Below are 913,289 nucleotides of genomic sequence, written 5' to 3' on the forward strand. Positions count from 1 at the left end.
GTCTGGAAGAACGCCAGACGGCCCGGTAACCGTTGAGGGTGTCGCCGCGGGGAAGCGGCAAGCGGGGTAATGCCTTAAACTTCGACATAGCCGAATCAACTCCACTTAAGTTGGTTGGGTCAGCGGGCCTCGTGGTGTTCCAGCACCCTTGGCCCGCGCTTCTCACCGCATCGAGCGATGGTTGCCTGCGCAGCGCATTCGAAACACAGCGCGGGCAACGAAGACGAAGCTAGCAAATCAATGCGAAGTTGTCTGTAGTCCTTGATCGTGATGCGAGCTGCATTCGAGAAACTCGCGAGGATTTTTCAGAATGCTTCCATGTCTCTCCCAGCTGAGAAACTCTAGTTTGATCGCGCCATTCAAGGCGCATCGAATCGAGAGAGATCACGGCATGAGATATATGAGGCTTGGCGCGTCGATGATGGGCGCGTGGTTGACCGCGACATCGGCCTTTGCGAGCGATAGGCCGAGCCTGCGTCTCATTCACGATGCAAGTAACCCGGCGGCGCCAAATTCCGTATCGCTGACGTTGGTGAACGACACCGACCTGAAAGCGCGGCATCACGCCGCGCCGGCACACCCATCCTGCAACGCCACCACCTCCAGCAGCCGCGCTTCCACGTCGTCACGCGTGGCGGAGCGGAACAACCGCGGCGCCGCACGGCGCAGGGCCGCGCAATCGAGCGAGGCCAGGCGATCGCGTACCAGCAACAACTGGCTCGGATGCATGCTGAATTCCTCCAGGCCCATGGCGAGGAGGAGGGCGCTGAATTGCGGGTCGCCGGCGATTTCGCCGCACAGGCTCACCGGCTTTCTCGCGCGGCGCGCGGCGGCGATGACGTGCGCGATGAGGCGCAGGAACGCGGGTTGCAGCGGGTCGTAGATACCGTCGAGCGCGTCGTTGTTACGGTCGGCGGCCAGCACGTACTGGGCGAGATCGTTCGTGCCGATGGCGAGGAAGTCGGCCTTTTCGAGGATGGGGCCGATGCCGATGGCGGCGGCGGGGACCTCGATCATGGCGCCGATGTCGATACGCTCGGGCAGCTCCTGGCCTTGCGCCGCGAGCGTCTCGCGCGCCTGCTTCACCAGCCTGCGCACCTGGATCAACTCGCCGACGTGGGTGATCATCGGCACGAGCACACGCACGGGACCGTAGCAGGCGGCACGCAGGATCGCGCGCAACTGCACGCTGAAGATGTCCGGGTAGCGCAGCGACAGGCGGATGCCGCGCACGCCCAGCGCCGGGTTGTCTTCGCCGCGGAGTGCCAAGCCGGCCGCGTCGGCCTTGTCGGCGCCGAGGTCGAGCGTGCGGATGGTGACCGGCAGGCCACCCATGCCGAGCACGAGGTCGCGGTAGGCCACGAACTGCTCTTCTTCCGAAGGCAGGCCGCGTTGGCGCAGGAACAGGAATTCGGAACGGTACAGGCCCACGCCGTCCGCGCCGCGCGCGCGCGCCAGCGTGACGTCGCCGGGGAGTTCGGCATTGGCGTACAGGCGGATGTGCGCGCCGTCGCGCGTGAGCGTGCGCGCGGAGGCGAGGGCGGCGAGGCGCCGGCCTTCGGCGGCGGCCTGGCGCTGCCACTGGCGGTAGCGGGCGAGGTCCTGCGCCGTGGGATGCACGATCACTTCGCCGTGCTCGGCGTCGATCAGCACGAGGTCGTCGTCGTTGATGGTGGCGAGGGCGTCTTTCGTGCCCACCAGCATCGGCAGGTTGAAGCTGCGCGCGAGGATGGCGCTGTGCGAATAGACGCTGCCCGCACTGGCGATCACGCCGAGCATGCCTTGCCCCGCCATGCTCGCCATCTCGGCGGGCGCGACGGTGTCGCTGACCACGATCTCGCCCACGCGCGAGGCGAGCTTGCGTTCCTCGCGGCTGGACTGCTGCTGCAGGGCCGACATGACGCGTCCGATCACCTGGTCGATGTCTTCGCCGCGGCTCTTGAGGTAAGGGTCGTTCATCGCGTCGAAGACGGCGGCGAGGCGATCGCGCTGCATCTTCAGGGCCGCGCTGGCGGTGTAGTGGCCGACCGACACGAACTCGTCGAGGCCGCGAAGCAGTTCTTCGTCGTCGAGCAGCAGGCTGTGCGCGTCGATGAAGTCGCCCACCTCACGGGCGAGCGCGCCGTGCAGCTTGCCCCGCAATTCGTGCAGCTCGGTGCGGGCGGTGTCGATGGCCTTGTGCAGGCGATCGATCTCGGGACCGATCTCGGCGTCTTCGAGCATGCGCGTGTCCACCGCGTAGATGCTCGGCTGGACCAGGCGCGCGCGCCCCAGGGCCATGCCCCGGGCGGCCGGCGTGCCGGTCAGCAGGTATCTCATGAGGGCCTCGCGTGGCGGTGATGGCGCATCGGTCAGGAGCCTTCGTCGAACTTGTCGTTGAACAGCTTGATCACGGCGGCGAGCGCCGCTTCCTCGTCGGCGCCTTCGGCGCGGACGGTGAGCGGCGTACCGAGCCCCGCGGCCAGCATCATCACGCCCATGATGCTCTGGGCATTCACCTCGCGACCCTTGCTGATCAGGTGCACCGTGGATTTGAAACCGGCCACCAGCTGCACCAGCTTGGCCGAAGCGCGGGCATGCAGCCCGAGCCGGTTGGTTACCGTGATGTCCTGCTCAAGCATGGTCGATGAAGATCCCTCCGCGCCCGCCGGTGGCCGCGATTTCGGCTAGTTCGGGCAGCGATTTTTCCGAGTAGTTGAGGACGCGCAGCAGCATGGGCAGGTTCAGCCCCGACACGCAGCGCAGGTGCACCCCGAGCTCGGCCAGCGACAGGCCGATGTTGCAGGGAGTGGCGCCGTAGAGATCGGCCAGCACCAGCACGCCGTCGCCCGTGTCGAGGTCGCGCGCGTGCTTGGCGGTGAGGCCGCGCATGACGTCAGGGTCGGCGTTGGGCGGCACTTCGACGGCATCGACCGTGAGCGGCAGCTTGGGCATCACGTGGCGCGCGGCCGAGACCAGCGCCTTGCCCACGGCTTCGTGGGTCATGAGGAGGACGCCGACGCTCATCGCCCGGTGCTCCGTGTCGGCTGGGGATGGGTCATGGGAGTCACTCCAGTTCGCGATGGAAAGTCAGTACGTTGCCGCGTTCGGAGCGGAAATGCCGGGCCAGCCGTTCGACGAGGTAGACCGAACGATGGCGCCCGCCGGTACAGCCGATCGACACGGTGACGTAGCTGCGGTCTTCGCCCTCGAAGCGCGGCAACCAGGTGTCGAGCCAGCGGGCGACGTCCTCATAGTATTCGTTCACCAGCGGATTGGCGTCGAGGAATTCGCGCACCGGGAGATCCTTGCCCGAGAACGGCCGCAGGCGGGGATCCCAGTGCGGGTTGGGCAGGCAGCGGGCGTCGAAGACGAAGTCGGCGTCCGGCGGGAGCCCCCGGCGGTAGGCGAAGGACTCGAAGAGCAGGGTGGTGCCGTCGCTGGCGGCGGCGTAGCCCGTGGCGAACAGGCGGCGCAGCTGGTGCACGTTGAGGTCGCTGGAGTCGATCACCTTCTCGGCGATGGACACCAGCGGGCGCAGCAGGCGGCGCTCCTCGGCGATGGAGTCGGCCAGCGACAGGCGCTCGGCGGCCAGCGGATGGCGCCGGCGGGTTTCCGAGTAGCGCTTGATCAGCACGTCGTCGCGGCTGTCGAGGAAGATCAGGTGCACGTGCACGCCGGCGGCGGACAGCTCCGACAGCACGTGCGGCATGCGCTCGAGGTCGGTGCGGCGGTTGCGAATGTCCACGCCGACCGCGATGCGCCGGCGCGGGCGATGCTCGCCCTGGCTCACCGCGGCCACGAGCTGCTGGATGAGCTCGGCGGGCATGTTGTCGACGCAGTAGAACTCGAGGTCTTCCAGCGCGCGCAGCGCCACCGTCTTGCCGCCGCCGGACATGCCGGTCAGCACCACGAGGTGGATGGCGTCGGGATCGACGATGGACGGTGCCGCTGTGGTTTCTTCGATCATGGCGTCACCAGGGGGAGAAGCGGCGCATCTGGTGCGCCTGCCGGTCGATGAAGGTCTGCGCCGGGTCGATGCCCTTGCTCTTGAGCACGTGGCTGCGCACCGCGGCCTCCACCAGCACCGCGAGGTTGCGGCCGGGGGCGACGGGGATGGTGATCTTGGGGACGTCGACGCCGAGTACGTCGCGGCGGCTCACGTCGCCGGTGAGGCGGGTCATGGCATCGGTTTCCTCGCCGTCGCGCAGCGGCTTGAGGTGGATCACCAGGCGAAGGTACTTGGACGGTTTCACCGCGGTGTGGCCGAACATCTCGCGGATGTTGAGCACGCCCAGGCCGCGCACTTCCAGCAGATCCTGCAGCAGCTCGGGGCAGGCGCCGTCGATGACGTCGGGCGCGATCAACGTGAACTCGGTGGCGTCGTCTGCCACGAGGCGGTGGCCGCGGCTGATCAGTTCCAGCGCCAGTTCGCTCTTGCCCGAGCCCGGCTCGCCGGTGATGAGCACGCCGATCGAGAACACCTCAAGGAACACGCCGTGCAGGGTGACCCGCGGCGCGAGCGTGCGCGCCAGGTGGTACTGCAGGTAGGTGAGCAGTTCATGCCCGCGCTTGGTGCTCTGCCATAGCGGGGTGTCGGTTTCCTCGGCCACCTCGCGCAGGTCGGCGGGAATCGACTGCTCCTTGGTGACGATGAGCGCCACCGGCTGGTAGGCGGCGATCTTGTGGATGGCCTCCCAGCGCTGGCGCGAGTCGAGGCCGTCGAGGAAGTTGAGTTCCTCGGTGCCGATGATCTGCACCTTGTTGGGGTAGATCACGTTGAGGTAGCCCACCAGCGACGGGCGGCGGCTCTGTTTGGCGTTGGTTTCGAGCACGCGCGCCTCGCCGCGCATGCCCGCGACCCAGCGCAGCGCCATGCGCTCGTGCACGCCGTCGAAGAGTTGTCTGGCGGTCAGCCGGTCCACGCGATGGTCCCAATGAGGAAAACGAAGCCGGCGCAGGGCACCGGCTGAGTGGGTATTGTGCCATCAAGCATGGAATCGGTCCGCCCGGGAGGGCCGGGGCGGACCGGAAAGCCGGGTCAGGTCGCGGCGCGGGCCTCGCGGACCTCGGCGTTATGGTGGTCCTTGAGCTTTTCCTTGTGCTTCTTCAACTGGTCGGCGAGCTTGGAGACCATTTCGTCGATGGCCGCGTACATGCGGTCGCCGAGGGCGCCGTCCTCGAGCCGGGCGTGGCCCTCGGCGTGGAGGCGGGTGCCGGAACAGTGCAGGGTGCCGCCGGCCTTGTGCTCGGCCTTGTCGACGCTGAGCACGACGTCGAGGGCGGTGATGTTGTCGAAAAGGCGTTCGAAGCGGCCGATTTGCTGTTCCACGCGCTCGCGCAGGGCGGGGGTGATCTGGATGTGCTGGCCGCTGACCTGGATTTGCATGACGCCTCCTTCTTGCTGAGGGTGCCGCCGTGGGGCGGCGAGAGCGGATGCGGCGGGGATGCCGCGTCCTTCAAAGCATTCCGATGAGACCTATGACCTCCGTGGGGGTTCCCGGGAGCCCGTTCAACCGGCGCGTACGCGCTCGCTCGAACTGGGGATGCGCAGTGCCTCTCGATACTTGGCCACCGTACGGCGGGCGACCTGAATACCGCGTCGATGAAGCTCCTCCGCGAGGGCCTGGTCGGACAGCGGCCGGCGCGCGTCCTCGGCGCCGATGAGCTTGCGCAGCATGGCCTGGATGGCCGTGGCCGACGCGCTGCCGCCGTCTTCCGTGGCGACGCCGCTGGAGAAGAAATGCTTGAGCTCGAACGTGCCGCGCGGCGTGTGCATGTACTTGCGCGTGGTCACGCGGGAGATCGTGGATTCGTGCATGCCCACCTCCTCGGCCACTTCGCGCAAGACCAGCGGGTGCATGGCTTCGGGGCCGTAATCGAGGAACGCGCTCTGCCGGCGGACGATGGCCTCGGCGACCTTGGTGAGCGTTTCCGCGCGCGATTGCAGGCTCTTCAGCAGCCAGCGGGCTTCCTGGAGCTGGCCTTTCATCCAGGTGGCATCGTCGCCGCGCGCACGGGCGATGAGGCTGCAATAGTGCTGGTTGAGGCCCAGGCGGGGCTGCGCGTCGGGATTGAGGCTCACCTTCCAGCGGCCGTTCTCGCGCCGGGCGTAGACGTCGGGCGCGACGTACTCCACGGGCGTGGCGTCGAGCGCGGCGCCCGGGCGAGGGTCGAGGGTGCGGATGAGCGCCGCGGCGGCGGCGACCTCGTCTTCGGCGGCCTTCAGCTTGCGCGCGATGCGGGCGATGTCGTTGCGCGCGAGCAATTCGAGTTCGTCGTTGACCACGCGCAAGGCCAGCGCCCGGTGCGGCGTATCGGGAGAGAACTGCGAAAGCTGGCAGGCGAGGCAATCGCGCAGGTCGAGACTGGCGATGCCGGTGGGATCGAAGCGCTGGACGCGCTGGCGTACGGACTCGATGGCTTCACCGCTCGCGCCCAGTTCGGCGGGCAGGGCCGAGGCCACGGCTTCGACGCCGTCGCGCAGGTAACCGTCTTCGTCGAGCGCATGGATGATCGCCATGGCGATGGCATGATCGCGCGGCGAGAACTGCGAGAGATTGAGCTGCCACTCCAGGTGCTGCTGGAGGCTTTCCGGCGCGGCGTTCTGGGGTTCGAGGCCATCGTCGTCGCCGCCGGCGCCGCGCGACGACGCTCCGCCGTAGTCGCCCGCCTCGCCCTGGAAGCGATCGTCGTCCCAGTCGGGGGTGAGATCTTCGGCCGGGGCGGTGGCGTTGTCTTCTTCTTTCGAGGCCTTGGCCGGCGTTTCGTTGCGCAGCGGGAATTCCGGCGCGTCGAAGGCTTCGGTCTCGGATTCCGCCTCGGACTCGGCATCTTCGGCGAACTCGAGCAGCGGATTGCCTTCCGCGATCTGGCGGAGTTCCGCTTCGAGCTCGAGCTGCGACAACTGGAGCAGGCGGATGGCCTGCTGGAGTTGCGGCGTCAGCGTCAGCTGCTGGTTGAGGCGAAACTGAAGTCCGGGTTTCATGCCGTTGTTGCTCGGGATACCGAATCCATCCTACCCCCTACCGGGCCGACCCTACCACCGTCCCACCCGGCTCAGGCCGGGCGACGGGGCAATTCCGTGACGTCAGATGCGGAATTCACGGCCCAGATACACCTCGCGCACCTTTTCGTCGGCGAGGATGTGCTGCGGCGTGCCCCGGGACAGCACCACGCCGTCGTTGAGGATGTAGGCCCGATCGCAGATGCCCAGCGTCTCGCGCACGTTGTGGTCGGTGATCAGCACGCCGATGCCGCGCTCCTTCAGGTGGCGGACGATGCGCTGGATCTCGCCGACGGAGATCGGATCGACGCCGGCGAAGGGCTCGTCCAGCAGCATGTAGCGCGGGCGTGCCGCCAGGGCGCGGGCGATTTCCACGCGGCGGCGCTCGCCGCCGGACAGGCTGATGCCTTTCTGCTCGGCGATGTGGGTGATCTTCAGCTCGTCGAGCAGGCTTTCCAGTTCGTCCTCGCGTTGCTTTTGCGTCATGCCTTCGCGCAGCTCGAGCACGGCGAGGATGTTGTCGGCGACGCTGAGGCGGCGGAACACCGAGGCCTCCTGCGGCAGGTAGCCGATGCCGAGCTTGGCGCGGGCATGCATGGGCAGGCCGGTGATGTCCTGCTGGTCGAGCTTGATCGAGCCGCCGTCGGCCTGGATCAGGCCCACCACCATGTAGAAGCAGGTGGTCTTGCCGGCGCCGTTCGGGCCGAGCAGGCCCACCACCTCACCTTCGCGGATGGAAAAGGCGAAATCGCGAACCACCTGGCGCGCGCGGAAGCGCTTCTGCAGGCCTTGGGCTGAAAGCATCGTGTCAGGGCTTCTTCGGTTGGGCGGCAGGCGCGGCCGGCGCGGCGGCGGGTTGCTGTTGTTTCGGCTGGAAGATCATGTGCACGGGGGCGGAGCCGTTGCTCTCGCCGGTCATCGTGCTGTTGGCCGTGTTGTAGGTGAGCTTGTCGCCGTTGCTCTGGTTGAGCTTCTTGCGGTCGGCCGGATCGACTTCCTTTTCGACGTGGGCATGCCCGGTGAGTACGGCGAAATCCTGGTCGGCCTTGTAGTCGATGGTGTCGGCGTTTCCGCGCATCCACAGGTTCTGTTCGTCCTGCTGCTGGATGTGGGCGTTTCCTTCGACGATGACGCGGGTGAGCTGGTTGTCGCCGTCGAGGTAACCGGTGGCCTTGTTGCCGGTGACTTTCATCGTGCCCTGGGTGAGCACCACGTTGCCGGTCCAGATGACCTTGCCGGGCTCCTTGCCGTTCGGCTGCTGCTGCGTGCCGTCGAAGGAGGTGGAGTCGACGTGGATCTGCTCGTTGCGATCGGACTGCTTGGCGATCGCGGGCACGCTCGCCAGGAGCCCCACGCCGAGCGCCACGAGGAGAGCCTTAGCGCTTGCGCGGCTGGTAGACGGTGTGGACTGCATCGAGGAGCTCCAGGTGCTTGGAATCGAGGTTGGCGCGCATGCCGACGCCATCCATTGTAGAGGTTCCCTGAACGATACGCGCCGCCTCGGCGGTTTCCAGGCGGTTTTCCTTCGGCCACGCGGTGACCTCGGAGGTATCGATGCTGGCGGGCGGGTTGGTCAGGAAGGCGACGCGGTCCATGTGCACCTTGCCCTGCAGCTTCAGCAGGCTGCCGTCCTTGTTCACCCAGCCGTATTGGGAGTGGCCCTTCCACGGCGGGCTGGTGGGGTCCTTGACGGAGGGCAGCACGAAATCGGGGGAGTTGATGTAAAGCGAATCGTCGCCTTCGCGCCGTTCCAGGTGTGGCGCGATCAGCACGAAGGCGAGCTTGCCGTCCTCGTTGAAGGAGTCGAGGTGGAAGTTGGTGAGCACGTAGCCGGAGCGCGGCGGGCCGACGAAATCCTGGACTTTCTTCTCGGGAGCGACCCAGTAATAGAGCAGCACGCTGACACCCAGGGCGGCGGCGAGGGCGCCGGCAACGCTCGTGGCGCTGCGGTCGCGGAACAGGTTGAACACGCTCACAGCCAGCGGTCCCGCTCGGCCTCGGCCTTGCCCTGGGCGGCGAGGATCGCGTCGGCCACCTCGCGCGCGGCACCGAAGCCGCCGGACAGGCGGGTGCGCCAGTGCGCGCGTTCGGCGACCCAGGGATGGGCATTGGCCACGGCCACGGCCAGGCCGCAGATGCCCATGGCGGGCAGGTCGGGCAGGTCGTCGCCGACGAAGGCGGCCTGCTCGGGCGTGAGGCGCAGGGCGTCGACGAGTTCGGTCAGGCAGGCGCGTTTGTCCTTCTGGCCCTGGTAGACGTGCTGGATGCCGAGTTCTTCGGCTCGCAGCGACACCGGGTGGCTGATGCGCGCGGTGATGATCGCGACCTTGACGCCGTTTTCCTGGAGGCGTTTCAGGCCGAGGCCGTCGTGCACGTGGAAGACCTTGGTCTCGCGACCGTCCTCGGCGTACCACAGGCGACCGTCGGTGAGGGTGCCGTCCACGTCGAACACCACCACGCGCACGCGGGCGGCGCGCTCGAGGACGTCGGCGGAGAGGTCGGAATAGTGCGTATAGGCCATGGGGACGGATCTGGGGGCGGAGGGCCGGGCGGGGAAGGCCGGTCAGACCACGCGGGCGCGCAGCAGGTCGTGGATGTTCAGGGCGCCCACCACGCGGTCGTCGCCGTCGGTGACCAGCAGGGCACTGATGCCGTGCTTCTCCATGAGCTGGGCGGCCTCGCCGGCCAGCTTGTCCGAGCCGATGGTCTTCGGGCCGCGGGTCATCAGGCTGGCCACGGTGGCGCCACGGAGGTCGATGCCGTCGTCGTCGAGCGCGCGGCGCAGGTCGCCGTCGGTGAACACGCCCAGGAGCCGGCCGTCGCCGTCGACCACGGCGGTCATGCCCAGGCGCTTGCGGGTCATTTCCACCAGCGCCTCGCTGAGCGAGGCCGTCAGCGGCACGCGGGGCACGTCGTCGCCGGCGTGCATCACGTCGGCAATGCGCAGCAGCAGGCGGCGGCCCAGGCTTCCGGCCGGATGCGAGCGGGCGAAGTCGTCGGGCGTGAAGCCGCGCGCGTCGAGCAGGGCCACGGCCAGGGCGTCGCCCATGACCAGCGCGGCCGTGGTGCTGGCCGTGGGCGCCAGCCCGTGGGGGCAGGCTTCGCAGGCCACGTTGGCGTCGAGGTTCACCTCGGCCTGCTTGGCCAGCGACGACTTCGGGTTGCCGGTGATCGAGATCAGCGCGATGCCCTGCCGTTTCACGGCGGGCAGGATGAACAGCAGTTCGTCGGTTTCGCCCGAGTAGGAGATGGCCAACAGGATGTCGTCGGGCTGGATCATGCCCAGGTCGCCATGGCTGGCCTCGCCCGGATGCACGAAGAACGACGGCGTGCCGGTGGAGGCGAGGGTCGCGGCGATCTTGCGGGCGATATGACCGGATTTGCCCATGCCGGACACCACCACGCGGCCCTTGCAGGCGAGGATCATCTGGCAGGCCTGGACGAAGTTCGCGTCGACGCGCTGTTCGAGCGCGCGGATGGCGGCGGCTTCGGTCGCGATGACTGTGCGGGCGCTATGGACGACGGTGTCGGCGTTCACGAGGATAGGGTCGGCGGCGTGCGGAGCGGTGCGGGCGTTCATGCGGCCTCGTGAGTCCGGGGTCGGGGCAGTGAACCCGGGATGTCCATTTCTGCGACACCGGATTTCCATTACCATTACATATTCTCATTTTATCGTCGCTGCCATCGACCGGCGATTCAGGCTCCGTTTCGGAACCTCCCGGCCGCGGCGACCCCCCCCCTTATCGGAGAATCCATGGACGCTGCCCGCATCCAGGCATTGATCGAAGCCGGCCTGCCCGGCGCCCGGGTGAACGTGCAAGGCGACGACGGCGTCCATTTCGAAGCCGAAGTCGTTTCCGAGCAGTTCGCCGGCAAGCTGCCGCTCGCCCGCCACCGCCTCGTCTACGCGACCCTCGGCGACCTCATGGGCGGCGCCATCCACGCCCTGGGCCTGAAGACCCTCACCCCGGAAGAAGCCGCCGGCCGCTGACGCGCCGCCGCTTTCCCCTCGTTTTCCTTTCGAAGGCATCACCCTCCATGGCCAAGATCCTCATCAGCGGCGGCCAGCCGCTCCACGGCGAGGTGGGCATTTCCGGCGCCAAGAACGCCGTGCTGCCGATCCTCGCGTCCTGCCTGCTCGCCGACGAACCGGTCAGCATCGGCAACGTGCCGCACCTGCACGACGTCACCACCTTCATCGAGTTGCTCGGCCGCATGGGCGTGAGCGTGGTGCTCGACGACCGCATGAAGATGCATATCGACCCGCGCCCGGAGAATTCCTGCGTGGCGCCGTACGAACTGGTGCGCACCATGCGCGCGTCGATCCTGGTGCTCGGGCCGCTGGTGGCGCGCTACGGCAAGGCCGAGGTGTCGCTGCCGGGCGGTTGCGCCATCGGCTCGCGTCCCGTCGACCAGCACATCCGCGGCCTGCAGGCGCTGGGTGCCGAGATCACCGTGGAGAACGGCTTCATCAAGGCGCGCTCCGGCCGGCTGAAGGGTGCGCGCATCGTGATGGACATGGTCACCGTCACGGGCACCGAAAACATCCTCATGGCCGCCACGCTGGCCGAAGGCACCACGATCATCGAGAACGCGGCGCAGGAGCCCGAGGTGGTCGACCTCGCGCATTGCCTCATGGCGATGGGCGCGAAGATCGACGGCGTGGGCACCTCGACGCTCATCGTCGAGGGTGTCGAGCGCCTGCACGGCGCACACTACGAAGTGCTGCCCGACCGCATCGAAACCGGCACCTTCCTCGTCGGTGCGGCGATGACCGGCGGCAAGGTGCGTGCGCGCGGCGCGCGCGCCGACACGCTCGACGCGGTGCTGCAGAAGCTCGAGGAGGCCGGTGCGCACATCAGCACCGGCAAGGACTGGATCGAACTCGACATGCAGGGGCGCCGGCCGAAGGCCGTGAACCTGGTCACCGCGCCGTACCCCGCGTTCCCCACCGACATGCAGGCGCAGTTCACCGCGCTCAACTGCGTGGCCGAGGGCGTGGGCGTCATCACCGAGACGGTGTTCGAAAACCGCTTCATGCACGCGTTGGAACTGCAGCGCCTGGGCGCGGACATCCGCCTGGAAGGCAATACGGCGATCATTACCGGCGTGCCGAAGATGAGCGGGGCGCCGATCATGGCGACCGACCTGCGCGCGTCGGCGTGCCTGGTGCTGGCGGGCCTGGTGGCCGAGGGCGATACCACGGTCGATCGCGTGTATCACATCGATCGCGGCTACGAGAACATCGAGGAGAAGCTCGGTGTGCTCGGTGCGCGGATCCGTCGTCTGCCCGGGTAACGCGTCGCGATAACCCGGTAACGAAAAAACCCGCCGATGACCGGCGGGTTTTTTCGTTATGCGACCTGAGCTCCCTAGGGCGACAGCGGCACCTGCGGTGGTTGCTGCTGTGGCGATGGAGTCTGGGTCTGGGTCTGGACGGCGGCGCGGGCCTGGGCCTGTTCCTCGGCCTGAGGCCATTGTTGCGAACTCTGTTCCAGCGGCACGTTGGCCATGGACGTGGGGACGCTGGTCTGCTTGTCGAACAGGTGGTCCGTCCGACCGGGCGGCTGTTCGACCGCCCACAGGCGACTGCCGTCGTCGCTCAGGGCGACGGTGTCGATGCGTTGAAGCCCGTCGGCACGGGCTTGCACCGCCAGGCCGCCGGCCAGGTTCGCGCTGTGTTCGTCCGGGGTGCGGCCGAGCCGGGCGTCGATGTCGTGGACATGCGACAGCGCTTCCTTGTAGAGCCCGTTGCCCGGATGGTCGGGCGAATCCAGGCGGGGCGAGGGCTGGGACGGACGCGCCGGGGCGTGCGTCTGCGCCGCCGCGTGCACCGCCGAACGGGTCGCCTCGTCCGCCACGCCCGACTCGGGCATGCCGTGTTCCCGTTGGAAGGCCCTCAGCGCATCCGCGGTCGCCGGGCCGTAGGCCCCGTCGGCGACGAGCGGTTTACCGTTGCCCTTGTAGCCCATGTCGGCCAGTTCCTTCTGTGTCATGCCGATCTCGTTCTTCAGCGCTTCCTGCGTCTTCGGGCCAGCTTTGCCGTCCTGCGTCAGCCCATGGGTGCGCTGGAAGTCTTCCACCGCCGCCTTGGTGGTGGCGTCGTAGTGTCCCGCCTGCGCGCCGGCGGCCATGCCGAGGCCCGCGAGGTCGTGCTGCAGTTGGGTGACGTCGCGACCGGAACTGCCTTCGTGGAGGACCTGGGGCGTCGCCGTCCGCGCATGCGCCGGTGACGCGTGGTCCACCGAGCGGCCGGCGAGTTCGTTGAGCGCGCGCAGCTCCTTCGCGTCGAGGATCTTCGGATCGCGTCCGTGCTCTTTCAGGTAGTCCTTCAGACCCGTCTCGAGGAACGTGCGGTCTTCGTCCGAGAGCGAGGCCTTGACGGTGTCGACGCCGACCGCGTCCACGAGGTTGGAGACGCGGCGAAGCACGTCCTTCGCGCCGGCGTCGGTCTGGCCGTACTGGGTCTCGAGCTTGTAGCGGATCATGTCCTCCAGCCCGAAGTCGCCTTCCACCTTGATGGTGGAAGCCGGCTTGCGGCCCGGCATGGACATGGCCGGGTCGTCCTTGGTCTTGCCCATGAACTCCTTGAGGCCGTCGTTGACCTTGCCGCCGTACTGGTTGGCGGTGTCGAGGACGATCATCTTCGCGAGCGGGCTGCCGTCGACGAACGCCTTGTTCTGGGCGTTGGGGATGCCGGCCACCACGTCGTTCACGTGCCTGACCTTGGCTTCCAGCTGCGGGACGTAATCGGCGTTGACCGCCGCCACGCCCTGCGCGGAACCGAGCGCGGCATCGAGCTTGGGTTTCAGCCGCTCGTACGCCTCGCGATCCTGGGGCGTGAATTGATTGAACGGCTTATAGAGGTGGTCCCGCACCTGCTGGATGTCCGTGGCGCTGAGCAGCGGACGGCCGTCGGCACCGCGCGCGGCACCCGCGATGTCCTCGAGCAGCTCGCGGCCGCGGGCATTGGTGCCGACGTCGTACTGGAACGGCCCGAAGCTCGGGCCGCTGGACGCCAGCCCCGCATTGCTGATCCGGTAGGCGCCGTTACCGCCGGACAGTTCGTTGCTCATCATCGCCCGGTGGGCGTAGTACTCCATGGAACCGGGCGTGAGGTTGTCGCCGCCCGAAAAGCGTTGATCGCTCATGTGTAACTCCTGTGGTCACGAATGGCCCCCAGGGGACCACGCCATGGATTCGACCGCCATGGCTTACGGTGTCAGCCCTTGCCGCGCTTGGCGAGCGACATGAGCCAGTCTTCCAGTTGCTGGGCCCGCTGCGCGGTGGTTTCCATCCGGCAGATCGATTCGGTGGCGGGTGCCGCGTCGGACCCGAAGCGCGGTGCGCGCGCGGCGCAGTCTTTCTGCATGAAGGCCAGCCAGGCGCGCTGCGCAGCCTGGGCGCCGGTCGCCGCCTGCTTGTCCGTCGCCAGTTGCGCCATCAGGGCTTTATAGGCCTTGTTGAGCCGGCCGTCCTGGTAGGTGAATTCGTCGTCCGCGCAATCGCCCTGGTCGGCGATGCGGCCTTTGGTGCCATCCACGCAGGCCTTGAAGGCCGGGCGGACGCCGTAATACGCGTCGGACACGTAGGAGAGCCGTTCCACCCCCGGCATGATCGCAACGCCGTTGACGGTGTCGGGCCCGGCGGCGTGTGCAACGCCCGCCGTGGCGCAGGCGAGGAGGAGGGTGGCTGCGGCGTGTTTGAGGGACATGTCTTCTTCCTTAAGGGCACTGATCCGGGAAGGTACCCCACTCACGGTGACGGGCAACCCCTTTCGGGAAGCGGCGTGCCGAAAATGCGGAGCCCGCCACGCGGGCGGGCTCCATCGGGTCATTTGCCCTCGAACTTCACCAGCTCGAGGGTGAGATCGCCGCCGTCGCTCTGCGCGAGCTTGACCGGAACGGGGTACTTCGTGGGCACGTACCAGGCACTGAAGCCCTTCGCCTCGTCCGCGCGCTCCACGCGCACGGCGTCGAAGGACCCGGCCGGGACGGTGACCTTCTCCTTGCCGGCCACCTTGAACTGTTGATTCTCCACCTGCTGCTTGACCGCCACCGGCAGGTTCACCTGCTGCGCGCCGCCGCGGAGCGCGACGCCCAGGGCGAGGGGCAGGGTGTTGCGCTCGACCATGCCGGGCACGGCCGCGTAGCTGTACGACTTCTTGTTGTCCTGCACCTGCACGGTGTTGCCCTGCACGGTGAGCGCGCGGCTCTTCGGCTTCAACGCCGACGCGAGTTCATAACGGTAAGAGATCGCCTGCGGCACCTTGCCCGACCAGGTGAAGGTCGAGGTTTCCGACACGCTGGCGCCGAGCGCCGCGGCGAGGCCCGAGGTGCCTTGCGTATGGTTGACGTATTCGAACTGGCCGTGGGCCGCCGGCTTCAGCGTCAGCGTGGCGTCGCCCAGGGGGCTTCCACCCTGCAACACGTGATAGGTGGCGGTGAAGGACTGCGGCACGTCCGCGGCGAACGCGGCGACGGGCAGGGCGAGGGCCAAGGCGAGGCCGGCGCGGAGGAGGGTTGGCTTGGTCATGTCGCCGAGTTTAAACCCGGCGGCTGAACGATCCCGAAGGCTCCGGGCGGTACGGCGGCTCGGCGAAGTACGGAGCGATGAAGTCAGAGGTCCGCCACGGACAGCGGAGCCGACAGCAAGGCGCCGTCGAGTATCGCCGCGCCATCCCAGCGCAGCCGCCCGGACGCGATCGCCCCCACTACCGCCGGCAGCAGCCTGTGCTCCTCGACCAGCAACCGTTCGGCCAGCGAGGCCTCGGTGTCGTCCGGTCGCACGGCGATCCGTGCCTGTGCCACCACCGGCCCACCGTCGAGCTCGGCCGTGACGAAATGCACGCTGGCCCCATGCTCGGCATCCCCCGCCTCCAGGCAATGGCGATGCGTATGCAGGCCGCGGTACTTCGGCAGCAACGACGGGTGGATGTTGATCGCGCGGCCTTCCCAGTCGGCGATCACGGTGGCATCGATGATGCGCATGTAGCCGGCCAGCACGAGCAGGTCGGGGCGTGCCTCGGCCACGCGGCCGAACAGGGCGCGATCGAACGACACGCGGTCGGCGTAGTCGCGCGGGCTCAGGCTGACCGTGGGAATGCCGGCCTCGGCGGCGAGGGCGAGCGCGCCGGCGGTTGCCTTGTCGCTGCCGACCAGCACGAATTCGACCGGCAGGCGCGCCGCGATGAGCGCGCCGAGGTTGCTGCCGCGCCCGGAAGCGAGCACGGCGACACGAAGCGGACGATCCACGACGGGCGACTCAGGCGATGTGGACGCGCTCGTCGCCGCTGGCGGCGACGACCTTGCCGATCACGCGCGAGGCGAGACCGTGGCCGTTCAGCACGGCCTGCGTCGCGTCGACCTGGTCGGCCGCGATCAGCACGGTGAAGCCGATGCCGCAGTTGAAGGTGCGCCACATTTCCTCGCGGGCGACGTTGCCTTCGCGCTGCAGCCACTGGAACACGGGCGGCAGTTCCCACGACGAGGCGTCGATCGACAGGCCGAGGCCGTCGGGCACCACGCGGATGATGTTTTCCTTCAGACCGCCGCCGGTGATGTGCGCCATGCCGTGCACCTTCACCTTCGACAGCAGGTCGAGGATGGGCTTGACGTAGATGGTGGTCGGCGCCATCAGGGCGTCGACGAGTTTCACGCCGCCCACGTCGCCGTCGAGCGGCGAACCGGCCCGCTCGAGGATGCGGCGCACCAGCGAGTAGCCGTTGGAATGCGGACCGGAGGAATCGATGCCGAGGATGACGTCGCCTTCGACGATGGCCGAGCCGTCGTTCATCGCGGACTTTTCGACCGCGCCCACGGTGAAGCCGGCGAGGTCGTATTCGCCCGGCGGGTACATGTCGGGCATCTCGGCCGTTTCGCCGCCGATGAGGGCGCAGCCGGCCAGTTCACAGCCACGGGCGATGCCCGAGACCACCGAGGCGGCGGTCTCGACGTCGAGCTTGCCGGTGGCGAAGTAGTCGAGGAAGAACAGCGGTTCGGCGCCCTGCACGAGCACGTCGTTGACGCACATGCCGACCAGGTCGATGCCGATGGTGTCGTGGCGGCCCAGCTGCTGGGCGAGTTTGAGCTTGGTGCCCACGCCGTCGGTGCCGGAGACCAGCACGGGCTCCCTGTACCGGCCGGAAAGGTCGAACAGGCCGCCGAAGCCGCCCAGCCCACCCATGACCTCGGGGCGGAAGGTCCGCTTGACCATCGGCTTGATGCGCTCGACGAGCGCGTTGCCGGCATCGATGTCGACGCCCGCGTCGCGGTAGGTGAGGGAGCCCTGGTCGGTGGACATGGACGGTTCCGGCACGTTGGAAACCGCGCATGATAGCAGGCTCACAACCTCTCGATGGACGCCATGGCACGGTTTGGGCAGACTCTGTCGCCTTCATAGAGCGATGTGCCCGCCATGCGCCCAGTCCGTTTCCTCGCCTTCCTGATGCTCGCCGCGCTCGCCTTCGCGGGGTCCGCCCTGGCGCAGACCGCGATGTACACGGTCACGGTGCCGGTGACCGACACCAGCGCGGCGGTGCGCGACCAGGCCTTCGCCACCGCCCTCACGCAGGTGCTGGCACGGGCCAGCAACGGCGCGGACCCCCGCGGCAAGCCCGGTTACGCCGACGCCATGAAACAGCCCGGCGGCCTGGTGCAGCAGTACCAGTATGCGCGCACGGGCGGCGCCAACGGCGCGCCGCTGAGCCTGGACGTCACCTTCGACCCCGGCGCCATCCGGCGCGTGCTGGCGGTGGGCGATGCCGCGGTGGCGGCGCCCCGTCCGCCGGTGCTGGTGGTGGCGCGCGACGCGTCGGGCAAGCTGCTCGGTGCCCAGGATCTCGCCCCGCTGGCCCAGGCAGCGGACGGGCGCGGCTATGCCGTGGTCACTCCGCGTGCGGGCGACGGCGTCGATGCCGATGCCGTGGCCAAGGGCAGCCCCGCCGTGCTGGCCTCGATCGCCCGCCAGTACAACACCGGCACCGTGCTGGTCGGCAAACTCGGCGCCGACGGTGGCATCGACTGGACGCTCGTCTCGGCCGGTCAGCAGAGCGACTGGAAGGACAGCGGCGAAGCCCGCGCGGCCTTGCTCGCCAACGGCGCCAACGCGATGGCCGACAAGCTCGACCGCCAGTTCGCGGCGGCCCAGAGCGGCAGCACCAGCGGCAAGGTCTGGGTCACGGGCCTGCGCTCGGCGGCCGACTATGCCGGCCTGCTCACCACGTTCCAGAACGATCCGGCCATCAAGTCGGTGGCGCCGCTGGAAGCGAGCCCCGACGGCGTGCTGTTCAGCGTCGCCGCCGGCGCGCCGCTGGCCCGTCTCGTGGCGGCCTACGCCACCGGCGGCCATGTCCTGGTGGCCGACGCGCATCCGGGCGCGGACCTCGCCGTGCGCTGGGTGCCCTGATACGGCGGATTGGCTGGATCGGGGGTACTTCCGCGACAATCGCAGCATCTTCCGTCACCGGATCGTGGCGGACCGCTCCCTGGCTGACTAACGGAACCGCATGACTCACGACAATTCGCGCCGCTGGCAGATGCTGGGTCTCACCGCCGTCATCGTCTTCGTGATCTGGCTGCTCGCGCCGGTACTCATGCCGTTCGCGCTCGCGGGGATGCTGGCCTATCTCGGCGATCCGCTGGCCGATCGCCTGCAACGCCTGGGCATGGGTCGCACCTGGGCGGTCAGCATCGTGTTCACCGTGATCGCGGTGATCTTCATCGGCGTGCTGCTCCTGCTCGTGCCGTTGATCAGCCACCAGGTGGAAAACCTCTCCGAGAACCTGCCGCACTACGTGGACTGGGTGCGTGGCACCGCGCTGCCGTGGGTGCAGCAACGGCTTCACCTGGACCCGGGCACGTTCGACACCGACCGCGTGCTGGCCACCATCCGCGAGCACATCGGTTCCATCGGCACCATCGCCGCGCGCACGGTGGCCAAGGTCACGCAGTCGGGCATGGGCATCATCACGTGGATGACCAATGCCGTGCTGATTCCGGTGGTGGCGTTCTACCTCCTGCGCGACTGGGACACGATGATCGCGCACATCCAGCGCCTGCTGCCGCGTTCCATCGAGCCCACGGTGGTGCGTCTGTCGCGCGAATCGGACCAGGTGCTCGGCGCCTTCGTGCGTGGTCAGCTGCTGGTGATGCTGGCGCTGGGCGTGTTCTACGGCCTGGGCCTGACCCTCATCGGCATCTCCATCGGACCGTTGATCGGCATGATCGCCGGCCTGCTGAGCTTCGTGCCCTATCTCGGCTTCATCATCGGTTTCGTGGCCGCGCTGATCGCCGCGCTTGTGCAGTACGGCGACTGGATGCACGTGATCCTCGTGGTGGTGGTGTTCACCATCGGCCAGCTGCTCGAAGGCTACGTGCTGGTGCCGCGCCTGGTCGGCGGCAAGATCGGCCTTCATCCGGTGGCGGTGATCTTCGCCGTGCTCGCCGGCGGCCATCTGTTCGGTTTCCTCGGCGTATTGCTCGCCCTGCCGGCGGCCTCGGTCGTGGTGGTGCTGTTGCGCTACGTGTTCGCCCGCTATCGCGAGAGCGACCTCTACATGGAGCCCGCGCCGCGAGCGGAGACGGAGCGGCTCGACGTGGACGTGCAGGTCGACGTCGCGGTGAAGCCCTCGGGCCCGGGTGACGCCGCACCATGACGAGCCCGCAGCTTCCGCTCGCGTTGCGCTGGCCACGACGGCAGCGCTTCGAACACTTTCACGCCGGCGAAAACGCCGCGGCGGTGGAGGCGTTGCGGGCGGCGGCGGGGAGCGCCTCGGCACCCTGGGTGTTCGTGGCGGGCCCGCTGGGCAGCGGACGTACCCACCTGCTTATCGCCGCCTGCCAGGCGGCCATCGATGATGGGCGCACCGCGCAATACCTGCCGTTGGCCGGCCTTCGCGGCTCGCGCGCCGATGCCATTCGCGGCATGGCGGGCAGCGACGTGCTGGCGATCGACGACCTGGATTCGGTGGCGGGCGAGGCCGATGCCGAGCATGCGCTGTTCGACACCTTCAACCGTTACCGCGCGGAGGGCTGCACGCTGCTGTTCGCCGCGACCGCCGCGCCGGCCACCCTGGGCATCGCCTTGCCCGACCTGCGGTCGCGCCTGGGGTCGCTGACCCAGGCGGTGCTGAAGCCGCTGGGTGACGAACAGCGCCGGCAGGTGCTGCGCGAGCAGGCGGCGGGGCGGGGCATCGAGCTGGACGACACGGTGCTCGACTGGCTCTTCGCGCACCATGCGCGCGACCTGGGCGCCTTGCTCGACTTGCTCGACACGCTCGACCGCGCGTCGTTGGCGGCGCAGCGGCGGGTGACGGTGCCGTTCCTGAGGTCGCTGCTGAAAGAGTGATGGGTCAGCCGGGTGGGAGCGGACAGGGTCCGCACCCACGTCGACTCCCAACCTATCAGGCCGAAACGCCCAACAGGCGCGGCGTGGCGTTGGCCCCGATCACTTCCGTCATCGCGGCCGCCACCTTGTGGTTGGCGGCGATGAGGTTGCCGCTCTCGGGCAGGCCTTCGCGGCCGGAGAAATCGTTGTAGACGCCGCCCGCCTCACGCACCAGGAGGGCGCCGGCGGCGATGTCCCACAGGCCCAGGCCCGGTTCGAAATAGCCGTCGAGGCGGCCCGCGGCCACGTAGGCGAGATCGAGCGCGGCCGAACCCATGCGGCGGATATCCTCGGCTTCCTGGAGCAGGGCCTGGGTCATCGCCAATTGCGATTCGAGGTGGTTGCGCACGCGGTAGGGGTAACCCGTGGCGAGCAGGGCACCGGTGAGGTTGTCGCGCTTGCCGACGCGGATGCGGCGGTCGTTGAGGTAGGCGCCGTCGCCCTTGCTGGCGGTGAACAGCTCGTCGCGCAGCGGATCGAACACCACGCCGTACACCGGCTCGCCCTTTTCGACCAGGGCGATGGAGACGCAGAAGTGGGGGATGCCGCGCAGGTAGTTATGCGTGCCGTCGAGCGGATCGATGACCCACATGAGCGGACCCTTGCCGGTCTGGCCCGACTCCTCGCCGAGGATGGCATGGGTGGGGTAGGCCCGGCGCAGCTCCTTGATGATTTCCGCTTCGGCGAGGCGATCGACCTCGGAGGCGAAGTCCATCCGCTGCTTCTCGACGACCGAGAGGCCCTCGATGCGGTTCATGTAGCGCAGGATGATGTTTCCTGCGGAGCGCGCGGCGCGCGCCGCGACGTTGACGGCGGGTCTTGGCATGGGGATCGGCTTGGCAAAAGAACGTGGGAAGCGGTCGAAAGCCGCGTCGGCCGGGGAGTTTACCACCGGGCGGCAAGGAGGCCAAAGCCCGTGCCGGTGTAGACTTTCCGGTCGTCACGTCCAACCGGCATGCGCATGGCCCTTTCCGAGCTTCACGACCGTCTTCGTTTCGTCCTCGTCCGCACCTCCCATTCGGGCAACATCGGCTCGGCCGCGCGGGCGATCCGCACCATGGGCTTCGACCGCCTCACGCTCGTGGCGCCGCATCGCTTCCCGGATCCCGAGGCCACGGCGCTGGCCGCCGGGGCCGACGACGTGCTGGGCCAGGCGGCGATCCACGACGACCTCGTATCGGGCCTGGCCGGCACCACCTTCGCCCTGGGCCTCTCCGCGCGCCGTCGCGGCGTGAACCTGCCCGAGCTCGATCCGCGCGAGGGTGCCGCGCAGGCCATCGCCGCCGCGCGACGTGGCGAACAGGTGGCGCTGGTATTCGGCAACGAGCGCACGGGCCTGGAGAACGACGAGCTGTCGCGTTGCCATGCGATGGTGCGCATCCCCAGCGTCGACGACTTCAGCTCGCTCAATCTCTCGCAGGCCGTGCAGGTGGTGGCTTACGAGCTGCGCATCGCCCTGCTCGGCGCCGAGGCGAAACCCGCGGTCGTCGAGGCCGATCCGGACGAAGTTCCCGCCGATGCGGAACAGCTCGAACGGTTCTTCACCCATCTGGGCGAGACGCTCGACGACATCGAGTTCCACAAGGGGCGTTCGCCGACGACGATCATGCTGAAGTTGCGCAAGCTGTTCCTGCGGGCGCGGCCGGAGGTTCGGGAGTTGCGCATCCTGCATGGGATTTTCGCGGACGCGCAGCGGATGGCCGGGTTGGCGAAGAAGCGCGATTAGGCGCTGTCGCCTGCTCGGGTGCACGGCGCTGGGTTCCTGCGCGCGCAGGAACGACGAGAGGTCTTTTTGCGCGCAACGGTGAATCTTGCGGCTCGTCGTTCCTATGCACCCTGGAACCCAGCGCGATGAATCCGGTTTTCGCGACTACATGAGGTCGCGGAAAAACCGCAGCAGCGCATGACTGAACGTGGCCGAGGCGGCCACTATCGCCAACGTCGTCGCCCATACGGCAATGAGCAGGCCGCCGTCACGCTCCACCAGCGCGAAGGCGAACACGATGAGCATCGCGCCGAACACGTAGTTGGTGAAGGGAATCGGCAGCGCGAGCAGGAGACCGATGAGGATCATGATCCCGCCGGAAACGAAGGTGAAAGGGCTGCGCGTAAGGCGTTGCAGGCGAGGCTTGCAGACCCTCTCCAGGCGTCGCGTCATCGGTTCGATGCGATCGAGGAAACGGAGCAGGCCATCGCGCGACAGGGTGCGCCGTTTCAGGAAGCCGGGCACCCACGGGTGTTCCAGGCCCACCAGCATCTCCAGCCCCAGCGCCACCACCAGCACGCCCATGACGCCGCCGATGCCCAGCGGCACGGGGATGAAGTTGGGGATCGCCAGCAGTAGCAGCAGGAAGCCGAAGGCACGGCGCTTGAGGGGTTCGAGCAGTTCGTCGACCGTGATCCGCTCGCCGGGCGCGGCGAGGGCGGCGGCGCGAAGGAGGGCGGCGGTCTTGTCTTCGCGCGGTTCATGGGAGGTCATGGGGTGACTCTCGCCAAGATGCGTTGAATGACCATTGAACGCCGGCGATGGGCCATGCCTCAGTGGTCGGCTTCAGGCTTCACGGACACCGCGCTCACCAGCACCTTGTCGATGCGCGCCCCGTCCATGTCCACCACCTCGAACCGGTAACCCTGCCACTCGAAGGATTCGCTGGCCTGGGGGATGTAGCCGAACTGCGTGGTGACCATGCCCGCCACGGTGCGGAAATCGTGCTCTTCCTCGTTCGGCAGGCGATCGAGCTGGAGCAGTTCCCGCAGGTCGTCGGCGGGCAGGGCGCCGTCGATCAGCCAGCTGCCGTCGTCGCGGCGGACGATGGGACCGCCGTGGCTGGCGTCGTCGGCGGCCGGCGCCGTGGCGCCGACCACGGCCGAAAGCAGGTCGTTGAGGGTGACCAGGCCTTCGATGTCGCCATACTCGTCCACGGCCAGGGCGAGCTGGGTATCGGCGTCGCGGAAGGCTTCCAGCAGGTCGAGCGCGCGTGCCGTCGCGGGCACGAAGAGGGGGCGGCCCACGTGGGCGAAGAGGTCGATCTCGCCGCCGCCTTCGAACGACCGGATCAACGACTTGACCTCGACCGTGCCGACCACCTCGCTTTCGTCGCGACGGTAGACGGGGTAACGGGAAAACGGCGTGGCGCGGAACACCTCGAGGTTTTCCTCGCGCGGCGCGGCCACGTCGAGCCAGGCGATCTTCTTGCGCGGCGTCATCACCGAGCCGACGGTGCGGTCACCCAGGCGCAGCACGCGGTTGACCATGTTGCGTTCGTCGCTGTCGAGGATGCCCTGCTCGGCGCTCTCGGCCACCAGCAGGCGGATTTCTTCTTCGGTGGCCGCCGAGTTGCCCCTCCGGTGCAGGCGCATCACCCGCAGGATGGCGGTGGAAACGTGGTTGAGCAGCCAGACCAGGGGCAGGGTGATCCGGGAGACCACCAGCATCGGCACGGCGATCTGGCAGGCGATGCGTTCGGGGGCCGTCAGCGCGGCCCGCTTGGGTACCAGTTCGCCCACCACGATCTGCACCAGCGACATCAGCAGGAACCCGGCCAGCCAGCCCAGCACGCGCATGTAGGGCTCCAGCCAGGCCGGCCCGTCGCCGTGGAACAGCGCGGCGAAGTGCTCGCCCAGCTGGTCGCCGGCCACGGCGCCGGTGACCAGGATGATCAGCGTCATGCCCACCTGGACGGTCGAGAGGAACCGCTCGGGGGATTCGGCAAGTTGCAGCGCCATCCGGGCCCGGCGGCTGTCGCGGGCCATGTGTTTCAGGCGGCTCTTGCGCGAGGCCACCACGGACATTTCGGACAAGGCGAAGAAGCCGTTGCCGAGGGAAAGGACGAGGACCAGCAGGAGTTCGGTGAGCATGTGCCGGGTCTTATACCAGACCCATGCGAAGCCGGTGGTATGGCATATCCGGGTGGTCCGGTAACATAACGGTCATATTTTCCCCGGTACCCCCAGGCAACCCCATGTTTTCACTTCAGACGATCTTCGGTAAGGGCGACAAGTTCTACGGTCTGCTCGAGGCCAGCGCCGAGGCCGCGCGCGAGAGCGCGCGCGCCATGCACGAACTGGTCACCCAGACCGACCGCCGACCGGTCATGGCGGCTTTCGCGGCCGCGCGGGCCCGGGAGAAGGCGCTGCATGGGCAGATCGGCGAGGAACTGGTCAACACCTTCGTCACCGCGCTCGACCGCGAGGACATCGAGGCGCTGAACTCGGCCCTCTACAAGATCCCCAAGACCATCGAGAAGTTCGCCGAGCGCTACGTGATCGTGGCCGAACGCCTGCCGGGTATCGATTTCGGCCAGCGCGCGGCCCTGCTCGAACGCGCCGCCGACGTCGTGGTGTCGATGATCGGCCAGTTGCGCCACGGCCTGAAGATCGATCCGGTGAAAAAGCTGCGCGACCAGCTCCAGGCGCTGGAATCGGAAGCCGACCGCCTGCTGCTCGATCCCTACCGTTCCCTGTACGCCGAGGGCTCCGATCCCATCCGGGCGGTGCTCGCGAAGGATCTCTTCGAGCTGGTGGAGAAGGCAGTCGACAAGTGCCGCGACGTCGGCAACGTCGTCTATTCCATCGTGCTCAAGAACTCCTGACGGCGGGCGCCCCATGAGCATGGTTCTCGCGGTCGTCCTGATCGCCCTCGCTTTCACCTACATCAACGGCTTCCACGACACGGCCAATTCCATTGCCACCGTGGTCGCCACCAAGGTGCTCACGCCCGGCCAGGCGGTGCTGCTGGCGGCGGTCACCAACCTCGCCGGCGCGCTCTGGGGCACGGCCGTGGCCGCCACCATCGCCTCGGGCCTGATCGACACGGGCGTGGTCGAGGTGGGGTCGCACCTGCTGATCAGCGCGCTGCTCGGCGCCACCATCTGGAACCTCATCACCTGGTGGCTGGGCCTGCCGTCCAGCTCCAGCCACGCCCTGGTGGGCGGCCTGTGCGGTGCCGCGCTGGCGGCGTCCGACGGCAACCTGCACGCCATCATCTGGTGGCAGGGTGGGGCCCATTGGTGGCTGGGCAAGGGCGTGCTGCCCAAGGTGATCGTGCCGATGATCGTCTCGCCGTTCCTCGGCTTCGTGATCGGCTTCCTGATCATGGGCGGCCTGTACGCGCTGCTTGGCTTCTTTTCCAGTCGCCGGGGCTTCCTGCATCGGCTGGGCCGCACGCCGTTCGTCAACAGTTTCTTCGGCAAGGCGCAGATCGTGTCCGCCAGCGCGATGGGCCTGTCGCATGGCATGAACGACGCGCAGAAGAGCATGGGCATCATCGCCCTGGCCCTGGCCGGCGCCACGGCGGCGGGGCAGTTCGACCAGCTCCCGGCGTTCCTGCATTTCCTGCGCATCCCGCACGATCCCTCGGCGGCCGGCGGTTTTCCGATCCCGGTCTGGGTGAAGGTGGTCTGCGCGTTGACCATGGCCGCGGGCACGGCCGGCGGCGGCTGGCGGATCATCAAGACGCTCGGCCACAAGATGGTCAAGCTGCATCCGATCAACGGCTTCGCCGCCGAAGGCAGTTCGGCGGCCGTGATCCTCACCGCCTCGGTGCTCGGCGTGCCGGTGTCCACCACGCACAACGTGTCCGCGTCGATCATGGGCGTGGGGGCGGCCAAGCGATTCAACGCGATTCGCTGGTCGGTGGTGGAGCGGATGGTGTGGGCGTGGATTCTCACGCTGCCGATCACGGCGGGGATCGGCTATGGGTTGGTGAAGCTGGGGAGCCTGCTGTTCTGATCACCACCATTCGCCGATGAATCGGCTCCTACTGCTATGTAGGAGCCGATTCATCGGCGATCACTACAGCGCGTCCGCTTCCCCGTTGACCACCTGCTCCAACTGATCCCCGGTTGCCCCCAGCGCCTCGATCAACCGCGCCAGCTCCGGCTCGTCGAGGTAGTCGTAAGGCCGGTTCTCGCATAAATGCAGGTAGGGCGATCCGTCGAGGTCGGCCTCGGCGAGGTACCCCGTGCGCTGTTCCCAGTTGAAGCGAAGGCAACGCCGGGCATCGACCCCCGCCAGCGGCCCGATGGGCGTGGACAGTCGCAGGTAGCGCTGGCCGTCGTCGTCCTCCAGTTCCGCCAGGTAAATTCCCTGGTGGCGTCCATCGGGGAGCTCCAGGTCGAAACTGATCAGGTATGGCTCGTTCTGCCGCAGCCGGTGAATGCCGCCGAGATGGGAGCGAATGGCCTCGAAATGGCGCATGGTGGGGGCGGGTCCGTCGGTCGGGCTTCCGATGGTACGCTCAGCCCGTCCATACGGCATGCACATTCCGACCATGAACGATGAACTCGACGAAGACGAGGCCCGAGAAGAGCGGGCTCGGCGGATTCTCGACGCGGTGGCCGCCATTCCACGCGGGCGGGTGGCCAGTTACGGCGCTATTGCCGCCCGGGCGGGATACCCGGGGCGCGCGCGGCTGATCGGCCGGGTGCTGGGCGATGCGCCCAACCGGCCCGACCTGCCGTGGTATCGCGTGTTGCGCGCGGACGGCCGTATCGGCATTCCCGCCGGCACGCGCGGCTTTCGTGAGCAATGCCGCCTTCTCAAGGCCGAAGGCGTGACGGTGAAGGATGGTCGCGTGCCGATGAGTGCCTTCGGCCTGGATCATGACCTCGACCGCGCCATCTGGAGCTGGGACTAGCGATATTCGACGACGACGGCGCGCCATGCGCCGGGTCGGGTACGCGTCATCGCATAGTCGAGGAGGTGGCTGCGCCATGTCCGTCGTGCCACGTGCGCGTCGAGCGTGCTCACCGTGGCGCCCATGCGCTCGGTGGTCTGCACGATGTGGCCGGCGAAGCGCGCGGTACCGGTGGTCGCCGTCTGGGCCGAGACCGGTGCCGCGAGGCAGAGGACTAACGAGATCGACAGTACTGGCTTCATGAGGGGTTTCCGTGAAGAAAACGTATGAAAATCCGACCGTTGGGACGCGCTAACGGACTCGGCTCCATTAACTGCCCACCGCGAAGCCTTGGCAAGGGAGCTGGCCGAATATCGCTGTAGGCATCCGGCTTTCCGCGCTCCGTCGTCGTCGAGGCGGCATCACGGTTTGTTAGCATGGGTGGATGCAGTCCTCCGCCCTCGATCTCCTTCATTCCGTATTCGGTTATCCCGCGTTCCGCGGCCAGCAGCAGGCGATCGTCGAAGAGGTGGCCGCGGGGCGCGACGCCCTCGTGCTGATGCCGACCGGCGGCGGCAAGTCGCTGTGCTACCAGATTCCCGCGCTCATGCGTTACGGCACCGGCATCGTCGTGTCGCCCCTCATCGCGTTGATGCAGGATCAGGTCGATGCGCTGCTCGAAGCGGGCGTCAAGGCGCGCTATCTCAATTCGAGCCTCGACGCCGTCACCCAGCGCGAGGTCGAGGACCTGCTCATGGCGGGCGAACTCGACATGCTCTACGTGGCGCCCGAGCGTCTCCTGACGGGGCGCTTCCTCGCCTTGCTCGATCGCATTCCCATCGCGCTTTTCGCGATCGACGAGGCGCACTGCGTGTCGCAATGGGGGCACGATTTCCGCCCCGAGTATCGCGAGCTGACGCTGCTGCACGAGCGCTTTCCCGAGGTGCCGCGCATCGCGCTGACCGCCACGGCCGACGAACGTACGCGGGAAGAGATCGTCGAGCGCCTGGGGCTGCACGAGGCACGTCGCTTCGTATCGAGTTTCGATCGCCCCAACATCCGCTATCGCGTGGCGCCACGCGACAATCCGCGTCGGCAGCTGCTCGACTTCCTCGACGCGCATCGGGGCGAGGCCGGCATCGTGTATTGCCTGAGCCGGCGCAAGGTCGACGAAACCGCGGCCTGGCTCGCCGAGTCCGGCGTGGAGGCGTTGCCTTACCACGCCGGCCTGGACGCCGACACGCGCATGCGCCACCAGCAACGGTTCCTCCGCGAGGATGCCGTCGTGATGGTGGCGACGGTGGCCTTCGGCATGGGTATCGACAAGCCCGACGTACGCTTCGTGGCGCACCTCGACCTGCCCCGCAGCATGGAAGGCTATTACCAGGAAACCGGTCGCGCGGGACGCGACGGCCTGCCCGCCGAAGCCTGGATGGTCTACGGCCTCGGTGACGTGGTGACGATGAGCCAGATGATTTCGCAGTCCGAATCGGGCGACGACCGCAAGCGCATCGAGCGGCTCAAGCTCGACGCCCTGCTCGGTTATGCGGAGGCCACGCGCTGCCGCCGTCAGTTGCTGCTCGAGGCGTTCGGCGAGGTGTATGCCGAACCATGCGGCAACTGCGACAACTGCCTCGTGCCGCCGAAGACCTGGGATGCCACGGTCGCCGCGCAGAAGGCGATGTCGTGCATCTATCGCAGCGGCCAGCGTTTCGGTGCGGGCCACCTCATCGATATCCTGCGCGGCGAGACGAGCGAGCGCGTGCGCGAGCTGGGCCACGACCGGCTCAGCGTCTTTGGCGTGGGCACCGACATGGATGCCACGCAGTGGCGCTCGGTCTTCCGCCAGTTACTGGCGGCCGGCCTGGTCGAGGCCGATCCCGAGGGATATGGCACGTTGCGCCTGTCCGCGCTGAGCGGGCCGGTGCTCAAGGGCGAGCGTAGGGTGTCCCTGCGCGAGGACGCCCGTCCCGTACGCGGGCGCCGTTCGTCGCGGCCTTCGCCGGCGGTGGCGGGTGCGTCGCTGGGCATCGAGGCCGTGGAGCAACCGTTGTGGAACGAGCTGCGCCGCGTTCGCGCCGAACTGGCCAAGCAGCATGGCGTGCCCGCTTACGTCATCTTCCACGATGCCACCTTGCTGGCGATGCTGCGTGCGCTGCCGCAGGATGAGGATGAGCTGGGATCGATCAGTGGCGTCGGTGAGAACAAGCTCAAGCGGTACGGCAAGGATTTTCTGGCGGTGCTGACGGCGGCCGAGTGAGATGGCTCCGATCGTTCGCCGATACGATCGGCTCCCACCCCTTCGGTAGGTGATTTCCTGCCACGGGGTGGGGCGGACCGTGTCTGCGGAAACTGCGGAGCCGCTGGCCCAAATGACTGGATTGAGATAATTCGCAAAAGCTTGCGTCACGGCAGTTCGACCCCCAAACATCGTAGAGCGATCCAGGGAGCCCTCATGCACGACGCCACGCCACTCATCGCCACCATCGTCGGTGGACTCGTCCTTGCCTTCGTCTTCGGTGCCATCGCGCATCGCCTTCGTCTTCCCGTACTGGCCGGTTATCTGCTCGCCGGCGTCGTCGCGGGACCTTTCACGCCGGGTTACGTGGCCGATGCGCACATCGCGCAGGAACTGGCCGACCTGGGCGTGATCCTCCTGATGTTCGGCGTGGGCCTGCATTTTTCGCTGAAAGACCTGCTCGCGGTGAAATCCATCTCGATCCCCGGTGCCGCCGGGCAGATGGGCGTGGCCACCGGCATGGGCATGCTGCTGGGCTGGGCGCTCGGCTGGCCGCCCGCGCAGGGGTTCGTATTCGGCCTCGCGCTGTCGGTGGCAAGCACGGTGGTGTTGCTGCGCGCGATGGAGGAACGCCGGCTTCTCGACAGCGACCGCGGGCGTATCGCCGTGGGCTGGTTGATCGTCGAAGACCTCGCGATGGTGCTGGCGCTGGTGCTGCTTCCGGCCATCGGTGGTTTCCTCGGCGCCGAGCAGGGCACGGCGGCACCCTCCGCCGGCGAGTTGCTGGGCACCGTGGCCTGGACCATCGGCAAGGTGGTGCTGTTCGTCGCCGTGATGCTGGTGATCGGCAAGCGCGTCATTCCGTGGACCTTGCAGGCCGTGTCGGCCAGCGGATCGCGTGAGCTGTTCCGCCTGGCCGTGCTCGCCATTGCGCTGGGCGTGGCGTTCGGCGCGGCGCACCTGTTCGACGTCTCGTTCGAACTGGGCGCCTTCTTCGCCGGCATGATGATGGGCGAGTCCAAGCTGTCCCAGCGCGCGGCCGAGGAAACCCTGCCGTTGCGCGACGCGTTCGCCGTGCTGTTCTTCGTCTCCATCGGCATGCTCTTCAACCCCGGTGTGGTCGTGCAGCACCCGTGGATCGTGCTGGCGGCGTGCCTGATCATCATCGTGGGCAAATCGGCCGCCGCCTATGCCATCGTGCGCGCGTTCGGCCGGCCGCCGAAGACCGCGCTCACCATCGCGACGAGCCTGGCGCAGATCGGCGAGTTCTCCTTCATCCTCGCGGGCCTGGGCGTTTCGCTCGGTCTGTTGAGCGAGCAGGCGCGCGACGTGCTGCTCGCCGCGGCCATCGTCTCCATCCTCGTCAACCCGCTGCTCTTCGTCGCGCTCGACCGCTGGGTGGCCAGGCACGACGCCGATGCACCGGAGGAGCATCCCGACGTGCGGGGGCATACGGTACTGGTCGGCTTCGGCCGGGTGGGGCGCCGCGTGTTCGCCGAACTGAGTGCGGCGGGCACGCCGATCCTGGTGATCGAGACCGACGAAGATGCCGTGCGCGAGCTTCGCGACAGCGGCAAGGCGGAGGTGGTCATCGGCAATGCCGCCGCGGCGCTGGTGTTGGCCGAGGCCCATCTGGCCTCCGCACGCGCGCTGATCGTGGCGGTGCCCGATCCCTTCGAGGGCGGCCAGGTCGTGCGTGCGGCGCGTGCGCTGCGCGCCGACCTGCCGATCGTGGCGCGCGCGCATTCGCAGGAATGCATGGGGCACCTGTCGGGACTGGGCGCGAGTGAGGTCGTGTACGGCGAGGAAGAGCTGGCGCGGCGGATGGTGGAGATGGCGTTTCCGGTGCCGGTGGCGGCTTCGCATCATTGAGAGCCGCATGAATTCCCGGCGAAAACCCTTCTCGCGGCGCCGGGTTCCTGCGTGCGCAGGAACGACGTGAGGTTGTTTTACGCGTCGCGGTCAATCGTTCGGCCCGTCGTTCCTGCGCACGCAGGAACCCGGCGCCGGGCACGCGGTCGAGCGATACCGCGACCTACGGACACATCCACCTAACGTCGCCATCGTTAGATTTTCGCCGGTTGGCCCTGACCCAAGAGGACACGATGGCCCCCCGGATCGAAGACTACGCGATGATCGGCAACTGCCGCAGCGCCGCCCTGGTATCGCGCGACGGATCGATCGACTGGCTTTGCCTGCCCCGGTTCGATGCCGCGGCCTGCTTCGCGGCACTGCTGGGCGACGAAGACCATGGTTGCTGGCAGCTCGCCCCCTCCGACGGCGAGGCCCGGTCCCGTCGCGAGTACATCGACGGCAGCCTCGTGCTGCTCACCGAATGGCAGACCGCCACCGGAAGCGCGAGGGTCACCGACTTCATGCCCTTCGCGGGCGACCAGGTCGGCGTCACGCGGATCGTCGAGGGTATCGAGGGGCGGGTGGATTTCGAAACCCTGCTGCGCATCCGCTTCGACTACGGCAACGCCGTGCCCTGGGTGAGCCGCATCGACGACGACACCCTCACCGCCGTCGCCGGCCCCGACCTCGTCGTCGTGCGCAGCACCGTGCCCCTGGAAGGGGAGAACATGCATAGCGTGGCGCGCTTCGCGGTATCGGCCGGGGAAGCGGCGACGTTCACGATGACCTGGGGGCCCTCGCACCTCGCTCCGCCCGACGCCATCGACCCCCGCGCCGCGCTGGAGCAGTCCCTCGCCTTCTGGGAGGACTGGTCGGGCCGCTGCCTCGGCATGGGCGAATGGACCGACATCGTCCGCCGTTCGCTGGTGGTGCTGAAAGGACTGAGTTACCTGCCCACCGGCGGCATCGTCGCCGCGCCCACCACCTCGTTGCCCGAATGGATCGGCGGCGAGCGCAACTGGGATTACCGCTACTGCTGGGCGCGCGACGCGACTTTCGTACTGTCCGCGCTGGTCAACGCGGGCTACCACGACGAAGCCAGCGCGTGGCGCGACTGGGTGCGTCGCGCCGTGGCCGGCTCCCCGGGGCAATTGCAGGTGCTCTACGGGCTCGCGGGCGAGCGGCGACTGGAGGAATACGAACTGACCTGGCTGCCCGGCTACGAAGGCTCCCGTCCCGTCCGCGTGGGCAATGCCGCCTCGTCGCAGTTCCAGCTCGACATCTTCGGCGAACTGGTGGGCGCCTTCGCGCACGCGGTGCGCCATGGCGTGGCCCTGCAACCGGAAGCCGACGGCGTACAGGAGGTATTCCTCGATCACCTCGCCAGCATCTGGCGCGAACCCGATGAAGGCATCTGGGAGATTCGCGGCGAGCCCCGCCACTTCGTGCATTCCAAGGTGATGGCCTGGCTGGCCTTCCAGCGAGCCTCCGAACAGCCGCGGGAGGAAGGCTCTCCGTTGTCGAGGCGCTGGCGCGGGATCGCCGACGAGATCCGCGCGGATATCCTCGCCAAGGGCGTCGATCCGGAGCGGGGTTGCCTCGTGCAGTCGTACGGTTCGACGGAGGTCGACGCGAGCCTGCTGCTGGTCACCCTCACCGATTTCCTGCCACCGGACGATCCGCGTGTCGCGGCCACCGTTCGCGCGGTCGAGAAAGACCTGCTCGTCGACGGCTTCGTGCTTCGCTACGACACGCGCAGCGGCGTGGACGGACTGCCGCCGGGCGAGGGGCAGTTCCTGCCGTGCAGCTTCTGGCTCGTGGAGAATTACGTGCTGCTGGGCCGCATGGACGAGGCGCGCGAGCTCTTCGTCCGGCTCGTCGGGCTGACGAACGACCTCGGATTGCTCGCGGAGGAGTACGATCCGGTTTCGAAGCGCCTGCTGGGCAATTTCCCCCAGGCCTTTTCGCACGTCGCGCTGGTCAACGCCGCCTATAGCCTGGCGCGTCGAAGCAGTGCCACGGCGGATATGCATGTCAGTCCAGAATCCACCTTGAACCAGCCTTCTCCAGGAGTTCGTGCATGAGCCAAGCCACCGCCAAGCGCATCAGTTCGCGCGCCCATCCGGCCGATCCGTGTACCGTCGTGATCTTCGGCGCGGCCGGCGACCTGACCAGCCGCCTCGTGGTACCGGCCCTCTACAACATGCGTCGCACGGGGCTGTTGTCCGACAACTTCGCCGTCGTCGGCTTCAACCACGGCAAGATGACCGACAACGCCTGGCGCAACAGCCTGCGCACGGCGCTGGAGCGCTACGTGGGCACCAGCGGCCGCAAGCTCGACGAAGAGGCCTGGGACTGGCTCAGTGGGCAGATGACCTATCACGCCGGCGATTTCGACGATAAGCAGGCCTTCCAGAGCCTGTCGGTGAAGCTGGGCGAGATCGAACGCAAGCGCGGCACCCAGGGGAACGTGCTCTTCTACCTCGCCACGCCGGAACGCTTCTTCGGCGACGTGATCGAGAAGCTGCAGGAGGCCGGACTGGTGGACGACGGCGGCGCCGACGGCCGTTTCTGGCGCCGCGTCATCATCGAAAAGCCGTTCGGCCACGATCTCGCCTCGGCGCGCGCGCTCAACGAACGCATCCTCAAGGTGCTGCGCGAGGACCAGGTCTACCGCATCGACCACTTCCTCGGGAAGGAGACGGTGCAGAACATCATGGCCTTCCGTTTCGCCAACGGCCTGTTCGAGCCCATCTGGAACCGCGACCGCATCGACCACGTGCAGATCACCGTGGCCGAGACGGTGGGCGTGGAGCGTCGCGGCACGTTCTACGAGCAGACCGGCGCCCTGCGCGACATGGTGCCCAACCATCTCTTCCAGTTGCTGGCGATGGTGGCGATGGAGCCTCCCTCCTCGTTCGATGCCGAAGCCGTGCGCACGCGCAAGGCCGAGGTGATCGAGGCGATCCGACCCGTGCAGCCGGAGGATGCCGTGCGCGGCCAGTACGGCCCCGGTGCGGTCAACGGCGAGCTGGCCACCACGTACCGCGAGGAGCCCGACGTGGCGCCCGATTCGGTGACCGAGACCTTCGTGGCGATGAAGCTTTCCATCGACACCTGGCGCTGGTCGGGCGTGCCGTTCTACCTGCGCACGGGCAAGCACATGGGCCGCCGCACCACGGAGATCGCCATCCGTTTCAAATCGGCGCCGTTCGCCCCGTTCCGCGGCACGGGAATGGATGCGTTCGGACCGGACTGGCTGGTGTTGCAGATCCAGCCCGACGAGGGCATCTCGTTGCAGTTCGACGTGAAGCGTCCCGGCCCGCGCGTGGAACTCGCGCCCGTGCGCATGGATTTCAAGTACGCCGACTGGTTCCGCGCCGAGCCGAACGTGGGCTACGAAACGCTGCTGTACGACTGCATGACCGGCGACGCCACGCTGTTCCAGCGCGCGGACATGGTCGAGGCGTGCTGGCGCGCCGTGCAGCCGATCCTCGACGAATGGGCGCAGCGCTTGCCGGCCGACTTTCCCAACTACGCCTCGGGCAGCGCCGGTCCGGCCTCGTCCGATACCTTGCTCGCCATGGGCGGGCGTTCGTGGCGTCCACTGAATTCGTCGAGCGAGCCGTTGGCCCGTAAGCCGGCGCGCACCAAGGCCGAGGCCACGCCGTCGACTGCCGCGGATGCCCCGCGCGCCACGGCGACGAAGGGCGCGCCGAAGAAGGGTGCGGTTCGCCGCGCGGCGAGCAGGAAGGTGGCGGCGAAGACGGCTTCCGCCCGCAAGGTCGCGACCAAGACGACGGCCACGCGGAAAACGGCTGCGAAGAAGACGGCGGCAAAGAAGACGGCGACGAAGAAGACGGCCGCCCGTCGGAAGCCGGCGACCCGTCCGCGCGGCAGGTAAATCGTCGGCCGGGTGGTGAACGAGGGGCCTCGCTTCGGCGAGGCCCCTTTTTTTTTTTTATCGCTCAGTGGTCGTGTTTGTCTTCGTGCGCGGGCGGGCGATGCTCGTCATGGTGAGGTGCCGGCCGGGACGCCGGGTGCTGTTCCGGTCGAGCTTCCACGTGGGGCTGCGCGCGGGGTTCCGTACGCGGTTCCATGTGCGGCTGCGAACGCGGTTCCATGTGCTGCTCCATGTGTGGCTGCGTCTGCGGTTCCATGTGCGATTCCACGCGTGGCTCCGCCCGCGGTTCCATCCGCGGTTCCGCGCGGTGCGTCAGGCCAGGGTCCGTCGGCGGCGGGGTATGCTGGGCCAGGTGCGTGTCCCTGGGCGGCATGCGGACATCGTCGCGGGTTTCCTGTCGCGGCGGCGCGGCGGGCGTCGGCAAGGGTCGGTCATGGTGCTGCGCCGTCGCGGGGTCGAATGCGTGCGGCCTGCCGGGTTCCATCGGTCGACCAGTGTCCAGGGCGCGTGCTTCCTGCGGCCGGGGCGGCTCGTTCGCGGCGTGGGCTGCTGCCGCCGCTCGCTCGGCGCCGGGCGGCGGCAGCGCTGGGCGTCCGTTAGGCGCGGTGGCATGCATCATGGCCGGGCTGAAGTTCGGACGCTGCATGTGCGCGAAATCCACGGCCCGTGGTGCGGCGGCAGGGGGCGCGAAGCGGCCCGGTCCCGGGGCGGGAGCACCTCGGTCGAATGTGTTGTGCACCGAAACATTGCCGAAGTCGTGCCGGTTGTCGATGTGCACGGAACGGTCGATGTGGGTGTACCGGTTGATCACGGTGGTGCGGTTCACCACGTAAGGATGGTTGTCGTAGACCACGGCCGGCCGCCCGTAGCCGCCGCCGCGCGGACCGCCCCAGGAGGTCTGCCAGGCATTCCAGCCCCAGGGGTGGTCGTGGTGCCCGTGCGCGAACAGTTCGCCCACCAGCACGCCCGCCCCGAACGAGAGCAGCCCGGTCGCGACGAGGTCGCCCCGGGTCGGTCCCGGTTCGTACCAGCGCTCGGTGGTGTAGACGCGCGAATAGACCGGCTCGCCGTAGACGACGTCGGGATCGTAGCTGGGCACGTAGACGACATCCGGCTGGGTCGGTTCGATCTCGATGGTCTGGGCCGGCGGATCGACCACGCGGCGTTCGTCGACGACGGTCGTGGGTTCGGTGGTCTCCGTCACGCGTACCGTCTGCTGGGGCGTATCGCGCAGCGAACCGTGGGCGCGGGCACGCTGGCGCATCACCTGGATCGCGTTGAGCACGTCCGTCGGTTCGGCCGCGTAGGCCGCGCCCAGCGCGGCGGTCCAGTCGTCATGGCTGTCCAGCTGGTCGACCACCGCGGGAAATGCCACCAGCGCCTTGACGCTCGGATCCCAGGGTTCGTCGGCGGCGGCGGCATCGATCAGCGCCGAGCCGCTGAGGTTGCGGTGGTCTTCGAGAAATCCGCGCGCCGCGTGCACGTCGTCGGGATGGGTGGAAGCGGCGAGTGTCAGCGCGACGAGCTTGTCGGGAAACAAGGCGATGGGCGAGACCAACGCGTAGAGTTGATCCGCGGTCGGCGGTTGGTAGGCCGCCGCGGGCTGTTCCGCCGTGGCGGCGGATGCCGGTGGCGGCGCAGCCGCTTCGTCCGTCGGCGCCTGGCGCTGGCAACCCGCCAGCAGGCCGAGCGTCGCGACCGATAGCGCGGTCATCAGGAAAATATCCTTCGGAAGGTACTTCATGGGGCCTCTCGTCCAGGGTCGCCTGCGTGGCGCCAATGTCGTTTTCGGCGCGTGACTGGGCGCTGTCTCGAGCCGCAAGGCCTTGCGCTGTAATCCATCGGTTTAACCGCGGTTGGGGAGGGCGCCCCCGACGCGTGTTTGACACCTCGCAAGCGGCCGCATCTTGCTGCGATGCAGCAATAAACCGCTCACCGACCGATCCATCGTGTCGTGCTGCGCCAGTGGGACCCAAAGCCCCTGTCATCAAGGGCTTAAGCGGAGTTCCGGACAAAATCGAACGCTACTGGATCGATCCAAATGTTCCAGTCAATTTCTGCACTGCACTATTTTGGTATTCCTGCGTTATCCATATAAATCATGAACTTGCGGAAGTTTGTCTATCCTTGGATCGAGTTAAAAATCAGTTGACAACGTTGTCAACTCATCCAAGAATCCGCCAGTAACACGGTATGCCGTGATCGCGCGCGATTCCCCGTCAAGGGCGCGCGAAAGTGAAGAAGGGCACTAAAAGACCCCAACGAAGCGAACGTCCGACGCTGGCCCATGGCCAGCGCGGTCCCGTTCGCTCGAAAAAAACCAGACGCGGGGTTGGGCCCGGCCACCAAGCGAGCCCTGCCTCCTTTCCTTTCAGGAGATCGATGTGAACCACCGTTTCAGCGCGCTTTCCATGGCCATCCTGGCCGGTCTGTTCGCCACCGGCAGCGTGATGGCGCAGACCGCCACCAACGCCCCGGCCGCGAGCGACGCGAAGAAGACCACCGCCGACCAGACCGCACCGCAGGACGCGGCCGAGCTTACCGGCATCACCGTGACCGGCATCCGCGCGAGCCTGCAGAAGTCGCTCGACCTCAAGCGCAACTCCGACTCGATCGTCGATGCCATCTCGGCCGAGGACGTGGGCAAGTTCCCGGACACCAACGTGGCCGAGTCGCTGTCGCACCTCCCCGGCATCAGCGTGGACCGCAACTTCGGCGAAGGCGACAAGGTCAGCATCCTCGGCACCGATCCGGCGCTGAACCGCCTGCTGCTGAACGGCCAGACCCTCGCTTCGACCAACTGGACGTCCGACCCGAACAACCCGGACAGCCGCTCGTTCGACTACAGCCTGCTCACCTCGGAAATCATCGGCAACGCCCAGGTCTACAAGACCCCGCAGGCGAAGATCGACGAAGGCTCGATCGGCGGTACCGTGATCGTCAACACCCGTCGCCCGCTCGACCTCAAGGCGAACACGCTCACCGGTAACGTGAGCTACAACTACAACGATCGCGCCGACACCGGCAAGCCGAACGCCTCGGTCTTCTACAGCTGGAAGAACCAGGACAACACCTTCGGCGTGCTCGGCTCGCTGATGCACTCGCAGCGCATCATCGACCGCCAGGGCACCGAGATCTTCGGCTACCAGCGTGCGAACGATCCGACCGACACCAACCCCGACCACCAGTTCGCCCCGGGCGTGGTGCCGGCCGGCACGCAGCCGACCTATCCGACCGCGATCAACACCGCGTGGTTCCAGCAGAAGCGTAAGCGCGACGGCGTGTCGACCGGCCTGCAGTGGAAGCCGAACGATGCCTTCGAGCTGAACTTCACCGGCCTGTACGTCACCGAGAAGTTCGACAACTTCAACCAGAGCCGCTACGGCGACTGGTCGGGTTCGGCGCCGTATGCCACCTCGGTGGGCGTCAACGACGGTGTGATCACCAGCGCCAACTACGGCCCGAACGCGCCGACCTACCTCGACGGCTACGAGCGCGAGTCGAAGGTCAACACCGGCGCCGCGCAGCTGCGCGCCGACTGGTACGGCGACGGCTGGACCGCGTCGAGCCAGATCGGCTACACCGGTTCCACCGGCGGCTCGGAAGGCATCTGGAACACCCAGTTCAAGTCGCTCGGCGGCTACAACTGGAACCTCGACGGCCAGCATCCGCAGATCAACTACAACTTCCCGGACAACCCGGCCGCCGCCGCCATCAACGGCGTGGGCTTCAGCCGCGCGCCCACCTACGACCGCGAGCGTTACTTCCAGGCCGACTTCGCGCACGACGTGGCGTGGGGCCCGCTGAACCAGATCGAAGTGGGCGTGAAGGCGACCAACCACTACAACGGTCAGGATGCCTACGCCTCGCGCTTCCCGTCGCTCGCTTCCATGGGCATCGGCGGCCTGACGCTGAACGACTGGGCCGGCGGCCAGACCCCGGACGGCTTCCTCGGCGGCCTGAACGGCACCCCGGGCATGCAGGACTGGACCACCATCAACAAGGGCGCGCTGAAGGACGGCGTGAACGCGCTGGTCGACCAGTACGGCTCGCCGATCGACCCGAAGGCCACTTACGCCATCCAGGAGCAGAACCGCGCGTTCTACATCCAGGGTGACTTCGCCGGTGACGACTACCGCGGCAACGTCGGCGTGCGCTACTTCCGCACCCGCGACACGGTGGACGGCTACAACGCGGTCGGTACCGACACGTATGCCCCGGTGAACAAGCGCAGCGCGTACCACAACTGGCTGCCGTCGCTGAACATCGCCTACGACGTGCTCTCGGACGTGACCCTGCGTTTCGCCTACGCCCAGACCATCGCCCGTCCGCGCTACCAGCAGATGACCCCGTACGTCGCCCTCGACGACCGCAGCCTCACCGGTTCGCGCGGCAACACCGACCTGGGTCCGTACAAGTCGACCAACTACGACTTCTCGGCGGAGTGGTATTTCTCCGAGAACAGCATCCTGTCGGCCGAACTGTTCTTCCGTCGCATCTCGGGTTACATCCTCAACACCCAGGTGCTCGAGACCCACTACAACCTGACCAACCAGCGTGACGACGTGTACCAGATGCAGGTGCCGATCAACGCCGGCGTGGCCAAGGTGAAGGGCGCCTCGCTCACCTACCAGCAGAACTTCGGTCGCGGCTTCGGCATGCTGGCGAACTACACGTACTCCGACGCGGACACCAGCAACGACTTCCCGCTGCCGTACAACTCGAAGAACTCGTTCAACCTCTCGCCGTTCTTCGAGCAGGGCCCGTGGAGCGCGCGCGTGACCTACAGCTGGCGCTCGTCGTACTTCACCTCGATCGCGGCGCTGCAGACGCAGCAGATCACGGGTATCTTCCGTGAACTCGACGCGTCCGTCGGCTACCAGATCAACGACCACATGCGTATCTCCCTGGATGGCACCAACCTGCTCGACGAGACCTACCAGGTCTACGACGACCGCCCGAGCCAGCCGCTGTACTCGTACAAGAACGGCCGTACGTACACGGTGACCCTGGGCCTGAAGCTGTGATGCGCCGCGCATCGTTGGCCCTGACGCTCTGGCTGGCCGCCGGAGCGGCCAGTGCCAACCCGCCGACGGAGAGGGATCTCTCCGCCGGCTGGCGCTTCCGTCTCGCCCAAGGGACGCAAGCGGGTGCGCACACCGACCTGAAGGACTGGCTCCCGGCCCACGTGCCGGGAGCCGTCCAGACCGATCTTCTCGCGCTGAAACGGATCGAGGATCCGTTCTGGCGCGACAACGAGGCCAGCCTGCAATGGATCGGCCTCTCCGACTGGGATTATCGACTCGACTTCGACGTGGACGCGGCCACCCTGGCACGCGATCACGTCGATCTCGTTTTCGAGGGTCTCGATACCTTCGCCGAGGTGTCGCTCAACGGGAAGAAGCTGCTGAGCGCGGACAACATGTTCCGCCGCTGGCGCCTGCCGGTGAAAGACACCCTGCACAAGGGTTCGAACACCCTCCAGGTGCACCTGCAGTCGCCCATCGGCAAGCTGCTGCCGTGGCTGATGAAGCAGCCGTATTCGCTGCCGGGCGAGTTCGATTCCGCCTTCGGCGACGAGCCCAAGGGCAAGCAGACCTCCAACTACGTGCGCAAGGCCAATTACCAGTACGGCTGGGATTGGGGCCCCCGCTACGTCACCCTGGGTATCTGGCAGCCCGTGCGCCTGGAAAGCTGGGACACGATGCGCCTGGCCGATTTCCACGTGGCGCAGAAGCACGTGGACGCCGACACCGCGCAGCTGGAAGGCCAGTTCGACCTTCGGGCGGACAAGGGCGGCCCGGTGATGCTCGCCGTCGACTGGACGGCGCCGGACGGCACGCACGGTCACGAGGAGCGCAGCGTCGCCCTCGCCAAGGGCGAGAACCACGTGGCCCTGCCCGTGACCATCGCCCATCCGCAACGCTGGTGGCCGCTGGGCTACGGCGAGCCCAATCTTTACAAGTTCCATGCCGAGGTCTCGGCCGACGGCCAGGCCGTCGCCCGCGTCGACCGCGACACCGGCCTGCGCAGCGTCGAGCTGCGTCGCGAGAAGGATCAGTGGGGTCGCAGCTTCGCCTTCGTGATCAACGGCGTGCCCGTGTTCGCCAAGGGCGCCGACCTCATCCCGTACGACAGCTTCCCCTCGCGCGTCACGCCCGAGCGCCAGGAAACGCTGCTGCGCTCCGCGCACGACGCCAACATGAACATGTTGCGCATGTGGGGCGGCGGTACGTACCTCGAAGACGCGTTCTACGACGCGGCCGATCGCCTGGGCATCATGATCTGGCAGGACTTCATGTACGGCGGCGCGATCACGCCGTACGACGATGCCTTCCGCGAGAGCGCGCGCATCGAGGCCGAAGAGCAGGTCACCCGCCTGCGCAACCATCCGTCCATCGTGATCTGGGCCGGCAACAACGAAGTGCAGACCGGCTGGGACGACTGGCCGGATCGTCAGGACTTCCGCAAGTTCGTCAACGCCGACGAGGTCAAGCGGATCGACGACGGCATGCGCGAGCTGTTCGGCAAGACGCTGCGCAAGGTGGTGTCCGACCTTTCGCCGTCGACGCCGTACTGGGCCAGTTCGCCCAGCACCGACTTCGATGGCCCGGCCAACGTCGAGACCGACGGCGACTACCACTACTGGAAGGTGTGGTCGGGCTCCGAGCCCATCTCGCACTACCTCGACATGACGCCGCGCTTCCAGTCCGAGTACGGCCTGCAGTCGTTCCCGGTGATGGCCACGATCAAGGCCTTCGCCAAGCCGGAAGACATGCAGCCGGAATCGAAGGTGATGCGCGCGCACCAGAAGTTCGCCAACGGCGACGGCAACCAGCGCCTGCTGCTGTACATCCGCCAGGAATACGGCGAGCCGAAGGACTTCCCCTCGTTCGTGTACCTGAGCCAGGTGATGCAGGCCGAGGGTATCGAGCTGGCGGCCGAGCACCTGCGCAGCAAGCGTCCGCAGAACATGGGCACGCTGTACTGGCAGCTCAACGACGTGTGGCCGGGCGCGTCCTGGGCCAGCGTGGATTACTTCAATCGTTGGAAAGCCCTGCAGTACCACGCCAAGCGTTTCTACGCGCCGGTGGACGTGGTGCCGCAGCGTCGCGACGGCGTCACGAACGTGTTCGCCGTCTCCGATCGCACGGCCGATTTCGATGCCACGCTGCGCATGCGCGTCTACGACATGAGCGGCAAGATGCTGCGCGAGAGCAGCCAGCCCGTGCATGCCGCCGCGCTGGCGAGCACGAACGTGCTGAAGCTCGGCGATGCCGCGCTGCTGAAGGGCGCCGATCCGAAGCGCACCGTGGTTTCGCTCGACCTGATCGAGCAGGGCGCCACCGTCGCCCATCACCTGCTGTATTTCGGTGCGGCACGCGATCTCATGCTGCCGAAGCCGGAACTGACGTGGAGCGTGAGCGACAGCGGCCACGGTCTCGTGGTGACCGTCAGCGCGAAGCGCCTCGCGCGCGCCGTATGGGTCGACACGCAAGACCTCGACGTGCGATTGTCCGACAACGCGTTCGATCTGCTGCCCGGCGAGAGCCGGCAGCTCGACGTGCAGGGCACCACCGATCTCGAAACCCTGCGTCGTACCGTGTCGGCGATGTCGCTGGTCGATGCACTGAAGGAGGGCAAACAGTGAATCCAAGCCGTCGCAACCTGCTCAAGTGGCTCTCGCTCGCGCCCGGCCTCGCCGTGGCCGGCGGTGTCGGCGTCGCTTCCGCCGCCGGCTCGCGTTTCGCGAGCAAGCGACCGCCGGTGGCGCAGCGCAAGTTCACCAGTCCCGCGGTGGAGGCGCTGATCGCCTCCACCAAGAAGAAGATCGCCGATCCCGAGCTCGCCTGGCTGTTCGAGAACTGCTTCCCGAACACGCTCGATACCACGGTGGAGCTGGGGCGCCTCGACGGCTATGAAGACACCTTCGTGGTCACCGGCGACATCGATGCCATGTGGCTGCGCGATTCGTCGGCCCAGGTGTGGCCCTACCTGCCGCTGACGCCGAAGGACGAGGCCCTGCGCAAGCTGTTCCGCGGACTCATCCGCCGCCAGGCGCGCTGCATCCTGATCGACCCCTACGCCAACGCGTTCCTTCCCGATCCGAAGGGCAAGAGCAAGCTGGAGTGGGCCCAGACCGACGCCACCGAGATGCGCCCAGGCGTGGCCGAGCGCAAGTGGGAAATCGATTCGCTGGGGTATCCCGTGCGCCTGGCCCATGGCTACTGGCAGACCACGGGCGACCGCGAGCCCTTCGACGACACGTGGCGCGAAGCGACCAAGCTCATCGTGCGCACCTTCCGCGAACAGCAGCGCAAGGACGGCCCGGGCCCCTACCATTTCGAGCGCCCGTCGCTGCGCCCGACCGACACCCAGTTCCTCAGCGGCTACGGCAATCCGACCCGTCCGGTGGGCATGATCCACGCGATGTTCCGTCCGTCGGACGACTCGACGATCTATCCGTTCAACATCCCGGGCAACCTGTTCGCGGTGGTGACGCTGCGTCGCCTCGCGCAGATGCACGGCACGCTCTACGGCGACGCCTCGTTCGCGGCCGAATGCAACGCGCTGGCCGACGAAGTGCAGGCCGCCATCGAACAGTACGGCGTGGTCAAGGGCGAGGACGGCGATTTCTGGGCCTACGAAGTCGACGGCTACGGCGACCAGCTCGTCATGGACGACGCCAACGTGCCTAGCCTGCTGGCGTTGCCGTACCTGGAGTGCACGCCGCGCGACGCACGCTACGAGCGCACGCGCGCCACGGTGTGGAGCGCGCGCAATCCGTATTTCTTCAAGGGCAGCGCCGGCGAAGGCATCGGCGGCCCGCACGAGGGCCTGCGCATGATCTGGCCGATGTCGATCATGATGAAGGCCTTTACCACCGACGACGTGGCGGAGATCCGCCAGTGCCTGCACTGGCTGAAGACCACGCATGCCGGTACCGGCTTCATGCACGAGGCCTTCGATCAGGACGATCCCACCAAGTTCACGCGAAGCTGGTTCGCCTGGGCCAATACGTTGTTCGGCGAGCTGGTGGTCCACCTCGCCGACAAGCATCCCGATTCCCTGCGCCGCGTCTGACGCGACGCCCTAGCCGGAGCGATTCATGGTTACCCGTCGACGTTTTCTCCAGGGCATGGCCGCGGCGACCGCCGTCGGTCAGTTCGGTTCCCTCACCGCGCTGGCCAGCGGCGTTCACCAGGCCACGAACGCGCCTTCCGCGAGCGGCGGCACCGCCGTGGAGGGCGTGCTGGGTTACGTCGACGTCTTCGTCGGCACGGGCGGCCACGGTCACACCTTCCCCGGTGCGACGCGGCCGTTCGGCATGGTTCAGCTGAGCCCCGATACCTACAACGCGCAGTGGGACGGTTCGTCCGGTTACCACCAGGGCGACGGTTCGATCATGGGCTTCTCGCACACGCATCTGTCCGGCACCGGCGCCGCCGACATGCTCGACGTGCTGGTGATGCCCGCGATGGGCCCGGTGCTGCTGCAGCCCGGCGACCGCGACTACGACGGCGTGAACTACGTGTCGCGCTTCGACGCGAAGAAGGTGAGCGGCGAGAAGGCGGAGAAGGGCTACAAGACCGGCATCAAGGGCTACCGTTCGCATTACACCGGCGAGCAGGCGCATCCGGGCTACTACCGCGTCAAGCTGACCAAGCACGACATCCTCGCCGAGCTGACCGCGACGCTGCGCGCGGGCATGCACCGCTACACCTTCGGCAAGGACGGCGATGCCCACCTGCTGGTCGACCTCGCCCACGGCTACCAGGACAACCCGCAGGAACCGACGCGCGTCAGCGACGTGGAAATGCGCCTGGTCGGCGACGACACGCTGGTCGGTGGCCGTCGCGTATGGCAGTGGGCGAGCGGTCGCGTCATCTATTTCGCGATGAAGCTCTCGCGCCCGGCCAAGTCGGTCACGTTGTACTCGAACGACAAGGCGTTGCCGGCCGGCAGCACCGAAGCCAAGGGCGACAAGCTCAAGGCCGCGCTGCATTTCGACCATGCGTCCAAGGAGCCGCTGCTGGTCAAGGTGGGCATCTCCGGCGTGGACATCGAGGGCGCCATGCGCAACGTCGACGGCGAAATCCCGAACTGGGACTTCGACGGCGTGCGCGCCTCGGCCGAGGCGGAATGGACCACCGAACTGTCGAAGATCCGCATGGACTCGTCGTCGGACAAGATCAAGCGCACGTTCTACAGCTCGCTCTACCACACGATGCTCGCGCCGACGGTGTTCAGCGACATCGACGGCCGCTACCGCGGCATGGACAAGGCGGTGCACACGCTGCCGGAAAACCGGCACAACTACAGCACGTATTCGCTGTGGGACACCTACCGCGCCGCGCATCCGCTGTACACGCTCTACCAGAGCGATCGCGTGCCCGACCTCGTCGACGGCCTCGTGCGCCTGGCGGTGGAGAGCCCCAGCGGCGCGCCGGTGTGGCCGCTGCAGGGCATCGAAACCGTCTGCATGATCGGCTACCACTCCGCCGTGGTCGTGGCCGAAGCGCAGGCCAAGGGCTTCAAGGGCATCGACTATGCCAAGGGCTGGCCGGTGTTCCGCCGTCGCGCCATGCAGGACGACTACTTCGGCCTGACCTACTACCGCAAGCTCGGGTTCATCCCCAGCGACAAGGAAGGCGAGGCGGTCAGCAAGACGCTCGAATACGCGTACGACGACTGGGCCGTGGCCTCCATGGCCGAGGCGCTCGGCCATGCCGACGAGGCGGCGGCGCTGCGCAAGCGTTCGCAGAACTACGCCCACGTGTTCGACAAGGATACGCAGTTCGTCCGCCCGATCGACGTCGACGGCAAATGGATCGAACCGTTCGATCCGATCGCCATCGGTCATTCGAAGAAGTGGCGCGACTTCACCGAATCCAACGCGTGGCAGGCCACCTTCCTCAACCAGCACGACGTGTACAACTACATGAAGCTGTTCGGTGGCGAGCAGGCGTTCGAGAAGAAGCTCGACGGCCTGTTCAACGCCGATCCCACGCTGCCCGACAACGCGCCGCCGGACATCGCCGGCATGGTGGGCCAGTATGCGTTCGGCAATGAGCCGGGCCATCACATGCCCTACCTCTATGCCTACACGGGTGCGCACCACAAGACGCAGGCGCGCGTGCGCATGCTGCTCGACACGATGTACCTGCCCGAGCCCGACGGTCTGCCCGGCAATGAAGACTGCGGCCAGATGAGCGCGTGGTACATCATGAGCGCCATGGGTCTTTATTCGGTGGATCCGGTCAGCACGAACTACGTGTTCGGCAGCCCGGTGATCGATCGCGCGCAGATCGCGGTCGGCGGCGGTCGCACGCTCACCATCGAAACGAAGGAAAATGGCGAGGGCCGTCCGTACATCCAGTCGGTGACATGGAACGGCCAGCCGTGGACGAAGAGCTGGATCTCCCACGCCGAACTCGTCACCGGTGGCACGCTGACCTTCACGATGGGCGACAAGCCCAACGAGAACTTCGGCAAGGCGCTCGCCGATCGTCCGCCGTCGTACGGCGCGCCGGCCGACAAGCAGGTTTGAACGTTTCGTTTCGAAGCCCGCCGTAGGCACCGGCTCAGGCCGGTGCCTGCGGCGGGCGGATAGGTTTTCGCGAGAGACGTTCAGCGCTCTAACACGCCGGCTTGCGCCGGTGCGACGTGGTGGCGTACCTCGCGTTTCACGTTCTTGCCGTATACGCATCGCACCGGCGAACGCCGGTGTTTTCGTCTGTGACGCAGCAGACGAAACCTGTCATGGATGGATTTCATCATGTCGATTCCATCCAACGAGAGGGAGTCGCATCATGCGTTTCGTCGTGCCCTTGCTAGCCGTTCTCGTCGCCGCGCCGGCTTTCGCCGACACCACCGTCACCTACCAGTCGCAGGGCTACACGCTCAACGTCACCGACAAGCAGTCCGGCGTGGCCCAGTCCACCGTGGACGCGATGGTGAATACCTTCTTCACCATCTATCCGCAGGAAAGCCGCGACTTCAATCCGAACGCATCGAAGACGGTCAACATCGTGCTCGATCCGGCGTACGACGGCGTGGCGGCCACGGCGAACGCCACCGAAACCTACGGCGCGAGCTACATGATCTCGCATCCGACGGACACCGATACGGTGACCCACGAGTCGATGCACATCGTGCAGGACTACGGTTCGCAGAACATCCCCGGCTGGATGGTCGAGGGCATCGCCGATTACGCGCGCTATCGCTACGGCGTGAACAACGCGGCGGCCGGCTGGTCGCTCGGCAATTACCAGTCTGGCCAGAACTACACCGACAGCTATCGCGTGACCGCGCGTTTCCTCGTATGGGTGGAAGAGCATTACCCGGGCGCGGTGCAGCGCTTCGATGCGGCATTGCGCGGGCGCTCCTACAGTGCGAACACGTGGAACCAGGTCACTGGGGCGAGCGTGGATACGCAGTGGACGCGGTATACGCAGTCGCCAGGCATCTGACGGAGCGGCCTTGGCTTGGTAGGAGCCGATTTATCGGCGATACCTAACGGTGTCGCGATTTGCCATCGCCGCTGAAGCGGCTCCTACCGAGCGGACGCAGCCGTCCTCTGAGCCTTCACGACTGCTAGACCCCTCCACCCACATGCTGCCCGCGCCTGAACGACCTGGAGGGGGCCATGTCATACACCGGACGCATGTACCTGAGGATGTACCTGCCTTGCGCAGCGCTGCTGGCCTCGGGCGCCGTCGCCGCGGCAGCCGCGCAGATCGCCCAGGGCTATCCCGGCGAACTCGGCATCGCCTCGCTCTACTCCCATCTGCCGCGCTGGCTGTTCGCCCTGGGCGCGAGCTCGGCGGCGCTGGTGGCCATGGTGCAGACCATGCGCCTGCGGCTACGCGACCGGGATTGCTACGTGTGCGGATGCCTTCTCGGCATGGAGCGCAGCGCGCGTGGGGGACTGGGCCGGACCCGGCGCTGCCTCGGATGCGGCAAGGTGCACGGCACGAACCATCGGTTGGCGCCGCACCTTCGACCGCTGGCGGTGGCCGTGGACGGTTCCGCCGAACACGCCGTCAGGAGCGTACGTTCGTCACCGTGATGCGATGACCGATGCGCTCGAGCAGGGCGCGCAGGGCCTCGGCGTCGTCACGCGAGGCCGATTCCTCGAGCGAAAGCCAGAGCGTGTCGCCGGAAAGGCCATGGACCTTCTCGTTGAACTCGATCTCGATGGCGACCTTGCCGCCCGGTTGTACGACGGATACCGCGAAATTGCGTGACTGCACGTGCCCGTTTCCCCTGGGGATGTTCGGTGGTTGGGTGCATGCATATTAGCGGGGCCCGGCCGGGAAAGGTGTCGGCCACCGGCGGATGCGTGAACCAGGGCACGTCCGGATGGGCCCCGGCCTACCCGTCGGCCCGGCCGAGCGGGGCCGCCACGTCTTCCAGCGGACGCCGCTCGGCGGCGATGCCCAGCCAGCCGGCGGCCATCGCGCCGACCACCATCAGCCCGGCACCGAGGGCGTAGCCCCAGCCGATGGACGCGCGCTGGCCGGTGCCGATCAGTTCGCCGAACAGCCAGGGGCCCACGACGCCGCCCAGCGCCGTGCCGAAGGCGTAGAACAGGGCGATCGCCAGGGCGCGCAACTCCAGGGGAAAGCTCTCGCTCACCGTGAGGTACGCCGCGCTGGCCGCGGCCGAGGCGAAGAAGAACACCACGCTCCAGGCCACCGTCTGCAGGCGGGCGTCGAGCCGGCCGTGCACGAACAGCCAGGCGGTGGCGAAGAGCAGCAGGCCGGAAAGCGCGTAGGTGGCCACGATCATGGGACGCCGCCCGAGCGTGTCGAACAGGCGGCCGAGCAGCAGCGGCCCGAGGAAATTGCCCGCGGCGAACGGCAGGAGGTACAGGCCGACGTCGGCATCGGCCACGCCGTAGAAGCGCCCCAGCACAAGCGCATAGGTGAAGAAGATGGCGTTGTAGAAGAACGCCTGGGTAGCCATCAGCACCAGGCCCAGCACGGTGCGGCGGGGATAGTCGCGGAACAGCGTGCGCCCGACGTCGGCGAAGGTGAGGGCGTGCGGCGCCAGGCGTAGCCGGGGCAGCGGCGTGTCGGGCGGTGCGGCGCCGAGGCGCCGCTCGATCTGCGTCGCCACCGCCTCGGCTTCCTCGATGCGCCCATGCAGCATGAGCCAGCGCGGGCTTTCCGGTACCCAGTGGCGCAGCACGAGGATGACCAGGCCGAGCAGGGCGCCCAGGCCGAAGGTGAGCCGCCAGCCGATCTCCGGTGAAACGATGCCGGTGTCGAGCAGACCCACGGCGCCCACGGCGCCCAGCGCGGCGCCGAGCCAGAAGCTGCCGTTGATGACCAGGTCGGTATGGCCACGATAGCGCGCGGGTATCAGCTCCTGGATGGCGGAATTGATCGCGGCGTACTCCCCGCCGATGCCTGCTCCGGTGAGCATGCGGAAGACGACGAACAGTCCAAAGTTCGGCGAAAACGCGGTGGCGGCCGTCGCCGCGAGATAAAGGCCCAGGGTGAGGGTGAAGAGCTTCTTGCGGCCCAGTCGGTCGGTAAGCCAACCGAAGAACAGTGCGCCCCCCACGGCACCCACCAGGTACAGGCTGCCCGCCAGGCCGACCTGCGCGTCGGTGAGGTGCAGCACCCGGCTGGACTTGAGCGCGCCGGCGATGGCGCCGGTGATGGTCACCTCCAGGCCGTCGAGCAGCCAGGTGATGCCCAGCGCCACGGCCACCAGCGTGTGGAAACGGCCCCAGCGCAGGCGGTCCAGCCGCGCGGGGACGTCGGTGTCCATGGTCGCGTCGCGAGGGCGTGGCGTGGCATCCATGCCGCCACCCTAGGCAGCGGAACGTCGTCGTGCCGTCAGCGTGGCACGCGGTAGCCGCCCGGCACGCCCCGTGGCGAGAGGGTGATCTGCCAGAGCTGGTCGCGGCGGCTGCGGAAGACGCCGGCGGAGCAGGCCAGGTAGAAATGCCACATGCGCCGGAACCGTTCGTCGTACCGCTCGCGGAGCGTCGGCCACGCGGCGTCGACGTTGGCGAGCCAGGCCATGAGGGTGCGATCGTAGTCGGCGCCGAAGTTGTGCCAGTCCTCCACCACGAAGAGGTCTTCCAGTGCCGCGGCTACCTGGCTCATCGCCGGAATCATCGAATTGGGGAAGATGTATTTCTCGATCCACGGGTCGGGGCGGCCGGGATGGCCGTTGCTGCCGATGCAATGGAGCAGGGCGAGGCCGTCGGGCCCCAGGCAGCGTCGCGCCACCTCGAACCAGGCGCGGTAATTCTTGGGTCCCACGTGTTCGAACATGCCCACGGAAAGGATCGCGTCGAATCGTTCGTCGAGCTCGCGGTAGTCCTGCAGGCGAATCTCCACGGGCAGGCCCTTGCACAGCTCGCGCGCGTATTCGGCCTGCTCCTTCGAGATGGTGACGCCCACGCCGCTCACGCCATAGCGCTCGGCGGCGAATTTCAGCGCTTCGCCCCAGCCGCAGCCGATGTCGAGCACGTGCTGGCCCGGTTGCAGGCGCAGCTTGCGGCAGATGAGGTCGAGCTTGGCTTCCTGCGCGGCGTCGAGGTCGTTCGCCTGCGCCCAGTAGCCGCAGGAATAGACCAGGCGCTTGCCGAGCATGGCCTCGAAGAGGTCGTTACCCAGGTCGTAATGCTGCCGGCCCACCTCCCACGCGTGTTCGCCGCGCTGCATGTTGAGGAACTTGGCGCGCAGGTGCATGAGCAGGGTGTCGAGCGTGCGCAGCGATTCGTCGATGTGCGAGGACAGCACGCGGGCAAAGAAACCGGGCAGGTCGGCGGCATCCCACCAGCCGTCCATGTAGGCCTCGCCCAGTCCCAGCGAGCCGTGCGCGAACACGCGCGTGTACGTTCGTTCGTCGTGCACCACGATGTCGGTGGGGCGTTTCCCGCCGATGGTGACGCCGGCCTGTTCGAGCAGGACCTGCGCGCGAGCCTTCAGTGACGCGGCGTTGCCCATGCGGGTGACTCCCCCTGTCGTCAGTGGAACTGCTTCAGTATCCCTCGGGTGATGACGAGGCCGCCGATGGTCATCAGCAGCGAGCCCAGCAGGTTCACGCTCACGTGCACCACGAACCACCCGTACTGCTGTCGAAGCAGCAGGCCGGACGCCTCGGCCGAAAACGTCGAGAAAGTGGTCAGGCCGCCGAGGAAACCGGTGGCGACGAGCAGGCGGACCTCCACCGGCAGCGACTGGAAATGGTCGAAGACGGCCAGGGCGATGCCCATGAGCAGGGCGCCGGTCAGATTCGCGGCCAGCGTGCCGAAGGGCACGGAAGGAAAGATCGGGTTGAGCGCGAGGGCCAGCCACCAGCGTAGCCAGCACCCGCACATACCGCCGATGCCGACGGCGAGGAAGCCTGTATAGCCCACGATCATCCTTCGAACGGAACCGATGCGGGGATTATGTGCCTTCCGGTGCCGTGGGGCCAAGGATGGCGGGCCGGTATAATGGCCCACTCCCCCGGGCCGGAACCTCCGCCGCATGACCACCGCGATCCGTCACACGCGGCGCTACCTGCCGCTCCTGCTCGCGGCCCTGACCATGATCGGGCCGTTCTCGATCGACGCCATCTTCCCCGGGTTTCCCGACATCGGCCGCACGTTCGGGGTGGGCGAGGTGGCGCTCCAGCAGTTGTTGAGCGTCTACCTGCTGTCGTACGCGGTGATGAGCCTGTTCCACGGCGCCATTTCCGACGCTTACGGCCGCAAGCCGGTGATCGTGGTGGCGATGGCGGTGTACACGGTCGCCACCGTCGGCGCCGCGTTGGCGACCGGTTTCGGCACGCTGATGGCCTGTCGCGTGTTGCAGGGCGTCAGCGGCGGTGCGGGTATCGTGGTGGGTCGCGCGGTGGTGCGCGACACCATGCAGGGCGAAGAAGCCCAGCGCATGATGTCCAAGGTGATGATGATCTTCGGCATCGCGCCGGCCATCGCGCCGATCGTGGGCGCATGGTTGCTGGGCATCGACGGGTGGCGGGGCATCTTCTGGGCGCTGTCGGGCTTCACGGTGCTGCTCACGCTGGCGACGTGGCGTTTCCTCGAGGAATCGCATCCGCCGGGCAAACGCACGATCTTTCGCCCGCGACCGCTCCTGCGCAGCTACGTCGGCATCCTTCGCGACCTGCCGTTCTGGCCGTTGGCGATCGCCGCCTCGATCAACTTCTCCGGCCTGTTCCTTTATGTGGCCTCGGCACCGCATCTCATCCGCGACCTGCTTCACCTGGGTGCCGACGGATTTCCCTGGCTCTTCGTGCCGGTGGTGTCGGGCATGGTGTTCGGCGCCTTCGTCTCCGGTCGCGTGGCGGGGCGGGTGAGCGCGATCCGCACGGTCGGCTGGGGCTACGTAGCGATGCTGTCGTCCTGCGCCATCAGCATCGTGCTGGCCGTGCTGCTGCCCGAACCGCGCGTGCCCTGGTCCACCTTGCCGCTGGCGCTCTACGGCTGCGGCGTGCAGTTGGCCTTTCCCACCATCACCATCCTGCTGCTCGATCGTTTTCCCGACCAGCGCGGGGCGGTGTCGTCGGTGCAGACCTTCGGTAGCCTGATCGTCACGGCGTTCGTCGCGGGCGTGCTGTCGCCGATGCTGTCGGTGAACATGCTGTGGCTGGCGCTGGGATCGCTGGCGATCTGCCTGACGGGTCTGTCGGGGTGGGTGTGGTACGTGGCGATGGATCGCCGGCGCGTGGCGCGTGCGTCGGCGGCCGCGGCCGTCGAGGTGGCGAAGGACGTCGAGATGGACGAGCCGATGTAGCTTTGGCGTGCCCTCGGACGTCCGGCGCTGGGTTCCTGCGTGCGCAGGAACGACGAGCTACAAGATTTACCGTTACACATGAAGCAAACTCACATCGTTCCTGCGCACGCAGGAACCCAGCGCCGTGAGTCGGACGGGGCGTCAAGACCCCATGCGGCTCGTCAACAACAACGCCCCCCGGTCCCCCGATACCGCGCCTCCTGCCTCTCCCGGAAGAACTCCGAATACGTCGGCACGCGCCGTTCCGGATGATGCTCGCGCAGGTGCTTCACGTACACGTCGTAATCCGGCACGCCGCAGCAGAGGCGGGCGGTCTGCACCGCCCATTTCCAGATGCGATGGCTCATGGCGAACACCTCACGGCGCCACGCTGGAGAGCGCGACATAGGGCTCTTCCTGAGCGGTGGGACGATTCGCGCGCCAGGCCCGGGCGATGACGCGCAGGGAGAAGAACAGCATGGTCAGCACCAGCAGCATGAAGATGCCGGTGAGGATCATGTCCACGCGGTTGTTGTTGATGATGCGCTGCATTTCCTCGGCGGTTTTCGCCGGGGCCAGCAACTTGCCGGCGGCCAGCGCCTCGGAGTACTTGTTCACCACCGCGGTGAAGCTGACCTTGGCGTCGAACAGCTTCTGCCAGCCCGCGGTGAGCGTGCAGATCACCAGCCACGCCGCCGGTACGGCGGGCACGAGCACGTAGCGTTCGCGCTTGAGCTTCACGGTCACCACGGTCGCGAGCATCAACGCGATGGCGGCGAGCATCTGGTTGGCGATGCCGAACAGCGGCCACAGCGTGTTGATGCCGCCCAGCGGATCGACCGCGCCCTGGTAGAGGAAATAGCCCCACAGGCTCACGCAGATCACCGTGGCCACCACGTTGCCGACCCACGATTCGGTCTTTTTCAGCGGTGCCCAGGCCATGCCGGCCAGTTCCTGGATCATGAACCGGCCGACGCGCGTGCCGGCGTCGACGGTGGTCAGGATGAACAGGGCTTCGAACAGGATGGCGTAGTGGTACCACAGCGCCATCATGCCTTCGCCGGGCAGGATGCCGTGCAGCAACTGGGCCATGCCCACCGCGAGCGTGGGCGCACCGCCCGCGCGACCGAGGATGGTGCTTTCGCCGATGTTGCGCGCGGTCTCGGTCAGTTCGCCCGGCGTGACCATGAAACCCCAGTCGCTGATCGTGCGCGCGGCCTGTTCGGCCGTCGTGCCGACGATGGCGCCGGGGGAGTTCATGGCGAAGTACACGCCCGGGTGCAGCGAGGCGGCGGCGATCAGCGCCATGATGGCGACGAAGGCCTCCATCAGCATGCCGCCGTAGCCGACCATGGTGGCCTCGCGCTCGTTGGCGAGCAGCTTCGGCGTGGTGCCCGAGGCGATGATCGAATGCCATCCGGAGACGGCGCCGCAGGCGATGGTGATGAACAGGAACGGGAACAGGTTGCCGGCGAACACCGGTCCGCTGCCGTCGACGAACTGCGTGAGCGCCGGCATCCGCAGCACGGGCGCGGCGAGGAAGATCGCCAGGGCGAGCAGCGCGATGGTGCCGATCTTCAGGAAGGTGGAGAGGTAGTCGCGCGGTGCGAGCAGCAACCACACCGGCAGCACCGAGGCGAAGAAGCCGTAGCCGATCAGCAGCCAGGCCAGCGTTTTCGCGTCGAAATCGAAGAAGGCGGCCAGCGCGGGCGTGTCGTTCACCGTCTTGCCGTACCAGATCGAGAACAGCAGCAGCACGAGGCCGATGATGGAGACCTCGAGGATGCGTCCGGGGCGCAGGTAGCGCAGGTACACGCCCATCAGCAGCGCGATGGGAATCGTCGCCGCCACGGTGAACGTACCCCAGGGGCTATGCGTGAGCGCCTTGACCACCACCAGCGCGAGCACGGCCAGCACGATCATCATCAGCACCAGCACGCCCACCATGGCGATCACCCCGGGCACTTCGCCCAGCTCCTCGCGGAGCATGTGGCCGAGCGAACGGCCGTCCCGGCGTAACGAGAGGCCCAGGATCATGAAATCCTGCACCGCGCCGGCGAATACCACGCCCACCAGGATCCACAGGGTGCCGGGCAGGTAGCCCATCTGGGCGGCCAGCACGGGGCCGACCAGGGGGCCGGCGCCGGCGATGGCGGCGAAGTGGTGGCCGAAGACCACCCAGCGATCGGTCGGCACGTAGTCCAGGCCGTCGTTGTGCAATACCGAAGGCGTGGCTCGGCTCGGGTCCAGCACCAGCACGCGACGGGCGATGAAGCGGCCGTAGAAGCGGTAGCCGATGAGGAAAACGGCGATCGACGCGGTGACCAGCCAGATGGCGTTGATCGGCTCGCCACGGCGCAGGGCGATGACGCCCAGGCACCAGGCGCCCACGATGGCGATGGCCACCCACAGGATCTTGCCTGCGGGGCTGGGTTTGGGAATGGCGCTTTGCATGTGTCGGAACTCCCCTCACGGATGCGACAAGGGTCGTCCTCCGCGGGGGCGGGGGTCAATGCGCGGCGAGGGCCCGGGGTATTAGCCATTGGTCGAATAGGAGGCTTGAGCCCGGGGCGTTCCGCCGCCATGCTGGCGGTTCGTTCCCCTTCCCCCCGGGTGCCCGATGATTCGCGAAATCCTCAAGATGGGCGACGAGCGCCTCCTGCGCATCGCGCCTCCCGTTCCCGACGGGATGATCGGTTCGAGCGAGCTCGATGCGCTCATCGCCGACATGTTCGACACCATGCACCACGTGGGCGGCGTCGGCCTGGCCGCGCCGCAGATCGGGGTCGACCTGCAGCTGGTGATCTTCGGCTTCGAGCATGCCGACCGTTACCCCGACGCGCCCCCGGTGCCGCGTACGATCCTCCTCAATCCGGTCATCACCCCGTTGTCGCAGGACATGGAGGAAGGGTGGGAGGGGTGTCTCTCCGTGCCGGGGCTACGCGGCGCGGTGAACCGTTACACGCTGATCCGGTACCAGGGCGTCGACCCGCAAGGCCAGCCGATCGATCGCACGGCGGAAGGCTTCCACGCGCGCGTGGTGCAGCATGAATGCGACCACCTGATCGGGCGGCTGTATCCGTCGCGTATCACCGACTTCACGAAGTTCGGTTACACCGAGGTGCTGTTTCCGGGGATGGAGCTGGCGGACGATTGAGCGCCGCGCTTCGCCTGGTTCGCCGATACGATCGGCTCCCACCCTTCCAGTAGCAGGGGTATTGGCTTACGGAAGGCAAGGCAGCCGATCTCATCGGCGAAAGGTTCGCTTCGGTCCTGCTTAGACCATTCCATGGGAAGGGTATCGACCTACCGAAGGGGTGGGGGCCGATCGCATCGGCGAAGGCTTCGCCTCGGTCCTGCCGAGCCTCTTCCATGGAAAGCGTCTCGACCTACCGAAGGGTGGGAGCCGATCGTATCGGCGAAGGCTTCGCCTCGGTCCTGCCGAGACCCTTCCATGGAAAGCGTCTCGGCCTACCGAAGGGGTGGGAGCCGATCGTATCGGCGAAGGCTTCGCGACAGCCCTGCCTACTCGGCCTCGGCCAGGGCCTCGACGATCACCAGCAGCGCCTTGCGGCGTTCCTTCGGCAACCGGCTCACGAGCCCCACGAGACGGAGCTGCTCGCGCGAATCGGCGCGATACAGGGCGGGGCTCTCGCGAACCCCGGTGGCTCCACTGGGAGAGCCGCGGCCGGTGGCCAACCATTCGAAATTGACGCCGAACCGCGTGGCCATGTCGATCTGGCGCTCCAGTTCGGGAAGGCCCAGGTCACTGAGCCACTTTCGCGCGGTCTCGCGGCTGACGTCGAAAAGATCGGCCAGCTGGGTAATGCGGCCGCGGCCTTTCTTGACGCCCGCCATGTCCAGCGCGACATGCAGACGTTGGGAAAAACCTCGGTTGATAGGTGGCATGACAACTCCGGTGGAACGCGTGGCGCCTCAAGAGGCCCGGTATTGTTGGATACCCCGGAGCGGCAGCGTAAGCCTTTTGCAGTTGCCAAATCGTGCAATTTGCGACTGCTATCGATTTAACCGCTGTTCTCGGAACGAATTGACCAATTTTCTCATGTCATCGGCAGCGCGATGTGCTAGCTCCGCGTAGTCCGATGCGTTGCTAGCGTAAATGATGGCGCGCGAGGAAGAAATCATCAGACCGTGACCATCGGTCGTACATCCATGGGCCATGACGGCCTCCACGTCGCCCCCCTGGGCACCGATGCCGGGCACCAGCAGCGGCATGTCGCCCACCACCTCACGCACGCGGCCGAGCTCTTCGGGCCAGGTGGCACCCGTGACCAGTGCGCAGTTGCCGTTTTCGTTCCATTCGCGCGCGATGGTTTCGGCCACGCGCAGGTAGAGCGGGCGTCCGCCGCAGTCGAGCGCCTGGAAATCGGCACCGCCCGGATTGGAGGTGCGGCAGAGCAGGATCACGCCCTTGTCGGCGCGATGGAGGAACGGCTCAATGGAGTCGCGCCCCAGGTAGGGGTTCAGCGTGACCGCATCGGCGCCGTAGCGGTCGAAGGCCTCGGCGGCGTAATGCTTGGCCGTGGAGCCGATGTCACCGCGCTTGGCGTCGAGGATGACCGGGATGCCCGGATGGCGGTCGTGGATGTGGGCGATCAGCCGTTCGAGCGCGCCCTCGGCGCGTTGCGCGGCGAAGTGGGCGATCTGCGGCTTGAAGGCGCAGACGAGCCCGGCGGTGGCGTCGACAATGTCGCGACAGAAGGTGTAGATGCCTTCCTCGCCGTGGAGGCCGGCGGGCAGGCGGCCGGGTTCGGGATCGAGGCCCACGCAGAGGAGGGAGTCGTTGCGACGCCAGGCGTCCTTCAGGGCGGTCATGAAGTTCATGTGTGGCCTCGCTGGGTGTTCATGGTGAAGCGGCGCCCCTTCGAGGTGCGCCGCTTCCTTGCTTCGTCGGTTCTTCGCCGCTGAAGCGGCTCCTACGGTCAGACGAGCTTCTTGTATTTGACCCGCTTCGGGCCGGCGTCGTCGCCGAGGCGGCGTTTCTTGTCGGCTTCGTACTCGTTGTAGTTGCCGGGGAAGAATTCCACGTGCGAATCGCCTTCGAACGCGATGATGTGCGTGGCGATGCGATCGAGGAACCAGCGATCATGCGAGATCACGATCGCGCAGCCCGGGAACTCGAGCAGGGCGTCTTCGAGCGCGCGCAGCGTCTCGACGTCGAGGTCGTTGGACGGTTCGTCGAGCAGCAGCACGTTGCCGCCCTGCAGCAGGGTCTTGGCCATGTGCAGGCGGCCGCGCTCACCGCCGGACAACTGGCCGACGATCTTCTGCTGGTCGGTGCCCTTGAAGTTGAAGCGGCCGATGTAGGCGCGCGACTGGATCTCGAAGGTGCCGATGGTGAGGATGTCCGAACCGCCGGAGACTTCCTGCCATACGTTGTTCTTCGCATCGAGCGCGTCGCGCGACTGGTCGACGTAGGCGAGCTTCACCGTGTGGCCGAGCTTCACCTCGCCGGTATCCGGCTGCTCCTTGCCGATGATCATCTTCATCAGCGTGGACTTACCCGCACCGTTCGGACCGATCACGCCGACGATGGCGCCAGCCGGGATCTTGAACGAGAGGTCTTCGATGAGCACGCGGTCGCCGAACGACTTGGTGACGTTCTTGAATTCGATCACCTCGTTGCCCAGGCGCTCGCCCGGCGGGATGAAGATTTCGTTCGTCTCGTTGCGGCGCTGGTATTCGACCGAGTTGAGCTCTTCGAAGCGGTTCAGGCGTGCCTTGCCCTTCGACTGGCGGCCCTTGGCGGCCGAACGCACCCACTCGAGTTCCTTCTTGATGGCCTTCTGGCGCGACTTCTCCTGGTTGGCTTCCTGCGCGAGGCGCTGGTCTTTCTGCTCCAGCCACTCGGTGTAGTTGCCCTTCCAGGGAATGCCGCGGCCGCGGTCGAGTTCGAGGATCCACTCGGCGGCGTTGTCGAGGAAGTAGCGGTCATGGGTGACCGCCACCACGGTGCCGGGATAGTCGTGCAGGAACGTTTCGAGCCAGTCGACCGATTCGGCGTCGAGATGGTTGGTGGGCTCGTCGAGCAGGAGCATGTCGGGCTTGGACAGCAGCAGGCGGCACAGCGCCACGCGACGCTTCTCGCCGCCGGACAGCGGACCGATCTTGGCGTCCCAGGGCGGCAGGCGCAGCGCGTCGGCGGCCACTTCGAGCTGGCGCTCGAGGGCATGGGCGTCGTTGGCGGCCAGGATGCCCTCCAGGGCCTCCTGTTCCTTGGCGAGCTTGTCGAAGTCGGCGCCTTCCTCGGCATAGGCGGCGTAGACCTCCTCGAGGCGCTTCTGCGCGTCGAGTACCACGGAGACGCCTTCTTCCACGGCCTCGCGAACGGTCTTATCGGGATCGAGGTCGGGCTCCTGGGCCAGGTAGCCGATCTTGGTGCCCGGGTTGGCGCGGGCCTCGCCCTGGAAATCGGTATCCACGCCGGCCATGATCTTGAGCACGGTCGACTTGCCCGCGCCGTTGATGCCGAGCAGGCCGATCTTGGCGCCGGGGAAGAAGGACAGCGAGATGTCCTTGATGATCTCGCGCTTCGGGGGAACGATCTTGCTCACCCGGTTCATGGTGTAGATGTATTGCATGGACGCTCCGAGGGGAAGGCCGAAGCCCTCCCGAAAGGCACGCTTCCGGGAGGGCAAAACCCCATTATAGCGCCTCGGGAAGGAGGGCCGGTGGGCGCCGTTCACGCGCTGGAGCGGAACGAAGGCGATGGCGGAAAGACGCCCCGGCGTATCAGCGGCTGAAGCGACGCACGCCTTCTTCCCACACCCTTTCCCATTCGATGTTGGCCTTGCTGAACCAGCCGCAGGCCGGGTAGTCCGGATGGGGCCACATCGTGGTCGCGCAGGTCCGGGGTTGGCCCGATACGTCCGGAGCGACCGTTTCGGCCAGGTGGTGCCCGGCGTCGAGGAGGTACCCCACCTCGTGGGCCGGTACGCGGGCGTCCTCGTAGATGGATGCGATGGCAAAGTCGCCCCTGCCTTCGGCGACGCCCAGGAAATCGGGCAGCTGGGCGTAGCGGGTGTTCACCAGGAGCAGGTTCAGGCGGTTTTCGCTGAAGTAATCCGGCGACTCGTCCCCCGGCGCGTTCGTATAGACGCGCTGGCGCCAGTCCCATAGCGAACTCTCCGTGGGCTCGAGACGGGTGGTGAGGTGCGGTATGTCGCGCCGCATGCGGACGTGCACGTTCAGGCCCACGAAATGCTCCTGGCTGAGCTGTCTCGTGAAGTCGGCGAGATAGTCGCCGAACAGGCTCTCGTCGTCGCCTTCGATCCCGTCCTGCACGTAGACGAACAGGTAGAGATCGGTATAGGTGCCGCCGCGCAGCGCGTCGTTGCGCGTGATCCGGGGCAGGGGCGAAGGCGCCGCGCCCCGGTCGATCGGGCCGCCCTGGCGTGAGCGTGAGCGCGTGGGCAGGGTCGATTCGGCGATCTCGTCCGACGCACCGTCGATACGGCTCGAGCGGATGCTTTCGCCGTTGTCGACGATGACGCGCAGGCCGCCTCTTTCGCGGACGGCGAGGCCCGCGGTGCCGCGCCACGTCACGGCGAACAGTTGCCCCGGGCGGCCGTCGGAATAGGTCACGTCGGCCCGAATCCGGTCGCGCACCACGAGTTCGCCGTCCCGCGAGGCGAGGGTGACGGGCAGGGTCCCGGTCACGGCCTCGTCGAATCGCGGGACCAGCGAATGGGCAAAGGTCGAGGGGGAGATCAGGCCCGTGGCGAGGGCGCACGCCATGAGCATGCCGCGCCGACGGGCGCGGAAGGTGTCCTTACGATGCATGGTTCTTCCTTGGGGAGGTTGCGGACGGCGCGCCGCAAGGGCTGCGCCGCCGGGAATGATAGGCCGTCGCGCGGGGCCGTGGCAGGGGCCGTCACGCTCCGTTGGCTCATCCCTACACATCGGCGCGGCAAAACCCTACACGTCCCGGCGGCAAGCCCTTGATGAAACAGGGGCGCTGGTTGCAACTCCCCACCTGGGCTACACTTTTCGCCTTTCCCCACCCGCTTCGAACGAGGTCGAGATGTTCCCGAAGGATGCAACGATCGCCGGCTATGACGACGAGCTCGCCAAGGCCATCGCCGATGAATCCCGCCGCCAGGAGGATCACGTCGAACTGATCGCCTCGGAGAACTACGCCAGCCCCCGCGTGATGGAGGCCCAGGGCTCCACGCTCACCAACAAGTACGCCGAGGGTTACCCGGGCAAGCGCTACTACGGCGGCTGCGAGTACGTGGACGTGGCCGAAAAGCTCGCCATCGAGCGCCTGAAGAAGCTCTTCGGCGCCGACTACGCGAACGTGCAGCCGCATTCGGGCTCGCAGGCCAACCAGGCGGTGTATTTCGCGCTGCTGAACCCGGGCGACACCATCCTGGGCATGAGCCTGGCCCACGGCGGCCATCTCACCCACGGCGCCAAGGTCAACCTCTCGGGCAAGATCTTCAACGCCGTGCAGTACGGCATCGACCCGGACACCGGCCTGGTGAACTACGACGAGGTCGAGCGTCTGGCCGTCGAACACAAGCCCAAGATGATCGTGGCCGGCTTCTCGGCCTATTCGCAGGTGCTCGACTGGGCGCGCTTCCGCGCCATCGCCGACAAGGTGGGCGCCTACCTGTTCGTCGACATGGCCCACGTCGCGGGCCTGATCGCCGCCGGGGTCTACCCGAGCCCGATCGAGCATGCCCACGTCGTCACCTCCACCACGCACAAGACCCTGCGCGGCCCGCGCGGCGGCATCATCGTGGCCAAGGGCCTGGGCGAGGAGCTCGAGAAGAAGCTGCAATCGGTGGTGTTCCCGGGCATCCAGGGCGGTCCGCTGATGCACGTGATCGCGGCCAAGGCCGTGGCCTTCAAGGAAGCGCTGGAACCGGCCTTCACCGACTACCAGAAGCAGGTAGTGAAGAACGCCAAGGCGATGGCGAAGACGCTGATCGAACGCGGCTACAAGGTCGTGTCCGGCGGTACCGAGAACCACCTCATGCTGGTCGACCTGATCGGCCGCGACGTCACCGGCAAGGACGCGGAAGCCGCGCTGGGCAAGGCGCATATCACGGTCAACAAGAACGCCGTGCCGAACGATCCGCGCTCACCCTTCGTCACCTCGGGCCTGCGCGTGGGCACGCCGGCCATCACTACGCGCGGCTACAAGGAAGCCGACACGGTGGAGCTGGCGAACTGGATCTGCGACGTGCTCGACGCGCCGAACGACGAAGCGGTGATCGCCGCGGTGCGCGAGAAGGTGACGGCGCAGTGCAAGACCTTCCCGGTCTACGGCTGATCGATGCACTGTCCCTTCTGCCAGCATGAAGACACCCGCGTCATCGACTCGCGGCTCACCGAAGACGGTGGCACGGTACGGCGGCGGCGCGAGTGTCCGCAATGCGGCGAGCGTTTCAACACGTTCGAGACGGCGGAACTCAAGCTCCCGGCGATCGTCAAGTCCGGCGATCGCCGCGAGCCGTTCGATGAACACAAGCTGCGCGTGAGCTTCGAGCGCGCGTTGCAGAAGCGCCCGGTCGCCAGCGATGCCGTCGATGCCGCCATGCGCGCGGTGACGAACGACCTGCGCCGCAGCGGCGAGCGCGAGGTGCCGTCGCGGCAGGTGGGTGAACTGGTGATGCGCGAGCTCAAGGCGCTCGACCAGGTAGCCTACGTGCGCTTCGCCTCCGTATACCGCCGCTTCGAAGACGTGCACGCCTTCCGCGAGGAAATCGAAAAGCTCGAGCGCGACCTGCCCTCGCTCGAGGGCTTGCAGCTTCCGCTGCTGGAGGCGGCCAGGCGCGGTCGAAAAGGCTGATACGGCCCTGACGGCCCATGCGAGAATGGCCGTCATGTCCAAGCCTTTCTTCCCCGCCATCGACCACGTCCACATGGCCCAGGCCCTGCGCCTGGCCGAACGTGGCCTGTACACCACCCAGCCCAATCCGCGCGTCGGTTGCGTCATCGCGCGCGGCGAGACGGTGCTGGGCACCGGCTGGCATCCGAAGGCCGGTGAGCCCCATGCCGAGGTGTTCGCGCTGCGCGAGGCGGGCGAGGCGGCGCGTGGCGCCACCGCCTACGTCACGCTCGAGCCGTGCGCGCATCACGGGCGCACGCCGCCCTGCGCCGACGCGTTGATCGCCGCCGGCGTCGGCCGCGTGGTGATCGCGCATGAAGATCCGTTCGCCAAGGTGGACGGCAAGGGCATCGAGAAACTGCGGGCCGCGGGCATCGGCGTGCAGCTGGGCCTGATGCGTGAGGCGGCGCACGAGATCAACGTCGGCTTCTTCAGTCGCGTTCAACGCGGGCGCCCCTGGGTGCGGGTGAAACTCGCCATGAGCCTCGACGGTCGTACGGCGCTGGCCGACGGTTCGTCGAAGTGGATCACCGGCGATGCCGCGCGTGCCGACGTGCAGCGCTGGCGCGCGCGCGCCTCCGCGATCCTTTCGGCCAGCGGCACGGTACTCGCCGACGACCCGCGCCTCACCGTGCGCCTGGCCGACGGCGAGGCTTTCGTGCCGCCGTTGCGCGTGATCCTCGACACGAACCTGCGCACGCCCAGGGGCGCCCACGTGCTCGACGGCGAAGCGCCGATCGTGCTGTTGCATGCGCCGGGTGCTTCCGTGCCCGACCACCTTCGTGACGTTCGTCGCGTCGATATCCGTCGCGACGAAGGTGGGCTCGACCTGCGCGCCGTGCTGCATGGGCTTGCGCAGCAGGATGTCAACGAAGTGCACGTCGAGGCCGGTCCGGTGTTGTGCGGCGCGTTGCTCGCGCAGGGGCTTGCCGACGAATTGCTGGTGTACGTCGCGCCGGTGCTGCTCGGGCACACGGCGCGGCCGATGCTCGCGTTGCCGCCGCTGGACGACATGGCGTCGCGATGGACGTTGCGCACGGTGGATCGGCGGCAGGTGGGCGAAGACACGCGCCTGCTGATGCGACCGGATGCGGTGACGCCCGCATGACGGCGAGGAGATCGGTTTTGGCGATGAAACAGGTACGTTGGGGCATCATCGGCTGCGGCGCGGTGACGGAAATGAAGAGCGGTCCCGCCTTCTCGAAAGTGCCCGATTCGTCCCTCGTCGCCGTCATGCGTCGCGACGGCGACAAGGCGCGCGACTACGCGCAACGCCACGGCGTGCCGCGCTGGTACGACGATGCCGATGCGCTCATCCACGACGATGAAGTCGACGCGGTCTACGTCGCCACGCCGCCGTCGAGCCATCGCGAGCATGCGCTGAAGGCCATCGTCGCGGGCAAGCCGGTCTACGTCGAGAAGCCCATGGCGATGGACCATCGCGAATGCATGGACATCGTCGACGCGGGCAGGGCGGCGCACGTTCCCGTTTTCGTCGCGTATTACCGTCGCGCGCTGCCGAGGTTCACCACGATCGCCCGGCTGCTGCACGACGGCGCCATCGGGACGCCGCGCCTGGTGAACGTGTTGCTCCACCATCCCTTCGAAGCGCGCTACGCCGATCCGGCCAGGCTGCCTTGGACCGTGCGTCCGGAGATATCCGGTGGCGGCATCTTCGTGGACATCGGCTGCCATACGCTCGATATCCTCGATTTCCTGCTCGGCCCCATCGTCGACGTGCGCGGCATGGTGTCGAACCAGCTGGGCGCCTATCCGGCCGAGGACACGGTGGCGATGGCCTTCGCCTTCGGCAACGGCGTGCTCGGCACGGGCCTGTGGAATTTCGGCGCCGATCGCCGGGAAGACCGGGTCGAGATCGTGGGTGATCGCGGCCGGCTGGTGTTCGCCACGTTCGGTGACGGGCCGATCCGCGTGGAGACCGATGGACGCTCGGAAGAGCGGCGCGTTGCCAATCCCGAACACATCCAGCAACCGCTGATCGCCACCGTGGTGGATGCGCTGCTGGAACGAGGCGAATGCCCATCCACGGGCGACACCGCCGCGCGAACGAGCTGGGTGATGGACCAGGTCCTGCGTTAGGAGCACCCCTTGTCCCCGGAGGTGATATCCTTCGCGTCATACAAGCGTCTTCAGGGCGGGGCGAAACTCCCCACCGGCGGTAGGTTTCCGCAAGGGAACGAGCCCGCGAGCGCTCCCGGCATCCGCCAGGAGGTCAGCAGATCCGGTCAGACTCCGGAGCCGACGGTCACAGTCCGGATGAAAGAAGACGGCGTCGCGCGATCCCTTCACGGGGCGTTCGCCGCCATGCGCCTTGGGGCGTTTTTCGCTCACCACCGCGGGAAACGTTCATGAAAACCCATCGCTCCGCGGCCCCCGTGAAGGGAGGCCACTGACATGTTCACCGGCATCATCCAGGCCGTGGGCCGCATCGCCCGGCTCGAACCGCGCGGTGGCGACGTCCGCCTCGTCGTCGATACCGCCTCCCTCGACATGACCGACGTCGCCCTGGGCGACAGCATCGCCGTATCCGGCGTGTGCCTCACCGTGATCGAATTCGATGCCTCGAGTTTCGCGGCCGACGTCTCCAACGAAACCCTCTCGCTGACCTCGCTGGGCGACCGCCGCCCGGGCGACGCCGTGAACCTCGAAAAGGCCCTGCGCCTGGCCGACCGCCTCGGTGGCCACCTGGTCTCCGGCCATGTCGACGGCCTGGGCAAGGTGGTGTCCATCGCGCCCGACGGCCGTTCGTTGCGCTGGACCTTCGAAGTGCCGCGCGAGATCGCCCGCTACATCGCCCACAAGGGCTCGGTGTGCATCGACGGCACCAGCCTCACCGTGAACGAGGTCAACGGCAACCGTTTCGGCGTGAACCTTATCCCCCACACGGTGGAACACACGACGTTCTCGGCACGCCGGCCCCGCGATGCGGTGAACATCGAGGTCGACGTCGTGGCGCGTTACGTCGAACGCCTGCTTTCCGCGGGCGAGGCGCCGCGCCTCGACGAGGCTTTCCTGAAGCAGCACGGCTTCGCCTGACCCGGATAACCAGCGCATGGCATTCAACACCATCCCCGAGATCCTCGAGGACATCCGCAACGGCCGCATGGTCGTGATCCTCGACGACGAGGATCGCGAAAACGAGGGCGACATCGTGATGGCCGCCGAAAAGGTGCGCCCCGAAGACGTGAACTTCATGGTGAAGGAAGCGCGCGGCCTGCTCTGCCTCACCCTCACCGAACAGCGCACGCGCCAGCTCGGCCTGAAGCCGATGGTGAGCGACAACAACTCGCCGTTCCATACCAACTTCACGGTATCGATCGAGGCGGCCGAGGGCGTCACCACTGGCATCTCGGCGCACGATCGCGCGCGTACCATCCAGGTAGCCGCCGCGCGCGACGCGAAGCCCGCCGACATCACCATGCCCGGCCACATCTTCCCGCTCACGGCGCAGCCGGGCGGCGTGCTCACTCGCGCGGGCCACACCGAGGCGGGCTGTGATCTCGCCGCGATGGCGGGCCTGGAGCCGGCCTCGGTGCTGATCGAGATCCTCCACGACGACGGCTCGATGGCGCGTCGCCCCGAGCTGGAGGTCTTCGCGGCGAAGCACGGACTGAAGATCGGCACCATCGCCGACCTCATCCGCTATCGCCTGGAAACCGAGAAGACCATCGAGCGCGTGCACGAGGAAGACGTCGACACCGAGTTCGGTGCGTTCCGCCTCGTGGCCTACCGCGACGGCATCCGCCGTGGCCTGCACTTCGCGCTGACGCGCGGCAGCGTGGACGACGGCGAGCCGGTGCTCACCCGCGTGCACGTGCGCAATACGTTGTCCGACGTGTTGCACCTGCGCCGCGCCGACCTGGGCCAGACGGTCACCGAAGCCCTGCGGCGCATCGATGCGGCCGATCGCGGCGTGCTGCTGGTGCTGTCGGGCGAGGACACACCCGATGCGTTGCTCGCCCGGTTGAAGGGCGAGCGTGCGCCTCTGGTCGCGCCGAAGGACGACCAGGAGTGGCGTCAGCTCGGCCTGGGCGCGCAGATCCTCGCCGACCTGGGCGTAAAGCGCTTGCGCGTGATCGGCACGCCGCGCAAGTTCGTCGGCATCGCGGGGTTCGGGTTGGAAGTGGTGGAGTAGGTCGCTCTCCTGAACGCCCCGCCCTGAGCTCCTGCGTGCGCAGGAGCCCAGGGCGGGGTGTCCGAAGTTGCCAACCCGTCCCACACTCCGTATCAAGTAACGATGACCTACGACATCCGCCTGATCGCCCCTTCCGGTTACCCGCACAACGTCGCCGCCATGCGGCGCGGCGTCGAGCGTCTGGAAAAGGAAGGTCATCGCCTCTCTGGCCTCGACGTGCTCGACCGCCGCCACCTCCGCTTCGCCGGTACCGATGCCGAGCGTGCCGCCGACCTCAACGCGCTGGTCGACGGTCCGCTCCCTGACGTGGTACTCGCCATCCGTGGCGGCTACGGCGCGCATCCGCTGCTTCCGCTGCTCGACTACGACGGCCTGCGCCGCCTCGCCGGCGCACCGGTGGCCCTGGTCGGCCACAGCGACTTCACGGCGCTGCAATGCGCCTTGCTGGCACGCAGCGGCGTGGCGACGCTGGGCGGTCCGATGCTCGGCCCGGACTTCGGTGCGTCCGAACTCGATCCGCTCACGGCCAGCCACTTCTGGAGCGTGCTCGCCTCCGATCGCGCCGAGGCGTCGTGGGACGCGCCGGAGACCTCGGATCTCGCGGTGGAAGGCACGATCTGGGGCGGCAACCTCGCCATGCTCACCAGCCTGGCCGGATCGCCGTATTTCCCCGGGATCGACGGCGGCATCCTGTTCATCGAAGACATCGCCGAGCCGCCCTACCGGGTGGAGCGGATGCTCTACCACCTCGTCCACGCGGGCGTGCTGAAGCGGCAGAAAGCCCTCGTGGTGGGCGACTTCACCAGCTACCGGGTCGCCGAGTACGACAACGGCTATGACCTGCCGGTCACCTTCGAGCGAATCGTCGCCGCGACGGGCATTCCGCTGGTTCGCGGCCTGCCGTTCGGCCATGCGGCGGCCAAGCTCACCCTGCCTTTCGGCGTGTCCGGGCGCCTCGACGTGACCGCCGGCCGGGCCCGTCTGGCCTTCGCCGGGCACCCGCGACCCAAAACCCCGTAAAATACCCGGCCGCCCGGCGGCCACCCCCGCCATCAGGACACCCCACATGAAGATCATCGAAGGCGATTTCGCCACTCCCAAGGGCCGTTTCGCCATCGTCGCCGGCCGTTTCAACGCGTTCGTCGTCGAACCGCTGGTGGACGGCGCGCGCGACGCGCTCGTGCGCCATGGCGTGAAAGACGACGCGATCGACCTGATCCGCGTGCCCGGCGCCTGGGAAATCGCCCAGGCCGCCTACAAGGTCGCCGCGTCGGGCCAGTATGCCGCCGTGATCGGCCTGGGCGCCGTCATCCGCGGCTCCACCCCGCACTTCGACTACGTGGCCGGCGAAGCCGCCAAGGGACTGGGCCAGGCCGCCTACGCGTCCGGCGTGCCGGTGTGCTTCGGCGTGCTCACCACCGACAGCATCGAGCAGGCCATCGAGCGTGCCGGCACCAAGGCGGGCAACAAGGGTGCCGACGCGGCGATGGTCGCGATCGAAATGACCAACCTCTACGCGAAGCTCGGCCAATGACCAACGCCCCCTCGCACGGCATCGATCTCCAGGCCCGTTCGCGCGCCCGCCGTCGCGCGCTCCAGGCGCTCTATGCCTGGCAGGTGGGCGGTTCGAAGATGGGCAGCGTCATCGCGCAGTTCCGTCACGAGCAGGACATGGAAGTGGCCGACCTCGAATACTTCGAAGACATCCTGCGCGGCGTGGAGCAGCACGTGGCCGAGCTCGACGAAGGCATCAAGCCCTTCGTCGACCGCGAGGTGGGCCAGATCGATCCCATCGAGCGTGCCGCGCTGCGCATGGGTGCCTACGAGCTGAAATATCGGCCCGACGTGCCCTACCGCGTGGTGATCAACGAAGCGGTGGAAGCCACCAAGCGCTTCGGCGCCGACCACGGCCACAGCTATGTGAACGGCGTGCTCGACAAACTCGCGACGCACTGGCGTACGGCCGAAAAGCGATCCTGATGCTCCACCCCTGAGGGAGCACGCATGGAATTCGACCTGATCGAACGCATCCGCCGGCACACGGACGTCAACCGCGACGACGTGGCGACCGGCATCGGCGACGACGCGGCCGTGGTCGCCGTCCCGGCCGGTCGCGAACTCGCGATCGCCGTGGACACCCTCGTGGAAGGCGTGCACTTCCCCGTGGGGACGGCACCCGCGGACATCGGCTGGAAAGCCCTCGCCGTGAATCTTTCCGACTTGGCCGCGATGGGCGCGACCCCCGCGTGGGCCTTGCTCGCGCTCACGCTGCCCACCTCCGACGAAGCCTTCGTCGACGGACTGGCCCAGGGCTTCGCCGAACTCGCCACGCCGTATCGCCTCGCCCTGATCGGCGGCGACACCACGCGGGGTCCGCTCACCGTCACCGTCGCCGTGCACGGGTTCACCGCGCCCGGCGAAGCCCTGCTGCGCTCCGGCGCGCGCGTGGGCGACGTCGTGATGGTCACTGGCACGCTGGGCGATGCCGCGGCGGGCCTGCGCTGCCTCGCCGAAGCGGACGCGTCGCCCTATGCCGCGCTCGTCGAACGGCTCAACCGGCCCACGCCGCGCGTGAGCGCGGGCCAGGCGCTGCGTGGCATCGCCACGGCCTGCATCGACGTCTCCGACGGCCTGGTCGCCGACCTTGGCCATCTCTGCGCGCGAAGTGGCGTGGGCGCCGAGATCGACGTGGCGATGCTGCCGCGTTCGTCGGCCATGCTCGCGCACTTCCACGATGCCGATGCCATCGACTTCGCCCTGGGCGGCGGCGACGACTACGAGTTGTGCTTCACCGTGCCCGCCGATCGCGCGAACGAGGTGGCCGCCGATCTCGCCCGCGTCGGTGGCGGTGCCACGCGGATCGGCCGCGTGGTGGAGGGCGCGGGCGTGCGCGTGATCGATGCGTCGGGGCAGGCGGTCGCCCCGGTGCGCGCGGGCTGGAACCACTTCGCCGCATGAGCACCAAATACGTCCTCGACGCGGCGGACCGCCGCCGGCTGCTCGCGTCGCCGGCGGGATGGATCGCCTGCGGTTTCGGCTCGGGCCTGGTGCCGAAGGCCCAGGGCACGGCCGGCTCGCTCGCCGCGCTGGTGCCGTGGCTCCTGCTGCGCGGCCTGCCGCCGTCGGTATGGCTGTCGATCATCGTGCTGTCGTTCGCGCTGGGCGTGTGGGCGTGCGATGTCGCCGGTCGACGGATCGGCGTGGACGACCATCGCAGCCTCGTCTGGGATGAATTCGTGGGTCAGTGGGTCGCCTTGCTGCCCGCGTTGTGGGCTCCGTGGTGGGCCGTCATCCCCGGTTTCGCGCTGTTCCGTCTCTTCGACGTGGCCAAGCCGCCACCGATCGGCTGGCTCGACCGCCGAGTGAAGGGCGGCCTGGGCGTGATGCTCGACGACCTCATCGCCGGTATCTTCGCCGCGGTGGTGCTTCGCATCGTGCTGTCGTTCGCCTGAGGAAACCTATGGAATACCGTCGCCTGGGCTCGACCGGCCTGCCACTGTCCGCGCTGTCGTACGGCGCCTGGGTCACCTTCGGCCGGCAGGTGGGGCGTTCGGATGCGCGCGAGCTGATCGCGCTGGCCTACGACCATGGCGTGAATTTCTTCGATAACGCCGAAACGTATAACGCCGGCGACGCCGAGCGGCTGATGGGCGACGTGATCGCCGACCTGCGCCTGCCGCGCGATGCGTATTGCGTGTCGAGCAAGGTGTATTTCGGTGCGACCGCCCATCCCAGGCCCACCCAGAAAGGCCTGTCGCGCAAGCACGTGTTCGATGCCTGCCACCAGGCCTTGCAGCGTTTGCGGGTGGATTACCTGGACCTCTACTTCTGCCACCGTCCCGATCCGGATGCGCCGGTGCTCGAGACGGTGTGGGCGATGGATACGCTCGTGCGCCAGGGCAAGGTGCTCTACTGGGGTACCAGCGAATGGCCGGCGACGCTCATCGACGAGGCGCATCGCGTGGCGCGTGAGCATGGGCTCGTGCCCCCCTCGATGGAACAGCCGCAGTACAACCTGCTGCACCGCGATCGCGTGGAGCGTGAATATGCGCCGCTGTACGCCGACCACGGTATGGGCACCACGATTTGGTCGCCGCTGGCGTCCGGGCGATTGACCGGCAAATACAACGATGGCGTGCCGGCGGATTCGCGCCTGGGGCATCCGGATTACGCGTGGTTGCGCGACCAGTTGCTCGGCGACGAAGCGGCGTCGAAGAAAATCCGCGCGCTGGCGGCGGTCGCCGACGACCTGGGTATTCCCATGGCTCGAATGGCGCTCGCCTGGTGTCTGAAGAATCCGAATGTTTCCACGGTGATTCTCGGGGCGAGCAAGAGGCATCAATTGGAAGAGAACCTGTCGGCGCTGGACGCCGTGCCCTTGCTCGACGATGCCGTCATGGCACGCATCGAAGCCGCGCTCTGACCGGTTCGCCGGTGCGATCGGCTCCCACCCCTTCGGTAGCAGGATCTCGGTAGACCTGACCTGTTCGGCTGCCAGTCTTCGATGACCCGGCTACCGAAGGGGTGGGAGCCGATCGCATCGGCGAACCCGAGCGAAGCGAAGCATCAAACGTCGCCGTACAACGCCTGCAACGCGGCGATCGCCGCCAATCCCGCCGTTTCGGTGCGCAAGATGCGCGGCCCCAGCCGCAGCCCGATAAACCCGGCTCCCGTCAACGCCGCCCGGTCGCGCTCCCCGAAGCCGCCCTCGGGCCCGATCGCCAGAATCGCGGCATCGCGCAGCCCCAGTTCCCCCGGCCGCTTCGTCCCTTCGGGCAACAACGCCAGCCGCATCGGTCCGCCTTCCCCGAGCGACGATAGCCATGCCGCCAAGGGCACCGCGGGCTCGATAACCGGCACCCGCGCCCGCCCCGACTGCTCGCACGCGCTCGACGCCACCGCCCGCCAGTGCGCCAGGCGTTTTTCGGCACGCGCCGCATCCAGTTTCACTTCCGAACGCTCGGTCACCAGCGGCACGATGCGCGCGATGCCCAGCTCGGTGGCCTTCTGCACGATCAGGTCCATCTTCTCGCCGCGTGCCACGCCCTGGGCCAGCGTGAGCGACAGCGGCGATTCGTTGTCGAGGACGCGGCCGTCGCCGATCGTCGCGCGCACTTCGCGCTTGCCGACGGCGCTCAGCACCGCGTCGTATTCCATGCCGTCGTCGCCGGCGAACAGCACCACGGGCGCCCCCACGTCCAGGCGCAAGACGCGCGCCACGTGTTCGCCGGCCTGGGCGGGAAGGGTGATGTCGGTGCCGCTCGCCAGCGGCATGTCGGCGTGGATTCGGATGGTTCGCATGGCGCGCATTGTAGCCAGCCGCGCGCCGGGCTATCGTCGCCGGGTTCACGAAGGAGCCCGATATGCCGATCGTCTGGTACTTCGATTTCGTCTCGCCGTTCTGCTGGCTGCAATGGCCGGCCATCCGCCGCCTGGCGCAGGAGCGCGAGGTAACGCTGCGGCCCATGCTGTTCGGGGCGCTGCTCAAGCAGATGGATCAGCGCGGACCCGCCGAGATCCCGCGCAAACGCGAATTCACCTATCGCCATGCGCTATGGCGGGCGCGGCGGAGGGGCATGCCGTTGAAGTTTCCGCCCTCCCACCCGTTCAATCCCCTGCCCGCGCTGCGTCTGTGCGTGGCGGCGGGTACGAGCGTGGAAACGGTGGGAAGCCTATTCGAGTGGCTATGGGTTCATGGCCGCGCGGGCGACAGCCTCGAGGCGCTGGCGCCGCTGGCCACCTCGTTGGGCATCGACGACATGCAGGCCGCGCTGTCGTCGCCGGAGGTGAAGGCGACGCTCCAGGCCAACTTCGAGGAGGCCATGCGCCACGGGGTGTACGGCGTGCCCACGCTGGCCATCGGCGGCGAGCTGTTTTGGGGCGACGATGCGCACGATTTCGCGATGGATTACCTGCGCGACCCGGGACTGTTCGCCGACGGCGAGATGGCTCGCCTCGGCGAACTCCCCGTCGGCCTGTCGCGCGTCTAGGCCACCGCCTTTTCGATGCCCGCGATAGCCGTGTCGACCATGAAATCGATCTCGTCGGGCGTGATCACGTAAGGCGGCATGAAGTAGACGACGTTACCCAGCGGCCGCAACAGCGCGCCGTGTTCCAGGCCATGCCGGTAGACGCGAAGCCCGCGCCGGTCGCCGGACGGGAAGGGCGCGCGCGAGCCCTTGTCGGCCACCAGTTCGACGGCGGCGATCATCCCGGTCTGGCGCACGTGACCCACGTGCGGGTGGTCGGCCAGGGGAGCGATGCGGCGCGCAAGGTGGGCCGCCAGGTCGCGGTTGCGTTCCAGCACCGGATCGTCGCGGAAGAACTTCAGCGTGGCGGTGGCGGCGCGGCAGGCGAGCGGGTTGCCGGTATAGCTGTGCGAATGCAGGAAGGCCTTGCCGGCCGCGTATTCCGCGTAGAAGGCCTGGTAGACGTCGTGCGTGGTGACCACCGCGGACAACGGCAGGAAGCCACCGGTAAGGCCTTTCGACAGGCACATGAAGTCGGGCGAGATGCCGGCCTGCTCGCAGGCGAACAGGGTGCCGGTGCGGCCGAACCCCACGGCGATCTCGTCGGCGATCAGGTGCACGTGGAACTCGTCGCACAGCGCGCGCAAACCGGTGAGGTACGAGGCGTCGTACATGCGCATGCCGCCCGCGCATTGCACCAGCGGTTCGACGATGACGGCGCAGGTTTCGTGCGCGTGGCGCTCCAGCAACGTACGCATCTCGCCCAGGCGGCGCGTGGCGATCTCCCGCGGCGTTTCGCCCGGCTCGCCCTCGAAGGTATCGGGCGAGGGCGCGAGTTCCGGCGTGAGCAGTAGCGGCGCGTACGTGGTGCGGTAGAGCGCCACGTCGCTCACCGAGAGCGCGCCCAGCGTTTCGCCGTGATAGCTGCCGGTCAGCGCGATGAAGCGCGTTTTCTCGCCGTGGCCGCGATTGAGCCAGTAATGGAAGCTCATCTTCAGCGCCACCTCGACGGCGGCCGAACCGTTGTCGGCGAGGAACACGCGATCCAGGCCCGCCGGCGTGATCCGTACCAGTTCCTCGGCCAGCTCCACCGCCGGCTCGTGGGTGAATCCCGCGAAGATCACGTGTTCCAGGCGGTCGAGCTGGTCTTTCAGCGCGGCGCCGATGCGCGGTTCGGCGTGGCCGAAGAGGTTGGTCCACCAGGAACTCACGGCGTCGAGGTAGCGTTTGCCGTCGGTGCCGACCAGCCACGCCCCTTCGCCCCGCAGGACGGGTACCATCGGTAGGGTTTCGTGGTCGTGCATCTGGGTGCAAGGGTGCCAGAGCACGGAAAGATCGCGCGCTGCCAGCGCGTCGGGCCGCGGGGCGGCGAAAAGGGTGTCGTTCATCCGCCCCATGATCCGCCTTGCATGGCCTGCTCTCAAGTGAGGTGCCTGTTGAAGTGGTTCCGACGGATCGCCATCGCGATCGTGCTGCTGGCGCTGTGCGCCGGCGTGTTCTACTGGTTCCTGCCCGCGCGGCTGGCCGCATCGTTCATCGAGCAGCGCGCGCGCGGGCTCACGCTGGACGGCGTCTCGGGCACCGCGTGGGACGGCCACGCGGCGCGCGTGCTCTCGGCCGGCGGCCACGACCTGGGGGCGCTCGACTGGACCCTGGGTCGCGACGCCATCCTCGGTCGCATCCACCTGGGCCTCCACCTGGAGGGGGCGTCAGGACGAGTGGACGCCCATATCGACCGCACGGAACCGGATCGCACCCTCCTGAGCGGCATCGATTTCCGCCTCGACGCCGCCGCCCTGGCCGGCCCGGCCCTGCCGCGCGAACTGGTGCCCCGGGGCACGGTGGAAGGCCGCGTGCCGCGCGCCGTGTTGCAGGGTAACTGGCCCATGGAACTCGATGCCGAGGTGCGCTGGCTGCAGGCGGCGGTCAGGACGCCGGAGGGCTACGTCGCCCTCGGTGGCATCGCGTTGAAGGCCGAGAGCCGCGCGGGCGTGCTCCGGGCACGCGTGGCCGACGACGGCGAAGGGTCGCTCGGCGTCGATGCCACCCTGGCCGGTTCGCCGCTGGGCTGGCGCCTCGCGGGCAAGCTCGCGCCACGCATCCAGGACACCGCATTGACCCATCTCATCGCCCGCTTCGGCCCCGTGGGCCGCGACGGTACCGTCATCCTCGACCGCAAGGCCGGCCTCGCGCCCGCGACCACGCCATGACCGACATCCTCGACAAGGCCCTCGCGGCCGCCCGTGACGCCGCCGGAGCGGCGGCCGAGATCATCCTCCACTATTGGCGCACAGGCGTCGGGGTGGACCTCAAGGGCGACGACACGCCCGTGACGGCCGCCGATCGCGAAGCGGAGATGGCCATCCGCGGCATCCTCGCCGCGGCGCTGCCCGAAGCGGGCATCTACGGCGAGGAATACGGCGCCGACGACACCTCGCGCGAATGGCTCTGGCTGGTCGATCCGCTCGACGGCACCAAGAGCTTCGTGCGCCGCACGCCGTTCTTCTCCACGCAGATCGCGCTCATGCACCGCGGCGAGCTGGTGCTGGGGGTGTCCTCGGCACCCGTCTACGGCGAGCGCATGTGGGCCGTGCGCGGGCGCGGCGCCTTTCTCGACGGCGAGCCGGTGCGCGTGGCCGCCACGCAGCGGATGGCCGAGGCCTCGATCTCCACCGGCAACGTGAAGACGCTCACCGGCGACGCGCGCTGGGATGCGCTCGGCGCGATGATCCGCGACAGCAACCGGATCCGGGGTTATGGCGATTTCTGCCACTACCACCTCCTCGCGCGCGGCGGCCTCGACCTGGTGATCGAGTCGGACGTGAACATCCTCGACGTGGCCGCGCTGGCCGTGATCGTGCGCGAAGCCGGCGGCGTCTTCACCGACCTCGACGGCGCCGGCCCCACGCTGGAGACGAAAAGCGTGCTGGCAGGCACGCCGGCCGTCCATGCCGCGGCGCTCGCACGCCTGCGGGACGCTACAATCGACCGATGAACAAGCGCCCCACGATCCTCGCCACGCGCGATGCGCCCGACAGCTACCTCCGCCGCGCGGAGGAGGTCGACCTCGAATTCTCCAACGGCGAGCGCCGCACCTACCAGCGGCTGAAGGGGGGCGGTCATGGCGCGGTGCTCATCGTCGCCATGCACGACGCCGACACGGTACTGCTGGTGCGCGAATACGGTGTCGGCGTCGACCGTTACGAACTGGGCGTGCCCAAGGGGCGGCTGGATCGCGACGAGACGGTGGAGCAGGGCGCCGATCGCGAACTGAAGGAAGAGGTCGGTTTCGGCGCGCGCAAGCTCACCATCCTCGGTACCTTGTCGCTGTCGCCGTCGTACATGACCCACATGGCCCACGTGGTGCTCGCCGAAGACCTCTACCCCGAGCGCCTGCAGGGTGACGAACCCGAAGAACTCGAGGTGGTGCCCTGGCGCATGAACGACCTGCACACGCTGATCGCTCGCGACGACGTGACCGAGGGCCGTTCCATCGCCGCGTTGTTCATGGCCCGCGAATACCTCGCCGGGCGGTACCGTCCGGCATGAGCGCCGTCGATCCCGCCCACTACCTCGACGACCTACGTGCCATCGCGCGCCGCGCGGCCGATGCCATCCTCGACGTCTACGCGCAGGATTTCGAGGTGGTCTGCAAGGCCGACGATTCCCCCGTCACCGCCGCCGACCTCGCCGCGCAGCGCGTCATCACCGAAGGGCTGGCCGCCATCGCGCCCAACGTGCCGGTGATTTCCGAGGAGGCCACGGCGGCGTCGTGGGCGGAGCGACGCACGTGGCGTCGCCACTGGCTGGTCGATCCGCTCGACGGCACGCGCGAGTTCATCAAGCGCAATGGCGAGTTCACCGTGAACATCGCCCTCATCGAGAACCACCGTCCCGTGCTCGGCGTGGTGCTCGCGCCGGTGGGCGGCGACGCGTACTACGCCGCGAGCGGCCTCGGCGCGTGGCGGCAGGCCACGCCGGACGCCGAACCGGTGCGCATCCGTTCGCGCGTCGCGGGCGAGACGTTGCGCGTCACCGGCAGCCACTGGAGCGGCGGCATGGCGGCCACGCTGCTCGACCGCCTCGGTCCGCACGATCGCCTGCCGCTGGGATCGTCGCTCAAGTTCTGCGTGATCGCGCGCGGCGACGCCGACCTCTACCTGCGTCTGGGCGCCACCTCGGAATGGGACACGGCGGCGGCGCAATGCGTGCTGGAAGAAGCCGGCGGCGCGGTGCTCGACCTGGCCGGGCGGCCCTTCCGTTACAACACCCGCGATTCGCTCATCAATCCCGAGTTCATCGCCTGCGGCGACACCGAGGTCGACTGGGCGGCACGTCTCGTCGATCCGGACGACAACGCATGACACGCCTCGTCGACGACCTGCTCGCGATCATGGCCCGCCTGCGCGATCCGGAAAGCGGCTGTCCGTGGGACGTGAAACAGAATTTTTCCACCATCGCGCCGTACACCATCGAGGAAGCCTACGAGGTGGCCGACGCGATCGACCGCGGCGACATGCACGACCTGCGCGACGAGCTGGGCGACTTGCTGCTGCAGGTGGTGTTCCATGCGCGCATGGCGGAAGAAGCCGGGCACTTCGCGTTCGGCGACGTGGTGGACGCCATTTGCGAGAAGATGCTGCGCCGTCATCCGCACGTGTTCGGCGACGTCACGCACGAGAGCGACGCGGCGCGTTCGCGCGACTGGGATCGCCTGAAGGCGGAGGAGCGTGCGGCGAAGGGCGGCGACGACACGAGCGCTTTGGCCGGCATCTCGCGCGGACTGCCCGAATGGCAGCGCGCGGTGAAATTACAGAAGCGCGCGGCGAATACGGGTTTCGATTGGCCCGATCATCGTCCGGTGCTCGACAAGCTCGCCGAGGAGCTGGAAGAAGTTCGCCACGAGTTCGATAACGGTGCCGACGAAGAGCGTCTCGCGGACGAGATCGGCGACGTGCTGTTCGTGGCGGCGAATCTCGCGCGGCACGCGAAGGTGGACGTGTCGCGTGCGTTGCGCGGGGCGAACGCGAAGTTCGAGCGGCGTTTCCGGGCGATGGAGGCGCTGGCGGCCGCCCAGGGGCGTACGCTGTCGTCGTATTCGCTGGAAGAGCAGGAAGGGCTATGGGCTCGCGTGAAGCGCGAGGCATCGTGATTCGCCGATACGATCGGCTCCCACCCTTCGGTAGGACGGCTCTCGAAAAGGTGGTGTCGATGGGCCACCCCGTCGGCCGGAGGAATGGGGGACCGCTGAGGGCGTACGTGATTCGCCGATGCGATCGGCTCCCACCCCATCGGTAGGACGGCTCTCGAAAAGGTGGTGTCGATGGCCCACCCCTTCGGCAGGAGGGATATGTTGAATGGGTGCTACCGAAGGGGTGGGAGCGGATCGTATCCGCGAACGGGGCTAGCCGATTACTTCGAATCCGCCGACTTGGCCGCCGCACGCTGCTGCATGCGCGACTTGAACGCTTCCATCGCCTCGTGGCGCTTCTGGTCCTGCGCGAGGCTCTCGTCGAGGCTCTTGCGCATCGTCGCGATCGCGGCGTCGGTATCCTTCGGCTGCAACTGCGCGCGGGCGAGGTGACGGTAGGCGTATTCGCGCACCATCGGGTTCTGCGACTTGGCGAGCACCTCGTTGTAAAGCGCCGGCAGCTCCTTCTGGCGGCCGGACATGACGTAGAGGCGCTCCAGGCCACGGAGGTCGCCGATCACGCCCGAACGGGCCATGCCGCCGCGATCGTGGCGGCCCCAGCCATGATGGCCGCGTTCGCCGCCCTGGCCCCATGCGTGGTCCTGGCCGGGCTGGGCGTGGGGAGCGACCTTGGCGGCGGGCGCCGGCGGAGCGGCATCCTGCGCGTACGCGAAGGCGGCCGAACCGGCGAGGAGGAGGGAAGCGACGGTGGCGATGAGGGTCTTGCGCTGCATGGATGGTCTCCGAGGGAGGAAAGGACTTGCACGGGGAAAAACGTGCCGTGCGGGCGCCGGTTGACCGCTGCGTTGCCGTACGCTCAGTTTCGTGTGAAATCGCCGTTTGCAACCTTTTGCGGTGCGGCGGCATCCATCACCGGAACACCCATTCACCGGAGGAAGTACCCATGCGCCACCTCATCCTTGCCGCCGTGCTGCTGATGCCTGCCGTGGCCCTGGCCTACGACGAACCGCAGTGCCGATTCGGCGCAGACCGCCATCTCGATCTCGACATGGGCGGCGTGCACCGCGTGCGCTTCGTGGTGAACTCCCATGACCTCCAGGTCGACGGCAGCGGAAGCGGCAAGCCCACCGTCGACGGCCGCGCGTGCGCCTCCAGCCAGGACATCGTCGACAGCCTGGTGGTCGAACAGACCAGGGAAGGCGACACGCTCGTGGTGGAACTGAAGGACAAACGCCATGGCTGGTCGGGTTTCGGCAACAGCTACGCCTACCTCAAGGTCAAGGCGAGCATCCCGGGCAACCTGCCCGTGGTCGTGGAGGGTGGTTCGGGTGACGTCGAAGTACGCCACGTGGCCTCCCTGCAGGCGTCGGCGGGCTCGGGCGACGTCGAAGCGAACGACGTGCGTGGCGAGGTGCAGGCCAACGTGGGCTCGGGCGACCTCAAGCTCAGCCATACGGGGCCGGTGGACGTGAGTTCCGTCGGCTCGGGCGACCTGACCGTGCGCGATGCGCGCGGCGTGCGGATTGGCACGGTCGGTTCGGGTGACGCCAAGCTGACCGACATCCAGGGCGACGTGAGCGTGGGAACCGTGGGCTCGGGCGATCTCGTCGTGGACGGCGTCAAGGGCAACCTCACCGTGCGTTCCCATGGCAGCGGCGACATCGAGCACCACGACGTGAGCGGCAAGGTCGACGTGCCACGCGACGACGATTGATCATGACGGTTCGACCACCTCGTCAACCGATATGATCCGTCCGTCCCGGACGGAACGACTCGAATGACCTGGTTGCCCGAATCGCTGCGCGCCCTGCGCCGCGACGTGTTTTTCCTCGTGTTGCTCGGCGTGGCGGTCGCCTTTGCGATCGCCACGCCGTCGCGCGTCCCCTCGTGGCCGTCGCTGGTGGATTGGCCGACCATCGCCGCCCTATGCGGATTGCTGTTGCTTACCAAGGCGGTGGAGACGAGCGGCGCGCTCGACGTGGCCGGCCACTGGCTCATCGACCGGACCTCGACGCGCCGCGTGGCCGCGCTCGGCTTGGTGGCCGCCACGGCGCTGTCGTCGATGCTGCTCACCAACGACGTCTCGCTGTTCGTGATGGTGCCGCTCACCTTGAGCATGTGCCGCATCGCCCGCATGCCCGCGACGCGGCTGGTCGTGTTCGAAGCCCTCGCGGTTAATGCCGGATCGATGCTCACGCCGATCGGCAACCCGCAGAACCTGTTCCTCTGGCAGCAGTGGGGCGTGGGTTTCGGCGGTTTCGTGTGGGCGATGCTGCCGCTGGCCGGACTGGCGCTGACGGCACTGCTCGTGGTCACCGCGTTCGCGTTTCCCGGGCAGGCGCTCGAAGTGCACGAACGGGCATCGCATCAGGTGGATCGCGCGCTGCTCGTCGTGGCGGCGGTGCTCTACGTGCCTTTCCTCGTGCTGGCGGACCTGGGACACGCCGCCTGGGCCCTCGCGGGCGTGCTCGCCACGTTCGTCGTGTTTCGCCGACGCATCGTGGGGGCGATCGACTGGGGGTTGCTGCTCACCTTCGTGCTGATGTTCATCGACCTGCGCTCGCTGGCCGCGCTCGACGTCGTGCGTTCGTTCCTGGGGTCGCTCGGGCTGGCGCAGGCGCCGCACCTCTACGCGACGGGTGCGTTGGCCTCGCAGGTGGTGAGCAACGTGCCGGCGGCGATCCTGCTGGCGGAGTATTCGCACGATTGGCGCACGCTGGCGTGGGCGGTGAACGTGGGCGGGTTCGGTTTCGTGCTGGGCTCGCTGGCCAACCTGATCGCGTTGCGGCTGCTCGGCGAGAAGAAGGCCTGGGCCAGCTTCCATGCGTGGTCGGTGCCGTTCTTCGTGGCGATCGGGCTGCTGGGGTGGGCGTTGCTCTAGGCGACGCTGTTCGCCGATACGATCGGCTCCCACCCCTTCGGTAGCGAGGTTTTGCCACGCTTGCTACCGAAGGGGTGGGAGCCGATCGTATCGGCGAATGGCCTCAGGCCTTGCGCGTGCCCGCGACGCCGGTATTGCTGTTGCCCTTGTCGTGCTTCTTGATGAAGCCGCGCACGTGGGGATACACCACTGATGCAGGCTATCGCTCGGTAGGAGCCGATTCATCGGCGATCCCTAACGGTGTCGCCAACTGGCATCGCCGCTGAAGCGGCTCCTACCAAGCGCGGAGAGGCAATGTGAGTGTTCAGGCCTTGCGCGTGCCTGCGGCGCCGGTGTTGCTGTTGCCCTTGTCGTGCTTCTTGATGAAGTCGCGCACGTCGGGATACACCACCTCGCGCCAGCGGCGGCCGCTGAAGATGCCGTAATGACCGGCCCCGGCCACGGTGATGTGCTGCTTGCGCTTCTTCGCGATGCCCTTGCACAGGCCGTGCGCCGCTTCGGTTTGCCCGGGCCCGGAAATGTCGTCGAGCTCGCCTTCGATGGTGAGCAGCGCGGTGTCCTTGATGGCGGCGGGCTTCACCCGTTCGCCGTTGACGTCCCACGTGCCCTTCGGCAGGCGGTGTTCCTGGAACACCGTCTCGATGGTATCGAGGTAGTACTCGGCCGGCATGTCGAGCACGGCGTTGTACTCGTCGTAGAACTTGCGGTGCGCCTCGGCGTCGTCGAGATCGCCCTTGCGCAGGTTTTCGTAGAAGTCCCAATGCGACATCACATGGCGGCTGGGATTCATCGCCATGAAACCGGCATGCTGCAGGAAGCCCGGATACACGTCACGGCCGGCGCCCGGATACTGGTAGGGCACCTTGTGGATGAGCTGGCTGCGGAACCACGACAGCGGCCGCGTGGTGGCGAGGTTGTCGACGCTGGTGGGGCTCTTGCGCGTGTCGATGGGGCCGCCCATGAGGGTGAGCGTGGCCGGCGTGGGCTCCCCACGCGCCGCCATCAGCGAGACGGCTGCGAGCACCGGCACGGTAGGCTGGCATACCGACACCACGTGCGCGCGATGCACGCCGACGTGGCGGATGAATTCCTCGATGTACGACACGTAGTCGGCCAGCGAGAAGGAGCCTTCGCTCGCCGGGATCATGCGCGCGTCGACCCAGTCGGTGATGTACACCTTGTGGTCGCGCAGCAGGGTGCGCACCGTATCGCGCAGCAACGTGGAATGGTGACCGGACAGCGGCGCCACCACGAGCACGGCCGGGTCGTGTTTCATCCGGTCGACCGTGGCCTGGTCGTCGGAGAACCGCTTGAAGCGCTTGAGCGTGCAGAACGGCTTGCTCATCGCCACCTGTTCGACGATGGCCACGTCGTGGTCATGCGCGTGCACGCTGTGGATGCCGAACTCCGGTTTCTCGTAAGCCTTGCCCAGCCGGTACATCAGCTCGTAACCGGCCGCGGCGCGGTCGGCCCCCGGCATGCGGGCGAAGGGGCTGGCGGCGTCGCCGAACATCTTCGCGCTCGCCTCGGCCCAGTAGGTGAGCGGGCTGAGCATCGAGCGTTGCCATTCGTGCATGAGGTAGAGCATGCAGGTTCCGGGGGCGGGGGAGGTGGCGCATCATAACCAGTTGCGCCGCGTCATGTGTAAAGCCGCTGTTTTTGCTCGATTTAAATGGACGCCTTGCGGCATACCAGCAGGACCTCGTCAACCCCGGGGGCGGGATCGAAGCCGGGCGTGAAGGTCAGCGGCTTCTGGAAACGCACGCCCAGCGGCATGAACACGCGGTTGTACCACCACATGGCGCGGGCGCGCTGGTGGGTGAGATACCACTGGCCCAGGTCGAGCAGTTTCGACGACTTCGGCTGCATGCCGTAAACGGCGCTGCGCTCGATGGTGAAGCCGTGGCGAGCCAGCAGGGCGCGGATGGCCTCGGGCTCGTAGCGGCGGTAGTGGCCCACGAAGTCGTCGAATGCCGTCCATGCCTCGGGGTGCAGGGGAATCGAGAGGAGCAGGCTGGCCCCGGGCTCGGCCACCCGGGCCAGTTCGGCCAGGGCGCCTTCGTCGTCGACCACGTGTTCGAGGATGTCGAAGGCGCAGACGAAGTCGAAGCTGGCGTCCTGGAACGGCAAGGCGCCGATCATGGCGTTAGCCACGCGGGCGCCGTGCCGTGCCAGTTCGGTGAGGGCGGGGCGGCTGAGGTCGGCGAACTGGGTGCCGGCCAGCGGCAGGCGGGGGCGCAGGCCGGGCGCGATTTCCAGGCGCCGCGAGGTGCGCGCCACGATCTCGGAGACGAGCGGCCAGGTGTTGAACCGCTCGGGAGCGAAGAGCCTGGCCTCGGACCATAGCGCGTCGTAGAAGCGCTTGTTGCTGCCGATCAGATCGGCGTCGGTGCGACCCGAAGACGATCCCGGGGTGAACGATGCGAACGTCATGCGATACCCCGGGGGTTCATGGAATCAGCGAAGGCGGGCCAGCTCGCGCAGCAGCGGAAGCCGCCGTACGCGCACCGCCGTGGCGCGGAACACGGCATTGGCCAGCGCCGGTGCCGCCGAAGGCACGCCGATGACGCTGGCGCCCGCCGGCGAGGCGGTGGACGGCACGATCACCGTTTCCACCGCGTTGGGCATGGGCTGCGTCGGCGACAGGGCGTAGTCGCGCAGGCCCGTCTGCTGCACTTTGCCGTCCTTCACCGTGATGGCGAGGTTGAGGGCGGTGGACAGCGCATCCATGGTGGCGCCCTGCAACTGCGCCTCCAGGCCCAGCGGGTTGATCACCCGGCCCACGTCGGCGGCGCAGACCACGCGCACGATGTCGATGCCGTCCTGCCTGGGGGCCACCTCGATCGCGTGGGCCACGTAGGCGCCGAAGACGTAGGCGCAGGCGATGCCCAGGCCGTTCTCGCTGCGCAGCCAACGGCTCCAGTCGAGCTTGTCGGCGGCCAGCTTCAGCACGTTGGCCATCCGCGCGGTGTCGATGGGGCCGCCGCGGGCGCCATAGGGCAACTGGCGCGGTTCGCCGAGCAGGCTCAGGCGGAAATCGAGCGGATTGAGCTTCAGCGCATGGGCGATCTCGTCGACGAAACTCTCGCTGGCGAAGGTGGGCGTGACATGCGGTGAGCCCCGCCAGTCGCCTCGGGCCAGCTGCGAGGAGAGCGGATACCAGTCGCTGCGGTAGTTCGGCACGAGGCCGGCGGGCAGGGCGTCGGGCACCACCTCGGACTGCCACAGGCGGTTGTCCGGCGTGTTGCGCCCCACCAGCGCCGACGGGCTCGCCATGCGCTGGTGCCAACCGACGATGTTTTTCTTGCGGTCGATGGACGCGTTGAGGCTGTGTACCGCCAGCGGCCGGTAATAGTCGTGGGCGAGGTCGTCGGCACGCGTCCACAGCAGCTTGAGCGAGCGGTTGCGGATCTCGTCGGGCTTCTTCGCCAGCGCCACCGCCAGGGCCTCGGCGACGTAGTCCGCCTGCAGGCGGCGACCGAAGCCGCCGCCACCGCGCGGCACGCGGATGTCGATCTGCTCCGGCTTGAAGCCGGTCATCCGCTGTACCACGGCGTAGACGTCGCGCGGCGACTGGGTGGCGGCGATCACGGTGATGCTGGTGTCGGGATCGAGGCGCACGATGCAGCTGGGCGTTTCGGCCGTGGCATGGGCCACCCACGGCTGGAAATACGTGGCCTCGAGCGAGCGAGCGGCCTTCTTGCGCGCGGCCGCGACGTCGCCGTCGTTGCGCACGATGGACGGCGTGGCCTCGTCGTTGCCGAAGAGGTCGAGCGCCTGCTGTTCGAGCGTGCTTGCGGGGGGCTCGGTGTTGGGCCCTGGCTTCCAGGTGGCCTTCAGCGCCGCGCGGCCGGACAACGCGGCCCACGTGTCGTCGGCGAGCACCGCCAGCGCGGGCGACTGCACCGCCGTTCCGGCGGCCTGGCCCGACTCGGGCGTGATGTCGATGACGGCGCGCACGCCCTTGACCTCGGACGCCGCCTTGCGATCGGCCTGGTCGAGCGTGCCGCCCGGATACGGGCAACGCGCCAGCACCACCACGAGCGGTTCGCCGATGGTGTCGTCGAAGGCATAGGCCAGCGTGCCCGTGACGACGGCGCGCGCATCGACGTCGCCGGCCGGCTGGCCCACGAGGCGGTAGCGTTCCGGCTGTTTCAGCGGCGGCGCCGAGGACGGCGCATCGATGCCGGCGGCGGTGGTGGCGAGATCGGCGTAGGACACCTTGCGGCCGTCCGCGGCGATGGCCATGCCCGCTTCCCCGCGGATCTGGTCCGCCGGTACGCCGAGGCGGCGGGCGGCGGCCTGCAGCAGCAACCAGCGGGCGAGCGCCCCGGCCTGGCGCAGGTCGGCCCAGGCGGCGGGAATGCTGGTGGCGTCGCCGCTGCGCTGGCGGCCATAAGTGAATTTCGGTTCGCCGTTGCCGGCCTCGAGGCCGAGCCCCAGCGGCTCGACGACCACCTGGTTCCAGTCGGCGTCCATTTCCTCGGCGATGATGCGCGCCAGCGAGGTGGCGGTGCCTTCGCCGTTGTCGGGATCGCGCACGCCGATGAACACGCGGCCGTCGGCGGCGACGCGCAGGTAGGGGCCCAGCTGTTTCCAGCTGTCGCCCAGCAAGGCCAGCGGCACGGGACGGTCGGCCGCCTCGGCGGTGCCGATGCCGATCACCAGGGCACCGGCGGCGCCGGCGGCGTATTTCAGGAAACGGCGGCGCGACAGTCGAACCTCGCCGCTCATGCCTTGGCATCCTTCATCGCGACGGCCGCGCGCTTGATCGCCTTGCGGATGCGGCCATAGCTGCCGCAGCGGCAGAGGTTGCCGATCTTGTCGATATCGGCGTCGGACGGATTCTTCTGGCGCGAGAGCAGGTCGACGGCGGCCATGATCTGGCCGGGCTGGCAAAAGCCGCACATGACGGCGTCTTCGTCGATCCAGGCCTGCTGCACGGGATGCAGCGCGCCGTCCTTGCCGGCAAGGCCCTCGACCGTGGTCACGCGCTTACCCGCCATCTTCTCCATTTTCGTCTGGCACGAGGCCACGGCCTTGCCGTCGACGATCACCGTGCAGAAGCCGCATTCGCCCTGGTCGCAGCCGTATTTGGCGCCGGTCAGGCGGAGCGTGTCGCGCAGGTACCACAGCAACGGCATGGCGGGGTCGCCGGTGTGCCGGTAGCGCTTCTCGTTGACGATGAGGTCGATGCCTTCACGTACGGGCTTGGGCGCCGGCTGCTTGGCATCCTGGGCGGCGGGAACGGGTACGGGCGACGTCGGGCCTTGCTGTGCCATCTGCTTTCCTCAAGCTGAACCCGGGCATTGTGGCATCGGTGCCCGTGTTCAGCGAGCGACTTTACTGAACAGGCGCCGCCACACGGCGTACACGGGCAGCCCGGCGACGACGACCGCGCCGACCACGGCCGCGCTCAGCGGCTTGGACCATGCGTAGGCCACCACCACGGCCACGACGGTGGCGAGGAAGACCAGTGGCAGCAAGGGATATGCCGGGGTGACGAAGCTCGGCCGCTCGGCGGCGCGCCGCCGGTACCAGAACAGGGTGGCGATGGTGACGGCGTACGCGCTCCAGTCGCCGAACGTGGCGAAATCCAGCAATTGGCCGTAATTGGCCGCCAGCACCAGCACGACGGCCCAGGCCGACAGCGATACCAGCGCCACGTTGGGCGTGCGGTGCCGCGGATGCAGGCGAGCCACGCTGGCGAAGAACAGGCCGTCCTCGCCCATCACCTGAAGCACGCGCGCGCCGGCCACGAGGGTGATGTTGCAGAAGCCGAGCGTCGAGATGGCGATGCCGATCGCGATGATCTTCGCGCCGGTCGCGCCGAAGACGCGGCTCATGACGTCGGCGGCCGGCGCCTGGCTCGCGGCGAGGCCGTCGTGGCCGAGCACGGCGAGGTAGGCGTAGTTGGTGAGCACGTAGGCCGCGATCACGACCAGCATACCCAGCACGAGCGCGCGGGGGAGCGTGCGCTGCGGATCGCGCACTTCGCCGGCGAGGTTGTTGAGGTAGCTGAAGCCCGAGAACGCGAACAGCACCGGCAGGAGCGCCCCAGCGAGGTTGCCGGTCGGCGGGGTGGGCGAGGCGGCCAGGGCCTGGGTGGTGCCCGCGCCGGCGAAGGCCAGGCCGGTGACCACCAGTACGGCGATGGCGGCGAGCTTGAGGATGGCGAACACGTTCTGCACCTGCGCGCCGAGGCGGATGCCGAACAGGTTGATGCCGGTGACGAACACCAGGGCACCGACGGCGAGCGGCTTGACCAGCCCGGGCGACAGCCCGAACACCGAGGTGGCGTAGCTGCCGAAGATCGTCGCCACGGCGGCGCTGCTGCCGCTGTAGATCACCAGCAGCATGGTCCAGCCGAAGAGAAAGCCGGCGAGCCGTCCGAACGCCTCGCGCAGGTACACGTAGCTGCCGCCCGCTTCGGGGCGTCGCGCGCCCAGTTCGGCGTAGCACAGGCAACCCACCAGGGTGAGCAGGCCGGCGCCCACCCAGAGCCCGAGCAGCACCAGGCCCGATTCGGTGCGCTGCGCGGCGATGCCGGGGTTGAGGAAGATGCCGCCGCCGATGATCCCGCCCACGACGATGAGCGCGGCGTCCATGAGGGTGAGGCGGCGGGCGTAGCCGGGGTTGTCCATCGGAGCGTCTTTTGGGATCGAAGGTGGCGAGGATGGCGTGAGCCCAGGCATTTGTAAAAGGGAAGATGCGGGGGGAAAAACGGGGTCTGTTGCCTCGGCACAGGCCGATGCCCACGGCAAGGGGCATGGGCATGCGATACCGCTCGCATGGCTACCAGGGCCGCAGACACCGGCCCGCGTCGGTGCGACGGGCTTCGGGAGGGCGCCGGTTTGCGTTTTTATCGTTGCAGCGCAACACTTTCGGGAATTTTTCCCCACCACCCAGAAAGAGTCCCGTGAGCGAGAACGCAAACGCGTCGTTGCCCGTCAACGCGCCCTGGATCGTCATGAAGTTCGGCGGCACCTCCGTGGCCACCGCCGCACGCTGGCGCAACATCCTCGAGCTGGCCGCCAGCCGCCGCGCCGAAGGCGCCCGCGTGCTGATCGTGGTCTCGGCCCTGTCCGGTATCACCGACGGCCTGAAACAGCTTTGCACCCACGCCGACTCCAAACGCCGCTCGGACGCGGCCTCCGCACTGGCCGATCGCCACCATGCCCTGCTCGCCGAGATGTCGCTGGCGATGCCGGAAACGCTCGGCGCGCGCCTGGCCGACCTGGCCCGGCTGGCCGCCGACGGTGCCGCCGAGTTGGGCGAACTGGCCTGGCAGGCCGCGGTGCAGGCGCATGGCGAGCTCATGTCGAGCGCGCTCGGCGCGGCGTTCCTCAGCGCCGGCGGCTTGCCCACCACCTGGGTGGACGCGCGCGAGTGCCTGCATTCGGTGGCGCTGCCCAACCAGAACGAGCGCACGCGCCTGCTCTCGGCGATGGTCGAGCCGCACCACGACGCCGCCCTGTCGGCGGCGCTCGCGGAGCGGGGCGAGGTCTTCATCACCCAGGGTTTCATCGCCCGCGACGACGCCGGACGCACGGTGCTGCTTGGCCGCGGCGGTTCGGATACCTCCGCCGCGTACTTCGGCGCGCTGCTCGGCGCCGCGCGCGTGGAGATCTGGACCGACGTGGCCGGCATGTTCAGCGCCAATCCGCGGCAAGTGGCCGGGGCGCGCCTGCTCCAACGCCTGGATTACGAAGAAGCCCAGGAAATCGCCTCCACGGGCGCCAAGGTGCTGCATCCGCGTTGCCTTTCGCCGTTGCGCGAGCCGCGCGTGCCCCTGCTGGTGAAGGACACCAACCGTCCCGAACTCGAGGGCACGGTGATCGGGCCCGAGGTGCGCGAGCATGCGCCGAGCATCAAGGCGATCAGCGCGCGCAAGGGCATCACCCTGGTGTCGATGGAGTCGGTGGGCATGTGGCAGCAGGTCGGTTTTCTCGCCGACGTGTTCGACGCCTTCAAGCGCCACGGTCTGTCGGTCGACCTCATCGGCTCGGCCGAGACCAACGTCACCGTGTCGCTCGATCCCACCGAGAACCTGCTCGACTCCGATGCCATCGCCGCGCTCGCCGCCGACCTGGCGCGCGTGTGCCGGGTGAAGGTGATCGCGCCCTGCGCGGCCATCACGCTGGTGGGTCGCGGCATGCGTTCGATGCTGCACAAGCTCTCCGGCGTGCTGGCCGAATTCGGTCAGTTGCGCGTGCACCTGATCTCGCAGTCGTCCAACAACCTCAACATCACCTTCGTGGTGGACGAAGACGTGGTGGACGACATGCTGCCCCGCCTGCACGAGTTGCTCATCGGTGCCGGTGCGCTGCGCACCGACGACAGCATGGTGTTCGGCCCGAGCTGGCAGTCGCTTTACGGCACGGGCGAACAGGCCGTGCCTGCCGCCACCTGGTGGCAGGCCGAGCGTCCCCGCCTGCTCGAACTCGCGCGCGAGCGCACGCCGCGCTACGTCTACCACCTGCCCACCGTGCGCGCGCAGGCGCGTCGGGTGAAGTCGCTCAAGGCGATCGACCGCGCGCATTACGCGGTGAAGGCCAATACCCATCCCGGCATCCTGAAGGTGCTGGCCGAGGAAGGCTTCGCGTTCGAGTGCGTGTCGCCCGGCGAACTGGCCGCGGTATCGGCCGTGGTGCCGGAAAGCACCCCGCTGCTGTTCACGCCGAACTTCGCCTCGCGTCGCGATTTCGCCGCGGCGCTGGAAACGCGTGCCACCATCACCATCGACGCGCTGCATCCCATCGAACACTGGGGCGAGATGTTCGCCGGCCGCGACGTCGTGTTGCGCGTGGACCTCGGCCGCGGCCTCGGCCACCACGACAAGGTGAAGACCGGCGGCGTCGGCAGCAAGTTCGGCGTGCCCATCGAACACATCGACCGTTTCCTGCGCCGGGCCGACGAGGCCGGCGCGCGCGTGATCGGCCTGCATGCGCACCTGGGTTCGGGCATCCTCGACGCCGCGCACTGGGGCGAGGTGTATTCGCAGCTCGCCGCGCTCGCCGAGCGCATCGGCACCATCACGGTGCTGAACATCGGCGGCGGACTCGGCGTGCCCTCGCATCCCGGTGAGACGCCGCTCGACATGGTGGCCCTCGATCGCGTGCTCACCTCCGTGCGGCAGGCCTATCCTCAGTTCCAGGTGTGGATGGAGCCGGGCCGCTTCCTCGTGGCCGATGCCGGCGTGCTGCTGGCGAAGGTCACCCAGGAGAAGGAGAAGGGCGCCAACGTGCGTTACCTCGGGCTGGATACGGGCATGAACAGCCTGATCCGCCCCGCGCTGTACGATGCGTGGCACGAAATCGCCAATCTTTCGCGCTTCGGCGAACCCGCCACGACGATGTACCAGGTGGTGGGCCCGATCTGCGAATCCGGCGATATCCTCGGTTCGGACCGCCGTCTGCCCGAATCGCGCGAGGACGATGTCATCCTGGTCGCGCAGGGTGGTGCCTATGGCGCCGTCATGGCGTCCCGCTACAACCTGCGTGACGAGGCCGACGAGGTGCTGCTCCCGTGACATCCGCGTTCACCGATCCCCGCGGCAGCCAGCGCTTCCGTTTCGTTCGCCACACCTACGCGGAGGGCGTGGCCGAGCTGGCCTACGCCTTCGACGACGGCGCCGAACTCGTCGAGCGGGTGACCTTTCCCGGTGCCCCGGCGGTGCCTGCCGGGCGCGAGGCCGCGTTCGCCGCGGCCCTGCGCCTGCTGCACCTCGTCGCCGGCGTGAGTTACTACAAGGCGGGCATTCCCGACACGATCGTCGTCGAGGGCGAAGCCCTCGACGAGGACAGCGCATCGCTCGCCGATGCGCTGTACCTGCACGGCCTGGCCGAGTTCGCCTATCGCAACAAGCTCGACCTGCGCGGCCGCATCCGTTTCCCGTTCGAGGGGAAAGGCCACGCCCCGGCGCCTGCGGTGGGCCTGCCGAAACGTTCGTTACTGCCGATCGGTGGCGGCAAGGATTCGGTGGTGGCGGTGGAAGCGGTCAAGTCCATCGGTGCCGACGCCACGGCCGCATGGGTGGGCAATTCGCCGCTCATCGCCGGTTGCGCGGCGCGCACGGGCCTGCCCACGCTCAACATCTCGCGCGAACTCGCGCCGGGCCTGTTCGAACTCAACCGCCTGGGCGCGTGGAACGGCCACATCCCGGTCACTGCGATCAATTCGGCGATCCTCACGCTGGCCGCCATCCTCTACGGCTACGACTCGATCGTGTTCGCCAACGAGCGTTCCGCGTCGGTCGCCACGCTGGAATACGACGGCCAGGAAGTGAACCACCAGTGGAGCAAGGGCTTCGGTTTCGAGAAGACCTTCCACGACTACCTGCATTCGCACGTCGCCGCCGACCTCGACTACTGCTCGCTGCTGCGGCCATGGTCGGAGCTGGCGGTGACCAGCGCCTTCGCGCGGCTGGGCGGCAACTACTTCGACGTGTTCTCCAGCTGCAACCGCAACTTCAAGATCCTCGGCCCCAAGCCGGCCGATCGCTGGTGCGGGCAGTGCCCGAAGTGCCATTTCGTGTTCCTGGCGCTGGCGCCGTTCATGGCCAAGCCGCGCCTGCTGTCGATCTTCGGCCGCAACCTGCTCGACGACGAGTCGCTCGCCGGCGCGTTCGACGCGTTGCTCGAGTACAAGGACCACAAGCCTTTCGAATGCGTGGGTGAGGGCGCGGAGGCGCGCGCGGCCATGGCGGCACTGGCCGAACGGCCCGAGTGGCGCGAAGACGCCCTGGTGGCGCGCTTCCGCCGCGAGATCCTGCCGCAACTGGATCGTTCCGACCTCGCGCTCGAGCCCTGGCTGAAGCCGGGGGCCTCGCACTTGGTGCCCGAACGCCTGCGCGGAGCGCTGGATGCGCTGGGCTGACCTCGCGGGGCGGCGTATCGCCGTCTGGGGATTCGGTCGTGAGGGCCGTGCTGCGCTGAACGCGCTGGCCCGGCATCTTCCCGGCCAGCCGGTCGACCTGCATTGCGCCCCCGACGAAGCGGACGTGGCGCGCGCGGCGTTTCCTTCGGCACGCGTGCATGTCGATGCGCCCGATGAAGCGACGCTTTCCGGCTATGACGTCGTGATCAAGTCGCCCGGTATTTCGGCCTACAAGCCGGAGCTGCTCGGCGCGCAATCGCGCGGCACGCGTTTCACCTCGGGCACGGCGCTTTGGTTCGCGTCGCATGCCGACGCGCGCACCGTCGCCGTCACCGGCACCAAGGGCAAGAGCACCACGTCCGCGCTGCTGGCGCACCTGGCGCGTTCGCTCGGCGTGCGCACCGCCCTGGCGGGCAATATCGGCCTGCCGATGCTCGAACTCGATGGTGAAGCGGCCGACCTGTGGGTGATCGAGCTGTCGAGCTTCCAGACTTCGGAGGCGTCGGGCGTCGATCTCGGCGTCGTCACCAGTCTCTACGAAGAACACCTCGACTGGCATGGATCGCGCGAGCGTTACGTCGACGACAAGCTCAAGCTGCTGGCTGCGTCCGCGCGCGTGCTCGTCAACGCGGCGCAGCCGGTATTGCGGGAGCGGGCCGCCGGTCATCCCGGCCTGAACACCTTCGGCGATTCCGCGGGATGGCATGTGGCCGACAGCTGGATCCGTCGCGGCGACGACAACGTGGTGCGCGCTTCGACGGTGTCCGCGCCGGGCCTGCACAACGCGATCAACGCCTGCGCGGCGCTGGCCGCGCTGGAACTCATGGGGTTCGACGCCCGCCGCGCCGCGCCCGCCGTGGCTACCTTCGTGCCGTTGCCGCACCGCCTGCAACCGCTGGGCGAACGCGACGGCCTGTACTGGATCAACGACTCGATCAGCACCACGCCGCTGGCGAGCCTCGCCGCGCTGGAAAGCGTGGGTGACCGACGGGTGGCGTTGATCGTCGGTGGACATGATCGGGGGCTGGACTGGACGCCGTTCGTCGACGCGATGCGCGCGCATGCCCCGGTGGCGATCGTGTGCCAGGGGAAGAGCGGGCCGCGCATCGCCGATGCGCTGGACGCCGCCGGTGTCGCAAACGTCCATCGCGCGCTGGATCTGGCGGCTGCGGTCGGTGCGGCACGCCATGCGTTCGGAGGTGACGGCGTGGTGCTTCTCTCACCGGGGGCGCCGAGTTTCGACCAGTTCAAGGATTATGCGGAGCGCGGCAAGCGTTTTGCCGAACTGGCGGGGTTCGAGGCGAAAGCCGCTTCGATCCAGGGGCTCGGTATCGCCTGATCTGGCGTTGTCGCGACCGGGTTCGCCGATACGATCGGCTCCCACCCCTTCGGTGGCAACCTCACGGTGATTCGGCGCCTGACAGGCCAGCAGTGAACCGGCTACCGAAGGGGTGGGAGCCGATCGTATCGGCGAACGGTCGGGCGAGTGCGTCAATCGTTGGCCGCGGCCAACAAGGTGCCGACCACAGCCGCGAGCGCCGCATAAAGCTCCGGCGGCACGTCGTCGCGCAAACGCACCGCGGCGAGCAAGGTGGCGATCTGCGGATCCAGGTGTGGCGCCAGGCCGAGCGCGCGTGCCCGTTCGAGCATGGACGCCACGCCGGCGGCATCGATCCGCTGCGCGGCGCCGTTGCCGGTCGGCGAGGCCAGGCGCAACGTGACGCTGCGACGTGGCGAAGGAAGCGAGGCGGTCATGCGCGCGCCTCGAGCAATACGGCGCTGTAGGCGCCGGAGGAAACCGGCATGCCGTGGGTGCACGAGAACTGGTCGAGCTGCAGCCCGCTCTTTTCGAGCTGGCGGCGCAACGACACGAACGAGGCTTCCAGGCGCGTGACCGTCTCCATATGCTGCGCCCACAGGCGCACCGACACGCGCGGCACGCGCAGGTGGATTTCGCCTTGCACGGCACCGAGCGTCGGCGGATCGATGGCGAAACCCACCGTCCAGCCGCCTTCGGATTCTCCGGCCGCGGGCTTGCCTTCCTCGATGCGCAACTGGAGTACGTCATAGCCACCGCGAACGCCCGCCAGCGGAATTTCCACCATCCACAGGCCGGGTTGCGGCTGCGACTCGAGCTGGCCGATCTCCACGCGGGCGACCGCCGCGCGCACGTCCGTGCGCAACTGGTTCACCAGCGATTCGACGTCCTCGTCGGCCAGCGGCAGCTCGCCGGCACGCGGCTGCGCCACGAGCGCGCGCTGCGCCAGGGGCGGTGGCGTGTCGGTGGCCGGCCGGTCGGGGACCCCGCCGGGGCGGGAGGGCGGTACGTCGGCGAGCGCGCGGCGCAGGAAGAGCAGGGCGGCCTTGAAATCGTCGGCGGCGGGCGTGGGTTCGTCCGCCTGGGCGAGGTTCGCCTCGAGGAAGCTGCCGCTCTTGGCGATGGCTTCCTTCATGCCCATGGGCGACGCGATGTCGTCGGGCTTGTTGATCGTGGCTTCCAGCGTGGCCAGTGCCGCGCGCAACGGCGCGGGCAGGGCACGGGCCATCGGCCGGCGAGCCAGGGCGGCCAGCGTGCCGAGCAGGGAGGCGTAGCCGTTCTGCTGGGGCAGCCGCTCACGCAGGCCCTGCATGGCTACCCGCTCGTCGACGGGGCCGGCCAGTACCTCGAGCTGGGGCTGCGCGCCCTGGGTGAGCACGCGTACCTGGAACTGCTGCGGCAGCTGGGAGCCCGTCGCGTCGGCCTCGACGGCGAGGCCGCCGATGTCCAGCAGCAGCTTGCCGACCTCGGTCTGCCCCATCACCCGTGCCGACAGCAGCGTGCCCACGCGCCACGCGTCGACGGCCGCCGTGGTGCCCGCGGCCGCGCCGGCCCATAGCTGGGCAGCGAAACTGGTCGGCAGGATGTTCAAAGGGGCAGGTCCTCCGCGGGCCTGGGCGAAACCCACATGGTTCCGCGCCTGTGGCATAGAGGATCGGCTGGGATCGCAGGAACTTTAGGCGGGCGAGTCGGCCCTTCGGGCCTGCGGGTCGCGGCCATGGGCCGCTGTTCACGGTTCACAGGCTGCGGCCGACTCGCAGGCCCGAAGGGCCGGCGCACTCCGCTAGAATAGCGCCCATGACCCAGCTTCTCTTCGACCTCCTCGCCACCGATGGCGCGGCCCGGCGCGGCCGTCTCCGCTTCGGCCGCGGCACCGTGGAAACCCCCGCGTTCATGCCCGTGGGCACCTACGGCTCCGTCAAGGCCATGACCCCGCGCGACGTGCTCGACATCGGCGCGGAAATCATCCTCGGCAATACCTTCCACCTTTTCCTGCGGCCGGGGCTGGAGATCGTGGGCGAGTTCGGCGGCCTGCACAAGTTCATCGGCTGGAACAAACCCATTCTCACCGACTCGGGCGGCTTCCAGGTGTTCTCGCTGGCGCACAAGCGCAAGATCACCGAGGAAGGCGTCACCTTCGCCTCGCCCGTGGACGGCTCGAAGGTGTTCCTCTCGCCCGAGGAATCGATGCGGATCCAGAAGGTGCTCGATTCGGACATCGCGATGATCTTCGACGAGTGCACGCCATACCCGGCCACCGAAAGGGTCGCCTCCGATTCCATGGAGCTAAGCTTGCGCTGGGCCGAACGCTCGCGACGGGCCTTCGACGACCTGAAGAACCCCAATGCGCTCTTCGGCATCGTCCAGGGCAGCACGTTCGAGGCGCTTCGCCACCGTTCGGCCGAGCGCCTGGTGGAGATCGGTTTCGACGGCTACGCGGTGGGCGGCCTCGCCGTCGGCGAGCCGGAGGCCGAGCGCAACCACACCCTCGACGTCACCCTGCCCATGCTGCCGGCCGACCGGCCCCGCTATCTCATGGGCGTGGGCCGTCCCGAGGACATCGTCGAGGCCGTGCGCCGCGGCATCGATATGTTCGATTGCGTCATGCCCACGCGCAACGCCCGCAACGGTTTCCTGTTTACCGACAAGGGCACGTTACGCATACGTAACGCGAAGTTCGCCACCGATACGCGCGTGATCGAAGAAGGTTGCGATTGCTACGCCTGCGCCAACGGGTTCTCCCGCGCCTACCTGCGCCACCTCGACCGCTGCAACGAGATCCTGGGCAGCCAGCTCGCCACGATGCACAACCTGCGCCACTACCAGCGCCTGATGGCCGGTCTGCGTGGGGCCATCGAAACGGGCACGCTGGACGATTTCGTCGCGGGCTTCTACGAAGCGCGCGCCAGGGGCACCGTCGAGGGCTGACGGGCCTTGCGGGCGTTCGCGTTCGCCCCCAAAGCCCGGATGGGACGCGGTTCATAACCGCCGGGGTGCGTGGCATAATCCACGATCTTTTTCCGTGAACGGCCTTTTTTTCTTGGTCGTTCCATGACTTGCGAGAAATCTGATGAGCCTCACGACGATTGCCACCCTTGCGCTGCAAGCCGCCCCCGCCGCCGGTGGCGCCCAGGGCGGTGCCCTCGGCCTGTCGCCCCTGATCATGATGGCGGTGCTGTTCGGCATCTTCTATTTCATGATGATCCGCCCGCAGATGAAGCGTCAGAAGGAGCACCGCGCACTGCTCTCGGCGCTGGCCAAGGGCGACGAGGTGGTGATGAGCGGTGGCCTCGCCGGCCGCATCGAAGACGTGGGCGAGTCGTTCGTGCGCGTCGAGATCGCCCCGGGCACCGTTGTGCAGGTGCAGAAAAGCGCGATCACCCAGGTGCTGCCCAAGGGCAGCCTGAAGAAGTCCTAAGCGCCTCCTACAACCGCGTCTGCCGCGGCCGTTGCACGGCCGCTCTCACGGAATGCCATACACATGAGTGATTTTCCACGCTGGAAATACGCGCTTGTCGTGATCGTGCTGCTGTTCGGCATCGTCTACGCCCTGCCGAACGTCTTCCCGCCGCAGCCCGCGGTGCAGATATCGGGCAACCGCGGCACCACGATCGACGCCGCGCTGAAGGGCAAGGTCGAAGGCCTGCTCGCCACGGCCAAGGTGCCCGCCTCGTCGATCCAGATCGACGACAAGGCGGGGCGCTTGCTGGCCCGCTTCGGCAACGCGGACGCACAGTCCAAGGCGTCCGACGCGCTGCGCGTCGGCCTGGGCGACAACTACACGGTGGCGCTGAACCAGGCCTCCACCGTGCCGGCCTGGCTGCAGTCGCTCGGCGCCAACTCGATGCCGCTCGGCCTCGACCTGCAGGGTGGCGTGCACTTCCTGATGGAAGTCGACCAGAACGCCGTCATCGACACGCAGGAAAACCGCTACACCGACGACATCCGTTCGATGTTGCGCGAGAAGAAGGTCAACTACGATTCGGTCAACCGCAACGCGCGCGGCCAGGGCGTCAACGTGGTGCTGCGCACCGATGCCGACCGCCAGCAGGCGGCATCGCTCATCGGCGCGGATTACCCCGAGCTGCAGGTCGCCGACGGCCCGTCCAGCGGCAACCGGTTCGTGCTCAACGCCACGATCAAGCCGGCGAAGCTGCGCGAAGTCGCGCAGGGCATGATCACGCAGAACCTCACCACCCTGCGCCAGCGCGTGAACGCGCTGGGCGTATCCGAGCCGCTCATCCAGCAGCAGGGCACCAGCCAGATCGTGGTCGAACTGGCGGGCGTGCAGGATACCGCCGAGGCGAAGAAGATCATCGGTGCCGTGGCGTCGCTGCAGTACCGCGCAGGCCTCTACACGCCGCAGCAGGCGCTGGACGCCGCGCGCACGAAGAACGTGCCGCCGGACGCCAAGCTCTACTTCGGTCGTGACGGTCGGCCTTACCTGCTCAGCAAGTCGGTGATCGCCACCGGCGACGAGCTGGTCGACGCCCAGTCCGGCCGCGATCCGCAGAACGGCACGCCGATGGTGAGCGTCACGCTCAACAGCTCCGGCGCGCGCAAGATGCAGGAGTTCACCAACAACAACGTCGGCAAGCCGATGGCGGTGCTCTACACCACGCGCACCACCGAAACCAAGATGGTCGACGGCAAGGAAGTGAAGACGCCGAAGATCGTCGAGGAAGTGATCAACTACGCCAACATCAGCAGCCCGTTCGGCAAGAAATTCCAGACCAACGGCCTGCCGTCCGATGCCGAGGCCTCCGAGCTCGCCCTGCTGCTGCGCGGCGGTTCGTTCGCGGTGCCCATCGACATCGTCGGCGAAAGCGTCATCGGTCCCAGCCTCGGTGCCGACAACATCGACAAGGGCTTCAAGGCGGTGATGCTCGGCCTGGGCCTCGTGCTCGTGGCCGCGGCCATCTACTACAAGCTCTTCGGCCTGGTGGCCGACATCGCGCTGTTCTTCAACCTCGTGCTGCTCGTGGCCGTGATGTCGATGATCCACGTCACGCTCACCATGCCGGGCATCGCGGGTATCGTGCTAACGCTGGGCATGGCCATCGACGCCAACGTGCTCATCTGCGAACGCATCCGCGAAGAACTGCGCAACGGCTCGTCGCCCCTGGCGTCGATCCGTACCGGTTACGACAAGGCCTGGGCGACCATTCTCGATGCCAACGTCACCCACCTGCTCGCGGCGCTCGGCCTCATGACCATGGGCTCGGGCCCGATCAAGGGCTTCGGCGTCACGCTTTTCATCGGTATCCTCACGTCGATGTTCACGTCGGTGACGGTCACCCATGCCATCACGGCGCTGATCCACGGCGGCCGCAAGCTCAAGACCCTGTCGGTCTGACGGGAGGGACGCCATGGAAATCTTCAACCACAACGCCAACTTCAACTTCCTCGGCCTGCGCCGCTTCAGCATCGGCCTCGCCGCGCTGCTGATCGTCGCCTCGGTGGCACTGATCGGGGCCAAGGGTTTCAATTACGGACAGGACTTCCTGGGCGGCGTGTCCGTCTCGGTGGCCTTCCAGAATCCGGTCGACACCAACGACGTGCGCGACGCCCTGGAAAAGAGCGGCGTCGAGAACCCGCTGGTGCAGGCCGTGGGCGGCAGCCGCGAGGTGGCCGTTCGCCTGCTGCCGAAGGACGACGCGAAGAACGGTGGCGCGGCCACCGGCGACGAGGCCGCCTCGCGCGTGGCCAAGGACGTCGTCAAGGCCATCCAGGCCGTTCGTCCCGATGCTTCCATGAAGAGCTACTCCTTCGTCGGCCCGCAGGTGGGCGAGGAGCTGCGCAGCGACGGTATCGTCGCGGTGATCTTCGTCATCGTCGGCATCATGGGCTACCTGTGGATCCGTTTCGAGAAGCGCTTCGCCATCGCGGCGTTGCTCACCGAAATCCACGACGTGCTGGTCACCCTGGGTATCTTCGCGCTCACCCAGCGCGAATTCGACCTCACGGTGCTGGCCTCGGTGCTGGCGGTGGTCGGCTACTCGATCAACGACAAGGTGGTGGTGTTCGACCGCGTCCGCGAGCTGTTCCGGTCCAGCCGCAACGCTACGCCTGAGGAAGTACTCAACCGCTCGATCAACAGCACGCTGTCGCGAACCATCATCACCTCGCTGTTCACGGGCATCACCATGGCCGCGCTCTACTTCATCGGCGGCCCGGTTGTACACAACTTCGCCATCACGATGCTCATCGGTATCCTGGTCGGCACGCTGTCGTCGATCTTCGTCGCCAGCCCGATCCTCCTGTGGCTGGGCGTGTCCAAGCAGGATCTGATGCCCCGGACCAAGGAAGATCCCGAGCTGTCCCGGCGTCCGTAAGTCGCGAAACCCGCCGAGAGGCGGGTTTTTCGTACGGTGTGCGCAGAGCCGATCGGGTGCTGTCGTGGCTTCGTGCCTTGCGCCCGAGCAAGCGACGAGGCCACCGATGCAGGCCTCCGTCCAACCCGTAAGATTCATCCGCTTAAAAAAAAAGAAACCCGCCGAAGCGGGTTTCTTTTCGGTGTCACACCCCGTCCCTGAGGATCAGTAGTCGTCGCCGTCCTCGGTGGCGCCCTCTGCGTCGTTGGCCAAGGTGACCACGACGTAGGCGGAGCCCACGAAAGACGCACACAGCCAGGCGTAAGCTATCTGGATGGCGGTGCGCGGGATGGCGGCGGCCACACGTGGCGCGAGGGCGAGACCGACGATGCCCGCGACGGCGAGCACGGTGGCCACGGCCCACGCCAGGCGCCTGGATGGCGACTCGGTGGTGACGACGTTCATGATGTGTTCTTTGCCCCTGTTTTCTGCCCTATGTCGCGACACCGTGAATATGGCGTGATGTCGCTTGGTGTAGGAAATACCCTACAAGAACCTGCTGGGCAAGTGCCCAAATGCTGAACGAATTCCTTGACGTGGTGAGGGCTTCCGTGCAGAGCATTCCCCAAGTTCAAGACCTGGCTCGTTTTTTTCTTTCGAAGGGCGCTTTTGATGGCTGAAAGATCTTTCCCCGGTTTCACACTTCGCAGCGGCGCGACGCGTGAAGGCTCCCGCTACACGGCCTTGGTGGCTTCGCATCCGGACGACGGCAGCTTCCCGAGCTACTTCGCCGTCTACGAGAACCGGAGCTTCCGCAGCGAGGAAGATGCCGCGGCGGCGGCCGAGAAGGCCCTGGCGCTGGTGGTGGGCGTCGAAGAAGACGGTACCCCCGCGTTTGCGGAAGGGGAGACGGGCTTCGACGACGATCGCGCCGCCGACGAATGACGGCAAACAGGGCCACGAACGTCCGGGCTGCCGACATCGGCGGAAGGGGGGGGATTCCCTGTCGCACGTGGAAGCGCCCGAGGTGAATGCCGCTAGGGATACCTACCGGCCCAGGCTTGGGCTAGGCCGCGCGTCGCGTGAAAATGTCGCTTGACAGCTACCCATGTCGCGGCGCGTCATACGCCTTCGGGGGCGATGACGACAGTAGGCGACCGATGAGCGAAGGGGAAGGACGGTACCGGCAATTCGTCGAAGCCTCGACCGATTGCATGAAGGAGCTCGATCGCGACGGCGTGATCCGTTTCGTCGCTGGCATGGGTTGCCTTGCGCTGGCGCCCGAGGGCGGCGATCGCCTGATCGGCATGCCCTGGCTAGCCCTGTGGCCCGACGAGGCGAGGGACATGGTGGCCCGCGTGCTCGAACGGGCCGCCGCCGGTGAACGGGTGGATTTCGTCAGCCCACGACGCACGAGCCTGGGTGCCATGCGCTGGTGGGAGGTGACGGTCGCGCCCGTGGTCGCCGCGGACGCCCTGGATCATTTCATCGTCATCAGTCGCGACGTGACCGAGCGGGTGGAACTGCAGGTCGCGCTCGAGTCGATCAACGAACTGCTGCAGGCGCGCCTGAACGAGTCGGTGGCGCGCTCCGCGAACGCGTCCACGCGCTACGGCACCCTGCTCGAAAGGCTCGAAGACGAACACGGCGCACGCCGCGAGGCGGAACGCCGCGTCGACGGACTGGCCGGCCAACTGGACATGGCCAACCGGGCCCTCGCGCTGGCCGAAGCCGCCACGCACCAGGCGCAGAAACAGCATGCCATCGGCCAACTGGTCAGCGGTATCGCACACGACTTCAACAACATGCTGCAGACGGTGATCGTCAGCCTGTCGGGACTCCAGGAGGCGGCCGACGAACTCACCCCGCACCAGCGCCGCATGCTCAACTACGCCGTCGAAGGGACGCGCCATGCGACCGCGCTCACCCGTCGGCTGCTGGCGTTCGCCCGGAGCCAGCCCGAGCGGGCCGAGCCCATGGACCTGGGCGAGGTGGTGGCGAACTTCGTGGACTTTGCCCGGCACGCCATGAGCGGGCGCGTGGGCATCGAGGTGTTCCGCCAGCCGGGCGACCTGCCGGTCTGGGTCGATCGACACCACCTGGAACAAGCGCTGATGAACGTCTGCCTCAACGCGCGCGACGCGATGGAGGGTCACGGCGAGATCGTGATCGAGGTGGGCGAGCGTCCCATGGGCGGGGTACGGGAAAGCGTGCGCACCGGCCAGGTGTTCGTGAGCGTCGCCGATAACGGCGGCGGCATGCCGGAGGAAGTGCGCGATCGCCTGTTCGAGCCGTACTTCACCACGAAGGAAGGCGGCTCCGGCCTGGGCCTCGCGCAGGTGTACGGCATGGTGGCGCAGGCGGGCGGCGGGGTGGAAATCGAGAGCGAATCCGGCGTCGGTACGAAGGTGCGGCTGGTATTCCCGCGGTATGCCGGGCCGCTCGATTAGTTTTGCCAAATAACGCGATGGATTTCCTCAACTTGGCGGGCAACCGGCCGATAAGGAAGTCGACTGGAAGGAAGTTACGTCATGTTGGTCATTATCGGTTCGATCGTCGTCCTGGTCTCGGTGCTGGGCGGTTACGTGCTTTCGCACGGCACCATCGGCGCGTTGTGGCAGCCTTATGAACTGCTCATCATTTTCGGCGCGGCGCTGGGTGCGTTCATCAGCGCCAATTCCATGGAGATCGTGAAGCGCTCCCTGACCGATGCGCTGGCCCTGCTCAAGGGACCCAAGTACCGCAAGCAGGATTACGTCGACCTGCTTTCCCTGCTGTACGACATCTTCACGAAGATGCGCAAGGAAGGTCAGCTCGGCATGGAAGCGCACATCGAGGATCCGGCGAACAGCACGTTGTTCTCGGCCTATCCGCGCCTCGTGGCGGAGCATCACCTCATCGATTTCATCACCGACTGCCTGCGGCTCATCGTGGGCGGCAGCATGGATCCGCACGAGCTCGAGCAACTGCTCGAGGTGGAACTGGAAACCCATCACCACGAGGCGGTGGCGCCGGCCCTCGCCGTGCAGAAGATGGCCGACGCGCTCCCGGGCTTCGGTATCGTGGCGGCGGTGCTCGGCATCGTGATCACCATGAAGTCCATCGACGGCGACGCGGCCACCATCGGCGAGCACATCGCCGGCGCGTTGGTGGGCACGTTCCTCGGCATCCTGCTGTCGTACGGTTTCATCGGTCCGCTCTCGGCGGCGATGGAGGCGCGCGTCAACACCGACGGCAAGGCCTTCGAATGCGTGAAAGTGGCGCTCATGGCCAACCTGCGCGGCTACAACCCGATGGTGTCGGTGGAATTCGCCCGCAAGAGCCTGCAGTCGGCGGCTCGCCCGAGCTTCCAGGACCTCGAGGCGCACCTGAAGGCCGCGCGGTAACCGGCCATGAGCGAACTCAAGCAGGTCATCATCGTCCGGCGGCGAAAGAAAGGCGGCCATGGTCACCATGGCGGCGCCTGGAAGGTCGCGTATGCCGACTTCGTCACCGCGATGATGGCGTTCTTCCTCGTGATGTGGCTCGTCGGCGCGGGCACCAAGCAACAGCGCGCGGCCATCTCGGAATACTTCAAGAACCCGAGCATGTCCCAGGGCCAGTCCACGATGGCGCCGTCGGGCAAGATGGGCCCGGGCGGCGCGAGCTCCAGCATGATCAAGCTCGGCGGCGCGATGGACCTGCCGAAGGGCCCGGGCGACCAGCAGGCCTTCGCGCGGCCGGGCCAGCCCACCGACGCCGACGTCGAGAAACTCTCGAAGGAGAAGGAGCGCCGACGCCTCGAGCAGCTGATGAAAGATCTTCAGAGCGCGATCGCCAGCAGTCCGTCGATGGCGCCGTACAAAGACCAGCTGCTGCTCGACATCACCTCCGAAGGCCTGCGCATCCAGATCGTCGACAAGCAGAACCGCCCCATGTTCGACACCGGCAGCGGTGCGCTCAAGTCGTATACCGTGCAGATCCTCCACGAGCTGGCCGGCTTCATCAACCAGGTGCCCAACCCCATCAGCATCTCGGGCCACACCGACAACGCGCCTTACGTGCGGGCCGACAGCGCCTACGGCAACTGGGAACTCTCCGCCGATCGCGCCAACGCCGCGCGACGCACGCTGGTCGATGGCGGCATGGCCCCCGACAAGGTGGCGCGTGTGATCGGCCTCGCCGCGTCGGTGCCGTTCGACAGGAAGAACCCCGCCGCGGCGAGCAATCGCCGCATCAGCATCGTGGTGATGACGCACGAGGCCGCCCGGGCCGCGTTGTCGCCCGAGGTGGCCGGCGAGTCGGACGTGACCCCGCCCGTGCCGACGATGCGCTCGGCCGATCGCACCCACGTGGAGGGCGTTGGCGCGCCCTCGCCCCCGGCGCCGTCGAATCCCGCGATGACCGCGATGATGCCGTCTCCGGCGGCCCGTTGAATCGGCATGCCATCCGCGCCACTTGAAACGGTCATCCAGCCCGGTCAGTATCGGAAGGGCATGGGGGAGGAAACTCGTAGTGGAAAATCATGGCAAGTTCAGGGTGGTGGCTCGCGCGGTGAAGCAGTTCGACGACGCCGGCCAGCAGGTCTATCGCCCGAGTTATCGCATCCTCGATCACATCGGTGAGGAGATCGACGCAGGCGAGGGCAGCATCGGGTTCGGCGACGTTACCAGTGCGTACAACGAAGCGTTCGCGATGGGGCGCGAAAGGCTGCGTGAGTTGACTACCGACGCGCTTCAGTAACCTGGAATCGCCGATACGATCGGCTCCCACCCCTTCGGTAGCCAAGCATGCGAACGCATGGCGACGTAGGGCGCGCCGTTGAGGAGCACGCGAAGGTATCGCTACCGAAGGAGTGGGAGCCGATCGTATCGGCGATCAGGCGCTCCATTCATGGCGCAATTGTTCCAGTTGAGACGGCGTGCCTATGTTTCGCCAGAACCCATCGAACCGCTCGCCGCTCAATCGCCCTTGCGCGATGGCCCGCCGATACAAAGGCGCCAGCTTGAACGCGCCGGGCGCTTCTCCCGAGACGAGTTCGCGCCGGTAGACCCCCACGTTGCCGAACGTCAGACGCTCGCCGTCTTCATGCAGGTGCCCGTTGCGCAGCGCGAAATCGCCTTGCGGATGAAAATCCGGATTCGGCACCATCACCAGGTGCGCAAGGCCTTCGGGTTCACGCGGCAAGGCGGCGTAATCGATATCGCTCACGATATCCGCGCTCACCACGATGAACGGCTCGGGCCCCAGCAAGGGCAGCGCCTTCAGCATGCCGCCGCCGGTTTCCAGGGGTTGCGGCCCTTCGTACGAGTAGCGAAGCCGAACGCCCCAGCGTGATCCGTCGCCGAGCGTATCGGGAAACTGCTCGGCGAGATGCGAGATATTGATGGCGATGTAGCGCACGTCCGCCGCGGCGAGCTTCTCGATGTGATGCACGATGAGCGGTTTGCCGTTCACCTCCAGCAGCGGCTTGGGCGTGGCGTCGGTGAGCGGACGCATGCGCTCGCCGCGTCCCGCCGCGAGGATCAGGGCATGCCTCATGCGGCGGTCGCCACGCGGATGTCGCGGTCGCCGATCTGCGCTTCGATGAAGTCGGCCAGCGGCGCGATGTCGGCGTGGCGGCGCGCGGTATCGACGACGTAGCGCAGCACGCGCGGCAGGTCGTCGAGGTAACCCGGCTTGCCGTCGCGGTAGCAAAGACGGCAGAACAGGCCGAGGATCTTGATGTGCCGTTGCAGGCCGGTGAGGTCGAACCAGCGGCGGAAGCGGTCGGTGTCCACGGTCTCGTCGAGCAGTCGCGCATCGAGCAGGCGCAGGCGATAGGCCTCGACCCAGCCTTCCACGCGTTCGTTGTCCCACACGACGTAAGCATCGCGCAGCAGCGAGGCGAGGTCGTAGGTGATCGGCCCCGACATCGCGCCCTGGAAATCGATGATGCCCGGCGAACGTTCGGCGGTGACCAGCAGGTTGCGGCTGTGGTAATCGCGGTGCATGAAGGCGCGCGGCTGTTCGGCGATGGCCTTCATGATGTGCGTGAACGCGATTTCCAGCGCGTCCCAGCCGCCGCAGGTCACGCCGACGCCGAGGTGCCGGCGCAGGAACCACTCCGGCATGATGTCCATTTCCATGGTCTGCCACGCGCGGTCGAAGGCGGGCAGGCCGCCCGTGTCCACGTGCTTCTGCATGCGCAGGAGGGCATCGAGCGCGTCGCCGTAGAGGGCATCGACGGTCGCGTCGTCCAGTTCGGGCAGGTAGGTGCGGGTGCCGAGGTCCTCGATCAGCAGGAAGCCCTGCGCCAGGTCGGCCACCATCACCTTGGGCACGTGAAGACCCGCTTCGGCGAGGCGTCGACCGATCGCCACCCACGGCTCGGGGTTTTCCTTCGCCGGCGGCGAATCCATGACGATCACCGGCTGCCCCTCGACGTAGCCGCGCCAATAGCTGCGGAAGCTGGCGTCGGCGGACGCCGGTTCGAGGGTGAGCGAGGGGAGGGCGGTGGCCTGGCGGGCCCACGCCAGGCGCGCGGCGGAGCGGTCGTCGAATGCGGTCATGGGCGGGAGCTTAGCAAGCCCCTAGTACTTTTGGGCATGGCCGCGACGATCGCGCGCGGCTACTGTCGAACGATCGGGAAATCACGGCTTGAGGGGGCTTTTACCGATGATCGAGGGCGTGGAAAAGGCATCGATGACCCGGCGCGATCTCCTGCGGATGATCGGCATGGCCGGTGGCGGCGCGATGATGTACCAGGCGATGAGCGGGCTGGGGTTCGCCGCCGAGTCGCCGTACCGCAAGCCGCCTCAACTGAGCGGCGGGCGCGGCACCGTGCTGGTGCTCGGCGCGGGCCTCGCGGGACTCGTCGCGGCCTACGAACTGGGCAAGGCCGGGTATCGCGTGCAGGTGCTCGAATACAACGAGCGTGCCGGCGGCCGTAACTGGACGCTGCGCGGCGGGGACGTCTACACCGAACTGGGCGGCCACACGCAGACCTGTCGCTTCGACGCCGGCCAGTACTTCAATCCCGGCCCCTGGCGCATTCCCTATCACCATCGCGGCGTGATCGATTACTGCCGGCGTTTCGGGGTGATGCTCGAACCGTTCGTGCAGGTGAACCACAACGCCTACATCCTCGGCAAGGATGCGTTCGGCGGCAAGCCGCAACGCTTGCGCGAAGTGCAGGCCGATTTCCACGGCGGCATCGCGGAACTGCTGGCGAAGGCGTCCGGCAAGGGGCGGCTCGACGACCTGGTGTCGACGGAAGACCGCGAGGTGCTGCTCGAAGCCCTGCGCGAACTGGGGGGCCTCGACGCGCAGTTCCGCTACGTCGCCGGTCCCGCGGGCAGCGACCGCCGCGGCTACGCGAAGGAGCCCGGCGGCGGCGCCGACGGCAAGCCGGCGTTCTCCCAGCCGGTGGGGTTGCACGACATGCTCAACGCCAAGCTGTGGAAGGCGCTGAGCATGAGCGCGTCGTACGACTACCAGACCACGATGATGCAGCCGATCGGCGGCATGGATGCCATCGGCAAGGCCTTCGTGAAGCAGATCGCGCCCGGGACGATCCGTTACCGGGCGAAGGTGACCGGCATCGCGCAGGACGAGCACGGCGTCACCGTGAGCTACGAGGACACGGCCTCGCCGGGCCAGGTGCTGAAGGCCACGGCCGACTGGTGCGTGTGCACCATCCCGCTGTCGATCCTCAGCCAGATCCCCGTGCAGGTCTCGCCGGAAAAGCAGGCGGCGATCGCGGCCGTGCCGTACATGGCGTCGTCGAAGATCGGCCTGCAGTTCAAGCGCCGCTTCTGGGAGGAAGACGACGCGATCTACGGCGGCATCACCTCCACCGACCTGCCGATCGGCATGATGTCGTACCCCAGCCACGGCATCGGCACGAAAAAAGGCGTGCTGCTCGGCTCCTATACGTTCTTCACCGATGCCTACGAGCTCACGGCGCTCGACCCGGCCACGCGCGTGCGCAAAGCCGTGGAATACGGCACCCAGGTGCACCCGCAGTATCCGAAGGAGTTCGAGAACGGCATGGCGGTGGCCTGGCATCGAAGCCCTTTCACGCTGGGTTGCTTCGGCTGGTGGACGGACGAGAAACGCGAGAAGCACTACGCCGACCTGTGCTCGATGGACGGGCGCATCGTGCTGGCGGGCGAGCATGCGTCGTACCTTCCCGCCTGGCAGGAGGGCGCGATCCTCTCGTCGCTGGCGGCCATCGAGGCCCTGCACGGCCGGGCGACGAACGGAGGTCGCGCATGAAGGCGCCATGGCTGTTCCTGGCCTTGCTTGCCGCCTCGGCGGCACAGGCCCAACAGGCGAAGAAGCCCGATCCGGATTTCCTCGGCGGACGCGATGTCCAGCAGATCACGGGCGAACAGATCTTCACGCACATCTGCCAGGGTTGCCACATGCCCGATGCCAAGGGGGCGGTCGGCGCGGGCCGTTATCCCGCGCTGGCATCCAACCCGAAGCTGGCCTCGTCGGCCTATCCCGTGGTGATGGTGATGAACGGCCGTGGCGGCATGCCGCCGTTTTCGATGCTTCTGGACGACAAGCAGATCGCCGCCGTGGTGAACTACGTGCGCACGCATTTCGGCAACGCCTATACCGATACGCTCACCGCCGACGCCGTGAAGGCGTTCCGTCCGCCGCCGCCTCCCATCGACACGAAGGAACACTGACCATGCGCCATGCCCTCCTGTTTTCCTGCCTGCTGGCGTCGTCCGTCGGTGCCGCCCATGCCGCCGACGTGGTGAGGCACGCGATCCCCGGCAGCAAGTTCCCCATCGCGTCCGCGGTGGAGGTCCCCGCCGGCAAGACGCTGGTGTTCCTGAGCGGCGTGGTGCCCCCGGTGGCCGATGCCAGCGCGCCCAAGGACAGCGCCAAGGCCTACGGCGACACGAAGGCGCAGACCGTCGGCGTGCTCGGCAGCATCGAGAAGCAGCTCAAGGGCATGGGCCTGTCGATGGGCGACGTGGTGAAGATGCAGGTCTTCCTCGTCGGCGACCCGGCCGCCGGCGGCAAGATGGACTTCGCCGGCTTCATGGCGGGCTATACGCAGTTCTTCGGCACGCCGGCCCAGCCCAACCTGCCCTCGCGTTCGGCGATGCAGGTGGCGGCCCTGGCCAACCCCGGTTTCCTCGTGGAAATCGAGGTGACGGCGGTCCGGCCCTGATGAGCCACCCCCGCCGGGAGGTACTCCCGGCGGCCCGTGGCGTGTACGCTTCGTTTCTTTTGGAAGCCTGGGCGCCACATGGTTCTCACTCCTGATCCGCGGATCGGCATCGTCGGTCTCGGTTACGTCGGCCTGCCGCTGGCCGTCGAGTTCGGCAAGCACTTCGATACCCTCGGCTTCGACATCGATCCGGCGCGTATCGCCGAGCTGCGGGCCGGGCGCGACCACACCATGGAAGTGGACGCCACGGCGCTGGCCGCCGCCGCGCGCCTTCGCTACAGCGGCGACCTGGCCGACCTGGCCGGCTGCAACGTCTACGTCGTCACCGTGCCCACGCCCATCGACGAAGCGCAGCGGCCCGATCTCGGTCCGCTGGAGAAGGCCTGCCGCATGCTCGGCGGCATGCTCCGGCGTGGCGACCTGGTCATCTTCGAATCCACCGTGTATCCGGGCACCACCGAAGAGGTGTGCGTGCCGATCCTCGAGGAAGGGTCGGGCCTGGCCTTCAACGTGGATTTCCACTGCGGCTACAGCCCCGAGCGCATCAATCCCGGCGACCACGCGCGTCGCGTGGTGGACATCCGCAAGCTCACCTCAGGCTCCACGCCGGAAGCGGCCGAGCGCGTGGACGCGCTCTACCGCACGATCATCCGCGCGGGGACGCACAAGACCTCCTCGGTACGCATTGCCGAAGCGGCCAAGGTCATCGAGAACGTGCAGCGCGACGTCAACATCGCGCTGGTGAACGAATTGGCCCTGATCTTCAACCGCCTGGGCATCGATACCGGGGAAGTGCTGGAGGCCGCCGGCACCAAGTGGAACTTCCTGCCGTTCCGCCCCGGGCTCGTCGGCGGCCACTGCATCGGCGTCGATCCGTACTATCTCACGCACAAGGCCGAGGTGACCGGCTACCACCCCGAGCTGATCCTCGCCGCGCGGCGCATCAACAGCCGCATGGGCACGTACGTGGCCGACCGGGTCATCCGCCTGATGAGCGAGCGGCGCCTGCACATCGTGGATGCGCGCGTGTTGATCCTCGGTTTCGCGTTCAAGGAAAACTGCCCCGACCTGCGCAATACGCGCGTGATCGACATCGTGCGCGAGTTGCGCCAGTCGATGGCCCACGTCGACGTGTACGATCCGTGGGTGGATGCGCACGACTGCGAACGCGAGTACGGCGTGCGGCCGGTGGAGGCGATCGACGAAGGCGCCTACGATGCGGTGATCGTCGCCGTGGCGCACGACGAATTCCGTGCGTTCGGGGCGGAACGGATTCGCGGCTTCGGCAAGCCCGGCGCGGTGGTGTACGACGTGAAGTCGGTGCTGCCGCAGCACGAGGTGGACGGGCGGCTCTGAAGCGGCCCCGCGCTCAGGGAAAAACCAGCACCGGAACGGCCGCATCGCGTATGACGTCGCGCGCCGCGTGGCGAAGCAGGCGTGCCTGGTGCGAATGCCCGGGGAGCACGATGAGGTCGCAATGACACTTTTCGGCCCGGTCGAGGATGGCCATGGCGCTGCGGGTGTCCACGGCATGGTGGGTAACGACCGGCACGTCGTGCGCCAAGGCCAGCGACGTGACCTCGTCCAGCCCGGCCTGGGCGCGCTCCCATAGCCGCTGGTGGCAGGCATCGCCTTCGATCAGGTCGGCGGCCATGGCCACCGCGGGCATGGGCGCGGTCACGTAGAGCGCATGAAGCCGGCCGCCCGTCCTGGCCAGGAGTTCGATGCACGTCCTCGTGCAGAGGCGACCTTCTTCCGATCCGTCGGCGACGAGCAGGACGTTGTCGAACATGGTTGCACCCCGACCGGGACATCCGGCGCATCGGCATCGATGAACGAAGCATTGCCGCGACGCGCGATCCGGCATTTGACATGGATCAATACCGGGTCGGCATCGTTCGCCGACGATGGCCCCAACGTTCCCGGTCTCCACGCGAGGTTAGCCATGTCATCCACGCCGGCCATGCACACATCCGCGACCGCTTCGCGTGAGCTTTCCATCTTCCGGGACATCGCGGTCGTCACGACGGACATGCCCGGGGATGTGTCCGCGCTCGCCGCCGCAGCGGCGCTGGCGCGTCGATACGGCGCGGAGCTGGAGATCGTCCAGGTGCTGGCCATGCCGTTGCCGGCCGTGGATGCCTGGGCACTCATGCCCGATCCGGCGTGCACGTCGCGGTATGCCGACCTGCGTGCGCAGGCCGCAAGGCGCTCGGCCGAGTTCCAGCGCCGGTTGCCGCCCTTGGGCGTGGAAGGCCGCGTCCGCACGTTCGAGGCGTTCTACGAGTCGGTGGCCGGCATGGCGGCGACGGCGGCGCGACGCGCCGACCTCAGCGTGATCGGCCGGCCGCTCGCCTCCTCGGATGCCGCGGCGATCCACGATCGTTTCGCCGCGCTGCTCCTGGAGTCGGGACGGCCGGTGCTCCTCGTGCCCGGCGATCGCGAGCCCCCGAAGTTGCCGCCCCGGCATGCCCTCGTGGCATGGTCGGATACGCGCGAGGCGGCCCGTGCCGTCCACGATGCCCTCCCGCTGCTGGAAGCGGCCGAGTCGGTGGAGATCCTGATGGTCGACCCGACGGCGAACTTCCTGGAGGATGCGGCGAACTTCGGCACGACGCTTTGCACCCACCTCGAGCGCCATGGCGTCACGGCGCACGTCGTTACCGAAAAAACGCGGGGCCGGTACGTCAGCGGCGTCATCCTCGACCGGGCCAGCCGCGCGAAAGCGCAGCTCATCGTCGCCGGTGGCTACGGGCATACGCGCCTGCGCGAATGGGTCATCGGCGGTACCACGCGCGACCTGTTCTTCGATTCGCCGGTGCCCATCCTCTTTTCGCATTGAGCTGGCGAGCCCTCGCGCGTCGACATCCACCGGCCGGAGCGCCGCTCCATGATCGTCTACACCTGTCACGGCGCGGCCCTCGGCGTCACCGGCTCGTGCCACCTGGTCGAATGCGGCGAAAGCTGGGTGCTCGTCGATTGCGGGCTGTTCCAGGGCTCCCGCGACGCGGTGAAAGCCAACCTTCGCGATGTCGGCTTCGATCCACGGTCGATCGACGCCGTGCTGCTGACGCATGCGCACCTGGATCACTGCGGCCGCTTGCCCAAGCTGGTTCGCGACGGGTTCACCGGGCCGAGCACGCCGATGCGCCCGAACTGCTCGCCTGGCTCGGTGACGAACCGCGCCAGCGGGTGTTTCTCGTCCATGGCGAGCCCACCCGTGGCATGGCGGCGATGCGCCAGACGCTGCAGCGCCGCGGCGTCGCGGCAGTGTGTCCTGGGTACGAAGAGGCCTGCCGGCTCGCCTGAGGCGATCAGTGATGGAGCAGGACGGCGATCGCGCCGTGCGTGAGCACGTGGCGGGTGGCCCCGCCCAGCAGGCGTTCGCGGAGGCGGGAGTGGCCGTAGGCGCCCATGACCAGCAGGTCGGCCTTGAAGCGCCGGCTCCTGTCGAGCAGCACGGCACCGGCGGCCGAGGCCGTGGTGTCCACGCGCTTGCGCGTCACCTCGATGCCGTGCCGGGCGAGAAACGCCGTCGGGTCGAAGACGGGAAGGGAGTTCCGGCGTTTGCGCGTCGCGCCATCGAGCAGCAGCACGTCCTTGGCCGCGGCGAGCAAGGGAAGGCCTGCGCGAATCGCGCGCGTGGCGGCGTCGCTCCCGTCCCAGCCGATCACCACGCGGTCGAAGACGGCGTTGGGCGCGCAGACCGTCGGCAGCACGAGACAGGGAATGCCCATCCCGAGCAGCAGTTCGTCGAAACCGTCCAGGGACGTGCCGCCGTCGGCGGGCTTCTGCACGACGACGAGGTCATGCCACGTGGCGAGCGATCGCAGGCCGTGCGCCACGTCGATCTCGAGGGCGGCCCAGCTGCTGTGGTGGGCCCCGGTCATGCGGGCCATTCGCACGAAACTGTCGCCATCCCCGCCCGGTGCCATGTCACGCGAGTGATCGATCACCGCCGCGGGGCCCGGTGGCGGCACCGTCGGTTCCTGGAGGTTTCGGGTGCCGCGCAGGAAGGCGGGCGGGAGTGCGCAGCCGGTGACGGCGCCCTGGGCGCGCGCCGCGAGGCGCTGGCCGACGTACGAGGCAGCGTCACGCTGCGAACCGACGATGACGATGACGTCGCCGATCGCCGGAAGGCAGGTCTGCATCGTCGGCGAGGAGACATCGACAGGCGTGGTCAAAAGGGACATGTCGTACTCCGGATGGCCGATCAATTGGGATTGGGCGTTCGACAGACCAGCACCGGCAGTTGCGTGGTCAGGAGGATCTTCTGCGTTTCGCTTCCCAGCAACAGGCGTTGCAGCCCGCGCCGGCCGTGCGAACCGACGACGATCAGATCGCAGTGGCGCGCCTTGGCGGCCTCTTCGATCGTGCAGTGGACGGGCGCGCCGATCTCGTAGAGCGTATGGCAACGCACGCCGGCCGCGGCAGCGGTCTGTTCCACGTCCTGCAGGTAACGTCCCGCCAGTTCGCGGGCGTTGTCGAGGTAGATCGTTTCGCTCGACGGAATCATCATCTCGCCGTAGGTGGTCGGCCGGAACGGCTCGATGACGTGGATGCCCGTGAGCGTCGCGCCGCAGATCTTCGCCAGTTCCACGGCGGTGCGGGTCGCGATGGTGGCCACGGACGAACCGTCCGTGGCGATGAGGATGTGCTTGAACATGAGGAATCCTCCAGTGCCGATCCATCATGGCCTGCGCGCCGTGCGTGCCCATTGACCTGGGTCAAGCGCGGATCAACGCACCACGACGATGGGTATCCGCGAGTTGGCCAGTACCTTCAACACCACCGAACCGAGGAACATGCTGCCCACGGCGCCCCTGCCGTGCGAGCCCATCGCGATCAGGTCGAAGCGTCCCTTGCGCGCGACCTGCACGATGTCCTCGGCCGGATCGCCCACGTGCATCGACTCTTCGTGGAGGCGGCCTTCGCGGGCCAGGATCCTGCGCGCCGGGCGCAGGGCCCAGGCGCCGTTATGGGCATGGAACTGCGCCATGGCGACGGGATCGAGAAAGCCGCTCACGTGCGCGTTGAGCGGCACGTCGACGTGCAGCAGGTGCAACGACGGCCCGTTGTCCGAGTCCGGCCATTGGCGGATGACGAAACGAAGGGCTCGCAGGCTATGCGCACTCCCGTCGACGGGAATCAGGATCTTCATGGATCGGTCTCCTTTGCATCGGGAACGAGCGGGACGTGGCATGCGAAGGGGCGTCGATCCGGTGGGGATGCCGTGATGCCCATCGACGCGACAGGATCGATACGAGTGCCAGCCATGCAACGCCGGCGAGCGTGCAACCCGCCACGACGATCGGCGTCGCCGGCACGGGCGCTTCGAAGCCGAGCAGCGATCGCACCGGCACCACGAACGTCGCCGCGGCGCCGATGGCCAGCGTCGCCGCGACGACGGCCGCCAGCCACGGCGCCATCCGGCGATACCGGCCGCGGCTGCCGGCGAGGACGAGCAGCAGGGTCGTCGCCAGGAGCGAGAGGAACGTGGACAGCCCGGCGGTGGCGAAGGGCAGCCCGTGGGCGAGCGACCAGGCGTGGCCGCCGACGAGGATGGCGCCCAGGCCCGCGCCCTGGACGAGCCCGACGGCGAGGTTGGCGGCGGCAAAGGGCGACTCGCTCGTGCGCCTCGGCGGACGGCGCATCACGCGGTCGTCCTCGGGCATGGCTTCGAACACCAGCGAACACGACGGGTCGATGATCATCTCCAGCAGGGCGATCTGCACGGGCAGCAACAACGGCGGCCATCCCATGACCAGCGGTGCCACGGCGAGGCAGACCACGGGAACGTGCGCGGCCGCGATGAATCGCATCGAGCGCCGGATGTTGTCGTAGACGCGACGCCCCAGCCGTATGGCGGCCACCAGGGAAGCGAAGCGGTCGTTCAGCAGCACCAGGTCGGCCGCTTCGCGCGCCACGTCGGTACCGCGGACGCCCATGGCGACGCCGACGTCCGCGCTGCGCAGCGCGGGTGCGTCGTTCACGCCGTCGCCGGTCATGCCGATCACGTCGCCGTGCCGCCGGAAGGCGCGCACCAATCGCAGTTTCTGCATGGGATGCACGCGCGCGTAGACGTCCGTTTCGGCGACCCGGCGCGCGAGTTCGTCGTCGTCCACGGCATCGATATCCGCGCCCGTCAGCACGTGAGTGCACGACAGGCCCGCTTGCCGGGCGATCGACACCGCCGTGGCCGGATGATCGCCGGTGAGCATCACCACGCGAATACCCGCGGCGAGGCACTCGGCGACGGCGGCGTGCACGTCGGCGCGCAACGGATCGGCAAGGGCGACCAGGCCAAGCAGTTCATGGCGTCGCTCGGCGGGGGAGCGCAACACGGTACCGGCGGGTAACGTCGCGCGGGCCACCGCGAGCACGCGAAGACCCCTGGCAGCCAGGGTCGCCGCCTGCGCGCTCCATCGCGCAAGGGCCTCAGGCGGGATATCGCACAGGGCGAACACCGCTTCGGGCGCCCCCTTGGTGGCCATGTGGCAACGCCCCTCGTCGCCCGCTGCGTACACGCGCGACACGTACGACCGGCCGTCGCCGATGGGGAAGGCCGCCACCGGCGCGGCGGCGCATTCGGGAGGCAGGCCGTCGGCTCGTCGCCGCGTGTGGGCAACGATCGCGATGTCGGTGGGATCGATGGATCGTGGGTCGCATGCCGTCGCGGCGGTGCAGGCCAGGCGATCGAGCGCGTCGTCGGCGGGCGAGGTCGCGTCCTGCACGCGGCCGGGTGCGTCGCAAAGCATCGCCACGGCCATTCGGTTCTGTGTCAGCGTTCCCGTCTTGTCGACGGCCAATAGGGAGATGGCGCCCATCGTTTCGACGGCGGCGAGCCGGCGGGCCAGCACGCCACGGCGGGCGATACGACGTGCGCCGAGGGCGTAGAACACCGCGAGCACGACGGGAATCTCTTCCGGAAGGATGGCCATGGCCAGGGCGATGCTGGCCAGGGCGGACTCGATGAGGCTTCGTCCCGACCACCAGTTCGCCGCGCCCACGCCCAGGGCGAGAAGCACGGCGGCGATCGCGAAGAAGCGGACCAGGCGCCTCGCGGCGCGTTGCATAGGGGAGGGCGATGCCTGCTGCCCGGCCAGCGCCCTGCCGATATCGCCGAACGCGGTGCGTCCGCCGGTGGCCGTCACCCGCGCACGTGCGACGCCGCCGACGACCAGCGTTCCGGCGCGAACGGGGTCGGTCGGCGGCCGAACCCCCGGCCCGTGTTCGACCGGCACCGATTCGCCCGTAAGCAGCGACTCGTCGATCATGAGGGTGCCTTCGAGCAGCAGGCCATCGGCTGGAACGCGGTCGCCTTCCCTCAGCACCAGCACGTCGCCCACGACGACCTCCGTGGCCGCCACGCGACGCTCGCTGCCGGAGCGGATCACATGGGCGACGGGCGTCGCCAGCTCCCGCAATGCGGCGAGCGCTTCCCTTGCCCGCCATTCCTGGACGATCGTGATGGCGACCACGATCGCGACCGACACGCCGAGGAACACCGCTTCGGCCCGGTCGCCCAACCAGGCGTAGATCGCGGCCGCGGCGATGAGCATGAGGAACATCGGTTCGGCCAGCACGCCCCAGAGCACGTGCAGCCAGCGACCGGTTTCCCCGCCGGGCAACACGTTGGCGCCGTCGCGGAGCAGACGACGCGCGGCTTCGTCGTCGTCGAGTCCGCGCATCGCATCCGTCGAAGGTGGCGTACTGCTCATGGCGTGGCCTCGCGCGGGACGATATCGAGGCCATCGTCGCGTGTCCTTGGTAAGGGGGCTTGATCTGGGTCAATCGTGCGCAGGCGCACACGTCAGGGACAGACCAGCACGTCGGTGGACGTTTCCCTCTCGCGCACGTGCGCGATCGGTCCGTCGTCGTCGACCGAGGGCACGATCACCAGATCGCTCGCGTACCGCGTGGTGAGCTCGGCGATCATGCCGTCCCGTTCGTATCCGAAAGCGAACCGGCAAGCGCAGTCGACGTCGAGGCGTACCGCCACGCGGCGCGCCCTGGCGAACAGAACGTCGCCTCGCGTGACGCCCTCGCGCGACGAGGGGGGCGACTGCGCACGCGCATCGCGCAGCCTGCGCACGACGTAGACCAGGGTGACGGGCGAGCCGAGGCAACGGGCCAGCCGCAGCGCCATGAGAACGGCGCGGAAGGCTTTGGGCCGGTCATCGACGACGACGAGAAGGTGTCGGAACAAGGGAGCCGGCTCCGGCAGTGGGTCCAGGCCACATGAGTAGGCGAAACGAACGGCACGGCATTGACGGCCGTCAACTGGTGTGTGTGTTTCTGCGTCTCGCCCGCATCGTTACACACCGTTACACGCCGTCACGTGGCTGTCGACGTCCGTGGCGGCCGGGCGCCTATGCTTTCCTCGCACGGTCATGGCGAGGGAGAGTGGCATGAACAGCACGTTGCATTCGTTTGCGAACGCATCGTTCGCGCCGCAAGGCGCGCCGGTGTTGCCGGCCATCGACATCGAGGCGTTGCGCGAGGCCTTGCCCATCGTGCGACGCAAGCATGTGGCGGGACATCACCTGTATCGCTCGGGGCAGCCGTTCCGCGCCATCCATCTCGTGCACGCGGGCTCGTACAAGGTGAGCGACCTCGCCGAGGACGGTCGGGAAAAGGTGTCCGCCTTCAAGATGCGCGGTGAACTGCTCGGCGTGGAATCGATCGGCCTGGGCGCGTACGCGTGCGACGCGGTGGCGTTGGAAGACAGCGAGACCTGGGAATTGCCCTACCCGGCCGTGCTGAAGGCGGGGGCGACCCTTCCCGGCCTCCAGGAGCAGATCCAAGCCGCCCTGGCCGCGGAGATTCGCCGCGATCGTTCGTGGATGCTGCTGTTGGGCACGCTGGCCGCCGAACCTCGCGTGGCCGCGTTCCTCATCGACGTGGCCGCCCGGCATGCCCGGCTGGGCTACAGCGCCCGGCATTTCATCCTCAAGATGAGCCGCCTGGACATGGCCAGCTTCCTGGCGCTCAAGCACGAGACCGTCAGCCGCGTGCTCGGCCACCTCGCCGACAGGCACTACATCGACGTGCGCCGCCGCGAGGTGCGCCTGCTCGACGTCGACGGGCTTCGCTCCATGGCGTGCGCGGAAGCCGCGTGATCAGGCGTCGCCGTCGAGCAGGGCGCGCAGCGCCGCGGCCAGCTGTTCGCGGCGATAGGGCTTGCGCAGCAGCTGGCGACCGTCCAGGCGGCTGAGGTCGTTTTCGGACGAGCCGTATTCGTAGCCGGAAGCCATCATGATCTTCAGCGAGGGACGCAAGGCGCGCAGCCGGTCCGCGAGGTCGAACCCCGACTCGCCGTCGCCCAGCACCACGTCGGTGAACACGGCATCGATGTCCGCGTTCCGTTCGAAGGCCGTCTGCGCGCTGGCGGCGCTCTCCGCCTCGATCACCCGGTAGCCGAGCCCGCGCAGGAATGCGACGGCGACCCGCCGCACCTCGGCCTCGTCTTCCACGACCAGCACGGTCTCGTTCCCCCTGAGCGCGCCCGTGGGCGCCACCGGCGGGGTGTCGCGGCCACGCGCGACCGGCAGGTAGATATCGACGTGAGTCCCCTTATCGAGCTGGCTCTCGATGACCAGGCGGCCGCGCGACTGCTTCACGAAGCCGTAGACCATGCTCAGGCCCAGGCCGCTGCCCTTGCCGGGGCCTTTGGTGGTGAAGAACGGTTCCAGCGCGCGGGCGAGCACGTCCGGATGCATGCCCTCGCCGGTGTCGATCACGGAGTACACCACGTAGGTGCCCTGGGGCAGGTCGTCGTCGTCCTGCGGCTGCTCGTGGACGCGCGCGGCGATGGATAGCTTGCCGCCGCGCGGCATCGCGTCGCGCGCATTGAGGGCGAGATTGACGATGGCCGCTTCCAGTTCGCCGGGATCGGCGAAGACGGGCGGCAGACCGTCGGGACATTCGGCCACGACCCGGATGCGTTCCCCCAGCGTGCGGCCGAGCATGTCGTTGAGGTCGGCCAGCAGGAGTTCGCTGCGTACCCGTTGCGGGTTCAGTCGCTGGCGGCGGGAAAAGGCCAGCAGCTTGCGCGTGAGCGCCGATCCCCGTTCCACCGCCCGTGATGCGCTGGACATGGACTCGCGCACGACGGGGTCTTCCGGCAGGTCGATCTCCAGCAACTGGAGGTTGCCGGAGACGATGGTCAGCAGATTGTTGAAATCGTGCGCGATGCCGCCGGTCAGCTGTCCCAGTGCATCCAGTCGCTGGGCATGCGCCAGTTGCTCTTCGCTGCGCCCCCGCTGGATCGCGGCCGCCAGCATGTTGGCGATCGAGCTGACGTAGTGCTGGCGATCGCGATCGACGGCATCGCCGCGCGGCACCATGACCACGATGTAACCCGACGGTCCTTCCCGGTCGGGCAGCGGCGCGAGGATCGCGTCCGCCGGTTGTGAATCCCCTGGCGGACCCGGCAGCGGAATGGGGATGTTCGCGCGCACGATGGCGCCTTCCTCGGCGGTGAACCGCAGCTGGGGCAGCAACTCCCGGAGCCATTCGCCATCGGCCAGCGCGTCGCGCAACGGGACGTGGACGCCATGCGCCGCGGCGATGCGGAAAGATCGTCCGTGGAGATCGGGCAGCAGCACCGCCACGGCGGGCACCGCCAGCGTGGACGCGATGATGGCCGGGATCTCCGCCATCGCCGCCTCGTGATTGGCGGCAATCAGGATGCGCCGGCTGATGTCGGCGAGGCTGGCGTCGTAGTGGGCCCGTGCCAGCGCCTGCCGCGCGCGTTGCGTCTCGGAGATGTCGCGTATCGATGCGGCGAACAGCGATCCGTCGCCGGAGACGGGGCTCAACCCGATCTCCACCGGAAAGGGTGTGCCGTCCGCGCGCACGCCGGTCAACTCGTAGCCGGCGCCCATCGGGCGCACGCGCGGATTGGCCATGTACGACGTGCGATGTGCCACGTGGACCTCGCGTACGGACGCCGGCAGGAGATCCTCGATGGGGCGGCCGCGCAGGGAATCGCCGGGATAGCCGAAGAGGCGATCGGCCTGCGGGTTGGCCAGCACGATCGTGCCCCGGCGATCGACGACGATCATCGCGTCCGGGGCGGTCCGGAACAGCGCCTGGAACAGCTCGGCCTCCATGGGGGTGGCCTGGTTCACGACACGCTTACCGACGGGGTGAAGATGTAACCCGCGCCGCGCACCGACTTGATCAGGCGCGGCCGAAGCGGATCGGGTTCGATTTTCTTCCGCAGGCGTCCCACCTGCACGTCGATCGCGCGGTCGAACGGTCCCGCGTTGCGGCCGTACAGGTGCGACATCAACTGGTCGCGCGACAGCACGTTGTGGGGATGCTCGACCAGCACGCGCAGCAGCGCGTATTCGCCGGAGGTCAGCTCGATCGGCCGGTCCTCGGGTGACCGCAGGGTGCGTGCGCGCGTGTCCAGCGTATAGCCCTCGAAGCGGATTTCGTGGGTGTCGTCGCGGGGCGGCGGCGCGGTTTGCGATTGCCGCCAGCGCCGCATCACGGTGCGCACCCGGGCCAGCAGTTCGCGCAGGTCGAAGGGCTTGCTGACGTAATCGTCGGCGCCCAGTTCCAGGCCGACGACGCGGTCGACCGATTCTCCCCGGCCGGAGACGATGACGACCGGTCCACGCCAGGTTTCGTTGAGATACCGGGTAATGGACAAACCATCTTCGCCCGGCAGCCCCAGGTCGAGCAGGATGAGGTCGACGCGCGATTCGCCCAGGCGCCGGCGCATCTCTTCGCCGTCGGCGGCCGTGACCGTATGAAAGCCGTGGGCCGTGAAATAGCGCGACAAGAGGAGCGTGACGTCGTCGTCGTCGTCGACGATCAGCAGGCAGTCCCCCGGCCGATCATTCGAAACCATGCCGTACCCCCCGACCTGTGGTTTGCGTATGTCAGCGGCCATGGTCGATTTTTCTCACTCGTGACGAGACTGCCTCACGGCGACCACAGCGCTTTCAAAATTAACAGACTCTGGCGCCGCATCCCATCCACCAAAAGGATGGCGGTCAAAGCAGGCCGACGGCACCCGCCGCCACGGCGGCCATGACGGCCGTCGCCGTCCAGCCCAGCCACAGCAGCGGACCGCGGACGGCGAATGGGCCCATGGTACGCAGGTGCATCGCGATCACCATGACGCCCACCATGAGCGGGACCGCGATGACGCCGTTGATGACGGCCGACGCGAAGAGTAGGCGGAACGGATCGATCGGCAGGAACGCGATGGCGGTACCGGCGAGCGTGGCCGCGGCGAGCATCGCGTAGAACGCGACGTCCTGTTTCACCGTTCGCCCCAGGCTGGCGTGCTTTCCCGTCACTTCGGCCGCGGCATAGGCCGCGGAGGCGGCCAGCACGGGAAGGGCGAGCCATCCCGTGCCCAGGATGCCGATGGCGAAAAGCAGCGAAGCGAAATGGCCGGCGAGCGGCTCGAGCGCCCTCGCCGCGTCCGCGGCATCGCGTACCTGCACGATGCCCGCGCCGTGCAACACCACGGCCGAGGTGAGCATGACGAAGAAGGCCACCACGTTGGAGAAGACCATGCCCACCACGGTATCGAACCCGATGCGCCGGAATGCATCCTTCGCCTGTTCCGGGGCTTCCGTAAGCGGGCGCTGGGCGTCGTCGGCGCCTTCCTCCTCGACTTCCTGGGACGCCTGCCAGAAGAACAGGTAGGGGCTGATGGTGGTGCCGAACACGGCCGTCACCGCGACCGCCGCGTCCCTGTCGACATGCACGCGCCATGCCTGGGCGGCGACGGTGCGCCAGGGCACGTCGATGACCCAGGCCGTCGCCACGTAGGCGAACAGGCTCATCGTCATCGCCTTCAGCAACGGCGCGTAGCGCGGAAACGGCACGAACGTTTCCAGGGCGAGCGACACCCCTGCGCATGCCAGCGCGAAGACCGCGGCGGGACCTCCGGTGAGCAAGGCGAGTACCTGCCCCATCGCGCCGACGTCCGCGGCGAGATTGATGATGTTGTTGATCGCGAGCAGGGCCACCAGCGTCGCCACGAGCGGGCGGGGAAACACGCGGCACATGTTGTCCGCCAGGCCGCGTCCGGTCACCCGTCCCACGTGGGCGCTCACCGTCTGTATGCCGATCATCAGCGGCGTGGTGACCACGGTGGTCCAGAGCATGCCGTAGCCGAACTGCGCGCCGACCTGCGAATACGTGGCGATGCCGCTGGGATCGTCGTCCGCCGCGCCGCTCACCAGCCCCGCACCCAGTCGGCGGCGCAATCCATGATGCGAAGGCGACGCGATCGCGTGACGTGCCGTGGGCGTCGGGTCGGGCATCGCGGTGGTCATCGGGTCACGGTCATGGCGAAGTCGGACATGGGGGGCAGCATCGGCAACGCGCCGCGCTCGCGGCTTGACCGGGATCAATCGGCATCCGGGTGGCGGTGAATCAGTCGCGGGGCGGCGTGGGGGATGAGGGGCGGTCGTCCTGTTCCAGTTCGGCGGCGCGTCGTCGCGCGGCCGCCATGCCTTGTTCCACGGCGCGACCCGCGCGGGAAAATGCCTCCGGCAACGTGTGCGTTTCGCTGTAACCGTCTTTCGTCACGGTCCATGTCACGCGAAACGCGTGGTCTTCGAAGACCACGCGGCACGTGCAGGCGGGAGAGTGCGAAGAGCTCATGCGAAAGACCTGTCGGCAGCGGCAGAGCTTAGCGACTCCTTTGCGAGATAGTGATTCGCATTTGAGCGAAGACGTCCGCGCCCACCGGGCGCTTGCGAAGACGGGGAACCACCAGCACCGGGACCCTCGACCCGGCCACGATCCGGCGGATCACGTGGCCGGGTCGTAGCCGGTCGATCGTATCGTCGGCACCGAGCACGAGGACGCTGGCGTCCGTGTCGTGCGCGGCGTCCAGCACGGCCCTCACCGGATCGGGGTCGAAGGCCAGCCACGTCTCGAACGGCACGCCCGCGTAGAGGGCGACGATGCGCGCCCGGTTCAGGCAATCCTCCGCGCGGGCGAGCCGTTCGGGGGTGGCGGGCACGTCGGCCGCCGGAAAGAGGGATCGAAGCAGGCCCCATCGCTTCCAGGCGATCATGGAATGGACGATGGTCGCTGGCGCGTCCATCGCGCGCGCCAGGGCGACGCCGGTCGCGATGACCGGTGCCGACGACGGCCAGCCGTCGGTAGCGACCAGCACGCGACGAAACGTGTCCTCGATCCGCCCCGAGAGGTCGAAGTCCGTCCAGGACCTCGTCCGAGGCGTGATCCGGAAGGAAATGTCCGGTGCGGGCGGTCGTTTCATGCCGAGAGGATGAGCGACAGGTCGTCGTGCGACAGCATCTGTCGCGTGGTGCCGCCCAGGGCGAGTTCGCGCAGGCGCGACCGTCCCCAGGCACCCATGACCACCGCATCGGCGTGTGTCTGCCTGGCATGCGTGCGCATGGCCTGCGAAGGCTGGTCGTCGTCGTCCATGTCCACCCACGTGTAGACGATGGCATGCCGCTCCAGCCAGGCGCGCAGCCACGGATCGGCTTCCTTGCGCGAACGGCTTCCCGGGTCGCCCGCCAGGATCGTGACGTGGCGGGCGGATCGCAGGAAGGCAAGCGCGTTGCGGATGGCGCGCAGGGAAACCGACGATCCGTTCCAGGCCACGAGGATGCGTTCCATCGGCGTGATCGCGGCACCGTCCGGTACCAGCACGATGGGCGTGACCCGGGCCATCAGCGCACGGGCCAGCATGGCCGTGCCCAGCGGCATGCCCACGCTCATCGATTCCAGCCGCCCCACCACGAGATCGGCGAGGCTCGCCCGACGGACCAGCGCGCGGCGATGCGAGCCACGGCGCACTTCCCATTCGCCGCCGACCTTCCTGTTGCGGCAGGTATCCATCCACCATTCGCGCTTGCGCCGGGCAGCGTTTTCCTCGTCCTCCAGCACGAGCAGCGGCTCGGGCAGCACGACGAGGCTCGCATCGAGGTCGACGATCTGCAGCCCCGTCAGATGGGCATCGAATCGCTTGGCCAGTTCGAAGGCCACGCGAACGTGAGTGGTATCCCGTTCGGACGCCCGGATGTCCACGAGGATGTCCATGCGACGCGTTCCCCATCGAGGTCGATGGGGAAGTCTAGGGTCGCGGCGGGAGGCCTCCGGTTGATGCAGATCAAACCGGGCAGGGCTAGGAGAGGTTGTAGCCCTTCTCCTCGTGCAGCGACAGGTCCAGCCCCACCATCTCCTGTTCTTCGTCGACGCGCAGGCCGATGGTCAGCGCGAGCGCCTTGAGCACCAGCCAGCTCACCACCGCGCTGTAGACGACGGTGAAGGCCACGCCCTTGAACTGGATCCACAGCTGCAGCCACGCGGCATCGACCGTGCCGAATCCGCCCAGCGACGGGGTGGCGAACGGCCCGGTGAGCAGAGCGCCGATGATGCCCGCGACGGCGTGCACGCCGAACACGTCCAGCGAGTCGTCGTACCCGAGGCGCCGCTTCAGCCGGGTGGCGCAGAAGAAGCACACCACGCCGGAGACCAGGCCGATCACCAGCGCGCCGCCGGGTCCGCAGGTTCCCGCCGCGGGGGTGACGGCGACCAGGCCGGCCACGGCACCCGAGGCGATGCCGAGCACGCTCGGCCGCCGATGCGTCATCCATTCCACGGCCGTCCAGCCGATCGCGGCGGCGGCGGTGGCGATCTGCGTCACCAGCATCGCCATCGCCGCGCTGCCGTTCGCCGCCACGGCCGAACCGGCGTTGAAACCGAACCAGCCCAGCCAGAGCATGCTCGCGCCGATCAACGTGTAACCGAGGTTGTGCGGCGGCATCGGCGTGTGCGGATAGCCGCGACGCTTGCCGATGACGAGGCAGCCGACGAGGCCGGCGATGCCCGCGTTGATGTGCACCACGGTGCCGCCGGCGAAATCGATCACGCCCAGGTCGCCGAGCAGCGAACCCGGGCCGGCCCACACCATGTGCGCCACGGGCAGGTAGGCGAAGGTGAACCACAGCGCCGTGAACAGCAGCAGCGCGGAAAACTTCATGCGTTCGGCGATGGCACCGACGATGAGTGCCGGCGTGATGATCGCGAAGGTCATCTGGAACATCACGAACACGGCTTCGGGCACGGTGTTGTACAGGCTGCCGGGCGTCAGTCCGGCGAGCATGGCATGGCCGAAACCGCCGACGAACGAATGCAGGTTGGTGGTGCCCGCCGTCATGCCCGTGGTGTCGAAGGCGACGGAATAGCCGTAGACCACCCACAGCACGGTCACCAGCGCCGTGATGGCGAAGCACTGCATCAACACCGACAGCAGGTTCTTCGCGCGCACCATGCCGCCGTAGAAGAGGGCGAGGCCGGGAATGGTCATCAGCAGCACGAGCATGCTGGCGGTGAGCATCCAGGCGGTGTCGCCCGAATCGAGCTTCATGGTCTGGGCGAGGGCGAGGATGGGTTCAGAGCGCATCGGCATCGACCTCCTGCGTGCGGATACGGATGGCCTGTTCCAGTTCGGTGACGAAGATCTTGCCGTCGCCGATCTTGCCGGTGCGCGCCGCGCCCGTGATGGCCTCGATGGCGCGCTCGACGGTGTCGTCGGTCACGGCGATCTCGATCTTCAGCTTGGGCAGGAAATCGACCACGTACTCCGCCCCGCGATAGAGCTCGGTGTGGCCGTGCTGCCGGCCGAAGCCCTTGACCTCGGTCACCGTCATGCCATGCACGCCCACTTCGGCGAGGGCTTCGCGCACGTCGTCCAGCGTGAACGGCTTGATGATCGCCTGGATCCACTTCATGCAGTTGTTCCCCGTCGGCTGGTTTGCCGCAGGGCAGCATGAAACGTGCCATGGCCTGGACCCATGGCGTGGCGGGCGGCGCACCGGGCGGTCCGCGCGACATGCACCAAAGTGGAGCGACTTGAAGGCTCGCCTTGGTGCATGCCTCCAGGGTCGCTCAGCGCGGCGTGCCGACCCACCGCCCCAGGTCGGCGAGGTCGAGTTGCCGACCCTTCGGTGCGATGGTGTCGGTATGCGCGGCCTTCGCGACGATGCCCTGGCCGTCGACCAGCAGGATGGTGGGGTAGACCGTGATGCCCGCCTGGTCGGCCAGCGCTTGTTGATCGCTCACCACGGGCCAGTTGAGACCGCGTTCCTTCACGAATGTCCGGGCCGTGGCGGCGTCGTCGAAGGTGAACGCGACCACTTGCACGTCCGGATGCGCCCGGTGGAACGCCGACAGCACGGGCGTCTCGGCGATGCACGGACCGCATTGCGCGAAGAAGAAGCTCGCCACGAAAGGCTTGCCATGAAGCGAGGCCGTGGAAAGGGGTGTGCCGTCCAGCGTCGTGGCGTGGAACGAGGGGAAAGGATGGCCTTCGGCCGCGAGCGCCTTCGGCTTGGCGTGTTCGGCCAGGTTCTGGGCGATCCGGGCGTCGCTTTCGAGCTTCAGGATGGCTTGGTGGCCCGCCGGGTCCTTGATGACGTCGAAGGGTCGCGCGGCCATCGCGGCCCGGAAGCGCGCATAGGAAAGCGGCTTGCCGTCCTGATCCTGGAAGGTGAGCCGGTAATCGTGCGGAATGGCGAGCTGGTCCCGCATGGCGGGAGGAATCGTTTCCTCCGCGCCGGACGGCGAGGCGATGGCAACGGCACTGGCGGCGGAAAGGGCGAAGGCGGCGAGGCGCTTGGACACGAGGCGTTCCTGGGCTACGTAAGTAACCTGTACGCTACATATGTAGCGTGATGCGTGCAAGCACGACGCTCAGTCGTCGGCCGCCGGTTCCGACACCACGCGCCACGTCCCGTTCGAGCGCCGTTCGAAACTCACGCGATACGTCCCGGGAGTGAAGGAGCGCCCGGTGGACGCGGGCGGCCCGCCCATCGTGGTCACCCTGTAAAGGTCGGGAGTGCCATTCGCCAGCGATTGGAAGCGCAGGGTCATGCCACGAAGCCCCGCTAGCGTTTCCAGTTCCGTGTCCAAGCTCCATGCCGATGCCGCAGCCACCCAGCCGAGGGCCAGGGCCACCAGGGCGGCAAGACGGCGCCGCCATGGCAGCGGACGGAATGGCGACGGGTCGAGGATGGCGGCCATCCGCCGGTGCAGCGCCTCGCGATGCCCGGCCACGGTGGATACGCCGGCGTGCGCCCGCGCGGATCGACGCAATGCATCCACGAGCGCGCGGCCGTATCCGGTTCGCGTGGCGTCGTCGGTGCCGTGCAATGCCACCGCGTCGCAGATTTCTTCCCTTGCCGCCAGCACGATCCGATGCAGGCGATGCAATGGCCAGCACCATGGCAACAGCGCGATGGCCCACGATTCCGCCCACAGGCGCCAGTTGTCGTACCGGTGCGCGTGAGCGCGTTCGTGGCGCACCAGGGCGTCGATGACCGCGGTCGGATAACCACGCGCCGCTTCGGGCAGGATCACCATCGGCCGGCGCAAGCCGAGGAGCAGGGGGCCGTGCACGTCGGCGAGCAGCACCGGCACCGCGTTCCCCGCCGTCGTCCGTACCCGCCTGGTCAGGCGCGCGGTGGCCCTGAGCCTGATCGCCAGCCGCAGGCTACCCGCCGAGGCGAGCAGGAGCACGACCATCGACAAGGCGTCCGCGACGGCCGCCAGCCAGGACTGCGCCGGCAACGCATCGGGCAGAAGCGCGGCGATGGCCGCATGCGGCGCGTCCCACGTCGTAGAGGGTACGAACGGGTGAGCCGCCGCGGCCGCCACGGGCAGCATCGCGGTAAGCCAGAACGCCGTCGCCCCACAGCGGTGGCGTGCGGCGGCGGATAGCCCGTCCTGGACGCAAGCCAGCGTCGCCACCATGCCCGTACCGGCCACGAGCGAGCACACGCAGGCCACGACCAGCGCGAGAGCCGTCATCGCTTGCGCTTGCGTCCGTTGAGCATGCGATCGAGCTCGGCCAGTTCGTCGTCGTTGAGCAGGGCGCTGCCCGTCAACGCCGACACCGGCACGCCGCCAGGCACCTCGAACACCTCGCGAAACAGATGCGCCAGCGAATCGCCCAGCACCTCGACCTTGGACCGCGCCGGCGCGAACACGGCCAATCCGTGCGACTCGGTGCGCACGATCAGTTCCTTGCCGCGCATGCGTTCGAGTACCGTGCGCGTGGTGGACACGGCCCAGCCGGTGCGGGTGGACAGGGCATCGTGCAGCTCCCGTGCGCTTTGCGGGCTCTTCTCCCACAAGGCCTTGAGGACTTCCATTTCGCTATCGGAAAGGACCATGGTGATTCCGCGGGCTGACTGGTCGCTACGATACTACACTTGTAGCGTCCGCCTCCCCATGCCTGGTTCGGGAGAATCAGGGAAACAGATCGCGTTCGGCCTCGAACATGCCCAAGACCGCGTCGGCGACCGCCCGGATGGACGCGTCTTTCCGGTCCCGGCTACGGGTGAGCAGATAGACGTCCCGGCTCGGCGGCAGCGATCCGAGATCGCACGAGCGAAGCAGCGGGTCGCCTCGGCCGATGTAGTGTGGGATCAGCGCAAGGCCGGCGCCCGATCGCGCGGCGATCGACTGGAGGAACTGGTCCTTGGCGCGGAATACCACGCGCGCGCGGGGGAAATGCCTGGACAACCATGTCGCTTGCGACAGATAGGCATCCGCCTCGTTGAAGCCGATGAAGACCGGCTCGCCACCCGCTTCGACGGAACGGCATGCCTCCTCCGTTCCGTAGAACCCGTAGCCGACGGTGGTCAGCGGGCGCGCGATGACGTCACCATCCCTGGGCTGGTCGAACCGAAGCGCGATATCGGCTTCATGACGTTCGAGGCTCACCGAACGAAGCGCCGGGGCGAGGTCGATGTCCAGTTTCGGAAAGCGGGCCGCTAGCAGCGGCAGGCGCGCGGCCAGGAAACCGCCCGACAGTCCGGGTGACGAGCTGATCCGCACCAGTCCGCGCGGCGTGGCATCCGCCATGCCGCGTCCCAGGATCTGCGCGGCGTGTTCCATGTCGCTCGCGGCCTCGAGCGCCTGCGTGCCGGCCGGCGTCAAAACATAGCCTTCCACACGCCGCTCGAGGAGCTTTTCCCCGAGGCTCTGCTCCAGCGACTGCAGCCTGCGCGCGACGGTGGCGTGGGTGACCGACAGCATCCGGGCCGCGGCCGAGAGACTGCCCTGCCGCGCTACCGCGATAAACACGCGGACGTCCTGCCAGTCGATGTCTGTACGTTTTTGATCAGCCATGGATCGCAGATAGCGAATTTTCCGGCTCCCGACAGTGCCCTACCTTTTGCCCATCACGCAACCACACAGGAAGGCAATCATGTCGAAGATCAAGAAAGTCGCCATCGTCACGGGCGCATCGCAGGGTATTGGAGAGGGCCTCGTGAACGGGTTCCGTGCCCGCGGCTATGGCGTCGTCGCCACCTCGCGTTCGATCCGGCCCTCGAACGAACCGGACGTCGTGACCGTCGCCGGCGACATCGGGGACCCGGAAACGGGTAAGCGCCTGGTCGCGGCGGCCCTGGACCGCTTCGGGCGCATCGACACCCTGGTGAACAACGCCGGCATCTTCATCGGCAAGTCGTTCACCGACTACACGGAAGAGGACTACCGGCTCAAGCTGAAGACCAACCTCGATGGCTTCTATTTCGCCACCCGGGAGGTCATCCCCGTGATGCTGGCGCAGGGCGGCGGCCATGTCGTGCAGATCACGGCGTCGACGGCGGAGTTCGCCAGCTCGCTCTCGCCGGCGTTCATCGCCATGTTGACGAAGGGCGGGATGAACGCCGCCACCAAGAGCCTGGCGATCGAATACGCGGCGCGCGGCATCCGCGTGAATGCCGTCGCCCCCGGCATCATCCGTACGCCCATGCACCACCCGGACATCGTCGACCAACTGGCCGCGTTCCATCCGATGAATAAGCTGGGCGAGGTTGAGGACATCGTTCGCGCCGTGCTCTATCTCGAGGACGCCGCGTTCTCGACCGGCGAGATTCTCCACGTCGACGGCGGCCTCATCGCCGGTCGCTGACCCTGCCAGGAGAACGTCATGCCTATCGTCAACATTCTCGTGACCCGCGAGGGCACGCAACCGGGTGCGGAGCGCACCACGCGAGAACAGAAGGCCGCCGTCTACAAGGGCATCGCCGACCTGCTTTTCGAGGTCATGGGCAAGCCTCACGAAGACACCACCGTCGTTTTCCACGAACACGAGATCGACGACCTCGGGCAGGGTGGCCTTCCGCTGGAAGATTACCGCCGACGGCGCGAGCGGGAGCGTGGCCAGGCGTCGCGGTCCGAACCGTTGAGCCAAGGTTCGCTTCGAACTCGACGTGCGTGATGCGGAGCGTCGGTGGACGCGGTCGATGTCAGGCGTCAGCCACGTAGGGCAACTTCACGTGCACCCGCAAGCCGCCGCCGGGTGCGGTATCCAGCACGATGTCGCCACCGTGGCCACGCACGGCGGAACGGACGGCGGCCAGGCCGAGGCCGACGCCGCCCGTCTGCCGGTTGCGGGAACCTTCGATGCGATAGAACGGGCGGAACACGGCCTCGCGCAGGGCCTCGGGGATGCCCGGGCCCTCGTCGTCGACCAGGATGTCGATCCAGCCGTCGCCGGGCCGTAGCCGCACGTGGGCACGGGCGCCGTACTTGACGGCGTTGTCCACCAGGTTGGCGACCGCGCGGCGAAGCGTGAGCGGACGCCCGACGTAGGTGACGCTGCCGGGCGTATCGAACGCCACGTCATGCCCGGCGTCGCGGAAGTCGTCCAGTACCGTTTCGATCAGCTCCGAAAGCATGAACCGGGTGGTCGGTTCCTGTTCGCTGTCGTCGCGGAAGAACTCGAGCGAGGCGTCGACCATGGCCTGCATCTCGTCGACGTCGCGGAACAGCTTGCGCTGCTGTTCCTCGTCTTCGATGAATTCGCCGCGCAGGCGCATGCGGGTGAGCGGCGCGCGCAGGTCGTGCGAGATCGCCGCCAGCATCGTCGTGCGGTCGGCCACGTAGCGTTGCACGCGGGCCTGCATCTCGTTGAACGCCTGGGCGGCGAGGCGGATCTCCAGCGGCCCGGTGGTCTGCATCGGCGGCGCGTTCACGTCGGCGCCGAAGCGCTGGGCCTGGCGGGCGAAGCGTTCGAGCGGGCGGGCGAGACGGCGGCTGGCCAGCGCGGCGACCAATAGGGCGCAGACCACGGCGAAGCCCACGGTGAGCAGGGTGCGTGCCGTGGGGCTGAGTCCCCAACTCCGCTGAGGCGCGACGAAACGCACCCAGGAGCGATCGGACAGGGAGATCGCGAGGCCATAGGCGGTTTCCGGCCGGCCGTGCAGGTCGGGATCGCCGGGCTCATAGGCGACGACGCGCGCGGACGGACGGCCCAGCAGCGAACGGATCTTCGCGCGGCCCTGGTGGAATTCGGAGGCGTCGATGGCGATGGGCAACGACGCATCGTTCGGAAACCAGGTGACCGCGTAGCGGTCGTTGCTCACCGACGCCGCGAGCCCGGCGCGCGCATCGCGCGGCGCGCCGTCGAGGATCCGCGCGACCGCGGCCACCTCGTCGACCAGGCCGATATCCTGCAGGCCCGGTTTCGCCCACACGCCCGCGAAGGCGGAAAAAGCGGCGTTCATCGCCGCGGCGATGATGACGGCGACGACGATGTTGATCGCGAACCAGCGACCGATGGTGTCGGAGGTCCAGCGTCCCGTGCGCATCACGCGCGCTCGACGGTGGCGTTGAACATGTAGCCCATATTGCGCACCGTGCGGATGATTTCCGGATCGCCCGGATCTTCTTCGATCTTCCGGCGCAGGCGGCTCACCTGCACGTCGATGCTGCGATCGAACGCCTCGTGGCGCGGCCCGCGGGCCATGTCGATGAGCTGCTCGCGGGTGAGCACGCGGCGCGGATGCTGGGCGAAGGCCACGAGCAGTTCGAATTCCGCGCCGGACAGCGGGGTGAGCGTGTGGTCGGAGGAACGCAACTCGCGTCGCACGATGTCCAGGCGCCAGCCGCTGAAGTGCAGCATGGGCGATGGCCCCGCGCCCGACGCCATCGCGGACGACTCGCTGCGGCGAAGCACCGCGCGCACCCTGGCGAGCAGTTCCCGCGCATCGAACGGCTTGGTGACGTAGTCGTCGGCGCCCAGTTCGAGGCCGACGATGCGGTCGGTGGATTCGACGACGCCCGTGACCATGATGATCGCGGTGCCGCCGGCGGCATGCAGCCGCTTGCACAGGCTGAAGCCATCTTCGTCGGGCAGCATGACGTCGAGGATGACGAGGTCGTAGCGGCCCCGCGCCAGGCGCGCGTCCATCTCCGCCCCGGAGGCGGCCGTGTCGGCGTCGAAACCGCTGCGCTGGAAGAATCGCTGGAGGAGCGAGCGGATCTCGTCGTCGTCGTCCACGATGAGGAGGCGTTGCATGGTGTCCTGCACGGGCTGCGTGGCGCCCTTTATAGCCCGTCGCACGGCGACGATGTCATTTGTTTCCGGCCTGAAACATTGTGACCGGCCGGAAGCGAACTGGAAAAACCCCGGACGCAAGCGCCCGTGAACCTCCGCGGTACTCCCTCCGCCATGAGCGTCCCATGCCCGCCACCGTCCGCACCCCGTCGTTCCATGCGTCCTCCGCCGCATGCCTCTGCGCCGTCGCGCTGCTCGCCCTGTCGGGCTGCTCGCAGGGCGTGAAGAAAGATCCCGGCCCGGGCACCGCGACGGCGCCCCACGACGAGCCCATCAACCGCAAGGTGTTCGCCTTCAACAAGGCCCTGGACAAGGTCATCCTACGCCCGGTCGCGCGCGGCTACTCGCACCTGCCCAGGCCGGTGCGCAACGGCGTGCGCAACTTCGCGCAGAACCTGCGCGAGCCGGTGGTGTTCGCCAACGACCTGCTCCAGGCCAACGGGCTGCGTTCGCTCACGACCGCCGGGCGCTTCATCGTCAACAGCACGGTCGGCGTCGCCGGCCTGTTCGACGTCGCGGGCAAGTGGGGCATGCCGCACCACGATGCCGACCTGGGCCAGACCTTCGGCGTGTGGGGCATGGGCCCGGGGCATACCGTCGAACTGCCCGTGTTCGGATCGTCGAACGTGCGCGACTCGGTGGGCCGCATCCTGACCCTGTCGTTCTACCGGCTGGGCGACAGCTCCGACACGGTCTCGACGCTGCAGACGGCCGGCACCGTGGGCGCCGTGGTCGACGGGCGCGCCCGGGCCCTGCCGTATACCGACCGCCTCGCGCAGTCGCAGGACTACTACGCGGCCCTGCGCGACGACGCGGCGGCGCGACGCCGGGCGCTCGTCGAGGATGGCCGGCGTGGCGAGGTGCGAGGCGAGGCCTCGTCGGCCGAGGGGAGGGCGGCGACCGGCCTTCCCGTGAATCCCTGAGGAGGGCCGCACCATGTCCGTCCGCCTGTTGTGCGATACCGCGCGTGTCCTCGCCGAAGCCCGCCACGTCGAACCCGACCGGGCGCGGCGGCGCGCCTGGTTCACCGACGATCCCATCGCGGAACTCGGCTACCGCACGGCCGAGGACGTGGTGGAGGCGGGCGAAACCCGCCGGCTCATCGCCATGATCCAGGCCATTCGCGCCCACGAGCGCGGCAGGTGACCTGACACCCCAGGCTTGCCGCGTTGCAAAATCGGGTTCGAAACAGTACCATTTTGGTCCTGTATCCCCGAGTTCCCCCTTTCCCCGATGCTCCGAGTCAGCCGACTGACCGACTACGCGACCGTGGTGATGACCTGCATCGCCGCGCACCCCGCCGAGGTCCTCAGCACCGCCCAGATCGCCGACGAGGCGAAGCTGGAGCTGCCGACCGTGTCCAAGTTGCTGAAAATGCTGGGGCACGCGGGGCTGGTGGAATCCTTTCGCGGGGTCAACGGCGGCTACCGCCTCGCCCGTCCGGCGGAGGCGATCAGCCTCGCCGACATCGTCGAGGCGATGGAGGGGCCGATCGGCCTCACCGAGTGCAGCCTGGCCCAGGGCCAGTGCGAACGGCTTTCCGCCTGCGGGGTCAGCGGCAGCTGGCGCACCGTCTCGGGCGCCATCGACGGCGTGCTGCGCGCCATGACCCTGGCACAGATGCTGGCCGGCCGCCCGATGGCGCCGGTCCGGAGCGCGACCGACACCGCGCAGGCAACCGCATGAACGAGAGCGAGAACATGACACGCGACGTGGCAGACCCGGTGCGCGACAACGCCGAAGTGGTGGAGGCGCTCAATCGCCGCTACGAAGCCGGCTTCGTCACCGACATCGAATCCACCAGCCTTCCGCCCGGCCTCAACGAGGACATCGTCCGCCAGTTGTCGGCCATCAAGGGCGAGCCGGAGTGGATGACCGAATGGCGACTGGCGGCCTACCGTCATTGGCTGACCCTGCCCGAGCCGGACTGGGCCAAGCTCGACATCGCGCCCATCGACTACCAGTCGGTGAGCTACTACTCCGCGCCGAAGGCCGGTCCCAAGTCGCTCGATGAGGTCGACCCGAAGCTGCTCGAAACCTACGAGAAGCTCGGCGTGCCGCTGCACGAGCGCGCGAAGCTCGCCGGCGTGGCGGTGGATGCCGTGTTCGACTCCGTGTCGGTCGGCACCACCTTCCGCAAGGAGCTGGCCGAGGCGGGCGTCATCTTCTGCTCGATGTCCGAGGCCATCCGCGAATACCCCGACCTGGTGCGCCAGTACCTGGGCAGCGTGGTGCCGCCGGGCGACAACTACTTCGCGGCGCTGAATTCGGCCGTGTTCTCCGACGGCAGCTTCGTGTTCATTCCCAAGGGCGTGCGTTGCCCGATGGAGCTGTCCACCTACTTCCGCATCAACGCGATCAACACGGGGCAGTTCGAGCGCACGTTGCTCGTGGCCGAGGACGACGCCTACGTGTCGTACCTGGAAGGCTGCACGGCGCCGATGCGCGACGAGAACCAACTGCACGCGGCCGTGGTGGAACTGGTGGCGCTCGAACGCGCGCAGATCAAGTATTCCACCGTGCAGAACTGGTATCCCGGCGACGAGAACGGCGTCGGCGGCATCTACAACTTCGTGACCAAGCGCGGCGACTGCCGCGGCGCCGATTCGAAGATCAGCTGGACGCAGGTGGAAACCGGCTCGGCCATCACCTGGAAGTACCCCAGCTGCGTGCTGCGCGGCGACCGCTCGGTGGGCGAGTTCTACTCCGTGGCGCTCACGCACCACCGCCAGCAGGCCGACACCGGCACGAAGATGATCCACATCGGCAAGGGCACCAAGTCGAAGATCGTCGCCAAGGGCATCAGCGCCGGGCGCAGCTCCAACAGCTATCGCGGCCTGGTGAAGATCGAGAAGGGCGCCGACGGCGCGCGCAACTACACGCAGTGCGATTCGCTGCTCATCGGCAAGCAGTGCGGCGCGCATACCTTCCCGTACATGGAAGTGAAGAATCCCGGCGCCATCGTCGAGCACGAGGCCACCACCTCGAAGATTTCCGACGACCAGCTGTTCTACTGCCTCTCGCGCGGCATCGGCGAGGAAGACGCCGTCTCGATGATCGTCGACGGCTTCTGCAAGCAGGTGTTCCGCGAACTGCCGATGGAGTTCGCCGTGGAGGCCAAGAAGCTGCTCGAGGTCTCCCTCGAAGGCGCGGTCGGCTGATGGGCATCGTCGGCTCCGCCCCGGGGCTCACCGACCTTCGCGCCTTGCTGGCCGCGCTCGATCCGGTGATCGACCCGGTGCCCAAGCGCTTCCTGCACGCCTCGCACGAGAAGGCGCGCGAGCGGGTGGCCGAGGCGCTGATGCTGTTCCGCGAAGCCGAGGGCACCACGCTCATCGTCGACGCGTCCGAAGACGAGGCCGACCGCATGCTCTGGGCCTGCATCACGCTGCGCGTGCAGTCCAGCCTCACCGCGGTCGGCCTGATGGCCGCCGTCTCCGCCGCGCTCGCCAAGCGCGGCATTCCCTGCAACCCCGTTTCCGCGTTCCTGCACGACCACGTCTTCGTGCCCTGGGACCGCCGCGACGACGCGCTCGACGCGCTCTCGCACCTCACGCCCTGATGGACAGCACCGCCATGCACATGCTCAAGATCGACAACCTCCACGCCCGCGTCGAAGGCAAGGAGATCCTCAAAGGCCTTTCGCTCGCCGTGAAGCCGGGCGAGGTGCACGCCATCATGGGGCCGAACGGCGCGGGCAAGTCCACGCTCGGCAACGTGCTCTCCGGGCGCGACGGCTACGAGGTCACCGAAGGCAGCGTCACCTTCGACGGCCGCGACCTGCTGGCGCTGGAGCCGGAAGAGCGCGCCGCCGTCGGCGTGTTCCTGGCCTTCCAGTACCCGGTGGAAATCCCGGGCGTGAACAACACCTACTTCCTGCGCGCCGCGCTCAACGCGCAGCGCAGGTTCCGCGGCGAAGACGAACTCGACTCCATGCGCTTCCTGAAGCTCGTGCGCGAGAAGCTCAAGGTGATGCAGATCTCCGACGAGCTGCTGCATCGCGCGGTCAACGAGGGGTTCTCGGGCGGCGAGAAGAAGCGCAACGAGATCTTCCAGATGGCGGTGCTCGAGCCGAAGCTGGCGATCCTCGACGAGACCGATTCCGGCCTCGACATCGATGCGCTCAAGCAGGTGGCCGAGGGCGTGAACGCGCTGCGCTCGCCGGATCGCTCGTTCCTCGTGGTCACGCATTACCAGCGCCTGCTCGACTACATCGAGCCCGACTTCGTGCACGTGCTGGCCGGTGGCCGCATCGTGGAGAGCGGCGACAAGAACCTCGCGCTCAAGCTCGAGGCCGAGGGTTATGCCTGGCTCGCCGACACCCATCCCGAACTGCGCAAGGCCGACCTCACCGGAGTGCCGGCATGACCACCGCGCCGTCCCCGTTCGTGCGGGCGGCGCTGGATGCCGCCGCCACCGTGCCGGCCAGCGGCATCGCCTGGCTCGACGCCGCGCGTCGCGACCACCTCGACGCCTTCGCCGCCACGGGATTGCCCGAAGGCCGCAACGAGGCATGGAAGTACACGCCGTTGCGTGCCCTGTCGCAGCGCGCGTTCGCGCTGGCCGATGCCGATGCCGCCAAGGCGGCGACGGTCGACGCCGAGACCTTCGTGCTTCCCGGCGTGGACGGTGCGCGCGTCGTCTTCGTCGACGGCGTGTTCCGTGCCGATCTTTCGTCGATGGCGGCCGGGCAGGGCGTGGAACTGCTGCCGCTCGCCGCGGCGCTCGCCGACCAGCCCGAACCGTTGCGTTTCGTGCTCGCCAACCGTGACCTGCGTGGCGCGGCCGACGCGTTCGCGCATCTCAATGCCGCGCTTTCCCGCGACGGCCTCGTGCTGCGCCTGGCCGACGGCGTGACGCTGGACACGCCGCTTCACGTGGTGCACGTGTCCAGCGGCAGCCAGCCCGACAGCGCGTGGCACGTGCGCGTGCTGGTGGAAGTGGGCAAGGGCGCGCATGCCGATCTCGTGGAGCATTACGTTTCCCCGGGCGAGGCGCCGCAGCTCGGCACCGTGGTCGCCGACTACGCCGTGCGCGAGGGGGCTTCGCTGGGCATCGTCGTGTTGCAGGATGCGCCTGCGACCACGACCCTCGTGCGTCGCGGCCACGTGCGCCTGGACGCGAACGCCACGGCCACGCTGCACGCGCTCGAGCTGGGTGGCGCGCTGGTCCGTCACGAATTCACCGCCGAATTGCTCGGCGACGGTGCGCGCTTCGATTCGCGTGGCGTCTTCGCGCTGGCCGGTCGCCAGCACGTGGATACCCAGCTCGAAGTGCATCACAAGGCGCGCGGCACGTCGTCCGAGGCTCTTTGGCGCGGCATCGCCGACGGCCGTTCGCGCGGCGTGTTCCGCGGCGCCATCGTGGTGGCCGAAGGCGCCGACGGCACGGATGCCTCGCTCAGCAACAAGAACCTGCTGCTGTCGCCGCTGGCCGAGATCGACACCAAGCCGGAGCTGGAAATCTACGCCGACGAGGTGAAGGCCGCCCATGGCGCCACCATCGGCCAGCTCGACGAGCGCTCGCTGTTCTACATGCGCTCGCGCGGCATTCCCCTCGTGCAGGCGCGCAGCCTGCTGACGCTGGCGTTCTGCCGCGCCGCGCTCGAATCGCTGCCCAACGACGCCCTGCGCGACCACCTGGGTGAGTTGCTGGTCGCACACCTGCCGACCACCGCCACCGAATGAGTCCGGAGCCCGCCATGAACGCCCAGCCCGACCCGGCCACCCTGCCGCTGGACGTCGAGCGCATCCGCGCCGACTTCCCGCTGCTGTCGCGCACCGTGCACGGCAAGCCGCTCATCTATTTCGACAATGCCAATACGGGGCAGAAGCCCGTGTCGGTGATCGAGGCGGTGGATCGTCACTATCGCCAGCACAACGCCAATGTCGCGCGCGCGGTGCATCTGCTCGGCGAAGAGGCCACCGGCGCCTACGAGGGCGCGCGCGACGCGATCGCGCGATTCATCAACGCGCCGTCGCGCGACGAGGTGATCCTCACGTCGGGCACCACGCAATCGATCAACCTCGTGGCTTACAGTTACGCCTTGCCGCGCCTGAAACCTGGCGATGCGATCGTCACCACGGTGATGGAGCACCACGCCAATATCGTTCCGTGGCAGCTCGTGGCCGAACGCACCGGCGCCACCGTGAAGGCGGCGCCGATCGACGCCAACGGCGAGCTGATCCTCGAGGAGTACGTCAAGCTGCTCACGCCGGACGTGAAGCTGGCCTGCGTGACGCACGTGTCCAATGTGCTCGGCACGGTGAACCCCGTGCGCGAGATCGCCCGCGAGTGCCGCAAGCGCGGCATCCCGCTGCTCGTGGACGGTTCGCAGGCCGCGCCGCACCGTCCCATCGACGTGCAGGCGCTGGGATGCGATTTCTACGCGATCACCGGCCACAAGATGCTGGCGCCGACGGGCACCGGCGCGCTGTGGGCGAAGCGCGAACACCTGATGGCGATGCCGCCGTTCTTCGGCGGTGGGGAAATGATCCGCGAGGTGCGTTTCGAGGGCACGGTGTTCGCCGATCCGCCGCATCGTTTCGAGGCGGGCACGCCGAACATCGCCGGGTTCGCCGGGGTGTCGGCGGCGATCGACTACCTGGGCGGCATCGGTTTCGACCGCCTCAAGGCCTACGAGCAGGATCTGCTGGCCTATGCCACCGCGGCACTGGAAAGCGTGCCGGGCGTGCGCATCTTCGGTCGGGCCAAGGAGAAGGAGCCTGTCATCTCGTTCCTGATCGAGGGCGCCCATGCCAACGACATGGCGACCCTGCTCGATCTTCAGGGCGTGGCCGTGCGTTCGGGGCACCACTGCGCGCATCCGTTGATGCAGTTCTTCGGCGTGCCGGCCACGTTGCGCGCCTCGCTGGCGTTCTACAACACCCGGGCCGAGGTGGACGGGTTCATCGAGGCGATCGGGCGGGTACGCAAGCTGTTGCTCTAAGCGTCATCGCTTCGCAGGGTTCGCCGATACGATCGGCTCCCACCCCTCCGGTAGGTGGATCAGAACGAACTTGCCACCGATCGGTCCCACCCCTTCGATAGGCAGGTTTAGGCACCCTCGCTACCGAAGGGGTGGGAGCCGATCGTATCGGCGAATGGCCTACAATCCGGCCATGGACTCCACGCACACCTTCCGCCCGGCGACCGCCGCCGATGCCCCCCTCATCGCCGCCCTGGTCGAGTCGGCCTATCGCGGCGACGCCAGCCGCGTCGGCTGGACCACCGAGGCCGATTTCCTCCATGGCCGGCGTACCGACGTCACCGAAATCGAAACCCTCCTGGCCGGCGGTAACGGCCGATTCGTGCTGTTCGAGCGCGACGGCACGCTGCTCGCCTCCTGCTACATCGAGCGCCGCGAGCGCACCTGCTACTTCGGCATGTTCTCGGTGCATCCGCCCGCCCAGGGCGCGGGCATCGGCCGTCTCGTGATCGAGGAGGTCGAGCGCATCGCCCGCGAGGAGTGGCGCTGCGACCAGGTGGAGATGACCGTGATCGACATCCGCGCCGAACTCATCGCGTGGTACGAACGGCGCGGTTACCGCCGCACCGGCCGCCTTGGCCCGTTCCCTTACGGCGACGAGCGCTTCGGCATTCCGCAGCGCGACGACCTGCGCTTCGAATACCTGGTGAAGGATCTCCCATGAACGGCTGGATACGCGTCGGCACGCGCAGCGAACTCCTCCCGGGCGAATACCGCGTGGCCTGGGACGGCGACACGGCCATCGCCGTGTACAACATCGACGGCGACCTCTATGCCATCGAAGACGTCTGCACCCACGACGGCGGCGAACTGGCCGGTGGGCCGGTCACCGGGCACGAGGTGGAATGCGTACGCCACGGCGCGCGCTTCGACCTGCGCACGGGCGAGGTCACCTGTCCTCCCGCCTACGAGCCGGTGACGGTCTTTCCGGTGAAGGAAGAGGACGGCGCGATCTGGACGCGCGACGACCGCTGATCCGTTAGCCCTCACCAAAAGAGGGTGGCGTGCGTGGGCACGCCGACCGTAAGCTTCCCCGTCAGCGCGACCTGTTCCACGGGGAATCCATGCCACCGATCGATCGTCGGCGCGTCGTACCCGCGTTTGCGCTCCTGTTCGTTCTCTACCAGGGCGCCGAAGGTATCGGCGGCCGCCTGCTGGGCCAATTCTGGATCCAGGCCGCCTTCATGGTGGCGATGCTCGCCGTCGCCTGGCCGGTGGGGCGCTGGCTGGGTTTTCGGGGCTACGACGCCTATGCGCTGGAGTGGCGCAAGGCCGCGCCCGCCTGGCTCGCCGGTGGGCTCGTGCTGGCCCTGCTCACCAAGTACGTGGCGGTTTGCGTCGGCCTGGCCCTGAACGTCTACGCGGCGCGCGCCCATGCGGTCATGCCCGGTCCGGTGTCGTTCCTGACCTCGATTCCGTGGGCCTTGCTGGTCACCTTCGTGCCGTCCGTGGCGGAAGACCTCCTCACGCGCGGCTTCCTCTGGCGCGCGGTACGGGTGCGCTGGGCAGCGGCATGGACGTTCGTACTGGCATCGACCGTGCTCTACGTGTTCAACCATGTCTACCGGTTGGGGCAGGGGCCGGCGGAGTGGGCGATGCTGTTCTGCTTCGGCGCCGCCTACGCGACGGCGGTGGCGCGCACCGGTTCGCTATGGGCGGCCGTCGGACTGCACTGGGGCTGGAACCTCGCCAACGTGCTGATGGCCGACATCCTGCCTTACGACACGGTGTCGCGCATGGGGTCGGCGCTGCTGTCGGGTGGCGCGCACCTGATGATGCTCGGGTTGATGTTCGCGGTGCCGGTGACGTACGGATTCGATGAGGCGGAAGCCGATTCGGCGTGATCGCGAAAACCGGTCTCCAGGCGCCAGGTTCCTGCTTTCGCGGGAACGACGTGAGGTTTTTGGCGGTAGCGTCGATCGTGTCGCTCGTCGTTCCTGCGGCAGCAGGAATCCAGCGCCTCGTGCCCGGGCGAGCCATGCCGCCCATTCGCGCCTAGAAGTGATACACGAACGCCAACGTCTCGGTCACCTGCCGCGTCGATCCGAAGCCGCGCACGAGCGGGCTGTCGGCTGCGCCCCCGATCAGTTTTCCGTACGTCACGGCCAGCGCGAAGCCCGTGTGCTGCGAGGTGGGGATGAAGGCGTCGTATTCGATGTCGGCCGATTGCCGTCCGGCGCCGGGGTGCCACGTGCGCGTGCCGAGCGTGGCCGCCTCGTCGGCATCGAGGCCGAAGAACCGCCGCATTGCCGGACCGTTCATGCCCTCGACCTGCAACTCGATCGAATGCTGGATGTACCAGATATCCGGTAGCTGGTAATCGGCATAGAGCGCGACGTAGGCACCTGCGCCGCTGGTGTCGTGCGCCACGTGGGTGCCTACGCTGAAGCGCTTGTCGAAGGCGTATTCGAGATAACCGCCGCCGACGAAACGCGGCGACAGCGCGGCGATCTTGCCGCCGAGCGGGCCGAGGTCGCCGTGCGTGCGGCCCCATAGCCAATTGCCGTAGATGCCACCGTGCCAGTGCTCGCCGCCCAGGAGGTCCACCGTCAGGCCGTCGGCGGTGGACAGCTCGCCCACGCCTGGCAGGTCGATGTCCACGTAGGGAATGGCCTGGTTGCGCTGGTCCTTCGAGCCCGGCCACGCCGGCATGCGCTGCACGCCGGCGCCGAAGGCGTAGGTGGGAGCGTCGTCTTCCGCGTGGACGGTGGCGCAGGCGAGGAACGACAGGGCGAATGCGAGGAGCAGGGCGCGCATGCGAGGTACCGGGGGTACGGCCAGGCCGCGCAGGATGCCATAAAAAAGCTGAGCTGACGCTTTCATCACGCGGAAAGGGATCGGAAAGAATGCCCGCGTAGCCTCCGCGTCACTCTAGGCCAATCCTCCGACGAACGTGCCGAGCACTCCTTCCTGGAACATCCTGTGCGACTTCGACGGCACCATCGCCGTGGAAGACGTCATCGACTCGCTGCTCGACCGTTTCGGCCGCCCCGGCTGGGACGTCCTCGAGCGCGACTGGCGGGCCGGCATCATCGGCTCGGCGGTATGCATGCAGGGCCAGGTGGCCCTGCTGGACATGAGTCCTTCCGAACTCGAGGCCCACCTCGGCCGCCTGCACATCGACCACGGCTTCGCCGCGTTCGTGAAGGCCACCAGGGAGCTGGGCATCCCGATGGAAATCGTCAGCGACGGGCTGGATCACGCCATCCACGCGATCCTCGCCAACCACGGCATCGATGGCCTGCCCACCGTGGCCAACCATCTCCTGCATGCCGGCGATCATCGCTGGAGCCTTACCTCGCCCTACAGTGCGCGCGGATGCCGCAGCGGCACGTGCAAGTGCGCTCGCGTGGACAAGGCCAAGGCCCGTGGCGGCAAGACGCTGCTGATCGGCGATGGCGCATCCGACTTCTGCGCCGCCGACCACGTCGATTTCGTGTTCGCCAAGAACCGCCTCATCGAACACTGCCGCGCCGCCGGCATCCCCTATGCGCCCATCGCCAGTTTCGACGAGGCGCTCGAACTGCTTCCCGCCCTGCTCGACGGCCGGCTGCCGCCGCACGCCGTCATGCCCCACACCGCGCCGAGCGCCCAGGATCTGCCCGCATGAATCTGATCTCCCGCAACCCCGACCTCGTGATCGACGACGCCAGCCTGCTCGCCGACGAAGCCAAGTACTGCTCCTTCGGCGACACGGTGCACTACGTCGACCCGCCGAAGATCTTCCGCCACGCCGAAGGCAGCTACATCTACGACAGCGAGAACATCCCGTTCCTCGACCTGCAGATGTGGTATTCCGCCGTGAACTTCGGCTACGGCAACCCGCGCCTCAACGACCGCCTCAAGGCGCAGATCGACCTGCTGCCGCAGGTGGCCAGCCAGTACCTGCACCAGGGCAAGATCGAACTGGCGAAGACCATCGCCGTCGACGCGAAGAAGAAGTTCGGCCTGGACGGGCGCTGCCACTTCAACGTGGGCGGCGCGCAGGCGGTGGAAGACTCGCTCAAGCTCGTGCGCAACGCGCGCGGCGGCAAGAGCCTGATGTTCGCCTTCGAGGGCGGTTATCACGGCCGCACGCTCGGCGCGTCGTCGATCACCTCCAGCTACCGCTACCGCCGCCGTTTCGGCCACTTCGGCGAGCGTGCGCAGTTCATTCCGTTCCCGTATCCGTTCCGCCGCCCCAAGGGCATGTCCCCGGAGGAATATTCCGACGCCTGCGTGCGCCAGTTCGAGCGCCTGTTCGAAACCGAATACAACGGCGTGTGGGACCCGAAGGTGGGCGAGGCCGAATACGCCGCGTTCTACGTCGAGCCGATCCAGGGCACGGGCGGCTACGTCATTCCGCCGAAGAACTTCTTCATCGACCTGAAGAAGGTGCTCGACAAGTACGGCATCCTGATGGTCGTCGACGAGATCCAGATGGGTTTTTGGCGCACCGGCAAGCTGTGGTCGATCGAGCATTTCGGCGTCACGCCCGACGTGCTCGTGTTCGGCAAGGCGCTCACCAACGGCCTGAACCCGTTGTCGGGTATCTGGGCGCGCGAGGAGCTGATCAACCCCACCGTGTTCCCGCCGGGCTCCACCCATTCCACGTTCAACTCCAATCCGCTGGGCACCGCCCTGGGCCTGGAAGTGATCCAGATGGGCTACGAACTCGACTACGAAACCAAGGTGGCCGAGAAGGGCAAGCACTTCCTCGAAGGCCTGCGCGACCTGCAGAAGCGCCACAAGGAGATCGGCGACGTCGATGGCCTCGGCCTTGCCCTGCGTGCCGAAATCTGCACGGACGACGGTTTCACGCCGAACAAGGCGCTGCTCGACCGCATGGTCGACATCGGCCTGGCCGGCGGTCTCACCCACGAAGGCAAGAAGATCGGTCTCGTGCTCGACGTGGGCGGCTGGTACAAGAACGTGATCACGTTCGCGCCGTCGCTCGACATCAGCCACGAGGAAATCGACCTCGCCATCGCGCTGCTCGACCAGGCACTCACGCTGGCCAAGCGCGGCTGACCCGCGGACTCGCCGTCCGATGGGCTTCGTGAACCAGCTCGAGCCGGAGGCGTTGCTCGAGCACTTCGCTCGCCATCCGCCGTCGGGGTTTTCCCCCCACCCCGCGGCGGACGGCGCGCCACTTTTCGTCACACGATTCGATCTGCTCACCACGGCCGACGACGACCTGCGCAAGCGGTTGTCGTCGCTTCCGTTCCAGGGCGTGCTCAAGCGCCTGCTCACGCTGCGCACCTGCTTTGCCGGTACCACCGTCTCGGAATACGCGCTGTTCGCCCGATCGAGCGACCCGGCGACGGTCGCCCGCGACTGGGCGCGGCGTTTCGGTCGCGAACACCCGCTGCTGGTGGTCAAGGACCTCGCCGTCGACTCGCCCCTGACCTCGATCGCCGACCGTGCGTGGACGTCGCGTTTCGTCGACGCCGCGCGCGAGGCGGGCTACCTCATCGTCGAGGGCCAGGCGCTGGCCTACGTGCCGATCGACTTCGCCTCGGTCGACGAATACCTCGCGAGGCTGTCGTCGTCCCGGCGGAAAAACCTCCGTCGCAAGTTGCGTTCACGCCAGCGCCTGCAGGTCGAACGGCTGCCGACGGGCGAGGCCTTCGCGTCGGACGAGAGCATCGACGCATACTACGCGCTGTTCGAGAACGTCTACGCCCAGAGCGAGATCCATTTCGACAAGCTCGGCCGCGATTTTTTCGCGGCCACGTTGCGCGCACCCGGCGGCATCGTCTTCGCGTACCGCGCCGAGGGCGAACTGATCGGCTGGAACCTCTGCTACGAGCACGAAGGTAAACTGCTCGACAAATACGTGGGTTTCGCCTATCCGGCGGCGCGCGACCTCGACCTGTACTTCGTCAGCTGGTTCCTCAACCTGGAATACGCGCTCGAGCGCGGCCTGGCGTTCTACGTGGCCGGCTGGACCGATCCCGACGTGAAGGCCCAGCTCGGCGCGCGCTTCCACCTCACGCGGCATGCCGTGTTCGTGCGCAACCGCGTGCTTCGCGCGCTGCTGCGGCGTTTCGCGCACCGTTTCGAATCCGACGGCCATTGGGAGGCGCACGATGCGGCAACCGGTCGTTCTTGACGTCGACGGGTCGGTGGGCGCGATCGCCCGCCGCATCGTGTTGCCGCTGCGTGATTGGGAGGAGGGCGTCCGCTTCGGTTGCTCGGTGGGGCGCTTGCGCCGCTTCGCCATGACGCTGGAAGACAGCTTGCCGCGCGAACACGGAACCGTTTTTCTCGGCAGCGGCGATTTCCACCACCTCACCTGGCCGCTGGTCGAACGCGTGCCGGGCAGGGAGCGTTTCCAGGTGGTGGTGCTCGACAACCATCCCGACAACATGCGCTTTCCGTTCGGCGTGCACTGTGGCTCGTGGGTGCGCCGCGTGGCGATGCTTCCGCGGGTGTCGCACGTGCACGTCATCGGTATCACCTCGACCGACATCGGCCGGGGGCATGCCTGGGAGAACTACCTCGGGCCGTTGCGCGAGGGCAAGCTCACCTATTGGTCGAACGGCGTGGACGTGGGCTGGGCGAATCGCCTGGGCCTGGGCGGTGCGTTTCGCGCGTTCGCCTCGTCCGAGGCCATGGTCGACGCCTTCGTCGACATGCAGGTGGCGTCCACCGAGCCGGTGTACCTCTCCATCGACAAGGATGCCTACGCCGCCGACGTGGCCATGACCAACTGGGACCAAGGCACGCTGAGCGAAGAGGGTGGCGCGGCCATCCTGGGTGCCGTCTGTCGTCGCGTGCTGGCCAGCGACGTCACCGGCGAGATTTCAAGGTACCGCTACAAGAGCTGGTGGAAACGCCGGCTCAGCGCGATGGACGGGCAGGAAGACATCGACCCGGTTCGCATCGCGGAGTGGCAGGCGCAGCAGCATGCGTTGAACGTGCGGCTGCTCGCCTTGATCCACCGCTGAGGCGGCGTGCATCGCCGATGCGATCGGCACCCACCTGGATTCACTACCGAAGGGGTGGGAGCCGATCGTATCGGCGAAGGGCCTCACCAGCGCCCGATGAGGTGCTGCACGCCGAGGCTGGTCAGCGCCACCGCGGCCCACACGCCCAGCCCCAGCAGGATCGGCCGGTGCCCCGTCTGCGCCATCTTCCGCAGGTTCGCCGACAGGCCGATGGCGGTCAGCGCCACGACGATCAGGCACTCGGCGACGAAGTGGATCGCCGGCAACGCCGGCGCGGGCACGAGTCCCGCCGTGCGTATCGCCGAGGCGACCAGGAACCACAGGATGAACCACGGGAAGATCTTCGCGACGCTGAAATTCGCCGCGCCGCCGCGCTTCTCTCGCAAGGCGACGATGAAAGCGATCATCAGGCAGATCGGGATGATCAGCGTGGCACGGGTGAGCTTGACGATGGTGGCGTAGTCGCCGGCCGCGTGGCTGTATGCGTACCCGGCGGCCACGACGGACGAGGTGTCGTTGATGGCCGTGCCCGCCCACAGGCCGAAGCCGAGGTCGGACAGGCCCAGCCAGTGGCCCAGCGCGGGAAACGTGAGCACGGCCACGAGGTTGAACAGGAAGATGGTGGAAATGGCGAAGGCGGTATCGTGGTCGTCGGCCTTCACGATGGGCACGACCGCGGCGATGGCCGAACCGCCGCAGATCGCCGTGCCGATGCCGACCAGCAGCTTCAGCATGTTGCGCACGCGCAGGAGCTTGCCGAGGATCAAGGCCGAGAGGCCGGCGGCCACCACCGTCGCCAGCGTGACCGAAAGCGATTCGGCACCGGTCTTGGCCACCTGGGTGATGCTCAAGCCAAACCCCAGCGCGATGATCGACCACTGCAGCACCTGCTTGGAGGCGAACTGGATGCCGGGCAGGAAGCGCGCGGGCGGCGGCAGGAACTGGCGTACGAGAATGCCCAGGACGATGCCGAATACGGCGCCGCCGACCAGGGGCATCAAGCGGCCGAGACCGAACGCCATCGCCGCCACGGCAACGGCCAGGGCCATGCCGGGAAGGCGGGAGTGGCTGGGTGGGATAGCGGTGGACACGGGGCGATCCTCATTGGGAATGACCTATTGTCCCGACCTGCACCATATAAGCATATTGAAAATGACTTATTTGAGATATAAGTCTTTCTTATGCATGCCGTGAGCCCCCGCCAACTCGATGTCTTCGTGACCATCGCCATCGCCGGCAGCGTGCGTGCCGCCGCCGAGCGGCTGTACCTGAGCCAGCCGGCGGCGTCGATGGCGCTGGCCGAACTCGAACGCCAGATCGGCGCCCCGCTCTTCGACCGGGAGCGCGGCCGCCTGCGCCTGAACGACCGGGGCCGCGACCTGTTGCCTCTGGCAAGGGAGCTGATCGAGCGTCACGCGGAATTCGGCCGTCGGGCGCAGGGCGGCGCGGCGGAGCTCGCCGGCGAGATCGGCGTGGGTGCGAGCAACACGGTCGGCAATTACCTCGTCGGCGACCTCCTGGGCCCGTTCGCGGAAGCATCGCCCGGGGTATCGTTACGCCTGGGCGTGGCGAACACCGCGCGCATCGCCCAGGGCGTGCTCGACCACGATTTCGACGTGGGCTGCGTGGAGGGACCGGTAACGCATCCGGCGCTGGAGTCGCGTCCGTGGCGCGACGATCGCCTCGTCGTCTGCGCGCGTCCGGGGCACCCGCTGGCAAGCCACAGGCGGCTCAGGCGCGAGGACTTCGCCGGCGAGCGGTGGGTGCTGCGAGAACGCGGTTCGGCCACGCGCGCGCTGACCGAACGCGCGCTCGCCGAATTGCCCGAAGGTCGCACGGTGCTCGAGCTGGATCAGTCCGAGGCGATCAAACAGGCGGTGATCGCCGGACTGGGCATCGCCTGCCTGCCCGCGGTGGCGGTGGCCGATGCGGTACAGACGGGGCGCCTGGCGATCCTGCCCACGCCGTTCCTCGACCTGAAGCGCACGCTGTCGTTGCTCGTGCATCGGCAGCGTTACCGGGGTGCGGTGCTCGAAGCGTTTCTCGCGACGATCGTGGCGGCGAAGAAGCCGTAGCGAGGGTTTCGTTTCCTCGGGCGCAACGCGCTGGGTTCCTGCGTGCGCAGGAACGACATGAGGTTGTTTGCCGATGACGATGCATCTCGTATCTCGTCGTTTCCGCGCACGCGGGAACCCAGCGCCGCGCGCATGGATGAGCGTCGGGGACACGTCGGATTTCCATGCCACCAAAGAAAAACGCCGCGGAATCCGCGGCGTTTTTCTTCAGGCAACGAAGCGGCCGATTACCAGATCTTCACCTGCTTGTCGCCCGATCGCACCATCTTCGCGCCCGGCTTGCACTGGAACGCCGTGGCGAAGGCTTCCATGTTCGACGGCGCACCGATCGCGCGCAGCGAGGCCGGAGCGTGCGGGTCGACGTTGAGGTAGAGCATCGCCTGCTTCTCGCGGATGCTGCCGCGCCACACGCGTGCCCAGTTGAGGAAGAAACGCTGGTCCTGCGTGTAGCCGTCGATCTTGCTCTGGGCTTCCTGCGGGTTCTTCTTCAGGGCTTCCTGGAGGGCGTCGTAGGCCACGGCGGTGCCGCCCAGGTCGGCGATGTTCTCGCCCAGCGTGAGCTTGCCGTTGACGTGCAGGTCCGGGTGGTCCTTGAGCGGTGCGTACTCGTTGAACTGCGCCACGAGCTTGCCGGTGCGCTCGTCGAACTTGGCGCGGTCTTCCTTCGTCCACCAGTTCTTGTTGTTGCCCTCGCCGTCGAACTGGCTGCCCTCGTCGTCGAAGCCGTGGCTGGCTTCGTGGCCGATCACCGCGCCGATGCCGCCGTAGTTGATGGCGTCGTCGCCGTTGGCGTCGAAGAACGGCGGCTGCAGGATGGCGGCCGGGAAGTTGATGGTGTTGTCGGTCGGGTTGTAATAGGCGTTGACCGTCTGCGGGGTCATGCCCCAATCCTTGCGGTCGGTCGGCTTGCCGATCTTGGCGATGTCGTAGTGGTAGTTGAACTTCGAGGCGGCTTCGACGTTACCGAAGTAGTTGTCGCCCGAGACCTCCAGGCCCGACCAGTCGCGCCACTTGTCCGGATAGCCGATCTTGGGCAGGAAGGTATCCCACTTGGCGATGGCCTTCTGCTTGGTCTCGTCGCTCATCCAGTCGAGCTTCTCGATGCGCGCCTTCAGGGCGTTGCGCACGTTGGTCACCAGCTCGTTGGCGCGCTCCTTCGCTTCGGGCTTGAACACCTTGGCGACGTAGAGCTGGCCCAGGGCCTCGCCCATCGAGCCGTTGACCGAACCCAGCACGCGCTTCCAGCGCGGCTTCTGCTGCGGCTGGCCGGCGAGGGTCTTGCCGTAGAAGTCGAACTTGTTGTCCTGGAAGTTCTTCGACAGGTAAGGCGACGCGCTGTCGATGGCGTGGAAGCGCAGGTAGGCCTGCCACGTGGACACCGGCGTGGACGCCAGCATCTTGTCGAACTCCTTGAAGAACTTCGGCTGCGACAGCGAGAAGCCCTTGTCGACCGTCACGCCCTGGGCGGCGAAGAACTTCTCCCAGCTGAAGTGCGGCGTGGCTTTGTCGGCCTCGGCCACGGTGACGAAGTGGTACTGGTTTTCCGGCGTGCGCAGTTCCACCGGCGCGAGCGAGGCGGCGGCGAGCTGGGTTTCGAACTTCATCACCAGGTCGGCCTGCTTGGCCGCGTCGGCCTCGGGCACGCCGCCCAGTTCGAGGGTCTTGGTGATGTAGGCCACATAGGCCTTGCGATTGTCGGCCTGCTTCGGATCGGTGTAGTAATCCTTGGTCGGCAGGCCCAGGCCGTCCTGGTTCGCGTAGCCGATCTGCATCTTCGCGTCCTGGAAGTCGGCGCCGGAGCCGAACGAGAACACGTAGCCGTTGCCTTCGTTGAAGCTCGTATCGAGGAAATCGGCGATGTCGGCCGACGACTTGAGGGCGTCGATCTTGGCCAGCTCCGGCTTCAACGGGTCGAGGCCGGCCTTCTCGATGGCGTCCTCGTTCATGCCCGAACGGTAGAGCAGGCCGATCTTCTGCTCGATGGAACCGGCCTTGGCGGCATCCGCACCCTTGTCGGCGGCATCGACGATGTCGTGCTGCGTGTTGAGGCTGTTCTCAGCGAGCTGGTCGAAGGCGCCCCAGCGGGTACGGTCGTCGGGGATCGGGTTGGCGGCCACCCACTTGGCGTTCACGAAGCCGTTGAAGTCGTCGCACGCATCGATGCCGGTGTCGAGCTCGGCCACGTTGAACGTGGGGCCGGCGGGCTTGGCGGCCGCGGCGGTGCTGGCCGCGGCGGGCGCGCTGCCGGCGGCGGGCGGGTTGGCGGCGGGTGCGGCGGTGCCGGCGTCATCGTGCTTGCTGCACGCGGTGCCCACGAGCGCGATGCTCAGGGCCAGTGCGAGCGGCTTCAGGTACGGCTTGGTCATGGATGTCCCTCAGGTGTGGTCATGCTTGGCGGCTGGCACCTCCCCGGCACCGGCGAACCCCGAGGATAACCCCCTCCAAAGGGGGATGGGGTGGCATGTGACGGAAGTCATGCATGGCGGCGTTCCGTGACGAGCGTCAAAGGACGCGCATGCGACGCGCCGAATCCGGCGCCAAGGCGCCCGTTGTCCTCCAAGTGTCATCCTCGGGAATTAGCCTCGGGGAAGCCGCATGACAGGGGATGCGGGCCAAGCCAATCGGTAGTACCCGTCCGAACCGAGGAGCCATCGTCATGCGCAAGTTACTGGCCGCAGGCATCGCCTGCGTGCTCACCCTGTCCGCCGCCTCCATCGCGGCGCAACAACTCGCCCCCACCGACCAGCAGGGCGCGCTGGGCCTCTTCCCGGGCCACGGCGGCACCCGCACGGCCACGCCGATCAAGCATCTGGTGGTGATCTTCCAGGAAAACGTTTCCTTCGATCATTACTTCGGCACCTATCCGTTCGCGCAGAACGGACGCGGCGAGCCGGCGTTCTACGCCCGCCCGTTCACGCCGAACGTCAACGGGCTGGACCGCCACCTGCTGACGAAGAACCCCACCACGAAGAACGCCGGCAACGGCGACGCCGCGATCAACCCGTTCCGCCTGAGCCGCGCGCAGGCCGCCACGGCCGACCAGGACCACGGCTATACCGCCGAGCAACGCGCCTTCGACGGCGGCAGGATGGACCTGTTCCCGAAATACACGGGCCGCGGCGAGACGCTGCCGGGCGGCGATGCCTCGCAGAACGGCCAGGGCCAGGTGATGGGCTACTACGACGGCAACACCGTCACCGCGCTGTGGAACTACGCGCAGTATTTCGCGATGAGCGACAACAGCTACAACACCACGTTCGGCCCGTCGTCACCGGGCGCCGTCAACCTGATCTCCGGCCAGACCAACGGCGTGATCGACACGCTCAACGGTACCGGTGCCGAGACCGACGACGGCAACGGCGGCCTGACGATGATCGGCGATCCGGACCCCATCGGCGACGTGTGCTCGTCGCCCACCGCCAACCAGGCGACCCTGGGTGGCCGCAACATCGGCAACCTGCTCAACGACCGTGGCATCACCTGGGGCTGGTTCCAGGGCGGCTTCGACCTCACCCGCACCAATCCCGACGGCAGCACCGGTTGCGCGCGCCGCACGCTCTCGCAGGTGACCCACAGCACCTCGAACGACTACAGCCCGCACCACCAACCGTTCCAGTACTACCCCTCCACGGCCAACCCGACCCACGCGCGTCCGACCTCGGTGGCGATGATCGGCAAGACCGACCAGGCCAACCATCAGTACGACATCGACGATTTCTACGACGCGCTGGACAACGGCACCATGCCGGCGGTGAGCTTCCTCAAGGCCCCGGCCTACCAGGACGGCCACGCCGGTTATTCCGATCCGATCGACGAGCAGGCGTTCGTGGTGCACGTGATCAACGCGTTGCAGCAGAGCGGCGAATGGCGCGACACCGCCGTGGTGATCGCCTACGACGACTCCGACGGCTGGTACGACCACCAGGAATCCCCGCACGTGTACGGCTCGACCGGCAGCACCGATGCGCTCAGCGGCGACGGCGTCTGCAAGGGGCGCGACACCCTGCCGGGCCTCGACGGCAAGACGCCGGCGCAGGGGCGTTGCGGCTTCGGTCCGCGCCTGCCGCTGCTGGTGGTGTCGCCGTGGGCGCGCGAGAACTTCGTCGACCATGGCGTTACCGACCAGAGCTCGATCACCCGCTTCATCGAGGACAACTGGCTCGACGGCAAGCGCATCGGCGGCGGCTCGACCGACGCCCACGCGGGCAGCCTCAACGGCATGTTCGATTTCTTCCTGCCGCGCCTGTTCGACCGTCGCCTCATCCTCGACGAGTCCACGGGCCAGCCGAAGAAGAACGCGGGTTGGCCGTGGCCGTTCGGAACCGGGCATGGTTGATCGCCGCCGCTTCCTGAAGGGGGCGGGGTTCATGGCCGCGGCGGGATGCCTCCCGCCGCGGCTTCTCGCGCACGACATGCATGCGATGAAACCCGCCGCGGCGGGGCAGGTGGGCAACGACCTGTGCATGCACGCCATGGGCGACACGACGAAGATGCCGGGGCTGGTCGACCCCGCGAAGCTCACGCCCTTCGTCGACGCCTTGCCGCTGCCGCCGGTTCGACGCCCCGCCGCCGGCGACACGCTGCGCGTGCGCATGGCCCGCAGCTCGCAGAAACTGCATCGTGACCTGCCGCCCACCGAACTGTGGACCTACGACGGCCATTATCCCGGCCCCACCATCGAGGCGCGCACGGGCACGCCGTTCGACGTGGTGTGGGAGAACGCGTTGCCCACGACGCATTTCCTTCCGGTGGATCACGCCATCTGCGGCGCCGAGGAAGACAAGCCCCAGGTGCGCGCCATCGTGCACCTGCATGGCGCCAAGGTTCCGCATGCCGACGACGGCTATCCGGAAGACTGGTACGTACCGGGAACATCGCGCCGGCATCGGTATCCGAACGCGCAGGACGCGGCCACGCTCTGGTATCACGACCACGCGATGGGCATCAATCGGCTCAACATGTACGCCGGCCTGATGGGACTCTACCTGTTGCGCGACGGGCACGAGCTGTCCCTCGGCCTGCCGTCGGGCGAGTTCGAGCTGCCGCTGGTGTTCGCCGATCGCCTGCTGCATGCGGACGGACGGCTCTACTACCCGGATTCCGGCGACGCCAGGGCGCCATGGGTGCCGGAGGTCTTCGGTAACCTCACCTTGGTCAACGGTGCGATCCTGCCGCGTGCCGACGTGCAGCCGCGGCGTTATCGCCTGCGCGTGCTCAACGCGGCCAACGGCCGCTTCTACCACCTGCGTTTCCGCGACGGGCGCCCGTTCCAGGTGATCGGCGCCGACCAGGGCCTGCTCGCCGCGCCCGCGACGATGCGCTCGATCTTTCTCGCCCCGGGTGAGCGCGCGGACATCGTGGTGGACTTCGCCGCGTCGAAAGGCACGGCCGTCGAGCTGATGAACGACGCTTTGCCGCTGATGCGTTTCGCCGTGGGCCCGGGGCCGGTGCGTGACGACAGTCGCGTGCCCGAGGTCTTGCGCGAGCTGCCGCGGTTCACCGAGCGCAGCGCGTCGAAGGCGCGCGAGCTGACGCTGGACGAATACAGCGATTGCGTGGCCACGCCGATGCTGATGCTGCTCAACGGAAAGCGTTGGCACGACCCGGTGACCGAGACGGTAAAGCTCGGCAGCACCGAGATGTGGAACCTGGTGAACCTCACCGAGGATACGCATCCGATCCACCTGCACCTGGTTCGCTTCCAGATCCTCGATCGGCGTCCGTACGACGTGGACGAGTACATGGAGAAGAAGACCCTCCGCTACGTCGGTCCCGCGCAGGTGCCGCCGCCGCACGAACGCGGCTGGAAGGACGTGGTGCAGGCCTATCCGGGCATGGTGACGCGCATCGTGGCCACGTTCGACGGGTATGCGGGGCGTTATGCGTGGCATTGCCATCTTGCCGAACACGAGGCGAACGAGATGATGCGGCCCTTCGAGGTGGTGGCGTGAGGCGTGTGGCCAGGTCGGGCGCCTCGCCCTGGGTTCCCGCGCGCGCAGGAACGACGGACTACACGCTTTACCGCCCCCTCCTGATCACCTCACGTCGTTCCTGCGCACGCAGGAACCCAGCGCCCTGAGTCCGGTGATGGCCGAAGTGCCTATCGCAGCTTCTCCAGCGCCGCCGCATCCAGCCTCACCACCGGATAATCCCCCACCTTCTGGGCCGTATACCAGGGGCTGCGTTCGAAGAAGAACGCCAACCGGGCACGCGGACTCGCGGCGAACGCCGCGTCGCTCTTCAACCTGGCATCGAACTCGCCCTGCAACGCCGGATTCTCCGCGATCATCTTGCGCGCGAGCGCCTCGACCACACGCGGCTCACCGTATTCCTTCGGCTCGAAGATCGCATCGAGGTAACCCCAGCGGAGCATCGAATCCGGCGCGCGCGCATCGAGCAGGTTGAGCGCGAGCACCGCGTCGGCGTTGTCGGCGCGCACGATCACCGTTCCCGCCGGCAGCTCGACGTCTTCCGTCGACGACGCGATGTCGACGTCCTTGAGCATGTGGTGGCCTTCGAAGGGTTTCTCGGCCCATTGCGGGTGCGTCAGCACGTCGTGGGTCACCGTCACGCGCGCGGCCGCCTTGGTGCGCGTATAGGGAATGCCGTGCGCGTCGAGGCGATCGATGAGCGTCGTCCACTGCGCCGGGATCGCCCAGGCCGAGGGGATCGGCGCGGCCACGTCGGGCAGGAGTCCGATCCAGCTCTGGATCGCATAGTCCTTTTTCACCTTCGGGTCGTAACGCACCCAGGTATCGCCGGAGATGTCGCTCTTCGTCTGCGTGAACGCGTAGCCCTTCAGCGTCACCGGCTTCGGCACGGGGTCTTCCTTGAACGTGACCGGCAGCGCGGTGCCCGATCGCGACGCGGCCCAGGCGTCGGCGTCCGTCGAGGCGCGGAGCAGGGCGGCCGGGTCCGCGTTCACGTGGGCCATCACGCTGCGCACCACGTCGTAGGTGCCGCGCACGCGCACCTCGTAAGGCTTGAGCATGTGCGTTTCGATCAGCAGTCCCGCCCGATTGCGTACCGCCGCATAGCCGGTGGAGAAGCGCGGGCCGGAGCCGAAGTTGGCGATGCCCTTGGTGATGTCCCGCCCGTCCTTGAATTCGAGGTACTCCGAGGCGAGATGGCCGAGCTTTTCGTAACGCGGCATGACGTCGCCTTCGTACGCCGCTTTTTGCCACGCCTCGATCGAGGGCGGCAGCTTGTGCGAATCCTCGGCATACCAGGTGAGGTCGTACTGGTAATCGGCACCGTCGGTGGTGTGGATGTCGATCAGCAGGTCGGGCTTCCACGTGTTCCAGAGCGTCAGCCATGCGCGGGTTTCGGGTGCGTCGGCCTTGACGTAGTCGCGATTGAGGTTGAGGTACTGCGACTGGCCGCGGAAACCCATCTCCGCCGGGCCGTTCTGGTTGATGCGGAAATACGGACCGGTATTCTCGTGGCCGTCCACGCTATACACGGGGATGTAGACCAGCACGGCGTGGTCGAGCAGGTGCGGCAGGCGGCCGGTCACGGCGAAGTCGCGCAACAGCATGAGGCCCGCATCCTTGCCTTCGATCTCGCCCGGGTGGATGCCGGCCTGGAGCAGCACGACGGGCTTGCCGGCGGCATGGGCGCGTTCGGGCGTGAGATCGCCGTCCTTCGCCGCGATCACCACGGTCATGGGCCGGCCTTCCGGCGTGGTGCCGAAGGTCTCCACGCGCAGCACGCCGGGCGCGGCATCGGCGAGGCGATGCAGGTAGGCCAGCGTATCGGCATAGGACGGCGTGGTGCGGAAGTGGGACGCCTCGGCGGGAGTGATCCAGCTGTCTTTCGCGTGGAGCGCCAGGGGGGCGGCGCAGGCGAGGGCGAGAAGGAGACGGGCGGGAAGCATCGCGGTCATGGTGCGGTCCGGCGGGATATTCCCGTCATTGTGTGATTTTTTCGTCCCGGCGGCGAATCATGGAGGAAAGGAGAGGGTATGACCGACGATCGGCGACAACGCTGCGGGATCCTGTTACGCGAACACCGCGCGATCCTGTTCAAGGTGGCGGCGGTGTACGCGCACGACGCGGAAGACCGGCACGACCTCGCGCAGGAAATCGCCTTGCAGGTGTGGCGATCGTTCGCGTCGTACGACGCCTCGCGGCCGTTTTCCACGTGGATGTACCGCGTGGCGCTCAACGTGGGCCTGTCGCATGCGCGGCGCCGCAGCGAGCGTACGCAGCCGCTGGACGATGCCCTGGCCGATACCCTCGGCGGTGGCACGCCCATCGACGAGCCCGACGAGCGGGTGGCCTGGCTCATGCGAGCCATCGGTGCCCTGCCGCCTTTGGACCGCGCGCTGGTGATGCTGCACCTCGATGAATTGTCCTACGCCGAGATCGCTTCGGTGCTAGGCATTGCCGAATCCAACGTCGGCACCCGTTTGAACCGCATCAAGCAACGATGGAGGCATACATGGAACTCGACGAACTGAAAATCGGTTGGAAGGCCCTGGAACGGCGCGTGGCGGCGCTGGAAGTGCAGGTTCCGGCGAGGGGCGTCGGTCCCGTGCATGCGGAACTGCGACCGCTGGTGGTGGGGCAATCGGTGCAGATGGTCTTCGGCATCGCGCTGGCGATGGCCGCGGGGGCGTTCTGGTTCGACCATCGCGACGCGCCCGGCCCGCTGGTGGCGGGCCTGCTCCTGCACCTTTACGGCATCGCGATGATCGTGGCGGCGGCGCGCAACCTCGTGCTGGTGGCCCGCGCCCGGGCCTCGGCGCCCCTGCTCGAACTGCAGGCCCGGGTGGCGGCGCTGCGGGCCTGGCGCATCCGTGAGGGGCGCTGGTTCGGCGTGGTGGGGTGTTTCATGTGGGTGCCGATGATCGTCTGGGCGTTCGGCCTGGCGGGCGTCGACATCGTGGCGGTGCGGCCGGGCTACGTGGGGTGGAACCTGCTGACCGCGGTGGCATGCCTCGCCGCCTACCTCGTGGTGAGGCGGCTGGGAAAGGTGCCGGAAGGCGCGTCGGTGAGGCGGGCCAGGGAGCGCCTGGCCGAGGTGGAGCGATTTGCGCGCGGGGAGTGAGCCGTCGCCCCAGCGTGCGTGTACAGGAGCGACGCAGGTTCCGCCGTTTCTAAGCGCCCGCTAAGCTGGCCCTAAGGATAATCGTTCCACCTCCCGGACAGGCCACGCCCTTGCACATCATCCTCGTCGAAGACGATGCCCAGCTCGGCGACGCCATTCGCCGGGCGCTGGAGCGGTTGGCCTACACCATCAGCTGGTTTCGCGACGGCAACCAGGCGCTGGCCGCCCTGCGCGACCACGACGCCGACCTGGTGCTGCTCGACCTCGGCCTGCCGGGTAAGGACGGCTTCGACGTGCTGACCGAGGCACGGCGGCTGCGGGTCGACACGCCGGTGATCGTCATGTCGGCGCGCGACCAGCTCGACGCCCGCATCCGCGCGCTCGACGCCGGTGCCGACGATTACCTCGTCAAGCCCTTCCACCTCGACGAACTCGCCGCCCGCATCCGTTCGCTGGCGCGCCGCGCGCGCGGTGCGGCGGTGAACCGCCTGGAAGCCGGCGCGCTTTCGCTCGACCTGGGCACCTTCGAGGTGACCTGGCACGGCGAAAACGTGGAACTGACCCGCCGCGAGTTCGCGTTGTTGCAGGCGTTGATGGAGCGCACGGGACGCATCGTCCGTCGCGAGTCGCTGGAAACCTCGCTTTACGGACCGGATACCGTGATGAGCACCAGCGCGCTGGAGGTGCTGGTGCATTCGCTGCGACGCAAACTCAGTGCGGGCGCGATCCAGACGGTACGCGGATTCGGCTACATGGTGCCGCGGGAACCGACGTGAAGCCGGCGAGCCTGCGCAAGCGGTTAACGTGGCTGATCGTGCTGGTGCTGGCCGCCGTGCTGTTGCCGCTGGGCGTGCTGAGCGCGCAGCGCACGCAGGAAGAAGTGGACGAACTTTCCGACGGCCGTCTCGCCCAGGCCGCGCGCACGCTGGAGGTGCTGGTGGGACGCATCGGCGTGGAGCAGTTGCGCACGCAACGCGGCGCGCGGCTGCTGGTGCCGAGCTTCTCCAACCATCCCCAGGAAGTGACCGTGCAGGGTCGCACTTTCGAGTCGGAGGTGGGTTTCCAGGTGTTCGACAGCGACGGCACCGTGCTGCTCGCCACCGAAAACCTGTCCGACGTGCCGCACACGCATGCGCCGGACGGGGCGTTCGAAGACATCAGCAGCGGAAAGCACGAATGGCGCGTGTTCACCTTGATCATGGAAGACCAGGGCATCGTCATTCGCGCGGGAGAGCGCTACGACAGCCGGCACGAGATCACGCGCGCCTTGTGGATCGAACACGGCCTTCCCACCCTGATCGGACTGCCCTTGCTCGCCCTGCTCGTGGGCTGGGCGATTCGCCGCGGCCTGGCCCCGCTCAAGATGCTCGAGCGCGCGCTGTCACGACGCGAGCCGGGCAGTCACGAGCCGATCCATCTCGCCGATGCCCCCAGCGAACTGGAACCGGTGCTGGCCGCGCTGAACGAGCAGATCGACCGCCTCGAACGCGCGCTCGACCGCGAGCGACGTTTCAGCGCCGACGTGGCGCATGAACTGCGCACGCCGTTGGCGTCGACGATGATCAACCTGGAAGACGCGATGGCGTCCGCGCGTCCTGACGACACGCAGACCGCGCTCGAGGCCGCGCGCGAATGCCTGGTGTCGCTGGCGCGTCGCACGGAGCAGTTGCTGGCCCTGGCGCGCCTCGAGGCGGGCGTCGCGTCGGGGCCGCGCGCCCGGGTGGACCTGGGCGAACTGGTGCAGGAAACCATCGACGAGCTGTCGCCGGTGATCGAGGGCGGCGGCGTGGAACTGGGCATCCGCGATCTTCACGAGCACGTATACGTCGAAGGTTATGCCGTGGCCCTCGGCGCGCTGCTGCGCAACCTGCTGGAAAACGCCTTCCGCCACGTACCGCGCGGCGGCCACGTGGAGTTGTCCGTCACCGAGGTCGACGGTGTCGCCGTGATGGAAGTGGTGGACGACGGTCCCGGCATTCCCGTCGAGCGCCGGACAGCGATGTTCTCGCGTTTCGAGCGAGGCGTGGACACGCAAGGCGGCTATGGGCTGGGCCTGTCCATCGTACAGCGCGCCGCCGAACTGCACGGCGCGACGGTGGAACTGCTCGATCGCGAGGGGGGCACGGGGCTGCGCGCCGTGGTCCGCATCCCCCTCGCGTCGTAACGCTTACAGCGGCTTCGCGATCAGGCCGATCAGGTCCTTGCCTTCACCGCGCACGAGGTGCGGATACTTCAGGCCACCGTGGTAATCCACGGCGATGTGGCGATAGTCGTCCACGTCCTTCACCAGGAAGTCGATGGGCGCCGTGCCGTTCTTCGCATCGGTGATCGCGTCTTTCAGGCCCTTGGTGCTGAAGTCCTTGCCGTTGACGGCAACGATGGTCACGCCGGGCACGAGGCCGGCCTTGGCGGCCACGCCGTCCCACTGCGCATCCTGGATCTCACCCTTGTCGGTGACCACGACGCCGAGCGAATAGGCCAGGCTCACCGCCTTGCGGGTCTTCTCGCCGGTCTTCATGAACGGCGTGGGCTTGTCGTCGTAGACGAGCTTCCAGCCGCCACCCTCGATGCCTTTCTCGGGCAGGCCGTCGCCGGTGGCGTCCAGCCGCTGGCGCAGGAAGCTCTTCCAGTCGTACGGCTGGATGCCGTTGAGCGTGTTCACCACGTCGTCGAACGTGTAGGTCTTCGGCGTGTAGCTGCCGCTGTCCATGCCGTAGAAGGCGCGCGCGAATTCGTCCAGCGTGTGCTTGCCGCCGGAAAGGGTGCGGATCTTCGTGTCGACGTCGAGCCAGAGCATCTGGCCTTCGGGGTAGTAGTCGGAGCTGCGACGGTAGTTGACCCAGCCGCGGGTACCCCGCGAGGCGAGCGGGATGCCGTCGGCCGTGTCCTGCAGCGAACGCCATGAGCGGCCCGTGCGCGCGGTCATGTCGGCGGCGATGCTCGCCAGCGAGTCGCGCCACTGGTCGGTCGTCCAGATGCCCGAGCGCGCGGTGAGTACGCCGGCCCAGTAGTCGGTGAGGCCTTCGTATACCCACAGCAGGTCGTCCTGCATCGGCTCGGTAAAGGTCGGCGTCCACAGGTCGGCGGGGCGGCGGAACTTGCCGTTCCAGGAGTGCACGTATTCGTGCGGCAGCAGCGTGCCGGCGGCCACGTTCACGTCGGCATCGGTGAGAAAGTTGGCGAAGAGGCGATCGTCGCTGGACTGGTGATGCTCCAGGCCGAAATGCCCTGTGTGATCGGAGAGCACCAGCAGGAAATCGTAGTGGCCGTAGTGGTGCGCGTTGAACAGCTTGTTGGCCTGGACCACGAGGGAACGCTGCTTTGCGATCTGCGCGTCGGTGGCCTTGATGCTGTCGGCGTTCTCGCCCGCGATGTCCAGGTGCACGGGCACCGATTGGCCCGGTGCGAGGTCGATGCGGTTGAAGTACTTCCCGGTGAGCACGGGCGAATCGACAAGGTTCTCGAAGCTCACCGGCTTGAAGCGCACGGTGTCGCCGTCCTGGCCCGCGGTTTCCAGGGCGCTGGCGAATTTCCATCCGCCGGGGAGTTTCACGCTCGGGTCGACGGTGATCCTGCTGACGTAGTGGCCGGCGGGATAGAAGGCCACTTCGTTGAACGAAAGGGGGATGTAGTTCGGCGTGGCCGGGGCGAGGTATTCGAAGGAGAGGTCGAGCTTGCTGACGCCTTCGGGCACGTCGACGTGGAAGGCATACATCTCCTTGAGGTCGCGACGCCAGGGAATCCGTTTGCCGTTGCCGGTGACGATGAAGCCCGCCACGTTGGACAACGGACCGTCAGGGCCGTGATAGCCCGGGAGCCATTTCGGGTAGTAGAGCACCACGTGCCCCGCATGGACAGGAATGCTCTCGCGCACGTGGAAGATGTGGCGCTGCTGGTCGGAGAGATCCACCTGCAGGGAGAGGTTGCCCTCGTAGGGCTGGTCGACGGCGACCGGCAGCTCCTGCGCCCAGGCGCCGGAGGAGGTGACGACGGCGATGGCCGAGGCGAGGGTGGCACGGCGGAGCAAGGGACGCATGGCTCGTATTCCGGCGGGTGGGATGACCACCGATGGTAGGAGCCCCACCGGGGCGAACCTGTGCCAGAGGTCATGGCCGTTTGAAACGGGGGGCTACGCCGCCGTATGGCGGCTGGATAGCATGGGCCGATGAAAGCAAAAGCCCTCCGCCGCATCCTCAACCTGTGGCCGCCGTTCCTGTTCGCCGGCATCCACGTGGAAACGCTCGACGATTACCGCCACGCCCGGGTAAAGCTCAAGCTCGCCTGGTACAACCGCAATTACGTGCGGGTGCATTTCGGTGGCAGCCTGTTCTCCATGACCGATCCGTTCTGGATGATCATGGTGCTGAAGTGCCTGGGCGACGATTACGTCGTCTGGGACCAGGCGGGGGAGATCCGCTTCGTGTCACCGGGGCGGGAAGACGTCTTCGCCGAATTCCATGTCGACGACGCCGTGCTCGACGAGATCCGCGCGGCGACGGCGGGCGGCGAGAAATGCCTGCGGTGGTTCGAGACGGAAGTGCGTACGGCCTCGGGCGAGGTGGTGGCCGTGGTGCGCAAGCAGCTTTACGTGAGGCGAAAGCGGCGCTGACCGTGGCTCCTGCGAAAGCAGGAGCCCAGCGCCGCTCCGTCGCTACGCAGAAGCGGTGGGCCGGGCCTCGCGAAAACCGGATTCGTCGCACTGGGCTCCTGCGTGCGCAGGAGCGACGGTGAGGGTCAGAACAGCAACGACGCCATCTTGCGGCGATACGTGCCCACCAGTTCCGCGTCGTCGAGCGTCGCGAAGGCGGCGAGCAGGCGTTTCTTCGCTTGGCCGTCGTTCCAGTCGCGCTGCCGCTTGAGCACGTCGAGGAACTGGTCGAGGCCGGCGGCCTCGTCGCCTTCGATGAGCAGGCGCACGCCGAGGAGGTCGCGCGCTTCCCAGTCGGCGTCGTTCGCCTGCACGCGCTGGCGCAGTTCTTCGATACCCGGCGCGCCGGCCAGTGCACGGGCCAGTTCGAGCTGGCTGCGCAGGCGCACGGCGCGGGCGTCGGTCGCGAGGTTGGCGGGCAGGGCGTCCAGTTCGGCCTGCGCCGGCTCGACGCGGCCGGCGCGCATCAGCGCCAGGGCGAGGTCGAGCTTGAGCTCGGCGCGATCCGGCTCGGCGGCGATGGCCTGCTGGATGCGGTTGATGGCGTCCTCGGGGGATTCCACGGCGGCGGGGGCCTCCGCGGCGGGCTCGCCGGCTTCGCGCGGCTGGATCCCGTTGCGCGCGAGGAATTCCCGCACCTGGCCCTCCGGCAACGCGCCGGTGAAGCCGTCGGCGATGCCGCCGCCGGACACCAGCATCACCGTCGGAATGCTGCGCACCTGGAATGCCGCGGCGATCTGCTGCTCGGCGTCGACGTCGACCTTGGCCAGGCGGAACGCGCCGTTGTATTCGACGGCCAGCTTCTCGAGGATCGGGCCAAGGGATTTACAGGGCCCGCACCATTCCGCCCACAGGTCGACCAGGATGGGGGTCTGCATGGAGGCCTGGACGACATCGTTCTCGAAGCCGGCCGTGGTCGCGTCGAAAATGTGTTCGCTGGTGCTCTGGGCGCTGCTCACGGAATGCTCCTGGAGGGTGGGACCGATCGTCCGAAGATCGGGGGAACCCGGCAGCATATCAAGGTCCGGAGACCGCCCGTCATGCGCCGTTTACCCTGATTTGCGATCATGTGCCACCGGGCCGGTGTGGCCCAGCGCACCGGAACGCATGGACAAGGCTCCCTCCCTGATCGTCTGCGAACACTGCGATACCGTGTACCAGCGGCAACCCCTCGCCCGTGGCGAGGTCGCCCGGTGCGCCGTTTGCGATGCCGTGCTGGAGCGCCACCAGTGGCTCGGCGTGGACGCGCAGTTCGCCCTGGTGCTCACCGGCCTCATCGTCTTCGTGATCGCCAACGTCTCGCCCATCGTCAGCCTGAGCCTTTCCGGCATGACGGCCGACACGACCCTCTGGGGCGCCGTCATCGCCATGTGGAACGATGGCGCCCAGATCGTGGCCGTGCTCACGGCGCTCACCCTGTTCTTCTTCCCCCTGGCGCAGATCCTGATGCACGGCTGGGTGCTGTGGTTCGCCCGCTCCGGGCTGCGGGCGCCGGGATTCCGCCAGGCCATGTCCGCGCTGGTACGGGTCAAGCCCTGGAGCATGATCGAGGTGTTCATGCTCGGCGTGCTGGTATCGGTGGTGAAGGCACATACGTATTTCGACGTGGTGCCCGGGGCCGGCATCTGGGCATTCGGCGTGCTCACCGTGCTGGTCACGGTGTTCGCCAGCCACGATCCGCGCAACCTCTGGGACGTGACCCGGGAGATCCGCACGTGAGCGAGCTGCCAAGGGCGCGTGAACTGGGCATGATGGGTTGCCACGTGTGCCGCCTGGTCACGACCTATACCGACGATCCCAAGGCGCGCTGCCCGCGCTGCCACAGCCCCTTGCACGTGCGCAAGCATGCGAGCCTGGCGCGGTCGTGGGCACTGCTGATCACCGCGGCCATTTTCTACATCCCGGCCAACGCGTTTCCGATCATGCGAACGCAGAGCCTGTTCGACAAGGACGACAACACGATCCTGAGCGGCATCGTGGAGCTGTGGCGGGCCGGGTCGCCCGACCTGGCCATCATCGTCTTCACGGCGAGCATCGTGGTCCCCGTGCTCAAATTCCTCATCCTGGGCTACCTGCTGGTGTCGGTGCAGCGGGCGAGCGAGTGGGGCGCGCGACGGCGCGCGAAGCTCTACCGGTTCGTGGAACTGGTGGGCTATTGGTCGATGCTCGACGTCTTCGTCGTCGCGATCCTCTCCGCGCTGGTCCATTTCAAGGTGCTGTCCCGCGTCGAGCCGCTGCCCGGCGTGGTGTATTTCGGCATGGTCGTCGTATTCACGATGCTGGCGGCCATGAGTTTCGACCCCAGGCTGATCTGGGACAAAAGGAAATCTCGATGAGCGACACCAAACAGGGGAACCCGCAGGACGACGGCGAGCTGCCGCGGCCCGAAGTGCGCCGCTCGAAGCTCGGCCTGTCACTGATCTGGCTGGTGCCGATCGTGGCGGCGCTGGTGGGCGTCTCGCTGCTGGTCAGCCACATCCGTTCGGCGGGGCCGCACATCGGCGTCACCTTCCTCACCGCCGAAGGCATCGAGGTGGGCAAGACGCAGGTGAAATACAAGAACGTGGTGATCGGCAAGGTCACCAACATGCGCCTGTCCAAGGATCGCAGCCACGTCTCGGTGGCGATCGACCTCAACAAGGACGCCAGCGCCTTCGCCACCAAGGGCACGCGCTACTGGGTCGTCCGGCCGCGCGTCGGGGCCGGCGGCGTGTCGGGCATCGATACGTTGCTGTCGGGGGCCTTCATCGGTGCCGATGCCGGCGATTCGGACGAGGAGCAGACCGATTTCACGGGCCTGGAAACGCCGCCCGCGGTCACCCACGGCGCACCCGGCCGGCGCTTCATGCTGCATGCCGACGACCTGGGCTCGCTCGACATCGGTTCGCCCGTCTACTACCGCCGCATCCAGGTGGGCCGGATCGTGTCGTACGAGCTGGACAAGGACGGCAAGGGTGTCTCCCTGCAGCTCTTCGTCGACGGCCCCAACGACCGCTTCGTGTCGAAGGACACGCGCTTCTGGAACGCCAGCGGCGTGGATGTGTCGCTGGGCGCCGACGGCCTGAAGATGAACACCCAGTCGCTGGCGACGGTGATCGCCGGCGGCGTCGCCTTCCAGGATCCCCGCGGGCCGCACGACGAGAGCCCTGCGCCGGAAATGACCTCCTTCACCCTGTTCAACGACCAGACCACGGCGCTCGCGCCGCCCGACGGCAAGCCGCACTACATCCGCATGCGCTTCGAGCATTCGTTGCGCGGCCTCAACGTCGACGCGCCGGTGGAACTGCTCGGGATGAAGGTGGGGCACGTGGTGTCGGTCACCCTCGACTACGATCCGCAGACCAAGAAGTTCCCGGTGATCGTCGGCGCCGTGATCTACCCGCAGCGCCTGGGCAAGGCGCACGAGAAGCTCTTGAAGGCGGCGGGTGGCGACGAGGACAGCGCGTTCCCGAAGATCACCCAGGGCCTCGTGTCCCACGGCCTGCGTGCGCAGGCGCGCAGCGGCAACCTGCTCACGGGGCAGCTCTACATCGCGCTCGACTTCGATCCGAAGGCGCCGAAGGTGGCCTTCGATCCCAATGCCAAGCCGCTGGAGATACCGACCGTGGCGGGCGATTTCGACCACCTGCAGGAGCAGATATCCAGCATCGTCGACAAGGTGGAGAAGATTCCCTTCGACTCCATCGGCAAGAACCTCGACGGCAGCCTGAAGGAGCTCAACGGCACGCTGAAGCAGGTCAACACCGATCTGCTGCCCGAAGCCAAGAAGACCCTCCAGGGCGTGAACGCCACCGTGGGCACGGCCAACGACGCCCTGTCGGAGAACTCGCCGTTGCGGCAGAACATCACCAACACCCTCGAGGAACTGCAACGCACGGTGCGTTCGGTGCGGGCGTTCACCGACTATCTCGGCCGCCATCCCGAGGCGCTGCTGCGTGGCCGCGGCGCCGACGCGCCCGCCCCGGTTCCCTCGACCTCCAAGCAGGGCAAGGAAGTACAGCCATGAACCCCATCCTCCGCCTCACCGGGTCCGCCGCCCTGCTGGCCCTCGCCGGCTGCTCGTCGGCGCCGACCCATTTCCATACGCTGGTTCCGCCGGCAACCTCCCCGGCGACCGCCTCGGCCGCCTTCGTGATCGACGTGCAGCCGGTCAACGTACCGCCGCAGGTCGACCAGCCGGCCATGGTGCTGCGTCACGGCGCCAGCGGGGTGTCGGTGATGGATGGCGAGCGCTGGGCCTCCTCGCTCGGCGACGAGATCCGCGGCGCGCTGGCGGCCGATCTGTCGGCGCGCCTGGGCACCCACGACGTGCACGGCCTGCCGCTGGGCAAGGACACCGCCGTGGTGCGCGTGCAGGTGGACATGCGCCGCTTCGACTCCGAGCTGGGCGGCAACGCCACCTTGGAGGCCGCCTGGTCGGTGCGTGGGGCGAAGGCCTCGGCCGACTGCGCCTCGCACGTGACCCAACCTGCCGGGGGGACTTACGACAGCCTGGTGGCGGCGCACCAGCAGGCCTTGGGCCAACTGGCCGATGGGATCGCCGGGGTGGTGCGTTCGGTCGCGGCCGGGCAGTCCCCGGCCTGCAGGTAACCCTATTCGCCGATCGTATCGGCGAATCAAGCGGCCGGAAACGCCCGGTCGAGCCACCCCGGCACCGGAAGCCCCTTGCCGCGAAGAAATGCAGGATTGAACAGCTTCGCCTGATACCGTATCCCGCCGTCGCACAGCACGGTGACGACGGTATGCCCGGGGCCCAGTTCCCTGGCCAGCCGGATCGCCCCGGCGAGGTTCACCCCGCTCGAACCGCCCACGCAGTAGCCCTCATGATGTAGCAGGTCGTGCAGCAGCGGCACCGACTCGTCGTCGGGGATCGACCAGGCCAGGTCCACGGGCGCCCCGTCGAAATTGGCCGTGATCCGGCTGCTGCCGATGCCCTCGCTGATCGAGGTGCCCTCGGCCACGAGTTCGCCCGTGTTGACGAAGGCGGCCAGCGCCGATCCGGCCGGGTCGGCCAGGGCGATGCGGATGCCGGGTCGGCGGCCCTTCAGGGCCCGACCGACGCCGGCCAGCGTGCCGCCGGTGCCCGCCGCGCAGACGAAGCCGTCCACCCGGCCGCCGGTCTGCTCCCAGATCTCCGGGCCCGTATGGGCCTCGTGCCAATCGCGGTTGGCGGTGTTGTCGAACTGGTTGGCGAACCACGCGCCGCGTTCCTCGGCCAGTGCCCGGGCCACGTGCACGTAATGCTTCGGGTCCTTGAACGGCGCCGCGGGCACCAGGCGGACCTCGGCGCCCGTCACCCGCAGGGCGTCGATCTTCTCCCGGCTTTGGGTGTCCGGCATCACGATGACGGTGCGATAGCCGCGGCTGGCCCCCAGGAGCGCCAGACCGATGCCGGTGTTGCCCGCCGTGCCCTCGACGATGGTGCCGCCGGGCCGGATCAGGCCGCGGCGCTCCGCATCGTCGAGCAGGCCCAGCGCCGTGCGGTCCTTCACCGAGCCACCGGGGTTCAGGAACTCGGCCTTGGCGAGGATCTCGCAGCCCGTGGCCTCGGAGGCGTGGCGCAGGCGCAGGAGGGGCGTGTTGCCGATGCCGGCGGCGAAGGTGGGGTGGGTGGTCATGGGGGGATGGTAAACCCTCGCCGTCATTCCCGCGCACGGGGGAATCCAGCGCCCCGGTCGCCGGTATCGCGTGGGAGCGTCATCGCGAAAACTCCGCTCGACGCACTGGATTCCCGCGTACGCGGGAAGGACGGATGGGCGTCTGGACGTCTAAACGTCTGTTGACACGCTCCATATCCAGGCGTATCGTCGGTTCCACTCATCGAGACCGGCTGAGGGACAGGCCCTTTGAAGCCGGGGCAACCTGCGGATTTCCGCGACGGTGCCAACTCCTGCGGGGCGTGTCAGCACGCCAGCCGATAGATGGGATGTCCGTTACGGGCACGCATTCGCGTACTCGCATCGCCGGCAATCCGTGTGACGGTTCCCCGCAGGGCTCGACCCTTCATCGCAGGAACCGCCCGATATGCCACCCGAGCCCGTCACCGTGATTTCCTTCCCCGAAGCGACCGCCGTCGCGGCACCGCGTTGCGCATCCGACCTCACCGAGCAGCGCGGCACGCGCCGCGTCTCCTTCACGCCGAAGTACGGCAGCGACGCCGTCGACGTCGACGTGCGTTACCTCTGGTGCGGCGCGCCGAATGCACCGACCGTGATCGTGCAGGGCGGTATCTCCGCCGACCGCGACGTGTGTGCCGGACGCGAACGCAACGCGGGCTGGTGGCATGAACTGGTGTGCGAGGGCGCGGCGATCGACCTTGCACAGTATCGCGTGCTCTGCATCGACTGGCTGCTGCCGACCGATCTCGGCGACGTGCCGTCGGTGTCGAGCGAAGACCAGGCCGCCGCGATCGCCGCGCTGGTGGACGAGCTGGGCATCGGTCGTGCGCATGCCTTCGTGGGTTCGTCGTACGGCGCGATGACCGGCCTCGCGTTCGCCGCCCACCATGGCGACAAGCTGAAGTCGCTGGTGCTGCTGGCCGGTGCGCATCGTCCGCATCCGCTGTCCACCGCGCAGCGTTCCGTGCAGCGCGGCATCGTGCGACTGGGCCTCGAATCGGGGCGCACCGACGAGGCGCTCGCGCTGGCGCGGCAGCTCGCCATGACCACCTATCGCGGCAGCGAAGAATTCTCCCGCCGTTTCGCCGCGGGCCCCGAACTGCGCGAAGGCCGCTTCCACTTCCCCGTGGAGGATTACCTGGAACACGCCGGCCGCCGCTTCGTCGAACGCTTCGATGCGCAGCGCTTCCTCGCGCTCTCCGAATCGATCGACCTGCACGACGTGTCGCCCGAAAGCGTCGGCGTACCGGCGACGCTGGTGGGTTTTCCCTCCGATCGCCTCGTGCCGTTGGCCGACCTGTGCGAACTGCAACGCCGTCTCGGCAACACCGCCACCCTCGAAGTCGTGGAGTCACCGTACGGACACGACGCCTTCCTGAAAGAAACCGCGCAGATCGCTCCCGTGCTGCGTCGCGCCCTCAACGACTGTCGATAAGAACCCGCCATGACCGACTCACGCCTTTGCACCCGCGCCGTTCGCGCCGGCATCGAATCCGACACGCAGCACGGCGCCGTGGTACCGCCGCTGCACCTGTCGACGAACTACGCCTTCGAAGGCTTCGGCCGCAAGCGCGCCTACGACTATTCGCGCAGCGGCAATCCCACCCGCGACCTGCTCGCCGAAGCACTCACCGAACTGGAGGAAGGCGCCGGCGCGGTCGTCACCAATACGGGCATGTCGGCCGTGGCACTCGCGCTGGAGTTGGTGCCCTCCGGCGGCCTGGTGCTCGCGGCGCACGATTGCTACGGCGGCACGTGGCGACTGCTCGACGCCTGGGCGCGCAAGGGACGTTTCCAGGTACGTTTCGTCGACTTCACCGATCCCGCCGCTCTCGCCGACGGCCTGGCCGCGAAGCCGGCCCTAGTGTGGATCGAAACCCCGTCGAATCCGCTGCTGCGCATCACCGACGTGCGCCACGTGGCGCAGGCCGCGCACGCCGTCGGCGCGCTCGCGGTGGTGGACAACACCTTCCTCTCGCCAGCCCTGCAGCAGCCGCTGACACTCGGTGCCGACGTCGTCGTGCACTCGACCACCAAGTACATCAACGGCCATAGCGACGTGGTGGGTGGCGCCGTCATCGCGGCCGATCCTGCCGTGGCCGAGCAGCTGAAGTGGTGGGGTAACTGCAACGGCCAGACGGGTTCGCCGTTCGACAGCTTCCTCACGTTGCGCGGCGTGCGCACGCTCGCGGTGCGCCTGCGCGCGCACGAGGAAAACGCGCGCCGCATCGCCGATCGGCTCGCGAACCACGACGCGGTGGAGCGTATCTACTACCCGGGCCTGGCGTCGCACGCGGGCCACCAACTCGCGCAGCGCCAGCAGAAGGGCTTCGGCGCGATGTTGAGTTTCGAGATCGCCGGGGGTGAAGATGCCATCGAAGCCTTCGTCGACGGATTGCGCTATTTTTCGCTCGCCGAATCGCTGGGCGGTGTGGAGAGCCTCGTCGCTCATCCGGCGACGATGACGCATGCCGCGATGGCGCCCGAGGCGCGCCGCGTCGCCGGTATCGCCGACAACCTGCTGCGCCTGTCGGTCGGCATCGAGGACGGCGACGACCTGATCGAAGATCTCGACGCCGCGCTGGCCCGCGCCGCCGCCGTGGCCGCGCTCACGTCCAAACGCAAGGTCGGCGCATGAACGCGCTGGCCGTCGATACCGTGCCGCCACCGCATACCGCCGCCGTGCTCCTGGGCACCGGCGTGGTCGGTCGTGCCTTGCTCACGCTGCTGTCCAGCGGCGCCGCGCGTGACATCCGCCTGGTCGGCGCCGCCAACTCCAAGCGCCAGCATGCCGAGGCCGAAGGCCTCGCGCCGGGCGAGGTGGCGAACCGTCTTGCGGCCAACCGTGACGGGCGCGACAACGCGCCGCTTCTGGCCGCACTCGACGGCAGCGGCGCATCGCGCAAGGTGGTGATCGACGCCACCGCATGCGCGAAGGAGGCCGGGCGCCATGCGGAGTGGCTCGCCGCCGGCTATCACGTGGTCACCGCGAACAAGGCGCTGGCGGGCGGCCATCTCTCCGGGTGGCGCGCGTTGCAGGCGGCCTCGTCGAACGGCGCCGTCTACGGCGATGCCGCCACGGTGGGCGCGGGCCTTCCCGTGCTTTCCACGCTGCGCCGGTTGCGCCGCTGCGGCGACAGCCTGCTGACCCTCGAAGGCGTGTTCTCCGGTTCGCTGTCGTGGCTGTTCAACCAGTACGACGGCTCGAAGCCGTTCTCCGAACTGCTGCTCGACGCACGTCGCCTTGGCTATACGGAGCCCGATCCGCGCTCGGATCTCTCCGGCGAAGACGTGGCGCGCAAGCTGCTCATCATCGCGCGCAACGCGGGATTCGCCCTGGGAAGCGACGAGGTGGAGATCGAAAGCCTCGTGCCGGAGGCCTTGCGCGACGTCGATACGTCGAGTTTTCTCGAGCGCGTGAAGGAACTGGATGCGCCGCTGCGTGCGCGTCATGACGCGGCGCGCGCGAAGGGCAAGGTGCTGCGTTATCTCGCGCGCCTGAACCAGCGCGGTCGCGCGCGGGTGGGACTGGTGGAAGTGGATGCCTCGCATCCGGCGTCGCGGCTGTCGGGCACCGACAACCAGTTCGCGCTGACCACCACGCGGTACCACTCGACGCCGCTGGTGATTCAAGGGCCAGGCGCTGGACCGGAGATCACGGCACAGGCGTTGCTTGGAGATGTCCTCGCCCTCTGACCCGTTGCGCCGGCCTGCGCCGATGCGACGGAGTACCAAAGAAAAAGGCACCCCGGAGGGTGCCTTTTTTTATCAGCGGTGACCGGTCGCCCGCTCGGCCTCGTCCACACTCGGGGGCAGATCCAGTTCATCCTCATGATGGAAGCGCGCCGCCTCCACCATCGGCGTGCGCCAACCGGTGCGGATGCCCCACACGTAGAAGATCGCGCCGAGCACCGCCACGAGGGCGAGGTCGTAGCCGTACGGGACGTAGTCGTGGCCGCCGAAGGTCTTGCTGCCGGCCCACGACACCAGGGCGATCACGGGCAGGTAGACGATGAGCCACCACGCACCGCGCAGGTGGCGACCGAAGTCGTCCCAGCCGCTCTTGGCCGTGTAATAGAAGTAGATCGGCAGCGCCACGACCATCAGCAGGATGATCTCGCCGGTGAGCGGCCACTTGGCCCAGTAGAGCAGCTCGGTGGCAAAGATGAAGGCCAGCGCGGCGAGCACCGGCAGGCCGGGGATGCGCAGCGGACGCTTCAGTTCGGGGGCGGTGCGGCGCAGCGTCATCACGCTGACCGGGCCGGTGAGGTAGGAGATGATCGTCGACACCGAGATCACCGCCGCCAGCGTGCCCCAACCGCGGAAGAAGAACAGGAAGATGAAGCTCACCACGAGGTTGAGCCACATCGCCGGGCGCGGGATGCCGAAACGCGGATGGATGTGGCCGAAGATCTTCGGCAACTGGCCGTTGCGCTCCATCGCGTAGATCATGCGCGCGGTGGTGGCCGTGTACGTGGCGCCGGTGCCGCTGGGGCTGACGAAGGCGTCGGCGTAGAGCAGGATCGCCATCCAGTTGATCATCAGCGCGGTGGCGAGCTGGGCGAAGGGCGAGGCGTAATCGAGGCCGGCCCAGCCGTTGCCGAGCTGGTCGGGCGGCACGGCGCCGATGAAGGCCACCTGCAGCAGCACGTAGACCACGGTGGCGAGCAGGATCGAACCGATCACCGCGAGCGGCACGCTGCGGCCCGGGTTGCGCGCCTCGCCGGCGAGGTTCACCGGGCTCTGGAAGCCGTTGAAGCTGAAGACGATGCCCGAGATGGCCACGGCGGTGAGGATCGACGAGATGTCGATGGCGTGGGTGCCGCCGTGCGCGCCGATGTGGAAGTTGCCCGGGTTGTAGCTGGTGGCGATGAGCGCGATGGCGGTGGCGGCGGGCACCACGAGCTTGAACACGGTGATGGCCGTGTTGCTCTTGGCGAAGAGCTTCACGCTCCAGAAATTGAGGAAGAAGTAGACGAATACCAGTACCACGGCGATCGCCAGGCCCGGCGGGGTGAGTTCGCCGTGGCCGTTGGTGACCACGTAGAGGTCGTGCGTCCACTTGGCCCATTCCCAGGGCCAGGAGGCCATGTACTGCACCGAGGCCTCGGCTTCCACGGGAATCACCGAGACGATGGCGATCCAGTTGGCCCAGCCGGCGATGAAGCCGACCAGCGAACCGTGGGAGTAGTGGCCGTAGCGCACCATGCCGCCGGATTCGGGAAACATCGCGCCCAGTTCGGCGTAGGTGAGGGCGATGAACAGGATGATGACGGCGCCGATGATCCAGGCGTAGATCGCGCCGGGGCCGGCGAGCTGGGCGGCGTGCCAGGCGCCGAACAGCCAGCCTGAGCCGATGATCGAGCCCAGGCCGGTCAGCATCAGGGCGAAGGCGCCGACGTCGCGGCGGATATGGTGATGGGACATGGACACTCCGTTCGGAAGGACCCGGGGACATCCGGACCTGTGCGGCACAAGGGCCGGATGATGACAGCCCGGGGCGCCGCTGTCAGCCTGCGGCACCCCTGCGCAAACCGGCCGCCGGTCGATATACACTGAACGGCGCGGTAAGGATCAAGGGGTTCGGATGCGTTCGAAGTGGGTCGTCGGCGGCGTGTTGTTCATTGCGATTTCGGTATGCGGCACTGCCGCAGCCGAAGAGCAATGGAGCGACAAGGGCCGTTCGATCGATTCGGAGTCGTACGACCGCACCGCAAAGGGTTTCTACTTCACGCTGCACCCGGGCGAAGACCCCGTGGAATCCGTGCGGCGCTGCGCCATTACGATGCGCGAACTGGGGCATCTTTCGTCGGTGTCGTGCTTCGCCTATACGAGCAAACAGCGCTTCGACGCCCGCCAGGGCAAGCTCCGCGTGTGCTACTCCGCCGTGGCGAACTGGTGGGGGCAGGATGAGCCGGTGCGGGTGGAGACGGTGGATCGGTTGCCCCGGATCTGCCCGGCTCGGTGAGCAACCGTGGGCGGCTTTTCGCCGATACGATCGGCTCCCACCCCTTCGGTAGTCAGGCGTTCTCGGCCCTGTACGCTTCGCCCCCATCCCTCCGTATAGCCAGGATGCCCCAGGTCGGCTACCGAAGGGGTGGGAGCCGATCGTATCGGCGAACGGCGCCTCAGCACTCGATGACGTTCACGGCCAACCCGCCCCGCGAGGTTTCCTTGTACTTGTCCTTCATGTCGCGGCCCGTGTCGCGCATGGTGGCGATCACCTTGTCGAGCGAGACGTGGTGCTTGCCGTCGCTCTTGAGCGCCATGCGGCTGGCATTGATGGCCTTCACGGCGCCCATGGCGTTGCGCTCGATGCAGGGGATCTGCACCAGGCCGCCGATCGGGTCGCAGGTGAGGCCGAGGTTGTGTTCCATGCCGATCTCGGCGGCGTTTTCCACCTGGGTGACGGTGCCCCCCAACGCGGCGGCCAGGCCGCCGGCCGCCATCGAGCAGGCCACGCCAACCTCGCCCTGGCAGCCGACCTCGGCGCCGGAGATGGAGGCGTTTTCCTTGTAGAGGATGCCGATGGCGGCGGCCGTGAGCATGAACTCGATCACGCCGCTTTCCGACGCGCTCGGGCAGAAATGCCGGTAATAGTGCAGTACGGCCGGCACGATGCCGGCGGCGCCGTTGGTGGGGGCCGTGACCACGCGGCCGCCCGCGGCGTTTTCCTCGTTGACGGCGAGGGCGTAGAGGTTGACCCAGTCGAGGATGGTGAGCGGATCGCGCAGCGAGGCTTCGGGTTGGGCGCGAAGTTCGGCGGCCATGGCCGGCGCGCGGCGATTGACCTTGAGCCCGCCCGGCAACGTGCCCGGTGAGCGCAGGCCGCGCGCGACGCAATCCTGCATGGCCTTCCAGATGGTCAGCAGGCCCGCGCGGGTTTCCTCTTCGGGACGCCAGATGCTTTCGTTGCGCATCATCAGCTGGGCGATGGTCAGGCCATGCTCCTTGCACAGCGACAGCAGTTCGTCGCCGGTGGAGAACGGATACGGCTGCTCGCTGGTATCGGCCACGATGCGGTCTTCCGCCGCTTCGTCGGGGTTGACGACGAAGCCGCCGCCCACCGAGTAGTAGTCGCGCGTGGCCAGTTCGTTGCCGTCGGCGTCGTAGGCCGAGAAACGCATGCCATTCGTGTGGAACGGCAGTTTCTGGCGCTTGTTGAAGATCAGGTCGGATTTTTCGTCGAACGCGATCTCGTGGCGGCCGAGGATGCGGATGCGCCTGGTCGAGCGGATGCGTTCGAGCGTGGCGGGGATGGCGTCGGGATCGACGCGATCGGGCCATTCGCCCTCGAAACCGAGCAGCACGGCCTTGTCGGTGCCGTGGCCGCGGCCGGTCATGGCGAGCGAGCCGAACAGTTCGCAGCGCACGCGCGTCACGCGTTCGAGCACGCCTTTCTCCTCGAGCCAGTGGTCGGCGAAGCGCGCGCCGGCGCGCATCGGGCCCACGGTGTGCGACGAGGATGGGCCGATGCCGATCTTGAAGAGGTCGAAAACGCTGACTGCCATGGCTGCCTGGGGAGCTACGGGGTGGGGAACAGCCGGTTATTCTACGCCCTGCCGCCCATCGACCCCATAGGCCACCGGATGACCCCGTTCACGCTCTTCCAGCGCGATGACTGCCACCTCTGCGATCAGGCGCTGGACGTGCTGGCGGCGGCGCGGTTGCCGGATTTTTCCTCGGTATTCATCGATGACGACGAGGTGCTGGAGGCGCGATACGGGGCTCGCGTGCCGGTACTGCGGCGTGGCGACGGGGTAGAGCTGGATTGGCCGTTTGACGTGGACGGCGTGCGCGACCTGATGGCGGCGTGAGGCGGCGATATCGCGACAACCCACCTTCCGGCGCTGGGCTCCTGCGTGCGCAGGAGCGACGGTGCCCGTAGCTCGTCGCTCCTGCGCACGCAGGAGCCCAGCGCCGGGAACCCGGTTTTCGTTCCGATCCTCCCTCGGCTCTTATTTCTTCAGGCGCCGCAGGATCTCTTCCCGGGCCTCCCGCAAGATCGAATCCCGATCCAGGCTCGCCACGATATCGGCCACCGCCCGCTTCGCCCCTTGCTCGCCCCACGACTTGCCCGCCACCAGGTAATGCTCCGCCGCGCGGCCGATGAGCACCGTGGCGTACCAGCCCAGCGCACCCTGGGCCGCCGCGGTGACCACCACGGACAACCCGCCGCTCAAGCCTTTCAGCGCCGACGACACCAGTTGCATGCCCCACACCGCGCCCATCAGCGCGGCGAGCTGCGTGCTGATGACGGCGACGAGGCGGCCCGATTCGCTGCGGGTGAGCGGCAGGCCGTAGACGCGGCTCAGTTGCACGACCATCGCGGCGTCGAGACCGCCGGCCAGCAGCAAGTCGGCCACCGGCACGGGATTGAGCGCCACGGCCACGGCCTTGGCGATGCAGTATTGGCGAATGGTGCGCGACGCCACCTCGCGTCGCGTGGACGCGATGCGCGCGCTGATCTGGTCGGTCAGCCGTCCGGCGAACAGGCCCGCGTTGATCGCGGAAAGCGCCTTGCCTTCACGTTCCGCGATGGCGACGAGGCGTGACTTGAGCGCCGCCACGTCCGCCGGGCGAGGCTCGCTGATCCGCCGCTCTCCACCACGGGCATCCACTTCGACGACGTCGCGCGGCGCGGGACGCGCGGCCACGGCGATCACGTCCTCGGGGCGTACGAGGCCATCGGCGTGCTCACGCAATCGTTCGAGCAATCCCTCGCGTTCGTCGTCGGCATAGCGGTCCGCCTTGTTGAGCACGAGCAGCAGGGGGCGTCGCGTGGCGGCCAGCGTGCGCATCGCGTCGCGTTCTTCGCGGGTGAGGTCGCCGTCGGCGACGAAGACGATGAGGTCGCTCACCTCGGCCACTTCGAAGGCGAGCCTTTCGCGGTCTTCGCCGCCCAGTTCATTGATGCCCGGCGTGTCGATGAGCACGAGGCCCGCGTTGGTGGCTTCGTCGAGACGAGCCACGTCGGCACCCGTGGTGGTGCCGTGGAGCACGCCCACCTCGAACGCCTCGCGGCCCAGCAGCGCATTGCCCAGCGCCGACTTGCCCGCGGAAACGCGGCCGAAGACGGCCACGTGGAGTTCTTCGTTTTCCAGCCGGTCGAGCATGTGCTCGACGCGACGAAAATCCTCGGCCATCGCCGCGCGTACGTCGGCGGGGATGGACGGGTCGTCGAGCAGGCCGCGCAGGCTGGCGGCGACCGCGCCGCCACGCGTGCCGTCCACCGGGGCGGACGGCGCGGCGCGGCGAAAACGGCCGGTGAGGCCTTGCAGGCGTTCGCGCCAGCCCGCCATGCGCGGCTTACTTCGGCAGCAGGTTGAGCGTGCCGTTGACCAGCACCTCGTCGGCGATGGTCGAGGTGTCCTTGTATTCGCCGCTGCCCACGCCGAAGTCCAGGCGCTTCAGCGTGCCGGTGACCGAGAGGCGGGCGCCGCCGGCGGCGGGGTTGAACACCACTTTCAACGCCACCGGCTTGGTGATGCCGTGCAGCGTGAGGTTGCCGTTGGCCACCACGTCGCCCTTGGCGTCCTTGGTGAAGCCGGTGGTCACGTAGTGCGCCTTGGGAAACTTGGCCGCGTCGAAGAAATCCGAACCGGGCAGGGCGCCGTCGCGATCGCCGTCGCCGGTCTTCGCCGTGGCGACGTCGACGGTCACGTCGAATTTGGAAGCGGCCAGGTTGGCCGGGTCGTAGCTGATGGCGGCATCGAACTTGCCGAAGCTGCCGTCGAACTGCTGGCCCTGGAACTTGCCGCTGAAGCCCAGCGTGCTGCCGGGCCCGACCTTGTAGTCCGCCGCGGAGGCGGCCATCGGCAGGGCCAGCGCGAAAGCGAGGGCGGAAAGGCGGCGGATCGTCATGGCGTGTCTCCGGGGGAAGGGGGGATGTTTCGCTTGGCGCGGCCGAAGGGCAGCATACGCCGGAGCGTGTCGTCGCGGTCGATGAGATGGTGCTTGAGCGCGCCGCCGACGTGGGCGACGAGCACCAGCAGGAGGAACCAGAACAGGTATTCGTGTACCTCGAGCAGGAGATCGTCGATGTCGGGATTCTTGTCGATCAACGCGGGCAGGTTGAACAGCTTGAAGTACTGCAGCGGAAAGCCGTGCGCCGAGTTGAAGATCCAGCCCGACAACGGCAACGACACGATCAGCACGTAGAGCAGGCCATGCACGACGTGCGCGGCGATCCGCTGCCACCGTGGCGCGGGATCCTCCGCCGGACGGCGATCCGCGAGGCGCCACAGAAGCCGCAGGAAAAAGAGCGCGAGCACGGTCAATCCGATCGACTTGTGCAGCGCGAACATGTTGATCTTCTGCATCGACGGTTTCAGGTCGGACATCCAGAACGCGAAGATACCGTTGCCGACGATGAGGAGCGCCATCACCCAGTGGAAGGTCTTGGCGACGGTGCTCCATCGGCCGGGTTCACTGCGTAGGGGCATCGGTGCGCTCCTTGGTGGTGGGGGACGGCTTTTCGCCGCCGCGGATGGCTTCGGCCTCGAGCCATACGGTGACCTCGGTGCCAATGGAATTGCGGTTCGAGGTCATGCCGAAGACGGTGCGGTCGAGGGTGAAGCTCGAGGAAAAGCCGGCCACCGTGTGCAGGCCGTAGATGGTGCGGCCCACGCGGTTGACGCGAAAGGGAATGTCCAGCGGCACGGTGACGCCGCGCAGGGTGAACTTGCCGTGGACCGTGCCCTCGGTATCGCTGCGCTTTTCCACCGATTCGCTGACGTAGCGCGCGGTGGCGGCGTGCGCCGTGTCGAGCAGGCTGGCGCCCTTCACGGCCTTGTTCCAGTCGGCGTCGCCCATGTCGAGCGAATCGAGGTTCACGGTGACCTGCAACGAGGATTTCGACCAGTCGTCCGGGTCGAAGCGCAGCGAGCCTTCGCTGATCTTCAGGCGGCCGAACGAGCGTGAAAAACCGTTGTGCTCCACGTTGAACACGATCTGCGTGTGCACCGGGTCGAGCCGGTAGTCGACGGGTTCGGCCGTGGCGGCCAGGGGAGCCAGTGCCAGCAAGGCGGGAAGGACGAGCCGTGCATGCGACATGCGTGGAACCCTGCTTCGAAAAAGGGCCGCGGCGCAGCCGATAAGGGTAAGTGTGGCCGAGCCGAAAAAGGTTGTCAGCCTGCCGGATCGCGAACTCATCGTTCACCCTGCCGATCACGCAGGACCTCGCGGGTGAGGTCGGTGAGCCGGCCCAGCCGGGAGGCGGAGCCTTCCTCGAGCAGGTCGCGCAGGCGCCGCCCGGCTTCGGCACCATCGAGCCGGTGGCGCTCGGCCAGCGTGGTGGCGAGGGCACGGCCCAGGCTGTCGAAGATGAGCGCGTAGGCGAAGGCGTGGAGGACGCCCCCGCCGAGCGTCCCCAGGCCGGGAAAGGCCTTCAACGCGTTGCCCGCCACCGCGAGTACCACCGAGGTGCCGGTGCGCACCGTCATGCGCGCCTCGCGCAGCAGGGCCTCGATCTCGATATCGCTCACCTTCACGCCGTAGAGTGCGGCCAGGTCGCGGGCGAGGCTGGCGGCGAGGGCGCCCTGCACGATCAGGTCGGTGCCCGGGGCCACGGCCGCCATGGCCCCGACGATGGCGCGCCGTGCATGGCGCGTCACGATGCGTTCGGCTTCTTCCGCGCGGAAGGCCGCCTCGCTTTCGCTCGTGCGTTCGTGGAGGCGGGCAAGTACCGCCTGCTCGCGTTGCGTTTCCAGGGCATCGACGCCCGGGGCCACGAGACGTTCCAGCGCCGCGCGCAGGTCGCCGACATCGGGCTTTCGCGCCCTGCTTACCTCTTCCACCGTGCCGTCGGGAAGACGGCGGGTGAAGCGTTCGTGGCCGCCCGCGCTCGTCGCCACCACGGCATCGGGCATGTCGTCGGCGTGCTGGCGCACACGGGCAAGGATGGCGTCGCGTTCGCCGTCGGTCCACTGATCGGCCTTGTTCACGACCAGCACCAGCGGTTTCCCGAAATAGCCCAGCCAGTGCAGTTCCGTCGCCTGGGTGCGGGTGAGGTCGCCGGCGCAGACATAGACCACCGCATGCGCGCGCACGGCTTCGTCGCGGGCGATGCGTTCATGCGCCTCGCCGCCGGCCTCGGCGGATCCCGGTACGTCGGCGACCGTCCAGGTGTCGCCCGTGGGCGAGGGGCCGTCATGGAGCGTGACGGCCTTCGTCGTGCCGCCGCGGGCGTCGCTGGCGACGTGGGCCTCGGGGACCAGCGCCGCGATGAGTGCCGATTTGCCGACGGAGATTTCGCCGAACAACGCAATGTGGATGCGCCGGCTTTCACGGCGGCGGTCGAGTTCGTCGAGCTCGGTGAGAAGATTCTCAGCATCGGCGTGCCGCTCGCGCAGCGCGCCGATGCGTGCTTCGATCGATCCCCGGTCCGGGGCGACCGCGCGCGGGCGGTCGCGACGCGGGCGCAGCCAATACGCGATGGCCGCCAGTCCACCGCCAAGGATGATCGCCAGGATCGCGCCGATCAGCCAGCGGATGCCCAGGGGCAGGGTCATGAAGCGCTGCGCCGTCGACATCGCGCGTTCGAGGATCGACAACAGTAGCCACGTGAGCGCGGCGATGCCGATGGCGGCGGTCAAGAGACGGAATCGGCGTGACATGGGAGGCATCTTACGTCGAAGCGCGTCGGCATGCGCCTACATGGATATCAGGCGGTTACCCGGCTTTTTCCGCGCGACGACCATGGCAAGATGAGCGGGATCGATTGGAAGCAGGCGTCATGCATCACTTGTTCGTGGCGAGATGGACCCTCGCGTTCGCCGCCGCCCTTTCCGCGACGGCGGCCCGGTCGGAGGCGCCCCTCCCGCCGGTTCCCACGCCGCAGTTCCGCAGCTACGGCCAGCTGGAGGGCCTGCCCAGCAGCAACGTGCAGGCGGTGGCGCAGGATTCCCGCGGGTTCCTCTGGATCGCCACGCCGGTCGGGCTGACGCGTTTCGACGGCGTCGAATTCAGCCCGCCGGGCGTGGGCGAGGACGGGCGGCATCCGCTGGCCCTGAGCGGCATCACCACGATGACCATCGACCGCGAAGATCGCATCTGGATCGGCGGCGGCGACATCGGCGTGGCGCGCTACGACGTCGCCGCCGGCACGTTGGTGCAGTGGCGCGACGGCTTGTCCGACGACGACGTGAAGGCGATCGCGCATACGCGCGACGGCGCGGTGTGGGTCGGCACCTCCGAAGGGCTGGACCGTCTGCTTCCCGACGGCAAGGTCGAGCACGTGGCCGGCACGGAACGCGGGCTCATTCCCCAGGCCGTGCATGCGCTGCACGCGACGGACGACGATCGCCTGTGGGTGGGCGGCGACCAGGGTGTGGGCGTCATCGACGCGCAGGGGCGCTTCGAACGCGTGCCCTTCGCTGGCGACGTGCCCCGCGTACGGCATATCGCCGGGCGGCCGAACGAGCTGGTCGTCTCCACCGATCGGGGCGTCTACCTCCCGGGTACCGACGGGCGTCTGCATCGCGATGCGCGCCTTCCCGCGGTGCTCACGTACGCGACGCTCAGCGACAGCCATGGCAACCTTTGGATCGCCACCATCGACGGGCTCGAACTGCTCGACCGCCACGGCCGCCTGCACCGCATCCGTGGCGCGTGGATCGCATCCCGGGGCATCCCGGGGCGCAACGTGCGCAGCATGATCGAAGACGACGAGCACGGATTGTGGTTCGGCCTTGCCGATGGCGGACTCGCCTACCTGGGCCCGGGATCGGACGACTTCAGCCGTTTCACCCACGTCGCCACCGATGCCGACAGCCTCCCCGCGCGCGCGATCACCGCCGTGGCGGCCAAGGGCGACACGGCCTTGTGGGTGGGCGGTTACCGAGGCTGGATTCGCGCGTTCGACCCCGCCACGGGCAAGGCCTCCGACGGATTCGACATCGGGCCCGCCCGCGTGCAGTCGCTGTTCGAATCCGACGCCGGCCTGCTCATCGGCACGGTGGACGGCCTCTCGATCGCGTCGCGTCGCTCGGTGCGGCCGCTGGCACGCGATCGCATCCACCGCCCGGTGACGGCGATGGTGGGCGACGGAAAGGGCATGGTCTACGTGGCCGCCCTGGGGCAGGGCCTGTTCCGGCTCGATCCGCGTCGCCGCGCCGTCGAAGGCATTCCCTTCGAATCCGCCACGCGAGGCACGGCGGATACCCGCCAGATGGACATCGTCGACGGCGAACTGTGGCAGGCGAGCCTCGTCGGACTTTCGCGGCTCGACGCCTCGACGGGCACCATGCGTCCGGTCGATGGCGTGGCCGCCGGGAGAATCAACGCGTTCGAGCCCGGCGACGAGGGTTTCTGGGTGGTGAGGCCCGACGCGCTCGAACACTACCTATGGGACGGCCGCCATGCCGAACGGGATCTCAGCTTCGGCGGTACCGACGGCTTCCCGACCAGCGACATCCTCAACATCCGTCGCGATATCGCCGGCCGCCTCTGGTTGTACGGCCAGACCGGCGTGTGGCGTTTCGACCCGGGCATGACATCGTTCCGCCGCTTCGGGCTGGCCGACGGCCTGGCGAACGGCGAGTTCACCAATGCCATCACCGTGCAGCTTCCCGACGGCACCATGTACGGCGCGACGGTGGGAGGCATCGTGGGCTTTCGTCCCGATCGCCAGCGCGACCACGCCCATCGTCCCTCCGTCGTGGTGCTGGGCGCCAGCGTGCTGCGCGGAGGGCGGCGCGAGTCCATCCCAGTCGACGAGGGCGAGTTGCGCATCGGTTGGAACGATCGCGAACTCGAGATCCGGGCGCGCGCGCTCTCGTATGTCGACCCGGAAGAGAGCCGGCTGCGCGTCACCGTCGATCATGACGGCGAACAATCCCACGGGGTGACCGGAAAGGCGGGCGAGTATCGCTTCGCCGCGCTTGGCGCCGGCGTTTATCGCGTGCTGGTATCGGGGTTTCCGCGCGAATTCGGCGCCACGGCGTCGGCGCCCCCGCTCATCCTTCGGGTGGACGCCCCGCCGTGGATGCGTTGGTGGGCGTGGTTGCTCTACGCCGCGGCGGCGGCCGTCATCGCATGGGCGGTCGTGCGCGGTACGCGCCGGCGGGTGCGGCAGGCGATGCGCCTGAAGCTGGCGGAGCAGCGGCGCCAGCTCGCCGAACGGGCCAACTCGGCAAAAACCGAATTCATGGCGACGCTGGGGCACGAGATCCGCACGCCGATGACCGGCGTGCTCGGCATGGCCGAACTGATGGCGCAGACTCCGCTCGACGAGGTGCAACGCGGCTATGTGGAAGCCGTTCGCCGCTCGGGCGCGACCCTGCTTCGCCTCATCAACGATGCGCTGGACATCAGCCGCATCGAGTCCCGCCAGCTCGTGCTGGAAAGCGAAAGCGTGCCGGTGAGGGCACTGGCCGACGAAGTGGTGGCGCTCGCGTCGGGCAACGCCCGTGCCAAACAGCTCGCGCTATCCGCTGCCGTGGATGCCGACGTGCCCGAGGCCGTGCTCGGCGACACCGTGCGCTTGCGGCAGATCCTGCAGAACCTGGTGAACAACGCGGTGAAGTTCACCGAGCGCGGCGGCGTGTCGTTGCACGTCGCCTGGACCGACGCCAGCCTCGTCGCCACGGTGAAGGACACCGGGCCCGGCATGTCGAAAGAGCTCCTCTCGCGGCTTTTCTCGCGCTTCTCGCAGGGCGGTTCGCCCCAGCGTTCGGAAGGCTCGGGGTTGGGGCTAGCGATCTGTCACGAGCTTTGCGCGCTGATGGGCGGCAGCGTCACGGTGGACAGCGAGCCCGGCCGCGGCAGCACGTTCACCGTACGCCTGCCGTTGCCGCCCTGCGCGGTCGACGCGGCGGCGCCGGCACCGGCCGATGCCGAAGGCACGCGCGCACGACGCCTCCTCGTGGTGGAAGACGACCCGATGATCGCCGAGGTCATGGATGGCCTGCTCCGCCAGCGCGGGCACGACGTGAGCCTCGTGGGCGATGGCCTCAGCGCGATGACGGAGCTGTCCCGGGGGGCGTTCGATGCGTTGCTCCTCGATCTCGACCTTCCGGTGGTGAGCGGATTCCAGGTGGCGAGGATGGTCCGCCGCATGGACCACCTCGAGCGCATGCCCATCGTGGCCGTCACGGCGCGTTCGGCGGGCGACGAGACCTCGGCCATACGCGAGGCGGGGATGGACGCGCTGGTGCGCAAGCCGATGACGGGGGCGGACCTGGACGCGGTGCTGGAGGCGGTGTCGCGTTGAAGCGTCGCACCGTCGAGTCGCTAAAACCGGCTGCATCGCAGTAGGCACCGGCCTGCGCCCGTGCGACGCTTCGTGTTTACCTCGAGGTATCCGTCGTCGCGCCGGCGCAGGCCGGTGCCCACGGCGACGCGCTCGGTTATCGCGTCAGCCGAACCGTCGGAAATACGCCAGCGCGCCCACGACGAGCAACGTCGTCGGCAGGAGGTTGGCCAGCAGCGGCGGCAAGCCGTACACCGTGCCGAAGTTCACCATCGCCCCCTGCAGGAAATACCAGCCGATGGCGAGGATCACGCCGATGAAAAGCCGCTTGCCGAAGCCGCCCGAGCGCAGCGAACCGAACGCGAACGGCATGGCGCACAGCACCAGCACCAGCGTGTTGACGGCGAACAGCGCGCGGCCCCAGAAGGCGACGGCATAGGCGCCGGGATTCTGGCCGTTCGCCTCCAGGTAGCGCATGTTGCGCCGGAGGTCGCTCATCGACAGGTATTCGGGGTGGATCACCGACTGCTCGAGCACGTGCGGGTTCAGGCGTGACACCCAGGTCTGCGTGGGTTGCTCGGTGGAATGCGTTCCCTGGTCGTCGAGCGTGGTGGTGCGTACCTTGGACATGATCCACTGGTTGCCGTCGTGGATGGCGCTGTCGCCGTGCGAGAATTCCTTTACCTGTCCGTCGGGCGTGAACGTGAACACGCGCACGTCGACCAGTTTCACCGTGGTGCGGTCGCCGTCCTGCACGGCGATGGCCGACTTGGCATTGATGATCTTGCCCGCGTCGCGGGCCCACAGCCCGCTGCTGGTGGCGCCGAGGTTGCTCGAACGCATGCGCACCTGGATGGCCTGCGCGTGCTGGTCGCCGTAGGGCGCCGCGGTTTCGCCCATCACCACCACGGCGACGGTGAGGACGGCGATCACGCCGGCCGCGGAAACGGCGATGCGCAACTTGGACATGCCCGCCGCGCGCAGCGCCGTCAGTTCGCCGGTGGCGGCCAGCCCGCCGAGACCCAGCAGGCCACCGATCAGCGCCGCGTTGCTGAACATCTGGTAGAGGCGGCGCGGCACCGTCAGCATGATGTAGGCGATGGCGTCGTACAGCGTGAAGCCGTTCTTGCCGATGTTGCCGAGCTGGCGCACGAACTGGGTGAGGGCGTCGAAGCCGGTGAGCACCAGCCATACCAGCAGCAACGTGCCCAGCACGCTCATGCCGATCAGCCGGTCGGCGCGCTTGATCGTCAGGGCGCTCAAGCGACGGCTCCCTTGGCGACCACGCGGCGTGGCGCATTCTGGCGCCGGAAGAACCAGGCGGCCACCAGGAAGACGATGACGTGCAGCACCCAGATGGGGATGGACGTATGCAGGTGTTCCTTGATGATCTGCGCGCGCGCGATGAGCTGCCAGATCACGTAGAGGAAGTAGGCCAGCACCGCGACGAGCAGGCGGCCGTAGCGGGCGTCGCGCGGGGCCTGCCGGGACATCGGCAGCACCATCATCATCAGCACCAGCGTGCTGACCGGCGCGGCGAAGCGCGAGACGAGCTCGCCCAGCGATTCGGCGTCGTGCGCCTTGAAGAGGTCGGCGGTGGTGGCCTCGTGGGCCGGATCGCTGTCGCTGTCGTCGTCGGTGATGCTGGAGAGCGAGGCGTCGTTGCGGTCGTATTTCATGCGGCGCCAGTTGTCGCCCCCCAGGGGAATCTCGAACTGCCAGCCGTCGTAGAGGGCGAGGAAGCGGTTCTGGCCGTCGCTTTCCTGGTACATGCGGCCGCTCTTCGCATTGACCACGCGCACCTGCACCTTGCCCGCGCCGTCGGTATGGTCGGAGGCGAGGAAGGTCTTGCCCAGCACCGTGCCGTCGCGGCTGAGGCTTTCGACGAAGATGATGCCGCCCTTGCCGGGCAGTTCCGTGAAGCGCCCGGCATCGAGGCCGGCGGCGATCACCGACTTGTTGGCGGCCGCGATGACCTGGTCGGCCGTGCGGGCGGAGAGGGGGCCGAGCCACAGGGCCACCGTGCCCACGACGACCGTGGCGACCACGGCCAGTATCGCCACGGGGCGAAGCATGCCGCCGGGACCCATGCCGGAGGAGGCCAGCACGTGCATCTCGCTCTCGCGGTACATGCGGCCCAGGGCGATGAGGGTGCCCAGGAAGGCGGACATGGGCAGCAGCGTGGAGAGGAGGTCGACCATCTGCAGGCCGAGCACCTCGAACATCACGCTGGGCTGGATGCTGCCGTTGGCGACCTTCTGCAGCACGGTCGCGAAGGCGCCGCCGGCGAAGATCACCAGCAGCACCACGGCCGTGGCCACGATGCCGTAAGCGAGTTCGCGCAGGAAATAGCGGTCTAGGATGCTGAGCATTTGGTAGAATTGGCGGTTCGTGCCGCGTCAGTCCTGGCCGGCAATCCTTAAGTCTAGCCTGTCCGGGCCCCGGCGGGCTTTCGCAGGGCAGTTAGCTATGACGGTTCAGTTCAGCCTCGGTTCCAACGCTCCCGAATCCACCAGCACCCCCGTGGCCGTGGTCGGCGTCTACGAGAACGGTATCCTGACCAGCGCCGCGGCGCGCATCGATACGGCCGCCGACGGCGCCATCAAGCGCCTGGTCGAGGCGGGCGACGTCACCGGCAAGCTCGGCAACGTGGTCACGCTCCTGCACCCGCCCGGCGTGGCCGCGGCCCGCGTGCTGATCGTGGGCCTGGGGGCGCAGAAGGGCTTCGACGCGGGCCGCTACCAGCGCGTGACGCTCGAAGCCGCCCGCGCCATCGGCCGCCTGCCGGTGACCGAGGCCACCAGCTGGCTCGCCGAAATCGACGTGCCCGGCCGCGACGCCGCCTGGCGCGTCCGCGTCGGCGCCCTGGCCATCGACCACGCCGCCTATCGCTACACCGCCACGGTGAAGCCGCGTGACAAGGCCCAGCCCGAGCTGGCCTCGGTCACCCTCGTGGCCCCGGCCGACGGCGAAACCGGCCTGGTCGAGGCCCGCGCCATCGCCGAGGGCGTGCGCTATGCCCGCGAGCTGGCCAACCTGCCGCCGAACATCTGCAACCCCGGCTACATCGCCGACCAGGCCCGCGCCTTCGCCGACGCCAACGAGGGCGTCACCTGCGAGGTGCTCGAGCGCGCCGACATGGAGCGCGAAGGCTTCGGTTCCCTGCTGGCCGTGGCCCGCGGCTCGGCCAATCCGCCGCGCCTGGTCGTCCTGCAGTGGAACGGCGGCAAGGACGGCGAGCGCCCCTACGCCTTCGTCGGCAAGGGCATCACCTTCGACACCGGCGGCATCAGCCTCAAGCCGGGCCCGGGCATGGAGGAGATGAAGTTCGACATGGGCGGCGCCGCCGGCGTGCTCGGCTCCTTCGTCGCCGCCGTGCGCCTGAAGCTGCCGGTCAACCTGGTCTGCGTCGTGCCGGCCGTGGAAAACATGCCCGACGGCGACGCCTATCGCCCCGGCGACGTGCTCACCAGCCTCGCGGGCATCACCATCGAGGTGCTCAACACCGACGCGGAAGGCCGCCTGATCCTTTGCGACGCGCTCACCTATACCGGCAAGCGTTTCGACCCGCACACCATCATCGACGCCGCCACGCTCACCGGCGCCTGTGTCGTCGCGCTGGGCAAGCACGCCAGCGGCTTGATGACCAAGGACGAAACCCTCTCCGCCGAACTGCTCGCCGCGGGCGAGAGCACGCTCGACCGCGCATGGCGCCTGCCGCTGTGGGACGACTACCAGAGCCAGCTCGACTCGGTGTTCGCCGACGTGGCCAACATCGGCGGCAAGTACGCCGGCGCGATCACGGCGGGCTGCTTCCTCGCCCGTTTCACCGAAGGCCGTCGCTGGGCCCACCTCGACATCGCCGGCACGGCGTGGGACGAGGGCCGCAAGGGCCTGGCCACCGGCCGTCCGGTGCCGCTGCTCACGCAGTGGCTGCTCGACCGCGTGGCGGCCGGTTGATCGTCCGCCCATGCCGCGCGCCGACTTCTACCTGATCGACAAACCGCGGTTCCGCGACGATCCGCTGTTGCTGGTCTGCGAACTCGCCAAACGCGCGTTCGCGGCCCAGCAGCCCACGCTGATCCTCACGCGCGACTTCGAACAGGCCGAGGCCATCGACGAGCGGCTCTGGGATTTCGACGAAGACGCCTACGTCCCGCACCAACTGGCGGGCGACGATGACGACGGCAACATCGCCGTCCTCATCGTGCCGCCGGGCGTCGATACGCCCGACCGCCCCATGGTCATCAACCTGCGCGACGTCTGCGCACCGGGCCGCTACGACCGCGTGCTCGAGGTGGTGGCCGCCGACCCGGCCGAACGCGAGGGTTCGCGTGCGCGGTGGACGGAGTACAAGAAGGGTGGGTTCGAGGTGAACAAGCACGATATGTGATTGCGCCGGAGCCATCGGTTCATTCGCTTGCAGCGAATGCGTGCATCTACGTGCCGTAGGCGCGAAAAGCAGTGTGGGCTGAGGCACGAGCACCCGGCGCCCACCCTCGTCGCTCCGCCTCCGCCGGTCCTCGAATAAGGACAAGCCGCAGCGAGGCTTGGTGTCTGATGGCTGTGCCCCTTCGGACCCGCATGCCCGACCGGGGTTTTCGGACTCGGCATCCATGCCTCGGCCGAAAAGGCTGGTCGTCCTGACCAGCCCCGCTTCGCGGCCTTGTCCGGCCGAACACGCTCGACGACGAAAGTCGCGACGAGGGTGGTCGCCGGGCGCTCTCTATTCCGTGCGGCTGCTACTAGAGAGTCATTTGCATGGAAAACTCAGAACGTTCTCATATCTTATGAGTTTTGTTTTTTCCTACATTGATTTGGCCACATTGCGGCGTATCCATGCAGGGAGATTAGGATGACGTTTTTTCGCCGGGTCACGAGCCTGATCGTATTGAGTTGCGTTGTACCGGTGGTCGATGCGTCGGAGGGGATGGAGCTGACGATTTCCCATGATGGACGAAGCATTTCGGAACCCAATACGGTTGTCGTGACATTGTCGAACAAGTCGGGGCGAGAGGTGTTTGCCTATCGCGACCATAGTGCATTCTCGAAGCCGCAAGGTCGCCTGACGGGTGCCTGGTTCAAGATCACCGACAGCTTCAACCGCCCAGTGGTCTATAAAGGGCGGTCGGTATTTTTCGGGGCGCCCTCCGCATCGGCTTTCATCCGGCTTGAGCCCGGTGAGACCGTCAGCGTGTCAGTCGATCTTTCGAGGGAGTACGAGCTCCCGATTGCCGGGAAGGTTGCCGTGGCAACGAGCGTCGCGGTGTACGATCGCGTTCCGGAAATCATGCCAAATGGTGAATCCGAAGATTTACCTTATGAGTCGGTCAAGAGCAACGTCGAATCCTTTTACGTGGCGAAACCGGCTTAATCCAGCGCCTGAGGCACGCTCATCGGCCACTCGATGCACCCCGGAGCAGATAAGTGATACGCAGAAGGCGGTCGCTTCGGCACAAACGATTTCGAAGGGAGCGCTGGATTTTCTGGGTAGTCTTTATTACACCGATTCGATTGAACCGGCGAACCCACAGATTCCAAGGGTTCATATGAAGCCCCGTCGTCGCTACCAGAACTGGTTCGGTACGTGGGATGACGATGCACCTCAGGCGCCCGATCCTGCTTCTTCAGCCACTGACAATGATCGGGTGGACCGGACGGTCCTGGCGACGTATGTGCGTTTGCAAGGATCTATCAGTACCGTATGCGACGCATGCGTCGGATACCATCCCTCGTCGCGCGCATGGGCGGAAGGAAAGCTGATCCATCTTTGCCCGGTCAATTTTACCGACCCCATTACTGGAGGAATAACTTCGCAGGCTGGTACGATCGCTCACGAAGTTTCACACCAGAATGACGGTATCGCGTCGGGAACCGTCGATCTCGATGGGGTCAGAAGCCGCGCGAAGGCGCATGCGTTGCCTCGGCCATTCGCGGTGACGAGCGCGGCAAATTACGAATACTTCATTACAGATACCCCGTTGGGACGACTCGACGAATGAGAGGGAGGATGAAGGGTGAAAGGGCTTGATCTGCTACTCGGCATCCTGGTGACGATCATCTGGGGAAGCAATTTCTCCGTCATCGAAGTGGGCTTGCGCGATCTCGATCCCTTCCTTCTGACCGGCCTGCGTTTCGCCCTGACTGCCTTGCCGCTCGTGTTCTTCCTGCGTAAGCCCCGCGACGTACCCTTTGCGGCGTTGGCCGCATATGGGGTGATCTTTGGCGTGGGACTCTGGTGGGTGGTGAACCTGGCGATGGCCAAGGGCATGTCGCCCGGCATGTCGTCGCTGGTGTTGCAGTTCAGCGCGTTCTTCACCGTGGTGGCGAGCGCGGTGTTCCTGCAAGAGCGCATGACGGGTGCCCAGGTGGCGGGCATGCTGCTCGCCGCGTCGGGGCTCGGTTTCGTCATCGCGTACACGCGAGGCACGGCGACGACGGTCGGCATCGCCTTGGTGCTGGTCGCTGCGTGCGCGTGGACGGTGTGCAACCTGATCGTTAAGCGTTACCGGCCTGCCGACATGATGGCTTTCGTGGTGTGGTCGAGCCTGTTTTCGGCGCCGGTGTTGCTGTGCCTCACGTTTCTCGACAAAGGGGTGGAGCCGTTCGTGCACCTGTTCAACGACGTGAGCTGGGCTGCCATCGGCTCGGTGGTGTTCCAGGCGTACGTCACCACGGTGTTCGGATACATGGTGTGGAATAACCTGATGAAGACGTATCCGGCCGCGATGGTGGCGCCTTTGTCCCTGATCGTTCCGGTGTCGGGGATCGTTACGTCGTACGTCGCATTCGACGAACGCTTTTCGGCCGGGGTTTGGGTCGGCGTTGCCGTGATGTTGTTCGGGATCGGCGTGTTCGTGTGTGCGCCTTACCTAAGGCGGCGCGTGGTGGTTGCTTGAGGTAACTTGCGACGAGAGCCGATTTGGCGCCGTCGCTCCTTCGGACGCAAGGCGCTGGGTTCCTGCGTACGCAGGAACGACGGGCTGCAAGGTTCACCGCCACGGCAATATCTTCCACGTCATTACCGCGTACGCCGGAACGCCGGGCTGCAAGATTTACCGCTACGGCAGTAGCCCTCACGTCATTCCTGCGTACGCAGGAATCCAGCGCGCCGGTCCATGGCGGGCGACGGCGCTACATCGGCTCGGGCGCAAGGTGGCTCAGTCACGATGGCGTCCCGGCGGCGCGCGCTTCGCCGCCAAAACGCGTCAACCGCCCAACTTGCGAGCCTGCTCCCGCATCGCATCCGCCTGGCGCGTCCAGTCGGCGATGCGCTGGCGCTCCTGCTCGACGACCTCGGCCGGTGCGTTGGCGACGAAGTTGGCGTTGCCGAGCTTGGCCTCGCACTTGCGGATCTCGCCTTCCACGCGGGCGATTTCCTTCGCCAGGCGGGTCTTCTCCGCGCCCAGGTCGATGAGGCCTTCGAGCGGGATCAGCACGCGCATGCCGCCGACCACCGCGACGGCGGCGGCAGGCTCGTCGCCTTCGATCCATGTCGGCGATTCGACACGGCCCAGGAACGCCACCTGCGCGGCGAACTTGGTGGCGCGCGCGCGATCGGACGCCTCACCGTCGGCGAAGAACAGCGGGATGACCTTGCCGGGGGCGATGTTCATTTCCGAGCGGATGCGGCGCACGCTGGTGAGTACGTCCTTCACCCATTCGATCTCGGCCGTGGCCGCCACATCGGCCGTGATGTCGTCGGCTTCGGGGTAGGGGCGCAGCATGATCGTGTCGCCCTCGATGCCTAGCACCGGGCGGACGTTCTGCCAGATTTCCTCGGTAACGAAGGGAATCAGCGGATGCAGCGCACGCAGCAGCGTTTCCAGCACGTGCACCAGCGTGTAGCGCGTGGACGCGATGGCGCCCGCGTCGTCGCCGTTGAGCGCGGGCTTGGACAGCTCGAGGAACCAGTCGCAGAACTCGTTCCAGGTGAACTCGTAAAGCGCCTGGGCGACGAGGTCGAAGCGATAGAGCGCGAGCTGCTCCTTCACCGTGGCCAGCGTGTCGCGCAGGCGGGTGAGGATCCAGCGCTCGGCTTCGGTCGACGGTGCCACCGGCGTGACCGGGCCGTCGCCGAGGTTCATCAGCACGAAGCGCGAGGCGTTCCACAGCTTGTTGACGAAGGCCTTGTAGCCGCCGCAACGTTCCAGGTCGAACTTGATGTCGCGGCCGTGCGTGGCGAGCGAGGCGAAGGTGAAGCGCAGCGCGTCCGCGCCGAAGGCGGGGATGCCTTCCGCGAATTCCTTGCGCGTGGCCTTGTCGATCTTCTCGGCCATCTTCGGCTGCATCAGGCCGCGCGTGCGCTTGGTGAGCAGGTCGTCGAGCGTGATGCCGTCGATGAGGTCGAGCGGGTCGAGCACGTTGCCCTTGGACTTGGACATCTTCTGGCCGTCCTTGTCGCGGATAAGGCCCGTGACGTAGACGTCCTTGAAGGGGACTTCGCCGGTGAAGTGGTCGGTCATCATGATCATCCGGGCCACCCAGAAGAAGATGATGTCGAAGCCGGTGACCAGCACGTTGGTGGGCAGGTAGCGGTCGAAGCCACGCTCGGCCTGCGCCTTCGGATCGGGCCAGCCCAGCGTGGAATGGCTCCACAGCGCGGACGAGAACCAGGTCTCGAGCACGTCGTCGTCGCGGCGCAACTCGCCGGCGTAGCCACGCGAGGCGGCGATGGCCTTGGCTTCCGCCTCGTCGTGCGCCACCACGATGCCGCCGTCGGCGGTGTACCACGCGGGGATGCGATGGCCCCAGGTGAGCTGGCGGCTGATGCACCAGTCCTGGATGTTGCCCAGCCAGTGGCGGTAGGTGTTGATCCAGTTCTCGGGCACGAACTTCACCTGGCCCTGCTCGACCAGCTCGAGGCCGCGCGCGGCCAGCGTGTCCATCTTTACGAACCACTGCCAGGTAAGGTAGGGCTCGATCACCTGGCCGGTGCGGTCGCCGCGCGGCACCTGGAGCTTGTGCTTCTTCGTCTCGACCAGCAGTTCCTGCGCTTCGAGGTCGGCCAGCACGGCCTTGCGCGCCACGTAACGATCCATGCCGCGATACTTCGCCGGCGCGGCGTCGTTGATGGCGGCGTCGTCGGTGAGGATGTTGATCAGCGGCAGGTCATGGCGCTGGCCGATGGCGTAATCGTTGAAATCGTGCGCCGGGGTGATCTTCACGCAGCCGGTGCCGAATTCTTTCTCGACGTAGTCGTCGGCGATGATGGGAATCTCGCGGTCGGACAGCGGCAGCTTGAGCATGCGGCCGACCAGGTGCGCGTAGCGCTCGTCGTCCGGGTGCACGGCCACGGCCACGTCGCCGAGCATGGTCTCGGGACGCGTGGTGGCGACGATCAGCTCACCCGAGCCGTCGGCCAGCGGGTAGCGGATGGACCACAGCGAGCCGTCTTCCTCTTCGCTGACCACCTCGAGGTCGGAGATGGCGGTCTTCAGCACCGGATCCCAGTTGACCAGCTTCTGGCCGCGGTAGATCAGGCCCTCTTCGTGCAGGCGCACGAAGGTTTCGACGACGGCCTGGGAGGGGCCCTCGTCCATGGTGAACACTTCGCGGCTCCAGTCGCCGGAGACGCCCATGCGGCGCATCTGCCGGCCGATGGTGCCGCCGGATTCCTTCTTCCACTCCCACACGCGCTCGATGAAGGCGTCGCGGCCGAAGTCGGAACGCTGCTTGCCCTCGGCATTCAGCTGCCGGGTGACGACCATTTCGGTGGCGATGCCGGCGTGATCCGTGCCCAGCTGCCACAAGGTGTCGAAGCCGCGCATGCGGTGGTAGCGCACCAGGGTATCCATGATGGTGTGCTGGAACGCGTGGCCCATGTGCAGCGTGCCCGTCACGTTGGGCGGCGGCAGCATGATCGTGTAGGGCGTGCCCTTGCCCGACGGCTTGAAATAGCCGTTGGCTTCCCAGTGGGCATACCACTTCGACTCGATCTGGCTGGGCTCGAAACTCTTGTCCATGCGGGGATTCTCGGCGCGGGACCCGTCAAGGTCGCGGATGGGCAGGCGAAAAGGGGGTCATTGTAGGCGATACTGGGCGGATGACTGAACACGAAGTGGCCGCGATCCTCGGCGCGGACGGTCCGTTCGCCAGCGAAGTACCGGGTTTCGCGCCACGCGAGGCCCAGCAGCGCATGGCCGTCGCGGTGGCCGAGGCGATCGACGAGCGCGACCTGCTCATCGCCGAAGCCGGCACGGGCACCGGCAAGACCTTCGCCTACCTCGTTCCCGCCTTGATGTCGGGGCGCAAGGTCATCGTTTCCACCGGCACCAAGGCCTTGCAGGACCAGCTGTTCTTCCGCGACCTGCCGCGGGTGCGCTCGGTGCTGGGCAGCCGCGCGAAGGTGAGCCTGCTCAAGGGCCGGGCCAACTACCTCTGCCTGCATCGCCTCGACCAGGCCGTGCGCGAGGGCAACCCCGATCGCCGCGTGGCCGGACAGCTTTCCGCCATCCGCCTGTGGGCCACGCGCACGCGGCGTGGCGACCGCTCGGAAATGGCCGAGATCCCCGAGGATTCACCGCTGTGGCCGCGGGTCACGTCCACGCCGGAGAACTGCCTCGGCGTGGAATGCGCGTTCTTCGACGACTGCCACGTGGTGAAGGCGCGGCGCGAGGCGATGGAATCGGACGTGGTCGTGGTCAACCACCACCTGCTCATGGCCGACCTGGCTTTGAAGCAGGAAGGGTTCGGCGAGATCCTGCCCGGGGCGGACGCCTTCATCCTCGACGAGGCCCACCAGATTCCCGAGCTGGCCGGCCAGTTCTTTTCGCAGAGCGTGAGCGCCCGCCAGCTCACCGACCTGGGCCAGGACGCGCTGGCCGAAGCGCAGGGCGTCACCGGTGCGCTCAGCCAGTTGCTCGAACCCGTCGAAACGTTGAACGACCTGGTCAGGCGCCTGCGCCTGGCGATGGCCTCGCTGCCCGAGCGCGGTCCGTTCGGCGCGCTGGATCGCGACGGAGGTGCCCACGAGGGCCTTACCGAGTTGCGCGACGTGATGGCCGCGCTTGCCCACCTGCTGTCGGGCCTGGGCGAACGCTCGCGCGGCCTCGCCAACGTGTACGAGCGGGCGCAGATGCTGAGCCTGCGGCTGGATCGCATCGCCGAGGAGCACTCGGCCAGCGACGTGCGCTGGTACGAGGTGTCGCCACGCGGGTTTTCGCTGCACGCGACGCCGCTGGACCTCGCCTCGCCGCTGCGGGCGATGCGCCTGGCCACGCAAGCGGCCTGGATCCACACCTCGGCCACGTTATCGATCGCGGGGGATTTCAGCCACTTCGCGCGCCAGCTCGGCATCGAAGACCCGCGCACCCTGCATGTGGAAAGCCCGTTCGATTACCCGCGCCAGGCATTGGCCTACTTGCCGAAGGATCTCCCCGATCCCTCCGCCCGCGACTACACCGACAAGGTGATCGCCGCCGTGCGGCCGGTGCTCGACGCGTCGGACGGTCGTGCGTTCCTGTTGTTCACGTCCCATCGCGCGCTGCGTCGCGCCGCGGAACTGATGGAGGGTCGCGTACCCTGGCCATTGTTCGTGCAGGGCACGGCACCGCGCCATCGTCTGCTGGAAGACTTCCGCGCCAGCGGCAACGGCGTGCTGCTGGGCGCGGCGAGCTTCTGGGAAGGCGTGGACGTGGCGGGCGACGCGCTCGGCGTGGTGGTGATCGACAAACTGCCGTTCGCCATGCCCGACGACCCCGTATTGCAGGCACGGTTGGAAGCCCTGGAAGAGGCCGGCATCAATCCCTTCATGGGCTGGCAAGTGCCCACCGCCGTGATCGCGTTGAAGCAGGGCGCGGGACGGCTCATTCGCGACGTGCACGATCGTGGCGTGCTGGTGCTGTGCGATCCGCGCCTGTCGAGCAAGGGTTACGGTCGGCTGTTTCTCGCGAGCCTGCCGCCCATGCCCCGCACGCGTGAATTGACCGACGCGGTGGCGTTTCTTTCCCGGCCGGCCGACGGCGCCTGAGGCGTCAGGCCTCGTTCGCGTAGTACACGAGCACCGTGGCGCCGTCCGGCCCCGCGTGGCCTCGTCGCACCACCTCCGGGTGGTCGGCGAGCGCGTCGCCGGGACACACCGGCGGCCGCCGGCCCACGGCGACAGGCAGGCGCAGGTCGCCCTTCACCACGTAACCGCCCACGGGCGGTGAGCCGTTTCGCCAGGGCAGGCCCGCGCCCGGGCCGATGGAAATGCGCAGCAGGCGCATGCGGCTGCCGTCGCCGAGCAACGCGGCATGGGAGGGCGCCGCGGTGTTCACCGTCGCGGGCCGGGCATGCGGCGAGGGTTGCGCCATCGCGATGACGGCCCCGATGAGGAGGGTGGCGGGCAGGGCAAGACGGACGGGCGGCATGGCGGTTCCTTGCGATGACTTCGGTGCGATCCTGCGTGGCGAACGGCGCGTGTGTCTTGAGAACACTCTCATTCATAACGGCGAATTTTCGTAAGCCGCCGCGTTCCGCCCCACGGCGCCCCGGGATTGCCACGGGCCTGGCCGGGACGGGTCCGACGTGGCGCACACCATCGGCGCACGACCCTACGAAGGATATCGCCCGATGCCGCGCTGGATGCAATCGATGACCGCCAAGGTGCTTGGCATAGGCCTGCTTGCCTTGCTCATGATGATTCCGTTGTCGCAATCCGATGGCCTGGTGCGCGAGCGGCAGTCCATGCGCGATACGGCCGCCGTGCGCGTGGCGGACGGATGGGGCGGGCCGCAGACGCTCGGCGGACTCGTGCTCGGCGTGCCCACGCGCGACGAGGTGCGCGATCGCGACGGCAAGCTCGTCGGCATGCGCGACTCCACCGCCATCGTGCTCGCCGACGAGCTGGTGACGGTGGCCGACCTAGCCGTCGGCGAACGCCGTTTCGGCATGTATTCGGTGCCGGTCTATACCGGCGAAGTGACGATCCATGGACGCATCCTGCCCGCCGACGTGCGCCGGTTCGCCGACGCGTCCACGGCGCGGTGGGACCCCGCCAGGGCCGAGTTGCGCCTCCTCGTCGCCGATACGCGCGGCCTGCAGGGCATCACCGCGCTGACGGTGGACGGGCGCACGGCGACGCTGGCGTCGTCCACGGCACGCATGGGGCCGTACACGGTGCTCGCCACGCCCTTGCCGATCGATCCGTCGCGCGATGTGCCGGTGGACGTGGCGATCACTTTGCGCATCGCCGGTACGGAGTCGTTCTCGGTGCTGCCGCTGGCGCGCTCGAACGACGTGCGCATTCGTTCCCCCTGGCCGGATCCGAGTTTCACCGGCGCGCTCCTGCCCGCCAGGCGCAGCGTGACCGCGAAGGGTTTCGACGCGGCCTGGCAGGTGCTCGACCTCAACCGGGCGTATGGACAGCAATGGGATGCGGCGGACGGCGACGTCGCCCGACGGCTCGAACCGTCCGCTTTCGGCGTGAAACTCTACCAGCCCGGCGGCGTGTACCAGCAGAACGATCGGGCCGGGAAGTACGGGCTGCTGTTCATCGCGCTCACCTTCGTGGCGTTCTTCCTGTTCGAGGTGCTGAAGGGGTTGCGGCTGCATCCGGTGCAATACCTGCTGATCGGTGCGGCGATGACCAGTTTCTACGTGTTGTTGCTGGCCCTGTCCGAGCAGATCGGTTTCGGCCCCGCCTATGCGTTGGCGTCCGCCACGGTGGTGCTGATCGTGGGCGGCTATGCGATGGCCGTGCTGCGCGCCCGGGGCGCGGGATGTGTGCTGGGCGGCGTTCTGGCCCTGGTTTACGCGATACTCTACGGTCTGATCGGCGCGGAGCAGTACGCGCTGCTCATCGGTTCGGTGGTGCTGGTCGCGGTCGTCGCGTTGCTCATGTACCTCACCCGCCGCATCGATTGGTACGCCCAGGGCGTGCCTTCCCTCACGAAGCCGGACACGCCATGAACTTCCTCGCCATCGAAACCTCCACGGAAGCCTGCTCGGTCGCCCTCGTCCACGGCGACGAAGTGATCGAGCGCAGCGAGATCGCCCCACGCCGGCACGCCGAGCTGGTGTTGCCGATGGCGGACGAACTGCTCGCCGAGGCGGGCCTGAAGCGCGAAGCGCTCGACGGCATCGCCGTGGGACGCGGTCCCGGCGCGTTCACCGGGGTACGCCTCGGTGTGTCGTTGGCCCAGGGCATGGCGATGGCGCTCGACGTGCCGGTGGTCACCGTGTCGTCGCTGGAAGCCCTGGCGCTGGAAGCACCGGAGGACGACGGGTTCATCCTCTCGGTGATCGACGCGCGCATGGGTGAGATCTACGTGGCCACGTGGAAGCGCGAGGACGACGGCAGCGTGTCGCTCATCGATCGCGAGCGGGTGGATACGGCGGCGGCACTGCGGCTTCCCGAGGCGTCGGCGTGGCATGTGGTCGGCACCGGGTGGGGTACTTACGAGGCGGTGCTGCGCGAGCGCATCCGCGGCACGATCCGTTCGGCCGACGGTTTGCGTTATCCGCAGGCCAGGCACGTGGCGGAGATCGCGGTGAAGCGTTTTCGCGAGGGCGCGGCGGTGGCGCCGGAGCTGGCGTTGCCGGTGTATCTGCGCGACAAGGTCGCGCTCACCCTCGTGGAACAAGGCAAGGCCTGATTCGCCGATGCGATCGGCGCCCATCCCTCCGGTAGCGGGCCGTGGCGAGGTCGCTGGCGAAAGGCGGGAGTCGATGGTGTCGACAAGGCTGGTGAGAAAAGTCCACCCCTCCGGCCGTAACCTCACGACCGAAGGGGTGGGAGCCGATCGTATCGGCGAAAAGGTCTAGCGGGAGACGACCACCGCCTCGATCACCGCGCACACATGTTCGAACGACGCATCGTCGAGCCACGGGCTGTTGCTGATCGTCAACGTGCGCGCCGCGAAATCATGCGCGTTGGGCACGTCGTTCGCGCCCTTCATCCCCTCGAGGTAGTCGTAATCCGGCAGCGCGTGGATGAACATCCGCGTCACGCCATGCCGCGACCCCCAGAGCCGTTCGAGTACGGCGTTGCGCGAAAATTCGTCGGGCAGTCGAAGCATCAGGTAGGGCCACGTGCCGCCCTCGTCGCTGAACACGTGCACGCCGGGAATGCCCGCCAGGCGCGGCAGCCGGGCGCGAGCCTGCGCCGTGGTGGCGTCGATGAAAGGTGCCAGGCGCGGAAACGCGCGCGCTCCCACCGCGCGCCGCCAGCGGCCGACGCGATGCAGTGGAAAGTCGGGATGGAAGTGTTCGCCCGCGGCACCGAGAAGATCGCCGTCGCGCAAGGCCTTTCGCATGCCGTTGCCATAGGCCCAGCCCATGCCCGCGGGACGATACAGTGCCGCGTATCCGGCCAGCTCCAGGCAGCGGCGCAGCTCCCAGCCGCCGTGCCAGCGCGCGATGCGACGCGACGTGTGGCGGAACCGCGTCCGCCAGGCCTCGTCCTGCGCCACGAGCAGGCCGCCTTCGAAGATCGACAGGCCCTTGCCCGCCGCGAGGCTGAAGAATCCGACGTCGCCGTGCGTGCCGGCGGGGCGCCCGTCCCGCCGGGCTCCCAGTGCCTGGGCGGCATCTTCGACGGTGAGCGCGCCCACCGAATGCGCGATGGCGTTGGCGCTCGCCACGTCGGCCACGCGTCCGCCCAGATGCGTGGGCACGACCGCGAGCGTGCGTTCACCGCATGCCTCGACGAGGCGGGCGGGATTCATGTCGAAATGACCGGGAAGCAGGTCGACCAGCCGCGGCACCAGGCCGGCGCGGCGCACCGCGAGCGGTACGAGCGGACAGGTGAAAGCCGGGATGGCCACCTCGTTGCGCGAAGGGTCGTGTTCGGCCAGCGCGGTAAGGGCGACGGTGAGTGCCGCGGTGCCGGAGCATTCCAGTTGCACCTCGTCCACGCCGAGGAAAAAGGCGGCCTGCGCGGTCAGCGGTGCGGCGACGTCGCCGGCGAGATCGCTCGCCGCCAGCGGCAGGCCCGCGGTGGGCGGTGCCTCGTGCTCAGGCCGTAACCGCATCGGCGGCCGCCTCGTCACCGCTTTCGGCGAAGGCCAGGCAGACGATGCCCGCCACGATCGCCACCGCACCCAGGATCTGCGTGGGCGTGACCGGTTCGGCGAACACCCACCACGAAAGCAGCATCACGCTCACCACCTCCAGGTGCGAGGCGGCGAAGGCGGGACCGATGGGCGCGTGCTTGAGCAGGCTCATCCAGGTGACGAAGGCGCCGATGTAACCGGCCACCGCGCCGTAGATCCATGGATGCGAGAACACGCGCGCGAGCCACGCCGTGCTCATCTCCACGGGCAGGGCATGGCTGCCCGCCATCTTGAAGCACACCAGGTTCAGCGTGTCGAAGGCCAGCAACAGGGCGAAGCCCACCAGGTAGAACCGCTTCATGCGCCGGCTCCCACCACCGCCACGCCGATCGCGACCAGCACGATGCCGGTCACCCGTAATGGACTGAGGCGTTCGCCGAACAGGAAGCGGCCGGCGACCATGATGGCGATGATGTTGATCGAACCCAGCAGCACGCCTTCGGAAAGCGGTACCAGCGAGAGAAAGGCGATCCACACGAGGAACTCGGCCACGTAACTGCCGATGCCGACCCAGATCCACGGTCGCGCGAACATGTATTTCCAGCGGGCGAGGCCGTCGCCCGCGCGCTCGTCGCCGGCCGCGGCCTTGAAGGCGAGCTGGCCGCCGGTATCGAGCACGACGTTGGCGATCCAGAGCGCCAGCGTGAGACCGTTCATGCGTTCAGGCCGCCATGCGGGTGGGACGGGCGTCGCGCGCGATGCGGCCGAAGAAATCGGCGGTGCGTTCGATGAGCATGCGGCGTTCGCGGTCGATGGTGATCATATGGTAGCTGTCGCCGAGCAGCAGCATCTCGATGGGGCCGCTCACGCGGCTCGCCACGAGGTCGGCGTTGGACGCGACGCTGGCGATGTCGTCTTCCAGGGCGTGCGCCACGAAGCATGGGGCGGCGACGTGGCGCAAGCGACGGCGCACGTCGCGGGCCAGGGCCATCATCTCGGCCACCGCGAACCAGGGATTGCCGGGCAGGCCGGCGCTCTTACTGTCGCCCGAGTGCATCGCCGAACTCACCTGCGCGCGCAGGCGTTCGTCGCGGATGCCGTACGGCGGGAGTTCGAGGAAGCTGCGGCTGCGCCCGATGCCCAGCCGTTTGCAGATGGGCAGGATGAAGCCCATGCGCCGCGCGACCCAGGGCATCGACCAACCGTCGTAGCGAAACGTGGCGCCGAAGACGCCCACGCCCGATACCCACTCGGGACGGACGGCGGCGAGGCGCAGCGCGAGTACGGCGCCCATCGACAGCCCGGCCACGAAGAGGCGGTCGACCTGGCCGCGCAGGGCTTCCGCCGCGCGCTCGACGCTGGCGTACCAGTCTTCCCACGAGGTGGCGATGAGATCCTCCTCGGTGCCGCAATGGCCGGCGAGCTGGACGCCGACGACGGTGAAGCCGGCCCGGTTGAGGCCTTTGCCGACCAGGCGCATCTCGGTCGGCGTGCCGGTGAGCCCATGGATGAGCAGGACGCCGTCGCGTCCGCCTTCGAAATGGAATTCCGACGTGTCGCTCACTGGGCCGTCTCTACCTTGGTATGCGTATGCCGGTCATGGTGCCATCGACCGGTTTCAGTTGGCTTTCCAGCGTCGCACCGGCCTGCACCGATGCGAGGGTTCACGGCGACTCGCCGCCCTGGCCCGAAGGCTGCGCGGGGAAGCGGATCTCCACGCGTAGCCCCCCGGCTTCGCCGCGGGTGAATTCCACGCGGGCGGCATGGCGCTCGGCGATGCTTTCGACGATGGCCAGGCCCAGGCCCGTGCCGTCCTCGTCGCCGCCGGGCACGCGAAAGAAACGTTCGCCGAGCTGCGCGAGGAACGCGTCGGGCACGCCGGGGCCGTCGTCTTCCACGGCCAGCACGATGTCGGCGACGGCGTCTTCCACGGAGACGGTGACGCTGTGACCGCGTCCGGCGTAGTGGAAGGCATTGTCGATGAGGTTGTCGATGGCTTCCTGCACCTGCAGGGCGTCGCCGCGCACGAGGGCCGGGCGTTGGATGCCTTCGTAGCCGAGGTCGACGCCGAGCGCGATGGCCTGGTGCACGCGCATCGCCACCGCTTCGGGTACCACCTGGGAAAGATCGATGACGGCCATGCCGTCATGGTCGGGCAGGTCGGGCGATTGCGTGCGGGTGAGCGCGAGCAGTTGCGCCGAGGTACGTGCCGCGCGGGCGGCGAGCCGCCGCACGTGGTCCAGGGCTTCCGCCCGCTGCGCGTCGTCCGTCACGCTGCCGTAGCGTTCGACGTGCAGCTGGATGCCGGCCAGTGGCGTGCGCAGCTGGTGCGCGGCGTCGGCGATGAAACGCTCCTGCAGGCCGAGCATGTTGCGCATGCGCGCGAAGAGGTCGTCGATGGTGCGGGTGAGCGGGAGGATTTCCACCGGCACGTCTTCTTCGCCGATGGGGCCGAGGTCGTGCCCGCGCCGGCCCAGCCGGGCGGTGAGGGGCTCGAGTACGCGCAGGCCGTGGCTCACGCCGAACCACACGAGCAGCAACACCGCGGCGATCAGCAGCGCCTGCATGGGCAGGGTGAGGAAAAGGATTTCGCGCGCGCGGGTATGGCGATCGCGGAGGTTTTCCGCCACGGTGATGGTGAGGGTGTCGCCCGCGTCATGGCGGTTGGCCATGCGCATCACCGCCGCGCGCAGGGGGCGGCGTCCGAGGACGGTGTCATAGAGCTTCGGGGATTCGTCGATGCCGACGGTTTCGCCGGGGCCTTCGAGTTTCGCGTTGCCGATGATCCGCCCATGGCGGTCGCTCACCACCGTGTAATAGTTGCGGCCATCGGGATCGTATTCGAGCAGGAAGCGCGCCTGTTCCGTCAGTTCGCCCGCCAGGGCGTCGTTGTCGATCATCTCCGAAAGCGTCAGTGCCTGGTCGGAGAGATCGTTGTCGTGGATGTGGTTGGAATAGGCCAGTGCCACGAAGTAGCCGATCACGGCATCGAGCACGAGCACGCCCAGCACGGGCACGAGCAGGAAAGTAAGCAGGCGGCGGCGGAGGCTCGGGCGGGTTGGGCGCTTCCCCGCGAGACGGCGCTCAGGCATCCGGGCTTTCTTCGAGCAGGTAGCCCAGGCCCCGGATCGTGCGCACGTTGGTGCCCGATCCCTGGAGCTTCTTGCGCAGGCGGTGCAGGGCGATGTCCAGGCCGTTGTCGGTGAGGTCTTCGTCCCAGTTGCACAGCGCCTCGACCAGTTGCGCGCGGCTGGTGACCTTGTCGGCACGGGTGGCCAGGGCTTCGATCAGGCCGAATTCGCGGGCCGTGAGGTCGAGCGGCGCGTCGCCCACCCAGGCGCGGTGACCGGGGATGTCCAGTCGCAATCGCGCGATGCGGAATTCCGGCGTGCCGTTGCTCGTGCGGCGGCGGGCGAGGGCGCGCACGCGCGCTTCGAACTCGACCAGGGCGAACGGCTTCACGAGGTAGTCGTCGGCACCGAGGTCGAGCACGCGCACGCGCTCCTTCAGGCCTTCGCGCGCGGTAATGACCAGCACGGGCACGCCCGAACCGCGCTTGCGTGCACGGGCGAGCACGTCGCTGCCGTCGAGCGAGGGAAGCCCCAGGTCTAGTACGAGCAGGTCGTAATCGTGGCCGCGCAAGGCGGTGTCGGCACTGAGGCCATCGTTCACGTGGTCTACCGCGTGGCCGCTCTGTTCGAGGGAGGCCCGTACGGCGGCGGCGATGGAGGCGTCGTCTTCGGCGAGGAGAATGCGCATGGGCGGAAGCATACGCCTGAGGAGTGGTGGGGCGCATGCTGTCGTGGAAGGCTTTCGGGCCGCTTTCCACGGGCGTATCGGGACCGGCGCGATTCACCGCGAATTTATGCTCGGCGAGTGTTTCGCCTCCAATTGCGAACGATTCGCATTGCTGTTAGCCTGTGCCGGCTTTCATCCGCCACGTTCCAGGGGTTTACGACAGCATGCGCGATTCCGTCGACCGGCAACGCCGCGCGTTCTGGCTCAAACACCTGCACCGCTGGCATTGGATCAGTTCGGCCGTGTCGCTGGTGGTGCTGCTGCTGTTTTCCGTGACCGGCTTTACCCTCAACCATGCCGCGAGCATCGAAGCGTCGCCGCGCGTGGAGCGTCGCAACGCCGTGCTGCCCGACGACCTGTTGAAGCGGCTGGCCCACGTCGAAGGCACGTCGGCCCCCCTTCCGCCGTCCGTCGCCGATGCCGTCGCCGCCCGCACGGGCGCCGAGGTGGCCGGGCGCGCGGCCGACTGGAGCGACGACGAGGTCGACGTGTCCTTGCCCAGGCCGGGCGGCGATGCCTGGGTGAGCATCGATCGCGAGACGGGCGAGGTCCATTACGAATCCACCGACCGCGGCTGGCTCGCCTACCTCAACGACCTGCACAAAGGACGCCATACCGGGCCGGCCTGGCGCTGGTTCATCGACGTGTTCGCGCTGGCCTGCGTGGTGTTCGCGCTCACCGGCCTGCTGCTGCTGAAGATGCACGCCGGGCAGCGTCGCATGACCTGGCCGATGGTGGCGCTGGGTTTCGTGCTGCCGCTGGTCGTCGTCCTCCTTTTCATCCACTGACGGAGCCCTCCATGCGCCGCTTTCCGTTCTTCGCGCTCGCGCTGATATCCGCGCCGGCCTTCTCCGCCGACATGAGCTTGACCGTGGAGATTCCCACGCTGAAGGTGGCCGAATACCACCGTCCCTACGTCGCCGTGTGGATCGAGCGCGAGGATCACAGCGTGGCCGCGAACCTCGCCGTCTGGTACGACGTGAAAAAGGCCGACGGCGAGGGCACGAAGTGGCTCAAGGACATGCGCCAGTGGTGGCGGCGCAGCGGCCGCGAGCAGACGATGCCGATCGATGGCGTGTCGGGTGCCACGCGTCCGGCCGGCCAGCACCGCCTGCGTTTCACCGATGGCAAACCGCCGCTGGGCACGCTGGCGCCGGGCCATTACGAACTGGTGGTGGAGGCCGCGCGCGAAGTCGGCGGCCGTGAAACCCAGCGCATCGCGTTCGACTGGCCGGCGAAGGCGCCCGTGCATCTCGGCGCCAAGGGCGAGCAGGAACTCGGCCAGATCGACCTCGACCTCAATCCCTGAACGGAGACTTCCATGAAGCATGCACTGGTTCGCGTCGCGCTGTGCGCGACCCTCGTCCTGCCGATGGCGGCGCAGGCTCACAAGATGTGGATGGTGCCGTCGGCCACGGTCGTGTCCGGCGACGATGCCTGGGTGACCGTCGATGCGGCGGTCTCGAACGATCTCTACTATCCGGATCATTTCCCGGCGCAGCTCGACCAGCTCGTGATCACCGCACCGGACGGCAGCGCGGTGAAAGCGGAGAATCCGTCGACCGGCAAATACCGCAGCACCTTCGACCTGCCCGTGCCGCAAAAGGGCACGTACCGCATCGCGTTGGTCAACCAGGGGCTGTTCGCCAGCTATGAACTGGATGGCAAGAAGCAGCGCTGGCGCGGCAAGGCCGATGGGCTGAAGACCGGCATCCCCGCCGGTGCGAGCGACGTACAGGTGAGCGAAATGGCCTCGCGCGTGGAAACCTTCGTCACCCAGGGCAAGCCCGGCGGCGATGCCTTGAAGCCCACCGGCAAGGGGCTCGAGCTGGTGCCGGTCACCCAGCCGAACGATCTGGTGACGGGCGAGAAGGCCACCTTCCGACTGCTGCTCGACGGCAAGCCCGCGCCCAACCTCAAGGTGGTCGCGATCGCCGGAGCCACGCGCTACCGCGATTCGCAGGACGACATGGACACCATCACCGACGGCGATGGCACGTTCGCTTTCACCTTCCCGAAGGCGGGCATGTACTGGGTGAATGCGTCCACGGAAGACGGCAAGACCTCGGTGAAGGAAGCGAAGCGGCGGCGAGTGGCGTATACGGCGACCCTCGAGGTGCTGCCGGAGTGAGTCGTGTGCCTGCCAGGCTTCGCCGGTTCGCCGATACGATCGGCTCCCACTCCTTCGGTAGCGACCTTTCTACCGTAGGGGTGGGAGCCGATCGTATCGGCGATGCCTGCAAGGCGATCGTTGCATGGCTGGCGGCGACGGTCATGGGTTCGCTGCTGCCGACGCTCGCGCAAGCCCAGGACATCCGTCGCTTCGAAGGCGAAACCATGGGCACCACCTGGTCGGTGAATGCCGTGCTTCCCGACGGTACCGACGACAAGGCGGTAAGGCGAGGCATCCAGGCCGAACTGGATCGTGTCGTGGCGCAGATGAGTACCTACGAAGCGGATTCCGACCTGAGCCGTTTCAACCGCGCACCGGCGGGTACGTGGCAGGCGTTGCCCGCGGAGTTCTACGCGGTGCTGCGACATGCCTTGTCGCTCGCACGTGATTCGGGCGGTGCCTATGACCCGACGGTCGGACCGCTGGTGAACCTTTGGGGCTTCGGCCCCGACAAGCGTCCGCGCGAGGCCCCCGGTGCGGCCGACATCGCCGCGGCCAAGGCCCGGGTCGGCTGGTCGCGCATTCGGCTGGATGACGCGACGCATCGCGCGTTCCAGCCAGGGGGCGTCTACGTCGACCTGTCCTCGGTGGCCAAGGGCTTCGGCGTGGATCAGGTGGCGCGCTTCCTCGATCGCGACGGCGTGCGCGATTACCTCGTCGAAGTGGGCGGCGAATTGCGCGCCCATGGCCGCAAGCCCGACGGCACGCGCTGGAACGTCGGCATCGAGCGGCCTGGCGCCGCGGCGGGGGCCGTGGACGATCCCGACGAGGTCGAGCGCATCGTGAAGCTGGAAGACAAGGCCATCGCCACGTCGGGCGACTACCGGCATTCGTTCGAGAGCGACGGGCGTTCCTACTCGCACCACATCGACCCGCGTACGGGATATCCGGTGGCGCATCGCGTGGCCTCAGTCAGCATCGTCGCCGACGACTGCATGCATGCCGATGCGCTGGGTACCACGATGACCGTACTCGGGCCCGAGCAGGGGATGGCTTACGCGGCGAAACACGGCCTGGCCGTGCTTTTCGTGCTCTACGGCAAGGACGGCGGTTTCGAGGAACGCATGTCGCCGGCTTTCGCGGCGGTACTCCGGCGGTGAGGGCCGCCGTCGGGCAAGCCGTGCTCGGTGCGATGCTCGTCGCGGCGGTGCTCGCCTTCGCGACGATGCAGGATTTCCACGGGCTTCACGTGGCCGGCGTCACGCGCGTCACCGTCGCGGCCGGCAGCCTGTCGGCGTGGCTCGCCTTCGTCGCGTTCGTGGTGCGTCCGCGTCGATCCGCGGCGGCCTCCGCGACGGACATCCTCGTCGTGCACGCGTCGCAGACCGGCTTCGCGACCGAGCTGGCCGAGCGTACCGCGGCGATGCTTCGCGACGGCGGGAAAGCGGCGGTCGCCCGTTCGATCGGCGAACTCGATGCCGTGCCGGCGGACGCGGCGCGCCTGCTTTTCGTGGTGAGCACGACGGGCGAGGGCGACGCGCCGGATGTCGCCAGCGTCTTCCGGCGCGACGCGATGGGCGTGCGCCCGCGTCTGTATGGGCTTCACTACGGCGTGCTCGCCCTGGGCGACCGGGACTACGCGAACTTCTGCGCCTTCGGTCACGAACTGGATCGCTGGCTGCGCGACGGCGGCGCCACGCCGTGGTTCGACCTGGTCGAAGTGGACGATGGCGACGACGGTGCCCTGCGCCACTGGCAGCGCCAGGTGGCGCTGGCGTGCGGTACCGTAGCGACCGCGGACTGGTCGAGGCCGGCGTATGGAGCGTGGCGCCTGCGGGAGCGGCGGCTGTTGAATCCCGGGAGCCTTGGCGGCCCGTGTTTCCACGTGGCGCTGGTGCCTGACGATCCGGCGTCGCTGCGGTGGAAGGCGGGCGATATCGTGGAGATAGGCCCCCGGCGCGCGCGCGACGACGCCGAACTCCTGCCTCACCGCGAATACTCCATCGCTTCGTTGCCGGCCGATGGTGAGCTCCATCTCGTCGTCAGGCAGGTAGGCGTGGGCTCGCGCTGGCTCACCGAGGGTGCGTCGCCGGGCGACCGCATCGATCTTCGGGTGCGTCCCAATGCCTCGTTCCACGTGCCAGGCGACGCCCGGCCGGTGCTTTTCATCGGCAACGGCACCGGCATCGCGGGATTGCGTGCCCTGCTCAAGGCGCGTATCGCGGCGGGATATCGGCGCAACTGGGTGCTGTTCGGCGAACGGCAAGCGAACGTGGATCGCCTGCACGTCGACGATCTCGAACGCTGGCAGGCGGAGGGCGACGTCGAGCGTCTCGACCTCGTGTGGTCGCGGGAATCGCGCGGATCGCGATACGTGCAGGATCGCTTGCGGGCCTCGGCCGTGGAAGTGAAGCGCTTCGTGGACGACGGTGCGAGCGTGTACGTATGCGGCAGCCTCGCGGGCATGGCGCCGGGAGTGGACGCGGCGTTGCGGGCGATCGTGGGGGATCGCGCGTTGGAGGAGATGGCTGCCTTCGGCCGTTACCGTCGCGACGTCTACTGAGCTTTCGCTTCGCCGGAGTTCGCCGATGCGATCGGCTTCCACCCCTTCGGTAGTGAGCTGGCTACCGGAGGGGTGCGAGCGGACGGTGCGCCGCAAGAACTCAGATCACGCGCAACGTCACCTTGCCGTCGACGACGCCATCGAAGCGCAACGCCGTCAGATCCGTCACCCACTCGACGCCCTCGGGCACTTCCTCCGGGTGATCCCCGGCGATCGCGATCACCCGCGCTCCCGCCGCAAGCCCTGCCTCGATTCCCGCGCGCGCATCCTCGAACACCAGGCAATCCTTCGGATCGGCCCGCATGCGCTCGGCGCCGAGCAGGTACGCCTCGGGATGGGGCTTGCCGTTCGTGACGATCTCGCCCGTCACCATCCGTGGCGGCACCGAGATGCCCGCCGCACCGAGGCGCGCCTTCGCCAGCCTGGTGTCCGCGGAGGTGACGATGGTCCAGGCGTCGGGCGGCAGCGATGCCAGCAGCTCGGGCGCACCGGGGATCGGCACGATGCCGTCCACGTCCTTGACCTCTTCGGCGTAGAGTTTTTCGTATTCGGCCTGCACGTCGAGGCCCGGCGGCGTGAACTCCTTCACGGAGTCGAGCATGCGCACGCCATGCAGGCGGGGCAATACGTCGTGCCAGTCGATGCCGTGCGCGTCGCACCAGCGTTTCCAGATCTTCTCGACCACCACGCGGGAGTCGATGAGGGTGCCGTCCATGTCGAACAGCAGCGCGGTCGCTTGGATGACCGTGCCCGATTCAAGTCGCATGTTGCCTCCGGGGAAGGGGACGCTTCGCGGCGCACCGCGAAAACGTCCACCTTACCGGACTGCCCAGCCTTTCGTCAGCGGGCGGCCTTCGCCACGCCTTCGCGGACGGCCTTGGCCAACAGCGCGTCGACCGCCGCGCTCGCCTCGTCGCCGGCCTGTCTCTGGCGTTGGGCCAGCGCGGCGTTGGCCTTGCCCTGTTCGGCGCGAACCCGGCCGATCGCCGCCATCTTCTTGCCGAGTTCGGCCTGCTCGCGGCCGATCGCGGCATGGCCGGCGGCGTAGTCCGCGGCGCTTGCGCCACCCGCGTTCATTTCGCGACTGGCTAGTTCGGCCTGGCGCGCGGAAAGCCTGGCCATCTGTTCGTTGAGGGCGGCCTGTTCCATGTCGAGCTTCTCTTGCCGTTCGGCCTGCGCGCGTCCGGCTTCCGCCGGTTGCTGCGCCTTCGCGTAGATCTCGCGGATGCGCTGCAGGTAGGCGCGGTCGGACAGCACCCAGGCCTTGTCGCCGTCGCGGTACCAGACGAACGGATCGTTGCCGGGGCGCGCGGCTTCGGCGCGGCGATAGTCGTCCGGGTCGCCGCGCATGACGGTGAGATCGTCGCTGTAGAGGATGAAGGCGTGCGCTGGCCTGTCACCCTGGATGGTGACGATGTGCGTGCCCTTGCCCGGCGTCGACAGGGTGAGCGGTGCCGGTGGCACGGGTGGCGTCGGGGGCGTCATCGGCGTCATCGGCGTCGCCGGGGTGGGAGGGGTCGGTGGCGTGAGCGGCGTGAGCGGCGTGGCGGGTGCCGGGGGAGCAGGCGGCGCGGGCGGTATCGCTGGCGCATAGATGCCCGAAGCCTTGTCCTGGCCATGGTCGCTCGCGGCGACGACGCGCCAGGGCAGGGCGGCGGCCACCACGGCCATGGCGACGAGCGCGAGCGTGAGGACGCGGGGCGGCGTCTCGTTGATTCGACCGAGCATGGTGAGTCTCCTCTTCAGGGTGAGGAAGGTGGGGGACGCGCCGGGCAGCGCGTGGTGCGGATGCGGCGAGACGCCGAGCCGTAGCAATAGGCGGCCGTACGATTGCGCCGCCTGGCGGCCGCGCGACACCACCAGCGCGTCGCAGGCGGCTTCGCGGCATAGGGCGTACTCGCGGACGGCGAGGTGCGCCAGCGGATGGAAGAAGAACAGGATGCGCGCGAGCGCGGGTAGCCAGCCCAGGAGCAGGTCGCCGCGACGCACGTGGGCCAGTTCGTGCATCAGGGCCATGTCGAGTTCGCGCTCGTCCAGCGCGTCGTCGGCGGGCAGGAGAATGGTCGGTCGCCACAGGCCGACGACCTGTGGCGAGACGACCTCGTGCGATACCGCCAGGCGTGGCGAGCGGCGCAGCCCCAGTTCATGGGCGCGACGCGCGCAAAGCGTCTCCACGCGTACGTCGTCGTGCGGCATGGCCCGGCGCAGGAGGCCGGGGAGGTGCCGCGCGCGCCATCCGGCGATCGCCAGCTGCACGAGCACCGCGACGACCCACAGCGAGAGAAGCACGACGGTCCAGGAGACGGTCATCGTGGATGCGCTCGTCGGCACGCCGGAAGGCATGTCCCCGCCCGCCGCATCGACGACGATCATGGCGCCGGCCGTGGCGACGTGGCGCGCCGGAAGCAGAGGCAACTCGAGCAGGGTGGGACAGGCGACGCCCAGCAGGAGCTGCGCACCGACCAGCCACCACAAGAACGCACGCATGCCGGCCGACAGCGAGGGCAGCGCTCGGCAGACGACGAACACGAGCCCCCCGAGCACGACCGCCTGAGCGGACGCGTGGAGGAGGCGTGATGCCAGCAGATCGGCGAAGGCCTCCATGTCAACGCCCCTTGCGCCGCGATTGGAGGGTGCCGACGAGCGCTTCCAGTTCCGCCAGCTCCGTATCGCTGACCTGGCCGCGTTCGGCCATCCAGGCGACGAAGGGCGACACGGAGCCTTGCAGGGTCTTTTCAACGAAACGCGCGACGGCGCCGGTCATGACCTGCTCGGTGCCGTTGGTGGCGCTGTAGCGATAGGCACCCTCGAGTTTGCGGCGGGAGAGGTACCCCTTCGCGCGAAGCCGTTCCATCATCGTCAGCACGGTGGAACGCGCCAGGCCGCGCGGCTCGCCGTAACCGGCGACGACGTCGGCCACCGAACTCTTCGGCGTCTCTTCGATGTACTGCAACAAGGCGAGTTCCTGGTCGCCGATGGTCTTGCCGCTCATGACGCACTCCTGACTACATGTGTAATCAGCATGCGCCTGATTACACATGTAGTCAAGCGACTCAAAAAAAAGCCCCCGCCGAAGCGGGGGCTTTTCACGTGCAACTATCCGCGATCGCGAACGATCAGGCGGCGGCGTCCTTGAGCTTCTTGAGCGGACGGACCTTGACCTTCACCGAAGCGGGCTTGGCGGCGAACCAGCGCTCTTCACCGGTGAACGGATCCTTGCCCTTCCGCTTCGGCTTGGCGGCGACGGCGACCGAGGTGATCTTCAGCAGACCCGGCAGCGTGAAGGTGCCGGCGCCCTTCTTGTGGACCGACGCGGAGATCGCGCCTTCGAGCGAGGCCAGCACGGCCTTCACGCTCTTGCTGTCGACGCCGCTCTGCTCGACGATGTGCGAGACGAGCGAGGACTTCGAAAGCGGATCCTTGATCGGCTTGAGGGCGGCCGGGGCCTTGGCGGTCTTAGCAGCCTTGGCGGGCGCCTTGGCAGCTTTCTTCGCCGCCGTTTTGGTGGTCTTGGCCATGGTTATCCTTGTCACGTGATTCGAATGTTGCGGCCTTATGGCCGGTGCCCAGCGGGCGACTCACTCTAGCGTTGCTTTGGTCCGCTGAAAATAGGGTTTCCGAAGATTTTTTCCGTTTTGGGTCCTTTTTTTTCGGTGTTTGTGTGACGCGTTGCGGAAAAAGTCAGTCTTGCACGCCCGGGCGAGGGGTATGATGACCTCCATACGCGGACTCTGGCACGATGCCATATCGTTTCGCGGGTCATCCCCAAGGCCACATGCTCCCACTCACCGACAGTCACGGCCGTACCAAACGGAAGCTGCGGATATCGCTTACCGACCGCTGCAATTTCCGTTGCACGTACTGCATGCCCGAGCATCCGGACTGGCTGCCCCGGGCGAGCCTGCTCACGCGCGACGAAGTACTTCGCCTCGCCGGCCTCTTCGTGGCACACGGCATCGAGCAGATCCGCCTGACCGGCGGCGAGCCCTTGTTGCGCCGCGATCTGGTCGAATGCGTGCGCGACCTCGACGGGCTACGCGATCGGGGCCTTCGCCGCATGTCGATGACCACCAACGCATCGCGTATCGCCCCTCGCGCCGTCGAACTGGTCGAGGCGGGCATCGACGACTTCAACGTGAGCCTGGATGCCGTCGACGCCGACCTGTTCCGGCGCATGACCCTGCGCGAGATCGCCCCCGTGCTCGACGGCATCGAGGCCCTGGTGGCGGCGGGGGCACGGGTCAAGCTCAACGCGGTCGTGGTGCGCGGCGACAACGACGGCGAGATCGTGCGCCTGCTCGAATGGGCGATGGAGCGCCACCTTCCGCTGCGCTTCATCGAATACATGCCGCTGGACGCGCCGGGACACTGGCGGCGCGACGCGGTGGTTTCCGAGGCCGACATGATCGCCGCCATCGAGCAGCGGGGGCACGTGGTCGAACGCCAGCTCCGCGGTGCCGATCCGGCCACGCCCTGGCGCATCGACGGGCACTACGAATTAGGCATCATCTCCACCGTTTCCAACCCTTTTTGCAGCACCTGCGACCGCCTGCGGCTGACCGCCACGGGCGAACTTTTCACTTGCCTGTTCTCGCCCGTGGGTATGCCGCTGGGTAAGCGAATGCGCGACGGCGCCGACGACGAGGCGCTCTCGGCGCTCGTCCGCAAGGCCGTGTGGCTCAAGGACGCGGGGTATGCCGCGCGCCCGGGGCCCGTCGCGCGTTCGACCACCATGCATACGATGGGCGGCTGAAGATCCTTTATGACAACGATCGTCTTCGAACTCTACGCCAGCCTCGAACGACTGGCCGGCACCCGCGAGTACCGGCTCGAGGCCGGCGACGCCGCCACGGTCGGCGATGCGCTGGATCGCCTGAACGCGGCGCGCCCCGAGCTTGCCGAATTGGTGGCTCGCTGCGCCTGCGCCTCGGGCGACGCTATCGTGCGCCGTACCGATCCCTTGCCCGGCGACGGACGCATCGCGCTGTTGCCGCCGGTGGCGGGGGGCTGACCATGGAGCGACACGTGCTGTCCGATCACCCCATCGCCATCGACGCCTTGCTCGAACTGGACGCCCACCCGGAATGCGGCGGCCTGGCGCTCTTCGTCGGTACCGTGCGCGACCACCACGAGGGACGCGCGGTGACCCGTCTTCGCTACACCGCGCACGAAGCCCTGGCAGGCAAGATCATCCAGGAGGTGGAACAGGCCACCCGGGACCGGTTCGGCGTGCCCTACGTGCGCATCGTGCACCGGCTCGGCGACCTCGCCATCGGCGACGTGGCCATCGCCTGCGTGGTGAGGGCGCCGCACCGCGCCGAAGCGTTCGACGCCTGCCGTTATGCGGTGGATGCCGTGAAACATGGCGCGCCCATCTGGAAGGAAGAATTCTACGCCGACGGCAGCAGTGCCTTCGTCGAGGGCTGCTGCATCCGCGACGACCTCGATGCCGATGCCGCGGCGCCCGTCCACCATCGTCACACGCATGCGAGCCACGGATGAAAGATGTCGGCCTGAAACCGGACTCGCTGCGCGTGGCCCGGGCCACCGCGACCCTCCACGCGCCGGCGCATTGCATCGAACGGCTGCATAGCGGCGACACGGAAAAAGGCGATGCGTTGAAGACCGCGCGCGTCGCCGGCATCCTCGCGGCCAAGCGTACGGACGAACTGATCCCGCTGTGCCATCCGCTGCCCATCCATCGCGCGGAAGTCACCTATGAACTCGCCGAGGCGTCCGTCAGGGTGATCGCCGAGGTGCAGACCATCGGCCCCACCGGGGTGGAGATGGAAGCGTTGACCGCGGCCAGCCTCGCCGCGCTCACGCTCTACGACATGCTCAAGCCGTATTGCGAGCCCGACGACATGCACATCGAGGCCTGCCGCCTCGAGCGCAAGACGGGCGGCAAATCGCATTACCGTCGTCAGCTTTCGCAGCCGCGCGACGCGGCGGTCGTGGTGCTGTCGGATACCGTCGCTTCGGGCGCCGCGCGCGATACCGCGGGCGTCTTCGTGCGCGATGCGCTCGAACAGGCCGGGTTCGGCCCGGTCGGCTACACGGTGATCGCCGACGACGCGGGCACCCTCGGCGACACGATCCGCCGCCTCGCCGAGGCGGGCGTGGCCTTGATCGTCACGGTGGGCGGGACGGGGTTGGGGCCGCGCGACATCACCGTGGACACGGTGGCGCCGATGCTCGACGTCGACATCCCTGGCATCATGGAAGCCGCGCGCGCCTTCGGCCAGCGGCGGATGCCCTTCGCCATGCTTTCCCGGGGCGTCGCGGGATATGTGCGGGATTCGTTGCTGCTCACGTTCCCTGGCAGTCGTGGTGGCGCATCCGAATCGCTCGCCGCCACCTTGCCGGGCATCGTCCACCTGATCGAGACCGCCCGTCGCGGCGGACGACACGCCGGCGGCTACGGCGAGGAAACCTGACCATGGCGTTGATTCCGCTCGACCAGGCCCTCGAACACTATGCGAGCGTCCGTCCACTGCCGGTGCATCGCGTGCCGCTGGACATCGCGCTGGGGGCCGTGCTGGCGGAGTCGCCGAGATCGCGCCTTTCGTTGCCACGCTTCACCCAGAGTGCGATGGACGGCTACGCGGTGCGCGCGGCCGACGGCGCCGGTCCCCGGACGCTCATCGGCACCTCGGCGGCGGGGTCTCCCACCGACGTCCATGTCGGCGAGGGACAGGCCGTGCGCATCCTCACCGGCGGCGTGCTTCCCGATGGCGCCGACGCCGTGGCGCGCCAGGAAATCGTCGAGCGCGACGGCCGTGGCATCGTCTTGCGCGAAGCGGTGCGCGTGGGTGAAGCGATACGTCGCGAGGGCGAAGAACTCCAGCAGGGCGACGTGCTCGCCGAGGCGGGCCAGCGCGTGACCGCCGGCCTCGTCGCGGTGCTGGCGATGGCGGGCGTCGATGAAATCGACGTGCGCCGTCGTCCCCGCGTGTCCGTGCTGATCACGGGCGACGAAGTGCTGCGCGTGGGACACCCCCTGGGTCCTGGCCAGATCTACGACGCGAACGGTCCGTTGCTCCGCGCGTGGTTCGTCGAACACGGCTACGGTGAGCCGGTGATCGGCTACGTGCGCGACGACGAACGAGAGCTGGAAGAAGCCATGAGCGCAGCCCTCGACAGCGCTGACCTGGTCATCACCAGCGGTGGCGTGTCCGTGGGCGATCGCGATTACGTGCCGCTCGTCGCCGATCGTCTCGGCGTGCGGCGGAAATTCTGGAAAGTGGCGCAGAAGCCGGGAAAACCGCTCTGGTACGGCGTTCGGGACGACGGCAAGGCCTTGCTGGGCATGCCCGGCAATCCGGGCGCGGTCCTGGTCTGCCTGGCGATCCACGCCCGGGCGGTGCTTGGCCGTCTGGAAGGCGAAACGTCGAGCCAGCCGGCATGGTGCCATGGTGTGTTGACGACCCACGTGGAAGCCGACGCCGAGCGCGATCGACTCCTGCGGATGCGGCTGGACCTGGGCGACGGTACCGCGCGCCTGACGTTGTTGCCGAAGCAGGAATCGCACATGCTCAGCAACCTCGCGTCGGCCCACGTGCTGGCGTGGTTGCCTTCGCGCAGCGAGCCATTCGCGGCGGGCGAACGGGTGGCGTGGATTGCTCTTTAAGGGGCGAAACGCATCGCGGACAGGGTCCGCTCCCACCCGTCGGTAGACACGATGCTACCGACGGGTGGGGCGGCCCCTGTCCGCGATGTCCCGCGAAGCGGGGGCTTTACCAGGCCTTCACGTCCGACACGACGACCGTGTAATCCTGCATGTCCGACGAGTAGCGGAACAGGCGGCCGAGGTCGAAGTCGACGCTCTTGCCCGGCTCGATGTTCGAGGTGCCGGCGGGCCAGCCCTGCTTGCTGGCGATGACCTTGCCCGAAGCGTCCTTCGCGTCGATGCGGATCTGCGCGGCAGCGGGCTCGCTGCACTTGTTGACGAGGTTGCCCTTCATGCTGAAACGCGGCTGGCCGGCGCCCTGCTGGATCTTCACGGCGAAGCCGTCGACGGCGAAATCCTTGGCGGAGCAGGCGGCATGGGCCGAGAGCGGAGCCGCGATCAGCAGCGCGGCGGCGATGGCGATCTTTTTCATGGGATGGTCCCTATGGTGATGAATAAATCAGACGCCGTGAAAAAGGGCGTTGCCGATTTATCGGCGGGAGCATCCAGGACTTTAGGCTTTATGACAGGGCCGTTCCGAAGAGGTCGGGCATCGGCGGCGGTTCGGGCTCGAACCAGCGTTTGACCGGGGCGAAGCTCCGGCGATGGGCATGGCAAGGCCCCAGGCGATCCAGCGCCTCCATATGCTCGGGCACGGCGTAGCCCTTGTGCCGGGCAAAGCCGTAGCCCGGATGCATGGCATCGAGCGCGTGCATATGGCGGTCGCGGCTCACCTTGGCGAGGATCGATGCCGCGCTGATGGCCGGTTCGGTGGCGTCACCGCCGATCACCGCCCGGGCCTCGCAGGGCAGGGTACGCGGCAGGCGGTTGCCGTCGATCAGGGCCATCTGCGGTGCCAGCGACAGGCCCATGAGCGAGCGGGTCATGCCGACCATGGTGGCCTGGAAGATATTGATCCGGTCGATTTCCTCGCGCTCGACGAAGATCACCGTCCAGGCCAGGGCGCGCTCGACGATGCGGCCGTAGAGCTTTTCGCGGGTGGCCTCGTCGAGCTGCTTGGAATCGTTGAGCCCGCGGATGGGCCGCTCGGGGTCGAGGATCACGGCCGATACCACCACCGGACCGGCCAGCGGGCCACGGCCGGCCTCGTCCACCCCGGCGACGATGAGATCGCGGGCGAGCTGGCGGGTGACGTTGAGCTTGCGGGGCATGGTCGAAAGGCTAGTGGGGTTCGGTCGTGCCGACAAGGTTCGGGACGTGAGGTTGATCCAAGAGTTCGGCGATGGCCTCGGCGGCGCGATCCGCGGCTTGTCCTTCCAGCCCACCACGCAGCTCCCGATGCAGGAACTCGAACGCCGCCACCACGGCGCCCCGGCGCTCGCTGTCGCCGAGCAGGTCGAGGGTGGCGCCGGCGAGGTTGTCGGCGGTGCAGTCGTCCTGCATGAATTCGGGCACCAGCAGGTGCTGGCCCAGCCCGCAGGCGCGGGCGAGGATGTTGGGCAGGCTGTAGACGTCGGTCTTCAGCATGCGCAACGCCTTGGCGATGCGATAGCTCGTGGGCGATACACGGTAGCCCACCACCATCGGCCGCTTGGCGAGCATGGCTTCGAGCGTGGCGGTGCCGGAAGCGAGCAACACCGCGTCGGCGGCCAGCATCGCCTCGTGGGCGCGACCGTCGGTGAGCAGGGGTGAGATGCCCGGAAAGTCGGCCAGCAGTTCGGCAAGGCGCGCATGCACGCGTTCGTTGGCCGAGGGCATCACGATGCGCAGAGACGGCATCGAGCTGGCGACGCGGCGTGCCGCGTCGACGAAGATGGCGCCGACGCGTTCGATCTCGCTGGGGCGGCTGCCGGGCAGCACGGCGAGCACGGGGGCATCGTGGGGCAGGCCCAGGGCGTCGCGCGCGGCGGCGCGATCGGACACCATGGGAAAACGGTCGGCGAGCGGATGGCCCACGAAGCGCGCGTCGACGCCGTGCTTCGCGTAGATCGGCGGCTCCATGGGAAACAGGCAGAGCACGCGATCGGCCGAGCGGCCGATCTTCTCCGCACGCTTCTCGCGCCAGGCCCACACCGACGGGCTCACGTAGTGCACCGTGGCGAGGCCGGCCTGCTTGAGTCGGCGCTCCACGCCGAGGTTGAAGTCGGGTGCGTCGATGCCGACCACGACATCGGGCCGTTCGGCGAGGAGCCGCGCGACCAGGGTCTTGCGCAGACGAAGCAGGCGGGGCAGGTGCTTTACCACCTCGGCGAAGCCCATGACCGACAGTTCGCGAATGTCGTGCCACGACTCGAAGCCGCGGGCCAGCATGCGGGCCCCGCCGATGCCGGCGAACCGGGCGCCGGGATAGATGCGGCGGAGGGCCTCGATGAGATCGGCGCCCAACTGGTCGCCGGAATCTTCGCCGGCGATGAGCGCGATGAAGGGTTCGTGCGTGGTGTGTGTCATGCCGATCCCGCGTCAGCGGGCGATCGCGCGCTCGCTGCGATCGAGGAACTCGAGCATCTGGCGCACGTCGTCGCTGGTTTCGGCCTGTGCCTGAAGCTGTTCACGGGCCTCGGCCAGCGGCAGGCCCGCCATGTAGAGCGTGCGGTAGGCGCGCTTGATGGCGGCGATGCGGTGGGTGTCGAAACCGCGACGTTTCAGGCCCTCGCTGTTGATGCCGCGTGGGCGGCCGCGGGTTTCGTTGGCCATCATCACGAAGGGAGGCACGTCGGAACCGACCAGGCAACCCATGCCGAGGAAGGCGTGCGCGCCGACCTTGCAGAACTGGTGCACGCCCGAATAACCGGACAGGATGGTCCAGTCGCCGATTTCCGCATGGCCCGCCAGGGCGGAATAGTTCGAGAACACGACGTTGTTGCCCACCTGGCAATCGTGCGCGATGTGCACGTAGGCCAGCAGCCAGTTGTCGTTGCCGATGCGCGTGATGCCGCCGCCGTCGCCGGTGCCGCGGTTGATCGTGACGAACTCGCGGATGAGGTTGCGATCGCCGATGGCCACCTCGGTGCGCTCGCCCTGCCATTTCTTGTCCTGCGGCGGACCGCCGATGGAGGCGAACTGGAGGATGCGGTTGTCGCGCCCGATGGTGGTGGGCCCCTCGATGACCACGTGGGGACCGATGGTGGTGCCCTCGCCGACGACCACGTCGGCACCGATGATGGTGTAGGCACCGATGCCGACGTTGTCCGCGATTCGCGCGGATGGGTCGATCTGCGCGGTCGGATGGATCATTTGTCGTTCCTCGCGGCGCACATCAGTTCGCAGCAGGCCACCACCTTGCCGTCGACCAGCGCCCTGGCCTCGAACAGGCCCATGCCGCGAATCAGGCGCTTGAGGGACACTTCCATGCGCAGCTGGTCGCCCGGCGCCACCACCGAGGAGAAGCGGGCGTTATCCACCTTCACCAGGTAGAACAGGGGGCTTCCGCCCTGGCCGTCCATCTGGCTGGTGATCTGGGTGAGCAGGCCGGCGGTCTGCGCCATGGCCTCGACGATGAGCACGCCCGGCATCACCGGGTGTCCGGGGAAATGGCCCTGGAAGAACGGTTCGTTGATCGTGACGTTCTTGATGGCGGTGATGGTCTTGCCCGGATCGATCTCGATCACGCGGTCGACCAGCAGGAACGGATAGCGGTGCGGCAGCAGTTGCTGGATCTGTTCCACGTCCACCGGGAGCTTCACGGCGGCTTTCGAATCGCTCATTGCCCTTTGTCCTTTTCCAGCGCCGCCAGGCGGCGCGCGTACTCGTCGAGGTGTTTCATGCGTGCCGCGTTGCGCCGCCACTGGCGGTTTTCCTGCAGCGGGGAACCGGAAGAATATTCGCCCGGCTCCCGGATCGATGCCGTGACCAGGCTCTTGGCCGTGATGGTAACCCGGTCGGCCAGTTCGAGGTGGCCGAGAATGCCCGCGTTGCCGCCGATGAGGCAGTAACGGCCGATTTTCGCGCTGCCGGCCACGGCCGAGCACCCGGCCATGGCGGTGTGGGCGCCGATGTGCACGTTGTGGGCGATCTGGATCTGGTTGTCGAGGCGAACGTCTTCCTCGAGCACCGTATCGTCGAGCGCACCGCGGTCGATGGTGGTATTGGCGCCGATTTCGCAGTCGTCGCCGATCCGCACGCCGCCGAGCTGGGGCAGCTTCACCCAATGGTCGCGGTCGAAGGCGAGGCCGAAGCCGTCCGAGCCGATCACCGCGCCGGGATGGACCAGCACGCGCTTGCCCAGGGTGACGCGGATCACCAGGGTAACCCGGGCGACCAGGCGGGAGTCGGCGCCCACCACGCAGCCGGGGCCGATGGTGCATCCCGGTCCGAGGATGGCGCCCTCTTCGATCACCGCGCCGTCCTCGACGACGCAGCAGGGGCCCACGCTGGCCGTGGGATGCACGCGGGCGGACACGGACACCACCGCGCTCGGGTGGATGCCACGCGGCGCGGGGGCGTGCTTCTCGAACAGGGCGGCGATTTTCGCGTAGGCGACGTAGGGGTCTTTCGCCACCAGGGCCGCGCCCTGGCGCAGCGGCAGGGCATCGGCGTGGAGTACGACGATGCCGGCCTGGGTGTCGGCCAGTTGCGAGGTGTATTTCGGGTTGGAGAGGAAGGTGAACTGCGTCGGCGTGGCCGTGGCCAGGGTGCCGATGCCGTCGACCGTGGTGGCCGGATCGCCATGCGCCTCGAGCCCGAACCGCTCGGCCAGTTCGCCAAGCGTGAATTGCGGATTCCCGCTCACAGGAAAGCTCCCAAAAAGAAGGGGTGGCAGAGGATCGCCCCCTGCCACCCCACGATTCTACTTACTGTTCACCCTTTACGGTTCACGCCTTAGAACGTGTTGCCGAAGGTGAACTGGATGCGCTCGACGAAGCGGTTATCCTCGGTCTTCTTACGGAACGGCACGGCGAAGTTGATGATCAGCGGGCCGATCGGCGCCTGCCACTGCAGCGAGAGACCGGTGGAAGCGCGCAGTTCGCTGGCGTCGAAGGACGAGTAGTCCTTGTAGACGTTGCCGACGTCGACGAACCAGCTCACGCGGGCCGTATTCACGTCCTTCAGGAAGGGCAGGGGCAGGAACATCTGCGCGGTGCCCAGCACCTTGAAGGCGCCGCCGATCGGCTGGCCGTAGGAGTAATAGCCGCCGCTGCATCGACCGTGGCTGTCCGGATTGGGGCTGGCGCTGCCGCCGTCGCAGAGGCGGGGACCCAGGGTGTTGTCCTGGAAGCCGCGCACGTCGCGCACGCCGCCGGCGTAGTAGTTCTCCCAGAAGGGGAACTGCACCTTGTCACCCTTGCTGTAGATCTTGGCGCCCACCGTGCCGTCGGGATTGATCGCGTAGCCGTCGTTGTCGTACGTCTGGCCGTAGGTCTTGCCGTAGCCGACCTGGCCGTCGAGATAGAGCACGAAGCCCTTGCCGATGGGCCAGTAGTGGTTGGCTTCGCCGAACAGCTTGTAGAACTGCACCGTCGAACCCGGCAGCGCGCCCTCGATGGACGCCGTCAGCTGGCCGCCACGGGTGGGTGCCCAGTAGCTGTTGCGGGTGTCGTGGGTGTAGCCCAGGCTCGTGGTCCACGAGTGGATGGTCTTGTTGCCGATGGCCTGCTGGTACGCCGAAAGCTGGGTCGGCGTCAGGTACGACGTGTTGATGAGGTTGGAGCTGACGCCCAGGCTCGTCGACAGCGAATCGTAGTCGGTGATCGGGAACGACAGCGTGGTCTGGAACGACTTGGTGCTGTAGGTGTAGTTCGCCAGGTCGGTGTCGCCGTAGTCGAGCTTGCTGTAACCAAGGTTATAGCCCAGCTGGATGCCCGAGTCGGTGAGGTAGGGGTTCACGTAGCTGGCGTTGATGCGCTTGTAGTACGTGCTGGTTTCGGCGCCGATCGAGAAGCGGTCGCCCGTGCCCAGGAAGTTGTTCTGCGACACCGAGGCCGACAGGATGATGCCGGAGTACTGCGAGTAGCCCACGCCGAACATCAGCGAGCCGGCGGACTGTTCTTCCACCTTCACCGTGAGGTCGACCTGGTCGACGGTGCCCGGTACGAGCTGCTTGTCGACGTCGACGGTCTTGAAGTAGCCGAGGCGCTGCAGTCGGGTCTTCGAACGGTCGATGGCGCCCTGCGCGTACCACGCGCCCTCGAGCTGGCGCATTTCGCGGCGGAGCACCTCGTCTTCGGTACGGGTGTTGCCCTGGAACACCACGCGGCGCACGTACACGCGCTTGCCCGGCTCGATGAAGAGGGTGAGGTCGGCGGTGCGCTTGTCCTTGTCGAGCTTGGGCACCGGGGTGACCTTCGCGAAGGCGTAGCCGATGTTCGCAAGGATGCCCTTGATGGCGTCCGTGCTGGCTTCGATGGCCGCGTGGTTGAAGGTGTCGCCCTTGTGCACGTAGACCAGCTTGCGCAGCGTTTCTTCAGGCAGGATCAGCTCGCCGAGCAGCTTCACGTCGGAGACGGTATAGACCTCGCCTTCCTTGACGCTGGCGTCGACGTACATGCTGCGCTTGTCTGGGCTGATCGCCACCTGGGTGGAATCGAGGCCGAAATCGGCGTAGCCGCGGTTGAGGTAGTAGTTGCTGAGCTTCTCGAGGTCGCCCGAGAGCTTTTCGCGCGAGTACTGGTCGTCCTTGGAGTACCACGACAGCCAGCCGGTGGTATTGGACTCGAAGCCGTCGCGGATGGCCTTGTCGGGGAAGGCCTTGTTGCCGACGATGTTGATTTCCTTGATCTTGGCCGCCTTGCCTTCGCGAATTTCGATGTCGATGGCGACGCGGTTGCGATCGAGGCGGGTCACGTGCGGTTCGACCGACACGTTGTACTTGCCGCGGTTGTAGTACTGGCGGATGAGTTCCTGCTGCACGCGGTCGAGCGACAGGCGGTCGAAGGTTTCGCCTTCGGCCAGGCCGATTTCCTTCAGGCCCTTGCGCAGGTCGTCTTCCTTGATGTCCTTGTTGCCGCGCAGGGTGAGTTTGGCGATGGCCGGGCGCTCCACCACCTTGATCACCAGGATGTCGCCCTGGCGGTCGAGTTCGACGTCGCTGAAGAACTTGGTCTGGTAGAGGGCACGAATCGCGGCCTGGGCCTTGTCGTCACTCAGCGTGTCGCCCTTTTCGACGGGCAGGTAGCTCAGTACCGTGCCCTGCGCGATACGCGTCAGGCCATCGATACGGATGTCGGAAACGACGAACGGCTCGAAAGCAAGCGCATTGGCGGACAGGGAGGCAAGCAGGATCAGGGCGGCGATACGCTTCATCGTCGATTCCGTTGGGTTAATTCCAGCCGCAGGCGGACGAGGCCGGCGACCGAAGAGGAGCACGCGCCGGACTCATGCCCGGCGTCGTTCGGCCATGGGCGCGGATGCGTCCAGGGCCTGGGTGATACGGGTGTGGTTCGGGTCCGCGCAACGCGTGGGCCTTCGTCACGAGACGAGCATTCGCTGGATGTCGTTGAAAAACGCCAACCCCATCAGGGTAAACAGCAAGGCGAGCCCCACATACTGGCCTGCGATCATCGTGCGTTCGCTTACCGGACTGCCTTTGACCAACTCGATAAGGTAATACAGCAGGTGTCCACCGTCCAAGACGGGGATGGGCAGCAGGTTCAGGATGGCCAGGCTGAGCGAGACCAGCGCGAGGAAATTGAGGAACCACCCGAGACCGCGGTTGGCCGAGTCGTTGGCGACCTGGGCGATGCCGATCACGCCGGAAAGGTTCTTGGTGGAGGCCTCGCCGGAAAGCATCTTTCCGATCAGCCCCAGCGTATTGCGGGTGCCGGTCCAGGTCGCCGACAGCGATTCGGTGAAGGCGCGTGCCGGCCCGTAGCGCAGCGTGGCGGCCTCGGGGGGCACGGCGGAGATGCCGATCATCCAGCGAACCGGCTGGCCTTCCTCGGACTTCATGCGTGCCGTGAGTTGCACCGTGGAGGGCTGGCCGTCGCGCACGATGGCCAGCGAGAGCTTCGGCGACTTCTTCGCTTCGTCGGGCACCAGCTTGGTGAAGGCCTCGAAGTTGTCGACGGGGATGCCGTTGACCGCCACGATGCGGTCGCCGGGGCGCAGGCCGGCCAGCGAGGCGGGGTCGCCCGGCAGCACGGTGCCGACCACGGCCGGAAGGGGCGCCATGGCCAGACCGAGCTGGTTGAAGCGCTGGCCGATGTCGCCGGTGTTGTCGAGTTTTTGCAGCGGCAGCACCACGTCGCGCTGCGCGCCGTCGGTGCCCTTCACGCGCACCGGCAGCGGCGAGGTGCCGAGCAGCGCGTTGGCGAGCACGTCCATGGCGTCGCTCCAGGTGCCCACCGGCTGGCCGTCCATCGCCACGATGCGGTCGCCCGGGCGGATGCCCGCCTGGGCGGCGACGGAGGCGGGCGCGGCGGTGACCAGCGGCACGACGTCGGGCTTGCCCACGATGTACATCGCCCAGAAGGCGGCGACGGTGAAGATCAGGTTGAACGCGGGACCCGCGGCCACGATGGCGATGCGCTTCCACACCGGCTTGGCGGTGAACTCGCCGCTCATCTGGGAGGGATCGACGTCCGCCTCGCGGGCGTCGAGCATCTTCACGTAGCCGCCCAGCGGAATCGCGGCGATCTGGTACTCGGTGCCGTCCTTCGCGACGCGCCGCCACAGGGGACGTCCGAAACCGACCGAGAAGCGCAGCACGCGCACGCCGCAGCGACGCGCCACCCAGTAGTGGCCGAATTCGTGAAAGGTCACCAGGACGCCCAGCGTCACCAGCAGCCAGAATACGGAACCAAGGAAAGGGCTCATCGGAGAAGACGGGTCTCGAAAAAAAACGTTTGGGTGGAGCGAGTTTAGCAGTAAGCGCGGCGGAGCACGTCGCGTGCCGACCGACGTGCCTCCGCATCGCGTTCCGCGAGGGTCTGGACATCGACCACGGCTTGGGCCGGCAGTTCCTGAAGAACGCGCTCGACGACCTCGGCGATGCCAAGGAAGGGCAGGGTGCCGCCGAGGAAGGCGTCCACGGCCACCTCGTTGGCCGCGTTCAGGATGGCGGTGGCGTCGCCCCCGGCGCGCAGGGCCTCGAAGGCCAGGGCCAGGCAGCGGAAGGTGCGGGTGTCGGGCGCTTCGAAGTCGAGCCGGGCGTGGGCGGCCAGGTCGAGCGGCGCCACGCCGGCCTCGATGCGCTCCGGCCACGCCAGTGCGCAGGCGATGGCGGTGCGCATGTCCGGGTTGCCGAGCTGGGCCAGCATGGAGCCGTCCACGTAGTCGACCAGCGAATGCACGAGGCTCTGCGGGTGGACGACCACCTCGATGGCGTCCGGCGGCGCCTGGAAGAGGTGATGGGCCTCGATGACTTCCAGCCCCTTGTTCATCAGGGTGGCCGAATCGACCGAGATCTTCCGGCCCATCGACCATTTCGGATGGGCGCAGGCCTGGTCGGGCGTGACGCCGCCCAGTTCGGCGCGCGTGCGGCCGCGGAAGGGGCCGCCCGACGCGGTGAGCACCAACCGCCGGACCCCCGCGCGACCGACGCCGGGGCGCCCCTGGGGCAGGCACTGGAAAATCGCGTTGTGCTCGGAGTCGACGGGAATCAGGTCGCCGCCGCCCTCTCGCAAGGCGGCCAGCAGCAGTTCGCCGGCCATCACGATGGATTCTTTGTTGGCCAGCAGCAGCCGTTTTCCCGCGCGGGCGGCGGCAAGCGTGGAATCCAGGCCCGCGGCGCCCACGATGGCGGCCACTACCGTATCGCATAGTGGGCCGGCTGCGGCGGCGGTCACCGCGTCGGCACCGGAGGCCACCTCGCAGCGCACGCCGGCGGCCGCGAGTCGGCGGGCCAGGTCGGCCTCCATCGAGGGATCGGCGACGATGGCGAGATCGGGCCTGAAGCGTTCACAGAGCCGCGCAAGGGCTTCGGTGCCGCGGTGGGCCACGAGTACGCTGGCGCGGAAGCGATCGGGATGACGGGCGATGACGTCGAGCGCGCTGGTGCCGATGGAGCCGGTGGCACCGAGCACCGCGACCTGGCGAAGCGTCATCGTCAGAGCCCGAGCAGGAGCTTGCCGGCCGCGAAGATCGGCAGCGCGGCGAACACGCTGTCGAGACGGTCGAGCAGGCCTCCATGGCCGGGAAAGAGCGCGCCGGAGTCTTTCACGTCGGCGTGGCGCTTGAGCAGGCTTTCGTAGAGATCGCCTACCACGGCGATGGCGACCGTCAATACGCCGAGCACGAGCATGCCCAGCAGTTGCGCGCCGTCGCGCACGCCCAGCAGGTAACCGCCGAGCAGGGCGACCGCGCCACCGGCCAGCACCGCGCCGTAGACGCCCGCCCAGGTCTTCCCCGGGCTGATGCGCGGCGCGAGCTTGCGGCGGCCGAAACGGCGGCCGCTGAAATAGGCGCCGGTATCGGCGGCCCAGACGATGACCAGGGCCAGCAGCGTCCACCAGTGACCGTGGTCGCTCTCGTGCAGGGCGATGGCGGCGGCCAGCGCGGGCAGCACCACCAGCACGCCCGCACCGAGCTTGAGCAGGCGGTTTTCGCTGTTGGGCGCGGCGGCGAAGGTGAAGTGGCGCAGCCAGAAGCAACAACCGATCCACCAGGCCACGCCGGCGAAGGTGAGTACCGTGAGCACGCCCGGGGTGCGTACGACGACCAGGGCGGCCAGCAGGGCGGCGCCCAGCGCGGTGACGATGCCGCGTCCGACGGGCGTGCGGCAGCCGGCGAGCAGGCTCCATTCCCACGCCGCGACGACGAAGACCAGGGCCACCAGGGCGGCGAAGAAGCCGGTGGGGGGCAGCAGGATGAGTGCCAGCACCAGGGGCAGGAGGATCGCGGCGGTGGTGATGCGTTGTTTCAGCATGATGTGAGGGTCAGCCCGTGGTGGCGACCTGTTCGCCGGTGCGGCCGTAGCGGCGCTCGCGGCGGGCATAGTCGTCGATGGCCTCGGCGAGGCAGGCCTGGTCGACGTCGGGCCACAGGGTGTCGGTGAAGTACAGCTCGGCGTAGGCGATCTGCCAGAGAAGGAAGTTGCTCACCCGATGCTCGCCACCGGTGCGGATGAAGAGATCGAGCGGCGGCTGGTCGGCGAGGCAGGTGTAGCCGTGAAGGCGGGTTTCGTCGATCTCGGAGGCGGCGAACTCGCCGCGCGCCACGGCTTCGGCGGCACGGCGCGCGGCGTTGGCGATGTCCCAGCGGCCGCCGTAATTCACGGCCACGTTCATGTTGAGGGCGGTGTTACCCGCCGTGCGCTCCATGGCGCCCTGCATGCGCTTGCGCAGTTCGGACGCGAACGCGTCGAGGTCGCCGACGAAGCGGATGCGCACGCCGTTGCCGTGCAGTTCGTCCACTTCGCGATCGATGGCCTTGAGGAACAGTTCCATCAAGGCCGACACCTCGGTGGGCGGGCGCTTCCAGTTTTCGCTGGAAAAGGCGAAAAGCGTGAGCGATTCGATGCCGTGGCGCAGGCAGAATTCCACCGCCTCGCGCACGGCCTTTTGACCGGCGTGGTGCCCGAACGTGCGCGGCCGCAGGCGCTGTTTCGCCCAGCGGCCATTGCCGTCCATCACGATGGCGAGATGGCGAGGTACCCGCGCGTCGGGCTTCGGGGCCATGCAGGCGAACCGATGGCGCGTCAGAGCGCCATCAGCTCCTTTTCCTTTTCCGACACCACGTCGTCGACGTTCTTGACGTATTTGTCGGTGAGCTTCTGGATGTCGTCGTCGGCGCGCTTCTTGTCGTCTTCCGTGATGGCCTTGTCCTTCAGCAGCTTGTCGACGTGCTGGATGGCGTCGCGGCGCACGTTGCGGATGGCGATCTTGGCCTGTTCGCCTTCCTTCGCCACGCTCTTGGCGAGCTCCTTGCGGCGCTCTTCGGTCGGCGGCGGGAAGTTGAGGCGGATATCCATGCCCATGGTGGTGGGCGTGATGCCGAGGTCGGACGCCATGATGGCCTTCTCGATCGGGCCGATCATGGCCTTGTCGAACGGCTTGACCGACAGCGAGCGGGCGTCGGGCGTGGTCACGTTGGCGACCTGCGCCAGCGGCGTATCGGTGCCGTAGTAGGGCACCTTGATGTTCTCGAGGATCTGCGGATTGGCGCGACCGGTGCGGATCGACTTGAGGTCGTGCTTGAGCGAATCGATGCTCTTGCCCATGCGGGTCTCAGCATCTTTCTTGATGTCGTTGATCATGGGCTTGTTTCCGGTGGAACGGTCAGCAGGCGAGTATAGCAGGGAGGGCGGCGCGGCCGTGCCGCGCCGCCGCACCGTGGCGCCCGGGCGGGTCAGCCGGCGTCGACGAGGGTGCCGACGGGCTCGCCCTTCATGATCTTCATGAGGTTGCCGGGCTCGGTCATGTCGTAGATGCGCAGCGGCAGCTTGTTTTCACGGCAGAGGGCGATGGCGGCGGTGTCCATCACCTCGAGGCGGCGCTCGATGACCTGGTTGTAGGTGAGGTGTTCGTAGCGAGTGGCGTCGGCGTGACGCTTCGGGTCGGCGCTGTACACGCCGTCGACCTTGGTGGCCTTCAGCAGCAGGTCGGCGCCCACTTCCACGGCACGCAGGGCGGCGGCGGAGTCGGTGGTGAAGAACGGGTTGCCGATACCGGCGGCGAAGAGGGTGACGCGGCCCTTTTCGAGGTGGCGGATGGCGCGACGGCGGATGAAGTCCTCGCAGACTTCGTTGATCTTGATGGCGCTCATCGTGCGGGCTTCGCCGCCGAGCTTTTCGATGGCGTCCTGCATGGCCAGTGCGTTCATCACCGTGGCGAGCATGCCCATGTGGTCGCCGGTGACGCGATCCATGCCCGAGGCGGCCAGGCCGGCGCCGCGGAAGATGTTGCCGCCGCCGATGACGACGCCGACCTGCACGCCGGCATCGCGCACTTCGAGGATTTCCTTCGCGAGGCGGCCGATCACCTTGGGATCGATGCCGTAGTCTTCGCTGCCCATGAGGGCTTCACCGGAGAGCTTGAGCAGGATGCGGCGATGATTCAGCGGGGTGCTCATGGGGGGTCTCCAGATTGTGTGGGGCAAAACGCGCGTAGTGTACCGCGCGTTCTTTGTTACAGGAACGTGAAAAACTGTCGCAATTCACCAAATCGGGAACGGCCTATGTCCGCGTTCATTCCCGGAGGCGGTTCGTCTGCTGGAAAGGCGGGCATGAAAAAGGCCGCGATCGCTCGCGGCCTTCTTCATGAACCGGTGGGAGAGGCTTACGCCAGGCCCGCCTGCTTCATCACTTCGGCGGCGAAGTCGTCCACCACCTTCTCGATGCCTTCGCCGACGGCGAGACGCTTCACGTCGACGATCTCCGCGCCGCCCTTCTTGAGGGCTTCGGCGACGGTGACGTCACCGTCGAGCACGTACGGCTGGCCGACGAGGGTCGCCTCGGCGAGGATCTTGTTGACCTTGCCGGTGACGATCTTGTCGAGGATGTCGGCCGGCTTGGCCTTTTCCTTGTCGGACATCTTCGAGAGTTCGATTTCCTTTTCCTTCTCGAGGAAGTCGGCCGGCACGTCTTCGACCTTGATGAACTTGGGGTTCATCGCGGCCACGTGCATGGCGATGCCCTTGGCCAGTTCTTCCGAGCCACCCTTGAGGGACACCAGCACGCCGATGCGGCCGTTGTGCGAGTAAGCGCCGATCGGGCCATCGTTCTTGACCTCGGCCATGCGGCGCACGTCGAACTTCTCGCCGATGGTGAGGGTGAGGGCCTTGGCGCTGTCTTCGACAGTGGAGTCGCCGAGCTTGGCGGCCTTCAGCGCGTCGATGTCGGCGACGTCGGATTCGAGGGCGACGTTGGCGACATCCTTGGTGAACTGGATGAAGCCCTCGTTGCGCGAGGAGAAGTCGGTTTCGCTGTTCACTTCGACCATCACGGCCTTGCCGGCCTTGCTGGCCACGGCGATGAGGCCTTCGGCGGCAACGCGGTCAGCCTTCTTGTCGGCCTTGGCCGCGCCGCTCTTGCGCAGCGCTTCCATTGCCGCTTCGATATCGCCGTTGTTTTCGACGAGTGCCTTCTTGCACTCCATCATGCCGACGCCGGAACGCTCGCGCAGATCCTTGACGAGGCTTGCGGTGATCTCAGCCATGGTGATTCCTCAATGATTTCGTTGGGCGCCGCGGCGGGGTTGCCGCGGCGCCGGGTCATGCCTTTCGAAAGAGGCGCGGGCGCTTACGCGCGGCCGCGGCCGCCCTCGCGACCACCGTCACGGCCGCCTTCGCGGCGCGGGGCGCCCTTCTTGGCGGGCGGACGACGGTCGCCACGCGGAGCGGCCTCGTCCTTCGCGACCGGGTTGCCTTCCTCGTCGAGCTCGACGAACTCGTTGGCATCGCCGCGGGCGGCGTGCTGCGGAGCGGCGGCCTTGCCTTCGAGGATCGAATCGGCGGCGGCGCGGGCGTAGAGCTGGATGGCGCGGATGGCGTCGTCGTTGCCCGGGATGGCGTAGTCGACGAGGGCCGGGTCGTAGTTGGTATCGACGACGGCGACGACCGGGATGCCCAGCTTGCGGGCTTCCTGCACGGCGATGTCTTCATGGCCGATGTCGACGATGAACAGGGCGTCCGGCAGGCGGTTCATGTCCTTGATGCCGCCCAGCGAGTTCTGCAGCTTCTCGCGCTCGCGACGACGGGCCAGCACTTCGTGCTTGACCAGGCGGTCGAACGAACCGTCGGTTTCGGCGGCTTCGAGTTCCTTCAGGCGGGCGACCGACTGCTTCACGGTACGGAAGTTGGTCAGCATGCCGCCGAGCCAGCGGGCGGTGACGAACGGCTGGCCGGCGCGGCCGGCTTCCTCGGCCAGGGCTTCGCGGGCGGAGCGCTTGGTGCCGACGAAGAGGATGGTGCCGCCCTTCTGGGCCAGGCCCGAGAGGAAGTTCATCGCGTCGGTGAAGAGCGGGAGCGTCTTCTCGAGGTTGATGATGTGGATCTTGCCGCGGGCGCCGAAGATGTACGGAGCCATCTTGGGGTTCCAGTAACGGGTCTGGTGGCCGAAATGGACGCCGGCTTCCAGCATCTCGCGCATGGTGACTTGTGCCATGGAATACTCCTGGGCGAACCGCACGGGGCGGTTCTATGGGGGTTGGGACCTCCACGCATCCCCGGCTTCGACCCGTTCCGACCGCGGAGCCTTTCGCTCGTCGACGGCGTAACGGGCACCCCGAAGGCGGTGCCGATGCGTGTGTGGCGTTAAAAGCGATCGCTCCGGACGGGGACCATGATGGCGCCGTGCGGTTACAATCGCGCTTCGAATCGCCGCCGTGGCCACGTAGGAGTGGCTTCGCCGGGCAGCAAAACTCGCTAATTGTAGCCTTCCGGGGTCCGTCGCCGCAAGTCGCACTGGAATTCGGCCGCGGGTGCCGCCATCTCGCTTGGCGGGCCCAATCCCCTGAGGGCAAAGGAAAAAAGAGAGACCACCATGGCAGTCGTACCGAAGACCCCCGAAGAGATCCAGGCCATGCGCGAGGCCGGCCGCCTGGCCGCCGAGGTGCTGGCGATGCTGGTGCCGCACGTGAAGCCGGGCGTCACCACCGAGGAGCTCGACCGGCTTGCCCACGACCACATCGTGAACGTGCAGAAGGCGATTCCGGCCAACGTGGGCTACCGCGGCTTTCCCAAGACGGTCTGCACCTCGGTCAACCACGTGATCTGCCACGGTATCCCGAGCCCGGGCAAGGTCCTGAAGGACGGCGACATCGTCAACATCGACGTCACCGTCATCAAGGACGGCTGGCACGGCGACACCAGCCGCATGTATTTCGTGGGCACGCCCAGCGTGCTGGCCAAGCGGCTGGTGGATACCACCTTCGAGGCCATGATGAAGGGCATCGAGGCGGTGAAGCCGGGCGCCACCCTGGGCGACGTGGGCGCGGCGATCCAGAAGCACGCCGAGGCGGCGGGTTTCTCGGTGGTGCGCGAATACTGCGGCCACGGCATCGGCAAGGTCTACCACGACGAGCCGCAGGTGCTGCATTACGGGCGCCCGGGCACCGGCCTGGAGCTCAAGCCGGGCATGACCTTCACCATCGAGCCGATGGTCAACGCCGGCAAGCCGCAGACCAAGTCGCTGCCCGACGGCTGGACGGTGGTTACCAAGGATCACTCGCTCTCGGCCCAGTGGGAGCACACCATCGCGGTCACCGAAGACGGCTTCGAGATCCTCACGCCCTGGCCCGACGCGGCCTGACGTTCCACCGGCGAGGGTCGCGCGACCCTCGCCCGCGCCATCTCCCGCCGCTCCCGAGGGCCATCCAGTGACGCTCCCGAAGCTTCCGCGCCTGCCTGCCGTGGTGCCGCGCTCGGGCGTGTCGCCTGAGGCGAGGCGCTCGTTGCGCCAGTTGCTCGACGATGCCGACCGCGCGCTTGCCACCAGCTTCCGCGATGGCGAGGACGCCACGGCGCTCGCCGCGCGCCGGGCCGACGTGGTCGACCGCGTGGTGGTGCACGCCTGGATCGCCTGCCTGGGCGACACCACCGCCGCGGCCCTGTTCGCCGTGGGCGGGTTCGGCCGGGGCATGCTCTTTCCCTGTTCCGACGTCGACCTGCTGGCCCTGGTCGGCGAGAACTCCCCCACGCTCTCCCGTGCGCTGGAAAACTTCTTCGCCTGCCTGTGGGACATCGGCCTGAAGCCCGGCCACGCGGTGCGCACCGTGGCGCAGTGCCGCGAACTCGCGGCGCGCGACGCGAGCGTGTTCACCAGCCTGCTCGACGCCCGCCGCCTTGCCGGCCAGCCGGACCTGGCGCAAGGGCTGCGGGGGATCCTCGACGACCCCGCGCTGTGGCCGCCGCGCGACTACCTGCGCGCCCGGCTCGCCGAGCGGGACGCGCGCCATGCGCGCTACGACGACACGGCACAGAACCTCGAACCCAACCTCAAGGACGGGCCGGGTGGCCTGCGCACGCTCGATGCCATCCGCTGGCTCGGCCGCCGGCTGGCCAACGCACCCGACTTCGACGCCATGGTGGCCGAAGGGTTGCTGGAACCCGGCGAAGCAGCTCGCCTCGAACGCGCCGAAAGCACGCTGCGCCGTTACCGCTTCGCGCTGCACCTGGAGGCGGGACGCGCGGAAGAGCGGTTGCTGTTCGACTATCAGCGGGCCTTGGCGGAGCGCCTGGGCTTCGAGGACGAGCACGCCAAGAATCTCGGCGTGGAGCAGTTCATGCAGGGCTACTATCGCGCGGCCACGCAGATCGAGCGCTCCGGCACGCAACTCGTCGAGCGCTTCGAGGAGATGCTCCATCCCGAGGACGATCCGCAGCCGGTCGGCGTCGACTATGTCCGCCACGGTTCACGCATCGCGCCACGCAACCCGAAGCTCTTCGCGCGGCGCCCGGCGGCGCTCGTGGAAATCTTCATCGCCCGCCTCGACGAACCCGGTATCACCGGCTTCACCGCCGAAACCATGCGGCGCATCCAGCACGCGGTGTCGCTGCACGGTGAATCGCTCGCCGGCGACCCGCACGTGCTGGCGGCGTTCCTCGCGCTTTTGCGCCGCGGCGCGCCCGCCGTGGATGCGTTGTGGCGGATGAATCGCCACGGCCTGCTGGCGGCGATCCTGCCTGCCTTCGGCAAGGTGGTGGGGCGCATGCAGTACGACCTGTTCCATGTCTACACCGTGGACGAACACACGTTGCGCGTGCTGCGCAACGTGGCGCGTTTCGCCGATCCGGAAGCGCGACGGGAATTCCCCATCGCCTGCGAGATCTGGCCGCACGTCGAAAAACCCGAACTGATGCTGCTGGCGGCGTTGTTCCACGACATCGCCAAGGGCCGCGGGGGCGACCATTCCGTGCTGGGCGAGGAGGATGCGCGCGATTTCTGCACGCGGGTGGGTCTGCCCGAGGACGACGTCGAACTGGTCGCCTGGCTCGTCCGCCAGCATCTGCTGATGAGCACCACGGCGCAGCGCCAGGACATCACCGACCCCGACGTGGTGCATCGCTTCGCCCGCGCCATCGGCGACTGGGAGCACCTGGACCACCTCTACCTGCTCACCATCGCGGACATCATCGGCACCAGTCCCAAGCTGTGGAATGCCTGGAAGGACCGCCTGCTCGCCGACCTCTACACCGCCACGCGCTTCGCGCTGCGCAGCGACCTCGCGCCGCCCGCGCACGCCGGCGCGCGAGTGCGCGAGTGCCGCGAGCGCGCGCTGTCGATGCTGCTGGGTGAACACGTCGGCATCGACGACGTGGCGCGGGTCTGGGCCGAGTTCCCCGATTCCAGTTTCCTGCGCCATCGCCCCGAGCAGATCGCCTGGCAGACGGCGGCGATCCTGCGTGCCGGCGGCGTCACGCCGCTGGTCGAGGTGCATCCTTTCTCGGTGCGCGGCAGTACCGAGCTTTTCATCTACACGCCCGACCGAGACGGCCTGTTCGCCACCGTCACCGCGATGCTCGACCGCCTGCGGTTCTCCGTCGTGGAAGCGCGCGTGCTCGTGTCCACCACCGGCATGGCGCTGGATACCTTCCTGCTGCTCGAATCCGATTCCCAGGCGCCGGCCACGCTGCAGCGCGCGGATGAACTGCGCGTGCGCATGCGTCGCGCGCTGGAGCAACCGGCGGGACAGGGATTGGTCAAGCGCAGCATGTCGCGCCACCTGCGCCATTTCCAGATGACGCCGCGCATCGAGTTCGCCGATGCGGGGGAGCGCACGCAGTTGGCGCTGGTGTGCACCGATCGCCCCGGCTTGCTCGCCGCGGTGGCGCAGGCGCTGGCCGAAGCCGAGGTGCGCGTGCATGATGCGCGCATCGCCACGTTCGGCGAACGCGTCGAAGATTTCTTCCAACTCACCGATCGCAGCGATGCGCCGTTGTCCCCCGCCCGCCGGGAGATACTGCGCGCGTGCCTGCTGCGACACATCGGTCCCGAACCCTCCAGGAATGCCGTACATGCAGATGCAAACGCTTGAGTCCGTCATCGAAGACGCCTTCGAACGCCGCGCCGACCTCACCCAGAACGAGATCGAGGGTGGCTTGCGCGAGGCCGTCGACCAGGTGCTCAACCTGCTCGAATCCGGCGAGCGCCGCGTGGCCGAGCCCGACGGCAAGGGCGGCTGGACGGTGAATGCCTGGCTGAAGAAGGCCGTGCTGCTGTATTTCCGCATGAACGGCAACCGCGTGATGGACGGCGGCCCTTCCAGTGCTTTCGACAAGGTGCCGCTGCGCTTCACCGACGGCGACGAGATCGAATACGCCAGCCTGGGCGCGCGCGTGGTGCCGGGCGCGCTGGTGCGCCGCGGCGCGCACATCGCGAAGGACGCCGTGCTGATGCCGAGCTACACCAACATCGGTGCCTACGTGGGCGCGGGCACGATGGTCGATACCTGGGCCACCGTGGGCTCCTGCGCGCAGATCGGCGCCAACGTGCACCTTTCCGGCGGCGTGGGCATCGGCGGCGTGCTCGAACCGTTGCAGGCCAACCCGACCATCATCGAAGACAACTGCTTCATCGGTGCGCGCTCGGAAGTGGTGGAAGGCGTGGTGGTGGAAAAAGGCTCGGTGATCGGCATGGGCGTGTTCCTGGGCCAGTCCACGCGCATCTACAACCGCGCCACGGGCGAGATCAGCTACGGCCGCGTGCCGGCGGGCAGCGTGGTGGTGGCCGGCAGCCTGCCGGCGAAGGACGGCACGCACAGCCTGTATGCCGCGATCATCGTCAAGCAGGTGGACGAGAAGACCCGTTCCAAGACCGGCATCAACGAACTCCTGCGCAGCGGCGACTGACCATGGCGATCACCGTCTACGGCCTGCCCACCTGCGATACCTGCAAGAAAGCCCGCAACTGGCTCGACCGCTTCGGTGTCGAATACGCCTTCGTCGATTACCGTGCCCACCCGGTGCCCGCCGCCACGCTGAAGGCGTGGGCGGAGACGCTCGGCGGCTGGGAAAAGCTCATCAACAAGGCCTCCACCACGTGGCGCACGCTGCTGCCCCAGCGCAAGGATCCGCGCACGGATCCGGAGTGGACCTTGCTGCTCAAGGAGTACCCGGCGCTGATCAAGCGGCCGGTGGTGGTCGAGGGCGACGACGTGTCGGTGGGTTTTTCCGATAACGCGTTCAAGAAGCGGTTCGGGAAATGAATCTTTCGCGCACACCCCGCCCCGGGTTCCCGCGTGTGCAGGAACGACGGGCCGTCGCCGCTGCGCACGCAGGGGCCCAGCGCCGTGAATACGGTTTTCGCCTTGCCGTGGTTCGTCCATAGCCATGTCACCCGTCCTCCAACTCACCCACGATCTCATCCGCCGCCGCTCCGTCACCCCGGAAGACGCCGGCTGCCTTCCCCTCATCGCCACGCGCCTGGAAAAACTCGGCTTCCATATCGAGCACCTGCGCTTCGGCGATGTCGACAACCTCTGGGCCACGCATGGTACGCAAGGGCCGGTGCTGGCCTTCCTCGGCCACACCGACGTCGTGCCGAGCGGTCCGGAAGATCGCTGGGCATCGCCACCCTTCGAACCCACGGAGCGTGACGGGCTGCTCTACGGTCGCGGCGCCGCCGACATGAAGGGTTCGGTCGCGGCCATGGTGGTGGCGCTGGAACGCTTCGTTTCGGCACATCCCGACCATCCGGGAACCGTGGGCCTGCTGCTGACCAGCGACGAGGAAGGCGTGGCGTTGCATGGCGTGCGCGAGGTGGTCGAACACTTCGCCCGTACCGGCCAGCGCATCGATTACTGCGTGGTGGGCGAGCCCTCGGCCAAGGCCAGACTCGGCGACCTCATTCGCGTGGGGCGTCGCGGTTCGCTGTCGGGCACGCTCACCGTGCGCGGCATACAGGGGCACGTGGCGTATCCCGAGAAGGCGAAGAATCCCATCCACGGCTTCGCGCCCGCGCTGGCCGCGTTGACCGCCGAACCGTGGGACGAAGGCAATGCCGACTTCCCGCCGACGTCGTTCCAGGTGTCCAACATCAACGCGGGTACGGGGGCGAACAACGTGATTCCCGGCGAGCTGGTGGCGCTGGTCAATTTTCGCTTTTCCACGGCGAGCACGGCCGACGGGTTGCGCGAGCGCGCCGAAGCCATCCTCCATGCGCACGATGTGGATTTTTCCGTCGATTGGCATCTTTCCGGCCACCCGTTTCTCGCGACGCCGGGTGGACGCCTTCGCGAGGTCGTGGCCGCGGTGTGCCGCGATCTCTGCGGCATCGATCCGGAACAGAGCACCGGCGGCGGCACCAGTGACGGGCGATTCATCGCACCGATGGGCGCCGAGGTCATCGAGCTGGGACCGGTGAACGCGACGATTCACAAGGTGGACGAATGCGTATCGGTCGCCGACCTGGAAGCGTTGCCTTCGCTATACGAAGCGATCTGTCGGCGCATGCTGGCCTGACGCGGAGCGCATTGCCGACGGCAGGCTAAGTGGCGCCCGCATGGTGGAGCCGGGGCGGAGGTGTGAATCTTTCGCACCTTTTCCCTACCTGAAAGGCCCTTCATGCGCAGATACCTCGCCTCACTGGCAGTGCTCGGCATCACGCAGGCCGGCGTGGCCGCGGCCACGTCGATCGACGAAACGAGCATTCCCTCCGTCACGATCCTCCACGCCGACGACGGCGACGAGCCGGCCGCGTTTTCCCGGCTGCTGGACGGACTGCTTGTCGACGGGAAGCGCACCGTGGTGGCGGGCGATGCGCGATTGCTCCAGCGCTTGCGGCCGTCGTACGCCTACGTCTGGCCGTCCACGGACACCATCGTGCTCGATCCGGCATCGGGGCTGGGCATTTTTGGATTCAACGCGAGAGACGACGCATCGCGCGCGAACGTGATCTCGCTATGGCCCTGGGAACCCGACACGCTCTCCGCGGACGCGTCCGCCCGGACGCGTCGCGAGGCGCCGCCCGCCGTGACGCGCCAGGTCAAGTTCGACGTGCTGGCCACGTCGCCGTCCGGCGTCTGCCAGGGGTTCGCCCGCGAAATGGCCCGCGGCATGTTCGGTGACGCGACGCCCACGACCGAACAGCGGGCGGCCTTTCGTACCGAGGTTCGTCGCTGGTGCCAGCACGGTCATCTTTCCGTTCACCTGGCCGAGCGGGCGGAGTTCGATATCGAATCGTTCGCGTCGTCGGAGCATGCCCGCCTCACCCTTGCGTCGGAATGGGCCTTGATCCGTTCGGAAGACATCGCGAGCGGCACCCGTTACTTCTTCTGGAACAAGACACTGGGCGACGGCGCGGGCACCGGTTTCACGCTCGGCCGTGACAACGAAGGGCGTGCCGACGGTGCGGGAGGCATCGACGGGATCATGGATGTGGCGATCCATTCCGGGTGGGGTAGCGTGATGCCCGGCGACGATACGTATACCTGGCCGGTGAACTCCACCTTTCCGCTCCTGGGCAACGTCCAGGCCTTCCGATGCGACGGACCGGATTCGAGCCTGCCGTCGGACTGCCCCGTGGGACCGGTGGTTCTGAAGCTCTATCCGACCGACTCCGTCGACGGTTCGGTCAATCGCGCCAGCGGCGAGTCCTTTTCGTTCGGAGGGGAGGCGGCGGTCGGCGCGGCCCTGTCGCAGAACGCCGGCAGCATGTCCGTGAGTTTCGCCCTTGCCGTCGTCAAGACCACGGCGACGGTGTCCCACGCCGACATGACGCTGACGAGCGTCCGCAGCAACGCCGACAGGGTGTACTCGCGCAGCACATGGTGGCGCCCGGACGTTCCGGCGATGATCGAGTGGATTCGCGCGCGCGATCACTCCGGAAGCCTCGCCAAGGCGACGCCGCTGGCCGCAACGGTCAATCCCCGGTACGAAATCCTGTGGGAGCTGCCGGCCGAAGGCAACGCGGGCCGGGTGCTGCCTTATCACGTGTTCTACGAGATGGGCATCAACACCTGCACCCGGGGATGCGTTTGCCGGTTGCAGGGCAAGCCGCGCGTCGGCTGGGTAGACCATGTCCTCGTCCGCATTCCCGCCGACTGACGCTCAGGGCGTGCCGGGAACGAGGACCAGGCGATGGGCGGCCGGGCCGGGCAACAGCGGCGTCGGTCGCCCGTGCACCCAGTCGTCGTGGCCCGCGCCATGAAACGGCGACAACGGATGCCCGCTCTGGCCGCCGGGCATGTCGAGGTAACTGCGGTCTTCGTGTCCCGGTGAAATGGCGAAGCGTTCCGATGCGCCGAACGAGGGGCCCTGGATGCGCGGCATGTCGGTATCGCCGGGCAGCGGTTCAGCCGGCATGTCGAGGGCGCGCGACAGGAACGAGGGCAGCGCGGCGGACAGCGGGTGCCCGATCTTCGCCGTGTTGGCTTCGCCCCAGGTGCGTGCCGCGAGGCCGCCGGGAAGCCGGCCCAGGTCATCGGCGGTTTTCCGCGCCGCGGCGAGGAGCAAGTCGTTCCAGTCCTTCCAGCGCACGTCCAGAAGGTTCATCGGCTTCCGTTCCACCATCGCCCAGATCGCCGCTTCGGCCACCGCGCCCCGCGACCACTCGACATCGGGAAACCGGGCCCTGGCGCGGGCGATGAAGGGCGCCAGCACGGCTTCGCGCACGTTCTGCCGGAACGTGCGCACGAGACGGTAGTCGACGCTGTCGACATCGGCGCGGCCCTGCCAGCGGGCGGTGAGTGTTTTCAGTTCCGCCAGCGAGCCGTCGTCGTGCGCGAGCACGTTTTGCAACAGCTGCTGCCAGCGGGTGAGGAACACCGCGCGATCGTCGGTCTGGATGGCGAGCATGTCGGCCGGCGTGAATCGCGTGCGGGCACGAAGGTCGTCGCGGATCTGCCGGGCGCGCGCGCCGAGGTCTTGCCCGCCGTTGCCGAGGAGGGCGAAGGCGTCGCCGCCGACCGTGCGGTTGTTGGCGGTCCACAGTCGCTGGTCTTTCGGGTTGAATACGCGGGGATAGCGCTCGGGCGGCGCGTATCCCTGCCAGGTGCCATCCGGCCCGGTGCGCAGCGGAATCGCATTGCCCATCACCGTCCAGCCGATGTTGCCCTCGCGATCACCGGCCAGCAGGTTCTGCGGCGGCATCCCCGCGCCGGACGCGACGTCGAGCGCCTGGGCCGCGCTCGTGACCCGTTCGAGTTTCATGATGCCGAGGTTGAAGGCGCGCGGATCGTGGGCGATCCACGCCAACGCGACCGGCGCGCCGTCGGCGCCGGTGCCGGCGAGCGGGCCCCAGCGGGTGTTTTCGACGCGAAGGTGCCGGGGCGTGCCGCGAGCTACGTCGATGACCTCGTCGTGCACGTCGAACGAGGCCCAGCCTTCGGGCGTGCGATAGCGCGACGGATCGGACGGATCGCGCTCCACGCGCACGAAATCCATCCAGTCGCTCCAGGTGTTCGTGAAACCCCAGGCGACCTGGCCGTTCGATCCCGCCACCAGCGCGGGCGTGCCCGGTAGCGTCACGCCGTTGAGGTCGCGGATGCCACCGGGTGCGGTGGCGTCGGGATAGCGCAAGCGGGCGCGGTACCAGATGTCGGGCACGCGCAGGCCCAGGTGCATGTCGTTGGCGACCAGGGCGGCGCCATCGGCCGTGAGGCCGCCGCCCACGGCGAAACTGTTGCTCCCGGGCAGTTCGGGCAACGGGGCGGGCGAGGGCGATGCCGCGCCGTCGGCGCGGCGAAGGTCGATGACCTCGGGGCCCGGCAGCACGACGTCGGCCGAGAGGCTGCCGTCCAGCGGCGCTTCCCAGCGGGGATCGGGGGCGAGCAGGGCATCCACGAGCGGCGAGGGCAGCGTCGCGCGTAACCGGCCGATCAGGCGTTCACGTTGGTTGGTGCCATCTTCGTTCAGGTCGAGATACATGGCGCCGAGCACGAGCAGGGTATCTTCGCCCTTCCAGGGCCGCGGCGACTGGCGCAGCGTGAGGTACTCCCATGGGCGAACGCGCAAGGCGCCCAGGCCGGCGTTCACGCCGTCGCGGTAGGCATCGACCACGTCGCGCTGGTCGCTCGGAAGCGCCTCGTAGGCACGCCGCGCCACGTCGCGGAGGCGGTGCCGCCGGTGCCCTTCATCCACCTTCAGCGCGGCGGCGCCGACCAGCGCGGACAGCTCGCCCGCCGCCACGCGGCGCAGCAGGTCCATCTGGAAGAAGCGATCTTGCCCATGCGCGTAACCGAGGCCCCAGGCCACGTCGTGGCGATTCCTGCCGTCGACGGTGAGTGTGCCCAGTGCGTCGCGTTCGAGCGTGACGGGCGCCACGGGCCCTGCCACCGTTATCGAGCCATCGAGGCGGGCGAGGCTGCCCGAGAGCAGGTACCACCCGGCGCCGGCCGCCAGGCCGATCAGCAGGACGAGGGCGATCAGCAGGCGGACGAGGATGCGGCGCATGGTCAGGGTTTTTTCGGGAACACGGCGACGATACCGGCGTAGGGTTTCGTCATGAAGGCGGGCGCCCCGGCGTAGCCCGCGTTGGGCGTGAAAGCTTGCGAGATGGTGCCGTCGAGGAACAGCGCGTCGCGGCAGCCGATGCGGTCGCGGAACAGGCGGGCGAAGGCGTGGAAATTGACCGGCGCGCGGCTTACCGCGAAGACCACTTCGTGCGACGACTTCGCGCACACGCCGCTGCGCCACTTCATGCTGTCCGAGCCGTCGTCGAACTGCGTGTTGATCTCGCCGCCGATCACCAGCATCGGTCCCGACTGCGTGGCCCAGCGCGGCTTGCGGCCGCTGGCGCGGAAATCCTCGCTGGTGCGGACTTCGGCGCTGCCGTCGTCGTAGACGGCGAATACGCCGTTGGGCAGCAGCGAGAAGTTGCCCGAGCGCGGATTGCCGTGCGCGAGATTGAGCGGCACGAGCGTCTTGCCGTTTTCGACGTAGAGGCCTAGCGGCTTGAAGTCGCGGTCATAGATGCCCGCGTTGGTGGCGAACACGAGGGTGCGGCCCTTGCCCGCCGTCCACGTTTTCAGCGCTTCGATGCCGCCGAAGGGCTGGCCGGTGTCGGGGTTGCGCCAATACAGTTCGATGTCGTCGCGTCGAGTATCCACGGTGACGGTGAAATACGACTGGCTGTCGAACACCACGTCGCGGCCGTCCACGGCGTCGGCGCTGGGCGAGCAGCCGATGGCGAGGCCGGCGAGGGCGGGGGCGGCGAACAGGCGCGCGGCGAAGCGGAGCATGCGAAGGGTGAGCGGGCGGGGCATCCTCCGATGTTCGCCGGGTGTCGGCGGGCACGCAAGGGGCACGCGGCCACCACGGGCGCGCGAGGGCGTAAACTCCGGGGTTTTTCCCCGGGTCCGCCATCGTCATGCCTTATACGCCCATCGTCGCCACGCTCGGCTACGTGCTGTCCCCGGACGGCGGCCGTGTGCTCATGATCCACCGCAACGCCCGCCAGGACGACCAGCACCTGGGCAAATACAACGGCCTGGGCGGCAAGATGGAACCCGGCGAGGACATCGCCGCGTGCATGCGCCGGGAGATTCGCGAAGAAGCGGGCATCGAATGTGTGGAGATGCGCTTGCGCGGCACGCTGAACTGGCCGGGCTTCGGCAAGCGCGGCGAAGACTGGCTGGGCTTCATCTTCGTGATCACGCGTTACGAGGGGACGCCGCTGGAGTCCAATCCCGAAGGCGCACTGGAGTGGGTATCGGTGGATGCGCTGGATGCCTTGCCGATGTGGGAAGGCGATCGGCATTTCCTGCCGTTGGTGTTCGACGGCGATCCGCGGCCGTTCCATGGGGTGATGCCGTACAAGGACGGGCGGATGGTGTCGTGGGACTACTCGCGGTTGTAGAGCCGCCGGCGGCGCCTTCGCGAAAAACACATGCAAGGCGCTGGGTTCCTGTTTTCGCAAGAACGACGTGAGGGTGACCAAGCGCTCACGAATACCTCTCGTCGTTTCTGCGAACGCAGGAACCCACGGCGAAAGCGCCCGGTAGTTGCCGGGCGCAAGGGTATCAACCGGTGGTCTCGATCCGCTCCACGCGCCGCAACCCGCGCGGCAGCACGCCGCCCCGCGTCGCGCGGCTGCCGCCGTACTCCACGAGGTCGGCCCACTTCAGCGTGAGCTTGCGCTGGCCCGCATAGAGCGTGACCTCGCCCTTGCCCTCGGTCACCACGGCCACGCCGACCACACGCTCCTCGCCCGAGGTGAGCTTGGCCTTCGGGATCTCGATGAGCTTATTGCCCTTGCCCTTGTCGAGTTCGGGCAGTTCGGCCACCGAGAACATCAGCAGATGGCCTTCGCCGGTAACCACCACGATGCGATCGCGCGACGGATCGGCCGAGATCGTCGGCGCCAGCACGCGGGCGCCCTCGCTGAGCGAGAGGATCTGCTTGCCGGCCTTCTGTCGCCCGGTGAGCGCTTCGAAACGGGTGACGAAGCCATAGCCGAAATCGGTGGCGAGCACGATGCGGGTGTCGTTGTCGGCGGCCACCACGGCGTCGAAGCTCGCGCCCGCCGGCGGGCTGAAACGGCCCGTCAGGGGTTCGCCGTTGCCGCGTGCCGAGGGCAGCGTGTGCGCGGCGGTGGCGTAGGCGCGGCCGGTGGAATCGATGAACGCCACCTGTTGCGTCGTGCGGGCGCGAGCGATCGCCAGCAGGCTGTCGCCCTCGCGATAGGACAGTGCCTCGCCGTCGATCTCGTGGCCCTTGCCGGCGCGCACCCAGCCCTTCTGCGACAGCACCACCGTGACCGGTTCGGAGGCGACCAGGGCGCTCTCGTCGAGGGCCTGCGCCACGCTGCGCTCGATCAGCGGCGAGCGGCGGGCGTCGCCGTATTTCTCGGCGTCGGCGCGCAGTTCGTCCTTGATGAGGCCCTTGAGCTTGGCCGGCGACTTCAGCAGCACGTTGATGCGCGCGCGCTCTTCCTCGAGCTTGTCGCGTTCTTCGGTGATCTTCATTTCCTCGAGGCGGGCAAGCTGGCGCAGCTTGGTTTCGAGGATGTAGTCGGCCTGCTCCTCATCGAGGCGGAAGCGGGCGATCAGCACCGGCTTGGGCTCGTCCTCGGTGCGGACGATGCGGATCACCTCGTCGAGGTTGAGGTACGCGATGCGCAACGCCTCGAGCAAATGCAGGCGACGTTCCACGCGGCCCAGGCGATGGTTCAGGCGGCGGGTGACGGTGTCGGTGCGGAAGCGCAGCCACTCGCCGAGTACCGTCTTGAGATCCTTCACCTGGGGACGGCCGTCGAGGCCGATCATGTTCAGGTTGACGCGGAAGCTCTTTTCCAGGTCGGTGGTGGCGAAGAGGTGCTGCATCATCTCGTCGGCGTCGACGCGGTTGGAGCGCGGCACGATGACGAGGCGGATGGGATTCTCGTGATCGGATTCGTCGCGGAGATCCTCGATCATCGGCAGTTTCTTCAGGCGCATCTGCGCCGCGATCTGCTCGAGGATCTTCGACGGCGACACCTGGTGCGGCAGCGCGGTGATGACGATGTTGCTTTCTTCGCGCACGTAGACGGCGCGCGCGCGCACCGAGCCGTTGCCGGTCTGGTACATCGCCACCAGCTCTCGGCGTGGCGTGATGATTTCGGCCGTGGTGGGGTAATCCGGGCCCTGCACGTGTTCGCACAGGTCGGCCACCGTGGCATCCGGATCGTCGAGCAGGCGGATGCAGGCGCTGGCGATCTCGCGCAGGTTGTGCGGCGGGATATCGGTGGCCATGCCCACGGCGATGCCCATGGAGCCGTTGAGCAGCACGTGCGGCACGCGGGCGGGCAGCCACGAGGGCTCTTCCATGGTGCCGTCGAAGTTCGGCACCCAGTCGACGGTGCCGTGGCCCAGCTCGGAAAGCAGGATCTCGGCGATGGGGGTGAGACGCGACTCGGTGTAACGCATGGCCGCGAAGCTCTTCGGGTCGTCCGGCGAGCCGAAGTTGCCGTGGCCGTCCACCAGCGGGTAGCGGTAGGAGAACGGCTGGGCCATGAGCACCATGGCCTCGTAACAGGCCGAGTCGCCATGGGGGTGGAATTTGCCGATGACGTCGCCGATGGTGCGGGCGGACTTCTTGGGCTTGGCCGTGGCGGCCAGGCTCAGCTCGCTCATGGCGTAGACGATACGGCGCTGCACGGGCTTCAGGCCGTCGCCCACGAAGGGCAGGGCACGGTCGAGCACCACGTACATGGAGTAATCGAGGTAGGCCCGCTCGGCGTACTCCTTGAGCGGGATCTGTTCGTAATTGGCTTGCAGATTCATGGGCTTGGCTGTCCTTCTGGCGCGCCACGGCGCGTCGTAACCGGACGATGGTGCCAGAAAGGCGTCTCAGGGGTGTAGACCGGCGATGGGTTCGAGTGGATCGCTCCGCGGGAATTCGCCGATACGATCGGCTCCCACCCCATCGGCAGGAAGCTCCCTACCGGAGGGGTGGGAGCCGATCGTATCGGCGAACCGGGCGCCCTCAGCGCATGGACTTGCCCGCGTCCACATCCTCGATGAACTTCACCAGCCCGGTGAAATACGTCTGCTGATCGTCGTACATCGCCAGGTGCGAGCCGTTGGGGCACGACAGGAACCGTCCCTGCGGCAACCGTTTCGCCATCGATGCCATGTACTCGGGGTCCATCGTGTCGTGGGCGGGGCCGATCACCAGGGTAGGGACCTTGATCTTCGCCAGGTCGTCGAAGCGATCCCAGTGCTCGAGCTTACCGCTCAGGCCCAGCTCGCTGGGGCCCTGCATGGACACGTAGATCTGTGGATTGATATGCGAGAACGAGCGGATCACCGGCTCCGGCCACTGCGCGTACGGCATGCGCAGGATGTGCTTCTCGTAGTGCATGGGGATGAGGATCTTCATGTACCGCGGATCGTCGGTCTTGCCCTCGGCTTCCAGGCGCTTGACCTCGGCGAGGCTGGCGGGGTCCATGGCGGGCATCAGCACGTTCTTGGCGTAGGCGATGTAGGCCGGCGCGCTGGCCATCATGTCGGAGATGATCAGGCCCTTGAGGTGCTGCTGGTACTTGAGCGCGTAGTCGATGGCGAGGATGCCGCCCCACGAGTGGCCCAGCAGGTAGAAGTTGTTTTTGTCCAGGTGCAGCGCCTGGCGCACCTGCTCCACTTCCTCGACGAAACGGGGCAGGTCCCACAACGATTCGTCGGTGGGATGGTCGCTGTTACCGGAGCCGAGCTGGTCGTAGTAGTAGTACTCGATGCCCTGGCCGGGAAAGAAGCTGTCGAATACTTCCATGTACTCATGGGTGGCGCCCGGGCCACCGTGCAGCAGGAGCACCTTGACCGTGGGGTTGTTGCCCGTGCGCTTCGTCCAGACGCGGAATGTTCCCTTCGGCGTGTCGATGGTGATCATCTTCACGCCGCCGTCCAGCGGTTTGGCGTCGCGGGAGTTGTCGAAGTAGGACGGCGGGGGCGACGCGGCATGAGAGATGCCGGCCGTCACGAAAAGCAGTGACAGGATGGCGATGAGGCGGCGCATGGTCGTCGGATGGCCGATGAATGAGGAGATCGCACTATCCTGCGAGGGAACGGCCCTGTCCAGGCCGTTCCCCCTGGCAAACAGGCTTTGCGATCAGAGCTGGAAATCCGCCGCCACCGGGAAATGGTCGGACGGGTAGTGGCCGTTCTTCGAGGTGGTGATGGTGCGCTGGGAGGTCGCTTCCACGCCCCGGTAGAGGATCCAGTCGATCCGCTTGGTCGCCTTGCCGGTGAAAGCATGGAAGGTGTCGTCCGGGCCCTCGTGCGACGCGGCGCTGGTGCGCGCGTCCTTCAGCGTCTGGGTGAGCACGGCGTGCGATTCGCTTTCCGGACCGGTGTTGAAATCGCCGGTGAGGATCGCCGGCACGCCGGCCGGCAGCTTGGCGATCCAGTTCGCGATCTCGCGGGCGCCCTTCGTGCGGGCGTCTTCGTCCTGGTCGCGGTAGGGCAGGTGGGTATCCAGCAGATAAAAACGCTTGTGATCGGCGATGCGTTCGAACAGCGCCCAGTTCACCATGCGCGGCATGGGATGGCCCCAGGTGATGCTGCCGACCTTGTCCGGCGTGTCGGAAAGCCAGAAATCCCCTTGCTCGACCACCTTCAGGCGGTCCTTCTTGTAGAAGATGCCCATGTGTTCGTCGTCGTGACCGCCATACCGGTCGCGGCCGAACCAGGTGTACGCGGGCAACCGGGCCACCGTATCGTCGCCCTGTACCTTGCCCAGCTCCTGGGTGCCGATCACGTCGGGGTCGACCTGGCGGATGGTATCGGCGAAGAGATCGCGGCGCATCTCCCAGCGGTCGGGGCCGTCCTTGCCGGTAACGGTGCGGACGTTGAACGACATCACCTTGAGGTCGGCGGCGGAGGCGGGCAGGGCGAGAACGGCGAAGGCGGCGACGGCGAGGATTCGGATCATCGAGGGGCTTCCGGCAGGGACGATCCCTACACTATATAGGCGTCGGTCTTTCGCGACGTGACAGAATAGGCGGGTTGCAAGGCCTTTTCCGGAGTTTCCATGACCGACCGCGACGATGACGCCTCCAGCGGCAACGGCCGCCGTATCGCCCTGGCCATCGTGCTGATCGCTTTCGTCGCCTCGGTGACCACGGCGATGCTGGCGTTCACCGCCTCCAAGCGGGCGAACGAACGCGATGCCGCGGGAATGGTGGCGGATGCCGCCGACCTGCACGGCATGCTCTCCAACTGGACGATGCAACGCGATGCCGTGCTGGCCCTGCCCGCCGCCGATCGCGGAGCGGCCCTGGCCACGCTCGACGGGCGCACGAGCCTGCTGGCAGCGTGGAAGCCACGGACGCCTTGCGGCGCGCAGGCGCGCGATTGGCTCGACGAGAAACTGCGTGGCCTGGGAGCGCAGATACGCAACGGCGAAACAAGGCCCGTCGACCTGTCCGCCGAGCTGGACCGTTCGCTGAAGGATTGCCGGGATATGCGCGGCCGCGACGTCAACATCTGAACACGACCTTCGCCGTGCGCTGCGTTTGTCCACAGGCGATGTGGATAGCGCCTGCATAAGCATGTGGACAAGTCCGATTCGGCGTTGCGCGACAGCGGCTTGCGTTGCGCTGGTCATCCGATGACCAGCCTTCCGGGAACTATCCACATCCGGTGTGGACAGTTCCTGCATAAGCATGTTGATAACTTCCCTTCGTCCTTGCCGGGCAAGCACTTACCTTGCGCTGGTCAACGAATCGCCAGCGCCGCGAACGTCAGCTGACGCCCGTCGGGCCATCGAGCACGTTGCGGACCTTGCGTAGCAGGTCCATCCGCGCATAGGGCTTGTTGATCACGTCGAAGGCCACTCCGCCGGCGTCGGTGCGCTCGATGGACGTGGACGCGTAGCCCGTGGTGAGCAGCACCTTGAGGTTGGGATGGATCGACCGGGCGCGACGGGCCAGCGCCACGCCGTTGAGCCGGCCCGGCATCACGACGTCGGTGAACAGCAAGGCGAAGTCGCGATCGCGCTCGAGCAGGTGCAAGGCCTCCTGCGCATCGGTCAGGGAGACCACGCCGTAGCCATGGCTCTCGAGGATGGCATGCGCCAGTTCGGCCAGGTCGGCGCGGTCGTCGACCACGAGGATGCGCTCGTGTCCCGTACGGTCGGTGGAACGGTCGATGCGCGGCACGCGGTTGCCTTCGCGGTGATCGATGCCATCGTCCGTGGCGGGGAAATACAACGTGATGGTGGAGCCTTCGCCAACCGTCGAGTCGATGGCGACCGCACCGCCGGACTGGCGGGCGAAGCCGTACACCATCGAGAGCCCCAGTCCCGTGCCCTTGCCTTCTTCCTTGGTGGTGAAGAAGGGGTCCATGACGTGCGCGAGCACGTCCGACGTCATGCCCGTGCCGGTGTCGATCACGTCGATGGCCACGAAGTCGCCGCTGCGCGTGGCGAGATCGCCATGGTGGGCGACTTCCAAAGGCGTCGCGTTACGGGTTCGTATCACGAGGGATTTCTTTTCGAGCCCTTGCATGGCGTCGCGCGCATTGATGGCGACGTTGAGCAGGGCCACCTCGGTCTGGGTGGGGTCCAGCCGCGCGTTTCTCACATCGGGGGACAGCTCCAGTTCCAGGTGCACGTCGTCGCCGAGCGCGCGGGAAATCATGTCCTGCAGGTTGGACACGACATGATTGGGATTGATGACCCGGCCCTGGAGCGTCTGCTTGCGCGCGAAGGCCAGGAGCTGCGACGTGAGCGTGGAGGCGCGGCGAATGGCGTTCCGGGTACTGCCGACGAAGTTGAGCAGGCGCGACATGTCGGGCTTGGGGCCTGACAAGCCGGCTTCGATCGCCTCGACGTAGCCCACCATGACCTGCAGCAGGTTGTTGAAGTCGTGGGCGATGCCACCGGTGAGCTGGCCGAGCGCTTCCATCTTCTGCGCCTGCCTCAACGCATCCTCGGCGTCGCGTCGACGGCTGACGTCGAGCTGCGAGGCGAAGAAATAGATCACCTCGCCGTGCTTGTCGTACACGGGAGAGATGAACAACGCGTTCCAGAAGGTGGAACCGTCTTTCTTGTAGTTAAGGATCTCGGTGGAGATCTCGCGTTTGGCGGCCACCGCGTCGCGAACGGCCGAGATGGTCACGCGGTCGGTGGCCGGGCCCTGGAGAAGGCGGCAGTTGTTGCCGATCAGCTCCTCCATGGAATACCCGGTCATACGGACGAACGCGGGGTTGGCGAAGATGATCGGGTTATCCGGCCGATGCGGATCGGTCACGATCATCGGCATGCGGGTCGTGGCCACCGCGGCGAAGAAGATGTCTTCGTGGGGATGATCCATGCCCTCGTAGAGCACGTGCATCCCGTTGCCTTCGGAAGGCAGGTTGTCATCGGCCATCGCTTCGCCTTTATCGGAAAGATGGGCGGATTTTCTCATACGAGCGCCTTCCCTTCGTCGGGGCTCGTCTTCACATTCGTCAACGGCTCATGCTCGGATTCAGCCGCCGTCTAACCCAATATTCAACGAGCGTGAAGGAATCGTCGACGTTATTCCAAGCGCCACCGTTGTCGCAGCGCCCCCGCTCGCTTCTGGATCTCAAGCAGGCGCTCCGGCGAAAGCCGTTCCAGTGATCGCCACTGCAAGGCCGCACGCGGGTGGTGGGCGAAGCGCGCCTTGTGCCGCCGGAGGAAATCCCAGTAAAGCGTGGTGAACGGGCAGGCATCGTCGCCCGTCGCTTCACCGGGCCGATAACGGCAGCCTTCGCAGTAATCGCTCATGCGCTGGATGTAACGCCCCGACGCGGCGTACGGCTTGGACACCATTCGCCCTCCGTCGGAGAACTGGCTCATGCCCAGGGTATTGGGTGCTTCCACCCATTCCACGGCATCCACGTAGATTGCCAGGTACCAGGCGTGCACTTGCGCGGGTTCGACGCCGAGCAGCATGGCGAAATTGCCGGTGACCATCAGGCGCTGGATGTGATGTGCGTAACCGTGAGCGAGTGTCTGGCCGATCACCTGGGCCATGCATCGCATGTCGGTGTCCGCGTTCCAGTAGAAATCGGGCAACGCGCCGTGGGCCTTCAAGGCATTGCCCGCGAGCAGGCGATCGGGGTTCAGCCAGTAGACGCCGCGAACGAACTCGCGCCAACCCAGCACCTGGCGTATGAAACCTTCCGCCGACGCGAGGGGCACCTTTCCTTCGTCGAAACGCTTCGATGCGGCGGCGATGACTTCCCTGGGCGAAAGCAGCTTGAGGTTCAGCGACGTCGACAGGCGGGCGTGATAGAGCCACGGCTGGTCCGTCCACATGGCGTCCTGCCATTGGCCGAAGGCGGGAAGGCGATGGTCGAGGAAGTCACGCAGGGCCTGCCTGGCCTGGTCGCGCGTCACCGGCCAGTCGAATGCGTCGAGACTGCCGGGATGATCGGTGAAAGCCGCTTCCACGTCGGCGATGGCGGCTTTCGTCAGCTCGTCAGGCGCGAAGCGTTTGGGCGCGGGCACCCAACCGGGGCCTTCACGACCGAAATGACCGCGGTTGTCCGCGTCGTAGTTCCATTGGCCGCCGACCGGTTGATCGCCGTCCATGAGCACGTCATGGCGGACGCGCATCCAGCGATAGAAGTGCTCCATCCTGAGTTGCGTCTTGCCCCTGGCCCAGTCCGCGAAGTCGTCGGCCGATACGAGGAAGTGCCGATCGGGGCGTTCCACGTACTCCACCCCGCAGGCTGTCGCGACATCGCGTATCGCCACGCGAAGCCGGTGTTCGCCAGGGCGCACCACCACCAGGCGCGCAGGACGGTGATGCCGCAAGGCCTTTTCGAGCCATTCGGGCAGCGAGTCGGGTCCGGGCTGGTGCAGGTGCGTGTACTCCAGCGGGAAGCCGTCGTCCCGCAGCTGTCGGGCGAAGTGCCGCATGGCCGCAAGGAACAGCGCGATCCGTGCCTTGTGCGACCAGACGTGTTCGCCTTCGCCGCGCCGTTCGGCCATCCACACGAGGTCGGTTTGCGGGTCGAAATCGTCGAACACGTGCGATTGGCGGTCGAGCTGATCGCCCAGGACGACGACGAGATGGCGCATGGCGGGTTTCCGCGGCAGGGGATGCCATTGTCCACTCGGCTCCCGTCAAAACGGGGCGAACGGAGGGCTTTGCGAAAAAGGCGCTGCCGTTATCCACAAGGCATGTGGACAGCGCCTGCATAACCGTGTGGACAAGTCCGGTTTCGCACGACTCGACAAGCACTTGCGTTGTATTGGTCAATCCGCCGCCACCTCGGTGCCGACCCCGGGACAGCTATCCACAGCCGATGTGGATACTCCCTGCATAAGCATGTGGATAAACCGGACTTGCCCAGGCGCGACAAGGTCTTGCGTTACGTTGGTCAACCCGTGACCAGGGCGCCCGAGTGTCCGCGGTGCCTCGCTGGCAACCCGGTTCCGGGCGTGCCGACGGTTTCTATCCACAGCGCGTGTGGAAAGCGCCTGCATAACCGTGTGGATAAATACCGATCCCGCTTACGGGACAAACGGTTAGCTTGAGCTGGTCAACGAATGCCCAGGTCTCGTGCCCTGTCCGTGGTTCTATCCACAGCGAATGTGGATAGCGCCTGCATAAGCATGTGGATAAGCCCGATCGCCCCAGTCGCGACAAGGCCTTGCGTTGCACTGGCTAGCGAGTGATCACGACGGCGACGGCTCGTGGCGCGCCACGGCGACGGCGATCACGCCTCCGCAGATCAGCATGCACAGGGCCAGGATGGTCGTCGGTTCGAGGGACGAGGTCACCTCGGCGTTCGCCAGGAAGCGTCCCAGGATGGCGGAGGACGCATTGAAGGTGGCATGTATCGCGATCGCCACCAGCACGCTTCGTCCGGAAAGATCGAAACACAGGTTGATGATGAAGCCGAAGCCGATCACCAGCACCGCATACGTCCACATCGGCGCGCCGTTCCAGGTCGGTACGAGGAAAAGCGGCAAATGCCAGCCGAACCATAGCGTTCCCAGCAGGAGCCAGGCGCGGAGCCGGCCGAGCCGGGCTTCCATCAGCGGCAGCGCGAATCCCCGCCAGCCCGGTTCTTCACCGATGGGTCCCGCCATCAGCGCGGCGCGCGCGATCGCGAGGGGATATCCCGCGAACGCGAGCCAGTTCGCGCCGCCGAGGCGACCCTGGGTCATCCACAGGCTTGGCCCGATGATGAAGGCCAGCACGATCAGTAGCAGTCCCAACCCATAGGCCGCGAGCGACACAAGGGGGCAGAAGCCTCTCACGGGCCACGCGCGACCGGTGACGCCACGCACGATGACCGCCGAAACCAGCGGGGCATAGCTTCCCGGAAGCGTGTACCAGAGCGATCCGCGGATCGGTAGCCATCCCAGGCCCGCCCGGGAGAGGTACAGCGGCGCCCACGCGATCCATGCCAGCAGGTAGGCCAGCAGAAAAAAAGCGACGAGTGGATGCCGGACCATGCGGTCCCGGATGCTCCTGAACATGCCTTCGTCCCCGTAACGTCGTCGCGCGATTTAAGCAGCACGGCGACGTCGCGTCATGATGCGACGCATCGATGTCCGGGAGGCGATTCCTTGCGAACGCCGGCGAATCAGGGTGCCGGACACCGGTCGTCACCAAGGCATCACGGGGGCCTGCGCTACAACGACCGACTATGACCTCATCATCAAGGGAGCGCGCCACGACGCACGACCAGCCGCTGGCTGGGCGGCGGTACCTGGTGCTCGAGGACGATTACCTTATCGCGACGGCGCTGGCGGACATGCTCATGTCCCAAGGCGCGTCGGTGGCCGGTCCGGTGGCGAGCGTCATCGACGCAGGACATCTGCTGGAAAAGGCCGACCGCCTGGATGGGGCCATCGTCGACATCAACGTGGCGGGCACAGTGGCCTACGGCATTGTCGAACTACTGGAAGAACGGGGCGTGCCCTGCATTTTCGTGACGGGATACAAAGCCTCGGGCATCCCCGAGCGTTTCTCCCATATACCTTGCATCGAGAAGCCCACCGGTTGCTCGGCCATCATCGATGCCTTGCGACGCCTTCCTGGCGGGCATGTCGTCCCGGGCGCATAGGCACGCCGACATCGTGACCGTGGGCAAGCGCCAGAACCGCTGCGTTCGCATGATCATGTTCGTGTCGAAGGCGCCTCGCGGCGGCCAGGCGCCTTCGACAGGGTGTCAGGCCGTGGCCCGGTGCTCGACCAGAGCCAGTTCCCGATACTGAGCGGGGCGCGCCTGCCGCAGCCACATGCTGTAGGCGAGACCGCCGAACAGCGTCGCGACGTACGACAGGGGCAGCAAGGCCACGAAAGGCGTATCGACCGTGGAGAGCAGGGTGAAATTCACGCACACCGTGGTCAGCGCGACCGAGAGGCCGATCGCGGCGCACACGGAAGCCACGATGACGACGGGCCCCGCTTCCCTGGCGCGACGGAATACGTAGAACACGATGGCAATGGCGGCGGTGGCCTGCAGGCCGATGATGCCGAGCGTGCCCAGGCCGATGAGCACCGGAATGATGGCGGCGTACGGATCGGTGGAGGACGAGGCGATCGCGATCAGGCAGAGCGCCGTGGCGGCCGACATGCAGAGCGTCGCCGTCACCGGCACGTTGCGCGTTTCGTCGAACCGGGCCAGCTTGCGCGGCAGGAGGCCTTCCCGTGCCAGTGCGAAGATGTAACGCGATGCGGCCGCGTGGATGGCGATATACGTCGCCAGCATCGAGGTGCAAAGCAGAAGTCCGGCGATGTCCGACGCGGTCTCGCCATCGTACTGCTTGATCAGGTCGAGCATGAGCGTGCCGCCATGCGCGACGGCTTGCGCCTTCACGTCGCCGGGGCTGAGCGCGCCAACGGTGATCCACGCCGTGACCAGGTAGAACGATCCGATCAGGACGACCGACACGTAGCTGGCCAACGGGATGCTGCGCACCGGATCGGCGGCTTCCTTGGAATAGAGCGCGCCCGATTCGAAGCCGACGAAACAGGTGAATGCGGTCATCAGCGACACGCCGATGCCCGGGGCCAACCACTGGCCCGGCGTGAAGGACGAAAGCGGAAATGCCGCCCAGCCTCGTGCCGCGACCACGCTGACATCGAACACCACCAGTACGGCGGTCTCGACGATGATGATGGCGGCCAGCAGCTTGGTCGACGCATCCATCGACCGGTAGTTGAGGATGCCCACGACGATGGCGGATAGAACGGCGAAGACCGTCCACGTCACCTTGTGCCCGAGTGCGATGGACACCTGCTCGTCGAAGTAGCCGCACGCCGCGGCGAGACCGAAGGTGAATGCGCCATACGACACGATGGCGGAATACGCCGTTCCCACGCCGAGTGGTTTGCCCAGGCCCTCGGCCACGTACGTGTAGAACGCGCCGGTGCTGACCACGCGACGGCCGATGAACGCATAGCCGACGGTGAATGCCACGAGGATGAGGCCCGCGATCAGGAAGGCTACCGGTACGTGGGCGCCCGTGCCGCGCGAGATGGCGATGGGGAGGTTGCCGATCATCGAGGCCAGCGGGGCGGCGGCGGCCAGCACCATGAAGACGATGAATCGGGTGGAAAGCTTATGGGTGCGCGTCGACGGCGCGTCGGGACGGCTCACGGTTGATCCTGAAGGCGATGATAGGCAGGGAAGGGCGGGTGGGGAATCCGCCCCGGGAAAGGAGTGGCTCCTGGGCGATCATTCTATAATGATCGTTATAAATCGAACGATACGCTTGCCCGTTCCACGCACGCCCGCTCCCGTGCCACTTGGCGACGGGAATGGTATGTGCCCACGGTGTGGCTGATAAGCGATGGAAAAAGAAGGTATGGAGGCTGGCAAGCGCTCCATGAGACGTGCCCCGGATCGGCACTCCGCAAGCTGGACTACCGCGCGAGAGGCCGCCTAGTACCCCGCCTTCACCGCATTCGCCAGGCGATAGGCGGCCTGGCGCACGGAGACGGGACCCGCACGCAGGCGGCAGCAGGCCACGATGCCCTTCGCGCGGCTAGCGAGCCCCAAGGCACGCTCTTGCTGCGCACGCTGGCGTATCAGGTGTGCGCGGAATTCCACCTCCATCATGTCGTCCTCGTCCAGCGCGGCGAACAAGGCGCGGAGGTCGAGAACGATGAGGTCGTGGGAGGTCCATGACTGGATGGAAATCGGACTCATGGGGCCAGCGTGCCGGGGATATCTTCAAGGGAATGGCGACGAATGGCATGCGCGAGGTGATGAAGCGTGGCGCGTGGCCAGCTTCGTGAAGAAGCTGTCGCTTCTATCTTCACGCGGCATGTGCCCTGGTTTGATGCGTAGCGGCTTAGTAAAGCAGACCACCGTGTGTTGCCGGGGAAGGCCGATGGCGTCGAACCATCACGTGGAAGGGAAGGGGGAAACCCCCAGCGCCGTGGGACGAAGTGTGCTGGCGCGGCTGGGCGTGCTCGTGGTTTTACTGCTGATTTTCGCCGGGTTGATCGTTTTCCTGGTGCAGGCGCTGGAACCTGGCAGGTAAGCCACTCGGACATGGCGCAGCAGCGGAAGGCGCGGTGCCATGAAGCGGCGACGTCATGCGGGAGGTTCGGCGCTTTCCGGTGCCGTCTTCGGCGTTCCGGCATCCGCATGCAGGGTCACCTGGGGCATCGACCAGTCATGGAGCCATGCCCAAAGCCCCACGCTCGCTATCAGCGGCACGACCAGATCCGTATCGTTCGCCCCGTCCAGCAGCCATAGCGAGACGAGGATCATGCCACCCACCATGGCGGCGGCGATGGCCAGGTCTCGCGCGCAGGCTCGCCATGCATGCATCCGTTCCAGATGGGCCAGGGCCTCCACGGCGACCACGCGATGCGTTCGCATGACGAAAGCGGGATCGTCGTGGGTCTCGTCGGTTTGCAATACGTCGTGAAGCGAGGGTTGGCTGTCGGGGATCATCGGGACGACTCCAGGGGGACGGAGAGGCGGCGCCTCACCACCTCACGTGCGCGAGCTATCACGCTCTTGAGCGTGCCAAGGGGGAGGCCCATCAGTTGGGCCGCTTCGGTGTGCGACCACCCTTCGGCATCGCACAGCAGCAGGCACGCGCGTTCACGGACCGGCAGTTCGGCCAGGGCCGCCGCCACATCCAGCCGTGCGCCGAGATTGGGTTCGTCGGCACCGACGGGTTCCGCCGCACGGGTGTGCTTTCGTTGCACGTGCTGCTCGTGGCGCTCATGGTCAAGAAACACCCGCCACCCGATGCGCACGAGCCAGGCGGGATAGCTGCTCGAGGTGTCGCTGCCATCGAATTGCCGGCAGCGCTGCCACGCGCGCACGAACGTCTCCTGGGCCAGGTCGTCGGCCGTGCTCGGTTGGCCGCAGAGCTTGCGCAGGAAACCGCGCAGCCGCGACTGGTGCCGCGCGACCAGCACGTCGAATGCCGCGCGGTCGCCGGCGATGACCCGGCGATTGAGTGCGTCGTCCGTGATGCATTCTTCAAGGGGCACGCGCGGAACGCCGGGCCATGAGCACCAGGACGAGCCCCGTGAGCAACGGGAAGAGCGCCGCGCCGGCAGCCGCCCGCATCGCGGCTTCGCCGGCCTGCAGCACCACGCAGCCGCCACAGGCCAGGCCGATGGCGATGAGTACCCAGCCGTTGCGCCGATCGACGGCGGCACGCTCGGCCGCCGGCGCGCGACCGAGCGCGCGGTCCAGCTGCTCGGTCGTCAATGGCACGCCGGCATCCAGGGCACGGCGCAGCGTGCGGTGCAACAGCGCGACCATGGCCAGCCGCACCAACTGGTGGATCACGATCAGCAGGGCCAGCGCGATGATCACGCTGCCGAGGAAATGGGCGTCGAACATAAGAGCCTCCGGTCTGGTGCTGCCATAACGCCTGCCGCGGGTGGTTTGGATGAGGTCCGTCGCTCATCCATATCGCAGGTGAGCCGCGTTGATGCTGCACCGGCCCCGCGCCTCCCTGGAGCATCCCATGAAACCTTCCCGTGCCCTCCTGCTCGTCGGCGTGCTGGCCTGCCATGCTCACGCCCACGCGGCGGAGCCAACCTCGCCGACACCCTCGTTACCGGTGCCGGCTGCGCCCGCGACGAAGCCGGGCGACGACTTCGACCGCTTCGTCAACGGCACCTGGGCCGACAGTCATCCGATGCCCGGCGATCGCGGCTGGATCGGCACCTGGCCGGAGCTGCAAGCGCGCGCGGAGGCGCAGTCGCGCGAGCTGGTCGAGCGAGCCGTGCAGGACGGCTCGCCGATGGGCAGGCTCTACGCCAGCGCATTGAACCAGGAGGCGCGCGACCGGCGCGGCATGGCACCGTTGCGCGCGACCTTGGCCGAGATCGACGCCGTGCACGATGCGGAGAGCCTGGTGGTGATGCTGGCGCGCCTGGCGCGCATCGATGTCGGCGCGGTGGTCATCCCCATGATCGGCGAAGACGACCGTGCGCCGGGGCAGCGTCTTCTTGCCGTGCGTCAAGCGAAGGTTGGCCTGCCGAACCCGGCGGATTACACGGTGGCCGACGGCCCCGGCGTTGCACGCAGAGACGCCTATCGCCGCTTCCTGGCCGCCCTGCTCGAGGCCTCCGGCGCACCCCGGGAGCGGATAAAACCGCGGGTGGACGCGGTGCTGCAACTCGAGGGACGCCTGGCGGCCGCCCAGACCTCGCTCGCGGACCAGCGCGATGCGATGGCGGGCTATCGGCCCGCCGATGTGCACGCCCTCGGGCAACGGTTGCCCCAGTTCGCATGGGGACGGTGGCTCGCGGCGCTCGGGGCAACCGGGGTCCAGCGGGTGAACGTGCCCTTCCAGCAGGCCCTGGCCGCGCAGTGGGCGATCGTCCGGCGCGCACCGCTGGACGTGGTGCGCGACTTTCTGATCCTGAAGACCCTGGGCGCTTACAGCCGGTACATGTCGGGCCCTTTGGCGGCCGCCCGTTTCGCGTACTACGGCACGGCGCTTCGGGGTGTCACGGTCGAGCCACCCGCGTGGCGGCAAGGCATGGATCGGGTAACCAACCTCATGCCCGAGGCGCTCGGTCGCGCCTACGCCGCCCGGTATTTCTCGCCGGCGGCGAAAACCCAGGCCGTCGCCCTGGCCGAGGCGGTGCGCCGCGCCCTGGCCGGACGCGTGGCCCGGGCGACATGGTTGTCGGTCGCCGCTCGCGAGGGTGTCCAAGCCAAGTTAATGCGCACGCGCCTGAGCATCGGATACCCCGAAGTGTGGCCCGACGTTCCCGACGTGGACATCCGCGAAGACGACTTGGCCGGCAACGTCCTCCGCCTCAACGCCTGGCGTTTCGATCGGGCCATCGGCGATCTGGCTCTCCCCATCGACCGGGCATCGTGGACGTCTCCGGTCCAGGTGCCGAATGCCTATGCCAGCGCGTCGGCCAACCATATCGTCTTTCCCGCCGCGCTCCTGCAGCCGCCGATGTTCGATCCGGCGGCCACCGCGGCGGAGAACTACGGCCGCATCGGCGCCACCATCGGTCACGAGCTGAGCCACCTGTTCGACGACCAGGGGCGTCACTACGATGCCGATGGCCGATTGCGCGAGACGTGGACGAGCGACGACGTGCAACGATTCGACGCGCGCGCGGGAGCCTTGCAAAAGCAGCTCGAGGGCTATGCGCCGCTGCCTGGCGAGCGCGTCGATGGATCGCTGGTGCTGGGCGAATCGGTTGCCGACCTGGCGGGACTCGAGGCCGCCTACGACGCGTTCGTGCAGGCCGAGCCGGGCTCGGGGCACGCGCGCCGGGCCTCCGATCGCCGTTTCTTCGTGGCCTGGGCCGAGTTGTGGCGCAGCCGGTACCAACCCGCTTATCTGCGCACGCTGCTGCACACCGATGCGCATCCGCCGGGAAGCGTCCGGCTGTCGACCGTGCGCAACCTCGATGCGTGGTACGAGGCCTTCGCGGTGCCGTCGAATGCGGCGCTCTACCTGGCCCCCGAAGCCCGGGTGCGCATGTGGTGAGCCGGCGCCCCATCCGATGCGCGGCAGGTCCGCTTACTTCGTCGTATAGCCGCCGTTGATGAGGATGGTCTGGCCGGTGATCCACCAGCCGTCGCTGACCAGGTGACGGATGAAGGGCACCACGTCCTCGATGTCGGTGAGCCCTGTCTTGGTGAAGGAGGAGAGCGCCGCCGCCGTCTTGTGATAAGCCACCGCATCGTCCCCTTCGGCCGGGTAGAAGAACGGGGTATCCATCGGGCCGGGACCCACGGCCGTGACCGAAATGCCGCGCTCGCCGAATTCCTTCGCCGCGGCGCGTGTGAAGTGCTCCACCGGCGCCTTGGTACCGGCATAGGCGGCGTAGAACGGCGTGAACGCGCCCAGCAGCGACGTCACCAGGGTGCAGATCTTGCCGTGGTCGTTGACGTGCTTGCCGGCCTCCTTGAGGAAGAAGAACGCCGTCTTGGCGTTGACCGCGGCCATCTCGTCGTATTCGGCCTCGCTGATGTCGATCATCGGCTTCTTCAGCACCTTGCCCACGGTGTTGACGGCGATGTCGGGGCGGCCGACGGCGGCCACGGTGTCGGCGAAAAGTTTTTCCACGGCGGCCGCGGTGGTCAGGTCGCCCTGCAGTGCGATGGCCTTCGCGCCGACCTGCTCGATGGCGCTCACCGTGCGCTGGGCATCGGCCTGGCTGGCCGCGCTGTTGTAGTGGACGACGACGGCCTTGGCCCCGTGGGTCGCGAGGTCGCGCGCAATCAGGCCGCCGAGGTTCTTGGCGCCGCCCGCGATCAGGACGGTCTTGCCGTGGATGCTGTGTCGGTCCATGCGTAACTCCTCGAGCCAGTGAAGGGTTTCCTGAGCTTAGAAAACTCCTTTTTCTGAATAAATCATCGAGATCGAGATAGACTGTACATAAATCACGACGAATGGCTCCATGCGTGGATCGCATCGACCAATTACGGATCTTCCTGCGTGTCGCGCAAAGCGGCGGTTTCTTCATGGCGGCCGATCAACTGGGGCTGCCCCGGCCGACGGTCTCGCTGGCGGTCCAGCAGTTGGAGGCCCGCCTGGGTACGCGGCTGTTCAATCGCACGACCCGCCGGGTGAGCCTGACCCGTGACGGCGAGGCGTTGCTGGAACGCGCCATCGCGCTCGTGGCCGACAGCGAGGAACTGGAGCAGCAATTCCGACCCTCCGGCGAGACGCTGCGCGGGCGCCTGCGGGTGGAACTGCCCAGCCGTATCGCCCGCCGCATCGTGGCGCCGCGCTTGCCCGGGTTTTTCGCCCTGCACCCGGGCATCGAGCTCGAACTGGGTTCCAGCGATCGCGTGGTCGACCTCGTGCACGAGGGCATCGACTGCGCGCTGCGCGTGGGGGAGCTGGAATCCAGCAGCCTGGTGGCGCGGCCGCTGGGAGTGTTCCGGCTGATCCACGCCGCCAGCCCGGATTACCTCGCACGTCACGGCACTCCAAGGACGCCGGCCGATCTCTGTCACCATCTCGCCGTCGGCTACGCATCGCCGGGTAACGGACGCGCCACGCCGTGGGAATGGCTGGCGGACGGCAGGCTTCAGTCACGCCCCATGACGTCCCAGGTCTCGGCGAACAATGCCGAGAACTATATCGCCTGCTGTCTGGCGGGCCTGGGCATGATCCAGATTCCGGAGTTCGACGTACGCGAGCACCTGGAACGCGGCGAGCTGGCGGCGGTGTTGCAGGACTGGCCGCCTCCCTCGATGCCAGTGCAGATGGTCTATCCGCATCGACGCCACCTGTCGCGTCGCGTGCAGGCTTTCAGTGATTGGCTGGCCGGGGTGATGGCCGGTTACGTGGAAGCGGCGCGTCCCTGACTGAGCGGACGCAGCCGGTCAGGTCAGGCCGAGCTTCTTGCCGACGGCGAAGGTCACGAACAACAAGATCAGTAGCGTCGGCACGAAAACGGCCACCACCTTACCGACCGTGCGCAGTACCGCGCGCCGCTCGGCATGCCGACCCTTCTTTCCCTGGTCGTAATGCCATTTGACGGCCAGGAACATGCCGGTGCCGAACACGAGCACCTTGAAGGTGATGAAGACGACGGGGACCCAGTCCACTTGTGTATTTCCAGGCTATGGCTGATCGCTATCGTCGTAGGAGGACCCACGACGCTGCTCCATAAGCTCCATGTTTCTCAAGCAAGCATGATGCCGAGGTTCGCGAACATGCTAGCCGGAAATCGTTTCCCTGCGTTGAGACAAATTGTCCCACCGATAACCACCGGTCATCGCCCACGGGACGACGGGGCCGGACGGCATCTCCGCCCCGACATGCCGTCATTTCCCTTTCTGGCCGTCTTGCGAAATGACCTGACCCGGTTTCGCAACGTGGAAGGGCGTCCGCGGAGCTACGCTGCCTGTCGTCCGCGACACGCGCCCCTAGCCACGCCGCCCCACGTTGCGATGAGCGACCGGAGGAATTCGGCACAGCGAAGTGACCCCCTATGACCCCGCACGACGAATCGCCCCGGATCATCGACTTGATTACATCCATGGGAAGCAAGAGCGGCTTGGCACCCAAGCGCACGAAACGCACCGCCTACGATGTGGGAACCGACGGCGCGACGTCGTCGCACGAGCGACGGTTGCAGTCGTGCGACCTGCGTCCCACGCTTGCGCGCATCAGTGCCTTGGACGTGCTGGAGAAGGCGGTGCCGGGGTGCCTCGATGCGAGCCAGGTATATCGCATACTCAGCCCTCAGTACGAGAGCATTACGTCGTCCACGATCTACCGCGCCTTGAAGGATCTATGGATGGCTGGCCTGCTGATTCGCACCGACGGGGCGCATGGCCGAGCGTTCTACGCCATCAAGCCGCATGCGCAAGGTGCCCGATGCGACACGCTGCGGTGCCACTGCGGTACGCGGCTGGTTTTCATCGAAGATCAGACATTACGAAAGCACCTGCGGTCGCTCGCCGTCAAGGAGGGTTTCGACATCGACATCGAGTCAGCCTTTACCGTTACCGTGACGTGTGCGGCCTGTCGGAAACTGCGCAAGCGAAGCCGCGGTTAGATGATCCATTCCATCGGTCACAAAAGCCTAAGCGGAACGTATGCAGTGAACGCCCCGGTCATGACGAAACGCGCGGGCCGGCTTGAATCGGTGGTGCTCGAACTATTCACGCGCAGCGCGAACGTGCTGGGCGTCGAGGGCTTCACCTCGATAGCACGCGTCGCCATGGTCATCGATCGGGTCAGTCCGGGCCGGGAAGCACGATACCCGGTACCGAGGCGGGTTCCCGGTCGGCCCCTCGTTCAGCGAGGTATCGCGCGGGCGGCTTGCCCACGGCCTTGCGAAACATGGTGACGAAGCCGCTGGCATTTTCGTAGCCCAGTTCGAAGGCCACCGTCTGCACGCTTTCGCCCCTCGTCAGGAGCTGAAGCGCGAGAATCACGTGCAATTGCCGCCGCCATTGGCCAAAGCCCATCCCGATTTCGCTTTGCAGCACACGACTCATGCTTCGTTCGCTCATGCCTATGCGGGTAGCCCAGTCGGTCTTCGAACTCTTTTCCGACGGGGCGCCCAGGAGCAATTCCGCGAGGCGTCTCAGCCGTGCGTCGCGCGGCATGGGAAGGTGCAGGTCTTCCACGGGAGCTTGCGCCAACTCATCGAGCAGGGCGGCGATCAGCCGGTCCTCCCGGCCACCGGGTACATATAACGCGGGAAAACGGGCCGCCTTCAGGATCAACTCGCGCAGCAGTGGCGATACCGAGATCGTGCAACAGGTTTTGGGTAGATCCGACGCGGCATCGGGTTCCACGAAGAGGCAATGGCATTCCGTTTCCCCCGACCCTCGTGCCGAATGGGGCAAGTCGCCCGGTATCCATATGGCGCACTGGGGCGGCACGATCCAGACGCCATCCTCGATCTCGCAATTGAGGATGCCGCGAACGGAGTAGATCAATTGTGCCTTGTGGTGACGATGCCGGGCGTTTTCCCAGTCTTTTCCGACGGACGTGGCGCTCAAGGCGACGACGCGACGGGGGACGTCGTCGACGTCCATCGGTGCGATCATGTCGATGGTGGCATGGTCCGGCATGGCTGGCAGTATGCCTCGGGATCAGGCGGACGAGGCCTCGCCCGTCGACAGCAGTTCCCTGGCCATGTCGACGGCTTGTTCCCGCGAAGCGGCGAGCAGCATGGGATAGCCCCAGAATTTGGCGAACATGACCGAAAACGCCTTGTAGCCCATGCGTTTCGCCTGGTTCGGTTCGACGAGGATCATGGCCAGGACCAGCTTCCTCAGTTCGAGCTTGTGTTTCTTCATCCAGAGCGAGACGCGCTTCTTTTCTTCCGGCGTGTGCTCATGCTCCTCGGTGGGCGTGGAATCGCTGAGGATGACGAATCGCTCGCCGCGCTTCAGGTTGGCCTCGAACTCGTCGAAGTCCTTCTGGGGATCCTGTCCGGGTTGTTGGGCGAGGCTCATCCAGACCAGGGGGAAGTCGGAACTATTCATCGACATGGCGTACTCCTTTGTGCTTGATATGGCGCCACGTGGACACGATGGCGAACGTGCCGGGCAGGGCAATGAAGAACAGGGCCGAGAAGGCGATATGTCCGCCGTCGCGCAGCCCGTCGACGATGCCTCCCAGCGTATTCAGGCAGACGAGCGATCCGCCGAGGATCAGCGCGATCCATCGCGTCGTGCGCGTTCCGAGGATGGCCAGGAGCGCCGTGAGTATCCATGCGCCGTAGAAGACGCAGAACATCCACAGCGCGCCGGCCTCGAACGTGATCGCCTTCATCGTGCCGTGCGATTTCACGTAGTCGTTCAAGAAGGAGAACGACTGAAGCGTCACGAACAGCACGGCACCGGCGGCCGTCGTCAGCCAGAGCAGGGCGAACGTGTTGTCTTTACGCATGGCCGATCCTTCGACGGGCATGGCGGCATGGTATGGCTGATGTGACATGGTTTTTTCTCCACGATCGATTGACGCGCAGCAGGAGCGCCTTTCCCGGGCGCGCCTCAATACCTGAAGTTGAACGTCACCATCACGTTGCGTGGTGCGCCGTAGCCCACGGTGTCGAAGTCACCTTTCTGCAGGGCGTATTTCCTGTCGAGCAGGTTGTTGACGTTGACGGACACGTCGGTGCCTTTCGCGATGACGTAACGTCCCATCAGCGATACCAGGGCATACGACGCCTGCTCTCCGCCGAGCGTGCTGGTGCCGCTGTTCGCCGCCTCGTAGAACCGGCTTTGCCATTTGACTCCCCCGCCAAGGGTCAGCCGGTTCCAGCTCCCCGGCAGCTGGTACGTGGTGAAGAGCTGGGCGGTGGTGCGCGGTAGCTGCGAGTTCAGGCGCACGCCGTCGCCATCCTTGGCCGTGAAGTGGGCGAGGCCCGCATAGATGTTCCAGCCACGCGCCAGCTCGCCTTGCAGGTCCATCTCGATGCCGCGCGATTTCGTTCCGTCCACGCTCTCGTAGGCTTGGGCGCCGCTCGGCGTATAGGTGCCGGCGACGATCTGCGCGGCGTTGTCCAGGCGGGTATCGAACAGGGCGACCGAGGCATGGAGGCGCCCATCGAGGTAGTCGCCTTTCAACCCGATTTCCGTGGTCTTTCCTTTGGCCGGCGTCAGCACATTGCCCTTGATGTCCCGGTAGTCGGTTTGCGGGTTGAAGATGCCGGTGTAGCTGGCGTAGGCGGAGTAAGTGCTGTCGATGTCGTAGATCAGGCCGGCGTAGGGATCGAACTCACCGGATGTCTTGTAGTGGAACGGCACGCCGTTGACGCTCTCGTCGATCTCGTAATTGCTGAAGCGGCCGCCGACGACGAGTTTCAGCGGATCGGCGAGCGAAAGCCGGGCTGCGCCGTAGACGCCGCTTTGCTTGATGCGGGTCTGGGTGGGTATCGACGCCATCGCCTCGAAGTCGGGCCGGGGATAGGGCGAGCCCAGGTCGTAGATGTTGACCGGCACGAAGCCTGGATAGAAAGGAGGGATGTCATGCTCGCTGGCGTCGCGGCGCGAACTCATCGCTCCGACGACGATGTCATGGGAGCGACCGAACAGTTCGATGGGGCCGTTCGCCATCACGTCGACGCTGTTCTGGTGGCTGCGACCCTCCGACGCCAAGGCCACCGGATAGGCCCCGAAGGGATAAGTGCCCAGGCCCGTGGCGCGATCGGGGCGGCCGACCACGCCGAGCAGGTGGGTATCGAAGTCGCTACGATACTGGTTGGCGATGGCCCGTAGGTTCCAGCCGTTGGCGAAGCGGTGGTCCAGCTCGGCGAACGCGGTCTTGAGACCGCTGTCCCAGCGGCTCCATTTCTGGGAGTAGGCCTTGGAGCGTGGATAGTCCGCTTGCGTGCCGTCACTGAACCAGAGCGGCAACCCCCCCCAGGTAGGGCCTTTCGGGGTGCTGTCCTGGTCGTCGTAGCCCAGGCTCACCGTCGTGTCGGGTGTGAGGTCTGCCTCGACGATGCCGTAGAAGGCCTTTCGTTGCGGCTTGTACCCGTCGAGGTAGGAGTCTCCGTCCTGATACGTTCCCACCACGCGCGCGCGGACGCGGCCGTCCGCGGTCAAGGGCGCCGAGACGTCCGCGGTTCCCCGGCGGGTATCCCAACTGCCCGCACCGAGCGAGGCGGACGCGGAAAAATCACGGGTCGGCCGTTTGCGCACGAGGTTGATGGCGGCCGAGGGGTTGCCGGTGCCGGTCAGCAAGCCGGAGGCGCCGCGCACCACCTCGACGCGATCGTAGAACGCGGTATCGAGAGAGCTGATGCCGCTGCCGTTGACGAGGTCGCCGACGATGGTGGGGATACCGTCATACTGAACGTTGTTGATGAGGAAGCCGCGGGAATAGAAACTCGTCCGTTCGCTGTCGGATTGGTACGAGGTGATGCCCGCGGTGTTGTCCAGCACGCTTTGCACGGAGTTCAATTGCTGGTCGTCCATGCGCTGACGGGTGATCACCGTGACCGATTGCGGCGTCTCCTTCAGCGACAGCGGCAGGCGCAGGGCCGCCGCCGTCTTGCTCGTCGTGTAGGAACCGGTGCCCTCGGTCGCCGCAGGATCCACGCTGCCCGTGACGGTAACGGCCGGCAAGGTCACCTTTTCCCTGGACGCCTGCTCTATGGCGCTGTCCTGCGCCGACGTTGGCTCGGCGGCGAATGCGCCCTGCGTGCCGGCGACGAGGGCGATCGTGATGGCGGAGACCAGTCTGGTGCGCGATACGCCCGTGGGTGATCCCTTATCCGTGTCGCACGACCGCGAATGGGAGGCATGTGTGGCGTGCATATGCCTGAAAAGCCTTCCGGCATTCGTTGACCAGGACATTCAAATAATACTCATTATCGTTTGGACGCCGTATTTAACAACGGCGCCGTCCTGGCTCAATGGCGAATCTGGGCCAATCTGTTATTCGATCGGGCCAAGGGGCCGCTGGCGCTCCCACTGGAACACGCCGGGCGAAGTCACTCCGCTACGGCCACGGGCTAGCGAGGCGGTGGCCGATCGGTCGGCACCGTCCCCTCCCGAAGCATCAAAGGTATGACCACCTGCGGGTCAACACGCCGGTGGTGCGATCAGCGGTCGCGCAAGGATCGTTTGGCGCCGAAGACCAGAAGCCAGAGCGCCAACGCCGCCTCGCCGAGTATCGTCGGGTCCATCAAGTGCGGCGACAGCATCCGGGCGAAGGCCGGTACCGCGAGATCGGCGATGCTGTTGAACACGTAGCAGGCACCGGCCAGCGTCATCAGTACGCCGATGACTTTGGGAAGGAAGCCGCTGCGCCACGCCAGCCAACCCAGCATCAGGCAGTAGATGCCGAAGAACACGAGGCTTACGTCATAGCCGTCGCCATGCACCTTGAGTGCGAGCAAGGTCCCGGCGTCGCGTTGTGAGGATCCCAGGGCAACGAGAAAGGGCGACGTCGTCAGCAGCCGTAGAGGGACGAGCAGCAGCAAGGTGTCGGCGGCCAGCACGGCAATACCGATCAGACTGAAAGCGGCAGCCATCCGCGACACGCCGGCATGCACGGTGCGGAACATCCCGAGAAATAGCGTCGTCACCGCAACATAGCAAGCCAGCATCGCGAGATCGGCGACGAGACCGGCGCGGAACAGCCCTTCGTTGGCAAGGATGGCACGTGCCGTGGCGGCGGCATCGTTACCGGCGATCAACGATCCCCGCGACCCCACCTCGGCGAACAATCCGAACACGATCGTTCCGAGGTAGAGCGCGCCCGTCAGGCGTGCGACGGACGGTGACGGCGCGGCCTCAGTCACGGCGAACCTCACGGGGCCAACGGACGGCGATGACCGTGATCGCCAGCGTCAACGCCATTTCGATGGCCGCGAGTACTTTGTAGAACGGTTCGGAGCCGGGAACGCTGGCCGCCATGATGGCCGTGTAGAGAAGCCCAAGGACGATGCAGGCCCACCGGCATAGGCGCGCCGGTAGCAGGAGCGACAACGCGACCATCAGACTGGGCACCGCCATCATGAGCGAGGTGCCCGTGAGCACGGCGGCTGTCGCGCGGCCCAGCGGTCCCATGTTGCCCTGGTTCATGTCCGCCAGCGTGCCGGTGACGTAGAGGTCGAAATAGTCGCCGTAGACATAGCAGAACATCGTGGATGTCCAGAGTGCCGCCAGCTTTACCTTGGTCGGCGCTCGATACTCTTCCAGCCCCATCCGCTCCCCCAAGCCAATGTTTGTCTCGACGATACACCATGTCGCCGATGACAGGAGCGCCTTTGCCAGGGTTTTCCGAACCAGCCATTCGGCGCGGTAAGAAGCCGCTTCAGCCCGGCGAGCCGGTCTTGCGCAGCAGGACTGCCAGTAGTACCTGTACCGCCCGGGACGCCGCCGCCCCCAGGTACATCAGGCCGAACTCGCGGTAGATCACAGGCGAGAGCGATACGACATGCAGGCCACGTCGGTCAACTGGTGCGTGAGGGTATGGGCGTGTCACTACTGCCTGAGCCGACCTTGCGTCTGCTTACGGCGGCCCTGCCGGTAAGCATATCTGTGGGAGCCGACTTCGTGGGCTATAGCCCATTGCCACAGGCTGTCAGGGGAGGGAACGTGGTGGCTGCCATCGGAGAGCAATCGCCCTACACGACGAATACCTTGCCGTCGCACGGCGCAAAGACATGCATGTGTTCGTGAACGAAGCATTGTGCGCCGATGGACAAGTGATCCGTGACATCATGGCGTCCTCCATTCATATAGCGCCACCTCCCGCATCGCTGGTGAGGGCGGGTCAGACTGCGGATGCGGGTACGAAACGCTACATGTACCGCACCTATCTTGCGATGACGGCGCCGAAGCGTGTGGCAGCAGGCGCCGACCCAGGGGGCTGCGGCGGGGTATGACTTGCGCAGCGAAGCCCGCGAGCTATGCATTCAGATCCAGGGCGGGAACATGGTCGGGATGTCCGTCAAGTCTGGCGTTGCGGCCTTCCCCAGGACAACAGTGGAGGCTGCGATCAACGTAGGCCGTGGTGCGCCGTGAGAGGCGATCCATGGGGTGAGAGCCGTCGCGCACATTGCCCTCATATCGCCATCAGAAAGCCCGGTCGCCCGCCTAAGGTTGTCGTTACCCTGCAGTGCTGCTGATGGAGTTTGACGTGACTGGATCAACGGGAGTACGACAAGCGCTTCCTCGCGATGCAGCCGGCATCGTCCTTTGTTTGGACGCGCTCGGATACGTCTCGCCGTGTTCGGATGTTGTCTGCAGACTGCAGGCTTTGATCGACTCCGATCTGGACGAGGTCTTTGTTTGTGAGAAGGACGAGGGCATTGTCGGCATGGCCAGCTTGCATACGATCCCGCTGTTGCATCGCCCTGGCTATCTGGTTCGAATCACATCGTTGGCGGTGCGACCTGGGTTTCAACGCCAAGGCCATGGACGCCGCCTTCTTGGTGCTATCGAGAACTGGTCGATGGCTCATGGCGCTTCGCGGGTCGAGGTCACTAGTGGCGACCACCGGCCGCTGGCTCACAGATTTTATGAAATGGCCGGCTACGCTGCCGAAGAGCGAAGATTCATGAAGCATCTGAACGCAATGACATGAATTTGCTGGCGGATCCTGGTGCAACGGGACGCCGTGCCGTCGCCCACCTGGCAAGGCCTCCGATCCGGGGCTCTCGCGACGGGTTGCCACGCTTCCAATTGACCGGGATCTGGATATCGTCAGCCATGAGCAAACGGCGTACGATGGTTCAGGTCGTTCACTGGATGAAGCGCTATGAATGCTGAAAGGCCAGACCCGATTCGCGCATCCATCAACCCTCGAATTCGCTTTGCTGGCGCATTTGTTGGGGTTTTGGGAGGCTGTGCCGTGGTGTTACTGGTGCCCTACGTCCTCCGAGTACTGGGTGCGCCTATCTTGCCGGCTTGGGGAATCGGAAAACTTGCGGCCCCGGCTTGTTTGCTCGGTGCTATCCCAGGCTATTTATACGCAAGATGGATATTCCAGTGGGGCGGCGCGTTCGGGCTTATCGGCTAGAAAACCCGCTCTAGGAAATATGCAGATGATTTAAAGGCACCTTCTCGGCATTCTCCCGCCGCTGTTCGGCGAAGGTGCTTCGGGATTTGCTGATGGCTGGGATGGTCGTGTGCGGCAATTGCATGCAACGGTACGTCGCGCATTTCGTGGTTGCATGATTTCGTCGGTGGAGGCGTCATGAGGTCGCTTTCGCGCCAATGGCTGGGCACGGCGATGATCATCATGATCGTGGGCTCATCGCTGATCGGATGTGCGGGCTTTCAACCGGTGCCGGATGAAAGCGGTCATGTCCAAGTCCAGTGTCAGGATATGGAGTCGATGTGCTACACCGCGGCGGAACACGCATGCGGTGGTCACTTCATGGTGCTGGAGCGTCAGCGCACGCCGATCGGCCCCAGCTTCGAGAAGCCCGAATTCGGCGTGGACCGTGCATCGTTCACCATGGACGTTCAATGCGAACGATAGGCTGTGCTGCCCCTTGAGGCCCTGCCTCGTAGCCGTATGGCGGCTGGCCCGTTCCGGAAAGATCGCTTCGGCAGAGCCCTGTATTCAGCTAGGGCCTGAGCAGCCGAAGAAGCCGGAATCATGCACGCACGCTAGCGCGTGCGATCATGGTGTGCACTCGTATGACTATACAGCGGCCAAATAAAGAAAAAGCCCGCCGAGAGGCGAGCTAGATCTCTGAATAAATGGTGGCTCGGGACGGAATCGAACCGCCGACACGGGGATTTTCAATCCCCTGCTCTACCAACTGAGCTACCGAGCCACGAGTGCCTGCAATATTCGTTGCGGCGTGTGGAGCCGCGTATTAAATCGGTTGGCGCGGCCGCCGTCAAGCCTTTTCATCGGGCGGGACGTAACCGGCGGCCTGGGCGACGTCGCCGCCGCCGAAGAAGTACTTTTCCATCTCGCCGGCGAGGAACGTGCGCGTCTTCGGGTCGAGGGGGGAGAGGCGCATCTCGTTGATGAGCATGGTCTGGTGGGCGAGCCATTGCGCCCAGGCTTCCTTGGAGACGTTGTCGTATACGCGCTTGCCCAGCTCGCCGGGCCAGGGCGCGAAGTCGAGGCCTTCGGCGTCGCGGCCGAGTTTGACGCAGTGGACGCTGTGGCTCATGGGGCGATCTCCGGAAGATGGTCGAGCAGGGTGCGTACCGGGGCGGGCAGGCCCAGCGAGGCGATGGCCTCGCGGTCGCACCAGCGCCGGTCGGCGCGGTCGGCCACGGCGGCGAGCGGGGCCGCATGGTCGAACAGGATGGGGCTCACGTCCAGCCGGTAATGGCTGAAGACATGGGTGAAGGCGGGCAGCGGATCGGGTCGGCGTACCTTCGCGAGCTTCGCGGCGAGGGCGGGCGCGGCGTCGGCGTCGGGTGCTTCGGGCAGGCTCCACAGGCCTGACCACACGCCCTGCGCGCCACGCTTCTCCAGCAGTACGCGGCCTTGCTTGTCGCGCACCAGCAACATCGCGACGGAGCGCGTGGGGACCTTCTTGCCGGGCTTTACCGTGGGCAGCACGGCGGTGAGGCCGTCGCGATGCGCCACGCACGTCGAGGCATGCGGGCAGAGCAGGCAGGCGGGCTTGCTGCGCACGCAGACGGTGGCGCCGAGGTCCATGATGGCCTGCGTGTAATCCGCGGTTCGCTCGGCGGGGGTGTGTTCGTCGGCGTGCTTCCACAGGCGCTTTTCGATGGCGCTTTCGCCGGGAAACCCTTCGATGCCGTGGTAGCGCGTGAGCACGCGCTTGACGTTGCCGTCGAGGATGGGAAAGCGCAGGCCATGCGCCTGGGCGAGGATGGCGCCCGCCGTGGAGCGTCCGATGCCGGGCAACGCCATCAGCGCATCGAGATCGCGGGGAAGCTCGCCCCCGTGGCGTTCGACGCAGAGCCGCGCGGCCTGGTGCAGGAAGCGCGCCCGGCGGTAGTAGCCCAGGCCGGACCACAAGGCGAGCACGGTATCCTCGTCGGCGTCGGCAAGGTCGCGCAACGTCGGAAGGCGCTCGACGAACCGCTGGAAGTAATCCAGCACCGTCACCACCTGGGTCTGTTGCAACATGATTTCCGACAGCCACACGCGATACGCGCTGCGCGGATGCTGCCAGGGGAGATCCTTGCGCCCATGGTGATCGTACCAACGGAGCAGTTCGCGGGCGAAGACGTTCAAGGGGCGCTACCGACCGTGGTCGAGGACGCGGGCGCGTCGGGCGTGGCCTCGATGCGCAAGCCCTTCACGTGCAGGCTGCCCGCGTCCACGTTCGCCGCGTCGAAGGTGCCCACCAGCGGCGGCATCGTCAAGGTGCCGCCCGCGTGGATGCCGTTCCACCATTCGCCGAGGGCCAGCGGTGGAATGTGCAGGTCGGCGTGTTCCGTTTCGCCGTCGAGCTTGAGCGCGACGTAGAGCGGATCGTTCTGGTTGGCCGGCGTGACGGCCAGCACGACGTCGAAGGGTTTGCCTTCCTCGCGCGAAACGCGGCCGGATAGCGACGCACCCACGTCGGCACCGCCGCGCCATGTGGCGTCACCCTTCAGGTCGGCCTCGAAATGCTTTTCGCTGGCGAGCTTGAGCTTCGCGTCGGCGAGCGTCAGCACGCCGCGCGACAGCGTGGGCACGGTGTCCAGGTCGAGCGCGTACGGCGTCTCGTCGGCGAGGTTCGCGGAAACGGTCAGCGTGAAACGACGGCCACTGGCGAGGCGATCCGTCTCGGCCTCGACGTTGGAAAGCAGCAGCGTCGTGCCGCGCAGCAGCGTGCCGCGCGAGATGCGAAACCCGGCATCGATGGTCGGCAGCGTGGCGCCGGCGGTCGACGGCCGGCTCGGCAGCGTGTCGAGGTAGGCCGACACGGCGTCGACGTCGATGCGCGCGCCTTCCACTTCGAGGCGGGAGATCGTCGCCTCGCCGCCGAGCAGCGTGTGCCAGGGCAACACGAGCTTGCCGCGCGACGCGGCGATGAGTGGCGTGCCGGACACGTTGCTGCGCAAGCTGAGGCCCTCGAGTTCAAGGGCGGGGCTGGGCCATAACGTGGGATGGGCGGGACTGGACAGCGTGAGTTCGAGTCCGGCGGCACGGGCGCGCGCCTGGAGCAGGGCGGTGAAACGCTCGGGCTGGAGCACGACGTAGGTGGCGATCAGCGCCACCGCCAGCAACAGCGCGAACACCCCGCCCAGCGCATAGAGACCGACGCGAAGGCGGCGGTTCATCGCCACGATGTCGCCATCCCGCGCACCCTCAACCGCCGATGCGCGTGGGCAGCAGGCCGTCGACGAAGGCCTCGGCGTCGAACACGCGCAGGTCCGTGGCCGTTTCGCCCAGGCCCACGTAGCGGATCGGCAGGCCGAACTCCCGGGCCAGCGCGAACATCACGCCGCCCTTGGCGGTGCCGTCGAGCTTGGTCACCACCAGGCCGGTCACGCCGGCCGTGTCGCGGAACTGGCGCAACTGGCTGATGGCGTTCTGGCCGGTGGTGCCGTCGATCACCATCAGCACCTCGTGCGGCGCGGCGGCGTCGAGCTTCTTCATCACGCGGACGATCTTGCCCAGCTCGTCCATCAGGCCGCCCTGCGTGTGCAGGCGGCCGGCGGTGTCGGCCACGAGCACCTGCGTGCCGCGCGAGCGCGCGGCCTGCAGCGCGTCGAAGATCACGCTGGCCGCGTCGGCATCCTGGCCCTGCGAGACCACGGGCACCCTGTTGCGCTCGCCCCAGGTCTTCAACTGTTCGACGGCGGCGGCGCGGAAGGTGTCGCCGGCGGCGAGCATCACCCCGCGGCCCTCGTCGGCGTAGCGGCGCGCCAGCTTGCCGATGGTGGTGGTCTTGCCCACGCCGTTGATGCCCACCGTGAGGATCACGAACGGCGCGTGCGTGGAGACGTCGAGCGGCTTCTCCACCGGCTTGAGCATGGCCACGAGTTCGGCGCGCAACGCCTTGAGCATGGCCTCGGCATCGGCGAACTCGCGCTTGTGCATGCGCTTGCGCAGCGCCTCCACCAGGTTGGTGCTGGCTTCCACGCCGACGTCGGCGGTGATCAGCGCGGTTTCCAGTTCGTCGAGCAGGTCGTCGTCGAGCTTGGGATGACGCACGAAAAGCGAGGTGAGGCTCTTGGCGAAGCCGCTGCCGGACAGGCGTTCGCGCCAGCTGCGGCGCGCCGGCTGCGCGGCGTCCGCGGCGGCCTCGACGACGGCGGATTCCTCCTGTTCGGCCTCGACTTCCGGGAGCTGGGGCTCCGGCGCCGCGGTTTCGGCAAGCGCCTCGGCCGTGCCGGGCGCCGAATCCAGCGAGGCCGGGTCGGCCGCGGGCGCGCGCGATTCCTCGGCGGGCGCGGCCTCGGGCGTCGAGGCGGTGTCGGCGGGCTTCTTTTTCCAGAACTTGAGCATTGCGCGGCGGATTCAAAGACAATGTGCGAATGCTAGCACCCCCGCCCCCACTGGCCGCTGATCGATGAACGGCTCAGGCCGTATCCGCATCATCGGCGGAACCCTGCGCAACTCCCGGCTCGACGTGCCCGATCTTCCGGGCCTGCGGCCCACGACCGATCGCGTGCGCGAAACCCTGTTCAACTGGCTGCAGCCGGTGATCGAGGGTTCCCGCTGCCTCGATCTCTACGCCGGCACGGGCGCCCTGGGCATCGAGGCGCTGTCGCGCGGGGCGGCCATGCTCACCTTCGTGGAGCGCGAGCCGAAGCTCGTCGCGGCGTTGGAGGCCAACCTCGCGCGGCTGAAGGTGCAGGCCAGCGTGGTCGCCGACGATGCCTCCCGCTGGCTCAAGGGCGGCGGCAAGCCGTTCGAGGTGGTTTTCATGGATCCCCCCTTCGCCGACGGCGAGTGGGAAAAGGCCGCGACCCTGCTGGAAGAGGGGGGCTGGCTGTCCGATTCGGCCTGGATCTACGTGGAGTCGCCCAGGGGAACGGACCTGGCGCTGCCCGACACCTGGCGTCCGCATCGTCAGGGGCAGGCGGGGGACGTGGCTTACGCGCTCTATCGCCGCACCCTTTCCGATCCGTTAAGCTAGCCCGCGTTTTCCCCAGCCCTATCCTCCATGACACCTCCGCCGGTCAATCAACGCCTTGCCGTCTATCCGGGCACGTTCGATCCGATCACGAACGGCCACGCCGACCTCGTGTCGCGCGCCGCGCCGCTGTTCGATCGCATCGTGGTGGCCGTGGCCGAGAGCCGCAGCAAGGGCCCGGGCTTCAGCCTGGGCGAGCGCATCGCGCTGGCCCGCCTCGCGCTGGCCGACCTGCCGAACGTGGAGGTGCGCGGCTTCGACTGCCTGCTGGCCGACTTCGTGACGGAGATCGGCGCGGGAGTGATCCTGCGCGGCCTGCGCGCGGTGTCCGACTTCGAATACGAATTCCAGCTCGCCAGCATGAACCGTCACCTGATTCCCAGGGCCGAGACGCTGTTCCTGACGCCGGCCGAGCAGTACAGCTTCATCTCCTCCTCGCTCGTGCGTGAAATCGGTCGCCTGGGTGGCGATATATCCGGCTTCGTGCATCCGGCGGTGCAGCAGGCCATGCGCCAGCGCTGGCGCAATTCTTGAAACCAAAGGTGATCATCATGCGTAAGTTCGTCCTCGCCGCGTCCGTGGCCCTGACCGCCTCCCTGGCCCTGTCGGCCTGCAACAAGTCGGAAGACACCGACCAGGCCGCCACCCAGCAGGAAGCCCCCGTCGCCAAGCCGTCCGATCCGAAGGACACCAAGGCGTGGAGCCAGTTCTTCGGCCAGATCGTCCGCAAGAACATGCAGGGCATGACCGCCGACCGCCCGTTCCCGTATTTCGTGCCGGCCGGTGACGACCAGGAAGGCCAGGACGGTCGCCAGCGCCAGCTCGAAAACGTCCAGGGCACCGTGGCCCGCGGCGTCACGCCGGGCAACATGCTCGTGTTCGGTGGTCCCGAATCGGCCAAGACCGCCGACCTCATCGTCGAGGCCTTCAAGAGCGCCCAGCCGGGTTCGTTCAAGAACGTGATCATCCTCTTCATCGGCGACCAGGCCGACCAGCAGCGTGTCACCGACGCCCTGACGCCGACCGGCGCGACGGTTCGTTTCGTGGCGATGTAAGGTCCCGAACGGCAAAGCGTGAACCGTTAGGAAGGGCGCCCCAGGGCGCCCTTCGTCGTAAAGGGCTTGCTCACGGTTCACAGGCCGCCCAGCGGTCGACGCACAGGCGCGAAGCGCCGACTCACGCACTGGGGTAAAATCGCCCCATGTCCCTGATGATCCTCGACACCTGCGTCAACTGCGACGTCTGCGAGCCCGTGTGCCCCAACAAGGCCATCTCGCTGGGCGAGGTGTATTACGTGATCGATCCCAACCTCTGCACCGAATGCGTGGGCCACTTCGACAACCCGCAGTGCGTGGAGGTGTGCCCGGTGGAATGCATTCCGAACGATCCCGACCACGTCGAAACCCACGAGCAGCTCATGCTCAAGTACGAGCACCTGATGGCGAAATCCGCCTCCTGAGGCGCGATGCGTTAATCTCACCGGCAGCCTTTTGTCCGGAGAGACATCCATGATCCGCTCCTCGTCGTGGCGCCTGCTCGCCGCGAGCGTCTTTCTTGTCGTCGGCGCGGGCGCCGCTTCCGCGCAGGACAAGGCCGCTCCGGCGCCTTCGCGCGGTCCCGGCCACGCCGCCATCGCCAGCGCCAATTTCCTCGCCACCAACGCCGGGTTCGAAGTGCTGGCCAAGGGCGGCAACGCGTTCGATGCCGCCGTCGCGGTGTCGTCCACCCTGGCCGTCGTCGAGCAGCAGAGCTCGGGCCTGGGCGGCGGGTTCATGGCTTTGCTGCATCGCGCGTCCGATGGCCGCGACGTTTTCGTCGATGCGCGCGAGACCGCGCCCAAGGCCGTGGACATGAAGGTTTACGTCGGCAAGGACGGCAAGCCCAACCGCGACGTGTCCACGCGTGGCCCGCTGTCGGCGGGCATCCCCGGCGAACCCGCCGGCCTGGTCTGGATGGCGAAGCATTACGGCAAGCTGCCGCTGTCCGCCTCGCTGGCGCCGGCCATCCGTATCGCGAAGGACGGCTTCCAGCCCGACGAGCGTTTCCTCGGCACCATCGCCAACCACAAGGACGACCTCGCGCGCTATCCGGCGTCCGCCGCCGTGCTCCTGCCCGGTGGCCAGGTGCCGCAGAAGGGCTGGACGCTGAAGCAGCCGGACCTGGCCAGGACGCTCGAGCGCATCGCCGCGCAGGGCAACGACGGTTTCTACAAGGGCGAAACGGCGAAGCTGCTGCTCTCGTCCACGCGCAAGGCCGGCGGCAACTGGACCGCCGCCGATCTGGACAGCTATCGCGTGAAGGAACGCGAGCCGTTGCGCGTCGACTACAAGGGCTTCCGCATCGTCACCGCGCCGCCGCCGTCGTCGGGCGGCGTGGCCATCGCCGAGGTGCTCAACATCCTCGCCGGCTACGACATGAGCAAGCTCGACCTCGCTCACTCCACGCACCTCACCATCGAAGCCATGCGTCGCGCGTTCCGCGACCACAACGAGTACCTGGGCGACCCGGACTTCGTGAAGATGCCGCTCGACATGCTGCTGTCGAAGTACTACGCCGATGGCCTGCGCGCCACCATCTCGCCGGACAAGGCCACGCCGTCCGACCTGCTGCCGGCGGCCATGGCGCCGGATCCCGGCATGCACACCACGCATTTCTCGGTGATCGACGCCGACGGCAACATGGTGGCGTCCACGCTCACGGTGAACCTCGAGTTCGGTTCCACCTTCGTCGCCGAGGGCACGGGCGTGTTCCTCAACGACGAGATGGACGACTTCGCGCTCGTGCCCGGCCAGCCGAACGCCTTCGGCTTGCGCGGCACCTTCGCGAACGCCCCCGAGCCGGGCAAGCGCATGCTCTCGTCGATGTCGCCCAGTTTCGTACTGGGTGCCGACCGCACGGCGGTGATCGGCTCGCCGGGCGGTTCGACCATCATCACCCAGGTGCTCGAAGGCATACTGGCCTTCATCGACGGCAAGGACGCTTCGGCCATCACGGCGCAGAAGCGTTACCACCACCAGTACCTGCCCGATCGCGTCGACGTGGAGCCGGGCGCGTTCGACGACGCCACGGCCAAGGCGCTCACCGCCATGGGCCACGTGCTGAAGGATCGCTCGCCGTGGGGCTTCATGAACGTGGTCACCTGGGATCACCGCACCAACAAACTCGATGCCGCCAGCGATCCCCGCCGTCCGTCGGGCCTGGGCAAGGTGCAGTGATGAAGCTCTTCTCGCTCACCGGCAATTCGCAGCGTCTCGACGGCGGCGCGATGTTCGGCAACGCGCCGCGCGCGATGTGGTCGCGCTGGATCGAGCCCGACGAACAGAACCGCATCCCGCTGGCCTGCCGTTGCCTGCTGGTCACCGGCCTGGGCGGGCGCAACGTGCTCTTCGAAACCGGCATCGGCGCGTTCTTCGACCCGGCGATGCGCGAACGCTTCGGCGTGCTCGAAGACCGCCACGTGCTGCTCGATTCGCTGGCGGACGTGGGCCTCACCCACGAGGACATCGATGCGGTGGTGCTTTCCCACCTGCATTTCGATCACGCGGGCGGCCTGCTCGCGGCCTGGGAAGAGGGCACGCCGGCGCGCCTGCTGTTCCCGAACGCGCGGTACCTCGTCGGGGCGGAACATTGGGAGCGCGCGCGGCATCCGCATCCGCGCGACCGCGCCTCGTTCATTCCCGAGCTGGCCGCGCTGCTGGAAGCCAGCGGCCGCCTCGAACTCGTGGAGGCGGGCAAGCCCAGTTCGCTGGGCGACGCCGTGCGTTTCGGGTTTTCCGATGGGCACACGCCGGGGCTCATGCTCGCCGAGGTGGGCGGCGTGGTGTTCTGTGCCGACCTGATCCCCGGGCGGCCCTGGGTGCACCTGCCGGTGACGATGGGTTACGACCGCTGGCCCGAAAAGCTCATCGACGAAAAGAAGACCTTCCTCGACGATAAGCTGGCGCGCGGCGTGCGATTGTTCTTCACCCACGACCACGGCTGCGCCATGGCGTCGGTGAGCCGCGACGACAAGGGCCGTTATTCGGCCGTCGATCCACATGAGACTTTGGCCGGGCTGGACGCGTGAACCAGCCTGACAAGGGACGGGGCGGGATGAAACCAGGCAAAGTCATGGGTGGAACATCGTGGGTATGGCGCATCGTCGGCGTCCTGCTGCTGGCGGCCGCGTTGGCCCTGCTGTTCTGGAACGAGCAACGGGTGATGGCCTATGCCGCCGCCGTGACGAAACAGGGTGCGCCGGTGATCGACCTGGGCGACGAGGGCCATCCGTCGGCGGGTCAATACGGTGCGATGACGCGCGTGAACGGCCTGCCGCGCATCGTCGACGCGCCGCACGACGACGAGTTCGGCATACGCGCGCAATCGCCCTTGCTGGTGCGTCACGTGGAAATGTTCCAGTGGCGCGAGATCACCGTGGGCGGCGAAACGCATTACGAGCTGGACTGGGTGGACCACCCGGTGGAGTCCTCGCGCTTCGCCAAGCCGTCGGGCCATGCCAACCCGTCCTCGTTTCCGATCCAGGGACGGCAATTCGAGGCGGGCGAGGTGAGGCTCGGCCATTTCAGGCTGTCGCAGCCCGTGGTCCGTGCGTTCCCCGGGCGTGTCGTCGTGGCGCCCGACGAGAAGAAACTGCCGCCGAACCTGGCCGCCACCTTCCAGCGCGCCGGCGACTACCTCGTCACCAGCGGTAAGCCCGACGCTCCGCGCCTGGGCGACCTGCGCGTGAGTTGGGAAGCGGTGCCGCTCGGGGCGATGACGGTACTCGCGCGGATCGACGGCGACACGCTTGTGCCGGGGGAACCCCGCCGTAATGGGCCGGGTTTCGAGGTGCAGATCGGCGAGCGCACGCTGGGCGACGTCTTGCCGGCGCTGCCCGAGCCCCCTGGTGCGGTGATGACGCTACGCGTGCTCGCCGCTCTCGTGGCATCCTTCGGCCTGCTGCTCATGGCGGCGGGAACGCGGTTCCGGGGCGATGCACTGTTCGCGCTGGGCCTGGGCGCCGTGGTGGTCACCGCCACCGGAGGCGTGCTGTGGCTGCGTACCGACGCGATGGCAAGCAGCGTGTGGCTGCTGGTAGCGGTATTGGGGGCGGGGCTGTCGATCTGGCGATCGCAGCAACGGCCGGCTCGGGACGACTGATTCAGGATCGACATCCATGCGTATCACGGGACTTTACGCGGCCTTGCTGGCCCTGCTCGTCATCGCGCTCTCCATACGGGTGAGCCGGTTGCGCCGCCTCCATGGCCATGGCCTGGGCGATGGCGGAAACCGGAGCCTGGCCTGCGCCATCCGCGCGCACGGCAATGCGGTGGAATACGTGCCGCTGGCACTGGTACTCATGCTGGTCCTGGAGCTCAACCAGACCTGGCCGATGCTGCTGCACGTGTTCGGCATCGTGTTGCTGGTGGCGCGCATCGCGCATGCGATGGGCCTGTCGGGATCGCCGGGAAATTCGGCGGGGCGTTTCGTGGGAGCTGCCGGGACGCTGCTGGTGATCATCGCGATGGCGTTGTTGCTGATCTGGCAGTACGTGGTGATCCACGTCGTGACGTCGTCGCTGGCTTGATTCGCCGATACGATCGGCTCCCACCCCTTCGGTAGCCAGGGTCAGGTAGCCTGCCTACCGAAGGGGTGGGAGCCGATCGTATCGGCGAACGCCGCGGAGCGAGCGGTTTCAGTCCTCGGCCGACGCCGATCCGTCGGCGAACGCATACACATGATCGGCCCAGCTCGCCGCATCGTGGTAGATGGCGGCCATCTTGAGCATCTGCTGTTCATGCGACGCGGAATCACCGTCGATCTCGCCCTGTTCCCAATGGCGGATCTGGTCGAGGATCGGCGCGAACGGGCCCACGCCCTCGAGCAGCGCCTCGCGAATTTCCAGCGCGAGCGGCAGGTGCTCGAGCACGTATGCCATCGACACGTTCATCAACGTATCGAGCAACGAGAACAGGCCGGCGGTGAAGGCCATTTCCTGCAACTCGGGCTTCACGCTTCGGGCGAGCTGCTCGCACATGTGCGCGCGGATGAGTGCCAGGCGCAGCAGTTCGGGCGGACGCTCGTCCATGCCCGACACGGCCATGGTGAAAATCCAGTTGCGCATGCGGTTGACGCCGAAGAACACCGCCGCCTGTTCCACCGACTTCAGCTGGCGGGGCAGGGCGAAATAGGCGGAGTTCACGCAGCCCAGCAGCTTGTAGCTGAGGATGGCGTCGTCGCGGATGATCTTGCCCAGTTCGACGGGGCCGTTGTCCGGATCCTGCAGGGCGCCCATCAGGCGCAGCACGCCGAGCTTGCTGGGTGTGAGTCGCGGCATGTCCACGCGCTCGGGGCGCAGCAGGTACTTGCCCTGGAAGCCGTCGACGTCCTGGTCGGCGTAGTCGACGAAGGTTTCGTGCGTATCCACGCCGGTGACGATCACCTTGACGCCGAAGGCGTGCACGTAATCCATGTGCGCGCGCGCCGCCACCGGATGGCGATGGTCCACGGCCACCTTGGCGAACTGCACGATGCGCAACAGCGCGTCGACGCCGGCACGATGCAGCGGATCGGCGGGGAGGGTGAAATCCTCCAGCATGAACAGGCAGCCCTGGCCCTTCAGTTCGCGCAGGCGCAGCAGCAGCTGTTCGTCGTTACCGACCTCGGCGCTGATGCTGGCGCTCAGGCGCGCGTTGTGGCGAAGGATGTCGGCGTGCTGCATGAGCAGGTCGCGCGACATGTGCAGGAAGGCGCGGTTGTCGCGCACCAGTCGCTTGAGGCTGCCGTCGGCGATGGCGCTGAGCGTGGCCTGCGTATGCGTAAGCGACGCGGCTTCGATGTCGGAGCCGGCCGGGCGCGGGAAAAGGAGTTCGTAGGCGAACAACGCCTGTTTGCGATCGAGGATCGGCACGCGAACGATGGGCAGGATGCCATCGTCGTTCACCGCTGTCGGCTGGGGATTCGCTGCCATGGCTTTCGTCGTGCGCCGTCCGGTGAAAACGCTGAATTATTGCCGATCGCGGCGACTCAAACCTGGGCGAGAGTCGCGGAACGGAGCTTTATCCGGGCGGCGCCGTCGGGGCCGTAGGTGGAACCGTTGGGCGCGTCGCCGGAGATCACGGCGAGGGCCTGGCGGATCTGGCCCATGCGCTGGCCCACGATGCGACCGTTGGTTTCGTTGAGGCGGCGGCACTCGAGCAGGCGCTCGACGGTGTGCGACCAGCGTGCGTCGTTGAGCGAATCGATGCCCGAAGCGTCGCTGAGCTGCCGGCGCTCGGTGTCGAGCCGGTCGATGCGGTCCAGCGAGGCGCTCTTCGCCCTGCCCACCGCTTCGAGCGCGGCGGCATCGGCCTTGTCCAGCACCATGCGCTCCTCGATCAGGTGGGCATGCAGGGCGTCGACCTCACGGGCGAGGTCGCCCATGACGCCGGCGAGGGCCGCGTCGAAATCGGAGTCGCGCTGCTGCGTCATGCCTTACCGCCGAGTTGGCCTTCCATCGCAAGAAACTTGCTGGCGATGGCCTGCGAATCCGGTTTGTAGGTGCCCTCGGCGATCCGGTTGCGGATGGCCTCGACGCGCTTGCCGTCGACGCCTTCGCCACGGCTGGCGGCGTCCAGAGCCTTGGCCGAGTCGGTGATGCGCACGCTGTCGTCGGTGGTGCGTACGCTCGTGCCGCCCTGGGCCTGGCCGGCCGACCCCGCGGCGGCGTTCGGCGTGCGCGGCGGCACCGTCGGCTGCTGGGTCTGGATACCGGGTTTGATGGTATTGGTCATGGGTTGATCCTCGGAGCGATGTCCTTCGGAGGGCTTATCGGCTTACCGGGGACGAACTTTAGCGGGCGGGACATGGTGAAGTGTGACCGGATTCGTGTTTCGTTCATGGCAACACGGCGACCGCCCCGGGTCCGCTGACGATGGCGTCGAGCACGCGGCCCGAGGAGGCGTTGCGAACCTTCACGCGGGCACCGGCGTCGCCGGCGCCCAGCGCCACGCCGTCGGCACGGATGGTGACGCCCTCGACGGTGGCCTGCATGCTCACCGCGTCGCCCACGCGCACGGCCTGGCGGCCGGCGAGCATGCCGGGGGTGAGCACCGTACCGGCGTTGAGCGGACGGGCAAGGGACCGGCCGTCGACCTGGTCGAGGGCCGCGATGTAGCCGTAGGCGAGCGAGGCGACGTCGCGCTCCTCGGCATGGACATCGGCGGCGCCGATGCCGTCGCCACGGGTGAGCGGGCGACTGGTCACCAGCACCTGGGTGAAGAGCTTGACGCGCACCGGCACGCGCACCGTCCAGCCGCCGGGCACGGGGCAATGCACGGCCACGCTCACCCGGGCGCCGAGCGGGCGGTTGCCCGGCAGCGAAGCACTAGGCTTCGCCGGGCAATCGACCAGTCGCAGCCGGCTGTCGAGCGAGTCGGCCTGGGCCTCCATGCGTGCTCCGGGAAGCGAGCGGTGTTCCTTGAGCCAGGCCACCGCGATGTCGCGCACGTCGTCGAGCGAGGTGGCCGCCGCCATGAGCGGGCAGGCCAACGACGACAGGGCGACGATCGCGGCGGCGAGGCGCTTCACGCGGCGCGTTCCGACAGGGCGGCGGACAGCCCCTGCACGATGGCATCCAGCTCGCGGGTCAGGCCGGGCAGCATCTGCGTGGCTTCAGCCTGTCGGCCTTCGCCGAGGGTCATCGCGTATTGCGAGGCCTGCACGGTGAAACGCTCGCCCGCGGCGCGCACGGCGTCGGACGAGGCGTCCGCGCGACGCAGGCGGAACTGGTCGATGCAGCGCATGAGCGGCGTGGTGTCGAGCCAACGGCGATCGAGGCCGGACGGGTCGCGTGAGGAAAGCTCCAGCGCGTAACGCAGGCCCTGGCAGGCCTCGCGGATCATCTGGCTCAGCGTGGCGGCGTCGAGTTCGCCTTCGGTTTCGAGGCGGGCGAGGCCCAGGCGATGCGCGAGCACGGCGGCGCGGGCGGCGGCATCGGCCTGGCGGCGGGCTTCGTTGGCCGTCCGGCCGAGGCTGGCCTGCGCGGCCTGCACGCCGGCGATGCGACCGTGCAGGGTACCCATGCCTTCGCGGGCGCTGTCGATGCTTTCGCGCGCGGCGCGCACGACGCCGTCGACGCGGCCGAGCGATGCCTGCATGCCGGCGATGCCCGACTGGGTCTGGTCGAGGCGGCGCAGGCTGTTCTGCACGGCTTCGTCGAGGTGGCCGGAGAATTCGCCCACGGCCTGGGTCACCTGGTCGATCTCGGCGGTGGCCTGGGTGGTCTTCTCGGCCAGTTGCTTGACCTCGTCGGCCACCACGGCGAAACCGCGGCCGGCTTCACCGGCGCGCGCGGCTTCGATGGCGGCGTTCAGCGCCACGAGGTTGGTCTGGTGGGCGATGTCCTGGACCGTGGCCGTGAGCTTGCGGATGGCGGTGAAGTAGTCGGCGAACTGCGCATGGTTGCGGCTCATGCCCGACAGGGCGCTGCGCAGCAGGCGCAGCTGGCCGTCGAGGTCGCCCGCGTTGGCCTGGCCTTCGCCGCCGGCCTCGGCCATGCCGGACACGCCGGCCTGGGCCTGGTCGAGGGCCGTCGAAATCCTGGCGCCCGACTCCGTCAATCGTCCGGCGGCATCGCGCGCGCCTTCCACGGCGACGGTCAGTTCCTGGAGCGTGGCACCGAGCGCCTGGGCATTGGTCAGCACCATGCCCTGCTGCTCGATGGCCTGGATGGTGGTGGCCGGCGCCGTGCGCGGTTCGGCGGGTTTGAGCAGGGCACCCAGGGCGCTGGCGGCCGCCGGATACTGCGCGGCCAGCGCGCGCACGCGCGCGGCGTCGCCCGTGACGGCGGCATGGGCGAGAAGACGGACGTGCTGGCTCCAGAGGAGGGTCATGAAAGGGTTCGCTTCTGAGGGGTCGCCCACTACATCGGTCGCGGGGCGTCGTTCTTGAGCGAAGCAATACCCGTGCCAGCGGTCGCTCCGTAGGGTTCGCCGATGCGATCGGCTCCCACCCCTTCGGTAGCCAGCATGTCTTACCCCTGCTACCGGAGGGGTGGGAGCCGATCGCATCGGCGAACGGGTGCTTAAAGAACGAGACGGGGCGGCCGATACGAAAGCACACCTTACTGATGCAGTCCCCATGGCCCGCCCCCTCCTCGACACCGTGGAAACCTTCACCCGCCTCGCCGGCCACAACCGCGTGGCGATGCTGCTGTTCCGGCTGGGCGACCGCCAGGCGTTCGGCATCAACGTGTTCAAGGTGCGCGAGGTGCTGCGCCGGCCGAAGCTCGAGCGCATGCCGAGCATGCACGACCTGGTGGCGGGCAGCTTCGACTACCGCGGCAACACCATCCCCGTGATCGATCTCGCGGCCGCCATGGGCTATCCGCCGATGGCGAACGTGGATACCGCGCACCTCATCGTCACCGAATTCAACCGCTCGGTGCAGGGCTTCCTCGTCTCCGACGTGGACCGCATCGTGCACGTGGACGGCGCCCAGATGGCCGCGCCGCCGCCCGCGCTGGGCTACGGGTCGCGCGTGAACGCCGTGACCCGCATGGACGGCGACCTCATCGCCATCGTCGACGTGGAGCAGGTGCTCGCCAGCGTGGACCCGCGCGCGGTAGAGATCTCCGAGCGCGTGCAGCAGGCGGCGCATCTGCAGATCGCGACCAACCGCCGCCTCCTGCTGGTGGACGATTCGCTGGTGGCCCGCACCCAGCTGGTCGACCTGTTCCGCAAGCTCGACCTCGACTGCACGGTGGCGAAGGACGGCAGCGAAGCCCTCCAGTGCCTGCGCAACCTCGCCGCGGGGCCGGAAAGCGAGCGCGTGGCGCTGGTGGTGTCGGACATCGAGATGCCGTCGATGGACGGCTACGCGCTCACCCGCGCCATTCGCGAAGATCCCCAGCTTCGCCACCTCAAGGTGCTGCTGCACAGTTCGCTGAGCGGCGTATTCAACGAGGCGATGGTGGCCCGCGTGGGCGCCGACCGGTTCATCGCCAAGTTCCAGCCCGACGTGCTTGCCACGGCCGTGCTCGAACTGTTGCCCGGCTGACGGGCGACGGCGGACCGTCGCCGGAGCGGTTCCGGCGGGCGCCGGAATTCCGCCACCTTCCCTCCGATCCACTCCGCAAACGGCGCCACGGCGCCGTTTCGCGTTTCCACGCCTGGCGTGGCACGCCTCTTGCTGATGCCTTCGGGCCACGTCAACGAGAGGGCCCGTGCCCATGATCGACCATTCCGATCCACTGTTCGGCGCACATGCGCAGGCCCTGGGCCTGTGGCAACGCCGTGCCGAGGTCATTTCGTCGAACCTCGCCAATGCCGACACGCCGGGTTTCCTCGCCCGCGACCTCGACTTCCGCAAGGTGATGTCCGCCGCCACGGGCGCGATGGACGGCGATCGCCTGCCGATGGCCGCCACCGAGGCGGGCCATATTGGCGGCAATCCCGCCGTGGCCATGGCCGACGGCGACAAGCTCGCCTACCGCGTCGAAACCCAGCCGTCGATGGACGGCAACACGGTGGACACCCAGGTCGAGCAGGCCCAGTTCGCCGGCAACGCCATCCACTACCAGGCCTCGCTGAGCTTCATCACGGGGCAGATCCACGCCATGCGTCTGGCCATCACGGGTACCGCATCATGAGCCTCCTGAAGATCTTCGACGTCGCCGGTTCCGGCATGGCCGCGCAGTCCGCGCGCCTGAACACCACCGCCAGCAACATGGCCAATGCCGACAGCGTGGCCAGCAGCGAGGCCACGGCCTACCGCGCCCGGCAACCGATGTTCGCGGCCGTGCAGCAGCAGGTGAACGGCCAGATGGAAAACGCGGGCGTGCGCACCCTCGGCGTCAGCGAGAGCCAGGCGCCCGTGCAGTCGCGTTACGAGCCGGCCAATCCGATGGCCGACGCCAACGGCTACGTCTATTCGAGCAACGTCAACCCGGTCGACGAGCTGGTCAACATGATCTCCGCGTCGCGCTCCTACCAGAACAACGTCGAAGTCATGAACAGCGCCAAGCAGCTCATGCAGAAGACGCTGGACCTCGGCAAATAAGGATTCCCTCCATGGCCGTCGATTCCGTCGGTTCCAACGCGTTCGGCTCGAATTCGTCCACCTCGAGCCAGCTGCAGCAGCAGACGCTGTCGCAGTCCGATTTCCTCAAGCTGCTGGTCACCCAGGTGACCAACCAGGATCCCACCAAGCCCATGGACCCGACCCAGTCGGTGGCGCAGCTGGCGCAGTTCTCGCAGGTGGCGGCCACGCAGCAGTTGCAACAGTCGTTCGACTCGCTGGCGTCCAACCTCACGGGCGACCAGTTCGTTCGCGCCTCGGCGATGGTCGGCCGCGACGTGCTGGTGCCTTCCACGGCGGGCAAGTTGCAGGACGGCGCCCTCAACGGCGCGGTGAACGTGCCCAACTCGGGCACCTACGTGAACGTGCAGATCAAGGACACCGCCGGCAACGTGGTGCGCACGATCCCGCTCGGCCAGCCCGACGCCGGCCTCACCGACTTCAGCTGGGACGGCAAGGGCGACGACGGAAAGCAGCTGCCGGACGGCACCTATCAGATCTCCGCTACTTCCGGCGGCAACGCGGCGGATACGTTCTACCGCGGCAAGGTGGAAGGCGTCGGCGCTTCGGGCGCCGACGGAACCTACGTGCAGGTGTCCGGTTACGGCGGCGCCCTGCTCAGCCAGATCGCGCAAATCCAGTAAGCACAGCGAGGAATTCCACCATGCCTTTCGATATCGCCCTCAGTGGCATCAACGCGGCTTCCGCCGACCTGGAAGTCACCGCGAACAACATCGCCAACGTCAACACCGTCGGCTTCAAGGGCTCGCGCGCCGAGTTCTCCCAGGTGTATTCCGTGGCCGGCGAAAACCTCGCCGCCACCGCCTCGGGCAGCGGCGTGCGCGTGACCAACATCGCCCAGCAGTTCGGCGACGGCAACCTCACGCAGACCGGCAACTCCTACGACTTCGCCTTGAGCGGCGCGGGCTTCTTCACGCTGCACGATGCCTCGGGCTATTCGTACTCGCGCGCGGGCAACTTCCATCCCGACGACGACGGCTTCATCGTCAACGCCACCGGGCAGCGCGTGCAGGTATACCCGCCGACCGCCTCGGGCGGCTTCGACATCTCGGCCCTGTCCGACCTGCACATCACCACCGGTTCGGCCCCGGCCAAGGCCAGCGCCAACATCGGCATCACCGCCAACTTGCCGTCGACCGCCACCGCGCCGACGGTGACGCCGTTCGACCCGACCAACGACAAGTCGTACAACAACCTGTCCACCTTCCAGGCCTACGATTCGCTCGGTGCCACGCACACGGTGAACGTGTATTACGTGAAGAACGCCACGGCCAACGGCTGGGACGTGCACATGACGATGGACGGCACCCAGGTGGGCGCCGCCGCCGGCCAGCAGCTGACCTTCAGTGCCGGCGGCGCGATCACCGCGCCCACCACGGGCAAGCTCGACTTCGGCGCCGCCTCGCCCAACCCGGGGGCGCAGCCGATCGATCTCTCGCTCGACATGAGCAAGGTCACCCAGTTCGGCGACACCTTTTCCACCACGGCCGTCAACAACGACGGTTACGCGGCGGGCAAGTTCTCCAAGATCGATGTCGCGAAGGACGGCACGGTGTCGGCCATCTATTCCAACGGTGCCACCATTCCGTTGGGCCAGCTGGCCGTCGCCACCTTCGCCAACAACCAGGGCCTGCGCCAGCTCAACGACACCAACTGGGTGCCGTCGGCCGAGTCGGGCCAGCCGATCCGCGGCGTGGCGAACTCCGGCGACGTGGGCCAGGTGCAGTCGGGCCAGCTCGAGTCGTCGAACACCGCCGACCTCACCTCGCAGCTGGTGAACATGATCAAGGCGCAGCGCAACTACCAGGCCAACGCGCAGGTCATCTCCACCGACGACCAGCTCACCCAGACGATCATCAACATCCGCAACTGACGGCGGGGAATAGACCATGGATCGTTCCGTCTACGTCGCGATGACCGGTGCCACGCAGGTGATGCGGGCACAGGCCGAGGTCGCGCACAACCTCGCCAACGCCAACACCACGGGCTTCAAGGCCGAGCTGTCGGCCTTCCAGAGCGTGCCGGTGAAGGGCGACGGCCTGGCCACGCGCATCAACGGCGTGGCCCAGGGCACCGGCTGGGATACCTCCGGCGGCAAGCAGATGGCGACGGGCAACGACCTGGACATCTCCGTGCAGGGCGACGGCTGGATCGCGGTGCAGACGCCGGACGGCAACGAAGGCTACACGCGCGCCGGCAACCTGCGCATCGACGCCGACGGTTTGTTGACGGACGCGCGCGGCAATCCCGTCGTGGGCGGCGGCGGTCCGATCACCATTCCGCAGGCATCCAGCGTGCGGATCGGCGCCGACGGCACCATTTCGTCGGTGCCGCTGGGCGAATCGCCCGCCACCGTCGCCACCACCGACCGGATCAAGCTGGTCAACCCGGGCAACGACCAGCTGACCTACGGCAGCGACGGCCTCATGCACATGATCGACGGCAGCCAGGCGCCCGCCGACGCGAACGTGCAGGTGGTATCCGGCACCGTCGAAGCGAGCAACGTCAACCCATCCGAGGTGCTCGTGAAGATGATCTCGCTCTCCCGCGAGTTCGAGATGCAGGTGCGCTCGATCAAGGCCGCCGACGAAAACGCCCAGTCGGCATCGAAATTGCTACAGGTGGGGTAACCACCGTCGCGCGACGCAAAACCGTCGCCGGCACGCCACGCGCCCGCAAGGGCAGGAGTCAACGATGTTCACGTCCCTCTGGATCGCCAAGACCGGCCTCGATGCGCAGCAGACGCGCATGGACGTCGTGTCGAACAACCTGGCCAACACGAATACCACGGGCTTCAAGCGCGCCCGCGCGGAATTCGAAGACCTCGCCTACCAGAACCGCGGCCAGGCCGGCGCGCAGACGACCGAACAGACCCTGTCGCCCACCGGCCTCATGATCGGCACCGGCGTGCGCGTGGTCGGTACGCAGAAGATGTTCGAGCAGGGCGGCGCGCAGCAGACCGACAATCCCTACGACGTACGCATCAACGGTCGCGGTTTCCTGCAGGTGACCCTGCCCGACGGCACCGTGGGCTATTCGCGCGACGGTTCGTTGAAGCGCGACCAGGACGGCCAGATCGTCACCAACGACGGCTATCCGCTGGAGCCGGCCATCACCGTGCCACCCAATGCCACCTCGCTCACCATCGGCAAGGACGGCACGGTCAGCGTCGTGACGCCGGGCAACCCGAACGGGCAGCAGATCGGCCAGATCCAGCTCGCCGACTTCACCAACCCGGCCGGCCTGGAGCCGCGCGGCGACAACCTCTATCTCGAGACCGCCGCCAGCGGCGCGCCGCAGACCGGCACCGCCGGCCTCAACGGCCTGGGTACGCTCGAGCAGAACTCTCTGGAAACCTCCAACGTGAACGTGGTGGAGGAGATGGTGAACATGATCGAGACGCAGCGCGCCTACGAAATGAATTCGAAGGCGATCTCGGCTTCCGACCAGATGCTCCAGTTCATCACCCAGCAGACCTGATGACCGCCATGAACCGTTCCTTCGCACGCATTCTCGTCGCGGCGCTGCCGTTCGCGCTGCTCACCGCCTGCGGCATGGTGCCGCCGACGCCGCGCCCGATGTATACCGCCACCATGCCGGTGGAGCCGGTCACGCCAGCTCAACCCACCGGCTCGGTGTTCGCCGACCAGCAATCGATGGAACTGTTCGCCGATCCGCGCGCGCATCGCGTGGGCGACATCCTCACCATCACCCTGGTGGAAGCCACGCAGGCCAGCAAGAAGGCCGCGACCAGCACCAGCAAGAAGAACGGCAGCAACATCGCCTCGCCGACCGTGCTCGGCCAGGGCCTGCGCCTCGGCGGCAAGAGCGCGGACAGCGCGCTGTCGAGCAACAACGCGTTCGACGGCGACGGCTCGTCGAGCCAGAGCAACCAGCTTTCCGGTGAGATCACCGTCACCGTGTCCCGGCGCCTGTCCAACGGCGCGCTGATGGTGCAGGGCGAGAAGTGGCTCACCATCAACCAGGGCGAAGAACTCGTACGCATCTCGGGCATCGTGCGGCCGCAGGACATCGGCGCGGACAACATCGTGGCCTCCAGCCGCGTGGCCGACGCGCGCATCGAATACGTGGGCAAGGGCACGCTGGCCGATTCGAACACGCGTGGCTGGCTGTCGCGTTTCTTCGACTCGAAGTGGATGCCGTACTGATGAACGCCCTGGCCCGCATCCTCGCCGTCGCCGCGCTCACCCTGGGCGTGACGTCGCTGGCCCATGCCGATCGCATCCGCGACCTCACCCTGGTCGGTGGCGTGCGCAGCAACCAGCTGGTCGGATATGGCCTCGTCGTGGGCCTGGACGGCAGCGGCGACCAGACCAGCCAGACCCCGTTCACCACGCAGAGCCTGGAGAACATGCTCCAGCAGTTCGGCGTGAACGTGCCGGCCAACGTGCGTCCGCAGTTGAAGAACGCGGCGGCGGTAACGATCACCGCCGAGCTGCCGCCCTTCGCCAAGCCGGGCCAGCGCATCGACGTGACCGTGGCCTCCATCGGCAACGCCAAGAGCATCCGCGGCGGCGAACTGTTGATGTCGCCGCTCAAGGGCGCCGACGGCCAGGTCTATGCCATCGCGCAGGGCAGCGTGGTGGTCGGCGGCGTGAGCGCGCAGGGCAAGAGCGGCTCCAGCGTGCAGGTGAACATTTCCGCCAGTGGGCGCATTCCCAATGGCGCCTCCATCGAGCGAAGCGTTGCCACGTCGTTCGACAAGGGCGGCGACATCATGCTCAACCTCAACACGGCCGACTTCACCACGGCCGCGCGCGTGGCCGAAGCGGTGAACCGCAACTTCGGCGCGGGCACGGCCCGTGCGATGGACTCGGCCTCCATCGCCGTGCGCGCGCCGCTGGATCCGTCGCAGCGCGTGGCCTGGCTGTCCACCATCCAGGGCCTGGAGGTCACGCCGGGCGACGCCCCCGCGCGGGTCATCGTCAATTCGCGTACCGGCACGGTGGTGATCGGTTCGGAAGTGAAGGTCGGCGCGGCGGCGGTCGCCCACGGCGCCATCCAGGTGACCATCAGCGAGCAGCCGCAGGTGAGCCAGCCCAACGCGTTCAGCAAGGGCCAGACGGCCATCGTGCCGAGCAGCCAGGTGGCGGTGAGCGAGGACGGCGGCCACATGTTCAAGTTCGGCCCCGGCACGAGCCTCGACGCCATCGTGCGCGCCGTCAACCAGGTGGGCGCCTCGCCCAGCGACCTTATTTCGATCCTTCAGGCGCTGAAGGAGTCCGGTGCCCTGCGCGCCGAGCTGGTGGTGATCTGACATGGCCGCCGCCGTCGACAACAACGCCCTGGGCACCTACACCGACCTGTCGGCGCTGGGTGGCCTGCGCACGGCGGCGCAGAAGGACTCGCAGTCCGCGCTGCCGGCGGTGGCGAAACAGTTCGAGTCGATCTTCACGCAGATGATGCTGAAGTCGATGCGCGACGCCAGCGCCGCCATGGGCGACGACATCATGGGCTCGCAGGCGGGCGACACCTACCGCCAGATGTTCGACCAGCAGCTTTCCGTCACGCTGTCGCAGGGCAAGGGCATCGGCATCGCCGACATGCTCATCCGCCAGTTGGGTGGCGCCTCCGCCGGGAAGACCGGCGCCAATGACGGCCTGTTCGCGGGCGTCACCGGCGATGCGTCCACCGTGCAGGGCATCTCGTCGCCCTCGGACAAGGACAGCGGCCTCATGGATTCGCTCGAGGCCATGCTCGGCAAGGCCGGCAAGATGGTGGGCGACGGCGCCAACGCGGTAGCCACCGCGGTGAGCAAGTTCGACATCGACGGTCCGGAGGATTTCGTGCGCACCTTCGCGCCGCACGCCATCGAAGCCGCCCGCAAGCTCGGCGTGTCGGTGCGCGCGCTGCTCGCGCAGGCCGCGCTGGAAACCGGCTGGGGCAAGCACATGCCCCAGCAGGGCGCCACGGCCAGCAACAACATGTTCGGCATTAAGGCCGGCAGCAGTTGGGACGGCAAGCGCGTCAGCGTGCCGACCCTGGAATACGAGAACGGCGTGGCCGTGCGCAAGCGCGACAACTTCCGCGCGTACGACTCGCCGGCGCAGTCGTTCAGCGACTACGCCGACATGGTGTCGTCGAGCCCGCGCTACGCGAACGCGGTGGGCCGTGGCGACGACATCTCCGGCTTCGCGCATGCGCTCACGAGCGGCGGTTACGCCACCGACCCGAGCTACGCGAAGAAGCTGGTGGACATCGCCAACGGGCCGGTGATGAAGCAGGCGCTCGCCGCGCTGAGCCACATCACCGACGCGCTGTGAAAACGTACGCAACGGGCCAACGACACGGTAAGAATTGAGGGAAACGACGATGGCCGATCTGCTTTCCACCGGGGTATCCGGCCTGCTTGCATCGCAAGTCGGCCTGTCCACCGTCGGTCACAACATCAGCAACGTGAACACCGCCGGCTACACGCGGCAGACCACCACGTTTAACGCACGCGCGCCGCAGTATTACGGTGGCATGTACATCGGCCAGGGCGCCGATGCGATCAGCGTGCAGCGCTCGTACAGCCAGTTCCTCACGCAGACGATGTGGTCGGCCACGTCGAGCCAGAGCCGCGCCCTGCAGTACGCCGCGTACACCTCGGCCACCAATAACGCGGTGAGCGGGTCGGCCAACCTGCAGAGCGCGCTCGACGGCTTCTTCGGCTCGGTGAACGACATGGCGAACGCGCCGACGGACACCGCCAGCCGCCAGGCGATGATCGGCAAGGCCAATACGCTGGTGTCGACCTTCCGTTCGCTGTCGTCGCAGTTCCAGCAGATCGACCAGCAGACCAACCAACAGATCGGCAGCGCCGTCGACAGCATCAATTCGCTGGCGCAAAGCATCGCCTCGCTCAACGGCGAGATCCAGAAGGCGTATGCCGGGGGCGCCGCGCCCAACGACCTGCTCGATGCGCGCGACCAGGCCATCAGCCAGCTCTCGGCCATCGTCGGCGTGAACGCCACCGAAAACAGCGATCACATGGTGACGATCTCGATCGGCAACGGCCAGCCGTTGGTGAGCGCCACGAACGCGGTGAAGCTGTCGACGGCGCCGAACCAGTACGATTCGTCGCGCCTTGAAGTGGTCGGACCCAGCGGTTCGGTGATCAGTAACCAGCTCGGCTCCGGCTCGCTCGGCGCGGCCTTCGATTTCCGCACGAACGTGCTCGATCCGGCCCGCAACCAGCTCGGGCGCGCGGCCATCGCCATGGAAGACGCGTTCAACAAGCAGCACGCGCAGGGCATCGACCTCAATGGCGATCCGGGCGGCGATTTCTTCTCGATTTCCGACCCGGCCGTGTTCAACAGCACCACGAACAAGGGCACGGCCAGCATGACGGCCAAGGTGACCGACGTGGGCAAGCTGGGGGCGTCCGATTACATCGTGCGCTACGACGGCACGAAGTGGGGCGTCACCACCACCGACGGCACCGTCGTGCCGTCGACGGGTACCGGCAACCCCGGTCCGCCGGCCGATCCGATCGTGATCGACGGCCTGGCGATCACCGTGCCCGGCGGCACGCCGCAGGCCGGCGACAGTTTCCAGATCCAGCCGACGCGCAACGCGGCCTCGACGATCTCGGTGGCGATCTCCGACACCAACAAGATCGCCGCGTCCGGCCCGCTCGTCGCCACCAAATCGGCCAGCAACACGGGCAAGGGCGTGCTCGGCGGCCTCACCGTCACCGATATCAACGACGCGAACCTGAAAACGCCGGTGGTGATCCAGTTCACCTCGCCGACCACCTACACGATCAACGGCGGGGCGCCGCAGACCTATACCGACCCGGGCACCATCACGGGCAACGGCTGGACGCTAAAGCTTTCCGGTGCCCCGGCCGCTAACGACACGTTCAACGTGAATCCGGCGGCGTCGGCCAGCGGCGACAACGGCAACGCGCTCGCCCTGGCGAACGTGGCCACCAAGGGCGTGCTCGACAACGGCGTGACCACCGTGGGCAAGTCGTACAGCCAGCTGATCGCGCAGGTCGGCACGGCCGGTGCGCAGGCGAGCACGGCGCTCGACGCCCAGCAGAGCATCCTCGACCAGGCCACGGCCGCGCAGCAGAGCCTGTCGGGCGTGAACATGGACGAGGAAGCCTCGAACCTGCTGCGCTTCCAGCAGGCGTACGCCGCGTCGGCGCAGGTCATCACGACGGCGAACACGATCTTCGAATCCCTCCTGAGCGCGGTGCGAGGCTGATCATGCGAATTTCCACTTCCTGGGGGCAGCAGCAGGCCGTCAACTCGATGCTCAATCGCCAGTACGAGCTGTCGCAGACCCAGCTCGCGCTCGGCAACGGCAAGGCGATCCAGACGCCGGCGGACAATCCCGCCGCCGCCGCGCGCGCCGTCGACGTCAGTTCGGCCAGCGCGCAGAACGACCAGTACACCCGCAACATCCAGTCGGCTTCCAATCGTCTCGCGACCGAAGAGCAGTCGCTCTCGTCGGCGGGCGACATCCTCGATCGCATCCGTACGCTCACGCTCGAAGGCATGAACGGCACGCAGACCGACGAGTCGCGCAAGTCGATCGCGGCGGAACTCCGCCAGAACCTGAGCGCGCTGGCGAGCCTCGCCAACACGCGCGACGGGCAGGGCGAATACATCTTCGCCGGCAGCCGCACGTCGACGCAGCCGTTCACCGTCAGCGACTTGAGCGTCACGTACGGCGGCGACCAGAACCAGCGCATGGTCGCGGCCGCGCCGGGCATGCAGGTGGCCACGGGCGACGACGGCGATAGCGTGTTCATGGCGATCAAGGGCGGCAACGGCACGTTCACGACATCGGCCGGCACGACGAACACGGGCACGGCGGTGGTGCAGACCACGTCGGTCACCGACGCGAGCCAGTGGGACGGCAGAACCTATGGGGTCACGTTCACCTCGCCGACGACGTACGAGATCCACGACCTGACGGATCCCACGGCGCCGGTGGTGTCCACCGGCACCTATACGGGCGACTCGGGCGCGATCCAGTTCAAGGGCGCGCAGCTCAATCTCACCGGCACGCCGGCGACGGGCGATACCTTCACGGTGGCGCCATCGTCCAACCAGGACGTGTTCTCCAGCGTGGGCAACATCATCACCGCGCTGGAGGCTGGCGGTGGCGGCGGTGCCGCGATGAACAACCAGCTCAACGCGCAGCTGATGAACCTCGACCAGGTGCAGGGCAACTTCCTCAATACGCGCACGCAGATCGGCGCGCGCATGAACGTGCTCGACCAGCAGACCGACATCGGTTCGGACGCGAGCCTGCAATACAAGAGCACGCTGTCGGACCTGACCGAGCTGGATTACGCCAGCGCCACGAGCAAGTTCGCGCAACAGCAGTCGGCCTTGGATGTCGCGCAGCAGGCTTACGTGAAGATGCAGAATCTTTCGTTGTTCAACTATCTCAAGTAAGAGCCGATGTGACGTGCAGACATGCACGGGTTCACGGCGCTAGGTTCCTGCGTGCGCAGGAACGACGTGAGGCGATTAGGAAGGGGGCAGTAAAGCTTGTAGTCCGTCGTTCCTGCGAACGCAGGAACCCAGCGCCGGACGTCCGAGGTTGCGATCAAGGTCTCCTACGCGCTTTTTGCCGCAATACCACCCAATGACCCGAAAAATCCCCTAAACCCGCAGGAGATCATGCCGATACACCCCAAGACAGCGGCTGGGCAGGGCATTCCTCCCACACCCGCGTCAAAAAAACCTCTCAAGTTTCTCCCCGGCGTGCCGTAAACCTCTCTGAGGCGGAAGGCTTCCCTAACGGAACCCCGCCGGACTACGCCGCACCTATCCGGCCATTCGGTTCCGCTTAAAAAGGATCAATCCGATGTCTCTGACCATCAACACCAACATCTCGTCGCTGACCGCCCAGAACAACCTGAGCAAGTCGCAGAACAAGCTGTCTTCCGCCATCGAGCGCCTGTCGTCGGGCAACCGCATCAACAGCGCGAAGGACGACGCCGCCGGCCTCGCCATCTCCACCCGCTTCACCACCCAGATCAACGGTCTGGACCAGGCCGTCCGCAACGCCAACGACGGTATCTCGCTGGCCCAGACGACCGAGTCGGCCCTGGACGAGGTCACCAACAACCTGCAGCGCATCCGCGAACTCGCCGTGCAGTCGACCAACGCGTCGAACTCGGCCAGCGACCGCGCGGCGCTCGACGCCGAAGTGCAGCAGCGCCTGTCGGAAGTGACCCGTATCGCCACGCAGACCAACTTCAACGGCATGAAGGTGCTCGACGGCTCGTCGAAGAACCTCAGCTTCCAGGTCGGCGCCAACGTGGGTGAAGTGATCTCCGTCGGCCTGAACCAGGGCGTGAAGGCCAACCAGATCGGCCAGCTCGCCAGCGGCTCGATCGGTGGTTTCACCCCGGCCGCCGCCGCCACTGCCGGCACGACGACCGGTTCGGCCCTGCCGGCCAGCTTCGACTTCTCCGGCGGCAATGACTTCGACCTGACGGTCAACGGCAAGGCGGTCACGCTCAACACGAATACGACCAACGCCGCCGGCTTCGTTACCGCGTTGAACACGGCGCTGACGGCCGCTGGTGCGGGCGCCACCGCGTCGCAGGACGCTAACGGCAACCTCGTCCTGACCTCCTCGGGCACGGGCAAGGCTGCCACGGCTCCCACGGTGACGGGTGCCGGCGCCGCCGACCTGGGCACGCTGACCTCGGTCAACGGCCTCGACAAGGGCGACATCGCCCCGGTCACCCTCGGCGACGTCACGCTGCAGGTCGGCGACAACGCTGCGTTCAGCCTGAAGGGTACCTACAAGAGCGCCCAGGACCTCGCCGACGCGATCAACGCCAAGTCGGGTGACGGTATCAACGCCTACGTCGGCCAGAACGGCCAGGTGCAGTACGCCTCGGCGTCCGACGTGACCGTGGGCGGCACCACCGCCGACCTGACGGCCGCCGGCCTCACCGCCGGCAAGGTGGCGGTCTCCACGACCCAGACCCTCGCCGACTCCAGCGTGAAGACGGTCGATGGTGCCAACCAGACCATCGCCAGCGTCGACGCGGCCCTGCAGTCGATCTCCGACGTCCGCTCGGACCTCGGCGCGATCCAGAACCGCTTCGAGTCGACCATCTCCAACCTGCAGAACATCTCGCAGAACCTGACCTCGTCGCGCTCGGCCATCACCGACGCCGACTTCGCCCAGGAAACCGCGAACATGTCCTCGGCTCAGATCCTGCAGCAGGCCGGCGTGTCGGTGCTCGCCACCGCCAACCAGTCGCAGCAGATCGTCACCAAGCTCCTCGGTTAATCGACGAGCGCTACCGCCCCGGGGGCAACCCCGGGGTTGGCAGGGTAATTGCTTAGTTGTCTGCGGCGGCTTTCGGCAACGAAGCCGCCGTCGGCAAATTGGCGCCCCGGGCAGTGAGGCGTCTTCCCAAGGAGCACCTCATGGCCACCAGTCCCGTCAACCTCGGTTCGAGCTCGATCGACGTTCCGACCATCGTCAAGAACCTCGTCGCCAACAAGCGCGCGGCTCCCGACAAGGCGATCTCGGACAAGCTCAGCCAGAACAGCACGCAGATCTCCGCGGTCGGCAATTTCACCTCGTCGGTCACCGCGTTGCAGAGCGCGATCAAGTCGCTGACCGACGGCACGGCGTTCAAGACCCAGAAGGTGTCCGTCGGCGACGACGACGTGCTCGGCGCCACCACCGACACCGATGCCCAGCCGGGCAGCTACGACATCAAGATCACGCAGCTGGCCTCGGCGCAGAAGACCACCTCGTCCGCCTTCACCGACAGCAAGGCCACGGTCGGCACCGGCACCCTCACGATTTCCGTCGGCGACAAGACCCTGTCGCTGGACATCGACAGCACCAACAACACGCTCGAAACCGTTCGCGACATGATCAACAAGTCGTCGAGCAACCCCGGCGTGAGCGCGGCCATCGTCACCGGCAAGGACGGCGCGCATCTCGTGCTCTCCTCGAGCAGCACCGGCGCATCGAACGCCTTCACGGTGACCAGCAGCGGCGGCGACGGCAAGCTCGCCGCGCTCGATTTCGACCCGGCCACCGACGTGCCCACCGTCGCCGGCCAGGATGCCGAATTCACCATCGACGGCCTCGCCGCGAGCAGCCCGACCAACGTCGCCACCAAAGCGATCGACGGCGTCACCCTCACGCTCACCAAGATCGGCGAGAGCAAGCTCGACATCACCAACGATACGTCGGCCGTCACCACGGCCATGCAGAGCCTGGTGTCGTCGTACAACAGCTTCATCGGCACCTATCAACAGCTGACGAAGTACGATCCGACGAACCAGCAGGTCGGCGCCCTGATCGGCGACGCCACCGTGTCGTCCATCAAGAGCCAGATCTCGACCTTGCTAGGCAAGCAGTTCACGGGCAATGCGCCCGGTCCGACGTCGTTGAGCAACCTCGGCGTATCGTTCCAGACCGACGGCACGCTCGCGCTGGACACGACCAAGCTCACCAAGGCGCTGACGGACAATCCGAAGGAAACGCAGGACCTGCTCAGCGGCACGGACGGCATCGCGCCCACGCTGGACAAGCTCATCACGAGCTGGACGTCGACCACCGGCATCCTCACCCAGCGCAAGAACAACCTGAACCAGACCACCAAGGACCTGAACGACCAGCAGGACGCGCTCGACAAGCAGATGGACGACTACACCGACCGGCTCACCAAGCAGTACACCGCGTTGGACGCGATGATGACCAAGCTCGCCGGCACCACCAGCTTCCTGTCGCAGCAGTTCGACCTGCTGGCCAACAGCAAGTCCTGATCCCGAGGATACCCATCCCATGTCTTACGGTTACTCCCGCGGCGTCGGCGCCTACCAGCAGGTCCATGCCCAGGGCGGCGTGGAAACGGCCGACCCGCATGGCCTCGTCACCCTCCTGCTCGACGGCGCCCTCGAGCGCACCCGCTTCGCGCGGGGCTGCATGCTCGGCGGCAACGTCGCGGGCAAGGGCGAGGCCATCTCCAAGGCCATCGAAATCGTGGGAGGCCTGCAAAGCGGGCTGAACCCCGCCATCGATACTCCCCTGGTGGGGCAACTCGACAGCCTCTACGACTACGTGAGCCGTCGCCTCCTGCATGCCAACCTGCGCAACGACGTCGACGCCCTCGACGAAGTCACCCGCCTGCTCGGCCAGATCCGCGAGAGCTGGGTCGCCATTCCGGTCGAGGCGCGCCAGGTGCCGGGAGCCGGTGCATGAACGACCTCGTCTGGTGCGACGTGGGCCGGGTGCTGGAACTGACCGAATCCATGCACGAGGCGGCCAGCGAATCGCGCTGGGATGACCTGATCGCCCTCGAGGCCGAGCGTGATCCCGTGCTGCACTCGGGCACGATGCGCCAGTCCCCCGAGACGCTCGAGACGCTGAAGTCGATCATGCTGCTCGACAAGCTGATCACCGACCTGGCGTCCGCCGCACGCGACGAAACCGCCCGGGAGTTGGGGCAGGCCCGCCGCGTGCGCCGCGCCGTGGCCGCGTATAGTTCGTTCTGAGCGAGCCGATGGCGGGGAAGGGCACCATGAGCGACGAAGGCTGGACGGCTTTTTCCGATCGCGTGGCATGGGAGGCTCGTTTCCATGCCGTGTGCGAGGCGCGCGAACGGCCCGACGCGGGCGAGTTGGCCCTCGTCAACGACCGCAATGCCAGCGTGCTGGTGGCCGTGTCGGCCCTGATGGAGCGGCGCAGCGAGACGACGGCCGAAGACGACGGCCCCCTCAGTCAGGAAATCACCCGGCTCGACGCCAAGCTCAACGTGCTGATGGAGATCGTCAACCGATTGCTCCTGCCGCAGGCCAGCCTGCCGCCACGCATCGCCTTGCGTTTCAACGCCATGGGCGCCGTGTTGCCCTGGGACGGCCTGCCGCCGGCCGGCCAGCACGTGATGCTCCGCCTGCACTTCGACGCCTGCCGGGCCCTGCCGCTCGAATTGCCGGGCGTGCGCCTGCCGGGCCCGTCCGACGGCCGCGGGTTCATCGGCTTCGACGGGCTCAGCGAGCCAGTGCGCGACGGCATCGAGCGCCTGGTATTCCGCCAGCATCGCCGGCAAGTGGCCGAGGCCCGGGCGCAGGCGCGGCCAGCGGACACGTCCGAGGGCTGAGGCAAGATGGTTCGCCGATACGATCGGCTCCCACCCCTTCAGTAGGAGCGTGGCCCCCGAAGGGGTGGGAGCCGATCGTATCGGCGAATCGAGGGTGCCTCGGTCGGCCTGTACCAATGCCTCCGGCACTTAGTGACCTTTTACGTCACGCGACGGGAAAACGTCGCATGGCACCCAGCGTCACATTCGTGACGCGTGTCGTCAGGATTGACGCCGACGCGCGCCTTCACGCTTTCAACACCTGCCGAAAAGGTTTCCGTCACGTTCGCCAAGTGTGAGGCACGACGTGAATTTACGTCGTCACGCGGCGGAATTCCGACGTTGGCATGCTCTTTGATTGATACCTCCCCGTGAAGTCGATGTGGACTTCGATCCCATTCCCGGTGAGGTTCCCTATGAAGTCGTCCAACTTTCTCGTCGTCGAATCCGATCGCGCCCGTGCCGATGGCATCATGTCGGTGCTGGCCTTCCTCGGATACCGTCCCGTGCTGGCCAGCGGCCTGCAGGCGGCGGACGCGGCGGAGAGTTGGCGGGGGATCTTCGTCGGCACCGCGGAAGACGAGGTGGAGCTCGACAGCTACGTCGCCTTGCTCGGACGCAGCGGGCGCGACCTGCCCATGCTGGTCGCCGCCGATTCGCCGCTGGCCGCGACGCTGCTCTCCGACGATTCGCGCAGCCAGAGCGTCGAGCTGGTGGACGTGCCGCTGCGTTACGAGCGCCTGTCCGAGGCCCTGCGGGCCCTTCAGTCGCGCATCCAGCCGCCGGCCGCGAGCCTGCGCATGGTGGGCCAGTCCGGTCCGATGCAGCGGGTCAACGCCCTGATCCGCCAGGTGGCTCCGTTCGATTCCAGCGTGCTGGTGCTCGGCGAATCCGGCAGCGGCAAGGAAATGGTCGCCCGCACCATCCACGAATGCTCGCCGCGCCGCGACAAGCCCTTCGTGGCGATCAACTGCGGCGCGATCCCGGCGGAGCTGCTCGAAAGCGAACTGTTCGGCCACGAGAAAGGCGCCTTCACCGGTGCCATCAGCACCCGCAAGGGACGATTCGAGCTGGCCGAGGGCGGCACGCTGTTCCTTGACGAGATCGGCGACATGAGCCTGCCGATGCAGGTGAAGCTGCTGCGCGTGCTGCAGGAGCGCGTCTTCGAGCGCGTGGGCGGCAACCGTCCGCAGCGCTGCGACGTGCGCATCATCGCGGCCACCCATCGCAATCTCGAGGAAGCCATCGAGCGTGGCGGCTTCCGCGAAGACCTCTATTACCGCCTGTCGGTGTTTCCGCTGGAGATGCCGCCGCTGCGCCAGCGCCTGGAAGACCTGCCGGCGCTCATCGGTGAATTCAACCAGCGCCTGGTCCAGCGCGGCCTGTCGTCGGTGCGCTTCTCGCCCGGCGCGATGAACGCCCTTTGCCGCCACGGCTGGCCGGGCAACGTGCGTGAACTGTCGAACCTCGTCGAGCGCATGGCCATCCTCATGCCGCACGGTGACGTGCGTGCCGCCGACCTGCCGGAAAAATACCGCGGTGCCGCGCCGCTGGAAGAGGTGTCCGGTGCCGCCCTCATCGCGATGATGGAAGCCGAGCCGGAAGTGACCGAAAGCTTCACGGCCCTCGGCGCCAACGACGGCGATCCCTCGGTGCTGCCGCAGGGCGGCCTCGACCTGAAGGATCACCTCGCCGGCATCGAGATCGGGTTGATCCGCCAGGCGCTGGACTCGGCCAACGGCGTGGTGGCCCATGCGGCCAAGCTGCTGCGCGTGCAGCGTACGACGCTGGTGGAGAAGCTGCGCAAGTACGGTCTGTCCGAGGCGGCGCAGGCGGGTTGATGCTCCGCGGGATTCGCGGACACGGTCCGCTCCCACCCCTCCGGTAGCCACGCTTCCGCCGATGGGGTGGGAGCCGATCGTATCGGCGAACGGATTCGCGAAGACCTTCCCGGTTGGCACACCTCGTGCATCGAGTGCCATAAGTCCGATACCGCGTTGGAAAACCGTCATGAGCACGATCGACGTCAACAACCTCCTGTCCCAGATGCGCCGCATCAGCGCGCAGACCGAGATGCCCGCGATCCGCGGCGTCGGCGGCCTGGGCAACGAAACGACGCCGGTCGGCAAGGGCAGCTTCGGCGACGTGCTGAAGCAATCCATCGACGGCGTGGCGAAAGCGCAGGACAAGGCGGAAAAACTCTCCAGCGCGTTCGAGCGCGGCGACCCCCAGGTCGACCTCGCGCAGGTGATGATCCAGGGCCAGCGAGCCGATCTCGGCTTTCGCGCCATGACCGAAGTACGCAACAAGTTCGTCGATGCGTACAAAGACATCATGAACATGTCGATCTGATCGACCCCACGAATCGATTGAGCCCGAACCATGGCCGATAACGGCGTAGCTACCACGGAAAGCGGCACGGCAACGCGCATGGACTCGCTGAAGTCCCTCGCGCAGACGCCCGCGGCACGACAGTTGTTCATGCTGGCCGGCATCGCCGCCGCGGTCGCCATCGGCATCGCCGCCGTGATGTGGTCGCGTGCGCCGAACTACGGCCTGCTCTACGGCGGCCTCGAGCAAAAGGACGCCGCCGCCGTCACCCAGGCCCTGCAGAGCGCCAACACGCCCTATACGCTCAGCGCCGACGGCAGCTCGATTTTCGTGCCCGCCGCCGACGTGGCCGGCGTGCGCCTGAAACTGGCGGGACAGGGCCTGCCGCAGGGTAACGCCGCCAACACCATCCCGGCTTCCGATTCGCCGTTCGGCATGAGCGACATGGCCGAGCGAGCGCGCTACCAGTCGATGCTGGAGAACGATCTTTCCTCCACGATCGCCGGCCTGCAGTCGGTGCGCGCGGCACGCGTGCACCTGGCGATGCCCAAGCCGTCGGCGTTCATCCGCGACAACAAGCCGGCCAGCGCGTCGGTGGTGGTCACGCTGTATCCGGGCCGCCAGCTCGACCAGGGCCAGGTGGCCGCCATCGTGCACCTGATCGCCGCCAGCGTGCCGGGCCTGGATACGCGCCAGGTATCCGTCATCGACCAGACGGGCAACCTGCTGACCGTGAGCGATCCGGACAGCGCGATGGCCATCGGCGACAGCCGCATGCGTCTTTCCAACCGCATCGAGGCCACGTATACGCAGCGCGTGGAAGACCTCCTCACGCCGCTGGTGGGCGCGGGCAAGGTGCGCGCGCAGGTATTCGCCGATCTCGACTTCTCGCAGACCGAGAAGGCCAGCGAAACCTTCAACCACGACAACCCCGCGCTGCGCAGCGAGCAGACCAGCAGCGAAACGCGCACCGACGCGGCCAACCAGGGCGGTGTGCCCGGCGCGCTGAGCAACCAGCCGCCGAACACCGGCGGCAACGCCACCGCCGCGAATCCGGGCAATGCCAACGCGGCCAAGCCGGGTGCGCAGGCCGCCACGCAGCAGACCGCGCAGACGCCGACGCAGAATTCGCAGAGCGCCACGCGCAATTACGAACTGGATCGCACCGTCAGCCACGTGACCGATCCGGCCGGCAAGGTCGCGCGACTCACCGTGGCCGTGGTAGTCGACAACAAGCAGGTGATCGGCAAGGACGGCAAGCCGAGCAGCGTGCCCTTCACCCCGGAAGAACTCACCCGCCTCACCGACCTCACCAAGAACGCCGTGGGCTTCAGCGCCTCGCGCGGCGACAGCGTCAGCGTCATCAACGAGCCGTTCCGCGGCGCGGTGGCCGACGTCGAGCCCACGGGCACGCCGTTCTGGGAGCGTCCCGGCATGCTCGACCTCATCAAGCAGGGCCTGGGCGTGATGGTGGCCCTGGTGGTCGGCTTCTTCGTGTTGCGTCCGATGCTCAAGGGCCTGTTGAAACCGGCGCCGATCGCGATGAACAACGTCGCGCTGGCCGGTCCGATGCCCACGGTGTCGGTGATGGTGGACGACGACGACATGACGCCCGACCGCGTCACCGCCACCGCGCAGCCGCAGATCGGCTCGCCGCAGTTGCTCGCGTACGAACAGAAGGTGGGCCTCGCCAAGCGCATGGCCGCCGAAAACCCGAAACAGATCGCGCAAGTCGTGAAGAGCTGGGTGGGCGCCGATGGCGACTGACATGAAAGAAGCCCTCACCGGCGCGCAGAAAGCCGCCGTGCTGCTGCTCACCCTGGGCGAAGACGACGCGGCCTCGATCCTCAAGCACCTCGGCGCGCGTGAAGTGCAGGCCGTCGGTACGGCGATGGCGGCGTTGAAAAGCGTCTCGCGCGAGCAGGTGGAACTGGTGCTCACGCAGTTGCAGGAAGACGCCGGCCAGCACACCGCCATCGGCGTCGGCACGGAGGAGTACATCCGCCGCATCCTGGTCAACGCGCTGGGCGAGAACAAGGCCGGCGGCCTTATCGACCGCATCCTCCTGGGCCGCAGCAGCAAGGGCCTGGAATCGCTCAAGTGGATGGAGAGTCGCGCCATCGCCGAGATGGTGGGCCAGGAGCATCCGCAGATCATCGCGCTGGTGCTGGCACACCTCGAGCCCGACCAGGCCGCCGAAGTGATCGGCTATCTGCCGGCGCGCACGCGCAGCGACGTGGTGATGCGCGTGGCGACGCTCGACGGCGTGCAGCCGCATGCGCTCAACGAGCTGGACGAAATCATGGAGCGCCAGTTCTCCGGCAATTCCAACAAGCTGAAGTCGGCCACCGTCGGCGGCCTCAAGGCCGCGGCGAACATCCTCAACGCCATGGAAACCGCGAAGGAAGCCGAGCTGATGAGCACGATCCGCGGCATCGACTCGGCCCTGGGCGAGCGCATCGAAGAGCTCATGTTCGTGTTCGACGACCTGGCCGAGATCGACGACCGCAGCATGCAGACGCTGCTGCGCGAAGTGCCGTCGGCGCGCCTCATCACCGCGCTCAAGGGCGCCGATGCGGCCATTCGCGAGAAGATCTTCGCCAACATGTCCAAGCGTGCCGCCGACATGCTGCGCGACGACCTCGAGGTGAAGGGGCCGGTCCGCCTGTCCGAAGTGGACGCGGCGCAGAAGGAAGTGCTTGCCACCGCGCGCCGTCTTGCTGACGCCGGCCAGATCAATCTCGCCGGCGGCGGCGACGAGTTCGTCTGATGAGCCTCACGTCCATCCTTTCCCGCGAACGCGTCGAACGCTTCGAGCGCTGGGAGCTGCCCGTGGTGGGCGCCCCGGAGCCGCAGCCCGCCGACGACGAGCAGGAAGACCAGGGCCCCCAGCGTCCGACCGTGGCCGAGATCGAGGCGATCGAACGCCAGGCCCGTGAAGAGGGTTTCAACGCAGGACTGGCCGAAGGCCGGGCCATGGCCAAGCGCGAACTCACCGCGCAGGTCGCGCGCATCGACGCGCTCATCGAGGCCATGCAGCGCCCCTTCGCCGACCTGGACCACGAGGTCGCGGCCGATCTCGCCGCGCTGGCGACGGTGATCGCCGAGCGGGTGCTGGGTTACGAGATCGCCACGCGCCCGGAGAAGATCGTCGAGGTGGTGCGCCAGGCCGTGGATGCCTTGCCCGCCGCCACGCGCCACCTGAAGATCCACCTGCATCCCGCCGATGCCGCCATCGTGCGCGAGCATCGCTCGTCGCTCGATCACGAAGGCACGGTGATCGACGACGCGGCGCTCGAGCGTGGCGACGTGCGCCTGGAAAGCGAGCACTCCCGCCTCGACGCGCGCGTGCGCACGCGCCTGGCCGCCGTGGTCGACAGCGTGCTCGTATCGCCGGTCGAAGACGGCGAACCCGTCGCGGACGACGCGCCGTGAATGCCGAATCGCACCTCGCCGCTCGCAACGCGCACTGGCGCGAGGCGCTGTCGGCGCAAGCGGCCAACGCCGCCCGCGTGCGCCCGCTGCAGGCCGAGGGCAAGCTGCGCCGCGTGGTCGGACTCACGCTGGAGGCCGTCGGTTGCGAGGCGCCCGTGGGCGCGCGCTGCATGGTCGCCGCCGCGGACGGCAAGCAACTGGAAACCGAGGTGGTCGGTTTTTCCGACGGCCGCCTGCTGCTCATGCCCACCGGCGAAATGCATGGCGTATTGCCGAACGCGCGGGTGACCCCCGTGGCCGCGGTATCGGGCGTCCCCGTGGGCGACTCGCTGCTGGGCCGTGTGATCGGTCCGGACGGCATGCCGCTGGACGGGCAGGGACCCTTGCTGGCGCGCGATCGCGCGCCGTTGCGTCGCGATCCGATCAACCCGATGATGCGCCAGCCGATCGACACGCCGCTGGACACGGGCGTGCGCGCCATCAATTCGCTGCTCACCGTGGGCCGTGGCCAGCGCATCGGCCTGTTCGCCGGTTCGGGCGTCGGCAAATCCACGCTCATGGGCATGATGACGCGCTTCACCAACGCCGACGTGGTGGTGGTGGGCCTGATCGGCGAGCGCGGCCGCGAAGTGAAGGAATTCGTCGACCACACGCTGGGCGAGGAGGGGCGCCGTCGCGCCGTGGTGATCGCCGCCCCCGCCGACGCGCCGCCGCTGTCGCGCCTGCGTGGCGCGCAGGTGGCCACCGCCGTGGCCGAGCATTTCCGTGACGAGGGCAAGCGCGTGCTGCTGCTCATGGATTCGCTCACGCGTTATGCGCAGGCGCAGCGCGAGATCGCCCTGGCGATCGGCGAGCCGCCCGCGACCAAGGGCTATCCGCCGTCGGTGTTCGCGATGCTGCCGGCCCTGGTCGAGCGCGCGGGCAACGATGCCGAGGGGCGCGGTTCGATCACCGCGTTCTACACCGTGCTGACCGAGGGCGACGATTATCGCCACGACCCCATCGCCGATTCGGCGCGCGCCATTCTCGACGGCCACATCGTGCTCTCGCGCGACATGGCCGAGGCGGGCCATTACCCCGCCATCGACATCGAGGCATCGATCAGCCGCGTGATGCCGGCGGTGGTGAGCAAGGAGCACATGCGTTCGGCGCAGCGTTTCCGCCAGGTGTATTCGGCTTACCGCCAGCAGCGCGACCTCATCGCCGTGGGCGCCTACCAGCGTGGCAGCGATCCGCGCACGGACGAGGCCATCGCCCTGTATCCGAAGCTGTCGGCCTTCCTCCAGCAGGAAACCGACGAGCCCGTGACCATCGACGAGGCGATCGCCGGCCTCGCCGCCACGACGAGGACCGACTGATGCCCTCGCGCGCCGATCGCCTGCAACCGGTGGTGGACCTCGCCGCCGAGAAGGCCGAGGATGCCACCCGCGCGCTTGCCACGCACCAGCGCGCCCTCGCCGACGCGGAGCACCAGCTCGCCGAGCTTCGCCGTTACCGCAACGAGTACGCCGAGATGCCCGCGGGCATCGGCGTCGCCGCGCTGCTCAACCGCCAGCAGTTCCTGCAGAAGATCGACATGGCCATCGTGCAGCAGTTGGGCGAGGTGCAGCGTCGCGAGCAGGCGCTCGACCGCGCGCGCGTGGCCTGGAGCGATGCGCGCGGCCGCGCGAAGGCGCTGGATTCGGTCACCACCAAATATCGCGAACAGGAACGCAAGTCGCAGGACCGCCGTGAGCAGGAACAGGCCGACGAGCGTTCGCAGTACCGCCGCACTCCCAGGAATGCGGACTGACGCATCATGCGACGGTCCCACGTACCGCCAGGAATTTCCCCGATGAACAACGCCTCGCTCGTCCTCAACGTCGCCGCACCGTCGCCTTCGACGGGTCATGCGCCTGCCGCTTCGTCGAATGACGGTACGCCGGCCGGTCGCGGTTTCGATGCCGCCATGGCGGCAGCGCACGTCGACGCGGGCAAGCCGAACGCGGCGCCGCCGCCGCCGCCGAAGCCCAAGGCGGCCCCGTCGCAGGACACGACCCAGGCCAAGGGTCCCGACCACGACGCCTCGACGCCCACGCAGGCCAAGGCCCCGGCGACCGCCGACGACGACGCCGCAAAGGACGACGACGGCGCCGGCAAGGACGACAAGGCCGATGGCGGCGACACCTCCATCGCCACCGCCATGCTGGCGTTGATCGGCGTGCCGCCCAAGGCGCCGCCGGCCGTGCCGGCGGCCCCCGCCGATGCCGTCGGCGACGCCGCGGACACCACGGCGGCGGCCCTGGGCCTGGGCGGCTTGCCTCCGCTCGGCGCCGATGCCGCGTCGGCGGCGACGGGCATCAAGGATGGGCTGGTGGATTCGCTCGGAACGGGCACGAACGCAGCCGTCGCGACGACGCCGGATGCCAATGCGGCGGCTTCCGTCTTTGCCTCGTTGCTTGCCACCCAGGCCGCCGACGCCACGCCCGACAAGAGCGATGCGCGCTCGTCGACCGATCCGTTGCAGGCATCGCCCATGCCCTTGCTGCATAACCCCGCGCCGAACGTGGTCGCCGTGCCGCAACTGCAGGCCACGCATCCGGCCGCCTCGCCGCAGTTCGCCCAGGAGCTGGGCGAGCAGATCGCCTGGATGGGTGCCGGCCAGCTCAAGGAAGCACAGATCAAGCTGCATCCCGAAGAGCTGGGCACGATGGACGTGCGCGTGAACATCGACGGCGGAAAGGTCAACGTCGCCATCATGGCGCAGCATCCGGCGGCGGTGCATGCCGTGCAGCAGACGCTGTCGCAGCTCGACAGCATGCTCGCGCATCACGGTCTCGAACTGGGCCAGGCGAACGTCGGCCAGCGCCAGGCGGGGCAGGGTGGCGACGGCGGCGGCTCCGCGCGGGGGCAATCCCAGGGCGGTGACGATTCGATCGCCGGCGCGCCGGTGGCGGCCACGTCGCGCGTGTCGCGCGGGCTGCTCGACGAAGTCGCCTGACCGGCCGCCTCGCCGCGACGAGGCGGCGGCGCGCGTCAAAAAATTATCGCTGCATGCATGGCATGCCGCTTGCTTTAATACCGGCATCCGTAACGAAGAGGTTTTCCCCGCATGGCCGCTGCACCCAAGAACGCCGACGACGCCGCTCCCTCGCCCAAGAAGAAGGGCAAGGCCAAGCTCCTGATCATCGGCGCCGTCGTCGTGCTGGCGGCCGGTGGCGCGGGCGCGTTCGTCATGTTGAAGGGCGGCCATGGCAAGGGCGCCGAAAGCGCGGCCGAGGCCGAGAAAGCCAAGCCGGCGTTGTACCTGCAGATGGATCCGGCCTTCGTCGTGAATTTCCAGGACGACACCGCGCTGCGTTTCCTCCAGATCGGCGTCAACGTCATGTCGCACGACCCGGAAGCCATCGCCGCCGTTCGCGAGGCCGATCCGGAAATCCGCAACGCGCTGCTCATGCTGTTTTCGGCGCAGGACGTGAAGACGTTGTCCGACGTGAAGGGCAAGCAGAAGCTGCAGGCATCGGCCCTGGCCGAGGTACAGCGCATCCTGAAGGGCAAGATCGGCCGCCCGGGCGTGGATGCGGTCTTCTTCACCAGCTTCATCATGCAGTGAGCCAGGGGCGATGAGCGACATCCTCACCCAGGAAGAAATCGACGCCCTGCTGGCGGGCGTGGAAGGCGGTTCGGTCGAAACCGAAATCGACGAGCCGGTACCGCCCGGGTCGATACTCGACTACGACTTCACCCAGCAGGACCGTATCGTCCGCGGCCGCCTGCCCACGCTCGAAATGGTCAACGACCGTTTCGCGCGCTACTTCCGCGCCAACCTGTTCAACGTGCTGCGCAAGTCGTGCGAAGTGTCGGTGCTGGGCGTGAGGATGACCAAGTTCAACGAGTACGTGCACTCGCTGGCCGTGCCGAGCAACCTGAACCTCATTCGCATCAAGCCCCTGCGCGGTACCGCGCTGATGGTGTTCGAGCCGCGCCTGGTCTTCACCGTCATCGACAACTTCTTCGGCGGGGACGGCCGTTACCACGCGCGCATCGAGGGCCGCGACTTCACGCCCACCGAAAACCGGGTGATACAGATCGTGCTCCAGGAAGCCTTCGGCGCCATGGCCGAGGCCTGGGCGCCGGTGCTGAAGATGCAGTTCGATTTCCTCAACTCGGAAATCAACCCGCAGTTCGCCAACATCGTGAGTCCCACGGAAACCGTGGTGGTGTCGCGCTTCCACATCGAGCTCGACGGCGGCGGCGGCGAAGTGCACCTCACGCTGCCGTATTCCATGGTGGAGCCGATCCGTGAACTGCTCGACGCGGGCGTGCAGAGCGATCGCGCCGAGCGTGACGAGCGCTGGATCCAGAACCTGCACGAGGAAATCCTCGACGCCGAGGTGGAAGTCACCTCCATGCTCGCCGAGGCGCGCCTGACCATCGGCGACTTCCTGCACCTGCGCAAGGGCGACGTGATTCCCATCAACATGCCCGACCTCACCACGGTCTTCGCCGAGGACGTACCGATCTTCCGCGGCCGCATGGCGAATTCGAACGGCAACAAGGCGATCCGCTTCGAGTCGCTGATGCGCCGTAACGCGCAGCGCCCCGCGCCCTTGCCGGTCGAGCCCGTGGCCGACCCCGCGTAACCAGGTCTACCTACCGAGGGGTGGGAGCGGACCGTGTCCGCGAACCCTCATCGCATCCTACTCACGAAGGAGGCCATGCGGTGATCATGCGAGCTGTCAACCGCCCGCAAGATCACCGCATGGCCTCTTTCGCCCTAGCCACCGCGAGGGTTCGCGGACACGGTCCGCTCCCACCCCTCGGTAGGCCTCATTCTGGCAGAACCCATCCAAGCATCATCATGTCGATCGCCGCATTGGCATATATGAAACTAACCGCTTTGGCGATTCGACTTTTCGCCAGCACGGAGAAGACCGGGGCGATACCCACCAGAAACATCCATACGTGATGTGGCACGGCAAGACCGCTGGGCAGCGGTAAGTCAGGCAACCACTCTTGCGCCGCGAGGATGGTCACGGCGAGGGAGAACAGCGCGGCGAAGACGGCCAGGGCGGTCATCACCCGTTCAACGATTAGTTTCCAGGCGGCGCGCTTCGTTCGCAAGGCTTCCTGGGGAGCATCGCAAGCTTTCGATAGCTCTGTTTCGTCGTCTTTTCGCTCCTGAGCGGGTGGAATCGTTCCGCATAGCGGACAGGCGAAGTTTTCCCGGACGCGTTCAGGAGCATTCCGGTATTTCCAAGCCGCCGCCAGGGAAAGCAACCACGCTATGGCGCAAATGATGACTACGCCTGTCGAAGAATTGCTGTCCTTTGCAGCTTCCTCCCTGGCCACCGTGAACCATATCCATGTGAGCGTCGCGGCTAGGGCCGCGAATGGTTTATCCGGTTTCACTACATGCTTCCTTGCTCTCGATCGGGCCGATATTCGACCAGCGATAGAGGTGCATGGATGTAGTCAGAAACCGATTCTTCCCGTAGGCGATGTAAAGCAACGCACCGCGAGCCTCACACCGATCCAGTGAACCTCCTACCGAAGGGTGGGAGCGGACCCTGTCCGCGATGGGAGCTTGCGGCAAGCGCCCATCGTTACGAAGACGGGTATCAAAATTGCGAGACGTATACGATCCGACATCGTCAGCGATTCGATCTCGCCAAATCGTCCATGGCAAACACCACCCGTGATGAAGAAGCATCACGGTATCGGCACGCCTACAGACAACCCGCCATCGATTTGATAGGGTTCCCCTCGTTGCCTGCGCTGCTACTCACACGGTGCCGCAGGCAACCATCGCTCGAAGCGGTGAAGAGCGCAGGGCAGAGGTGGTGGAACACCGTCTGCCCTGCTGACCAAACCAACTGTAGAAGAGTTGATTCGGCTATGCGAAATAGTACGCGATTCAAGCGCCCGCCGCTTCCCCGCGGCGACACCCTCGACGGTTACCGGACTCTCTGGCCTCCTTCCAGACGCGGTTGACGAACCGCGGCGTCCGCCGTGTTCACTGCGACTTTTCTCAGCCGTACGACCCGGCGCGTCAGCGCTCGGCCTGAATCCGGCTGACGCCGCACCCCACTTCCCAACCCAAACACCCGGCGCCCGGACACGGGCAGGCCGTCGAGTCTCATCGTCTTCGAGCGATGGCTCCACCCGCGGCACGTCCGTGACACGGCGTGCCGCACCTCGACAGCATCCCCTCGCGTCGCCCCTGCGCAGGCAGGGGCCCAGCGTCTTTCGCTCGTCGATGGCGTGAGGCGCAAGATGCTGGATTCCTGCCTTCGCAGGAACGACGGGTAGGAGGGCGTGCGGATGACTGGGTAAGACATACCCTTTTTCTCAAGGAGAATGTGATGGACGAACTCAAAGAACCCTGGGTACTCGGCAACGGAAGCTTTGGTCTCATGGCCGAGGCTACTACCGACGAACTGCTCAACGATGCCACCGAATGGCTGCAGTACGCCAAGGCCCTAACTGAACTGTTGGGCGAAATAGTAGGTGACTCCGACATTCTTGATCGCCGACGCTTGATGCTTACCCTTGGCGCGGTCGACGTTCTGACCGACATAGGCATGCGATGCGCCATGCAAGCCCATGCGCGGGTGCAATGGGACAAGGTTGATGGCGGACGGTGATTCTGTTGCGCTTTTTGATCTCAATATATGAGTGGTTTTTGCCAATTATGTGTAGGCAACTTCCTTCATAACATAGGAACATTGCCCGCCCTCCGATGGCGGGCCTGCGTTCTACTTCGAGTACTGCCGTTGCTCAAATGACCGGCGTACTTATTGCCTCCCAATTTCCTTCTCAAGGACGATTTATGAAGCACTTGTTTCTGCTTCTTCTCCTATTGGTTCCGCTCTGCGCGTATGCGGCTGCCGGAGACGATGAGGCCTTTTGGATCATCACAAACGGGGCCGTTGGTGGTCAGTACCCTACCGAAGATGCAGCTTGTCAGGCGGTTTACAGTGGGTATTGGATTAAATGGTCGGCGGCGACGAAGATTCCGATAAGCGATTATCAGCCCCCGCAGGACTACGTAGATAAGCGAGCTCCTAATGCCAAGAGCGTCCTGTGCCCCGTAACTGTGTTTTACGGGGCTGAGCAGGGTGGGCCGTTGAACGGTGGCACCCTCGCCCGCCAAGAGTTGCACTGTAAGCAAGATGGAACTTTCAATCCCGACATCGGCAAGTGCCAGGCACCTGACGAGGATCAAGACCAGAACGAGATGGGCGATCCATCGAATCCCGCCCCAGGCGTGGTAATGACGTGTCGTGGTGATCCGGTCAACACGCCAAGCGGTAACGTCTACGAAGAGACGACGGATTATGTCGGTGGCGATGGCGAACTCGCCTTCCGCCGCTATTACAACAGTACAGACGGTAAGTGGCGTCACAGCTACTCGGCCCGTCTTCTTTCCGATCCGATCACCACGGTCGTTACCTTCGACGACGGAAAAGGCACCGCCTATCCGATGGTCAATGGTCAGCCTTCCATTCCGGAAGGCCACAAGGAACGATTGTCGACCCAGTACAGCCAATGGACTTACACATCGGAAGACAACACGATTCTGACCTTCGACTATCAGGGGCGGCTCAGTGGCGAGCAGACCCCTGACGGTCTCAAGCGAACCCTGACCTACACGCCCTCCGGCGCATCGGGTGACACGCTCGTGACCGTGACGGGCGCCAGGGGCCGGGTACTCACCTTCATCGAAGACGCGAACCATAACGTCAAGTCGATGACCGCGGGTGCCTATTCCGTCACCTACGGCTACAACACCGACGGCATGCTCACGTCGGTAGCCTATAGTGGCCCCAACCTGTCGAAGACCCGCACGTATGCCTACGAGGACGCGCGGAACCCGCACTGGCTGACCTCGGAATTCAACGAGTCCGGCGTCAAGTTCGGTTCGTGGACGTATGACGATCAGGGCAGGGCGCTCGCTGCCACGCAGCCCGACTCGGCAGGCCTCACCTCGTTCAGCTACACCGGCCCGAACACGGTGGAGGTCACCGGTCCGCTCGGTAACAAGGTGACCTACCAGTACGAAATCAGTCATGGCGCCAAGCGCCCGGTCTCCATCGATGGCGAACCGGCCGTCGGCTGCCCGGCGGGCAACTCCACGTTCCATTACAACGCATCCGGTTATCCGGACACCGCCACCAGGGTCAACGGCAGCACCACTATTATCGGCTACGACAGTGGTTTCAACGAGACATCGCGGACGGAAGCCTCCGGTACTTCAGCCCAGCGCACGACGCAGACGACGTGGGACGCCACGCTGCACCTGCCCACCGGCCGCTCCCTGCTGGATGCGTCGGGCGCGTTGGTCCGTAAGCAGTCGTGGCTCTACAACACGCGAGGCCAGACGGTGGCCTCTTGCCTGGCCGATCCTTCGTCGGCGAGCTATGCCTGCGCCGCCAGCGGCACGACACCGGCGGGCGTGCGCCGCGTGGTGGATACCTACTGTGAGGCCGTCGACTCCACCACCTGTCCCCTTGTCGGCCTGCTGAAGTCCGAAGATGGCGCACGCACCGACGTACAGGACGTCACCACGTACGCCTATTACATGACGCCCGACGATTCCGGTTGCGCAAGCTCGGGCGCGTGCCATAAGAAGGGCGACCTTTACCAGACCACGGATGCGTTGGGCCACAAGGTCACGATGCTGCGTTATGACGCGGATGGCCGCATCACTCGCTTCAGCGACACCAACGGCGTCATCCATGACGCCACGTACGATGCACTCGGTCGTGTGCTTTCCCAGACGGTGAGGGCCTCGGCCGATGGAACGCCTTCCGCCGGTGATGCGACCCGCCTGTTCGGATACAACGACGTCGGCGATCTCGTCAGCACGACGGATGCCGACGGCGTGATGATGACCTTCCAGTACGATGACGCTCGTCGTCTCGTCGGTGTCACGGATGGAGCAGGCAACCGCATCCGGTACACCCTCGACGCCGGTGGCAATCGCACCAAGGAAGAATTCCTCGATGCTTCCGGCGCTGTCCGCAAGTCGGTATCGCGTTCCTTCAATAGCCTGGGTCAACTGCTGTCGGTGCGCGATGCCCTGAACCGTACGGTCCTGTCGTTCGACACCACCGACGGCTACGACGCCGAAGGCAACCCTCAGCACGCCTCGGATGCCAAGGGCGTACAAAAGAAGAACGGCTACGACGCCCTGAGTCGTCTGGTCAGTACCATCGATGACTACAACGGTACGAACACGGGGACGGCCAATGCCCAGACCGTATCGGTGCTGGACGCCAGCGACAAGGTTGCCGGCATCAGCGATCCGTCTGGCCTGAATACCGTCTACGACCATAACGGCCTGGGTGACCTGACGGGTATTCACAGTCCAGATACCGGCACCACCACGTTCACGGTCGATGCGGCGGGCAATCGGCTCACGAAGACCGACGCTAAAGGCACTGTGACGACCTATGCCTACGACGCACTGAACCGGGTGATCACCGCGAGCTATGCGGATGCCACCCTCAACGTGGCCTATCACTACGACGAAGCCAACTCGATCACGGGCTGCGCAGCATCGGCACCGGTCGGTCACCTCACGCGGGTCGTCGAGACGGCGGTGACCACCACCTACTGCTACGACGCGCGAGGCAACGTCATCGAGAAGCGCCAGACGCAAGGTGGCGTCACGGATACGTTGACCTATACCTACACCCTCGGCGATCGGGTTGCCACGGAAACCCGGCCGGGCGGAGCGGTGGTGTCCTATGCGCACGATGCGCTGGGGCAGGTGAGCGGCGTCAGCATCACCCCGGTCGGCGGCGCGAGTCAGGCGGTCGCCAGCAGCATCACCTGGCTCCCCTTCGGCCCGATCCAGTCCTATACCCTCGGCAACGGGCAGACCGTCATCCGGACGTATGACGCCAATTACCGGGTCACTGACATCGTTTCTCCGGCGCTCGAGCTGCATTTCTCGCTCGACGAAATGGGCAACATCACCGGGGTGAGCGAGTCTAATGGCGGTACGGCGAGTTATTTGTATGATCCGCTTTATCGGCTCACGGCTGTCAATGATGCTGCGGGGAAGGCGGTCGAGGCCTACTCGTACAACGTGACCGGAGATCGGTTGAGTAAGACAGCGCCGGGTTCTTATACCGGGGCATATGCGTATAAGTCGGGGACGCATTGGCTAACGTCGATGGGTACGGCCTCGCGTACCTATGATGCCAGTGGCAATACGACGGGAAGTTCGACAGCTGGAACGGTTTGGGGCTACAGCTACAATGGTCGCAACCGGATGAATGCGGTCACGCGGAATGGCACGACCGTGGGTACCTACGTCTACAACGCCATGAATGAGCGGGTATCGAAGAGCTATGGGTCGATGACGAATCGCTTTGTCTACGATCAAGCGAGTCAGCTGGTTTTCGAGGCTTCAGATGCGGGACGACGCGACTACATTGCCGTCGCAGGTATCCCGCTCGCCGTGGCCGATGGCAGCTCGCTTGGCTTCATCACCGCAGACGGTCTGGGCTCGCCCCGTGCCGTCACGTCGTCAACTGGCGATGTGGTCTGGAGTTGGCCTTATGCGACCAACCCGTTCGGAGAGAGTCGCCCGGTTTCTAGCTCGGGTTACGTGCTGAATCTCCGGCTGCCGGGCCAGTACGCTGACGGGGAGGCTGGACTGAAATACAACATCAATCGTAGCTTTGATGCGGCGACAGGTCGGTATCTTCAGAGCGATCCTATTGGACTCAAGGGCGGTGTAAGCACCTATTCCTACGCAAGTGCACGCCCGCTAAGTTTGTCTGATCCTTCAGGCCTCGTAGTTAAGGTCTGCCGCGATCCGGCCTTCAACGGTGCATTCGGGAGTGCGATCAAGCATAACTGGATCACAACCAATACTCAGTCAATAGGTATGGGTACACCCGCGGCGGGATCAAATACAGGGAATCAATACGACCCGCTGGGTGCGCGAGTTCAGACGGTTGACCATAGTGGAAGACCGGATAATGGTGACCGTGAATGCGCGGAAGCTATTGGTGCGGACGAAGATAAGGTAAACAAGTTGATAGCGCCAGGGCGTGACCTTGGCTTTTGGGTGCCGGGATTCCACGATTGCGAGACGTTTGTTCGAGACGTTCTCCGAGACTCCGGTGGTGAATACCCGTTCGAGCCAGAGCCGGCTCCGATTCCGAGCCCTTACCTTCAGGACCCATATAAATGAAGCGATCGCGAGTACTATTTGTAGCTGCTCTGTCTGTGATTGGTATTGCGGTGATCTGGGTTTTCGTCATACCTCGTGCCGTGCTTTCGATCGCGTGTGACCGCGCAGCTGATCGTAAAGCGATCGATGAAGCTGCTGACTTCTATTGCCCTGCCGGGAATGATGTTTCGTATCAGGCATGGGGCGAATGTGGACTGATGAAGGTGTGTATAGATCCGAGGACAAAAGAAAAAAATGGAGCTTTTTTTGCTTCTCAAGGGGGGCGCCTGCGCGTGAAAAGTCTTTATTCATCAGGAGTTGATTCCGGCGGGTTAACCACATTTGATAATTCTGGTAAAGCGAAAGAGATTAATGGTGGTTACAGAATTTCAAAACACTCTCAGCCCCTTCAGAATTAACAAAAGGCGGCGCCTTGGTCTTGTGCAACGGGTCCATATATCGAGGTCGGGTGGTCGGTCCTGAAGGCTGATGTGTGAGCAAGCTGAATTGGCGCCATCGCTTGATCGCGACGCAATGCGCAGGGACTACGTGAGGGGTGGGTGGTGCCGCTATGCATGGCAACGACGCGGTGCGTTTGCTTTCCCTTTGCCTCGGTCCAAGGCGTAGGTGCGAGGGCGAAGCCGAGCCTTCAGGGAGCGCCCAGTGTTTGCCGAGCGCCTCGCCATGGCACCGGTCGGCGCCGGTGCGACAGGCTCGCTGGTGCGGTGCCATCGCCATCTGCTTACGTGTTCTTCGTCGAGCCATGATGGCGAGCACACCCGAGTCGCTGGTGGCGAGTATCCGTTTGAGCCTTAGCCCGTGCCGGTCTTTAGTTTCTATCTTCGGGTTGTTTACCGCTCGCCAGATCAGCGCAAGGCCTCTTTCGCGATAGTTGTCCTGAGGGTTCGCGGACAGGGTCCGCTCCCACCCCTCCGGTTGCGGTTGTCCTGCCCGCACGCAAGGCGCTGGGTCCCTGCTTTCGCAGGGACGACGTGAGGGGTAGGGCATGTCGTCACGATCTGGGACGGTGGCGTTTTGCTTTTCTTCCGGGCGTGGAGGGGAGTCGTCGGGTGCCGTCCTCGGAGCGCTTCCGCAGGGAGCGAAGGCGGACGAGGACTTAGCGACGAGGACGGCGCGCGGCGGCTCCCGTGCCTCGGTCCCTGGCGTTTGCGAGGGCGAAGCCGAGCCTTCACGGCCGGCCCGGTGTCTGCCGACCGCACCGCCGTAGGCACCGGCCTGCGCCGGTGCGACGGGTTCGATGCGCGTCGGGCCGTCAACTGACCGACACCGCGACTAACTGCCGTCGAGCGTCAGCTTTCCGGCGAGATCGTGAAGGCGGGTTTTCACGGTCCGCGTCAACCCTATGAATCGATGGGGAAATCCAGTTCCGAACACCATGGCATGCCGTTTGCTTCAAGGGCAACGACCCCTCGGCAAACCTCCGGAACGGACATGAACGACCCGACCAGCCCCGACTTCCTCGAAGGCCAGAATGACACCGTCATGGCCCAGGCCGCCGGCCTTGGCGAGGTGAACCTCGACGTCATCCTCGACGTGCCCGTGACCATGGCGATGGAAGTGGGCCGCACCAAGATCAGCATCCGCAACCTGCTCCAGCTCAACCAGGGCTCCGTCGTGGAGCTGGATCGCGCCGCCGGCGAACCGCTGGACGTGTTCGTCAACGGTACCCTCGTCGCCCATGGTGAGGTGGTGGTGATCAACGAGAAGTTCGGCATCCGCCTCACCGACGTGATCAGCCCCGCCGAACGCGTGCGCAAGCTGCGGTGATCCCCATCATGCGTCGTACCCTCGCTGCCGCCGGCGGCATGCTTCCCTGCGCCCTGCTGGCGGCCCCGGTCGCCGGTGCCGCGCCGGTCGACACGGGCGCGGAGCTGGTCCGCGTGCTGGTCAGCCTGCTCGGCGTGGTGGCGCTCATCTTTTTCGTCGGCTGGATGAGCCGCCGCGCCCAGGCGCGCGTGCGCCCCGGTGGCCGCAAGATCCGAGTCGTCGAATCGATGCCGGTGGGCATCAAGGACCGGGTGATGCTCATCGAAGTCGGCGGCACGCAATTGCTGGTGGGTGCGTCGCCCACGGGTGGCTTGCGTACGCTGCACGTGCTCGATACGCCGGTGGCCGAGGACGCGACCCCGCCTCAGGCGCCCACGCTCAAGGGTTTCCGCGACGTGCTCTCGCAGTGGAAGCGCCCATGACGCGCTGGCTCGTTTTCCTCTTGCTGCTGCTCGTGCCGGTGGTGTCCTTCGCCGCCGAGCCGCAGGGCATCCCGCTGGTGAACGTGCAGCCGGGCGCGAACGGCGGCCAGCAGTGGTCCCTGTCGATCCAGGTCCTGGCGCTGATGACGGCGCTGACCGTGTTGCCGGCCATCCTGCTGATGATGACCTCGTTCACCCGCATCGTGATCGTGCTGGGTTTCCTGCGCCAGGCGCTGGGCACCAACAGCACGCCGCCGAACCAGGTGATCCTCGGCCTGTCGCTGTTCCTCACGCTGTTCGTGATGTCGCCGGTGCTGAACAAGGCCTACGACGCGGGCGTGAAGCCGTACATGGACGGCGCGATGAGCGTGCAGGACGCGCTTCCCGCGGCCGCCGCGCCGTTCAAGCACTTCATGCTCGAACAGACCCGCGAACCGGACCTGCAGCTGTTCACCCGCCTGGCCGGTGACGAGCCCTACGCCGACAAGGATGCCGTGCCGTACCGCGTGGCGCTGCCCGCCTTCGTCACCAGCGAGCTGAAGACCGCGTTCCAGATGGGCTTCCTGCTGTTCATTCCGTTTCTCATCATCGACCTGGTGGTGGCCTCGGTGCTGATGTCGATGGGCATGATGATGGTCTCCCCGGTGATCATCTCGCTGCCGTTCAAGATCATGCTTTTCGTGCTGGTGGACGGCTGGACCCTGCTGCTGGGCACGCTGGCGGGGAGTTTCTTCCAGTGACGCCGGAATCGGTCATCGCCTTCGGCCAGCAGGCCCTGCACATCGCGATGCTGGTCGGCGCGCCGCTGCTGCTCACCGCGCTGGCGGTGGGCCTCCTCGTCGGCATGATCCAGGCCGCCACGCAGATCAACGAGCAGACGCTGAGCTTCATCCCGAAGCTGATCGCCATGGCGCTGGTGATGATCATCACCGGCCCGTGGATGCTGCGCACGCTGGTGACCTTCACCCGCGGTCTCATCGAGTCGTTGCCCCAGGCGGTGCGTTGATGCCGTTGGACATCGGCCAGCTCGAAGGATGGGTAGGCGGTGCCTCCTGGGCGCTGGCGCGCGTGTCCGGCCTGATGCTGGTGGCACCGGTGCTGGGCAACACGACGATTCCGATGCGCATCCGCGTCGGGCTCACCGTGGTCCTCACCCTCGTGCTCGCGCCGCTGGCACCGCTGGGCATCCAGCCGCTGTCGGCCCAGGGCGTGGAAGTGCTGGCCCAGCAGGTGCTGATCGGCGCCGCGCTCGGCTTCGTGCTCAAGCTGATCTTCGAGGCCGTGTCGTACGCCGGGCAGTTCGTGTCGCAGGCGATGAGCCTGGGTTTCGCCGAGGTGGTCAACCCGAGCCTGGGTGGCAGCGTGCCGGTGCTCAGCCAGTTCTACATGATGCTGGTGACCCTGCTGTTCCTCGTCATGAACGGCCACCTGCAATTGATCGACCTGCTCGCCGACAGCTTCCGCACGCTGCCGGTCGGGACCGACGGCATCGGTGCCGGCGGCCTGTGGGGCGTGCTCACCTTCGCCACCCATCTTTTCTCCGGCGCCGTGCGCGTGGCGCTTCCCGCGCTCACCGCGCTGCTGGTGGTCAACTTCGGTTTCGGCGCGATCAGCCGCTCGGCGCCGTCGATGAACCTGTTCGCGGTGGGTTTCCCGATCACCATCTGCCTGGGCATGGTGGCCGTCTGGCTCGCGCTGCGCGGCCTCCCCGGGGCCTTCGATGCGCTGCAGACCGCCGCGTGGGAGACCATGCGCCAGCTCGTCGGAGGTAGCCGGCCGTGAGCGAGGGCGCCGACAAGGAAGACCGCACCGAATCGCCCAGCGAAAAACGCCTCCGCGAGGCGCGCGAAAAGGGCGACATCCCGCGATCGAAAGACCTTTCCACCGCGGTGGTGGTGCTGGCCGGGGTGGCGACGCTGATCGCCACGCGCGAGCAGATGGCCCTGCACGCCGCCAGGATCATGCACATCGGCCTGCGCTATGGCCGTGACGACCTGCTTGCCGAGGACGGCCTGCGCCATGCGCTCGGCACCGCGGCGCTGGAAGCGCTGAAGCTGCTCGGCCCCGTGTTCGCGGTGACCATGGTCGCCACCGTGGCCGCGCCCGCGTTGATGGGCGGCCTCAATTTTTCCGTGCAGGCGCTGGCGCCCAAGTTCGACCGCCTCGATCCGATCAAGGGCTTCGGCCGGCTGTTCTCGATGAACGGCCTGGTGGAACTGGGCAAGTCGATCCTGAAACTGATCCTCATCGGCGGCGCCCTGGTCTGGTTCCTGCGCAAGAGCGTGCTGGACATGTTCGTCACCGGCAGCGGCCCGGTGGAATCGGGCATCTCGCGCGCCTTCGGGATGTTCGGCAATGCCTCGTTGATCTTCGGCTGCGCCCTGGGCGTGATCGCCCTGGTCGACGCGCCCTGGCAGAAGTTCAGCTTCACCAAGAAGATGAAGATGACCAAGCAGGAGGTGAAGGACGAGCACAAGGAAAGCGAGGGTAGCCCCGAGCTGAAGTCAAAGATCCGACAGATGCAGCACCAGATGGCCCGGCGCCGGATGATGCAGGACGTGCCCACGGCCGATGTCATCGTGGCCAATCCGACGCACTTCGCCGTGGCCCTCAAATACGACGAAAACCGCATGGGAGCGCCGCGCGTGGTGGCCAAGGGCGTCGACGTGATCGCCGCCCAGATCCGCGAACTGGGTGCCGAATCGAAGGTTCCGGTGGTCGAGGCCCCGCCGTTGGCACGAGCCTTGTATCACACCACGGAAATCGGACGCGAAATCCCCGCGGCGCTGTACGTCGCCGTGGCCCAGATCCTGGCCTACGTGTTCCGTTTGAAGCAGGCGATCGCCATGGGCGACCTCCCGCCCGACATGCCCGAGCAGGACATCGATCCGGAATTGCTCGGGCCGTACCGCATGGATAACTGACGACGATGGCAGCGACGAGCAACCCCAATTTCTTCGGCACGCTTCGCCAGATAGGCCGTCGCGGCGTCGCGGCGCCGCTGGCGATGCTGATCATGCTCGGCATGATGATGCTGCCGCTGCCGCCGTTCATGCTCGACCTGCTGTTCACCTTCAACATCGCGCTGTCGCTGGTGATCCTGCTGGCCACGATGTACGTGATGCGGCCGCTGGAACTGGCCTCGTTTCCCACCGTGGTGCTGTTCGCCACGTTGCTGCGCCTGGCGCTGAACATCGCCTCCACCCGCGTGGTGCTGCTGCACGGCCACGACGGTCCCGGCGCGGCCGGCAAGGTGATCGAGGCCTTCGGCGAGTTCGTCATCGGCGGCAATTTCGCCGTCGGTTTCGTGGTGTTCGCCATCCTCACCATCATCAACTTCGTGGTGGTCACCAAGGGCGCCACGCGCGTGTCCGAGGTGACCGCCCGCTTCACCCTCGATGCGATGCCCGGCAAGCAGATGGCGATCGACGCCGATCTCAATGCCGGTCTTTTGACGCAGGAGCAGGCCCGCGAGCGCCGCCAGGAAGTGCGCGAGGAAGCGGATTTCTACGGCTCGATGGACGGCGCGTCCAAGTTCGTTCGCGGCGACGCCACGGCGGGCATCCTGATCCTCGCCATCAACATCATCGGTGGCTTCTTCATCGGCGTGCTCCAGCACGGCCTCTCGGCCGGCGAAGCCGCCCGCACCTATACGCTGCTCACCATCGGTGACGGCCTCGTCGCCCAGGTGCCGGGCCTGATGCTCTCCATCGCCACGGCGGTGATCGTCACCCGCGTGTCCAAGTCGCAGGAGATGGGCAAGCAGGTGATGGGCCAGCTGTTCCAGCCCAAGGCCCTGGGCGTGGCCGCCGCCGTGCTCGGCACGATGGGCCTCATCCCGGGCATGCCGAACCTTCCGTTCCTGATCCTGGCCGCCCTGGCCGGCTTCGGTGCGTGGAAGCTGCACCTGCGCCGGCAGGAGGTCGCTTCCGGCGGCGTGGCCGCCCCGGGCGCGCCGGGTACCGAACTGGCACTGGAAAGCGCGCCGCCTGCCGAGCGCCTGGAACTGTCGTGGGAAGACGTGGCCCAGGTGGACACCATCGGCCTGGAAGTGGGCTATCGCCTCATTCCGCTGGTGGACAAGGCGCAGGGCGGCGAACTCATGGCGCGGATCAAGTCGGTGCGCCGCAAGCTGTCGCAGGAGCTGGGTTTCCTCGTGCCCTCGGTGCACATCCGCGACAACCTGGACCTGGCCCCGCACGGTTACCGCATCTCGTTGATGGGCGTGCCCATGGGCGAGGCCGAGATCCACACCGAACGCATGCTGGCGATCGACCCGGGCCGCGTGCACGGCACGATCAACGGCATCGCCACGCGCGACCCCGCCTTCGGCCTCGATGCCGTGTGGATCGAACCGGGCCTGCGCGAGCACGCGCAAACGCTGGGCTACACGGTGGTCGACCCGGCCACGGTGATCGCCACGCACCTGTCGCACATCCTGCAGAACCACGCCCACGAGCTCATCGGCCACCAGGACGTGCAGCAGCTGCTCGACCGCCTCGCGCAGCAGACGCCGAAGCTGGTGGAAGACCTCGTGCCCAAGCGCCTGTCGCTGGGCGTCATCGTCAAGGTCCTGCAGAACCTGCTCGCCGAGCGCGTGCCCATCCGCAACTTCCGCGGCATCGTCGAATCGCTGGCCGAGCACGCGGGACAGAGCCAGGACCCGGGCGTGCTCGCCGCCGCCGTGCGCGTCACGCTGGGTCGCCAGATCGTGCAGGAGATCGCCGGCCTCGGCACCGAGGTGCCCGTCATTACTTTGGCGCCGGACCTGGAGCAGATCCTCCTGCAGTCGCTGCAGGGCGGCGGCCCCGCCGGCGCGGCGGTGGAGCCGGGCCTGGCCGATCGCCTTCAGCAGAGCGTGGCCGACGCCACGCGACGCCAGGAAGCGGCGGGCGAACCCGCCGTGTTGCTGGTGTCCCCGGCGCTTCGTCCGTGGCTTGCGCGCTTCACCCGGCATGTGGCCCAAAACCTGCATGTACTGGCTTACAACGAGGTGCCCGACAACCGTCGCGTCAAGCTGGTGACGGCGCTGGGCCGGTAAGCACTGAGACACCGTTCGCCGAATCGGCGGACGAACCGAACGAACATGGCGGTGCCGGCGATGCCGGACTGCCGCGAGAGACAGGATCGAAGGCATGAAAATCAAGCGATTCGTTGCTCCCGACATGCGCCAGGCCATGCGCCAGGTGCGCGACGAACAGGGTCCGGATGCCGTGATCCTGTCGACGCGCCGTCTGGACGACGGCATCGAGATCATCGCCGCGCTCGATTACGACGAGGCGCTGGTGCGTGAGGCCGGCTTCGCCTATGAGCCGCCCGAGCCCAAGGCGCCGGCGACCGAGCCGGTGCGCGCCGTGCGCGACGATCGCGCCGCCGAGCGTGCCGCCCGCATCGACCAGGCCCGCGCCGCCACGGCGGCCGCGGTCGAGCGTGCGGCGAAGGCCGAGCAGGCCCGCCCGAACGCCCCGCAGCGTCACTCCAGCGCCGCGCTCGCCGAGAGCGTCGCCGACGTGGTGCGCGCCGCGACCGTCAAGCCGGGCAACGACGCCGCCGTGAACGGCATGCGCGCCGAGATCAACGACCTGCGCGAGATGTTGCAGGTGCAGCTCTCCGCGCTGTCGTGGAACCACCTGGAGCGCGAGCAGCCGCTGCGCGCCCGCGTGCTGCGCGAACTCACCCGCCTGGGCATCGACGCCGACGTGGCCCGCGCGCTGTGCGCCGAACTGCCCGAAGGCATGACCTCCGACCAGGCGCGCTACCTGCCGCTGGGCCTCATCTCGCGCAACATCCGCATCACCGGCCGCAACTTCGACACGGTGGGCGGCGGCGTCACCGCCCTGGTGGGCACCACCGGCGTGGGCAAGACCACCTCCATCGCCAAGCTCGCCGCGCGCGCGGTGTTGCGCCACGGCGCGTCCAACGTGGCGCTGATCAGCACCGACCAGTACCGCGTCGGCGCCGGCGCACAGCTGGAACGCTACGGCCGCCTGCTCGGCGTGCGCGTGTTCAACGCACACGACGCCACCAGCCTGCGCAACGTGCTGCTGCAGCTGCGCGGCCGCCACACCGTGCTGGTGGATACGGCCGGCCTTGCCGGCAGCGATCCGAAACTGCAGGAACAGTTCGATACGCTGCATGCGATGTCCGACCTGCGCGTGTGCCTGGTGCTCGCCGCCAATATGCAGTCGCAGGCCATCGACGGCGCGATCCGCGCCTACGCGCCGCTGGCGCCGCAGAGCGCGATCCTTACCAAGCTCGACGAGGCGCCGCTGATCGGCGGCGCGATCTCGGCGGTCATCCGCCACGGCCTGCCGCTGGACTACACCACCGACGGCCAGCGCGTGCCCGAGGACATCGCCTCGGCCGATGCGCGCAAGCTGGTGCTCATGGCGGCGCAGCGGGTGAAGCAGCGCAACGACGAACCCGACGACGCCATCCTCGCCGAACGCTTCGGCATGACGGCCGTCTCGGCCTGACCCGGACCATGCATCCCATGTCCACGGCAACCGCAACCTCTCATTTCCCGGCAGTGAACTCTTCCATGACCACACACGTCGACAACACCCAGGCCGCCGGCATCGCATGGCTGTCCGACCGTCGTCCCACCCGCAGCATCGCGATCGCGGGCGGCAAGGGTGGCGTGGGCAAGACCACGGTGGCGGTCAACCTCGGCATGGCGCTGGCCATGGGCGGGCGCGACGTGCTGCTGCTCGACGCCGACCTGGGCATGGCCAACATCGACGTGTTGCTGGGGCTCCAGCCGGTGCGCCACCTCGGCCACATGCTGGAAGGCGCCTGCCGCATCGAGGAACTGGTGCTGGAGGCCTCCCACGGCCTGAAGGTGATCCCGGCCACCTCGGGCACGCGGCGCATGGCCCAGCTGCCGAACATCGAGCATGCCGCGGTCATCCGCGCGTTCGACGAATACCCGCTGGCACCCGAATACCTCATCGTCGACACCGCCGCCGGCATCTCCGACAGCGTGTCGATGTTCGCCGCCGCCTCCGACGAGGTGGTGATCGTGGTCTGCGACGAGCCGGCCTCGCTCACCGACGCCTATGCCCTCATCAAGGTGCTCTCGCGGGAATTCGGGGTGAACCGCTTCCGCATCGTCGCCAACATGGTGCGCCACGCCCAGGAGGGCCGGGCGCTCTACGAGAAGCTCTCGCGCGTGACCAGCCGGTTCCTCGACGTGTCGCTGGATTTCATGGGCATGGTGCCGCACGACGAATACCTGCGCCAGGCCATCCGCCGCCAGTCGGCGGTGGTCGACGCCTGGCCGAGCAGCCGATCGGCGGTCGGATTCAAGAATCTGGCCAGGTCGGTCGATACATGGGGTGAACCCGAGCCCCGGGCACAGGGACGGATCGGCTTTTTCGCCGACCGCACCCACTTGGGAGGAGGGCTGCCGTTGTGAGCGTCGCGAGCGAATACCTTGAAATCACTAAGGTTCCGGCGGATCAACTGGTCAGGACCCACGCGCCGTTGGTGCGCCGGATCGCCTATCACCTGATGGGCCGGCTGCCGCCGAGCGTGGACGCGAACGACCTCATGCAGGCCGGGATGATCGGACTGCTCGAGGCCGCGAGGAATTATTCGCCGACTCGCGCGGCCAGTTTCGAGACCTATGCGGGCATCCGCATACGGGGCGCGATGCTGGACGAACTGCGCAAGACGGACTGGACCCCGCGCTCGGTCCATCGGAAGTTGCGCGAGGTGGCGGAGGTAACGAGGCAGATCGAAAACGAGACGGGTGGCGACGCCGACGACGTGGAAGTGATGAAGCGGCTGGGCATCGACGCCATGGAGTACAACCAGATCCTGGCCGACGCGGCGAGCGCCCGGTTGCTGAGCCTGACGGCGCCCGAGGGCGACGAGGGCGCGGCGATCGACGTGGCCGACCCGGATGCCACGGGGCCGGACGGGCTGTTCGAGCAGGAGGGCATGCGCGATGCGCTGGCCCAGTCCATCGACGGGCTGCCGGAGCGCGAAAAGCTGGTGATGTCGCTGTACTACGATGACGAGCTCAACCTGAAGGAAATCGGTGCGGTGCTGGGAGTGAGCGAATCGCGGGTGTGCCAGATCCACGGCCAGGCCCTCATTCGACTCCGCGCGCGCATGTCGGGTTGGAAAGAAAGAACCTGACGGCACCCGGTGCCGTCACCGGTCGAAGAAAACGCGCAGTAGAGGCGGAGAGACGTTTTGGACAAGAACATGAAAATCCTCGTGGTGGACGATTTCTCCACCATGCGGCGCATCGTCAGGAACCTGCTGGTGGAGCTGGGCTTCACCAACACCCTGATCCAGGAAGCCGAAGACGGCAACGCGGCGCTCGCGCTGCTTCGCTCCCAGCCGTTCGACCTCGTGGTCACCGACTGGAACATGCCCAACATGACGGGCATCGACCTGCTCCGCGCCATCCGCGCCGACGCCGCCCTGAAGGCGATGCCGGTGCTGATGGTCACCGCCGAGAACAACCGCGACCAGATCATCGCCGCCGCACAGAGCGGCGTGAACGGCTACGTGGTCAAGCCGTTCACGGCGGTGACGCTGAAGGAAAAACTCGACAAGATTTTCGAACGTCTCGCCGCGGCGGCGGGCTAAGGAGCAGGCATGAACACGACGATTTCCGCCGGCCAGGACGTGGCCCCCGAACTGCGCGAGTTGCTCGACGCCGACGATTCCACCGCTTTCGAACAGGCGCTGGACCGCCTGATCCGCAGCCGCGAGCAGCATCTGTTCCTCGCGCTGGGCCATCTCGCCCGCGACCTGCACGAATCCGCCCGCCGCCTCGCGGCCGACATTTCGCACGACGGCAACCCGGGCAACATGGGCGACGCGCGCAAGCATCTGCGCGACGTGCTCGAGATGAGTTCGCAAGCCGCGCACCGCACGCTCGACTTCAGCGAAAAGCTGCGTCCGCAGGCGCAGGCCCTGGCGAAGGAAGCCGACGACGTGCTCGTGCTCGACGTGGCCGACCCCTCGTTCGCCCCGAACGCGCGCGCTCTCGCCGTACGCGTGGGCGATTTCGCGCAGAACTGCGACATCGGCCTGGGCGAGATGGTGGAAGCGCAGTCCTGGCAGGATCTCTCCGGCCAGCGCGTGGCCCGCGTCGAAGCCTTCATGGCCAAGGTCGAATCCTCGCTCGTCGAGCTGGTGCGCCTCACCGGTTCGCTGGCCGGCGGCGCCGCCCCCGCGGCGGACAAGGTCAGCCAGGACGAAGTGGACCGCCTGCTCAGCGAATTCGGTTTCTGAGCGCGCCGATGAGCGTGGAGCTGGACAACGAGCTGCTCAACGTCTTCCTGATCGAGGCACGCGAACTGCTCGAGAGCCTGGGCGAACAGCTCGTGGACCTCGAGGCTTCGCCGGGCGACGTCGAGCTGCTGAATGCGGTCTTCCGTGCCTTCCACACGGTGAAGGGTGGGGCGGGCTTCCTCGGCCTGCACCCGATGGTGGAGCTGTGCCATCGCGCCGAAGACCTGCTCAACGAAGCGCGCGGCGGCGCCATCGTGCTCAACGCGGGCTTCATGGACGCGTTGCTGGAATCGCTGGACCTGCTCAATGACATGATGCGCGCCGCCGACGGCGGCGTGTCGATCGAGCCCGCGCCGCGTTCGCTGCTCGACCGCCTGCTGATTCCCGGCCGTGCCGCCACGGCGCCGCCCGCCGCGCTCGCCGTACCGGTGACGGCATCGGTGCCCGCCGCGGCGCCGTCGCGGCCGCACGACCCCATCGAGGACGAATTCGAGGCCATGCTCGACGCCGCGCGCGCCGAGCGCGTGCCTGCGCCGACGGGCACCATCAGCGACGACGAGTTCGAAGCGCTGCTGGATTCGCTCTACGGCACGGGAGCGCCCGGTGCCGAGTCGGTGGAGCCCGTGCCCGCGCCATCGGTCGCGGCGCCCGCCGCCGATCCCAACGCCATCAGCGACGACGAATTCGAGGCGTTGCTCGATTCCCTGCACGGCACGGCCGCGCCGGGTTCGAGCGCGCTGGACGTTCCGCCGCCGCCCGCGCCGACACCGGCACCCGCGCCTGCACCCGCACCTGCATCCGTGGCGGCCGACACGCAGGTACCCGCCAAGGCGGCCGAGAAGCGCCAGGCCTCCACCGCCGACACGACGGTGCGCGTGGATACCCATCGCCTGGACAACCTCGTCGATGCGGCGGGTGAACTCGTGCTGGTGCGCAATCGCCTGAGCAACCTCGCGCCGCGCGGTACCGCCGACCCGATGGAACGCGCCATCGGCGAACTCGAACGCGTGGCCGAAGACCTGCAGAACGCCGTGCTGCGCATGCGCATGCAACCGGTGGGCAAACTGTTCTCGCGCTTCCCGCGCATCGTGCGCGATCTCGCCCGCCAGCTCGGCAAGGAGATCGAGCTGGTCACCGAAGGCGAAGAGACCGACATCGACCGTACCGTGGTCGAAGCGCTGGCCGATCCGTTGGTGCACCTGCTGCGCAACGCCGTGGACCACGGCATCGAGATGCCGGATGCGCGCCAGCGCGAGGGCAAGCCGCGCCAGGGCACCGTGCGCCTGGCCGCCGGCCAGTACGGCGACCGCATCGTCATCACCGTCACCGACGACGGCAAGGGCATGGATCCGGAAGTGCTTCGTCGCAAGGCCGTGGAAAAAGGCCTGATGGATGCGGAACAGGCCGCGCGCCTGGACGAGCGCGAGTGCTACGAGATCGTGTTCCGTCCCGGGTTTTCCACGGCCAGCCAGGTGTCCGACATCTCCGGACGCGGCGTCGGCATGGACGTGGTCAAGACCAAGATCGTCGAACTCGGCGGCACGCTGTCGATCGACTCGCGGGTGGGCCACGGCAGCACGGTGCGTCTCTCCGTGCCGCTCACGCTGGCGATCCTGCGCGTGCTCATGGTGCGCGTGGGCAACCGCCTGCTGTCGCTGCCGATGTCCAACGTGGCCGAGGTGTTCGAGCTGTCCGAAGGGCAGATCCAGCGCCTCGACGGACGCGTGGTCGCCAATCATCGCCAGCGCGCGCTGCCGCTGGCCGATCTCGGCCGCTGGGCCGGCGTGCAGGGGCAGGGTGGCCACGTGGTGGTGGTGCAGATCGGCCACCAGACGCTGGGTTGCCTCGTCGACGAAGTGCTCGGCCGCGAGGACGTGATGGCCAAGCCGCTCGGCCCGTTCCTGAAGGACGTGCCCGGCGTCGCCGGCGCGACCATCACCGGCGACGGCCGCATCTCGCTCGTGCTCGACCTGGCGGGGCTCGCCGACGACGGCGGCCAGGTGCTGCCCACGTTGAGGATGGCCGTCTGACATGGATATCGTGAGTCTCGTCGGCACGATCCTGGCCTTCGTGGTCATCATCGTGGGAACCATCCTCAAGGGCTCGAGCCTCGACGCCCTGTGGAATCCCGCCGCCTTCGTGATCGTGTTCCTGGGCACCTTCGCCGCGTTGCTCGTGCAGACCCCCGGCCCGGTGCTCAAGCGCGCCCTCGGCATGCTGCCGTGGGTGTACAACCCGCCGGACATCGAGTCGGAAAACCTGGTCAGCCGCATCGTCGGCTGGAGCGAGATCTCGCGCCGCACGGGCCTGCTCGGCCTGGAGCCCGCCATCGAGCGCGAGACCGATCCGTTCATCCGCAAGGGCCTGCAACTGCTGGTCGACGGTACCGAGCCCGACGCCATGCGCTCGGTGCTCGAGGTGGAGGTGTACGCGCGCGAGCACACCGACATCGAAGCGGCGAAGGTCTTCGAGAACGCCGGTACGTATTCGCCCACCATGGGCATCATCGGCGCCGTGATGGGCCTGATGTCGGTGATGCAGAACCTCGCCGATCCGAGCAAGCTCGGCCACGGCATCGCCGCCGCCTTCGTCGCCACCATCTACGGCATCGGCCTGGCCAACCTGCTGGCGCTGCCAATGGCGTCGCGCCTGAAGGGCCTGGCGCGCAAGCGTTCGCAGATGCGCGAGATCCTCGTCGAGGGTCTGGTGTCCATCGCCCAGGGCGACAACCCGCGGCATATCGAGAGCAAGCTGCAAGGGTTCCTCTCGTGAAACGCCGGCACCACGAAGAACACGTCAACCACGAGCGCTGGGCGATTCCCTACGGCGACCTCATCACGTTGCTGCTCGCCCTTTTCGTGGTGATGTACGCCGTGTCGGCGGTGAACGAAACCAAGTTCCGCGTGATGGCGCAATCCATCAACGAGGCGTTCAACGGTACCGGCAAGGTCATCGAGCCCATCAACGAGGCGACGCCCGCCACGCAGGTGCCGCTGCCGAACCAGTCGCGTTCGCCCACCGCCTCGCCCATCGCGAAGATCGACGTGCCCATCCCGCCGCGCAACCTGCCGCTGCCGGGCCACGAAGGCGCGGCCGCCGAGCATCAGGACGGCAAGCAGCGGCATGCGACGACGGCCGCCGACGATGCGAACGTGGCGGTGGGCAAGACCGAACAGAACAGCCTGAGCCAGATTTCCGACGAAGTGCAGCGCGCGATGAAGCCGCTGATCGACAAGAGCCTGGTGAGCGTTCGGCAGACGCCGGACTGGCTCGAGATCGAAGTGCGTACCGACATCCTGTTCCCCGTGGGCGTGGCGAAGCTGCAACCGCAGGCCGAGGACGTGCTGCGCAAGCTCGCCGGCATCCTCGCGCCGTTTCCCAACGCCATGCGCATCGAGGGTTACACCGACAACACGCCCATCGCGACGCCCACGTTCCCGTCCAACTGGGAACTCTCGGCGGCGCGCGCGGCCACGGTGGCGCGCCTGATCACGCTCACCGGCGTCGATCCGCATCGCGTGGGCATCATCGGCTGGGGGGAGTATCGTCCCGCCGCCGATAACGGCACCGCCGACGGGCGCAACCGCAATCGCCGCGTTCTCATCGTGGTGATGAGCGACAAGGCCGCGCCCGCGCGTTTCTATAGCGATGCCGATCGCGTCGACCTGTCGGCCGCCAAGCACGCCGCCAAGCCGGTGCCCACCGTGACGGTGCTGGCGCCGACGGCGGGCGCCGCCCGCTTCGCGCCCGTGGCGGAGAACCGCTGATGCGCGTCTGGGCCGTTTCCAACCAGAAGGGCGGGGTGGGCAAGACCACCACCACCGTCGCGCTAGGCAGCCTGCTCGCCCACGAGGGCAGGCGCACGCTGTTGATCGACATGGATCCGCATGCCTCGCTCTCGGGCTACATCGGCGTGGAAGTCGGTGCGCACGGCAGCGTGTACGACCTCTTCGGCGTGGGCGGCAATCCCTTGCCCGTGCGCACGCTCGTGCACGCCACGCCATGGGACCATCTCAGCGTGCTGCCCGCCTCGGCGGCGATGATTACCCTCGATCGCCAGGTCGGTACGCGGGCCGGCATGGGCCTGGTGCTCACGCAGGCGCTGGCCGAACTCGCTCCCGATTTCGACCACGTGCTGCTCGACTGCCCGCCGACGCTCGGCGTGCTGATGGTCAACGCCCTGGCCGCGAGCGATCGCCTGCTCGTGCCCACGCAGACCGAGGCGCTGGCGCTGGCCGGGCTGGAACGCATGCTGCGCAGCCTGTCGATGATCGAACGCTCGCGCGGCAAACCGTTGCCGCGCACCATCGTGCCGACGCTGTACGACGCGCGCACGCATGCGTCGCGGGCCTGCCTGGCACAACTGCGCGAGCAATACGGCGACAGCGTGAGCCAGGCCGTCATCCCCACCGATACGCAGGTTCGTGAAGCCAGCGCGGCCGGCGTGCCGCTGGCTTCGTGGCCCGCCGCGCGCCGCGGCGGTCTCGCCTACCGCCAGTTGCTCGACGAGTTGCTGGCCCTGCCCGTGCCGTCCGTGACGGACGCGGCCGCGTGAGCCGCACCATGCAGGATGTCGAGCAGATCGTCTCCGACTACCTCGCCGAGCTGCTGACGCCCGCACCGGCGGAGGCGGCGCCGCAGGCGGCGGTCAAGGTGGTGTCCATCGAGACGTGGCGCGATGCCGATGCCGCCGGGCGGGGTGCCGATCCGCGTTACCTGCTGTGCAGCGCGGCCGGCGTGAAGCTCGCCGTGCCGATGGCCGACGTCACGCACATGTTGCCGATGCCGCCGCTGACGCCGCCGAACACGACGAACCCGATCTGCATGGGGCGCTGGCGCCATCCCAGCGGCGAGGCGCGCGTCGCCGACCTGGGCGCGATCCTCTCGCCCGACATGGCCGGCGCCTCCACCTCCACGCTGGTGATCCTGGGCAATCGTGCCTGGGCGCTCGGCTGCGTGGTCGACGACGAACCGGTGGAATTGGTGGCCGACGCCATCCAGTGGCGCCAGGGCGCCGCCTCGCGCCCGTGGCTGGCGGGCATGTCGAAAGAACCCAAGTGCGGCGTGGTCGACACCGCGGCGCTGATCAGATGGCTGGAACAGGAGCTGGGCCCGTGAGCGAATGGCTGGGTTTTTCCCTCGAGGGGCAGCGTTACGCCGTGGCGCTGTCGAGCGTGCGCGAAGTGATCCGCCCCGGTGACATCACGCCCGTGCCGGGTGCGCCCGACGACGTGCTCGGCATCGTCAACCTGCGCGGCCAGATCGTGCCGGTGCTCGACGGGCGTCGCCGTTTCGGTCTCGACGGTGCGGTGGACCCGTCGCAGGAAGACGCCCAGCGCGTGATCGTGTTCGACGACGCGGGCAGCGTGGTGGGCATGCGCATCGATCTCATCGGCGACATGCTCCAGCTCGCCGCCGACGACATCGCGCCGCCGCCGCCCGGTCGCGCCGAGCGGCGCGACGATCCGGTGAGCGGGGTGGTGACGCGGGACGAGGGGTTCATCGCGCTGGTGGATGTGCAGCGGCTTTGCCGGGCGTGATCGCTCCGTAGTATTCGCCGATACGATAGGCTCCCACCCCTTCGGTAGCAAGCGTGTCGCGAGCCTGCTCGCTACGGTCAGTTCCCTTCGGCAACACGCTTGTCGCGAGCCTGCTACCGAAGGGGTGGGAGCCGATCGCATCGGCGAATCGGGCTTGCGGTATCCTCCCACGCATGAACCCCATCCTCGGTTACGTGCTGATCGCCCTGGCCGTCCTCAACCTGGTCGGCCTACTGGTCCTTTTCCGCCGCCTGGGCTCGCCGGTGAAGAGTGAACCCGTCGCGCCACCCGCGCCGGCACCCGATCCGGAGCCCGCCATCCAGCCCGACCAGCTCGCGGGGATGCTTCGCCGCCTGGAAAACCGGCTCGGCGACATCGAAGACCAGGTGCGTCGCACGCCCTCGGTCAACGTCACGGCCGAAAGCGGCACCACCTCCGACCGCACGCTGGCACTGGCCCAGCGCCTCGCCCGCCAGGGCGCTTCGGTGCAGGACATCGCCGATACCTGCGGCATCTCGTATACCGAAGCGGAGCTGCTGCATCGGTTGCACGCGGGGCGGTGAGCGTAGGGCGGGGCGTCGCTCGCTCGGACGCCACGCGCTGGGTTCCCGCGTACGCAGAACGACGAACCACAAGATTTACCGTTGCTGCATGCCCTTCACGTCGTTCCTGCGCACGCAGGAACCCAGCGCATGGAAGCACGAGGCGGCGACAACGCCCCATCGGCTTTCCAACAGGCCTATCGCTCCAACCGGTAATTCAAGCTCGCCCGCGAAAACTCCGTCGCGTTCTGCGCTTCGAAATTCCACCGATGGCTCAGGATGTAACGCAGCGTGATCACCTGCCCGGGGTCGAATAGCCCCACGCCATAGCTCAGGTACAACCGCGGCGAAAGATACTTGCCCACGGTAAACGCCGAGGTCCCGCCGAGCGCATCGTTGTTGCTCACGCCGATGTCGTCCACACCGATCTTCGAGCCCACGCTCTTGGCGAGCAGGTCGCCCGCCGCCGAGCCCAGCGCCTGCGCGGCGGCGCCGACCATGTTGCCTTCGCCGCCCTTCACCTGCGACAGCGGCTTGCCGGTGACGAGGTAGGAAAGGGCGTCGGACTGTTCCATCACCGGGTTCGAGAACACCGTGAGCACCGGGCGGCGCGCCGTGCCGGAGACGTAAAGCCCCACCTTCTGTCCATCGTCGATGGTGGCGTTGGGATTGAGCGTGCGTGACGCGCGGATGTTGAGGCCGGGGTTGTCGATGGGCGTGGAAGCGAACAGCAGCTGGCCCTGCTCGATGCGCAGGTCCTGCCCATACGCCTTGTAGGTACCGTCGACGCCGATCTGCCCCTGGCCCGTCGTCGCGCGTCCGGGACGCTCGCGCACGTCGAGCTGCCCGGTGATGCGGCCGTCGATGCCGAAGCCGACCAGGTGCACCTTCTGCCCCAGGTCGACGCGGATGTCCGCCGTGATCGGCGCGGATTCGGCGGCGGCTTCCTGCTGCTTCTCGTCCACCACCACCACGTCGGGCGAGGCCTTGGTCGCGCCCGCGCCGGGCAGTTTCTCGACGTTGACGTCGGCGAGGTCGACCGCGAGCTTGCCGGTGACGTTCATGCCCTTGGCATCCTGCACGATCTGGATGTCGGGCGAGACGATGGCCTTGGCCGCCGGAATGTCCACGGCGGTGAACTTCGAGCCTTGGATGCCCAGGCGCATCTGCGCGCCTTCGCCGAGCGCGGCCTGGCCCTTGACGGCCAGGGTGCCCTCGCCGGAACGGACGGTGCCGTCCACCACGTAGTTCTTCGCGTCGGCGGTGGTCACGCTGACGTGGCCGTCCTTCAGCTTGAGGCCCGCGCTGGGCACTTCCGCGGCGAAGCCGTCGAGCAGGGCCTGCCCGGTGACGGCCGGCGCGGCCACGGTGCCGCCGAGGCTGAAGCTGGCATTGAGGCCACCCTTCACTTCGGCCAACTCGGTGGTGAACAGTTCGACGAACGACAGGCTCTTCAGGTGCAGCGACACGTTGCCGCCGAGCGCCTGCTGCGCGCCGGCAATGCTCACGTTGCCGTCGACGCTGCCGCCGTCGTTGAGCGCCGCGCGCAGCACGATGCGCTGGTTGTCGGGCGTGAGCTGCGCGTTGGCGCTGAGGTTGTCGTAGACGAGCAGCGGACGGTCGGGACGATCGACGTAGGCGACCGAACCGTGCGTGCTGCCGATGGTGGCCTGTCCCGACAACGCACCGGCCGCCGTGCGGCGGATGTTGCCGTCGCCTTCGACGATGCCTTCGGCGCGCATCGGCGAATTCGAGGCTTCGGCCAGCGTCATCAGCAGGGACAGCGGCACGCGGCGCACGCGGTAGGCCGCGTCGAGGTTGCCCGCGGCATCCTGCTTGCCCGACACGCAGAGCAACGGGTCGCCCGCGGTGAGGCAGAGGTCGCTCATGCTTGCGGCGCCGTCTTTCCACGCGAGCTGGCTGGCGTTCTGGAGACGCCACGGCGGCAGGCCCTGGAAGTCGATATCCAGGCGCGAGAGGGTGCCGTTCCAGGCGGCGTTCTTCATCGAACCGTTCAGTGCGAGCGTGGCGGTGAGCGGCTTGCCGTGCGCGTTCACGCTGAGCTGGTGACGCTCCTGGTTGCCGTCGGCGTCGATCGTCACGCGGTCGAACACCATGCCGCCGGATACGACGTTGTTGGCATGCACCGCGAGCTTGCCGCCGGGTTTGCCGATGTCGGGCACGTCGGCGTCGAGCGTGACGGCGTCGATCTTCTGGCCGGCGTAGACGATGGCGCTGCCGCGCAGGTTGGCCTTCATCGCCAGATCGGGCCAGCGGCCCTTCGCGCCGATGTCGCCCTGCAGGCGGCCGCCCGCGTCGGGCAGCCAGTCGCCCAGCGAGGCGATGGCGAGTTTCAGCGTGGCGTCGTTGCTCGTATCGCCCTTGGCGTCGAGACGGATGCTGCTGCTGCCGGAGGCGAGGTCGAGGTTGCCGTTGATCACCTCGCCGGGCTTGAGGACGAGCTTGCCGTTGCCACGCAGCGGACGCTGGCGCAGCGTGCCGTCGAGCTTGCGCAGGTCGAGCGTGCCGAGCGGACCGTCTTTCGCGAGGTGGCCTTCGGTGGACAGGTCGAGGTCGAGGGCGCCATCCCATTCGGCCAGCAATTGGCCGGGATCGAATCGCTTGCCTTTCAGGTCGAGCTTCCAGGCCATGTCCGGCTGCAGGGTGATGACGCCATTGGCCGCGAGGTTGCCGTTGGGCTGCACGAGCTCGAGCGTGTGCAGGTCGATGGATTCGGGCTTGCCGTCGAGGTTCAGGGTGAACTTGCCGAGCTTGCCCGGCGGACCGATGTCGACGTCGCCTTCGGCGTGATAGGCCTCGGCACCGCCCTTGAAGGTGAGCTTGCCGGCGCTGGCGAGATCCTGCCCGGCCACGTCGGCGGGCACCAGCACGTTCTTCCAGGCGAGGGCGAGATCGGCCGTGACCGGCTGCGCCGCGATCTCCACGGTACCGCTCGCGGTAAGCGAACCCTTGACCTGGGGCGAACCCACGGTGAGTTCGTCCAGGGTAAGGCGCTTATAGGCGTGGTCGAACGAGGCCTTCATCGGCGCCAGGCGAACGCGGTAGTCGTTGAGATCGACGTCGCCGGTGAGGTTGGCGCCGTAGCGGTCGCCCGAGCCCCGCACGGCGAGGCCGAGCGATTGCAGCGTGCCTTCGCCGAGCAGCGGTTGGGGATCGAAGCGGGGCGCGTCGATGGTGGCCGTCCAGGCGAAGTCGCCGCTCTGCACGAGGTGGGCGTCCACCCGCGCCACGAAGGGCAGGCGGAGCTTGACGATGGTATGGGCTTTCGCGCCGTCGCTCGTCGCTTCGATGTCACCGGCGTAATCGACGCCGCCGGCCTTCCATGCGAAAGAGGCCTTGCCGTTGCCGCTGTAGCCCTTGCCCACGGCAAGGCGGCCGGCGAGGTCGGCCTGCCCGTCGGGTGCGCGCAACGCCAGGGTTTTCAGTTCCAGTCCCTTGCCCGTCCATGACCCGGCGAGATCGAGCGAGTTGGATTCGAACAGCGGTTGGCCGGCCTGGGTGACCTTCACGTGGCCGACGTGCACCTTGTCGAGCACGAGGTCGATGGGCGGGTTCAGCGAGAAGGGCTCGGAGGGTTGGTCGGGCTCGGGCGAACTCGGCGGCAGCGCCACGTCGACGCCGTCGACCCTGAGGTCGAACACGTGGGCGCGCTTGCGCAGCAGGGCGCCGAAGGCGAAATCGAGGTGCGCCCGGGCGACGCGTACGTCCATGCCCTTGCCGTCGCGATAACGCACGTTGCCCAGGTCGAGCGGGCCGGCGAGCCGGCCTTCGGCCGTTCCGACGGTGAGCGCGTTATCGGTGAAGCCCTGCGCGCGGGCGAGGGCGAAACGCAGGCCCGAGGCCGTGCCCACGAGCCACCACACGCCGAGCACGACGGCGAGCAACAGCACGCCGAGCGCCACCCCGATGCGAATCAGCCATGTCATGCCGGTGCTTCTCATAGGTCGGGCCCGATGACCACGTGCAGGTGGATGCCGTGTTCGTTCTTATCGCCGACGGGAACGGCGAGGTCCGCGCGGATCATGCCCACGGGCGACAGCCAGCGTATGCCCAGGCCGGCACCCACGCGCGGGCTGTAATCGGTGCCCGTGAAGGCATTGCCCGCGTCGACGAAGGCGGCCATGCCCCAGTTCTTCGTGAAGTAGTGCTCCACTTCGCTGCTGCCGACCAGCAGGCCTTCGCCGCCGATCACGCGGTTGAACTGATTGCGCGGGCCGATGCTCTCGAAGTCGTAACCACGCACCGAACGGTCGCCGCCGGCGAAGAAGCGCAGCTGCGGCGGCAGGGCGCTGAAGTCGTCGGTCCAGATCTTGCCGGCGCTGCCGCGCAGGATGAGTCGGTTGCGGCCCCAGAACGACTGGATCCATTTCACGTCGCCGATCACCTGCGAGAACCGGGCGTCGGAAAGCAGGGTGCCGGCGGTGCTGCGCGCGGTGAGCGTGAGCGACCAGCCGCTGCGCACGAAGGTGGGGTTGTCGCCCTTCTTCCGGCTGAGCGTGACCTCGGGATAGAGCAGGGTGCTGCGACCGCGTTCGAGGCCTTCGGCGTCGTCGCCTTCACCGCCGCGCTTGCCCACGGTGAACGTGCCCGAGAGCGCGTTCACGCCGATGGTGCGTTGCCAGCCATGCCACAGGCGCGTTTCGTTGGCGACCAGTTGCAGCGTTCGCGACTTCGACGTGACCGTGTTGGCATCGCGGAAGTTGGCGCCGAAATTGAAGCTGCGCTGGTTGGGGCCGGGCATCGGAATCTGGTAGAGCGTGGAGAGCGTCTTCAGGCGCTGGGCCAGCACCAGTTCGTTCTTCCACTTGTGCCCGCGATCGTTGATCCAGCGTTTTTCGATGCCACCGCGCAGGCCCGCGCCGGTGTCCGTGCCGAAGAACGGACCGCCGGTGTAGATCGTGCGCTTGGCGGGAGCCAGTTCCACGTCGATGTCGATGTGGCCTTCCTTCGCGTTGTCGGTGTCGGGAATCACGTTGACCACGGCGAAGTAGTCGGCGCCGTTGAGGGCTTGCTGGAGCTGGAGTAGCTGACCCTGCGAGAAATAGTCGCCGCTCTTGAACGGTACGTAGCGATCGAGGAAGCCGTCGCGGAACTGCGAGTTCTTGAAGTGGATCTGGCCGTAGCGGTAGCGCTGGCCGGTTTCCCACTTCAGTTGCACCGACGCGCTGTGTTCGGCGCGATTGACTTCCACGCGCCGGGTGACGAGTTTCGCGTCGAGGAAGCCGGTGGCGGTGAGCGCACCGCTCACGCCGTCGCGCGCGGCGTCGTACTGGCCGTCGTTCATGGGCTTGCCTTTCAGGCCGTTCACGCCGCGCAGGGCGAAGCGGACGGCGGGAACCTTCGCGGCGTCGCCGTCGATGTCCACGTTCACGCTCTTCACCGTCACCGGTACGCCCGGTACCACGTGCAGGGTGACGTGCCAGTCGTTGCCCACCTGCTGCATGTCGCCCGTGGCGGTGGCTTCGTAATAGCCATAGGGCCGCAGCGCGGCCTGCACTTCGTCGGGGGCCTTTTCGTAGAGGCGGCGCACCTGCGCGGCGGTGACATCGCGGGCGGCGTACTGGCTGAGCTCGACGCCGGAGACGATCGCGCCCTTCAGGCTGTCGTCGACGCCGTCGACGGTAAGCACGACGTTCGCGTGGGCCAGGGCCGGTAGCATGAACCACGGCAGGAGCAGTCCATGGCGTCTGGTGAGGCGCATGAGCGTCCTTCCGTTCTTGATCCAAGGCCGTGCGCGCGACACGGCCGCTTGAGGGGATCGTGTCCGGACGTTCCCCAAGTGTGTGTCGGGGCTACGTTACCGCGTGTCTGGTCGGGGTGTCGATAGAGGGGCGTTGATGAAGCTGAATGGAAAGCCGATGGGATCGTGTCACTCGCCCGGGCGTACCGCGCTGGTCTCCTGCGTGCGCAGGAGCGACGTGAGGTATTTTCGTGCGCGCGGTCGAAATCCGTGGCTCGTCGCTCCTGCGCAGGCAGGAGCCCAGCGCGGCGCATATCGGTTGTCGCGAGGCGGTGATGCGGCTTTCCTGCCGGAAATCAGCCCGCCTCATCCCCCGACCGGAATGCGATCCACGCGCCGATCATGGCCGACACGTACGGAATGGACTGCGCGGCCAGGATGAACATCCACAACGTGCTCTCGACGTACTGCGTGCCGTAGTGCATGCCCATGCCGATGATCGCCAGCAACAGGGCGACCGCCATGAGCACTTCCTCGCGCACCGGCGCGAACGCGGCGAAACTGCTGCCGCCCATGCGACGGCTCTTGGCGGTAACGACGAAGGCCGTCTTCTCGCGGGTGAGGCCGTGCAGGATGCCGCGCGCGATGGCGTGCGACAGGCCCATGCTCGCCACCGAGGCCATGATGGTGTCGTACCAGCCGCACGGCACGCGGGCGCGGTACAACACCACGCCGAAGATCGCCTTGGCGAAGAAGAAGCCGATCACGGGGATCAGGAACAACTGCATGGGCAGGTTGAAGTAGTCCGGCGCGTAGATCATGCCGGCGGTCCACAGCAGGCCCATCATCGTGAACACGTAATGCAGCGCGTCGGCGAACCAGGAGAACCAGCCGGTGAGGAAGTGGAAGCGCTGGCCGGCCGAAAGCGGCCCCTTGCGCGTCATCCAGTGCCAGCGGCCCTTGAGGATCTGCATGGCGCCGAAGGCCCAGCGGTAGCGTTGGCTCTTGTACGCCTTGAAGTCGGCGGGCGTGAGGCCCTTGCCCATCAGCTCGTCGACGTAAACCAGCTCGTAGCCGGCGTGCATGAGGCGCAAGCCGAGCTCGGCATCCTCGCAGATGGTCCATTCCGACCAGCCGCCGGTGCCTTCCAGCGCGGAGCGGCGCACCATGGTCATGGTGCCGTGCTGGATGATCGCGTTGCGCTCGTTGCGATGGTGCATGCCGATGCGGAAGAAGCCGTCGTATTCCCACGCCGTCATGCGGCGGAAGCGGTTCTTCTCGAAGTCGCGATGGGCCTGCGGGCACTGAACGACGGCCACCTTGGCGTCGTGGAAGTAGCCCGTGAGGGTGGAGAGCCAGTCTTCGCGCACCTCGTAGTCGGCGTCGATGACGGCCACCACCTCGGCGCGCTCGTCGGTGACGGTAAGGCCGAAGTTGAGCGCGCCGGCCTTGTAGCCCGGCCAGGGTTCGAGGTGGAAGAAGCGGAACTTCGGGCCCAGCTTGGCGCAATATTCTTCGACCGGCTTCCACACCGCCGGATCCTTGGTGTTGTTGTCCAGCACCAGCACCTCGAAGTTCTCGTAGTCGAGGCGGGCCAGCGAATCGAGGGTGACCTGCACCATCTCCGGCGGCTCGTTGTGGCAGGCCAGGTGGATGGATACGAACGGCTGCCTTTCCACCGGATCGGGCGGCAGCATGCCGGCGTGGCGGATCCAGCTGCGACGCCAGAGCACCTCGGTGAACTCGAAGCCGTTGATGAGCAGGATGCCCAGGATCGCCACCTGCGCCGGGAACAGCAGGATCAGCATCGCCCAGTCGAACGGGCTCAGGTAGAAGTTGAAGGGCAGGGTGGCCGACCAGACGATCAGGCCGCAGGCCAGCTGGACAAGGCCCATGAAGAACAGGCGGCCGGTGAGCTTGAAGCGGCGGAAACGGCTGCCGAACCAGACCATCGGCGCGAAGGCCAGCAGCGAGGCGGCCAGCGCTTTCCACGGCCAGCTCACGTCCTCGGTGACCGGGCCGGTAAAGGGGAACTTCAGCTGGCGGTCGGCGTTGAACATGCCCCAGTAGGCACCCGTGCGGCCCTCGCCGAGGTTTTCCTTCCACGGCTGGTCGATGGCTTCGAGGACGTAGTAGTCGTCGATGCCGTTGAGCTTGGCCTGGTTGAAGAACGTGCGAAGGAAGATCGCCTCGTTCGAGACGCTGGGATAGGCGTATTTGAAGCGGTCGCCGTTGGACGGCCAGCCGATTTCGCCGATGGCGATGTGCTTGCCGGGGAAACGTGCGCGCAGGGCCTTGTAGCTCTCGATCGAATCGGTGACGCCGGCGCGCGCCTCGATACCGTTCCAGTAGGGGAACAGGTGGACGGTGATGAAGTCGACGTGGTCGACCAGCTCCGGATTCTGCAGCCAGATGTGGAACGGCTCGGCGATGGATACCGGCTGTCGCACGGCCGCGCGCACGCGGTCGAGGTAGGCCATCATCTGCTCGGGCTTGAGGTCGTTCCGGAACAGGGTCTCGTTGCCGACGATGACGCGGCTGATGGTCTTCGGGTAGCGGTGGGCCTGCGCGATCAGCGCCTCGATCTCGCGCTCGTTGTTTTCCAGGCGCGTGTCGATGTTGGCGCCGGCCATGACATCGAGCCCTTCCTTGTCGGCCAGCCGGATCGTCTGCGGGTTTTCCAGCACCGAATAGGTGCGGATGCGCGGCGAGTATTTCTTCACCAGGCGCAGGTCGGCGTCGATTTCCGGGTCGGTGGAAACGTCGCCCTTGATCGGGTTCTGGTAGCGCTGGTAGGCCGTGAAGGCGAACCCGGGGATCGGCGCCTTCCAGTCTTCCGGGCCGTTGGGCAGGTTGGCGACGAACCACAGGCCGACGTTCAGCGCGGCAACGACGATCGCGAGGATCAGCGCGGCGAGGATCGGGTGGCTTTTTTCGGTCGTGGTAACAGCGCTCAAAACAATCCCCGGACCGGTCGGCCCCCGCATGGCGTCAATGAGGTAACCGGGGGAGCTTAACGAACGGTGAGGGATGGCTCAACGGCGGGATGGCCGGCCGGTCAGGCTGAACTCAGTTGGAGCCCGGGAAAACCCCGCCAGTCGAAGGACGGGAGCGGACCCTGTCCGCGAACTTCGGGTTACCCCCGGTACGAACGAGGCCATGCGGTAACCGGGCTGGCTATTACCGCTCGCCCGATCACCGCATGGCCTCCTTCCCGATAGACGGCTCGAGGGTTCGCGGACAGGGTCCGCTCCCGCCATCGGAAGCCATCAGCGCTTCACTTATTTCTAACGCCCACCGCTCACTTCAACAGCGAGCGCAGCATCCAGGCGGTCTTCTCGTGGGCCTTCAGGCGGCCCGTGACCATGTCGGCGGTGCCTTCGTCACCGACCTTCTCGGCCACCTTGATCGCTTCACGCGACGTGGCGGCGGCCTCGTCGTGGCCGTCGACCAACTGGGCGACCATGTCGGACCAGCTCGGCACGCCGGCTTCTTCCTTGATCTTGGTGAGCTTGCTGAACTCGGCGTAGGAGCCCGCGGCGGTCACGTCGAGGATGCGGATGCGCTCGGCCACCTCGTCCACCGCCAGCCACAGTTCGTTGTATTGGGTCTCGAACATGGTGTGCAGGCTGTTGAAGTGCGGACCGGTCACGTTCCAGTGGAACTTGTGGGTCTTCAGGTACAGCGTGAAGGTGTCGGCGAGAAGCTTGGACAGCTCCTTGGCGGCGGCTTCGCGATCTTTCTTGGCAATGCCGATATCGATTTCTTTAGCCTTGGCCATCGTGCGACTCTCCAGGTTTGCGGTTCAGTGAGGAAGTTTAACGAGCGAACCTTTGCATTTGAAATGCACGTTTCTGATCCCGTCGATAGGTGCACGCTATTATTTGCTTCCCCATGAGTACCTCGACAAGCCCCTCCCGTCCCACCCCGTCCGATTCGCGGCTTAAAGAGCTGCGCGATGCCCTGTCCCGGGTCGCCAGCCGCGACTACGGGCGCCTGCTGGGCCGCTGGCGCGGACTCTCCCGCAAGCCCGACGCGGCCCGGATCGATGCCCTCGGCGCGGATATCGCCACCTCGATGGCGCGCCGCGCGGCGCGGGCCGCGTCCAAGCCCGCCATCAGCGTCGACGCCGCGCTGCCCATCGCCGCCCGGGCCGACGACATCGTCAAGCTCATCCGCGACCACCAGGTGGTGGTGATCGCCGGCGAGACCGGCTCGGGCAAGACCACCCAGTTGCCCAAGCTGTGCCTGGCCGCCGGTCGCGGCGAGGCCGGGCTCATCGGCTGCACCCAGCCGCGACGGCTGGCCGCCCGCTCGGTGGCGACCCGTGTCGCCGAGGAGCTGGGCACGCCGGTGGGCGACAAGGTCGGCTTCCAGGTGCGCTTCACCGAGAAGGTGTCCGACCAGGCGCTGGTCAAGTTCATGACCGACGGCATCCTGCTGGCCGAGACCCAGTCCGATCCCTGGCTGTCGGCCTATGACACGATCATCATCGACGAGGCCCACGAGCGCAGCCTCAACATCGATTTCCTGCTGGGTTACCTCAAGCGCCTGGCCCAGCGCCGGCCCGACCTCAAGATCATCGTCACGTCGGCCACCATCGACACCGAACGCTTCGCCGAGCATTTCGGCGGCGCGCCGGTGGTGGCGGTGGAAGGGCGCACCTATCCGGTGGAGGTGCGCTACCGGCCCCCGGGCGAGCGCGGCGAGGGTAACCTGGCCCAGCAGATCGCCGACACCATGGACGAGATCACCCGCGAGGACCCGCGCGGCGACGTGCTGGTGTTCCTGCCCGGCGAGCGCGAGATCCGCGACACGCACTTGCTCCTCTCGCGAAAGAACTACCGGGAAACCGAGGTGCTGGCGCTCTACGCGCGCCTGTCGGCCAACGAACAGGATCGCGTCTTCCGTCCCGGCCCGAAGCGCCGGATCGTACTGGCCACCAACGTGGCCGAGACCTCGCTCACGGTGCCGCGCATCCGCTACGTGATCGACCCGGGCACGGCGCGCGTGAAACGCTACAGCCAGCGCGGACAGCTCGAGCGCCTGCACGTCGAGCCGATCTCGCAGGCGGCCGCCAACCAGCGCAAAGGCCGTTGCGGACGCATCGGCCCGGGTATCTGCTATCGCCTCTTCGACGAGGCGGACTTCGCGCTGCGCCCGGAGTACACCGATCCGGAGCTGCTGCGCTCCTCGCTCGCCAACGTCATCCTGCGCATGCTCGCGCTCGACCTCGGCGAAGTGGACGACTTCCCGTTCCTCGAGGCGCCCGATCCGCGCGTGGTGGCCGATGGTTACCGCCGCCTCGCGGAGATCGGCGCCATCGACGACGACCGCCGTCTCACCGAGGTGGGCCGCACGGTCGCGCGCCTGCCCATCGACGTGCAACTGGCGCGCATGCTGGTGGAGGCCCGCCGCCTGGGCAGCCTCGCCGACCTGACGACCATCGTGGCCTTCCTCAGCATCCAGGACCCGCGCGAGCGGCCCCCGGAGGCGCGCGGGCAGGCCGATGCGGCGCATGCGCAGTTCGCCGATCCCAAGTCGGACTTCGTCGGCGTGGTCAATCTGTGGAAGGCCTACCTGGCCGCCGCGGAAGAACTCACCTCGTCGAAGCTGCGCGATTGGTGCTCGCGGCATTTCCTCAGCTTCATGCGCATGCGCGAGTGGCGGGAGCTGCACCGGCAGCTGGTGCTGGTGACGCGGGACCTGGGTTGGGAGACCAAAGGCGGCGAATCCGCTTCGGTGGCAGCGGACCCTGTCCGCGATGGGGGGCGTAGCCCCGCCCGAATCGCGGACAGGGGCCGCTCCCGCCCAGCCCCGGGCGGTTCGGCGAGAGCCCGTCCGGCCTCGGCCGTTCCCGCCACCGTGCCCGACGGCGACGCGCTCTTCGAAGCCATCCATCGCAGCCTGCTCGCCGGCCTGCCGACACAGGTCGGCCACAAGGACGAGAAGGGCGTCTATCGCGGCACCCGCGAGCGGCGCTTCCAGGTGTTCCCGGGCTCCGCGCTGGCGAAGGCACCGCCGGCCTGGATCTTCGCCGCGCAGATCCTCGACATCGGTGGCCGCGTGTGGGCGATGATGTGCGCGCGCGTCGACCCCGCGTGGGTCGAATCGCAGGCGGCGCACCTGGTGCGCTCCACCGCGCGCGATCCGCACTGGTCGCGAAAGCGGGGCACCGTCGTCGCCTACGAGCAAGTCACCCTGTTCGGCCTAGTGCTGGTGGAACGCCGGCCGGTGACCTTCCAGCGGCAGGATCCGAAGCTCGCCCACGAGATCTTCGTGCGCGAGGCGCTGGTGCGCGCCGACCTCGACAGCCGCGCCGATTTCGTGCGGGCCAACGCGCGCGTGCTCGAACAGGCCCACGACATCGAGGCCAAGCAGCGCCGCGCCGGCCTGCTTCGCTCCGACGAGGCCCTGGCCGAATTCTTCGACGGCAAGCTGCCCGAATCCATCGCCGTCACGCGTGCGCTCGACGCCTGGTACCGCAAGGCGGCACCGGCCGAGCAGGCGGCGCTGCGCTGGACATTGGCCGACGTGATGGACACCGGCGCGGGCCTCGACCCGAAGGCCTTCCCCGCGTCGCTGGACATCGGCCAGCATCGCTACCGTCTCGAATACCGTTTCGTGCCCGGCGACCCGGCCGATGGCGTCACCATCCACGTGCCGCTGGCCTTCCTCAACGCCTTGCCCGCGGCGCGTGGCGAATGGCTGGTCGGCGGCCTGCTCGTGGACAAGGTGGCCGAGCTGATCCGCGCCCTGCCCAAGGCGCTGCGCCGCAACTTCGTACCCGCGCCGGATTTCGCCCGCGCCTTCGCCGAAGCCGAAACCCCGCGCGACGAGCCGCTGGCGAAGGCCCTGGCCGCCTTCCTCAAGCGCACCACGGGCGTCGACGTCGACGCGGCGGCATTCGCCGATGCGGAGCTGCCCGCGCACCTGCTCATGCGTTTCCGCGTGCACGACGAAAACGGCCGCACGGTGGCCGAAGACCGCGATCTCGCCGCCATCCGCGCGCGCTGGGAAGGCAAGGCGCGCGAAGCCTTCTCGCGCAAGACCGACATCGAACTCACGCGCGAGGACATCGTGACGTGGGACTTCGAATCCATCCCGACGGAAGTGCGTTCCGAGGGCGGGCTCAAGGCCTACCCGGCCCTGGTCGACCTCGGCGAGGCCGTGGCGCTGCGCGTGTTCGAACGTGCCGACGAGGCCGCCGAAGCGCACGTGGGCGGCGTGGAGCGCCTGCTTCGCCAGGCCCTGGCCCCCGAGTTCAAGCGTGCGCGGCGGCAGTTGCCGATCAATAACGCCCTTTCGCTGAAATACGCCCCGCTGGGCAGCATCGACGGCCTGCGCGACGACCTCGTGGAAGGCGGGTTCGACGACCTGCTCGCGAAGCATCGCCTCGATGCCCGCACACAGGGCGCATTCGAAACCCTGCGCGTCGACTTCGGCCGCGAGCTGTTCGGCGCGGCGATGGAGCGGCAGAAGCTGGCCGAACCGATCATCGAGGCACAGGCCGAACTCAAGCCCTGGATGGACCCGCCGCTGATGGGTTTCGCCAAGGCGAGTTACGACGACCTTCGCGAGCAGCTGGCCGCGCTGCTCCAGCCCGGCTTCCTGCGCGAGCTGCCCGTTTCCCGCCTGGCCCACTTCCCGCGTTATCTCAAGGCGATGCGCCTGCGTGGCGAACGCTTGCGCCAGGATCCGGCCCGCGACCAGGCGCGCATGCTCCAGGTGCTGCCCTACTGGCGCGCGCTGCTCAACGGCGGCGGCACGGCGTGGGACGCCACCGCATGGAGCGAACTGCGCTGGCTGCTGGAAGAATGGCGTGTATCGTTGTTCGCGCAGGAACTGAAGACCGCCGAGCCGGTATCGGCCAAGCGGCTGGCACGCGCACTGGAGACGGCCGAGGCGGCAACCCGATGAAGACGGCGAAAGACGACGCACGCCCCCTGGCGATGCCGCTCACCGAGCGGGCGCGCGAGGCGTGTGCGCCGTTGCCGGCCGCCGCGCGGGCGGAAGGCGAGACCATCATCGAGCTGCTTCGCCTGCTGGGCTGTGACGACGAGACGTGCGCGTCGGCGCTGTGGTTCTCGTTGATGCGCGGCATGCCCGGCGCGGCCGACGAAGCCGTCGCCACTTGGCCCCCATCGCTGCGCCGGCTCGTCGACGGCCAGGGCGAGGCCGAGAAGGTCTGGGCGCTGCACGCTCAGCGTGGCAGGACGAGCGGCGCCGAAGGCCTGCGCCGCCTGCTGCTGGCGATCATCCGCGACCTGCGTGTGGTCTTCGTGCTGCTCGCGCGCCAATTGGCGGCGATGCGCACGGCCATGGCGCTGCCCGACCACGAACGCCGCGAACTGGCCCAGCTCACCTCCGACATCCACGCCCCGCTCGCCAACCGGCTGGGTATCTGGCAGCTCAAGTGGGAGCTGGAAGACCTCGCTTTCCGCTACCTCGAACCGGATACCTACCGCCGCATCGCGCGCCTGCTCGATGAGCGTCGCGCCGACCGCGAGCGCTTCATCGCGTCCAGCCTCGACCAATTGCGCCACGTGCTCGACGATGCGGGTGTCCGTGCCGATCTCGCGGGCCGGCCCAAGCACATCTTCTCCATCTGGAAGAAGATGAAGAAAAAAGGCCTGGAATTCTCCGACCTGTACGACATCCGCGCGGTGCGCATCCTGGTCGACTCGGTGGCCGACTGCTATGCCGCGCTCGGGCTGGTGCACAGCCTGTGGCCGCACCTGCCGGGCGAGTTCGACGACTACGTGGCACGGCCCAAGGGCAACGGTTACCGTTCGCTGCACACCGCCGTGCTGGGCCCCGAGGGCAAGACGCTCGAGGTGCAGATCCGCACGCACGAGATGCATCGCGCCAACGAGCTGGGCGTGGCGGCGCACTGGCGCTACAAGGAAGGCGGCGGCGCCGACGCGGAATTCGAGGCGAAGATCGCCTGGATGCGCAAGCTGCTCGAACCGCGCGGCGAAGGCGAAGACGACGCGGACCTCGCCGCGGGCTTCGCCACCGAGCTGATGGAAGACCGCGTGTACGTGCTGTCGCCCAAGGGCGAAGTGATCGACATGCCGCGCGGTGCCACGGTGCTCGATTTCGCGTACCACATCCACACCGAGGTGGGGCACCGCTGCCGGGGCGCCAAGCTCAACGGCCGTATCGTGCCGCTCACCACCGCGCCGCGCAGCGGCGATCGCGTGGAAATCCTCACCACGAAGGTGTCCGAGCCCAGCCGCGACTGGCTCTCGTCGCACCACGGCTACCTCAACACCACGCGTGCGAAGGAGAAGGTGCGCTCGTGGTTCCGGCGCGAAGCCCACGACGCCAACGTCGCGGCGGGCAGGCTCACGCTGGAGAAGGAACTGCGCCGCCTGGCACTCGACGATGTCGACCTGCAAAAGCTCGCGGGCACGTTCCGCCTCAAGAGCGTCGACGAGCTTTACATCACCGTGGCGCTGGGCGAGGTCACGCTGGGCCAGGTCGCGCGCGCGCTGCAGGAACCCGCGGAGCCGGAGATCACGCAGTCGGCCGCGCCGGTGGCGTCGCGAGGTGCGCAGCACGATCGCGGTGCGCTGTCGATCGAAGGCATCGGCAACCTGCTCACGACGCTGGCGCGCTGCTGCCAGCCGCTGCCGGGCGATCCGGTATGCGGCTTCATCACCCGCGGCCGCGGCGTGTCGGTGCATCGGGCCGACTGCGCCTCGCTGGCGCGTCTGGCCCGCAAGGATCCCGACCGCGTGATCGACGTGAGCTGGGGCAGGGTGGACGTGCAGAACTACGAGGTGGACGTCGAACTGCGCGGCTACGATCGCAAGGGTCTGCAGAAAGACGTCGCCACCACCATCAGCAACGTGGGGCCGCACATCGTGGCGTCGTCGAGCCGCGTGCACGTGCGCACGGGCGAGGTGGAAATGCGCTTTACGCTGCGGGTGAGGGACTACGAGCAGTTGTCGACGTTGCTGGGGCGGCTGATGGCGTTGCCCAACGTGACGGATGCGCGGCGTGTGGGCGGGCGATAACCGCTTTACCGCTCCGTTGGCTTTTCGCCGATGCGATCGGCTCCCATCCCTTCGGTATCTGGTCTTCGGTAGCCTTGCTACCGAAGGGGTGGGAGCCGATCGTATCGGCGAAAGCCGGCGGCAGCCGGCTCAACCCCCCAAAAACATCCGCAGGCCCAGGTCCTGGAGCGGCCGCGCCACCAGGATGCGCGCCAGGAACAACCCCAGCAGCACCACCGTGGGCGAGAAATCCAGCCCGCCCAGGTTCATCCGCCCGCGCAGCGGCCGCACCAGCGGTTCGGCCAGGCTGGAGATCAGGCGCGCGACGGGGTGGTAGCGGTCGGTGGCGAACATGCTCATCAGCGACCAGGCGAACACCAGCACGATCCAGGTGAGCAGGAAGAAGTCGAGCGTGTCGGCGATGCCGACGATCAACAGGCCCACCGGCGAGGGCATCATGCCGGCCAGCGCGGCGCGCACCAGCCACTTGAGGCATTCCAACACGACCACGATGAGCAGCGCGCCCGTGTTCACCCGGCGCACCGTCGGCAGCACCTTGCGCAGCGGGCGCAGCACCGGGTTGGTGAAGCGGTAGAGGAACTGGCAGATCGGGTTGTGGAAGTCCGCGCGGAAGGCCTCGGCGAGCAGGCGCAGCACGAACAGGGTGACGAGGGCGCCGAAGACGACCCCGAGGATCAGGTCGAGGGCGTTGGTCAGGTAATTCACGAGTGCGATTCCATCTGTTCGGAAAGTTCGGCGCCACGGCGGCGAGCCGCGTCGACGGCGCGCGCCACGATGGCGGGGAAGTGGTCGGCCTGGAAGCTTTCCAGCGCGGCCTGGGTGGTGCCGTTGGGCGAGGTCACGCGCTGGCGCAGCGTGGCGGCGGTCTCGCCGCTCTCCACGAGCATGCGCCCGGCGCCCATGGCGGTCTGCGCGGCCAGGGCGCGAGCGGTCTCACGCGACATGCCCTGGGCGAAAGCGGCATTCTCCAGGGCTTCGGCCATCAGGAAGAAATAGGCCGGGCCCGAGCCGGACACGGCCGTGACGATGTCGATCTGGTCTTCGTCCGGCACCCACACGGTGAGTCCGGCGGCATCGAGCACGTGCTGGGCCTCGGCCCGCTGCGGCGCGCTGACCCGGGCGTTGGCGTAGAGCCCGGTGGCGCCCGCGCCGAACATGGCCGGGGTGTTGGGCATGCACCGCACCACCGGCAGGGCGGCGTCGAACCAGCGCTCGATCTGGGCGATGCGGATGCCCGCCGCGATGGAGATGACCATCGGCCGGTATTTCTGCACCGCCGGGCGCAGGCCCTGGCAGACCTTGGCCAGCATCTGCGGCTTGACGGCCAGCACCAGGATGCCCGCGCCCTCGGCGGCGTCGAGGTTGTCGGTGTAGGTGGCCACCCCGTACTCGCGGGAGAGCTCCTGGAGGGCCTCGGCGCGGGGTTCGGCCACGGCGATGCCGCCCGGCTGGGCGCCGTGGCGGATCATCCCGGCGATGAGGGCCGTGGCCATGTTGCCGCCGCCGATGAAGGCGATCCGATTCATGTGGGTTTCCGCTCCGTTCGCGACGCTTTTCACAGACCCCCGAAGCATATATGGCTTGCGCCTTGCCGCCGACCCCCGGGCATGCTTACCTATGGCCCTTACGAACAGGGGACACCGATGGACATCGCCGAACTCCTTGCCTTCTCCGTGAAGAACAAGGCCTCCGACCTGCACCTTTCCGCGGGTCTTCCGCCGATGATCCGCGTGGACGGCGACGTGCGCCGCATCAACATCCCGGCGCTGGAACACAAGCAGGTCCACGCGCTGATTTACGACATCATGTCGGACAAGCAGCGTCGCGACTACGAGGAGTTCCTCGAGGTCGACTTCTCCTTCGAGATCCCCGGCCTGGCCCGCTTCCGCGTCAATGCCTTCAACCACAACCGCGGCGCGGGCGGCGTGTTCCGTACCATTCCCTCCGAGGTGCTCACCCTGGAAGACCTGGGCGCCCCGCGCATCTTTCGCGAACTGATCGAACAGCCTCAGGGCCTGATCCTGGTCACGGGGCCGACCGGCTCGGGCAAGTCGACCACGCTGGCGGCGATGGTCGACCACATCAACAAGAACGAATACGGTCACATGCTGACCGTGGAAGACCCCATCGAATTCGTGCATACCTCGCAGAAGTGCCTGGTGAACCAGCGCGAGGTGCACCGCGACACCCACGGTTTCAACGAGGCGTTGCGTTCGGCGTTGCGCGAGGATCCCGACTACATCCTCGTGGGCGAGTTGCGCGACCTGGAAACCATCCGCCTGGCGCTCACCGCCGCGGAAACCGGCCACCTGGTGTTCGGCACGCTGCATACCTCGTCGGCCGCCAAGACCATCGACCGCATCATCGACGTGTTCCCGGCGGGCGAGAAGCCCATGGTCCGCTCCATGCTCTCCGAGTCGCTGCGCGCGGTCATCTCGCAGTCGCTGCTGAAGAAGGTGGGTGGCGGGCGCATCGCGGCGCACGAGATCATGGTGGGCATCCCGGCCATCCGCAACCTCATCCGCGAAGACAAGGTGGCGCAGATGTACTCGGCCATCCAGACCGGCCAGCAGTACGGCATGCAGACGCTCGACCAGAACCTGCTCGACCTGGTCAAGCGTGGCCTCATCACGCGCCAGGAAGGCGCGATGTACGCCAAGAACAAGGAAGGTTTTCGGTAAGTCGGCCCCACGGGCCTGTGAGTCGCGGCCGATGGCCGCTGGGAACAGTAAGTAAAACGGCTCTTGCTGACGGTTTACGCTTCACGAAGTCCCGGCGCCGCCGGGACTGGCTTACGGACACCCCCTATGAGCGAATTCGATTTCACTTCCTTCCTCAAGCTGATGGTGCACAAACAGGCGTCGGACCTGTTCATCACCGCCGGCGTGGCGCCTTCGATGAAGGTGCAGGGCCGCATCGTGCCCATCACGCAGAGCCCGCTGTCCGCGCAGCAGTCGCGCGACATGGTGCTCAACGTGATGACGCCCGCGCAGCGCGAGGAGTTCGAGAAGACCCACGAATGCCAGTTCGCGATCAGCGCGTCGGGCATCGGCCGTTTCCGCGTATCGTGCTTCTACCAGCGCAATTGCGTGGGCATGGTGCTGCGCCGGATCGAGTCGAAGATTCCCTCCGTGGACGAGCTGAGCCTGCCGCCCGTCGTCAAGCAGCTGGCGATGACCAAGCGCGGCATCATCATCTTCGTCGGCGGCACGGGCACCGGTAAGTCGACCTCGCTCGCGGCGATGATCGGCTACCGGAACCAGAATTCCACCGGTCACATCATCACGATCGAAGACCCGATCGAATACGTGCATCGCCACGAGGGCTGCATCATCACGCAGCGCGAGCTGGGCATCGATACCGACAGTTGGGAAAACGCGCTGAAGAACACGCTGCGCCAGGCCCCCGACGTGATCATGATCGGCGAGGTGCGCACGCGCGAGACGATGGAGCATGCCATCAACTTCTCCGAAACCGGTCACCTCTGCCTGTGCACCCTGCACGCGAACAACGCCAACCAGGCGCTCGACCGCATCCTGCATTTCTTCCCGGAGGATCGCCGCCAGCAGTTGTTCATGGACCTGTCGTTGAACCTCAAGGGCATCGTCGCCCAGCAGCTCATTCCCACGCCCGACGGCAAGGCGCGTCGCGTGGCGGTGGAAGTGCTGCTCGGCACGCCGCTGGCGCAGGACTACATCCGCCAGGGCGAGGTGCACAAACTGAAGGAGCTGATGCGCGACTCCAACCAGCTCGGCATGCGCACCTTCGACCAGAGCCTCGTGGAGCTCTTCCACGCGGGCGAGATCTCCTACGAGGACGCCCTGCGCCACGCTGACAGCACCAACGAGGTACGCTTGCGCATCAAGCTCGCCCAGGGTGGCGATGCGCATACCCTGTCGCAGGGCCTGGAAGGGGTGGAGATCGAAAAGACGGACGATCGCAACGGGTTCAACGGCGGCGTATTGCGGCGTTGAGCGTCAAAAGCCGAATCGTCGCCTTCGCGAAAACCGATCGCATCGCGCTAGGCCCCTGCGTACGCAGGGGCGACGTGAGGCGAGCTCCCCGGCCCGTACGTACCGAGCCGTCGCTCCTGCGCACGCAGTAGCCCAGCGCGATGAGTCCGCTTTTCGCCATGCGGTGACAGGCTGCACGGGGCACAAAAAAAGAGGGCGCCCGAAGGCGCCCCAAGATCCGTGCCGTGACGGATTAGTTGCCGGCGGCCGCCGAAACCGTCAGGCCGCTCGCATCGACGCTCTTCACGCCCTTGATCTTCTTGGCGATCATCTCGGCGTGGCTCTTCTCCTTCGCCGTGGCGACGGTACCCGTCAGGGTGACGACGCCTTCGGTGGTGCTCACCGAGATGTCGGTGGCCTTCACGCTCTTGTTGGCGGCGAACTCGGACTTCACCTTCGTGGTGATCCAGGTGTCGTCGGCCTTGCCGGCGACGGTCTGGTTGTCGCCCTTCGACGAAGCCGCGGCGGAGTCCTGGGCATACACCTGCGCAAACGGCGCCGTGCCGAGACCGGCAACGAGGGCGGCAGCGAACAGGGCCTTACGGAGGTTGGCATGGTTCATGGGTGAACTCCTTGGTTACTCGAAATGGTCTGGCGAATGCCGCCACGGAACTCGTGTCGGCCAGATCGCGGTGCTATGGAAACAACGCATCCGTGAACGGTTCGTGCGCAAGAAAGCGGATCGTTCAGCTTCGCGCATGGCATGCCGAGGACGCTTTCTTGACACAAAAAAAAGGGCGCTCCACAGGAGCGCCCTTGATCGTTTCGAGCGAGCGAAGAACGGCGGTTACTTGTATTCGACCGAACCGCTGAACACGAGGCCCTTCTCGTCGACGTGCGCTTCGCCGCCCACCTGCACCACGCGCGATGCCTGCTGCTTCATGGCGTCGAACTGCAACTTCGAGCGCTCGGCGGCCGCCGCGTTCGCGGCCTGGTCGGCCGGCGCATCGTCGGCGTTGGCGGCTTCGGCCATGCCCGCCGCATAGGTCTGCGCCTTCTCGGCCATCACGTCGACCCAGGAGCGGTACATGTCGCCGGTCAGGTGCAGGCGAACCATGCGGCCGGCGTCGCCCAGGGCGCCCATCAGCGCGCCGTCGAGCTTGTTGTCCTCGCCGTCGCCCAGGCCGATGGCGATGGCCTGTCCGTTCATGGCGGCGAACGTGGGCATGCCGAGGGTGGCGCTGATGTTCGGCGGCAGCGGCACCGGCTTACCGTCGCTGGGCACCTTCAGTTCACCACCGGTGAGGGCGCCGGCCATCGCCAGCAGGCCCGACGGGTTGCGCGTGGCGATCACCACGCGACCGGTCATCGCGGGCAGCTGCGCGGCGCTGGCGGCCGGCTTGAACGAGTCGAGCATGATGCGCACGCCGCGGATGTCGCCGAACGGCGGAATGGCCGCCTGCTGCATCGTCGAGCCGAGCTTGGCGAAGCTGTCGTTCATGCCGGTGAAGGCCGGGCACTCGAACGGCTTCGCGGCCACGGCTTCGGACTGCGCGGTGAAGAACGTGCGCAACTGTTCCACCGGCAGCGCGAGGCTCAGGTCGAACGGCTCCTTGGCTTCGCCACCCAGGCCGGGCAGCTCGACCTTGAGGCCCGAGAAGGCCTTGGTGATGTCGTCGGCGAGCGCCACGTCGATGCGCTGGTCCTGATGGTGCAGGTCGAGGCGGGTGTAGCCGAAACTGATCGAGGGCACGCGTGCGGCGATGCGGGTGGCCTCGGCCTGGCATGACGGCGGCAGCGGCGGGATCGGCTCGCCGGTCTTCTGCGACTGGTGCTTGAGAAAAGTCGCAAAAAGCGGGTCTTTGCCCGTAGCGACCAGGGGCAGCAGGCGGGTGAGGTCGACCTGGCCGACGGCGTAGTTCTTGTAGTCCTTTTCCTTGGCGAGATCGGCGAGGCGACCGTCGTCCTGGAGGCTCTTCTCAGGGCGATCGACGCCCAGCGCCTGGCGGATCGCCGGCTGCGCGGCGTCGGCCGGCAGCAGCGCCGCCACGGCCTGCTTGCCCACGGTGGCGATCACGACCTGGATGCCCGAGTCGGAGAGGGCGACATGGCGATAGGCCTGGCCACCCGCATCGGCGGTCTCGAGCTTCTTGCCGTAGGCGGTCTCGAGGCGGCCCACGAAGGCCTCCCACTTGGCGGTGTCGGCCAGGGAAATGCGTACGACCGGCGACAGGCCGACGCCGTAGACGGCCGTGCCGCTCTTGACGTCCAGGCCCATGGCGTCGATCGCGGCCTCGGCCTTCTTGCCGTCGAATTCGGCCGCGACGGCGCGCAGCAGGCGGGCGCCATCGGCGTTGCCCTTGGTGTCCAGGTCCTGTGCCAGCGACTTCATCTGGGCCACCTGGCCCGGAAGCTCGGCGTCGGCCTGGATCATCATGGCGTCGTAGACGCCGTCGTCGAGCTTGTCGAGGTTGGCGAATACGTAGGGCGTATCGGCCGGCACGAAAGCCAGCGGTGCATCCTTGTCCTTGTGGCCGCAGGCCGCCAGCAGCACGCTGGCGACGCCGAGTGCGAGAAGTCGCTTCGTCGGTCGCATCTTGTATCCCATTGTTCAGGTTGGTCCCTTGGAGGGGCCATTATGCCGGAACGTCGTCGGCGGAAAGCGCATCCCCGGATACGGATGCGCAAATTCCTGCCGTCAGCGGCCCATCACTTCGGCCAGCACGGCCATGCGCACGAACACGCCGTTGCCCACCTGCTCGAGAATGCGTGACTGCGCGCCGTCGGCGACCTCGGGGGCGATTTCGATGCCGCGATTGATCGGGCCCGGGTGCATCACCAGACAACCCTTGGCGGCGCGGGCCAGGCGCTTCGTGTCGAGGCCGTAGCGCTCGAAGTAGGCGGCTTCGTCGGGCAGGTCGGTGGCGGCCATGCGTTCTTTCTGAAGGCGCAGCATGATCACGGCGTCGACGCCTTCGATGGCCTGGTCGAAATCGTCGTGGTAGGTGACGCCCTTGAGTTCGCCCTCGGCGGGAAGGAGCGGGGCCGGACCGACGATGCGGATGTCCTTGGCGCCCAGCGCATGGAGCACGTGCACGTCGGACCGGGCCACGCGCGAGTGGCGCACATCGCCGCAGATGGCGACCTTGAGCTTGCGGAAGTCCGCATGGTGGTTGCGGATGGTGAGCGCGTCGAGCAGGCCTTGCGTGGGGTGCGCGCGATTGCCGTCGCCGGCGTTCACCACCGATACGCCACTCATGGCGTGCTTGACCAGTTCTTCCGGCGTGCCCGACACCTTGTGGCGCACCACGATGGTATCCAGGTGCATGGCTTCGAGCGTGTGCAGGGTGTCGAAGAGTTCTTCGCCCTTGGCGGTCGAGGACAGGCCGATGTCGAAATTGATCACGTCGGCGCCGAGCCGGCGCGCGGCCAGTTCGAACGACGTGCGCGTGCGGGTGGACGGTTCGAAGAACAGGTTGAGCACGGTGCGGCCGGCGAGCAGGTCGAGCTTTCGCGTACCGTGCGCGGTGGCTTCGCGCATGCTTTCGGCACGATCGAGCAGGCGTTCGATGGTGTCGCGCGGGAGGTTCTCGAGGGTGGTCAGATGGCGCAGGCGGTGTGACATGACGTCCTCAAGCGGTGGATGGAAATCGTGGGGTTCACGAGACGAGGTACGACTCGAGAATGACGGCGGCGGCTTCGGCGTCGATGGACTGGGCGTCGGAGCGTTTGCGCGTACCGGCGGCGCGGCCCGCGGCGAAACGGCGAGCGGCTTCCTGGGAGGTCATGCGCTCGTCGCAGAACGCCACCGGCAAGCCGTAACGCTCGCCCAGCCGCTCGGCGAAGCGGCGCGCGGTGCGCGACATGGGTTGTTCCTTGCCGTCGTCGTCGAGCGGCAGGCCGACCACCAGGGTCTCGGGCAACCACTCGCGACGCAGGGTGTCGAGCGCCTGCCAGTCGGGCTCGCCGTCGCGCACGCCGAGCGTGGCGAGCGCCCTCGCCGTGCCGGTGAGGCGGTTGCCGACGGCGACGCCGACGATTTTGGTGCCGACATCGAAACCGAACAGGCAGCTCATCGGGTCAGGCGTGCCCGGCGTAGCCGGTGAGCTGGGATGGATCGTCCACGCCCAGGTTGCGCGCGGCGGCCAACCAGCGTTCGTCGAGCGGCGTGTCGAAGACGATGCGCTCGTCGGCCCGCGTGGTGAGCCAGCTGTTGTCCATGACTTCCTGTTCGAGCTGCCCGGCGTCCCAGCCGGCATAGCCCAGCGTGACCACGGCACGGCGGGGGCCGTCGCCCCGGGCCATGGCGACGAGGATGTCGCGCGAGGTGGTGACCGACCAGTCTTCATTGACGCGGTAGCTGGAATCCCAGTTGCCGTGTTCGCGGTGCAGCACGAAGCCTCGCTCCTGCTGGACCGGTCCACCGATGAGCACGGGGTAGTCGGCGATCTCGGGATCGTCGCACTGCAACTTCATCTGGGCGAGCACATCGCCGAGGCGGTATTCGGAAATCTGGTTGATGAGCAAACCGACCGCGCCGTCGTCACCGTGCTGGCACAGGAACGCGACGCTACGCGCGAACGGCGGTTCGGTCAGGGAGGGCATCGCGATGAGGAATTGCCCTGCGAAGGTATGGGGGTTGCTCATGGGTCGATTGTAGCCGTTACGCGCGTGACGTGCGTCGGGGTTCAGGCGTCCCAGGCTACCGTGTGCGCCCGGTCACAAGGAGGCAGGTTCATGGGAAAGATGATGTTTGCAAAAGGTTTTCTTGGCGTCGCCATTACGTTGGCGGCCGGCGCGGCGGCCGCGTCGACGCCGGCGGCCTGGAAGGCCTATGACAAGAAGGTGGTCGACGCCTGCGTGGCCGCGAGCGGCCTGAAGGGGGCCGCGCCGGTGGGCGGCCCGATCCAGTACGACGACCGGGTGCCGGTGACGGCGCTGGTGCTGGCGGGACGATACCCGCAGAAGCACATGAAGAACGCGCCGGGGCGGGAATTGTGCATATGGGACCGCAAGGCGGAGAAGGCGTACGTCAGCGAGGCGGACCAGCTGTTGCCCTCTCGGTAAGCCGGACGGGCTCGCGCTGCCGGGTTCGCCGATGCTCCCACCCTCCGGTAGGCACATGGCGGAAATCTCGCTACCGAAGGGGTGGGAGCCGATCGTATCGGCGAACCCAGCGTGCCTCAGTAGTTGCGCAGCACGTTACCCGGCAGGAACTGCCACGTCCGTGTGATGTAGAGCTCATCCACCCGGTTCTTGTCCGCCGGCAGCGCGGGGAAGGGCGCCGAGAGGCGCACGATGCGCACGGCGGCATCGTCGAGCAGCTTCCGGCCCGAACTCTTGATCACGTCGATGCTGTGGATCGAGCCGTCGCGGTTCAGTCCCACGGTGAGCACCAGTTCGCCGTGGACCCCGTTGCGGCGCGCTTCGTCGGGGTAATTGAGGTTGCCCACGCGCTGCACGCGATCCACCCAGCCTTTCATGTAGGCGGCGTAAGCGTATTCACGGGTGTTGGACGAAATGAATTTCTTCTTCGGCCGCTTGGCGTAGGCCTCGGACTGGTCGCGCACCTCGGCGGCCAGCTTCGCCATCTCCAGCTTGCGGCGCACGTCCTCGTCGGACTCCGGCAGCGGCTGCGGAGGCTGCTCACGGCGCTCCTTGCGGGTGTCCACGGCGAACGATGCCCGGCCCGTCGTGGTCACCAGTTGGGTCGGCGTGCTCTCGTGCGGCGCGGGCGCCTGGGCGTCCTTCGGCTCCGGGGCCAGCCCGGCGTTGGGCGTGGGCAGGGGGCCGGATACCGGTTCGGCCGGGCGCATGGCCTTGTCGTGCTCGCCGCCGCCGCTGTTGCTGGCCTGGGCGAGGAAGTCGGCCTTGTCGGGCTGTTCGGCGTTGGCCACGTCCACGAGGGTGACGTCCAGCGTGGGCACGCTGGGTTTGGGCTTTTCCGTCTCGAAGGTGATGCCGAGGATGACGATACCGTGCAGCAGCAGCGAGAACAGCAATGTGGCGCCGAACAGGTCGGCGCCGGTGGCGCGTGTGGTCATCGGGCCTCGATCGCGTCGAACAGCAGCCCGGGGATGTTAATGCCGAATTGCTTCTCCAGTTCGCGGATGCCGGTGGGAGATGTGACGTTGATCTCGGTCAGGTAGTCGCCGATGACGTCCAGGCCCACGAAGCGCAGGCCGCGCTTGCGCAGCTCCGGCGCCACCTGGGCGGCGATCCAGCGGTCGCGCTCGGACAGCTCGATGCCCTCGCCCCGGCCGCCGGCGGCCAGGTTGCCACGGAATTCGTCGCCCTGCGGGATGCGGGCCAGGGCGTAGGGCACCGGCTCGCCGTCGATCAGCAGGATGCGCTTGTCGCCCTTGACGATCTCGGGGATGTACTTCTGCGCGATGGCGAACTGGCTGTTGCCGTCGAGCAGGGTCTCGAGCATGGAATTGAGGTTGCCGTCGCCCGCCTTCACCCGGAAGATGCCGCGCCCGCCCATGCCGTCCAGCGGCTTGAGTACCACCTCGCCGTGCTCGGCGACGAATGTCCTGAGTTCGTCGCGGTCGCGGGCGACGAGGGTGGGCGGGATGCACTGGGGAAACTGCAGGGCGAACAGCTTCTCGTTGCAGTCGCGCAGGCTGCGCGGGTCGTTCACGACGTTGCAGCCGGCCTTTTGGGCCGCCTCCAGCACCATGGTGTCGTAGATGAACTGGGAGTCGACGGGCGGGTCCTTGCGCTGCAGCACCACGTCCACGTCGCTCAGCGGGCGCCAGGCGGCCTCGCCCAGGGTGAACCAGCCGGACGGGTCGTCTTTCACCCAGAGGGGGCGCAGGCGGGCCCAGGCCTCGCCGCCGCGCAGGGCCAGGTCGCCCTGTTCCATGTAGAGCAGCGAATGGCCACGGCGCTGGGCTTCCAGCAGCATGGCGAAGGTGGAGTCCTTGGCGATCTTGATGGCGCGGATGGGGTCCATCAGGACGGCGACGGATAGCGACATGGCGGGCGGGTCCGGTTCGTGGAGGCAGGCAGTTTAGATGGGGCGTCACCTTTTAAGAACAATTCTCCTTGACGCCATCCGTACCAACCTTTAAACAGCGGAGCATAAGGGTGGCCCACGAGCGGCCCGCCGGCCCCCGGGGCCGGACTTTCGACCTGGCGCACGGAATGACCGGCGGTAACCGGTTATCCTGCGGCGGATTTGCGGTTTTTTGCGTGGCACGGGGGCGTAGTGAACGACAACGCACGCGGTACCGACCTGGCCGGACTCAAGGTCATGGTCATCGACGATTCGAAAACCATCCGACGCACGGCGGAGACCCTGCTGAAGAAGGAAGGCTGCGACGTCCTCACCGCCGTGGACGGGTTCGAGGCGCTGGCGAAAATCTCCGACCAGAAGCCCAACATCATCTTCGTGGACATCATGATGCCGCGCCTGGATGGCTACCAGACCTGCGCACTGATCAAGAACAACGCCCAGTTCCGCGGTACGCCGGTGATCATGCTCTCCTCGAAGGACGGCCTGTTCGACAAGGCGCGGGGCCGCATCGTGGGTGCCGAGCAATACCTCACCAAGCCGTTTACCCGCGACGAACTCCTCGGCGCGATCCAGCGTTTCGCGACGGCCCACTGATTACTCACGCAACCGACCAAAGACGTCCAGGGGGACGTGTGGCAAATATCCTCATCATCGACGACTCGCCCACCGACGTTCGCGTGTTCACCACGCTGCTGGAGAAGGCGGGCTTTTCCGTTTCCAGCGTCGACAACGCCGAGGCTGGCATCGAACGCATCCGCGCGGGCAAGCCCGATCTCGTGATCATGGACGTGATCATGCCGGGCATGAACGGCTTCCAGGCCACGCGCACGCTGAGCCGCGACCCGGCCACGGCCGACGTGCCGGTGGTGATGATCACCACCAAATCGATGGAAACCGATCGCGTGTGGGGCCTGCGCCAAGGCGCCAAGGCCTTCATCACCAAGCCGGTGAACGAGAAAGAACTGCTTTCGACCATCAACGGTCTGCTGTCGCAACGGACGCACTGAGGCTTCCATGAGCGAGAACGCGGCACTTACCCCCTTCGAGCTGCTCGCCCACTACGAGCGGGCGTGCGTGGCCCATTCGGCCGGCGCGCCCGAACGCGTGGAGTCGGAGGGGCTGTGGCGCGGCATCGGCTTCCGCGTGGGGCGCCGCGCGTTCGTCAGCGGCATCGACGAAATCAACGAACTGCTCGCGGTGCCGCCGCTGACCCACGTGCCGGGCGTGCAGCCCTGGCTGATGGGCGTGGCCAACGTGCGCGGCAACCTCGTGCCGGCCATCGACCTGGGCCGTTTCCTGTTCGACGAGCGCACGCCGTCGTCGGAGCGCACGCGCCTGCTGCTGGTACGCCAGCACGGCGGCACGGTGGGCCTGCTGGTCGACGAGGTGTTCGGCCAGCGTACGATGGACGACGCACGGCGCGGGGAGGGCGAGGACGAGTCCGATCCGAGGCTGTCGCGTTTCGTCACCGGGAACATCCAGCTCGGCGAGCAGTCGTTCGGGCTATTCAGCATGAGCCGCCTGGTTCGTGCGCCGGATTTCCGGCAGGCGGCGCTCTAGGGCGCCTCGGTAGGGGGACGGCGGCCCTCGCGGGTCGCCGGTACAGGATACGCGCGGGTCCGTCCCGCGTTGGGAACGCGAGGGGCGCCCCGTCCGGGGTCGCTTCGTCTGGCCAGGTTTGGGTGAGGTGGATATGAGTACGACAGCAAGCGGCGCGGGCCGGGAACGCGGTTACACGATCGTCATCGTGTTCCTTCTCCTGGCGATCGGTCTGGCGTCGGTCGACTTCTGGTGGCTCAACAACAAGAACGGCGAAGACCGCGAGGCCATCGCGCTCACCACCCAGGTGCAGGTGCTCTCGCAGCAGACCGCGAAGTACGCGCTGGAGGCCTCCGACGGCAACCGCGATTCCTTCCGCGAGCTGTCGGCCACCCGCAACACCATCGATTCGGCCGTGCAACGCCTGGTCAAGGGCGACGGGAAGACCGGCATGCCGGCCTATGCCGACGCCAACGCCACCCAGGCCGGCCGCTCTATCGGCGCGCTGGCCAACGCCTGGCACCAGCTGGACGCCGACATCGGCAAGATCCTCAACAACCAGGACCTCGTGCTCTCCTCGGGCGAGCGCGCCGACCTCTTCGCCAAGCAGATGCCGCTGCTCAACGCGCGCACCGACGAAGTGCTCAACATCATCCAGCAGAAGAACGCACCCTCGGAGCAGACCTTCACGATCGCCCGCTGGATGCTCATGGCCGACCGCATGATCCGCCGCGTGCAGGAAATCCTGCAGGGCGGCGACGCGGCGCAGTCGGCCGCCGACGGCCTCTCGCGCGACGCCCAGCTCTACGGTTCGGTGCTCAAGGGCCTGGTCGACGGCAACCCCGACGGCGGCGTGCGCGCGATGAGCGACGCCAACGCGCGCAAGATCCTCGACGGCATGCAGTCGTCGTGGGCCGAGCTGGTCGACCCGGTGAACCAGCTGGTGGCCGCCTCGCCGAACCTGCAGGACGTCAAGCGCGCCGGCAACCAGGCCTCGCTCGATTCGCAGACCGTGCTGCTGCGCGCGAACGAATCGGCCGACCAGATCGCCAAGCTGCCGCTCACCCGCCTGTTCCCCAATGTCTGGTGGGGCCTGCTCGGTGCCATCGGCGCGGTGCTCTTCGCGCTGCTGCTCGTCTACAACCTCGTGCGCGACCAGCGCCGCCGCTTCGAGACCACGTCGGAGCTGAACCAGCGCAACCAGACCGCGATCATGCGCCTGCTCGACGAGATGGGTACGCTCGCCGAAGGCGACCTGACCATCAAGGCGACGGTCACCGAGGACATCACCGGCGCCATCGCGGACGCCATGAACTCCGCGGTGGACGAGATGCGCAACCTCGTCACCACCATCAACGAGACCGCCGTGCGCGTTTCGGCGGCCGCCCAGGAAACCCAGGCCACCGCCATGCACCTGGCCGATGCGGCCGAGCAGCAGGCGCAGCAGATCAGCTCGGCCACCTCGGCGATCAACCAGATCGCCACCTCGATGGATACGGTGTCCAAGGACTCGGCCGAATCGGCCGACGTGGCGCAGCGCTCGGTGCAGATCGCGTCGCGCGGTGCCGAAGTGGTGCGCGAGACCATCCAGGGCATGGATTCCATCCGTGACCAGATCCAGGAAACCTCCAAGCGCATCAAGCGCCTGGGCGAGTCGTCGCAGGAAATCGGCTCGATCGTGGAACTCATCAACGACATCGCCGAGCAGACCAACATCCTCGCGCTCAACGCCGCCATCCAGGCGGCCTCGGCGGGCGAGGCCGGCCGCGGTTTCGCGGTGGTGGCCGACGAAGTGCAGCGCCTCGCGGAACGCTCCGCCAGCGCCACCAAGCGCATCGAGACGCTGGTGCAGACCATTCAGTCCGATACCAACGAAGCGGTGAGCTCGATGGAACAGACCACCGCCGAGGTGGTGGCCGGTGCCCGCCTCGCGGAAGACGCGGGCACGGCGCTGGGCGACATCGAACGCGTGTCGAACGACCTGTCGGCGCTGATCCAGAACATCTCCGCGGCGGCGCGCCAGCAGTCGGCCGCGGCGACGGATACCTCGGCCACGATGAACGTGATCCAGGAAATCACCTCGCAAACGTCGCTGGGCGCGAGCCAGACGGCCGAATCGATCGGCAACCTCGCACAACTGGCGAACGACCTTCGTCTGTCCGTCGCGAACTTCAAGCTGCCGGGTTGATGCAGTGAGACTCAACGACCACACCGATTTCACCACGCTGCACTGGGTCAAGGCGGAGCTCGACGACGCCCTGGCCAAGGCGCGGCAAGCCCTCGAGTCGTACGTCGAAGATCCCCGCGACGCCTACGTGATGCACACCTGCGCCGCCGACCTGCACCAGGTGCACGGCACGCTGCGCATGGTGGAGCTCTACGGCGCCGCGATGGTGGTGGGCGAAATGGAAGCCCTGGTCGCCGCGCTGATCGACGGCGACGTGGCCCAGCGCGACGACGCCTACGCGGCGCTCATGCGCGGCATGATGCAGATGCCCGATTACCTCGAGCGCCTGCAGAGCGGCCACCGCGACGTGCCCATCGTGCTGCTGCCCCTGCTCAACGACCTGCGCGCCAGCCGTGGCGAGCAGTCGTTGCACGAGTCGGCCCTGTTCACGCCCAACCTCGACGCCCCGCTGCCGCTGGGCGCGCCCGGTGCCGACGATCCGGCCGCCGCCGAAGCCGCGCAGGGCGAGATCGCCGAGCTGCGCCTGCGCTTCCAGCAGCAGCTGCTGGCCTGGTTCCGCGGGCAGGGCGGCGAACGCCAGTTGCTCGGCATGCGCGCCACGCTCGATGGCATCGCCGCGCGTTGCTACAGCATCGCCGGCCGCCGCCTGTGGTGGATCGCCGCCGGTGTGCTCGAAGGCCTGGAGCGCGGCGTGCTGCGCGGCCACGAGAAAGACGTGCGCCAGCTCATCGGGCGCGTCGACCGTTCCATCCGCGAGTTGCTCGACCGGGGCGAGGATGCGTTGCTGGGCGGTGACGCCGAGGACCTCGCCCGCAAGCTGCTCTATTACGTCGCCCAGGCCCGCCCGGGCAGCGAGCGCATCGACGAACTGCGCAACACCTACCGCCTCGACGGGCTGTTGCCGCGCGAATCCGAACTGGAACACGCGCGCGGCTCGATGTCGGGCCACAACCGCGCGCTGCTCGACACCGTGTCGGCGGCGATCAAGGAAGACCTGCTGCGCGTGAAGGAATCGCTCGACCTGTTCCTGCGCCGCCATGACGGCGATCCCGCGCAGCTCGGGCCGCAGGCCGACATCCTCGAACGGGTGGGCGACACGCTCGGCATGCTGGCGCTCGGCGTGCCTCGCCGCGTGGTGGGCGAACAGCGCCTCATCCTCGGCGAGATCGCCGCGGGCACGCGTTCGCCCGACGAGGAATCGTTGCTCGACGTGGCCGGCGCGCTGCTTTACGTGGAAGCGTCGCTCGACGACCACATCGATCGTCTCGGCGCCGAAGGGGAAACCCTGGCCGCGGACGGCGGACCGTCGCCGCTGCCGCGCAGCGAGGCGCGCCAGATCCTGTCCACCCTGATGCGCGAGGCCACGGCGAACACCTCGAAGGTGAAGGACGCCATCGTCGCCTTCGTCGAATCCTCGTGGAACCATGCCCAGCTCGACGGCACGCCCGAACTCATGGGCGAGATCGGCGGCGCCATGCGCATGCTCGGCGCCAACCGTCCCGCCGAACTGGCCGACGGCGTCGGCCTGTTCATCCATCGCGAGTTGCTGGGCGACCGCCGCGTGCCCAACGGCACGCAGATGGACCGCCTCGCCGACGCGCTGGCGGCGCTGGAGTATTACCTCGAGGCGGCGCGCGAGCACCGCGGCGGCCTCGAGCACATCCTCGACGTCACCCAGCAGAGCCTCGCCGAACTCGGCTACTGGCCGCTGCCCTCGACGCAGGAGCCGGACGCGCCAGAACCCGCGCACGAAGCGCTCGGCGCCGAGGCCCTCGACAACATCGAGACGGCGGCGATCGAACACATCGCGGTGCCGTCCACGAGCGAAGACGAAGGCGAAACCGTCTCCAGCTTCGCCGACAGCTTCGACCTGATCGACGAGCCGCCCACCGACGCGGAAGTGGAAGCCGAAGCGGCGGCCGCGTCCGAACCCGAAGCGGCGTCCGGACCCGCCGTCGAGGAAGACTGGGTCGAGATCGAGGAAGAGATCGAGCAGGAAGTCGGCGGCCACGGCATGGCCGAGTTCGCCGGATTCCAGATCACCGTCGACGGCATCGACGACGAGATCCGCGAGATCTTCCTGGAAGAAACCCAGGAAGAGATCGACAACCTCACCGCCGCGTTGGGCCCCTGGTTCGCCGATCCGGAAAAGGCCGAGGCGATGGTGCCGATCCGCCGGTCGTTCCATACGCTGAAGGGTTCCGGCCGGCTCGTCGGCGCACGCCTGCTGGGCGAGTTCTCCTGGAAAGTGGAGAACATGCTCAACCGCGTGCTCGACGGCACCATCGGGCCGCACGAAGGCGTGCAGGCGCTGGTACGCCATGCGGTGGCCGCGCTGCCTGAACTGAAGGCAGCGCTCGAAGGCGCCGGCGCACCGTCCGCACCGATCGCTGCGATCATGGAAACCGCCGATCGTCTCGCGATGGGCGACAACGCCTTCGTGGAAGACGTGGCGAAGCATTCGGTGCACACCGTACGCACGCGCGTGAAGCGCCGCGTGCCGCGCGACACCATCGCCGCCGTGCCGACAGCCGCGTTCGCCTCCTACGGCCAGGCGCCCGCGCCCGCGCCGGAACCGGCGGTCGAGACGCCGTATGCCGCACCGGCCTTGCCGCCGGTGGATGCGGTGCTGCTGGACATCCTGCGTACCGAGGTCGGCCAGTACCTCACGGTGATCCGCGCCAACCTCGCCCGCGCCGGCGAGGGCGAACTGCCGGTGGACGACGGCCTGCTGCGCGCGGTGCATACCTTGCACGGCGCCATCGGCATGGTGGACATCCCCGTGCTCATCCAGGTGCTGGCGCCGCTCGAAGGCCTCCTCAAGCGCGTCCGCGCGTCGGGCGAGCCGTTGCGCCGCGACGGCGTGCAAGCCCTGCGCGACGCGGCCGACCTGGTCGACCACGTGATGGGCCTGTTCGACCTGCCCGAACCGACCGTGCCCGACGTGTCGACCCTGGCCGCGCACATCGCCGCCCTCCGCGACGAGCAGCCCGAAGCCACCGTCGCGCACATCCTCTACGAACCCGACCCGCTGCCGCTGGACGGCGACGAGTCGCTGGTGGAGGTCCACCCGGGCGACGACGCGGCGTTCGTGGGAACCGAGCGCCGGGACGATGGCGACGGCGAATCGTTGGGCCAAGAGGCCCCGATCCCCCTCGACCCGGGCTTCGAAGCCATGCTGGCCGACGAGCTGGCCGCCCACGACGCGTCACCGTCGCTGGACGACGACCTCCCGCCCGTCGACCTGCCGACGCTGGAAAGCCTGCTCGCCGAGGGCGACCTCACGGCCGATTTCCTCGCCGCGTACGACGAGGCCCCGGCCACGCCCGCCGAGGGCGAGGTCAAGCCGATCCTCGCATTCGATGCCGCCGAGGAAGCGAGGTGGCGCCAGCTCGATGCCGAGCCGCTGCCGCAGCCGATGTCGCACGACGGCGAGGTGCTGCACCTGGACGACGGCCTGGTCGAACCGACGACCGATCACCTCGAGGCGTCCGACGATGCCGAGCCTCCCGCGGGAGCCGAGCCTGTCGGCGACGGTGACGCGGTGTCGTCCGAGGTGGCGCAGGACGTGTTCGACCATCCGGTGGACTTCGATGCCATCGACGGCGAGGGCGCCGCATCGTCCGAATCGCCGACGGCGTCGGCTCCCACGGATTCGGTTTTGGCCGATTCGATGGCGGAGCCGCACATCGAATCCGAAACCGCCCTCATCCCCGAGCTCTCGCCCTACGCCGACATCGATCCCGACCTGCTCGAGGTCTTCGTCGAGGAAGGGCGCGAGATCCTCGACCATGCCGACGGCGCGCTTGCCGCCTGGCGTGCCGAACCGCAGCAGCCCGAGCACGTGGCCGCGTTGCAGCGCGACCTGCATACACTCAAGGGCAGTGCGCGCATGGCCGGCATGGCGCCGGTGGGCGACCTCGCGCACGCGATGGAAACCCTGCTCGATGCCGTGGCCGGTGGCCAGCGTTCGAGCGACCGGGCCGGCATCGAGGCGATGGAAACGGGCTTCGACCGCCTGCACGGCATGGTGCAGTCCATCGCCCAGGGCCAGCCGATCGCGCTGACCGACGCCGACATCGAACCGTTCGCACGCCTCGCGGGCGCACCCATCGCCCCGGACACGCTCACCGCCGAGAGCTATCGCGAAGAACGCGAGCCGGTCCTCCCGGTCCGCGAACTCCCCGAACTGCTGCCCGAGTTCGAGGAAGAAGATCTCCAGCGCGGCACGCAGGAGCAGATCCGCGTGCGCGCGGACATGCTCGACACGCTGGTGAACCACGCCGGCGAGGTGTCGATCTACCGTTCGCGCCTGGAACAGCAGACCGCGAGCTTCCGTGCCGCGCTCACCGAGCACGAGCAGACGGTGGACCGCCTGCGCAGCCAGTTGCGCATGCTGGAAATCGAAACCGAAACGCAGATCATCGCGCGCTACCACCAGGAGCATCGCGATAACGCGTCGACCTTCGACCCGCTCGAGCTCGACCGCTTCTCGCAGTTGCAGCAGTACTCCCGCGCCCTCGCCGAGTCGGTTTCCGACCTGGTGTCGCTGCAGACCATCCTCGACGACCTTACCCGCCAGTCGGAAAACCTCCTGCTCCAGCAGCAGCGGGTCAACGCCGAGCTGCAGGAAGGCCTCATGCAGACGCGCATGCTGCCGTTCGACGCCATGGTGCCGAACCTGCGTCGCACGTTGCGCCAGGCGGCGTCCGACGTGGGCAAACGCGCGCAGCTGGTGGTGGAGGGCGCCAACGGCGAAATGGACCGCAACATGCTCGAGCGCATCAAGGCGCCCTTCGAGCACATGCTGCGCAATGCGGTGGCCCACGGCATCGAATCGCCCGAGGCGCGCGAAGCCGCCGGCAAGAACCCGGAAGGCACCGTGCGCATCCGCGTGGCCCGCGAAGCTACGGAAATCGTGGTGCGGCTGTCCGACGACGGTGCCGGCATGGATCGCGACGCGATCCGCGCCAAGGCCATCGACCGCGGCCTGCTGCGCGCGGACGCGCGCGTGTCCGACGAGCAGATCTACCAGCTGACCCAGGTGCCCGGTTTCTCCACGGTGGAAAAGGTCACCCAGGTGGCCGGCCGCGGCGTCGGCATGGACGTGGTCGCCAACGAGATCAAGCAGCTCGGCGGCACGCTCGCCATCGAGTCGAAGCAGGGCGAAGGCACCACCTTCGTGATGCGCCTGCCGTTCACCCTCGCGGTGACCCAGGCCCTGATCGCACGCATCGGCGAAACCAGCTTCGCCATCCCGATGACCTCGGTGCACGGCGTGGCGCACGTCGAGCCGAACGAACTGGCTCATCGCATGGCCGACGAGCATCCCTCGATCGAATACGCCGGCGAGGATTACGTCATCCACGACCTGCCGCGCCTGCTCGGCGTGCACGCGCTGTCGTCGACGGAAGAAGGCGACGTGCCGTTGTTGATCGTCCGCGCCGGCGACCTGCGCGCCGCCATCCGCGTCGATGCCGTGCTCGGCTCGCGCGAAATCGTGGTCAAGCCGGTGGGTCCGCAGGTGAGTTCGGTGCCGGGCGTGCTCGGTGCCACGATCATGGGCGACGGCTCCGTGCTGGTCATCCTCGATCTCGCGCCGCTGGTTCGCCACGGCGTGGCCCGCCAGGCCTTCGAGGCCGAAGCCGCGCGTCCCCAAGCGCCGCGCGCGCAGGACGAAGTGCGCGTGAAGCCGCTGGTGATGGTGGTGGACGACTCGATCACCATGCGCAAGGTGACTGGTCGCGTGCTCGAACGCCACGGCTTCGAGGTGATGACGGCGAAGGACGGCGTGGACGCGCTGGAAAAGCTCAACGAGCGCGTGCCCGACCTCATGCTGCTCGACATCGAGATGCCGCGCATGGACGGCTATGAGCTCGCCACCGCGATGAAGGCGGAAGATCGCCTCGCCGAGGTGCCGGTCATCATGATCACCTCGCGTACCGGCGACAAGCACCGCCAGCGTGCCTTCGACATCGGCGTGAAGCGCTATATCGGCAAGCCGTACCAGGAGAACGACCTCATCGTGCAGATCAACGACCTGCTCGGAGCGCACCATGGCTGACGGCACCACGGCGGTCGCGCTGCTGTTCGACGACGCCGTTCTTTCCGCACACCTGCGCGATGCGCTCGTCGCGCAGGGGGCCCGCATCGTCTACGAATCGGACCTCGCGGCGTTCGCTCCCGCCGAACTGGTCGGCTCGTCGGCCGACGTGGTGGTGGTCGACCTCGACGACCCCAGCGACGCCGACCTGGACCGCCTCTACGACATCGTCGAAAGCGGTTCGCCGCGACTGGTGTTCAACGACGCGGACGCCAGCCGCCATCTCCAGGGATGGGATCGTGCGCGCTGGGCTCGCCACCTCGCGGCCAAGCTGGTGGGGGGCGACGTGCTCGATCCGCCGCGTCCCGACGATGCGCGGGCCATCGAGCCGCGCATCGAGGCCATCGCGGGCGTGTCAGCGCCGGCGGAAGAACGTTTCGTGGTGCCGCTCGACGGCGATCTCGCTATCACCGGCAGCCATGGCTATCCGTCCACCCCGGCGGTTTCCGAGGAACCCCTCGAGGCGGCGGGCATCGTGGACGACGTTGCCGACGAACTGGTGTTCTCGACGTCGCAGCCCGTGTCCGACGAGGACGGGGAGGGGGCCGATCCGGCCGAGCTGGCCGCCGAACTCGAAGCGCTTCTCGCCGAAAACGACGTCGCGCCGCTCGACGCCGGCACGCTGGAAGACGTGCCTTCGCATCCCGTCGAACTCAACGAACTCGCCTCGCTCGGCCTGTCGTCGTTCGAGGTGGTGGACGAAGCGCCGCCGGCGCCTCCCGTCGCCTCCGGATTGCGTCAGTTCGATCTCAGCGGCTTCAGCCTCGAGTCGCTCGACGCTGCGCCCGGCGCGCCGCCGGAGAACACGCCCCCCTTGCAGATCGAAGAGCGCTCGACGCACTACGTGCCACCGCCGGTGCCCGAGTGGGACCTGCTCGACGACGACGCCGTCGCTGCCGAGCCGCCGGCGCCGCGCGCCGCGCCGTCCGAGTTCGGCATCGAAACGCTGAGCGCCGCCGAATTCCTTGCCCACGACGTGGTGGACGACGGCGCCTCGGGCATCGAGCCGGGACTCACGCTCGAACTGGTGTCGATGGAGGAGGCCGTCGCGCCGGTCGTCCAGCCCAAGGGCGATTACTCCCACGAGATGTTCCTCGAGGGCAGTTCACGCGCCGTGCGCCGCGTGGTGGCCCTGGCCGGTGCGCGCGAAAGCGAAGCGGCCATCGCCGGCTTCCTCGCGAAGGTGGACGCCCGCCTGCCCGCCGTGCTGCTCGTCGTGGCCCATCACGATGGCGACAGCGAGGAGTTCGCCACGCGCCTGGGCCGTGGCCGCGTGGCACGCCAGGGCGAGCATGCGGGGCATGGCGACGTGCTGGTGGTGCCGCATGGCAGGCACGTGCAGATTCGCCGCGACGGCAGCCTCACGGTGCGTGACGAGGACGCCGGCGGCCCGTCCATCGACGGCGTGCTGAGCACGCTGGCGGGTGGTTTCGGCACCGACGCGCTGGCCATCGTCTTCGCCGGCCGGGGCAACGATGCCGTGGCCGGTTCGCAGGCCGTCTACGACGCCGGCGGCCGCGTATGGGTGGAGACCGTTCCGGCCGACCAGGAAGCCGGCCACATGGTGGCTGGCGTGCGCGAGGAGCGCGTCGCCGGTTACGCGGGCGACGTGGACGCGCTGGCGCGCAAACTCACCGAGGAATTCCCATGAGCATCAGCGAGCCGCTACCTCGCGAAATCCGCTGCGTGCTGATTCCCAGCGCGGGCGTACGATTGCTGCTGCCGAACGCGGCGGTCGCCGAAGTGATCACCCTGGCCGGCGTCGCGACCGTGGACGACGCGCCGGACTGGCTGCGCGGCCGCATCGAATGGCGCGGCTGGCACATCCCGCTGATCGGTTTCGACCACGTGGCGCCACTGCCGGCCGACGCACCCGCACAGGCGGCCCGCGTCGCCGTGCTCAAGGCCATCGGCAACCGGCCGGACATGCCCTACCTGGCCGTGCTCACCCACGGCTTTCCGCGCCTGACCACGCTCAACGCCGAATTGCTCCTGCCCACGCACGACGGCAGCGACCTGCCGTTCGGGGTGAAGGCGCAGGTGCTGGTGAGGGACGACATGGCGGTGATCCCGGACCTCGAGGGGATCGAGGCGGAACTGGTGCACATGCGGGCGGCCGACGAACTGGCGGCCTCGGCCTTGTAGGTTCGCCGATGCGATCGGCTCCCACCCCTTCGGTAGGCAGGGGTGGCACGCCGGCTTCCTAGGGGGGGGAGCTCTTGACGCGTAATTGAGAATCATTATCATCAACTTCGCACCCCTAACGCGGAGTCACAGCCATGCTCGTCACCACGCCCGCCCGTTCCGAAGCCCACGGCCGCGACAAGGTCGTGCCGTTGCGTCCCGCGCCCGCCGCCGCCCGCCGCATCGAGAGCCAGCGCCTGCTCGACGGCTCGCGCGAACTGGTCATCGAACACCAGGGCGCCGAGTACCACCTGCGCCTCACCCGTAACGACAAGCTGATCCTCACCAAGTAACCCGGTCTCCCCGACGCCAAGCCACGCCGCCTCTCCCCGCGGCCCAGCCAGGCCTCCTCTTCGGTTCTTCGCCCAGGAGACGCCCATGTTCGGCTGGCTCGCTTCCTTCGGCGTGCACTCGCGCGCCCGTTCCACCACCACCGTGCGATGGCTGGCCATCACGCCGCGCACGCTCCTCGAAGGGCTCGGCCAGCTCGGAGGGGTTCTGTATCTCGCCCCATCGTTCGCGGCGTCCTGCCAGGCAGACCTGCCCAGTTCCCCGGGCTGCCTGGTCGAATCCGCCGACCTCGCGCCGCTGCTGTCCACGCGGTATGTCGGCGTGACCTGCGCGGTGACCTGCGAAGGGCCTCGCGAATGGATCGATTGCATCGGCGCCGACGGCGAGACGCTCGCCCGCATCTACCTGCTACCCGATACCGACTATCTCGCCTGGGACGGCCTTTTCGTGGATGCGCTGCCCATCGATGGGCCGCCGTGTCGCCTTCCGGATCGCGACGGGCTGCGCGGTTGCCGTGCACGCGTGCTCAGCTTTTCCCGGCGCCGCCTCGGCGGCTTCGACATGCTGAGCGCGACCGATGTATGCATCTCCGTCCTCGGGAGGGGTGTGGCAAGGGATATTGCCGTTTCCGAATCCATCGCCATCGGCGGATGACCCGGCGGCAAGCGACGCCGCAGAGGCGTCCGCCCACCCGGGCACTGTCCGGACAATCTGTCCGCGGACAACTTCCAGGCTCCATCATCCGGTACGTAAGTAACTGCCATATATAGGAATCACGGCGTTGGCACGGCGCTTGCCTAGTTACTCGGCAAGCAAACCGGGGAACCACACCATGATCCGCGACACCTCCGCCCAGGACCGCATCGTCGAAGTCAAATCCGGCCGTCACCGCAAGCTGATGCTGATCGGCGGCGCCGTGGCGGCGGTGGCCGTGCTCGCTTTCGTGGCGCCGAAGGTATCGACGATGTTCTCGGCCGATTCCTCGGTCAGCGCCTCGCGGCTGTCGTTCGGCACCGTGACCCGCGGCACCTTCGTGCGCGACATCGCCGCCGAGGGCAAGGTGGTCGCCGCCGTCAGTCCCACGCTGTACGCGCCCTACGGCGGCGCGGTGGTGCTGCAGGTGCACGCCGGCGACGTGGTGAAGAAGGGCCAGGTGCTCGCCGTGGTGTCCAGCCCTGAGCTGACCAACAAGCTCGCGCAGGAGGAATCCAATGCCGATGCGATGCAGGTGGAATACCTGCGCGCGCAGGTCGACGCGAAGAAGAAGCGCAACGAGCTCCAGAAGAACTTCGACAACGCGGTGATCGACCAGACGGCGGCTGAGCGCGACCTCAAGCGCCAGCAGACCGCGTTCGACAAAGGCGCCGTGCCGGAGGCCGACGTGGACAAGGCCAAGTCGGTGCTCGACAAGGCGGCCATCACCCAGAAACATGCCAAGTCCGACCTGGCGATGGACAACGACAGCCTCACCTTCGACGTCAAGGCGAAGAAGCTCGCCCACGATCGCCAGGTGCTGATGGTGAAGGACCTCGAGCGCCAGGTGGACGACCTCAACGTCAAGTCGCCGGTGGACGGCCAGGTGGGCCAGCTCTTCGTCGCCGAACGCGCTACCGTGGCGAAAGACGCGCAGCTGCTCAGCGTCATCGACCTCTCTGCGCTGGAAGTGGAGATGAAGGTGCCCGAAAGCTTCGCCCGCGACCTCGCCATCGGCATGCCGGGCGAGATCAGCGGTAACGGCAAGCAGTGGAAGGGCAAGGTGAGCGCGGTGTCGCCGGAAGTGGTCAACGGCGAGGTCGCCGCCCGCCTGCGCTTCGACGGCACCACGCCGCAACAGCTTCGCCAGAGCCAGCGCCTGTCGGTGCGCGTGTTGCTCGACAGCCGCGACAACGTGCTCACGGTGCAGCGCGGCTCGTTCGTCGACGAGAGCGCGGGCCGCTATGCCTACGTCGTCAACGATGGCATGGCCGATCGCCGCGACATCCGCGTCGGCGCCAGCAGCATCGACAAGGTCGAAATCCTCGACGGCCTGAAGGAGGGTGACAAGATCGTCATCTCCGGTGCCGACTCCTTCGGCGACGCCAAGCACGTCGCCATCAGCCGCTGAACCCATCCATTTCCCAGAGGGACACGCCATGCTCAAGATGAACCATCTCGCCAAGGTCTACCGTACGGAAGTGGTCGAGACCTACGCGCTGCGCGACTTCAACATCGACGTGAAGGAAGGCGAGTTCGTCGCCGTCACCGGGCCGTCCGGCTCGGGCAAGACCACCTTCCTCACCATCGCCGGCTTGCTGGAAACCTTCACCGGCGGTGAATACCACCTCGACGGCGTGGAGGTGAGCAACCTCAACGACAACGCGCGCTCGAAGATCCGCAACGAGAAGATCGGCTTCATCTTCCAGGCCTTCAACCTGATTCCGGACCTCAACGTGTTCGACAACTGCGAAGTGCCGCTGCGCTATCGCGGCATGAAGGCGGCCGAGCGCAAGCAGCGCATCATGGACGCGCTCGAGCGCGTGGGACTGGCCTCGCGCGCCAAGCACTATCCGGCCGAACTGTCCGGCGGCCAGCAGCAGCGCGTCGCCATCGCCCGCGCCCTGGCCGGCTCGCCGCGCCTGCTGCTCGCCGACGAACCGACCGGCAACCTCGACACGCAGATGGCCCGCGGCGTGATGGAGCTGCTCGAAGAGATCCATCGCGAAGGCGCCACCATCGTCATGGTCACCCATGATCCCGAACTGGCCACGCGCGCCCAGCGCAACGTGCATGTGATCGACGGCCAGGTGGTCGACCTCGCCGAAGAACCGCGCTTCCACGCGCACGCCCATACCTTGCATCACGGCTGACGCATCGCATCCGGGGGGAAGGCATCCATGTTCAGTTATTACCTGCAACTCGGCCTGCGCAGCCTGCGCCGCAATCCCGTGCTTACGGGACTCATGGTGGTCGCGATCGGTTTCGGCGTGGCGGCGTCGATGACCACCTATTCGGTGTTCCGCGCCACCTCGCGCAATCCGATTCCGCAGAAGTCCGACGTGCTCTACAACGTGCAGGTGGACAACTTCGGCCCGGACAACACCGAGAAAGGCGAGCCGCCGCCGGCCTTGAGCTACCTGGATGCCACGGCGCTGCAACGCGCGCACAAGGCGAAGCGCCAGGCCATCACCTACCCGATCGGCATCTCCATCATTCCGGAGGACCCCTCGCACCTGCCGATGCAGGAGGGTGGTTACGCGACCGGTGCGGACTTCTTCCCGATGTTCGACGTGCCTTTCGTGCAGGGCGGTCCATGGACGGCGGACGACGACGAGAAGCACGCGAGCGTCGCCGTCATTTCCACCTCGCTCAACAACAAGCTGTTCGACGGCGGGCAGAGCGTCGGCAAGCAGGTGAACGTCGACGGCCGACTCTTCCGCATCGTGGGGGTGATCGAGGACTGGGCCCCGCAGCCACTGTTCTTCGACGTGCCCAATACCGGCGGCTTCGACGAGGGCGCGTCGCTCTACGTGCCGTTCAATCGGGCGGTGGACCTGAAGATGCCGAACAACGGCAACAACAACTGCCCCAAGGACCCCGGCGAGGGCTGGGATACGTACCTGCATTCGGAATGCATCTGGCTGTCGCTGTGGACCGAGATCCCTACCGCCGCGGATGCCCGGGCGTACCGTGAGTACCTCACCGGCTACGCCGCGGAGCAGCAGCGTTCGGGCCGCTTCGCCTGGGCCCCGAACGTGCGCCTTCGCGATGTGATGGACTGGTTGACGGTGCAAAAGGTCGTGCCGCCCGAGTCCACGGTGTCGCTGATCGTGTCGCTGGGTTTCCTGGTGATCTGCCTGGTCAACACGATCGGCCTGTTGCTGGCCAAGTTCATGCGCCGCGCGCCCGAAATCGGCGTTCGCCGTGCGCTGGGCGCCTCGCGCAAGGACATCTATGCGCAGTTCCTCATCGAGGCGGGCACCATCGGCGTCGCAGGCGGCCTGCTCGGCCTGCTCCTCACCGGCCTGGGCATCCTCGGCGTGGGACTGGTCTTTCCCGAGCGGATCGCCCGCCTGGCGACGGTCGACCCGATGCTGGTGCTGATGACCCTGGTAGTCGCCATCGTCGCCTCGGTGGTCGCGGCGTTCTATCCCACGTGGCGCGCCTCGCTGGTGCAGCCGGCCTGGCAGCTGAAGTCGAACTGAGGATTAGAGCCATGCAGATCAGACCCATCCTCGCGGCGCTGCGCCGGCATAAGGCCGGTACCATCCTCATCGCCTTGCAGATCGCACTCACCCTGGCCATCGTTTGCAATGCGCTGTTCATCGTGCACGACCGCATCGACCGGGTAAACCGGCTCACCGGCATGGACGAGAGGAACGTCGTCACGGTGCAGAACCGCTACGTCGGCTCGACCACGCAGTTCATCCCGCAGATGAAGACCGACGTGCAGGCGATCCGCTCGATGCCGGGCGTGGAATCGGCGTACGTGACCAACGCATTCCCGTTGCGCCGGGGCGGCTGGTCCACGAGCGTCCAGCGCACCGACCAGGACCGCAAGGGCGAGGGCGTGCAGTCGGCCCTGTACTTCGGCGACGAGCAGACGCTGAAGACCCTTGGCGTACGACTCATTGCCGGACGCAACTTCACGCCCGCCGAAGTGCGTTCGTTCGAGCTCCAGGAATCGCCGGCGCCCGCCCAGGTCATCGTGACCAAGGCCGTGGCGGACAAGCTGTTCCCGGACGGCGATGCGTTGGGCAAGGTCGTCTACTACTACAAGGGCAAGCCCTCGACGATCATCGGTATCGTCGACAAGCTCACCGTGCCCTGGATCGACGTCGATTTCATGGACAACGTGACCATCATGCCGCTGCTGCACAACAGCACCTACCAGTTCTTCGTGGTGCGCACCAAACCCGGCCAGCAGGACGCAGTGTTCAAGTCGATCGCCAACACGCTCTACGGCACCAGCCGCATGCGCGTGTTGCCCGACAAGACCGGCGTGCGCACCTTCGAGATGGTGCGCAGCAAGGCCTACGAGGCCGATCGCGGCATGGCCATCCTGATGACCATCGTCAGCGGCGTGCTGCTCCTCATCACGGCAGCGGGCATCGTCGGCCTGTCGAGCTTCTGGGTGGGCCAGCGCCGCAAGCAGATCGGCGTACGGCGCGCGCTGGGAGCGAAGCGCAGCGACATCCTGAGCTACTTCCTCACCGAGAACTTCCTGATCGCCCTGGGTGGCGTAGTGCTCGGCGTGATCCTCGCGGTGGGCATGAGCCAGTGGATGTTCACCCATTTCGAGATGAAGCGTCTGTCGCTCACCTACGTCGCCGCCGGCGTCGCGATCCTGCTCTCGCTGGGCCAGCTCGCGGTGCTCGCCCCGGCCATGAAGGCCTCGCGCGTGTCTCCCGTGGAAGCCACGCGCAGCGTCTGATCCGAAGGAGCGTGACGGCATGTTTGCGTATTACCTGGACATGGCCCTGCGGAGCCTCGGGCGAAGCAGGGCGCTGACCGCGCTGATGATCGCGGCGGTGGCGTTGGGCATCGGCACGTGCATGGTCACGTTGACGGTGCTGCACGTCGTGTCCGGCGACCCGCTGCCCGAACGCAGCAGTTCACTCTACCTGCCGCGCATCGATCCGCGTGACGACTCGACGGCGTCCGCGTCCACCGCGATGCCTGCGCAGGTCACGTGGCTCGATGGCAACAACCTGCTTCGCGCCGGGCGCGCGCGGCAGCAGGCGCTCATGCTGGGCGGGCAGGTGGCCATCGAGCCGGATGACGGGGATGTCGAGTCATTCATCGCGACCGCGCGCTACACCAGCATGGGCTTCTTCGATCTGTTCGGCGTGCCTTTCCTGCACGGCACCGGCTGGAGCGCCGCCGACGACGAATCCAGGGCGCGCGTGGCGGTGATCAGCAGCGCCCTCGACGAGCGGCTTTTCCACGGCGGGAACGGCATCGGCCGCACGGTGCGCGTCGGCGGCGTACCGCTCCGGGTGATCGGCGTGCTGGCGCCCTGGCGGCCCGTGCCGCATTTTTACGACCTCGGCATGGGGCACTTCGCGGGCGGCGAGGACGTCTACCTGCCATTGAGCACGGCCCGCGCAGCGCTCCTTCCGCGAGGCGGCGGCATCGAATGTTGGGGCAAGGGCAGCACCACCGAGGATCTGATGGAAACCGCCGAATGCACCTGGCTGCAGTTCTGGGTACGCCTGGACTCGGCGGCCGACGTGGCGGCCTACGAGAGGTTTCTCGACGGTTATGTCCATGAGCAATTCAGTGCGGGTCGCTTTCGCCGGAACCGGCCGGCCGAACTCACCGGTCTGATGGCTTATCTGGACGAGCGGCACGTGGTACCGGGCGACCTGCGCTTGCAGGTCTGGCTGGCCTTCGGCTTTCTCGTGGTGTGCCTGGCGAATACGGTGGGCCTCATGCTCGCGAAGTTCATGCGTCGCGGGATGGACATCGGCGTGCGTCGCGCGCTGGGCGCGTCGCGTGGCAGCGTGTTCGCACAGCTGCTCACGGAGGCGGGGATCATCGGACTGGCGGGTGGCCTGGTGGGCCTCCTGCTTGCCCTGGCCGGGCTGGCCCTGGTGCGCACGCGGCCCGATCATTACGCGCAACTCGCGCGGCTGGACCTGTCGATGCTCGCGATCACCTTCGCCCTTTCGATCACGGCCACGTTGCTGGCCGGCCTGTTCCCTGCGTGGCGCGCGAGCCGCCTGCCGCCGGGCATGCAACTGAAGAGCCAGTGAGTACGCGCATGGACATCGCCCCGATACTCGCTTCGCTCGGCAGGCACAAGGCCACGGCCGCGTTGCTCGTGATCCAGATCGCGCTGACCTGCGCGATCGTCTGCAATGCGCTGTTCGTGGTGATCGACCGACTCGACTGGATGCGCACGCCCAGCGGCATCGACGAAGACCGCATCGCGATGCTCACCGTCACCGACATCGAGCACCACGACGGGGCGCAGTCGCGCAATCGTGCCGACCTCGCCGCGCTGCGCGCGCTTCCCGACGTGGAAGCGGCGACCACGACCAATTCGGTACCGTTCGGACCGCTCTCGTGGCAGACCTCCGTGCGGATGTCGGCGGACCAGAAAGAGCCCGTGGCGTCCATCGCCCAATACATGGGCGAGGGCGTTCCCGAACTTCTTGGTGCTACCCTGGCCGAAGGCCGGTTCTTCCGCGAGGACGAATACCGTTGGGCGGACGACCTCGATGCCCGGCGCACCGAGATGCCCCCCGTCCTGCTGGTGACCGAGGCGTTGGCTCGCCGTTTGTTTCCGGGGCGTTCCGCGTTGGGGCAGTCGTTGTACCTCGGCGGACAGACGTGCCGCATCGTGGGCGTGCTGAGGGGGTTGGCCCGGGCCGGCGATCCCGATCGGCACAACGTGCAGGAGGCGATCGTGTCGCCCATACGCATGTTGCCGATCTACGGCGCGAGCTACGTGATCCGTGCCCGTCCCGGCCGCGCCGCCGCCGCGCTGCGCGAAGCGAGCGAAACGCTCAGGACCCTCCAGCCGCGTCGCGTCATCACCGACAAGAAAACCTATGCCGAGGTGCGCGCGGCGTACTTCTCGTCCGACCGCGCCCTGGCGGCCCTGCTGATCGGCGTCTGCGTGACCATGCTGGCGGTGACGGCCCTGGGCATCGTGGGCCTGGCCAGCTTCTGGGTGGGTCAGCGCCGACGGCAGATCGGTGTGCGTCGCGCGCTGGGCGCCACGCGCCGCGACGTGCTGCATTACTTCCAGATCGAGAATTTCCTGCTCGCGGGCATGGGCATCGCCCTGGGCATGCTATTGGCCTATGGCATCAACCTGCTGTTGATGTACCAGTACGAACTGCCTCGCCTGCCGTCGTATTACCTGCCGGTGGGGGCGTTGAGCCTGTGGTTGCTCGGGCAGGTCGCCGTGCTGGCGCCCGCATTGCGCGCGGCGGCGGTGCCACCCGTGGAAGCCACTCGTGGCTAGAATCCCATCGGGGGGCGAAAACGCCCATGCAACCTTTTGGCCGTGGCGTGCATCCATGGCCCCATGCGAAGGGACAAGATGCAAACCGTACTGATCATCGACGACAACCCCGCGGTGGGCGAAGCCCTGTCGTTGGCGCTCAGCCTGCGCGATATCCGGCCGCTCGTGGCACTGACGCCCGAGGACGGCCTGGCGGTGCTGCTGCGCGAACGGGTCGACGTGGTGATCCAGGACATGAACTTCACCGCCGATACCACCTCGGGCGAGGAGGGCGTCGCCCTGTTCCGTGCGATCCGCGCCCGCCACGCGGACCTTCCGGTGATCCTGCTTACGGCCTGGACCCACCTGGAAACCGCCGTGGAACTGGTCAAGGCGGGCGCGGCCGACTACCTGGGCAAGCCCTGGGACGACGCCAAGCTGCTGGCCACCGTGGAGAATCTGCTGGAGCTGTCCGAATCCACGCGCGAAGTCACCCGGGCCCGCGTGGAACGCCAGCGCCGCCGCGCGGCCCTGGAGAGCAAGTACGACCTCGACGGCCTGGTGTTCACCTCCGAGGCCATGAGCCGAACGGTGGAACTGGCCGGGCAGGTCGCCAAGGCCGACGTGCCCGTGCTCATCACCGGGCCCAACGGGGCGGGCAAGGAACGCATCGCGTCGATCGTGCACGCCAATTCGTCGGTACGTCGCGGTCCGTTCGTCGCGGTCAATTGCGGCGCGCTGCCGGGCGAGCTGATCGAGGCGGAACTGTTCGGTGCCGATGCCGGTGCCTACACGGGTGCCAACAAAGCCCGTGAGGGACGTTTCGAGCTCGCCGACGGGGGCACGCTCTTCCTCGATGAAATCGGCAACCTGCCGTTGCCCGGCCAAATGAAGCTGCTACGCGTGCTGGAAACCGGGCAATTCGAACGGTTGGGCTCGGGCCGCACGCGCAGCGTGAAAGTCCGCGTGGTGAGCGCGACCAATGCCGATCTCAAGGCGATGATCGCGGCCGGCACGTTCCGTGAAGACCTTTACTACCGCCTCAACGTCATCGAGGTGAACCTGCCGCCGCTGTCCGAGCGCGTCGACGACATCCTGCCGCTGGCCGAGTTCTTCCTCGACGGCAAGGCGCGCCTGACCGAAGAGGCGCGCGACGCGCTCCAGGCGCACAACTGGCCGGGCAACGTGCGCGAACTGAAGAACGCGATGGCGCGCGCGGCGTTGCTCGCCAGCGACGGCCGCATCGAGGTAGCCCATCTCAACCTTCCGGTGGCGGTGCCCGCCGCCACGCGCAATCTCGACGAGCCCAGCCGCGAATCGGTCGAGGCGGCGTTGGCCTCGGCCGGCGGCGTGGTGAGCCGGGCGGCCAGCCAGCTCGGCCTGTCGCGACAGGCCTTGTATCGCCGCATGGAGCGCTACGGGCTGGCGGTCTGACCGGGCCGCGCGGATGAAGCGATTCTCCCTGGAAGGCCGCATGACGCTGGTGGTCGCCGGTTCGGCGATCGTCGGCGCACTGGTATTCGCCGGCATCACCGTCTGGCCGTTTCCTCAAGCGGTGGCCTGGCTGCGCGCCGGGCCCACGGTGAAGGGAAAGGCGCCGACGCCGGTGGCACTGGAACACTTCGACACCGGTACGGCGATCGTCATCTGCCTGCTGGTGCTGCTGCCGCTGGCGGCATGGATGGCGCACATGCTCGTCGAGCCGATGCGCCGCATCCTGCGCGCGCTGGAAAGCGCCGTGGCGAGCTATCGCGACGGCGACTACAGCATGTCGATCGGTACCGAACGCGAGGACGAGCTGGGCGACCTGATCCGCATGCACAACCAGCTCGGCACGATCCTGCGCGAACAACGGCAGAACCTCGCCCAGCGCGAGTTGCTGCTCGACACGGTGGTGCAGAACACGCCGGTGGCGCTGATCCTCACCGACGCCATGGGCAAGGTGACCTACGCGAACATCGCCGCTCGGCACCTGTTCAACGAGGGGCGCACGCTCGCGGGTCTCGATTTCGACGAGGTGGTGGCGAGCATGCCCGAGACGCTGCGTGCCGCGGCGGCGACGGAGGAGGATGCCCTGTTCACGGTGGAGCTGGAGGGCAGCGAAGAAACCTTCCACCTGTCGCAGCGCGGGTTCCGCCTGCAGGGGCGGCCCCATCGCCTGCGGCTTTACCGGCGGATGACCCGTGAACTGTCGCGCCAGGAGGTGCATACCTGGAAGCGCGTGATCCGCGTGATCAGCCACGAACTCAACAATTCGCTGGCGCCGATCTCGTCCCTGTCGCATTCGGGCGCCGAACTGGCCCGCCGCGGCGATCTCGAGCGCCTGCCGGGCGTGTTCGCCTCCATCGGCGATCGCGCCCGGCACCTGCACGGTTTCATTTCCGGCTACGCCAGCTTCGCCAAGCTGCCCACGCCGCAGTGCCGCATCGTGCCGTGGAAGCCGTTCCTCGACGGCCTCGCCCTGCACGCGACGTTCCGGCTCGACGGCGCGCTGCCGGACCAGCCCGGGTGGTTCGACCCGACCCAGGTCGAGCAGGTGCTGATCAACCTCATCAAGAACGCCCATGAAGCCGGTGGGGAAGCGTCCGAGGTGACCGTCGCCGTGCGTGCGATGGGGCGCGAGTCGCTCATCCTCGTGGAAGACCGTGGCCCGGGCATGAGCGACACCGTGCTGGCCCAGGCGCTGTTGCCGTTCTATTCCACCAAGCGGTCGGGCACGGGCCTGGGCCTGGCGCTGGCCCGAGAAATTTCCGAAGCCCACGGCGGCCGCATCTCCCTGGCCAATCGCGAGGGTGGCGGTCTGCGCGTGTCGATGCTGCTGCCCTCCGGGCCGCCCTGACGCGGTTCGCCCTATACTCCTCGCACATCCAACGGGAGAGGGAGCAAGGGCTCATGGGAAGCATCGTCGCGCTCGTGATCGTGGTGGTCGCGGTCGTCGTCATCTCCAAGCTGATCCGCATCGTGCCGCAGGGCTACGAATGGACGGTGGAGATGTTCGGCAAGTACACCGGCACGCTCACCCCGGGCCTGCATTTCCTCATCCCGTTCGTCTACGCCATCGGTCGCAAGATGAACATGATGGAGCAGGTGCTCGACGTCCCTTCGCAGGACGTCATCACCAAGGACAACGCCGTGGTCAAGGTCGACGGCGTGGTGTTCTACCAGGTGCTCGACGCCGCCAAGGCGGCCTACGAGGTGGCCAACCTCGAGATGGCCGCGCTGGCCCTCATCATGACCAACATCCGCACCGTGCTCGGTTCGATGGATCTCGACGAAAGCCTCAGCCAGCGCGACGCCATCAACGCGAAGCTGCTCGGCGTGGTCGACGAGGCCACCCATCCCTGGGGCGTCAAGGTCACCCGCATCGAGATCAAGGACATCTCGCCGCCGCGCGACCTCGTCGACGCGATGGCCCGGCAGATGAAGGCCGAGCGCGAGAAGCGCGCCAACATCCTCGACGCCGAGGGCTTCCGCCAGGCGGCGATCCTCAAGGCCGACGGCGAGAAGCAATCGGCCATCCTCGAGGCCGAGGGCAAGAAAGAGGCGGCCTTCCGCGAAGCCGAGGCGCGCGAGCGCCTGGCCGAGGCCGAAGCCAAGGCCACCACCATGGTCTCGCAGGCCATCGCGGGCGGCGACGTCAACGCCCTGAACTATTTCGTCGCGACCAAATACGTCGAGGCGCTGGTCGAGATGGCCAAGTCGCCCAACCAGAAGACCCTGCTGCTGCCGATGGAGGCCACGGGCATCCTCGGCTCGCTGGCCGGCATCGCCGAACTGGCGAAGGACTCGCTGGCCGTGCAGCAGAAGGGCCACGACCAGCCCACCCGCACGCCGCCGCTGCCGCGCTGACGCCATGGAACACCTCGCCTTGCATTACCTGTGGTGGATCGTGGCGCTCGCGCTGATCGGCGGCGAGGTGATCCTGCCCGGCTACTTCATGCTGTGGATCGGCATCGCCGCCGCGGCCATGGGCATCGTGGCGTTCGTCGTGCCGGACATGAGCGCGCTGGCGCAGGCCGTCGTTTTCGCCGTGTTCGCCTTCGCCTCGTGCTTCGCCTATTGGAAGCTCGTGCGGCCACGCATCGACCGCACGCCGCCGGGCAACCCCAATCTCAACCGCCGTGGCGAGCAGCTGATCGGCGGGCGCTACGTGCTTTGCGAGCCCATCGTGCAGGGTCGGGGCAAGGCGCGGGTGGGCGACGGCGTGTGGCTGGTCAGCGGGCCGGATCTTCCGCTGGGCGCCACGGTCGAGGTCATCGGCATCGACGGCACCACCTTGCGCGTCAAGGCGGTGGACGTTGGCTGAGGCGTTGCCGCTCAGCGTGCCGGTGAGTTTCGCCACCACGGCGATCAACACCCGCATCGCCTTTCTCACCGAGCTGGCCCGGCGCCTGCATCAGTACGGCACCACGGCACCCCGGCTCGAAACGGCCATCGGCCGCTCGGCCCAGCGGCTGGGTCTCTCGGCCGACGTGTGGTCGAGCCCCACGGCGATCATCGTGTCGTTCGCCGACCTGGGGCAGGGCGAAGACGGCGTGGCCCAGGTCACCCAGGTGATGCGGCTGCCGCCCGGCGACGTCAACCTGGGGCGCCTGTGCGAGGCCGACCGCATCGCCGACGAGGTGATCGACGGCCGGATGGAGTTGCGCGAAGGTTTCCACCTGTTGCGCAAACTCGCCGCGGCGGACACCTTCCGCGACATCGTGGGGCTGGTCGCCAGCTACGGCCTGTGCGCCGCGGCCGTGGTGGCCCTGCTGTTGCACAGCGCCTGGGCCGACCTGGTGACGGCCGGCTTGATCGGCACGATCATCGGCCTGATCACCGTGGCCTCGGGCAGCCGGCCGCGCCTGGCGGCGGCGAGCGAGGCGATCAGCGCGCTGGTGGCGACTACCATCGCCATCGTCGTGAGCGCCTACGTGGTGCCGCTGGCGGTGAAGTCGGTGATCCTGGGCAGCCTCATCGTGCTCATGCCCGGCATGGCGCTGACCACGGCCGTACGCGAGATTTCCAGCCAGCACCTGGTGTCCGGCGTGGCGCGCATGGCCGGAGCCATCGCCACGCTGCTCAAGCTCGCCTTCGGCGCCGTCGCCGCCAACCAGCTGTGCGAGGCGTTCGGCATCTATCCGCGCGACTATGCGCTGCCGCCGCTACCGGCATGGGCCGACGTGCCTTCGTTGCTGATCGGCGCGTTCTCGTTCGCGATCCTGTTTCGCGCCGCGCGCCGCGACTGGCTGGTGGTGATGGGCGCGGTGATCCTCGGCTACCTCGCCACCACCTGGGGCGGGCGCATCTCGGCTTCGCTGCCCGCCGCGCCGGTCGGCGTGTTCGTGGGAGGCCTGTTGCTGGGTGCGCTCAGCAACGTCTACGCACGCTATGCGAAACAGCCGGGGGCGGTGGTCCGCGAACCCGGCATCATCCTCCTGGTACCGGGCTCCGTGAGTTTTCGCAGCGTGTCGTACCTGCTCGACCGGGATACCTCGCTGGGCATGGATACCGGCCTGCTCGTGGTCACGCTGCTGGTGTCGTTGGTGGCGGGCCTGCTTTTCGGCGACCTGCTGGTAGCGCCCCGGCGCTCCCTTTGACGGTCCGCAAGGGCGTATTCGGCAACTTGTAAACGCTTGGGTTTTTGGATCGAGGCGATGGTGCTTCGCACCAATGTCGGGCGCATCACATGACGGGTGCAAGCCTATTGGCAGGCGCGTGGGACGGTGACATGTTGGATCGATCCAAGGGATCGTCCCTTGGCCTTGCCACCCTGTAGGGATGACACGCCATGAACACCTCCAAGTACGGAAACCGTTCGCTCATCCTCGCCACGGCCCTGGCCGTCGCCGCCGCGAGCGCCCCTGTCTTCGCCGATTCCGCCATTTATGGCGGCGGTCCGTTCTACAGCGGCGGCACGCCGGTGATGAACGACCTGCGTTCGTCCGGATTCACCACCGTGATGTTGTGGAGCATCCACGTGGATGCCAACGGCGACCTCAACCTCAACGACCAGAAACTGATCTCCAACGGCGCCTTCATCGGGACCAATACCACCTGGTCGTCGCAGTTGCAGACGCTCAAGCAGTCGCCTACCTCGATCAACCGTATCGAGGTCTCGATCGGTTCGGGCGGCGTCGCCGATTTCGAGCACATCCGCGACCTGGTGAACAGCACGGCATCGGGCGGCGGCACGGGTACGAGCAGCATCCTCTATCGCAATTTCCAGGTGCTCAAGCAGTTGACCGGCGCGGATGCGGCCAACTTCGACGACGAGAGCGCCTACGATCTTTCCTCGGCCACCAAGTTCGGCCAGATGCTCGCGGGACAGGGCTACAAGATCACCTTCGTGCCGTATACGAACCAGGGCTTCTGGTCGTCGCTGAAGAGCAACCTCGGCTCGAGCGTGGACCGCATCTACCTGCAGGTGTACGACGGCGGCGCGGGCAACGATCCCAAGCAGTGGTCCACGGCAATGGGCATGACGGTACGCCCGGGCTTGTGGTCGCTGCACGGCACGGGTTGCACCTCCGGCGACAGCCCGACCTCGGTGAAGACGAAGATGACGGCGTGGAAGAAGAGCACGGGCATCCCGGGTGGCTTCATGTGGCTGTATGACGATATCCAGAAGTGTTCGGCATCGGGTCGCAATACGGCCAATTACGCTTCCGCCATCAATACGGCGGTAGCCACCGTGGCGGCTCATGCGGATTTCGGCGCGAGCAGCACGGGCCTTACCAGCACGTTCTCGGGGCAGTCCACGGCGGGTGACTCCCGCATCGTGGCGCAACGCTGGACGTTCGGCGACGGCGCGCAGGCCACGGGAGCGGAGGCGTCGCATACCTATGCCCAGCCGGGCACGTATCCGGTGACGTTGACGGTGGTCGACGACGAGGGGCATGCGGAGTCGAAGACGCGCAGCGTCACCGTGTCGCGATAACCGGACGTCTCGCCGTAGGCACCGGCGCAGGCCGGTGCCTACGGCAGAGCATTCGATTTTTCGCCGGACAAAAAAAAGCCCCGGCATGGCCGGGGCTTTTTTTGAAAAAAGGATCAGATAAGCAGATCTTTTTCCTTCTTGCCCGCCTTCAGCGCATCGTTGAACCAGCGCGGGCGCTTGCCGCGGCCCGACCAGGTGTTTTCCGGATTGGACGGATCCCGGTACTTGGCCGCCACGACGGTACCGGCGCGCTTGGACTTGGCGCCGCCGCGCGACGGAAACACCTCGTCGATGCTGACGCCTTCGGCTTTCAGGATGGCCTGGATTTTCTCGCGAACCTTGCCGATGCGCTCCTTGGAGAGCTCCCCCTGACGCGCCTGCGCCTTGGCGATCAGGTCGGTCAGCTGGTTGTGGTTGAGGTTCTTGATATCGACTGCCATTAACGGATTCTCCCAGGGATATTTCGTAAATAAATGGCTCCCGTCATTCGGCGCGAATGAAATAAAAGGAACCACGCAGGAGTTTTTAACCAATCGGAACGAAAAAAGCAAAATGCCCGGTGTCGCCACCGGGCATTCGACGACTATATATCAGCCATAACCAGCCATTACCTACATAGATAATCGGCGGATTCGCATCGGGACGCTTATCCGAGCAAGGCGAACAATTCGTCGCGGGTCACGCTACGGGCTTCGCTGTCCGTGCGGGCGCGGTATTCGAACGTGCCCGCCTCGAGGCCGCGTCCGCTCACCACCAGGCGATGCGGGATGCCGATCAGCTCCATGTCCGCGAACATCGGGCCGGGGCGCAGGCCGCGATCGTCGAGCACGGTGTCGATGCCGCGCGAGGCGAGTTCCGCGTAGAGCGATTCGGCGGCGTCGGCCACGGCCGGATCGTTCTTGGGATTGATGACGCATACGGCCACGCGCCACGGGGCCATGGCGTCGGTCCAGATCATGCCGGCGTCGTCGTGGCGCTGCTCGATGGCGGCGGCCACGATACGGCTCACGCCGATGCCGTAGCAGCCCATGTACATGGTGCGCATCTTGCCCTGTTCGTCGAGCACGCCCGCACCCATGGCCTCAGCGTATTTCTGGCCGAGCTGGAAGATGTGGCCGACCTCGATGCCGCGGGCGAAACGGATGTGGCCCTTGCCGTCGGGGGAGGGATCGCCCTCGACCACCTTGCGGATGTCGGCAACGCGCGTGACGCGCGCGTCGCGCTCCCAGTTGGCGCCGGTGAAGTGGGTGCCGTCCTGGTTGCCGCCGCAGACGAAGTCGGCGAGCAGCGCCGCGCTGCGATCGACGATGACGGGAATGGTCTCCGGCAGGCCTACCGGGCCGATGAAGCCGGGCCGGGTGCCGGTGGCGGCGAGGATATCTTCCTCGCTGGCCAGTTCGGATTCATCCGGCAGCTCGTCCAGGTGCGACGCTTTCACCTCGTTGACCTCGTGGTCGCCACGCACGCACAGCGCCACGAGGCCGTCGCGGCCGCGTACGAGGATGGTCTTGACCGTCTGCGCGGCCGGTACGCCGAGCAGGGCGGTGACTTCGTCGATGCTGCGCTGGGTGGGCGTGTCGACACGGGCGAGATCGGCCGACGGTGCGGGACGCTCGCCGGCCGGCGCGAGTGCCTCGGCCTTTTCGATATTGGCCGCATAGGCCGATGCGTCGGAATAGGCGATGGCGTCTTCGCCCGAGTCGGCGATCACCTGGAATTCGTGGCTGGCGCTGCCGCCGATGGCGCCGGTGTCGGCGTCCACCGCGCGAAACTCCAGGCCCAGGCGGGTGAAGATGCGCGAATAGGCGTCGTACATCACCTGGTAGGTTTCGCCGAGCGATTCGGGGGTGAGGTGGAAGGAGTAGGCATCCTTCATGAGGAACTCGCGCGCGCGCATCACGCCGAACCGCGGGCGGATCTCGTCGCGGAACTTGGTCTGGATCTGGAAGAAGTTCAGCGGCAGCTGCTTGTAGCTCTTCAGCTCGTTGCGCGCGAAGTCGGTGATGACTTCCTCGTGCGTGGGGCCGTAGCAGAACTCCTGTTCCTTGCGATCCTTGATCTTCAGGAGCTGACCGCCGAATTTTTCCCAGCGGCCGGTTTCTTCCCACAGCTCGCGCGGCTGCACCGACGGCATCAGCACCTCGATCGCGCCCGCGCGGTTCATTTCCTCGCGCACGGCCGCCTCCACCTTGCGCAGCACGCGCAGGCCCAGCGGCGCCCAGGTGTAGAGGCCCGAGGCGAGCTTGCGGATCATGCCCGCGCGCAGCATCAGCCGGTGGCTGGCGATTTCCGCGTCGGCGGGGACTTCCTTGACGGTGGCGAGGTGGAACTGGCTGAGGCGCATCGGGCGATCGTCCGCGGGGTGGAACCCGCGATTATAGGACGCCCCGGCGCCGATCAGGGGTTACGCCGGGCAGTATAGGGTCTGCTGCGCCTGGGCCTTCTTCAGTTCGGCGGCGCGGGTCGCGTCGTCCACCGGCTTGGTGCCGCCCTTGCCGTCGTCCATCGTAATGGTCTTTTCGTTGGCGAGGATGGTGAGGTTCTTGCGTACCTGGTCGCAGAGCGCGGCACGGTTGGCCGGGGTATCGGCCCGGGTATCGGGGGCGGGGCGGGGCGCGGGTGCCGTGGTGGCGGCGGCTGTGGGAGCGGCACCTGCGGTGGGTATCTTCAGTTTTTCCACCTTCGACGCGCCCGCCGGCGGCGGTGCGTCGGAATAGTGGGTCACGCCCTGGGGATCCTTCCACTTGTAGGCCTGGGCCATCGCCAGCGGACAGGCAACGATCAGGACGGCGAGGACGAGGCAGCGGCGCATGTCGATAATCCGATGGTAGGTGGCGCACACAAGTAGCACCGGCTCGAAGGGGGCGCAAGCGACGCAGGTCGCGCTTCGGAAGGCGTCCGACTGACGCTTCACGGCACGTGGGATACACTGGACACCCATTTCAAGCCGACGGCCCATGAGCGAACCGATCCCAGCCCGGGGCCCGCGCCATCGCGGGATCTACCTGCTACCGAACCTGTTCACTACCGGCGCGATGTTCTCCGGTTTCTACGCCATCGTCTCGGCGATCGGCGGCCATTACGCCACGGCGGCGCTGGCGGTGTTCGTGGCGGGCATCCTCGATGGCATGGATGGTCGGGTCGCGCGCCTGACGAACACCCAGAGCGAATTCGGCGTGCAATACGATTCGCTGTCGGACCTGGTCAGCTTCGGCCTGGCGCCGGCGCTGGTGATGTACACCTGGTCGCTGTCCTCGCTGGCCGAATACGGCCGCGTGTGGGGCAAGATCGGCTGGGCCGCCGCCTTCATCTATGCCGTCTGCGCGGCGTTGCGGCTGGCCCGTTTCAACACCCAGGTCGGCGTGGCCGACAAGCGTTACTTCCAGGGCCTAGCCAGCCCGGCGGCCGCCGGGCTGTGCATGTCGTTCGTCTGGACGATGGAAAAATTCGAGGTGTCCGGCCCGTCGGTGGCTTTCTTCACGATGCCCATGGCGGTCATCGCGGGCCTGCTGATGGTCAGTAACGTCCGCTATTTCAGCTTCAAGGCGTGGCCCAAGGGCGACCGCGTGCCCTTCATCTGGCTCATCGCCGCCGTGCTCATCGTGGTGCTGCTGGTGATCGACACCGCGCGCGTGCTGTTCGCCGTGGCGGTGATCTACACCGTGTCCGGTCCGGTCATGACGCTGTGGGGCCGGGCCGCGCATCGCCGTCGCGCACGCCGCCACGTGCCGCGCCCGACGGAATGACGGCATGACCCAGGCCCTGCCACGCCGCGACCGGCTGCTCCGCGCCATGGGCGTCACGCCGTGGCGCCTTCGCGTGGGTGGTTCCGTCGCCGCGGAGTCCGCGAACGACGCTCCCGCCGCCGACGGCCGCGTGCCTTGCGTGGTGATCCTGCCGGCCGGATGCAGCGAGCGCGAACTCGACCTCGTGGGCCGCGCGTTGCGGGCCTTCGGGCCGGTGACGGGCCGGGCCGCGAGGCTCGAAGTGAGCGAGCGCGGCCTGGGCCAGGTGCCGGTGGCCGCGGCCTATCTCGTTTTCGGCGAAGCGCAGGCGAGGGCGCTCGGCCACGAGCTGCCCGCCGCGGTGATGAGCGCGGCGCAGATCGTACTGGTGGACACCCCGTCCGACATCCTCTTCAAGGCGGTTGCCAAGCGCCGCCTCTGGAACGCCTTGCGTGCGTTGGGTCGCGCGCTGGCGAGGGAGTGAGGCCGATGGTCGCCGTCGCCCGTCCCTCGACCGAAGTGCGCGCCATGCGCCGCGAAGACCTCGACGCCGTGGCGGCGATCGAGCAGGCGTCGTACGAGTTTCCCTGGAGCCCGGGCATTTTTCGCGACTGCCTCCAGGCGGGGCACAACTGCTGGATCATCGCGCACGACGGCGTCGTCGCCGGTTACGGCATCCTCTCGGTGGCGGCCGGCGAGGCGCACGTGCTCAACGTATGCATCGACGACGCGCACCGCGGTCTCGGTTGCGGCCGTCGCATGATGCGGCGCCTGCTCGATCTCGCGCGCTGGTACGGCGCCGAGCGGGTATTTCTCGAAGTGCGGCCGTCCAATCCGGTGGCGCATGCGCTGTACGAATCGCTGGGCTTCGGTGAGATCGGTCGCCGGCCGGGGTATTACCCGGCGCGGGGCGGGCGTGAGGATGCCATCGTGATGGCGCTGGATATGGTGCAACCCGGTAGTTCATCGCCAGCGTGATTCGCCGATACGATCGGCTCCCACCCCGTTGGTAGGACGCCCACCCCCGAAGGGGTGGGAGCCGATCGTATCGGCGAAATCCAGATCGCGATCACCCTTCGCGCAACAACGCCATCGGCGAGGTCCGCAACACCCGCCGCGTCCCCAGCAAACCGATCAGCATCACCACGAAGGCCGCGAGCGCCGCCGCGCCGACCAGCGGCCACACCGGCGGCACGAAATGCTCGATGCGGAATACCGCCTGTCCCAGCCAGAGACCCGCGCCCAGCGCACCCAACGCGGCGGTGAGGCCCGCGACGCCGCCCAGCAGGGCGAACTCGCACGCGGCGGCGGCGCGCAACTGCATGCGCGTTGCGCCTAGCGTGCGCAGCAGCGCTGCCTCCTTGCGACGCTCCTGCGCACTCGCCGCCAGCGCGGCGGCGAGCACCAGTGCGCCGGCGATCAGGCTGAAGCCGAGTACCCAGCGCACCGCCGTGCCGACGCGATCGACGATCTCGCGTACGCGGTCGAGCAGGGCGTCCACGTCGATGAGGCTGAGGTTGCCGTAGTCGCGCGACACCTTCGCCAAGGCGTCGCCGTGGCCGCGCGGCAGGTAGAAACTCGTCAACCACGTATGCGGCAGCTCCGCCGCATGGGCTGGATCGAGGAGCAGGAAGAAGTTCACCCGGAACGACGTCCAGTCCACCTGGCGCACGCTCGTGACCCTGGCCTGCAGCGTACCTTCGCCTACCTCGAAGCCCAGCGTGTCGCCCAGCTTCAGGTGGAATCGGTCGCGCCACGACGTATCCACGGACACCTCGGCCTGCGCGGGCGACGCCCCCGCCCAGGCGCCTTCGATGACCTTGTTCGACGGCGGAAGCTCCGCACTCCACGACAGGCGCAGCTGGCGGTCGGCGGATTCCTTTTCGTCGTCGCTCAGGAATGGCAGCTTGTCGACGGGTTGGCCGTTGATCGTGGTGAGCTTGCCCACCGCCAGCGGCATCATGTTGACCTGCGTGGCGCCCATGCGGGCCAGCCCGGCGGAAAAGCCGTCGCGCTGGTCGTCCTGGAGGTTGAGCGCGAACCAGTTGGGCGTGTCGGTGGGCAGCTCGCGCCGCCATCCGTCGAGCAGCGAGGGCGCGATGACGGCGAGCAGGAGCAGGGCGCACAGGCCGAGCGACAAGGCGGTGGCCTGCACGAGCGACAGGCCCCGACGCCTCGCCAGCGCGGCCAGGCCCAGTCGCAGGGCGGGATGGGCGCCGGGTGCCACGCGTCGGGCGATCACCAGCAACAAGGCAGCCAGCAGGGCGGCTACCAGCGCGACGCCCGCGAGGCTCACGGCGAGGATGCCGGCCAGGCGCAGCGAATCGCTCTGCAACCAGATCAGCACGACGGCGGTGGCCAGCGGCACGAGGTACAGCGCGTCGAAACGGCGCACGCGACGCTGCATCGATTCGCGGAAGACCGCCACCGGTGGTACCTCGGCCAGGCGCACGAGCGGCGGCAGCGCGAACCCGGCGAGCACGGCCAGGCCCATGGCCGCCGCCGCGAAGGCCGGTCCGAGCGGGAGCGTGGTGGGCACGTCGTCGAACAGCTGGCGCGCGAAATACCAGGCGCCCTGCGCAAGCCCCAGGGCCACGGCCATCCCCAGGGCGGCCGCGGGAATCGCCAGCGCGGCCAGGGTGGAGACCAGCAAGGCCGCGACGCGTCGGCGCGGCGTACCCAGAGCGCGAAGCAGGGCCACCTCCGACGCCTTGCGCCGCGCATAGCGAGCGGACGCGAGGGCGATGGCCACGCCGGCGAGCAGGGCGGACAGCAGGGCCGTCAGGCGCAGGAAGGCGCCCGCGCGGTCGAAGGCGTTGCGCATGCGCTCCTGCATCTTTTCCGGCGTGATCAGCTCGCCGCCGGCCGGCAACGGCGCGCTTTCGATGCTGGCGCGCCAGCGCGCCACGTCGCCGGGATCGCCCGCGACGAACAGGCGATGGCTCGCCCGGCTACCGACCGAGAGCAGGCCGGCGTCGGCGGCATCGTCCAGGTTCATCAGCGCCCGGGGCGCGAGCGCGAACAGTTCGCCGCCGTCCGGCTGGCGGACCAGTTCGGCGGAAACGCGAAGGTCGCGGCCGCCGATCTGCACGTTCTGACCGGCGTGGATGCCGAGCCCCACCATGGCCCGGTGATCGAGGAAGACCTCCCCGCGCGCCGGGCCGTGCGCATCGCGATCGCGACCGGTCGCATCGCGCACGGTCAGCGTGCCGCGCAGCGGGTAGGCCCCGTCGCTGGCCAGCACGTCGAGCAGTTGGCTGCGCTCGCCGACGAAGGCCACGCTGCGGAACTGCGCGCCTCGCGAGGCGCGCAGGCCGTCGGCCTGGGCCGCGCGCAGCATCGGTTCGGGCAAGGGCGCCGGCGCGGAGACGCCGACGTCGCCACCGATCAGTTCGGCCGAACTGGCGAGGATGCCGCGTTCCAGGCGTGTGGAAATCGTGGCGACGACACCGAGCGCGATCACCGCGAGCACGAGCGAGGCGGCGAGGGTGCGCAATTCGACGAGGTGCCATTCGCGGCGCAGGGTGCGCAGGGCGAGGCGGGCGACGTTCACGCGGCCACCCCCAGGCGACCCTCGCGCAGTTCGGCCGAACGCGCGCAGCGCGCCGCCAGGCGGGGATCGTGGGTGACCAGGATGAGGGTGGTGGCGTGTTGCCGGTTCATGTCGAACAGCAGGTCGCCCACGTGTTCGCCGGTGTGCTGGTCGAGGTTGCCGGTGGGTTCGTCGGCGAACAGGATGCGCGGGCCATGCACGAAGGCGCGGGCCAACGCCACGCGCTGCTGTTCGCCGCCGGAGAGCTGCGCCGGGTAGTGGCGGCGTCGGGCGCCGAGGCCGACGGTGTCGAGCGCGGCCCGGGCCCGGTCGCGGGCGTCGTCGTCGCCCTCCAGTTCCAGCGGCAGCATCACGTTTTCTTCCGCCGTGAGCGCCGGCAACAGGTGGAACGACTGGAACACGAAGCCGACCAGGCGGCGACGGATCGCCGCGCGCGCCTCTTCGTCGATCCCTTCCAGGGGTTGGCCGCCGAGGCGCACGCTGCCGGTCGTGGGAACATCCAGGCCGGCGAGCAATCCAAGCAGGGTGGTCTTGCCCGATCCCGACGCACCCACGATGGCGAAGCTCTCGCCTTCGCTCACCCGCAGGTTCACCCCCGAGAGGATGTCCAGTCGCCCCTCCGGGCCGAAAACCGACTTGCTAACATCCGCCACTTCGAGAAGAACACGGGAAGAATCGCTCATGCGTCGTTGCCTGATGGTGGTGTTGCTGTTCGTCTGGTGCGCCATGGCCTCCGCGGCCGCGCCGCCGCGTGAGGTGCTGGTGCTCGGGGACTCGCTATCGGCGGCGCACAACATTCCGGTCGAAGCCGGGTGGGTGCGCCTGCTGAACGCTCGCACGTCGAAGATGGCGACGCCGTGGACGTTGGTCAATGCCAGCATCAGCGGCGAAACGTCCCTGAGCGGTCGTAACCGGCTGCCGTCGCTGTTGAAACGCAACAAGCCGGGCGTGGTGGTGATCGAACTGGGCGCCAACGACGGCCTGCAGGGATTACCCCTGGGGCAACTGGCCGACAACCTCGACAGCATGATCGACGCCGCGAAGAAATCCGGCGCGAAGGTGCTGCTGCTGGGCATCGAATTGCCAGTGAATTACGGCCCGCAATACCGCGACGGCCTGCGCCGCGTCTATGCCGATGCCGCGAAGAAACACGGCGTGCCGCTGGTGCCGTTCCTGCTCGACGGGGTGGCGCTGGACCCCTCGCTGATGCAGGATGACGGTCTGCATCCTACGGCCAAGGGAGAGCCCAGGGTGGCGGAAAACGTGTGGAAAATGCTTTCGCCGCTGCTGATGTAAACGACATAACGTCGACGTTGCCCCACCCAGAATGAATCGACTTTTCCGGCCTTCACGCTGTACTCACCGGCCCGGCCGTTAACTCTTCACATTTGTGAATCACCAAAGAGGAGTGGAGCGATGAGCAACCGTGATGAGCAGGCTGGCCTGGTTCTCCTCGTCGAGGACAACCGCCAGATCGCCGAGATGGTCGGCGAGTTCCTCGAGCGTCGTGGCTATTCCGTCGACTACGCCGCCGACGGCGTCAGCGGCTTGCACCTGGCGGTATCCAACAGCTACGACGTGGTCGTGCTCGACCTGATGCTGCCGGGCATGGACGGCCTGGACGTGTGCCGCAAGCTGCGTAAGGACGGCAAGAAATCCACGCCGGTGCTCATGCTGACCGCGCGCGACACGCTGGAAGACAAGCTCGTGGGCCTTGAGGCCGGTGCCGACGATTACCTGGTCAAGCCGTTCGAAGTCCGTGAGCTGGAAGCCCGCCTGCGTGCGCTGATCCGCCGCGATCGCCGCCAGGTGTCGTCCGAGGTACTCACCGTGGGCGACATGACGCTGGATACCGCCACCCTGCGCCTGACGCGCGGTGGGCAGGAACTCACCGTGTCCCCGATCGGCCTGAAGCTGCTGGCGATCCTCATGCGCGAATCCCCGCGCGTGGTGAGCCGCCGCGACATCGAGCGCGAGATCTGGGGCGACACGCTGCCCGACTCCGATACGCTGCGTTCGCACCTCTACAACCTGCGCCGTGTCATCGACAAGCCGTTCGATCGTCCGCTGCTGCACACGATCCACTCGGCGGGTTATCGCCTCGCCGACCTCGATTCCGAGGTCGCCGCTTCCCAACACACTGCCTGATGCCGACGTCGCGGGGCTGGATGTAGCAATGTATGGATGAGGGTCGTTCCCAGGGCAGACGGCGTCGGCGCGGATCGTTCCGGTTCCGCGTCGCCTTGGTCATGATCCTGCAGACGCTGGTGGTCGTGGTCGCCTCGATCATGGCCGCGAACAACGTGGCGCCGCTGGGGGCCGCGGTGTTCATCATGCTTTGCTCGGGCGGCCTGGCCTGGCTGGCGGTGTCGCGCGAGTGGCTGCCGGTGGCGGCGTTGGCGCGGCTGATGGACGCCTGGGACCCCGAACGCCCGGATCTCGAAGGGCTTCGCGGTCGGGACGGCGTGCATTCGGACAACGACGTGGCCTCGCTGGTTCGAGGGCTGCACGGCATGGCGTCGCGCATCGAAGGCTACGGCGAGCGCGAGCGCAACTTCACCCGCGATGCCAGCCACGAGCTGCGTAGTCCGCTCACGGTGATCAAGATGTCGGCGGACATGCTCGCCGACGAGACCGACCTGTCCGGGTTCGGGCATCGCTCGTTGGAACGCATCCGCCGCTCCACGCGCGAGCTGGAATCCCTGGTGGAGGCGTTCCTCATTCTCTCCCGCGAATCCGACCAGGGGCTTGCGGAAGAGGACTTCGTGGTCAACAAGGTGCTGCGGCAGGAAGTGGATTACGCGCGCGAGCTCATCGCGGGACGGCCGGTCGAATTGATTCTCGACGAGCCCGCGTGCTTCGCGCTGCATGCGTCACCGCGCGTGTTCGCCGTGCTGTGCGGGCAACTGATCCGGCACGCGCTCCAACAGACCGACCAGGGCACCATCGTGGTTACCGTGATGCCCGGCAGCGTGAGCGTCATCAATCCCGCCGTGGACGTTCCCGAACCCGGCAGCCGGCGGCATGCCGCGGTGGATCGCCATGGGTTCGACCTCGCCATCGCGCGGCGGTTGTCGGATCGGTTCCAGTGGCCGCTGGAGTTGCGTTCGTTGCCCGGTGCCAATCGCATCGCCAGCGTGCGGTTCCCGAATCCGCAGCCCATCGAGGCCTGAGGGTTCATCGTTCGCCGATACGATCGGCTCCCACCCCTTCGGTAGCAGGGCTCGGCGAGCCGCCTACCGAAGGGTGGGAGCCGATCGCATCGGTGAATCAGGCCGCCTCAGCGCATCAACCGGGCGATGCGATCCGCATCCAACGCCCCGCTCATCGCCTTCTTCGACCCGTCGGCCCGGATCGCCACCGTGCGCGGCGTCTCCCCACCCCACGACGGATCGATGAGGAAATCCAGCCGCTCCGGCGTGGCGTCGGCATATGCCCTCGACGGGACGTCGTCGAGATTCGCCGCTTTCAGCCGCGCTTCCATCGCGCCGGCCTGCGATATCGCGTCGGTGGACACGAAAACCAGATCGACGTCGGCATGCGTGCGCTGCCAAGCGCGCAAGGCCGACAGGTTCTCCTCGCAGTACGCACAGTCCAGCGCCCAGATCGCGATCACCTTCACGCCCTTCGACGGAGGCGCCAGCAGTGCCGCGACGTCGCCGGAAGCGAGCGGTGCCGGTGGGGCCGCCTGCGCTACGGTGCAGAGCGCCAGGGCGGCGATGCCGGCCAGGCGCTTCATGGCGTGACCTGCACGAGGCGGAACATGCCGCCGGGATTCCAGGCCACGAAGGGCTGGTGCGCCGACAGGACGAACTTCGGCCAGCCCGACGCGCCGTCGGTATGCGCGATCGCGCGCGGCGGTCCGAAGCTCGCGCCGCCATCCGTGGATTCACGCAACATCAGGTCGAGCCCTGACGCCGTCATCTGGTTCCAGGCGATCCACACGCGCTGGCCGTCCACGGCCAGATCGGCATGCGAAGCGCCGGTGGTCGCGACGACGGCGGTGTGCACGGGCGGCTTGCCCGGCACGAGCTGGCCGTAGCTGATGGTCGGCTTGTCGTCCGCGGCGCTGAACCATACGGCGTGCTTCACGCCCGACGCGTCGATGGCGAGCGAGGGCCCGTGGTGCGGGCAGCCCTCGATGTGCCACTGGGTGAAGGTGCCGCGCTGGACGGCCGGATGACCGCCGTCCACCGACAGCGTGGCAAAGGCGTGGTCACGGATGTTGTCGCCGTAAATGGCGCGGAAGAACGCGTTGACGGAACCGTCGGGTGCCCGGGCGAGGGCGATGCGGCAGCACTCGCAGCTTTGGTCGACGATCTTGCGTTCCGGCACGAAATGCTCGCCGCGATCGGTCGACCAGCTGTAATACGTGGCGGCGCCCAGGTAGGGCTTGCCCGCTTGGGTCGCCGCTTCGAGGTCGCGCTTGTCGATCCAGGCCACCACGACACGGCCTTTGCCGTCGACGGCGAGCGAATCGAACCGGTGGGTAATCTCCGCCCGGTCCACGTGCACCGTCTTCGGCGCGTCGAAGTGCGCGCCGTCGTCGAGCGAGCGCGAGAAGCGAACGAATCCCGTCCACGGCGCCTTGCGCGGCTGCGACCAGGTCACGTAAAGCTCGCCTTGCGGGCCGAGGGCGAGCTTGGGACGGTTTTCACCCTCGGCGTAGATCGGCTCGCCGGCGGGATTGACGATGGTGGAGAGGGCGAAGCCCTTGCCCATGTCGTCGGAACGGCGCACGCGCACGTGGTCGCCGACGGTGTCGACCACCCAGAGGCGCCCCTTGGCATCGATGGCGGCATCGAAACCCAGGGGTGCTTCGTGGCCCATCGCCATGCCGTGCATGTCGTGGGCATGCCCGAGCGGTGAGACGGCCAGCGCGGCGAGCAGGGCGAGCCGGCGCATGCTCAGTTCTCCTCGGGCCGTTCGCGGACCGGATGCTTGCTGAGCTTGCGCTGCAGCGTGCGGCGGTGCATGCCCAGGCGCCTCGCGGTCTCGGAGATGTTGCCCTCGCATTCGGTGAGTACGCGCTGGATGTGCTCCCATTCGAGCCGGCGCAGCGGCAGCGGCGCGTCGGGCGCGTCGACCGGATCGTCCACGTCGGCGGGGCCGCCGTCGCCATCGAGAAGCGCACGGACCACGGCGTCGGCATCCACCGGTTTGGCGAGATAGTCGTGCGCGCCGCGCTTGATCGCTTCCACGGCGGTGGCGATCGAGGCATAGCCCGTGAGCAGCAGCACGCGGATGTCGGGCACCAGCGACTGCAATTCGGGAATGAGCCGCAGCCCGTTCTCGTCGCCGAGCTTGAGGTCGAGCACGCAGTAGCGCGGCTGGTGCCGCCGGGTGAGGGCGCGCGCGTCGTCGGCGTTGTCGGCGCTGATCACCTCGAATCCGCGCGAGGTGAGCGCACGCCCCAGCACGCGGGCGAAGGTGGGATCGTCGTCGACGATGAGCAAGGGGCGGCCGGTGGGAGGAGTGAGGTCGTTCATGCAGGGTCTCCGATGACCGAAAGGGGCAGGCGCAGGCGCATCTGGGCACCGTGGCCGGTATTGCTGGCGGCCAGTTCGCCGTCGAGGCGCTCCGCCGTGGCTTCGGCCAGCGCGAGGCCGATGCCGAGGCCGGTGTCTTTCTGCGAAAGGCCGAGCGTGCCGAGTTCGTCGAACTCGTCGAAACCGGGCCCTTCGTCCGTGACGATCAGTTCGAGCCAGCGTCCGTCGATACGGATGCCGAAGGACACGGCGGCGCTGTCGTTCAGCGCGGAGGCGTCGGCGGCGTTGTTCAGCAGGTTGATCAGCGCGTGGCGCAAGCCCGGCGGCGAGCGCAGGCGAAGCCGCGCCGCGTTGGGTTCCACGTCGAGGGTGACGTCGGCTTCCGGACGCAGCAGTTGGAAGCGCTCCATGCAGCTGTGCACGAACTGGTCGAGCGTGACCCGCTCGGGTTCCTGCGAGAGCTGCGCCTTGCCGAAGGCGACCATCTCGCGAAGGATGGTGCGGCATCGTTCCACCTGGCCTTCGAGCAGGTCGAGGTCGTCGCCCAGGGGCGTGTCGCCCGCGTGTTCGCGGCGGATCTCCGGCAAGAGCATGCGCATCGTCGCCAGCGGCGTATTCAGTTCATGCGCGGCACCGGCCGCCTGCGTGGCGATGGCGAGGATGCCCTCGTCGCGCAGCGCCCGCTCGCGAACGCGCTGCACTTCGTCCCGTTGCGAGCGGATCGCCTTCGCGAGGTTGCTGATGAACACGCCGAGCAGGATCGCCATGATCACGAAGTTGACGCCCAGGCCGGCGACGTAGAGATCGAAATCCAGTCCCTTGTTGCCCAGGGAGGGCAGGGGCCGGTGATAGGGCACCAGCAGGACGTAGGCCACGCCGGTGAGGATCGCCACCAGGGACACGCCGGTGATGGACAACGCGGCGGCCGACAGGCCGATGGGTACGAGCAGCAGCGTCACGAAGGGGTTGGATGCGCCGCCGGTGAAATAGAGCAGGTAGCCGAGCACCAGCGTGTCGGCGGCGATGTGCACGATGGCCTCGCCTTCGGTCATCTTCCAGGGCATGCCGAGGCGGAACGACGCGGCAGCGGCGAAGACCGCAAGCACGCACACGCCCAGCATCAGCGGCAGCAACGGCACGTCGAGCTTGAGCAGGGTGACGCAGGAGAGGATCGCCACGCTCTGGCCGGCGATGGCGCACAGGCGAAGCCAGGCGAGGGTGCGCGCTAGCGCGAAAGGACCGGAGCGGGACGTCGGGGAATGCAGGTGGTCGCTCACGTCGATCTCTTCATGGTCGAAGGGCCGCCCGTCCGGGCGGCCCTTCGCGGGGTATCACAGGTCTTCGTTGTGCACCGGCGGCACCGGCGGAACGTCGGCCAGCGCGTGGTCGAGCGAGAGCTTACGCATCAGCGGCAGCATCGCCACGGCGATGACGGTGCAGCCCACGCCGACGAAGCCGAGCTTGTTGAACAGGCTGGTGTAGATCGGCAGGGACTGCAGCGGATCGGTGATGTTGTCGGGAATCGCGGCGTAATTGGCCACCACGCTGCCCATGTACTGCGCGACGCCCGAGGCCACGTAGTAGGCACCCATCATGAAGCCGCCCATGCGCGCCGGCACGTAGCGGGCGATCATCGCCAGGCCCAGGCCGCTGACGAGGATTTCGCCCAGCGAATAGAAACCGTAGCCCCAGACCATGTACCAGGACGAGATCTGGCCGCCCACGGCGGTCTTCGCGCCCAGGCCGTACATGAAGAAGCCCACCGCCACGGCGACGAAGCCCAGGGCGAACTTGGCGGCCACGGAGAAATCCTTGCCGTGGCGGCCGAGCGTGTTGTAGATCCACACGAGGATCGGCGAGAGGATCACGATCCAGATCGCGTTCAGCGACTGGAACTGCTCGGGAATCCAGCGAAGGATGTGGACGCCGAAGAGGCCGAAGTCGAGGTCGACGTTGCGCTGCGCGAACAGGTTCAGCGAGGTCGACATCTGCTGGTAGAAGATGAAGAAGAAGATCGTCTGCACCGTGAGCACCAGCGCGGCGATCAGGCCGGCGCGCTCGCTCTTTTCCACCGAGCGGATGAGGTGCACGAAGATGCCCAGGATCACCACGCCGGCAAGGTATACGCAGGCCTTGGCCACGTCCTGGTTCTGCAGGATGAACGCGGACGCGGCGATGATCGCCAGGCCACCCGCGGCCACGCCCGCCACGTTGCGGCCCACCAGCGGGCGCTCGTCCGGCGCCGAGCCGATGTGGGCCAGGGTGTGGCGCATGAAGAAGTAGTTGATCAGGCCGAGGATGAGGCCGATGGAGCAGACGCCGAAGGCGGTGTGCCAGCCCAGCGCGTCGCCGTAGTGCTCGCCCACGTAGTCGCGGATCCAGGGCGTGAGCAGCATCGAGATCGTCGAGCCGACGTTCACCGCCATGTAGTAGATGGTGAACGCGCTGTCGATCTTCACTTCGTCGCCCTCGTAGATCTTGCGCACGAGGTTGCCCGCGTTGGGCTTGAACAGGCCGTTGCCGAGGATGATCACGCCCAGCGCGACGTACAGGAACAGGCTGTTGTTGGTGGGAATCCACAGCAATGCGTAGCCGATCATGAGCACCACGGCACCGGTGAGCATGGTGCGACGGGTGCCGATGAACTTGTCGCCGATCCAGCCGCCGATGGCCGGCGTGGCGTAGATGAGGGCGGACGCCGCGCCCCAGATGAGGTTCGAGTCGACTTCGGCGAAGCCGAGCTTCTTCACCATGTAGGTGACCATCAGCACCTGCATGCCGTAGAAGCCGAAGCGCTCCCACATCTCGATGAGGAAGACCGTGCTGAAGGATCGGGTCTGGGAAACGGGCGGGTTCTGAAGTGCCATGTAGATTCCGTGCGCATTGGAAACAGCGAGTCGCGAAAAAACGCGACTCCCGTTGCCATGACCCTGAACGAGGCCATAACTGGTCAAGACTAACCCAAATGGTCCGCCGGGTCGTGTTGCGCCGCCAGAGGGGCGCGGCGATTCGCCACGCACCCGTGACGCGGATGGCCCCTAAGCCGCCCACCAGGCCGCTGTGGCATAGTAGGGGGCCATTTCAAACCCTTCCGACGCCGCCCGACATGCCGCATCGTCCCGTCCATCCGACTTTCCGGACCGCTCCCGCGGCCGTTCCGACGGGCATCTGACCGTCCATGGCATCCAACGTCCCGCGCGGTCCGCGCCAGGTCTTTTCGGCTTTCCAGTGGTCCATGAAAGGGCTGCGTGCCTGTTTCCACTACGAGGCGTCGTTCCGGCTCGAGGTCTACCTCGCCGTGGTCGTCGTGCCGCTGGGCCTGTGGCTGGGCCAGGGCGCCCTGGAGAAGATCGTCCTGATCACGTTCCCGATCCTGGTGCTCTCGGCCGAGCTGCTGAATTCGGCCATCGAGGCGGTGGTCGACAAGGTCAGCCCCGAGTTTCACGAATTGGCCGGACGAGCCAAGGACATGGGCTCGGCGGCCGTCTTCCTGTTGCTGCTGATGGTGGGTGTCAGCTGGGCACTGATTCTCTGGCCAAGGTTTTTCTGAAAGCCAGGGCGCACGAATTTGCGCTACCTTGTGCGCGCACAACACAAGGAACCGCCGCCATGAAGACACTCGTCCGCACCTTCGCCCTCGTCCTCCTCGCCGGCTTCCTGTCCGGCTGCGGCTACAACGCCATCCAGCGCGAGGACGAAGCCGTCAAGGCGGCCTGGTCCGAAGTGCTGAACCAGTACCAGCGCCGCGCCGACCTGGTACCCAACCTCGTGAACACCGTGAAGGGCTATGCCCAGCACGAGGAGCGCGTGCTCACCGAGGTGACCAACGCCCGCGCCAAGGTGGGCCAGGTGCAACTGAGCCCCGAGCAGGCGAACGACCCTGAAGCGCTGGCGAAATTCCAGGCGGCGCAGGGCCAGCTTTCCGGCGCGCTGTCGCGCTTGCTGGTGGTCAGCGAAAACTATCCCCAGTTGAAGGCCGACGGCTCGTTCCGCGATCTCCAGGCCCAGCTCGAAGGCACCGAGAATCGCATCACGGTGGCGCGCAAGCGTTACGTCGATGCGGTGCAGTCGTACAACACGCTGATCCGCTCGTTCCCGAACAACCTCACGGCCAAGGTCATGGGTTACTCGGTCAAGCCCAATTTCAGCGTCGAGAACGAAAAGGCCATCTCCACCGCGCCCACCGTCGACTTCGGCGGCGCGCCGGCCCCGGCTACGTCGGCCGGCCGCTGATGCGTCGTTTCGCGGCCGGGCTGTGGCTGGCCGTCGCGCTGCTGGTGGCGCCTTGGGCGTCGCCGGCGGCCGACGAGCCGGCCGTGCCGAAGCTGACGCGCCACGTCACCGATCTCACCGGCACGCTCAGTGCCGACCAGGTCGATCGGCTGGACGCCCGGCTGGTCGCGCTGGAAAAGGCCAAGGGCTCCCAGGTGGTCGTGGTGATGGTGCCCACGACGCAGCCCGACGATCTCGAGGACTACTCCCTTAAGGTGGCCGAGGCCAACAAGGTAGGGCGCGAGGGCCCCGACGACGGCGTACTCGTGCTGCTGGCGAAGGACGATCGACGCGTGCGCATCGAGGTCGGCTACGGCCTGGAGGGCGCGCTTCCCGACGCCATCGCCGCCCGCATCATCCGCGAGTACATGGCGCCGAAGCTGCGCGTCAACGATTACTACGGCGGCATCAACGAGGCGCTCAACGCCATCACGCAGATCGTGCAGGGCGAATCGTTGCCGGCGCCGGTGAATCCCGACGACAGCCACGAGCGCCGTCGCAGCGGGGGCGGGCACTTGCTCCTGCCGTTGATTTTCGGCGTGTTGTTCCTGCGCGGGCTACTCGGCCGCGCGCCGCTGGGCGTGCGCATGCCCCTGGGCGGCGCGATCACCGGCGGCCTGGGCTGGCTGTTCATGCATTCCATTCTCGGCGGCGTGCTCGGACTCGTCGCCGGCGCCCTCTTCATGGCCATTCCCGGGGGTGCTGGTCGTTCGATCGGCGGCGGGGGCTGGGGCGGCTTCGGCGGCTGGGGCGGTGGTGGCGGTTTCGGTGGGGGCGGCGGCTTCGGCGGCGGCGGTGGCGGCGGCTTCAGCGGGGGCGGCGGCAGCTTCGGTGGTGGCGGCGCGTCGGGGAACTGGTAATGGACATGCGACGGATAAGGCAAAACCTTTTCGGCGAGTGGTTCCGTATCGGCCGGGCGTTTCCGCCCGAGGTGCTCGAGGCGGTGACCCGGCTGGTCGCCGAGGGCGAGGGAAAACATCGTGGCGAATTGCGCGTGGCGATCGAGTCGCGGTTGCCGTTGAGCGCGGTCGTCCAGGGCGTCACCGCGCGTGATCGCGCCGCGATGCTGTTTGCTCATCTTCGCGTTTGGGATACCGAAGAGAACTGCGGCGTGCTGCTTTACGTGCTGCTCGCGGAGCATCGCATCGAAATCGTAGTCGATCGGGGCATCGCCAAGCGCGTTACCGCGAGCGAGTGGGAATCGATCACCGCGCACATGCGTGACGAGTTCGCCGCGGGGCGGTTTCGCGAAGGCCTGCTTACGGGCGTCACCGAGGCGGGAGCATTGTTGGCGACGCACTATGCCGGCGACGGTTCGTCTCGCGAAAACCAGCTGCCGGACAGGCCGTTGGTGCTTTAGCGTTCGAACGGTCGCGGTGAATCCTCGACGTGCCGCTTCGCAGGATTCGCCGATACGATCGGCTCCCACCCCTTCGGTAGGCAGGTCGTCGAAGCCTTGCTACCGAGACGGTGGAATGGGTCCTATCGGCGGCGCAGCGTTGCTACCGAAGGGTGGGAGCCGATCGTATCGGCGAAGGGGTTTGCGGGAACCCTTCCGGTGCCGTTGAAGCGGTCACCTCCCTAACAGGTCGAGACCCGCTTTTCAAAAGGCGCCTCGTCAGTGCAATCATAAAAAAAGAGCCGCCCGAAAGGGCGGCTCTTTTCACGAGCGACAGCCGAATCCTTACAGGCTGAAGTCGTACTGCACCATCAGACGGAAATAACGCGGCGTCTGGTAGTAGGTCGGCACGCGGTACGTGGTGGCGTACAACGTCTGGTTCGCGCGCTCGCCGATTTCGCTGACGGCGATCGGCTTGCTGTTGTTCAGCACGTTGATCGCGTCGAGCTGCACCGTGAGGCCCTTCACGTACGACGGGGTGTAGACCACGTTCGGGCTCAGCGACCAGTTCCACGGCAGGCGCTTGCCATGGCCGCGCTGGTCCACTTCGCCTTCGCAGTAGAAGTAGGACGACGAGTAGCCCGGGATGCCGTAAGGCACGCCGGAACCGCCGCCGAAGCAGCTTGTCGGACGGCCCGACTCGAGCAGGCCGTTCACGCCCACCGACCACTCGGGGGTGATCTTGTAGCCGCCGTAGACCTTGAAGCTATGGCGACGGTCGTTCGGCAGCCAGCCGTTCGAGCCGTTCATCAGCTCCGGATAGTCGAACGCGCTGGTGGTGCCGGTATCGGTCTGCGCGTTGTCCGACTTCACCAGGCCCTCGGTGTTGCCGTAGTTCTTCGCCCAGGTGTACGACGCGTTGACGTACCAGTCGCCGCTGGCCTTCTCGGCGGTGAGCACCACGGCCTGGTAGCTGCGCTTGGCCTTCGGACCCAGCTTGTTGCCCGGGATGGTGACTTCACGCAGCTGGCCGCTGCCGTCGAGATCGAGGTTGAGCGTGAGCTCGCTGCCCGGGTTGAAGATGTAGCAACCCGGCATGTTCGCCGGCGGGGTGAACGGATCGTTGCCGACGTTCAGGCCCAGCGACTGTCCGTAGGCATAGAACGGACGCCAGTCGCAGGTGTCGTCGATGGCGTTGTTGAGCCGGCGATAGATCGCCTTGGCGCCGACCACCCAGTCGTTGAGGAAGTCGTTGTCGCTGGTGATGCGGTGCTGGATGCCCAGGATGTATTCATCCTGCGAGTAGGGCTTCAGGTCGCGATCGGCCACCGAACGCGGGTCGGGCGTGCTGCCGTTCTCGCCATTGACGATCTGCACCGGGGCGAGGGCTTCGCCGAGCTGCGGGATGCCGCGGCCGTCGACGTTGCCGTACGCGAAGTCCTGCATCGTGTAGTACGACGCGGTGGCGGCGCGCAGGGCGACGTTGGCGGCGATCGGCAGCGAGTAGCGGCCGGCCGTGCCGTAGATCTTCGTGGTGGAGTCGCCGAACAGATCCCACGAGAAGCCCAGGCGCGGCTGCCAGATGTTGCCCTGGCGCACGAAGTTCTCGCCGGCGCCATTCTTGTTGGTGAACGAGTCGTTGCGCACGCCGATGTAGGCGAGGACGTTGTCGGTGACCTGCCAGTTGTCCTGCAGGAACCACGACTTCTGGTCGACGGTGACCGAGCCGCCGGTGCGGTAGTTCTGCACCTGCACGAAATCCTGGCCCGGCGTGCCGTGCAGCGAGCCGTCGCTGTCGGTCTGGTAGTAGTAGAGCACGCCGCCGGCGTAGCTCTGGCCGTTCTCGGAGCGCCACTTCTCGCGGCTGAAGCCACCGGCGATGTCGTGGTCGCCGATCTTCCAGTCGAGGTCGACGCGCCACGCGGTGCGCTGGTCTTCACCGTTGAAGATGTCGGTGGTGGACGCGAGGTAGCACGAGGCGTACGGCGAGGTGAGGCCATTGGTGGTGCTGTCGCGGGCGTCGATCACGTACGGGCAACCCGTGCGCGGGCCGTTGATGTTGCCGTCGTAGCGGGTGTGCGTGCCGTCCGGGCTGATGTAATCGGACGAGTTCTTGCTCTTCATCTTGCCCCACTGCGCGCTGGCAGTGAAGTCGTCGGTGATGTAGCTGGTGTACTTGAACACGTTGACGTCGCCACCGGTCTTCACGCGACGCTGGCCGCGGTAGTCGGTCGTCGACGGCGTGCCGTCCTCGGCGTAGTTGGCCGTGAAGTAGTTGCTCGTCTGGTGCTTGGTGTTGTTCATCCCCGTGTACTCGAGGATGTTGCTGTCGTTGATGTTCCAGTCGAGCTTGATCAGGTAGAACGGATCGCTGTTCTTCGTGCGGGTGGCCGCCGTGGTGGAATTGCCCGTGCCCGAACCCGGTGCGATCGGGTAGAGCGTGGAGCTTTCCTTGTGCGACTGGAAGATGCCGTAGAAGAACAGCTTGTCCTTGACCAGCGCGCCGCCGAGCCACGCCGAGTAGACGTTGTCGTTATCGGAGTTGCGGTCGTAGTTGCGGTACAGCGTGCCGTTCTTGCGATAGGTCTTGTCTTCGTTCTCGCGGGCGAAGGCGGGCTGGTAGACCCAGTTGGCGCCGCCCTTCCACTCGTTGGTGCCGCGCTTGGTGATCACCGAGGTGACGCCGCCGGTGGAGAAGCCGTATTGCGCGCCGTAGCCGCCCGTCTGCACGTCGAGCTGTTCGATCGCGTTGAACGGCACTTCGGAGAACGACAGGTTGTTGTACAGGTTGGTAACGTTGAAGCCGTTGACGTAGTAGCTGTTTTCCGCCACCGACGCGCCGCCGAAGGAGGGCAGGTTGCCGAAGCGCGAGTCGCCCTTGGTGGTGCCCGGGGTGAGCGCCGCCACGTCGACGACGTTGCGCGGCACCGGCAGCTTCTCGAGCTGGTCGGCGGTGAAGCTGGTGCGCGATTCCACGGTGGCGACGTCGATCTGCGCCAGCGCATTGGCCGACACGGTGACGGTGTCGAGCGCCTGCGCGGCGGAATCGCCCGCGGCGGCGAAGTTCACCTGCGCGGACTGGCCGGCGATGACGTTGATGTCGCGCGTGGAGACGGTCTGGCCGTTCTGCTGCACGTTGATACGGTAGCTGCCGATCGGCAGCGACGACACGCGGTAGTGGCCGTCGTCGCCCACGGTCACGGCGCGCGTGGCGCCCGAGCCGAGGTTCTGGACCTGGATGGTCTGCGAGGCCGTGGCGGTGCCGTAGATGTCGCCGACGGTGCTCTGCGCGTAGGCGGAACCGGCGAGCAGGCAGGCGCCCAGCGCCGACACGAGCGCGGTGCGCTTGAGCAGGGTGCGGTTTGTCATGGTCAAAGTCTCCCTGGCCCTGCTTGATCGGCAAGGCTGAACAGCTTGTAGTAGCGCCGGGTGCGGCACTCGTTTGTGGGTAAAGAAAGGGTTTGGGTGTGGGGACACCCGCGTCGCGCCAACCCCTGGGCGCATGGCGACGTCACACGAACATAACGTGTGAGTCACGGGTTCGCAAGAGTTTGCGCGTAATTCATCCTAAGTTCGGATGAAATCGCCTTATGCCCTGGATGGTCGTCGGATAGTTGCGGTTGAAACGATAAGGAGTGGCCTTTATCCCAGCCTTCAGGCGAAGCGCTACCTAGAACTTCTGCTGGTAACCGACGTAAAAATACCGATCGATGTCGAACGCCGGGTTGTATGGCGCGCTACCCTGGCCCGCGCTCGATGCCGCGTAATACAGCGGTCCCTTGCGTCCGAAGATATTGTTGACGCCCACGCGGAAGCCGCCGTTCCACGGTGCCTGCCAACGCAACTGCATATCGTGGAACGCGACCGAGCCCTTGCGGCTCACGCCGCTGGCGCCGGTGAGCGCGTCCGTCTCGTCGGGACGGTTGCACTCTTCCGTCACCGACCAGCAGGCGTCCTTCAGCCCCGAGAAATAGCGGACCGTCCAGGTGGCGCCGAAGCGTTTCCAGTTCCAGTCGAGCGAAAGATTGGACCGGACCCGGTAGAGGCCTTGCAGGTTGTTCATGTAGCCGGCGAGCTGGCGTGGCGTCGCCCCGGCACTGGATGCCTGCGAGAAATCTTGCAGGTAGCTGCTGTCGGACAGCAGGGTGAATTCGCCGTAGCGCGTGCTCGGCAACCGGTAGTGCAAGCCGAGATCGTAGCCTTCGGTGCGCAACGAGCCGAGGTTGGCGAGGCTTTCGTCGAGCGCCGTGATGTGGCCGTCGGCCGCGCGCGTGAAGCGTCCGCAATACGTCGGGTCGTTGCGCACGTAGCAGAAGTTGAGGATGTCGCCGGCGAGGATCGGGGTGATGACGTCGCGGATGTCGACCTTGTAATAGTCGAGCGTGAGGTCGAGCCCATCGAGGTAACCCGGGCTGTACACCAGGCCAGCGGTGCGCGTGATCGACGATTCGGGCTTGAGCGAGGGATTCGCCCCCGTGCGGAACGCCACCGGATTCTGCCCGCCCGTGGACGAGTTCACCGCGGCACCGCTGGGGTCGATCTGCCGGTAGTTGGCCGGCACGCCGGCCGCCGCGCAACGTCCACGCACGCCAGCGTCGCCGGCGGCCGCGCCGAACGCGCTGTCGCAGGGATCGAGGAAGCTCTCGAAGCTTTCGGCGCTGCCCGCGTAGAGGTCGGCCACGGTCGGCGCCCGGAAGCCTTCGGCGTAGGTGCCGCGTAGCAGCAGGTCGTCGAAGGGTTTCCAGCGGAAGCTGTATTTGTTGCGCGTGCCGCCGCCGAAAGCGCTGTAGTGCGAATAGCGCGACGAGGCGTTGACCGCCAGTTCGCGCGCCAGGGGCAGGTCGGACAGCAACGGCGCATCGAGCTCGAGATATGCCTCGTTGACGATGTAGCCGCCGTGGGTCGGGTCGCTGGCCAACTGCGTGGTGAGCCCCTCGGAGGCGGCGGCGTCGGGATCGTAGCGGCCGTTTTCCTGGCGGTGCTCCACGCCGCCGGCCAGGCGCAGCGTGCCGGCGGGAAGGTCGGCCACGCCACCGGTGAGGTTGGCGATGAAGTCGTTCGTACGGGTAACCTGGCGCGCGTTGCCCGTGGCGGACACGTATCGCCAGACCGAATCGGGCGTACCGCCCGGACCGGCGAGGATGTTCCAGGGTACGCAGCCCGCCGCGCGATCGGCCGCGTCGGCGCAGGCAGCCTGGCCGTCGATCGTCGTCGTGGGTCCCAGGGCCTTGCGCGCGTTCGCCAGATCGATGTTGCCGCCGGTCGTGAGACTGGCGCGGGTTTCCGAGTAGGCGTAGGTGGCATCCCATGCCCAGGTGCGTTCGCCCCACTGGAACGTGCCTTCCGCGCCGACGTCCGCATGCAGGGTCTTGTTCTTGGCCCAGGTGATGCGGGGCACTTCCGTGAGGCGCCGGAAGAACGGGGTCTGGTAACCGGGGAAGGGGTTGTAGGCGTTGTCCGGGTCGATGAACAGGCCGTCGATGCGTCCCGAACCGCTTTGCAGCGGATAGCCGGCGGCGCGCCATTGCGAGTCGCGCACGCCATAGCTCGCCATGCCGCGCAGCGCGATGTCGTCGGTGAGGTTGTAGCGGCCGGTGCCGAACAGGTTGCGCAGCTTGCTACCGGCCCGGAACGTGGTGTCGCGCGCGGTGGAATATTTGTCGGCGTTGCTGTTCGCGTCGTAGGGATGGTAGTTCGCGATGTCGGCGGTATCGCCCACGGCGCCGCCCGGGTGATCGACCACGTAGCGGTTGGGCACCCACGTGCCGTTGGCACCGTAGGCGCCGGCGCCGGGCGTGCCGGGCGCGCGCGGATCGACCACGCCGCCGTACGGCCCCATGCCGAATCCGCTGTCGGGATGCCTCGGGCCGTCGGCGTAGCGCGTGAGCGAGCGCTTGTCGTCGCGCAGCTCGTCGGCATACTCATAGGTGGCACCGAGGATGATCGAGGCGCGTTCGGTGCTCTTGCCCCAGGTGAAGTTGCCGTTTTTCCGCGTGCCGTCGCCCTTGCCGTTCACGCCGTAGAGGACATCGGCCGACGCGCCTTCGAAGCGGTCGGTGGTGATGATGTTGACCACGCCGCCGATGGCGTCTGAGCCGTAGATCGACGAGGCCCCGTCCTTGAGCACCTCGATGCGCTCGACGATCGACACCGGGATGGTGGACAGGTCGGTCAGGCCGCCGAGGCTGCTCGTCCAGCGCCGGCCGTTGACCAGCACGAGCGTGCGCACCGCGCCGAGGTTGCGCAGGCTTGCGTAGCGGCCGCCGGCGTCGTTGCTGGAGGAAAGCGAATCCTGCGGCGTGATTTCGGGCGTGGAGGCCGAAGGCATGCGCGCGATGATGTCGCCCAGGTCGGTCAGCCCCGTGGCCTTGATTGCCTCGCGGTTCATGGCGAACACCGGCTGCGCGGTTTCCACGTCGATGCCGCGGATGCGCGAACCGGTAACGGTCACATTGACTGGCGCGAGCATCGCGGCCGGCGACTCGTCCTGGGCCTTCGCAGGCCCGCCGAGCAGGCACGCCGCGAGTGCCAGCACCAGCGCCGACCGTCGGCCCCCGCCGAGGTGGCGCTCGTGCCTGGAACTGACGTACATAACCCCGAAAACCTCCCGATCCCCCGCCTGCCCGCATCCGGGCTTGCGATCCACCCAAAATACCGCCTGCGGCGGGGGTCGGGCAACTGTCCTGTCGGGGGTTACGGTGCCGCCCTGGATGTGGCAGGGGCGCCGTCGCCGATGTTGCGGTCGAGAAACGCCTGAAGTTTCGTGTAGAACTCTTCCACGTTCTCCGGCTTGACGAAGCCGTGGCGCTCGCCCGCCTTGGTGAGGGTCTCGTACGGCTTGTGGGCGGCGTCGAGGGCGGCCTTCATGGCCTTGAACTGGGCGAAGGGCGCGCGCTGGTCGTCTTCGCCGTGCACCAGCAGCACGGGCACGGTGATCTTGTCGGCCAGGTGCACGGGCGAATGGGCCGCGAGGTCGGCCTCATCGCGGCCGATCACGTGGGTGAGGTAGCTGCGCCCTACCTGGCGATCCTTGATGTCGCCCTTGTTGTACATCATGTCGAGATCGTAGATGCCCGCGTAGCCCACGGCGCATTTGAACAGGCCGGGAGCACGGGTCGCGGTCATCATGGCCGAATAGCCGCCGAAGCTGCCGCCGTAGACGCAGACCCGGCCGGCGTCGGCGTAGTGTTGCCCGACGGCCCATTTCACGCCGTCGATCAGGTCGTCCTGGATGCGCGTGCCCCAGTTGAGCCAGCCGGCGTGTTCGAACGCGCTGCCTCGGTTTCCCGAGCCGCGGTAGTTCACCTGCAGCACGAGGTAGCCACGACTGGCGAGGAACTGCGCGTCCCTGTCGTAGAACCAGGTGTCGGAAATACCGAGCGGGCCCCCGTGCGGCAGCAGCACCATGGGCAGGCCGCTTTCGGGTTTGCCCCTGGGGAAGGTGAGGATCGCTTCCAGTTCCATGCCGTCGCTGGCCTTGAAGCGCATCGGGCGGCGTTCGCTCATCTTCGCGGGGTCCAGCCATGGCGAGATGGCGAACAGGCTGCGCACCTTGTAGGTGTGGGTGTCGATCAGCATGTAGCGGCCCGGATCGCGGTCGCTGTCCACCTCGAACATCAGCTGCGACCCGTCCTCGCTGAAATCGACGAAGCTCACGAGCTCGCCGGGAAACTTGGCGGACAATGCGCGATGAAGCTTGGAGATCGTCTCGTTCGGGTCGAAATAGGTGACGCTGGGAACGCCGCTCGTCGCCCACGTACCGAACGGACGCAGCGGGGCGGCCGTCCACAGGCCTTCCGTGGTCAGGGTGCTGAACTCGTCCCGCGCCAAACTCTTGCGATTGCCGCCGTCTTCGTCCTGCTCGACCAGTTCGCCGCCCCGGCCATGGGGGCTGTACATCGCATAGATGCGCTGGCTGCCGGCGACCTGGGCGAACGGCTGGAATTGCTGGCGGGCGATGTCGTCGCCGAGCCGGGCCCAGCCGTCGCCGCTGCGGTGGAAGATCACGTACTTGTAGTCGTTGTCGACGCCGTGGGCGAAGCGCGCCACGCCATCGGCGCCGACCACGAAATTCATCTCGCCCAGGCCGATGTCCGCCATCTGGTGGCGAACGCCGCTGCTCGCGTCCACGTCGTAGAGGGTGCTGCGGTCGCGATCCGTCCACGAGGTGGCACGCATGTAAAAGTGGCCGTTGGCCTTGGGAGGCGTCCCGTCGATGTAGCCCCAGCCGCGATCCGTGGAACGCGTGGCGGCGCGCTTGCCGTAGTTTTCGTAGCCGTAGAGGTAGTCGGGATTCTTGCCGTCGATGTCCACGGCCATGAGTTCGCCGGTGTACCTGACCAGGCCGATGGATCCGTCCTGTATGCCCCGCGCCACCACGAGACGATTGGCGCTCACCCATGTCATGCGCGCGGGTACGTCGTAGGGGGGCAGGCGAATCAGGGCCGTGGGACGTTGCAGGTCGTCGATGGCATAGATCGCGATCGCGTGGGTGAAGCCGTCTTCGTTGTTGTAGACCACGGAAAAATGCTTGCCGTCGGGCGATAGCCTTGGCGAGGTCATCGGCTGGTGGCGGGCGAAATCAGCCACCGGGATCGTATCGGCGGTAGCCGCGGCGGCGGGCAAGGCGAGGCAGAGCGCGGCCAGCAGCGGCCGCACGAAAGGGTGCGTCATAGATCCGGTTTCCCCTGGTTTGCGTCCATGGCGTAGCCTCCCCGGCGGCGCCTGACCGCCGATATAGCCGAATCCCCCGGCCCCGGCAAGATCGCTACACTGTGCGCCTGCTTCGACCAGGTTCCTTCATGACCGCTCCTTTCGTTGTCGACATCGATCCCGTCGCCTTTTCGCTCGGCCCCCTCCAGGTCCACTGGTACGGCCTGATGTACCTGGGCGGATTCCTCGGCGGCTGGGCCCTGGGCGAGTACCGCCGCCGCCAGGGGCGCCTGCCGGTCAACGCCGACCGCTTCGGCGACCTCATGTTCTACGCGATGATGGGCGTGGTGGTCGGCGGCCGCGTGGGCTACATGCTGTTCTACACGGCCATCGACTGGATATGGACCGACCCGCTGGCCATCTTCCGCGTGTGGGACGGCGGCATGTCCTTCCACGGCGGCCTGCTCGGCGTGCTGGCCGCGGGCCTGTGGTGGTCGCGGCGCAACGGCGTAAAATTCTTCGACGCGGTGGATTTCGTGGCGCCGCTCGTGCCGTTGGGCCTGGGCCTGGGCCGCCTGGGCAACTTCATCAACGGCGAACTGTGGGGCAAGCCCACCGACCTGCCCATCGGCATGATCTTCCCGCACGCGCCGGACGCGCTGCCGCGCCATCCCAACCCCTTGTACGAATTCGCGCTCGAGGGCGTGGTGATGTTCACGGTGCTGTGGATCTTCTCCATGAAGCCGCGCCGCCGGTATGCCGTGTCGGGCCTGTTCGCGCTGCTCTACGGCGTGTTCCGCTTCACCATCGAATTCGTCCGCGTGCCTGACGCGCAGCTGGGTTACCTCGCATTCGGCTGGGTCACCATGGGCCAGATCCTCTCGCTGCCGCTCATCGCGGTGGGCATCCTCCTTCTGATCATGTCGCGACGGGCGCCTTACGCGCCGACGGCGCCGGCAGCCCACTGATACGTTCGCGAGGCCCCCGATGCGCCATCCCGAGTTCCAATACCTCGACCTCATGTCCCGAGTGCTGGAGGAGGGCGATCGCCGCATCGATCGTACCGGCGTCGGCACGTTGTCCGTCTTCGGTGCCTTTGCCCGGTTCAACGTGGGCAGGGGCGAGTTTCCGATCCTCACCACCAAGAAAGTCCACTGGAAACTGGCGGTCAAGGAAATGCTCTGGTTCCTGAGCGGCGAGACGAACATTCGTCCGCTGCTGCAGGCGGGCGTCCGCATCTGGACCGACTGGCCCCTCGCGCGATTCCGCAAGGAAACGGGCGAAGCGGTCGCCCAGGAGGATTTCGAAGACCGCATCGTCCATGACGAGGCCTTCGCCCGGACATGGGGCGATCTCGGCCCGGTGTACGGAAAACAGTGGCGCAGGTGGCAGGGCGCCGACGGCGTCGAGCACGATCAGATCCAGGGCCTGATCAAGACGCTGCGGGAAAACCCATACAGCCGGCGCATGCTGTTCCACGCTTGGAACGTCTCGGACATCCAGGACATGGCGCTTCCGCCCTGTCACATGGTCTACCAGTTCCACGTCGACACGGCCGGCAAGCTGAGCCTGCTCTTGTTCCAGCGCAGCTGCGATCTGCTGCTGGGCGCGCCGTTCAACTGGGTCGGCGCCGTGGCGCTGCTGCTGATGGTGGCGCAGCAGGCACAGCTCGAACCGGGCGAACTGATCTGGGTCGGCGGCGACGTGCATCTGTATCTGAACCACCTGGAGCAGGCGAAACTGCAGCTCTCGCGTGAGCCCCGGGACATGCCGACGCTTAAGCTCCACGCCAGGGCCTCGTCGATCGACGACTACCGGATCGAGGATTTCGAACTGTCGGGCTACGCGCCGCACCCGTCCATCAAGGCGGACGTCGCCGTCTGAGGTGACATCCATGCGGCGCGAGGTCATCCACCCACGTTCGTTGACAAGCACGGGTCTCGCTGATTAATGTATCGACTGGTACACATGTAAGGCGCGGTCGATCGCGCCCAGCGGACGTGCCGACATACCCCGCCCCGGCGGGGTATCTTTTCGCCAATATATGTACTGATTGGTATTAATGTTGAGGTGTGGACGGGTCAACCGGCGCCTGACTCCCGCCGCGAATCGAGTGACTACCTTGAAACCTTTGACTTCCCCGTCGCCCGCCGATGGAAACGTTCGTTTGCCGGTGTCGGCGCTCCTGGCGCTCGCCATGACCGGCTTCCTGTGCATCGTCACCGAGACATTGCCAGCGGGCCTGCTGCCCCAGATCGCGAAGGGTCTGGCGGTATCGACCTCGTTGGCCGGCCAGGTCGTCACGGCGTATGCGCTGGGATCCATCGTGGCGGCGATTCCGTTGACCGTGGCCACGCAACGGTGGCGCCGGCGCAACGTCCTTCTCCTGACAGTGTTTGGTTTCCTCGCCTTCAACTCGATCACGGCGATATCGTCGAGTTTTCCGTTGACCCTCGTCGCACGTTTTCTCGCCGGCATGGCGGCGGGGTTGGGCTGGTCGTTGTTGGCGGGATACGCCCGGCGCATGGTTCCGGCGGTACAGCAGGGCAAGGCGCTGGCGGTGGCAATGGTCGGCACGCCCATCGCGCTCTCGTTGGGCGTGCCGCTCGGGACGTGGCTCGGCGCGCGCATCGGATGGCGCAGCGCGTTCGTCGCGGCATCGTCGCTGACCCTCGTCCTCATCGGCTGGGTGCTCGCCAAGGTCCCGGATTACCCGGGGCAAGCCAGCGAGCGGCGGATTCCCTTGCGCCGGGTGTTCACCACGCCGGGCGTGCGGCCGGTGCTCGGCGTGGTCGTGGCGTGGATGCTCGCGCACAACATCCTCTACACCTACATCGCTCCCTTCGCGGCCCAGGCGGGCCTGGCCGGGCAGGTGGACACCGTGCTGTTCACGTTCGGCTTGACCTCGCTGGCCGCCATCGGCGTCGCCGGACGCCTGGTGGATCGGCATCTGCGTCCATCCGTTCTGGCGAGCCTGGGGGGATTCGCGCTGGTCGCCTTGGCATTCGCCTGGGCGGCGCATTCGCCGGTGGTGATATATGCCGGCGCGGCGGTGTGGGGCCTGACCTTCGGTGGCGCCGCCACCTTCCTGCAGACCGCACTGGCCGACAACGCGGGCGACGGGGCCGATGTCGCCCTGTCGATGAACGTCATGGCATGGAACGGCGCGATCGCCGGCGGCGGGCTGGTTGGGGGTGCCGCGTTGCAAGCCTTCGGACCGGCATCGCTTCCGCCGCTGATGGTGGCGCTGCTGGCCGTCGCTTTCGCCATCGCCTGGCTGGCGCGGGCGCGAGGCTTCCGCGCCGGCACGCGTCACGTGCATGAGCCGGTGTATGACCACTGACCCTGCGGCCAACTTGTGTATCGAGTAGTATGAAAGCCTGATCGAACGGACGGAGGCATGCATGGCCGTGATGGGGCGACCGCGAGGGTTCGATCGCGACAAGGCGATCGACGAAGCCCTGGACCTCTTCTGGCAGAACGGATTCGAGGCGACGTCGCTGAGCCAGTTGAAGGCAGCCATCGGTGGCGGGATTTCCGCACCCAGCTTCTATGCGGCATTCGGCTCCAAGGAAGCATTGTTTCAGGAATGCGCCCGGCGCTACCTGGACACGTATGCACGGGTCACGGAATGCCTGTGGGACGAGGCCCTGGCGCCGCGGGAAGCCGTCGAGACGGCCCTGCGACGTTCCGCGAAAATGCAGTACGAGCGACACCACCCCAAAGGCTGCATGGTGGGCCTGGGCGTCATGAGCGCGCCGTCGGAAGAGCACGCGTCGGTCAGCGATGCGTTGACGCGCTCGCGTTCGCGCACCCGGGCGGGATTCGCCGCGTGCGCCCAGCGTGGCATCGACGCCGGCGAGCTGGCCGCCGACACCCATCCTCGCGCGTTGGCGGCGGTCTTCGATGCCTTCCTGCTAGGGGTGTCCGTGCTCGCGCGGGACGGCGTCGGCCTGAGCGTCGTGGAAGGGGGCATCACGCAGGTCATGGCCGCGTGGGACGCCGCATCGATACGATCCAAGCGCCGGGCGCGATGACATCGACCGGGCGGCACCGTCGTTCCCGCGGCATGCCGGCGACCTCCCGTGGCGCGATCGCGTAAAAACCTTCGATAAATCGTAGGGTTGACGGAATGTAGAGCGGCGCTGCGCGAAGATGCCGCTGATCCCGGGTGGCGGCTGTTTCACCAGAGGCCATAGGGGACTACCATCCGCAACGCGCCGTCCGCATGTCGGCACGCACCTCTCGATTTCACGCAAAGGAAGTTCCATGGCTGTTCACCTGGTTGCCGCGCTCGACGAAAACTTTGCCATCGGCAAACAGGGGGGGTTGCCCTGGCACCTGCCTGACGACCTGAAGTACTTCAAGGAACTGACGGTGGGCAGGGCGGTGCTCATGGGGCGCAAGACCGCCGAGTCGATCGGCCGCGCCCTGCCGGATCGCGTCAACTACGTGCTGTCGCGCAAGGGCGAGGCGCCGTTTCCCGGCCAGATCACCGTGCGCTCGGTGACCGAAGCGCAGGCCAGCTGCGGTCATACGGGCCTGATGGTCATCGGTGGCGGCGAAGTCTTCCGCGAGGCGCTGCCTTATGCGAAAGAGCTGTACCTGACCTGGGTGGACGGCAAGTTCGAGGGTGCCGACGTGTTCTTCCCCGGCATCGACTTCAAGCACTGGACCGAGGTGTCGCGCATCCATCACCAGAAGGACAAGGACCACGCGCACGCATTCGACATGGTCAAGTACGTCTACAACGGATGATGCACGTCGCCGCCGGCGTGTTGGTGGACGGTGCCGGCCGCATCCTCATTGCGCAGCGTCCGCCGGGCAAGCACCTGGCGGGCCTGTGGGAGTTTCCCGGCGGCAAGCTCGAGCCCGGCGAAGATACCGCCGCGGCGCTGGAGCGTGAGCTGGACGAGGAACTGGGCATCGCCGTCGATCCGTTGTCGTTCGAGCCCCTGATCCGCATTCCGTGGTCGTATGGCGAACGGGCCATGTGCCTGGATGCCCTGGTGGTGCGAGCGTGGAGTGGCGAGCCCGCCGCCCTCGATGCGGCGGCGATCGCATGGCGCGATCCGCGCGACGTCGATCCCGCGATGCTGGCGCCCGCCGATCGGCCCATCCTCGCCGCGCTGCGGCTTCCCGAGCATTACCCGATTACCCCGGCCGATCTCTCCGTGGATGCAGCCATCACGCACGTTCGCGTGGCCTTGGCCCGGGGAGAGCGGCTCGTCCAGTGGCGGTTGCCTTCGATGCCGCTCACGCAGGCGCGCGCGGGGGCGGCCCTCCTGCTTCCCGATCTGCATCGTTTCGGTGCGTCGATGCTGCTCAATCGCGACATCGAAGGCGCCCGCGACCTGGGGCTGGGCGTGCATCTGTCGGCGGCGCAACTTCGCGAACTCGATGGCCGGCCGTTACCGCTGTCGCAATGGGTGGCGGCGTCATGCCATGACGCCGGGGAACTTGCCCTGGCCTCGCGCCTGGGCTGCGATTTCGCCACGCTATCGCCTGTGATGACCACGGCGAGTCACCCGGATGCGGAGCCGCTGGGGTGGCCGCGGTTCGCCAAGCTCGTCGAGGCGTCGTCGTTGCCGGTGTTCGCGTTGGGTGGCGTTGGCCCCCACGATGCAGCGGTGGCACGGATGCATGCGGGGCAGGGGGTGGCTGGCATCCGCGGCTTCGGCGATGGTCTTACTTCGGTGCCTTGAGGCGGGCGACGAGCGCGTTCAGTACGGACTGCGTTTCTTCGCCGAAGAAATCGTCGATGAACCCCGGATCGAGCAGCCCCGACGTATCGCCCCACATCGCCACGAGATCCGCACGGGCGATGGCCCGCGTGCGAAGCATGGCCTTGGGCGGCAGCTTCAGCAGGTCGCCCAGCCACAGCACGGCGCGCGTGACCACCTGCTCCACCGCCGCCAGTTCGTCGACGAGGCCGATGGCGTGCGCCTGCTCGGCGTCGACCATCGCCCCGGCCACGAGCAGGCGCTCGGCACGGTAAGCGCCGACGATGCGGCGCATGGCGTACTGGATCGGCTCGGGCACCGAAATGCCGACCTGCACCTCGTTGAGGCCGATCTTGTACACGCCGTGCGCCATGACGCGGTAATCGCAGAACAGCGACAGCACGGCGCCGCCGGCCGGGCTGTGGCCGGTGATGGCGGCAACCGTCGGCACGGGCGAGGCGGCCACCGCCCCGCACATGGCGAAGAACGCGTTCCAGAACCCGGCCACCCCGTCCCGGTCGCGCTGGATCAGGGCGGGTACGTCCACCCCGGCCGAAAACATGCCTTGCGCGCCGGAAATCACGATGCCTCGCGCGCCGTTGGCGGGCGCGTTTTCCACGGCCTCGCGCAATGCGGTCACGAGGGCCATGTCCATGGCGTTCACCGGGGCGCGGGCCAGGCGGATTTCGTGGATGTCGCCGTCGTGGAGAAGGATGTCGAGCATGGGCGTGTCCGGGAGGGTGAAGGGTAGGGCCGCTTACTGCGGAAGGTCGGTGGCGGCCCAGGTATAGCGTACGGCGTAATCGAGCGTGGCCGTACCGTGGGCGGGCACATCGACCTTGAACTCCAGTCCGTCGGGCGTGTTCTTCGTCGGCTTGGCCGACGACGAGGTGAGCGTCCAGGCGCGCCAGCGGTTGGGATGCTCGCGCACCGTGACGGTGCGGCTCGCGTCGCTCGCGTTGTTGAGCGTGATGCGCATGCCTTCGTCCATCCGATGGTCGGCCACGCTCGCCGCGAACGACGTCTGCTCGCGCGTGGCCGTGAGGTCGAACGCGTTGCCGAGCGTGACGGTGGCGTCCTTGTTCTTCGGCGTATCGTCGAGACGGCCTTCGCCGAGCAGTTCGGCATTGCCGTCGCGATCGGCGGTGAGTACGCGCACGTAACCGGCGGGCAGGCTGTCGAAGGCCTTGAAGCGCACCGTGGACACGATGGGCGTGCTGGGTGGCATGCCGATGTCGCGCTCGAGGCGGGGTGGCGAGTTGTAGTAGCGCATCTGCGTGTCGTACACGGCGTCGCGCTCGCAATCGATGGTATGGCGATCGTACAGCGGGGTCTGGGTGACGCTGCCGTCCGGGAGGTCCACCGCGGCGGGCAGGGTGTAGGTGCGCAGGTCGCCGAGCGTGGCCTGCTCGGGCATGGCGTCCATGCTCGCCGCCATCGGCGCGGCGGCGACCATGCCCTTGAACATGCGCGGCTGCGGCGCCGACTTCGCGCGGTTGGCGTCGCCGGCGATCAGCTTCAGCGAGACGTCCTTCCAGTCGCGGCCGCTGCGGTTGGCGATGCTGGCCGAGGCGTCGAAGTCCATGCGGCAGGTGCTGCCCGGCGCGATCGTCGCCACATAGGCGCCTCGCCAGCCCAGGCCGGAGGTGGGGTAGTCGAGCTGTGCCGTGCTCCGGCCGGCCGATGCTCCCGCGACGCGGACCTGCAGCGTGGAGCCGCGCGCGATATCGGCCGTACCGGAAACGCGCAGGGCGGCGTAATCCTTCACCAGGTTGGTGGCGCCGCCGGCGTCGCGGATCACCAGCGGATCGCCGCCGTGCACCAGCGTGCCGCTGGCGATGGGTTGGCCGTTCGTGCCGACCACGGTGACGTTTTGCCCCGCGAGACCGGATACGGCCGCGTCGAAACCCTGGCCCAGCATCAGGCGCTGCGATACCACGCGCGTGCCCTTGCCGGGAAAGCGCAGGCTCAACGCCTCGCTGTCGAGTGCGGAAGGCAGGCCGTCGATGGAGAGATCCTGCGTGCCGCCCTTGAGATCGAACGCGCGGCGCTCGTGGACCACGGCATAGCCATCGCCGGACACGGCCCGGCCGTCGGTGGCGAAGAGCTGGTCGTTGTCGGCGCGGTAGAGGGTGAGCGTGGTGCGCTCATCGGCGGCGACGGCGGGAAGGGCGATGCCGAGGGCGATCGCCAGTGCGAGGGTGCGACGCATGTAAGTCTCTCCTTGTATGCCCGTGCGGGGATCATACCGGGGAGACATGAATGGAGAGTCGTCGCGAATGTGCCCGCTGCCGCGGGTTCGCCGATACGATCGGCTCCCACCCCTTCGGTAGTGAACTTCCTGGCGAAGGGTGGGAGCCGATCGTATCGGCGAATCGGGGTGCCTCAGCCTTTTTCCGCTTCCGCCACCGCATCGCGGATCACCTGCGGCATCGGCACCGGCCGACCGCTCTTGGTGTCGATCCACACCATGGTGACGCTGCCGTCGGCGTGCACACGGGTGGCGTCGTTCGAATCGACGATACGATGGCCAACCGTCATCGAACTCGTGCCCATGCGGTTCACGTAAAGCTCCACCTGCACGTCGGCCGGCCATTCGATGGGCAGGCGGTAATTGATCTCGCTATGCGCCATCACCGGTGCGGCGGCCGGGCTGTACCACTGCTCCGGAAGCTGCATCAGCCACTTGAGGCGGGCTTCCTGGAGGTAGACCAGGTAGTTCGCGTTGTTGACGTGGTTGTAGGCGTCGAGGTCCTGCCAGCGCACGTCCATCGGCGTGATGAAAACGGGGATCGGTGCGGGCGTGGTCGAGGCTTCGGTGCTCATGCGGTCCTTTTCTTCTTCGCGGTCTTCTTGGCCGGAGCGGCCTTGGTGGCCGCCTTCTTCGCCGGCGCGGGCTTCGCGACGACGGGCTTGGCGGGTTTCAGGTGGGGCAGGAGGAAGCGGCCGGTGTGCGAGGCCTTCGTGGCGGCGACGGTTTCCGGCGTGCCGCTGACGAGTATCCGGCCGCCGCCGGCACCGCCTTCGGGGCCGAGGTCGACCAGCCAGTCGGCGGTCTTGATCACGTCGAGGTTGTGCTCGATCACCACCACCGTATTGCCGTGCTCGACGAGCTTGTGCAGCACGTCGAGCAACTGCTCGATGTCGTGGAAGTGCAGGCCGGTGGTGGGCTCGTCGAGGATGTAGAGCGTGCTGCCCGTGTCGCGCTTGGAGAGTTCCTTGGACAGCTTCACGCGCTGCGCTTCGCCGCCGGACAGCGTGGTGGCGCTCTGTCCGAGCTTGATGTAATCGAGACCGACCGCGCGCAGGGTTTCGAGCTTGCGCGCGATCACCGGCACGTTCTCGAACAGCTTGAACGCGTCTTCCACCGTCATGTCGAGCACGTCGGCGATGGTGTGGCCCTTGTAGAGCACCTCGAGCGTTTCGCGGTTGTAGCGCTTGCCGTGGCAGACGTCGCACGGCACGTACACGTCCGGGAGGAAGTGCATCTCCACCTTGATCATGCCGTCGCCTTCGCAGGCCTCGCATCGTCCGCCGCGCACGTTGAAGCTGAAGCGCCCCGGCGTGTAGCCGCGCGAACGCGCCTCGGGCACCTGGGCGTAGAGTTCGCGCAGCGGCGTGAACAGGCCGGTATAGGTGGCCGGGTTCGAGCGAGGCGTGCGGCCGATCGGCGACTGGTCGATGTCCACCACCTTGTCGAAGAGGTTCAGGCCCTCGATCGATTCGTACGGTGCGGGCTGCTCGCTGGCGCCGTTGAGTTCCATCGCGGCGATGCGATAGAACGTGTCGTTGATCAGCGTGGACTTGCCCGAGCCGGAGACGCCCGTGACGCAGGTGAACGTGCCGATGGGCACGCGCAGGTCGACGTCCTTGAGGTTGTTGCCGGTAGCGCCTTTCAGTTCCAGCCACTGGCCGTCGCGCGCCTCGCGCCGTTTCGTCGGCACCTCGATGCCGCGTTCGCCCGTGAGGTATTTGGCGGTGACCGAACGCGGGGATTTCAGCACCTGGGCCAGCGTGCCCTCGGCGACGATGTCGCCGCCGTGCACGCCGGCGCCCGGGCCGATGTCGAGGATGTGGTCGGCCGCGCGGATGGCGTCCTCGTCGTGTTCCACCACGATCACCGTGTTGCCCAGGTCGCGCAGGCGGGTGAGCGTGCCCAGCAGGCGCTCGTTGTCGCGCTGGTGCAGGCCGATGGAGGGCTCGTCGAGCACGTACATCACGCCGACGAGACCCGCGCCGATCTGGCTGGCGAGACGGATGCGCTGCGCCTCGCCGCCGGACAGGGAGTCGGCCTGGCGGTCGAGGGTAAGGTAGTTCAGGCCCACGTCGTTGAGGAACGTAAGGCGCTCGCGGATCTCCTTGACGATCTTCACCGCGATCTCGCCGCGCCAGCCGGCGAGCTTGAGCTTGGCGAAGAAATCGAGGGCCACGTCGATGGCGAGCGAGGTGAGTTCGGGAATCGCCTTGTCGGCCACGAACACGTTGCGCGCCGAGGGATTCAGGCGCTGGCCGCCGCAGTCGGGGCAGGGGTGATCGGAAATGTAACGCGCCAGCTCTTCGCGCACGGCCGCCGATTCGGTCTCGCGGTAGCGACGTTCGAGATTGGGCAGGATGCCTTCGAACTTGTGCTCGCGGGTGACCTTGCCGCCGCGGTCGGTGAGGTAGCGGAAGGGGATGACTTCCTTGCCCGATCCGTTGAGCACGGCGTTCTGCGCCGACTTCGGCAGCTGGCGCCACGGCGTCTCCGGATCGAAGCCGTAGTGCTTCGCCAGCGAGACGATCATCTGGTAGTAGTACGCGTTGCGACGATCCCAGCCGCGGATCGCGCCACCGGCGAGGCTCAGTTCCGGATGGCCGACCACGCGCGCGGGGTCGAACACCTGGGTGACGCCCAGGCCGTCGCAGGTGGGGCAGGCGCCGACCGGCGAGTTGAACGAGAACAGGCGCGGCTCGAGCTCCGGCAGCGAGTAGTCGCACAACGGGCAGGAATAGCGCGACGAGAACAGCTGCTCGGGCGCCTTCGCGTCGTCCATGTCCACCAGCACGACGATGCCGTCGCCCAGTCGCAGGGCGGTCTCGAAGGATTCGGCCAGGCGTTGCTTGATGTCGTCGCGCGGGCGGAAACGGTCGATCACCGCCTCGATGGTGTGTTTCTGGCGCAGGGTGAGGGGCGGCACGGCGTCGAGGTCGTAGACCTCGCCGTCGACGCGGGCGCGCACGAAGCCCTGCGCGCGCAGTTGCTCGAACACCTGCACGTGCTCGCCCTTGCGCTCGCGGATCACCGGGGCCAGGAGCATCCAGCGCTTGTCGGCGTCGAGCGCCATGGCGGTGTCCACCATCTGGCTCACGGTCTGCGCCTCGAGGGGCGTGCCGTGGTTCGGGCAGCGGGGCGTACCGACGCGCGCGTAGAGCAGGCGCAGGTAGTCGTACACCTCGGTGATCGTGCCGACGGTGGAGCGGGGGTTATGGGACGTCGACTTCTGCTCGATCGAGATGGCCGGGGAAAGGCCTTCGATGGTGTCCACGTCCGGCTTTTCCATCATCGAGAGGAACTGCCGGGCATAAGCCGACAGTGACTCGACGTAACGACGCTGGCCTTCGGCATAGATGGTGTCGAAGGCCAGCGAGGATTTGCCGGACCCGGACAGCCCCGTGATGACGATGAGCTTGTCACGCGGGAGGTCGAGGTCGATGTTCTTGAGATTGTGCGTGCGGGCGCCGCGGATGCGAATGCTGTCCATGTGCCGACGTATGTGGGGGAAAACGACGACTATACCAAGGGTGTAAAGCCCTCCCGTCACCTCGGCTTTTGCCCGGTCTTCACAAGTTCTTTGCCGAGGGCGCCGATCTGGCCGGGGATTACCCCTGGATGTCCGCCCCCGCTACCATGTCGACGCCCCGGGGAGGGGCGACATTCCCATACGAGGTATATCCATGCGTAAACGGACAGCGGTTGCGGCAGGCCTCCTGCTGGCGGTGTGCACGGGACAGGCCATGGCGGCGCAGCCGAGCGAGCAGCAGGTGCGCAAGCTGATGGAAGTCGTGGGCATGGGACGGATGCTGAGCCAGATGAACAGCCAGATGGCGGGCGTGATGCAGACGGCGCTGCCCTGCGTGCCGGCCAGCTACTGGCAGGGCTTCGTCGACCAGAACGCCACCAACCAGCTGATCGGGCGCATGGTGCCGGTTTACCAGAAGCACTTTAGCGACAAGGAAATCGACGAACTGCTCAAGTTCTACAGCACCCCCACCGGCCAGAAGGTGATCCGCGAGATGCCGGCGACCATGGCCGAGGGCATGCAGATCGGCAAGACCTGGGGGCAGGAGCGCGGCCAGCAGATGATCAAGCAGCTGCAGGGGCAGGGCACGCTGAACGCCCAGGGCCAGTGCCCGGCCACGGGCGGCGCGACCAAGCCGGCGCCCGGCAAGTAGCCGCACGTCGGTCCTGCGAACGCAGGAACCCAGCGCCTCGAATCCGGTTTGCGCGAGGTCCTTCCATCGGCTTTTCGTGGGCAACTCGTCGCGAAACCCGGCTACACGGCGCTGGGCTCCTGCTGATGCAGGAGCGGCGGCGATGCAATTGTTTGTTTTCGCTTGATTTTTTGGCGTGGCGACTGTTGGCCGCCGGCCGCTGCCTCACCTTAACCACCTGATTGACCTCACCTTTCCCCTCCCGCTATAATTCGCGGTTCGTAACACCCGCAACACCCGAGAAGAACTACATAATCAGGAAACCACCATGAGCTACGCAGTCATCAAGACCGGTGGCAAGCAGTACCGCGTGATGCAGGGCGAAGTCCTGCGCGTCGAGCTGCTCCCCGCCGAAGTCGATGCCACCTTCACGTTCGATGAGGTCCTCCTCGTCGGCGAAGGCGAGTCGATCACCGTCGGCGCCCCGCTGGTCGCCGGTGCCACCGTCAGCGCGAAGATCCGCGCCCACGGCCGCGCCGATAAGATCCGCATCGTCAAGTTCCGTCGTCGCAAGCACTACAAGCGCACGCAGGGACATCGTCAGCACTACACCGAAATCGAGATCACGGGCATCAACGCCTGAGTCGCCGGAGGATATGAGTCATGGCACATAAAAAAGGCGTAGGTTCCAGCCGCAACGGTCGCGATTCGAACCCGAAGTACCTCGGCGTGAAGATCTACGGCGGTCAGGCTGTCGAAGCCGGTAACATCATCGTTCGTCAGCGTGGCACCAAGTTCCACGCCGGCGTGGGCGTCGGCCTCGGCCGCGACCACACCCTGTTCGCGCTGGTCGACGGCACCGTGTCGTTCAAGACCCGCGGCGATAAGGGCCGCAAGTTCGTCGACGTCGTCCAGGCGTAAGCCTCTTCCGACGCGATAGCGAAGGCCCCGCCCCATGGCGGGGCTTTTCGTTTTTGCATGAACAGTGAAAAGTAAGCCGTGAACAGGAGGCAGTGACCCATGCCGTCACCTGCCGGCGTCATTCCTGGGATGGGCTGCGGCTCACGTTTCGCCGCTCGCGGCCCATGGCTCACTGTTCACTCTACTGCTCACTGTTCACGCCCATAGGTTGCCCCATGAAATTCGTCGATGAAGCCCAGATTCGAGTCCACGCCGGTGACGGCGGCAACGGCTGCGTGAGCTTCCGTCGCGAAAAGTTCATCCCGTTCGGTGGCCCCGACGGCGGTGACGGCGGCGACGGCGGCTCGGTCTGGCTGGTGGCCGACGAAGGCCTCAATACCCTGGTCGACTTCCGTCACCAGCGCTCGTTCAAGGCGCAGCGCGGGCAGGGCGGCATGGGTAGCCAGATGTACGGCAAGGGCGGTGAAGACACCGAGGTGCGCGTGCCGGTAGGCACCGTGGTGACCAACGTCGACACCGATGAGGTCATCGGCGACCTCACGTCCCACGGCCAGCGTCTCAAGGTGGCGCAGGGTGGTCGAGGCGGCCTCGGCAATATTCATTTCAAGAGCTCGGTGAATCGGGCGCCGCGCAAGGCGACCCCGGGTACGCCTGGCGACGTACGCGACCTCAAGCTCGAGCTTCGCCTGCTGGCCGACGTGGGTCTGCTGGGCTTTCCCAACGCGGGCAAGAGCACCTTCATTCGCGCCGTGTCGGCAGCGACGCCGCGCGTGGCGGACTATCCGTTCACCACGCTGCACCCGAACCTGGGCGTGGTGCGCGTGGGTACCGACCAGAGCTTCGTGATCGCCGACATCCCAGGCATCATCGAGGGGGCGGCCGAAGGGGCGGGGCTGGGTATCCAGTTCCTCCGTCACGTGGCGCGTACCAGCCTGCTGCTGCATGTGGTCGACATCCAGCCCATCGACGGTTCCGACCCGGTGGAGCAGGTGCGTACCATCGAGAGCGAGCTGGAGCGCTTCGACGATGAGCTGGTCGAGCGTCCGCGCTGGCTGGTGATCAACAAGTCCGACGTCTTCTCCGACGAGGAGGAGCTTCAGGCGGCCGCCGCCGATATCGTGGCGCGGCTGGAATGGAAGGCGCCGTGGTTCCTGGTTTCGGCGGCCGGGCAGGTCGGTACCTGGGACGTCTGCCTCAAGGTGCAGCAGTTCTTCGACGCCGAGCGCGCGGCCATGCGCGAGCGTACCGATGCGGCGGACGACGTTCGCATGCGTGGGGAGTGAGGTGATCTTGATTCGCCGATGCGATCCGCTCCCACCCCTTCGGTAGCAGAGCTTTCGGGGCCTGCCTACCGAAGGGGTGGGAGCGGATCGCATCGGCGAAGCCCGCCTTCGGCGGGCAAAGAAAAAGCCGGCTTGCGCCGGCTTTTTCGTACACAGCGATGTCGCGCAGGCGATCAGGCCAGGTCGCGGATCTTCGCGTTCAGGCGGCTCTTGTGGCGAGCGGCCTTGTTCTTGTGGATCAGGCCGCGGGCGGCGTAGCGGTCCATGACCGGCACGGCGACGGCGTAGGCCGTGACGGCCGCTGCCTTATCCTTGGCGTCGATCGCCTTGACGACCTTCTTCAGTGCGGAACGCACCATGGAACGCGCGCTGACGTTGCGCAGCCGGCGCTGCTCCGACTGACGCGCACGCTTCTTCGCGGACTTGATGTTGGCCAAGGTAAAGCTCCAGTGTTCGGTGGGTTTTAAAAAAGACACCCATTGTGGAGCCAAAACGAGGCTGCGTCAATAGGTTAGGGGCCGCGTGAACGACCCCTCGGGCGGAGGGCGCGACGCGCCCCGAAAAAACCAGAGGCGAGACTGTCCGCTGCCAGCCCGGCTTTGTCAAACTAGCGGTTTACCCCGGTACCCACGGCACGGATGAAAACCCCCAGCCTCCTTCGCGGCATGCTGTCCTTCAGCGGCATGACCATGGTCTCCCGCGTGCTCGGCCTGGTCCGCGACATGGCGATCAACGCCTCGTTCGGTGCCAATGCCGCCACCGACGCTTTCTGGGTCGCCTTCCGCATTCCCAATTTCATGCGTCGATTGTTCGCGGAGGGCTCGTTCTCCACGGCATTCGTCCCCGTGTTCACCGAGGTGAAGGAGACGCGCCCCCATGGCGATCTCAAGGCGCTGATGGCCCGTACCTCGGGGACCCTGGGCGGCGTGCTGCTGCTGGTCGTGGCGCTCGGCATCCTTTTCGCTCCCCAGGTCACCGCGCTGTTCTCCCCGGGCGCGGTGGATGCGCCGGAGAAGTTCGACCTCACGGTCAACCTCCTGCGCCTGACCTTTCCGTTCCTGCTCTTCGTCTCGCTCACGGCCCTGTGCGGGGGCGCGCTGAACAGCTTCCACCGATTCGGCCTGCCGGCGCTGACGCCGGTGATCCTCAACCTGTGCATGATCGCCGGCGCGCTGTGGCTGGCGCCGAAGCTGCACACGCCGATCATGGCGATGGGCTGGGCGATCCTCGTCGCGGGCGCGCTGCAGCTGCTCTTCCAGCTTCCGGCACTGCGCCAGCTCGACCTGCTGGCCCTCCCTCGCTGGGGTTGGAGCTCGCCCGACGTGCGCCGGATCATGGGCCTGATGGTGCCGACGCTGTTCGGCTCGTCGGTGGCGCAGATCAACCTGCTGCTCGATACCATCATCGCGTCGCTGCTGATCGCCGGCTCGCAGAGCTGGCTGTCGCAGGCCGACCGCTTCCTCGAGTTGCCGCTGGGCGTGTTCGGCGTGGCCCTGGGCACGGTGATCCTGCCCTCGCTCTCGCGCCACCACGTGGCCACCGACAAGGACGGTTTCTCCAAGGCCCTCGACTGGGGCCTGCGCACCGCGCTGCTGATCGCCGTGCCGGCGATGTTCGCGCTGATGATCCTCTCCGTGCCGCTGGTGGCGACGATCTTCCAGCATGGGCGCTTCACGGCCTTCGACACGAAGATGGCGTCGCTGTCGATCTCGGCGCTGAGCTTCGGTCTGCCGGCCTTCGCCCTGGTGAAAGTGGTGCTGCCCGCTTTCTACGCCCGCAAGGACACGAAGACGCCGGTGCGCGCGGGCGTCGCGTCCCTGGTGTTCAACATGGTCTTCAACGTGATCTTCCTCGCCCTGCTGTTCTTTCTCTGGGCCACGCCCGCGCAGAAGGCCGGCTCGTGGTTCGAGGCGCTTTCCGTCATTCCCGGCCTGCATATGGCGCTGGGCATGGCCAGTGCGCTGGCCAGCTACCTCAATCTCGCGCTGCTCTGGCGCTGGTTGGGCAAGGCGGGGGTCTACACCCTCCAGCCGGGCTGGAGCCGTCACCTGGTTCGTCTCGGTGCGGCCTGCGCGGCCATGGTGATCGTGCTGCTCGCGGGCCTGCACGTCTGGCCGGAATGGAGCGACGTCGAGAAGTGGGAGCGGGTCTGGCGCCTGGCCGTGCTGGTCGGTGCCGGCGGCGGGGCCTACCTGGCGGCGCTGTTCGCCATGGGATTCCGGTTGCGCGACCTGCGCGCGCGTTGAGAACCCGATGGCGGCACGTACGCCGCATTGTGCGGCGCAATGGGGCCGCTATACTGGCCCGATGGCTTTTATTCCGCATCGATCCCAGGACGCCCGCGCATGACCCTGCGACTCCATCGCGACGTCGACGGCCCCTGCCTCGCGCCCGAGGGCAGCATCGTCGCGATCGGCGCATTCGACGGACTTCACCTCGGGCACCAGGCGATCCTCGCCGAGGTGCGCCGCCGGGCCGGGGAACGTGGCCTAGCGCCCGCCGTGATCACCTTCGAGCCGTTGCCGCGCGCCTACTTCTCCGCCGACCCGGTGCCGCGCCTCTCGGGCATGCGGGAGAAGGCCGAGGGCATGGGCGCGGCGGGTATCCGCGAACTGCTCTCCCTGCGCTTCGACAAGGCGCTCACCGAGATGTCGGCCGAGGATTTCGTGCGCCGCGTGATCGTCGGCCGGATGGCCGCCCGCGAGGTGTGGGTGGGCGAGGATTTCCGCTTCGGCCATCGCCGCGGTGGCGACTTCGCGCTGCTGGGGCGCATGGGCGCCGAGCTGGGCTTCACCGCCCACGCGGTCGCACCCGTGGTCGTGGACGGCGAGCGCGTGTCCTCGTCGCGGGTGCGCGCCTTGCTCGCGGAAAGCCGCTTCGCCGACGCCGCCACGCTCCTGGGACGGCCCTTCGTCATCGACGGTCACGTCGAGCATGGCCAGCAGCTCGGCCGCACGCTGGGCTACCCCACGGCCAACGTGCACCTGCGTGAGCGCGTGAGCCCCATCCAGGGCATTTTCGCGGTGCGCATCGGCATCGGCGACGGTCCATGCAGCTGGCCCGGCGTGGCCAGCCTTGGGTTCCGGCCCACGGTGAACGAAGTGCGCGAACCCCTGCTCGAAGCCCACCTGTTCGATTTCTCCGGCGATCTCTACGGCCAGCGCATCGGCGTGGAATTCGTGCGGAAGCTCAGGGACGAAGCGAAGTTCGACGATCTCGACGCCCTCACGGTGCAGATGCGCCAGGACGAGATCGACGCGCGGCAGGCCCTTGGGATGAACCCCATTCTTGTCAATGCATGAGGCGCCTCGCGCCTTTTCGAGAAACCCACGGTTGCCAGCGATGACCCAGGACTACAAGCACACCATCAATCTGCCGCAGACCGCGTTCCCCATGCGCGGCGACCTGCCCAAGCGCGAGCCGGAATGGCTGGCCGGGTGGGAGCGCGTGGGCCGCTATGCGCAGATCCAGGAGAAGACCGCCGGCCGCGACAAGGTGTTCGTGCTGCACGACGGCCCGCCGTACGCCAATGGCGTCATCCACCTCGGCCACGCGGTCAACAAGGTGCTGAAAGACGTCGTGGTCAAGTCCAAGCTGATGGCTGGCTACCGCGCGCCCTACGTGCCGGGCTGGGATTGCCATGGCCTGCCCATCGAGATCGCCATCGAGAAGAAGTTCGGCAAGGCGGGCGACAAGCTCGACGCCGCCGCCTTCCGCCAGAAGTGCCGCGAATACGCGCTGGCGCAGATCGACCTGCAGCGCACCGACTTCAAGCGCCTGGGCGTGCTCGGCGACTGGGAAAAGCCGTATCGCACCCTCGATTTCACCTATGAGGCCGACATGATCCGCGCGCTCGCGCGCATCGTGGCCAACGGTCACGTGGTGCGCGGCGCCAAGCCGGTCTACTGGTGCTTCGATTGCGGTTCGGCGCTGGCCGAGGCGGAGATCGAATACGCCGAGCGTACCTCGCCGGCCGTCGACGTGGCCTACGACGCCGTCTATCCGAAGGACATCGGCGTCGACTTCGGCGTGGACGTCGGTGACGCCACCGTGGCCGTGCCCATCTGGACCACCACGCCGTGGACCTTGCCCTCCAGCCAGGCCGTGTCGCTCGGTGGCGACATCGAATATGCGCTGGTCGAAGGGCCGTCGCGCGACGGCCGTCGCGTGCTGCTGGTGATCGCCTCGGCGCTCGCCGAGAAGGCGCTCGCCCGTTATGGCGTCGAGTCGGTGAACGTGCTCGGCCGCGTGCAGGGCGCCGTGCTCGAGAACAAGCCGTTGCGCCACCCCTTCTACGACAAGCAGGTGCCGTTGATCCTCGGCGACCACGTGTCGGCCGACGACGGCACCGGTGCCGTGCACACCTCGCCCGACCATGGCGCGGAAGACTTCGCCGTGGGGCTGCATTACGGTATCGGCACGCTCAACTACGTGGACGGCCGCGGCGTCTACCGTCCCGAGGTGCCGTTCGTGGAGCCGGATACCGCGCTCGCCGGGCAGCACATCTGGAAGGCCAACGACGTCATCGTCGAGCTGCTGCGCTCGCGCGGCGTGCTGCTGGCCTTCGCCAAGCTCACCCACAGCTATCCGCATTGCTGGCGCCACAAGACGCCGGTCATCTATCGGGCCACGCCGCAGTGGTTCATCGGCATGGAACAGGCCGACCTGCGCCGCACCGCGCTCAGCTCGATCAAGAGCGTGCGCTGGGTGCCGGGTTGGGGCGAAGAGCGCATCGCGGGCATGGTCGACGGCCGTCCCGACTGGTGCATCTCGCGCCAGCGCACCTGGGGTGTGCCCATCACGCTGTTCGTCGACAAGGTCACCCACGAGCCGCATCCGGACTCCGTCGCGCTGATGGAGAAGGTGGCGCAGAAGGTGGCGCACGAAGGCATCGATGCGTGGTTCGCGCTCGATGCGCGCGAGCTGATCGGCGACGACGCCGATCGCTACGAAAAGGTGACCGACGTGCTCGACGTCTGGTTCGACTCCGGCGTGAGCCACTTCGCCGTGATCGGCGCCCGTCCCGAATTGCAGGCCGGCGAGGCCTCCGAATACAAGGTGATGTACCTGGAGGGTTCCGACCAGCATCGCGGCTGGTTCCAGTCGTCGCTGCTCACCTCGGCCGCCATCCATGGCCGGGCGCCGTACGACCACGTGCTCACCCACGGTTTCACCGTGGACGCGCAGGGCCGCAAGATGTCCAAGTCGCTGGGCAACGGCATCGAGCCCCAGGAGATCATGAAGACCCTGGGCGCCGACATCCTGCGCCTGTGGATCTGCTCCACCGACTATCGCAACGAGATGGCGCTGTCGGACGAAATCCTCAAGCGCGTGACGGACACCTACCGCCGCGTGCGCAACACGGCACGCTTCCTGCTCGGTAACCTCGACGGGTTCGACCCGGACAAGCACCTGCTCGCCACCGAGGCCTGCGTCGAACTCGACCGCTGGGCCGTGCAGCAGGCGGCCGACGTGCAGGCGGCGATCGTCGCGGCCTACGAGCGCTACGACTTCCCCGAGATCGTGCAGCGCGTGCAGAACTTCTGCACCAACGAACTGGGCGCGCTGTATCTCGACGTCACGAAGGATCGCCTCTACACGATGCCGACCGACAGCCGCGGTCGTCGCAGCGCGCAGAGCGCCATGTATCGCATCGCGGAGGCGATGGTGCGCTGGATCGCGCCGATCATGAGCTTCACGGCCGAGGAGATCTGGCAGCAGTTGCCCGGCACGCGCGAGGAATCGGTGCTGTTCGAGACCTTCTACGACGGCCTCGACGTACGCCAGGATGCGGACGCCCGCGCCTGGTGGAGCCACCTGCTGGCGATTCGCGATACCGCGTCCCGCGTGCTCGAGGGAATGCGCAAGGCCGGCCAGATCGGCGCGTCGCTCGACGCCACGCTGACCGTCCATGCGGATCTTCCCACGCAGACGGCGCTGGCCGAGTCGGCGAGCGAGTTGCGGTTCTTCTTCATCACCTCCGACGTGGTGCTGGCCCCCCTCGACGGCCGTCCGGCATCGGCGGAACGCGTGGAGGTCGACGGTGCCGAGGTTTACGTCTCGGCCAGCGTCAACGACGACACCAAGTGCGTTCGTTGCTGGCACCACCGTCCGGACGTCGGCGTCGAGCCCGCCCATCCGGAGATCTGTGGCCGCTGCGTCGAGAACGTGGTGGGGCAGGGCGAAGACCGCCGCTGGTTCTGATCGGCGACGACCACCCGTGGCCCGTGCCGCCCGAGCGGCGCGGGCCGACTCCACCTTCGATGGCCTGACCGAATGACCGTACGCCCCAAACCCAACGCGCTGTCCTGGCTGTGGCTCGCCGCCGCCATGATCGTGCTCGACCAGCTCACCAAGTGGTGGGCGTTGACGTCCCTGCAGCCCGCCGAAACCCCGCATCCGGTGATCCCGGGCCTGCTCAACTGGACCCTCACCTTCAATACGGGCGCCGCGTTCAGCTTCCTGGCCGACAGTGCCGGTTGGCAGCGTTGGTTCTTCGCCCTGCTGGCGGTGGGCATCAGCGCCGTCCTCAGCGTCTGGCTCGCCCGTACCCCGCGCGGCGACTGGCGCACGGCCTTGCCCCTGGCCCTCATCGTCGGCGGTGCCCTGGGCAATCTCATCGATCGCCTGCACGCGGCGAAGGTGACCGATTTCATCCAGGTGTTCATCGGCAGCTACCCGTTCCCCGTCTTCAACGTGGCCGATTCGGCCATCAGCGTGGGGGCGGTGGCGCTGATCGTGTTCAGCCTGTTTTCCGGTTCGCAGAAGGCGCCCTGATCGAACCATCCGCTCCGTAGGTTCGCGGACTCGGTCCGCTCCCACCCCTCCGGTAGCCAAGATGTCGAAAGCTGGCCGGTAGCCGGGCTCTCGAAAACCCGCCTACCACAGGGGTGGGAGCCGATCGCATCGGCGAACGGAGTGCCGAATCCTTCGGCCTGCAGGCGGGTCTCCACCATGCGATAATCCGCAGGCAACCCACCCAGCGGCCCCGCGAGGCCGCCACGAGGCCCCCTTGGACATCCTCCTCGCCAATCCCCGCGGCTTCTGTGCCGGTGTCGACCGCGCCATCGCCATCGTCGATCGCGCGCTCGAGTCGTACGGCGCGCCGATCTACGTGCGCCATGAAGTCGTGCACAACCGCTACGTGGTCGAGCGCCTGCGCGCCGACGGCGCCGTGTTCGTCGAGGAACTCGACGAGGTGCCCGACGGCTCCACGGTGATCTTCAGCGCCCACGGCGTGCCCAAGTCGGTGCGCGAAGAGGCCGACCGCCGCCGTCTCAACGTGTTCGATGCCACGTGCCCCCTGGTCACCAAGGTGCACATGGAAGTGGCCCGCCTGGGCCGCGCCGGTTACGACGTGATCCTGATCGGCCACGATGGCCATCCCGAGGTGGAAGGCACCATGGGGCAGTGGAATCCCGCCAATCCGGGCAACATCTATCTCGTGGAATCGGTGGACGACGTCGCTGCGTTGGTGCCCTCGCAGCCGGACAAGCTCGCCTTCGTCACGCAGACCACGCTGTCGGTGGACGACACCATCGCCATCATCAAGGCATTGCGCGCGAAGTTCGCCGCCATCGAAGGCCCGCGCAAGGACGACATCTGCTACGCCACGCAGAACCGCCAGGACGCCGTGCGCCGCCTCGCCGAAGCGGTGGACCTGGTGCTCGTGGTCGGCTCGGTCAACAGTTCCAACTCCAACCGCCTGCGCGAACTGGCCGAGAAGCAGGGCGTCACCGCCCATCTCATCGACGGCGCCGAGCACATCGAAAAAGCCTGGATCGACGGCAAGGCCCGTATTGGCGTCACCGCCGGCGCGTCCGCGCCCGAGAAGCTCGTGCAGGAAGTCATCGCCCGCCTGCAATCCTGGGGCGCCGGCACGGTACGCGAGCTGGACGGCGAAGCCGAGAACATCACCTTCGCCCTGCCCAAGGAGCTGCGCCTGGCGAGCTGAAGGCTTGCGCCCGGGCTCCGGCTTACCTACAATTCCGCCTCTCGCCGGAATAGCTCAGTTGGTAGAGCGCGTCATTCGTAATGATGAGGTCGTAGGTTCGATTCCTATTTCCGGCACCAGATACCCGTCCAAGGCCGTCCACACGAGTCCATGAGACGCATCGAAACCCGCTGAAAAGCGGGTTTTTTTGTGCCCGCGCGTCCATGCCTGTCCACCGGCATCCATCCCGGTGCGTGAACAAGGCTGCCGCATGGCGCGCCGCAGGTGCCGAGGCCCGCCGCTCAAGCGCCGTGCGTTCCGCCACCGTCGCGTCACGGTCTTGCCACCTTGTCACAAACGCGGGCCTTGGATCGTCAAGCTATGGATCGGCCGGCATGCTGCCGGACGACGGCTCGCTTTGAACAGGATCTGGACGATGAATCGCGCTAACTGGTTTGCCGTTTCCCCCGACGGCGCTAAAGCATTGGGTGGACTGCATCACTTCGTGACCACCGGCACGGCGCTGCCGCCCAAGCTGATCCACCTGGTGTTTCTCCGCGTATCGCAGATCAATGGATGCGCGCACTGCATCGACATCCATACCCGGGATCTCGTCAAGGCGGGTATGTCGATCGAAACCGTCGTGCTGGTGCCGGTCTGGCACGAGGCCGCGTATCTGTTCACGGATCAGGAGCGCGCCGCGCTGGCGTGGGCCGAAGAGGTGACGCGCGTCGGGGAAACGCATGCTTCCGACGCGGCCTACGCCGCAGCGGCCGACGCCTTCTCCGAAAAGGACCTGGTCGACCTGACCCTCACCGTCGCGGCCATGAATGCCATCAACCGCATGGGTATCAGTTTTCGTCTGAAACCCCGCGCCAAGGCAGACAACTGACGTCGCTGGGTGTCCGCACCCGTCCGCTCGTCCGGGCTGGGCTCGCTCGCCTCGCTAGGCGGCGGCCGGCAACAGCGGCCTGGTCGTCGGCTTACGCTGCCATCCGGACATGCGCGCCGAGGTAGCGCAAGCCGATCGAAAGAGCCATGTCGTAACCCGCCATGGCGTTGCCCGGCACCACGACGCTGACCAGCGACGGGTGTCCGGGAACCAGTGTCGACGCATCCGACTGGTCGCTGCCGTCGTGGATTTCGATATAGGGCACGTCGAGCGAGGCGAGCGCGTGGCGCAGTGGCGCCACGTCACTTTCGGGAACCTCGGCGGCGTCGACATCGAGAAGCACGAGGTCCGCGTGGTCGACCGGCGATCGATCGAGATGGCCGGTCAACTCCACGAAATCCTGGCAGGGCCGCCAGAGCAGGTCGACACCGGCGGCCTGGGCCCGTTCCCAGAGTTTCCACATGGCATCGTCGGCGATCGGGGGAGTGAGGGAGGAGGCATCGTGACGCGGACCGGTGATGACGACGATCGACATCGTGGCAACTCGTGGGGAAGGGGCGCCAGTATCCCGGCGATTCCCGTAAAAAAGCTGCACGCCCCGGGCGCTTTTCGGGTAATGACCGCGTAAACATTCGCGAACGTGTGCAGCGGTGTCCGGTGGTGCTAATTTGCCCGCTTTCCAAGGAGGTCACATGGAGCCGCAAGACACGACCCTTACCACGACCCGGCTTCGCCTGGATCGTCTCGTCCCCGCCGACGCCCCCGGGCTGTTCGCCTACCGTGGCGACGATGCCGTGGCTCGCTACCAGGGATGGCGTCCGGTGGACGAGGCCGAGGCCGCGCGCTTCATCGACGAGCAGTCCCGGCTGGCGTTCCACACCCCGGATAGCTGGGCGCAGCTGGCGATCCGCGATCGCTCGACGGGTGAACTGCTGGGCGACCTCGGCGTGCATTTCCCGGCGGACAAGCAGTCACCCATCGAGTTCGGGATATCGCTCCGCCCGGATCGCCGGGGGAAGGGTTATGCCCGCGAGGCCATGAGCACCGTGCTCGATCTGGCGTTCAACGAGTGGGGGTATCGCCGCACCGTCGGCTCGGTGGATCCGCGCAACGTGGCGAGCATCGCCCTGCTGGAGTCGCTGGGTTATCGCCGGGAAGCGCATCATGTGGAAGCCTACTTTTTCCGCGGCGAGTGGGTCGACGACGTGATCTACGCGATGCTCGACCGGGAGTGGCGTTCCACCGCTACGCGGTGAGCCGGTCGTCGCGACATGCCAAGCGTGCGCTGAATCGGCAGTCGGCCCCGGTTTGCACATCGCCTTCATCGCGGGGGTGCCACATACGTCGGTCGGCCCCCGCGACGGCGAACGATGAGCGAGCGTTACCTGAAAATCTATGTCGTGCATCCACCCGAACCCGGCGCGGAGTGGGCCGTGCGCGTCGATGCCGAGAAGCCGGTCCGCTTCGCCGCTGAAAAGCAGGCGTTGGCCTATGCCTTGAAACAGGCTCGAGCCAGGCACCGGCCGGGGCTGACGGTGGATCTGAGGGTGGAAGACGACCACGGGCACTGGCGGTCGATGGCGCTTTGACGCGAGGGAAGCACGGACTCGCCGATTCAGGCCGCCGCGGCCAAGCGCGCCAAGGCGCCCGCCTTGGGCGGCGAAAGGTGGCCCAGGGGGGCATCGGGGATGAAGCGCCAATCGCCAAGGCGCCGGGGAACCCAGTGCGGCGTCGACTCACGCAACCCGCGGATCGCGTCTTCCGGCGTCTCGTAACGGCCTACTTCCTGCGCACCTTGCAGGGCGCGCCAGCGGTGGCCGTGGCGAACGATTCGGAACGGAACTTCGGCGGCGGTATAAACGTATTGCGCGATCACGGTACGACTCTCCTTTCAAGCCCGGGAATTCTGGCCGGGAGTTCGTGACCGCTGTGTTATCCCGACACTACCCTGACGTGTCGGCGTTCAGCGTCGTGTACGGGGTGACAAGGCCGACGCCGCGTTAGCCGCTCGTCGGGAAAATCCGACCGCATGTCGGCCTTGGCCCCGCTGCGATCGCGTGTTCGGTTAAATTCCAGCCTGTGGGACCATAGGCAGGGGAATCAGGGTGAATTGCATGTCATCGCCGCGCGCGCAGCGGGGCGTATCGCTCATCGAAGTGCTCATGGCCGTGCTGATCTTCACGATCGGCCTGATCGGCCTGGGTGGCCTTCTGATCACCGCTACGCGGGCCAATACCACGGCCTACGTACGCACCCAGGTGACCTTCCTCGCCAGCAGCATGGCCGATCGCATGCGGGCCAACCCCATGGGGCTGTGGAAAAACAGCTACGACAGCGACAAATACCCCATCTCAGGCACGGCACCGGCCTGCGACGCGGCGACGGGTTGCGCCCCCGGCGACGTTGCCCTTCGCGACCAGATCCTGTGGAGCCAGCAACTGAAGGCGACGCTGCCTGCGCTGGGCAAGACATCGATCAAATGCGTCAAGTCGTCCAGCTTCGATCCGACAGCGCAATATGGGCTCCGTCCGCCGTATAGCGGCACCTGCACCATGTCTATCACCTGGGCCGAGCGTGGTGTGGCCACCGGGGGGGGCGACGACAACACCGGTTCCAACAATCTTCAGTCCTTCACCTGGGTATTCGAGCCATGAGCCAGCCACGCATTGTCCGTCGCCAGCGTGGCGTTACCCTGGTCGAGCTGATGGTGGCGATGGTGCTTGGGCTCATCGTGGCCGGCGGAATCGTCACGCTGTTTCTGTCGACTTCCTCGAGCAACCGGGCGCAGACCCAGATGGCTCGCTTGCAGGAAGAGGGGCGTTATGCCATCACCCGCATCAGCGCCGATCTGAAGATGGCTGGGGCTCAGTACTGCAACAGCACCGGAGGCATCGCCACCACCGGCACCTCCGGCGTCTCGCTGGACGGGCTGCGCGCGCCTCGCGTGCTGGCCAATAACCTGACCTTCCCCCAGAACACGACGCCGTGGGGCGGCTCGTATCCGGCCAAACCCACGGCCAGCTATTACCTGCCGTCGTTCTTCTTCATGCGAGGGTTCCAGTGCACCAAGACGGCGTGCACGCCGAGCAGTCCGCCGACGGCGGCGAACGGGGTTCCCGCGATGGGCACGGCGGTCGGTTCGCGAGTCGTCGGTGCGGCCGTCCTGCAACTGCGCTACGTCGATTCCGGTCGCGGTTGGGCGATCGGCGGTGCCAGCCAGATCGTCGCCAACAACGACGGAACGATCGCTAATATCGCCATATCCAGGCGACCGGAAGAGCCCGACCTCACAGGCATCAATTCCGCCGGCGAAATGATGATGCTGGCCGATTGTTCCTCATCGCAGATATTCCAGACCACGGGCAATCCGACCTTCGTTCCCGCGGGCAGCACCGTGAACTTCGAGCAGCCGAAAGCCCTGAAGCCGCAATCGGCACCGAAGCTGTTTCGCGTGAGCACCGACTTCCGCACCGTCACCTACTTCCTGCAGGTGGTCAGCGACGACGGTACCGCCACGGGAACCAAGACAGGTGCGTTGATGCGTTGCGACAGCACCGTCGGCAGCACGTGCCAGGAGCTGGTCCGTGGCGTGGAGCGGCTGGACTTCAACTACGGAGTGGAGGACCAGAACGGTTTCCTGCACTACCTTTCGGCCGCCGACGTCGATTCCCGTGCGGGCTCCACCATTCCTTGTCCGGCGGGCGCGAAGGATTCCACGTCCACCGACATGGGCTGCCTATGGCGTGCCCTGAAAACGGTGGAAGTGAACATCCTGATGGATGGGCAGGCGCCACTTTATACGTTGCAGGCCCCCGACCTGGTCTACGCCTATTCGCCCGAGGGCAACTCGACGCCGAAGGCACCGGACGCACGCGGTGCGAATGGCATTTCGCCGTCCGACCAGGGTTTCGCCTTGCCGATGCTTCGCCGCCAGTTCAGCACGGTGGTGATGATGCGTAACTACAACCCGTGACGCGGGAGACGATGCCATGAACCGAAATCCTGCTCTCCTTCGATATGCCCAAGCCAAGCCACAGCGTGGCGTGGTTCTCGTCACCGCTTTGATTTTTCTCCTGTTGATTACGATCCTCGCGGTCAGCGCATCGGGGACCTCGCTGCTCCAGCAGAAGCTGGCGGGCGGCCTGCGCAACGCGCAGCTGGCCGAATGGAGCGCGGAATCCGCCCTGCGCGGCGCGGAATGGCGTCTTTGGCTGGCCAGTTCGGATACGTCCACGCGCATGATCTGCGGCACGAGCAGCCTTGCCACGTGCTACCCGTATTCGCCGGACCCCGTCGCCGCGGTGAAGAATTTCCGTAACTCGTCGGGCTGGGTCATCGAGGGCGCCGTCGAGTACAAGCCGGTCAACTTCAAGGACGTTTCCTCCGACAAGACGTTCGCGCTGAAGAACAACCCCTACTACATCATCGAAGATATGGGTATCGAGACGCCGCAGGGGGCGGGGCAGCAGGCCGAGTCGGGGGCCACCGGGGCAAGGGGCGCGGGATATACGGCCGTCGTCCGGCATATCTACCGGATCACCGCCCGGGGCATGGGCAACAACGACAACGCGATTCGCGTCTTCGAAACCACCTTCGCCGCCAAGGCCAACTGAACCATGAAAGTCCTTTCCACCTATTCACGGATCGGTACCGGCCTCGTGGCGATGGTGTTGTGCCTGGTCGGCGGCTCGTCCGTCCCCACGCAAGCGCAGACCGCCGCCAAGTACTACACGGTGGATCTCAGTACCGCGACGCCGGATCTCACCGTGGCGGTTTCGCCGAACATCGCCGTCACCTTCGACGATTCGGGTTCCATGGGCTCCACGGCGTTACCGGACACGCTCGATAACACGCAGGGTTCGCGGTACTACTATTCGTCCGCGACCAATTCCCAATACTTCAACCCATCGATCACGTATACGCCGCCGCTGGCGGCAGACGGTCTTTCTCGTTTCCCCGACTCGTCGTATACCAAGGCCTGGCGCGACGGCATCTGCGCCAATACCACGGCGACCAATTGCAGCGGGACCAAGGATCTTTCGAAGTCTTTCAATAGCGACTTCGGCAACAACACCTCGTCAGGCATACAGGCCGACGATACGGCACAGTTTGCCATTCCCAACTATGCCAACGGGGGGGTAAATCCCACCAAGAACAGGGACGGGACGGTGAACAATGACGGGAAGGTCGGCACTGCGGGCGGATTCTACTGGACCTGCCCCACGCCGAATTCCGATACTGGATGCACGATCACGCTGATCAACAATGCTGATGACGCGACCAAGAAGAACTTCGCCAATTGGTATTCCTACTATCGTACACGTAACCTGATGACGCGCTCCGCCATCGCGGATGTCTTTGGCGGCCTCGGCAATAGCATCAGGGTGGTGTATCAAAACCTGAACGACACCAATTACTGGTTGTCGCCGGGCACCACGACGTTCGATGCCTTCAAAGGCACGGCTCGTTCCTCGTTCTTTACCTGGCTCTACCAGGTGGGGGCGAGTGGCGGCACGCCTACGCGCGTTGCGATCGATCGCGTAGGCAAGCTCTTCATGTCGGGCGCCGATTCGAAAGTCAACAAGACGAACCTGAACCCTTATTGGGAACCTAACGTGGGTCCGAATTCCTCGGGCCTGGAGTTGAGCTGCCGCTTGAACTACAGCCTGCTGGTGACCGATGGTTACTGGAATGGTGGCGACCCCGGGGCGAAGACGCCCACCACGCGTAGTGCCATCAACCTTCCGGACGGCACGGCCTATACCGGCCAGAATTCCGACAAGACCAGTGTCATCTATTCGAACGTTCCGGATGGCGTGTATTACACGACGAACAGGGGCGTTACCACGGCGCATCCTTATTCGTCCCTGTCGGACCTCACCTTCTATTACTGGGCGACGAATTTGCGGCCTGATTTCACCCGCAACGGTACCGCCAAGCTGGACGTTCCCCCCTCGTTCGTCGACTACACCGATCAGAATAACGCCCCGGTGAACTGGGACGGCACGGGAAAGCCCCCGCGGTCGCTCTACTTCAACCCGAAGAACGACCCGGCCACGTGGCCGCATGTGGTCCAGTACATGATCGCGTTGGGCATCAATGGTTCGCTTGCGTTCCCGGGTGACTACAACAATCTGCGTAGCGGGGCCAAGTCGTGGCCCATGCCGACCGGCACGGGCAACGGTGACCTGACCGACATCGACGATACCTGGCATGCGGCGATCAACAGTCGTGGGCAATATTTCAGCGCGCGGGATCCCGCAGCGTTGTCCAATGCGCTCAACCAGTTGCTCAGCCGCATCATCGCGCGCACCACGTCGACCGTCGCGGGTGCCTTGAGCAGTACGGTGTTGACGGGCAACGGCGTGACGTACCAGACCGGTTTCGACAGTTCGAATTACAGCGGTTCGCTGGTGGCGAACGTGGTCGATACCCTCGGCAACATCGGCAGGCAATTGTGGAGCGCGGGCGAATTGCTGACCGCGCGAGCGAAGGCGGGCGACACCCGCGTCATCATCACCAGTTCCGCGCCGGCCGCAGGCAAGGGAACGGCATTCCGTTGGGCGAACATCGGTAGTGCGCTGAAGGCGGCCACCACGGCGACGGACGGTACTACCCCGTTCGACGACAGCAACAAGAGCACGCTCGGGCCGGACAAGCTGGCTTATCTTCGTGGCGATTCGAGCAAGGAGGGCACCAATTTCCGTCGCCGTACGTCGACCCTGGGTGCGATCATCAATTCGCAGTCGGTCTACGTGTCATTCCCCGCCAGCGGCTACAGCGACAGTTTCCCGACGGGCGCGCCGGAGGCCGAGCTCGGCAACGACGGTACGCTCAAGTACAGTTACGAGAAGTTCGTGACGGACCATGCCAACCGTGCGCCGACGATCTATGTGGGCGCCAACGACGGCATGCTGCATGCATTCGACGCCACGACGAGCTCGACCCCTGCGGGCTCGGTGGACGTGACCCCATCCCCGGGAGCGGAGCGTTGGGCCTATGTTCCCTATACAGTGTTCGACAAGCTCGACTACCTGACGCCGAAGTCGGATTTCACATTCATTCCCACGGTGGATGCCACGCCCGTGTACCGCGACGTCTTTTTCAGCGCGGGTACGAAGGGCTGGCACAGCATCCTCGTTGGAGGCCTTCGCCTGGGGGGGCGTGGCGTGTACGCGCTCGATATCACCGACGCTTCGGCCAGCGAGGCCAACGCGGGAAGTAAGGTCCTCTGGGAGTTCAACAACACCACCACGCAAGACGGCAATGCGGTGGGGGCGAACCTCGGCTATACCTATGGTCGCCCCAACATCGGTCGCCTGGCGAACGGGAAGTGGGTGGTACTGGTGCCCTCGGGTTACTTTCCGAGCAACACCTCCAGCGCGCCCTACAAAAAGTACGACAAGGATGCGGCTTCCCAGCGCACGCAGAGCTCGCTGTTCGTGCTCGATGCGCAGACGGGGGCCGTGATCAAGGAGCTGGTCACGCCCAAGACGGTATCGGGCATCAGCGGTAACGTGGTGAGCTACGGCCTGACCTCGCCTGTGCTCGGCGACTACAACAGCGACCAGATCGACGATGTAGCGTTCGCTGGCGACCTGAACGGAAATCTTTGGCGATTCGATCTTTCCGACGCGGATCCCAACAAGTGGTCGGTGTCGCTCGCGTTCTATTCGTCCAGCCAAGGAACGCGGCCCATCACGGTCATGCCCCGCCTGTTCGCGGATCCGACGTCCCAGTTCTTCATGGTGGTGTTCGGTACGGGCAAGTACCTGGGCGGTTCCGACAATACGGCCGACAATTCGTCGGGAGTGCAGTACGTTTACGGCATTCGCGATCGTGGGCCGGGCAACGCCTCCCCGGTCATCGAGGGTACGACGCCGATGATCGAGCAGACGATGACCGAGTCCAACGACATTCGCGGCCTGACGAACAAGGCCGTGGGCGTCGCCGATGCCAACGGTAAGGCCATCGGCGGTTGGTTCATCAAATTGTTCACGGGAACGGCAAGCAACCAGACCAACAAGGGTGAACGCGTGGTCGTGGATGCGACCGCGCTGTTCGACAGCGGTCGCGCCATCATCGCCACGCTCATTCCGGGGAGCAGCGACCCGTGCTCACCCGTTCGAAAGGGCGCCGTCCTGGTGATCGACGCCGCAACCGGCGGCGCGGCCAGCGGCGTCAATTTCGGTACCGCGAGCCTGGGGTCCGGGTATTCCCAGGCAGGCATTCGGGTAAGCAACGTACCGGTGACGGGTGGCCTTCCCGCCGCGACGGGACTGGGCGGCGGGAGCATCGCCATCCCGGGCCTCACCACCGGCGACGGAAGCGGTAACGCCAATAAGGCGCTGCCGTCCCTGGGCGATGCGGTCTGGCGTCGCCGCTCCTGGCGGGAGTTGAACAATGCCTATTGAGCTGAGGACTGAACGCATGCGCCGCCCCCATGTCTCGGGTTTCACCCTCATCGAGCTGATGATCGTGGTGGCGGTGATCGCCGTGCTCACGATGATCGCCTTGCCCTCGTACACCAAATACACCTTCAGGGCACGTCGTGCCGAAGGCCAGGAGCTGCTTCTGCGCACGGCGACGGCACAGGAGCGTTACTACTCGACCTACAACACCTACGCGGGAAGCCTTACGACCGACCTCAAGTTCGCTTCCGATACGAGCACCAACGGCTATTACAAGGTCACGGTGGCGCCCTTGGGCGGCGCATTGACGAGCGGCTACGTCCTTACCGCGTCGGCGCAGCTGACCCAGGCCGGCGACGCATGCAAGAACCTCACGCTGGATTCGAACGGCACGAAGTCGCAGACCGGCACGACGACGAACGGGCGGTGCTGGTGATGGGCCGCCGGCGGATCGTGACGGGGTTCTCCGTCCTCGAACTGATGATGACGGTCATGATCATGGCGGCGTTGCTCGCCATCGCCGTTCCCGCCTGGCGGACCGTCGTGCGCCGCAACTACGTCAGCACCACGGTCAACAACCTCGTCGCCGACATGCAATACGCCCGTTCGGAAGCCGCCAGCCGACACCAGTTCGTATCGATCTGCCGCAGCGTCAGCGGCACCGGGTGCGACGTCGGCGGAGTGAACTACGACGCCGGGTATATCGTTTACGTCTATAACGCCGCCGCCAACGGTGCCAACCAATCTTTCGGCGCGGTGTCGGGCCTGACCCTGCTGCGCCGGGTGCCGGCCCTGCCGGATGTCTCCATCCAGGCGACCGACGGCAACGTCATCACCTTCGGGCAGACAGGTTCGCCGATCGCCAACGGGTCGCGTACCGCGCTTACCATGGTGGTCTGTGCACGTAGCAAGAGCGGGGCGACCGACGTGGGCCAGAATACGACCACGACGCCGGGCGCGCGGATCTCCCTCGGGGTATCGGGCTCGATCGCCAGCTCGAAGCTGGCGGCTGGTGCGGCTTGCACGGCCAGCTAGGCCATGTTGACGGCCTCCTTTCCCATCCATATAATGGCGCGCTCGATGGGCGGTTAGCTCAGCGGTAGAGCACTGCCTTCACACGGCAGGTGTCACAAGTTCGATCCTTGTACCGCCCACCATCGAATTAGCCCTGTTAGACAGGGACTTAAAAGGGAATCCATAGCGGGTTCCCTTTTTTGTTGCCGTCGAGAACGTGCACAACTTACCCCGGTCGTTCACAGCGTGCAATGTGCACGGACCTGACGACCCTCTGAGCATGCACAGCTAGATTTGTGCACAGCCTCGACTAACCCATTGATCCGTCTATAGGTAGCCCTGCCTAGTTGAGGCAAGGGACACACTGCGTGTGCCCTTCGGCTAGCGCCTCAGCATCTACCGCTGAGCTAACCGCCCATCGAGAGAGGTAGCTGACGCCTCCGGCACTCGACCGTCCTGGCTGATTCTGTGACGACCCTTAGAGGGGTGGCCCCGGGGGACGGGGGTATGCCTACTTATATGCAACGCAGGTACAATTTTTCTCGGGGAAATGCCAAGAGGGCAGGGGATGAAAAAGATTGCATTGGCTGCTGTGGCCTGCATAGTTGTGTCTGGATGCTCGGTGCCCAGGTCGGTAAAAGAGGGTGGACCTCTTGCGGGGCAGGCTGTCAGTTCTCAGAAAAAGGTGCTTGTTCTCTCTGTGACCGATGGTCAGGAGAAAGGACAAGACCCTGCAATTGGAAGCGGGCAAGCTGTCGTCGCATCAGTCAGAAAATATCTGACCATGCACGGCATCCCTATGTCGGTATCTTCGTCTGCTAACACTGACCAAGGTATTGTTGAGGCTGATGCTCAAGGCTTCGATTATGTGCTCAAGCCAACCATCATCCTATGGGAAGATAACGCTACTGCATGGTCAGGCAATGGAGACAAACTTAGTATCTCCATGGAACTCTTCGATGCACGCACTCATCAACTTGTAGCAGCATCAACTCATAAGCGTGTAGCTACAGGTGCAACCTTCGTCGGTGGCTCTCCTGATCGATTTATTGATGAAGTGAGCAATGGTGCGCTTGGGAAGATTTACGGATGGAGCGAAGCCAAGTGACGAAGCCATTTGCTTGGACCTGTCCGTACTGTCAGCAGAACGCAACGATTACATCTAGCAATTTTGAAGAGCAGCTTATACCTCTCAATAAAGATGGAAAGCATGGTCTTCTAGGATTTAGCCTGGCTTACATAGTTTGTCCGAATTCTGACTGCAAAGAATATGAGCTTCTAGCTTGTCTTAACCGCGCACGATATAACCCTAGGCTCGAAACATTTGGCGGAGAGCTTAGCATATGGAATTTGCGACCTGAATCCAGTGCGAAGCCAATGCCTTCATATGTGCCGTCTGCAATCGTTGAGGATTACAAAGAGGCTTGTCTAGTACGAAATCTTAGCCCCAAGGCATCCGCAACGCTGGCCCGTAGATGCTTGCAAGGAATTATTCGTGACTTTCATCAAGTCAAGCCTGCGAATCTTTTCAACGAAATAAACGAGATCAAGGACAAGGTCGATGCGGTAACTTGGGCAGGAATCGATGCTGTGCGTAAGGTTGGAAATATCGGTGCACACATGGAGAAGGATGTAGACGTCATAATTGATGTCGAGCCCGAGGAAGCCCAGCTTCTGATTGGCCTAATCGAGACCCTTATCAAAGAATGGTACGTGGCTCGGCATGATCGCAAACAGGCGATGGATGCATTGGTGAAGCTTGCTGCTGATAAGGATGCCGCCAAGAAGCCTCAGACTTCCTCCTGATTGACAGGGCCATGAGCGGGTGTAAGATCTCGCTCCACGGCAAACAGGCCAGCCCCTCAAGGGCAAACCGTAGGTGGCCTAGGGTCATCAGGTGGTGGTGAGCTAGACAGCTTGGGTGAGCCCAGGTGATCTATGTGAGCTGCCACTTCCCCCGCACAGGGTCTAAAGGTGCAGACCTTGACAGCCGGTGAGTAGGCGTCGCCTCTATATGGCAAGAGGTTGAAGGTTCTGCCATCGGTCCACCCATGCCGAACATGGGTCATAGCTGACACGCAATGTGTCCCTATGCTTAGAAGTCTTTCTAGACGCCCAAGGGGAGGGTACGTCGATGAAGTGGCTAGACTTAGTTGTACGCCTGATGCTACCTCTATCCATCGCATTTGCTGCTTGGATGTACTACGAAGCCAACACTATAGAGTACAGAGGCTGTGTCGAGGCGTTGAATAGCGTCAACAAGAATCCGCTCGCACCTAAGCTAATCTGCTCCACGCGATTGCATCAAGGCGCGACTTGATGGAGCGATATCAAGCATTGGTTGCTGGATTGCTTGCGATTGTGTTGCAGCTCATCTTCGCATACATCGGGGTACTTATGATTGCTTCATTCGCGAGAGACGTATGGTTGACTGTCAGCGAATGGTTCTGAACTGCACGGGAGTAGGCGTCAGAAGGTCTTGTCACCATCACCATCAAAATAAATAACTATTTGACGACACTAAGCGGTACATGACTTGCTAAACGAGCAACGTCATCCGCATATTCGTTAGCAATCTTTGCCTCAATGGCGATATGTCGCTGTACTTCTGACTTGGGAGGGCGACCCACTGGTCGCGAGTGTCCTGTTACGCGTAGAAGTTCTTTGACAGCGGCTACATTTTCTTCTTCCATACTCTTCTTGAGAACCTCTAGGGCTCTGTCTTGCCAGTAGAGTCGATGCTCTCTATCCCATCCTTGATCTTCCGCATATGTATCTAAGCTAATCAGGCTAACGCCCCATCGCTTTGCTAGGTCGCTATGAGAGTACGCCTCAATATAGGCTTGTTTACCATCCTCTGGAATCGACATAGTTTGTCTCCTTATAGTTAACTGTTGGTCCTGTGTAGCGGAGCTACCCAGGTGTTAAGAGCAAAGGCAAGAGCTAGCCTATGTCGATACATAAGGAATCAATGCTCTTGCTCTTGATCTTCTTCTTTATGCGTGCTTTTGATGACGCTCTTGATTTGCCAGCTATGCTGGCGGTGCTCTTGATCTTCTTGGCCGTGGGCCAAGGTGGACACTTGGTAATGCCCACCCATGGCTTAGGTTGGCTCTCGTTGAGAGCACTCCCTAGCTGAGCCTCTCCCTCAGAGAGGTGGCTCTAGGTATCGGCTAAGCATCAGGTGGGTCTAACTGAGCGGGTGCTCAGATTCCACCAAGGAAGTGAGTGTTCACGTTTCTACTAAATATTACTTAGTAGGAAAATGAACATGTTATCGGAGGAGCTTGTTGACCTTGCCTAGGCTAACGTCCAGCCGACTGGCAATGGCTCGCTGAGACATACCCTCAGCCTTGAGCGTCCTAGCTTGCGAAGCTAGGTTCTCACGCTCAATGCCTCTGTCAGCCTTCTTCTCCGTAGGGGCTTGCTCAGGAGGCTCAATCATCAAGCTAGTGTCGATGATGCAGGCTCCATCAAAGTCCCTCATAAGCCTTCTGGCTTGGGTGTAGCTGGTAACGATGTGGTAGGTGGTATCAGAGGTATCCTCGTCCCTAACCATCGTCCGATGGGAGAACTGGATGAGTTGGTCACCCTCTCTCTCCCACCTCATAGCATCCCGACCTTCCTGTAGTGGAATACCCATCTTCTCAATGATGCGCTTAGCGGGTCCAAGCTCATCAGGTGAAGGGTTGCCATGAAGCATATGGATGGAGACCTTGCGGTCTCTCCATTGATTCAACCCTCTGGTATCGAACGGAGTTCGTTCTACGTTGGCGGGTAGGGCAGGCCTGCACCATTCGTGACTAGCGAAGATGGCTCGAGCGTCACCGACGAACGCTAACGCTGTATTTAAGACATGCTGACCAAAGCAATCCTTGGTCCACTCCTTAGCCCTTGATCCGTCAGGAAGAGTGAGCAACATGCTCTTGGAGATGTATGCCCCTTCATTGTCCCTGACTAGGGGAAGGATCACAGGTAGACCATTTCGCTCAGACCGTCTCTTGTTTACCCGAAGGGTGAAGGCCTTACGGTGTAGGTGTCGAGCTACCAAGCTACGTTCGACGTTTGCTCCCATGAGCGTAACCGTATCTGCATAGGAGAAAGGCTTGGTGTAATCAGTGAATCCCTCAACAGAGATTCTCACTACGTCTTTACCCTTATCGTTCTTCTTAGGTACAGCCGTCGCTGTCTTAGTCTGACTAAGCATGGCATCCAGAACTAACAAGAGCGTCTTATTGCGTGTCCTTCTATTCCTGGCATCTTCTATGCCCTGAGCATGAATTTCCCAAGCTTCTTCCATCATCGATGGGTTTAGGATGAGTCCGCCATTGTCATCACAGTCTCCAACATAGGGAGCGATGACGTGTTCGAATTCGCTTGCTAGTACTGTGACAGCCTCAATGTCTTCTGTCTTGAGGCACTCATCTACATAGAGGTTCCATCCATCGAGTAGCTCAGGTCTGACCGAGGCTAAACACTTATGGGTGATGACGAGGATGGTATCCGTCTTGTTGCCAAGTGCAACGTTAGCTCTATGGATGACCGATCCTACGTCCTGTAGCGGGCTGGTAAAGATGGGGGTGTAACTTCGGCCTTGCTCTGTGAGCCTACCCATAACCTCTTCGGCTAGGCGTCTTGTAGGAGCGGCATATACATACCGCTTCCCCTCCTGAACTTGCTCAATGAATTGCTTAGTCTTACCTACTCCGGGGTTGCCTGATAATACGTCGATTACTTGGGTCATATGTCTCCTTGCTAGGCTATTGCTAGTGTGTCTAATAGGGTTGGTTGTTACTTGTTCTTGGGAAGCTGGCCTAACCGCTCAAGGTCATCAATGATCTTCTTGAGGGTGGTTTCTCTGGTGAACGTGCCATCCAGCCCACTAAGCGGTGGAAGGTTGATGCAGGTGATAAGACCATCTTGCATCGACGCATAAGAGATACCTTTGTAAGTCTTCGTGTCGCCAACAATGGCTCTGTTCTTCTCAGTAATCATTGCATCTAGTTCAGCATCAGCCTTGCGCTTGATTTCCATGTTCTGAAGTTCGTGCGGGGAAAGATAGTGATGGGACATTGGCATTACTCCTTGATGTTGTACTTGGCGTTGATTTCGCGCTTGATCTCGCGCATGGCATCGATAGGCTTGGGCTTAGCGTTTGGCTTAGACAGGAAACTCAAATCATTAGGATTGGTCTGTACGGAGTCATTGCCGTACACGGCGTCAATCTCTGCACGTACATACGGATCGGCCCTGTACAGGCCAGTGATGGCGTCACGCTTACACTGATTCCAAATCTCTAAACCATCCTTCAAGTTGTCCAGGCCACGTAAGCGACGCTGTTCCTTGGGATGCGGGGTGACCGTGAGGTTGTCAGTAGGGAAGGCGTTAGTGCCATTCATCTCATCAAAAATGCTCGACATAATTTCTCTCCTTAAGTGTCAGTGGTGCGGTATCGGGTTTTGTCGTTTCGATTAAGGCCGTCTCTGGTCTTCTCGATTAGGCCTAAGGCAACTAACTTGCGCACGACGGCAACTAATGCCGAAGGCGTAAGCCCAGTCAGGGTTCTCAGGTCTGTGAGGCTTAGTGATGCCCACTCTTTATCGGTCTGTCGATTCCTGATGGCTAGATAGACGATCTTGTGTGTGAGTCTCTTGAGGTGCTTATGCTGGAACGCCAGCACATCCTCCACGGTGGTACTCATGGGGTTTCTCCTTATGGGTGGACGACGCACAGAGACACCTCCTGGCCCTAGGTCAGGAGATGTTCTGAGGTGGGTTCGCGCAGGGTTCTGATGCCCGTACTTAGTCGTATCTAAGAGCTACGGAATATAGACTGACTTCTGAAACTGATTTTCAGAAAATGAAGTCCCCTACTCAGTAATATCGCTAAAAAAGCAAATCGTATTGTCGAAATCCTAGAAATTCTTCTTCAGTCGATGAGATGGAGCACATCCCGAGCGTTCAGATGGGTATACCTAGCCACTGACCGTGGGTCACGATGACCACTAACCACCATGATCTGAGCATTGTTCAAACCCTTCTTAGCCACCTGTGTGATGCGGGTATGGCGTAGTTGGTGGATACGCACAGTGTCAGGGAGACCAAGCTTCTCCCTAGCCCTTTTAACCGCATTAGACGCACTGTGCGGCTTTACCTTGAAGATTCTTTCTGAGGGTAAGGCCTTGCCTTGGCATCGCGTTGCAGCGAGTTCTAGAAGCTCTACAGCACGCTTAGTGAGAGGCACATTGCGTGTCCCTGTCTTACCGTCAATGACGTCTACTATGCGTTCTTCCAGATGGATGCACGAATGAGTGAGCTTGATGATTTCAGACCGACGCATAGCGGTCTCATATGCAAGCTCAACGATGATCGCCATCGTGGGTTTCAACGCACCTAGCAAGGCATCGAGTTCCTCTCTACTCACTACCTTGTCGCTAGGCTTGGATGCAGGAGGCATGACGATGCTGGCTACAGGGTTAGTTACCTCTAGCAATAGCTCCCTCTGCGCGTATCGATAGAACCGCGAGAGGAACGCTAGCTGAGCCCTACAGGTTTCCGGCTTCACCTGCTTGAGTCGGGCAAGTTTGAAGTCATTGACCATCCTCGGAGTGAGTTGGTCGATGGTCACAGGAAATACCTGGGCAAGTTGGTCAGCGATCATCCGACACTTGCCATAGCCCTGATGGCCGCTTAGACGGGCCTCAGCATAGGCATAGCCCAAGTCCCTCACGGTGGGTAGGGCATTGCCCTGTGAAGCTTCCTCTGCCTTCCTGAGGGCTTCCTGACCATCTACCCATGCCTGAGCGGCGGCCTGCGTGGGGAAGGTCTTGGAGACGGGTTTCTGCCCCTTGGTCCGTACCTGTACGTTCCAGTTCCCACTGGATAGCTGTCGGATGTTGGCCATGTTCTGAACTCCTATGGTGTAAGGGAGTTCTCGACAACCTCTTGTATGCCTTAGTAAACTTAGGAAAGACCAAGGGTTTTCACACGGCAGGTGTCACAAGTTCGATCCTTGTACCGCCCACCATCGATTCCAAAAACCCGGCTCAAGGCCGGGTTTTTTCTTGTCCGTCCCCAGTAAAGCCCCCAGCAAGCCGCGGTGCTTAAAATGGCCCGGTGACGACGCCCGGATACCGCCATGCACGAAGTACTCGCCGACATCCATCTCATCATCCTCACCCCCTGGAAGCTCGTCGGCCTCCTCGGCACCTTGCTCTTCACGGCGCGCTGGTTCGTGCAGTTCTACGCCACGAAGAAGAACAAGCGGGTCACGGTGCCGATGTCGTTCTGGTATCTCTCCGTGAGCGGCAGCGTGCTGACCCTGGCCTATTTCATCTGGGGCAAGAACGACTCGGTGGGCATCATCCAGACGGCGTTTCCGATGCTGGTGTCGTTCTACAACGTGTTCGCGCACCTGCGGCACAAGGACACCAAGGAAACCGTCAAGCCGGGTGGGCCCGAGGACAACTGATCGCCGATACGATCGGCTCCCACGCCTTCGGTAGCCAGGTTTCGGTGACATGGCTACCGAAGGGGTGGGAGCGGACCGTGTCCGCGAATCCTGCGAAGCGAATCAATCGGGATCGTAATCGAGGTAAGGCGCTAGCCACCGTTCGGCTTCCGCGCGCTCCCAGCCCTTGCGCTTCGCGTAATCGTCCACCTGCTCCCGGGTAAGCCGTCCCACCACGAAGTACTGGCTGTCGGGATGCGAGAAGTACCACCCCGACACCGCCGCCGTGGGATACATGGCGAAGCTGTCCGTGAGCTCGATACCGGTGTGTTTCGTCGCGTCGAGCAGTTCGAACAACGAGCGCTTCTCCGTATGCTCGGGGCAGGCCGGATACCCGGGGGCGGGGCGGATGCCCCGGTAGGCCTCGTTGATCAGGGCGTCGTTATCGAGCGATTCGTTGGGCTCATACCCCCAGAACTCCTTGCGCACGCGCTCGTGCATGCGTTCGGCAAAGGCCTCGGCGAGACGGTCGGCCAGGGCCTTGAGCAGGATTGACGAATAGTCGTCGTGGGTGGCTTCGAATCGGGCCACGTGCTCGTCGATGCCGATGCCGGCGGTCACGGCGAAACCGCCGATCCAGTCCTGCACGTCGACGTCCTTCGGTGCGACGAAGTCGGCCAGGCAGAAATCGGGACGTTCCACCGGCTTGTCGGCCTGCTGGCGAAGGTGGCGCAGCGTGACCGCGGCCTTGCGCTTGCCGGTGCCCGGTTCCGCAAAGACCTCGATGTCGTCGCCGACCTGGGCCGCCGGCCAGAAGCCGATCACGCCACGGGCGGTGAGCCACTTCTCGGCGACGATGCGGTCGAGCATCGCCTGGGCATCGCGATAAAGCTCGCTGGCCTGCGTGCCGACTACCTCGTCGGTGAGGATGGCTGGAAACTTGCCCGCCAATTCCCAGGCGTTGAAGAACGGTGACCAGTCGATGTAGTCGCGCAGTTCGGCCAGGTCGTAGTCGTCGAACACGGTGATACCGGACGTCTTCGGGGCGGGAGGCACGTAGTTTTCCCAGTCGCCGCGAAAACGCTGCGCGCGTGCCTTCGCCAGCGGCACCAGTTGCTTGCCGGTACCGCGCCCGCGATGCCGTTCGCGCACCTCGGCGTATTCCGAACGTACCTTGGCGATGAATTCGTCGACGAGGTCCTTGCTGACCAGCGACTGCGCCACGCCCACGGCGCGCGAAGCATCCTTCACCCAGACGGTGGGCGACTTGTAATGCGGCTCGATGCGCAGCGCGGTGTGCGCGCGCGAGGTGGTGGCGCCGCCGATCATCAGCGGCACCTGGAAATCCTGGCGCTGCATCTCGCGGGCCACCTGGCTCATTTCTTCCAGCGAGGGTGTGATGAGGCCGGAGAGGCCGATGATGTCCGCGTTCTCGGCGCGCGCGATGTCGAGGATCTTCTGCGTGGGCACCATCACGCCGAGGTCGATCACCTCGAAGTTGTTGCACTGGAGCACCACGCCCACGATGTTCTTGCCGATGTCGTGGACATCGCCCTTCACCGTGGCGAGCACGATCTTGCCATTGCTCTTGCCCACGTCGCCGGAGCGTTTCTTCTCTTCCTCGATGAAGGGAATGAGGTGGGCCACGGCCTTCTTCATCACGCGCGCGGATTTCACCACCTGCGGCAGGAACATCTTGCCCGCGCCGAAGAGATCGCCCACCACGTTCATGCCGGCCATCAACGGCCCTTCGATCACGTCGAGCGGACGGGAGGACAACTGGCGCGCTTCCTCGGTGTCTTCCACCACGTACTGGTCGATGCCGTGCACGAGCGCGTGGCTCAGTCGGTCGATCACGGTCTTTTCGCGCCATGCGGCGGATTCGACGACCGCGCCGCCCTTGCCGCCCTTGTAGGTGTCGGCAATGTCGAGCAGGCGTTCGGTGGCGTCCGGGCGGCGGTTGAGTACGACGTCCTCGACGCGCTCGCGCAGTTCCTCCGGCAGGTCGTCATAGATGGCCAGCGCACCGGCGTTGACGATGCCCATGTCCATGCCCGCCGCGATGGCGTGGTAGAGGAACACCGAGTGGATCGCCTCGCGCACCGGGTTGTTGCCGCGGAACGAAAACGAGACGTTGGAGACGCCGCCGGAGATGTGCGAGGCGGGAAATCGCCGCTTCAGTTCGCGGGTGGCCTCGATGAAGTCCACGGCGTAATTGTTGTGTTCTTCGATGCCCGTCGCGACGGCAAAGATGTTCGGATCGAAGATGATGTCCTCGGGCGGGAAGTCCAGCCTGTCCACCAGCAGCTCGTAGGCGCGCGAGCAGATCTCGACCTTGCGCTCCTTCGTGTCGGCCTGGCCGGCCTCGTCGAAGGCCATCACCACCACGGCGGCGCCGTACTGGCGCACCTTGCGGGCATGTTCGAGGAACAGGGCCTCGCCTTCCTTCATCGAGATGGAGTTGACGATGCCCTTGCCCTGCATGCAGCGCAGGCCGGCTTCGATCACGCTCCATTTGGAAGAATCGACCATGATCGGCACGCGGGCGATGTCCGGCTCGGACGAAATCAGGTTCACGAAGCGCGTCATCGCCGCCTCGGAATCGATCAGTCCTTCGTCCATGTTGATGTCGATGATCTGCGCGCCGTTTTCCACCTGCTGGCGGGCGACGTCCACGGCCTCTTCGTAACGGCCTTCCTTGATCAGCTTGCGGAACTGCGCCGAGCCGGTGACGTTGGTGCGCTCGCCGACGTTGATGAAGTTGAGGTCCGGGGTGAGGACCAGCGGCTCGAGGCCGGAGAGGCGGGTATAACGGATGCTCATGCGGCGTTCGCGCTGGCCTGGCGGATGCGGGGCGGGTAGGGGGAAACGGCCTCGGCGATCGCGGCGATATGCGCGGGCGTGGTGCCGCAACAGCCGCCGACGATGTTGATCAGGCCGTTCGCCGCGAAGTCGCGGATGGTGGCGGCCATGCTCTCGGGCGTTTCGTCGTATTCACCGAAGGCGTTCGGCAGGCCCGCGTTCGGGTGCGTGCTGACCGCCGCGTTGGCGATGCGGGCGAGCATCTGCACGTGCGGGCGCAGGTCTTCGGCGCCGAGTGCGCAGTTGAGGCCTACCGACAGCGGCTGGATATGCTCCACCGAGTAGAAGAAGGCTTCCGCGGTCTGGCCCGAGAGCGTGCGGCCGGAACGGTCGGTGATGGTGCCGGAGATCATCACCGGCACGCGCGCACCCAGTTCGTTGAACAGTTCCGAGAGCGCGAACAGCGCGGCCTTGGCGTTGAGGGTGTCGAAGATGGTTTCCACCATGATCGTGTCGGCGCCGCCTTCGATGAGCGCGCGGGCCGATTCGACGTAGTTGGCCTTCAGCTCCTCGAAGTCGATGTTGCGGAAGCCGGGGTCGTTCACGTCGGGCGAGATCGACGCCGTGCGGCTGGTGGGACCGAGCACGCCGATGACGAATCGCGGCTTGTCCGGCGTCAGCCGGGTCATCTCGTCGCAGGCCTCGCGGGCCAGCCGGGCGCCTTCGCGGTTGAGTTCGGGCACGAGGTGTTCGAGGTGGTAATCGGCCTGGCTCACGCGCGTGGCGTTGAAGGTGTTGGTTTCGACGAAATCGGCGCCCGCTTCGAGATAGGCACGGTGCACGCCCTTGATGATCTGCGGCTGGGTGAGCAGCAGCAGGTCGTTGTTGCCCTTGAGATCGCACTCGCCCGGGTGGTCGTGCTCGTGCAGGCTGTCGTGGCCGCCGGAAAAGCGCTCGCCGCGGTAGCCGGATTCGTCGAGCTGATGGCCTTGGAGCATGGTGCCCATGCCGCCGTCGAGGATCATGATCCGCTCGGCGAGGCCCTTTTCGATGAGGGCGACGCGATCGGGGTGGAGCCAGGGAAGGGTGCTCATGGAGGCCTCCGGATCAGGGCTTGCGGGCGAGCAGGCTGATGACTTCGAAATGCGGCGCGCGGCGCTCGCGGCTCAGGCGTTCGCAGCTGACCACGTCGAGGCCGGCGTCGCGCGCGAGGGCCGAGAGGCCTTCGCAGCCGAAGCCGAGGTTGCGGTGGTCGAAGGGCTCGACCACCGCGCGGTGGTCGTGCTCGCCCAGGGTGGCGGCCAGCACGCGGCCGCCGGGTTTGAGCACCGACGCCACCTGGCGGAACACCTCGTCGGGATGCTCCGAATAGGTGAGGGCGTGCATCAGCAACACCAGGTCGAAGCGGCGGTCACCGAGGTCCAGCGCGTGCATGTCGCCTTGGCGAACTTCCACGTTGGGGAAGGCGGCGAGGCGCTGGCGGGCGGCGTCGGCCACGCGTTCGGAGCTGTCGATGCAGACGATGGAATGGGCGTGCGGGGCCAGCAGTTCGGCGGTGACGCCGTCGCCGGAGGCGATGTCGAGCACGTCGCCGGTTTCCAGCAGCTGGAGCAGCGAGCGGGCCAGGGTTTCCCAGGTGCGGCCCGGCGAATAATGGCGCTCCATGTCGCCGGCCACGGTGTCGGCCCAACCCTCGCTGCGGGCGCGCTGGGCGAGCACGGCGGGCAGGCGTTCGGCGTCTTCGCGGAGCAGGGCGTCGCTGAGCGTATCGCGCAGCGATGCCACCAACGCGGCCAGCGTGGGGTCGGCTTCGGCGTTGGCTCGATAATAGGCGGACACCCCCGCGCGGCGATCGCGTACCAGCTCGGCTTCCTTGAGCTTGGCGAGGTGGGTCGAGACGCGGGGCTGGGCCAGGTGGAGCACGGCGGCCAGCTCGGCCACGGTGAGCTCCTCGCGGTCGAGCAGGGCGAGCAGGCGGACACGGGTTGGATCCGCCAGGAGCCGCAGCACCGTGGAGGCGGTCGAGAGATCCATCCAACATCCTTTTATCGCGATACAGAGATACCAAGGATGCGGCCGATGGCGCCCAAGGTCAAGGCCGCATGTTGCGGTGCAGGGCGGCAAAGGATCGAACGGCCGTTAGAATGGTCGGATTGTCTTCCCCACAGAACCTGCCGGCCGAAGGGCCTGCGTGAGGTAATACCCATGGATTTCCGTTTTACCGACGACCAGCTGTCGATCCAGTCCATCGCCCGCGATTTCGCCCAGAAGCGCATCGCGCCGGTAGCCGCCGAACTCGACGCCAAGGGCGAGTTTCCGCTGGACAACATTCGCGAGATGGGCCAGCTGGGCCTGATGGGCATCGAAGTGCCGGAAGAGTACGGTGGCGCGGGCATGGACCCGGTCGCCTACGTGCTGGCCATGGTCGAGATCGCCGCGGCCGACGCCGCCACCTCCACCATCATGTCGGTGAACAATTCCCTGTTCTGCAACGGCATCCTGAAGAACGGCACCGAGGAGCAGAAGCAGAAGTACGTGCGCGCCATCGCCTCGGGCGAGGCCATCGGCGCTTATGCGCTCACCGAACCGCAGTCGGGTTCCGACGCCTCCAACATGCACACCCGCGCGGTGAAGAACGCCGACGGCGACTGGGTCATCAACGGCAAGAAGAGCTGGATCACCTCCGGCCCGGTCGCGCGCTATATCGTGCTGTTCGCCGTGACCACGCCGGGTATCGGCGCCAAGGGCGTGTCGGCCTTCATCATCGACACGCAGCGCCCTGGTTTCCTCGCGGGCAAGACCGAGCCCAAGCTCGGCATCCGCGCCTCGGCCACCTGCGAGATCGAGTTCCACGATTACGTGTGCCCGAAGGACGACATGCTCGGCGACGAGGGCAAGGGTTTCTCCATCGCCATGGGCGTGCTCGACGCCGGCCGCATCGGCATCGCGTCGCAGGCGGTGGGTATCGCCCGCGCGGCTTACGAGGCCACGCTGCAGTGGTCGCGCGATCGCAAGGCCTTCGGCACGCCGATCGGCACCTTCCAGATGACCCAGTCGAAGATCGCCGACATGAAGTGCAAGCTGGACTCGGCCCTGCTGCTGACGCTGCGCGCGGCGTGGACGAAGGCCCAGGTGGAGAAGACCGGCGGCCGCTTCGGCACCGAGGCGTCGATGGCGAAACTGGTGGCGTCCGAGGCGGCGATGTGGATCGCGCACCAGGCGGTGCAGATCCATGGCGGCATGGGTTACTCGAAGGAAATGCCGCTGGAGCGTTACTTTCGTGATGCGAAGATCACCGAGATCTACGAGGGCACGAGCGAGATCCAGCGCCTGGTGATCGCGCGTGCGGAGACGGGGTTGCGCTGAGGGGCGTGCTTTTCCGTAGGGGCGTGGTCGCTCCCTCGGACGAAAGGCGCTGGGTTCCCGCGTGCGCAGGAACCCGGCGCCTTGAGGTCGGTTATCGCGAAACGATGGAGCGCACAAAAAAAGAGCCCGGCGTTCGCCGGGCTCTTTTTTTTAACCGTTACGGTCGATCCGTGCCCCTGCGGGGATCCGAATCGAAGGCCCTTACGTCACCGACGTTCGGTGCGTGCGGACCCGTGTTCACGGGACCCGGGCCGTTGCCGCCGTGCGGGTCATGGCCGTCGTCGGGGCCATGGTGCGGCAACTTCTGCGAGGCCTCGTCGAGCTTGTCGCCCAGCATGCGGCGGACCACCACGTAGAACACGGGGATCAGCAGCAGGCCGAGGAAGGTGGCGAACAGCATGCCGCCGATCACGCCGGTGCCGATGGCGTGGCGGGAGTTGGCGCCCGCGCCGGTGGAGATCGCCAGCGGCAGCACGCCGAGGATGAACGCCATCGAGGTCATCAGGATGGGACGCAGTCGCAGGCGGGCGGCTTCCACCACCGAATCGCGCAGCGTCTTGCCTTCCTGCTGCTGCTCCACCGCGAATTCCACGATCAGGATCGCGTTCTTCGCCGCCAGGCCGATGACGGTGATGAGGCCGATCTTGAAGTAGATGTCGTTCGGCAGGCCGCGCAGCATCGAGAACACCACCGTACCCAGCATGCCCAGCGGCACCACCAGCAGCACGGCCACCGGGATGGACCAGCTTTCGTACAGGGCGGCGAGGCACAGGAACACGATCACGATGGACAGCACCATGAGCATGGTGGCCGAGTTGCCCGCCAGGATTTCCTGGTAGGACTGGCCCGTCCAGTCATAGCCGAAGCCCTTGGGCAGCTTGTCGTTGACGATGTTCTCGACGATGCCCATTGCCTGGCCGGTGGAGTAGCCGGGGGCGTTGTTACCCACGATTTCCACGGCCGAATAGCCGTTGTAACGGGTGAGGGCAGGGGCCGCCATCGTCCACTTGGAATGGACCACGCTCGACAGCGGCACCATGTTGTTGTCGGTGGACGTCGACGCGCTGGCGACCGAGCCGCCGGTGGCGGCGGATCCCGTGGTGGCCTGGACGTTGCCGCTCGGCGTGAAGATGTGCTGGAAGGCGTCGGTGCCCATGCGGTACGGGGCATCGGCCTGCACCATCACGCGCTTCACGCGACCGCCGTACTGGAAGTCGTTGATGTAGACCGGCGCCAGGGTGAGCTGGATGGCGGTGTAGATATCGCTCACCGACAGACCCATGGTCTGCGCTTGCGTGCGATCGACGTTCAGCTGCAGCAGGGGCGCGTCTTCCAGCGTGTTCGGGCGCACGCCGACCAGCGCCTTGTTCTGCGCGGCGTTGCCCAACAGCACGTTGCGTGCCTGCGTCAGCTCTTCGCGCGACTGTCCGGCACGTGCCTGCAGGTACATGTCGATGCCGCCGAACTGTGAAAGGCCGCGAATCGTCGGCAGGTTCACCACGAAGATGGTGGCGTCGCGAACCGACTGCACCTTGCCATTGGCCTGCTGGATGAATTCCGTGGCGGTGGTGTCGCGTTCGCTCCAGTCCTTCAGGCGAATGAACACCATGCCCACGTTTTCGCCCTGGCCGACGAAGCTGAAGCCGGAGATCTGGAACACGCCTTCCACCGACGGATCCTTCAGCAATACCCCGCGAATGTCACCCATGACTTTTTCGGTGCGGGCGATGCTCGAACCTGGCGGCAACTGCACGATGGCCAGCGCGAAGCCCTGGTCTTCGTCGGGCACGAAGCTGGTCGGCAGGCGGCTGAACAGGAAGCCGCAAAGGACCGCGATGAGCACGAACACGATCATCCAGCGCGGTGCATGACGCACGGCCGAGCCGATGTGCCCGGAATAGGTGTGCGTGGTCCAGTCGAACACCTCGTTGAACTTGCGATAGACGACGTTCTTCTTCTTGCCGTGCTCGTTCTTCAGGATGGTGGCGCAAAGGGCCGGGGTGAACGAGAGGGCGAGGAAGGCCGAGAAGCCCATCGACACGGCGATCGTCAGCGCGAACTGCTTGTAGATGATGCCCGAGGCACCCGGTTGGAGGGCAGAAGGAATGAAAACCGCCGCTAGCACCACGGTGATCGCCACGACGGCGCCGGTGATCTGGCCCATCGCCTTGCGCGTGGCTTCCTTGGGCGAGAGATGCTCCTCGCTCATGATGCGCTCGACGTTCTCGATCACCACGATCGCGTCGTCCACCACGATGCCGATGGCCAGCACCATGCCGAACAGCGTGAGCTGGTTGATGGTGAAGCCCATCGGCGACAGGCCGAGGAAGGTGCCCAGCAGGGCCACCGGGATGACCAGGGTGGGGATGATCGTGGCGCGGAAGTTCTGCAGGAACAGCAGCATCACGAGGAAGACGAGGATGATCGCCTCGACCAGGGTATGCACCACTTCCTCGATGGAGATCACCACGAACTTGGTCGAGTCGTACGGGGTGAACCAGGTCACGCCGTCGGGGAAGCTCTTGGAGAGCTCGTCCATCTTGGCGCGCACGGCGTTGGCGACGTTCAACGCATTGGCACCGGGCAGCAACTGCACACCGAACGAGCCGGTGGCCGTGCCGTTGTATTGGGCGTTGAACCCGTAGGTCTGCGGGCCGAGCTCGACGCGGGCGACGTCCTTCAGGCGCACCACCGTGCCGTCGTTGTTGGCGCGCAGGATGATGTCGCTGAACTCCTTGGCCGTGGTGAAGCGGCCTTCGGCCGACACCGTGGCGCTGAAGCCCTGGCCGTTCACGGCGGGATCGGTGCCGATGGAGCCCGCGGCGAACTGCACGTTCTGCGTGCTGAGCGCGTTGCGCAGATCGGACGCGGAGAGGCCGTAGCCACGCAGCTTGTCCGGGTTCACCCAGATGCGCATGCCGTATTCGGAACCCAGCTGGCGGGTGTTACCCACGCCGGGGATGCGCGCGATCTGGTCGAGCACCTGCGAGGAGACCAGGTCGGTGAGGCGGTCGCCGTCGATGGCCGGGTTGCTCGAGGTGAGCGCCACGAACATCAGGAAGTCCGGGTTGGACTTGGCGACTACCACGCCTTGCTGGGTCACTTCCGAAGGCAGGCGCGGCGTCGCGAGCGACACCTTGTTCTGCACCTGCACCTGGGCGATGTCGGGATCGGTGCCCGTCTCGAAGGTAAGGGTGACCTGTGCCTGGCCCGAGGAACTGGAGGAAGAGCTGAAGTAGAGCAGGTGGTCGATACCGGTCAGCTGCTGCTCGATGACCTGGGTCACGGTCTTTTCGGTGGTGTCCGCGCTCGCACCCGGATAGGTGGCGGTCACCACGACCTGGGGAGGCGCGATGTTCGGATACGACTCGATACCCATGTTCAGCAGGGCGATCGTGCCGCAGAGGCTGATCAGGATCGCCACCACCCACGCGAAGATGGGGCGGTCGATGAAGAAACTCGGCATGAGAGAACTCCCTTACTGCTTGCCGCCGCCGGCGGCCTGCGGAGCCGCCTGGCCGGCGGCATCACCCGCGGCCGGCTGCTGCTGCGCGGGCGACGCCTTCACCGGCGCGTTTTCGCGCGCCTTGGGCAGGCCCTGCACGATGATCTGGTCGCCCGGCTTGAGGCCGCCGGTGACCACCCAGTTCGGACCGTCGATGCGGTCGGCCTTGATCGGGCGGCGAACGGCCGCGGACGGTACGGTGTTCTCCTTGCCCGACTGCGGATCTTTCACTTTCGCCTCGCCGACCACCATCACGTACGCCGAGTTGGCATCGCGCAGCACGGCCGCCTGCGGCACGAGGAACACGTTGTGCAGGCTGCCCAGGTCGGCCTTCACCGTCACGAACTGGCCTGGAAGCAGGCGCATGTCGGGATTGGCGAGCTTCGCGCGGAGGTTCACCGTACCGGTCTGCGGGTTGACCGTGGCCGAGGAGAAGTCGAGCTGGCCCTTCTCGGCATAGTCGGAACCATCGGGCAACTGGATGGTGACGGTGGACTTGTCGGTATCCGAGAGCGTGGCATTGCCCGCGGCGGCGGCGCGACGCAGCGTATCGAGATCGCTCACCGACATGCTGAAGTTCACGTAGAGCTGGTCGATCTGGTCGACCTGGGTCAGCAGGGTGGTTTCGTTCTGGCCGACCAGGGCGCCTTCGGTCACCTGCTGCTGGCCCGCCCGGCCGTCGATGGGCGAGACCACGTCGGTGAAGCCGAGGTTGATCTTCGCGGCCTGCACGGCGGCTTCGCCCTGCTTGACCGCGGCATTGGCCGTGCGCTCGTTGGCCTCGGCGGTGTCGAGGTCCTGGCGCGAGACGTAGTTCTTGCCGATCAGGCCGCGGGCACGATCGGCCTGCGCCTTGGCGTTGGCCGCCGTGGCGCGCGCCGAGGCGAGCTGCGCCACCTGCTGGTCGAGTTCGGCCTTCAGCGGCTGCGGGTCGATCTTGAAGAGCGGCTGGCCGGCCTTGACGTCGGTGCCTTCCTCGTAGAGGCGATGCAGCAGGATGCCGGGAACGCGGGCGCGGACGTCGGCCGTGCGATAGGCGGAGAGCCGGCCGACCTGGTCCTGGACGAGCGGGACGTCCTGCGGCTGGGCCGAAACGACGCCGACTTCCGGCGGGGGCGGCTGCTGGGGAGCTTCCTGCTTGTGGCAGGCGGCGAGTGCGGCGACGAGGCCGGCGGCCAGCAGGGAAGTGCGCAGGGGCAGGGGTTTCATGAGAACTCCGTTCCGATTCCAGGTTTCTTGTTCGTTCGCGCCGGGGCATCCGGAAGGATGTCGTACGCGTGCATAAATACGGTTACCGCGTGCCTTGCCCATGCGTCCTGTGCCTTGCGTCCCCTTGCCCGGCCGCCGAAGAGGCGCCGGTCGCCTTCCACGCCGTGCATCATGGCAAGAAACAGCTCGGCCGCCACGTCGGGATCTTCCCGGCGCATCCGGCCCTGGTCCATGGCCTCGGCCATCAATCGGGCCAACCGCTTCGCGAGGGTGTCGATCGCGAGGCGGAAGAACGTTTTCGCCGCCGCCGGAAACCGGGGCGCTTCCGCGATCAGCATCCGGCCGAGCGCGACGTTGGCGTGATCCATCACATGGGTCTGGTGGGCCTGCGCCAGGGCGTGCAGGGTGGCTGGCAGGCTGCGGCTTTCGGGGGTGAGGCTCGCATGCAGGGGCAGCACGAGTTGCTCGACGGCGGCATGGAACAGCGTGTCCTTGTTGGCGAAGTGCGCATACACGGTCTGCTTTGACACGCCCGCCTCGCGTGCCACGGCTCCCATGCTGACGCGGTAACCGTCACGCAGGAATAACGCACAGGCCGCCTGGAGCACCCGCTGCTGATGATCTTGAGCGGGGCGGGGATCCAGGTGCGACACGAGCGTTACCTGCTGGACTATACCGTCCAGTTTAGAATCTCGGTCCGGCCAGCGTCAACGGTTTATTTACCGGACAAAAACGGGAATTGCTGCGTTGCACATTCCTTCGCACCGATGCCGTCGCGCGCATATTCCCACGACGCCTCCCGGTTATGCCGCGATGCATCGATAAATCCGTTTCCGCTGACGTTTCGCGGCTGTGGCTAGTTGATGTCGCTGAGAGCTATCCTTTATCGGTTTTCCTCTCTCCCCAAGCCGACATCCGCCCATGAATGCGATTCGCGCGCCCGAAAACGGCCAGTTTCACACCGTCGTCTTCGATGAACTGAAAAAAATCGATTATCCCGCGGAGCGCCTCGACGAGGCGCGCTTTTTTATCGAGGCCTTCTTCGAGCGGATCGCCCCGGCCGATTACGCGCTGCACGCGCCGGATCGCTGGGCGGCCCTGATCGCCGACCTGCTGGGCTTCATTCGCGAGCGCGCGCCGGGCCAGGCCAAGATGCGCGTGTACAACCCCGGCGTATCGGGCAGCCGCGCCGTGATCGAGGCCGTCACCGACGACATGCCGTTCCTGGTCGACACCGTGTCGATGGTGGCCGCGTCCCACGCCGACATCCACGCGATCATCCACCCGGTGGTGCCGGTGACGCGTTCGGCGGCCGGCGTGCTGGAACGCATCGGCAGCGGCCAGCCCGAGTCGGTGATGCGCTTCGAGATCGATCGCCTCGACGACGGCGAGCTGGAGACCCTGAAGGCCCATCTCGATACCGCGCTGTCCGACGTGCGCGAGGCCGTGACCGACTGGAAGGCCATGCGCGGCAAGATGCTGGAGGTGGCCGACGACCTCGCCAACCGGTCGCTGCCGTACACGGCCGACGAGGTGCAGGAGGCCACCGCGTTCCTGCGCTGGGTGGCCGACGAGCACTTCACCTTCATGGGCTACCGCGAATACGAAGTGGCGGCGGGCGAGGGCGACGACGTCCTCAAGACCGTCGAAGGCTCGGGCCTGGGCATCCTGCGCACCGCCGAGCGGTCGCTGGCGCCGCGTTCGCTGCGTACCCTCGTGGCCTCCGAACTGCCGCGTTCGGGCTCCACCGACGCCATCATCCTCACCAAGACCAATGCCCGTTCGCCGATCCATCGCGCGGGCTACATGGATTACATCGGCGTCCTCAAGTTCGACGACAAGGGCCGTCCGGTGGCCGAACAGCGCTTCCTCGGGCTGTTCTCCTCCAACGCCTACATGGCCCACCCGCAGCACGTGCCGCTGGTGCGCGACAAGTGCGAGGCCGTGATGGCCCGTTCGGGCCTCAAGCGCGATTCCTACTCGGGCAAGTCGCTCCGCCACATCCTCGACACGCTGCCGCGCGACGAGCTGTTCCAGTGCAGCACCGACGAACTCTACGCGCTGGCCGTCGGCCTGCTCGAACTGGCCCAGCGCACGCGCACGCGCCTGTTCATCCGCCGCGACAGCTACGGCCGCTTCTTCTCGTGCCTGGTGTACATTCCGCGCGACCGCTTCAACACCACCGTGCGCGAGCGCGTGGAGGGCGTGTTGCGCGAGGCGTTCCACGGCGAACACGTCGACTCGGCCGTGCTGATGGGCGAGGCCGCGCTGGTGCGCCTGCACGTGGTGGTGCGCCCGCGCATCGGCGATCACCCCGTATACGACGCCGTCGCGATGGAAACGCAGATCGCCTCGATCGCGCGCAACTGGTACGACGAACTTCGCGACCGCCTCATCGAATCGATGGGCGAGCAGCAGGGCATCATCCTCGCCAATCGCTACGGCAAGGCGCTGCCCGCCGGTTACGTCGACGAGGTGTCGCCGCAGGTGGCCGCCGCCGACGTGAAGTCGCTGGCCGGGCTCGACGGCCCCGACGCCGTCAGCATGTCGTTCTACCATCCGCCTCATCGCCCGGAAGAGCTGCGCTTCAAGGTCTACCGCTCCGGCTCGGACATCGCGCTTTCCGAAGTGCTGCCGCAGCTGGAAAACCTCGGCCTGCGCGTGCTCACCGAGCACATGTACGAAGTGAAGCTCGCCGACGGGTCGCTCTACATCCAGGATTTCGAAGTACAGCCGGTCGGCCGCCTCGCCTTCGAGGTGGAGCAGGTCGGTACCCTCTTCGAAGACGCCTTCGAACAGATCTGGCGCGGCAACGCCGAGAACGACGGCTTCAACCGCCTCGTGCTCGGCGCCAAGCTCGACTGGCGCCAGGTGGCCGTGCTGCGCGGCTACTGCAAATACCTGCTGCAGACGGGCGTCGCGTTCTCCCAGGCCTACATGGAAGACGCGCTCAACCGTTATCCGGCCATCGCCGGTCTCATCATCGAGCTGTTCAACGCGCGCTTCGACCCACGCCGCGAAAGCCTCGACGAGAAGGAGCGCGCCTACGCCGAGGGCATGCTCTCGCACGAGATGCACGCGCTGATCGACGCCGATACGCTGGCGGCCCACCCGGGTCTGGTCGACCACCTGGTGGCCGTGCTGTCGCGTCCGCGCGCCGAACAGGCCGAGGTGATCGAGAAGACCATCGACACGCTGCTCGACAACGTGTCCAGCCTCGACGAAGACCGCATCCTGCGCAGCTTCATCTCGCTGGTGCACGCCACGCTGCGCACCAGCTTCTACCAGAGGTGGGACGGCGCGTTCCGCGCGTACGTGGCCTTCAAGTTCGACTCGCACAAGGTGCCCGAACTCGCCAAGCCGGTGCCGTTCCGGGAGATCTTCGTCTACGCGCCGCGCGTGGAGGGCATCCACCTGCGCTTCGGTCCGGTCGCCCGTGGCGGCCTGCGCTGGTCCGATCGCCGCGAGGATTTCCGTACCGAAGTGCTCGGCCTGGTGAAGGCGCAGATGGTGAAGAACACCGTCATCGTGCCCGTCGGCTCCAAGGGCGGTTTCTTCGTGAAGCGTCCGCCGGTGGGCGGCGATCGTGACGCGCAGCTGGCCGAGGGCATCGCGTGCTATCGCATGTTCATCAACGGCCTGCTCGACATCACCGACAACCTCGTCGAGGGCAAGGTGGTGCCGCCGCACGACGTGGTGCGCCACGATAACGACGACCCGTACCTCGTGGTGGCCGCCGACAAGGGCACGGCCACGTTCTCCGACATCGCCAACGCGATTTCCACCGAACACGGCTTCTGGCTCGACGACGCCTTCGCGTCCGGCGGCTCGAACGGCTACGACCACAAGGGCATGGGCATCACGGCCAAGGGTGCCTGGGAGTCGGTCAAGCGCCACTTCCGCGCGCTGGGTCGCGACAGCCAGACGCAGGACTTCACCGTGGTCGGCATCGGCGACATGTCCGGCGACGTGTTCGGCAACGGCATGCTGCTCTCCGAACACATCCGCCTGCTGGCCGCATTCGACCATCGGCACATCTTCCTCGACCCGAACCCGGACGCGGCCAAGACCTTCGCCGAGCGCCAGCGCATGTTCGCGCTGCCGCGTTCGTCGTGGGACGACTACGACAAGTCGCTGATCTCCGCCGGCGGCGGCGTGTATCCGCGCAGCGCCAAGTCGATTCCGGTGTCGCCGGAAGTGCGCGCGGCGCTGGGCATCCGCTCCGATGCCGCGCACATGGCGCCGAACGACCTGCTCTCGGCCATCCTGAAGGCGCCGGTCGACCTGCTGTGGAACGGCGGCATCGGCACCTACGTGAAGGCCACGAGCGAAACGCACGCCGACGTGGGCGACCGCGCCAACAACGGCCTGCGCGTCAACGGCAACGAACTGCGCTGCAAGATCGTCGGCGAGGGCGGCAATCTCGGCATGACCCAGAAGGGACGCATCGAGGCGGGTCAGGCGGGCGTGCTGCTGAATACCGACTTCATCGACAACTCCGCGGGCGTGGACACCTCCGATCACGAGGTGAACATCAAGATCCTGCTCAACGACGCCGTGCAGCGCGGCGAGCTCACCTTCGAAGGCCGCAACAAGCAGCTGGCCGAGATGACCGACGAAGTCGGCCGTCTCGTGTTGTGGGACAACTACCGGCAGAACCAGGCCATCACCCTCATGGAGCACCAGTCGGTGCGCCGCCTGGGATCGATGGCGCATTTCATCAGCACGCTGGAAGCCGAAGGCCTGCTCGATCGCCAGGTCGAATCGCTGCCCACGCCGGCCGAACTGGCCGAGCGCAAGCAGAAGGGCCTGGGCCTGACGCGTGCCGAGCTGTCGGTGCTGCTCTCGTACGACAAGATCCGCCTCTTCCAGCAGTTGCTCGATTCCGACGTGCCGGAAGATCCGTACCTGTCGCGTGAGCTGGTGCGCTACTTCCCCGTGCCGCTGCACGAGAAGTACGCCGAGCACATGCAGCGCCATCGCCTGAAGCGCGAGATCATCGCCACCGCGGTGACCAACTCGACGATCAACCGCATGGGCGCCACCTTCATGATGCGCATGCAGGAAGACACCGGCCAGGGGCCCGCCGCCATCGCCAAGGCCTACACCGCCGCCCGCGAGATCCTCGACGCGCGCGAGCTGTGGGCCGAGATCGAGGCGCTCGACGGCACCGTGGCCGAAGACACCCAGATCGACGCGATCCTGCAGATCTGGTCGCTGCTGCGCCATCTCACCCGCTGGCTGCTCAACCGTCCGGGCGGCACGCTGGACATCGCCGCCAACGTCGATCGCTACGCCGCCGAGGTGACGGTGCTTCGCGAGGCGTTGCCCGGGGCCCTCACCGACACCGGTCGCGGCGATTTCGCCGCCAGCCAGGAGAAGTGGGAAGGGTTCGGCCTGCCCGAGACGCTGGCCGTCCGCCTCGCCCGCATTCCGGTGTTGCGCGCGGCGCTCGACATGGTCGAGGTATCCAGGCAGAGCGGCAAGAGCATGGCCGCCGTCGCGAAGGTGTTCTACGAGCTGGCCGAAGCGCTCGACCTCGAGTGGTTGCGTGGCCAGATCGAGGCGCTGCCCGTGGAAGGTGCATGGCATGCCCAGGCCCGCGGTTCGCTGCTGGACGAACTCAACGCCCAGCATCGCGCCCTGGCGCTGCAGGTGCTCGCCGTGGCGGGCGACCGTTCCGACGTGTCGCCGGTGCAGGCGTGGCTCGAGCGCGACGACGCCACGCTCAAGTACACCCGGGCGATGCTGGCGGAAATCCTCACCCAGAACGCGGACTACCCGATCGCCTCGGTCGCCGTCCGCCGCCTGGCGCAGCTGGCCCAGATTCCGGTCTGAGGCCGCTTGATTCGCCGATACGATCGGCTCCCACCCCTTCGGTAGCCAGGTTGCGACAAGCCTGCCATCGAAGGGGTGGGAGCCGATCGCATCGGTGATCCCTCACCGAGTCGCAACCTCCCATCGCCGCTGAAGCGGCTCCTACCAAGCGGGGGCGCGGCATCATGCAGGCGTCGTCTTTGCTCGGCAGGAGCCGATTCATCGGCGAAGCGGCTCCTATCGAGCGGGGTGCTCTATCCGACAGGTGTTCGAGCGGATAAGCTCCAACGCTGGATCAGGAAGTCACCTCCATGCGCCTAGCCTTCGTCGCCAGCGAAACCGAAGTCGCCCAACGCGCCCGCGCGGCGCTCGACAAACGCTATGGCGGCGTGGAGCCCGGTGAGGCCGACATCATCGTGTCCCTCGGCGGCGACGGCTTCATGCTGCGTACGCTGCATGCCTACCGTTCGCTCGGCGTGCCTTTCTATGGCATGAAGCTCGGCCGTATCGGTTTCCTCATGAACCGCCACGCCATCGACGGCCTCGCCGAGCGCGTGGAGCGGGCCCATCCCGCCGTGCTCCATCCGCTGGAAATGCACTGCACCTGCCGCGACGGCATGGAGCACCGCGCCATCGCCTTCAACGAAGTGGCGATGCTGCGCCAGAGCAACCAGGCCGCGCACCTGCAGGTTCGGCTCAACGGCGAAGTAAAGCTGGAAGAACTGGTCTGCGACGGCATCCTGCTCAGCACGCCGGCGGGTTCCACCGCCTACAACCTCTCCGCGCATGGCCCGATCCTGCCGCTGGACGCCAACGTGCTGGCGCTTACGCCGATCAGCCCGTTCCGCCCCCGTCGCTGGCGCGGTGCGATCCTGCCGCATGCCACCAAGGTGGCGTTCGATACGAAAGATCCGAACAAGCGGCCGATCAGCGCCACGGCCGATTTCCACGAGGTGCGCGACGTGCGCACGGTGGAGATCCGCCAGGCGCGCCGCAGCTCCGTGCGCCTGCTGTTCGATCCGGAACACAACCTGCAGCAGCGGATTCTCGACGAACAATTCGCTCCGTAGGGTTCGCCGATGCGATCGGCTCCCACCCCTTCGGTAGGCAGGTCACCGCGGCTCGTCTACGGGGCGAGGAAGCCGTGGCCCCGACGATGTACGATGCCCACAGCAAGCATCGAGCGGACCACCCCATGACCACCCCCGAGACCAACGCCCACGCCGCGTCCTCCGCGAACGACAACCGCCTCGTCGTGGCCATTTCCTCGCGGGCGCTGTTCGACATGGAAAGCAGCCACGAACTGTTCGAGCGCGACGGCCTCGACGCCTACCGTGCCTACCAGATCGAGCACGAGAACGAACTGCTGAAGCCCGGCGTCGCCTTTCCGCTGGTGCAGAAGCTGCTGGGCCTCAACAAGCTCTCGGCCGACCTTCCGGCGGTGGAAGTGATCCTGCTGTCGCGCAACTCCGGCGACACGGGCCTGCGCATTTTCAATGCCATCCAGCACTACAAGCTGGGCATTTCACGTGCCGCCTTCACCAGTGGCGCCCCCACGTCCGACTACATCGCGCCGTTCAAGGCCGACCTGTTCCTGTCCGCCAACGCGGAGGACGTGGGCCGTGCGCTACGTGCCGGCGTCGCGGCCGCGACGATCCTGCCCTCGACGGCCCCACCGCGTTCCACCGAGCAGTTGCGCATCGCCTTCGACGGCGATGCGGTGATCTTCGGCGACGAAGGCGAGCGGGTGTCGAAAGAGCAAGGCCTCGAAGCGTTTCACCAGAACGAATCCGACCTCTGGGCCGAGCCGCTGTCGGGTGGCCCCTTCCGCGGTTTCCTTTCGGCGCTGCATCGCCTCCAGGCGGCGTTCCCGGCGGAAACGGCGCCGATCCGCACGGCCCTGGTCACCGCCCGTTCCGCCCCGGCGCACAAGCGCGTGATCCTCACGCTGCGCCGCTGGGGCGTGCGCATCGACGAGGCGTTGTTCCTCGGCGGGCGGGACAAGGGGCCGTTCCTCGACGCCTTCGGAGCGGACATCTTCTTCGACGATTCCCCGGCCAACGTGGAATCGGCGCGCCGTGTGGTCGCCACCGGCCACGTGCCGCACGGTGTTTCCAACGCCTGATCGCCGATACATCGGCTCCTGCCAAGCAGATCGCACGCCCGCCACGCCCGGCTCGGTAGGAGCCGATTCATCGGCGATGGCAAGGTTGCCTCAGACGATATTCGTCCACCGCCACCACTGCGTTTTCTTCTCCTCGCGCACGAACGTGAAGAGGCCGGCCCCGAGGATCATCACGATCCCGATCAGCATCGGCCAGTCCAGGTGGTCGTGGAACAGCAGGTAGCCGAACAGGATCGCCCACAGCATCTGGCTGTACTGCGTGGGTGCCACGCGATTGGCCGGTGCGTTCTGCGTGGCGAGCATGAGCAGCACCGCGCCCGCGGCGGCCAGGAGGCCGTAGCCCAGCACCAGGAACCACTGGTGCCAGGTGGGCCAGACGAAGTGCGGCAGCATCATCACGAAGCCCGCGATCATCGGCCCGACCACGCCGGCGCCATACAGCGTGATGCGTTTCTCGGAGGCGCCCGCCATGCGCAGGGCGATGATCGACAGCGCGCCGGTGATGCCGCAGATGATCGCCGCGACATGCCCCGTGCCCAGGTGCCGGAATCCGGGGCGCAACACCACCAGCACGCCGAGGAAGCCCACCACCACGGCCGACCAGCGCCGCCAGCCCACGTGCTCGCGCAGGAACACCACCGAGAGGATGGTGACGAAGATCGGCAGCAGGAAGATCAGCGAGAACGCCTCGGCCATGGGCAGCGCGGTGAAGGCCATCACGGCGGTGACGTTGCCGATGGCGCCGGCGGTGGCGCGCAGCAGCCAGAGGCCGGGCAGCTTCGAGACCACCACCTCGCTCCAGCGGTCGCCCGGTTTCTTCAGGAAGGGCAGGGCCGCCAGGGCCAGCACGGCGCCGAAGAACACCGCCTCGTAGGCGGGCAGGGTGCCCTCGAGCGACTTCACGAAGGCGTCGCTCCACGCATAGGCCGCGTAGCAGGCGAAGCCGAGGAGCACGCCTTTGAACATGGGGAATTCCGGGACGGGGAGGGTGGCCCATTATGGGCCGGTTTGCTGCGCCCCGGCATGACCAGCCCGAGGGCGGGCCGCTACAATCGGGGACTTTCCGGCAGCCCGTCCCAGAGTCCCCTCGCATGGCCCATCGTCTCGATCCGCTCGACCTCTACGACATCCGTTCGCTGCTCACCGAAGAAGAGCGCATGGTGCAGGACACCGTCGGCCGCTTCGTCGACGAAAAGGTGCTGCCGATCATCGGCGACTGCTTCGACCAGGGCCGTTTCCCGGCTGAATTGGTGCCCGAGATCGCCTCGCTGGGCCTGCTGGGCGCCACCCTGCCCGAGGAATACGGCTGCGCCGGCATGAACGGCGTGAGCTATGGCCTGATCTGCCAGGAACTGGAGCGCGGCGATTCCGGCCTGCGCAGCTTCGCCTCGGTGCAGAGCTCGCTGTGCATGTATCCCATCTTCGCCTACGGCTCCGAAGAGCAGAAGCGCGAATGGCTGCCGCGCATGGCGGCGGGCGAGGTGATCGGCTGCTTCGGCCTCACCGAGCCGCACGGCGGCTCCGACCCGGCCAACATGAAGACCGTGGCCCGCAAGGATGGCGGCGACTGGGTGATCAACGGCGCCAAGATGTGGATCACCAACGGCAACCTGGCCCATATCGCCATCGTCTGGGCGCAGACCGACGACGGCATCCAGGGCTTCATCGTGCCCACGGACACCCAGGGCTTCGCCGCGCAGGAAGTACACAAGAAGATGAGCCTGCGCGCCTCGGTCACCTCGGGGCTGTTCTTCGACGACGTGCGCGTGCCCGACAGCGCGCGGCTGCCCAACGTGAAGGGCCTCAAGGGCCCACTGGGCTGCCTCACCCAGGCCCGTTACGGCATCACCTGGGGCCCGATCGGCGCCGCGCAGGCCTGCCTCAAGGAAGTGCTCGACTACACCGCCGGCCGCATCCTGTTCGGCCGTCCGCTGGCCGCCAACCAGGCGGTGCAGCTGAAGATGGCCGACATGGCCCGCCGTATCACCACGGCGCAACTGCTCTCGCTGCAGCTCGGTCGCCTGAAGGACGCCGGCCACATGCAGCCCACGCAGGTGTCGCTGGCCAAGTGGAACAACGTGCGCATGGCCATCGACATCGCGCGCGATTGCCGCGACATTCTCGGCGGCGCCGGCATCACCACCGAGCACTCGGCCATCCGCCACGCGCTCAATCTCGAATCGGTCATCACCTACGAGGGTACCGAGACGGTGCACCAGCTCGTGGTGGGGCGCGAACTGACCGGCATCAACGCGTTCTGAAGGATCGCCGATGCACGGCCCGATCATCGAGACCGACCGCCTGATCCTGCGGCCCACGGCGCCGGAAGACTTCGACGCCTGGGCCGAATGCCTTGCCGATCCCGTCGTGACGAAGTTCCTCGGCGGCCCGCAGCCGCGCGCGCTGGCCTGGCGCAACTTCATGACCATGGGCGGCAGCTGGAGCCTCCTGGGTTTCGGCATGTTCTCGGTGATCGAGCGTTCCTCGGGGCGCTGGATGGGCCGGCTCGGCCCCTGGGAACCCGAGGGCTGGCCGGGCCACGAGATCGGCTGGGGCCTGGTACGCGAGAGCTGGGGCAAGGGCTACGCCACCGAGGGCGCGGCCGCATCGATGGACTGGGCTTTCGACAACCTCGGCTGGACCGACGTGATCCACTCGATCAACCCCGACAACCTCGCCTCCATCGCGGTGGCGAAGAAACTCGGCTCCACGTTGCTCGGCCCGGGGGAGTTACCCGCGCCCTTCGCCGGCGACCGCGTCGACCTGTGGGGCCAGACCCGCGAGCGGTGGAAAGCCCGTCGCTGATTCGTCCGCCTTCGAGGAATGCGTCGATGTTCACCGTATACGGCATGCGCTCGTCCGGCAATTGCTACAAACTGCAATGCCTGCTCGACATGCTCGGCAAGCCCTATCGCTGGGTCGACGTCGACAGCGCGCACGGCGAAACGCGTACGCCCGAATTTCTGGCGCTGAACCCCAACGGCAAGGTGCCGCTGCTGGTGCTCGACGACGGCCGTCGCCTGTCCGAATCCAATGCCATCCTCTGCTATCTGGCCGAAGACACGCCGTATCTTCCCGCCGATCCGTGGAAGCGTGCCATCACCCTGCAATGGATGTTCTTCGAACAGTACACGCACGAGCCCGCGGTAGCCGTGGCGCGCTTCATTCGCCTGTGGTTGCCGGAAGGGCACGCTCGCCACGCCGAGATGCCGCAACTGCTCGACAAGGGCGGCAAGGCGCTCGACGTGATGGAAGACGCGCTCGCGCGCGAGGCGTTCTTCAGCGGCGGCGCGTTCGGCGTGGCCGACATCGCCCTGTTCGCCTATACGCATTGCGCACCCGACGGCGGCTTCGACCTCTCGCGCTGGCCGCGCATCGTGGCCTGGCTCGAGCGCGTGCGCGCGCAGCCGGGCTTTCGCCCCATGCACACCTGATTTCTTTTACGGAAGTTCGTCCATGTCCGTTCCGCATCCCATCGCCGCCCGCCACAAGGGCTTCAACCGCGCCGAGATCGTCGACCAGAATTTCGTCGAGTTCGTGCAGTTCTGGCAGGGGGACGTCGCCCGCGCGCCGCGCGACGACGAGCCCGTGTTGCCGGGCAGCGCGCTCGATGCCCGCGGCTTTCGCGAGCTGCTGGAGTCGCAGCTGATCAGTCGGCACCTCGACCTGATGGCGCGCGTGCTGCGCGTGCAGAACAAGGTGTTCTACACCATCGGTTCCTCGGGCCACGAAGGCAACGCCATGGTGGCGCGGCTCACGCGGCACACCGACCCGGCCTTCCTGCATTACCGCAGCGGTGGCTTCATGGCCGAGCGTTTCCGCAAGCTGCCGGGCATGGATCCGATCATGGACTCGGCGCTGTCCTTCGCGGCCAGCGCCGAGGATCCGGCCTCCGGCGGTCGCCACAAGGTATGGGGCAGCAAGCCGTTGTGGGTGCTGCCGCAGACCTCCACCATCGCCTCGCACCTGCCCAAGGCGCTGGGTACGGCCATCGCCATCGAGCAGGGCAGGCGCATCGGCCATGCGCTGCCGATTCCCGGGGATTCGATCGCGATCTGCTCGTTCGGCGACGCCTCGTCCAATCACGCCACCGCGCAGACCGCCTTCAACGCGGCCGCATGGACGGCGTACCAGAAGCTGCCCGCGCCGGTGCTCTTCGTCTGCGAAGACAACGGCATCGGCATCTCGGTAAAGACACCGGGGGGCTGGGTGGCGAGCAATTTCCAGCAACGCGCCAACCTCGATTATTTCTATGCCGACGGCCTCGACCTGGCCGGTGGCTACGCGGGCGTGCAGCGCGCCGTCGAGCATTGCCGCACCACGCGTCGCCCGACCTTCCTGCACCTGAACACCACGCGCGTGATGGGGCATGCGGGCACCGACTTCGAGATCGAATGGCGTTCGGTGGAAGAGCTGGTGGCGCTGGAGGCCACCGACCCGTTGTTGCGCAGCGCCACCATCGCGCTCGCCTCGGGCCTCTACGACCGCGACAGCCTGCTCAACCTCTACAACGACATCCGCAGGCGTTGTTTCGCCGCCGCCGACGAAGCCGATCGCACGCCGAAGCTCACCCGCCTCGCCGACGTGATGGCACCGCTCGCGCCGTATTCGCCCGAGGCCGTGCGCGCGGAAGCCGAGCGCAAGGGCGACGTGGCGGAACGCGAGCGCGCTTTCGGTGGCGCGGAGAAATTGCCCGAGAAACAGCCCGCGCGCCACCTCGCCGTCCAGATCGGCCAGGCGCTGCACGAGCTGATGGCGAAATACCCGGAAAGCCTGCTGTTCGGCGAAGACGTGGCGCAGAAGGGCGGCGTGTACACGGTGACGAAGGGGCTGCATAAGGCGTTCCGCAACGCGCGCGTGTTCAACACGCTGCTCGACGAGACGATGATCCTCGGCCTGGCCCAGGGCTACGCCAACATGGGCATGCTGCCGCTGCCCGAGATCCAGTACCTGGCGTACTTCCACAATGCCTGCGACCAGATCCGCGGCGAAGCGGCGTCGCTGCAGTTCTTCTCCAACGGGCAGTATCGCAACCCCATGCTGATGCGCGTGGCGTCGCTGGGCTACCAGCGTGGCTTCGGCGGACACTTCCACAACGACAACTCGATCACCGCGCTGCGCGACATCCCCGGGCTGGTGGTGGGTTGCCCGAGTCGTGGCGACGACGCGGCGACCATGCTGCGCACGATGGCGGCGCTGGCGAAGGTGGACGGGCGCGTGGTCGCGTTCCTCGAGCCGATCGCGCTGTACATGACCAAGGACCTGTACGAGCCAGGCGACGGGCAGTGGCAGTTCCATTACCCCGAGCCAGGGCAGGCGATGCCTTTGGGCGAGGGGCGCGTGTACCACGAGGCGGCCGACGACCTGGTGATCTTCACCTTCGGCAACGGCGTGCCGATGAGCCTGCGCGCGGCGCGGCGCATCGAACAGGCGCAGGGCTGGAACGTGCGCGTGGTCGACCTGCGCTGGCTGGTGCCGCTCAACGACGGCTTCATCGCCGCGCAGGCGGCGTCGGCGAAGCGCGTGCTGGTGGTGGACGAAGGACGCAAGAGCGCGGGCGTGGGGGAGGGCGTGATCACGGCTATCGTCGAGGCGGGGCTGGGAGGCCTGCCGATCCGTCGCGTGGTGGGTGCCGATACGTTTACGCCACTGGCGGGGGCGGCTTTCCTTGTGTTGCCCGGTGACGACGACATCGTGGCGGCCGCCGCCGAGCTGGCGTAGTCCGCCGATACGATCGGCTCCCACCCCTTCGGTAAAGACGTCGCTACCGAAGGGGTGGGAGCCGATCGTATCGGCGAACGTGTTGCGATGGCGTCAGGCGGGCACCGGCGCCGCGATGCCCCCGAACCGCTCCAGCAACTGCGTCTGCGCATCCCGCACCGGCTGCCCCGCACCCGGCTGCAACAACGTGTAGCTCCCGTCCGGCTGCTGCAGCCATGCCGAATGATTGTCGGTGAGGTAGTAATCCAGCTCCTTGCGCACCCGCTGCTTGAGCTTCTTGCCCTCGATGGGAAAGCACGTCTCCACGCGGCGATCCAGGTTGCGCTCCATCATGTCCGCGCTGGCGAGGTAGAGATCGGGATCGCCGTCGTTGTGGAACCAGTACACGCGGCTATGCTCCAGGAACCGCCCCACGACCGAGCGCACGCGGATGTTCTGCGACACGCCGGGAATACCCGCGCGCAGGCAGCACATGCCGCGGACGATCAGCTCGATCTTCACGCCCGCCTGGCTGGCGCGGTAAAGCGCGCGGATCATCTTCGGGTCGGTCACCGCGTTCAACTTGCAGACGATCTCCGCTTTCTTCCCCGCGGCGGCATGGGCCGCCTCGCGGGCGATGAGGTCGAGGAGGGTCTTCTTCAGCGTGAACGGCGCATACAGCATGCGCTTCATCTTCAACGCCTTGCCCATGCCGGTGAGCAGGCGGAACAGGCGATGCACGTCGTCGCACAACGCTTCGTCGGAGGTCAGCAGGCTGTAGTCGGTATACAGGCGCGCGTTGCCCGAATGGTAGTTGCCCGTGCCAAGGTGCGCATAAGCCACCAGCTTGCCGTGTTCACGGCGCTGCACGTAGGCCAGCTTGGCGTGCGTCTTCACGCCTACCACGCCGTAAGTCACCACGGCACCGGCCTGCTGCAGGCGCGAGGCCAGGGTGAGGTTGGATTCCTCGTCGAAGCGGGCGCGCACCTCGACCACGGCAGTGACCTCCTTGCCCGCTCGCGCGGCTTCCACCAGCGCATCGACGATTTCCGAGTTGGCACCGCTGCGATACAGCGTCTGCTTGATGGTGAGCACCTGCGGGTCTTTCGCCGACTGGCGCAGGAAGTCGACCACGGGCGAGAACGATTCGAACGGGTGGTAGAGCAGGATGTCCTGCTTGCCGATCACCGCGAACATGTCTTCCGCCTCGGCCAGCACCTTGGGCAAGGCGGGCACGAAGGTGGGGAACTGGAGTTTGGCGTACTCCGGCTTCAAGGTCATCTCGAACAGCCGGGCGAGGTTCACCGGCCCGTTCACCTCGTAGAGCGAATCGGCGTCGAGCGCGAACTGCTTCAGCAGGTAATCGACCAGCGGCTTCGGGCAATTGTCGGCCACCTCCAGGCGCACGGCGTCGCCGTAACGGCGCGAGAACAGTTCGCCGCGCAACGTGCGCGCGAGGTCTTCCACGTCTTCCGGGTCGATCGAGAGGTCGGCGTTGCGGGTGAGGCGGAACTGGTACGAACCCAGCACGCGCATGCCCGGGAAGAGGTCGTCGGCATGCGCATGGATGATCGACGACAGCAGCACGTAGTTGTCGCCGTCTTCGCACACCTCGGCCGGCAGGCGGATGATGCGCGGCAGGATGCGAGGCGCCGGCACGATGGCCAGGCCCGAGTCGCGACCGAAGGCGTCGGTGCCCTCCAGTTGCACGATGAAGTTGAGGCTCTTGTTGACCAGCCGGGGAAACGGGTGGGTGGGGTCCAGGCCGATCGGCGTGATCAGCGGCGCCACCTCGTGGCGGAAATAGCGGCGGATCCAGAGCTTTTGCTTGTGCGACCACTGGTTGCGACGCACGATGCGGATGCCCTCGGCATCCAGCGCGGGGAGGATCTTCTCGTTGAGGATCCGGTACTGCCGCTCGATCTGGCGGTGGGCGATCTCGGCGATCTCGGCCAGCACGCGGCGCGGCGGGATGCCGTCGGCGCCGATCACTTCGTGGTCGAAGGCGATCTGCTGCTTGAGGCCCGCCACGCGGATCTCGAAGAACTCGTCCATGTTCGACGAGAAGATGAGCAGAAATTTCAGTCGTTCAATCAAAGGCTTGGATTCGTCCAAGGCCTGGTCGAGCACGCGGATGTTGAACTGCAGCTGCGACAGTTCCCGGTGGACATACAGCGCCGGGTCGTTGAGGTCGGGGCCGGTAGCCTCGGGAGCGGGCGACGGTTTCGCGGCGGTACTCTTCGGCGTGACGGTCGGTTCGGTGGGCGGCGTCATCGTATCCAGGGTTGCGGTCCTCGTCGCGGTTCGCGACGCCCTGATGGTACGCCGCCGAGGGAGCTTATGACCGGGCTTTTACGCTGGCGTGACACGGCATCCTTCCGGACGGCAAGGGGCCGTTCAAGAACGGAACGACCCGCACACACGCGGTATCACACGTCTTGCCGAAACCGTATTTCGACGTTTTGGACATGGAATGCCTTCATGAGCTCCACATCCGCCGCGCCGTAACAGGTGATGTGGACGAATACGCCTTTTTGCTGCGTCAGCATGTCCCTGAACTCGCGGGAGTCGATGTCCGCGTAATTCTTGACGGTCGCATTCCAACCGTTCCGCTCGGCCATGCTTGCCACCTTGTCGAAGAACTTTCGCTCAGTGCCGATCCTGCTCCCGTCGGGCAGCCAGTTCATTCCGTTGGGTCTTCCGTGTGCTCCGGCCAAAAGGGTCAGCGTCTGGTCTTTGAAGGTCTTTTCCAGCTGTTTTACCAGTGGATTCAGAAAAGCCATGGTGACACTGCTGCCCGAAACGACATGATGCCCCCCGACGTCGTTGTCGAATACTCGCCATTTGGGTACCAGTTGCTGCCTGGCAAAGTACCGGCTCCTGCCGGGATCATCGAAAAAGGGATTCTTTGCGGCGATGATGGTGACGGTCCGTTGATCCGAGCGAAACACGGTCGTAGCCCTTGCGCCCTTTTCATACGGCCATAGTATTGCGTACTGGCCGCCAAGAATGTCGACCTTCCCCCGCTTCGAGGGCGATCGTACTTTCCCATCGAGACTAAGGACATAGTCTTCGACAACTTTCCGACTGTTGTTGTAAAGGTCCTGCATCGACCCGCTGCTCGACAACGCGCTTAGGCTTTCGGTTGAACTGCCGGCGACCGCGGATGATGTCGGCATCGCGAAGTCGTAGGTCATATTGGGTTTTGCAACGCCTTGCCGGGGGGAGAGGGTCATCTCACCCAAGGTATGGATGAACCATCCGACCCAGCTCTGCCCCTCGGGGTCGACGCGCCCGATCGGGTCGCCGCCGCAATAGGCATAGCGGTTTACCCCCCCGGCATCGAAAGGACTAAGGGCGTCCGGGCTTGGGAAACGGCGCAGGATCGGGCTGTAGATGCGCTGGCCGAGCATGTACCAGCCGACGGATGGCTCGACGATGCCGCCGGCGTACCCCGCGCGCCTTTTCGATACGGTGGCTGTTGCCTCGCCGTACGCCCCGTAAACGCATGTTTCGACGACCATGACGCTTCCTCCTTGAAACCCCGGATCGACGATAAGGCGTTCGGAAGATGGGGGCCACTGCGAAGATGGCGCGAATTCGGAATGACGCCGTTAAATTCGCCGGACCGGCCCTGGGCGACCCGCTGACACGCCCAGGTGGTACACCGCCGTATCGGATGCGTTGAGCAGACTCAACAGGTAGCCGTCCACGGCACTGAAACAAAAGCCCAGGACGATGTCTTTCTCCTGGCGGGTGTCGCCGAAAATTTCGGTCATTCTGCTGAAGTGGGTTTGGCCCACGTCGTGCAGGATGACGTCGTTGTACTGCCCGAGTCGTCTGGCGTCTTCGTTGAAAAACCGGCGAGCCGAGCCCACGCGCATGCCTTTCTTGTTGTAGTTGTTCGCGTTGAACTTGCCGTGGGTGCCGGTGATGAGGTGGATAGGGACGTTTCTGGCGATGTCGCGATGGTCGTCGCGGATCTGCCGGACGCGTTCAGCGACTTCGTCCGCGTCGACGACGGCGTCCGTCACGTGTGCCCTCGTGTTGCCGAACTCGACGACGCGCCACGATGGCCTGATGCGGACGGCATTTCCGCTCGCGTCGCGGATGATCCTGTCGGGTATCTGGCTCTCGACCGCCTCTACACCTTTGAATACCTGGACCTGGTGCTGCTCGTCGACCGAGCGGAACGTCAGCGGCTGGCCGGGAACGTCGGCCTTTCCGAGGTGCACGATGGGAGGCGCCGGCTCGCCTCTCATCAGCGCACGAAAAGCCCTTCGGGAATTCTTGACGCGATCGAGAGGGGATGCCGTCTGCAACGTCGCATTCAGTACGGCCATCATCAGGGAGGGTGAGGCGGGTTGTGTCGCGAACACGCCTACATGGGGCAGCATGTCGAGAAAGGTCGATCCGTCGGGATCGGTCCGGTTGATCGGATCGCCACCGCAATAGGCATAGCGGTTGATGCCGCCGGCATCGAAGGGGCTGACCGAATCAGGGGCGAGGAAACGCCGGTGCAGCACGCTGTACGGGCGCTGGCCGAGGAGATGCCAACCCGTGCCCCCTTCCGCCAGCTGACCGGTGTAGCCCGTCCTCGCCTGTGCCGCGGAGCGGGAAGGGTGCCCATACGCCGCGTAGATCGGCTGCGAAGCCATCATTATGTTCCGTTCCTTGGATCCGTCGCCATCCTAATTTGTCGCGAAAATCCGGGCCAGTATCGAGATGGCGCGAATTCGGAAACGGTGGGCGATCGCCGTTCATCCTTGGCGAGTTGGCTGGCGCGGGAGCTAGATCACTTGCGGCTCGGTTTCCAGCGTCACGCCGAACCTCGCTTCGACGCCTCCCATGACTTTCCGCGCGAACGCCCAAAGCTCCAGGCCGCTTGCCTTGCCGTGGTTGACGAGCACCAGCGCGTGGCGATTCGACATGCCCGCGTCGCCGTCACGATGGCCCTTGAACCCGGCGGCTTCGATAAGCCACGCGGCGGAGATCTTCGCCGTACCCCCCGCATGGGGCCATACCGGTAGTCCCGGATGGGCGAGGGCGAGCGCATCGGCCTTCGCCGCCGAGACGATGGGATTCTTGAAGAAGCTTCCCGCGTTGCCGATGACGGCCGGGTCGGGGAGCTTGCGCGAACGCAAACGTACGACTGCTTCGGCCACGTGATACGGCGTAGCGCGCACCACGCCCATTTTTTCCACTTCCTCGCGAATGCCCGCGTAATCGAGCGACAGCGGCCGCTCACGGGGCAGGGCGAAGGTGACCGCCACCACGATCCAGCGCCCGGCCTGTTGCTTGAAGCTGGAGTGGCGATACGAGAACGCGCACTCGGCCTTGTCGAGCACCACGAATTCGTTCTTGTGCGTGTCCCAGGCTTCCACGGTATCGATGAACTCCGACACCTCGACGCCATACGCACCGATGTTCTGGATGGGCGAGGCGCCGACGGTGCCGGGAATGAGGATCAGGTTTTCCAACCCCGCATAGCCCTGGCCCAGCGACCAGCGCACGAAATCGTCCCAGCGTTCGCCGGCGGCCACCCGGATCAATACGCGATCGTCGCGTTGGAAGGTTTCCACGCCACGGTTGGCCATGGCGAGCACGGTGCCGTCGATGTCACCCTTGATGAGCAGGTTGCTGCCCTCGCCCAGCACCAGCAGCGGGCCGCTCTTCACGGCGGGGTAGGCCAGCAGTTCGGGGATCTTCGTGACGTCGTGCACTTCAGCCAACAGCTTCGCGCGCGCGTTCACGCGCAGCGTATTTCGCGAGCCGAGCGGCGCGTCGGAAGCGAGGGTGAAGCCGCCCATGTCGACGGGCGCGTTGTTGAGGGTCATGCGAGGATTCCGCGGCGGCGGATTTCGGCCACCGCTTCGTTGATGAGCTTGGGGCCGCGATAGACGAGGCCGGAATACACCTGCACCAGCGAGGCGCCGGATTGGAGCTTTTCGGCGGCGGCGTCGCCGTCGAGGATGCCACCCACGCCGACGATGGGGAGACGATCGCCCACGCGCGCCTTCATGCCGCGCAATACGGCGGTGGATTTGTCGAACAAGGGTTTGCCCGAAAGGCCGCCCGCTTCACCGGCATGCGGATCGCCGGTCACCCTGTCGCGGTCGACCGTGGTGTTGGTGCAGATCACGCCGTCGATGCCGGAGGCGACCAGCACCTCGGCGATGGCGTCGAGTTCGGTCTCGGACAGATCGGGGGCGATCTTCAGCAGCATCGGTTTGCGCTTGCCGTGCTTGCTGGCCAGGCGCTCCTGCGCGTCGCGCAGGGTGCCGATGAAGCGGCGCAGCGTTTCCTCTTCCTGCAGGTCGCGCAGGCCCTGGGTATTGGGCGAGGAAATGTTCACCGTGACGTAGCTGGCGAGCGGATACGCGCGCTCCAGGCACAGCAGGTAGTCGTCGGTGGCCCGCTCGTTGGGCGTGTCCTTGTTCTTGCCGATGTTGATGCCGAGCACGCCCCTGAACGAAGCCTTTTCGACGTTGCGCACCAGCGCATCGATGCCGCCGTTGTTGAAGCCCAGGCGGTTGATGATGGCCTGGTGGTTCGGCAGGCGGAACATGCGCGGCTTGTCGTTGCCGGGCTGCGGGCGGGGCGTGACGGTGCCGATCTCGACGAAGCCGAAGCCCATGGCGGCGAGGCCGTCCAGGTGCTCGCCGTTCTTGTCCAGGCCGGCGGCGAGGCCCACGGGATTCGGAAAGCGCAGGCCGAAGACGGTGACCGGAAGATCGGCGGGGGGCTTGTTGATGAGGCCGGACAGGTTGCTGCGCCAGGCCACGTCGGATGCGTAGAGCGTGAGACCGTGCGCCGTTTCGGCGTCGAGGGCGAACAGCAGGGGGCGGATCAGGTCGTACATCAGGCGTCCGGGCGCCCCGCGAAAACGCGGGTGTCGTAGTCGAAATCGATGAATCCGCCGTCTTGCGTCGCATCGAACAGCGAGCGCAGGGCGGCGAGCATGGGTTCGTGGTTGGGATGACCGGGCTTGGGCATGTAGGACGAGGACAGGGTGCGGCCGAGCAGTCCGTCGTGATCGAGTTTCTGGCCGTGCGGGATCGAGGTCATGCCGCGATAGCCCTTGCCGAACCAGGCGGCCATGGCGTCGTCGCTGGCATAGCGCTCGGAGACGCCGACGTAGTCCACGCCGTATTCGTGCAGCAGGCGCTCGTAGCCTTCGAGGAACGGCGTGCCGGCCAGGCGTCGCGAGTTCCAGAACACGGCGACGAGGCCATGCGGCGAGAGCACGCGAAGGAATTCGGCGCGGACTTTCTCCCTGTCGAACCAATGGAAGGCTTGCGCCACGGTGACCAGGTCCACGACGCCCCCGTCGAGCCCGGTGGCCTCGGCACTGCCGTCGACGGCGGCGAAGCGATCTTCGCCGCCGAGCCAGCGTACCGCCGCCTCGCGCATCGCGGCGTTGGGTTCGACCGCCGTGACCCGATGGCCCGCGTCGAGGAACAGCTTCGACGAGATGCCGGTACCGGCGCCGATGTCGGCGACGGCCCAGTGCGGCGTGACGCCGAGGCCGTGCAGCCAGTCGACCAGCGCCCGGGGATAATCCGGCCGGTAGCGGACGTAGTCCTCCACGCGGTCGGAGAAGCGGTCCTTGGGGCGCAGGTCGTTCATGGCGTTATCCGTGTCAGAACTCGAACTTGATGCCTTGGGCCAGCGGCAGCGCGTCGGAGTAATTGATGGTGTTGGTCTGTCGGCGCATGTAGGCCTTCCAGGCGTCGGAGCCCGATTCGCGACCGCCGCCGGTGTCCTTCTCGCCGCCGAAGGCGCCGCCGATTTCCGCACCCGACGTGCCGATGTTCACGTTGGCGATGCCACAGTCCGACCCGGCCGCCGACAGATACTGCTCGGCCGCCTTGAGGTCCTGCGTGAAGATCGCCGACGACAGGCCCTGCGGCACGCCGTTCTGCATGGCGATGGCTTCGTCGAGGGTGTCGAACGGCATCACGTAGAGGATGGGCGCGAAGGTTTCGGTCTGCACCACCTCGTCGTCGTTGGACAGGCCGGTGATGAGGGTGGGCAGCACGAAGTTGCCCTTGCGGTCGGTGAGCGCCTTGCCGCCCGTGCGCACGGTGCCGCCGGCCGCCTTGGCCTGCTCGATGGCGCCCAGGTAGGCCTCGACGGCTTCGGGGCTATTGAGCGGGCCCATGAGGGTGGTGGACAGCGTGGGATCGCCGATCTTCTGCTCGACCTGGCCATAGGCCTTCACGAGCGTATCGACCACCGCATCGTGGATCGACGAGTGCACCAGGACGCGGCGCGTGCTCGTGCAACGCTGGCCCGCGGTGCCGACGGCGCCGAAGACGATGGCGGGAATCGCCAGCTTCAGGTCGGCGGTCTTGTCGAGAATGATGGCGTTGTTGCCGCCCAGCTCCAGCAGGCTGCGGCCCATGCGGCGGGCCACACGCTCGCCCACCGCCCGGCCCACCTTGGTGGAGCCGGTGAAGCTGATGAGCGGAACGCGCTTGTCGTCCACGAAGGCCTGGGCCAGCTCGGTGCCGGCGTCGTTGAACAGGAAGAAAATGTCCGGGAAACCGGCATCCTTCAGCGCCTCGTTGCAGATCTTCATCGTGGCGATGGCCGAGAGCGGGGTCTTCGGCGAGGGCTTCCAGATGCAGATGTTGCCGCAGATGGCGGCGAGGAAGGCGTTCCAGCTCCATACCGCGACGGGGAAGTTGAACGCGCTGACGATGCCGACGATGCCCAGCGGATGCCACTGCTCGTACATGCGATGACCCGGGCGTTCCGAGTGCATGGTGTAGCCGTAAAGCATGCGGCTTTGGCCCACCGCGAAATCGGCGATGTCGATCATTTCCTGCACTTCGCCGTCGCCTTCGGGCTTGATCTTGCCCATTTCCAGCGCTACCAGCGAACCGAGGGCGTCCTTGTGCTTGCGCAGCGCCTCACCGCACAGGCGCACGGCCTCGCCACGGCGGGGGGCCGGGGTGTTGCGCCATATCGTGAAGGCTTCCTGGGCGCGCTGCACGATCGTTTCATAGTCGGCGGCGCTGGACGCCTGCACCGTGGCGATCACCTCGCCCGTGGCGGGATTCGTCGGCGACAGCGTGCCGGCCCCGGACGTGGCGGCCCATTCGCCCCGGCCGAGGTAGGTGCCCGATTCGGTAGCCTGGAGGCCGAGCGCGGAGAGGATGGTGGCGGACATGACGGCTCCTTTGACGGCGCGCCGACGGGATGACCGCGCGCCAGGGTAAAACGCGGATTCTAGCAAAGGCCTCCTTCACGACCCGTTGTGCGGCGCGGGACGGATGTGGGCGAAACGTCACGGGCGAACCGCTCACCGCCGACCGCGCGATGACACCCGGCGAGGCAATCTCCGTCGTAAGTAGTTGCGCAGGCAGGAGATCGAGCATGACTCGCCTATACGAGATCCCGTATTACCCGGAAGACGGCCTGCGCTGGCCCGTTCGCGTGGATGGGCAAGTGATCGATTACTTCGCCTCCCGGTTCGAGGCGCTGCGGGCGGCCGTCAACCGGGCGGCCGGCGAGGGAGGCGATGCGAGCATCGGCGTGGAGGGCGCCGACGGCGTATGGAGGCCCTTCGGAAGCGATGCGAAGCGGCCGCTGGAGGCGACCTCGTCGGCGCGCAGGGTCTCCGTCGTCCGGTAGCGACGGTCTGCCGATGACCCGACGACCTTAGACCTCGTATACCTTGACCGAGGCCACGGCGTAATAGGCCATGAGGGCCCGGTCCGCCGCGCCAAAGCAATAGGCGTGCACGACGTGGGCGCGCCGCTCGGTCAATTGGAGGAAATCGAGCGAACCCATGTCGGCCACGTCGACGACGCCGACCTCGCTGGGGGCTCGTCGAGCCAGCCTGGCCATGACGCCGAGGTTGAGGCGATCCTGGACGTAGATCGGATGGTCCCGCCCCAGGCGTTTGCTTTGGGCCCAATTGAGCCCGGAAGGGCTGCCGTGGACGCCGGAAAGGACGGTCACCGGCAGATCGTCGTTCTTCTGCCCGATGACGCCCATGAGGGCTTTCAGCTGGACGGCATTGACGATGGTGTCCGCCGCGTAGTTGATGCCGCCGTTGCTATTGGGCAAGGCGTGCCATTCCGGCCGTACGCCGGCCTTCGAGGCGCCCCGGGAAGGCACCAGCCGATGGGGGATTTTCTTCGCGACCGCTCCCTCGCCCGCGTAATGCTTGATGCGCGACTTGCCTTCCCTGAATTCGTACACCGTCCGGGTGTATCCGGTCTTCTTCGTGACGCTGACGGGCTGGACGGGTCGTGGCGAAGAGGCCGCGAGCGACGCCATGCCCGGCGTGAGGGACGCCGTGGCATCCTGCGCGGCATCGCCGGTCGTTCGTCGAAGGAGATCGGCGATCCAGTCCCACCACGCGTTGCCGGTGGGATCGACACGGCCGATCGGATCCCCGCCGGCGTAGGCATGGCGATGGATGCCTCCCTCGTCGAATGGACTGAGCCGGTCGGGAGCCATGAACCGTCGCAACGCGGGGTGATAGGGACGATGTCCCAGCAGGTAGGCGCCTGTCCGCGGTTCGACCACCTGGCCGGCGTAGGCCGTCAGGGCATCGTGCGTCGCGAAGGCCCGGCCACCGTAGGCGTCGTAGGCATGGTGTCTCACAGCTCGTACACGCTGGCGACGGCGATGCCGAGTTTCTTCATGACGAGGTTGTCCGCCATGCTGAAGCAATAGGCATGCACGTGATGTCCGCGCCTGCGCATGCGCCGCTTCATCTCGCGCCGGCTCACGGCGGCGATATCTTCCACGGTCACCGAGTGATCCGACAGCAGTTCGTAGCCGAAGGCGTTGTTCCGATCGCTCGTGTGGAACGATACCGGCCCGCTACGGCGTACATCCTGGGTCCAGTTGTTGCCGTCGATCGAACCGTGGACACCGGAATAGATGTATATGTCGCTGCTTCCCTCGCCGTTCACGGCGTGTTGCCGGATCCTCGGCATGAGTTCGCGCAGGTCGAAGCCGAAGATTTCGCTGTCGGACACCCAGTGAATGGATTGCGGCTTTTCGATATGCGCGTAGTCCTGCCAGCGAGGCACGATGCTCACCTTGCCGTCGATCCGGCGCAGGCGATCGGCGGGAACGTAGCGAAGGCCCTTGTGCAGCAGGATGCCCGGCTCGGGCGCATGGCCGCCATGGGACGACCCGGCGCCTCGCTTGGGGGGCGAATGCCCCGCGCGGAAGCCGTGCCGTTGGCCCGGTATGGGGGCGATGTCCGAGGCCCGTCGCCGGGCGAGCCTGCCGCCGCCCTGCGTCGCCCGTGCTGTCGCCTCGTCCGTGGACGCCCTGGTGATGGATGACATGGCCGGCGCGGAGATCGTGGCCAGGACGTCATCCGTCGCGGAGGCAAGCCATGACCACCATGCGTTTCCCGTGGGATCGATGCGATTGACGGGGTCGCCGGCACAGTAGCCGTAACGGTTCACGCCACCGTGCGCCATCGGACTTTCCGGGTCCGGGCCAAGGAACCGGCGAAGCACAGGACTGTAGAACCGCTCGCCCAGCCGGTACCAGCCCGTATCGGCATCGCGATACTCGCCGGCGAAAGCGATATGCGCACCGAAGAAGCCGTCGTCTCCGCCGTAGGCACCGTAGCCATGGGCTCGCGCGCTCATAGACGGTCGAGTGCCCATTGCGTATCGAGCTGAAGCAGGTCGTCGGCGTAGTCGTCCTGCTGCCCATGGTGGGCCGGCGTCGGGAGCGGAACGGCGGGTGCATCGGGGTACATGCCGTAGGCGGTGTAGCCGACGGCCTGCATGACCTCTCCGGCCACGTTGCTTCGGTCCAGCCCGTAGTCATCGCGCGCGCGACCCGCGGAAGCGGGCGGCGAAGCGCTGGCCGACGTATCGGCCAGCGGCTCAGGGCGAATACGACGGCTGGTCGCCTCCGGCATCTCACGCATGCCGGTGGCGACCGTATCGTTCTTCGGCGTCGACGGCATACGGGACGAGGAGGGCGCGCGCGCACCACCGTGTCCCTTCGCCTTTCGGGCCACCTCGGACGACGCCCGGCGGGTACCGTCGACGATATCTCCGCCGGCGGCGGGCAGGGACCGCACGCGTGCCGACGTGGCACTCTTGCGTCCTGTCCGCTCCAGGCCCTTCTTTGCCGCTCGGGTAAGCGATTTGCCGACCTTGCCGATGGACGATGCCGCGCCCGTGCCGATGCTCAGCAAGCCCGTTCCCATCGCCACGTAACCTAGGATGTCCGCCAACGCGTTCTTCTTGGCGACGCTCGCCACGACCGAGCCCGCGTCGGCGACGATCGATACCGTGCTGACGGAGAGGGTCGCGACCAGCGCGGGCGTGATGCCGGACGCGACCGCGGCGGTGGCCAGGCCGGCCGTGGCCACCGTGGCGACGATCGTACCGACGATGCCCACGGCCAGGCCGAGCCATTTGACGAAACTCGCGCCATCGGGGTCGATACGATTGATCGGGTCGCCGGCGCAGTAGGCGTAGCGGTTCATTCCGCCACGATCGAACGGGCTTTCGCTGTCGGGCCCGAGGAAGCGGCGCAAGACCGGATGATAGACGCGGCCGCCCAGCAGGTACCAACCGGTGTCGCACTCGTTCAACTCGCCACCGTAGCCGGAACCTGCCGTGCCTCGATCGCGCTCTCCGTAGGCGCCGTAAGTGAGCATCGTGGTTCGCATGGCATCGTCACCCGGTGGTGGATTCGTCGGCGGCCGATTCGACGACCACCGAGCCCTGTGGATCGACGCCGAGCAGCCACGTCTGGCGTAGTGCGCCCGCGAGACGTGTTTCCGCCACCATGCCGCCGCGGGTGCGGACGTACCGACGGCTCTCGTCGCTGGACGCCTCGAACGCGACCGCGCCGTCGTCGCGATAGCGGAACGTGGTCTTGCCGCCCGTTCTCACCTGGTTGACGCGGCCGTCCGGTCCGTGGACATAGCGGATGACCTGGCCGTCGGCGAGCGTCACCGACGACAGGCGTCCCGCGCCGTCCCATTCCAGTACGCGCCCCTGCCCGTCGTCGCGAAGATTGCCGTTGTCGTCATAGGTCAGGACGAGTGCCTTTCCATGGCCGGGGTAGCCCTCCCGACTGTTTTTCACTCCTATCAGCCGATCATGATCGACCGGGTCGTAGACGTAGTCGGTCACGTTCGGATCGCCCGTGCGGAGCGTCGTCTCGACCTTCAGGATGTTGTCGATGCAGTCGTGCTCGAACGTCTGCCGCGTATAGGCCGCGCCCATCTCATCGCGGGGAAATTCATCGTCGCGGGTCGCCTCGATGTCGTGGGCGACGAGCCGGCCACGCGCGTCGTAGGCCATCGTTTCGACGCGCAACAGTTCGCTGGTGGCCCGGCTTTCATCGAACCAGGTTTTGCGTTCGACCTTGTCGTCCTTTCGCCAGGACAACACGAGCCTGCGTCGATAGCGGTCGTCGCCTTCGGCATGTGCCCACGCGTGCGCGGCGACGCGGCCGTGTTCGTCGTATTCGCGATGTTCGACCAGGGTGCGGTCGTCCCCGCAAACCGTGGTGCGCCGGATAAGGCGCGATAGGGCGTCATAGGCCAGCGTGACCTCGATGCCGTCGTCGTCGGCGAAGGAGGCGAGCCGTCCCTTGTCGTCGTACCGGTGCACACGGCGGACACCGTCCACGCCGACCTTGTCCAGTTCACGGCCACCGGGAGTCACCGCCACCTCGCTGGAACGAGGCACGTCACCGTCGATGGAGAGATCCTGCCGCGTCATCCGTCCCAGGTAATCGGTATGGATGTCCATGCTGTGGCCCGGAGAGCTCACGTTGGACGGCAGACCGACCCTTCTGTCGTAGCTCGCCGCGGTCAGTGAGGCCGCCTTGTCGCCGCGTGCGTCCACCAGCGTGGCCGAGAGCAGCACGTCCTGCAGGCGCCGGTCGTAGGTCATCTCGATGCGCTGCCCGTTCGGCATGGATCGAGCGCTGGCGGTGAGCTGGCTGGGGCGTTCGTATTCCTGCGTCGTGACCAGGCTGCCGGCCTTTTCCTGCCGAAGCCGGCCCAGGCCGTCCCACTGGCGCGTGCCAAGCAGGCGCTCGCTGCCGCCCTTCGGCGTGACCGAGAGGCTGGCGACGAGTTCGCCTTCGTGGCCTGGTGCGTAGCTGCGGACGATCATCGTCTCGTCGGGCAGGTACGTGGTCACGAGACGGTCGTAGTCGTCCCAGGTCTGCCGCGTCGTCTGGCCGAGCGCATCGGCCATGCGCACGCATCGGCCCAGGCCGTCGTAGCTCCACTGCATGCAGGACGATTCGAGCCTGTCGCCGTCCGTGGTCCACGTTCCCCGGCGGGTGGCGCGCTTGCGCTCCGCGGCGTCGGTGTCGGTGGCGTTCCATCCGGTCTTGCGTTCGTTTCCTCCGTCGTCGTAGACCTGCCACTGGACGATCCGGGTCAGCACCTCGGCATCCGGTGAGGCCGGGTCTCTCACCAGTTCGGTCACGCCCCGTGTTTCGCTTCCATCCGGTGCGACGAGCCGTGAGCACTCCCCCCAATCGTCGTATTCGTAGCGCGTGGTCAGTTCCAGGAGCCGTCCGCCGCCGAGGTCGTCGCGGCGAACCTCCCTCACGACGCGCCCGAAGAGGTCGTATTCGGCCTCTTCGGTGGACAGGAGGCTTCCGTCCGCCAAGGGCTCTTCCTGGCGCACGCGATGCCCCTGTTCGTCCATCCAGGTGCGGTGCTTCAGGCCGGTGATGCCGGTTCGCTGCACCCAGCGTTCGGTTGCCAGAAGCAGGTAGTCCCAGCGTGTTTCCACGCGATACTCGGGTGCGTCGGGCGAGCCGATTTCCCTGGCGATGCGTCCCAGCAGATCATAGGCGTACTCGGTGCGGTTGCCTGCGATATCGGTCGTCTCGCGGGTGAGGCTGCTGATGAGATGCACGGTCTCGCTCGACATGTTTTCGATGCCGTCGTACGTCGAGTGGCGAGTGACCGTGGTCAGGGTGTTTGTCGCCCGGTCGATGGCGTAATCGTAGTCGCGGGTCTCGGTCTTGCCGTCCTGGGTGCGGCTCGCCTCGAGCAGGCTGCCGTGGAAGGGTCCCCTGTCTTCCAGGAAGGTCTGGGAGGTCCGATGCAACTCGCGTTGCCCGGTGTCGTCCTGCGCACGGACGGTCTCGCCACAGACCTGCACGAAATGGGTGCGGTCCGCGTTTTCCACGGCCAGGTCGAGCGCCTTGTATCGATAAAGGGTGGTGCGGATCGGACCTCCGCCAGGGCCGGGTTCCACCGTGCGGTACTTGAGACGCCTTACCAGGTGCATGGGGTCCGGTGGGCAAAGCACGATGCCGTCCTCGGTCTCGCCCTCCGCCGGGTAGTATCCCGACCGCTCGGTGATCCCGGTCGAGCTGTCGTGGCGCGACAGGATGTTGCCCATGTCGTCATACGCGTTCTCGACGTAGGTGACCTGCACCGCGCGTGCCGCGTCGGGCACGCTCTGGTCGTAGCGGGTCGTGGTCACCCTGCGGGGAAGCTGGAAGTTGGCGGGCTGCTGCTCGAAGGGCACGCCCTCGTCGCCGTACAGGGTGTCGACTTGCGCGACGACGCTACCCCGGACGGTCTTCTCGCGCGTCATCAGGTGGAACTGGTTGTAAGTCCGTTCGATGGTGAGTCGTTTCGTCGTCGCGTCGTGCAGGGTCTCGATCGAACCGTAGGCGAACGATCCCTGGCCGATCAGGTGCAGCAGCTGATCGCTCCGGTTCTCCCAATGCTGCACGACGGGATAGCCGTAGAAATTGTTCTGGTTGAACGCATCGTAGGAATACGTACTTTCATCGACGAGCGCCGAGGACGCCAGACGCCGTCGGATGCGTCTGCTGACGGCGGGCATCTCCGAGCGTGGCGCACCGGCCGGAAGCCGTAGCGCACGCATGTCGTAGAACACTTCTTCATGCATGCCGTCGGGAGTGATGACCGACGTCAGGAGCACCATGTCACCTTCGGCCGTCTCGTAGTCGAACCGCCATTGGACTTCGTCGTCGGCCGCTCCCGAGGCTTCCGAAGGCGATAGCCCCAGCGCGTCCTGCAACGCCTGGATATTCGCTGCCTTCAGCGTCGGAAGGGTGATCCGTTCGAGCCGCTCGCCCAGCAAGGTGAAGACGACCGACAACGGCGCTTCCTGGTGCGAGTAAATGTCGAGCCGTGGGCCGCCCGGATGGGCGTGGTCGATCGCCAGGAGCTTGGCGCCCTCGGCATCCTCGACCCCGCTGAGGCACACTCCGCCCGCCGGGGTGACCGACCACGTCAGCTGGAGCGCGTCGCCGTTGGCCTGGACGATGCGTTCGGTGCGAAGCACGCTGCCGATGCCGAGCGGGACCGAAAGGTATTCCAGGATGCCGGTGGCGTGTTCGACCAAGGCGCGCGGTGGCGCGACGGAAATCATCGTCAGCCTGCAGCTTTCGAGCTTGCGGTCGGGAAACCATGCCAGGGCGCCCTCCTGGAGATTCTCCACCTTGTGGGTATCGCCGGTCGCGAGGCTCAGCATGCCCCCGGCCGGATCCAGTTCCGTCACGCTAAGGCGCCATCCCTTTCCGAAACCGTCGTCGACCGTTTCCACGGGGCTGTAGCCGAGTCGAAATCCGAAATCCGGGCCGCGCAACGCGTTTCCCGTGCCGGTGCTCAGGTCGACGGACGCCGTATACATGCCCGTGCGGGGATCCACGCCGGCGCGGATATGGCTATAGAACTGGAAAGCGGTGGAATACATGTCACCGCTTTCGAGCGTGTTTCGTTGCTCTGTCATGGGAAGGCTTCCGTGCCGTTGTCGTGTGTCTCAGCTGATCGTCAGTTCGTCCCTGGCGCCCTGGACGAAGCCGATCCGGCAGCTCTGGCGGTTGCCTGCCGCGTCGATCGCATCGACCTGCATCGGCCCCGCCGGCGGGTCGATCTGCCCCTCGCGGGGAATGTCGTTCCTCCCGCAGAGGATGATGGTGGCTTCGGTGACCGGCGCCGCGGGGGTCGGCCTGGGTTGCGCGCCGGCCGGCACGGACGGGTTCCACCGGTAATCGCGATCGCCGGGGCTAGCGTAACCCGTGAGGCACGGGCTGTTGCCGGTGTTCATCTACCAATGGATCATGCCCGCCGGCGTACAGGTGATTTTCCGGATACCGATAGGGCGGCCCAGGTGGAAGATCGACAGCGACAGGGGCTGGTTGTAGATCGGCAAGACCGGCGGGCGGCCGCTCAGCTCGAACGACGACGGCGGGTATATCGGCGGATGCGACGCGGTGACTGCCTGGGGGCCGAGGTCCATGTGCTGCAGATACTGCTCCGTGCCGTCCGCCAGGAGGCAGTGCCCCGTCGAGCGGTAGAGCGAACCGTTGTCGCCTTCGATGGAGAATCCGAACATGCGGCGTAACCCGGCTTCGCCGGCGCCGGCGGAAACGTAGACCTCGAAGATGTCGCCGGCCGCCGGATCGACCGGCCCGGCGTCGCCATCACGGGCCACCTGGAACTCATATCCACGGTAATCGGTCTGCGCGGCCCAGCCCGCGTGATCTTCGTCGCTCGTCCACGGGAAGGTCGTGTCCTGGTCGTCATAGCGGATCAGGCGAAGGCTGGCTTTTTCGCTGGCGGTCAGCGATACGGGGACGTTGTTGCGCTTGGCCTGGATGGTGATGAGAATCCGCGCCTGCTGCCTGCCGTTGGCATAGACCTGCGCGTGTTCCACGCGCATGGTCGCGCTGGTGATCATCCATTCGTCGACACGGGGTTCGCTTCGTGCCCGGGTCAGCGTCAATTCGTTGGCCTTGTTGCCGTTGAAACCCAGCCTGAGCGGATGATCGTTGCCGTAGGCATCCACGATGTTGATCTCGGTGAAACGGACTTCAGGCGTTTCAAACTGCGTACTCGTCTTGAAGCGCGCGGCGAGGTTGCCCACCAGCAAGCCGACGATGGCCTGGGTGGAACCGGCATTCTGGATGCTGCCGACGCAGTTGGCGAACATTTGCGTCGGGGTCATCAGGACCCTCTCTTCCTGCGTCGAACCGTCGGCGCCGCTCCGGCAGGTGCCCCCCGTCGGTTCGTGTCCCAGGGCGCGCATGACGATACGGTCGATGGACTCGATGGCCTGGGAGGCCAGTCCGAGTGCATTCGTTTCGCCGTTCGATGCCGGCCCGGTGCCGCTCCTTCCGGTGATGTCGACATAGGCCAGCGGCCCGGCGAACCTGTCGGGCATGCGTGCCCCCGGTTGGGCGTAATAGGTGACCCCCCACTTCCATGTATCGAGCAGGTAGCCGTATTGGTAGATCGACGGCACGTCGCCGCCCGAGGACGAGGCCTTGATCGACTTCAGGGATGCGGTTCGCCCATTGATTCTCACCGTCAAGCGATGCTCGATGGCACGGTAGGAATAGCTGCTGTTGCCGACGGGATAGGGAAACAGGCCGGACCCGCCGTTCTCACCGTACTCCACCTGCATGCTTTGGATGGAAACCGGCCTGACCTGGACGGCGGAGTGGAACTGCCCCGCGCCATCCCCGTCGGGCTTGTTGAACTCGATATGCGTGTTGTTGGTTCGTGCGGGTGGGGCACCGTTCGGATAGGTGATCTGCGCACCGATCATGGTCGTGCTCGTCGACCGGGTGGACAGGAAGAACTCGACCGACTGCACCTGGATCTGGCCATCGCGGACGGCATGCGCATGGCTTCGGTTCTCGTCGACATGGGTGTCGGCCGATCCCGAAAGCATGTTCTCGTCCCATTCGTACTCGTTCTTCACCCGCGTCGATACCCACATGGCGCCGGGCGTGCTTTCGATCGGCTGGCCACCCTGGTACTGGATCAACCGCACATGCTGGCTGATCTCCGCATCGCTCAGGGTCACGGGGTTGCCGTTCGCATCGTTGGCGGTGAATGACACGACGATCCTGCATTGCTGTCGGCCATTGGCGAAGACGCGCAATTCCTCCGGACTCATTCCGGCAAACAGTTTGTATACCTGGAAATACGTCACCTGTGCCCAGGTGGCATGTGGCTCCGCAAAGCCGTTGCTCGCTGCCGGTTGGTGCGTGCTCATCGGGTGCTTCCTTCCTTGATCGTTGTGATGGAAAAGTCCGTTTTCACTTCATCCGCGTCGCGTGATGCCGACCGGCGTCATTGCCGGCGCACACCGGGTACATCGATGATCATGCAGGACACCTTGCCCTCGACCTGGCCGTCACCGCCGTAGCCAATCCTGTTGTGAAACCTCATCTGGTAGACGATATCGCCATCCCCGCCATCGCTGTCATCGTCGTCGTAGTCGAAGCCATGCGTCCAGGCGTGGGGAATCTGCTTCAGGACCTTGATCTGGACCCAATCGTCCGTTGTGCCGCACTTCGGGTCGTCGAACAGTTCGATGGTCGTGCCGGCCGGTACGTATCTCATGTCGATGGATTTTGCGTCGTCGTTCTTGCACCCGCCGTCGTGGTCCTGGAATCTGAACGTTTGGAAAAAAGGCTGCGTGTTCAGGTTTATCGTGCATGTCGCGCCTTGGGTGCCATGCCCGCTGGGGCTGCCACCGTAATTCGAGTACAGGGCTATCGTGTAATAGGCATTCGGCGCGATGTCCCGTTTCGGGGGAGCCGTGCAGGCTGCCAGGATGGCCAACGTCGCACACAGGAACATGGGGCGATCGATCCGTGTCATGTCGTTCTCCAGTTCGCGGGGGGTTCGGCGGCAGGCGAAGGGTGTTCCGGCCGCGTGCGCCGTCGGGACGACGCGGGGAATGGATAGGCGGGCGCGGAGACGTCGAGGTCGTCTTTCAGCGGCGTCGGCCGCGACGGCATGCCGGGTTCGCGAATGGCACCTTGTGCGGACCGCGTGACCACGGGATGCGGCGAAAGGCCAGGGTCATCCCTGGATGCCGGCTCCCGGTCAACCCGTGGGCCTTTCCCGGCGGAACGCGGGCTTGCCCGCGGCAGCAACGACGTGGACATCGTCATGGGCTTCCTCCCTGAAGCGGAGTCCAACATAGGCCCAAGCCAGCCCTGCGGTCCAGCGTCATCGATAGGACGATTCGGAAACCAAACGCCGGATATCCTGATCTCCGGGCAGAGGGCTCCCGGTGCCGTTTTCGTGACCGCGCCGCCGCGTTTCGGTATCCTTGGCCGGTTCGCCGCCGTAGCTCAGCTGGATAGAGCGGTCGCCTCCTAAGCGACAGGTCGTGGGTTCGAATCCCGCCGGTGGCACCATCCCTGAGAACACCGGAGAGCCCATGCCCCGTTCGTTCGATGCCATCATCGTCGGGGCCGGGCAAGCCGGCCCGGCCCTCGCCAACCGACTCACCGCTGCCGGCCGTACGGTCGCCATCGTGGAACGCCATCTCGTCGGCGGCACCTGCGTCAATACCGGCTGCAAGCCCACCAAGACCCTCGTCGCCAGCGCCTATGCCGCCCACCTGGCGCGACGTGGCACCGACTTCGGCGTGCTCGCGGGTCCGGTAGGCATCGACATGCCCACCGTGGCGGCACGTGCGCGCAAGGTGATCCTCGATTCGCGCAAGGGAAACGAGGATTGGCTGGCGGGCATGCCGGGACTGGAACTGATTCGCGGCCACGCGCGCTTCGCCGGGCCCCGCGACGCCCAGGGGCGATACACGCTCGAGGTGAACGGCGAATCGATCACGGCCGGGCAAGTGTTCCTCAACGTCGGCGGTCGTGCGCACGTACCGGATTTCCCGGGTATCGAGGCCGTGGATTACCTCACCAACAGCACCATCATCCCGCTGGAAACCGTGCCCGAACACCTCGTGGTGGTGGGCGGCAGTTACATCGGGCTGGAATTCGCGCAGATGTATCGCCGCTTCGGTGCGAAAGTGACCGTGGTGGAGCAGGGCCCGTCGCTGATCGGCCGCGAGGACGAAGACGTCAGCCGCGAGGTGCGCGACATCCTCGAAGCCGAAGGCATCGACGTGCGTACCAACGCCTGCTGCATCCGCTTGGCTCCCCACGCGCAGGGCGTGGCGGTAGGCGTCGACTGCACCGAGGGCAGCCCCGAGGTGATCGGATCTCACGTGCTGCTCGCGGTGGGGCGCCGCCCCAACACGGACGACCTCGGGCTCGACGTCGCCGGGATCGAGGTCGACGGCAAGGGCTACATCAAGGTCGACGATCATCTGCGAACCAGCGCCGAGGGCGTCTGGGCGATGGGCGATTGCAACGGTCGGGGAGCCTTCACGCACACGGCGTGGAACGACTACGAGATCGTTGCCGCCAATCTTCTCGACGGCGCCGACCGCAAGGTGAGCGAGCGTATCCTGGGTTACGCGCTTTACGTCGATCCGCCGCTGGGGCGCGTCGGCATGACCGAAGCGCAGGCACGCGCCAGCGGACGACCGCTGCTCGTGTCCAAACGTCCGATGAGCCGGGTGGGACGGGCGGTGGAAAAGGGCGAAACGCGGGGTTTCATGAAGATCGTGGCCGATGCCGAAAGTCGCCGCATCCTCGGCGCGGCCATCCTGGGCATGTCGGGCGACGAGGCCGTGCACGGTATCCTGGACATGATGAACGCCGACGCGTCGATCGACACGCTGCAGTGGGCGGTGCCGATCCATCCCACGGTGTCGGAGCTGATTCCCACCGTGGTGGGCGACCTCAAACCGGCATGAAACGCCCCTCGTGCCGACGTGCGCCGACGGCGGGCGGGCGGAGAGGGGCGGGCCGCCGGGTCGGGCGTCAGGTCTCGCGGATCACCATCAGGCGCACGTCCGTCATGTCCTCGATGGCATAGCGAACGCCCTCGCGTCCCAGGCCGGACGACTTGGCACCGCCATAGGGCATGTTGTCGACGCGGAAGCTGGGCACGTCGTTGACGATCACGCCACCTTGTTCCAGTTCGTCCCATGCACGCATGGCATGGCGCAGGTTGTCGGTGAAGACGCCGGCCTGCAGACCGAACTCCGAATCGTTGACCATGGCGAGCGCGTCGTCGAGGGTCATGAAGCGCTCGAGCAACGCCACCGGGCCGAAGGCTTCCATGCGCTGCAACTTCGCATCGCGCGGCACCTGCTCGAGCAAGGTGGGTTCGAGCATCGCGCCCTTGCGCGCACCGCCGCAAAGTATCTTCGCGCCGGCCCGCTTCGCTTCGCCGATCCAGCCTGCCAGTCGTTCGGCGGCGGCTTCGTCGATCATCGGCCCGAGGAACGTGCTCTTCTTCTTCGGATCACCGGCCTTGATGGCTTTCACCCGGGCGACGAGCCGGCGGCGCAGGTCGTCGTAGATATCGTCGTGCACGAGGATACGCTGCACGCTGATGCAGCTCTGTCCGGATTGGTAGAAGGCGCCGAACACCAGCCGGTCGACCACGGCATCCAGCCGCAGCGCCTGGTCGCCATCGACGATGCAGGCGGCATTGCCACCCAATTCCAGCGTCACTTTCTTGTGGCCGGCCTTCGCTTTCAGATCCCATCCGACCAGGCCGCCGGTGAAGGAAAGCATCTTCAGCCGCGGGTCGGTCACCAGGGGTTCGGCATCGCGTCCCACCATGGGCAGGATCGAGAAGGCGCCCTTGGGCAGGTCGGTTTCGGCGAGCACTTCGCCGATGATGAGTGCGCCCAAGGGCGTCCGCTCGGCGGGCTTGAGCACGAAGGGACATCCCGCGGCGATGGCGGGAGCCACCTTGTGCGCCACGAGGTTGAGCGGAAAGTTGAACGGCGTGATGAACGCGACGGGCCCGATGGGTACGCGGCGCGTGTAGCCGTGGTATCCCGCGCTGCGTTCGGAGATCTCCAGGTTGATCGTTTCGCCGTTGATGCGGACGGCTTCTTCCGCGGCGATCTTGAACGTCTCGATGAGGCGGGTGACCTCGCCGGCGGAGTCCTTGATGGGTTTGCCGGCTTCCACGCACAAGGCATGGGCCAATTCGTCCCGCCGCGCGCGAAAGCGCTCCACGCAGTGTTCCAGCACGGCTTGACGTTGATAGGGCTTGAAGCGGCGCATGGCCTCGGAAGCCCGGTGCGCGGCCTCGATGGCATCTTCCAGCGCCGAAGCATCCGGCAAGGCCACGCGCGTTGCCACCTCGCCGGTGTACTTGTCGATGACATCGAGTTTCGCCTTGCCTTTGACCGCGGCATTGGCGAGATAGTAGGGGTAGCTTTTCCGGAGCATGGCGGGGCTCGTTGGCGGCGACCCGGCCATGATCCGGCCTGGCGCGTTCAGGTGTCGTGAGGTGTCGCTCAGCCGTCGCGGCTCAGCCTCATCTCGCCTTCGCCGAGCATGACGCGAACGCGCTCGCCGATGGCGATGTCGTCCGCGCGTCGTACCACCGCGTCGCGCTCGTCGAAGACGATGGCGTAGCCACGCTCGAGGGTGGCCAGCGGGCTGACCGCATGCAACGTGCGCCCCTGTTGCGCCAGGCTGGCGCGGTGGCGTTCCAGCATGCGCTCGATGGCACGCTCCAGTCGCTGGCGCAACTCGCCGTTGCGGCGACGGGCGGGTTCGAGCCGCAAGCGTGGATGACGGGCCGCCAGCCGTGTTTCGAGGCGATCCAGTCGCGCGCGGCGCAGGGCGTTCGATTGGCTCGTAACGGCCAGCAGACGACGACGCAGGGTTTCCAGCCGCTGCGCGTCGCGAGCGAGGCGAGCCTGCGGACGCTGGGCGTTCAGCCGGGCTTGCCAGTGGTCCGCACGTTGTGACGCGGCCTGCAGGCGGCGGGACATCAGCGTGGCGAGGCGCTGGCGCAGGCGTCGCAGCTGCCGGTCGAGATCGGCACCGTCGGGTACCAGCAATTCGGCGGCGGCCGAGGGCGTGGCGGCACGCAGGTCGGCGACGAAGTCGGCGATGGTGAAATCCACCTCGTGACCCACCGCCGACACCACGGGCACGTTGCTGGCGTGGATCGCCCGCGCCACGGCTTCGTCGTTGAAGGCCCAGAGGTCTTCGAGCGAACCGCCGCCGCGGGTGACGAGCAGCACGTCGTAGCGGTCGCTGGCGGAAGCGCGGCGGAGCATCGCCGCGATGGCCGGAGGTGCTTCACGGCCCTGCACCGGCACCGGCAGTACCTCGACGTCGGCGAGCGGGCAACGGCGGCCCAGCACGCTCAGCACGTCGCGGATGGCGGCGCCGGAAGGCGAGGTGATGACGCCGATGCGCTTGGGAAACGCCGGCAGGGAGCGTTTGCGTTCGGCATCGAACAGGCCCTCGGCGCCGAGTCGCGCCTTGAGTTGTTCGAACTCGCGTTGCAGCGCGCCTTCGCCCGCGGGCTCCATGTGCTCGGCCACGAGCTGGAATTCGCCGCGCGCTTCGTACAGGCCCACCTTGGCCCGCATCAGCACGTGCATGCCGTCGGCCGGGCGAAAGCGCAGGCGCATGGCGTTCATGCGGAACATGGCGCAGCGCACCTGGGCATTCGCGTCTTTCAGGGTGAAATACACGTGGCCGGACGCGGGGCGCGCGACGTTCGACAATTCGCCTTCGATCCACACGCCCATGGGCAGGGCGTCTTCCAGCAGGTCGCGCACCAGCCGGTTCAGGCCGGACGGCGTGAAGACGTGGGGCGTATTGTCGGCGAAGTCGGACATGGACCGGCGAGGTTAGCATGGTCAGTGACTTAGCCGTAACTCCTCAGCCCGACGCAAGGTTTTTCGCCGATACGATCGGCTCCCACCCCTTCGGTAGTCGAGCGTCAGCCGACGGGATGGCTCCCTTCCATTGTGAGCGTCCTACCGAAGGGGTGGGAGCCGATCGCATCGGCGAATCGAGGCGAAGCGAGTCACATCCGGAACACACCGAACCTGCCTTGCTCGATCGGTGCGTTCAACGACGCCGAAATCGCCAGTCCCAGCACGCGCCGGGTGTCGGCCGGGTCGATGATGCCGTCGTCCCACAGGCGGGCGCTGGCGTAGTAGGGATGGCCCTGGCGCTCGTACTGGTCCCTCACCGGCGCCTTGAAGGCTTCCTCGTCCTCGGCGCTCCAGCTGCCGCCACCCGCCTCGATACCGTCGCGGCGCACGGTGGCGAGCACGGAAGCGGCCTGCTCGCCGCCCATCACGCTGATGCGCGCGTTGGGCCACATCCACAGGAACCGGGCGCCGTAGGCGCGGCCGCACATGGCGTAATTGCCCGCGCCGAAACTGCCGCCGATCACCACGGTGAATTTCGGCACGTGCGAGCAGGCCACGGCGGTGACCATCTTCGCGCCGTCTTTCGCGATACCGGCGTTCTCGTACTTGCGGCCCACCATGAAGCCGGTGATGTTCTGCAGGAACACCAGCGGCACGTTGCGCTGGTTGCACAGTTCGATGAAGTGCGCGCCCTTTTGCGCCGATTCACCGAACAGGATGCCGTTGTTGGCGACGATGCCCACCGGGTAGCCATGGATGTGGGCGAAGCCGGTGACCAGCGTCTTGCCGTAGCGCGCCTTGAACTCGTGGAATTCCGAATCGTCGACGATGCGCGCGATCACCTCGTGGATGTCGAACGGGCGGCGCGTGTCCTCGGGAATCACGCCGTAGAGCTCGTCTGCCGCGAAGCGCGGCTCCAGCGGCGCACGGACGGCGAGCGGCACCTTCTTCACCCGGTTGAGCGAACCGACGATGTCGCGCGCGATGGCGAGCGCATGGGCATCGTTTTCGGCGAAGTGGTCGGCCACGCCCGATACGGACGTGTGCACGTCGGCGCCGCCGAGCGCCTCGGCATCCACCACTTCGCCGGTGGCCGCCTTCACCAGCGGCGGGCCGCCGAGGAAAATGGTGCCTTGTTCGCGCACGATGATGGTCTCGTCGCTCATCGCGGGCACGTAGGCACCGCCGGCGGTGCACGAGCCCATCACCACCGCGATCTGCGCGATGCCCTGCGCGCTCATGCGCGCCTGGTTGTAGAAGATGCGGCCGAAGTGCTCGCGGTCGGGGAATACCTCGTCCTGCAGCGGCAGGAAGGCGCCGCCGGAATCGACGAGGTAGATGCACGGCAGGCGATTCTCCATCGCCACTTCCTGCGCGCGAAGGTGCTTCTTCACCGTCATCGGGAAATACGTGCCACCCTTGACGGTGGCGTCGTTGGCGAGCACCACCACTTCCTGGCCCATGACGCGGCCGATGCCGGCGATCACGCCCGCGGCGGGCGCTGCATCGTCGTACATGCCGTGCGCGGCGAGCGGCGCGATTTCGAGAAAGGGCGAGCCAGGATCGAGCAGGGCGCGGATGCGCTCGCGCGGCAGCAGCTTGCCGCGCGCGACGTGCTTTTCGCGCGCCTTGGCGCCGCCACCCTCGGCGGTGCGTTTCAACGTGTCGCGCAGGTCGTCGGTGAGCGCGCGAAGGCGCAGGCTCGCGGCCTGGAAGTCGGTCGAGCGGGTGTCGATCTGCGAGGTGAGGATGGGCATGGGGGATTTCGTGGTCGGACGAAACCACCATGATAGCGATGTGGGAGACGGGGCAAACGCTGCGTTGCGGCAGGCGGTCGCCATGGCCTCGGTTTTCGTGCAGCCAAACCCTTTCAAAAAAAACGGCCGCCCGAAGGCGGCCGTCCTGACATCGAAGCAACCCGTGAGGATTACTTCTTGCTGTCGTCCTTCGCGCTGTCGGCGTTGGAAGCGGCGTCCTTCGCCTGGTCGGCCGACTTGTCGGCCTGGTCCGCGGCGTTGGCAGCGGCGTCCTTGGCGGCATCCGAAGCGCCACCGGCGGTCGAGGCCGAAGCGGCGCTCTGGGCCTGGGCGGCGGCATCCTTGGCCTGGTCGGCCGACTGCTGAGCCTGGTCGGCGGCCTGCGAGGTCGCGGCGTTCTGCGACTGGTCGGCGGCCTGCTGGGCCTTGTCGGCCTGCTGCTGGGCGTCGGAGGCCGACTTCTGGGCGTCCTGCGCGGAATCCTGCGCGCCGTTGCTGCAAGCGGCCAGGAGCGCGACGAGCGCAGAGGCGAGAAGGGTACGCGTCAAATTCATGGTGTTTCTCCTTAACCGTGGAATGCCGTTGGGCGGGCGTATTAATAGCTCACTTGCCTGGGAGTGGCTACCGAAGCGCCGTGGGCGCTTCAGGACTCGTTAAAGGCCATCCACACCGCGTGAGCGTTTCATGCACCCGCCGTCGTTTTCGACTCCGGTTTCACACCAATTCAATGGCGATCGCCGTTGCCTCGCCGCCACCGATGCACAGCGTGGCGACACCACGTTTTGCCCCACGGGCCGTCAACGCATTGAGAAGAGTGACCACGATGCGCGCGCCGCTGGCCCCGATCGGATGACCCAGGGCGGTGGCGCCGCCGTGCACGTTGACCTTGTCATGCGGCAACCCGAGCTCGCGCATGGCCGCCATCGGCACCACGGCGAACGCTTCGTTGATTTCCACCAGATCGAGGTCGTCGACCGTCCAGCCGGCCTTGTCGAGCACCTTCTGGATGGCGCCGACCGGCGCCGTGGTGAACCATTCCGGCTCCTGCGAATGCGTGGCGTGGGCCACGATGCGCGCGAGCGGGGTGACGCCACGGGCCTTGGCGTCGTCGGCCGAGAGCAGCACCAGCGCCGCCGCGCCGTCGGAGATGCTCGATGAGCTGGCGGCGGTGATCGTGCCGTTTTCCTTGCGGAACGCGGCGCGCAGGGTGGGGATCTTGGCCACGTCGGAACGGCCCGGCTGTTCGTCTTCGGCGAACGCCTGCGGACCCTTGCGGCCCTGCACGGTGACGGGGACGATTTCGTTCGCGAACGCGCCCGAGGCCTGCGCCGCCTTCGCGCGCTCCACCGAGGCGATGGCGAAGGCATCCTGCTCTTCGCGGCTGAAATGGTACTTGTCGGCGCACTGCTCGCCGAAAACGCCCATGGCCTTGCCGTCGTACGGGTTGGTGAGGCCGTCCCAGGCCATGTGGTCGACCAGCTGGCCGTCGCCGTAGCGAATGCCGGTGCGGGCGTTGACCATGTGCGGCGCGTTGGTCATCGACTCCATGCCGCCGGCCACCACGATGCTGGCCGAGCCGGCCTTGATGAGATCGTGGCCGAGCATCAGGGCCTTCATGCCCGAGCCGCAGACCTTGTTGACGGTGGTGCAGCCGACGGCCACGGGCAGGCCGGCCTTGATCGAGGCCTGGCGGGCCGGGGCCTGGCCGAGGTTGGCGGGCAGCACGCAGCCCATGATCACTTCGCTGACGTCGGCCGGGGCGATGCCGGACTGCTCCAGCGCCGCCTTGATGGCGACCGAGCCCAGTTCCGGTGTGGGAACGCCGGTGAACTGGCCGAGGAAGGAACCGATGGCGGTGCGCTTGGCACCCGCGATGACGATGTCGGACATGGGGACTCCGTGAGACTCGCAAGGCCGCCCGAAAAAGGCGGAAAACCCGTCGAGTATCGCAGTCGCCCCCGTGGAGGGGCAATCTGCGGCGCCGCAAACCGCCGATTCATACGCATCGGGGCGCAAAAGGTTGTGGCAACATCGACGGCACGCGACCCGGGAGGTGGGTCGCGCGGCGATCGACTTCAAGGCAGGGGGAGTTCATGAACCGTATCAAGCCGTTGCGGCACCCGTTGGCGCTGGCCGTCTGCATGAGCCTTGGCCTGACCGCCTGCGGCGGTGGAGGCGGCAGCCGTACCACGCGCATCGACACGCCCCCGCCCACCGCGCCGACCTCGCCGCAGAATCCGCCGCCTACCAACCCCTCCACTCCGACGACCCCCGATCCGCCGCCGGCCACGCCGCAGCCGCCGGTCGACGTCCAGTTGACCGCCACGGGCGCCGACGTCGCGCACGCGGCGGGTGCGGTCGGTGCGGGCGCGACCATCGCCATCGTGGATACGGGCATCAATACCGACAATCCCACGGTGGCGGGACGGGTGAAGAAGAGCCTGATCTTCGTGGATTCGTCGACCAACAACACGAGCGTGGGCGACGTGGTGGGCCACGGCACCGTGGTGGCGGAGGTGGCGGCAGGCACGCCGCTCGGCTATTTCGCCGGCGGCATCGCGCCGGGCGCGTCCCTCGTCAGCGCACGCATCATTGCCGACAAGGCACCCACCGACGACGGCAGCGGACAGGGCAACAAGGTCACGTCCGCCGAACCGCTGGACCAGATCAATGCCCAGGTGATCGCGCAGGGCGCCCGCATCGTCAACAACTCGTGGGAAGGCCTGTACTGGGATGCGGCCGATACCGCGGTGACCGCGAGCTTCGCCAACGCGTACGCGGCGGCCGGCAAGGGCACGCTGTTCGTCTTCGCCGCGGGCAACGACGGCCGGGCCGATCCTTCCGACGTGGGCGCGTTGCCGTCCCGTGCGCCGCAGCTGGAACCCGGCTGGATCGTCGCGGTGGCGCTGGACAGCAACGACACGAACAAACTCGCTTCGTATTCGGACAAGTGCGGCGTTGCCAGGAATTACTGCATCGCCGCGCCGGGCGCCGTCGTCGCGCTCGCCGCGAATGCCACCGCGTCGTCGCCGTCGTACCAGATCTGGTCGGGCACGTCGTTCGCCGCGCCCCAGGTGAGCGGCGCGGCCGCCGTGGTCGCCGGCGTGTTTCCCACGCTCGACATGGCGGCGGTGCGACAGATCGTCCTCGGCACGGCCGACGACCTGGGCGATCCGGGCATCGACGCCGTGTACGGCAACGGCCGCCTCGACGTGGGCAAGGCCATCCGGGGGCCGGGACGACTGGATTTCGGTGCCCTCCCGGTGAACGTGCAGGGCGCGGACATCACCTTTTCCAACGACATCTCCGGTGCCGGCGGCTTGTCCACCACCGGCGCGGGCAGGCTCGTGCTGACGAGCCAGGCCAACAGCTTCACCGGCGGTAGCGACGTGGGCGGCGGCAGCGCCCTGGAATCCCTGGGCAGGCTGCCCGGCAGCGTGACGGTGGAGACCGGCAGCCTGCTGATCGCCCATGGCGACATCGGCGGCAACGTGATCAACGGCGGCGGCATGCAGACCATGGAAACGTCCACGCATGTCGCGGGCGATTTCAGGCAGACCGCGACCGGCCACCTCGCCCAGCTGCTTGGTGCGCCGTTGATCGTCGCGGGCAGCGCATCGCTGGCGGGCGAGTTTCGCCTCGTCGGCGCCGTCGGCGGCTACACGCCGGCCGTGCACCAGCAGGTGCTGACCGCGGCCTCGGTCAACGGCACGTTCGACACCTTCACGATGGCGAGCAGCATCACGCTCTCGACCACCCTGCAATACGGCGCATCGGAGGTCTGGCTGGATACGTCGCACGTCAGCCTCGCGCAGACCGCGCAATCGTCCATGCGGACGTCCGCTGCCGCGCAGTCGTCGGCGCCGCGCGTCGACGCGGCGTTCGCGCAAATCGATTCGGCGCTGGCGTCGTCGCAGGGCGTGGCCATGGGCACGCTGATGGCGGCGGGTGGCCTCCAGCAGTCACGCGACACGGCGGCGGCGCAGGCCTCGCTCGAATCGCTTTCGGGGCAGCTCTATGCGGCGAGCACGGCGGTCACGCTGGCGGGTATCGAGGCGGGCAACGACGCGCTCATGTCGCATCTGGACCACCACCCTGTCGGCAGCGCGTGGACGCAATCGTTGAATGACCAGGGCGGCCTGGACCGCGGCGGATTCGGCAACGTCGGTTTCAATCTCTCCGGCGGCGTGGCCGGCCGTGACATCCCGGTCGGCAACGACGGCTTCGCGGGCGTCGCCGTGTCGCAGATGAACAGCGTCGGCCAGTTGTCGGGCCACTTCGACCGCCAGCGTACGCGGGGTGCCGAGGGCACGTTCTACGGCGGTGTGCGCGGCGCGAACTGGTACGGCGTGGGTCGCGTGGCCTACGGCAGCTTCCGCGGCGATTCGCGTCGCCTGCTTCGCTTCGGCGACCAGGCGTCGTTCGCCGGCGGGGACATGGACGGGAACTACGACGCCGCGTACGGTGAAGTCGGCTATCGCACGCAGGCCGGTGCGTTTTCGCTCTCGCCGTTCGCCAACGTGCAGTTCGCGAGCATCCGTCGCGACGGCTTCGCCGAAGACGGCGGCGACGGTTTCGGCCTCGCCGCGGGCAATCACACCACGTCGCGCTGGCAGGCGGGCGTGGGCTTACGCGCCTCGGGCGCCTGGCTCACGGCGTACGGCGCGTTCCATCTCGATGCGAAGCTCGGCTGGCAGAATGCGTTCGCGACCCGGGGCGAGGTGTTCGCGGCCCGCTATACGGGCTTTTCGCAGTGGGCACCCGTGGACGGCATCGGTCTCTCCCGGCATGCGGCCACGATGGGGATGAACCTCGGGTGGGACGTGAGCGAACGCATGCAGCTGGCGATGGGCGTCGACCAGCGGTTCGCGGATCGGGATCACTCCCGTTCCGCGACGGCCAGCGTGCGCCTTGCCTGGTAAGCGCCGTATCGGCGCCTCGCGATCACCGATGGCGAGGCGCCGACGACGTCAGGACTTGCCGTGGAACAGCTCGCGGCCGATCAGCATGCGGCGGATTTCGTTCGTGCCCGCGCCGATTTCGTAGAGCTTCGCGTCGCGCAGCAGGCGCCCCGCCGGAAATTCGTTGATGTAACCGTTGCCGCCCAGCGCCTGGATCGCCTCCAGCGCCACCTTTACCGCGTTGCTCGACGCGTTGAGCAGGCAGGCGGCCGGGTCGATGCGCGACTTCACGCCGTTGTCGAACTGCTGGGCCACCATGTAGGCGAAGCCGCGCGAGGACTGCAGTGCGGTGTACATGTCGGCGACCTTGCCCTGCATCAGGCCGAAGGTACCGATGGGCGCGTTGAATTGCTTGCGCTCGCGCACATAGGGCAGGGTGAGGTCGATCGCCGCCTGCATGATGCCGATGGGACCGCCGGAGAGCACGAGGCGTTCGGTGTCGAGCCCGCTCATCAACACGCGAACGCCCTCGTTCACCTCGCCGACGATGTTCCCGGCGGGAATCTCGCAGTTGTCGAACACCAGTTCGCAGGTGTTGGAACCGCGCATGCCGAGCTTGTCGAGCTTCTGCGCGGTGGAAAAACCCTTCATGCCCTTTTCGACGATGAAGGCCGTCATGCAGCGGCTGCCGGCCGCGCGTGGCGCGGTGCGCATGTAGACCAGCAGTACATCGGCGTCGGGACCGTTGGTGATCCACATCTTCGAACCGTTGGCCACCCAGGTGTCGCCGACGAGTTCGGCACGGCAGTTCATCGAACCGACCACGTCGGAACCGGCGCCCGGCTCGCTCATCGCCAGCGCACCCACCCATTCGCCGCTGGCGAGCTTGGGCAGGTAGGTGCGGCGCTGTTCGTCCGAGCCGTTGTGATAGATGTTCTGCACGCACAGGTTCGAGTGCGCACCGTAGGAAAGCCCCACCGACGCGGAGGCGCGGGAGATTTCCTCCATCGCCACCATGTGGGCGAGGAACCCCACCTCCGAGCCGCCGTACTCGCCCGGGATCGTGATGCCGAGCAGGCCCATGTCGCCGAGCTTCGCCCAGAGGTCTTCCGGGAAATGGTTCTCGCGGTCGATGCGGTCGGCGCGCGGCGCGATTTCCTTGTCGGCGAAGGCGTGGACGCTTTCGCGCAGGAGGTCGATGTCGTCGCCGAGGGAGAACGGGCGCATGCGTGCAGACTCCGGACAGGGGGAGAGGAAAGCTGCCCATCGTAGCGCGCGCGGCTCGCCAAGCCACGGCGCGTCGCAACAATCGGCCCATATGCCAGGGCCGGGCCCGACGGCGGTCGCATGGTCTTCGCCGGTGCGGACGGCGAATGACGATACCGTCGCCACGGCCGTCATGAAGCGGTGGCAGATGCGCCGTTGCTCGGTATCGACCGTCAGGCCGGCGGCAGGACCGCGATACGGTCGTGCACGCGTGCCAGCAACCGGCATTGGCGTATGACGAGCCGAAGGGTTTCCGTGGCATCCGGCGGGGGCTCCGGGGCATCGAGCGCCGACGAGGGCATGCCGGTTCGCACATGGTCGGCCAGCGTATCGAACGCATCGGCGACATGGCGTGCAAGGCGGTCCACGCTGTCGGCATCGGCGGGCGGCAGGGCCTGGCGGTGCACGCCCAGGGTGGAAAGGTGCGACAGGCCCGCCTGCAACGCCGTCAGCAGGCGTAGCGCCCGTTCGCCGCGTTCGGGCGCGTGGCCGGGCTCGGTGAGCAATTCGGCTACGTTGCCCGCGACGGCCGCCTGCGCGGCGTGGGCGTCCCGGCGGGCGATGCGATAGGGCAGGTCGTCGACCTTGCCGGTGGCGTACTGCGCGGCGATGCGCTCCAGGTAGCGGCCGTAGGCGAGCAGGGCGTCGGCCACCAGGTCGTCGAAGCGGCGCACGCGCCAGTCGGGGAGGACGAAGCGGATGGCCGCGGCGGCCACGCAGGCGCCCAGCAGGGTATCCAGCAGGCGTGGGCCGATGGCGGTGTAGCCCGCGCCGACACGATCGAAACACAACAGCACGAACAGCGTGATCGCCCCCGTGGCGAGCGCGTAACGGCGCAGCCGAAAGGCGAAGAAGGCCGCGCCACTGGCCACCAGCACGGGCAGCCGCCAGTCGCCGCCGGGCAACAATTGCAGCAGGGCCCAGCCGGCGACCAGGCCGCCCAGCGTGCCGGACACGCGTTGGATCAGCCGCCGCCGCGTCGCGCCGTAACCGGGTTGGCAGACGAACAGCGTCGTCATGAGGATCCAGTAACCATGGCTGGGGTGCAGGGCCAGCATCAACAGGTACCCGCAGAACAGCCCCGCCGAGAGGCGCACGGCATGGCGAAAATGCATCGATCGCCGGTTCAGCCGCACGCGAATCCGCGCGAGCGCTTCGCGCGGCGAGCGCGGTTCGTCGCCTTGCAGGGCGATGTCGCCGTCGTCGCGCAGCGAGCCCTCGTCTTCGATGGCGGCCTGCAGGTTTTCCATGTTCCGCAGGAGGGCGGCCAGCGCGTCGTCCACCGCTTGGTCGGGAGCGAAGGCATGGCGGCGATGGTCCAGCGCGTCGCGCAGGTCGTCGAGCGCGCCGCGGGGCAGCGCGATGGAGCGCAGGCGCGTGCCGGTGCGCACGGCGTCGGCGCGTTCACGGCATGCCGTGGCCTGCAAACGCAGCAGGCGGCCGAAGCGGAACATGATGTCGCTGTGGTATAGCGCGCCGACGAGTTCGTCGTAGGGATAGTGGGAGGAGCCGATACGCTCGTGGATATCCTGCGCCACGAAGAACATCGCCAGCCGCGATGCGGCACGGCCGCGCGGTTGCCGCCGGCCGGTGCGGTCGAGCAGGGCGCCGCGCACCGAGGCGAGCGCCTGCACCGTGTGCAGGTTGCGCTGCGAATAGGCGACCTCGAGCGACTGGCGGTCGAGGTCGCGCACGGGTTCGAACAGCGCGGCCTTGGCCTCGATGAGGCCGGCCAGCGATTCGTAGAGCCGGGCCAGCGCGTGGCGCACCGCGCGCTGCGGGGAGAACACGCTCCATGCCAGGGACAGCAGGCCGTACCACGCCGCGCCGAACAGGATCGCGGACAATTCCGCTCCGCCGGGAACGTCCGAGGCGATCATCGTGTACACGGCGAGGATGAGCGTCGCCGCGGCGATGGTGGCGTAGCGCCCGCTCGCGGCGCCGAGCATCACCAGGACGAACGTGCCCGCCGGCAGCACGATGGCGAAGAGCACCGGATGGGCGATGGTCGCGCGCACGACGATCGCCGCCAGGGCGAAGCAGGCGAGGGTCACCACCAGGCCGCGCAGGCGCCCCCGCCAGGCGTCGTCGGTTTCGGCCAGCGCGCAGGCGATGGCGCCCAGCAACGCGGGCACGATGGCGGTGGCCGGTCCTTCGAGCGTGCACCATGCGGTGATGCCGCCCAGGGCGAGCAGCACGCGGACGACGTCGGCGAAGCGGTCGGATTCGGCGAGGTGGCGGAGGGTGGGCATGGAAAAAGCCGTCGATAGGTTGTCGCGAAAACCTCATGCAAAGCTGGGTTCCTGCGCAGGCAGGAACCCATGGCCGGGAAGTCACTCTTTAGCAAAGCCCGCCGTTCACGGCCAGCACCTGTCGCGTGATGTACCCCGCTTCGGGGCTCATCAGGAACCTGACCGCCGCCGCCACTTCTTCCGGCGTGCCGGCACGTTCCATCGGGATTGCCTTGAGGATGTGTTCCACGGGCACCTCGGGCTCGAGCATGTCGGTATCGATGAGCCCCGGCGCGACGCAGTTCACGGTGATCTTGCGCTTCGCCAGTTCCACGGCGAGCGCCTTCGCCGCACCGATCACGCCGGCCTTCGAGGCGCTGTAGTTGACCTGCCCGCGATTGCCGATCAGCCCCGACACCGACGTGATGCACACGATGCGTCCCGCCGCGCGACGCCGGATCATCGGCATCGCCAGCGGATGCAGCACGTTGTAGAAACCGTCGAGGTTGGTGCGCAGCACCGAGTCCCAGTCGTCGTCGGTGAGACCCGGAAACGCGCCGTCGCGGGTGAGGCCCGCGTTGCAGACCACGCCATAGTAGGCGCCGTGCGCGGCGACGTCGGCTTCCAGCGCCGTGGCGGTGGCGGCGCGGTCGGCGATGTCGAACTGCAGCACGCGGCACGAGCGGCCGAGCGCGACGATCTGTGCCTGCACGGCCTCGGCTTCGTCGCGACGGGAGCGGCAATGCACCACCAGGTCGTAACCCGCGCGGGCGAGGTCCAGGGCGATGGCGCGGCCGATGCCGCGGCTGGAGCCGGTGACGAGGACGGTGTCGGTCATGGGGTGGCCTTGGGGTCGAGGTGATTGCGGGGATCGAGGAAGGGCGAGGGATCGGGCGGACTGAACACGGTGAGCCGCGCCTCCGCCTCCACGCCGGGCGCGTCGATACGGCAGACGAACGAGCCCATGCCGTCGTCGTCGTGGAACGCGCGCACGGCATGCACGCGCAACGTGGCCCCGAGCGGGAAGACGTCCACGTTCGCCCGGTAGGCACGCGTGCCGAGCAGGAAACCCGGACGCACGGTGCCACCGGTGGAAAGCACCTGGCAACCGTTCCAGGCGGCGATCGCCTGTGCCATCAGTTCGATGCCGGCCCAGGCGGGCAGGCCGTTCGGTTCCGTGGCGAGCCCGCCACGGCGCACCACGCGCTCGCAGACGATCGTGTCGGCGTCCCAGGACATCACGCGGTCGAGCCAGATCATGCGGCCGGCGTGGGGAAGGAGATGTTCGATGGGCCAGGAAGTCATGCGCTATGGGACAGGATGAGGCTCGCGTTGTTGCCGCCGAACGCGAAGGAGTTGCTCATGAGATGCCGCCGGCCGGCGGGCAGGCGTGTTCCCTTCGCCACGAAGGCGAGCGGCGGCAGGGCGGGATCGGGGTTGCCGTCGTAGTGGTGCGGCGGCAGGCGCCGCTCGGCATCGGTGAGCGAGAGCCAGCAGAACGCGGCTTCCAGCGCACCGGCCGCGCCCAGCGTATGGCCGGTCAGCGCCTTGGTGGACGAGCACGGCACGGCGCGATCGAACACCGCATGCATCGCGTGGCTTTCCATCGCGTCGTTGTGCTCGGTGGCGGTACCGTGCAGGTTCACGTAGTCGATCTCCGCGGCATCCAGGCCGGCCGCGGCGAGCGCGGCCCGCATGGCCTCGCTCGCGCCGCGACCGTCCGGTTCGGGGGAAGACATATGGTACGCGTCCGAGCTGGCGCCGCCGCCGCTGAACGCCACGGGGCCCGGCTCGCGGGTCATCAGGAACACCGCGGCGGCTTCACCGATATGGATGCCGCGACGCGCCGCGGAAAACGGCAGGCAGCGCTCCGGCGCGGTGGCTTCGAGGGCATGGAATCCCTGCGTGGCCAGGCGGCACAGCGTATCGGCCCCGCCGCAGATCACCGCGTCGCACAGGTTCAGTTTCAACAGCCGCCGCGCGGTGAGCAGGGCGCGCGCGCTGGAGGTGCACGCGGTGGAGATGCCATGGGCGGGTCCGCCCAGGCCGAGCCATTCGGCGACGAAGGCGGCGGGCGCGCCGAGCTCCTGGTCGATATAGCGATAGTCGCTGGGCCATGCCCCGGTGCGGCCGCGCGTGGCGATGCCGCGCGTGGCTTCCTCGATGCCGGTGGTGCTGGTGCCGATGACCACGCCGACGCGATGCGCGCCGAAGCGGGCGATGGCGTCGCGCACGTCCGCCTCGATGTCCTGCACGGCCTGCATCAGCAGGCGGTTGTTGCGGTTGTCGCGATGCTCCAGGCCTGCCGGCATGGCCGGCAACGGGTCGATCACGTCGCCTACGGGCATGGCCCGGCCCGGTACCCAGCCCTCGAGCGAACGCAGCCCGTGCGGCGCGGCGTCGAACAGCGCGTTCGCCACCACGGCCTTGCCGCGGCCGAGCGAGCAGGTGACGCCGAGCGCGTTGAGGTACGCGGTCATGCGTCGAGCGGCTTGCGCGCGGCGACGTTCACCAGGGTTTCCTCGCGCTGGCCCGGCGGCGGCGGCGCCTTGAGGCCCCAGCGCTCGGCCAGGCCGAAGTCCTTCGATCGGCTCCACCACAGGTAGGGCAGCGACACCTGCGCGTCGTCGAAGCGGAAACCGCGCCGACGCAGCATGGCCATGTACTCGTCGGCACTCTTCTGCACGTGCATCGGATGGCGGAAGAACCAGCGGATCACCCAGGTATCGATATAGGCCTTGGTGGACTCGGCGAAGAGCAGCACGCCGCCGGGCTTGAGCACGCGCCAGAATTCGTCGAGCGCGCGCTCCTGCTCCACGAGGTGATGGAAGGTCTGGTGGCAGAACACGATGTCCACCGAGGCGTCGGGCAGGTCGATGGCGGCGCAGTCGCCGACGATGAAGCGGGCATCGATGCCTTCGCGGTCGGACTCCTGGCGCGACAGCGCGATGCTGTGCGGGTCGGCGTCCAGGCCGATCAGGCGATCCGGCGCGAAGGCGTCGCGCAGCAGGCGGAACGAGCGCCCCTGGCCGCAACCCACGTCGAGCAGCGTGCCGCCGCGCGGCAACGGCTCGCCGACGAGGCGCTTGAGGTCGTTGATGGCCACGCGCAGCACGTGGTGCTGCCAAGTGTGCGTGCGCAGGAAGGCGAACCCGAGGCGGGTTTCTTCCACGTAGGTGGGGCTGGCGAACTTCATGCGGGGTCTTCCGTGGATCGGGCGAGGCGTTGCATCACGTCGTCGACGAATACCTGCGGCGAGACGAGCTGCATCTCGCCGTCGGTAAGGCGCACCGCGACCTGGATGGTGCTGGCGCGCGTCAACCGTTCGCCGCTGTCGGCGTCGGACAGGGTGTAGTGGATCTTCAGGCGGTTTTCCCATTCCACCAGCTCGGCGCGCACGCGCAGGCGCTGGCCGAAGCGGGCCGCGCGCGCGTAGCGCACCTGCAGGTCGATGATGGGCCAGGCGTAGCCGGTGTGCCTCATGCGCACGTAGTCGTGGCCGATGTCCTCGAGCAGGGCGCATCGCGCCACCTCGAGGTACTTCACGTAGTGGCCGTGCCAGACCACCTCGAGCGAGTCGACGTCGAAGAACGGCACGACGAGGTCGATCTCGACGGCGAGCATACCTTTAGTACGCATGCGAAGCTCCCGGCACGGTGGGCCAGTACGGATGGAAATTGAACCACTGCAGGGGCGCCTCCAGGCAGCGCTCGGCGAGCCAGTCGGCGTAGCGCGTGGCGGCGGCCGATACGTGCTCGTCGCGACGGCCACGGTCCCATCCGGCCGCGTCGTCGAAGCGGCGCAGGTGGATGCGATAGCGGCCGTCGCGCTTGAGGCAGCAGACGAGGTTGGTGCGCGCGCGCAACATGGCCGCCATGAGCCACGGGCCCTGCGGGAAGGGTGCCGGGGCGCCGAGGAACGGGACGTACGTGCTGCGTGCACCGTGTTCGGCCACGCGATCGCCCGCGATGGCCAGCCACTCGCCGCGATCGAGGCGTTCGGCTAGGTCGAGCATGGCCGAGGTGTCCAGGTCGCCCACGTGCATCAGGCGCAGGCGCGTGTCGCCGGATTCGCCCAGCAGCCGGTTGAAATGCGCCGCGCGCGGCAGGTGCATCAGCACGTTCAGCGCCACGCCCTCACCGATCTCGGCCATGGCGCGGCAGACGTCGAGGTTGCCCAGGTGCGTGCAGACGAGGATCTGCCCGCGACCGCCGCCGAGCAGGGCGTCGCGCACGCCGTCGGGGTCGTCCATGCTCACCGAGTGCAGGCGCAACGCGCCGCGCCACACGTCGAAGCGGTCGAGCAGGCAGTCGCCGAAGGCCATGTACTGCGCGAAGACGGCGCCGCGCGGAAACAGGTCGGTGCGGCCGCTCCACGCGGCGAGGCGCCGCTGGTAGTCGGCCACGTGACCGCGCACGCGGCGCCCGGTGAGGAAGAAGTACGACACGATGAGGTAGATCACCGGCGCCACGGGGCGCCGGCCGAGCAGGCGCACGAGCCAGGCCGTGAACTTCAGGCCGAGAAAGCTGCCGCGCTCGCGTCGCGCGGCCCAGTGCGTGGCGTCCGTCATGGGCTCAGTCATCACGCGGCTGTCCCAGCTGGAGATAGGCGGAGGAGTAGGGCGCCTCGGCGTCGCGATAGACGAAGTGCAGGCGGCGACGCACGGTGTCGTGCCGCAAGGCCAGTTCCACGGTGTCGCCCGGCCGCAGCAGGCGCTGGAATTTCAACTGGTCGATGGCGTGGCAGGCACGCGGCGTGCCCAGCCTCGGCGCGGCGAGGTCGAGGGCCCAGCCGATCTGCGTCACGCCCGGCAACACGGGCGCCTCGGGAAAATGCTCGGCGAAGCAGGCCAGGTCCAATGGCAGCGCGATGCGCAGCACGTGCGTGTCGCCGTCCTTCCATTCGTCGATCACGTTGGCGTTGGCGGATAGCGGGGCCTGCAGCGTCGCGTCCACGTTCGCCGCTTCGGGCAGCGCATCGGCGAAACGCCACACCAGCGGCGTGGACAGGGGATCGTCGCCCGCGGCGTATTGGCCCAGTTCGTTCACCAGGCCGGCGCGACCATGCCGAAGCAGGGCGATCCGCCCGGCCGGCGACAAGGCCACGACCATGCCCGGTCCTTGCTTGCCCGCGTAACCACCCGCCGCTCCCGCCACCCAGGGATGCGAACCGAGGCGGCGGGCGGCGGCGTTCATCGGCGCCTGGTTGATGCGGCGGCGCAGGCGCTGGCGGAAGACCCACTCGCCCACGAAGAGCACGCCCATCACGGCGTAGGCCAGGATGCCGTTGTAGAACGTCCACCACGACAGGCTGCCCCAGGTGGCGAGCACGCCCGAGGCGATGCCGTTCGCGGCGAAAAAGATCACCCACACCCAGGTGACCTTGCGCACGTAGGCCACCGCGACCGGGGGAAGGTCGGGTTCGGTCACCCGTGCGATGCGTTCGATGATCGGCGGCCCGTACTTCAGGCTGAGCGCGAAGGCGGCAAAGAGCAGCGCGCAGATGAGGCTGGGATACCAGCGCACCAGATGCTCCTCGCCGCCCAGCGCGAGCACCGCGCAATACGCAAGCGTGATGCCAAGCATCCAGCGGCCGCCGGGCCGGCGCAGCAGCGCGGGCGCGCGCACGAGCCAGAGGCCGCCGAGGATCAGGCCGAACATCGGCGGCGACACGTGCTCGGAACCGAAGTAGACGATGAAGGGATACAGCACGCCGGCCAGCACCAGCGCGAGTTCGCTCAGCTTACGCATGGTGGTTTTGCGACTCCACGTAGAAAGCGAGACTGCGCACCGTTTCGAAATGGCGCCGCGCGTCTTTCGAATCCGACGCGATCTTCAGGCCGTAGGTGGTCTGCAAGGCCAGCGCCAGTTCCAGGGCGTCCACCGAATCTAGGCCGAGGCCCTGCCCGAACAGCGGCTGGTCGGCGGCGATGTCGCCCACGGTCAGGTGTTCCAGCGAGAGCGTATCGATGATGAGTTGCGTGATGTCGCGTTCGAGCCCGCTTCGATCGGGTGTGTTCATCCCTGCATGTCCCCTGCGTAGAGATGGTGGAGGTGTTCGTTGAGGCGTCGCGAGGCGATCGGCGCGGGCGCGTCGCGATAGGCGGATACGTCGATGTCGTCGCCGACGCGCAGGTGCATGTGCACGCGCCGGTCCGGAATGCGGTACCAGGGTTCGGCCTTGGTGAGCGTGGTGGGTTCCACGCTGATGAAGACCGGCGTGACCACTCGCGCGCCGCGGACGGCGATGGCCGCCGCGCCGCGATGGAACACGGGAGGCCGGCCCGGCGTGGTGCGTGTGCCTTCGGGAAAGACGATCAGCGTCTGTCCGTCGCGCAGCACCTCGGCGGCGCGGTCGAGCATGTCGGCGCTGCCGTCGTTGCTGATGTACTGCGCCACCGTCACCGGTCCGCGCATCCAGGGATTCTTCCACAGGCTGTGCTTGACCACGCAGTTGGCGTCGGGCACGTGGCCGAGCAGGAACACGACGTCGATCAGCGAGGGGTGGTTGGCGACGATGAGCTGGCCGGGGCGGCCCAGCCGTTCGAGCCCTTCGAAACGGTAGGTGAGCACCCCGGTGCGGTACATGAATTGCGAATGCAGCCAGAACGCCCGGCCCACGGTACGCCGGGCGCGCTTGCGGCGCGCCTCGGGCGGCCCCGGCCAGTGCAGCACCACGGGAAGAATGGCCACGCGCAGCAGGATGCCGCCGATGCCGAAGAAGGCGAAGGAGAGCGCGGTGAACACGAAGCGCCACGCCCATGCGTCGCGGCGTGTCCTTACGCCAGGCGGTGCCATGTCCATCGTCGTGTCTTCCAGCGGTGCTCGAGGGACGCGCCGTCGTGCAGCGCGCGGACGAAACGCAGGGCGTGCGGTTCCGTGGCCGGCGAGGCGCCGGCCACGTCGCCATGCAGGGACAGGCGCCAGCGCATGCCGTCGCCCGGCGCGGCGGCCGGAACGATGCGTAGGGCGACCGCGTGCGAGAACGGCACGTCGTCGATCCAGCCGTCGTACGCGGCCGCGGGACGCTCTTCGGCCATGGCGACGATCACGGCCGGAGCCCCGTCGGCGAGCAGGCCGGCGGCTTCGACGACGGCATGCTCGAAGGTATCGGCTTCGCCGGCGATGGCGACCGATTCGCCGCGCTGCCCGCGCAGGATCGACCACTGACCGGCGATGGCGTTGTGCACCGACAGGCCGAACTGCGTCGGCGACAGCGGTGCCTCGCGGCCGATCTCGTCGAGCATGGCGAAGGTGCGCGTGGTTTCGCCGTGGCGCGAGGCGAACACGAACGGAAGCTGCTCGTCGTCGGCGCACAGCGGCCACGCCGCATGCATCACGATGCGGGCGAGACGGCTGAGCCGGCGCCGCTGCATCGGCGGCACGAAGGCGCAATCGGGCTGCTGGCCGTCGTCCGCGACGGTCGCGTCGCCCGCAGCCCAGGCGGCCCAGTCGCGGGCCTCCTCGATGCCCGGTGCCCAGGCCCGCCAGCGTTCGATGCGCAGGTCGATCACGCGCCGGGCTCCTGGTAGCGGCGAATCACCAGCGCGGCGCAGCTGCCACCGAAACCGAAGTTGTTGGAGAGCACGGCGTCGATCCGCGCCTCGCGCTCGCCATCGAGCAACGGCGCATCGGCGAACGCGTCGTCCACCGTCGACGGATAGGCCGGCCCGAGCAGCACGCCGGCTTCCATCATGGCGATGGACGCGATGGCATCGAGCGCGCCCGCGGCGGCCGGCGCATGGCCGGTGAGGCCCTTGATCGAGGACATCCACGGCACGGGATGCCCTCGATCGCCGAAGACGCGGCGTAAAGCCTCCCACTCGGCGGCATCGCCCTGCACCGTGGCGCAGGCGTGGGCGTTCACGTAATCGGGAACGATCCCCGCCAGGTCGATCGCCTGGTGCATCGCCTCGGCCATGCCGTCGGCGTTGGGGCTGATCATGCCCTCGGGGTCGGAAGCCGCGCCGTAGCCGGCCATTTCGCCGAGGATGGACGCGCCGCGCGCCAGCGCGTGATCGAGGGATTCGAGCACGAGCACGCCCGCGCCGCCGCCCAGCACGATGCCGTCGCGGTCGGCGGCATACGGCGTGGACACGCGGTCGCCCGCGACGCTGGCGGTGGACAGCGCATGCATCACGTCGAAGCACATGGCGGCCTTGTCGTGCAGTTCTTCGGCCCCGCCGCAGACGACGATGTCCTGGCGGCCGAGCTGGATCAGTTCCATCGCCTGGCCGATGGCATGCGTGGCGCTGGTGCAGGCCGAGCCGACGGTGAACGCCCGGCCGCCGAAACCGAAGGCCTGGATCATCGTGGCGCTCACCGCGCTGCCCATGCTCCGCGGCACGATGAAGGGCGAGAGCCGCGAATAGCCCTTGGCGTGGAACACGTCCAAACCGGCTTCGTATTCCGACAAGGCCGCGGCGCCGCCCATCACGATACCGACGTCGCGCTCACGCACGCGGGTTTCGTCGAGCCCGGCTTCGGCAAGGGCTTCGCGCGTGGCGTGCCAGGCGAATTCGGCCGCCTGCGGAAGATAACGGCGCAGCTTGCGCGGCGGCGGTTCCAGCGCGTCGGTGTCGGCCGGCGCGGCCACGCGGCAGCGCATGCCCAGCGCGGCGAAGCCCGGCATGTCGCGAAAGCCCGCGCGTCCCGCGCGCAGGCCGTCGAACAGTGCGCGCCGGTTCGGTCCGAGGCAGGACACCGCGCCCATGCCGGTGACGACGACGCGACGCATCAACGCGGCATCCGGAAGATGAGCGAGGTGTTGATGCCGCCGAACGCGAAGTTGTTGTTCATCACGTGGTCGGTGCGAATGGCGCGCCCTTCGCCGGTGACGTAGTCGAGCGCGGCGCACTCGGGGTCGGGCGTGTCGAGGTTGATGGTGGGCGCGAACCAGCCGCGGCGCATCATCGCGATGGCCCACCACGATTCCAGCGCACCGCAGGCACCGAGCGTGTGGCCGACGTAACTCTTCATCGAGCTGATCGGCACATGGGTGCCGAGCACGTCGGCGGTCGCGTGGCTCTCGGCCACGTCGCCGCGATCGGTGGCGGTGCCGTGCGCGCTGACGTAGCCGATGGCCGAGGCATCGAGGTTCGCGTCGGCGAGCGCCATGCGCATCGCGGCGGCCATCGTCTCGCGCGTGGGCTGGGTGATGTGCACGCCATCGGAGTTGGTGCCGAAGCCGACCACCTCGGCATGGATCGTCGCGCCGCGCGCGAGCGCGTGATCGTAATCTTCGAGGATCAACGTCACGGCACCTTCGCCCACCACGAGACCGTCGCGTTTGGCGTCGAAGGGGCGGGGCGTGAGGTCGGGCGTGTCGTTGCGCGTGCTGGTGGCGAACAGGGTGTCGAACACCGCCGCGCCGGGGCCGGACAGTTCCTCGGCGCCGCCGCAGAGCATGAAGGTCTGTTTGCCCTGCTGGATCGCCTCGTAGCCGTAGCCGATGGCCTGGCTGCCCGACGTGCAGGCGCTGGAGGTGGTGATGACGCGGCCCTTCAGGCCGAAGAACACGCCGACGTTCACCGCCGTAGTGTGCGCCATCATCTGGATGTAGCTGGTGGCGGTCACGCCCTGCATCGAGCCGGTGTCGAGCATGTGGCCGACGGTGCGCGCCGGTTCGATGCTGCCGCCCGACGAGCCGTAGGCCACGCCCATGCGGCCGTCCCTGATCGCCGGATCGTCGAGCAGTCCCGCGTCGGCGAGGGCGCGTTCGCTCGCTGCGACGGCGAGCTGGGCCACGCGGCCCATCGAACGCAGGTGCTTGCGCGACCAGTGCGTCGGCACGGCGAAGTCGTCCACCGGACTGCCGAGGCGACCGTTGAGGGCGTCGAAGTAATCCCATTCGCTCATGCGGCGGATGGCGTTGCGGCGGGCGCGCAGGCGCGCCTCGATGGTGGTCCAGTCGTGGCCCAGCGGCGTGATCCCGCCGATGCCGGTGATGGCGACGCGCCTTGGCGCGCGGAAAGGAGAGGTGTGGGTCATGCGTGGTTCCTCCCGGGGGCGCTCACCGGCGCGAGCAGCGCGGTGAAGCCGATGCCGAGGAGCAGGGTGAGTCCGAAATGGTTCAGCGCGGGCATCGTGCTGAGCGCGAGCAGGCCGAAGGAGAGCAGGGCGGTGACGGCCGACAGCAGCACGCCGGCGTAGGCGGCCCCGGGACGATCCGCCGAATGCGGTTCGCCTTCGCGCAGGAAGACGGCGTAGTTGGCACCCACGCCGAGCACGAGCATCAGTGCCATCACGTGGAACAGCGTCAGCGGCTCGCCGAGGTAGCCCAGCGCCGCCACGCTGAACACGATGCCGGCGGCCGGCGGCAGCAGAACGCGCCAGGCGGCGCGAGGGCCGTAGCGCCAGGCGAAGGCGGCGCCGACCAGCAGCAGGGCGCCGCCCAGCCAGAGGCTGGCATAGCCGCGATAGCGGCCGAACAGCGCGGTGATGCCGGCGGGTTTGTCGATGAGCGAGATGCCGGGGAGGCCCTTCGCCAGGTCGCGCAGCGTCGCCACGTCATCGTTGCCCTGCGGCAGCACGAGGCTGGCGCGGTCCATCCAGAGATAGCGGAACGGCGTGTAGGCGGGCGTGGCCTGCCAGTCGGCGAGGGTGAACGGGCTGCCGGGGTAGGCGTCGGCGTAGGCCTCGGCGGTGTCGGGTTTGAAGCCCGCCTCGCTGAGCGCTGCGCGTATCCGGCTTCGGCACGTCCGTTCGCCGATACGATCGGCTCCCACCCCTTCGGTAGGAAGCTCACTACCGGAGGGGTGGGAGCCGATCGTATCGGCGAAAGCCAGGTTGCAGGAAAGTTGCAGGTTTTCGGCCTGCCTTTTTCGGGAAGGCAGCATCGCCGTCATCCCGGTCCAGCCCACGTGCGCACGATCCAGCCGATCGGTCAGCGCCTCTTCCCGCTGCAACACCTGCTCGGCATCCGCCCCTTCCACCAGCCAGAACTGGCTGCCGCCACCGAATCCGGCGATGCCGCGAATCACGGCCGCCTGTTCGTCCAGCGACGGAGGCGGTGAAATCAGCAGGTGGATGTCGTCGTCATGCCCCAGGCGCAGCCAGCCGGGCACGGCGGCCACGGCAAGCACGGCGATGGCGAGCAGCGCGCGCCGCCCCGAAGCGACGCGTTGCCATCCCAGGGCGAGGCGCACGAGTGGCGCCGCCAGCGGCGCGCGCGCCGGTTGGCGCAACAGGGCGGGCAACAGCCAGAACACGCTCGCACAAGCCACCGTCATGCCCGCGATGGCGAATACCGCCATCTGCCTCAGGGCGGGAAAGGGCACCAGCGCGAGCAGGGCGTAGCCGAGCAGCGACGTGGCCAGGGCGAGCAGCAGGGCCGGGCGTACCTGACGCACGCCGCGCTCGGCGATCCATGCGTCGCCCGCGTTGGCTCGCGCGCAGAGGTACTGGATGGAATAGTCGACCGCCTCGCCGAGCAGGGCGGCGCCGAAGACCAGCGTGAGCAGGTGCAGTTGTCCGAAAACCAGGATGGTGATCGTGGTGGCGCCGATCACGCCAAGCGCCGTCGACACGAACGCCACGAGCAGCGGGCGCACCGAGCGGAAGGCGAACAGCAGCAGGGCCGCGATGCCCAGGGTGGATGCGATGCCCACCACGTGCGTATCGCGTTCCGCGCCTGCCCTTGCCGCCGCGGCGTAGAACACGGCGCCGGTGCGCAGCACGCGCGTGCCGGGATACTTCGCGACGATGTCCCGTTCCGCCGTTTCCAGCACGCCGAGCGACCGGCGCTGCACGGTATCGTCGTACGACGAGCCGGCGAGGTTGGCGATGACCAGCACGTAGCTGCCGTCGTCGCGGTGCGCGGTGAGCAGGTCGTCCTCCGGCACGAGCGAGCCGCCGTTCCACGGTTGGCGATCGAGCCAGTGTTGCAGCCAGCCGAAGGGATCGTCGCCGAGCGCCGGTCCGGTGTTGGCGCCGAAGGGTTCGTTCAGTCGCCGCGCCAGCGCCGCGGCGGCGTCGAAACCGGGGGCGGCGAGGAGGGCACGATCGGCGGGCGTCAGCAGGTGGAAACGGTGGGCCAGGAAGGGCGTGACCAACTGATCGAGGTCGAACGGCGGCAGCTCGGCGATGACGGAGGTGAAGGCGGGACGCTTGCCGAGCGCCTCGCCGAGCTCGCGCGCGGCGTCTTTCGCGGCCGCGTCGTCGGCGTTCGCCACGAGCAGGATCATGCGGTCGCCGCTGGCCCGGGCCAGCCGTTCGACGGCGCGTTCCGCCAGCGCGTTGCGCTCGGTGGACGGCAGCATGGCCAGCAGGTCGGTCTGCAGCGGCGACGCCCCACGGCCGAACAGCAACCAGGCGCACAACAGGCACATCCCCAGCGACGCGCACGCGAACAATACGGCACGGGCCGAGGTCGTGAGCGACGTCATGGGATGCCGAGCAGTTTCGCTTCGACGGCGCTGGGCGTGCCCGCGTCGCGCGTGTTCGAGAAATCGAGGCGGGTGGTCTCGCCGTTGGCCATGTCCACCTCGATGCCGTCGAGGAATTCACCGCCCTTCAGCGCGATGTCCTTGAGCACGCGGGCCATGCGCGATTGCCTTGGCGTGAAGCGCAAGGTCCAGTGCGCGAGGTCGCCGTCGGCGGCGATGTCGAACTGGCGCGCCGCCTCGTCGCTCCTGCCCGCGAGCAATCCCTGGAGCATGGCCGTGACCTGGCCGATGCCGCGGTTCACGTCACGCACCCGTTGTGCGTGGCCCTGCGCATCCACGCGCGAGGTGCCCCCGGCGGTGAAGACGAGCGTGTCGTCGTACGGTTCGCGCGTATGCCAGAACATGCCGTGGCCGACGGCGAAGAGCAGTTCGCCGTGGCTGACCTGGGGCGCGGCCAGCGCGGGGTTGTCGCGTGTTTGCGTGAAATCGGCCCGCACGGCCTGGTGCGTCGACAGGTGGGCGAGCACGTCGTCGACGAGCGTGGGCGTGGCGTGCGCCGTGCCCGTGAACAGGAGGACGATCAGGACGATCAGGCGGCGCATGCGGGGTCCTTGCGTCGGAAACGGCGAAGCACGAGGCCTGGCGCGCGCGGCAGCATGCCGAGCAGCAGGCGCGTGTGCATGGCGCTGATGCGCACGTTGTCGCGCCACATGCGGAAGTGCGACAGACCGTTCTCCGGATAGATCACCCGCGTGGGCAGGTTGCGTACCGGCACGCCGCGCCAGAAGAGGCGTACGGCGATCTCGGTGTCGAAGTCCATGCGCGCGGGCAGGGGCTTGCGCGCGATTTCCGCGCGGGTGGCGGCCAACGGATACAGCCGGTAGCCGCACATGGAATCCTGGATGCCGAACGACAGCGTTTCCACCCAGACGCAGGCATGCGTGAGGTAGCGGCCGTAGAGGCGGGCCTTCGGCACGGAGTCGTCGTAGATCGGGCGCCCGCACACCATCGCCTCGGGTGCGGCACGGCCCTCGGCGAGAAAGCGCGGCGCGTCGGCGGTGTCGTGCTGGCCATCGGCGTCGATCTGCAGCACGTGGCTGTAGCCGGCCTCGAAGGCGGCGAGGAAACCGGCGGTGAGCGCCTTGCCCTTGCCGCCGTTGACCGGCAGGCGGATGAGGCGGAGATCGTCGCGTCCCGCGACGAGGGCGTCGAGGATGGCGCGCGTTTCGGCGTTGGAGCCGTCGTCGACGATGATCACCGGCAGCCCGTGGGCGGCGAGCGCGTTCGCCGTCGCCGCGATGCTGCGACCGTGGTTGTAGATCGGCACCACCGCGCAGGGCGTGAACTGCCGCGCGGTGCCTTCCGTGCCGGACCTGCCCGTGCCCGTCATGAACCGCTTAGCGCGCGACGAGCTGCTGCACCGTCGCGACCACGTCGCCGACCGTGCGCACGCTCTTGAAGTCTTCCGGCTTGATGCGGGTGCCGGTCATGTCCTGCACCTGGATGGCGAGGTCGATGGCGTCGATGCTGTCCAGCTCGAGGTCGGTGAACAGGTTCGCCTCCGGCGTGACCCGTGCCGGGTCGATCTCGAAGGTCTCTTGCAGTACCGAACGCAGGCGCGCCAGGACATCGTCGAAGGTGAAGGTTTCTGCTGGGATCGCGCTCATAGCTCGGTAAGTCCATTTCAGCCCCCGCGCCGGGCGCCCGGCGGCCTTGCGGCGACAGCGGGCGGCACCGTCGCCGGAGCGACGAAGGTCGTGATCGATATATACGGTTGTGGCCGCCCCGTCGGCGGCATCCCCCTGCCCAAAAGCATCGCGCAAGCAAAGTCTTACGCCATGCCGAGGGCGCCGGAAGTGTACCAGATCGCTTGGCCGGAAAGCCCGGGTCGATGCAGGTTCCTGCCGTGGCGGTTCGTGTAGGCGGACAGCCCCGTCCGCGCCCGGCGGACACCGATGCCCGTCCGCGGACACCCCGGTCCGCGCGGCGAAGCGCAAAAATCGGCGCCGCGACGGGCTTTCCCGCGCTCGACGCGGTTGGCACGGCGCATGCAACACCCCTGGCGAAACCCACCAGGAGGAAAACCGCCATGAACATCGAAACCCGCCTGCTCAAAGGCCTGTTCGTCGCCGCCGTGCTGGCCAGCCTGCTGACCCTGAGCACCATGCTGGTCTCGCCCGCCCCGTTCGCCGGCTCGGCCCCGGTCGTCGAGGCCGGCCGTTGAGGCCCTCTCGCCTTGGAGGCGGACCTGCCGCATCCGTTGCGTACGTCGATGGCGCACAGCCAGACTCGCCATCGGCGCGGTCCGCCTCCACTGGCTCGCTACGTCATTTCGGCGCGCGCACATGCTTCGGCGTAACGTTTTCCGCCTGCGGCCCTTTGGGGCCATCCTTGACTTCGAAGGTTACTTCATCGTTCTCGTTGAGCGACTTGTATCCGTTCCCCACGATGCTCTTGAAGTGAACGAAGACGTCCTTGCCGCCGCTATCGCGTGCGATGAAGCCAAAACCCTTGGCGTTGTTGAACCACTTCACTTTCCCGTGCTCGATCATCGTTTTCGTCCTTGATGGTGATCCCGCATTGCTGCGGTTATCGCACGTTAGCCCTCATACGACATCCTGGCGATAGCCCATATAGCCGAAGAACTTCTCGGCAAGAAAAAAGTCACCTGACTTCTCCGGTGGTTCTTTTCCGATGCGGAGCCATGAGACGTTTGCTGAACGCACACGCGCCCTTGGAAACCCGGCGCGTTTTGCCCATGTGCGGCAGGCGGATCTTGCCGATGGCGGCGACGCGGTCGGCGGCCTTCTAGCTGGGGATGCCGTCGCGCTGGGAGATCTCCAAAATGCGGCCCCTGTCGTAGTAGATGGCACGCACTATGTGCATTGCGCGCCCCACGGCACGGTTTTAGCCATCAGCCCTCACACGGGCACCCCGGCGACAGGTTGTGTAACCGAGGCGCTTCTCAGCAGAAAGGCACTGACAGTCGTGTTTTTTTAAACGTCAGCCATAGGGGTTGTAATCAAGTTTCCGAACATTTGTGACGGAATAAGCACTATTGTTCGGATCGTAATCAAACTGAACTCTGCGGTTTAGCCAACTATTGTCCAACGTCTCTTGCCGGTAATGGACGGTACTTGTCTGACCTGCAGTGGGTCCATCACTGCGGACCGGGGAGTCAGTTTGTATTTGTGCGTCGTATGCGCTGATGTACGTGATTGTTCCAGTTACCTTCATGGTCACGATCTCCTTATCATGTTGGGTGAACGGCATCCCATGCCGTTCGTCTCCAGTATCCGGCTTTCGATATTGGATGTGGTCCTGCAGGGTTTTGGCAAGAAAAAAGCCACCGGATTGCTCCGGTGGCTTCTCATCGCGCATGAGTTAAACCGTTACTGACCGCGCATGCGCCCCTGGAACCGCGGCGCGTTGTTGCCCATGTGCGGCAGGCGGATCTTGCCGATGGCGGCGATGCGCTCTTCGGCGACGCGGTCGGCGGCCTTGTAGGTGGGAATGCCGTCGCGCTTTGAGATCTCGAAGATGCGGCCCACGTTGTAGTAGATGGTGCGCATCATGCGCATCGCGCGCTCGCGGTTGTAACCGTCGATCTCGAGGGAGACGTTCATCACGCCGCCGGCGTTGACGGCGTAGTCGGGGGCGTAGAGCACGCCGCGACGCGCCAGTTCGTCGCCGATGGCGTCGGTGGCGAGCTGGTTGTTGGCCGCGCCGCAGATGATCTTGGCCTTGATGCGGTCGATGGTCTGCTCGTTGACCGTGCCGCCCAGTGCGCAGGGGCTGTAGACGTCGGCGTCGACGTCGTAGATCTCGTCGAGTTCAACCGCCTCGCAGCCGAGTTCGTCGACGTAGCGCTGCACGAGGTCCTTGTTGATGTCGGTGATGAACACCTTGGCACCCTGCTCGCGCAGCAGCTTGATGAACTCGCTGCCCACGTGGCCGCAACCCTGCACGGCGTAGCTGTACTTGCCCACGTCTTCGTTGCCGTGCTTGGCCTGCAGTGCCGCCATCAGGCCCTGCAGCGTGCCGAACGCGGTGAACGGCGAGGGATCGCCCGAGCCGCCGTGCACCTGGTGCACGCCGGTGACGTATTCGGTTTCACGGAACACGTATTCCATGTCGTTGACGTCGATGCCGACGTCCTCGGCCGTGATGTAGCGGCCGTTGAGCGAGTTCACGAAACGGCCGAAGGCGCGGAACAGCGCTTCGGACTTGTCCTTGGAGGGATCGCCGATGATCACGGCCTTGCCGCCACCGAGGTTCAGGCCCGCGACGGCGTTCTTGTAGGTCATGCCGCGCGACAGGCGGAGCACGTCGTTCACCGCGTCCTGCTCGCTCTTGTACGGCCACATGCGCAGGCCGCCGAGGGACGGGCCAAGCACGGTGTTGTGGATCGCGATGATGGCCTTCAGGCCGGCGTCCTTGTTGTGGCAGAAGACGACTTCTTCGTGTCCCGTGTTGGCGATGGTTTCGAAAATCATCGAACTCGAACTCCAGTTGCAGGCGGCAGCAGCCCGCCTATCAGGTGATTACCTATGGCGAAGCGCCATGGGTCGGTGGTTGACCGTCCAAAAAAATCGCCCCGGCCGGTTCAGGGCGGGGGCGATGTGTCTTGTCAGTTGCGTAGTTTAACCCCGAAAAAGGGGGCGTGTAGGTGCGCCGCAACAACTCATGTTTTCTTAACGGTGCCAGTGGGGATCGCGCACCCAGGTCTCGCGCTCGATGCGCCAGCCGCGGCCGTAGGGGTGCCAGACCGGCGCCCGGTAGACATAACCCGGGCGGTAGGCGGCCCAGCGCCCGCCGACCCACACGTAACGGCCGTGGTACCAGTTCCAGTAGCCGGGTGCCCACACGTAGCCTGCGCGCGGCGGCGGTACGCGCTCGAAGCGGGGCGGCGGCGGACGCGTGCCGACGGTGACCGACACGTATTCACGCGCGGCGGCGGGCGGGGCGAAACTCGCGGCGCCGAAGGCCAGGCCCAGGGCGGCCACGGCGGCAAAGGTGCGGGTAAGGCGCGTCATGGTGAATCTCTCCTCGGGATGTCCGCGGGTGCGGGCTCGGGCGCAAGAACGGGGCGCGGTTTCATCGGGTTGACCCGACACGGGGTCGGGTGTTCAGCTAAGCGAAAGCGAGAGGCGGATGAAGCCCTGTCCGGTGTCGCGCTCCCAGCCCAGCCCGCCGACCTACACGCTCCCGCCCATGAAACCTCCCCGCCGCTTCGGCGCCCGCACCGTCGCGACCCTGCTCGGCATCCGCCTCGCCTACCGCTTCGGCAGCATCCTGGCGCCCTCGCGCACGGTGGCGCATGCGGCGCGCGTGTTCCAGACCCCCTTGCCCAGCAGCCGGAAGCGCGCGGCGCACGCGGCCCAGGGCATGACGGCGCGGCGCGACACCGTGAAGGTCGACGGACTCCCCATCGCCACCTACGTATGGGGAGACCCTTCCACCCAGCCCTACGTGTTGCTGGCGCATGGCTGGTCGAGCATGGGCCTGCGCTGGGAGAACTGGGTGCCGCACCTCCTTGCGAAGGGATGGGCGGCCGTGGCCTTCGACCAGCCCGCCCACGGCCACAGCGGAGGCGACCTGTGCACCTTGCCCGACTTCGTGCGCACGGCGGCGGCGGTGGGACGGCATTACGGCGATGCGGTGGGCGTGATCGCGCATTCGCTCGGCGGTGCGGCCATCACGCTGGCACTCGACGACGGCTGGACGGCGAAGCGCGTCGTGCTGATCGCGCCGGCCGCCGATCCGCAGGCCGCCGATCCGCAGGCCGCCACCCGGCGTTTCGCGCGATTCGTCCGCTTGGGCGAGCATCTGCGTCCAGCGTTGCATGAGGGCCTGTCGGCTCGCACCGGCGTGCCCATCGACGACCTCCACATCCGGCATCACGCGCCCCGGCGCCGGCAACCGGCGTTGATCGTGCACGACTGCTTCGATCGCGACGTGCCGGTGGAGGAGGGCGAGCTTTACGCCAGCCTCTGGCCGGGGGCGCAATTGCTGAAGACACGACGGCTCGGGCACCGGCGCATCGTCGACGACGAGTGCGTGATGACGGCTGCGCTGGCGTTTTTGTCGGGCGTCGATCTCATCGGCGTCGACGAGGGTATGCAGGCCTGACACCCCTTCGGCAGCTGGTTTCCACCGAAGGGGTGGGAGCCGATCGCACCGGCGAACGAACGCCCGGTTTCGCTGCACTGCGTCAGAGCTGCCGAGGGCACCAGCGCTAGAATTGGTCATTCCCCCTTCCAGCGCCCGCGTTTTCCGGAGTTTTCATGAGCTCGCAGCCCAAGCACATCCCCGCCAGCCAGAGCGACGCGGAGGCGACGCCGTTGCGTTTCGTCACGGCGGCGAGCCTGTTCGACGGGCACGACGCGGCCATCAACATCATGCGCCGCATCATCCAGAGCCAGGGCGCCGAGGTGATCCACCTGGGCCACAACCGCTCGGTGGAAGACGTGGTGCGCGCGGCCCTGCAGGAAGATGCCGACGCCATCGCGCTGTCGTCGTACCAGGGCGGCCACGTCGAGTATTTCAAGTACATGGTGGACATGCTCCGCGAGCGCGGCGCGGGGCATGTGCGCGTGTTCGGCGGCGGTGGCGGCACCATCACGCCGGAGGAAATCCGCGAACTCCAGGCCTACGGCGTGGAGCGCATCTATCATCCCAACGACGGCATGAAGCTCGGCCTGGCCGAGATGATCGAAGACGTGATGTTGCGCACGCGCCGCGCGCAGCAGGATCGCGTCGCGCTTTCGTTGAGCACGCCTTCCATCGACGACGAGATCTCCATCGGCGCGATGCTGTCGGCGATCGAGGAGGATCACCTCGCGGCGGCCGACCTCGAACGGCTGCGCAAGGAATGGAAGCTCGCCGGCGGCAAGACGCCGGTACTCGGCCTCACCGGCACGGGCGGCGCGGGCAAATCCTCGGTGGTGGACGAATTGCTGCTGCGGTTCCTGCATGCGTTTCCCCGGATGCGCATCGCCGTGCTCGCCGTCGACCCCACCCGTCGCCGCAGCGGCGGCGCCCTGCTGGGCGACCGCATCCGCATGAACTCGCTGCGCAGCCCGCGCGTCTACATGCGTTCGATGGCCACGCGTCGCCAGCACGCCGCCACGTCGGTGGTGCTGCACGATTGCATCGATTTCCTCAAGGCGCAGTCGTACGACCTGGTGATCGTGGAAACCGCCGGCATCGGCCAGAGCGATTCGGAAATCGTCGATCTCGTCGATTTCCCCGTCTACGTGATGACCAGCGAGTACGGCGCGGCCAGCCAGCTGGAGAAGATCGACATGCTCGACTTCGCCGAGCTGGTGGTGCTCAACAAGTACGACAAGCGCGGTGCCGAAGACGCCCTGCGCGACGTGCGCAAGCAGTGGAAGCGCAACCGCACGGCGTTTTCGCTCACCGACGAGCAGGTGCCGGTGTACCCCACCATCGCCAGCCAGTTCAACGATCCGGGCGTGACCTGGATGTTCTCCAACCTGTGCCGCCTGCTGCGCGAGAAGCTCTCGTTGCCGGATGCCGCCTGGACGCCGGAAGTCGATACCGCGTTGCGCGAGCCGCGCGCCACGGTACTGATCCCGGGCAGCCGCGTGCGTTACCTGGCGGAGATCGCGGAGCAGGGGCGTGGCGTCAACGCGTCCATCGGCCGGCAGGCCGAAGCGGCCAGCAAGGCGCAGCACTATTACGAATCGCTCAAGGACATCGGCGACGAAGCGCTGCCGCGCGCGTTCGATCTCTACGACCATGCCCTGCTCAACGTCGACGGCGACCGTTCGCTGTCCACCTTGCGCCAGCGCTACAACGAGAGCGTGCGTGAGCTGACCAGCGAGGCGATCAACCTGCTGCGCGAGTGGCCGGCGCGTTTCGAGTCGGTCACCGCCGAGTTCAACGAATACACGGTACGCGACAAGACCATCCGCGTGGAGAACTACCGCGAGTCGCTCAGCCACCAGAAGATCCGCAAGGTGTCGCCGCCGAAGACGAAGGACTGGGGCGAGTTGCTCTCCTTCCTCATGCGCGAAAACCTGCCCGGCCACTACCCGTATACCGGCGGCGTGTTCCCGTACCGTCGCGCGGGCGAGGATCCCACCCGCATGTTCGCGGGCGAGGGTACGCCCGAGCGCACCAATCGCCGTTTCCATTACCTCTCGCTGGGCGGCGGTGCCGCGCGCCTGTCCACGGCGTTCGATTCGGTGACGCTCTACGGCGAGGATCCCGCGCCGCGCCCCGACATCTACGGCAAGATAGGCAATTCCGGCGTGTCCATCGCCACGCTCGACGACATGAAGAAGCTGTATTCCGGCTTCGACCTGTCCGCCCCGTCCACCTCGGTGTCGATGACCATCAATGGGCCCGCGCCGATCATCCTCGCCATGTTCATGAACACGGCGATCGACCAGAACGTCGAGAAGTACCTCAACGAGGACGCGTCGCGGTGGGAGGCGGTCAACGCACGCATCGCCGAGCTCTATCCCGACGGTAACCGCCCCCGGTACAACGGCGAGCTACCCAAGGGCAACGACGGTCTCGGCCTGGGGCTGCTGGGCGTGTCCGGCGAGGAGGTGGTGGACGCCGAAACCTATGCGCGCATCAAGGCGTACACGCTCGCCACGGTACGCGGCACCGTGCAGGCCGACATCCTCAAGGAAGACCAGGCGCAGAACACCTGCATCTTCAGCACGGAATTCGCGCTGCGCATGATGGGCGACATCCAGCAGTACTTCGTCGACCACAAGGTGCGCAATTTCTATTCGGTATCGATCTCGGGTTATCACATCGCCGAGGCCGGTGCCAACCCGATCAGCCAGCTCGCCTTCACGCTGTCGAACGGCTTCACCATCGTGGAGTACTACCTCGCGCGCGGCATGAAGATCGACGATTTCGCCCCGAACCTGTCGTTCTTCTTCTCCAACGGCATGGACCCGGAATACACGGTGATCGGCCGCGTGGCGCGCCGTATCTGGGCCCGCGCGATGCGCGAGCGCTACGGTGCCAGCGCGCGCAGCCAGATGCTGAAGTACCACATCCAGACCTCCGGCCGCTCGCTGCACGCGCAGGAGATCCAGTTCAACGACATCCGCACCACCTTGCAGGCGCTCTATGCGCTGTTCGACAACTGCAACAGCCTGCACACGAATGCCTACGACGAGGCGATCACCACGCCCACCGAGGAGAGCGTGCGCCGCGCGGTGGCGATCCAGCTCATCATCAACCGCGAGCTGGGCCTGAACTTCAACGAGAATCCCTGGCAGGGCAGCTTCGTGGTCGACGAGCTGACCGACCTGGTCGAAGAGGCGGTCTACAAGGAGTTCGAGGCGATCAGCGAGCGCGGCGGCGTGCTCGGCGCGATGGATACGATGTACCAGCGCGGCAAGATCCAGGAGGAGTCGATGTACTACGAGCAGAAGAAGCACGACGGCTCGCTACCCCTCATCGGCGTGAACACCTTCCTGCCCAAGGATCACGGCGGCGAGATCGCCACGGAGATCGAGCTGATCCGCTCCACACCGGAGGAAAAAGGCCAGCAGATCGACAACGTGAAGCTCTACGGCACGGCCCGCAATGGCCTCGCGCCGGATAGCCTGCGTATCCTGCAGAACACCGCGCGCGAGCGTCGTAACGTGTTCGAGCAGCTGATGGAGGCGGTGAAGAACAACAGCCTGGGCCAGATCAGCCACGCCTTGTACGACGTGGGTGGCGAGTATCGCCGCAACATGTAAGAGCTTCGCCGATGCGATCGGCTCCCACCCCTTCGGTAGCCGGTCCGCCGAACGCTGGCTACCGAAGGGGTGGGAGCCGATCGCATCGGCGAAACGGACTCGCGATATCGTCAGCGGGTCAACCTTGAACCATCCCCACCGTTCGTAGTCCCATGGGGGTTGGTTCAAAGCGGAGTGCGTTATCTTGAGCAGTCAGTCGTCGGGTTCGAAGTGGGTGGCGGGTTTGCTGGTGGTCGCCATCCTCGTGGTGGCAGGTGTCTTCATCTATCGCGAGAAACGGGCGCGCGAAGCGGTTGGCGCGCCGCCGTTCGCGAACGTGGCGTCCTCGTCGTCCTCCGCCACGGCCGCCCACGATGCGTTGCCGCAGCATCCCATCGCGACGCCCGCCGGCACCTCCACGGCCGCACTGCCGCCGCTCGACCAGAGCGACGACGCCGTCTTGTCGGCGCTGCTGGCGATGTCCGGCGACGGGGCCCTGAAGTCGCTGCTGCGACCGGAGGCGATCGTTTCCCGCATGGTCTCCACCATCGACGCGTTGCCCAAGCAGACGATCGGTATGAACGTCCTTCCCTTGCGTACGCCGACCGGCACCTTCCAGGTGCAGTCCGCCGACGGGATGTTCGTGGAGTCGAAGAAGAACTACGCGCGTTACGACACTTACATGTACGTGGCCGATCGCGTGCCGGCGAAAGCCGCCGCGGCCTGGTACAAGCGCAACTACCCACTGTTCCAGCAGGCGTACCGTGACCTCGGTACCGCAGGGTATTTCAACGACCGGCTGGTCGAGGTGATCGATCACTTGCTGGAGGCGCCCGAGCCCAAGGGGGCGTTGCAATTGCTGCCCGAAAAACAGGGCTACGTGTATTCGAACCCGACCTACGAGCAGCTTTCGGTGGGGCAGAAGTTCATGGTGCGCGTGGGGCCGGAGAACGAGGCCAAGCTGAAGGAGAAGCTGCGGGCATTGCGCGAAGCGATCGTGGCGGACGCGCCGGCGGCGGCTTCGACGGTGGAAACGGCGCCGGTGCATTGAGCCGCTTCGCTTCGCGGCTTTCGCCGATACGATCGGCTCCCACCCCTTCGGTAGTGGGCTTTCCTACCGAAGGGGTGGGAGCCGATCGTATCGGCGAAAGGGCGCTCAGGATTTCTTCGCCGGATCCCGCACCGGGACGTTGATGTTGCACAGGTCGATCTTCCCCGCCGGTCGCGTATAGAAATCGTCCTTGCGATTACGCTTGGCTTCCACGAGGGCCGCGAAGGTCTTGCTGTCCGTGCGCAGCACCTGGATCGGCGTGCGCTCGGCCTCGGGCACGTCGGCCGCGAGGCGCACGCTCCGGATCGTCACGCGCTGCGCGGGCTTGTCGTAGAAACCCATCGGCTCGCCGCCGCGCGGGTAGGCCGAGAGAAGATCCATGCCCTTGAGTACCTTGCCCGCTACCGCGAGGTTGCGGTCCAGGTTGCGCGGCGCCTGGCCGATGATGGCGTAGAGCGAGCTGCCGTTGCCCGTTTCCGCGCCGGTATCGCGGGCCACGCCCACCGTGCCGTAGCAATGCGCGATCCACGCCTCGCCGGCCTTCGCGTCGCGAGCCACGGGAAAGCCGTCGGAAAAACCCACTTCGGGTGCGTAGACGTCGCCGTCCGGCAGCGGCGTGAACGCATACTTGCCGCCCTTGCGGGTGAATTCCGGCGGCAGCGTCTCCTTGGCCGAGCCCAGGCTCTTGGCCTTCTTCTTGTCGTCGCCGTCCGGGTCGCCCCATTGGGTGACGAAGTTGTCCTGCACGCGGATCACCTGCGTGCCGTCGAAGTAATGCTCGCGGATCAGCGTGCGGATGTTGGCCGCGTGCTCGGGCGACCAGTCCTGGGCCAGTTCGATGACGACCCGGCCCTGCGGAAGATCCATGTAGACAAGGTTCTTCGGATCGGGCGTGCGCCATTCGGCGGGCGAGGATTTCGCCAGCAGTTCCTTGGGCGTGGGCGTCTTCTTCGCCTCCTCGGCGACGGCGGGCAGGGCGAGCAGGAGGGCGAGCGCGAGGCAGGTACGGGCGAGCATGGGATCCCCTGGGTGAATGCGTCGTGCGACCTTAGCAGGCCGTACCGGGATGGGGAACGCTCGGGCCCGGCTCCCACCCCTTCGGTGGTGAGTCGCTACCGAAGGGGTGGGAGCCGATCGCGTCGGCGAAGGGCGTGCCGTCAGACGGCAAGGCCCAGTACGGCCTTGGGTTCGAGATAGGCTTCGAGGCCGAATTCCCCGTATTCCCGCCCCAGTCCCGATTGCTTGAACCCGCCGAACGGCGCCTTCGGCTCGTGCGTGAGCGTATTGACCAGCACGCGGCCCGCATCGATCCGGGCGGCAACGCGCGCGGCGCGCTCGCTATCGGAAGACATCACATAGGCCTGCAGCCCATAGGCGGTGTCGTTGGCGATGGCGATGGCGTCTTCATCATCGTCGTAGGCGATGATCGACAGCACCGGCCCGAAGATTTCCTCCCGCGCGATGGTCATGTCGTTGCGCACGTCGGTGAACAGGGTGGGCCGCACGAGCCAGCCGCGGTCGTAACCGTCGGGGCGGCCCTCGCCACCGGCCAGCAGGTGGGCGCCTTCCTCGATGCCCTTGCGGATGTAGCCCTGCACGCGTTCCCACTGCTTGCGGCTCACCATCGGGCCGACCTCGGTGTCCGCCTTCGACGGATCGCCGGAGACCACGGCGTTCACCACGTCGGTGGCTTTCGCCTCGAACTCCGCGAGGCGCGAGCGTGGCACGAGGAGACGCGTGCCCGCGATGCAGGCCTGCCCGCTGTTCATGAAACCGGCCATCACGGCCATCGGCACGGCGGTGGCGAAGTCGGCATCGTCGAGGATCACGCTGGGCGACTTGCCGCCCAGCTCCAGCGTGACGCGCTTCACGTCGTCGGCCGCCGCGCGCAGGATGCCCTTGCCCACGGCGGTGGAGCCGGTGAACGAGATCTTGCGCACGTCGGGGCTGCCGACGATTTCCGCGCCGACGACGTCGCCGCGTCCGGTCACGATGTTGTACACGCCGGCAGGGGCACCGGCTTCGTGCAGGGCCTTCATCACCACGCTCGTCTGCAACGCGCTCATCTCGCTGGGTTTGATGACCGCTGTGCAACCGGCCGCCAGCGCCGTGGCGAGCTTGCCGCAGATGAAACCGGCATCGCTGTTCCAGGGCGTGATGAGCCCCACCACGCCGGCTGGCTGCATGATGACGCGCGCACTGCCGAGGCGCCGTTCGAACGCGTAGTTTTCGAGGGCGTCGATGGCCTGCAGGAACACTTGCGCGGGGAACTGCGCCATCCAGCGCGAACGCGCCGACGGCGCGCCGTATTCTTCGATCACGGCCGCCAACAGCTCATCTTCGTGGGCGGCCATCGCGTCGTGCATGCGGCGGAGCAGGGCGATGCGCTCTTGCACGGTGGTGCGCGACCACGCGGGAAAGGCGCGCTTGGCCGCGGCGATGGCTCGGCGCGCGTCGTCCGCGTCGGCCAGACGCACCGTGCCGATGACGGCCTCGGTGGCGGGATTGAATAATTCAAAGCGCTCGGTGCCGTGGGGTTCGACGAAAGCGCCATCGATGAAGACCTGGTCGATGCTGTGCATGGGTTTGCTCCGGTAGGGGGACGCATCGAAGAATGTGGCCTGATGATTGGCCTGATAAGCTGCACAGAACCGAATGGGTTGTTAAGCGGGGGCGGACAATGCGAAGCGGGCTCACCGAACTCGAAGCCGTACTGGCCGTTGCCCGGCACGGCAGCTTCCGCCGCGCCGCCGCCGAACTGGACCTCTCCACGTCCGCCGCCAGCCAGGCCGTGGCGGCGCTCGAATCCCGGTTGGGAGCGCGCCTGTTCCATCGCACCACGCGCAGCGTACGACTCACGGAAGCGGGGGAACGTTTCGTGGCCGACGTCGCGCCGGCCGTGGCGGGCATCCGCGGGGCGATGGAGCGGATCGGCGACGATGGCGGCGCACCCCGCGGGACCTTGCGGATCAACCTGGCGCCCGGCGCCGCCCGGCGGCTGATGGGGCCCTTGCTGATCCCCTACATGCAGCGGTATCCCGGCGTGCACGTCGACCTGGTGACCGACAACCGCCTGGTCGATATCGTGCGCGACGGCTTCGACGCGGGCTTCCGCACGCTCGATACCGTGCCCGGCGATATGGTCGCGGTGCCCCTGGGTGCGCCCATCCGCTACGCGGTGGTCGGCTCGCCGTCGTATTTCGCGCGCCACGAACGGCCGCGAAGCCCGGCCGACCTGGCCCGCCACGCCTGCATCCGCGCGCGCATGGCCTCCGGGCACATCTACCACTGGGAATTCGAAAAACACGGCGAGGCGGTCACCGTGGAAACGCACGGCCCCGTGACCCTCGACGAGCCCCATCTGATGCGCGAAGCCGCCCTGGCGGGCCTCGGCCTCACTTACCTGAGCGAATACGACGTGGTGGATGCCCTGGCCGAGGGGCGGCTGGAACGCGTGCTGGACGACTGGACGCCGCCGTTCGATCGCCTGTGCCTCTACTACCCCGGCCGTCGCCACGTGCCGGCCGCGTTGCGTGCCCTGGTGGACCTCATCCGGGAAAACGACTGAAAACGCATGGGCCATGGGTCATGCACAACCTTCGGGCGTTGGGGGGCATCCATTTCCGCAAGTCCTAACGAATCGGGAAGTTCATGCGCCGTCGCCTCACCTTGCTCGCCCTGTTGTCCTGCGCCTGTGCCGCCCACGCGGCCGAGGTGACGATCGACGGACGCATCGACGCGGCCGAATGGGCCGGGGCCCAGCACATCACCGATTTCCGCCAGACCCAGCCGTTGACCGGCAAGCCGGGCAACCAGCCCACCGAGGCCTGGGTGCTGTCGACGCCCAAGGGCCTGGCCGTCGCCATTCGCGTGACCCAGCCGGCGGGCATCCCGCGGTCGATGCAGCAGACCCGCCGCGACGAGGACGCCCGCGTCGACCGGATCAACGTGATGGTGGATTTCAACGGCGACGGTCGCGTGGGTTACGACTTCGAGGTGAAATCCCAGGGCGGCATCGCCGACGAGATCATCACCAACGAATCCGACTTCAGCTACGACTGGGACGGCAACTGGGAACACGCAGTCACCCAGGACGCGGATGGCTATTCGGTGGAAGTGCTCATCCCCTGGTACATCGCACCGATGCACAAGGCGCCCGGCGACACGCGGCGTATCGGCCTCTACATCGACCGCATCATCGCGGCGACGGGAGAGCGCGTGGCCTGGCCGGCGGTGAGTTTCGACCAGGGGCGTTTCCTGTCGAGCTTCCAGCGCGTGGAACTGCCCGCGTACTCGCAGTCGCTGTTCGCCGTGACGCCCTACGTGGTGGCGCGCACGGATCGCGCCCACGGCGGTACCTCGTTCGAACAGGGCGCGGACATCCAATGGAAGCCGAACGGCCAGACCCAGCTCACCGCCACCATCAATCCCGATTTCGGCCAGGTCGAAAGCGACGACCTCGTGGTGAACTTCTCGCCGACGGAAACCTTCTTCACCGACAAACGCCCGTTCTTCACCGAGAACCAGGGCATCTTCGATTTCAGCCTGCTCGACGACTATTCCCAGCTGGTCTACACCCGCCGCGTGGGCGGCCTGTCGGACGACGGCCACGGGCCCGCCGACATCTCCGCGGCGGTGAAGCTCAACGGCAGCGTGGGCGGTACGAGCTACGGCATCCTCACCGCGCAGGAGAAGGGCGACGCCGGGCGCTCGTTCGGTGCCTTGCGCCTGCTGCACGACTTCGGCACGCAGACCTTCGGCATGCTCGCCACGCGGGTGAACCACCCCTACCTGGATCGCGATGCCAACGTGCTCGGCTTCGATCATCGCTGGCAGCCCAACAAGTCGTTCACCCTCACCAGCAACATCGTCGGCAGCAAGATCGACCAGCCCGGCGAGAACAGCAAGGGCTTCGGTGCCACCAGCATCGCGTATTGGGAAATGAACGATACGTGGAGCCAGCAGTGGCTGGGCATGTACTTCGGCAAGCACCTGGAGATCGACGATTTCGGCTACCTGCCGCGCAACGACATGACGTACCTGCACTGGGAAGTGCGCCAGCGCATCACGGACCTGCCCGCCGATTCGGCCTACGCCTCGCACCTGTGGCATTACCGCATCTCGCAGGCGGACGACTCCGACGGCCGGCGCATTTCCCGCCGCTTCCGCTTCCAGCGCGACAGCCAGCGCCGTGACGGTGGCGTGGAGCAGCTCCGGCTCGACCTGTTCACCTCGGCCTACGACGACCTGCTGACCCGTGGCGGCAACGCATTGCGCACGCCGCGCACGGGGCGGCTCTACTTCGACCGCGAGCAGCCGCGCTCGGGTCGCTGGGCCTGGGAAGCCGAGGGCTATGTCATGGGCAACCAGCTCAGCGGCCTGCATCGCCTGAGCTATTACCTCAAGTTCACGCCCACCTATTTCATCACCGACGGCTTCAGCGTGTTCACCGGCGCGAGTTACGAATGGGACCCCGACTGGCTGATCTGGCAGCACGACAACCTCGTGGGCTCCTACGACGGTCGCACGTTCGGCATCGACAGCGGCGTGAACTGGAACATCGGTAACCGGCAGGAGCTGCGCGTGAAGTTGCAGACGCTCGCTGTGGGGGCAAAGCTGCGCCAGGCCTACCGGATCGCGCCCAATGGCCGGGCCGTCCCGGTGGACGATCCGGTAGATGGCCTGGGTGTGGCCAACCTGGGATTCCAGATCCGCTACCGCTACGAGATCGCGCCGCTGTCGAACCTCTACATCGTCTACAACCGCGGCGGTTACGAACAGGACACGGACGATGCGCTGGGCAACCAGTTCCAGCGGGGGTTCGGGTTGAAGGACGTGGAAGAGGGGCTGGTCAAGGTGGCATACCGACTGGAGTTCTGACCCCGTCATTCCTGTGCACGCAGGAATCCAGCGCCCCGGTATCCGGTTTTCGCATAGGCGTCCGCGCGCAGAAACCGGATTCAACGTGCCCGGTCCCCGCTTTCGCAAGAACGACAAGCAGTTCACGCCGCGCATGGCATCAATCCCCGAAACCTTCGGGAGACCCGCGTGCCTCGTCGCGACAACCCCATGCCCGGCCGAACCATCGGCGACCACGGCATTGTCGGCAATATGGATACCGCCGCCCTCGTGGCGATCGACGGCACGGTGGATTACCTGTGCTGGCCGCACATGGACAGCCCCACGATCTTCGCCGCCCTGCTCGATCCGGAAGAGGGCGGCGAATTCACGGTGGAGCCCGCGCTGGCGGATGCGCGGCGCATGCAGCTCTACGTGCCCGAAACGAACGTGCTGATCACGCGATGGATGTCGGAGGCGGGCAGCGTCGAACTGACCGACTTCATGCCGCATCCGGAGATCGACTCGCGCGTGCCGCGCAGCCTGGTGCGCTGCGTCAAGGTGATACGCGGCAACGTGGACATCCATGTGCGCTGCCGGCCCCGCCTCGACTACGCACGCCAGGTGCCTGAAGCGGAGGCCTATGGCGACACGGTGGTCTTCCATGCGGCGAGCGCGTCGGTACGGCTTGGCGCGACGGTGCCCCTGAGGGTGGGCGACGGCGAGGCCGAGGCGCGATTTTCGCTGGCAGCCGGGGAGAACGCCTGGTTCGTACTCTGCGACGAGGAATGCGATCCGTTTACCGAAGCGGAATGCCGCCACGCCTTCGGGGCGACGCTGGATGCCTGGCGCCGCTGGATGCGTCGCTCCACCTATCGGGACCGCTGGCGCGAACGGGTGGACCGCTCCGCACTCGTGCTGAAGCTGCTCACCTCGCACCGCCACGGCTCGATCGCGGCGGCGGCCACGTTCGGCCTGCCCGAGGCCACGGGGGCGGAACGCAACTGGGATTACCGGGCGACATGGATCCGGGATGCGTCGTTCACCGTGTATGCCTTCATGCGGATGGGATACGTCAACGAGGCCGAGCATTTCCGCGACTGGGTCGAGACCCGGATCGGAAACCTGGGAGAACATTCCGCGCTGCACATCATGTATGCGCTGGACGGTAGCGAGGCGGCGGAGGAAGCCACGCTCGACCACCTGGCGGGGTACGCGAATTCGCAGCCGGTGCGCATCGGCAACGCGGCGCGCACGCAGACCCAGCTGGACATCTTCGGCGAACTGATGGATGCCATCTACCTGTCGAACAAGTACGGCACGGCGATCAGCCACGCGGGCTGGGCTCACGTGAAAACGATCGTCGACCACGTGTCGCGCCATTGGCGGGACGCCGACGAAGGCATCTGGGAAATCCGCGACAAGCCGCGCCATTTCCTCCACTCGCGCCTGATGTGCTGGGTGGCGCTGGACCGCGCCGTGCGACTGGCCGGAAAGCGCTCGCTGCCCGCACCCATCGTGGACTGGATCACCGAGCGCGACCGCATCGCCGAGGACATCTGGGCCAACTTCCGTCATCCCGAGCACGGCTATTTCGTGCAGACCCGGGGCGGCGACGACCTCGACGCCTCGCTGCTCATGATGCCCCTGATGCGTTTCGTGTCAGCGACCGATCCGGTCTGGTTGGCGACGCTGGATGCCATCGGTACCCAGCTGACCGACGACGGCATGGTGTTCCGCTATCGCAACGCGGACGGGCTGGAAGGGGGCGAGGGTGCGTTCACCACCTGCACGTTCTGGTACGTGGAGTGCCTGGCACGTGCGGGACGCCTGCACGAAGCGCGTTCCATCATGGCGCGCGGCGTGTTGTATGCGAACCATCTCGGCCTGTTTTCCGAGGAGCTGAGCTGGCGCGGCGACCCACTGGGCAACTTCCCGCAGGCGCTCACCCACCTGGCCTTCATCAGCGCGGCCTATTACCTCGACCGCCAGCTCGCCCACCCGGAAGGGCAGGTCTGGCAGCCCTAGACCAGCTGTAGATCGGTGGCCTTGGCGCCAGGGAAGACGGTGCCGAGATCCGCGTCGGACAGACCGTACATGCGCCGCATGAGGCCGCCGAGCACCTCGCGGTAATTGTTGAGCACCGGGTAGTCGCGGTCCTGCAGCAGGCTTCCCGCGTTCACCGCCACCTGCCGGCCGGCGATGCGGCCGCCCGCCACCTTGCCGCCGAGCACCCAGTAGGCGGTGCCATGCCCATGGTCGGTGCCCTTGTTGCCGTTCTCGCGGAACGTGCGGCCGAATTCGGAGACCACCACCACCACGGTGTCGTTCCACTCTTTCTCGCCGAGACCGTCGGCGAAGGCGGCGAGACCTTGCGAGAGGTTGTCGAGATTGTTGGCGAGCTGGCCGTTGGCACCACCCTGATTGACGTGGGTATCCCAACCGCCTACGTCGACGAAGCCGAGGCGGAAGCGGTCGCGCATCAGCGTCGCCATGCGCTCCCCTTGCTGGGCGAAACCGCGCGCGTTCACGGCCCCACGGCTGGCGGCCACCATTTCGGTTTGCAGGTCCTTCGCCACGTCCTGGCGCAACTGCAGCCCGTCGGTGGCGGCGGCCTGCAACGCCGTGCCCTGGTACATCGAGGCGAGGATCTTCGACTGTCGATCGTCGAATACGGCCTTGCCGCCGCCCTTGAGCGAAACGTTGGGCACGTCGCCCGCGCCACGGAAGGACAGCGGCAGCGCATCGGTGAAGGCGATGGGCGGCACGCCGCGCAGCACGCCGCTCAGGCGGCCCATGAAGCCGGAGGCATAGCGCCGCGTATCGCCGGCTTCGCCGCCCTCGATGTTGTCCTGCGTTTCGAAATGGCTGCGGGAGAGATCGTCCGTACCGGCGAAGGGAATGAACGCGAGCTGCTTCCTGTCCCACAGCGGGCCCATCGTCTGCGCGACCGCGGGGGCGAGGCCCCAGTTCGCGTCCAGCGCGCGCACCGACGCGGGATCGCCGGGCGTGGGTTTGGCCAGCGCGATGTTCGGCCGCGACTCGTAGTAGAAATCGCTGGCGTACGGTACAAGCAGGTTGTTGGCGTCGTAGCCGCCGCGCAGGAACACGAGCAGGAAGCGTGGCGCATGGGCGGGCGCCGCGAACACCTTGCCGCCCAGGGTCAGGGCGGGCACGGTGGCGGCGAGGGTGAGGAGAAACCGGCGGCGGTCCATGGGAGGCCTCAGCGGTAGTTGAATTCGGGGGACGAGAGCAGGAACGTGTTCCACTCCTGCTGCGAGGTGGCCTGTGACAGCGCGTTGCGCGTCTTCGGGCCGAGGTAGGGATCGAGGGTGGCGTAATAGGTGGGCGTGGTCAGCTGCGGAAAGCCGCCGCGCTGGCGCGTGCCGTTCTCGTCGAGGTCGAACAGGTGGTTGGCGCCGCTGCCGATGGCACGCGCGATCTCGAAGCGCTTGGCCACCTGGCCGGAACTGGACCATTCCGAATCGGCCGACGGCCAGCCATCCGGCGTGATGCGACCGAAGGGCGCCTGGCCGAGCTGGTTGATCCAGTTCACCAGCGGGCGCGGGTTCTCGACCGGCTTGCCGTCGTAGGCGAGCCGCAGGGTGGAGACGAGGAACTGGGTGGGATCCTTGTAGCGCTTGCCGAGCGACGCGGTGAATTCCTTCGCGGTGAGCATCGTCTTCATGACCTCGGCGATGTCGCCGTCGCTGCGCCGGAACGTCCTGGCCATGGCGTCGACGAGGGCCGGCGGCGGGTCGTCCGAGACGAAGTACTTCGCCAGTTTCGTGGACACGAAGGTGGCGCATGCCGGCTGGCTCACGATGAGGTCCACGGCTTTCTCCACCTCGTCGAAACCGCCTCCCTTGATGGTATGGCCGAGCAGAACCTTGTCGTCGAAGTCGTGACGGTTCGGGTTGAACTCGAAGACGCCTTCCTGGACGTAGTACGGCTGGAGATCGCGCCGGATCTTCCGCGGTTGGCCGTCGAAGTTCACGCCCACGCCGGTGAGGATGCGCGCGAGATTCTGCACATCGGTCTGCGTGTAACCGGAGCCGACGCCGAGCGTGTGCAGTTCCATCAGTTCACGCGCGTAGTTCTCGTTGACCTTGTCGCGCGCGTTCTGCGCGTTGTCGAGGTATTCGAGCATGGCGGGACTTTTCAGCGTCGCCATCACCAGGTCGCGGAATTTCCCCAGGGCATGCGGGCGGATCGTGTTCTGCGCGTAGTCGGCCACCAGCCAGCGCACGCGGCCCTTGTTCTGGAACACGCTGAAATGATTCAGCCAGAACCACACCAACTGTTCGCGCAGCTGGTTTTCGTCGTAGATCGCATGGAGCAGTTCGGCGGACTGCGCTTCCTGCGCGTATTGGTTGCCCTGCTTCTGCAAGGCCTTGCGCGCCTGTTGCTTCGCATCGCCGTCGGGCATGTCCTTTATCTCGCGATACCGGTCGCGCACCTGCGCGAGCAAGGTGGCGGTCGGCGTCTTCATGACGTCGAGGTTCGCGATCTGCGCGTTCACCGCGGCGGGTAGCCCGTCACGCGAGGGATGCAACTGGCGGTCGAGGAAACGGCGTTTGCCCAGGTCGCGGAAACTCGCGACGGTGGCCGAATCCGCGCCGAAGGTGACCCGGTTCAGCCAGGCCGCATCTTCTTTCGACAGGGCCGTATCGGTAGCCGTCGCCGGCAGGGCGACGAAGGCGAACAGGCATGCGGCGACGAGCGATCGCATGGAACCTCCGTTCTCGGGGGACGATGCCCAAGAAACGGAGAAGGGGGGCGAATGGTTTACCGCTTCGCGAACTCGACCGTTCAGATCTCGTTTTCGTCCGGGTCGACGAATTCGATCGCCGCTTCGCGGGTGCCCGCGGTTTCCTCGGCGACCTCGCGCACGCGTTCCAGCTTGCTGCGCGGCGATTCCACCTCGACGGTGTAGGTTTTCGAACTCATGTCGTCGGACAGGTTCTGCGAACTGGAGTCGTCGCGGAAATCGTTCATGAAATCGTCGACCTCCTCGACGCGCTCGATGCCGTCGATGCCGTGGAGGGCGGTGATCACGTCGTCGAACACGTCGCGATCGCCGGTGATGCGCAACTGGATACGGGGCATGTGACTCTCCTGGGGCGATGGCGAGATGCTGCCCGGACGAGTGTATGCCCGAAGTGGAGGGACCGCTAACATGGCGGTTTTCCAGTCGGCACGCGATATGTCCAAGACCTACGACCAGGCCTATTTCGACAAGTGGTACCGCAGCGCCGACCACGCGGTGCGTTCCCCTGCCGAGCTCCGCCGCAAGGTGGCGATGGTGCTGGGGCAGGCCGAGTTCTACCTGGGCCGGCCGGTGCGCAACGTGCTCGACGTGGGTTGCGGCGAGGCGCCCTGGCGGGCCGTGCTGCGCCGTCTGCGGCCGGGTATCGCCTACCGGGGGCTGGAAGCCAGCGAATACGCCGTGGCCCGCTACGGGCGCAGTCGCGATATCGGCTACGCCCGCTTCGGCCAGCTCGCCGAACTGCGCTTCGACACGCCGTTCGACCTCATCGTCTGCACCGATGTGCTGCATTACCTGAAGCCGGCCGAAATCCGCGCCGGCCTGACCGGCGTCGCCGAGATGCTCGAGGGGCTGGCGTTCCTCGAGGTCTATACGCGCGAGGACGATCCCGGCGGCGATCGCGAGGGTTTCCAGGGGCGTCCGGCGCGCTGGTACCGCGAGGCGTTCAGGGAGGTGGGCCTGCTGCCCGTGGGGTCGCAGTGTTATGCCGGGCCGACGCTGGCCCGGCGGGTCGCGGCGCTGGAGACCTGCGCTAGCGCATGAACCAGCCGACCGTGGCCATGGCGTTGTTCACGGCATGGGTCACGAAGGCCGGCCAGATGGACCGGCTGCGTACGCGCAGCCAGGCGCAGAACAGGCCCACCAGCACGAGGTTGGGCACCGCGTACCAGAGCCAGTCCAGGTCGGGCAGGTGCACCAGGCCGAACACGGCCGCCGAGACCGCGATGGCTCCCCCATCGCCCATGCGGGCGCGAAGCGTGGCGAGGAAGGCGCCGCGGAAGAGCACTTCCTCCACGAGGGGGCCCACCACCACGGCGATGGGGACCAGGGCGGCCCGCATGCCGAGGTGGGCCTTGTCGGCGATGTCGCTGACCGCCTGGCTCACGTCGTGGCCGCCAGCCAGCCACGAGGTGAGCAGGCCGCCGAGGATCGGGGCGGCGAAGCCCAGCACCGTGGCGAAGGCGATATGCCGGCCGTCCGGGGGAGTGAAGCCCAGCCCGGAGAGGCCTCCCTCGGTGGCCCGGGCGCCCCATCGGCGGACGAGCACGGCGATGGTGATGGTGGCCGAACAGATCAGGGTGAGGATCACCACCACGATCAGGCGGTCGGGGGCGGCGGGCACGTTCTGCGGAAACTGCCGCGAGATCAGCTGCGAGAGGGCGCCGAAAAGGCCGCCGAAGCCGAACTGGAGCGCGAAGTAACCGAGGATGCACAGAAGCGTCTCGACCAGGCCGGGCACGCGCTCCGGCGGGGCGGACAGATCGGCGTCCATGGAAAGGGCAGGGGATGCGGAATCGTGGGGCATGCGGCACCCTAGCCGAGGCTTGCCGCGCCGCGCAACGGCAGGTCGGCACGGTCCGTCGCGCGGCCCCTGTATAGTGTTGCGTCCCTTAAGGAGAGAACGGGCGCCCTGCGCGCCGGCCCATGTTTGTATTCGACTGGCTAGCCGACCCTTCCGCCTGGGCGGGTCTCCTCACGTTGATCGTGCTGGAGATCGTGCTCGGCATCGACAACCTCGTCTTCGTCGCGATCCTCGCCGACAAGCTGCCCGCGCGACAGCGCGACCACGCCCGGCTGCTCGGCCTGGGCCTGGCCCTGGTCATGCGCCTGTGCCTGCTGGCGGCGATGTCCTGGCTGGTCACGCTGACCACGCCGCTGTTCGAATGGAACGGCTTCGGCTTGTCCTGGCGCGACCTCATCCTCCTGGTCGGCGGCGCCTTCCTGCTGTTCAAGGCCACGCTCGAGCTGCACGAGCGCCTGGAGGCGTCGGAAGACCACGAGGGCAAGGGCGCGCGACGCGGCAGTTTCTGGCTCACCGTGCTGCAGATCGTGATCCTCGACGCGGTGTTTTCGCTCGACTCGGTGATCACCGCCGTGGGCATGGTCGACCACCTGTCGATCATGATGATCGGCGTGGTGATCGCCATGGCGCTGATGATCACCGCCAGCAAGCCGCTCACCGCCTTCGTGAACGCGCGGCCCACGGTGGTGATCCTGTGCCTGTCGTTCCTGCTGATGATCGGCTTCAGCCTCATCGCCGAAGGGTTCGGCTTCCACATCCCCAAGGGCTATCTCTACGCGGCGATCGGCTTCTCGATCATGATCGAGGCGTTCAACCAGACGATGCGGCGCAACCGCCGCCGCTCGCTGCTGGTCGGCGGACGCTCCATGCGCGACCGCACCGCCAAGGCGGTACTGCGCCTGCTGGGCGGGCGTCCGGAGGACGAGGCCGAGCCGGGCGGCGCGCCGACCGAGGCTGCCGAGGCGTCGGTGTTCGGCAAGGACGAGCTGGAGATGGTTCAGGGGGTGCTCGACCTCTCGCAGCGTCCCGTGCGATCGATCATGACGCCGCGTACCGAGATCGTCTGGGTCGATCCGTCCGACGAACTGGGCAACCTCCTCGAGGAAGCGCGCGAGTCGTCGCATCACTGGATGCTGGTCGCCAACGGCGACCTCGACGAACTGGTGGGCGTGGTCTCCTCGCGCGATCTCCTCGCCAGCCTCAACGATCACGGGCGCCTGGAAGACTCCGTGGTGCGCAAACCCGTCACGGTGCTGGAGTCGTTGAGCGTGCTGCGCCTGATCGACGAATTCCGCCGCGCATCGTTGCAGGTGGCCCTGGTGGTCGACGAATACGGCAGCATTCTCGGCCTGGTGACGCCCGCCGACGTGCTGGAGACCATCGCGGGCGAATTCCCCAACGAAGGCCGCGAGGGCGACCCCTCCGCGGTAAGCGAACCGGACGGCGCATGGCTGCTCGATGCCAGCCTCGACGCGCGCCGCGTGGAGCATCTGCTCGGCCACCGTCTTCCGGGCGCAGGCGAAGGGAATTTCTCAACCCTGGCGGGATTCGTGCTTCAGCGGCTTGGGCGCTTGCCCGGCGTGGGAGATAGCTTCGAGGCCGACGGCCTTGCTTTCGAAGTGAAGGCGATGGAAGGTGCACGCATCCAACGGGTCAGGGTGCTGGCCTTGCCGATGGACGGCGATACGTAATCGCCGCATCCGACGGCCGATGATGCGGCGGCCGTCGGGTATGACGTACCGCATCAAGGAGCAACAGGAAGCGACGACAAGGAACGTCTCTTTACTATTGGAGCTTTAAACGATGTACCTAGCCCTCATGCTCGGTTGCGCCCTCGGCGCATGCCCTTCGCCGCAGCCTCCCGGTCATTCCACGGCCAGGGCCGTGCTGGACGGGCCGGACGGTCCCGGTACCGTCGTCAATCTCATGAACCGCTACAACGATCTCTCGATCGACTGCCGGGGCGAGCCGGCGGTGCGCTGCACCGGTGTCCTCCTGGAATCCTCCGACGATCGCGATCCGTGGCAGCCGTTCGCGGACGACGGCGTGCCGATGTCGTGGTTCCGGCGTGACGCGCCGATCACCGGAATGTATCCGCCCCAGGCCGGCATGTTCTACTACCCCGCCGACAGGTCCGTGCAGTTCGGCAAGCGGCCGATCAACGTGCAATGTGCGTACGTGCTCAATGCGTTCACCGATTTCCGCCCCTCCCGTTGCGGGGGGTTCGATGAACCGGGCAATCCCGAAAGCGGTCCATGCCAACCGCAGGGCATCACGACGGCGGCCGCCTGGTTCGCGCACATGGATCGCAACCCGCAGAAGCCCAACCAGGCCGGGAGCTGGCAATGCGGATTCGACCTCACCGCGCCGGATCGCGCGGTGGTCTTCTCGCACTTCCCCGAACTGATGCGCGAATACCTCGTGAAGCACGAGCCCCGCAACGGATACAACGAACTGGTCGCGTTTTCGTGGCCACACGATCAGCCGGACATCGCGCCGATCGAGGCGTTCTTTTATCGCGCCGGGCCTTTCTCCAACCCGGTATCCGCCTTGGAGCGGGCCCGCGCCTTGCAGGTTCGCATGAACGACGTCGGCGGTATCTGGCGCCCGATCATCGAAGTGCGTTTTCCCACCGATCCCGGCCAGCCGGTGCTTTTCGGCTACAACGAGGCCGATCAGGCACGTCCCGTGCCGGTAACGCGACATTGACCGTGTTCTAGCAACGATCGATCGTCGCACCGGCCCCCCGGTGCGGCGACGACGCCAGATCGATGGCGTCGTGGACTTCCGAAGAGGCATGACGGGGTGCCTCCATGCAAACGCCGGCGTTATTGCGCGGCATCCTCCGAGGAAGCTGCCGCCGCGTTGTTTTCCATGATGGCCATGCCCATCCCGCCGGCGGCCATCAGCATCAGGGCGGCCCACGCCACCATCGACACGATGTAGCCCGGGCCGCGACGCGTGGCGTCATTGAGGTAAGCCACGGCGTACCAGACGCGGCCGGCCAGCCAGATCAGCCCGGCGATGCCCGCCCACAGCGGATCCACGTACTGGGCCGCCAACCAGAGTGCCGGGATGAACATCACGGCGTTCTCCAGCGTGTTCATCTGTACCCGCCAGGCCCGCTCGAAGGAGGGGTCTCCCGAGATGGACGGCGCCTTGATACCGTAGCGCTCGCGTGCCCTGCCCACGATGACCACCGTGTAGAACATCAGGAGCAGGGTAAGCAGGGTGACGACGGCGGGGAGCTGACTGGTCATGAAACGATCCGGGGGACAACGGTAGCGGGGCAGTGTAGCGGCAACGCGCCGTGCGATCATGCGGACCGCGTCTCGCGAGGACGCATTCGAGGGAGGAGGCAACCATGCTGTGGCAGAAAGGCCGTAGAAGCGACAACGTGGAAGACGCGGGCGGCGGTGGAGGCGGTCCCTCGTTCGGCGGCGGGCGGGGCCTGGGCATCGGCGGCATCATCATCCTCGCCATCCTGGGCGCCGTGTTCTACAAGGATCCCACCGCCCTGCTCGGGCAGGGCGATCCCGGCAACGCGGCGCCCAGCCAGAGCCAGCCTCGCCAGGCGGCGGATGCCAACGATCCGCAGGTGGATTTCGTCCGCGCCATCCTGGGCGAGACCGAGGACACCTGGGGCGAGATCTTTGCCGCGAACGGCCAGCGTTACGAGCAGCCGAAGCTGGTGCTGTTCCATGGTGCCGTGCGCACGGCCTGCGGCTCCGCCTCGTCGGCGGTGGGCCCGTTCTATTGTCCCGGCGACCACAAGGTCTATCTCGACCTCGACTTCTTCCAGGAAATGCAGCGACGCTTCCACGAATCGGGCGATTTCGCCCGCGCCTACGTGATCGCCCATGAGGTGGGCCATCACGTGCAGAATCTCGTCGGCATTTTCGACAAGGCCGCCGAGGCGCGGCGACGTGGCGCGAGCATGGAGGGTGCCACGGGGCTGTCCGTGCGCCAGGAACTCCAGGCCGATTGTTTCGCCGGCGTATGGGCCAACCATTCCCAGCAGCGCCAGCACTGGTTGCAACCGGGCGACATCGAGTCGGCGTTGAATGCCGCCACGGCCATCGGCGACGACACGCTCCAGGAGCAGGCCCAGGGCCGCGTGGTGCCCGATTCCTTCACGCACGGAACCTCGGCCCAGCGCGTGCACTGGTTCAAGACCGGTTTCGAGGGCGGTGACATCGGCAAGTGCAACACGTTCTCGGGTTCGATCTGAGGCCATGACACACCCGTGCTTGCGCTGCGGCGCTTGCTGCGCGACTTACCGGGTCGCCTTCCATTGGATGGAAACTGACGCGGCCGGCGGCATCGTGCCGGCCGCGCTCACCGAACGGCTCGATGCGCATCGAGTGAACATGCACGGCACCAACGCCTATGAACCGCGCTGCGGGTCGCTCGTGGGCGAGGTGGGCGTGGCCGCGCATTGCGGCGTGTACGCGGTGCGGCCGTCGCCGTGCCACGACCTGAAGCCCGCCTGGGAGGACGGTACGCCGAGTCCGCAGTGCGACAAGGCGCGCTTGCGGCATGGGATGGCGCCGTTGACGCCTGCGGATTTCCCGTAGAGCCGCATCACCGGTTTCGCGGCGAACGGATGCGGGGCGCTGGGCTCCTGCGAACGCAGGAGCGACGTGAGTCAATTTTTACGCGACATGTGATCTTGCGGCTCGTCGCTCCTGCGTACGCAGGAGCCCAGCGCCTTGCGCCCGGTTATCGCGGAAACGGTGATCGGGCTCTTCAGCCCTTCGACGAAAAAGCCCGGCGCGAGCCGGGCTTTTCGATGCATCAGTACTTGCGACGCGGCGGCTTGCCGCCACCGCTACCGCCGCTCGGGCGCGCACCTTGCGGCCGGAAATTGCCGCGAGGGCGTGGCGCACCACCGCCGCCGCTCTGCGGCTGCTCCGTGCCGTCCCATTCGCGAATCTGCAGCTGCTGCTGGGCCACCCACACCTTCTTCAGGTGGTTGAAGGTTTCCGCCGGCATGCCGTCGGGCAGGTCGATCAGGCTGTAGTCGTCGCGGATGCTGACGCGGCCGATGAACTTGGCGTCGACACCGCCCTCGTTGGCGATGGCGCCCACGATGTTGCCCGGCTTCACGCCATGCTCGTGGCCGACCTCGATGCGATAGGTCTTCTTGCCGGTTTCCGTCACGTGCGCACGCGGCTGGCGCATGCCCTCACGTACCGGGCGGCGGTCGCTGAAGTCCCGATCGTTACGCTCGCGGTCGAACTCGCGCGGCGGACGCTCGGTGTACTCACGCTTGGCCGGCGGTTCGAGCAACAGCGGCTGGTCGCCCTGGGCGATGCGCGCGAGGGCCGCGGCGATCTCGATCGCCGGCACGTTGTGCTCCTGCTCGAACTTCTCGACCAGCTGCTGGAACAGGCCGAGGTCGCCCGTGGCCAGCGTATCGACGATGCGCTGGTTGAACTTGTTCACGCGCGTGTCGTTCACCGCCTCGATGGTGGGCAGTTGCATCTGTTCGATCGGCTGGCGCGTGGCGCGCTCGATCTGGCGGAGCAGGTTGCGCTCGCGCGGCGTGACGAACAGGATGGCCTCGCCGTTGCGGCCCGCGCGGCCGGTGCGGCCGATGCGGTGCACGTAGGACTCGGTGTCGTGCGGGATGTCGTAGTTGAGCACGTGGCTGATGCGGTCCACGTCGAGGCCGCGAGCGGCGACGTCGGTGGCGATCAGGATGTCGAGCTTGCCGGTCTTCAGCTGGTCGATCACGCGTTCGCGCTGGGCCTGCGCCATGTCGCCGTTGATGGCGGCGGCGGCGAAACCGCGCGCCTGCAGCTTGCTGGCGAGTTCCTCGGTGGCCGACTTGGTGCGCGCGAAGACGATCATCGCGTCGAAGCTCTCGGCCTCGAGGATGCGCGTGAGCGCGTCGAGCTTGTGCACGCCGCTCACCCACCAGTAACGCTGGCGGATGTTCGCCGCGGTGGTGGTCTTGTTCTTGATGGTGACTTCGACCGGGTCTTTCAGGTACGTCTGCGCGATGCGGCGGATCGGCGCCGGCATGGTCGCGGAGAACAGGGCGACCTGGCGCTGGGCCGGCGTGGCCTGCAGCAGCTTCTCGACGTCGTCGATGAAGCCCATGCGCAGCATCTCGTCGGCCTCGTCGAGCACCACGAACTTCAGGGCCGAGAGATCCAGCGTGCCCTTGTCGAGATGGTCGATGATGCGGCCGGGCGTGCCGACCACGATCTGCGCGCCGCGCTTCAGCCCCTGCAGCTGCGGACCGTAGCTCTGGCCGCCGTAGATCGGCAGCACCTGGAAGCCGGGCAGGTAGGTGGCGTACTTCTGGAAGGCCTCGGCGACCTGGATGGCCAGCTCACGGGTGGGCGCGAGGACCAGCGCCTGGGGCTTGCCCGGCTTGAGGTCGATGCGCGACAGCACCGGCAGCGCAAAGGCGGCCGTCTTGCCGGTGCCCGTCTGGGCCTGGCCGATGACGTCGCGGCCTTCGAGCAGCGGCGGGATGGTGGCGGCCTGGATGGGGGAGGGGGTCTCGTAGCCCACCTCGGTCAGCGCGCGCACGACGTTCTCGTCGAGCGCAAGCGCGCTGAAACCGGGCAGGGCCGGAGCGTTGTCTGTATCGGGGGATGACATGGCGACCTCAGGGGAGGGGCGCGGCGGCGGATTCGGCGCCGGGCAGTAACGTTATTGTAGCAGCGATCAGGGTCATACCAAGTAGGGCGTGGCCGTTTTCTCTGCCGGCATTAGACTTATCGGTCAGTTTCGTATGGGAATGGCGGTATGACGACGATCCAGGCGGTTTCGGAGCAGCGGTGTTTCGAGGGGACACAGGGGTTCTACACCCATGACTCGGAGGTTTGCGGCGGCTCCATGCGTTTTGCCGTTTACCTGCCACCCCAGGCCGGGCAGGGCCCGGTGCCGGTCCTGTGGTACCTCGCCGGCCTGACCTGCACCGCCGAGACCTTCACCACCAAGGCCGGCGCCCAGCGCGTGGCCGCCGAGCTGGGGATCGCCCTGGTCATGCCCGACACCAGTCCCCGCGACACCGGCATCGCCGGGGCGACCGGCGACTGGGAGTTCGGCGAGGGCGCCGGGTTCTACCTCGACGCCACCCAGGAGCCCTGGGCGGCGCGCTTCCGCATGTACAGCTATGTGGTGGACGAGCTGCCGCGCCTGGTGGCCGAGCGTTTCCCGCTCGACATGAACCGCCAGGGCATCGTCGGCCATTCCATGGGCGGCCACGGCGCGCTGACCCTGGCACTGCGCAATCCGCACCGGTTCCGTTCGGTGTCGGCGTTCGCGCCCATCGTCGCTCCGGCCAGCGTGCCCTGGGGACGGAAGGCCTTTTCCCGTTACCTCGGCGACGACCGCAAGGCATGGGAAGCCCACGACGCCACGGCGCTGGTGAAGGGAGGAGCGCGCTTCGACGGCACCATCCTGGTCGACCAGGGCGAGGCCGACGGGTTCCTCGTCGACCAGCTGCAGCCGCAGCGCTTCGAGGCGGCTTGCGACGAAGCGGAGCAGAAGCTCGAACTGCGCATGCACCCCGGCTACGACCATAGCTATTACTTCATCCAGACCTTCATCGAGGACCACCTCCGCCATCATGCGGCGGCCCTGGCGGTATGAGCGAACCGGTAAGGATCCGCACGCCCCGTACCATCATCCGCCTGCTCGACATCGAGGAGGCGGAATTGCTTCAACGCTATCGCGTGGAAAACCGCGAGCATCTCGGCCCCTGGGAACCGCTGCGGACGACGTCGCATTACGCGATCGACGGCGCCCGGCAGGCGGTGGAAGCGTCGCTGGAAGCGGCTCGCGCCGATCGGGGGTATCCCTTCGCCGTGCTCACGCCCGACGGCGGCGAGATGATCGGCAGCCTCACCTTCGCGAACGTGGTGCGCGGCGTCTTCCAGGCGTGCCACGTCGGCTACGGCATCGCCCAGCGCCACCAGGGCAAGGGGCTGATGTTCGAAGCGCTGGACAGTGCCGTGCGCTACGCCTTCGGCCCGCTGGACTTCCATCGGATCATGGCCAACTACATGCCACGGAACGAGCGCAGCGGGCGCCTGCTCGAGCGCCTGGGCTTCGAGAAAGAAGGCTACGCGCGGCGTTACCTGAAGATCGATGGTCTATGGGAAGACCACGTCCTCACCGCGCGCATCCGCTCGGAAGGTTAGGCCTTGCCGCCGCTGCTGGCGGACGAGCCGCCGCCGCGACGACGACGGCGACGCTTCGGACCGCCGTCCCCTGCGCTGGCCGCCGGCGGATGGCCGTGCGGACGATGCGACGGACGACCCTGGCCACCGCCCTGGCGGGCCTGCTGGCCGCCGCCCTCGCGCGGGGCGCGGGACGAGCCGCCGCCGGCCTGGCGCGGCTGCTGCTTCGGACGGGGCGCGCCGGCGTCGAGGCGCAGCGGCGTGCTCGGCTCGTAGCCGTCCACGGCGACCATCTCCAGGTCGGTTTTCAGAAGGCGGCGGATATCGCGCAGCAGGCCCGATTCGTCGTGGCTCACCAGCGAGATCGCCTGGCCTTCCGCGCCCGCGCGGCCGGTGCGGCCGATGCGATGCACGTAGTCTTCGGCCACCATCGGCAGGTCGAAGTTGATCACGACCGGAAGCTGGTCGATGTCGATGCCGCGCGCGGCGATATCGGTAGCCACGAGCACCGTCACCTTGCCGCTCTTGAAATCGCCCAGCGCACGCGTGCGGGCGTTCTGGCTCTTGTTGCCATGGATGGCGGCCGCGCGGATACCCGCGCTTTCGAGATGGCGCACGAGCTTGTCGGCGCCGTGCTTGGTGCGGCTGAACACCAGGGTCTGGCGTCGGCTGTCCTGGGCGAGCACGTGCAGCAGGAGATCGCGCTTGCGCGCGGCATCCACCGGATGCACGCGGTGCGTGATGGTGTTGGCGACGGTGTTGGCCGGCGTGGTGGACACCTCGCGCGGATCGCGCATGAACTGCTGGGCGAGTGCCTTGATCTCCGGCGCGAAGGTGGCCGAGAAGAGCAGGGTCTGGCGCTTGGGCGGCACGGCGGCGAGGATGCGCTTGAGCGCGGGCAGGAAGCCCATGTCGAGCATGCGGTCGGCTTCGTCGAGCACGAGCACGTCCACCTTCGACAGGTCGACGGAACGCTGCTGCATGTGGTCGATCAGGCGGCCGGGGGTGGCCACCACGATGTCGACGCCGCGACGCAGGGCGTGGAGCTGGTTGCCCATGCCTACGCCGCCGAAGATCACCGTGCTGGAGATGCGCAGGTGCTTGCCGTAGTCGCGCAGGTTTTCCTGCACCTGGGCGGCGAGTTCGCGGGTGGGCGTGAGGATGAGCGCGCTGATCGGCCGGCGGCCTTCACGCAGCGGCGTGGAGGCGAGCCGGTGGAGCAGCGGCAGCGCGAAGGCGGCGGTCTTGCCGGTACCGGTCTGCGCGGCGGCCATCAGGTCGTGGCCGGCGAGCACCTCGGGAATGGCGGCGGCCTGGATGGGCGTGGGCTTTTCGTAGCCGGCCTCGGACAAGGCGCGCAGCAACGCGGGCGCAAGGCCCAGCGAATCGAAGGACATGGAAAACTCCTGCGTGACCCGAGCGTTCCCTGGAACCGCGCTGCGAGTTATGAATTCGGCGGCTGCGCACCGCAGAGGGCGGTGGGCTGGCCGGTGTCGCGTGCGCTGTTCGGGGGTGGGGGAACGCGGCGGGATGAAGGAGAATCCTCGCCTGAAGCTCCGCAAGGGAGTCGATAGCGGCGGCACGACTGACGCAGCATAGCATATTGCGGCGCACAACGGGTGGCCGTGCCTTGCCCCCTGGAATCGTCAGCTCGGCCGCGTCGCCGTCATGAGCCAGCTGTTGTAGGGCGTGCGCCCGAACAGGGGCCGAAAGGCCACGGCGATGCCGCGCGGCTCCAATACCCGGCGTATCTCGTCGGCACAGGGGAAATATTGGGCCCCTTCGGGGATCCAGCCCACGGCCTTGATGAAACGCTCCTCCCACACGGTGGCGCGGAAGCGCCAGGAGCCGTCGCGCAGCACGGTGCGCAAGACCAGTACGCCGTCGTCGGCGAGGTGGTCCACGGCGTAGTCCAGCAGCTCGGGCTGGCGCTCGCGCGGCAGGTAGTGCAGCACATCGAGGAGGGCGACGTGGCCGCGCATCGGTTGCACGACGGTCGCGTCGGCCTGGCGCAGTTCGAACCGTGTGCCCAATCCCGCGCGCTCGGCGGCAGCGCGTCCGTCGGCGATCTTGCGGCCGTCGCTGTCGAGGCCGAGATAGCCGTCGAGGGCATCGCAAGCGTGGAGATAGTGCCCCAGGATGCCCAGCCCGCAGCCGATGTCGATCAACGGCAGGCGATGTCCTCCGAGCGCCTCGGCGGCGGCCTCGTACACGGGATCGCTGGCGAGCTTGCCACGCACGTACAGGCGATCGCCACGGCGCGCGAAGCGCGAGGCGATCAGGCGTCGGGTCGCGGGGTGTGCGTGCATGGTGTCGTCCCTGAAGCGGGACGGGGCGTCACGCGACGCCCCGTCCAAGCCGATGGTCAGTGCTGCGCGGAAGGCGCGGAAGACTTGTGAACGTAAGCGTCGTATTCGCTCTTGTCGAGGCTGCCGTTGTGGTCCTGGTCGGCCTCGCCGAAATGAGCTCGCAACTGGGATAGCGCGGGAACGTCCTGCGGAAGGTTGCTGCGCCGGATCAGCTTGGCACCCTTGGACACGGTGTCGAACGGCGGTGCGCCCTCATCCGCTTGTCCGGCCGCACCCGGCATGGAAGCCGGCGCTGGCTGCGGCGTGGGCGGCGATGGCGAGGGTGCCGACTGGGCGAACGCCTGGCCGGCGGCAAGGCACGTGGCGAGGGCGAAGGGAACGATCGAGCGCGAGTACTTCATGAGTGCTCCGTCTGTCGTGGATGGCACCGATCAGTCTATGCGCGGCACGTCGTCGCACCGTGATCCGTCCGTTGTCTTTTTGCGCCGTGCTAGCCTCTGGCGGCCCTTAGGTTGAGGAAAATCTCATGCAGTTACCCGCCGCGCTGCGCGAACTCGATCACACGCAGCGGCACACCGTCCTGGCGAGCTTCCTCGGCTGGACGCTCGACGCCTTCGACTACTTCCTCCTCACCTTCGTGATCCTCGCGGTGGCGCAGGAATTCCACGTGTCCAAGCAGGAGGTCACCTATGGCCTCTTCCTCACCCTGGCCGCGCGGCCGCTGGGCGCGTTGATCTTCGGGCGCCTCGCCGATCGCTACGGGCGACGCCCCGTGCTGATGTTCGACATCGTGCTGTTCTCGCTGCTCGAAGTGGCCTGCGCCTTCGCGCCCTCGCTGGGCGTGCTCCTGGCCCTGCGCTTCGTCTTCGGCATCGCGATGGGCGGCGAATGGGGCATCGGCGCGTCCCTGGCGATGGAATCGATCCCGGCGAAATCCCGCGGCTTCGTTTCCGGCCTGCTGCAGAGCGGTTATCCCTGCGGGTTCTTCCTCGCCGCGCTGGCGAACTGGTTGCTGGTGGACCATGTCGGCTGGCGCGGACTGTTCGTCGTGGGTGCGCTGCCCGCGTTGCTGGTGCTGTACATCCGCCGCAAGGTGCCCGAGTCGCCGGTGTGGGAAGGGCGTCGTTCGCTGGCGCGCGAGAGCGTGTTCACGTCGATGCGCGGCCACTGGAAGCTCTTCGTGTACCTCATGCTGCTGATGGCCGCTTTCAACATGTTCAGCCACGGCTCGCAGGACATGTATCCCACCTTCGTGCAGGAAAGCCTGCACATACCGGCAGGGTCGTCGACGGCCTTCCTGCTCACCGCGTTGCTCAACCTCGGCGCCCTGGTCGGTGGCCTCACCTTCGGCGCGTTCTCCGAGAAGATCGGTCGCCGCCGTGCCATCGTCATCGCGGCGCTCCTGGCGATTCCCGTGATTCCCCTGTGGACCTACGGCGGCTCGCTGCTCCTGCTGGGCGTGGGTGCGTTCCTGATCCAGGTGATGGTGCAGGGCGCCTGGGGCGTGGTGCCCACCCACCTCAACGAGCTGTCGCCCGACGCCGTGCGCGGCACGCTGCCGGGATTCGCCTACCAGATGGGCAACCTGCTGGCCGCCATCACGGCCACCGCGCAGACCTGGCTGGCCGAGCGGCGGGGCGGGGACTTCGCCTTCGCCATGTCGACGTGGATCGCGGTCGTGGCCGTGCTCCTGGCCCTGCTGACCTGGCTGGGGCCCGAGGCCCGGGGCGTGGGTTTCGGCCGATCGCGTGACGGCGGCCCGGGGCACGGCTAAAATGCCGGGTTTTCCTCCGGTAGAAACCATCATGCAGGCTGGCAAGGACAAGGTCATCTCGTTCCACTACACCCTCACCGTCGACGGCCAGAAGGTCGAAAGCTCGGTCGAAGGCGGCGAACCGTTGTGGATCCTGCTGGGCCACGGTCAGTTGATCCCGGGCATGGAAGCGGGCCTCGAGGGCAAGTCGGTCGGCGACAAGTTCGACCTGGAAATCGCGCCGGAGCAGGGCTATGGCCCGCGCCAGGACGGCATGACCCAACGCGTGCCGAAGAAGTACTTCCCGAAGCACGGCAAGCACCTGAAGGTGGGCGAAAGCACCGTGCTCTCGCTCAAGGAAGGCGGCAATCGCGTGGTGGTGGTGCAGAAGATCGGTTCGAGCGTGGTCGACATCGACCTCAACCATCCGATGGCCGGCAAGACGCTGCACTTCAACATCGACGTGCAGACGGTGCGCGATGCGTCGGAGGAAGAGATCTCCCATGGTCATGCGCATCCGAACGGCGACGCCGCGCACTGAGTCGCGCTTTACGAACGAAACGGCCGGGTTTCCCTGGCCGTTTTTTTCGCGATGAGTTGTTCGCAAACGAAAACGGCGCCTTTCGGCGCCGTTTTTTTATCGCGAGACCGATCAAGCCAGCGCTTTACCGTTCACCGACACGTCCACGTCGACGTTGCCGCGGGTGGCGTGCGAGTAGGGGCAGACATCCTCGTGCGCGGTCTTGACGATCTCCTGCGCGGTGGCGTCGTCCACGCCCGGCAGGCTCACTTCCAGCTTGACCTGGATGGCGAAGCCCGAGCCTTCGCGCGGGCCGATGCCGACGCTGCTGGCGACCGAGGCGCCATCGACCTTCACCTTCTTCTGGCCGGCCACGAAGCGCACCGCACCCTCGAAGCAGGCCGCGTAACCGGCAGCGAAAAGCTGCTCCGGATTGCTGCCGCCGCCGTTGCCGCCCATTTCCTTCGGCAGGCGAAGGTCGAGCTTGATCAGACCGTCGTCGCTTTCGACATGGCCTTCGCGGCCACCGGACACCTTCGCGTGGGCGGTGTAGAGAATCTTCTGCACTTTCGAGAGGTTGCTCATGGCGGTTTCCTTGGGGATGAAGGCGGCGGCGGATTGCCGTGCCGTGGGACGTATAAAAGCACGCAATTAAATAGCGCGCAATCTATTTCGTGGAGCACATCAAGTTTGGTTTAACTTTTGTTCAGTTAAGGACCCGGCGTCCGTAGGCGAAGTTCTGCTTCCAATAGGCGCCGTCGAGGGCGTCCAGGCGGACCGTACCGCCCGAGTTGGGCGCGTGGACGAAACGCCCCTCACCGACATATACGCCCACGTGCGTGATGTGTCCGCGACCGAAGAAGACGAGGTCGCCGCTGGCCAGTTCGTCTTCGCGGACCTTGGGTTTATCCAGGTCGGCCATCTCGGCCGACGTGCGCGGCAGGCGCATGCCCGTCGACGTGAGGTAGATATAGTTCACCAGGCCGCTGCAATCGAACCCGCCGGCAGGCGTATTGCCGCCCCAGCGATAAGGCGTGCCGACGAGGCCGATGGCACGGAAGAGCACGTCGTTGGCGGCATCGGCCGGCATGCTGGTGGCCGGCTTGGTGGACCAGTTGAGGTTCTTGGCCAGGGGCACGGCGGATGCGGGGTTGTTTCGCTGCGACGAGGACGGCCGGTGCGGGGCGCTTCCGCAGGCCGCCAGGAGGGCGAGCCCGGCCCCCAGCCCTGCGATACCGAGGCAGCGGACGGGGCGGCGAAGCGTGGACGAGCGGGACATCGGGCGTTTCCCCCTATCAGGATCGGCGACCACGAGGTTATCAAATCAATGGGTTGCGTGGAATACCTGCGAAAAAGGACGAGTTCAGCGGCTGGACAGCCCGGGAACCGGCAGCTGGACCGTTAAAATGCCGGCATGGAAAGATCCCGAAGCGACGTTCTGATCCTCGGCGGGGGCGTGATCGGCTTGGCCTGCGCGCTTTACCTGCTCAAGACCGGCGCGAGCGTCCGCGTCCTCGAACAGGGCTTGCCCGGCAGCGGCAGCTCGCACGGTAACTGCGGCACCATCACGCCGAGCCACGCGGGACCGCTGACCATGCCCGGGATGGTTGGCACGGCGTTGCGCTCGCTCATGCGCCGCGATGCACCGCTCTACGTCAATCCGCGTCCCGATCCGGCCCGTGCCCGATGGTTGCTCGGCTTCGCGCGTCGCTGCACGTGGGGACACTACCGGCAGGCGGGCGAGGCCCGTGGAGCTCTCCTCGCGAGATCCCGCGCCCTGCTGGACGAGCTCATGGCCCAGGAGGGCCTGGACTGCGAATTCGAGGCGGTGGGGGAGCTTTATGTCTACCGCGACCGCCGCACGATGCAGGCCGACCGCGCGCACGTCGACCTGCTGCGACGGCTGGGCATGGACGTGCAGGCGCTCGACGGCGATGCGGCGCAGGCACTCGAACCGGGCTTGCGAGACGGCGTGCGGGGCGCACTGCTGCATCCGGGCGATGCGCGCTTGCGCCCGGATCGCTACGTCGCCGAGCTGGCGCGCCGCGTACGCGAACTGGGGGGCGCGATCGAGACCGGCGCGCGCGTGGACGAGTTCGTGTTCGATGGCGCCCGCATATCGCACGTACGCACCACCGGTGGCGTGTTCAGCGGCGAGCGCGTGGTCATGGCGTTGGGCGCATGGTCGCCGCTGATCGGGCGCCTGCTCGATATCCGCCTGCCGATGCAGCCGGGCAAGGGCTATTCGCTCACATGGGAGGCGCCTCCGCGACGGCCGCCACGCCATTCGCTCGTATTGCGCGAGGCGGCGGTCTGCGTCACGCCGTGGGCCACCGGTTATCGTCTCGGCAGCACGATGGAGTTTTCGGGTTTCGAGGAAGGACTCAACGACGTGCGCCTGGATGCGCTGCGCCGCGGGGCCGCCGCCTACCTGCACGAACCGGAGGGGGGCGGCGAAGTGGTGCCCTGGTGGGGTTGGCGGCCGATGAGCGTCGACGAGGTGCCGATCGTGGGGCCGAGCGCGCGCTGGTCCAATCTCACCTACGCCACGGCGCACGGGATGCTGGGCATCAGCATGTCGGCGGCGACCGGAGAGCTGGTGGCGGGGTTGTTGGCGGGGCCCGCGCCAGTGCTCGATCCCACGCCGTATTCGCCCGCCCGCTTCGGACTCTGAAACCTGCACGACAGTCATCGCCGACATTTGCTACGGTGGGGTTTTTCTCTTCCAAGGAGCCTTCATGACCGCCGAATCCTTCGACCTCATCGTGATCGGCGGCGGATCGGGAGGACTGGCCGCGGCCATCCGCGCATCGAAGCACGGTGCGAAGGTCGCGCTGGTCGAGCCGAAGGAGCTGGGCGGCACGTGCGTGAACAACGGCTGCGTGCCCAAGAAGGCGATGTGGTACGCGGCACAGATGGCGGAAGCGCAGTACATCGCCGCCGACTACGGCTTCGCCGACAAGCCGGGGCGTCTCGACTGGCCCGGTTTCATCGAGCGGCGCGATGCGTATGTCGAACGCATCCACAAAAGCTACCAGCAGCAGCTGGACAAGAGCCACGTCACGCTGGTGAGGGAAACGGCGCGATTCCTCTCCTCCGATCGCGTCGCGGCGGGCGATCGCGTGCTGACCGCGCCGCACATCGTCGTCGCGACCGGTTCGAAAGCCAACCGCCTCGATAAGCCCGGCTTCGACCTGGGTGTCACCTCCGACGGATTCTTCGATCTGCGCGAGTGCCCACGCCGCACGGCCATCGTCGGCGGCGGCTACATCGCGGTGGAGCTCGCCGGCGTGTTGCGCGCGCTGGGCAGCGAGGTGGACATGTACGTGCGCGGGCGCCTCATGGGCGGCTTCGACGAAGAGATGGCGTACCAGCTCGGCGAGGAAATGACCAAGCACGGCATCCGCATCCACTACACCTGCCAGGTGGAAGCCGTGCACGAGAAGGACGGCATGCTCCTGCTCGACTGCGACAAGGGTGAACATCCGGGGCCGTACGACCTGCTGATCTGGGCGGTGGGGCGGCATGGCAACACCGGGTCGCTCGACATCGATCGCGTCGGGCTGGCGCGGGACGAGGACGGCCACATCCTGATCGACGATGAGCAGAACACGAACGTGCCGGGCATCTACGCCGTGGGTGACGTGACGCAGCGGCTCGCGCTCACGCCAGTGGCCGTGTCCGCGGGCCGCAAGCTCGCCGATCGCCTGTTCGGCGGCAAGCCCGACGCGAAGCTCGATTACCTCAATGTGCCCAGCGTGGTGTTCTCGCATCCGCCGCTGGGCACCGTGGGCATGTCCGAGCAGCAAGCCCGCGAGGCCTACGGCGACGAGGTGCACCTCTACAAACAGAGCTTCGTGCCGATGCAGCTCGCGCTGGCGGGCCGGCCAATGTACGTGCGCTTCAAGCTGATCTGCGTGGGCGACGATTCGCGCATCGTGGGCATGCAGATGCTCGGTCCCGGCGTGGACGAAATCCTCCAGGGCTTCGCGGTGGCGATCAAGATGGGCGCCCGCAAGAGCGACCTCGACGCCACCCTGGCCATCCACCCGACCTCGGCGGAGGAAATGGTGACCATGGGCGATCGCGTTCCCGGTTGAGCGGTACAATCACGGCCATGGAATCCCACACCCTCCACCGCGGCACCGTGCCGCTCCTGGTGAGCCTGCCGCACAACGGTAGCTTCATTCCCAAGGACGTCGAGGCGCGCATGAAGCGCCCCGCGCGACGCTCGGCGGACACCGACTGGCACGTGCAACAGCTTTACGCGTTCGCGCGCGGCATCGGCGCCAGCATGTTGGTGCCGACGGCATCGCGTTACGTGGTCGACCTCAACCGTCCGTCGGACGGCCATGCACTCTATCCCGGGCGCAAGGAAACCGGCCTGGTGCCCACCGTGCAGTTCGATGGCAGCGACATCTACCGCCCGGGTGCGGAACCGGGAGCGGAAGAGATCGCCGAACGCGTGAAGAAGTGGTGGAAGCCTTACCACCGCGCACTGGCCGACGAACTCTCGCGCCTGCGCAAGAAGCACGGTCGCGTGGTGCTATGGGAAGGCCATTCCATCCGCAGTCACGTGCCCATGCTGTTCGATGGACGCCTGCCCGACTTCAACCTCGGCACGGCCGACGGCGCGAGTTGCTCCACCGCGCTGCAGGAGCGCCTCACGGCGTTGCTGGCCGCGCAGAACGACTACTCCTGGGTGGTCAACGGCCGTTTCAAGGGTGGGTACATCACGCGTCATTACGGCAAGCCGGAAGACGGCATCGACGCGATCCAGCTCGAGCTGGCGCAGGTCAACTACATGGACGAAGACAGCTTCGCCTACCTGCCGAAGAAGGCTGAGCAGGTGCAGGTGTTGATCAAGGCGATGCTCGAGGCCTGCCTGGCCTAGGTGTCGCCATCGCGCACCGCCTCGACAAACCGGCTACCGAAGGGCGGAAGCCGATCGTATCGGCGAAACTACGAAGCGACGTGCGCCACGCACTTGAGCTCGATCGCTATCGCGGTAGGCAGCGCATTCACTTCCACGGTGGTGCGGCATGCATCCACCCCCGCGAAGGCCTCCGCGTAAAGCCGGTTGTACGTGGCGAAATCGTTCTTCATGTCGGTCAGGAAAACGGTCACGTCCACGAGGTCTTCGAATCGCGCACCGCTTGCCTCCAGCACCGTGCGCACGTTGGCGAACACCTGCCTGCACTGGCCTTCGAAATCGGCCGCGATATCGTTGCTGCCCGGCACGCGCGAGCCGATGCCCGAAAGGAACAGCAGGTCGCCCACGCGCCGCGCGTGGGGATAGGCGCCGACGGGCGTGGGTGCGCCCTCGACGCGGATGACGTCATTGCCGGTGGTCGATGCAGACATTGCGGGCCTCGGTGAAGAATCGAAGGGCATCGAAACCGCCTTCGCGGCCCACGCCCGATTGCTTGCTGCCGCCGAACGGCGTGCGCAGGTCGCGCAGCATCCAGCAGTTGATCCAGACGATGCCGAAGTCGAGTCGCGTCGCCATGCGGTGCGCGCGGGAGATATTGCTCGTCCATAGCGAGGCGGCGAGGCCATAGGGCGTGCCGTTGGCGATGGAAAGCGCTTCGGCTTCGTCGTCGAACGGAATCAGCGTGACGACGGGGCCGAAGATTTCCTCCTGGTTGGTGGCGCCCGACGGCGCGACGCCCTCGATCACCGTCGGCTCGACGAACCATCCTTCCGAGCACCTGCCGCCCACGGAAACCCGGTGGCCGCCCAGCAGGACGCGACCACCTTCCGCGCGTGCGCGCTCGATGCAGCCGGTGACCTTCTCGAAATGCGCCTGGGAGACCAGTGCGCCGAGGTCGCTGCCAGGCTCGCGCGGGTCGCCCACGCGAAGCGCGCGCACGCGCTCGAGGTAGGCTGCGCGGAAGCGGTCGTAGATGCCGCGCTGCACGAGCAGGCGCGAACCGCACAGGCAGATCTCGCCCTGGTTGGCGAAGCCCGAGCGCACGATCGTGGCCATCGTTTCGTCGGAAAGATCGACATCGTCGAAGACGATGGCGGGATTCTTGCCGCCCAGCTCCAGTGACACCTTTTTCAGCCGGGGTGCCGCCGCGCCCGCGATGGCGATGCCGGTGCGCGTGCTGCCGGTGAACGACACCGCCTTGACGGCGTCGTGCCTGACGATGGCCTCACCCACGCCCGGACCGGTACCGTGCACGATGTTGAGCACGCCTGGCGGAAAGCCCGCTTCGGCGGCCAGCGTGCCGAGCAGCCAGGCGGTGTAGGGCGTTACCTCGGAGGGCTTGGCCACCACGGCGTTGCCGGCGGCGAGGGCGGGCGCGATCTTCCAGGTGAACAGATAGAGCGGCAGGTTCCACGGGCTGATGCAGCCCACCACGCCCAAGGGCAGGTGCAACGTGTAATTGATGGCGCCCTGGGCCATCGCGTGCGACTCGCCGTGCCATTGCTCGATGGCCGAGGCGAAGAAGCGCAGGTTGGCGATGGCGCGCGGAATATCGAGCGAACGGGCCAGGGCGATCGGCTTGCCGCTGTCCTGCGACTCGGCCTCGGCGAAGGATTCCAGGCGTGCCTCCACCAGGTCGGCCAGGCGGCGCAGGCACTGCGCGCGGGCTTCGATGGGCAGGGCGGCCCAGCCGGGAGCCGCGCACGTGGCGGCCGCCACGGCCTCGGCGACGTCGCCCGCATCGGAATCGGGGCAGCGGGCGAAGGCCTGGCCGGTGGCGGGGTCGATCACGTCGAGATATCGGCCGTCGCCTGGCGCGTGCGCGTGGCCGTCGATGAGGTTCGCGAGCACGAGCATGGGCCGCTCCGGGTCAGTTGAGGCTGCGCGTGCGACCGCCGTCCACGGCGATGCTGGTGCCGTTGATGTAGCCGGCGGCCGGGCTGGCGAGAAAGGCGATCAGTGCGGCCACTTCCGCCGGATCGCCGAAACGCCCGGCCGGCACGCTCGCGAGCAGCCCGCGCTCCACCTCGTCGCGCGAGCGGCCGGCTTTCACGCTGGCGTCGACCAGCGATTCCAGGCGAGACGTACGGGTGTAGCCGGGCAGGATGTTGTTCACCGTGATTCCCTCGGCGGCGACCTCGGCCGAAAGGGTTTTCGCCCAGCCGGCCGTGGCGGCACGCACGGTGTTGGAGACGCCCAGGTTATGGATGGGTTCCTTGACCGAGGTGGAGATCACGTTGACGATGCGCCCGTAATGCGCCTGGCGCATGCCCGGCAGGCAAGCCTGCGTGACGACCTGCGCGGCGATCACGTGCTGGCGATACGCGGCCAGGAAGGCTTCGGGCTCCGCGCTCCATACCGGGCCGCCCGGCGGTCCGCCGCTGTTGTTCACGAGGATGTGCACGGCGTGGTCGCCCACCACCTCGGCCACGGCCCTGGCGAGGGCGTCGGTGTCGAGCATGTCCACGGCGACGTAGCGGTGGTTCTGCCCGGGCTGGCCGCCAGGCAGTTCCGCGGCCAGCGCCTTCAGCGCCTCCGCCGAGCGGGAGAGCAGGGTGACGCTGGCGCCGAGTTCGGCCAGCTCGAAGGCGGTGGCGCGGCCGATGCCTTGGGAGGCGCCGCAGACGAGGGCGTGACGGCCGGTGAGGCGAAGATCCATGCGTATCCCTCGTAAGGTGGAGGACGTTCAACCGTGTCGCAGTGTCCACCACTGTATCGCCATCGCGATGAACCAGCACGGCCAGGCCAGCCAGGGCGCCCGCCGCCACCATCCCTGCCAGCGGGTGAGGGCATCGTCGTTGAGGAGCGCCGGCGCGGCGGAGCGCAGCACGCGCCGCACGCGGAGCCAGTTGGCCATGCCGTTGGGGCGGCCGGTGTCGGCCTCCACGATGGTTTTCCAGCGATCGGGATGGCGCTTGCGCAGCAGCACGGTGAACCGCCATTGGGCGACGATGTGCAGCACGAAGAAAGCGACGGCGCCCAGGAGAAGCAGTAGATAGAGCAGGACCGCGGTCTGCATGGATCAGTTGCTCGTCTTCTTCGCGTCTTTCGTATCGCCTTCGCCGAGGATGTCGGTGGCGACCACGCTGCGCAGGGTGTTGATCACGCCGTTACCCTGCTGGGCCTTGGAGCACACCGCGTTGTCGATGGCCTTCTTGTAGGTGCTGTTCTGCATGCCCACGAACAGCGTGCCGTCGGGGCCGTGCTGGATCTTGAACGCGCCGGCGGAATTCATCTTCACCGGGGCCTCGGCGGAGAACGTGGTGGGCGATTGCTCCCAGTACGTCTGGCCTTGTTGCTGCTTGCTCGAGGAATACACCACGAGGTAGCGGGCGTTGGGATCGTTGACCTCGAACTTGCCGAAGGCGCCGGTGGTTTCGCTCGTCCAGCCGATGTATTCGCACAGGCCGATGTCTTCGGAGTGCAGCGGCTGGAAGGCGTCGTCGAGCACCACCACGGTGGGCGCGAAGAGATAGCTGGAACTCAGCCAGCGGCCGTTGAGTTCCGACTTCATCGCGATGGTGTACGGCATCTGCGCGCCTTGCGGCAGGCGGAACGCGAGGAAGTAGCTGCGGTCGCCGTTGAGGTTGGCGACCGGGCTGTCCTTGTTCAACTCGAACCGCTGTGGCTGCCAGGGGAGCATGTCCTGGTAGGACAGGTCGGCGAAGCTGCCGCAACAGGGCGACGCGCTTTCCAGCGTCTTGCGTGCCGCCATCACGCCGCCGGACGGATTCTCCGGCGGGCGGAAGTTCGGCGGCACGATCGACCGGCAGGCGCCCAGGAGGAGCAGGGCGGCGACGATGAGGACGAGGCGTAGCGTGTTCGAGGGCATGATGAGGGGGGGGGTCAGAACTCGGCGGTGCCTGCGGCGCGGGGATAGGGGATGGCGTCACGGATGTTGGACAGGCCGCACACGTAGACCAGCAGTCGCTCGAATCCCAGGCCGAAACCCGCATGGGGCACGGTGCCGTAGCGGCGCAGGTCGCGATACCAGTTGTAGGTGTGCTTGTCGAGGTGGAACTGGTCCATGCGGCGGTCGAGGTAGTCGAGGCGTTCTTCGCGCTGGGCGCCACCGATGATCTCGCCGATGCCGGGGGCGAGCACGTCCATGGCGGCCACGGTTTTCCCGTCGTCGTTCAGGCGCATGTAGAACGCCTTGATCGCCTCCGGGTAGTTCATCACGACCACCGGGCGGCCGATATGTTCCTCGGCGAGGTAACGCTCGTGCTCGGTCTGCAGGTCGATGCCCCAGGCGACCGGGTGCTCGAACGTCTTGCCGGATTTCTTGAGGATCTCGACCGCGTCGGTGTAGTCGATGCGCTCGAACGGCTTGGCGATGAAGTCTTCCAGGCGCTTGACCGTGCCCGGCATCACGCGCTCGTCGAAGAACGCCATGTCGTCGGGGCGCTCGTCGAGGATGGCCTTGAATATGCCCTTGAGGAACAGCTCGGCGAGGTCGGCGTTGGCGTTGAGGTCGGCGAAGGCCACTTCGGGCTCGACCATCCAGAACTCGGCCAGGTGACGCGTGGTATTGGAGTTTTCGGCGCGGAAGGTGGGGCCGAAGGTGTACACCTTGCTCATCGCCAGGGCGTAGGCCTCGACGTTGAGCTGGCCGGACACGGTGAGGAAGGCCTCACGGCCGAAGAAATCCTTCCTCCAATCGATGCCGCCCTTGTCGTCGCGCGGCAGGTTGGCCAGGTCGAGCGTGGACAGGCGGAACATGTCGCCCGCGCCCTCGGCATCGGACGTGGTGATGATCGGGGTGTTGATCCAGAAGAAGCCCTGTTCGGTGAGGATGCGGTGGATGGCCGTCATCATCGTGTGGCGCACGCGGGTGACCGCGCCGAACAGGTTGGTGCGCGGGCGCAGGTGGGCGACCTCGCGAAGGAATTCCATCGAGTGCTGCTTGGGCTGGATGGGATAGGTGAGGGGGTCTTCGACGAAGCCGGTGACCTCCACCCTGGTGGCCTGGATCTCGAAGGCCTGGCCCTTGCCCTGCGAGGGCACGAGCTTGCCGGTGACGATGACGCCCGCGCCGGCGGAAAGGTGCTTCACCTCGGTCTCGTAGTTGGCGAGATCGGCGGTGGCCACGGCCTGGATCGGGGCGAAGCAGGAGCCGTCGCTCACGTTCACGAACGACAGACCGCCCTTGGATTCACGCAGGGTGCGTACCCAGCCACGAACCGTAACCTCTTGTTCCGCCAACGTGCCGCCGGCGAGGGCCTGCTTGACGCTAACCACCGTCATGGATTGAAACTCCGTAAGAGGCGCCGCATTTAGGCGCATGTAAGCCGACCTTGCATGATAATGTAACGGCTGGGTGAACGGCACCGGCCCACGCTATTTAGCACGATTTAAAGACAAATCCATGAGCATCCAGATCACCCCCGCCGCATCCGACCGCATGCGCGCCTTCCTGGCCAAGGCCCCCGAGGCCGCGGGCGTGCGCTTCACCGTCAAACGGATGGGGTGCTCGGGCTTCGGCTACGTGGTCGACCTCGCCGGGGCGGTGGCGCCGGAGGATGCCGTGCTCGACATCGACGGGGTGCGGGTGGTCATCGACCCGAAGAGCCTGCCCCTGGTCGACGGCACGCTCATCGACTTCCAGCGGCAGGGCCTCAACGCCTCGTTCGTGTTCCACAACCCGAACGCCACCGGGGAATGCGGCTGCGGCGAGAGCTTCACGGTCTCGTAAAGCCCTCCATCGCGGACAGGGGCTTGCCGTAACTTCCGGTTTCTCCTTACAATGCGCGGCTACCTCTCCGCCCGGAGGGGTTTCTTGCCTCACCGGACACCCGGGAGGCTGCCATCCCCGCAAGGGGTGCATCCACAAGGAGCCACCATGCGTCATTATGAAGTCGTGTTCCTGGTCCATCCGGACCAGAGCGAACAGGTGCCCGCCATGATCGAGCGTTACAAGGCGCTGATCGAAGGCGACAACGGCAAGATCCATCGTCTCGAAGACTGGGGTCGCCGCCAGCTGGCCTATCCCATCGAAAACCTCGCCAAGGCTCACTACGTGATGCTGAACATCGAGGTTTCGCAGAACGTCCTGAACGAGCTCGAGACGGGTTTCCGTTTCAACGACGCCGTGCTGCGTCATCTCGTGGTTCGCCGCGACGAGGCCGACACCGAGCCGTCCTTCATCCTCAAGAGCAAGGAAAAGGACGAGCAGAAGGGTTCGCGTCGCCGTGACGAAGACCGTTCCGACGATAACGACAGCGATCGCGACAGCGACGACTAATAGGGGATCAAGACATGTCCAAGTTCTTCCGTCGCCGCAAGTTCTGCCGCTTCACCGCCGAGGGCGTGAAGGAGATCGATTACAAGGATCTCAACACCCTTCGCCAGTACGTCACCGAGAACGGCAAGATCGTGCCCAGCCGCATCACCGGCACGAAGGCCCGTTACCAGCGTCAGCTGGCGACCGCGATCAAGCGCGCCCGCTACCTCTCGCTGCTGCCGTACACCGACAACCACGACGTCTGATCGTGCCGCCCTCCCATGGGAGGGCGTCCTCGACAGGCATGATTTCGGACAACCGTCCTGGCTGCACGGGGCCCAACCCGTGCTAACGAAAAGGAATACCTCATGGATCTCATTCTCCTCGAGAAGGTGAAGAACCTCGGCAACCTCGGCGACAAGGTCAGCGTCAAGCCGGGCTACGGCCGTAACTTCCTCCTCCCGACCGGCAAGGCCGCTCGCGCGACCGCCGCCAACCTCGAAGCGTTCGAAGCCCGTCGCGCCGAGTACGAAGCCAAGGCCAAGGAGCAGCTCTCCGGTGCCGAAGGCCGCGCGGCCAAGCTCGAAGGCGTGGAAGTCACGATCGAAGTGAATGCTTCGCCGGAAGGCAAGCTGTTCGGTTCGGTCAGCACCCGCGATATCGCCGAAGCCCTCGCCACGCAGGGCCACGACGTGGACAAGAGCGAGCTCATCCAGAGCGAAGGCCCGTTCCGCAACGTCGGCGAGTACGAAGTGCTCGTCAACCTGCACGCCGACGTGCAGCAGACGATCAAGGTCAAGGTCGTCGGCGCGTAAGCTCCGTACTGCCGCGATTCGAAAAACGGGCGCCCCAGGGCGCCCGTTTTTTTTGCCGTCATTCCTGCGTATGCAGGAATCCAGCGCCCCAGCCTCGATCCCAGCGAAAAAAGCCGAATCGGCTCTTCGCGTTGCCCGACCCAAGGCGCGACGGGTGAGGCGAACTCACCCACAAGTTATCCACAGACTTATCCTCTCAACGCCTGAGACCAGGGCGCGTATCATCCCCTCTCACGCCCACCCGTTTCCGGGTCGGTGCCGGCTGCACATCGAGGTAATCCATGTCCTTCAATTCCGACCGCGACGAGCGGGGCGAGCGCGGGGAACGGCGCCGACGTCGTGATTCCTCGGTGATGTCCATCGATACGCTGCGCATTCCGCCGCATTCCATCGAGGCGGAGCAGGCGGTGCTGGGCGGCCTCATGCTCTCGCCGGATTCGCTCGACAAGGTGGCCGACCGGCTGACCGACGAGGATTTCTATCGGAAAGACCATCGCTTCATCTGGCGTGCCATCAATGAACTGGCGGGCAAGGGGTTGCCATGCGACGCCATCACGCTGGGCGAGTGGTTCCAGTCGAACGGCATGGACGAGATGGTCGGCGGAGCCGCCTACCTGCTCGAACTGGCCAGTTCCACGCCCAGCGCCGCGAACATCGCCGCCTATGGCGATATCGTCCGCGAGAAGTCGGTCCTGCGAAAGCTCATCGATGCCGGCACGTCCATCACCGAGGATGGATTTCGCCCCGACGGCAAGAGCGTGCAGGAAGTGATGGAACTCGCCGAGCAGCGGGTATTCCGCATCGCCGAATCGGGTGCGCGCGGCAAGAAGGACATCGTCTCGATGCGCGAGGCGGTGGGCGACGCCTTTCGCATGCTCACCGAACGCTACGAGAACCGCGGCAAGCTCACCGGCCTGTCGACGGGCTTTACCGACCTGGACGAGCTCACGGCCGGGCTGCAGCCGTCCGATCTCATCATCGTCGCCGCCCGTCCCTCGATGGGCAAGACGGCGTTCGCGCTCAACCTGGCCGAGGCTGCCGCCATGCGCGGCAAGAAGGCCGTGGCGGTGTTCTCCATGGAAATGTCGGCCTCGCAGCTGGCGTTTCGATTGATCTCCTCGCTGGGCCGCATCCACGCGCAGAACCTGCGTACCGGCGATCTCGCGGAGGAAGACTGGCCGCGCGTCACCTCGGCCATCACGATGCTGTCCGACGCGAAGATCTTCATCGACGACACGCCCGCGATGTCGCCGGTGGAAATGCGCTCGCGCTCTCGCCGTCTCCAGCGTGAGCACGGCCTGGGCCTGATCGTCATCGACTATCTGCAGCTCATGCAGGTGCCCGGCAACAGCGAAAACCGCGCGACGGAAATCTCGGAGATCTCCCGAGGCCTGAAGGCGCTGGCCAAGGAACTCAACGTGCCCGTCATCGCCCTGTCGCAGCTGAACCGCTCGTTGGAGCAGCGCGCCGACAAGCGTCCGATGATGTCCGACCTTCGCGAATCCGGCGCTATCGAGCAGGACGCCGACGTCATCATGTTCATCTACCGCGACGACTACTACAACAAGGAGTCGCCCGATAAGGGGCTGGCCGAGATCATCATCGGCAAGCAGCGTAACGGTCCCACCGATACGGTGAAGCTCGCCTTCCTCGGCCATTACACCAAGTTCGAGAATTGGGCGCCGGATTCCTACGTAGGCAGCTTCGATTAGGATTCAATCTGGTGGATCGCCCTACCTGAATCTGGAGGACAGGGAAAAACCGTGGAGCATTTGCTCGTGCCGCAGCAGCCATCGGCACCACGATCGCTTTGACCGCGTGCGACGCCGCCAACCCGATGGTGGGTGACGTCGCAGCGCGAACGCGAAGCCAAGGTGGCCGCCATTCCCCACTGTGCAAAAAAGATCGGCAGCATGTCGGTGGTGGAACCGGAGGGCGACGTGCATGGGTGGACACAACAGCAGCTACCGTCGCCGACCAAGCTCATCAAGGTCTTCGTCGCGAAGTCGGCGTGTTTCACCCTCGTCGATCGTGGCATGGGCATGAACGCGGCCATGCGTGAGCGCGAGCTCGCCTCGGGCGGCCAGTTGCGCGGTGGCTCCAATATGGGCAAGGGGCAGATCAAGGCGGCCGATGACGTGGTGGTTCCGGACATGACCGCCAGCAACAAGGAAGCCGGTGGCCTGGGTCTCGGTGGAAGGACGGTAGCGGACGGATGGCCGCCGTCCGCCACAATCGCGCCATGCGTCGGGCCGGGCGTTGCCGCTAGACTGCGTCGTCCTTTGCCGTCCCGTCGTATTTCGTCATGAGTCGTACCACCGTCGCCACCATCCACCTCGGTGCCTTGCGCCATAACCTCGCGCGGGTTCGCGAACTCGCGGGCCGCGCGAACGTGATGGCGGTGGTGAAGGCCGATGCGTATGGGCATGGCCTGGAGCGCGTGGCCCGGGCGCTCGACGGCGATGCCGGGGCGTTCGCCGTGGCCTCCATCGCCGATGGCCTGCGCCTGCGTGCGGCGGGGCATCGGCAGCGTATCGTGGTGCTTTCCGGGCCGGATGCGCCGTCCGACATCGCGGAAATGCAGCGGCTGCAACTCGATGCGCTCGTCCATCACGATACGCAGCTGCCCTGGTTGGCGAAGGCCGATCCCGCGCGCGGTCCGTTACGTGTCTGGCTGAAGATCGATACGGGCATGCACCGGCTCGGTTTTCCGCCGGAACGTGCGCGCGAGGTCCATGCCGCGTTGCGCACGATGCCGGCGGTGGATGCCGAGGTCGGGCTGATGACGCATTTCGCCTCGTCCGAGGTATTCGAGGGCGTGGACACCGCGTCGCAGATCGAACGGTTCCGTAGCGTGACCGACGGCTTGCCGGGGCCGCGCGCCCTTTCCAATTCCGCCGCGGTGCTGGGCTGGCCCGACGCGCGCGGCGACTGGGTGCGGGTGGGCGGGCTGTTGTATGGCCTCTCGGTGGTGGACGGCAAATCGGGCGCGGATTTCGGCTTCCGGCCCGCGATGACGCTGACCACGCGGCTCGTGGCCATCAACCGTCTCGCGAAGGGCGAGCGGGTGGGATACAACGGCACCTACGCATGCCCCGAGGACATGGCCATCGGCGTCGCGGCCATCGGCTACGGCGACGGCTATCCGCGCAGCGCGGCCATCGGCACGCCGGTGCTCGTCGAGGGTGTCGCCGCGTCGATCGTCGGTCGCGTGTCGATGGATCTCATCACCATCGACCTGCGCGGCGCGCCCGCGGCACGGGTCGGCGATCGCGTGACGTTGTGGGGCGAGGGCCTGCCCGTGGAGGTCGTTGCCGCCTCCGCCGGCACGATTTCCTATGACCTTACCTGCGGCATGACCCGTCGCGTACTCTTCGCCGAGGACGACGCCTGATGCCCGCGTATCGCTTCCTGCGACGCGCTCGCGTTATATAGGCAGTCTTTCGAGCGAGAACGAATCCCATGGCCAAGGCCAAGACCGCCTACGTCTGCACCCAGTGCGGCGCCGAGCACAGCAAGTGGCAGGGTCAATGCGCCGAATGCGGCGAGTGGAACGTGCTCTCCGAGTTCGTGGTGCAGCCGGCGAAGCCGGCCGCCGTATCCACCGGGGCGCGACGCGGCGGTTATGCCGGCGACGCCGCGGGTTCGCCGAAGATCACGCCGCTGACCGAGGTGCTGCTGACGGCGGAGGCGCGCACCCACACGGGCATCGGCGAGCTCGACCGCGTGCTGGGCGGCGGCCTGGTCGACGGCTCGGTGGTGCTGATCGGCGGTGACCCGGGCATCGGCAAGTCGACGTTGCTCCTGCAGATGCTCGGTACCCTCGGGGCCGTACTGCCCAGCCTGTACGTCACGGGTGAGGAGTCGCTGGCGCAGGTGGCCGGCCGTGCGCAGCGTCTCGATCTTCCGCTGGCACCGCTCCACGCCCTGGCCGAAACCTGCATCGAGCGCATTCTCGAGCAAGCGGCGGCGGCCCGTCCGCGCGTACTCGTCATCGACTCCATCCAGACGATCTGGACCGAACTGCTCACCGCGGCGCCGGGCTCGGTGAGCCAGGTGCGCGAGTCGGCCGCCAAGCTCACCCGTTTCGCCAAGGAAACCGGTACGTCGGTGTTCCTCGTCGGCCATGTCACGAAGGAGGGTGGCATCGCCGGCCCGCGCGTGCTCGAGCACATGGTCGATGCGGTGCTTTATTTCGAGGGCGAATCCGGCAGTCGCTTCCGTGTGCTGCGTGCTTTCAAGAACCGTTTCGGCGCGGTGAACGAGCTGGGCGTGTTCGCCATGTCGGAAAAAGGCCTGCGCGAAGTGCCCAATCCCTCGGCGATCTTCCTTTCGGCGCATGCGGGGCCTACGCCAGGCAGCGCGGTGATGGTCACGCGTGAGGGTACGCGCCCGTTATTGGTCGAGGTGCAGGCGCTGGTCGACCAGTCGTCGCTGGGCAATCCGCGACGCGTGGTGTTGGGTCTGGAGCAGAACCGTCTCGCGATGCTGCTGGCGGTGCTTCATCGCCACGGTGGCGTGGCGGCCTACGACCAGGACGTCTTCGTCAACGTCGTCGGCGGCATCCGCGTGCAGGAAACCGCCTCCGACGTGCCCGTGCTGATGGCGGTGCTGTCCAGCCTGCGCGACCGTCCCTTGCCGGAGAAGACCATCGCCTTCGGCGAGGTCGGTCTGTCGGGTGAGATCCGGCCCGTGCCCAACGGCGAGGAGCGCCTGAAAGAGGCGGCCACGCATGGTTTTCGGCGTGCCGTGGTGCCTGCCGCCAACGCGCCGCGCAAGGGTCGGGTGGGCGAGATGGAAGTGATCGGCGTGGAGCGGCTTTCGCAGGCGATCGACGCCAGCCGGGAGTAACGCGCTTCGCGGGTGCTCGCGGCGACGTGGATTGTCGCGATCAAGCCGTGCGATGCAGGATCAACTCCAGCACGAGCTTGGTGCCGAAGAACGCCAGCAACAGGATGCCCATGCCGATCAAGGTGAGATTCACCGCGCGAATGCCGCGCCAGCCGTGACGCCAGCGCCCCCACAGCAGCACGCCGAAGACGATCCAGGCCACGATGGAGAGCACCGTCTTGTGCACCAGGTGCTGGCTGAAAAGATCGCCGACGAAGAGGGCGCCGGTCACCAGCGTGAGCGTGAGCAGGACGAAGCCGACGCCGATGAGGCGGAATAGCAGGATTTCGGTAAGTGTCAGCGGGGGCAGGGCGCGCAGCCAGTGACCGAAGCGGCTGCGCCGCAGCGCGCGCTCCTGGATGGCGAGCAGGATGGCCAGGGCCGCCGCGATGGAGAGGATGCCGAAGGCCAGCACGGCGATGGTGACGTGCAGCTCGATCTGCCAGGTCATCGATTCCGGCGCCGTGGGCGGGGCGAGGAAGGTGTCCATGGCGAGGAAAATCGCCGCCAGCGGAAAGACCAGGATGCCCAACCCGGCCACCGGCCGCGACAGGTTCACCGCGAGGGTGAGTGTCGATGCGATCCACGCGACGAGTGACAGGGCGGCGAAGAAGTGAAGGTCGAGCGTGCCGCGATGGGCGCTCAACAAAACGGCCGCGTGGGCCAGGGCGGCGAGGCAGGCGAGTGCCATGCCCGAGCGCGCGAGCGGCTGGCCGCCCGTAACGAGCGGGCGCGCCAGTACGCCCGCGGCGCACAGGTAGAGGAAGATGGCAGCCAGCGAGAGGGCGATCACGATCATGGATGCGCAGTGTGGCATAGCGGCCATGAGGCGTGAATGCGACATGGTGGCACCTGGGGCACGGATAGAGACGCGGGGCCGGGCACCCAGCCCGACGACGCGGCCCATGCGCGGCCATGCTTTCCTGGACGCTTGCCCCTGGCCTTGGCGGCCGTGACCCCACCTCCCCATCCCGCATCCGCTATAATTCGCTGTCACCCTCCGAAGTCTCCCCGCCATGTTCGAATCGCTCAGCCAACGTCTCTCCGATACCGTCAACCGCTTGCGTGGTCGCGGCCGGCTGACCGAGGAAAACATCCGCGAGACCCTGCGCGAGGTGCGCATCGCCCTGCTCGAGGCCGACGTCGCCCTGCCGGTGGTGAAGGCCCTGGTCGAGCGCGTGAAGGTGCGCGCCGTCGGCCAGGAGGTGCTCAAGAGCCTCTCGCCGGGCCAGGCATTGGTAAAGGTCGTCAGCGACGAGCTCACCGCCGTGATGGGCGTGGCCAACAGCGAGCTGAACCTCGCCGCGCAGCCGCCCGCCGTCGTGCTCATGGCCGGCCTGCAGGGCGCGGGCAAGACCACCACGGTAGGCAAGCTCGCCCGCTTCCTCAAAGAGCGCAAGAAGAAGCGCGTGATGGTGGTCAGCTGCGACGTCTACCGTCCCGCCGCCATCGAGCAGCTGCGCACGCTGGCCTCCCAGGTCGAGGTCTCGTTCTTCCCGTCCGAGGCCGGGCAGGATCCCGTCGAGATCGCCCGGGCCGCCGTCGCCGCCGCCCGTCGCGAGGTGATCGACGTGCTGCTGGTGGATACCGCCGGCCGCCTGCACGTCGACGAGGCGATGATGCAGGAGATCAAGTCCCTGCACGCGGCGATCGACCCCATCGAAACCCTGTTCGTCGTCGACTCGATGACCGGTCAGGACGCCGCCAACGTCGCCAAGGCCTTCTCCGATGCCCTGCCGCTCACCGGCGTGGTGCTCACCAAGACCGACGGTGACGCCCGTGGCGGTGCCGCGCTGTCGGTGCGCTACGTCACGGGGCGCCCGATCAAGTTCCTCGGCGCCGGCGAGAAGTCCGACGCCCTCGAGCCGTTCCACCCCGATCGCGTGGCCCAGCGCATCCTCGGCATGGGCGATGTGCTCTCGCTCGTGGAAGAGGTGGAGCGCAAGGTCGACCAGGAGAAGGCGCAGAAGCTGGCCGAGAAGGTCATCAAGGGTAAGCGCTTCGATCTCAACGACATGCGAGACCAGCTCGAGCAGATGAACAACATGGGCGGCCTGGCCGGCCTCATGGACAAATTGCCGGGCATGTCCAGCATTCCCGACAGCGTGAAATCCAAGGTCAACGACGGCGAACTGAAGAAGATGGTCGCCATAATCGGGTCGATGACCAAGAAGGAGCGCCGCCATCCGGATCTCCTGAACGGCTCGCGCAAGGCCCGCGTGGCGCGCGGTTCCGGCACCCAGCCGGCCGACGTCAACCGCCTGCTCAAGCAGTACATGCAGATGGAGAAAATGATGTCCAAGCTGTCCAAGGGCGGCAGCAAGGGCCTTCTGCGCCAGATGCGTGGCGCCATGAAGGGCATGGGCGGCATGGGCGGCATGATGCCGCCGGGTCGCTGATACGCCCCGGCGGAGTGAAGCGTAAGTAGGAGCCCCTGTCGTGAAGTCGGCGGCGGCAGCTCACCGTTCACGGTTTACTTTCTTACGCTCTTCCCTTTTTCAAAACTTTCGCTAAAATGTCCGGCTTTACCGCGCCCGCTTCTCGCGCGCGCCTTGCCGGTACCCGGCACTCTGGAGCTCGTAACTTATGGTCAAGATTCGTCTTTCGCGCGGTGGCGCCAAGGGCCGTCCGTTTTATCACATCGTCGTGACCGACCAGCGCGCCCCGCGCGACGGTCGCAACATCGAACGCGTCGGTTATTACAACCCGGTCGCTTCGGGCGCCGACAAGCGCCTCGAGCTCGACGTCGCCAAGGTCCAGGCCTGGGTCGCCAAGGGCGCTCAGCTGACCGATAAGGTCCGCGCCCTCGTGAAGGAAGCCGGCAAGCTGGCGGCTTGATGTCGACGGAGTCCGGGAAGCGCGTCCGCGTAGGACGCATTGTCGGGCTCCATGGCGTGCAGGGTCAGGTCAAGCTCGAAAGCTGGACCGAACCCCGCATCCAGATCTTCCGTTACCAGCCCTGGCTGCTCACCGCGCCGGGCGTGAACCGGGAGATGAGCGGAATCCGTGGGAACGCGCAGGGCAAGGGCATCGTCGCCTCCCTGCCGGGCATCACGGATCGCGATCAGGCGGCTGCGCTGGTCGGTTGCGAGATCACCGTCTCGCGCGACGTGCTGCCGCCGCCCGCTCCGGGTGAGTTCTACTGGGTCGATCTCGAAAACCTCGAGGTCGTCACCACGGAAAACGTGCATCTGGGTCGGGTCAGCCATCTGTTCTCCACGGGCGCCAACGACGTCATGGTGGTGAAGGACGGCGAAAGGGAGCGACTGGTTCCGTTCGTCCAGGGCCCCTACGTGCATTCGGTCGATTTCGACAGTGGACGCATCGTGGTGGACTGGGATCCTGAATTCTGAACAGCGACTGCTGAAGATCATGCGCATCGACGTGGTTTCGCTGTTTCCCGATTTCGTCCGCCAGTCGGCCGCGATCGGGGTGGTCGGAAGGGCGCAGCAGCGTGAGCTGCTCCAGGTGGAAGCCTGGAATCCGCGGGATTTCGCCACCGACAACTATCGCACCGTGGATGGCCGCCCCTTCGGTGGTGGACCCGGCATGGTGATGCTGATCGAACCCCTGCGAGCGGCGCTCGTGGCGATTCGCGAGGCGGCACCGGAACCGGTGCATGTGATTTACCTCAGCCCGCAAGGAGCGCGGCTGACGCAGAAACGGGTGGAGGCGCTGGCGGCCATGCCGCGAATCGCCCTGATCTGCGGACGTTACGAGGGTGTGGACGAACGCCTGCTCGAGCACGAGGTCGACGAAGAGCTTTCAATCGGCGATTATGTGCTGTCTGGCGGGGAACTCGGCGCAGCGGTGGTCATCGATGCGGTGGGTCGTCTACAGGAAGGCGCGTTGAACGACGCGCAGTCCGCCCAGCAGGATTCGTTCTCGGACGGCCTTCTGGATTGCCCGCATTACACCCGTCCCGTGCATCACGATGCGTGGGGCGGCGTGCCGGAGGTGCTGCTTTCCGGCGATCACGCGGCCATTCGCCGCTGGCGTCGCAAGCAGTCGCTAGGTCGAACCTGGCTGCGCCGGCCGGACTTGCTAACGCAGCGTGTACTCGACGACGAGTCGAGGGCATTGCTGGATGAATTCCGCCGTGAATATGCACGGCCAAACGGTGCGGCCGGAAACGACCGCCGTAACGAAAACTGACAGGTGCGTCATGAACAAACTCCTCCAACAGTTCGAATCCGAGCAGATCACCCGCCAGCTTCCGGATTTCGGCCCTGGCGACACCGTGGTCGTGAATGTGAAGGTGAAGGAAGGTAACCGCGAGCGCGTCCAGGCGTTCGAGGGCGTCGTCATCGCCAAGCGCAGCCGTGGGCTGCACTCCGCCTTCACCGTGCGCAAGATCTCGCACGGTACCGGCGTCGAGCGCGTGTTCCAGAGCCACAGCCGCGCCATCGACTCGGTCGAAGTCAAGCGCAAGGGTAAGGTCCGCGGCGCCAAGCTGTACTTCCTGCGTGGTCTGGAAGGCAAGGCCGCCCGCATCAAGGAAGACATCGCCGCCGCCGCTGCCGCCAAGGCCGCGAAGAAGGCTGCCGCCGCCGCCGAGTAATCGGTTGGTGAGAGGCAACGAAAAAGCCCGCGAGCGATCGCGGGCTTTTTCATGCCCGGACGGGCGGCGCCGCTAGATCGGCATGTATTCCTCGGCCAGCACCTTCGCCGGCTCCTGCAGGAAGTTGCCCTGCACGAAATCGACGCCGCAGGCGAACAGCAGCGAGGTGCTGACGGCATCCTCCACCCATTCGGCCACGGTCTGCTTGCCCGAGGCATGGCCTTCCTTGCAGATCTCCGCGATCTTCTTCTGGTTCTCGGGATGCTGCGGCAGGTCGGTCATGAAGCTGCGGTCGATCTTGAGGTAATCGGCCTCGAGGTGGGTGAGCATCTGGAACGAGTTGAGGCCCGATCCGAACTGCTCGATGGCGAACCGGCCGCCCGACTTGCGCCAGCCGCTGACGAACTCCTGCACGGGTCGCAGGCGGTTGAGCACCTTCGACTCGGGCATTTCCACCACAAGGGTGCTGCGGCGCAGGTTCGCCGTTTCCAGGCGGCGCTTGAGCCATGGAAGCAGGTCGGGGTCTTCCACCGACTGCATCGTGATCTTCACGAAGTAGGTGGTGGTGAGGCCGTCGTTTTCGCGGTGGGCCAGGGCATCGATCGCGTGGCCCAGTACCCAGCGGTCGATGGCGGGGAGCAGGCCGTTGCGTTCGGCGACCGGCAGGAAGTACGACGGCAACACGTCGCCTTTCGGGCCGCGCATGCGAACGAGGATTTCGTAGAACTCGCCGGCGGCATCCTGCAGGCTGATGATCTGCTGGTGGTAGAGGCGCAGCCCGTCTTCGGCGAGGGCTTCGCGGACCAGGTCCAGCCAATACTGTTCCCGCTCGGCATCCGCCTTTTCGCGGGCGCTGGGGTCGTGCAGCTCCACGCGGTTGCCGCCCTGGTTCTGGGCGTTGCGCAGCGCCGTGCTGGCTTGTTCGAGCACGGTGTCGGTATTGGCGTTCTTCTCGGCCAGTAGCGTGCCGCCGATGGTGACGCTGACCGTCAGCGAGCGGCTGCCCACGTCGAAGATCTGTTCGGCCACCGTCGTGCGCAGCCGTTCGGCGAGAGCGGCATGCTCGATGTCGCCGCGCGCGCCCAGCACGAGTCCAATGGTGTGGTCGCCGAGTACGCCGGCGATGTCGTCGTCGTCGATGGACTCGCGGACCTTGGCCGCCAGGGTGGCGAGCAGCGGGTCGGCGTTGCCCAGGCCGGCGCTGGCGATCATGTCCTTCCAGTTGTCGGGCTCGACCAGGAGGATCGCCTGGCCCTCGCGTCCCGCGGCGGCGGCGGCCACGGCCTCGTCGATGTACTCGAGCGTGCGTGCGCGGTTGAACAGGCCGGTGACCGGGTCGCGCTGCAACTGGGCCACGAGGGCAGGGTCGACCGTCTGCTGGCGGAAAACGATCTGGATGCAGGCTTCGCCTTCGAAATTGGCCTGGGCGAACTCGGCCCTGGCCTTGAAGGTGCCGCCGTCGTCGCGCCGGGCGAGCAGGTCCATGGGCTCCGGGCGTTCGCCGCGGGAAAGACCGCGCAGCACGTTCTTGAAGTCGTCGGCATGGGTGCCGGCGATGAGGTCGAGGATGGGCAGGCCGAGGATGTCGTCGACCTCGGCGAAACCGAATGCTTCCAGGTAGGCCTGGTTCACGCGCACGTGCATGCCTTCGTGCACGTAGGCGATGGCGTCGCGCGAAGAATCGAGCAGGGCGTCGCAGCGCCGCTCCGTCTCGCGCAGGGCGGTTTCCAGGCGACGCACCTGGCGGCGCGTGGAGAGGGAGTCGAACTCGCGCTGGACCACCGACAGCACCTGCTCGGAGCGCGGCCGCAAGGCGATGCCCCGCGCGCCGGCCGCGACGAGGTCGACCACCGAATCGTCCAGGTGGTCCACGACGGCGATGAGGGCGATGTCGCGCCCGCTCGCGTTGAGTTGGCGGGCCACGGCCGCCGCGTCGATGCCCGGAACGGACGGATTCACGAGGACCAGGTCGGGATGGGTGTCGTCGAGCGCGGCGCGGATGCCTTCCGCGTCGATGGCCCTGGCGGGACGAACGGCGATGCCGCCGTTGCGCAGGACGTTGATCAATAGCTCGGCGTCTTCCACCGAGTCTTCGATGAAGAGGATCCTGATGACGTTGTCTTGTTTCATGCCGTTCCGGTTGCCCGCTTTGTCCACCCCGCGACGCCGGAACATCCGGCCCCGCCTCCCCCAACGCGGTCCGGTCGACCTTGGCCGACCGGAAGGCTCACATACTAACGCGCCGAATCGGCAACGGGGCGCTTCGACGGGTCACCAGGCAGTTCACGCACCAGTTTCGGGACGAGATAGCCGGGCAGGCGACCGCGCAGGTTCTCGACGAGGGCCAGGGCGCGTTCGTCGGACACCTCGAAATGCGCCGCGCCGGAGACCTTGTCGAGCTGGTGCAGGTAATACGGCAGCACGCCCGCCGCGAACGAGCGCTCGCACAGCGAGGCGAGCGCATCGGCATCGTCGTTGACGCCGGCCAGCAGCACCGACTGGTTGAGCAGGGTGGCGCCCGCCTCGCGCAAGCGCGCGCAGGCGGCGTCGACCGTCGCGTCGAATTCGTTGGCGTGGTTGGCGTGCAGCACGACCACCTTCTGCAGCGGCAGGTCCGCAAGCCAGCGCGTGAAGGCGTCGTCGACGCGCTCTGGCAGCACCACCGGCAGGCGCGTGTGGATGCGCAGTCGAATCACGTGCGGCAGGGCGGCGAGGCCCTGGGTAAGCTCTTCGAGCTTGTGCGTGGCCAGGGAGAGCGGGTCGCCGCCGGAAAGGATCAGCTCCCGGATCGACGTGTCGGCGGCCACGTGGGCGAGGGCCTCGCGCCACTGCGCGGCCGCGGCGATTTCCTCGCCGTAGGGAAAATGCCGGCGAAAGCAGTACCGGCAATTCACGGCGCAGGAGCCGCTGGCGATCAGCAGGGCACGCCCGTCGTACTTGTGCAGCAGGCCATGGGCGGCCTTGGCCGCCATGTCGCCCACGGCGTCCACCGTGTAGCCCTCGGCCGGGTCATGCTCTTCCCGTCGCGGCAGCACCTGGCGAAGCAGGGGGTCGTCCGGATCGCCCGGGCGCATCCGGGCCACGAAACCCCGCGGAACCCGCAGGGGAAAGCCGGCGTCGTCGGGCGGAAGCAGGTCGGTGCGCTGGGCGAGACCCACGGCGGCGAGGAGTTCGCCCGCATCGGTGATGGCATCCCGCCACAGCTCGCGCCAGCCCGGGGAGGGCGTGGATAGGCGGGACGGGGGGCTTGCGGTTATCATGGTGGGCCTTGGGGCGGGCCATAAGGCCCCTCAGAGCCCCCTATTTTAGCCGCCCGGCGGGCGGATTCACCTCTGGAGCACGAAACGCATGGCGACTCTTGGCCTCAATGACGTCAAAACGGGCAAGAAGATCCTTCACAACGGCGACCCCTGGGTCATCACCGAAGCCGACTTCATCAAGCCGGGCAAGGGCCAGGCGTTCACCCGCATCCGCGTGCGCAACCTCAAGGACGGCCGCACCACCGAGCTGACCCTGAAGTCGAGCGATTCGTACGAAGAGGCCAATGCCGTCGATACCGACGCCACCTTCTCGTACATCGAAGGTACCGGCAACGAGCGCGAGTGGGTGTTCATGCACACGGAAACCTTCGAGCAGTACCGCGCCAACCTGGCCGCCATGGGCGACGCCTGGAAGTGGCTCAAGGGCGACGAGGAGTGCCAGATCACCCTCTTCAACGAAACCCAGATCATCGCCGTCCAGGCGCCGAAGTTCGTCGAGCTGAAGATCGTCGAGACCGACCCGGGCGTCCGCGGCGACACCTCGGGTGGCGGCGGCAAGCCGGCCACGCTGGAAACCGGTGCCGTGGTCCGCGTCCCGCTGTTCGTCAACCAGGACGAAGTCATCAAGGTCGATACCCGCACGGGCGAGTACGACAGCCGCGTCAAGTAAGGCGGTACGTTACGCGACTCCGACGGCACGGCCGCCCCCTGGGCGCCGTGCCGTTTGCTTATAGGCCATGAGGCGATGCCCGTCCCCGCATCGCGACCCACGAGGTGACAATGAGCAGCAGCCCCCTTGCCGTCGATCTTCTCATCGAGGCCCGCTGGGTCGTACCGGTGGAGCCGCACGGCGTCGTGCTCGACGACCACGCCGTGATCGTGAACGACGGCGCGATCGTCGCGATCGTGCCCGCCGACGAGGCCCGTTCTCTCTATGCTCCGAAGGAGCGCGTGTCGCTCGGCGAACACGCGCTGATCCCCGGCCTGGTGAACTCGCACACGCACAACCCCATGACGCTGCTGCGCGGCCTCGCCGACGACCTGCCGCTGATGACCTGGCTGCAGGAACACATCTGGCCGGCCGAGGGCCGCGTGATGGGCCCGGACTTCATCCGCGACGGCGTGGAGCTGGCCGTGGCCGAGATGATCCGCGGCGGCACCACCTGCGCCAACGAGAACTACTTCTTCCCCGATGTGATCGCCGCCACCTATCGGCAGATGGGCTTTCGCGCGGTGGTGGGCTTGCCCATCATCGATTTCCCCACGCCATGGGCGAAGACCTCCGACGAGTATTTCCAGCGCGCCGTGGAGGTGCACGATTCGCTGCGCGGCGAATCGCTTCTGAGCACGGCGTTCGCACCGCACGCGCCGTACACGGTGTCGGACGAGAACTTCGAGCGCATTCGCGTGCTCGCCGAACAGCTCGACATTCCCATCCACCTGCACACGCACGAAACCGCGCAGGAAGTGGACGAGGCGGTGGCGAAGGACGGCATGCGCCCGATCGAGCGCCTGAAGACGCTGGGCCTGCTGAACGAGCGCCTGATCGCGGTGCACATGACCCAGCTGACCGACGGCGAGATCGCCGCGTGCGCGGCCGCCGGCGTATCGGTGGTGCACTGCCCCGAATCCAACCTCAAGCTGGCCTCGGGCTTCTGCCCGGCCGAGAAGCTGCGCCGCGCGGGCGTCAACCTGTGCATCGGCACCGACGGTTGCGCGTCGAACAACGACCTGGACATGTTCGGCGAGATGCGTATCGCCGCGATGCTCGCCAAGGCCGTGGCCGGTGACGCCGCCGCCTTCGACGCCGCCTCGGCGCTGCGTGCCGCCACGCTCAATGGCGCCAAGGCCATCGGCCTAGGCGAGAAGGTCGGTTCGATCGAACCGGGCAAGCGCGCCGACCTCGTCGCCGTGCGTCTCGACGACCTCGAAACCCAGCCCCTGTACCATGTGGCCTCGCAATTGGTATACGCCACCGGGCGCCACCAGGTGAGCGACGTGTGGATCGACGGCCAGCGCAAGTTGGCCGACAAGCGACTGGTCGGCATCGACGTCGACGCCATCCGTGAGAAGGCGCGCGGCTGGCGCCAGCGCATCGCCGCGGAGGATCCGGCATGAGCGACCCGATGCACCTGTATCTCGTGATGGCCATGCGTACGCCGCAATTCCAGGCGTCGGCGGGCGAAGCCCACAAGGCGTTCCTCGACGACCTGATCGAGCAGAACCTGCTCGAACTCACCGGCCCGTTCACCGACGGCACCGGCGGCGCCTATCTCCTGCGCGCCACGGACCTAGCCACCGCCACGCAGATCGCGCACGGCGACCCCTTGCACACGAGCGGTTCGTCCACGCTCACCGTGCACGAGTGGCGCGTGCGCCGTTTTTCCTGAGGTTTTCGTCATGCAACATGCCAACGTCAGTGCGGAAGAAATCGCCCGCTTCGAAAAACTCGCCGCCCGCTGGTGGGACCCCGACGGCGAATCCCGTCCGCTGCACGACCTCAATCCCGTGCGCGCCGCCTACGTGGCCGGCCTCGCCGACCTGCGCGGCGCGAAGGTGGCCGACGTCGGCTGCGGCGGCGGCCTGCTCAGCGAGGCGCTGGCGCGCGCGGGAGCGAACGTCACCGCCATCGACCTGGGCGCCAAGCTGATCGAGATCGCGAAGCTGCACTTGTTCGAGTCCAACCTCACGGTGGACTATCGCGTGCAGTCGTCCACCGAGCTGGCCGACGCCGAGGGCGGCACGTTCGACGCCGTGTGCTGCATGGAGCTGATCGAGCACGTGCCCGATCCGCTCGTGCTGGTGCGCGACCTCGCCGCCCTGCTGAAGCCGGGCGGCCGCCTGTTCCTGTCCACCCTCAACCGCACCCCGGCCGCGTTCGGCGCGGCCATCGTCGGCGCCGAATACCTCATGCGGCTGCTGCCGCGCGGCACGCATCACTACGCGCAGTTCCTCAAGCCTTCCGAGGTGGCGGCGATGCTGCGTCACGCGGGCCTCGAACTCGAAGACATCAAGGGCCTGGCGTACAACCCGATCACCCGCAACGCGAGCCTGTCGGGCAATACCTCGGTCAACTACGTGCTCTGTGCGAGGAAGGCCTCGTGAAGCCGCTGCCGTTCAAGCCGGAAGGGGTGTTCTTCGACCTCGACGGCACCTTGCTCGACAGCGCGCGCGATCTCTACGCGGCGCTCGTGACGCTCAGCGGCGAGCTGGGGCGCGAGGCTCCCCCTTACGACACGGTGCGGGCCGTGGTCTCCCGCGGCTCTCGGGCCATGCTCGCGGTCACCTTTCCCGAGTTCGACGCCGACGCCATCCTTGCCCAGATACCGCGGTTCTTCGCGCTGTACGAAGCGACGATGGGCACCGACGGTTCGCATCCCTTCAACGGCATCGAGCCGTTGCTGGCGGGTCTGGATACGGCGGGCATCCGCTGGGGCATCGTCACGAACAAGCCGGGCGCGCTCACCGATGCGCTATTGCCCCGCGCGGTGCCGCACTGGAAGCCGGCCGCCGTCGTCTCGGGCGATACGCTGCCGGTGAAGAAGCCCGATCCCGCCCCCGTGCTGCACGCCTGCGCGATCGCCGGCTGCGATCCACTGCGGTCGGTGTTCGTCGGCGACGACCGTCGCGACGTGCAGGCCGGCCACGCCGCCGGGCTCTATACGGTGGCCGTGCGCTGGGGTTACCTCGACGGCGGCGATCCGTCCGACTGGGACGCCGACGCGGTGATCGACCATCCCGACGAACTGGCGGCGTTGTGCGGGCTCGGTGAGGTGGCGGCGTGAGCGACGGCGCCACCCAGAGTTACGTCGACAAGTGGCTGGCGGTGCAGCCGCAGCAGCGCATCGCGTTGGGTTTCGTCGATGTCGCCACGCGCGACGAGCACGTGGCGCTTGCCGCCTTCGAGCAGGAACTCATCGCCTCGGCGTACGGTATCCGCGAGCCGCAGGTGGCGGCGGCCAAGCTCCAATGGTGGGCGGAAGAACTCTCCGGAGCGACGGCCAGCGGCGGACGCCATCCGTTGACCAAGGTGCTGTTCGCCAGCGCGCGGGCCAGACAGGTGCCCTCCGGCATCTGGCTGGCGCCGGTGCTGGCCGCCATGGCGCAGCTGGAGCAGGGCACGCCGTCCGATTTCGACGCCCAGGTGGCGGCCGCCCGCCATATGCACGGGGCCCTGGCCGCCCTGGAAAACGCCTGGTGGTTCGGCGCCGATGCGCCGGCCGAGGCCGCGACACGCGTGGCCACGTTGTCGCACCTGGTGTTCGCCTTGTCGCGCCTCGAACTCGACGCCGAGCGCGAGCGGCTGCCGCTGCCGATGTCGAGGCTGGCCCGCCATGGCCTGTCGCGCGCGCAGCTGAAGGACGACTCCCCGGCGCGGCGCGACGCCGTGCGGGCGCAGTTGGGCGACCTCGCCAAGGGCCTCCGGGCCGCGCTGGCCCTGGGCGAGCCGCTGAGCACGTTTCGCGGCCTGGAAGGGCGCACGGCCCTGGCGACCGCGCACGGCGCGTCACGCGCCGCCGAGCCGTTCGCGGAGCTGCATCGCCGGCAGTCGCGGACGGGGCCGGCGACGGCCTTCCGGGCCTGGCGCGCGGCGCGGCGCGCGGCACGATTGGGCTGAACGGACCGTTTCCCGGCACTCACCATTGACCCTGTCGCTTCCATGCCCCATGTCGGTGCCGTGAGCCGGTAACGGCCTTTCCAAGGATTTTTCGATGTACATCCAAGATTCCCCGACCCGCCTGCTGCCCGACGTGGCCTCGCAGGAGCACGCCCTGGCGATCGGCACGCTCGACTGGGTCGGCATGGACGGCATGGAAATGCCGGTGGCGTTCGATGCCGGCGACGGCGACGTGCGTGCCACGGGTGCCCGGGTGGGGGCGTTCGTCAACCTCAACAAGTCCGAAGCGCGCGGCATCCATATGTCGCGGCTCTACCTGCTGGTGTCCGAGGCCTTGTCCGCGGGGCCGCTCACCCTCGGCGGCATTCGCGATTTGCTGGGGCAGTTCCTCAGTTCGCACGAAGGGCTGTCGGACCACGCGCGCCTCACCATCGGCTTCGAACACCTCGTACGCCGCCGCGCATTGCGCAGCGACAACAGCGGCTGGCGCGCGTATCCGATCACCATCGACGCCACGCTGAAGGGCGAGGCGTTCCATGTCGAGATCACCACCGACGTGGTCTATTCGTCCACGTGCCCGGCGTCGGCGGCATTGTCGCGCCAGCTGATCCAGGACAGCTTCGCCAAGGCGTTCCCGGCCGACCGGTCGATGGATCGCGAGACCGTCCTCGCGTGGCTGGGCACGGAGCAGGGCATCGTGGCCACGCCGCACGCCCAGCGCAGCACGGCGACGATCCGCGTGCGTCCGGCGGGTGACGGTACCTTCGACCTCATCGGCATGATCGACCGCGTGGAAACCGCGCTGGGCACGCCGGTGCAGACCGCGGTCAAGCGCGCCGACGAGCAGGCCTTCGCGCTCGCCAACGGCAGCAACCTGATGTTCTGCGAGGATGCCGCGCGCCGCATCCAGAAGACCCTCGACGCCGACGACGGCATCGCCGACTTCCACGTGCGCGTGGCGCATCACGAAAGTTTGCATCCGCACGACGCGGTGGCGTTTTCGAGCAAGGTGCGACGCTGAGGCGACCTGTTTCGCCGATACGATCGGCTCCCACCCCTTCGGTAGAGCCGATCGTATTGGCGATCAGCGAATACCGGGAAGCAACAGGGGATCCAGCCTCGTCCCGAACCAGTTGAACCCCCAATGCACGTGCGGCCCGGTGGCCCGTCCGGTCTTGCCGGCCGCGCCCAATACCTCGCCCTGGCGCACGTGCTGCCCCACCTTCACGTCGATGCGCGACATGTGCAGGAAGTTCGACGACAGGCCGAAGCCGTGGTCGAGCAGCACCGTGCCGCCGGTGAGGTAGAGATCGGGCCACGTGCCGGTGACGATGCCGTCGGCCGGCGCCTTGATCGGGGTGCCCTCGGGCACCGCGATGTCCATACCCGAATGCGGTGCCTTCGGGTCGCCGTTGTAGATGCGCTGGTTGCCGAAGCGTCCGCTGATGCGTCCGGTCACCGGCCAGATGAAGCCGTGCGCGAAATCTTTCCGCGCGTCGTCGCGCTGACGCGCCGCCACCACCTGGGCTTGCTCGCGCTCGATGCGTGCCGCGATCTCCGGCGGCGGGTTCACCGTCTTCGCCGGCACGCCGTTCACTCGCTCGATGGGCCAGTCGCGCGGGGTCACGACCACGTCGCGCATGGCGCGACCGAGGCCGACGTGGATCGGTCCCTTCTCGTCACGCCCCGCGCCGAACACGAAGAGGCCGTCGTCGCCGACGTGCACCGGCTTGCCATCGACGGTCACGCGCGTGCCGGGCGTGACGTGGCCGATGACGAGACCTCCCTGCGATACGCTGGCGGGCAGGTCGGGCACGGCCGCGAAGGCCGCGCCACCGAACAACAGCGCGACGAGCGCGCCCGTCGCTGCCCTCATCGATCAAAGGCCAGGCGCTGGCCGCGCACGCCGTCGTCGACCGACTTGCCGTCCCACACGCGTTGGCCGTTGACGAAGGTGGAGGCGATGCTGCTGCTGAAGGTGGTGCCCTCGAACGGCGACCAGCCGCACTTGGACAGCACTTCGCCGCGCGTGACCGTATGCGGGGTGTTCGGGTCGACCAGCACCAGGTCGGCCGCGAAGCCCTCGCGCAGGAAGCCGCGGTCCTTCACGTTGAAGAGCTTCGCCGGATTGTGGCAGACGGTTTCCACCACGCGTTCCAGGGTGAGCTTGCCTTCGGTCACGCGTTGCAGGGCCGCCTGCAAGGCGAACTGGACCAGCGGCAGGCCGGATGGTGCCTTGTCGTATTTTTGCTCTTTCTCCTCGAGCAGGTGCGGTGCGTGATCGGTGGCGAGCACGTCGAGGCGGCCTTCGGCCAGCGCCTTGGTGATCGCCTCGCGGTCGGCCTCGTCCTTGATCGCCGGGTTGCACTTGATGAGGAAACCCTTCTCGTCGTAATCGGCCTTGCCGCCGAAATGCAGGAAGTGCACGCAGGTTTCGGCCGTGATGCGCTTGCCTTCGATCGGGCCCGGCTCGAACAGGGCCAGCTCGTCGGCGGTGGAGATGTGCAGCACGTGCAGGCGGGTGTTGTGTTTCTTCGCCAGCGAGATGGCCAGGCGCGTGGACTTGATGCAGGCCTCGCGCGAACGGATGTGCGGATGCTCCCAGGCGGGAATGTCCTCGCCGTACTTCTCGCGCGCCTTCTCGTGGTTGGCGTCGATCATCGGCGTGTCTTCGCAGTGCGTGATGATCGGCACGGGCGTGTCGCGGAAGATGCCGTCGAGCGTGTCGGGATCGTCCACCAGCATGTTGCCCGTGGAGGCGCCCATGAACACCTTCACGCCCGGCGCGGCCTTGGGATCGAGCTTGCGGATGTGCTCGAGGTTGTCGTTGCTGGCGCCCATGTAGAACGCGTAGTTCACGGCCGAGGTTTCGGCGGCGCGGGCGTATTTCGCCTCGAGCGTGTCACGGTCCAGCGCGGGCGGCCTGGTGTTGGGCATTTCCATGAAGCTGGTGATGCCGCCGGCGGCGCAGGCGCGCGACTCGCTGTGGATGTCGGCTTTCTGCGTGAGGCCGGGCTCGCGGAAATGCACCTGGTCGTCGATCATGCCTGGCAGGAGCCAGAGGCCGGAAGCATCGATCACCTGCTCGTCACGTTCTTTTTCCAGTCCCTCGGCGATCCTCGCGATTTTTCCGTCGCGAATCCGCACGTCGGCCTTGAAGCGCTTGTTTTCGTTGACGAGTTCGGCGTTCTTGATGAGCCAGGCATCAGTCATGGGTATGAGCTCCTTGGGCGCCGCATCGGCGCAGGATGAAACGATCGGGGACGGGGTCGGCACCACCCTCACAGAAGGGCTGGCAGCGCAGGATCCGCCAACCGGCCAGGACACTGCCGCGCGCCGGGCCGAAGCGGGCTATGGCAACCCGTGCATAATCGGAACACGATGGATGGAACCGGCAGCGAGCCCCGAGGAGGGGGCTGAGCCACCGCTTGTAGAAGGACAGTAACAGAAGGAGGAGGCGGGTCACTTTGGATTCGAGCCCGGTGTCGACCGGCAATTGCCAGCCGACAGTATCCCAGGAGAGAGGTTGCTGGGGTAACGCATCTGGGCTATAACACCCCGCCGCCACGGCCACCGAGGTGAAGGAAATGGCGAAAATCGCTCCAAGTTCCGCAGCTGCCAAGGGCGCCGCCAAGAAGGGCGGAGCCGGTGATGTGAAAAAGGCCAAGAACGTCGTGGCCGCGGCGAAAACGGTGAAGGCTCCGGCCAAGACCGCCGCGAAGACGACGGCCCCGTCCGTGGCGAAGAAGGCGCCGGCGAAGGCCGCGCCGACCAAGGCGCCTGCGAAGGCTGCCGCGAAGGCGGCACCGGCCAGGACGGCACCCGCGAAGCCCGCCAGCAAGGTGGCGGCCAAGGCGCCGGCCCCCAAGGCGCCCGCGGCACCGGCGGCGAAGAAAACCACCGTCGCGGCCACCAAGGCGGCGACGAAAACGCCCGCGACGCCCGTAAAGAAGGCGCCCGAGGCCAAGCCGGCGGCGAAGCCCGTCCCGGCCCACGACGCACCGGCGTCCACTTCCGGCCGCAAAGCGTCCGCGGTGGCCGGTGCTACCCCATCCAGAACCGAGAAGTCCGCGCAATCCAGCATGAACAGCACCGCTCTTGACAACGGCATCACCAAAGAAGACGGCCGCTACGCGCTGCCGGCCACCACCGTCATCGACCTGCCCGAAGGCTATCGTCCGAGCGACGACGATGGCGAGGAATACATGAGCCCCAAGCACCTTGCGTATTTTCGCAAGAAGCTGAAAAAGTGGCGCGACGATCTGATCGAGGAATCGCGTCAGACGATGGACAACCTGCGCGAGGAAGTGCGCGATGTCGGCGACGAGGCCGAACGTGCCACGCGCGAGACGGAAAACTCGCTCGAGCTGCGTACCCGTGACCGCTACCGCAAGCTGATCTCCAAGATCGACAAGGCGCTGCGCCGCATCGAGGAAGGCCGTTACGGCTTCTGCGAGGAGACCGACGAGGAAATCGGCCTGGAGCGTCTCGACGCCCGTCCGATCGCCACCCTCACGCTCGATGCGCAGGAGCGTCGCGAGCACCTGCAGAAGCAGATGGGCGACTGAGACCCAGGCCCGTTTGCCGCACAGAAGCCCCGCCCCGCGCGGGGCTTCGTCGTTTCAGGGGCGTGGTCGCCGTGGGCTCCGGCCCGCGCCGGTGCGACGATGGCCGTCATTCCGGCGACCCCGCTGGTTCGAAGCCAGACGCTACACTGCGATGGAAAGGAGCCTCCCATGCGCCATCTGCAGAACCTGATCCTCAACACCGACAGCTACAAAGCCAGCCATTGGCTGCAGTACCCGCCGGGCACGGACAGGACGTTCTTCTACGTGGAATCGCGCGGTGGCGTCTACGACAAGACCGTGTTCTTCGGTTTGCAGGCCATCCTCAAGGGGTGGCTCAGCCATCCGGTGAGCCACGGCGACGTGGACGAGGCGCGCGATTTCTTCGCCGCCCATGGCGAGCCGTTCAACGAGGCAGGCTGGCGACGCATCGTCGACGTGCACGGCGGCCGGCTGCCGATGCGTATCCGCGCGGTGCCCGAAGGTACCGTGGTTCCCACGCACCAGGCCCTGGTGACGATCGAATCCACCGATCCCGAGGCCTTCTGGCTGCCGAGCTACCTGGAAACCCTGCTGCTCCGGCTCTGGTATCCGGTGACGGTGGCGACGTTGAGCTGGCAGGTGAAGCGAACCATCCGCGGCTTCCTCCAGCGGACGAGCGACGATCCGGAAGGGCAGTTGCCTTTCAAGCTGCACGACTTCGGTGCGCGCGGCGTATCCAGCGCGGAGTCGGCGGCCCTGGGCGGCATGGCCCACCTGGTCAATTTCCGTGGCACCGACACGGTACAGGGCGTGTTGGCGGCGCGTGAGTATTACGGCGAGACGATGGCGGGTTATTCCATTCCCGCCGCCGAGCACAGCACCATCACCAGTTGGGGGCGCGATCGCGAGGTGGACGCCTACCGCAACATGCTCCGCCAGTTCGCGAAGCCGGGCAGCCTGGTCGCGGTGGTATCCGACAGCTACGACATCTTCCACGCCATTCGCGAACATTGGGGGCATGCGTTGCGCGAGCAGGTGATCGCCTCGGGCGGCACGCTCGTGGTGCGCCCGGATTCGGGCGATCCCGTGGAGGTGGTGCATCGCTGCCTGACCCTGCTCGACGATGCCTTCGGTGCCACCGTGAACGGCAAGGGCTACCGGCTGCTCAACCACGTACGGGTCATCCAGGGCGACGGCGTCAATCCGGACAGCATCCGCGCCATCCTCGAGCGCATCACGGGCGCGGGTTATTCGGCCGACAACGTCGCCTTCGGCATGGGCGGCGCGCTGTTGCAGAAAGTCGATCGGGACACGCAGAAATTCGCGCTCAAGTGCTCGGCGGCGCGCATCGACGGCCGGTGGGTCGACGTCTTCAAGGCGCCCGTGACCGACGCGGGCAAGTTCTCGCAGCGCGGGCGGCTCACGCTCATCCGGCATCGCGAGTACGGCACCTGGCGCACCGTGCCGATTCCCCACGAACTCGACTCGGCCGAGGGCATGGGCCTGGAGCACGGGTGGGAGCATGCGATGGAAACCGTCTGGGAAGACGGTGAGCTGCTGCGCGACTGGTCGTTCGGCGAGGTGCGCGGGCGTAGCGAACTGGACTGAGGCAAGCGGGCTTTCGCCGATGCGATCGGCTCCCACCCCTTCGGTAGCAAGGTTCGACACCCTTGCTACCGAAGGGGTGGGAGCCGATCGCATCGGCGAACGTACTTGCGATTACTCCGCGGCGACCTCGGCCGCATACGCCTTGATCCGCGCCAGCATCGCCGCCAGCCCGTTCGACCGCGTGGGCGACAGGTGCTTGGCCAGCCCGATCTCCTGCACGAAGGCCGGCTCGGTATCGACGATCTCACGGGCGGAGCGATCGGAGTACACGCGCAGCACCAGTGCGATGAGCCCCGAGACGATGGCCGAATCACTGGTCGCCTCGAAATGCAGCCGCGAGGCATCGCCCGACGGCACCAGCCACACCATCGACTGGCAACCGTGCACGCGGTGCTCCTCGGTCTTGTTCGCCTCGGCGAAGGGCGGCAGCTGGCGACCGAGGTCGATCAGGTACTGGTAACGCTCGGTCCAGTCGCCGAAAAAGCCGAACTCCTCGGCGATGGCCGCCTGGGCCTCCGCCGCGGTGGGTTCCTGCGGGTGGGTCATGCCTTCACTGCACTCCAGCGCGTGCCCTGGGCGCCATCCTCGATGGCGATGCCCATGGCTTTCAATTGGTCGCGGATCGCGTCGGAGCGGGCGAAATCCTTCGCCGCGCGTGCCGCGCGCCGTTCGTCGAGCAGCGCCTCGATGGCGGCCGCATCGATCGTTTCCCCCGGATGGCCCAGGCGGAACCAGGCTTCGGGGTCTTGCTGCAACAGGCCCAGCAGGGCGCCGCCGCCGAGCAGGGCGGCCTTGGCCGCCGCACGGTCGGCGCCGGTGGCGCGGCGCGCGGCGTCGGCGAGCTGGGAGATCTCGGCCAGGGCCTGGGGCGTGTTCAGATCGTCGCACAGCGCCGCCTCGACGGCCTCCGGCACCCCGATTTCGCCCGCATCGACGTCGGCCATGTCGCGCAGCACGCCATACCAGCCGTCGAGGGTGCGCACCGATTGGGTGAGCGCGGCATCGGACCAGTCCAGCGGCTGGCGGTAGTGGCCGCGCAGCAGCATCAGGCGCAGCGCCTCACCCGGGTGCTTCTTCAGCAGTTCATGCAACTGGAGCACGTTGCCCAGCGACTTCGACATCTTCCTTCCTTCGAAGGTGAGCATGCCGTTGTGCAGCCAGTAGCGGGCGAACACCTTGCCGCCATGGGCGCAGGTGCTCTGGGCGATTTCGTTCTCGTGGTGCGGGAAGGTGAGGTCGACGCCGCCGGCGTGGATGTCGATGGTGTCGCCCAGGTGGGCCTCGCTCATGGCCGAGCACTCGATGTGCCAGCCTGGCCGGCCGCGGCCCCAGGGGCTGTCCCAGCCGGGAAGGGAGGCGTCGGAGGGCTTCCACAGCACGAAGTCGCCGGGGCTCTTCTTGTAGGGCGCCACCTCGACGCGGGCGCCGGCGATCAGTTCGTCGGGATCACGGCCGGACAGCGCGCCATACTCGGGATAGGACTCCACATGGAACAGCACGTGCCCCTCGGCCTCGTAGGCATGGCCCGAGGCGATCAGCCGTTCGATCATGGCGACGATCTGCGGGATGTGCGCGGTGGCGTGGGGCTCCACGTCGGGAGGGGCCACGCCCAGGCGGGCGATGTCGTCGCGGTAGGCCTGGGCGAAACGCTCGGTGATCTGTCCGATGGGTACGCCGGCGGTCGCCGCGGCGGCGTTGATCTTGTCGTCCACGTCGGTGATGTTCCGCGCATAGACGAGGCCCGGGAAATGGCGGCGGATCAGCCGTGCCAGCACGTCGAACACCACCGGCGGCCGCGCGTTGCCGATATGGATGTAGTTGTAGACGGTGGGCCCGCAGACGTACATCGTCACCCGCTCGGGATCGAGGGGGACGAACGCCTCCATGCGGCGTGACAAGGTGTTGTAGAGCGAGATCGGCATCGGGGGTCCATGGCGGGCGCGGCGGGCGGCCGGCCTGAAATAGTAGCAAGGCGGCGCCATCGCTGGCGCACGCGCGAGGGCCGAATCCGTTGACAGGCGTGGGCCGGTCGTCGTGTGAAACCTATAAGCGTGGATTCAGCGTGAACTTGATGGAATGTGCGCCAGTAGGCGCTTTTGTGGCGCCTCGCTGGAGGTCTTTCTTCATGGCTCGCCTGCTCATCCCCGCGTTGTTCCTCGCGGTCTTCGCCACCGGCGCCTTCGCGCAGGATGGCCGCTACGGTCCCCCCGGTCCGCCTCCGGGCGCCGCCGGTCCGGACGACAACACCCATTTCGGCTGGGCCGACGTCCTGCGCGTCGATCCCGTGTACGGCGTGTCGCGCGTGGAAACGCCGCGCCAGGAGTGCTACGACCAGCCGGTGGTCCGCCGCGAATCGGGCGGCAGCAGCACGGCCGGCACCATCCTCGGCGCCGTGGTCGGCGGTGTCCTCGGCAACACCGTGGGCAAGGGCGACGGTCGCAAGGCCGCCACCGTGGCCGGCGCGCTGGCCGGCGGCGTGGTCGGCAACAACGTCTCGCGCGGCGACGACCGCACCTACGAGGGTACGGAAACCCGCTGCCGCGACGTGAGCACGGTCTCCGAGCAACGCCGCATCGCGGGCTACGACGTCGAATACCGCTATCGGGGCGAGGTCTACGTCTCGCGCCTGAACTACGACCCGGGCGAGCGCCTGCGCGTGCGGGTGAGCGTGTCGCCGGCGGATTGATTCCCTCGGGCACGGGTGTTCGTCGAAAGGCCGCGAGACATCGCGGCCTTTTTCGTGGGAGGGCCCGGCAGGGTGGCCGGGGTGTCGAACGCCGTTCGCCGATACGATCGGCTCCCGCCCCTTCGGTGGCAGGGCTTGGACGACCTGGCTACCGAAGGGGTGGGAGCCGATCGTATCGGCGAATCCTGCGGAGCGGCCGACCGATGTCGCCGACCACGCGGGTGACACCCGATCCTTCGCGTCCGGACATCGCCAGGAGGCGAGTCCACTTCGCCCCATTGCGCAACGCACCAATCCACGGCATCATCGGGATTCCACCTGACCCAGGCCCCGACGTGTCCCACGCCGTCTACACCGCGATCATCCTGACCAGCGCCCGCATGGCCGCGGGGATGACCTCGCGTGCTCGTCGACCGTACATCGGACACTCGGCCGGGTAGGCTGTCGCGCGCGTTTCATTCGTCTCGACTAAAAAACCCGGCCACGTGCCGGGTTTTTTCGTTTCGGTTTCCTCCTTTCCACCTTTGGACCGCCATGACCATCCGCCATTTCCTTTCCACCCAGGATTACAGCCGCGCCGAGATCGACGCCCTGCTCGCGCAGGCCGCCGAGTTCAAGCGCTCGCCCCAGGGCCAGCAGATGGCCGGCAAGTCCATCGCGTTGATGTTCTTCAATCCCTCGATGCGCACGCGCACCAGCTTTGAGCTGGGCGCGTTCCAGCTCGGCGGCCACGCCGTGGTGCTGTCGCCCGGAAAAGACGCCTGGCCCATCGAGTTCGAGGTGGGCGCCGTGATGGACGGCGAGGCCGAGGAACACATCGCCGAGGTGGCCCGGGTGCTGTCGCGCTACGTCGACGTGATCGGCGTGCGCGCTTTCCCGAAGTTCGTCGACTGGTCGGTGGATCGCCAGGACAAGGTGCTGGAAGCCTTCGCCCGCTACGCCACGGTGCCGGTGATCAACCTGGAAACCATCACCCACCCGTGCCAGGAACTGGCCCACGCGCTGGCGCTGAAGGAACACCTGGGCGACCTGCAGAACAAGAAGTACGTGCTCACCTGGACGTACCACCCCAAGCCGCTGAACACCGCCGTGGCCAACTCGGCGCTGCTGATCGCGACGAAGATGGGCATGGACGTCACCCTGCTGTGCCCGACGCCGGAATACGTGCTCGACGAACGCTACATGGACTTCGCCAGGCAGAACGCGCGCGAGAACGGTGGTTCGCTGCAGGTGTCGCACGACATCGAATCCGCCTACCGCGGCGCGCATGTCGTCTACGCCAAGAGCTGGGGCGCCATCCCGTACTTCGGCCGCTGGGACGAAGAAAAGGCCATCCGTGATGCGAACAAGCATTTCATCGTCGACGAGGCCAAGATGGCGCTCACCGACAACGGCCTGTTCAGCCACTGCCTTCCGTTGCGCCGGAACATCAAGGCCACCGACGCGGTGATGGACTCGCCCGCCTGCATCGCCATCGACGAGGCCGAGAACCGCCTGCACGTGCAGAAGGCGGTGATGGCCTCGCTGATCTCGCATTCCTCCGGTGCCAAGTCCGGCCTCGGTTTCTGATCGACACCCTTCCTTTCGCCTTACTTCTCCGGAGCCAGCATGTCCAACGATATCGTTCTCGCCTTCTCGGGCGGCCTCGACACCAGCTTCTGCGTGCCCTACCTGATGGAGCGCGGCTACGCCGTGCACACGGTGTTCGTCGACACCGGCGGCGTGTCCGCCGAAGAGCGCGAATACATCGAGCAGCGCGCGAAGGAACTCGGCGCCGCTTCGCATCGCACCGTGGACGCCGCGCAGGCGATCTGGGACAGCTTCGTCACCCCGTTGATCTGGGCGGGCGAGTTCTACCAGGGCCAGTATCCGCTGCTGGTGTCCGACCGCTACCTCATCGTGAAGGCCTCGCTGGAGCGTTGCGACGAACTGGGCACGAAGATCTTCGCCCACGGCTGCACGGGCATGGGCAACGACCAGGTGCGTTTCGACCTGACCGTGAAGGCGTTGGGCGACTACACCATCGTGGCGCCGATCCGCGAGATCCAGCGCGAGCACACCCAGGTGCGCGCCTACGAGCAGAAGTATCTCGAAGAGAAGGGTTTCGAGGTGCGCGCCAAGACCAAGCACTACACCATCAACGAGAACGTGCTCGGCGTGACCATCTCCGGCGGCGAGATCGATGCGTGGGAGATCCCGGGCGAGGGCGCCGTGGGCTGGTGCGCGCCGCGCGCCGAATGGCCGTCCGAACCGCTGCGCATCGAGCTGGGCTTCGAGAAGGGCGTGGCCACCTCGCTCAACGGCAAGCCCGCCTCCGGTCCGGAGATCCTGGGCTTCCTCAACCATGAGCTGGCCAAGTACGGCGTGGGCCGCAGCTTGTACACGGGTGACACCAACATCGGCCTGAAAGGCCGCATCGTGTTCGAGGCGCCGGCGCTCACCGCGCTGCTCACCGCGCACCGCGCGCTGGAAGAGACCGTGCTGTCCAAGCAGCAGAACCGCTTCAAGCCGGAGATCGGCCGCAAGTGGACCGAAGTGGCCTACGAAGGCTTCTTCAACGATCCGATCAAGGCCGACCTGGAAGCCTTCCTCGTTTCCACCCAGCGCAAGGTTGAAGGCAAGGTCATCGTCGAAACGCGCGGCGGCACCGTCTACGCGGTGAAGGTGGAATCGAAGCACATCCTGCAGTCGGCCAAGGCCACCTACGCGCAGGCCGCCGACTGGGGCGTGGCCGAGGCCGAGGGCTTCATCAAGCTCTACGGCATGAGCTCCACGCTCTGGGCCGAAGTCGACCGAGCCAACGGGAACTGATCAGTCCATGGACACACTCCTCGAAGACACCCTCAAGCACCTGCGCGCGCTCGTCTCGTACGACACGCGCAACCCGCCCCGAACCATCGGTACCGGCGGCATCTTCGATTACCTGCGCGAGAACCTCCCGGGGTTCCAGGTGGAGGTGACCGACTTCGGCGCCGGTGCCGTCAACCTCTACGCGGTGCGCGGCGCGCCGAAGCACCTGTTCAACGTGCACCTGGACACGGTGCCCGATTCCCCGCACTGGACGGCGAGCCCGTTCGAGCTGCGCGTCGACGGCGAGCGCGCCGTCGGCCTCGGCGCCTGCGACATCAAGGGCGCCGCCGCCGCGCTGGTGGCGGTGGCGAACGCCACCGAGGGCGACATGGCCCTGCTGCTCTCCACCGACGAGGAAGCCAACGACGCGCGCTGCATCGACGGCTTCCTCAAGACGCCGCGCGACTACGACGCGATCATCGTCGCCGAGCCCACCAAGGGGGAGGCGGTGCTGGCCCACCGCGGCATCCATTCGGTGCAGATGCGTTTCCTCGGCCGCGCCGGTCACGCCTCGGGCGACCAGAAGCCCTCCGACAGCGCGCTGCACCAGGCGATCCGCTGGGGTGCCGCCGCGCTCGACCACGTCAATGCGCTGTCCCACGAGCGCTTCGGCGGCCTGACCGGCCTGCGTTTCAACGTCGGCAAGGTCGAAGGCGGTATCAAGGCCAACATGATCGCGCCGACGGCCGACGTGCGCTTCGGCTTCCGTCCGTTGCCGTCGATGGACGCCAATGCGCTGCTGGAAACTTTCCGCACGCTCGTCGAACCGCACCCGGTCGAATACGGCGAAACCTTCCGCGGCGATTCGCTGCCGGCGGGTGACACCGCCACCGCCGAATCGCGCCGCCTCGCCGCGCGCGACCTCGCCGAAGAACTCGGCATCCCGGTCGGCAACGCGGTGGACTTCTGGACGGAGGCCGCGCTGTTCTCCATGGCCGGCTATACCTCCTTCGTCTATGGCCCCGGCGACATCGCCCAGGCGCACACCGCCGACGAGTGGGTCGCCCTCGAACAACTCGGGCACTACGCCCGGACCATCCATCGGATCGTCAGTGGACACCAATAAGCACACCCGCAAGACCATCGTGCGCCTGCTCTCCGCCATGGGCAGCGCGCGCGAAATCCAGCAGTACCTCAAACGCTTCTCGCAACTGGACGCGGCGCGTTTCGCCGTGGTGAAGGTCGGCGGCGCGGTGCTGCGCGACGAGCTGCCGGACCTCACCTCGTCGCTGTCGTTCCTGCAGCAGGTGGGCCTTACGCCCATCGTGCTGCACGGCGCCGGCCCGCAGCTGGACGAAGAGCTGTCGGCGGCGGGCATCGAAAAGAAGACCGTCAACGGCCTGCGCGTGACCTCGCCCGAGGCGCTCGCGATCGTGCGCAAGGTGTTCCAGGCGCAGAACCTGCGCCTGGTCGAGGCCTTGCAGGAAGTGGGTACGCGCGCCACCTCGGTGCCGTCGGGCGTCTTCGCCGCCGACTTCCTCGATCAGGACGCGCTCGGCCTGGTCGGCAAGGTGCGCGAAATCAACCTCGCACCCATCGAGGCCAGCCTGCGTGCGGGGTCGATCCCCGTGATCGCCAGCCTGGGCGAAACCGATGCCGGCCAGATCCTCAACATCAACGCCGACTTCGCCGCCAACGAACTGGTGCGGGTGCTCCAGCCGTACAAGATCGTGTTCCTCACCGGCACGGGCGGCCTGCTCGACGGCGACGGCAAGGTGATCGACTCGATCAACCTCTCCACCGAATACGATCAGCTGCTGTCGCAGCCGTGGCTGCACTCGGGCATGCGCCTGAAGATCGAGCAGATCAAGGACCTGCTGGACGACCTGCCGCTGACCTCGTCGGTGTCGATCACGCGTCCGTCCGAGCTGGCGAAGGAACTGTTCACGCACAAGGGCTCGGGCACGCTCGTGCGCAAGGGCGAGCGCGTGCTGCGCTACGAATCGTGGGACGGTGTCGACCTCGCCCGCATGCGCGAGCTCATCGAATCGAGCTTCGGCCGCACGCTGGTACCGGACTACTTCGAGCGCACCAGGCTCTACCGCCTCTACGTCTCGGAAAACTACCGTGCCGCCATGGTGCTCACCATGGAGGAAGGCTTCGCCTACCTCGACAAGTTCGCCGTGCTCGACGACGCGCAGGGCGAAGGCCTGGGCCGCGCCGTGTGGCAGGTGATGCGCGACGAAAACCCGAAACTCTTCTGGCGCTCCCGCCACGGCAACGTCATCAACCAGTTCTACTACGCCGAATCGGACGGCTGCTTCAAGCAGGCGCGCTGGAAGGTGTACTGGTACGGGCTGGACAACTTCGCCGACATCGAGCGTTGCGTCACGCACTGCGCCACGCGCATTCCCACGTTGAAGGACTGAACGGCCATGTCCACCAAGACCATCGGCATCGTCGGCGCTCGCGGCCATACGGGCGCGGAGCTGATTCGCCTGATCGCCAACCACCCCTCGCTGGAACTGGCCTTCGTCTCGTCGCGCGAGCTCGACGGCCAGCGCCTGGCCGATCACAACGACGTGTACAAGGGCGATCTGCGCTACACCAACCTCGACCCGGCCGCCGTGGCGGAGCAGGGCGTGGACGTGGTGATCCTCGCCCTGCCCAACGGCAAGGCGGCACCGTACGTCGAGGCGATCGACAAGGGCTCCGCCGGCACCGTCATCGTCGACCTCTCGGCCGACTACCGTTTCGACGAGCGCTGGTACTACGGCCTGCCGGAGCTGTACCGGGACCGCTGGCGCGGCGAGAAGCGGGTGAGCAACCCGGGCTGCTACGCCACGGCCATCCAGTGTTCCATCGCGCCGATCAAGGACCTGCTCGCCGCACCGCCGGTCTCGTTCGGTGTCTCGGGGTATTCCGGCGCGGGCACCACGCCCTCCGACCGCAACGACCCGGACAAGCTGCGCGACAACCTCATGCCGTATTCGCTCACGGGACACATGCACGAGAAGGAAGCCAGCCGCCACCTCGGCATGCCGGTGGAATTCATGCCGCACGTCGCGCCGCATTTCCGCGGTCTCACCGTCACCACGAATCTTTACCTGGCCAAGCAGCACAAGCGCGAGGACATCGTCCGCCGCTTCGAAGCACGCTTCGAGAAGGAAAAGCTGATCCACGTGGTCGACGAGGCACCGTGGGTGAGCCGCATCGCACATGAGCACCACCTGGAAGTCGGCGGCTTCGCGATGTCGGTCGACGGCCGCCGCGTGGTCGTGGTCGCCACGCTCGACAACCTGCTCAAGGGGGCCGCCACGCAGGCCATGCAGAACGTGAACCGTTCGCTCGGCTTCGACGAACTCACCGCCATCCCGCTCCGGGCGAAAGGACACTGACGATGACCCAGCCGCTCTGGCAGAAATCCGACACGCAGGTCGATGCGCGCATCATGCGCTTCCTCGCCGGCAACGACGTGGTACTCGACCGCGAATTCTTCCTGCACGACATCACGGCGAGCAAGGCCCACGTCGAGGGGCTCGCCAACATCGGCGTCGTATCGGCCGATGAATGCGATGCGCTGCGGCGCGAGCTCGATGCGCTGGCCGACGATTTCCGCGCGGGCAGCTTCGTGCTCGACGAACGCTTCGAAGACGGCCATTCGGCGATCGAAGCGCGTCTTACCGAGCGCCTCGGCGACGCGGGCCGTCGCGTGCACACGGGGCGCAGCCGTAACGACCAGATCCTCGTCGCCACGCGCCTGTGGCTGAAGGAAAAGCTCGCCACGCTGGAAACGCTGTGCCGCCGCGTCGCCGAGGTCTGCCTCGACCGTGCGGCGGGCGAGGCGCTGCCGATGCCTGGTTACACGCACATCCAGCGCGCGGTGGTGTCGTCCACCGGCATGTGGTTCGCCGCGTTCGCCGAGGCCTTCATCGACAACACGCTGCGCGCGCGCCAGGCCTTCGACCTGGTCGACGCCAATCCGCTCGGCACCGCGGCCGGCTACGGCGTGAACGTGGCGCTCGATCGCGCCCACACCACGGCCGCGCTCGGCTTCGGCCGCATGCAGGTGTCGCCGATCTACGCCCAGCTCTCGCGCGGCAAGTTCGAAATGGCGGCGCTGGATGCCGTCGGCACGGCCCTGCTCGACACACGCCGGTTGGCCTGGGATCTCTCGTTGTTCACCACGGCCGAGTTCGACTTCGTGAAGCTGCCGGCGGAGTACACCACCGGCTCGTCGATCATGCCGAACAAGCGCAATCCCGACGTGGTGGAACTGCTGCGCGCGAGCTATGCGAGCGTCGCGGCGGCGCGCACGGAGATCGAGCAGTTGCTATCGCTGCCGTCGGGCTACCAGCGTGATCTCCAGTTCTCCAAGGGCTCGCTGTTCCATGGATTCTCCATGGGGCTGGGTGCGCTGGAGTTGCTCCCCGACATGCTCGCCCGTTTCGAGTGGAAAGCCGAGAAGATGCGCGCCGCCATCGAACCGGCGATGTACGCCACCGACGTGGCGATCGAGCAGGCCGTGGCGGGCGTGCCGTTCCGCGATGCCTACCGCGCCGCGGCCGAAACGGCGGCATCGGCGGGCGAGGGGCGTTCGCCGGAATCCAGCCTCGCGGCGCGCACGTCACCGGGCGCCGGGCATGACCTGATGCTTGACGTGTTGCGCAAGCGGCTACACACCGTAGCCAGCTGACCGGGTTCATCGCTTCGCACGATTCGCCGATACGATCGGCTCCCACCCCTTCGGTAGGAAGCTCACTACCGAAGGGGTGGGAGCCGATCGTATCTGCGAATGGGCTCGCGGTACCGTATCGAAAGAAGACGCATCACTACCCCTTGTTGGAACGTTCGTACGATCGGTTCCCACCCATCCGGTAGGAAGCTCACCACCGAAGGGGTGGGAGCCGATCGTATCTGCGAATGGGCTCGCGGTACCGCATCGAAAGAAGACGGATCACTACCCCTTGTTGGAACGCTCGTACGATCGGCTCCCACCCATCCGGTAGGAAGCTCACTACCGAAGGGGTGGGAGCCGATCGTATCGGCGAATGGGCTTGCGGTACCGCATCTAAAGAAGGCAGATCGCTACCCCTTGTTGGAACGCTCGCTATCGAAGGGGCGGCCCTTGTCCGTCCGAAATCCGTACCCCGTTGGCTGGACTTCACTAACCTCCCGGGGCGACCAAACCAAGCCACATCACCGCAATAAGTACGATGACGAATGTAATACTCGCCGTCTTGGTCGCGCGGCCTTTGGCGATAATGCAGGCGAACGACCCGGTAGCCAGCAGGACGTGCCATATTTGAATGAGCATGGCTATCTTTCGCAAAAATAGGCGCCGGCAACCCCTCCTACCGTGGCACCGATACCAAAACCTGCGGCACCTCCAAGACCCCAGGTCGTGCCCACGCCTATCGCGGCTCCAAACAGCGCTACGGTCGCGGTAAATCCTGCAACGCATCTATTGTACGAAGCATTTTCAATGAACTCGGCCTTCATCGAGCCGCCATGAATCTTCAAGGCTTCCGTGGTGTGCAATTCGCGCATGTGTTCTACCTTTTTATACGGTTCATCGTCTGAACACGGATATTTAGGCGCATTGCGTCATTTCCTGTCATCGGTGTTTGAAGATCTTTGCGTAAGTCTGGTGGGTTTCTGTATCGGTTGATTACCTACTCGTCATGTTGCCGCGTGTGTTTTTCGGTGAACGTTTCCAGGCATCCGAAGGATGTGAGCGGACTGTCCGCGATAGTCACCGGCGATACGCTTGCTATTGCAGCAGCTGAGCCCATGCCATGCGAGTCAACGGGCCTGGTGTGGGAGCCGACTTCGTCGCCATCCACCAAGTCGCCATATCGCGCACACCATCCGCAACAAGCAAGCGTCATCGCATCATCACACCTAGAGACCATCGCCTGATGCTTGCCATGGGCGCGGTTGGCGTACTGACCGCCATGGGTACGCCATGCGTCATGCAGGCTCATGCGCGCATGCAACGGGACAAGGTATAGGTGGCAGACCCTGTCGACGTGGAACGGGGCTATGTGGCCTATGTGGCCCATCTGTCGTGGCTATCCAGTCAACGGCAATGTGTGGACGAGCCGATGTGGCGTTGCCGCTTGCCTGGACGCAAGGCGCTGGGTCCCTGCTTTCGCAGGGACGACGTGAGGGGTAGGTGGTGCTGCGACAGCCGGGAGTAGGGCAGCGCTCTCGGAAAAGAAGGCCCCTCAGTGATCGGAAGGAGCCGTCGGCTGCCGTCCTCGGAGCGCTTCCGCAGGGAGCGAAGGCGGACGAGGACTTAGCGACGAGGGCGGCAGTCGGCGGCGCCCTCGCCTCAGTGCCCCGGCTTAGCGCGACGACGAAGTCGAGCCGTCACTCTCCCGCCACGCTTCGATCGCTTCCACCACCCCGACGCAATCCGCGTAACGGTTGTACAGCGGCGTCGGCGAAAGCCGGATCACGTCGGGCTCGCGCCAGTCGCCGATGACGCCATGGCGCTCGAGGTACGCGAACAGATCGCGTCCCGCGTCACGCCCCGCACGCACGCGAACCGACAACTGCGCGCCGCGCTGCGCGGGATCGTTCGGTGTGACGATGTCGAGCACGTCGTCCAGGCGGGTGCGGATGAGCCAGTCGAGGTAAGCGGTGAGGCGGCGGCTCTTCGCCGATAGCGCGGGCATGCCGGCGCGGCGGAAGACGTCGAGGGAGGCGCGCAGCGGGGCGAGCGCCATGATCGGCGGGTTGGAAAGCTGCCAGCCGTCGGCGCCGGGCGTGGGCACGAAGGTGGGTCCCATCTGGAAACGCGTGGCCTTGTCGTGGCCCCACCAGCCCGCGAAGCGCGGCACGTCGGCGTGCGCGTGGCGCTCATGCACGAAGGCGCCCGCGACTGCGCCCGGGCCGGCGTTGAGGTATTTGTAAGTGCACCACACGGCGAAATCGGGGCCGTCGTCGTGCAGGGTCAGCGGCAGGTTGCCCACGGCATGGGCGAGGTCGAATCCCACGACGCAGCCGGCGGCATGACCGAGGGCCACGATGCGGGCGAGGTCGAACACCTGGCCCGTGCGGTATTGCACGCCGGGCAACAGGATCAGCGCCACGCGATGCCCATGCTCGGCGATGGTGCGCTCGATGGCCTGCATCGACAGCGTGCCGCCGGGGCCGTCGGGCTGAAGCTCGATCAGGTCGCGGGCCGGATCGAACCCATGGAAACGCACCTGCGATTCCAGCGCGTAACGGTCGGTGGGAAAGGCGCCCGCTTCCATCAGGATGGCGGGGCGTTCCGCCGTCGGCCTGTAGAAACTCACCATCATCAGGTGCAGGTTCACGCCCAGCGAATTCATCGCGACCACTTCGTGCGGCTGCGCGCCGACCACCTCGGCCATCGTGTCGCGCACGTACTCGTGGTAGTGCATCCACGGCGAACGCCCGCGGAAATGGGCCTCGACGGCGAGCGTCGACCAGTCCTCCAGTTCCGCCTGCAAGGCCGCGACCACGCCCTTCGGTTGCAGGCCCAGCGAATTGCCGCAGAAGTAGAGCGTGTCGCGCCCGTCGTGCGTGGGGATATGGAAGTCGTCGCGGAAGGCGCGAAGGGGATCGGCGGCGTCCTGGGCATCGGCCCAGGCGCGCGTGGACTGGAAATCGTTCATGGGATCAGGATGGCATGCTGGCGGCGACGTCCGCGCAGCCCTTGTCGAAGATGGCGCTGAACTTCGCGTCGCCGGTGGGACGGATGCAACGCAACTGGATGGCGTAGCCGTTGGCGTAGAAATAGCGTTCGTAGTATTCGAGGCGGGCGCTGCCTTCCTTCGCGGTGTAGACGTGCTCGGTGGGCATCTTCGCCTTGCCCGCCTTGTATTCGGTCAGGTGGCTGGCGCGGTCGCGGTAGTCCTTGTCGAACTGCTGGAAGACCATCAGGCTCGGCGCCTTCTGCAAGGTGATAGATACGCGCGCGAGCGTGGCGTCGGCCGCACTGGACCCCGGCACCTGGAAAACCTGCGATTCGGTGTCGCCATCCGACTGCATGATGGACACCCAGGCGTCGGGGACGTGGAAGCGGACGTCGCCGCCGGCCATGGACACGTCGCCGGCGATGGCGGACGTGCCGGCCAGCGCGAGCGCGAGGAAGGGCAACAGACGTTTCACGTTAGGTATTCCCCCGGGACGGACCGATCCGCGCATTCTGTCACAAGCGCGGCACGGCGCCGGGGACGCGGGTGTGCGCTCCGTCACGCCACGGCGGCGACGGGCTGGAACCTCGCTATCGGCAGCCCCAGCCACTCCAGGGCGGTGCCGTGGAACAACCGTGCCCGCGTGGCGTCGTCCAGGCCCAGCGCGTCGATGCCGCTGCCCGGTTCCTGCTCGCCGAGGGGGAAGGGATAGTCCGTGCCCAGCATCACGCGGTCGCTGCCGACGGTGGCGAGCAGGTAACGCAGCGCTTCGTCGTCGTGCACGCACGAGTCGAAGTAGAGCCGGGAAAAATACTCCCGGGGATTGCGCGCGTTGTCGGTAGCGACGATGTCCGGCCGCATGCGGAACCCGTGTTCGATGCGGCCGATGGAATAGGGAAAGCTGCCGCCGCCGTGGGCGAGCATCACCTTCAGCGCGGGCAGGCGTTCGAGTACGCCGCCGAAGATGAGCGCGCATGCGGCGCGCGATTGCTCGGCCGGCATGCCGACGAGCCAGGGCAGCCAGTACTTGGGCATGCTTTCGGCGCCCATCATGTCCCAGGGATGCACGAGCAGCGCCGCACCCAAGTCGGCGGCGGCCTCGAAGAACGGGAACAGCTCGGGAGCGTCGAGGTTCCATGCGTTGCAATGCGAGCCGATCTGCACGCCTTGCAGACCCAGTTCGTCGATGCAGCGCTCCATCTCGCGGATGGCGAGATGGGGGGCCTGCAAGGGCACGGTGCCGATGCCGGCGTAGTGGCGCGGATGCGCCTCGCAGATGGCCGCCATGTCGTCGTTGAGGTGGGTGTGCAGCTCCAGCGCCTGGTGACCCTTGGCCCAGTACGAGAACATGACGGGCACGGTGGAGATCACCTGCACGCCCACGCCGAAGCGGGCGTAATCGGCGGTGCGCAGTACCGGGTCGAACGCCGACTCCCAGACCTCGCGGAAGAATTTGCCGTCTTTGTAGATGCGGTGGCGCCCGTCGGTGTGGGTCATCACCGGAAAGCGAGGATCGCCGTGGCGGGCCGCCAGATCGGGCCAGTCGCGGGGCAGGATGTGCGCGTGGGTGTCGATCTTGAGCATGGGGCCGAGTGTAGGCCCGCAGGTCTTTCGATGCCTCTGGCGCTGCAGCAATCGTGCGTTCGCCGATGCGATCGGCTCCCACCCTTCGGTAGGAGCGTTGCTACCGAAGGGTGGGAGCCGATCGTATCGGCGAAAAAGGGCGTCAGGCCGGGGCGACGCTCCGCCGGGTGACCACGTGCGCGATCGTGTCGACGTTGTCGGTGAGGCGGTCGGTCAGCCGCCCCACGGCCTCGGCCAGTTCGCGGTCTTTCACCCGCGACAGCGCGTCGACCAGCGCGCGTTGATGCTCGCGCAGGGTGGGTGGAACGGCGACGCCTTCGGCCCGGGTCAGGGCCTCGGCCTGGCGGCGCAATTCGTTCGAGGCTTCGCGGATGAACGGCCCCACGTGGCTCCATTCGGCGGGCACCTCACCGGCGTCGATCAGGGCTTCCAGCGTCATCGCGGTACGCGCCACGCGGTTGCCGTTGGCGTAGAGCGTTTCGGCCAGCTCCTGCAGCACGGCGGGCGTGCCGGGCTCGGCGCGCATGCGCTCGACCGACGCCAGAGCGTTGGTGCGCGCCGTGCGCGTGGCCATGCGTACCTCGTGGCGCTTGCCGCGATCGGCGGGCAACGCGAGTGCGTCGAGGTAATCGGCGTAAGCGCGGAGCATGTCCGACAGGGCGCTGCGCGCGCGGTGCCGTTCCCACGACGGCCACAGCACGTAGGCGATCAGGGCCAATCCGCTGCCCAGCGCGGTGTTGAGCACGCGATCGAACATGGCCGCGTTGGAATCGACGCCCTCGAAGGACAGCAACACCACCACGGTGCCCGTGAGGGCCGTCACCGCGATGCCGTAATGCGCACCGGCGAGGTAGCGGAACGCCACGCAGAGCACACCCATCAGGAGGATGTGCGCCCAGGCGGCATCGGGCGTGAGGCGCAGCAGGAGGGTGGTCAGCACCAGGCCCAGCACGGTGCCGATCACGCGCAGCAGGCCGAAGTTGAAGGTGGCCGCGAAATCGGGGCGCAGGACGATGGCCGCCGTCATCGGCAGCCAATAGCCGTGGGGCAGGTCGAAATGGCGCGACAGCACGAAGGCGAGCGTAAGCACCACGGCGCAGCGCACGGCGTGGCGGAAGGCGACCGAGCCGGGCGTGATGTTCGCGCGCAGGGTAGCCAGCGCCGAGGCGCTGCGCAGGGTTTCCGGCAACGCGGTCTCCGCGCGCTGCGCGCGTTCCTCGCCGCGACTGCCGGCCCAGTTGGCGTTGCGGACCACAGCGGCGAGCTGGCCCGACAGGGCCTGGATGTGCGCCGTGAGCCCCATGCCGGTCGCGCCGGTGAGCAGGGCCCGTTCGCTGGCCTGCAAGGTGGCCAGCGAGCGCTCGGCGCGTTGCGGCGGCTCGGCGGCATCGATCGCGTCGGCCACCGCGGTGAGGACGCGGGCGGCGTCGTTGCGGAACATCTCACCCATGCCGTCGCGGCGGGTTTCCAGCTCGGCCATGGCGATGAGTTCGAGGCGGATGCGCTCGGCCAGTTCCAGCAGCACGCGGAAGGCTTCCATCGCGCGGCCGTGCGCGTGGTGGCGGCCGAGCAGGGTGTCCTGCAGCACGTTCATGGCGTCGCTCAGGCCCGGCGCCTCGCCGTCCTTCTGCGGCTTGCGGGCCAGGTCGGCGAGACCGCGATACACGGCGGCGAGCGCGGTGCGCTCGGGCCGATAGCGTTGCAGGGGCCACGCGGCGATGGAAAACATCGCCAGCAACATGCCGCCGGCGAAGATCAGCAGGCCGCCGGACAGCGCATGCGTGAAGTCGGTCGGCGTGGCCGCCGTGATCACGAGCAGCAGCATGCTGGTCATGCCTACGCGGGCGATGTCCGGGCCGAACACCACGAGCAGGCCGCCGAAGAAACCGCAGGCGATGCAGGCCAGGCTCATCGGCAGGATGAGGTCGCCGATGAGGAAGCCCACCAGCGACGCGGCGCCCGCGGCGAGCGCCGCGAGGAAGAGGCGGATGAGGCGTTGCTGGTACGGACCGGGCTGGTCCGAGAACATCGTGTCGAGCGCGCCGGCGGCGATGCCGATGCCCACCTGCGGATGGCCGGCGTAGATGCCGATCGCCAGGGGGAGTACCACGGCGGCCGTGTTGCGCAGGGCGACGCGCATGGGTACGTCGGGACGCTTCGTCCGGATCAGCGTGTCGATGACGCTGGCGCGGAGCGAGTAGCCGTTGCTCATGATCGGGAAGGGTTCGTCCGTTGAGCGAACGATTGTGCCCGATGCTTGCTGACTGGACGGCGAGCGGAAGCGCGGGACGGAAAACCCGGTGGTTTTCCGTCCCGCACGGCTTACGAGGCCCGGCCGGCGAATTCGCCGGTGACGGTGTTCACCCAGACCTTTTCGTCGTTGGTGATGTATTCGGGCACCTGGATCTCGATGCCCGTGTTGAGCTTGGCCGGCTTGGTGCGCTTGGTGGCGCTGGCGCCCTTGAGTTCGGGGGCGGTGTCGACCACGGTGAGCACGACGCTGGTGGGCACCTGCAGGCCGACCGGCGCATCGTCGATCACCTGCACGTAGTAGCCTTCGGCGTCTTCCACGATGTAGCCGGCGTTGTCGCCGACCACGGCCGCATCGAGGATGTACTGGGTGTAGTCCTCGTCGTCCATGAAGACGAACGCGTCGCCGTCCATGTACGAGAACTTGGCCTGGCGGCGGGCGAGCTCGACTTCCTTGAGGTCGTCGTCGGCACGCAGGCTCAGGTCGAACTTGCGATTGCCCGGGATCGAGTACAGCGTGAACCGGAAGGTCACGTTGCCGCCGCGCGCGGTGGGCGCGCTGCGTTCGATGTCGCGGACCTGGTAGACGGTACCGTCGTTCTCGACGACGTTACCCTTTTTCACTTCGGATGCTTTCATGGCGTCGATGCCGTAAGGGTGGTGGGAATCACTTCGGGGCGAGGCGCACGGCGCCGTCGAGGCGGATCGTCTCGCCGTTGATGTAGCGGTTGGCGAGGATGAACGCCACCAGTTCGGCGAACTCCTCGGGTTTGCCCAGGCGCGAGGGGAAGGGGATGGAGGCCGACAGCGACTCCTGCACCTGCGGCGGCATGCCGTCGACCATCGGCGTCCAGAAGATGCCGGGCGCGATCGTGTTCACGCGGATGCCGAAACGCGACAGTTCGCGCGCCATGGGCAGGGTCATGCCGACCACGCCGCCCTTGGACGCCGAGTAGGCGGCCTGGCCGATCTGGCCCTCGTACGCGGCCACGGACGCGGTGTTGACGATGACGCCGCGCTCGCCGTCGTCGCCCGCCGCGTTGGCCTGCATGACCTGGGCGGCGGCCTTGGCGACGTTGAAGCTGCCCACGAGGTTGACCATCACCGTGGTGGCGAAGGTCGACAGCGGCATCGGACCTTCCTTGCCGAGCACGCGGCCCGCGCCGAGGATGCCGGCGCAGTTCACCACGACGTTGAGGCCGCCCATCGCCTTGCTGGCGGCGGCCACGTTGGCGGCCACGCCCTCTTCGGAGGTGACGTCGGTGCGCTGGAAGCTGGCGCGTGCGCCGAGCGCGGTCGCGGCGGCGTGGCCCTTCTCCTCGTTGACGTCGAAGAGCGCCACGTGGGCGCCGGCGGCGACGAGCCGCTGGGCCACCGCGTGGCCGAGACCGGAGGCGCCGCCGGTGATGACGGCCTTGACCTGTTCGAGCTGCATGGAGACTCCGCTGGAAGCGTTGGCAAAGAGGCCCAGTTTAGCCGACGCCACCGTGGCTCGATGTGGCGGCGCGGCATTTCGCCGATACGATCGGCTCCCGCCCCTTCGGTAGAAAGGTCGCTACCGAAGGGGTGGGAGCCGATCGTATCGGCGAATCAAGGCCGCAGCAGATCGTCCAGGCCACCTGCGGCGGCCAGCTCGACGAACGGCACCACGGGTGTCGGCGGCACCACCGGCTCGCTCATGAACTTGCTCCACACGCCCACGTCCCACCAGCGGCCGAGCTTGTAGCCGGCCTTGGGCCATACACCGGCGGGAGCGAAACCCATCGCCTCGTGCATGGCGACACTGGTATCGCCGGGCAGGGTGATGACGCCCACGGCCTGGTTGATACCTTGCCGAGCCATGACATCGAGCAGCGTGCCGTACAGGCGTTTGGCGATACCGCGACGACGCGCGTTCTCGTGCACGTAGATCGAGGTTTCCGCGATCCAGTCGTAGGCCGCCCGCTCACGGAAGCGGCCCGCGTAGGCATAGGCCAGCACCCCGCCGTGTTCTTCCCAGACCAGCCACGGATGGTTGGCCAGGCGCGCGCGGATGCGCCCGCGCATGGCCTCTTCGCCGGGTAGCTCGGTTTCGAAGGTGATCGCGCTGGTTTCGACGACCGGGGCATAGATGGCGTGGCAGGCGGCGGCGTCGGCCTCGGTGGCGATGCGGATCACAGGTTTTTTTCCATGAAGATGCTGTTGGCGTTGGCGCGATGGTCACCGAAGGGCGGGCAGCGGCGATAGCCCGCGCGTTCGTAGAGTTCGATCGATTCGGTCAGCGCGGTGCCGGTCTCGAGTTTCACGGTCCGCGCGCCGGTGCGGCGTACCTGCTGCTCGAGGGCTTCGAGCATCTGCTTGCCCAGGCCCATGCCGCGGCAGGCGGGCAGCACGTACATGTAGTTGAGCTCCACGTAATCGCTGCGGTCGATGCTCGCGCCGCAGGCCAGCGGCGTGCCGTCCACGCGCGCGGTCATGAAGGTGACGTGCGGACGTTGCAGGCTGTCGACGGTGACCGACGGCGGCACGGGCGGATGGCGGTCGAGGTCAGACAGGTAACCGTGCAGTTGTTCGATGAGCGGCAGCACGTCGGGCTTGCCCGGGTCGTCGATGGCGAAGGTCAGCGAGGGAGGCGAGGGCGCCACGACGAGGTCGCCGTCGTTGAGGCCGCGCAGGTAGAAACGATCGCAGCTGAAATGGCCGGTGCCGCCCATCGGCGCGTCGATGCGGGTGAAGCCGTGGCGCTGGTAGAGCGCCTGCGCCGCGTCCATGCCCGTGAGGGTCTCGAGGTAGCAGCGCGAGAAGCCGGCACGCCGTGCGGCATCGAGGCACAGGCGCATGAGCTTCGATGCCGCCCCCGTGCCGCGCGCCTCGGGCAGGAAATACATCTTGCGCAGCTCACAGGTTTCGTCGTCACCGCCGTCCAGCGGCGCGATGCCGGCACCGCCGACCACGCGGCCGTCCTTCTCGACGACGAAGTAGGCGCGGCGCGGTACGGCGTAGGCGGCGGACATCGCGTCCACCTCGGGATCGTGAAGGGCGAAGCCGGGGCCGTCGGCACCGAATTCCGGCATGACCGTGCGGATGACGGCGGCGACCTGGGCGTCGTCGCGCGGCTCGATGGGGCGGAGGATGAGTTCGGAGGGCATGACGGCGATGCTGCCATGGAAGGTGGGTGTATCGCGACCTTGTTTCGCCGATGCGATCGGCTCCCACCCCTTCGGTAGCGAGCATCCTACCGACGGGGTGGGAGCCGATCGCATCGGCGAACGCGTCAGACCGCCGTACGCGCCCGCGTCACCCGGCTCGCCGTTTCCTTCATCAGACGCGCCGCCAGCCATGCCCCGGTCTCGACGAGCCGGTCGAGATCGACGCCGGTGGTCATGCCCATGCCGTGCAGCATGTAGACCACGTCTTCGCTGGCCACGTTGCCCGTGGCGCCCTTGGCGTAGGGGCAGCCGCCCGTGCCGGACACGGCGCTGTCGACCACGCGTACGCCTTCTTCCAGGCAGGCGAGGATGTTCGCCAGGGCCTGGCCGTAGGTGTCGTGGAAATGCACGGCGAGATCGGCCATCGGCACCTCGGCGGCCACCGCGCGCAGCATGGCGCGGGCCTTCGCGGGCGTGCCGACGCCGATGGTGTCGCCCAGCGAGATTTCGTGGCAGCCCAGGTCGTGCAGACGCCTGGCCACGCGGACCACGTCGCCGACCGGCACCTCGCCCTGGTAGGGGCAGCCCAGCACCGTCGACACGTAACCGCGCACGGCCACGCCGTCGACGCGCGCGCGTTCCAGCACGGGAACGAAACGATCGATCGATTCGTCGATCGACGCGTTGACGTTCTTGCGGTTGAAGGCTTCCGACGCCGCGGTGAACACGGCGACCTCGGTGGCGCCGACCTCGCGTGCCCGCTCGTAACCCTGCAGGTTGGGCACGAGCACGGGATAGACCACGCCCGGTGCCTTGCGGATGCCCGCGAACACCTCGGCCGCGTCGGCCAGTTGCGGTACCCACTTCGGGCTGACGAAGCTGGTGGCCTCGATGGTGGCCAGGCCGGTGGCCGAGAGGCGGTCGATCAGCTCGATCTTCACCGCCGTCGGCAGCATGGCCTTTTCGTTCTGCAGGCCGTCACGCGGGCCGACTTCGACGATGCGTACGTGGTGGGACATGACGGCTCCGTTCATGCCGGTTCGGCGAAGCGGACGAGCACGCTGTCGGCGTCCACGAAATCGCCCTGCGCGGCGGATATCGACTCGATGGTGCCGGCGCGTGGCGCCTTCAAGGCGAGCTCCATCTTCATGGCTTCCATCACCAGCAGTTCCTGGCCTTCTTCCACCATATCGCCCGGCGCGGCGCGCACCAGCACGATGCGCCCCGGCATCGGCGCCACGACGTGGTGGGCGCCGCCACTTTCCGCCCCCGCCCAGGCATAGGCCGGGGCGCGCTCGAAGGTCCAGCGGTGCCCCCGTTCGTCGTGCAGGCGCACGCGGGAGGCGCGCATCGCCACCGGCAGGCGGCGGGCGCGATCGTCGAAGCGCGCCGAAAGGGTGCCGTCGACGATCCGGGCACCCGACACGGTGCACGTGGCTTCGCCGTGGCGCAACACATAGTGGCCGTCGTGGCCATGCGCTTCGATCTCGTGGCGCACGTCGCCTTCCATCAGTGCCATCACCCGCTTGCCCGGATGGCCGATGCGCCATGCGTCGGCGGCGGCCCAGGGCGAGTGCGGGTCGCCGGCGGGAGCGTCGTGCGTGGCCTCGTCGGCCAGGAGCAGCGCCACGGCGGCGGCGAAGCGCTCGGTATCGTCCGCGCGCGCGTCGCCGACGAGGAATTCGTCGAGATGACGGTCGAGGTATCCCGTGTCGATGCGGCCTTCCACCACGACCGGATGGCGGGCGAGGCGTTCGAGGAAGGCCACGTTCGACTTCGGACCGACGATGTCGGTGGCCGCGAGCGCGTCGCGGAGGCGTTGCAGGGCCGCGTCGCGATCGGTGTCATGGACGATGAGCTTGGCGATCATCGGATCGTAGAAGATCGTGACCGTGTCGCCGGCCACCACGCCGCCGTCGAGGCGCACGTGGCGCGACGGCGCGGGCAGTTCGAGCGCCAGGAGCTTGCCCGATCCGGGAAGGAAGTTGGCCTCCGGGTCTTCGGCGTAGAGGCGTACTTCGATGGCGTGCCCGCTCGCGCGGATGTCGTCCTGCGCCAGGGGCAGCGGTTCGCCCGAGGCGACGCGCAATTGCCATTCCACGAGGTCGAGCCCGAGGGTTTCCTCGGTGACCGGATGCTCCACCTGGAGGCGGGTGTTCATTTCCATGAAGAAGAATTCGCCGTCCTGGCCGACGATGAACTCCACGGTGCCCGCGCCCACGTAGTCCACCGCCCGGGCGGCGGCGACGGCGGCTTCACCCATGCGCTTGCGCCGTGCGTCGTCGAGGAATGGCGAAGGCGTTTCTTCCAGCACCTTCTGGTAGCGCCGTTGCGCGGAACATTCGCGCTCGTTGAGATGGATGATGTTGCCGTGCGTATCGCCGAACACCTGGAACTCGATGTGGCGCGGATGATCCACGTAGCGCTCGAGGATGACCCGCGTGTCCCCGAAGGCGTTCGCCGCCTCGCGCTGCGCGGACGCCAACGCCTCGGCGAAGGCCGCGGCATCGCGCACGATGCGCATGCCCTTGCCGCCGCCGCCGGCGGCCGCCTTGATCATCAGCGGGAAGCCCGTGCGCTCCGCCTCGTCGGCGAGGCGCGCGGGATCCTGGTCGTCGCCGTGATAGCCCGGCACGAGGGGCACGGCGTGCCGCTCCATCAATGCCTTGGCCGCGGCCTTGGAGCCCATGGCGTCGATGCTTTCCGGGCGCGGACCGATGAAGGCGATGCCGGCCGCCGCGCAGGCGCGGGCGAAGTCGGTGTTTTCGGAAAGGAAGCCGTAACCCGGATGGATGGCCTGGGCCCCCGTGCGGCGCGCCACCTCGATGATGACGTCGCCGCGCAGGTAGGACTCGGCCGGACGCGGTCCGCCGATGGGCCAGGCCTCGTCGGCGAGACGCACGTGCTGCGCGTCGGCGTCGGCACTGGAATACACGGCCACGGTGCGGATGCCGAGGCGGCGGCAGGTCCGGATCACGCGGCAGGCGATCTCGCCGCGGTTGGCGATGAGAATGCAGTCGAACATGCGGCTCCCGGCGGTGCGAAATAGGGCGGTGGGGAACCGCGAAAACTACCAGAATCCGCCCTCCCGGCGGGTTGCGGCGCAGCATCGCGGGCGGCGGATTTGCAGTGAGGGAGCGCCTCCCCTAGCCTTGTAGGTCCGCCGGTGCTCGTTCGGCCCGGCCTTTTTCCCCAGCAAAGCGAGAATTTCATGCAGATCGCCGACCGCCACGTCGTTTCCTTCCATTACACGCTGACCGACGACCAGGGCACTGTCATCGACAGCTCGGAAGGTCGTGAGCCGCTGGCCTACATCCATGGCGAAGGCCACATCGTGCCGGGCCTGGAGAAGGAACTCACCGGCAAGCAGGCCGGCGACAAGCTCAAGGTGGACGTGGCCCCCGAAGAGGGCTATGGCGTGCGCCACGACGAATTGGTACAGGTGGTGCCGCGTGCCGCCTTCCAGGGCGTGGAAGACCTCCAGCCCGGCATGCAGTTCCAGGGCCGCAACGACCAGGGCAGCATCAACGTCACGGTGAGCAAGATCGAAGGCGACAACGTCACCGTCGACGGCAACCACCCGCTGGCCGGCCAGACGCTGCATTTCGACGTCGAGATCACCAACGTGCGCGAAGCGACCGACGACGAGCTGTCGCACGGCCACGTGCATGGTGAGGGTGGCCACCACCACTGAGGTCGCTGGATTCGCCGATGCGATCGGCTCCCACCCCTTCGGTAGCGACACTCTTGCCGAAGGGGCGGGGCGCCTCACTCAGTACCAGTCGAGCAACGACACACCCACGCCCAGGTACGAGGCCCGGTGGTTGTAGTCGATCAGGCTTTCGCCGTAGCCGTTGAAGGCTTCGAGGTAACCGCGCAGGTTCCCCACCAGCGGGAAGCTCCAGGTGAAACGCAGCGAACCGTGTGAGCGATCGCCCGTGCGGAAGGAATGCCGGGCGGCCAGGGCGAACTCATTGCGTCCCAGCTCGTGCACCACCTGGATTTCGCCACGCCCCATGTAATCCTGGATATCGGGGTTGTCGTCGTTCTTGCGCTCTTCGGGAATGCGCCACCATGGGCGGAGCATGATCGTCCACCCCTCGCGTTCGAGACCGATGTCGGCCACCACGCGATTCCAGCTGCGCGATAGCGGATCGGCGCGGCCGTTCGACTGGTGGTTGACGCCGATGCTCGCCAGGCGGCCCGTCCAGCCGAGGATCTGATAGTTCGTGGCGAAGGCCAGCAGCACCTCGGGTTCGTAGTTGGTTTCGCGGAACGGACGCGAATTGTCCTTGTTGTAGACCTGCCAGCGGGACGACTGCGTGTAGCCCACCCACAGATCGCCGTTGTCGCCGAACAGGTTCTCGCCGATCTTCGTCTTCAGCGAAATCTGGAATTTCGCCTCCACGCGATCGAGATCCTGCGGCGTGGTCACCGCGTGGTCCGGTGCGGGGCTATGTGGCGTCGTGTTCTGCTTCGACGCGGCGAAGAAAGGCAACACGTAGGTGGGCCGGTAACCGCGCAGGTTGAACGTGCCCAGCTTGGACTCGGGCGAAAGCTCCCACCGGCTGTCGAGCAGGGATAGCGGACGGGCGACGTCTTTCGAATCGCGCGTGGCCAGGTCGACGCTAATCGAGTTCGCCTTCTCGTCGGTTCGCTTGGCCGCCTGCGACATCTGCGTGCGGCCCACGGCCTTGTCGTAACACAGCAGGCGCTGCGAATCGGTTTCGATGGCCGAGCACGCACGGATATCCATCGGGCTCGGGTTCTGCGCGAAGGCGGCGCTCGCGTGTAAGGCGCAGGCGCCCAGCGCGCCGGTCACGGTGAAACGTTTCATGCGGTCACTCCCTGGTTCCGGCCGCTATGGCCAGAGGGGCGGAAGTGTATCCGCTGCCGATGTGTGAAAAATGTGCAGTGCTGGCGTTATCGAAGTGCGGAGGGCATCGCTGCCCTCCGCACGGGTGCATCGGTTACTGTCCTGCGCCGGAATGCGCCACCCACTTGGTGTATTCGGCCTTGCTGATCTTGCCGTCGTGGTTGGAATCGGCGTATTGGAAGTCGTTCGCCAGCAGCGGGTAGGCCGAGGCCTGCTTCTCGGTGACGGACGATTTGCCTCCCGATAGCGTCGCCCAATCGGGCGCTGGGCCGGCCGGTTTCGCCGGTGCGGGACCGCTGTTGACGGTGACCTGGCCCTGCGGCGTGTTCATCGGTGCACCGGACGTGGTGCCGGATTCCATGCCGCCGGGCGGCGGAGGCGGCGGGGGCGGCGCGTTGGAGGCGGGCGGCGGCATGCTCGGATCGGGCGCCTGCGTCGTCGCCGGCGGCACGCCATGGGTCGGCGGCGGCGGAGGCATGTCGGCGGGCGAGGCCGGCGGAGGCATGGCGCCCGGCGGGGGTGGCGTGGCTTCACCCGGCGGTGGAGGCGGGACCTGTTGGGACGGTGCCGGCGGCGGAACCTGGGCGAAAGCCGCACCTGTCAGCAGCAGCGATGCGCCGAAGGCTACGGCGCGAACGGGGTTCTTCATGGACAGCCTCCTTCGTTGTCGTGACGGTGGTCGCGAACCCTTCGTTCGCGACGACATTGCCGACGCTAGCAAGGAGCGATTTAATGGTGGCCCAACTGGAAAAAGGCCTCACCGTGGCGTCACGCGTATCCGACGGCCCCTCTACGCACGCCGTGATCCGCCTTTCCCAGCGTTCGGCGCAACTCATGCACCTGAACGCCCAGGGGCTGCTTCGGCGCCCCTCGCGCAAGGCGCGCGCATCCGATATCGACGCGACGATCGCACGCATGGCGCTGCTCCAGATCGACACGATCCACGTGGTGGCGAGGAGTCCGTACATGGTGCTTTTCTCGCGCCTGGGCGCTTATCGCGAAACCTGGCTCGACGAGGCCCTGGCGGACGGTCGCATCGCCGAATGCTGGGCGCACGAGGCCTCGTTCGTTCCCGCGGCGGAATACCGTTATCACCGCGATTATCGGCTCAGTCGCGTGAACCATTGGGCGTTGAAGCATGCGCAGCGCGCCCACGCCGAAGCGCGCGCGGACATGGACGCACTACTCGAACGCGTGCGCCGCGAAGGGCCGCTTCGCGCATCCGATTTCGAACGCGACGCCCCCGCCACGAAAGGCTGGTGGGGATGGAAACCCGAAAAACGCTGGCTCGAGGCGTGGTTCGCGCTGGGCGAGCTGATGGTCCTGCGTCGGGATCGCTTCCAGCGCGTCTACGACCTGGCGTCCCGTGTCACGGCGCGATGGCCCGAACCGCCACCGGCATCGTCGCTGGACGAAGCGGTCGTGCGACGCCATTTCATTCTCGCCAGCGTGCGCGCGTTGGGCGTGACGAAGGCCCGTTGGATCGCCGACTACTTCCGGTTGCGTCCACGCGTCACGCTCGAGGAGCTGTCACCGCTCGTCGAAGAAGGCACGCTCATCGAAGTGGCGTTCGACGGATGGGACGAACCGGCCTACGTGCACCGGGACCACGAGGCGTCGCTCGACGCGGCGTCACGCGGTGCGCTACGCGGCACGCTCACCACGCTGATTTCGCCGTTCGATCCCGTGGTATGGGATCGCGAACGGGCGCGCGATCTTTTCGGTTTCGATTACACGATCGAGTGCTACGTGCCGGCGCCGAAACGTCGCTATGGCTACTACGTGCTGCCGATCCTGCATCGCGGCCGCTTGGTGGGCCGGCTCGACGCCAAGGCGCATCGGCAGGAAGGCGTGTTCCGCGTGCTCGGGATATGGCTGGAAGCGGGGCAGGCCGCCTCGCCGGTGCTCGTCGCGTCGGTGGCGGGTGCCTTGCGCGAGTGCGCGGCATGGCATGGCACGCCGCGCGTGATCGTGGAGCGTGGCGAGCCGCGCGGCCTGGCCGCGCTGCTCGCCACCGCCTTGCGCGATTAGGGCGAGGTGGACGCCGGTGCCGGCACGTCGGCGCAGGACTTGCCCTTGAGCACGTCTTTCAGCTGACCGGCCAGCGAGGCGCAACGGGCGCCGAGCTGGTCGCGCATGTCCGGGTCTTGCGACTGGCGGAGCAGGCTGGTGCGCATCATGTCGTAGCGATTGTCGATCTGGTCGCGGGGGAAGACGCCGGCAGCCAGGTGACAGCTCTTGTAGCTGGCCAGGTACTCGTCGCAGGCCGCGATGCCCGTGCTGTCGGGCAGCGGAGCGTCCTTCGACTTCGTGGTCCGCGTGGAAGGCTTCGTCACGGCGGTGGACGAGGACCGGGTCGATTCGGCGTGGCCGGATGCCGCTTGCGTGGACGTGCTCCCGACGGTCCGGGTGGACGTCGTCGTGCTACGGGTGTTGTGGTCCGAACAGGCGGCGAGCACGGCCAGGCCGATGGCCAGGGGCACGATGCGGGATACGGGGCGGATGGTCATGGGCGGCGTTCCCTTGTGTGGATCGGCGGGGCAGAGCGTCGCACGTGAAGGTGCGACGCCGCCAGAGCATGGGCCCGGAGGGGGTGAACGCGACGTCATGCCGGTCGTGGGGCAGGTCGCCATCGCTATTTGCGGCGGAGACGGGTATGATCCGGCCACTGTGTTTGCCGGGGTCATAGAGTTACGTTGACCCGATGCCGCTGATTACGAATCCGCCACATCGCTTCGCTCCTCGCGTTTCCTTGCACACCAGTAATCGGTAGCTTCCTTTAAGTTACTGGTTTCATTCGTTATTTAGTTATTGGAGTGTTTCTATGTCGGATCGTGAGATCGGCACCGTCAAGTGGTTCAACGATGCCAAGGGCTTCGGCTTCATTTCCCGTGAGAACGGCCCGGACGTGTTCGTGCATTTCCGCGCCATTCAGGGCAACGGCTTCAAGTCGCTGGCCGAGGGCGAAAAGGTTTCCTTCAAGGTCGTGAACGGCCAGAAGGGCCTGCAGGCTGAGGAAGTGAACAAGGCGTAAGCCTGTTCACCGAATCGCTTCGCGAAAGCCGGGTGGAAACGCCCGGCTTTTTTCATGCTCGCGTTGTGGCGAATTTGCCGATTTTGCACCTTTCTTCACGAATGCGTGCGTGATCTCCGTCAAAAAATCGTCCTCTGTAGGATTTTTCCTACAGACGTTGTCGAAAATGTGGTTATGATCGGCCGTACTGTGTTTGCGCGGTCACGCGAGTGACCCGATGTAGGCGAGTCAGTTCCCGCTCCATCGCATCACCCATGCCATGCATGCCCAGTAACGTCGCCGGCTCGCAGCCGGTATTTGTGTTCCGATAGAGGGTGTGTGTAATGGCAACTGGTACGGTGAAGTGGTTCAACGACGCCAAGGGTTTTGGATTCATTACCCAGGATGAAGGCGGCCCGGACGTGTTCGTGCATTTTCGTTCCATCCAGGGCAACGGCTTCAAGTCTCTGGCGGAAGGCCAGAAGGTCGAATATACGGTGACCCAGGGCCAGAAGGGCCCCCAGGCCGATAACGTCGTTCCCAAGTGACGTTCTGACGGGCCGGCATTCCGCCGAAAGCCCTGTCGACTTCATGCTCCCCCGGACCCTGTTTCCGGGGGAGTTTTTGTTTGTGCGTGCGGCACTGCGCTACGCTGGCGGCATGTTCCCCGGAGACAGCCAGTGACCGCCATTACCCTCGAAGGCAAGCCACGCGACCTGGGCGACGGTTTCGTGGTGCGACGCCTGTTGCCGAACCTGAAGGCCCGGCATGTGGGGCCTTTCGTCTTCTTCGATCATTTCGGGCCGGCCTCGTTCCACGAGGATGCCGGCCTGGACATCCGGCCCCATCCGCACATCGGCCTGGCCACGGTCACGTGGCTGTTCGAGGGCGCCTTGCGCCATCGCGACAGTCTGGGCAGCCTGGTGGACATCCACCCGGGCGACGTGAACTGGATGACCGCCGGGCGCGGCATCGTGCATTCCGAGCGCACGCCTCCCGACGAGCGGCGCCACGGCCAGGACATCCACGGCGTCCAGGTATGGGTGGCCCTGCCGAAGGCGCACGAGGAGATCGCCCCCGAGTTCCATCATCACGGCAAGGCGTCGCTGCCGACGAAGGAGATCGACGGCGGCTCGCTCGTCGTCGTGGTGGGCGACGCGTACGGGGAGCGCTCTCCCGTAAAGGTTTTTTCCCCGATGTTCCTGGTGCAGGCACGACTGCGCCGGGGCACGCGGTTGCCGATGCCGGAGAAGCACGCGGAGTCCGGCGTCTACGTCATCGAAGGCAAGGTCAGCCTGGGCGGCCTCACGCTCGGTCCGAAGGACATGGCGGTGGCCTTCGACGGCGAGCGGCCCGAGTTGAGCGTGGACGACGATGCGCTGGTGATGCTCTTCGGTGGCGAGAAGCTCGATGGCGAACGCCACATGTGGTGGAATTTCGTCGCCAGCTCGCCCGAGCTGATCGAACGCGCGAAGGCGGACTGGAAGATCGCGAACCACGAGCGTTTCCCGAAGGTGCCGGGCGACGAGAACGAGCGGATCCCGCTGCCGGATCACTGATCGGTCGCGCGGGCACCGATGCGGGCGACGAAGCATCGTCGGCTATCGAAGGGAGGGCCATCCATGGCCGGTTTTGCGAGTTTCGGCGAGTTCTATCCGTATTACCTCGGCGAGCATGCCGACGTGCGTTGCAGGCGACTGCATTTCGCAGGCAGTTGCGTGGTGCTCCTCGTCCTGGCGTTGGCGGTGCTCACGGGCCGCCCCGCATGGCTATGGCTCGCGCCCGTGGCGGGCTATGGTTTTGCCTGGATCGGCCACTTCGTCTACGAGAAGAACCGGCCCGCCACGTTCCGGCATCCGCTGTACAGCCTCATGGGCGACTGGCGGATGTTTTTCGACATCCTCCGCGGGCGCGTCAGGCTGCGCTGAGCGCCGGTTGACGATCGGCATGACGCCTGGCGCGACGGCTGGCGCTCCAGGCCGGCAGGTTCATCTCGTCGCGCGCCTGGCGACAGGCATCGATGAGTCGCGCCACGTCCTCGTCGCGCATGCCCGCGTTGAGCGTGAGGCGCAACAGCGACCGGTTGACGGTCGTGGCCGGGGCGCTGAATACCGAGCCGAATATCCCGTGGCGCTCCATGACGTCGCGCACGTGGGCGGTCAGCAGTTCGGCGCCCGCCTCGAAGGCCACGATCTGTTCGGTCCCGTCTTCGATCGGATAATCCATGGCGGCCAGCTCGCCGCGCACGTGGCGGGTGACCTCGCGCAACCGCTCGCGGCGCCAGGTTTCCGTGCGGATCACGCGATGCGAGGCCATGAGGCCGGCCATGTCGTGCGGCAGCAACGACGAGCTGAAAATGGCGGGAAGGGCCTCGCAGCCGAAGTAGTCCTTGAATCGCGTGGTGCAGGCGATGAATCCCGCGCGGGTGCAGTAGGCCTTGGCGAGACTCGCGGTGATGAAATGCACGCGGTCGTTGAGGCCGAGGCTGGCCACGAGGCCCTCACCGTGCTCGCCGTGGGTGCCCAGCGAATGCGACTCGTCGACGACGAACACGCAGCCGTTGGCCTCGGACAGGTCGGCGATGCGCTCCAGCGGGGCAAGACTGCCGTTGGTGCTGTAGACCGAGTCCACCACGATCACGCCGGGTCCGTGGCGCAGGATCTGCCGTTCGAGATGGGCGAGGTCATTGTGCAGCACCGAGACGGCCGTGGCGCCCGCGCTGCGGATGCCCTCCCACAGCGAGGCGTGCGCGAGCATGTCGACGTAGACGGGTACCCGCTCTGCGGCGATGGACTGGATCAGGCCCACGTTGGCCGCGAATCCCGACTGGGCGAGGATGCCGTCTTCGCTGCCGACGGCTCGCGCCAGTTCGTGTTCGGCCTGGCGAAGCGGCGCATCGGCATCCTGCTGGAACAATGCCGACATCATCATGCCGAGCCCGCCTCGGCCGAGCGATTCCCGTTGCGCCTCGACGATCGCGGGATGGCCCGCGATGGCCAGGTAGTCGTTGCTCTGGAGCATCAACGCATCCGCCTGGGGACGGCTTCCACGCAAAATGTGACGGCCGCCCCAGTCAAGGGCCACGCGTTCGTCGTGAAATCGTTCGACCCTGCGGTGAACGAAATCGGGGAGCGCTGGCGCCTTGGCGATGCGGTGAACGGCGGAAATCTGTTCCATGGGTATCTCTCTCTCTGGTGAGGGTGCGGGCGACAGGGTGCGCGGCGCACGGTCATGCGTCGCGCACGCGCCGGCCTCGCCCAGGCCGGCGCAGCAACGGGGGAGGCGCAGCGTCCGCCTCGTGATTGCCAGAGAGAGATCGAGCTAGATGAACCGCGGGCGGCTGTCGGCGGAGAGGCTCAGGTCCTGTTCGCGCAACCAGCTCCTGTAGGACTTCACGTGTTGCAGGCGGAAGCGCTCCACGTCATCGATGAGGGCGTAGTAATACCACTGCTCACCTGAAACGGCCGTGGCGGGATACATGTGCGCTTCGGGGTTTTCCACGCCCTTGTGGTAAAAGCCGTCGCGGGATGCGAACCAGGGCAGGGCTTCGCCGCTGCGGAGCGCGTCGAGCACGGGCGCGGGCGCGCCCAAATCTGCCGCAATTTCATAATGCGTGCGGAGGTCTTCATCGGTCTGCACGAGCAGGAACCGGCCGATGCCCCAGGCGTCCACCAGCAGCAGGCCGGTGGGGTTGCAGTGCACGTAGCACTCCACGGGCTGGAAGGTGGCGGTCACGCTTTGCAGCACTTCCCGGAAGGCAGGATCGCGCAGGAACCTGAAGTTGCCCAGTGCCAGGGTTTCGGCCACGAAGGCGCTGGCGCGCTCGAAATAGCGGCGTTGCAGTTCGACGATGGCGGCCTGCAGCTTTTCGATGGCGAGCGGGTCGTTCTTCCGGATGAAACGGTCGATGACGCCAGAATTGAAAGCGTCGATCGCGGTCGCGTCGTCCGCCCGGCCGGTAAGGAGAATCTTGCCGATGTGCGGGTTCGGCAGGCGCTTGCAGAAGGTGATGCCGTCCATCTCCGGCATCGCCTGGTCGACCACCACCACCGAGACCTCGGCGAAGCGCTCGGGGTCGTAGACCACCCGGTGGATGGAATCGATGTCCAGGGCGACCAGTTCCTGCGTTTCGGAGGGCCGGTCCTTCCAGCGATACAGCCAGCCGCCGCCGGGGACGGGGCGGCTGCCGTTGTTGCCCAGGGTGGCCAGGGCGCTGCGCGGGGAGCTGAAGGTGCGCACGCGTACCATGGGATCGAGCAGGAGCGGCACGACGTCGAGGTATTCCTCGTGGTCGTCGACCAGCACCGTGGTGGTGGGAAAGTGGAAGGGCTGGATATCGCCCTGCGAGTTCAACGTCATCACTGCCGGTCCCCGGAATGCGGATGCGGGAAAGTCAGGGTGAATTCGGTGAATTCACCCAGGTTCGTTCGGCAGACGATGCTACCGCCCATATGCTCCATCGCCGCGCGGCAAAAAGCGAGCCCTATGCCGAGGCCGGTGACCGTGCCCGTGCCGGCGCTGTGGCTGGCATACGAGTAGAAGCGATTGAAAATACGGGGCAAGACGTCCGGCGGGATGCCCGGACCGGTGTCGTGGACACGGATGCGATTGCCGTCGTCGTCCGGCTCGATGTACACCCGGATCTCGCCCTTGCCCGCCCGATCCGTATGAAAAAGCGCATTCCGGAGCAGGTTGAAGAGGATGTGCACCACCAGGGTTTCCTCGCCCACCAGGGCGAAATCGCCCCCCGGCGCCAGGGTGATGCGCTCGCGCTCGGCCCGGGAGCCGTAGGGGAAGCGCCTCAGGGCCTGCTCGACGCATTCGCGGGCGGTCAGGGGGACCAGGGGTACCTCGCCGATGGGGCGCGCCGACAGCAGGAGCATGTCGATGATGGTATTGGCATAGGTGACCTCGCGCTCCATCACGCCGATGCTGCGCTCGAGCGCGTGCAGGTTCTGCTCGCGGATTTCCGGCACCGGCAGGCCCTCGCTCTCGGCGAGCCGATGGCTGCGCAGCAGGTCGGGCATGAACCGGGCGACGGCCCGCGCGGCGATGCGCAGCGACCCCAGGGGCGTGCGCAACTCGTGGGCGATGTTGTTCGAGGCGGCGGTCAGGGCGTCGATGCGCGACTGATCGGCGACGTTGGACGAGACGGTGCAGGTGGCGCCGCCGACCATCGCGAACAGCAGGAGGGGAACGTATTCGAGCATCGTCCGCGTGTGCAGGTGCGCCTCGGGCGAGAGCGCGAACACGAGGGCCGCCATGAGGCTGCCCAGGGTGAACACGAGCAGGAAGCTGGCGATGTCGAAGAGCATCATCAGCAACATCACGCAGGCCATGTGGGTCATCAGCCAGGCCGGGGTGGCGTTGCGCAGGGTCATGTAGCCCACGAAGAAAGGCATCGCCACGGTCATGGCGAAGTACCAGTACGTCGGCAGGTGGGTGCGCAGCCGGCGCGGCCACCAGGGCAGGAGGGCCAGCGGGATGAACGTGGCGCTGCAGATCAGCCGCATCGGCAGGTTTTCGTACGGCTGCGGAAACAGGTACGCCCAGACCGGGTAATACACCGCGAGGCAGAAGCTGCCCACCACGCCGATCGCCACCATCTTCGGCTGCGAATAGCGGGTGCGCAGGAACATCGTGGTTTCGAAACGGGCCATGGCACGGAAGAGCAGCCATAGCTGCATCTTCACGAAGGGCCTGCGCTCGACGGGCTTGTCCTCGGGATGTGGCGACATCGTCTTCAGGGACGGCCGGGCGGAAGGGGCATGCGGGTCACCGGTACTGACGATGGCAGGATTGGCAGGCCTCGCCCACCGGTCGCAGGGCGGTCGACAGGGCGGCGCACGAGGCGGGAGCCGCGGCGACCGCCTCGTCGAGGGAGGACGAGAGGCGATCGGCCGCCTGGCCGAATCCCGCGTCCATATCGGTGCCGAAGGCCTCGCGGACGTCGCTGGCCGTCTCCCGCAGGCGGTCGAGGTGCATGGCCACGCTCTTGGCTTCGCAGGTGTTCGCCCGCATGTCGGCGCGCAGCGCGTCGACATGGTGGTCCATCACGGCCATGACGCCCTTGTGGAACGGCGTGCCCTGGCGCAGGGCCGACAGGGCGGAGGTGGCGCCCACCGCCCCGATGGCGAGGCCGAGGATGACGAGGAGCAAGGCGCGCATCGGATTTCCATGGATCGTGAGATTGTGAGCATAGCCGACGGTCCGCTTCTTTCAATATGAGACAATGAACGCATTACCTGATACCGGAACACCCGTGAGCACCGCCCAGGCCGAACGTTTCGCCGGCATCGAACGGCTCTACGGCCGCGGCAGCCTCGGGCGCCTGGCCGACGCCCACGTTTGCGTGATCGGCGTGGGCGGCGTCGGCTCCTGGGCGGCCGAGGCGCTGGCCCGCAGCGGCATCGGGCGGCTCACCCTGATCGATGGCGACGATGTCTGCCTGTCCAACACCAACCGCCAGCTGCATGCCCTCGACGGGCAATACGGCAAGCCGAAGGTGGGCGTGCTGGCCGAGCGGGCCCATGCGATCAACCCGCTCATGCGCCTGGAGGCGGTCGAGAGCTTCCTTACCCCTTCCAATCTCGACGATCTGCTCGATCGCCACTACGACGTGGTGATCGATGCCTGCGACGCCCTGAAGGTCAAGCTCGAGACCATCGTATGGTGCCGGCGGCGCAAGCTGCCGCTGGTTACCGTCGGCGCGGCGGGCGGCCGTACCGATCCCACGCTGATCCGCGTGCGCGACCTGTCGCGTACTGAGCACGACGCCATGCTCAGCATGATCCGCAAGAAGCTCAGGCAGGAGCACGGCTTTCCGCGCAATCCCCAACGGTTCTTCGGCGTGTCGGCGGTGTATTCCATGCAAAACGTGCAGTACCCGCAGCCGGACGGCAGCGTGTGCGGGGTGCGTCCGCCAGGGGCGGACGCGTTGAAGCTGGATTGCGGCGGGGGCCTGGGCGCCGCCACGCACGTGACGGGTGCATTCGCGTTCGCGGCGGTGGGCAAGGCGCTCGAAAAACTGGCGGCGCCGGCCAAGGGCTGACAGGCCCGCGCCTCAGCCGGCCTTTGCCGCGACGACGCGCAACGCCGCTTCCAGCCGACCGATGTCCTCCTCGGCCGCCAGGCTCAACCGAACGCCGCCCCGTCCCACGGTCACGGCGACGCCCGCTTGTCCGATCCGTTCGCCCACGACCTCGGCATCCGCTCGCGGCAGCCACGCATGCAACGCGTCCGCCGTCACCAGCGCGTCGCCCAGGATCGTCCTCGCCAATGCATTGCGTTCGCGCAGGTGCCCGCGCAGCCCGTCGAGCAACCCGTCGGCCGTGCCATCGGCCAGCCACCGCCCGACCACGGCCGGCAGCAGCGCGGGCAACCCGTCCGTATCGCGAGCGATGCTCGACGCCAAGGCATCCCGCTTTTTTTCATCCGGAAGCAGTAGCCAGCCGATGCGCAGGCCGGGACCGAGCACTTTGCCGATGCCGCCCGCATGCAGGCAGCGGTCGGGCAGCAGGGAGGAGAGCGGCGGGAGAATCGCGCTACGCGGCAGCAAAGGCGAATACACGTCGCCCTCGATGAGGGTCAGTCCGCGGACGAGGGCGACGTCCGCGATCTCGCGACGTCGCACGATCGACATCGTCCGCGTGGTCGGATTGTGCAGGGTGGGTTGCACGTACAACGTGCGTGCTCCGCTCGATCGCGCGGCATCGTCGAGGGCGTCGGGCCTCAGGCCGTCGTCGTCCATGGCGACCTCGATCGTGCGCACGCCGCGGGCTTCCGCGGCGGCACGAAAGCCATGATAGGTCGGCGATTCCACGAGCAAGGCATCGCCCGGCGAACAGCACGCGTCCAGGGCCAGCACCAGGGCATGACGGGCGCCCAGGGTGAGCACCAGTCGACGGCCGTCGGGCAGGTCGTGGCCGCCGTGCCTGTCCATCCATCCGGCGATGGCGTCGAGCACGCCGGGATCGCCGCCCGGCGCCGGATAGGCCAGCATCCGCTCATCGATGGGGGCGTGTGCGAGAGCCCGCCGCAACCGTTCGGCGACGGCGGAACGCAAGGGTAGGTTTACCGCCAGATCGTAGTGCTTGGCCATGGCGGGTTACCCTTCCGTCCCATGTGGTGCGTCTATCTCATCGAATGCCGCAACGGCAGCTGGTACGCAGGGATCACCAACGATCTCCCGGCGCGCTATGCCGCGCACGCGGCGGGCAGGGGAGCACGCTACACGCGTGCCCATCCCCCCGTGCGGCTGCTCGGTTTCCGCCCGTTTCCCGACCGCTCGACCGCATCGAAGGCCGAGTACGCGCTCAAGCGCCTGCCCAGGGAGCGAAAACTGGCGTGGTTGCTCGACGGGGCTCAGTGAACGTCACCGCCGGGCAGGGTGTATTCGAGAACGTAATGGTGCGTTCTATCCGGCGTGATATCGATATCGAGCGTGCCGCTGATGCCCTTGAGTTCGCCCGTACCCGAGTCCGGAACGATGGCGATGCGCAACTCGCGTCCCGCCGGCGACATGATGCCGCGATGCACGAGCGCGAAGCTGCCGCTCCTGCCGTCCAGCGAGCCGGTGAGCCGTTCCACGGCGGCGTAGGCCGCGGAATGTTTCTCGGCGGTGCTGGCGGCGGAAATCATGTGGCCGTGCGACTCCGCATTGAGCGGGCCGTGATAGCGCTTGGTCAGGAGGAACGTTCCCAGCGTGCTGCCTTCGCCTTCGTCGGGCGTGCCGTCGGGCTCGATCTTGACGTCGAACGTACCTTTCGCGGTGTGGGTCATGGGGCTACCGATCGGATTCGTGTAACGGCTAGGATGACGGCATGTCCGGAAACGAACGACAACACACGAAGGTTACGCCCGATTGGCACCGCTGGATAGCCGAGTCCCTGCACGCCGGCTCGCGTGCGGTCGACATCCTGCAGACGATGATCGACAACGGATTCGCCGAACGCGCGGCCTGGACCGCCATCGACGACGCGTACTCGATGCACGGCACGTCGCCCGCCGCGTCGCCAACGGAACGCACCGTGTTCCGCAGCCGACTGGCCGACGGGCACGAACTCGATGCGGGTGACCGGACGGTGCGAGTCCTCGCGCGGATCGCCCGCCCTGCCGTGGCCGTGCTCGACGGCGTGTTGTCGGCAGAGGAATGCAGGGCGTTTCGCGACATGGCGGCACGGCGCCTGACGCGTTCCGCCGTGGTGGACCGGGATCATGGCCGCCATGCGGTGATGGATATCCGCACCAGCGACGGCGCCTATTTCCAACGCGCGGAAAACGAACTGGTCGCGCTGGTCGACCGGCGCGTTTCCGCCTTGATGCACTTGCCCGAGGAACATGGTGAGGGGCTGCAGGTGATGCGGTACGGCATCGGCGGCGAATACCAGCCGCACTTCGATTATTTCGATCCGGCCGACAAGGGCAGCCTGCCGCACCTGAATACGGGCGGCCAGCGCGTATCCACCTTGATCATGTACCTCAACGACGTGGAAGCCGGTGGCGAGACGATCTTCCCGCGCATCGATTTCAGTGTCGTGCCGAGGGAGGGTCAGGGCCTGTATTTCGAATACGACACGCCGGAAGGCGGTCTGGATCCGCTCACGCTGCATGGCGGCGCCCCGGTGACCCGGGGCGAGAAATGGATCGTGACCAAATGGATGCGGGAGAGGGCGTTTCCCGGCTAAGTCGTCAGCTGGCGCGACGCACTTCGCGGTGGGGCGGGTAGTACGCGAACAGGTGGGTCGCCCCGCCGAGGAAATCGATGTTGTCGATGTGCTCGCCGCCCAGTCGCTCCGCGACGTGATCGGAGGCCTCGTTGCCGATGCGCACGAGACTGATCACGCGTTGCGCATGCATGCGGTTCCACGCGTAGTCGAGGATCGCCGCGCCCGCTTCGGTGGCATAACCATGGTGGCGGTGGTCGGGCTTGAGCATCCAGCCCAGTTCCAGGTCGGGCCAGCCTTCGGGTTTCATCAGGCCGGCGCGGCCGATGAATTCGCCCGTTTCGCGAAGTTCGATCGCCCACATGCCGCAGCCACGCAACGCCCAATGGCCCAGCAGCATGGCCATCGAACGCCAGGCGTTCATGCGGTCGAGCGGTTGGCCGTCACCGATCCAGCGCGTGCTGTCGGCGTCGGCGAGCATGCTCGCGTAGTCGTCGAAGTGACGCTCGTTGAGCGCGGTGAGCCGCAGCCGCGCGGTTTCGATTACGGGGATGTCGCAGATTGCCATCGAAGTGACCAAGGGTTCAGCCGATCAGTGCTGCCAGCGCGCGGGTAGTCGACGCCAGGCTTTCCGGCCAGGACAAGCCGACTATTTTCTCACCAGTGAGCGCGTCGTTAAAGTCCTCTTGCTGGCCCGGAGCGAGGAGGTGTCGATAATCGACCGTGATTTCAGTGCCTTGCGGCAAGTCTTTCGCAGCGAAGATGAACCCCAGGTGCCAGAGCCCGGTAGGGGCGAAGCTGTGGTTCACGTAGCACTCGTCGGGCCAGTCGGGCGAGAGCGTATAGCGGTCGCCGAACCAGCGTGCGGCGGCGTGGAGATCGGGCGAACGCTCGATCTCGTTCCATGCGTAGGTACGGTCGATGGCGTCGGGCGCGGTGACGACCTGGCCGGCGGCCACGAATTCCTCGACGAACAATCCCTTGCCGGCCCCGGGAATCCCCGAGGCGGCGATGCGGTAACGCGGCAGGATCATCGGATCATCAGGCCCTTGTTCCGTCGCGGGTGGCGAATGTTTCGCCCCCGGCATGGGGCGCGAGTGTAGCGCGTTCATGGCGGGGCGGAAGGGGGAGGGCTGCCTTCCGCCCCGCGGGGATTACTCGTCGTTATCGGTCGGGTGGGGCTTGTTGGCGGTTTTCGCTTTCTTTTTCGCGGGCTTGTCGTCGGCAAGCAGGATCGCGTCGCGATTGCGGTCGATCAGCGAGGGGCCGATGCCCTTGACGTCGGTGAGCTGGTCGGCGGACTCGAAGGCGCCGTTGGCTTCGCGCCAGGCGACGATGGCCTTGGCCTTCGCCAGTCCCACGCCGTCGAGCGACTGGGCGAGGGTGGAGGCGTCGGCGCTATTGACGTTGACCGGCGTGGAAGCGAAAGCGGGCGAGGCGAGCAGCAGCGCGGTGAGGGCGGAAAGGTATCGGTTCATGGGTATCTCCTCGTGGACTCGCGTCGGGTGACGCGAACGGATCACTTTGCGTGCGGTGGGACCGCTCGCGAACCGGTCGAGGGCGGTGAAACCCGTCGGCGCACGGCCAGCATCCGGGCGCGGGCGAGGCCGTCGTCCCCGAGGGCCTGCCGTCGGCGCTGCTACAATCGCGTTTTGCCCCACGAGTCGTCTCGCCATGGATACCTCCCGCATCACTTCCTTCGTCAGCGGCCTCTGGGACGCGGAAATCGTCCCGCAACTGGTCGAGTACATCCGCATTCCCAACAAGTCGCCGATGTTCGATGCGCAGTGGCGCGAACACGGCTTCATGGACCAGGCCGTCACGCTGATGGAGACCTGGGCCCGTTCCAAGCTGTCGGCTTTCGATGGCGCCACGCTTGAGGTGGTGCGCCTGGAGGGCCGTACGCCGCTGATCTACATCGACGTTCCCGCGCAGGGCATGAACGGCGGCAAGGGTACCGACGAAACCGTCGTGCTTTACGGCCACCTCGACAAGCAGCCCGAGATGACGGGCTGGGCCGACGACCTCGGTCCGTGGACGCCGGTGATCAAGGGCGACAAGCTTTACGGCCGCGGCGGCGCCGACGACGGCTACGCCATCTTCGGCTCGCTGGCCGCGCTGCTGGCCCTTCGCGACCAGGGCATTCCGCATGCGCGGTGCGTGATCCTGATCGAAGCCTGCGAGGAATCGGGCAGCTACGACCTGCCGTACTACGTCGACCACCTGGCCGACCGCATCGGCAACCCGGCCCTCGTGGTCTGCCTCGATTCGGGCTGCGGCAACTACGACCAGCTCTGGCTCACCACCTCGCTGCGCGGCATGACCGGCGGCAACCTGACGGTGCAGGTGCTCGAGGAGGGCGTGCACTCGGGCGACGCCTCGGGCGTGGTGCCGTCGAGCTTCCGCATCCTGCGCGAGATCCTCGGCCGCCTGGAGGATCCGGCAACCGGCCGCATCCTGCCGAAGGAACTTTATGTCGAGATTCCGGCCCAGCGCGTCGAGCAGGCGCGTCGTTCCGCCGAGGTGCTGGGTACGGCGGTGTACGACAAGTTCCCGTTCGTCGAAGGCATGCAGCCGGTGACCGACGATCTCACCGAACTGGTGCTCAATCGCACCTGGCGCCCGCAGCTGGCGGTGACGGGCGTCGGCGGCATGCCGCCGCTGGACAGCGCCGGTAACGTGCTGCGCCCCAAGACCGCCGTGAAGCTCAGCCTCCGCGTGCCGCCGACCCTGTCGGGAGCGGAAGCCGGGCGGTTCCTCAAGCAGCTGCTGGAGAAGGATCCCCCCTACGGCGCCAAGGTCACCTTCGCCCTGGAGAAGGACGGCAGCGGCTGGAACGCCCCCGCGCTTTCGCCGTGGCTGGAGGACACCGTGGCCCAGGCATCGCAGGATTACTTCGGTCAGCCCGCCGCCTACATGGGCGAGGGCGGCAGCATTCCCTTCATGGGCATGCTCGGCGAGAAATTCCCCAAGGCCCAGTTTCTCATCACCGGCGTGCTCGGCCCGCACTCGAATGCGCATGGCCCCAACGAGTTCCTGCACATTCCCACCGGCAAGCGCGTGAGCATGGTGGTGGCCAGCGTCGTCGCCCGCCACTTCCAGGAAGCGGCCGGGGCATGACGGCCGATGCATCCACGCTCGCCGGCCGCCTCGCCGCCGTGCGGGCGCGGATCGACGATGCCTGCCGGGGCGCGGGTCGCGATCCGGCGGAGGTGCGCCTGTTGCCGGTGAGCAAGACGTTCGGTGCCGACGTGGTGCGGGAAGCCGTCGCCGCCGGCGAGCGCCGCTTCGGCGAAAACAAGGTGCAGGAGATTCAGGCCAAGGCGATCGAGCTGGCCGCCGAGCACCTGGAATGGGTGGTGATCGGCCACCTGCAGACCAACAAGGCCAAGGCCGTGGCGGCCTATGCCTCCGAGGTGCAGTCCCTGGACCGCCTCGACCTCGCCGTGGCGCTGGACAAGGCCCTGCAGGCGGCGGGGCGGGGCATCGACGTGCTGGTGCAGCTGAAGACCTCTACCGAGCCGACGAAATCGGGCCTCGCGCCGGAACACCTGCTGGACTTTCTCCGTCAGTTGAAACCGTTCTCCTCCTTGAACGTCAGGGGATTGATGACGCTGGCCGAAGCCTCCGACGACGAGGCCGTGGTCCGTCGCTGCTTCCGTGATCTGTATCGCTGGCGTGACAGGGCCAGGCAAGCCGGCCACGGTGTCGAGCGCCTTTCGATGGGCATGAGCGGCGACTTCGCCCTGGCCATCGCCGAGGGCAGTACCGAGGTTCGTATCGGTAGCGCGATTTTCGGCGCCCGGGGCGGCCACGCGTAAACCCGCCGTACCGTCGAAGGTTGCCCGGGCACTTGCCGATAATGTGCAGCGAATTACCGGTTTTCGGCCAAGGTCTTCATTACGTTCAGGTTTCACCTTTGTGATCGTAATTTTTTGACGTTCTCTGAATATTTCCTAGGAGTTGCCGTTTTTAACTTTAACCGAACAAAATTGACGTTTCGGTTTGCTAACTTCACCGCTCGTTCACGGGGATCCACCCGTCGTGGTGGCTTAACTTATCGATGAATAGGCCTTCTCGCTCATGCATTTAAAGCGACTGACCGCTCTCGCGTTAGCCACCTGCTGTTTCGCCTCGGTTACGCCTGCCATCGCCGATACTGTCACGGCTCCGAAAGGTCTCGACCAGTCCGCTTCGATCCTCCTGACTGACTTGCCGGTGTTCACCCCGGCGAACGCCCTGGCGCAGTCCACCATTCCCGACGTCGCCTCCCTGATCGCGCCCAAGGCTCCCACGGTGGCCGACAACGCGGCCGTCGACGGCGACAACCCCGCCGACGACGATGACGACGACAGCCTCGTCGCTGCCGCCACCGCCAAGCTGGCCGGTCACGTTGACGGTCACGCCCGCGAGGCCCTCCTGGCCTTCGCCATGAAGCTGCGCGACATCCGTTACCACCGCGGCGGCCGTGCCCCGTCCACCGGTTTCGATTGCAGCGGCTTCGTCCGCTACGTGTTCCTCCACAGCATCGGCCTCGACCTGCCGACCAACTCGGCCAGCCAGTTCCTCGCCGGCCTCAAGGTCAAGCGCAACGAGATGAAGACGGGCGACCTCGTGTTCTTCCGTACGCGCGGCAAGGCCATTTCCCACGTGGGCATCTACATCGACAACGGCCAGTTCATCCATTCGCCGTCGGCCGGCAAGACCGTCCGCGTCGACAGCCTCAACGAGGCCTATTGGTCCAAGCATTTCGTGGGCGCGAAGCGTCCCGAGGGCATCAGCAACATCTGACGGGCAACCCTTCAACGTATATTTCCGAAACGGCGTGCTTCGGCATGCCGTTTTTTTTTGGTTCATCGCGGTTACCGTGGAGCCTTTGCCCAGCCCGCCGTATCCTTTCCCCATGCCAGCACGACCTTCCCGCGCCTCGACACCCACCTACGGCCTCGCTCGCGTGCTTTCCAAGCGCGGCATCTGCTCGCGAAGCCAAGGCGAGAAGGCCGTGCGCGAGGGCAGGGTGCGCGTGGACGGTCGGCTGATACGCGATCCTGAATTCCCCATCGCGGGGCACGAACGCATCGAACTGGACGGCGAAGGCGCGCAGGCCGCGGCGTTCGTCTATGTCGTGGTGAACAAACCCCGTGGCCTCGTGGTGACCGCGTCGGACGAGCGCGGCCGGGATACGGTCTATGCCTTGCTCGAAGGTGCGGGCCTGCCGTGGCTCGGCGCGGTGGGTCGTCTGGACAAGGCCAGCGAAGGCCTGTTGCTGATGTCGAACGACACCGTGTGGGCGGCTGGGATCACCGACCCGGCCACGCACGTGCCGAAGACCTACCACGTCCAGGTGTCGGGGCAGCCCGACGAGGCCACGGTGGCGGCCATGCTTCAAGGCGTGGTCGACGGGGGGGAGCCGCTGAAGGCGGGCGCCGCATCGGTGCTGCGGCGGGGCGAGAAGACCGCCTGGCTCGAGGTGACGCTCGACGAGGGGCGCAATCGCCATATTCGCCGGTTGATGTCGGCGTTGGGGTTCGAGGTGCAGCGGCTCGTGCGCGTGGCCATCGGCGAGCTGCCGCTCGGCGACTTGCCCAAGGGCCAGTGGAGACATCTCTCCGCCGACGAGGTCGCCGCCCTTCGGCAGCGACGATCGCGGACGGGGGCCGCTCCCACCCTTCGGTAGCAGGCTTTCCTGCCAGAGGGCGGGAGCGGACCCAGTCCGCGGTTCCTGCGAAGCGAAACGCTTCAGGCCTTCAATACACCCAGCTTCTTTCCGACCTTGGTAAACGCCGCGATCGCCTTGTCCAGGTGCTCACGCGTATGCGCCGCGCTCATCTGAGTGCGAATGCGCGCCTTGCCCTGGGGCACCACGGGGAAGAAGAAGCCGGTGACGTAGATGCCTTCGTCGAGCAGTTCGGCGGCCATCGCCTGCGCCTGCTTGGCGTCGTAGATCATCACCGGCACGATCGGGTGTTGGCCGGGACGGATGTCGAAGCCCGCTTCGGTCATTTTTTCGCGGAAATAGCGGGTGTTTTCCTTTACGCGCTCGCGCAGATCGCCTGCCGAAGCAAGCATGTCGAACACCTTTGTGCCGGCGGCCACGACGTGCGGCGGGAGCGAGTTGGAGAACAGGTAGGGGCGCGAGCGCTGGCGCAGCATCTCGATCACTTCCTTGCGGCCCGTGGTGAAGCCGCCCAGCGCACCGCCGAGTGCCTTGCCCAGGGTGCCGGTGAAGATGTCGATCTTGTCCATCACGCCGTGGAACTCGGCCGAGCCCCGGCCCGTATCGCCGAGGAAGCCGGTGCAATGGCATTCGTCGATGTGCACGAGGGCGTTGTATTTCTTCGCCAGCGCGGTGATCTCGTCCAGCGGCGCGATGAAACCGTCCATGGAGAAGGCGCCGTCGGTGGTGATGAGCTTGGTGCGTGCGCCGGCGGCGTCGGCCGCCTGGAGCTGCGCTTCGAGGTCGGCCATGTCGCAGTTGGCGTAGCGGAACCGCTTGGCCTTGCACAGTCGGATGCCGTCGATGATCGAGGCATGGTTGAGCGCGTCGGAGATGACCGCGTCTTCCTCGCCGAGTAGCGGCTCGAACAGGCCGCCGTTGGCGTCGAAGCAGGCGGCGTAGAGAATGGTGTCCTCGGTGCCGAAGAAGTCGGCGATCTTCTTTTCCAGTTCCTTGTGCAGGTCTTGCGTGCCGCAGATGAAGCGCACGCTGGCCATGCCGAAGCCGTGGGTGTCCAGCGCCTGCTTGGCCGCCGCGATCACCTCGGCGTGGTCGGCGAGGCCCAGGTAGTTGTTGGCGCAGAAGTTGAGCACCTTGCGCCCGCCGTCCAGTTCGATTTCGGCGGATTGCGGCGACACGATGATGCGTTCGCTCTTGAAAAGGCCTTGCTCGCGGATGGCGTCGAGTTCGGCGGCGAAACGGTCTTGGCCGGGGTAGGACATGATGGAGGCTTCCGGGACGTAGAAGACCTCCGATTGTGAGGCCTTTGCCCGGTGGATAAAACCTCGGTCAGTGAAGGCCGAAATCCACCCGGGTCGTCCGGCCGCCGTCGTCGATGCCTTCGGCGCCGGGTTTAGGCGCCAAGACGAACAGCCGCTTGTCGTCCGCCTTGCCCTGGAGCCATACCCTCACCGCATTGGCCCGTCGTTCCGCCAGGTGGCGCAAGGCGTCGGCGTCGACCGGCATGTTGGTTTCCATGAGCGTGCGCATCTCGTCGGGCGGCAGGGACTTGGCCAGTCCGATGAGGTTCTTCGGTTTGGGGAAAGAGGCGTGCCGATAAGCCCGTTTGAGGTATCGATCTTCGTCGTCGGGCGTGGTCTCGTCGTTCTCCTTGTCACCTTTTTCCTGCCGGATGAGGTCGTCGACCATCACGGCGCGCAGGCCGGGTTCGTCCTTGGCCGGGTCGACGCGGCCGACGATGTCCAGGCTGATCGACGGCTTGTCGGCGAGCACCTTGGCGATGTCCGCCAGCTTCGACTGCGCGCCGGCATCGAGCTCCGCCGATCCCGGGGCAAACTCCACGTAGCCGAGGTCTTCGCGCCCGCCGCCAGCCGAGGCCAGCAGACGGAACGGCGAGGTCACCGCCTTGACGATGAGGTTGCCGATGGCGCGCCAGACCAGGCCGCCGAGACTGAACTGAGGATCGTCGAGCGAACCCGAGACAGGGACGTTCACGTCGATGCGCCCCTGGCTGTCCTTCAGCAGGGCGACGGCGAGCTTCACCGGCAGATGGCTGATGCCAGGCCCTTCGATGCGGTCGCCGAAGGTCAGCTGGTCGATGAAGATGTGGTTGTTCGCGGTGAGCTTGCGCTGGTCGAGCAGGTAGTGCACGTCGACGTTGAGGCGTCCCTTGGTGATGGGATAGCCCGCGTACTTGCCGGAGTAGGGCGATAGGTTGGCGAGCTGGATGCCGTCGGCCTTGGCCGTGATGTCGAGGAAGGCCACGGGCGTGAGCGGATTGACGGTGCCGCGGATGTCGACCGGCGCGTTGTCGTCGAGCTGGCCCTGGAGCGTCAGCTCCGCCGGTGCGTGCCCTTCCGTGGTGCCGAATGCGCCGATCTTGCCGGTGAGCTTCGTCACATCGGCGGTGTAGTTGGGCTTGATGAAATTATCGGTGTAGTTGAGGCGGCCGCCGGTAAGCGAGATCTGGCCGATGTGGATGTCCGCCACGGGTTTGGCGGGCGTGGCGGGCTCGGACTCGGGTGTCGGCGTGGCCGGTGCGGGCGTGTCGCGGGCTTCGGTGACCGATACCGTACCGGGTGCTTCCGGGCTGGCGACGACGTCCTGCAGGTTGAGTCGGCCGGTCGTGTTGACGATCACGCGGGCGTAGAAATCGGCGAGCGCGAGCCCGCCGATGGACGCGCGCGGCGCGGCCTCGCCCATCTGCACCGTCAGGTCCGATGCACTGAGCGAACGCCAGCTGAGGAAGTCCGCTTCGGTCGCCTTGTCCAGCACCCGCACGCGGCCGAGGGTGGCCTGCCCGCGATAGGCGATGCGAGCCGCCGTGTTGCCGCGATCGGTGTAGCGAACCCGCCCCTCCATGCTCAACAGGCCGCTGGCCACGCGTACGTTCAACGGCACGGTCACGAGCGATTGAAGAGGGGCGATGTCGATGCGGCTGGCCTTTACGTCGAGGTCCGCGTCGAGGGGGCTCGGTGTCACCGGTCCGGTCACGGCGAACGTGCCCTTGCCCAGCGAGCCTTCCAGGTGCAGGGCGAGCGGTTTCTTCATGTCGTCGGAGAGGCCGTCGATGCCGAACGACTTCGCCTGCAGTACCACGGCGTTGCGCCTGTTCGGCGACGACGCATCGCGCAGGGTAAGGGTGCCGTCGTTCAGGGCGACGTGCGCGATGCTCCAGCGCCATGGCGTGGAAGGCGTGGCGGGCTTCGACGGGGGTGATCCCCTCGCCACGCGCGTGAGGTCGAACGAGCCGTCGGCGAGACGGCGCGGTTCGAGCGAGAGGCCGTCGAGGGTGAGGCTGTCGAGGCGAGCCTCGTTGCCCGCCAGATCGAGCAGCGCGATCGAGGTTTTCAACGACGACCACGCCACGGGGAGCGCCTCGTCGCGATGCGGCACCAGGCGAAAGTCCTCGAGCTTCGCCTGCGTTTTCGCGATGCGAAGGGCGAAAGCCCGGCTCCAGTCCACGGCTAATTCGCCATCGGCGTCGAGGGTACCCGAGGCCACGTCGGCGTCCAGGAGCGGCGGCGCCAGCGGCATCAGCGTGGCGAGCGCGATCCTGTCGAGCGATAGCCTGCCCGCGTAGCGGCCGGCGGCGGGGTCGAGCGTGCCCCTCGTCTTGAGACGGCCTCCGGCCATTCGCGCGGTGGCGTCCACGGTGGCGGCCCGGGCGGCCACCGTGGACAGGCCCCGTACGTTGCCGTCCAGTTCGTCGAGCACGAGCCGGCTGGGCGCCGGGCCGGCGAGGTTCGCGTACTCGAACCGGGAGCGTTTCAGGGTCAGTGCGTCGATGCGCACGTCGGTGGGTTTGGCGTCGGCGTCGGAAGCGCCGGGCGTGCTCAGCGCATCGAGGTTGCTGCGGCCGTTCGGCAGGCTGGCGTAGCGCAGGTCGAGGCCGTCCAGGGCGACGATGCCCAGACGATAGCGCGAGGTCAGCGGTTCCAGCGCGGTCAGTTCCACGTCGCCGTGGCCGAGTCCCAGCAGCGGCCCGCCGTCTTTGCCGGCGACCTTCAGCCCGTCGACGACGAGCCGGCCGCTCAGGATCACGTGGGGTTGCGCATCGGCCATGGTGAAACGGATGTCCAGCCGTCCGGACAGCTTGCCGTCGGACATTCCGACCGGCAGTGGCGTGGGCACGAAGCCGACGTAGCGGGGCAGGTCGAGGTGGTCGAGCCGGAAACTCAGCAGAGACTCGCGGTCGTTGGCGAACGGCTTGGTCTGTCCTTCCACGCGTAACGGACTGCCGTCCACGTTCATCGCGAGCAGCGGCCGCACGTAGATGTCCGTCGCGCTGGGAAGGTTGGCGATGAAGGGGAGGCCCAGTTCGATATGGTCGAAGCGATGGCTGGCGTCCAGCACGCGATCGTCGACATCCACCTGTCCGCCGTGAACGGCGATGTTGGACAGCGCGAACCGGGCGGGTTCCGCATGGGCAGGGGCCGGAGACGAGGCGAGGCGTTCGAGGATGTCGCTGAAGTTGAAGCGTTGCGGCGCGCTGCGCCGTATACGGATGCGCGGTCCTTCGACATCGAGTGCATCCAGGACCGGCGCCACGCGGAAAAGCGACGACCAGGATGCGTTCGCGGTGATGCGGTCGACGTCGACGAACGGCGATGTGCCATCCGCTTCGCCGATGTGCAACGCCTCGACGGTGACCTTCAGGGTGAACGGATTCAGCGAAAGCCCGCCCACGGTCACCGGGCGTCCCAGCGCGGCGCTGGCGCGCGACTCGATCTGCGAGCGGAGCAAAGGCGGCGCGGCGAAGAAGCCGAGAAGCCCGAAGGCGATCGTCGCGACGACGAGGGCGAAGGCGATGCGCCGCGCGTGGCGCGAACGGTACACGGTCAGGGCGCGCTCGCGTCCCTCGTGCCAACGGATCCGGCCCTTCGTCTTGCGCGTTTCCATGCAGCACCCCTGGAACGAACGTGGCCCCCGGCGAAGTGTACGCCGGGGGCCACGATGGCGGCGATCCGTCAGACGGTCATCAGGTCCAGGAGCAGACCACCTTGCCGCACTGGCCGGCGTCCATCAGGTCGAAGCCCCTCTGGAAGTCGTCGATGGCGATCTGGTGGGTGAGCACCTTCTGAAGCGGGAAGCCGGTGAGCACCATCTGGGTCATCTTGTACCAGGTCTCGTACATCTTGCGGCCGTAGATGCCCTGCAGCGTGAGGCCCTTGAAGATCACCCTGTCCCAGTCGATGCCGGCACCGCGCGGCATGATGCCGAGCATGGCGATCTTGCCGCCGTGGTACATGCACTCGAGCATGTCGGCGAACGCGCGCGGATTGCCGCTCATTTCCAGGCCCACGTCGAAACCTTCGATGTGGAGGTCTTTCACCACATCCTTCAGCGACTGGTTGGCCACGTTCACCACGCGGGTGGCGCCCATGTCGGCAGCCAGCTTCAGGCGGTAGTCGTTGACGTCGGTGACTACCACGTTGCGCGCGCCCACGTGCTTGGCGATGCCCGCGGCGATGATGCCGATGGGGCCGGCACCGGTGATGAGCACGTCTTCGCCGATCAGGTCGAACTCGAGCGCGCAGTGCGCCGCGTTGCCGTAGGGATCGAAGAAGGCGGCCAGTTCCGAGGGAATTTGGTCGGGGATCGGCCACAGGTTGGAGGCCGGCATGGTCATGTATTCGGCAAAGGCGCCGTCACGGTTCACGCCGATGCCGAACGTATTGGGGCACAGGTGCTGGCGGCCGGCCCGGCAGTTGCGGCAGTGGCCGCACACGATGTGGCCCTCGGCCGACACGCGGTCGCCCACCTTGTAGCCGGTGACCCCCGGGCCGATCTCGGCGATGCGGCCGACGAATTCGTGGCCGATGACCAGGCCCGGCTTGATCGTGCGCTGGGACCACTCGTCCCACTTGTAGATGTGCAGGTCGGTGCCGCAGATCGCGGTCTTCTCGACCTTGATCAGCACCTCGTTGGGGCCGACGGTCGGCACCGGCACTTCTTCCATCCAGATACCCTGTTCGGGCTTGCGCTTGACCAGCGCCTTCATCGTCTGCTGCATGGTGGTTCAAGGTTCCGTGGGGAGCGTCCGCGGCGCGGACCAAACCGCCATTATAGGCCGGTGAGGGGTGGCGATCTTGTGCGACGCGCCATTGCCAGGTGCCGGGGCGGCCCTCTATGGTCCGCAAGGTTTTACGATACAAGGGATACCGAAGACGATGCGAATCCGCACGATGATGCTGGGCGCGGCCATGGCGCTGGCGCTGGAGGCCCGGGCCGACGAGGGCATGTGGCTGCCTTCGCAGTTGCCCGACATTGCGAAAAACCTCAAAGAAGCCGGCTTCCGCGGTGACGCCCGCGATCTCGCCGACCTGACCCGCGCACCTCTCAACGCCGTGGTGCGGGTGGGGGGCGGCACGGGCTCGTTCGTGTCGGCCGACGGCCTGCTGGTGACCAACCACCACGTGGCCTTCGGAGTGATCCAGTACAACTCGCGGCCCGACCGCGACCTGATCTCGAACGGTTATGTCGCCGCCGACCGGGCCGCGGAGCTGCCCGCCAACCCGGATTACCGCCTCCGCGTCACCGTGGGGTTCGACAAGGTCACCGATCGCATCCTGGCCGGCGCGAAGGGAAAGACCGGAAGGGCGTATTACGACGCCGTGGACGCCGCCAGCAAGGCGCTGGTGGCCGAGTGCGAGAAAGAGCCGGGCATCCGCTGCAGCGTGGCCAACATGTTCTACGGCCGTGACTTCTACCTGGTAAAGCAGCTCGAGCTTCGCGACCTGCGCCTCGTCTACGCCCCACCGCGCGCCATCGGCAACTACGGCGACGAGATCGACAACTTCGTTTGGCCGCGCCACGCAGGCGATTTCACCATCCTGCGTGCCTACGTCGGCCCCGACGGCAAGCCCGCGGACTATTCGCCCGACAACAAGCCCTACCATCCGCCGTCGCACCTGAAGCTGGCGACCGAAGGCGTGGCCGAAGGCGATTTCGTCATGCTGGCCGGGTATCCCGGCATCACCTATCGCCACCGCACGGCGACCGAGTTCGCCGACCAGATCCAGTGGCGCCTGCCGACCTCGGTGGCCGTGCTGACCGGCCTCCAGGACGTGATCGAGGCGGAAGGAAAGACCGACAAGGACGCGGGCATCCGTTACGCCTCGCAGTTGCAATCGCTCAAGAACGGCATCAAGCGATTCAGCGGCGAACTCCAGGGCCTGGAGCGCAGCGATGCGGTGACCGTCCGTCGCGACGACGAGGCGGCCATGCTCGCGTGGCTGGCGACGCGCCCCGAGGCGAAGACGCTCAAGCCCGACATCGACGCGGCCATGGCGTTGATCGAGCAGGGCAAGGACGTGCGCGACCGCGACCTTCTCGTCGGGCTGCTTTCCACGCAGACGCAGTTGATGCGCGGCGCCCTCGCGCTGGACCGCCTCTCGATCGAACGGCCCAAGGCCGATGCCGAACGTGAATCGGGCTACCAGAAACGCGACGAGGAACTGATCAAGAGCCAGTTGAAGCAGATCCAGCGTCGCTACGATCCCAAGGTGGAGAAGGCGCTGGTGACCTCGCTCGTCGCCCGCTACCAGGCGCTTCCCGCCGCCCAGCACCTGCCCGAGATGGACACGGTGTTCGGGCGCACGGCCGCGGAGCTGGCGCAGGCACTCGATCGCATCTATGGCGCCACCAAGCTCAGCGACGAAGCCGAGCGCCTGCGCCTGTTCGACGCCACGCCCAGTGAGGTGGAGAAGAACGGCGACGCCTTGCTCGTCGCCGCGCGCACCCTGCGCCCGGCCCTGCTGCGCATGGAAGACCAGCGCAAGGCGCGCGAAGGCGACCTGCTTCGCCTGCGCCCCGCCTACATGCAGGCCTTGATCGCCTACCGCGAAAAGCAGGGCAGGGCGGTGTATCCCGACGCCAATTCCACCTTGCGCGTGAGCTACGGCAAGGTCACCCCCCTCGTCGCCCGCGATGCGGTCGCCTACGCACCGGTGACCACGGTGAAGGGTATCGTCGAGAAGAACACCGGCAAGGTGCCTTTCGATGCGCCCAAGCCCTTGCTCGACGCGATCCGCAAGGGGGATTTCGCCGGCTACGCCGATCCGGCCACGGGCGAGATGCCGGTGGATTTCCTCAGCAACCTCGATACCACTGGTGGCAATTCGGGTTCCCCCGTGCTTAACGCGAAGGGCGAGCTGGTCGGCCTCAACTTCGACAGCAACTGGGAAGCCGTGAGCGCAAGCTGGATGTACGACCCGCGCTACAAGCGCGCGATCCACGTCGACATGCGTTACATGCGTTGGCTGATGGACAAGGTCTATCCCTCGCCGTCCCTCCTGAAGGAACTCGGCGTCCCGGCACGCTGAGGACAGGCATGACCTCCGGCACATAGCCGTCGGAGGTCATGTGTCGGATTGTTATATTGTAACGAAAGTGGGGCGTCGTCCCGCCGTTCGATCCAAGGAGCATCCATGCGCCGTCTCGCCCTCGCCACCGCCCTCGTGGCGGGCCTCGTTCCCGTCGTCCATGCCGTGGAAGGCATGTGGCAGCCGGCTCAGCTGCCAAAGATCGCCGCCGCGCTGCGGCAGCACGGCCTCAAGCTCGATCCGGCCACCCTCACCGACCTGACGGCGTATCCGATGGGCGCCATCGTCAGCCTCGGCGGATGCACGGCATCGTTCGTCTCGCCCGACGGCCTGGTGGTCACCAACCACCACTGCGGTTACGGCGCCCTGCAATACAACTCGACGAAGGAAAAGAACCTCATCGAGCAGGGCTTCCTGGCGAAGACACCGGCCGAGGAGTTGCCGGGCTCGCCCGACATGCGCGTGTTCGTCACCGAGGAGATCCGCGACGTCACCGGTGAGGTGACCGCGAAGGTCACGCCGACGATGACCGGGAAGCAGCGCTTCGACGCCATCGACCGGGCGGAGAAAGAGTTGGTCAAGGGTTGCGAAACCGACGGTTACCGCTGCGACGTCTACGTCTTCCACGGCGGATACAGCTACCAGCTGATCAAGCAGCTGGAAATCAAGGACGTGAGGCTGGTCTACGCGCCGCCCGAGTCGATCGGCAAGTTCGGCGGCGACATCGACAACTGGATGTGGCCGCGCCATACCGGCGATTTCAGTTACCTGCGCGCGTACGTCTCGAAGGACGGCAAATCGGCCACGTATTCCAAGGACAACGTGCCGTATCACCCCAGGCACGTCATCAAGCTCAATCCGCAAGGCGTGAACGAAGGCGATTACGTGATGGTGGTCGGTTACCCCGGCCGTACCAATCGATATCGCCTGGCGCAGGAAGTGCAGGCCGCGATCGATTGGACATACCCCACGCAGATCGGGTTGTACAAGGAACAGCTCGCGATCATCGACGAGAACGGCAAGGCCAATCCCGACGTCACGGTGAAGTACGCCAATCTCGTCGCGGGCCTCAATAATTACCTGAAGAACTTCGGTGGCCAGCTGGAAGGGCTGCGCCGAGCCGATGCGGTGGCCGTCAAGCGCAAGCAGGAGGCCGATCTCGATGCCTGGCTGAGGAAGCAGGGCGGCGCCGATAACCAGGCGCTGGCGAAAGACATCGCCGAACTCAAGGCCAAGCTCTCGGCCTACCAGTCCACGCGCGCCCGCGATGCGTACCTGGCCCTTGTCGCGCGTACGCAGCTGTTCTCCACGGGCGTCAGGCTGGCGCGTCTCGCACATGAACGCACGAAGCCGGACATGGAGCGTGACGCGGGGTATCAGCAGCGTGACGAAGTGCGCATCGAAGGCGCGCTCAAGCAGATGGATCGCCGCTACGACGCGAGAACCGACCAGGCCTTGTTGTCCAGTGCGCTGGTGCACTATGTGTCATTGCCGCAGGCACAGCGTTTGCCGGCCCTCGATGCCTGGCTGGCCGGCGCGGCCGACCCGTCCGCCATCTCGGCGAAGGTGGCGGCGCTCTACAAGGGTAGCCACCTTGGCGAAAGCGAACGGCGCCTGAAATGGTTCAAGGCCGACGACAAGGCGATCGCGGCCAGCGACGACAGCATGTTGAAGCTCGCCACGGCCGTGTTGCCCGATTTGAAGAAGATCGAGGACGAAGGCGATGCGCGCGATGGCGAACTCGCCCGCCTTCGTCCGCGATACATGCAGGCCATCATCGCCTGGAAGGAATCGCAGGGCCTGCCGGTCTATCCGGACGCCAACAGCTCGTTGCGCGTCACCTTCGGCAACGTGCAGGGGGTTGCGCCGCGCGACGGCGTGAGCTACGCGCCCTTCACCACGGTACGGGGCATCGTCGAAAAGAACACCGGCGAGGAGCCCTTCAACGCGCCGAAGGCCGAAATCGACGCCATCAAGGCCAAGGCGTTCGATGGGTACGCGTCGGACAAGCTGGGTACGCTGCCGGTCGACTTCCTTGCCGACCTCGACATCACCGGCGGCAATTCCGGTTCGCCGTCGCTCGATGCCGAGGGTCGCCTGGTGGGCCTTGCCTTCGACGGCAACTGGGAGTCGGTCAGCGGCGACTGGTTGTTCAATCCCCAGCTCAATCGCTCGATCCAGGTCGACGTCCGTTACATGTTGTGGGTGATGCACCACCTCGACCACGCCGACAACCTGCTTAAGGAGATGGGCGTGCCGGCGAAGTAGCCGCGTTCGCGGGGCGGTTATCCACAAGGGATGTGGATACCGCCTGCATAAGCGTGTGGATAAGTCCCGCTTGCGCTTGTGGGACAGGACGTTGCCTTACGCTGATCGTTGCGTGACCAGAGCGCCGTAAGCAGCCTCGTCCGTGCTTCGGCGCACGGCCAGGCGGACGCATGGGTTAACCTTGCGTCCGCCTGTCGATTCCTTCCCGCGATGTCCGAAGACCACCGTCCCCTCGCCATCTTCCTGATGGGGCCCACCGCCTCGGGCAAAACCGCGCTCGCGTGTTCGCTGGCCGATCGGTTTCCGGTGAAACTGATCAGCGTCGATTCCGCGCTGGTCTACCGGGGGCTCGACATCGGCTCGGCCAAGCCCGATGCCGCCACGCTCGCGCGCTATCCGCACGAGCTGATCGACATCCGCGATCCGTCCCAGCCGTATTCCGCGGCCGAATTCGTGGGAGACGCCCGCGAAGCGATGGATCGCGTGGCGGAATCCGGCAAGGTGCCTTTGCTGGTGGGCGGCACCGGGCTCTATTTCCGTGCCCTGCAGCGAGGTCTTTCCGAATTGCCGGAAGCCGATCCGGCCGTTCGCGAGCGCATCGCCGCCGAAGGCGCCCAGCTGGGTTGGGCCGCGTTACACGCGCGCATGGCCGCCGTCGATCCGGCGGCGGGCGAACGCATCCGGCCGGGCGACGCCCAGCGCATCCAGCGGGCGCTGGAGGTCTTCGAACTCACCGGCCGGCCGATCAGCGAGCTTCAGCGCCAGCCACGACAGCCTTTCCCGTGGCGTGTGCTCAAGCTGGCGCTGCTGCCGGACGATCGCGCGCGACTCCACGAACGCATCGCGCGACGCTTCGAACAGATGATCGCGGAGGGGTTCCTGGACGAAGTGCGTGCCCTGCGCGCGCGCGGCGACCTGCGCGCGGACCTTCCCGCCATCCGCGCGGTGGGCTACCGTCAGGCCTGGGAGTTCCTCGGCGGGGAGGGAGACGCCACGAACTTCCGCGACCGTGGTATCTATGCCACCCGGCAACTCGCCAAGCGCCAGGTCACCTGGTTGCGCAGCGAGCTGGATGCGCGCACGTTCGATCCCGATCGGTGCGATCCGTTGCCGGAAGCGTCCATGGCACTGGAGCTGTTCCTCGGAATGCCGAAGACGTCACGTCAAAAGCTTCCAGGCGGCATTTAAATGCAGTTAAGATTCAAGACACTTGGGCCGGGGCGTCGCAAGGCGTTTTTTTACCCGGACCCGTACGATAGGCGTAGGGGAGAAGAAGAATGTCCAAAGGGCAATCGTTGCAGGATCCGTTTCTGAATGCGCTTCGTCGCGAGCGCGTGCCGGTCGCCATCTATCTGGTGAACGGCATCAAGCTGCAGGGCACGATCGAGTCGTTCGATCAGTTCGTGGTGCTTCTGCGCAATCAGGTCAGCCAGATGGTCTACAAGCACGCCATTTCCACGGTGGTGCCGAGCCGCAACGTGCGGGTAGGCGGCCATGAGAACCATGGGGAAGGTGGAGCGGGCGACGCCGAGGGTTGAGGGGCCCGCGGTCGGCACCCATATGAAGGGGCGGGTGCGCGTACCATGTACGCGCACCCTTCTCCCTTTCCGAGGTCATCCCCCTAAGTGTTCGACAGGCAAAAGAAAGGCGACCGGGCCGTCCTGGTGTTGCCGCATTCACGCGGCGAGGGCGACGCGATTCGCCGTGGCGAGGAGTTCGCCGAGCTGGTGAGTTCGGCGGGCGCCGAGATTCTCGCGAGTATCCCCGCGCGCGTCGAAACCCCCAATCCTCGTTTCTACATCGGTAGCGGCAAGGCCGACGAGGTGGCCGAGGCCGTGCGCGCCCTCGAGGCCGACCTCGTCCTCGTCGATCACGAGCTCACCCCGGTGCAGGAGCGAAACCTCGAAAAGCACCTGAAGACCCGCGTGGTCGACCGTGCCGGGCTTATCCTGGACATCTTCGCCCAGCGCGCCCGGTCGCACGAAGGCAAGCTCGAGGTCGAACTGGCCCAGTTGAAGCACGTGGCCACCCGGCTGGTGCGCGGCTGGACCCACCTGGACGCCCAGCGCGGCGGTGCCATCGGCAACCGCGGCCCCGGCGAAACCCAGTTGGAAACCGACCGCCGCCTGCTTGCCGAGCGGGTGAAGATGCTCACCAAACGCCTTGAAAAGGTTCAGGTCCAGCGCGACCAGCAGCGTCGTGCGCGACTGCGCAACACGGTGCCCCGCGTGGCCCTCGTGGGTTACACCAACGCGGGCAAGTCCACGTTGTTCAACGCCCTGACCACGGGCGGCGTCTACGCCGCCGACCAGCTCTTCGCCACCCTCGATCCCACGGTGCGCAAGATCGACGGCCTGTCCTGCGGCCCCGCGGTGATCGCCGATACCGTCGGCTTCATCCGCGAACTGCCGCACGACCTCGTCGCCGCCTTCCGCGCCACCCTGGCCGAGGCCCGCGACGCCGACCTGCTCATCCACGTGAGCGACGCCGTCGACGAGGAGCGGGAGCTGTTGCGCCGTGTGGTGAACGAGGTGCTCGAGGAAATCGGCGCGGGTGACGTGCCGCAACTGTCGGTCATGAACAAGATCGATCTCGCCGACGACATCGAGCCGAGGGTGGACCGTGGCGACGATGGCAAGCCGACCCGGGTCTGGCTGTCGGCCCGTTCCGGCGCCGGCCTGGACGGCTTGCGCGAAGTCCTCGGCGAGTTGCTCGGCGGAGAGCGCATACGGGCCGGTATTGAGCTTCCTCTCACGGCCGGGCGGCTGCATGCCCGCCTGAAGGCGGCAGGCGCGATCGCCGGCGAAGCCATCGACGAGCATGGCTGGCGCCTCGACATCGATGCCCCGCGGTCCGTTCTGGCGCCGTTGCTGGGCGACGACGTGCATGCTCGCCCTTTACGCGATCTGATCGAACCGCCCCAGGCCGAGTTCTGATCCCCGCACCTGTCTGGTAGAATTTGCGGTGTTTGCGTGCCGATCCGGCGCGGCGCCGGGTCGGCACACGCCCCGCCGTTCGCTGCCGCCGTGCCCGGTCCATCTCACGGCTTGTCAGCCGCCCACCCTCCGGTCCCCGAAGGAGACTGCCGCCCATGGCTTGGAACGAACCCGGTAACGGCCAGAAGGATCCCTGGAACCGCAACCGGCCAGGCGGGCGCAAGCCCGACCTCGACGGCGCGATCAAGAACCTCAAGGCCCGCTTCGGCCGCTTCGGCGCCGGCAGCGGTGGCATCCTGGCCATCGTGGGCGTGTTCGTCCTGGCCTGGCTGCTGGTCTCCAGCTACACGGTGATCGATGCCCGCCAGGTCGGCGTGGTGCTCCGCTTCGGCCAGTTCTCGCGCATCCTGCCGCCGGGCTTCCACCTGAAGGCGCCCAGCCCGATCGAGTCGGTCACCAAGGTGGAGACCACCCAGGTCCGTTCCATTTCCGACAACGTCTCGATGCTCACCCGCGACGAGAACATCATCACGATCGACTTCAACGTGCAGTACCAGGTCTCCGACGCCCGGAAATTCCTGTACTCCAACGCCGATGTCGAGAACGGCACCATCCCCAACGCCGCCGAAGCCGCCGTGCGCTCGGTGGTGGGCGCCAACGCGATGGACAACATCCTCACCACGCCGGGCACCGATACGCCCGCGCCCGACCAGGCGCCGGTCGCCGGCGTGGCGCCGCAGGCGAAGGAAACCCTCCAGCAGCAGACCCGCGACATCCTCCAGGCCACGCTCGACAAGTACGACGCGGGCGTCACGGTCACCGGCGTCAGCTTCCAGAACGTGGCCCCGCCCAAGGAAGTCAAAGACGCCTTCGACGACGTCAACGCGGCCCGCGAAGACAAGCAGAGCGAAGAGAACAAGGCCCGCGCCTACGAGAGCCAGGTGGTGCCGGTGGCCCGCGGTGAAGCCGCCCGCATCGCCGCCGAGGCCGAGGCCTATCGCGTCGAACGCATCGCGCGCGCCAACGGCGACGTCGAGCGCTTCAATCTGCTGTTGAAGGAATACCATGCGGCGCCCGACGTCACGCGCCGCCGCCTGTGGCTGGAAACCGTGGAAGAAGTGATGGCCGGCAATCCGAAGATCATCGACGGCAGCGGCGGCAAGAACATCATCCAGTTGCCCGTGGAGGGTGGTCCCAACGCCACCGTGCGCAGCGTGCCCGGCGTGGGTACCGTCGTGCAGTCCGCCACCACCGAGCCGGCCACGCAGGGGAATGCCCAGTGAAGATCCTTTCCGGCCTCATCGTCGTCGCCGTGGTGCTGCTCGCCTTCAACAGCGCCTTCATGGTGAAGGAGGGCGAAAACGCGCTGCTCCTGCAGTTCGGTCGCATCGTGCGCGCCGACTACACCCCCGGACTGCACTTCAAGATTCCCGTGGTGCAGCAGGTGATGCGCTTCGACAACCGCATCCTCGGCCTGGACGCCCAGCCCGAGCGCTATTTCACGCTCGAGAAGAAGAGCGTCAACGTCGATTTCTACGTGAAGTGGCGCATCGCGGACAACGCCTCGTATTACCGCGCCACCTCGGGTGAACAGACCCAGGCCATCCAGCGCCTCACGCCCATCGTGAAGGATGCGCTGCGCTACGAGTTCAACGCCCGCCCGCTCGAAGACCTGATCGCCGGCGGCCGCAAGGACATCACCGAGCGCGTGCGCCAGCAGACCGATGCCGTGGCACGCAAGAACCTCGGCATCGCGGTGGTCGACGTGCGCATCAAGCGCATCGATCTCCCCGACGAAGTGAGCGGCTCGGTGTACAAGCGCATGCGCGCCGAGCGACTGCAGCTGGCCAACGAACTGCGCTACACGGGGCAGGAGAGCGCCGAAACCATCCGTGCCGACGCCGACCGCCAGAAGATGGTGCTGCTGGCCGATGCCAACCGCGACGCCACCAAGGTCAAGGGTGACGGCGACGCACAGGCTGCCGCCATCTACGCGCAGGCGTACAGCCAGGATCCCGAATTCTTCGCCTTCTACCGGAGCCTCGCCGCGTACCGCAAAGCCTTCGCCGACGGCAAGGGCGTGCTCGTGCTGAAGCCCGATTCCGAATTCCTGCGCTACCTCAACGACGGCCCCGGCCGTTCGCGCTGAACCATCTCCACATCGTCAGAGAGAGCAACATCATCATGGGCAAGTCAGTAGTCATCCTCGGCGCGCAATGGGGCGACGAAGGCAAGGGCAAGATCGTCGATCTGCTCACCGAGCGGGTCGGCGCCGTCGCGCGCTTCCAGGGCGGCCACAACGCGGGCCATACGCTGGTGATCAAGGGCAAGAAGACCGTCCTGCACCTCATCCCCTCGGGCATCCTGCGCGACGACGCGCTCTGCCTGATCGGCAACGGCGTGGTGCTCTCGCCGGCCGCGCTGATGAGCGAGATCGCCGAGCTCGAAGCGCAGAACGTCGACGTGCGCGCGCGGCTGAAGATCTCGCCGGCCACGCCGCTGATCATGCCGTACCACATTGCCGTCGATAAGGCGCGCGAAGTCGCCTCCGGCGCCAAGGCCATCGGCACCACCGGTCGCGGCATCGGCCCGGCCTACGAAGACAAGGTGGCCCGCCGCTCGATCCGCGTGGCCGACCTCATGTACCCGCACGAGCTGCCCGAGAAGGTGAAGGCCGCCGTCGATTACCACAACTTCGTGCTCACCGAGTGGCTCAAGGCCGAGCCGGTCGACTACCAGACCGTGCTCGACGAAGCGCTCACCTGGGGCGAGTACCTCAAGCCCATGGTCGACGACGTCGCCACCATCCTGCACGACGTGCGCCGCGAGGGCGGCAACATCCTGTTCGAAGGTGCGCAGGGCGCGCTGCTCGACATCGACCACGGCACCTATCCGTACGTCACCTCGTCCAACACCACGGTCGGCGGCGCGCTCGCCGGCACCGGCGTGGGCGCCCGCGACATCGACTACGTGCTGGGCATCTGCAAGGCCTACGCCACGCGCGTCGGCGGCGGTCCGTTCCCGACCGAGCTCAACGACGAGATGGGCGAACTGCTGCGCAAGAAGGGCAACGAGTTCGGTGCCAGCACGGGCCGTCCGCGCCGCTGCGGTTGGATCGACCTCGTGGCGCTCAAGCGTGCCGTGCAGATCAACGGCATCGACGGCCTGGCGATCACCAAGCTCGACGTGCTCGACGGCCTGGAAAGCATCAAGGTCTGCATCGCTTACGAATACCGCGGCAAGCGTCGTGAACTGGCGCCGCTGGATGCCGACGGCTGGGCCGAGTGCAAGCCGGTGTACCTGGAATTCCCGGGCTGGGAAGAATCCACCGCGGGCATCCGCGATTGGAACAAGCTGCCGCCGGCTGCGCGCGCCTACCTGCGTGCCGTCGAGGAGCTGTCGGGCTGCAAGCTGGCGCTCGTCGCCACCGGTGCGGATCGCGAAGACACCATCGTGCTGGACGATCCGTTCGGTAACGATAACGGCTGCTGATCGGTCGATCGGTGTTACGAAAAACGCCAGCCCTGGGGCTGGCGTTTTTTTGTGCGTAGGCAAGCTGTCGCTCGCTCGAGCACAAGGCGCTGGGTTCCTGCGTACGCAGGAACGACGTGAGGTTTTCTTGCGCGTGGCAGTGAATCTCGTAGCTCGTCGTTCCTGCGCACGCAGGAACCCAGCGCCTTGCGAACGGTTATCGCGACAACGCAGCTACGGCTCTCAGATCGCCCGCGCCAGCGTCTCGGCCAAACCGATATACGTGGCAGGCGTCAGCTCGGCCAACGCCTTCTTCGCATCGGCCGGCAGATCGAGCCCATCGATGAAGGTCCGCATCGAATCCTTCGTGATGCCCTGGCCGCGCGTCAGCGCCTTCAACTGCTCGTAGGGCTCCGGCAGGCCGAAGCGGCGCATCACCGTCTGCACGGCCTCGGCCAGCACTTCCCAGCTGGCATCCAGATCGGCGGCGACGCGTTCGGCATTGACGTTGAGCTTGCCCAGGCCCTTCATCAGCGACTCGAACGCCACCAGCGAATGACCGAATGCGGTGCCCAGCGCGCGCAGCACGGTGGAGTCGGTGAGGTCGCGCTGCCAGCGGCTGATCGGCAGCTTCTCGGCGAAGTGGCCGAGCAGGGCGTTGGCCAGGCCGAAATTACCTTCGGCGTTTTCGAAGTCGATCGGATTGACCTTGTGCGGCATGGTCGAGGAGCCGACTTCGCCCGCCTTCAGCGCCTGGCGGAAGTAGCCCAGCGAGATGTAGCCCCATACGTCGCGGGCGAGATCGATGAGGATGATGTTGATCCGGCGCAGCACGTCGGCGAACTCGGCGATGCCGTCGTGCGGTTCGATCTGCGTGGTGTACGGGTTGAAGACCAGGCCGAGGCCGTCGACGAAACCCGAAGCCAGGGCGGGCCACTCGACGTCGGGGTAGGAAATGACGTGTGCGTTGTAGTTGCCCACGGCGCCGTTGATCTTGCCCGGGATCTCGATGGCGACGAGCTGGCGGCGCTGGCGCTCCAGGCGGGCGACGACGTTGGCGATTTCCTTGCCCATGGTGCTGGGGGAGGCGGTCTGGCCGTGCGTGCGCGAGAGCAGCGACAGGCCGGCATGGTCGTGCGCGAGGGCGCGCAGCTTGCCGATGATCTGGTCGAGGGCGGGCAGCAGCACCGATTCGCGCGCATCGCGCAGCATCAGTGAATAGGCGAGGTTGTTGATGTCTTCGCTGGTGCAGGCGAAGTGCACGAATTCCTTGGCCTGGGCGAGGGCGGGATCGTTGCCGATCTTTTCCTTGATGAAGTATTCCACCGCCTTCACGTCGTGGTTGGTGGTGGCTTCGATGGCCTTGATGCGTTCGCCGTCGTCTTCGGAGAAGTCGTTCGCGATGGCTTCCAGGCGGGCCACGGCGTCGGCCGGGAAGGCCGGCAGTTCGACGATGCCCGGGTGCTTCGCCAGGGCGAGCAGCCAGTGGATCTCCACGTGCACGCGGCGATGCATGAGGCCGAACTCGCTGAAGATGGGACGCAGCGAGGCCGCCTTGGCGGCGTAGCGGCCGTCCAGCGGCGAAAGGGCGGTCAGCGTGGCGTGGGACATGGGGCTTCCTGAAGGCGGATGGGGCAGCCGCGCATTATAAGTCATGGGGCCGTGGGGCGTTTTGGCCCGGGACGGCGTCATTCGCCGATGCGATCGGCTCCCACCCCTCCGGTAGGAAAGGCGCCGACGCGATCGGACCCCTTTCCTTAGAAAAACGGCTACCGGAGGGGTGGGAGCCGATCGCATCGGCGAAAGCCGTCTTGTCCCGGTCCACCTGTAAAACGGCACACCCAGGCACTACCTTACGGACGTCCCCTCCCGGAGTTCCCGCATGAGCAAGTTCCGAACCGAACGTGACAGCATGGGCGAGTTGAAGGTGCCCGCCAAAGCCCTCTACGGCGCCCAGACCCAGCGGGCGGTGGAGAACTTCCCGGTGTCGGGGCTCACCATGCCGCGCGAGTTCATCCGCGCCCTGGGCCTGGTCAAGCTGGCCGCCGCCGAGGCCAACGTCAAGCTCGGGCACCTGGACAAGGGCGCCGCCAAGGCGATCCGCGCGGCGGCCGAGAAGGTCATCGCGGGCGAGGTCGACGAGCATTTCCCCATCGACGTGTTCCAGACCGGTTCGGGCACCAGTTCCAACATGAACGCCAACGAGGTGATCGCCCACCTCGCCGCGGCGGCGGGCACCCAGGTACACCCGAACGATCACGTCAACGCGGGGCAGAGTTCCAACGACGTGATTCCCACCGCCATCCTGGTCAGCGCCACGCTGGCCACGAGCGAGAAACTCTTCCCCGCACTGAAGCACTTGCGCAAGACCATCGACGTTCGTGCGAAAGAACTGAAGAAGGTCGTCAAGACCGGGCGCACCCACCTGATGGACGCCATGCCGATCACCTTCGGGCAGGAGCTGTCGGGCTGGTCGGCGCAGATCCGCGACGCCGAGGAACGCATCGGCGATACCCTCAAACGCACCCGCCGGCTGCCGCAAGGCGGCAGCGCCGTGGGTACGGGCATCAACGCCGATCCGAAGTTCGGCCCGGCCGTGGCCGTCGAGCTGGGCAAGCTCACGGGCGTGAAGTTCGAGTCGTCCGATAATTACTTCTCCGGCATGGCCGCGCAGGATGCGCCCGTGGAGCTGTCCGGCCAGTTGCGCGCGCTGGCGGTGGCGGTCATGAAGATCGCCAACGACCTGCGCTGGATGAATTCCGGTCCGCTGGCGGGCCTGGGCGAGATCGAACTGCCGGCCTTGCAGCCGGGCTCGTCGATCATGCCGGGCAAGGTGAACCCGGTGATCCCCGAGGCCGCCGCGATGGTGGCCGCGCAGGTCATCGGCAACGACGCGACCATCGCGGTGGCCGGCCAGTCGGGCAATTTCCAGCTCAACGTCATGCTGCCGGTGATCGCCTACAACCTGCTGCAGTCCATCGAGATCCTCGCCAACGTGACGGTGCTCCTGGCCGACAAGGCCATCGCGGGCTTCAAGGTGAACGAGGAGCGCGTGCGCGAAGCGCTCGACAAGAACCCCATCCTGGTCACGGCGCTCAATCCGGTGATCGGCTACGAGAAGGGCGCGGCCACGGCCAAGCAGGCGTACAAGGAAAAACGTCCCATCCTCGACGTGGCACTGGAAACCACCGGGCTGTCCAAGGCCGAGCTGGCGAAGCTGCTGGACCCCGCCGCGTTGACCAAGGGAGGTATCCACGGTGGCGGTGGATCGGGCGGCTGAGACCCTGGTTACGGAGACCGCCCGGTAGGCGCCGATTCATCGGCGAAAGCCGACGGAGCGCAGGCGCCGGAGGCCCCATCGCCGATGAATCGGCTCCTACCAAGCAGGGCGGTGGTACCCTTGGCCGTTTCCCGACCCGCTGAAACCCCATGCGCATCGCCCTAGGCGTCGAATACGACGGCACCGACTTCCTCGGCTGGCAACGGCTCAGTCACGGAAAGACGGTGCAGGGCGCGCTCGAGGACGCCCTGGCGGTGGTCGCCGCCCAACCCGTCGAAGTGACCGCCGCCGGCCGTACCGATGCCGGCGTGCACGGCCGCTGCCAGGTGGTGCATTTCGACACCGAGGTGGTGCGCGACATGCGCGGCTGGGTGCTCGGGGCGTGCTCCAACCTGCCGCGCAGCATGGCCGTCACCTGGGCGCAGCCGGTGGCCGACGATTTCCATGCGCGCTTCTCGGCACGCGCGCGTCGCTATCGATACCGCTTGCTGCCGCGCTACGTGCGACCCGCGCTCGACGCGCGTTTCGTCGCCTGGGAGCGCAAGCCGCTGGATGCCGCGCGCATGCACGAGGCCGCGCAGGCGCTGATCGGCGAGAACGACTTCTCCGCCTTCCGCGCCGTGTCGTGCCAGGCCGCGCACGCGCGGCGCAACGTGCGCTCCATTCGCGTGTTCCGGGACGACATCCACGTCGTGGTCGAGATCGAGGCCAACGCGTTCCTGCACCACATGGTGCGCAACATCGTCGGTTCGCTCATCCCCATCGGCCGTGGCGAACAGCCGGTCGAATGGATGGCCGAACTGCTCGCCGGCCGCGACCGCGACGTGGCCGGTGCCACCGCGCCGGCGGAAGGCCTGACCTTCCTCGGCCCCCTCTACGAAGCCCATTGGGGCCTGCCACAGGACGTGACGCTATGACCCGGATCAAATGCTGCGGGCTCACCCGCATCGACGACGTGCAACTCGCCGCGCGCCTCGGCGCCGACGCCGTCGGTTTCGTGATGACGCGCCGGAGCAAACGCTTCGTCGATCCCGCCGCCGCGGCCGCGCTGCGCGACACCGTGCCGCCCTTCGTCACCACCGTGGCGCTGGTGATGGACGATACGCCCGAGTATGTCGCCGACGTCGTTCGCGTGCTGCGCCCGGACATGCTCCAGTTCCACGGTGCGGAGACCGACGAGGCCTGCGCCGCCTTCGGCGTGCGCTATCTCAAGGCCATCGCGATGGGCGAGGGCGAGGCGGCGCTGACGCGCCTGCGCGCGTATCCCCGTGCCGCCGGCCTCCTGCTCGACGGCCACGGCCTTGGCGAATTGGGCGGTAGCGGCAAGCGTTTCGACTGGTCGACGATGCCCCGGGACATCGCGCAACCCCTCGTCCTCGCCGGTGGACTCACCGCCGACAACGTCGGCGAGGCCATTCGCGTCGCCCGTCCCTGGGGCGTGGACGTCTCCAGCGGCATCGAATCGTCGCCGGGCGTCAAGGATGGGGATAAGATGGAACGCTTCATATCCGCCGTGCGCGCCGTCCCCAGCGCCTGACACGGCCATCGAGAAGGTAGACCAAGGCAATGACCGAGATCGCGGACTTTCACGCCTATCCCGACGCCCACGGGCGCTTCGGCGACTTCGGCGGCATCTACGTGGCCGAGACGCTCATGGAGCCGCTCGCCGAACTCACCGCCGCCTACGAGAAGCTGCGCGTCGATCCGGCCTTCATCGCCGAACTGGATCGCGACCTCAAGCATTACGTGGGCCGCCCCAGCCCGATCTACCACGCCGAACGCCTGTCGAAGCACGTGGGCGGCGCGCGCATCGTGCTCAAGCGCGAAGACCTCAACCACACCGGCGCGCACAAGATCAACAACACCGTGGGTCAGGCGTTGGTCGCCCGGCACATGGGCAAGACGCGCATCATCGCCGAGACCGGCGCGGGTCAGCACGGCGTGGCCAGCGCCACCGTCGCCGCGCGGCTGGGCCTGAAGTGCGTGGTCTACATGGGTGCCGTCGACATCGAGCGGCAGAAGATCAACGTCTACCGCATGCGCATGCTCGGCGCCGAGGTGGTGCCCGTCACCTCCGGTTCGAAGACGCTGAAGGATGCGCTCAACGAAGCGATGCGCGACTGGGTCACCAACGTCGCCGACACCTTCTACATCATCGGCACCGTGGCCGGCCCGCATCCGTATCCGCAGATGGTGCGCGACTTCAACGCCATCGCCGGCCGCGAGGCCCGTGCGCAGATGCTCGAGGAGTACGGCCGTCTTCCCGACGTCATCACGGCCTGCGTCGGCGGTGGTTCCAACGCCATCGGGCTGTTCCACGCCTTCCTCAACGATCGCGACGTGCGCATCGTGGGTGCCGAAGCCGCCGGCGACGGCATCGACACCGGCCGGCACGCCGCCTCGCTCGCCGCGGGCAAGCCGGGCGTGCTGCACGGTAACCGCACGTACGTGCTGTCCGACGCCAACGGCCAGATCATGGAAACCCATTCGGTATCGGCCGGACTGGATTACCCCGGCGTCGGTCCCGAGCATGCCTTCCTGAAGGATGCCGGTCGCGCCGAATACGTCGGTGTTACCGACGACGAGGCCCTGGAGGCGTTCCATCTCCTGGCCCGTACCGAGGGCATTCTCCCCGCGCTCGAATCCAGCCACGCGATCGCCCAGGCGATCAAGCTGGCGCGCGAACTGCCCCAGGACGGCATCGTTCTCGCCAACCTTTCCGGGCGTGGCGACAAGGACGTGCACACCATTGCCGCGCGCGAAGGAATCGAACTCTGATGAGCCGCATCGACCGCCGCTTCGCGGCGCTGAAGTCCGCCGGCCGCACCGGCCTCATTCCCTTCGTGACCGCGGGCGATCCCTCGCCCGACCACGTGGTGCCGCTCATGCACGCGCTGGTCGCCGCCGGCGCCGACATCATCGAACTGGGCGTGCCGTTCTCCGACCCGATGGCCGACGGCCCGGTGATCCAGCGTTCCTCCGAACGCGCCATCGAGAAGGGCGTGAGCCTGACCAACGTGCTCGCCTGGGTCGCGGCCTTCCGTGAGACCGATGCCGACACGCCGATCGTGCTGATGGGCTACCTCAACCCCATCGAGATGCATGGTTACGCGGAGTTCGCCGAAGAAGCCATCGAAGCCGGCGTCGACGGCATCCTCGTGGTCGATTGCCCGCTGGAGGAATCCCACGTGCTGGCACCGCTGCGCGAGGCCGGCCTCCACCAGATCCTGCTGGCCTCGCCGACCACCGCCGAGCGCCGCCTGGGGGCGCTTTGCGAGGCCGCTTCCGGCTTCCTGTACTATGTGTCGTTCAACGGCATCACCGGTGCCGCCCAGCTCAGCACCGGCGACATCGCCGAGCGCGTGGCCGGCATCCGGGCTCGCTCGAAGGCGCCGGTCGCCGTCGGTTTCGGCGTACGCGATGCGGCGTCGGCCAAGGCCATCGGCGAGTTCGCCGATGCCGTGGTCATCGGCAGCGCCCTGGTCCAGCGTCTCGAAGGCGCGACCTCGGCCGACGATGCCGCCGGCCGGGCGCGGGATTTCCTCGCGCCCATCCGCGCCGCGCTCGACGAGCGCTGAGCGGTCGAAACGATACTCGGAGAGACACGATGAACTGGCTGCAAAAGATCATGACGCCGAAGACCCGTGCGCCCAGCGCGGCCGGCGGCAAGGGCAAGGTGCCCGAGGGCGTGTGGGAGAAGTGCGCCGGTTGCGGCACGGTGCTTTACAAGCCGGAGCTCGAGAAGTCGCTGATGGTCTGCCCCAAGTGCGGTCACCACCATGCGATCAGTGCGCGCCTGCGTCTGGCGGCATTCTTCGACGAGGGCAGCACGACCGAGCTGTGGCCGAAGATGGAAGCCGTCGACGCGCTCAAGTTCAAGGACCAGAAGAAATACAAGGACCGCGTCGCCGCCGCGCAGAAGTCCACCGGTGAGAAAGACGCGCTGATCGCCATGTCGGGCACGCTGCTCGATCGTCCGCTCGTGTCGGTAGCCTTCGAGTTCGCCTTCATGGGTGGTTCGATGGGCTCGGTGGTGGGCGAGAAGTTCACGCGCGCCGCGGAAAAGGCCCTGGCCGAGAAGAGCGCGCTGGTCTGCTTTGCCGCCACCGGCGGCGCGCGCATGCAGGAAGGCCTGTTCTCGCTGATGCAGATGGCGAAGACCTCCGCCGCCCTCGCGCGCATGCGTGATGCGGGCGTGCCGTACATCTCGGTGCTCACCCATCCCACCACCGGTGGCGTATCCGCCAGCCTCGGCATGCTGGGCGACATCAACGTGGCCGAGCCCAAGGCGCTGATCGGCTTCGCCGGCCCGCGCGTCATCGAGCAGACCGTGCGCGAGACGCTGCCGGAGGGTTTCCAGCGTCCGGAGTTCCTCGTCGACCACGGCGCGGTCGACGTCATCGTCGATCGTCGCGAAATGCGCGACAAGCTGGGAGCGATGTTGGGCATCATGCAGAAGGCGCCGCGCGCGGCGGCTTGATGCGAACGAAAACCCGGCGAAAAGCCGGGTTTTCTTTTAAGCCGGTCAACGTTTCGCGATAACCGGATGCAAGGCGCTAGGTTCCTGCGTGCGCAGGAACGACGAGCGGCAAGATTGGAACTGTCTACAAAAAACCTCACGTCGTTCCTGCGCACGCAGCAGCCCAGCGCCTTGCGTCCGAGCGAGCGACAGCTTCGCCTACGTGCAACGGTGGGGCATCCCGCCAACCCTGCCGAATGCGCACAACCCGAACTCCCCGTATCGCGAAGAATCCCCCGGCCGGCATCCCGTCGGTCAACCGCGCAAGGAGAGTGTCACGATGAACATCGAAACGATCCAGGCATCGAACCCGGCGAGCCGCGCCGCCCTGTGGCGCAGCCAGGCCGGCGACGGCAACCCGGCGGGCGCGCTATTCGCGGCGGACTTCGCCGAAGCCGACATCGTCGGGGGCACCGACATCATCGTGACCAACTGCGTGCTCTGCACCGGCTCGGTCGACGCGAACACCCGTCACGTGCAGTGCGGTGCCTGACCCTTCCGGCGGCGCAGGGACGCGCTGCCGAATCGGCGCACAACTTTTTCCGTGTCTCTTTGGATAGGTAACTGACGGGCCGTACAGGAAAAGTTTCCGGTGCGAGCATCGGGTCGCTCCCGCGCGGCTCTTGTGGACGTCGCGCCCGCGTGGAAAGAATCTCGCGGGGCCGGCAGGAAGGTGGCTTGGTTCATCGCATGCGTCGCCATTCGCTCTGTCAGCACCACCGACGAAGTCCAGTTCTTCCCAATCGAAACTGTGAACAGGAGTGTCCCGATGAGCAACGAAATGATCCATGCCGCCAAATCCGTCAGCCGTGCCGTCCAATGGCGCAGCCAGGCCGGTTCCGATAATCCGGCCGGCGAACTGTTCGCGAACGGCTTTGCCGAGGCCGACATCGTCGGTGGGACGGAAATGCTGGTGACCGGTTGCGCGATGTGTACGGGTTCGATCGAGCACACCATCCGCATCGCCTGCGCCTGATCGTCTCGCGATGACGTCGAGCAGGGACGCTGACTTCAGCGAATCGCTGGGTTGCCTCGTCGCCGATGCGTCGGCTCGTCTGGCAACCCAGCTCCAGCGCATCGGTGGGCTCGCGCAGGGCGAGCGCCAGGTGATCCAAGACAGCGTGCGCGGTGCCGCGATCGCCACCTTGCACGGGCGCACCTGCCGCCTCCTGCTGCTGGAACTCCACGCCGCCGTCGACGACGGCAGGCTATCGGCGACCGACAGCGCGGGGCGCTGGCACGAATTCGTCGCACTCGCTTCGAAGCGGTCGTTCTGGACCGGCCTCGACGAACACTATCCGGGGCTGTGGGAGCGCGTGCAGGCGCTCGTCGAAGGGCGCTTCCACGCGGGTTACGAACTGGCGCGCCGCCTGGCGCGCGACAGGAGCGCGCTGGCCGAACTGTGCGGTATGCCGACGATCGGCGAACTGACCGAACTGGAGGTCGGTGCGGGCGACAGCCATCAGGGCGGAAAGACGGTGATGCTCTTGCACTTCGCGCAAGGTCGCGTGGTGTACAAGCCCAGGCCCGTCGGCATCGACGTGGAACTGCGCCGGTTCATCGATGGCCTGGGCATCGATACCTCGATGCGCGTGCCACGCGCGATCGAGCGCGAAGGATACGGCTGGACGGCATTCATCGCGCATCGGCACGCCGACGATGCCGACGCCTTGCACACCTTCTACCGTGGCATGGGCGAATGGTTGGCCACGATGCGCCTGCTCGGTGGCACGGACCTGCACGCGGAAAACCTGATCGCCCAGGGTGCGCATCCGGTGGTGATCGACTGCGAGACATTGTTCACGCCCCGAGTCGATGCGCCCGCATCGGGCCTGGGCGAAGCCCATGATCGCGTCGCGGCGATGATCGACGGCAGCGTATTGAACATGGGACTGCTGCCGGGACGCGGTGGTGCGCTGGCCTTGCGCGGCGTCGACCTGTCAGGCATCGGTGCGCTGCCCGGCGAGCAGCCGAAGGTGGCGGTGCCCGCGATCGTCGACGCGGGTACCGACAAGGCGCGCCTGGGCACGACGTGGATCGACATCGCGCCGGGTCGCAACCATCCCAGCGGACGGCCCGAACTGGCGACCTACTGGCCCGACGTGCTCGGTGGATTCGAAGCGCTCACCGCGCACCTGCGCGCGCTCGACGCCGGCGGCGAACTGGCCACGCGGCTTCGGCCGTTCGGTCGCTGCGAGGTGCGCGTGGTGGTTCGCGCGACGGAAACCTATGCGGAACTCGCGCGCATGCTCTGGCATCCGGTATCGCTGCACGATCCGAGAAACGCCTGGGCGCAGGCGGCGGAACTGCTGCTCAAGGCGGGCAGGGCACGTGCCCTGTCGCCCGACGACGAAGACGTGATCGCCGCCGAGATCGCCGACCTCGTCGACGGTGACATTCCCTACTTTTGCACTCGCGCGTCGGAAGGACGCCTGGCGGGTCCGCGCGGAACGCATTGGCTGGGGCCCGGCGATCGGGTCGAGGCGGCTCTTGCGAGTTGGCGGTCCGCCGACTTCGCCCTCGAGCGGCTGGTGATCCACGGCGCGCTGGCCAGCGCCTATGCCAACGAAGGCCTGGGCGCAGCCGAAACGTCGTTGCGCGTCGCCGCGCCGAGGGTGAAGGATATCGATGCCCGTCGTCGCACCCAGGCGGCCGCGATCATGCGCTCGTTGATGTCACGCGCGATCCGTGGCGCCGACGGCAGCGTGTCCTGGATCGCCTCGGTACTCGGTCCGATGGGCCGTAGCGTGCAGCCGTTGGCGCAGGACATGTATGGCGGCATGGCGGGCCTCGCCCTGCTGGTAGCGGGCTACGTGAACGAGCAACGCCACGGCCGTGCCGATGCCGTGGACGGCATGACGTTATTGCGCGACGCCGTGGTCGGTTCGATGCGCATGGCCGACGACGAAACCTACGTCCGTCGCGCACGGGTCGCCCGTCCGCGTCCGACACCCCCGGGCGGTTACATCGGCCTCGGTTCGCAGATAGGGACATGGCTTTCGCTGGAAGAAGCCGGTGCGGCGTCGGGCGAGGGCGTGGAACGTGCGCGGCGGCTGTCGATGCTGATGGAAGAAAGCATGGAGGCCGATGACGTCGACGACGTGTTGACCGGGTCGGCGGGCGGCATCGTCCCGCTGTTGCGCCTGCATGGCGCTACCGCGGACATCGCTCACCTCGAGCGGGCCCGCGCCATCGGCGACCGTCTGTGCGAACGCGCGCGCCTCGTCGACGGCAAGGCCTGCTGGGTGAACGAGCGGTGGCCCGACGGACTCGGCGGCTTCGCGCACGGAGCGACGGGCATCGGCTGGGCGTTGTCGAAGCTTGCCGCCGCTACCGGGGAGTCGCGTTACGCGACGGTGGCCGAGGCGGCCATGGCGTTCGAGGATGCGTTGTTCGATGTGGGTGCCGGACAGTGGCGCGATATGCGTAGCCTGCACGGTGGCGAAGTCTCCGCGGCTGCCTGGTGCCATGGCGCCGTGGGTATCGGCCTGGCCGGGTTCGACCTGGGCTGGGCGCGCGATGCGCGCCGCGAGCGCCTGCGCGCGGCCGCCGCGGATACCTGGCGCCGGGGTATGGGACTCAACCACGGCATCTGCCACGGCGATACCGGCGCATGGGAGTTGCTCGACCACGCCGTGACCGAAGGCCTCGCTCCCGACGGGCTGACTCACGAATCCCTCGTCGCCTACATCGTCGGCAGCCTGGAAATGCACGGCCCGCGGTGCGGGGCGATCGGCGAGGTGTTGTCGCCCGGCCTGATGACCGGCCTGGCCGGCGTGGCCTATCAATTGCTGCGCATGGACCCGCGCTGCCCGCTACCCTCGGTGATGCTCCCCACCGACGCCTGGAAGGGTCAGAGCAGCACGCGCTCCGCCCACAGCGACAGCGTGCCCAGTCCGCCGCCGATGGCGGTGGCGGCGAGCACGTCGCTCGGGTAGTGCAGGCCGAGGACCACGCGCGAGGCGCCGATGAGCGCGGCGAAGCCGATCAGGAACGGGGCCAGCACCGGGTAGTGCGCCACCGCCACCACGGTGAACGCGACGGCTTGCAGCGTGTGGCCAGACGGGAAACTGAATTCGTCCAGCGGCGGCACGTGCGCGATCACGCCCGGGCAGGTGCGGAACGGTCGCGGACGACGGGTCCAGCGCTTGAGCACGCGGTAGAGCATCAGCGCGGTGAGGCCGGTGATCGCCATCTGCACCGCCACGGCCACGCCGTGCCAGCCGCCGACCACGGCGATCACGGTCATCAGCGAGTACCAGAACACACCGTCGCCGAGGCGGCTGACCGCACCGAAGAAAAGACCGATGGCGCGCCGCGTGCCCCAGCGGTTGGCGGCCACGCACATGCGGGAATCGAGATTATGCCGCGACGGCGGTCGTGCGCTCATGGACGTTGTCCTCGGCCAGGGATTGCATGATGGATTCGAATTCGGTGACGACGGAGTCGGGCGAGAGCCCCTCGACCGAGGCCCGTGCGGCGAGCCCCAGGGCGCGACGCGCGACGAGGTCGGCGCCCAGCGCGGCAGCACGCTCGACCAGGCCCCCCTCGTTGCCGGGGGCGATACGGATGCCGTTCTGCCCGTTGCGGATGAATTCCCGGGCGGCAGCTTCCGCATAGGCCACCACGGGCACGCCGGACGCCATGGCCTCGAGTACCACGTTGCCGAAGGTTTCGGTGAGGCTGGGAAAGACGAAGAGATCCGCGCTGGCGTAGAACGCGGCCAGTTCGTCGCCCCGTCGCGTGCCGGCGAAGATCACGTCCGGATGCGCGGCTTCCAGTGCGACGCGGCCCGGGCCGTCGCCGACGATGACGCAGCGCGCCCCCGGCACGCGGCGGGCCAGGGCACGGTAGGCGTCGATCACCACGTGCAGGTTCTTTTCCGGCGCGACGCGGCCCACGCTCAGTACCACGGGCGTGTCGGCATCGGCGCCCCAGGCGCGACGAAGGTCGTCGTCGCGCCGCTCCGGGTGGAAGCGCCGCGTGTCCACCGCGCGGCGCAGCACGCGTACATCGTGCACGCCCAGGTCGTTGAGTTCGCCGGCGAGCTGGCCGGTGGGCACCAGGGTGACCTGGGCGCGGCGATGGAAGCGGGCGAGATAGCGCCGCACCAAGGGGGTGAGCGCGCCGAAGCCGTAGTGGCCGACATAGAAGTCGAAGCGGGTATGGAATCCGGTCGCGACGGGGATGCCGAGGCGGCGTGCGGCACTTACCGCGCTCCAGCCCAGAGGGCCTTCCGTGGCCACATAGATCGCGTCCGGGCGGTCGGCGCGCCAGCGGCGCTCGATGCGGAAGCGGGAAGGCAGGCCGAAGCGGAGGCTCGCGTAACGCGGCACCGCGGCGCCTTCAACCGCGAGGACGTCCATGCCGGCATCCGCCAGGGGCGGGCTGTCGGGATGGATCGGCCGGATGAGGTCGATGCCATGGCCCTTGCGGACGAGTCCGCGGGCCAATGCCTGGACGGTGAGGGACACTCCGTTGACGTCCGGAGCGTAGGTCTCGGTGACGATGCCGATTCGCATGGCGGAGCCCCTCGTGGCCTGGCTTGAGGCATGCTCGCGTGCGGGCGTGTCGGGGTGGTTATGGGGGTATGACCGGGATGTGACAGCGATGCACGTTTTTGCTCGGTAGGAGCCGATTCATCGGCGATCGTGCGTTGCCAGGCGACCGCTTCGTTGGCCATTCGCCGATGAATCGGCTCCTACCGAGCCTGCTTCGTAGGCTAAAATCCACCTCTTGCCCGAGATCGATGACCTTCCGATGACCGTTCGCACCCGTTTCGCCCCCAGTCCCACCGGTTACCTCCATATCGGCGGCGCCCGCACGGCGCTCTATTGCTGGCTGGAAGCGCGCCGTCTCGGCGGCGAATTCGTGCTGCGCATCGAGGACACCGACCGCGAACGCTCCACCCAGGAGGCCGTGCAGGCCATCCTCGACGGCATGTCGTGGCTGGGCCTCAACGCGGACGAGGGCCCGTACTACCAGACCCTGCGCATGGACCGCTACCGCGAGGTGGCCGATCAGCTCCTGCGCGAGGGCAAGGCCTACTACGCCTACGAGAGCAAGGAAGAGATCGAGGCCATGCGCAATGCGGCGATGGCCGCCGGCACCAAGCCGCGCTACAACGGCTACTACCGCGATCGCAACGAGCCGTATCGTGACGATCCCAACCGCGTCATCCGCTTCAAGAATCCCACCGCGGGCTCGGTGGTGTTCGACGACAAGGTGAAGGGCCGTGTCGAGTGGTCGAACGACGAACTCGACGACCTGGTGATCTTCCGTTCCGACGGTTTCCCCACCTACAACTTCGCCGTGGTGGTCGACGACATCGACATGGGCATCACCGAGGTGATCCGTGGCGACGACCATGTGAACAACACGCCGCGCCAGATCAATATATACAAGGCCCTGGGCGCGACCGTGCCGGCGTTCGCGCACCTGCCGATGATCCTCGGCCCCGACGGCCAGAAGCTTTCCAAGCGCCACGGCGCCGTGAGCGTCATGCAGTACCGCGACGACGGCTTCCTGCCGCATGCGCTGCTCAACTACCTCGTGCGCCTTGGCTGGTCGCATGGCGACCAGGAAATCTTCTCCGAGAAGGAGATGATCGACCTCTTCGACATCGCCGACGTCAACAAGGCGGCCTCGCGCTTCGACGTGACCAAGCTGTCGTGGCTCAACCAGCATTACCTCAAGACCGACGATCCGGCATCGCTCGGGCCCGAACTGGCCTGGCACCTCGGGAAGATCGGCATCGACGCGACGAAGGGCCCGAACCCCGCCGACGTGGTGGTGGCGTTGCGCGACCGTGTGCAGAACTTCAAGGACATGGCCGAGCGCGCGAGGATCTGGTACGGGCCGATCGTCGAATGGGACGACAAGGCCGTCGAGAAGCACCTGCGCACCGACAGCGCCCCGGCGGCGCTGGAGAAGGCGAAGGCCGAACTGACGGCGTTGCCCGAGTGGACGCCCGAGGCGGTGCACGGTGCCGTGGAACGCGTCGCCACCGCGCTGGAGCTGGGTATGGGCAAGGTCGCCGCGCCCTTGCGCGTGGCGATGACCGGCACGCAGGTGTCGCCGTCGATCGAGCACACGATCTACCTGTGCGGCCGCGACGGTGCGCTGGCGCGCATCGACGAGGCGCTCGCCCGCGCCGCGGCGTGATCGCCGACGCGGTTCGCCGATACGATCGGCTCCCACCCCCTTCGGTAGCGACCTTCCTACCGAAGGGGTGGGAGCCGATCGTATCGGCGAACATGCTCGCGGCCAGCCATCCAACGGAGCAAGCGTGGACGACCTTCTCGCCAAAGCCATGCAAGGCGTCGATCCCGCCGATCCCGGGGCGTTCTTCGTCATCTTCATGAACCTGATGCGGCTGGTTCCGTGGGGGCAGCTGATCCTCTGGCAGGTGGTGTTCATCGTGGTGGGCGCGTTGCTCGGGGCGTGGCGCGGCCGCTTGGGCGCCACCCTCGTCGCGACCCTGATTTTCGGGCCGTTCGGTTGGATCGTGCCCTTCCTGCCGCGTCGCCCGGCGGGGCCGCCGCCCCTGCCGGGCTCGAAAAAACGCTGATGCGTCCTCATGTTAGGATGCAGCACATGAGGATTTCGCCGTGACTACCGCTGCACACCGCCATCATCACCACGACACGCCGGGCGATTTCGTCGCCGCGGTGGAGCATGCGTCGAACGAGCGCGGCCTGCGCCTCACGCCGCTGCGCCGCGAGGTGCTCGAACTGGTGGCGAGCGCGGGCAAGCCGGTGAAGGCCTACGACCTGCTCGACCGCCTGCGCGAGAAGCACGGCAACGCTGCGCCGCCCACGGTGTATCGCGCGCTCGATTTCCTCCTCGAGAACGGCTTCATCCACAAGCTGGAATCGATCAACGCCTTCGTCTCGTGCCACCACCCGGCCGAGTCGCACCAGGTGCCGTTCCTCATCTGCGACAAGTGCCAGAGCGCGCAGGAAGTCTGCGACGAGCGCGTGGCGGAATTGATCGAGATGCAGGCCAAGGCCCTCGGCTTCCGTCCGCAGGCGCAGACGCTCGAAGTGCACGGCATCTGCAAGAACTGCCGATAGCCACCCGACGAAGACGGCTGGACAGGCGCCGATTCATCGGCGAAAAGCCAACGAAGCGGTGATGCCTTGGCGCTGGTCGCCGATGAATCGGCGCCTACCGAGCAAGAGAAAAAACGGGGCGTCGCATCACTGCGACGCCCCGTCGTGTTTCCGGCCCGCCGGGAGGGAGGTGGGCGATAAACGGGCCGGGAACTCAGAAGTAGGCGCGCACGCCTACCGACACGTTGCGACCGGGCAGCGGCGAGACGTCCTTGAACAACGAGGTCGCCGGGCGCGCCGTCTGGTTGGTGAGATTGTTGCCGTCGACGAAGGCTTCCCACTGGCTGCGTTCGTCGTTGACGAAGGTCCAGGCGAAGTGCGCGTTGACCAGCGTGTAGCCGGCGGTATCCGTTTCGAACGCCGCCACCTTGTCCTGTTTCATGTAGCGCACGGCGCCCAGGCTCGCGCGCAGCGAATCGGCATTCCAGCTGAGCGTCGAACCGATGCGGCCGGCGGGAATGCGCGGCACGTTGCCGCCGCCGTCGGTGAGGGTCGCGCGCACGGTGTCGCCGAACACGCGCAGGTCCCAGTGGCCGGACGGGCCCTTGGCGAGATGGAACGTCGCTTCGGCTTCGGCGCCGCGGAAATTCGCGTCGTTCTGCGACCAGATGCGCACGGGCAGGTCGTCTTCGATCTCGCCGGTGTCGGCGAGGTAGATGAAGTTCTTGTAGCGGTTGTAGTAGACCGCGACCTTGCCCTCCACCAGCTCGCCGTGGAAATGCAGGCCCAGTTCGGCCTGGTTGGATGTTTCCTTCTGCAGGTCGCTGCCGATCTCGAAGGTGTTCGATGCCTCGTGCGGGCCGTTGGCGAAGAGTTCTTCTTCCGAGGGCGCACGCTCGGCATGGTCGAGGTTCAACGACAGGTGCCAGCGTTCGGCGAAGCGCCAGGCGACGCCCGCGGAGAAGCTGTTGGGGGCGAAGTCGCGCTTGGGGCCATTGTCCGGGTCCACGCTCTGCTTGTCGTGGCGCAGGCCCAGGTCGACCTTCACCGGGCCGAACTCGCGCTGCTCGGTCAGGAACACGCCGACACCCTGGGTGGTGGTGGCCGGTACGAAGGTCTCCTCGCCCACGGCGGAGAACTGGCGGTGCTGGGTCTGCACGCCGAACGCGCCTTCCCAGCCGGCGATCGGCTCGTGGGTGACCACCAGGCGGCCCTGGTTGCTGTCGGTGGAGAACGTGGTTCCGGGCGTGTCGCCTTCGTATTCCACGTGCTGGTAGGCGCCGTGGCCGAGACTGAACTCGATCTTGTCGATGCCTTCGAACGGCTGCACCAGACCGCCCTTGAGGGTGTAGTTGGTCTGCGCCATCTTGATGTGCACCGGATCCTCGCCTTCGGCCGGATCGCCGGGCTCGGCGGGGCTGCCGTAGAGGTCCATGAAGCGCGAGACCGACAGGCCCAGGTAACCCCACGAACCGAGCAGCGAGGCGCCCACCGAGCCGGAGGTGGTCTTCACGGCGCTGTTCTTCAGCGTGCCGCCGGGGATGTCGTAGTCCTCGTTGTCGCGGTGCATGCCGTCGACATGGATGGCGAACGTATCGTTACCCGCGTCCAGGCGCAGCAGGCCCGTGCTGCCGTCGGAGACGGAGTCGTGGCGCACCTCGGCGCGGCCGGCGAAGCCGTTCTCCGGGGCCTTCTCGGGCACGCGACCGTCCACCACGTTGACCACGCCGCCGATGGCGCCCGAGCCGTAGAGCAGGGTGGCGGGGCCCTTGAGCACTTCGATCTGGTCGGCGAGGAACGGCTCCAGCGTCACCGCGTGGTCCTGGCTCACGTTGGACACATCCTGGGACGACAGGCCGTTCTCGAGCACCGCCACGCGGGGGCCGTCGAGGCCGCGGATCACCGGGCGGCCCACGGCCGTGCCCAGGGCCGAGGTCTGCACGCCGGGAATGGACGAGACGGTCTCGCCGAGCGACACGCCCTTGGCGTCGTCGAGCGCGGATCCGGCCAGCACGGCGACAGGGGCCACGATCTGGTCGGCGCTCTGGCCCAGGGGCACGGCGTTGACCACGATGGCGTCCAGCTTGTCGGCGTGCTTGCGCGCCTTACCGGGGGCATCCCCGTCCTGGCCGGCCGGCGTCGTGTCGTCCTGGGGTGCCGTGTCCGCCGTGGCGGGCAGGGCCGTGCCGAGCGTCGCGGCGAGGGTCAGGGCAAGGAGGGATCGTCGCATCGGGAAAAGCTCCATGGGTTCAGGTTTGCAATGTTATAAAGTATCATCGCTTGCCTCGCCTTGTGCAAATAGTCACGCTATGGCTCCCATGACCGACCTACCCACCGACTCCGATGCTCCCCGCCGCTGGTGGCACGCCGCCGACCGCCTCGGCGCGATGGCGTCTTTCCTGTGCGCCATCCATTGCGCGGCATTGCCGTTCGTCATCGCGCTGCTGCCGGTGCTCGGCCTGTCGTTCCTCGCCGACCATCGTTTCGAGGCGGGCTTCGTCCTCTTCGCCTGCGTGCTGGCGTCGGCCGCCCTGTATTCGGGCTACCGTCGGCATCGTCGCCGCCTGCCGCTGACGCTCGCCGTGCCGGGGCTGTTGCTGCTGGTGCTCGGCGTCACCTTCCTGCACGGCAATTCGCTGCTGGTGCACAGCGTGCTGGTGACGTGCGGCGGCCTTCTCGTGGCTTCGGCCCATTTCGTGAACCTGCGCGTCGATCGCAGCGGCCATGCCGGGCATATCCACGGGCCCAGTTGCGCACACCCGTGATTGTGTAACCGCGGTTCCATTGCCTAGCCTTCCACCATGGCACACCATCACGCCCACTCGCACGCCGATCACGGCCACGGTCATGCGCACGCGCATGCACACGATCATTCCCATGGCGCGGGCGGCAGCGAGCGAAAGCTGCTGATCGCGTTCGTGCTCACCACGGTGATGCTGGTTGCCGAGGCGGCGGGCGGCCTCGTCTCCGGGTCGCTGGCGTTGCTGGCCGACGCCGGCCACATGCTGGTCGATGCGCTCGCGTTGCTGATGGCCTTCCTCGGCGCGCGATTCGCCGCCCGCCCGGCGGATGCGCGACGCACCTACGGTTACGGGCGCATCGAGGTGCTGGCGGGCTTCGTCAACGCGCTCACGCAGTTCGCGCTGGTCGCGTTCATCGTGTTCGAAGCGGTGCAGCGGCTGTTCTCGCCGCAGCCGATCCTTTCCGGCGTGATGCTGGCCGTGGCCTCGCTCGGCCTGCTGGCGAACGTGTTCGTGTTGCGTCTCCTGCACGGCCACGATCCCGACGACGTGAACGTGGCCGGTGCCAGCCTGCACGTACTGGGCGACCTGCTCGGCTCCGTGGCCGCCGTGCTGGCCGCCCTGGCGGTGCGCTGGCTCGACTGGACCTGGGCCGACCCGCTGCTGTCGATCCTGGTGTCGCTGCTGATCCTGCGCAGCGCCTGGTCGTTGCTGCGCCGTTCGGGCCACATCCTGCTCGAGGGCACGCCGGACGGTGTCGACCTGGCCGAGATCGAAAAGGTGCTGGTCACGGCCGATCCCGGCATCACGGGGGTCCATCACGTTCACGTATGGCAGGTCACGGCCGGTTCGCGCATGGCCACCCTGCACGCGGAACTCCAGCCGGGTACCGACCAGGCTCGGGTGCTCCGGGCCCTGAAGACCATGCTCAGCGAGCGCTGGCGGGTCGGACACGCCACCATCCAGTTCGACCCGGGCCGCTGTCCCGACGAGCTGGAAGGGTGCGGCAAGGGCCGCTCCCACGCCCGCTGAACGGGCCGCTCTTGCGCTTTACGTGGCCGCTGATACGATGATCGGCCGTTTCCTCCATACTTACGAATCAAGGAGATTCCCATGGGCAAGGGCGATCGTCGCACCCGTCGCGGCAAGATCTACCGTTCCAGCTACGGCAACGCGCGTCCGCACGTGGACATCGTGACCGGCGCCGCCGTCGCCAAGCCGGCCGCCACCAAGGCGGCCGCGAAGAAGGCGGCTCCGCGCAAGAAGGCCTGAGGTCTTTCCTCCAGGCGACACGAAAAGCCCCGCATCGCGGGGCTTTTTGTTTTTGCGGGCCCGTGCGGCCAGAATCGACCCTTTCATGCCCGGGGGGTGCGTCGATGGTGAAGTGGCTGAACGTCGGCATGGTGCAGTTGGCGTTGCTCTTTTCGTCGTGCGCGACGGCTGCCGACAAGCCTGCCATCGGCGATTTCGGTTTCGACGTCGGCGGCATGGATCGCAAGGTGACCCCTGGCGACGACTTTTACGCCTATGCCAACGGCATTTGGGCGCGGACGACGCCCATTCCCCCCGACAAGGCCAACTACGGGCAATTCACGCGATTGGCCGATATCAACACGGCCCGCGTGGGGGAGATCCTCGACGATGCGCGAAGGGATTCGTCCAGTCGCATCGGCGCGGCCTACGCGAGCTACCTCGACGCGGCGCGCGTGGAGGCCCTGAGCATGGCGCCCCTGGCATCGTGGCTCGCACGCATCGATGCCATCCACGAACGCTCCGGGTATCGCGCGATCGTGGCGGACGCGGCGGCGCTTGGCGTGACCTTGCCGTTGACTGCCGAAATCGGCCCGGACGACGGCCGGCCCGACCGGTACGTACCCATCGTGTCCCAGTCCGGATTGGGCATGCCCGATCGAAGCTATTACCTCGCCGACGGCGCATCGATGGTGTCGGCGCGAAAGGCCTACACGACATGGCTCGCGGCGATGCTCGGTTTCGCCGGGCAGGGCGATGCGGCGACACGTGCCGGGGCCGTGATGGATTTCGAGACGGCCATCGCGAAGGTGAGCTGGACGCCGTTGCGGAATCGCGATGCATCGAAAACCTACAACCCCACCACGCTGGCGGCGTTGGCGCGTGAGGCGCCGGGTTTCGATGTCGGCGCGTTGTTCGCCGGCCGAGTGGCCGCCGGTGACCGCGTGGTCGCGATGCAGCCCGATGCCATCGCCGCCATCGCGAAGATCGTGGCATCCACGCCGGTGGACGTGCTCAAGGACGCATTGCGTGCGCACACCTTGCACGCGTTCGCCGACGTGCTTCCCGACGAGGTCGGCGATGCCGATTTCGCGTTTTACGGAAAGGTCGTCGAAGGCAGCGAGAAACGCGAACCGAGGCAGGCACGTGCTGCCGCTTTCGTCGTCGACGCCATGCCCGACGACGTGAGTCGTATCTACGTGGCGCGCTGGTTCACGCCGGAGACGAAGGCCGCCGCGATGGCGATGGTGAAGAACATCATCGCCTCGATGGATCGCCGCCTCGACGCCCTCGACTGGATGACGCCCGAGACGAAGAAACGCGCGCACGCCAAGCTCGCCGCCTTCACGCCGCGCATCGGCTATCCCGATCGCTGGCACGACTACACCGGCCTCACGATGAAGGCCGACGATCTGTTCGGCAACGCCGTGCGCGCACGCCGCTGGAAGCGCGAATGGGAACTTGGGCGTATCGGCAACGCGGTCTACCGTTGGGAATGGTCGGCCACGCCGATGACCGTGGATGCCTTCGCGAATTACCCGACCATCGGCATCACCTTCCCGGCGGCGATCCTGCAACCGCCGTTCTTCGACCCGCATGCCGATCCGGCGATCAACTACGGCGGCATCGGCGCCGTGATCGGCCATGAGATGAGCCATCAGTTCGATGATCAGGGCGCGAAGTACGACGAAAAGGGAAGGCTGTCCACGTGGTGGACGCCCGCCGACGACAAGGCGTTCCGCGAGCGCACCGGTGCGTTGGCGACGCAATTCGATGCGTACGAGCCCTTGCCCGGCATGCATGTCGACGGCCGCCTCACGCTGGGCGAAAACATCGCCGACCTGGCGGGCCTCACGGTGGCCTACGATGCCTACAAGGCGTCGCCCGAACGTCGCCAGGCGAAGACGATCGACGGATTCACGCCCGACCAGCGATTCTTTCTCGGCTGGGCGCAGCTGTGGCGATTGAGTTACCGCGATGCCGATCTCCGCCGCCGTCTCATCACCAACGGCCACGCGCCCGCCGTGCAACGCGTGTGGACCATGCGCAATCTCGATCCCTGGTATGCCGCCTACGCCGTGACGCCGGGGCAGGCGCTCTACCTCCCTCCGGGAGCGCGGGTAAGCATCTGGTAGGCCAGGGAGCGTCAGAGTTCCATGCGGCCACCGAACGTGAATGGCGCGTCGGAAGGTGCGGCGACTATGTTCTGGTGCACCAGTCCGGGGAAGATGTTTTCGCTGGCGCCTGCGTGGTTGTCCGCGTTGAAGAGGTAGGGCAGGTGTGACCAGACGCGATAACCGGCCGACTTGAGCGCCGCCACTTCGTCGGCTGCGTGTTCCATGCCGGAAAGGCGCGCGTAGATGAGCGGGCGGTGCAGCCGGAGGGTTTCCGCGGCGCCGGCAAGGGCCTCGACGAGCGCGTGGGTGAGGTTGACCTTGACCAGGTGCAGCGCGTCGAGGGCGAGGCTGTCGAGCGTGGCCATGCGGACCTGCTCCTGCTCGCCGCCCGCGGTGAGGGCGATCTTGCCGTTGGCGCGGCCCAGCCACAGGGGATGGGCGAAGACGTTGTCGAGACCGTTCAGGGCGACGTTGGCGCACAGTTGCTGGAAACGGATGCGTCGTGGCTCGACCACGTGCACCTGTCCCGTGGTGCCCACGGCGCGCGCCATCCACATGGCGTGCGCGGCGTAGTCGCCACCCAGCTCGAGTACGGTATGGCCTTCCTCGAGCAGGCCGCTCAGCAGGTCGGTCTCGTGTTCGGCCCATTCGCCGTAGACACGCAGCGAACGGACGACGGGATCGTTGCCGCCCACGGCCGCGGCGACGCCATAGCGGGTGGTCCAGAGGGAGGGGATCGGGGATGCTGGCATGGAAGGGCCTTGGGCGGTCATCGGGTGGTGGATCGCGCGACGGCGAGCTGGCGCAGGGCCTGTGCGAGCGCTTCGCGGTCGTGTCCGGCCGTCCCCGCGGTTTCGCTCCAGCCGCGGCAGGCGTCGTGCCACAGCGTGAACAGGCGCGCATCGTTCGCGCCGCTGCGCCAGGCGGCCTCGCATAGCGTGCTCGCACCGGCGAAATCGCCTTCGCGCAGCCGCGCCGCGGCCATGGCCATGCGTGCGCCGGCGGATTCGGCATCCATGGCGGCGAGTTCGCGTTCGAGCGTGGCCACCACCTCGCCTTGCGTGGTACGGCCGGGGAGCGATTCGTACGTGAGCTGTATCGCGAGGCGGCATTCGAGTGCCTCCACGCGCCATGCGGGGTGTTGTTCGGCCAGGAACGCGTGCATGAGCGCGTGCGAGCATGCGTCGGCGGCCTCCGCGGGCGGCAGCGCGACGGCCAGGCGATGTGCGGTCCGTGCGATGAGCAGCGCAGTGTGCGCGTCGCCATCGAGCGCGTGGGCTTCGCCGAGCAGGGTCTGTGCACGATCGAGCTGGTCGACGTATGAGGCGGCGCGCGGGTTGTCGGCCTGCCGAAGGACGATGGCCGCGCGACGTTTCAGCGCGAGCGCCGCGCCGTCGCCCCCCGCTTCGGCCAACCGTTCGCACAGGGATTCGGCCTCGGCGTAGCGCGCGTTCGCGCCATCGCCGAGCAGCCAGCCCGCCCATGCCAGGTGCACGTCGATCCAGGCGTCGAGCACGCAGGGTGCGTCGCCGGCGAGGTCGGTGGGCTGCCTCGACTGGAGGGCGCGTAACGCGAAGAGCCTCGTCGCACCCGACTGACGCTCGATCTTCGCAAGTTCGATGCGGATGGCGCGTGCGATCCAGTGGGGCCGATCGTCGGACGATGCGCCGAGGATACCCTCGGCGGCGAGCCTCGCCGCCTCGTCGAGCAGGATCTCCGCCTCGTGCCGGCGCAGCGATCGGGATTGCAGCACCAGCAAGGCGGGGAGCAGCCACGACGCCAGCGCCGCATCGGCGCCATCCGTCGACGCGATGCGCGAAAGCCGCTCGCGCCACGCGTCGAACGGTAGCGACAGGTCACCGACCCGATGGAGTTCGGGATGCCGCGCATCGCCGACGAGGTGCAAGGACGCGTGGTCGTCGAAGAATCCGGACGGCGCGGAAGCCTCTTCCGGGGGCGGTGGGACGGCTTCAACGGGAATCGTCGGCGTGGCGGCCACGGGAGTGACGGCCGACGTGGATGCCGGGCGATTCGTCGCACCCGGAACGGGAGGCGGGACGCTGCCCGCGAACAGGCTGGCCAGGGAGACGGTGTCGGACATCGGTGGGCGTTTCCTTCGGCGAACGAAGTGGAACAGCAGCACGGCCGCCGGTGGCAAGGCGAGCAAGAGCCAGCGCGGGTCGCGGCCCTGGACCGAAGGATCGTTCGGGTAGGGCGACGCGAGATCGACGGGCGCACCCGAGGCATCGACCGGCGTGATGGTGGACAGGGAGGCGGGTATGGCGCCATCGGACGTTTCGAGGGCGTCGAGCATGCGCGTGGCGTCGCGTAGCTGACGCGTCTGCCGGGCATAGCGCGCCGCTTCGGCTTCCCTGTCGCGGCAACCGGCGAGCAGGGCGAGCGACAGGCACAGCACGACCGTGAGGCGCGATGGCAAGATTCCCGCACGAGGCGGGAGACGGGACGGAACCTTCAAACGACATTCCTCGATTCCGGCCTTCCATGGCCCGGAGTCATCCTTCACCCCGAAAGAGAGTGCGAGGTGTCGCGATGTTAGGGAGGGATGTCCGCGCGATCTATGGAAGGATTCTGAAAAATGCGTCGGAGGGACTTCGTGGCCGTCAGTCGGCTACGCGTTCGCCCGCGATCCAGCTTTGGCGCAACAGGCTCCCGCCGATCCAGTAACACAGCTCCGGCAGGTGGCCCACGTTCCACGCGACGAGATCGGCACGCTGGCCGATGGCGAGCGTGCCGCGATCGTCCAGGCCCAGCGCGCGCGCGGCGTACTGGGTCGCGCCGCGCAGGGCCTCTTCGGGCGTGAGGCGGAACAGCGTGCACGCCATGCCCATGGCGAGGCGGAGCGAAAGCAGCGGCGAGGTGCCGGGATTGAGGTCGGTGGCGACGGCCATCGGCACGCCGTGTTCGCGGAACGCGGCGACCGGCGGCGGTCGCGTGTCGCGCAGCGCGTAATACGCGCCGGGCAGGAGCACGGCCACCGTGCCGGCCCGCGCCATCGCCTCGACACCCTCGGCGCTGGTCCACTCCAGGTGATCGGCGGAGAGCCCGCCGTAGCGCGCCACCAGGGCCGCGCCGCCAAGATCGGACAGCTGTTCGGCATGCAGCTTGACGGGCAGGCCCAGCGATGCGGCCTTCGCGAACAGCCGCTCGGTTTCGTCGTGGGTGAAGCCGATGCCTTCGCAGAAGGCGTCCACCGCGTCGACGAGGCCCTCGTCGGCGAGCAAGGGCAGCATGGTGTCGCAGACGAGGGACACGTAGTCGTCGCGGCGACCGGCGTATTCCGGCGGCAAGGCATGCAGGCCGAGGAAGCTGGTGCGCACGTCCAGGCCGAGCGTTTCGCCGATACGTCGCGCCACGCGCAGCATGCGCCGTTCGGCGTCGGGTTCCAGGCCATAGCCGGACTTGATTTCGAGGGTGGTGACGCCGTCGGCCTTCAGCGCCCGCGCCCGTGGCAACGATTGGCGCAGGAGTTCGTCCTCGCCGGCCGCGCGGGTGGCGCGCACGCTGGACACGATCCCCCCGCCGGCGCGGGCGATCTCTTCGTAGGTGGCGCCTTCCAGCCGCTGTTCGAACTCGCGCGCGCGATCGCCGCCGAATACCAGGTGGGTGTGGCAGTCGATCAATCCAGGCGTGACCCACGTGCCCGGCATCGATTCGACGCGGTGCGAAAGCGCGTCGGGCGCGCCGGGCAGGTCGGCGCGACGTCCCGCGAAGACGATGCGTCCATCGCGCCAGCCGATCGCGCCGTCTTCGATGGCGCCGTAGGGACGGCCGTTGTCGGTGAGCGTGGCAAGGCCGACGTCGACGAGCAGGTGGTCCCAGCGGGTATCGGCCATCATGCCGATTCTTCCGGCCTGGGTTCACGGCGCAGGCGTTCTTCCTCGTATCGGGCGACGAGGTCTTCGGCCAGTGCCTTGTAGACCGGTACGCGGCAGACCAGGGCGGACGTGGCGCGGGCGAGCAGGCAAGCCGCCATGATGGGAAGCGCCATCTGCCGGTTGGCGGTGAGTTCGAGGGAGATGACGGTCGCCGTGAGCGGCGCCTGCGTGACGCCCGACAGGTAGGCGGCCATGCCCAGCAACACCACCGACGATACGTCGGCGCCCGGCAGGAGTTGCGCGATGTTGTTTCCCAAACCGGCACCGACGGCCAGGGCGGGCGAGAAAATGCCGCCGGGGATGCCCGCCCACGAGGACGCGATGTTGCCGAGGAATTTGAGCACGCCGAACAAGGGGCCGGCCATGTCATGCCCCTGCAGGATGTCGCGCGCCTGCGTGTAACCGGTGCCATAGAGACCGTTGGCGCTGAGCAGGCTGAGCAGCACGAGGCCCAGGCCGCAGAAGGCGGCGAATACCACGGGCTGCCGTGCGCGCAGGCGGCCGACGAAGCCGCGCAGGCCGGTGGCCGACGGCAGGATCAACCGCGCGAACAGGCCCCCTGCCAATCCGCAGACCAGCCCGGTCAGGAGTACCGCGAGCCAGGCCTTGCCGAACGGCAGTGACGCGGTGACGTCGCCGAAGTACGCGTAGTTGCCGAGGATGCCGAGGGACACCACGCCCGCGACGATGACGGCGGTGAGCAGCGTGCCGCTCATGCGGTGCTCGAAGGCGCCGGACATTTCCTCGATGGCGAACACCACGCCGGCCAGCGGCGTGTTGAACGCGGCGGCGAGGCCGGCGGCCGATCCGGCGAGGATGAAACGGCCGGCGGCGGCCGGTTCCGCGAAACCGAAGCGGCGGCCCAGCGAATAGAGCAATCCGGCACCGACGTGCACGGTGGGGCCTTCGCGTCCCACCGACGCGCCGCCGAGCAGCGCGGCGAGGGTCAGCGCCATCTTGCCCACCGCGATCTTCAGCGACATCAATCGCCCGCGAAAGCCGTCGTCCTCGACCTTGAGGGCCGCCATCGCCTGGGGAATGCCCGAGCCGCGCGTCGCCTTGAGGGCGCCCTCGGTGAGCCAGCACAGCAGGGCGAACACCGCCGGGGTGATGAGCAGGGGCACCCACCATCCGTGCGATGCCACGCGCCGGAACAGCTCGAACGCGTAGTCGGCCGCCTGGGCGAAGAACACGGCCGCCAGGCCGACGAGGACGGCACCGGTCCAGAAGATGATGCGACGGCGCCATTCCGTCGGAGAAAGCCACTCATGATTGCCCAGGGCGCGCAGGCGCCCGGCCGGCGAGGGGCGGGGAGAGTCGTTCGAAGGTTGTTCCTGCACGGGGGATTCGCTCACTTGACGTCGGTGGTACGGGCCCAGCGGACCTGGTAAAGGTCGTACCGGCGGTCCTTGAGATTTTGCACCGCGCCGGAGTTGCGCGCGCGTGCCAGGTTTTCCAGTCGAAGGTCGGCGAACAGCACCGTTTCGATGTTCGGCGTGGAATCGGCGGCGATGCCATCGCGCGCGAAGGGGAAATCGCTCGGCGTGAGGATGCAGCTCTGGCCGTACTGGATGTCGAAGTTGTTCACGCCGGGCAGGTTGCCCACGTTGCCCGAGAGCACCACGTAGCACTGGTTTTCGATGGCGCGTGCCTGCGAGCAGTAGCGCACGCGCAGGTAGCCTTCGCGAACGTCGGTGCAGAACGGCACGAACAGGATCAGCGCGCCCTGGTCGGTGAGGTGGCGGGCCACCTCCGGAAACTCCGAGTCGTAGCAGATCATCACGCCGATCGGGCCGCAGTCGGTCTGGATCGTGGCCGCCGAATCGCCGCCGGTGATGTTCCACACGTTGCGCTCGCTCGGCGTCGGATGCAGCTTTTCGCGCTCGTGCACCGAACCGTCGCGCAGGCACACGTAACAGACGTTGTGGATGTCGCCGTTGGGCTGGCGCGTGGGATGCGAGCCGCCGACGATGTTGATGTTGTAATGCACGGCGAGGCGATGGAACAGCGCCTTCACCTCGTCGGTGTACTCGGAAAGGCGGCGGATGGAATCCACCGGCGAGAGTTCGGCATTCTCGATCGACAGCAACTGCAACGTGATGAGTTCGGGGAACACCACGAAATCGGCGTCGTAGTCGGCCGCGATGTCGACGAAGTATTCCACGTGGGTGGCGAACTCGGCGAACGAGGCGATGCGGCGCTGCTGGTATTGCACCGATGCCACGCGCACGGAGTCGGGCAGGCGATGGCTCTGCGACACGCGTGGCGTATCGGGATGGTTGAGCAACTGGGGGTTGCGCCAGACGAGATGGGCGGCGTAACCGAGCGATTCGTGGTCGGACGGCACGTATTCGCGCAGCAGGCCGATGGCCTCGAAACCGTTGCGCAACTGGAAGCTCAGCGTGGGGTCGCGGCGGCTGCCTTCGACCACGGCCTGCACGTAGGCCTCCGCGCTACCGTAGCGGCCGATGGCCCGGGCCAGTCCGGGGATGCGCCCGCCGAAGACGATGCCGCGCAGCTTCAGGTCGGTGCAGAGCCGCTTGCGCGCCTGGTAGAGGCGCTGGCCGATGCGCATGCCGCGGTAATCCGGGTGCACCACCACTTCCATGCCGTAGAGCCAGTCGCCCTTGGGGTCGTGGCGCGAGGCGAATCCGCCGCCGGTGATCTGCATCCAGGTGTGCGGCGCGAGCGCCACGGATTCGTTGATGCGGAACGTGGCGCAGAAGCCGACGATCTTTCCTTCGTACTCGACCACGAACTGGCCTTCGGGAAAGTGGGTCTGCTGGCCTTGCAGCATTTCGGCCGAATGGCCCCATTCGGCGGTGTAGACGCGCGCGGTGAGGGCCACGAGGGCGGGTACGTCCGACGGACGCGCGAGGCGAAGCGTGAGCTTCGGGTTCTGGGCGGCGGTGGGTTCGGTCATCGGCCTATTATGCGCCGCTGGTGGAAATCCATGGCTTCGCGACCTGGATTCGCCGATACGATCGGCTCCCACTCCTTCGGTAGCAGGGCGATCGATACCTTAGCTACCGGAGGGGTGGGAGCCGATCGTATCGGCGAATCGGGCGTGCGGTAGCATCTGGGCACCCCGCATCAAGGACCTCCCCATGCCCCACGCCACCTATTCCGCCGACTTCCTCTGGCAGGGCACCTCCTGGCAGGCGGGGCAGGGCGGCGTCGCGATCGAGAACGGTCGTTTCGTGCCCGGCGCCCAAGGCGGCGAGCGCGTCGGTCGTTTCCTGCTGCCCGGCATGCCCAACCTGCATTCGCACGCCTTCCAGCGCGCCATGGCCGGCCTGGCCGAACGGCGCGGGCCGGGCGAAGACAGTTTCTGGACCTGGCGCGAAACGATGTACGCCTTCGCCGAAGCGATCGATCCGGACGACCTCAAGGCCATCGCCACCCAGCTCTACGTGGAGATGGTGAAGGCGGGCTACACCCAGGTCTGCGAATTCCACTACCTGCACCACGGCCCGGGCGGCGTGCCGTACGCCGATCCGGCCCAGATGTCGCTCGCCCTGATCGAGGCGGCGAAGGACGCGGGCATCGGCCTTACGCTGTTGCCGGTGCTCTACATGAGCGGTGGCTTCGACGGCCGCCCGCTGTCGGAACGGCAGCGCCGCTTCCGTCACGACGTGGGCCAGTACGTATCGCTGCTGGAGCGGCTCGTGCCGATGCAGGACGACATGCTGCGTGTCGGCATCGCGCTGCATTCGCTGCGGGCGGTGCCGGAGGAGGCCATGCGTTCGCTGCTCGCCACCGGCATCTCGAAAGCGCTACCCATCCACATCCACGTGGCCGAACAGATCGGCGAGGTGCAGGACTGCCTCGCCGTGCGCGGCGCCCGTCCCGTGGAATGGCTGCTCGACCATGCCGACGTGGATGCGCGCTGGACCCTGATCCACGCCACCCACCTCAGCGCCCACGAAACCCAGCGGCTGGCGAAGAGCGGCGCGGTGGCCGGCCTGTGTCCGACCACCGAGGCCAATCTCGGCGACGGCCTGTTCCCGCTGGCCGATTTCATCGACGCCGGCGGTACGCTCGGCATCGGTTCGGATTCGCACATCTCGGTGTCGCCGGTGGAGGAACTGCGTTGGCTCGAATACGGCCAGCGCCTGGTGACACGTCATCGCAACGTGGCCGCGCGACGGCCGGAGGAAAGCGTGGGCGATTCGCTTTGGCGTCGAGCCCTCGACGGCGGCGCGCGGGCGTCCGCCGCGGACGTCGCACGCCTGGACGCCGGTGCCCGCGCCGACCTGCTCGTGCTCGACGATCGCTCGCCCCTGCTCGCCGCGCGCGACGAAGCCGACGTGCTCGACAGCTTCCTCTTCGCCGGCAACACGCCGCTCGTGCGCGACGTGATGGTCGGCGGCCGCTGGCGCGTGCGCGACTTCGCGCACGCCGCCGAGGAGCGGGCCGCGAAGGCCTATCGCGGCGTGGTGGAGAGATTGGCGGCCGCGTGAGAGACGGGGCCGGACGGGCATTTCACCTTGCCGTAGAGGCCTTCGGCATCGGGCGCGTTCCTCGTCAGGGCCTCGGGCGAGGCGTAGATCGTCACGCCGAGGTCGCAGCGGTTCTCCCGGAGCGTGAGCCGTACGGTGTCGATCCGCGCGGGCGGATCGCCGCCGAGCAGGCAGCGACTATCGCCGGCGAGTTTCAGCGTGACGCTGTCGCCGTCGATCGACGTCACGTCGTAATGCGCGCCGCGGCATTCCTTCCAGTTGAGCGTGCCCTTGCCGATGCTGAGCATGCCCAGGCCGAGAAAGGCGTTGCTGTAGGGCTCCCAATCGCCCGCAAGCCAGGCGGGGGCGGGCTGGGCCGTGGACAGGAGGGCGAGGGCGATCAGGGAATGCATGGATGTCTCCTTCAGGTATTGCAACCGCGACACGAATCATGGTCTATTCGACCCATGATCCGCATCGCCGCCAATAACGCCAATACCAATAATGCCCGGAACCTCGGGAGGGTCGGCGTGTAGGCGGTTGCAAGCGAAACCACCGGTACACACCAAGGCCCGCCCTCACCAGGCGGGCCTTTTTCTTTGTGCGCTTTTTCGTAGCAGTGCCCCCACCAAGGAGAGAAAGGCCATGTGTTCGATTTTCGCCATGTTCGGTCTCGCACCGGGCGACGACCTCGTCGCCCTGCGTGCGAAAGCGATGGAGCTTTCCCAGCGGCAGCGCCATCGCGGCCCCGACTGGAGCGGCGTGTACGTGGATGGGGGCGCCATCCTCGTGCACGAGCGCCTTGCCATCGTCGATCCGGCCAGCGGCGCCCAGCCGCTTCGTTCGCCGGAAGGCGACCTGGCCCTCGCGGTGAACGGCGAGATCTACAACCACCGCGAATTGCGTGCCGCCAGCGGTTATGCGTTCACCACCGGCTCGGACTGCGAGGTGATCAATGCGTTGTACCGCGAACACGGGGCCGATTTCCTCGGTCGGCTGAACGGCATCTTCGCCTTCGCGCTGTGGGATGCGGCTCGCGGGCGCTTCGTCATCGCGCGCGATCCGGTCGGGGTCTGCCCGCTGTACTGGGGTCATGACAAGGAAGGGCGGCTGTGCGTCGCGTCGGAAATGAAGTCGCTGGTGGGCGTGTGCGCGGATGTCGCACCGTTTCCGCCGGGCCACGTGTATGACAGCGAGCGGGGTGAGGCGGTGCGTTACTGGCATCCCGCATGGCGCGATTACGCGGCGACCGAGGGTCACGACATCGATCCCCGGGCCCTGCGCGTGGCGTTCGAGGCGGCGGTGCACCGCCAATTGATGACCGACGTGCCCTATGGCGTGCTGTTGTCCGGCGGCCTGGATTCCTCCCTGGTCGCCGCCGTGGCGGCGAGCTTCGCCCGGCATCGCATCGAGGACGACGATCGCGGCGAAGCCTGGTGGCCGCGCCTGCATTCCTTCGCCATCGGGCTGGAGGGCTCGCCGGACCTGAAGGCCGCCGAGGTGGCGGCCGAGGCCCTGGGCACCGTGCACCACGGCTTCCGCTACACCTTCGAGGAAGGTCTCGATGCGCTGCCCGAGGTGATCCGCCACATCGAGACCTACGACGTCACCACCATCCGCGCGTCCACTCCGATGTTCCTGCTGGCGCGGCGAATCAAGGCGATGGGCGTGAAGATGGTGCTGTCCGGCGAAGGCTCGGACGAGGTCTTCGGCGGTTACCTGTATTTCCACAAGGCGCCCTCGGCCCGCGAATTCCACGACGAGACGGTGCGCAAGCTCGACGCCCTGCATTATTACGACTGCCTGCGCGCGAACAAGTCGATGTCGGCCTGGGGCGTGGAGGCGCGGGTGCCCTTCCTCGACACGGCGTTCCTCGAGGTGGCCATGGGCTTCGATGCCCAGGCGAAGATGGTGGCGCGCAAGGGTATCGAGAAGGGCATCCTGCGCGAGGCCTTCGAGGGCGCGCTCCCGGAATCGATCCTCTGGCGCCAGAAAGAGCAGTTCAGCGACGGCGTGGGTTATGGCTGGATCGACGGCCTGAAAGCGCACGCGGAATCGATGGTGTCCGACCGTGAGTTCGCCGCGGCGGCCTCGCGGTTCCCGCACAACACGCCGGCGACGAAGGAGGCGTTCTTCTATCGGACGATCTTCGAGAAGCATTTTCCGGGCGAGGCGTGTGCGGCGACGGTGCCGGGTGGGAAGTCCATCGCGTGTTCGTCGCCCGCGGCGCTGGCGTGGGACCCGGCCTTCGCGGCGGCGGCCGATCCCTCGGGGCGGGCGGTTCGCGGGGTGCATCGCGAGGCGTTGCCGGCCTGACGGCCGGTTCGCCGATACGATCGGCTCCCACCCCTTCGGTAGCGAAGTCACTGCCTACCGGAGGGGTGGGAGCCGATCGTATCGGCGAAACCCGGTCGCGACAGCGCCCGATTTGCTAGAATCGGCTGCTTTAGCCGGCGCGCCCCGCGCCGCACCAGCAGGCCAGCCAACCATGATCGAGACCAATCCGATCCTCGCGCAGATCGCGGACCTCAAGGGCCGCGTCGAGTCGCTTAGGGGGTATCTTTGACTACCCTGTCAAGAAAGAACGCCTAGAAGAAGTCAACCGCGAGCTCGAGAGCCCCACCGTCTGGGACGATCCCAAGCGCGCGCAGGACCTGGGCCGCGAGCGCGCCCAGCTCGACACCATCGTGACCGGCATCGACGAGATGACCGGCGCGCTCGACGATTCCAAGGAGCTGCTCGAGATGGCCGCCGCCGACGGCGACGAGGCCACGGTGCAGTCCGTCGCCGACGATCTGAACAAGGTCGAGGCACGGGTCAGCAAGCTCGAGTTCCAGCGCATGTTCTCCGGCAAGCTCGACGCCGCCCCGGCGTTCGTCGACATCCAGGCCGGCGCCGGCGGCACCGAGGCCCAGGACTGGGCCGAAATGCTCTTGCGCATGTATCTGCGCTGGGCCGAGTCGCGCGGCTGGAAAGCCGAGCTGATGGAAGTGTCCGGCGGCGAAGTCGCGGGCATCAAGTCGGCCACGTTCCGCGTCGAAGGCGATTACGCCTACGGCTGGCTGAAAACGGAAATCGGCGTGCATCGCCTTGTCCGCAAGAGCCCGTTCGATTCCGACAACCGCCGCCACACGAGCTTCACCTCGGTGTTCGTCTCCCCCGAAGTGGACGACGACATCGAGATCGACATCAATCCGGCCGACCTCAAGACCGACGTCTACCGCTCGTCGGGCGCGGGTGGCCAGCACGTGAACAAGACCGAATCGGCGGTGCGCATCACGCACATCCCCACCAACACGGTGGTGGCCTGCCAGACCGAGCGCAGCCAGCATGCCAACCGCGACCGCGCGATGAAGATGCTCAAGGCCAAGCTGTACGAACTGGAAGTGCAGAAGCGCAACGCCGAAAAGGATGCGCTGGAAGCCACCAAGTCGGACATCGGCTGGGGCAGCCAAATCCGCAACTACGTGCTCGATCAGTCGCGCATCAAGGATCTCCGCACGGGCATCGAACGCTCCGACACGCAGAAGGTGCTCGACGGCGACCTCGACGAATTCGTCGAAGCCAGCCTCAAGGGGGGCCTGGAAGCCGGTTCCAAGCGTATCGACGCGTGATGCACCACCGGGGGCGCATGGGCGCCCCCGCTCATTAATGAAGCCACTCCAAGAGCCATGACCGAAAACACCCACGCCGACACTCCCGCGACCGCCGCCGACGAAAACCGTCTCATTGCCGAGCGCCGCGAGAAACTGAAAGCGCTGCGTGCGCAGGGCATCGCCTACCCCAACGACTTCAAGGTCGACAGCTTCGCGGGCGACCTGCAGGACGAGTTCGCCGACAAGGACCGCTGGACGGCCGAGGCCATCGAGGCCGCGCCCCGCCAGGTGGCCGTGGCCGGCCGCATCATCCTGATGCGCGGGCAGGGCAAGGTGAGCTTCGTGCAGATGCAGGACGGCACCGGCCGCATCCAGCTCTTCGTGCACCAGGGCACCGTGGGCGAAGAGGCGTACAACGCCTTCAAGCGCTGGGACCTCGGTGACATCGTCGGCGCCACGGGCACGCTCATGCGCACCAAGACGGGCGAGCTGTCGATCAAGGTCGAGTCGATCCGCCTGCTCACCAAGTCGCTGCGCGGCTTGCCCGACAAGCACCACGGCATGGCCGACGTCGAGCAGCGTTACCGCCAGCGTTACGTCGACCTGATCGTCACCGAGGAATCGCGCCGCACCTTCGTGCTGCGCTCGAAGATCGTCAGCCACGTGCGCCGCTGGCTCGAGGCTCCGCCGCGCCGGTTCATGGAGGTGGAAACCCCCATGATGCACGTGATCCCGGGCGGCGCCACCGCGCGTCCGTTCACCACGCACCACAACGCGCTCGACATCCCGCTCTTTCTGCGCGTGGCGCCGGAGCTTTACCTCAAGCGCCTCACCGTGGGCGGTTTCGACCGCGTATACGAAATCAACCGCAACTTCCGCAACGAGGGCGTGTCCACGCGGCACAACCCCGAGTTCACCATGCTGGAGCTGTACCAGGCGTACGCCACGTACCACGACATCATGGACCTCACCGAGGGCCTGATCCGCTCGGCCGCCACCGACGTGATCGGCCACACCGCCATCGAGTGGGACGGTGCCACGGTCGACGTGGGCCCGGCGTTCCGCCGCTGGCGCATGGAAGACGCCGTGCTGGAGCTCAATCCGGAGATCAAGCCGGGAGAGCTGCGCGACCGCGAGGCCATGGCCGCGCACGCGACGCGCCTGGGTATCCACGTTAAGCCGTCGTACGGCTGGGGCAAGCTGTTGCTGGAGATATTCGAGGCCACGGTGGAGCACACCCTGGTGCAGCCGACCTTCATCACCGACCACCCGGTGGAGGTCTCGCCGCTGGCCCGCGAGAGCGATACCGACAAGGGCATCACCGACCGCTTCGAGCTGTTCATCAACGGCAAGGAGATCGCCAACGGCTTCTCCGAGCTCAACGATTCCGAAGACCAGGCCGCCCGCTTCCAGGCGCAGGTGGATGCCAAGGACGCCGGCGACGACGAGGCCATGCACTTCGACGCCGACTACATCCGTGCGCTCGAGGTCGGCCTGCCGCCGACGGGAGGCCTCGGCGTGGGCATCGACCGCCTGGTGATGCTGCTCACCGGCGCGTCGTCCATCCGCGACGTACTGCTGTTCCCGACCATGCGTCCCGAGGCCTGAGCGGCCTCGCCATACCCGGAGCCCAAGCCATGTACTACGTCATCGTCGCCCTCGACCATCCGCGTTCGCTGGAAAAGCGCCTCGCCGCGCGTCCGGCGCACATCGCCCGCCTGAAGGCCCTGCTCGAAGAGGGACGGCTCAAGCTGGCCGGCCCGTTTCCGGCCATCGATTCGGAAAACCCGGGCGAGGCCGGTTTCGACGGCAGCATGATCGTGGCTGAATTCGCCGACCTGGCCACCGCCAAGGCCTGGGCCGATGCCGATCCCTACGTCGAGGCGGGCGTCTACCGGGACGTCACCGTGCGGCCGTTTCGCGTGACCCTGCCGTGACCGTCGAGAAGGTCGAGCGCATCCGCCGGCTGCTGACCGAGGCTTTGGCCCCGGTGGAGCTGGACGTCATCGACGAGGGCCACAAGCACGCGGGCCACGCGGGCGAGGGCCGGGGGCATTTCTTCGCGCGCATCGTCAGCCCGGCCTTCGCCGGCAAGAACCCGATCCAGCGGCACCGGATGGTCTACGAGGCCTTGGGCGACATGATGCCGGACGGCATCCATGCGCTGTCGATCGAGGCGAAGACGCCGGGCGAGTGACCGCTCCCCGTGAATTCGCCGATACGATCGGCTCCCACCCCTTCGGTAGGCGGTGTCTCGCTACCGAAGGGGTGGGAGCCGATCGCATCGGCGAATGGTCCTGGCCTCGTTTCGGCTAGTGGATCTTGTCCAATCAGAAGCTTACCCTTCCTTTTTCGCGTTGTTTCGCGTATTGCACCTCAGTGACCCCTTTGGCAAAGTGATCGATCTGCCAGGGGGTGGCTCCCGACCGGAGCCCACGGCCGCGTCCCAACGGAATCAAACATGCGTCTGACCACCATCAAGCTGGCGGGATTCAAGTCCTTCGTGGACCCGACCACGCTGCACCTGCCCACCAACATGACCGGCGTCGTCGGTCCGAACGGTTGCGGCAAGTCGAACATCATCGACGCCATCCGCTGGGTCATGGGCGAATCGGCGGCCAGCCGCCTGCGCGGCGATTCGCTCACCGACGTGATCTTCTCCGGCTCCAGCGCCCGCAAGCCCGTGGGCCAGGCGGCGGTGGAACTCATCTTCGACAACAGCGACGCCACCATCCAGGGCGAATACGCCAGCTTCGCCGAGATCTCGGTCAAGCGCGTGGTGAGCCGCGACGGCCAGTCGTCGTATTTCCTCAACGGCGCGCGCTGCCGCCGCCGCGACATCACCGACCTGTTCCTCGGCACGGGCCTGGGCCCGCGCTCCTACTCGATCATCGAGCAGGGCATGATCAGCCAGATCATCGAGGCGGCGCCCGAAGAGTTGCGCACCCACCTGGAAGAAGCCGCCGGCATCTCTAAATACAAGGAGCGCCGCAAGGAAACCGAAAGCCGCATCAAGTCCACCCGCGAAAACCTCGACCGCGTGCGCGACGTGCGCGACGAGGTGGACAAGCAGCTCGACCACCTCAACCGCCAGGCCCGCGCCGCCGAGCGCTGGAAGGCCTTCAAGGAAGAACAGACCCGTCGCGAGGCCGAGCTACGCGCGCTGGAATACCGCACGCTCGACCGGCAGCGCCAGGGCGAAGGCTCCGGCCTGCGCGAGGCCGAGCTGGAGATCGAAAAACACACCGCATCGCAGCGCCAGGTCGAAGCGCAGCTGGAAAGCGTGCGCGAGCGCCACCAGGGCGCCAGCGAGCACCTGAACCAGGTGCAGGCCGAGGTCTACAAGGTGGGCGCCGAGATCGCCCGCGTCGAACAGCAGGTGCGCCACAACCGCGACCTCGCCGAGCGCCTGACCCGCGCCCGTGTCGACACCGAGCGCGAGCACGAAGAGCTGCTCGGGCACATCACCACCGACCGCGAGCAGGTGGAAACCCTGCGCATGGCCCTGGCCGAAGGCGAGCCGAAGCTCGAAGCCCTGCAGCAGATCCAGGACGAAACCGCCGAATCGCAGCGCGCCACCGAGTCGCGCATGGCCGACTGGCAGCAGCGTTGGGACACCCACACGCGCGGCGCCTCCGAATCCACCCGCGCCGCCGAAGTCGAGCGCACCAAGCTCGCCTACCTCGATCGCCAGGCCGTGGATCTTTCCCGCCGCCGCGAAGCGATGGAAACCGAACAGCGCGCCACCGACGTCGCCGCGCTGGACGCCGCCGCCGAACAGCTCGACACCGAACACGACACCCAGCGCGAACGCGTCGAACAGCTCGGCACCGTGCTCGACCAGCACAAGGTCGCCTATGAGCGCGTGCTCGACGAAGAGCGCCAGGTGCAGTCGTCGCTCAACGACGCCCGCCAGCAGCTGCAGACCGCGCGTGGCCGCCAGGCCTCGCTGGAAGCCCTGCAGACCGCCGCGCTCGGGCAGGAAGAGTCGGCCGCCACCGGCTGGCTCAAGCGCCTCGGCCTCGACGGCGCGCGCCGCCTCGGTGAATCGCTGCAGGTGGACGCCGGTTACGAATCGGCGGTGGAAACCGTGCTGTCGGGCCTGCTCGACGGCGTGCTCGTCGATGCGCCGGCGGCGCTGGCTCCCGAGTTCGAAGGCCTCGGCCAGGCCGACGTGGCCTTGTTCGCGTCGGCGCAGGGTGGCCCCGGCGCCTCGGGCACGCTGGCCGGGCACGTGCGCGGCCCGGCCGCCGCCGTAGCCCTGCTCGGCAACGTCTTCATCGCCGATTCGGTGGAGGAGGCCGCCTCGCGCGTGGCCTCGCTGTCCGAACACCAGTCGGTGATCACCCGTGACGGCGCATGGATGGGCCCGGGCTGGGCCCGCGTGTTGCGCGCGCAGGGCAACCAGGTGGGCGTGCTGGCGCGCGAACGCGAGATCCGCCAGCTCGCCGAACAGATCGAAACCCTGGAGGCCACGATCGAGGAAGGCACCGAAACGCTCGAGGCACTGCGCGCGCGCAAGTTCGAAACCGAGCGCCAGCGCGACGACGCGCAGCGCGACCTCTACGCCGCGCATCGCCGCCTTTCCGAGCTGGCCGGCCAGTTGCAGAGCCACCGCGGCAAGATGGAAACCGCGCGCGCCCGTGCCGAGAAGATCGGCGGCGAGATTTCCGCCATCGTCGAACAGCTCGACGAACTCGAGGGCCAGACCCGTGAAGCGCGCGCCCGCCTCGACGAGGCCGTGGGCCACATGGGCGACCGCGAGGACGAACGCCGCGAGCTGGAGAACGAGCGCCGTGAATTGCTCGAGGCGCGCGAGGAAGCCCGCATCAATGCCCGCGAGGCCGCCGACCAGGCGCACCAGCTCGAACTCGGCCTGGGCTCCAAGCGCGCGGCGCTCACCTCGCTGGAGCAGGCCCTGGCCCGCCTCGACACCCAGCTTCGCCAGGTCACCGCGCGTCGGGACGAGATCGACGAACAGCTCGCCGCGGGTTCCGATCCCATCGTCGAACTGGAAGCCGAGCGGCAGACCTACCTCGACCAGCGCCTGCTCGTCGACAAGCAACTGGTGGACGCCCGCCGTGCCGTCGAAGACTGCGACGCCGAATTCCGTCGCCTGGAGCAGGAGCGCCAACGCGTCGAGCACGTGATGAACCAGGTGCGCGAGAGCGTGTCGGAGAAGCGTCTCGCCGCCCAGGCCCTGCAATTGCGCGCCGAACAGCTCGCCCAGGCCATCCGCGCGTCGGGGCTCGAACTGGAGCCGTTGCTGGCCGAGCTGGCGGAAGATGCCGAGCCCGCCCACTGGCAGCAGCAGCTCACCGACCTGGCGCAGAAGATCGCCCGCCTGGAGCCGGTGAACCTGGCCGCGATCCAGGAACACGCCGAGCAGTCGCAGCGCAAGGAGTACCTCGATGCGCAGCTGACCGACCTCACCAGTGCCATGGAAACCCTGGAAGGCGCGATCAAGAAGATCGACCGCGAAACGCGCCAGCGCTTCAAGGAGACCTTCGACCGCGTCAACGCCGGCGTGCAGGAACTCTTCCCGCGCCTGTTCGGCGGCGGCCACGCCTACCTCGAACTCACCGGCGAAGACCTGCTCGATACCGGCGTGGCCATCATGGCGCGTCCGCCGGGCAAGCGCGTATCGAACATCACGCTGCTGTCCGGCGGCGAGAAGGCGCTCACGGCGGTGTCGCTCGTGTTTGCCATCTTCGGCCTGAATCCCGCGCCGTTCTGCCTGCTCGACGAGGTGGACGCGCCGCTGGACGAAGCCAACGTCGGCCGCTTCTCGGCGATGGTGCGCGAGATGAGCGAGAAGGTGCAGTTCATCTTCGTCAGCCACAACAAGGCCACGATGGAGGCCGCGCACCAGCTGTGTGGCGTTACCATGCGCGAACCGGGCGTCTCGCGCCTCGTCCAGGTCGACCTGGCCGAAGCGTCGAAGCTCGCCGGCGTCGCCTGAGCACTACCCAAGGAACTCCCATGACACCAGCCATCGGCCTCGCCTGGAATCCGGCAGTCGGCATCCCGATGCTCTTCGTCGGCATCGTCATCCTCGTGCTGATCTGGCTCTTCGGCCAGCCGCGCAAGGAGCAGGGCCGCCGCAAGCCCGTGCCCGAGCAGCAGCCCGAGCGTTCGCGCGAGCGGCGCGACCCGGTGTTCCATGACGGGGAACCGGACGAGGAGGGCTTTTCGGCCCGCGACGACGACGCCAACGACCCGCTGTTCAATCCGTCGCCCAGGCAGGGCGAGCTCGATGTCGACCTGCGCGCCGAGCTCGAGCGCCTGGGCGCGTCGTTGGCCGGCGAGCGCACGGCCTCGGCCTCGCCCGTGCTGCCGGACGAGCCCGCGCCGCGTCCGGTGCAGCGCAAGGAGCCGAGCATCGACCTCGACCTGCCTTTCGACCTCGACGAACCCGTCGCGGCCGCACCGCCGCCCGCGCCGGTCGTGCCTCCGGCCCCCGCGCCCGCACCCCCTCCCGTGCCGAAAACGCCGCCGCGTTCCGACCTGGGCCGCCGGCCGAACACCCCGGTGGAACGCATCGTCAGCCTTTACGTGGTAGCGCGCGACGGCCTCAAGTTCAGTGGTTCCGACCTCGTCGTGGCGGCCGAGAAGGTCGGCCTGGAATTCGGCGACATGGGTATCTATCACCGCCTGGTCGACGGTCACCCGGAAAAGGGTCCGATCTTCAGCGTGGCCAACCTCGTCAAGCCGGGCAATTTCGACATGTCGCGCGTCGCCGCCATGCAGACGCCCGGGCTCTCGTTCTTCATGGCCCTGCCGGGCCCGATCAACGCGCTCGACGCCTGGGACGCCATGCTGCCCACGGCCCAGCGCCTGGCCGAGCTGCTCGACGGCCTCGTGCTCGACGAGGAGCGCAACGCCCTCGGCCGGCAACGCGTCGCCCACATCCGCGATGAGCTGCGCGGGTGGGATCGCGGCCACGAGGGCGAAGAAATCACCTTCGGCCCTTAACCATGTACACGCCGCGCGCCTTCGTCGAGGATCGCCTGCCCGTCTTGCACGAGGCGATCCGCGGGATCGCCTTCGGGGCGCTGGTGACGGCGGCCGAGGGCGCCATCGAGGCCACGCACCTGCCGTTCGTGCTCGTGCCGGACGAGGGCCCGCTCGGCACGCTCTACGCGCACGTGGCCAGGCCCAACGACCACGTGCGGCGGCATGGGGGCGAGGCCCTCGCGATGTTCGCGGGGCCGCATGCGTACATCTCGCCCAACGGTTATCCCGGCAAGGCGGTGCATGGCCGTGAAGTGCCGACGTGGAACTACATCGCCGTGCACGCCTACGGCGTGCCCGAGACCTTCACCGATCCCACGGCGTTGCTCGACCTGCTCGACACGCTGACCGACCAGAGCGAGAAGGCCGCCGAGCAGTCCGTGCCGTGGCAGGTCGCCGATGCGCCGGCCGACTATGTCGAATCGATGCTCGGCGCCATCGTCGGCATCCGCCTGCCGATCGCGCGGATCGAGGGCAAGTGGAAGCTCGGGCAGAACCGCAGTGTCGAAGATCGCGCCGGTGCGGCGAAGCTTCTTGCGGAGCGGGGCGGAGATGACGAGCGGGCAATCGCAAGCGCGATGCTCGCCGTGAAAAGCTCGTAGATCCACATTCGCGAAGCCGAACGCACCGCGCTGGGCTCCTGCATACGCAGGAGCGACGTTTCAGTATTCGTGAGAGTGACCGAACAATGGCCCGTCATTCCTGCGCAAGCGGACCCTGTCCCTGCGAAAGCAGGGAATTCAGCGCCCCGCGCTATGAACGTGCCAGACCGCCTATCGGCTTCCGCTTTCAGGCGGTTGGCCCCGCCGATTTCACATTCCCGAAACACCCCGATGCGTCACTGTGACTGCTCCCCCGCGTGTCCGGGCGTTGGCGTGATGCACACATCAGGCCCGGCATGCTTGTGTTTACTCCCCAAGGAACACGAGTCACATGTCGGCAAGCATGCGTGCGCCCTTTTGCATCTATTACCTGCATCCGTTGCAGGCGGGACCGATGACGGGGTGGAGCGCGTGGATCGACCATGCCGCGTCGCTCGGTTTCCGCCAGTTGCTGGTGGCACCGCCCTTCGTGCCTTCGCAGGCCGGCGACGTGTTCGTCACGCGGGACTTCGACCATTTGCATCCCGCGCTCGACGCCGACGGCGACGCGGTCACGCGCCTGGCGCAGATCGCCAAGGCCTGCCGTGCGCGCGACATGGCCTTCTGGCTGGACCTTCCCCTGGACGAACTGGCGTCCGACGCGACGGTACGCACGGAGCATCCGGAGTGGTTCCGTCCCGTCGCCGCCGAGCACGGCACGCCCGACCCGCGCTGGACGCCGGCCGAATCCGATAGCGCGCGCTGGCGTTTCAACGACCCCGCCGTGGCCGATGCCGCCGCGTCGTGGTGGATCGATCGCCTGCGTCGGTGGACCGCCGCCGGTGTGGAGGGTTTTCGTCTCGTGCATCCCCAGCGACTGGGCGCGGCGACGTGGAAGGCCCTGATCGACGCGGTACGCGCCGAGGCACCCGGTGCGAGTTTCGTCGCCTGGACGCCCGGCTGCACGCCGGACGACATCGCCGCCTTGCAGGGCGCGGGCTTCGATGCCGTGGTCAATTCCTCGGCCTGGTGGGATTTCCGTTCCTCGTGGTTCGCCGAAGAGGCGGCACGCCTGCAAACGGTGGCACCCGCCATGGCCTGCGTCGAAGCGCCGTTCGCGCGCCGCCTCGGCGACGAGCTGGGCGAGGAGAACCAGCTCGAACACGCCTACGGCCGAGCGATCGCCTTCGCGGCGACCGCGGCTGCCGGATGGCTCATGCCGATGGGATTCGAATACGCGATTCACGATGCGCTCGATCCACGGCGCGGCACGCCCGCCACGCCCGCCGAATGGAAGGCCCATGCCGCGCTCGACCTGTCCGAGGCGATCGCCGCGGCGAATCGTGGGGTGGGCGACGACGTGCCCGGCGTGCCCCTCATCGCCACGCACGGCTGCGTCACCTCGCTATTCGCCGTCGACGGCGCGGATCCGCGCACGGCGCGTCGGGCCACGCTCACGCTGGTCAACGCCTCGCTCGACCGCGACATGGTCGTGAGCGCGGCGGACGCGCTGGCGGGCGCAGCAAGCCATTTCGCGACGTGGACGGCCCCGGACGGACGCAAGTATTTCGACCAAGGCGATGCCATGACCCTACCTCCCGGCGGCGTGATAACCCTGTCCGGCGTGCCCGCGGGACCGGTAGTGAAGAAGCTCGGCGCGACGGCGCGCAAGGAGACCTTGCAAGCGGCCACGGCATCGCCCCGTGTGGTGATCGAAGCCGTGGAGCCGACGGTGGACGGGGGACGTTTTCCCGCCAAGCGCATCGTCGGCCAACCGGTCACGGTCACCGCCGACATTTTCATGGACGGCCACGAGGTACTCGCGGCTCGGCTGTCGTACCGCGCGCAGGACGAAAAGAGCTGGCGCGAGGCGACCATGTCGCCGGTAAACAACGACATCCATACCGCCACCTTCACGCCCACGCGCGTCGGTCGCTACGAATTCCGCGTCGAGGCCTGGCACGACCGTTTCGGCAGCTACCACCACGAACTCGAGGTCAAGCACGCCGCCGGCGTGGCCGTCGACCTGGAACTGGAAGAGGGACGGTTGCTGGTCGAAGCGCGTGCGAAGGATGCCACCGGTCCCAAGGCGCGGGCGCTGCGCAGCCTCGCCGCGGCGGTTTCGAAGGCCGAAGGCGACGCGCGTCTCGAACTGCTTCTCGCCGACGGCACGGTGGCGTTGATGGACGCCACCGACCCACGGGAACGCTCGACGGTCAGCACCACGTTCGTCGTCGAGGTGGATCGGCGCGAGGCGATGTTCGCGAGCTGGTACGAGCTGTTCCCGCGTTCGATGACGGACGATCCGAAGAAGCACGGCACCTTCCGCAATACCATCGCGCGCCTTCCGGCGATCCGCGACATGGGCTTCGACGTGCTCTACTTCCCGCCGATCCACCCCATCGGCAAGGCCTTCCGAAAGGGGCCCAACAACACGCTCACGCCCGGTCCGGACGACCCCGGCAGCCCGTACGCCATCGGCTCGCCCGATGGCGGGCACGACGCCATCCACCCGCAGTTGGGCACGCTGGACGATTTCCGCGCCTTGCGCGATGCGGCCCACGAACACGGCCTGGAGCTGGCGCTCGACTTCGCCATCCAGTGCTCGCCGGACCATCCGTGGCTGAAGGAACACCCGGAATGGTTCGACTGGCGTCCGGACGGCAGCATCAAGTACGCGGAAAACCCGCCGAAGAAATACCAGGACATCGTCAACGTGGATTTCTACGCCGACGGTTCGGTGCCCTCGTTGTGGCAGGCCCTGTGCGACGTGGTGCTGTTCTGGGCGGGCGAGGGCGTGCGTACCTTCCGCGTCGACAACCCGCATACCAAGCCGTTTCCGTTCTGGGAGTGGATGATCGCGCAGGTGCGGGCGAAGTACCCCGGTACGCTGTTCCTCTCCGAGGCGTTCACCCGGCCCAAGCCGATGTATCGCCTGGCCAAGGTGGGCTTCAGCCAGTCGTACACGTATTTCACCTGGCGTAACTCCAAGCGCGAGTTCATCGACTACCTCACCGAGCTGACCACCACGCCGCCGAAGGATTTCTTCCGCCCCAACTTCTTCGTCAACACGCCGGATATCGACCCGTACTTCCTGCAGACCTCGGGCCGTCCCGGCTTCCTCATCCGCACGGCGCTGGCGACCACGCTTTCGGGCCTGTGGGGCATGTACTCGGGCTTCGAGATCTGCGAATCCGCGCCGATGCCGGGCAAGGAGGAGTACCTCGATTCGGAGAAGTACGAGATCCGCGTGCGTGACTTCGATGCGCCGGGCAACATCGTCGCCGAGATCACCCAGCTCAACCGCATCCGCCGCGCGCATCCCGCGCTGCAGACCCACCTGGGCGTGCGCTTCCTGCCCGCGAACAACGACCAGGTGCTGTTCTTCGAAAAACGCGCGGGCGACGACCTCGTGCTCGTGGCGATCAGCATGGATCCCCACAACGCGCAGGCCGCCGACCTCACCCTCCCGCTGGACGACTGGGGCCTTCCTCCGGATGCCTCGCTCGACGTCCGCGATCTTCTCCACGCACGCCCCGTCGCTTGGCGCGGCGCAACCCAGAACGTATGGCTCGGCCTCGGCCAGCCCTACGCGATCTGGCAGGTACGGTTACCCGGAGTCTGACCACATGGCAACACGCGGCAAGGCAAAGAAGCGCGCGACCGCGCCGGATTTCTCCAGCGATCCGCTCTGGTACAAGGACGCGATCATCTACCAGGTGCACGTCAAGTCGTACTTCGATTCGAACGACGACGGCGTGGGCGACTTCCAGGGCCTGATCGACAAGCTCGACTACATCGCCGACCTCGGCGTGAACACCCTTTGGCTGCTGCCGTTCTATCCCAGCCCGCGCCGGGACGACGGCTACGACATCGCCGAATACAAGGCGGTGCACGAGGACTACGGCAAGCTCGCCGACGCGAAGCGCTTCATTGCCGAGGCGCACAAGCGCGGCTTGCGCGTGATCACCGAGCTGGTCATCAACCACACCTCCGACCAGCACCCGTGGTTCCAGAAAGCGCGCCACGCGAAGAAGGGCTCGGCCGCGCGCGATTTCTACGTGTGGTCGGATACCGACCAGGCCTACGACGGCACGCGCATCATCTTCCTCGATACCGAGAAGTCGAACTGGACCTGGGACCCGGTGGCCGGCCAGTATTTCTGGCACCGCTTCTTCTCGCACCAGCCCGACCTCAACTTCGATAACCCGGCCGTATTGAAGGCCGTGCTCGAGGTGATGCGATTCTGGCTCGACATCGGCGTGGACGGCCTGCGCCTCGACGCCGTGCCCTACCTGATCGAGCGCGAAGGCACCAACAACGAGAACCTGCCCGAGACGCACCAGATCCTCAAGCTGATGCGTGCGGAGATCGACCAGCATTATCCCGACCGCATGCTGCTGGCCGAGGCCAACCAGTGGCCGGAAGACACGCAGGACTATTTCGGCAACGGCGACGAATGCCACATGGCGTTCCACTTTCCGTTGATGCCGCGCATGTACATGGCCATCGCGCGCGAAGACCGCTTTCCCATCACCGATATCATGCGGCAGACCCCGGCGATCCCGGAGAACTGCCAGTGGGCGATCTTCCTGCGCAACCACGACGAACTGACGTTGGAGATGGTCACCGACAACGAGCGCGACTACCTGTGGCAGACCTACGCCGCCGACCGCCGCGCCCGCATCAACCTCGGCATCCGCCGGCGCCTGGCGCCGCTGCTCGAACGCGATCGCCGCCGCATCGAACTGATGAACGCGATGCTGCTCACGATGCCCGGCACGCCCGTGCTCTATTACGGCGACGAGATCGGCATGGGCGACAACATCCACCTCGGCGACCGCGATGGTGTGCGCACGCCGATGCAATGGTCGGTGGACCGCAACGGCGGTTTCTCCCGCGCCGATCCGGCCAGCCTCGTGCTGCCGCCGATCATGGATCCGCTCTACGGTTTCCAGGCGATCAACGTCGAGGCGCAGCAGCGCGACCCGTATTCGCTGCTCAACTGGACGCGCCGCATGCTTGCCGTGCGCAAGCGCTACAAGGCCTTCGGTCGCGGTTCGCTGAAATTCCTCTACCCGGGCAACCGCAAGGTGCTGGCCTACCTGCGCGAGTTCGGCGACGAGCACGTGCTGTGCGTGGCCAACATGTCGCGCAGCTTGCAGGCGGTGGAGCTGGACCTGGCCGCGTTCGACGGGCAGGTGCCGGTCGAGATCATCGGCGGTACCTCGTTCCCGCCGGTGGGACAGTTGCCTTACCTGCTCACCGTGCCGCCGTTCGGTTTCTATGCCTTCCAGCTCTGCCCCAACGCGCAGATGCCCGAATGGCACGAGCAGCCGGCCGAGCCGCTGCCCGACTACGAAACGCTCGTGCTGCGCGGGGCCCTCGTCGAGGGGCCGGTGATGGAACACCACCGCGGCGTGATCGAGAAGCAGGTGCTGCCCGGATACCTCTCGGTGCGCCGCTGGTTCGCGTCGAAGGACCGGGGCATCGACAGCGTCAAGGTGATGCATGCGGTGCCATGGCCCGATCGCGGCGACGACCTCGTGTTCACCGAGATCGAAGCGACGCTCGGCGACGGCGGCAAGGAACGCTACAGCCTCCCCGTGGGCATCGTCTGGGAAGACGAGACGCCCAACGCCCGCCAGCAACAGGTCACCCTTGCGCGCGTCCGTCGCGGGCGCCGCATCGGCATCCTCACCGACGGTTTCGCGCTCGACGCCTTCGTCAACGGCCTGCTCGCCGGTCTGCGTGATCACGTGGAACTCAAGTCGGGCAACAGCGTGATCCGCTTCGAGACCACGGCAGCCTTCGAAGGCGTGGCGTTCGATCCGTCCATCGAGAACCGCTGGTTGTCGTCGGAGCAGTCCAACAGTTCGCTGATCGCGCACGACGCGGGTGTCGTCAAGCTGTTCCGCCGTGTCTCGGCGGGCATCAATCCCGAAGTGGAAATGGGTCGCTTCCTCACCGAGAACGGCTACGCCAACACCGCGCCGCTGATGGGCGAGGTGGTCCGCGTGGGTGAACACGGCGAGCGCACGACACTGGCCGTGCTGCTGGGCTTCCTCCGCAACCAGGGCGACGCCTGGCGCTGGACGCTCGACTTCCTGCGGCGCAGCTACGACGAATACAGCCATTCGCCCGACGACGAGCGGCGCGCGGAGATCGAGGGTGGATACGACGCCTTCGCCGCGGCCGTGGGCACGCGTCTGGGTGAATTGCATGCCGTGCTGGCGAAGCCGTCGGACCTGCCCGCCTTCTCGCCCGAGAAGGTCTCCGGCGAAGCGACGCAGGCGTGGCGCGACGGCGTTCGCGCGCAGGTCGGGCGCGCCCTGCTTGCCGTGGACAGCACGCGGGACATGTCCGAGGAACTGGCCGCCGACGTCGAGGCCCTGCGTGGCCTCGCCGGGGTGCTCGAAGACCGCGTGGGCCAGCTGGCCAGGGCGGGCGAGGGCGTGTTGGCCACGCGTACCCATGGCGATTTCCACCTCGGCCAGATCCTCGTCGTGCAGGACGACGCCTACATCATCGATTTCGAGGGTGAGCCGGCGCGCACGCTGGAGGAGCGGCGCGGCAAGAACACGCCGCTGCGCGACGTCGCCGGGTTCCTGCGTTCGCTCGACTACGCGGCGGCCATGGCGCGTCGCGGCGAGGATGGCCTCGCGCCAGTCGAGGACCCGGGCTTCGGCGACTACCTCGTCCGATTCCGCGAGCGGGCGTCGCGCGTATTCGTCGAGGCGTACCGTCGCGTGCTGGAACGGGCGCCGGTGCGCTGGGTATCGGACAGCGACTTCATGCCGCTGCTCGAGCTCTTCGTGATCGAGAAAGCCGCCTATGAAATCACCTACGAAGCCGCCAACCGGCCGGGCTGGCTCGACGTGCCACTGCGTGGCTTGCTCCACGCCGCGCGCGGCGAAGCGGCCGTGGCGCTGAAGGAGGAAACGTGATCGATCCGCGCTCCTATGGATTGACCGATGCCGATGCCGTCGACGCTCTCGTCCACGGTCGTCACGGCGATCCCTTCGCCCTGCTGGGGCCGCATGACGTCGACGGGCGCCGCGTGGTTCGTGCCCTGCAACCCGGTGCCGACGCCATCGACCTCATCGATCCGCAGGGCCGCGTAATGTCCACGCTCGAGCGCGTGCATCCGGCGGGTCTCTTCGCCGGGTTTCTCGACGGTGAGGGCGGTTACCGGCTGCGTGTCCACTGGCCCGCGGCGACACACGACACGCACGATCCGTATGCGTTCGGCATGCTGCTCGGCGACGATGACCTGCGACGCCTCTCCGACGGCACGCACATCGAACTGTTTCGCTGCCTCGGAGCGCATCCGGTCACCGTCGACGGTGTGCATGGCGTGCGTTTCGCCGTCTGGGCGCCGAATGCGCAGCGCGTGAGCGTGGTCGGCGACTTCGACAGCTGGGACGGCCGCCGCCATCCGATGCGCAAGCGCGTGCCGGCAGGCGTATGGGAGCTCTTCGTCCCGGGCCTGCTGCCGGGCGCCCGCTACAAGTATGAGATATGGGGTGCGGACGGCTCGCTCACCCAGCGCGCCGATCCCGTGGCGCTCGCGGCCGAACTGCCGCCCGCCACCGCCTCGATCGTGGCCGATCCGGAAGCGTTCCGCTGGACCGACGACGAGTGGATGCGCCGCCGCGGCGCGCTGCATCATGCCGGGTCACCGTTGTCCATCTACGAGATGCATGCCGGTTCGTGGCTGCGCGGCCCGGACGGTCGCGAATTGCACTGGGACGAGTTGGGCGAACGGTTGATCCCCTACCTGGCCGGCATGGGCTTCACCCATGTCGAACTGCTGCCCGTCTCCGAGCACCCGTTCGGCGGTTCGTGGGGATACCAGCCGCTGGGGCAGTTCGCCCCGACGTCGCGGTTCGGCACGCCGGAGGCGTTCGCCCGTTTCGTCGACCGCTGCCACGAGGCCGGCATCGGCGTCATCGTGGATTGGGTGCCCGCGCATTTCCCGACCGACATCCACGGGCTGGCGCACTTCGACGGCACGCCGCTCTACGAACACGCCGACCCTCGCGAAGGCTTCCACCAGGACTGGAATACGCTGATCTACAACCTCGGACGCAACGAGGTCTCGGCCTTCCTCGTCGCCAGCGCCCTGGCCTGGCTGGAGCGCTTCCACGTCGACGGCCTGCGCGTGGACGCCGTCGCCTCGATGCTTTACCGCGACTATTCGCGCAAGGCGGGCGAATGGGTGCCCAACATGTACGGCGGTCGCGAGAACCTCGAATCCATCGCCTTTCTTCGCCGCGTGAACGCGCTCGTGGCCGAACGCCATCCCGACTGCATGACCATCGCCGAGGAATCCACGGCGTGGCCGGGCGTGACGCGCCGGGTGGAGGAGGGTGGTCTGGGCTTCACCTTCAAGTGGAACATGGGCTGGATGCATGACTCGCTCGAATACATGTCGCGCGATCCCATCCACCGCCGCTGGCACCATGGCGAGATGACCTTCAGCATGGTCTATGCGTACTCGGAGAAGTACGTGCTGCCGCTCTCCCACGACGAAGTGGTGCACGGTAAGCGGTCGCTGCTCGGCCGCATGCCGGGCGACGAATGGCAGCGCTTCGCCAACCTGCGCGCCTACTACGGCTTCATGTGGGGCCATCCCGGCAAGAAGCTTCTGTTCACCGGCGGCGAGATCGCCCAGCCGCACGAGTGGAACCACGACGCGCAGATCGCCTGGGAACTGCTCGACCACCCCTTGCACCTGGGCGTGCAAATGCTGGTGCGCGACCTCAACCGCCTCTATGCCTCGACCCCAGCGCTGCACGCGCTGGACGCCGATCCGCGCGGTTTCCGTTGGGTCATCGGCGACGACGCGGCGCAGAGCGTGTTCGCCTGGCTGCGATTCGCCGACGAGGGACGCCCGGCGCTGGTCATCTCGAACATGACGCCTACGCCTCGCCATGGCTTCCGTGTGGGCGTGCCCGAGGCCGGGCGCTGGCGCGAGGCCGTCAACTCCGATGCCGTGGACTATGGCGGTTCCGGCGTGGGCAACGAGGGCGAGCGCCATGCGCAGGCCGTGCCGGAACACGGGTTCGACCAGTCGCTCGTGATCAGCCTGCCACCGCTGTCCACGGTGATTTTCGTCGCCGACTGAAGAGGAACACCATGCCCGCGCTACCCGAACGCATGCAATCCGGCACGCCGTATCCCCTCGGCGCCACCTGTGACGGCATGGGAACGAACTTCGCCGTGTTCTCCGCGCATGCGGAGCGCATGGAGCTATGCCTGTTCGATCCGTCGGGTAAACGGGAGATCGCGCGCTACGATCTCCCCGAGTGCACCGACGAGATCTGGCATGGCTACCTGCCACGCGTTCGTGGTGGCACGCTCTACGGCTTTCGCGCCCATGGCCCGTACGCGCCGGAGGAGGGCCACCGGTTCAATCCCAACAAGCTCCTGCTGGATCCCTACGCCCGCCTGCTCCACGGCCAGGTGCGCTGGTCGGACGTGTTGCACGGCTATCGCGTGGCATCGCCACGCGCCGACCTGTCCTTCGATCGCCGCGACAGCGCGGCGGCGATGCCCAAGGCGGTGGTCGTCGACGAGCCGATGCATTGGCGACGGGGAGGCAACCGCCCGCACACGCCGTGGAACCAGACGGTGGTCTACGAGGCCCACCTGAAGGGGTTCACGCGCTCGCTCAAGCGCATCCGCCCGCACGAACGCGGCACCTTCATCGCGCTCGCCGATCCCTACGTGATCGATTACCTGGTGAAGCTCGGCATCACGGCCATCGAGTTGCTTCCCGTGCACGCCTTCCTCCAGGACCGCCGCCTCGCCGAGATGAAGCTGCGCAACTATTGGGGCTACAACACCATGGCGTTCTTCGCCCCGGAGCCCTCGTATCTGTCCGAAGGCACCCTCAACGAGATCCGTGCCGCGGTACAGGCGCTGCACGCCGCGGGTATCGAGGTGATCCTCGACGTGGTCTACAACCACACCTGCGAGGGTAGCGAGCTGGGCACCACGATGATGTTCCGCGGGCTCGACAACAAGAGCTATTACCGCCTGATGCCGGACAACCCCCGCTATTGCATCAACGACACGGGCACGGGCAATACGGTCAACACCGCGCATCCGCGCGTGCTGCAAATGGTGATGGATTCATTGCGCTACTGGGTCCAGACCTTCCATATCGACGGTTTCCGCTTCGACCTGGGCGTCAGCCTGGGTCGCGAGGAACACGGGTTCGATCCGAACGGTGGCCTGTTCGACGCCATGCGGCAGGATCCCGTGCTGTCCTCGGTCAAGCTCATTTCCGAACCTTGGGACATCGGCCCGGGGGGATACCAGCTCGGCAACCATCCGCCGGGTTTCGCCGAGTGGAACGGCAAGTTCCGCGACGACGTGCGACGTTTCTGGAAGGGCGACGCGGGCATGCGTGGCGCGCTGGCCGGGCGCCTGCAGGCCTCGGGCGACCTGTTCGACCATCAGCGGCGCAAACCCTGGGCGTCCGTGAACTTCCTCACGGCGCACGACGGGTTCACGCTGGAGGACCTCGTCAGCTACAGCGACAAGCACAACGAAGCCAACGGCGAGGACAATCGCGACGGCGGCAACGACAACGAAAGCTATAACCACGGGGTGGAAGGGCCGACGGACGATCCCGCCATCGTCGCGGTGCGCGACCGCGTCAAGCGGGCGATGCTCGCCACGCTGATCTTTTCCAACGGCACGCCCATGCTGCTCGGTGGCGACGAGTTCGGTCGCACGCAGCAGGGCAACAACAACGCCTATTGCCAGGATAACGAATTGTCCTGGTTCGACTGGAAACTGGCCGGTACCGACCGCGGCAAGGAGCTGACCGACTTCGTCGCGCGGCTCATCCGGTTGCGGGCCCAGCATCCGACTTTGCGCGCGCCGGACTTCCTGCGCGGCGACGTGGACGTGATCCCGGGCATCCGCGAGGTCGCCTGGTTCGACGAGAGCGGCGCGGAGATGACCCAGGAGACCTGGGGATACACCGAAGGCCGCCTCCTCGCGGTGCGACGTGCGCTCCCCCATGGCGAAAAGCGCGCGGACGTCACCCTGTTGCTGATCAACGGTACGCCCGATGCCCACGTCTTCCGGCTACCCGAACCGGAAAGCGCCTGGCGCATCCGTTGCGATAGCACGAAGCCGTGCGCCGCCGACCTGCCATGGCAGGAGCCGTCGGTGGAGGTGCAGGGGCACAGCGTGATGCTGTTGGCGACCTTGATAAGGAGGGAGCCCGCATGACGGAAACGCACGCGCACGCGATGCCCTATGGCGCGAAGCGACTGGGTGACGGACGAGTGCGGTTTCGCCTGTGGGCGCCCGACGTGGAGTCGGTATCCCTCGAATGCGAGGACGGCCACGCGACACCCATGCGCGCGCTGGACGACGGATGGTTCGAGTGCGTCTGCGACGTGGAGACGGGCGACGGATACCGGTTCCGCCTGCGTGACGATCTCGCCGTGCCCGATCCCGCCTCGCGCCTTCAGCGCGACGGCGACGTGCATGGCTACAGCGTCGTGGTGGACCCGGGCGCCTATGCCTGGCGTCATGCATGGGCAGGCAGGCCTTGGCGCGAGACGGTGATCTACGAACTGCACGTGGGTGCGTTCGGGGGTTTTCGCGGCGTGCGCGATGCGTTGCCGCGCCTGGCCGCGCTTGGCGTGACGGCCATCGAACTGATGCCGATCGCCGAGTTCGCGGGCGAGCGCAACTGGGGTTACGACGGCGTGCTGCCGTTCGCGCCCGCCGCGGCATATGGGACGCCGGACGAACTCAAGGCGCTGACCGACGAGGCCCACGGCATGGGCCTCATGGTGTTCCTCGACGTGGTCTACAACCACTTCGGCCCGGAAGGCAATTACCTTGGCGCGTATGCCGCGCCGTTCTTCGAAGGCGATGCGCACACGCCATGGGGCGCTTCGGTGGGCGTATCCACGCCGCAGGTCGGCGACTACTTCGTGCACAACGCGCTCTACTGGCTCGACGAATACCGCTTCGACGGCCTGCGTTTCGACGCGGTGCACGCCATCGGCAACGCCGGCTGGCTCGGTTCACTGGCGGCGCGCGTGCATGCCGCGATCGGGCCGGATCGCCACGTGCACCTGGTGCTGGAGAACGAAGCAAACCAGGCGCACCTGCTGGGGCGGGGGCGTTTCGACGCGCAGTGGAACGACGACTTCCACAATGCGATCCACGTGCTCATGACGGGCGAGTCGGAAGGTTATTACGCCCATTACCGGCCGGCGATGGAGAAGCTCCTGCGCAGCCTGCGCGAGGGCTTTGCCTTCCAGGGCGAGGTGATGGGCGACAAGCGGCGCGGCGAACCCAGCGGGCATCTTCCCGCGATGCGATTCGTCAATTTCCTGCAGAACCACGACCAGGTAGGCAATCGCGCGCTCGGCGACCGGCTGACGACCCTGGTGCCGCCGGAGACGATGGAGGCCGCGCTCGCGCTGCTGCTCCTGGCGCCGTTCGTGCCCATGCTGTTCATGGGCGAGGAATCGGCCAGCCACACGCCGTTCCTGTTCTTCACCGACTTCCCCGACGAGGCGTTGCGCAAGGCGGTGCGCGAAGGTCGGCGCAAGGAGTTCGAAGGCTTCGCCGGCTTTTCGGCCGACGACATCCCCGATCCGAACCTGCGCGACACCTTCCTGCGTTCCATTCCCGAGTGCGATCCCGCCCATGGAGAGCGTCGGCGCGAACTCGTGCGTGAACTGATCGCCTTGCGCCAGGAGCACGTCGCGCCGTATCTCGACGACGCGCGAGGGCTGCGCGCCGACGCGCTGGGCGAACGCGCCTTCGTCGCCTCATGGTCGCTCGGCGCGCGAACGTTAACGATCTTCGTCAATCTCGGCGACACCGACGTCACGCTCGAACGCCCACCATCGCCCGCGGCGGCGTGGCTGCATGGCGCGGCATCGGACATCGCCTCCGTTTCGCGCGGCGCGATCCCCGCCGGCCGCGCATTGGCTTGCCTGGAGTCCTGATTCGTGAACGTTCCACTCGACGATCGTCTCGCCTTGTTGGCCGAACAGGCGGGCGTGGATGTGCACTGGCGCGATGCGCTCGACCGTCCGCAGTCGACGCCCGCGCACACGCTGCGCCTCGTGCTCGGTGCGCTGGGGTTGCCGGCGGGCGACGCGGACGAGGTCGAAGGCAGCCTGCGCATGCTCGAGGAAGAGCGTCAGGGACGCCGTCCTCCGCGCTTGCTGACGTCCGATGCGGGCGACACGGTCGAACTGACCCCGGCCCCCCGTGGTCGGCGGTGGAAGATCGTCGGAGAAGACGGGTTGCCGGTGGCGGAAGGGGAGTTGCCCTCGGGCGCATCGTCGCTTCCCGCACCGGCGCAGCCGGGGTACTACGCCTTGTGGCTCGACGACGATGAAGTCACGCTCGCCGTCGCACCGCGACGCGCCTTCGGCATCGGTGACGTGGCGGGCCTGCACCGGCCCTGGGGCATGGCCGTTCAGGTGTCCAGCCTGCGCCGTCCCGGCGACGGTGGCGCCGGCGATTTCACCGCGCTCGAACTGTGCGCGCGCGCCGCGGCGGAGAAGGGCGCCGATGCGCTTGCCATCAGTCCCGTGCACGCCTTGTTCGCTGCCGCGCCGGAGCGCTACAGCCCGTATGCGCCGTCGAGTCGCCTGTTCCTCAACGGTCTCTACATCGATCCGTCGCGCACCAGCGGCGAGAAGAGCGTGCGCGCGGTGATCGATTCGCACAATCTTCGCCAGGAACTGGCCGACCTTGAGTGGCTCGACCTGATCGACTGGCCGCGTGCCGCGCGTGCGCGCATGACCATCCTTCGCTCCGTCTACGAGTGGGAGTCGGTCGATTCCGCGCATGCCGAGCGTTTCGCCGCGTTTCGTCGCGAGCAGGGCGAACCGTTGGAGCGTCATGCACGCTTCGAGGCCTTGCATGCGGACTTCACCGCCCATGGTCGTCCGGGCGGTTGGCAGGGATGGCCTGCCGCCTACCATGATCCGTCGTCGTCCGAGGTGGCCGCGTTCGCTCGCGAGCATTCACGCGAGGTGTCGTTCCACGCGTGGTTGCAGTGGCTGGCCTCGCGCGGTCTGTGCGGTGCGCAGAAAGCGGCCCGCGACGCCGGGATGAAGATCGGCCTGGTCGCCGACCTCGCCGTGGGGGCCGACTCCGGCGGTAGCCACGCCTGGGCACACCAGGCCGAAATGCTGCAGGGATTGTCGGTGGGTGCGCCGCCGGATGCGCTCAATCGCCTGGGGCAGGACTGGGGCCTCACCACGTTCTCGCCGCGCGGCCTGCGCGAGACCGGTTTCAAGGGGTTCATCGGCATGCTGCGCGCGGCACTGGCCTATTCGGGCGGCGTGCGCATTGACCACATCCTGAGCCTCAAGCGCCTGTGGATGGTGCCGCATGGCGCGGGCGCCACCGAAGGCGCCTACGTGCGTTACCCGTTGCGCGACCTGCTGCGCCTCGTGGCGCTGGAATCGCATCGGCACCGCGCCATCGTGATCGGCGAAGACCTCGGCACGGTGCCCGCCGATTTCCGTCGCGCCATCGCCGACTCGGGCGTGCTCGGCATCCGCGTGCTCTGGTTCGAACGCGCGGAGGACGGGGGATTCATCGCACCGGCGGATTGGTCGGACAACGCCATGGCCACCACCAGCACGCATGACGTGCCGACGGTGGCCGGATGGTGGAGCGGGCGCGACGTCGAATGGCGAAAGCGCACCGGACTGAACGATCCCGAGGTGGACGAAGCCGCGCGACGCGAGGTCGAACGCCATCGTCTGTGGAGCGCGATGTGCGCCTCGGGTTCGGCATGGAACGAGGACAGCCCTCCCGCGCCGGACGATATCTCTCCCGTGGTGGTGGCCGCCGCCAAGCACGTGGCGCAGACCCCGGCGCCGTTGGCGATCTTCCCCGTCGAGGACGTGCTCGGCCTGCACGAGCAGCCCAATCTTCCCGGCCCCACCGATGCGGTGCATCCGAACTGGCGCCGCCGCATGCCCGATTCCACGTCGCGACTGTTCGACGGGCCGATCGCCAACGCCGTGTGCTCGGCGATCGACAAGACCCGGAACCGTCCATGAGTCCGCCGCGCTCGCTCGCCCGCCTGCAGTTCCACTCGGGGTTCACGCTCGACGACGCCGTGGGCGTGGTCGACTACTACGCCCGGCTGGGCATAAGCCATCTGTACGCGTCGCCGATCCTGCGTGCCCGCACGGGATCGACGCATGGTTACGACGTGGTCGATTGCCACGAGGTCAATCCCGAGATCGGTGGCGAGGATGCCCTGCGCCGGCTCGTCTCGGCCCTGCGCGGACGTGGCATGGGGCTGATCGTCGACATCGTGCCCAACCACATGGGCGTGGGGCCGGAAAACGCGTGGTGGATGGATGTGCTCAGGCATGGCCGCGAAAGCCGTTACGCAGGTTATTTCGACATCGACTGGCAGTCGCCCGATCCGTTGATCCGTGGACGCCTGCTGCTGCCGATCCTCGGCGCGGGATACGACGCCACGCTGCGCGAAGGACACCTTCGCCTCGCGCGGCGGCGCGGTGAATGGATGCTGCGGCTTTACGACGACCACCTCCCGCTGTCGCCCGCGTCCACCCGCGACCTGGGAGACGACGCCGTGGCGTCGCACGACCCGTCGAACGACGAGGGCAGGGCGCGGTTGCATGGCCTGATCGAGAAACAGCATTACCGGCTGGCGTTCTGGAAGCTCGCCAGCGACATGGTGAACTACCGGCGTTTCTTCGACATCAACGAACTGGCGGGCTTGCGCATCGAGCGTACCGCCGTTTTCGAAGACACCCACGCCACGATCTTCCGCCTCTACGCCGAGGGCCTCATCGACGGGGTGCGTTGCGACCACGTGGATGGGCTGTCCGATCCGCGAAGCTATTGCCGTCGCCTGCGCCATCGCCTGGAGCGGCTGCGCACGCGTCGCCCGCCGGGCGCGCCTCGCGATGCCGCGTATCTGGTGGTGGAGAAAATCCTCGCCGAGGACGAGCCGCTGCGAACGGACTGGCGTACCGATGGCACCACCGGCTACGAATTCATGGACCAGGTGTCCGCCGTGCTGCACGACGAAACGGGCGAAGGTCCGCTGACCGGACTGTGGCGGGAGCTGACCGGCGACTCGGCGGACTTCGCGACGCAGGCGGTGCGCGCGCGACGGCAGATCCTCGTCGACAGTTTCGAGGCGGAACTGGACCGCACGGCGCGCGCGCTGTTCGCGGCGGCGCGCGCCGACCTGGCGTCGCGCGATGTCTCCCTGGCGGCGATCCGGCGCGTGCTCGTGGAGCTGCTGGTGCATTTCCCCGTCTATCGCACCTATGCCGGCGGCCTGGGCCGCGATGCTTTCGACGAAGCCATCTTCGCCCGCGCGGTGGAAGGCGCCTTGCGCACGGTGCGTGGCGAAGACGCCGATCTGCTGCATCTGGTGGCGCGCTGGCTCGGTGGCGAAGCCCTGCGTTCGCTGCCGCCGGGGCCCGTGCGTCGCGCGCGGGAGCGGGCCATCGCGATCTTCCAGCAAGCGACCTCGCCCGTGGCCGCCAAGGCCGTGGAGGACACCGCGGGCTATCGTTACGGGCGGCTCCTTTCGCGCAACGAGGTGGGCGTCGACGCGGCGCGGCTGGCCCTGTCACCGGACGCGTTCCACCGGCATGGCGCCGAGCGCGCGGCGACGTTTCCACATACCTTGCTGACCACCGCCACGCACGACCACAAGCGTGGCGAAGACCTGCGGGCACGCCTCGCCGTGCTGTCCGAGGAAGCCGCGCGTTGGGTGGTGACGGTGCAGCGCTGGCGGGAACGGCACGCCGTGTACCGCCAGCGCGCCGAAGGGCGCATGGCGCCCTCGGCCGCCGACGAACTGATGCTCTACCAGATGCTCGTCGGCGCGTGGCCGCTCGACCTCGCCGCCGACGATGACGAGGGACTGGAGCGCTTCGCCACCCGCATTGCCGCCTGGCAGCGCAAGGCGCTGCGCGAGGCCAAGCGCTGGACGCGCTGGACGTCGCCGAACGAGCCTTACGAGGACGCGTGCGAGGATTTCCTGCGTTCGATGCTTTCGGGCGAGTCGGCGGTGGAGTTGCGCGCCTTCGCGGAATACATCGCGGTCCCCGGGGTTGCCAACGGGTTGGCCCAGACGGTGCTGCGGCTGACCATGCCCGGCGTGCCCGACCTGTACCAGGGCACGGATGGCTGGGATTTCAGCCTGGTCGACCCCGACAACCGGCGACCGGTCGATTTCGGACGGCGTTCCGAATCGCTGGCCCGAGGGCTGTCCCCGACGGAAGCGCTGGCGACCTGGCGGGACGGCACGGTCAAGCAGGCGGTGATCCGTGAGCTGCTGTGCCTGCGCAAGGGGCACCCGGAGCTGTTCGCCCGGGGAGATTACCGGCCGCTGGCGGCCGAAGGCCCGGCGGCGGGTCGGGTATTGGCCTTCGTCCGGGAATACCGTGGGCGCAGGCTGCTGGTGACCGTGGGGCGGCACCTGGCGCCCTGGCTGGCCGGCGAGGCGATGCCTTCGGTGCCGGCCGGGCGCTGGGCCGGTACGACGCTGAGGGTACCGGAAGGCGAATGGAAGGGCGTGCTGTCCGAGGGGACGTCGGCTGGGGGTGAGGTGGACGTGGCGGACCTCTTCGCGGGAATGACCGTCGCCGCCTGGACCTCGGCGTAGCGCTTCGCAGGAATCGCCGATGCGATCGGCTCCCACCCCTTCGGTAGCCGACTTTCCGCCCGTGGGCTGGGCGGGCTTTTATCCCTCGTCGCCGGGTCGGCAGCAGCTGCCACCCCTTCGGTGGCCGACTTTCCGCCCATGGGCTGGGCGGGCTTTTTTTCCTCGTCGCCAGGTCGGCGCAAGCTGGCTACCGAAGGGGTGGGAGCCGATCGCATCGGCGAATCAGGTCGCCCCAGTGCCTCCAGCAAGCCTCCGCCCCATCCACGGCGGTATCATGGCGGTTTCGCGCGTGAGGTAATCCCATGGCCCATCCGGCTGTCGTCCCCGTCCTGACCATCGACGGCCCCTCGGGCTCCGGCAAGGGCACCATCAGCCGCATGGTGGCGGACAAGCTGGGCTGGCGCCTGCTCGATTCGGGGGCCCTCTACCGCGCCGTGGGCTACGCGGCGGGGGAGGAGGGCATCGACCTGTCCGACGTCGACGCGGTCACCCGCTGCGCCCAGACCGTGAAGATCCGCTTCCAGGCCAGCCAGGACGGGGGCGAGACCCACGTCATCGTCAACGGCCACGACGCCACGGCCGAGCTGCGCACGGAGACCGCCGGGGCCGCCGCCTCGGCCATCGCGGTGATTCCCAGCGTGCGCCAGGCCCTGGTGGACCTGCAATTGGGCTTCCGCAAGGCCCCCGGGCTGGTGGCCGACGGCCGCGACATGGGCACGGTGATCTTCCCCGACGCGGCCCATAAGGTATTTCTCACGGCCAGTGCCGCCGAGCGGGCGAAAAGGCGCTATAAGCAGTTGAAGGATAAGGGGCTGAGCGTTACACTTAGCGTCCTTCAGCGAGAAATCGAGGCGCGCGACGAGCGTGATGCGTCGCGGGCCGTCGCCCCGTTGAAGCCCGCCGAGGGCGCCGTGGTCATCGATACCACCGGCATGCCCATCGAGACGGTGGTGGCGAAGGTTTTCGCCGTGGTGCGTCGGTAAGGCGCGTCGCGGCAAAGTGCCCGCGCAGTGTGCGCGGGTGATTGGCAACGGTGCGGGGGCCTCCATCGAGTCGTCCGAACGCACCCACAACCGGTGGGTCCCCCGTCCGCTCGCGTTCAAGACGCACGTCGGCGCCGGGTACGGCCTTTCATAACCCTGGAATCAACATGACTGAAAGTTTTGCCGAACTGTTTGAACAGAGCCAGCAGGCCATTTCGAAGCTGAAGCCCGGCTCCATCGTCACGGGTATCGTTGTGGAAATCCGCAACGACGTGGTGGTGATCAACGCCGGCCTGAAGAGCGAAGGCATCGTTCCGATCGAGCAGTTCAAGGACGAGAACGGCGCTCTCGAAGTGGAAGTGGGCGACGAAGTCAAGGTCGCGCTCGACGCGCTCGAAGACGGCTTCGGCGAGACCAAGCTCTCCCGCGAGAAGGCCAAGCGTTCGATGGTGTGGGACGACCTCGAGCAGGCGTTCGACAAGGAAGAGACCATCACCGGCAAGATCTCCGGCAAGGTCAAGGGCGGCTTCACGGTCGACATCAAGGACGTCCGCGCATTCCTGCCGGGCTCCCTGGTCGACGTGCGTCCGGTCCGTGACCCCGTCTACCTCGAGGGCAAGGACCTCGAGTTCAAGATCATCAAGCTCGACCGCAAGCGCAACAACGTGGTCGTCAGCCGTCGCGCCGTCGTCGAGACCGAGTTCTCGGAAGAGCGCGAGAAGCTGCTCGAGCGCCTCACCGAGGGCGCGGTCGTCAAGGGTGTGGTGAAGAACCTCACCGATTACGGCGCGTTCGTCGACCTCGGCGGCATCGATGGCCTGCTGCACATCACCGACATGGCGTGGAAGCGCGTCCGTCACCCGTCCGAAGTGGTCAACGTCGGCGACGAGCTCGACGTGCGCGTGCTCAAGTACGACCGCGAGCGCAACCGCGTGTCGCTCGGCCTCAAGCAGCTCGGCGACGACCCCTGGGTCGCCATCGCCCGCCGCTACCCGGTCGGCAGCCGCCTGTTCGGCAAGGTCTCCAACGTCACCGATTACGGCTGCTTCGTCGAGATCGAGCCGGGCGTCGAAGGCCTGGTGCACGTCTCCGAAATGGACTGGACCAACAAGAACGTCAACCCGGCCAAGGTGGTTCAGGTCGGTGACGAGACCGAGGTCATGGTCCTGGACGTCGACGAAGAGCGTCGCCGCATCTCGCTGGGTATCAAGCAGACCCGCTCGAACCCGTGGGAAGCCTTCGCCGCCATGCACAAGAAGGGCGACAAGGTCTCTGGCCAGATCAAGTCGATCACCGACTTCGGCATCTTCATCGGCCTGGAAGGCGGCATCGACGGTCTCGTCCACCTGTCCGACATCTCGTGGCAGGCCTCGGGTGAAGACCTCGTCCGCAACTTCAAGAAGGGCGACGAAGTCGAGGCCGTGGTGCTGGCCGTCGATCCGGAGCGTGAGCGCATCTCCCTCGGCATCAAGCAGATGGAGCAGGATCCGTTCGGCCAGTTCATGGCCACGAATCCGCGCGGCACGGTCCTGACCGGCACGGTCCGCGAAGTCGACGCCAAGGGTGCCACCATCGACCTGGGCGAAGGCGTCGAGGGTTACCTCCGCGCCAACGACATCGCCAAGGAGCGCGTGGAAGACGCCACGCAGCATCTGAAGGTCGGCGACAAGGTCGAGGCGAAGTTCACCGGCATGGATCGCAAGGGCCGTCAGCTGCAGCTGTCGATCCGCGCGAAGGACGAGGAAGAGCTGGCCGACACCATGGCCGACTACCAGTCCGCCGCCGGCGGCACGACCAAGCTCGGCGCGCTCCTCAAGGAGCAGATGAACAAGGCCGACTGATGTCGGACGGGGGAGCGGTTCGCCGCTCCCCCGTTTTTCCTGTGATGCCCATGTAGTACGGATCCACGTTTCGAGTCCAAGCGTTAAAGAAGAACCAGGGGACCCATGACAAAGTCGGAACTCATCGAGGCGCTGGCGCGGCGTCAGACCCACCTTGCCTTCAGCGACGTGGAACTTGCCGTCAAGAGCGTGCTCGAGCAGATGAGCCATGCCCTCTCCACCGGCGAGCGCATCGAGATCCGCGGCTTCGGCAGCTTTGCTCTGCATTTCCGTCCGCCGCGCATGGGGCGCAACCCCAAGACCGGCGAAGCCGTGGCCTTGCCGGGCAAGCATGTCCCGCATTTCAAGCCGGGCAAGGAATTACGCGAACGCGTGAACCTCGCCCTCGAAGACGCCGCGCAGTGACGCGGCGTTTTTTTGCGCAGTAGCAGCAACCCCGGAAGCGCCGCCGGGCACGTACAGGTCATCAACCTGTACGAATTCATAATTGCGGCGCACCATGCCATTCATGATTCGGGTACAGTCGCCGGATGCGTCTGATCGCCATACTTTTCCTGCTCTCGTTCGTCGCCGCCGGCGTGGTTTTCGGGGCGCTGAACGCCGATTCGGTGCCGTTCGATTTCGGCATGGCCCGGCTGTCGCTGCCCAAGGGTGGAGCGATGCTGGCCGCGCTCCTGACGGGCTGGATTCTCGGCGGCATCACCGCCTGGCTGGGCACCTCGTTCGCCCATCGGCGCAAACGCCGCAAGGCGCTGGGCGATCGCAAGGTAGACAGCGCGAAAACCGCATGAATCCGATCTGGCTGCTGGCGCTCGTTCCCCCGCTGGCTTTTCTTTCCGGCTGGTGGCTGGCCCGCCGCACCCATGCCCGCCGTTCCGGTGAACGGGTCAACGAACTGTCGTCCGATTATTTCCGGGGCCTCAACTACCTGCTCAACGAGGAGCAGGACAAGGCGCTGGAAGTGTTCCTGCGACTGGCCGAATACAACCGGGACACGGTGGAAACCCATCTCGCGCTGGGCAACCTCTTCCGCAAGCGCGGCGAGGTCGATCGCGCCATCCGGCTCCATCAGCACCTGGTATCCCGCCAGGGCCTTTCCGACGAAATGAAGACGGTGGCCCTGCTCGAGCTGGGCGAAGACTACATGCGCGCCGGCCTGCTCGATCGCGCGGAAACCCTGTTCTCCGATCTCGTCGCGATGGACGCGCTGGCGCCGTCGGCGCTGCGCCACCTGATCGCCATCTACCAGCACGAGCGCGAGTGGCACAAGGCCATCGATCATGCCCGTCGCCTCGAAGCCATGACCGGCGAAGACGAATCGGCCATGATCGCGCAGTTCTACTGCGAACTCGCCGAGCAATCCCGTCTGCACGGCGCGCGCACCGAGGCGCGCGACTACGTGCGCGAGGCCTTCTCCTGCCAGCGCGATTGCGTGCGCGCGCACATGATCGCCGGCCGCCTCTCGGCCGAGGACGACGATGTGGCCGCGGCGATCGCCTCGTACGAAGCGGCCATCGATTCGGACATCGCCTTCGTTCCCGAGATTCTTCCGCCCTTGCTCAACTGCTACGCGCGCTCGCAGCAGATGGATCGCGCGGAGGGCTTCCTGCTCGACATCATGCAGCGTTACCACGGCATCTCGCCCGTGCTGGCGCTCACGCGGCTCTACGAAGGGCGCGACGGTGAGCGTACCGCCATCGATTTCCTCACCGGGCAGTTGCGCAAGCGGCCTTCCGTGCGCGGCCTGATGGCGCTGATCGACGCCACCATGGACAAGGTCTCGGGTGAGGCCCGCGAGAACTACCTCATCCTGCGCGACCTCACCCGCAAGCTGCTCGAAGGGCAGGCGATGTATCGCTGCAGCCGTTGCGGCTTCGGTGCCAAGGCCCACCACTGGCAATGCCCGAGTTGCAAGAGCTGGGGCACCGTGCGTCCCATCCACGGCGTCGCCAACGAATGACGCCGCCATTTCCAGGGGTGACGGCGACGCTGTTCGGCTGTGCCGTGGCCGCCCTCGTCGTGTCGTTCGCCAGCGTGCGCGCGGCCATCGCCTACGCGCATCGCCGGGGCATGCTCGACGCCCCGGGGCGTCGCCGTTCCCACACCTTGCCCACGCCGCGTGGCGGGGGTATCGGCATCGTGCTGGGCGCCCTGGCGGGCATGCCGGCGGCGCTGGTCCTCCTTCCCGGTTCGCCGGGCGCGGCAGTGGTGGCCGCGTTCAGCGTGGCCACCACTGCCGTGGCCGCCATCGGCTGGCTCGACGACCATGGATCGTTGCCCATTCGGCCCCGGCTGCTGATCCAGCTCGCCGCCACGCTGCTGCTCTGCCTCGCCGTGGCCAGCCGCACCGCCAGCCTGCTATGGGCCATTCCCTTGCTCCTGGCGGGCGTGTGGTGCATCAACCTGCACAACTTCATGGACGGCATCGACGGCCTGGCCGCGCAGCAGGCCATGTTCTTCGGTGCCGCCTCCGCGGCGCTGGCCTGGTCGGCGGGTAGTCCGGCCATCGCCGGATCGGCCCTGGCCCTGGCCGCGGCCGCCACCGGGTTCTGGTGGTTCAATCGATCGCCGGCCCGCATTTTCATGGGCGACGTGGGCAGCGGCGCGCTGGGGCTGTTCGTATTCGCCCTGTCGGCCATGCTCTGGGCGTTTCGCACGAACTTGCTGTGGCCGGCCCTCATTTTCTCGTCCGCCTTCGTCATCGACGCCACCTTGACGCTGCTCGTGCGAATGCTGCGCGGTGCGCGCTGGTACACTCCGCATCGCGAGCATCTTTATCAATGGCTCGTGAGACGTCGGGGGGCGTCGCACCGTCGGGTCGCCCTCGGCTATCTCGCGTGGAACATCTTGGTCTGTATTCCCGTCGCATGGATCGCGTACCGCTCACCCGCGGTGGCGCCCGGTTGCTTCGGGGCGGTGTATCTGGTTGGAGCAGCGGTCTGGCGTACTGGTAAGCGTCATTGCTTGCGTCGAAGGGAGCGGCATGTTTCTGCGTAAATTCATCGGCATCATCCATCCCCGTACGGCGGTGGTCGCCCACGACCTCGCCATGGCGGCCCTGGCGTGGTGGATCGCCAAGTCGCTGCGCTATGCGTTGATGCCCGACCTTTCGCCGGTCAGCTACCTGCCGATGGAGTTTCCCATCGTGCTGCTCGTGCAGGGCGCCGTATTCAACTGGACCGGCCTCTACAAGGGGGTGTGGCGGTTCGCGAGCCTGCCCGACCTGTGGAACATCATCCGCGCGACGGTGATCGGCGCGCTGATCATCGGCCTGGCCATGGTCATGTACGCGCGCCTGGACGGGGTGCCGCGTTCGGTGCTGCTCTTGTACCCGGTGGTGCTGGTGGTGCTGCTGGGGCTTCCGCGGTTGAGCTATCGCTTCTGGAAGGACAGCCGCATCGATCTCTTCCAGTCGGCGCCGACCAAGCGCGTGCTGATCGTCGGTGCCGATCGCGCGGGCGACGCCCTGGCGCGCGACCTGCGCCGGGACAGCCGTTACAGCGTGATCGGATTCGTCGACGACAACACGGCGCTCCGTGGCGCGCAGATCGGCGGCGTTCCCGTGCTGGGCACCATCGACCAGCTCGCCGAGCTGTCCAAGGCCGTGGCGGTGCAGATGCTGCTCATCGCCGTGCCGGGTGCCACCACGTCGCAGATGCGCCGCATCGTGGCCTTCTGCGAAAGCACCGGCCTGCCGTTCCGCACCGTGCCGCGCCTGGAAGACGTGGTCGCCGGTCGCGCGCAATTCAACGAGATCAAGGAAGTCGCCATCGAAGACCTCCTCGGTCGCGATGCGGTGGAGCTGGATTGGACGGCCATCCGCGAGAACATCAGCGGTCGCCGCGTGCTGGTCACGGGCGGCGGCGGTTCGATCGGTTCGGAACTCTGCCGCCAGGTGGCGCGCCTCGGGGCGCAGTCGCTCACCGTGGTGGAAATGTCCGAGTACAACCTCTACCGGATCGGCCAGGAACTGACCTCGGCCTATCCCGAACTCATCTTCAACGGCGTGCTCGCCGACGCCCGGGAAGACGTGGCGATCAACCGCCTGTTCGAGGAAACGCAGCCGCAGATCGTGTTCCACGCGTCGGCCTACAAGCACGTGCCGATGCTCCAGGGGCAGTTGCGCGAAGCGTTCCGCAACAACGTGATGGGCACGCGCGTGGTGGCGAACGCCGCCGTGCGCATCGGCGCCGAATCGTTCGTGCTCATCTCCACCGACAAGGCGGTGAATCCCACCTCGGTGATGGGGGCGTGCAAGCGCATGGCCGAGATCTGGTGCCAGAACCTCGCCGCGCATACGTCTACACGTTTCATTACGGTTCGCTTCGGTAACGTGCTCGACTCCGCCGGTTCCGTCGTGCCGCTGTTCCGCCGACAGATCCGCCAGGGTGGCCCGGTGACCATCACCCACCCGGAGATCTCGCGCTACTTCATGACCATTCCCGAGGCCTGCCAGCTCATCCTGCAGGCTGCGAGCCTGGGCAAGGGCGGCGAGATCTTCGCGTTGGACATGGGCGATCCGGTGAAGATCCGCGACCTGGCCGAGCAGATGATCCGCCTCGCGGGCAAGCGTCCGGGAGCGGACATCCAGATCGTCTACACGGGTCTTCGCTCAGGTGAGAAGCTGTTCGAAGAATTGTTCCACCCGTTGGAGAATTATAAGAGCACGACGCACGCCAAGATCTTCCAGGCCCAGCATCGCCAGGTATCGTGGGACCTCCTGCAGACGCAGTTGGCCCGTGCCGAGGAAGCGGTGGCCCAGTTCGACGAAGAAACCCTGCGTCGCTGCGTATCGCACCTGTTGCCGTCGTTCCGCTGGGGCGACTCGCAGACCGATAACGTCGTGCCGCTACGCCGCAACGAGAATGGAGACATCGCATGACCCAACCCCTGCGCACGGTGGTATTTCCGGTGGCCGGCCTCGGTACGCGCTTCCTGCCCGCGACCAAGGTGGTAGCCAAGGAAATGCTCCCGGTGCTCGATCGGCCGCTCATCCAGTACGCCGTGGACGAGGCCGTCGACGCCGGTGCCGACACGCTGGTGTTCGTCACCAACCGATACAAGCACGCGATCGCCGACTACTTCGACAAGGCGTACGAGCTTGAGGAAAAGCTCGCCGAGAAGAACAAGGCCGAACTGCTCGACATCCTTCGCGGCATCCTGCCCTCGCGCGTGCGTTGCGTCTTCGTGACGCAGCCCGAAGCATTGGGCCTGGGCGACGCCGTGCTGCGCGCCGCACCCGTGGTGGGCAACGAGCGCTTTGGCGTCATGCTGCCCGACGACCTGATCTGGACCAAGGGCAAGGGCGCGCTGCGGCAGATGGCCGAGGTGGCGGCCGAGTACGACGCGGGCGTCATCGCGGTGGAAGAGGTGCCGGAGAACGATACCGACAAGTACGGCATCGTCGACGCCACCGAAGCGGTGAGCGATCGCGCCACCGTGATCCGCCACATGGTGGAAAAGCCCAAGCCGGCCGATGCGCCGTCGAACCTCGCGGTGGTGGGCCGCTACGTGTTGCCGTGCGAGATCTTCCAGTACCTGACGAACACCCAGCCCGGTGCCGGCGGCGAGATCCAGCTGACGGATGCCATCGAAAACCTGCTGAAGGACCAGCGCAAGGTGCTGGCCTATCGCTTCGAAGGCACGCGTTTCGACTGCGGCAACAAGGCCGGCCTCGTGCGCGCCACCATGGCGATGGCACTGGAAGACCCGAAGCTCGCGCCGATCGTGCGGGAGTACGCCAACAAGGCGTAAGAGGCGTGGCCGCGGTGGGGCGAAACCGGCCTCACCGCGCTGGGTGCCTCTGCGTACGCAGGAATCCAGCGCCGTACGCATGGTTTTCGCGGCCATGCCGCGACGGCTGGTTACTCCACCGGTAGCGTCGCCATGAACGTGGGCCGGCGATACGCCTTCACCTGTTGCTCCAGCGCATAAGCGATGCCGATCAACGTCGGCTCGCTCCACTTCGTGCCGAAGAACACCACGCCCACCGGTAACCGGTGCGCGAACTCCACCGGCAAGGTGATCGACGGATAGCCCGCGATGGCCGCCGGTGCCGATACGCCCCCGACGGTCGGATCGCCGCTGACCACGTGGTCGCCCAGTACCAGGTCGGTGGTGTAGGCCGGTCCCCAGCTTGGGGCGAGCAACGCGTCGAGGCGATGGGTCTTCAACGCCGCGTCGATGCCTTCCGGCCCGGCCAATCGCCGATTCGTATCCCGCTTCTCGATGTACGCCGGATCGTCCGTGCCGCCCATCGCCTGCGCCCTGATGAAGAGGTCCTGTCCGAACCAGGGCATTTCCCTCGCCGCTTCGCGCTCGTTGAAGGCGATGAGATCGGCGAGCGTCTTCATCGGCTGATCGGGACGCGTGGCGAGGTAGGCGCCGATGTCGTGCTTGAAGTCGGTCAGCAGTACGTCCAGCTCGCGCTGGCTCAGTTCGTTCAGATGGGGAATCTCCACCGGGTCGACCACGACGGCGCCCTGCGCCTTGAGAACGGCGATGGTGTTCGCCAGCGCGCGGTCCGCATTGGGTTCGATGCCCGCCAACTGGCGAACCACGCCGATGCGCTTGCCGCGCAGCGCGTTCGCGTCGAGGAACCGGGTGTAGTCGGTGGCGTGGCGGTCGGCCTCGGCCGTGGCCGGGTCGCGCGGGTCGCTGCCGGCGATGACCCCGAGCACGGCGGCCGCGTCGGCGACGCTGCGGGCCATCGGTCCCGCCGTGTCCTGTGTGGCCGAGATGGGAATGATGCCGGCGCGGCTGACCAGGCCCACCGTGGGCTTGATGCCGACGAGCGCGTTCATCGAGGCCGGGCAGATGATCGACCCATCGGTTTCGCTGCCGATGGACACCGTGGCCAGGCCGGCGGCGACGGCGGCTCCGGAGCCCGCGCTCGATCCGCAGGCGTTGCGGTCGAGCACGTAGGGGTTGCGCGTCAGCCCGCCGCGGCCCGTCCAGCCGCTGGTGGCGTGCGCCGAGCGCATGTTCGCCCACTCGCTCAGGTTGGCCTTGCCCAGGATGATGGCGCCCGCCTTGCGCAGCTTCGCCGTGACCGTCGCGTCGCGCGGCGCCGGTTTCAGGGTGAGGGCCAGCGAGCCGGCCGCGGTCATCATGCGGTCGCCGGTGTCGATGTTGTCCTTCAGCAGGATCGGGATGCCGGCGAGCGGGCCTTTGCCCTTCGCTTTCGCCGCGATGGCCTCGGCATCGGGGTTGGTTTCGATCACCGAGCGCAGGGTGGGGCCCGCATGGTCGATCCGCGCGATGCGATCGAGGAACAGGCGGGTCATGCCCACGGGCGTGAGGCTGCCCGTCGCATAAGCCTCGCGAAGGGCGGCGATGGATGCGAAAGCGTCGTCCTCGGTGGCGTCACGCGCCTGCGAGGCCAACGGAAAGACGAGCGCGAGCGCCATGACGAGCCGTGTTGCATGAACCATGTAGGCATCTCCCCCGAGGTTGGCTCCGCGCATCGTATCGCTATTCGGGAACGGGCCGCTGCTCCGACGGTATGGCTATACTCGACCCGTCAAGGGGAGGATGCGATGCGACGCTGGTTCTTGCTCGTTCTCATGCCGATTGCCGCGCTGGCGCAGGAATCGGCGGTGCCCGATACGCTCGCCCAGCGCATCGCCGCGTGCACGAGTTGCCATGGCGAACGTGGCGAAGGCGGCGACAACGGTTTCAATCCGCGTCTGGCCGGCAAGCCCGCCGGTTACCTGCATCGGCAGCTGCAGGATTTCCAGCGCGGCCTGCGCCATTACCCGATCATGGAGCACATGGTCGCGCCGCTCACCGACGACTACATGCGCGAGATCGCCGCGTATTTCGCCGGCCAGGACGTTCCCTACGTCACCCATCCCACGCCCGCGATGTCCGCCGACGCGAAGGCACGCGGTGAACAACTGGCGACGAAGGGCGATCCCGCGAAAGGCCTTCCCGCGTGCATGGCGTGCCATGGTCCCGAACTCACCGGCGTGCAACCGGACACGCCCGGGCTCGTCGGTCTGCCCTACGATTACGTGAGCGCGCAGCTCGGTTCGTGGCGTACCGACACCCGCAACACCGTGGCGCCGGATTGCATGGCCACCATCGTGAGCCGGTTGACCGACGCCGACATCAGCGCGGTTTCCGCCTGGCTCGCGTCGCGCCCGGTGCCCGCCGACGCGAAGGCGGCCGATGCGGGTAGCGTGACGCCGCCGCTGCGTTGCGGCGTGCTGGGAGGCTGACCCATGCGGATCGCAGCGAAACTTTCCCTCGTTTTTTCCCTATTGGTTGCGGCCGCCACGGCGCACGCCGACGGCCTCGTCGAGCGTGGCCGTTACCTCGCCACCGTCGGCGACTGCGTGTCGTGCCATACCTCGCGCAATGGCCCGCCGTTCGCCGGTGGCCGCGTGGTACCGACGCCCTTCGGCGGCATTCCGTCGCCCAACCTCACGCCCGATCGCGACACGGGCCTGGGCGCTTGGAGTGCCGACGATTTCCATCGCGCCCTGCACGAAGGCAAGGGGCATGACGGGGAATCGCTGTATCCGGCGTTTCCGTTCACCTCGTATACGAAGATGACGCGCGCCGATACGGACGCGATCTTCGCCTTCCTCAGGAGCCTGCCCGCGGTGCGCAACCCGCGCACGGACACGACGCTGCGCTTTCCGTATCGCATGCGCTCGCTGATGGCCCCCTGGCGCGGACTGTTCTTCGATGCGGGCGAATACGTGGCCGACCCGAAGCGTTCGGCGGCATGGAATCGCGGAGCCTATCTCGTGGAGGGGCTCGCGCATTGCAACGAGTGCCATGCGCGGCGCAACAGCTTCGGTGCGCCGGTCACCGATCCGATCCTCGCCGGCGGCATCATCCCCGTGCAGAACTGGTATGCGCCGGACCTGTCGATGGGCGTGAACGGCGGCCTCGCCGGATGGAGCGAAGCCGACGTGGTGTCGTTGCTCAAGACGGGCCGCTCGCCCCAGGGCACCGCGCTCGGCCCCATGGCGGAGGTGGTGATGCGCAGCACGCAGCACCTCACCGACGGCGATCTCGCGGCGATGGCCACTTACCTGAAATCGTTGCCCGCTCGCGAGCCGCGGCCCATGCCCGAACCGATCGCCAACGCGCGCGAACTGGCGACGCGGGGTGAAGCGATCTATGCGAAGCAGTGCGCGGGATGCCATGCCGCCGATGGGCGCGGCAAGGGCACGGCGTATCCGCCGCTCGATCGCAATCCGTCGGTGCTCGATCCGACCGGCATCAACGCCATCCGCATCGTTCTCAACGGCGGATTCGCCCCGGCGACGGCGGGCAACCCGCGTCCGTATTCCATGCCGCCGTTCTCGCAGCGCCTGGGCGACGATGACGCGGCCTCCGTGGTCACCTATATCCGCCAGGCCTGGTCGAACAAGGCCGCGGCGGTATCGCCGAACGACGTGCGGGCCTATCGCTCCGTGCCGGGCGATTGATCGCGCACGAGACGGGCGAGGTCATGCCAGGTCTGCTCGTTCCACGAACGGCGCGCCTGGCCCGAGGGGGACGGCAGCACGAAGAGCCGCGTGTCACCCCAGGTGATGGCCTGCAAGCCGTAGCCAGCCTGCTTGCCCAGCGCCGTGCGGCCGCCGTGCTTGCTGGTGAAGGCGAGCACGCGGGGCGCCACGCGTTCGATGCGCGCACGTAGCGCCGCCACGTCGAAGGCATCGCCGGGCAGTTCGTCGTCGTTGCCGTAATGGAATTTGGCCAGGTCGGTCATGCCGATGCCGAAGCCGGTAACCAGCGGGTATTCCGCCGGCGCGATCAGGCGGGGCGTGAGCCCGATGGCGAACAGGGTGGGCCAGAACAGGTTGCCCGGGTGCGCGTAGTAGGCGCCTTCCCGCGCCGAGCGGGTGCCCGCCGCCGTGCCGCAGAACACGACCGACAGGCCGGGTTGCAGCAGGTCGGGCAGCACGTGGTCATTCGCGCGGGGAGGCAGGGAGGTCGCCTTTGCGGTCTTCAACGTAGTAGAGCGGACGCCGTTTGGTTTCCGCATAGGTGCGGCCGACGTATTCGCCAATCAAGCCGATGGCCAGCAGCTGCGCGCCGCCGAGGAAGAGGATCACCACCATGAGGGTGGGATAACCGCGCACGGGGTCGCCCCAGATGAGTGCCTTGAGGAACACCCACAGCGCGTAGCCGAACGAGAGCAGGGCGGCGGCGAGGCCCGTCCACGAGGCCACGCGGAGCGGCGCCGTGGAAAACGAGGTGACGCCTTCGAGGGCGAGGTTGAGCAGGCGCCAGTAGTTCCATTTCGTGGTACCCGCCGTGCGCGCGTCGCGATCGTACACGAGCGAACTCTGCCGGTAGCCGATCCAGGCGAACAGTCCCTTCATGAAACGCTGGCGCTCGCGCAACGCGTTCACGGCCTGCACGGCGCGGCGATTCATCAGCCGGAAGTCGCCGGTATCGCGCGGCACCGGCGTGTCGGACAGGCGCTCCATCGCGCGGTAGAACGACGCGGAGGTGAACTTCTTGAACCAGGTTTCGCCGTCGCGCCGGGCCCGCGTGGCGTAGACCACGTCGAAGCCCTCCGCGGCGCGGTCGAGGAGGGCGGGAATCAGTTCCGGCGGGTCTTGCAGGTCGGCGTCGATCAGCACCACGGCATCGCCGTCGGCATGATCGAGCCCCGCGGTCATCGCCGCTTCCTTGCCGAAGTTGCGCGACAGCCGTAGTGCCTGCACCCGCGCATCGTCGGCGGCCAGCGCGGCGATGAGGGCCCAGGTACCGTCGCGGCTGCCATCGTCCACGTAGAGCACGCGGCTGACCAGGGGCAGGGCGTCGAGCACGGCCGACAGCCGGCGATGGAAGGTGCCGATCACCTCCGCCTCGTTGTACGCGGGCACGAGCACGGTGAGCGTCTGGATGGAGGTCATCGTTCGATCGCAGGACGGGGCTGGAACCGCACTTTACCGAACGTGGACATCGCTTGTCCTAGCCTTTTCCGAATGAGCCCTTCCGACTGGATGCCAGATATCACGCATCCGTGGACGCGCTTTGCGCTGATCGTCGTGATCGCGCTGGCCGTCGCGGGTGTCCTCCGTCGCGTGATGCATGCCTTGTTACGCCGGTTCGCCGTCCATCACCCGATGGGCGCGTCGATCATCATGCGTGCCAACGCGCCCATCGAAGCCATGCTGCCCCTGGCGATGTTGCTGCTCGCCTTCCGCGCCGCGCCCGACGAGCCCGCGCGGCTCGTGGGCGGACTGGAGCATCTCGTCGGCGTGAGCTTCATCCTGGCCTGCACCTGGTTCGCGGTGCGCTGCGTGGGCGCACTGGAAGCCGCGGTGGCGCGATTCAATCCCATCGACCTGGAGGACAACCTGCGGGCCCGCCGCCTGCAGACCCAGGTGCGCGTACTCGGCCGCACGGCGATGGTGCTCATCGTGCTGCTGGGCATCGCCGTGGTGCTGATGACTTTTCCGGGCGTGCGCCAATTCGGGGCGAGCCTGCTCGCGTCAGCGGGCCTCGCCGGCCTCGCGGTGGGTCTGGCCGCCAAGCCCGTGCTGGGCAACCTCATCGCCGGCATGCAGATCGCGCTCACCCAGCCCATCCGCATCGACGACGTGGTGATCGTGGAAGGCGAGTGGGGACGTGTGGAGGAAATCACGAGCACCTACGTCGTGGTGGCGATCTGGGACGAGCGGCGGATGATCGTACCGTTGCAATATTTCATCGAGCATCCCTTCCAGAACTGGACGCGCACGAGTTCGCAGATCCTGGGCTCGGTGTTGCTCTGGTTCGACTACGGCATGCCTTTGGAGCCGCTACGCGAGGAACTCGAGCGCCTGTGCAGGGCCGCGCCGGAGTGGGACGGCCGGGTGATGGGATTGCAGGTCGTCGACAGCGACGAGAAGGCGATGCAGGTGCGCGCGCTGGTGAGTTCGAGCGATTCGGGCAAGTCGTTCGATTTGCGCTGCAAGGTGCGCGAGGGATTGATCGCGTTCGTGCGGAGGGAGTTTCCGGGGTATTTGCCGCGCTTGCGCGCGGACGTGCCGATCCAGGAGCGAAAAGCCGGCCAGGCGATGTCGCCTTCCTGAGCGAGAGGCGCTGGGTTCCTGCGTGCGCAGGAACGACGAGCTAAAAGATCGACCGTCGCCGAAACCCTTTTACACCGTCGCGCGCGGGAACGACGAGCTGCAAGTCGTGCGTCGCCGGAAACCTGTCACGTCATCGTGCGCAGGAACCTCAAGCTACAAGATTGACCGTAATCGTAAAAACCACCTCACGTCGTTCCTGCGCACGCAGGAACCCAGCGCCTCGCGTCCGAGGGAGCGACAAAACCCCATCGCAAAAAAAAGCCCGGTTTCCCGGGCTTTTTCGTTTACTGACCGCGCGAAGCCTTCTTGCGATCGTTTTCGGTGAGGTGCTTCTTGCGAAGGCGGATTTCCTTCGGCGTCACCTCGACCAGCTCGTCGTCGTCGATGAAGTCGAGCGCCTGTTCCAGCGTGAACTTCGTGGCCGGGGTCAGCTGGATCGCGTCGTCCTTGCCCGAGGCGCGCATGTTGGTGAGCGGCTTGGGCTTGATCGCATTGACGGTGAGGTCGTTGTCCTTCGCGTGGATACCGATCAGCTGGCCTTCGTACACCGAGTCACCCTCGGCGGCGAACAGCTTGCCGCGCTCCTGGAGCGGGCCGAGCGAGTAGGCCGGGGTGGTGCCCGCGGCGTTCGCGATCATGACGCCGTTCTGGCGCTTGGCGATCGGCGCCGGGGTGTACGGACCGTAGTGCTTGAACACGTGGAACAGCAGGCCCGAACCCTGGGTGAGGGTCTTGAACTGGTTCTGGAAGCCGATGAGGCCGCGGGCCGGGATCTCGTACTCGAGGCGCACGCGACCGTTGCCGTCGGAGACCATGTTCTTGAGATCGCCCTTGCGGATGCCCAGGCGCTCCATCACGCCACCCTGGTGCTGCTCCTCGATGTCGATCACGAGCTCTTCGATCGGCTCCATCTTCTGGCCGTCGATCTCCTTGAGGATGACTTCCGGACGGGACACGGCCAGTTCGTAACCTTCACGGCGCATGTTCTCGATCAGCACCGAGAGGTGCAGTTCGCCACGGCCCGAGACCAGGAACTTGTCGGCGTCGGAGCCGTCTTCCACGCGCAGGGCCACGTTGTGCACCTTCTCGCGGTCGAGGCGCTCGCGCAGCTGGCGGCTGGTGAGGAACTTGCCGCCGGAGAGATCCTTGTGGCCGACGAACGGCGAGTTGTTCACCTGGAAGGTCATGCTGATCATCGGCTCGTCGACGCTCAGCGGCGGCAGCGCCTCGGGCGTGTTCAGATCGGTGACGGTGTCGGAGATGGTCAGCTCGGGGATGCCGGCGATGGCGACGATGTCGCCCGCTTCGGCGGAATCCTGCTCGATGCGCTCCAGGCCGAGGAAGCCAAGCACCTGCACGACCTTGCCCTGGCGCTTCTTGCCTTCGCGGTCGATCACGGCGACCGGCATGCCCTTCTTCAGGGTGCCGCGCTGGATGCGGCCGATGCCGATGACGCCGACGAAGTTGTTGTAGTCGAGCTGGCTGATGCGCATCTGGAAGGGGCCTTCCGGATCCACGTCGGGCTTGGGCGCGTGCTGCATGATCGCTTCATAGAGCGGGGTCATGTCGCCTTCGCGCGCGTTCTCGTCGAGCGAGGCGTAGCCGTTCAGCGCCGAGGCGTAGACGATCGGGAATTCCATCTGCTCGTCGGTGGCGCCGAGCTTGGCGAAGAGATCCCACACCTGCTCGACCACCCACTCCGGACGGGCACCGGGGCGGTCGACCTTGTTGACGACCACGATGGGCTTGAAGCCCATGGCGAAGGCCTTCTGGGTGACGAAGCGCGTCTGCGGCATCGGGCCGTCCATCGCGTCGACCAGGATCAGCACGGTGTCGACCATCGACAGCACGCGCTCCACCTCGCCGCCGAAGTCGGCGTGTCCCGGGGTGTCGACGATGTTGATGCGGTTCTTGACGCCGGTTTTCTTGTCTTCCCAGGTGATGGCCGTGTTCTTGGCCAGGATCGTGATGCCACGTTCCTTTTCCTGGTCGTTCGAATCCATGACGCGCTCGGCGAGCACGGTGCGCTCGTTGAGCGTGCCGGACTGCTTCAGAAGCTGATCGACGAGGGTGGTCTTGCCATGGTCGACGTGAGCGACGATGGCGATGTTGCGCAGGAATTCGATCGACATGCGTTATGCGCCGGCGTGCAGCCGGATCGCCTCTTTGGTTTGGGAAGCCGCCGATTATAAAGGATTTTGGCGACGTTCGCATGACGCGCGGGGCGCGCGACGGCGGGCCCCGCCCGAGGGCTTTTCCTACGGCTCCAGCGGCTGGTCGCGACAGCTCGCCGGCAGGTACTTCGGGTCGATGCCCTCGCCCGAACAGCTCCAGTCGACCCGGCCTTCCTCCACCCGCGGGGTGAGCACGAGTTCGCCCATGTCGAGCTTGGGATCGGCCTTGCGCGGCGGGGTGCCGTCCAGCGACACCACGATCTCGCCGCCCTGGCCGACCGTGACCGCGCCCGCGTAGTCGTTGCCCAGCGTCTCCGGCTTGCCCAGGCCCGCCGCCGCGTTGTTGGCCGGGAAGCGGCCGCTGGCCAGCCGCTTGCGGGCCACGGCCTCCTTCACGGGGTCGGCGGCGGTGAGGGCGCCGGCGACCTGGGCGCGCAGGGTGTAGTTCTGGTACTGCGGCACGGCGATGGCCGCCAGGATCGCTGCGGTGGCCACGGCCCCGGTGCCGCCGGCCTGACCGACCAGCTCGACCGGACTTTGCTCGTAGGTGAACGAGATGCCCAGCGTATCGGCGTCCACTTCCAGCGCCGCCCCGAGCACGCCCTTGTCGGGCAGGCCCAGCGTATGCGCGGCGGGCAGGGCGGCGATGTTCACGTCCGACCCGGTCACGGCGCCGAGCGCCTGGAGGAACTCGATGTACGTGTAATAGGCGTCGCGCTGCGCGCCGTGCGAGGTGGCGGTGAAGCCCAGCAGGGTGCGGGCGCCCGGATAGGCGCGTTGCTTGAACCAGCCGTCGAGGGCCACGTCGGGCTTGGCCGCCACGCGGTCGGCGAGGGCCTGAGGCACCTTCGCCATCACGATCCAGTCGCCGTCCTCGATCCACCAGGTTTTGCTACCCATGCGGTCGATCAACCGCAACAGGCCGCGCGTGCCCTGGTCCGCATCGGGCGGGAGGGTGTCCGCGGCACCGCCGGGCACGGTCAGCCAATGCACGGATGTGCCGCCGACGTCGGCCTCGCCGGTTTTCCAGCCGATGGATGCGTTGCCCTTGACGAAGTCGTACCAGGCCTTGCGGTCGGGCGAGTGCAGGGCGAAGAACAGGCCCGCGTCGTCGGAAAACACCAGCATCTCCGGGCCGAACCACGACAGGTAGCGGGCCGGGTCGAAGTGATACCGCTTGCCGACGCGGGCCAATGCCTCGTGGTAGGCCTTGGCGGCGTGGGGGCCGAAGTCCAGCGTGAGGTTGTTCTCGAAGGTCTTGTAGTGGTCGGCGCTGGGCAGGCTGAGCGTCATCGCCCAACGCGGCTCGCCGGCGCTCTTGATCGTGGGCGCGAACGCGGTGGGCGTGAGGTAGGTCAGCGCGCGTGCCTGCGGCGCATGCACCACGATGCGGAAGGTGCCGCGGCCGTCGACGGTACCACCGCCAAAGGCGACGGCATCGGCCTTGCTGGCGAAGTCGCCGGGCAGCTTGCCCAGCGAGGCGTCGCCCGCCTGCGCCGCGGCGACGCCGCCCAGGCCGCGCACGCTGGCCCACCCGAACAGGCCTTCGCCGGAGGTGTCGATGCGCGATTCCAGGGCGACGAGGGTATCCGGGGCCGCCGCCTGCGAAGGCTTGGCGGCGTCGGCCACGATCTGGTCGAGGGTCTGCTCGCCCGGGGATTCGCGCATGGCCTGCGATATCCACAGGCGGTGTTGCGATACGTCGTAGCGCAGGGTGGCGCCCGACGCGAGCCGGCCGCGGCCTTCGGTATCCAGCGGCGCGGGAAGGATGGGCGTATCGCCCTTGTCGAGCGAAGCGATGCGCGCGTTGAAGGCATCCACGCTGGCGAAGTCGAGCGTCATCGTCGCCACGGCGCGCGAGGCCGGGGAGGGAATGCCCACCGGATCGACCAGCGCTACTTCCACCGGCGAGCGCAGGTCGGACAGCAGCAGGCTCAGCGCGGGCGCGAGCTTGAGGTCGGCCAGTACCTTGTCCTTGCCGATGCCATCGCGAATGGCCGCCACGGCATCGAGATGCGCTTGGGTCGACAGCGCTGCGTCGAGCGGGCGACCGTTCGGCACGCCACCGAGCATGCTCCACGGCGACGGAATGCGCAGGTAGGCCACCGTATGCGCGGGCAGGTGCTGGCGTAGCCATGCGGTAGAGGAGATCGCCGTCTGCGCGGCGGCGACGGCTTTCGGATCGGTGGCGGGCGTGTCGTCCTTCGAATGGCAGGCGGCGAGTCCGAGGGCCACCGCGATCGCGGTGGCGGACAGGACGATGCGACGGGCAATCATTGCGCGTTTTCCCCTGGTGGTTTTCCTTGGATTCGGAGTGTACCTGCGCGCGACCGGCCGCGCGCAGACGATCGGCTCACTCGCTGGCGCGAACGCACGTATCGGTGCGTTTTCCGACGCGAAGAGCGGCGCATCATCGCCACGCGACGACCGGATGCAAGGCGCTGGGCTCCTGCTTTCGCAGGAGCGACGTGAGGTTTTTCTTGCGCAACGATAAATCGTGTAGCTCGTCGCTCGTGCGCTTGGTTGGAAGGGGTTCTCGTGACGGGTTTTGGGTGCATCCTTTGGCGCTGATGGATGTCACCGGATGACCGACCTCGAGGCACTGGGCTCCCGCTCTCGCAGGAGCGATGTGAGGGGTTATATGCACGGCGGTTAATCGTGTAGCTCGTCGCTCCTGCGAGAGCGGGAGCCCAGCGCCTTGAAGTCGGTTTTCGCCCGGCGGTGATGTGCAGCTTTTCGCGCCGATGGCGCGTGGAAACATGCATTCCCGCCAGCGAATGGATCGCTTGCTTGCTTGCGCACCGAGGGTCGAGTCGCGCATCTTCCGTGCATGGATACCTTCGGCGAAGTACGAGTCACCACCCACCGCAACGGCGACGACCTCCTCAGCGCGGGCCTCGGCCTGCGCGGCCTTGCCGGCCTGACGACGCCGTTCGCCAACCCGCTCGCACCGACGGCGGCCGAGCTGCGTCGTCGGGCCATCCAGTCGAACTGGAAAGGGATCGCCGACCTCGGACCGCTGGGTGGCTTCGGCCGTGTCTACGGCGAGGTGCCCGACGTGCCAGGCTGTGAATTCACCGCCTTCGCCTCTCTGCCGGGGGCCCGCGCGTCGCATCGCGTGCTCGTGCAGGTGCCGGACGCATTCGACAAGGCCAGGCGCGTGCTCGTGGTCGCCGCATCGTCGGGCACGCGCGGCATCTACGGCGCCATCGCGCTGGCGGGCAGCTGGGGCCTGCCGAAGGGTTTCGCCGTGGCGTATACCGACAAGGCCGCGGGTTCGGGCTATTTCGACCCGGCGGACGGCACGGGCGTCATGCTCGACGGCACGCGGGCGAAGGTCGGCGATGCGCCGCTCGAATTCGAGCCGAAGAATCTATCCGCCGACACCGGTCTCGCGGCGAAACACGCGCATTCGGGCGACAACCCGGAAGCCGACTGGGGCCGCCACGTGTTGCAGGCCGCGCGCTTTGGCCTCGCCATGCTCGATCGCGCGTTTCCCGACGAAGCGCCTTTCACGGCGGACAACACCACCCTCATCGCCACCGGCCTGTCGAACGGCGGTGGTGCCGTGTTGCGCGCGGCGGGCGAAGACGTCGACGGCATGCTCGATGCGGTGGTGGCGCTGGAGCCGAATATCCACGTGGAAGGATACGGGCGCCCTTTTTACGACTACGCCACCGAGGCGGGGATCCTGTTGGCCGCCGCCCTGGCGGCACCCGAGTTCGACGGCGTGCCGTTCGCACGCATCGGCATGGCCCAGCCGCCCGCATGGGCGTTACGTGGCGCCGCCTTGCGCGCGCACGGACGACTCACCGCGAATACGCCCCAGGGACAGGCCCGCGAGGCCCTGGCGGCGCTCCGCGACAGCGGTTGGCAGGACGATGCGTTGAAGGTGGCCGCATCGACCACCTCCCTCGATTTGTGGCGGACGGTGAACGTGTCCTACGCGTCGGCGTACCTGCGTCGTGGCGCGGGTGACATGCCGTGTGGCTTCGCCTACCGGGTGCAGCCCGTCGGCGGTGCCGCCGCGGTCCGCTCGGCGTGGTGGGCCGAGGGGTCGGGCGTGCCGCCGGGCCCGGGCATCGCGCTCGTCGGCGGCACCGACCTGTCGCTGGACCCGACCTTGCCGGGCCTTCTCTGCCTGCGCGACCTCTGGCTGGGGCAGGGAGCCGATGCGCCCCGCCTGCGCGAGGCCGTGCACGCCACCGCCGTCGCGCTGCCGCGGGTCGAACTGCCGGTGCTGGTGGTGCATGGCGCGCAGGACGGCATGATCCCGGCCGCCTTCAGCTCGGAGCCCTACGTGAAGTGGCTGCGCGCCTCCGGCCGTCGGCCGGTGTTCTGGAAGGTGCCTTATGCGCAGCACTTCGACGCCTTCCTTTCGTTCCAGGATTTTTCGGACCGGCACGCGCCGCTGCTGCCCTTCGGCTTCGCCGCCCTGGACCGCGCGTGGAGCCACCTGAGCGAGGGCCGGGCGCTCCCCGAAGACGCAGCCGTTCGCGACACCCGCCCGCGTGGGCCGGGGCCGTTGACGCCCGATACCCTGGCGTTGCCACTGCCGTGACCCGGTCCTCACGAGATTCCGCTTGAACTCTTGGGGAACGGGCGCCATCTTCGGTAGCCTTTGCGGTCCCCTGGACCGGCCGCCGAAGGCGATCGGCCTGATTTTCAACGAGTTACAGGAATCGAGATGACCATCAACGTCACCATGAAGACCAACAAGGGCGATATCCACCTGCGCCTGCACGACGAGAAGACCCCGATGACGGTGGCCAATTTCGTCAACCTGGCCAAGCGTGGCTATTACGACGGCCTCTCGTTCCACCGCGTCATCGCCGACTTCATGATCCAGGGCGGCTGCCCCGAGGGTTCGGGCCGTGGCGGCCCGGGTTACCGCTTCGGCGACGAGTTCGACGCCAGCCTCAAGCACGACAAGCCGGGCGTCCTGTCGATGGCCAACGCCGGTCCGGGCACCAACGGTTCGCAGTTCTTCATCACCCACGGCCCCACGCCGTGGCTGGACGGCAAGCACAGCGTGTTCGGCGAAATCGTCGGCCCGGAAGACCAGAAGGTGGTCGATGCGATCCGCCAGGACGACACCATCGAGAAGGTGGAGGTGTCCGGCGATGTGGACGCGCTGCTCGAGAAGCAGGCGGCCAACGTGTCGAAGTGGAACGAGACGCTGGACGCTCGCTGAGGCGGGCGGTTCGGTGAGGAAAGCGCCGCCTTCGGGCGGCGTTTTCATGTCCGGGATTCGCCGATCGCATCGGCGATCCGCCGCGAAGCGGCGGCACGCATGCTAAAATGACGGCCTTTGCTCCGTCCCCCAACCCGCCGAGGAACCGATGCCGAAGCTCGCCACGCGAATGGGCCGCGCCAAGCCCAGTGCGATCATGGTCATTGCCGAAAAGGCCAAGCGCCTCAAGGCCGAAGGTCGCGACATCGTGAGCTTTTCCATCGGTGTGCCCAATTTCCTCCCCGGCGAGCACGTCTACGCCGCCGCCCGCGAGGCGCTGGCGAAGGATTCGGGGCAGTACGGCAGCAACCGCGGCACCGACGCGCTGGTGGATGCCTTCCTCAAGCACATCGAAGCGCTGGGGCTCACCGGCTACGGCCGTGCCAACGTCTCCACCGGCATCGGCGCCAAGCACGTGCTCTACAACCTCGCCGAGGCGCTGCTCGACGAAGGCGACGAAATCGTCTTCCCGGCCCCGTACTGGACGAGCTACCTCGACATCGCCGAGATCGTCGGCGCGAAGATCAACATCCTGCCGTGCCCGCCCGAGCAGCACTACAAGCTCACCCCCGCGCAGCTCGAGGAAGCACTTAAGCGCAAGCCGCGCGTGTTCCTCTTCAACAATCCGTCCAATCCCACCGGCATGGTCTACACGCGCGAGGAAATCGCCGCGCTGGCCGACGTGCTGGTGAACTACCCGGACACCTGGATCATCACCGACGACATCTACAACACCATGGTGTTCGACGACGTCGGCTACCACAACTTCGTGCAGTTGCGTCCGGAGCTGAAAGACCGGGTGATCTTCACCGATTCGCTGTCGAAGACCTACGGCATGCCGGGTTGGCGCGTGGGTTTCATCGCCGCGCCCGAAGCGGTGGCCAAGGCGGTCACCACGCTCAACTCCAACCACATCACGAGCCTGCCCGAAGTGATCACCGCCGCGGCCGTCGCCGCGCTGAGCGGGCCGCAGGACATCCCCGCCGCCCGCTGCAAGGAATTCGCGATCAAACGCGATCGCGTCTACGACGCGCTCGTTTCGATCCCCGGCGTGGTCTGCCCGCGTCCGCAGGGCGCGTTCTACGCGTTCCCCGACATCTCCGTGGCGTTCGGCAAAAAGCACAACGGCGTGGAGATCACCTCCGACGTCGATTTCTGCGCCGTGCTGGTCGAGGCCAAGGGCGTGGCCTGCGTGCCGGGCTCCGCGTTCGGCGAGCCGCGTGCGCTGCGCATTTCCTATTCGTGCCCGGACGAGGCGCTCGACAAGGGCATGGCCCGCATCGTCGAGTTCTTCGCCGAGCTTTCCTGATCGCAAGTCCCCAGACAGATCCCCGAGGAGTCGCAAGATGAAAGCACCCGTTCGCGTTGCCGTGACCGGCGCAGCCGGCCAGATCGGCTATGCCCTCCTGTTCCGTATCGCCGCCGGCGACATGCTCGGCCCCGACCAGCCGGTGATCCTGCACCTGCTCGAAATCACCCCGGCACTGCCGGCCCTCCAGGGCGTGGTGATGGAGCTCAACGACTGCGCGTTCCCGACGCTGGCCGGCGTGGTCGCCACCGACGACGTCAACGTCGCCTTCAAGGACGTCGACTACGCGCTGCTCGTCGGCGCGCGTCCGCGTGGCCCGGGCATGGAGCGCAAGGATCTCCTCGAGGCCAACGGCGCCATCTTCGGCCCGCAGGGTAAGGCCCTCAACGACCACGCCAAGCGCGACGTGCGCGTGCTGGTGGTCGGCAACCCGGCCAACACCAACGCCCTGATCGCCCAGCAGAACGCCCCGGACCTCGATCCGAAGTGCTTCACCGCGATGGTCCGCCTCGACCACAACCGCGCGCTGTCGCAGCTGGCCGAGAAGACCGGCACGCATTCCACCGATATCAAGAAGCTCACCATCTGGGGCAACCACAGCTCCACCCAGTACCCCGACCTGCACACGACCACGGTCAAGGGCAAGCCGGCGCTGGAGCAGGTCGACCAGGCCTGGTACGAAGGCGACTTCATTCCCACCGTGCAGCAGCGCGGCGCGGCCATCATCAAGGCGCGCGGCGCCTCGTCGGCCGCTTCGGCCGCCTCGGCCGCCATCGACCACATGCGTGACTGGACCCTGGGCACCGCCGAGGGCGACTGGGTATCGATGGCCATCCCGTCCGACGGTTCCTACGGCATCGAGCCGGGCGTGATCTTCGGCTACCCGGTGACGGTGAAGGACGGCAAGTACGCGATCGTGCAGGGCCTCGAGATCAACGCGTTCTCGCAGGCGCGCATCGACGCCACCCACAAGGAACTGCGCGAAGAGCGCGCCGGCGTGGAGCATCTTTTCGCCAAGTAAGCGGGCGGGGAGGGTTTCATTCGAAGAGGCCGCACCGCGAGGTGCGGCCTTTTTTCGTAGGAGGCGCCGTCGCGACGTCGACGACCTAGGCGCTGGGCTCCTGCGTGCGCAGAGCGACGTCACTCCTGCGAACGCAGGCATCCAGTGCCGTGAAGCTGGTTTTAGCGAGGGCCTGGCTACGGTTCTTGACCGCGCCACGACGCCATGCCATGAACCATTACCCCATGGCCTCCGAAAACAAACTCGTCGTCTACGCCGCCCTGGCTGCCAACGTCGGCATCGCCGTTGCGAAGTTCATTGCCGCCGCGCTCACCGGCAGCTCGGCGATGCTCTCCGAAGGGGTGCATTCCCTCGTGGACAGCATCAACGAGATCCTGCTGCTCTACGGCCTTCGCCGTTCGCACAGGCGTCCGGATCGCGAGCATCCGTTGGGTTATGGGCGCGAACTGTATTTCTGGAGTTTCATCGTGGCCTTGCTGGTGCTGTCGCTCGGCGCCGGCTTTTCCCTATACGAAGGCGTGGGCCGGATACTCGCGCCCGAACCGCTGGGCGACGCCACGACGAATTACCTCGTGCTCGGCATCGCCGCGCTGTTCGAAGGCTCGTCATGGTGGTTGTCGCTCAGGAGCGTTCGCCGGCGGAAAGGGCGCATGACCTATTTCGAGGCGTTCCGCGGTTCCAAGGATCCGACCACCTTTACGGTGCTGTTCGAGGACAGCGCGGCGCTATTGGGTCTCGCGCTGGCCGCGCTGGGCGTGTGGCTGTCCCATGCGACCGGCGACGCGCGCTTCGACGGCTGGGCGTCGGTTGGCATCTCGGTGGTACTGGCGCTGGCCTCGGTGCTGCTGGCGCGCGAGAGCAAGGCCCTGCTCATCGGCGAATCGGCGCATCCACACCTGTTGCAGAAGGTGTGCTCGGTGGTGTCGAAAGTGCCCGGCGTGCTTAGCGTGAACGGCTCGCTGACGCATCAGCTGGGCCCCGACCAGGTCCTGGTCGCCATTTCCACCGAGTTCGAGGATGGCCTTACCACGGCGGATATCGAGGATTGCGTGCGCCGCATGGAGCAGGCGGCCCGCGATGCGAAACTGCCGATCGTGGCCTTGTTCGTGAAACCGCAGACGCCGGAGCGGTGGCGGGAGCGGTTGAGGGAGCTGGATGGCCATGAGGCTTAGGTCACCCGGTGACGGTGCCTGGGTGGGAGCGGACCGTGTCCGCGAACCCTCGGCCTTGCCTGGAGCGAACGAGGCATTGCGATGACCGGGCGGGCGTTTACCGCTCGCAAGATCACTGCATGGCCTCGTTCGCATTAGCTACCCCGAGGGTTCGCGGACACGGTCCGCTCCCACCCCGGGGCTTTCCGACGCTTACGAGTGCTCGCCTTCCTTCGGCGGCGTGCCACGGCCTTCGATGTGGCCGCCGAAGCCCATGCGCATGGCCGAGAGCAGGCGCTCGGCGTAAGTGTGGTCCTGGCGCGAGCGGAAGCGGGCGAACAGGGCGGAGGTGAGCACCTCGGCCGGCACGGCTTCCTCGATGGCGGCGTTGACCGTCCAGCGGCCTTCGCCCGAGTCGTTGACGTAACCGGAGTAGTTGTCCAGCTCGGGACCCTTGGCCAGTGCGCTGGCCGTGAGGTCGAGCAGCCACGACGACACCACGCTGCCGCGACGCCACACCTCGGCGATGTCGGCCATGTCGAGATCGTAACGCTCGCGCTCGGGAAGCTGCGTGCCGTTGCGGTTCTTCAGGATGTCGAAGCCTTCGGCGAACGACTGCATCATGCCGTACTCGATGCCGTTGTGGATCATCTTCACGAAGTGACCCGCGCCGGCCGGACCGGCGTGCATGTAGCCGTTCTCGACGCGCGGATCGCGGCCTTCGCGGCCCTCGGTGCGCGGGATGTCGCCGGCACCCGGGGCGAGGGTCTTGAAGATCGGGTCGAGGTGGTCGACGGTGGGTTTGTCACCGCCGATCATCATGCAGTAACCGCGATCGAGGCCCCACACGCCGCCGGAGGTGCCGACGTCGACATAGTGGATGCCCTTGGTCGCGAGCTCTTCGGCACGGCGGGCGTCGTCCTTGTAGAAGGTATTGCCGCCGTCGATGATGATGTCGTCCTTGCCCAGCAGGCCGGACAGGGTCTGGATGGTGGTCTCGGTGATCTCGCCGGCGGGCAGCATCACCCACACGGCCTTGGGCGAGGGCAGGGCGTCGACGAGGGCCTGGAGCGATTCGACCGCTTCGCCCCCGTCCTTGGCCAGCGCGGCCCGGGCGTCGGCGTTATTGTCGTAGACGACGGTCTGGTGACCGTCCCTCATCAGCCGGCGGGCGATGTTGCCGCCCATGCGGCCCAGACCGATCAAACCGATTTTCATGCGTGGATCCTCGTGATTTCGACGGGGGAGATATGCGGCTGCCGGCGTGGGATGCAAGCGGTGGGAGACCCACGACGGCGGCCAGGGGTGTAATAGTGCGTTCTGGCGGCCGGGAAGTCGAACGTCGCGATCGCCCGGCCGGATCGTCATCCAGGCTTGACGAGGCGTTGAGCGGAGGGGTGGGAGGCTCATCGCTCCCGAAAATCGGAGCACGACATGACCGAACGCCGCCAGGACGATTACGACAAGATCTGGAGCCTCATCAAGGACGCGCGCGTCGCGATGCTCACCAGCGAGCGTGACGGACGCCTCTATAGCCGGCCCATGGTCGCCTCGCAGAAAGGCTTCGACGGCAGCCTGTGGTTCTTCACGCGCAAGAGCTCGCCGAAGGTGGCCGAGGTCGCCGGGCATCACCAGGTCAATGCCGCCTACGCCAACGCCTCCGAGAACAGCTACGTCTCGCTGTCCGGCGCCGCGGTGATGGTGGACGACCGTGCCGCCATCGACGCGCACTGGAACGAGTGGATCAAGACGTGGTTCCCCGACGGCAAGGACGATCCCGACCTGGCCCTTTTGCGAGTCGACGTGGACACCGCCGAATATTGGGATGCGCCGTCGTCGAAGATGGTGATCGCCTTCGATTACCTGAAGGCGCGCATCACGGGCCAGACGCCGGACGTCGGCGACAACCGCAAGGTCGATTTCACCCGCCCCTGACTTTCGGCACGGTTGGGGCGGCGGCGCGGCGGAGGTTAGTCTGCGCTGTCGTCCCACGAGTGCCACCATGAAACCGTCCCTTCGCCTGTTGGCGACCAGCCTTGCGCTGGGCGCTTCGTTCGCCGCTGTTGCGGAAAATTACGATCCGCGCCAGGCATTCGCGCCGTTCGACTATCCCCAGCCCGTCAACGCGTACCGGTCGGGTAGCGGCATGCCCGGCCCGTCGTATTGGCAGAACCGCGCGGACTACGACCTGGCGGCCACGCTCGACCCGGTGAAGAACACCCTGGTCGGCAAGGCGACGATCCGTTACACCAACAACAGCCCCGACGACCTCGACGTGCTGTGGCTGCAATTGGACGAGAACCGTTTTCGCGAGGACGCACGCGGCAATTTCACGGCGGGACATCGCAGCCGCAAGGGCGACGCGGCCGACCGGCACACCGACGGCTACCGCATCGCCACGGTGACGGTCGAGCAGGGCGGCCACGTCGCCAAAGCCAGTTACGTGGTGAGCGACACGCGCATGCAGGTTCGTCTCCCGCAATCGCTGGCCGCGCACGGCGGCAAGGTATCGCTCACCATCGAGTATGCCTACGACCTGCCCGGCGACTTCGGCGGCCGCACCGGATTCGCGCCGTCGAAGAACGGCAACATCTACGAGATGGCCCAGTGGTATCCCCGCATGTGCGTCTACGACGACCTGCGCGGCTGGGACACCGCACCCTACCTCAACAGCGAGTTTTACCTGGAGTACGGCGATTTCGATTACGCGATCACCGTGCCCTCGGACATGATCGTCGCCGGGTCGGGTGAGCTGGTGAATCCCGAGGACGTGCTCACCGCGACGCAGCGCGAGCGCCTGGCGAAGGCGCGTGAGAGCGACGCCACGGTGATGATCCGCACGCCGGCCGAGGTGACCGATCCCTCCAGCCGCCCGAAGAAGGGCGGCACGCTCACCTGGAAATTCAGCATGAAGAACAGCCGCGACGTCGCCTTCGGCGCGTCCACGGCCTATGTGTGGGACGCGGCGCGCATCAACCTGCCCGAGGGCCGCAAGGCGCTGGCCATGTCCGTCTACCCGGTGGAAAGCTCGGGCAAGGCGTCGTGGAATCGCTCCACCGAATACCTGAAGGCATCGGTCGAGCACTTCTCGACGAAGTGGTATCCGTACCCTTACCCGGTGGCCATCAACGAAGGCGGTTCGGCCGCCAGTGGCATGGAGTACCCGGGCATCGTGTTCGACCCGATGAAGGCGTCGCCCAAGGACCTGCACATGGTCACCGCGCACGAGATCGGCCATACCTGGTTCCCGATGATCGTGGGCTCGAACGAGCGTCGCGACGCGTGGATGGACGAAGGCTTCAACACCTTCATCGACGTGTATGAGGCCGATGCCTTCCACCATGGCGAGTTCGCCCCCAAGCGCGACGGCGAATACGCCCCCAAGGGCGGCAACCCCGTGGATGAGATCCTGCCCCTGCTCGCCGACCAGGAAGCGCCACCGCTGCTGATGGGCGCCGACATGGTCAAGGAGAAGTACCGCCACCCGGCCACCTACTTCAAGGGCGCGCTGGGCCTCGTGCTGCTGCGCGAGGAAATCATCGGACCGGAACGGTTCGATCCCGCGTTCCGCAAGTACATCGCCACGTGGGCCTACAAGCACCCCTCGCCGTCGGACTTCTTCCGCCTCATGGAAAGCCAGGCCGGCGAAGATCTCTCGTGGTTTTGGCGCGGCTGGTACGCCAACAACTGGCAGGTGGACCTTGCCGTGACCGGCATCGACGGTTCGACGGTGACCGTCGCCAATCTCGATCGCCTGCCGATGCCCGCCACGTTGCGCGTCACCTTCGATGACAAGAGCACGCGCGACGTCCGCATTCCCGTGGAAACCTGGCAGCAGCACACGAGCTTCGACGTGACCGTGCCGGGCGGGAAGCACGTGGTGGCCGCGACGATCGACCCGGACCACCGCGTGCCCGACCGCGATCGAGTCAACAACAGCTGGCCGCGCTGACTCCGATGGTCGGCCGTGCCGCGCTGTCCAACCTCTTCGCCATCGTCGTCGCGGCGGTGGCGTGGCCGGCCCTCATGTTGCAGTACTGGCTGATCCTCTGGTCGGGTCCGGTGCTGCAGGTGACCGTACGTTATTTCAGTTTCTTTACCATCCTCTCCAACCTGCTCGTCGCCCTGGTGGCCACCGCCGTGGTCACGGGGGGCGACTGGCGTCCGCTCAAGGCGTTGCGCTCGGCGCGCGTGCGCGGCCTGGCCGCTTTGTCGATCACCGTCACCTGGCTGGTCTACATGGTGATCCTGCAGGCGCAATGGCACCCGATGGGGCCGCAGCTGATCGCCGACCGCGCCGTGCATTACGTCGTGCCGGCGCTCTACGTGTTCTGGTGGATGGCGCTGCAGGATCACGGCACGCTGGCCTGGAGCGACGTGCGTCGCTGGCTGGCCTTTCCCCTGGTTTTCGCCGTCTGGACGCTGGTGCGCGGCGCCGTGGTGCATGAATACCCGTATCCGTTCATGAACGTCGACGAGCTCGGCTACGGCCAGGTGCTGATCCATTCGCTCGTGGTGGGCGCGCTATTCGTGCTGCTGGGTGCCGTTTACGTGGCGATCGACCGCCGGCTGGGGCGCCGGGACATGCCGTAGGGCATCGAGCAGGCATAGAATGCCCGCATGATCTATCGCTGGTTCGAATCCCTCATCGACATCTTCCGCGAGGCGCCCGACAGCACCCCGCCGACGAGCGTCGTCCGTTTCTACGCCTATTACCTGCGCCAGGTCTGGAAGATCTTCGCGGTGGCCCTGCTGGTGGGGCTCGCGGTGGCCCTGATCGAGGTGGCGCTGTTCGACTTCCTCGGCCGCGTGGTGGACATGGCGCAGAAGACGCCCGCCGCCGTGTTTTTTTCCACGCACTGGAAAACCCTCGCATGGATGGCCTTCGTGGTGGTGGTGCTGCGGCCCTTTTTCATCGGGCTGCACGATCTGCTGGTCAACCAGACGCTGGCGCCGGGCATGACCAACCTGGTGCGCTGGCAGCACCATCGCTACGTGTTGAAGCAGAGCCTGGCGTTCTTCCAGAACGACTTCGCTGGCCGCATCGCCAACCGCATCATGCAGACCGCGCCCTCGCTGCGCGAATCGGCGGTGCAGGTGGTGGATGCGATGTGGTACGTGAGCGTGTACGCGGGCACGTCGGTGTATCTCTTCGCCAAGGCCGACGTGTGGCTGGCCCTGCCGCTGGTGCTGTGGATCGCGGGCTACGTCGCGATGCTGGCGTTCTTCGTGCCACGCGTGAAGGAGCGTTCCTGGCACGCGTCCGAGGCCCGCTCCAAGCTGATGGGGCGTATCGTCGACGGTTACAGCAACATCATGACGCTGAAGCTCTTCGCGCACACGAATCGCGAGGAAGCCTATGCGCGGGAGGCCATGAGCGAACAGACGGGCAAGGTGCGCGTGCAGAACCGCATGATCACCTCGATGGACGTGTCCATCACCTCGCTCAACGGCCTGCTCATCGCCGGTACGAGCGCGTTGGCGCTGTGGCTGTGGGTGCGTGGCACGGTATCCACGGGGCAGGTGGCGCTGGCCGTGGGCCTGGTGATCCGCATCAACAACATGTCCGGCTGGATCATGTGGGTGGTGAACGGCATCTTCGACAACGTGGGTACGGTGCAGGACGGCATCACCACGATTTCGCGCGAACGCACCGTGGTCGACCGTGTCGATGCGCAGCCCTTGCGAGTGGCGAAGGGGGAGGTCCGGTTCGAGGACATCCATTTCCACTACGGCAAGGCCGGCGGCGTCATCGGCGGGCTCGACCTCGTGGTGCGGCCGGGGGAGAAGATCGGGCTGGTGGGACCGTCGGGCGCGGGTAAGTCCACGCTGGTGAACGTGATGCTGCGCCTGTATGACCTCGAGGGTGGGCATATCCGCATCGACGGCCAGGACATCGCCGAGGTCACCCAGGAGTCGTTGCGCTCGCAGATCGGCGTGGTCACGCAGGACACCTCGCTGCTGCACCGCTCCATTCGCGACAACCTGCTTTACGGCCGTCCCGACGCGAGCGAGGCCGAGTTGCTCGACGCCGTGCGCAAGGCGCGTGCCGACGAATTCATCCCCGGCCTGTCCGACGGGGAGGGGCGCAGGGGGTTCGATGCCCACGCGGGAGAGCGCGGGGTGAAGCTCTCCGGGGGCCAGCGCCAGCGTATCGCCATTGCGCGCGTGCTGTTGAAGGATGCGCCGATCCTCGTCCTCGACGAAGCGACCTCGGCGCTGGATTCCGAAGCCGAGGCCGCCATCCAGGAAAGCCTCGAAACGCTCATGCAGGGCAAGACGGTGATCGCCATCGCGCATCGCCTGTCCACGATCGCGCGCATGGATCGTCTGGTGGTAATGGAGAAGGGCGCCATCGTGGAGACCGGCACCCACGCCGAGCTGATCGAGCACGGTGGGCTGTACGCGCGGTTGTGGGCGCACCAGACGGGTGGCTTCGTCGGGGTGGAGTAGAGCCGATGTAGCGCATGGCCTTGCCGGGAGGGGAGGGGAGGGGCGGGGTTCCTGCTTGTACAGGAGCGACGAGCTTCGAGATTCACCGTCGCGGGCGAAGAACCTCACGTTGCTCCTGCGAAAGCAGGGATCCAGTGCGGTGCGACTGGTCGGGCCTCACCCTCTCGGCTCGACGGCTTCCCGCTCGATCCACCCGATGAACGCCTGCGCCGCCGCGGTCGGCTGCCTGTTGGATGGATGCACCACGTAATACGCGTACCGCGTCGGCAACGTCGGCCCCGGCAGGCGAACCAGTCGCCCATCCGCCAGGTGTGCCGCCGACAGGCGCGTACGCGCCAACACGGCGCCCAGCCCGACCGCCGCGGCGTTGAGGCTGTCCGCCGAGTCGCTCAGCGTGTGCACCGTGCCGCCGCGCGGATAGCGCACGCCCGCGGCGCGAAACCATTCGCGCCACCCTTCCGGGGAAATGTCGGCGAGCAGCGGCAGCTTGCTCACGTCGTCCACGGTGTCCACCCCGGCGGCGAGCTCCGGCGATGCCACCGGTTGCAGCGAATCGTCCATGAGGAAACGCGAGGTGAGCCCGGCCCACTGGCCGAGCCCGTAGCGGATGCCGAGGTCGGGACCGCCTTCCTCGAAACGGATGAGCGAGCGGTCGGTGTCGATGGACAGTCTTACCGTGGGATGGGCCTCGGTGAAACGCCGGAGCCGCGGCGTGAGCCAGTTGGCTCCGAACGACGGCAATACGCTGATCCGCACGCCATTGGCGCGACGGTGCTGGCGCAGGCTGTCGAGCACCGATTCCACCTCGGCCAGGGCCGAGCCGGCGGCATCGGCCAGCAGGCGGCCCTCGGGCGTCAGGGCGACACCGCGGGCATGGCGCTGGAACAGGCTGACACCCAGGGCGGACTCCAGCTTGCGCACGTGGTGGCTCACGGCGCTGGCCGTGAGGTGCAGTTCTTCGGCGGCGTGCGCGAAGTTCTGGTGGCGGGCGGCCGAGGTGAAGGCGGCGAGGGCGGGAAGAAGGGCGGAACGCATGGGAGGGATGAATGGAATGAGAGGCTGGCTTGCAAAGAATGCGCTTGTGAAGCGCAAGGTTCCAGCCACAATGACGATCAGCCACAAACGAGGTTCGCATGTCCACGGTCCCCGCCGATCCCATTCTCCAGACCCCCGCGCGTGACTGGCGCACCGGCGCCGAGCTGGTGGCCCTGGGTGCCATCTGGGGAGGGTCGTTCCTTTTCATGCGCGTCGCCGCGAACGATTTCGGTCCGTTTCCCATGGTGGCCACGCGGCTGCTGTTCGGTTCGGTGATCCTGCTGCCGCTGTTGTGGCGCGCGCGGGCGAGCATCCGCGTGCCGCACCTGTGGAAGATGCTGGCGCTGGGCGCCTTGAGCGCGGCGATTCCCTTCACCCTGTTCGCCTGGGGTGCCGAGCGCGCGCCGGCCGGTATCGGTGCCATCGCCAACAGCATGACCGTGCTCTTCGCGGCGTTGGTGGCCTTCGTCGGCTTCGGCGAGAAGATCGGCACGCGCAAGGCCATCGCCCTCGTGGCCGGTTTCGTCGGCGTGGTGATCCTCGCCAGCGGCCGCACCTCGGGCGACAACGTGGCCCTGGCTGCGCTGGCCGGCGCCGCCGCGTCGTTCTGCTACGGCCTCGCCGCCAACCTCATCAAGAAGTACCTGTCCGACATCGCCCCCACGGCGGTGGCGGCCGGATGCCTGCTGGGTGCCACGATCCTCACCGCGCCGCTGGCCGCGCTGACCTGGCCCGAGGCGCCGATCCCGGCGAAGTCGTGGGCCTGCGTGGTGGCGCTGGGCGTGCTCTCCACGGGCCTGGCCTACGCCTTCTATTTCCGGCTCATCCAACGCATCGGCGCTTCGCGTGCAGCGACGGCCACCTACCTCGTGCCGCTGTTCGGCGTGGCCTGGGCCTGGATGTTCCTCGGCGAGGCGTTGACGCCCAGCATGGCCCTGGCCGGGGCCATCATCCTGGGCAGCGTCATCTTCAGCCAGAAAAGCAAGGGCTGAGAGGGCTCTTTCCCCTGTGGGCGCGGCGTGGAATAGTCGCCGCTTCCGTTGCTTCGCACAGGGGATATCCATGACGCGACTCCGCTACCTCCTCGCCTTCGGCGTCACCAGCTTCGTGTTCGGCCTGGCCGCGCAGGCCCAGGACGCCCCCGCGACGCCGCCCGCGGCGACGGCGGCAAGCCCCACGGCACTGGCCGACTTCGCGGCCTACGTGGACGCCACCCGCAAGCAGTTCGACGTACCGGGCATCGCCGTGGCCATCGTCAAGGACGGGCGCGTGGTGATGGAAATGGGCTCGGGGGTGCGCAAGCTGGGCGATCCGGCGAAGGTGGATGCGCATACGCAATTCGCCATCGCGTCGAACACCAAGGCATTCACGGCGGCCTCGCTGGCGATCCTCGCCGACGAGAAGAAGCTCGACATGAACGACCGCGTGGTCGACAGGCTGCCGTGGTTCCAGATGTCCGACCCTTACGTCACCCGCGAAATGCGCATCCGCGACCTGCTGGCGCATCGCAGCGGCCTGAGCCTGGGTGCGGGCGACCTGCTGTACTGGCCCGCCACCACCTATACCACCGAGGAAGTCGTGCAGCGCCTGCGTCACGTGCCGCTGACCAACAGCTTCCGCGCCGAGTACGCCTACGACAACATCCTGTTCGCGGTGGCCGGGCTGGTCATCGAGAAGGTTTCGGGCCTGCCCTATGCCGAGTTCGTGCGCCAGCGCATCTTCACTCCGCTGGGCATGACCGAATCGCGTATCAACGCACCCGAGCGCATCGGCCCGAGCGACGACGTGGCCATGGGCCACGCCAAGTTCAACTTCAAGGACCTGAAGCCGGTCGAGCCGATGTCGTGGCGCAACAACGAAGCGGCCGGCGGCATTTACGCCAGCGTGCACGACCTGGCCAAATGGATGAACGCGCAGCTGGCGGGCGGCACCTACACCGACGCGGCCGGCAAGGAACAGCGCCTGTTCTCGGCCGCGCGCCAGAACGAGATGTGGTCGCTGCTCACGCCCATCCATATCCCCGAGCCGAGCGTGCCCGAACTCAAGGCGACCAAGCCCAATTTCTCGGGCTACGGCGAAGGCTGGTTCGTGTCCGATTACCGCGGCCACAAGCTGGTGTGGCATACCGGCGGTTGGCCCGGCATGGTGTCGCGCCTGACCCTCGTGCCCGACCTCAAGCTCGGCATCGTGGTGCTCACCAACCAGGAAAGCGGCGCCGCCTTCCAGGCGGTGACGATGCGCGCGCTCGATGCGTACCTGGACGCGCCGAAGACCGACTGGATCGCCGCCTACGCGGCGGCCGTGAAGAAGTCGCAGGCCAACGCCGACGACAGCATGAAGAAGCACGAGGCGGCCCGCGCGAAGGGTGCCAAGCCATCGTTGCCGCTTGACGGTTACGTGGGCACCTACCGCGATCCGTGGTACGGCGACGTGGTGGTGGAGAAGCAGGGCGGCAAGCTGACGATGCGCTTCGCGAAGACGGCCCAGCTCACCGGCACGCTCGACCCGTGGCAGCACGACACCTTCATCGCGCACTGGAACGACCGCTCGCTCAACGGCGACGCTTTCGTGAACTTCGCGCTCGATCCCGACGGCAAGGTGCGCGAGGTGCGCATGGAACCGGTCTCGCCGCTGACGGACTTCAGTTTCGACTTCCAGGACCTGCGCCTGGCACCGGTCGAGAGCCGGAACTGAAAGACGCCGCTCTTGCTCGGTAGGAGCCGATTCCTCGGCGCTGTCAAACCGTCCTGCGGCGTGCATCGCCGCTGAAGCGGCTCCTGCCGGGCAAGGTGTGTCCTTTAGCTCGCGCCATCCGGCTCGGTGGACGCCCCCGGCGCCACGGGCTCCGAAGGCACCGACCGCAACACCATGTCCTGCGGCCGCAACAAGGGAATGTTCGCCTCGCGCAGCCGCGCGATGATGTCGAACAGCAGGTCGCTCTTCACGCCGCCGGCGTCGCGCGGGCTGCCCACGTAGCAGATCGCCATGAAGGTCATCGCCGTGTGGTCGATGTTGTCGAGCAACACCAACGGCGCGGGCGCATCCGCCACCGACGCGTGGTCGTGCATCGCCGCCAGCATATGCTCGCGGGCCACCACCGGATCGGTATCCAGCGGCATCGGCAGCTTAATCAGCACGCGCCCCTGCGGATTGGACATGGTCATGTTGCGCACGGGCTTGGTGATGAACGACGAGTTCGGCACGATGATCGTCGAACGGTCGGCCACCTGGATCTCGGTGGCACGCACGTTGATCCGGCGGATGTCGCCCTCGGCATCGTCGAGCACCACCCAGTCGCCGACCTTCACCGGCCGCTCCGCCAACAGGATCAGGCCCGAAATGAAGTTCTGCACGATCGCCTGCAAGCCGAAGCCGATACCCACCGACAGGGCCGAGGCCACCCAGGCGATGTTCTGCACCGAAAGGCCCATCGCGAGCAGCGCGATCGCCACTACGATCACCACGCCCACGTAACCGAGCAGGGTGGTGAGCGAACTGCGCATGCCCGGGTCGAGGTCCGTGCGCGGCAGGTACTGGTCGGACATCCAGTTCTTCACCACGCGCACGGCGAGCAGGCCGAGGAAGAACATGCCGATCGCGGTGAGCACGCGTTCGGGCTGCATCTTCACGCCGTAGATTTCCAGCGATTGCAGCTTGCCGCCCAGGGCGATCACGTCGGTGGCATCCGCGCCGATGCCCTTCATCACGGCGGTGAGGCCGAACAGGAAAAGCGCCAGCCGCGCCACGCCGGACAGCAGCACGCCGGCCTGGTCGAGCAGCTTCGGATCCATGCCGAACACGGCTTGCGCGCGGGCGCTCATCGGTCCCTTTTCCGACAGCAGCGTTTCGAAGAGATCGTCGACCAGGCGCATGGCGAGGTACGTGGCCGCGATCACGATCACGGTCCAGACGAGGCGGGTGGCAAGGAAGGCGGCGAACGCGATGTAGCCGGTCAGCAGGGCCAGCCACGACGTGACGATGGCGATCCAGGCGGCCACGATGAACAGGCTGGCCCATACCGGCCGCGGCGGTGGCGGGGTGCCGTCGGTGGCGTGGCGATGCGCGCGGCTCAGGCGGGCCAGGGCCACGGCCATGATGACCGTGAGCACCACCGCCTGCAGGCTGCTGGTGGCGACCGTCGCGGCGAGGCTGGATCCCGCGGTGCGGTCGAACGTGTGCAGGAACTGGAACAGCACCACGGACAGCGACAACAGCATCGGGAAGCGGCGCAGGTGCAGCGCGGTCTCGTCCGAGAGCGGCGGCAGCCGCCATGACGGCCGTTTCGCGGAAATCAGCGCGCGTCCGAGGCCGGCGATGAAAGCGCCGAAGAACACCTGCCGCACGATGCCCAGCGCAAGTGCGTTGGTGTCGTCGCTGAAGGTGTCGTTCCAGTTCAGGCCCAGGTAGATGAGTTGCGTACCCATCCCGGTGGTGAGCGTGGAGGTGAGCGCGATGCCCACGATCAGTGCCGAACGGCGCAGGCGGCCCGGGGGCATGCGATTGGCGGTGAGCTCCCGGGCGCGATGCTCCAGATAGAAGCGCACCCCGGTCATCAGCAGCAGGCCGAAGATCGCGCAGGCCACCAGCGCCGTGCGGCTGCCGCGAGCCCAACTGGCGGTGATGTCGTCACGTACGCCCTGAACGACGTCGCGCATGTTGGCGTAATCGCGGGGGAAGGCCGTGGCCGGCTCCGACCAGAACGCGCGCGACAGCGGCGAGTGCGTGCGCTTGGCGATCAGCTCCTGGAAACGGATGCGGCGCAGGTCGGAAAGCTGGTTGCCGGTCTGCTGGGCCTCCAGCGCGATACCGTCGATCTGCTTGATCTGCGCGTCGACGGCGTCGAAGGCCTTCTGGGCGTCCTTGCGCGCGGCCGCCAGTTCGGGTGCCTCATGGGCCCCGGCGGCGGGCGGGGGGCCGAGCTGGTCGAGCCGGGCCTTGGCGGCATCACGGTTCGGCTGCAGCGCGGCCGATACCTTTTGCGCTTTCCCGGCGATGTCGGTGGCGTTCCCGCGCAGGTCGTCGATGGCGGCATCGTCGATGTTGTCGGCCTTCATCGCCTTCTCGACCTGGTCGAGCTGGCCCCTCAGGTCGTCGATCTGCTGGGCGGGCGTGGGAGCGTCGGTGCCTTGGGCGAACGCGACCCCGGTCAGGGCCAGGAGCAGAACGGTTAGGATTATTCTTAAGGAGCGCATGCGAGGATGATCGAAGGCAGGCCGGAACAGGTCAATGGCCGTAGCTATGCGTTACCCGGGATGAATGCCGGGTATGCGGCATTGCAGCTTTGCGGCCGGGAAGGCCGCCGTTATCCTGCGCCCCCTTTTCATCGAGCCGGAAACCGACCATGCGCAAGAAGCTCGTAGCCGGAAACTGGAAGATGCATGGCTCCCGCGCCATGGCCGACGCCCTCGTGCGCGACATCGTCGAAAACCTGCCCGACGGCGTCGACGTGATGGTGATGCCGCCCGACGTCTACCTGCCCGAACTGGCCGGACGCTATCGCGACCGCGGCCTGCTTTTCGGCGGACAGGACGTGTCGGAGCACCACGCGCAGGGCGCCTACACCGGCGAGGTCTCCGCCCCGATGCTGCGCGACGTGGGCGCCGACTGGGTGCTGGTGGGCCACTCCGAGCGCCGGCAGTACCAGGGCGAGTCCGACCACCTGGTGGCCCGCAAGTTCGAGGCCGCGCAGGCGGGTGGACTCAAGCCCATTCTCTGCGTGGGCGAAACGAAGGAAGAGCACGAAGCGGGCAGGGCCGAGGAGGTGATCCATCGCCAGCTGCTCGCGGTGGTCGACCACGTCGGCATCGAGGCCTTTCGCCAGGCCGCGGTCGCTTACGAACCCGTCTGGGCGATCGGCACGGGCCTCACGGCCACGCCGGCGCAGGCGCAAAAAATTCATTCGTCGATCCGTAGCCAACTGGCAAAAAAGGATGCTAATATCTCGCTCCTCACCCGGGTGCTCTACGGTGGAAGCGTCAAGCCGGCCAACGCGGCCGAACTTTTCGCCCAGCCGGACGTCGATGGGGGATTGGTCGGTGGTGCCGCCCTGGTGGCTCCCGATTTCCTGGATATATGCGCCGCGGCGCGTTGATTAGCGCGACACGGTAAACTGAGAAGACATGTTCATTCTCTTCAGCGTTTTTTATATCCTGATCGCCGCGGCGATGATCGTGCTGATTCTGATGCAGCGCGGTGCCGGTGCGGACGCAGGTTCCGGATTCGGTGGCGGTGCTTCGGCCACGGTGTTCGGTGCGCGTGGTTCGTCGAGCTTCATGACTCGCGCCACCGCGATCCTGGCGGCACTGTTCTTCGTGCTTAGCCTGGGTATGGGTATCTACCTCAGCCATTCGGGCACTCCCCAGCCGGCTGCGGATCTTGGCGTCATGTCCGGTGCTGTCACGCCGGCCGCGCCCGCCAACAACGCTCCGGTCGCTCCGGCGACGGACGTGCCGAAGGCTCCGGCCGGCGGCGATGTCCCGGCCGCTACGGCGCCGACGGCAAACAACGAGGTTCCGGCCGCGACGCAGAATGCCCCGAAGGCGCCTGCCGAACCGGCCAAGAAGTAAGGCAACACCACAGTTTCAGAGTTATGCCCAGGTGGCGGAATTGGTAGACGCACTACCTTGAGGTGGTAGCGGCTTAGGTCGTGGGGGTTCGAGTCCCCCCTTGGGCACCAACACAGATCCGGATTACCTCAACCGGATCGCAAAACAACCCGCGAAAGCGGGTTTTTTTGTGTCTGGCACCAGGGTTCCGGAATGGGTTCTCCATTCGGGTTTCAGGGTGTTTCAAGAAACCCGTGTCGTTGCCGATAATGCTCAGACAGCCGGGCACCGATCGACCGCCGGCACTCATCCTGCAGGCCTGGACCACGTGCCCACTATTCTTTTCGATGCGCCGTTTCCGTCGCTTCCAGGCACCTACAGCACGTCGCTGGTGGTGGTGTCGTTGCTGGTGGCGGTGCTGGCGTCGTATACCGCGCTGACCATGGCGGCGCGGCTGGCCCATGCCCGTGGCGTGGGGGCGGGGCTGTGGCTGGCGGGCGGCTCGTTCGCCATGGGTTTCGGCATCTGGTCGATGCATTTCATCGGCATGCTGGCCTTCCGGTTGCCCATCGCGCTGGGTTACGACCTCGACCTGACCTTGCTCTCCCTGGTGATCGCGATCGTGTCGTCGGCGTTCGCGCTGTGGCTGGTCTTCCAGAAAGAGCTGCCCTGGTTGCGCCTCGGCATCGGCGCCATCCTGATGGGCGCCGGCATCGCGGCGATGCACTACACCGGCATGGCCGCGATGCGGATGATCCCCGAGGTGTCGTACGACGTGGTGCCGTTCACCGCGTCGGTGATCATCGCGGTGCTGGCCTCCGGCGCGGCGTTGTGGATCGCGTTCCGTCTGCGCAGCGACAGCGAGCGCGTCATGCTCGCCCGGCTGGGCGCGTCGCTGGTGATGGGCTGCGCCATCGTCGGCATGCATTACACCGGCATGGCGGCGGCGCGCTTTCCCGTCGGCAGTGTCTGCGGCGCCGCCTTCACCGGTATCGAGACGCGGTGGCTCGCGGTCGTGGTGATCGGCGTGACCGTGACCGTACTCGCGGTCGCCCTCGTGGTGTCCATGCTCGACGTGCGCGCCAACCTGCTTGCCAGATCGCTCGACAAGGCCAACAGCGAGCTGATGCAGTTGGCGCTGCACGACAACCTTACCCGGTTGCCGAACCGCATGTTGCTGGGCGATCGCATCGAACAGGCCATCCACAAGGCGACGCGCGGGCGAGGGGCCTTCGCCGTGCTGTTCATGGATCTGGATGGCTTCAAGGCCGTGAACGACGTGTTCGGTCACCACGCCGGCGATCTGTTGCTCAGGGAAGTCGCGCGGCGCATCCAGGACGGCGCGCGCGATGAAGACACCGTGGCCCGTCTCGGCGGCGACGAATTCGTGATGGTCATGGACGTGACTCGCCCGGAAGAGGCCGCCGAAGTGGCCCAACGCCTCGTGGAGGAACTGGGCGCGCCGTACGTCATCCACGGCACGTCGATGCACGTGTCGGTCAGCATCGGCATCGCGCTGTTCCCGGAGAACGGGCTGGTCGAACACGACCTTCTGGTGAATGCCGATGCGGCGATGTACCACGCGAAGGAGCAGGGGCGTAATGGTTACCGCTTTTTCGAAAGCGCGATGAACGCGAACGTGCACCTTCAGTTGATGCTCCAGCAGGACCTGCGACGCGCCATCGATCGCAAGGAGTTCGTGCTGCACTACCAGCCGAAGATGATCTCGCCGGGAGGGCCGATGGTCGGTGTCGAGGCGTTGTTGCGCTGGAATCGCCCGGGCCATGGCATGGTCGCGCCGGACGGCTTCCTGCCCATCGCCGAACGCACGGGGCTCATCGTGCCGATAGGCAACTGGGTGATCGACGAAGCCTGCCGCCAGATGCGTGTATGGCTCGACGAGGGACACGCCACGTGGACGGTCGCCGTGAACCTGTCCACGGTGCAGCTCTCCCATCCGGGACTCATCGAGGTGGTACGCGCGGCCCTCGACCGCCATGGGCTCGAAGGCCGTCACCTCGTGCTCGAAGTGACCGAGTCCACGGCGATGCGCGACGCGGAGGCGAGCCTGGCCATTCTCAACCAGGTGGCGGACCTGGGCGTGGGTATCGCCATCGACGACTTCGGCACGGGGTATTCGAGCCTGCTCTATCTCAAGCAGTTGCCCGCCGATGAGCTGAAGATCGACCGCGGCTTCGTCACCGAGCTGACCAAGGGCAACGATGACGAGGCCATCGTGTCGGCCATCGTCGCGCTGGGCAAGACGCTCGGCCTCAACATCGTCGCCGAGGGCGTCGAGACGCCCGAGCAGCAGGCCATGCTCACGCGCCTGGGCTGCGATGCGTTGCAGGGCTACCTGCTCGGTCCGCCGGTACCGCCCGAGCGGCTCATGCAAAGCGTGGCGCTGGCGAAGGCCAACTGACGGCTTATGACAGGAGGCGCTGCCAGCGCCTGGGCACCTTGCCCTCGGGGCCGGGCACGGGCTGGTCGTCGGGATGGCTGTGCGGCGGGGCGAGCACGGGCCCTTCGAACACCGCTTCGGTCACGTAGTTGTAGAACCAGTCTTCGCCCGGTTCGAAGCTCTGGATGACGGCATGCCCGGTGGCCTCGAAATGCTTCGTCGCGTGCTTGTTCAGCGAGTCGTCGCAGCAGCCGATATGCCCGCACTGCGCGCAACGACGCAGGTGAAACCACCAGCTATCGCTGGCCAGGCATTCCACGCAGCCGGTGCCGCTGGGCGGCACGCTCGGATCGATACCCTGGATCTTCTCGTTCATCGGTGCCTCTCCTCGCCGGACGGTCGTTGCGATGCTATCAGGCAAGGCGGCTGCCGTTGGGTACCGGTCGCTCCACGGTGGTCACCACCACGCCTTCGTCGGTATGGAAGCCCGTCAGCAGGAACTGCGAGCGGAAGGGCCCCACCTGCTTTTCCGGAAAGTTGATGACGCCGACGACCTGCTTGCCCACCAGGTCTTCGGGCCGGTAGACGCCCGTCACCTGCGCGCTGGTCTTGCGCTCGCCGTGGGGGCCGAAGTCGACCCAGAGCTTGTACGCCGGGCGCCGCGCCTCGGGGAAGGGTTCGACACGGGTGACGGTGCCGGCGACGAGTTGCACTTTCTCGAAGTCGGCCCAGGTGATCTCTTCGTTCATGACGTTATCCGGAAAAGCCGCCGCCATCGAGGAATGCCTGTTCCTGCGGCGTGGTCTCGCGACCGAGTTCGCGGTTGCGGTGGGGGAAGCGGTGGAATCGTTCGACGATGTCGAAATGCACTTTCGCGTACCCCATGTACGGTTCGCCCAGGGGTTCGATCAAGGCCAGCGACGTGCGCTGATCCGCCATGTCTTCGGAGTGCTCGAAGGGCAGGTAGCAGAACGTGCGCATGTCGCGATCGAGCGTCGCGTCGAAACCGCGTTCGATCATGTGGCGGGCGACGAAGCGGGCGAGCGGATCGGTGGCGTACATGTGCGCCGTGCCGCGAAAGGCGTTGCGCGGAAACTGGTCGAGCAGGAGCACCAACGCCAGGCAGCCCTGCGCATCGTCCAGCCAGGCGTCGAGTTCGCGCCGCGCCGCGGCCATGTGCGCGCCGAGGAAGTGCTCGCGAAATACGCGATCGAACCGCTCATCGCTGCCGAACCAGCGCGTGTAACCCGCATCGCGCCAGAAGGCCACCACGCGGTCGGGCGTTTCGGGCATCGGCAGGGGAGTGGGAACGGGAGACATGGCGCATCCTTTTCGTGCGATGCGCCGATGATGTGGCATGCGCCGCGGTATGACCACCCCGTCCCGTGCTATCTCACGGTTTTCCCGTGCGAGGTGGCCACATGACCGACACCGAACTTCCCCTGGCCCGGCCCGAGAAGACGCCTCCCTGCCGCCCCGGCACGTTCGAACTCGGCCTGGCCCTGGCCGGCGCCGTATCCGGCGGGGCCTACGCCGCGGGCGTGCTGGATTTTCTCTACGAGGCGCTGGAACGCTGGTACGCGGCTCGCGACCGCAAGGAGAAAGTGCCCGATCACGATGTGTTGCTGAGGGTGATCTCCGGCGCATCGGCCGGCAGCGTCAACGGCCTGCTATCGTCGCTGGCGCTGCCGCATGCGTTTCCCCACGTGCATGCGTCCACGGCGTCGCCGGCGGACAATCCGTTCTACGACACCTGGGTCGAGCGCCTGGACATCGAGGGCTTGCTGCGTACCGGCGACCTCGAGGGGCCCGACGCGTCGCTGGTGTCGTTGCTGGATTCGAACGAACTCGACCGCATCGCCGAGCGGGTGATGCGCTTCGAAGCACCGGCGATGGCGCGTCCTTACGTCGCCAGTCCCTTCAAGTGCATCTACACCGTGACCAACCTGCGAGGCGTGCCCTACAAGGTGCCGTTCGCGGGTTCCACGCCGAGCGCCGCGCACCACATGGTGGCGCATGCGGACTACCTGCGTTTCGCGGTGGATACGGGTAACGGTGCCTATGACCGCACCTGGGAATACCCCGACGACCTCTACGTGGGCTTCCCCAGGCAGATGCCGGACCGCGCGTGGAACGCGATGCGCGAGGCCGCGCTCGCCTCGGCCGCCTTCCCGGGAGGATTGCGTTACCGCCAGATCGAACGGCGCTGGAGCGATTACGCGCAGCGCAGCGTGGCCGTGCCCGACGCGCACGGGCAGGTACGCATGGTGTCGGTCGCGCCGGCCGAGCGGGCGCCTTCCGATCGCGGGGCGGGTTATCGCTTCGTGGGCGTCGATGGCGGCGCGATGGACAACGAGCCGTTCGAACTGGCGCGCACGGAACTGGCCGGATCGCTCGGCCGTAACCCGCGCCTGGGCAACGAGGTGAACCGCATCGTGGTCATGATCGATCCGTTTCCCGAACCGGACGAACTCGGGCCGGCCGAGGCGAGCCAGATCAACATCCTCGAGTCGATGACCGCCCTGTTTTCGTCGTGGAAGCAGCAGGCGCGCTTCAAGCCGGAGGAGGTGGCCCTGGCGATGGACGATACCGTGTACAGCCGGTTTCTCATCGCGCCCACGCGCCATGCGGCCGACGGGAACGCCTTCGTCGGCGGCAAGGCGCTGGCGGCCGGTGGGTTGGGCGGTTTCGCGGGTTTCTTCAGCAAAGCGTATCGCCGCCACGACTTCCTGCTCGGACGGCGCAATTGCCAATGGTTTCTCGCCGAGCACTTCGTGGTGCCGGTGGACAATCCCCTCGTGGCGGGATGGGCCAGGGACCCCGCCCTGGCCTGTTACCTCAGGCGGCGCGACGGCGTGACCTACGCGCCGGTGATCCCGCTCCTCGAGGCCTGTCATCCGGCCGACCGTGAAGAAGTGGCGCCCGAGTGGCCCAAGGGAGCGTTCGATCCCGGCACGCTGGAAAAGCCCTTGCGCGACCGGTTGCAGGCCCTGTATCGCGTCGGCACGAAGAACTGGACGGACAAGATCCTAACCTGGCTGGCCTGGCGGACCTACGCCCGGGGGAAACTGATGGATATCGCGATGGGGCGGATTCGCAAGGCGCTGAAGGACGCGGACCTGATCTGAATCGGCCGATAAGCCCATGGCGTGCCATCGGCTCTTTCGCCGATTGACGTACCCACCCCCGCACGGCAATGTCCTCCCCTTGTTCTTCGAGGGAGTGCCGCCATGGCGACGGGATGGGCTCGATGGTCCGCGGTGGCGGGAATGGCCTGGCTTGCCGGCTGCGCATCCCAGGGCACGTTGCCGCCGGCGGTGCCGGTCGCGACGGATGTGGCCACGGAACGGGCCGATGCCGATCGCGCCTATGCCATGGGCGACATCGCCCGCGCCGCGAAGCTCTACGAGGCCGTCGTCGGCGCGCTGCCCGGCGATGCCGATGCGTGGTATCGCCTTGGCAACGCCCGCTTCCGCCTGCAGCAGTCCGACGCCGCGGTCACCGCCTACGACCGGGCCGTGCAGTTGGACCCGCGCCATGCCCGGGCGCTCTACAACCTCGGCGTGGTGCGCCTGAAGCAGGCGCAGGCCGCCTTGATGTCGAGCGCCGAAGTGAGTCGGCCGGGCGATTCACTGCGCCGCGACGGCGCGCGCATGGCCCAGCGTATCGCGCGCGCGGGTGACGATCATGGCCGCGACGGTCGAAGCGATGGAGGGGCGCCGCCGTTCATCGTCGAGCCGGACGACGCCATCCCCGGCAATAAGTGACGGGTTCGTTTTCAATCGAGCCAAACGCCCTCGCGATTTCGCATTCGTGAAGAACGAATCCGGCAATGGCCGCGGATCTGTCTACTGGTCTATGTTCACCATGCAAATTCGGTAGTAGGTTCGTTTCCAGGGAGTCCTGCCCGGCTTTTTCGCCCGAGGAAACCATGAGCAACACCACTGCCGCGGTGCCGCGCGCCATCGTATTCGAAGACCACGCGGGGCTGGCCTCCGCGCTTTCCGACCTGCTCGTCGAGCGCCTGGGTTACGACGTGGCGGCATGCGCGGGATGCATCGAGGAAGCCATCCGCGTCGCCCACGTGGAACGGTTCGACGTGGCGGTGGTGGACCTCGACCTGCAGGGCGTGATGGCGTATCCGGCCCTGGACGAACTCAAGCGGCGCGGCATTCCCTACGTGCTGGCGACCGGTGTCATACCGGTCGACATCCCCACCCGGTATCGGGCACCCACGGTGCGCAAGCCCTACAGTGCCCATCAGCTCGAAAACGCCATTCGCGAAGCGAACAGCGCATTACGCGCCTGCTAGTCGCCGTCGGGGGATTCCACCGTGTAACCCTTGGCCTTGAGCGCGGCGAGGTAGCCGTCGTCGCCCAGGAGGTCGTCGATGGGCACGATGGCTACGCTCTGCGGAGTGGACGCCATGGCCTCGTCGACCGTGGCGAGCCAGCGCGTGCGTACTTCGCGCGGCACGTCGGCGATGCCCGCGCGCTGCGCGGCGCCGCCTTCGGTGATGGCATCCAGGCAGGTGCGAAGCTGCTTCGCGCGGCGGTCGTCGCGCAGGCCGTCGATGTCGCCCGTGGCCCAGGCGTTGGCACGTCGTGTCATGTCCGCGAGCTGGGCATCGATGTTGTCCACGCTCTGGGTAAAGCAGGACACGTCGTCGAGGGTGGAGCGTTTGAACTCCTTTACCACCGAGCGCGGGTCGTCGACCAGCAACGTATACGGTACCGGCACCTGTTTGACCCCATGCCGGGTTGCCAGGTCGATCACCGCGCGCGTGATGTCGCCCGACTTGCGCAGGCCCGTCTTTTTCACGGCCTGCTTGTAGAGCTCCACCGCCGCGAAAATCGGGCGGTAGCGTTCCACCTTGCGTTCGTCGCCGATGTAGCGCGCCTTCACCGCGAGCCACCGTTGGTACACGTCGGCGGGCACGGTTTCCTGCAAGGTGGCGCCGTCGGGCAGGTTGCGCACGCCGATCAGCGAGGGCAGCAGGGCGAGCCGGCCGAAAAAGCCGACGTTGGGCTTGATCTCGACCTTCGGCGGCAAGATCAGCTCACCGGCGTGGGCGAGGGCATCGTCGATCTGATCGGTTTTCCAGGTGACGTCGCGCGGAATGGGCGAGAGCGTGCCGAGGATGAGCAAGGTGTGGTCGCCACGCGTGACCTTCCAGAGGCCGGGTCCGGGCTGCACGCCGCTGACCGTCACCGCTTCCAGCAGCGGGGCGCTGGCCGCCGAGGCCGGGAGGGGCGGCGGTGGCGGGGCCGTCTGCGCGGCCAAGGGGCTGGATGCCAGCGCCAGGCATAGCGTCAGGAAGAGGGCGGGACGGGGCAGGTTCATCGGCGAAGTCTATCCAAGTGCGGCGGCGCGGGTACGAGGGCGATCACCGGCCGCTCGCTCCGTGTTCACGTGGTTCGGGCAAGATGGACGCTTTCCCCGAGGCGGAGTTCCCCGCATGAAAATAGGCATCATCGGCGCAGGAAATATCGGGTCCGTTCTGGCAAGGCGTTTCCGTGAAGTCGGCCACGACGTGCTCATCGCCAATTCGCGCGGCCCCGAAACCCTATCCCAGCTCGAGCGCGAGACCGGGGCCGTCGCGGTCACCGCGCGGGAGGCGGCTCGAGGGGGCGAGGTGGTGATCGTCACCATCCCCGAATCCCGCATTCCCGATCTGCCGTCCGATCTCTTCGAGGGAGTGCCCGGCGATACGGTGGTGGTCGACACGGGCAACTATTACCCGCGCCAGCGCGACGGCCGCATCGCTTCGATCGAGGACGGCGTGCCGGAGAGCCAGTGGGTATCCGACCAGTTGGGTCGCCCCGTCATCAAGGCGTTCAACAACATCTACGCCGAGCATCTGGGTAAACGCGGGCAGCCTTCGACGGCGGACACGCGCATAGCGCTTCCCGTCGCCGGCGACGATCCCAATGCCAAGGCGAAGGTGCTCCGGCTCGTCGATGAGCTGGGCTTCGACGGTGTGGACGCGGGAACGCTGGCGGAGTCGTGGCGGCAGCAACCGGGCACGCCGGTCTACACCACCGATCGCGATCTCGAAGGCGTACGCCAGGGCTTGCTCGACGCGACGAGGGAGCGTGGCCCCGAGTGGCGCGCGTCCGACGCGAGTCCCGGTACGTTCGACGCGCCACGTTGACGACGTGACGGCGGCGTGAACCTTTCGTCGCGCCGCGTTACGTTGTGGCCCAACCGGCAAGGGAATACGCTCTGTCTTCCCGCGCCGTCGCTTCGCAGGTCCATGGCCCTGGTCATCTACGACATTCCGTTCAAACCTGATATCGCGGGCCTGTGGCACGTGCAGGTCAACGGCGTGCCCACGGAGAACTTCTCCAGCCGGGTCGAGGCCATTGCTTACGCCATACAGCAATCGAAGCTGGTCGGCGCGCAGCAAGGCACCCAGGTGCTGGTGAGCGTCGAGGGTGCCGACGGCATCTGGCGCGAATTCGAATCCAGCGCCAAGCGACCTATTTCGCAATTGCATTGACGGCGGCGGATGCACACCGCCTTGACCCTTCTTGGCCGACGATGACGGCCAAAGGAGGGTCGCCTTGTCCATGTCCCATCGAAAAATCGGTTACTTCGACGTCGAAGGTAGTTGTTACGTTGCCAAGCCCGGCCGTTGGCGAGGCAAGTACGTCATCAGCGAAGACGGCGAGGAGTTGAAAGAGAAACTGTGCGTCACGTTGCACGACAACGAGGCGGACGCGTGCGAGGAAGGTATGCGCCTGGGAGTCGCCGCGGCTCGCGAGCTGATGAAGGAGCGCGAGGGTTTCGACCCGGGAGAGGGCGACACCTGAGGCGCTCGCTAGGGCGCGTGGAGCGCTACCTCGTCGAGTATGTCGACACCGCCAGGCCGAATGACCAGCGTACCCGCATCGCGCAACTTCGCCAGCATGCGCGTCACCGTGGCGGCGCTCATGCCCAGATGATTGCCGATGTCTTCGCGCATCATGGGCAGGGCGAGGAAGCGGCTCTCCTTTTCGATGGCGCGGTGCCGCCGTAAAAGGTCGGCAAGAAAGCCGCGAACGCGTCGCAGCGCGTCGCCTTCGAAGGCCGATGCGTTCCTGGCACGGTGCTCGCGCCGGCGCAACGTGCCCAGGTGTCGCGCGATGTCGTCGCTGGCGCAGCACAAGGCATGCGTGGCATCGCGGGGAAAGCGGCAGAACCACGTCTTGCCGATCGTCACGACCGAGGCGTCGTGCATATGCGTGCGCGAGACGTCCAGCGCGAACAGTTCGCCAGGCAGGTGAAACGCCACCACGTGTTCGCCGTGCATCGTCTTGGCCATGCCCGAAAGCACCGAAAACGCCGCGAGGTGGGGCGCGCCCGGCTGCACCAGCCGGTCGCCGTCGGAGAACGGGCCCACGCGTTCCACGATCCGGCGCACGTCGAGCAGGGCCGGATCGCCCCCGCGCGTGGCTTCGCAGGACGATGCATGCCGGCACGACGCGCTACAGGCGATCCCGGGGGAGCGAGCATGGCGGAACGATGGGGTGGGCCGGGCGTGGTGCATGTCTGAACCTCCGTGCGGTGCGGCTTGCGCGGTGTCGATTTTAGGCGGAAGGCGATGTCCCGAAGGGCGATGTCGGGCGGCTGTGCGCAAATGCCGCATCCGATCGTGGGACATCGACCGATGGCCGAATATTGACGTGGCCGGTTTTTTCGCTTAGTAAAAGCCCCTGGGGGAATACCGATAGGGGGCCGTACTGGCCATGGCATGTCGATTCACGTTGTTCCGTTCGACCCATGTTCGTTGCCGGGAGCGCCACGCATGACGCGCCCCGACCTCGACGACGCTCCGGTGACCAACAGCAGCCTGCCCGACGGCTACGTGCCCGTGCACGTGGCCCCGTTCGTGATGCGCTACGGCACCGAGTTCCTCAGGGCGACGCAGCGCGCCGCCCTAGAAGGTGCACGCGACGAGCCCGAAGCCGAGCCGGCCTGATCATCGCTCGGTGGGTCGCGAGGCGGCCGGCGCGCGGTGACCGTCGTCGGGGATGTCGCCCGCGGGGCCACCCTTGCGGATCGCGCCGATGACGAAGATGGCCAGGAGCGCTGCAATTAGCGCGAGCAGGGCGTAGTAGCGCGTACGGTTCATGATCGGGCCCTCCGTGGTAGCCGTTCGTCCAGTGTCCGGGCGTATCGTCAACGGGGCGTCAGCGTCGCGTCGCGTCGAGCAGCTCCGCTACCGCGTCGACCAGCGCGCGTACCGAAAACGGTTTGCTCAGCAGGTGGGCGCGCTCGGGAAGGCGCGGGGAATCCGCGAAAGCCTCCCATGCGTAGCCGGTGATGAAGAGAACCGGCAGGTCGGGCCGCGTCTCGCGGGCGCTGAGCAGGAGCTGCCTGCCATCCATGCCGGGCAGGCCGATGTCGGTCACCAGCAGGTCGGGCGGATTTTCGCCACGCAGCACGCCGAGCGCCTCGTGGGCGTCTTCGCAGGCGCTCACGACGTAGCCCGCTTCCTCGAGCACCTCGCGCGCGAGCGAGCGCAGCATGTATTCGTCCTCGACGAGCAACAGGTGTTCGCCCTGGCCGGGATGCGCCATGTCCGCGACATGGGCGTGTTGCGTGTCGGTCTCGCCGACATGGCGCGGTAGCCAGAGGCTCACCGTGGTGCCCTTGCCGGGCGCCGATTCGATCACCGCGCGGCCGCCGGTCTGTCGCGCGAATCCGTCCACCATCGACAGCCCCAGGCCGGTACCCTGGCCGATCGCCTTGGTGGTGAAGAACGGGTCGAAAGCTTTCTCGATGACGGCGCGCGACATGCCGGTACCGGTATCGGTCACCGAGATGACCACGTAGTCCGCGTGGCCCGAGCCGATGTCGCTCGATGGCGCGTTGTACGTGCGGATCGTCAGCGTGCCGCCCTGGGGCATCGCGTCGCGCGCGTTGATCGCCAGGTTGAGCACCGCGCTTTCCAGCTGGCTGGCATCGGACAGCGTGCGCCACAGGTCGGGTTGCATGCGCAGGTTCAGTTCGAGCCGTTCGCCGAGCAGGGGGCGCAGCAGCAGGTCGAGGCCGCGCACGATGGCGTTGGCGTCGACGTCCGAGAGCGACAGCGCCTGCTGTCGTGAGTAGGCCAGCAGGCGATGGGTGAGCCCCGCCGCCCGTTTGACCGCGCCGCCCGCGGCATCCAGCAAGCGGCGCGTGCCGTCGAGGCGGCCGCTGTCGAGACGATCGCTCACCACTTCGATGGCACCGCCGATGCCGCCGAGGATATTGTTGAAATCGTGCGCGATGCCGCCAGTGAGGCGGCCGATCGCTTCGAGCTTTTGCGCGTGGCGCAGTTGGTCTTCCATGTCGCGGCGCCGCTGCGTATTGCGTCCCATGGCGTAGACGACATCGCCGTCGGGCACGCAGGTCCACGCGAACCACACATAGTCGCCGCTCTTCGCGCGCACGCGTAATTCGAGGTCGACCACCACGTCGCCGTCCATGAGCTGGGTGATGGCGTCACGCGCACGATCGATGTCGTCGGGATGAACCAGTTCCTCGAACCCGGTGCCCACCAGTTCGCTGGTGTCGTAGCCCATTTCGTGCCGCCACGCCGGATTCACGTTGCGGTAGTGGCCGTCGCGCGTGGATACCACGTAGAGGTCGCGCGAGATGCCCCATATCTGGTCGCGTTCGCGTGTGCGCAGGTCGATCTCGCGTTCCAGCGACGTGTTGAGTTCGCGTAGCACCATGGACGATCGCACGGCCCGCGTGGTCTCGTGGGTGACCGCGTGGATGCCGATGATGGTGCCGTGCTCGTCGCGCAGCGGCATGTAGGAGAACGTCCACCAGGTCTCTTCGGCGAAGCCGTGGCGGGACAACCGCAGGGGCATGTCGCGATGTACCGAACTTTCGCCGGAAAACGCACGCTCGACGTGCGTCGCCGCATCCGAGTGGACATCCGTCCACAGTTCGGCGATGGCTTTGCCCGAGGCGCCCGCCAGGCGCGACCCCAGCATGGGACGAAAGCTGTCGTTGAAGAAGAGCACGCGCCCGCGTCCGGCCGCGACGAACATCGGTCGTGGCGTGTGGAAGACGGTGGACAGCACCGCGCGTAGCGCCACCGGCCACCGCTCGGGCGGACCGATGACCGAGGTCGACCAGTCGAACGCGCGCACCTCGTCGGCGGCGGGCGAATCGCCAGGGAGGAAATCGAACGGATCGGCGGTGCGCGACATGGAGGCGTGGACGTTCCTCGGGTTCCCGGCGCCATCATGCACGAAGCCAGGCGACGATGTCGTTGCGAAGGCGCCGATGGCGGGATGCTCACGTCCATTCCACGCGCCTGCTGTGAGCGTTGGCCCGGACAATACGAGGAGGATGTCCCATGAGCGACGAACACATGCCCACCCCGCGCGGCCAGAAGGGGGGTATCGGCTACATACTGCTGTGGATTCTCGGTGTGCCGATTCCCGTGCTGATCCTCATTTTCCTCGTGCGTGGTTGTACGTAAGCGTTGACCGAAACGACGCGCGGGCGCCGCAAGGGCGCCCGCGCCGGGGGAGCATGCCGAAGATCGGTCAGTGGTGACGATCCTTGCGCGATTCGTCGGCGGCCTTGCCGACTTCCTTCTGTACCTTGCCGGCGTTCTTTTCGATATTGCCGGCCGCCTGCTTGGCGTGGTTGCCGGTGATCTTGCCAGCAGCTTCCTTCATGGCGCCCTTGACTTCGTGTTTCATGCCTTCGGTGCGGTTCTTGTCCATGGTGGTTTCCTGTGACACTGCGCCGTTCGCAGTGCGACGGGTTTACCGCGCGGGGGCATAAGCGGCCCGTGAAGTGCGCGTGGGACGGCTTTCACCTCGGGCAGGAATCGTCCGTGTGTCCGGTACGCCGACCCGGCGAGGGGCCTCGTCCGGGAGCACGCGCAGGGTGCGGGTGACGGTGTTCTTTCGCTACGATGGACGCCATGTTTCCCCTTCCCAAAACGGCCACGGCGCCGTTCTGCCCCTCAGAGGTGGCCGGTTCGATCGTGGTCGCGGCGGATCTTCCCTGGTGGAAGAAGGCCTTGCGATTCGCCGGGCCGGGCCTGCTCGTCTCCGTGGGCTACATGGACCCCGGCAACTGGGCCACCGACATCGAGGCCGGCTCCCGTTTCGGCTATCGCCTGCTCTTCGTGGTGCTGCTGTCGAGCCTGGCCGCCATCGTGTTGCAGTGCCTGGCGGCACGGCTGGGCATCGCCACCGGCAAGGATCTCGCGCAACTGTCGAGTGAGCGCTATCCGAAGGCGGTAGGGCGGGTGCAATGGGTGCTGGCCGAGATTTCGATCATTTCCTGCGACTTGGCCGAAGTGCTGGGCAGCGCGCTGGCCTTCAAGTTGCTTTTCGGCGTGTCGCTACCGGTGGGCGTGGCACTCACCGCACTCGATACCTTCCTGGTGCTGGGCCTGCAGGGCAGGGGGTTCCGACGCGTCGAGGCCATCATCCTCGGCCTGGTGGGCACCGTCGGCATCTGTTTCGTGGTGCAGTTATTCCTGCTCGGCCCCGACTGGAGCGCGGTGGCGGCGGGCTTCGTGCCGTCGCTGCATGCGCTGTCGTCCACCGAACCGCTGTATCTGGCCATCGGCATCCTCGGTGCCACCATCATGCCGCACAACCTCTACCTCCACTCGTCCATCGTGCAGACGCGATCGGTGTCGGGCGAGGCGGGAAAGCTCGCGGCCATCCGGCTCACCCGCGTCGACACCATCGGCTCGTTGGGCCTGGCGCTGCTCATCAACGCGTCGATCCTGGTGGTCGCTGCGTCGGCGTTCCACGGCACGGGTCGTAACGACGTGGCCGACATCGGCGACGCTTACCAACTGCTGGCACCGATCGCGGGCACCACCGTGGCCGCCATCGCTTTCGCCGTCGGCCTGTTCGCCTCCGGTCAGAGCTCCACCTTCACGGGCACCATCGCCGGGCAGGTGATCATGGACGGGTTCCTGCGGCTGAAGATCCCCTGTTGGCAGCGCCGCCTGATCACCCGCGGGCTGGCGATCGTCCCGGCCTTCATCGGCGTGGTGATGTTGGGCGATCGCGCCATCGGCGAATTGCTGGTCGCCAGCCAGGTCGTGCTGAGCGTCCAGTTGCCGTTCGCCATGTATCCGCTGATCCGCTTCACCGACGACCGCGGCCTGATGGGCGGGTTCGCCAACAGCCGCGTCACGTCGCTGGCCGCATGGTTTCTCTTCGTGGTGATTTCCGCCGCCAACGCGTGGCTCGTCGTGCAGGTGTTCGGGTTCGTGTGACGTGCCGCCCACGCGGGCGTCACGATCGTCCGCGCAATCTCATTCGGCGACGACACGAGGGCTCTTGCGCAATGCACACCACTCCTTCGCCGGAGATACCCGGCAAGCCGAGTCACGTACCGGAAGAGATGCCGGTCGACCCGTCTCCCGAGACGCCTGGACCGGACCCGCGCAAGCAGCCTCCCCAGGAGCCGCCCCCGCACCCCGATGATCCCGAGGGCGAAGGGCGGCCGTCGCCCGACGAGATGCCTGAAGCACTCGCCATACGCATTCCCTGATCCACTCCTGCCGGAGGACCCATCATGCCTGAGAAGAAAACCACTGCCAGGGCACGCAAGGACAAACGGGAAGGAAAGTCGGCCTCCACCCAGGCCGGCGAATTCGTGAGGGAAGAGATCGAGCACGTTCGCGAGGGCAAGCATGGTGCCCGTTCGGCGAAGCAGGCGATCGCCATCGGGTTGTCCAAGGCGAGGCGCGCGGGCGTAAAGGCCAAGCCGTCGAAGACGGCCAGCAAGGCGACGAAGAAGAAAGCCGCCCAGGATACGGCCGCTTCCCGGCGGTCGTCAGGCGTGGCGGCGAAAAAGACCAGCGCCCGCAAGCGCCCGGCGACCAAGGCGGCGAGGAAGACCGCGAGCAAGTCGACGGCCAAGTCGGCCACGCGTTCGCGTGCCTCGACGTCGGCGCTCAAGCGCGAAGGGCATGCCGCCGCTTCCCCACGGGCCCTCTCGGCCCAGGGGCGCAAGAGCGCGTCCAAACGCACGGCAACCAGCCGTTCGGCGGCAGCGAAGAAGGCGGCCCGCACCAAGGGTGCCGCCGGGCGAAAGTCGGCGGCGAAGAAGGCCGCCCGGACGAGGACGCGTAAGGCGTCCTGACGAAAGAAGGCCCGCTTCATGGCGGGCCTTCTCCGTTACAACAGGTCTTCGACGGCTTAGAGCGATTCGCCGCTCAGGCGGCTGGCCACTTCGCCGAGCCAGTCGTAGCCATCCATCTCGCCACCGAAAAGGTCGAGACCGTTGGTCGCCTCGGTGGCGCGATAGCCGGCCGAGTATTCGAATGTGGTGATGCCGTATTCGTTGCGCAGTTCGTTCATGTCGTGTCTCCCAGTCGGTGTCAGGACCGGATGCTTCAAAAACGGTCGCCACGTCGCCGGTCTCTGGCGTGGCGGTGAACCCCTGGACGGTCTGTCGTCTCGGTTCGTTCGATTCTGTGAACAATGGATTCGTTAGGCTTTCGTCATCGGCCCCTGGGCCGAATTTCTGAACCAACGAGTTTACCTACGAACCCTTAGTCGGGGCACCTTGTGGGTTTACAAGGGCGGCCAAGCATTAAATCGTTGGACAGCGGTTGTAAGCAAAAAGTTCAAGGAAATTTCCGATCGGTGCTTCCATCGCACCTCCGGCGCGCCTTGCCTGGGCCTTTCGTTCGCCGAATGGACCGGATTCGTTAACCCTAGTTTAACTCGAACGGGTGTTTGACGCCACCCCGTCCGTTGGCGGGCGTTCAACCCGAGGTCGGGGAGGGTCTAGAATCCCCGGTCCAACGTCTGAGGAAACCACCCATGAAGTCTCGCGCCGCCGTCGCCTGGGAAGCAGGAAAGCCGCTCTCCATCGAGCAAATCGACGTCCAGGGTCCGAAGGCCGGGGAGGTGCTGGTGCGGATCGTCGCGACGGGCGTGTGCCATACCGACGCGTTCACGCTGTCCGGTGACGACTCCGAGGGCGCCTTCCCGGTGATCCTGGGTCATGAGGGCGGCGGCATCGTGGAGGAAGTAGGCGAGGGCGTCACCTCGCTCAAACCCGGCGACCACGTGATTCCGCTCTATACGCCCGAGTGCGGCGAGTGCAAGTTCTGCCGTTCGGGCAAGACCAACCTCTGCCAGAAGATCCGCGTCACCCAGGGCAAGGGCCTGATGCCCGACGGCACCTCGCGTTTCTCCATCGGCGGTAAGCCGCTGCTGCACTATATGGGCACCAGCACCTTCAGCGAATACACCGTGCTGCCGGAGATATCCCTGGCGAAGATCAACAAGGACGCCCCGCTGGACAAGGTCTGCCTGCTCGGCTGCGGCATCACCACGGGTATCGGCGCGGTACTCAATACGGCGAAGGTCGAGCCGGGTTCGACGGTGGCCGTCTTCGGCATGGGCGGCATCGGCCTGTCGGTGGTGCAGGGCGCGGTGATGGCCAAGGCCTCGCGCATCGTCTGCGTGGACACCAACCCGGCGAAGTTCGAGATGGCGAAGATGCTCGGTGCCACCGATTTCGTGAATCCCCGCGATTACCCGGATACCCCGATCCAGCAGGTCATCGTCGACCTCACCGACGGCGGCGTCGATTACTCGTTCGAGTGCATCGGCAACGTCGACGTGATGCGCGCGGCGCTGGAGTGCTGCCACAAGGGGTGGGGCGAATCGATCATCATCGGCGTGGCGGGCGCGGGCCAGGAGATCCGCACGCGTCCGTTCCAGCTGGTGACCGGCCGCGTCTGGCGTGGCTCCGCGTTCGGCGGCGTGAAGGGCCGCAGCGAGCTGCCGGGTTACGTCGAGCGTTACATGGGCGGCGAGATCAAGATCGACCCCATGATCACGTACACCATGGGGCTGGAAGACATCAACCGCGCCTTCGACCTCATGCACGAGGGCAAGTCCATCCGCTCCGTCATCCTCTACTGAGTACCCCGATGAACGACACGATCGACCTGATCCGCCGTTACTACGCCGCCTTCAATCGCGGCGACTGGAAGGGCATGCTCGACCTGCTCGACGAGAACGTGCATCACGACGTGAACCAGGGCGGCCGCGAAACCGGCCGCGATCGTTTCGCCGCCTTCCTGGAGCGCATGAACACGAGCTACAGCGAAGAGCTGAAGAACGTCGTGATCATGGCCAACGAGGCGGGCGACCGCGCCGCCGCCGAGTACGTGGTGCACGGCGAGTACAAGGCCACCGACGATGGCCTGCCCCTGGCGCAGGGGCAGAGCTACGTGTTGCCCGGCGGCGCGTTCTTCGAGGTGCGTAACGGCCGCATCGCGCGCGTCACCAACTATTACAACCTCGAGGACTGGCTGGCGCAGGTGCGTCGGGTCGAGGTGGACTGACGCGGCCCGCTCGTCGCCGGCACGGCGCTGGCAAGGCGGAATCCGATCCGGGCGGCCGTTCCGATACCCCGGCCGCGGTGGCGTGCCATCGCGGCCGGGGTGGGTTTTCCGGTGAACGCGGTTAGTAACCACTAAAAAACGTATTGACTAGTTACATGGGCAAGTGTAACCATGAGGTCGCTGCTTTACAGGTTACGGCGGCGACTCATCCTCACTCGAAGGACATGCCCATGTTTCTCAAGAATCTCTTTGCAGGTGCCGTCGTTTCCATGGCCGCCGTCGGCCAGCCCGCACCGGCCGCGCCGACGACCGCCGGGCCGGTGGTGCATTACCGCTACGCGACGGCGGATGGAGTCAAGGTGTTCTATCGCGAAGCGGGGGACCCGCGGGCGCCCACCGTGCTGCTGCTCCACGGCTTCCCCACGTCGTCGTTCATGTATCGCAACCTGATCCCGCTCCTGGCCGACCGCTACCACGTCATCGCGCCCGACCTGCCGGGGTTCGGCCTGACCGAGGCTCCGGATCGCGCGCACTACGCCTACACCTTCGACCGCCTTGCGCAAACGATCGACGCGTTCACCGAAACCCTGGGCCTGAAGCGTTACGCGATGGAGGTGTTCGACTACGGCGCGCCGGTGGGGTGGCGCCTGGCCGTGGCGCACCCGGAACGGATCACCGCCATCGTCACGCAGAACGGCAATGCCTATGAGGAGGGTCTGAGCGACGGCTGGAATCCTATCCAGGCCTACTGGAAGGAGCCGACGCCGGCCCATCGCGAGGCGCTGAGGTCGTTCCTGTCGGAAGAGGCGATCAAGTGGCAGTACATGCACGGCGTGCCGGAGGCGCTCGTCGATCGCGTGGCGCCGGAGACCTGGGCGCTGGACTACTCGCAGGTATCGCGGCCGGGCAATGCCGACATCCAGCTCGACCTGTTCCTCGACTACGCGAACAACGTGAAGAAGTATCCGGCGTTCCAGGCCTACTTCCGCAAGTACCAGCCACCGCTGCTCGCGGCATGGGGCAGGAACGACCCGTTCTTCCTTCCGCCGGGGGCCGAGGCGTTCAAACGTGACATCCCGAAGGCCGAGGTGCGCTTCTACGACACGGGCCATTTCGCCCTGGAATCGAATGGGCCGGAGATCGGTGCCGAGATCCATCGCTTCCTCGACCGCGTGGTGCCGAGGCAGTAAGGCGCGTCGGGCCGGTTTTCGAACCGGCCCGTCTGCGGTCTAATGGCGGCCTTCACTTCACGCCGGATCGCCATGTCGTTGCACGAATTCCCGCTCGAGGGCGACTACGTCGAACTCAACATCCTGCTCAAGCTCACCGGCATCGCCGGTAGCGGAGGCGAGGGCAAGCACCTGGTGGCCGAGGGGCTGGTGAAGGTCGACGGCATGGTGGAACTGCGCAAGACCTTCAAGGTGCGCGCCGGACACGTCGTGACGATCGGCGACGAAACGATTCGCGTCGTGCAGTGACCGTCAGGAGAGCACGTTGACCTGCGTCGCGCCGATCACCGCGATGAATACCAGCGGAAGCATCCAGAACCGGCTCGGGTCGCGCCACGTGGACACGCCGAGGCAGACCACGCCGAGCACGCACGACACGATGCCCGCGGCGGTCAGTCCCAGGGCGAGCAGCGAAGGATCGCCGCCGCCGGACGCCAGCAGCAAGGGATGGAAGATCGCATACCAGGCCAGCACGAGGCAGGCGCCGCCGACGATGCCGAGAAGCCAGTTGGACGGATGGTGCTTGGGAAGAAGCTGGATGCCGAGATAGATAGCAAGAACGACGACAGCAAAAACGACGAGCAGCAAGGCCATGCAATAACCCCTTTGTCGTGACTGGTGCGGTCCCCACCGCGAGAGTCGTTCCGTCGAGGATGGCGCATGAGGGCGCCCACGTCATGCTGCGGCGCGATAGGAAAAAACCTCAGGCCCGCCATATCGGGGAATGCGCGTTTCGTCGGCTCCTGGGCCGTTTCGTCCGAATTGTCCGCCCGATCCCGCGGGTGCGTCGTATGCTCCGTCCGCATTCGAAGACGGAAGGGGCGGACCATGGCAAGCATCAAGTTCCTCGGGCGTATCCTCGTGGCGTGGTTCGCCGCCTGGTGCGTGCTGCTGGTCGTGTGGAACGTCACCGGCTGGAATCGGGGCGACCTGCCGTGGATATTCAGCATGGCCTGGTTCGTCGGCCTGCTCGCATCGCTCGCCCGCGGCGTCACGCATCTGTATCGCGTGCGCACCATCGCCGGCCGCGTGGATGCCGAAACCCTCTCCAATCGCCAGCGCAGGCGCGTCGAAGTGCCTTACGGTGCCGACGAGGCCTTCGGACTCGTCGAAGAGGCGGTGCGCGAGCTTCCCAACGTGCACGACGTGGTCGCCAGGCGGGGCAGCCTCCAGCTGCATGCCACCGTCCGCCTCCCACGGGCGGAAACGTCGCGTCGGCACTGGCGCGCCTGGTTCGCTTCCTTCGACCGCCATACCCAGGTCACCGCGACCCTGACCCCGTCCGACGGCTCGTCCAGCGTGATGTTCGTCTGCGAGCCCGACATCGGCGCATGGGCCGACTGGTTCAATCCCGATACCGGCACCTCGCTCGAATACGTCGAATCGCTGGTGCGCGCCATCACGCAGAAGCTCGCCGGTCGACGCAACCGTGAGCGGGCCGACGTACGCCAGACGGCGATGGAAAAGGAACTGACGGCCGCCCAGCTTGGCCTCCTGCAGGCCCAGGTCGAGCCGCATTTCCTCTACAACACGCTCGCCAGTGCGCAGGAGCTGGTGCGTACCGATCCGGCACGCGCCGACAAGATGCTGGGTCACCTGATCGACTACCTGCGCCGGTCGTTGCCACGCGTGGATGGCTCGCTTTCCACCCTGGGCCAGGAGCTCGAGCGCTCCACCGCGTGGCTGGAGATCATGCGCCTGCGCATGGGCGAGCGGCTGACCGTGCATACCGACGTACCGGCCACGGCGCTGGGCGTACCGATGCCATCGATGATGCTGCAGACGCTGGTGGAGAACGCGATCAAGCATGGCCTCGAACCCAAGCCGGGCGGTGGCGGGATATGGATCCGTGCGGGCGTGGACGCTTCCGCGCTTTCGCTCACGGTGGCCGACGACGGCATGGGTTTTCGCAGCGACGGCGCGGGTACCGGCATCGGCCTGAAGAACCTGCGTGAACGCCTGCGCCTCACCTACGGTGGCGCGGCAAGCTTCACCATCGGCAACAATTTCCCGAACGGCGTGGCCGCGACGATCACGTTGCCGGTCACCGAAGGAGCCGGTCATGCCTAAGTGCATCGTGGCCGAAGACGAACGACTGCTGAGCGCGGCACTGCAACGCGAGCTGGCCGTGGCCTGGCCGGAGCTGGACATCGTGGAAGTGGCCGAAGACGGTGGCGCGGCACTGGAAGCCATCGCCAGCCATCGCCCCGACGTGGCCTTCCTCGACATCCGCATGCCGGGCCTGACCGGGATGGAAGTGGCGGCCGCGGCGGCCGACGCCAGCCCGTCGACCCTGGTGGTGTTCATCACCGCCTACGACCAGTATGCCGTGGATGCGTTCGAGCGCGGCGCCATCGATTACCTGCTCAAGCCGGTCACGGCCGAGCGCCTGGCGCATACCGTCGCCCGCCTGCGTGGGCGCCTGGCGGAGGCCGGCCGGCACGCCGAACGCACCTCGCGCCTGGCGCGCGACATGCTCGAGCGTTTCGACGACAGGCCGGACGAGCCCCTGACCTGGATCACGGCGAGCGCGGGGCGTGGCACGCGGCTGATCCTCGTCGACGACGTGATCTACTTCCGCGCCGACAACAAGTACACCCTGGTCGCCACGGGCGATGGCGATGCCTTGCTCACGCGCCCCATCCGCGACCTTCTCAGGCAACTCGATCCGCGCACGTTCCGGCAGATCCACCGCTCGACCATCGTCAACCTGCGCCAGGTCGCCTCGGTGGAGCGCGACGACAGCGGCAAGGGCTGCCTGCGCCTGCGTGGACGCCCCGAAACGCTGAGCGTCAGCCAGCCGTTCATGGCGATCTTCCGGGCCATGTGACGAAAGGAGAACTTCCATGCGTATGTTTTTGGCTATCGTCTACGGTTTCCTCAACCTCGTCGGCTGCACGGATGCGCAGAACCGCATCATGCAAGTGTCGTCGTCCGAGAACGGCACGACCGTGCTCGACGCGCGCACCGACGTCGACCTGGGCCGCGCGGAATTCACGTGCAACGCGAGCCGCAGCGGACACTGCTACTACGCCGTGTTCTACGAGGGAAAGGAAATCCGTACCTTCGTGCTGAGCGTGGCGGAGCGGCGCCGTCTCGACGGGCTTCCCGCGGGATTCGAGCAATGCGTGGGCACGGAACCCTCCCGCATGTCGCCCTCGTGCCGTTCGCTCTGAGGTGCGGTGCCGGAGGCGGAGATCCCTCCGGCACGCGTTGACGAAGGGCGGAGCTTCAGGCGATCACTGGTAACCGACCGAATAGGGCCACAGGCCCAGTACGTTGACCTCGGGAACGTAGTCGCCCTGGCAATGGGCGACGCTGCACGCGCTGTCGATGGTGAGGCTGGACGGCAGCGTGTAGGCCACCACGATCTTGCCCGGGACGATCCACCCCTGATCGCCGCCGCTCGGGCAACTGGTGGCTTCCTCGATGTGATAAGCGGTATGGATGTTGCCGCCGTGCTTGGCGATGCCGCTGCAAAGCAGGTACTGCTGGCCGACCAGGTTGCCGAACTCGTCGAAGTATTTCACCGAACGCGAAGCGGGCGGGACCGCCTTGGCCGCTCCGCTGAAGCCGGCGGTGGCGACGGCCGCGAGAGCGATTCCCATGAGCATGGCTTTCATGCGACGTACCCCTTGAATGCAGGCGAATCCTGCAAGGGGCACGTTATCGGTGTTGGTGCGAAAAAAGCTGTAGGCGTGCCTCGCTATCTAGTGTAAGGGCACGCCTACGCGTTTTCGGCATCAGTTCGATCCGCGCGGTACCACGGTATAGGTGATCTTCGACGGATGCGCCGCGTCGTGGTGTACCGCGTTGTGCGCGATTACGCCCTTGGTTTCGTCGTAGTTGTTGCCGCCGGTGTTGAGGTTGCGGTCGAAACGCGGGAAGTTGCTGCTGGCGATCGCCACGCGCAGCATGTGCCCCGGCTTGAAGAAGTAGCTGGTGTCGATCGGCTGGAACGTCACCTTGTACACCTCGCCGTCCTTCATCCACACGGGCGGCTTGTCGTAGCCTTCGCGGTAACGCATGCGCTGGATGTTCTCGGTGATGTTGAACGACTTGCCGTCGGGCATGACGTCCATCACCTTGAAGGTGAAGTCGGTATCCTTCGCATCCGAGGAAACGTACAGCGTCACGGTGATCGGTCCGCTGACTTCCGTGCCTTCCTTGAAGGCCTCCGAGTCGTACACGAGGATGTCGTTGCGGGCGAGCTGGGCGTTCTGGTCGAACGAGCCGAATTTGACCGCCGTACCCTGGCAGCAACCGCCGCCGCCCAACGTGGTGACGGGATTCATCGGGTCGTAGACGAAGCGATCGGGCTGGTCCGGGCCGGTCGGTGCGTCGGTCGACAGCTTGCCGTCGCCATAGAGCGTATTGGCCTTGCCGCCGCTGGTGAAGTAGAGGTCGCGCGTGACGGCGCCGGCCGGCGGCCAGGTAGCGGCGTTGTGCCACTTGTTTTCGCCCATCACGTAATACATGACCTTAGCCTGCTTGTCGACGACGGGACTGTCCACGCCCTTGAGCCACTTGTCGAACCAGCCGAACACGAGGCTGTCGTAGTCGTAGCGCGCATCGCCCACGTCGAGGTCGCCGATCATCGTGTGCTCGGTGGCGCGCGCGTAAGCGCAGTGCAGCACCGGCGCGATCACCGCGTATTGCTGGTCGGCCACCGCCTTCGGCGCGGTGGCGCGCACATGGTTGTAGGCGGCGAGGTTGGGCGACACGGAAACGTCGAACCAGCTCATGAACCACAGGCCGGGCTTGGCGATTTTCATGTTGTCGTGCCACAGGCCGCCCTTGTACCAGGCGGGGCTGTTCGGCGTGCGCGCGATCATGTTGCCGCCGGTGGGCACGTCCATCGCGTCGGCGAAGATGCCCTTGGGGCCGTCCACCGACTTCATGATGTCCTTCTCGGGCAGCACCCAGAAGGCGGTATCCCAGTCGGCGCGCGGCGGTGCGGAATCCAGGTCGAACATCTTCGACGCGCGGATGAGGTCGGCCTGCGACGTGTTCGCCGGGAACTGCGGCCGTACCTGGTTCTGTTCCTTGTAGAGCCAGTCGATGAAGAGCATCTGCACCGCGCCGCCGCGATACCAGTTGCCCTGCTCGTAATAGGGACCCACACGGCCCACGCCGGCACCGAAGCCCTGCACGTTGAACGTGGCCAGGCCCGGTTCGTCCTGCGCGACCACGGCCATCTGCCATTCCGCCGTCGACGAGCAGCCGGTCGTGCCCACCTTGCCGCTCGACCAGGGCTGAGAGGTGATCCAGCGGACGGCGTCCACGCCGTCGGACAACGGCGCGCCGAGGATTTCGTAGTTGCCCTCGGAGAAATAATGGCCGCGCTCGTTCATCTCGACGAAGGCGTAGCCGCGTTTGACGGCATCGAGTTCATGGGTCATGTCGCGCGGCGCGCCGAGCTTCACGTCCCAGAAGTTGAAGTTGTACGGGGTGCGCACGAAGATCGTCGGCACCTTGCCGGTCGCGTTCTTCGGCCGGTAGATGTCCGCGGCCATGCGCTTGCCGTCGCGCATCTTCACCATCACCTTGCGATCGACCACCGCGATGTCCTGCAATTGCTTCTCGATGGACTCGCGCTTGTCGATCAGCTGCTTCTGCTCACGCGTGAGGGTGTCCTGCGCGGCGACGGGCCCCGCAGCGAGGGCGAGGCAGACGCCTCCCAAGGCCACCGAAGACACGGTGCGGAAGGAGAGAGGGGCACGACGCATGGGCTGGTGGCCTTTGACGGGACGATCTTTCGAGTCTGGCAAACCCGTCAGGGCAGGTAAATCGTGACTTGTGGCAGGGTGAGCGGCCGCGCTCCGCGGGATTCGCCGATGCGATCGGCTCCCACGCCTCCGGTAGGAGGGCCTCTACCGAAGGGGTGGGAGCCGATCGCATCGGCGAACCGGTGTGCCCCGGCGCTCAGGCCTCCGGTGCGGATACACCATGGCGATGCAGGATCGCCGAGACCTCCGAGCTCACCCAGTCGAAATGCTCCGGCCCCGCGGCTTCGAGCACGGCGTTGGACTTCTGGGCGAAAGCGGGCCAGAACGCATCGGGATCCGGATTGTCGCGCAGGTCGCTCTCCACCTCGGCGTCGAGGCGTCCCAGCATGCGTTCGAGGTCGTCACGTTGGCTCATGGGCGCAGACTAGCCCGACCCCATGTTCGTACGGCGTATACGGCGTGCCTGAACCGCCAGGGCGATCGACCTCGGCCCGCCTGTCCGCCGCGTTCCATGCGCTGGACACCGGTGGCGGGCCGTGGCCGTTATGCTTGCAGCGCACTGCGTCCAGGGATAGCCATGTCGTCCACCGAAACCTTCAAGTTTGTCCTCATCCTGCTCGTGGCGCTGGTCGCGCTGGAGCTGATCGCGCGGCGGTTGCGCCTGCCCACGGCGGCCGCGTTGCTGGCCGGCGGCATCGGCATCGCCTTCATCCCGGGCATTCCGCCGGTCACCTTCGATCCGGAGCTCGTGCTCATCCTGTTCCTGCCGCCGCTGCTGCAGGACGGTGCCTACTACACGGTCTGGTCCGACTTCCGTCGCTATCTCGGCGGCATCCTGTGGCTGGCCGTCGGCGCCGTGATCTTTACCACCTTCGCGGTGGGCGCCGTGGTCCATGCGGTGCTTCCGTCGCTGCCTTGGGGCGCCTGTTTCGCCCTCGGCGCCGTCGTTTCGCCCCCCGACGCGGTGGCGGCCAAGGCCGTGCTGGGCAAGGTGCGCCTGCCCAGGCGGCTCAACGTGCTGCTGGAAGGGGAGAGCCTGCTCAACGATGCGACCGGCCTGGTGCTGTTCCGCTTCGCCGTCGCCGCGACGCTCACCGGCGCCTTCAGCATGCAGGATGCCGTGTTCAGCTTCTTCGGGCTGGCGCTGGGCGGGGTCGCGGTGGGCGTGGTGATCGGTTTCGTCGTGGTGTTCACGCTTCGCCGTATCGTCGAACACGTGTTCCTGGCGATCATCGCCTCCTGCTTGACCCCATGGGCGGCCTACATCGGCGGCGAGGCGTTGCACGTCTCCGGCGTCATCTCCACGGTCACCGCGGGCATCATTTTCGGCTGGTACCAGCACGACGTGTTCTCGGCACACGTGCGCCTGCGCGGCACGTCGTTCTGGAAGGTGATGATCTTCCTGCTCGAGGCGCTGGTCTTCATCCTCATCGGCTTCTCCCTGCGTGGCGTCGTGGAACGCCTGGGCGGCCTCGACGCCGCCGTCCACGCGCTGGGCCTGCCGATCCTCGCGGTGTTGGGCGCGGTGATCCTCTCGCGGTTCGTCTGGGTCTATGCCACCGATTACCTGCGCATCCCGCTCGCACGCCTCGTGGGGCGGAAGCCGTCGCCGCCGTCGCCCCGTGCGTCGTTCCTGCTCAGCTGGGCGGGCATGCGCGGCGTGGTCACGCTGGCCATCGCGCTCTCGCTGCCCGAATCGATGCCGGGGCGCGATCTCACCCTCGCCGCGTCCTTCGTCGTGATCCTGGTCACCGTCGTGATCCAGGGGGGCACCATGGCGCCCGTGATCCGCTGGCTGGGCCTGGACCGTGCCGCGCACGAGCCGACCCACTACCTCAACGAAGGCCAGGCCTCGGCGCTGATCGACAAGGCGCAACTGGACGCCGTCCGGGCCGTGGCCTATGACGCGCAGGGCGCGCTCGTCCATCCGCGCCTGCTCGAGCAATACACCTATCGGCTCAGCGTCACCGAGCGCGTGGCGTCTTCACCGCCGGATACCGATGCCCGGGGACGACAGGAGCACTACGACGTCATCCTTGCCGCCGTCGCCGCGGGGCGTGCGGAGATGTTGCGATTGCATCGTGCGGGGAAGATCCATGACGATCTCCTGCATTACATCGAACGCGATCTCGACCTCCAGGAAATCGAGGCGATGAACGATCGCGAGGCACCCCAGGCCTGAGGACTCGCCATCACGGCGGGCGTCCCGGGGCGTCGCCTATTCACGTCGGCTCCACGATCACGGATGGGGCAGATCGTGCAAATGTGCACCGGTCGGCATAATCCGGCCACGAAGACCGTCAAGCTCCAGGTTGGTCAGGCAACAGGGAAACGACGGTGACCATGACGACACCGGTCGACGTCTCGCATCGGCAACTGGAACGGCTGCACGACGACACGAGCGCCCTCATCGAGGCGTTTCGCGGTGCGGATTTCGACGAGGCAGGGTTTCGTTGCCATCTCATCTGCCTCACCGCCAGGGACATGGGCCTGGACGAATTGCATGCGGTCGCCACGCGCCTGGTGGATACGCTCGCGCCCTGGCGCGAATCGTCGGCACCGCGCGGCCAGATTCTCGCCGCGGCGCTGCTCATCGAAGACGTGAGCCACGCGATGCATCGCGCCATCGTCGGTAGCCTCGGCACCGACGATGGTGAACCGGATCACTGATTCGACACACCGTCCGGGCCCGTTGTAACCGGGACGGCCGAAACGGCGAATCGACGGTGTGCCTCCTGTCCCGGGGGGCTTACGCCGGAGATATCCCATGCAAAAGAAGCACGTTCTTGCGGTCGCCACGCTGGCGGCGCTGTCGGTGTCCAGTGTTGCGGGTGCCCAGGTGATCCAGCCCGATCTCTTCGGGCTCGGGCAGCAACATGTCTACGTCATGTCCAACGGCATCGACGGAAACGCCGTGGCCGTACTGCGCCGCAACCGTTCCGGTGGCCTGGACAAGGTCGGCACCTATCGCACGGGCGGCAAGGGTGTCGGCGTCGGCACCACCGCACCGCCGCCCGATCCGCTCGGTTCGCAGAACGCGTTGCTGCTCAGCGACGACGGCCATCTCCTGTTCGCGGTGAATGCGGGCAGCCACCAGGTATCCACGTTTCTCGTCCTGGGCGATTACCTCGAACTGGTGGACGTGACCGACTCGGGCGGTACCTATCCGGTGAGCATCGCGCAGCGCGGCGATCGCCTCTTCGTACTCAATAGCGCCGAGCAGGCCAACGTCACGGCCTTCCGCATCGGCCTGTTCGGCAACCTCTCGAAGGTGCCCGGCGGATCGCGGGTCATCGGCACCGACGAGCCCCTGGTCAACGGCCAGCCCAACGTCGGCAACACGGCGAGCCAGTTGCAGTTCGACCGTACCGGCCGTTGGCTAGCGGTGTCGGTAAAGGATTCGCGCGACCGCGGCTACGTGGAAACCTTCGGCGTCGACCGGTCGGGCAACCTCGCGAAGGATCCGGCCATCACGCCCACCGACGATGCCGCGGCCTTCGGATTCACCTTCGACGCGCAGAACCACCTGCTGCTCTCCGATGGTGCCCTCAATGCGGTTTCGTCGTTTTCCATCGGTCCTCGGGGCGACCTCACGGCCATTTCGCCGCCCGTGGCGGACGGGCAAAAGGCTACGTGCTGGCTGGATGCGAACGGCCACCTCGTTTATACGGCCTCGGCGGGAACGAACACGCTCAGCAGCTATCGCGTGGACGGCGCGGGAAGGCTCACCTTGATCGATGGCGCCGCGGCGGACCTCGGCGCCGGTCACGCCACGACCGACATCAAGTTCTCGCGCGACGGCAAATCGTTGTACGTGAACGCGCCGGGTACGGGTACGGTCAAAGCGTTTCAGGTGCATGCCGACGGTCAGCTCGTTCCGTTGGGAGAAACGCAGGTCTTCGGCGCCGGCACGGGCACCCAGGGCCTCGCGGCTCAATAAAAGACATGGCGACGCAGCCGCCCGGGCGGGCCGGGCGGCGATGCGGCGATGCGGCGATGCGTCGAGAGCCCGGCCATTTGTAACTTTTCGGTTCCGGTGGCCGAATAGGCGGATATCCGCCCACCGAACGTGCCCCGATGACCGTCCATTTTTCCTGTACCCAATGTGGCCGCTGCTGCCATGGCCTTCGCCTGCCGCTGAGTGTGCGGGAAGCCATCACCTGGCTACGCGATGGCGGCGAGGTGCAGTTATTCAGCGAAGCGATCCCTTGGCCCGAGGAGTTGCCCGAAGACAATCTGCCTGCGCAGCATAAGCGTCGGCGTTCGTTCGCCGCGCGAAGCGGAAGCCTGCCCGTGCGGGTGATCGTCGTGCTGATGGCCTCGTTCGACGGTGCCTGCCCGAACCTGCTGGCGGACATGCGTTGCGGCATCTATGACCGCCGGCCGCGCGTGTGCCGCATCTATCCGGCCGAACTGAATCCCTTCGTCGAACTCGAGCCCGCCGGCAAGCTGTGCCCGCCCGAGGCGTGGCAAAGCGCGGAGGTGCTCCGCGACGAGGCCCGATGGACCGACCCGGAAACGGTGGACGCGATCGCGGCCGCCCGTGAAGCGGATCGTATCGACGCGGCGACCAAGGCGCGGGTATGCGAGCGACTCGGGCATGCCGTCGCCGGTCTTTCCAACGAAGGCATCGTCATCCTGTCGCCGCCACGCGAACGCCTGCTGGCGGCCCTGGAAGATGCCATCGATCCGGGGGCGAGCGAGGAAGAACCCTTCCATTCCTGGCAAGTGCTGTCCAACCGGGCGGCTACGCTGGGCATGTTGCGTTCCGCGGGCACGGACGCGGCGTCGGCTCCTGACGGTGACGCCGGTGGCTTGCGCTACATGGGCTTTTTCCATGGCGATGCGTCGCCGTCGCCGTAAGGCCGCTCAGTCGCGTTCGGGCGGTTTCTTCCGGGGTGTCCGCTTCGCCGCCGCCTTGCGGGTGGTCGCTCGCTTTTCGCTGGGGTTTCCGAGTTCGATCCACGTCGGCGCATGGTCGCTGGCCTTGGGCAGGTCGCGTACCCAGCGGTCGACGCCGGCGGCCTTCAGGCGTGGGGCGAGATCCGGCGAGAGCAGCAGGTGGTCGATGCGCAGGCCGCGGTCGCGGGGCCAGTGCTGGCGGAAGTAGTCCCAGAAGGTGAAGATCGTCTCGTCGGGATAGATCGCGCGCAATGCGTCGATCCATCCCTGCGCAAGGAGTTTCGCGTAGGCATCGCGGCTTTCCGGCTGGAGCAACGCGTCGCGCCGCCAGTGCTTCGGATCGTAGATGTCCGCGTCCGTCGGCACCACATTGAAGTCGCCGGCAATTACGACGGGCTCTCCGCTGGCCTGCAGCTTCTTCGCATGGCGAAGCAGGCGGGCGAACCACTTCAGTTTGTAGTCGAAACGTGGACCCGGCCAGGGATTGCCGTTGGGCAGGTAAAGGCAGCCGACGCGCACGCCGTGCGTCCGTGCCTCGATGTAGCGGCTTTGCGTGTCCTTGGGATCGCCCGGCAGGCCACGGCGGATGGCTTCGGGATCCGCGCCACGCGACAGGATGGCGACGCCGTTCCAGGAGGGCTGCCCGGCCCAGAGGGCGCCGTAACCCACCTCCCGGATCGCCTGCGCGGGGAACCCGATGTCGGTCGCTTTCAATTCCTGCAGGCAGGCCACGTCGGGTGCTTCCCGCTCCAGCCACTCCAGCAGGTGCGGCAGACGCGCCGCGATGCCGTTGACGTTGAAAGTGGCGATCCTCATGGCGCGAATGTCGCGTCGGGCGAGTGCAGGCCAAGTGATGGCGCAAACGTTCACGTCGCTGGCGATTTCGTGTACGCCCGCGTCGTTTTTCGTCACGGGGGATCACGGGCCCAACCTCCAGAGTAGGACTTCCCCACCCCGAGAGGAGCCCGTCATGGCGAACGCATCGCCCGTTCTCGTCGACCCCACCAAGCAGTACCCCGGGCCGCCGTTCGACACGCCCAAGCAATCCGCGCCCGGCACGGTGGCCAAGCTCGATCCCCCGGCCGATCACGGCGAATCCAGCTACCGTGGACACGGGCGGCTGGTCGGACGCAAGGCGCTCGTCACCGGCGGCGACAGCGGCATCGGCCGTGCCGTCGCCATCGCTTTCGCGCGGGAAGGTGCCTCGGTGGTCATCACCCATCTGCCCGCTGAGCAGAAGGATGCCGACGAGGTGGTGACGTTGCTGGGAGGCGAGGGCGCCACCGTACGGTCGATCGCGGGCGACCTCAAGGACGAGGCGTTCTGCCGGTCGTTGGTGAACGACGCGTACGAAGCGCTCGGTGGCCTGGACATCCTGGTCAACGTCGCCGGACGGCAGACGCATCAGGAAAGCATCGAGAACCTCTCCACGGCCCAGTTCGACGAGACCTTCAAAGCCAACGTGTATGGTCTGTTCTGGCTCTGCAAGGCCGCCCTGGAACGGATGCCGGCCGGGTCGACCATCGTCAACACCGCGTCCATCCAGGCCTACCAGCCGTCGGACATCCTTCTGGATTACGCCTCCACGAAAGCCGCCATCGTGGCGTTCACCAAGTCGCTGGCCAAGCAGGTGGCCGAGAAGGGGATCCGCGTGAACGCGGTTGCTCCCGGCCCCGTCTGGACCGCCCTGCAGCCCTCCGGCGGCCAGCCGATGGAAAAGGTGAGGGACTTCGGCGCGAGCGTTCCAATGAAGCGTCCCGGGCAGCCGGTGGAATGCGCGCCCCTCTACGTGTTGCTGGCGTCGAAGGAGTCGAGCTTCGTCACGGGCGAGATCTATGGAGTGACCGGAGGAAACCCCCTGCCGTGACCCCGTCCCGTTCCGTCATGCGCTTTCCACGAAACCTTGACTTTTTCGTTCATAATCTCGCCCGCTGGTGGCGGGCCGGGTGGCCCGCCACCGATACACCCCCGCCGCTGGCGGGACTGGCAAGGCAACGGGAAGATGACGGACACGGAGCCACACGCGTCGGCGACGCTCTCGGAAAGCGAAACCCAGTTTCGACTGCTGGTCGATGGCGTAGCGGACTATGCCATCTACATGCTCGACCCCAACGGCCACGTGGTGAGCTGGAATTCGGGCGCGCAGCGGATCAAGGGGTATGCGCCCCGCGATATCATCGGGTCGCACTACCGCACGTTCTACACACCCGACGACCAGGCAGCGGGCGAGCCCGAGCGCAACCTGGCGAGGGCGGCTTCCGAGGGCCGCGTCGAAGCCGAAGGCTGGCGTGTGCGCAAGGACGGCACGCGTTTCTGGGCGCACGTCATCATCGACCGCATCCGGGACGACCAGGGACGACTCGTGGGGTTTGCCAAGGTGACGCGTGACGTGACCGAGCAACGTGCCGCCGAGCGCGACCTCGAAGAAGCGCGCATGGCGCTTTTCCAGTCCCAGAAGATGGAAGCCATCGGCCAGCTCACCGGCGGCATGGCCCACGATTTCAACAACCTGCTCATGGCCATCCAGAGCGCGCTCGATCTATTGGGACCGCGCCTTCCCACCGACGAAAGGACGCGCAGTATCTACGGCACCGCCTTGGCCGGCGTGGAGCGCGGGGCGAGCCTGACGCAGCGCATGCTCGCGTTCGCGCGACGCCAGGAACTGGAGCCGCGCGCGGTGAGCGTCGCCGAACTCGTGCGGGGCATGTCGAGGCTGCTGGAGCGGACGGTCGGCGAGCGCTTCGAGATCGCCACGCGGTTTGCCCCGCAGCTCTGCGATGCGCTGGTGGATCCGCACCAGCTTGAGCTGGCCTTGCTGAACCTGGTGGTGAACGCGCGCGATGCGTATGCCGAGCAGGGAGGACGCATCGTCATCGAGGCCGACATGATGGAACCGCCGCACGTCGACGCGCCGGAACGGGATGCCGGACGCTACGTGCGCTTGTCGGTCATCGACCAGGGCCAAGGCATGGACGTCGACACGCTGGCCCGCTCCACGGACCCCTTCTTCACCACCAAAGGCGTGGGCAAGGGCACGGGCCTGGGCCTGTCCATGGTGCACGGGCTTGCCGCGCAATCGCATGGGCGGCTCTTGCTGGAAAGCAAACCGGGCACCGGCACACGGGCCGATCTATGGCTACCGGCCGCGGAAGACATGGAGCGCATCGTGGATGCGGCCCTGCCCGAACCGGCGAAGCGCCCTGGCGCGTCCCGGCTTCGCGTGTTGACCGTGGATGACGATGCGCTGGTGCTGACGACGCTCGAAGCCCTTCTGGAGGACCTCGGCCACGACGTCACGGCGGTGTCGTCGGCGGGGGAAGCGTTGACCCTGCTCGAGGGTGGCGCATCGTACGACGTGCTCATGACGGACTACGCCATGCCCGGCAAGAGCGGCGTGGAGTTGGCAAGGGACGCGAAAAAGCTTCGACCGGACCTGCCGATCGTCCTGGCGACGGGCTACGCCGAGATATCGCTGAAGGACTTCCCCAACCTCCACCGGCTCGGCAAGCCGTTCGACCGTGCACGTCTGTCCGAGGTGCTGGAGCAGGCCACCGCGGCCGGTTGAGACCGCGGTGGCCCGGCGATCCGTCAGGCGCCGAAACCCGAGCGAACCTCGCGCCACGCTTGCCGAATCATTCGCGCGGCGTCGGGATCCTTCGTCAGCGAACGCATGAACGCCTTTGCCTGTTCGAGGGTGATGTGCGGCGGTAGCGGAGGCACGTCCGGGTCGGTTACGAATTCGATCACCACGGGCCCGGGCGTGGCGAACGCTTCGCGCCACGCGTCGAGGATGTCGTCCGGACGTTCGACGTGGATGCCCTTGAAGCCGAGCAGGCGCGCGTATTCCGCATAGGGAAAATCCTCCACGTCCTGCGCCGGTGCGAACTTCGGATCGCCGGCCAGCGCGCGCTGCTCCCAGGTCACCTGGTTGAGGTCGCGATTGACCAGCACCATCACCACGAAGTTGGGATCGGACCAGCGCTTGCAGTACTGCTTGACGGTCACCAGTTCGGCGTTGCCGTTCATCTGCATCGCGCCGTCGCCGACGATGGCGAGCACGGGCCTGTCCGGATGGGCCATTTTCGCCGCGATGGCGTAGGGCACCGCGTTGCCCATCGTGGCGAGCTTGCCGGAGACCGACGCCATCATGCCCTCGCGAATCTTCATGTCGCGGGCGAACCAGTTCGTGTGCGAACCGCTGTCTCCGGCGATGATGGCCCGGTCGGGAAGGGCGGACGACAGTTCCCAGAACACGCGTTGGGGATTGATCGGCGACGCCGGTTCCATCGCCTTCAACTCCAGCGACCGCCACCATTTGCGCACGTTCACCTCGATGCGCTCGCGCCAGCCGGTGTCGGTTTTCCGTTCGAGCAGGGGCAGGAGCCGACGCAATACCTCGGCACTGTCGCCGATGAGGTTGACCTCGGTGGGATAGCGTATCGACACGTTGCGTGGCGACAGGTCGATCTGCACGGCGCGCGCCTGGCCGTCTTCAGGCAGGAATTCGGAGTAAGGGAAGGTGGTTCCCACCATGAGCAGCGTGTCGCAGTGATCCATCATCGACCAGCTCGGTTTCGTGCCGAGCAGGCCGATGGACCCGGTGACATACGGCAGCGCGTCGGGCAGCACCGCCTTGCCGAGCAAGGCCTTCGCGACGCCGCATTGGAGTTTTTCGGCGACGGCGGCCACCTCGGCGCCGGCGCCCAGCGCCCCCGCACCGACCAGGATGGCCGGTCGCTTGCCCGCGTTGAGGATGTCGGCGGCGCGACGCAATGCCTCGTCCGAGGGCGAAGGACGCACGACGGCTTCGCTCGCGCTGGAGTACACGTTTCCGTGCGCGCGTGGCGGATGCGGCACGGCGGGCATCTGCTGGAGGTCGTTCGGCACGATGATGCAACAGACCGCACGCTCCGCCTTGGCGATGCGGAACGCCCGGTTCACCACGTGGCGCATCTGTTCCGGCGTGACGACGGTCTCGACGTAGGCGCACACGTCCTTGAACAGTGCCTGCAGGTCGACTTCCTGCTGGTAATCGCTGCCGAGGGACGAGCGCGCCTGCTGGCCGACGATCGCCACGACCGGCACGTGGTCCATGCGCGCGTCGTACAGGCCGTTCAACAGGTGGATCGCGCCCGGTCCGGACGTGGCGAGGCAGACGCCCACCTCCCCGGTGAACTTCGCATGGCCCGCCGCCATGAAGGCGGCCATTTCCTCGTGCCGCACGCGAATGTAGTCGAACCGGTCCGAGGCGCGGCCCATCGCACCCATGATGCCGTTGATGCCGTCCCCCGGATAGCCGTAGATGCGCTCGACGTGCCATTCGGTCAATTGGTCGAGAAGGAAGTCACCGACTGTCTTGCTCATCATGGGGCTCCGCGGCAAAGGTCGATCGCCATGGTGACCGGGCAGGGATGTTGCACCCGTGAATGTTGGGCAAAGGCGGCGCGCAGGTGGCCTGCGCGGCGCCTCGTCTCCGCGCACACGCCCATGCGCTAACATGCGGCCCTCTCATTGCGAGGACATCACATGGTTGCTTTCGTCCGGCCCCGCGCGGTCGCCGTCCTGATCGCCGGCATGCTGGCGACGACCCACACCCTCGCTGCCGAGGCGCCCCAGGCGCCCTTGCACGAGACGCTCGAACGCCTTGCCGCCGAGGCGAAGCCAGGCGTGCTGGGTATCACGGTGGTGGACCTGGACACGCACGCGCGCACGCGCGTCAATGCCGATCGGGCGTACCCCATGATGAGCGTCTTCAAGGCGCCGGTCGCCGCGGCCGTACTCGCGCAGGTGGATGCGGGGCACATGTCCCTGGACGAGAAAGTCACGATCACACGCGACGAGGTAGTGGGCGGTTCGGCCGTGCCGTCCATCGGCGCCCGGTTCGTCGGTGACCGCATGCGTTTCACCGTCGGGCAACTGCTCGAAGCCGCCGTGGCCGACAGCGACAACACGGCCGTGGACGCCCTGCTGAGGCGGCTCGGCGGTCCGCGGAACGTGATGACTTACCTGCACGCGCACCACGTGGACGGCATGCGCATCGACCTGAGCGAAGGGGAGGTCAACAGAATCTTCGCCGACACGGTGAGCGGCGGGTCCATTCCCCGCGACGAGTCCGAAGACGCCGAAACGTCGCGGCTCAAGCGAGGTTACGCGGCCTACCTGAAAGACCCACGCAATCGCACCACGCCCGACGCGGCAGCGGTCTTCCTGGAAAAGCTCTGGGCGGGCGAACTGCTGTCCAGCGAGTCGACGAAGCGTCTTCTCGACCTCATGTATCGCCAGACGACGCCCAACCGCATGCGTGCGGGCCTCCCGGCCAATGTACGATTCGCCGACAAATGCGGCACGTCGTACTCGCTGGAGGGCGAAACGGCGGCCTATAACGACATCGGCATCGTCACGTGGCCCAACGGCCACACCGTCGTCGTAGCCGCCTTCCTCACCGCGTCGAAGGCGGATAAGCCGGCCAGGGACGCGCTTTTCGCGAAGCTGGGCAAGGCCGTCGTGGAGGCGGCGTCACCTGCCGGGAGGTAACGTCGCGATCCAGTGCTCCAGGGCGGTGGTGTCGGTAAGGTCGCCGCCGTAGGGTCGGGCGGGCACCAGCGGCACGTTGTTGCCTCGCGTCCGCCCTCGATACACCTTCATCGCGGCACCGAGTCGGGTCAGGCCGCTGGGCAGGGGTGTCTGCCGGATGTCCATGTAGAGCGTGTCGGCGGATGTTTCCTGACCGACGTGGATCGCACCCAGGGCGAGCCATACGTCTGCCGCATCGAGGCATGCGGAGGCGCATCCGCTGTCGGTGACCATGTAGATGCGTGCCCTCGGCGCGGGTACGTCGGGATAGGAAGCGTCGGCGTCGGCATCGGGAGGCGAGCGCCAATACGGCTTGCCCTCCCTCATCGCCTCTCTCATGCCGTCGACGATCTGCCGATACCACCCGACCATGTTCCTGGAGGCTCCCGGCGTCTGCTCGATCTCGTCGATGGAACCCTGCATGAAGGCCATGTTGGCGGTAGATGCCCGCCAATCCACCACGACCGGCTTGTCCGTCGCCGCTACGGCCTTTTTGCCCCAGATCGCCTCGGCGATCTGGCGGCTCCAGTCGGACGAACCACCGTTGTTGCCGCGTAGATCCAGCACGATGCGTGGAGCGGCGACGATGCGCGCGCGCTCGGCATCGAGGCGGGCGATCAATGGCTCGAGTGCCTTCGCCGCGGGACCGCCGGGGGTGCCGTCGAAGTCGCTGAGGGTGATCCAGACGGTGCCGTCCGGGAAGGAGCGCAAACCGATGGGGTCGTGTCGACGACGGTAGGCGTCGTCGAGACGACGGCCCAGCTCCGCGGCGTCGAGGGGGCGCCATGCCAGCGTCACCGTGACGGTGTGGCCGCCGGTCTCGAAGTCGCATCGCGACGGCCGCGGGATCCACGGATTGCCCTCGTCCACGAACAGGCGGCCGCCGCGCCAGACCCGCTGCGAATGCAGCGACCAACGGCCGAACAACGCCCCCACATGGGTGGCGGCCAGGCGGCTGGCCGGCACGCCGTCGCACGACAACAGGCGGGCACCCAGAGGCACGGGCGCATCGTCGGCGCGAGTCGCCACGTGCTGCACGTCGTTGACGTCGAAGGCGGTGAGAAACCCCGGCCAGCTCGCCGGCAGGCGGGGCAGCTTGGCGTCGTCGGCGAGCAGGATGCCGAGGTGGCCATCGTCGAAGCTTGCCGTGTACATGCGCATCGCGAAAACGTAACCGGCGAAGTCGTGCGTGCGCTTGGCGCGGTCGAGGGCCAGCGCGAGCTGCCTGTCGTTGTTGGCCGCGAACGCGGGATTGAGCGGGTCCACCGTGCCCGGGTGATTGGCCGCAAGGTCATCGTGCAAGGCCTGGGCGTCCGTGCGCAACGCGTCGTTCCAATGGATGACCGACGTGGTGGCCGACGTCGCGAGCGGTAACAGGCAGAGCAGGGCGGCGATCAGGCGGCACATGGGCATCTCCTTGCGGTGTCGGCGCATCGTCCGACGTGCGCTTCCCTCGGACAAGGTACGAAGGTCATGCTCCCATGGGCATGAAGGGCTAAGCTGCGCGCATGCCCCGAGCCCTGCCGCCCAGCTCCACAGACACGCCTGCCGTCGACTGCAGTGAGGCGGCCCGCCGCTGGACCCTCGTCGCCGCCATTCTCGGTTCCGGCATGGCCTTCGTCGACGGCACCATCGTCAACGTGGCGCTCCCGGCCATCCAGCACGCCATGCAGGCGACCACGGCGGGTGCGCAGTGGGTCATGGAGTCCTACGCGCTGCTGCTCTCCGCGTTGCTCCTGGTCGGGGGTGTACTGGGCGACCGCTTCGGCCGGCGTCGCGTCTTCGCGCTGGGCGCCCTCGTGTTCACCGTATCGTCGCTCGGATGCGCGGCGGCACCCGGCATCGGCTGGCTGGTGATCGCACGAGGGTGGCAGGGCCTCGGCGCCGCCTTGCTGGTACCGGGAAGCCTTTCGCTGATCACCTCGGCGTACCCGAAAGAGCGCCGGGGCAGGGCCATCGGTACGTGGTCGGCATTCAGCGGCGTCACCGCGGCGATAGGGCCGGTGCTGGGCGGCTTTCTCGTCGAGCACCTGTCGTGGCACTGGGCCTTCCTCATCAACCTGCCGCTGGGGGTCGCGTTGATCGCCATCTGCCGTTGGCAGGTGCCCGAGAGCCGCGGCGCCGTTGGCGGAGGCATCGACGTGGCGGGTGCCCTGTTGGCGACGCTCGGTTTGTCCGGCGTGGTGTATGCGCTCATCGAAGCGCCTCAGCAGGGCTGGCTCTCGCCGGGCGTTGGCATCGCCGCCGCCGTGGGCATATCGGCATCGATCGCCTTCGTCGTCGTCGAGCGACGAATCGCGGCACCCATGCTGGCGGTGGGCCTGTTTCGCGACCGCAACTTCGCCGGCGCCAACCTGCTCACCTTGCTGCTCTACGCGGCCCTCGGCGGCAGCCTCTTCTTCGTGCCGCTCAATCTCATCCAGGTGCAGGGCTACGGTGCGACCGGGGCCGGCGCATCGCTTCTCCCCTTCATCGTGATCATGTTCGTGCTGTCGCGCTGGACGGGCCAGCTCGTCGATCGGGTGGGTGCGCGCTGGCCGCTCGTGGTCGGCCCGGGGATCGCCGCCGGCGGCTTTGCGTTGTACGCGGTACCGGGCGTCGGTGGGTCGTATTGGACGACGTTCTTTCCGGCCGCCGCGGTGCTGGGCCTGGGCATGAGCATCACCATCGCGCCCCTGACCACCACGGTGATGAATGCCCTCGAACCGGGCTTGGCGGGAACCGCGTCGGGCGTGAACAACGCCGTGTCGCGCGTAGCGGGGCTCATCGCCATCGCGGCGTTCGGCGTGGTACTCACGCAGGGCTTCGATGCACGGCTGCAGGCCGGGCTGCAGGGCCTGTCGCTTCCGCATGAGGTCGTGCGGGGTATCGTCGAGCAGAAAGCCCGGCTGGCCGGTATCGAGTTGCCGCGAGGGGCCGAAGCGGCGAGGGACATCATCGACCACGCGTTCGTGGCGGGATTCCGGCGGGTCATGTTGTTGTCGGCCGCGCTGGCGTTGACGTCTTCGTTGGTCGCGGGCGTCACGATTCGCGACCCGCGACGGTAAGGAGAAGGAATACTTCAACCCCCGCTCACGGACGTCAACACGTCTTGAGGTCGCGTGGCAGGCGTGTTCACGCGTGTACGGCCATGGTGTCCAAAAGGAGACACCATGTATTCCGATTCCGAGAAAAAAGCACTCGACGAGTTCGAGGCGCATCTGTCCGGGCCGTCGTTTCCGTGCTTCGCGGGGCAGACGGCGCTTCAGCGCGATCTCGTGACCCACGTGTTCGCCGGGCCGATGGGTTGCCCCGCGGACGACGCCAAGGCCGCGAAAGCCATCGCCGCCTTTGCGGCACGCGACAAGGCCGAGCACACGTTCGCAAGCCTCGTGGTGCACTTTACCGACACGGAGTCCATGCCCGAGACGGGTTTCGAGCGATTGTTGTTCGCGCGGCTACAGGGTATTCACGGGGCCGATGCACCGCGTCACGCATGGGACCCGAAGGTCAGCGACGATCCTGACGATCCGAGTTTCAGCATGAGCGTGGGCGGCAAGGCGTTCTATGTGGTCGGGCTGCATCCGGGCGCATCACGGCCTGCCCGGCGTCTTGCCCATCCCGCGCTGGTGTTCAACCTGCATGAACAGTTCGAGTACTTGCGATCGCAGGGGCGTTACGAGCGCCTGAAAAGCGCGATCGTCGAGCGCGACATCGCACTCAATGGCTCGGCCAATCCCATGCTTGCCGTGCATGGCTCCAGCTCGGAAGCGATCCAGTACAGCGGGCGTCACATCGTCGGCGAGTGGCATTGTCCCTTCCGACCCCATCGGGAAAAAGCGGCATGACCTTGAAGACCATCTCACCGCGCAGTGGTGTCGCCTTCCGGATGCAGGAAGGGCAGCGATTGACGGTGATCGACCCGGAAGGCGAGCAGGTCAGCGATCTGGTCGCGTTCAATGCCCACGACTCGAACGAATGGCTGTCCAGCGGACGTTCGCTCGACTATGCGTCGAAGCTGTTCCTGACCACCGGGGATGTGCTGTATTCGAATCGCAGCTCCCCCATGCTCGTCATCGAACGCGACGATGTGGGGCGGCACGATTTCCTTCTCGCCCCTTGTTCGAAAGAGATGTTCGCCAAGCTCTATGGACACACCGAACCTCATCGAGGCTGCTTCGGCAACCTCGCGGAAGCGCTGGCTCCCTTCGGTGTCGAGCCGGACCACATTCCGACGGCCTTCAACGTCTTCATGAACGTTCAGGTCGATGGGCAGAGCGGCCGGTTGTCGGTCGAGCCGCCATTGAGCAAGCCGGGTGACGGGACCACATTCGTGGCCCGGATGGATCTCGTGGTGGCGCTCACGGCCTGTTCCGCCGGCCTGTCTAACAACTTCCGCTTCAAGCCGATCCAGTACCGCATCGATTGATGCGGTCGTAGTGCCCTGCCATCCGCTCAATGTCCGGGCGACGCGGGAGGCGCCGAACCCGGGCGTGCTCCTGCGTCATCGAGGGCACGGTGTCCATAGCTGAATATGCGCGTCGCACGCCAGCCGTCGGGCGTACGGTGCCAGACGATCATGAATTTTGCTTGGCCGAAGCACGTGTCGGATCGGAGATCGCAGAAATCCTGCTGGCCTTCTTCGATCGCACCGAACCCCTCGATGGGATAGACCTCCATCGTGCCGGGGATGAGCTTTCGGCGGTAATGTCCGCAGACGTTCTGGCGGGTCTTGTCGATATAGTCCTTACGGGTCCAGCTGACGCCGCCCTTGTCGTGGTAGAACTCGACGTTGGTGTCCATCAAACTGGCGTGCTTTTCCAGCTGCCCGGCGACGTCGCAACGGTTGAAGGCGCCGAAGAACTCGGTATTCAAGGCCGTGACGGTTTGAAAGAGGTTGGCCTGGTCCTCTTTCGCTTTTGGGCCCGGCTGTTCGGCATGAATTGCTGCCGAGGCCAGGGCGAGCGTTGCGCAGGTCCAAATGCGGAGGGCTTTCATGGCATTTCCCCGATGGAGGTCGTTACTTGGCCGACGTTAGGGAATGCGGCCCCGCTTGCCATGAGTCATTGGTCATGTGTCGTTTCGATGCCGCCCCGGTGTCGACCCGGGGCGGCCTTTCTCCGTCGGCTTGCTCAGGATGAGCTCGCCATGGCTTCGGCCTTCGCCTCACCGGATGGCTCGAGATCCTGCAGGATGTTGTCCGCCGCCTGGAAGGCGAGCGCGGCGATGGTCAGCGTGGGATTGCCGGTGGCGACCGTCGGGAAGACGCCGCTGCCCACCATGTACAGGTTGGCGTGATCCCAGGATTGCTGCCTCGGGTTCAGCACGGAGTGGGTCTTGTCGTCGCCGATACGATACGTGCCGACGATGTGCCCGGCGCCATAGAACGTGAAGTTGTTTCCCTTGTACTGGAAGTTGGTCGCGGTGACTTCGTTCGGTGCGCCGTAGAGCACCGGATCGGGCGGGGGGATGGTGTACTCGGTGGCTCCGATGGCGGTGAATATCTCCGTCGAGACGGCCTTGGCGGAAACGAACGCCTCGCGCTCGTAGTCGTTGCGTATGCGATACGTCACCAGGGGTCGGGGCAGTCCGAGATGGTCCGTTTCCGTCGGCGACAGTTCCACCCGGTTGTCCGGATCGGGGAGCTGCTCGATCAGGTAGCCCAGGCGAATCTGCCGGATGTAGACCCCGTTGAGCGTATCGACCAGCTGCTGTCCGAAGAGCTGGCTGTTGGCAGGCAGCGACGGATTGAAGCGCAAGGGCTGTCCTTGCTGGTTGACCGAGTTGCCGTTGAGCTGGCTCGCGTTCTGGCCGAACACGAAATCCGCGAGCGTGGTGTACGGATCGTTGGCCGCCCACTGCCAGCCCTCGTTGCCTATCTCGATGCGATACGCGGAGCGGTTCTTGCGGAAGGCACCGTCGCGCAGCGATTCGTAGCCCGACGTGGACAGGGGGCCGCGGTAGGCGTAGACGGGATCCTTGGCCAGGCCCCAGGCCAGGTACATGATGTGGTCCATCAGGTTGCGCCCGACCTGGCCGCTGGAGTTGGCGACGCCGTCGGGGAAGTTCACGTTCTTGTTGGACATCAGCAGGAGTCGTGGCGTTTCGATGGCGTGCGCCGCGAGCAGGTACTTTGTGCCGACCGCCGTACCGGTGCCCGATGGTGGGCCAAGGTGATCGTCGTAGGTGATGTAGTCGATGCCGGTGACCTCGCCGGTGGTGGCGTCGACCTGGATGTTGCTCGCCACCGTGCGGTAGCGGATGTCGACGTTACCCGTCTGCAGCGCGTTGGCGAGCGTGACGGTCGCATCGTACTTGGCCTGGATCGGGCAGATGGGGATGCAGTTGGTGTTGCCCGCGCACTGGCGGCGATCGCCCGGCAGGGAGTTTCGCCCCTGCGGCGTGGGCGAACTATATACGGGGTTGCCGTCGACGGTCATGTCGGTGACCGTGGCGAACAGGTTGTCGACCAGCGACGCCACGATCGGCGGCATCGGGTAGTCGTAGTCGGGGCCGTACTTGCCCGAAGGTTCCACGTCGAACTGCGTGTAGATCGTGTCCATTGCGGCCTTGTCGCCCGAGACGCCGATCTCCTTGGTGGCCTTCTCGTAGTACGGCACCAGGGCTTGATAGAACTGCTGGCCGCCTGGCCAGTCCACGCCGTGGCCATAAAGCGTCTTGAGCTCGAAATCGTGCCAGAAGTGCCTCAGGCTGGTGCCCAGCCAATGCCAGGTGGTACCGCCGCCGATCCGCTCGTACGAACTGGCAAAGGCGAACACGACCTCCGGGCTGTCGCCCGTGAGGCCGGGTGCCTGGGGTGGATAGGTGAAATAGCACTGCGCGGGATTGCGCCAGGAGTTGATCTGCAGGACGGTGTAGCGCGGCACGTTTTCCAGGGCGGGATCGGGCAGGCCGAGCGGATTGTCCGGCGTGGACGCCTTGGGATCCTGCGTGGTGGGTGGGTAGGGCGATTCCGGTGTCTTGGCGTTCGCCTTGAAGAACGTCCGCATGTAGCCGCTGCGATCGACGGGAACTTCCTGGCCAGCCTCCAGGATCAGCACTTTCTTTCCCTGGCGGCCCAATTCGTAGGCGACGATGGAACCGGAGATGCCTGAACCGACGATCACGAGGTCGTAAGTCTGGGTAGTCATGGGTGATCTCCTCATTGGCCCGTGTAATCGCTGAGCGGAACCGGCGGTTTGTTCCAATAGCCGTAGCGGTAATTGGAATCGCCCATCGGATGGGATTGCATGACCTGCCAGACCAGGCTCGCCGTATACGCCTTCGCGGAAATCAGGTCGCTCACCGTACTTGCCTGGGCGGTGGCCGAGGCCGGAGCGATGGTCGGCCACGCACCCGCGTACCACATGAAGATCAGCTTGCGGCAGGCCAGCACGAAGGCCTCGCCGTTGGCCGGGTCGAGCATCGCTTCGCCGATCTGCTGCGGCGTGAGCGTCTGGGACTGAAGCATGGCGTACTTCTGGAAGATGCCGGCGACCAGCGACGGATCGCCGCTTTCTTTCGTGACGTTCGCCGTGAAGACCGGCAGGTATTCGGATTTGATGTCCACCGGATCCAGGTCGGGTGCAAGCACCTCCTGGCTGAAGCCCGTCAGCACGGCGCTGAGGCCGACGAAGTTGTCCATATCGTTGCTCATGGCATGTTTCCTCGAGGCTATTGGGCGCGTTGAAGCAGGTAGGTGAAGTCGGAGAAACTCCCCGTCGTCGTCGTGGCGTTGTTGTGGCAGGCCATGCAACTGCTCGAGGTCTGCTTGACGTGACCCTGGATGTACGACTCCAGCGTGGTGTTGGCGAGGAAGGACGGTGCCGGTACCCCGGTAGGGTCGGTCTTGCTCGTCGCGTTGGTTGGCCACTGCGTGCTGACCAGCTCGTAATTGAGCCACACCGAATCGGCGGAGACCGCCGCCAGCGCCTGGTGATACGCGGCGTTGAGCTGCTGGGCATCGGGCGTGATGGCGATCACGCGCTCGATCTGCGTGGGCTTGGTATACGCCGTGCCGGGGTTCCAGGGGCGCGGCGGCGGTTCGTTGACCTTGCAGGAGGTGCAGGTCGCGTCGAAGAAGTTGTATGCCGGCAGCGTCGGCTTCTGCCCCGCGGTAGGCGCGTTGTTCACGTGCTCGAACGTGGACCATACCCACTGGGGTTCGCTCGCCGTCTTGTGGGCGATGTGGAATCCGACCAGGCCCACCTGGGTAAGCACGCACGACGGCTTGACGCCGGGCTCCTCCGCCGGGTTGTCGTAGACCAGGGCATAGGTGGTGTAGAACTTGGCGGGGTCGAACTTGCCGCCCATCTTCACCCACGACGTCTTGATCATGATGGAGCCGACCTGGTTGTTCTTCGTATCGCTTGACGGAAAGTTGGCATTCGCGTCGAAGGCCTTCTGCCCACGCTTGGAATAGAGCTTGTTGGTGTCGATGTAGTCGAACATCTGCTCGTTGGTGAGGATGGCGAAGCGTGCGTACTGGCCGTTCTGGTCGATCAACGGACCGGTCTTGAACGGTTCGCCGCTCTCGTCGAGCACGTTGGGAGTTTTTCCGACCTGGGTCAGGTGCATCGTCCCAGGCGGGAGGTGCTTGGCATCGATGTTCTTGCAGACGGGCGGAAGCGGGCTTTCCTGCCCCCAGGGTGCGGGCGGGGCGCCGCCGGGAAGGAAAATGTCCCGGCTTTCCCGGTAGCTTTCCCACACCACCGGGCTATTGGTAGCCTGCCCGATGGTGACGCCCGTGTTCGGCGTGCCGTCGGCATTGGCCGGCCAATTGAGCGCGATGAACGACTGCCACGAGAAGACGTCGAAGTCGTGTTGCAGCGAATCGAGCGTGGGAGGGTTTTTGGTGGAGGTGACTTCCAGGGGAACCTGCGGTGTCAGCGTCGGCAGGGCGGTCGGCGTCGACGCTCGGTTGTCGGCCGCCAGGAGTATCTGCGTCATCGAAAAAAGCGAGACGCCCGCGATCAGGGAGAACGTGCCATATTTGCGTTGCGTTGGAAAAAACGGGTATTTGATTTTCATCGCAATCGACCCTTTCCTTGAATGGTTGGCAAAACCATGGCTGCCCCGTCGGCGGACGGGGCGTCACCACTCGTAGGCGAAGCGTGCGTGGCATGTCCTGCCCGATAAGCCAGCGGCGACACGTACCCGCGACGTGGCGGGTAGGCGATCGGCAGTGCACATTTCCCCTGTTGCGGCACGCGTCGATTCGCGTGCCATGGGCGAGTGGATGGCACGATCCGTTAAAGGACGGTAAAGCAACGAGGGCTTTCATGGCCGATCCGTCGGATCGATGGAGCGGCGAACGGGAAAGGCCTTTTTTCATGAGGTTTCATTGCGATCGACGGCCCTCCACCGTCATGGGCGACACGGTATGGGGTTGCCATTTTTCCCCAGGGCGTCACGTCCAAGCCGACGTGCTTTGCCGTAAAAACGCTTCGGGATGGAGGAGCGGCGTGGGGCGGGCCATCGTGTCGGGCCGTGTCGATTTCCGATCGGCCCGTTCGACGTACGGATGAGGGGCCACGTGGCGCCCCATGACCCGGCTGGAGATGCACGATGACCATCACGATTACCGCTTTTGAACGCTCCCCCGACGGAGGCAAGGGATTGGCACGGGATACGCGCGTTCGCTGGGCGCTCGAAGAGGCGGGACAGCCGTATGAGGTGAGGCTGGTGTCCTTTGCCGACATGAAGAAGCCGGAGCATCTGGCGCGTCACCCGTTCGGGCAGATTCCCACCTACGAGGAGGGTGGCCTTACCCTTTTCGAGACGGGGTCGATCGTCTTCCACATCGCGCAGCGGCACGCCGGCCTGCTGCCGGAGGATGCCGCGGCGCGCGCACGCGCGATTACGTGGATGTTCGCCGCGCTGAACACGGTGGAGCCGCCGATCCTCGAACTCGTCACGGTGAAGGTGTTCGAGGGCGACAAGCCCTGGAGCCCTGAGCGCCTGCCCCTGGTGATGGATCGCATCCGCGCCCGGCTCATGCCGCTCTCCGCGCGGCTGGGCGACGGCGAATGGCTGGACGGCGCGTTCAGCGTCGGCGACCTGCTGATGGTGTCGGTGTTGTTGAGGCTGAGGATGTCGGGTGTTCTGGATGAATACCCGAACCTGGCGCGTTATGTCGCCCGCGGCGAGGAACGGCCGGCCTACCGTCGGGCCTTCGCCTCTCAGCTGGCGGTCAACGCGCCAATGGGCGGCCCATGAAAAGCCCGGGAAGGAGAGACCTTCCCGGGCCGGTCTTCGATCGATCAGTTGCTTTCGACGAAGCTGATGTGCGGCGTCGAACCGCCGGTGGCGGTGCAGGATCCCAGCGTGAGGTTGTTCTGTTCGTACGTCTGCCCGGCGTTGCCGAGGCAGCTCGGGGCATTGGTGCTGCCATCGTTCACGGCCAGGTTCACCGTTACCCGCGAGCCGCGATTGAACGACACCACCGGATTGTCGCTGCCGTTGCCGAAGATGTTGAACTCCGACAGCTTCCAGATCTTGTTGATGTTCAACGTGGTGGCGCTCTGGCTCACGCTGTGGGCGCTTCCGTTGACCGTGAAGGTCACCGTATCCACGCCACCGGACGTGGCCGAGCCCGTGAGCTTGATCGTGCCGATCTGGTTGACGGGTACCAGCGGCACGCTGACGGCGTTGCTGTTGCGGTAGCAGGCGTACTGCTGCGGATAGGAGTACCAGCCGGACGGGCAACCCACCGAGTTGTATTGCGACGCACTGCCGGCGAAGAACCAGTCCTGGATGAAGGCCACCGGCGTGCGACCGTTGCTCGGGCTGCCATCGCTGTCGGTGGAGTAGATGAACTGCTCCCAGGTCTGGCACGACGAGTAGCCGAACTGGGTGCAGGTCGTCGGATTGCTGCCGATGTTGGTGTTGATCTGCAGCGAGTAGTCGGCGGTGCCGGTCGTCACGCCGCTCAAGGTCGGAAAGGTGCCGACGGCCGAGCGGGTGAGGTTGCGGGTCTGCGCGGCGTAGTCGACGCCGTTACCGACCTGGTACACGCTGTCCGCGCTAAGGGTACGGGCCGACGTGGTCAGGCCATTGCCGATCGTCGCGGGCGGTACCGAGACGAAGCTCGGTGGCGCTTCGCAGCGTTCAGCCTGCCATCCCGCACTCGGGAACGCGGCGGTGAAGCAGCCTTCGACGGAAGGTGCCTGCTGTTTGATCGTGTCTTCCCACGACGTGAGCGCCTGAGCGTGCGCCGCCGCGGCGATATCGAACGATTCCTGCGAAGCCGCGACAGGCATCGCGGCCGCGACGCCGATGCCGGCGATAGCGCAAGAAATTACGAGGTACTTCGTTCCGAACGTCTTCATGTATCTGCCCTTAAATGAAGGTTGAAATGAACGTACGTGTTCCCCCTGGCTCCCTAGGAAGAACGTTTATCATTTCATTTCAATAAGGTTTCACGACAGGTATCACAGTTCGCTCGGCTTGCCGATTCGGCGGCATGTTCGTGCCATGGTCGCGCAAACATCGTTGTCGATATCAAGTATCGACGGGCGATCAGTCCTGCGTTGGGGGCTGTCCATGCAGCCGTTTGCTCCAGTCCTCGACGCTTTTCGATTCCAGCCGTCGCCGTGCGTGCCGACGCCAGCCTTCGGCGAGCGTCGGCAGTTCGGACATCGCCAGCAGCGACGCGTAGTCGAGCCGGTCGACATAGAAAATGCGCCAGATGCGTTCGATGGTCCATTCGGGCGTGACGCGGTCGATCCGTTCGAGTGCGTCGCCCGGGCGCACGTCGCCCTCTTCGAGTACACGGTAATACCAACCCGTGCGCCCCGACTGCTGCAGCCGCAGTGCCATGTCCTTCGTATCGAAACGCAGGTTGAGCTTCCAGCAGGGCTGTCGTCCCTGGCTTACCTGCAACACGGCGGTGCCGAGCCGGAAGATGTCGCCGACGGCGACATTCGTTTCCACCAGGCCGGTGGTGGAAAGGTTTTCGCCGAAGGCGCCGGCTTCGTCGAGCAGGGGGCGCGGAGGCAGTTCGTCGCGCCATGCCGCGTAGTGGTCGAAGGGATAGTGATGGATGGCCTTTTCCGGTCCGCCGTGTACCTTCAGATCGGCTTGCGCATCCGTCGCCAGCCCCGTCGGCGTCACGCGTACGGGCTCATGCACGGGACGCTTGTGCATGCCGCTCATGGCGCCGCCGTCGCCGAGCGGCGCGACGGGGCCCGTCAGGACATGGCCAATGGGGTAGCTGTCGTTCATCGTCGTATCCGGTCGCGGTAGCCCATGGGCGCATTGTGCAGCGTTCGGGGGGCAGGGGGGCGCGTCCCCGCACCCGTGTCGCCGGATCCGTTCTTGACGGGGATCATCCGACGATGCGGGCGGTGCGCTGATGCGACACGGGTTTCAGGGGGCGACGGACGCCTGCAATGCCGCCGCCAGGCCCGCATCGCCGGAAAGCAGATCTTTCCACGACAGCTCCAGTCCCTTGCGTTTGCCTTTTTCGACGAGTTTGAGACCATCGGGGTCGATCGTCAGCGTATAGGACTGTCGGCCGACGATCAGTTCGCGTTTGAGCGGTTTGTCCAGAGGCGTCACGGTGCATCTCCCACGACCAGGGTGGGCCGCTATCCTGCCGCGTGGCGCATGATCCCCAGGTCGATGGCGACGGGATGCACCTGATCCGCGTTCCTTCACCGCGATGATCTTCCGCAGACAATTGTCCGGTCATTCTTGCCCTTTCCCCGATAAAGGACGCCTCGATGACATCGGTCGACTCGAAGAAGCTCCGCATGGCCTACGCCTCGGGCGGTCCCGAGGACGGGACGCCCATCCTGCTCCTGCACGGCTGGCCGGACGATGCAAGCGCCTGGAGGTCGGTCACGCCGTTCCTGGAGGCCGACTGCCTGCGGTGGATCGCACCGGATCTTCGTGGCTTCGGAAAGACGGCTTTTCTGGATCCCGCCACCCTCCGGGATGGATCCGCCGTCGCGATCGCTCAGGACGCGTTCGACCTCGTGGGCGCGCTGGGCATCGATCGGTTTCACGTCGTCGGTCACGACTGGGGCGGCAGGGCGACATACCACATGGCCGCGATGCAGCCTGAACGGCTTTTGTCGGCATCCGTGCTGGCCATTGGATATTCGCCGCGCGGGCGCTTCGACGTGCCGTCGTATGCGCAGAGCACGCGCTGGTGGTATCAGTGGTTCATGACGGCGGATGCGGGTGCGGCCGCGGTGCGTAACGATCCCATCGGGTTCGCTCGATGGCAATGGGACACATGGGGGCCGACAGAGTGGATCTCGGAAGAGGCCTTCGCCATGGCGGCGAAGGCGTTCGGCAATCCCGACTGGGTGGACATCACCCTGCACGGGTATCGGTCGCGCTGGAAAAGCGTGCCCATGGACCCTGACTACGAGACGGCCAGACGAAAGGTGGATGCTACGGAAAAACTCTCCGTTCCCACGCTGTTCCTGCAGGGAGGCGCGGACCGCTGCGATCCGCCCGAAGAGTCGGAAGGACTGGAGTCGTACTTCACCGGCGGCTACGAACGCCTCGTGCTTCCCGGTGTGGGCCACTTCCCCGCGAGGGAATCTCCCGTCGAGGTGGCCCGTCTGATCTGCCGCCACGTCGGCGCATGCGCGAAAGGCGCCCTGACCTCGCGATAGGGCTCAGGCTTCCGCGACGATGAGCCAGGCCGGCGCCCAGCTGTAGTCGTGCAGGTGGGTCGCCGACGCGATCCGGTAGCCCGCCCGGGTGATCTCGTCTTGCCAGGCGGCGATGGGTTGCTCGAAATTCGACGGGGTGGTCGCCTGCAACTGCCCCAGCAACATGGGCGCGAGGAAGCCGCCGGCCACGAGCGGCGCCTGTTCGCCGTACTCCCGTGCCGCCTGCTCGTAGCGGCGGGCGAGCGAGGCATGGCGATCACGGGCATCGTCGAGGACCGGTACGTCGAATTCCACGACGACGAGACGCGTGACGTGCGAGCGTAGCCGCTTCAGGGCATCGAGCCGCTCGACCGATGGTATGGATTGCAACGAGAACGTCGCTTGCGCCATGTCCCATGGCTCTCCGGACGCCAGATGGGACGCGAATGCCTGGAAGGTCTGTTGCCTTGCCGTCCCGGCAGAAAGCTGTGGCCGCAGGCGGGCAAGCAATTCGGCGGAGGGTTCCACCACGTCGACGGTATGCGGCCTGCGCGATGTCGCGTTCAGCGCGGGTAGCAGGGCCATGCCGTCGCCGGCGCCAATGTCGAGCAGGCGGCGTGGCGCGAAACGTTCATAGAGACGTGCCAGCGCCGTGCTGACCGACTCATAGAGCGGCGGATTGCCTCCGGCGCGGATGAAGATCTCGAACGCGTGCGGCGTATCGTACGCCCGTCGTTCGTCGTCTCCCGCCAGATGGTTGAGGATGGCCGCAGCCATCACCGAACCTTCCCGGGCGGCCGTTTCCAATAGCGGGATCGCATTTTCTCCCTCGGCGAGCCGATCGAGCGCGCAGGCCAGCATGTCGTTCATGGGTGGATGATAGGCATACGTCGATGGAAGTCGGCCGAAGGTGAGCGCACGGCTTATTGCCTGTATGCCACCCAGCCCTTGAAGGTAAACGCGCAGTAGAACATGTCCACGTCGGCAAACCCTGCTTCCTGGATCAGTTCGATATCCTGCTGAGGCGAAAGCACGGGTAGCCGTTCCCTGAGCGTGAGGATGTTTCCGGCTTGCGCCGGGGACATGCCGGAAGCGACGGAAAAAGCGGCGTTGCGCTTCAGCCACGTATCCTGCCCGGGGCCGCCATCGGAAAAACTATGATGGACGATGACCAGCGGGGCTCCCGGCTTGAGCCGCGCATGCAGTTGCTTGAGGGTATCGAGGCGTTGGGCGCGAGGAAGGAAATGCAACGTCAGAAGACTGGTCGCGCCATCGAACGGCCCGGACGGCGCCGTGTCGACGTATCCCTCGTGCCAGCGTACGGCGGAAGCGAGCGGTCCGAGCGTCATGCGGGCCAGATCGAGCATGTCGGCCGAAGGATCCACGCCGTCGAAGCGCCAATCGGGCTGCATCTCCGCAAATGCCTTCAACTCGAGTCCTCCGCCGGCGCCGAGTACCAGGATGCGCGCATCAGCGGGCGCGTGCTCGGCCAACAACGCGCCAGCCATCTTCGGCAGGTCGCTCAGGCCGGGCACCATCCGCGCGGCGTTGCGAGCATACGTCGATACGGCGGTCGGGTCGGAAAATGCGTTCATGGGGATGCGACGTCCTCTCGCACGGTGTCGGCGATCCTCGATTCGAACAGCGAGCGGTGGATCTGGGCACCGGCCCAGGCACCGTGGGCCACGGCGAGCGATACCGAGTGGGGAAAGCGTGCCACGTCGCCGCACGCGAAGACACCGGGTATGGAGGTCTTGTGTTCGGCATCGATGCGAATCTGTCGGCCCATGCCCGTGGGCATGTCTTCAAGTGCACAACCCGCGGACTCGGCGAGTGACCCGGAAGGCGTGCAATGTGTAGCGACGAAGAGACCCGCGAAGCGCAAAAGCCGACCGTCGACCGTCCGCACGTCGGCATGTCCCTCGAGCGTCGTGATCGGTGCGTCCTCGATCGTCACGCCCGCGTGCTCCAGCATGGATCGATCCTCCGCGCCCAGCGACAAGGCCTGGTTCACCAGCAGCGTGACCTCGCCCCATTCGGTGAGGAAATGCGCCTGGTGCAGTGACACCGGGCCGGTGGCGATCACGCCGAGACGGCTCCTGCCGAGTTCGTAGCCGTGGCAATACGGGCAATGAAACACCGACTTGCCCCATCGTTCGGTAAGCCCGGCAACGGACGGTAACTGATCGGCCACGCCCGTGGCGAGCAGGACACGGCGCCCTTGGCGCATGCCGCCTTCCGCCAGGGTGACGGTGAAATCGCCCGACGTTCCGTCGATGGCGTCGACGCGCCCGTCGATCCAGGACAGGGTCGGATACGCCTCGAGCTGGCGTCGCGCCGTGGCAACGATGTCGGCGGCATCCGCGCCGTCCCGGCTGAGGAAACCGTGCGAATGCCTTGCGAAACGATTGCGTCTTTCACCCGCGTCGATCACCAGCACGGATTTATGGGACCGCACGAGTTGCAAGGCCGCCGCCATGCCCGAGTAGCTTCCACCGATGACGATGACGTCGTAACGCATGCTCATGTCCTCTTGCGCCGTGATGCCGCGTGCCGGCGAGCGAAGTCGGCGGCAAGGTCGGCGAGGGTGATTTCGGAGAATCGCCGGAGCAGGAGCGCTTCCGCTTCGGCCAGCGTGCCCTCGAGAGCGGCATTCACTGCCTGCTCGACCAGGCATTCGGGCGCTTCGTCGTGGTGGCCGATGGCGAACATGGCCGGCTCACCGAGGGCTTCGTGCAGCTGGCGTAGCGTGACCGTGTCGAGATCGGCCTGGATACGCCACCCGCCCGCGTGCCCTCGTCCGGAGGTGACGATGCCCGCATCGCGCAGGTAACCCATGGTGCGACGGACGACGACGGGATGGGTGCCCATGCATTCGGCCAGGGCCTCCGAGGTAACGGGGCCGTCCTGCTCGGTCATGTGCAATAGCGCATGCAGGACGGACGACAGGCGGCTGTCTCTCTTCATGTAACTTACGATGTTACAAGATATGGAGCCTGTCAACCCGGGCCGGCCCTCGGGATGCTATTTGCCGCCGGTGGCATCGAGAAACGTACCGGTGATGAACGAAGCCTCGTCGCCCGCCAGCCACAGGATGGCTCGCGCCACTTCCTCCGGCTGGCCGCCACGCCCCATGGGGATGGTCGCCTTGACGCGGTCGACCCTGTCCGGCTCGCCGCCGCTCGCGTGCATCTCGGTGTAGATGTGACCGGGTCGAACGGCATTGACGCGGATGCCTTCTTTCGCGACCTCCTTGGCGAGACCCGTGGTGAACGTCTCCAGCGCACCCTTCGATGCCGCGTAATCGACGTACTCGAAGGGACTTCCCAACCGCGCCGCCGCGGATGAAACGTTCACGATGGCGCCTCCCTTGCCGCCATGGCGGAAGGACATCCGTTTGACCGCCTCCTGCGCGCAAAGCATGCTGCCGATGGCGTTGACGGCGAAGATGTCCCGGATGCGATCGGGTGCGAGATCCTCGAAGCGCGATTGCAGCCCCAGGATGGATGCGTTGTTGACGAGCACGTCGATGGCTCCCAGTTCCCGATCCAGCGTGGCGAACAGTCGCGTGACGTCGGCGGCGTCGGCGTTGTCGGCCTGCACGGCGATGCCGCGCCGCCCGCATGCTTCGACGTCGGCGATCACCGCACGCGCTGCCGCGTCGCGCTCGACGTAGCTGATGGCGACGTCGTAGCCGCGGGCGGCAGCCAGTCGCGCCGTGGCCGCTCCGATGCCGCGGCTTCCGCCGGTGACGAGCATGATGGGTGCCGGATGGGCGATGGTCATTCGGGAATCCTCGCGTGGGAAAGGGGGCGCCGCAGCATCGCGACGAGAGGAAGGATGATCAGGGCGGTCGCCGCCGCGGCGAGCACGGCCACGGTCTTGCCTTCGCGGTCGGCCAGCGCGCCGAAGGCGACGGGTGCGAGTCCCCCTGAGCCGATCACTGCCGTGTAGAAGATCGCGAAAGCCCGTGCCGTGTCGTGCCGTGTCAGTGTCGGAACGGCGGCATAGAGAATCGACGACGTACCGTTGAGCGCGATGCCTAGCAACGGAAGGAGGCAGAGCACCGCGGATAGCGGCAGGAGCGATACCGCCACGATCAGGAACGCTGTGGCTGCTTCGGTCGCCGCGACGCAACCGATCGCGCCGAACCGCGTCCCGAGGCAGCTGCAAGTGATTTTTCCGAGCGCGCCGCCGATGAACAGCAGTGCCAGGGCGACGCCGGTAATCGCCGAGCTGCCACCCTTTTCCCTGACGAGGAACGGGAGAAAGAGCAGGAAACCCATGCGGACGGCCGTATCGAGCGCACCGATGAGCGTGAGCACGGCGAAGCCCTCGCGGCCGCCTGCCGTCGATGGGTGTGGCAGCGTACGGCGCGCATGGCTTCGTTGCGGCGTCAGTGCGGCCACCACGATAGAAGCCATGGCGCCCAGCCCGACCAATAGCCACATGATGTGATGCCAGGCGAGGACCGGCAGTAATACGGCGATCAGCGCGGGGAGGATCGCCTTGCCGAGATCGCCGGCGAAGTTATAGATACCCAGGGGCCCTTGGGCCGCGGGGCCGTATGCGTCGTCGACCAGGGCCGATGCGCGGGGATGCTGGATACTCGACCCCGCTCCCGCGATCACGAGCCCCACGCAGAGTCCCGCGAATCCGAGCGGCAGGGCCACCATGGCGAGTCCGCACGCGGCGAGCGCGATCGAACCCGCCAGCGCGAATCGGTGCGACCGACGGCGAAGAACGAGATTGGCGGGCACTTGAAGCGCGCCCATCGTGCCGTAGTAAAGCGCACGAACGAGGGCCAACGCGGCGTAAGACAGCCCAAACTGGGCCTGCCAGACGGGCAGGAACGCATACAGCCCGTCCGTATAGCCGTCATGGATGGCATGGGCCAGGCAGGCGCCGAGAAGGCTGCGAGCGGGAGCGGGTGCCGCGTCGGAAGGCGCCGCCGTATCGGGCGCGAGGGCGGTTGTGGTGACCATGGTGGCATGGTAGATACGTGCATTCTACTCAACAAGACGGATCGAAATCACGCATTGCGTGATTTTTACTCAACCATGGATCATGCACTTCCTCCCTTGAACGCGCTTCGGGTCTTCGAGGTGGCGGCTCGCACCGGCAGCTACGCCGACGCCGCCGCGGAACTGGGCATCACCCACGGTGCCGTGAGCCGTCATATCGCGGCGCTCGAGCGATGGTTGGGCCAGCGGCTGTTCGCGAAGGACGGCCGTCGCATGGTCGCCACGCCGATGGCGAAGGTGTTCGCGGCCGAAGTGGCCCATTCGTTCGAGCGCGTGGCGCGTGCGGCGGCGGCGTGTGGACGGCCCGGCACGCGACGGCTCGTGCGCGTGAGCGCTCCCACCACGTTCGCCATGCGCTGGTTGATTCCCCGTCTTGATCGGTTCCATGCCCGATATCCAGACATGGAGGTAGTCGTGACGACGGTATCCACGGTGCAGGAGGACCTGCGCGGCGGCGTCGACATCGCGATCCGTCGCGCGAATCCTCGGGCGCATGCGTGGCCGGAGCACGATATCGTGCCGGTGCTGGACGATGGCGACACGCTCATCATGAGCCCTGATCTTTTCGAACGGAGCCCCGTGCTCACGCTTGCCGACGTGGCGAACCATCCCTGGTTGGCCAGTGAGACGCGGGCCGGGGACTGGGCCGACTGGCTGGCGGTCGCTGGTCTTTCCCCGCGTCCCGACCATCCCAGGCGCGTCTTCGATCATTTCTTCGTCACCCAGCGCGCGGTCGAGGATGGGCTGGGCCTTGGCATCGGGCCGCTGCCGTTGCTGTCGATCGATGTGGCCGCGGGCCGGTTGATCACCCCGTTGCCCGACATTCGCGTATCGCGGCCCGGCTACGTGGCGGTGGTGCCTCGCCATCTCGGCGGCAGCGCGGGAGCCGGCGCGTTCGTCGACTGGTTGGCAGGGGAGGGGCAGTCGCCCCATCAAGCGTGACCTTGCGTGATGCCACGACGCGGGAATGTCGTGCGATGGGTCTCAGGTTAGACGGAGCGCTCCTTCAAGCCGCTTTCATGGAGCAGCGGCTTCCCCCGTACGCTGCGCCAATGGATCTTCCGCGCCCGGCCCTCGTTCTAGGTAGGTGGACAATGCGATGTAGCTGCGTGTGCCCTTGAATCCTTCCATGGCGTGGATACGTTCGAGCAGGTGCTCCAGACCCCGCGTGTCGGCCGTGCGCACCTTCAGCAGCATGGCGCTTTCGCCCGTGACCGTATGGATCTCTTCGACTTCGGGGAATGCCTTGAGGGCCAGCAGCTGACGGGTGACGGCCCAACTGGTGGTATCGACATGGACGAACGCCAGCAGCGGTCTGCCGATGCTGGGTCCATCGAGTACGGCCACCGTTCCCTTGATCACTCCGTCGCGCCGCAGGCGCTTCACCCGTTCGTGCAGGGCAGGGGCGGACAAGTGCAAGCGCTCGGCCAGTGCGGCATAGCTGAGCGACGCGTCTTCGGCCAGCGCGCCTAATAATTTTCGGTCGATGGCATCGAGTCGTACCGTCGAGCTGCCCTTCGGCAAAACATCTTTCGAATCCCTTGGCATTTTGCCCATCGCCTCTTTCAATGAATGACATTCGGGTTTCTACTGCATGTTCCTAATGTAGCGCGGAGCGTGAGATGACGGCGTTCGATACGAGGGTGGCCATCCTGATCCGGGACGACCTGTTGACGTGGCAAAAGCTCAACGTGGCGGCCTTCCTTGCCACCGGCATCGCCGGCGCGTCGCCTGAAGCGATGGGCACCGACGTCTACCGCGACGCGGCCGGTCGCGAATACGCCCGTCTTCTCGCGCAGCCGATGCTGATTTTCTCCGCCGATGCCGCGCAGCTCGACCACGCTCACCGGGTGGCCGTGGAACGCGACATGACGCGTGCCGTGTATGTCGAAGCCATGTTCGACACGCTGGACGACGACGCCAATCGTGCCGCGTTCCTGGCCGAGGATCCCAACGTGACGCGGTGGGTCGGTATCGGCCTTCGAGGGTCGCGCAAGGCCATCGAGAAGGCCACCAAGGGGCTGCGCCTGCACGCGTGACGGCGAGTTGCCGTTCATCAACCGCCGGTCGGCGCATGCCGCTCCCGCAGGAAGTCGACGAACACCCGCAGCTTGCGTGGCATGTGCACGCGGCTCGGGTAATACACATGGAAAGGGCTGAAGGTGGGCCAGTAGTCCTGGAGTACGGGGAGGAGCGCGCCGGACGCCAAGTGGTGCGCGACCATGGTTTCGAAGTGGCAGCTGACGCCGCCGCCCGCGAGCGCCGCCGCCAGCAGCAGGCTGTCGTCGTTGCTGATCATGCCGTGGCGGGTATCCACTTCCACGAGCCGCCCTTCCTGCATGTAGTCCCATCGCATCGGACTGCGATCATGGTCCAGGCGTATGCCCACGCAGCGATGGTGCAGCAGGTCCGCGGGCGTGGCGGGTGTACCGTGGGCTCGCGCGTACGCGGGTGAGACGAATGTAGCGATACGCTGCGGCCCGCCGATGGGGTGCGCCACCACGTCCTTGCCCAGCGATTCGCCGATGCGGAAGCCGGCGTCGAAACCCGCCGCCACCAGGTCCACGAAACGGTTGTCGCAGTGCAGTTCGACCACGACGTCGGGATATCGCGCCTGGAATGCGGCCAGGTGAGGCATCACCACGATGTCGGCCACGGCGCGTGGCAGGTTGATGCGCAAGAGCCCCGCCGGGGCATCGCGCGTCTCCGTGACGGCGGCCATGGCGGCGCCCAGACCGCTCAGGGCCGGCAACGCATCGTCCAGGAAGCGCTGGCCGATCTCCGTCAGGCCCACGCGTCGCGTGGAACGATCCAGCAGGCGGACACCCAGGCGCGATTCCAGGGTCCGTACGGTTTGCGAGAGCGCCGACGTGGAGACGCCGAGTTCGGCGGCCGCCCGGGTAAAGCTGGCATGGCGGGCGACGCATGCGAAGGCGGCGATGGCAGGGAACAGGTCGGACGACATGAAGTAGGCCATTGTGAAGCGCGGCTTCAAAGCGTATGCGCCTTTACCAGCTTTATCTACATGACCTGGCTACCTAGATTTCAGGAACCCTTTCTGGAGCCGTCCCATGAACAAGCAGCTCAATGACTACATCACGCTGGGCCGGTCCGGCCTGCGCGTCAGCCCCGTATCGATCGGCACCATGACCTTTGGCAAGGACTGGGGCTGGGGCGCCACCGAAGAGGACGCCCGGCGCATGCTGGACGTCTACATGGAGCGGGGTGGCAACTTCATCGATACCGCCAACTTCTACACGGGCGGCACGTCGGAGCGCCTGCTGGGTGAGTTCCTGCGCGGTCGCCGCGACCGGGCCGTGGTGGCCACCAAGTATTCGCTCAACGTCGATCCGTCCAACATCAACGCGGGCGGCAACCACCGGCGCAACATGGTGCGTGCCGTGGAAGAGAGCCTGAAGCGACTGGGCACCGACTACATCGATCTCTACTACCTGCACGTGTGGGACGGGACCACCCCTGTCGAGGAAATCATGCGTGCTTTCGACGACCTGGTACGCGCGGGCAAGATCGTCCATGCAGGCATCTCCGATACGCCCGCGTGGCAGGTATCGCGCATGCAGACGCTGGCCGACCTTCGCGGCTGGGCGCCCCTCGTGGCGTTGCAGATCGAACACAGCCTGGTGGAGCGCACGGTGGAACACGACCTGATTCCCATGGCCCATGAGCTGGGGCTCGGCGTCGTCGCGTGGTCGCCTTTGGCGAACGGCGTGCTGTCCGGCAAGTACACGCGTGCCGACATCGAGACGCACAAGGGCGCGGACATGTTCAGTGGTGGCCGCGCGGCCGTGGCCGCGGGCGTCGGCTCGCTGAGCGAGCGAAACCTCGACATCGCGGAAGTCGTCAAGGCGGTTGCGCTGGACGTAGGATTCACCCCGGCGCAGGTCTCCCTGGCGTGGTTGCTCGCAAAGAGCGCGCCCGCCGTCATCCCGATCCTGGGGGCACGCACGGCGGCCCAGTTCGAAGAAAACCTGGATGCCCTGTCGGTATCGCTGTCGGCCGAGCAGTTGGCCCGCCTCGACCAGGCCAGCGACATCGCGACGCCGTTTCCGCATCGTTTCCTTCCGCTCGTGCAGGCGCAGGTGCTGGGGCAGGGGAGACTCAGCGTCGTCCGTTAAGTGCGTTGATCCGTGGTGGTTTACGACAGGCTTTCGACGCGGGCCCGATCATGTCCGCCTGGGGAGTGGCCGGGAAACTCGCGGACGGGCGACGCATATCGGTCGTGCCGTATTGCGCGCAGACGTGCGCCGGCCGTGCTCGCTTTCATCGCCCCCCGCATGTCACCGCGGGGTCCGGCGGACAGAGGCCGTATAATCACGGGGCGCCTCGCCGGCGATAACCGAATGGCATGTCCACCCGGCTCATTGGCGCCTGCCTTCCCTCGGGCAAACGGCAGCACGAACCCATCATCCCTACAGCACTAGAGAAAGCCGTGAACGCATCCACCCTCTCCGCGTGTCCGCAGTGCGGCATGCAGAACGTCTATCCCGACGGGGATATGTACATCTGTGCCGACTGCGCACACGAGTGGCCGCAGCAGCGGGCCGACGTCGAGGAGCACGTCGCCGTGGTGCGGGACGTTCACGGGAACCCGCTCAACAACGGCGACACGGTCGTGGTGATCAAGGATCTGAAGGTGAAGGGTTCTTCCATTCCCCTCAAGCAAGGCACCGTCATCCGCAACATCCGCCTGGTCGATGGGGACGCGGACCACATCGAAGGAAACTCGGACAAGATCAAGGGGCTGGTGCTCAAGGTCTGCTTTTTGAAAAAGGCCTAGTCGCAGCCGTCAGCCGGGATGTCCGAGCGGTGGCTCGCAGCTGCGCGATAGCCCGCGAAGAGATCGATCAGGCTTTGGGGCGCCCGCTCGTCGAACATCATCACCTGTAGATTTCGTGCCGCCTCTGCCGCGGCGGCGGTGCTTCGTGGGAACAGATCCGTTTCGTACGAACTCAGGGCCGACTCTAAGTCGTTCGGGTGGCTTGTGATCGCCTTGCCGAGTTCGGCACCGTCGAACATCGCGAGATTGGCCCCTTCGCCGGAGAACGGCGACATGAGATGGGCTGCGTCGCCGAGCAGCGTCACGCCCGGCGAGCGGTCCCAGCGATGGTCGGTCGGCAGCGCATGGATCGGGCGCAGGACCGGAGGCGTGTCGCTGTTCGTGATGAGAGACGTCAACGCGGGCGCCCAATCGTCGAACTCGGTGAGGAACCTGCCCTCGACGGCGAACTCGCGTATCCAATCCTCCGGCTTGTTCCACGCGACGTAGGCATGCAGCACCGCATCCGCCTCGCGATGCGCCAGGATGCCCTTGCCGGGTGCGAGCGCCATCATGGCACCGGTTCCGACTAGGGACTCGGCGCTCGATAGACGATGTCCCCACCGAATCATCTCGGGAGGAATCGAATCGAGCAGGATGCGGTGAAGATCGCGAGCCTCTCCAGGGTGACGGGCAACATCGACGGCGTGTCCAACGCCACCGTCGCGACTGCCGATCTGCCCGGATGGGCCTGCTCCACGGGATTGCTTATAGCAATCTCTTGAATGCGGGTGCAAAGGTCGAAGCTTCTACGGCGGCTACAGTTCGTGTTACAGGATCTGGTGCGCTTGATTTGATGAAGGCCTGCGCCACATGTCAAGCTGTATCGCGATACCTCCGCGTGAAAACGGTTTCTCCTTGACAAGGTTCCTCTGATCGTGAAGACATCCCTTGGTAATGCGGATACAGTCGAAAAGATAGTATCTTTTGTAGAGGAAGAGTTTCGTGGTCTTGATTTGTCCAGTGATGTGAAGTCGATTCCTTACCTTGCTTGCGAACTATGCGAGATGCTGAGCGAGGATTTGACGGAAGGCCAGATTAAGGCCCTGCATGCTGCGCGTAGATTTCTGGATCAAGGAGTCAAGGAAGACGCGGATGCGCATGTTACCGACTTGGCGCAACGCGTAGGGAAGCCCTATCCTCCCGCGACCACGCAAGCAGCGGTCGCCAAAGAACGTCTACTGTGGATTGGCCTGAATAGGATAGCAGAGCTTTCTGGCTACGCCGTAGAGTTCACGCTGAGTGTTGCCCAAAAAGCGGGCTTGGCACCGATTCAAATGGTTCCGGCTGTGCAGAGGATGCTTAAAAGCGTGCTTCGTGAATAACTTTCTGCTCGATCGCTTGGGTAGAGCACGGGCGCGATGATCACAGGCATTGCGTAGCCTCTAGTTCTTCAGCGAAAGCTTGAGGGGCGGCAATGAGTAGTATTGTCCTTCTCACAATGACAGTAGACTCCGACATCGATACAGTCGAAAAAATTGTATCTCTCGTGGATAAAAACTTCAGGGGCTAGAGGTGCCGACAGATGTCAGCTCGCTTCCTACCCTCGCGTGTGATCTCTGCGAAGTACTGAGTGCAGATCTGTCCGCAACCCAAATCGAAGCTCTCCGAGCTGCCCGTCTTTTCCTTGAGCAAGGAATTAAAGAGGGTGCGGACTTATACGCCGCCGAGTTATCGAGTCGTGTTGGAAAGCGGTACCCACCTGATGCCGAAAGGAGCTTGGTTGCCAAAGAGCGGCTCCTGTGGATCGCACTGAATCGGGTTACGCCGTTTTCCGATTACGCGCTTGATTTCACGCTCGGTGTTGCTGAGGAGGCAGGAGTAAAACCCGTGGAGATGGTCCCGGCAGTGCATAAAACGCTAGCAAAGATGTTGAGTAAGGAGTCGTGAAAAGTTCTACGAAACGTTTCATCCGACTTAATGCGGGTTGGTGTGCCCAAGGGAGTTGGTCCAGCCATCTTGACGTATTCTTTCTCTAATTCTTATGCCGTCCGTGGGCAAGAATAAATCATGATTGAAGCTAACGGCGGTGTACGACGATCAAGCGGATCATCCGGCAATGAAATCAATGGTATAGATCCAACAAACCCAAAGCCGCAGCGGTACGTCGATGCTGCTCGACCTGAGTTCGGAGGATGACATCTGTGAGGAAATCTCGAGCCCGTCGTCAAGTTGGCGATGTGCTCGCCATTTCTCTAGACGAAGCGGGTCTGATGGCTTATGCCGTGGTCTTGCCTCACTCCGACTTCGCCATCTTTGACGCGCGTGGAGTTGCTACTCCCGAAGCCGCGCTTGAGCGCTCTCCGATGTTCTATGTGGCCGTGATCAATGGTGCGGTCACTACGGGGCGCTGGGCAGTAGTTCCAGTGAAACTGGGAGCGTTCCTGTACTCCAAGCACCGCCGACCTTTATGCAAGATCCGGTCAATCCCCAGAAGTTCCAGATCTATGATCGTGGCTTCATGCGGCCGGCATTGCGCTCAGAATGCGAGCCGTTGGAGCGCACTGCGGTCTGGGATCCGGAGCATGTGGAGGATCGGATCCGAGACGCGTATGCGGGACGAGAAAGCGTTTGGGTGCGTTCCATGCAAATCGATGCCATTTTGAACCCGCCGAAGAAGCACTGAGGAACTCATGAGTATTGTGGACGACCTGGTTTCAACCGTCGGCGCAGATATTGATCTGCTCCGCATTCGTGACGGGGCGACGTTCCCCCAAATTTGAATAGCGGCCCGGTTTCGAGTCCAATCGCCCTTGAGCCTATCCCCAGTGCGATTGCAGGATGAGCGGGACCGAATAGCGCATACACGCCCATCGACCGGTTCTGAAGAAACACTTTCGGCATAACGGTGCCTCAAACAGTACCTTTGGAGGGACCGATCAGCGAGGTTTCCAGAACCCAGAAAGCAAAACGGATCAACGTGTTAGCGTTGATCCGCTGCTCGATTGGTGGAGGTGGCGGGAACCTCTCCCCAGCCTTTTCCAAGTCACTGATCCATAAGGAACGAAATACGGCCATGTGGTCGCCCGCCCTTCGGATTGATACCCTGGTTGATACCTCAATGGTTGATCAACTCAGGCCGCCTTGCAAGGCGGCCTGCCTCCTTGCGAACCGTCGGCGTTGGGGCGAGACGGCCGCCGGCGAGGGCACAAATGAGGGGGGGGGGGCTGGGCGACCGTCCATGCGGTCAGGATTCGACTGGGTGCGTCGAATAGAGGTCGCGAAAGCTTGCTGCGCGCAGGGAATATATCGACGCCCGGCGCGCGCCAAGCACGATGCTGGGAGGGCAGACGCCTACCAGGAGCTGTTTTGAACGGACTACCTGCACGACCCTAGGTAGTGAATGAGGCCATTTTGGGATTCATCGGCGTCATCGTCGGTGCACTGCTTAAAGGCTTCAAGGAACGACTATTCCGTCGATCAGGCGATGATAAGAGAGCTCACTATCTCGCCATCCGGGTCTTCCCGCTGCTCGAACTGTTTCTTTATGACGGTGCCGATGTTGTTCAGGACAAAGGCACCGCGCAGGGGCAATTCGACCCGAAAGGGCACTACACCCCGCAGGCTGAGTTTCCTTCGCTCCCATTCGAGGGCCTGGACGTCGACTGGCAAGCTGTGCCGTCGGACCTTGCCTACGCATCCTGACTCTGGCGAATCAAGTCCACCGGGCGCTTAGGTATATCGAAGAGGCGTATCAAAACGACGACCCGCCGGATTGGGATGAGACCTCCACGGCTCGCCAGGATGAGTTGCCAAGCTCGGCCGGGCAGCGGCTGACATTGCCGAACGGTTGAGACTGCTCGCCGGCCTGCCGGACCACGAACGACGGGACTGGGACCCCATGCGCTCTATCCGCGAACGGCTCAATGTCGTGGCAAAGCGGCCCCGCCTTCGTCCTGGATGACAGGCGACCCGTACGAACTCTGACCGTGTTGTCACGTAGCGCAGACTTCAGTTTGTAAGGTGGAGGGCCGACATTTCCGTTTGCAGGGCTGTGTCCGCGCGCTTTTAGCTGAGGCCGTGATAGAAGGGGCTTCTGTGGACCGGGCATCCCTTGACAGGTCCCGGTTCTTTGCCAGGATGGGGGTCCCGAGGTCAGTCTCGTGAACCTTCACCCGCAGGCCGTCGAACCCGCAACCATCTTCCCCGGCCGCGTCCTCCCACGTTCTTTTTCGCGGGAGGAGGACGATCGACCGTATGAGCGTCCCCAGACACCGGCGGAAGTGGCCGACTGGCTCGATGCCTTCGGTTACGCGCTGGCGCCCGCAACGGAGGCGGTGCAACGCCGGTTTCCCGGTAGCGCCTGGGTGGCCTGGCGGGACGAGTTTGTGCAGTTCGTTGATGCCAGTGTCGAGTCAACGTGGGGCCTTGTCGCGCTACCTGAGGTGGCTGTCCTGGAACGACAATGGGGGCGGGCGGTTGTGGCGTTTGTGGCAAAACAGCGCTTTGTTGAGCGACTGTCCGAAGCGCTTGCAGAGGCATCATCTGCCGTTCTCGACGCGACCCGGGACCGGCTCGGAAGCCCAGCCAGTCCAGCGCCGGTCAGTGTTCCGGATGTCCTGCGCAGGGAGGATCCCCGGACGCTCGCCAATGTGTGGGACCATCCTCCGGGTGACCTTGTGGCCCTGTCACCGAAACAGTGGCGCGAAGGTGCCCAGCTATGGCGGCGTGCCAATGCTGGTCATCAATGGTGTCTTACCCGCACCGCGCTCGATCTCCTCGCTGCGGAGGAGGGTCGCCGGTTGTCCCGTTTGCCCTCAGCGCGTGGGTGCCACACCCGGGAGCGCCTCTAGACCTTCGGCTTTGCGCGCGGGTATTCCTGTTTGGGAGAGGTATTGTCTTGCAGATCCTCAGATTCTAGTGCGCGAACGTCTCCGATCGCAGCGCTCTCTTCTTCCGTTGCTAGACGTGCTCCTCCTTTGGTGACGACCCACGTATCCAGGGAAACGCCAGGTGGAATGGTCATGAGCTGTTGGCGTTGCGCTGCATCGGCTATCAGTTCAAGTGCGCGAGCCTCGGCGAGTCCGAAGGACGCAAATTCCGTGTCGAGGTAGGGACCTGACGGTCCGGCACAGATGGCGAAAAGCGGGGATGGGACTTCCACGAGCTGCGCGGTCTGCACGCCGCTGGCATCCCTCACCGCCTCAAAAAAAGCTATCTCGTCGATGAAGACCGTCACTGCAGTGTTGCTCACAGGCGTGCTTTTGACGACCTTTGCGATGCGTGGGTTGATCACGGCGTCAGTTCTCCTTTGTTCCAGCGGGATTGGTAGTAGGACAAGACGTGTCATTCAATGCGGCGGATCACTTCACTGCCTCTCATGCGCCGAACTTCGGTCACAAGCTGAGCGATGTCCGGGACGGCGTAGTCGACGAGAACCTCGACGACATCGGGCGTCGGATTGTTGTTGCGGTTGACCGGGTAGTCAGGAATACGTCGAAAGATTTCTGGTCCACGGCGAAAGGGCATGGGGAAAGTGTTTCCGGAATTCATGTGGCAGAGCCACATTTCTTCCCCGTGTGCAGCAACGAGACATCTGGTGTCCACGGTCAGCACGTCATGCTCGAGATGACGGTACTGCCGCGCATTGAGAAGGCGCTCAAGACGGTGATGTTGCGCCCAGAAAAACACTTTCCCGTTGATGAGCCTGTACCACTCTTCCGGTGTGGTCCGGTCACCGAGTGCACGGAGCAAGCGCTCTGGCGGCATGGGGATTTGGTCCCGGAGGATGATGGCGGCGGGATTGCCCGGTGTCACAGCGGCCTTGGCCGGACGATGGCCGCCTTCGAGTTCCGCGCGCGCCGCGCCGGTGACCTTGAAGTGGTCGAGGGTTGCCGAGGCGGACATCAAGCCGCGCTTTCGTATGGAGTCCCACGTCCCGGCTTCGGCCATGTGATAGACGGTCGGATAAAGCTCGACAAGGCGGTCAGGATGCATCACGGTCCTTGGAGCGAAGGGCGGTCCAGGTGCGCCGGTCGATGACGGTGCGGAGGTCGCCGGTGCCGTCGTCCTCCCGGGGAAAGCGGGTGTTGATGAGCGAGACGGGCGCCTGGGACACTCGTTCGAGGTTTTCGATGAAACGGATAGTCCGCTCGTCGAGCTGCTCGAAGCGCCGGGCGTTCCGGTTTGACTTTCGCACGTAGTCGGCGAAGGCCAGAACGATATCGGTGGGTGCATTGAGCGCACAGGCCTTGCGGAACTGCTCCCACTCGAACCAGCCCACACGGCGCTTGCGATTGGTCGTCGACGTTTTCTCGGCGGCCTTCAGCGCGTCGGCATCAAGCTCCGACCACTCGGCAATCGCATCGAACGTCGTTTCGTGCTTGAGCGGCCCCGAGCTGCGCCCCTCGTCGCCATCCGGGTTGTCGACCCGGATGGGCATCGGCCGGATGACCATGAGGATCTTCCGCACCCGGCTCGGCGAGATGCCGGCCTCAGCCAGGCACCCTGCGACATTGGTGTCCCGCGAGGTCACATGGGGATAGTGGCCATGGAACGTGCTGAGCCCGCTTCCCTGCGTGCCTTCGAGAAGAATTGACTGGCCGGCCCGGTAGGCGTCTTCAAGCCTGTCGACCGTGCTGCCTCGCCATGCGCCTGGATGACCCACGTATTCGGCGAGCTCGGCAACGTCCCGGGCAAGGCGTACAGTGCCCTTGCCGCGCTCGGTGATGCGTCGCGCCGCCGCAAATCCCGAGCCCGACCCTGTCGAGCCAATGGCGCCGACCACGCTACTTTTTTCCGCGTCGCGGTCGGATGGCTCGATGATCAACGCCTGCGGGTCAATGAACAGCCTGTCGCGGGTGATTCGGCATTCGAGAATCTCTTTCTGCAGACCTTCCAGCCAGATGGTCATGCCCGGGCCGAGGAGGATGCGGGCGGAGACGTCGCGTGAGCCCGATGGCAGGTGATGGTACGTGTAGGGGCCGTCGACGCTCGCGACGGTGTGCCCGGCGTTCGGCCCACCGACCCGCACCATGACGTCGTATTCGCGGGCCAGGTAGCCGACGACGTTGCCCTTGCCTTCGGACCCGTATTGCCCGCCGATGATGACATCGACGCATCGCACGTCGGGTGGGGTGAACAGGCGAAGGTGTGCCGCGACCTGGACGAGGGTGTCTCGCGCATCACACCGGTCCGTGTTGATGCGCACATCAGCGTCCCGCTTGAGCGCAACCACGAGGCTGTCGTCACGCAGGTGGTCAATGGTGGCATAGGTCTCTGCATCAACCTCGCGTCCGAGCTCATCGCCATAGCGTGTGCGCAGGGTCTGGGCACTGGCCCACAGGTGGACATGGAGCAGGGCGGATCCGAATTTGCGACGGAACGCCTCGACCTGCGCAGGGCTGGTGACGTGGTCAATCACCACGCCCTGGTACTCCGGCAGCCTTGCGATGATGTCGATCGTTTCATCAGCAGCCCACCGGTAGCCGGTTGTCTGGTCAAGCTCTCGTCCGCGTGCAAGCAGCGTCGCCCGGTCGGACGTCCCCGCCTGGGCGGCGAGAAGCTCCCGGCTACGGATGGCACGGAACTGGTATTCGCGTTCGAGCAGCCCGGTGAGCCCGCTTTTGCCCGAACCGGTCTTGCCGCTGATGACGACGACGGGACGGCTGAACATCTCAGCACTCCCACATCGTCTGGATGCGGGCGACCACCTGGTCCGTTGACATCGTGCTGGTGTCAAAGACATGGTCCGCTTCCCCAAGGAGGCCCCGTGCGGCCACCTCATTCGGGTGCCTGATGGCCTTGTCGTACGGTGTATCTGCCGGCTCGCTCCGCTGCGTGTACCGCTCACGGAGAACGCCGTCCGGGGCGGTGAGGTGGACGTGACGTACCATCGGCCCGAACTGCGCCCGAAAGTGCGTGACCTGGCGTGGCTTGCGTGCGGCGTCAAGCAGCCAGTGCGCGGCGTCCGGCCACCGGGCAAAGGAGGGCAGGGCGACATCGTCGACCACCCAGCGGTAGTCGGTTTCAAGGTCGAGCCTGTCGCCAAGGTCCTGCAGTTGCTGGCGCTGGCCCTCGGGCCCCAGGCCTGCCCCGTATTGCCGGAGATATCCGCTGGTGCTCAGTCGCTGGAAGCCGCCACCGCTTTCCAGCATTGCGGCAACAGCCGTCTTTCCCGCACCCATCGCGCCACTCAACAGCAGGATCCGCTCCATCGCCATCCGTGTTCCCCTGTGTGCCCGGAACATGCCCCCTGCATGCCCCGGCGCGCGAGAGATTACACCATATGATGGCGAGCATTACATCGCCGAAAATGTGCATCGAATGCGGTGCGATCCGGATGGAAAATCACACGAAAGGGGATTGCTGAAGGGCAAGGAGGGCTCGTATCGTGCGCGGTTTTTTTTCACCGATAGTGCGGGGAGCATCACGCGCGGACAGCGGTTCAGATAATCCCATACAACTGGCGCAGCGCCAGAGGGTAAGATCCGCGCGAAACAGGGAACAGGAACGGCGCATGCGCATCAGCAAGATTTCCATCACCAATTTCCGCAACTTTGTCGACTTTTCGGTGGACGTGGGGGCCAACGCCATCATTCTCGGCGAGAACCGTGTCGGCAAATCGAACCTCCTGTATGCCTTGCGTCTCGTGTTTGACCCAGCGCTGCCCGATTCAGCGCGGCAGCTGCGCCTCGAGGACTTCCCGGATGGTCTGCGGCGACCGCTGCCAGCGGATGCGCAAATCACCATTGCGGTCGAGCTCACGGATTTTGACGAAAGCGAGCCGTTGATTGCTGCGCTCGAGCGCTGCCTTGTCTCCACCGACCCTCTTGTCGCCCGGGTGACCTACCGGTTCGCGCCACGCGAAGACCTCGCCGGTCCACCGAGGACGGACGCCGATTATGACTTTGTCGTCTTCGGTGGCGAAGAGCGCGTTCCTTTGCTGCATGTGGGCCACGATGTGCGCCGCGCAATTCCCATGGACCTCTTTCCCGCGCTCAGGGATGCGGAAGGCGACCTTGCACGCTGGTCGCGCTCACCCCTGCGACCACTTCTCGACCGCGCTGCGGCCACCATTGACGAGAAGGTGTTGAAGGCCATCGCGGATGACATCGACAAAGCGACAGCGGCCATCACCGATATCGATCCCTTGGAGACTGTTGTCGACAGCGTCAACGACCAGCTCAAGGCCATGGTCGGTCCCTCCCATGCGGTGGATACCAGCCTTGGTTTCTCACCGACGGAGGGCACGCGCCTCGTACGCGCCTTGCAGCTGATGATTGACGGCAACCGCCGTGGCGTGGCCGAGGCGAGCCTCGGCTCGGCCAATGTGCTCTACCTTGCCCTAAAGCACCTTGAGATGCAGGCCCTGGCGGACGAAGGAGTCAGGCAGCACACCTTGCTCGCCATCGAAGAGCCCGAGGCTCATCTCCACCCCCACCTGCAGCGGCTCATCTACCGCACCTACCTAAGAACGAAGGACGGCGCCGGAGACGTGAACCGGGCACGAAGCATCCTTCTGACCACCCACTCACCGAACGTCGCAAGCGTCGCGCCCGTGTCCGACATCGTCGTGCTTCGCGCCGTCGGCGGCTCGACCACTGGAAAGAGCCTGCACAAGGTCGGCAGCGCTCTTGACGACGCCGACCGCGATGACCTCGAGCGCTACCTTGATGTCACCCGTGGCGAGCTTTTTTTCTCGCGCGGGGTTCTCCTTGTGGAGGGCGATGCAGAGAAGTTCCTGGTCCCGACCCTCGCAGCGCTGCACGAGCCGGCCCTGGACCTCGACGCGATGGGCGTCACGGTCTGTTCCGTGTCCGGTACGAACTTCGTCCCTTACCTTAAGCTCATCGGTGAGGTGGGACTGGACATGCCGTTTTCGCTGTTGACCGATTTTGACCCAATTGGGTCGGGCGCGAGCTCTGAGGATGTTGAAGCCTACGACCCGGTGGCGACCGACGGGTATGGTCTCTACCGTGTCGTCGACCAGATCATGGCTCAAGTCATGGATGCGGACGCATTCGAGGCCAAGGATTTCTACAGCGTCGTTGCAGCAGCCCCCGCGCACGGAGTGTTTCTCAACAGCTATACCTTCGAAGTCGACCTTTTCAGGTGTGGGATGCACACGTACTTCCGGGACGCTGTCTCCGTGCTGACCACCAACAAGGCTATGAAGGCGCGGTTTAATCTGTGGGCCGCATCCCCTGACAAATTCAATCCGGAACGGTTTCTCAAGGACATCGAGTCAATCGGCAAGGGACGAGTGGCACAGCGTTTAGCTGCGTTGCTCCTCAAATCCCCGCCACCGGCCATTCCCGCCTATATCACCAAGGCCTTTGACCACCTCGTCGGGCTGCTGGAGCAAGACTGATGGGCTGGCGCGACTCGGTGGTCGACATCCGGGAGAACGAGGGGCAGTCCCAGGCATTCGACTCGACGGGCGACTGCGTCATCCTCGCCGGTCCGGGGAGTGGCAAGACGCAGACCCTCGCCATGAAGGTCGCGCGGCTGCTGGACGAGGAAGTGAAGTTCCCCCGTCGGATAGCCTTCGTGACCTATTCGAACGGGTGCGTAAATGAAATCCGCTCGCGCCTCAGGAAGCTCGGGGTCGCCGATGACAAACGGGTGGAAATCGCGACCGTCCACGGTTTTTGCCTGACAGAACTCATTATTCCCTTCGCCAACCTTGCTGGTGTCGCGGTGCCCGATCCTCTCGTGGTCGCTTCGGCCGGACAACGCCGACAACTCACGAACGACGCCTACCTGGCCGTCCGTGGTGGCGGCGTGATACCAGGCTGGTTGGAGACCAAGGCCTCTGCGCTTCGCATGGGGACGCCGGATCGAATGTCGGCCGAGTGGTTGAACAACCAGAGCGAGGAACGCCGATTTGTTGACGAGTACGAACGCCGCCTGCGGGCGGCGTGCCTCATCGACTTCGACGGCATGGTGCTGGCCGGCTTGCAGCTCGTCGAAGGATTCGAATGGGTGCGAAAGGTTGTGCGTGCCAAATTTCCCATTCTGGTCGTCGACGAATACCAGGACCTCGGCGTGTCGCTCCACCGCATGGTCACGACGCTGATGCAGCAAGCCGGCGTCCGCGTCATCGCGGTCGGCGACCCGGACCAGGCCATCTTTGGGTTTACGGGCGCGCGCCCCGAACTGCTCCTTGAGCTCGCCGGGCTCCCGGGTGTTGAAAAGGTCTATCTCAAGAAGAACTACCGCTGCGCTCCGGCCATCATCAATGCGTCCAGCGTGGTGCTTGGGCGGCCCGCCCGTGCGGCTGATGGCGCCGGCCGCGTCTCGGTCCATGCAACACCCCCGAACGTCGCCGCCCAGGTGGCCAGCGCACTCGATCACCTTGTCCCGACGATGCTGGCGGGACATGAGGGCTGGACCCTTGGCGACATTGCGTTTGTCTACCGCAGCTTCAGGGAAGGAAGCCTGATTGCTTCTGGCGCCGATGAGCGTGGAATGGCGTATTCGCGATATGACAACGGCTCACCTATTCGTCGCACCCGGCTACTCGACTGGATGGGGGCAGTTGCCCGCTGGTGCGTCACGCCACTTGGTCGTTCGGATACCAGCATTCATGATCTCTCGGTCGCGCTGCTCCGTCTGATGGGGTTGTCGGCGGATTCGTCAGCAGGCCAGGCGCTGCACCGGAAGTTTCTCGGTTTCATCTTCAAGGGCCGTCGGCCGGAGATGCTCCTGCGGACCTGGGTGGCCGGCATGCGAAAGCTCTTTCTCACGGATGCGCTCGCCGAACGGACAGACCTCGTCGACGAGGCGAAGGCCGTTGATGACCTGCTCGAAGCAGGCCGAGATGGCAACTCGCTCGCATACTTCACCGTCCAGACCCTCGCCATGCAAGGACGTGACCCCGACCGCCTTTATCTCACGACGCTCCATAGTGCCAAGGGGCTCGAGTTCAATGCGGTCATCATGGTGGGCGTCGAGGATGGTGCCTTTCCCCACTACCTTGCTGATGACAAGGGCATCGCCGAGGACAGGCGTTTGTTCTACGTCGGCGTGACCCGTGCAAGGCACGAGGTGCACCTGATGTATTCGCGTGTCGCCTCACCGTTCCTCGTGGACCTGCAGGCGAAAGGCGCGGTGGGCTGACCCTGCGGTTCGGATTGGCGTCGGCTGCCTTCAAAAAAAATGGAGAGCACGTCTTAGCAAGCTCCGCTTGCAAGGCATCCGCTGCGCTCCTGCAGAAGCCCCCGATGTCCAGGAGCCCATCGGGAAACGGCCTACCGCCAACGCCCGCCCCGCTGGACCGCGATGGGTCTATGGAGCGGTTCTGCAGAGGCTCTGCAGGCCTAGTGGGTATCGCATGCGAGCTGCAGAGCGCGGTGAAGTGACGAAGGTCGGGCAACCGGCAGGCAACGTCGTAATCTGGGCACCTCGTCCGATCCTCCAGGATCTTGCGATGTCACGCCTATCCTAGGTTTCCAGGCGCTGCACAGGCATTCTGGTCACCATTTGACCAGTTGCTGTACCAGCCGCGTTACTGCCGTGCAGTAACGAAAGAAAGTCAGAAAAACCCCTTGACGTATGCAAATTCGGCGGTAGGTGTATAGGGCAGCCGCGCGACAACTTGCCGCCTGCTGCCTCCTTCGAGCCATGAGGGCTCGATTACCCCCACAAGGATGTCCAATGCCCGAACACGCACGCCCCCATATCCACACGCATCACCGATCGTCGAAGCACAGCGCCGTTGCCGGCGTTGCTTACCGTCTTGGCCTCACGCTCTTCGATGAGCATGCCGGCAAATGGCACGACTACAGCAAACGAGCCGGCACTGCTGTCGTCCATGCACAGACCATTGCGCCGCCCCGTGCCCCCGCCTGGCTGTCCGACCCCGCGCAACTCTGGAACGCGGTCGAAAAACAGGAACTCCGCACGAACTCCCAGCTCGCCCGCGATTACCGGATTCCCATTCCCCTTGGCATCGACGAGAAGGGTGCTGTGGCCATGAGCATTGCCATGGCGCGCTACATCGTCTCCCGCTTCAACGTGCCGGTGTCCATTGGAGTACACCGCGACAATGCGGTAGATCTCGATGGCAACGCCAAGCCGGCAGACAAGGTCGGTTTCCATGCACACCTGTATTTCCCAACCCGTCGTCTGGAACGCGAGGGGAGCGGGGAGGGTGCGACATGGAGGCTCGGCGCGAAGCTCTCCGAGCTTGCAAACAAGTCGACCTCAGGGGCCCTCGTTGAGGCCATGAACGACAAATGGGCGGTGCTCGCCAACCGCTATGCCGAGTGGTCCGGTATGCCGGCCATCTATGCTTCAAAGAGCTACGTGCGCCTCGGCCTCGACAAGACGCCAAGGCCTGAGCGAGCGCGGCGGTTCGGGAAGACGAACAACTGGCGGCGCAACCAGGGCAGCAGCCAGGGCAATCCCCATCGGGCGGCACGTGCTGCCTCCGGACCGTTGCACGTGCTGCAGGGCGTGCAGGGCAAGGCCATTGCAGGCGCTGCACGCCCTGCAGCGGGCACTGGGCGCCCTGCAGGTTCCTCGCCTGCGAGCATCGCCATCGACTTCCACACCGGTGCTCTCGCATCGCGGCTTGCCAAAAGACGGAGTCATGAGGGTGCCAACGCCGAGCGCGCCGTACGCCGCGCCAGTGCGCGCGCCGGGAAGGGCATCGAAGGTCACGCACCACTCCTCAGCCGCGTGTCGTTCGTCGCCGGCCGTACTGTGCGCATCGACCACCACCTGCGCTTGTCGGAAGCCATGCGGCGAGCTGGTGGCTCACCGAAGACGGATGCGGACCATGCGGCGCTGGAGCGCGCCATGCTTCTTGCCGACATCCTCGACGCGATGCTGTTTTATATGGAGCGGGCCCGTCAGACCGACGCGGATTTCCGGATGCGCCTCATGCGCGAGCGCATGAAGTTTGAAGATGCCATGGACAAGCAGCGGGTGCTCGACAGTGAGGTGAGAAAGGCCAACGCCAGGCTCGACCAGTGGCTTCGGGCGAGTGCATTGCGTGCGGAGTTTCGGTCTCTGAGCAGCGGTCACGGCACGCTGGTGACCCGTCAGGCGGATGCCGCCGGGCGTTCCCGTCGTGCCCGTGACGTTGTCGATCGCCGCAAGGGTGCCGTGGCCGGGTTGGAACGGCAGCTCGACGCCCATGCCCAACGGTCGGCCCGGCACGTCGACCAGCTCATTGAAACCATGACGCCCTACCGGCTGGACTTCCCCCACGTGCTTCGCGTCATCGGCCCGGAGCTGTCCGACGCACAAAAGCTCGAGGTCGAGGCTGCTGCCGGAAAGCTCGGGGTTGTCCTCGACAACGCCGTACCACTGAGTCGCTCGGAAGCTCCCTTCCGACACACCGCCAAGCGGCTTTGAAGGGGGCGGAAATGGATTTCGACATCGAACTTGAATTGCATCGCAGGCCTGACACCGACTCTGCCGTGGGCCTTGCAGCAACACGTCTGCGAACCTTGCTGATGTCAGCCCGGAACGGCATCACGCACGACCACCGGCCGGCGGAGGGCCTCCGCCATACCGTGCAGACCCTTGCGCCGGCCGACGCGCCACCGTGGGCGTCGACGACTGCGGAATTGTGGAACCGGGTCGAGTGGACCGAGCGGGCAGGGCCCGCCCCGGTGCTCTTCGAAGCGCGGGCGCCGGTGCCGACGGCGCTGACAGACGAGGAGGCGGTGCGGTTTGGCGCGGCGGTTGCCCGCTTCGTGGCCGACGAGCTCCGGGTGCCGGTGAGCGTGACAGTCCTGCCCGGCAGCGGTCCGTGGTTGATGCGGGGCGATGAGGGGAGGCGGCAGGTGCGGCTGTGTTTCCCGACCCGGGCGCTTGCCGGTCCGGACTCCCCCGACGGTGTGCTCAACCGGTCGGGGATTGGCTCCGGCTTTGGCGGGCGCCTACCCATGGTGATGAACCACTTTCTCGCCAAGGACTTCGTCCGAACGCTAACCTCGGAAGTCATGCGGCTCGGCAATTTGCCCACTCCGCCGCCTGTCCCCTCGCCACCCGCCGCATCGCCACTGGCCGCGCTGCCAGCTGCCGCGCGGGTGGGTGGGCGTGCCAGAGACGGAGAGGACACTCCGGCCGAACAGGCCATCGACCTCGACCGGCGTCGGTCCCTTTCCCGGGTAGGCAAGCGCATGCATCGCAGTGCGGCGCCAACCGTCCCCGTCCTGCCGGCGTCACCGGTTGACCCGGCGCGCTATCCACTGGTCACACGCTTGCGCAAAGAAGCCCCTCGCGGCATGGACATCTTGGAGCTGCGGGATTTCGAGCAGTCGATGGATCTGTCGATCGAGGTCGAGGACGCACTTCGCGACATCACCGACCTTGAGTCCGGTCGCTTGAATCTCGAATCGAGTGAAGCGCGGCTGCAGGCGCACATGCTTGAGCACCGCTACTTGCTTGATGAAGCAAGACGGCGGCGGAGCAAGACGAGCGACGAACTCCAGCAACTCAAAACACAGAAGGGATTTGTGCTGTTTGTCCGTGGGCGGCTCCAGGCCGCTGTGCTTGCCCGCGCAGAGAAAACGAAGGAGTTTGAGCGCTCAAAGGAACACGTCCGGGAACTGAAGGTGGCAGTCCACCGGCTGCAGCGGCAGATTGTAAGAACAAAAGAGGAATGGGAAGCGCGGGAGGACCAACTCATCGAATCCCGCGCCCGGCTCCGGTTTTCCATCCGTGCGCTGGCCAGCAACGACCCCCGTGTGCTCACGCATCTGACGGGCATCGTCGATGACGCGCAGCGCGCGCACCTGAAAGCCTGCATGGATGCCCCCGCCAAACCTGCGGCATCCCCGGGCAAGGCGGGAAACGATGAGAGCGAGGGCAAGTCGGGGCCGCCGTCGCACCCTGCACCGCCCGGTTCCCGCCCAAGGGCGAGGGTGGATTAGAACATCTCAGATGAGGCGGAGCTTGCCTTTCCGCACGAGGGTCTGGAGGCGGCGGATGTCGATGTCGAAGAGGGGAAAGCGCATCTCGTCCCGCCCACCCTTGTAGACGACAAGGTGCTGGTTTCCCCAGCCCACCAGCCCGTCGACACCGGTCAGCAACGGTGCCTCCCCGCGTGCGGCATGAATACTTCCATCCTCCTCGACGGCGAGGTAGCGGATGCCTTCGCTGGAGAACCAGTGCGCTTCCACAGCCGGTTTGCCGGACGCCTGACGCTGGCGACGGCAGGCGGCAAGCCACCCCTGACAGGTCGTGTCCCAGGCCTTCCGAAGGCCGTCAATATCCGGCCGGAGGAGTTTTGCGTGACGCCAGAGCCAGCGCGAGAAGGCTTCTGCTTCACCCTGTTCAAGGGTGACCTCAAGCACGGTGCGGGCCGTACCCTTCTGGTCCTCTTTGCACCAGAGGCGGTGCAGGGAGGCGGGCACTTCAATCGATGACAGTTTGACGTTGGTCAACCCGGTGGACCGCTTCTCGTAGACCGTCTGGGTCCAGGTATCGGACGGGGGAATGTACGTGCCGGTGGTCAAGCCGCCGATGGTCGTTGCGGAGAGCTTGCCCCCACCACCCCCGTGATGAATCTGCCGCGATTCGACGATGGACTGGGCGTTGAAGGCCATGGCGAGGTGACCGAAGGGAATGGCGAGAACACACAAATCTTTCTCGCGCTGGAGATGAAGGGCTCCAGCACTGGTATCGAGCCATGCATGGACCGTCTTGCCTTTGAAGACGGGGCGGTTCGGCAGCGTGACATGCTGGCGCCAGAGAATGACGGCAAACACCACAAACAGTGCAGCAGCGCCCCATGCGGCGTAGACGAAGTAAGGGTGCATCGTGGAGTCCCTCTGACGATGGAAGAAACGTTGTCGAAGCGAGGGCCGGAATGAGACCGGCGCTCAGCCCCTGTTGCCGGACGGGTTGTAGCCAGCAATCCACATTCGGTAGTCCCGTCCACCACCGCCGATGTTTGCGCCGAAGCCGGTGACATGGAGAAGGCGCGTGATGACCGGCCACTGGGCCCAGACCAGCGGCTCGGGAATCGAGCGGATGAAGAGAAGGCGCGGCGGGTTCGGACCTTCCGTCGCCACCGTCCCCGTCGACGTCACGGGCGGAAAGGTCTGCGCGCCCTGCGCGAGCCGTGCCTCCATGTCGTTGGGCATTGAATAGCCGCTCTGGCCGAGGTCATTCGTTGCCTTCACCGGCGACGAGCGACAAATCTGGAAGCGCTCGTCATGGTGGTTCGTTGCATCCGGCCAGACGCGCGCACGGATGGTCCAGCAATCGAGATGCTCGCCGTACTCCTCCATGGTCAGCGCCACGCGCGGCCAGGCAAGGTGTCCAAGTTGGGCCTCGCCGGACTGCTCCGCCGGAAAAATGCCGATGAGCTCGTTGGCACCGGGCGAGAGTGGCCGGAATGCGTCCCCCCGTCCTGAGCCGGGGTTTTGGATCTCCTGCCCGATGCGGTGACCGGTGTCCCGGGCCGCATCCCCGAGCCGGTGCCAGAACGACGGCTTCGCAGTCGTGGCGGCAGGTGCCGGGGCATCCTGGGCCATGGACGGCAGGGCGAGGAGCGCGGTGAGAAGGCCGAGTGCGAATTTCATTCCAGTCCCCTGTGCCATTGAGTGGCGAATCTTAGATCGAAAAATACAACAAGATGGAGTATCCCATGTTGTTGTTTAGCGTCGCTTCACCCATTCGTGAAGCGGTCACATGCCAAGGGTTAGCAAAACCATCCATGCCGACGAGTACCCCTACTTCCTCGAATTGCTGTTCGAGGTGCGGCGGAAGGCCGGGGTAACCCAGAAGGATTTGGCAGAGGCGGCGGGCATCTCCCAGCAGTACGTCTCATCCGTTGAGCGTGGCAACCTCAGGCTCGACGCCCTCCAGCTTCGCCGTTGGCTCCACGCCTGCGGGTCGGATCTGGGCCGGTTCGGTCGCGAACTCGAGCGCCGGCTGGCGCGTGCGGGTTACTGAGCCGGCTGACCCTTCTGCCCGACGTGCAAGGTCGGGGTGCGGCACACATTCCAGCCCCGGATGAGCTGCTCGGGTGCTCCGTGGTACCGGACGCGGAAGTCGAATACGCAGGCAGACGGCGGCATGGCGATGACCGCCTTGCCGGATTCCCCTGCTGGAATGGGCCCACCTCCCATCGCGAACCAGCGGTTACTGCCGGGTGGGGAGTAGGCAAGCGACGTCACCGGGGTGCTGCCATTGTTGACGACGGTCAGGCGGTGGTCGGCGGCGAAGGCGGGCGAGGCAATGGCGAGCAGGACGCAAAGCCCTGCTTTGGAAATTGGACCCATGAAAATTCCCGGTCGTTGTCCGATGTGCTTGCCAAAGCGTAGTGACAGCGACTAGGTTGCTCATCCACAAAAGTGTGGATGACACGGGGGCAGGGATGAGGCAGGGATGGCGGGAGCGGGCAGGCATACGGGACGTTTTGCTCGCGGATCTCTACGAGTCCGTGCTTTCCCCAGGTGACGTGCCCGAGGTGATTGCCCGCATCAACACGTTTCTCGATTGCGACGGTGTGCATCTTGTTGGCTGGGACGAGTCGAGAAATGAGGTGTTGATGAGCCTTGTGACCGGCAACCATATCCAGGGAGCCGAGGCCGCGTACCTGTCCCACTACCAGTTCATCGACCCGAGACGAAAGATGGGCCTGAAGTCGCCTACAGGCATCGTCGTCGCCTGTCACGACGAACTCGATGACCGGTATGTCTCGGCCAGTGAGTTTTATCAGGACTTCCTCATCCCGCATGGCCCGCGCTACGTCGCAGGCGGGAACATCTTTCGCGAAGGTGGCCGGAACGTCCACATCGCTTTCAATCATCTGGTCGGCCGGTCCCGCTTCGAGGGGACAAAACGGGATGCTCTGGGCGGGGTGATGTTTCACCTTGCCCGCTGGATGAAAATGATGGTGCGGGCCGATTGGCTCAGGGAAGCTGCCGCCGGCAACCAGGCTGGTATTGACGTCCTGACCAAGGGCGTGGTCTTCCTCGACAAGGAGGGAAGGGTGCTTCATGCCAACCCCGCTGCTGTCCGTCTCTTGGGCGACCAGATGGGCCGGGTCAACCTTGGCCTCTCGGGGAGCCAGGACGGGTCAGTGGTCGACGCGTACGTGCGGACCGTTGCACTGACCCGCCGCCCCGTCAGCCTCATTGTCCACCGGAGGGGGCACGCCTTGGCCCTGACCCTGTCGCCCTTGCCCCGCCGCCCGGGGGGGGAGGCACACTTCCTCGGAAAGCTTGTGGGCAGCCTTGGTGGCGGTGACGGTGTTCATCATCGGGCCAGTGTGGTTCTGACGGTTGCGGCGCCGACCAAGGTGGCTGCGTCGACGCTGGCCGGGCTCGCCCGGGCGTGGAGTCTGACGCCGGCTGAGGAAGCTCTCCTGCGTGCCTTGGCCGCCGGCACCAGCCCTGCCCAGCATGCAGAGGGTCGAGGGGTCAAAATCAGCACGGTGAGAAGTCAGGTGCGGGCGGTGTTGGAGAAGTCCGGTACCAGCACGCTGCGTGACCTGGTTTGGCTTATGTCGTCAGAAACGAGGAGGAGGTAATGAATGAACAAGCCTTTGCCAATGATGGCGAAAGTTCCCTCTCCCTGACGCGGAACGCACCCGTCTCCGGGGAGAGTCTGAATCGCTCGGGGGGTGAGGGAGAGGTCATCCGGAAGGTAGAGAACTTCCAGCCCTACAATGCGATGGAGAACAGCACATCATTCGAGCGGCGAACAGCGGCATTTATCTGGACTGGCCTCATCGTTGGCGTGGGTGGAGTCGTCGTTGCCTTTGCCTGTATGTTGGCGTTGTGGATAAGCAACTCGTCCCCTGTGGGCTGGCTGCGTGCAGGTAACATGCTGGTCAATACTTCCACGATTTTTTCCGCACTTTGCTTGTGTGCCTATCCTGCTCTGTATTTCGCCCGATACCAGAAACGGCATGACGACAGAGCACACCATGTCGGCGGCGAATACGAGCACAGGTGGGGACAAATCCAGTCACTCCGGGAACACCCTTTGCCCGTTCTGCGAGCGGTTGACCGGTTTTACGAGAGCCGGCCGGCGGGGCTTCCGGGTTTCCTGGGCTCGCTATTCGGGACTGGCGTCGTCACCCTCACAACCCTTGGTGCAGTGGCCGGCGCGGCAAAGTTTTTAATGGATTCAAAGCCCGGTTCCAACCTGGACTTGGGCGGCTTTGAAATTCTCCTGGCCATGTTCCTCTTTATTTTGGTGGCGGCCGCCATTGGCCGGTATGCCATTTCCCGGGCAAGTTACCGGCGGGCAGTGTTGAGTGATGCCATCAAGTCGATAGTGGCTGAAGAGAATGAAGAGAAGGGTGCTGTTTAAGCCTGCCTTCTGTCACTCCAGCAGTATCGCGCAAAGTTCTTCTCTATGGCCAGGGATGCCAGAGCCCCAGCACCGACGCCCGCTCTTTACCGTAAAACTCCATGTTGACGAACACAGCGTCCGGACTTTCGAGGACTTGATAGGCAAAGACTTCCTGGTGGTCGCCGTACTTTCCGTGTGTGTCGAAGTCTGATGTGGTCCGCTTTCGCACGGTGTCGAATGCGTCAATGAAATGAGGGTCGTTGGATTGGTCGACAGGAATGAAGAGCGGGCAAGCAAACAACGTCGCCAAGAGCTTCCGTCGACCATTGTGATGGCGAAAATACAGCGCAGTTGCTATTTTTTTTAAAGATATGGCTAGAAGTTCGATGTCGAGTGGAAACGCTTCTTCGAACTTCAGCGCTTCGCCGTGAAGTGAGAAGCCATAGCGCGGAAGAGTCCTGCTCTTTTTTTCAGCCATCCGGACGGCCGCCCTCGCGGCGCTCGACCTGATGGCATCAGGCGCGTTTGGGGAAATCGCACCCAAAAGGAATTTCAGATAGTCATCGGCGGGGGAGGTTGCATTGTTATGTAACCGGCACGACGGGACGGTCATCAATCTGTTCCAGTCTTTTCCGGGAGGAAACAGGCTCCGGGGAGGAACGTGCTCTTTTCCGGTCGCGGCCGCATCGCAGTGATAACAGGTGCTGTTCTCGAATCTCATCGGCGAGCCCCTGAAAAGGCGGAGCGTGGCTCCGCCCGTTCTCTTATCGTCCCATAGCAGGTCCGCCTGCCTGCTGCGCCTGATCCTGCTGCTGCGCTTGCTGCTGTTGCTGCTGTGCCTGTTGCTGGGCACCGTGTTGCACAAGCACGGCCGCTTCCTGACTGCTCTGTGCGAGTGGAGTCTGGATGGCCTGCATCACATTGACCTCGGTGTATCGCTTGAAAGGCGAATTGAGGTCGCCCTGCACAGCCCAGCCCCTGCTTGCATCGTCGTTCAAGACGACGTGGTCGACACGATGGAACCCGGCTGCTGTCGCGGCAGACGTCAGAGCGCCTGCGAAGTTCTGGGTCATGGGGCCCGGCGTACGGCCCTGCTGCTCATCAATTCGTGCCACGCAAGCGTGGGCCTGCTCATACATGCCGTGGGCCGGATGACGGGCATCGAGGAGGCTGGGGGCGGCAGGCGCGTCAGTCTGGGTCTTGGCTGCCTGGAGGGCGGCGAGGGTGGCCGGTCCGGCGATCCCGTCCGGGGTGAGCTGATGGTCCTTCTGGAATTGCCGTACCGCCGCCTCTGTTCCGGGGCCGAAGGCGTGGTCGGCAGCGAGGGGGCGGCCGTGAGCGTCGGTGTAGCCGAGCGCGCCAAGCTGGGTTTGGAGGGTGCCGACGGCGTCCGACCGGTCGTGCAGGCGAAGGCTTGTTCCGTGTCCGTGGTGCGCACTCTTCTGGGGAGTGTTACCGATCGTTTGCAGCTGTTCGAGCGAGATGGAACCGTCTTTGACCCCCTGTATGAGCTCGGGGGTAATGAGGGTGGCCCACTGCTTGGAGCGGTCAACACGCTCATCCGCGCCATTGTCCCCGCCGTTGATGGCGACGCCGGCCGCATAGGCGTCCGTGCGGTCAGCTTCGGGCACCCTGTCTTTCCAGTAGGCGATGGCAAGCGTTGCCGCTGTTTCCGGGTTGGCGGCGAGTTCCGGATGATTCTTGAGGTCCACCCCGAACTTTTGGCCGAAGTGCTCGTAGTTGTCGCGGCCCGTGTACTGGAAGTAGCCGCGCCCGTGGAAAGCCCAACCGTCTCCGGGGTTGGTGTTTCCCAGGTCACTCCGGTTGTCGTAGAGGATGTGGGCCATCTGTTCCGGGTCACGGCTGTCGATGGCGGCCTGGATTTCCTCCCGGGTGTTTCTCGTGCCGGCACTCTTTACCGCGCCGACAACCTGCTCGACGCTACGGTAGCCGAGCCGCTCGTTCATGGTGGTGAAGCTGCCGGTTTCCACCGACGCGTTGCCCATCACATTGGCCAACTCATCAGGGGACGTGACGCCGGCTTCAACAAAGCGCTTGAACAGGAGGGCGGAACTGGCATTGAACTGCGGCATGGTCTACTCCTCAGTCCACCACGGAGCGGTGGGCGCGAAGGGCGTCACGGATGACTTTGGGTGAAAACGCATCCACCGTCAGCCACGGCAGTGTGCCCGGGTAATCGAGCACCGATTTCGACACGATGACCCCCGACTCCCCGTTTTCCACGCTCGTTGCCTCGACATGTTGCAGGTGCCAGGCGCGCTTTTGTCCATCCCATGCAAACGCGTAGGTGGTGCCGCCGCGTGACAGCTCGTTGAAGTAGGTCACCGAGGTCGGAGCAACCGTCAGATTAGGCGTCAGTTCCATGGGGCCGGCATTCTTGGCCGACTCGTTGTAGCGGCAGTCAACCACTTGGCCGTTTTTCGCGGTCACGGTATAGGTGGCCCCAGCTGCACGCAGCAACCAGAGCTCACAGGCATTGCCGCTGGAGGGGTCAGGCTGGGCATGACGCACGACCAAAGCGCCGCCGGCCACATCAGCGCCGAACGGCTTCGCCGGCTGGAAGGCAAGCACGGTGTCGCCGGGGGCCACCAGCGTCTGTATGTTGGCGGGCACAGGCGTGGAGGTGGCTGCGTTTGCGCAAGGGGCAACGATGCAGGCCAGCACCAGGGCAGCGATGACCCCGACGCCAGAACGGCGCTGAACACGATTGCTGGCCGAGGCAGCGTGGGGAGAGAGAAGCCTGTGGCAGTGGATGGTCATCTGGACTCCTTCGTTCTACAGGGTCATGCCATGGCTGGTATCCACGGCTGCAGCCAAGATTAACCGCGCTGGCCGCCTTGGGACGAGGGGGAGATGTCCCCGGTCGGGTAATCAGCCCTACGCATCGAAATATCCGTGTGGCCACTGGACGGGCTGGCGCGTCCGCTCTGATGCGCCAAATACTTGACGAATTCGCGCTAAAGGATCGCCGCCGACCGCATGGCGCTACACCTTTCCCGCTTGTATTTCTGTAGGGCAATTCTGACGCGCCAGCGTTTGTGATGCAGGTCCAAAAATGGGTAGTACATCTGCTGCCGCGCTTGCAAATGTCATGGCAGCAACTGCATTTTGCCTGCGCTCGTCCATCTCCATGCGGCAGTCTGCAGGGAAACGGAAACGCGGCCTGCCGCGCCTGAGCTCCTTGCCGGATATGCGTATCCGTGCTCTGGCTGCAGCCAATTGACTGGACGGCCACGTGTCCTTCGGTCGGTCACGCGGAAGGAACGGGGCAGCGTGCTCGTGGGGTTGTGGTTCTCGATGCAATGGAGTGGCGCCGATGCGGAGCCATAGGCTGAGAAGGAAAAAGGGGCGAGTCATGAGAGTTCTTTTGTTGCTGGCTGGATTGGTCTTCAGCACGGGAGTGACTGCAGGCCAGTACTACTACACGCTCGATGAGGATGGTTCGGGTCCGACGAGTGTTCACTACGCGACGCCGGACGAAGCGTGCCATGTTGCTTATGGAAACGAGATGGCAGGACCGCCACCTGGGGACAACTATGCGATAGGGCCCTACCAGGCGCCATTCGTTATCTATTCTTTACCGCCAAAAATCGAATTCTGGGAGTGTGACGTACGATGGGTTGATTCTGAGGAGGGTGACTCACTTGTGTCCGGCCACGGCATTGACCGGCACGGCGACAACTGCACCGAGCACCAGGTTTATAACCCGATGTCGGGACTATGTGAATCGCCTGACACTGAGCAAGGGCGCAAGGAGCTGGGTGACCCGACGAGCCCCTCCAACGTTGGGTTTGTGTCATGCGGCGACCCCATCAATCCGGCAAATGGAAACGTCTTTGAATCGGAAACCGATTATGCCGATTCGGATGGCGAGCTGCGCTTTTCGCGGAGCTACAACAGTGGAAGTGGCAGTGGGTGGTCGAGCACTTTCAGCATACGAATTTATCCGGATACGGATGGAGAGTCACGCGGAGCCGTTGTTCGCTTTGAGGACGGCCGCACTTCGCTGTTTGTCGCCAAAGATGGTGGACTTGTTCCCGATGGGGGTGAGCTCGGATCGCTTACACAGACATCAAGTGGCTGGACGTACAACTCCCAGTTCAACGAGCAGATGACATTCGACAGCCAGGGGCGATTGACCCGATGGCAGCGAGCGGACGGTCGTGCAACGACGGTGAGCTATACCTCGCCATCCACCTCCGATGTGGTCATGCTGGTCACCGACTCGCTGGGTCATCAGATGACCTACACCACGCATTACGGCTGGCCGTTGTCCCTGGTTGTGGGAAACCTCACCATCAATTACACCGTCGATTCGTCCTTCCGGGTAACCGGGGTCAAGAAGTCCTGGCCCGGACATTCGACCACGCGCACATACCTGTACGAGGACACCGCCCACCCGAAACTCCTGACCGGTGTGGTGGACGAGCGCGGTGTCCGGGTCAGCACCTGGACTTACGACGCTTCCGGCCGGGCTACGTCTGCGACCATGGCCAATGGCATGGGCAAGTTCTCCTTTGTCTACAACAGCGATGGTTCCACCACGGTGACCAACCCGCTCGGACACCCGGTCGTCTATCGCTTCAGCATCGTCCAGGGCGCCAAGCGCATTACGGCTATCGAGGGTGAGCCGGTGGCCGGATGCCCTGCGTCGAACTCGACGTTCACTTATACGGAAAACGGCCAACTCGACAGCCGGACCGACGCTGTGGGCAGCAAGACAACTTTTGCCTATGACCCCTTGGGCCGGGAGATATCGCGCACTGAAGCGAAGGGAACCGGTGCCGAGCGAACGACTACGACGACGTGGGATGGCAGCAGCTTCCGGCCGAAAACGGTCACTGCCACGGACCATGTGAAAACCTACAACTATGACGAGAAAGGGCGGGCGGTTTCGGTCGTGACGTCTGCTAGCCACTAACAATATCTCGGATACCGAATCCATGAAACTGAAGAATGGTGAGGTTTTGGCAAGGGCATCACTCGCGGTCGTCTTTCTAACGAGTGTACAGCCGGCATTTGCGAGCTACTACTACGTCATCGATGGTGGCAATACTGATCCTAATGCACCGCAATACACGACGGCGGATGAGCCTTGCCGACTTGCCTATGCAGCGGACCAACCTGAAAGCAACAACGACCCAACCAACCAATTCAAGGCACCTTATGTAGGGCCGGTTTTCGTATTCCAGACAGCCCGAGTCATCGCATATTCCTGCAATACCTACTGGTGGCGGGACGCGGACCATCCGACACAATATGTGCTCACCGCTCACGCTGTGTGGCGCCTGGGAAGCGACTGCGAAGACGATGAGGCGTACAACCAGGCCAACGGTGTATGTGAAAAAAAGGATGACGAACTGGACCGCGTCGAAAGCGGGGACATCTCAACGGCCGTGGCCGGTATGTGCTTCGTAGGTGACCCAATCAACCCCGCCGGGGGGAACGTCTACGAGCGGGAGGTTGATTATACGGACCGGGACGGCGTACTCGTGCTTGCCCGCGTCTATAACAGCCGCATGGGTAGCTGGACCATGGAAACCGATAGCCACATTTTCTTCGACAGGGATGGTGCTGCGGTTGTTTTTCCGGATGGACATACCTCGCTCTTCAAGCGGTCGGGTGACCTGTATACGGGAGAACCTGGCGAGCGCGGGGCGCTTACTTACACCGCAGGTGTGTGGTCTTATACTTCCCCGGATACAGCGGTCTATAGCTACGCCATGGCCGGCACCTTATCCGGTATTCGGTACCCTTCTGGCCGGTCCATCACGATTGTTCGCAACACCAATCCGTTGGCCTCCACGACGACGTTGACGGACGACCTTGGGCACAGCCTGGTCATTAGCTCTCCTTTCGGCAGACTTGGTTCCGCAACCATAGGTGGGCGGACCATCTCCTATACCTTCGACAACTCAAGCCGACTGTCGAAGGTGACGCGGACAAAGGACGGGCACACGACGACCCGCCAGTACCTCTACGAGGACACCGTCAACACGAAATCCATGACGGGGCTCATCGACGAGCGCGGTGTGCGCATTGCCACATGGGCCTATGACGCTCAAAACAGGGCAGTGTCGAGCTCGATGCCGCTGGCTTCCGGCAAGGTGACGGTGGCCTATGCGGCGGACGGCACGACTACCGTCAGCAATGCATTGGGTCACCCGGTGACTTACGAATACCAGCTGGTCAATGGCGGCAAGCGCATCACTGCTATCCACGGCGAGGCGGTCGCAGGCTGCCCGGCAGCCAATTCCTCGTTTACCTACACCGATGCCGGCCAGATGGCGACGCGGACGAATGCGCTCGGTCAGGTGACGGCCTTCACCTACGACGACGAAGGGCGGGAGACGTCACGGACTGAGGCGAAGGGAACTCCCGACGAGCGCCAGACGACCACGACCTGGGATGGCACCAGTTTCCGGCCGAAGACGGTCACCACGCCGGATCGCCAAACCACCTACAGCTATGACGCGCAGGGCCACCTGCTGTCGACCACCATTCATTCGGTCAAGGAGTGAGCATGATGAAGACCAAACTTCGCTGGACCCCGCTGGCCCTGGCCCTGATGGCCGCCATGAGCCACGCGGTGGCCGCCGATCGCGCGTCGACCGTGACCTACAACGCCAAGGGACTGGTCGAGACGATTGATGGTCCGCGTACGGATGTCACGGACGTCACCCACTATGCCTATGACGACCAGGGGCGGCTGTTCACGGTCACCAACGCCCTCGGGCAAGTGACGAAATACGAGAACTACGATCTCTATGGCAATCCCGGCAAGGCAACCGACGCCAATGGCATCGTAACCCTGCTCACATACACGCCGGAAGGCTGGCTGCAGACGACGACCGTCGACGCCAACGGTGCGGCGGCGGTAATGACCTTGACCTACGATGACGTGGGCAATGTCACCCAGACCAAGGATGCCGACGGGGTGGTGCTCAACTACACCTTCGACGACGCCAGCCGTCTGACCGACATCACGGATGGGGCGGGGAACCGCATCCACTACACCCTGGATGCGGCGGGCAACCGGACCAAGGAAGAAACCTTTGACGCCTCCGGTGTGGTCCGCCGGACGGTGTCCAGGTCCTTCAACAGCCTGAGCCAGCTGCTGACCGTCACGGACGCGCTGAACCGGACCGTGCTGTCTTTTGACACCACCGATGGCTATGACGCGGAAGGCAAGCCGGTCCATGCCCAGGACGCCAAGGGTGTCCAGCAAAAGCAGGGCTACGACGCGCTCGGCCGCCTGGTCAGCACCATCAACGACTACAACGGGACCAATACGGCAACGGCCAACGCCCAGACGGTCTCCCAATACGACGCCAGCGACAACGTGGCCGGTATCAGTGATCCCTCGGGCCTTAACACCGTCTATGACCATAATGGCTTTGGCGATCTCACAGGTATCCACAGCCCTGACACCGGGACGACCCTGTTTACGGTCGATGCTGCCGGCAACCGCATCACGAAAACCGACGCGAAGGGTGTGGTGACGACCTACGCGTACGACGCCCTAAACCGCGTCACATCGGCGACCGATGCCGATGCCAGCCTCAACGTGGCGTACTTCTATGATGAGGCCAATACGGCGACCGGATGCGCTGCCTCGGCACCCGTCGGTCACCTGACCCGGGTGGTCGAAAATGGCGTGACTACCACCTACTGCTATGACGCCCGGGGCAACGTGACCGACAAGCGCCAGACGCAGGGTGCGGTCACGGACGCCATGCACTACGCCTACACGCCGGCCAACCGCGTCCAGAGCGAGACCCGCCCGGGCGGCGCGGTGGTGGCCTACGCCCGAAACAGCCTCGGACAGGTCACCGGGGTGACCGTGACACCGGCCTCCGGCGCCGCCCAGACGGTCGCCTCGAACATCACCTGGCTGCCGTTCGGGCCCATGCAGGCCTACACCCTCGGCAACGGCCAGACGGTCACCCGTACCTACGACAGCAACTACCGGGTGACCGACATCGTGTCCCCGGCGCTCGAGCTCCATTTCTCGCTCGACGAGATGGGCAACATCACCGGCGTGAGCGAGTCGGGTGGCGGGACGGCAAGCTACCTCTACGACCCGCTCTACCGGCTGACCTCGGTCAAGGATGCGGCCGGCACGGCGGTCGAGGCCTATACTTACAACCCCACCGGGGACCGGCTGAGCAAGACGGCGCCAGGGGCCTATACGGGGACGTACAAGTACAAGTCCGGCACGCACTGGCTGACCAACATGGGCACGGCCACCCGCACGTATGACGCCAACGGCAACACAACGGGGAGTTCGGCAGCGGGGACGGTGTGGGGCTACGGGTACAACGGCCGGAACCGCATGACGGCCGTCACGCAGAACGGCACGACCGTGGGCACTTACGTTTACAACGCCATGAACGAGCGGGTGTCCAAGAGCCACGGATCGACGACCACCCGCTTTGTCTACGACGAGGCGAGCCAGCTGGTTTCGGAAGTCTCCGGCTCGACACGGCGGGATTACATCGCCGTTGCCGGCATCCCGCTGGCCGTCGCAGACGGCGCCTCCCTGGGCTTCATCACGGCGGACGGCTTGGGCTCGCCTCGCGCGGTCACGTCATCAACCGGTGCCGTGGTCTGGAACTGGCCCTATGCGACCAACCCGTTTGGCGAGAACCGGCCAGTCTCGAGCACGGGGTATGTGCTCAATCTCCGTCTGCCGGGGCAGTACGCGGATGGGGAAGCGGGATTGAAATACAATCTCAACCGTAGCTTCGATGCGGCGACCGGGCGGTACCTCCAGAGCGACCCGGCCGGTTTGGCAGCTGGATTGGACACTTATGGATATGTTTCGAGTTCGCCTCTCATTGCAAGCGACGTACTCGGGCTTGCGGCGTCGGGCACAGTGAATGGGAACGGCCTCACTTTGGTCATACCCATCGTATACGTGGGTCAGGCGCGCTCAAGCTGGAACGGTGCCATAGAGAACAGATGGTCCGGTGTATTTGGCGGTGTTACGGTAACAACTGTTGTCACGCAGGGAAACGCCATGTCCATAGACACGAACCTGATTACCGTGGTCGCCCCCGGCACTCGTTCCAACGTCTCTTGGCATAAGAATGGTGGTGCCCAGGATATCGGGAAATGGGCAAGCGATGCCTCCGACGACGTTGTGAGTCATGAAGCAGGCCATTTGCTGCACCTGCCAGACAGGTATCACGATGTTCCTGACCCGACCAATCCTTTTGGGGTAAGGTCGATTCCGGATTCCGGATACGAAAACGACATCATGAGTACTTCGAGGATGCGGCCCAGTGAAGCCGATTTCTTCCATATCATGAACGACAAGACGATTTGTCATTGAGGAAAGAGATGACCAGCAAGAATCTCTTGGCAGCGGCGGGTCTGTCGGCCCTTCTGGCTTTGGTTGCAGAAGGGGCCGTTCGTGCCGACACGCCACTCGAGCCAGTCGGCGATACAACCTTCTGCTCCAACGATGCGCACTATTGCGTCCATTCAACGGTGCGCCCCGCCCATCTGGAAGTATTCGACAAACAAAATCCCGCGCGTCATCTTTGGTCCAAAGAGGAGTATGTGGCCAAAGGTTTTGTTTCTGACGATGGCAAAACGGTCGTGTCTTGCTATGGAGGGCTGAATCTGATTCCCATGGACGCTTCGCTCGACTTTGCGGTGGTGCGAATCTTGGACGCGTCTGGCGGTGTCCGGGAGGTGCGGCTTCGGTCCCTTTATACCGACATGAGCCAACTTCCCCATACCGACTCACATCTGGAGTGGGGTCGATGTGTCGGGATAGATGGCGGCAGGTTCGTTCTGGAGCGCGCTGACGGAACGCAATGGCGCAGTGGAAAACTCTAATCCGCGCTGGGACCTGCGTTGAAAGACGCTGGGTGTTGGCCATCGGGCAGGTTCGGGTTGCATCGCAATCCGAGGGAGGTGCCGATGCGTCGTTCCCGGGATCTTCGGTTCTGCTCGGGGCGGCCGGTTCGAGCACCCTAAGGGCAGCCCTTCCGCCGTAATGATGTGGGCGCTCCTGCTGGTCAGCGGCTGCGAAAGCGACCGGGCCGTGCAGACGCGGCGTCGTTATCACCAAAACCGGCAAATATGGTCCCTGCCTTGGGTGTACCAATTTCCGAAGTTGCGATTACCGGCCTCCAAGAACCAGCTATCGAAGGCCTCGCGCGCGCCCCCGGCCACCGCGCCGATGAAGTCCCGCCGGTAAAACAGTGGGGTGTCGTCGCAGGGCGCGCGCAGTTAGCCAATCCGTGGATGCATCTGCTTGCTTCTCCCACCAGTCCGGTGGCTACAATCGGCCACCAATCGGCCGCCGGGGTTGGCGTCGCCATTGGCCAACAGGGGAGAGCCAGGATGCGATTGAAGCAGGCGCGGGTTACCGGATATCGCAGCATCATCGATACGGGCTGGTTCGACGTCGAATCGGCCAAGACCATCATGGTCGGGCCGAACGAGGCAGGGAAGTCGGCAGTGCTCCAGGCGCTGCAGATGATAAGACCACCTGCCGGGGCGCCGAAGCTTGATGCATTGCGGGATTATCCGCGCTCCTTGTACAACGACATCACAACCGGACGTGTTGACCCTTCTGCGACGACGGTAGTTCAAGCTGTTTTTGAGTTGGAGGACGGCGACAGAGCAGCCATCCCCGAGTCAATGAGAGGGGTTTCATACGTTAGGGGCACTCGCCTTGACAATGTCCATTGGCATGAGCTGCGTGATGCGCCGTCGATACCAAATTACGACGCAGTGAAGAAAGACCTTGCGAGATTTGTTGCGCACGTGGATGCCACTGCGGCGAAGAAGGAATTGGAAACCGAGTTGCCGAGTGTGGCGCTCGCGAAGGTCACTGAGGCTTGGTCGCCTGGGACGCTTGTCCGCGATGATAGTGCTAAATCGCTTCGGACGTGGCTCGAGGCTGTCTATTCGCTCATTGATGAAGGCGACAAGGCAGAGGAAGAGCGGTTTGACAGGCTCGTAGCGGCGACGCACGTGGCGGCTGAACGCCAGTCGGCGTTAGATATTCTCGACAAACGGCTTCCAGTTTTTGTGCTTTTTAACAACTACTACCGGGTGCGCCCCCTCATCCAGCTTGACCATCTTACTGAGCGCCTGAAGTCAAAGGTTCTTGATGACGACGAGTACGACTACGGCAACGTATGCTTGCTCAAGCTGCTTGGATTCACTGCTCAGCAACTCTCCGAACTTGGCAAGGCCGCAGTGCCTCCAGCCAACAACCCCGACGCACTTAAGGTGTACCGTGACAAGCTCGACCAACGCGCATACCAACTCAACGCGGCAAGCGTGCGTTTGACAGGGGAAATACGGAACGTCTGGAGGCCGCGCGAAGGGCGGGCCGAAGCCGACAAGCTGCGTATCTTGGCCGATGGGCAGTACCTCAAGGTCGTCGTTGAAGACGACCTAGGTGTGGAAATTGAGTTGCACCAGCGCTCCGAGGGATTCCAGTGGTTGGTGTCGTTTTTCGTTGTGTTCTTCGCAGAGGCCGCAGACAAACACAAGAACGCCATCCTGCTTCTCGATGAGCCCGGCATGTCGCTCCATGGACTCAAGCAGCGCGAGTTCCGATCGACCATCGACAGGCTAGCCGGAACGAACCAGACGCTTTTCACCACCCATTCGCCGTTCCTTGTCGGCCCGGATGAGCTCGACCTTGTCCGGGTCGTGGAGATGGCGGACCGGAAGTCCGGCACGAAGGTGCACACAGCGGTGGCAACCGGTGACCCGGCCGCGCTCCTGCCTCTGCAGGAAGCCTTGGGCTATGACCTCGCACAGACAATGTTTACGCAGGAGAGGAACCTCGTCCTCGAGGGCCTGACCGATTACTGGTACATCGATGCCACCTCGCGTCTCCTCCAGGAGGCAGGGCTCCCAGCCCTCGGCGATAAGGTTGCGTTGGTGCCGGCCGGGACGGCAGGAAAAGTAGTGTATTTTGCCACCATCCTCCACGCGCAAAAGTTCAAGGTCGCAGCACTTCTCGATTCGGACGCGGCTGGCGAGCAGGCCGCAAATCAGGAAACACTAATCCATACCATCGGCAACAAGGCCATCCTGCGCACGAAGGATGCGTACGTTGGGGACGTGCCCAAACCTGAAATCGAGGACCTCCTCCGCGAGACGCTCATCGGTGTAGCCCGTGATGCGCTGGGCATTGATGTATCGGCGGATGCAGCTGCTCATCCGGGGCGTGCGGTCGTCGACCTCATGGCCGCTGCCGCCAAGGACTTTTCGAAATACAAGCTCGCCAAGGCCTATGTCCGCTGGACGCGCGACCATGTGGCTGACGACCTGACTGACGGCGAACGCTCCCAGTTCAAGTCGCTCATCGAGAAAATCAACAAAGCGCTCAAATGAATTCGGATGATCTTGGCGAACTCGGTGCAGATGCTTTTCGTACGTGGTGTACGCATGCGGGCCTTATCTGCAATCCGTCCACCAGGGATCGTGCGGGTTGGGATTTCCTTGTGGATTTCCCGCACGCCCCGTCCCTGCACTCCCTCGACCGCCGGCCGGGGCCGCAATCCTGCGTGGTGCAGCTCAAGACCGTGCTGGAGACGTCCGACAACATCAGAATTCGGCTCGACATGCTTGAGCGCCTCGCAAAGGACGTCAAACCCTGCTTCATCATCACGCCTGTAGTGCGTGGCCTTGAGGTCGTCAATGTGCGGGTTTGGCATCTTCGTGGAGAGCACCTCGAACGGGTGCTTCGACGCCTCCGGCAGGAGCAGGCAAAGGGCTTGACCGCAGAAACGGGAAAGAAACACATTACTTTCCGACTCGATACCGGGGAGCCAATGGCCCCATCAGGCGCCGCTTTGCGAACCATGTTTGAGGCGGCATGCCCGAAGGGCATGCAAGCCTATGCATCCGGAAAGGGCGCCGAGGTGGCAACGCTCGGGATGGGGGAAGTGCCTTACCAAGTTTCTTTTTCGATTGATGCACAGAGCCCGCTTGATCTGCTCGATTTTTTCATTGGCGACGCCAAGAATGCGCCAGGAGAAATTTCCGCCCTGATGGAAGACCGTCTTGGCGTGAAATTGCCCATGGCCGGGACGATGGCGGGTAGGGGCGAGCTCTCATTGGAACCGGCGCCGGTTGGCGACGCGGTCATTCGGATCATTTCACCGTCTCTCACCTTGCCGCTGGTTGACCGCGCAGCGATTATCACGGTTCCCTTCGAGATTGAGGGACATCGGAGGTTGCGTGTCCGTGGGCGGTACCTGTCCGTAACGGTCACCTGGTTTCCGGATGGAATGGCCGATGTGGAGATCGCTCCGATTCCTCCAAGCGACACATGGACCCTTCGCGACTGGGCGAGTCATGTCATTGCGCGTGGGCTCGCGAGCCTGGAGAGCGCGGTCATGGAGATCGATCGAGATGACGTTCCGGAGGCACTTGTCTCACTCCCACTGTTGTCCAGCGAAAGAAGCCAAGACCGTCGGAAGGCATTGTCTAAACACATTTCGGCCGTCCGGCGGCTCGAAAACCTGGCTGCCCAGGCTGGTATGGACCTCGAGCGAACCTTGACCGCCGAGGACATCGACAGGGCCAGTGAACCTGTTCTGGCGCTTGACGCATTGGAGTCGGGAAATTTGGTCTCTTTTGAGGCGACCGAACCAGTGGAGGAGTTCAACGACGCTACTGTCGTTGTAGTGGGACTGGTCCCGCTGGGCCAGATATCGCTTGCCTGGCATGGCCTGATGCGCGTGTCGGCCACAGCTCTGCAGCCGGTCATGCGCTTTCGGCTCGACGACTTCCGGTTTGTCGGTGTCCATCGCCTCAGGAATGGCGGCACCCTTGCTGGCCACGTGGACCGATTGCGGGAGACTCTGGCAGTCGAAGGGGCTATCTGGGTCGGGTGGGACAGGAGCTTGATTGCTGGCTCATTCGAAGGCGTACCACTGCCCGAGTCTGTGGAGCCGACGAGCCAGCCCCGGGACGTTGACCGCCCCGGGGCTGGTTGACAGAAGACCATTTTTGTCGGGCTTACCTACCCCGTTAGAACATCTCACGGAGCGTCCGTGAGCGGGCATCACTCCTCTTCGCCACTGCCCGCTGGACGCGCCTTGGCAGCCTTCGACCTCGGTGGATTCGAGATGACGCGAATGGGGCGGGGCGCCTTCTTCTTCTCGACCAGCATCTCGTTTCGCTTGACCAGCGCAAAGTACGGTTCGAACTGTGCAGGATCGTACGGGGGAATGGTCACCGGTCCAAGGGGAATGCCCAAGAGGTGCTGGTAACGCTCGGGAAGGGTCGAAGCCTGGATGTAATTGGTCCGGATGACCGACTGTGCTTCAAGCGCATGCCCACTCAGTCGAGCAATATACGGATCTGCAAGCCCGGACTTGGCCGCCTGGTCGATGAAGTGGTGACGGTGGCAATGGAAGGTCATGCCTTGATCGAGACCACAGACCTTCCGGTAGTACGTTTCGTTCAGCCGCTTGCCGATAAGAAAACCGGCATCGCCATGAAACCATGGCATGCCTGGGAACACGTGGGTTTCGCCTTTGCCTCGCAATGAATCGACATAGTCCAGGAAGCCGAGACCGATGAGTTCAGGATGAAGTGGCACCACCCGCCTGCTGGCCCAGTTCTTGATGCGCTGGTTTGGGAACCGATCTGCGATGTGGACGACGGGAATGTCGACGATGGTTTCGATGTCCTTGAGGTACAGCTGCGAGAGTTCCCGGAGCCTGCATCCTGTGTAGTGGGCGAGGACAGGCAGCCAGTACGCTTGCGGGGCGAGCAGCCGGCGCAGGTTGGTCGGGTCGAAGATGGCTGCCAAATCCTGCGCCGTGAAAGGGATTCTCACGTACTGCGGCTCTGGTGCGGGCAGCGCCACCGTGTCGAACGGGTTGAAACGCAGCACGTTGGTCAGGCGCACATATTCAAAAAATCCCCGCACGTACCCAACCTTATTGTTCACGGTGACGGGGGACAGGCGCTTGGCATCGAGCAAGTCTGCGGTGTCGAGTATCTGGGCCGGTGTCATTCCCTTGTAGGCACTGAGCTTCGAGAGGTTCTTCGGCCAGCGCTCCATCACACGCACGAACTTCACCGCATCCGCACGCGTAACCCCCGTCATGGGCTTGTCACCCGTGATCTCGATGTAGTGCTTGAGGGCAAAGGCGCATTCGTACTGTCCCTTGTCGTTGAGCATGCCGGACGAGGGCAGCTGTCCAAGGTATTCGTCCATCAGTTCGGTCAGGGGCCTCACGTCGGCGGATGGGGTGGCCGTCCGCTTTCGGAAACGGGCGGGATCCCACGGACCATCCTTCCGGAAATGGCGCGCCGAGGGTGCATGGCCGTGGTCGAGGTCCTCCCATTCGTGCGGGAGTGGCGACCCTGATGGGTGTGCGGCATGCAATGGACGCGTCGGGGAAACGGGTGCGCCCAGGGCATGCGAGGGGTCGACGGGTAGCGCAGCCGGGGCTTGGATGCCCGTCATGGCTGCAAGGGCCTGCAGCGCTTGGAGCTGTTCTGCAAGGGAGTTGACTTCCAGGGTGAAACCGTTGGGGCCGTGGACGACGTAGCGTGCGGAACCCGGTGAGTGTTGGGCGTTGGGGGAAGAAGACGTTGCGGGGTACTGCGTGGGGTGCTGCGTGTTTTGGCTTTCCATGAAGGAGAGTGTTCCTTGAGAAGAGGAGGTGGATGACTCCATCCAAGCAAGGAATCGAAAACTGTCAAGGCGCCAATGAGAATTCTTTCGGCGCCATGTTGCTGCCGACAACGGGTGAAGTATCAGTAATTCTCATCCATTCGGACGGCTAAACGCTGGTGGGTGGGTGACGGTGGTCACGTAAAAGCCGTCTCTGAACCCTCGGATGCAGGCTCTGACGAATCAAGCAGTTTCGTAGATTTGGTAGCGGTGAAAGCATCAGAAATCGCGTCGAAATAGCGAATGGGATCAACGACATCAATGCTGCGCATTAGTTAGGAATAGCTTCCCTAACAAGTAATACTTGTAGCGGCCAGGTTCTTCCCTCCGCAGGGCCCCCGAAAGGGGAATGCTGGACCGCTGGCAAACGACGGAGAACGCCCCTGGGCATTTTGTCGCTTTGCCAAACCAAGGTTTTTTTCTATGCGGAGTGGAGCAGAGGCAGCTCGTCAGGCCCATGACCTGAAGGTCGGTGGTTCGATTCCACCCTCCGCATCATGTCAATCAGGAGAATGGGAATGACCTCAAGTGAGACAACCCCTCAGCGCTCAAGCCAGCGGTCATCAGGGGCGCTCAAAAGTATCTGGAAATGCATCCGGCACGGGGAAGCAACGCGGGAAGAGCAAAAAGCGATTCTTTGCCTGCACGTGCTTTGCTTCCTGCTTCTCTACCTCTTGGTGCTGTTGCTGCCCATTACGCCTGAAATGATGCTGCCATCATGGGCCCGGTTTACGTGACGAGCTTCCGCGTACACCCACATTCGACATGACGGGCCCAGCACCGATGAGAAAAGAGACAGGTAGCACAAAGCGGGCGAGGGCATCGAACGCGGCCACCATGCCAATGCCGGAAGGTGGTGTAGGGAAAATAAAGTAAATCGCAAGGACTTCGATCGCGAGCGCAGCGCTTGTCAGGAGGAGACGAATGACCCGGGAGTTGAATGCCAACCTGACAAGTTTCGAGACGATGAACGCTGAAGCGGCACCTGCCGCAGCCATGACCAGCATCCAAATCAGCGCTTCAAGGCCCGGTGTCATGAAGGTTCCTTCGATTTCTTTCGTTGAAAACATGCCAAGCATAGATCCGGCCGCGACTATCCCGTGCCCTAAATCGGCCGAATGCGGTACTTCTCTGTTCGCAGCGCCTCGAGCCGACTCACCAACACACTTCTCTGGAGCTCTCTAATGACCATCGACAACCACCGATCATCCTCCGGCTACCGCATCACCAGCCCCGATGGCTGGGTCATCGAAGCGACCGATGAAGCCGCGCACCAGCAGGTGCTGGCGACCCTCGCCCTGCTCCGGGAGTGTGTCGCGAAGCTCCCTCAGTCTGGAGCGCCGCCGACCGTGGCCACCTTCGACGGAAAAGAGTTACAGGCATGGTGGGCGTGGAAGATGGCGCACACGGAAGCTGCCCTGGCCTCGGGGAATGACGCCAGTGTTGCAGGTCACTGGAGGCAACATTGAACACACCACCCGCGACCGTGAAGTTCGAGGAGCTCGAAGTGGTGCTTGCGGGGCGAGGTTGCGAGTACCGCAGTGCCGTTCATGGGTCAAAGGTGTTGGACTCAAGCCTTCAACGGCGGGGGCGCTGGTGAGGGACCGGGGTAAGAGCAAAGCCTCTCTCCTCGGAAAGGTGTTTCGCTGCAACGGGTTGTCTGTTTCGGCTATTGATGGGCGACGAAACCGAAAGAGGGCCCGTCTTCACTTCGGCAGAGGCCATGGACACTTTGCGCCTGACATGGGCCTCTCCTTGACACCGGTCGAATCCTGGTTAGCTTGGATGTAATCCCCAACCCAGGAGCAGCCATGCACGGACAGCCAGCGAGCCCATTGCAACAGACAACATCGAAAGGCGCAGCGGATGACATGACGCGGCTTCTCGAATATGCAGTACTCAACCGTGACGTCAGGCGAATCCGGAACCAGCTTGCGCTGGGTGGTGATCCGAACATTGAGTGCGGAATTGATGAGACGTACGACGGGGAAGACTTGTATGGTCTGACTGTCACGTCGCTCGCAGCGCTTGTCGATTCGGCACGCGATGGCCTCTTGACCCTACCGTTGCTGCTGTCGTCCCGGGCGGACATCGGACAGGTTGATTCGAGAGGACGGACCCTCTTGCACTTCGCGAGGAGCCGACCGGTCGCCCGGTATCTTGTTGAGAACGGTGTGCCGCTGCCCGACGGGATGAGACAGCCTCTCCTGGACGCGCTGTTACAGCCGCCAGGCAAGGTGCTGTTTGACGATGATGTCGAACTGGCGTATCGCGATGGGAAGGGCGTAGAGCCGTTGTTTCTCAGAAGCCTCCGTCGGTCGTGCCATGCGTCCTACCCACTTCCCGAAACTCCAATCCTGCCGCAACCCGTATGGCAGACGGCCCTGTCCGAGGATCATTTCCACGGCTTGCTTGAAACCGGGTACCTCACTCCGGACCACGAGCGGGCATCGACTGACGTTCTCTACCGCCCAGATCGTCCACCGTTGACGGCCCAGTTCAGCCCGGCTGTTGAAATCGAGCGGGCGCTGCTCGACGGGGATGCTGGCCGGGTCACGAGTTGCGTGGAGCATGGTGCGCTCGATGGGATTGGCAGGTTCCGCCACTTCTGGCATGAGGGCCACGCCGATGAGGTCATGTTCGAGCAGCTCACCGCTGCCGGTTTCGCAGTCCTTCTCGACAGCGAAGCGGGCCGGCCAAATATGGTCAAGCTGTGTGTCACCGATGCAACGCTGAACGATGCCCACGGCGCCGGAGGGGCAAGCTTGCTTCACCTCGCCTGCGCCCCAGAGGTCGCGCGGTGGCTTCTTGAAGCAGGCGTATGCACCTCACTTACCGATGATCGCGGCGCGACGGCAGAGGAGTCGCTGCCGCCCGAGATCCGGGCCGTGGTGACACAATGGCGACTTACGCGGGCACTGCCTGCCGCACAGAACGCATCCCGTGGTTCCGGAGTGGGGATAGCCCGGCTCTAGGCCCTCCCGGAGCCACCGCCAATTGAACTCTTCGCGTTGCTATGCGTGATCAGTCCCTATGCCACTGACGACGGTGTCTGAATTGCACACGCCAGCAACTTGTTCCGCGAGAAAAAGGTGATTCTCAAAGTGAATCTGCTTAGCGAGCGGCGCTTTCTACTGTCGCCCTTGGAGTGGGGCGATTAGCAGCGACCAGAAAAGTTCCGCGCCGCCCTCAAGCGAGAGCTTCTGTGCCTGCCCCTGTCCCATGTGGGACATGCCAAGGCTACGGAGGAACAACATCTGGTCGTCAGCCTCGACCGACAGCGACTCGTTGTACGAATTGTTTCCCCTGTTCTCGCCCTGCGCGTAATAGATGCCGCTGCCGAACGGACCACCTTCGTACACCGTGCAGCGGGCGACCGCGTCACCGTTACGATAAATGCTCGCGGTGAACCGGCTGTTGTCGATACTGCGGAATGTGCCCTCGAAGCCGGCATTCCGCCTGCCGAGCTCAGCCAGTGAATTCTCGAAGTACAGGGCGATGTACCGGAAGGCCTCCTCCATGAATTGGTCCTTGTCGCGCTGGGTGAACGTCTTGGCGAGACGGAGGTTGCTCGACCGGGGTCCCTCTCCAGCAGGCCTCGGTCCGGGGCGGCCGGTGGTCTGCGATGGCACGGGAGCATGCGTGGCAGGCACCGTGGGTGATGGCGCCGGGGGCACCTTGCCGCCACCGATGCGTTCGGCAACACGGCGGATTCCCCGGACAATGTCGAGATACGCCTCGTCCTTGTCCGGCCACCTTGTCACCGGTCGGCCGTCCGTCGGGAGCGCGAGAAGTTTGCCGAACGGCGCACGGTGCCAGTCACAGGGCCGGAGGATGACCGGAATGACGACGGCTTCGCCTACTTCGTGCCGCGCCATTGCGCGCTCGAGTTCGACGTCGAAACAGTAGGCCGAGTCAAGAAAGGAGGAACTGACCAGGAGCAGGATGATGTCATCCCGGTTGATGCGCTCATCAATGGCACGGTCGATGTTCTCTCCCGCGTCGATACGGCGGTCGTGCCACGTGTCGATAATGCCTTCCCGCTTGAGCATTGCAAGATGAACCTCGAGCTCGTTGCGGAGCTGCTCATCGGCATGGGAGTACGAGAAGAAGACAGAGGCCATCGGTGCGCTCCTGGGCGTTGTTGGACTGAGCGTAACCGGGGAACGTCCCAAGGAAAAGGCGTGCAAACATGGTGTACGTTTCGGGGGCATGCCAGGACACGATGTTTTGAGGCACAGTCCCTCATCTTGAGGAAACTCCCCTTCGATGAGAGGCCGGGTCAATCCGTTTCCTGCGTCTTTCAAGGACTGTTGGATCATGTGTTCCGCAGCGTTGTCACAGCGCGTGACAAGGCTGGCGTCACGTTCCGTGATCCTTGTGTCCGTCGATTGGCGTGCGCGCCATGGGAAGATGGGAGATTCGTGCTTTTCACTCATTGTTCGTCGCTGACGTGCCGCGTTGTGGCACCGGTGGCATCAGCCTACGATGCCAACGGCGCTTCTCACCCCTGAAACCAATGCAAGATCGGCCATGGTTTCGGGAAGGAATCCACGGCGTCACGGGGACGGGACTCGGCATCGCGTACAGTGAAATGATTTCATCGATGGTCTGACCCGGGCGGGTACGGGGCGCGGACTTGCTTCGCAGAAGGACGGGGGGCCTTGACAGCACCCGTTCCGCCGTTACGGTGGGAATTCACCCATGGAGCTATCCGTCATGACGACGCCCCCTGAAATTTCCGCAACTCCCGCTTTGCCCTCCCGCACCACCTCGCCTGCAACGTCCCCAAACCTCACCCGGACCCTGGCCTTTGCCGTCCTCAATCGTGACATCAACGGTGTCCTCAAGGCCCTTGCTTGGGGCGCGTCTATGGACGAGGAGAACGACGCCATCGAAGTCATCCACGACCGCATCTTTTGCGACCTGACTGCCGTCTCCCTCGCGGTCCTGGTTGATGCCGCAACCGACAGCGTTTTGATGACGCCGCTCGTACTCAACCATGGCGGACGGATTGACCAGGTGGATTCGAGGGGAAGGGTGCTTCTCGATTTCGCCAGCAGCGAAGCGGTGTGCACGTACCTCCATCAGCACGGCGCGCCCGAACCTGTCGCGCTAGACGCTGACCCGCCCGTTGCCGCCACTGATGGTGCCGGAATCCCTGTGGCGGACCGTGGTCAATCCCAAAATGGTCCGCGCCATGGACCAAGCCGGCTATTTCAGGCCAACCGCCGGGGAGCTGGACGGGAGCGGGGCCGTACATGATGCCAGCGGCTCCCCATCGCTGGTGGCCCGCTTCAGTGCATGGCAGTGCCTGCACGATGCCCTCGTCGAAAAAGACGCCGGGCGCATTGCAAGGCTGGTCGGGATGGGCGCCGCCGACACCGTTCCCCGCTGCGACTACAGCCTTGACGAGCTTGTCGGCGAGTACGGATACACCGGTCTTACCGGGCTGGGTCTTGCTGTCCTGATTGACAGCGGCGTGCCACCACTCGTCGCTAACGAGGTTGAATGGACCGTGGGTGCCGGCAAGCCGCGACTGGCACGGCTCTTCGAAGGTGCAGTCCCGTTTACGGGTGCCCAGGACGTCCATGGCAATACCCTCTTGCACCTGGCGCGCTCGCCAAAGGTGCTCGACTGGTTGCTCCAGCTCGGACTGGACCCGGACGTCGCCAATGGCAATGACCAACGGCCCATCGACGTCCTGCCGGACGAGCTCCGGGTCATCGTTGAGCGGTTCTCCCTGACGAGCGTGCTTCCAACTCCACACGCGGCGGTCCATGCCGAAACCGTGCAACGGCGCCTCTGACTGGCGCCGCGCACCAGACTCGGATCCTCGGGCTGTAGATCTGCCGGCTTCCCTTGATTAGCCTTTCGGTTATATCCAATCAGTTCAAACGGTTAAAGTAGTTCAGGCGGTTATATGCGGCAGCGCGATTGACAGTTGGTCAGTCGCCGTTAGGGTGAGTATCCCCTCTGACAAGGACTGCTGTTATGCCAAGACCCAGGGCTCAGCTCGACTTCGACGTTCTCTCCCGTGTAGCGGGCATCCTCGACAAACGGCTCCTCGAAGGCGGTCGCTCAAAAGGTGGCGAGTTGTCGGGGACGGCCTTTGTTCTCCTGGACACGGACGACAGCGCGGTCATCTGCAACAGCCTCTCTGACGCCATGCTGGATCTCCGTTGGCACATCAGGCATCGGCTCAAGGAGAAGGGACCTGGGGCATTCAACAAGGCAATCTCCCAGGGTTTGGTGACGTTTGACGAATTCGCCCTTGTGGCCGGTGAGGCAGCTGCGGAGCTCACCGAGATGAAAGAACAAAACCATCTTGCCAATGCGGTGCCGTCGGCAGGCGCTGTTCCGTCCAGTCCGCCGCGCCTGTAGCAAGAGATTTTCAAGATCGTCCGGCCGCCATTGCGCGGTGTCGCTTACAAGCTCATTCAACGTCTTCGGCGGCGGTCTATGCTGAAACAGTGCAACGGCGCCTCTGATGATTCCACTATGATGCACGCGACTTGGGGAGACCGGTATGGGGAACGGACGTGCATCGCAGTGGGGTGGGGCAAAGCGCACCATCACCCAGCTTCTCGGGTTGCCGGAAGGCGACGGGTTGCCGACGCAAGAAGAGCGGAACAGGCTTTGGGATCTGTATGCCGGGGTGTCCGGAAAGGCGGGCCTGTCGGAAGAGCAGAAGGCATCGCTTCTCCATTCCCACGCGTCTTTCCGTGCCATGTTCGCGCGTGTGCCCGACAGCACACGCGTGACCGAGCTCGTCGCAGCCGCATGGCTTGGTATCGCAACCCGGACACTGGCTCTCGGCCTCAAGGCCGCCTACGAGGGCAATCCACCCACCCCCTGGCGGACACGACTGTCCAGTCTTCTGGTCGACCCGTCCCCGAAGCAGGCCGCACTCCAGAATGCTGGTTTCCGCTGGTCGTTCGTCCGCGATGTGCTCCCGAAGAAGCTGAAGCGGCAGGTCGATCGCGCCGAGGAGCGCCGCGAGCGCCTGCTGGAAGATCACACGAAAAAGGTCAGGCAATCGAAGTACCCCGGACCGGTCGCTGAGCGAATCCCGTTCATGGTCGACGGCAAGGGCGCCGTGTTCCACGCCTTCGGCCAGGCGCATGTAGGGGCCGAGGCGTTCATCAGGCTATGCAGGGAAGGGGCGCGCATGGTGTCCCTGAGTCCACTGGAAGCCCTGTCGCGCCCCTGGCGGGACCCGGTTGCACGCACGGCGTGGGAAGGACCAGTGCGCCACGCACTCCGGGTCGCCATCGTGGCTGCAGAAGGCGACATCGGCGTTGGCGCGGCAGTAACGGAACAGCTTTTGCTCGAAGATCGTCTGCCACCTGCATCAGGCGAGCGCGGCTTCAACCCCCTGTAAGTCCCCGGGTCGGTCACGCCGGTGGGATCAAACCCGTGCGCCGACCGCGTCCGGCTAGGAAGCTTGAGCCTCCCGCAACTGGAGAGCTCCCATGCCCCGGAAAACCAAGCCTCACCCCCTCTCCCTGCCGACGAACACGGAGCCCGCTCGCCCCACGGACGACGGCTCGGCGCTCGTCGATGCCTTCGACGGCGATCTCGGTCCGTTGGCGGCTCTGGCTACCACTGTCGACGACAAACGTGAGATGTTCTGCCACGAGGACGAGAACGGCGAGGCCGTCAAGCTCACCTTGATGGCGAAGGCCGTGGTGCTCGATTCAGAACGCGCAGGCTGCCTGTACGTCCCCATTCTTCACCGCCTGGGCGTTCCGCTCGACGCAGTCGACCGGCACGGGCGCACCTTGTTGCATTTTGCAAATTCGCTGCCTGTCTTTCGCTACCTCGTCGGGCACGGGGTTCCGGTGCCGGAGGGAGCGAGGGACCGCCTGCAGCAGGTCATGGCCAGAGGCGGGCTGCATGCGGCGCTGGGGGAGGGGGAGACTCTTGCTTTCCCTGACCGTCGGGGTGCGTTGCCACCTGTCGTTGACTGGCGAATCCCTGGCGTCGCGAATGTGCGTGACGACATTGATCCGGTGTGCATTCCCAGCGCCGCGTACGGGAAGACGCTCTCCAAATGGCTCCTCAAAGGGCTCGGTTCCATCGGGTACGACGACCCTGATGCAATGGAGGCAGCGGGCTTTGTCTTTTCGGTCGCAGATGAGATGAAGCGTTGCATGCTCCATGACATCTTCAAGGATGAGGTCTTCGGGCAGCTCAAACAGCTCGCGTCACTCAACCTGCTGTCGGGCCTTATGCCGATGTGGACCGTGTGGGGACGGGACGATGACGATTACGACGCCTGGATGACGCCGCAGGGGTTTGCGGCGGTGCGGGACTCGGAAGCGGGTGAGGCGTTCTGGTTGAAGGCTTTTCCGAAGGCGTCCCTTAAGGGTGTGCATGCGGAGGGTGGCCGCACACTGCTCCATCTTGCCGACGATATTGACGTATCCGGCTGGCTGCTCAAGCGGGGATTGCCTGCGACTGTGAAGGACGTCGACGGACATTATCCCGATGAGGTGCTGCCGGATGACGTGGCAACGTTGGTCAGCCAGGCGCGCCTTAACGAGACGTTGCCGGCGGCTACCTCCTCGTCAGCAAGACAACGTCTTTGACGTGACGAGATGCCGATGGCGTCATACCGACACTTTCAGTCCACAGGTGGCGCACTTTCGCGGAGAGGAGAATGCATTCGCAGCTCGACGCGCTAGTCGCGAAAAAAACTCGCTTCGTTGCTACGGATTGCTTAGAGATACTCCGCTTTTTATGGGGTTTTTGACCTCTTGACAGGTGGCCGGCTGTTGCCAGGATGGATGGAACCCCACCCAATCAAGGAACGTCAATGACAACCCCAAGACGCACGCCATCAGCACCCAAGATGCGTAGGTATTTTGAACAGACTGGTTTCTGTCTCTGTCACCGTGGTGGCAGCGGCAAACCTGAGGCATGGTGGCTTGCCGACAATGACGGGACGCCATACCCGATGCCTGCCGACTGGCGAACGCATCCAGGAAACGCCCATGATGGGCGAGGCGAGTCGGCTGAGTTCTCGACGTTGCCGCGCCTGTGGCGTGCCTGGGCTGCAACACAGCACCGCTTCCTGCGGGAGGCCCGCTGTCTCGAGCTCATCCGCGAACGCCTGATTGATGCACCGTTTGAGGAGCGGCAGGAAGTCGTCCGCTGGGTTCGGCTCGAGGGCATGCCTTTTGAGCTCTCGGGCACGGAGGTCGTGGAGGTCGACGAAACCCGCTGGCCATGGTCGGCAATCCGCTGGGTCGACGGGCAAATGGAGGGCATGGGTTGGCCATGGTCGACCATTCCCGAGTCCCCGGCTGACGGGCTTTCTGTGCAGCGGCGAGAAGGCTGGGCGGAGGAGGCCCTGGTGCTGCATTGGTTCGACATGCGCTATGACGCCTCGTACTTCCGGGCTGTGGCGGCGGTCCTGGATGACAGACTGCCGAAGCTCTCTGGCGAGGAGGAGGTGGCCGACGATGCCCGTGGTGAAGCCGGTGGTGCGGATTCGGAGAGCAGTGGTGTCATCGACGCAACGGACGGGGCATCCTTTGCCGCTGGAAAGCGCGGGACGAGCAGCGCACGTGGCACCCTTCACTGATGACCGGGCTTGGTTTGACGGTCGGATACTGCGCGGCGATGATGAGCCATGCTCTTTCACCAATATGACCGAACCGACGCCTCCACCAAGCGTTACCGGGAAACCCAGTTCGAGTTCCTCGACCGGTCCGCCGACCCCGACGTTGCCATTGTGCGTGCGCGGCTCGAAGACGCATTCGAGGCCTACATCGAATCCGAGAAATTCGAGATGGCGCAGCGGCTCAAGTCCCGCCGTGCCCATGAGTTCAAGTCCGCCTGTTTCGAGCTACTTCTCCACGGCATGCTGGTACGACAAAGCTATGCCCTCGTCGCGCATCCTGACCCTGGCAACGGGTCTGGCAGGCGTCCCGATTTCCTCGTCACACCGCCCGAAGGTGAGCCCTTCTTCCTCGAAGCCATTGTGGTTAACGAAGGGCGGGACATTGACGGCTCTGCCGAGGCAATGAAGGAAGACGTGCTCGATGCGCTCGACCGCGCCCCACATCCGGATTTCTACCTCGACATCCACCAGGATGGCTCGCCCGCAACACAGCCAGCAGCAAGGGGGCTCATCCGCCTGGTGCATGCGTGGCTCGATGGTCTGGACGCCGACGTAGTCGCCCGCGACATCGTCGCCGACGGGCATGGTGTATATCCTCGGTACGAGTGGCACCACGACGGCTGGACGCTTACGTTTGGCGCCATCCCGAAGAACGGAAATCGGGGCGAGCGTGATCGCCTCATTGGTCTTCTGTCCGTCGGCGGCGGATGGATTGATCTCAAGACCCCCATCCGGGAAGCCATCCGGGTCAAGGGACGTCGGTACGGAACCCTGCCGCATCCCCTGGTTGTCGCGGTCAATGTGACGGCCTTTCATCTGAAGGACCTCGATGAGGTTGATGCACTGTTCGGGTCAGAGGCAGTGGCCATTGGTCCCGGGCGTGAGGCGCACCTCGTGCGACAGCCCGATGGGGCGTGGCACGACGGGCGCGAGCCACGCTCGGCCCGCGTCAGCGCCGTCTGGCTGTTCAATGATCTTGATTTCTATAGTCTTCCGGGGAGGCGCCAGACGCTCTACCTCAATCCCTGGACACTGGTGCCGCTCAACAATCCGCCCGAATGGCTGCCGCAGGTGAGGGTTGAGGGGGAGCACTTCATGTGCACGGAAGGGATGACGCCGGGGCAGGTTTGGGGCATGGCCACCTACCAGGTGTAGCGCGATTCGTCTGTTCACGCAGTGCCCCCGACCTCAGGGCCGTGCCGTGTAGGCACCGGTGGCGGGTGACGTGGCTGGTTGAGCGGTGCACGCGTGTGAGGAAAACCGCTGAAAGGTGACTCCCGGATACGGGATGCGGAGTGCGGTTGGATAGGTTCGCCCTGACAGTGCCTGACGGCTCGGGTCGTCCGGGCCCTTGACAGAGAGGAATTCCTTGCCAGGATGGTGATCCCGCGTGGTTAGCACAATGCAGCAAACTCAATTCAGGTATCCGCTGATGAAGGGCACTCTTCAGTGCGGATCGGGTGGCCAGCCGTCCCACGGAGGCGGGTCACCTCTCTTCGATGCCGCACTGCCCGTGTCCCAGGCAGGATCCGACCCGACGGGTGAGCTCGCGGCCCTTTTTTCCTTGTCCGAAGAGCGGCCGGATTCCGTGCGTGATTTATTGCGTCGGGGCGCACAGCCAACCACGTGCATGGCCTCGGAACCGGATTTGCCTGTGTTACACGTCGCCGCCCAGAACGGTTGGGTTGATAGCACGATCGCGCTCCTTGAGGCGGGCGGCGATCCAGACACTCTGGATGGTTCGGGACGAGCGGTATTGTCGATAACGCGGTCGGCCGACGTGATGAAAGCGCTGCTGGATTTCGGGGCGGACGTGCACTTTCGCGGTGACATGGCGCTGCTGATGGCCTGCCACCATGCCGATGCGGCCTGCTTCGAAACCCTGCTCTCCTACGGGGCATCACTCGATGCCCATCCCTACGGCGCGCCGTTCATTCCGCCCGTCCGGTCGTTCGTCGCCGGTCAGCCATTCCTCGACCTGGTTGCCCGCCACGACAAGGCACACCTCGAGGCTCGACTTCGATTGCCGGATGCATCAAGCATCCAGCATCGGCTTTGAGGTTCAACCAGACGGGGGCGCGCACCTGACTTGCACGGCATCCGGCTTCCTTCGCCCGCAGAGGAGCGCAGAGCGACGGCCTTCTTCCAGCTCGACTTCCTGGACCGCTTGCCTCAGGCGGTAAAGGACGAAGCGGTGCGTCCACGGCCGATCGGATGCCACCAACCGACGCAGTGCCCTGCGGTCAGCGCAGCGGGCAAGCATCAGCGAGCTTCTCCACTCCTCGAGCGTCGTGGCAGCGCACTCAGCACTCTTCTCCCAGTGGTGCGCCCACTCGTTTCGTCGCCGGTATCTAACCGTCTCGTCATACGCCTGGCGGACGAGGCCTCCCGTCGTCGACAGGTGCGCGAGAGTCGCATCGAAGTCCGCGTCTGCGAGGAGGTAGCCGAGCGCAACGATGGCCCTGGCGCGCCGGACAGGCAAAACGTCCGTCAGCCGGATGCGCATGTGATCAATGAGGCGAGCCTGTCGACCGTTGTTGAGCGCGGCAGCGCATTCGATGAATACCTCTTGGTCGTCCGTTGCCTCATCAACGCGCAAGAGGCGCAGGATGTCGATGTTCGGACCGTCGGAGGCCGCCCAGAGGATCGAAGTAATCACGAGTCGGGGCAGGGCGTGAGTCGAAGCATTCGTCAGCAAGTCATGGATGTGCTTGACCGATGCGCCTGCATCAACGTCCGCGAGCCCAATCAGGATGGATATCCAGGCGGCGTCGATAGTGCAGTCGGCGACGCTGCCGAGCCGGTCACGTGCCACCCCCGCCCAACGGGCAGCCTTGGCAGGGTCAGATCGGCCGATTTCAGCAATCCGCACTGGACTCAATACACCGCCGAATGTTATGCCCCCTGGGCACTGCCCGGCGTGTGCCGGTTGCTCCGCTGCGGCTGGCAGAGCGAATTGGTCACGCCGCGCGATCGCTCGGGCTGCGGCTTCGCGGCCCTCGCGCTTGATGCGAGCCTCCAGTTCTGTCATCGACGCGCCCATGATGGGAGGGCGGTCAAGGAGACGTGTTTCCTCGATGGGGTATTGACTCGGTTGGCGAACGGCGCCTTTTTCGACACGTTCAAGTTCGGCATCGAGCCACTCACCGGGAACGATCCCGGGAGTCGCGACGAGTGAGGCGACCTCCAGGAAGACAGCCGGCGACATGCGCGGGGATGCCTGAGCGGGAGACAGCAGCCCCAAGTGCATGGCTCGCGCCAAAGCGAGCGAACCGAGCCACGCGCAATCTGAATTCAATTCGGTTCTCGCTGACCACTCGCTCTGAGTGAGGAAAAACAGCTCTTGCGGCTCACCGTGGGCGACGAGCCAGCAAAGTAAGGCGTGACGCAAAAAGGCGCGTTTGTCCCCCAGGGCAGCCGGAATCTTCTGGCGGACCCAATCGGGTAGCTCTCCCGAGACAGCGCCTTGCTGCAGCGTGAGGGCTTCCTCGAGACCGTTGCCAAGCGCGATGGGTAGACCTACTTGTTCGTCTAGCTCAAGTGACGCCGCACGCCCACTCGGCGATACATCGGCCACCGTTGGCAACGCAATCGAAAATAGATCGATGGCGAGCTTTAGAGCACCGAGTTGCTGGTTGCCTTCAGTACCGTCGGCATCCATGGCTATTCGCTGCGCCAACGTGCGGAGGCGAAGAGAGGTTTCCCGGTCAATCAGTTGCGTATGGGGACCAATGAGGTCGGCGTGATGCGCCGTTTGGTCACTGTTTCCGCTTGCGAGATGGTTTGCAAGGTGTTGAATGACGGCGGAAGTGTGCAAGGGATTGAGGCGTGCGGCGCTGGGCAGAACCCTCGCGAAGTCGTGGCTCGCCTGCTGATGATTGTTCAGTTCCCGCACGTGGGTCCTGAAGAAGGTGTCCAAATCATCCGGGTCCACGAAGGGATGTTCGGGATTCTCCGGCCTTTCGTCCTCCCGTCCTGGCATGACACGTTTGTTGTCCCCTTGTTTGCCTTCGACCCGGTCTGCGCGCAACGCATCATCCGAGTCTCCAGTGAGGCGCAACAAAAGACAGGCGGCACGGATGCCGGGGCCGTACCCGTGGTTCGCGAGCCACTGGTGAGCGGTTCTTCTGATGGCCTGCTGCGTTTCGCCCCAGTCGATTCCGTTGAATGTCACGAGGGCGCTCAGCGCAAAATCGGGTGACCGGCCGTCCGGTCGGAGTGAAAGGTAAAGGATGTGACTGGCAATGGCTGGAACGGCGTTGGCCAGCGGTAAACCTATCAGCAGCTGGACAGCCAACGCTGTGGTGTTGCGGGTATCGAACGGCTCTTCACGAATCAGTTGAAGATGGGTCTCCTGGCCGGCAGGCAGTGCTTCCTTGCTTGCCGCGACCTCTCTCTTGGTCCGGTCCCGATTGGCACCGCTCGAGCCAGGAAGCGTGAAGCGCTCTGCGAACGCGCTCCAGGACTCGACATGGTGAAGCCAGTCCACCGCACGTTCAAAAATTGTCACGAGTGCGTCGGGCCGCCTACGGAGTCGCAAAAGCATATCCGTCACGGCAAAGCGGCGCGGGTCGCCTCGCATGTCACGCGCCAATGTTTGGGCGACGTCGAGATACGCATCGACGTCGTGGTAGGCAACTGCGTTAACGGACTCGATATGCGCCGATGCAGCGTTCTGCAGACCTGTTACAGCAAGCACCAGGGCAGCTCTGACGGGAGTCGAAACACCCTTGGTGAGAAAGGCGGCAACCGCAGCTGCGGCGACTGCGCTGGCGGCCTCGTCCAGTGCCGCAATTGGATCGAGAAGCGTGTCAAGGATTGATGCCAGGTCATCCCCCTTTGACGCCAAATTGAGACGTTCAAGAATGTAGAGTCCGAGCACAAGGGGCAAGCCGAATTCATCGACTTCGTGAATCAGCGGTTCTGCCTGTGAGGTCCGGAAGAAGTGGCCTTCCTGTGGTGTTTCGGACCTGAAAATGACGTCCCTCAATCGTCCTTCGCTTTTGGCCGTGTCCCAGATGACTTTTGCCTTCTCCTTGAGCAGATTCTTGAACTGAGCCGGGGAGGTGGGGCCGAGACAGTGTTGGGCAGCGCCGGTGATGTGCGACATCAAAAGGTGAGCTGCGCTCAGGTGGGCAATGTCCTCGAGCTCATTTCTGCCCAGGACATCAAGCGCCACGGACAACAGTCTCGGGTTTCGCAGAGCTTGTCTGACGGAGGCATTGTTGATGTCGGCCCAGGCACGCCCGTGCTTCGCCAGGATGGCAGCCGCTTCGGCGTCTGACCATTCGGCGACGCGAAAGTCCGCCACACGCCCACCAATGACGGGCTCGATCGTGTCCTCAAAGAAGCGGGGTCGGGAAGAGACGATCAGCCGCCCACCGATTCGGGACAGCTCATGGTCCAGGACGTCGACGATCTGGCTCCAGTGATGCTGGGGGCGCTGGTTGATGCCATCGAGAACGATGACGAGCCCCGGTGCCGGGAGCGTCGATGTAAGCCAGCGACGTACTTTTCTCTCCCATCGTGCCTTGCCGGATGGAGGGAAGTCGGTCATCTGGTCGGGAAGGACCCGGCTGACAAGTCCTGCAAGGTCGTGGCCTTTTGGGTCGTCGAAAACATCGGGTCGGACGAACAAGAGCAGGGGGCGCGGCGCCGCCATTTGGAGCCATGCGACCATCACGCTCCAGGATTTGCCGGTCCCCTCGTCGCCGACCAGACCCAGCGTGAAAGGCGGAAGGTTGTTTTGGAAGTGCTTTTGAATGCAAGCGGTAAGAAGTGGACGGTCGGGCAAGTGCAACACGCCTGGATCACAAGGAGCGAGAGCCTGCCCGAACGCTCGTCTGGCATGGCTCCTGTTGTGGAGATGCGTGTTCAACCAGCCAGAATTGTTCTCACGCGCGGCCTGAAAGCTCAGCAGGGAAATGTCACACTGGGCCTTGAGCTCCGCCGTGGCTTTCGACAGCACGGTGGCGTCACTTTTCACCAGCTTGACGCCGGATTCGATTTCCGTGCGAGATGCCTGCGGCAGCATCGTCCTGGAGAGAAACGACGACAGTTCGTCGTCGGGTATTTGCGCTATCGCCGTCGCCAACTTTGGAACACCGTCCAGAGAACTCCAGTCCAGCACAAGGAGCTCCATGCCGTTGTGGTGACAAATCTCAAGTGCCGCTTTATTGGCTTGGGCGCCGACATCGGTGGTTGCCGCAAGAATGAAAAGGTCGACGTGTTCGTCAAGAGCGCACTCGGCAATCTTGTTCAACAGGTCGGCACGCGACACACGGCCGTCATATCGTTTGCATTCGTAAGCAATGCCCCCGCTGCGTGCATTTGCCAGGCCATCATATCCACCTTGGATACCCGAAGTTGATTGTCGGTATGAAACGCCTGTGAGGTGGCGCAGTGCGATGCCAACGAGTTCTTCAAAACTGTTCTTATTCGCTGGTTCAAGGTCCAGAAGCGCATCGCGCAACGGGGCGAGTGAGGCGAGGGTGACAGCCATTTCAGAAAACTCCATTGACCCATGGATAGGTCCGTCTGTCGCCGGCCCTTGGTTCTTCTCAGGGCCGCTGTTGTTGGTGTGGAGGATGGATTGCATGTGCAGAAAGACGTCGAGGGGCTTGACAGCGGAGCGCCGGCTGGTATTTCTGGGGATATCTACCACGGCAAGGAGGCCGCCATGAACGCCCATCTGCAACGACAGCTCTGCGATGCCGCCTGGGACGGCCATGCGGTGGCCGTGGCCGCCCTCATCTCGCACCCCGACGTCATCCCTCACGCGCATCAGTCGACCGCTTTGCTTCACGCGGCGCATCGTGGCAAGACGGGATGTGTCCGCCTGTTGCTGCCTGTCAGTGACCCGAATGCACGCAATGCCGAGCCCCTCTGGCGTGCTGCGCGCTACCGGAGAGCCGCGTGTGTGCGGCTGCTGGCCCCGATGTCCGACACAGTGGGCTGGGAGCGGTGGATGTGGGCGGAGCTACCCCCGTCTATGCACGGGCTACTTGCCCACCTGGGCAAGGCTCCGCGCTGACGGTCACGAGTGGCACGCGGCGTGGCAAGGCACGTCATGACCGTCGGGAGCTTACCCCTGCATCGACCCGACAGGCATGTCGCAAGACCAACCCGGCTGCCCGAATGCAACACGGACGACAAGTAGATCGTTAGCGTATCCACGGTGCGGAAACGGGCAGCGGCGAACGACGCCCGTTTGTCCGTTACCCTGAGGGTATCGAGTCACCCGGTATTTGAAGAGGCGCGAAACCACGATCATTGAATCCTTTCAGCTTGGCTGTGTCGATGCCTCCTAAACGGCCTAGCATCCATGCGTGGTAATCAATCAGGTAGTTCATCTTTTCGTCCATGCCCGGAATCGACGAATACCTGTCGCGGTACGCCGCGATGTCCTCGATTTCCTTGACGAGCAGGCGAGGCGCCTTTGGGTCGCTGGCGTAGCGCTGCAGGAAGTGCACGACGAAATCCCGCTCTTCGCGAATCACATAACGGGAGTGGTTGGCGGTCAGCTTCCCGGAAAGTTCAGGGTCGATCAAGATGCGCGGCGTGGTTGCGGCGTGCTCCAGGGAATGGGCTTTCCGTAGAGCGCTCGATACGAGCATTGGGACACCCTTCAAATCCTGGTCGAAGTGAATTCCAGCTGCTATCCCGCCACGGATGAAGAGCTCGTCCATGGCCATGTGTGCGGCGACTACGCCGGTGTCGTGGAGTAGGTTGATAAGGCCGGATGAGGTTTGCGGGTAGGTAATGATGATGCTGTCGGACAAGTGGCGAAACCGACCGCCGGCACGGTCTGCGTTCGCATCGTCCATAATCTCTTTGATGTCCATGACGTACTTCATTGCCCGGCTGATTCGGCCTGCAAGGTTCAGTGTTCCCTTGTAGTACTCGTCCATTTTGTTGCGATACCCGAGGATGTCGAGGAACGCGCAATAGACCGGCTCACCGATGGCTTCGTAGCTGTTGTCGACGCTTTTCCACTCTTCTGATGCCATTTATCGTCTCTCGCGGTAATGAAGTGGCGTATTTCGCCACACGAATAAGTGTGCGGTGAGGAGAGCATCATCACCACACGGGGAATTTCTCAGAATCGATGTACTGTTGCGTTGGTATGAAAGGCGCACCGACCTGGAAATTCTTCGCGTTGAAGGCAACGCCACCGCGCCAGTGGTGCACGTCATCGTCGATGCACCACTCTTCTGCGACGCGAAACACAGAACGAGAGCACGAGGGGAGGATGAGCTGGATTTGCAGGGTTGGGGCATCAAGGACGCCTTCTGCGGTGGCGGCAAGGGCAATGCTCGCACCCATGCCAACCATGTCGCCACCCAACCCGACGACAGGCCAGACAAGGCCGAAGCGTACAACCTGTTGCACAACGGGGCTCGGCACCACCATGACCAACCAGGCGAGGCCAACGAGGGCCGGTGTCACCCAGCACACCATCTCCTGGAGGAGAGGGCTTTGCAGGACGGCAGCAAAGCGGATGGGGGCGCCCTTGAGGTCCCGCACGCGCTCATGCAGAGCGAGGACCACCGGGGTAAGGGTCAGCGCACCAAGGTAGGCGCCCAGGACGAAAGCGCCGAAGTAGTGGCCAAGGGGCACTTCCGACCATTTGCCGGGCTTGGCCATGGGCAGTGCCGTCAAGACGGTAAGAAGCGTGCAGACCGCCGTAATGACGGAGCAGGCCAGCGCGCTGGTCAGGATGACCGCCATCCGTACCTGACCGTCGGGAGCAAAGAGCGGCCAACGGCGGAGGAGCGGCTTCATCACTGCCATCCACAGCACGACCATGGGTACGGACGCGGACACCGCCCACGACCACCCGAAGCGTGGCTCGCACAGGATGGCGTTTTCCAGAAGCGGGAGGCCTCCCCCGAGGGCAAGGGCGGGCCAGTAGCGCATGGGCAACAGGAGCAGGCACGCGAGGCGAAGGCCGGCCGTCAGCAGCCACTGGGACACGGACACGTAGTGGGTCAGCTCGTAGCAGGCAGCGTAGGCACCCGCGATCGCAAGTTGTTGTCCCCAGACCCAGGGCCCGGCCGGCGCGGGCCGGTCGTCCGTGATTCCTTTCACCGTCGCCAGCTCCTACCCGTAGTCGTGGACCGATAGCCGGGGAGGATGCCACGTTTTCAAACCGGAATTGGATCGATACAGAAGTTCGTTGCCATACGTTGCCGAATTCGCATGCGGGTCTTTAGGGTCCACGAGGTCGGACTGGACGCGGGTGGCGCATCAACGAGTGTATACACCCGACTTTCGTCATCTTGCGTCGGTCCCGGCAGTCCCCCGTATCATCGACGCCGATTTTGCCCAAAGAGCCATGCCAGGGGTGCCATGGATAGCCGAGCGGTCCGCTTCACACTGATCCAAGTTCGAGATGCCATCGAGTTGTCCCCGGCACAAGGTTTTCGCAACGAGGCTCTCGTCGCCCTTCCACCCTTCGGAATGTACGAGGCGAAATCCAGGCTCGATGCTGTGCTCGCAGCCCCTGTCACCACGCAGGCGCAAAAGGACGAAGCGCAGATGCTCCGTCAGATGATGCGGGAGAAGTTCGGGTTGTAGCCCCTCTCGGTTCACTCACGCCGATGGCGTGACTCGCCTTGTCCGAAACGGGATGCGGGCGAGAAGGCAGCAGGCCAAGGCCACCATCAGGCCCAGCAGGGCACCAAATAGGGCCTGTTCCGGTACCTGCGCTGCCTTGTCGATGGGCAGGCTCACCGTCCACAGCAGGACCGCGAAACATATGGCCCCGATTGCGGCGCCACCTGCGCACACGGCGAAGGCATTCAGCTGATTCTTTTTGCGCAGGTAGAGGACAAGGGGCATGCCGAGCAGCCAGGTGACGAGCAAGGAAGGTGGTGCACCAAACAGGAAGATGACGCTCACGTTCCAGTTGACCGCAACCCCTTCAAGCAACTCGCTCGCGATCACCTCGACCGCGATGGCGGCTGGTGCGGCGAATGCGCCAAGGGTCGCCGACCAGCCCAGCCCCAATCCCCTGATTTTGCCATCCATCGGAACGCTCTCCACGGGATTCCAGTGATAGCTCAAGGCTACGCCTGTTTTCGTCGTGAAGGGTATTGAAGAACCATTTGCCGCTCTTTGCCACTGGAGGGCGTGGCGATGCCTGGCATGGGTAATGCCAGGCAGGAACACTCCAAGGATAGCTATCCCCGCAACAAGCCGAAGATTCAGAACCACCAACCACCGACAGGCCCCTTGGATGAAAGGACATGCCCGGTTTTTGGAGAGAGATTCCTGCCGTCAGGTCAGGCTGGAACAGTTCGGCTGAGAAAGGAGATGATGCGCGAGAGATGGGTGTCGGGAAGGAATCGCTCTTCCACCCGGCAGCGTGCCTGTTGTCCCAGCGCATGAGCAGCACAAGGGTCTTCCAGCAAGCTGGAGATGGCAGATGCAAGAGTGCCTTCAGGCGCGTCTTGTGCAATGAGGATGCCGCTTTCGCCATCGACAATCTGGCAGCGGATTCCGCCCACGCGCCTTGCAACCACGGGGCGGGCCTTCCACATCGCCTCCGTAACACTCAGGCCAAACCCTTCGGCCGAACTGTTCTGCACGATGACGCTCGCGCGCCTTTGCAAGGCATTGACCAGGAACGCGTTGTGTTCCGGGTAGTCCATTGGTAGCAGCAACACCTTGACGCGGTCGCGAATGGGCATCGGAAGCGAGGTATGGATGCGGAAGGTTTCTGCGAGGATCTCATTTCCCTCCGGATCGTCGGCGACGGCATGAGGCGCCGGGCCCGCGATAATGAAATCGACATCACGGCTTCCGGGTCGTTTCGCCAACAGGGAGAATTCCCCGAGAAGGCCGGAAATGCCTTTTGCACGGTCCCACCTCGATACCTGCAACACATAACGGCGTTGGAACAGGTCTGGAGCAAGCGTGGCGGCACTGCCTTCCGGCGGGCGTTGTTGTGCGAGCTCGTCGAGAAGTGCATCGACATGTTCTTCGTCGAGCATCAGGTTCTTCGCTGAGCGCGGGTCGATGGAGGGCGGGATGGCCTCGACCGGCATCTGGAAATTCCAGGACGCAGCGAATTCGGGACAAAGCACCACGGATGCGTCCACGTGGTCCAGATATGGTCCCAGGAAATTCCTGGCAAGTTCGGTTTCAGTATTAGGGGTATCCGTTCCCAGATGAAGCCGCCAGACGACGTAGGCACCGAGCTCTCGGAGCGCTGGCGCAAATCCGAGTGTCTGGGGGTCATGGAGGATGACGATGTCTCCTTCCCGCACGTGTGCCATGAGCTTCGGCAGGGCGATGTGGAAGACCTCCTCGTAGAGATGCCGGGTCGATTCATCAAGGGGTATCCCGCCCCCCGGCCGTCCGTAGACTGCGTGGTAGAGACGTTTGACCACCTGGAAGAACACTGGCGGTGCGGATAGAAGAAGCCAGGACGTTTCGATGCCGAGCGTGTTCAGCATGGGGACGTTTGCTTTCAGGATTTCGGAAACACCACCGCCGTGGGCGGTCGTGTGGATGTTGACCACCCGTCTTTTTCCAATTCGTTTCTTCAACGTCGCGGCCTCTGACGAGAGTTCGTCAAAGGAGGTTCCCAGCCGAAGTCGGACGTGATCCGTCGTCAAGGAAGTCAAAGAAATTTGTGTCACATCGCAGCTTTCGGAGTGCATGTCCCTCTGCCGTCAAAAGGCGAACCATCGCCCCGATTACGTCCATTCTTGCAGTTTGATCCTTGAAGTGGCGCGTCTGGATTTTAAAAAGTACGAACTGCGTCGCGGTTGTCATTCGGGCGAAACAACTCGTGACGGCCCGTCATCTACATGAAACAACAACGGGAACTTCGCTCACAGGATTTGTAGGAAAAACCCTACAAGCCGCTTGTTCGCAAAACACTAGCCTTGCGACGCCGCCACGGAAGATGTCCAGGGGTAATCCGTGCGTCGGCATCACCGCGCGTGCGCCGCGTCGGGCTCCGGCGTGCAGGGGACGCATATCCCGAATCATTGAAAGCGCAGCATTGGGAGATGAATATGCGCAAGATCGCAGCAGCCGAAATGGCTCTGCTCATCGGTGCCATGGTGGTCGGTTCCGCACACGCGGACGACTCGTGTGAACTGACGGGTCAGATATGCAACGAGCCACTGGATACGGTATGGGTCGACGGTTGGTATTCGCCAACATCGGTGTCCCAGTCGGTGCCGGATTACTACATCCTGCCAAACGGAAATCTTCTGTCATCGTCCGGTTTTGACGGGATCGTGAGGTTGGCACCCAATCCGTTGCCGACTGCAGCCCAACAGGAAAAACTGAAGAACTGCGTGGCGGCATATGGCCGGTTCGGGGTCAATCCGGGGTACTCCATCACGTTCAAGCAGTTCTTTACCTGGGCGTTGTCCGCTAACACTGGCATCAAACTCAGTAGTCCTTCCGAGTTCCAGCCAAACTCGGGTGACCATTGGGGCGGCCTCGCCGCCGTCACCCACCACAGTCCCGACTCGATTGTGATCTACGAGCAGGGCTGGGGGACCACCAACTATGGAACAATGGCAGCCCTTTTCGATACGCTGGCCCATGAAGAAAGCCACGCGTTTGGCATAGCCGATGAAGGCCAGGCGGCGGCCGACGCGCAGGCTGCCTATGCCAGATTTGTAGCGGACAACGGCGCAAAGTGTGGAGGCCCGTTCTAAGGGCTCCTTTGGTAAGGCGTCCCGGCCATCTGCCTAAGACAGTGGCCGGGATCAAACCGGACTCAGGCATGACATCGAAGCAGAAATCTTTCCGACTTGCGCTTCCGCTGGTCGTACTTGCCCTCGTCATCGGGGTGGTTGCGGTCATCACTTCGTCCCCCCGCGACGGGGCGAAAAGCTCACAAGCGACAGGCGGCCAACATGGTGAATTTCCCCAAAATTCGTCTTCCCTGACATCCAAAGCAGGGACTACGACAAGGTCGGATGCCCGTTCGAAGCCTGCTGCTGGCGGAGGGCAGCGTGCAGCACTGGCAGCGACGTTCGAATCCACTCATATTTGTGCCAGGGCATATCGCCAAGCAGATGAAGGCAAGGCACGGATGGCAGCGTGCGACGCGCTATCCAATTATCCCGAAGCACAGGCGAAATGCCGGGCCCAATCCGGGGATGTATCGGCGATGATGGATACTGCAAGGGCGAACCTTGAAAAGTGCGGTGATATCGGTTCTGCCGAGACCGAGAAGGCGTTCTATGCGTCAACCGTCGCCGCCGCCCGCAACGGCGATGTGGACGCACAGATTTGCTACCTGCAATCGGACTTCAAGCTTGATAGGCCCTATACCGAAGCGGAGATGGGGGAGTTTCGCGAAGATGGAACCGCTTACATCGATGCGGCCATGAAACGCGGAGACTGGCGGGTGGTTCAATTGCTTATGACATCGCGAAAGAACCTCGGCAGCCTCAGTGGTCTTCTTCCCTTGCTGACCAATGGCGACCCGGTGGAGGTCTACCGCATGAACCGCTTGGCAAGGCTCGGTGCGACCGGGGCCTATGCGCAGCAGTTGGATGCAACGGCAATGGATCCCCAGCAGCCGATTCCTCTCAAGGAGGCCGCAGATGCGAACGCATGGGCGCAACAAACGTTCAATGCATATTTCGCAAGCTCCCCTCTGTTGAGTGAACGGCCTGTGGCTTGCCAGTAGCAGCCCAATGAACGCCCACTACACCCAACTTGGCAAGCTCGTGTCGGTCATGGCCAAAAACGATGCCTATTGCCAATACCCGGTTGCATGCATTTCGCTCTGGCTAGAGCCAGCGGTCTATGTCGAGCAGGCCCACTTCTTTGAAGACATCAATGGCCTCGTTGTGGGGTACGTCACCTGGGCCTGGCTGACCGCAGAGGCCGAACACCGGTTGCTCAACGACCGTGATGTCATCTTCCACCTCAGCGAGTGGAACGAGGGCGACCGGCTCTGGTTCCTCGACTTCGTGGTGCTCAACGGAGATGTGAAGGGCTGCATACGGGAAGCGATGGCCCTTTTTCCCTCCGGGCAATCCGCACGGTCGCTGCGACGCACCGAAGCCGGCGAGGTAAGGTCCTTAACATCTTGGCGGAAGCGATGAGCCGCGCGATGGAGGCAACCCCGCAGGATTGGCTGGCGAAGGTCGAGGACGGCCTGGACGACCTTGGGTTGCTCTGTCCGGAACTTATGGTTCCGGTCGATGTAGTATCCCAGCCGGGTGCGAGGGTCGCTTGGATAAACCGCCGCTGGTTCGCCAGCCGGGGCGTGGATCTTTCGGATCCCCGGTTACGAAAGGACGTGGACGCCTGGCTGATTGACCGTTTCGCGGTGGTCATTCCGCCGATCGGCGGCGCTTTGACGCCATCGAACCCCGGGAGACGTCTCGCTCATGCCGATCGCTACGGGAGCACCTCGGGCATGAGCCCCCATGGTGGAAGCGGACGGGTGGTGACCCTTGGCCGCTTCCAGGTGAAGGGCGCAGGGGCAACCCCGCTGGTCAGCGCACGCGCACCTGCCGATTATTCCAGCGGCATGATGTCCCTTGAGGAAGGGCTGCGTGAGGCCATCTATTCCGAGCTTGTCGCACAGGAGTTTCCTGGAGGCGCAGTCCCGGTCATTGCCCTGATTGACACCGGCCTGATGTGCCCGGACTTCGAGCACGAAGGCGGGGAGCTGCCTCGAGGCTTGCTCGTTCGCCCGGCGGTATTCCGTGCTGCGCATATCGAACGTGCCCCCTTGTTTCTTCATGCGAGGCAACCAGATGCGGTCAACCAGAGGGCAGATGCCGCACGTTGCCGTGTAGTGGTGGCCCGGTGGCGGAACGAGCATCAGGGTGATGGCACCGCCGCGCTGGCCGCCCATTTCCGCACCGTGGCGGCCCAGATGGCGTATGCCCAGGTTCACCGGATGAGCTTCGGGGGATATTTCACCTCGAATGTCACCCTGGACGGCACATTGCTGGACTTCGGTAACATGCATGTCTTCGACAGCTGGAACGAGTCCCGCGTCCTCGTCAATGCACCTGGCCTTGGCCAGGAGCAGGCCATGGTGCGAAAGGCCATCTTTTCCCTTGCGCAGTTCATGACGCGCTTCGACCCATCACGCCCACCGGTCGATGTCCGAACGATCGTCGAGGCGTTTGATGGGGCATATCACACTTCCTTCGACCATCACCTCAAAGCTCTCTTTGGAGGACACAAGGGCGGTGGAATACCGGCCTTGTTGGCGGACGATATCGCGACGATTATTCGTCAGGCCTTCCGGGTCCAGCAGCGCAAACGCGCGGTCTACAAATTCGGGCGGATTGTGCAGGGCGCCGGTGTCCGTACCACCGCAACATCCAAAGTGGAGGAGGGAGACGATGCCTTGTTGTTTGAAGTGGTCAGTGCGCTCATGCGAGCCCAGCCGCTTGCGACCCCAACACTCCGACAGCAGGTCGCGGAAACACTGGTAAGAACGCTGGCGCCTAGGAGAAGCGTCGACCGGCGCAGGCTCATGGATGAACTGCCCGGTATCATTGCCAGATACCGGACGCTGGGACACAAGGGCGGTGACGTGCTCATTGATGAGGTGGCGCGCATCGTTGGCGACGCGAGGCGGGTTTGAACCGGCCATCGAATGCCAACTCCCATGGGCGACCGACGCCACGTACCTCGGCGTTGATCGCAGTGAAGAACCCTCGCCAGAAGTCCTCTCGACTGGCTTCATCACTTCAGTCCAGCTGGCCTCACAGACTACACCCTAGCGAGCTTTAAAAAGAACGTCTGACGCTTCCTCTGAGTACATCTTTCAGTTCCAGCCTCGCTGGAAGGAAGGACTGGTCTGCAATAAGTCTGGGGCGCGTTTGTGCTGGATTTTTCACAATGGGAGTTCCGGCGGTCTATGTTCCAACGGCCCATGCGGCTTAGAGCGCGCATATCCGGGCGCATTCGCTATGGCCGGTGTTTACTGCCGAGCTGAAGCCTGGTGCCAAGACCTATAGCCAGATGTATTCCGATGCTTGGGTCGCCAACCATCACTAACTGATTTTTTTCCTCGCGACAGCCCCGGCCTGAAGGCCGGGGTACACGGAGACATCCTTGAAACTCTCTTCATTGGCCACTTGCCTCATCGCGTTTGGCGCCTCGTTCGCTGGTATCGCCGCGTACGCCAAGCAGCCGGCAGGATCTCAAACACCCGCGACCATCCAGTCCATCGTTCGCGAATTAACCCAGAAAGATTTCCAGGCCGGGAACATTGCTGCGTATTTGAGCGCGGAGATCGGCGCTTCATTCCAACCAGGCACTCATGGCACCTCCCCGGTGAGAGTGGCAGGTCCACTGCGCCTTCGGGATGGCTCGGCGCTCGACTCCATCGAGTTGACTGAAACGTCCGGCAACACATCTCGGGTTGTTTTCTCCCTGCCTGATGCGCCCTGTGTCGATGCCAAGGCGCTGGCACATGACCTTCAAGTGACAGAGGTCGGCAGCGGGGGGTTGCCGTCCCCGGCTCCCATGGGTTCTCCCGTGCCCGAGCGTACGTTTTACACCGGTGACTACCACGGCTCAGTTGGTGGCCATGCGTTGCAGATCGGGTTCAAGCACTGGATCCCCGGCGACGCCGTCTGCGTTTCGTCCATTTCGATAGAACAGTAAGTCCGAGGCTAGAGATGCAAAGGAATGAGTCACTGTTCCTCACAGATGCCCTTGATCGAAAGAAACTGCCATGGATTGGCAATGTCCGCCTTGCCACCCCCTTGGGCCAGGGCGTTCTGACCTGGATTTCGGTGGCGACTGGACTCGCAATCGTCGGATGGCTGTGCGTGGGGCATTATTCGCGACGCGCGCGTGTCCTGGGCAGCTTGGTGCCTATTGGTGGCATTGTGGACGTTGCGGCACGTAGCCCGTCCATCGTGACTCGGGTTCGCGTCAAAGAGGGTGACCATGTGCATAAGGGCCAGCCTCTCTTTGAGCTTTCGGGAGAACGGAGCAGCGAGACACTTGGAGACACCGGGAGCTTGGTCACGGTCCAGTTGCGCGAGCAGCAAGCTCGCCTGCGATCCGGCGTCATCGAAGCCCGGAACCTGGCCAAAGTGCAAAGTGACGGACTGCGCGCGCAACAGCAAATGCTGACGGCACAGCTCGAGCAGTTTGATGCGCAGCTGTCCATAACTCAAAAGCAGGTGGAAAGCTATACCACGCTGCTGGACAAAATCAGGCCATTGACTGCAAAAGGGTTCGTATCCCAGCTGCAAATCCAGCAGCAGGAAGCGCAAACGATGGAAGCGCAAGCGCAGGTCAAATCACTCAAGCGGCAGAGGTATGCCACCGCTCAGCAGTTGGCGCAAATCGGTGACCAACTTGCCCAGCTTCCGATGACCACGGACGAGAAGGTGAGCGAATTGCATGGCCAGCTTTCCCAGGCCGAACAGGCTCTGCTGCAAAACGAAGCAGACCGCCTTACCGTTGTTCCTGCGCCGGCCGATGGGATCATGGCCTCGGTCATGGTCAAGCCAGGTCAGGCTGTAACCCCCGCTCAGGTCATGGCCTCGGTGATCCCGGCTGAGTCCAGACTTCACGCAGAGCTGCTGGTGCCAAGCAGTGCAGTGGGATTTCTTCGACCAAATATTCCGGTCTCGCTCCACTACCAAGCCTTTCCGTATCAAAAGTTCGGTGTTGCGATGGGGGCTGTGGAGCGCGTGACCCATAGCGCATTGACGCCAAGCGAGATAACCATGCTGACGGGCGAAAAGGCGCCTGATGAAGCGCTTTATCGAGTTGACGTTTCACTGCCCCGACAAACTGTATCCGCTTATGGGCGAAATGAGGAGCTGAGGGCAGGGATGGTGGTGGATGCAGACCTTATCCTTGACCGCAGGCGGCTGATCGAGTGGGTGCTGGAGCCGCTGTACGGTCTGCGTTCCGAACGAGGGTCCATGCCATGAACCCCATGGATGAGACGGTGGCGGGGCGCGCAGCGACTGACAATGTCCGGTCGAGCGACACCCGCGCCCCACGCCTGAATTTCGGAAACCACGGTCGAATGCCAGTCATCCTCCAGGCTGAAGCCGGAGAATGCGCCTTGGCGTGTCTTGCCATGATTGCCGCTTACCACGGGAATAGGACAACGTTGTCTGCACTGCGTAGACGATTCTCAACCTCCCTCAAGGGAATTTCCCTGGCGCACATGGTGTCCGTCGCGCAGCAGATGCAGCTGACGCCGCGTCCTTTGCGCCTCGAGCTTGAAGAATTGAAGTCCCTTCAATTGCCTTGCGTGCTCCATTGGGAAATGGATCATTTTGTCGTGCTCAAAAAGGTGAGCAGGACGGGAATTGTAATCAACGATCCAGCCATCGGCGAACGGGTTCTTGCATTTGACCAGGTCAGAGGAAGGTTTACCGGCGTCGCCTTGGAACTAGCGCGCGGTCCAGATTTTCGCCGCCGTGCTGAAGAGCCTGCCATCCCGCTTCGAACCCTTGCAGGCAAAATTGACGGTCTCAGACACGGTCTGGTCCGGGTCTTTGCGCTCGCGCTGACCCTTGAGATCTTTTCCCTAATTGCACCCCAGTTTGTCCAGCTCGTGGTCGACCAGGTGCTTGCGGACCGAGATGCGGATCTTCTTGCGACGCTTGGGGTTGGCTTCTCGTTTTTGCTCGTTTTGCAAGTTGGCGTCTCGGCACTTCGTGGCTGGGTGGTGACGTGGCTGGGCAGTCATTTCAACATGAACTGGACTGGAAACGTATTTCAGCACTTGGTCAAGCTGCCTCAGAACTACTTCTTGAAACGCCACATGGGTGATGTGGTGTCGCGCTTTTCGGCGATTGACACAATTCAACAGACGCTGACGACGCAGTTTGTCGGCGTGGTTCTCGACGGGCTCATGTCTACGCTAACGCTGGGCTTGCTCTGCGTTTACAGTGTGCCGCTCACGGCTATCACTGTGGCATTCCTCGCGGTCTACGCAGGACTTCGGACGCTATATTTCAGAGTGTTTCGAGAAGCAAATCTGAGTCAGATCACAGTCAAGGCCCGGCAGCAGACCAGTTTTCTGGAGACGGTGAGGGGCATCCAGGCAATTCGGCTGAATAACAAAGAGTCCATGCAAACGGCGCGCTATCTCAATGCGACTGTCGATGCGCTCAATACGTCTATCCAAGTGCAGCGTCTCACGCTTATCTTCAATGCAGCCAATGGATTGGCGTCCGGCGCACAACGCATCGCGGTGATGTGGTTGGGTGCATGGCTCGCACTTCGGAATGTCATGAGCGCCGGCATGCTCATGGCATTCGTGGCCTACGCAGATCAGTTCACGAGCCGGGCTGGCAACCTCGTTGACTATTTGATCCAGTTGCGGTTGCTGCGGCTCCAGGGCGAGCGGTTGGCCGATATCGTGCTTTCACCAACGGAGCGCCATTCGGAGGGCATTTATGCTGGGCCAAGCCCGGTTGCTGGTATTGAACTGAAAGCGGTCTCATTTCGCTACGCCGATGGGGATCCGTGGGTGCTGAAAGACGCCAATATGACGCTGAACCCAGGGGAGTCGCTGGCACTGGTGGGTCCTTCGGGGGCCGGCAAGTCGACCCTGGCTCGGATGGTCCTGGGCCTTTTGGATCCAACCGAAGGCACCATGGAGGTTGGTGGCCTGGACCTGCGGAACCTAGGGAAGACACGATTTCGCTCGATGGTTGGTTCGGTGATGCAGGACGATACCCTTTTTGCAGGATCCATCGCGGACAACGTCACATTTTTCGACGATGACGCACAACCGGAATGGATTGAGGCAGCAGCACGGGCTGCCGAACTTCACGATGAAATCGTCGCCATGCCCATGGGCTACCACAGTTTAATCGGCGACATGGGGTCGGCCCTGTCGGGAGGGCAGCAACAACGGCTGTTGTTGGCGCGAGCACTATATCGGCGTCCTAAGATCCTGGTGCTGGATGAGGCGACCAGCCATCTGGACATCGAGCGCGAGCGTTTGATTTCGCAGCGACTCAAGGACATGAAGGTCACGCGCCTAATCATCGCGCATCGGCCTGAGACGATCGCCACGGCTGACAGGGTGATGTTCGTTGGTGGAGGAAAGGTTGTCGAGGTCCTGCGAGGTCCGGGTATGGGCATGAAGGTGAGAGAGAGCTAATTTGCAAGTGAAAGCTGATTTGGGGGCATGACTGGCATGGATACAGGGATGAATCCGCTCAAAGAGTTTGACTTCAGCGTTCTAGGCGACCTCCAAATTGATGAGTCCGTCGTTCGTGAGGAAATCATCGCCCCCCTGCTGCGGGCGATGGGGTACTCCGTCCAAGGGCCATCCCGCATGATTCGCCACAAGGCGCTGACCCATCCATATGTGATGCTGGGGTCCGTCCGCAAGAAGGTGAATATCATTCCTGACTACGTTCTCGAGCCGGAGGGAGGTCAGCGCTGGATTCTCGAAGCCAAGTCCCCGCACGAAAACATTCTGGCGGGAGACAATCCGGCGCAAGCATTTAGCTACGCCATTCATCCGGACATTAGGGCATTTCAGTACGCCCTCTGTAACGGGCGACAGTTTGTGTTGTTTGCGGTCAATACGCTCACCCCTCAGGTCGTCGATCTTGATGGGAGCGAGGGAGCATGGGGCAGGCTCACTCAGCTTCTCAGACCGCTTCATGGCAAAGTACCCGCCCGCTCGAACTACCGACCGGACCTTGGCCTATATCTGTTGAAGGCGGGATATGCGCCTGACATTCGGGTCAGCTTCCACCCGATGGGACTTCCGTCGCTTGCCATGATGAAACCCGGCCTTTACACGGCCTTCGTTGACATTCAGGTCGGAGACGAGTGGTATGCCTCCTCGTTCGATTTTGGAGCCGAGCGACTCGCGGAGTTGCTGCAAGCGGTGAGCCCCGCACAGGCAAGCCGGATCAATCGGGCGCTTGGGAGTCAACCATTCAAGGTGGATTTCGAGACCGACATTCCCGTGGTCAACATTGACGCGACCCTTGGACCAAGAATCATCGCTTCGGAGAAGGAGACTTATTTGCCGCTTTCGGTGATCTCCTTCGCATCTGCAGGCGTTCCATGACGAAGAAAATGAGTCAAAGCCTCCAGGCCCGACCTGGCACCGGGGCGCCCCCGGACAAGACAGCGTAAGACCGTTCATGGGGCATTGGATGAGATCGCCCAAACCAGGCGTGCCACCGCAGGCGCTCTTTTGAGCGACGGGCACATGGTGTTTGCGGGCGGAACGAGGAATCTTAATCCCGCCCGCGTTCAGTGGTCCAGTCAATTGGTGGGGAGATTGCCTCAGGAAGCGGTAGCTTGCATGCAGAACAGAAGATTTTTCCAGTTCGCCGAGGGCGCTGGTGCCGAGGTAAGGTATATATCCACAGAAGGCAATCGAGCGATATGCCCGATGTGTCAAAGTGAAATCAGCCAACGACCGGGAAAGATGCTTGACCAATACAACGCATTCTGGTGACCAGACATGTCGAACAGATTTGACCGGAAACATGACCTCAACGTGCTCGATGGCCTGACGGGCGAGCGACGCATTGCCGTCGCTGTTGCTGCGCTCGACCGAATGATTGTGCCGTATTTGTTTTGGTCAACGGGGCATGGGTTGGCTGAGGCTGGAGACAAGCTTCGTGAGAACCTGTGGTCCTATGCCGCCGCCGGAGAGCCGGTGCCTGACGAGCAATCGGTCGAGCAGCTCTATCCAGGACCAGGGGATGCAGTAACGCTCGAATCCGCTTACGCCGAGTCGTTTCTCGAAGCCCTGCAGCTCCTTGCACTCTTTGCGGAAACCGGCGACCCGATGCGTCTGGTCGAGATCCGCGAGGCGGCCTACAGCATGGCTGATGCTGCGGCGTCCGACATGCTGGTCCGTGCTGGGGCCGGGGTCCGATGGACGCCGGAGGTCGAATCTGCCGTCTCATTTCACCCGTGGGTCTCGCGCGAACTTCAGGCGCAGGATGCCGATGTCGTGGCTGCAAGCGGGGCTGACAGGCTCGATGCCCTGGTTAATGGGCTCCGGGCGACATCGAAAACCAAACCCGTGGTCTCGGAAGAAGAATTTGGGATGATGAGGTCGTATCAGTCAGGGTGAGGTATTACGCATAAATTCGGCCGCCGATTCGATTTTTTCGGACAGTGCCGTCACGGCCACCGCATGACCCGGCCGTGGTCGGTCGCCCGGCAAACCAAGCAGGTCGATGACCTGGTCGGCGGCGGCACGGACTTCATCAAATCCCATGGCGGACGCCTTGGCTGCAATCAATCGTGCGCGAAAACGCCCCTCCGGCACATCGCCGTCGAGCAGCGCCTGGCTCAAGGCCACAGCGTCGACCAGCAGTTCTGCGGTGTCGAGGATGATGTCATCGCTGGCCATGTCGGTGTCCTCCCTGTTGCTGATTCTAGCCGCACGACGCTTCCCCATCGAAAGTCGGGGCGGGGTGTTGCATCCCTGATACAGGGTTTCCGGTTGGAAAAAACCGGCCTAGAGTAGACGGGGCAGGGGAACCCTTTTCTCTTCCATGGTGACGCCCATGGCCCGTCGACCTGCCACCCGTCCGTCCGGCTTGCCCATGCCCGTGGCCGCCTACATGCGCATGTCAACCGACATGCAGCAGTACTCCATCCACAACCAGTCAACGGCCATCGATTCGTTTGCCGAGCAACACGGCATGGACATCGTGCGTGTGTACAGGGATGAAGGACGCAGTGGCCTGACCATCGAACACCGCCCGGGCCTCACCGCACTGATGGACGACATCGGGCGCGGGCATGCGTGTTTTGAAGGCGTCCTGGTTCTCGATGTTTCGCGCTGGGGGCGCTTCCAGAACGTCGACGAGGCTGCGTACTACGAATTTCTCTGCTGGCGCAAAGGCGTCAAGGTCTTTTACGTGTCGGAGCTCTTCGAGAACGACGGCTCACCGTTCTCGATGATCTTCAAGGGACTCAAGCGCGCCATGGCCGCCGAATACAGCCGTGAGCTCTCCGCCAAGACGTCTGCCGGGCAGCGCCACCTCGCAGGCCTCGGCTACCGGCAGGGGGCAATGCCGGGGTACGGCCTCCGCCGCCTGCTCGTCAGTGCCCACGGGGAAGCACGCATGGTGCTGGGCGAGGGCGAACGCAAAAGCCTTGTGACGGACCGCATCATCCTCGTGCCCGGGCCGCCCGAGGAAGTCGAAACCGTCCGCTGGATGTTCGAGCAGTACCTCGCCGGTCATCGTTGCACCGACATCGCCCGCATGCTCAACGCCCGGGGCATCCGGACCCACCGGGGAAAACCGTGGGTGTATGCGACGGTGAAAAACGTGCTCGACGGCGAGAAATATGCCGGCACCAACGTGTTCTGCCGATTCAAAAAACGCCTCGCCGGTCCGCTCATGCCGAACCCCGAGTCGGACTGGGTACGCAAGGAAGGGGCTTATGAGCCCTTGGTTTCCCCGGAAACGTTCCGGGCCGTGCAGACCCGTCGCCGGGCGCTGCGTGTGCGAGTGACCAACGACGAGCTTCTGGCGCAGGTCCGGAAGGTCTGGGCACGAGAGGGCAGGCTCTCCGGCCCCATTCTTGACGCTGAATCGACCCTGCTGTCGAGCCATGGCATCGCCTACCGGTTTGGCGGGCTCACCGAGTTGTACCGGCAGGTTGGCTATATCCCTAAGCACAATCCCCGCTACGGTCTCATCCGGGAATTCTTGACCCGGTGGCGCCTGAGTTTGACCGGCTTCGCCAGCGAGATGCTGGAGGACAGAGGCGCGGGCGTATCGCGTGACGGCTGGCGCTTGCAGGTCGATGGCGCCTGGACGTTGTCCTTTACCGTCCTTCACGGGGCGCGGGCGGGAGGGGCACGCCACCGTCAGTGGTTCAATCACCGCCGGAGCGAAGACACGGACATCGTGGTTTTTGCCCGCATCATTTTCGGCGACCCGGTGCCTTTTGATTACTTCGTGCTGCCGAAGGCCTTGTTTCCCACGTGGCCGCGTGGCCTCTATGGCCGAAACGGCCCATTACTGGAGAGCTGTCGTTACCCTTCGCTTGCCATCCTTGGTGACCTTGCCCGGTTGTTCCAGCGGGAGGCGCCGTGGTCTTCATAAGGCCCTGGACCCGTGCGCAGATCCACCGGCGGGAAGACCTGATTCTCCAGCAGGCGGCCCAGAACGCCGAAGCGGCCTTTGCTCACACCACCGATGTCTTGAGCATCCTCCTTGCCGACCCGCTGGCCGCCCGGATGCTGGGCCAACATGGAGTGTCGCGTGCGTGCGTGACCCGGTCGACTCGGCTCGCCGGGAACAATCGGGCTGAAGGCCTTGCCGTCCTTGAACGCGTGGTGCTGTCAAAGCGGCTCAATGCGCTGCTGTTCGACGTCGAGCTCGTGCGCTGGCTGTCGCGGCACTATCCCCGTGAACTCGCCATCCTCCATGACGTCTGCGGGTGAACGATGGGCGGCTTTGCATCCATGCCCCGCCCGCAGTGTCCCTCACCGCTGTATGTGGCGGCATACCTTCGCATGTCGACAGACCTCCAGAAATATTCCCTGGAAAACCAGCTCTCGGCGATTTCTGCCTATGCCGAAGCCCATGGCATGGTCATCCTACGCACCTTCGCCGACGACGGGCGCAGTGGCCTGACCGTCAAGAACCGACCCGGGCTACGGGCCTTGTTCCAGACCATCAGTGCGGGACGCGCAACGTTCCAGGCCGTGCTCGTGCTCGATGTCAGTCGCTGGGGACGGTTCCAGAACACCGATGAGTCGGCCTATTACGAGTTTCTTTGCTGGAAGGCAGGTATCCGCGTGCTGTATGTCGGAGAGGTGTTCGAAAACGACCACTCTCCACTCTCGACGATTGTCAAAGGCCTGAAGCGCGCCATGGCGGCCGAGTACAGCCGGGAGATGTCGGTCAAGGCGTGGCGGGGCCACATGCATCTGGCGCGCCTTGGCTACCGGATGGGCGCACCGCCTGGCTTTGGTTTCCGCCGCATGCTGCTCGGATCCGATGGGACGAGAAAGCGGATTCTCCATCCCGGCGAGCTCAAGAACGTCGCGGGCGAGCATGTCACCCTGGTTCCCGGGCCAGCTAGGGAAGTCCGCATCGTGCGGTGGATGTTCGAGGAGTACCTGAGAAACCCGAACTGCAACCACATTGCCCGCGAGCTCAACCGGCGCGGCGTCCTCAATGACGCGGGGCGGCGTTGGTCATGCAAGACGGTCCTGAGCTTGCTCGACAACGAAAAGTATGCGGGGCATCTTCTCTACCACCGGTGCAGCAAGAAGCTCGCTGGGCCGCTGGTTCATAACCCGAAGAGCGAGTGGGTGCGGGTCGAGCACGCACATGCGGCGCTGGTGCCTCCGGAGCTGTTTGCAGCAGTCCACCGGAAGCGGGCCGAGCGGATGACGCGTGTAAGCAACGGGGAGATGCTCGACCGGGTGCGGTGCCTGTTTTTGAGGGAAGGATACCTGAGCCGGGACCTGCTCGATGCCGCCCCGGGAATCCTGTCCGCCACCGTCTTGCATCGGCGTTTCGGCACCCTGACGTCGCTCTACCGTAAGGTCGGCTATGTCTCCCGACAAAAGCCGCACTACGCCAACGTGCGGGGACGGCTGACTGGCTGGCGTACGTCTCTGACCGGGTTTCTGGCCGAGGAACTGGACGACGCGGGCTCCCGCGTCGAACGCCACGGCTGGGTGCTGCACATCGACCGGGCATGGACGGTGTCGTTTACCGTCATGCATCGGCAACTTGAGCATGGCCGACCCCGGTGGAAGAACTACCGGACGAATGCCGACAGCGACCTTCTTGTCTTTGCCCGGTGGGCCAGCGGAGAGGACGTCCCTCAGGACTACTTCATCCTGCCCCGCATGCTTTTCCCCGATATGCCCCGGGTCTTCGCCCCGACCAACAGTGTCCTGCTCGAAAGCTTCCGGTTTCCCTCGCTGGCGGTGTTCCAGGACCTTGCGCGATTGTCCCGTATGGAGCCGCCAAGTGTGCCGGCCCAGGTGGAGCAGGCAGACGGCGAGGGGGTGGCGAAGGATGAAACCCTTGCGGGCGCCGCAAGGGCTGCTGAGGAACGATTTGCAATGGTCAGGCAGGCAATGGCGATGCTGAGGGACGACCCTGCGGCGGCCCACCGGCTGGCCGACCACGGCCTCTTGCGGCTGGGGTTATTCCGGTCGTCTGCCACGGCGGCAAACGGGCGGCGGGAAGGTTTGTCCGTACTCGAAGGGGTGGTGCTGGAAAGGCTGCTTTCGGCGGTGTTCGAGGATTCGGAGCTTGGCCGGTGGTTGGCGTCCCGTTATCCACAGCCATGGGCCATGCTGCAAGGGCAGCTGTGAGCGTCCTCGCGCTCCATCGTTGGTGATGTGTCGAAGAGCTGTCTTGCCGAATTTGCACGCATGATTTGGCTTGTTCTCGATCTTCGCCGAATCGTGCAGCCCTACCATAACCGTGGGAGGTAGGGTCCCTTGAATGTGGAAGACGAACAGGCTGGTGCCATCAGCGGTACCGGCCCGGCAGATACCGCACTGGGGAAAACAAATGGACGACGCAAAGAGCGATGAAAAGAACACGTTCCAGATAAGCCTCGCGATGGCGGGCGCCATCTCGGCGGGTGCTTACTCGGCAGGCGTCATCGACTTCCTGTTTGAGTCCCTCGACGCGTGGGACAAGGCAAAACGGGATCACCCTGACAGCGTCCCGAACCACAAGGTGGTCATCACCGCTATTGCTGGCGCATCGGCAGGTTCGATCACTGGCGTGCTCGCCGCGCTCGCGCCTCGTTTCGGTATTCCCGCTCGCCAGCCTGCAACGGCTAAGACGGCGGGGTACACCTTGAAAGCGATGTATGACGCCTGGGTGGTCAACATCGACATGCTCAATGTCGGTGAGGCGTTTTCCGGGCTGCTTTCAACCGGGGATCTGGATGGAAAGGGAGAAGTGACCTCCCTGCTCAACAGCAAGGTTCTCGAGCACATCGGGGATGTCGCCTTCGGCTACGTGCCCGCCAATGCCACGCCGACAACGCTTCCATTCATCTCGTCGAAGTTGCATGTCTATCTGACCATCACCAACTTGCGGGGCGTGCCCTACGAAGTGGTGTTCAGCGGCGATGATGCGCTTGACGATCCTCAAGGAAAAAACTGCAAACGCCGCAGCGCCTCTGGCTACGGCATGCTTAATCACGGCGATCGCGCGCATTACATCATTACTGGACTTGGATCGTCCCCATTGTTTAGCACATGGGCTGGGGCGGATGCGGGGAAGACCCTCAGCGTGGCGACATTGCCTGTTACAGGACAAGCCCTTGGCGGATTGGCCAAGCCCTGGAAGACGTGCCTGACGGCCGCCCTAGCGTCCTCCGCGTTTCCCATAGGACTCGCGCCGCAAGTCATGTCGGTCGATTATCTTGATTTCGGGAGACGGTCGTGGCCATTCGACGAGGCGGATGGGCTCTATCTCGCACCGTCGTTTCCGTGTGGATACGCGGGTGACACAAATTCTCCTGGCCTTTATGGGTTCAGCTGCGTCGACGGCGGTGTCATCAACAACGAACCATTCGATTTTGCCCACAAGGCCCTTCTTCCGCTGGGCAAAAGTCACAACGACACAACCGCCACAGGTGCCGACAGGGCCGTCATCATGGTCGACCCTTTTCCGGAGCTTCCTGAATTTGACGTCAGCGGCGATTCCAAGAAACTTGATGTCATCTCCGTCCTGGTGAGGATGTTTCTTGGCCTCAAGGACCAGGCGCGCTTCAAGCCGGATGAACTCGTCGCCGCCCTGGACGAGAATCGCTACAGCCGCTTCCTCATCGGGCCGAGGCGCGAAGCGACCGAAATCAGTGCACCAGGTACGGCGCCGGTAACCGGGCTGGTTGAAAATGCAATCGCGTGCGGATTGCTCGGTGGCTTTGGCGGGTTCCTCTCCCGCGAGTTCCGTGATTTCGACTACCAGCTTGGCCGGCGCAATTGCCAGTGGTTCCTGCGTGAATCCCTGGCGGTCGATGAAAAAAACAAGGTCGTGGAAGACTGGCCTCCAAGCGCCGCAAGCAATCCGGCATTCCAGCCGCTAACCGGCAAGAAGAATCAGCGGTGCGTTATCCCGCTCGTCGGCGTTTGCGCGGAAGAAATTGCTGCGCTTCCCGCGTGGCCGCGCCTGAAGGACAGCGACTTAGACAAGATACTCAATGCCCTCGACAAACGGGTCGACAAGCTCTTCCCTCGGTTCCGGGACAACATCCCTGGTCGTTTCGCGCGGACGGCGGCAGGGGCGGTCTGGAAGCTGGGGTTGAAGAGCTACGTGCTCAAGTACGCCGAATGGGCGGTGAAAGCCGACCTCATCCAGCGTGACCAGTCCGCCACCTTCGTCTTGCCAACCGTGGCGCACCGCGTGGTGCTCTCGGCAATGGCCAATCCGAAGTACGACTACTGCAAGGCGGCTTACCTGGCGAAGTTGGCGGGTATGACGGAAGGCAATCTGGTGCAGCTCATTCTCAAACCGTCTGAAAAGGACGGGCTTGTGACTTATAGCCCGAAGAACGGGGCCTGGACGCTTGCAGCGCGGGAGAAGTCCTTCTGGGCAAGGTTGCGCGACAGCGTGACCGTGGGAGCGGCGAGTGTGGCGGAATAGGGTACTTCCATTTCTTTCAAAGGCGTGGAGCTGTGACAGGGTCTGACCTCGATTTTCCCTTGATCGTTTTCTTGTCCTTGTCATAGACCACCCGGCCGCACACCCGATGCCCCGCTTGAATTTCATATTTTGGCCCTCCTCGGGGCTTTGTCGAATCTCAGGTTCCGAGACTGGTGGGTGGCAACATGGCCTTAAAAAGGGAAATGCATGAACAATGAGCTTGCTTTACAAATCGCGAGTGGTATCGGCTCGGCAACTGCGCTCTTTACGTGGCCGAAGCTCTACGCCCAAGTTGTCAGTACGCGACTGAAGACAAAAGGGCTGCGAACCAAACGTTGGAATGAGCTTCTCGAAAAGGGGAAATGGCGTACTGCGCTTCCAATTTTATTGGAAGACGCTTTTGCTGAAGCACATGGGTATTCGATATCAGACAGGGACATCCGTTTTTCCCTTGGTAGAAGCAATACACATTCGCTACTTCGTGACCTTCGGCAGTGCAAGGGAATGGTAAGGCTGAATGAAAATCAAAATGCGTTCGTCAGCACGCGGGGTAAAGAGTGGCTGTCTTTTCGCCAAAAAAGCATTCTGACCTTCGTTATTGGTTACATGCCGTTTGGTGCGCTTTTTATCTTCGCCCCGTTCATTGCCGCGAAGACCAGCCCGGAGGCGCAAATTTTCCTGCTCGTCTTCACCTTTCTGACCATGGCGCTGGGCGTCTTCGCCGCAGGCTGGCTTGAGGCTGCACACCGCGTGGTCAACGGGCTTGATCTCCGCTATCCGGCGTGGGGAGATGAGATGCCGTCGAGTCTAAGGGACACGCCTAATCTTCCATCCGTAACGCCACTTGCTGCCAACGATGCCGCATGATGTCGGTAAAGGTGTCAGGCAAAGTGCGTCCTTGGACTCGACGGCCAAGGGGCATGACAGGTACCTGATCGCGCTTTGCATAGCTCAAGCGGACGATTCGTGGGTTGCCTCCCGGCCACGCCTTGACCGTAACGTGATGAGGTCCAGTATCGGTTTCATCCCGACGGAGCGTCCGCATGCACCATCTTTCACTTACCGAAGCCAAAACGGTTGAACTCACCTCCTTGACCGACGGTGACGTTTTCATCTACAACGCGCCCGATGGGCATGGCCACCGGACCGGTCTGGTATTTAGCAAACGGGGAGTGCTTTTGCTCTCCGGTCCAGACCAGTTCTTCGCCTTCGAGAGGGAGTCGTTCAAGACCCCCGTCGTGGCCTGTCCCGCGTGGCGGAATCTTATCCTTCGCGTGCCTCCGGCATCCGAGACAACCAGTTGGGAAAGCGTAAAGGCTGGACGCGTCGTGGTAGACGAGCGTGGCCCGCACCTCGTTTTCGGGTGGCGAATCGCAGAAGGCCAAGCGGGTGGGTTCTCGGCGCTTTCGTTGACAACATGGACGCATACGGGAGTTCTGCCGGGCATATCACTGGACACTTGGTCGCTGGTCAGGGTCGACGAAGCCGGATGCGACGTTGCTTTGGTCTCTGGCCCGGGGTGACGTACGCGGCCGGCAGATGGCGCTGACTTCACAGTCGGCATAGTCGACCTGGCAGACGTTCTGTGAGGCTGGGACGTCGAACGCTGGCGTGAAGTCAGCAGGTGGTTCTGTAGCCTTTGGCTAGGCCTGCTCGAGGAGGCCAGCGACATTCTTGAGCATCAGCACGACAGTGATGGCGCCCCCGACCAGCGATGCGAGCGCGAGGATGCCTAGACCGATGGCGACATTGTTAAGCTGGTTTGCCAGTCGCAGGCGACCCGTTGCTACGGCGTGTATCTGCGATTCTGTTGCACTCGCGTTCGCGAGCTGGGAAAAGTAGGTCAGTCCAGCGACCAGGATGGCTACGACCACGGAGAGGCCGAAAAGAGTCACGGAGATGCCAACGGACTCCAGGGCGGAAGCTAAATGCGCCCGCTCTGATGCGGTCGTTGTCTGGCGCCCTAGTAGTGAGCCGGCTAGCGCAAAGAGGGCAACGACTGCGCCACCGCTGACCAGAATGATGCTGTTGACGGCGGTCCGGCCTGCGGCATTGGCCGCCTCCCAGGCGGCTCTCACCCACTCATCGCTCCATTCAATGGCCGGGGGTCTATCTTCAACGTCGTGCATGTTCCTTCTCCGCTAGGCATGGCATCTCACGCTGATAACGGCTGCGTTCAGCAAAGCTTGAGGTGGGGCATTGGCATCCCTACGACGCGCCATCCATGCGATCGTCTCCCGACGGCGTCGATATAAAGCGGCAGGAGGTTGGCGATGAAGCGCTGGGTACGGGACGAAGACTAGGTAAACGACATTTTTGCCTTGCGGGGAACTGCGAAAGAGTCTGGCGTCGCTGTTGTCGGAAAGAGGCCAAGATAGAGGATGCGAACGCGGACCGGGTCGCTGCCGAGTGCGCCGCCAAATCGCATCAGAGGGTCGTCCGTCGCGGCAAGAACCGTTGTCCCATGAGCGGCAAGCTCATCGAGATATCTCTGCATGTCGGCATACATGCCTATTTTTTCGACCTCGGGGACATCGTCTGCGCAGTCGCGGAAGTCGCGCAGGTAGTCGAGAAGAGCAGCAAAGGCAGTCTCCACAATGGGGCTTGGCTCGAATGCCATCCAGGAATGGTCAGCATGGCAATCGCGTGCCAGGCCACCAAGCGCGCGTGCCGAGACGACCTTCGTGGCCGTAAGCGTACGGTAGTCCCGTTCGAACGCCTTTTGCTTGGCCTCGATTTCCTCCGCCGTCGGCACCTGCATGGGGGTGTTCAACACATCGATGTTCGACAGCTCGAACGCTTGGGCAAGTGCACGGCGCGTGTGAAGGTTGGCACCTTCGCCACGCTCAGCCCGCTGGACAGTGCGGACGTTGACGCCGGATATTCCGGCAAGCTGCTCTTGCGACCACTGGCGCTGAGTGCGCAGCAGCCGGATGAGCATCGCGAGCTCGTCATTCGCCAGGGGACGGGGTGGGTTCGTTGGGGTGGTCATGGATGGTTTCCTTGGATGGGGTGGGGCCACTATCCGCATATACGGGCGAAAGGCCCACGACACCGCCCCGACAGTGGCCCGACCGTACGGGGCGCCCGGGCGCCCGGGCAGGGCGGACCACTCCGACCGGAAATGTAGGAGTTCACTGACAGAAACGCCCAGTAGGCGGGGGTAGACTGGCGTCGCCGGCCTTGGGGGCCAAGGCTCCGGGGGGAGTCCATGCATCACACCATTTCCAGGCGCATCCGGCGCCTTTCTGTCGCCATCGGGATGGTTACCTTCCTTGGTCCGGGCGGCCCGGCGGCGGCCCAGTATTCGGGAAGCCACGGCTGCACCGAGGATTGTTCCGGTCATCAGGCGGGCTATGCGTGGGCCGAGCGGCACGACATCAGTGACCCGTCGCAGTGTGGTGGCAACTCCACATCGTTTATCCAGGGATGCATGGATTACGCCGAGGCACGCCGGCAAGAGCTCCGCGAAGATGCCGGGTGCGAACCGACGGCGATGACTGCGGGACGGATTGAGGTGACATGATGAAGTTTGGTATCCGCAAACCCTCGCTGCGCAAGTCCATTGCTGCCAGAACCTCGATCAAACGGTTGGTGCGTCATTCCCTTGGCCTGAAGGCACCTCGCGGCTATGGCTGGTTGACCAATCCCAAAAAGGCGGCCTACAACCGGGTGTACTCACGCAGTTCTGTGAGCCTCTGGTCCGTGTTGCGGAAGCTATTCCGGTGAGTGCGCAACAGCGCATGGAGACTAACCCCGAACATCGGTCGCATTCGGGTGGATTGGATTCGCTAGTCGTGCCCTTGGTAACGCCAGCCAATGTAGATGCCTACTACGCGAATTACGCCGAGTATGCGAAGACGCTTCGGGCGTGGCTGGTCGCATATGGCATCGGTGGTCCGGTGTTGTTCCTGACAAATGAGAAGGCTGCAGCCAGACTTGCGAGTGCTGAAAATGCGCTAACCATCATCGCGTTTTTTCTAATCGGTGTCGGGCTGCAGGTACTTGGGACAGTCGTCAACAAATGGGCTGCTTGGCACGTGTATTCGACATTGGATGACGAAGCCCGCGCGAACCATTGGCCATCGAGGTTCTGGTGCTGGGTCAACAAACAAACGTGGTTCGACATTCTGCTTGACACGTCCTCCATCGCCGCTTTCGCAGTGGCGACCGCGCTCCTGATGGGTGTTTTTCTTACTTTGGGCAAGACCGCTAGCGCCACGTGAAGGCTTGCCAGTCGCTTGGCAGAGCCCGATCGTCCAATGTTTTGCCTCGGCCTTTCGGTTCGCGACGGCGTGGGTCATCGCCGACCTGCGGAGGTTCGCATCAAAGGAGCGTCGGCGGTACCCCGCTGGCTCCGCCTTGCCCAGAAGGTGGCCTCACTCAACTGTGTCCTACGGATATAGCTGTGCGTCCTGCAAACACCGTTGGCTACCGTCGGCGCGGATGGGGGCGCCGACCAACCGCATGGTTCGTAGAGCTACAGCCTCGCAGGTCCCGCCAGATTCAGCATCCTGACCGAAATGTGCACCGGCGCGGTTAGGCTGGTATTGTCGATGACAAACGAGGGCGGCACTGCGTCACTCGCCCAGCCAGTAGGAGCAGGGTAGACAAGTTCGAGCTCGGTGCAGCCGTAGCGGACGGCATAGGCAAGCAATTGGTAGATGTCCGCCGGACTCACGCCCCAGCGATTGTCATTAGGTTGCAATCGCTTCCACTTGGCATCGATGATACGGACGACGCCGGCTCCACCTGCGCCCTTGGGGCGTCTCCAGACCGTCACGTCAGGCTTGAGTTGGAAGACATCGACCAGTGCGGCTCGTGCGAGGGGGCGGGCGGGGCCCTGCGCGTGAACCTGTTCGTCCGGCATTGCGTCCTGTCGTTCGAGGTAATGAACGTAATCTTCAAAGAGTCGGTTCATGTTGAAGAGGAGTCCGGGCGCACAACTACCTCCTGACCGAAGGCTCGGATTGAGGAGCGAGAGCAGGCGTTCGCACCAGTCAAGCGCGGGCTCGTAGTGGCGCGTGGTCCGGTCACGTCGGAGCGCGGCGACGTCTTCTGCATGCATGCGCGTTGGGGTGATGTCAGCGAAGCGCGCGTGGCACTCGAGCCAAAGCCGTTGACCTGTGGTCGACGACAGCCATGGTCGGGAGATGTCGAGCGCCGCTCGAATGGCACGGTTATAGGGGTTGTCGACCGTGAACTCGTCGAAGTCACAGTGGAGCAGGTGAGGGCGGGTGATGTTTGTCCGGAGATGCCTGTGGACGTTGATACGCCCCTTGGCCGACCGTAGGTTCTCGCTTTGCTCAAGGTAGCGGTGGAGCAGGCCGCGCCGCGCCTGCACGAGGATACAATTCAGGAACGCCTGGATAAAGACTTCAAGAAGTGGTGCGCGAACCGCTTCCTGTCCAACATCGTTACCAACGTGCAGCGTCAGGCTCCTCGCACAGGAAAGCATGTCGAGCAGCGCCTGTCGCGCGGCCCGCATCTCCCCGGGTTGGCGGAGGTCGTCAAGGCCGGTCTTGGGAAGGATTTCAAGGATGAATTTCGCCTCGCTCAGGAGACCGCAGAACTGGGAGAACCGTATGCCCGCACTCGTTCGCTCGCAGATCCGGGGCCCACGCTCGCTGCGCCGGAGCAATGCATTGGCCTCTGCCTCGGTCAGCCATGCCCTGACAGCATCGCTATTTCCGGCAAGGCGCGCCGCGTCGGCGTCTGAAAGGATGGGGACGGTCTCGTGTTCAAGCACTGAGATGACGCGATGCATGCTCACGGTCAGTCGGCCGCCTCGACTTTGCCCGCGTAGAGAGAAACGATGTCGTCCTCGGACCACGTTGAGGGGTCTGTGACGGTGAAGGTAGGCCGTGATTCGTCGCCTGCGAGAGGGCTGGCGGCGTCGAACAGGGCTGAGGGCTTGAGCTCTCGTGTGTCGAAAAAAGCGGTTGGTTTTGCGGTACCGGTGAGAGCGAGCCGCACACGCTCCAGGTCATCAAAAAAATACTCCTGGAGGAGTGGGATGATGCTGTTGTGCAGGATATTTGCCACTCCCTGCACCGTCTCTACGCCCATGAAATAGGCATGACCCACCCGGTGGTCACGATCAATGAGGTACTCGAGCCGGTCGTTCAACGTCGTCAGCAGGCGTGGGAGATCAATGCGTCCGACCCTGGCAGGGGCGATGCTATCCGGGTCGGGAGAAACTTCCTTCCACTTGAAACGCCTGCGCATGGCGATATCCATCATGGCGACGGAACGGTCAGCCGTGTTCATCGTGGCGACGATGTTGAGGTTGTGGGGAACGCCGAGGGGCTTGTCGAGGCCGGGTACGGTCACCCATCCGCCGGCGTAATTGGGAGAACTGCCGGGTACCACGCGCTTGCTTGGCTCAATGAGCGTGATGAGTTCACCGAACACCTTGGCCACGTTCGCCCGGTTGATTTCGTCGATGAACAGCACGTGTGGCACGTCGGGATTTGCATGGGCCTTTTCGCACAGCTGAAGGAACGGGCCCTTGACGAACGTCACCGCAACGCCCTGGCCCCCCTCCGGTGCGATGGGACGCAGGCCACCGAGGAAATCTTCGTACGCGTAGCTCGGATGGAACGTCACAAAAAGTGACTCACCCCCATCGAGGAAGACGGCTCTGCGACGCCTTTCAAGCTCGTAGGTCTTGCCGGTGCCTGGGGGACCGAAGAGCACGATGTTCTCCGGCGCCCATGAACGCACAACCGCTTCCGGCCGCGCTGCTTCATCGGTCTCCTCGTTTGAGATAGGAGGTGCTTGCTCATCGTGGATGGACACAGCAGCCTTGAACGTGCGAGGTGGGCGAATCAACGTACCGACCGGCTCAAGGTAATAGTCCACTCCTTCGGGATGCCTGGCCTCAAGCCCTTTTCGGACCTCAAGCAGCGCACGGTCCATGGCTGGCCGACTGCTGCGGTGTTCTGCTGTCCAGATGCCGTGGGCGCGAGCGACCTTGGTCTTTTGCGACTGACTAAAGACCCGTTCGAACTCATCGGGGAAGAAGACATGGCACAGCGCATGGTATAGCTGGCGACCCTGGCCGGAAGGAATGCTTTCCAACCATTCTGCAAACGACCATGCATTGCCCAGGATGCCTGCGCGCTCATCGCGCGATCTTGCTGAGAGGTCCGCGAAGGCGTTGACGGCGAAAGCAACCTCCATCCACAGATAGAGGTTGTAGCCCGTCCCGCCACTGCCAAGGCCAGACAAGACCTCCGTCGTCAGGAAAGGCGAGTTGGCGGGAAATGGGCTGGGTGGATTTGCTTCCCAAATCCATTGGATGCGAGAGCGCTTATACGGGGCGGCCAGGTTGTTCGTCGGCAACTGCACAATCCAGAAAACTTCCGCCATCAGGGCGACTTCAACCGGATTGCATGTCTCGAGCTGTCCATGAAGCTTCGTGTAAAAACCGCCATTGCCAGCATCAGGCCGCTTGACGTACCGGTTGATGAGCGCGTCAAAGTGAGCGGGTATCCACACGCCGGGCTGTTCGAGGAGCAGCCCATTCTGTTCGAGGAGGCAACGGTTCTTGAACTCGGACGCTGCCCTGAAGACAGCGGAGGCATTTTCGAAGTCGGGATTGAATCGGCTCAAAGCGCTCGCTCCGGAAAAGTATTTACAGGGTGTGGGTTCGCAATTACTGCAACCCCGAAATCAGCTTGGTGTCTGCTTGAAGCGAGGCACATGATTCCCTACTGAGCGGGCTGCGGGCGACGCATATTGGATGCTGGGTAAGGCGATTCGGTACGCCTCGACTGGGTTTCGGGTCCTTCAGCTCAATTGGCGATTGCCACCTTAGTTTGAATCCACGGGTCATTTCGAGATGACTTGTCGAGCGTCTGAAGGTGTACGAGCCTGTCGCTCCCCGACAGCCCGTGTCCGCCTTAAATAATGTTCGAACAATGCAGCCTTCCGAACCAGAACCTTGAACTCGGGGAAGCTGATTTTTGACAGGTCCGCCAAGCGCTCGGGCAGCGTGGCCGGCTGGATGTAGTGGGTTCGCAACACAGACTTTCCTGCGCTGTGCCCCGTCAATTGCCCAATGCGTGCATCCGGGATACCCGCACGCTCGGCGGCCGTCGAGAAGTTGTGGCGGAAAGAGTGGAGTACTTTCGTGGGTGAGACGATGCCGCAACGCTTTCTCAGGAACGTCCGGTTGAACCAGTCACCGATGACGTCCCCGGGTTCCCCTGCCTTATCGTGAATGCCGGGAAAGACCACGTCAAAGCCGTACCGTCTGACCTCACGCAGATAGTCCAGGAATCCGAGCCTCAGGACTTCCGGATGTAGCGGGACAAAGCGTCGACTGCCGGCGTTCTTGGTCTTTCGCCGGAAGTGCATGCCCCAGATGCCTGATACCTCTTCCACGTCATCGAGCTTCAGCTGAGCGAGTTCGTTGATGCGGGCGCCGGAGTGGAGAGCCAGGATAGGTCCCCAGTATTCGTGCGGCACCTGGGAGATGAGGTTCCTGGAAATGAGCGCCAGGTCTTCCTTCGAGAACGGCTCGCGCGAGCGCTCTGCATCCTGGGCTTTCGTCGTTACCGAATAGCCGTCGCAGGGGTTGAACGGAAGGCGGTGTTGCTTGACGTGGTGGCCGAAGAAGGAACGTAGGCGATCAAGGTGTTTTTCCCGCGTGCGAAGGGAAAGCCCTGACGCTCCGTCAGACCGCGCTTTGGCCAGTACGGCGGGAGGCAGGAGGCCCCGGTACTGTTTTTTCTTCGAAGCATTGGCCGGGTAGTCGACCAGCATGGCGAGGAACGATTCGACGTCGTCCGGCTGGATGTCGCCGATCGCTTTGTCACCGACCAGCGCGACGAACAGTCCGAGGGTGTACTCGGAGTCGAGGACATTCTTCTCGGAAAGCGCCTTGCCTCGCATGTAGGACAGATGCTTTTCGATGCGAGCGCTCATCGGGTCGCGTCCGGCCGATGCAGGCCTTGCCACACCGGTCCCGGATGGCGCCTCTGCGCCGAGGCGGATGCGCTCCCGCTCGGCCATGATCCGCTCGGCAGCAGCGTTCTCCGCCGGTGACCCATCGGTGGTGATCCGGGTTCCGTCCGGGAGCTCGATGATCAGGTCGATCTTTTTCCGCGCAGCGGCCAGTGCTGTTGCCAGCAGGTCCTTGGGCTTTTCCACCGGGTTCCTCCGCATCCATTCGAAGACGCGGGAGAGAACATAGCCGATTCGGGCCGCCGAAAGGCGCGCTGCGTCACCTCTTTCTCCCTGGAGGCTCAGCACCAGGTATCGCGAACCGAGGAGAGGCTGGAGGACCAGCGGTACGAAGTACCGGGCATGCCAGCCAGCAGGGCGCTTGAGGATGTAGGGCTTGGGCAATTGATACCTCGATTGATACCTGGAGGGATCAACCGAGGCAAGAAAAAACCCCTTGTAGGACAAGGGGTTTGGTCTGGACTTGGTGGAGGTGGCGGGATCCTGTCGGACAATGCCATAACCCTCTGACCAGCAACGTGTTCGGGCTCGGGGACGGCGGCCAAAACCGTGCCCAGACCGGTACGTCCACTTTAGCGGAGCGCGGATTGGGAATGGAAGGCCGGTGCTCGTTCAAAGTGGACATCGAGGCCGACCTCTGCCTAGTGCAACATCGGACGCGCTCATGCACTGCACTAATGCTCGCGGTCTCCGACCGCGAGAAACAGCCTAGACGACCTCAGGGAAAGGGCGGGCATAGGCGGTCGCCGTAAATTGACCGATCATGTTGCCTTCCTATGTCCGGAGCTTTGCCACCAAGTACCTCCCGCCTATCTGGCACGGCACAGCCCATCTTTTTGGAAAGAATCCGCGCTTTCCGCTTCAGAAATGGTTCGGTCGGCTGCTCACGGCCGGCGCCCCGTGAATGTGTACTTCACCGCTTCGGTTCCGGGATTCGGCTCGCACCAAGCCCTAGCCTTGCCGCAAACAGTGATGTCGTTTCTCGATGTCAGCAAATATCCGCCTTCGACGGACTACGTCCTTGTTACACTGGGGTTGTCCCTCCTGCTTGGCAGCGCCATTGACAGGGTGCGGGGCCCATTTCGGAAAGTCCTGCTGACTTTCGGGCGGACTCCTCTGTTCACATACATCACGCATGTCTATGTCGCCCATCTGTTGATGGTGCTGGTCGGGGTTGCCCTGGGCTTTCCTGTCGACCTTTTCCTGAATTTTATTCAATGGAACGCCGCCGCTGTTTTCGACCGGGTGACGCCGCCAATCGTAACTGCCGACTGGGGTTTTGCGCTCGGGGGGGGCTACCTTGCCTGGATCGTCGTTCTAGCGACGGTTTATCCCATGGCCGGGTGGTTTGGCCGCCTTAAGCAGACAAAGGCGTGGTGGTGACTGCGCTACCTCTGACGTCATCCCCAGTCGGCGAAGTGCCGAACCCTAAGGACGGGTGCATCGCATGCCGTGGCCCGGCGGTATCGAAAACTACACTGCTCGGCGATTGAACGAATGCAGTTGGTGCCGAATGGGCGAGGGCAACGACGAGCCCGAGACCAGTCGAGTATAGTTACTACACGAGAAGAACAGTCGGTCGACGGACGGCACGGCATCGATGAACTTGCCAACGGTGTTCGGCTCGATGCTTCACTGCATATCGGGAGCGGGAATGCGTCACGATCATTTTGATGGGCTGATCGCTTTTGTCACTGTGGCTGAAGAAGGCGGCTTTTCCGCGGCTGCCGTCAAGCTCGGAGTCACGCCATCGGCTGTGAGTCAAACCATTCGCAATCTCGAGCGCCGTCTTGGACTAGTTCTATTCAATCGGACAACGCGGAGCGTCCGCTTGACCGAGACGGGCGCACGCTACCTCGCCCGCGTGAAGCCAGCGCTCGATCAGTTATCTGAGGCATCGCAGGATCTAGGGGAGGAGGCGGACCGTCCGGTGGGCATGCTTCGCATCAATATCCCTCGCGCCGCGTACCTTATCGTTCTCCAGCCAGTGCTGCGGCGATTCATGGATGCATACCCCGAGATTTTCCTCGAGATTCGGGTGGATAACTTCTTGGTGGACATCGTGTCCCAAGGCTTCGATGCCGGCATCAGATTTGGTGAGTTGGTGGAAAAAGATATGTGTGCGGTGATGGTCGGCCCACTGCTCAGCGCGCAGGTTCTCGCATCGCCCCAATACCTCGAACAATACGGCACACCGTCCCACCCGCGCGACCTACTTGAGCACAACTGCATCGGATACCGGCATGTGACTACCGGGCAGGTCGAACGCTGGGCGTTCTCGCGTGGCTCGGAACACTTCGATCTCATCGTCAAGGGCAGAATGGTCGTCAACGATTCCGAGATCTTGCTTCGTTCGGCACTGGATGGGCTGGGTATTATCTATACCATCAACGGATACACGGAGCGATTTGTAGCACAAGGCAAGTTGGTTCGCCTCGTTGCCGATTGGAGCCCCGACTTTCCGGCCCTTCATCTGTACTATCCTGACCGGCGAAGGGTGCCGGCCAAGCTCCGGGCGCTTATCGATTTCCTGCTCTCCGAGCGCGATATCGCTGCTCAGGTTAACGATTTCATCCTTTGACAGCGGCGCTTTTTGAAGCGCAGCTACAAAGCTCATCAAGGGGATACTGGATTCTCGATTGACCCAGGCCGCCCTAGACTTTGCGTCTTGAGAACACGCCCGTGTGCGTGGGCCAAGAGAGCACCATGTCCGATTCGTTGCACCCTTCCCCGTTGGCTCATTCACCGCTGGCCTGATCTGGCCAGGCCAGGCCTGGCCAAGCCCTGCATGCGACCGCTTCCTGTCCTATCGATATCGCGCCACCAAGGGGACGCTAGCGTTGCTCGCCTTTGGCCCGGGGCAGCGATCGGTGTCCGCCACCCCGTCCTCGCCGACCGTCCGCGCCGTGTGACCTTTAAGATTCTCTAACAAGGTCATGGAGCGAAAATCGCATTATCGACCGCTCGCGGGCACTTTACAGTTCACTCAACCCAATGCACGGAGAAAATCATGCCTTCCCCCCTTACCTGGCTCATTACCGGTGTCAGCAGCGGACTTGGCCATGAGCTGGCGATCAAGGCCTTGGCCGCCGGCGACCACGTGGTCGGTACCGTTCGCACCGAACCCCACCTTGCTGCGTTCAACGCGCTGGACGCTGAGCGCGCTCATGGTGTTCTGCTCGATGTGACTGACGAAGAAAAGATCCCGGGCGTTATTCACAGCGCCCTCTCAATTAGTGGTCGCATCGACGTGCTGGTGAACAACGCCGGGTATGGTCTCGAGGGCGCCGTGGAAGAGTCCAGCATGATGCAAGCAAGACGTCAGTTTGATGTCAACTTCTTCGGCTCCCTTGCGATGCTCCACGCAGTACTGCCGATCATGCGCGAGCAGCGTTCCGGACATATCATCAATATCACATCCACAGGCGGCCTCATCACCTTCCCCGGCCTGGGCATCTACAACGCCTCCAAGCATGCCCTGCAGGCCGTTACCGACGCGCTGGTGCAAGAGGTCGGCCCGCTGGGCATCCATGTGACCGCCATACAGCCGGGCCCTTTCCGCACGGATTGGGCGGGCCGATCTATGGAACACGCCGACAATCGCATTGCCGATTACGAGGGCAGCGCCGGCGCCATGCGCAAGGCGCTGGAGCAGCGCAACGGACGCCAGCCTGGAGACCCGTCGCGAGCGGCCGATGCGATCGTCGCAATTGTAAAGGCCGAGAATCCGCCGGCCCGACTTCTTCTCGGCTCGATGGGATTCAAACAGGTGGGCGAAACACTGGCGAATCGACAGGCCGAAATTTTCCGCTGGGCTAATCTCACCTTCAGCGCGGACTTTCCTCTGGGCGAGTAAACGCATACAGGCGTGAGTGTCGACGCTCATCCCACGCGGGATGAGCGTTTCCGCAGTATGTTACGTTCGCCGCAATACAGAACTCGCGGATCTTCGCAGTCGCTACGCTGCCCCTATGTATGCAGCAACCAAGTTCCTGGAGGGGCAATTTGCCGCCATGGCGCTAGTGCGGCTGCCTAGCCCAGCCGAGCTTTTGACGAGGCGAACCGCCATCCAAACGACTCGAACCTCGCGCGACCGACGTTCGGTCGCAGAATTGGATTCGAGTGCGTGGGCCCACCGGGGGTTCCTCGTCGAACGCGTACGCGCGTTCAACGCCGGACACACCAGGCCTCGTGGCAGGCCTGCCGATCCCGGTACACCATTCGCTATTGTAATCAACGGTAGACCGCGGTGAGGTCATCGGACGGGGGCGACCGCTCCGTTCCGACGTGCTTCTTCGAGTGCATCCACCCACTCGTGACGAGAACAGAGCCAACGCATTCGCGAGGATTGGCCTTATCAATCGTCAGAGCGGGAAAAACAGTGAACGCGTGCCGGCCCAACCCTGCGAACGGAAATGGCCTCTTTTCAACGTTTCAGTCGTGGTTCTCATGCGCAAGGTTCCTTTGATGGCGGGACTGCCCGCCGGTAGCTCCGCGGCGACTGCGGTCCAGGCCCCGACTGGAGCGGACAACTTTTTCAAGAGCAGCACGGTCGCGATGGAAGGGCGCGGGGCGGTCGGCCCTTCCGATGGCCTACCTCCCCTTCGCGTTCTGCTGGTCGATGATGATCCCTTGGTCCACCAGACTGTCGCAGCCCTACGTGAAGATCTCGGCGACACGGTATTGAGTGCCCAGCGGGCGCAACAAGCCTCGGATCTCTTGGAAAGCGGGGCAGGGTGCGAGGTGCTTCTGACAGATTTTGCCATGCCCGGCATGGCTGGCAGGGACTTCGCCACCGCGGCCCGTGCCTTGCGCCCCAATCTGGCGGCGATTTTGGCTACAATACTCTGAGATGGAGGCAGGTGAATTTCCTTGGTTGCTGTGCATCGACAAACAGTTCGACTGTCATGACCTCATCGCGGTGTTGCGCCAAGCAGTCACTTGTCATCATCCGGTTCCGAGATCGCAAGGATCCGGGACTCACGAGGCCATGATTGAGCAACGTCACCGGTCAGGGCGCCTCGCCTACCACGTGTTTCGTAGCGAATTCCTCTCGTGGTAGAGGACGACCAAAGAGATAGCCTTGGACCTCACCGCAGCCGCGCTCGGCCAGATAGGCCAGTTGCGCCTCCGTCTCTACGCCCTCCGCGATCAGGTGTAACCCGAAGCTTCGGCCGAGATAGAGAATGGCATTGACCACTGCAGCATCCCCTTGGTCCTGGATGAGATTCCGAATGAAAGAACGGTCAATCTTCAAGCGCGTCACGGGCAATCGCTTCAGCAAGCTCAACGATGCGTAGCCGGTCCCGTAGTCATCGAAAGCCAGGCCGACGCCCATGTCTCGCAGGGCGTGTAGCGATTTAGCGGTGGTGTCATCGCTGCGAAGCAAGATATTCTCCACCAGTTCGAGTTCCAATGAGGCAGCTGGAAGTCCCGTATCGGAGAGGACGCGCTCGATCGTGGCGACCAGTTGGCCAGAGCGCAGCTGTGCCGAAAAGAGATTCACGCCGATATGAAAATTAGGGCGGTGCAGCCCCCATGACACCGCTGCTTCACACGCCTGCCTTAACGCCCATTCCCCGACGGCTGGCGCGGAAGGCTTCTCGCTCAGCACATCGATAAAGGACGCCGGTGACAGCAGGCCCCGCTGCGGATGGCGCCACCGCATCAGCGCTTCGGCACCGGTCACCCGACGCGTGATGGTATCTACCTGAGCTTGATAGAACATTTCGAACTCTCCGTGTTCAAAGGCTATTCGCAATTCCCGAGCAAAAGCCCGGCGGGCGACCGCGACCTCTCGAAACACCGGAGAAAACAGTTCATATCTCCCCTTGCCAGCCGCTTTCGCCCGATACAACGCCAAGTCGGCAGCACCCAGCAACTCGTCGGGCACCGTGCTGTGTTGCGGTGAGATCGACACACCGATGCTGGCACTCAGGTCGAGGATTTGTCCGGCGAACTCGAAGGGCCGCGCAAGCGAAGCAACCAGGCTGGCAGCTGTCCGGCAAGCCACTTCCGGGTCGTCACCCTCCAGCAGCACAACGAATTCGTCACCCCCAAGGCGCGCAAGCTTGACCGCATCCGGGCACGTGTTACGCAGTCGCGATGCGACCTCAATCAGCGCGTGGTCCCCGGCAGAATGCCCCAACGTATCGTTGACCTCCTTGAACCCATCCAGGTCGAGCAGCAGGACCGTCGCCGGCTGGGCGTCGCCCAACACGCGATCCAACCGTTCCCGCCAAGCGGCACGGTTCGGCAGGCCGGTGAGCGCATCAAGCGAAGCCAAGCGAAAGAGCCGGGATTCATGCTGTCTTCGATCGGTGATGTCGCGAACGATCGCACCCACGCTGATTGAGTCGCTCTCTCGCCAAGCCGACAGGGAGAGTTCTGCAGGGAACTCGCTGCCATCTCGGCGTAGACCAGAAAGCTCAATCGTTTGCCCGGCCAGCTCCGGTCGATCGCCGTTTTTCAGGCGGGAAAGTTCATCATCGTAAATGCGGCGCCAGCTGTCCGGGACGATCAGATCCAACGGACTGCCGTCGACCTCCGCCGCGCTGTAACCGAACAGACGTTCGGCGGCATGGTTCCAGAAGGTGATGTGACCCCGTGTATTGGAGCAGATGATTGCGTCGGGTGAGGTAGCAGCGATGTTCTCGAACCGAGCTTGGCTGATACTCCGCATGCGGTCCAGACGGCGCATTTCGAGGCGGTCCATTACCAGAGCAGCAATATCGGTGAGATTTGCGCGATCCACGGGGGTGAATGTGTCGCGTGGTTCATCATCGATGAGGCATAGCGTCCCGAGACGCTCGCCAGATGGCGTCACCAGAGGTTTACCTGCGTAGAATCGGATGAAGGGTCGTCCTAGGACGAGAGGATTTTCACGAAATCGCGGGTCGGCGAGCGCATCGGACACGACGAAGATGTCATCTGCCACGATGGCATGCGCGCAGAAGGAGATATCCCGAATGGTCTCACATACGTCCAGGCCCACCCGGGACTTGAAGAACTGCCGATCGTGATCCACCAGTGAGACCAGCACGATCGGGATATGAAACAGGCGCGCCGCCAACCGAGTCAATCGGTCGAGATCTTCGTTCTGATCTGAATTGAGCAGTTGGTATTCGGCGAGCACGGCTAAGCGCCGGGCCTCGGCCTCCGGGGGTAAAGCAGGCGGCAGGATCATCAATTCCCTCGGCTTGTGTATCCGAATCGAGGCTAGCTAACACGTTGTCGAAATCTCGCCGATGAAAATCGGGCCTTGCCCGTCAACCGCTAAGCAAATCCGGCACGCATCGAAGAGGTCATTGCGTCGAAGGGCGTCGCGCCTGTTCAGGGCCAAGATAACGGCGTGTGCTGGTGTAGTGCCACCATAGATGAAGAGGTGGCTTCGAGAAAAGGGATCACGCAGCGAGCAGATCGGTGCTAGCAGGGGTTTGAGGGGCATTGATCGGTAGCCGGGTCATGCAGGCAGGCAGCCCGCGCCATCCAGATGATGCGGCAGGCTGACGCTTCGGATCGAACGGTCAGCGCACGGGAGCACGCAGCGAAGGATCTCTGCCGCGACCGCCCGGCTTGGGGCTCGGTCAGGACAGCGGAGAGGTGGTCGAACGACCATCGTGGTCGAGATCCCCGCAATAGCCAGCCAGGCCACCTTCTCCGCCGTTCGCGCCGCGACCATGCTGCTCGCGGTCCCGATGGTGGAGTTGGTGACCATCCAAGCGAAATGGCCATCGGCCGCGTTTCGCAGTGCGTAGAGCCGGCCCGTCGGAACTTCTGTTCCCGAGGGCGGCCTGGAGAAAAAGCCGAAACTGGCGGTTTGGGTGACTTGGCCGGCGGCCACGGGACGGCATAGTCTTGGGCCGGCAGCCAGAAAAATGGCGCTGGTCACTTGGTTGGGTCCGTCGGCGTCGAGACTGACGGCATTGCCGAGGCGTGCGGCTATTGCGGTGAAATCCGCTCGACTGACGGGGTGGGCGGGCAAATGGGGCTTGAGCTGGCTGCGGCAAAGCGGATGAGGCCGAGCGTCGACTGGCATCGGACGCCACAAAACATTTCATTCACGGCGAAGCCCTCCGGAGGGCGTGGGCGAGGCGGTTGGGCGCTGATGGAGGCCAGCCCTGCGCGCGACGCCGACGCCGAAACCCCGCAGGCACGGACCCGGCGCAGGGCCGCAGTGGCCGGCTCACCCGGCCACCGATCGGCGGAACGGTACCCATGGAACGGGCGCGATCGACGCCAAGTCCTCAACCTCCGAAGGATCTACCTATGGAATACGGACAATGAATCTCACACATCCCTTGATATACGTTGACGTTCCGTTAACACCGGCGAAGCAGGCTTTTAGGAAAATTTTTGGTCGGTCGCAGTGAAACGGTGAAGCACGTTGATGAACGACGACATGGCGGGCGCAGGGAGCTTGGCTTTCCAACGCTTACGGATGAGCGAAACCCAATTTCGAATTCTTGTTCAGGGCGTCGCGGATTACGCGGTCTACATGCTTGACCCCGACGGGCACGTCGCCACATGGAATTCGGGCGCGGAACGCATCAAGGGCTACCTGCCCGACGACATTATTGGGAGCCATTTCTCGGCGTTCTACATCGATGAAGACCGGCTCGCAGGCATTCCGCAGCGCAACTTGCGCATCGCCGCCGAGATCGGTCGAGCGGAAGACGAAGGCTGGCGCTTGCGCAAGGACGGGACGCGCTTCTGGGCACATGTCGTCATTGATCGCATCCTGGATGAAGATGGAACGCTCTTGGGATTTGCCAAGGTCACCCGCGATGTCACCGAAAAGCGCGCCGCCGAACAGCAACTGGAAGAGGCGCGGGAGGCCTTATTTCAAGCGCAGAAAATGGAAGCCATCGGCCAGTTGACCGGGGGAATGGCGCACGACTTCAATAACCTGCTGATGGCCGTCCAGGGCACCCTGGAGCTGCTGCGTGATCGCTTGCCTGAGGACCCTCGCACCCGGTCCATCTTTCAGACGGCGATGGCGGGGATCGAGCGGGGCGCGTCGCTCACCCAGCGAATGCTCGCCTTTGCCCGGCGCCAGGAACTCAAGCCCGCGGCGGTGGAGTTACCTGCCTTGATTCATGGCATGCGCGAGATGACCCGAACCACGCTTGGCTCCCGGGTGGAGGTCACCACCCGGTTTCCGTTGTCGCTGGGCCGGGCCTTGGTGGACCCCCATCAGCTCGAACTGGCGTTGCTGAACCTGCTGGTCAACGCCCGTGACGCGATGCCCAACGGCGGCCACATCGAAATCTCCGCCCGGTTGCAAATCGTGGACAGCAAGCACGCGTCCGGGCTCGCGCCGGGTCGTTATATCCAGCTGTCGGTGGCCGATGACGGGGAAGGCATGTCGCCGGAAACGCTCGCTCGTGCCACCGACCCGTTCTTCACCACCAAAGGGGTGGGAAAGGGCACGGGACTCGGGCTGTCGATGGTTCACGGGTTGGCTGAGCAATCCAACGGACGCCTTGTGGTCGAAAGCACCCTCGGCCAAGGCACCGTGGTGTCTTTGCTTCTGCCAGCGGCAGGGGATGCTCACGACGCGGAGGCTGCCCGGCCGTCCGACGCAGTGGCGGACCATCACCCTCCGGCGGGCGGGCAGCCCTTGAAAATCCTGGCGGTCGACGACGATGCGTTGGTGCGAGACACCTTGTGCGCGATGCTCGAAGACATGGGCCATGTCGTGGTGTCGGCCGAGTCCGGCAGCCACGCGCTGGTGGCCTTCGAAGCGCCTGGCAAATTTGATCTATTGCTCACCGATTTCTCGATGCCGGGCATGACGGGGGCTGAGCTGGCGGAGGCCTTGCGTCGGCTCCAACCGACCCTGCCGATCGTGGTGGCATCGGGGTATGCCGAGGCGCTTTCGTCTCCGGAAAGCGTGGGCATCACGCGGCTGGCCAAGCCGTTCAATCGCTCCATGCTGGCCTCGGCCATCGAAGCCGCGAGAACGTGGTTCGCTGGGCCTGCATCGGATCCGCCGTTGCCGGCTGCGCCGACGCCGGGCTGACCGCGCCCATTCAGTCCAGCACGAGGTCCGCGGCACGAGTCAACGCATCCTCCAATTGGTCGAGCGTGAAGGGCTTGACCAACTTGATGGCCCCCAGCGGGGCATCCTTGGCATCTTCGTCAGGATCGGAAAGCATCACCACGGTTTTCATCGGCGGATGGCGCTCACGCGCTGCTGCCAAATAGGCACCTGAACGGTCTTCGCCCGGCGCTGGCACGGCCGCGACCAGGAAATCGACCTGGGCATCGGCCAACACGGCTTTGGCACCGCCCGTATGTGTGGAGGCCACCAGTACCTCATACCCCCGGCGGCGGAGCGCATCGGCCACCGTGTCGGCCAGAGTAGGACGCGGTTCGATGACCACGGCGATGGGGGGCAAAGTGGCGGTTGACATATGACCTCCCTTAACGATGGACCGGCGTCTTCTACAGCGCATTGGACAATAAAGGACTTGGTTTTGCACGATGCCAAGTTATTGGGCCACGATGGTACTCTCCGCACCGACAGCAGCCGCGGTCCGGCATGGGGCATTTCCATCGCGTCGGCCATGCCAGCCAAGTCGGCGGCAATGTTCAAGAGGCTCGCGTCGAGCAGGGCGATGGTGGCTGTGGCCACCAGACAGCGCGGAAACCGATCGCCCAGGGCCCCAAGCCCTCTGCCGGTGACCATCCCGACACGGGCGCACATCATCTACCCCGCGGCCATCAAACGCTAGGTCAGTAAGACGATCCACAGCAACTGCGTTTCAACCTGCGATCCCACCATGGAAAAGGTCGCTATGCCAGAAGGATCGTCGTCTGCCCGACCCGAGGCGAGGCCTGGGCCCCGGGCTCGCCAGAACCGGCGAGAGCCTGTTGGGGGTTGGGGTGCATCGGTCAATGGGTCAGCCATGGCCCATCCTGGAGGTTTCCCCCGACGCTAGGTTGGCACTCCTGATGGCGGCGCAACCAACCTATCCCGAAAGGTTGCAGCGACCAACGGAAGGGGGCACCGAGGGCGTTGCCCACACGAGGGCCACAGAATCATCGGCCTCGGGGTAAACTAGCCACGTCCAGGAGCCTCCATGCCACACGCACGTTTTCCCCGGGTCGTCGGTTTTGAAGTCCCTGCACTGGACGACGCCGGGAGCACTTCCGCGAGTGCGCCGTTGGTGGCGCTCCTGGATGTGGCGCCAACCGCCAACTGGACGGCAGTGTTCGATCGCGAGACCCCGGCGTTCCAGCGGGCGCACGGGATCGGCGCGATCACGGTGGAGGCAGACCGCATCGTGGTCTCGGGGATGGTGGGCAACCCAAGGGAGGTCACCAGAGCCATCCGCGACTTGGTCGAACGCGTCACCCAGATCCGCCAGGCCGAACGTTTGGGAGAAAGCGGCCCGCATCGCCTTTGAGCGTGAAGGCATCGCCGAGGTATCTTGATGTCCCGATCAACCCTTTGGGGGCTCGGTGCCATGGTCATCTTGGCCATGGCTGATGCCGGTCGGCGGCAATCGATGGACTCGTTTTGACGGTGCCTTTGAGCGGCGTAGCAGCCAATGCTGTCGAGATCCACCTCAGGCTCATGAGCTGTGCTTCGGTGGGGCGCATGGCTTCTGCAGCATTCACATTGCATGTGAGCGCTACATAGCCTCCTTGAGGCCTTGCCGAATGAGCCATGCATTCACCGGGTAGCTCGTTGCAAAGCCGGTGATCATCGCCCATTGCATGGCAAACCAGAACTGGATGTGAGCCGCCGTGGGGCGCCATCCCAAAAAATGGGGGTATAGCCAAAATTGAAACACGGCCATTGCGCCAAACATGCCAACTTGCCATGCGAGCAACGAAGCCGTATCAGCACGCACGGCGGCGAGAAGACCCTCGCGGGGCGTCAGATGCCGCATCGGCACAATCGCGAAATACTGGAAGGCGATTCCGAATCCGAAGGCAAGGAAGGTGTCCAGCACCCATGTTGCAAACATCCGATCACCAAACAGCCAAGGCCATCCAAAGGCAGTGGCGGCCGCTGGCAGGGCCAGCACGGTCAACTCGGCGACGATATCCCCTAGCGTGCAACCGCTGCCGCAGTGCAAGGATCCCTTAGCCACATGCGCCCACTTCGGTTGACCGTCGTGCCGGTTTCCAAACCGGAGGTAAAGGACGATGATGGCCCATGAACCGAAAAGGGCGCAGACGGGCCACACCACGTTCATCACAGCCATCGTGGCAGGCCGATGAACCAGGTGTGCTGCGAGGCCCAGCGCGCAGACCATGCCGCACCCCACACTCAGCAAGCAGATAAGTTCGAAGGCATTCATGCCCGTATGGTGGCTCACTTCATGTCGACGGCGTGCAGAGTGACGAAACTTTGGTGGAGGCGACCAAAACGAGCTGCTAGTCGATCTCAAGGTCCGACAACATGTGCAATCGGTTGACATCATCCGAAGACACTGGTCCGGTGCGATTGGGAAGCGTCAGAATCGGCAAGGAAATAGATGCCTTCCTTTGTCATCCTCGCCCCCAGTGCTCAAGTTCAGTGACCTGGTGATGCTGTAAATAACATCGAAGCCCGGGGCGGCCATCCTGAACCGGCCCCTCTGCCCAGTCCAAGGGGGTTGCCCGATGCATTGAGCAATGCTTAACGATGTTTCCCACTTCACGCACCACGTGCGGAAAAGAGTTTTCGGTAAAAGACCGTCATGGTGCCCTCCTGCTCGTGGGGTGTGAACGAAAATCCAGC

At 66.3% G+C, this 913,289-nt stretch carries 825 protein-coding genes, 6 tRNA genes, 2 pseudogenes and 2 riboswitches; of the genes and pseudogenes, 473 read left to right on the forward strand and 360 right to left on the reverse strand.

Annotated features, from left to right (window positions below):
* Positions 1–561 precede the first annotated feature (561 nt).
* From ptsP to JNG39_RS00060, 12 genes are all read right to left on the reverse strand, one after another.
* Positions 562–2,319 (reverse strand): phosphoenolpyruvate--protein phosphotransferase, encoded by a 1,758-nt coding sequence (gene ptsP / locus JNG39_RS00005; protein WP_368308944.1) that lies wholly within the window; start codon positions 2,317–2,319, stop codon positions 562–564.
* Between the two features lie 32 nt (positions 2,320–2,351).
* The gene (locus JNG39_RS00010) at positions 2,352–2,621 is read right to left on the reverse strand and encodes an HPr family phosphocarrier protein (protein WP_368308945.1); all 270 of its coding nucleotides are present in this window, start codon (positions 2,619–2,621) and stop codon (positions 2,352–2,354) included.
* Positions 2,614–3,006 (reverse strand): PTS sugar transporter subunit IIA, encoded by a 393-nt coding sequence (locus JNG39_RS00015; RefSeq protein WP_144914703.1) that lies wholly within the window; start codon positions 3,004–3,006, stop codon positions 2,614–2,616. The genes JNG39_RS00010 and JNG39_RS00015 overlap by 8 nt, the downstream gene beginning before the upstream one ends.
* Before the next feature lie 40 nt (positions 3,007–3,046).
* Positions 3,047–3,949: an RNase adapter RapZ gene (gene rapZ, locus JNG39_RS00020; protein WP_368308947.1), complete on the reverse strand. Its 903-nt coding sequence runs from the start codon at positions 3,947–3,949 to the stop codon at positions 3,047–3,049.
* 4 nt (positions 3,950–3,953) lie between these two features.
* On the reverse strand, positions 3,954–4,904 hold the full coding sequence (gene hprK / locus JNG39_RS00025; protein ID WP_256452159.1) for an HPr(Ser) kinase/phosphatase: 951 nt from the start codon (positions 4,902–4,904) through the stop codon (positions 3,954–3,956).
* A gap of 116 nt (positions 4,905–5,020) precedes the next feature.
* Complete coding sequence (gene raiA, locus JNG39_RS00030; RefSeq protein WP_368308948.1) at positions 5,021–5,368, reverse strand: ribosome-associated translation inhibitor RaiA; 348 nt, start codon at positions 5,366–5,368, stop codon at positions 5,021–5,023.
* Between the two features lie 123 nt (positions 5,369–5,491).
* Positions 5,492–6,967 (reverse strand): RNA polymerase factor sigma-54, encoded by a 1,476-nt coding sequence (locus tag JNG39_RS00035; protein ID WP_368308949.1) that lies wholly within the window; start codon positions 6,965–6,967, stop codon positions 5,492–5,494.
* 102 nt (positions 6,968–7,069) lie between these two features.
* Positions 7,070–7,789 (reverse strand): LPS export ABC transporter ATP-binding protein, encoded by a 720-nt coding sequence (lptB, locus tag JNG39_RS00040; protein ID WP_144914689.1) that lies wholly within the window; start codon positions 7,787–7,789, stop codon positions 7,070–7,072.
* Positions 7,790–7,793: 4 nt separating this feature from the next.
* Positions 7,794–8,351 (reverse strand): lipopolysaccharide transport periplasmic protein LptA, encoded by a 558-nt coding sequence (lptA, locus tag JNG39_RS00045; protein WP_186448341.1) that lies wholly within the window; start codon positions 8,349–8,351, stop codon positions 7,794–7,796.
* 10 nt (positions 8,352–8,361) lie between these two features.
* On the reverse strand, positions 8,362–8,961 hold the full coding sequence (lptC, locus tag JNG39_RS00050; protein WP_144914684.1) for an LPS export ABC transporter periplasmic protein LptC: 600 nt from the start codon (positions 8,959–8,961) through the stop codon (positions 8,362–8,364).
* Positions 8,958–9,506: a KdsC family phosphatase gene (locus JNG39_RS00055; protein ID WP_368308951.1), complete on the reverse strand. Its 549-nt coding sequence runs from the start codon at positions 9,504–9,506 to the stop codon at positions 8,958–8,960. Before JNG39_RS00055 ends, lptC begins: the two co-directional genes overlap by 4 nt.
* Before the next feature lie 42 nt (positions 9,507–9,548).
* On the reverse strand, positions 9,549–10,565 hold the full coding sequence (locus JNG39_RS00060) for a KpsF/GutQ family sugar-phosphate isomerase (RefSeq protein ID WP_247373311.1): 1,017 nt from the start codon (positions 10,563–10,565) through the stop codon (positions 9,549–9,551).
* A 174-nt stretch (positions 10,566–10,739) separates the two neighbouring features.
* Between JNG39_RS00060 and JNG39_RS00065 the strand changes: the two genes are divergently transcribed.
* Entirely contained in the window at positions 10,740–10,976 is a 237-nt protein-coding gene (locus tag JNG39_RS00065) for a BolA family protein (protein WP_144914675.1), read from the forward strand.
* Positions 10,977–11,023: 47 nt separating this feature from the next.
* Complete coding sequence (murA, locus tag JNG39_RS00070) at positions 11,024–12,283, forward strand: UDP-N-acetylglucosamine 1-carboxyvinyltransferase (RefSeq protein ID WP_144914673.1); 1,260 nt, start codon at positions 11,024–11,026, stop codon at positions 12,281–12,283.
* Between the two features lie 74 nt (positions 12,284–12,357).
* Here murA and JNG39_RS00075 read toward each other — a convergent pair whose 3' ends face one another.
* From JNG39_RS00075 to purM, 5 genes are all read right to left on the reverse strand, one after another.
* Positions 12,358–14,136: a peptidoglycan-binding protein gene (locus JNG39_RS00075; RefSeq protein ID WP_368308952.1), complete on the reverse strand. Its 1,779-nt coding sequence runs from the start codon at positions 14,134–14,136 to the stop codon at positions 12,358–12,360.
* Between the two features lie 71 nt (positions 14,137–14,207).
* Positions 14,208–14,699, reverse strand: a complete 492-nt coding sequence (locus JNG39_RS00080) for a lysozyme inhibitor LprI family protein (RefSeq protein ID WP_368308953.1) — start codon at positions 14,697–14,699, stop codon at positions 14,208–14,210.
* 119 nt (positions 14,700–14,818) lie between these two features.
* Positions 14,819–15,520, reverse strand: a complete 702-nt coding sequence (locus JNG39_RS00085; RefSeq protein ID WP_368308955.1) for a DUF3108 domain-containing protein — start codon at positions 15,518–15,520, stop codon at positions 14,819–14,821.
* A gap of 83 nt (positions 15,521–15,603) precedes the next feature.
* Positions 15,604–16,239: a phosphoribosylglycinamide formyltransferase gene (gene purN, locus JNG39_RS00090; RefSeq protein WP_368308956.1), complete on the reverse strand. Its 636-nt coding sequence runs from the start codon at positions 16,237–16,239 to the stop codon at positions 15,604–15,606.
* Positions 16,240–16,249: 10 nt separating this feature from the next.
* Positions 16,250–17,287, reverse strand: a complete 1,038-nt coding sequence (purM, locus tag JNG39_RS00095) for a phosphoribosylformylglycinamidine cyclo-ligase (RefSeq protein ID WP_368308957.1) — start codon at positions 17,285–17,287, stop codon at positions 16,250–16,252.
* A gap of 114 nt (positions 17,288–17,401) precedes the next feature.
* Between purM and JNG39_RS00100 the strand changes: the two genes are divergently transcribed.
* The 3 genes from JNG39_RS00100 (at position 17,402) to hda (ending at position 20,332) form a co-directional block, all read left to right on the forward strand.
* Entirely contained in the window at positions 17,402–18,391 is a 990-nt protein-coding gene (locus JNG39_RS00100; protein WP_368308958.1) for a DUF2066 domain-containing protein, read from the forward strand.
* Positions 18,392–18,491: 100 nt separating this feature from the next.
* Positions 18,492–19,640, forward strand: coding sequence for an AI-2E family transporter (locus JNG39_RS00105; protein WP_368308959.1), 1,149 nt, complete (start codon positions 18,492–18,494; stop codon positions 19,638–19,640).
* Complete coding sequence (gene hda, locus JNG39_RS00110) at positions 19,637–20,332, forward strand: DnaA regulatory inactivator Hda (RefSeq protein WP_368308960.1); 696 nt, start codon at positions 19,637–19,639, stop codon at positions 20,330–20,332. Before JNG39_RS00105 ends, hda begins: the two co-directional genes overlap by 4 nt.
* Positions 20,333–20,387: 55 nt before the next feature.
* On the opposite strand, the gene JNG39_RS00115 is transcribed toward hda, so the two are convergent.
* Positions 20,388–21,197 carry an inositol monophosphatase gene (locus JNG39_RS00115; protein WP_368308961.1) on the reverse strand — a complete coding sequence of 270 codons (810 nt, stop codon included), beginning with the start codon at positions 21,195–21,197 and terminating at the stop codon, positions 20,388–20,390.
* 135 nt (positions 21,198–21,332) lie between these two features.
* On the opposite strand from JNG39_RS00115, the gene JNG39_RS00120 reads away from it, so the two are divergent.
* The gene (locus JNG39_RS00120; RefSeq protein WP_368308962.1) at positions 21,333–22,097 is read left to right on the forward strand and encodes an RNA methyltransferase; all 765 of its coding nucleotides are present in this window, start codon (positions 21,333–21,335) and stop codon (positions 22,095–22,097) included.
* A 144-nt stretch (positions 22,098–22,241) separates the two neighbouring features.
* On the opposite strand, the gene JNG39_RS00125 is transcribed toward JNG39_RS00120, so the two are convergent.
* Both JNG39_RS00125 and JNG39_RS00130 read right to left on the reverse strand, forming a co-directional pair.
* Positions 22,242–22,850, reverse strand: coding sequence for an exopolysaccharide biosynthesis protein (locus JNG39_RS00125; RefSeq protein ID WP_368308963.1), 609 nt, complete (start codon positions 22,848–22,850; stop codon positions 22,242–22,244).
* 59 nt (positions 22,851–22,909) lie between these two features.
* On the reverse strand, positions 22,910–24,229 hold the full coding sequence (locus tag JNG39_RS00130) for a hemolysin family protein (protein ID WP_368308965.1): 1,320 nt from the start codon (positions 24,227–24,229) through the stop codon (positions 22,910–22,912).
* A 104-nt stretch (positions 24,230–24,333) separates the two neighbouring features.
* On the opposite strand from JNG39_RS00130, the gene JNG39_RS00135 reads away from it, so the two are divergent.
* Complete coding sequence (locus JNG39_RS00135) at positions 24,334–24,963, forward strand: DUF47 domain-containing protein (protein ID WP_247373331.1); 630 nt, start codon at positions 24,334–24,336, stop codon at positions 24,961–24,963.
* Between the two features lie 13 nt (positions 24,964–24,976).
* Positions 24,977–26,101 carry an anion permease gene (locus tag JNG39_RS00140; protein WP_368308966.1) on the forward strand — a complete coding sequence of 375 codons (1,125 nt, stop codon included), beginning with the start codon at positions 24,977–24,979 and terminating at the stop codon, positions 26,099–26,101.
* A 63-nt stretch (positions 26,102–26,164) separates the two neighbouring features.
* On the opposite strand, the gene JNG39_RS00145 is transcribed toward JNG39_RS00140, so the two are convergent.
* Entirely contained in the window at positions 26,165–26,569 is a 405-nt protein-coding gene (locus tag JNG39_RS00145; RefSeq protein ID WP_368308967.1) for a hypothetical protein, read from the reverse strand.
* Positions 26,570–26,642: 73 nt separating this feature from the next.
* Between JNG39_RS00145 and JNG39_RS00150 the strand changes: the two genes are divergently transcribed.
* Positions 26,643–27,008 (forward strand): MGMT family protein, encoded by a 366-nt coding sequence (locus JNG39_RS00150; protein ID WP_368308968.1) that lies wholly within the window; start codon positions 26,643–26,645, stop codon positions 27,006–27,008.
* On the opposite strand, the gene JNG39_RS00155 is transcribed toward JNG39_RS00150, so the two are convergent.
* Positions 27,005–27,250 carry a hypothetical protein gene (locus tag JNG39_RS00155; RefSeq protein ID WP_368308969.1) on the reverse strand — a complete coding sequence of 82 codons (246 nt, stop codon included), beginning with the start codon at positions 27,248–27,250 and terminating at the stop codon, positions 27,005–27,007. The two genes, JNG39_RS00150 and JNG39_RS00155, sit on opposite strands and share 4 nt — an antisense overlap.
* A 182-nt stretch (positions 27,251–27,432) precedes the next feature.
* Here JNG39_RS00155 and recQ point away from each other — a divergent pair, with 182 nt between their 5' ends.
* The 4 genes from recQ (at position 27,433) to zwf (ending at position 34,984) form a co-directional block, all read left to right on the forward strand.
* Entirely contained in the window at positions 27,433–29,247 is a 1,815-nt protein-coding gene (gene recQ, locus JNG39_RS00160) for a DNA helicase RecQ (protein ID WP_368308970.1), read from the forward strand.
* A 195-nt stretch (positions 29,248–29,442) separates the two neighbouring features.
* Entirely contained in the window at positions 29,443–31,098 is a 1,656-nt protein-coding gene (gene ybaL / locus JNG39_RS00165; protein WP_368308971.1) for a YbaL family putative K(+) efflux transporter, read from the forward strand.
* A gap of 233 nt (positions 31,099–31,331) precedes the next feature.
* Positions 31,332–33,164 carry a glycoside hydrolase family 15 protein gene (locus tag JNG39_RS00170; RefSeq protein ID WP_368308972.1) on the forward strand — a complete coding sequence of 611 codons (1,833 nt, stop codon included), beginning with the start codon at positions 31,332–31,334 and terminating at the stop codon, positions 33,162–33,164.
* Positions 33,161–34,984 (forward strand): glucose-6-phosphate dehydrogenase, encoded by a 1,824-nt coding sequence (gene zwf / locus JNG39_RS00175; RefSeq protein ID WP_368308974.1) that lies wholly within the window; start codon positions 33,161–33,163, stop codon positions 34,982–34,984. Before JNG39_RS00170 ends, zwf begins: the two co-directional genes overlap by 4 nt.
* A gap of 64 nt (positions 34,985–35,048) precedes the next feature.
* On the opposite strand, the gene JNG39_RS00180 is transcribed toward zwf, so the two are convergent.
* The gene (locus JNG39_RS00180) at positions 35,049–36,728 is read right to left on the reverse strand and encodes a DUF3300 domain-containing protein (protein WP_368308975.1); all 1,680 of its coding nucleotides are present in this window, start codon (positions 36,726–36,728) and stop codon (positions 35,049–35,051) included.
* Positions 36,729–37,368: 640 nt separating this feature from the next.
* Between JNG39_RS00180 and JNG39_RS00185 the strand changes: the two genes are divergently transcribed.
* From JNG39_RS00185 to JNG39_RS00210, 6 genes are all read left to right on the forward strand, one after another.
* Positions 37,369–40,011, forward strand: a complete 2,643-nt coding sequence (locus tag JNG39_RS00185; RefSeq protein WP_368308976.1) for a TonB-dependent receptor — start codon at positions 37,369–37,371, stop codon at positions 40,009–40,011.
* Positions 40,011–42,635, forward strand: a complete 2,625-nt coding sequence (locus JNG39_RS00190; RefSeq protein ID WP_368308977.1) for a glycoside hydrolase family 2 protein — start codon at positions 40,011–40,013, stop codon at positions 42,633–42,635. The genes JNG39_RS00185 and JNG39_RS00190 overlap by 1 nt, the downstream gene beginning before the upstream one ends.
* A gap of 53 nt (positions 42,636–42,688) precedes the next feature.
* Entirely contained in the window at positions 42,689–44,068 is a 1,380-nt protein-coding gene (locus JNG39_RS00195) for a glycoside hydrolase family 125 protein (protein WP_247375122.1), read from the forward strand.
* A gap of 25 nt (positions 44,069–44,093) precedes the next feature.
* Positions 44,094–46,535 (forward strand): GH92 family glycosyl hydrolase, encoded by a 2,442-nt coding sequence (locus JNG39_RS00200; protein ID WP_368308978.1) that lies wholly within the window; start codon positions 44,094–44,096, stop codon positions 46,533–46,535.
* A 262-nt stretch (positions 46,536–46,797) separates the two neighbouring features.
* The gene (locus JNG39_RS00205) at positions 46,798–47,457 is read left to right on the forward strand and encodes a basic secretory protein-like protein (protein WP_368308980.1); all 660 of its coding nucleotides are present in this window, start codon (positions 46,798–46,800) and stop codon (positions 47,455–47,457) included.
* A gap of 176 nt (positions 47,458–47,633) precedes the next feature.
* Positions 47,634–48,056, forward strand: a complete 423-nt coding sequence (locus JNG39_RS00210; RefSeq protein WP_368308982.1) for a hypothetical protein — start codon at positions 47,634–47,636, stop codon at positions 48,054–48,056.
* On the opposite strand, the gene JNG39_RS00215 is transcribed toward JNG39_RS00210, so the two are convergent.
* From JNG39_RS00215 to crcB, 4 genes are all read right to left on the reverse strand, one after another.
* Positions 48,031–48,240 (reverse strand): hypothetical protein, encoded by a 210-nt coding sequence (locus tag JNG39_RS00215; RefSeq protein WP_247373356.1) that lies wholly within the window; start codon positions 48,238–48,240, stop codon positions 48,031–48,033. The genes JNG39_RS00210 and JNG39_RS00215 overlap by 26 nt on opposite strands.
* Before the next feature lie 121 nt (positions 48,241–48,361).
* Positions 48,362–49,768, reverse strand: a complete 1,407-nt coding sequence (locus JNG39_RS00220; protein ID WP_368308983.1) for an MFS transporter — start codon at positions 49,766–49,768, stop codon at positions 48,362–48,364.
* 68 nt (positions 49,769–49,836) lie between these two features.
* Positions 49,837–50,958: a cyclopropane fatty acyl phospholipid synthase gene (gene cfa, locus JNG39_RS00225; protein ID WP_368308985.1), complete on the reverse strand. Its 1,122-nt coding sequence runs from the start codon at positions 50,956–50,958 to the stop codon at positions 49,837–49,839.
* A 20-nt stretch (positions 50,959–50,978) separates the two neighbouring features.
* Positions 50,979–51,371, reverse strand: coding sequence for a fluoride efflux transporter CrcB (gene crcB / locus JNG39_RS00230; RefSeq protein ID WP_368308986.1), 393 nt, complete (start codon positions 51,369–51,371; stop codon positions 50,979–50,981).
* A 112-nt stretch (positions 51,372–51,483) separates the two neighbouring features.
* Here crcB and JNG39_RS00235 point away from each other — a divergent pair, with 112 nt between their 5' ends.
* Positions 51,484–52,752 (forward strand): multidrug effflux MFS transporter, encoded by a 1,269-nt coding sequence (locus JNG39_RS00235; protein WP_368308987.1) that lies wholly within the window; start codon positions 51,484–51,486, stop codon positions 52,750–52,752.
* A 161-nt stretch (positions 52,753–52,913) separates the two neighbouring features.
* Here the strand turns inward: JNG39_RS00235 and JNG39_RS00240 are convergent, their stop codons facing one another.
* Positions 52,914–53,099, reverse strand: a complete 186-nt coding sequence (locus JNG39_RS00240) for a YbdD/YjiX family protein (RefSeq protein WP_144914593.1) — start codon at positions 53,097–53,099, stop codon at positions 52,914–52,916.
* Between the two features lie 10 nt (positions 53,100–53,109).
* A complete protein-coding gene (locus JNG39_RS00245; protein WP_368308989.1) occupies positions 53,110–55,185 on the reverse strand; it encodes a carbon starvation CstA family protein in 2,076 nt (691 codons plus the stop codon).
* Between the two features lie 166 nt (positions 55,186–55,351).
* On the opposite strand from JNG39_RS00245, the gene def reads away from it, so the two are divergent.
* Positions 55,352–55,888 (forward strand): peptide deformylase, encoded by a 537-nt coding sequence (def, locus tag JNG39_RS00250; RefSeq protein ID WP_368308991.1) that lies wholly within the window; start codon positions 55,352–55,354, stop codon positions 55,886–55,888.
* A gap of 368 nt (positions 55,889–56,256) precedes the next feature.
* Here def and JNG39_RS00255 read toward each other — a convergent pair whose 3' ends face one another.
* The 4 genes from JNG39_RS00255 to JNG39_RS00270 all read right to left on the reverse strand — a co-directional run bounded on the left by JNG39_RS00255 (position 56,257) and on the right by JNG39_RS00270 (position 60,534).
* Positions 56,257–56,640, reverse strand: coding sequence for a DNA-binding protein (locus JNG39_RS00255; RefSeq protein ID WP_144914585.1), 384 nt, complete (start codon positions 56,638–56,640; stop codon positions 56,257–56,259).
* A gap of 108 nt (positions 56,641–56,748) precedes the next feature.
* The gene (pyrF, locus tag JNG39_RS00260; protein ID WP_368308992.1) at positions 56,749–57,576 is read right to left on the reverse strand and encodes an orotidine-5'-phosphate decarboxylase; all 828 of its coding nucleotides are present in this window, start codon (positions 57,574–57,576) and stop codon (positions 56,749–56,751) included.
* A 98-nt stretch (positions 57,577–57,674) separates the two neighbouring features.
* A complete protein-coding gene (ettA, locus tag JNG39_RS00265) occupies positions 57,675–59,333 on the reverse strand; it encodes an energy-dependent translational throttle protein EttA (protein ID WP_368308994.1) in 1,659 nt (552 codons plus the stop codon).
* A 151-nt stretch (positions 59,334–59,484) separates the two neighbouring features.
* Positions 59,485–60,534, reverse strand: a complete 1,050-nt coding sequence (locus JNG39_RS00270) for a hypothetical protein (RefSeq protein WP_368308995.1) — start codon at positions 60,532–60,534, stop codon at positions 59,485–59,487.
* 241 nt (positions 60,535–60,775) lie between these two features.
* Between JNG39_RS00270 and glyA the strand changes: the two genes are divergently transcribed.
* The 12 genes from glyA to JNG39_RS00330 all read left to right on the forward strand — a co-directional run bounded on the left by glyA (position 60,776) and on the right by JNG39_RS00330 (position 71,169).
* On the forward strand, positions 60,776–62,032 hold the full coding sequence (gene glyA / locus JNG39_RS00275; protein ID WP_368308996.1) for a serine hydroxymethyltransferase: 1,257 nt from the start codon (positions 60,776–60,778) through the stop codon (positions 62,030–62,032).
* 3 nt (positions 62,033–62,035) lie between these two features.
* Entirely contained in the window at positions 62,036–62,551 is a 516-nt protein-coding gene (gene nrdR / locus JNG39_RS00280) for a transcriptional regulator NrdR (RefSeq protein ID WP_368308997.1), read from the forward strand.
* Positions 62,552–62,624: 73 nt separating this feature from the next.
* Positions 62,625–63,698, forward strand: coding sequence for a bifunctional diaminohydroxyphosphoribosylaminopyrimidine deaminase/5-amino-6-(5-phosphoribosylamino)uracil reductase RibD (gene ribD / locus JNG39_RS00285; protein WP_368310784.1), 1,074 nt, complete (start codon positions 62,625–62,627; stop codon positions 63,696–63,698).
* Between the two features lie 17 nt (positions 63,699–63,715).
* On the forward strand, positions 63,716–64,690 hold the full coding sequence (locus tag JNG39_RS00290; protein ID WP_368308999.1) for a Gfo/Idh/MocA family protein: 975 nt from the start codon (positions 63,716–63,718) through the stop codon (positions 64,688–64,690).
* A gap of 42 nt (positions 64,691–64,732) precedes the next feature.
* A riboswitch (FMN riboswitch) is annotated at positions 64,733–64,883 on the forward strand.
* A 122-nt stretch (positions 64,884–65,005) separates the two neighbouring features.
* Positions 65,006–65,647 (forward strand): riboflavin synthase, encoded by a 642-nt coding sequence (locus tag JNG39_RS00295; RefSeq protein ID WP_368309001.1) that lies wholly within the window; start codon positions 65,006–65,008, stop codon positions 65,645–65,647.
* Between the two features lie 16 nt (positions 65,648–65,663).
* On the forward strand, positions 65,664–66,746 hold the full coding sequence (ribBA, locus tag JNG39_RS00300; RefSeq protein ID WP_368309002.1) for a bifunctional 3,4-dihydroxy-2-butanone-4-phosphate synthase/GTP cyclohydrolase II: 1,083 nt from the start codon (positions 65,664–65,666) through the stop codon (positions 66,744–66,746).
* A 102-nt stretch (positions 66,747–66,848) separates the two neighbouring features.
* On the forward strand, positions 66,849–67,766 hold the full coding sequence (gene ldcA / locus JNG39_RS00305) for a muramoyltetrapeptide carboxypeptidase (protein WP_368309003.1): 918 nt from the start codon (positions 66,849–66,851) through the stop codon (positions 67,764–67,766).
* Positions 67,767–67,812: 46 nt separating this feature from the next.
* A complete protein-coding gene (gene ribE, locus JNG39_RS00310) occupies positions 67,813–68,280 on the forward strand; it encodes a 6,7-dimethyl-8-ribityllumazine synthase (RefSeq protein WP_144914561.1) in 468 nt (155 codons plus the stop codon).
* Positions 68,277–68,726, forward strand: a complete 450-nt coding sequence (nusB, locus tag JNG39_RS00315) for a transcription antitermination factor NusB (protein WP_368309004.1) — start codon at positions 68,277–68,279, stop codon at positions 68,724–68,726. Before ribE ends, nusB begins: the two co-directional genes overlap by 4 nt.
* Before the next feature lie 24 nt (positions 68,727–68,750).
* Entirely contained in the window at positions 68,751–69,704 is a 954-nt protein-coding gene (gene thiL, locus JNG39_RS00320; RefSeq protein WP_368309006.1) for a thiamine-phosphate kinase, read from the forward strand.
* Positions 69,701–70,198 carry a phosphatidylglycerophosphatase A gene (locus tag JNG39_RS00325; RefSeq protein ID WP_368309007.1) on the forward strand — a complete coding sequence of 166 codons (498 nt, stop codon included), beginning with the start codon at positions 69,701–69,703 and terminating at the stop codon, positions 70,196–70,198. Before thiL ends, JNG39_RS00325 begins: the two co-directional genes overlap by 4 nt.
* A gap of 8 nt (positions 70,199–70,206) precedes the next feature.
* Complete coding sequence (locus JNG39_RS00330) at positions 70,207–71,169, forward strand: potassium channel beta subunit family protein (RefSeq protein ID WP_368309008.1); 963 nt, start codon at positions 70,207–70,209, stop codon at positions 71,167–71,169.
* A gap of 143 nt (positions 71,170–71,312) precedes the next feature.
* On the opposite strand, the gene JNG39_RS00335 is transcribed toward JNG39_RS00330, so the two are convergent.
* A complete protein-coding gene (locus JNG39_RS00335) occupies positions 71,313–72,047 on the reverse strand; it encodes a 16S rRNA (uracil(1498)-N(3))-methyltransferase (RefSeq protein WP_368309009.1) in 735 nt (244 codons plus the stop codon).
* Between the two features lie 62 nt (positions 72,048–72,109).
* Here JNG39_RS00335 and JNG39_RS00340 point away from each other — a divergent pair, with 62 nt between their 5' ends.
* Positions 72,110–72,736, forward strand: coding sequence for a 2-hydroxychromene-2-carboxylate isomerase (locus tag JNG39_RS00340; RefSeq protein WP_368309010.1), 627 nt, complete (start codon positions 72,110–72,112; stop codon positions 72,734–72,736).
* Here JNG39_RS00340 and JNG39_RS00345 read toward each other — a convergent pair.
* Positions 72,733–74,103 carry an adenosylmethionine--8-amino-7-oxononanoate transaminase gene (locus tag JNG39_RS00345; protein ID WP_368309011.1) on the reverse strand — a complete coding sequence of 457 codons (1,371 nt, stop codon included), beginning with the start codon at positions 74,101–74,103 and terminating at the stop codon, positions 72,733–72,735. The genes JNG39_RS00340 and JNG39_RS00345 overlap by 4 nt on opposite strands.
* Positions 74,104–74,151: 48 nt before the next feature.
* Between JNG39_RS00345 and gspN the strand changes: the two genes are divergently transcribed.
* From gspN to mazG, 5 genes are read left to right on the forward strand one after another with little or no spacing between them, the layout of a single operon-like run.
* On the forward strand, positions 74,152–74,925 hold the full coding sequence (gene gspN / locus JNG39_RS00350; protein ID WP_368309012.1) for a type II secretion system protein N: 774 nt from the start codon (positions 74,152–74,154) through the stop codon (positions 74,923–74,925).
* On the forward strand, positions 74,922–75,710 hold the full coding sequence (locus tag JNG39_RS00355) for an inositol monophosphatase (protein ID WP_368309014.1): 789 nt from the start codon (positions 74,922–74,924) through the stop codon (positions 75,708–75,710). Before gspN ends, JNG39_RS00355 begins: the two co-directional genes overlap by 4 nt.
* On the forward strand, positions 75,707–76,264 hold the full coding sequence (nudE, locus tag JNG39_RS00360) for an ADP compounds hydrolase NudE (RefSeq protein ID WP_368309015.1): 558 nt from the start codon (positions 75,707–75,709) through the stop codon (positions 76,262–76,264). The genes JNG39_RS00355 and nudE overlap by 4 nt, the downstream gene beginning before the upstream one ends.
* Positions 76,261–77,079 (forward strand): 3'(2'),5'-bisphosphate nucleotidase CysQ, encoded by an 819-nt coding sequence (gene cysQ / locus JNG39_RS00365; protein WP_368309016.1) that lies wholly within the window; start codon positions 76,261–76,263, stop codon positions 77,077–77,079. Before nudE ends, cysQ begins: the two co-directional genes overlap by 4 nt.
* Entirely contained in the window at positions 77,076–77,867 is a 792-nt protein-coding gene (gene mazG, locus JNG39_RS00370) for a nucleoside triphosphate pyrophosphohydrolase (protein WP_368309017.1), read from the forward strand. Before cysQ ends, mazG begins: the two co-directional genes overlap by 4 nt.
* A gap of 260 nt (positions 77,868–78,127) precedes the next feature.
* On the opposite strand, the gene JNG39_RS00375 is transcribed toward mazG, so the two are convergent.
* Positions 78,128–78,640, reverse strand: coding sequence for a hypothetical protein (locus tag JNG39_RS00375; RefSeq protein WP_368309018.1), 513 nt, complete (start codon positions 78,638–78,640; stop codon positions 78,128–78,130).
* A gap of 170 nt (positions 78,641–78,810) precedes the next feature.
* On the opposite strand from JNG39_RS00375, the gene JNG39_RS00380 reads away from it, so the two are divergent.
* Complete coding sequence (locus JNG39_RS00380; protein ID WP_368309019.1) at positions 78,811–79,581, forward strand: DUF4097 family beta strand repeat-containing protein; 771 nt, start codon at positions 78,811–78,813, stop codon at positions 79,579–79,581.
* A gap of 63 nt (positions 79,582–79,644) precedes the next feature.
* Positions 79,645–80,748: an SLC13 family permease gene (locus JNG39_RS00385; protein ID WP_368309021.1), complete on the forward strand. Its 1,104-nt coding sequence runs from the start codon at positions 79,645–79,647 to the stop codon at positions 80,746–80,748.
* A gap of 304 nt (positions 80,749–81,052) precedes the next feature.
* Here JNG39_RS00385 and JNG39_RS00390 read toward each other — a convergent pair whose 3' ends face one another.
* The 5 genes from JNG39_RS00390 to JNG39_RS00410 all read right to left on the reverse strand — a co-directional run bounded on the left by JNG39_RS00390 (position 81,053) and on the right by JNG39_RS00410 (position 87,392).
* On the reverse strand, positions 81,053–82,336 hold the full coding sequence (locus tag JNG39_RS00390; RefSeq protein ID WP_368309022.1) for a polyhydroxyalkanoate depolymerase: 1,284 nt from the start codon (positions 82,334–82,336) through the stop codon (positions 81,053–81,055).
* 80 nt (positions 82,337–82,416) lie between these two features.
* Complete coding sequence (locus tag JNG39_RS00395) at positions 82,417–83,181, reverse strand: class I SAM-dependent methyltransferase (protein ID WP_368309024.1); 765 nt, start codon at positions 83,179–83,181, stop codon at positions 82,417–82,419.
* A gap of 24 nt (positions 83,182–83,205) precedes the next feature.
* Positions 83,206–85,482, reverse strand: coding sequence for a molybdopterin cofactor-binding domain-containing protein (locus tag JNG39_RS00400; protein ID WP_368309025.1), 2,277 nt, complete (start codon positions 85,480–85,482; stop codon positions 83,206–83,208).
* On the reverse strand, positions 85,479–86,030 hold the full coding sequence (locus JNG39_RS00405) for a (2Fe-2S)-binding protein (protein WP_368309026.1): 552 nt from the start codon (positions 86,028–86,030) through the stop codon (positions 85,479–85,481). The genes JNG39_RS00400 and JNG39_RS00405 overlap by 4 nt, the downstream gene beginning before the upstream one ends.
* 48 nt (positions 86,031–86,078) lie before the next feature.
* Positions 86,079–87,392, reverse strand: coding sequence for an APC family permease (locus tag JNG39_RS00410; protein WP_368309027.1), 1,314 nt, complete (start codon positions 87,390–87,392; stop codon positions 86,079–86,081).
* Between the two features lie 275 nt (positions 87,393–87,667).
* Here JNG39_RS00410 and JNG39_RS00415 point away from each other — a divergent pair, with 275 nt between their 5' ends.
* The 3 genes from JNG39_RS00415 to murD are packed head-to-tail and all read left to right on the forward strand — an operon-like array spanning position 87,668 to position 92,965.
* Complete coding sequence (locus JNG39_RS00415; protein ID WP_368309028.1) at positions 87,668–90,280, forward strand: bifunctional aspartate kinase/diaminopimelate decarboxylase; 2,613 nt, start codon at positions 87,668–87,670, stop codon at positions 90,278–90,280.
* Positions 90,277–91,626, forward strand: a complete 1,350-nt coding sequence (gene murL / locus JNG39_RS00420) for a UDP-N-acetyl-alpha-D-muramoyl-L-alanyl-L-glutamate epimerase (protein WP_368309029.1) — start codon at positions 90,277–90,279, stop codon at positions 91,624–91,626. The genes JNG39_RS00415 and murL overlap by 4 nt, the downstream gene beginning before the upstream one ends.
* Positions 91,613–92,965, forward strand: a complete 1,353-nt coding sequence (murD, locus tag JNG39_RS00425) for a UDP-N-acetylmuramoyl-L-alanine--D-glutamate ligase (RefSeq protein ID WP_368309031.1) — start codon at positions 91,613–91,615, stop codon at positions 92,963–92,965. Before murL ends, murD begins: the two co-directional genes overlap by 14 nt.
* 152 nt (positions 92,966–93,117) lie before the next feature.
* On the opposite strand, the gene JNG39_RS00430 is transcribed toward murD, so the two are convergent.
* Both JNG39_RS00430 and JNG39_RS00435 read right to left on the reverse strand, forming a co-directional pair.
* Positions 93,118–93,381: a flagellar biosynthesis protein gene (locus JNG39_RS00430; RefSeq protein WP_144914489.1), complete on the reverse strand. Its 264-nt coding sequence runs from the start codon at positions 93,379–93,381 to the stop codon at positions 93,118–93,120.
* Positions 93,378–94,535 carry a flagellar hook-length control protein FliK gene (locus JNG39_RS00435; protein WP_368309033.1) on the reverse strand — a complete coding sequence of 386 codons (1,158 nt, stop codon included), beginning with the start codon at positions 94,533–94,535 and terminating at the stop codon, positions 93,378–93,380. Before JNG39_RS00435 ends, JNG39_RS00430 begins: the two co-directional genes overlap by 4 nt.
* A 206-nt stretch (positions 94,536–94,741) precedes the next feature.
* On the opposite strand from JNG39_RS00435, the gene tgt reads away from it, so the two are divergent.
* From tgt to secF, 4 genes are all read left to right on the forward strand, one after another.
* The gene (tgt, locus tag JNG39_RS00440) at positions 94,742–95,872 is read left to right on the forward strand and encodes a tRNA guanosine(34) transglycosylase Tgt (RefSeq protein ID WP_368309034.1); all 1,131 of its coding nucleotides are present in this window, start codon (positions 94,742–94,744) and stop codon (positions 95,870–95,872) included.
* A 142-nt stretch (positions 95,873–96,014) separates the two neighbouring features.
* Complete coding sequence (gene yajC, locus JNG39_RS00445; protein WP_368309035.1) at positions 96,015–96,362, forward strand: preprotein translocase subunit YajC; 348 nt, start codon at positions 96,015–96,017, stop codon at positions 96,360–96,362.
* A 63-nt stretch (positions 96,363–96,425) separates the two neighbouring features.
* The gene (gene secD, locus JNG39_RS00450) at positions 96,426–98,300 is read left to right on the forward strand and encodes a protein translocase subunit SecD (RefSeq protein WP_368309036.1); all 1,875 of its coding nucleotides are present in this window, start codon (positions 96,426–96,428) and stop codon (positions 98,298–98,300) included.
* Positions 98,301–98,313: 13 nt separating this feature from the next.
* Positions 98,314–99,279, forward strand: coding sequence for a protein translocase subunit SecF (secF, locus tag JNG39_RS00455; RefSeq protein ID WP_368309037.1), 966 nt, complete (start codon positions 98,314–98,316; stop codon positions 99,277–99,279).
* 204 nt (positions 99,280–99,483) lie between these two features.
* Here secF and JNG39_RS00460 read toward each other — a convergent pair whose 3' ends face one another.
* Positions 99,484–99,723: a hypothetical protein gene (locus JNG39_RS00460; RefSeq protein WP_368309038.1), complete on the reverse strand. Its 240-nt coding sequence runs from the start codon at positions 99,721–99,723 to the stop codon at positions 99,484–99,486.
* Positions 99,724–99,930: 207 nt separating this feature from the next.
* On the opposite strand from JNG39_RS00460, the gene JNG39_RS00465 reads away from it, so the two are divergent.
* The 5 genes from JNG39_RS00465 (at position 99,931) to JNG39_RS00485 (ending at position 103,980) form a co-directional block, all read left to right on the forward strand.
* The gene (locus JNG39_RS00465; RefSeq protein WP_368309039.1) at positions 99,931–100,203 is read left to right on the forward strand and encodes a hypothetical protein; all 273 of its coding nucleotides are present in this window, start codon (positions 99,931–99,933) and stop codon (positions 100,201–100,203) included.
* A 215-nt stretch (positions 100,204–100,418) separates the two neighbouring features.
* A complete protein-coding gene (locus JNG39_RS00470; protein WP_368309040.1) occupies positions 100,419–101,708 on the forward strand; it encodes a nitrogen regulation protein NR(II) in 1,290 nt (429 codons plus the stop codon).
* A gap of 81 nt (positions 101,709–101,789) precedes the next feature.
* Complete coding sequence (gene motA, locus JNG39_RS00475) at positions 101,790–102,644, forward strand: flagellar motor stator protein MotA (protein ID WP_205118241.1); 855 nt, start codon at positions 101,790–101,792, stop codon at positions 102,642–102,644.
* Between the two features lie 6 nt (positions 102,645–102,650).
* Positions 102,651–103,673, forward strand: coding sequence for a flagellar motor protein MotB (gene motB, locus JNG39_RS00480; RefSeq protein ID WP_368309041.1), 1,023 nt, complete (start codon positions 102,651–102,653; stop codon positions 103,671–103,673).
* Between the two features lie 118 nt (positions 103,674–103,791).
* Complete coding sequence (locus JNG39_RS00485) at positions 103,792–103,980, forward strand: hypothetical protein (protein ID WP_368309042.1); 189 nt, start codon at positions 103,792–103,794, stop codon at positions 103,978–103,980.
* Positions 103,981–104,115: 135 nt separating this feature from the next.
* Here the strand turns inward: JNG39_RS00485 and murU are convergent, their stop codons facing one another.
* Both murU and JNG39_RS00495 read right to left on the reverse strand, forming a co-directional pair.
* Positions 104,116–104,778: an N-acetylmuramate alpha-1-phosphate uridylyltransferase MurU gene (gene murU / locus JNG39_RS00490; RefSeq protein ID WP_368309043.1), complete on the reverse strand. Its 663-nt coding sequence runs from the start codon at positions 104,776–104,778 to the stop codon at positions 104,116–104,118.
* Positions 104,775–105,788 carry an aminoglycoside phosphotransferase family protein gene (locus JNG39_RS00495; RefSeq protein ID WP_368309044.1) on the reverse strand — a complete coding sequence of 338 codons (1,014 nt, stop codon included), beginning with the start codon at positions 105,786–105,788 and terminating at the stop codon, positions 104,775–104,777. The genes murU and JNG39_RS00495 overlap by 4 nt, the downstream gene beginning before the upstream one ends.
* 133 nt (positions 105,789–105,921) lie before the next feature.
* On the opposite strand from JNG39_RS00495, the gene JNG39_RS00500 reads away from it, so the two are divergent.
* The 4 genes from JNG39_RS00500 to JNG39_RS00515 all read left to right on the forward strand — a co-directional run bounded on the left by JNG39_RS00500 (position 105,922) and on the right by JNG39_RS00515 (position 109,768).
* On the forward strand, positions 105,922–107,496 hold the full coding sequence (locus tag JNG39_RS00500) for a flavin monoamine oxidase family protein (RefSeq protein WP_368310785.1): 1,575 nt from the start codon (positions 105,922–105,924) through the stop codon (positions 107,494–107,496).
* Positions 107,493–107,918: a cytochrome c gene (locus JNG39_RS00505; RefSeq protein WP_368309045.1), complete on the forward strand. Its 426-nt coding sequence runs from the start codon at positions 107,493–107,495 to the stop codon at positions 107,916–107,918. The genes JNG39_RS00500 and JNG39_RS00505 overlap by 4 nt, the downstream gene beginning before the upstream one ends.
* A 2-nt stretch (positions 107,919–107,920) precedes the next feature.
* Positions 107,921–108,412 (forward strand): RidA family protein, encoded by a 492-nt coding sequence (locus JNG39_RS00510; RefSeq protein ID WP_368309046.1) that lies wholly within the window; start codon positions 107,921–107,923, stop codon positions 108,410–108,412.
* 78 nt (positions 108,413–108,490) lie between these two features.
* Positions 108,491–109,768, forward strand: a complete 1,278-nt coding sequence (locus tag JNG39_RS00515) for a nucleotide sugar dehydrogenase (RefSeq protein WP_368309047.1) — start codon at positions 108,491–108,493, stop codon at positions 109,766–109,768.
* Positions 109,769–109,781: 13 nt separating this feature from the next.
* Here the strand turns inward: JNG39_RS00515 and JNG39_RS00520 are convergent, their stop codons facing one another.
* Positions 109,782–110,204 (reverse strand): universal stress protein, encoded by a 423-nt coding sequence (locus JNG39_RS00520; protein WP_368309049.1) that lies wholly within the window; start codon positions 110,202–110,204, stop codon positions 109,782–109,784.
* A gap of 153 nt (positions 110,205–110,357) precedes the next feature.
* Here JNG39_RS00520 and JNG39_RS00525 point away from each other — a divergent pair, with 153 nt between their 5' ends.
* From JNG39_RS00525 to JNG39_RS00535, 3 genes and pseudogenes are all read left to right on the forward strand, one after another.
* A complete protein-coding gene (locus JNG39_RS00525; RefSeq protein WP_368309050.1) occupies positions 110,358–111,254 on the forward strand; it encodes a universal stress protein in 897 nt (298 codons plus the stop codon).
* Between the two features lie 48 nt (positions 111,255–111,302).
* A pseudogene (locus JNG39_RS00530) lies at positions 111,303–111,545 on the forward strand (MBL fold metallo-hydrolase); the annotation flags it as partial.
* Between the two features lie 59 nt (positions 111,546–111,604).
* Positions 111,605–111,721, forward strand: a complete 117-nt coding sequence (locus JNG39_RS00535; protein WP_368310786.1) for a hypothetical protein — start codon at positions 111,605–111,607, stop codon at positions 111,719–111,721.
* A 5-nt stretch (positions 111,722–111,726) separates the two neighbouring features.
* On the opposite strand, the gene JNG39_RS00540 is transcribed toward JNG39_RS00535, so the two are convergent.
* The 5 genes from JNG39_RS00540 to JNG39_RS00560 form a co-directional block, all read right to left on the reverse strand.
* A complete protein-coding gene (locus JNG39_RS00540; protein WP_368309051.1) occupies positions 111,727–112,605 on the reverse strand; it encodes a universal stress protein in 879 nt (292 codons plus the stop codon).
* 20 nt (positions 112,606–112,625) lie between these two features.
* On the reverse strand, positions 112,626–113,078 hold the full coding sequence (locus JNG39_RS00545; protein ID WP_368309052.1) for a universal stress protein: 453 nt from the start codon (positions 113,076–113,078) through the stop codon (positions 112,626–112,628).
* Between the two features lie 72 nt (positions 113,079–113,150).
* A complete protein-coding gene (locus JNG39_RS00550) occupies positions 113,151–113,573 on the reverse strand; it encodes a universal stress protein (RefSeq protein ID WP_368309053.1) in 423 nt (140 codons plus the stop codon).
* The gene (locus JNG39_RS00555) at positions 113,536–116,133 is read right to left on the reverse strand and encodes a cation-translocating P-type ATPase (protein ID WP_368309054.1); all 2,598 of its coding nucleotides are present in this window, start codon (positions 116,131–116,133) and stop codon (positions 113,536–113,538) included. Before JNG39_RS00555 ends, JNG39_RS00550 begins: the two co-directional genes overlap by 38 nt.
* Before the next feature lie 92 nt (positions 116,134–116,225).
* Positions 116,226–116,621 (reverse strand): universal stress protein, encoded by a 396-nt coding sequence (locus JNG39_RS00560; RefSeq protein WP_368309055.1) that lies wholly within the window; start codon positions 116,619–116,621, stop codon positions 116,226–116,228.
* Positions 116,622–116,823: 202 nt separating this feature from the next.
* On the opposite strand from JNG39_RS00560, the gene JNG39_RS00565 reads away from it, so the two are divergent.
* Complete coding sequence (locus tag JNG39_RS00565; RefSeq protein WP_368309056.1) at positions 116,824–117,534, forward strand: Crp/Fnr family transcriptional regulator; 711 nt, start codon at positions 116,824–116,826, stop codon at positions 117,532–117,534.
* Here JNG39_RS00565 and JNG39_RS00570 read toward each other — a convergent pair whose 3' ends face one another.
* The 12 genes from JNG39_RS00570 to JNG39_RS00625 form a co-directional block, all read right to left on the reverse strand.
* Positions 117,535–119,547, reverse strand: a complete 2,013-nt coding sequence (locus JNG39_RS00570; RefSeq protein ID WP_368309057.1) for a PAS domain S-box protein — start codon at positions 119,545–119,547, stop codon at positions 117,535–117,537.
* Entirely contained in the window at positions 119,544–120,278 is a 735-nt protein-coding gene (locus JNG39_RS00575; RefSeq protein ID WP_368309058.1) for a response regulator, read from the reverse strand. The genes JNG39_RS00570 and JNG39_RS00575 overlap by 4 nt, the downstream gene beginning before the upstream one ends.
* Before the next feature lie 145 nt (positions 120,279–120,423).
* The gene (locus JNG39_RS00580) at positions 120,424–121,722 is read right to left on the reverse strand and encodes an NRAMP family divalent metal transporter (RefSeq protein ID WP_368309059.1); all 1,299 of its coding nucleotides are present in this window, start codon (positions 121,720–121,722) and stop codon (positions 120,424–120,426) included.
* A gap of 100 nt (positions 121,723–121,822) precedes the next feature.
* Positions 121,823–122,053, reverse strand: coding sequence for a hypothetical protein (locus tag JNG39_RS00585; protein ID WP_368309060.1), 231 nt, complete (start codon positions 122,051–122,053; stop codon positions 121,823–121,825).
* Between the two features lie 28 nt (positions 122,054–122,081).
* Positions 122,082–122,573, reverse strand: a complete 492-nt coding sequence (locus tag JNG39_RS00590; protein ID WP_368309062.1) for a universal stress protein — start codon at positions 122,571–122,573, stop codon at positions 122,082–122,084.
* Positions 122,574–122,674: 101 nt separating this feature from the next.
* A complete protein-coding gene (locus tag JNG39_RS00595) occupies positions 122,675–123,466 on the reverse strand; it encodes a universal stress protein (RefSeq protein WP_368309063.1) in 792 nt (263 codons plus the stop codon).
* Between the two features lie 85 nt (positions 123,467–123,551).
* Positions 123,552–124,832 carry an ammonium transporter gene (locus JNG39_RS00600; RefSeq protein WP_368309065.1) on the reverse strand — a complete coding sequence of 427 codons (1,281 nt, stop codon included), beginning with the start codon at positions 124,830–124,832 and terminating at the stop codon, positions 123,552–123,554.
* Positions 124,822–125,160 (reverse strand): P-II family nitrogen regulator, encoded by a 339-nt coding sequence (locus JNG39_RS00605; protein WP_368309066.1) that lies wholly within the window; start codon positions 125,158–125,160, stop codon positions 124,822–124,824. Before JNG39_RS00605 ends, JNG39_RS00600 begins: the two co-directional genes overlap by 11 nt.
* A 157-nt stretch (positions 125,161–125,317) precedes the next feature.
* Complete coding sequence (locus JNG39_RS00610; protein WP_368309067.1) at positions 125,318–126,052, reverse strand: TlpA family protein disulfide reductase; 735 nt, start codon at positions 126,050–126,052, stop codon at positions 125,318–125,320.
* Between the two features lie 69 nt (positions 126,053–126,121).
* Positions 126,122–127,237: a M56 family metallopeptidase gene (locus JNG39_RS00615; RefSeq protein ID WP_368309068.1), complete on the reverse strand. Its 1,116-nt coding sequence runs from the start codon at positions 127,235–127,237 to the stop codon at positions 126,122–126,124.
* On the reverse strand, positions 127,234–127,602 hold the full coding sequence (locus JNG39_RS00620) for a BlaI/MecI/CopY family transcriptional regulator (RefSeq protein ID WP_368309069.1): 369 nt from the start codon (positions 127,600–127,602) through the stop codon (positions 127,234–127,236). Before JNG39_RS00620 ends, JNG39_RS00615 begins: the two co-directional genes overlap by 4 nt.
* Before the next feature lie 76 nt (positions 127,603–127,678).
* Entirely contained in the window at positions 127,679–128,563 is an 885-nt protein-coding gene (locus tag JNG39_RS00625) for a LysR family transcriptional regulator (RefSeq protein WP_368309070.1), read from the reverse strand.
* A gap of 79 nt (positions 128,564–128,642) precedes the next feature.
* Between JNG39_RS00625 and JNG39_RS00630 the strand changes: the two genes are divergently transcribed.
* Positions 128,643–129,353, forward strand: a complete 711-nt coding sequence (locus JNG39_RS00630) for an SDR family NAD(P)-dependent oxidoreductase (RefSeq protein WP_368309071.1) — start codon at positions 128,643–128,645, stop codon at positions 129,351–129,353.
* An 18-nt stretch (positions 129,354–129,371) separates the two neighbouring features.
* Positions 129,372–129,662: a 4-oxalocrotonate tautomerase family protein gene (locus tag JNG39_RS00635; protein WP_368309072.1), complete on the forward strand. Its 291-nt coding sequence runs from the start codon at positions 129,372–129,374 to the stop codon at positions 129,660–129,662.
* A 28-nt stretch (positions 129,663–129,690) separates the two neighbouring features.
* On the opposite strand, the gene JNG39_RS00640 is transcribed toward JNG39_RS00635, so the two are convergent.
* Together JNG39_RS00640 and JNG39_RS00645 are read right to left on the reverse strand one after the other, a co-directional pair.
* On the reverse strand, positions 129,691–131,034 hold the full coding sequence (locus tag JNG39_RS00640) for a sensor histidine kinase (protein ID WP_368309073.1): 1,344 nt from the start codon (positions 131,032–131,034) through the stop codon (positions 129,691–129,693).
* On the reverse strand, positions 131,034–131,744 hold the full coding sequence (locus tag JNG39_RS00645) for a response regulator (protein WP_368309074.1): 711 nt from the start codon (positions 131,742–131,744) through the stop codon (positions 131,034–131,036). Before JNG39_RS00645 ends, JNG39_RS00640 begins: the two co-directional genes overlap by 1 nt.
* A gap of 164 nt (positions 131,745–131,908) precedes the next feature.
* On the opposite strand from JNG39_RS00645, the gene JNG39_RS00650 reads away from it, so the two are divergent.
* The 11 genes from JNG39_RS00650 to JNG39_RS00700 all read left to right on the forward strand — a co-directional run bounded on the left by JNG39_RS00650 (position 131,909) and on the right by JNG39_RS00700 (position 140,615).
* Positions 131,909–132,706 (forward strand): VacJ family lipoprotein, encoded by a 798-nt coding sequence (locus JNG39_RS00650; protein WP_368309075.1) that lies wholly within the window; start codon positions 131,909–131,911, stop codon positions 132,704–132,706.
* Positions 132,707–132,719: 13 nt separating this feature from the next.
* Positions 132,720–132,929, forward strand: a complete 210-nt coding sequence (locus JNG39_RS00655) for a hypothetical protein (RefSeq protein WP_368309077.1) — start codon at positions 132,720–132,722, stop codon at positions 132,927–132,929.
* An 87-nt stretch (positions 132,930–133,016) separates the two neighbouring features.
* Positions 133,017–133,469 (forward strand): SUF system Fe-S cluster assembly regulator, encoded by a 453-nt coding sequence (locus JNG39_RS00660; protein WP_368309078.1) that lies wholly within the window; start codon positions 133,017–133,019, stop codon positions 133,467–133,469.
* A gap of 14 nt (positions 133,470–133,483) precedes the next feature.
* A complete protein-coding gene (gene sufB, locus JNG39_RS00665; RefSeq protein WP_144915248.1) occupies positions 133,484–134,944 on the forward strand; it encodes a Fe-S cluster assembly protein SufB in 1,461 nt (486 codons plus the stop codon).
* Entirely contained in the window at positions 134,944–135,345 is a 402-nt protein-coding gene (locus tag JNG39_RS00670) for an ACT domain-containing protein (RefSeq protein WP_144914411.1), read from the forward strand. Before sufB ends, JNG39_RS00670 begins: the two co-directional genes overlap by 1 nt.
* A 20-nt stretch (positions 135,346–135,365) precedes the next feature.
* The gene (gene sufC, locus JNG39_RS00675) at positions 135,366–136,151 is read left to right on the forward strand and encodes a Fe-S cluster assembly ATPase SufC (RefSeq protein WP_144915246.1); all 786 of its coding nucleotides are present in this window, start codon (positions 135,366–135,368) and stop codon (positions 136,149–136,151) included.
* A complete protein-coding gene (sufD, locus tag JNG39_RS00680) occupies positions 136,148–137,470 on the forward strand; it encodes a Fe-S cluster assembly protein SufD (RefSeq protein ID WP_368309079.1) in 1,323 nt (440 codons plus the stop codon). Before sufC ends, sufD begins: the two co-directional genes overlap by 4 nt.
* A 14-nt stretch (positions 137,471–137,484) precedes the next feature.
* Positions 137,485–138,732, forward strand: coding sequence for an aminotransferase class V-fold PLP-dependent enzyme (locus tag JNG39_RS00685; RefSeq protein ID WP_368309080.1), 1,248 nt, complete (start codon positions 137,485–137,487; stop codon positions 138,730–138,732).
* A gap of 154 nt (positions 138,733–138,886) precedes the next feature.
* On the forward strand, positions 138,887–139,435 hold the full coding sequence (locus tag JNG39_RS00690; protein ID WP_368309081.1) for a GNAT family N-acetyltransferase: 549 nt from the start codon (positions 138,887–138,889) through the stop codon (positions 139,433–139,435).
* Entirely contained in the window at positions 139,432–139,746 is a 315-nt protein-coding gene (locus tag JNG39_RS00695) for a non-heme iron oxygenase ferredoxin subunit (protein ID WP_368309083.1), read from the forward strand. The genes JNG39_RS00690 and JNG39_RS00695 overlap by 4 nt, the downstream gene beginning before the upstream one ends.
* Positions 139,747–139,835: 89 nt before the next feature.
* On the forward strand, positions 139,836–140,615 hold the full coding sequence (locus JNG39_RS00700; RefSeq protein WP_368309085.1) for a lysostaphin resistance A-like protein: 780 nt from the start codon (positions 139,836–139,838) through the stop codon (positions 140,613–140,615).
* A 151-nt stretch (positions 140,616–140,766) separates the two neighbouring features.
* On the opposite strand, the gene JNG39_RS00705 is transcribed toward JNG39_RS00700, so the two are convergent.
* Positions 140,767–141,528, reverse strand: coding sequence for a MipA/OmpV family protein (locus JNG39_RS00705; protein ID WP_368309086.1), 762 nt, complete (start codon positions 141,526–141,528; stop codon positions 140,767–140,769).
* A 136-nt stretch (positions 141,529–141,664) separates the two neighbouring features.
* Here JNG39_RS00705 and JNG39_RS00710 point away from each other — a divergent pair, with 136 nt between their 5' ends.
* From JNG39_RS00710 to JNG39_RS00725, 4 genes are read left to right on the forward strand one after another with little or no spacing between them, the layout of a single operon-like run.
* Complete coding sequence (locus JNG39_RS00710; RefSeq protein ID WP_368309087.1) at positions 141,665–142,381, forward strand: MtnX-like HAD-IB family phosphatase; 717 nt, start codon at positions 141,665–141,667, stop codon at positions 142,379–142,381.
* Entirely contained in the window at positions 142,378–143,781 is a 1,404-nt protein-coding gene (locus JNG39_RS00715) for an aspartate aminotransferase family protein (RefSeq protein WP_368309088.1), read from the forward strand. The genes JNG39_RS00710 and JNG39_RS00715 overlap by 4 nt, the downstream gene beginning before the upstream one ends.
* Before the next feature lie 19 nt (positions 143,782–143,800).
* On the forward strand, positions 143,801–144,865 hold the full coding sequence (locus JNG39_RS00720) for a GNAT family N-acetyltransferase (protein ID WP_368309090.1): 1,065 nt from the start codon (positions 143,801–143,803) through the stop codon (positions 144,863–144,865).
* Positions 144,843–145,703, forward strand: a complete 861-nt coding sequence (locus JNG39_RS00725; RefSeq protein ID WP_368309091.1) for a hypothetical protein — start codon at positions 144,843–144,845, stop codon at positions 145,701–145,703. The genes JNG39_RS00720 and JNG39_RS00725 overlap by 23 nt, the downstream gene beginning before the upstream one ends.
* Before the next feature lie 83 nt (positions 145,704–145,786).
* Here JNG39_RS00725 and JNG39_RS00730 read toward each other — a convergent pair whose 3' ends face one another.
* Positions 145,787–146,752: a YeiH family protein gene (locus tag JNG39_RS00730; protein WP_368310787.1), complete on the reverse strand. Its 966-nt coding sequence runs from the start codon at positions 146,750–146,752 to the stop codon at positions 145,787–145,789.
* Between the two features lie 132 nt (positions 146,753–146,884).
* Between JNG39_RS00730 and JNG39_RS00735 the strand changes: the two genes are divergently transcribed.
* Positions 146,885–147,778, forward strand: a complete 894-nt coding sequence (locus tag JNG39_RS00735; protein ID WP_368309092.1) for a LysR substrate-binding domain-containing protein — start codon at positions 146,885–146,887, stop codon at positions 147,776–147,778.
* Positions 147,779–148,005: 227 nt separating this feature from the next.
* Here JNG39_RS00735 and JNG39_RS00740 read toward each other — a convergent pair whose 3' ends face one another.
* Entirely contained in the window at positions 148,006–150,144 is a 2,139-nt protein-coding gene (locus JNG39_RS00740; protein WP_368309094.1) for a M13 family metallopeptidase, read from the reverse strand.
* A gap of 290 nt (positions 150,145–150,434) precedes the next feature.
* On the opposite strand from JNG39_RS00740, the gene JNG39_RS00745 reads away from it, so the two are divergent.
* Positions 150,435–152,114 carry a phospholipase C gene (locus tag JNG39_RS00745; protein ID WP_368309095.1) on the forward strand — a complete coding sequence of 560 codons (1,680 nt, stop codon included), beginning with the start codon at positions 150,435–150,437 and terminating at the stop codon, positions 152,112–152,114.
* Entirely contained in the window at positions 152,107–153,729 is a 1,623-nt protein-coding gene (locus JNG39_RS00750) for a multicopper oxidase family protein (protein ID WP_368309096.1), read from the forward strand. The genes JNG39_RS00745 and JNG39_RS00750 overlap by 8 nt, the downstream gene beginning before the upstream one ends.
* A 149-nt stretch (positions 153,730–153,878) precedes the next feature.
* Here JNG39_RS00750 and JNG39_RS00755 read toward each other — a convergent pair whose 3' ends face one another.
* Positions 153,879–155,663 carry a M14 family metallopeptidase gene (locus JNG39_RS00755; RefSeq protein ID WP_368309097.1) on the reverse strand — a complete coding sequence of 595 codons (1,785 nt, stop codon included), beginning with the start codon at positions 155,661–155,663 and terminating at the stop codon, positions 153,879–153,881.
* A 78-nt stretch (positions 155,664–155,741) separates the two neighbouring features.
* Here JNG39_RS00755 and JNG39_RS00760 point away from each other — a divergent pair, with 78 nt between their 5' ends.
* The 4 genes from JNG39_RS00760 to JNG39_RS00775 all read left to right on the forward strand — a co-directional run bounded on the left by JNG39_RS00760 (position 155,742) and on the right by JNG39_RS00775 (position 158,993).
* Positions 155,742–156,239 carry an RNA polymerase sigma factor gene (locus JNG39_RS00760; RefSeq protein ID WP_368309098.1) on the forward strand — a complete coding sequence of 166 codons (498 nt, stop codon included), beginning with the start codon at positions 155,742–155,744 and terminating at the stop codon, positions 156,237–156,239.
* A complete protein-coding gene (locus tag JNG39_RS00765; RefSeq protein WP_368309099.1) occupies positions 156,221–156,829 on the forward strand; it encodes a hypothetical protein in 609 nt (202 codons plus the stop codon). Before JNG39_RS00760 ends, JNG39_RS00765 begins: the two co-directional genes overlap by 19 nt.
* A 110-nt stretch (positions 156,830–156,939) precedes the next feature.
* Entirely contained in the window at positions 156,940–157,605 is a 666-nt protein-coding gene (locus tag JNG39_RS00770) for a response regulator (protein ID WP_368309100.1), read from the forward strand.
* Positions 157,602–158,993, forward strand: coding sequence for a sensor histidine kinase (locus JNG39_RS00775; protein ID WP_368309102.1), 1,392 nt, complete (start codon positions 157,602–157,604; stop codon positions 158,991–158,993). The genes JNG39_RS00770 and JNG39_RS00775 overlap by 4 nt, the downstream gene beginning before the upstream one ends.
* Positions 158,994–158,996: 3 nt before the next feature.
* Here JNG39_RS00775 and JNG39_RS00780 read toward each other — a convergent pair whose 3' ends face one another.
* Positions 158,997–160,865, reverse strand: a complete 1,869-nt coding sequence (locus JNG39_RS00780; protein WP_368309103.1) for a M61 family metallopeptidase — start codon at positions 160,863–160,865, stop codon at positions 158,997–158,999.
* 129 nt (positions 160,866–160,994) lie between these two features.
* Here JNG39_RS00780 and JNG39_RS00785 point away from each other — a divergent pair, with 129 nt between their 5' ends.
* On the forward strand, positions 160,995–161,438 hold the full coding sequence (locus JNG39_RS00785; protein WP_368309104.1) for a DUF4442 domain-containing protein: 444 nt from the start codon (positions 160,995–160,997) through the stop codon (positions 161,436–161,438).
* A 125-nt stretch (positions 161,439–161,563) separates the two neighbouring features.
* On the opposite strand, the gene JNG39_RS00790 is transcribed toward JNG39_RS00785, so the two are convergent.
* A complete protein-coding gene (locus JNG39_RS00790; RefSeq protein WP_368309105.1) occupies positions 161,564–162,436 on the reverse strand; it encodes a tetratricopeptide repeat protein in 873 nt (290 codons plus the stop codon).
* A 148-nt stretch (positions 162,437–162,584) separates the two neighbouring features.
* Here JNG39_RS00790 and JNG39_RS00795 point away from each other — a divergent pair, with 148 nt between their 5' ends.
* From JNG39_RS00795 to JNG39_RS00810, 4 genes are read left to right on the forward strand one after another with little or no spacing between them, the layout of a single operon-like run.
* On the forward strand, positions 162,585–163,196 hold the full coding sequence (locus JNG39_RS00795) for a paraquat-inducible protein A (protein WP_368309106.1): 612 nt from the start codon (positions 162,585–162,587) through the stop codon (positions 163,194–163,196).
* Positions 163,193–163,813, forward strand: a complete 621-nt coding sequence (locus JNG39_RS00800; protein ID WP_368309108.1) for a paraquat-inducible protein A — start codon at positions 163,193–163,195, stop codon at positions 163,811–163,813. The genes JNG39_RS00795 and JNG39_RS00800 overlap by 4 nt, the downstream gene beginning before the upstream one ends.
* Positions 163,810–165,483, forward strand: coding sequence for an intermembrane transport protein PqiB (locus tag JNG39_RS00805; protein WP_368309109.1), 1,674 nt, complete (start codon positions 163,810–163,812; stop codon positions 165,481–165,483). The genes JNG39_RS00800 and JNG39_RS00805 overlap by 4 nt, the downstream gene beginning before the upstream one ends.
* Positions 165,480–166,067 carry a membrane integrity-associated transporter subunit PqiC gene (locus JNG39_RS00810; protein WP_368309110.1) on the forward strand — a complete coding sequence of 196 codons (588 nt, stop codon included), beginning with the start codon at positions 165,480–165,482 and terminating at the stop codon, positions 166,065–166,067. Before JNG39_RS00805 ends, JNG39_RS00810 begins: the two co-directional genes overlap by 4 nt.
* Positions 166,068–166,093: 26 nt before the next feature.
* On the opposite strand, the gene JNG39_RS00815 is transcribed toward JNG39_RS00810, so the two are convergent.
* Entirely contained in the window at positions 166,094–167,095 is a 1,002-nt protein-coding gene (locus JNG39_RS00815) for a cysteine synthase A (protein ID WP_368309112.1), read from the reverse strand.
* A 196-nt stretch (positions 167,096–167,291) separates the two neighbouring features.
* Positions 167,292–167,405: riboswitch (SAM riboswitch) on the forward strand.
* Positions 167,406–167,501: 96 nt separating this feature from the next.
* On the opposite strand from JNG39_RS00815, the gene JNG39_RS00820 reads away from it, so the two are divergent.
* From JNG39_RS00820 to JNG39_RS00830, 3 genes are read left to right on the forward strand one after another with little or no spacing between them, the layout of a single operon-like run.
* Complete coding sequence (locus JNG39_RS00820; RefSeq protein ID WP_368309113.1) at positions 167,502–168,530, forward strand: homoserine O-succinyltransferase; 1,029 nt, start codon at positions 167,502–167,504, stop codon at positions 168,528–168,530.
* 9 nt (positions 168,531–168,539) lie between these two features.
* Entirely contained in the window at positions 168,540–169,733 is a 1,194-nt protein-coding gene (gene metB / locus JNG39_RS00825) for a cystathionine gamma-synthase (RefSeq protein WP_368309114.1), read from the forward strand.
* On the forward strand, positions 169,730–170,791 hold the full coding sequence (locus JNG39_RS00830; RefSeq protein ID WP_368309115.1) for a homoserine dehydrogenase: 1,062 nt from the start codon (positions 169,730–169,732) through the stop codon (positions 170,789–170,791). Before metB ends, JNG39_RS00830 begins: the two co-directional genes overlap by 4 nt.
* A gap of 72 nt (positions 170,792–170,863) precedes the next feature.
* Here the strand turns inward: JNG39_RS00830 and JNG39_RS00835 are convergent, their stop codons facing one another.
* Complete coding sequence (locus tag JNG39_RS00835; protein ID WP_368309116.1) at positions 170,864–172,522, reverse strand: APC family permease; 1,659 nt, start codon at positions 172,520–172,522, stop codon at positions 170,864–170,866.
* Positions 172,523–172,682: 160 nt separating this feature from the next.
* On the opposite strand from JNG39_RS00835, the gene JNG39_RS00840 reads away from it, so the two are divergent.
* Positions 172,683–173,063, forward strand: coding sequence for a hypothetical protein (locus JNG39_RS00840; RefSeq protein ID WP_247373494.1), 381 nt, complete (start codon positions 172,683–172,685; stop codon positions 173,061–173,063).
* 160 nt (positions 173,064–173,223) lie between these two features.
* Here JNG39_RS00840 and JNG39_RS00845 read toward each other — a convergent pair whose 3' ends face one another.
* The gene (locus tag JNG39_RS00845; protein ID WP_368309118.1) at positions 173,224–174,606 is read right to left on the reverse strand and encodes an L-serine ammonia-lyase; all 1,383 of its coding nucleotides are present in this window, start codon (positions 174,604–174,606) and stop codon (positions 173,224–173,226) included.
* Positions 174,607–174,684: 78 nt separating this feature from the next.
* Between JNG39_RS00845 and JNG39_RS00850 the strand changes: the two genes are divergently transcribed.
* Positions 174,685–174,912 (forward strand): glutaredoxin family protein, encoded by a 228-nt coding sequence (locus JNG39_RS00850; protein WP_368309120.1) that lies wholly within the window; start codon positions 174,685–174,687, stop codon positions 174,910–174,912.
* A gap of 141 nt (positions 174,913–175,053) precedes the next feature.
* Here JNG39_RS00850 and JNG39_RS00855 read toward each other — a convergent pair whose 3' ends face one another.
* The 5 genes from JNG39_RS00855 to JNG39_RS00875 form a co-directional block, all read right to left on the reverse strand.
* The gene (locus JNG39_RS00855) at positions 175,054–176,397 is read right to left on the reverse strand and encodes a DUF697 domain-containing protein (protein WP_368309121.1); all 1,344 of its coding nucleotides are present in this window, start codon (positions 176,395–176,397) and stop codon (positions 175,054–175,056) included.
* A gap of 7 nt (positions 176,398–176,404) precedes the next feature.
* Positions 176,405–176,953, reverse strand: coding sequence for a YceI family protein (locus JNG39_RS00860; protein ID WP_368310788.1), 549 nt, complete (start codon positions 176,951–176,953; stop codon positions 176,405–176,407).
* Between the two features lie 2 nt (positions 176,954–176,955).
* The gene (locus JNG39_RS00865; protein WP_368309122.1) at positions 176,956–177,540 is read right to left on the reverse strand and encodes a cytochrome b; all 585 of its coding nucleotides are present in this window, start codon (positions 177,538–177,540) and stop codon (positions 176,956–176,958) included.
* The gene (locus JNG39_RS00870) at positions 177,524–178,150 is read right to left on the reverse strand and encodes a YceI family protein (RefSeq protein ID WP_368309123.1); all 627 of its coding nucleotides are present in this window, start codon (positions 178,148–178,150) and stop codon (positions 177,524–177,526) included. The genes JNG39_RS00865 and JNG39_RS00870 overlap by 17 nt, the downstream gene beginning before the upstream one ends.
* 95 nt (positions 178,151–178,245) lie before the next feature.
* Complete coding sequence (locus tag JNG39_RS00875) at positions 178,246–179,712, reverse strand: GTPase (protein ID WP_368309124.1); 1,467 nt, start codon at positions 179,710–179,712, stop codon at positions 178,246–178,248.
* A gap of 119 nt (positions 179,713–179,831) precedes the next feature.
* On the opposite strand from JNG39_RS00875, the gene JNG39_RS00880 reads away from it, so the two are divergent.
* Positions 179,832–183,308, forward strand: a complete 3,477-nt coding sequence (locus JNG39_RS00880; protein ID WP_368309125.1) for an ATP-binding protein — start codon at positions 179,832–179,834, stop codon at positions 183,306–183,308.
* A gap of 144 nt (positions 183,309–183,452) precedes the next feature.
* On the opposite strand, the gene lptG is transcribed toward JNG39_RS00880, so the two are convergent.
* Complete coding sequence (gene lptG, locus JNG39_RS00885; RefSeq protein WP_368309126.1) at positions 183,453–184,550, reverse strand: LPS export ABC transporter permease LptG; 1,098 nt, start codon at positions 184,548–184,550, stop codon at positions 183,453–183,455.
* On the reverse strand, positions 184,547–185,659 hold the full coding sequence (gene lptF, locus JNG39_RS00890; RefSeq protein ID WP_368309127.1) for an LPS export ABC transporter permease LptF: 1,113 nt from the start codon (positions 185,657–185,659) through the stop codon (positions 184,547–184,549). The genes lptG and lptF overlap by 4 nt, the downstream gene beginning before the upstream one ends.
* A gap of 97 nt (positions 185,660–185,756) precedes the next feature.
* On the opposite strand from lptF, the gene JNG39_RS00895 reads away from it, so the two are divergent.
* The 5 genes from JNG39_RS00895 (at position 185,757) to JNG39_RS00915 (ending at position 190,186) form a co-directional block, all read left to right on the forward strand.
* Positions 185,757–187,247: a leucyl aminopeptidase gene (locus JNG39_RS00895; protein WP_368309128.1), complete on the forward strand. Its 1,491-nt coding sequence runs from the start codon at positions 185,757–185,759 to the stop codon at positions 187,245–187,247.
* Positions 187,248–187,257: 10 nt separating this feature from the next.
* Positions 187,258–187,680 (forward strand): DNA polymerase III subunit chi, encoded by a 423-nt coding sequence (locus JNG39_RS00900; RefSeq protein ID WP_368309129.1) that lies wholly within the window; start codon positions 187,258–187,260, stop codon positions 187,678–187,680.
* Positions 187,681–188,142: 462 nt separating this feature from the next.
* A complete protein-coding gene (locus JNG39_RS00905; protein WP_368309131.1) occupies positions 188,143–188,661 on the forward strand; it encodes a hypothetical protein in 519 nt (172 codons plus the stop codon).
* A gap of 175 nt (positions 188,662–188,836) precedes the next feature.
* The gene (locus JNG39_RS00910; protein ID WP_368309132.1) at positions 188,837–189,289 is read left to right on the forward strand and encodes a M35 family metallo-endopeptidase; all 453 of its coding nucleotides are present in this window, start codon (positions 188,837–188,839) and stop codon (positions 189,287–189,289) included.
* A gap of 15 nt (positions 189,290–189,304) precedes the next feature.
* Entirely contained in the window at positions 189,305–190,186 is an 882-nt protein-coding gene (locus JNG39_RS00915) for an EamA family transporter (RefSeq protein WP_368309133.1), read from the forward strand.
* A 309-nt stretch (positions 190,187–190,495) separates the two neighbouring features.
* Here the strand turns inward: JNG39_RS00915 and JNG39_RS00920 are convergent, their stop codons facing one another.
* Complete coding sequence (locus tag JNG39_RS00920) at positions 190,496–193,252, reverse strand: valine--tRNA ligase (protein ID WP_368309134.1); 2,757 nt, start codon at positions 193,250–193,252, stop codon at positions 190,496–190,498.
* Positions 193,253–193,332: 80 nt separating this feature from the next.
* On the opposite strand from JNG39_RS00920, the gene JNG39_RS00925 reads away from it, so the two are divergent.
* On the forward strand, positions 193,333–195,258 hold the full coding sequence (locus JNG39_RS00925) for an ATP-dependent DNA helicase (protein ID WP_368309136.1): 1,926 nt from the start codon (positions 193,333–193,335) through the stop codon (positions 195,256–195,258).
* Positions 195,259–195,262: 4 nt separating this feature from the next.
* Here JNG39_RS00925 and JNG39_RS00930 read toward each other — a convergent pair whose 3' ends face one another.
* A complete protein-coding gene (locus JNG39_RS00930; RefSeq protein WP_368309137.1) occupies positions 195,263–195,640 on the reverse strand; it encodes a hypothetical protein in 378 nt (125 codons plus the stop codon).
* Between the two features lie 202 nt (positions 195,641–195,842).
* Between JNG39_RS00930 and creD the strand changes: the two genes are divergently transcribed.
* Both creD and tsaB read left to right on the forward strand, forming a co-directional pair.
* Entirely contained in the window at positions 195,843–197,180 is a 1,338-nt protein-coding gene (creD, locus tag JNG39_RS00935; protein ID WP_368309138.1) for a cell envelope integrity protein CreD, read from the forward strand.
* Positions 197,177–197,866: a tRNA (adenosine(37)-N6)-threonylcarbamoyltransferase complex dimerization subunit type 1 TsaB gene (gene tsaB / locus JNG39_RS00940; protein ID WP_368309139.1), complete on the forward strand. Its 690-nt coding sequence runs from the start codon at positions 197,177–197,179 to the stop codon at positions 197,864–197,866. The genes creD and tsaB overlap by 4 nt, the downstream gene beginning before the upstream one ends.
* A gap of 165 nt (positions 197,867–198,031) precedes the next feature.
* Here tsaB and JNG39_RS00945 read toward each other — a convergent pair whose 3' ends face one another.
* The 6 genes from JNG39_RS00945 to JNG39_RS00970 all read right to left on the reverse strand — a co-directional run bounded on the left by JNG39_RS00945 (position 198,032) and on the right by JNG39_RS00970 (position 203,023).
* Positions 198,032–199,243, reverse strand: a complete 1,212-nt coding sequence (locus tag JNG39_RS00945; protein WP_368309141.1) for a DegT/DnrJ/EryC1/StrS family aminotransferase — start codon at positions 199,241–199,243, stop codon at positions 198,032–198,034.
* Positions 199,227–199,625, reverse strand: a complete 399-nt coding sequence (locus JNG39_RS00950; protein ID WP_368309142.1) for a multidrug efflux SMR transporter — start codon at positions 199,623–199,625, stop codon at positions 199,227–199,229. Before JNG39_RS00950 ends, JNG39_RS00945 begins: the two co-directional genes overlap by 17 nt.
* Positions 199,622–199,981, reverse strand: coding sequence for an EamA family transporter (locus JNG39_RS00955; protein ID WP_368309143.1), 360 nt, complete (start codon positions 199,979–199,981; stop codon positions 199,622–199,624). The genes JNG39_RS00950 and JNG39_RS00955 overlap by 4 nt, the downstream gene beginning before the upstream one ends.
* Positions 199,982–199,985: 4 nt before the next feature.
* The gene (locus tag JNG39_RS00960) at positions 199,986–200,828 is read right to left on the reverse strand and encodes an alpha/beta hydrolase (protein WP_368309144.1); all 843 of its coding nucleotides are present in this window, start codon (positions 200,826–200,828) and stop codon (positions 199,986–199,988) included.
* Between the two features lie 100 nt (positions 200,829–200,928).
* Entirely contained in the window at positions 200,929–202,356 is a 1,428-nt protein-coding gene (locus tag JNG39_RS00965; RefSeq protein ID WP_368309145.1) for a sensor histidine kinase, read from the reverse strand.
* The gene (locus tag JNG39_RS00970) at positions 202,349–203,023 is read right to left on the reverse strand and encodes a response regulator (RefSeq protein WP_368309146.1); all 675 of its coding nucleotides are present in this window, start codon (positions 203,021–203,023) and stop codon (positions 202,349–202,351) included. Before JNG39_RS00970 ends, JNG39_RS00965 begins: the two co-directional genes overlap by 8 nt.
* Before the next feature lie 203 nt (positions 203,024–203,226).
* Here JNG39_RS00970 and JNG39_RS00975 point away from each other — a divergent pair, with 203 nt between their 5' ends.
* From JNG39_RS00975 to JNG39_RS00995, 5 genes are all read left to right on the forward strand, one after another.
* Entirely contained in the window at positions 203,227–203,850 is a 624-nt protein-coding gene (locus tag JNG39_RS00975) for a PepSY-associated TM helix domain-containing protein (protein WP_368309147.1), read from the forward strand.
* Between the two features lie 11 nt (positions 203,851–203,861).
* Positions 203,862–204,371 (forward strand): DUF2271 domain-containing protein, encoded by a 510-nt coding sequence (locus JNG39_RS00980; RefSeq protein WP_368309149.1) that lies wholly within the window; start codon positions 203,862–203,864, stop codon positions 204,369–204,371.
* A gap of 12 nt (positions 204,372–204,383) precedes the next feature.
* Positions 204,384–205,193, forward strand: coding sequence for a DUF4198 domain-containing protein (locus JNG39_RS00985; RefSeq protein ID WP_368309150.1), 810 nt, complete (start codon positions 204,384–204,386; stop codon positions 205,191–205,193).
* 143 nt (positions 205,194–205,336) lie between these two features.
* Entirely contained in the window at positions 205,337–206,335 is a 999-nt protein-coding gene (locus JNG39_RS00990; RefSeq protein ID WP_368310789.1) for an FAD:protein FMN transferase, read from the forward strand.
* Positions 206,332–207,738 (forward strand): sulfite reductase subunit alpha, encoded by a 1,407-nt coding sequence (locus JNG39_RS00995; protein WP_368309151.1) that lies wholly within the window; start codon positions 206,332–206,334, stop codon positions 207,736–207,738. Before JNG39_RS00990 ends, JNG39_RS00995 begins: the two co-directional genes overlap by 4 nt.
* A gap of 100 nt (positions 207,739–207,838) precedes the next feature.
* Here JNG39_RS00995 and JNG39_RS01000 read toward each other — a convergent pair whose 3' ends face one another.
* The 4 genes from JNG39_RS01000 to JNG39_RS01015 all read right to left on the reverse strand — a co-directional run bounded on the left by JNG39_RS01000 (position 207,839) and on the right by JNG39_RS01015 (position 211,256).
* Positions 207,839–208,504, reverse strand: a complete 666-nt coding sequence (locus JNG39_RS01000) for an HAD-IA family hydrolase (protein ID WP_368309152.1) — start codon at positions 208,502–208,504, stop codon at positions 207,839–207,841.
* A gap of 74 nt (positions 208,505–208,578) precedes the next feature.
* On the reverse strand, positions 208,579–210,342 hold the full coding sequence (locus JNG39_RS01005; protein ID WP_368309153.1) for a M56 family metallopeptidase: 1,764 nt from the start codon (positions 210,340–210,342) through the stop codon (positions 208,579–208,581).
* 1 nt (position 210,343) lies between these two features.
* A complete protein-coding gene (locus JNG39_RS01010) occupies positions 210,344–210,730 on the reverse strand; it encodes a BlaI/MecI/CopY family transcriptional regulator (protein ID WP_368309154.1) in 387 nt (128 codons plus the stop codon).
* Positions 210,731–210,854: 124 nt separating this feature from the next.
* Entirely contained in the window at positions 210,855–211,256 is a 402-nt protein-coding gene (locus JNG39_RS01015) for an HU family DNA-binding protein (protein WP_144916893.1), read from the reverse strand.
* A gap of 257 nt (positions 211,257–211,513) precedes the next feature.
* Here JNG39_RS01015 and moaA point away from each other — a divergent pair, with 257 nt between their 5' ends.
* From moaA to glp, 5 genes are read left to right on the forward strand one after another with little or no spacing between them, the layout of a single operon-like run.
* On the forward strand, positions 211,514–212,491 hold the full coding sequence (gene moaA, locus JNG39_RS01020) for a GTP 3',8-cyclase MoaA (RefSeq protein WP_368309155.1): 978 nt from the start codon (positions 211,514–211,516) through the stop codon (positions 212,489–212,491).
* Positions 212,492–212,500: 9 nt separating this feature from the next.
* Positions 212,501–212,749, forward strand: coding sequence for a MoaD/ThiS family protein (locus JNG39_RS01025; protein ID WP_368309156.1), 249 nt, complete (start codon positions 212,501–212,503; stop codon positions 212,747–212,749).
* Positions 212,750–212,763: 14 nt separating this feature from the next.
* Positions 212,764–213,240, forward strand: coding sequence for a molybdenum cofactor biosynthesis protein MoaE (locus JNG39_RS01030; RefSeq protein ID WP_368309157.1), 477 nt, complete (start codon positions 212,764–212,766; stop codon positions 213,238–213,240).
* Entirely contained in the window at positions 213,237–214,175 is a 939-nt protein-coding gene (gene moaCB / locus JNG39_RS01035; protein WP_368309158.1) for a bifunctional molybdenum cofactor biosynthesis protein MoaC/MoaB, read from the forward strand. The genes JNG39_RS01030 and moaCB overlap by 4 nt, the downstream gene beginning before the upstream one ends.
* Positions 214,176–214,177: 2 nt before the next feature.
* Complete coding sequence (gene glp, locus JNG39_RS01040) at positions 214,178–215,368, forward strand: gephyrin-like molybdotransferase Glp (protein WP_368309159.1); 1,191 nt, start codon at positions 214,178–214,180, stop codon at positions 215,366–215,368.
* 106 nt (positions 215,369–215,474) lie between these two features.
* On the opposite strand, the gene JNG39_RS01045 is transcribed toward glp, so the two are convergent.
* The 15 genes from JNG39_RS01045 to rpsB all read right to left on the reverse strand — a co-directional run bounded on the left by JNG39_RS01045 (position 215,475) and on the right by rpsB (position 230,345).
* Positions 215,475–215,840 (reverse strand): hypothetical protein, encoded by a 366-nt coding sequence (locus JNG39_RS01045; protein ID WP_368309160.1) that lies wholly within the window; start codon positions 215,838–215,840, stop codon positions 215,475–215,477.
* A gap of 88 nt (positions 215,841–215,928) precedes the next feature.
* Positions 215,929–216,579 carry a ribonuclease HII gene (rnhB, locus tag JNG39_RS01050; protein ID WP_368309161.1) on the reverse strand — a complete coding sequence of 217 codons (651 nt, stop codon included), beginning with the start codon at positions 216,577–216,579 and terminating at the stop codon, positions 215,929–215,931.
* Positions 216,580–216,589: 10 nt separating this feature from the next.
* A complete protein-coding gene (gene lpxB, locus JNG39_RS01055; protein ID WP_368309163.1) occupies positions 216,590–217,816 on the reverse strand; it encodes a lipid-A-disaccharide synthase in 1,227 nt (408 codons plus the stop codon).
* A gap of 12 nt (positions 217,817–217,828) precedes the next feature.
* Entirely contained in the window at positions 217,829–218,602 is a 774-nt protein-coding gene (gene lpxA / locus JNG39_RS01060; RefSeq protein ID WP_368309165.1) for an acyl-ACP--UDP-N-acetylglucosamine O-acyltransferase, read from the reverse strand.
* Positions 218,599–219,072, reverse strand: coding sequence for a 3-hydroxyacyl-ACP dehydratase FabZ (gene fabZ / locus JNG39_RS01065; protein ID WP_247373549.1), 474 nt, complete (start codon positions 219,070–219,072; stop codon positions 218,599–218,601). The genes lpxA and fabZ overlap by 4 nt, the downstream gene beginning before the upstream one ends.
* Positions 219,069–220,097 (reverse strand): UDP-3-O-(3-hydroxymyristoyl)glucosamine N-acyltransferase, encoded by a 1,029-nt coding sequence (gene lpxD, locus JNG39_RS01070; protein WP_368309166.1) that lies wholly within the window; start codon positions 220,095–220,097, stop codon positions 219,069–219,071. The genes fabZ and lpxD overlap by 4 nt, the downstream gene beginning before the upstream one ends.
* A gap of 89 nt (positions 220,098–220,186) precedes the next feature.
* Positions 220,187–222,607: an outer membrane protein assembly factor BamA gene (bamA, locus tag JNG39_RS01075; protein ID WP_368309167.1), complete on the reverse strand. Its 2,421-nt coding sequence runs from the start codon at positions 222,605–222,607 to the stop codon at positions 220,187–220,189.
* 165 nt (positions 222,608–222,772) lie between these two features.
* Positions 222,773–224,119, reverse strand: a complete 1,347-nt coding sequence (gene rseP, locus JNG39_RS01080; protein ID WP_368309168.1) for an RIP metalloprotease RseP — start codon at positions 224,117–224,119, stop codon at positions 222,773–222,775.
* Between the two features lie 44 nt (positions 224,120–224,163).
* The gene (locus tag JNG39_RS01085) at positions 224,164–225,348 is read right to left on the reverse strand and encodes a 1-deoxy-D-xylulose-5-phosphate reductoisomerase (RefSeq protein ID WP_368309169.1); all 1,185 of its coding nucleotides are present in this window, start codon (positions 225,346–225,348) and stop codon (positions 224,164–224,166) included.
* Between the two features lie 2 nt (positions 225,349–225,350).
* Positions 225,351–226,169, reverse strand: coding sequence for a phosphatidate cytidylyltransferase (locus JNG39_RS01090; protein ID WP_368309170.1), 819 nt, complete (start codon positions 226,167–226,169; stop codon positions 225,351–225,353).
* Positions 226,170–226,179: 10 nt separating this feature from the next.
* Positions 226,180–226,920, reverse strand: a complete 741-nt coding sequence (gene uppS, locus JNG39_RS01095; RefSeq protein WP_368309171.1) for a polyprenyl diphosphate synthase — start codon at positions 226,918–226,920, stop codon at positions 226,180–226,182.
* Between the two features lie 20 nt (positions 226,921–226,940).
* Complete coding sequence (gene frr / locus JNG39_RS01100) at positions 226,941–227,498, reverse strand: ribosome recycling factor (protein WP_144916844.1); 558 nt, start codon at positions 227,496–227,498, stop codon at positions 226,941–226,943.
* Between the two features lie 92 nt (positions 227,499–227,590).
* Positions 227,591–228,313 (reverse strand): UMP kinase, encoded by a 723-nt coding sequence (gene pyrH, locus JNG39_RS01105; protein ID WP_247373563.1) that lies wholly within the window; start codon positions 228,311–228,313, stop codon positions 227,591–227,593.
* Between the two features lie 206 nt (positions 228,314–228,519).
* Entirely contained in the window at positions 228,520–229,398 is an 879-nt protein-coding gene (gene tsf, locus JNG39_RS01110) for a translation elongation factor Ts (protein ID WP_368309172.1), read from the reverse strand.
* Between the two features lie 83 nt (positions 229,399–229,481).
* Positions 229,482–230,345, reverse strand: a complete 864-nt coding sequence (gene rpsB, locus JNG39_RS01115; protein WP_144916835.1) for a 30S ribosomal protein S2 — start codon at positions 230,343–230,345, stop codon at positions 229,482–229,484.
* 378 nt (positions 230,346–230,723) lie between these two features.
* Between rpsB and map the strand changes: the two genes are divergently transcribed.
* The 6 genes from map (at position 230,724) to JNG39_RS01145 (ending at position 238,225) form a co-directional block, all read left to right on the forward strand.
* Positions 230,724–231,491, forward strand: coding sequence for a type I methionyl aminopeptidase (map, locus tag JNG39_RS01120; RefSeq protein ID WP_247373565.1), 768 nt, complete (start codon positions 230,724–230,726; stop codon positions 231,489–231,491).
* Between the two features lie 67 nt (positions 231,492–231,558).
* Positions 231,559–234,216 (forward strand): [protein-PII] uridylyltransferase, encoded by a 2,658-nt coding sequence (gene glnD, locus JNG39_RS01125; protein ID WP_368309173.1) that lies wholly within the window; start codon positions 231,559–231,561, stop codon positions 234,214–234,216.
* A complete protein-coding gene (gene dapD / locus JNG39_RS01130; protein ID WP_368310790.1) occupies positions 234,203–235,030 on the forward strand; it encodes a 2,3,4,5-tetrahydropyridine-2,6-dicarboxylate N-succinyltransferase in 828 nt (275 codons plus the stop codon). Before glnD ends, dapD begins: the two co-directional genes overlap by 14 nt.
* A 2-nt stretch (positions 235,031–235,032) precedes the next feature.
* Positions 235,033–235,386 carry an arsenate reductase gene (locus tag JNG39_RS01135; protein WP_368309174.1) on the forward strand — a complete coding sequence of 118 codons (354 nt, stop codon included), beginning with the start codon at positions 235,033–235,035 and terminating at the stop codon, positions 235,384–235,386.
* Between the two features lie 124 nt (positions 235,387–235,510).
* Positions 235,511–236,641 carry a succinyl-diaminopimelate desuccinylase gene (gene dapE, locus JNG39_RS01140; protein WP_368309175.1) on the forward strand — a complete coding sequence of 377 codons (1,131 nt, stop codon included), beginning with the start codon at positions 235,511–235,513 and terminating at the stop codon, positions 236,639–236,641.
* 102 nt (positions 236,642–236,743) lie between these two features.
* Entirely contained in the window at positions 236,744–238,225 is a 1,482-nt protein-coding gene (locus JNG39_RS01145; protein WP_368309176.1) for a hypothetical protein, read from the forward strand.
* A 3-nt stretch (positions 238,226–238,228) separates the two neighbouring features.
* Here the strand turns inward: JNG39_RS01145 and JNG39_RS01150 are convergent, their stop codons facing one another.
* Positions 238,229–240,571, reverse strand: coding sequence for a penicillin acylase family protein (locus JNG39_RS01150; RefSeq protein ID WP_368309177.1), 2,343 nt, complete (start codon positions 240,569–240,571; stop codon positions 238,229–238,231).
* A gap of 2 nt (positions 240,572–240,573) precedes the next feature.
* Positions 240,574–241,359 (reverse strand): phosphodiester glycosidase family protein, encoded by a 786-nt coding sequence (locus tag JNG39_RS01155; protein WP_368310791.1) that lies wholly within the window; start codon positions 241,357–241,359, stop codon positions 240,574–240,576.
* A gap of 128 nt (positions 241,360–241,487) precedes the next feature.
* On the opposite strand from JNG39_RS01155, the gene JNG39_RS01160 reads away from it, so the two are divergent.
* The gene (locus JNG39_RS01160) at positions 241,488–241,976 is read left to right on the forward strand and encodes an NUDIX domain-containing protein (RefSeq protein WP_368309178.1); all 489 of its coding nucleotides are present in this window, start codon (positions 241,488–241,490) and stop codon (positions 241,974–241,976) included.
* A 163-nt stretch (positions 241,977–242,139) separates the two neighbouring features.
* Here JNG39_RS01160 and parC read toward each other — a convergent pair whose 3' ends face one another.
* The 3 genes from parC to JNG39_RS01175 form a co-directional block, all read right to left on the reverse strand.
* Entirely contained in the window at positions 242,140–244,380 is a 2,241-nt protein-coding gene (gene parC, locus JNG39_RS01165; protein WP_368309180.1) for a DNA topoisomerase IV subunit A, read from the reverse strand.
* A 202-nt stretch (positions 244,381–244,582) separates the two neighbouring features.
* The gene (locus tag JNG39_RS01170) at positions 244,583–245,611 is read right to left on the reverse strand and encodes a proline iminopeptidase-family hydrolase (RefSeq protein WP_368309181.1); all 1,029 of its coding nucleotides are present in this window, start codon (positions 245,609–245,611) and stop codon (positions 244,583–244,585) included.
* A gap of 93 nt (positions 245,612–245,704) precedes the next feature.
* Complete coding sequence (locus JNG39_RS01175; protein WP_368309182.1) at positions 245,705–246,526, reverse strand: endonuclease/exonuclease/phosphatase family protein; 822 nt, start codon at positions 246,524–246,526, stop codon at positions 245,705–245,707.
* A gap of 99 nt (positions 246,527–246,625) precedes the next feature.
* Between JNG39_RS01175 and JNG39_RS01180 the strand changes: the two genes are divergently transcribed.
* The gene (locus JNG39_RS01180) at positions 246,626–247,084 is read left to right on the forward strand and encodes a hypothetical protein (RefSeq protein ID WP_368309183.1); all 459 of its coding nucleotides are present in this window, start codon (positions 246,626–246,628) and stop codon (positions 247,082–247,084) included.
* Positions 247,085–247,337: 253 nt separating this feature from the next.
* On the opposite strand, the gene JNG39_RS01185 is transcribed toward JNG39_RS01180, so the two are convergent.
* The 3 genes from JNG39_RS01185 to JNG39_RS01195 form a co-directional block, all read right to left on the reverse strand.
* Positions 247,338–249,005, reverse strand: coding sequence for a histidine kinase famiy protein (locus JNG39_RS01185; protein ID WP_368309184.1), 1,668 nt, complete (start codon positions 249,003–249,005; stop codon positions 247,338–247,340).
* Positions 249,006–249,115: 110 nt separating this feature from the next.
* Entirely contained in the window at positions 249,116–250,648 is a 1,533-nt protein-coding gene (locus tag JNG39_RS01190) for a cryptochrome/photolyase family protein (RefSeq protein ID WP_368309185.1), read from the reverse strand.
* A gap of 600 nt (positions 250,649–251,248) precedes the next feature.
* A complete protein-coding gene (locus JNG39_RS01195) occupies positions 251,249–252,034 on the reverse strand; it encodes a CPBP family intramembrane glutamic endopeptidase (protein ID WP_368309186.1) in 786 nt (261 codons plus the stop codon).
* Between the two features lie 260 nt (positions 252,035–252,294).
* Here JNG39_RS01195 and JNG39_RS01200 point away from each other — a divergent pair, with 260 nt between their 5' ends.
* A complete protein-coding gene (locus JNG39_RS01200) occupies positions 252,295–252,648 on the forward strand; it encodes a response regulator (protein ID WP_368309187.1) in 354 nt (117 codons plus the stop codon).
* Positions 252,649–252,753: 105 nt separating this feature from the next.
* Here the strand turns inward: JNG39_RS01200 and JNG39_RS01205 are convergent, their stop codons facing one another.
* Both JNG39_RS01205 and JNG39_RS01210 read right to left on the reverse strand, forming a co-directional pair.
* Positions 252,754–254,187 carry an APC family permease gene (locus tag JNG39_RS01205; protein WP_368309189.1) on the reverse strand — a complete coding sequence of 478 codons (1,434 nt, stop codon included), beginning with the start codon at positions 254,185–254,187 and terminating at the stop codon, positions 252,754–252,756.
* A gap of 285 nt (positions 254,188–254,472) precedes the next feature.
* Entirely contained in the window at positions 254,473–254,739 is a 267-nt protein-coding gene (locus tag JNG39_RS01210) for a hypothetical protein (protein WP_368309191.1), read from the reverse strand.
* On the opposite strand from JNG39_RS01210, the gene JNG39_RS01215 reads away from it, so the two are divergent.
* Positions 254,723–255,076 (forward strand): hypothetical protein, encoded by a 354-nt coding sequence (locus JNG39_RS01215; protein WP_368309193.1) that lies wholly within the window; start codon positions 254,723–254,725, stop codon positions 255,074–255,076. The two genes, JNG39_RS01210 and JNG39_RS01215, sit on opposite strands and share 17 nt — an antisense overlap.
* A gap of 53 nt (positions 255,077–255,129) precedes the next feature.
* On the opposite strand, the gene JNG39_RS01220 is transcribed toward JNG39_RS01215, so the two are convergent.
* The 3 genes from JNG39_RS01220 to JNG39_RS01230 are packed head-to-tail and all read right to left on the reverse strand — an operon-like array spanning position 255,130 to position 256,404.
* Positions 255,130–255,495, reverse strand: a complete 366-nt coding sequence (locus JNG39_RS01220; protein WP_368309194.1) for a hypothetical protein — start codon at positions 255,493–255,495, stop codon at positions 255,130–255,132.
* Positions 255,492–256,046, reverse strand: a complete 555-nt coding sequence (locus tag JNG39_RS01225; RefSeq protein ID WP_368309196.1) for an RNA polymerase sigma factor — start codon at positions 256,044–256,046, stop codon at positions 255,492–255,494. The genes JNG39_RS01220 and JNG39_RS01225 overlap by 4 nt, the downstream gene beginning before the upstream one ends.
* Complete coding sequence (locus JNG39_RS01230; RefSeq protein WP_368309197.1) at positions 256,036–256,404, reverse strand: hypothetical protein; 369 nt, start codon at positions 256,402–256,404, stop codon at positions 256,036–256,038. The genes JNG39_RS01225 and JNG39_RS01230 overlap by 11 nt, the downstream gene beginning before the upstream one ends.
* Positions 256,405–256,531: 127 nt before the next feature.
* Between JNG39_RS01230 and JNG39_RS01235 the strand changes: the two genes are divergently transcribed.
* Entirely contained in the window at positions 256,532–258,529 is a 1,998-nt protein-coding gene (locus JNG39_RS01235) for a M13 family metallopeptidase (RefSeq protein ID WP_368309198.1), read from the forward strand.
* A gap of 33 nt (positions 258,530–258,562) precedes the next feature.
* Here the strand turns inward: JNG39_RS01235 and JNG39_RS01240 are convergent, their stop codons facing one another.
* Positions 258,563–259,336 carry an SDR family oxidoreductase gene (locus tag JNG39_RS01240; RefSeq protein WP_368309199.1) on the reverse strand — a complete coding sequence of 258 codons (774 nt, stop codon included), beginning with the start codon at positions 259,334–259,336 and terminating at the stop codon, positions 258,563–258,565.
* A gap of 113 nt (positions 259,337–259,449) precedes the next feature.
* On the opposite strand from JNG39_RS01240, the gene JNG39_RS01245 reads away from it, so the two are divergent.
* Positions 259,450–260,361 (forward strand): LysR substrate-binding domain-containing protein, encoded by a 912-nt coding sequence (locus JNG39_RS01245; RefSeq protein WP_368309200.1) that lies wholly within the window; start codon positions 259,450–259,452, stop codon positions 260,359–260,361.
* 18 nt (positions 260,362–260,379) lie between these two features.
* Here the strand turns inward: JNG39_RS01245 and JNG39_RS01250 are convergent, their stop codons facing one another.
* A complete protein-coding gene (locus JNG39_RS01250; RefSeq protein WP_144911497.1) occupies positions 260,380–260,604 on the reverse strand; it encodes a hypothetical protein in 225 nt (74 codons plus the stop codon).
* A gap of 386 nt (positions 260,605–260,990) precedes the next feature.
* On the opposite strand from JNG39_RS01250, the gene JNG39_RS01255 reads away from it, so the two are divergent.
* Positions 260,991–261,560, forward strand: a complete 570-nt coding sequence (locus tag JNG39_RS01255) for a Fur family transcriptional regulator (protein ID WP_368309201.1) — start codon at positions 260,991–260,993, stop codon at positions 261,558–261,560.
* 181 nt (positions 261,561–261,741) lie between these two features.
* Here the strand turns inward: JNG39_RS01255 and JNG39_RS01260 are convergent, their stop codons facing one another.
* From JNG39_RS01260 to JNG39_RS01285, 6 genes are all read right to left on the reverse strand, one after another.
* Positions 261,742–262,587 (reverse strand): helix-turn-helix transcriptional regulator, encoded by an 846-nt coding sequence (locus JNG39_RS01260; protein WP_368309202.1) that lies wholly within the window; start codon positions 262,585–262,587, stop codon positions 261,742–261,744.
* Between the two features lie 21 nt (positions 262,588–262,608).
* On the reverse strand, positions 262,609–263,010 hold the full coding sequence (locus tag JNG39_RS01265) for a hypothetical protein (RefSeq protein WP_144911490.1): 402 nt from the start codon (positions 263,008–263,010) through the stop codon (positions 262,609–262,611).
* Positions 262,997–263,410 (reverse strand): hypothetical protein, encoded by a 414-nt coding sequence (locus JNG39_RS01270; RefSeq protein WP_368309203.1) that lies wholly within the window; start codon positions 263,408–263,410, stop codon positions 262,997–262,999. Before JNG39_RS01270 ends, JNG39_RS01265 begins: the two co-directional genes overlap by 14 nt.
* Before the next feature lie 104 nt (positions 263,411–263,514).
* Entirely contained in the window at positions 263,515–265,785 is a 2,271-nt protein-coding gene (locus JNG39_RS01275) for a TonB-dependent siderophore receptor (protein ID WP_368309205.1), read from the reverse strand.
* A gap of 287 nt (positions 265,786–266,072) precedes the next feature.
* Positions 266,073–266,774: a DUF4386 domain-containing protein gene (locus JNG39_RS01280; RefSeq protein ID WP_368309206.1), complete on the reverse strand. Its 702-nt coding sequence runs from the start codon at positions 266,772–266,774 to the stop codon at positions 266,073–266,075.
* The gene (locus JNG39_RS01285) at positions 266,767–267,180 is read right to left on the reverse strand and encodes a DUF6326 family protein (protein ID WP_368309208.1); all 414 of its coding nucleotides are present in this window, start codon (positions 267,178–267,180) and stop codon (positions 266,767–266,769) included. The genes JNG39_RS01280 and JNG39_RS01285 overlap by 8 nt, the downstream gene beginning before the upstream one ends.
* A gap of 937 nt (positions 267,181–268,117) precedes the next feature.
* Here JNG39_RS01285 and JNG39_RS01290 point away from each other — a divergent pair.
* Positions 268,118–268,564 carry a GNAT family N-acetyltransferase gene (locus JNG39_RS01290; RefSeq protein ID WP_368309209.1) on the forward strand — a complete coding sequence of 149 codons (447 nt, stop codon included), beginning with the start codon at positions 268,118–268,120 and terminating at the stop codon, positions 268,562–268,564.
* Between the two features lie 612 nt (positions 268,565–269,176).
* A complete protein-coding gene (locus tag JNG39_RS01295) occupies positions 269,177–269,464 on the forward strand; it encodes a hypothetical protein (protein ID WP_368309211.1) in 288 nt (95 codons plus the stop codon).
* Positions 269,465–269,689: 225 nt separating this feature from the next.
* Here JNG39_RS01295 and JNG39_RS01300 read toward each other — a convergent pair.
* The 5 genes from JNG39_RS01300 to ftsY form a co-directional block, all read right to left on the reverse strand.
* A tRNA-Phe gene (locus JNG39_RS01300) sits at positions 269,690–269,765 on the reverse strand.
* A gap of 66 nt (positions 269,766–269,831) precedes the next feature.
* Positions 269,832–270,113: an oxidative damage protection protein gene (locus JNG39_RS01305; protein ID WP_368309213.1), complete on the reverse strand. Its 282-nt coding sequence runs from the start codon at positions 270,111–270,113 to the stop codon at positions 269,832–269,834.
* Positions 270,110–271,156 (reverse strand): A/G-specific adenine glycosylase, encoded by a 1,047-nt coding sequence (mutY, locus tag JNG39_RS01310; RefSeq protein ID WP_368309214.1) that lies wholly within the window; start codon positions 271,154–271,156, stop codon positions 270,110–270,112. The genes JNG39_RS01305 and mutY overlap by 4 nt, the downstream gene beginning before the upstream one ends.
* On the reverse strand, positions 271,153–272,190 hold the full coding sequence (locus JNG39_RS01315; RefSeq protein WP_368309215.1) for an AsmA family protein: 1,038 nt from the start codon (positions 272,188–272,190) through the stop codon (positions 271,153–271,155). The genes mutY and JNG39_RS01315 overlap by 4 nt, the downstream gene beginning before the upstream one ends.
* Before the next feature lie 28 nt (positions 272,191–272,218).
* Positions 272,219–273,361 carry a signal recognition particle-docking protein FtsY gene (gene ftsY / locus JNG39_RS01320; protein WP_368309216.1) on the reverse strand — a complete coding sequence of 381 codons (1,143 nt, stop codon included), beginning with the start codon at positions 273,359–273,361 and terminating at the stop codon, positions 272,219–272,221.
* 64 nt (positions 273,362–273,425) lie between these two features.
* Here ftsY and rsmD point away from each other — a divergent pair, with 64 nt between their 5' ends.
* The 8 genes from rsmD (at position 273,426) to JNG39_RS01360 (ending at position 279,558) form a co-directional block, all read left to right on the forward strand.
* Positions 273,426–273,995 carry a 16S rRNA (guanine(966)-N(2))-methyltransferase RsmD gene (rsmD, locus tag JNG39_RS01325; protein ID WP_368309217.1) on the forward strand — a complete coding sequence of 190 codons (570 nt, stop codon included), beginning with the start codon at positions 273,426–273,428 and terminating at the stop codon, positions 273,993–273,995.
* 27 nt (positions 273,996–274,022) lie between these two features.
* Complete coding sequence (gene coaD / locus JNG39_RS01330; protein ID WP_144911445.1) at positions 274,023–274,526, forward strand: pantetheine-phosphate adenylyltransferase; 504 nt, start codon at positions 274,023–274,025, stop codon at positions 274,524–274,526.
* Positions 274,527–274,543: 17 nt separating this feature from the next.
* Positions 274,544–275,047 (forward strand): hypothetical protein, encoded by a 504-nt coding sequence (locus JNG39_RS01335; RefSeq protein ID WP_368309219.1) that lies wholly within the window; start codon positions 274,544–274,546, stop codon positions 275,045–275,047.
* Between the two features lie 146 nt (positions 275,048–275,193).
* A complete protein-coding gene (locus JNG39_RS01340) occupies positions 275,194–275,451 on the forward strand; it encodes a YfhL family 4Fe-4S dicluster ferredoxin (protein ID WP_368309220.1) in 258 nt (85 codons plus the stop codon).
* A gap of 49 nt (positions 275,452–275,500) precedes the next feature.
* Positions 275,501–277,207 (forward strand): gamma-glutamyltransferase, encoded by a 1,707-nt coding sequence (gene ggt / locus JNG39_RS01345; RefSeq protein ID WP_368309222.1) that lies wholly within the window; start codon positions 275,501–275,503, stop codon positions 277,205–277,207.
* Complete coding sequence (locus JNG39_RS01350) at positions 277,207–278,058, forward strand: MBL fold metallo-hydrolase (RefSeq protein ID WP_368309223.1); 852 nt, start codon at positions 277,207–277,209, stop codon at positions 278,056–278,058. The genes ggt and JNG39_RS01350 overlap by 1 nt, the downstream gene beginning before the upstream one ends.
* Before the next feature lie 26 nt (positions 278,059–278,084).
* On the forward strand, positions 278,085–279,131 hold the full coding sequence (locus JNG39_RS01355) for a TMEM43 family protein (protein ID WP_368309225.1): 1,047 nt from the start codon (positions 278,085–278,087) through the stop codon (positions 279,129–279,131).
* Between the two features lie 16 nt (positions 279,132–279,147).
* A complete protein-coding gene (locus JNG39_RS01360) occupies positions 279,148–279,558 on the forward strand; it encodes an MAPEG family protein (RefSeq protein ID WP_368309226.1) in 411 nt (136 codons plus the stop codon).
* A gap of 108 nt (positions 279,559–279,666) precedes the next feature.
* On the opposite strand, the gene JNG39_RS01365 is transcribed toward JNG39_RS01360, so the two are convergent.
* The 5 genes from JNG39_RS01365 to JNG39_RS01385 form a co-directional block, all read right to left on the reverse strand.
* A complete protein-coding gene (locus tag JNG39_RS01365) occupies positions 279,667–280,941 on the reverse strand; it encodes an EAL and HDOD domain-containing protein (protein WP_368309228.1) in 1,275 nt (424 codons plus the stop codon).
* Positions 280,942–280,997: 56 nt separating this feature from the next.
* Positions 280,998–281,441, reverse strand: coding sequence for a flagella synthesis protein FlgN (locus JNG39_RS01370; protein WP_368309229.1), 444 nt, complete (start codon positions 281,439–281,441; stop codon positions 280,998–281,000).
* Positions 281,438–281,743: a flagellar biosynthesis anti-sigma factor FlgM gene (gene flgM, locus JNG39_RS01375; protein ID WP_368309230.1), complete on the reverse strand. Its 306-nt coding sequence runs from the start codon at positions 281,741–281,743 to the stop codon at positions 281,438–281,440. Before flgM ends, JNG39_RS01370 begins: the two co-directional genes overlap by 4 nt.
* Before the next feature lie 103 nt (positions 281,744–281,846).
* Entirely contained in the window at positions 281,847–282,539 is a 693-nt protein-coding gene (gene flgA / locus JNG39_RS01380) for a flagellar basal body P-ring formation chaperone FlgA (protein WP_368309231.1), read from the reverse strand.
* Positions 282,536–283,843, reverse strand: coding sequence for a methyl-accepting chemotaxis protein (locus JNG39_RS01385; RefSeq protein ID WP_368309232.1), 1,308 nt, complete (start codon positions 283,841–283,843; stop codon positions 282,536–282,538). Before JNG39_RS01385 ends, flgA begins: the two co-directional genes overlap by 4 nt.
* Before the next feature lie 247 nt (positions 283,844–284,090).
* Between JNG39_RS01385 and JNG39_RS01390 the strand changes: the two genes are divergently transcribed.
* The 27 genes from JNG39_RS01390 (at position 284,091) to fliM (ending at position 310,529) form a co-directional block, all read left to right on the forward strand.
* Positions 284,091–285,008 carry a chemotaxis protein gene (locus JNG39_RS01390; protein ID WP_368309234.1) on the forward strand — a complete coding sequence of 306 codons (918 nt, stop codon included), beginning with the start codon at positions 284,091–284,093 and terminating at the stop codon, positions 285,006–285,008.
* A 172-nt stretch (positions 285,009–285,180) separates the two neighbouring features.
* Positions 285,181–285,600 carry a flagellar basal body rod protein FlgB gene (gene flgB / locus JNG39_RS01395; protein ID WP_247375146.1) on the forward strand — a complete coding sequence of 140 codons (420 nt, stop codon included), beginning with the start codon at positions 285,181–285,183 and terminating at the stop codon, positions 285,598–285,600.
* Entirely contained in the window at positions 285,597–286,010 is a 414-nt protein-coding gene (gene flgC / locus JNG39_RS01400) for a flagellar basal body rod protein FlgC (protein WP_144911420.1), read from the forward strand. Before flgB ends, flgC begins: the two co-directional genes overlap by 4 nt.
* 11 nt (positions 286,011–286,021) lie before the next feature.
* The gene (locus tag JNG39_RS01405; RefSeq protein WP_368309236.1) at positions 286,022–286,672 is read left to right on the forward strand and encodes a flagellar hook assembly protein FlgD; all 651 of its coding nucleotides are present in this window, start codon (positions 286,022–286,024) and stop codon (positions 286,670–286,672) included.
* 20 nt (positions 286,673–286,692) lie between these two features.
* Positions 286,693–287,922, forward strand: coding sequence for a flagellar hook protein FlgE (flgE, locus tag JNG39_RS01410; RefSeq protein WP_368309237.1), 1,230 nt, complete (start codon positions 286,693–286,695; stop codon positions 287,920–287,922).
* A gap of 16 nt (positions 287,923–287,938) precedes the next feature.
* The gene (gene flgF, locus JNG39_RS01415) at positions 287,939–288,679 is read left to right on the forward strand and encodes a flagellar basal-body rod protein FlgF (RefSeq protein WP_247373714.1); all 741 of its coding nucleotides are present in this window, start codon (positions 287,939–287,941) and stop codon (positions 288,677–288,679) included.
* 64 nt (positions 288,680–288,743) lie between these two features.
* Positions 288,744–289,529, forward strand: a complete 786-nt coding sequence (gene flgG / locus JNG39_RS01420) for a flagellar basal-body rod protein FlgG (RefSeq protein WP_368309238.1) — start codon at positions 288,744–288,746, stop codon at positions 289,527–289,529.
* An 8-nt stretch (positions 289,530–289,537) separates the two neighbouring features.
* Positions 289,538–290,218, forward strand: coding sequence for a flagellar basal body L-ring protein FlgH (gene flgH / locus JNG39_RS01425; protein WP_368309239.1), 681 nt, complete (start codon positions 289,538–289,540; stop codon positions 290,216–290,218).
* Complete coding sequence (locus JNG39_RS01430; protein ID WP_368309240.1) at positions 290,218–291,327, forward strand: flagellar basal body P-ring protein FlgI; 1,110 nt, start codon at positions 290,218–290,220, stop codon at positions 291,325–291,327. The genes flgH and JNG39_RS01430 overlap by 1 nt, the downstream gene beginning before the upstream one ends.
* Before the next feature lies 1 nt (position 291,328).
* A complete protein-coding gene (flgJ, locus tag JNG39_RS01435) occupies positions 291,329–292,333 on the forward strand; it encodes a flagellar assembly peptidoglycan hydrolase FlgJ (RefSeq protein WP_247373721.1) in 1,005 nt (334 codons plus the stop codon).
* A gap of 49 nt (positions 292,334–292,382) precedes the next feature.
* On the forward strand, positions 292,383–294,266 hold the full coding sequence (flgK, locus tag JNG39_RS01440) for a flagellar hook-associated protein FlgK (RefSeq protein ID WP_368309241.1): 1,884 nt from the start codon (positions 292,383–292,385) through the stop codon (positions 294,264–294,266).
* A 2-nt stretch (positions 294,267–294,268) separates the two neighbouring features.
* On the forward strand, positions 294,269–295,468 hold the full coding sequence (flgL, locus tag JNG39_RS01445; RefSeq protein WP_368309243.1) for a flagellar hook-associated protein FlgL: 1,200 nt from the start codon (positions 294,269–294,271) through the stop codon (positions 295,466–295,468).
* 415 nt (positions 295,469–295,883) lie between these two features.
* Positions 295,884–297,329 (forward strand): flagellin, encoded by a 1,446-nt coding sequence (locus tag JNG39_RS01450; protein WP_368309244.1) that lies wholly within the window; start codon positions 295,884–295,886, stop codon positions 297,327–297,329.
* A 140-nt stretch (positions 297,330–297,469) separates the two neighbouring features.
* A complete protein-coding gene (gene fliD / locus JNG39_RS01455) occupies positions 297,470–298,828 on the forward strand; it encodes a flagellar filament capping protein FliD (RefSeq protein ID WP_368309246.1) in 1,359 nt (452 codons plus the stop codon).
* A 19-nt stretch (positions 298,829–298,847) separates the two neighbouring features.
* Positions 298,848–299,264, forward strand: coding sequence for a flagellar export chaperone FliS (gene fliS / locus JNG39_RS01460; protein ID WP_144911395.1), 417 nt, complete (start codon positions 298,848–298,850; stop codon positions 299,262–299,264).
* Positions 299,261–299,557, forward strand: a complete 297-nt coding sequence (locus JNG39_RS01465; protein ID WP_368309248.1) for a flagellar protein FliT — start codon at positions 299,261–299,263, stop codon at positions 299,555–299,557. Before fliS ends, JNG39_RS01465 begins: the two co-directional genes overlap by 4 nt.
* 26 nt (positions 299,558–299,583) lie before the next feature.
* Positions 299,584–300,162, forward strand: coding sequence for a PilZ domain-containing protein (locus tag JNG39_RS01470; protein WP_368309250.1), 579 nt, complete (start codon positions 299,584–299,586; stop codon positions 300,160–300,162).
* Between the two features lie 395 nt (positions 300,163–300,557).
* Positions 300,558–301,982, forward strand: coding sequence for a sigma-54 dependent transcriptional regulator (locus tag JNG39_RS01475; RefSeq protein WP_368309251.1), 1,425 nt, complete (start codon positions 300,558–300,560; stop codon positions 301,980–301,982).
* Positions 301,983–302,151: 169 nt separating this feature from the next.
* Positions 302,152–302,493, forward strand: coding sequence for a flagellar hook-basal body complex protein FliE (gene fliE / locus JNG39_RS01480; protein ID WP_144911386.1), 342 nt, complete (start codon positions 302,152–302,154; stop codon positions 302,491–302,493).
* Positions 302,494–302,571: 78 nt separating this feature from the next.
* Entirely contained in the window at positions 302,572–304,239 is a 1,668-nt protein-coding gene (fliF, locus tag JNG39_RS01485) for a flagellar basal-body MS-ring/collar protein FliF (protein ID WP_368309252.1), read from the forward strand.
* Entirely contained in the window at positions 304,229–305,242 is a 1,014-nt protein-coding gene (fliG, locus tag JNG39_RS01490; RefSeq protein WP_144911382.1) for a flagellar motor switch protein FliG, read from the forward strand. The genes fliF and fliG overlap by 11 nt, the downstream gene beginning before the upstream one ends.
* Entirely contained in the window at positions 305,242–305,907 is a 666-nt protein-coding gene (locus tag JNG39_RS01495) for a flagellar assembly protein FliH (protein ID WP_368309253.1), read from the forward strand. Before fliG ends, JNG39_RS01495 begins: the two co-directional genes overlap by 1 nt.
* A complete protein-coding gene (fliI, locus tag JNG39_RS01500; RefSeq protein ID WP_368309255.1) occupies positions 305,904–307,265 on the forward strand; it encodes a flagellar protein export ATPase FliI in 1,362 nt (453 codons plus the stop codon). The genes JNG39_RS01495 and fliI overlap by 4 nt, the downstream gene beginning before the upstream one ends.
* Entirely contained in the window at positions 307,265–307,699 is a 435-nt protein-coding gene (gene fliJ, locus JNG39_RS01505) for a flagellar export protein FliJ (protein WP_368309256.1), read from the forward strand. The genes fliI and fliJ overlap by 1 nt, the downstream gene beginning before the upstream one ends.
* Before the next feature lie 42 nt (positions 307,700–307,741).
* Positions 307,742–308,887 carry a flagellar hook-length control protein FliK gene (locus JNG39_RS01510; RefSeq protein ID WP_368309257.1) on the forward strand — a complete coding sequence of 382 codons (1,146 nt, stop codon included), beginning with the start codon at positions 307,742–307,744 and terminating at the stop codon, positions 308,885–308,887.
* A 111-nt stretch (positions 308,888–308,998) separates the two neighbouring features.
* The gene (gene fliL, locus JNG39_RS01515) at positions 308,999–309,499 is read left to right on the forward strand and encodes a flagellar basal body-associated protein FliL (protein ID WP_368309258.1); all 501 of its coding nucleotides are present in this window, start codon (positions 308,999–309,001) and stop codon (positions 309,497–309,499) included.
* Between the two features lie 10 nt (positions 309,500–309,509).
* Positions 309,510–310,529, forward strand: a complete 1,020-nt coding sequence (gene fliM / locus JNG39_RS01520; protein WP_368309259.1) for a flagellar motor switch protein FliM — start codon at positions 309,510–309,512, stop codon at positions 310,527–310,529.
* Between the two features lie 187 nt (positions 310,530–310,716).
* Here fliM and JNG39_RS01525 read toward each other — a convergent pair whose 3' ends face one another.
* The gene (locus tag JNG39_RS01525; RefSeq protein ID WP_368309260.1) at positions 310,717–311,298 is read right to left on the reverse strand and encodes a hypothetical protein; all 582 of its coding nucleotides are present in this window, start codon (positions 311,296–311,298) and stop codon (positions 310,717–310,719) included.
* Positions 311,299–312,251: 953 nt separating this feature from the next.
* On the opposite strand from JNG39_RS01525, the gene JNG39_RS01530 reads away from it, so the two are divergent.
* The 22 genes from JNG39_RS01530 to JNG39_RS01635 all read left to right on the forward strand — a co-directional run bounded on the left by JNG39_RS01530 (position 312,252) and on the right by JNG39_RS01635 (position 334,648).
* A complete protein-coding gene (locus JNG39_RS01530; RefSeq protein ID WP_368309261.1) occupies positions 312,252–312,533 on the forward strand; it encodes a hypothetical protein in 282 nt (93 codons plus the stop codon).
* A 185-nt stretch (positions 312,534–312,718) separates the two neighbouring features.
* Positions 312,719–317,101, forward strand: a complete 4,383-nt coding sequence (locus tag JNG39_RS01535) for an RHS repeat-associated core domain-containing protein (RefSeq protein WP_368309262.1) — start codon at positions 312,719–312,721, stop codon at positions 317,099–317,101.
* Complete coding sequence (locus JNG39_RS01540) at positions 317,098–317,499, forward strand: hypothetical protein (protein WP_368309263.1); 402 nt, start codon at positions 317,098–317,100, stop codon at positions 317,497–317,499. The genes JNG39_RS01535 and JNG39_RS01540 overlap by 4 nt, the downstream gene beginning before the upstream one ends.
* A 1,084-nt stretch (positions 317,500–318,583) precedes the next feature.
* Positions 318,584–318,868: a flagellar motor switch protein FliN gene (gene fliN / locus JNG39_RS01545; RefSeq protein WP_368310792.1), complete on the forward strand. Its 285-nt coding sequence runs from the start codon at positions 318,584–318,586 to the stop codon at positions 318,866–318,868.
* An 8-nt stretch (positions 318,869–318,876) separates the two neighbouring features.
* Complete coding sequence (fliO, locus tag JNG39_RS01550; RefSeq protein ID WP_368309265.1) at positions 318,877–319,290, forward strand: flagellar biosynthetic protein FliO; 414 nt, start codon at positions 318,877–318,879, stop codon at positions 319,288–319,290.
* Positions 319,287–320,030, forward strand: a complete 744-nt coding sequence (gene fliP / locus JNG39_RS01555; protein ID WP_368309266.1) for a flagellar type III secretion system pore protein FliP — start codon at positions 319,287–319,289, stop codon at positions 320,028–320,030. The genes fliO and fliP overlap by 4 nt, the downstream gene beginning before the upstream one ends.
* Positions 320,027–320,296: a flagellar biosynthesis protein FliQ gene (gene fliQ, locus JNG39_RS01560; RefSeq protein ID WP_144911350.1), complete on the forward strand. Its 270-nt coding sequence runs from the start codon at positions 320,027–320,029 to the stop codon at positions 320,294–320,296. Before fliP ends, fliQ begins: the two co-directional genes overlap by 4 nt.
* Positions 320,296–321,072 carry a flagellar biosynthetic protein FliR gene (gene fliR / locus JNG39_RS01565; protein WP_368309267.1) on the forward strand — a complete coding sequence of 259 codons (777 nt, stop codon included), beginning with the start codon at positions 320,296–320,298 and terminating at the stop codon, positions 321,070–321,072. Before fliQ ends, fliR begins: the two co-directional genes overlap by 1 nt.
* Positions 321,069–322,214 (forward strand): flagellar biosynthesis protein FlhB, encoded by a 1,146-nt coding sequence (gene flhB, locus JNG39_RS01570; RefSeq protein ID WP_368309269.1) that lies wholly within the window; start codon positions 321,069–321,071, stop codon positions 322,212–322,214. Before fliR ends, flhB begins: the two co-directional genes overlap by 4 nt.
* A 5-nt stretch (positions 322,215–322,219) precedes the next feature.
* Complete coding sequence (flhA, locus tag JNG39_RS01575) at positions 322,220–324,331, forward strand: flagellar biosynthesis protein FlhA (protein WP_368309271.1); 2,112 nt, start codon at positions 322,220–322,222, stop codon at positions 324,329–324,331.
* A gap of 94 nt (positions 324,332–324,425) precedes the next feature.
* Positions 324,426–325,766: a flagellar biosynthesis protein FlhF gene (gene flhF / locus JNG39_RS01580; RefSeq protein ID WP_368309272.1), complete on the forward strand. Its 1,341-nt coding sequence runs from the start codon at positions 324,426–324,428 to the stop codon at positions 325,764–325,766.
* Between the two features lie 65 nt (positions 325,767–325,831).
* Entirely contained in the window at positions 325,832–326,707 is an 876-nt protein-coding gene (locus JNG39_RS01585) for a MinD/ParA family protein (RefSeq protein WP_368309273.1), read from the forward strand.
* Positions 326,704–327,435 carry an RNA polymerase sigma factor FliA gene (locus tag JNG39_RS01590; protein WP_368309274.1) on the forward strand — a complete coding sequence of 244 codons (732 nt, stop codon included), beginning with the start codon at positions 326,704–326,706 and terminating at the stop codon, positions 327,433–327,435. Before JNG39_RS01585 ends, JNG39_RS01590 begins: the two co-directional genes overlap by 4 nt.
* A 57-nt stretch (positions 327,436–327,492) precedes the next feature.
* The gene (gene cheY, locus JNG39_RS01595; RefSeq protein WP_144911338.1) at positions 327,493–327,894 is read left to right on the forward strand and encodes a chemotaxis response regulator CheY; all 402 of its coding nucleotides are present in this window, start codon (positions 327,493–327,495) and stop codon (positions 327,892–327,894) included.
* Positions 327,895–327,903: 9 nt separating this feature from the next.
* Positions 327,904–328,545 carry a protein phosphatase CheZ gene (locus JNG39_RS01600; RefSeq protein ID WP_144911336.1) on the forward strand — a complete coding sequence of 214 codons (642 nt, stop codon included), beginning with the start codon at positions 327,904–327,906 and terminating at the stop codon, positions 328,543–328,545.
* 8 nt (positions 328,546–328,553) lie between these two features.
* Positions 328,554–330,575, forward strand: a complete 2,022-nt coding sequence (locus tag JNG39_RS01605; protein WP_368309276.1) for a chemotaxis protein CheA — start codon at positions 328,554–328,556, stop codon at positions 330,573–330,575.
* A gap of 1 nt (position 330,576) precedes the next feature.
* Positions 330,577–331,317: a flagellar motor protein gene (locus tag JNG39_RS01610; RefSeq protein WP_144911332.1), complete on the forward strand. Its 741-nt coding sequence runs from the start codon at positions 330,577–330,579 to the stop codon at positions 331,315–331,317.
* Entirely contained in the window at positions 331,314–332,312 is a 999-nt protein-coding gene (gene motD, locus JNG39_RS01615; protein ID WP_368309277.1) for a flagellar motor protein MotD, read from the forward strand. Before JNG39_RS01610 ends, motD begins: the two co-directional genes overlap by 4 nt.
* Positions 332,312–333,100 (forward strand): ParA family protein, encoded by a 789-nt coding sequence (locus JNG39_RS01620; RefSeq protein ID WP_368309278.1) that lies wholly within the window; start codon positions 332,312–332,314, stop codon positions 333,098–333,100. The genes motD and JNG39_RS01620 overlap by 1 nt, the downstream gene beginning before the upstream one ends.
* On the forward strand, positions 333,097–333,663 hold the full coding sequence (locus JNG39_RS01625; protein WP_368309279.1) for a chemotaxis protein CheW: 567 nt from the start codon (positions 333,097–333,099) through the stop codon (positions 333,661–333,663). The genes JNG39_RS01620 and JNG39_RS01625 overlap by 4 nt, the downstream gene beginning before the upstream one ends.
* The gene (locus tag JNG39_RS01630) at positions 333,660–334,085 is read left to right on the forward strand and encodes a chemotaxis protein CheW (RefSeq protein WP_368309280.1); all 426 of its coding nucleotides are present in this window, start codon (positions 333,660–333,662) and stop codon (positions 334,083–334,085) included. The genes JNG39_RS01625 and JNG39_RS01630 overlap by 4 nt, the downstream gene beginning before the upstream one ends.
* Positions 334,086–334,258: 173 nt before the next feature.
* On the forward strand, positions 334,259–334,648 hold the full coding sequence (locus JNG39_RS01635) for a DUF2802 domain-containing protein (RefSeq protein ID WP_368309282.1): 390 nt from the start codon (positions 334,259–334,261) through the stop codon (positions 334,646–334,648).
* A gap of 176 nt (positions 334,649–334,824) precedes the next feature.
* Here JNG39_RS01635 and JNG39_RS01640 read toward each other — a convergent pair whose 3' ends face one another.
* The 4 genes from JNG39_RS01640 to JNG39_RS01655 all read right to left on the reverse strand — a co-directional run bounded on the left by JNG39_RS01640 (position 334,825) and on the right by JNG39_RS01655 (position 344,109).
* A complete protein-coding gene (locus tag JNG39_RS01640) occupies positions 334,825–338,574 on the reverse strand; it encodes a translocation/assembly module TamB domain-containing protein (RefSeq protein ID WP_368309283.1) in 3,750 nt (1,249 codons plus the stop codon).
* Positions 338,575–338,585: 11 nt separating this feature from the next.
* A complete protein-coding gene (locus tag JNG39_RS01645; protein ID WP_368309284.1) occupies positions 338,586–340,349 on the reverse strand; it encodes an autotransporter assembly complex family protein in 1,764 nt (587 codons plus the stop codon).
* A 335-nt stretch (positions 340,350–340,684) separates the two neighbouring features.
* Positions 340,685–343,285: a glycosyltransferase gene (locus JNG39_RS01650; RefSeq protein WP_368309285.1), complete on the reverse strand. Its 2,601-nt coding sequence runs from the start codon at positions 343,283–343,285 to the stop codon at positions 340,685–340,687.
* A 344-nt stretch (positions 343,286–343,629) separates the two neighbouring features.
* Entirely contained in the window at positions 343,630–344,109 is a 480-nt protein-coding gene (locus JNG39_RS01655) for a Dps family protein (RefSeq protein WP_368309286.1), read from the reverse strand.
* 113 nt (positions 344,110–344,222) lie between these two features.
* On the opposite strand from JNG39_RS01655, the gene hrpA reads away from it, so the two are divergent.
* Together hrpA and JNG39_RS01665 are read left to right on the forward strand one after the other, a co-directional pair.
* Entirely contained in the window at positions 344,223–348,248 is a 4,026-nt protein-coding gene (hrpA, locus tag JNG39_RS01660) for an ATP-dependent RNA helicase HrpA (protein ID WP_368309287.1), read from the forward strand.
* Positions 348,245–350,353, forward strand: a complete 2,109-nt coding sequence (locus JNG39_RS01665; RefSeq protein WP_368309288.1) for a bifunctional (p)ppGpp synthetase/guanosine-3',5'-bis(diphosphate) 3'-pyrophosphohydrolase — start codon at positions 348,245–348,247, stop codon at positions 350,351–350,353. Before hrpA ends, JNG39_RS01665 begins: the two co-directional genes overlap by 4 nt.
* A 129-nt stretch (positions 350,354–350,482) precedes the next feature.
* Here the strand turns inward: JNG39_RS01665 and JNG39_RS01670 are convergent, their stop codons facing one another.
* Both JNG39_RS01670 and proC read right to left on the reverse strand, forming a co-directional pair.
* Entirely contained in the window at positions 350,483–351,058 is a 576-nt protein-coding gene (locus tag JNG39_RS01670) for a YggT family protein (RefSeq protein ID WP_368309289.1), read from the reverse strand.
* Entirely contained in the window at positions 351,055–351,879 is an 825-nt protein-coding gene (proC, locus tag JNG39_RS01675; RefSeq protein ID WP_368309290.1) for a pyrroline-5-carboxylate reductase, read from the reverse strand. The genes JNG39_RS01670 and proC overlap by 4 nt, the downstream gene beginning before the upstream one ends.
* Before the next feature lie 117 nt (positions 351,880–351,996).
* Between proC and JNG39_RS01680 the strand changes: the two genes are divergently transcribed.
* Positions 351,997–353,034, forward strand: coding sequence for a type IV pilus twitching motility protein PilT (locus JNG39_RS01680; RefSeq protein ID WP_247373786.1), 1,038 nt, complete (start codon positions 351,997–351,999; stop codon positions 353,032–353,034).
* 126 nt (positions 353,035–353,160) lie between these two features.
* On the forward strand, positions 353,161–354,327 hold the full coding sequence (locus tag JNG39_RS01685; protein WP_368309291.1) for a PilT/PilU family type 4a pilus ATPase: 1,167 nt from the start codon (positions 353,161–353,163) through the stop codon (positions 354,325–354,327).
* 232 nt (positions 354,328–354,559) lie between these two features.
* Here JNG39_RS01685 and JNG39_RS01690 read toward each other — a convergent pair whose 3' ends face one another.
* The 5 genes from JNG39_RS01690 to JNG39_RS01710 form a co-directional block, all read right to left on the reverse strand.
* Positions 354,560–354,928, reverse strand: coding sequence for a BON domain-containing protein (locus JNG39_RS01690; protein ID WP_368309293.1), 369 nt, complete (start codon positions 354,926–354,928; stop codon positions 354,560–354,562).
* A 225-nt stretch (positions 354,929–355,153) separates the two neighbouring features.
* On the reverse strand, positions 355,154–356,902 hold the full coding sequence (locus tag JNG39_RS01695; RefSeq protein ID WP_368309294.1) for a hypothetical protein: 1,749 nt from the start codon (positions 356,900–356,902) through the stop codon (positions 355,154–355,156).
* A gap of 102 nt (positions 356,903–357,004) precedes the next feature.
* Positions 357,005–357,931, reverse strand: coding sequence for an aspartate carbamoyltransferase catalytic subunit (locus JNG39_RS01700; RefSeq protein WP_368309295.1), 927 nt, complete (start codon positions 357,929–357,931; stop codon positions 357,005–357,007).
* A 34-nt stretch (positions 357,932–357,965) separates the two neighbouring features.
* The gene (ruvX, locus tag JNG39_RS01705; RefSeq protein WP_247373794.1) at positions 357,966–358,382 is read right to left on the reverse strand and encodes a Holliday junction resolvase RuvX; all 417 of its coding nucleotides are present in this window, start codon (positions 358,380–358,382) and stop codon (positions 357,966–357,968) included.
* Between the two features lie 4 nt (positions 358,383–358,386).
* Entirely contained in the window at positions 358,387–358,953 is a 567-nt protein-coding gene (locus JNG39_RS01710) for a YqgE/AlgH family protein (protein WP_368309296.1), read from the reverse strand.
* A gap of 90 nt (positions 358,954–359,043) precedes the next feature.
* Here JNG39_RS01710 and JNG39_RS01715 point away from each other — a divergent pair, with 90 nt between their 5' ends.
* Positions 359,044–359,373: a hypothetical protein gene (locus JNG39_RS01715; protein WP_368309297.1), complete on the forward strand. Its 330-nt coding sequence runs from the start codon at positions 359,044–359,046 to the stop codon at positions 359,371–359,373.
* A 116-nt stretch (positions 359,374–359,489) separates the two neighbouring features.
* Here JNG39_RS01715 and JNG39_RS01720 read toward each other — a convergent pair whose 3' ends face one another.
* Both JNG39_RS01720 and gshB read right to left on the reverse strand, forming a co-directional pair.
* Complete coding sequence (locus tag JNG39_RS01720; RefSeq protein ID WP_368309298.1) at positions 359,490–360,350, reverse strand: TonB family protein; 861 nt, start codon at positions 360,348–360,350, stop codon at positions 359,490–359,492.
* Entirely contained in the window at positions 360,347–361,288 is a 942-nt protein-coding gene (gene gshB / locus JNG39_RS01725) for a glutathione synthase (RefSeq protein ID WP_368309299.1), read from the reverse strand. The genes JNG39_RS01720 and gshB overlap by 4 nt, the downstream gene beginning before the upstream one ends.
* A gap of 231 nt (positions 361,289–361,519) precedes the next feature.
* On the opposite strand from gshB, the gene pilG reads away from it, so the two are divergent.
* From pilG to JNG39_RS01830, 21 genes are all read left to right on the forward strand, one after another.
* Complete coding sequence (pilG, locus tag JNG39_RS01730; RefSeq protein ID WP_283248523.1) at positions 361,520–361,921, forward strand: twitching motility response regulator PilG; 402 nt, start codon at positions 361,520–361,522, stop codon at positions 361,919–361,921.
* A gap of 38 nt (positions 361,922–361,959) precedes the next feature.
* Positions 361,960–362,334, forward strand: coding sequence for a response regulator (locus JNG39_RS01735; protein WP_144911281.1), 375 nt, complete (start codon positions 361,960–361,962; stop codon positions 362,332–362,334).
* A 7-nt stretch (positions 362,335–362,341) separates the two neighbouring features.
* Positions 362,342–362,887, forward strand: coding sequence for a chemotaxis protein CheW (locus JNG39_RS01740; RefSeq protein WP_247373801.1), 546 nt, complete (start codon positions 362,342–362,344; stop codon positions 362,885–362,887).
* 133 nt (positions 362,888–363,020) lie between these two features.
* Positions 363,021–365,054 carry a methyl-accepting chemotaxis protein gene (locus JNG39_RS01745; RefSeq protein WP_368309301.1) on the forward strand — a complete coding sequence of 678 codons (2,034 nt, stop codon included), beginning with the start codon at positions 363,021–363,023 and terminating at the stop codon, positions 365,052–365,054.
* A gap of 4 nt (positions 365,055–365,058) precedes the next feature.
* On the forward strand, positions 365,059–371,118 hold the full coding sequence (locus JNG39_RS01750) for an Hpt domain-containing protein (protein WP_368309303.1): 6,060 nt from the start codon (positions 365,059–365,061) through the stop codon (positions 371,116–371,118).
* A complete protein-coding gene (locus JNG39_RS01755) occupies positions 371,111–372,808 on the forward strand; it encodes a chemotaxis protein CheB (protein WP_368309304.1) in 1,698 nt (565 codons plus the stop codon). Before JNG39_RS01750 ends, JNG39_RS01755 begins: the two co-directional genes overlap by 8 nt.
* A complete protein-coding gene (locus tag JNG39_RS01760) occupies positions 372,805–373,302 on the forward strand; it encodes a chemotaxis protein CheW (protein WP_368309305.1) in 498 nt (165 codons plus the stop codon). The genes JNG39_RS01755 and JNG39_RS01760 overlap by 4 nt, the downstream gene beginning before the upstream one ends.
* Before the next feature lie 134 nt (positions 373,303–373,436).
* The gene (gene hemP / locus JNG39_RS01765) at positions 373,437–373,634 is read left to right on the forward strand and encodes a hemin uptake protein HemP (RefSeq protein ID WP_368309306.1); all 198 of its coding nucleotides are present in this window, start codon (positions 373,437–373,439) and stop codon (positions 373,632–373,634) included.
* Between the two features lie 85 nt (positions 373,635–373,719).
* Positions 373,720–374,286: a hypothetical protein gene (locus JNG39_RS01770; RefSeq protein ID WP_368309307.1), complete on the forward strand. Its 567-nt coding sequence runs from the start codon at positions 373,720–373,722 to the stop codon at positions 374,284–374,286.
* Positions 374,287–374,464: 178 nt separating this feature from the next.
* The gene (locus JNG39_RS01775; RefSeq protein ID WP_368309308.1) at positions 374,465–375,736 is read left to right on the forward strand and encodes an efflux RND transporter periplasmic adaptor subunit; all 1,272 of its coding nucleotides are present in this window, start codon (positions 374,465–374,467) and stop codon (positions 375,734–375,736) included.
* A 28-nt stretch (positions 375,737–375,764) separates the two neighbouring features.
* Positions 375,765–376,478, forward strand: a complete 714-nt coding sequence (locus JNG39_RS01780) for an ABC transporter ATP-binding protein (protein WP_368309309.1) — start codon at positions 375,765–375,767, stop codon at positions 376,476–376,478.
* 27 nt (positions 376,479–376,505) lie between these two features.
* Entirely contained in the window at positions 376,506–377,813 is a 1,308-nt protein-coding gene (locus JNG39_RS01785) for an ABC transporter permease (RefSeq protein WP_368309311.1), read from the forward strand.
* A gap of 11 nt (positions 377,814–377,824) precedes the next feature.
* Positions 377,825–379,042 carry an ABC transporter permease gene (locus JNG39_RS01790; protein ID WP_368309312.1) on the forward strand — a complete coding sequence of 406 codons (1,218 nt, stop codon included), beginning with the start codon at positions 377,825–377,827 and terminating at the stop codon, positions 379,040–379,042.
* A gap of 19 nt (positions 379,043–379,061) precedes the next feature.
* Positions 379,062–380,366 carry an ABC transporter permease gene (locus tag JNG39_RS01795; protein ID WP_368309313.1) on the forward strand — a complete coding sequence of 435 codons (1,305 nt, stop codon included), beginning with the start codon at positions 379,062–379,064 and terminating at the stop codon, positions 380,364–380,366.
* A gap of 8 nt (positions 380,367–380,374) precedes the next feature.
* Positions 380,375–381,586 (forward strand): ABC transporter permease, encoded by a 1,212-nt coding sequence (locus JNG39_RS01800; protein ID WP_368309314.1) that lies wholly within the window; start codon positions 380,375–380,377, stop codon positions 381,584–381,586.
* Positions 381,587–381,664: 78 nt separating this feature from the next.
* Positions 381,665–382,999 carry a sigma-54-dependent transcriptional regulator gene (locus JNG39_RS01805; RefSeq protein WP_368309316.1) on the forward strand — a complete coding sequence of 445 codons (1,335 nt, stop codon included), beginning with the start codon at positions 381,665–381,667 and terminating at the stop codon, positions 382,997–382,999.
* Between the two features lie 13 nt (positions 383,000–383,012).
* Positions 383,013–384,404 (forward strand): PAS domain-containing sensor histidine kinase, encoded by a 1,392-nt coding sequence (locus JNG39_RS01810; protein ID WP_368309317.1) that lies wholly within the window; start codon positions 383,013–383,015, stop codon positions 384,402–384,404.
* A 53-nt stretch (positions 384,405–384,457) separates the two neighbouring features.
* Positions 384,458–385,414 (forward strand): SPFH domain-containing protein, encoded by a 957-nt coding sequence (locus JNG39_RS01815; protein ID WP_368309319.1) that lies wholly within the window; start codon positions 384,458–384,460, stop codon positions 385,412–385,414.
* A gap of 4 nt (positions 385,415–385,418) precedes the next feature.
* Positions 385,419–385,871, forward strand: coding sequence for an NfeD family protein (locus JNG39_RS01820; protein ID WP_368309320.1), 453 nt, complete (start codon positions 385,419–385,421; stop codon positions 385,869–385,871).
* Positions 385,864–387,147, forward strand: a complete 1,284-nt coding sequence (locus tag JNG39_RS01825) for a threonine/serine exporter ThrE family protein (protein ID WP_368309322.1) — start codon at positions 385,864–385,866, stop codon at positions 387,145–387,147. The genes JNG39_RS01820 and JNG39_RS01825 overlap by 8 nt, the downstream gene beginning before the upstream one ends.
* Positions 387,148–387,338: 191 nt before the next feature.
* A complete protein-coding gene (locus tag JNG39_RS01830; RefSeq protein ID WP_368309323.1) occupies positions 387,339–388,487 on the forward strand; it encodes a PKD domain-containing protein in 1,149 nt (382 codons plus the stop codon).
* 113 nt (positions 388,488–388,600) lie between these two features.
* Here JNG39_RS01830 and JNG39_RS01835 read toward each other — a convergent pair whose 3' ends face one another.
* The 3 genes from JNG39_RS01835 to JNG39_RS01845 form a co-directional block, all read right to left on the reverse strand.
* Positions 388,601–388,927, reverse strand: coding sequence for an H-NS histone family protein (locus tag JNG39_RS01835; RefSeq protein ID WP_144911227.1), 327 nt, complete (start codon positions 388,925–388,927; stop codon positions 388,601–388,603).
* Positions 388,928–389,133: 206 nt separating this feature from the next.
* On the reverse strand, positions 389,134–390,831 hold the full coding sequence (locus JNG39_RS01840; protein ID WP_368309324.1) for a proline--tRNA ligase: 1,698 nt from the start codon (positions 390,829–390,831) through the stop codon (positions 389,134–389,136).
* A gap of 60 nt (positions 390,832–390,891) precedes the next feature.
* Positions 390,892–391,299, reverse strand: a complete 408-nt coding sequence (locus JNG39_RS01845) for a DUF4124 domain-containing protein (protein WP_368309326.1) — start codon at positions 391,297–391,299, stop codon at positions 390,892–390,894.
* A 145-nt stretch (positions 391,300–391,444) separates the two neighbouring features.
* On the opposite strand from JNG39_RS01845, the gene pssA reads away from it, so the two are divergent.
* Genes pssA through rimI form a run of 3 tightly spaced genes read left to right on the forward strand, consistent with a single transcriptional unit; the run spans position 391,445 to position 393,190 of the window.
* Positions 391,445–392,233, forward strand: coding sequence for a CDP-diacylglycerol--serine O-phosphatidyltransferase (gene pssA / locus JNG39_RS01850; protein ID WP_368309328.1), 789 nt, complete (start codon positions 391,445–391,447; stop codon positions 392,231–392,233).
* Between the two features lie 4 nt (positions 392,234–392,237).
* Positions 392,238–392,696, forward strand: coding sequence for a hypothetical protein (locus JNG39_RS01855; protein ID WP_368309329.1), 459 nt, complete (start codon positions 392,238–392,240; stop codon positions 392,694–392,696).
* A gap of 5 nt (positions 392,697–392,701) precedes the next feature.
* Positions 392,702–393,190 carry a ribosomal protein S18-alanine N-acetyltransferase gene (rimI, locus tag JNG39_RS01860; RefSeq protein WP_368309330.1) on the forward strand — a complete coding sequence of 163 codons (489 nt, stop codon included), beginning with the start codon at positions 392,702–392,704 and terminating at the stop codon, positions 393,188–393,190.
* A 91-nt stretch (positions 393,191–393,281) separates the two neighbouring features.
* Here the strand turns inward: rimI and JNG39_RS01865 are convergent, their stop codons facing one another.
* The gene (locus tag JNG39_RS01865) at positions 393,282–395,765 is read right to left on the reverse strand and encodes an ABC transporter permease (protein WP_368309331.1); all 2,484 of its coding nucleotides are present in this window, start codon (positions 395,763–395,765) and stop codon (positions 393,282–393,284) included.
* Complete coding sequence (locus JNG39_RS01870) at positions 395,762–396,448, reverse strand: ABC transporter ATP-binding protein (RefSeq protein ID WP_144911213.1); 687 nt, start codon at positions 396,446–396,448, stop codon at positions 395,762–395,764. Before JNG39_RS01870 ends, JNG39_RS01865 begins: the two co-directional genes overlap by 4 nt.
* Here JNG39_RS01870 and JNG39_RS01875 point away from each other — a divergent pair.
* The 3 genes from JNG39_RS01875 to JNG39_RS01885 all read left to right on the forward strand — a co-directional run bounded on the left by JNG39_RS01875 (position 396,447) and on the right by JNG39_RS01885 (position 398,938).
* Positions 396,447–397,061 carry an arylesterase gene (locus JNG39_RS01875; RefSeq protein WP_368309332.1) on the forward strand — a complete coding sequence of 205 codons (615 nt, stop codon included), beginning with the start codon at positions 396,447–396,449 and terminating at the stop codon, positions 397,059–397,061. The two genes, JNG39_RS01870 and JNG39_RS01875, sit on opposite strands and share 2 nt — an antisense overlap.
* Before the next feature lie 120 nt (positions 397,062–397,181).
* Positions 397,182–397,913 carry a response regulator transcription factor gene (locus tag JNG39_RS01880; protein ID WP_144911209.1) on the forward strand — a complete coding sequence of 244 codons (732 nt, stop codon included), beginning with the start codon at positions 397,182–397,184 and terminating at the stop codon, positions 397,911–397,913.
* A 101-nt stretch (positions 397,914–398,014) separates the two neighbouring features.
* Positions 398,015–398,938, forward strand: coding sequence for a sensor histidine kinase (locus tag JNG39_RS01885; RefSeq protein WP_368309333.1), 924 nt, complete (start codon positions 398,015–398,017; stop codon positions 398,936–398,938).
* Between the two features lie 107 nt (positions 398,939–399,045).
* Here the strand turns inward: JNG39_RS01885 and JNG39_RS01890 are convergent, their stop codons facing one another.
* The 5 genes from JNG39_RS01890 to JNG39_RS01910 are packed head-to-tail and all read right to left on the reverse strand — an operon-like array spanning position 399,046 to position 404,121.
* Positions 399,046–399,504 (reverse strand): TlpA family protein disulfide reductase, encoded by a 459-nt coding sequence (locus tag JNG39_RS01890; protein WP_368309335.1) that lies wholly within the window; start codon positions 399,502–399,504, stop codon positions 399,046–399,048.
* The gene (locus JNG39_RS01895) at positions 399,501–400,670 is read right to left on the reverse strand and encodes a sialidase family protein (protein ID WP_368309337.1); all 1,170 of its coding nucleotides are present in this window, start codon (positions 400,668–400,670) and stop codon (positions 399,501–399,503) included. The genes JNG39_RS01890 and JNG39_RS01895 overlap by 4 nt, the downstream gene beginning before the upstream one ends.
* A 2-nt stretch (positions 400,671–400,672) precedes the next feature.
* Entirely contained in the window at positions 400,673–401,254 is a 582-nt protein-coding gene (locus tag JNG39_RS01900; protein ID WP_144911201.1) for a response regulator transcription factor, read from the reverse strand.
* Entirely contained in the window at positions 401,251–402,531 is a 1,281-nt protein-coding gene (locus tag JNG39_RS01905) for an ATP-binding protein (protein WP_368309338.1), read from the reverse strand. Before JNG39_RS01905 ends, JNG39_RS01900 begins: the two co-directional genes overlap by 4 nt.
* A gap of 54 nt (positions 402,532–402,585) precedes the next feature.
* Positions 402,586–404,121 carry a peptide MFS transporter gene (locus tag JNG39_RS01910; RefSeq protein ID WP_368309340.1) on the reverse strand — a complete coding sequence of 512 codons (1,536 nt, stop codon included), beginning with the start codon at positions 404,119–404,121 and terminating at the stop codon, positions 402,586–402,588.
* A gap of 311 nt (positions 404,122–404,432) precedes the next feature.
* Here JNG39_RS01910 and JNG39_RS01915 point away from each other — a divergent pair, with 311 nt between their 5' ends.
* The 4 genes from JNG39_RS01915 to JNG39_RS01930 are packed head-to-tail and all read left to right on the forward strand — an operon-like array spanning position 404,433 to position 406,886.
* Positions 404,433–404,804, forward strand: coding sequence for a diacylglycerol kinase (locus tag JNG39_RS01915; protein WP_368309341.1), 372 nt, complete (start codon positions 404,433–404,435; stop codon positions 404,802–404,804).
* A 59-nt stretch (positions 404,805–404,863) separates the two neighbouring features.
* On the forward strand, positions 404,864–405,487 hold the full coding sequence (locus JNG39_RS01920) for a LemA family protein (protein ID WP_247373848.1): 624 nt from the start codon (positions 404,864–404,866) through the stop codon (positions 405,485–405,487).
* The gene (locus tag JNG39_RS01925) at positions 405,487–406,386 is read left to right on the forward strand and encodes a YgcG family protein (RefSeq protein WP_368309342.1); all 900 of its coding nucleotides are present in this window, start codon (positions 405,487–405,489) and stop codon (positions 406,384–406,386) included. Before JNG39_RS01920 ends, JNG39_RS01925 begins: the two co-directional genes overlap by 1 nt.
* A complete protein-coding gene (locus JNG39_RS01930; RefSeq protein ID WP_368309343.1) occupies positions 406,386–406,886 on the forward strand; it encodes a TPM domain-containing protein in 501 nt (166 codons plus the stop codon). Before JNG39_RS01925 ends, JNG39_RS01930 begins: the two co-directional genes overlap by 1 nt.
* 324 nt (positions 406,887–407,210) lie before the next feature.
* Here the strand turns inward: JNG39_RS01930 and JNG39_RS01935 are convergent, their stop codons facing one another.
* From JNG39_RS01935 to JNG39_RS01945, 3 genes are all read right to left on the reverse strand, one after another.
* Positions 407,211–410,234: a TonB-dependent receptor plug domain-containing protein gene (locus JNG39_RS01935; protein WP_368309345.1), complete on the reverse strand. Its 3,024-nt coding sequence runs from the start codon at positions 410,232–410,234 to the stop codon at positions 407,211–407,213.
* Between the two features lie 301 nt (positions 410,235–410,535).
* Positions 410,536–413,457 carry a TonB-dependent receptor gene (locus JNG39_RS01940; RefSeq protein WP_368309346.1) on the reverse strand — a complete coding sequence of 974 codons (2,922 nt, stop codon included), beginning with the start codon at positions 413,455–413,457 and terminating at the stop codon, positions 410,536–410,538.
* Positions 413,458–413,558: 101 nt separating this feature from the next.
* Positions 413,559–415,538: an alpha/beta hydrolase family protein gene (locus JNG39_RS01945; protein ID WP_368309347.1), complete on the reverse strand. Its 1,980-nt coding sequence runs from the start codon at positions 415,536–415,538 to the stop codon at positions 413,559–413,561.
* A gap of 128 nt (positions 415,539–415,666) precedes the next feature.
* Here JNG39_RS01945 and lgt point away from each other — a divergent pair, with 128 nt between their 5' ends.
* The 6 genes from lgt to JNG39_RS01975 all read left to right on the forward strand — a co-directional run bounded on the left by lgt (position 415,667) and on the right by JNG39_RS01975 (position 421,222).
* The gene (gene lgt, locus JNG39_RS01950; RefSeq protein ID WP_368309348.1) at positions 415,667–416,485 is read left to right on the forward strand and encodes a prolipoprotein diacylglyceryl transferase; all 819 of its coding nucleotides are present in this window, start codon (positions 415,667–415,669) and stop codon (positions 416,483–416,485) included.
* Positions 416,486–416,504: 19 nt separating this feature from the next.
* Positions 416,505–417,401, forward strand: coding sequence for a thymidylate synthase (gene thyA, locus JNG39_RS01955; RefSeq protein ID WP_368309349.1), 897 nt, complete (start codon positions 416,505–416,507; stop codon positions 417,399–417,401).
* Positions 417,402–417,690: 289 nt separating this feature from the next.
* Positions 417,691–418,860, forward strand: coding sequence for an MFS transporter (locus JNG39_RS01960; protein WP_368309350.1), 1,170 nt, complete (start codon positions 417,691–417,693; stop codon positions 418,858–418,860).
* A gap of 61 nt (positions 418,861–418,921) precedes the next feature.
* Complete coding sequence (locus tag JNG39_RS01965) at positions 418,922–419,554, forward strand: TetR/AcrR family transcriptional regulator (protein WP_368309352.1); 633 nt, start codon at positions 418,922–418,924, stop codon at positions 419,552–419,554.
* 232 nt (positions 419,555–419,786) lie between these two features.
* Positions 419,787–420,275 (forward strand): dihydrofolate reductase, encoded by a 489-nt coding sequence (locus tag JNG39_RS01970; RefSeq protein ID WP_247373917.1) that lies wholly within the window; start codon positions 419,787–419,789, stop codon positions 420,273–420,275.
* Positions 420,272–421,222 carry a Nudix family hydrolase gene (locus JNG39_RS01975; RefSeq protein WP_368309353.1) on the forward strand — a complete coding sequence of 317 codons (951 nt, stop codon included), beginning with the start codon at positions 420,272–420,274 and terminating at the stop codon, positions 421,220–421,222. Before JNG39_RS01970 ends, JNG39_RS01975 begins: the two co-directional genes overlap by 4 nt.
* Here the strand turns inward: JNG39_RS01975 and JNG39_RS01980 are convergent.
* The 4 genes from JNG39_RS01980 to uvrA all read right to left on the reverse strand — a co-directional run bounded on the left by JNG39_RS01980 (position 421,206) and on the right by uvrA (position 426,981).
* On the reverse strand, positions 421,206–421,964 hold the full coding sequence (locus JNG39_RS01980; RefSeq protein WP_368309354.1) for an enoyl-CoA hydratase/isomerase family protein: 759 nt from the start codon (positions 421,962–421,964) through the stop codon (positions 421,206–421,208). The genes JNG39_RS01975 and JNG39_RS01980 overlap by 17 nt on opposite strands.
* 33 nt (positions 421,965–421,997) lie before the next feature.
* Complete coding sequence (locus JNG39_RS01985; RefSeq protein ID WP_368309355.1) at positions 421,998–423,452, reverse strand: DUF4139 domain-containing protein; 1,455 nt, start codon at positions 423,450–423,452, stop codon at positions 421,998–422,000.
* A 173-nt stretch (positions 423,453–423,625) separates the two neighbouring features.
* Positions 423,626–424,066: an acyl-CoA thioesterase gene (locus JNG39_RS01990; protein WP_368309356.1), complete on the reverse strand. Its 441-nt coding sequence runs from the start codon at positions 424,064–424,066 to the stop codon at positions 423,626–423,628.
* A complete protein-coding gene (gene uvrA / locus JNG39_RS01995; RefSeq protein ID WP_368309358.1) occupies positions 424,063–426,981 on the reverse strand; it encodes an excinuclease ABC subunit UvrA in 2,919 nt (972 codons plus the stop codon). Before uvrA ends, JNG39_RS01990 begins: the two co-directional genes overlap by 4 nt.
* Positions 426,982–427,174: 193 nt before the next feature.
* Here uvrA and JNG39_RS02000 point away from each other — a divergent pair, with 193 nt between their 5' ends.
* From JNG39_RS02000 to cgtA, 4 genes are all read left to right on the forward strand, one after another.
* A complete protein-coding gene (locus tag JNG39_RS02000) occupies positions 427,175–427,672 on the forward strand; it encodes a DUF2059 domain-containing protein (RefSeq protein ID WP_368309360.1) in 498 nt (165 codons plus the stop codon).
* A gap of 307 nt (positions 427,673–427,979) precedes the next feature.
* Positions 427,980–428,294 carry a 50S ribosomal protein L21 gene (rplU, locus tag JNG39_RS02005; RefSeq protein WP_144911165.1) on the forward strand — a complete coding sequence of 105 codons (315 nt, stop codon included), beginning with the start codon at positions 427,980–427,982 and terminating at the stop codon, positions 428,292–428,294.
* Between the two features lie 20 nt (positions 428,295–428,314).
* Positions 428,315–428,572 carry a 50S ribosomal protein L27 gene (gene rpmA / locus JNG39_RS02010; protein WP_072321611.1) on the forward strand — a complete coding sequence of 86 codons (258 nt, stop codon included), beginning with the start codon at positions 428,315–428,317 and terminating at the stop codon, positions 428,570–428,572.
* Positions 428,573–428,787: 215 nt separating this feature from the next.
* Positions 428,788–429,855, forward strand: coding sequence for an Obg family GTPase CgtA (gene cgtA, locus JNG39_RS02015; RefSeq protein WP_368309361.1), 1,068 nt, complete (start codon positions 428,788–428,790; stop codon positions 429,853–429,855).
* A 173-nt stretch (positions 429,856–430,028) separates the two neighbouring features.
* On the opposite strand, the gene rpsT is transcribed toward cgtA, so the two are convergent.
* A complete protein-coding gene (gene rpsT, locus JNG39_RS02020; protein ID WP_144911158.1) occupies positions 430,029–430,292 on the reverse strand; it encodes a 30S ribosomal protein S20 in 264 nt (87 codons plus the stop codon).
* 201 nt (positions 430,293–430,493) lie between these two features.
* On the opposite strand from rpsT, the gene murJ reads away from it, so the two are divergent.
* From murJ to JNG39_RS02055, 7 genes are all read left to right on the forward strand, one after another.
* Positions 430,494–432,101, forward strand: coding sequence for a murein biosynthesis integral membrane protein MurJ (gene murJ, locus JNG39_RS02025; protein ID WP_368309362.1), 1,608 nt, complete (start codon positions 430,494–430,496; stop codon positions 432,099–432,101).
* A 99-nt stretch (positions 432,102–432,200) separates the two neighbouring features.
* Complete coding sequence (locus tag JNG39_RS02030) at positions 432,201–433,157, forward strand: bifunctional riboflavin kinase/FAD synthetase (protein ID WP_368309364.1); 957 nt, start codon at positions 432,201–432,203, stop codon at positions 433,155–433,157.
* A 40-nt stretch (positions 433,158–433,197) separates the two neighbouring features.
* On the forward strand, positions 433,198–436,059 hold the full coding sequence (gene ileS, locus JNG39_RS02035) for an isoleucine--tRNA ligase (protein WP_368309365.1): 2,862 nt from the start codon (positions 433,198–433,200) through the stop codon (positions 436,057–436,059).
* Between the two features lie 72 nt (positions 436,060–436,131).
* The gene (lspA, locus tag JNG39_RS02040) at positions 436,132–436,632 is read left to right on the forward strand and encodes a signal peptidase II (protein WP_368309366.1); all 501 of its coding nucleotides are present in this window, start codon (positions 436,132–436,134) and stop codon (positions 436,630–436,632) included.
* Positions 436,633–436,867: 235 nt separating this feature from the next.
* Complete coding sequence (gene ispH / locus JNG39_RS02045; protein ID WP_368309368.1) at positions 436,868–437,809, forward strand: 4-hydroxy-3-methylbut-2-enyl diphosphate reductase; 942 nt, start codon at positions 436,868–436,870, stop codon at positions 437,807–437,809.
* A gap of 43 nt (positions 437,810–437,852) precedes the next feature.
* Positions 437,853–437,928 (forward strand) — tRNA-Thr (locus JNG39_RS02050).
* Positions 437,929–438,224: 296 nt separating this feature from the next.
* Entirely contained in the window at positions 438,225–438,680 is a 456-nt protein-coding gene (locus tag JNG39_RS02055) for a carboxymuconolactone decarboxylase family protein (protein ID WP_368309369.1), read from the forward strand.
* Positions 438,681–438,771: 91 nt separating this feature from the next.
* Here JNG39_RS02055 and JNG39_RS02060 read toward each other — a convergent pair whose 3' ends face one another.
* The gene (locus tag JNG39_RS02060) at positions 438,772–439,215 is read right to left on the reverse strand and encodes a hypothetical protein (RefSeq protein WP_368309371.1); all 444 of its coding nucleotides are present in this window, start codon (positions 439,213–439,215) and stop codon (positions 438,772–438,774) included.
* A gap of 157 nt (positions 439,216–439,372) precedes the next feature.
* Here JNG39_RS02060 and JNG39_RS02065 point away from each other — a divergent pair, with 157 nt between their 5' ends.
* Together JNG39_RS02065 and JNG39_RS02070 are read left to right on the forward strand one after the other, a co-directional pair.
* On the forward strand, positions 439,373–439,936 hold the full coding sequence (locus JNG39_RS02065; RefSeq protein WP_368309372.1) for a GNAT family N-acetyltransferase: 564 nt from the start codon (positions 439,373–439,375) through the stop codon (positions 439,934–439,936).
* 114 nt (positions 439,937–440,050) lie between these two features.
* Entirely contained in the window at positions 440,051–440,269 is a 219-nt protein-coding gene (locus JNG39_RS02070) for a hypothetical protein (RefSeq protein WP_368309374.1), read from the forward strand.
* 26 nt (positions 440,270–440,295) lie between these two features.
* On the opposite strand, the gene JNG39_RS02075 is transcribed toward JNG39_RS02070, so the two are convergent.
* On the reverse strand, positions 440,296–440,556 hold the full coding sequence (locus JNG39_RS02075; protein ID WP_247373937.1) for a hypothetical protein: 261 nt from the start codon (positions 440,554–440,556) through the stop codon (positions 440,296–440,298).
* Between the two features lie 238 nt (positions 440,557–440,794).
* Here JNG39_RS02075 and pilV point away from each other — a divergent pair, with 238 nt between their 5' ends.
* The 9 genes from pilV (at position 440,795) to JNG39_RS02120 (ending at position 449,911) form a co-directional block, all read left to right on the forward strand.
* On the forward strand, positions 440,795–441,334 hold the full coding sequence (gene pilV, locus JNG39_RS02080) for a type IV pilus modification protein PilV (RefSeq protein ID WP_368309375.1): 540 nt from the start codon (positions 440,795–440,797) through the stop codon (positions 441,332–441,334).
* Positions 441,331–442,653, forward strand: coding sequence for a PilW family protein (locus JNG39_RS02085; RefSeq protein WP_368309376.1), 1,323 nt, complete (start codon positions 441,331–441,333; stop codon positions 442,651–442,653). The genes pilV and JNG39_RS02085 overlap by 4 nt, the downstream gene beginning before the upstream one ends.
* Positions 442,654–442,669: 16 nt before the next feature.
* Complete coding sequence (locus tag JNG39_RS02090; protein WP_368309377.1) at positions 442,670–443,293, forward strand: PilX N-terminal domain-containing pilus assembly protein; 624 nt, start codon at positions 442,670–442,672, stop codon at positions 443,291–443,293.
* 3 nt (positions 443,294–443,296) lie between these two features.
* Positions 443,297–447,094 carry a pilus assembly protein gene (locus JNG39_RS02095; protein ID WP_368309379.1) on the forward strand — a complete coding sequence of 1,266 codons (3,798 nt, stop codon included), beginning with the start codon at positions 443,297–443,299 and terminating at the stop codon, positions 447,092–447,094.
* A gap of 16 nt (positions 447,095–447,110) precedes the next feature.
* Positions 447,111–447,527 carry a type IV pilin protein gene (locus JNG39_RS02100; RefSeq protein ID WP_368309380.1) on the forward strand — a complete coding sequence of 139 codons (417 nt, stop codon included), beginning with the start codon at positions 447,111–447,113 and terminating at the stop codon, positions 447,525–447,527.
* Complete coding sequence (locus JNG39_RS02105) at positions 447,452–448,126, forward strand: GspH/FimT family pseudopilin (protein ID WP_368309382.1); 675 nt, start codon at positions 447,452–447,454, stop codon at positions 448,124–448,126. The genes JNG39_RS02100 and JNG39_RS02105 overlap by 76 nt, the downstream gene beginning before the upstream one ends.
* Positions 448,127–448,173: 47 nt before the next feature.
* A tRNA-Val gene (locus tag JNG39_RS02110) sits at positions 448,174–448,248 on the forward strand.
* Positions 448,249–448,673: 425 nt separating this feature from the next.
* Entirely contained in the window at positions 448,674–449,213 is a 540-nt protein-coding gene (locus JNG39_RS02115) for a DUF4823 domain-containing protein (RefSeq protein ID WP_368309384.1), read from the forward strand.
* Complete coding sequence (locus tag JNG39_RS02120) at positions 449,210–449,911, forward strand: DUF4145 domain-containing protein (protein ID WP_368309385.1); 702 nt, start codon at positions 449,210–449,212, stop codon at positions 449,909–449,911. The genes JNG39_RS02115 and JNG39_RS02120 overlap by 4 nt, the downstream gene beginning before the upstream one ends.
* Before the next feature lie 701 nt (positions 449,912–450,612).
* Here the strand turns inward: JNG39_RS02120 and JNG39_RS02125 are convergent.
* From JNG39_RS02125 to JNG39_RS02150, 6 genes are all read right to left on the reverse strand, one after another.
* Positions 450,613–450,975 (reverse strand): hypothetical protein, encoded by a 363-nt coding sequence (locus JNG39_RS02125; RefSeq protein WP_368309386.1) that lies wholly within the window; start codon positions 450,973–450,975, stop codon positions 450,613–450,615.
* Positions 450,976–451,379: 404 nt separating this feature from the next.
* Positions 451,380–452,849: a hypothetical protein gene (locus JNG39_RS02130; RefSeq protein WP_368309387.1), complete on the reverse strand. Its 1,470-nt coding sequence runs from the start codon at positions 452,847–452,849 to the stop codon at positions 451,380–451,382.
* A 47-nt stretch (positions 452,850–452,896) separates the two neighbouring features.
* Entirely contained in the window at positions 452,897–453,178 is a 282-nt protein-coding gene (locus tag JNG39_RS02135) for a hypothetical protein (protein WP_368309388.1), read from the reverse strand.
* Between the two features lie 5 nt (positions 453,179–453,183).
* A complete protein-coding gene (locus tag JNG39_RS02140) occupies positions 453,184–453,525 on the reverse strand; it encodes a hypothetical protein (RefSeq protein WP_368309391.1) in 342 nt (113 codons plus the stop codon).
* Between the two features lie 11 nt (positions 453,526–453,536).
* Positions 453,537–453,806 (reverse strand): MarR family transcriptional regulator, encoded by a 270-nt coding sequence (locus tag JNG39_RS02145; protein WP_368309392.1) that lies wholly within the window; start codon positions 453,804–453,806, stop codon positions 453,537–453,539.
* 227 nt (positions 453,807–454,033) lie between these two features.
* Positions 454,034–455,008, reverse strand: coding sequence for a tyrosine-type recombinase/integrase (locus JNG39_RS02150; RefSeq protein ID WP_368309393.1), 975 nt, complete (start codon positions 455,006–455,008; stop codon positions 454,034–454,036).
* 234 nt (positions 455,009–455,242) lie between these two features.
* Between JNG39_RS02150 and JNG39_RS02155 the strand changes: the two genes are divergently transcribed.
* Positions 455,243–455,575, forward strand: coding sequence for a lipid-A-disaccharide synthase N-terminal domain-containing protein (locus tag JNG39_RS02155; RefSeq protein ID WP_144911123.1), 333 nt, complete (start codon positions 455,243–455,245; stop codon positions 455,573–455,575).
* A gap of 102 nt (positions 455,576–455,677) precedes the next feature.
* On the opposite strand, the gene metH is transcribed toward JNG39_RS02155, so the two are convergent.
* The 3 genes from metH to JNG39_RS02170 are packed head-to-tail and all read right to left on the reverse strand — an operon-like array spanning position 455,678 to position 460,390.
* Positions 455,678–458,377 carry a methionine synthase gene (gene metH / locus JNG39_RS02160; RefSeq protein ID WP_368309395.1) on the reverse strand — a complete coding sequence of 900 codons (2,700 nt, stop codon included), beginning with the start codon at positions 458,375–458,377 and terminating at the stop codon, positions 455,678–455,680.
* Positions 458,374–459,450, reverse strand: a complete 1,077-nt coding sequence (locus tag JNG39_RS02165) for a homocysteine S-methyltransferase family protein (protein WP_368309396.1) — start codon at positions 459,448–459,450, stop codon at positions 458,374–458,376. The genes metH and JNG39_RS02165 overlap by 4 nt, the downstream gene beginning before the upstream one ends.
* Before the next feature lie 13 nt (positions 459,451–459,463).
* Complete coding sequence (locus JNG39_RS02170; protein ID WP_368309397.1) at positions 459,464–460,390, reverse strand: ArsR/SmtB family transcription factor; 927 nt, start codon at positions 460,388–460,390, stop codon at positions 459,464–459,466.
* A 171-nt stretch (positions 460,391–460,561) separates the two neighbouring features.
* Here JNG39_RS02170 and JNG39_RS02175 point away from each other — a divergent pair, with 171 nt between their 5' ends.
* A complete protein-coding gene (locus JNG39_RS02175; protein ID WP_368309398.1) occupies positions 460,562–461,722 on the forward strand; it encodes an acyl-CoA dehydrogenase family protein in 1,161 nt (386 codons plus the stop codon).
* 157 nt (positions 461,723–461,879) lie between these two features.
* Here JNG39_RS02175 and JNG39_RS02180 read toward each other — a convergent pair whose 3' ends face one another.
* From JNG39_RS02180 to JNG39_RS02190, 3 genes are read right to left on the reverse strand one after another with little or no spacing between them, the layout of a single operon-like run.
* On the reverse strand, positions 461,880–465,188 hold the full coding sequence (locus tag JNG39_RS02180) for a multidrug efflux RND transporter permease subunit (protein WP_368309399.1): 3,309 nt from the start codon (positions 465,186–465,188) through the stop codon (positions 461,880–461,882).
* Positions 465,189–465,200: 12 nt separating this feature from the next.
* A complete protein-coding gene (locus JNG39_RS02185; RefSeq protein WP_368309400.1) occupies positions 465,201–466,436 on the reverse strand; it encodes an efflux RND transporter periplasmic adaptor subunit in 1,236 nt (411 codons plus the stop codon).
* Entirely contained in the window at positions 466,433–467,089 is a 657-nt protein-coding gene (locus JNG39_RS02190) for a TetR/AcrR family transcriptional regulator (protein WP_368309401.1), read from the reverse strand. Before JNG39_RS02190 ends, JNG39_RS02185 begins: the two co-directional genes overlap by 4 nt.
* Before the next feature lie 268 nt (positions 467,090–467,357).
* Here JNG39_RS02190 and JNG39_RS02195 point away from each other — a divergent pair, with 268 nt between their 5' ends.
* The 3 genes from JNG39_RS02195 to JNG39_RS02205 all read left to right on the forward strand — a co-directional run bounded on the left by JNG39_RS02195 (position 467,358) and on the right by JNG39_RS02205 (position 474,378).
* Entirely contained in the window at positions 467,358–472,274 is a 4,917-nt protein-coding gene (locus tag JNG39_RS02195) for an NAD-glutamate dehydrogenase (RefSeq protein ID WP_368309402.1), read from the forward strand.
* 290 nt (positions 472,275–472,564) lie between these two features.
* Positions 472,565–473,323, forward strand: a complete 759-nt coding sequence (locus JNG39_RS02200; protein WP_368309403.1) for an NAD kinase — start codon at positions 472,565–472,567, stop codon at positions 473,321–473,323.
* Between the two features lie 125 nt (positions 473,324–473,448).
* Positions 473,449–474,378, forward strand: a complete 930-nt coding sequence (locus JNG39_RS02205; protein ID WP_368309404.1) for a 5'-nucleotidase — start codon at positions 473,449–473,451, stop codon at positions 474,376–474,378.
* Between the two features lie 90 nt (positions 474,379–474,468).
* On the opposite strand, the gene JNG39_RS02210 is transcribed toward JNG39_RS02205, so the two are convergent.
* Positions 474,469–475,344: a DMT family transporter gene (locus JNG39_RS02210; RefSeq protein WP_247373968.1), complete on the reverse strand. Its 876-nt coding sequence runs from the start codon at positions 475,342–475,344 to the stop codon at positions 474,469–474,471.
* A 125-nt stretch (positions 475,345–475,469) separates the two neighbouring features.
* On the opposite strand from JNG39_RS02210, the gene JNG39_RS02215 reads away from it, so the two are divergent.
* The 4 genes from JNG39_RS02215 to JNG39_RS02230 are packed head-to-tail and all read left to right on the forward strand — an operon-like array spanning position 475,470 to position 480,099.
* The gene (locus JNG39_RS02215; RefSeq protein ID WP_368309406.1) at positions 475,470–476,639 is read left to right on the forward strand and encodes an acyl-CoA dehydrogenase family protein; all 1,170 of its coding nucleotides are present in this window, start codon (positions 475,470–475,472) and stop codon (positions 476,637–476,639) included.
* Positions 476,640–476,649: 10 nt separating this feature from the next.
* Positions 476,650–477,183, forward strand: a complete 534-nt coding sequence (locus JNG39_RS02220) for a GNAT family N-acetyltransferase (RefSeq protein ID WP_368309407.1) — start codon at positions 476,650–476,652, stop codon at positions 477,181–477,183.
* 26 nt (positions 477,184–477,209) lie between these two features.
* Complete coding sequence (locus tag JNG39_RS02225; protein WP_368309408.1) at positions 477,210–477,812, forward strand: glutathione S-transferase family protein; 603 nt, start codon at positions 477,210–477,212, stop codon at positions 477,810–477,812.
* 22 nt (positions 477,813–477,834) lie between these two features.
* On the forward strand, positions 477,835–480,099 hold the full coding sequence (locus JNG39_RS02230; protein WP_368309409.1) for a thiamine pyrophosphate-dependent enzyme: 2,265 nt from the start codon (positions 477,835–477,837) through the stop codon (positions 480,097–480,099).
* A gap of 93 nt (positions 480,100–480,192) precedes the next feature.
* On the opposite strand, the gene ppk1 is transcribed toward JNG39_RS02230, so the two are convergent.
* The 7 genes from ppk1 to JNG39_RS02265 form a co-directional block, all read right to left on the reverse strand.
* Positions 480,193–482,352 carry a polyphosphate kinase 1 gene (gene ppk1, locus JNG39_RS02235; RefSeq protein ID WP_368309411.1) on the reverse strand — a complete coding sequence of 720 codons (2,160 nt, stop codon included), beginning with the start codon at positions 482,350–482,352 and terminating at the stop codon, positions 480,193–480,195.
* A gap of 155 nt (positions 482,353–482,507) precedes the next feature.
* Positions 482,508–483,602 (reverse strand): RHS repeat-associated core domain-containing protein, encoded by a 1,095-nt coding sequence (locus JNG39_RS02240; protein ID WP_368309413.1) that lies wholly within the window; start codon positions 483,600–483,602, stop codon positions 482,508–482,510.
* Between the two features lie 90 nt (positions 483,603–483,692).
* Complete coding sequence (locus JNG39_RS02245; protein ID WP_368309414.1) at positions 483,693–484,739, reverse strand: RHS repeat-associated core domain-containing protein; 1,047 nt, start codon at positions 484,737–484,739, stop codon at positions 483,693–483,695.
* A gap of 129 nt (positions 484,740–484,868) precedes the next feature.
* On the reverse strand, positions 484,869–485,888 hold the full coding sequence (murB, locus tag JNG39_RS02250; protein ID WP_368310793.1) for a UDP-N-acetylmuramate dehydrogenase: 1,020 nt from the start codon (positions 485,886–485,888) through the stop codon (positions 484,869–484,871).
* A 23-nt stretch (positions 485,889–485,911) separates the two neighbouring features.
* The gene (locus tag JNG39_RS02255; protein WP_368309416.1) at positions 485,912–486,940 is read right to left on the reverse strand and encodes a quinone-dependent dihydroorotate dehydrogenase; all 1,029 of its coding nucleotides are present in this window, start codon (positions 486,938–486,940) and stop codon (positions 485,912–485,914) included.
* The gene (locus JNG39_RS02260; RefSeq protein ID WP_368309418.1) at positions 486,940–487,707 is read right to left on the reverse strand and encodes a class I SAM-dependent methyltransferase; all 768 of its coding nucleotides are present in this window, start codon (positions 487,705–487,707) and stop codon (positions 486,940–486,942) included. Before JNG39_RS02260 ends, JNG39_RS02255 begins: the two co-directional genes overlap by 1 nt.
* Positions 487,708–487,720: 13 nt before the next feature.
* Entirely contained in the window at positions 487,721–489,256 is a 1,536-nt protein-coding gene (locus tag JNG39_RS02265; RefSeq protein ID WP_368309419.1) for an aldehyde dehydrogenase family protein, read from the reverse strand.
* A gap of 206 nt (positions 489,257–489,462) precedes the next feature.
* Here JNG39_RS02265 and JNG39_RS02270 point away from each other — a divergent pair, with 206 nt between their 5' ends.
* Positions 489,463–489,720 carry a hypothetical protein gene (locus tag JNG39_RS02270; protein ID WP_368309420.1) on the forward strand — a complete coding sequence of 86 codons (258 nt, stop codon included), beginning with the start codon at positions 489,463–489,465 and terminating at the stop codon, positions 489,718–489,720.
* A 27-nt stretch (positions 489,721–489,747) separates the two neighbouring features.
* Here the strand turns inward: JNG39_RS02270 and JNG39_RS02275 are convergent, their stop codons facing one another.
* The 7 genes from JNG39_RS02275 to JNG39_RS02305 form a co-directional block, all read right to left on the reverse strand.
* A complete protein-coding gene (locus tag JNG39_RS02275; protein ID WP_368309421.1) occupies positions 489,748–490,701 on the reverse strand; it encodes an RHS repeat-associated core domain-containing protein in 954 nt (317 codons plus the stop codon).
* Positions 490,698–491,711 (reverse strand): RHS repeat-associated core domain-containing protein, encoded by a 1,014-nt coding sequence (locus tag JNG39_RS02280; protein ID WP_368309422.1) that lies wholly within the window; start codon positions 491,709–491,711, stop codon positions 490,698–490,700. The genes JNG39_RS02275 and JNG39_RS02280 overlap by 4 nt, the downstream gene beginning before the upstream one ends.
* The gene (locus JNG39_RS02285; RefSeq protein ID WP_368309425.1) at positions 491,708–492,751 is read right to left on the reverse strand and encodes an RHS repeat-associated core domain-containing protein; all 1,044 of its coding nucleotides are present in this window, start codon (positions 492,749–492,751) and stop codon (positions 491,708–491,710) included. Before JNG39_RS02285 ends, JNG39_RS02280 begins: the two co-directional genes overlap by 4 nt.
* A gap of 7 nt (positions 492,752–492,758) precedes the next feature.
* Entirely contained in the window at positions 492,759–496,829 is a 4,071-nt protein-coding gene (locus JNG39_RS02290; RefSeq protein ID WP_368309428.1) for a hypothetical protein, read from the reverse strand.
* 30 nt (positions 496,830–496,859) lie between these two features.
* Positions 496,860–497,147 (reverse strand): hypothetical protein, encoded by a 288-nt coding sequence (locus JNG39_RS02295; protein ID WP_368309431.1) that lies wholly within the window; start codon positions 497,145–497,147, stop codon positions 496,860–496,862.
* Positions 497,148–499,103: a hypothetical protein gene (locus JNG39_RS02300; protein WP_368309433.1), complete on the reverse strand. Its 1,956-nt coding sequence runs from the start codon at positions 499,101–499,103 to the stop codon at positions 497,148–497,150.
* 77 nt (positions 499,104–499,180) lie between these two features.
* Complete coding sequence (locus tag JNG39_RS02305) at positions 499,181–499,714, reverse strand: hypothetical protein (RefSeq protein ID WP_368309434.1); 534 nt, start codon at positions 499,712–499,714, stop codon at positions 499,181–499,183.
* Positions 499,715–500,182: 468 nt separating this feature from the next.
* Here JNG39_RS02305 and JNG39_RS02310 point away from each other — a divergent pair.
* Both JNG39_RS02310 and JNG39_RS02315 read left to right on the forward strand, forming a co-directional pair.
* Positions 500,183–500,259 (forward strand) — tRNA-Arg (locus tag JNG39_RS02310).
* Between the two features lie 23 nt (positions 500,260–500,282).
* Positions 500,283–501,674 (forward strand): FAD-containing oxidoreductase, encoded by a 1,392-nt coding sequence (locus JNG39_RS02315; protein WP_368309436.1) that lies wholly within the window; start codon positions 500,283–500,285, stop codon positions 501,672–501,674.
* A 67-nt stretch (positions 501,675–501,741) separates the two neighbouring features.
* On the opposite strand, the gene JNG39_RS02320 is transcribed toward JNG39_RS02315, so the two are convergent.
* The 5 genes from JNG39_RS02320 to JNG39_RS02340 all read right to left on the reverse strand — a co-directional run bounded on the left by JNG39_RS02320 (position 501,742) and on the right by JNG39_RS02340 (position 508,273).
* Positions 501,742–503,172, reverse strand: a complete 1,431-nt coding sequence (locus tag JNG39_RS02320) for an aldehyde dehydrogenase family protein (RefSeq protein ID WP_368309437.1) — start codon at positions 503,170–503,172, stop codon at positions 501,742–501,744.
* A 68-nt stretch (positions 503,173–503,240) separates the two neighbouring features.
* Positions 503,241–504,584, reverse strand: coding sequence for an exodeoxyribonuclease VII large subunit (gene xseA, locus JNG39_RS02325; RefSeq protein ID WP_368309438.1), 1,344 nt, complete (start codon positions 504,582–504,584; stop codon positions 503,241–503,243).
* A gap of 191 nt (positions 504,585–504,775) precedes the next feature.
* Complete coding sequence (locus JNG39_RS02330; protein ID WP_368309439.1) at positions 504,776–506,383, reverse strand: carboxyl transferase domain-containing protein; 1,608 nt, start codon at positions 506,381–506,383, stop codon at positions 504,776–504,778.
* Positions 506,384–506,553: 170 nt separating this feature from the next.
* On the reverse strand, positions 506,554–506,937 hold the full coding sequence (locus tag JNG39_RS02335; protein WP_247373985.1) for a hypothetical protein: 384 nt from the start codon (positions 506,935–506,937) through the stop codon (positions 506,554–506,556).
* A gap of 160 nt (positions 506,938–507,097) precedes the next feature.
* On the reverse strand, positions 507,098–508,273 hold the full coding sequence (locus JNG39_RS02340) for an acetyl-CoA C-acyltransferase (protein ID WP_368309441.1): 1,176 nt from the start codon (positions 508,271–508,273) through the stop codon (positions 507,098–507,100).
* Between the two features lie 203 nt (positions 508,274–508,476).
* Between JNG39_RS02340 and JNG39_RS02345 the strand changes: the two genes are divergently transcribed.
* Entirely contained in the window at positions 508,477–511,305 is a 2,829-nt protein-coding gene (locus JNG39_RS02345; protein ID WP_368309442.1) for a S8 family serine peptidase, read from the forward strand.
* A gap of 48 nt (positions 511,306–511,353) precedes the next feature.
* Here the strand turns inward: JNG39_RS02345 and JNG39_RS02350 are convergent, their stop codons facing one another.
* From JNG39_RS02350 to JNG39_RS02435, 18 genes are all read right to left on the reverse strand, one after another.
* A complete protein-coding gene (locus JNG39_RS02350; RefSeq protein ID WP_368309443.1) occupies positions 511,354–512,511 on the reverse strand; it encodes an isovaleryl-CoA dehydrogenase in 1,158 nt (385 codons plus the stop codon).
* A 212-nt stretch (positions 512,512–512,723) separates the two neighbouring features.
* Positions 512,724–514,802 carry a YccS family putative transporter gene (yccS, locus tag JNG39_RS02355; protein ID WP_368309444.1) on the reverse strand — a complete coding sequence of 693 codons (2,079 nt, stop codon included), beginning with the start codon at positions 514,800–514,802 and terminating at the stop codon, positions 512,724–512,726.
* Between the two features lie 88 nt (positions 514,803–514,890).
* Complete coding sequence (gene fabG, locus JNG39_RS02360; RefSeq protein WP_368309445.1) at positions 514,891–515,619, reverse strand: 3-oxoacyl-ACP reductase FabG; 729 nt, start codon at positions 515,617–515,619, stop codon at positions 514,891–514,893.
* On the reverse strand, positions 515,616–516,086 hold the full coding sequence (locus JNG39_RS02365; RefSeq protein WP_368309446.1) for a 3-hydroxylacyl-ACP dehydratase: 471 nt from the start codon (positions 516,084–516,086) through the stop codon (positions 515,616–515,618). The genes fabG and JNG39_RS02365 overlap by 4 nt, the downstream gene beginning before the upstream one ends.
* Positions 516,083–517,261: a beta-ketoacyl-ACP synthase gene (locus JNG39_RS02370; RefSeq protein WP_368309447.1), complete on the reverse strand. Its 1,179-nt coding sequence runs from the start codon at positions 517,259–517,261 to the stop codon at positions 516,083–516,085. The genes JNG39_RS02365 and JNG39_RS02370 overlap by 4 nt, the downstream gene beginning before the upstream one ends.
* Complete coding sequence (locus tag JNG39_RS02375; protein ID WP_368309449.1) at positions 517,258–517,977, reverse strand: class I SAM-dependent methyltransferase; 720 nt, start codon at positions 517,975–517,977, stop codon at positions 517,258–517,260. Before JNG39_RS02375 ends, JNG39_RS02370 begins: the two co-directional genes overlap by 4 nt.
* On the reverse strand, positions 517,974–518,420 hold the full coding sequence (locus JNG39_RS02380) for an acyl-CoA thioesterase (RefSeq protein WP_368309451.1): 447 nt from the start codon (positions 518,418–518,420) through the stop codon (positions 517,974–517,976). Before JNG39_RS02380 ends, JNG39_RS02375 begins: the two co-directional genes overlap by 4 nt.
* Positions 518,410–519,363 (reverse strand): glycosyl transferase, encoded by a 954-nt coding sequence (locus JNG39_RS02385; protein WP_368309452.1) that lies wholly within the window; start codon positions 519,361–519,363, stop codon positions 518,410–518,412. Before JNG39_RS02385 ends, JNG39_RS02380 begins: the two co-directional genes overlap by 11 nt.
* Entirely contained in the window at positions 519,356–520,531 is a 1,176-nt protein-coding gene (locus JNG39_RS02390) for a hypothetical protein (protein WP_368309453.1), read from the reverse strand. The genes JNG39_RS02385 and JNG39_RS02390 overlap by 8 nt, the downstream gene beginning before the upstream one ends.
* On the reverse strand, positions 520,524–520,802 hold the full coding sequence (locus JNG39_RS02395; RefSeq protein WP_368309454.1) for a phosphopantetheine-binding protein: 279 nt from the start codon (positions 520,800–520,802) through the stop codon (positions 520,524–520,526). Before JNG39_RS02395 ends, JNG39_RS02390 begins: the two co-directional genes overlap by 8 nt.
* Entirely contained in the window at positions 520,799–521,578 is a 780-nt protein-coding gene (locus JNG39_RS02400) for a lysophospholipid acyltransferase family protein (protein WP_368309455.1), read from the reverse strand. The genes JNG39_RS02395 and JNG39_RS02400 overlap by 4 nt, the downstream gene beginning before the upstream one ends.
* Positions 521,560–522,294, reverse strand: a complete 735-nt coding sequence (locus tag JNG39_RS02405; RefSeq protein ID WP_368309457.1) for a beta-ketoacyl synthase chain length factor — start codon at positions 522,292–522,294, stop codon at positions 521,560–521,562. Before JNG39_RS02405 ends, JNG39_RS02400 begins: the two co-directional genes overlap by 19 nt.
* Positions 522,291–523,517: a beta-ketoacyl synthase gene (locus tag JNG39_RS02410; protein WP_368309459.1), complete on the reverse strand. Its 1,227-nt coding sequence runs from the start codon at positions 523,515–523,517 to the stop codon at positions 522,291–522,293. Before JNG39_RS02410 ends, JNG39_RS02405 begins: the two co-directional genes overlap by 4 nt.
* Positions 523,517–524,770 (reverse strand): beta-ketoacyl-ACP synthase, encoded by a 1,254-nt coding sequence (locus JNG39_RS02415; RefSeq protein ID WP_368309460.1) that lies wholly within the window; start codon positions 524,768–524,770, stop codon positions 523,517–523,519. Before JNG39_RS02415 ends, JNG39_RS02410 begins: the two co-directional genes overlap by 1 nt.
* Positions 524,767–527,166, reverse strand: a complete 2,400-nt coding sequence (locus JNG39_RS02420) for an MMPL family transporter (RefSeq protein WP_368309461.1) — start codon at positions 527,164–527,166, stop codon at positions 524,767–524,769. Before JNG39_RS02420 ends, JNG39_RS02415 begins: the two co-directional genes overlap by 4 nt.
* Positions 527,163–527,768 (reverse strand): outer membrane lipoprotein carrier protein LolA, encoded by a 606-nt coding sequence (locus tag JNG39_RS02425; RefSeq protein WP_368309462.1) that lies wholly within the window; start codon positions 527,766–527,768, stop codon positions 527,163–527,165. The genes JNG39_RS02420 and JNG39_RS02425 overlap by 4 nt, the downstream gene beginning before the upstream one ends.
* Positions 527,756–528,556, reverse strand: a complete 801-nt coding sequence (locus JNG39_RS02430; RefSeq protein WP_368309463.1) for a glycosyltransferase family 2 protein — start codon at positions 528,554–528,556, stop codon at positions 527,756–527,758. The genes JNG39_RS02425 and JNG39_RS02430 overlap by 13 nt, the downstream gene beginning before the upstream one ends.
* A 7-nt stretch (positions 528,557–528,563) precedes the next feature.
* Complete coding sequence (locus JNG39_RS02435) at positions 528,564–528,833, reverse strand: acyl carrier protein (RefSeq protein WP_368309464.1); 270 nt, start codon at positions 528,831–528,833, stop codon at positions 528,564–528,566.
* Positions 528,834–529,255: 422 nt separating this feature from the next.
* On the opposite strand from JNG39_RS02435, the gene JNG39_RS02440 reads away from it, so the two are divergent.
* Complete coding sequence (locus JNG39_RS02440; RefSeq protein ID WP_368309465.1) at positions 529,256–529,390, forward strand: hypothetical protein; 135 nt, start codon at positions 529,256–529,258, stop codon at positions 529,388–529,390.
* Between the two features lie 103 nt (positions 529,391–529,493).
* Here the strand turns inward: JNG39_RS02440 and JNG39_RS02445 are convergent, their stop codons facing one another.
* From JNG39_RS02445 to JNG39_RS02460, 4 genes are all read right to left on the reverse strand, one after another.
* On the reverse strand, positions 529,494–529,715 hold the full coding sequence (locus tag JNG39_RS02445; protein ID WP_368310794.1) for a cold-shock protein: 222 nt from the start codon (positions 529,713–529,715) through the stop codon (positions 529,494–529,496).
* 454 nt (positions 529,716–530,169) lie between these two features.
* Positions 530,170–530,547: a hypothetical protein gene (locus JNG39_RS02450; RefSeq protein ID WP_368309466.1), complete on the reverse strand. Its 378-nt coding sequence runs from the start codon at positions 530,545–530,547 to the stop codon at positions 530,170–530,172.
* A gap of 11 nt (positions 530,548–530,558) precedes the next feature.
* Positions 530,559–531,662, reverse strand: coding sequence for a Glu/Leu/Phe/Val dehydrogenase dimerization domain-containing protein (locus JNG39_RS02455; RefSeq protein WP_144911018.1), 1,104 nt, complete (start codon positions 531,660–531,662; stop codon positions 530,559–530,561).
* A 198-nt stretch (positions 531,663–531,860) separates the two neighbouring features.
* Positions 531,861–532,202, reverse strand: coding sequence for a hypothetical protein (locus JNG39_RS02460; RefSeq protein ID WP_368309467.1), 342 nt, complete (start codon positions 532,200–532,202; stop codon positions 531,861–531,863).
* Between the two features lie 178 nt (positions 532,203–532,380).
* On the opposite strand from JNG39_RS02460, the gene JNG39_RS02465 reads away from it, so the two are divergent.
* From JNG39_RS02465 to JNG39_RS02475, 3 genes are all read left to right on the forward strand, one after another.
* On the forward strand, positions 532,381–533,298 hold the full coding sequence (locus JNG39_RS02465) for an alpha/beta fold hydrolase (RefSeq protein WP_368309468.1): 918 nt from the start codon (positions 532,381–532,383) through the stop codon (positions 533,296–533,298).
* A 155-nt stretch (positions 533,299–533,453) separates the two neighbouring features.
* Positions 533,454–536,906 carry a methylmalonyl-CoA mutase family protein gene (locus tag JNG39_RS02470; RefSeq protein ID WP_368309470.1) on the forward strand — a complete coding sequence of 1,151 codons (3,453 nt, stop codon included), beginning with the start codon at positions 533,454–533,456 and terminating at the stop codon, positions 536,904–536,906.
* Positions 536,907–537,090: 184 nt separating this feature from the next.
* Positions 537,091–537,936, forward strand: coding sequence for a DUF3014 domain-containing protein (locus JNG39_RS02475; protein WP_368309471.1), 846 nt, complete (start codon positions 537,091–537,093; stop codon positions 537,934–537,936).
* A gap of 105 nt (positions 537,937–538,041) precedes the next feature.
* On the opposite strand, the gene JNG39_RS02480 is transcribed toward JNG39_RS02475, so the two are convergent.
* Together JNG39_RS02480 and JNG39_RS02485 are read right to left on the reverse strand one after the other, a co-directional pair.
* Positions 538,042–538,953 carry a peptidylprolyl isomerase gene (locus tag JNG39_RS02480; protein ID WP_368309472.1) on the reverse strand — a complete coding sequence of 304 codons (912 nt, stop codon included), beginning with the start codon at positions 538,951–538,953 and terminating at the stop codon, positions 538,042–538,044.
* 140 nt (positions 538,954–539,093) lie between these two features.
* Positions 539,094–540,518 (reverse strand): aldehyde dehydrogenase family protein, encoded by a 1,425-nt coding sequence (locus JNG39_RS02485; protein ID WP_368309473.1) that lies wholly within the window; start codon positions 540,516–540,518, stop codon positions 539,094–539,096.
* Positions 540,519–540,616: 98 nt separating this feature from the next.
* On the opposite strand from JNG39_RS02485, the gene JNG39_RS02490 reads away from it, so the two are divergent.
* The 3 genes from JNG39_RS02490 (at position 540,617) to JNG39_RS02500 (ending at position 545,802) form a co-directional block, all read left to right on the forward strand.
* A complete protein-coding gene (locus tag JNG39_RS02490) occupies positions 540,617–541,504 on the forward strand; it encodes a LysR family transcriptional regulator (protein WP_368309475.1) in 888 nt (295 codons plus the stop codon).
* 83 nt (positions 541,505–541,587) lie between these two features.
* Complete coding sequence (locus JNG39_RS02495; RefSeq protein ID WP_368309476.1) at positions 541,588–543,816, forward strand: DUF5916 domain-containing protein; 2,229 nt, start codon at positions 541,588–541,590, stop codon at positions 543,814–543,816.
* A gap of 168 nt (positions 543,817–543,984) precedes the next feature.
* Complete coding sequence (locus tag JNG39_RS02500) at positions 543,985–545,802, forward strand: glycoside hydrolase family 15 protein (RefSeq protein ID WP_368309477.1); 1,818 nt, start codon at positions 543,985–543,987, stop codon at positions 545,800–545,802.
* Here JNG39_RS02500 and JNG39_RS02505 read toward each other — a convergent pair.
* From JNG39_RS02505 to JNG39_RS02515, 3 genes are all read right to left on the reverse strand, one after another.
* Positions 545,799–546,989 carry a DUF1501 domain-containing protein gene (locus tag JNG39_RS02505; RefSeq protein ID WP_368309478.1) on the reverse strand — a complete coding sequence of 397 codons (1,191 nt, stop codon included), beginning with the start codon at positions 546,987–546,989 and terminating at the stop codon, positions 545,799–545,801. The two genes, JNG39_RS02500 and JNG39_RS02505, sit on opposite strands and share 4 nt — an antisense overlap.
* 8 nt (positions 546,990–546,997) lie before the next feature.
* Positions 546,998–548,506 (reverse strand): DUF1800 domain-containing protein, encoded by a 1,509-nt coding sequence (locus JNG39_RS02510; protein WP_368309479.1) that lies wholly within the window; start codon positions 548,504–548,506, stop codon positions 546,998–547,000.
* A gap of 80 nt (positions 548,507–548,586) precedes the next feature.
* A complete protein-coding gene (locus tag JNG39_RS02515) occupies positions 548,587–548,883 on the reverse strand; it encodes a hypothetical protein (protein ID WP_186448205.1) in 297 nt (98 codons plus the stop codon).
* 97 nt (positions 548,884–548,980) lie between these two features.
* On the opposite strand from JNG39_RS02515, the gene JNG39_RS02520 reads away from it, so the two are divergent.
* Entirely contained in the window at positions 548,981–549,586 is a 606-nt protein-coding gene (locus JNG39_RS02520; RefSeq protein ID WP_368310795.1) for a class I SAM-dependent methyltransferase, read from the forward strand.
* Here the strand turns inward: JNG39_RS02520 and JNG39_RS02525 are convergent.
* On the reverse strand, positions 549,576–550,349 hold the full coding sequence (locus tag JNG39_RS02525) for a lysostaphin resistance A-like protein (protein WP_368309481.1): 774 nt from the start codon (positions 550,347–550,349) through the stop codon (positions 549,576–549,578). The genes JNG39_RS02520 and JNG39_RS02525 overlap by 11 nt on opposite strands.
* 119 nt (positions 550,350–550,468) lie before the next feature.
* Here JNG39_RS02525 and JNG39_RS02530 point away from each other — a divergent pair, with 119 nt between their 5' ends.
* Positions 550,469–552,037, forward strand: coding sequence for a TerC family protein (locus JNG39_RS02530; protein ID WP_368309482.1), 1,569 nt, complete (start codon positions 550,469–550,471; stop codon positions 552,035–552,037).
* A 112-nt stretch (positions 552,038–552,149) separates the two neighbouring features.
* A complete protein-coding gene (locus JNG39_RS02535) occupies positions 552,150–553,055 on the forward strand; it encodes a hypothetical protein (RefSeq protein WP_368309484.1) in 906 nt (301 codons plus the stop codon).
* 119 nt (positions 553,056–553,174) lie between these two features.
* Here the strand turns inward: JNG39_RS02535 and JNG39_RS02540 are convergent, their stop codons facing one another.
* Positions 553,175–553,606, reverse strand: coding sequence for an MAPEG family protein (locus JNG39_RS02540; RefSeq protein WP_368309485.1), 432 nt, complete (start codon positions 553,604–553,606; stop codon positions 553,175–553,177).
* Positions 553,607–553,710: 104 nt separating this feature from the next.
* On the opposite strand from JNG39_RS02540, the gene JNG39_RS02545 reads away from it, so the two are divergent.
* Together JNG39_RS02545 and JNG39_RS02550 are read left to right on the forward strand one after the other, a co-directional pair.
* On the forward strand, positions 553,711–554,577 hold the full coding sequence (locus tag JNG39_RS02545; RefSeq protein ID WP_368309486.1) for a neutral zinc metallopeptidase: 867 nt from the start codon (positions 553,711–553,713) through the stop codon (positions 554,575–554,577).
* Positions 554,578–554,581: 4 nt separating this feature from the next.
* A complete protein-coding gene (locus JNG39_RS02550) occupies positions 554,582–554,923 on the forward strand; it encodes a YkgJ family cysteine cluster protein (protein ID WP_368309487.1) in 342 nt (113 codons plus the stop codon).
* Between the two features lie 220 nt (positions 554,924–555,143).
* On the opposite strand, the gene JNG39_RS02555 is transcribed toward JNG39_RS02550, so the two are convergent.
* Positions 555,144–556,964 carry a DEAD/DEAH box helicase gene (locus JNG39_RS02555; protein WP_368309488.1) on the reverse strand — a complete coding sequence of 607 codons (1,821 nt, stop codon included), beginning with the start codon at positions 556,962–556,964 and terminating at the stop codon, positions 555,144–555,146.
* Positions 556,965–557,111: 147 nt separating this feature from the next.
* Between JNG39_RS02555 and fghA the strand changes: the two genes are divergently transcribed.
* Together fghA and rimJ are read left to right on the forward strand one after the other, a co-directional pair.
* Complete coding sequence (gene fghA, locus JNG39_RS02560) at positions 557,112–557,960, forward strand: S-formylglutathione hydrolase (protein WP_368309489.1); 849 nt, start codon at positions 557,112–557,114, stop codon at positions 557,958–557,960.
* A complete protein-coding gene (rimJ, locus tag JNG39_RS02565) occupies positions 557,957–558,511 on the forward strand; it encodes a ribosomal protein S5-alanine N-acetyltransferase (protein ID WP_368309490.1) in 555 nt (184 codons plus the stop codon). Before fghA ends, rimJ begins: the two co-directional genes overlap by 4 nt.
* On the opposite strand, the gene JNG39_RS02570 is transcribed toward rimJ, so the two are convergent.
* The 3 genes from JNG39_RS02570 to JNG39_RS02580 all read right to left on the reverse strand — a co-directional run bounded on the left by JNG39_RS02570 (position 558,508) and on the right by JNG39_RS02580 (position 561,200).
* Positions 558,508–559,887, reverse strand: coding sequence for a DEAD/DEAH box helicase (locus JNG39_RS02570; RefSeq protein WP_368309491.1), 1,380 nt, complete (start codon positions 559,885–559,887; stop codon positions 558,508–558,510). The two genes, rimJ and JNG39_RS02570, sit on opposite strands and share 4 nt — an antisense overlap.
* A 249-nt stretch (positions 559,888–560,136) precedes the next feature.
* Complete coding sequence (locus JNG39_RS02575) at positions 560,137–560,799, reverse strand: cyclopropane-fatty-acyl-phospholipid synthase family protein (protein ID WP_368309492.1); 663 nt, start codon at positions 560,797–560,799, stop codon at positions 560,137–560,139.
* Between the two features lie 56 nt (positions 560,800–560,855).
* The gene (locus tag JNG39_RS02580; RefSeq protein WP_368309493.1) at positions 560,856–561,200 is read right to left on the reverse strand and encodes a hypothetical protein; all 345 of its coding nucleotides are present in this window, start codon (positions 561,198–561,200) and stop codon (positions 560,856–560,858) included.
* Between the two features lie 125 nt (positions 561,201–561,325).
* Here JNG39_RS02580 and JNG39_RS02585 point away from each other — a divergent pair, with 125 nt between their 5' ends.
* Entirely contained in the window at positions 561,326–562,573 is a 1,248-nt protein-coding gene (locus JNG39_RS02585; RefSeq protein ID WP_368309494.1) for an MFS transporter, read from the forward strand.
* Between the two features lie 31 nt (positions 562,574–562,604).
* Positions 562,605–563,093 (forward strand): peptidylprolyl isomerase, encoded by a 489-nt coding sequence (locus tag JNG39_RS02590; protein ID WP_368309497.1) that lies wholly within the window; start codon positions 562,605–562,607, stop codon positions 563,091–563,093.
* Between the two features lie 111 nt (positions 563,094–563,204).
* Here JNG39_RS02590 and JNG39_RS02595 read toward each other — a convergent pair whose 3' ends face one another.
* Both JNG39_RS02595 and JNG39_RS02600 read right to left on the reverse strand, forming a co-directional pair.
* Positions 563,205–563,657 carry an organic hydroperoxide resistance protein gene (locus JNG39_RS02595; RefSeq protein WP_247374044.1) on the reverse strand — a complete coding sequence of 151 codons (453 nt, stop codon included), beginning with the start codon at positions 563,655–563,657 and terminating at the stop codon, positions 563,205–563,207.
* A gap of 121 nt (positions 563,658–563,778) precedes the next feature.
* Positions 563,779–564,351: a C40 family peptidase gene (locus tag JNG39_RS02600; protein ID WP_368309498.1), complete on the reverse strand. Its 573-nt coding sequence runs from the start codon at positions 564,349–564,351 to the stop codon at positions 563,779–563,781.
* Between the two features lie 135 nt (positions 564,352–564,486).
* Between JNG39_RS02600 and JNG39_RS02605 the strand changes: the two genes are divergently transcribed.
* From JNG39_RS02605 to hutG, 3 genes are all read left to right on the forward strand, one after another.
* The gene (locus tag JNG39_RS02605; RefSeq protein ID WP_368309500.1) at positions 564,487–565,746 is read left to right on the forward strand and encodes an NAD(P)/FAD-dependent oxidoreductase; all 1,260 of its coding nucleotides are present in this window, start codon (positions 564,487–564,489) and stop codon (positions 565,744–565,746) included.
* Between the two features lie 64 nt (positions 565,747–565,810).
* Positions 565,811–567,172: a glutathione-disulfide reductase gene (gorA, locus tag JNG39_RS02610; RefSeq protein ID WP_368309501.1), complete on the forward strand. Its 1,362-nt coding sequence runs from the start codon at positions 565,811–565,813 to the stop codon at positions 567,170–567,172.
* Between the two features lie 17 nt (positions 567,173–567,189).
* The gene (gene hutG, locus JNG39_RS02615; protein ID WP_368309502.1) at positions 567,190–567,966 is read left to right on the forward strand and encodes an N-formylglutamate deformylase; all 777 of its coding nucleotides are present in this window, start codon (positions 567,190–567,192) and stop codon (positions 567,964–567,966) included.
* Positions 567,967–568,034: 68 nt separating this feature from the next.
* Here the strand turns inward: hutG and JNG39_RS02620 are convergent, their stop codons facing one another.
* Genes JNG39_RS02620 through asnS form a run of 6 tightly spaced genes read right to left on the reverse strand, consistent with a single transcriptional unit; the run spans position 568,035 to position 573,252 of the window.
* The gene (locus JNG39_RS02620) at positions 568,035–568,436 is read right to left on the reverse strand and encodes a RidA family protein (protein ID WP_368309503.1); all 402 of its coding nucleotides are present in this window, start codon (positions 568,434–568,436) and stop codon (positions 568,035–568,037) included.
* Positions 568,411–569,862 carry an aldehyde dehydrogenase gene (locus tag JNG39_RS02625; protein ID WP_368309504.1) on the reverse strand — a complete coding sequence of 484 codons (1,452 nt, stop codon included), beginning with the start codon at positions 569,860–569,862 and terminating at the stop codon, positions 568,411–568,413. Before JNG39_RS02625 ends, JNG39_RS02620 begins: the two co-directional genes overlap by 26 nt.
* 13 nt (positions 569,863–569,875) lie before the next feature.
* The gene (locus tag JNG39_RS02630) at positions 569,876–570,664 is read right to left on the reverse strand and encodes an SDR family oxidoreductase (protein ID WP_368309505.1); all 789 of its coding nucleotides are present in this window, start codon (positions 570,662–570,664) and stop codon (positions 569,876–569,878) included.
* Between the two features lie 27 nt (positions 570,665–570,691).
* Positions 570,692–571,024, reverse strand: a complete 333-nt coding sequence (locus JNG39_RS02635; protein ID WP_368309507.1) for a hypothetical protein — start codon at positions 571,022–571,024, stop codon at positions 570,692–570,694.
* Between the two features lie 3 nt (positions 571,025–571,027).
* Positions 571,028–571,837 (reverse strand): MalM family protein, encoded by an 810-nt coding sequence (locus tag JNG39_RS02640; protein ID WP_368309508.1) that lies wholly within the window; start codon positions 571,835–571,837, stop codon positions 571,028–571,030.
* 14 nt (positions 571,838–571,851) lie between these two features.
* Positions 571,852–573,252, reverse strand: coding sequence for an asparagine--tRNA ligase (gene asnS, locus JNG39_RS02645; RefSeq protein WP_368309510.1), 1,401 nt, complete (start codon positions 573,250–573,252; stop codon positions 571,852–571,854).
* 121 nt (positions 573,253–573,373) lie between these two features.
* Here asnS and JNG39_RS02650 point away from each other — a divergent pair, with 121 nt between their 5' ends.
* The 8 genes from JNG39_RS02650 to radA all read left to right on the forward strand — a co-directional run bounded on the left by JNG39_RS02650 (position 573,374) and on the right by radA (position 579,894).
* Positions 573,374–573,700 (forward strand): HesB/IscA family protein, encoded by a 327-nt coding sequence (locus tag JNG39_RS02650; RefSeq protein WP_368309511.1) that lies wholly within the window; start codon positions 573,374–573,376, stop codon positions 573,698–573,700.
* A gap of 147 nt (positions 573,701–573,847) precedes the next feature.
* Positions 573,848–574,249: a 30S ribosomal protein S6 gene (gene rpsF / locus JNG39_RS02655; protein WP_144910939.1), complete on the forward strand. Its 402-nt coding sequence runs from the start codon at positions 573,848–573,850 to the stop codon at positions 574,247–574,249.
* 14 nt (positions 574,250–574,263) lie between these two features.
* Positions 574,264–574,494: a 30S ribosomal protein S18 gene (gene rpsR / locus JNG39_RS02660; protein WP_144910937.1), complete on the forward strand. Its 231-nt coding sequence runs from the start codon at positions 574,264–574,266 to the stop codon at positions 574,492–574,494.
* Positions 574,495–574,596: 102 nt separating this feature from the next.
* Entirely contained in the window at positions 574,597–575,043 is a 447-nt protein-coding gene (rplI, locus tag JNG39_RS02665; RefSeq protein ID WP_368309512.1) for a 50S ribosomal protein L9, read from the forward strand.
* Positions 575,044–575,324: 281 nt separating this feature from the next.
* Positions 575,325–576,755, forward strand: coding sequence for a replicative DNA helicase (locus JNG39_RS02670; RefSeq protein WP_368309513.1), 1,431 nt, complete (start codon positions 575,325–575,327; stop codon positions 576,753–576,755).
* A gap of 162 nt (positions 576,756–576,917) precedes the next feature.
* A complete protein-coding gene (locus JNG39_RS02675; RefSeq protein WP_368309514.1) occupies positions 576,918–577,352 on the forward strand; it encodes a hypothetical protein in 435 nt (144 codons plus the stop codon).
* Positions 577,349–578,437 (forward strand): alanine racemase, encoded by a 1,089-nt coding sequence (alr, locus tag JNG39_RS02680; protein ID WP_368309515.1) that lies wholly within the window; start codon positions 577,349–577,351, stop codon positions 578,435–578,437. Before JNG39_RS02675 ends, alr begins: the two co-directional genes overlap by 4 nt.
* 68 nt (positions 578,438–578,505) lie before the next feature.
* Positions 578,506–579,894, forward strand: a complete 1,389-nt coding sequence (radA, locus tag JNG39_RS02685; protein WP_144910926.1) for a DNA repair protein RadA — start codon at positions 578,506–578,508, stop codon at positions 579,892–579,894.
* Between the two features lie 40 nt (positions 579,895–579,934).
* On the opposite strand, the gene JNG39_RS02690 is transcribed toward radA, so the two are convergent.
* Complete coding sequence (locus JNG39_RS02690) at positions 579,935–580,732, reverse strand: inner membrane protein YpjD (RefSeq protein ID WP_368309516.1); 798 nt, start codon at positions 580,730–580,732, stop codon at positions 579,935–579,937.
* A 217-nt stretch (positions 580,733–580,949) separates the two neighbouring features.
* Between JNG39_RS02690 and ffh the strand changes: the two genes are divergently transcribed.
* The 5 genes from ffh (at position 580,950) to rplS (ending at position 584,494) form a co-directional block, all read left to right on the forward strand.
* On the forward strand, positions 580,950–582,332 hold the full coding sequence (ffh, locus tag JNG39_RS02695; RefSeq protein WP_144910922.1) for a signal recognition particle protein: 1,383 nt from the start codon (positions 580,950–580,952) through the stop codon (positions 582,330–582,332).
* Between the two features lie 187 nt (positions 582,333–582,519).
* On the forward strand, positions 582,520–582,771 hold the full coding sequence (rpsP, locus tag JNG39_RS02700; RefSeq protein ID WP_144910920.1) for a 30S ribosomal protein S16: 252 nt from the start codon (positions 582,520–582,522) through the stop codon (positions 582,769–582,771).
* Complete coding sequence (gene rimM / locus JNG39_RS02705; protein WP_247374071.1) at positions 582,771–583,286, forward strand: ribosome maturation factor RimM; 516 nt, start codon at positions 582,771–582,773, stop codon at positions 583,284–583,286. The genes rpsP and rimM overlap by 1 nt, the downstream gene beginning before the upstream one ends.
* Positions 583,287–583,305: 19 nt before the next feature.
* Positions 583,306–584,088 (forward strand): tRNA (guanosine(37)-N1)-methyltransferase TrmD, encoded by a 783-nt coding sequence (gene trmD / locus JNG39_RS02710; protein ID WP_368309518.1) that lies wholly within the window; start codon positions 583,306–583,308, stop codon positions 584,086–584,088.
* Between the two features lie 10 nt (positions 584,089–584,098).
* A complete protein-coding gene (rplS, locus tag JNG39_RS02715) occupies positions 584,099–584,494 on the forward strand; it encodes a 50S ribosomal protein L19 (RefSeq protein WP_368309520.1) in 396 nt (131 codons plus the stop codon).
* A gap of 72 nt (positions 584,495–584,566) precedes the next feature.
* On the opposite strand, the gene JNG39_RS02720 is transcribed toward rplS, so the two are convergent.
* Both JNG39_RS02720 and epmB read right to left on the reverse strand, forming a co-directional pair.
* Positions 584,567–586,624 (reverse strand): EAL domain-containing protein, encoded by a 2,058-nt coding sequence (locus JNG39_RS02720; RefSeq protein ID WP_368309522.1) that lies wholly within the window; start codon positions 586,622–586,624, stop codon positions 584,567–584,569.
* 104 nt (positions 586,625–586,728) lie between these two features.
* The gene (gene epmB, locus JNG39_RS02725; RefSeq protein WP_368309524.1) at positions 586,729–587,754 is read right to left on the reverse strand and encodes an EF-P beta-lysylation protein EpmB; all 1,026 of its coding nucleotides are present in this window, start codon (positions 587,752–587,754) and stop codon (positions 586,729–586,731) included.
* 88 nt (positions 587,755–587,842) lie between these two features.
* Here epmB and efp point away from each other — a divergent pair, with 88 nt between their 5' ends.
* From efp to folE2, 7 genes are all read left to right on the forward strand, one after another.
* Complete coding sequence (efp, locus tag JNG39_RS02730; protein WP_247374080.1) at positions 587,843–588,424, forward strand: elongation factor P; 582 nt, start codon at positions 587,843–587,845, stop codon at positions 588,422–588,424.
* Positions 588,425–588,534: 110 nt separating this feature from the next.
* On the forward strand, positions 588,535–589,872 hold the full coding sequence (locus tag JNG39_RS02735) for a TRZ/ATZ family hydrolase (RefSeq protein WP_368309526.1): 1,338 nt from the start codon (positions 588,535–588,537) through the stop codon (positions 589,870–589,872).
* Positions 589,869–590,144, forward strand: coding sequence for a YciI family protein (locus tag JNG39_RS02740; RefSeq protein WP_368309527.1), 276 nt, complete (start codon positions 589,869–589,871; stop codon positions 590,142–590,144). Before JNG39_RS02735 ends, JNG39_RS02740 begins: the two co-directional genes overlap by 4 nt.
* A gap of 10 nt (positions 590,145–590,154) precedes the next feature.
* Positions 590,155–590,859: a bifunctional 2-polyprenyl-6-hydroxyphenol methylase/3-demethylubiquinol 3-O-methyltransferase UbiG gene (ubiG, locus tag JNG39_RS02745; RefSeq protein WP_368309529.1), complete on the forward strand. Its 705-nt coding sequence runs from the start codon at positions 590,155–590,157 to the stop codon at positions 590,857–590,859.
* Positions 590,856–591,539, forward strand: a complete 684-nt coding sequence (locus tag JNG39_RS02750; protein ID WP_368309530.1) for an HAD-IA family hydrolase — start codon at positions 590,856–590,858, stop codon at positions 591,537–591,539. Before ubiG ends, JNG39_RS02750 begins: the two co-directional genes overlap by 4 nt.
* Complete coding sequence (locus JNG39_RS02755; RefSeq protein WP_368309531.1) at positions 591,536–592,372, forward strand: squalene/phytoene synthase family protein; 837 nt, start codon at positions 591,536–591,538, stop codon at positions 592,370–592,372. Before JNG39_RS02750 ends, JNG39_RS02755 begins: the two co-directional genes overlap by 4 nt.
* A gap of 94 nt (positions 592,373–592,466) precedes the next feature.
* The gene (gene folE2, locus JNG39_RS02760; RefSeq protein WP_368309533.1) at positions 592,467–593,393 is read left to right on the forward strand and encodes a GTP cyclohydrolase FolE2; all 927 of its coding nucleotides are present in this window, start codon (positions 592,467–592,469) and stop codon (positions 593,391–593,393) included.
* Between the two features lie 63 nt (positions 593,394–593,456).
* Here folE2 and JNG39_RS02765 read toward each other — a convergent pair whose 3' ends face one another.
* From JNG39_RS02765 to yidD, 3 genes are read right to left on the reverse strand one after another with little or no spacing between them, the layout of a single operon-like run.
* Entirely contained in the window at positions 593,457–594,248 is a 792-nt protein-coding gene (locus JNG39_RS02765) for a M23 family metallopeptidase (RefSeq protein ID WP_368309534.1), read from the reverse strand.
* Complete coding sequence (locus JNG39_RS02770; protein ID WP_368309535.1) at positions 594,245–595,585, reverse strand: dihydroorotase; 1,341 nt, start codon at positions 595,583–595,585, stop codon at positions 594,245–594,247. The genes JNG39_RS02765 and JNG39_RS02770 overlap by 4 nt, the downstream gene beginning before the upstream one ends.
* Positions 595,578–595,838, reverse strand: a complete 261-nt coding sequence (gene yidD / locus JNG39_RS02775; RefSeq protein WP_368310796.1) for a membrane protein insertion efficiency factor YidD — start codon at positions 595,836–595,838, stop codon at positions 595,578–595,580. Before yidD ends, JNG39_RS02770 begins: the two co-directional genes overlap by 8 nt.
* A 616-nt stretch (positions 595,839–596,454) precedes the next feature.
* Here yidD and dksA point away from each other — a divergent pair.
* Positions 596,455–596,940, forward strand: a complete 486-nt coding sequence (gene dksA / locus JNG39_RS02780; protein WP_368309537.1) for an RNA polymerase-binding protein DksA — start codon at positions 596,455–596,457, stop codon at positions 596,938–596,940.
* Between the two features lie 168 nt (positions 596,941–597,108).
* Positions 597,109–598,527, forward strand: coding sequence for a nicotinate phosphoribosyltransferase (locus JNG39_RS02785; protein ID WP_368309538.1), 1,419 nt, complete (start codon positions 597,109–597,111; stop codon positions 598,525–598,527).
* Between the two features lie 111 nt (positions 598,528–598,638).
* Here JNG39_RS02785 and JNG39_RS02790 read toward each other — a convergent pair whose 3' ends face one another.
* Entirely contained in the window at positions 598,639–599,073 is a 435-nt protein-coding gene (locus JNG39_RS02790) for a SufE family protein (protein ID WP_368309539.1), read from the reverse strand.
* Complete coding sequence (gene cysS / locus JNG39_RS02795; protein WP_368309540.1) at positions 599,070–600,449, reverse strand: cysteine--tRNA ligase; 1,380 nt, start codon at positions 600,447–600,449, stop codon at positions 599,070–599,072. The genes JNG39_RS02790 and cysS overlap by 4 nt, the downstream gene beginning before the upstream one ends.
* A gap of 203 nt (positions 600,450–600,652) precedes the next feature.
* On the opposite strand from cysS, the gene JNG39_RS02800 reads away from it, so the two are divergent.
* From JNG39_RS02800 to JNG39_RS02830, 7 genes are all read left to right on the forward strand, one after another.
* Positions 600,653–601,213 (forward strand): glycine zipper 2TM domain-containing protein, encoded by a 561-nt coding sequence (locus JNG39_RS02800; protein ID WP_368309541.1) that lies wholly within the window; start codon positions 600,653–600,655, stop codon positions 601,211–601,213.
* Between the two features lie 534 nt (positions 601,214–601,747).
* Positions 601,748–602,782, forward strand: a complete 1,035-nt coding sequence (locus JNG39_RS02805; RefSeq protein WP_368309542.1) for an N-acetylornithine carbamoyltransferase — start codon at positions 601,748–601,750, stop codon at positions 602,780–602,782.
* Between the two features lie 39 nt (positions 602,783–602,821).
* Positions 602,822–604,024: an argininosuccinate synthase gene (locus JNG39_RS02810; protein WP_368309544.1), complete on the forward strand. Its 1,203-nt coding sequence runs from the start codon at positions 602,822–602,824 to the stop codon at positions 604,022–604,024.
* A gap of 7 nt (positions 604,025–604,031) precedes the next feature.
* The gene (locus JNG39_RS02815; RefSeq protein ID WP_368309545.1) at positions 604,032–605,129 is read left to right on the forward strand and encodes an acetylornithine deacetylase; all 1,098 of its coding nucleotides are present in this window, start codon (positions 604,032–604,034) and stop codon (positions 605,127–605,129) included.
* Positions 605,116–606,432, forward strand: a complete 1,317-nt coding sequence (locus JNG39_RS02820; RefSeq protein ID WP_368309546.1) for an acetylglutamate kinase — start codon at positions 605,116–605,118, stop codon at positions 606,430–606,432. The genes JNG39_RS02815 and JNG39_RS02820 overlap by 14 nt, the downstream gene beginning before the upstream one ends.
* A 6-nt stretch (positions 606,433–606,438) precedes the next feature.
* Positions 606,439–607,401 carry an N-acetyl-gamma-glutamyl-phosphate reductase gene (gene argC, locus JNG39_RS02825; RefSeq protein ID WP_368309548.1) on the forward strand — a complete coding sequence of 321 codons (963 nt, stop codon included), beginning with the start codon at positions 606,439–606,441 and terminating at the stop codon, positions 607,399–607,401.
* Positions 607,402–607,403: 2 nt separating this feature from the next.
* The gene (locus JNG39_RS02830) at positions 607,404–608,699 is read left to right on the forward strand and encodes an argininosuccinate lyase (protein ID WP_368309549.1); all 1,296 of its coding nucleotides are present in this window, start codon (positions 607,404–607,406) and stop codon (positions 608,697–608,699) included.
* 623 nt (positions 608,700–609,322) lie between these two features.
* Here the strand turns inward: JNG39_RS02830 and JNG39_RS02835 are convergent.
* The 12 genes and pseudogenes from JNG39_RS02835 to JNG39_RS02890 all read right to left on the reverse strand — a co-directional run bounded on the left by JNG39_RS02835 (position 609,323) and on the right by JNG39_RS02890 (position 621,660).
* Positions 609,323–609,553, reverse strand: coding sequence for a hypothetical protein (locus JNG39_RS02835; protein WP_368309550.1), 231 nt, complete (start codon positions 609,551–609,553; stop codon positions 609,323–609,325).
* Between the two features lie 800 nt (positions 609,554–610,353).
* Positions 610,354–611,652, reverse strand: a complete 1,299-nt coding sequence (gene kynU, locus JNG39_RS02840; RefSeq protein WP_368309551.1) for a kynureninase — start codon at positions 611,650–611,652, stop codon at positions 610,354–610,356.
* Between the two features lie 4 nt (positions 611,653–611,656).
* Positions 611,657–612,148, reverse strand: a complete 492-nt coding sequence (locus JNG39_RS02845) for a hypothetical protein (RefSeq protein ID WP_368309552.1) — start codon at positions 612,146–612,148, stop codon at positions 611,657–611,659.
* An 83-nt stretch (positions 612,149–612,231) separates the two neighbouring features.
* Positions 612,232–613,257 (reverse strand): amidohydrolase family protein, encoded by a 1,026-nt coding sequence (locus JNG39_RS02850; RefSeq protein WP_368309554.1) that lies wholly within the window; start codon positions 613,255–613,257, stop codon positions 612,232–612,234.
* 142 nt (positions 613,258–613,399) lie between these two features.
* Entirely contained in the window at positions 613,400–615,472 is a 2,073-nt protein-coding gene (locus tag JNG39_RS02855) for an FUSC family protein (RefSeq protein ID WP_368310797.1), read from the reverse strand.
* Positions 615,473–615,579: 107 nt separating this feature from the next.
* Entirely contained in the window at positions 615,580–616,146 is a 567-nt protein-coding gene (gene yeiP, locus JNG39_RS02860) for an elongation factor P-like protein YeiP (protein ID WP_144910855.1), read from the reverse strand.
* Positions 616,147–616,174: 28 nt separating this feature from the next.
* Entirely contained in the window at positions 616,175–616,942 is a 768-nt protein-coding gene (locus JNG39_RS02865) for an SDR family oxidoreductase (RefSeq protein WP_368309555.1), read from the reverse strand.
* Positions 616,943–617,097: 155 nt separating this feature from the next.
* Complete coding sequence (locus JNG39_RS02870; protein WP_368309556.1) at positions 617,098–617,664, reverse strand: N-acetyltransferase family protein; 567 nt, start codon at positions 617,662–617,664, stop codon at positions 617,098–617,100.
* A complete protein-coding gene (locus tag JNG39_RS02875) occupies positions 617,661–618,131 on the reverse strand; it encodes a GNAT family N-acetyltransferase (RefSeq protein ID WP_368310798.1) in 471 nt (156 codons plus the stop codon). Before JNG39_RS02875 ends, JNG39_RS02870 begins: the two co-directional genes overlap by 4 nt.
* An 18-nt stretch (positions 618,132–618,149) precedes the next feature.
* Positions 618,150–618,635 (reverse strand): annotated as a pseudogene (locus tag JNG39_RS02880) (GNAT family N-acetyltransferase); the annotation flags it as partial.
* A 125-nt stretch (positions 618,636–618,760) separates the two neighbouring features.
* Complete coding sequence (locus tag JNG39_RS02885) at positions 618,761–619,654, reverse strand: hydroxymethylglutaryl-CoA lyase (RefSeq protein WP_368309557.1); 894 nt, start codon at positions 619,652–619,654, stop codon at positions 618,761–618,763.
* Between the two features lie 11 nt (positions 619,655–619,665).
* Positions 619,666–621,660 (reverse strand): biotin carboxylase N-terminal domain-containing protein, encoded by a 1,995-nt coding sequence (locus tag JNG39_RS02890; protein ID WP_368309558.1) that lies wholly within the window; start codon positions 621,658–621,660, stop codon positions 619,666–619,668.
* A 186-nt stretch (positions 621,661–621,846) separates the two neighbouring features.
* On the opposite strand from JNG39_RS02890, the gene JNG39_RS02895 reads away from it, so the two are divergent.
* A complete protein-coding gene (locus JNG39_RS02895) occupies positions 621,847–622,329 on the forward strand; it encodes a peptidylprolyl isomerase (RefSeq protein WP_247374123.1) in 483 nt (160 codons plus the stop codon).
* A 78-nt stretch (positions 622,330–622,407) separates the two neighbouring features.
* Here JNG39_RS02895 and JNG39_RS02900 read toward each other — a convergent pair whose 3' ends face one another.
* Entirely contained in the window at positions 622,408–623,472 is a 1,065-nt protein-coding gene (locus tag JNG39_RS02900; RefSeq protein ID WP_368309559.1) for a phospholipase A, read from the reverse strand.
* 133 nt (positions 623,473–623,605) lie between these two features.
* On the reverse strand, positions 623,606–624,160 hold the full coding sequence (locus JNG39_RS02905) for a hypothetical protein (protein ID WP_368309560.1): 555 nt from the start codon (positions 624,158–624,160) through the stop codon (positions 623,606–623,608).
* An 83-nt stretch (positions 624,161–624,243) separates the two neighbouring features.
* Between JNG39_RS02905 and JNG39_RS02910 the strand changes: the two genes are divergently transcribed.
* A complete protein-coding gene (locus tag JNG39_RS02910) occupies positions 624,244–625,542 on the forward strand; it encodes a winged helix-turn-helix domain-containing protein (protein ID WP_368309562.1) in 1,299 nt (432 codons plus the stop codon).
* Here JNG39_RS02910 and JNG39_RS02915 read toward each other — a convergent pair.
* On the reverse strand, positions 625,539–626,021 hold the full coding sequence (locus tag JNG39_RS02915; protein ID WP_368309563.1) for a hypothetical protein: 483 nt from the start codon (positions 626,019–626,021) through the stop codon (positions 625,539–625,541). The genes JNG39_RS02910 and JNG39_RS02915 overlap by 4 nt on opposite strands.
* Positions 626,022–626,335: 314 nt before the next feature.
* Between JNG39_RS02915 and JNG39_RS02920 the strand changes: the two genes are divergently transcribed.
* The 4 genes from JNG39_RS02920 (at position 626,336) to JNG39_RS02935 (ending at position 628,452) form a co-directional block, all read left to right on the forward strand.
* Positions 626,336–626,545: a cold-shock protein gene (locus JNG39_RS02920; RefSeq protein WP_046967385.1), complete on the forward strand. Its 210-nt coding sequence runs from the start codon at positions 626,336–626,338 to the stop codon at positions 626,543–626,545.
* A gap of 323 nt (positions 626,546–626,868) precedes the next feature.
* Positions 626,869–627,072 (forward strand): cold-shock protein, encoded by a 204-nt coding sequence (locus tag JNG39_RS02925; RefSeq protein WP_036111837.1) that lies wholly within the window; start codon positions 626,869–626,871, stop codon positions 627,070–627,072.
* A gap of 132 nt (positions 627,073–627,204) precedes the next feature.
* Entirely contained in the window at positions 627,205–628,083 is an 879-nt protein-coding gene (locus JNG39_RS02930) for a pirin family protein (protein ID WP_368309564.1), read from the forward strand.
* Between the two features lie 63 nt (positions 628,084–628,146).
* Positions 628,147–628,452: an Mpo1-like protein gene (locus JNG39_RS02935; RefSeq protein WP_368309565.1), complete on the forward strand. Its 306-nt coding sequence runs from the start codon at positions 628,147–628,149 to the stop codon at positions 628,450–628,452.
* On the opposite strand, the gene cqsA is transcribed toward JNG39_RS02935, so the two are convergent.
* The 4 genes from cqsA to JNG39_RS02955 form a co-directional block, all read right to left on the reverse strand.
* Complete coding sequence (cqsA, locus tag JNG39_RS02940) at positions 628,439–629,701, reverse strand: alpha-hydroxyketone-type quorum-sensing autoinducer synthase (RefSeq protein ID WP_368309566.1); 1,263 nt, start codon at positions 629,699–629,701, stop codon at positions 628,439–628,441. The two genes, JNG39_RS02935 and cqsA, sit on opposite strands and share 14 nt — an antisense overlap.
* A 144-nt stretch (positions 629,702–629,845) precedes the next feature.
* Positions 629,846–630,883 carry a response regulator gene (locus JNG39_RS02945; protein ID WP_144910830.1) on the reverse strand — a complete coding sequence of 346 codons (1,038 nt, stop codon included), beginning with the start codon at positions 630,881–630,883 and terminating at the stop codon, positions 629,846–629,848.
* A complete protein-coding gene (locus tag JNG39_RS02950; protein ID WP_368309569.1) occupies positions 630,883–632,262 on the reverse strand; it encodes a sensor histidine kinase in 1,380 nt (459 codons plus the stop codon). The genes JNG39_RS02945 and JNG39_RS02950 overlap by 1 nt, the downstream gene beginning before the upstream one ends.
* A gap of 37 nt (positions 632,263–632,299) precedes the next feature.
* A complete protein-coding gene (locus tag JNG39_RS02955; protein ID WP_368309571.1) occupies positions 632,300–632,692 on the reverse strand; it encodes a cytochrome c in 393 nt (130 codons plus the stop codon).
* A gap of 94 nt (positions 632,693–632,786) precedes the next feature.
* Here JNG39_RS02955 and JNG39_RS02960 point away from each other — a divergent pair, with 94 nt between their 5' ends.
* Positions 632,787–633,575 (forward strand): ThiF family adenylyltransferase, encoded by a 789-nt coding sequence (locus JNG39_RS02960; RefSeq protein WP_368309572.1) that lies wholly within the window; start codon positions 632,787–632,789, stop codon positions 633,573–633,575.
* A gap of 12 nt (positions 633,576–633,587) precedes the next feature.
* On the opposite strand, the gene JNG39_RS02965 is transcribed toward JNG39_RS02960, so the two are convergent.
* Complete coding sequence (locus JNG39_RS02965; protein WP_368309573.1) at positions 633,588–634,625, reverse strand: PLP-dependent aminotransferase family protein; 1,038 nt, start codon at positions 634,623–634,625, stop codon at positions 633,588–633,590.
* 21 nt (positions 634,626–634,646) lie between these two features.
* Between JNG39_RS02965 and JNG39_RS02970 the strand changes: the two genes are divergently transcribed.
* The gene (locus JNG39_RS02970) at positions 634,647–634,895 is read left to right on the forward strand and encodes a GIY-YIG nuclease family protein (protein ID WP_368309575.1); all 249 of its coding nucleotides are present in this window, start codon (positions 634,647–634,649) and stop codon (positions 634,893–634,895) included.
* Here the strand turns inward: JNG39_RS02970 and JNG39_RS02975 are convergent.
* The gene (locus JNG39_RS02975) at positions 634,889–635,305 is read right to left on the reverse strand and encodes a DUF3224 domain-containing protein (RefSeq protein ID WP_368309576.1); all 417 of its coding nucleotides are present in this window, start codon (positions 635,303–635,305) and stop codon (positions 634,889–634,891) included. The genes JNG39_RS02970 and JNG39_RS02975 overlap by 7 nt on opposite strands.
* Before the next feature lie 41 nt (positions 635,306–635,346).
* On the opposite strand from JNG39_RS02975, the gene JNG39_RS02980 reads away from it, so the two are divergent.
* Positions 635,347–636,210, forward strand: a complete 864-nt coding sequence (locus JNG39_RS02980; protein ID WP_368309578.1) for a 2OG-Fe(II) oxygenase — start codon at positions 635,347–635,349, stop codon at positions 636,208–636,210.
* Between the two features lie 4 nt (positions 636,211–636,214).
* On the opposite strand, the gene JNG39_RS02985 is transcribed toward JNG39_RS02980, so the two are convergent.
* The 3 genes from JNG39_RS02985 to JNG39_RS02995 form a co-directional block, all read right to left on the reverse strand.
* A complete protein-coding gene (locus JNG39_RS02985; protein ID WP_144911547.1) occupies positions 636,215–636,751 on the reverse strand; it encodes a GNAT family N-acetyltransferase in 537 nt (178 codons plus the stop codon).
* A 22-nt stretch (positions 636,752–636,773) separates the two neighbouring features.
* Positions 636,774–637,223, reverse strand: a complete 450-nt coding sequence (locus tag JNG39_RS02990; protein WP_368309579.1) for an SET domain-containing protein-lysine N-methyltransferase — start codon at positions 637,221–637,223, stop codon at positions 636,774–636,776.
* A 120-nt stretch (positions 637,224–637,343) separates the two neighbouring features.
* The gene (locus tag JNG39_RS02995) at positions 637,344–637,667 is read right to left on the reverse strand and encodes a ComEA family DNA-binding protein (protein WP_368309580.1); all 324 of its coding nucleotides are present in this window, start codon (positions 637,665–637,667) and stop codon (positions 637,344–637,346) included.
* Between the two features lie 196 nt (positions 637,668–637,863).
* On the opposite strand from JNG39_RS02995, the gene JNG39_RS03000 reads away from it, so the two are divergent.
* The 4 genes from JNG39_RS03000 to JNG39_RS03015 all read left to right on the forward strand — a co-directional run bounded on the left by JNG39_RS03000 (position 637,864) and on the right by JNG39_RS03015 (position 641,866).
* Entirely contained in the window at positions 637,864–639,309 is a 1,446-nt protein-coding gene (locus tag JNG39_RS03000; protein WP_368309582.1) for a M20 family metallopeptidase, read from the forward strand.
* A complete protein-coding gene (locus JNG39_RS03005; protein WP_368309584.1) occupies positions 639,306–640,010 on the forward strand; it encodes a YggS family pyridoxal phosphate-dependent enzyme in 705 nt (234 codons plus the stop codon). The genes JNG39_RS03000 and JNG39_RS03005 overlap by 4 nt, the downstream gene beginning before the upstream one ends.
* Before the next feature lie 397 nt (positions 640,011–640,407).
* Complete coding sequence (locus JNG39_RS03010; protein WP_368309586.1) at positions 640,408–640,980, forward strand: C40 family peptidase; 573 nt, start codon at positions 640,408–640,410, stop codon at positions 640,978–640,980.
* A gap of 112 nt (positions 640,981–641,092) precedes the next feature.
* Positions 641,093–641,866: a pseudouridine synthase gene (locus tag JNG39_RS03015; RefSeq protein ID WP_368309587.1), complete on the forward strand. Its 774-nt coding sequence runs from the start codon at positions 641,093–641,095 to the stop codon at positions 641,864–641,866.
* Positions 641,867–641,928: 62 nt separating this feature from the next.
* Here JNG39_RS03015 and kbl read toward each other — a convergent pair whose 3' ends face one another.
* The 3 genes from kbl to tdh form a co-directional block, all read right to left on the reverse strand.
* Positions 641,929–643,128: a glycine C-acetyltransferase gene (gene kbl, locus JNG39_RS03020; protein WP_368309588.1), complete on the reverse strand. Its 1,200-nt coding sequence runs from the start codon at positions 643,126–643,128 to the stop codon at positions 641,929–641,931.
* 67 nt (positions 643,129–643,195) lie between these two features.
* Positions 643,196–646,768, reverse strand: a complete 3,573-nt coding sequence (locus tag JNG39_RS03025; RefSeq protein WP_368309589.1) for a DUF748 domain-containing protein — start codon at positions 646,766–646,768, stop codon at positions 643,196–643,198.
* Between the two features lie 79 nt (positions 646,769–646,847).
* Complete coding sequence (gene tdh / locus JNG39_RS03030) at positions 646,848–647,882, reverse strand: L-threonine 3-dehydrogenase (protein WP_368309591.1); 1,035 nt, start codon at positions 647,880–647,882, stop codon at positions 646,848–646,850.
* Positions 647,883–648,039: 157 nt separating this feature from the next.
* Between tdh and JNG39_RS03035 the strand changes: the two genes are divergently transcribed.
* The 8 genes from JNG39_RS03035 to JNG39_RS03070 all read left to right on the forward strand — a co-directional run bounded on the left by JNG39_RS03035 (position 648,040) and on the right by JNG39_RS03070 (position 658,889).
* Positions 648,040–650,193, forward strand: coding sequence for a S46 family peptidase (locus JNG39_RS03035; protein WP_368309593.1), 2,154 nt, complete (start codon positions 648,040–648,042; stop codon positions 650,191–650,193).
* A gap of 105 nt (positions 650,194–650,298) precedes the next feature.
* Positions 650,299–652,461, forward strand: a complete 2,163-nt coding sequence (locus JNG39_RS03040) for a S46 family peptidase (RefSeq protein WP_368309595.1) — start codon at positions 650,299–650,301, stop codon at positions 652,459–652,461.
* 210 nt (positions 652,462–652,671) lie between these two features.
* Positions 652,672–653,649, forward strand: a complete 978-nt coding sequence (gene miaA / locus JNG39_RS03045) for a tRNA (adenosine(37)-N6)-dimethylallyltransferase MiaA (protein ID WP_368309596.1) — start codon at positions 652,672–652,674, stop codon at positions 653,647–653,649.
* A gap of 89 nt (positions 653,650–653,738) precedes the next feature.
* The gene (gene hfq / locus JNG39_RS03050) at positions 653,739–653,999 is read left to right on the forward strand and encodes an RNA chaperone Hfq (RefSeq protein ID WP_144910780.1); all 261 of its coding nucleotides are present in this window, start codon (positions 653,739–653,741) and stop codon (positions 653,997–653,999) included.
* Positions 654,000–654,086: 87 nt separating this feature from the next.
* Positions 654,087–655,397, forward strand: coding sequence for a ribosome rescue GTPase HflX (gene hflX / locus JNG39_RS03055; RefSeq protein WP_368309598.1), 1,311 nt, complete (start codon positions 654,087–654,089; stop codon positions 655,395–655,397).
* 155 nt (positions 655,398–655,552) lie between these two features.
* A complete protein-coding gene (gene hflK / locus JNG39_RS03060; protein ID WP_368309599.1) occupies positions 655,553–656,680 on the forward strand; it encodes an FtsH protease activity modulator HflK in 1,128 nt (375 codons plus the stop codon).
* Complete coding sequence (hflC, locus tag JNG39_RS03065) at positions 656,677–657,546, forward strand: protease modulator HflC (protein WP_368309600.1); 870 nt, start codon at positions 656,677–656,679, stop codon at positions 657,544–657,546. The genes hflK and hflC overlap by 4 nt, the downstream gene beginning before the upstream one ends.
* 35 nt (positions 657,547–657,581) lie before the next feature.
* A complete protein-coding gene (locus tag JNG39_RS03070; protein ID WP_368309602.1) occupies positions 657,582–658,889 on the forward strand; it encodes an adenylosuccinate synthase in 1,308 nt (435 codons plus the stop codon).
* A 222-nt stretch (positions 658,890–659,111) separates the two neighbouring features.
* Here the strand turns inward: JNG39_RS03070 and purB are convergent, their stop codons facing one another.
* Positions 659,112–660,479, reverse strand: a complete 1,368-nt coding sequence (purB, locus tag JNG39_RS03075; RefSeq protein WP_368309603.1) for an adenylosuccinate lyase — start codon at positions 660,477–660,479, stop codon at positions 659,112–659,114.
* Between the two features lie 271 nt (positions 660,480–660,750).
* On the opposite strand from purB, the gene JNG39_RS03080 reads away from it, so the two are divergent.
* From JNG39_RS03080 to JNG39_RS03120, 9 genes are all read left to right on the forward strand, one after another.
* Positions 660,751–662,148, forward strand: a complete 1,398-nt coding sequence (locus JNG39_RS03080) for a class II fumarate hydratase (protein WP_368309604.1) — start codon at positions 660,751–660,753, stop codon at positions 662,146–662,148.
* A 149-nt stretch (positions 662,149–662,297) separates the two neighbouring features.
* Entirely contained in the window at positions 662,298–663,065 is a 768-nt protein-coding gene (gene truA / locus JNG39_RS03085) for a tRNA pseudouridine(38-40) synthase TruA (protein ID WP_368309605.1), read from the forward strand.
* Entirely contained in the window at positions 663,062–663,685 is a 624-nt protein-coding gene (locus JNG39_RS03090) for a phosphoribosylanthranilate isomerase (protein WP_368309606.1), read from the forward strand. Before truA ends, JNG39_RS03090 begins: the two co-directional genes overlap by 4 nt.
* Before the next feature lie 29 nt (positions 663,686–663,714).
* Complete coding sequence (trpB, locus tag JNG39_RS03095) at positions 663,715–664,926, forward strand: tryptophan synthase subunit beta (protein WP_144910754.1); 1,212 nt, start codon at positions 663,715–663,717, stop codon at positions 664,924–664,926.
* Positions 664,926–665,726: a tryptophan synthase subunit alpha gene (trpA, locus tag JNG39_RS03100; protein ID WP_368309607.1), complete on the forward strand. Its 801-nt coding sequence runs from the start codon at positions 664,926–664,928 to the stop codon at positions 665,724–665,726. Before trpB ends, trpA begins: the two co-directional genes overlap by 1 nt.
* 29 nt (positions 665,727–665,755) lie before the next feature.
* The gene (gene accD, locus JNG39_RS03105) at positions 665,756–666,628 is read left to right on the forward strand and encodes an acetyl-CoA carboxylase, carboxyltransferase subunit beta (protein WP_368309608.1); all 873 of its coding nucleotides are present in this window, start codon (positions 665,756–665,758) and stop codon (positions 666,626–666,628) included.
* Between the two features lie 319 nt (positions 666,629–666,947).
* Positions 666,948–667,160 (forward strand): DUF6229 family protein, encoded by a 213-nt coding sequence (locus JNG39_RS03110; RefSeq protein WP_368309609.1) that lies wholly within the window; start codon positions 666,948–666,950, stop codon positions 667,158–667,160.
* 180 nt (positions 667,161–667,340) lie between these two features.
* Entirely contained in the window at positions 667,341–667,643 is a 303-nt protein-coding gene (locus JNG39_RS03115; protein WP_368309610.1) for a DUF6229 family protein, read from the forward strand.
* Positions 667,644–667,653: 10 nt separating this feature from the next.
* Positions 667,654–670,605 (forward strand): type 2 lanthipeptide synthetase LanM family protein, encoded by a 2,952-nt coding sequence (locus JNG39_RS03120; RefSeq protein WP_368309612.1) that lies wholly within the window; start codon positions 667,654–667,656, stop codon positions 670,603–670,605.
* Here JNG39_RS03120 and JNG39_RS03125 read toward each other — a convergent pair.
* Both JNG39_RS03125 and JNG39_RS03130 read right to left on the reverse strand, forming a co-directional pair.
* Positions 670,521–671,057, reverse strand: a complete 537-nt coding sequence (locus tag JNG39_RS03125; protein ID WP_368309613.1) for a phosphatase PAP2 family protein — start codon at positions 671,055–671,057, stop codon at positions 670,521–670,523. The genes JNG39_RS03120 and JNG39_RS03125 overlap by 85 nt on opposite strands.
* Complete coding sequence (locus tag JNG39_RS03130; protein ID WP_368309615.1) at positions 671,029–672,189, reverse strand: glycosyltransferase family 4 protein; 1,161 nt, start codon at positions 672,187–672,189, stop codon at positions 671,029–671,031. The genes JNG39_RS03125 and JNG39_RS03130 overlap by 29 nt, the downstream gene beginning before the upstream one ends.
* A gap of 238 nt (positions 672,190–672,427) precedes the next feature.
* Here JNG39_RS03130 and gltX point away from each other — a divergent pair, with 238 nt between their 5' ends.
* From gltX to JNG39_RS03145, 3 genes are all read left to right on the forward strand, one after another.
* Positions 672,428–673,831: a glutamate--tRNA ligase gene (gltX, locus tag JNG39_RS03135; RefSeq protein ID WP_368309616.1), complete on the forward strand. Its 1,404-nt coding sequence runs from the start codon at positions 672,428–672,430 to the stop codon at positions 673,829–673,831.
* 124 nt (positions 673,832–673,955) lie between these two features.
* Positions 673,956–674,237 (forward strand): hypothetical protein, encoded by a 282-nt coding sequence (locus JNG39_RS03140; RefSeq protein ID WP_368309617.1) that lies wholly within the window; start codon positions 673,956–673,958, stop codon positions 674,235–674,237.
* Between the two features lie 40 nt (positions 674,238–674,277).
* Positions 674,278–674,742, forward strand: coding sequence for a transcriptional repressor (locus JNG39_RS03145; RefSeq protein ID WP_368309619.1), 465 nt, complete (start codon positions 674,278–674,280; stop codon positions 674,740–674,742).
* A 193-nt stretch (positions 674,743–674,935) separates the two neighbouring features.
* On the opposite strand, the gene JNG39_RS03150 is transcribed toward JNG39_RS03145, so the two are convergent.
* Positions 674,936–676,951, reverse strand: a complete 2,016-nt coding sequence (locus tag JNG39_RS03150; protein WP_368309621.1) for a TonB-dependent receptor — start codon at positions 676,949–676,951, stop codon at positions 674,936–674,938.
* Positions 676,952–677,039: 88 nt separating this feature from the next.
* Here JNG39_RS03150 and JNG39_RS03155 point away from each other — a divergent pair, with 88 nt between their 5' ends.
* The 4 genes from JNG39_RS03155 to JNG39_RS03170 all read left to right on the forward strand — a co-directional run bounded on the left by JNG39_RS03155 (position 677,040) and on the right by JNG39_RS03170 (position 680,848).
* Positions 677,040–677,486 carry a MerC domain-containing protein gene (locus JNG39_RS03155; RefSeq protein WP_368309622.1) on the forward strand — a complete coding sequence of 149 codons (447 nt, stop codon included), beginning with the start codon at positions 677,040–677,042 and terminating at the stop codon, positions 677,484–677,486.
* Between the two features lie 36 nt (positions 677,487–677,522).
* Entirely contained in the window at positions 677,523–678,494 is a 972-nt protein-coding gene (locus tag JNG39_RS03160; protein WP_368309623.1) for a cation diffusion facilitator family transporter, read from the forward strand.
* Between the two features lie 81 nt (positions 678,495–678,575).
* Positions 678,576–678,734 carry a 30S ribosomal protein THX gene (locus JNG39_RS03165; protein ID WP_144910717.1) on the forward strand — a complete coding sequence of 53 codons (159 nt, stop codon included), beginning with the start codon at positions 678,576–678,578 and terminating at the stop codon, positions 678,732–678,734.
* A 104-nt stretch (positions 678,735–678,838) separates the two neighbouring features.
* Positions 678,839–680,848 carry a M13 family metallopeptidase gene (locus JNG39_RS03170; protein WP_368309624.1) on the forward strand — a complete coding sequence of 670 codons (2,010 nt, stop codon included), beginning with the start codon at positions 678,839–678,841 and terminating at the stop codon, positions 680,846–680,848.
* 11 nt (positions 680,849–680,859) lie between these two features.
* Here JNG39_RS03170 and JNG39_RS03175 read toward each other — a convergent pair whose 3' ends face one another.
* From JNG39_RS03175 to JNG39_RS03195, 5 genes are all read right to left on the reverse strand, one after another.
* A complete protein-coding gene (locus JNG39_RS03175) occupies positions 680,860–681,582 on the reverse strand; it encodes a hypothetical protein (RefSeq protein WP_368309625.1) in 723 nt (240 codons plus the stop codon).
* A 17-nt stretch (positions 681,583–681,599) separates the two neighbouring features.
* A complete protein-coding gene (locus JNG39_RS03180; protein WP_368309627.1) occupies positions 681,600–683,267 on the reverse strand; it encodes a hypothetical protein in 1,668 nt (555 codons plus the stop codon).
* 184 nt (positions 683,268–683,451) lie between these two features.
* A complete protein-coding gene (hutI, locus tag JNG39_RS03185) occupies positions 683,452–684,684 on the reverse strand; it encodes an imidazolonepropionase (RefSeq protein WP_368310799.1) in 1,233 nt (410 codons plus the stop codon).
* Complete coding sequence (locus tag JNG39_RS03190; protein WP_368310800.1) at positions 684,684–686,006, reverse strand: chloride channel protein; 1,323 nt, start codon at positions 686,004–686,006, stop codon at positions 684,684–684,686. Before JNG39_RS03190 ends, hutI begins: the two co-directional genes overlap by 1 nt.
* 71 nt (positions 686,007–686,077) lie before the next feature.
* Positions 686,078–687,649 (reverse strand): GNAT family N-acetyltransferase, encoded by a 1,572-nt coding sequence (locus JNG39_RS03195; RefSeq protein WP_368309628.1) that lies wholly within the window; start codon positions 687,647–687,649, stop codon positions 686,078–686,080.
* 184 nt (positions 687,650–687,833) lie between these two features.
* Here JNG39_RS03195 and JNG39_RS03200 point away from each other — a divergent pair, with 184 nt between their 5' ends.
* Positions 687,834–689,189, forward strand: coding sequence for a formimidoylglutamate deiminase (locus JNG39_RS03200; protein WP_368309629.1), 1,356 nt, complete (start codon positions 687,834–687,836; stop codon positions 689,187–689,189).
* Here the strand turns inward: JNG39_RS03200 and JNG39_RS03205 are convergent.
* Complete coding sequence (locus JNG39_RS03205) at positions 689,153–689,581, reverse strand: hypothetical protein (protein WP_368309630.1); 429 nt, start codon at positions 689,579–689,581, stop codon at positions 689,153–689,155. The genes JNG39_RS03200 and JNG39_RS03205 overlap by 37 nt on opposite strands.
* 232 nt (positions 689,582–689,813) lie before the next feature.
* Between JNG39_RS03205 and asnB the strand changes: the two genes are divergently transcribed.
* The 23 genes from asnB to galU all read left to right on the forward strand — a co-directional run bounded on the left by asnB (position 689,814) and on the right by galU (position 726,617).
* A complete protein-coding gene (gene asnB, locus JNG39_RS03210) occupies positions 689,814–691,484 on the forward strand; it encodes an asparagine synthase B (protein ID WP_368309632.1) in 1,671 nt (556 codons plus the stop codon).
* A 172-nt stretch (positions 691,485–691,656) separates the two neighbouring features.
* Positions 691,657–692,782, forward strand: a protein-coding gene (gene prfB / locus JNG39_RS03215; RefSeq protein ID WP_368309633.1) for a peptide chain release factor 2 whose coding sequence is annotated in 2 segments (ribosomal slippage) — positions 691,657–691,731 and positions 691,733–692,782 — 1,125 coding nt in all. Because the reading frame shifts where the segments join, the coding sequence is not laid out codon by codon here.
* Positions 692,783–692,839: 57 nt separating this feature from the next.
* Complete coding sequence (lysS, locus tag JNG39_RS03220; protein WP_368309634.1) at positions 692,840–694,372, forward strand: lysine--tRNA ligase; 1,533 nt, start codon at positions 692,840–692,842, stop codon at positions 694,370–694,372.
* Positions 694,373–694,401: 29 nt separating this feature from the next.
* Positions 694,402–694,701, forward strand: coding sequence for a YciI family protein (locus JNG39_RS03225; RefSeq protein WP_368309635.1), 300 nt, complete (start codon positions 694,402–694,404; stop codon positions 694,699–694,701).
* A complete protein-coding gene (locus JNG39_RS03230) occupies positions 694,698–694,961 on the forward strand; it encodes a BolA family protein (protein ID WP_368309636.1) in 264 nt (87 codons plus the stop codon). Before JNG39_RS03225 ends, JNG39_RS03230 begins: the two co-directional genes overlap by 4 nt.
* A gap of 264 nt (positions 694,962–695,225) precedes the next feature.
* Positions 695,226–698,726 (forward strand): chromosome segregation protein SMC, encoded by a 3,501-nt coding sequence (smc, locus tag JNG39_RS03235; protein WP_368309637.1) that lies wholly within the window; start codon positions 695,226–695,228, stop codon positions 698,724–698,726.
* A 68-nt stretch (positions 698,727–698,794) separates the two neighbouring features.
* Positions 698,795–699,739: a cell division protein ZipA gene (zipA, locus tag JNG39_RS03240; RefSeq protein ID WP_368310801.1), complete on the forward strand. Its 945-nt coding sequence runs from the start codon at positions 698,795–698,797 to the stop codon at positions 699,737–699,739.
* Positions 699,740–699,741: 2 nt separating this feature from the next.
* Positions 699,742–700,380, forward strand: a complete 639-nt coding sequence (locus JNG39_RS03245; RefSeq protein WP_368309638.1) for an FMN-binding negative transcriptional regulator — start codon at positions 699,742–699,744, stop codon at positions 700,378–700,380.
* A gap of 331 nt (positions 700,381–700,711) precedes the next feature.
* The gene (locus tag JNG39_RS03250) at positions 700,712–703,984 is read left to right on the forward strand and encodes a maltotransferase domain-containing protein (RefSeq protein WP_368309640.1); all 3,273 of its coding nucleotides are present in this window, start codon (positions 700,712–700,714) and stop codon (positions 703,982–703,984) included.
* Between the two features lie 4 nt (positions 703,985–703,988).
* Positions 703,989–707,306 carry a maltose alpha-D-glucosyltransferase gene (gene treS, locus JNG39_RS03255; RefSeq protein ID WP_368309641.1) on the forward strand — a complete coding sequence of 1,106 codons (3,318 nt, stop codon included), beginning with the start codon at positions 703,989–703,991 and terminating at the stop codon, positions 707,304–707,306.
* A complete protein-coding gene (gene glgB, locus JNG39_RS03260) occupies positions 707,306–709,489 on the forward strand; it encodes a 1,4-alpha-glucan branching protein GlgB (RefSeq protein ID WP_368310802.1) in 2,184 nt (727 codons plus the stop codon). The genes treS and glgB overlap by 1 nt, the downstream gene beginning before the upstream one ends.
* Before the next feature lie 11 nt (positions 709,490–709,500).
* A complete protein-coding gene (glgX, locus tag JNG39_RS03265; protein WP_368309642.1) occupies positions 709,501–711,612 on the forward strand; it encodes a glycogen debranching protein GlgX in 2,112 nt (703 codons plus the stop codon).
* Complete coding sequence (gene treZ, locus JNG39_RS03270) at positions 711,609–713,357, forward strand: malto-oligosyltrehalose trehalohydrolase (protein ID WP_368309643.1); 1,749 nt, start codon at positions 711,609–711,611, stop codon at positions 713,355–713,357. Before glgX ends, treZ begins: the two co-directional genes overlap by 4 nt.
* 3 nt (positions 713,358–713,360) lie before the next feature.
* A complete protein-coding gene (gene malQ, locus JNG39_RS03275) occupies positions 713,361–715,439 on the forward strand; it encodes a 4-alpha-glucanotransferase (protein ID WP_368309644.1) in 2,079 nt (692 codons plus the stop codon).
* Positions 715,436–718,039 carry a malto-oligosyltrehalose synthase gene (treY, locus tag JNG39_RS03280; protein ID WP_368309645.1) on the forward strand — a complete coding sequence of 868 codons (2,604 nt, stop codon included), beginning with the start codon at positions 715,436–715,438 and terminating at the stop codon, positions 718,037–718,039. The genes malQ and treY overlap by 4 nt, the downstream gene beginning before the upstream one ends.
* 302 nt (positions 718,040–718,341) lie before the next feature.
* Complete coding sequence (cmk, locus tag JNG39_RS03285) at positions 718,342–719,022, forward strand: (d)CMP kinase (protein WP_368309646.1); 681 nt, start codon at positions 718,342–718,344, stop codon at positions 719,020–719,022.
* A 167-nt stretch (positions 719,023–719,189) separates the two neighbouring features.
* Complete coding sequence (gene rpsA / locus JNG39_RS03290; protein WP_144910650.1) at positions 719,190–720,863, forward strand: 30S ribosomal protein S1; 1,674 nt, start codon at positions 719,190–719,192, stop codon at positions 720,861–720,863.
* Between the two features lie 105 nt (positions 720,864–720,968).
* Positions 720,969–721,268 carry an integration host factor subunit beta gene (locus tag JNG39_RS03295; protein ID WP_144910648.1) on the forward strand — a complete coding sequence of 100 codons (300 nt, stop codon included), beginning with the start codon at positions 720,969–720,971 and terminating at the stop codon, positions 721,266–721,268.
* A gap of 125 nt (positions 721,269–721,393) precedes the next feature.
* Complete coding sequence (locus JNG39_RS03300; protein WP_368309647.1) at positions 721,394–721,654, forward strand: lipopolysaccharide assembly protein LapA domain-containing protein; 261 nt, start codon at positions 721,394–721,396, stop codon at positions 721,652–721,654.
* Positions 721,651–722,823: a lipopolysaccharide assembly protein LapB gene (gene lapB, locus JNG39_RS03305; protein WP_368309649.1), complete on the forward strand. Its 1,173-nt coding sequence runs from the start codon at positions 721,651–721,653 to the stop codon at positions 722,821–722,823. The genes JNG39_RS03300 and lapB overlap by 4 nt, the downstream gene beginning before the upstream one ends.
* A complete protein-coding gene (locus JNG39_RS03310; RefSeq protein WP_368309650.1) occupies positions 722,820–723,860 on the forward strand; it encodes a glycosyltransferase family 4 protein in 1,041 nt (346 codons plus the stop codon). The genes lapB and JNG39_RS03310 overlap by 4 nt, the downstream gene beginning before the upstream one ends.
* Positions 723,847–725,745, forward strand: a complete 1,899-nt coding sequence (locus JNG39_RS03315) for a polysaccharide biosynthesis protein (protein WP_368309652.1) — start codon at positions 723,847–723,849, stop codon at positions 725,743–725,745. Before JNG39_RS03310 ends, JNG39_RS03315 begins: the two co-directional genes overlap by 14 nt.
* The gene (gene galU, locus JNG39_RS03320) at positions 725,742–726,617 is read left to right on the forward strand and encodes a UTP--glucose-1-phosphate uridylyltransferase GalU (protein ID WP_368309653.1); all 876 of its coding nucleotides are present in this window, start codon (positions 725,742–725,744) and stop codon (positions 726,615–726,617) included. Before JNG39_RS03315 ends, galU begins: the two co-directional genes overlap by 4 nt.
* 110 nt (positions 726,618–726,727) lie before the next feature.
* On the opposite strand, the gene JNG39_RS03325 is transcribed toward galU, so the two are convergent.
* Positions 726,728–728,296, reverse strand: a complete 1,569-nt coding sequence (locus JNG39_RS03325) for an amidase (protein ID WP_368309654.1) — start codon at positions 728,294–728,296, stop codon at positions 726,728–726,730.
* Between the two features lie 105 nt (positions 728,297–728,401).
* On the opposite strand from JNG39_RS03325, the gene JNG39_RS03330 reads away from it, so the two are divergent.
* Both JNG39_RS03330 and JNG39_RS03335 read left to right on the forward strand, forming a co-directional pair.
* Positions 728,402–729,085 (forward strand): cytochrome c, encoded by a 684-nt coding sequence (locus tag JNG39_RS03330; protein WP_368309655.1) that lies wholly within the window; start codon positions 728,402–728,404, stop codon positions 729,083–729,085.
* Between the two features lie 3 nt (positions 729,086–729,088).
* Positions 729,089–730,309 carry a c-type cytochrome gene (locus tag JNG39_RS03335; protein WP_368309656.1) on the forward strand — a complete coding sequence of 407 codons (1,221 nt, stop codon included), beginning with the start codon at positions 729,089–729,091 and terminating at the stop codon, positions 730,307–730,309.
* Here the strand turns inward: JNG39_RS03335 and JNG39_RS03340 are convergent.
* Positions 730,285–730,788, reverse strand: a complete 504-nt coding sequence (locus JNG39_RS03340; protein WP_368309658.1) for a mismatch-specific DNA-glycosylase — start codon at positions 730,786–730,788, stop codon at positions 730,285–730,287. The genes JNG39_RS03335 and JNG39_RS03340 overlap by 25 nt on opposite strands.
* Positions 730,789–730,792: 4 nt before the next feature.
* Positions 730,793–731,749 (reverse strand): glycosyltransferase family 2 protein, encoded by a 957-nt coding sequence (locus JNG39_RS03345; RefSeq protein ID WP_368309659.1) that lies wholly within the window; start codon positions 731,747–731,749, stop codon positions 730,793–730,795.
* Between the two features lie 90 nt (positions 731,750–731,839).
* Between JNG39_RS03345 and JNG39_RS03350 the strand changes: the two genes are divergently transcribed.
* On the forward strand, positions 731,840–732,913 hold the full coding sequence (locus JNG39_RS03350) for a mechanosensitive ion channel family protein (protein ID WP_368309661.1): 1,074 nt from the start codon (positions 731,840–731,842) through the stop codon (positions 732,911–732,913).
* Between the two features lie 284 nt (positions 732,914–733,197).
* Here JNG39_RS03350 and typA read toward each other — a convergent pair whose 3' ends face one another.
* A complete protein-coding gene (gene typA / locus JNG39_RS03355) occupies positions 733,198–735,045 on the reverse strand; it encodes a translational GTPase TypA (RefSeq protein ID WP_247374303.1) in 1,848 nt (615 codons plus the stop codon).
* Positions 735,046–735,171: 126 nt separating this feature from the next.
* Positions 735,172–737,364: a pilin gene (locus tag JNG39_RS03360; protein ID WP_368309662.1), complete on the reverse strand. Its 2,193-nt coding sequence runs from the start codon at positions 737,362–737,364 to the stop codon at positions 735,172–735,174.
* A gap of 553 nt (positions 737,365–737,917) precedes the next feature.
* Between JNG39_RS03360 and JNG39_RS03365 the strand changes: the two genes are divergently transcribed.
* From JNG39_RS03365 to JNG39_RS03385, 5 genes are all read left to right on the forward strand, one after another.
* The gene (locus tag JNG39_RS03365) at positions 737,918–739,648 is read left to right on the forward strand and encodes a 3-hydroxybutyrate oligomer hydrolase family protein (protein WP_368309663.1); all 1,731 of its coding nucleotides are present in this window, start codon (positions 737,918–737,920) and stop codon (positions 739,646–739,648) included.
* A gap of 126 nt (positions 739,649–739,774) precedes the next feature.
* Positions 739,775–740,281 (forward strand): peptidylprolyl isomerase, encoded by a 507-nt coding sequence (locus JNG39_RS03370; protein ID WP_144910614.1) that lies wholly within the window; start codon positions 739,775–739,777, stop codon positions 740,279–740,281.
* A 148-nt stretch (positions 740,282–740,429) separates the two neighbouring features.
* Complete coding sequence (locus JNG39_RS03375; RefSeq protein ID WP_368309665.1) at positions 740,430–741,629, forward strand: pyridoxal phosphate-dependent aminotransferase; 1,200 nt, start codon at positions 740,430–740,432, stop codon at positions 741,627–741,629.
* A 37-nt stretch (positions 741,630–741,666) separates the two neighbouring features.
* The gene (locus JNG39_RS03380; RefSeq protein ID WP_368309666.1) at positions 741,667–742,650 is read left to right on the forward strand and encodes a malate dehydrogenase; all 984 of its coding nucleotides are present in this window, start codon (positions 741,667–741,669) and stop codon (positions 742,648–742,650) included.
* Between the two features lie 209 nt (positions 742,651–742,859).
* Positions 742,860–743,822, forward strand: coding sequence for a cation diffusion facilitator family transporter (locus tag JNG39_RS03385; protein WP_368309667.1), 963 nt, complete (start codon positions 742,860–742,862; stop codon positions 743,820–743,822).
* A 192-nt stretch (positions 743,823–744,014) separates the two neighbouring features.
* On the opposite strand, the gene gnd is transcribed toward JNG39_RS03385, so the two are convergent.
* On the reverse strand, positions 744,015–745,019 hold the full coding sequence (gene gnd, locus JNG39_RS03390) for a phosphogluconate dehydrogenase (NAD(+)-dependent, decarboxylating) (RefSeq protein WP_368309668.1): 1,005 nt from the start codon (positions 745,017–745,019) through the stop codon (positions 744,015–744,017).
* 216 nt (positions 745,020–745,235) lie between these two features.
* Between gnd and JNG39_RS03395 the strand changes: the two genes are divergently transcribed.
* From JNG39_RS03395 to JNG39_RS03410, 4 genes are all read left to right on the forward strand, one after another.
* Positions 745,236–745,736: a pyridoxamine 5'-phosphate oxidase family protein gene (locus JNG39_RS03395; protein ID WP_368309669.1), complete on the forward strand. Its 501-nt coding sequence runs from the start codon at positions 745,236–745,238 to the stop codon at positions 745,734–745,736.
* 67 nt (positions 745,737–745,803) lie between these two features.
* Entirely contained in the window at positions 745,804–747,753 is a 1,950-nt protein-coding gene (locus JNG39_RS03400; protein ID WP_368309671.1) for a M1 family metallopeptidase, read from the forward strand.
* A gap of 5 nt (positions 747,754–747,758) precedes the next feature.
* Positions 747,759–748,394, forward strand: coding sequence for a Pr6Pr family membrane protein (locus tag JNG39_RS03405; protein ID WP_368309673.1), 636 nt, complete (start codon positions 747,759–747,761; stop codon positions 748,392–748,394).
* A 30-nt stretch (positions 748,395–748,424) separates the two neighbouring features.
* Positions 748,425–750,254: an ABC transporter ATP-binding protein gene (locus tag JNG39_RS03410; protein WP_368310803.1), complete on the forward strand. Its 1,830-nt coding sequence runs from the start codon at positions 748,425–748,427 to the stop codon at positions 750,252–750,254.
* 156 nt (positions 750,255–750,410) lie between these two features.
* On the opposite strand, the gene JNG39_RS03415 is transcribed toward JNG39_RS03410, so the two are convergent.
* Entirely contained in the window at positions 750,411–751,289 is an 879-nt protein-coding gene (locus JNG39_RS03415) for a LysR substrate-binding domain-containing protein (protein ID WP_368309674.1), read from the reverse strand.
* A 98-nt stretch (positions 751,290–751,387) separates the two neighbouring features.
* Here JNG39_RS03415 and JNG39_RS03420 point away from each other — a divergent pair, with 98 nt between their 5' ends.
* Positions 751,388–752,281, forward strand: a complete 894-nt coding sequence (locus tag JNG39_RS03420) for a DMT family transporter (RefSeq protein WP_368309675.1) — start codon at positions 751,388–751,390, stop codon at positions 752,279–752,281.
* A gap of 70 nt (positions 752,282–752,351) precedes the next feature.
* A complete protein-coding gene (locus JNG39_RS03425; protein WP_368309676.1) occupies positions 752,352–753,983 on the forward strand; it encodes a serine hydrolase in 1,632 nt (543 codons plus the stop codon).
* A gap of 104 nt (positions 753,984–754,087) precedes the next feature.
* On the opposite strand, the gene JNG39_RS03430 is transcribed toward JNG39_RS03425, so the two are convergent.
* Positions 754,088–756,481, reverse strand: a complete 2,394-nt coding sequence (locus JNG39_RS03430; RefSeq protein WP_368309677.1) for a DUF3772 domain-containing protein — start codon at positions 756,479–756,481, stop codon at positions 754,088–754,090.
* Between the two features lie 149 nt (positions 756,482–756,630).
* On the opposite strand from JNG39_RS03430, the gene tpiA reads away from it, so the two are divergent.
* From tpiA to JNG39_RS03450, 4 genes are all read left to right on the forward strand, one after another.
* Positions 756,631–757,380, forward strand: a complete 750-nt coding sequence (tpiA, locus tag JNG39_RS03435) for a triose-phosphate isomerase (RefSeq protein ID WP_368309678.1) — start codon at positions 756,631–756,633, stop codon at positions 757,378–757,380.
* Between the two features lie 28 nt (positions 757,381–757,408).
* Complete coding sequence (gene secG / locus JNG39_RS03440) at positions 757,409–757,855, forward strand: preprotein translocase subunit SecG (RefSeq protein WP_368309679.1); 447 nt, start codon at positions 757,409–757,411, stop codon at positions 757,853–757,855.
* A 25-nt stretch (positions 757,856–757,880) separates the two neighbouring features.
* Positions 757,881–757,965 (forward strand) — tRNA-Leu (locus JNG39_RS03445).
* 197 nt (positions 757,966–758,162) lie between these two features.
* The gene (locus tag JNG39_RS03450; RefSeq protein WP_368309681.1) at positions 758,163–760,256 is read left to right on the forward strand and encodes a putative bifunctional diguanylate cyclase/phosphodiesterase; all 2,094 of its coding nucleotides are present in this window, start codon (positions 758,163–758,165) and stop codon (positions 760,254–760,256) included.
* A gap of 4 nt (positions 760,257–760,260) precedes the next feature.
* On the opposite strand, the gene JNG39_RS03455 is transcribed toward JNG39_RS03450, so the two are convergent.
* The 3 genes from JNG39_RS03455 to JNG39_RS03465 are packed head-to-tail and all read right to left on the reverse strand — an operon-like array spanning position 760,261 to position 761,528.
* On the reverse strand, positions 760,261–760,611 hold the full coding sequence (locus JNG39_RS03455; RefSeq protein ID WP_368309682.1) for a UBP-type zinc finger domain-containing protein: 351 nt from the start codon (positions 760,609–760,611) through the stop codon (positions 760,261–760,263).
* A 37-nt stretch (positions 760,612–760,648) separates the two neighbouring features.
* Positions 760,649–760,984, reverse strand: coding sequence for a tRNA-binding protein (locus JNG39_RS03460; protein WP_368309684.1), 336 nt, complete (start codon positions 760,982–760,984; stop codon positions 760,649–760,651).
* Positions 760,985–760,988: 4 nt separating this feature from the next.
* The gene (locus JNG39_RS03465) at positions 760,989–761,528 is read right to left on the reverse strand and encodes a DUF924 family protein (RefSeq protein ID WP_368310804.1); all 540 of its coding nucleotides are present in this window, start codon (positions 761,526–761,528) and stop codon (positions 760,989–760,991) included.
* A gap of 128 nt (positions 761,529–761,656) precedes the next feature.
* Here JNG39_RS03465 and JNG39_RS03470 point away from each other — a divergent pair, with 128 nt between their 5' ends.
* From JNG39_RS03470 to JNG39_RS03480, 3 genes are all read left to right on the forward strand, one after another.
* Complete coding sequence (locus tag JNG39_RS03470) at positions 761,657–763,363, forward strand: patatin-like phospholipase family protein (protein WP_368309687.1); 1,707 nt, start codon at positions 761,657–761,659, stop codon at positions 763,361–763,363.
* A 141-nt stretch (positions 763,364–763,504) separates the two neighbouring features.
* Complete coding sequence (locus JNG39_RS03475) at positions 763,505–764,002, forward strand: tetratricopeptide repeat protein (protein ID WP_368309688.1); 498 nt, start codon at positions 763,505–763,507, stop codon at positions 764,000–764,002.
* A gap of 164 nt (positions 764,003–764,166) precedes the next feature.
* On the forward strand, positions 764,167–764,547 hold the full coding sequence (locus tag JNG39_RS03480) for a hypothetical protein (RefSeq protein WP_247374326.1): 381 nt from the start codon (positions 764,167–764,169) through the stop codon (positions 764,545–764,547).
* Here the strand turns inward: JNG39_RS03480 and JNG39_RS03485 are convergent.
* Positions 764,544–765,578, reverse strand: coding sequence for a TraB/GumN family protein (locus JNG39_RS03485; RefSeq protein WP_368309690.1), 1,035 nt, complete (start codon positions 765,576–765,578; stop codon positions 764,544–764,546). The genes JNG39_RS03480 and JNG39_RS03485 overlap by 4 nt on opposite strands.
* A 61-nt stretch (positions 765,579–765,639) precedes the next feature.
* Between JNG39_RS03485 and JNG39_RS03490 the strand changes: the two genes are divergently transcribed.
* From JNG39_RS03490 to JNG39_RS03500, 3 genes are all read left to right on the forward strand, one after another.
* Positions 765,640–766,389 carry an NADPH-dependent F420 reductase gene (locus tag JNG39_RS03490; protein WP_368309691.1) on the forward strand — a complete coding sequence of 250 codons (750 nt, stop codon included), beginning with the start codon at positions 765,640–765,642 and terminating at the stop codon, positions 766,387–766,389.
* Between the two features lie 102 nt (positions 766,390–766,491).
* Entirely contained in the window at positions 766,492–766,737 is a 246-nt protein-coding gene (locus JNG39_RS03495) for a hypothetical protein (protein WP_368309693.1), read from the forward strand.
* A 70-nt stretch (positions 766,738–766,807) separates the two neighbouring features.
* The gene (locus tag JNG39_RS03500; RefSeq protein WP_368309694.1) at positions 766,808–767,050 is read left to right on the forward strand and encodes a hypothetical protein; all 243 of its coding nucleotides are present in this window, start codon (positions 766,808–766,810) and stop codon (positions 767,048–767,050) included.
* A gap of 8 nt (positions 767,051–767,058) precedes the next feature.
* Here the strand turns inward: JNG39_RS03500 and JNG39_RS03505 are convergent, their stop codons facing one another.
* Positions 767,059–767,766: a Crp/Fnr family transcriptional regulator gene (locus JNG39_RS03505; RefSeq protein ID WP_368309696.1), complete on the reverse strand. Its 708-nt coding sequence runs from the start codon at positions 767,764–767,766 to the stop codon at positions 767,059–767,061.
* 258 nt (positions 767,767–768,024) lie between these two features.
* Between JNG39_RS03505 and JNG39_RS03510 the strand changes: the two genes are divergently transcribed.
* The gene (locus JNG39_RS03510; protein WP_368309698.1) at positions 768,025–768,198 is read left to right on the forward strand and encodes a hypothetical protein; all 174 of its coding nucleotides are present in this window, start codon (positions 768,025–768,027) and stop codon (positions 768,196–768,198) included.
* Here JNG39_RS03510 and JNG39_RS03515 read toward each other — a convergent pair whose 3' ends face one another.
* Positions 768,199–768,351 (reverse strand): hypothetical protein, encoded by a 153-nt coding sequence (locus JNG39_RS03515; RefSeq protein WP_368309699.1) that lies wholly within the window; start codon positions 768,349–768,351, stop codon positions 768,199–768,201.
* A 58-nt stretch (positions 768,352–768,409) separates the two neighbouring features.
* Complete coding sequence (locus tag JNG39_RS03520) at positions 768,410–770,425, reverse strand: PAS domain-containing protein (RefSeq protein ID WP_368309701.1); 2,016 nt, start codon at positions 770,423–770,425, stop codon at positions 768,410–768,412.
* 149 nt (positions 770,426–770,574) lie between these two features.
* Between JNG39_RS03520 and JNG39_RS03525 the strand changes: the two genes are divergently transcribed.
* A complete protein-coding gene (locus tag JNG39_RS03525) occupies positions 770,575–770,700 on the forward strand; it encodes a hypothetical protein (protein ID WP_368309703.1) in 126 nt (41 codons plus the stop codon).
* A gap of 67 nt (positions 770,701–770,767) precedes the next feature.
* On the opposite strand, the gene JNG39_RS03530 is transcribed toward JNG39_RS03525, so the two are convergent.
* The gene (locus JNG39_RS03530; protein ID WP_368309705.1) at positions 770,768–770,950 is read right to left on the reverse strand and encodes a CsbD family protein; all 183 of its coding nucleotides are present in this window, start codon (positions 770,948–770,950) and stop codon (positions 770,768–770,770) included.
* 203 nt (positions 770,951–771,153) lie between these two features.
* Here JNG39_RS03530 and JNG39_RS03535 point away from each other — a divergent pair, with 203 nt between their 5' ends.
* Positions 771,154–772,473, forward strand: coding sequence for an Nramp family divalent metal transporter (locus tag JNG39_RS03535; RefSeq protein ID WP_368309706.1), 1,320 nt, complete (start codon positions 771,154–771,156; stop codon positions 772,471–772,473).
* 302 nt (positions 772,474–772,775) lie between these two features.
* Positions 772,776–773,345, forward strand: a complete 570-nt coding sequence (locus tag JNG39_RS03540) for a DNA-binding protein (protein WP_368309708.1) — start codon at positions 772,776–772,778, stop codon at positions 773,343–773,345.
* Between the two features lie 56 nt (positions 773,346–773,401).
* Here the strand turns inward: JNG39_RS03540 and JNG39_RS03545 are convergent, their stop codons facing one another.
* On the reverse strand, positions 773,402–773,563 hold the full coding sequence (locus tag JNG39_RS03545) for a hypothetical protein (protein ID WP_247374344.1): 162 nt from the start codon (positions 773,561–773,563) through the stop codon (positions 773,402–773,404).
* 468 nt (positions 773,564–774,031) lie between these two features.
* Here JNG39_RS03545 and JNG39_RS03550 point away from each other — a divergent pair, with 468 nt between their 5' ends.
* From JNG39_RS03550 to JNG39_RS03565, 4 genes are all read left to right on the forward strand, one after another.
* Positions 774,032–775,144 carry an S-(hydroxymethyl)glutathione dehydrogenase/class III alcohol dehydrogenase gene (locus JNG39_RS03550; protein WP_368309709.1) on the forward strand — a complete coding sequence of 371 codons (1,113 nt, stop codon included), beginning with the start codon at positions 774,032–774,034 and terminating at the stop codon, positions 775,142–775,144.
* An 8-nt stretch (positions 775,145–775,152) separates the two neighbouring features.
* The gene (locus tag JNG39_RS03555; RefSeq protein ID WP_368309710.1) at positions 775,153–775,569 is read left to right on the forward strand and encodes a ketosteroid isomerase-related protein; all 417 of its coding nucleotides are present in this window, start codon (positions 775,153–775,155) and stop codon (positions 775,567–775,569) included.
* A 230-nt stretch (positions 775,570–775,799) separates the two neighbouring features.
* Complete coding sequence (locus JNG39_RS03560; protein WP_368309712.1) at positions 775,800–776,759, forward strand: alpha/beta fold hydrolase; 960 nt, start codon at positions 775,800–775,802, stop codon at positions 776,757–776,759.
* 72 nt (positions 776,760–776,831) lie between these two features.
* Positions 776,832–777,047, forward strand: a complete 216-nt coding sequence (locus JNG39_RS03565; RefSeq protein ID WP_368309713.1) for an RNA-binding S4 domain-containing protein — start codon at positions 776,832–776,834, stop codon at positions 777,045–777,047.
* A 3-nt stretch (positions 777,048–777,050) separates the two neighbouring features.
* Here the strand turns inward: JNG39_RS03565 and JNG39_RS03570 are convergent, their stop codons facing one another.
* Positions 777,051–777,392: a hypothetical protein gene (locus JNG39_RS03570; protein ID WP_368309714.1), complete on the reverse strand. Its 342-nt coding sequence runs from the start codon at positions 777,390–777,392 to the stop codon at positions 777,051–777,053.
* A gap of 234 nt (positions 777,393–777,626) precedes the next feature.
* On the opposite strand from JNG39_RS03570, the gene JNG39_RS03575 reads away from it, so the two are divergent.
* The 3 genes from JNG39_RS03575 to JNG39_RS03585 are packed head-to-tail and all read left to right on the forward strand — an operon-like array spanning position 777,627 to position 779,974.
* Positions 777,627–778,868, forward strand: a complete 1,242-nt coding sequence (locus tag JNG39_RS03575; RefSeq protein ID WP_368309715.1) for a sensor histidine kinase — start codon at positions 777,627–777,629, stop codon at positions 778,866–778,868.
* The gene (locus JNG39_RS03580) at positions 778,861–779,628 is read left to right on the forward strand and encodes a LytTR family DNA-binding domain-containing protein (RefSeq protein WP_247374353.1); all 768 of its coding nucleotides are present in this window, start codon (positions 778,861–778,863) and stop codon (positions 779,626–779,628) included. Before JNG39_RS03575 ends, JNG39_RS03580 begins: the two co-directional genes overlap by 8 nt.
* Before the next feature lie 16 nt (positions 779,629–779,644).
* Entirely contained in the window at positions 779,645–779,974 is a 330-nt protein-coding gene (locus JNG39_RS03585) for a hypothetical protein (protein WP_368309716.1), read from the forward strand.
* A 63-nt stretch (positions 779,975–780,037) separates the two neighbouring features.
* Here the strand turns inward: JNG39_RS03585 and JNG39_RS03590 are convergent, their stop codons facing one another.
* The 3 genes from JNG39_RS03590 to JNG39_RS03600 form a co-directional block, all read right to left on the reverse strand.
* Positions 780,038–780,421: a hypothetical protein gene (locus tag JNG39_RS03590; RefSeq protein ID WP_368309717.1), complete on the reverse strand. Its 384-nt coding sequence runs from the start codon at positions 780,419–780,421 to the stop codon at positions 780,038–780,040.
* Between the two features lie 120 nt (positions 780,422–780,541).
* Complete coding sequence (locus JNG39_RS03595) at positions 780,542–782,527, reverse strand: CocE/NonD family hydrolase (RefSeq protein ID WP_368309718.1); 1,986 nt, start codon at positions 782,525–782,527, stop codon at positions 780,542–780,544.
* A 196-nt stretch (positions 782,528–782,723) separates the two neighbouring features.
* Positions 782,724–782,942: a hypothetical protein gene (locus JNG39_RS03600; protein WP_368309719.1), complete on the reverse strand. Its 219-nt coding sequence runs from the start codon at positions 782,940–782,942 to the stop codon at positions 782,724–782,726.
* A 162-nt stretch (positions 782,943–783,104) separates the two neighbouring features.
* Here JNG39_RS03600 and JNG39_RS03605 point away from each other — a divergent pair, with 162 nt between their 5' ends.
* From JNG39_RS03605 to JNG39_RS03615, 3 genes are all read left to right on the forward strand, one after another.
* Complete coding sequence (locus JNG39_RS03605) at positions 783,105–784,709, forward strand: Na+/H+ antiporter (protein WP_368309720.1); 1,605 nt, start codon at positions 783,105–783,107, stop codon at positions 784,707–784,709.
* A 161-nt stretch (positions 784,710–784,870) separates the two neighbouring features.
* Positions 784,871–785,197, forward strand: a complete 327-nt coding sequence (locus JNG39_RS03610) for a hypothetical protein (RefSeq protein WP_368309721.1) — start codon at positions 784,871–784,873, stop codon at positions 785,195–785,197.
* A gap of 97 nt (positions 785,198–785,294) precedes the next feature.
* On the forward strand, positions 785,295–786,467 hold the full coding sequence (locus JNG39_RS03615) for a lactonase family protein (protein ID WP_368309722.1): 1,173 nt from the start codon (positions 785,295–785,297) through the stop codon (positions 786,465–786,467).
* Here the strand turns inward: JNG39_RS03615 and JNG39_RS03620 are convergent.
* Positions 786,461–786,649: a hypothetical protein gene (locus JNG39_RS03620; protein ID WP_368310829.1), complete on the reverse strand. Its 189-nt coding sequence runs from the start codon at positions 786,647–786,649 to the stop codon at positions 786,461–786,463. The genes JNG39_RS03615 and JNG39_RS03620 overlap by 7 nt on opposite strands.
* On the opposite strand from JNG39_RS03620, the gene JNG39_RS03625 reads away from it, so the two are divergent.
* Positions 786,605–787,390, forward strand: a complete 786-nt coding sequence (locus JNG39_RS03625) for a YkgJ family cysteine cluster protein (RefSeq protein ID WP_368309724.1) — start codon at positions 786,605–786,607, stop codon at positions 787,388–787,390. The genes JNG39_RS03620 and JNG39_RS03625 overlap by 45 nt on opposite strands.
* A gap of 6 nt (positions 787,391–787,396) precedes the next feature.
* Here the strand turns inward: JNG39_RS03625 and xth are convergent, their stop codons facing one another.
* Positions 787,397–788,245, reverse strand: coding sequence for an exodeoxyribonuclease III (xth, locus tag JNG39_RS03630; protein ID WP_368309725.1), 849 nt, complete (start codon positions 788,243–788,245; stop codon positions 787,397–787,399).
* Positions 788,246–788,399: 154 nt separating this feature from the next.
* Between xth and JNG39_RS03635 the strand changes: the two genes are divergently transcribed.
* Both JNG39_RS03635 and JNG39_RS03640 read left to right on the forward strand, forming a co-directional pair.
* Positions 788,400–789,296: an SDR family oxidoreductase gene (locus tag JNG39_RS03635; protein ID WP_368309726.1), complete on the forward strand. Its 897-nt coding sequence runs from the start codon at positions 788,400–788,402 to the stop codon at positions 789,294–789,296.
* A 135-nt stretch (positions 789,297–789,431) separates the two neighbouring features.
* Positions 789,432–790,994 (forward strand): PAS domain S-box protein, encoded by a 1,563-nt coding sequence (locus JNG39_RS03640; RefSeq protein WP_368309727.1) that lies wholly within the window; start codon positions 789,432–789,434, stop codon positions 790,992–790,994.
* 23 nt (positions 790,995–791,017) lie between these two features.
* Here JNG39_RS03640 and JNG39_RS03645 read toward each other — a convergent pair whose 3' ends face one another.
* Positions 791,018–792,793 (reverse strand): thiamine pyrophosphate-requiring protein, encoded by a 1,776-nt coding sequence (locus JNG39_RS03645; RefSeq protein WP_368309728.1) that lies wholly within the window; start codon positions 792,791–792,793, stop codon positions 791,018–791,020.
* A gap of 162 nt (positions 792,794–792,955) precedes the next feature.
* On the opposite strand from JNG39_RS03645, the gene bla reads away from it, so the two are divergent.
* Positions 792,956–793,963, forward strand: a complete 1,008-nt coding sequence (gene bla / locus JNG39_RS03650) for a class A beta-lactamase (RefSeq protein ID WP_368309729.1) — start codon at positions 792,956–792,958, stop codon at positions 793,961–793,963.
* On the opposite strand, the gene JNG39_RS03655 is transcribed toward bla, so the two are convergent.
* Positions 793,946–795,409, reverse strand: a complete 1,464-nt coding sequence (locus JNG39_RS03655) for a S41 family peptidase (protein WP_368309730.1) — start codon at positions 795,407–795,409, stop codon at positions 793,946–793,948. The two genes, bla and JNG39_RS03655, sit on opposite strands and share 18 nt — an antisense overlap.
* A gap of 101 nt (positions 795,410–795,510) precedes the next feature.
* Between JNG39_RS03655 and JNG39_RS03660 the strand changes: the two genes are divergently transcribed.
* The 3 genes from JNG39_RS03660 to JNG39_RS03670 are packed head-to-tail and all read left to right on the forward strand — an operon-like array spanning position 795,511 to position 798,410.
* Positions 795,511–797,049 carry a DHA2 family efflux MFS transporter permease subunit gene (locus JNG39_RS03660; protein WP_368309731.1) on the forward strand — a complete coding sequence of 513 codons (1,539 nt, stop codon included), beginning with the start codon at positions 795,511–795,513 and terminating at the stop codon, positions 797,047–797,049.
* A gap of 54 nt (positions 797,050–797,103) precedes the next feature.
* Positions 797,104–797,829: a guanitoxin biosynthesis heme-dependent pre-guanitoxin N-hydroxylase GntA gene (gene gntA / locus JNG39_RS03665; protein WP_368309732.1), complete on the forward strand. Its 726-nt coding sequence runs from the start codon at positions 797,104–797,106 to the stop codon at positions 797,827–797,829.
* Positions 797,826–798,410, forward strand: coding sequence for a DUF1989 domain-containing protein (locus JNG39_RS03670; protein ID WP_368309733.1), 585 nt, complete (start codon positions 797,826–797,828; stop codon positions 798,408–798,410). Before gntA ends, JNG39_RS03670 begins: the two co-directional genes overlap by 4 nt.
* Before the next feature lie 26 nt (positions 798,411–798,436).
* Here JNG39_RS03670 and JNG39_RS03675 read toward each other — a convergent pair whose 3' ends face one another.
* The 4 genes from JNG39_RS03675 to JNG39_RS03690 form a co-directional block, all read right to left on the reverse strand.
* A complete protein-coding gene (locus JNG39_RS03675) occupies positions 798,437–798,979 on the reverse strand; it encodes a nuclear transport factor 2 family protein (RefSeq protein ID WP_368309735.1) in 543 nt (180 codons plus the stop codon).
* A 134-nt stretch (positions 798,980–799,113) separates the two neighbouring features.
* Positions 799,114–801,132 (reverse strand): GMC family oxidoreductase, encoded by a 2,019-nt coding sequence (locus tag JNG39_RS03680; protein ID WP_368309736.1) that lies wholly within the window; start codon positions 801,130–801,132, stop codon positions 799,114–799,116.
* Positions 801,133–801,143: 11 nt separating this feature from the next.
* Positions 801,144–801,638, reverse strand: coding sequence for a hypothetical protein (locus JNG39_RS03685; protein WP_368309737.1), 495 nt, complete (start codon positions 801,636–801,638; stop codon positions 801,144–801,146).
* Between the two features lie 17 nt (positions 801,639–801,655).
* On the reverse strand, positions 801,656–803,011 hold the full coding sequence (locus JNG39_RS03690) for a hypothetical protein (protein ID WP_368309738.1): 1,356 nt from the start codon (positions 803,009–803,011) through the stop codon (positions 801,656–801,658).
* A 537-nt stretch (positions 803,012–803,548) separates the two neighbouring features.
* Between JNG39_RS03690 and JNG39_RS03695 the strand changes: the two genes are divergently transcribed.
* Positions 803,549–804,199, forward strand: a complete 651-nt coding sequence (locus JNG39_RS03695; protein WP_368309739.1) for a glutathione S-transferase family protein — start codon at positions 803,549–803,551, stop codon at positions 804,197–804,199.
* A 44-nt stretch (positions 804,200–804,243) separates the two neighbouring features.
* On the opposite strand, the gene JNG39_RS03700 is transcribed toward JNG39_RS03695, so the two are convergent.
* The 3 genes from JNG39_RS03700 to JNG39_RS03710 all read right to left on the reverse strand — a co-directional run bounded on the left by JNG39_RS03700 (position 804,244) and on the right by JNG39_RS03710 (position 806,542).
* A complete protein-coding gene (locus JNG39_RS03700) occupies positions 804,244–805,311 on the reverse strand; it encodes a hypothetical protein (RefSeq protein ID WP_368309741.1) in 1,068 nt (355 codons plus the stop codon).
* A gap of 190 nt (positions 805,312–805,501) precedes the next feature.
* Positions 805,502–806,206, reverse strand: coding sequence for an MOSC domain-containing protein (locus tag JNG39_RS03705; protein ID WP_368309743.1), 705 nt, complete (start codon positions 806,204–806,206; stop codon positions 805,502–805,504).
* Positions 806,207–806,350: 144 nt separating this feature from the next.
* Positions 806,351–806,542 (reverse strand): hypothetical protein, encoded by a 192-nt coding sequence (locus JNG39_RS03710; RefSeq protein WP_368309744.1) that lies wholly within the window; start codon positions 806,540–806,542, stop codon positions 806,351–806,353.
* Between the two features lie 164 nt (positions 806,543–806,706).
* On the opposite strand from JNG39_RS03710, the gene JNG39_RS03715 reads away from it, so the two are divergent.
* The gene (locus JNG39_RS03715) at positions 806,707–807,612 is read left to right on the forward strand and encodes an alpha/beta fold hydrolase (protein ID WP_368309745.1); all 906 of its coding nucleotides are present in this window, start codon (positions 806,707–806,709) and stop codon (positions 807,610–807,612) included.
* A 3-nt stretch (positions 807,613–807,615) separates the two neighbouring features.
* Here JNG39_RS03715 and JNG39_RS03720 read toward each other — a convergent pair whose 3' ends face one another.
* The 6 genes from JNG39_RS03720 to JNG39_RS03745 form a co-directional block, all read right to left on the reverse strand.
* Positions 807,616–808,452 (reverse strand): class I SAM-dependent methyltransferase, encoded by an 837-nt coding sequence (locus tag JNG39_RS03720; RefSeq protein ID WP_368309746.1) that lies wholly within the window; start codon positions 808,450–808,452, stop codon positions 807,616–807,618.
* Between the two features lie 62 nt (positions 808,453–808,514).
* Positions 808,515–809,186 carry a class I SAM-dependent methyltransferase gene (locus JNG39_RS03725; RefSeq protein ID WP_368309747.1) on the reverse strand — a complete coding sequence of 224 codons (672 nt, stop codon included), beginning with the start codon at positions 809,184–809,186 and terminating at the stop codon, positions 808,515–808,517.
* Positions 809,183–810,112, reverse strand: coding sequence for an NAD(P)/FAD-dependent oxidoreductase (locus JNG39_RS03730; protein WP_368310805.1), 930 nt, complete (start codon positions 810,110–810,112; stop codon positions 809,183–809,185). Before JNG39_RS03730 ends, JNG39_RS03725 begins: the two co-directional genes overlap by 4 nt.
* A gap of 2 nt (positions 810,113–810,114) precedes the next feature.
* Positions 810,115–810,558, reverse strand: coding sequence for an Rrf2 family transcriptional regulator (locus JNG39_RS03735; RefSeq protein WP_368309749.1), 444 nt, complete (start codon positions 810,556–810,558; stop codon positions 810,115–810,117).
* A 57-nt stretch (positions 810,559–810,615) separates the two neighbouring features.
* Positions 810,616–811,377 (reverse strand): SDR family oxidoreductase, encoded by a 762-nt coding sequence (locus tag JNG39_RS03740; RefSeq protein WP_368309750.1) that lies wholly within the window; start codon positions 811,375–811,377, stop codon positions 810,616–810,618.
* On the reverse strand, positions 811,374–812,576 hold the full coding sequence (locus JNG39_RS03745) for an MFS transporter (RefSeq protein WP_368309751.1): 1,203 nt from the start codon (positions 812,574–812,576) through the stop codon (positions 811,374–811,376). The genes JNG39_RS03740 and JNG39_RS03745 overlap by 4 nt, the downstream gene beginning before the upstream one ends.
* Positions 812,577–812,672: 96 nt before the next feature.
* Between JNG39_RS03745 and JNG39_RS03750 the strand changes: the two genes are divergently transcribed.
* Positions 812,673–813,557: a LysR substrate-binding domain-containing protein gene (locus JNG39_RS03750; protein WP_368309753.1), complete on the forward strand. Its 885-nt coding sequence runs from the start codon at positions 812,673–812,675 to the stop codon at positions 813,555–813,557.
* Between the two features lie 75 nt (positions 813,558–813,632).
* On the opposite strand, the gene JNG39_RS03755 is transcribed toward JNG39_RS03750, so the two are convergent.
* A complete protein-coding gene (locus tag JNG39_RS03755; RefSeq protein WP_368309754.1) occupies positions 813,633–814,184 on the reverse strand; it encodes an Lrp/AsnC family transcriptional regulator in 552 nt (183 codons plus the stop codon).
* A gap of 53 nt (positions 814,185–814,237) precedes the next feature.
* Here JNG39_RS03755 and JNG39_RS03760 point away from each other — a divergent pair, with 53 nt between their 5' ends.
* Positions 814,238–814,654, forward strand: coding sequence for a DUF2000 family protein (locus JNG39_RS03760; protein WP_368309756.1), 417 nt, complete (start codon positions 814,238–814,240; stop codon positions 814,652–814,654).
* Positions 814,655–814,671: 17 nt separating this feature from the next.
* On the opposite strand, the gene JNG39_RS03765 is transcribed toward JNG39_RS03760, so the two are convergent.
* A complete protein-coding gene (locus JNG39_RS03765) occupies positions 814,672–815,580 on the reverse strand; it encodes a LysR family transcriptional regulator (protein WP_368309757.1) in 909 nt (302 codons plus the stop codon).
* A 106-nt stretch (positions 815,581–815,686) separates the two neighbouring features.
* Between JNG39_RS03765 and JNG39_RS03770 the strand changes: the two genes are divergently transcribed.
* Together JNG39_RS03770 and JNG39_RS03775 are read left to right on the forward strand one after the other, a co-directional pair.
* Complete coding sequence (locus JNG39_RS03770) at positions 815,687–816,751, forward strand: aldo/keto reductase (protein WP_368309758.1); 1,065 nt, start codon at positions 815,687–815,689, stop codon at positions 816,749–816,751.
* Positions 816,752–817,065: 314 nt separating this feature from the next.
* Positions 817,066–817,413 (forward strand): zinc ribbon domain-containing protein YjdM, encoded by a 348-nt coding sequence (locus tag JNG39_RS03775; RefSeq protein ID WP_368310806.1) that lies wholly within the window; start codon positions 817,066–817,068, stop codon positions 817,411–817,413.
* On the opposite strand, the gene JNG39_RS03780 is transcribed toward JNG39_RS03775, so the two are convergent.
* Positions 817,410–817,967: an FAD-dependent oxidoreductase gene (locus tag JNG39_RS03780; protein ID WP_368309761.1), complete on the reverse strand. Its 558-nt coding sequence runs from the start codon at positions 817,965–817,967 to the stop codon at positions 817,410–817,412. The genes JNG39_RS03775 and JNG39_RS03780 overlap by 4 nt on opposite strands.
* Positions 817,968–818,330: 363 nt before the next feature.
* On the opposite strand from JNG39_RS03780, the gene JNG39_RS03785 reads away from it, so the two are divergent.
* Together JNG39_RS03785 and JNG39_RS03790 are read left to right on the forward strand one after the other, a co-directional pair.
* On the forward strand, positions 818,331–818,777 hold the full coding sequence (locus JNG39_RS03785) for a hypothetical protein (RefSeq protein WP_368309763.1): 447 nt from the start codon (positions 818,331–818,333) through the stop codon (positions 818,775–818,777).
* Positions 818,778–820,791: 2,014 nt separating this feature from the next.
* On the forward strand, positions 820,792–821,097 hold the full coding sequence (locus JNG39_RS03790; protein WP_368309764.1) for a hypothetical protein: 306 nt from the start codon (positions 820,792–820,794) through the stop codon (positions 821,095–821,097).
* A gap of 1,144 nt (positions 821,098–822,241) precedes the next feature.
* On the opposite strand, the gene JNG39_RS03795 is transcribed toward JNG39_RS03790, so the two are convergent.
* Genes JNG39_RS03795 through JNG39_RS03810 form a run of 4 tightly spaced genes read right to left on the reverse strand, consistent with a single transcriptional unit; the run spans position 822,242 to position 825,608 of the window.
* Positions 822,242–822,688 (reverse strand): hypothetical protein, encoded by a 447-nt coding sequence (locus JNG39_RS03795; RefSeq protein WP_368309765.1) that lies wholly within the window; start codon positions 822,686–822,688, stop codon positions 822,242–822,244.
* A gap of 50 nt (positions 822,689–822,738) precedes the next feature.
* Entirely contained in the window at positions 822,739–823,389 is a 651-nt protein-coding gene (locus tag JNG39_RS03800; RefSeq protein ID WP_368309766.1) for a hypothetical protein, read from the reverse strand.
* Positions 823,379–825,067 (reverse strand): adenylosuccinate synthetase, encoded by a 1,689-nt coding sequence (locus JNG39_RS03805; RefSeq protein WP_368309768.1) that lies wholly within the window; start codon positions 825,065–825,067, stop codon positions 823,379–823,381. Before JNG39_RS03805 ends, JNG39_RS03800 begins: the two co-directional genes overlap by 11 nt.
* A 1-nt stretch (position 825,068) precedes the next feature.
* Entirely contained in the window at positions 825,069–825,608 is a 540-nt protein-coding gene (locus JNG39_RS03810; RefSeq protein WP_368309769.1) for an AAA family ATPase, read from the reverse strand.
* A 302-nt stretch (positions 825,609–825,910) separates the two neighbouring features.
* On the opposite strand from JNG39_RS03810, the gene JNG39_RS03815 reads away from it, so the two are divergent.
* From JNG39_RS03815 to JNG39_RS03830, 4 genes are all read left to right on the forward strand, one after another.
* Positions 825,911–827,764, forward strand: a complete 1,854-nt coding sequence (locus JNG39_RS03815; RefSeq protein WP_368309771.1) for an ATP-dependent endonuclease — start codon at positions 825,911–825,913, stop codon at positions 827,762–827,764.
* Positions 827,764–829,515: an ATP-dependent helicase gene (locus tag JNG39_RS03820; protein WP_368309772.1), complete on the forward strand. Its 1,752-nt coding sequence runs from the start codon at positions 827,764–827,766 to the stop codon at positions 829,513–829,515. The genes JNG39_RS03815 and JNG39_RS03820 overlap by 1 nt, the downstream gene beginning before the upstream one ends.
* Positions 829,516–830,052: 537 nt before the next feature.
* Positions 830,053–831,759 (forward strand): MobA/MobL family protein, encoded by a 1,707-nt coding sequence (locus JNG39_RS03825; RefSeq protein WP_368309773.1) that lies wholly within the window; start codon positions 830,053–830,055, stop codon positions 831,757–831,759.
* An 11-nt stretch (positions 831,760–831,770) separates the two neighbouring features.
* A complete protein-coding gene (locus JNG39_RS03830) occupies positions 831,771–833,285 on the forward strand; it encodes a MobA/MobL family protein (RefSeq protein WP_368309774.1) in 1,515 nt (504 codons plus the stop codon).
* Positions 833,286–833,291: 6 nt separating this feature from the next.
* On the opposite strand, the gene JNG39_RS03835 is transcribed toward JNG39_RS03830, so the two are convergent.
* Both JNG39_RS03835 and JNG39_RS03840 read right to left on the reverse strand, forming a co-directional pair.
* Positions 833,292–834,173, reverse strand: a complete 882-nt coding sequence (locus tag JNG39_RS03835; protein ID WP_368309775.1) for a hypothetical protein — start codon at positions 834,171–834,173, stop codon at positions 833,292–833,294.
* 63 nt (positions 834,174–834,236) lie between these two features.
* Positions 834,237–834,941: a hypothetical protein gene (locus JNG39_RS03840; RefSeq protein WP_368309777.1), complete on the reverse strand. Its 705-nt coding sequence runs from the start codon at positions 834,939–834,941 to the stop codon at positions 834,237–834,239.
* A 109-nt stretch (positions 834,942–835,050) separates the two neighbouring features.
* On the opposite strand from JNG39_RS03840, the gene JNG39_RS03845 reads away from it, so the two are divergent.
* Positions 835,051–835,314 carry a helix-turn-helix domain-containing protein gene (locus JNG39_RS03845; protein WP_368309778.1) on the forward strand — a complete coding sequence of 88 codons (264 nt, stop codon included), beginning with the start codon at positions 835,051–835,053 and terminating at the stop codon, positions 835,312–835,314.
* On the opposite strand, the gene JNG39_RS03850 is transcribed toward JNG39_RS03845, so the two are convergent.
* Positions 835,308–835,643: a hypothetical protein gene (locus JNG39_RS03850; RefSeq protein WP_368309780.1), complete on the reverse strand. Its 336-nt coding sequence runs from the start codon at positions 835,641–835,643 to the stop codon at positions 835,308–835,310. The two genes, JNG39_RS03845 and JNG39_RS03850, sit on opposite strands and share 7 nt — an antisense overlap.
* 95 nt (positions 835,644–835,738) lie before the next feature.
* Between JNG39_RS03850 and JNG39_RS03855 the strand changes: the two genes are divergently transcribed.
* Together JNG39_RS03855 and JNG39_RS03860 are read left to right on the forward strand one after the other, a co-directional pair.
* Positions 835,739–836,896 carry a hypothetical protein gene (locus tag JNG39_RS03855; protein ID WP_368309782.1) on the forward strand — a complete coding sequence of 386 codons (1,158 nt, stop codon included), beginning with the start codon at positions 835,739–835,741 and terminating at the stop codon, positions 836,894–836,896.
* Complete coding sequence (locus JNG39_RS03860) at positions 836,896–837,684, forward strand: hypothetical protein (RefSeq protein ID WP_368309783.1); 789 nt, start codon at positions 836,896–836,898, stop codon at positions 837,682–837,684. The genes JNG39_RS03855 and JNG39_RS03860 overlap by 1 nt, the downstream gene beginning before the upstream one ends.
* A 43-nt stretch (positions 837,685–837,727) precedes the next feature.
* On the opposite strand, the gene JNG39_RS03865 is transcribed toward JNG39_RS03860, so the two are convergent.
* The 3 genes from JNG39_RS03865 to JNG39_RS03875 are packed head-to-tail and all read right to left on the reverse strand — an operon-like array spanning position 837,728 to position 840,447.
* Positions 837,728–838,387, reverse strand: a complete 660-nt coding sequence (locus JNG39_RS03865) for a hypothetical protein (protein WP_368309784.1) — start codon at positions 838,385–838,387, stop codon at positions 837,728–837,730.
* Positions 838,388–838,430: 43 nt separating this feature from the next.
* Positions 838,431–839,759: an XVIPCD domain-containing protein gene (locus JNG39_RS03870; RefSeq protein ID WP_368309785.1), complete on the reverse strand. Its 1,329-nt coding sequence runs from the start codon at positions 839,757–839,759 to the stop codon at positions 838,431–838,433.
* Between the two features lie 10 nt (positions 839,760–839,769).
* Complete coding sequence (locus JNG39_RS03875; RefSeq protein WP_368309786.1) at positions 839,770–840,447, reverse strand: hypothetical protein; 678 nt, start codon at positions 840,445–840,447, stop codon at positions 839,770–839,772.
* Positions 840,448–841,042: 595 nt separating this feature from the next.
* Here JNG39_RS03875 and JNG39_RS03880 point away from each other — a divergent pair.
* The 6 genes from JNG39_RS03880 (at position 841,043) to JNG39_RS03905 (ending at position 851,672) form a co-directional block, all read left to right on the forward strand.
* Positions 841,043–842,608, forward strand: coding sequence for a DUF6531 domain-containing protein (locus tag JNG39_RS03880; protein ID WP_368309788.1), 1,566 nt, complete (start codon positions 841,043–841,045; stop codon positions 842,606–842,608).
* Between the two features lie 22 nt (positions 842,609–842,630).
* Entirely contained in the window at positions 842,631–844,208 is a 1,578-nt protein-coding gene (locus JNG39_RS03885; RefSeq protein WP_368309790.1) for a DUF6531 domain-containing protein, read from the forward strand.
* A gap of 2 nt (positions 844,209–844,210) precedes the next feature.
* Positions 844,211–847,024, forward strand: a complete 2,814-nt coding sequence (locus JNG39_RS03890) for an RHS repeat-associated core domain-containing protein (protein WP_368309791.1) — start codon at positions 844,211–844,213, stop codon at positions 847,022–847,024.
* Between the two features lie 8 nt (positions 847,025–847,032).
* Positions 847,033–847,536, forward strand: a complete 504-nt coding sequence (locus JNG39_RS03895; RefSeq protein ID WP_368309792.1) for a hypothetical protein — start codon at positions 847,033–847,035, stop codon at positions 847,534–847,536.
* Between the two features lie 510 nt (positions 847,537–848,046).
* On the forward strand, positions 848,047–850,062 hold the full coding sequence (locus JNG39_RS03900; RefSeq protein ID WP_368309793.1) for an AAA family ATPase: 2,016 nt from the start codon (positions 848,047–848,049) through the stop codon (positions 850,060–850,062).
* Complete coding sequence (locus JNG39_RS03905; RefSeq protein ID WP_368309794.1) at positions 850,059–851,672, forward strand: hypothetical protein; 1,614 nt, start codon at positions 850,059–850,061, stop codon at positions 851,670–851,672. Before JNG39_RS03900 ends, JNG39_RS03905 begins: the two co-directional genes overlap by 4 nt.
* Positions 851,673–851,740: 68 nt before the next feature.
* Here JNG39_RS03905 and JNG39_RS03910 read toward each other — a convergent pair whose 3' ends face one another.
* Positions 851,741–853,327, reverse strand: a complete 1,587-nt coding sequence (locus tag JNG39_RS03910) for a site-specific integrase (RefSeq protein ID WP_368309795.1) — start codon at positions 853,325–853,327, stop codon at positions 851,741–851,743.
* A 463-nt stretch (positions 853,328–853,790) separates the two neighbouring features.
* Between JNG39_RS03910 and JNG39_RS03915 the strand changes: the two genes are divergently transcribed.
* A tRNA-Met gene (locus tag JNG39_RS03915) sits at positions 853,791–853,862 on the forward strand.
* A gap of 220 nt (positions 853,863–854,082) precedes the next feature.
* Here the strand turns inward: JNG39_RS03915 and JNG39_RS03920 are convergent.
* Entirely contained in the window at positions 854,083–854,436 is a 354-nt protein-coding gene (locus tag JNG39_RS03920; protein WP_368309797.1) for a hypothetical protein, read from the reverse strand.
* A 114-nt stretch (positions 854,437–854,550) separates the two neighbouring features.
* Here JNG39_RS03920 and JNG39_RS03925 point away from each other — a divergent pair, with 114 nt between their 5' ends.
* Both JNG39_RS03925 and JNG39_RS03930 read left to right on the forward strand, forming a co-directional pair.
* On the forward strand, positions 854,551–854,835 hold the full coding sequence (locus JNG39_RS03925; protein WP_368309799.1) for a hypothetical protein: 285 nt from the start codon (positions 854,551–854,553) through the stop codon (positions 854,833–854,835).
* Between the two features lie 402 nt (positions 854,836–855,237).
* A complete protein-coding gene (locus JNG39_RS03930; RefSeq protein ID WP_368309801.1) occupies positions 855,238–856,341 on the forward strand; it encodes a hypothetical protein in 1,104 nt (367 codons plus the stop codon).
* A gap of 156 nt (positions 856,342–856,497) precedes the next feature.
* Here the strand turns inward: JNG39_RS03930 and JNG39_RS03935 are convergent, their stop codons facing one another.
* The gene (locus JNG39_RS03935) at positions 856,498–857,490 is read right to left on the reverse strand and encodes a toll/interleukin-1 receptor domain-containing protein (RefSeq protein ID WP_368309802.1); all 993 of its coding nucleotides are present in this window, start codon (positions 857,488–857,490) and stop codon (positions 856,498–856,500) included.
* A gap of 595 nt (positions 857,491–858,085) precedes the next feature.
* On the opposite strand from JNG39_RS03935, the gene JNG39_RS03940 reads away from it, so the two are divergent.
* The 8 genes from JNG39_RS03940 to JNG39_RS03975 all read left to right on the forward strand — a co-directional run bounded on the left by JNG39_RS03940 (position 858,086) and on the right by JNG39_RS03975 (position 865,056).
* Positions 858,086–858,631: a hypothetical protein gene (locus JNG39_RS03940; protein ID WP_368309804.1), complete on the forward strand. Its 546-nt coding sequence runs from the start codon at positions 858,086–858,088 to the stop codon at positions 858,629–858,631.
* Positions 858,567–859,175 carry a hypothetical protein gene (locus JNG39_RS03945; RefSeq protein WP_368309805.1) on the forward strand — a complete coding sequence of 203 codons (609 nt, stop codon included), beginning with the start codon at positions 858,567–858,569 and terminating at the stop codon, positions 859,173–859,175. The genes JNG39_RS03940 and JNG39_RS03945 overlap by 65 nt, the downstream gene beginning before the upstream one ends.
* Before the next feature lie 185 nt (positions 859,176–859,360).
* On the forward strand, positions 859,361–859,750 hold the full coding sequence (locus tag JNG39_RS03950) for a hypothetical protein (protein WP_368309806.1): 390 nt from the start codon (positions 859,361–859,363) through the stop codon (positions 859,748–859,750).
* A 145-nt stretch (positions 859,751–859,895) separates the two neighbouring features.
* Positions 859,896–860,750, forward strand: coding sequence for a hypothetical protein (locus JNG39_RS03955; RefSeq protein ID WP_368309808.1), 855 nt, complete (start codon positions 859,896–859,898; stop codon positions 860,748–860,750).
* 91 nt (positions 860,751–860,841) lie between these two features.
* Positions 860,842–861,960: a hypothetical protein gene (locus JNG39_RS03960; protein ID WP_368309809.1), complete on the forward strand. Its 1,119-nt coding sequence runs from the start codon at positions 860,842–860,844 to the stop codon at positions 861,958–861,960.
* A gap of 368 nt (positions 861,961–862,328) precedes the next feature.
* On the forward strand, positions 862,329–862,958 hold the full coding sequence (locus JNG39_RS03965) for a hypothetical protein (RefSeq protein WP_368309810.1): 630 nt from the start codon (positions 862,329–862,331) through the stop codon (positions 862,956–862,958).
* Positions 862,959–863,006: 48 nt separating this feature from the next.
* Positions 863,007–864,152 (forward strand): hypothetical protein, encoded by a 1,146-nt coding sequence (locus JNG39_RS03970; protein WP_368309811.1) that lies wholly within the window; start codon positions 863,007–863,009, stop codon positions 864,150–864,152.
* Positions 864,153–864,429: 277 nt separating this feature from the next.
* The gene (locus JNG39_RS03975) at positions 864,430–865,056 is read left to right on the forward strand and encodes an ankyrin repeat domain-containing protein (RefSeq protein WP_368309812.1); all 627 of its coding nucleotides are present in this window, start codon (positions 864,430–864,432) and stop codon (positions 865,054–865,056) included.
* Between the two features lie 3 nt (positions 865,057–865,059).
* Here the strand turns inward: JNG39_RS03975 and JNG39_RS03980 are convergent, their stop codons facing one another.
* Positions 865,060–869,661, reverse strand: a complete 4,602-nt coding sequence (locus tag JNG39_RS03980) for a hypothetical protein (RefSeq protein WP_368309813.1) — start codon at positions 869,659–869,661, stop codon at positions 865,060–865,062.
* Between the two features lie 15 nt (positions 869,662–869,676).
* Here JNG39_RS03980 and JNG39_RS03985 point away from each other — a divergent pair, with 15 nt between their 5' ends.
* A complete protein-coding gene (locus JNG39_RS03985; protein WP_368309814.1) occupies positions 869,677–870,030 on the forward strand; it encodes an ankyrin repeat domain-containing protein in 354 nt (117 codons plus the stop codon).
* A gap of 184 nt (positions 870,031–870,214) precedes the next feature.
* Here the strand turns inward: JNG39_RS03985 and JNG39_RS03990 are convergent, their stop codons facing one another.
* From JNG39_RS03990 to JNG39_RS04005, 4 genes are all read right to left on the reverse strand, one after another.
* The gene (locus tag JNG39_RS03990) at positions 870,215–871,006 is read right to left on the reverse strand and encodes a hypothetical protein (protein ID WP_368309816.1); all 792 of its coding nucleotides are present in this window, start codon (positions 871,004–871,006) and stop codon (positions 870,215–870,217) included.
* A 70-nt stretch (positions 871,007–871,076) separates the two neighbouring features.
* Entirely contained in the window at positions 871,077–872,087 is a 1,011-nt protein-coding gene (locus tag JNG39_RS03995) for an MASE1 domain-containing protein (RefSeq protein WP_368309817.1), read from the reverse strand.
* A gap of 504 nt (positions 872,088–872,591) precedes the next feature.
* Complete coding sequence (locus tag JNG39_RS04000; protein WP_368309819.1) at positions 872,592–873,065, reverse strand: hypothetical protein; 474 nt, start codon at positions 873,063–873,065, stop codon at positions 872,592–872,594.
* Between the two features lie 218 nt (positions 873,066–873,283).
* A complete protein-coding gene (locus tag JNG39_RS04005) occupies positions 873,284–874,666 on the reverse strand; it encodes a glycosyltransferase (RefSeq protein WP_368309821.1) in 1,383 nt (460 codons plus the stop codon).
* 360 nt (positions 874,667–875,026) lie between these two features.
* On the opposite strand from JNG39_RS04005, the gene JNG39_RS04010 reads away from it, so the two are divergent.
* From JNG39_RS04010 to JNG39_RS04050, 9 genes are all read left to right on the forward strand, one after another.
* On the forward strand, positions 875,027–875,683 hold the full coding sequence (locus JNG39_RS04010) for a hypothetical protein (protein WP_368309824.1): 657 nt from the start codon (positions 875,027–875,029) through the stop codon (positions 875,681–875,683).
* A 68-nt stretch (positions 875,684–875,751) separates the two neighbouring features.
* On the forward strand, positions 875,752–876,666 hold the full coding sequence (locus JNG39_RS04015) for a hypothetical protein (RefSeq protein WP_368309826.1): 915 nt from the start codon (positions 875,752–875,754) through the stop codon (positions 876,664–876,666).
* 7 nt (positions 876,667–876,673) lie between these two features.
* Positions 876,674–877,087: a toxin-activating lysine-acyltransferase gene (locus tag JNG39_RS04020; RefSeq protein WP_368309827.1), complete on the forward strand. Its 414-nt coding sequence runs from the start codon at positions 876,674–876,676 to the stop codon at positions 877,085–877,087.
* Entirely contained in the window at positions 877,084–878,592 is a 1,509-nt protein-coding gene (locus tag JNG39_RS04025) for a hypothetical protein (protein WP_368309829.1), read from the forward strand. Before JNG39_RS04020 ends, JNG39_RS04025 begins: the two co-directional genes overlap by 4 nt.
* Before the next feature lie 473 nt (positions 878,593–879,065).
* Complete coding sequence (locus JNG39_RS04030) at positions 879,066–879,620, forward strand: hypothetical protein (protein WP_368309831.1); 555 nt, start codon at positions 879,066–879,068, stop codon at positions 879,618–879,620.
* 14 nt (positions 879,621–879,634) lie between these two features.
* Positions 879,635–880,909, forward strand: a complete 1,275-nt coding sequence (locus tag JNG39_RS04035) for an HlyD family secretion protein (protein WP_368309832.1) — start codon at positions 879,635–879,637, stop codon at positions 880,907–880,909.
* A complete protein-coding gene (locus JNG39_RS04040; protein ID WP_368309834.1) occupies positions 880,906–883,104 on the forward strand; it encodes a peptidase domain-containing ABC transporter in 2,199 nt (732 codons plus the stop codon). The genes JNG39_RS04035 and JNG39_RS04040 overlap by 4 nt, the downstream gene beginning before the upstream one ends.
* A gap of 48 nt (positions 883,105–883,152) precedes the next feature.
* The gene (locus tag JNG39_RS04045) at positions 883,153–884,031 is read left to right on the forward strand and encodes a hypothetical protein (RefSeq protein ID WP_368309836.1); all 879 of its coding nucleotides are present in this window, start codon (positions 883,153–883,155) and stop codon (positions 884,029–884,031) included.
* A 402-nt stretch (positions 884,032–884,433) separates the two neighbouring features.
* Entirely contained in the window at positions 884,434–885,054 is a 621-nt protein-coding gene (locus JNG39_RS04050; RefSeq protein WP_368309837.1) for a hypothetical protein, read from the forward strand.
* Here JNG39_RS04050 and JNG39_RS04055 read toward each other — a convergent pair.
* A complete protein-coding gene (locus JNG39_RS04055; protein ID WP_368309840.1) occupies positions 885,046–885,336 on the reverse strand; it encodes a hypothetical protein in 291 nt (96 codons plus the stop codon). The genes JNG39_RS04050 and JNG39_RS04055 overlap by 9 nt on opposite strands.
* 157 nt (positions 885,337–885,493) lie before the next feature.
* Here JNG39_RS04055 and JNG39_RS04060 point away from each other — a divergent pair, with 157 nt between their 5' ends.
* The 5 genes from JNG39_RS04060 (at position 885,494) to JNG39_RS04080 (ending at position 892,444) form a co-directional block, all read left to right on the forward strand.
* The gene (locus JNG39_RS04060; protein WP_368309841.1) at positions 885,494–887,047 is read left to right on the forward strand and encodes a recombinase family protein; all 1,554 of its coding nucleotides are present in this window, start codon (positions 885,494–885,496) and stop codon (positions 887,045–887,047) included.
* On the forward strand, positions 887,035–887,388 hold the full coding sequence (locus JNG39_RS04065; protein WP_368309842.1) for a hypothetical protein: 354 nt from the start codon (positions 887,035–887,037) through the stop codon (positions 887,386–887,388). The genes JNG39_RS04060 and JNG39_RS04065 overlap by 13 nt, the downstream gene beginning before the upstream one ends.
* 21 nt (positions 887,389–887,409) lie before the next feature.
* Positions 887,410–889,284 (forward strand): recombinase family protein, encoded by a 1,875-nt coding sequence (locus tag JNG39_RS04070; RefSeq protein WP_368309843.1) that lies wholly within the window; start codon positions 887,410–887,412, stop codon positions 889,282–889,284.
* A gap of 202 nt (positions 889,285–889,486) precedes the next feature.
* Entirely contained in the window at positions 889,487–891,577 is a 2,091-nt protein-coding gene (locus JNG39_RS04075; RefSeq protein WP_368309845.1) for a hypothetical protein, read from the forward strand.
* A gap of 207 nt (positions 891,578–891,784) precedes the next feature.
* Entirely contained in the window at positions 891,785–892,444 is a 660-nt protein-coding gene (locus JNG39_RS04080; protein ID WP_368309847.1) for a hypothetical protein, read from the forward strand.
* Positions 892,445–893,220: 776 nt separating this feature from the next.
* Here JNG39_RS04080 and JNG39_RS04085 read toward each other — a convergent pair.
* Positions 893,221–893,706: a hypothetical protein gene (locus tag JNG39_RS04085; protein ID WP_368309848.1), complete on the reverse strand. Its 486-nt coding sequence runs from the start codon at positions 893,704–893,706 to the stop codon at positions 893,221–893,223.
* Positions 893,707–893,876: 170 nt separating this feature from the next.
* Positions 893,877–894,569 (reverse strand): helix-turn-helix domain-containing protein, encoded by a 693-nt coding sequence (locus JNG39_RS04090; protein ID WP_368309850.1) that lies wholly within the window; start codon positions 894,567–894,569, stop codon positions 893,877–893,879.
* 219 nt (positions 894,570–894,788) lie between these two features.
* Between JNG39_RS04090 and JNG39_RS04095 the strand changes: the two genes are divergently transcribed.
* From JNG39_RS04095 to JNG39_RS04105, 3 genes are read left to right on the forward strand one after another with little or no spacing between them, the layout of a single operon-like run.
* The gene (locus tag JNG39_RS04095) at positions 894,789–895,103 is read left to right on the forward strand and encodes a hypothetical protein (protein ID WP_368309852.1); all 315 of its coding nucleotides are present in this window, start codon (positions 894,789–894,791) and stop codon (positions 895,101–895,103) included.
* A complete protein-coding gene (locus JNG39_RS04100; protein WP_368309854.1) occupies positions 895,100–895,306 on the forward strand; it encodes a hypothetical protein in 207 nt (68 codons plus the stop codon). The genes JNG39_RS04095 and JNG39_RS04100 overlap by 4 nt, the downstream gene beginning before the upstream one ends.
* Positions 895,303–895,803, forward strand: a complete 501-nt coding sequence (locus JNG39_RS04105) for a hypothetical protein (protein WP_368309855.1) — start codon at positions 895,303–895,305, stop codon at positions 895,801–895,803. Before JNG39_RS04100 ends, JNG39_RS04105 begins: the two co-directional genes overlap by 4 nt.
* Positions 895,804–896,057: 254 nt before the next feature.
* Here the strand turns inward: JNG39_RS04105 and JNG39_RS04110 are convergent, their stop codons facing one another.
* From JNG39_RS04110 to JNG39_RS04120, 3 genes are all read right to left on the reverse strand, one after another.
* Positions 896,058–897,344, reverse strand: coding sequence for an McrC family protein (locus tag JNG39_RS04110; protein WP_368309856.1), 1,287 nt, complete (start codon positions 897,342–897,344; stop codon positions 896,058–896,060).
* A gap of 8 nt (positions 897,345–897,352) precedes the next feature.
* Positions 897,353–899,194, reverse strand: coding sequence for an McrB family protein (locus tag JNG39_RS04115; protein WP_368309857.1), 1,842 nt, complete (start codon positions 899,192–899,194; stop codon positions 897,353–897,355).
* 219 nt (positions 899,195–899,413) lie between these two features.
* Positions 899,414–900,934, reverse strand: a complete 1,521-nt coding sequence (locus JNG39_RS04120) for a tyrosine-type recombinase/integrase (RefSeq protein WP_368309858.1) — start codon at positions 900,932–900,934, stop codon at positions 899,414–899,416.
* 588 nt (positions 900,935–901,522) lie between these two features.
* Here JNG39_RS04120 and JNG39_RS04125 point away from each other — a divergent pair.
* The 4 genes from JNG39_RS04125 (at position 901,523) to JNG39_RS04140 (ending at position 905,401) form a co-directional block, all read left to right on the forward strand.
* The gene (locus JNG39_RS04125; RefSeq protein WP_368309859.1) at positions 901,523–901,933 is read left to right on the forward strand and encodes a hypothetical protein; all 411 of its coding nucleotides are present in this window, start codon (positions 901,523–901,525) and stop codon (positions 901,931–901,933) included.
* A 271-nt stretch (positions 901,934–902,204) separates the two neighbouring features.
* Complete coding sequence (locus JNG39_RS04130; protein ID WP_368309861.1) at positions 902,205–903,131, forward strand: LysR family transcriptional regulator; 927 nt, start codon at positions 902,205–902,207, stop codon at positions 903,129–903,131.
* Between the two features lie 429 nt (positions 903,132–903,560).
* A complete protein-coding gene (locus JNG39_RS04135; RefSeq protein ID WP_368309863.1) occupies positions 903,561–904,406 on the forward strand; it encodes an oxidoreductase in 846 nt (281 codons plus the stop codon).
* A 593-nt stretch (positions 904,407–904,999) separates the two neighbouring features.
* Positions 905,000–905,401, forward strand: a complete 402-nt coding sequence (locus JNG39_RS04140; protein WP_368309864.1) for a response regulator — start codon at positions 905,000–905,002, stop codon at positions 905,399–905,401.
* Positions 905,402–905,561: 160 nt separating this feature from the next.
* On the opposite strand, the gene JNG39_RS04145 is transcribed toward JNG39_RS04140, so the two are convergent.
* Positions 905,562–907,736: a putative bifunctional diguanylate cyclase/phosphodiesterase gene (locus JNG39_RS04145; protein WP_368309865.1), complete on the reverse strand. Its 2,175-nt coding sequence runs from the start codon at positions 907,734–907,736 to the stop codon at positions 905,562–905,564.
* A gap of 1,203 nt (positions 907,737–908,939) precedes the next feature.
* On the opposite strand from JNG39_RS04145, the gene JNG39_RS04150 reads away from it, so the two are divergent.
* Positions 908,940–910,574 (forward strand): ATP-binding protein, encoded by a 1,635-nt coding sequence (locus JNG39_RS04150; RefSeq protein WP_368309867.1) that lies wholly within the window; start codon positions 908,940–908,942, stop codon positions 910,572–910,574.
* A 10-nt stretch (positions 910,575–910,584) separates the two neighbouring features.
* On the opposite strand, the gene JNG39_RS04155 is transcribed toward JNG39_RS04150, so the two are convergent.
* Positions 910,585–910,968, reverse strand: a complete 384-nt coding sequence (locus tag JNG39_RS04155; protein ID WP_368309869.1) for a hypothetical protein — start codon at positions 910,966–910,968, stop codon at positions 910,585–910,587.
* Between the two features lie 669 nt (positions 910,969–911,637).
* On the opposite strand from JNG39_RS04155, the gene JNG39_RS04160 reads away from it, so the two are divergent.
* Positions 911,638–911,964, forward strand: coding sequence for a hypothetical protein (locus JNG39_RS04160; protein ID WP_368309870.1), 327 nt, complete (start codon positions 911,638–911,640; stop codon positions 911,962–911,964).
* A 228-nt stretch (positions 911,965–912,192) separates the two neighbouring features.
* Here the strand turns inward: JNG39_RS04160 and JNG39_RS04165 are convergent, their stop codons facing one another.
* Positions 912,193–912,867 (reverse strand): DUF4396 domain-containing protein, encoded by a 675-nt coding sequence (locus JNG39_RS04165; RefSeq protein WP_368309871.1) that lies wholly within the window; start codon positions 912,865–912,867, stop codon positions 912,193–912,195.
* Between the last annotated feature and the right edge of the window lie 422 nt (positions 912,868–913,289).

It is taken from the genome of Luteibacter sp. CQ10 (genome assembly GCF_040900725.1).
In the GTDB taxonomy this organism is placed as follows: domain Bacteria; phylum Pseudomonadota; class Gammaproteobacteria; order Xanthomonadales; family Rhodanobacteraceae; genus Luteibacter.

Bases quoted from the DNA above. Each gene is read 5' to 3' on its own strand.
- ptsP (WP_368308944.1), bottom strand. From the start codon at position 2,319: ATGAGATACCTGCTGACCGGCACGCCGGCCGCCCGGGGCATGGCCCTG.
- JNG39_RS00010 (WP_368308945.1), bottom strand. From the start codon at position 2,621: ATGCTTGAGCAGGACATCACGGTAACCAACCGGCTCGGGCTGCATGCC.
- JNG39_RS00015 (WP_144914703.1), bottom strand. From the start codon at position 3,006: ATGAGCGTCGGCGTCCTCCTCATGACCCACGAAGCCGTGGGCAAGGCG.
- rapZ (WP_368308947.1), bottom strand. From the start codon at position 3,949: ATGATCGAAGAAACCACAGCGGCACCGTCCATCGTCGATCCCGACGCC.
- raiA (WP_368308948.1), bottom strand. From the start codon at position 5,368: ATGCAAATCCAGGTCAGCGGCCAGCACATCCAGATCACCCCCGCCCTG.
- JNG39_RS00035 (WP_368308949.1), bottom strand. From the start codon at position 6,967: ATGAAACCCGGACTTCAGTTTCGCCTCAACCAGCAGCTGACGCTGACG.
- lptB (WP_144914689.1), bottom strand. From the start codon at position 7,789: ATGCTTTCAGCCCAAGGCCTGCAGAAGCGCTTCCGCGCGCGCCAGGTG.
- JNG39_RS00055 (WP_368308951.1), bottom strand. From the start codon at position 9,506: ATGGCCTATACGCACTATTCCGACCTCTCCGCCGACGTCCTCGAGCGC.
- JNG39_RS00060 (WP_247373311.1), bottom strand. From the start codon at position 10,565: ATGAACGCCCGCACCGCTCCGCACGCCGCCGACCCTATCCTCGTGAAC.
- JNG39_RS00065 (WP_144914675.1), top strand. From the start codon at position 10,740: ATGGACGCTGCCCGCATCCAGGCATTGATCGAAGCCGGCCTGCCCGGC.
- murA (WP_144914673.1), top strand. From the start codon at position 11,024: ATGGCCAAGATCCTCATCAGCGGCGGCCAGCCGCTCCACGGCGAGGTG.
- JNG39_RS00075 (WP_368308952.1), bottom strand. From the start codon at position 14,136: ATGAGCGATCAACGCTTTTCGGGCGGCGACAACCTCACGCCCGGTTCC.
- JNG39_RS00080 (WP_368308953.1), bottom strand. From the start codon at position 14,699: ATGTCCCTCAAACACGCCGCAGCCACCCTCCTCCTCGCCTGCGCCACG.
- JNG39_RS00085 (WP_368308955.1), bottom strand. From the start codon at position 15,520: ATGACCAAGCCAACCCTCCTCCGCGCCGGCCTCGCCTTGGCCCTCGCC.
- purM (WP_368308957.1), bottom strand. From the start codon at position 17,287: ATGTCCACCGACCAGGGCTCCCTCACCTACCGCGACGCGGGCGTCGAC.
- JNG39_RS00100 (WP_368308958.1), top strand. From the start codon at position 17,402: ATGCGCCCAGTCCGTTTCCTCGCCTTCCTGATGCTCGCCGCGCTCGCC.
- JNG39_RS00105 (WP_368308959.1), top strand. From the start codon at position 18,492: ATGACTCACGACAATTCGCGCCGCTGGCAGATGCTGGGTCTCACCGCC.
- hda (WP_368308960.1), top strand. From the start codon at position 19,637: ATGACGAGCCCGCAGCTTCCGCTCGCGTTGCGCTGGCCACGACGGCAG.
- JNG39_RS00115 (WP_368308961.1), bottom strand. From the start codon at position 21,197: ATGCCAAGACCCGCCGTCAACGTCGCGGCGCGCGCCGCGCGCTCCGCA.
- JNG39_RS00120 (WP_368308962.1), top strand. From the start codon at position 21,333: ATGGCCCTTTCCGAGCTTCACGACCGTCTTCGTTTCGTCCTCGTCCGC.
- JNG39_RS00125 (WP_368308963.1), bottom strand. From the start codon at position 22,850: ATGACCTCCCATGAACCGCGCGAAGACAAGACCGCCGCCCTCCTTCGC.
- JNG39_RS00130 (WP_368308965.1), bottom strand. From the start codon at position 24,229: ATGCTCACCGAACTCCTGCTGGTCCTCGTCCTTTCCCTCGGCAACGGC.
- JNG39_RS00135 (WP_247373331.1), top strand. From the start codon at position 24,334: ATGTTTTCACTTCAGACGATCTTCGGTAAGGGCGACAAGTTCTACGGT.
- JNG39_RS00140 (WP_368308966.1), top strand. From the start codon at position 24,977: ATGAGCATGGTTCTCGCGGTCGTCCTGATCGCCCTCGCTTTCACCTAC.
- JNG39_RS00145 (WP_368308967.1), bottom strand. From the start codon at position 26,569: ATGCGCCATTTCGAGGCCATTCGCTCCCATCTCGGCGGCATTCACCGG.
- JNG39_RS00150 (WP_368308968.1), top strand. From the start codon at position 26,643: ATGAACGATGAACTCGACGAAGACGAGGCCCGAGAAGAGCGGGCTCGG.
- JNG39_RS00155 (WP_368308969.1), bottom strand. From the start codon at position 27,250: ATGAAGCCAGTACTGTCGATCTCGTTAGTCCTCTGCCTCGCGGCACCG.
- recQ (WP_368308970.1), top strand. From the start codon at position 27,433: ATGCAGTCCTCCGCCCTCGATCTCCTTCATTCCGTATTCGGTTATCCC.
- ybaL (WP_368308971.1), top strand. From the start codon at position 29,443: ATGCACGACGCCACGCCACTCATCGCCACCATCGTCGGTGGACTCGTC.
- JNG39_RS00170 (WP_368308972.1), top strand. From the start codon at position 31,332: ATGGCCCCCCGGATCGAAGACTACGCGATGATCGGCAACTGCCGCAGC.
- zwf (WP_368308974.1), top strand. From the start codon at position 33,161: ATGAGCCAAGCCACCGCCAAGCGCATCAGTTCGCGCGCCCATCCGGCC.
- JNG39_RS00180 (WP_368308975.1), bottom strand. From the start codon at position 36,728: ATGAAGTACCTTCCGAAGGATATTTTCCTGATGACCGCGCTATCGGTC.
- JNG39_RS00190 (WP_368308977.1), top strand. From the start codon at position 40,011: ATGCGCCGCGCATCGTTGGCCCTGACGCTCTGGCTGGCCGCCGGAGCG.
- JNG39_RS00200 (WP_368308978.1), top strand. From the start codon at position 44,094: ATGGTTACCCGTCGACGTTTTCTCCAGGGCATGGCCGCGGCGACCGCC.
- JNG39_RS00205 (WP_368308980.1), top strand. From the start codon at position 46,798: ATGCGTTTCGTCGTGCCCTTGCTAGCCGTTCTCGTCGCCGCGCCGGCT.
- JNG39_RS00210 (WP_368308982.1), top strand. From the start codon at position 47,634: ATGTCATACACCGGACGCATGTACCTGAGGATGTACCTGCCTTGCGCA.
- JNG39_RS00220 (WP_368308983.1), bottom strand. From the start codon at position 49,768: ATGGACACCGACGTCCCCGCGCGGCTGGACCGCCTGCGCTGGGGCCGT.
- cfa (WP_368308985.1), bottom strand. From the start codon at position 50,958: ATGGGCAACGCCGCGTCACTGAAGGCTCGCGCGCAGGTCCTGCTCGAA.
- JNG39_RS00235 (WP_368308987.1), top strand. From the start codon at position 51,484: ATGACCACCGCGATCCGTCACACGCGGCGCTACCTGCCGCTCCTGCTC.
- JNG39_RS00240 (WP_144914593.1), bottom strand. From the start codon at position 53,099: ATGAGCCATCGCATCTGGAAATGGGCGGTGCAGACCGCCCGCCTCTGC.
- JNG39_RS00245 (WP_368308989.1), bottom strand. From the start codon at position 55,185: ATGCAAAGCGCCATTCCCAAACCCAGCCCCGCAGGCAAGATCCTGTGG.
- def (WP_368308991.1), top strand. From the start codon at position 55,352: ATGATTCGCGAAATCCTCAAGATGGGCGACGAGCGCCTCCTGCGCATC.
- JNG39_RS00255 (WP_144914585.1), bottom strand. From the start codon at position 56,640: ATGCCACCTATCAACCGAGGTTTTTCCCAACGTCTGCATGTCGCGCTG.
- pyrF (WP_368308992.1), bottom strand. From the start codon at position 57,576: ATGAACTTCATGACCGCCCTGAAGGACGCCTGGCGTCGCAACGACTCC.
- ettA (WP_368308994.1), bottom strand. From the start codon at position 59,333: ATGCAATACATCTACACCATGAACCGGGTGAGCAAGATCGTTCCCCCG.
- JNG39_RS00270 (WP_368308995.1), bottom strand. From the start codon at position 60,534: ATGCATCGTAAGGACACCTTCCGCGCCCGTCGGCGCGGCATGCTCATG.
- glyA (WP_368308996.1), top strand. From the start codon at position 60,776: ATGTTCCCGAAGGATGCAACGATCGCCGGCTATGACGACGAGCTCGCC.
- nrdR (WP_368308997.1), top strand. From the start codon at position 62,036: ATGCACTGTCCCTTCTGCCAGCATGAAGACACCCGCGTCATCGACTCG.
- ribD (WP_368310784.1), top strand. From the start codon at position 62,625: ATGGCCCAGGCCCTGCGCCTGGCCGAACGTGGCCTGTACACCACCCAG.
- JNG39_RS00295 (WP_368309001.1), top strand. From the start codon at position 65,006: ATGTTCACCGGCATCATCCAGGCCGTGGGCCGCATCGCCCGGCTCGAA.
- ribBA (WP_368309002.1), top strand. From the start codon at position 65,664: ATGGCATTCAACACCATCCCCGAGATCCTCGAGGACATCCGCAACGGC.
- ldcA (WP_368309003.1), top strand. From the start codon at position 66,849: ATGACCTACGACATCCGCCTGATCGCCCCTTCCGGTTACCCGCACAAC.
- ribE (WP_144914561.1), top strand. From the start codon at position 67,813: ATGAAGATCATCGAAGGCGATTTCGCCACTCCCAAGGGCCGTTTCGCC.
- nusB (WP_368309004.1), top strand. From the start codon at position 68,277: ATGACCAACGCCCCCTCGCACGGCATCGATCTCCAGGCCCGTTCGCGC.
- thiL (WP_368309006.1), top strand. From the start codon at position 68,751: ATGGAATTCGACCTGATCGAACGCATCCGCCGGCACACGGACGTCAAC.
- JNG39_RS00325 (WP_368309007.1), top strand. From the start codon at position 69,701: ATGAGCACCAAATACGTCCTCGACGCGGCGGACCGCCGCCGGCTGCTC.
- JNG39_RS00330 (WP_368309008.1), top strand. From the start codon at position 70,207: ATGGAATACCGTCGCCTGGGCTCGACCGGCCTGCCACTGTCCGCGCTG.
- JNG39_RS00335 (WP_368309009.1), bottom strand. From the start codon at position 72,047: ATGCGAACCATCCGAATCCACGCCGACATGCCGCTGGCGAGCGGCACC.
- JNG39_RS00340 (WP_368309010.1), top strand. From the start codon at position 72,110: ATGCCGATCGTCTGGTACTTCGATTTCGTCTCGCCGTTCTGCTGGCTG.
- JNG39_RS00345 (WP_368309011.1), bottom strand. From the start codon at position 74,103: ATGAACGACACCCTTTTCGCCGCCCCGCGGCCCGACGCGCTGGCAGCG.
- JNG39_RS00355 (WP_368309014.1), top strand. From the start codon at position 74,922: ATGACCGACATCCTCGACAAGGCCCTCGCGGCCGCCCGTGACGCCGCC.
- nudE (WP_368309015.1), top strand. From the start codon at position 75,707: ATGAACAAGCGCCCCACGATCCTCGCCACGCGCGATGCGCCCGACAGC.
- cysQ (WP_368309016.1), top strand. From the start codon at position 76,261: ATGAGCGCCGTCGATCCCGCCCACTACCTCGACGACCTACGTGCCATC.
- mazG (WP_368309017.1), top strand. From the start codon at position 77,076: ATGACACGCCTCGTCGACGACCTGCTCGCGATCATGGCCCGCCTGCGC.
- JNG39_RS00375 (WP_368309018.1), bottom strand. From the start codon at position 78,640: ATGCAGCGCAAGACCCTCATCGCCACCGTCGCTTCCCTCCTCCTCGCC.
- JNG39_RS00380 (WP_368309019.1), top strand. From the start codon at position 78,811: ATGCGCCACCTCATCCTTGCCGCCGTGCTGCTGATGCCTGCCGTGGCC.
- JNG39_RS00385 (WP_368309021.1), top strand. From the start codon at position 79,645: ATGACCTGGTTGCCCGAATCGCTGCGCGCCCTGCGCCGCGACGTGTTT.
- JNG39_RS00390 (WP_368309022.1), bottom strand. From the start codon at position 82,336: ATGCTCTACCTCATGCACGAATGGCAACGCTCGATGCTCAGCCCGCTC.
- JNG39_RS00395 (WP_368309024.1), bottom strand. From the start codon at position 83,181: ATGACGTTCGCATCGTTCACCCCGGGATCGTCTTCGGGTCGCACCGAC.
- JNG39_RS00400 (WP_368309025.1), bottom strand. From the start codon at position 85,482: ATGAGCGGCGAGGTTCGACTGTCGCGCCGCCGTTTCCTGAAATACGCC.
- JNG39_RS00405 (WP_368309026.1), bottom strand. From the start codon at position 86,030: ATGGCACAGCAAGGCCCGACGTCGCCCGTACCCGTTCCCGCCGCCCAG.
- JNG39_RS00410 (WP_368309027.1), bottom strand. From the start codon at position 87,392: ATGGACAACCCCGGCTACGCCCGCCGCCTCACCCTCATGGACGCCGCG.
- murD (WP_368309031.1), top strand. From the start codon at position 91,613: ATGCGCTGGGCTGACCTCGCGGGGCGGCGTATCGCCGTCTGGGGATTC.
- JNG39_RS00430 (WP_144914489.1), bottom strand. From the start codon at position 93,381: ATGACCGCCTCGCTTCCTTCGCCACGTCGCAGCGTCACGTTGCGCCTG.
- tgt (WP_368309034.1), top strand. From the start codon at position 94,742: ATGACCCAGCTTCTCTTCGACCTCCTCGCCACCGATGGCGCGGCCCGG.
- yajC (WP_368309035.1), top strand. From the start codon at position 96,015: ATGAGCCTCACGACGATTGCCACCCTTGCGCTGCAAGCCGCCCCCGCC.
- secD (WP_368309036.1), top strand. From the start codon at position 96,426: ATGAGTGATTTTCCACGCTGGAAATACGCGCTTGTCGTGATCGTGCTG.
- secF (WP_368309037.1), top strand. From the start codon at position 98,314: ATGGAAATCTTCAACCACAACGCCAACTTCAACTTCCTCGGCCTGCGC.
- JNG39_RS00460 (WP_368309038.1), bottom strand. From the start codon at position 99,723: ATGAACGTCGTCACCACCGAGTCGCCATCCAGGCGCCTGGCGTGGGCC.
- JNG39_RS00465 (WP_368309039.1), top strand. From the start codon at position 99,931: ATGGCTGAAAGATCTTTCCCCGGTTTCACACTTCGCAGCGGCGCGACG.
- JNG39_RS00470 (WP_368309040.1), top strand. From the start codon at position 100,419: ATGAGCGAAGGGGAAGGACGGTACCGGCAATTCGTCGAAGCCTCGACC.
- motA (WP_205118241.1), top strand. From the start codon at position 101,790: ATGTTGGTCATTATCGGTTCGATCGTCGTCCTGGTCTCGGTGCTGGGC.
- motB (WP_368309041.1), top strand. From the start codon at position 102,651: ATGAGCGAACTCAAGCAGGTCATCATCGTCCGGCGGCGAAAGAAAGGC.
- murU (WP_368309043.1), bottom strand. From the start codon at position 104,778: ATGAGGCATGCCCTGATCCTCGCGGCGGGACGCGGCGAGCGCATGCGT.
- JNG39_RS00495 (WP_368309044.1), bottom strand. From the start codon at position 105,788: ATGACCGCATTCGACGACCGCTCCGCCGCGCGCCTGGCGTGGGCCCGC.
- JNG39_RS00500 (WP_368310785.1), top strand. From the start codon at position 105,922: ATGACCCGGCGCGATCTCCTGCGGATGATCGGCATGGCCGGTGGCGGC.
- JNG39_RS00505 (WP_368309045.1), top strand. From the start codon at position 107,493: ATGAAGGCGCCATGGCTGTTCCTGGCCTTGCTTGCCGCCTCGGCGGCA.
- JNG39_RS00510 (WP_368309046.1), top strand. From the start codon at position 107,921: ATGCGCCATGCCCTCCTGTTTTCCTGCCTGCTGGCGTCGTCCGTCGGT.
- JNG39_RS00515 (WP_368309047.1), top strand. From the start codon at position 108,491: ATGGTTCTCACTCCTGATCCGCGGATCGGCATCGTCGGTCTCGGTTAC.
- JNG39_RS00520 (WP_368309049.1), bottom strand. From the start codon at position 110,204: ATGTTCGACAACGTCCTGCTCGTCGCCGACGGATCGGAAGAAGGTCGC.
- JNG39_RS00525 (WP_368309050.1), top strand. From the start codon at position 110,358: ATGTCATCCACGCCGGCCATGCACACATCCGCGACCGCTTCGCGTGAG.
- JNG39_RS00540 (WP_368309051.1), bottom strand. From the start codon at position 112,605: ATGTCCCTTTTGACCACGCCTGTCGATGTCTCCTCGCCGACGATGCAG.
- JNG39_RS00545 (WP_368309052.1), bottom strand. From the start codon at position 113,078: ATGTTCAAGCACATCCTCATCGCCACGGACGGTTCGTCCGTGGCCACC.
- JNG39_RS00550 (WP_368309053.1), bottom strand. From the start codon at position 113,573: ATGAAGATCCTGATTCCCGTCGACGGGAGTGCGCATAGCCTGCGAGCC.
- JNG39_RS00555 (WP_368309054.1), bottom strand. From the start codon at position 116,133: ATGAGCAGTACGCCACCTTCGACGGATGCGATGCGCGGACTCGACGAC.
- JNG39_RS00565 (WP_368309056.1), top strand. From the start codon at position 116,824: ATGAACAGCACGTTGCATTCGTTTGCGAACGCATCGTTCGCGCCGCAA.
- JNG39_RS00575 (WP_368309058.1), bottom strand. From the start codon at position 120,278: ATGGTTTCGAATGATCGGCCGGGGGACTGCCTGCTGATCGTCGACGAC.
- JNG39_RS00580 (WP_368309059.1), bottom strand. From the start codon at position 121,722: ATGACCACCGCGATGCCCGACCCGACGCCCACGGCACGTCACGCGATC.
- JNG39_RS00585 (WP_368309060.1), bottom strand. From the start codon at position 122,053: ATGAGCTCTTCGCACTCTCCCGCCTGCACGTGCCGCGTGGTCTTCGAA.
- JNG39_RS00595 (WP_368309063.1), bottom strand. From the start codon at position 123,466: ATGGACATCCTCGTGGACATCCGGGCGTCCGAACGGGATACCACTCAC.
- JNG39_RS00600 (WP_368309065.1), bottom strand. From the start codon at position 124,832: ATGCGCTCTGAACCCATCCTCGCCCTCGCCCAGACCATGAAGCTCGAT.
- JNG39_RS00605 (WP_368309066.1), bottom strand. From the start codon at position 125,160: ATGAAGTGGATCCAGGCGATCATCAAGCCGTTCACGCTGGACGACGTG.
- JNG39_RS00615 (WP_368309068.1), bottom strand. From the start codon at position 127,237: ATGACGGCTCTCGCGCTGGTCGTGGCCTGCGTGTGCTCGCTCGTGGCC.
- JNG39_RS00620 (WP_368309069.1), bottom strand. From the start codon at position 127,602: ATGGTCCTTTCCGATAGCGAAATGGAAGTCCTCAAGGCCTTGTGGGAG.
- JNG39_RS00625 (WP_368309070.1), bottom strand. From the start codon at position 128,563: ATGGCTGATCAAAAACGTACAGACATCGACTGGCAGGACGTCCGCGTG.
- JNG39_RS00630 (WP_368309071.1), top strand. From the start codon at position 128,643: ATGTCGAAGATCAAGAAAGTCGCCATCGTCACGGGCGCATCGCAGGGT.
- JNG39_RS00635 (WP_368309072.1), top strand. From the start codon at position 129,372: ATGCCTATCGTCAACATTCTCGTGACCCGCGAGGGCACGCAACCGGGT.
- JNG39_RS00640 (WP_368309073.1), bottom strand. From the start codon at position 131,034: ATGCGCACGGGACGCTGGACCTCCGACACCATCGGTCGCTGGTTCGCG.
- JNG39_RS00645 (WP_368309074.1), bottom strand. From the start codon at position 131,744: ATGCAACGCCTCCTCATCGTGGACGACGACGACGAGATCCGCTCGCTC.
- JNG39_RS00650 (WP_368309075.1), top strand. From the start codon at position 131,909: ATGCCCGCCACCGTCCGCACCCCGTCGTTCCATGCGTCCTCCGCCGCA.
- JNG39_RS00655 (WP_368309077.1), top strand. From the start codon at position 132,720: ATGTCCGTCCGCCTGTTGTGCGATACCGCGCGTGTCCTCGCCGAAGCC.
- JNG39_RS00660 (WP_368309078.1), top strand. From the start codon at position 133,017: ATGCTCCGAGTCAGCCGACTGACCGACTACGCGACCGTGGTGATGACC.
- sufB (WP_144915248.1), top strand. From the start codon at position 133,484: ATGACACGCGACGTGGCAGACCCGGTGCGCGACAACGCCGAAGTGGTG.
- JNG39_RS00670 (WP_144914411.1), top strand. From the start codon at position 134,944: ATGGGCATCGTCGGCTCCGCCCCGGGGCTCACCGACCTTCGCGCCTTG.
- sufC (WP_144915246.1), top strand. From the start codon at position 135,366: ATGCTCAAGATCGACAACCTCCACGCCCGCGTCGAAGGCAAGGAGATC.
- sufD (WP_368309079.1), top strand. From the start codon at position 136,148: ATGACCACCGCGCCGTCCCCGTTCGTGCGGGCGGCGCTGGATGCCGCC.
- JNG39_RS00685 (WP_368309080.1), top strand. From the start codon at position 137,485: ATGAACGCCCAGCCCGACCCGGCCACCCTGCCGCTGGACGTCGAGCGC.
- JNG39_RS00690 (WP_368309081.1), top strand. From the start codon at position 138,887: ATGGCCTACAATCCGGCCATGGACTCCACGCACACCTTCCGCCCGGCG.
- JNG39_RS00695 (WP_368309083.1), top strand. From the start codon at position 139,432: ATGAACGGCTGGATACGCGTCGGCACGCGCAGCGAACTCCTCCCGGGC.
- JNG39_RS00700 (WP_368309085.1), top strand. From the start codon at position 139,836: ATGCCACCGATCGATCGTCGGCGCGTCGTACCCGCGTTTGCGCTCCTG.
- JNG39_RS00705 (WP_368309086.1), bottom strand. From the start codon at position 141,528: ATGCGCGCCCTGCTCCTCGCATTCGCCCTGTCGTTCCTCGCCTGCGCC.
- JNG39_RS00715 (WP_368309088.1), top strand. From the start codon at position 142,378: ATGAATCTGATCTCCCGCAACCCCGACCTCGTGATCGACGACGCCAGC.
- JNG39_RS00720 (WP_368309090.1), top strand. From the start codon at position 143,801: ATGGGCTTCGTGAACCAGCTCGAGCCGGAGGCGTTGCTCGAGCACTTC.
- JNG39_RS00725 (WP_368309091.1), top strand. From the start codon at position 144,843: ATGCGGCAACCGGTCGTTCTTGACGTCGACGGGTCGGTGGGCGCGATC.
- JNG39_RS00730 (WP_368310787.1), bottom strand. From the start codon at position 146,752: ATGGCCCTGGCCGTTGCCGTGGCGGCGATGGCGTTCGGTCTCGGCCGC.
- JNG39_RS00735 (WP_368309092.1), top strand. From the start codon at position 146,885: ATGCATGCCGTGAGCCCCCGCCAACTCGATGTCTTCGTGACCATCGCC.
- JNG39_RS00740 (WP_368309094.1), bottom strand. From the start codon at position 150,144: ATGACCAAGCCGTACCTGAAGCCGCTCGCACTGGCCCTGAGCATCGCG.
- JNG39_RS00745 (WP_368309095.1), top strand. From the start codon at position 150,435: ATGCGCAAGTTACTGGCCGCAGGCATCGCCTGCGTGCTCACCCTGTCC.
- JNG39_RS00750 (WP_368309096.1), top strand. From the start codon at position 152,107: ATGGTTGATCGCCGCCGCTTCCTGAAGGGGGCGGGGTTCATGGCCGCG.
- JNG39_RS00755 (WP_368309097.1), bottom strand. From the start codon at position 155,663: ATGACCGCGATGCTTCCCGCCCGTCTCCTTCTCGCCCTCGCCTGCGCC.
- JNG39_RS00760 (WP_368309098.1), top strand. From the start codon at position 155,742: ATGACCGACGATCGGCGACAACGCTGCGGGATCCTGTTACGCGAACAC.
- JNG39_RS00765 (WP_368309099.1), top strand. From the start codon at position 156,221: ATGGAACTCGACGAACTGAAAATCGGTTGGAAGGCCCTGGAACGGCGC.
- JNG39_RS00780 (WP_368309103.1), bottom strand. From the start codon at position 160,865: ATGCGTCCCTTGCTCCGCCGTGCCACCCTCGCCTCGGCCATCGCCGTC.
- JNG39_RS00785 (WP_368309104.1), top strand. From the start codon at position 160,995: ATGAAAGCAAAAGCCCTCCGCCGCATCCTCAACCTGTGGCCGCCGTTC.
- JNG39_RS00795 (WP_368309106.1), top strand. From the start codon at position 162,585: ATGGACAAGGCTCCCTCCCTGATCGTCTGCGAACACTGCGATACCGTG.
- JNG39_RS00805 (WP_368309109.1), top strand. From the start codon at position 163,810: ATGAGCGACACCAAACAGGGGAACCCGCAGGACGACGGCGAGCTGCCG.
- JNG39_RS00810 (WP_368309110.1), top strand. From the start codon at position 165,480: ATGAACCCCATCCTCCGCCTCACCGGGTCCGCCGCCCTGCTGGCCCTC.
- JNG39_RS00815 (WP_368309112.1), bottom strand. From the start codon at position 167,095: ATGACCACCCACCCCACCTTCGCCGCCGGCATCGGCAACACGCCCCTC.
- JNG39_RS00820 (WP_368309113.1), top strand. From the start codon at position 167,502: ATGCCACCCGAGCCCGTCACCGTGATTTCCTTCCCCGAAGCGACCGCC.
- metB (WP_368309114.1), top strand. From the start codon at position 168,540: ATGACCGACTCACGCCTTTGCACCCGCGCCGTTCGCGCCGGCATCGAA.
- JNG39_RS00830 (WP_368309115.1), top strand. From the start codon at position 169,730: ATGAACGCGCTGGCCGTCGATACCGTGCCGCCACCGCATACCGCCGCC.
- JNG39_RS00835 (WP_368309116.1), bottom strand. From the start codon at position 172,522: ATGTCCCATCACCATATCCGCCGCGACGTCGGCGCCTTCGCCCTGATG.
- JNG39_RS00840 (WP_247373494.1), top strand. From the start codon at position 172,683: ATGCGTTCGAAGTGGGTCGTCGGCGGCGTGTTGTTCATTGCGATTTCG.
- JNG39_RS00845 (WP_368309118.1), bottom strand. From the start codon at position 174,606: ATGGCAGTCAGCGTTTTCGACCTCTTCAAGATCGGCATCGGCCCATCC.
- JNG39_RS00850 (WP_368309120.1), top strand. From the start codon at position 174,685: ATGACCCCGTTCACGCTCTTCCAGCGCGATGACTGCCACCTCTGCGAT.
- JNG39_RS00855 (WP_368309121.1), bottom strand. From the start codon at position 176,397: ATGGCGGGCTGGCGCGAACGCCTGCAAGGCCTCACCGGCCGTTTTCGC.
- JNG39_RS00865 (WP_368309122.1), bottom strand. From the start codon at position 177,540: ATGCCCCTACGCAGTGAACCCGGCCGATGGAGCACCGTCGCCAAGACC.
- JNG39_RS00870 (WP_368309123.1), bottom strand. From the start codon at position 178,150: ATGTCGCATGCACGGCTCGTCCTTCCCGCCTTGCTGGCACTGGCTCCC.
- JNG39_RS00875 (WP_368309124.1), bottom strand. From the start codon at position 179,712: ATGTCACGCCGATTCCGTCTCTTGACCGCCGCCATCGGCATCGCCGCG.
- JNG39_RS00880 (WP_368309125.1), top strand. From the start codon at position 179,832: ATGCATCACTTGTTCGTGGCGAGATGGACCCTCGCGTTCGCCGCCGCC.
- lptF (WP_368309127.1), bottom strand. From the start codon at position 185,659: ATGCTCAGCATCCTAGACCGCTATTTCCTGCGCGAACTCGCTTACGGC.
- JNG39_RS00895 (WP_368309128.1), top strand. From the start codon at position 185,757: ATGACGGTTCAGTTCAGCCTCGGTTCCAACGCTCCCGAATCCACCAGC.
- JNG39_RS00900 (WP_368309129.1), top strand. From the start codon at position 187,258: ATGCCGCGCGCCGACTTCTACCTGATCGACAAACCGCGGTTCCGCGAC.
- JNG39_RS00905 (WP_368309131.1), top strand. From the start codon at position 188,143: ATGACGTTTTTTCGCCGGGTCACGAGCCTGATCGTATTGAGTTGCGTT.
- JNG39_RS00910 (WP_368309132.1), top strand. From the start codon at position 188,837: ATGAAGCCCCGTCGTCGCTACCAGAACTGGTTCGGTACGTGGGATGAC.
- JNG39_RS00920 (WP_368309134.1), bottom strand. From the start codon at position 193,252: ATGGACAAGAGTTTCGAGCCCAGCCAGATCGAGTCGAAGTGGTATGCC.
- JNG39_RS00925 (WP_368309136.1), top strand. From the start codon at position 193,333: ATGACTGAACACGAAGTGGCCGCGATCCTCGGCGCGGACGGTCCGTTC.
- JNG39_RS00930 (WP_368309137.1), bottom strand. From the start codon at position 195,640: ATGCCGCCCGTCCGTCTTGCCCTGCCCGCCACCCTCCTCATCGGGGCC.
- creD (WP_368309138.1), top strand. From the start codon at position 195,843: ATGCCGCGCTGGATGCAATCGATGACCGCCAAGGTGCTTGGCATAGGC.
- tsaB (WP_368309139.1), top strand. From the start codon at position 197,177: ATGAACTTCCTCGCCATCGAAACCTCCACGGAAGCCTGCTCGGTCGCC.
- JNG39_RS00945 (WP_368309141.1), bottom strand. From the start codon at position 199,243: ATGCGGTTACGGCCTGAGCACGAGGCACCGCCCACCGCGGGCCTGCCG.
- JNG39_RS00950 (WP_368309142.1), bottom strand. From the start codon at position 199,625: ATGAAGCGGTTCTACCTGGTGGGCTTCGCCCTGTTGCTGGCCTTCGAC.
- JNG39_RS00955 (WP_368309143.1), bottom strand. From the start codon at position 199,981: ATGAACGGTCTCACGCTGGCGCTCTGGATCGCCAACGTCGTGCTCGAT.
- JNG39_RS00965 (WP_368309145.1), bottom strand. From the start codon at position 202,356: ATGCCTGAGCGCCGTCTCGCGGGGAAGCGCCCAACCCGCCCGAGCCTC.
- JNG39_RS00970 (WP_368309146.1), bottom strand. From the start codon at position 203,023: ATGCGCATTCTCCTCGCCGAAGACGACGCCTCCATCGCCGCCGCCGTA.
- JNG39_RS00975 (WP_368309147.1), top strand. From the start codon at position 203,227: ATGCGCGATTCCGTCGACCGGCAACGCCGCGCGTTCTGGCTCAAACAC.
- JNG39_RS00980 (WP_368309149.1), top strand. From the start codon at position 203,862: ATGCGCCGCTTTCCGTTCTTCGCGCTCGCGCTGATATCCGCGCCGGCC.
- JNG39_RS00985 (WP_368309150.1), top strand. From the start codon at position 204,384: ATGAAGCATGCACTGGTTCGCGTCGCGCTGTGCGCGACCCTCGTCCTG.
- JNG39_RS00990 (WP_368310789.1), top strand. From the start codon at position 205,337: ATGGGTTCGCTGCTGCCGACGCTCGCGCAAGCCCAGGACATCCGTCGC.
- JNG39_RS01000 (WP_368309152.1), bottom strand. From the start codon at position 208,504: ATGCGACTTGAATCGGGCACGGTCATCCAAGCGACCGCGCTGCTGTTC.
- JNG39_RS01005 (WP_368309153.1), bottom strand. From the start codon at position 210,342: ATGGAGGCCTTCGCCGATCTGCTGGCATCACGCCTCCTCCACGCGTCC.
- JNG39_RS01010 (WP_368309154.1), bottom strand. From the start codon at position 210,730: ATGAGCGGCAAGACCATCGGCGACCAGGAACTCGCCTTGTTGCAGTAC.
- JNG39_RS01015 (WP_144916893.1), bottom strand. From the start codon at position 211,256: ATGGCCAAGACCACCAAAACGGCGGCGAAGAAAGCTGCCAAGGCGCCC.
- moaA (WP_368309155.1), top strand. From the start codon at position 211,514: ATGCTCCCACTCACCGACAGTCACGGCCGTACCAAACGGAAGCTGCGG.
- JNG39_RS01025 (WP_368309156.1), top strand. From the start codon at position 212,501: ATGACAACGATCGTCTTCGAACTCTACGCCAGCCTCGAACGACTGGCC.
- moaCB (WP_368309158.1), top strand. From the start codon at position 213,237: ATGAAAGATGTCGGCCTGAAACCGGACTCGCTGCGCGTGGCCCGGGCC.
- glp (WP_368309159.1), top strand. From the start codon at position 214,178: ATGGCGTTGATTCCGCTCGACCAGGCCCTCGAACACTATGCGAGCGTC.
- JNG39_RS01045 (WP_368309160.1), bottom strand. From the start codon at position 215,840: ATGAAAAAGATCGCCATCGCCGCCGCGCTGCTGATCGCGGCTCCGCTC.
- rnhB (WP_368309161.1), bottom strand. From the start codon at position 216,579: ATGCCCCGCAAGCTCAACGTCACCCGCCAGCTCGCCCGCGATCTCATC.
- lpxB (WP_368309163.1), bottom strand. From the start codon at position 217,816: ATGACACACACCACGCACGAACCCTTCATCGCGCTCATCGCCGGCGAA.
- lpxA (WP_368309165.1), bottom strand. From the start codon at position 218,602: ATGATCCATCCGACCGCGCAGATCGACCCATCCGCGCGAATCGCGGAC.
- fabZ (WP_247373549.1), bottom strand. From the start codon at position 219,072: ATGAGCGATTCGAAAGCCGCCGTGAAGCTCCCGGTGGACGTGGAACAG.
- bamA (WP_368309167.1), bottom strand. From the start codon at position 222,607: ATGAAGCGTATCGCCGCCCTGATCCTGCTTGCCTCCCTGTCCGCCAAT.
- rseP (WP_368309168.1), bottom strand. From the start codon at position 224,119: ATGAGCCCTTTCCTTGGTTCCGTATTCTGGCTGCTGGTGACGCTGGGC.
- JNG39_RS01085 (WP_368309169.1), bottom strand. From the start codon at position 225,348: ATGACGCTTCGCCAGGTCGCGGTGCTCGGTGCCACCGGCTCCATCGGC.
- JNG39_RS01090 (WP_368309170.1), bottom strand. From the start codon at position 226,169: ATGCTGAAACAACGCATCACCACCGCCGCGATCCTCCTGCCCCTGGTG.
- uppS (WP_368309171.1), bottom strand. From the start codon at position 226,920: ATGGCCCCGAAGCCCGACGCGCGGGTACCTCGCCATCTCGCCATCGTG.
- frr (WP_144916844.1), bottom strand. From the start codon at position 227,498: ATGATCAACGACATCAAGAAAGATGCTGAGACCCGCATGGGCAAGAGC.
- pyrH (WP_247373563.1), bottom strand. From the start codon at position 228,313: ATGAGCACCCCGCTGAATCATCGCCGCATCCTGCTCAAGCTCTCCGGT.
- tsf (WP_368309172.1), bottom strand. From the start codon at position 229,398: ATGGCTGAGATCACCGCAAGCCTCGTCAAGGATCTGCGCGAGCGTTCC.
- rpsB (WP_144916835.1), bottom strand. From the start codon at position 230,345: ATGGCACAAGTCACCATGCGCGAGATGCTGGAAGCCGGCGTCCATTTC.
- map (WP_247373565.1), top strand. From the start codon at position 230,724: ATGGCAGTCGTACCGAAGACCCCCGAAGAGATCCAGGCCATGCGCGAG.
- dapD (WP_368310790.1), top strand. From the start codon at position 234,203: ATGCAAACGCTTGAGTCCGTCATCGAAGACGCCTTCGAACGCCGCGCC.
- JNG39_RS01135 (WP_368309174.1), top strand. From the start codon at position 235,033: ATGGCGATCACCGTCTACGGCCTGCCCACCTGCGATACCTGCAAGAAA.
- dapE (WP_368309175.1), top strand. From the start codon at position 235,511: ATGTCACCCGTCCTCCAACTCACCCACGATCTCATCCGCCGCCGCTCC.
- JNG39_RS01145 (WP_368309176.1), top strand. From the start codon at position 236,744: ATGCGCAGATACCTCGCCTCACTGGCAGTGCTCGGCATCACGCAGGCC.
- JNG39_RS01150 (WP_368309177.1), bottom strand. From the start codon at position 240,571: ATGCGCCGCATCCTCGTCCGCCTGCTGATCGCCCTCGTCCTGCTGATC.
- JNG39_RS01155 (WP_368310791.1), bottom strand. From the start codon at position 241,359: ATGCTCCGCTTCGCCGCGCGCCTGTTCGCCGCCCCCGCCCTCGCCGGC.
- JNG39_RS01160 (WP_368309178.1), top strand. From the start codon at position 241,488: ATGCCTTATACGCCCATCGTCGCCACGCTCGGCTACGTGCTGTCCCCG.
- parC (WP_368309180.1), bottom strand. From the start codon at position 244,380: ATGAATCTGCAAGCCAATTACGAACAGATCCCGCTCAAGGAGTACGCC.
- JNG39_RS01170 (WP_368309181.1), bottom strand. From the start codon at position 245,611: ATGCGCCGCCTCATCGCCATCCTGTCACTGCTTTTCGTGACGGCCGGC.
- JNG39_RS01175 (WP_368309182.1), bottom strand. From the start codon at position 246,526: ATGATCCGAATCCTCGCCGTCGCCGCCTTCGCCGTTCTCGCCCTGCCC.
- JNG39_RS01180 (WP_368309183.1), top strand. From the start codon at position 246,626: ATGACCGACCGCGACGATGACGCCTCCAGCGGCAACGGCCGCCGTATC.
- JNG39_RS01185 (WP_368309184.1), bottom strand. From the start codon at position 249,005: ATGAGAAAATCCGCCCATCTTTCCGATAAAGGCGAAGCGATGGCCGAT.
- JNG39_RS01190 (WP_368309185.1), bottom strand. From the start codon at position 250,648: ATGCGCCATCTCGTCGTCGTCCTGGGCGATCAGCTCGACCGCCAATCG.
- JNG39_RS01195 (WP_368309186.1), bottom strand. From the start codon at position 252,034: ATGGTCCGGCATCCACTCGTCGCTTTTTTTCTGCTGGCCTACCTGCTG.
- JNG39_RS01215 (WP_368309193.1), top strand. From the start codon at position 254,723: ATGGAAATCGGACTCATGGGGCCAGCGTGCCGGGGATATCTTCAAGGG.
- JNG39_RS01210 (WP_368309191.1), bottom strand. From the start codon at position 254,739: ATGAGTCCGATTTCCATCCAGTCATGGACCTCCCACGACCTCATCGTT.
- JNG39_RS01220 (WP_368309194.1), bottom strand. From the start codon at position 255,495: ATGATCCCCGACAGCCAACCCTCGCTTCACGACGTATTGCAAACCGAC.
- JNG39_RS01230 (WP_368309197.1), bottom strand. From the start codon at position 256,404: ATGTTCGACGCCCATTTCCTCGGCAGCGTGATCATCGCGCTGGCCCTG.
- JNG39_RS01235 (WP_368309198.1), top strand. From the start codon at position 256,532: ATGAAACCTTCCCGTGCCCTCCTGCTCGTCGGCGTGCTGGCCTGCCAT.
- JNG39_RS01240 (WP_368309199.1), bottom strand. From the start codon at position 259,336: ATGGACCGACACAGCATCCACGGCAAGACCGTCCTGATCGCGGGCGGC.
- JNG39_RS01255 (WP_368309201.1), top strand. From the start codon at position 260,991: ATGACCCCGCACGACGAATCGCCCCGGATCATCGACTTGATTACATCC.
- JNG39_RS01260 (WP_368309202.1), bottom strand. From the start codon at position 262,587: ATGCCGGACCATGCCACCATCGACATGATCGCACCGATGGACGTCGAC.
- JNG39_RS01265 (WP_144911490.1), bottom strand. From the start codon at position 263,010: ATGTCGATGAATAGTTCCGACTTCCCCCTGGTCTGGATGAGCCTCGCC.
- JNG39_RS01270 (WP_368309203.1), bottom strand. From the start codon at position 263,410: ATGCGTAAAGACAACACGTTCGCCCTGCTCTGGCTGACGACGGCCGCC.
- JNG39_RS01275 (WP_368309205.1), bottom strand. From the start codon at position 265,785: ATGCACGCCACACATGCCTCCCATTCGCGGTCGTGCGACACGGATAAG.
- JNG39_RS01285 (WP_368309208.1), bottom strand. From the start codon at position 267,180: ATGGGGCTGGAAGAGTATCGAGCGCCGACCAAGGTAAAGCTGGCGGCA.
- JNG39_RS01295 (WP_368309211.1), top strand. From the start codon at position 269,177: ATGAGGTCGCTTTCGCGCCAATGGCTGGGCACGGCGATGATCATCATG.
- JNG39_RS01305 (WP_368309213.1), bottom strand. From the start codon at position 270,113: ATGAGCCACAGCGTCCACTGCGTCAAACTCGGCCGCGACGCCGAAGGC.
- JNG39_RS01315 (WP_368309215.1), bottom strand. From the start codon at position 272,190: ATGAACCGCCGCCTTCGCGTCGGTCTCTATGCGCTGGGCGGGGTGTTC.
- ftsY (WP_368309216.1), bottom strand. From the start codon at position 273,361: ATGCTCAAGTTCTGGAAAAAGAAGCCCGCCGACACCGCCTCGACGCCC.
- rsmD (WP_368309217.1), top strand. From the start codon at position 273,426: ATGAACGGCTCAGGCCGTATCCGCATCATCGGCGGAACCCTGCGCAAC.
- coaD (WP_144911445.1), top strand. From the start codon at position 274,023: ATGACACCTCCGCCGGTCAATCAACGCCTTGCCGTCTATCCGGGCACG.
- JNG39_RS01335 (WP_368309219.1), top strand. From the start codon at position 274,544: ATGCGTAAGTTCGTCCTCGCCGCGTCCGTGGCCCTGACCGCCTCCCTG.
- JNG39_RS01340 (WP_368309220.1), top strand. From the start codon at position 275,194: ATGTCCCTGATGATCCTCGACACCTGCGTCAACTGCGACGTCTGCGAG.
- ggt (WP_368309222.1), top strand. From the start codon at position 275,501: ATGATCCGCTCCTCGTCGTGGCGCCTGCTCGCCGCGAGCGTCTTTCTT.
- JNG39_RS01350 (WP_368309223.1), top strand. From the start codon at position 277,207: ATGAAGCTCTTCTCGCTCACCGGCAATTCGCAGCGTCTCGACGGCGGC.
- JNG39_RS01355 (WP_368309225.1), top strand. From the start codon at position 278,085: ATGAAACCAGGCAAAGTCATGGGTGGAACATCGTGGGTATGGCGCATC.
- JNG39_RS01360 (WP_368309226.1), top strand. From the start codon at position 279,148: ATGCGTATCACGGGACTTTACGCGGCCTTGCTGGCCCTGCTCGTCATC.
- JNG39_RS01365 (WP_368309228.1), bottom strand. From the start codon at position 280,941: ATGGCAGCGAATCCCCAGCCGACAGCGGTGAACGACGATGGCATCCTG.
- JNG39_RS01370 (WP_368309229.1), bottom strand. From the start codon at position 281,441: ATGACGCAGCAGCGCGACTCCGATTTCGACGCGGCCCTCGCCGGCGTC.
- flgM (WP_368309230.1), bottom strand. From the start codon at position 281,743: ATGACCAATACCATCAAACCCGGTATCCAGACCCAGCAGCCGACGGTG.
- JNG39_RS01385 (WP_368309232.1), bottom strand. From the start codon at position 283,843: ATGACCCTCCTCTGGAGCCAGCACGTCCGTCTTCTCGCCCATGCCGCC.
- JNG39_RS01390 (WP_368309234.1), top strand. From the start codon at position 284,091: ATGGCCCGCCCCCTCCTCGACACCGTGGAAACCTTCACCCGCCTCGCC.
- flgB (WP_247375146.1), top strand. From the start codon at position 285,181: ATGATCGACCATTCCGATCCACTGTTCGGCGCACATGCGCAGGCCCTG.
- flgC (WP_144911420.1), top strand. From the start codon at position 285,597: ATGAGCCTCCTGAAGATCTTCGACGTCGCCGGTTCCGGCATGGCCGCG.
- JNG39_RS01405 (WP_368309236.1), top strand. From the start codon at position 286,022: ATGGCCGTCGATTCCGTCGGTTCCAACGCGTTCGGCTCGAATTCGTCC.
- flgE (WP_368309237.1), top strand. From the start codon at position 286,693: ATGCCTTTCGATATCGCCCTCAGTGGCATCAACGCGGCTTCCGCCGAC.
- flgF (WP_247373714.1), top strand. From the start codon at position 287,939: ATGGATCGTTCCGTCTACGTCGCGATGACCGGTGCCACGCAGGTGATG.
- flgG (WP_368309238.1), top strand. From the start codon at position 288,744: ATGTTCACGTCCCTCTGGATCGCCAAGACCGGCCTCGATGCGCAGCAG.
- flgH (WP_368309239.1), top strand. From the start codon at position 289,538: ATGAACCGTTCCTTCGCACGCATTCTCGTCGCGGCGCTGCCGTTCGCG.
- JNG39_RS01430 (WP_368309240.1), top strand. From the start codon at position 290,218: ATGAACGCCCTGGCCCGCATCCTCGCCGTCGCCGCGCTCACCCTGGGC.
- flgJ (WP_247373721.1), top strand. From the start codon at position 291,329: ATGGCCGCCGCCGTCGACAACAACGCCCTGGGCACCTACACCGACCTG.
- flgK (WP_368309241.1), top strand. From the start codon at position 292,383: ATGGCCGATCTGCTTTCCACCGGGGTATCCGGCCTGCTTGCATCGCAA.
- flgL (WP_368309243.1), top strand. From the start codon at position 294,269: ATGCGAATTTCCACTTCCTGGGGGCAGCAGCAGGCCGTCAACTCGATG.
- JNG39_RS01450 (WP_368309244.1), top strand. From the start codon at position 295,884: ATGTCTCTGACCATCAACACCAACATCTCGTCGCTGACCGCCCAGAAC.
- fliD (WP_368309246.1), top strand. From the start codon at position 297,470: ATGGCCACCAGTCCCGTCAACCTCGGTTCGAGCTCGATCGACGTTCCG.
- fliS (WP_144911395.1), top strand. From the start codon at position 298,848: ATGTCTTACGGTTACTCCCGCGGCGTCGGCGCCTACCAGCAGGTCCAT.
- JNG39_RS01465 (WP_368309248.1), top strand. From the start codon at position 299,261: ATGAACGACCTCGTCTGGTGCGACGTGGGCCGGGTGCTGGAACTGACC.
- JNG39_RS01470 (WP_368309250.1), top strand. From the start codon at position 299,584: ATGAGCGACGAAGGCTGGACGGCTTTTTCCGATCGCGTGGCATGGGAG.
- JNG39_RS01475 (WP_368309251.1), top strand. From the start codon at position 300,558: ATGAAGTCGTCCAACTTTCTCGTCGTCGAATCCGATCGCGCCCGTGCC.
- fliE (WP_144911386.1), top strand. From the start codon at position 302,152: ATGAGCACGATCGACGTCAACAACCTCCTGTCCCAGATGCGCCGCATC.
- fliF (WP_368309252.1), top strand. From the start codon at position 302,572: ATGGACTCGCTGAAGTCCCTCGCGCAGACGCCCGCGGCACGACAGTTG.
- fliG (WP_144911382.1), top strand. From the start codon at position 304,229: ATGGCGACTGACATGAAAGAAGCCCTCACCGGCGCGCAGAAAGCCGCC.
- JNG39_RS01495 (WP_368309253.1), top strand. From the start codon at position 305,242: ATGAGCCTCACGTCCATCCTTTCCCGCGAACGCGTCGAACGCTTCGAG.
- fliJ (WP_368309256.1), top strand. From the start codon at position 307,265: ATGCCCTCGCGCGCCGATCGCCTGCAACCGGTGGTGGACCTCGCCGCC.
- JNG39_RS01510 (WP_368309257.1), top strand. From the start codon at position 307,742: ATGAACAACGCCTCGCTCGTCCTCAACGTCGCCGCACCGTCGCCTTCG.
- fliL (WP_368309258.1), top strand. From the start codon at position 308,999: ATGGCCGCTGCACCCAAGAACGCCGACGACGCCGCTCCCTCGCCCAAG.
- fliM (WP_368309259.1), top strand. From the start codon at position 309,510: ATGAGCGACATCCTCACCCAGGAAGAAATCGACGCCCTGCTGGCGGGC.
- JNG39_RS01530 (WP_368309261.1), top strand. From the start codon at position 312,252: ATGGACGAACTCAAAGAACCCTGGGTACTCGGCAACGGAAGCTTTGGT.
- JNG39_RS01535 (WP_368309262.1), top strand. From the start codon at position 312,719: ATGAAGCACTTGTTTCTGCTTCTTCTCCTATTGGTTCCGCTCTGCGCG.
- JNG39_RS01540 (WP_368309263.1), top strand. From the start codon at position 317,098: ATGAAGCGATCGCGAGTACTATTTGTAGCTGCTCTGTCTGTGATTGGT.
- fliN (WP_368310792.1), top strand. From the start codon at position 318,584: ATGGCCCAGGCCGCCGGCCTTGGCGAGGTGAACCTCGACGTCATCCTC.
- fliO (WP_368309265.1), top strand. From the start codon at position 318,877: ATGCGTCGTACCCTCGCTGCCGCCGGCGGCATGCTTCCCTGCGCCCTG.
- fliP (WP_368309266.1), top strand. From the start codon at position 319,287: ATGACGCGCTGGCTCGTTTTCCTCTTGCTGCTGCTCGTGCCGGTGGTG.
- fliR (WP_368309267.1), top strand. From the start codon at position 320,296: ATGCCGTTGGACATCGGCCAGCTCGAAGGATGGGTAGGCGGTGCCTCC.
- flhA (WP_368309271.1), top strand. From the start codon at position 322,220: ATGGCAGCGACGAGCAACCCCAATTTCTTCGGCACGCTTCGCCAGATA.
- flhF (WP_368309272.1), top strand. From the start codon at position 324,426: ATGAAAATCAAGCGATTCGTTGCTCCCGACATGCGCCAGGCCATGCGC.
- JNG39_RS01585 (WP_368309273.1), top strand. From the start codon at position 325,832: ATGACCACACACGTCGACAACACCCAGGCCGCCGGCATCGCATGGCTG.
- JNG39_RS01600 (WP_144911336.1), top strand. From the start codon at position 327,904: ATGAACACGACGATTTCCGCCGGCCAGGACGTGGCCCCCGAACTGCGC.
- JNG39_RS01605 (WP_368309276.1), top strand. From the start codon at position 328,554: ATGAGCGTGGAGCTGGACAACGAGCTGCTCAACGTCTTCCTGATCGAG.
- JNG39_RS01610 (WP_144911332.1), top strand. From the start codon at position 330,577: ATGGATATCGTGAGTCTCGTCGGCACGATCCTGGCCTTCGTGGTCATC.
- JNG39_RS01620 (WP_368309278.1), top strand. From the start codon at position 332,312: ATGCGCGTCTGGGCCGTTTCCAACCAGAAGGGCGGGGTGGGCAAGACC.
- JNG39_RS01635 (WP_368309282.1), top strand. From the start codon at position 334,259: ATGAACCCCATCCTCGGTTACGTGCTGATCGCCCTGGCCGTCCTCAAC.
- JNG39_RS01640 (WP_368309283.1), bottom strand. From the start codon at position 338,574: ATGACATGGCTGATTCGCATCGGGGTGGCGCTCGGCGTGCTGTTGCTC.
- JNG39_RS01645 (WP_368309284.1), bottom strand. From the start codon at position 340,349: ATGCGCCTCACCAGACGCCATGGACTGCTCCTGCCGTGGTTCATGCTA.
- JNG39_RS01655 (WP_368309286.1), bottom strand. From the start codon at position 344,109: ATGGCCAAGGCTAAAGAAATCGATATCGGCATTGCCAAGAAAGATCGC.
- hrpA (WP_368309287.1), top strand. From the start codon at position 344,223: ATGAGTACCTCGACAAGCCCCTCCCGTCCCACCCCGTCCGATTCGCGG.
- JNG39_RS01665 (WP_368309288.1), top strand. From the start codon at position 348,245: ATGAAGACGGCGAAAGACGACGCACGCCCCCTGGCGATGCCGCTCACC.
- proC (WP_368309290.1), bottom strand. From the start codon at position 351,879: ATGAATCGGATCGCCTTCATCGGCGGCGGCAACATGGCCACGGCCCTC.
- JNG39_RS01680 (WP_247373786.1), top strand. From the start codon at position 351,997: ATGGACATCGCCGAACTCCTTGCCTTCTCCGTGAAGAACAAGGCCTCC.
- JNG39_RS01685 (WP_368309291.1), top strand. From the start codon at position 353,161: ATGAGCGAATTCGATTTCACTTCCTTCCTCAAGCTGATGGTGCACAAA.
- JNG39_RS01690 (WP_368309293.1), bottom strand. From the start codon at position 354,928: ATGAACCATGCCAACCTCCGTAAGGCCCTGTTCGCTGCCGCCCTCGTT.
- JNG39_RS01695 (WP_368309294.1), bottom strand. From the start codon at position 356,902: ATGCGACCGACGAAGCGACTTCTCGCACTCGGCGTCGCCAGCGTGCTG.
- JNG39_RS01700 (WP_368309295.1), bottom strand. From the start codon at position 357,931: ATGTCACACCGCCTGCGCCATCTGACCACCCTCGAGAACCTCCCGCGC.
- ruvX (WP_247373794.1), bottom strand. From the start codon at position 358,382: ATGAGCTGCCTGTTCGGTTTCGATGTCGGCACCAAAATCGTCGGCGTC.
- JNG39_RS01710 (WP_368309296.1), bottom strand. From the start codon at position 358,953: ATGAGCAACCCCCATACCTTCGCAGGGCAATTCCTCATCGCGATGCCC.
- JNG39_RS01715 (WP_368309297.1), top strand. From the start codon at position 359,044: ATGGGAAAGATGATGTTTGCAAAAGGTTTTCTTGGCGTCGCCATTACG.
- JNG39_RS01720 (WP_368309298.1), bottom strand. From the start codon at position 360,350: ATGACCACACGCGCCACCGGCGCCGACCTGTTCGGCGCCACATTGCTG.
- gshB (WP_368309299.1), bottom strand. From the start codon at position 361,288: ATGTCGCTATCCGTCGCCGTCCTGATGGACCCCATCCGCGCCATCAAG.
- JNG39_RS01740 (WP_247373801.1), top strand. From the start codon at position 362,342: ATGAGCGAGAACGCGGCACTTACCCCCTTCGAGCTGCTCGCCCACTAC.
- JNG39_RS01745 (WP_368309301.1), top strand. From the start codon at position 363,021: ATGAGTACGACAGCAAGCGGCGCGGGCCGGGAACGCGGTTACACGATC.
- JNG39_RS01755 (WP_368309304.1), top strand. From the start codon at position 371,111: ATGGCTGACGGCACCACGGCGGTCGCGCTGCTGTTCGACGACGCCGTT.
- JNG39_RS01760 (WP_368309305.1), top strand. From the start codon at position 372,805: ATGAGCATCAGCGAGCCGCTACCTCGCGAAATCCGCTGCGTGCTGATT.
- hemP (WP_368309306.1), top strand. From the start codon at position 373,437: ATGCTCGTCACCACGCCCGCCCGTTCCGAAGCCCACGGCCGCGACAAG.
- JNG39_RS01770 (WP_368309307.1), top strand. From the start codon at position 373,720: ATGTTCGGCTGGCTCGCTTCCTTCGGCGTGCACTCGCGCGCCCGTTCC.
- JNG39_RS01775 (WP_368309308.1), top strand. From the start codon at position 374,465: ATGATCCGCGACACCTCCGCCCAGGACCGCATCGTCGAAGTCAAATCC.
- JNG39_RS01780 (WP_368309309.1), top strand. From the start codon at position 375,765: ATGCTCAAGATGAACCATCTCGCCAAGGTCTACCGTACGGAAGTGGTC.
- JNG39_RS01785 (WP_368309311.1), top strand. From the start codon at position 376,506: ATGTTCAGTTATTACCTGCAACTCGGCCTGCGCAGCCTGCGCCGCAAT.
- JNG39_RS01790 (WP_368309312.1), top strand. From the start codon at position 377,825: ATGCAGATCAGACCCATCCTCGCGGCGCTGCGCCGGCATAAGGCCGGT.
- JNG39_RS01795 (WP_368309313.1), top strand. From the start codon at position 379,062: ATGTTTGCGTATTACCTGGACATGGCCCTGCGGAGCCTCGGGCGAAGC.
- JNG39_RS01800 (WP_368309314.1), top strand. From the start codon at position 380,375: ATGGACATCGCCCCGATACTCGCTTCGCTCGGCAGGCACAAGGCCACG.
- JNG39_RS01805 (WP_368309316.1), top strand. From the start codon at position 381,665: ATGCAAACCGTACTGATCATCGACGACAACCCCGCGGTGGGCGAAGCC.
- JNG39_RS01810 (WP_368309317.1), top strand. From the start codon at position 383,013: ATGAAGCGATTCTCCCTGGAAGGCCGCATGACGCTGGTGGTCGCCGGT.
- JNG39_RS01815 (WP_368309319.1), top strand. From the start codon at position 384,458: ATGGGAAGCATCGTCGCGCTCGTGATCGTGGTGGTCGCGGTCGTCGTC.
- JNG39_RS01820 (WP_368309320.1), top strand. From the start codon at position 385,419: ATGGAACACCTCGCCTTGCATTACCTGTGGTGGATCGTGGCGCTCGCG.
- JNG39_RS01830 (WP_368309323.1), top strand. From the start codon at position 387,339: ATGAACACCTCCAAGTACGGAAACCGTTCGCTCATCCTCGCCACGGCC.
- JNG39_RS01835 (WP_144911227.1), bottom strand. From the start codon at position 388,927: ATGGCAGTCGATATCAAGAACCTCAACCACAACCAGCTGACCGACCTG.
- JNG39_RS01840 (WP_368309324.1), bottom strand. From the start codon at position 390,831: ATGCGCCTCAGCCAGTTCCACCTCGCCACCGTCAAGGAAGTCCCCGCC.
- JNG39_RS01845 (WP_368309326.1), bottom strand. From the start codon at position 391,299: ATGCGCCGCTGCCTCGTCCTCGCCGTCCTGATCGTTGCCTGTCCGCTG.
- pssA (WP_368309328.1), top strand. From the start codon at position 391,445: ATGAGCGAACCGATCCCAGCCCGGGGCCCGCGCCATCGCGGGATCTAC.
- JNG39_RS01855 (WP_368309329.1), top strand. From the start codon at position 392,238: ATGACCCAGGCCCTGCCACGCCGCGACCGGCTGCTCCGCGCCATGGGC.
- rimI (WP_368309330.1), top strand. From the start codon at position 392,702: ATGGTCGCCGTCGCCCGTCCCTCGACCGAAGTGCGCGCCATGCGCCGC.
- JNG39_RS01875 (WP_368309332.1), top strand. From the start codon at position 396,447: ATGCGTCGTTGCCTGATGGTGGTGTTGCTGTTCGTCTGGTGCGCCATG.
- JNG39_RS01870 (WP_144911213.1), bottom strand. From the start codon at position 396,448: ATGAGCGATTCTTCCCGTGTTCTTCTCGAAGTGGCGGATGTTAGCAAG.
- JNG39_RS01880 (WP_144911209.1), top strand. From the start codon at position 397,182: ATGAGCAACCGTGATGAGCAGGCTGGCCTGGTTCTCCTCGTCGAGGAC.
- JNG39_RS01885 (WP_368309333.1), top strand. From the start codon at position 398,015: ATGATCCTGCAGACGCTGGTGGTCGTGGTCGCCTCGATCATGGCCGCG.
- JNG39_RS01890 (WP_368309335.1), bottom strand. From the start codon at position 399,504: ATGAAGCGCCTGGCCGGCATCGCCGCCCTGGCGCTCTGCACCGTAGCG.
- JNG39_RS01895 (WP_368309337.1), bottom strand. From the start codon at position 400,670: ATGCGCCGGCTCGCCCTGCTCGCCGCGCTGGCCGTCTCACCGCTCGGG.
- JNG39_RS01900 (WP_144911201.1), bottom strand. From the start codon at position 401,254: ATGAACGACCTCACTCCTCCCACCGGCCGCCCCTTGCTCATCGTCGAC.
- JNG39_RS01910 (WP_368309340.1), bottom strand. From the start codon at position 404,121: ATGGCACTTCAGAACCCGCCCGTTTCCCAGACCCGATCCTTCAGCACG.
- JNG39_RS01915 (WP_368309341.1), top strand. From the start codon at position 404,433: ATGGCATCCAACGTCCCGCGCGGTCCGCGCCAGGTCTTTTCGGCTTTC.
- JNG39_RS01920 (WP_247373848.1), top strand. From the start codon at position 404,864: ATGAAGACACTCGTCCGCACCTTCGCCCTCGTCCTCCTCGCCGGCTTC.
- JNG39_RS01925 (WP_368309342.1), top strand. From the start codon at position 405,487: ATGCGTCGTTTCGCGGCCGGGCTGTGGCTGGCCGTCGCGCTGCTGGTG.
- JNG39_RS01930 (WP_368309343.1), top strand. From the start codon at position 406,386: ATGGACATGCGACGGATAAGGCAAAACCTTTTCGGCGAGTGGTTCCGT.
- JNG39_RS01935 (WP_368309345.1), bottom strand. From the start codon at position 410,234: ATGACAAACCGCACCCTGCTCAAGCGCACCGCGCTCGTGTCGGCGCTG.
- JNG39_RS01940 (WP_368309346.1), bottom strand. From the start codon at position 413,457: ATGTACGTCAGTTCCAGGCACGAGCGCCACCTCGGCGGGGGCCGACGG.
- JNG39_RS01945 (WP_368309347.1), bottom strand. From the start codon at position 415,538: ATGACGCACCCTTTCGTGCGGCCGCTGCTGGCCGCGCTCTGCCTCGCC.
- lgt (WP_368309348.1), top strand. From the start codon at position 415,667: ATGACCGCTCCTTTCGTTGTCGACATCGATCCCGTCGCCTTTTCGCTC.
- thyA (WP_368309349.1), top strand. From the start codon at position 416,505: ATGCGCCATCCCGAGTTCCAATACCTCGACCTCATGTCCCGAGTGCTG.
- JNG39_RS01965 (WP_368309352.1), top strand. From the start codon at position 418,922: ATGGCCGTGATGGGGCGACCGCGAGGGTTCGATCGCGACAAGGCGATC.
- JNG39_RS01970 (WP_247373917.1), top strand. From the start codon at position 419,787: ATGGCTGTTCACCTGGTTGCCGCGCTCGACGAAAACTTTGCCATCGGC.
- JNG39_RS01975 (WP_368309353.1), top strand. From the start codon at position 420,272: ATGATGCACGTCGCCGCCGGCGTGTTGGTGGACGGTGCCGGCCGCATC.
- JNG39_RS01980 (WP_368309354.1), bottom strand. From the start codon at position 421,964: ATGCTCGACATCCTTCTCCACGACGGCGACATCCACGAAATCCGCCTG.
- JNG39_RS01985 (WP_368309355.1), bottom strand. From the start codon at position 423,452: ATGCGTCGCACCCTCGCACTGGCGATCGCCCTCGGCATCGCCCTTCCC.
- JNG39_RS01990 (WP_368309356.1), bottom strand. From the start codon at position 424,066: ATGAGCACCGAAGCCTCGACCACGCCCGCACCGATCCCCGTTTTCATC.
- uvrA (WP_368309358.1), bottom strand. From the start codon at position 426,981: ATGGACAGCATTCGCATCCGCGGCGCCCGCACGCACAATCTCAAGAAC.
- JNG39_RS02000 (WP_368309360.1), top strand. From the start codon at position 427,175: ATGCGTAAACGGACAGCGGTTGCGGCAGGCCTCCTGCTGGCGGTGTGC.
- rplU (WP_144911165.1), top strand. From the start codon at position 427,980: ATGAGCTACGCAGTCATCAAGACCGGTGGCAAGCAGTACCGCGTGATG.
- rpmA (WP_072321611.1), top strand. From the start codon at position 428,315: ATGGCACATAAAAAAGGCGTAGGTTCCAGCCGCAACGGTCGCGATTCG.
- cgtA (WP_368309361.1), top strand. From the start codon at position 428,788: ATGAAATTCGTCGATGAAGCCCAGATTCGAGTCCACGCCGGTGACGGC.
- murJ (WP_368309362.1), top strand. From the start codon at position 430,494: ATGAAAACCCCCAGCCTCCTTCGCGGCATGCTGTCCTTCAGCGGCATG.
- JNG39_RS02030 (WP_368309364.1), top strand. From the start codon at position 432,201: ATGACCCTGCGACTCCATCGCGACGTCGACGGCCCCTGCCTCGCGCCC.
- ileS (WP_368309365.1), top strand. From the start codon at position 433,198: ATGACCCAGGACTACAAGCACACCATCAATCTGCCGCAGACCGCGTTC.
- lspA (WP_368309366.1), top strand. From the start codon at position 436,132: ATGACCGTACGCCCCAAACCCAACGCGCTGTCCTGGCTGTGGCTCGCC.
- JNG39_RS02055 (WP_368309369.1), top strand. From the start codon at position 438,225: ATGAATCGCGCTAACTGGTTTGCCGTTTCCCCCGACGGCGCTAAAGCA.
- JNG39_RS02060 (WP_368309371.1), bottom strand. From the start codon at position 439,215: ATGTCGATCGTCGTCATCACCGGTCCGCGTCACGATGCCTCCTCCCTC.
- JNG39_RS02065 (WP_368309372.1), top strand. From the start codon at position 439,373: ATGGAGCCGCAAGACACGACCCTTACCACGACCCGGCTTCGCCTGGAT.
- JNG39_RS02070 (WP_368309374.1), top strand. From the start codon at position 440,051: ATGAGCGAGCGTTACCTGAAAATCTATGTCGTGCATCCACCCGAACCC.
- pilV (WP_368309375.1), top strand. From the start codon at position 440,795: ATGTCATCGCCGCGCGCGCAGCGGGGCGTATCGCTCATCGAAGTGCTC.
- JNG39_RS02085 (WP_368309376.1), top strand. From the start codon at position 441,331: ATGAGCCAGCCACGCATTGTCCGTCGCCAGCGTGGCGTTACCCTGGTC.
- JNG39_RS02090 (WP_368309377.1), top strand. From the start codon at position 442,670: ATGAACCGAAATCCTGCTCTCCTTCGATATGCCCAAGCCAAGCCACAG.
- JNG39_RS02095 (WP_368309379.1), top strand. From the start codon at position 443,297: ATGAAAGTCCTTTCCACCTATTCACGGATCGGTACCGGCCTCGTGGCG.
- JNG39_RS02100 (WP_368309380.1), top strand. From the start codon at position 447,111: ATGCGCCGCCCCCATGTCTCGGGTTTCACCCTCATCGAGCTGATGATC.
- JNG39_RS02105 (WP_368309382.1), top strand. From the start codon at position 447,452: ATGCAAGAACCTCACGCTGGATTCGAACGGCACGAAGTCGCAGACCGG.
- JNG39_RS02115 (WP_368309384.1), top strand. From the start codon at position 448,674: ATGAAAAAGATTGCATTGGCTGCTGTGGCCTGCATAGTTGTGTCTGGA.
- JNG39_RS02125 (WP_368309386.1), bottom strand. From the start codon at position 450,975: ATGTCGATTCCAGAGGATGGTAAACAAGCCTATATTGAGGCGTACTCT.
- JNG39_RS02130 (WP_368309387.1), bottom strand. From the start codon at position 452,849: ATGACCCAAGTAATCGACGTATTATCAGGCAACCCCGGAGTAGGTAAG.
- JNG39_RS02135 (WP_368309388.1), bottom strand. From the start codon at position 453,178: ATGTCCCATCACTATCTTTCCCCGCACGAACTTCAGAACATGGAAATC.
- JNG39_RS02140 (WP_368309391.1), bottom strand. From the start codon at position 453,525: ATGTCGAGCATTTTTGATGAGATGAATGGCACTAACGCCTTCCCTACT.
- JNG39_RS02145 (WP_368309392.1), bottom strand. From the start codon at position 453,806: ATGAGTACCACCGTGGAGGATGTGCTGGCGTTCCAGCATAAGCACCTC.
- JNG39_RS02150 (WP_368309393.1), bottom strand. From the start codon at position 455,008: ATGGCCAACATCCGACAGCTATCCAGTGGGAACTGGAACGTACAGGTA.
- JNG39_RS02155 (WP_144911123.1), top strand. From the start codon at position 455,243: ATGCACGAAGTACTCGCCGACATCCATCTCATCATCCTCACCCCCTGG.
- metH (WP_368309395.1), bottom strand. From the start codon at position 458,377: ATGAGCATCCGTTATACCCGCCTCTCCGGCCTCGAGCCGCTGGTCCTC.
- JNG39_RS02165 (WP_368309396.1), bottom strand. From the start codon at position 459,450: ATGAGCACCCTTCCCTGGCTCCACCCCGATCGCGTCGCCCTCATCGAA.
- JNG39_RS02170 (WP_368309397.1), bottom strand. From the start codon at position 460,390: ATGGATCTCTCGACCGCCTCCACGGTGCTGCGGCTCCTGGCGGATCCA.
- JNG39_RS02175 (WP_368309398.1), top strand. From the start codon at position 460,562: ATGGATTTCCGTTTTACCGACGACCAGCTGTCGATCCAGTCCATCGCC.
- JNG39_RS02180 (WP_368309399.1), bottom strand. From the start codon at position 465,188: ATGCCGAGTTTCTTCATCGACCGCCCCATCTTCGCGTGGGTGGTGGCG.
- JNG39_RS02185 (WP_368309400.1), bottom strand. From the start codon at position 466,436: ATGAAACCCCTGCCCCTGCGCACTTCCCTGCTGGCCGCCGGCCTCGTC.
- JNG39_RS02195 (WP_368309402.1), top strand. From the start codon at position 467,358: ATGAATGCGATTCGCGCGCCCGAAAACGGCCAGTTTCACACCGTCGTC.
- JNG39_RS02200 (WP_368309403.1), top strand. From the start codon at position 472,565: ATGCGCCTAGCCTTCGTCGCCAGCGAAACCGAAGTCGCCCAACGCGCC.
- JNG39_RS02205 (WP_368309404.1), top strand. From the start codon at position 473,449: ATGACCACCCCCGAGACCAACGCCCACGCCGCGTCCTCCGCGAACGAC.
- JNG39_RS02210 (WP_247373968.1), bottom strand. From the start codon at position 475,344: ATGTTCAAAGGCGTGCTCCTCGGCTTCGCCTGCTACGCGGCCTATGCG.
- JNG39_RS02215 (WP_368309406.1), top strand. From the start codon at position 475,470: ATGGCCCATCGTCTCGATCCGCTCGACCTCTACGACATCCGTTCGCTG.
- JNG39_RS02220 (WP_368309407.1), top strand. From the start codon at position 476,650: ATGCACGGCCCGATCATCGAGACCGACCGCCTGATCCTGCGGCCCACG.
- JNG39_RS02225 (WP_368309408.1), top strand. From the start codon at position 477,210: ATGTTCACCGTATACGGCATGCGCTCGTCCGGCAATTGCTACAAACTG.
- JNG39_RS02230 (WP_368309409.1), top strand. From the start codon at position 477,835: ATGTCCGTTCCGCATCCCATCGCCGCCCGCCACAAGGGCTTCAACCGC.
- ppk1 (WP_368309411.1), bottom strand. From the start codon at position 482,352: ATGACGCCGCCCACCGAACCGACCGTCACGCCGAAGAGTACCGCCGCG.
- JNG39_RS02240 (WP_368309413.1), bottom strand. From the start codon at position 483,602: ATGGTCGTCGAAACATGCGTTTACGGGGCGTACGGCGAGGCAACAGCC.
- JNG39_RS02245 (WP_368309414.1), bottom strand. From the start codon at position 484,739: ATGATGGCTTCGCAGCCGATCTACGCGGCGTATGGGCACCCTTCCCGC.
- murB (WP_368310793.1), bottom strand. From the start codon at position 485,888: ATGGGCGGCTTCACCCTCGCTTCCGACGCGCCGCTCGGCTCGCGAAAT.
- JNG39_RS02255 (WP_368309416.1), bottom strand. From the start codon at position 486,940: ATGTACGACCTGATCCGCCCCCTGCTGTTCGCCCTCGACGCCGAAACG.
- JNG39_RS02260 (WP_368309418.1), bottom strand. From the start codon at position 487,707: ATGAACGACCTGCGCCCCAAGGACCGCTTCTCCGACCGCGTGGAGGAC.
- JNG39_RS02265 (WP_368309419.1), bottom strand. From the start codon at position 489,256: ATGTCCGCCACCATCCTCTCCGCGCTCGGCCTCCAGGCTACCGAATCG.
- JNG39_RS02270 (WP_368309420.1), top strand. From the start codon at position 489,463: ATGACTCGCCTATACGAGATCCCGTATTACCCGGAAGACGGCCTGCGC.
- JNG39_RS02280 (WP_368309422.1), bottom strand. From the start codon at position 491,711: ATGAGCGCGCGAGCCCATGGCTACGGTGCCTACGGCGGAGACGACGGC.
- JNG39_RS02285 (WP_368309425.1), bottom strand. From the start codon at position 492,751: ATGCGAACCACGATGCTCACTTACGGCGCCTACGGAGAGCGCGATCGA.
- JNG39_RS02290 (WP_368309428.1), bottom strand. From the start codon at position 496,829: ATGACAGAGCAACGAAACACGCTCGAAAGCGGTGACATGTATTCCACC.
- JNG39_RS02295 (WP_368309431.1), bottom strand. From the start codon at position 497,147: ATGAACACCGGCAACAGCCCGTGCCTCACGGGTTACGCTAGCCCCGGC.
- JNG39_RS02300 (WP_368309433.1), bottom strand. From the start codon at position 499,103: ATGAGCACGCACCAACCGGCAGCGAGCAACGGCTTTGCGGAGCCACAT.
- JNG39_RS02305 (WP_368309434.1), bottom strand. From the start codon at position 499,714: ATGACACGGATCGATCGCCCCATGTTCCTGTGTGCGACGTTGGCCATC.
- JNG39_RS02315 (WP_368309436.1), top strand. From the start codon at position 500,283: ATGCCCCGTTCGTTCGATGCCATCATCGTCGGGGCCGGGCAAGCCGGC.
- JNG39_RS02320 (WP_368309437.1), bottom strand. From the start codon at position 503,172: ATGCTCCGGAAAAGCTACCCCTACTATCTCGCCAATGCCGCGGTCAAA.
- xseA (WP_368309438.1), bottom strand. From the start codon at position 504,584: ATGTCCGACTTCGCCGACAATACGCCCCACGTCTTCACGCCGTCCGGC.
- JNG39_RS02330 (WP_368309439.1), bottom strand. From the start codon at position 506,383: ATGCCCATCCTCACCTCGCAGATCGACACCCGCTCGACCGACTTCCAG.
- JNG39_RS02335 (WP_247373985.1), bottom strand. From the start codon at position 506,937: ATGAATTTGACGCGTACCCTTCTCGCCTCTGCGCTCGTCGCGCTCCTG.
- JNG39_RS02340 (WP_368309441.1), bottom strand. From the start codon at position 508,273: ATGTCCGACATCGTCATCGCGGGTGCCAAGCGCACCGCCATCGGTTCC.
- JNG39_RS02345 (WP_368309442.1), top strand. From the start codon at position 508,477: ATGAACCGTATCAAGCCGTTGCGGCACCCGTTGGCGCTGGCCGTCTGC.
- JNG39_RS02350 (WP_368309443.1), bottom strand. From the start codon at position 512,511: ATGCGCCCGTTCTCCCTCGGCGACGACATCGACCTCCTGCGCGAAAGC.
- yccS (WP_368309444.1), bottom strand. From the start codon at position 514,802: ATGCCCACCCTCCGCCACCTCGCCGAATCCGACCGCTTCGCCGACGTC.
- fabG (WP_368309445.1), bottom strand. From the start codon at position 515,619: ATGACCGACACCGTCCTCGTCACCGGCTCCAGCCGCGGCATCGGCCGC.
- JNG39_RS02365 (WP_368309446.1), bottom strand. From the start codon at position 516,086: ATGACTTCCTGGCCCATCGAACATCTCCTTCCCCACGCCGGCCGCATG.
- JNG39_RS02370 (WP_368309447.1), bottom strand. From the start codon at position 517,261: ATGACCGCGTACCTCAACGCGCTCGGCGTCACCTGCTCGCTCGGCCGC.
- JNG39_RS02375 (WP_368309449.1), bottom strand. From the start codon at position 517,977: ATGAAGTTCGCCAGCCCCACCTACGTGGAAGAAACCCGCCTCGGGTTC.
- JNG39_RS02380 (WP_368309451.1), bottom strand. From the start codon at position 518,420: ATGCGTACTAAAGGTATGCTCGCCGTCGAGATCGACCTCGTCGTGCCG.
- JNG39_RS02385 (WP_368309452.1), bottom strand. From the start codon at position 519,363: ATGACTGAGCCCATGACGGACGCCACGCACTGGGCCGCGCGACGCGAG.
- JNG39_RS02390 (WP_368309453.1), bottom strand. From the start codon at position 520,531: ATGCGTAAGCTGAGCGAACTCGCGCTGGTGCTGGCCGGCGTGCTGTAT.
- JNG39_RS02395 (WP_368309454.1), bottom strand. From the start codon at position 520,802: ATGAACACACCCGATCGAAGCGGGCTCGAACGCGACATCACGCAACTC.
- JNG39_RS02400 (WP_368309455.1), bottom strand. From the start codon at position 521,578: ATGGCACCGCCTGGCGTAAGGACACGCCGCGACGCATGGGCGTGGCGC.
- JNG39_RS02410 (WP_368309459.1), bottom strand. From the start codon at position 523,517: ATGCGTCGCGTCGTCGTCACCGGCATGGGCGCGGTGTCCTGCCTCGGA.
- JNG39_RS02415 (WP_368309460.1), bottom strand. From the start codon at position 524,770: ATGACCCACACCTCTCCTTTCCGCGCGCCAAGGCGCGTCGCCATCACC.
- JNG39_RS02420 (WP_368309461.1), bottom strand. From the start codon at position 527,166: ATGACGTCGCTCACGACCTCGGCCCGTGCCGTATTGTTCGCGTGCGCG.
- JNG39_RS02425 (WP_368309462.1), bottom strand. From the start codon at position 527,768: ATGCGCCGCCTGATCGTCCTGATCGTCCTCCTGTTCACGGGCACGGCG.
- JNG39_RS02430 (WP_368309463.1), bottom strand. From the start codon at position 528,556: ATGACGGGCACGGGCAGGTCCGGCACGGAAGGCACCGCGCGGCAGTTC.
- JNG39_RS02435 (WP_368309464.1), bottom strand. From the start codon at position 528,833: ATGAGCGCGATCCCAGCAGAAACCTTCACCTTCGACGATGTCCTGGCG.
- JNG39_RS02440 (WP_368309465.1), top strand. From the start codon at position 529,256: ATGAACATCGAAACCCGCCTGCTCAAAGGCCTGTTCGTCGCCGCCGTG.
- JNG39_RS02450 (WP_368309466.1), bottom strand. From the start codon at position 530,547: ATGCGCGATGAGAAGCCACCGGAGCAATCCGGTGGCTTTTTTCTTGCC.
- JNG39_RS02455 (WP_144911018.1), bottom strand. From the start codon at position 531,662: ATGATTTTCGAAACCATCGCCAACACGGGACACGAAGAAGTCGTCTTC.
- JNG39_RS02460 (WP_368309467.1), bottom strand. From the start codon at position 532,202: ATGACGCGCCTTACCCGCACCTTTGCCGCCGTGGCCGCCCTGGGCCTG.
- JNG39_RS02465 (WP_368309468.1), top strand. From the start codon at position 532,381: ATGAAACCTCCCCGCCGCTTCGGCGCCCGCACCGTCGCGACCCTGCTC.
- JNG39_RS02470 (WP_368309470.1), top strand. From the start codon at position 533,454: ATGAGCTCGCAGCCCAAGCACATCCCCGCCAGCCAGAGCGACGCGGAG.
- JNG39_RS02480 (WP_368309472.1), bottom strand. From the start codon at position 538,953: ATGCTCGCCCGTACCTGCCTCGCGCTCGCCCTCCTGCTCGCCCTGCCC.
- JNG39_RS02485 (WP_368309473.1), bottom strand. From the start codon at position 540,518: ATGCACAGCATCGACCAGGTCTTCATCGATGGCGCTTTCGTCGAACCC.
- JNG39_RS02490 (WP_368309475.1), top strand. From the start codon at position 540,617: ATGCGAAGCGGGCTCACCGAACTCGAAGCCGTACTGGCCGTTGCCCGG.
- JNG39_RS02495 (WP_368309476.1), top strand. From the start codon at position 541,588: ATGCGCCGTCGCCTCACCTTGCTCGCCCTGTTGTCCTGCGCCTGTGCC.
- JNG39_RS02505 (WP_368309478.1), bottom strand. From the start codon at position 546,989: ATGGACCGCCGCCGGTTTCTCCTCACCCTCGCCGCCACCGTGCCCGCC.
- JNG39_RS02510 (WP_368309479.1), bottom strand. From the start codon at position 548,506: ATGCGATCGCTCGTCGCCGCATGCCTGTTCGCCTTCGTCGCCCTGCCG.
- JNG39_RS02515 (WP_186448205.1), bottom strand. From the start codon at position 548,883: ATGCCCCGTATCCAGTTGCGCATCACCGGCGATCGCGACGTGTTCGAC.
- JNG39_RS02520 (WP_368310795.1), top strand. From the start codon at position 548,981: ATGTCCAAGACCTACGACCAGGCCTATTTCGACAAGTGGTACCGCAGC.
- JNG39_RS02525 (WP_368309481.1), bottom strand. From the start codon at position 550,349: ATGCCCCACGATTCCGCATCCCCTGCCCTTTCCATGGACGCCGATCTG.
- JNG39_RS02530 (WP_368309482.1), top strand. From the start codon at position 550,469: ATGTTTGTATTCGACTGGCTAGCCGACCCTTCCGCCTGGGCGGGTCTC.
- JNG39_RS02535 (WP_368309484.1), top strand. From the start codon at position 552,150: ATGTACCTAGCCCTCATGCTCGGTTGCGCCCTCGGCGCATGCCCTTCG.
- JNG39_RS02540 (WP_368309485.1), bottom strand. From the start codon at position 553,606: ATGACCAGTCAGCTCCCCGCCGTCGTCACCCTGCTTACCCTGCTCCTG.
- JNG39_RS02545 (WP_368309486.1), top strand. From the start codon at position 553,711: ATGCTGTGGCAGAAAGGCCGTAGAAGCGACAACGTGGAAGACGCGGGC.
- JNG39_RS02550 (WP_368309487.1), top strand. From the start codon at position 554,582: ATGACACACCCGTGCTTGCGCTGCGGCGCTTGCTGCGCGACTTACCGG.
- JNG39_RS02555 (WP_368309488.1), bottom strand. From the start codon at position 556,964: ATGTCATCCCCCGATACAGACAACGCTCCGGCCCTGCCCGGTTTCAGC.
- fghA (WP_368309489.1), top strand. From the start codon at position 557,112: ATGACGACGATCCAGGCGGTTTCGGAGCAGCGGTGTTTCGAGGGGACA.
- rimJ (WP_368309490.1), top strand. From the start codon at position 557,957: ATGAGCGAACCGGTAAGGATCCGCACGCCCCGTACCATCATCCGCCTG.
- JNG39_RS02570 (WP_368309491.1), bottom strand. From the start codon at position 559,887: ATGTCCTTCGATTCGCTGGGCCTTGCGCCCGCGTTGCTGCGCGCCTTG.
- JNG39_RS02575 (WP_368309492.1), bottom strand. From the start codon at position 560,799: ATGCACGCACACCCCGCGACCCGACGCCTGATCGCCTCGCGCTTCGCG.
- JNG39_RS02580 (WP_368309493.1), bottom strand. From the start codon at position 561,200: ATGAAGTACTCGCGCTCGATCGTTCCCTTCGCCCTCGCCACGTGCCTT.
- JNG39_RS02585 (WP_368309494.1), top strand. From the start codon at position 561,326: ATGCAGTTACCCGCCGCGCTGCGCGAACTCGATCACACGCAGCGGCAC.
- JNG39_RS02590 (WP_368309497.1), top strand. From the start codon at position 562,605: ATGCAGGCTGGCAAGGACAAGGTCATCTCGTTCCACTACACCCTCACC.
- JNG39_RS02595 (WP_247374044.1), bottom strand. From the start codon at position 563,657: ATGAGCAACCTCTCGAAAGTGCAGAAGATTCTCTACACCGCCCACGCG.
- JNG39_RS02600 (WP_368309498.1), bottom strand. From the start codon at position 564,351: ATGTCCCGCTCGTCCACGCTTCGCCGCCCCGTCCGCTGCCTCGGTATC.
- JNG39_RS02605 (WP_368309500.1), top strand. From the start codon at position 564,487: ATGGAAAGATCCCGAAGCGACGTTCTGATCCTCGGCGGGGGCGTGATC.
- gorA (WP_368309501.1), top strand. From the start codon at position 565,811: ATGACCGCCGAATCCTTCGACCTCATCGTGATCGGCGGCGGATCGGGA.
- hutG (WP_368309502.1), top strand. From the start codon at position 567,190: ATGGAATCCCACACCCTCCACCGCGGCACCGTGCCGCTCCTGGTGAGC.
- JNG39_RS02620 (WP_368309503.1), bottom strand. From the start codon at position 568,436: ATGTCTGCATCGACCACCGGCAATGACGTCATCCGCGTCGAGGGCGCA.
- JNG39_RS02625 (WP_368309504.1), bottom strand. From the start codon at position 569,862: ATGCTCGTGCTCGCGAACCTCATCGACGGCCACGCGCACGCGCCAGGC.
- JNG39_RS02630 (WP_368309505.1), bottom strand. From the start codon at position 570,664: ATGGATCTTCGCCTCACCGGCCGTCACGCCCTCGTCTGCGGCGCCTCC.
- JNG39_RS02635 (WP_368309507.1), bottom strand. From the start codon at position 571,024: ATGCAGACCGCGGTCCTGCTCTATCTACTGCTTCTCCTGGGCGCCGTC.
- JNG39_RS02640 (WP_368309508.1), bottom strand. From the start codon at position 571,837: ATGCCCTCGAACACGCTACGCCTCGTCCTCATCGTCGCCGCCCTGCTC.
- asnS (WP_368309510.1), bottom strand. From the start codon at position 573,252: ATGACGGTGGTTAGCGTCAAGCAGGCCCTCGCCGGCGGCACGTTGGCG.
- JNG39_RS02650 (WP_368309511.1), top strand. From the start codon at position 573,374: ATGAGCATCCAGATCACCCCCGCCGCATCCGACCGCATGCGCGCCTTC.
- rpsF (WP_144910939.1), top strand. From the start codon at position 573,848: ATGCGTCATTATGAAGTCGTGTTCCTGGTCCATCCGGACCAGAGCGAA.
- rpsR (WP_144910937.1), top strand. From the start codon at position 574,264: ATGTCCAAGTTCTTCCGTCGCCGCAAGTTCTGCCGCTTCACCGCCGAG.
- rplI (WP_368309512.1), top strand. From the start codon at position 574,597: ATGGATCTCATTCTCCTCGAGAAGGTGAAGAACCTCGGCAACCTCGGC.
- JNG39_RS02670 (WP_368309513.1), top strand. From the start codon at position 575,325: ATGTCCTTCAATTCCGACCGCGACGAGCGGGGCGAGCGCGGGGAACGG.
- alr (WP_368309515.1), top strand. From the start codon at position 577,349: ATGAGTCGTACCACCGTCGCCACCATCCACCTCGGTGCCTTGCGCCAT.
- radA (WP_144910926.1), top strand. From the start codon at position 578,506: ATGGCCAAGGCCAAGACCGCCTACGTCTGCACCCAGTGCGGCGCCGAG.
- JNG39_RS02690 (WP_368309516.1), bottom strand. From the start codon at position 580,732: ATGATCGTGATCGCCCTCTCGCTGGCTGCCATCTTCCTCTACCTGTGC.
- ffh (WP_144910922.1), top strand. From the start codon at position 580,950: ATGTTCGAATCGCTCAGCCAACGTCTCTCCGATACCGTCAACCGCTTG.
- rpsP (WP_144910920.1), top strand. From the start codon at position 582,520: ATGGTCAAGATTCGTCTTTCGCGCGGTGGCGCCAAGGGCCGTCCGTTT.
- rimM (WP_247374071.1), top strand. From the start codon at position 582,771: ATGTCGACGGAGTCCGGGAAGCGCGTCCGCGTAGGACGCATTGTCGGG.
- trmD (WP_368309518.1), top strand. From the start codon at position 583,306: ATGCGCATCGACGTGGTTTCGCTGTTTCCCGATTTCGTCCGCCAGTCG.
- rplS (WP_368309520.1), top strand. From the start codon at position 584,099: ATGAACAAACTCCTCCAACAGTTCGAATCCGAGCAGATCACCCGCCAG.
- JNG39_RS02720 (WP_368309522.1), bottom strand. From the start codon at position 586,624: ATGAAACAAGACAACGTCATCAGGATCCTCTTCATCGAAGACTCGGTG.
- epmB (WP_368309524.1), bottom strand. From the start codon at position 587,754: ATGATAACCGCAAGCCCCCCGTCCCGCCTATCCACGCCCTCCCCGGGC.
- efp (WP_247374080.1), top strand. From the start codon at position 587,843: ATGGCGACTCTTGGCCTCAATGACGTCAAAACGGGCAAGAAGATCCTT.
- JNG39_RS02735 (WP_368309526.1), top strand. From the start codon at position 588,535: ATGAGCAGCAGCCCCCTTGCCGTCGATCTTCTCATCGAGGCCCGCTGG.
- JNG39_RS02740 (WP_368309527.1), top strand. From the start codon at position 589,869: ATGAGCGACCCGATGCACCTGTATCTCGTGATGGCCATGCGTACGCCG.
- ubiG (WP_368309529.1), top strand. From the start codon at position 590,155: ATGCAACATGCCAACGTCAGTGCGGAAGAAATCGCCCGCTTCGAAAAA.
- folE2 (WP_368309533.1), top strand. From the start codon at position 592,467: ATGTACATCCAAGATTCCCCGACCCGCCTGCTGCCCGACGTGGCCTCG.
- JNG39_RS02765 (WP_368309534.1), bottom strand. From the start codon at position 594,248: ATGAGGGCAGCGACGGGCGCGCTCGTCGCGCTGTTGTTCGGTGGCGCG.
- JNG39_RS02770 (WP_368309535.1), bottom strand. From the start codon at position 595,585: ATGACTGATGCCTGGCTCATCAAGAACGCCGAACTCGTCAACGAAAAC.
- dksA (WP_368309537.1), top strand. From the start codon at position 596,455: ATGAACAGCACCGCTCTTGACAACGGCATCACCAAAGAAGACGGCCGC.
- JNG39_RS02785 (WP_368309538.1), top strand. From the start codon at position 597,109: ATGCGCCATCTGCAGAACCTGATCCTCAACACCGACAGCTACAAAGCC.
- JNG39_RS02790 (WP_368309539.1), bottom strand. From the start codon at position 599,073: ATGACCCACCCGCAGGAACCCACCGCGGCGGAGGCCCAGGCGGCCATC.
- cysS (WP_368309540.1), bottom strand. From the start codon at position 600,449: ATGCCGATCTCGCTCTACAACACCTTGTCACGCCGCATGGAGGCGTTC.
- JNG39_RS02800 (WP_368309541.1), top strand. From the start codon at position 600,653: ATGGCTCGCCTGCTCATCCCCGCGTTGTTCCTCGCGGTCTTCGCCACC.
- JNG39_RS02805 (WP_368309542.1), top strand. From the start codon at position 601,748: ATGACCATCCGCCATTTCCTTTCCACCCAGGATTACAGCCGCGCCGAG.
- JNG39_RS02810 (WP_368309544.1), top strand. From the start codon at position 602,822: ATGTCCAACGATATCGTTCTCGCCTTCTCGGGCGGCCTCGACACCAGC.
- JNG39_RS02815 (WP_368309545.1), top strand. From the start codon at position 604,032: ATGGACACACTCCTCGAAGACACCCTCAAGCACCTGCGCGCGCTCGTC.
- argC (WP_368309548.1), top strand. From the start codon at position 606,439: ATGTCCACCAAGACCATCGGCATCGTCGGCGCTCGCGGCCATACGGGC.
- JNG39_RS02830 (WP_368309549.1), top strand. From the start codon at position 607,404: ATGACCCAGCCGCTCTGGCAGAAATCCGACACGCAGGTCGATGCGCGC.
- JNG39_RS02835 (WP_368309550.1), bottom strand. From the start codon at position 609,553: ATGCGCGAATTGCACACCACGGAAGCCTTGAAGATTCATGGCGGCTCG.
- kynU (WP_368309551.1), bottom strand. From the start codon at position 611,652: ATGAACGATTTCCAGTCCACGCGCGCCTGGGCCGATGCCCAGGACGCC.
- JNG39_RS02850 (WP_368309554.1), bottom strand. From the start codon at position 613,257: ATGCTCAAGATCGACACCCACGCGCACATCCTGCCCCGCGACTGGCCC.
- yeiP (WP_144910855.1), bottom strand. From the start codon at position 616,146: ATGAAAGCATCCGAAGTGAAAAAGGGTAACGTCGTCGAGAACGACGGT.
- JNG39_RS02865 (WP_368309555.1), bottom strand. From the start codon at position 616,942: ATGCAGCTCGAACAGGTCAAGGCCGTCATCACCGGCGGCGCCTCCGGT.
- JNG39_RS02885 (WP_368309557.1), bottom strand. From the start codon at position 619,654: ATGTCCCACCACGTACGCATCGTCGAAGTCGGCCCGCGTGACGGCCTG.
- JNG39_RS02890 (WP_368309558.1), bottom strand. From the start codon at position 621,660: ATGTTCGACTGCATTCTCATCGCCAACCGCGGCGAGATCGCCTGCCGC.
- JNG39_RS02895 (WP_247374123.1), top strand. From the start codon at position 621,847: ATGCAGATCGCCGACCGCCACGTCGTTTCCTTCCATTACACGCTGACC.
- JNG39_RS02900 (WP_368309559.1), bottom strand. From the start codon at position 623,472: ATGAAACGTTTCACCGTGACCGGCGCGCTGGGCGCCTGCGCCTTACAC.
- JNG39_RS02905 (WP_368309560.1), bottom strand. From the start codon at position 624,160: ATGAAGAACCCCGTTCGCGCCGTAGCCTTCGGCGCATCGCTGCTGCTG.
- JNG39_RS02910 (WP_368309562.1), top strand. From the start codon at position 624,244: ATGGTGGCCCAACTGGAAAAAGGCCTCACCGTGGCGTCACGCGTATCC.
- JNG39_RS02915 (WP_368309563.1), bottom strand. From the start codon at position 626,021: ATGACCATCCGCCCCGTATCCCGCATCGTGCCCCTGGCCATCGGCCTG.
- JNG39_RS02920 (WP_046967385.1), top strand. From the start codon at position 626,336: ATGTCGGATCGTGAGATCGGCACCGTCAAGTGGTTCAACGATGCCAAG.
- JNG39_RS02925 (WP_036111837.1), top strand. From the start codon at position 626,869: ATGGCAACTGGTACGGTGAAGTGGTTCAACGACGCCAAGGGTTTTGGA.
- JNG39_RS02935 (WP_368309565.1), top strand. From the start codon at position 628,147: ATGGCCGGTTTTGCGAGTTTCGGCGAGTTCTATCCGTATTACCTCGGC.
- cqsA (WP_368309566.1), bottom strand. From the start codon at position 629,701: ATGGAACAGATTTCCGCCGTTCACCGCATCGCCAAGGCGCCAGCGCTC.
- JNG39_RS02945 (WP_144910830.1), bottom strand. From the start codon at position 630,883: ATGACGTTGAACTCGCAGGGCGATATCCAGCCCTTCCACTTTCCCACC.
- JNG39_RS02950 (WP_368309569.1), bottom strand. From the start codon at position 632,262: ATGTCGCCACATCCCGAGGACAAGCCCGTCGAGCGCAGGCCCTTCGTG.
- JNG39_RS02955 (WP_368309571.1), bottom strand. From the start codon at position 632,692: ATGCGCGCCTTGCTCCTCGTCATCCTCGGCCTCGCCATCGGGGCGGTG.
- JNG39_RS02965 (WP_368309573.1), bottom strand. From the start codon at position 634,625: ATGGCCAAGCACTACGATCTGGCGGTAAACCTACCCTTGCGTTCCGCC.
- JNG39_RS02970 (WP_368309575.1), top strand. From the start codon at position 634,647: ATGTGGTGCGTCTATCTCATCGAATGCCGCAACGGCAGCTGGTACGCA.
- JNG39_RS02975 (WP_368309576.1), bottom strand. From the start codon at position 635,305: ATGACCCACACCGCGAAAGGTACGTTCGACGTCAAGATCGAGCCCGAC.
- JNG39_RS02980 (WP_368309578.1), top strand. From the start codon at position 635,347: ATGTCCGGAAACGAACGACAACACACGAAGGTTACGCCCGATTGGCAC.
- JNG39_RS02990 (WP_368309579.1), bottom strand. From the start codon at position 637,223: ATGATCCTGCCGCGTTACCGCATCGCCGCCTCGGGGATTCCCGGGGCC.
- JNG39_RS02995 (WP_368309580.1), bottom strand. From the start codon at position 637,667: ATGAACCGATACCTTTCCGCCCTCACCGCGCTGCTGCTCGCCTCGCCC.
- JNG39_RS03000 (WP_368309582.1), top strand. From the start codon at position 637,864: ATGGATACCTCCCGCATCACTTCCTTCGTCAGCGGCCTCTGGGACGCG.
- JNG39_RS03005 (WP_368309584.1), top strand. From the start codon at position 639,306: ATGACGGCCGATGCATCCACGCTCGCCGGCCGCCTCGCCGCCGTGCGG.
- JNG39_RS03015 (WP_368309587.1), top strand. From the start codon at position 641,093: ATGCCAGCACGACCTTCCCGCGCCTCGACACCCACCTACGGCCTCGCT.
- kbl (WP_368309588.1), bottom strand. From the start codon at position 643,128: ATGTCCTACCCCGGCCAAGACCGTTTCGCCGCCGAACTCGACGCCATC.
- JNG39_RS03025 (WP_368309589.1), bottom strand. From the start codon at position 646,768: ATGGAAACGCGCAAGACGAAGGGCCGGATCCGTTGGCACGAGGGACGC.
- tdh (WP_368309591.1), bottom strand. From the start codon at position 647,882: ATGCAGCAGACGATGAAGGCGCTGGTCAAGCGCAAGCCCGAACAGGGT.
- JNG39_RS03035 (WP_368309593.1), top strand. From the start codon at position 648,040: ATGCGAATCCGCACGATGATGCTGGGCGCGGCCATGGCGCTGGCGCTG.
- JNG39_RS03040 (WP_368309595.1), top strand. From the start codon at position 650,299: ATGCGCCGTCTCGCCCTCGCCACCGCCCTCGTGGCGGGCCTCGTTCCC.
- miaA (WP_368309596.1), top strand. From the start codon at position 652,672: ATGTCCGAAGACCACCGTCCCCTCGCCATCTTCCTGATGGGGCCCACC.
- hfq (WP_144910780.1), top strand. From the start codon at position 653,739: ATGTCCAAAGGGCAATCGTTGCAGGATCCGTTTCTGAATGCGCTTCGT.
- hflK (WP_368309599.1), top strand. From the start codon at position 655,553: ATGGCTTGGAACGAACCCGGTAACGGCCAGAAGGATCCCTGGAACCGC.
- JNG39_RS03070 (WP_368309602.1), top strand. From the start codon at position 657,582: ATGGGCAAGTCAGTAGTCATCCTCGGCGCGCAATGGGGCGACGAAGGC.
- purB (WP_368309603.1), bottom strand. From the start codon at position 660,479: ATGTCCCACGCCACGCTGACCGCCCTTTCGCCGCTGGACGGCCGCTAC.
- JNG39_RS03080 (WP_368309604.1), top strand. From the start codon at position 660,751: ATGAGCAAGTTCCGAACCGAACGTGACAGCATGGGCGAGTTGAAGGTG.
- truA (WP_368309605.1), top strand. From the start codon at position 662,298: ATGCGCATCGCCCTAGGCGTCGAATACGACGGCACCGACTTCCTCGGC.
- JNG39_RS03090 (WP_368309606.1), top strand. From the start codon at position 663,062: ATGACCCGGATCAAATGCTGCGGGCTCACCCGCATCGACGACGTGCAA.
- trpB (WP_144910754.1), top strand. From the start codon at position 663,715: ATGACCGAGATCGCGGACTTTCACGCCTATCCCGACGCCCACGGGCGC.
- trpA (WP_368309607.1), top strand. From the start codon at position 664,926: ATGAGCCGCATCGACCGCCGCTTCGCGGCGCTGAAGTCCGCCGGCCGC.
- accD (WP_368309608.1), top strand. From the start codon at position 665,756: ATGAACTGGCTGCAAAAGATCATGACGCCGAAGACCCGTGCGCCCAGC.
- JNG39_RS03110 (WP_368309609.1), top strand. From the start codon at position 666,948: ATGAACATCGAAACGATCCAGGCATCGAACCCGGCGAGCCGCGCCGCC.
- JNG39_RS03120 (WP_368309612.1), top strand. From the start codon at position 667,654: ATGACGTCGAGCAGGGACGCTGACTTCAGCGAATCGCTGGGTTGCCTC.
- JNG39_RS03125 (WP_368309613.1), bottom strand. From the start codon at position 671,057: ATGAGCGCACGACCGCCGTCGCGGCATAATCTCGATTCCCGCATGTGC.
- JNG39_RS03130 (WP_368309615.1), bottom strand. From the start codon at position 672,189: ATGCGAATCGGCATCGTCACCGAGACCTACGCTCCGGACGTCAACGGA.
- gltX (WP_368309616.1), top strand. From the start codon at position 672,428: ATGACCGTTCGCACCCGTTTCGCCCCCAGTCCCACCGGTTACCTCCAT.
- JNG39_RS03150 (WP_368309621.1), bottom strand. From the start codon at position 676,951: ATGCGACGATCCCTCCTTGCCCTGACCCTCGCCGCGACGCTCGGCACG.
- JNG39_RS03155 (WP_368309622.1), top strand. From the start codon at position 677,040: ATGACCGACCTACCCACCGACTCCGATGCTCCCCGCCGCTGGTGGCAC.
- JNG39_RS03160 (WP_368309623.1), top strand. From the start codon at position 677,523: ATGGCACACCATCACGCCCACTCGCACGCCGATCACGGCCACGGTCAT.
- JNG39_RS03165 (WP_144910717.1), top strand. From the start codon at position 678,576: ATGGGCAAGGGCGATCGTCGCACCCGTCGCGGCAAGATCTACCGTTCC.
- JNG39_RS03170 (WP_368309624.1), top strand. From the start codon at position 678,839: ATGGTGAAGTGGCTGAACGTCGGCATGGTGCAGTTGGCGTTGCTCTTT.
- JNG39_RS03175 (WP_368309625.1), bottom strand. From the start codon at position 681,582: ATGCCAGCATCCCCGATCCCCTCCCTCTGGACCACCCGCTATGGCGTC.
- hutI (WP_368310799.1), bottom strand. From the start codon at position 684,684: ATGGCCGATACCCGCTGGGACCACCTGCTCGTCGACGTCGGCCTTGCC.
- JNG39_RS03195 (WP_368309628.1), bottom strand. From the start codon at position 687,649: ATGACCGAACCCACCGCCGCCCAGAACCCGAAGCTCACGCTTCGCCTC.
- JNG39_RS03200 (WP_368309629.1), top strand. From the start codon at position 687,834: ATGCCCCACGCCACCTATTCCGCCGACTTCCTCTGGCAGGGCACCTCC.
- JNG39_RS03205 (WP_368309630.1), bottom strand. From the start codon at position 689,581: ATGCATTCCCTGATCGCCCTCGCCCTCCTGTCCACGGCCCAGCCCGCC.
- asnB (WP_368309632.1), top strand. From the start codon at position 689,814: ATGTGTTCGATTTTCGCCATGTTCGGTCTCGCACCGGGCGACGACCTC.
- lysS (WP_368309634.1), top strand. From the start codon at position 692,840: ATGACCGAAAACACCCACGCCGACACTCCCGCGACCGCCGCCGACGAA.
- JNG39_RS03225 (WP_368309635.1), top strand. From the start codon at position 694,402: ATGTACTACGTCATCGTCGCCCTCGACCATCCGCGTTCGCTGGAAAAG.
- smc (WP_368309637.1), top strand. From the start codon at position 695,226: ATGCGTCTGACCACCATCAAGCTGGCGGGATTCAAGTCCTTCGTGGAC.
- zipA (WP_368310801.1), top strand. From the start codon at position 698,795: ATGCTCTTCGTCGGCATCGTCATCCTCGTGCTGATCTGGCTCTTCGGC.
- JNG39_RS03245 (WP_368309638.1), top strand. From the start codon at position 699,742: ATGTACACGCCGCGCGCCTTCGTCGAGGATCGCCTGCCCGTCTTGCAC.
- JNG39_RS03250 (WP_368309640.1), top strand. From the start codon at position 700,712: ATGTCGGCAAGCATGCGTGCGCCCTTTTGCATCTATTACCTGCATCCG.
- treS (WP_368309641.1), top strand. From the start codon at position 703,989: ATGGCAACACGCGGCAAGGCAAAGAAGCGCGCGACCGCGCCGGATTTC.
- glgX (WP_368309642.1), top strand. From the start codon at position 709,501: ATGCCCGCGCTACCCGAACGCATGCAATCCGGCACGCCGTATCCCCTC.
- treZ (WP_368309643.1), top strand. From the start codon at position 711,609: ATGACGGAAACGCACGCGCACGCGATGCCCTATGGCGCGAAGCGACTG.
- treY (WP_368309645.1), top strand. From the start codon at position 715,436: ATGAGTCCGCCGCGCTCGCTCGCCCGCCTGCAGTTCCACTCGGGGTTC.
- cmk (WP_368309646.1), top strand. From the start codon at position 718,342: ATGGCCCATCCGGCTGTCGTCCCCGTCCTGACCATCGACGGCCCCTCG.
- rpsA (WP_144910650.1), top strand. From the start codon at position 719,190: ATGACTGAAAGTTTTGCCGAACTGTTTGAACAGAGCCAGCAGGCCATT.
- JNG39_RS03295 (WP_144910648.1), top strand. From the start codon at position 720,969: ATGACAAAGTCGGAACTCATCGAGGCGCTGGCGCGGCGTCAGACCCAC.
- JNG39_RS03300 (WP_368309647.1), top strand. From the start codon at position 721,394: ATGCGTCTGATCGCCATACTTTTCCTGCTCTCGTTCGTCGCCGCCGGC.
- lapB (WP_368309649.1), top strand. From the start codon at position 721,651: ATGAATCCGATCTGGCTGCTGGCGCTCGTTCCCCCGCTGGCTTTTCTT.
- JNG39_RS03310 (WP_368309650.1), top strand. From the start codon at position 722,820: ATGACGCCGCCATTTCCAGGGGTGACGGCGACGCTGTTCGGCTGTGCC.
- JNG39_RS03315 (WP_368309652.1), top strand. From the start codon at position 723,847: ATGTTTCTGCGTAAATTCATCGGCATCATCCATCCCCGTACGGCGGTG.
- galU (WP_368309653.1), top strand. From the start codon at position 725,742: ATGACCCAACCCCTGCGCACGGTGGTATTTCCGGTGGCCGGCCTCGGT.
- JNG39_RS03325 (WP_368309654.1), bottom strand. From the start codon at position 728,296: ATGGTTCATGCAACACGGCTCGTCATGGCGCTCGCGCTCGTCTTTCCG.
- JNG39_RS03330 (WP_368309655.1), top strand. From the start codon at position 728,402: ATGCGACGCTGGTTCTTGCTCGTTCTCATGCCGATTGCCGCGCTGGCG.
- JNG39_RS03335 (WP_368309656.1), top strand. From the start codon at position 729,089: ATGCGGATCGCAGCGAAACTTTCCCTCGTTTTTTCCCTATTGGTTGCG.
- JNG39_RS03345 (WP_368309659.1), bottom strand. From the start codon at position 731,749: ATGACCTCCATCCAGACGCTCACCGTGCTCGTGCCCGCGTACAACGAG.
- JNG39_RS03350 (WP_368309661.1), top strand. From the start codon at position 731,840: ATGCCAGATATCACGCATCCGTGGACGCGCTTTGCGCTGATCGTCGTG.
- typA (WP_247374303.1), bottom strand. From the start codon at position 735,045: ATGTCGATCGAATTCCTGCGCAACATCGCCATCGTCGCTCACGTCGAC.
- JNG39_RS03360 (WP_368309662.1), bottom strand. From the start codon at position 737,364: ATGATTGCCCGTCGCATCGTCCTGTCCGCCACCGCGATCGCGGTGGCC.
- JNG39_RS03365 (WP_368309663.1), top strand. From the start codon at position 737,918: ATGGATACCTTCGGCGAAGTACGAGTCACCACCCACCGCAACGGCGAC.
- JNG39_RS03370 (WP_144910614.1), top strand. From the start codon at position 739,775: ATGACCATCAACGTCACCATGAAGACCAACAAGGGCGATATCCACCTG.
- JNG39_RS03375 (WP_368309665.1), top strand. From the start codon at position 740,430: ATGCCGAAGCTCGCCACGCGAATGGGCCGCGCCAAGCCCAGTGCGATC.
- JNG39_RS03380 (WP_368309666.1), top strand. From the start codon at position 741,667: ATGAAAGCACCCGTTCGCGTTGCCGTGACCGGCGCAGCCGGCCAGATC.
- JNG39_RS03385 (WP_368309667.1), top strand. From the start codon at position 742,860: ATGAACCATTACCCCATGGCCTCCGAAAACAAACTCGTCGTCTACGCC.
- gnd (WP_368309668.1), bottom strand. From the start codon at position 745,019: ATGAAAATCGGTTTGATCGGTCTGGGCCGCATGGGCGGCAACATCGCC.
- JNG39_RS03395 (WP_368309669.1), top strand. From the start codon at position 745,236: ATGACCGAACGCCGCCAGGACGATTACGACAAGATCTGGAGCCTCATC.
- JNG39_RS03400 (WP_368309671.1), top strand. From the start codon at position 745,804: ATGAAACCGTCCCTTCGCCTGTTGGCGACCAGCCTTGCGCTGGGCGCT.
- JNG39_RS03405 (WP_368309673.1), top strand. From the start codon at position 747,759: ATGGTCGGCCGTGCCGCGCTGTCCAACCTCTTCGCCATCGTCGTCGCG.
- JNG39_RS03415 (WP_368309674.1), bottom strand. From the start codon at position 751,289: ATGCGTTCCGCCCTTCTTCCCGCCCTCGCCGCCTTCACCTCGGCCGCC.
- JNG39_RS03420 (WP_368309675.1), top strand. From the start codon at position 751,388: ATGTCCACGGTCCCCGCCGATCCCATTCTCCAGACCCCCGCGCGTGAC.
- JNG39_RS03425 (WP_368309676.1), top strand. From the start codon at position 752,352: ATGACGCGACTCCGCTACCTCCTCGCCTTCGGCGTCACCAGCTTCGTG.
- JNG39_RS03430 (WP_368309677.1), bottom strand. From the start codon at position 756,481: ATGCGCTCCTTAAGAATAATCCTAACCGTTCTGCTCCTGGCCCTGACC.
- tpiA (WP_368309678.1), top strand. From the start codon at position 756,631: ATGCGCAAGAAGCTCGTAGCCGGAAACTGGAAGATGCATGGCTCCCGC.
- secG (WP_368309679.1), top strand. From the start codon at position 757,409: ATGTTCATTCTCTTCAGCGTTTTTTATATCCTGATCGCCGCGGCGATG.
- JNG39_RS03455 (WP_368309682.1), bottom strand. From the start codon at position 760,611: ATGAACGAGAAGATCCAGGGTATCGATCCGAGCGTGCCGCCCAGCGGC.
- JNG39_RS03460 (WP_368309684.1), bottom strand. From the start codon at position 760,984: ATGAACGAAGAGATCACCTGGGCCGACTTCGAGAAAGTGCAACTCGTC.
- JNG39_RS03465 (WP_368310804.1), bottom strand. From the start codon at position 761,528: ATGCCCGAAACGCCCGACCGCGTGGTGGCCTTCTGGCGCGATGCGGGT.
- JNG39_RS03470 (WP_368309687.1), top strand. From the start codon at position 761,657: ATGACCGACACCGAACTTCCCCTGGCCCGGCCCGAGAAGACGCCTCCC.
- JNG39_RS03475 (WP_368309688.1), top strand. From the start codon at position 763,505: ATGGCCTGGCTTGCCGGCTGCGCATCCCAGGGCACGTTGCCGCCGGCG.
- JNG39_RS03480 (WP_247374326.1), top strand. From the start codon at position 764,167: ATGAGCAACACCACTGCCGCGGTGCCGCGCGCCATCGTATTCGAAGAC.
- JNG39_RS03485 (WP_368309690.1), bottom strand. From the start codon at position 765,578: ATGAACCTGCCCCGTCCCGCCCTCTTCCTGACGCTATGCCTGGCGCTG.
- JNG39_RS03495 (WP_368309693.1), top strand. From the start codon at position 766,492: ATGGCCCTGGTCATCTACGACATTCCGTTCAAACCTGATATCGCGGGC.
- JNG39_RS03500 (WP_368309694.1), top strand. From the start codon at position 766,808: ATGTCCCATCGAAAAATCGGTTACTTCGACGTCGAAGGTAGTTGTTAC.
- JNG39_RS03505 (WP_368309696.1), bottom strand. From the start codon at position 767,766: ATGCACCACGCCCGGCCCACCCCATCGTTCCGCCATGCTCGCTCCCCC.
- JNG39_RS03510 (WP_368309698.1), top strand. From the start codon at position 768,025: ATGACGCGCCCCGACCTCGACGACGCTCCGGTGACCAACAGCAGCCTG.
- JNG39_RS03515 (WP_368309699.1), bottom strand. From the start codon at position 768,351: ATGAACCGTACGCGCTACTACGCCCTGCTCGCGCTAATTGCAGCGCTC.
- JNG39_RS03520 (WP_368309701.1), bottom strand. From the start codon at position 770,425: ATGTCGCGCACCGCCGATCCGTTCGATTTCCTCCCTGGCGATTCGCCC.
- JNG39_RS03525 (WP_368309703.1), top strand. From the start codon at position 770,575: ATGAGCGACGAACACATGCCCACCCCGCGCGGCCAGAAGGGGGGTATC.
- JNG39_RS03530 (WP_368309705.1), bottom strand. From the start codon at position 770,950: ATGGACAAGAACCGCACCGAAGGCATGAAACACGAAGTCAAGGGCGCC.
- JNG39_RS03535 (WP_368309706.1), top strand. From the start codon at position 771,154: ATGTTTCCCCTTCCCAAAACGGCCACGGCGCCGTTCTGCCCCTCAGAG.
- JNG39_RS03540 (WP_368309708.1), top strand. From the start codon at position 772,776: ATGCCTGAGAAGAAAACCACTGCCAGGGCACGCAAGGACAAACGGGAA.
- JNG39_RS03545 (WP_247374344.1), bottom strand. From the start codon at position 773,563: ATGAACGAACTGCGCAACGAATACGGCATCACCACATTCGAATACTCG.
- JNG39_RS03550 (WP_368309709.1), top strand. From the start codon at position 774,032: ATGAAGTCTCGCGCCGCCGTCGCCTGGGAAGCAGGAAAGCCGCTCTCC.
- JNG39_RS03555 (WP_368309710.1), top strand. From the start codon at position 775,153: ATGAACGACACGATCGACCTGATCCGCCGTTACTACGCCGCCTTCAAT.
- JNG39_RS03560 (WP_368309712.1), top strand. From the start codon at position 775,800: ATGTTTCTCAAGAATCTCTTTGCAGGTGCCGTCGTTTCCATGGCCGCC.
- JNG39_RS03565 (WP_368309713.1), top strand. From the start codon at position 776,832: ATGTCGTTGCACGAATTCCCGCTCGAGGGCGACTACGTCGAACTCAAC.
- JNG39_RS03570 (WP_368309714.1), bottom strand. From the start codon at position 777,392: ATGGCCTTGCTGCTCGTCGTTTTTGCTGTCGTCGTTCTTGCTATCTAT.
- JNG39_RS03575 (WP_368309715.1), top strand. From the start codon at position 777,627: ATGGCAAGCATCAAGTTCCTCGGGCGTATCCTCGTGGCGTGGTTCGCC.
- JNG39_RS03580 (WP_247374353.1), top strand. From the start codon at position 778,861: ATGCCTAAGTGCATCGTGGCCGAAGACGAACGACTGCTGAGCGCGGCA.
- JNG39_RS03585 (WP_368309716.1), top strand. From the start codon at position 779,645: ATGCGTATGTTTTTGGCTATCGTCTACGGTTTCCTCAACCTCGTCGGC.
- JNG39_RS03590 (WP_368309717.1), bottom strand. From the start codon at position 780,421: ATGAAAGCCATGCTCATGGGAATCGCTCTCGCGGCCGTCGCCACCGCC.
- JNG39_RS03595 (WP_368309718.1), bottom strand. From the start codon at position 782,527: ATGCGTCGTGCCCCTCTCTCCTTCCGCACCGTGTCTTCGGTGGCCTTG.
- JNG39_RS03600 (WP_368309719.1), bottom strand. From the start codon at position 782,942: ATGAGCCAACGTGACGACCTCGAACGCATGCTGGGACGCCTCGACGCC.
- JNG39_RS03605 (WP_368309720.1), top strand. From the start codon at position 783,105: ATGTCGTCCACCGAAACCTTCAAGTTTGTCCTCATCCTGCTCGTGGCG.
- JNG39_RS03610 (WP_368309721.1), top strand. From the start codon at position 784,871: ATGACGACACCGGTCGACGTCTCGCATCGGCAACTGGAACGGCTGCAC.
- JNG39_RS03615 (WP_368309722.1), top strand. From the start codon at position 785,295: ATGCAAAAGAAGCACGTTCTTGCGGTCGCCACGCTGGCGGCGCTGTCG.
- JNG39_RS03625 (WP_368309724.1), top strand. From the start codon at position 786,605: ATGACCGTCCATTTTTCCTGTACCCAATGTGGCCGCTGCTGCCATGGC.
- JNG39_RS03620 (WP_368310829.1), bottom strand. From the start codon at position 786,649: ATGGCAGCAGCGGCCACATTGGGTACAGGAAAAATGGACGGTCATCGG.
- xth (WP_368309725.1), bottom strand. From the start codon at position 788,245: ATGAGGATCGCCACTTTCAACGTCAACGGCATCGCGGCGCGTCTGCCG.
- JNG39_RS03635 (WP_368309726.1), top strand. From the start codon at position 788,400: ATGGCGAACGCATCGCCCGTTCTCGTCGACCCCACCAAGCAGTACCCC.
- JNG39_RS03640 (WP_368309727.1), top strand. From the start codon at position 789,432: ATGACGGACACGGAGCCACACGCGTCGGCGACGCTCTCGGAAAGCGAA.
- JNG39_RS03645 (WP_368309728.1), bottom strand. From the start codon at position 792,793: ATGAGCAAGACAGTCGGTGACTTCCTTCTCGACCAATTGACCGAATGG.
- bla (WP_368309729.1), top strand. From the start codon at position 792,956: ATGGTTGCTTTCGTCCGGCCCCGCGCGGTCGCCGTCCTGATCGCCGGC.
- JNG39_RS03655 (WP_368309730.1), bottom strand. From the start codon at position 795,409: ATGTGCCGCCTGATCGCCGCCCTGCTCTGCCTGTTACCGCTCGCGACG.
- JNG39_RS03660 (WP_368309731.1), top strand. From the start codon at position 795,511: ATGCCCCGAGCCCTGCCGCCCAGCTCCACAGACACGCCTGCCGTCGAC.
- JNG39_RS03670 (WP_368309733.1), top strand. From the start codon at position 797,826: ATGACCTTGAAGACCATCTCACCGCGCAGTGGTGTCGCCTTCCGGATG.
- JNG39_RS03675 (WP_368309735.1), bottom strand. From the start codon at position 798,979: ATGAAAGCCCTCCGCATTTGGACCTGCGCAACGCTCGCCCTGGCCTCG.
- JNG39_RS03680 (WP_368309736.1), bottom strand. From the start codon at position 801,132: ATGACTACCCAGACTTACGACCTCGTGATCGTCGGTTCAGGCATCTCC.
- JNG39_RS03685 (WP_368309737.1), bottom strand. From the start codon at position 801,638: ATGAGCAACGATATGGACAACTTCGTCGGCCTCAGCGCCGTGCTGACG.
- JNG39_RS03690 (WP_368309738.1), bottom strand. From the start codon at position 803,011: ATGAAAATCAAATACCCGTTTTTTCCAACGCAACGCAAATATGGCACG.
- JNG39_RS03695 (WP_368309739.1), top strand. From the start codon at position 803,549: ATGACCATCACGATTACCGCTTTTGAACGCTCCCCCGACGGAGGCAAG.
- JNG39_RS03700 (WP_368309741.1), bottom strand. From the start codon at position 805,311: ATGAAGACGTTCGGAACGAAGTACCTCGTAATTTCTTGCGCTATCGCC.
- JNG39_RS03705 (WP_368309743.1), bottom strand. From the start codon at position 806,206: ATGAACGACAGCTACCCCATTGGCCATGTCCTGACGGGCCCCGTCGCG.
- JNG39_RS03715 (WP_368309745.1), top strand. From the start codon at position 806,707: ATGACATCGGTCGACTCGAAGAAGCTCCGCATGGCCTACGCCTCGGGC.
- JNG39_RS03720 (WP_368309746.1), bottom strand. From the start codon at position 808,452: ATGCTGGCCTGCGCGCTCGATCGGCTCGCCGAGGGAGAAAATGCGATC.
- JNG39_RS03725 (WP_368309747.1), bottom strand. From the start codon at position 809,186: ATGAACGCATTTTCCGACCCGACCGCCGTATCGACGTATGCTCGCAAC.
- JNG39_RS03730 (WP_368310805.1), bottom strand. From the start codon at position 810,112: ATGCGTTACGACGTCATCGTCATCGGTGGAAGCTACTCGGGCATGGCG.
- JNG39_RS03735 (WP_368309749.1), bottom strand. From the start codon at position 810,558: ATGAAGAGAGACAGCCGCCTGTCGTCCGTCCTGCATGCGCTATTGCAC.
- JNG39_RS03740 (WP_368309750.1), bottom strand. From the start codon at position 811,377: ATGACCATCGCCCATCCGGCACCCATCATGCTCGTCACCGGCGGAAGC.
- JNG39_RS03745 (WP_368309751.1), bottom strand. From the start codon at position 812,576: ATGGTCACCACAACCGCCCTCGCGCCCGATACGGCGGCGCCTTCCGAC.
- JNG39_RS03760 (WP_368309756.1), top strand. From the start codon at position 814,238: ATGACGGCGTTCGATACGAGGGTGGCCATCCTGATCCGGGACGACCTG.
- JNG39_RS03765 (WP_368309757.1), bottom strand. From the start codon at position 815,580: ATGTCGTCCGACCTGTTCCCTGCCATCGCCGCCTTCGCATGCGTCGCC.
- JNG39_RS03770 (WP_368309758.1), top strand. From the start codon at position 815,687: ATGAACAAGCAGCTCAATGACTACATCACGCTGGGCCGGTCCGGCCTG.
- JNG39_RS03780 (WP_368309761.1), bottom strand. From the start codon at position 817,967: ATGATGGCGCTCGCACCCGGCAAGGGCATCCTGGCGCATCGCGAGGCG.
- JNG39_RS03800 (WP_368309766.1), bottom strand. From the start codon at position 823,389: ATGCATCCTGACCGCCTTGTCGAGCTTTATCCGACCGTCTATCACATG.
- JNG39_RS03805 (WP_368309768.1), bottom strand. From the start codon at position 825,067: ATGTTCAGCCGTCCCGTCGTCGTCATCAGCGGCAAGACCGGTTCGGGC.
- JNG39_RS03810 (WP_368309769.1), bottom strand. From the start codon at position 825,608: ATGGAGCGGATCCTGCTGTTGAGTGGCGCGATGGGTGCGGGAAAGACG.
- JNG39_RS03815 (WP_368309771.1), top strand. From the start codon at position 825,911: ATGCGCATCAGCAAGATTTCCATCACCAATTTCCGCAACTTTGTCGAC.
- JNG39_RS03820 (WP_368309772.1), top strand. From the start codon at position 827,764: ATGGGCTGGCGCGACTCGGTGGTCGACATCCGGGAGAACGAGGGGCAG.
- JNG39_RS03825 (WP_368309773.1), top strand. From the start codon at position 830,053: ATGCCCGAACACGCACGCCCCCATATCCACACGCATCACCGATCGTCG.
- JNG39_RS03830 (WP_368309774.1), top strand. From the start codon at position 831,771: ATGGATTTCGACATCGAACTTGAATTGCATCGCAGGCCTGACACCGAC.
- JNG39_RS03835 (WP_368309775.1), bottom strand. From the start codon at position 834,173: ATGCACCCTTACTTCGTCTACGCCGCATGGGGCGCTGCTGCACTGTTT.
- JNG39_RS03840 (WP_368309777.1), bottom strand. From the start codon at position 834,941: ATGAAATTCGCACTCGGCCTTCTCACCGCGCTCCTCGCCCTGCCGTCC.
- JNG39_RS03845 (WP_368309778.1), top strand. From the start codon at position 835,051: ATGCCAAGGGTTAGCAAAACCATCCATGCCGACGAGTACCCCTACTTC.
- JNG39_RS03850 (WP_368309780.1), bottom strand. From the start codon at position 835,643: ATGGGTCCAATTTCCAAAGCAGGGCTTTGCGTCCTGCTCGCCATTGCC.
- JNG39_RS03855 (WP_368309782.1), top strand. From the start codon at position 835,739: ATGAGGCAGGGATGGCGGGAGCGGGCAGGCATACGGGACGTTTTGCTC.
- JNG39_RS03860 (WP_368309783.1), top strand. From the start codon at position 836,896: ATGAATGAACAAGCCTTTGCCAATGATGGCGAAAGTTCCCTCTCCCTG.
- JNG39_RS03865 (WP_368309784.1), bottom strand. From the start codon at position 838,387: ATGAGATTCGAGAACAGCACCTGTTATCACTGCGATGCGGCCGCGACC.
- JNG39_RS03870 (WP_368309785.1), bottom strand. From the start codon at position 839,759: ATGCCGCAGTTCAATGCCAGTTCCGCCCTCCTGTTCAAGCGCTTTGTT.
- JNG39_RS03875 (WP_368309786.1), bottom strand. From the start codon at position 840,447: ATGACCATCCACTGCCACAGGCTTCTCTCTCCCCACGCTGCCTCGGCC.
- JNG39_RS03880 (WP_368309788.1), top strand. From the start codon at position 841,043: ATGAGAGTTCTTTTGTTGCTGGCTGGATTGGTCTTCAGCACGGGAGTG.
- JNG39_RS03885 (WP_368309790.1), top strand. From the start codon at position 842,631: ATGAAACTGAAGAATGGTGAGGTTTTGGCAAGGGCATCACTCGCGGTC.
- JNG39_RS03890 (WP_368309791.1), top strand. From the start codon at position 844,211: ATGATGAAGACCAAACTTCGCTGGACCCCGCTGGCCCTGGCCCTGATG.
- JNG39_RS03895 (WP_368309792.1), top strand. From the start codon at position 847,033: ATGACCAGCAAGAATCTCTTGGCAGCGGCGGGTCTGTCGGCCCTTCTG.
- JNG39_RS03900 (WP_368309793.1), top strand. From the start codon at position 848,047: ATGCGATTGAAGCAGGCGCGGGTTACCGGATATCGCAGCATCATCGAT.
- JNG39_RS03905 (WP_368309794.1), top strand. From the start codon at position 850,059: ATGAATTCGGATGATCTTGGCGAACTCGGTGCAGATGCTTTTCGTACG.
- JNG39_RS03910 (WP_368309795.1), bottom strand. From the start codon at position 853,327: ATGGAAAGCCAAAACACGCAGCACCCCACGCAGTACCCCGCAACGTCT.
- JNG39_RS03920 (WP_368309797.1), bottom strand. From the start codon at position 854,436: ATGTTTTCAACGAAAGAAATCGAAGGAACCTTCATGACACCGGGCCTT.
- JNG39_RS03925 (WP_368309799.1), top strand. From the start codon at position 854,551: ATGACCATCGACAACCACCGATCATCCTCCGGCTACCGCATCACCAGC.
- JNG39_RS03930 (WP_368309801.1), top strand. From the start codon at position 855,238: ATGACGCGGCTTCTCGAATATGCAGTACTCAACCGTGACGTCAGGCGA.
- JNG39_RS03935 (WP_368309802.1), bottom strand. From the start codon at position 857,490: ATGGCCTCTGTCTTCTTCTCGTACTCCCATGCCGATGAGCAGCTCCGC.
- JNG39_RS03940 (WP_368309804.1), top strand. From the start codon at position 858,086: ATGACGACGCCCCCTGAAATTTCCGCAACTCCCGCTTTGCCCTCCCGC.
- JNG39_RS03945 (WP_368309805.1), top strand. From the start codon at position 858,567: ATGGACCAAGCCGGCTATTTCAGGCCAACCGCCGGGGAGCTGGACGGG.
- JNG39_RS03950 (WP_368309806.1), top strand. From the start codon at position 859,361: ATGCCAAGACCCAGGGCTCAGCTCGACTTCGACGTTCTCTCCCGTGTA.
- JNG39_RS03955 (WP_368309808.1), top strand. From the start codon at position 859,896: ATGGGGAACGGACGTGCATCGCAGTGGGGTGGGGCAAAGCGCACCATC.
- JNG39_RS03960 (WP_368309809.1), top strand. From the start codon at position 860,842: ATGCCCCGGAAAACCAAGCCTCACCCCCTCTCCCTGCCGACGAACACG.
- JNG39_RS03965 (WP_368309810.1), top strand. From the start codon at position 862,329: ATGCCTGCCGACTGGCGAACGCATCCAGGAAACGCCCATGATGGGCGA.
- JNG39_RS03970 (WP_368309811.1), top strand. From the start codon at position 863,007: ATGCTCTTTCACCAATATGACCGAACCGACGCCTCCACCAAGCGTTAC.
- JNG39_RS03975 (WP_368309812.1), top strand. From the start codon at position 864,430: ATGAAGGGCACTCTTCAGTGCGGATCGGGTGGCCAGCCGTCCCACGGA.
- JNG39_RS03985 (WP_368309814.1), top strand. From the start codon at position 869,677: ATGAACGCCCATCTGCAACGACAGCTCTGCGATGCCGCCTGGGACGGC.
- JNG39_RS03990 (WP_368309816.1), bottom strand. From the start codon at position 871,006: ATGGCATCAGAAGAGTGGAAAAGCGTCGACAACAGCTACGAAGCCATC.
- JNG39_RS04005 (WP_368309821.1), bottom strand. From the start codon at position 874,666: ATGCACTCCGAAAGCTGCGATGTGACACAAATTTCTTTGACTTCCTTG.
- JNG39_RS04010 (WP_368309824.1), top strand. From the start codon at position 875,027: ATGCGCAAGATCGCAGCAGCCGAAATGGCTCTGCTCATCGGTGCCATG.
- JNG39_RS04015 (WP_368309826.1), top strand. From the start codon at position 875,752: ATGACATCGAAGCAGAAATCTTTCCGACTTGCGCTTCCGCTGGTCGTA.
- JNG39_RS04020 (WP_368309827.1), top strand. From the start codon at position 876,674: ATGAACGCCCACTACACCCAACTTGGCAAGCTCGTGTCGGTCATGGCC.
- JNG39_RS04025 (WP_368309829.1), top strand. From the start codon at position 877,084: ATGAGCCGCGCGATGGAGGCAACCCCGCAGGATTGGCTGGCGAAGGTC.
- JNG39_RS04035 (WP_368309832.1), top strand. From the start codon at position 879,635: ATGCAAAGGAATGAGTCACTGTTCCTCACAGATGCCCTTGATCGAAAG.
- JNG39_RS04040 (WP_368309834.1), top strand. From the start codon at position 880,906: ATGAACCCCATGGATGAGACGGTGGCGGGGCGCGCAGCGACTGACAAT.
- JNG39_RS04045 (WP_368309836.1), top strand. From the start codon at position 883,153: ATGAATCCGCTCAAAGAGTTTGACTTCAGCGTTCTAGGCGACCTCCAA.
- JNG39_RS04050 (WP_368309837.1), top strand. From the start codon at position 884,434: ATGTCGAACAGATTTGACCGGAAACATGACCTCAACGTGCTCGATGGC.
- JNG39_RS04055 (WP_368309840.1), bottom strand. From the start codon at position 885,336: ATGGCCAGCGATGACATCATCCTCGACACCGCAGAACTGCTGGTCGAC.
- JNG39_RS04060 (WP_368309841.1), top strand. From the start codon at position 885,494: ATGGCCCGTCGACCTGCCACCCGTCCGTCCGGCTTGCCCATGCCCGTG.
- JNG39_RS04070 (WP_368309843.1), top strand. From the start codon at position 887,410: ATGCCCCGCCCGCAGTGTCCCTCACCGCTGTATGTGGCGGCATACCTT.
- JNG39_RS04075 (WP_368309845.1), top strand. From the start codon at position 889,487: ATGGACGACGCAAAGAGCGATGAAAAGAACACGTTCCAGATAAGCCTC.
- JNG39_RS04080 (WP_368309847.1), top strand. From the start codon at position 891,785: ATGAACAATGAGCTTGCTTTACAAATCGCGAGTGGTATCGGCTCGGCA.
- JNG39_RS04085 (WP_368309848.1), bottom strand. From the start codon at position 893,706: ATGCACGACGTTGAAGATAGACCCCCGGCCATTGAATGGAGCGATGAG.
- JNG39_RS04090 (WP_368309850.1), bottom strand. From the start codon at position 894,569: ATGACCACCCCAACGAACCCACCCCGTCCCCTGGCGAATGACGAGCTC.
- JNG39_RS04095 (WP_368309852.1), top strand. From the start codon at position 894,789: ATGCATCACACCATTTCCAGGCGCATCCGGCGCCTTTCTGTCGCCATC.
- JNG39_RS04100 (WP_368309854.1), top strand. From the start codon at position 895,100: ATGATGAAGTTTGGTATCCGCAAACCCTCGCTGCGCAAGTCCATTGCT.
- JNG39_RS04110 (WP_368309856.1), bottom strand. From the start codon at position 897,344: ATGCATCGCGTCATCTCAGTGCTTGAACACGAGACCGTCCCCATCCTT.
- JNG39_RS04125 (WP_368309859.1), top strand. From the start codon at position 901,523: ATGTCGTTTCTCGATGTCAGCAAATATCCGCCTTCGACGGACTACGTC.
- JNG39_RS04130 (WP_368309861.1), top strand. From the start codon at position 902,205: ATGCGTCACGATCATTTTGATGGGCTGATCGCTTTTGTCACTGTGGCT.
- JNG39_RS04135 (WP_368309863.1), top strand. From the start codon at position 903,561: ATGCCTTCCCCCCTTACCTGGCTCATTACCGGTGTCAGCAGCGGACTT.
- JNG39_RS04140 (WP_368309864.1), top strand. From the start codon at position 905,000: ATGCGCAAGGTTCCTTTGATGGCGGGACTGCCCGCCGGTAGCTCCGCG.
- JNG39_RS04145 (WP_368309865.1), bottom strand. From the start codon at position 907,736: ATGATCCTGCCGCCTGCTTTACCCCCGGAGGCCGAGGCCCGGCGCTTA.
- JNG39_RS04150 (WP_368309867.1), top strand. From the start codon at position 908,940: ATGAACGACGACATGGCGGGCGCAGGGAGCTTGGCTTTCCAACGCTTA.
- JNG39_RS04155 (WP_368309869.1), bottom strand. From the start codon at position 910,968: ATGTCAACCGCCACTTTGCCCCCCATCGCCGTGGTCATCGAACCGCGT.
- JNG39_RS04160 (WP_368309870.1), top strand. From the start codon at position 911,638: ATGCCACACGCACGTTTTCCCCGGGTCGTCGGTTTTGAAGTCCCTGCA.
- JNG39_RS04165 (WP_368309871.1), bottom strand. From the start codon at position 912,867: ATGAATGCCTTCGAACTTATCTGCTTGCTGAGTGTGGGGTGCGGCATG.